887 protein-coding genes, 15 tRNA genes, 12 pseudogenes and 1 riboswitch (2 of these 915 cut by a window edge) are annotated in these 901241 nt (G+C 61.7%); of the genes and pseudogenes, 385 read left to right on the top strand and 529 right to left on the bottom strand.

Features of this window, described 5'->3' with window-relative positions; all coding sequences use genetic code 11:
- From FX984_RS05995 to FX984_RS06010, 4 genes are all read right to left on the bottom strand, one after another.
- Positions 1–76, bottom strand: the 5' portion of a protein-coding gene (locus tag FX984_RS05995; RefSeq protein WP_098479228.1) for a hypothetical protein. The gene continues 368 nt to the left of window position 1, outside the view; only the first 76 of its 444 coding nucleotides appear in the window; it begins with the start codon at positions 74–76; the stop codon falls past the left edge of the window.
- Positions 77–171: 95 nt separating this feature from the next.
- The gene (locus tag FX984_RS06000; protein WP_146477242.1) at positions 172–1488 is read right to left on the bottom strand and encodes an OprD family outer membrane porin; all 1317 of its coding nucleotides are present in this window, start codon (positions 1486–1488) and stop codon (positions 172–174) included.
- A 170-nt stretch (positions 1489–1658) separates the two neighbouring features.
- A complete protein-coding gene (locus FX984_RS06005) occupies positions 1659–2204 on the bottom strand; it encodes a putative natural product biosynthesis protein (RefSeq protein WP_146477240.1) in 546 nt (181 codons plus the stop codon).
- A 62-nt stretch (positions 2205–2266) separates the two neighbouring features.
- Entirely contained in the window at positions 2267–2650 is a 384-nt protein-coding gene (locus tag FX984_RS06010) for a DUF2946 domain-containing protein (protein ID WP_146477238.1), read from the bottom strand.
- A gap of 181 nt (positions 2651–2831) precedes the next feature.
- On the opposite strand from FX984_RS06010, the gene FX984_RS06015 reads away from it, so the two are divergent.
- Together FX984_RS06015 and FX984_RS06020 are read left to right on the top strand one after the other, a co-directional pair.
- Positions 2832–3437 (top strand): SCO family protein, encoded by a 606-nt coding sequence (locus tag FX984_RS06015; RefSeq protein ID WP_027607213.1) that lies wholly within the window; start codon positions 2832–2834, stop codon positions 3435–3437.
- Positions 3437–3904, top strand: coding sequence for a copper chaperone PCu(A)C (locus FX984_RS06020; RefSeq protein WP_146477236.1), 468 nt, complete (start codon positions 3437–3439; stop codon positions 3902–3904). Before FX984_RS06015 ends, FX984_RS06020 begins: the two co-directional genes overlap by 1 nt.
- Positions 3905–3973: 69 nt before the next feature.
- On the opposite strand, the gene FX984_RS06025 is transcribed toward FX984_RS06020, so the two are convergent.
- Positions 3974–4303 (bottom strand): DHCW motif cupin fold protein, encoded by a 330-nt coding sequence (locus tag FX984_RS06025; protein WP_092357344.1) that lies wholly within the window; start codon positions 4301–4303, stop codon positions 3974–3976.
- 140 nt (positions 4304–4443) lie between these two features.
- Here FX984_RS06025 and FX984_RS06030 point away from each other — a divergent pair, with 140 nt between their 5' ends.
- Entirely contained in the window at positions 4444–4929 is a 486-nt protein-coding gene (locus tag FX984_RS06030) for an HIT family protein (RefSeq protein ID WP_146477234.1), read from the top strand.
- Here the strand turns inward: FX984_RS06030 and FX984_RS06035 are convergent.
- The gene (locus tag FX984_RS06035; RefSeq protein WP_027607217.1) at positions 4923–5393 is read right to left on the bottom strand and encodes a GNAT family N-acetyltransferase; all 471 of its coding nucleotides are present in this window, start codon (positions 5391–5393) and stop codon (positions 4923–4925) included. The genes FX984_RS06030 and FX984_RS06035 overlap by 7 nt on opposite strands.
- A 335-nt stretch (positions 5394–5728) precedes the next feature.
- On the opposite strand from FX984_RS06035, the gene FX984_RS06040 reads away from it, so the two are divergent.
- On the top strand, positions 5729–6220 hold the full coding sequence (locus FX984_RS06040) for a GNAT family N-acetyltransferase (RefSeq protein WP_146477232.1): 492 nt from the start codon (positions 5729–5731) through the stop codon (positions 6218–6220).
- An 18-nt stretch (positions 6221–6238) separates the two neighbouring features.
- On the top strand, positions 6239–6664 hold the full coding sequence (locus FX984_RS06045) for a GNAT family N-acetyltransferase (protein ID WP_108572772.1): 426 nt from the start codon (positions 6239–6241) through the stop codon (positions 6662–6664).
- Between the two features lie 59 nt (positions 6665–6723).
- Here FX984_RS06045 and FX984_RS06050 read toward each other — a convergent pair whose 3' ends face one another.
- Positions 6724–7929: a TPM domain-containing protein gene (locus tag FX984_RS06050; protein ID WP_146477229.1), complete on the bottom strand. Its 1206-nt coding sequence runs from the start codon at positions 7927–7929 to the stop codon at positions 6724–6726.
- A gap of 128 nt (positions 7930–8057) precedes the next feature.
- Here FX984_RS06050 and FX984_RS06055 point away from each other — a divergent pair, with 128 nt between their 5' ends.
- Entirely contained in the window at positions 8058–8873 is an 816-nt protein-coding gene (locus FX984_RS06055) for an alpha/beta fold hydrolase (RefSeq protein ID WP_065941858.1), read from the top strand.
- Complete coding sequence (locus tag FX984_RS06060; protein WP_146477227.1) at positions 8863–10005, top strand: PAS domain-containing sensor histidine kinase; 1143 nt, start codon at positions 8863–8865, stop codon at positions 10003–10005. The genes FX984_RS06055 and FX984_RS06060 overlap by 11 nt, the downstream gene beginning before the upstream one ends.
- On the opposite strand, the gene dapF is transcribed toward FX984_RS06060, so the two are convergent.
- Positions 9993–10796: a diaminopimelate epimerase gene (gene dapF, locus FX984_RS06065; protein ID WP_146477225.1), complete on the bottom strand. Its 804-nt coding sequence runs from the start codon at positions 10794–10796 to the stop codon at positions 9993–9995. The genes FX984_RS06060 and dapF overlap by 13 nt on opposite strands.
- A gap of 74 nt (positions 10797–10870) precedes the next feature.
- Between dapF and FX984_RS06070 the strand changes: the two genes are divergently transcribed.
- On the top strand, positions 10871–11374 hold the full coding sequence (locus FX984_RS06070; RefSeq protein ID WP_146477223.1) for a P-loop nucleotide/nucleoside kinase family protein: 504 nt from the start codon (positions 10871–10873) through the stop codon (positions 11372–11374).
- On the opposite strand, the gene FX984_RS06075 is transcribed toward FX984_RS06070, so the two are convergent.
- Positions 11371–12972, bottom strand: coding sequence for a L,D-transpeptidase family protein (locus FX984_RS06075; RefSeq protein ID WP_027607225.1), 1602 nt, complete (start codon positions 12970–12972; stop codon positions 11371–11373). The two genes, FX984_RS06070 and FX984_RS06075, sit on opposite strands and share 4 nt — an antisense overlap.
- A gap of 38 nt (positions 12973–13010) precedes the next feature.
- Here FX984_RS06075 and FX984_RS06080 point away from each other — a divergent pair, with 38 nt between their 5' ends.
- Both FX984_RS06080 and FX984_RS06085 read left to right on the top strand, forming a co-directional pair.
- Positions 13011–13724 carry a murein L,D-transpeptidase catalytic domain family protein gene (locus tag FX984_RS06080; RefSeq protein ID WP_027607226.1) on the top strand — a complete coding sequence of 238 codons (714 nt, stop codon included), beginning with the start codon at positions 13011–13013 and terminating at the stop codon, positions 13722–13724.
- A 30-nt stretch (positions 13725–13754) separates the two neighbouring features.
- Positions 13755–14501: a creatininase family protein gene (locus tag FX984_RS06085; RefSeq protein ID WP_027607227.1), complete on the top strand. Its 747-nt coding sequence runs from the start codon at positions 13755–13757 to the stop codon at positions 14499–14501.
- 265 nt (positions 14502–14766) lie between these two features.
- On the opposite strand, the gene FX984_RS06090 is transcribed toward FX984_RS06085, so the two are convergent.
- Together FX984_RS06090 and FX984_RS06095 are read right to left on the bottom strand one after the other, a co-directional pair.
- Positions 14767–15099, bottom strand: a complete 333-nt coding sequence (locus tag FX984_RS06090) for a YajG family lipoprotein (protein WP_027607228.1) — start codon at positions 15097–15099, stop codon at positions 14767–14769.
- Between the two features lie 34 nt (positions 15100–15133).
- Positions 15134–15778 (bottom strand): ATPase, encoded by a 645-nt coding sequence (locus FX984_RS06095; RefSeq protein ID WP_092357364.1) that lies wholly within the window; start codon positions 15776–15778, stop codon positions 15134–15136.
- Positions 15779–15910: 132 nt separating this feature from the next.
- On the opposite strand from FX984_RS06095, the gene FX984_RS06100 reads away from it, so the two are divergent.
- Complete coding sequence (locus FX984_RS06100) at positions 15911–16183, top strand: hypothetical protein (RefSeq protein ID WP_146477221.1); 273 nt, start codon at positions 15911–15913, stop codon at positions 16181–16183.
- Here the strand turns inward: FX984_RS06100 and yfcF are convergent.
- Both yfcF and FX984_RS06110 read right to left on the bottom strand, forming a co-directional pair.
- Positions 16158–16790 (bottom strand): glutathione transferase, encoded by a 633-nt coding sequence (gene yfcF, locus FX984_RS06105; protein ID WP_146477219.1) that lies wholly within the window; start codon positions 16788–16790, stop codon positions 16158–16160. The genes FX984_RS06100 and yfcF overlap by 26 nt on opposite strands.
- A 95-nt stretch (positions 16791–16885) precedes the next feature.
- On the bottom strand, positions 16886–17422 hold the full coding sequence (locus FX984_RS06110; RefSeq protein WP_146477217.1) for a DUF924 family protein: 537 nt from the start codon (positions 17420–17422) through the stop codon (positions 16886–16888).
- Between the two features lie 120 nt (positions 17423–17542).
- On the opposite strand from FX984_RS06110, the gene FX984_RS06115 reads away from it, so the two are divergent.
- Positions 17543–18697 (top strand): acetyltransferase domain-containing protein, encoded by a 1155-nt coding sequence (locus tag FX984_RS06115; RefSeq protein WP_146477215.1) that lies wholly within the window; start codon positions 17543–17545, stop codon positions 18695–18697.
- A gap of 301 nt (positions 18698–18998) precedes the next feature.
- On the opposite strand, the gene metE is transcribed toward FX984_RS06115, so the two are convergent.
- Entirely contained in the window at positions 18999–21287 is a 2289-nt protein-coding gene (gene metE / locus FX984_RS06120; protein WP_146477213.1) for a 5-methyltetrahydropteroyltriglutamate--homocysteine S-methyltransferase, read from the bottom strand.
- A gap of 193 nt (positions 21288–21480) precedes the next feature.
- Here metE and FX984_RS06125 point away from each other — a divergent pair, with 193 nt between their 5' ends.
- Positions 21481–23124, top strand: a complete 1644-nt coding sequence (locus FX984_RS06125) for a sensor domain-containing diguanylate cyclase (RefSeq protein WP_146477211.1) — start codon at positions 21481–21483, stop codon at positions 23122–23124.
- Positions 23125–23257: 133 nt separating this feature from the next.
- Here FX984_RS06125 and FX984_RS06130 read toward each other — a convergent pair whose 3' ends face one another.
- From FX984_RS06130 to FX984_RS06160, 7 genes are all read right to left on the bottom strand, one after another.
- Positions 23258–24577, bottom strand: a complete 1320-nt coding sequence (locus FX984_RS06130; protein ID WP_146477209.1) for an OprD family porin — start codon at positions 24575–24577, stop codon at positions 23258–23260.
- Between the two features lie 150 nt (positions 24578–24727).
- Entirely contained in the window at positions 24728–25561 is an 834-nt protein-coding gene (locus tag FX984_RS06135; protein ID WP_092357686.1) for a phosphodiesterase, read from the bottom strand.
- Between the two features lie 10 nt (positions 25562–25571).
- A complete protein-coding gene (locus FX984_RS06140) occupies positions 25572–26603 on the bottom strand; it encodes an ABC transporter ATP-binding protein (protein WP_146477206.1) in 1032 nt (343 codons plus the stop codon).
- Positions 26600–27394: an ABC transporter permease gene (locus tag FX984_RS06145; RefSeq protein ID WP_098479213.1), complete on the bottom strand. Its 795-nt coding sequence runs from the start codon at positions 27392–27394 to the stop codon at positions 26600–26602. The genes FX984_RS06140 and FX984_RS06145 overlap by 4 nt, the downstream gene beginning before the upstream one ends.
- On the bottom strand, positions 27391–28209 hold the full coding sequence (locus FX984_RS06150) for an ABC transporter permease (RefSeq protein ID WP_053134326.1): 819 nt from the start codon (positions 28207–28209) through the stop codon (positions 27391–27393). Before FX984_RS06150 ends, FX984_RS06145 begins: the two co-directional genes overlap by 4 nt.
- Positions 28210–29214 (bottom strand): ABC transporter substrate-binding protein, encoded by a 1005-nt coding sequence (locus FX984_RS06155; protein WP_146477204.1) that lies wholly within the window; start codon positions 29212–29214, stop codon positions 28210–28212.
- Entirely contained in the window at positions 29198–30217 is a 1020-nt protein-coding gene (locus FX984_RS06160) for a LacI family DNA-binding transcriptional regulator (RefSeq protein WP_027607242.1), read from the bottom strand. Before FX984_RS06160 ends, FX984_RS06155 begins: the two co-directional genes overlap by 17 nt.
- A gap of 355 nt (positions 30218–30572) precedes the next feature.
- Between FX984_RS06160 and FX984_RS06165 the strand changes: the two genes are divergently transcribed.
- A complete protein-coding gene (locus tag FX984_RS06165) occupies positions 30573–31670 on the top strand; it encodes a carboxynorspermidine decarboxylase (protein WP_027607243.1) in 1098 nt (365 codons plus the stop codon).
- Positions 31671–31698: 28 nt separating this feature from the next.
- Positions 31699–32943, top strand: coding sequence for a saccharopine dehydrogenase family protein (locus FX984_RS06170; protein ID WP_027607244.1), 1245 nt, complete (start codon positions 31699–31701; stop codon positions 32941–32943).
- 211 nt (positions 32944–33154) lie between these two features.
- Here the strand turns inward: FX984_RS06170 and FX984_RS06175 are convergent, their stop codons facing one another.
- Entirely contained in the window at positions 33155–33934 is a 780-nt protein-coding gene (locus FX984_RS06175) for an IclR family transcriptional regulator (RefSeq protein ID WP_027607245.1), read from the bottom strand.
- Between the two features lie 215 nt (positions 33935–34149).
- Between FX984_RS06175 and FX984_RS06180 the strand changes: the two genes are divergently transcribed.
- From FX984_RS06180 to FX984_RS06205, 6 genes are all read left to right on the top strand, one after another.
- Complete coding sequence (locus FX984_RS06180; protein WP_092488726.1) at positions 34150–34932, top strand: ABC transporter substrate-binding protein; 783 nt, start codon at positions 34150–34152, stop codon at positions 34930–34932.
- Complete coding sequence (ehuD, locus tag FX984_RS06185; RefSeq protein WP_027607247.1) at positions 34929–35597, top strand: ectoine/hydroxyectoine ABC transporter permease subunit EhuD; 669 nt, start codon at positions 34929–34931, stop codon at positions 35595–35597. The genes FX984_RS06180 and ehuD overlap by 4 nt, the downstream gene beginning before the upstream one ends.
- Positions 35594–36346, top strand: coding sequence for an amino acid ABC transporter ATP-binding protein (locus FX984_RS06190; RefSeq protein ID WP_027607248.1), 753 nt, complete (start codon positions 35594–35596; stop codon positions 36344–36346). The genes ehuD and FX984_RS06190 overlap by 4 nt, the downstream gene beginning before the upstream one ends.
- The gene (locus FX984_RS06195; protein ID WP_146477202.1) at positions 36343–37611 is read left to right on the top strand and encodes an NAD(P)/FAD-dependent oxidoreductase; all 1269 of its coding nucleotides are present in this window, start codon (positions 36343–36345) and stop codon (positions 37609–37611) included. Before FX984_RS06190 ends, FX984_RS06195 begins: the two co-directional genes overlap by 4 nt.
- 132 nt (positions 37612–37743) lie before the next feature.
- A complete protein-coding gene (gene mddA / locus FX984_RS06200) occupies positions 37744–38508 on the top strand; it encodes a methanethiol S-methyltransferase (protein WP_391564238.1) in 765 nt (254 codons plus the stop codon).
- A gap of 330 nt (positions 38509–38838) precedes the next feature.
- Positions 38839–39078: a DUF6124 family protein gene (locus tag FX984_RS06205; protein ID WP_027607251.1), complete on the top strand. Its 240-nt coding sequence runs from the start codon at positions 38839–38841 to the stop codon at positions 39076–39078.
- Positions 39079–39115: 37 nt separating this feature from the next.
- On the opposite strand, the gene glsB is transcribed toward FX984_RS06205, so the two are convergent.
- Together glsB and FX984_RS06215 are read right to left on the bottom strand one after the other, a co-directional pair.
- Positions 39116–40024: a glutaminase B gene (gene glsB, locus FX984_RS06210; RefSeq protein ID WP_027607252.1), complete on the bottom strand. Its 909-nt coding sequence runs from the start codon at positions 40022–40024 to the stop codon at positions 39116–39118.
- A 347-nt stretch (positions 40025–40371) separates the two neighbouring features.
- Positions 40372–40782 carry a hypothetical protein gene (locus tag FX984_RS06215; RefSeq protein ID WP_027607253.1) on the bottom strand — a complete coding sequence of 137 codons (411 nt, stop codon included), beginning with the start codon at positions 40780–40782 and terminating at the stop codon, positions 40372–40374.
- Positions 40783–40892: 110 nt separating this feature from the next.
- On the opposite strand from FX984_RS06215, the gene FX984_RS06220 reads away from it, so the two are divergent.
- Positions 40893–41741: an AraC family transcriptional regulator gene (locus FX984_RS06220; protein ID WP_146477198.1), complete on the top strand. Its 849-nt coding sequence runs from the start codon at positions 40893–40895 to the stop codon at positions 41739–41741.
- On the opposite strand, the gene FX984_RS06225 is transcribed toward FX984_RS06220, so the two are convergent.
- From FX984_RS06225 to FX984_RS06235, 3 genes are read right to left on the bottom strand one after another with little or no spacing between them, the layout of a single operon-like run.
- Positions 41742–42530, bottom strand: coding sequence for an ABC transporter ATP-binding protein (locus FX984_RS06225; protein ID WP_146477196.1), 789 nt, complete (start codon positions 42528–42530; stop codon positions 41742–41744).
- Positions 42524–43513 (bottom strand): ABC transporter permease, encoded by a 990-nt coding sequence (locus FX984_RS06230; protein WP_146477194.1) that lies wholly within the window; start codon positions 43511–43513, stop codon positions 42524–42526. Before FX984_RS06230 ends, FX984_RS06225 begins: the two co-directional genes overlap by 7 nt.
- The gene (locus FX984_RS06235; RefSeq protein WP_027607257.1) at positions 43500–44558 is read right to left on the bottom strand and encodes an ABC transporter substrate-binding protein; all 1059 of its coding nucleotides are present in this window, start codon (positions 44556–44558) and stop codon (positions 43500–43502) included. Before FX984_RS06235 ends, FX984_RS06230 begins: the two co-directional genes overlap by 14 nt.
- Before the next feature lie 235 nt (positions 44559–44793).
- Between FX984_RS06235 and FX984_RS06240 the strand changes: the two genes are divergently transcribed.
- Complete coding sequence (locus tag FX984_RS06240; RefSeq protein ID WP_146477192.1) at positions 44794–45738, top strand: aliphatic sulfonate ABC transporter substrate-binding protein; 945 nt, start codon at positions 44794–44796, stop codon at positions 45736–45738.
- 161 nt (positions 45739–45899) lie between these two features.
- Here the strand turns inward: FX984_RS06240 and FX984_RS06245 are convergent, their stop codons facing one another.
- Genes FX984_RS06245 through FX984_RS06255 form a run of 3 tightly spaced genes read right to left on the bottom strand, consistent with a single transcriptional unit; the run spans position 45900 to position 49139 of the window.
- The gene (locus tag FX984_RS06245; protein WP_146477189.1) at positions 45900–47375 is read right to left on the bottom strand and encodes an FGGY family carbohydrate kinase; all 1476 of its coding nucleotides are present in this window, start codon (positions 47373–47375) and stop codon (positions 45900–45902) included.
- 5 nt (positions 47376–47380) lie between these two features.
- The gene (locus FX984_RS06250) at positions 47381–48313 is read right to left on the bottom strand and encodes a transketolase family protein (RefSeq protein ID WP_027607260.1); all 933 of its coding nucleotides are present in this window, start codon (positions 48311–48313) and stop codon (positions 47381–47383) included.
- Entirely contained in the window at positions 48303–49139 is an 837-nt protein-coding gene (locus FX984_RS06255; RefSeq protein ID WP_098479200.1) for a transketolase, read from the bottom strand. The genes FX984_RS06250 and FX984_RS06255 overlap by 11 nt, the downstream gene beginning before the upstream one ends.
- Before the next feature lie 362 nt (positions 49140–49501).
- On the opposite strand from FX984_RS06255, the gene FX984_RS06260 reads away from it, so the two are divergent.
- From FX984_RS06260 to FX984_RS06300, 9 genes are all read left to right on the top strand, one after another.
- Positions 49502–50509, top strand: coding sequence for an ABC transporter permease (locus tag FX984_RS06260; RefSeq protein ID WP_092357397.1), 1008 nt, complete (start codon positions 49502–49504; stop codon positions 50507–50509).
- Positions 50510–50559: 50 nt separating this feature from the next.
- Entirely contained in the window at positions 50560–51492 is a 933-nt protein-coding gene (locus FX984_RS06265; protein WP_027607263.1) for a sugar ABC transporter substrate-binding protein, read from the top strand.
- 15 nt (positions 51493–51507) lie between these two features.
- Positions 51508–53019 carry a sugar ABC transporter ATP-binding protein gene (locus tag FX984_RS06270; RefSeq protein ID WP_146477187.1) on the top strand — a complete coding sequence of 504 codons (1512 nt, stop codon included), beginning with the start codon at positions 51508–51510 and terminating at the stop codon, positions 53017–53019.
- Positions 53020–53608: 589 nt separating this feature from the next.
- Entirely contained in the window at positions 53609–54388 is a 780-nt protein-coding gene (locus FX984_RS06275) for an SDR family oxidoreductase (RefSeq protein ID WP_256221311.1), read from the top strand.
- 11 nt (positions 54389–54399) lie between these two features.
- Positions 54400–55200 (top strand): SDR family oxidoreductase, encoded by an 801-nt coding sequence (locus FX984_RS06280; protein WP_027607266.1) that lies wholly within the window; start codon positions 54400–54402, stop codon positions 55198–55200.
- A gap of 45 nt (positions 55201–55245) precedes the next feature.
- Positions 55246–56199 carry a sugar-binding transcriptional regulator gene (locus FX984_RS06285; RefSeq protein WP_027607267.1) on the top strand — a complete coding sequence of 318 codons (954 nt, stop codon included), beginning with the start codon at positions 55246–55248 and terminating at the stop codon, positions 56197–56199.
- Between the two features lie 22 nt (positions 56200–56221).
- On the top strand, positions 56222–57145 hold the full coding sequence (tal, locus tag FX984_RS06290) for a transaldolase (RefSeq protein ID WP_065924576.1): 924 nt from the start codon (positions 56222–56224) through the stop codon (positions 57143–57145).
- Positions 57142–58137, top strand: coding sequence for a GlxA family transcriptional regulator (locus FX984_RS06295; protein WP_074847094.1), 996 nt, complete (start codon positions 57142–57144; stop codon positions 58135–58137). Before tal ends, FX984_RS06295 begins: the two co-directional genes overlap by 4 nt.
- Before the next feature lie 126 nt (positions 58138–58263).
- The gene (locus FX984_RS06300; protein ID WP_108572731.1) at positions 58264–59463 is read left to right on the top strand and encodes an NAD(P)/FAD-dependent oxidoreductase; all 1200 of its coding nucleotides are present in this window, start codon (positions 58264–58266) and stop codon (positions 59461–59463) included.
- Between the two features lie 78 nt (positions 59464–59541).
- On the opposite strand, the gene FX984_RS06305 is transcribed toward FX984_RS06300, so the two are convergent.
- The 3 genes from FX984_RS06305 to FX984_RS06315 all read right to left on the bottom strand — a co-directional run bounded on the left by FX984_RS06305 (position 59542) and on the right by FX984_RS06315 (position 62296).
- Complete coding sequence (locus tag FX984_RS06305; protein ID WP_108572729.1) at positions 59542–60726, bottom strand: sugar transporter; 1185 nt, start codon at positions 60724–60726, stop codon at positions 59542–59544.
- A 123-nt stretch (positions 60727–60849) separates the two neighbouring features.
- The gene (locus FX984_RS06310; RefSeq protein WP_027607272.1) at positions 60850–61212 is read right to left on the bottom strand and encodes a hypothetical protein; all 363 of its coding nucleotides are present in this window, start codon (positions 61210–61212) and stop codon (positions 60850–60852) included.
- Between the two features lie 85 nt (positions 61213–61297).
- Positions 61298–62296, bottom strand: coding sequence for a bile acid:sodium symporter family protein (locus FX984_RS06315; protein ID WP_146477185.1), 999 nt, complete (start codon positions 62294–62296; stop codon positions 61298–61300).
- Between the two features lie 85 nt (positions 62297–62381).
- Here FX984_RS06315 and FX984_RS06320 point away from each other — a divergent pair, with 85 nt between their 5' ends.
- Positions 62382–63170, top strand: a complete 789-nt coding sequence (locus FX984_RS06320; RefSeq protein ID WP_027607274.1) for an AraC family transcriptional regulator — start codon at positions 62382–62384, stop codon at positions 63168–63170.
- 102 nt (positions 63171–63272) lie between these two features.
- Here FX984_RS06320 and FX984_RS06325 read toward each other — a convergent pair whose 3' ends face one another.
- The 7 genes from FX984_RS06325 to FX984_RS06355 form a co-directional block, all read right to left on the bottom strand.
- Complete coding sequence (locus FX984_RS06325; RefSeq protein ID WP_027607275.1) at positions 63273–64508, bottom strand: Zn-dependent hydrolase; 1236 nt, start codon at positions 64506–64508, stop codon at positions 63273–63275.
- Positions 64501–64983, bottom strand: coding sequence for an L-2-amino-thiazoline-4-carboxylic acid hydrolase (locus tag FX984_RS06330; protein ID WP_092357406.1), 483 nt, complete (start codon positions 64981–64983; stop codon positions 64501–64503). Before FX984_RS06330 ends, FX984_RS06325 begins: the two co-directional genes overlap by 8 nt.
- A gap of 60 nt (positions 64984–65043) precedes the next feature.
- Positions 65044–66183 carry a branched-chain amino acid ABC transporter substrate-binding protein gene (locus tag FX984_RS06335; RefSeq protein WP_146477183.1) on the bottom strand — a complete coding sequence of 380 codons (1140 nt, stop codon included), beginning with the start codon at positions 66181–66183 and terminating at the stop codon, positions 65044–65046.
- Positions 66184–66263: 80 nt separating this feature from the next.
- The gene (locus FX984_RS06340) at positions 66264–66980 is read right to left on the bottom strand and encodes an ABC transporter ATP-binding protein (RefSeq protein WP_027607278.1); all 717 of its coding nucleotides are present in this window, start codon (positions 66978–66980) and stop codon (positions 66264–66266) included.
- Positions 66973–67746, bottom strand: a complete 774-nt coding sequence (locus FX984_RS06345) for an ABC transporter ATP-binding protein (protein ID WP_027607279.1) — start codon at positions 67744–67746, stop codon at positions 66973–66975. Before FX984_RS06345 ends, FX984_RS06340 begins: the two co-directional genes overlap by 8 nt.
- Entirely contained in the window at positions 67743–68828 is a 1086-nt protein-coding gene (locus FX984_RS06350; RefSeq protein ID WP_092357412.1) for an ABC transporter permease subunit, read from the bottom strand. The genes FX984_RS06345 and FX984_RS06350 overlap by 4 nt, the downstream gene beginning before the upstream one ends.
- Entirely contained in the window at positions 68825–69772 is a 948-nt protein-coding gene (locus FX984_RS06355; protein WP_027607281.1) for a branched-chain amino acid ABC transporter permease, read from the bottom strand. The genes FX984_RS06350 and FX984_RS06355 overlap by 4 nt, the downstream gene beginning before the upstream one ends.
- 172 nt (positions 69773–69944) lie before the next feature.
- Here FX984_RS06355 and FX984_RS06360 point away from each other — a divergent pair, with 172 nt between their 5' ends.
- The gene (locus FX984_RS06360; protein ID WP_092357414.1) at positions 69945–70841 is read left to right on the top strand and encodes a LysR substrate-binding domain-containing protein; all 897 of its coding nucleotides are present in this window, start codon (positions 69945–69947) and stop codon (positions 70839–70841) included.
- Between the two features lie 40 nt (positions 70842–70881).
- Here the strand turns inward: FX984_RS06360 and FX984_RS06365 are convergent, their stop codons facing one another.
- Complete coding sequence (locus tag FX984_RS06365; RefSeq protein ID WP_146477181.1) at positions 70882–71895, bottom strand: ABC transporter substrate-binding protein; 1014 nt, start codon at positions 71893–71895, stop codon at positions 70882–70884.
- Between the two features lie 165 nt (positions 71896–72060).
- On the opposite strand from FX984_RS06365, the gene FX984_RS06370 reads away from it, so the two are divergent.
- Positions 72061–72492, top strand: coding sequence for a hypothetical protein (locus FX984_RS06370; RefSeq protein WP_146477179.1), 432 nt, complete (start codon positions 72061–72063; stop codon positions 72490–72492).
- 9 nt (positions 72493–72501) lie between these two features.
- Here FX984_RS06370 and FX984_RS06375 read toward each other — a convergent pair whose 3' ends face one another.
- The 17 genes from FX984_RS06375 to FX984_RS06470 all read right to left on the bottom strand — a co-directional run bounded on the left by FX984_RS06375 (position 72502) and on the right by FX984_RS06470 (position 90624).
- Positions 72502–73446, bottom strand: a complete 945-nt coding sequence (locus FX984_RS06375; RefSeq protein WP_146477177.1) for a class I SAM-dependent methyltransferase — start codon at positions 73444–73446, stop codon at positions 72502–72504.
- Positions 73447–73457: 11 nt separating this feature from the next.
- On the bottom strand, positions 73458–74831 hold the full coding sequence (locus tag FX984_RS06380; RefSeq protein ID WP_146477175.1) for an iron-containing redox enzyme family protein: 1374 nt from the start codon (positions 74829–74831) through the stop codon (positions 73458–73460).
- 200 nt (positions 74832–75031) lie between these two features.
- Positions 75032–76114, bottom strand: a complete 1083-nt coding sequence (locus FX984_RS06385) for a protein-glutamate methylesterase/protein-glutamine glutaminase (protein ID WP_027607287.1) — start codon at positions 76112–76114, stop codon at positions 75032–75034.
- Positions 76077–76607 carry a chemoreceptor glutamine deamidase CheD gene (gene cheD / locus FX984_RS06390; protein WP_027607288.1) on the bottom strand — a complete coding sequence of 177 codons (531 nt, stop codon included), beginning with the start codon at positions 76605–76607 and terminating at the stop codon, positions 76077–76079. The genes FX984_RS06385 and cheD overlap by 38 nt, the downstream gene beginning before the upstream one ends.
- Positions 76604–77413: a CheR family methyltransferase gene (locus FX984_RS06395; RefSeq protein ID WP_065924564.1), complete on the bottom strand. Its 810-nt coding sequence runs from the start codon at positions 77411–77413 to the stop codon at positions 76604–76606. The genes cheD and FX984_RS06395 overlap by 4 nt, the downstream gene beginning before the upstream one ends.
- A 9-nt stretch (positions 77414–77422) precedes the next feature.
- Positions 77423–77962, bottom strand: coding sequence for a chemotaxis protein CheW (locus FX984_RS06400; RefSeq protein ID WP_027607290.1), 540 nt, complete (start codon positions 77960–77962; stop codon positions 77423–77425).
- A gap of 36 nt (positions 77963–77998) precedes the next feature.
- Complete coding sequence (locus FX984_RS06405) at positions 77999–79657, bottom strand: methyl-accepting chemotaxis protein (protein ID WP_027607291.1); 1659 nt, start codon at positions 79655–79657, stop codon at positions 77999–78001.
- A 29-nt stretch (positions 79658–79686) separates the two neighbouring features.
- Positions 79687–81723 (bottom strand): chemotaxis protein CheA, encoded by a 2037-nt coding sequence (locus FX984_RS06410; RefSeq protein ID WP_146477173.1) that lies wholly within the window; start codon positions 81721–81723, stop codon positions 79687–79689.
- A gap of 40 nt (positions 81724–81763) precedes the next feature.
- The gene (locus FX984_RS06415) at positions 81764–82051 is read right to left on the bottom strand and encodes an STAS domain-containing protein (protein ID WP_027607293.1); all 288 of its coding nucleotides are present in this window, start codon (positions 82049–82051) and stop codon (positions 81764–81766) included.
- 22 nt (positions 82052–82073) lie between these two features.
- Positions 82074–82442: a response regulator gene (locus FX984_RS06420; protein ID WP_027607294.1), complete on the bottom strand. Its 369-nt coding sequence runs from the start codon at positions 82440–82442 to the stop codon at positions 82074–82076.
- A 9-nt stretch (positions 82443–82451) separates the two neighbouring features.
- Positions 82452–83660 carry a methyl-accepting chemotaxis protein gene (locus FX984_RS06425; RefSeq protein ID WP_043293725.1) on the bottom strand — a complete coding sequence of 403 codons (1209 nt, stop codon included), beginning with the start codon at positions 83658–83660 and terminating at the stop codon, positions 82452–82454.
- Between the two features lie 1040 nt (positions 83661–84700).
- Complete coding sequence (locus FX984_RS06445; RefSeq protein ID WP_146477169.1) at positions 84701–86443, bottom strand: ABC transporter substrate-binding protein; 1743 nt, start codon at positions 86441–86443, stop codon at positions 84701–84703.
- Between the two features lie 32 nt (positions 86444–86475).
- Entirely contained in the window at positions 86476–86748 is a 273-nt protein-coding gene (locus tag FX984_RS06450) for a DUF2160 domain-containing protein (protein ID WP_027607297.1), read from the bottom strand.
- A 10-nt stretch (positions 86749–86758) separates the two neighbouring features.
- The gene (locus tag FX984_RS06455) at positions 86759–87559 is read right to left on the bottom strand and encodes a carbohydrate ABC transporter permease (RefSeq protein WP_003174634.1); all 801 of its coding nucleotides are present in this window, start codon (positions 87557–87559) and stop codon (positions 86759–86761) included.
- Between the two features lie 10 nt (positions 87560–87569).
- A complete protein-coding gene (locus FX984_RS06460) occupies positions 87570–88436 on the bottom strand; it encodes a carbohydrate ABC transporter permease (protein WP_025858174.1) in 867 nt (288 codons plus the stop codon).
- Positions 88433–89530 carry an ABC transporter ATP-binding protein gene (locus FX984_RS06465; RefSeq protein ID WP_092357434.1) on the bottom strand — a complete coding sequence of 366 codons (1098 nt, stop codon included), beginning with the start codon at positions 89528–89530 and terminating at the stop codon, positions 88433–88435. Before FX984_RS06465 ends, FX984_RS06460 begins: the two co-directional genes overlap by 4 nt.
- The gene (locus FX984_RS06470; RefSeq protein ID WP_027607299.1) at positions 89530–90624 is read right to left on the bottom strand and encodes an ABC transporter ATP-binding protein; all 1095 of its coding nucleotides are present in this window, start codon (positions 90622–90624) and stop codon (positions 89530–89532) included. Before FX984_RS06470 ends, FX984_RS06465 begins: the two co-directional genes overlap by 1 nt.
- A 262-nt stretch (positions 90625–90886) precedes the next feature.
- Between FX984_RS06470 and FX984_RS06475 the strand changes: the two genes are divergently transcribed.
- Positions 90887–92704: a sigma-54-dependent Fis family transcriptional regulator gene (locus FX984_RS06475; RefSeq protein ID WP_092357436.1), complete on the top strand. Its 1818-nt coding sequence runs from the start codon at positions 90887–90889 to the stop codon at positions 92702–92704.
- Here the strand turns inward: FX984_RS06475 and FX984_RS06480 are convergent.
- From FX984_RS06480 to FX984_RS06490, 3 genes are all read right to left on the bottom strand, one after another.
- A complete protein-coding gene (locus FX984_RS06480) occupies positions 92701–93633 on the bottom strand; it encodes a FecR family protein (RefSeq protein WP_146477167.1) in 933 nt (310 codons plus the stop codon). The two genes, FX984_RS06475 and FX984_RS06480, sit on opposite strands and share 4 nt — an antisense overlap.
- Entirely contained in the window at positions 93630–94172 is a 543-nt protein-coding gene (locus tag FX984_RS06485) for a sigma-70 family RNA polymerase sigma factor (protein WP_027607302.1), read from the bottom strand. The genes FX984_RS06480 and FX984_RS06485 overlap by 4 nt, the downstream gene beginning before the upstream one ends.
- A 121-nt stretch (positions 94173–94293) precedes the next feature.
- Positions 94294–96411 carry a TonB-dependent receptor family protein gene (locus tag FX984_RS06490; RefSeq protein ID WP_146477165.1) on the bottom strand — a complete coding sequence of 706 codons (2118 nt, stop codon included), beginning with the start codon at positions 96409–96411 and terminating at the stop codon, positions 94294–94296.
- Positions 96412–96651: 240 nt separating this feature from the next.
- Between FX984_RS06490 and FX984_RS32400 the strand changes: the two genes are divergently transcribed.
- The 3 genes from FX984_RS32400 to FX984_RS32405 all read left to right on the top strand — a co-directional run bounded on the left by FX984_RS32400 (position 96652) and on the right by FX984_RS32405 (position 98012).
- Entirely contained in the window at positions 96652–96810 is a 159-nt protein-coding gene (locus FX984_RS32400; protein ID WP_162844266.1) for a hypothetical protein, read from the top strand.
- Positions 96811–96814: 4 nt separating this feature from the next.
- Positions 96815–97441, top strand: a complete 627-nt coding sequence (locus FX984_RS06495) for a helix-turn-helix domain-containing protein (protein WP_027607305.1) — start codon at positions 96815–96817, stop codon at positions 97439–97441.
- Positions 97442–97505: 64 nt separating this feature from the next.
- Positions 97506–98012, top strand: a complete 507-nt coding sequence (locus FX984_RS32405; protein ID WP_027607306.1) for a hypothetical protein — start codon at positions 97506–97508, stop codon at positions 98010–98012.
- A gap of 253 nt (positions 98013–98265) precedes the next feature.
- Here FX984_RS32405 and FX984_RS06505 read toward each other — a convergent pair whose 3' ends face one another.
- The 6 genes from FX984_RS06505 to FX984_RS32670 all read right to left on the bottom strand — a co-directional run bounded on the left by FX984_RS06505 (position 98266) and on the right by FX984_RS32670 (position 102732).
- Positions 98266–98535, bottom strand: a complete 270-nt coding sequence (locus FX984_RS06505; RefSeq protein WP_027607307.1) for a hypothetical protein — start codon at positions 98533–98535, stop codon at positions 98266–98268.
- Positions 98536–98659: 124 nt separating this feature from the next.
- Entirely contained in the window at positions 98660–99409 is a 750-nt protein-coding gene (locus tag FX984_RS06510) for a hypothetical protein (protein WP_027607308.1), read from the bottom strand.
- Positions 99410–99910: 501 nt separating this feature from the next.
- The gene (locus tag FX984_RS06515) at positions 99911–100543 is read right to left on the bottom strand and encodes a hypothetical protein (RefSeq protein WP_027607309.1); all 633 of its coding nucleotides are present in this window, start codon (positions 100541–100543) and stop codon (positions 99911–99913) included.
- 101 nt (positions 100544–100644) lie between these two features.
- Positions 100645–100929 (bottom strand): hypothetical protein, encoded by a 285-nt coding sequence (locus FX984_RS06520; protein WP_027607310.1) that lies wholly within the window; start codon positions 100927–100929, stop codon positions 100645–100647.
- Positions 100930–100959: 30 nt separating this feature from the next.
- The gene (locus tag FX984_RS06525; protein WP_027607311.1) at positions 100960–101856 is read right to left on the bottom strand and encodes a hypothetical protein; all 897 of its coding nucleotides are present in this window, start codon (positions 101854–101856) and stop codon (positions 100960–100962) included.
- Positions 101857–102168: 312 nt separating this feature from the next.
- On the bottom strand, positions 102169–102732 hold the full coding sequence (locus FX984_RS32670) for a hypothetical protein (RefSeq protein WP_223841603.1): 564 nt from the start codon (positions 102730–102732) through the stop codon (positions 102169–102171).
- A gap of 759 nt (positions 102733–103491) precedes the next feature.
- On the opposite strand from FX984_RS32670, the gene FX984_RS06540 reads away from it, so the two are divergent.
- From FX984_RS06540 to FX984_RS32680, 4 genes are all read left to right on the top strand, one after another.
- Entirely contained in the window at positions 103492–104004 is a 513-nt protein-coding gene (locus FX984_RS06540) for an RIP homotypic interaction motif-containing protein (protein ID WP_146477163.1), read from the top strand.
- Positions 104005–104678: 674 nt separating this feature from the next.
- A complete protein-coding gene (locus tag FX984_RS06545; RefSeq protein ID WP_146477161.1) occupies positions 104679–105341 on the top strand; it encodes a hypothetical protein in 663 nt (220 codons plus the stop codon).
- A gap of 340 nt (positions 105342–105681) precedes the next feature.
- Positions 105682–106656, top strand: a complete 975-nt coding sequence (locus FX984_RS32675) for a hypothetical protein (RefSeq protein WP_223841604.1) — start codon at positions 105682–105684, stop codon at positions 106654–106656.
- A gap of 98 nt (positions 106657–106754) precedes the next feature.
- Complete coding sequence (locus tag FX984_RS32680; RefSeq protein WP_223841605.1) at positions 106755–107432, top strand: hypothetical protein; 678 nt, start codon at positions 106755–106757, stop codon at positions 107430–107432.
- A gap of 140 nt (positions 107433–107572) precedes the next feature.
- Here the strand turns inward: FX984_RS32680 and FX984_RS06555 are convergent, their stop codons facing one another.
- The 4 genes and pseudogenes from FX984_RS06555 to FX984_RS06570 form a co-directional block, all read right to left on the bottom strand.
- Positions 107573–108478: a hypothetical protein gene (locus FX984_RS06555; protein WP_146477159.1), complete on the bottom strand. Its 906-nt coding sequence runs from the start codon at positions 108476–108478 to the stop codon at positions 107573–107575.
- Positions 108479–108551: 73 nt separating this feature from the next.
- A complete protein-coding gene (locus FX984_RS06560; RefSeq protein ID WP_146477157.1) occupies positions 108552–108743 on the bottom strand; it encodes a hypothetical protein in 192 nt (63 codons plus the stop codon).
- A gap of 108 nt (positions 108744–108851) precedes the next feature.
- Positions 108852–110129, bottom strand: a pseudogene (gene umuC / locus FX984_RS06565) (translesion error-prone DNA polymerase V subunit UmuC).
- A pseudogene (locus FX984_RS06570) lies at positions 110125–110301 on the bottom strand (LexA family protein); the annotation flags it as partial. The pseudogenes umuC (FX984_RS06565) and FX984_RS06570, both read right to left, overlap by 5 nt.
- 23 nt (positions 110302–110324) lie before the next feature.
- On the opposite strand from FX984_RS06570, the gene FX984_RS06575 reads away from it, so the two are divergent.
- Both FX984_RS06575 and FX984_RS06580 read left to right on the top strand, forming a co-directional pair.
- The gene (locus FX984_RS06575; protein WP_146477155.1) at positions 110325–110525 is read left to right on the top strand and encodes a hypothetical protein; all 201 of its coding nucleotides are present in this window, start codon (positions 110325–110327) and stop codon (positions 110523–110525) included.
- A gap of 74 nt (positions 110526–110599) precedes the next feature.
- Positions 110600–110884: pseudogene (locus FX984_RS06580) on the top strand (site-specific integrase); the annotation flags it as partial.
- 116 nt (positions 110885–111000) lie between these two features.
- On the opposite strand, the gene FX984_RS06585 reads toward FX984_RS06580, so the two are convergent.
- Positions 111001–111091: transfer RNA gene (locus tag FX984_RS06585), tRNA-Ser, on the bottom strand.
- A 152-nt stretch (positions 111092–111243) separates the two neighbouring features.
- Here FX984_RS06585 and FX984_RS06590 point away from each other — a divergent pair.
- The gene (locus FX984_RS06590; protein ID WP_027607314.1) at positions 111244–111915 is read left to right on the top strand and encodes a Bax inhibitor-1/YccA family protein; all 672 of its coding nucleotides are present in this window, start codon (positions 111244–111246) and stop codon (positions 111913–111915) included.
- A 63-nt stretch (positions 111916–111978) separates the two neighbouring features.
- On the opposite strand, the gene murB is transcribed toward FX984_RS06590, so the two are convergent.
- The 8 genes from murB to FX984_RS06630 all read right to left on the bottom strand — a co-directional run bounded on the left by murB (position 111979) and on the right by FX984_RS06630 (position 118834).
- Positions 111979–112998 (bottom strand): UDP-N-acetylmuramate dehydrogenase, encoded by a 1020-nt coding sequence (gene murB / locus FX984_RS06595; protein WP_146477153.1) that lies wholly within the window; start codon positions 112996–112998, stop codon positions 111979–111981.
- Complete coding sequence (locus FX984_RS06600; protein ID WP_027607316.1) at positions 112995–113459, bottom strand: low molecular weight protein-tyrosine-phosphatase; 465 nt, start codon at positions 113457–113459, stop codon at positions 112995–112997. The genes murB and FX984_RS06600 overlap by 4 nt, the downstream gene beginning before the upstream one ends.
- Positions 113459–114223, bottom strand: coding sequence for a 3-deoxy-manno-octulosonate cytidylyltransferase (gene kdsB / locus FX984_RS06605; protein ID WP_027607317.1), 765 nt, complete (start codon positions 114221–114223; stop codon positions 113459–113461). Before kdsB ends, FX984_RS06600 begins: the two co-directional genes overlap by 1 nt.
- On the bottom strand, positions 114220–114405 hold the full coding sequence (locus tag FX984_RS06610) for a Trm112 family protein (protein ID WP_003174668.1): 186 nt from the start codon (positions 114403–114405) through the stop codon (positions 114220–114222). Before FX984_RS06610 ends, kdsB begins: the two co-directional genes overlap by 4 nt.
- A 23-nt stretch (positions 114406–114428) precedes the next feature.
- On the bottom strand, positions 114429–115439 hold the full coding sequence (gene lpxK / locus FX984_RS06615) for a tetraacyldisaccharide 4'-kinase (protein WP_074847165.1): 1011 nt from the start codon (positions 115437–115439) through the stop codon (positions 114429–114431).
- On the bottom strand, positions 115439–115867 hold the full coding sequence (locus tag FX984_RS06620) for an ExbD/TolR family protein (protein ID WP_027607319.1): 429 nt from the start codon (positions 115865–115867) through the stop codon (positions 115439–115441). The genes lpxK and FX984_RS06620 overlap by 1 nt, the downstream gene beginning before the upstream one ends.
- Positions 115864–116499, bottom strand: coding sequence for a MotA/TolQ/ExbB proton channel family protein (locus tag FX984_RS06625; protein WP_027607320.1), 636 nt, complete (start codon positions 116497–116499; stop codon positions 115864–115866). The genes FX984_RS06620 and FX984_RS06625 overlap by 4 nt, the downstream gene beginning before the upstream one ends.
- Before the next feature lie 109 nt (positions 116500–116608).
- On the bottom strand, positions 116609–118834 hold the full coding sequence (locus tag FX984_RS06630) for a ComEC/Rec2 family competence protein (RefSeq protein WP_223841606.1): 2226 nt from the start codon (positions 118832–118834) through the stop codon (positions 116609–116611).
- A gap of 135 nt (positions 118835–118969) precedes the next feature.
- Between FX984_RS06630 and FX984_RS06635 the strand changes: the two genes are divergently transcribed.
- Complete coding sequence (locus tag FX984_RS06635; RefSeq protein WP_027607322.1) at positions 118970–119485, top strand: DUF2062 domain-containing protein; 516 nt, start codon at positions 118970–118972, stop codon at positions 119483–119485.
- A gap of 3 nt (positions 119486–119488) precedes the next feature.
- Here FX984_RS06635 and FX984_RS06640 read toward each other — a convergent pair whose 3' ends face one another.
- Together FX984_RS06640 and FX984_RS06645 are read right to left on the bottom strand one after the other, a co-directional pair.
- Positions 119489–120856 (bottom strand): sensor histidine kinase, encoded by a 1368-nt coding sequence (locus FX984_RS06640; RefSeq protein ID WP_146477151.1) that lies wholly within the window; start codon positions 120854–120856, stop codon positions 119489–119491.
- Entirely contained in the window at positions 120846–121574 is a 729-nt protein-coding gene (locus tag FX984_RS06645) for a response regulator transcription factor (RefSeq protein ID WP_027607324.1), read from the bottom strand. The genes FX984_RS06640 and FX984_RS06645 overlap by 11 nt, the downstream gene beginning before the upstream one ends.
- Before the next feature lie 205 nt (positions 121575–121779).
- Between FX984_RS06645 and FX984_RS06650 the strand changes: the two genes are divergently transcribed.
- From FX984_RS06650 to FX984_RS06665, 4 genes are all read left to right on the top strand, one after another.
- Entirely contained in the window at positions 121780–124533 is a 2754-nt protein-coding gene (locus tag FX984_RS06650) for a response regulator (RefSeq protein WP_146477149.1), read from the top strand.
- Positions 124534–124556: 23 nt separating this feature from the next.
- Complete coding sequence (locus tag FX984_RS06655; RefSeq protein WP_092357596.1) at positions 124557–125546, top strand: 2-hydroxyacid dehydrogenase; 990 nt, start codon at positions 124557–124559, stop codon at positions 125544–125546.
- A gap of 71 nt (positions 125547–125617) precedes the next feature.
- Positions 125618–126058 carry a hypothetical protein gene (locus FX984_RS06660; RefSeq protein WP_146477147.1) on the top strand — a complete coding sequence of 147 codons (441 nt, stop codon included), beginning with the start codon at positions 125618–125620 and terminating at the stop codon, positions 126056–126058.
- A complete protein-coding gene (locus FX984_RS06665; RefSeq protein WP_108572692.1) occupies positions 126055–126459 on the top strand; it encodes an META domain-containing protein in 405 nt (134 codons plus the stop codon). Before FX984_RS06660 ends, FX984_RS06665 begins: the two co-directional genes overlap by 4 nt.
- A 140-nt stretch (positions 126460–126599) precedes the next feature.
- Here the strand turns inward: FX984_RS06665 and FX984_RS06670 are convergent, their stop codons facing one another.
- Positions 126600–127061: a TlpA disulfide reductase family protein gene (locus FX984_RS06670; RefSeq protein WP_032889653.1), complete on the bottom strand. Its 462-nt coding sequence runs from the start codon at positions 127059–127061 to the stop codon at positions 126600–126602.
- Between the two features lie 115 nt (positions 127062–127176).
- On the opposite strand from FX984_RS06670, the gene arsC reads away from it, so the two are divergent.
- Genes arsC through FX984_RS06685 form a run of 3 tightly spaced genes read left to right on the top strand, consistent with a single transcriptional unit; the run spans position 127177 to position 128532 of the window.
- Positions 127177–127530, top strand: a complete 354-nt coding sequence (arsC, locus tag FX984_RS06675) for an arsenate reductase (glutaredoxin) (RefSeq protein WP_092357602.1) — start codon at positions 127177–127179, stop codon at positions 127528–127530.
- The gene (gene wrbA / locus FX984_RS06680; protein ID WP_092357604.1) at positions 127527–128141 is read left to right on the top strand and encodes an NAD(P)H:quinone oxidoreductase; all 615 of its coding nucleotides are present in this window, start codon (positions 127527–127529) and stop codon (positions 128139–128141) included. The genes arsC and wrbA overlap by 4 nt, the downstream gene beginning before the upstream one ends.
- On the top strand, positions 128125–128532 hold the full coding sequence (locus FX984_RS06685; protein ID WP_146477145.1) for a DUF2069 domain-containing protein: 408 nt from the start codon (positions 128125–128127) through the stop codon (positions 128530–128532). The genes wrbA and FX984_RS06685 overlap by 17 nt, the downstream gene beginning before the upstream one ends.
- Before the next feature lie 7 nt (positions 128533–128539).
- On the opposite strand, the gene FX984_RS06690 is transcribed toward FX984_RS06685, so the two are convergent.
- Together FX984_RS06690 and ttcA are read right to left on the bottom strand one after the other, a co-directional pair.
- The gene (locus FX984_RS06690; RefSeq protein ID WP_053128532.1) at positions 128540–129211 is read right to left on the bottom strand and encodes a DNA-3-methyladenine glycosylase I; all 672 of its coding nucleotides are present in this window, start codon (positions 129209–129211) and stop codon (positions 128540–128542) included.
- A gap of 80 nt (positions 129212–129291) precedes the next feature.
- Complete coding sequence (gene ttcA / locus FX984_RS06695; protein ID WP_146477143.1) at positions 129292–130116, bottom strand: tRNA 2-thiocytidine(32) synthetase TtcA; 825 nt, start codon at positions 130114–130116, stop codon at positions 129292–129294.
- A 264-nt stretch (positions 130117–130380) separates the two neighbouring features.
- On the opposite strand from ttcA, the gene FX984_RS06700 reads away from it, so the two are divergent.
- Both FX984_RS06700 and FX984_RS06705 read left to right on the top strand, forming a co-directional pair.
- Positions 130381–130983 (top strand): Yip1 family protein, encoded by a 603-nt coding sequence (locus FX984_RS06700; protein ID WP_027606356.1) that lies wholly within the window; start codon positions 130381–130383, stop codon positions 130981–130983.
- A 129-nt stretch (positions 130984–131112) separates the two neighbouring features.
- The gene (locus FX984_RS06705; protein ID WP_027606355.1) at positions 131113–131607 is read left to right on the top strand and encodes a SprT family zinc-dependent metalloprotease; all 495 of its coding nucleotides are present in this window, start codon (positions 131113–131115) and stop codon (positions 131605–131607) included.
- 33 nt (positions 131608–131640) lie between these two features.
- On the opposite strand, the gene FX984_RS06710 is transcribed toward FX984_RS06705, so the two are convergent.
- The gene (locus FX984_RS06710; protein WP_027606354.1) at positions 131641–132816 is read right to left on the bottom strand and encodes a CaiB/BaiF CoA transferase family protein; all 1176 of its coding nucleotides are present in this window, start codon (positions 132814–132816) and stop codon (positions 131641–131643) included.
- A gap of 157 nt (positions 132817–132973) precedes the next feature.
- On the opposite strand from FX984_RS06710, the gene tusD reads away from it, so the two are divergent.
- The 6 genes from tusD (at position 132974) to FX984_RS06740 (ending at position 136410) form a co-directional block, all read left to right on the top strand.
- Entirely contained in the window at positions 132974–133366 is a 393-nt protein-coding gene (gene tusD, locus FX984_RS06715) for a sulfurtransferase complex subunit TusD (RefSeq protein WP_027606353.1), read from the top strand.
- A 1-nt stretch (position 133367) separates the two neighbouring features.
- Positions 133368–133718 carry a sulfurtransferase complex subunit TusC gene (gene tusC, locus FX984_RS06720; protein WP_027606352.1) on the top strand — a complete coding sequence of 117 codons (351 nt, stop codon included), beginning with the start codon at positions 133368–133370 and terminating at the stop codon, positions 133716–133718.
- A complete protein-coding gene (gene tusB / locus FX984_RS06725) occupies positions 133718–133996 on the top strand; it encodes a sulfurtransferase complex subunit TusB (RefSeq protein WP_027606351.1) in 279 nt (92 codons plus the stop codon). The genes tusC and tusB overlap by 1 nt, the downstream gene beginning before the upstream one ends.
- Positions 133993–134328 carry a TusE/DsrC/DsvC family sulfur relay protein gene (locus FX984_RS06730; protein WP_027606350.1) on the top strand — a complete coding sequence of 112 codons (336 nt, stop codon included), beginning with the start codon at positions 133993–133995 and terminating at the stop codon, positions 134326–134328. Before tusB ends, FX984_RS06730 begins: the two co-directional genes overlap by 4 nt.
- Entirely contained in the window at positions 134325–135326 is a 1002-nt protein-coding gene (locus FX984_RS06735; RefSeq protein ID WP_027606349.1) for a glycosyl transferase family protein, read from the top strand. Before FX984_RS06730 ends, FX984_RS06735 begins: the two co-directional genes overlap by 4 nt.
- A gap of 88 nt (positions 135327–135414) precedes the next feature.
- On the top strand, positions 135415–136410 hold the full coding sequence (locus FX984_RS06740; RefSeq protein WP_146477141.1) for a glutathione S-transferase family protein: 996 nt from the start codon (positions 135415–135417) through the stop codon (positions 136408–136410).
- A gap of 131 nt (positions 136411–136541) precedes the next feature.
- Here FX984_RS06740 and cysG read toward each other — a convergent pair whose 3' ends face one another.
- Genes cysG through FX984_RS06770 form a run of 6 tightly spaced genes read right to left on the bottom strand, consistent with a single transcriptional unit; the run spans position 136542 to position 144044 of the window.
- The gene (cysG, locus tag FX984_RS06745; RefSeq protein ID WP_027606347.1) at positions 136542–137936 is read right to left on the bottom strand and encodes a siroheme synthase CysG; all 1395 of its coding nucleotides are present in this window, start codon (positions 137934–137936) and stop codon (positions 136542–136544) included.
- On the bottom strand, positions 137937–139217 hold the full coding sequence (gene serS / locus FX984_RS06750) for a serine--tRNA ligase (RefSeq protein ID WP_027606346.1): 1281 nt from the start codon (positions 139215–139217) through the stop codon (positions 137937–137939).
- A gap of 16 nt (positions 139218–139233) precedes the next feature.
- Positions 139234–139608, bottom strand: coding sequence for a fluoride efflux transporter CrcB (crcB, locus tag FX984_RS06755; protein WP_027606345.1), 375 nt, complete (start codon positions 139606–139608; stop codon positions 139234–139236).
- Positions 139608–140930 carry a replication-associated recombination protein A gene (locus FX984_RS06760; protein WP_027606344.1) on the bottom strand — a complete coding sequence of 441 codons (1323 nt, stop codon included), beginning with the start codon at positions 140928–140930 and terminating at the stop codon, positions 139608–139610. The genes crcB and FX984_RS06760 overlap by 1 nt, the downstream gene beginning before the upstream one ends.
- A 27-nt stretch (positions 140931–140957) precedes the next feature.
- A complete protein-coding gene (gene lolA, locus FX984_RS06765) occupies positions 140958–141581 on the bottom strand; it encodes an outer membrane lipoprotein periplasmic chaperone LolA (RefSeq protein ID WP_027606343.1) in 624 nt (207 codons plus the stop codon).
- 54 nt (positions 141582–141635) lie between these two features.
- Positions 141636–144044 (bottom strand): DNA translocase FtsK, encoded by a 2409-nt coding sequence (locus FX984_RS06770; protein WP_027606342.1) that lies wholly within the window; start codon positions 144042–144044, stop codon positions 141636–141638.
- Positions 144045–144542: 498 nt separating this feature from the next.
- On the opposite strand from FX984_RS06770, the gene aat reads away from it, so the two are divergent.
- From aat to infA, 3 genes are all read left to right on the top strand, one after another.
- Positions 144543–145223 (top strand): leucyl/phenylalanyl-tRNA--protein transferase, encoded by a 681-nt coding sequence (gene aat, locus FX984_RS06780; protein ID WP_027606341.1) that lies wholly within the window; start codon positions 144543–144545, stop codon positions 145221–145223.
- A 55-nt stretch (positions 145224–145278) separates the two neighbouring features.
- Positions 145279–145986: an arginyltransferase gene (locus tag FX984_RS06785; RefSeq protein ID WP_027606340.1), complete on the top strand. Its 708-nt coding sequence runs from the start codon at positions 145279–145281 to the stop codon at positions 145984–145986.
- A gap of 100 nt (positions 145987–146086) precedes the next feature.
- Positions 146087–146305, top strand: coding sequence for a translation initiation factor IF-1 (infA, locus tag FX984_RS06790; protein WP_002553999.1), 219 nt, complete (start codon positions 146087–146089; stop codon positions 146303–146305).
- 163 nt (positions 146306–146468) lie between these two features.
- Here the strand turns inward: infA and clpA are convergent, their stop codons facing one another.
- Both clpA and clpS read right to left on the bottom strand, forming a co-directional pair.
- A complete protein-coding gene (gene clpA / locus FX984_RS06795; RefSeq protein ID WP_027606339.1) occupies positions 146469–148739 on the bottom strand; it encodes an ATP-dependent Clp protease ATP-binding subunit ClpA in 2271 nt (756 codons plus the stop codon).
- A 29-nt stretch (positions 148740–148768) separates the two neighbouring features.
- The gene (gene clpS / locus FX984_RS06800; protein WP_010567912.1) at positions 148769–149137 is read right to left on the bottom strand and encodes an ATP-dependent Clp protease adapter ClpS; all 369 of its coding nucleotides are present in this window, start codon (positions 149135–149137) and stop codon (positions 148769–148771) included.
- Between the two features lie 225 nt (positions 149138–149362).
- Between clpS and cspD the strand changes: the two genes are divergently transcribed.
- Positions 149363–149638, top strand: coding sequence for a cold shock domain-containing protein CspD (cspD, locus tag FX984_RS06805; RefSeq protein ID WP_146477139.1), 276 nt, complete (start codon positions 149363–149365; stop codon positions 149636–149638).
- A gap of 80 nt (positions 149639–149718) precedes the next feature.
- Here the strand turns inward: cspD and icd are convergent, their stop codons facing one another.
- The gene (gene icd, locus FX984_RS06810; protein ID WP_027606337.1) at positions 149719–150975 is read right to left on the bottom strand and encodes an NADP-dependent isocitrate dehydrogenase; all 1257 of its coding nucleotides are present in this window, start codon (positions 150973–150975) and stop codon (positions 149719–149721) included.
- Positions 150976–151468: 493 nt separating this feature from the next.
- On the opposite strand from icd, the gene FX984_RS06815 reads away from it, so the two are divergent.
- Positions 151469–153694: an NADP-dependent isocitrate dehydrogenase gene (locus tag FX984_RS06815; RefSeq protein ID WP_146477137.1), complete on the top strand. Its 2226-nt coding sequence runs from the start codon at positions 151469–151471 to the stop codon at positions 153692–153694.
- 57 nt (positions 153695–153751) lie between these two features.
- On the opposite strand, the gene FX984_RS06820 is transcribed toward FX984_RS06815, so the two are convergent.
- Positions 153752–154624, bottom strand: a complete 873-nt coding sequence (locus tag FX984_RS06820; protein WP_027606335.1) for a LysR family transcriptional regulator — start codon at positions 154622–154624, stop codon at positions 153752–153754.
- A gap of 72 nt (positions 154625–154696) precedes the next feature.
- The gene (locus tag FX984_RS06825) at positions 154697–155593 is read right to left on the bottom strand and encodes a DMT family transporter (RefSeq protein WP_092357614.1); all 897 of its coding nucleotides are present in this window, start codon (positions 155591–155593) and stop codon (positions 154697–154699) included.
- Positions 155594–155782: 189 nt separating this feature from the next.
- On the opposite strand from FX984_RS06825, the gene FX984_RS06830 reads away from it, so the two are divergent.
- From FX984_RS06830 to nuoN, 21 genes are all read left to right on the top strand, one after another.
- The gene (locus tag FX984_RS06830; protein WP_027606333.1) at positions 155783–156229 is read left to right on the top strand and encodes an NUDIX hydrolase; all 447 of its coding nucleotides are present in this window, start codon (positions 155783–155785) and stop codon (positions 156227–156229) included.
- A 59-nt stretch (positions 156230–156288) separates the two neighbouring features.
- Positions 156289–157413: a tRNA 2-thiouridine(34) synthase MnmA gene (mnmA, locus tag FX984_RS06835; protein ID WP_098479174.1), complete on the top strand. Its 1125-nt coding sequence runs from the start codon at positions 156289–156291 to the stop codon at positions 157411–157413.
- Positions 157410–158033, top strand: a complete 624-nt coding sequence (hflD, locus tag FX984_RS06840; RefSeq protein WP_027606331.1) for a high frequency lysogenization protein HflD — start codon at positions 157410–157412, stop codon at positions 158031–158033. Before mnmA ends, hflD begins: the two co-directional genes overlap by 4 nt.
- A 125-nt stretch (positions 158034–158158) precedes the next feature.
- On the top strand, positions 158159–159529 hold the full coding sequence (gene purB / locus FX984_RS06845; protein ID WP_027606330.1) for an adenylosuccinate lyase: 1371 nt from the start codon (positions 158159–158161) through the stop codon (positions 159527–159529).
- Between the two features lie 83 nt (positions 159530–159612).
- Positions 159613–160779 carry a ribosomal protein uL16 3-hydroxylase gene (locus FX984_RS06850; protein ID WP_027606329.1) on the top strand — a complete coding sequence of 389 codons (1167 nt, stop codon included), beginning with the start codon at positions 159613–159615 and terminating at the stop codon, positions 160777–160779.
- Positions 160772–161194, top strand: coding sequence for a GNAT family N-acetyltransferase (locus FX984_RS06855; RefSeq protein ID WP_027606328.1), 423 nt, complete (start codon positions 160772–160774; stop codon positions 161192–161194). The genes FX984_RS06850 and FX984_RS06855 overlap by 8 nt, the downstream gene beginning before the upstream one ends.
- Before the next feature lie 168 nt (positions 161195–161362).
- Positions 161363–162100: a secretin N-terminal domain-containing protein gene (locus FX984_RS06860; RefSeq protein ID WP_027606327.1), complete on the top strand. Its 738-nt coding sequence runs from the start codon at positions 161363–161365 to the stop codon at positions 162098–162100.
- 494 nt (positions 162101–162594) lie between these two features.
- Positions 162595–163920: an isocitrate lyase gene (aceA, locus tag FX984_RS06865; RefSeq protein ID WP_003219577.1), complete on the top strand. Its 1326-nt coding sequence runs from the start codon at positions 162595–162597 to the stop codon at positions 163918–163920.
- Between the two features lie 594 nt (positions 163921–164514).
- Positions 164515–164928: an NADH-quinone oxidoreductase subunit A gene (locus FX984_RS06870; protein ID WP_003219575.1), complete on the top strand. Its 414-nt coding sequence runs from the start codon at positions 164515–164517 to the stop codon at positions 164926–164928.
- Between the two features lie 10 nt (positions 164929–164938).
- Complete coding sequence (locus FX984_RS06875) at positions 164939–165613, top strand: NuoB/complex I 20 kDa subunit family protein (RefSeq protein ID WP_003174719.1); 675 nt, start codon at positions 164939–164941, stop codon at positions 165611–165613.
- A 72-nt stretch (positions 165614–165685) separates the two neighbouring features.
- Positions 165686–167470: an NADH-quinone oxidoreductase subunit C/D gene (nuoC, locus tag FX984_RS06880; protein WP_027606326.1), complete on the top strand. Its 1785-nt coding sequence runs from the start codon at positions 165686–165688 to the stop codon at positions 167468–167470.
- Between the two features lie 2 nt (positions 167471–167472).
- Positions 167473–167970: an NADH-quinone oxidoreductase subunit NuoE gene (nuoE, locus tag FX984_RS06885; protein ID WP_010566874.1), complete on the top strand. Its 498-nt coding sequence runs from the start codon at positions 167473–167475 to the stop codon at positions 167968–167970.
- The gene (gene nuoF / locus FX984_RS06890) at positions 167967–169322 is read left to right on the top strand and encodes an NADH-quinone oxidoreductase subunit NuoF (RefSeq protein ID WP_027606325.1); all 1356 of its coding nucleotides are present in this window, start codon (positions 167967–167969) and stop codon (positions 169320–169322) included. Before nuoE ends, nuoF begins: the two co-directional genes overlap by 4 nt.
- A 135-nt stretch (positions 169323–169457) precedes the next feature.
- Positions 169458–172172 (top strand): NADH-quinone oxidoreductase subunit NuoG, encoded by a 2715-nt coding sequence (gene nuoG / locus FX984_RS06895; protein WP_027606324.1) that lies wholly within the window; start codon positions 169458–169460, stop codon positions 172170–172172.
- Positions 172169–173176 (top strand): NADH-quinone oxidoreductase subunit NuoH, encoded by a 1008-nt coding sequence (gene nuoH / locus FX984_RS06900; protein WP_017137518.1) that lies wholly within the window; start codon positions 172169–172171, stop codon positions 173174–173176. Before nuoG ends, nuoH begins: the two co-directional genes overlap by 4 nt.
- A gap of 11 nt (positions 173177–173187) precedes the next feature.
- Positions 173188–173736, top strand: coding sequence for an NADH-quinone oxidoreductase subunit NuoI (nuoI, locus tag FX984_RS06905; RefSeq protein ID WP_003174725.1), 549 nt, complete (start codon positions 173188–173190; stop codon positions 173734–173736).
- A gap of 9 nt (positions 173737–173745) precedes the next feature.
- Entirely contained in the window at positions 173746–174249 is a 504-nt protein-coding gene (nuoJ, locus tag FX984_RS06910) for an NADH-quinone oxidoreductase subunit J (protein ID WP_003174726.1), read from the top strand.
- Between the two features lie 2 nt (positions 174250–174251).
- Entirely contained in the window at positions 174252–174560 is a 309-nt protein-coding gene (gene nuoK, locus FX984_RS06915; protein WP_003174727.1) for an NADH-quinone oxidoreductase subunit NuoK, read from the top strand.
- Positions 174557–176410 carry an NADH-quinone oxidoreductase subunit L gene (gene nuoL / locus FX984_RS06920; RefSeq protein ID WP_027606323.1) on the top strand — a complete coding sequence of 618 codons (1854 nt, stop codon included), beginning with the start codon at positions 174557–174559 and terminating at the stop codon, positions 176408–176410. The genes nuoK and nuoL overlap by 4 nt, the downstream gene beginning before the upstream one ends.
- A 39-nt stretch (positions 176411–176449) precedes the next feature.
- Complete coding sequence (gene nuoM, locus FX984_RS06925) at positions 176450–177982, top strand: NADH-quinone oxidoreductase subunit M (protein WP_017527174.1); 1533 nt, start codon at positions 176450–176452, stop codon at positions 177980–177982.
- A 7-nt stretch (positions 177983–177989) separates the two neighbouring features.
- The gene (gene nuoN, locus FX984_RS06930; protein WP_115488810.1) at positions 177990–179453 is read left to right on the top strand and encodes an NADH-quinone oxidoreductase subunit NuoN; all 1464 of its coding nucleotides are present in this window, start codon (positions 177990–177992) and stop codon (positions 179451–179453) included.
- Between the two features lie 125 nt (positions 179454–179578).
- On the opposite strand, the gene FX984_RS06935 is transcribed toward nuoN, so the two are convergent.
- Together FX984_RS06935 and FX984_RS06940 are read right to left on the bottom strand one after the other, a co-directional pair.
- Positions 179579–180331, bottom strand: coding sequence for an outer membrane beta-barrel protein (locus tag FX984_RS06935; RefSeq protein ID WP_108572674.1), 753 nt, complete (start codon positions 180329–180331; stop codon positions 179579–179581).
- A gap of 123 nt (positions 180332–180454) precedes the next feature.
- A complete protein-coding gene (locus tag FX984_RS06940) occupies positions 180455–181294 on the bottom strand; it encodes an arylamine N-acetyltransferase family protein (RefSeq protein ID WP_027606321.1) in 840 nt (279 codons plus the stop codon).
- Positions 181295–181414: 120 nt separating this feature from the next.
- Between FX984_RS06940 and FX984_RS06945 the strand changes: the two genes are divergently transcribed.
- The gene (locus tag FX984_RS06945) at positions 181415–181651 is read left to right on the top strand and encodes a DUF6555 family protein (protein WP_027606320.1); all 237 of its coding nucleotides are present in this window, start codon (positions 181415–181417) and stop codon (positions 181649–181651) included.
- Between the two features lie 32 nt (positions 181652–181683).
- Here FX984_RS06945 and FX984_RS06950 read toward each other — a convergent pair whose 3' ends face one another.
- Positions 181684–181884 (bottom strand): DUF6021 family protein, encoded by a 201-nt coding sequence (locus FX984_RS06950; RefSeq protein WP_027606319.1) that lies wholly within the window; start codon positions 181882–181884, stop codon positions 181684–181686.
- Between the two features lie 12 nt (positions 181885–181896).
- Positions 181897–182076 (bottom strand): hypothetical protein, encoded by a 180-nt coding sequence (locus tag FX984_RS06955; RefSeq protein WP_027606318.1) that lies wholly within the window; start codon positions 182074–182076, stop codon positions 181897–181899.
- Between the two features lie 134 nt (positions 182077–182210).
- Between FX984_RS06955 and FX984_RS06960 the strand changes: the two genes are divergently transcribed.
- The gene (locus FX984_RS06960; RefSeq protein WP_098479170.1) at positions 182211–182732 is read left to right on the top strand and encodes a DUF3087 domain-containing protein; all 522 of its coding nucleotides are present in this window, start codon (positions 182211–182213) and stop codon (positions 182730–182732) included.
- 1 nt (position 182733) lies between these two features.
- Here FX984_RS06960 and FX984_RS06965 read toward each other — a convergent pair whose 3' ends face one another.
- The 4 genes from FX984_RS06965 to FX984_RS06980 form a co-directional block, all read right to left on the bottom strand.
- The gene (locus FX984_RS06965) at positions 182734–183867 is read right to left on the bottom strand and encodes an MFS transporter (RefSeq protein ID WP_027606316.1); all 1134 of its coding nucleotides are present in this window, start codon (positions 183865–183867) and stop codon (positions 182734–182736) included.
- A gap of 57 nt (positions 183868–183924) precedes the next feature.
- Positions 183925–185292 (bottom strand): MFS transporter, encoded by a 1368-nt coding sequence (locus FX984_RS06970; protein WP_027606315.1) that lies wholly within the window; start codon positions 185290–185292, stop codon positions 183925–183927.
- 144 nt (positions 185293–185436) lie between these two features.
- Positions 185437–185892 (bottom strand): hypothetical protein, encoded by a 456-nt coding sequence (locus FX984_RS06975; protein WP_092357624.1) that lies wholly within the window; start codon positions 185890–185892, stop codon positions 185437–185439.
- 151 nt (positions 185893–186043) lie between these two features.
- Positions 186044–186919 carry a Dyp-type peroxidase gene (locus FX984_RS06980; RefSeq protein WP_146477134.1) on the bottom strand — a complete coding sequence of 292 codons (876 nt, stop codon included), beginning with the start codon at positions 186917–186919 and terminating at the stop codon, positions 186044–186046.
- A gap of 151 nt (positions 186920–187070) precedes the next feature.
- On the opposite strand from FX984_RS06980, the gene FX984_RS06985 reads away from it, so the two are divergent.
- Together FX984_RS06985 and FX984_RS06990 are read left to right on the top strand one after the other, a co-directional pair.
- Positions 187071–188687: an NADP-dependent glyceraldehyde-3-phosphate dehydrogenase gene (locus tag FX984_RS06985; protein WP_146477132.1), complete on the top strand. Its 1617-nt coding sequence runs from the start codon at positions 187071–187073 to the stop codon at positions 188685–188687.
- Positions 188688–188777: 90 nt separating this feature from the next.
- Entirely contained in the window at positions 188778–189839 is a 1062-nt protein-coding gene (locus FX984_RS06990) for an FUSC family protein (RefSeq protein ID WP_065927053.1), read from the top strand.
- Positions 189840–190005: 166 nt separating this feature from the next.
- Here the strand turns inward: FX984_RS06990 and FX984_RS06995 are convergent, their stop codons facing one another.
- Entirely contained in the window at positions 190006–190758 is a 753-nt protein-coding gene (locus FX984_RS06995) for a TetR/AcrR family transcriptional regulator (protein ID WP_027606310.1), read from the bottom strand.
- A 362-nt stretch (positions 190759–191120) separates the two neighbouring features.
- Here FX984_RS06995 and FX984_RS07000 point away from each other — a divergent pair, with 362 nt between their 5' ends.
- Genes FX984_RS07000 through FX984_RS07015 form a run of 4 tightly spaced genes read left to right on the top strand, consistent with a single transcriptional unit; the run spans position 191121 to position 195723 of the window.
- Positions 191121–191825 carry an ABC transporter ATP-binding protein gene (locus FX984_RS07000; protein ID WP_027606309.1) on the top strand — a complete coding sequence of 235 codons (705 nt, stop codon included), beginning with the start codon at positions 191121–191123 and terminating at the stop codon, positions 191823–191825.
- Complete coding sequence (locus tag FX984_RS07005; protein ID WP_027606308.1) at positions 191822–193021, top strand: ABC transporter permease; 1200 nt, start codon at positions 191822–191824, stop codon at positions 193019–193021. Before FX984_RS07000 ends, FX984_RS07005 begins: the two co-directional genes overlap by 4 nt.
- Complete coding sequence (locus tag FX984_RS07010) at positions 193014–194492, top strand: TolC family protein (RefSeq protein ID WP_146477130.1); 1479 nt, start codon at positions 193014–193016, stop codon at positions 194490–194492. Before FX984_RS07005 ends, FX984_RS07010 begins: the two co-directional genes overlap by 8 nt.
- A complete protein-coding gene (locus FX984_RS07015) occupies positions 194482–195723 on the top strand; it encodes an efflux RND transporter periplasmic adaptor subunit (RefSeq protein ID WP_092357630.1) in 1242 nt (413 codons plus the stop codon). The genes FX984_RS07010 and FX984_RS07015 overlap by 11 nt, the downstream gene beginning before the upstream one ends.
- Positions 195724–195799: 76 nt before the next feature.
- On the opposite strand, the gene FX984_RS07020 is transcribed toward FX984_RS07015, so the two are convergent.
- From FX984_RS07020 to FX984_RS07070, 11 genes are all read right to left on the bottom strand, one after another.
- Positions 195800–197194, bottom strand: a complete 1395-nt coding sequence (locus tag FX984_RS07020; protein ID WP_108572666.1) for an FAD/NAD(P)-binding protein — start codon at positions 197192–197194, stop codon at positions 195800–195802.
- 12 nt (positions 197195–197206) lie between these two features.
- Entirely contained in the window at positions 197207–197974 is a 768-nt protein-coding gene (locus FX984_RS07025; protein ID WP_146477128.1) for an ABC transporter ATP-binding protein, read from the bottom strand.
- 3 nt (positions 197975–197977) lie between these two features.
- Positions 197978–199318 (bottom strand): ABC transporter substrate-binding protein, encoded by a 1341-nt coding sequence (locus FX984_RS07030; RefSeq protein ID WP_065940088.1) that lies wholly within the window; start codon positions 199316–199318, stop codon positions 197978–197980.
- 18 nt (positions 199319–199336) lie between these two features.
- Positions 199337–200386 (bottom strand): branched-chain amino acid ABC transporter permease, encoded by a 1050-nt coding sequence (locus FX984_RS07035; RefSeq protein WP_098479162.1) that lies wholly within the window; start codon positions 200384–200386, stop codon positions 199337–199339.
- A gap of 4 nt (positions 200387–200390) precedes the next feature.
- The gene (locus FX984_RS07040; RefSeq protein WP_027606301.1) at positions 200391–201272 is read right to left on the bottom strand and encodes a branched-chain amino acid ABC transporter permease; all 882 of its coding nucleotides are present in this window, start codon (positions 201270–201272) and stop codon (positions 200391–200393) included.
- A complete protein-coding gene (locus FX984_RS07045; RefSeq protein WP_065940090.1) occupies positions 201272–202042 on the bottom strand; it encodes an ABC transporter ATP-binding protein in 771 nt (256 codons plus the stop codon). The genes FX984_RS07040 and FX984_RS07045 overlap by 1 nt, the downstream gene beginning before the upstream one ends.
- Complete coding sequence (locus FX984_RS07050) at positions 202039–202887, bottom strand: AMP-binding protein (RefSeq protein WP_027606299.1); 849 nt, start codon at positions 202885–202887, stop codon at positions 202039–202041. Before FX984_RS07050 ends, FX984_RS07045 begins: the two co-directional genes overlap by 4 nt.
- Positions 202888–203002: 115 nt before the next feature.
- The gene (locus FX984_RS07055) at positions 203003–204451 is read right to left on the bottom strand and encodes an LLM class flavin-dependent oxidoreductase (RefSeq protein ID WP_092357638.1); all 1449 of its coding nucleotides are present in this window, start codon (positions 204449–204451) and stop codon (positions 203003–203005) included.
- A complete protein-coding gene (locus tag FX984_RS07060) occupies positions 204451–204777 on the bottom strand; it encodes an acyl-CoA dehydrogenase (RefSeq protein ID WP_027606297.1) in 327 nt (108 codons plus the stop codon). The genes FX984_RS07055 and FX984_RS07060 overlap by 1 nt, the downstream gene beginning before the upstream one ends.
- Positions 204778–204788: 11 nt before the next feature.
- A complete protein-coding gene (locus tag FX984_RS07065; RefSeq protein ID WP_092357640.1) occupies positions 204789–205985 on the bottom strand; it encodes an SfnB family sulfur acquisition oxidoreductase in 1197 nt (398 codons plus the stop codon).
- Positions 205986–206139: 154 nt separating this feature from the next.
- Positions 206140–206703 (bottom strand): helix-turn-helix domain-containing protein, encoded by a 564-nt coding sequence (locus FX984_RS07070; RefSeq protein ID WP_027606295.1) that lies wholly within the window; start codon positions 206701–206703, stop codon positions 206140–206142.
- Between the two features lie 92 nt (positions 206704–206795).
- Between FX984_RS07070 and FX984_RS07075 the strand changes: the two genes are divergently transcribed.
- From FX984_RS07075 to FX984_RS07105, 7 genes are all read left to right on the top strand, one after another.
- Positions 206796–207725 carry a DMT family transporter gene (locus FX984_RS07075; RefSeq protein ID WP_027606294.1) on the top strand — a complete coding sequence of 310 codons (930 nt, stop codon included), beginning with the start codon at positions 206796–206798 and terminating at the stop codon, positions 207723–207725.
- A 124-nt stretch (positions 207726–207849) separates the two neighbouring features.
- Complete coding sequence (locus FX984_RS07080; RefSeq protein WP_027606293.1) at positions 207850–210771, top strand: monovalent cation/H+ antiporter subunit A; 2922 nt, start codon at positions 207850–207852, stop codon at positions 210769–210771.
- On the top strand, positions 210771–211115 hold the full coding sequence (locus FX984_RS07085) for a Na+/H+ antiporter subunit C (protein ID WP_154905343.1): 345 nt from the start codon (positions 210771–210773) through the stop codon (positions 211113–211115). The genes FX984_RS07080 and FX984_RS07085 overlap by 1 nt, the downstream gene beginning before the upstream one ends.
- Complete coding sequence (locus FX984_RS07090) at positions 211112–212794, top strand: monovalent cation/H+ antiporter subunit D (RefSeq protein ID WP_027606292.1); 1683 nt, start codon at positions 211112–211114, stop codon at positions 212792–212794. The genes FX984_RS07085 and FX984_RS07090 overlap by 4 nt, the downstream gene beginning before the upstream one ends.
- Entirely contained in the window at positions 212791–213279 is a 489-nt protein-coding gene (locus FX984_RS07095; protein WP_108572659.1) for a Na+/H+ antiporter subunit E, read from the top strand. Before FX984_RS07090 ends, FX984_RS07095 begins: the two co-directional genes overlap by 4 nt.
- Entirely contained in the window at positions 213276–213554 is a 279-nt protein-coding gene (locus FX984_RS07100) for a K+/H+ antiporter subunit F (protein WP_005789171.1), read from the top strand. The genes FX984_RS07095 and FX984_RS07100 overlap by 4 nt, the downstream gene beginning before the upstream one ends.
- Positions 213551–213889: a Na+/H+ antiporter subunit G gene (locus FX984_RS07105; protein WP_027606290.1), complete on the top strand. Its 339-nt coding sequence runs from the start codon at positions 213551–213553 to the stop codon at positions 213887–213889. The genes FX984_RS07100 and FX984_RS07105 overlap by 4 nt, the downstream gene beginning before the upstream one ends.
- Before the next feature lie 389 nt (positions 213890–214278).
- Here the strand turns inward: FX984_RS07105 and cysS are convergent, their stop codons facing one another.
- Both cysS and FX984_RS07115 read right to left on the bottom strand, forming a co-directional pair.
- Positions 214279–215667, bottom strand: a complete 1389-nt coding sequence (gene cysS, locus FX984_RS07110; protein ID WP_027606289.1) for a cysteine--tRNA ligase — start codon at positions 215665–215667, stop codon at positions 214279–214281.
- 20 nt (positions 215668–215687) lie between these two features.
- Complete coding sequence (locus FX984_RS07115; protein ID WP_146477115.1) at positions 215688–217388, bottom strand: glutamine--tRNA ligase/YqeY domain fusion protein; 1701 nt, start codon at positions 217386–217388, stop codon at positions 215688–215690.
- A 249-nt stretch (positions 217389–217637) separates the two neighbouring features.
- Between FX984_RS07115 and FX984_RS07120 the strand changes: the two genes are divergently transcribed.
- Positions 217638–218141: a peptidylprolyl isomerase gene (locus tag FX984_RS07120; RefSeq protein WP_027606287.1), complete on the top strand. Its 504-nt coding sequence runs from the start codon at positions 217638–217640 to the stop codon at positions 218139–218141.
- Positions 218138–218887 carry a UDP-2,3-diacylglucosamine diphosphatase gene (lpxH, locus tag FX984_RS07125; RefSeq protein WP_027606286.1) on the top strand — a complete coding sequence of 250 codons (750 nt, stop codon included), beginning with the start codon at positions 218138–218140 and terminating at the stop codon, positions 218885–218887. Before FX984_RS07120 ends, lpxH begins: the two co-directional genes overlap by 4 nt.
- A gap of 93 nt (positions 218888–218980) precedes the next feature.
- Here lpxH and FX984_RS07130 read toward each other — a convergent pair whose 3' ends face one another.
- The 7 genes from FX984_RS07130 to FX984_RS07160 form a co-directional block, all read right to left on the bottom strand.
- A complete protein-coding gene (locus FX984_RS07130; protein WP_092357648.1) occupies positions 218981–220510 on the bottom strand; it encodes a DHA2 family efflux MFS transporter permease subunit in 1530 nt (509 codons plus the stop codon).
- The gene (locus FX984_RS07135) at positions 220510–221709 is read right to left on the bottom strand and encodes an HlyD/EmrA/EmrK family protein (RefSeq protein ID WP_027606284.1); all 1200 of its coding nucleotides are present in this window, start codon (positions 221707–221709) and stop codon (positions 220510–220512) included. The genes FX984_RS07130 and FX984_RS07135 overlap by 1 nt, the downstream gene beginning before the upstream one ends.
- Before the next feature lie 15 nt (positions 221710–221724).
- The gene (locus FX984_RS07140; protein ID WP_027606283.1) at positions 221725–223176 is read right to left on the bottom strand and encodes an efflux transporter outer membrane subunit; all 1452 of its coding nucleotides are present in this window, start codon (positions 223174–223176) and stop codon (positions 221725–221727) included.
- Positions 223173–223646 (bottom strand): MarR family winged helix-turn-helix transcriptional regulator, encoded by a 474-nt coding sequence (locus tag FX984_RS07145; RefSeq protein ID WP_027606282.1) that lies wholly within the window; start codon positions 223644–223646, stop codon positions 223173–223175. The genes FX984_RS07140 and FX984_RS07145 overlap by 4 nt, the downstream gene beginning before the upstream one ends.
- Positions 223647–223851: 205 nt before the next feature.
- Entirely contained in the window at positions 223852–227523 is a 3672-nt protein-coding gene (locus FX984_RS07150; protein ID WP_146477113.1) for a translocation/assembly module TamB domain-containing protein, read from the bottom strand.
- A complete protein-coding gene (locus FX984_RS07155; protein ID WP_146477111.1) occupies positions 227523–229250 on the bottom strand; it encodes an autotransporter assembly complex protein TamA in 1728 nt (575 codons plus the stop codon). Before FX984_RS07155 ends, FX984_RS07150 begins: the two co-directional genes overlap by 1 nt.
- 64 nt (positions 229251–229314) lie before the next feature.
- Positions 229315–229959: a GNAT family N-acetyltransferase gene (locus FX984_RS07160; RefSeq protein WP_027606279.1), complete on the bottom strand. Its 645-nt coding sequence runs from the start codon at positions 229957–229959 to the stop codon at positions 229315–229317.
- Between the two features lie 168 nt (positions 229960–230127).
- Between FX984_RS07160 and xthA the strand changes: the two genes are divergently transcribed.
- Together xthA and FX984_RS07170 are read left to right on the top strand one after the other, a co-directional pair.
- A complete protein-coding gene (xthA, locus tag FX984_RS07165) occupies positions 230128–230940 on the top strand; it encodes an exodeoxyribonuclease III (protein WP_027606278.1) in 813 nt (270 codons plus the stop codon).
- Between the two features lie 149 nt (positions 230941–231089).
- Positions 231090–232424, top strand: coding sequence for a substrate-binding domain-containing protein (locus FX984_RS07170; protein ID WP_146477108.1), 1335 nt, complete (start codon positions 231090–231092; stop codon positions 232422–232424).
- A 122-nt stretch (positions 232425–232546) separates the two neighbouring features.
- On the opposite strand, the gene FX984_RS07175 is transcribed toward FX984_RS07170, so the two are convergent.
- On the bottom strand, positions 232547–233776 hold the full coding sequence (locus FX984_RS07175) for an acyl-CoA dehydrogenase (protein WP_027606276.1): 1230 nt from the start codon (positions 233774–233776) through the stop codon (positions 232547–232549).
- 151 nt (positions 233777–233927) lie between these two features.
- Between FX984_RS07175 and FX984_RS07180 the strand changes: the two genes are divergently transcribed.
- From FX984_RS07180 to FX984_RS07190, 3 genes are all read left to right on the top strand, one after another.
- Positions 233928–234863: a LysR family transcriptional regulator gene (locus FX984_RS07180; RefSeq protein WP_027606275.1), complete on the top strand. Its 936-nt coding sequence runs from the start codon at positions 233928–233930 to the stop codon at positions 234861–234863.
- A gap of 114 nt (positions 234864–234977) precedes the next feature.
- Positions 234978–235370: a MerR family transcriptional regulator gene (locus tag FX984_RS07185; protein WP_027606274.1), complete on the top strand. Its 393-nt coding sequence runs from the start codon at positions 234978–234980 to the stop codon at positions 235368–235370.
- 16 nt (positions 235371–235386) lie between these two features.
- A complete protein-coding gene (locus tag FX984_RS07190; RefSeq protein WP_146477106.1) occupies positions 235387–236286 on the top strand; it encodes a hydroxymethylglutaryl-CoA lyase in 900 nt (299 codons plus the stop codon).
- A 542-nt stretch (positions 236287–236828) separates the two neighbouring features.
- Here FX984_RS07190 and FX984_RS07195 read toward each other — a convergent pair.
- The gene (locus FX984_RS07195; protein ID WP_146477104.1) at positions 236829–238466 is read right to left on the bottom strand and encodes an AMP-binding protein; all 1638 of its coding nucleotides are present in this window, start codon (positions 238464–238466) and stop codon (positions 236829–236831) included.
- A 150-nt stretch (positions 238467–238616) separates the two neighbouring features.
- Between FX984_RS07195 and FX984_RS07200 the strand changes: the two genes are divergently transcribed.
- The 4 genes from FX984_RS07200 to FX984_RS07215 are packed head-to-tail and all read left to right on the top strand — an operon-like array spanning position 238617 to position 244142.
- Positions 238617–239780, top strand: a complete 1164-nt coding sequence (locus tag FX984_RS07200; protein WP_027606271.1) for an isovaleryl-CoA dehydrogenase — start codon at positions 238617–238619, stop codon at positions 239778–239780.
- Between the two features lie 11 nt (positions 239781–239791).
- Positions 239792–241399: a carboxyl transferase domain-containing protein gene (locus FX984_RS07205; RefSeq protein ID WP_146477102.1), complete on the top strand. Its 1608-nt coding sequence runs from the start codon at positions 239792–239794 to the stop codon at positions 241397–241399.
- 14 nt (positions 241400–241413) lie between these two features.
- Entirely contained in the window at positions 241414–242220 is an 807-nt protein-coding gene (locus FX984_RS07210) for a gamma-carboxygeranoyl-CoA hydratase (protein ID WP_027606269.1), read from the top strand.
- Positions 242217–244142, top strand: a complete 1926-nt coding sequence (locus FX984_RS07215) for an acetyl/propionyl/methylcrotonyl-CoA carboxylase subunit alpha (RefSeq protein ID WP_098479152.1) — start codon at positions 242217–242219, stop codon at positions 244140–244142. The genes FX984_RS07210 and FX984_RS07215 overlap by 4 nt, the downstream gene beginning before the upstream one ends.
- Here FX984_RS07215 and FX984_RS07220 read toward each other — a convergent pair.
- Positions 244139–244774 carry a LexA family protein gene (locus FX984_RS07220; RefSeq protein ID WP_027606267.1) on the bottom strand — a complete coding sequence of 212 codons (636 nt, stop codon included), beginning with the start codon at positions 244772–244774 and terminating at the stop codon, positions 244139–244141. The genes FX984_RS07215 and FX984_RS07220 overlap by 4 nt on opposite strands.
- A 131-nt stretch (positions 244775–244905) precedes the next feature.
- On the opposite strand from FX984_RS07220, the gene FX984_RS07225 reads away from it, so the two are divergent.
- Positions 244906–245256, top strand: coding sequence for a DUF6124 family protein (locus tag FX984_RS07225; RefSeq protein WP_027606266.1), 351 nt, complete (start codon positions 244906–244908; stop codon positions 245254–245256).
- A 464-nt stretch (positions 245257–245720) separates the two neighbouring features.
- A complete protein-coding gene (locus FX984_RS07235; protein WP_027606265.1) occupies positions 245721–246872 on the top strand; it encodes a M14 family metallopeptidase in 1152 nt (383 codons plus the stop codon).
- An 18-nt stretch (positions 246873–246890) separates the two neighbouring features.
- On the opposite strand, the gene FX984_RS07240 is transcribed toward FX984_RS07235, so the two are convergent.
- On the bottom strand, positions 246891–247430 hold the full coding sequence (locus tag FX984_RS07240; RefSeq protein ID WP_065940125.1) for a cytochrome b: 540 nt from the start codon (positions 247428–247430) through the stop codon (positions 246891–246893).
- Positions 247427–248509, bottom strand: coding sequence for a catalase family peroxidase (locus tag FX984_RS07245; RefSeq protein WP_146477100.1), 1083 nt, complete (start codon positions 248507–248509; stop codon positions 247427–247429). Before FX984_RS07245 ends, FX984_RS07240 begins: the two co-directional genes overlap by 4 nt.
- Before the next feature lie 169 nt (positions 248510–248678).
- On the opposite strand from FX984_RS07245, the gene FX984_RS07250 reads away from it, so the two are divergent.
- The 4 genes from FX984_RS07250 (at position 248679) to FX984_RS07265 (ending at position 252420) form a co-directional block, all read left to right on the top strand.
- Positions 248679–249185: an RNA polymerase sigma factor gene (locus tag FX984_RS07250; RefSeq protein ID WP_027606262.1), complete on the top strand. Its 507-nt coding sequence runs from the start codon at positions 248679–248681 to the stop codon at positions 249183–249185.
- Complete coding sequence (locus FX984_RS07255) at positions 249182–249919, top strand: anti-sigma factor family protein (protein WP_098479148.1); 738 nt, start codon at positions 249182–249184, stop codon at positions 249917–249919. The genes FX984_RS07250 and FX984_RS07255 overlap by 4 nt, the downstream gene beginning before the upstream one ends.
- Before the next feature lie 62 nt (positions 249920–249981).
- Positions 249982–251076 (top strand): cell division protein ZapE, encoded by a 1095-nt coding sequence (gene zapE, locus FX984_RS07260; RefSeq protein WP_092357670.1) that lies wholly within the window; start codon positions 249982–249984, stop codon positions 251074–251076.
- A 39-nt stretch (positions 251077–251115) separates the two neighbouring features.
- Entirely contained in the window at positions 251116–252420 is a 1305-nt protein-coding gene (locus tag FX984_RS07265) for a protein kinase (RefSeq protein ID WP_146477098.1), read from the top strand.
- A gap of 76 nt (positions 252421–252496) precedes the next feature.
- Here FX984_RS07265 and FX984_RS07270 read toward each other — a convergent pair whose 3' ends face one another.
- Positions 252497–253204 (bottom strand): YebC/PmpR family DNA-binding transcriptional regulator, encoded by a 708-nt coding sequence (locus FX984_RS07270; RefSeq protein ID WP_027606258.1) that lies wholly within the window; start codon positions 253202–253204, stop codon positions 252497–252499.
- A 98-nt stretch (positions 253205–253302) separates the two neighbouring features.
- Positions 253303–254160: a LysR substrate-binding domain-containing protein gene (locus FX984_RS07275; RefSeq protein ID WP_146477096.1), complete on the bottom strand. Its 858-nt coding sequence runs from the start codon at positions 254158–254160 to the stop codon at positions 253303–253305.
- 112 nt (positions 254161–254272) lie between these two features.
- On the opposite strand from FX984_RS07275, the gene FX984_RS07280 reads away from it, so the two are divergent.
- The 3 genes from FX984_RS07280 (at position 254273) to FX984_RS07290 (ending at position 256908) form a co-directional block, all read left to right on the top strand.
- Positions 254273–255382 carry a 2-aminoethylphosphonate--pyruvate transaminase gene (locus FX984_RS07280; RefSeq protein ID WP_146477095.1) on the top strand — a complete coding sequence of 370 codons (1110 nt, stop codon included), beginning with the start codon at positions 254273–254275 and terminating at the stop codon, positions 255380–255382.
- Between the two features lie 27 nt (positions 255383–255409).
- Positions 255410–256237: a phosphonoacetaldehyde hydrolase gene (gene phnX, locus FX984_RS07285; RefSeq protein WP_108572642.1), complete on the top strand. Its 828-nt coding sequence runs from the start codon at positions 255410–255412 to the stop codon at positions 256235–256237.
- A 113-nt stretch (positions 256238–256350) separates the two neighbouring features.
- Entirely contained in the window at positions 256351–256908 is a 558-nt protein-coding gene (locus tag FX984_RS07290; RefSeq protein ID WP_092357678.1) for a cytochrome b, read from the top strand.
- On the opposite strand, the gene FX984_RS07295 is transcribed toward FX984_RS07290, so the two are convergent.
- Both FX984_RS07295 and FX984_RS07300 read right to left on the bottom strand, forming a co-directional pair.
- Positions 256898–257788 carry a 1-aminocyclopropane-1-carboxylate deaminase/D-cysteine desulfhydrase gene (locus FX984_RS07295; protein WP_146477093.1) on the bottom strand — a complete coding sequence of 297 codons (891 nt, stop codon included), beginning with the start codon at positions 257786–257788 and terminating at the stop codon, positions 256898–256900. The genes FX984_RS07290 and FX984_RS07295 overlap by 11 nt on opposite strands.
- Before the next feature lie 57 nt (positions 257789–257845).
- Positions 257846–259885: an NADPH-dependent 2,4-dienoyl-CoA reductase gene (locus FX984_RS07300; protein WP_027606252.1), complete on the bottom strand. Its 2040-nt coding sequence runs from the start codon at positions 259883–259885 to the stop codon at positions 257846–257848.
- Between the two features lie 211 nt (positions 259886–260096).
- Here FX984_RS07300 and FX984_RS07305 point away from each other — a divergent pair, with 211 nt between their 5' ends.
- Both FX984_RS07305 and FX984_RS07310 read left to right on the top strand, forming a co-directional pair.
- Entirely contained in the window at positions 260097–261227 is a 1131-nt protein-coding gene (locus tag FX984_RS07305) for a carbon-nitrogen hydrolase family protein (RefSeq protein ID WP_027606251.1), read from the top strand.
- Between the two features lie 4 nt (positions 261228–261231).
- The gene (locus FX984_RS07310; protein ID WP_027606250.1) at positions 261232–262266 is read left to right on the top strand and encodes an AraC family transcriptional regulator; all 1035 of its coding nucleotides are present in this window, start codon (positions 261232–261234) and stop codon (positions 262264–262266) included.
- 8 nt (positions 262267–262274) lie between these two features.
- On the opposite strand, the gene FX984_RS07315 is transcribed toward FX984_RS07310, so the two are convergent.
- Positions 262275–262532 carry a hypothetical protein gene (locus FX984_RS07315; RefSeq protein WP_146477091.1) on the bottom strand — a complete coding sequence of 86 codons (258 nt, stop codon included), beginning with the start codon at positions 262530–262532 and terminating at the stop codon, positions 262275–262277.
- Between the two features lie 76 nt (positions 262533–262608).
- Complete coding sequence (locus FX984_RS07320) at positions 262609–263085, bottom strand: MarR family winged helix-turn-helix transcriptional regulator (protein ID WP_027606249.1); 477 nt, start codon at positions 263083–263085, stop codon at positions 262609–262611.
- A gap of 145 nt (positions 263086–263230) precedes the next feature.
- Here FX984_RS07320 and aceE point away from each other — a divergent pair, with 145 nt between their 5' ends.
- Positions 263231–265891 (top strand): pyruvate dehydrogenase (acetyl-transferring), homodimeric type, encoded by a 2661-nt coding sequence (gene aceE, locus FX984_RS07325; RefSeq protein ID WP_108574216.1) that lies wholly within the window; start codon positions 263231–263233, stop codon positions 265889–265891.
- A 1-nt stretch (position 265892) separates the two neighbouring features.
- Here aceE and FX984_RS07330 read toward each other — a convergent pair whose 3' ends face one another.
- Both FX984_RS07330 and FX984_RS07335 read right to left on the bottom strand, forming a co-directional pair.
- The gene (locus FX984_RS07330) at positions 265893–266675 is read right to left on the bottom strand and encodes a DUF2242 domain-containing protein (RefSeq protein WP_027606248.1); all 783 of its coding nucleotides are present in this window, start codon (positions 266673–266675) and stop codon (positions 265893–265895) included.
- 89 nt (positions 266676–266764) lie between these two features.
- On the bottom strand, positions 266765–267661 hold the full coding sequence (locus FX984_RS07335) for a LysR family transcriptional regulator (RefSeq protein ID WP_146477089.1): 897 nt from the start codon (positions 267659–267661) through the stop codon (positions 266765–266767).
- Positions 267662–267779: 118 nt separating this feature from the next.
- On the opposite strand from FX984_RS07335, the gene FX984_RS07340 reads away from it, so the two are divergent.
- Entirely contained in the window at positions 267780–268985 is a 1206-nt protein-coding gene (locus FX984_RS07340; protein ID WP_108574215.1) for an MFS transporter, read from the top strand.
- On the opposite strand, the gene FX984_RS07345 is transcribed toward FX984_RS07340, so the two are convergent.
- The 11 genes from FX984_RS07345 to FX984_RS07395 all read right to left on the bottom strand — a co-directional run bounded on the left by FX984_RS07345 (position 268932) and on the right by FX984_RS07395 (position 278951).
- The gene (locus FX984_RS07345; protein ID WP_108574214.1) at positions 268932–269456 is read right to left on the bottom strand and encodes a GNAT family N-acetyltransferase; all 525 of its coding nucleotides are present in this window, start codon (positions 269454–269456) and stop codon (positions 268932–268934) included. The genes FX984_RS07340 and FX984_RS07345 overlap by 54 nt on opposite strands.
- Before the next feature lie 99 nt (positions 269457–269555).
- Positions 269556–271430 carry a SurA N-terminal domain-containing protein gene (locus FX984_RS07350; protein WP_027606244.1) on the bottom strand — a complete coding sequence of 625 codons (1875 nt, stop codon included), beginning with the start codon at positions 271428–271430 and terminating at the stop codon, positions 269556–269558.
- Between the two features lie 230 nt (positions 271431–271660).
- Complete coding sequence (locus FX984_RS07355; RefSeq protein WP_003174819.1) at positions 271661–271933, bottom strand: HU family DNA-binding protein; 273 nt, start codon at positions 271931–271933, stop codon at positions 271661–271663.
- Between the two features lie 149 nt (positions 271934–272082).
- On the bottom strand, positions 272083–274479 hold the full coding sequence (lon, locus tag FX984_RS07360; RefSeq protein WP_027606243.1) for an endopeptidase La: 2397 nt from the start codon (positions 274477–274479) through the stop codon (positions 272083–272085).
- A 162-nt stretch (positions 274480–274641) separates the two neighbouring features.
- A complete protein-coding gene (gene clpX, locus FX984_RS07365; RefSeq protein WP_003238279.1) occupies positions 274642–275925 on the bottom strand; it encodes an ATP-dependent Clp protease ATP-binding subunit ClpX in 1284 nt (427 codons plus the stop codon).
- A gap of 112 nt (positions 275926–276037) precedes the next feature.
- Positions 276038–276673, bottom strand: coding sequence for an ATP-dependent Clp endopeptidase proteolytic subunit ClpP (clpP, locus tag FX984_RS07370; RefSeq protein WP_003174822.1), 636 nt, complete (start codon positions 276671–276673; stop codon positions 276038–276040).
- 91 nt (positions 276674–276764) lie between these two features.
- Positions 276765–278075 carry a trigger factor gene (gene tig / locus FX984_RS07375; RefSeq protein ID WP_027606242.1) on the bottom strand — a complete coding sequence of 437 codons (1311 nt, stop codon included), beginning with the start codon at positions 278073–278075 and terminating at the stop codon, positions 276765–276767.
- A 397-nt stretch (positions 278076–278472) separates the two neighbouring features.
- A tRNA-His gene (locus FX984_RS07380) sits at positions 278473–278548 on the bottom strand.
- 77 nt (positions 278549–278625) lie between these two features.
- A tRNA-Leu gene (locus FX984_RS07385) sits at positions 278626–278710 on the bottom strand.
- 56 nt (positions 278711–278766) lie between these two features.
- Positions 278767–278842: transfer RNA gene (locus FX984_RS07390), tRNA-His, on the bottom strand.
- A 32-nt stretch (positions 278843–278874) separates the two neighbouring features.
- A tRNA-Arg gene (locus FX984_RS07395) sits at positions 278875–278951 on the bottom strand.
- 275 nt (positions 278952–279226) lie between these two features.
- Between FX984_RS07395 and folD the strand changes: the two genes are divergently transcribed.
- Positions 279227–280081: a bifunctional methylenetetrahydrofolate dehydrogenase/methenyltetrahydrofolate cyclohydrolase FolD gene (folD, locus tag FX984_RS07400; protein WP_027606241.1), complete on the top strand. Its 855-nt coding sequence runs from the start codon at positions 279227–279229 to the stop codon at positions 280079–280081.
- A 207-nt stretch (positions 280082–280288) separates the two neighbouring features.
- On the top strand, positions 280289–281212 hold the full coding sequence (gene pbpG / locus FX984_RS07405) for a D-alanyl-D-alanine endopeptidase (RefSeq protein ID WP_027606240.1): 924 nt from the start codon (positions 280289–280291) through the stop codon (positions 281210–281212).
- Positions 281213–281255: 43 nt separating this feature from the next.
- Here pbpG and FX984_RS07410 read toward each other — a convergent pair whose 3' ends face one another.
- The gene (locus tag FX984_RS07410) at positions 281256–281918 is read right to left on the bottom strand and encodes a C39 family peptidase (RefSeq protein WP_027606239.1); all 663 of its coding nucleotides are present in this window, start codon (positions 281916–281918) and stop codon (positions 281256–281258) included.
- Positions 281919–282129: 211 nt separating this feature from the next.
- Here FX984_RS07410 and FX984_RS32415 point away from each other — a divergent pair, with 211 nt between their 5' ends.
- Positions 282130–282291 (top strand): hypothetical protein, encoded by a 162-nt coding sequence (locus tag FX984_RS32415; RefSeq protein ID WP_166655314.1) that lies wholly within the window; start codon positions 282130–282132, stop codon positions 282289–282291.
- On the opposite strand, the gene FX984_RS07415 is transcribed toward FX984_RS32415, so the two are convergent.
- Entirely contained in the window at positions 282288–282698 is a 411-nt protein-coding gene (locus FX984_RS07415) for a PA0061/PA0062 family lipoprotein (protein ID WP_027606238.1), read from the bottom strand. The genes FX984_RS32415 and FX984_RS07415 overlap by 4 nt on opposite strands.
- A gap of 207 nt (positions 282699–282905) precedes the next feature.
- Here FX984_RS07415 and FX984_RS07420 point away from each other — a divergent pair, with 207 nt between their 5' ends.
- From FX984_RS07420 to FX984_RS07435, 4 genes are all read left to right on the top strand, one after another.
- On the top strand, positions 282906–286127 hold the full coding sequence (locus tag FX984_RS07420) for an efflux RND transporter permease subunit (RefSeq protein ID WP_146477087.1): 3222 nt from the start codon (positions 282906–282908) through the stop codon (positions 286125–286127).
- Positions 286117–287286 (top strand): efflux RND transporter periplasmic adaptor subunit, encoded by a 1170-nt coding sequence (locus FX984_RS07425; RefSeq protein WP_092354608.1) that lies wholly within the window; start codon positions 286117–286119, stop codon positions 287284–287286. Before FX984_RS07420 ends, FX984_RS07425 begins: the two co-directional genes overlap by 11 nt.
- The gene (locus tag FX984_RS07430) at positions 287270–288688 is read left to right on the top strand and encodes an efflux transporter outer membrane subunit (RefSeq protein ID WP_146477085.1); all 1419 of its coding nucleotides are present in this window, start codon (positions 287270–287272) and stop codon (positions 288686–288688) included. The genes FX984_RS07425 and FX984_RS07430 overlap by 17 nt, the downstream gene beginning before the upstream one ends.
- 247 nt (positions 288689–288935) lie before the next feature.
- Positions 288936–289394 (top strand): REP-associated tyrosine transposase, encoded by a 459-nt coding sequence (locus tag FX984_RS07435; protein WP_146477083.1) that lies wholly within the window; start codon positions 288936–288938, stop codon positions 289392–289394.
- Positions 289395–289517: 123 nt separating this feature from the next.
- On the opposite strand, the gene FX984_RS07440 is transcribed toward FX984_RS07435, so the two are convergent.
- Positions 289518–290801: a Zn-dependent hydrolase gene (locus FX984_RS07440; RefSeq protein WP_092354617.1), complete on the bottom strand. Its 1284-nt coding sequence runs from the start codon at positions 290799–290801 to the stop codon at positions 289518–289520.
- 25 nt (positions 290802–290826) lie between these two features.
- Complete coding sequence (locus FX984_RS07445; protein WP_065940162.1) at positions 290827–292308, bottom strand: NCS1 family nucleobase:cation symporter-1; 1482 nt, start codon at positions 292306–292308, stop codon at positions 290827–290829.
- A gap of 591 nt (positions 292309–292899) precedes the next feature.
- On the opposite strand from FX984_RS07445, the gene hydA reads away from it, so the two are divergent.
- The 3 genes from hydA (at position 292900) to preA (ending at position 297137) form a co-directional block, all read left to right on the top strand.
- A complete protein-coding gene (gene hydA, locus FX984_RS07450; RefSeq protein ID WP_027606230.1) occupies positions 292900–294339 on the top strand; it encodes a dihydropyrimidinase in 1440 nt (479 codons plus the stop codon).
- Positions 294340–294495: 156 nt separating this feature from the next.
- On the top strand, positions 294496–295863 hold the full coding sequence (locus tag FX984_RS07455) for an NAD(P)-dependent oxidoreductase (RefSeq protein WP_146477080.1): 1368 nt from the start codon (positions 294496–294498) through the stop codon (positions 295861–295863).
- Complete coding sequence (gene preA, locus FX984_RS07460; RefSeq protein WP_065927011.1) at positions 295863–297137, top strand: NAD-dependent dihydropyrimidine dehydrogenase subunit PreA; 1275 nt, start codon at positions 295863–295865, stop codon at positions 297135–297137. Before FX984_RS07455 ends, preA begins: the two co-directional genes overlap by 1 nt.
- A 95-nt stretch (positions 297138–297232) precedes the next feature.
- On the opposite strand, the gene FX984_RS07465 is transcribed toward preA, so the two are convergent.
- Positions 297233–297853, bottom strand: a complete 621-nt coding sequence (locus FX984_RS07465) for a TetR/AcrR family transcriptional regulator (protein ID WP_027606227.1) — start codon at positions 297851–297853, stop codon at positions 297233–297235.
- Positions 297854–297968: 115 nt separating this feature from the next.
- On the opposite strand from FX984_RS07465, the gene copC reads away from it, so the two are divergent.
- From copC to FX984_RS07510, 9 genes are all read left to right on the top strand, one after another.
- The gene (copC, locus tag FX984_RS07470; protein WP_146477078.1) at positions 297969–298334 is read left to right on the top strand and encodes a copper homeostasis periplasmic binding protein CopC; all 366 of its coding nucleotides are present in this window, start codon (positions 297969–297971) and stop codon (positions 298332–298334) included.
- Between the two features lie 3 nt (positions 298335–298337).
- Positions 298338–299195, top strand: a complete 858-nt coding sequence (gene copD / locus FX984_RS07475) for a copper homeostasis membrane protein CopD (protein ID WP_146477076.1) — start codon at positions 298338–298340, stop codon at positions 299193–299195.
- A gap of 191 nt (positions 299196–299386) precedes the next feature.
- The gene (locus tag FX984_RS07480) at positions 299387–300637 is read left to right on the top strand and encodes an OprD family porin (protein ID WP_146477074.1); all 1251 of its coding nucleotides are present in this window, start codon (positions 299387–299389) and stop codon (positions 300635–300637) included.
- Positions 300638–300858: 221 nt separating this feature from the next.
- Positions 300859–301677 carry an NAD-dependent epimerase/dehydratase family protein gene (locus FX984_RS07485; RefSeq protein WP_146477072.1) on the top strand — a complete coding sequence of 273 codons (819 nt, stop codon included), beginning with the start codon at positions 300859–300861 and terminating at the stop codon, positions 301675–301677.
- Positions 301678–301707: 30 nt separating this feature from the next.
- Positions 301708–302583: an SMP-30/gluconolactonase/LRE family protein gene (locus FX984_RS07490; protein WP_146477070.1), complete on the top strand. Its 876-nt coding sequence runs from the start codon at positions 301708–301710 to the stop codon at positions 302581–302583.
- A gap of 51 nt (positions 302584–302634) precedes the next feature.
- The gene (locus FX984_RS07495; RefSeq protein ID WP_027606221.1) at positions 302635–303597 is read left to right on the top strand and encodes a TRAP transporter substrate-binding protein; all 963 of its coding nucleotides are present in this window, start codon (positions 302635–302637) and stop codon (positions 303595–303597) included.
- 66 nt (positions 303598–303663) lie between these two features.
- Positions 303664–304191, top strand: a complete 528-nt coding sequence (locus FX984_RS07500) for a TRAP transporter small permease (protein ID WP_027606220.1) — start codon at positions 303664–303666, stop codon at positions 304189–304191.
- 1 nt (position 304192) lies between these two features.
- A complete protein-coding gene (locus FX984_RS07505; protein WP_092490249.1) occupies positions 304193–305473 on the top strand; it encodes a TRAP transporter large permease in 1281 nt (426 codons plus the stop codon).
- Positions 305473–306390, top strand: coding sequence for an aldose 1-epimerase (locus FX984_RS07510; protein WP_146477068.1), 918 nt, complete (start codon positions 305473–305475; stop codon positions 306388–306390). The genes FX984_RS07505 and FX984_RS07510 overlap by 1 nt, the downstream gene beginning before the upstream one ends.
- Positions 306391–306537: 147 nt before the next feature.
- Here FX984_RS07510 and FX984_RS07515 read toward each other — a convergent pair whose 3' ends face one another.
- The 3 genes from FX984_RS07515 to FX984_RS07525 form a co-directional block, all read right to left on the bottom strand.
- Positions 306538–307683 (bottom strand): HlyD family secretion protein, encoded by a 1146-nt coding sequence (locus tag FX984_RS07515; RefSeq protein ID WP_027606218.1) that lies wholly within the window; start codon positions 307681–307683, stop codon positions 306538–306540.
- Entirely contained in the window at positions 307680–309323 is a 1644-nt protein-coding gene (locus FX984_RS07520; RefSeq protein ID WP_027606217.1) for an MFS transporter, read from the bottom strand. The genes FX984_RS07515 and FX984_RS07520 overlap by 4 nt, the downstream gene beginning before the upstream one ends.
- Before the next feature lie 116 nt (positions 309324–309439).
- Positions 309440–310027 (bottom strand): TetR/AcrR family transcriptional regulator, encoded by a 588-nt coding sequence (locus tag FX984_RS07525; protein ID WP_146477066.1) that lies wholly within the window; start codon positions 310025–310027, stop codon positions 309440–309442.
- A 177-nt stretch (positions 310028–310204) separates the two neighbouring features.
- Between FX984_RS07525 and FX984_RS07530 the strand changes: the two genes are divergently transcribed.
- Both FX984_RS07530 and FX984_RS07535 read left to right on the top strand, forming a co-directional pair.
- Complete coding sequence (locus FX984_RS07530; RefSeq protein ID WP_092354632.1) at positions 310205–310993, top strand: SDR family NAD(P)-dependent oxidoreductase; 789 nt, start codon at positions 310205–310207, stop codon at positions 310991–310993.
- 29 nt (positions 310994–311022) lie between these two features.
- Positions 311023–312021, top strand: coding sequence for an NADP-dependent oxidoreductase (locus FX984_RS07535; RefSeq protein WP_146477064.1), 999 nt, complete (start codon positions 311023–311025; stop codon positions 312019–312021).
- A 202-nt stretch (positions 312022–312223) separates the two neighbouring features.
- Here the strand turns inward: FX984_RS07535 and FX984_RS07540 are convergent, their stop codons facing one another.
- The 10 genes from FX984_RS07540 to pedF all read right to left on the bottom strand — a co-directional run bounded on the left by FX984_RS07540 (position 312224) and on the right by pedF (position 323269).
- On the bottom strand, positions 312224–313702 hold the full coding sequence (locus FX984_RS07540) for a DASS family sodium-coupled anion symporter (protein WP_146477061.1): 1479 nt from the start codon (positions 313700–313702) through the stop codon (positions 312224–312226).
- 71 nt (positions 313703–313773) lie between these two features.
- Positions 313774–315150, bottom strand: a complete 1377-nt coding sequence (locus tag FX984_RS07545; RefSeq protein ID WP_027606212.1) for an ATP-binding response regulator — start codon at positions 315148–315150, stop codon at positions 313774–313776.
- A complete protein-coding gene (gene ercA / locus FX984_RS07550) occupies positions 315134–316297 on the bottom strand; it encodes an alcohol dehydrogenase-like regulatory protein ErcA (RefSeq protein WP_027606211.1) in 1164 nt (387 codons plus the stop codon). The genes FX984_RS07545 and ercA overlap by 17 nt, the downstream gene beginning before the upstream one ends.
- A gap of 127 nt (positions 316298–316424) precedes the next feature.
- Complete coding sequence (pqqA, locus tag FX984_RS07555; RefSeq protein WP_010209364.1) at positions 316425–316496, bottom strand: pyrroloquinoline quinone precursor peptide PqqA; 72 nt, start codon at positions 316494–316496, stop codon at positions 316425–316427.
- A 180-nt stretch (positions 316497–316676) separates the two neighbouring features.
- Positions 316677–318197: an acetaldehyde dehydrogenase ExaC gene (gene exaC, locus FX984_RS07560; protein ID WP_027606210.1), complete on the bottom strand. Its 1521-nt coding sequence runs from the start codon at positions 318195–318197 to the stop codon at positions 316677–316679.
- 121 nt (positions 318198–318318) lie between these two features.
- Entirely contained in the window at positions 318319–320094 is a 1776-nt protein-coding gene (locus FX984_RS07565; protein ID WP_092354641.1) for a PQQ-dependent methanol/ethanol family dehydrogenase, read from the bottom strand.
- A 126-nt stretch (positions 320095–320220) separates the two neighbouring features.
- Positions 320221–321153 (bottom strand): quinoprotein relay system zinc metallohydrolase 1, encoded by a 933-nt coding sequence (locus FX984_RS07570; RefSeq protein WP_092354644.1) that lies wholly within the window; start codon positions 321151–321153, stop codon positions 320221–320223.
- 16 nt (positions 321154–321169) lie between these two features.
- The gene (locus FX984_RS07575) at positions 321170–321919 is read right to left on the bottom strand and encodes a quinoprotein dehydrogenase-associated SoxYZ-like carrier (protein WP_098479120.1); all 750 of its coding nucleotides are present in this window, start codon (positions 321917–321919) and stop codon (positions 321170–321172) included.
- 9 nt (positions 321920–321928) lie between these two features.
- A complete protein-coding gene (locus FX984_RS07580; protein WP_027606206.1) occupies positions 321929–322804 on the bottom strand; it encodes a substrate-binding periplasmic protein in 876 nt (291 codons plus the stop codon).
- Positions 322805–322807: 3 nt separating this feature from the next.
- Entirely contained in the window at positions 322808–323269 is a 462-nt protein-coding gene (gene pedF / locus FX984_RS07585; RefSeq protein ID WP_027606205.1) for a cytochrome c-550 PedF, read from the bottom strand.
- Positions 323270–323524: 255 nt separating this feature from the next.
- Between pedF and exaA the strand changes: the two genes are divergently transcribed.
- The gene (gene exaA / locus FX984_RS07590; RefSeq protein WP_092354650.1) at positions 323525–325417 is read left to right on the top strand and encodes a quinoprotein ethanol dehydrogenase; all 1893 of its coding nucleotides are present in this window, start codon (positions 323525–323527) and stop codon (positions 325415–325417) included.
- A gap of 245 nt (positions 325418–325662) precedes the next feature.
- Positions 325663–326310, top strand: a complete 648-nt coding sequence (locus FX984_RS07595; protein WP_027606203.1) for a pentapeptide repeat-containing protein — start codon at positions 325663–325665, stop codon at positions 326308–326310.
- A gap of 17 nt (positions 326311–326327) precedes the next feature.
- Here the strand turns inward: FX984_RS07595 and FX984_RS07600 are convergent, their stop codons facing one another.
- Positions 326328–326954 (bottom strand): response regulator transcription factor, encoded by a 627-nt coding sequence (locus tag FX984_RS07600; protein ID WP_065948415.1) that lies wholly within the window; start codon positions 326952–326954, stop codon positions 326328–326330.
- Positions 326951–328213, bottom strand: coding sequence for a sensor histidine kinase (locus FX984_RS07605; protein ID WP_027606201.1), 1263 nt, complete (start codon positions 328211–328213; stop codon positions 326951–326953). The genes FX984_RS07600 and FX984_RS07605 overlap by 4 nt, the downstream gene beginning before the upstream one ends.
- Positions 328214–328381: 168 nt before the next feature.
- Here FX984_RS07605 and FX984_RS07610 point away from each other — a divergent pair, with 168 nt between their 5' ends.
- The 6 genes from FX984_RS07610 to FX984_RS07635 all read left to right on the top strand — a co-directional run bounded on the left by FX984_RS07610 (position 328382) and on the right by FX984_RS07635 (position 333406).
- Positions 328382–329554 (top strand): ABC transporter substrate-binding protein, encoded by a 1173-nt coding sequence (locus tag FX984_RS07610; protein WP_027606200.1) that lies wholly within the window; start codon positions 328382–328384, stop codon positions 329552–329554.
- A 30-nt stretch (positions 329555–329584) separates the two neighbouring features.
- The gene (locus FX984_RS07615) at positions 329585–330544 is read left to right on the top strand and encodes a YVTN family beta-propeller repeat protein (RefSeq protein WP_027606199.1); all 960 of its coding nucleotides are present in this window, start codon (positions 329585–329587) and stop codon (positions 330542–330544) included.
- The gene (locus tag FX984_RS07620) at positions 330541–331281 is read left to right on the top strand and encodes an ABC transporter ATP-binding protein (RefSeq protein WP_146477059.1); all 741 of its coding nucleotides are present in this window, start codon (positions 330541–330543) and stop codon (positions 331279–331281) included. The genes FX984_RS07615 and FX984_RS07620 overlap by 4 nt, the downstream gene beginning before the upstream one ends.
- Positions 331278–332069, top strand: coding sequence for an ABC transporter permease (locus FX984_RS07625; protein ID WP_146477057.1), 792 nt, complete (start codon positions 331278–331280; stop codon positions 332067–332069). Before FX984_RS07620 ends, FX984_RS07625 begins: the two co-directional genes overlap by 4 nt.
- A gap of 107 nt (positions 332070–332176) precedes the next feature.
- A complete protein-coding gene (locus FX984_RS07630; protein ID WP_027606196.1) occupies positions 332177–332725 on the top strand; it encodes a PQQ-dependent catabolism-associated CXXCW motif protein in 549 nt (182 codons plus the stop codon).
- Between the two features lie 15 nt (positions 332726–332740).
- Positions 332741–333406 (top strand): response regulator transcription factor, encoded by a 666-nt coding sequence (locus tag FX984_RS07635; RefSeq protein ID WP_032889994.1) that lies wholly within the window; start codon positions 332741–332743, stop codon positions 333404–333406.
- A 693-nt stretch (positions 333407–334099) separates the two neighbouring features.
- Here FX984_RS07635 and FX984_RS07640 read toward each other — a convergent pair.
- From FX984_RS07640 to FX984_RS07660, 5 genes are all read right to left on the bottom strand, one after another.
- On the bottom strand, positions 334100–336040 hold the full coding sequence (locus tag FX984_RS07640; RefSeq protein ID WP_146477055.1) for a PAS domain-containing hybrid sensor histidine kinase/response regulator: 1941 nt from the start codon (positions 336038–336040) through the stop codon (positions 334100–334102).
- Positions 335982–337127: a nitric oxide-sensing protein NosP gene (gene nosP, locus FX984_RS07645; protein WP_098479114.1), complete on the bottom strand. Its 1146-nt coding sequence runs from the start codon at positions 337125–337127 to the stop codon at positions 335982–335984. The genes FX984_RS07640 and nosP overlap by 59 nt, the downstream gene beginning before the upstream one ends.
- Positions 337128–337266: 139 nt before the next feature.
- Positions 337267–338073: a sulfite exporter TauE/SafE family protein gene (locus FX984_RS07650; RefSeq protein ID WP_146477053.1), complete on the bottom strand. Its 807-nt coding sequence runs from the start codon at positions 338071–338073 to the stop codon at positions 337267–337269.
- Positions 338074–339318, bottom strand: coding sequence for an NAD(P)/FAD-dependent oxidoreductase (locus tag FX984_RS07655; protein ID WP_146477051.1), 1245 nt, complete (start codon positions 339316–339318; stop codon positions 338074–338076).
- Between the two features lie 51 nt (positions 339319–339369).
- A complete protein-coding gene (locus FX984_RS07660; protein WP_017527038.1) occupies positions 339370–339705 on the bottom strand; it encodes an ArsR/SmtB family transcription factor in 336 nt (111 codons plus the stop codon).
- Between the two features lie 94 nt (positions 339706–339799).
- Here FX984_RS07660 and FX984_RS07665 point away from each other — a divergent pair, with 94 nt between their 5' ends.
- Positions 339800–340663, top strand: coding sequence for an MBL fold metallo-hydrolase (locus tag FX984_RS07665; protein ID WP_146477049.1), 864 nt, complete (start codon positions 339800–339802; stop codon positions 340661–340663).
- A 58-nt stretch (positions 340664–340721) separates the two neighbouring features.
- On the opposite strand, the gene FX984_RS07670 is transcribed toward FX984_RS07665, so the two are convergent.
- Both FX984_RS07670 and FX984_RS07675 read right to left on the bottom strand, forming a co-directional pair.
- Positions 340722–342347, bottom strand: coding sequence for a methyl-accepting chemotaxis protein (locus FX984_RS07670; protein WP_043293589.1), 1626 nt, complete (start codon positions 342345–342347; stop codon positions 340722–340724).
- Between the two features lie 176 nt (positions 342348–342523).
- Positions 342524–343006 carry an Lrp/AsnC family transcriptional regulator gene (locus FX984_RS07675; protein WP_027606189.1) on the bottom strand — a complete coding sequence of 161 codons (483 nt, stop codon included), beginning with the start codon at positions 343004–343006 and terminating at the stop codon, positions 342524–342526.
- Between the two features lie 195 nt (positions 343007–343201).
- On the opposite strand from FX984_RS07675, the gene FX984_RS07680 reads away from it, so the two are divergent.
- From FX984_RS07680 to FX984_RS07700, 5 genes are all read left to right on the top strand, one after another.
- Positions 343202–344437, top strand: coding sequence for a 3-methyl-2-oxobutanoate dehydrogenase (2-methylpropanoyl-transferring) subunit alpha (locus FX984_RS07680; RefSeq protein WP_098479110.1), 1236 nt, complete (start codon positions 343202–343204; stop codon positions 344435–344437).
- Position 344438: 1 nt separating this feature from the next.
- Positions 344439–345497 carry an alpha-ketoacid dehydrogenase subunit beta gene (locus FX984_RS07685; RefSeq protein ID WP_027606187.1) on the top strand — a complete coding sequence of 353 codons (1059 nt, stop codon included), beginning with the start codon at positions 344439–344441 and terminating at the stop codon, positions 345495–345497.
- Entirely contained in the window at positions 345498–346754 is a 1257-nt protein-coding gene (locus FX984_RS07690) for a dihydrolipoamide acetyltransferase family protein (RefSeq protein ID WP_027606186.1), read from the top strand.
- 4 nt (positions 346755–346758) lie between these two features.
- Positions 346759–348138: a dihydrolipoyl dehydrogenase gene (gene lpdA, locus FX984_RS07695; protein WP_146477047.1), complete on the top strand. Its 1380-nt coding sequence runs from the start codon at positions 346759–346761 to the stop codon at positions 348136–348138.
- A 103-nt stretch (positions 348139–348241) separates the two neighbouring features.
- The gene (locus FX984_RS07700) at positions 348242–349261 is read left to right on the top strand and encodes a branched-chain amino acid aminotransferase (protein ID WP_027606184.1); all 1020 of its coding nucleotides are present in this window, start codon (positions 348242–348244) and stop codon (positions 349259–349261) included.
- Between the two features lie 128 nt (positions 349262–349389).
- On the opposite strand, the gene FX984_RS07705 is transcribed toward FX984_RS07700, so the two are convergent.
- Positions 349390–350283: a GNAT family acetyltransferase gene (locus FX984_RS07705; protein ID WP_081744436.1), complete on the bottom strand. Its 894-nt coding sequence runs from the start codon at positions 350281–350283 to the stop codon at positions 349390–349392.
- Between the two features lie 288 nt (positions 350284–350571).
- On the opposite strand from FX984_RS07705, the gene ctlX reads away from it, so the two are divergent.
- The 7 genes from ctlX to FX984_RS07740 all read left to right on the top strand — a co-directional run bounded on the left by ctlX (position 350572) and on the right by FX984_RS07740 (position 356479).
- Complete coding sequence (gene ctlX / locus FX984_RS07710; protein ID WP_065948429.1) at positions 350572–351498, top strand: citrulline utilization hydrolase CtlX; 927 nt, start codon at positions 350572–350574, stop codon at positions 351496–351498.
- A gap of 11 nt (positions 351499–351509) precedes the next feature.
- A complete protein-coding gene (gene ocd, locus FX984_RS07715; RefSeq protein ID WP_027606182.1) occupies positions 351510–352556 on the top strand; it encodes an ornithine cyclodeaminase in 1047 nt (348 codons plus the stop codon).
- Positions 352557–352813: 257 nt separating this feature from the next.
- The gene (locus FX984_RS07720; RefSeq protein ID WP_027606181.1) at positions 352814–353593 is read left to right on the top strand and encodes an ABC transporter substrate-binding protein; all 780 of its coding nucleotides are present in this window, start codon (positions 352814–352816) and stop codon (positions 353591–353593) included.
- Between the two features lie 137 nt (positions 353594–353730).
- Positions 353731–354432, top strand: coding sequence for an ABC transporter permease (locus tag FX984_RS07725; RefSeq protein WP_027606180.1), 702 nt, complete (start codon positions 353731–353733; stop codon positions 354430–354432).
- Positions 354429–355142 (top strand): ABC transporter permease, encoded by a 714-nt coding sequence (locus FX984_RS07730; protein WP_027606179.1) that lies wholly within the window; start codon positions 354429–354431, stop codon positions 355140–355142. Before FX984_RS07725 ends, FX984_RS07730 begins: the two co-directional genes overlap by 4 nt.
- A 3-nt stretch (positions 355143–355145) precedes the next feature.
- Positions 355146–355976 carry an ABC transporter ATP-binding protein gene (locus tag FX984_RS07735; protein WP_027606178.1) on the top strand — a complete coding sequence of 277 codons (831 nt, stop codon included), beginning with the start codon at positions 355146–355148 and terminating at the stop codon, positions 355974–355976.
- 5 nt (positions 355977–355981) lie between these two features.
- Positions 355982–356479, top strand: a complete 498-nt coding sequence (locus tag FX984_RS07740; protein WP_053138651.1) for an Lrp/AsnC family transcriptional regulator — start codon at positions 355982–355984, stop codon at positions 356477–356479.
- 136 nt (positions 356480–356615) lie between these two features.
- Here FX984_RS07740 and FX984_RS07745 read toward each other — a convergent pair whose 3' ends face one another.
- The 4 genes from FX984_RS07745 to FX984_RS07760 form a co-directional block, all read right to left on the bottom strand.
- Positions 356616–357449 carry a TIGR03915 family putative DNA repair protein gene (locus tag FX984_RS07745; protein WP_154905344.1) on the bottom strand — a complete coding sequence of 278 codons (834 nt, stop codon included), beginning with the start codon at positions 357447–357449 and terminating at the stop codon, positions 356616–356618.
- Positions 357446–358666: a putative DNA modification/repair radical SAM protein gene (locus FX984_RS07750; RefSeq protein WP_027606175.1), complete on the bottom strand. Its 1221-nt coding sequence runs from the start codon at positions 358664–358666 to the stop codon at positions 357446–357448. Before FX984_RS07750 ends, FX984_RS07745 begins: the two co-directional genes overlap by 4 nt.
- Positions 358667–358732: 66 nt before the next feature.
- A complete protein-coding gene (locus tag FX984_RS07755) occupies positions 358733–360070 on the bottom strand; it encodes a lysine N(6)-hydroxylase/L-ornithine N(5)-oxygenase family protein (protein WP_027606174.1) in 1338 nt (445 codons plus the stop codon).
- A gap of 119 nt (positions 360071–360189) precedes the next feature.
- Positions 360190–360738 carry a sigma-70 family RNA polymerase sigma factor gene (locus FX984_RS07760; RefSeq protein ID WP_223841646.1) on the bottom strand — a complete coding sequence of 183 codons (549 nt, stop codon included), beginning with the start codon at positions 360736–360738 and terminating at the stop codon, positions 360190–360192.
- Positions 360739–360929: 191 nt separating this feature from the next.
- Here FX984_RS07760 and FX984_RS07765 point away from each other — a divergent pair, with 191 nt between their 5' ends.
- From FX984_RS07765 to FX984_RS07835, 15 genes are all read left to right on the top strand, one after another.
- Complete coding sequence (locus FX984_RS07765; RefSeq protein WP_146477043.1) at positions 360930–362099, top strand: efflux RND transporter periplasmic adaptor subunit; 1170 nt, start codon at positions 360930–360932, stop codon at positions 362097–362099.
- 1 nt (position 362100) lies between these two features.
- Complete coding sequence (locus FX984_RS07770; protein ID WP_146477040.1) at positions 362101–364071, top strand: MacB family efflux pump subunit; 1971 nt, start codon at positions 362101–362103, stop codon at positions 364069–364071.
- Entirely contained in the window at positions 364064–365476 is a 1413-nt protein-coding gene (locus tag FX984_RS07775; protein ID WP_146477038.1) for an efflux transporter outer membrane subunit, read from the top strand. Before FX984_RS07770 ends, FX984_RS07775 begins: the two co-directional genes overlap by 8 nt.
- A 107-nt stretch (positions 365477–365583) precedes the next feature.
- On the top strand, positions 365584–366333 hold the full coding sequence (locus FX984_RS07780; protein WP_027606169.1) for an alpha/beta fold hydrolase: 750 nt from the start codon (positions 365584–365586) through the stop codon (positions 366331–366333).
- A 107-nt stretch (positions 366334–366440) separates the two neighbouring features.
- Positions 366441–367211, top strand: coding sequence for a FadR/GntR family transcriptional regulator (locus tag FX984_RS07785; RefSeq protein WP_027606168.1), 771 nt, complete (start codon positions 366441–366443; stop codon positions 367209–367211).
- Positions 367212–367334: 123 nt separating this feature from the next.
- Complete coding sequence (locus FX984_RS07790) at positions 367335–368537, top strand: ABC transporter substrate-binding protein (protein WP_141155479.1); 1203 nt, start codon at positions 367335–367337, stop codon at positions 368535–368537.
- 67 nt (positions 368538–368604) lie between these two features.
- Entirely contained in the window at positions 368605–369465 is an 861-nt protein-coding gene (locus FX984_RS07795; RefSeq protein WP_065923782.1) for a branched-chain amino acid ABC transporter permease, read from the top strand.
- Position 369466: 1 nt separating this feature from the next.
- Entirely contained in the window at positions 369467–370477 is a 1011-nt protein-coding gene (locus FX984_RS07800; protein ID WP_146477036.1) for a branched-chain amino acid ABC transporter permease, read from the top strand.
- The gene (locus FX984_RS07805) at positions 370474–371223 is read left to right on the top strand and encodes an ABC transporter ATP-binding protein (protein WP_027606164.1); all 750 of its coding nucleotides are present in this window, start codon (positions 370474–370476) and stop codon (positions 371221–371223) included. The genes FX984_RS07800 and FX984_RS07805 overlap by 4 nt, the downstream gene beginning before the upstream one ends.
- Entirely contained in the window at positions 371223–371918 is a 696-nt protein-coding gene (locus FX984_RS07810; RefSeq protein ID WP_027606163.1) for an ABC transporter ATP-binding protein, read from the top strand. Before FX984_RS07805 ends, FX984_RS07810 begins: the two co-directional genes overlap by 1 nt.
- A gap of 13 nt (positions 371919–371931) precedes the next feature.
- The gene (locus FX984_RS07815) at positions 371932–373200 is read left to right on the top strand and encodes a Zn-dependent hydrolase (RefSeq protein WP_098479096.1); all 1269 of its coding nucleotides are present in this window, start codon (positions 371932–371934) and stop codon (positions 373198–373200) included.
- Positions 373197–374603 carry an amidase gene (locus tag FX984_RS07820; RefSeq protein WP_146477034.1) on the top strand — a complete coding sequence of 469 codons (1407 nt, stop codon included), beginning with the start codon at positions 373197–373199 and terminating at the stop codon, positions 374601–374603. Before FX984_RS07815 ends, FX984_RS07820 begins: the two co-directional genes overlap by 4 nt.
- 111 nt (positions 374604–374714) lie before the next feature.
- Positions 374715–375578 (top strand): LysR family transcriptional regulator, encoded by an 864-nt coding sequence (locus FX984_RS07825; protein ID WP_027606159.1) that lies wholly within the window; start codon positions 374715–374717, stop codon positions 375576–375578.
- An 89-nt stretch (positions 375579–375667) separates the two neighbouring features.
- Positions 375668–376345 carry a sterol desaturase family protein gene (locus tag FX984_RS07830; protein ID WP_027606158.1) on the top strand — a complete coding sequence of 226 codons (678 nt, stop codon included), beginning with the start codon at positions 375668–375670 and terminating at the stop codon, positions 376343–376345.
- On the top strand, positions 376342–377439 hold the full coding sequence (locus FX984_RS07835) for an SMP-30/gluconolactonase/LRE family protein (RefSeq protein WP_146477032.1): 1098 nt from the start codon (positions 376342–376344) through the stop codon (positions 377437–377439). Before FX984_RS07830 ends, FX984_RS07835 begins: the two co-directional genes overlap by 4 nt.
- A 60-nt stretch (positions 377440–377499) precedes the next feature.
- On the opposite strand, the gene FX984_RS07840 is transcribed toward FX984_RS07835, so the two are convergent.
- From FX984_RS07840 to FX984_RS07855, 4 genes are all read right to left on the bottom strand, one after another.
- The gene (locus FX984_RS07840) at positions 377500–379011 is read right to left on the bottom strand and encodes a hypothetical protein (RefSeq protein WP_027606156.1); all 1512 of its coding nucleotides are present in this window, start codon (positions 379009–379011) and stop codon (positions 377500–377502) included.
- Between the two features lie 113 nt (positions 379012–379124).
- On the bottom strand, positions 379125–380186 hold the full coding sequence (locus FX984_RS07845; protein WP_146477030.1) for a lipocalin-like domain-containing protein: 1062 nt from the start codon (positions 380184–380186) through the stop codon (positions 379125–379127).
- The gene (locus FX984_RS07850; protein WP_146477028.1) at positions 380176–382638 is read right to left on the bottom strand and encodes an ABC transporter permease; all 2463 of its coding nucleotides are present in this window, start codon (positions 382636–382638) and stop codon (positions 380176–380178) included. Before FX984_RS07850 ends, FX984_RS07845 begins: the two co-directional genes overlap by 11 nt.
- A complete protein-coding gene (locus tag FX984_RS07855) occupies positions 382635–383294 on the bottom strand; it encodes an ABC transporter ATP-binding protein (protein ID WP_146477026.1) in 660 nt (219 codons plus the stop codon). Before FX984_RS07855 ends, FX984_RS07850 begins: the two co-directional genes overlap by 4 nt.
- A gap of 274 nt (positions 383295–383568) precedes the next feature.
- Here FX984_RS07855 and pmrG point away from each other — a divergent pair, with 274 nt between their 5' ends.
- The 3 genes from pmrG to FX984_RS07870 all read left to right on the top strand — a co-directional run bounded on the left by pmrG (position 383569) and on the right by FX984_RS07870 (position 387606).
- On the top strand, positions 383569–384237 hold the full coding sequence (gene pmrG / locus FX984_RS07860) for a lipopolysaccharide core heptose(II)-phosphate phosphatase PmrG (RefSeq protein WP_146477023.1): 669 nt from the start codon (positions 383569–383571) through the stop codon (positions 384235–384237).
- A gap of 193 nt (positions 384238–384430) precedes the next feature.
- Positions 384431–386086: a lipid IV(A) 4-amino-4-deoxy-L-arabinosyltransferase gene (arnT, locus tag FX984_RS07865; RefSeq protein ID WP_098479091.1), complete on the top strand. Its 1656-nt coding sequence runs from the start codon at positions 384431–384433 to the stop codon at positions 386084–386086.
- The gene (locus FX984_RS07870; protein ID WP_146477021.1) at positions 386086–387606 is read left to right on the top strand and encodes an ArnT family glycosyltransferase; all 1521 of its coding nucleotides are present in this window, start codon (positions 386086–386088) and stop codon (positions 387604–387606) included. The genes arnT and FX984_RS07870 overlap by 1 nt, the downstream gene beginning before the upstream one ends.
- A 105-nt stretch (positions 387607–387711) precedes the next feature.
- Here FX984_RS07870 and FX984_RS07875 read toward each other — a convergent pair whose 3' ends face one another.
- The 6 genes from FX984_RS07875 to FX984_RS07900 form a co-directional block, all read right to left on the bottom strand.
- A complete protein-coding gene (locus FX984_RS07875; RefSeq protein WP_027606149.1) occupies positions 387712–388116 on the bottom strand; it encodes a RidA family protein in 405 nt (134 codons plus the stop codon).
- A 311-nt stretch (positions 388117–388427) separates the two neighbouring features.
- Positions 388428–389360, bottom strand: coding sequence for a pyridoxamine 5'-phosphate oxidase family protein (locus FX984_RS07880; RefSeq protein WP_146477019.1), 933 nt, complete (start codon positions 389358–389360; stop codon positions 388428–388430).
- Between the two features lie 79 nt (positions 389361–389439).
- Complete coding sequence (locus FX984_RS07885; protein WP_146477017.1) at positions 389440–390324, bottom strand: LysR family transcriptional regulator; 885 nt, start codon at positions 390322–390324, stop codon at positions 389440–389442.
- Complete coding sequence (locus tag FX984_RS07890; protein WP_098479089.1) at positions 390324–391244, bottom strand: LysR family transcriptional regulator; 921 nt, start codon at positions 391242–391244, stop codon at positions 390324–390326. Before FX984_RS07890 ends, FX984_RS07885 begins: the two co-directional genes overlap by 1 nt.
- Positions 391245–391262: 18 nt before the next feature.
- Positions 391263–391895, bottom strand: a complete 633-nt coding sequence (locus tag FX984_RS07895) for a glutathione S-transferase family protein (protein WP_027606144.1) — start codon at positions 391893–391895, stop codon at positions 391263–391265.
- Positions 391896–391999: 104 nt separating this feature from the next.
- A complete protein-coding gene (locus tag FX984_RS07900) occupies positions 392000–392872 on the bottom strand; it encodes a LysR family transcriptional regulator (RefSeq protein ID WP_146477251.1) in 873 nt (290 codons plus the stop codon).
- 135 nt (positions 392873–393007) lie between these two features.
- On the opposite strand from FX984_RS07900, the gene FX984_RS07905 reads away from it, so the two are divergent.
- Together FX984_RS07905 and FX984_RS07910 are read left to right on the top strand one after the other, a co-directional pair.
- A complete protein-coding gene (locus FX984_RS07905; RefSeq protein ID WP_146477014.1) occupies positions 393008–393781 on the top strand; it encodes a glucose 1-dehydrogenase in 774 nt (257 codons plus the stop codon).
- Between the two features lie 14 nt (positions 393782–393795).
- Positions 393796–394848, top strand: a complete 1053-nt coding sequence (locus tag FX984_RS07910) for an L-idonate 5-dehydrogenase (RefSeq protein WP_146477011.1) — start codon at positions 393796–393798, stop codon at positions 394846–394848.
- 430 nt (positions 394849–395278) lie between these two features.
- On the opposite strand, the gene FX984_RS07920 is transcribed toward FX984_RS07910, so the two are convergent.
- On the bottom strand, positions 395279–396070 hold the full coding sequence (locus FX984_RS07920; RefSeq protein WP_027606140.1) for an ABC transporter permease: 792 nt from the start codon (positions 396068–396070) through the stop codon (positions 395279–395281).
- Positions 396067–396744, bottom strand: coding sequence for an ABC transporter ATP-binding protein (locus tag FX984_RS07925; protein WP_027606139.1), 678 nt, complete (start codon positions 396742–396744; stop codon positions 396067–396069). The genes FX984_RS07920 and FX984_RS07925 overlap by 4 nt, the downstream gene beginning before the upstream one ends.
- A 131-nt stretch (positions 396745–396875) precedes the next feature.
- Here FX984_RS07925 and FX984_RS07930 point away from each other — a divergent pair, with 131 nt between their 5' ends.
- Both FX984_RS07930 and FX984_RS07935 read left to right on the top strand, forming a co-directional pair.
- Complete coding sequence (locus tag FX984_RS07930; RefSeq protein ID WP_146476501.1) at positions 396876–397952, top strand: aldo/keto reductase; 1077 nt, start codon at positions 396876–396878, stop codon at positions 397950–397952.
- A gap of 623 nt (positions 397953–398575) precedes the next feature.
- Positions 398576–399784, top strand: coding sequence for a DUF1835 domain-containing protein (locus FX984_RS07935; RefSeq protein WP_146476502.1), 1209 nt, complete (start codon positions 398576–398578; stop codon positions 399782–399784).
- Positions 399785–399837: 53 nt separating this feature from the next.
- Here the strand turns inward: FX984_RS07935 and FX984_RS07940 are convergent, their stop codons facing one another.
- The 12 genes from FX984_RS07940 to nac form a co-directional block, all read right to left on the bottom strand.
- Complete coding sequence (locus FX984_RS07940) at positions 399838–400671, bottom strand: ABC transporter substrate-binding protein (protein WP_098479085.1); 834 nt, start codon at positions 400669–400671, stop codon at positions 399838–399840.
- 59 nt (positions 400672–400730) lie between these two features.
- Positions 400731–401459: an amino acid ABC transporter ATP-binding protein gene (locus FX984_RS07945; RefSeq protein ID WP_169899070.1), complete on the bottom strand. Its 729-nt coding sequence runs from the start codon at positions 401457–401459 to the stop codon at positions 400731–400733.
- Positions 401460–401482: 23 nt separating this feature from the next.
- Complete coding sequence (locus FX984_RS07950) at positions 401483–402226, bottom strand: amino acid ABC transporter permease (protein ID WP_092354705.1); 744 nt, start codon at positions 402224–402226, stop codon at positions 401483–401485.
- Positions 402227–402232: 6 nt separating this feature from the next.
- Entirely contained in the window at positions 402233–402934 is a 702-nt protein-coding gene (locus FX984_RS07955) for an amino acid ABC transporter permease (RefSeq protein WP_027608104.1), read from the bottom strand.
- Positions 402935–403043: 109 nt separating this feature from the next.
- Positions 403044–403796 (bottom strand): SDR family oxidoreductase, encoded by a 753-nt coding sequence (locus tag FX984_RS07960; protein ID WP_092354708.1) that lies wholly within the window; start codon positions 403794–403796, stop codon positions 403044–403046.
- A 93-nt stretch (positions 403797–403889) separates the two neighbouring features.
- The gene (locus tag FX984_RS07965; protein WP_027608102.1) at positions 403890–404663 is read right to left on the bottom strand and encodes a LamB/YcsF family protein; all 774 of its coding nucleotides are present in this window, start codon (positions 404661–404663) and stop codon (positions 403890–403892) included.
- Positions 404660–405052, bottom strand: a complete 393-nt coding sequence (locus FX984_RS07970) for a biotin/lipoyl attachment domain-containing protein (RefSeq protein WP_027608101.1) — start codon at positions 405050–405052, stop codon at positions 404660–404662. Before FX984_RS07970 ends, FX984_RS07965 begins: the two co-directional genes overlap by 4 nt.
- Complete coding sequence (locus tag FX984_RS07975; protein ID WP_092354711.1) at positions 405049–406023, bottom strand: 5-oxoprolinase subunit C family protein; 975 nt, start codon at positions 406021–406023, stop codon at positions 405049–405051. Before FX984_RS07975 ends, FX984_RS07970 begins: the two co-directional genes overlap by 4 nt.
- Positions 406020–406676 (bottom strand): 5-oxoprolinase subunit PxpB, encoded by a 657-nt coding sequence (gene pxpB, locus FX984_RS07980; protein ID WP_027608099.1) that lies wholly within the window; start codon positions 406674–406676, stop codon positions 406020–406022. The genes FX984_RS07975 and pxpB overlap by 4 nt, the downstream gene beginning before the upstream one ends.
- Positions 406673–408025, bottom strand: a complete 1353-nt coding sequence (gene accC / locus FX984_RS07985; protein WP_146476503.1) for an acetyl-CoA carboxylase biotin carboxylase subunit — start codon at positions 408023–408025, stop codon at positions 406673–406675. Before accC ends, pxpB begins: the two co-directional genes overlap by 4 nt.
- A 33-nt stretch (positions 408026–408058) precedes the next feature.
- Positions 408059–408472: an acetyl-CoA carboxylase biotin carboxyl carrier protein gene (locus tag FX984_RS07990; RefSeq protein ID WP_027608097.1), complete on the bottom strand. Its 414-nt coding sequence runs from the start codon at positions 408470–408472 to the stop codon at positions 408059–408061.
- 114 nt (positions 408473–408586) lie between these two features.
- On the bottom strand, positions 408587–409492 hold the full coding sequence (gene nac, locus FX984_RS07995) for a nitrogen assimilation transcriptional regulator NAC (RefSeq protein WP_027608096.1): 906 nt from the start codon (positions 409490–409492) through the stop codon (positions 408587–408589).
- Between the two features lie 379 nt (positions 409493–409871).
- Here nac and FX984_RS08000 point away from each other — a divergent pair, with 379 nt between their 5' ends.
- From FX984_RS08000 to FX984_RS08010, 3 genes are all read left to right on the top strand, one after another.
- On the top strand, positions 409872–411080 hold the full coding sequence (locus FX984_RS08000; RefSeq protein ID WP_092354723.1) for an aspartate transaminase: 1209 nt from the start codon (positions 409872–409874) through the stop codon (positions 411078–411080).
- Positions 411081–411089: 9 nt separating this feature from the next.
- Positions 411090–412640, top strand: a complete 1551-nt coding sequence (locus tag FX984_RS08005; RefSeq protein ID WP_146476504.1) for an MFS transporter — start codon at positions 411090–411092, stop codon at positions 412638–412640.
- Positions 412641–412703: 63 nt separating this feature from the next.
- On the top strand, positions 412704–414035 hold the full coding sequence (locus tag FX984_RS08010) for an OprD family porin (protein WP_098479078.1): 1332 nt from the start codon (positions 412704–412706) through the stop codon (positions 414033–414035).
- A 10-nt stretch (positions 414036–414045) separates the two neighbouring features.
- Here FX984_RS08010 and FX984_RS08015 read toward each other — a convergent pair whose 3' ends face one another.
- The gene (locus FX984_RS08015; protein ID WP_027607487.1) at positions 414046–414582 is read right to left on the bottom strand and encodes an ANTAR domain-containing protein; all 537 of its coding nucleotides are present in this window, start codon (positions 414580–414582) and stop codon (positions 414046–414048) included.
- A gap of 205 nt (positions 414583–414787) precedes the next feature.
- On the opposite strand from FX984_RS08015, the gene FX984_RS08020 reads away from it, so the two are divergent.
- The 9 genes from FX984_RS08020 (at position 414788) to FX984_RS08060 (ending at position 428663) form a co-directional block, all read left to right on the top strand.
- Positions 414788–415474: a fimbrial biogenesis chaperone gene (locus tag FX984_RS08020; RefSeq protein WP_223841607.1), complete on the top strand. Its 687-nt coding sequence runs from the start codon at positions 414788–414790 to the stop codon at positions 415472–415474.
- Positions 415475–415497: 23 nt separating this feature from the next.
- A complete protein-coding gene (locus tag FX984_RS08025; RefSeq protein ID WP_098479077.1) occupies positions 415498–416481 on the top strand; it encodes a fimbrial protein in 984 nt (327 codons plus the stop codon).
- A 57-nt stretch (positions 416482–416538) separates the two neighbouring features.
- On the top strand, positions 416539–419337 hold the full coding sequence (locus FX984_RS08030; RefSeq protein ID WP_146476505.1) for an ATP-binding protein: 2799 nt from the start codon (positions 416539–416541) through the stop codon (positions 419335–419337).
- The gene (gene pvrR / locus FX984_RS08035; RefSeq protein ID WP_146476506.1) at positions 419324–420517 is read left to right on the top strand and encodes a response regulator cyclic di-GMP phosphodiesterase PvrR; all 1194 of its coding nucleotides are present in this window, start codon (positions 419324–419326) and stop codon (positions 420515–420517) included. The genes FX984_RS08030 and pvrR overlap by 14 nt, the downstream gene beginning before the upstream one ends.
- A gap of 83 nt (positions 420518–420600) precedes the next feature.
- Entirely contained in the window at positions 420601–423774 is a 3174-nt protein-coding gene (locus FX984_RS08040) for a hybrid sensor histidine kinase/response regulator (RefSeq protein WP_146476507.1), read from the top strand.
- Positions 423775–423797: 23 nt separating this feature from the next.
- Complete coding sequence (locus tag FX984_RS08045; RefSeq protein ID WP_027607481.1) at positions 423798–424445, top strand: response regulator; 648 nt, start codon at positions 423798–423800, stop codon at positions 424443–424445.
- Between the two features lie 196 nt (positions 424446–424641).
- Positions 424642–425247, top strand: a complete 606-nt coding sequence (locus FX984_RS08050; protein WP_065940259.1) for a fimbrial protein — start codon at positions 424642–424644, stop codon at positions 425245–425247.
- A gap of 77 nt (positions 425248–425324) precedes the next feature.
- Positions 425325–426077: a fimbrial biogenesis chaperone gene (locus tag FX984_RS08055; protein ID WP_098479074.1), complete on the top strand. Its 753-nt coding sequence runs from the start codon at positions 425325–425327 to the stop codon at positions 426075–426077.
- Between the two features lie 72 nt (positions 426078–426149).
- Positions 426150–428663, top strand: coding sequence for a fimbria/pilus outer membrane usher protein (locus tag FX984_RS08060; protein ID WP_146476508.1), 2514 nt, complete (start codon positions 426150–426152; stop codon positions 428661–428663).
- Between the two features lie 6 nt (positions 428664–428669).
- On the opposite strand, the gene FX984_RS08065 is transcribed toward FX984_RS08060, so the two are convergent.
- The 4 genes from FX984_RS08065 to FX984_RS08080 form a co-directional block, all read right to left on the bottom strand.
- Positions 428670–429533 (bottom strand): alpha/beta hydrolase, encoded by an 864-nt coding sequence (locus FX984_RS08065; RefSeq protein WP_065940262.1) that lies wholly within the window; start codon positions 429531–429533, stop codon positions 428670–428672.
- Complete coding sequence (locus FX984_RS08070; protein ID WP_065940263.1) at positions 429533–431758, bottom strand: TonB-dependent siderophore receptor; 2226 nt, start codon at positions 431756–431758, stop codon at positions 429533–429535. Before FX984_RS08070 ends, FX984_RS08065 begins: the two co-directional genes overlap by 1 nt.
- A 97-nt stretch (positions 431759–431855) precedes the next feature.
- Complete coding sequence (locus FX984_RS08075) at positions 431856–433199, bottom strand: HAMP domain-containing sensor histidine kinase (RefSeq protein ID WP_146476509.1); 1344 nt, start codon at positions 433197–433199, stop codon at positions 431856–431858.
- Complete coding sequence (locus tag FX984_RS08080) at positions 433199–433924, bottom strand: response regulator transcription factor (RefSeq protein ID WP_146476510.1); 726 nt, start codon at positions 433922–433924, stop codon at positions 433199–433201. Before FX984_RS08080 ends, FX984_RS08075 begins: the two co-directional genes overlap by 1 nt.
- Before the next feature lie 105 nt (positions 433925–434029).
- Here FX984_RS08080 and FX984_RS08085 point away from each other — a divergent pair, with 105 nt between their 5' ends.
- Positions 434030–434854, top strand: a complete 825-nt coding sequence (locus FX984_RS08085) for a 5'-nucleotidase, lipoprotein e(P4) family (RefSeq protein WP_092354758.1) — start codon at positions 434030–434032, stop codon at positions 434852–434854.
- Positions 434855–434861: 7 nt separating this feature from the next.
- On the opposite strand, the gene FX984_RS08090 is transcribed toward FX984_RS08085, so the two are convergent.
- The 6 genes from FX984_RS08090 to gabT form a co-directional block, all read right to left on the bottom strand.
- Positions 434862–436202, bottom strand: coding sequence for an OprD family porin (locus FX984_RS08090; RefSeq protein WP_371914485.1), 1341 nt, complete (start codon positions 436200–436202; stop codon positions 434862–434864).
- Positions 436203–436271: 69 nt separating this feature from the next.
- Positions 436272–437477: an acetyltransferase domain-containing protein gene (locus FX984_RS08095; protein ID WP_146476511.1), complete on the bottom strand. Its 1206-nt coding sequence runs from the start codon at positions 437475–437477 to the stop codon at positions 436272–436274.
- Positions 437478–437505: 28 nt separating this feature from the next.
- Complete coding sequence (locus FX984_RS08100) at positions 437506–438276, bottom strand: DUF4198 domain-containing protein (protein ID WP_223841608.1); 771 nt, start codon at positions 438274–438276, stop codon at positions 437506–437508.
- Between the two features lie 829 nt (positions 438277–439105).
- Entirely contained in the window at positions 439106–439594 is a 489-nt protein-coding gene (locus FX984_RS08110) for an Lrp/AsnC family transcriptional regulator (protein WP_010449292.1), read from the bottom strand.
- 45 nt (positions 439595–439639) lie between these two features.
- Positions 439640–440284 (bottom strand): tautomerase family protein, encoded by a 645-nt coding sequence (locus FX984_RS08115; protein WP_027607469.1) that lies wholly within the window; start codon positions 440282–440284, stop codon positions 439640–439642.
- 48 nt (positions 440285–440332) lie between these two features.
- Positions 440333–441625, bottom strand: a complete 1293-nt coding sequence (gabT, locus tag FX984_RS08120; RefSeq protein WP_146476514.1) for a 4-aminobutyrate--2-oxoglutarate transaminase — start codon at positions 441623–441625, stop codon at positions 440333–440335.
- 193 nt (positions 441626–441818) lie between these two features.
- Between gabT and FX984_RS08125 the strand changes: the two genes are divergently transcribed.
- The gene (locus FX984_RS08125; protein WP_146476759.1) at positions 441819–442745 is read left to right on the top strand and encodes a 2-hydroxyacid dehydrogenase; all 927 of its coding nucleotides are present in this window, start codon (positions 441819–441821) and stop codon (positions 442743–442745) included.
- 179 nt (positions 442746–442924) lie between these two features.
- On the opposite strand, the gene FX984_RS08130 is transcribed toward FX984_RS08125, so the two are convergent.
- From FX984_RS08130 to FX984_RS08185, 12 genes are all read right to left on the bottom strand, one after another.
- The gene (locus FX984_RS08130) at positions 442925–444016 is read right to left on the bottom strand and encodes a tartrate dehydrogenase (protein WP_146476515.1); all 1092 of its coding nucleotides are present in this window, start codon (positions 444014–444016) and stop codon (positions 442925–442927) included.
- A gap of 20 nt (positions 444017–444036) precedes the next feature.
- Entirely contained in the window at positions 444037–445497 is a 1461-nt protein-coding gene (locus FX984_RS08135) for an NAD-dependent succinate-semialdehyde dehydrogenase (RefSeq protein ID WP_027607465.1), read from the bottom strand.
- Positions 445498–445614: 117 nt separating this feature from the next.
- A complete protein-coding gene (gene argE, locus FX984_RS08140) occupies positions 445615–446772 on the bottom strand; it encodes an acetylornithine deacetylase (protein WP_098479065.1) in 1158 nt (385 codons plus the stop codon).
- On the bottom strand, positions 446769–447923 hold the full coding sequence (locus tag FX984_RS08145; protein ID WP_108574163.1) for an NAD(P)/FAD-dependent oxidoreductase: 1155 nt from the start codon (positions 447921–447923) through the stop codon (positions 446769–446771). The genes argE and FX984_RS08145 overlap by 4 nt, the downstream gene beginning before the upstream one ends.
- Positions 447920–449299 carry an FAD/NAD(P)-dependent oxidoreductase gene (locus FX984_RS08150; protein ID WP_146476516.1) on the bottom strand — a complete coding sequence of 460 codons (1380 nt, stop codon included), beginning with the start codon at positions 449297–449299 and terminating at the stop codon, positions 447920–447922. Before FX984_RS08150 ends, FX984_RS08145 begins: the two co-directional genes overlap by 4 nt.
- A complete protein-coding gene (locus tag FX984_RS08155; protein ID WP_027607461.1) occupies positions 449281–449589 on the bottom strand; it encodes a (2Fe-2S)-binding protein in 309 nt (102 codons plus the stop codon). The genes FX984_RS08150 and FX984_RS08155 overlap by 19 nt, the downstream gene beginning before the upstream one ends.
- On the bottom strand, positions 449586–451427 hold the full coding sequence (locus FX984_RS08160; RefSeq protein WP_027607460.1) for an ABC transporter ATP-binding protein: 1842 nt from the start codon (positions 451425–451427) through the stop codon (positions 449586–449588). Before FX984_RS08160 ends, FX984_RS08155 begins: the two co-directional genes overlap by 4 nt.
- Before the next feature lies 1 nt (position 451428).
- Positions 451429–452304: an ABC transporter permease gene (locus FX984_RS08165; RefSeq protein ID WP_027607459.1), complete on the bottom strand. Its 876-nt coding sequence runs from the start codon at positions 452302–452304 to the stop codon at positions 451429–451431.
- The gene (locus tag FX984_RS08170; protein WP_146476517.1) at positions 452301–453257 is read right to left on the bottom strand and encodes an ABC transporter permease; all 957 of its coding nucleotides are present in this window, start codon (positions 453255–453257) and stop codon (positions 452301–452303) included. The genes FX984_RS08165 and FX984_RS08170 overlap by 4 nt, the downstream gene beginning before the upstream one ends.
- 13 nt (positions 453258–453270) lie before the next feature.
- Complete coding sequence (locus tag FX984_RS08175; protein ID WP_146476518.1) at positions 453271–454908, bottom strand: ABC transporter substrate-binding protein; 1638 nt, start codon at positions 454906–454908, stop codon at positions 453271–453273.
- 95 nt (positions 454909–455003) lie between these two features.
- On the bottom strand, positions 455004–456278 hold the full coding sequence (locus tag FX984_RS08180; protein ID WP_146476519.1) for an NAD(P)/FAD-dependent oxidoreductase: 1275 nt from the start codon (positions 456276–456278) through the stop codon (positions 455004–455006).
- Positions 456279–456301: 23 nt separating this feature from the next.
- Positions 456302–456970, bottom strand: coding sequence for a haloacid dehalogenase type II (locus FX984_RS08185; protein WP_065940281.1), 669 nt, complete (start codon positions 456968–456970; stop codon positions 456302–456304).
- 1278 nt (positions 456971–458248) lie between these two features.
- Here FX984_RS08185 and FX984_RS08195 point away from each other — a divergent pair.
- Positions 458249–459100, top strand: coding sequence for a GNAT family N-acetyltransferase (locus FX984_RS08195; protein WP_027607453.1), 852 nt, complete (start codon positions 458249–458251; stop codon positions 459098–459100).
- Between the two features lie 22 nt (positions 459101–459122).
- Positions 459123–459836: a cupin domain-containing protein gene (locus FX984_RS08200; protein ID WP_146476520.1), complete on the top strand. Its 714-nt coding sequence runs from the start codon at positions 459123–459125 to the stop codon at positions 459834–459836.
- A gap of 1 nt (position 459837) precedes the next feature.
- Here the strand turns inward: FX984_RS08200 and FX984_RS08205 are convergent, their stop codons facing one another.
- Positions 459838–460722, bottom strand: a complete 885-nt coding sequence (locus tag FX984_RS08205) for a LysR family transcriptional regulator (RefSeq protein WP_146476521.1) — start codon at positions 460720–460722, stop codon at positions 459838–459840.
- A 95-nt stretch (positions 460723–460817) separates the two neighbouring features.
- On the opposite strand from FX984_RS08205, the gene FX984_RS08210 reads away from it, so the two are divergent.
- The 7 genes from FX984_RS08210 (at position 460818) to FX984_RS08240 (ending at position 466643) form a co-directional block, all read left to right on the top strand.
- The gene (locus tag FX984_RS08210; protein WP_146476522.1) at positions 460818–461954 is read left to right on the top strand and encodes a DSD1 family PLP-dependent enzyme; all 1137 of its coding nucleotides are present in this window, start codon (positions 460818–460820) and stop codon (positions 461952–461954) included.
- Positions 461944–462351, top strand: a complete 408-nt coding sequence (locus FX984_RS08215) for a RidA family protein (protein WP_146476523.1) — start codon at positions 461944–461946, stop codon at positions 462349–462351. Before FX984_RS08210 ends, FX984_RS08215 begins: the two co-directional genes overlap by 11 nt.
- Complete coding sequence (locus tag FX984_RS08220) at positions 462348–463520, top strand: NAD(P)/FAD-dependent oxidoreductase (RefSeq protein WP_108574157.1); 1173 nt, start codon at positions 462348–462350, stop codon at positions 463518–463520. Before FX984_RS08215 ends, FX984_RS08220 begins: the two co-directional genes overlap by 4 nt.
- A 143-nt stretch (positions 463521–463663) precedes the next feature.
- The gene (locus FX984_RS08225; RefSeq protein ID WP_146476524.1) at positions 463664–465127 is read left to right on the top strand and encodes an aldehyde dehydrogenase family protein; all 1464 of its coding nucleotides are present in this window, start codon (positions 463664–463666) and stop codon (positions 465125–465127) included.
- Positions 465128–465649: 522 nt separating this feature from the next.
- The gene (locus FX984_RS33150) at positions 465650–465970 is read left to right on the top strand and encodes a hypothetical protein (protein WP_430713192.1); all 321 of its coding nucleotides are present in this window, start codon (positions 465650–465652) and stop codon (positions 465968–465970) included.
- Positions 465940–466161: a hypothetical protein gene (locus FX984_RS33155; RefSeq protein ID WP_027607445.1), complete on the top strand. Its 222-nt coding sequence runs from the start codon at positions 465940–465942 to the stop codon at positions 466159–466161. Before FX984_RS33150 ends, FX984_RS33155 begins: the two co-directional genes overlap by 31 nt.
- The gene (locus FX984_RS08240; RefSeq protein WP_051429394.1) at positions 466158–466643 is read left to right on the top strand and encodes a hypothetical protein; all 486 of its coding nucleotides are present in this window, start codon (positions 466158–466160) and stop codon (positions 466641–466643) included. Before FX984_RS33155 ends, FX984_RS08240 begins: the two co-directional genes overlap by 4 nt.
- Positions 466644–466646: 3 nt before the next feature.
- Here the strand turns inward: FX984_RS08240 and FX984_RS08245 are convergent, their stop codons facing one another.
- The gene (locus FX984_RS08245) at positions 466647–467981 is read right to left on the bottom strand and encodes an LLM class flavin-dependent oxidoreductase (protein ID WP_092354828.1); all 1335 of its coding nucleotides are present in this window, start codon (positions 467979–467981) and stop codon (positions 466647–466649) included.
- Positions 467982–468298: 317 nt separating this feature from the next.
- Between FX984_RS08245 and FX984_RS08250 the strand changes: the two genes are divergently transcribed.
- Positions 468299–469027 carry a class I SAM-dependent methyltransferase gene (locus tag FX984_RS08250; RefSeq protein ID WP_092355469.1) on the top strand — a complete coding sequence of 243 codons (729 nt, stop codon included), beginning with the start codon at positions 468299–468301 and terminating at the stop codon, positions 469025–469027.
- Here the strand turns inward: FX984_RS08250 and ribD are convergent, their stop codons facing one another.
- From ribD to FX984_RS08285, 7 genes are all read right to left on the bottom strand, one after another.
- Positions 469028–470131, bottom strand: a complete 1104-nt coding sequence (gene ribD / locus FX984_RS08255) for a bifunctional diaminohydroxyphosphoribosylaminopyrimidine deaminase/5-amino-6-(5-phosphoribosylamino)uracil reductase RibD (RefSeq protein ID WP_223841609.1) — start codon at positions 470129–470131, stop codon at positions 469028–469030.
- Complete coding sequence (locus FX984_RS08260; protein WP_092354831.1) at positions 470128–470784, bottom strand: class I SAM-dependent methyltransferase; 657 nt, start codon at positions 470782–470784, stop codon at positions 470128–470130. Before FX984_RS08260 ends, ribD begins: the two co-directional genes overlap by 4 nt.
- A gap of 17 nt (positions 470785–470801) precedes the next feature.
- Positions 470802–472490, bottom strand: a complete 1689-nt coding sequence (locus FX984_RS08265) for a WD40 repeat domain-containing protein (protein WP_027607439.1) — start codon at positions 472488–472490, stop codon at positions 470802–470804.
- A 28-nt stretch (positions 472491–472518) separates the two neighbouring features.
- A complete protein-coding gene (ribA, locus tag FX984_RS08270) occupies positions 472519–473115 on the bottom strand; it encodes a GTP cyclohydrolase II RibA (RefSeq protein ID WP_027607438.1) in 597 nt (198 codons plus the stop codon).
- Between the two features lie 10 nt (positions 473116–473125).
- A complete protein-coding gene (locus tag FX984_RS08275) occupies positions 473126–474157 on the bottom strand; it encodes a formylglycine-generating enzyme family protein (protein ID WP_027607437.1) in 1032 nt (343 codons plus the stop codon).
- A 74-nt stretch (positions 474158–474231) separates the two neighbouring features.
- Positions 474232–475125, bottom strand: a complete 894-nt coding sequence (locus FX984_RS08280) for a VOC family protein (RefSeq protein WP_027607436.1) — start codon at positions 475123–475125, stop codon at positions 474232–474234.
- Complete coding sequence (locus tag FX984_RS08285) at positions 475125–476180, bottom strand: class I SAM-dependent methyltransferase (protein ID WP_027607435.1); 1056 nt, start codon at positions 476178–476180, stop codon at positions 475125–475127. The genes FX984_RS08280 and FX984_RS08285 overlap by 1 nt, the downstream gene beginning before the upstream one ends.
- 342 nt (positions 476181–476522) lie before the next feature.
- On the opposite strand from FX984_RS08285, the gene FX984_RS08290 reads away from it, so the two are divergent.
- Complete coding sequence (locus tag FX984_RS08290; RefSeq protein WP_027607434.1) at positions 476523–477176, top strand: helix-turn-helix transcriptional regulator; 654 nt, start codon at positions 476523–476525, stop codon at positions 477174–477176.
- Between the two features lie 35 nt (positions 477177–477211).
- Positions 477212–477949, top strand: a complete 738-nt coding sequence (locus FX984_RS08295) for a nitroreductase family protein (protein ID WP_027607433.1) — start codon at positions 477212–477214, stop codon at positions 477947–477949.
- Here the strand turns inward: FX984_RS08295 and FX984_RS08300 are convergent.
- From FX984_RS08300 to FX984_RS08410, 22 genes are all read right to left on the bottom strand, one after another.
- The gene (locus tag FX984_RS08300; RefSeq protein ID WP_146476525.1) at positions 477916–479358 is read right to left on the bottom strand and encodes an efflux transporter outer membrane subunit; all 1443 of its coding nucleotides are present in this window, start codon (positions 479356–479358) and stop codon (positions 477916–477918) included. The two genes, FX984_RS08295 and FX984_RS08300, sit on opposite strands and share 34 nt — an antisense overlap.
- A complete protein-coding gene (locus FX984_RS08305) occupies positions 479355–482438 on the bottom strand; it encodes a MexW/MexI family multidrug efflux RND transporter permease subunit (protein ID WP_146476526.1) in 3084 nt (1027 codons plus the stop codon). Before FX984_RS08305 ends, FX984_RS08300 begins: the two co-directional genes overlap by 4 nt.
- A 21-nt stretch (positions 482439–482459) precedes the next feature.
- Positions 482460–483566, bottom strand: coding sequence for an efflux RND transporter periplasmic adaptor subunit (locus FX984_RS08310; protein WP_092354840.1), 1107 nt, complete (start codon positions 483564–483566; stop codon positions 482460–482462).
- A gap of 36 nt (positions 483567–483602) precedes the next feature.
- Positions 483603–484103: a DUF2165 family protein gene (locus FX984_RS08315; RefSeq protein WP_043293747.1), complete on the bottom strand. Its 501-nt coding sequence runs from the start codon at positions 484101–484103 to the stop codon at positions 483603–483605.
- A 223-nt stretch (positions 484104–484326) separates the two neighbouring features.
- The gene (locus FX984_RS08320) at positions 484327–484749 is read right to left on the bottom strand and encodes a RidA family protein (protein ID WP_146476527.1); all 423 of its coding nucleotides are present in this window, start codon (positions 484747–484749) and stop codon (positions 484327–484329) included.
- Positions 484750–484760: 11 nt separating this feature from the next.
- Positions 484761–486344: a flavin monoamine oxidase family protein gene (locus FX984_RS08325; RefSeq protein WP_146476528.1), complete on the bottom strand. Its 1584-nt coding sequence runs from the start codon at positions 486342–486344 to the stop codon at positions 484761–484763.
- Positions 486345–486356: 12 nt separating this feature from the next.
- Positions 486357–487280 carry an ABC transporter substrate-binding protein gene (locus FX984_RS08330; protein ID WP_065940304.1) on the bottom strand — a complete coding sequence of 308 codons (924 nt, stop codon included), beginning with the start codon at positions 487278–487280 and terminating at the stop codon, positions 486357–486359.
- 18 nt (positions 487281–487298) lie between these two features.
- On the bottom strand, positions 487299–488072 hold the full coding sequence (locus FX984_RS08335) for an amino acid ABC transporter ATP-binding protein (RefSeq protein WP_027607425.1): 774 nt from the start codon (positions 488070–488072) through the stop codon (positions 487299–487301).
- Complete coding sequence (locus FX984_RS08340; protein ID WP_027607424.1) at positions 488065–489030, bottom strand: amino acid ABC transporter permease; 966 nt, start codon at positions 489028–489030, stop codon at positions 488065–488067. Before FX984_RS08340 ends, FX984_RS08335 begins: the two co-directional genes overlap by 8 nt.
- A 15-nt stretch (positions 489031–489045) precedes the next feature.
- Positions 489046–491439, bottom strand: coding sequence for a TonB-dependent receptor plug domain-containing protein (locus tag FX984_RS08345; RefSeq protein WP_092354846.1), 2394 nt, complete (start codon positions 491437–491439; stop codon positions 489046–489048).
- A 1142-nt stretch (positions 491440–492581) separates the two neighbouring features.
- Positions 492582–494804, bottom strand: a complete 2223-nt coding sequence (gspD, locus tag FX984_RS08355; protein WP_027607422.1) for a type II secretion system secretin GspD — start codon at positions 494802–494804, stop codon at positions 492582–492584.
- A complete protein-coding gene (locus tag FX984_RS08360; protein ID WP_092354849.1) occupies positions 494801–495325 on the bottom strand; it encodes a general secretion pathway protein GspN in 525 nt (174 codons plus the stop codon). Before FX984_RS08360 ends, gspD begins: the two co-directional genes overlap by 4 nt.
- The gene (gene gspM / locus FX984_RS08365) at positions 495322–495933 is read right to left on the bottom strand and encodes a type II secretion system protein GspM (RefSeq protein ID WP_024076406.1); all 612 of its coding nucleotides are present in this window, start codon (positions 495931–495933) and stop codon (positions 495322–495324) included. The genes FX984_RS08360 and gspM overlap by 4 nt, the downstream gene beginning before the upstream one ends.
- Positions 495908–496951, bottom strand: a complete 1044-nt coding sequence (locus tag FX984_RS08370) for a type II secretion system protein GspL (RefSeq protein WP_146476529.1) — start codon at positions 496949–496951, stop codon at positions 495908–495910. The genes gspM and FX984_RS08370 overlap by 26 nt, the downstream gene beginning before the upstream one ends.
- A complete protein-coding gene (locus FX984_RS08375; RefSeq protein WP_043293746.1) occupies positions 496948–497673 on the bottom strand; it encodes a hypothetical protein in 726 nt (241 codons plus the stop codon). Before FX984_RS08375 ends, FX984_RS08370 begins: the two co-directional genes overlap by 4 nt.
- Positions 497670–498299 (bottom strand): type II secretion system protein GspJ, encoded by a 630-nt coding sequence (locus FX984_RS08380; RefSeq protein WP_092354852.1) that lies wholly within the window; start codon positions 498297–498299, stop codon positions 497670–497672. Before FX984_RS08380 ends, FX984_RS08375 begins: the two co-directional genes overlap by 4 nt.
- Positions 498296–498664, bottom strand: coding sequence for a type II secretion system protein (locus FX984_RS08385; RefSeq protein WP_092354855.1), 369 nt, complete (start codon positions 498662–498664; stop codon positions 498296–498298). The genes FX984_RS08380 and FX984_RS08385 overlap by 4 nt, the downstream gene beginning before the upstream one ends.
- Complete coding sequence (locus tag FX984_RS08390) at positions 498661–499092, bottom strand: type II secretion system protein (RefSeq protein ID WP_027607416.1); 432 nt, start codon at positions 499090–499092, stop codon at positions 498661–498663. Before FX984_RS08390 ends, FX984_RS08385 begins: the two co-directional genes overlap by 4 nt.
- A gap of 9 nt (positions 499093–499101) precedes the next feature.
- The gene (gene gspG / locus FX984_RS08395; protein WP_027607415.1) at positions 499102–499527 is read right to left on the bottom strand and encodes a type II secretion system major pseudopilin GspG; all 426 of its coding nucleotides are present in this window, start codon (positions 499525–499527) and stop codon (positions 499102–499104) included.
- 20 nt (positions 499528–499547) lie between these two features.
- Positions 499548–500750 (bottom strand): type II secretion system inner membrane protein GspF, encoded by a 1203-nt coding sequence (gene gspF / locus FX984_RS08400; protein WP_027607414.1) that lies wholly within the window; start codon positions 500748–500750, stop codon positions 499548–499550.
- Positions 500747–502477 (bottom strand): type II secretion system ATPase GspE, encoded by a 1731-nt coding sequence (gene gspE / locus FX984_RS08405; protein WP_146476530.1) that lies wholly within the window; start codon positions 502475–502477, stop codon positions 500747–500749. The genes gspF and gspE overlap by 4 nt, the downstream gene beginning before the upstream one ends.
- Before the next feature lie 93 nt (positions 502478–502570).
- Positions 502571–502795 carry a hypothetical protein gene (locus FX984_RS08410; RefSeq protein WP_027607412.1) on the bottom strand — a complete coding sequence of 75 codons (225 nt, stop codon included), beginning with the start codon at positions 502793–502795 and terminating at the stop codon, positions 502571–502573.
- 507 nt (positions 502796–503302) lie between these two features.
- Here FX984_RS08410 and FX984_RS08415 point away from each other — a divergent pair.
- Entirely contained in the window at positions 503303–506053 is a 2751-nt protein-coding gene (locus FX984_RS08415) for a beta-glucosidase (protein ID WP_027607411.1), read from the top strand.
- Between the two features lie 468 nt (positions 506054–506521).
- Here the strand turns inward: FX984_RS08415 and FX984_RS08425 are convergent, their stop codons facing one another.
- Together FX984_RS08425 and FX984_RS08430 are read right to left on the bottom strand one after the other, a co-directional pair.
- Positions 506522–507136, bottom strand: coding sequence for a TetR/AcrR family transcriptional regulator (locus tag FX984_RS08425; RefSeq protein ID WP_027607410.1), 615 nt, complete (start codon positions 507134–507136; stop codon positions 506522–506524).
- A 29-nt stretch (positions 507137–507165) separates the two neighbouring features.
- Positions 507166–508188, bottom strand: coding sequence for a LacI family DNA-binding transcriptional regulator (locus FX984_RS08430; RefSeq protein ID WP_146476531.1), 1023 nt, complete (start codon positions 508186–508188; stop codon positions 507166–507168).
- A gap of 208 nt (positions 508189–508396) precedes the next feature.
- On the opposite strand from FX984_RS08430, the gene FX984_RS08435 reads away from it, so the two are divergent.
- Genes FX984_RS08435 through FX984_RS08445 form a run of 3 tightly spaced genes read left to right on the top strand, consistent with a single transcriptional unit; the run spans position 508397 to position 512842 of the window.
- Positions 508397–510580, top strand: a complete 2184-nt coding sequence (locus FX984_RS08435) for a TonB-dependent receptor (RefSeq protein ID WP_146476532.1) — start codon at positions 508397–508399, stop codon at positions 510578–510580.
- Complete coding sequence (locus FX984_RS08440; protein ID WP_186511877.1) at positions 510573–511913, top strand: LLM class flavin-dependent oxidoreductase; 1341 nt, start codon at positions 510573–510575, stop codon at positions 511911–511913. The genes FX984_RS08435 and FX984_RS08440 overlap by 8 nt, the downstream gene beginning before the upstream one ends.
- Positions 511910–512842, top strand: coding sequence for a sulfonate ABC transporter substrate-binding protein (locus tag FX984_RS08445; protein WP_146476534.1), 933 nt, complete (start codon positions 511910–511912; stop codon positions 512840–512842). Before FX984_RS08440 ends, FX984_RS08445 begins: the two co-directional genes overlap by 4 nt.
- A 112-nt stretch (positions 512843–512954) precedes the next feature.
- Here the strand turns inward: FX984_RS08445 and FX984_RS08450 are convergent, their stop codons facing one another.
- The 9 genes from FX984_RS08450 to FX984_RS08490 form a co-directional block, all read right to left on the bottom strand.
- Positions 512955–515360, bottom strand: a complete 2406-nt coding sequence (locus tag FX984_RS08450; RefSeq protein WP_146476535.1) for a TonB-dependent receptor — start codon at positions 515358–515360, stop codon at positions 512955–512957.
- Between the two features lie 122 nt (positions 515361–515482).
- Complete coding sequence (locus FX984_RS08455) at positions 515483–517093, bottom strand: gamma-glutamyltransferase family protein (protein WP_146476536.1); 1611 nt, start codon at positions 517091–517093, stop codon at positions 515483–515485.
- A gap of 22 nt (positions 517094–517115) precedes the next feature.
- Positions 517116–517895, bottom strand: coding sequence for an amino acid ABC transporter ATP-binding protein (locus tag FX984_RS08460; RefSeq protein WP_027607403.1), 780 nt, complete (start codon positions 517893–517895; stop codon positions 517116–517118).
- A 2-nt stretch (positions 517896–517897) separates the two neighbouring features.
- Positions 517898–518674: an amino acid ABC transporter permease gene (locus FX984_RS08465; RefSeq protein WP_027607402.1), complete on the bottom strand. Its 777-nt coding sequence runs from the start codon at positions 518672–518674 to the stop codon at positions 517898–517900.
- 12 nt (positions 518675–518686) lie between these two features.
- Positions 518687–519493: an ABC transporter substrate-binding protein gene (locus FX984_RS08470; protein ID WP_027607401.1), complete on the bottom strand. Its 807-nt coding sequence runs from the start codon at positions 519491–519493 to the stop codon at positions 518687–518689.
- Between the two features lie 64 nt (positions 519494–519557).
- A complete protein-coding gene (locus tag FX984_RS08475) occupies positions 519558–520226 on the bottom strand; it encodes a GntR family transcriptional regulator (protein ID WP_027607400.1) in 669 nt (222 codons plus the stop codon).
- 255 nt (positions 520227–520481) lie between these two features.
- Positions 520482–520919, bottom strand: a complete 438-nt coding sequence (locus FX984_RS08480) for a hypothetical protein (RefSeq protein ID WP_027607399.1) — start codon at positions 520917–520919, stop codon at positions 520482–520484.
- Positions 520920–520976: 57 nt separating this feature from the next.
- The gene (locus tag FX984_RS08485) at positions 520977–522260 is read right to left on the bottom strand and encodes a HAMP domain-containing sensor histidine kinase (RefSeq protein ID WP_146476537.1); all 1284 of its coding nucleotides are present in this window, start codon (positions 522258–522260) and stop codon (positions 520977–520979) included.
- The gene (locus FX984_RS08490; protein ID WP_027607397.1) at positions 522257–522940 is read right to left on the bottom strand and encodes a response regulator transcription factor; all 684 of its coding nucleotides are present in this window, start codon (positions 522938–522940) and stop codon (positions 522257–522259) included. The genes FX984_RS08485 and FX984_RS08490 overlap by 4 nt, the downstream gene beginning before the upstream one ends.
- A 196-nt stretch (positions 522941–523136) precedes the next feature.
- On the opposite strand from FX984_RS08490, the gene bamA reads away from it, so the two are divergent.
- From bamA to FX984_RS08510, 4 genes and pseudogenes are all read left to right on the top strand, one after another.
- Positions 523137–525503, top strand: a complete 2367-nt coding sequence (bamA, locus tag FX984_RS08495) for an outer membrane protein assembly factor BamA (protein ID WP_108574141.1) — start codon at positions 523137–523139, stop codon at positions 525501–525503.
- A 165-nt stretch (positions 525504–525668) separates the two neighbouring features.
- Complete coding sequence (locus FX984_RS08500; RefSeq protein WP_146476538.1) at positions 525669–526523, top strand: lipopolysaccharide biosynthesis protein; 855 nt, start codon at positions 525669–525671, stop codon at positions 526521–526523.
- Between the two features lie 802 nt (positions 526524–527325).
- On the top strand, positions 527326–527595 hold the full coding sequence (locus tag FX984_RS08505) for a hypothetical protein (protein ID WP_146476539.1): 270 nt from the start codon (positions 527326–527328) through the stop codon (positions 527593–527595).
- A 76-nt stretch (positions 527596–527671) separates the two neighbouring features.
- Positions 527672–527881, top strand: a pseudogene (locus FX984_RS08510) (hypothetical protein).
- Positions 527882–527884: 3 nt separating this feature from the next.
- Here FX984_RS08510 and umuC (FX984_RS08515) read toward each other — a convergent pair.
- Together umuC (FX984_RS08515) and FX984_RS08520 are read right to left on the bottom strand one after the other, a co-directional pair.
- Positions 527885–529159, bottom strand: a complete 1275-nt coding sequence (gene umuC / locus FX984_RS08515; protein ID WP_146476540.1) for a translesion error-prone DNA polymerase V subunit UmuC — start codon at positions 529157–529159, stop codon at positions 527885–527887.
- Positions 529152–529577 (bottom strand): LexA family protein, encoded by a 426-nt coding sequence (locus tag FX984_RS08520; RefSeq protein ID WP_146476541.1) that lies wholly within the window; start codon positions 529575–529577, stop codon positions 529152–529154. Before FX984_RS08520 ends, umuC (FX984_RS08515) begins: the two co-directional genes overlap by 8 nt.
- Before the next feature lie 101 nt (positions 529578–529678).
- Between FX984_RS08520 and FX984_RS08525 the strand changes: the two are divergent.
- Both FX984_RS08525 and FX984_RS08530 read left to right on the top strand, forming a co-directional pair.
- Positions 529679–530429, top strand: a pseudogene (locus tag FX984_RS08525) (SOS response-associated peptidase family protein).
- 163 nt (positions 530430–530592) lie between these two features.
- Positions 530593–530856, top strand: coding sequence for a hypothetical protein (locus FX984_RS08530; protein ID WP_146476542.1), 264 nt, complete (start codon positions 530593–530595; stop codon positions 530854–530856).
- A 28-nt stretch (positions 530857–530884) separates the two neighbouring features.
- Here the strand turns inward: FX984_RS08530 and FX984_RS33160 are convergent.
- Positions 530885–530959 (bottom strand): annotated as a pseudogene (locus FX984_RS33160) (lysis protein); the annotation flags it as partial.
- Between the two features lie 243 nt (positions 530960–531202).
- Here FX984_RS33160 and FX984_RS08535 point away from each other — a divergent pair.
- Genes FX984_RS08535 through FX984_RS08550 form a run of 4 tightly spaced genes read left to right on the top strand, consistent with a single transcriptional unit; the run spans position 531203 to position 532149 of the window.
- Complete coding sequence (locus FX984_RS08535; protein WP_146476543.1) at positions 531203–531421, top strand: hypothetical protein; 219 nt, start codon at positions 531203–531205, stop codon at positions 531419–531421.
- 31 nt (positions 531422–531452) lie between these two features.
- Positions 531453–531650, top strand: a complete 198-nt coding sequence (locus tag FX984_RS08540) for a DUF4224 domain-containing protein (RefSeq protein WP_146476544.1) — start codon at positions 531453–531455, stop codon at positions 531648–531650.
- 32 nt (positions 531651–531682) lie between these two features.
- Positions 531683–531922, top strand: coding sequence for an excisionase (locus FX984_RS08545; protein ID WP_146476545.1), 240 nt, complete (start codon positions 531683–531685; stop codon positions 531920–531922).
- Complete coding sequence (locus FX984_RS08550) at positions 531919–532149, top strand: hypothetical protein (protein ID WP_223841610.1); 231 nt, start codon at positions 531919–531921, stop codon at positions 532147–532149. The genes FX984_RS08545 and FX984_RS08550 overlap by 4 nt, the downstream gene beginning before the upstream one ends.
- 382 nt (positions 532150–532531) lie before the next feature.
- Here FX984_RS08550 and FX984_RS08555 read toward each other — a convergent pair whose 3' ends face one another.
- The 30 genes from FX984_RS08555 to FX984_RS08705 form a co-directional block, all read right to left on the bottom strand.
- Entirely contained in the window at positions 532532–533065 is a 534-nt protein-coding gene (locus FX984_RS08555) for a glycoside hydrolase family 19 protein (RefSeq protein ID WP_146476547.1), read from the bottom strand.
- Between the two features lie 56 nt (positions 533066–533121).
- Positions 533122–533403 (bottom strand): hypothetical protein, encoded by a 282-nt coding sequence (locus FX984_RS08560; protein ID WP_223841611.1) that lies wholly within the window; start codon positions 533401–533403, stop codon positions 533122–533124.
- A complete protein-coding gene (locus FX984_RS08565; protein WP_146476549.1) occupies positions 533400–533786 on the bottom strand; it encodes a hypothetical protein in 387 nt (128 codons plus the stop codon). The genes FX984_RS08560 and FX984_RS08565 overlap by 4 nt, the downstream gene beginning before the upstream one ends.
- Entirely contained in the window at positions 533786–535246 is a 1461-nt protein-coding gene (locus tag FX984_RS32420; RefSeq protein ID WP_186511854.1) for a hypothetical protein, read from the bottom strand. Before FX984_RS32420 ends, FX984_RS08565 begins: the two co-directional genes overlap by 1 nt.
- An 11-nt stretch (positions 535247–535257) precedes the next feature.
- Positions 535258–535857 (bottom strand): YmfQ family protein, encoded by a 600-nt coding sequence (locus tag FX984_RS08575; protein ID WP_146476550.1) that lies wholly within the window; start codon positions 535855–535857, stop codon positions 535258–535260.
- A complete protein-coding gene (locus tag FX984_RS08580) occupies positions 535848–536885 on the bottom strand; it encodes a baseplate J/gp47 family protein (RefSeq protein ID WP_146476551.1) in 1038 nt (345 codons plus the stop codon). The genes FX984_RS08575 and FX984_RS08580 overlap by 10 nt, the downstream gene beginning before the upstream one ends.
- Entirely contained in the window at positions 536875–537273 is a 399-nt protein-coding gene (locus tag FX984_RS08585; protein WP_146476552.1) for a phage GP46 family protein, read from the bottom strand. Before FX984_RS08585 ends, FX984_RS08580 begins: the two co-directional genes overlap by 11 nt.
- A complete protein-coding gene (locus tag FX984_RS08590) occupies positions 537270–537779 on the bottom strand; it encodes a phage baseplate assembly protein V (protein ID WP_146476553.1) in 510 nt (169 codons plus the stop codon). Before FX984_RS08590 ends, FX984_RS08585 begins: the two co-directional genes overlap by 4 nt.
- On the bottom strand, positions 537776–538891 hold the full coding sequence (locus tag FX984_RS08595) for a phage baseplate assembly protein (RefSeq protein WP_146476554.1): 1116 nt from the start codon (positions 538889–538891) through the stop codon (positions 537776–537778). Before FX984_RS08595 ends, FX984_RS08590 begins: the two co-directional genes overlap by 4 nt.
- 3 nt (positions 538892–538894) lie before the next feature.
- Positions 538895–540148, bottom strand: coding sequence for a DNA circularization protein (locus FX984_RS08600; protein ID WP_146476555.1), 1254 nt, complete (start codon positions 540146–540148; stop codon positions 538895–538897).
- Positions 540149–542206 (bottom strand): phage tail tape measure protein, encoded by a 2058-nt coding sequence (locus tag FX984_RS08605; RefSeq protein WP_146476556.1) that lies wholly within the window; start codon positions 542204–542206, stop codon positions 540149–540151. It lies immediately after the preceding gene.
- Between the two features lie 130 nt (positions 542207–542336).
- Entirely contained in the window at positions 542337–542633 is a 297-nt protein-coding gene (locus FX984_RS08615; RefSeq protein WP_065948810.1) for a phage tail assembly protein, read from the bottom strand.
- The gene (locus FX984_RS08620) at positions 542630–542977 is read right to left on the bottom strand and encodes a phage tail tube protein (protein ID WP_146476558.1); all 348 of its coding nucleotides are present in this window, start codon (positions 542975–542977) and stop codon (positions 542630–542632) included. Before FX984_RS08620 ends, FX984_RS08615 begins: the two co-directional genes overlap by 4 nt.
- Positions 542978–543037: 60 nt before the next feature.
- Positions 543038–544534: a phage tail sheath subtilisin-like domain-containing protein gene (locus FX984_RS08625; RefSeq protein ID WP_146476559.1), complete on the bottom strand. Its 1497-nt coding sequence runs from the start codon at positions 544532–544534 to the stop codon at positions 543038–543040.
- Positions 544534–544740, bottom strand: coding sequence for a DUF2635 domain-containing protein (locus tag FX984_RS08630; protein ID WP_146476560.1), 207 nt, complete (start codon positions 544738–544740; stop codon positions 544534–544536). Before FX984_RS08630 ends, FX984_RS08625 begins: the two co-directional genes overlap by 1 nt.
- Positions 544737–545327, bottom strand: coding sequence for a phage tail terminator protein (locus FX984_RS08635; RefSeq protein ID WP_146476561.1), 591 nt, complete (start codon positions 545325–545327; stop codon positions 544737–544739). The genes FX984_RS08630 and FX984_RS08635 overlap by 4 nt, the downstream gene beginning before the upstream one ends.
- A 23-nt stretch (positions 545328–545350) precedes the next feature.
- On the bottom strand, positions 545351–545872 hold the full coding sequence (locus tag FX984_RS08640; RefSeq protein ID WP_146476562.1) for a hypothetical protein: 522 nt from the start codon (positions 545870–545872) through the stop codon (positions 545351–545353).
- Complete coding sequence (locus FX984_RS08645) at positions 545865–546227, bottom strand: phage head closure protein (RefSeq protein WP_146476563.1); 363 nt, start codon at positions 546225–546227, stop codon at positions 545865–545867. The genes FX984_RS08640 and FX984_RS08645 overlap by 8 nt, the downstream gene beginning before the upstream one ends.
- Positions 546228–546236: 9 nt before the next feature.
- Positions 546237–546587, bottom strand: a complete 351-nt coding sequence (locus FX984_RS08650) for a head-tail connector protein (RefSeq protein ID WP_146476564.1) — start codon at positions 546585–546587, stop codon at positions 546237–546239.
- Positions 546584–546757: a hypothetical protein gene (locus tag FX984_RS32425; protein ID WP_186511856.1), complete on the bottom strand. Its 174-nt coding sequence runs from the start codon at positions 546755–546757 to the stop codon at positions 546584–546586. Before FX984_RS32425 ends, FX984_RS08650 begins: the two co-directional genes overlap by 4 nt.
- 53 nt (positions 546758–546810) lie before the next feature.
- The gene (locus FX984_RS08655; protein WP_146476565.1) at positions 546811–547974 is read right to left on the bottom strand and encodes a phage major capsid protein; all 1164 of its coding nucleotides are present in this window, start codon (positions 547972–547974) and stop codon (positions 546811–546813) included.
- A gap of 3 nt (positions 547975–547977) precedes the next feature.
- Complete coding sequence (locus tag FX984_RS08660; protein WP_146476566.1) at positions 547978–548640, bottom strand: HK97 family phage prohead protease; 663 nt, start codon at positions 548638–548640, stop codon at positions 547978–547980.
- 18 nt (positions 548641–548658) lie between these two features.
- Positions 548659–549930, bottom strand: coding sequence for a phage portal protein (locus FX984_RS08665; RefSeq protein ID WP_146476567.1), 1272 nt, complete (start codon positions 549928–549930; stop codon positions 548659–548661).
- Positions 549930–551651, bottom strand: a complete 1722-nt coding sequence (locus FX984_RS08670) for a terminase large subunit (protein WP_146476568.1) — start codon at positions 551649–551651, stop codon at positions 549930–549932. The genes FX984_RS08665 and FX984_RS08670 overlap by 1 nt, the downstream gene beginning before the upstream one ends.
- Entirely contained in the window at positions 551651–552136 is a 486-nt protein-coding gene (locus FX984_RS08675) for a phage terminase small subunit P27 family (RefSeq protein WP_146476569.1), read from the bottom strand. Before FX984_RS08675 ends, FX984_RS08670 begins: the two co-directional genes overlap by 1 nt.
- A 131-nt stretch (positions 552137–552267) precedes the next feature.
- Positions 552268–552669: an HNH endonuclease gene (locus FX984_RS08680; RefSeq protein ID WP_146476570.1), complete on the bottom strand. Its 402-nt coding sequence runs from the start codon at positions 552667–552669 to the stop codon at positions 552268–552270.
- A gap of 154 nt (positions 552670–552823) precedes the next feature.
- Positions 552824–553210, bottom strand: a complete 387-nt coding sequence (locus tag FX984_RS08690) for a hypothetical protein (RefSeq protein WP_146476571.1) — start codon at positions 553208–553210, stop codon at positions 552824–552826.
- Positions 553207–553530 carry a phage holin, lambda family gene (locus FX984_RS08695; RefSeq protein WP_033901767.1) on the bottom strand — a complete coding sequence of 108 codons (324 nt, stop codon included), beginning with the start codon at positions 553528–553530 and terminating at the stop codon, positions 553207–553209. Before FX984_RS08695 ends, FX984_RS08690 begins: the two co-directional genes overlap by 4 nt.
- Positions 553531–553692: 162 nt before the next feature.
- The gene (locus tag FX984_RS08700) at positions 553693–554280 is read right to left on the bottom strand and encodes an OB-fold protein (protein ID WP_146476572.1); all 588 of its coding nucleotides are present in this window, start codon (positions 554278–554280) and stop codon (positions 553693–553695) included.
- A gap of 172 nt (positions 554281–554452) precedes the next feature.
- A complete protein-coding gene (locus FX984_RS08705; RefSeq protein WP_146476573.1) occupies positions 554453–554719 on the bottom strand; it encodes a DUF2513 domain-containing protein in 267 nt (88 codons plus the stop codon).
- A gap of 241 nt (positions 554720–554960) precedes the next feature.
- Here FX984_RS08705 and FX984_RS08710 point away from each other — a divergent pair, with 241 nt between their 5' ends.
- The gene (locus tag FX984_RS08710; protein WP_146476574.1) at positions 554961–555848 is read left to right on the top strand and encodes a hypothetical protein; all 888 of its coding nucleotides are present in this window, start codon (positions 554961–554963) and stop codon (positions 555846–555848) included.
- A 119-nt stretch (positions 555849–555967) separates the two neighbouring features.
- Here the strand turns inward: FX984_RS08710 and FX984_RS08715 are convergent, their stop codons facing one another.
- From FX984_RS08715 to FX984_RS08770, 12 genes are read right to left on the bottom strand one after another with little or no spacing between them, the layout of a single operon-like run.
- On the bottom strand, positions 555968–556357 hold the full coding sequence (locus FX984_RS08715) for an antiterminator Q family protein (RefSeq protein WP_146476575.1): 390 nt from the start codon (positions 556355–556357) through the stop codon (positions 555968–555970).
- Entirely contained in the window at positions 556354–556641 is a 288-nt protein-coding gene (locus tag FX984_RS08720; RefSeq protein ID WP_146476576.1) for a hypothetical protein, read from the bottom strand. Before FX984_RS08720 ends, FX984_RS08715 begins: the two co-directional genes overlap by 4 nt.
- Positions 556634–557995: a tyrosine-type recombinase/integrase gene (locus tag FX984_RS08725; RefSeq protein ID WP_186511858.1), complete on the bottom strand. Its 1362-nt coding sequence runs from the start codon at positions 557993–557995 to the stop codon at positions 556634–556636. Before FX984_RS08725 ends, FX984_RS08720 begins: the two co-directional genes overlap by 8 nt.
- Positions 557985–559367: a replicative DNA helicase gene (locus tag FX984_RS08730; RefSeq protein ID WP_146476577.1), complete on the bottom strand. Its 1383-nt coding sequence runs from the start codon at positions 559365–559367 to the stop codon at positions 557985–557987. The genes FX984_RS08725 and FX984_RS08730 overlap by 11 nt, the downstream gene beginning before the upstream one ends.
- A complete protein-coding gene (locus FX984_RS08735) occupies positions 559364–560191 on the bottom strand; it encodes an ATP-binding protein (RefSeq protein WP_146476578.1) in 828 nt (275 codons plus the stop codon). The genes FX984_RS08730 and FX984_RS08735 overlap by 4 nt, the downstream gene beginning before the upstream one ends.
- A complete protein-coding gene (locus tag FX984_RS08740) occupies positions 560175–560906 on the bottom strand; it encodes a helix-turn-helix domain-containing protein (protein ID WP_146476579.1) in 732 nt (243 codons plus the stop codon). The genes FX984_RS08735 and FX984_RS08740 overlap by 17 nt, the downstream gene beginning before the upstream one ends.
- A complete protein-coding gene (locus tag FX984_RS08745) occupies positions 560903–561136 on the bottom strand; it encodes a hypothetical protein (protein ID WP_146476580.1) in 234 nt (77 codons plus the stop codon). The genes FX984_RS08740 and FX984_RS08745 overlap by 4 nt, the downstream gene beginning before the upstream one ends.
- Positions 561133–561786, bottom strand: coding sequence for a hypothetical protein (locus FX984_RS08750; protein WP_223841612.1), 654 nt, complete (start codon positions 561784–561786; stop codon positions 561133–561135). Before FX984_RS08750 ends, FX984_RS08745 begins: the two co-directional genes overlap by 4 nt.
- Positions 561783–562550, bottom strand: coding sequence for a BRO-N domain-containing protein (locus tag FX984_RS08755; RefSeq protein WP_146476581.1), 768 nt, complete (start codon positions 562548–562550; stop codon positions 561783–561785). The genes FX984_RS08750 and FX984_RS08755 overlap by 4 nt, the downstream gene beginning before the upstream one ends.
- A complete protein-coding gene (locus FX984_RS08760; protein WP_146476582.1) occupies positions 562550–563266 on the bottom strand; it encodes a hypothetical protein in 717 nt (238 codons plus the stop codon). Before FX984_RS08760 ends, FX984_RS08755 begins: the two co-directional genes overlap by 1 nt.
- The gene (locus FX984_RS08765; protein WP_146476583.1) at positions 563263–563574 is read right to left on the bottom strand and encodes a hypothetical protein; all 312 of its coding nucleotides are present in this window, start codon (positions 563572–563574) and stop codon (positions 563263–563265) included. The genes FX984_RS08760 and FX984_RS08765 overlap by 4 nt, the downstream gene beginning before the upstream one ends.
- On the bottom strand, positions 563571–564113 hold the full coding sequence (locus tag FX984_RS08770; RefSeq protein ID WP_146476584.1) for a hypothetical protein: 543 nt from the start codon (positions 564111–564113) through the stop codon (positions 563571–563573). Before FX984_RS08770 ends, FX984_RS08765 begins: the two co-directional genes overlap by 4 nt.
- Before the next feature lie 53 nt (positions 564114–564166).
- On the opposite strand from FX984_RS08770, the gene FX984_RS08775 reads away from it, so the two are divergent.
- Entirely contained in the window at positions 564167–564661 is a 495-nt protein-coding gene (locus tag FX984_RS08775; protein ID WP_146476585.1) for a hypothetical protein, read from the top strand.
- 165 nt (positions 564662–564826) lie between these two features.
- Here the strand turns inward: FX984_RS08775 and FX984_RS08780 are convergent, their stop codons facing one another.
- A complete protein-coding gene (locus FX984_RS08780) occupies positions 564827–565114 on the bottom strand; it encodes a transcriptional regulator (protein ID WP_146476586.1) in 288 nt (95 codons plus the stop codon).
- Positions 565115–565197: 83 nt separating this feature from the next.
- Here FX984_RS08780 and FX984_RS08785 point away from each other — a divergent pair, with 83 nt between their 5' ends.
- The 7 genes from FX984_RS08785 to FX984_RS08810 all read left to right on the top strand — a co-directional run bounded on the left by FX984_RS08785 (position 565198) and on the right by FX984_RS08810 (position 569105).
- Entirely contained in the window at positions 565198–565917 is a 720-nt protein-coding gene (locus FX984_RS08785) for a LexA family transcriptional regulator (protein WP_146476587.1), read from the top strand.
- 131 nt (positions 565918–566048) lie between these two features.
- The gene (locus FX984_RS08790) at positions 566049–566429 is read left to right on the top strand and encodes a response regulator transcription factor (protein WP_146476588.1); all 381 of its coding nucleotides are present in this window, start codon (positions 566049–566051) and stop codon (positions 566427–566429) included.
- Between the two features lie 67 nt (positions 566430–566496).
- Entirely contained in the window at positions 566497–566706 is a 210-nt protein-coding gene (csrA, locus tag FX984_RS08795; protein WP_146476589.1) for a carbon storage regulator CsrA, read from the top strand.
- Positions 566707–566854: 148 nt separating this feature from the next.
- The gene (locus FX984_RS32430) at positions 566855–567028 is read left to right on the top strand and encodes a hypothetical protein (protein ID WP_186511860.1); all 174 of its coding nucleotides are present in this window, start codon (positions 566855–566857) and stop codon (positions 567026–567028) included.
- Between the two features lie 57 nt (positions 567029–567085).
- Positions 567086–567298 carry a hypothetical protein gene (locus FX984_RS08800; RefSeq protein WP_074847309.1) on the top strand — a complete coding sequence of 71 codons (213 nt, stop codon included), beginning with the start codon at positions 567086–567088 and terminating at the stop codon, positions 567296–567298.
- Complete coding sequence (locus FX984_RS08805) at positions 567298–568410, top strand: phage integrase Arm DNA-binding domain-containing protein (RefSeq protein WP_146476764.1); 1113 nt, start codon at positions 567298–567300, stop codon at positions 568408–568410. The genes FX984_RS08800 and FX984_RS08805 overlap by 1 nt, the downstream gene beginning before the upstream one ends.
- 335 nt (positions 568411–568745) lie before the next feature.
- Positions 568746–569105: a hypothetical protein gene (locus tag FX984_RS08810; protein ID WP_146476590.1), complete on the top strand. Its 360-nt coding sequence runs from the start codon at positions 568746–568748 to the stop codon at positions 569103–569105.
- Here FX984_RS08810 and FX984_RS08815 read toward each other — a convergent pair.
- The 45 genes from FX984_RS08815 to FX984_RS09025 form a co-directional block, all read right to left on the bottom strand.
- Entirely contained in the window at positions 569086–569598 is a 513-nt protein-coding gene (locus FX984_RS08815) for a lysis system i-spanin subunit Rz (protein ID WP_146476591.1), read from the bottom strand. The two genes, FX984_RS08810 and FX984_RS08815, sit on opposite strands and share 20 nt — an antisense overlap.
- Complete coding sequence (locus FX984_RS08820; protein WP_146476592.1) at positions 569595–570146, bottom strand: glycoside hydrolase family 19 protein; 552 nt, start codon at positions 570144–570146, stop codon at positions 569595–569597. Before FX984_RS08820 ends, FX984_RS08815 begins: the two co-directional genes overlap by 4 nt.
- A 57-nt stretch (positions 570147–570203) precedes the next feature.
- Positions 570204–571226: a hypothetical protein gene (locus FX984_RS08825; RefSeq protein WP_146476593.1), complete on the bottom strand. Its 1023-nt coding sequence runs from the start codon at positions 571224–571226 to the stop codon at positions 570204–570206.
- A 227-nt stretch (positions 571227–571453) separates the two neighbouring features.
- Positions 571454–571753: a hypothetical protein gene (locus FX984_RS08830; protein ID WP_146476594.1), complete on the bottom strand. Its 300-nt coding sequence runs from the start codon at positions 571751–571753 to the stop codon at positions 571454–571456.
- Positions 571753–573051 carry a hypothetical protein gene (locus FX984_RS08835; protein WP_146476595.1) on the bottom strand — a complete coding sequence of 433 codons (1299 nt, stop codon included), beginning with the start codon at positions 573049–573051 and terminating at the stop codon, positions 571753–571755. The genes FX984_RS08830 and FX984_RS08835 overlap by 1 nt, the downstream gene beginning before the upstream one ends.
- 1 nt (position 573052) lies before the next feature.
- Positions 573053–573694, bottom strand: a complete 642-nt coding sequence (locus tag FX984_RS08840; protein WP_146476596.1) for a baseplate wedge 1 family protein — start codon at positions 573692–573694, stop codon at positions 573053–573055.
- On the bottom strand, positions 573694–574914 hold the full coding sequence (locus FX984_RS08845) for a baseplate J/gp47 family protein (RefSeq protein WP_146476597.1): 1221 nt from the start codon (positions 574912–574914) through the stop codon (positions 573694–573696). The genes FX984_RS08840 and FX984_RS08845 overlap by 1 nt, the downstream gene beginning before the upstream one ends.
- Positions 574907–575257 carry a contractile injection system sheath initiator gene (locus tag FX984_RS08850; RefSeq protein WP_146476598.1) on the bottom strand — a complete coding sequence of 117 codons (351 nt, stop codon included), beginning with the start codon at positions 575255–575257 and terminating at the stop codon, positions 574907–574909. Before FX984_RS08850 ends, FX984_RS08845 begins: the two co-directional genes overlap by 8 nt.
- Complete coding sequence (locus FX984_RS08855; RefSeq protein ID WP_146476599.1) at positions 575254–575961, bottom strand: Gp138 family membrane-puncturing spike protein; 708 nt, start codon at positions 575959–575961, stop codon at positions 575254–575256. Before FX984_RS08855 ends, FX984_RS08850 begins: the two co-directional genes overlap by 4 nt.
- A 47-nt stretch (positions 575962–576008) precedes the next feature.
- Positions 576009–577424 (bottom strand): baseplate hub protein, encoded by a 1416-nt coding sequence (locus FX984_RS08860; protein ID WP_146476600.1) that lies wholly within the window; start codon positions 577422–577424, stop codon positions 576009–576011.
- On the bottom strand, positions 577421–577729 hold the full coding sequence (locus tag FX984_RS08865) for a phage baseplate plug family protein (RefSeq protein WP_108574116.1): 309 nt from the start codon (positions 577727–577729) through the stop codon (positions 577421–577423). The genes FX984_RS08860 and FX984_RS08865 overlap by 4 nt, the downstream gene beginning before the upstream one ends.
- A complete protein-coding gene (locus FX984_RS08870; protein WP_146476601.1) occupies positions 577729–578385 on the bottom strand; it encodes a phage baseplate protein in 657 nt (218 codons plus the stop codon). Before FX984_RS08870 ends, FX984_RS08865 begins: the two co-directional genes overlap by 1 nt.
- Before the next feature lie 2 nt (positions 578386–578387).
- Positions 578388–579665: a phage tail tape measure protein gene (locus FX984_RS08875; RefSeq protein WP_146476602.1), complete on the bottom strand. Its 1278-nt coding sequence runs from the start codon at positions 579663–579665 to the stop codon at positions 578388–578390.
- A complete protein-coding gene (locus FX984_RS33360; protein WP_488260117.1) occupies positions 579655–579810 on the bottom strand; it encodes a DUF6889 family protein in 156 nt (51 codons plus the stop codon). The genes FX984_RS08875 and FX984_RS33360 overlap by 11 nt, the downstream gene beginning before the upstream one ends.
- 11 nt (positions 579811–579821) lie before the next feature.
- Positions 579822–580223, bottom strand: a complete 402-nt coding sequence (locus FX984_RS08880; RefSeq protein ID WP_108574113.1) for a hypothetical protein — start codon at positions 580221–580223, stop codon at positions 579822–579824.
- Positions 580224–580226: 3 nt separating this feature from the next.
- Complete coding sequence (locus tag FX984_RS08885; protein ID WP_108574112.1) at positions 580227–580634, bottom strand: hypothetical protein; 408 nt, start codon at positions 580632–580634, stop codon at positions 580227–580229.
- 10 nt (positions 580635–580644) lie between these two features.
- The gene (locus FX984_RS08890) at positions 580645–581787 is read right to left on the bottom strand and encodes a DUF3383 family protein (RefSeq protein ID WP_146476603.1); all 1143 of its coding nucleotides are present in this window, start codon (positions 581785–581787) and stop codon (positions 580645–580647) included.
- An 18-nt stretch (positions 581788–581805) separates the two neighbouring features.
- On the bottom strand, positions 581806–582351 hold the full coding sequence (locus FX984_RS08895; protein ID WP_146476604.1) for a phage neck terminator protein: 546 nt from the start codon (positions 582349–582351) through the stop codon (positions 581806–581808).
- Positions 582348–582719: a hypothetical protein gene (locus tag FX984_RS08900; RefSeq protein WP_146476605.1), complete on the bottom strand. Its 372-nt coding sequence runs from the start codon at positions 582717–582719 to the stop codon at positions 582348–582350. Before FX984_RS08900 ends, FX984_RS08895 begins: the two co-directional genes overlap by 4 nt.
- Entirely contained in the window at positions 582716–583315 is a 600-nt protein-coding gene (locus tag FX984_RS08905; RefSeq protein WP_146476606.1) for a hypothetical protein, read from the bottom strand. Before FX984_RS08905 ends, FX984_RS08900 begins: the two co-directional genes overlap by 4 nt.
- A complete protein-coding gene (locus tag FX984_RS08910; protein WP_146476607.1) occupies positions 583316–583735 on the bottom strand; it encodes a DUF4054 domain-containing protein in 420 nt (139 codons plus the stop codon). It abuts the gene before it with no gap.
- Between the two features lies 1 nt (position 583736).
- A complete protein-coding gene (locus FX984_RS32685; RefSeq protein ID WP_223841613.1) occupies positions 583737–583904 on the bottom strand; it encodes a hypothetical protein in 168 nt (55 codons plus the stop codon).
- A gap of 45 nt (positions 583905–583949) precedes the next feature.
- Positions 583950–584279, bottom strand: coding sequence for a hypothetical protein (locus FX984_RS08915; RefSeq protein ID WP_146476608.1), 330 nt, complete (start codon positions 584277–584279; stop codon positions 583950–583952).
- Between the two features lie 68 nt (positions 584280–584347).
- The gene (locus FX984_RS08920) at positions 584348–585376 is read right to left on the bottom strand and encodes a DUF2184 domain-containing protein (RefSeq protein WP_146476609.1); all 1029 of its coding nucleotides are present in this window, start codon (positions 585374–585376) and stop codon (positions 584348–584350) included.
- 5 nt (positions 585377–585381) lie between these two features.
- Entirely contained in the window at positions 585382–585876 is a 495-nt protein-coding gene (locus tag FX984_RS08925) for a structural cement protein Gp24 (protein ID WP_146476610.1), read from the bottom strand.
- 2 nt (positions 585877–585878) lie between these two features.
- On the bottom strand, positions 585879–587045 hold the full coding sequence (locus FX984_RS08930) for a DUF2213 domain-containing protein (RefSeq protein WP_146476611.1): 1167 nt from the start codon (positions 587043–587045) through the stop codon (positions 585879–585881).
- The gene (locus FX984_RS08935; RefSeq protein WP_146476612.1) at positions 587045–587272 is read right to left on the bottom strand and encodes a hypothetical protein; all 228 of its coding nucleotides are present in this window, start codon (positions 587270–587272) and stop codon (positions 587045–587047) included. The genes FX984_RS08930 and FX984_RS08935 overlap by 1 nt, the downstream gene beginning before the upstream one ends.
- 23 nt (positions 587273–587295) lie before the next feature.
- Positions 587296–588111 carry a phage head morphogenesis protein gene (locus FX984_RS08940; RefSeq protein WP_146476613.1) on the bottom strand — a complete coding sequence of 272 codons (816 nt, stop codon included), beginning with the start codon at positions 588109–588111 and terminating at the stop codon, positions 587296–587298.
- 247 nt (positions 588112–588358) lie between these two features.
- Complete coding sequence (locus tag FX984_RS08945) at positions 588359–589714, bottom strand: DUF1073 domain-containing protein (protein WP_186511862.1); 1356 nt, start codon at positions 589712–589714, stop codon at positions 588359–588361.
- Between the two features lie 34 nt (positions 589715–589748).
- Positions 589749–591299, bottom strand: coding sequence for a phage terminase large subunit (gene terL / locus FX984_RS08950; RefSeq protein ID WP_146476615.1), 1551 nt, complete (start codon positions 591297–591299; stop codon positions 589749–589751).
- Complete coding sequence (locus FX984_RS08955; RefSeq protein WP_186511864.1) at positions 591299–591946, bottom strand: hypothetical protein; 648 nt, start codon at positions 591944–591946, stop codon at positions 591299–591301. The genes terL and FX984_RS08955 overlap by 1 nt, the downstream gene beginning before the upstream one ends.
- Before the next feature lie 49 nt (positions 591947–591995).
- Positions 591996–592229 (bottom strand): DUF7940 domain-containing protein, encoded by a 234-nt coding sequence (locus FX984_RS08960; protein ID WP_146476616.1) that lies wholly within the window; start codon positions 592227–592229, stop codon positions 591996–591998.
- Positions 592230–592442: 213 nt separating this feature from the next.
- Positions 592443–592760: a hypothetical protein gene (locus tag FX984_RS08965; protein WP_146476617.1), complete on the bottom strand. Its 318-nt coding sequence runs from the start codon at positions 592758–592760 to the stop codon at positions 592443–592445.
- A gap of 121 nt (positions 592761–592881) precedes the next feature.
- Positions 592882–593094 (bottom strand): hypothetical protein, encoded by a 213-nt coding sequence (locus FX984_RS08970; protein WP_146476618.1) that lies wholly within the window; start codon positions 593092–593094, stop codon positions 592882–592884.
- Positions 593095–593182: 88 nt separating this feature from the next.
- Entirely contained in the window at positions 593183–593764 is a 582-nt protein-coding gene (locus FX984_RS08975) for a hypothetical protein (RefSeq protein ID WP_146476619.1), read from the bottom strand.
- Positions 593761–594366, bottom strand: coding sequence for a recombination protein NinG (locus FX984_RS08980; RefSeq protein WP_146476620.1), 606 nt, complete (start codon positions 594364–594366; stop codon positions 593761–593763). Before FX984_RS08980 ends, FX984_RS08975 begins: the two co-directional genes overlap by 4 nt.
- 202 nt (positions 594367–594568) lie before the next feature.
- Positions 594569–594985, bottom strand: coding sequence for a recombination protein NinB (locus FX984_RS08990; protein ID WP_146476622.1), 417 nt, complete (start codon positions 594983–594985; stop codon positions 594569–594571).
- On the bottom strand, positions 594982–595158 hold the full coding sequence (locus FX984_RS32435; protein WP_186511866.1) for a hypothetical protein: 177 nt from the start codon (positions 595156–595158) through the stop codon (positions 594982–594984). Before FX984_RS32435 ends, FX984_RS08990 begins: the two co-directional genes overlap by 4 nt.
- Positions 595155–595814: an ead/Ea22-like family protein gene (locus FX984_RS08995; RefSeq protein ID WP_146476623.1), complete on the bottom strand. Its 660-nt coding sequence runs from the start codon at positions 595812–595814 to the stop codon at positions 595155–595157. Before FX984_RS08995 ends, FX984_RS32435 begins: the two co-directional genes overlap by 4 nt.
- The gene (locus tag FX984_RS09000) at positions 595811–596554 is read right to left on the bottom strand and encodes a replication protein P (protein ID WP_146476624.1); all 744 of its coding nucleotides are present in this window, start codon (positions 596552–596554) and stop codon (positions 595811–595813) included. The genes FX984_RS08995 and FX984_RS09000 overlap by 4 nt, the downstream gene beginning before the upstream one ends.
- Positions 596551–597303: a hypothetical protein gene (locus FX984_RS32690; protein WP_146476625.1), complete on the bottom strand. Its 753-nt coding sequence runs from the start codon at positions 597301–597303 to the stop codon at positions 596551–596553. Before FX984_RS32690 ends, FX984_RS09000 begins: the two co-directional genes overlap by 4 nt.
- Positions 597300–598109 (bottom strand): Rha family transcriptional regulator, encoded by an 810-nt coding sequence (locus FX984_RS09010; RefSeq protein ID WP_223841614.1) that lies wholly within the window; start codon positions 598107–598109, stop codon positions 597300–597302. Before FX984_RS09010 ends, FX984_RS32690 begins: the two co-directional genes overlap by 4 nt.
- 83 nt (positions 598110–598192) lie before the next feature.
- Positions 598193–598438 (bottom strand): hypothetical protein, encoded by a 246-nt coding sequence (locus FX984_RS09015; protein ID WP_146476626.1) that lies wholly within the window; start codon positions 598436–598438, stop codon positions 598193–598195.
- A 19-nt stretch (positions 598439–598457) separates the two neighbouring features.
- A complete protein-coding gene (locus FX984_RS09020; protein ID WP_040267807.1) occupies positions 598458–598652 on the bottom strand; it encodes a hypothetical protein in 195 nt (64 codons plus the stop codon).
- A 35-nt stretch (positions 598653–598687) separates the two neighbouring features.
- A complete protein-coding gene (locus FX984_RS09025) occupies positions 598688–598882 on the bottom strand; it encodes a Cro/CI family transcriptional regulator (RefSeq protein WP_108574088.1) in 195 nt (64 codons plus the stop codon).
- A 108-nt stretch (positions 598883–598990) separates the two neighbouring features.
- On the opposite strand from FX984_RS09025, the gene FX984_RS09030 reads away from it, so the two are divergent.
- Positions 598991–599776, top strand: a complete 786-nt coding sequence (locus FX984_RS09030) for a LexA family transcriptional regulator (RefSeq protein WP_146476627.1) — start codon at positions 598991–598993, stop codon at positions 599774–599776.
- Positions 599777–599819: 43 nt separating this feature from the next.
- Here FX984_RS09030 and FX984_RS09035 read toward each other — a convergent pair whose 3' ends face one another.
- Entirely contained in the window at positions 599820–600161 is a 342-nt protein-coding gene (locus FX984_RS09035) for a hypothetical protein (protein ID WP_108574086.1), read from the bottom strand.
- A gap of 462 nt (positions 600162–600623) precedes the next feature.
- Here FX984_RS09035 and FX984_RS09040 point away from each other — a divergent pair, with 462 nt between their 5' ends.
- The 14 genes from FX984_RS09040 (at position 600624) to FX984_RS09095 (ending at position 607694) form a co-directional block, all read left to right on the top strand.
- A complete protein-coding gene (locus FX984_RS09040; RefSeq protein ID WP_146476628.1) occupies positions 600624–600815 on the top strand; it encodes a hypothetical protein in 192 nt (63 codons plus the stop codon).
- Positions 600816–600876: 61 nt separating this feature from the next.
- The gene (locus tag FX984_RS09045; protein ID WP_146476629.1) at positions 600877–601182 is read left to right on the top strand and encodes a hypothetical protein; all 306 of its coding nucleotides are present in this window, start codon (positions 600877–600879) and stop codon (positions 601180–601182) included.
- A 431-nt stretch (positions 601183–601613) separates the two neighbouring features.
- Positions 601614–602072, top strand: coding sequence for a hypothetical protein (locus FX984_RS09050; protein ID WP_146476630.1), 459 nt, complete (start codon positions 601614–601616; stop codon positions 602070–602072).
- A 21-nt stretch (positions 602073–602093) separates the two neighbouring features.
- On the top strand, positions 602094–602270 hold the full coding sequence (locus tag FX984_RS32445) for a hypothetical protein (RefSeq protein WP_186511868.1): 177 nt from the start codon (positions 602094–602096) through the stop codon (positions 602268–602270).
- Between the two features lie 19 nt (positions 602271–602289).
- Positions 602290–602727, top strand: a complete 438-nt coding sequence (locus FX984_RS09055; RefSeq protein WP_146476631.1) for a hypothetical protein — start codon at positions 602290–602292, stop codon at positions 602725–602727.
- Complete coding sequence (locus FX984_RS09060) at positions 602724–602915, top strand: hypothetical protein (RefSeq protein ID WP_146476632.1); 192 nt, start codon at positions 602724–602726, stop codon at positions 602913–602915. The genes FX984_RS09055 and FX984_RS09060 overlap by 4 nt, the downstream gene beginning before the upstream one ends.
- On the top strand, positions 602912–603061 hold the full coding sequence (locus FX984_RS32450; protein WP_010566434.1) for a hypothetical protein: 150 nt from the start codon (positions 602912–602914) through the stop codon (positions 603059–603061). The genes FX984_RS09060 and FX984_RS32450 overlap by 4 nt, the downstream gene beginning before the upstream one ends.
- Positions 603058–603633, top strand: a complete 576-nt coding sequence (locus FX984_RS09065) for a hypothetical protein (protein WP_146476633.1) — start codon at positions 603058–603060, stop codon at positions 603631–603633. The genes FX984_RS32450 and FX984_RS09065 overlap by 4 nt, the downstream gene beginning before the upstream one ends.
- Positions 603634–603798: 165 nt before the next feature.
- Positions 603799–604908, top strand: a complete 1110-nt coding sequence (locus tag FX984_RS09070; RefSeq protein WP_146476634.1) for a hypothetical protein — start codon at positions 603799–603801, stop codon at positions 604906–604908.
- An 82-nt stretch (positions 604909–604990) separates the two neighbouring features.
- Positions 604991–605677, top strand: coding sequence for an ERF family protein (locus tag FX984_RS09075; RefSeq protein WP_222435070.1), 687 nt, complete (start codon positions 604991–604993; stop codon positions 605675–605677).
- A gap of 6 nt (positions 605678–605683) precedes the next feature.
- A complete protein-coding gene (locus FX984_RS09080) occupies positions 605684–606301 on the top strand; it encodes a lambda exonuclease family protein (protein WP_146476635.1) in 618 nt (205 codons plus the stop codon).
- Positions 606298–606846 carry a hypothetical protein gene (locus FX984_RS09085; RefSeq protein ID WP_146476636.1) on the top strand — a complete coding sequence of 183 codons (549 nt, stop codon included), beginning with the start codon at positions 606298–606300 and terminating at the stop codon, positions 606844–606846. Before FX984_RS09080 ends, FX984_RS09085 begins: the two co-directional genes overlap by 4 nt.
- Entirely contained in the window at positions 606843–607313 is a 471-nt protein-coding gene (locus FX984_RS09090) for a hypothetical protein (protein ID WP_069022787.1), read from the top strand. The genes FX984_RS09085 and FX984_RS09090 overlap by 4 nt, the downstream gene beginning before the upstream one ends.
- A gap of 69 nt (positions 607314–607382) precedes the next feature.
- The gene (locus tag FX984_RS09095) at positions 607383–607694 is read left to right on the top strand and encodes a hypothetical protein (protein ID WP_146476637.1); all 312 of its coding nucleotides are present in this window, start codon (positions 607383–607385) and stop codon (positions 607692–607694) included.
- A gap of 40 nt (positions 607695–607734) precedes the next feature.
- Here FX984_RS09095 and FX984_RS09100 read toward each other — a convergent pair whose 3' ends face one another.
- Positions 607735–608004, bottom strand: coding sequence for a hypothetical protein (locus FX984_RS09100; protein ID WP_146476638.1), 270 nt, complete (start codon positions 608002–608004; stop codon positions 607735–607737).
- A gap of 349 nt (positions 608005–608353) precedes the next feature.
- Here FX984_RS09100 and FX984_RS09105 point away from each other — a divergent pair, with 349 nt between their 5' ends.
- Positions 608354–608842, top strand: a complete 489-nt coding sequence (locus FX984_RS09105; protein WP_146476639.1) for an HNH endonuclease — start codon at positions 608354–608356, stop codon at positions 608840–608842.
- Positions 608843–608848: 6 nt separating this feature from the next.
- A complete protein-coding gene (locus FX984_RS09110; RefSeq protein WP_146476640.1) occupies positions 608849–610762 on the top strand; it encodes a DNA cytosine methyltransferase in 1914 nt (637 codons plus the stop codon).
- Here the strand turns inward: FX984_RS09110 and FX984_RS32695 are convergent.
- Positions 610741–610920, bottom strand: a complete 180-nt coding sequence (locus FX984_RS32695) for a hypothetical protein (RefSeq protein WP_223841615.1) — start codon at positions 610918–610920, stop codon at positions 610741–610743. The two genes, FX984_RS09110 and FX984_RS32695, sit on opposite strands and share 22 nt — an antisense overlap.
- Here FX984_RS32695 and FX984_RS09115 point away from each other — a divergent pair.
- The 13 genes from FX984_RS09115 (at position 610919) to FX984_RS09165 (ending at position 616579) form a co-directional block, all read left to right on the top strand.
- Positions 610919–611224: a hypothetical protein gene (locus FX984_RS09115; RefSeq protein ID WP_223841616.1), complete on the top strand. Its 306-nt coding sequence runs from the start codon at positions 610919–610921 to the stop codon at positions 611222–611224. The two genes, FX984_RS32695 and FX984_RS09115, sit on opposite strands and share 2 nt — an antisense overlap.
- Complete coding sequence (locus tag FX984_RS09120; RefSeq protein WP_146476641.1) at positions 611221–611532, top strand: DUF4406 domain-containing protein; 312 nt, start codon at positions 611221–611223, stop codon at positions 611530–611532. The genes FX984_RS09115 and FX984_RS09120 overlap by 4 nt, the downstream gene beginning before the upstream one ends.
- Positions 611529–612023, top strand: a complete 495-nt coding sequence (locus FX984_RS09125; protein ID WP_146476642.1) for a hypothetical protein — start codon at positions 611529–611531, stop codon at positions 612021–612023. The genes FX984_RS09120 and FX984_RS09125 overlap by 4 nt, the downstream gene beginning before the upstream one ends.
- Positions 612020–612568, top strand: coding sequence for a hypothetical protein (locus FX984_RS09130; protein ID WP_146476643.1), 549 nt, complete (start codon positions 612020–612022; stop codon positions 612566–612568). Before FX984_RS09125 ends, FX984_RS09130 begins: the two co-directional genes overlap by 4 nt.
- A gap of 83 nt (positions 612569–612651) precedes the next feature.
- Positions 612652–612975, top strand: coding sequence for a hypothetical protein (locus tag FX984_RS09135; RefSeq protein ID WP_146476644.1), 324 nt, complete (start codon positions 612652–612654; stop codon positions 612973–612975).
- Between the two features lie 36 nt (positions 612976–613011).
- On the top strand, positions 613012–613206 hold the full coding sequence (locus FX984_RS09140) for a hypothetical protein (protein WP_146476645.1): 195 nt from the start codon (positions 613012–613014) through the stop codon (positions 613204–613206).
- On the top strand, positions 613193–613372 hold the full coding sequence (locus FX984_RS09145) for a hypothetical protein (RefSeq protein WP_146476646.1): 180 nt from the start codon (positions 613193–613195) through the stop codon (positions 613370–613372). Before FX984_RS09140 ends, FX984_RS09145 begins: the two co-directional genes overlap by 14 nt.
- Positions 613369–613545: a hypothetical protein gene (locus FX984_RS32455; RefSeq protein ID WP_186511870.1), complete on the top strand. Its 177-nt coding sequence runs from the start codon at positions 613369–613371 to the stop codon at positions 613543–613545. The genes FX984_RS09145 and FX984_RS32455 overlap by 4 nt, the downstream gene beginning before the upstream one ends.
- Positions 613542–614024 (top strand): hypothetical protein, encoded by a 483-nt coding sequence (locus tag FX984_RS09150; RefSeq protein ID WP_146476647.1) that lies wholly within the window; start codon positions 613542–613544, stop codon positions 614022–614024. Before FX984_RS32455 ends, FX984_RS09150 begins: the two co-directional genes overlap by 4 nt.
- Positions 614025–614470: 446 nt before the next feature.
- Entirely contained in the window at positions 614471–614842 is a 372-nt protein-coding gene (locus FX984_RS09155) for a hypothetical protein (protein WP_146476648.1), read from the top strand.
- Entirely contained in the window at positions 614842–615144 is a 303-nt protein-coding gene (locus tag FX984_RS09160) for a hypothetical protein (protein WP_146476649.1), read from the top strand. The genes FX984_RS09155 and FX984_RS09160 overlap by 1 nt, the downstream gene beginning before the upstream one ends.
- On the top strand, positions 615141–615530 hold the full coding sequence (locus FX984_RS32700; RefSeq protein WP_223841617.1) for a hypothetical protein: 390 nt from the start codon (positions 615141–615143) through the stop codon (positions 615528–615530). Before FX984_RS09160 ends, FX984_RS32700 begins: the two co-directional genes overlap by 4 nt.
- The gene (locus FX984_RS09165; RefSeq protein WP_223841647.1) at positions 615416–616579 is read left to right on the top strand and encodes a tyrosine-type recombinase/integrase; all 1164 of its coding nucleotides are present in this window, start codon (positions 615416–615418) and stop codon (positions 616577–616579) included. The genes FX984_RS32700 and FX984_RS09165 overlap by 115 nt, the downstream gene beginning before the upstream one ends.
- Before the next feature lie 79 nt (positions 616580–616658).
- Here FX984_RS09165 and FX984_RS09170 read toward each other — a convergent pair.
- The 9 genes from FX984_RS09170 to thrS all read right to left on the bottom strand — a co-directional run bounded on the left by FX984_RS09170 (position 616659) and on the right by thrS (position 624115).
- Positions 616659–616735, bottom strand: a tRNA-Pro gene (locus FX984_RS09170).
- 90 nt (positions 616736–616825) lie between these two features.
- Complete coding sequence (locus FX984_RS09175; RefSeq protein WP_003174972.1) at positions 616826–617182, bottom strand: MerR family transcriptional regulator; 357 nt, start codon at positions 617180–617182, stop codon at positions 616826–616828.
- Positions 617163–617465 carry an integration host factor subunit alpha gene (gene ihfA / locus FX984_RS09180; protein ID WP_002553164.1) on the bottom strand — a complete coding sequence of 101 codons (303 nt, stop codon included), beginning with the start codon at positions 617463–617465 and terminating at the stop codon, positions 617163–617165. The genes FX984_RS09175 and ihfA overlap by 20 nt, the downstream gene beginning before the upstream one ends.
- A 3-nt stretch (positions 617466–617468) precedes the next feature.
- Positions 617469–619847: a phenylalanine--tRNA ligase subunit beta gene (gene pheT, locus FX984_RS09185; RefSeq protein ID WP_146476651.1), complete on the bottom strand. Its 2379-nt coding sequence runs from the start codon at positions 619845–619847 to the stop codon at positions 617469–617471.
- Positions 619848–619873: 26 nt separating this feature from the next.
- Complete coding sequence (gene pheS, locus FX984_RS09190; RefSeq protein ID WP_017737822.1) at positions 619874–620890, bottom strand: phenylalanine--tRNA ligase subunit alpha; 1017 nt, start codon at positions 620888–620890, stop codon at positions 619874–619876.
- A gap of 109 nt (positions 620891–620999) precedes the next feature.
- Entirely contained in the window at positions 621000–621356 is a 357-nt protein-coding gene (gene rplT / locus FX984_RS09195; protein ID WP_003174975.1) for a 50S ribosomal protein L20, read from the bottom strand.
- A 30-nt stretch (positions 621357–621386) separates the two neighbouring features.
- Entirely contained in the window at positions 621387–621581 is a 195-nt protein-coding gene (gene rpmI, locus FX984_RS09200) for a 50S ribosomal protein L35 (protein ID WP_002553160.1), read from the bottom strand.
- Between the two features lie 60 nt (positions 621582–621641).
- Positions 621642–622193 carry a translation initiation factor IF-3 gene (gene infC / locus FX984_RS09205; RefSeq protein ID WP_015884933.1) on the bottom strand — a complete coding sequence of 184 codons (552 nt, stop codon included), beginning with the start codon at positions 622191–622193 and terminating at the stop codon, positions 621642–621644.
- Positions 622193–624115: a threonine--tRNA ligase gene (thrS, locus tag FX984_RS09210; protein WP_048719014.1), complete on the bottom strand. Its 1923-nt coding sequence runs from the start codon at positions 624113–624115 to the stop codon at positions 622193–622195. The genes infC and thrS overlap by 1 nt, the downstream gene beginning before the upstream one ends.
- A gap of 367 nt (positions 624116–624482) precedes the next feature.
- Here thrS and FX984_RS09215 point away from each other — a divergent pair, with 367 nt between their 5' ends.
- Positions 624483–624797, top strand: a complete 315-nt coding sequence (locus tag FX984_RS09215; protein WP_027604109.1) for a hypothetical protein — start codon at positions 624483–624485, stop codon at positions 624795–624797.
- Positions 624798–625086: 289 nt separating this feature from the next.
- A complete protein-coding gene (locus tag FX984_RS09220; protein ID WP_003234260.1) occupies positions 625087–625299 on the top strand; it encodes a cold-shock protein in 213 nt (70 codons plus the stop codon).
- A gap of 73 nt (positions 625300–625372) precedes the next feature.
- Here the strand turns inward: FX984_RS09220 and FX984_RS09225 are convergent, their stop codons facing one another.
- Positions 625373–625693: an I78 family peptidase inhibitor gene (locus FX984_RS09225; protein WP_108574065.1), complete on the bottom strand. Its 321-nt coding sequence runs from the start codon at positions 625691–625693 to the stop codon at positions 625373–625375.
- A gap of 142 nt (positions 625694–625835) precedes the next feature.
- Entirely contained in the window at positions 625836–626141 is a 306-nt protein-coding gene (locus FX984_RS09230; RefSeq protein WP_027604107.1) for a hypothetical protein, read from the bottom strand.
- Positions 626142–626295: 154 nt separating this feature from the next.
- Between FX984_RS09230 and FX984_RS09235 the strand changes: the two genes are divergently transcribed.
- Complete coding sequence (locus FX984_RS09235) at positions 626296–626508, top strand: hypothetical protein (protein WP_027604106.1); 213 nt, start codon at positions 626296–626298, stop codon at positions 626506–626508.
- 26 nt (positions 626509–626534) lie between these two features.
- On the opposite strand, the gene FX984_RS09240 is transcribed toward FX984_RS09235, so the two are convergent.
- The 7 genes from FX984_RS09240 to FX984_RS09270 are packed head-to-tail and all read right to left on the bottom strand — an operon-like array spanning position 626535 to position 633502.
- Positions 626535–627563, bottom strand: a complete 1029-nt coding sequence (locus tag FX984_RS09240; protein WP_027604105.1) for a nucleoside hydrolase — start codon at positions 627561–627563, stop codon at positions 626535–626537.
- A 26-nt stretch (positions 627564–627589) separates the two neighbouring features.
- Positions 627590–627994: a D-ribose pyranase gene (gene rbsD, locus FX984_RS09245; protein WP_027604104.1), complete on the bottom strand. Its 405-nt coding sequence runs from the start codon at positions 627992–627994 to the stop codon at positions 627590–627592.
- Entirely contained in the window at positions 627991–628908 is a 918-nt protein-coding gene (gene rbsK, locus FX984_RS09250; protein WP_027604103.1) for a ribokinase, read from the bottom strand. Before rbsK ends, rbsD begins: the two co-directional genes overlap by 4 nt.
- 23 nt (positions 628909–628931) lie before the next feature.
- On the bottom strand, positions 628932–629954 hold the full coding sequence (locus FX984_RS09255; protein WP_146476652.1) for a LacI family DNA-binding transcriptional regulator: 1023 nt from the start codon (positions 629952–629954) through the stop codon (positions 628932–628934).
- A gap of 3 nt (positions 629955–629957) precedes the next feature.
- Positions 629958–630935, bottom strand: coding sequence for an ABC transporter permease (locus FX984_RS09260; RefSeq protein WP_065927257.1), 978 nt, complete (start codon positions 630933–630935; stop codon positions 629958–629960).
- Positions 630932–632485: a sugar ABC transporter ATP-binding protein gene (locus FX984_RS09265; RefSeq protein WP_027604100.1), complete on the bottom strand. Its 1554-nt coding sequence runs from the start codon at positions 632483–632485 to the stop codon at positions 630932–630934. The genes FX984_RS09260 and FX984_RS09265 overlap by 4 nt, the downstream gene beginning before the upstream one ends.
- Positions 632486–632542: 57 nt before the next feature.
- On the bottom strand, positions 632543–633502 hold the full coding sequence (locus FX984_RS09270; RefSeq protein ID WP_092486003.1) for a sugar ABC transporter substrate-binding protein: 960 nt from the start codon (positions 633500–633502) through the stop codon (positions 632543–632545).
- Positions 633503–634055: 553 nt separating this feature from the next.
- Between FX984_RS09270 and FX984_RS09275 the strand changes: the two genes are divergently transcribed.
- From FX984_RS09275 to FX984_RS09285, 3 genes are all read left to right on the top strand, one after another.
- Positions 634056–635144, top strand: coding sequence for an asparaginase (locus FX984_RS09275; RefSeq protein WP_010209102.1), 1089 nt, complete (start codon positions 634056–634058; stop codon positions 635142–635144).
- Between the two features lie 191 nt (positions 635145–635335).
- Positions 635336–635587: a DUF1654 domain-containing protein gene (locus FX984_RS09280; RefSeq protein ID WP_027604098.1), complete on the top strand. Its 252-nt coding sequence runs from the start codon at positions 635336–635338 to the stop codon at positions 635585–635587.
- A 4-nt stretch (positions 635588–635591) separates the two neighbouring features.
- Positions 635592–636281 (top strand): endonuclease, encoded by a 690-nt coding sequence (locus FX984_RS09285; protein ID WP_027604097.1) that lies wholly within the window; start codon positions 635592–635594, stop codon positions 636279–636281.
- Positions 636282–636311: 30 nt separating this feature from the next.
- Here FX984_RS09285 and FX984_RS09290 read toward each other — a convergent pair whose 3' ends face one another.
- Entirely contained in the window at positions 636312–636677 is a 366-nt protein-coding gene (locus FX984_RS09290) for a hypothetical protein (RefSeq protein ID WP_043293337.1), read from the bottom strand.
- Between the two features lie 263 nt (positions 636678–636940).
- Between FX984_RS09290 and csrA (FX984_RS09295) the strand changes: the two genes are divergently transcribed.
- The 3 genes from csrA (FX984_RS09295) to FX984_RS09305 all read left to right on the top strand — a co-directional run bounded on the left by csrA (FX984_RS09295) (position 636941) and on the right by FX984_RS09305 (position 637991).
- Entirely contained in the window at positions 636941–637135 is a 195-nt protein-coding gene (gene csrA, locus FX984_RS09295) for a carbon storage regulator CsrA (protein WP_027604095.1), read from the top strand.
- A 212-nt stretch (positions 637136–637347) separates the two neighbouring features.
- On the top strand, positions 637348–637593 hold the full coding sequence (locus FX984_RS09300) for a hypothetical protein (protein WP_027604094.1): 246 nt from the start codon (positions 637348–637350) through the stop codon (positions 637591–637593).
- Positions 637594–637694: 101 nt separating this feature from the next.
- The gene (locus FX984_RS09305; protein ID WP_027604093.1) at positions 637695–637991 is read left to right on the top strand and encodes a DUF1652 domain-containing protein; all 297 of its coding nucleotides are present in this window, start codon (positions 637695–637697) and stop codon (positions 637989–637991) included.
- A 19-nt stretch (positions 637992–638010) separates the two neighbouring features.
- Here FX984_RS09305 and FX984_RS09310 read toward each other — a convergent pair whose 3' ends face one another.
- From FX984_RS09310 to FX984_RS09330, 5 genes are all read right to left on the bottom strand, one after another.
- Positions 638011–638688 carry an HAD-IA family hydrolase gene (locus FX984_RS09310; RefSeq protein ID WP_027604092.1) on the bottom strand — a complete coding sequence of 226 codons (678 nt, stop codon included), beginning with the start codon at positions 638686–638688 and terminating at the stop codon, positions 638011–638013.
- A 132-nt stretch (positions 638689–638820) separates the two neighbouring features.
- A complete protein-coding gene (locus FX984_RS09315; RefSeq protein ID WP_027604091.1) occupies positions 638821–639267 on the bottom strand; it encodes an anti-virulence regulator CigR family protein in 447 nt (148 codons plus the stop codon).
- A 63-nt stretch (positions 639268–639330) separates the two neighbouring features.
- Complete coding sequence (pcp, locus tag FX984_RS09320; protein WP_027604090.1) at positions 639331–639936, bottom strand: pyroglutamyl-peptidase I; 606 nt, start codon at positions 639934–639936, stop codon at positions 639331–639333.
- Between the two features lie 7 nt (positions 639937–639943).
- The gene (locus FX984_RS09325) at positions 639944–640894 is read right to left on the bottom strand and encodes a DUF979 domain-containing protein (protein WP_027604089.1); all 951 of its coding nucleotides are present in this window, start codon (positions 640892–640894) and stop codon (positions 639944–639946) included.
- On the bottom strand, positions 640891–641607 hold the full coding sequence (locus tag FX984_RS09330) for a DUF969 domain-containing protein (RefSeq protein ID WP_027604088.1): 717 nt from the start codon (positions 641605–641607) through the stop codon (positions 640891–640893). Before FX984_RS09330 ends, FX984_RS09325 begins: the two co-directional genes overlap by 4 nt.
- A 348-nt stretch (positions 641608–641955) precedes the next feature.
- Here FX984_RS09330 and FX984_RS09335 point away from each other — a divergent pair, with 348 nt between their 5' ends.
- The gene (locus tag FX984_RS09335; protein ID WP_146476654.1) at positions 641956–643386 is read left to right on the top strand and encodes a DHA2 family efflux MFS transporter permease subunit; all 1431 of its coding nucleotides are present in this window, start codon (positions 641956–641958) and stop codon (positions 643384–643386) included.
- A gap of 30 nt (positions 643387–643416) precedes the next feature.
- Here FX984_RS09335 and FX984_RS09340 read toward each other — a convergent pair whose 3' ends face one another.
- Both FX984_RS09340 and FX984_RS09345 read right to left on the bottom strand, forming a co-directional pair.
- Positions 643417–643851 carry a hypothetical protein gene (locus FX984_RS09340; protein WP_027604083.1) on the bottom strand — a complete coding sequence of 145 codons (435 nt, stop codon included), beginning with the start codon at positions 643849–643851 and terminating at the stop codon, positions 643417–643419.
- A gap of 163 nt (positions 643852–644014) precedes the next feature.
- Positions 644015–644091 (bottom strand) — tRNA-Val (locus FX984_RS09345).
- Positions 644092–644275: 184 nt separating this feature from the next.
- Between FX984_RS09345 and FX984_RS09350 the strand changes: the two genes are divergently transcribed.
- Positions 644276–645559 carry an NAD(P)/FAD-dependent oxidoreductase gene (locus FX984_RS09350; RefSeq protein WP_146476655.1) on the top strand — a complete coding sequence of 428 codons (1284 nt, stop codon included), beginning with the start codon at positions 644276–644278 and terminating at the stop codon, positions 645557–645559.
- A gap of 157 nt (positions 645560–645716) precedes the next feature.
- On the opposite strand, the gene FX984_RS09355 is transcribed toward FX984_RS09350, so the two are convergent.
- From FX984_RS09355 to leuC, 19 genes are all read right to left on the bottom strand, one after another.
- A tRNA-Asp gene (locus FX984_RS09355) sits at positions 645717–645793 on the bottom strand.
- A gap of 105 nt (positions 645794–645898) precedes the next feature.
- Positions 645899–645975, bottom strand: a tRNA-Asp gene (locus FX984_RS09360).
- A gap of 55 nt (positions 645976–646030) precedes the next feature.
- Positions 646031–646106 (bottom strand) — tRNA-Val (locus FX984_RS09365).
- Between the two features lie 107 nt (positions 646107–646213).
- Complete coding sequence (locus FX984_RS09370; RefSeq protein WP_027604081.1) at positions 646214–646978, bottom strand: SDR family oxidoreductase; 765 nt, start codon at positions 646976–646978, stop codon at positions 646214–646216.
- A gap of 11 nt (positions 646979–646989) precedes the next feature.
- Entirely contained in the window at positions 646990–648201 is a 1212-nt protein-coding gene (locus tag FX984_RS09375) for an O-succinylhomoserine sulfhydrylase (RefSeq protein ID WP_146476657.1), read from the bottom strand.
- 65 nt (positions 648202–648266) lie between these two features.
- Positions 648267–649772, bottom strand: coding sequence for an amidophosphoribosyltransferase (purF, locus tag FX984_RS09380; RefSeq protein ID WP_027604079.1), 1506 nt, complete (start codon positions 649770–649772; stop codon positions 648267–648269).
- A gap of 41 nt (positions 649773–649813) precedes the next feature.
- Positions 649814–650371, bottom strand: coding sequence for a CvpA family protein (locus tag FX984_RS09385; protein ID WP_003192538.1), 558 nt, complete (start codon positions 650369–650371; stop codon positions 649814–649816).
- Between the two features lie 181 nt (positions 650372–650552).
- Positions 650553–651212, bottom strand: coding sequence for an SPOR domain-containing protein (locus FX984_RS09390; protein ID WP_092354897.1), 660 nt, complete (start codon positions 651210–651212; stop codon positions 650553–650555).
- Positions 651196–652503, bottom strand: coding sequence for a bifunctional tetrahydrofolate synthase/dihydrofolate synthase (gene folC / locus FX984_RS09395; protein ID WP_146476658.1), 1308 nt, complete (start codon positions 652501–652503; stop codon positions 651196–651198). Before folC ends, FX984_RS09390 begins: the two co-directional genes overlap by 17 nt.
- Positions 652500–653420 (bottom strand): acetyl-CoA carboxylase, carboxyltransferase subunit beta, encoded by a 921-nt coding sequence (accD, locus tag FX984_RS09400; RefSeq protein WP_027604076.1) that lies wholly within the window; start codon positions 653418–653420, stop codon positions 652500–652502. The genes folC and accD overlap by 4 nt, the downstream gene beginning before the upstream one ends.
- 243 nt (positions 653421–653663) lie before the next feature.
- Positions 653664–654296 carry a phosphoribosylanthranilate isomerase gene (locus tag FX984_RS09405; RefSeq protein WP_027604075.1) on the bottom strand — a complete coding sequence of 211 codons (633 nt, stop codon included), beginning with the start codon at positions 654294–654296 and terminating at the stop codon, positions 653664–653666.
- A gap of 64 nt (positions 654297–654360) precedes the next feature.
- A complete protein-coding gene (gene truA / locus FX984_RS09410; RefSeq protein ID WP_027604074.1) occupies positions 654361–655185 on the bottom strand; it encodes a tRNA pseudouridine(38-40) synthase TruA in 825 nt (274 codons plus the stop codon).
- A 140-nt stretch (positions 655186–655325) separates the two neighbouring features.
- Positions 655326–657887, bottom strand: a complete 2562-nt coding sequence (locus FX984_RS09415) for a motility hub landmark protein FimV (RefSeq protein WP_146476659.1) — start codon at positions 657885–657887, stop codon at positions 655326–655328.
- Between the two features lie 163 nt (positions 657888–658050).
- Positions 658051–659061: an aspartate-semialdehyde dehydrogenase gene (locus FX984_RS09420; RefSeq protein ID WP_092354909.1), complete on the bottom strand. Its 1011-nt coding sequence runs from the start codon at positions 659059–659061 to the stop codon at positions 658051–658053.
- A 249-nt stretch (positions 659062–659310) separates the two neighbouring features.
- On the bottom strand, positions 659311–660423 hold the full coding sequence (gene asd / locus FX984_RS09425; protein ID WP_027604071.1) for an aspartate-semialdehyde dehydrogenase: 1113 nt from the start codon (positions 660421–660423) through the stop codon (positions 659311–659313).
- A 64-nt stretch (positions 660424–660487) separates the two neighbouring features.
- Positions 660488–661570 carry a 3-isopropylmalate dehydrogenase gene (gene leuB, locus FX984_RS09430; protein WP_146476661.1) on the bottom strand — a complete coding sequence of 361 codons (1083 nt, stop codon included), beginning with the start codon at positions 661568–661570 and terminating at the stop codon, positions 660488–660490.
- Between the two features lie 52 nt (positions 661571–661622).
- Positions 661623–662387: a class I SAM-dependent methyltransferase gene (locus FX984_RS09435; protein WP_092354911.1), complete on the bottom strand. Its 765-nt coding sequence runs from the start codon at positions 662385–662387 to the stop codon at positions 661623–661625.
- A gap of 129 nt (positions 662388–662516) precedes the next feature.
- Complete coding sequence (gene leuD / locus FX984_RS09440) at positions 662517–663161, bottom strand: 3-isopropylmalate dehydratase small subunit (RefSeq protein WP_027604069.1); 645 nt, start codon at positions 663159–663161, stop codon at positions 662517–662519.
- 10 nt (positions 663162–663171) lie between these two features.
- Complete coding sequence (gene leuC / locus FX984_RS09445) at positions 663172–664590, bottom strand: 3-isopropylmalate dehydratase large subunit (protein ID WP_027604068.1); 1419 nt, start codon at positions 664588–664590, stop codon at positions 663172–663174.
- A 140-nt stretch (positions 664591–664730) separates the two neighbouring features.
- Between leuC and FX984_RS09450 the strand changes: the two genes are divergently transcribed.
- Both FX984_RS09450 and FX984_RS09455 read left to right on the top strand, forming a co-directional pair.
- Complete coding sequence (locus FX984_RS09450) at positions 664731–665621, top strand: LysR family transcriptional regulator (protein ID WP_027604067.1); 891 nt, start codon at positions 664731–664733, stop codon at positions 665619–665621.
- Positions 665622–665687: 66 nt separating this feature from the next.
- On the top strand, positions 665688–668966 hold the full coding sequence (locus tag FX984_RS09455) for an EAL domain-containing protein (protein ID WP_146476662.1): 3279 nt from the start codon (positions 665688–665690) through the stop codon (positions 668964–668966).
- A gap of 3 nt (positions 668967–668969) precedes the next feature.
- Here FX984_RS09455 and FX984_RS09460 read toward each other — a convergent pair whose 3' ends face one another.
- From FX984_RS09460 to uvrB, 13 genes are all read right to left on the bottom strand, one after another.
- Positions 668970–670226: a hypothetical protein gene (locus tag FX984_RS09460; protein ID WP_092354917.1), complete on the bottom strand. Its 1257-nt coding sequence runs from the start codon at positions 670224–670226 to the stop codon at positions 668970–668972.
- Positions 670227–670296: 70 nt separating this feature from the next.
- Positions 670297–671253, bottom strand: a complete 957-nt coding sequence (locus FX984_RS09465) for a hypothetical protein (protein ID WP_043293333.1) — start codon at positions 671251–671253, stop codon at positions 670297–670299.
- A 97-nt stretch (positions 671254–671350) separates the two neighbouring features.
- Positions 671351–672646, bottom strand: coding sequence for a hypothetical protein (locus tag FX984_RS09470; RefSeq protein ID WP_146476664.1), 1296 nt, complete (start codon positions 672644–672646; stop codon positions 671351–671353).
- A gap of 487 nt (positions 672647–673133) precedes the next feature.
- On the bottom strand, positions 673134–674093 hold the full coding sequence (locus FX984_RS09475) for a tRNA dihydrouridine synthase (protein ID WP_027604063.1): 960 nt from the start codon (positions 674091–674093) through the stop codon (positions 673134–673136).
- A 55-nt stretch (positions 674094–674148) separates the two neighbouring features.
- Complete coding sequence (locus tag FX984_RS09480; RefSeq protein ID WP_027604062.1) at positions 674149–674583, bottom strand: acyl-CoA thioesterase; 435 nt, start codon at positions 674581–674583, stop codon at positions 674149–674151.
- 39 nt (positions 674584–674622) lie between these two features.
- Entirely contained in the window at positions 674623–675456 is an 834-nt protein-coding gene (locus FX984_RS09485; RefSeq protein WP_027604061.1) for an alpha/beta hydrolase, read from the bottom strand.
- Between the two features lie 14 nt (positions 675457–675470).
- Positions 675471–676010 carry a TetR/AcrR family transcriptional regulator gene (locus FX984_RS09490; protein WP_027604060.1) on the bottom strand — a complete coding sequence of 180 codons (540 nt, stop codon included), beginning with the start codon at positions 676008–676010 and terminating at the stop codon, positions 675471–675473.
- A 182-nt stretch (positions 676011–676192) separates the two neighbouring features.
- A tRNA-Glu gene (locus FX984_RS09495) sits at positions 676193–676268 on the bottom strand.
- 78 nt (positions 676269–676346) lie between these two features.
- Positions 676347–676422, bottom strand: a tRNA-Ala gene (locus FX984_RS09500).
- Positions 676423–676472: 50 nt separating this feature from the next.
- Positions 676473–676548 (bottom strand) — tRNA-Glu (locus FX984_RS09505).
- A 78-nt stretch (positions 676549–676626) separates the two neighbouring features.
- Positions 676627–676702, bottom strand: a tRNA-Ala gene (locus FX984_RS09510).
- A gap of 147 nt (positions 676703–676849) precedes the next feature.
- A complete protein-coding gene (gltX, locus tag FX984_RS09515; RefSeq protein WP_005789780.1) occupies positions 676850–678331 on the bottom strand; it encodes a glutamate--tRNA ligase in 1482 nt (493 codons plus the stop codon).
- A 200-nt stretch (positions 678332–678531) separates the two neighbouring features.
- Positions 678532–680547, bottom strand: a complete 2016-nt coding sequence (gene uvrB, locus FX984_RS09520) for an excinuclease ABC subunit UvrB (RefSeq protein WP_027604059.1) — start codon at positions 680545–680547, stop codon at positions 678532–678534.
- Positions 680548–680889: 342 nt separating this feature from the next.
- Here uvrB and FX984_RS09525 point away from each other — a divergent pair, with 342 nt between their 5' ends.
- Both FX984_RS09525 and FX984_RS09530 read left to right on the top strand, forming a co-directional pair.
- Positions 680890–682086 (top strand): amino acid aminotransferase, encoded by a 1197-nt coding sequence (locus tag FX984_RS09525; protein ID WP_027604058.1) that lies wholly within the window; start codon positions 680890–680892, stop codon positions 682084–682086.
- A gap of 101 nt (positions 682087–682187) precedes the next feature.
- A complete protein-coding gene (locus tag FX984_RS09530; RefSeq protein ID WP_016970937.1) occupies positions 682188–682397 on the top strand; it encodes a hypothetical protein in 210 nt (69 codons plus the stop codon).
- Here FX984_RS09530 and ptrR read toward each other — a convergent pair.
- Positions 682394–683266: a putrescine utilization regulator PtrR gene (ptrR, locus tag FX984_RS09535; protein WP_098479026.1), complete on the bottom strand. Its 873-nt coding sequence runs from the start codon at positions 683264–683266 to the stop codon at positions 682394–682396. The two genes, FX984_RS09530 and ptrR, sit on opposite strands and share 4 nt — an antisense overlap.
- Before the next feature lie 103 nt (positions 683267–683369).
- On the opposite strand from ptrR, the gene FX984_RS09540 reads away from it, so the two are divergent.
- From FX984_RS09540 to FX984_RS09550, 3 genes are all read left to right on the top strand, one after another.
- Positions 683370–684761: an aldehyde dehydrogenase family protein gene (locus FX984_RS09540; protein WP_146476665.1), complete on the top strand. Its 1392-nt coding sequence runs from the start codon at positions 683370–683372 to the stop codon at positions 684759–684761.
- A 73-nt stretch (positions 684762–684834) separates the two neighbouring features.
- Positions 684835–686277 carry an ATPase domain-containing protein gene (locus FX984_RS09545; protein ID WP_027604055.1) on the top strand — a complete coding sequence of 481 codons (1443 nt, stop codon included), beginning with the start codon at positions 684835–684837 and terminating at the stop codon, positions 686275–686277.
- A 23-nt stretch (positions 686278–686300) separates the two neighbouring features.
- Positions 686301–686657: a response regulator gene (locus tag FX984_RS09550; protein ID WP_027604054.1), complete on the top strand. Its 357-nt coding sequence runs from the start codon at positions 686301–686303 to the stop codon at positions 686655–686657.
- A gap of 2 nt (positions 686658–686659) precedes the next feature.
- On the opposite strand, the gene FX984_RS09555 is transcribed toward FX984_RS09550, so the two are convergent.
- Positions 686660–686965, bottom strand: coding sequence for a protealysin inhibitor emfourin (locus tag FX984_RS09555; RefSeq protein ID WP_146476666.1), 306 nt, complete (start codon positions 686963–686965; stop codon positions 686660–686662).
- Between the two features lie 14 nt (positions 686966–686979).
- Entirely contained in the window at positions 686980–688041 is a 1062-nt protein-coding gene (locus tag FX984_RS09560) for a M4 family metallopeptidase (RefSeq protein WP_146476667.1), read from the bottom strand.
- Positions 688042–688170: 129 nt separating this feature from the next.
- Between FX984_RS09560 and FX984_RS09565 the strand changes: the two genes are divergently transcribed.
- The 4 genes from FX984_RS09565 (at position 688171) to FX984_RS09580 (ending at position 692217) form a co-directional block, all read left to right on the top strand.
- Complete coding sequence (locus FX984_RS09565; RefSeq protein ID WP_092354936.1) at positions 688171–689100, top strand: DNA/RNA non-specific endonuclease; 930 nt, start codon at positions 688171–688173, stop codon at positions 689098–689100.
- Between the two features lie 36 nt (positions 689101–689136).
- Positions 689137–689330: riboswitch (cobalamin riboswitch) on the top strand.
- Positions 689331–689444: 114 nt separating this feature from the next.
- Positions 689445–690455, top strand: a complete 1011-nt coding sequence (locus FX984_RS09570; protein ID WP_065940390.1) for an ABC transporter substrate-binding protein — start codon at positions 689445–689447, stop codon at positions 690453–690455.
- Complete coding sequence (locus FX984_RS09575) at positions 690452–691456, top strand: FecCD family ABC transporter permease (protein WP_027604049.1); 1005 nt, start codon at positions 690452–690454, stop codon at positions 691454–691456. Before FX984_RS09570 ends, FX984_RS09575 begins: the two co-directional genes overlap by 4 nt.
- On the top strand, positions 691453–692217 hold the full coding sequence (locus FX984_RS09580; RefSeq protein ID WP_092354939.1) for an ABC transporter ATP-binding protein: 765 nt from the start codon (positions 691453–691455) through the stop codon (positions 692215–692217). Before FX984_RS09575 ends, FX984_RS09580 begins: the two co-directional genes overlap by 4 nt.
- A gap of 244 nt (positions 692218–692461) precedes the next feature.
- Here FX984_RS09580 and FX984_RS09585 read toward each other — a convergent pair whose 3' ends face one another.
- The 4 genes and pseudogenes from FX984_RS09585 to FX984_RS09600 all read right to left on the bottom strand — a co-directional run bounded on the left by FX984_RS09585 (position 692462) and on the right by FX984_RS09600 (position 695216).
- Positions 692462–693001, bottom strand: a complete 540-nt coding sequence (locus tag FX984_RS09585; protein ID WP_223841618.1) for a hypothetical protein — start codon at positions 692999–693001, stop codon at positions 692462–692464.
- A gap of 208 nt (positions 693002–693209) precedes the next feature.
- Complete coding sequence (locus FX984_RS09590) at positions 693210–694136, bottom strand: alpha/beta hydrolase fold domain-containing protein (protein WP_146476668.1); 927 nt, start codon at positions 694134–694136, stop codon at positions 693210–693212.
- Positions 694136–694576, bottom strand: coding sequence for a tryptophan-rich sensory protein TspO (gene tspO, locus FX984_RS09595; RefSeq protein WP_065925072.1), 441 nt, complete (start codon positions 694574–694576; stop codon positions 694136–694138). Before tspO ends, FX984_RS09590 begins: the two co-directional genes overlap by 1 nt.
- A 68-nt stretch (positions 694577–694644) precedes the next feature.
- A pseudogene (locus FX984_RS09600) lies at positions 694645–695216 on the bottom strand (nucleotidyltransferase family protein).
- A 129-nt stretch (positions 695217–695345) separates the two neighbouring features.
- Between FX984_RS09600 and chrA the strand changes: the two are divergent.
- Both chrA and FX984_RS09610 read left to right on the top strand, forming a co-directional pair.
- Positions 695346–696554 carry a chromate efflux transporter gene (gene chrA, locus FX984_RS09605; RefSeq protein ID WP_092354942.1) on the top strand — a complete coding sequence of 403 codons (1209 nt, stop codon included), beginning with the start codon at positions 695346–695348 and terminating at the stop codon, positions 696552–696554.
- A 317-nt stretch (positions 696555–696871) separates the two neighbouring features.
- Complete coding sequence (locus tag FX984_RS09610) at positions 696872–697102, top strand: DUF6124 family protein (protein WP_027604040.1); 231 nt, start codon at positions 696872–696874, stop codon at positions 697100–697102.
- A gap of 3 nt (positions 697103–697105) precedes the next feature.
- On the opposite strand, the gene FX984_RS09615 is transcribed toward FX984_RS09610, so the two are convergent.
- A complete protein-coding gene (locus tag FX984_RS09615) occupies positions 697106–697339 on the bottom strand; it encodes a hypothetical protein (RefSeq protein ID WP_027604039.1) in 234 nt (77 codons plus the stop codon).
- A 302-nt stretch (positions 697340–697641) separates the two neighbouring features.
- On the opposite strand from FX984_RS09615, the pseudogene FX984_RS09620 reads away from it, so the two are divergent.
- From FX984_RS09620 to FX984_RS09635, 4 genes and pseudogenes are all read left to right on the top strand, one after another.
- Positions 697642–697851 (top strand): annotated as a pseudogene (locus FX984_RS09620) (VOC family protein); the annotation flags it as partial.
- A gap of 80 nt (positions 697852–697931) precedes the next feature.
- Positions 697932–698879 (top strand): hypothetical protein, encoded by a 948-nt coding sequence (locus FX984_RS09625; RefSeq protein ID WP_146476669.1) that lies wholly within the window; start codon positions 697932–697934, stop codon positions 698877–698879.
- A gap of 136 nt (positions 698880–699015) precedes the next feature.
- Complete coding sequence (locus FX984_RS09630) at positions 699016–699495, top strand: DUF3757 domain-containing protein (RefSeq protein WP_158277077.1); 480 nt, start codon at positions 699016–699018, stop codon at positions 699493–699495.
- 76 nt (positions 699496–699571) lie between these two features.
- Positions 699572–699943 (top strand): hypothetical protein, encoded by a 372-nt coding sequence (locus tag FX984_RS09635; protein WP_146476670.1) that lies wholly within the window; start codon positions 699572–699574, stop codon positions 699941–699943.
- Between the two features lie 98 nt (positions 699944–700041).
- Here FX984_RS09635 and FX984_RS09640 read toward each other — a convergent pair whose 3' ends face one another.
- Positions 700042–700764, bottom strand: coding sequence for a hypothetical protein (locus FX984_RS09640; RefSeq protein WP_146476671.1), 723 nt, complete (start codon positions 700762–700764; stop codon positions 700042–700044).
- A 142-nt stretch (positions 700765–700906) separates the two neighbouring features.
- On the opposite strand from FX984_RS09640, the gene FX984_RS09645 reads away from it, so the two are divergent.
- From FX984_RS09645 to FX984_RS09655, 3 genes are all read left to right on the top strand, one after another.
- On the top strand, positions 700907–701287 hold the full coding sequence (locus FX984_RS09645) for a cupin domain-containing protein (protein ID WP_092354959.1): 381 nt from the start codon (positions 700907–700909) through the stop codon (positions 701285–701287).
- A gap of 102 nt (positions 701288–701389) precedes the next feature.
- A complete protein-coding gene (locus tag FX984_RS09650; protein ID WP_146476672.1) occupies positions 701390–702649 on the top strand; it encodes a hypothetical protein in 1260 nt (419 codons plus the stop codon).
- A gap of 99 nt (positions 702650–702748) precedes the next feature.
- Positions 702749–703375: a glutathione S-transferase family protein gene (locus FX984_RS09655; RefSeq protein WP_108573814.1), complete on the top strand. Its 627-nt coding sequence runs from the start codon at positions 702749–702751 to the stop codon at positions 703373–703375.
- Between the two features lie 29 nt (positions 703376–703404).
- Here the strand turns inward: FX984_RS09655 and FX984_RS09660 are convergent, their stop codons facing one another.
- On the bottom strand, positions 703405–705144 hold the full coding sequence (locus tag FX984_RS09660; RefSeq protein WP_146476673.1) for an OPT family oligopeptide transporter: 1740 nt from the start codon (positions 705142–705144) through the stop codon (positions 703405–703407).
- A 131-nt stretch (positions 705145–705275) separates the two neighbouring features.
- Entirely contained in the window at positions 705276–705734 is a 459-nt protein-coding gene (locus FX984_RS09665; RefSeq protein WP_146476674.1) for an REP-associated tyrosine transposase, read from the bottom strand.
- Between the two features lie 81 nt (positions 705735–705815).
- Here FX984_RS09665 and FX984_RS09670 point away from each other — a divergent pair, with 81 nt between their 5' ends.
- Positions 705816–706895, top strand: a complete 1080-nt coding sequence (locus FX984_RS09670) for a hypothetical protein (protein WP_154905345.1) — start codon at positions 705816–705818, stop codon at positions 706893–706895.
- Positions 706896–707090: 195 nt separating this feature from the next.
- Here FX984_RS09670 and FX984_RS09675 read toward each other — a convergent pair whose 3' ends face one another.
- Complete coding sequence (locus FX984_RS09675; protein WP_223841619.1) at positions 707091–707999, bottom strand: hypothetical protein; 909 nt, start codon at positions 707997–707999, stop codon at positions 707091–707093.
- Between the two features lie 126 nt (positions 708000–708125).
- On the opposite strand from FX984_RS09675, the gene FX984_RS09680 reads away from it, so the two are divergent.
- Positions 708126–709247: a lactonase family protein gene (locus tag FX984_RS09680; RefSeq protein WP_027604030.1), complete on the top strand. Its 1122-nt coding sequence runs from the start codon at positions 708126–708128 to the stop codon at positions 709245–709247.
- Between the two features lie 62 nt (positions 709248–709309).
- Here FX984_RS09680 and FX984_RS09685 read toward each other — a convergent pair whose 3' ends face one another.
- The 3 genes from FX984_RS09685 to FX984_RS09695 form a co-directional block, all read right to left on the bottom strand.
- Positions 709310–711367 (bottom strand): methyl-accepting chemotaxis protein, encoded by a 2058-nt coding sequence (locus FX984_RS09685; protein WP_146476675.1) that lies wholly within the window; start codon positions 711365–711367, stop codon positions 709310–709312.
- A 311-nt stretch (positions 711368–711678) separates the two neighbouring features.
- Complete coding sequence (locus FX984_RS09690; protein ID WP_146476676.1) at positions 711679–712374, bottom strand: tRNA (adenine(22)-N(1))-methyltransferase; 696 nt, start codon at positions 712372–712374, stop codon at positions 711679–711681.
- Between the two features lie 13 nt (positions 712375–712387).
- Entirely contained in the window at positions 712388–713098 is a 711-nt protein-coding gene (locus tag FX984_RS09695) for a FadR/GntR family transcriptional regulator (RefSeq protein WP_092486155.1), read from the bottom strand.
- Positions 713099–713437: 339 nt separating this feature from the next.
- On the opposite strand from FX984_RS09695, the gene FX984_RS09700 reads away from it, so the two are divergent.
- The 4 genes from FX984_RS09700 (at position 713438) to FX984_RS32880 (ending at position 717477) form a co-directional block, all read left to right on the top strand.
- Complete coding sequence (locus FX984_RS09700) at positions 713438–714799, top strand: MFS transporter (protein ID WP_027604026.1); 1362 nt, start codon at positions 713438–713440, stop codon at positions 714797–714799.
- Between the two features lie 19 nt (positions 714800–714818).
- The gene (gene gudD / locus FX984_RS09705) at positions 714819–716144 is read left to right on the top strand and encodes a glucarate dehydratase (RefSeq protein ID WP_092354974.1); all 1326 of its coding nucleotides are present in this window, start codon (positions 714819–714821) and stop codon (positions 716142–716144) included.
- Between the two features lie 241 nt (positions 716145–716385).
- Positions 716386–716931, top strand: coding sequence for a hypothetical protein (locus FX984_RS09710; RefSeq protein WP_146476677.1), 546 nt, complete (start codon positions 716386–716388; stop codon positions 716929–716931).
- A 99-nt stretch (positions 716932–717030) separates the two neighbouring features.
- A complete protein-coding gene (locus tag FX984_RS32880; protein ID WP_249776258.1) occupies positions 717031–717477 on the top strand; it encodes a hypothetical protein in 447 nt (148 codons plus the stop codon).
- A 15-nt stretch (positions 717478–717492) separates the two neighbouring features.
- Here FX984_RS32880 and FX984_RS09720 read toward each other — a convergent pair whose 3' ends face one another.
- From FX984_RS09720 to FX984_RS09735, 4 genes are all read right to left on the bottom strand, one after another.
- The gene (locus FX984_RS09720; RefSeq protein ID WP_027604020.1) at positions 717493–717735 is read right to left on the bottom strand and encodes a hypothetical protein; all 243 of its coding nucleotides are present in this window, start codon (positions 717733–717735) and stop codon (positions 717493–717495) included.
- A gap of 12 nt (positions 717736–717747) precedes the next feature.
- Positions 717748–718227, bottom strand: a complete 480-nt coding sequence (locus FX984_RS09725) for a hypothetical protein (RefSeq protein ID WP_092354986.1) — start codon at positions 718225–718227, stop codon at positions 717748–717750.
- A gap of 138 nt (positions 718228–718365) precedes the next feature.
- Positions 718366–718872 (bottom strand): peptide-methionine (S)-S-oxide reductase MsrA, encoded by a 507-nt coding sequence (msrA, locus tag FX984_RS09730; RefSeq protein ID WP_092354989.1) that lies wholly within the window; start codon positions 718870–718872, stop codon positions 718366–718368.
- Positions 718873–718965: 93 nt separating this feature from the next.
- Entirely contained in the window at positions 718966–719151 is a 186-nt protein-coding gene (locus tag FX984_RS09735; RefSeq protein WP_371914481.1) for a CGNR zinc finger domain-containing protein, read from the bottom strand.
- Positions 719152–719335: 184 nt separating this feature from the next.
- Between FX984_RS09735 and FX984_RS09740 the strand changes: the two genes are divergently transcribed.
- Complete coding sequence (locus FX984_RS09740) at positions 719336–719956, top strand: hypothetical protein (protein WP_186511873.1); 621 nt, start codon at positions 719336–719338, stop codon at positions 719954–719956.
- Between the two features lie 417 nt (positions 719957–720373).
- Here the strand turns inward: FX984_RS09740 and FX984_RS09745 are convergent, their stop codons facing one another.
- Together FX984_RS09745 and FX984_RS09750 are read right to left on the bottom strand one after the other, a co-directional pair.
- On the bottom strand, positions 720374–721360 hold the full coding sequence (locus FX984_RS09745; protein WP_146476679.1) for a hypothetical protein: 987 nt from the start codon (positions 721358–721360) through the stop codon (positions 720374–720376).
- Positions 721357–722895, bottom strand: a complete 1539-nt coding sequence (locus tag FX984_RS09750) for an AAA family ATPase (protein ID WP_146476680.1) — start codon at positions 722893–722895, stop codon at positions 721357–721359. Before FX984_RS09750 ends, FX984_RS09745 begins: the two co-directional genes overlap by 4 nt.
- A gap of 518 nt (positions 722896–723413) precedes the next feature.
- On the opposite strand from FX984_RS09750, the gene FX984_RS09755 reads away from it, so the two are divergent.
- The 7 genes from FX984_RS09755 (at position 723414) to FX984_RS09785 (ending at position 731530) form a co-directional block, all read left to right on the top strand.
- A complete protein-coding gene (locus FX984_RS09755; protein ID WP_146476681.1) occupies positions 723414–725435 on the top strand; it encodes a methyl-accepting chemotaxis protein in 2022 nt (673 codons plus the stop codon).
- Between the two features lie 94 nt (positions 725436–725529).
- Positions 725530–726570: an alpha/beta hydrolase family protein gene (locus FX984_RS09760; RefSeq protein WP_027604012.1), complete on the top strand. Its 1041-nt coding sequence runs from the start codon at positions 725530–725532 to the stop codon at positions 726568–726570.
- Positions 726571–726657: 87 nt separating this feature from the next.
- The gene (locus FX984_RS09765) at positions 726658–726903 is read left to right on the top strand and encodes a helix-turn-helix domain-containing protein (RefSeq protein WP_027604011.1); all 246 of its coding nucleotides are present in this window, start codon (positions 726658–726660) and stop codon (positions 726901–726903) included.
- Positions 726896–728131: a type II toxin-antitoxin system HipA family toxin gene (locus FX984_RS09770; RefSeq protein ID WP_027604010.1), complete on the top strand. Its 1236-nt coding sequence runs from the start codon at positions 726896–726898 to the stop codon at positions 728129–728131. The genes FX984_RS09765 and FX984_RS09770 overlap by 8 nt, the downstream gene beginning before the upstream one ends.
- Positions 728132–728245: 114 nt before the next feature.
- Positions 728246–728764, top strand: a complete 519-nt coding sequence (locus FX984_RS09775) for a DUF2569 domain-containing protein (protein ID WP_146476682.1) — start codon at positions 728246–728248, stop codon at positions 728762–728764.
- 205 nt (positions 728765–728969) lie between these two features.
- Positions 728970–730196 (top strand): MFS transporter, encoded by a 1227-nt coding sequence (locus tag FX984_RS09780; RefSeq protein WP_027604008.1) that lies wholly within the window; start codon positions 728970–728972, stop codon positions 730194–730196.
- Between the two features lie 11 nt (positions 730197–730207).
- Complete coding sequence (locus FX984_RS09785; RefSeq protein WP_146476683.1) at positions 730208–731530, top strand: aminotransferase-like domain-containing protein; 1323 nt, start codon at positions 730208–730210, stop codon at positions 731528–731530.
- Here FX984_RS09785 and panB read toward each other — a convergent pair.
- Positions 731518–732333 (bottom strand): 3-methyl-2-oxobutanoate hydroxymethyltransferase, encoded by an 816-nt coding sequence (gene panB, locus FX984_RS09790; RefSeq protein ID WP_092355013.1) that lies wholly within the window; start codon positions 732331–732333, stop codon positions 731518–731520. The genes FX984_RS09785 and panB overlap by 13 nt on opposite strands.
- 164 nt (positions 732334–732497) lie before the next feature.
- Between panB and FX984_RS09795 the strand changes: the two genes are divergently transcribed.
- On the top strand, positions 732498–732659 hold the full coding sequence (locus FX984_RS09795) for a DUF2986 domain-containing protein (RefSeq protein ID WP_065923882.1): 162 nt from the start codon (positions 732498–732500) through the stop codon (positions 732657–732659).
- Position 732660: 1 nt separating this feature from the next.
- Here the strand turns inward: FX984_RS09795 and FX984_RS09800 are convergent, their stop codons facing one another.
- Entirely contained in the window at positions 732661–733872 is a 1212-nt protein-coding gene (locus tag FX984_RS09800) for a YeeE/YedE family protein (RefSeq protein ID WP_098479005.1), read from the bottom strand.
- Between the two features lie 502 nt (positions 733873–734374).
- On the opposite strand from FX984_RS09800, the gene FX984_RS09805 reads away from it, so the two are divergent.
- Genes FX984_RS09805 through FX984_RS09815 form a run of 3 tightly spaced genes read left to right on the top strand, consistent with a single transcriptional unit; the run spans position 734375 to position 735755 of the window.
- The gene (locus FX984_RS09805; protein ID WP_146476684.1) at positions 734375–734650 is read left to right on the top strand and encodes a metal/formaldehyde-sensitive transcriptional repressor; all 276 of its coding nucleotides are present in this window, start codon (positions 734375–734377) and stop codon (positions 734648–734650) included.
- Complete coding sequence (gene dmeF / locus FX984_RS09810; RefSeq protein WP_146476685.1) at positions 734647–735549, top strand: CDF family Co(II)/Ni(II) efflux transporter DmeF; 903 nt, start codon at positions 734647–734649, stop codon at positions 735547–735549. The genes FX984_RS09805 and dmeF overlap by 4 nt, the downstream gene beginning before the upstream one ends.
- A 26-nt stretch (positions 735550–735575) precedes the next feature.
- A complete protein-coding gene (locus FX984_RS09815; protein WP_027604002.1) occupies positions 735576–735755 on the top strand; it encodes a DUF1289 domain-containing protein in 180 nt (59 codons plus the stop codon).
- A gap of 9 nt (positions 735756–735764) precedes the next feature.
- Here FX984_RS09815 and FX984_RS09820 read toward each other — a convergent pair whose 3' ends face one another.
- Both FX984_RS09820 and FX984_RS09825 read right to left on the bottom strand, forming a co-directional pair.
- Entirely contained in the window at positions 735765–736562 is a 798-nt protein-coding gene (locus FX984_RS09820) for a DNA/RNA non-specific endonuclease (RefSeq protein ID WP_027604001.1), read from the bottom strand.
- A 93-nt stretch (positions 736563–736655) separates the two neighbouring features.
- Positions 736656–737873 (bottom strand): MFS transporter, encoded by a 1218-nt coding sequence (locus FX984_RS09825; RefSeq protein ID WP_027604000.1) that lies wholly within the window; start codon positions 737871–737873, stop codon positions 736656–736658.
- Positions 737874–737995: 122 nt separating this feature from the next.
- On the opposite strand from FX984_RS09825, the gene FX984_RS09830 reads away from it, so the two are divergent.
- Complete coding sequence (locus tag FX984_RS09830) at positions 737996–738649, top strand: TetR/AcrR family transcriptional regulator (protein WP_027603999.1); 654 nt, start codon at positions 737996–737998, stop codon at positions 738647–738649.
- A 12-nt stretch (positions 738650–738661) separates the two neighbouring features.
- On the opposite strand, the gene FX984_RS09835 is transcribed toward FX984_RS09830, so the two are convergent.
- On the bottom strand, positions 738662–739558 hold the full coding sequence (locus FX984_RS09835; protein ID WP_027603998.1) for a LysR family transcriptional regulator: 897 nt from the start codon (positions 739556–739558) through the stop codon (positions 738662–738664).
- A 122-nt stretch (positions 739559–739680) separates the two neighbouring features.
- Here FX984_RS09835 and FX984_RS09840 point away from each other — a divergent pair, with 122 nt between their 5' ends.
- The 4 genes from FX984_RS09840 to FX984_RS09855 all read left to right on the top strand — a co-directional run bounded on the left by FX984_RS09840 (position 739681) and on the right by FX984_RS09855 (position 743939).
- Entirely contained in the window at positions 739681–740343 is a 663-nt protein-coding gene (locus FX984_RS09840) for an RraA family protein (protein ID WP_065940452.1), read from the top strand.
- 11 nt (positions 740344–740354) lie between these two features.
- Positions 740355–741563, top strand: a complete 1209-nt coding sequence (locus tag FX984_RS09845) for a pyridoxal phosphate-dependent aminotransferase (protein ID WP_146476686.1) — start codon at positions 740355–740357, stop codon at positions 741561–741563.
- A 93-nt stretch (positions 741564–741656) separates the two neighbouring features.
- Positions 741657–742934 carry a cation:dicarboxylate symporter family transporter gene (locus tag FX984_RS09850; protein WP_146476687.1) on the top strand — a complete coding sequence of 426 codons (1278 nt, stop codon included), beginning with the start codon at positions 741657–741659 and terminating at the stop codon, positions 742932–742934.
- Between the two features lie 189 nt (positions 742935–743123).
- On the top strand, positions 743124–743939 hold the full coding sequence (locus tag FX984_RS09855) for a DUF3800 domain-containing protein (protein ID WP_108573830.1): 816 nt from the start codon (positions 743124–743126) through the stop codon (positions 743937–743939).
- Between the two features lie 51 nt (positions 743940–743990).
- Here the strand turns inward: FX984_RS09855 and FX984_RS09860 are convergent, their stop codons facing one another.
- Positions 743991–744449, bottom strand: coding sequence for an Hsp20 family protein (locus FX984_RS09860; protein WP_027603994.1), 459 nt, complete (start codon positions 744447–744449; stop codon positions 743991–743993).
- A 256-nt stretch (positions 744450–744705) separates the two neighbouring features.
- Between FX984_RS09860 and FX984_RS09865 the strand changes: the two genes are divergently transcribed.
- From FX984_RS09865 to FX984_RS09890, 6 genes are read left to right on the top strand one after another with little or no spacing between them, the layout of a single operon-like run.
- Entirely contained in the window at positions 744706–745521 is an 816-nt protein-coding gene (locus FX984_RS09865; RefSeq protein ID WP_051429305.1) for an ABC transporter permease, read from the top strand.
- Positions 745511–746779 (top strand): ABC transporter ATP-binding protein, encoded by a 1269-nt coding sequence (locus tag FX984_RS09870; protein WP_146476688.1) that lies wholly within the window; start codon positions 745511–745513, stop codon positions 746777–746779. Before FX984_RS09865 ends, FX984_RS09870 begins: the two co-directional genes overlap by 11 nt.
- Positions 746776–748098 (top strand): polysaccharide pyruvyl transferase family protein, encoded by a 1323-nt coding sequence (locus FX984_RS09875; protein WP_092355031.1) that lies wholly within the window; start codon positions 746776–746778, stop codon positions 748096–748098. Before FX984_RS09870 ends, FX984_RS09875 begins: the two co-directional genes overlap by 4 nt.
- Complete coding sequence (locus FX984_RS09880) at positions 748091–748795, top strand: 2OG-Fe(II) oxygenase family protein (protein ID WP_108573805.1); 705 nt, start codon at positions 748091–748093, stop codon at positions 748793–748795. The genes FX984_RS09875 and FX984_RS09880 overlap by 8 nt, the downstream gene beginning before the upstream one ends.
- Positions 748796–748806: 11 nt before the next feature.
- On the top strand, positions 748807–749022 hold the full coding sequence (locus tag FX984_RS09885) for a hypothetical protein (protein WP_027603989.1): 216 nt from the start codon (positions 748807–748809) through the stop codon (positions 749020–749022).
- The gene (locus FX984_RS09890) at positions 749019–751088 is read left to right on the top strand and encodes a glycosyltransferase (protein ID WP_146476689.1); all 2070 of its coding nucleotides are present in this window, start codon (positions 749019–749021) and stop codon (positions 751086–751088) included. The genes FX984_RS09885 and FX984_RS09890 overlap by 4 nt, the downstream gene beginning before the upstream one ends.
- Here FX984_RS09890 and FX984_RS09895 read toward each other — a convergent pair whose 3' ends face one another.
- The 7 genes from FX984_RS09895 to FX984_RS09925 all read right to left on the bottom strand — a co-directional run bounded on the left by FX984_RS09895 (position 751089) and on the right by FX984_RS09925 (position 757792).
- On the bottom strand, positions 751089–751952 hold the full coding sequence (locus FX984_RS09895) for an NAD(P)H-binding protein (RefSeq protein WP_108573803.1): 864 nt from the start codon (positions 751950–751952) through the stop codon (positions 751089–751091).
- Entirely contained in the window at positions 751945–752856 is a 912-nt protein-coding gene (locus tag FX984_RS09900) for a glycosyltransferase family 2 protein (RefSeq protein ID WP_108573802.1), read from the bottom strand. The genes FX984_RS09895 and FX984_RS09900 overlap by 8 nt, the downstream gene beginning before the upstream one ends.
- Positions 752834–753940 (bottom strand): glycosyltransferase family protein, encoded by a 1107-nt coding sequence (locus FX984_RS09905; RefSeq protein ID WP_166655302.1) that lies wholly within the window; start codon positions 753938–753940, stop codon positions 752834–752836. Before FX984_RS09905 ends, FX984_RS09900 begins: the two co-directional genes overlap by 23 nt.
- Positions 753937–755040, bottom strand: coding sequence for a non-hydrolyzing UDP-N-acetylglucosamine 2-epimerase (gene wecB, locus FX984_RS09910; protein WP_223841620.1), 1104 nt, complete (start codon positions 755038–755040; stop codon positions 753937–753939). The genes FX984_RS09905 and wecB overlap by 4 nt, the downstream gene beginning before the upstream one ends.
- A 407-nt stretch (positions 755041–755447) precedes the next feature.
- Positions 755448–755927, bottom strand: a complete 480-nt coding sequence (locus FX984_RS09915; protein WP_027603983.1) for a YbaK/prolyl-tRNA synthetase associated domain-containing protein — start codon at positions 755925–755927, stop codon at positions 755448–755450.
- 16 nt (positions 755928–755943) lie between these two features.
- Positions 755944–756702 (bottom strand): sulfite exporter TauE/SafE family protein, encoded by a 759-nt coding sequence (locus tag FX984_RS09920; protein WP_027603982.1) that lies wholly within the window; start codon positions 756700–756702, stop codon positions 755944–755946.
- Positions 756703–756706: 4 nt separating this feature from the next.
- Positions 756707–757792 (bottom strand): TauD/TfdA family dioxygenase, encoded by a 1086-nt coding sequence (locus tag FX984_RS09925; protein ID WP_146476690.1) that lies wholly within the window; start codon positions 757790–757792, stop codon positions 756707–756709.
- Between the two features lie 109 nt (positions 757793–757901).
- Between FX984_RS09925 and FX984_RS09930 the strand changes: the two genes are divergently transcribed.
- Entirely contained in the window at positions 757902–758834 is a 933-nt protein-coding gene (locus tag FX984_RS09930; RefSeq protein ID WP_027603980.1) for a LysR family transcriptional regulator, read from the top strand.
- 296 nt (positions 758835–759130) lie between these two features.
- On the opposite strand, the gene FX984_RS09935 is transcribed toward FX984_RS09930, so the two are convergent.
- Positions 759131–760297 (bottom strand): MFS transporter, encoded by a 1167-nt coding sequence (locus FX984_RS09935; protein ID WP_027603979.1) that lies wholly within the window; start codon positions 760295–760297, stop codon positions 759131–759133.
- Positions 760298–760391: 94 nt separating this feature from the next.
- Between FX984_RS09935 and FX984_RS09940 the strand changes: the two genes are divergently transcribed.
- The gene (locus FX984_RS09940; RefSeq protein WP_027603978.1) at positions 760392–761285 is read left to right on the top strand and encodes a LysR family transcriptional regulator; all 894 of its coding nucleotides are present in this window, start codon (positions 760392–760394) and stop codon (positions 761283–761285) included.
- Between the two features lie 10 nt (positions 761286–761295).
- Here FX984_RS09940 and FX984_RS32705 read toward each other — a convergent pair.
- The 6 genes and pseudogenes from FX984_RS32705 to FX984_RS09985 form a co-directional block, all read right to left on the bottom strand.
- A pseudogene (locus tag FX984_RS32705) lies at positions 761296–761454 on the bottom strand (ParA family protein); the annotation flags it as partial.
- Between the two features lie 893 nt (positions 761455–762347).
- Positions 762348–762701, bottom strand: a complete 354-nt coding sequence (locus FX984_RS09955; protein WP_027603976.1) for a hypothetical protein — start codon at positions 762699–762701, stop codon at positions 762348–762350.
- A 449-nt stretch (positions 762702–763150) separates the two neighbouring features.
- Positions 763151–763486: an Imm45 family immunity protein gene (gene imm45 / locus FX984_RS33165; protein ID WP_081744377.1), complete on the bottom strand. Its 336-nt coding sequence runs from the start codon at positions 763484–763486 to the stop codon at positions 763151–763153.
- A gap of 235 nt (positions 763487–763721) precedes the next feature.
- Positions 763722–763961, bottom strand: a complete 240-nt coding sequence (locus tag FX984_RS09970) for a hypothetical protein (RefSeq protein ID WP_133822117.1) — start codon at positions 763959–763961, stop codon at positions 763722–763724.
- Between the two features lie 1279 nt (positions 763962–765240).
- Positions 765241–765531, bottom strand: coding sequence for a hypothetical protein (locus FX984_RS09980; protein WP_146476691.1), 291 nt, complete (start codon positions 765529–765531; stop codon positions 765241–765243).
- The gene (locus FX984_RS09985) at positions 765506–765841 is read right to left on the bottom strand and encodes a cysteine peptidase family C39 domain-containing protein (protein WP_081744376.1); all 336 of its coding nucleotides are present in this window, start codon (positions 765839–765841) and stop codon (positions 765506–765508) included. Before FX984_RS09985 ends, FX984_RS09980 begins: the two co-directional genes overlap by 26 nt.
- Before the next feature lie 323 nt (positions 765842–766164).
- Between FX984_RS09985 and FX984_RS09990 the strand changes: the two are divergent.
- Positions 766165–767359, top strand: a pseudogene (locus tag FX984_RS09990) (IS4 family transposase).
- Between the two features lie 52 nt (positions 767360–767411).
- Here FX984_RS09990 and FX984_RS09995 read toward each other — a convergent pair.
- On the bottom strand, positions 767412–767849 hold the full coding sequence (locus FX984_RS09995) for a hypothetical protein (RefSeq protein WP_027603974.1): 438 nt from the start codon (positions 767847–767849) through the stop codon (positions 767412–767414).
- A 241-nt stretch (positions 767850–768090) separates the two neighbouring features.
- The gene (locus FX984_RS10000) at positions 768091–768843 is read right to left on the bottom strand and encodes a hypothetical protein (RefSeq protein WP_133822116.1); all 753 of its coding nucleotides are present in this window, start codon (positions 768841–768843) and stop codon (positions 768091–768093) included.
- 268 nt (positions 768844–769111) lie between these two features.
- Between FX984_RS10000 and FX984_RS10005 the strand changes: the two genes are divergently transcribed.
- The gene (locus tag FX984_RS10005; RefSeq protein ID WP_027603972.1) at positions 769112–769477 is read left to right on the top strand and encodes a hypothetical protein; all 366 of its coding nucleotides are present in this window, start codon (positions 769112–769114) and stop codon (positions 769475–769477) included.
- A gap of 1671 nt (positions 769478–771148) precedes the next feature.
- On the opposite strand, the gene FX984_RS10020 is transcribed toward FX984_RS10005, so the two are convergent.
- The 9 genes and pseudogenes from FX984_RS10020 to FX984_RS10065 all read right to left on the bottom strand — a co-directional run bounded on the left by FX984_RS10020 (position 771149) and on the right by FX984_RS10065 (position 777600).
- Complete coding sequence (locus FX984_RS10020) at positions 771149–771538, bottom strand: hypothetical protein (protein ID WP_027603970.1); 390 nt, start codon at positions 771536–771538, stop codon at positions 771149–771151.
- Positions 771539–771808: 270 nt separating this feature from the next.
- Positions 771809–772108 (bottom strand): hypothetical protein, encoded by a 300-nt coding sequence (locus FX984_RS10025; protein ID WP_094949838.1) that lies wholly within the window; start codon positions 772106–772108, stop codon positions 771809–771811.
- 500 nt (positions 772109–772608) lie between these two features.
- On the bottom strand, positions 772609–773010 hold the full coding sequence (locus FX984_RS10030) for a GFA family protein (RefSeq protein WP_108573797.1): 402 nt from the start codon (positions 773008–773010) through the stop codon (positions 772609–772611).
- A 397-nt stretch (positions 773011–773407) separates the two neighbouring features.
- Positions 773408–774121, bottom strand: a complete 714-nt coding sequence (locus FX984_RS10040) for an ankyrin repeat domain-containing protein (RefSeq protein ID WP_027603968.1) — start codon at positions 774119–774121, stop codon at positions 773408–773410.
- A gap of 261 nt (positions 774122–774382) precedes the next feature.
- Positions 774383–774589 (bottom strand): annotated as a pseudogene (locus FX984_RS10045) (site-specific integrase); the annotation flags it as partial.
- A gap of 135 nt (positions 774590–774724) precedes the next feature.
- A pseudogene (locus FX984_RS10050) lies at positions 774725–775558 on the bottom strand (replicative DNA helicase); the annotation flags it as partial.
- The gene (locus tag FX984_RS10055; RefSeq protein WP_146476692.1) at positions 775559–776446 is read right to left on the bottom strand and encodes a ParA family protein; all 888 of its coding nucleotides are present in this window, start codon (positions 776444–776446) and stop codon (positions 775559–775561) included. It lies immediately after the preceding pseudogene.
- 121 nt (positions 776447–776567) lie between these two features.
- Positions 776568–776643 (bottom strand) — tRNA-Asn (locus FX984_RS10060).
- A gap of 60 nt (positions 776644–776703) precedes the next feature.
- The gene (locus FX984_RS10065; protein ID WP_146476693.1) at positions 776704–777600 is read right to left on the bottom strand and encodes a LysR family transcriptional regulator; all 897 of its coding nucleotides are present in this window, start codon (positions 777598–777600) and stop codon (positions 776704–776706) included.
- 100 nt (positions 777601–777700) lie between these two features.
- Between FX984_RS10065 and lldD the strand changes: the two genes are divergently transcribed.
- Positions 777701–778843: an FMN-dependent L-lactate dehydrogenase LldD gene (lldD, locus tag FX984_RS10070; protein ID WP_027603965.1), complete on the top strand. Its 1143-nt coding sequence runs from the start codon at positions 777701–777703 to the stop codon at positions 778841–778843.
- 282 nt (positions 778844–779125) lie between these two features.
- The gene (locus FX984_RS10075; RefSeq protein WP_027603964.1) at positions 779126–780052 is read left to right on the top strand and encodes a GGDEF domain-containing protein; all 927 of its coding nucleotides are present in this window, start codon (positions 779126–779128) and stop codon (positions 780050–780052) included.
- A 21-nt stretch (positions 780053–780073) separates the two neighbouring features.
- Here the strand turns inward: FX984_RS10075 and FX984_RS10080 are convergent, their stop codons facing one another.
- The 7 genes from FX984_RS10080 to FX984_RS10110 all read right to left on the bottom strand — a co-directional run bounded on the left by FX984_RS10080 (position 780074) and on the right by FX984_RS10110 (position 787772).
- Positions 780074–780844: an iron-containing redox enzyme family protein gene (locus FX984_RS10080; RefSeq protein WP_391564231.1), complete on the bottom strand. Its 771-nt coding sequence runs from the start codon at positions 780842–780844 to the stop codon at positions 780074–780076.
- A gap of 78 nt (positions 780845–780922) precedes the next feature.
- Positions 780923–783385, bottom strand: coding sequence for an EAL domain-containing protein (locus FX984_RS10085; RefSeq protein WP_092355055.1), 2463 nt, complete (start codon positions 783383–783385; stop codon positions 780923–780925).
- 71 nt (positions 783386–783456) lie between these two features.
- Positions 783457–785259, bottom strand: a complete 1803-nt coding sequence (locus FX984_RS10090) for an ABC transporter ATP-binding protein (RefSeq protein WP_146476695.1) — start codon at positions 785257–785259, stop codon at positions 783457–783459.
- Positions 785252–785854: a DsbA family protein gene (locus FX984_RS10095; protein ID WP_169898031.1), complete on the bottom strand. Its 603-nt coding sequence runs from the start codon at positions 785852–785854 to the stop codon at positions 785252–785254. The genes FX984_RS10090 and FX984_RS10095 overlap by 8 nt, the downstream gene beginning before the upstream one ends.
- A gap of 36 nt (positions 785855–785890) precedes the next feature.
- On the bottom strand, positions 785891–786832 hold the full coding sequence (gene trhO / locus FX984_RS10100) for an oxygen-dependent tRNA uridine(34) hydroxylase TrhO (protein ID WP_092355065.1): 942 nt from the start codon (positions 786830–786832) through the stop codon (positions 785891–785893).
- Positions 786833–786950: 118 nt separating this feature from the next.
- Positions 786951–787247 (bottom strand): BolA family protein, encoded by a 297-nt coding sequence (locus tag FX984_RS10105; RefSeq protein ID WP_027603958.1) that lies wholly within the window; start codon positions 787245–787247, stop codon positions 786951–786953.
- 6 nt (positions 787248–787253) lie between these two features.
- Positions 787254–787772: a DUF2059 domain-containing protein gene (locus FX984_RS10110; protein ID WP_003236690.1), complete on the bottom strand. Its 519-nt coding sequence runs from the start codon at positions 787770–787772 to the stop codon at positions 787254–787256.
- A 192-nt stretch (positions 787773–787964) separates the two neighbouring features.
- Between FX984_RS10110 and FX984_RS10115 the strand changes: the two genes are divergently transcribed.
- Entirely contained in the window at positions 787965–789347 is a 1383-nt protein-coding gene (locus FX984_RS10115) for a class II fumarate hydratase (protein WP_146476696.1), read from the top strand.
- On the opposite strand, the gene FX984_RS10120 is transcribed toward FX984_RS10115, so the two are convergent.
- The 3 genes from FX984_RS10120 to pap form a co-directional block, all read right to left on the bottom strand.
- Positions 789344–790300 (bottom strand): DMT family transporter, encoded by a 957-nt coding sequence (locus tag FX984_RS10120; RefSeq protein WP_115486819.1) that lies wholly within the window; start codon positions 790298–790300, stop codon positions 789344–789346. The two genes, FX984_RS10115 and FX984_RS10120, sit on opposite strands and share 4 nt — an antisense overlap.
- A gap of 124 nt (positions 790301–790424) precedes the next feature.
- A complete protein-coding gene (locus tag FX984_RS10125; protein ID WP_092355071.1) occupies positions 790425–791609 on the bottom strand; it encodes a thiolase family protein in 1185 nt (394 codons plus the stop codon).
- Between the two features lie 445 nt (positions 791610–792054).
- A complete protein-coding gene (pap, locus tag FX984_RS10130; protein ID WP_027603955.1) occupies positions 792055–793569 on the bottom strand; it encodes a polyphosphate:AMP phosphotransferase in 1515 nt (504 codons plus the stop codon).
- Positions 793570–793710: 141 nt separating this feature from the next.
- Between pap and mnmC the strand changes: the two genes are divergently transcribed.
- Positions 793711–795705 (top strand): bifunctional tRNA (5-methylaminomethyl-2-thiouridine)(34)-methyltransferase MnmC2/FAD-dependent 5-carboxymethylaminomethyl-2-thiouridine(34) oxidoreductase MnmC1, encoded by a 1995-nt coding sequence (gene mnmC / locus FX984_RS10135; protein ID WP_146476697.1) that lies wholly within the window; start codon positions 793711–793713, stop codon positions 795703–795705.
- An 8-nt stretch (positions 795706–795713) separates the two neighbouring features.
- Here the strand turns inward: mnmC and FX984_RS10140 are convergent, their stop codons facing one another.
- Positions 795714–800534 (bottom strand): NEL-type E3 ubiquitin ligase domain-containing protein, encoded by a 4821-nt coding sequence (locus FX984_RS10140; RefSeq protein WP_146476698.1) that lies wholly within the window; start codon positions 800532–800534, stop codon positions 795714–795716.
- A gap of 310 nt (positions 800535–800844) precedes the next feature.
- Between FX984_RS10140 and FX984_RS10145 the strand changes: the two genes are divergently transcribed.
- The 4 genes from FX984_RS10145 (at position 800845) to FX984_RS10160 (ending at position 805931) form a co-directional block, all read left to right on the top strand.
- On the top strand, positions 800845–802617 hold the full coding sequence (locus FX984_RS10145) for an N-acetylglutaminylglutamine amidotransferase (protein ID WP_092355077.1): 1773 nt from the start codon (positions 800845–800847) through the stop codon (positions 802615–802617).
- Positions 802618–802620: 3 nt separating this feature from the next.
- Positions 802621–804369 (top strand): N-acetylglutaminylglutamine synthetase, encoded by a 1749-nt coding sequence (ngg, locus tag FX984_RS10150; protein WP_027603951.1) that lies wholly within the window; start codon positions 802621–802623, stop codon positions 804367–804369.
- A gap of 90 nt (positions 804370–804459) precedes the next feature.
- Positions 804460–805644: an osmoprotectant NAGGN system M42 family peptidase gene (locus FX984_RS10155; protein ID WP_027603950.1), complete on the top strand. Its 1185-nt coding sequence runs from the start codon at positions 804460–804462 to the stop codon at positions 805642–805644.
- 59 nt (positions 805645–805703) lie between these two features.
- Positions 805704–805931, top strand: a complete 228-nt coding sequence (locus FX984_RS10160; RefSeq protein WP_003236706.1) for a YheU family protein — start codon at positions 805704–805706, stop codon at positions 805929–805931.
- A 1-nt stretch (position 805932) separates the two neighbouring features.
- Here FX984_RS10160 and csrA (FX984_RS10165) read toward each other — a convergent pair whose 3' ends face one another.
- Together csrA (FX984_RS10165) and FX984_RS10170 are read right to left on the bottom strand one after the other, a co-directional pair.
- Positions 805933–806130, bottom strand: a complete 198-nt coding sequence (gene csrA, locus FX984_RS10165; RefSeq protein WP_092355080.1) for a carbon storage regulator CsrA — start codon at positions 806128–806130, stop codon at positions 805933–805935.
- Between the two features lie 127 nt (positions 806131–806257).
- Positions 806258–807073, bottom strand: coding sequence for an SDR family oxidoreductase (locus FX984_RS10170; RefSeq protein ID WP_027603948.1), 816 nt, complete (start codon positions 807071–807073; stop codon positions 806258–806260).
- 328 nt (positions 807074–807401) lie between these two features.
- Between FX984_RS10170 and FX984_RS10175 the strand changes: the two genes are divergently transcribed.
- Entirely contained in the window at positions 807402–807554 is a 153-nt protein-coding gene (locus FX984_RS10175; RefSeq protein WP_015885095.1) for a DUF3309 family protein, read from the top strand.
- Positions 807555–807623: 69 nt separating this feature from the next.
- Here FX984_RS10175 and FX984_RS10180 read toward each other — a convergent pair whose 3' ends face one another.
- From FX984_RS10180 to FX984_RS10200, 5 genes are all read right to left on the bottom strand, one after another.
- Positions 807624–809711, bottom strand: coding sequence for an LTA synthase family protein (locus FX984_RS10180; protein WP_098478982.1), 2088 nt, complete (start codon positions 809709–809711; stop codon positions 807624–807626).
- 295 nt (positions 809712–810006) lie between these two features.
- Positions 810007–810198: a PLDc N-terminal domain-containing protein gene (locus FX984_RS10185; protein WP_003192770.1), complete on the bottom strand. Its 192-nt coding sequence runs from the start codon at positions 810196–810198 to the stop codon at positions 810007–810009.
- Positions 810199–810265: 67 nt separating this feature from the next.
- Positions 810266–810796, bottom strand: a complete 531-nt coding sequence (locus tag FX984_RS10190) for a hypothetical protein (RefSeq protein ID WP_027603946.1) — start codon at positions 810794–810796, stop codon at positions 810266–810268.
- Positions 810797–810837: 41 nt separating this feature from the next.
- A complete protein-coding gene (locus tag FX984_RS10195) occupies positions 810838–811353 on the bottom strand; it encodes an ankyrin repeat domain-containing protein (protein ID WP_027603945.1) in 516 nt (171 codons plus the stop codon).
- 96 nt (positions 811354–811449) lie between these two features.
- Complete coding sequence (locus FX984_RS10200) at positions 811450–813276, bottom strand: long-chain-acyl-CoA synthetase (RefSeq protein WP_146476699.1); 1827 nt, start codon at positions 813274–813276, stop codon at positions 811450–811452.
- Between the two features lie 394 nt (positions 813277–813670).
- Here FX984_RS10200 and FX984_RS10205 point away from each other — a divergent pair, with 394 nt between their 5' ends.
- The gene (locus FX984_RS10205) at positions 813671–813949 is read left to right on the top strand and encodes a DUF3509 domain-containing protein (protein WP_027603943.1); all 279 of its coding nucleotides are present in this window, start codon (positions 813671–813673) and stop codon (positions 813947–813949) included.
- Between the two features lie 150 nt (positions 813950–814099).
- Here the strand turns inward: FX984_RS10205 and FX984_RS10210 are convergent, their stop codons facing one another.
- Entirely contained in the window at positions 814100–815008 is a 909-nt protein-coding gene (locus FX984_RS10210; protein ID WP_146476700.1) for a LysR family transcriptional regulator, read from the bottom strand.
- Positions 815009–815135: 127 nt separating this feature from the next.
- On the opposite strand from FX984_RS10210, the gene FX984_RS10215 reads away from it, so the two are divergent.
- Positions 815136–815888, top strand: coding sequence for an SDR family oxidoreductase (locus tag FX984_RS10215; RefSeq protein ID WP_141155664.1), 753 nt, complete (start codon positions 815136–815138; stop codon positions 815886–815888).
- A 209-nt stretch (positions 815889–816097) separates the two neighbouring features.
- Here FX984_RS10215 and FX984_RS10220 read toward each other — a convergent pair whose 3' ends face one another.
- The 4 genes from FX984_RS10220 to aroC form a co-directional block, all read right to left on the bottom strand.
- Positions 816098–816367 (bottom strand): response regulator transcription factor, encoded by a 270-nt coding sequence (locus tag FX984_RS10220; protein ID WP_027603939.1) that lies wholly within the window; start codon positions 816365–816367, stop codon positions 816098–816100.
- A 210-nt stretch (positions 816368–816577) separates the two neighbouring features.
- On the bottom strand, positions 816578–817108 hold the full coding sequence (locus tag FX984_RS10225; protein ID WP_146476701.1) for a 1,2-dihydroxy-3-keto-5-methylthiopentene dioxygenase: 531 nt from the start codon (positions 817106–817108) through the stop codon (positions 816578–816580).
- Positions 817105–818265 carry an MFS transporter gene (locus FX984_RS10230; RefSeq protein ID WP_146476702.1) on the bottom strand — a complete coding sequence of 387 codons (1161 nt, stop codon included), beginning with the start codon at positions 818263–818265 and terminating at the stop codon, positions 817105–817107. The genes FX984_RS10225 and FX984_RS10230 overlap by 4 nt, the downstream gene beginning before the upstream one ends.
- A gap of 10 nt (positions 818266–818275) precedes the next feature.
- Positions 818276–819367 (bottom strand): chorismate synthase, encoded by a 1092-nt coding sequence (gene aroC / locus FX984_RS10235; RefSeq protein ID WP_027603936.1) that lies wholly within the window; start codon positions 819365–819367, stop codon positions 818276–818278.
- Positions 819368–819510: 143 nt separating this feature from the next.
- On the opposite strand from aroC, the gene FX984_RS10240 reads away from it, so the two are divergent.
- The gene (locus FX984_RS10240) at positions 819511–820473 is read left to right on the top strand and encodes an alpha/beta hydrolase (protein WP_027603935.1); all 963 of its coding nucleotides are present in this window, start codon (positions 819511–819513) and stop codon (positions 820471–820473) included.
- Between the two features lie 99 nt (positions 820474–820572).
- The gene (locus FX984_RS10245; RefSeq protein ID WP_027603934.1) at positions 820573–821382 is read left to right on the top strand and encodes a hypothetical protein; all 810 of its coding nucleotides are present in this window, start codon (positions 820573–820575) and stop codon (positions 821380–821382) included.
- A 68-nt stretch (positions 821383–821450) separates the two neighbouring features.
- Here the strand turns inward: FX984_RS10245 and prmB are convergent, their stop codons facing one another.
- Positions 821451–822359: a 50S ribosomal protein L3 N(5)-glutamine methyltransferase gene (gene prmB / locus FX984_RS10250; protein ID WP_027603933.1), complete on the bottom strand. Its 909-nt coding sequence runs from the start codon at positions 822357–822359 to the stop codon at positions 821451–821453.
- A gap of 240 nt (positions 822360–822599) precedes the next feature.
- Between prmB and FX984_RS10255 the strand changes: the two genes are divergently transcribed.
- The 5 genes from FX984_RS10255 to FX984_RS10275 all read left to right on the top strand — a co-directional run bounded on the left by FX984_RS10255 (position 822600) and on the right by FX984_RS10275 (position 825382).
- A complete protein-coding gene (locus tag FX984_RS10255; RefSeq protein WP_027603932.1) occupies positions 822600–823190 on the top strand; it encodes a cysteine hydrolase family protein in 591 nt (196 codons plus the stop codon).
- Positions 823191–823331: 141 nt separating this feature from the next.
- Positions 823332–823652 carry a hypothetical protein gene (locus FX984_RS10260; RefSeq protein WP_098478979.1) on the top strand — a complete coding sequence of 107 codons (321 nt, stop codon included), beginning with the start codon at positions 823332–823334 and terminating at the stop codon, positions 823650–823652.
- A 75-nt stretch (positions 823653–823727) separates the two neighbouring features.
- Positions 823728–824285 carry a Smr/MutS family protein gene (locus FX984_RS10265; RefSeq protein ID WP_016976371.1) on the top strand — a complete coding sequence of 186 codons (558 nt, stop codon included), beginning with the start codon at positions 823728–823730 and terminating at the stop codon, positions 824283–824285.
- Positions 824286–824363: 78 nt separating this feature from the next.
- The gene (gene folE, locus FX984_RS10270; RefSeq protein ID WP_003442011.1) at positions 824364–824909 is read left to right on the top strand and encodes a GTP cyclohydrolase I FolE; all 546 of its coding nucleotides are present in this window, start codon (positions 824364–824366) and stop codon (positions 824907–824909) included.
- A 101-nt stretch (positions 824910–825010) separates the two neighbouring features.
- Positions 825011–825382, top strand: coding sequence for a glutathione S-transferase N-terminal domain-containing protein (locus FX984_RS10275; RefSeq protein WP_027603930.1), 372 nt, complete (start codon positions 825011–825013; stop codon positions 825380–825382).
- 47 nt (positions 825383–825429) lie between these two features.
- On the opposite strand, the gene FX984_RS10280 is transcribed toward FX984_RS10275, so the two are convergent.
- Genes FX984_RS10280 through FX984_RS10290 form a run of 3 tightly spaced genes read right to left on the bottom strand, consistent with a single transcriptional unit; the run spans position 825430 to position 828366 of the window.
- Positions 825430–825750 (bottom strand): AtuA-related protein, encoded by a 321-nt coding sequence (locus FX984_RS10280; protein ID WP_027603929.1) that lies wholly within the window; start codon positions 825748–825750, stop codon positions 825430–825432.
- Positions 825747–827072: an acyclic terpene utilization AtuA family protein gene (locus tag FX984_RS10285; RefSeq protein WP_027603928.1), complete on the bottom strand. Its 1326-nt coding sequence runs from the start codon at positions 827070–827072 to the stop codon at positions 825747–825749. Before FX984_RS10285 ends, FX984_RS10280 begins: the two co-directional genes overlap by 4 nt.
- Before the next feature lies 1 nt (position 827073).
- Positions 827074–828366, bottom strand: coding sequence for a CitMHS family transporter (locus FX984_RS10290; protein WP_092355107.1), 1293 nt, complete (start codon positions 828364–828366; stop codon positions 827074–827076).
- 130 nt (positions 828367–828496) lie between these two features.
- On the opposite strand from FX984_RS10290, the gene FX984_RS10295 reads away from it, so the two are divergent.
- Positions 828497–829393 carry a LysR family transcriptional regulator gene (locus FX984_RS10295; RefSeq protein WP_027603926.1) on the top strand — a complete coding sequence of 299 codons (897 nt, stop codon included), beginning with the start codon at positions 828497–828499 and terminating at the stop codon, positions 829391–829393.
- A 59-nt stretch (positions 829394–829452) separates the two neighbouring features.
- Here FX984_RS10295 and FX984_RS10300 read toward each other — a convergent pair whose 3' ends face one another.
- Positions 829453–830055 (bottom strand): glutathione S-transferase family protein, encoded by a 603-nt coding sequence (locus FX984_RS10300; protein WP_027603925.1) that lies wholly within the window; start codon positions 830053–830055, stop codon positions 829453–829455.
- Positions 830056–830065: 10 nt separating this feature from the next.
- Entirely contained in the window at positions 830066–831232 is a 1167-nt protein-coding gene (locus FX984_RS10305) for an aminotransferase-like domain-containing protein (protein ID WP_027603924.1), read from the bottom strand.
- Positions 831233–831313: 81 nt separating this feature from the next.
- Here FX984_RS10305 and FX984_RS10310 point away from each other — a divergent pair, with 81 nt between their 5' ends.
- The 3 genes from FX984_RS10310 to FX984_RS10320 all read left to right on the top strand — a co-directional run bounded on the left by FX984_RS10310 (position 831314) and on the right by FX984_RS10320 (position 833942).
- Positions 831314–831748 (top strand): MarR family winged helix-turn-helix transcriptional regulator, encoded by a 435-nt coding sequence (locus FX984_RS10310; RefSeq protein ID WP_146476703.1) that lies wholly within the window; start codon positions 831314–831316, stop codon positions 831746–831748.
- A gap of 191 nt (positions 831749–831939) precedes the next feature.
- Entirely contained in the window at positions 831940–833286 is a 1347-nt protein-coding gene (locus tag FX984_RS10315; protein WP_027603922.1) for an NCS2 family permease, read from the top strand.
- Positions 833287–833300: 14 nt separating this feature from the next.
- Positions 833301–833942 carry a LysE family translocator gene (locus FX984_RS10320; RefSeq protein WP_027603921.1) on the top strand — a complete coding sequence of 214 codons (642 nt, stop codon included), beginning with the start codon at positions 833301–833303 and terminating at the stop codon, positions 833940–833942.
- Here the strand turns inward: FX984_RS10320 and FX984_RS10325 are convergent.
- The gene (locus FX984_RS10325; protein WP_146476704.1) at positions 833917–839139 is read right to left on the bottom strand and encodes a dermonecrotic toxin domain-containing protein; all 5223 of its coding nucleotides are present in this window, start codon (positions 839137–839139) and stop codon (positions 833917–833919) included. The genes FX984_RS10320 and FX984_RS10325 overlap by 26 nt on opposite strands.
- Before the next feature lie 151 nt (positions 839140–839290).
- Positions 839291–839644: a hydroxyisourate hydrolase gene (gene uraH / locus FX984_RS10330; protein ID WP_027603919.1), complete on the bottom strand. Its 354-nt coding sequence runs from the start codon at positions 839642–839644 to the stop codon at positions 839291–839293.
- 379 nt (positions 839645–840023) lie between these two features.
- Between uraH and puuE the strand changes: the two genes are divergently transcribed.
- The 7 genes from puuE to FX984_RS10365 all read left to right on the top strand — a co-directional run bounded on the left by puuE (position 840024) and on the right by FX984_RS10365 (position 847057).
- Complete coding sequence (gene puuE, locus FX984_RS10335) at positions 840024–840950, top strand: allantoinase PuuE (RefSeq protein WP_027603918.1); 927 nt, start codon at positions 840024–840026, stop codon at positions 840948–840950.
- Positions 840947–841462 (top strand): 2-oxo-4-hydroxy-4-carboxy-5-ureidoimidazoline decarboxylase, encoded by a 516-nt coding sequence (gene uraD / locus FX984_RS10340; protein ID WP_027603917.1) that lies wholly within the window; start codon positions 840947–840949, stop codon positions 841460–841462. The genes puuE and uraD overlap by 4 nt, the downstream gene beginning before the upstream one ends.
- Positions 841463–841503: 41 nt before the next feature.
- The gene (gene alc, locus FX984_RS10345; RefSeq protein WP_027603916.1) at positions 841504–842499 is read left to right on the top strand and encodes an allantoicase; all 996 of its coding nucleotides are present in this window, start codon (positions 841504–841506) and stop codon (positions 842497–842499) included.
- A gap of 238 nt (positions 842500–842737) precedes the next feature.
- On the top strand, positions 842738–843241 hold the full coding sequence (locus FX984_RS10350) for an ureidoglycolate lyase (RefSeq protein ID WP_027603915.1): 504 nt from the start codon (positions 842738–842740) through the stop codon (positions 843239–843241).
- Between the two features lie 51 nt (positions 843242–843292).
- The gene (locus FX984_RS10355; RefSeq protein ID WP_027603914.1) at positions 843293–844576 is read left to right on the top strand and encodes a urate hydroxylase PuuD; all 1284 of its coding nucleotides are present in this window, start codon (positions 843293–843295) and stop codon (positions 844574–844576) included.
- Positions 844577–844691: 115 nt separating this feature from the next.
- Entirely contained in the window at positions 844692–846041 is a 1350-nt protein-coding gene (locus FX984_RS10360; protein ID WP_146476705.1) for a nucleobase:cation symporter-2 family protein, read from the top strand.
- A gap of 230 nt (positions 846042–846271) precedes the next feature.
- Positions 846272–847057, top strand: coding sequence for an outer membrane protein OmpK (locus FX984_RS10365; protein ID WP_027603912.1), 786 nt, complete (start codon positions 846272–846274; stop codon positions 847055–847057).
- Positions 847058–847103: 46 nt separating this feature from the next.
- Here FX984_RS10365 and FX984_RS10370 read toward each other — a convergent pair whose 3' ends face one another.
- Both FX984_RS10370 and FX984_RS10375 read right to left on the bottom strand, forming a co-directional pair.
- Positions 847104–848252, bottom strand: a complete 1149-nt coding sequence (locus tag FX984_RS10370; RefSeq protein WP_027603911.1) for a patatin-like phospholipase family protein — start codon at positions 848250–848252, stop codon at positions 847104–847106.
- Between the two features lie 30 nt (positions 848253–848282).
- Complete coding sequence (locus FX984_RS10375; protein ID WP_092486438.1) at positions 848283–849218, bottom strand: lipid A biosynthesis lauroyl acyltransferase; 936 nt, start codon at positions 849216–849218, stop codon at positions 848283–848285.
- 119 nt (positions 849219–849337) lie between these two features.
- Between FX984_RS10375 and minC the strand changes: the two genes are divergently transcribed.
- The 7 genes from minC to FX984_RS10405 all read left to right on the top strand — a co-directional run bounded on the left by minC (position 849338) and on the right by FX984_RS10405 (position 856038).
- Positions 849338–850075: a septum site-determining protein MinC gene (gene minC, locus FX984_RS10380; RefSeq protein ID WP_146476767.1), complete on the top strand. Its 738-nt coding sequence runs from the start codon at positions 849338–849340 to the stop codon at positions 850073–850075.
- A gap of 201 nt (positions 850076–850276) precedes the next feature.
- On the top strand, positions 850277–851089 hold the full coding sequence (minD, locus tag FX984_RS10385; protein ID WP_003175251.1) for a septum site-determining protein MinD: 813 nt from the start codon (positions 850277–850279) through the stop codon (positions 851087–851089).
- 3 nt (positions 851090–851092) lie between these two features.
- Positions 851093–851347 carry a cell division topological specificity factor MinE gene (minE, locus tag FX984_RS10390; RefSeq protein WP_003175252.1) on the top strand — a complete coding sequence of 85 codons (255 nt, stop codon included), beginning with the start codon at positions 851093–851095 and terminating at the stop codon, positions 851345–851347.
- A gap of 96 nt (positions 851348–851443) precedes the next feature.
- The gene (locus tag FX984_RS10395) at positions 851444–852079 is read left to right on the top strand and encodes an RluA family pseudouridine synthase (RefSeq protein WP_027603908.1); all 636 of its coding nucleotides are present in this window, start codon (positions 851444–851446) and stop codon (positions 852077–852079) included.
- A 116-nt stretch (positions 852080–852195) separates the two neighbouring features.
- On the top strand, positions 852196–853485 hold the full coding sequence (locus FX984_RS10400; RefSeq protein WP_027603907.1) for a M18 family aminopeptidase: 1290 nt from the start codon (positions 852196–852198) through the stop codon (positions 853483–853485).
- Between the two features lie 158 nt (positions 853486–853643).
- Positions 853644–853820, top strand: coding sequence for a hypothetical protein (locus FX984_RS32460; protein ID WP_016970148.1), 177 nt, complete (start codon positions 853644–853646; stop codon positions 853818–853820).
- 52 nt (positions 853821–853872) lie between these two features.
- Positions 853873–856038, top strand: a complete 2166-nt coding sequence (locus FX984_RS10405; RefSeq protein ID WP_146476706.1) for a mechanosensitive ion channel family protein — start codon at positions 853873–853875, stop codon at positions 856036–856038.
- Between the two features lie 281 nt (positions 856039–856319).
- Here the strand turns inward: FX984_RS10405 and FX984_RS10410 are convergent, their stop codons facing one another.
- From FX984_RS10410 to FX984_RS10430, 5 genes are all read right to left on the bottom strand, one after another.
- A complete protein-coding gene (locus FX984_RS10410; protein WP_027603905.1) occupies positions 856320–856541 on the bottom strand; it encodes an MbtH family protein in 222 nt (73 codons plus the stop codon).
- A gap of 82 nt (positions 856542–856623) precedes the next feature.
- Positions 856624–858018 (bottom strand): aspartate aminotransferase family protein, encoded by a 1395-nt coding sequence (locus FX984_RS10415; RefSeq protein ID WP_146476707.1) that lies wholly within the window; start codon positions 858016–858018, stop codon positions 856624–856626.
- A 149-nt stretch (positions 858019–858167) separates the two neighbouring features.
- Positions 858168–858935, bottom strand: coding sequence for an N-acetylmuramoyl-L-alanine amidase (locus tag FX984_RS10420; protein WP_146476708.1), 768 nt, complete (start codon positions 858933–858935; stop codon positions 858168–858170).
- 123 nt (positions 858936–859058) lie between these two features.
- Positions 859059–860381, bottom strand: coding sequence for an ATP-binding protein (locus tag FX984_RS10425; RefSeq protein ID WP_027603902.1), 1323 nt, complete (start codon positions 860379–860381; stop codon positions 859059–859061).
- Positions 860378–861058 (bottom strand): response regulator, encoded by a 681-nt coding sequence (locus FX984_RS10430; RefSeq protein ID WP_027603901.1) that lies wholly within the window; start codon positions 861056–861058, stop codon positions 860378–860380. The genes FX984_RS10425 and FX984_RS10430 overlap by 4 nt, the downstream gene beginning before the upstream one ends.
- A 176-nt stretch (positions 861059–861234) precedes the next feature.
- On the opposite strand from FX984_RS10430, the gene dsbD reads away from it, so the two are divergent.
- Genes dsbD through dsbG form a run of 3 tightly spaced genes read left to right on the top strand, consistent with a single transcriptional unit; the run spans position 861235 to position 864550 of the window.
- Complete coding sequence (gene dsbD / locus FX984_RS10435; protein WP_027603900.1) at positions 861235–862962, top strand: protein-disulfide reductase DsbD; 1728 nt, start codon at positions 861235–861237, stop codon at positions 862960–862962.
- On the top strand, positions 862962–863813 hold the full coding sequence (locus FX984_RS10440) for a TlpA disulfide reductase family protein (RefSeq protein WP_065927226.1): 852 nt from the start codon (positions 862962–862964) through the stop codon (positions 863811–863813). The genes dsbD and FX984_RS10440 overlap by 1 nt, the downstream gene beginning before the upstream one ends.
- Positions 863789–864550, top strand: a complete 762-nt coding sequence (gene dsbG / locus FX984_RS10445) for a thiol:disulfide interchange protein DsbG (RefSeq protein WP_092355146.1) — start codon at positions 863789–863791, stop codon at positions 864548–864550. The genes FX984_RS10440 and dsbG overlap by 25 nt, the downstream gene beginning before the upstream one ends.
- Positions 864551–864612: 62 nt before the next feature.
- Here dsbG and FX984_RS10450 read toward each other — a convergent pair whose 3' ends face one another.
- A complete protein-coding gene (locus FX984_RS10450; RefSeq protein ID WP_146476709.1) occupies positions 864613–877509 on the bottom strand; it encodes a non-ribosomal peptide synthetase in 12897 nt (4298 codons plus the stop codon).
- A gap of 51 nt (positions 877510–877560) precedes the next feature.
- Complete coding sequence (locus FX984_RS10455; protein ID WP_027603896.1) at positions 877561–878313, bottom strand: thioesterase II family protein; 753 nt, start codon at positions 878311–878313, stop codon at positions 877561–877563.
- Positions 878314–878615: 302 nt separating this feature from the next.
- Between FX984_RS10455 and FX984_RS10460 the strand changes: the two genes are divergently transcribed.
- Positions 878616–879167: an RNA polymerase factor sigma-70 gene (locus FX984_RS10460; RefSeq protein WP_027603895.1), complete on the top strand. Its 552-nt coding sequence runs from the start codon at positions 878616–878618 to the stop codon at positions 879165–879167.
- Between the two features lie 2 nt (positions 879168–879169).
- On the opposite strand, the gene FX984_RS10465 is transcribed toward FX984_RS10460, so the two are convergent.
- A complete protein-coding gene (locus FX984_RS10465) occupies positions 879170–879958 on the bottom strand; it encodes a substrate-binding periplasmic protein (protein WP_051429302.1) in 789 nt (262 codons plus the stop codon).
- A gap of 93 nt (positions 879959–880051) precedes the next feature.
- Positions 880052–880675: a TetR/AcrR family transcriptional regulator gene (locus FX984_RS10470; RefSeq protein ID WP_027603893.1), complete on the bottom strand. Its 624-nt coding sequence runs from the start codon at positions 880673–880675 to the stop codon at positions 880052–880054.
- A 153-nt stretch (positions 880676–880828) separates the two neighbouring features.
- Here FX984_RS10470 and FX984_RS10475 point away from each other — a divergent pair, with 153 nt between their 5' ends.
- The 7 genes from FX984_RS10475 to ppnP all read left to right on the top strand — a co-directional run bounded on the left by FX984_RS10475 (position 880829) and on the right by ppnP (position 889886).
- Positions 880829–882607 carry an acyclic terpene utilization AtuA family protein gene (locus FX984_RS10475; protein ID WP_146476710.1) on the top strand — a complete coding sequence of 593 codons (1779 nt, stop codon included), beginning with the start codon at positions 880829–880831 and terminating at the stop codon, positions 882605–882607.
- 101 nt (positions 882608–882708) lie between these two features.
- On the top strand, positions 882709–884325 hold the full coding sequence (locus FX984_RS10480) for an acyl-CoA carboxylase subunit beta (protein ID WP_092355157.1): 1617 nt from the start codon (positions 882709–882711) through the stop codon (positions 884323–884325).
- A 16-nt stretch (positions 884326–884341) separates the two neighbouring features.
- Positions 884342–885499 (top strand): citronellyl-CoA dehydrogenase, encoded by a 1158-nt coding sequence (atuD, locus tag FX984_RS10485; RefSeq protein ID WP_092355160.1) that lies wholly within the window; start codon positions 884342–884344, stop codon positions 885497–885499.
- Entirely contained in the window at positions 885496–886257 is a 762-nt protein-coding gene (locus FX984_RS10490; protein ID WP_146476711.1) for an enoyl-CoA hydratase/isomerase family protein, read from the top strand. Before atuD ends, FX984_RS10490 begins: the two co-directional genes overlap by 4 nt.
- A 779-nt stretch (positions 886258–887036) precedes the next feature.
- On the top strand, positions 887037–888920 hold the full coding sequence (locus FX984_RS10495) for an acetyl-CoA carboxylase biotin carboxylase subunit (RefSeq protein ID WP_146476712.1): 1884 nt from the start codon (positions 887037–887039) through the stop codon (positions 888918–888920).
- 74 nt (positions 888921–888994) lie between these two features.
- Positions 888995–889537 carry a 3'-5' exonuclease gene (locus FX984_RS10500; RefSeq protein WP_027603887.1) on the top strand — a complete coding sequence of 181 codons (543 nt, stop codon included), beginning with the start codon at positions 888995–888997 and terminating at the stop codon, positions 889535–889537.
- Between the two features lie 64 nt (positions 889538–889601).
- Complete coding sequence (gene ppnP / locus FX984_RS10505; RefSeq protein WP_027603886.1) at positions 889602–889886, top strand: pyrimidine/purine nucleoside phosphorylase; 285 nt, start codon at positions 889602–889604, stop codon at positions 889884–889886.
- 63 nt (positions 889887–889949) lie between these two features.
- On the opposite strand, the gene FX984_RS10510 is transcribed toward ppnP, so the two are convergent.
- Together FX984_RS10510 and FX984_RS10515 are read right to left on the bottom strand one after the other, a co-directional pair.
- Complete coding sequence (locus tag FX984_RS10510; protein ID WP_027603885.1) at positions 889950–890756, bottom strand: MOSC domain-containing protein; 807 nt, start codon at positions 890754–890756, stop codon at positions 889950–889952.
- A 39-nt stretch (positions 890757–890795) separates the two neighbouring features.
- A complete protein-coding gene (locus FX984_RS10515) occupies positions 890796–891731 on the bottom strand; it encodes a chemotaxis protein CheV (protein ID WP_027603884.1) in 936 nt (311 codons plus the stop codon).
- 29 nt (positions 891732–891760) lie between these two features.
- Here FX984_RS10515 and FX984_RS10520 point away from each other — a divergent pair, with 29 nt between their 5' ends.
- The 4 genes from FX984_RS10520 to FX984_RS10535 all read left to right on the top strand — a co-directional run bounded on the left by FX984_RS10520 (position 891761) and on the right by FX984_RS10535 (position 894636).
- Positions 891761–891994 (top strand): hypothetical protein, encoded by a 234-nt coding sequence (locus FX984_RS10520; protein ID WP_133822115.1) that lies wholly within the window; start codon positions 891761–891763, stop codon positions 891992–891994.
- A gap of 287 nt (positions 891995–892281) precedes the next feature.
- The gene (locus tag FX984_RS10525) at positions 892282–892731 is read left to right on the top strand and encodes a hypothetical protein (protein WP_027603883.1); all 450 of its coding nucleotides are present in this window, start codon (positions 892282–892284) and stop codon (positions 892729–892731) included.
- Positions 892732–893086: 355 nt separating this feature from the next.
- A complete protein-coding gene (locus tag FX984_RS10530) occupies positions 893087–893980 on the top strand; it encodes a sensor histidine kinase (RefSeq protein WP_027603882.1) in 894 nt (297 codons plus the stop codon).
- Positions 893977–894636, top strand: a complete 660-nt coding sequence (locus tag FX984_RS10535; protein ID WP_027603881.1) for a response regulator transcription factor — start codon at positions 893977–893979, stop codon at positions 894634–894636. The genes FX984_RS10530 and FX984_RS10535 overlap by 4 nt, the downstream gene beginning before the upstream one ends.
- On the opposite strand, the gene yegS is transcribed toward FX984_RS10535, so the two are convergent.
- The 10 genes from yegS to FX984_RS10585 all read right to left on the bottom strand — a co-directional run.
- Positions 894595–895515 (bottom strand): lipid kinase YegS, encoded by a 921-nt coding sequence (gene yegS, locus FX984_RS10540; RefSeq protein WP_092355172.1) that lies wholly within the window; start codon positions 895513–895515, stop codon positions 894595–894597. The genes FX984_RS10535 and yegS overlap by 42 nt on opposite strands.
- Before the next feature lie 96 nt (positions 895516–895611).
- Positions 895612–896157: a hypothetical protein gene (locus FX984_RS10545; RefSeq protein ID WP_027603879.1), complete on the bottom strand. Its 546-nt coding sequence runs from the start codon at positions 896155–896157 to the stop codon at positions 895612–895614.
- Between the two features lie 33 nt (positions 896158–896190).
- A complete protein-coding gene (locus FX984_RS10550) occupies positions 896191–896517 on the bottom strand; it encodes a hypothetical protein (protein WP_027603878.1) in 327 nt (108 codons plus the stop codon).
- Between the two features lie 24 nt (positions 896518–896541).
- Positions 896542–896850: a hypothetical protein gene (locus tag FX984_RS10555; protein ID WP_027603877.1), complete on the bottom strand. Its 309-nt coding sequence runs from the start codon at positions 896848–896850 to the stop codon at positions 896542–896544.
- 433 nt (positions 896851–897283) lie between these two features.
- Entirely contained in the window at positions 897284–897676 is a 393-nt protein-coding gene (locus tag FX984_RS10560) for a DUF2802 domain-containing protein (RefSeq protein ID WP_092355175.1), read from the bottom strand.
- On the bottom strand, positions 897677–898159 hold the full coding sequence (locus FX984_RS10565) for a chemotaxis protein CheW (RefSeq protein WP_005790025.1): 483 nt from the start codon (positions 898157–898159) through the stop codon (positions 897677–897679).
- 81 nt (positions 898160–898240) lie between these two features.
- Positions 898241–899035: a CheW domain-containing protein gene (locus tag FX984_RS10570; RefSeq protein ID WP_115486767.1), complete on the bottom strand. Its 795-nt coding sequence runs from the start codon at positions 899033–899035 to the stop codon at positions 898241–898243.
- Between the two features lie 2 nt (positions 899036–899037).
- Complete coding sequence (locus FX984_RS10575) at positions 899038–899826, bottom strand: ParA family protein (RefSeq protein ID WP_027603874.1); 789 nt, start codon at positions 899824–899826, stop codon at positions 899038–899040.
- Between the two features lie 51 nt (positions 899827–899877).
- Positions 899878–900765: a flagellar motor protein MotD gene (gene motD, locus FX984_RS10580; protein ID WP_027603873.1), complete on the bottom strand. Its 888-nt coding sequence runs from the start codon at positions 900763–900765 to the stop codon at positions 899878–899880.
- 15 nt (positions 900766–900780) lie between these two features.
- Positions 900781–901241, bottom strand: the 3' portion of a protein-coding gene (locus FX984_RS10585) for a flagellar motor protein (protein WP_027603872.1). 280 nt of this gene lie beyond the right edge of the window; 461 of the gene's 741 nt are visible here — the last part of the coding sequence; its start codon lies beyond the right edge, outside the window; it ends in the stop codon at positions 900781–900783.

Genomic DNA, 901241 nt, shown 5'->3' on the forward strand with positions numbered 1-901241 from the left:
GCACTTCGAAGAACACCGTGCCGATAAAGATCAGCGCGGCGAACAGGTGGGCCAATAGCAACAGGAGGTAGAGCATGCAAGCCTCGCAGAGGGACCGGCCGTGGGGAGCCCAGTGTGCGGGCTGGCGCACGGGGCGGCCTTGATGCCGGTCAAGCGTTGCTCCTGCCGGGCTTACAGCAACGGCAGGCTGTAGCTGACGATCAGCCGCGTCTCATCCTTGTCGGCGGTGTCATTGCCGCGCAGCACGGCGCTGCGCCAGGTCAGGCCCAGGCCCTTGAACGTGCCCGTGGGGATCACGTAGTCGACACGCACATCGCGCTCCCACTCGCTGTTGTCGCGACGCGCCGCGCGGATGTTGCTGCCGTGGATATAGGTCACGCTCGACTTCAGGCCCGGAACGCCCAGGCCGGTAAAGTCATAGGTGTAGTTACCCACCGTCGCCTGTTCGCCGGCGTTGACGAACTTCAACGACTGGGCGTTGGTGATCAGGTACAGCGAACGGCCCTGGCCCTGGTTGATGTGGGGAAAGTCACTGGCGCCGGTGGTTTTCTGATACCCCAGGCCCACGGAATGCCCGTGCACGCCATAGGTCAACATCGCGCTCCACAGGCGGTTGTCGACCTTGCCCGAGTTGACGCCCGGCGCGTAATACCCGGAACTCACATAGCCTTCATCGCGCCCGGCGGCGCTGCCGTTCTTGCCGTCGGCGGTGCTGTAGAAGTAACGCAGATCGGTCTTGAGCTGCCCCACCGGCAACTGCCAGTTGTGCACCAGGCCGACGAAATGCTGCTGGTAGAAATTCTCCAGGGTCGCGTAGTAGTACTGCACTTGCAGTTGCCTGCTGACGGCGTAATCCACCCCGCCGTAGTAGAACTGGTTGCTGAACCGGCCCTTGGCCGGGTCGTTGGCCCCGGCGATCGACAGGCCCTGGCCGTTGCTGGAGTTGCGGTCGAGCACCTGCTCCATTTTGCCGGCGATCAGGTTGAAGTCCTTGAGGTCCCTGGAGTCGACCTGATAGCCACGGAACGTCTGCGGCAACAAGCGGCCGTCTTCGGATATCAGCACCGGCATCTTCGGCATCAGGGTGCCGACCTTGAGCTGGGTTTGCGAGATGCGCACCTTGCCGGTGGCGCCGGTCTTGCTGAAGTCATGGGCGGCCTTGCCATCGGACAACGGGAAGACGCTGCCGGGGGTGTTGTCTTCACCGGCCTTGCCGGCGCGCCCCGAGGCATCCAGGCGCAGGCCATACATGGCCTGCAGGTCCAGGCCGAAGCCCACCAGGCCCTCGGTGAAACCGGACTGGTAGTTGAACATGAAGGCCTGGCCCCACTCTCTGTCCGACGGCGCCCTGGTGTTGCGGGTGTCCTGGTTGTAATAGAAATTGCGCAGGTCGAGGGTGGCTTTGCTGTCATCGATAAAACCCGATGCAGCCGCCTGCTGCGCGGCGCCGAAGGAGACGGCGAGCGCCAGGCACGTGGTGTGTTTCATGAAGGCTCCGTGAAGTGATTGAGGCGACCCCGTTACAGCCCAACCCTGTTGTTTGTCGGTCGGGTGGTGCTGCATTCAACGGGTGCGCGCACGGTATAGCCTTGGGCCTTGGGGAAACAGCCGCTAAAACCGTCAATCACTGTTGCGGTTTACGTAACAATCCCGCTCATTCAAGGCACCGGTAACCAGCCCTGGAAGACCCCTGGGGAGGCGAGCGCACACCAGGCAAAATCCCATTGCGTGGCGGGCAGTGCCTGTTGTTCGGCGGCGGCACTGCGCGCGCCCTTCCAATCGAACACCGTCAGGCCTTGCCAGGCCAGGACCACTCCCTGGGCCTGACTGTCATCCGTACTGATCCAACGCGCCGCCGCAGCGGCCATGAAGGTTTCGATGGGCTCTTCATCAATCTGCCCGCGATACGGCGACGCCAGCAGCCAACGGCACAGGTTCAGGTGCCATGTCCAGTCCTGGGCCGGCTGGTTGCGATAGGCCCAGGTCATGAAGCTGCGAAACAGGTTCAGGCCCTCGGGCGGGTCGAGCTTTAGCAGCGTCGGGCAGATGTCGAACAGGGTGTGCCAATACGGCAACAGGCGTGCATCCAGGTGCACAAAGCAGCGGGCATTGCTCGGGTAGTCCGGGCGTGCCGGTTCCGCGCGCGGGCGACGGGACGCCTGGCTGACCAGACGGCTGGCGCCGGCAGGCAAGTGATGGTTCATAAAGCGCACTCACAGTCGTGACGATAGAACGCCCCCTGTTCACAGGAGGCCCAAGGCACACGTCAGAATGCGGGGGATGCGCGGGGGTTGGCCGAGGGCCAGGAATAACGCGGCGGCGCCTTGTTGCGCCGCTCATGGGCCGGGCGTGGGGCCTGCCCCAGGCCCAGCAACCAGGCCAGGCCGATCAGGAACACCAGCGCGACGGTCACGGCGTTGCACACCGGGCAGGCAAAGTAGTTCGAGATGTTACTGGAAGACGGCGCGCCCAGCCCTTTGTCGGAAAGTGGCGCCTGTTGGCCGTCCACTGCGCAGAACGCGCCACCGATGCCATTGAGCTGCTGGCCGGTCATCTGGCCATGGCCCAAACCGCACACGAACAGGTTCATCAGCACGCAGAAGTACAGGGTCCAGACGATCAGGGAACGGTCGGGGCGGCTCGATTTCATGGCGGCGACTCTACCACCAGCGGTGCAAAAGGATGAAATCCAGCGTGCCCCTGTGGCAGAACGTCGCAGATTACGCAGGCTGGCCAGGGTTGGTAGACTTGGCGCCCTCCTCGTTTACTCCTATTCAAAGCCCGCCGAGTTGATTTCGCGCAATGCGGGCGTTTCACAGGATGCACCGTTGATGAGTACGTTATTCACCCGCCGCAAGGTCCTGACCGGCATGGGCCTGTTGGGCCTGGGCCTGCTGGCCGGTTGTGACAACAGCCCCAAGTTGAACTTCAAGTACGGCAAGGACTTGAGCGACAAGATCATGGGCCGCACCTTCAAGCTCAAGAACACCGAGGGCGACACCGTCACCCTCAGTTCCTACCGTGGCCTGATGCCGGTGGTGTTCTTCGGTTTCACCCAGTGCCCGGCCGTGTGCCCGACCACGCTGGCCCGCGCCGCCCAGGCCAAGAAGCTGATGGGCCGTGACGGCGAGATCATGCAGGTGATCTTTATCACCCTGGACCCGGAACGCGACACGCCGCAGATCCTCGACAAGTACGTCAAGGCCTTCGACCCCAGCTTCGAAGCGCTGTACGGCACCCCGGAAGAAATCGCCGTGGCCGCCAAGGAGTTCGGGATCTTCTATGAAAAGATCCCCGCCGGCGACACCTACACCCTGTCCCACACGGCCACCAGTTTTGTCTTCGACACCCGTGGCAACCTGCGCCTGGGGTTGCAGGCATCCCTTACCGCTAAAGAGTGCGCAGAAGACCTGCTCACCGTCATGGAGGTCTGCTAATGACTGCCGTTCAACACCTCAAGCGCTTCACCCTCAGCCTCGCCCTGCTGGGTTTCGCCGCCCACGCCAGCGCCCAGGTGCAAGTCACCGACGCCTGGGTGCGCGCCTCGGTGCCGGGCCAACCGTCCAGCGGCGCGTTCATGACCGTGACCGCCGACAGCGACAGCAAGCTGCTCAGCGTGGCCTCGCCGGTGGCCAAGGACGTACAGATCCATGAAATGAGCATGAAGGACGACGTGATGCGCATGGGCCCGGTGGACGCGGTGGCCCTGCCGGCGGGCAAGGCGGTCAAGCTCGACCCGGACGGCTACCACGTGATGCTGATGGGCCTGACCGGCCAGATCAAGGAAGGCGACCAGGTGCCGCTGACGTTGACCGTGGAGAACGCCAAGGGCGAGAAGCAGACCGTTGAGGTTCAGGCCAAGGCGCGTGGGCTGGATGGCATGGACCATAGCAAGATGCATTGATGCAGCGGATTGGGGGGGGGCCTGTTCCTGTGGTGAGGGAGCTTGTTCCCTCACCACAAAGGTCCCCCTTCAATCCACGATAAATAGCTTCGCCCCGACACTCGTCGAGGAACGATGCGCCTCCATGTCATTGCCCACCTGGTAACTCATCCCGGCCGTCAGCGTGAACCGGCGGCCGTCTTCCAGCTCGGTGTGCAACTCGCCTTCCAGGCACAGCAGCACATGCCCGCGCCGGCACCAGTGATCGGCCAGGTAGCCGGGGCTGTAATCCACCCTGCGCACGCGGGTGGTGCCGAAGTGGCAGGTGCGCCATGAGGCACTGCCGCTGACGCCGGGGTGAAGCTCGGGTTCGAGGGTGGACCAGTCGGTGATGCCAAACGGGACAGCGGTGAGTTCCATGGTTTGCTCGGTCGTCAGTTAACGTGGCCTGAGGCTATCCACCTGACAACGTTCGCGATAGACACAGATCCCATGGTTTTGTGGGATACAGGCGAGCGTGCTTGTTATCCTGCCCACCCTGCTCCCAAGGACGCGCGCTGATGCAGATCGACCCCGCCAATATCCTGTTTGAGACCGAGCACTGGCTGCTCAACCATCACCTGGCTTCGAAGCTGCCGGGTTACCTGATGCTGGGTGCCAAGGCGCCTGTTGATTCCCTCGCCGACATGTCGGATGCAGCGCTGGCCGAACTGGGTGGACTGCTGGCGAAAACCCAGCGGGTCATGGAGGCGCAACTCAAGCCCAAGTGGTTGTATATCAGCCGCTATGGGCATCTGCCGGGGTTCCCGCTGCACTTTCATTTCATCCCGGTGTATGACTGGGTGGAGGAAGCATTCTGGCGGGATGAGCGCTATCGGCGGTTGCAAGGCTTGGGTTCCCAGGACCTGGCAAAAACGCTCACCGATGGCGCGGAACTGACGCTGTTTGTGTGGCGGGAGTTTGGTGAGAGCCTGATCCCACCGGTGATCCACGGGCCTTCACTCGCGCAGGTTATCGGCAACTTGCGCGTGCATTTGCGTCACTGATGCAGGTGTTTTTTCATCGGAATACACGCCAACTGCAACCCCGACGGCGAGTGATAAATCGCCTGTTCATCCCCCACGTAGCCGCACGCGCGATAAAAACTCGCGGCATTCAACGTCGCGTCCAGCACCACCTCTTCAATCGCCAGTTCCCGCGCGACCTGCTCAAGGTGATCCAGCATCGCCTTGCCATACCCGCGTCCGGTGAATGCGGGCAACACGAACAGCGCGCCGACTTCGTTGTTGGCCAGGTCGAGCATGCCGGTGGCCACCGGTTCACCGTTCAACCAGCCCAGGTAGAACGGTTTGTCCATCAGCGCGCTGTAGCCGTCCTCGGCCTTGCCACGGGTCCAGAGCGCCATTTGTTCGGCGGTGTAGGCGCCGATGCATTGGCTGCGGATGGCTGCGCGGCGGATGTCAAAAGCGGCGTTGGCGTCGGTGGGGGTGGCGCGTTTTATTTCCAGCATGGGGTCCTTCCTTCATGGATTTCCGTTGCCCACCCGGGTGAATGAATAACGGAGGTGAGGGAGCTTGCTCCCGCTTTGGCGGGCTCCACACTGCCTCTTGAATGCCGTGCCCCTGACCAACATACATCGAAAACAGCACCCACCACCAAGCCTGGCGCAGACAAAACTGTGGGAGGGGGCTTGCCCCCGATAGCGGTGGATCAGTTATAGATGGGCTGATTGACACGCCGCCATCGGGGGCAAGCCCCCTCCCACAATTTCGATCGGTGTTCTGCGCAGAGTCCCAGCGAGGCCGTTATGATGTGGACTTTCGCTCAACGCCCCAGGAAACGCCTATGCCCGCCCTCACCTTACGCAACGCCCTCCCCGCCGACGCCGCCCGTTGCTACGAGATTGAAATCACCGCCTACGAGGGCGACGAAGCCGCGACCCTGGAAAAGATCGCCACGCGTATTGCGCTATACCCGCAAGGCTTTTTGATCCTGGAGGCCGATGGCAAGGTGGCAGGTTTTATCAACAGCGGTTGCGCCCATGACGTGGTGATGTCGGACGAGGCCTTCAAGGAACTGGTGGGGCATTCGGCCGAGGCGCCGAATGTGGTGATCATGTCGGTGGTGGTCGACCCGACACATCAGGGCAAGGGGTATTCCAAGGTGCTGATGAGCGAGTTCGTGCAGCGCATGCGCGCGATGGGCAAGCGCACGATTCACCTGATGTGCAAGGAACGGCATGTGCCGTTGTACACCCGCATGGGCTACACCTATGTCCAGCCGTCGCCCTCGGATCATGGCGGCATGGCCTGGCATGAAATGCTGATGACGCTTTAACCCACGGAGGGTTTTGCAATGACCGCAGCGCTTATTGAAGTCAGCGACCAGGCCAATCCCGACGCCGAGCGTATTCTCGGCAGCGGCCTGGCTGCGTTCAACGAAGGTATCGCCGGCTACAACGACCGCCTGCCACTGACGGTATTGCTCAAGGATCCCGATACCCGGCAGACCGTCGGCGGCATCACCGGCAAAACCACCCTGGGCATGGCTTTTCTCGACCTGTTCCACCTACCCGAGGCCCTGCGCGGCACGGGCCTGGGCAGCCGGTTGCTGCACGCTTTTGAGCACGAAGCCCGGCGTCGCGGCTGCGCGAACGCGGTGCTCTATACCCTCAGTTTTCAGGCCCCGGGCTTTTATGAAAAGCATGGGTGGGTGCGGTTCGGGGAGGTCCCGTGTGAACCGGCAGGCAGCAGTCGCGTGTTTCTATCCAAGCGGCTGTAACGTCCAGGGCTTTGCCAGGCAGCCGTTTGCAGCCGGGCGTCAGGCCGAACAACCGCCGGTTACCAACTCCCCGACGCCCCGCCACCGCCACTGGAACCACCGCCCCCCGAGGAACTGCTGCTGGAGCTGGAGCCGCTGGAACCCGAACCGGAGCCACCGCCCGAGCCGGACCCCGAGCCGGAACTGGCAATGCTCTGCACAAACACGATAAACGCCACGAAGGAGGCCACTGGAATCGCCACGATCCAGCCCTGATACCCGTGCCCCAGCAGTGTCCCCGCAGCGACGTAGATGGCCATGACTGCCAGCGCACGCAGGAGGAAAAAGCGCGGGCGCTTTTTCCAGGATGCCCTGATGACGAAGAACAACCCGAGGTACAAGCCCAGCACCAACGCCGCGCCAAACGGCCACACCAGCCAATGGATATAACTGACTTCCACGAACCGGTTGGCGATCACCACCCCGGCGATGTAGGCCAACAGCCCTATCACGCAGTAGAACGCCGTGCGCGCCAGCCACAAGGCGCCGAAGGTGGCGCCGCCGATCAGGAGGGTCAGCGGCAGTACCAGCAGGTACATCGGCCATTCCCGGCCACCGGCGAATACCACCAGCGCCACGGTAACGACTGCCGTGGCGATCAACGCCCCCCGCCAGCCCAGCTTGCGCGCCGCAACCAGCACGCCACCGACGGCACCGCACACGAACGCCAGCAATACCGCAAGCGCCTCAAGACTGCCGCCGTGCCCGGCCACCTGCGGCAAGTCACCGCCATCCACCAGGACAACCAGGTCGTTCACGCCCTGCTCGACACCGCCGGCATAGTCGCCCTGGCGAAAGGCCGGGGTGATGTGTTCTTCAATAATCCGGTGGGCCAGCAGGTCGGTCACCGTGCCCTCCAGGCCGTAGCCCACCTCGATGCGCACCTTGCGATCGTCCTTGGCCACCACCAGCAGGATGCCGTCGTTGACATCCTTGCGCCCCAGTTTCCAGGCGCGGAACAGTTGGTTGGCGTAGTCCTCGATGCTCGCGCCACGGGTGGTGGGCACCAGCAACACCGCCACCTGCGCGCCTTTGCGCTGCTCAAGGGCGGCGAGTTGGTCTTGCAGACGGGTGGTGGTGCCGGCGTCGAGGGTGTTGGTGAGGTCGATCACCCGCTGGTCGAGGGCTACGCCGATGGGCGACGTCTCGGCCTGGGCGGTGATAAACAGGCCGGCGGACATCAATACCAGCAGACTCAAGACGGATTGCCGCAACCACCGCATCATGTTTGTTACCTGAAGTTTCTTCCTGAAGGCGCCGACTTTACCCTATCGGCGCTATAACGCGTGACCCAAAGCCATCGACTATCTAAACTGCAGCACACCTAGCAATACGCCATAACTTCGAGATCCCCATGGGCCTACTCCAGCGCAACAACGTCAACGTGATGGGTGACGGGCCCTCGACCCTGGTGTTTTCCCATGGTTTCGGCTGCAACCAGGCCATGTGGAACTACCTTGCGCCGCAGTTCAAAGAGCGTTTTCGCGTGGTGATGTATGACCTGACGGGCGCAGGCCTGTCCGACCTCAACGCCTTTGACAAGGCCAAGTACAGCGCGCTGGACGGCTATGCCCGCGACTTGAACGAGATCATCGAGGCCTTTGCCGAGGGCCCGGTCATCCTGGTGGGACACTCGGTCAGTGCCATGATCGGCACCCTCGCCGACCGCCTGGCCCCCGGCCGTGTCGCCGCCCATGTGATGATCGGCCCGTCGCCACGCTATATCGATGACGATGGCTACGTGGGCGGTTTCAAGCGCGCCGACATCGACGACCTGCTCGACACCCTCGACAGCAACTACCTCGGCTGGTCCAGCGCCATGGCCCCGGTGATCATGGGAGCCCCCGGCCAACCGGCGCTGAGCGACGAGTTGACCGAGAGTTTCTGCCGCACCGAGCCGGAGATCGCCAGGCAGTTCGCGCGCGTGACCTTTATGTCGGACAACCGCCAGGACGTGATCGGCCTGCCCACCCCGGTGCTGATCCTGCAATCGAGTGACGACCTGATCGCCCCGGTGGCCGTGGGTGAATACCTGCACAGCGTGCTGCCCAACAGCACCTATTGCCTGGTGGACAACGTCGGCCATTGCCCGCACATGAGCGCGCCGCAGGCCTGCGCGGCGGCCATGGATGCCTTCCTCGCGCCGTGGATGGCAGCACGTGCCGGCTGATCTGTTCGACAGCGCCGCCTGCGCCCTGGCCGTCACCACGGAAGATGGCACGATCCTGCAGGCCAACGCACGCTTCAGAGACTGGCTGGGGTTCAGCATCGCCGAGCTGCAGGGCCGGCGTTTCCAGGACCTGCTGAGCATGGGCGGGAGGATCTTCCACCAGACTCACCTGGCGCCCATGCTGCGCATGCACGGCAGCGTCACCGAGGTGAAGCTGGACCTGTTGCACCGCGACGGCCACAAGCTGACCGTGCTGCTCAACGGCAACAAACGCGAACAGGCCGGCTCGGTGGTGTACGACCTGGCGCTGTTCGGCACCACCGACCGCGACAAGTACGAGCGCGAGCTGCTCAACGCGCGCCACCTGGCCGAAGCGCTGTTGCAGGAAAAAACCGCCACCGAAGTCGCGCTGCAACAAGCCCAGGCCGAACTGAACGAGGCCTATGCCATCGCCCAGCGGCGCGCCCTGTTTGCCGAGCAGATGGTCGCGATTGTCAGCCATGACCTGAAAAACCCGCTCACGGCGATCCGCATGGCCTCGGACTTTCTCAGCCGTGGCGAACGCACGCCCAAGGAGCGCCAACTGCTGGGGCACATCGGCCAGTCCTCCGAGCGCGCGCAACGGATGATCGCCGACCTGCTGGACTTTACCCAGGCACGGGTCGGCCAGGGCATCACCATCAAGGCGGCGCCGCTGGACCTGCACGAGGTGATCCATCGCGCGGTGGACGAACTGCGCGTGGCGTTCCCCAAGGCAACGCTGAAGCATCACGCACAGGGCCGTGGCGACGCCTGCCTGGATGCCGATCGCGTGCAGCAAATCATCGGCAACCTGGTGGCCAACAGCGTGGCCTATGGCGATCCGCAACAACCGATCACCATCACCTCGCGCCTGGGTGCCGGCGCTTGCGAAGTGGCGGTGCACAACCACGGCACGGCGATTCCGGCAGGTTTGCTGGCCGGGCTGTTCGAGCCCATGACCCGTGGCACCGACCAGGGCAGCGACGTGCGCAGCGTGGGCCTGGGCCTGTATATCGTGCGGGAGTTGGCCAAGGTCCATGGCGGCGATGTGGCGGTGAGTTCCTGTGCCACGGCCGGCACCACCTTCACGGTGACGTTTCAGAACAGGTAGGCGCTGCCCTGCATGATCGGCTCCACACTGCCCGTCAACACCACACCGCCCTGCGCGTCCCAGTGCACCGTGACCGTACCGCCGTCGCACTGCACCTGCACCGTGGCATCCAGCAAGCCACGGCGAATGCCATTGACCACCGCGCCGCAACAGCACGAACCGGAACCCAGCGGCACGCCGCCGCCACGCTCCCAGATGCGCAGGCGGATATGCCCACGGTCGAGCACCTGCACGAAATGCACATTGGTCCTGGCCGGGAACAGCGGGTGAATTTCCAGCGCCGGGCCGACGGCGGCCGGATCGATGGCGTTGATGTCGGCCACAAAAAACGTGCAATGGGGGTTGCCCATGCTGCACGCCGCCGGGTTGCCCGGCAGCGGTAACGTAACCGTATCCATGGCCTCGGCCAGCGGCACGGCCGCCCAGTCCAGGGACGGCGCGCCCATGTTGACCGACACTTGACGATCCGCTACCCGCACGCAGGTCAGCAGGCCCCGGTCGGTGCGCAGCACAACCGAATCGCTGCGGGTTTCATGCATCAAACGGTCGGCCACCCCACGCGTGGCGCTGCCACAGGTTTGCAGCGGCGTGCCGTTGGGGTTCCAGAACTTGATGCGCGCAGCGGCGTCTTCGCAGTCGAGCACCACGGCCAGTTGATTGAAGCCAATGCCGGTGTGGCGATCGCCCAGGCGGCGGGCGACCTCGGGGGTGACAGGGTCGTCCAGGCCACGGCGGTCGATGATGATGAAATCGTCGCCGTGGGCGTGCATCTTTGTGAACGGCAAGGTCATGGGCTGTCCTGGGGTCGACCGGTGGGGGAACGGGAGGATACCCTGAACCGCCCCACCCTTATCGAGAGTCAAGCATGCTTATCGTCTTCAGCGGCCTGCCCGGCACCGGCAAGACCACGATTGCCCGCGAGTTGGCGCGCCAGACCGGTGCGGTTTACCTGCGCATCGATGTGATCGAACAGGCGATTCGCGACGCGGGCGTATTGGCAGGTGATGTCGGTGCCAGCGGCTACGGCGTGGCGAATGCGCTGGCGCTGAGTAACTTGCAGTTGGGCCATAGGGTCGTCGCCGATTGCGTGAATCCGGTCGAGGAAAGCCGGGCAGCCTGGGCAGCGACGGCCGCGACGGCAGACGTGGCGCTGGTCAATATTCAGGTGGTGTGTACAGACGCACAGGAACACCGGCGCCGGGTGGAAACCCGTACGGGCGACATTCCTGGGTTGACGCCGCCGACTTGGCAGTCGGTATCGACGCACGAATACGAGCGCTGGGGCCAACCCGTGTTGACCCTGGACACGGCCTCCGTGACAGCTACCGAGGCCGTCGCGTCAATCGTTGCCCACACGGCAATGCCCTAGAGCACACTCCCCATCGCCTTCATCAACACCAGGTCGCGCCCATAAATATCCGGCGCATACACCAGGTCACCCTGGCCGTCGACCTGCACTGTCCAGTAGCCCAGCAGCACCGGCACCGGGGTGGCCAGCCGGAATTCATGGGTCACGCCGGTGGCCAGCAGTTCATCGGTGCGCGCGCGTTCGGCCGGGCTGACCAGCAGGTCGCGCAACAGCAGCGGTTGTTCAACCCTTACGCAACCCGAACTGAAGGCCCGTGGGCCTTTGGTGAACAGCGGTTGGCTCGGGGTGTCGTGCAGGTACACCGAGTACGGGTTGGGAAAGCGCATCACGATCTTGCCCAGCGGGTTGCGCGGACCGGCTTCCTGGCGCAGGAGGATATTGCCGGGGCGCGCCCAGTCGATATTTTCCGGCGCCAGCGGGTGGCCTTCGGCGTCGAGCACTTGCAGGTTCTGCTGGCGCAGGTATTCGGGGTTGAGGCGGATGGCCGGGAGTTTGTCCTCGCGCATGATGGTGGGCGGGATGGTCCAGGTGGGGTTGAGGGTCAGCCGGGTGATGCGTGACTTGAGCAGCGGCGTCTGGCGTTCGGCGCGGCCCACCTGCAGGCGGGTCTGCCACACCGGGATGCCGCTCTGGTACACGCTCAGTTGCGCGGCGGCGACGTTGACCAGCACGCCTTCGGGCTCCAGGTCCTGGGCCAGCCAGCGGAAACGCTCGAGGTTGATGCGCAGCTGTTCGCGGCGCATGGCCGGGCTGATATTGAGTTCGGCCACGGTGCCGGCGCCGATCACGCCGTCCGATTGCAGGGAGTGGCTGAGCTGGAAGGCCTTCACCGCCGTGACCAGTTCCGGACCGTATTGTTTGCCGGCGCCCTTGGGTTCTGCAGACAGGTAGCCACCGCTGTGGAGCCGACGGGCCAGTTCCGGGACGCGCGGGTCGTCCATGCCGGGACGCAATAACGGGCCGCTGCCGACCGGATCCCAATGCGGCAAGGGTTGCAGGCGGACGCTGGCATAGGCGTTGCGCAGGCTGCGGTACAGATCGGCGCTGGGGCGCGCCTGGTCAAAGGCTTGCGCCATGTTTTGCAGGCCGAGGGCAGCGAGGGCCAGCACTTCGGTGTCGGGGTCGCGGGTGGGCGGCTGCGAATGCCACAGCGGTTCGAAGCGCGATTGCTGCAGGCGCCCGTAATGCAGATCCTGCAGGGCTTGCAGGTAGTGCTGGCTGATGTCGATGTCGCTGCACAGCACATTGGCCGTGGCATCCGCCGCAGGCAGACTATAGTGGGTGGGGTCCAGCCCGTCATCGGCGAGCAGCTGCAATTGGGCGTGCAGTGCCTCGCGGCGATCATTGGCGGACCACAGCGGCCCATTCCCCTGCTGCTGGTAGAACGCTTGCAGGCGCAGTTGCGTGGCAGCGTCTATCTGCGCGGCAAGGCCGGGGCAGACACCCGGCAGTTGCGCCAGCGCCTGTTGCAGCGGGGCCAGTTCGACCGGCGCCGGCGTCGTGACCGGCAACGGCTCGACCGGCAGCACGTCGGCTGTGGCGACCAATGGTGCAACGAGCAGGCAAATGCTCAAGTAACATGCGTGTTTTTTGAACAATAGCTTTGCTCCAATCCACAGTGGGGGATGTACTGTAGATGCTGACTTTTATATGCCGCCTTGGTTTGGTCACCATGGGCCTGGCTTTACTGAGCAATTCTGCGCTCGCCGCCAATGGCAACCCTCCTTCCTTGTATAACAGCCTGGCGCGCTCGGCTCCAGAACTCAATCCCACCGTACTGAAAAGCGCCCTGAACGCCGTGCAGTGCGCGGTCAATAACGGCGAGGAACGCTCCGAGCGCCTGGCCGTGATTGACTATTCCCAACCTTCAACCGCCCGTCGGCTGTGGATCTTCGACCTGCGCAAGAAAACCCTGGTGCTGCGCGACCTGGTGGCCCACGGCGCAAAGTCCGGGGAAAACTTCGCCACCCAATTCTCCAACCTGGAAGGCAGCCATCAATCCAGCCTGGGCCTGTTCCGCACCCAGGAAAGCTACCTGGGCACCCATGGCTACTCGCTGCGCATGGACGGCCTGGAGCCGGGGTTCAATGACCAGGCCCGCGACCGCGCCATCGTGATTCACGCCGCCGACTACGTCAGCCCCTTGTGGAGCAAGCGCGAAGGCCGCATCGGCCGCAGCCAGGGTTGCCCGGCCGTGCGCCCGCAGGTGGCACGCCAGGTGGTGGACAAGCTCAAGGATGGGCAGTTCATGTTTTCGTGGTACCCCGACCAACGCTGGCTGAAGTCCTCGACGTACCTCAATTGCAGACCCCAGCAGGTGGCGAGTAGTCGTACAATCCGTGGCGGTTAGCCTGTCCCCACAGATAAAAGAGAGCTTCGCATGCTTCTACATCAATCGACCTGGATCGAGATCGGGCAGTTCCTGGAACGCAGCCGCACGGTGGTGATTCCCATCGGCTCCAACGAACAACACGGCCCCACCGGCCTGCTGGGCACCGACTGGATGTGCCCGGAAATCATCGCCCATGAGGCGCAAAAGAACGCCGACATCCTCATCGGCCCCACCTTCAATATCGGCATGGCCCAGCACCACCTGGGTTTCCCCGGCACCATTTCCCTGCGCCCTTCCACCTTTATCGCTGCGATTGGCGACTGGGTGCGCTCGCTGGCCGGGCATGGCTTCGACAAGATCCTGTTCCTGAACGGCCACGGCGGCAATATCGCCACGATTGAAGCGGCGTTTTCCGAGCTGTACGCCGAGGCGAGCTTCGGCCGTCGCCCTGCCGGGTTTGCGTTGAAGCTGGTGAACTGGTGGGACCTGGAAGGCGTCACTGATCTGGCGCACCGCCAATTCCCGGTGGGCCATGGCAGCCATGCGACGCCTTCGGAAATCGCGGTGACGCAGTGGGCGTATCCGGACGCGATCAAGTCGGCCGACTACTCCCCGCAGATCGCCAACACCGGGCCGATCCGTGAAGCCCTGGACTTCCGCGCCCGCTTTCCCGACGGGCGCATGGGCTCGGACCCGGCGCTGGCGACGGTGGAGAAAGGTGGGGAGTTGGTGGCGCTGGCGGCTCAAGGGCTGGTGAAAACGGTTAACAGCTTCAGCAACGAAGCCAGACCTTAGGCCTTATACACATTCAAATGTGGGGGGGCTTTCCCCAATGCCAGTCAGTTAAGGAGGAACACTGTAACTGTGGTGAGCGGGCTTGCCCGCGTTGGGCTGCGCAGCAGCCCCCAATAAGAGCACTGCAGTGTGCCAGACAGCTCCGGGGCCATGTTTTGGGGCTGCTTCGCAGCCCAACGCGGGCAAGCCCGCTCGCCACAGGTGACGGGTTGCCCGTTCTGTCCCTTAACTGATCGGCATTGGGGCTTGCTCCCTCCCACATGGGTTATCTGCAGTCCTGCGCCACCTGTTCAAGCCGCGACGGCGTAATGGTCGACGCCAGCGGCTTGCGCTCGTACAAAAACACCTTGCCGCCGTCCCCCGCCTTGTAGACCTCCAGCACGTCATCGGCGGCAATCTTGCTGGTCAACACCAGCTTGGCGTGGCGCGAGTTCTGGGTCACCGTCGACGTGATGCCGTGCTTTTCCAGCTTGGGAAGCAGGCATTGCACATAGTCATCCGGGCTCTTGCCGGTTTGCAGGGTCAAGGTCGGATTATTGGGAGCGGAAACACAACCGGCCAGCAACAGGGCCGCGACCGGTACGAAAAAAGAGCGCATGAAAAAATCCTGAGTCTAAAAATAAAGGTTCACATCAACCCGCGCGAACCAGCGCCTTGAGCGAGGCATCGAACTGCTTCAACGCATCGAGCTGCACATCCCGCTGCTGTTCGATCCGCGCGGCAATCTCCGGTGCGGCCTTGTCGTGCACCCACACCGAGGGCACCTGCCTGTGCACCGAGCCTTCGGCCTTGGCGATGTATTGCAGGCTCGCGTCATAAAACCGTGCGATAAAACGCGCTTCGACCTGATCGTTGCGCTGGGTCAGCAATTGGTTATGGGTATCGAGCATCACCACCACATCGGGGCGAGCCTGCACCAGGGCATCCAGGTTGTCGTAGACCGTCACCGACAAAAAGGTTCCCTGCAGCGAGCTGATCAACCAATCAATGGCCAGTTCCGGGTCGGAGCTGTTGACGAACGCCTCGCGGATACCTGCGTCAAGGGCATCCCTGGCGCCATTCAAGGCCATGTCGTGGTAGCGTTCAAGGTAGCTGAGGTTGTCGCGGGTGTTATCGCTTAACAACACCCCCACCGATTGCGCATGCTGCAGGGAGTCTACGCTACCGACGATAGGTAGCAAATGGCCTGCACGCAATTCATCAGCGATCGCTGCGTTATTGACGATCACAGTGCCCAGCATCAGCATCATTAAACCCAGCTGAATCAACGTCCTCATCGCGCATTTCCTTGAACAGCGTCTCGATGCAGGCGATTTTGCGCTTTTCCTGAAAAAACAGAACTTGCGTTGCATGATGGTGACTATTATCTGAACCGATAGTGCTCACATAAAACCTATAAGGACCACGCCATGAAGCCCCACCAGAAAACCTTCGACCGTATCCGCGAAGCCGTCTTGCCGGAGTTTCGCGAGCGGGTCGCCGATTACCTGGTCGAGTATGAACAGGTACTGCTGGATGAGGCGTCGGAGGCCGAACAGGTGCACGCCAGTGCCCAGCAGTTGCGCGGCTACCTGCGTGGCTTGAACACCACGCGGGTGCTGGGCATGGCCGATTGGGAAGACCTGGACCGGCGCGTCATGCAAATGACGGCCGGCGCTACAGCGCAGGACGTTGCAGGTTGACCCACGCCTGCACGGACGGCCGGCGCCACTGGCGCTGCGCATAAGCCACCAACTCGGCAGGTACGCTGTCGCCGTTGAGAATCAGACGATTGAGCATCACCGCCAGGTCCACGTCAGCAATGCACCACTCACCGAACAAGTACGAAGGGTTGCCCGCCAGCAGCACCTGCGCCGCACTGATCAAGCGCAGGGCTGCCCCTTGGGCGTCGGCTGACAACGGCGGCATTTTCTGCCCATAAAACACCACCAGGGTCGAACGCTCCTGGCGAATCGGCAGCAAATCACTGCGCAACCACGCCTGCACCTGTCGTGCCCTCGCCCGCTGTTTGGGGTCGGCCGGATACACGCTGGTCTCGGGGTAGGCCTGGTCCAGGTATTCGGTAATCGCGGAGGATTCCGACAAGGCAAAATCGCCTTCCAACAGGGTCGGCACGCGCTGGGTCACGGATAGCTGGGCAAAGTCGGCCGTCTGGTTCTGCGCGGTGTCCAGGTCCAGGGTGACCAGGTCGAAGGCCAGGCCTTTTTCCCGCAGGGTAACGAACACCGACATCGCGTACGGGCTGGTGTAGAGCGAATCAACGTAGAGGCGCAACGGGGGTTGGTTCATGACGGGCTCCTTGGGTGAAGCCCTACGCTACGAGATGCGCGCCAAGAAAGACAATGCGCGTTTTTTATGGGGGCATTCCCGGGCGGAATAGCGGGTTAACCGGCAAACCCGCCCTTGTCCAGAAAGGCGCGCTCTTCATCCGTGGTGACCCTGGCCAGCACCGCATTGCGATGGGGAAAGCGCCCGAAGCGCTCGATGATCTGCGCGTGCTCCTTGGCCCAGCGGTAAGTGTTGGCATCCAGCTGCTGGTTGAGGGTCAGGGAGCGTTGCTGGTCTTTTGGGTCTTCCGAGTGCTCGAACGGCAAATAACAGAACGCCCGCAATGCCGGCTCAACCTGCTGGTCGAGCCCGGCGTCCACCATGCGCTGGGCATACAGGCGCGCGAGCGGGTCGGTGGCGAACATGTGCGCGGTGCCGCGAAAGGCGTTGCGTGGGTATTGGTCGAGCAGGATCAGCAAGGCCAAGGCGCCTTCGGCTGAATCCAGCCAGCTTTCCAGCTCACGCCGGGCGGCTTGCAGGTGGGTGGCGTGGAAGGTCTCGCGGAAGGTGGCGTCGAACCCATCGTCCTTGGCGAACCAGCGCTTGGGGCCGGCGTGCTGCCAGAAGTCGATGACGGTTTGAGGGGTGCTCATGCTCAGGGTCTCCGGGTGTGAGTTCACTGAAGGTATCAGAAGCGAGATCAATGGAGGGCAACGCGTCGATTAATGTTATAGGATAACGCCAATTTTCCGCCCTGCCCTGTGATCCCGCCCATGACCGATGCCGTTCCCCTGCGCCAACGCCTGCTCTCCATCGACGCCCTGCGCGGCCTGGTGATCCTGTTCATGCTGCTCGACCACGTACGCGAGACCTTCCTGCTGCATCGCCAGGTCAGCGACCCGATGAGCATCGACAGTACCGAGCCCGCGTTGTTTATCAGCCGCACCCTCGCCCACCTGTGCGCGCCGGTGTTTGTGTTGCTCACGGGGTTATCCGCGTTTTTATACGGCCAGAAATACCAGGGCCGCCGCGATGTGTCGGCGTTCCTGTTCAAGCGCGGGTTGTTCCTGGTGGTGCTGGAGCTCACCCTGGTCAACTTCGCCTGGACCTTCCAGTTGCCGCCCAGCGTGATCTATCTGCAGGTGATCTGGGCGATTGGCATCAGCATGCTCGCCCTCGCCGCCCTGGTGTGGTTGCCGCGCCCGCTGTTGATCGTGCTGGCGCTGGTGATCATCGGCGGGCACAACCTGCTGGATGGCCTGCACTTCGACCCAGGCTCGGCGCTGCATATTCCGTGGACGATCCTGCATGAACGCAATTGGATTGACGTGTCCGACAGCCTGCGCCTGCGCACGACCTACCCGATACTGCCGTGGATCGGCGTGATTGCCCTGGGTTACGGCCTGGGACCGTGGTTTGCCAATGCCACGCTGCCTGCCGTGCGCCAGCGGTATTTGCTGCGCGGCGGTGTGAGTGCGTTGCTGGGGTTCGTGCTGTTGCGTGGGCTCAATGGCTACGGCGAGAAACCCTGGCAGGCGTATGACAGCGGCGTGCAGACGCTGATGAGCTTTTTCAATGTCACCAAGTACCCGCCTTCGCTGCTGTTCCTGGCGTTGACCCTGGGGATTGGGCTGTTGCTGTTGCTGGCGTTTGAACGCGCGGGGCATCGACGCTGGATCGGCGTGTTGGCGGTGTTTGGGTCCGTGCCGATGTTCTTTTACCTGCTGCACCTGTATGTGCTGAAAGTGCTGTATGTCGCCTGTGTCGCGCTGCTTGGCCTGAACCAGGGCAACTACTTCGGCTTCGACAGCATGGGCGCGGTGTGGCTGATGGCGCTGGTATTACCCCTGGCGCTCTACCCGCCGGTGCGCTGGTTCGCCGGGCTCAAGGCCCGCCGCCGCGACCTGGCGTGGCTCAAATACCTCTGACCTGAAACGGATCCAAATGTGGGAGCTCGCCCATACTCATCGTGGCATAGGTATCTACACAATTTTCAGAGACTGGCGAGTTCCCCTGTGGCGAGCGGGCTTGTCCCGCGTTGGGCCGCGTAGCGGCCCCAAAACAGCCGCTATGGAGTTTCTGATACACCGCATTCTGCTTTACTGGGGCTGCTGCGCAGCCCAACGCGGGACAAGCCCGCTCACCACAGGGAGATTTGTCAGAGGCTGAACAGTTGTGTAGATACCCATGGCTATCGGGGGCAAGCCCCCTCCCACATTTTTTACGATATCAAGCCAACTCAGCCCGTAGCTGGCGAGCTGCGGTGACCATATGAATCAACGCCGCCTCCGTCTCCGGCCACCCCCGCGTCTTCAACCCGCAATCCGGGTTCACCCACAGGCGCTGGGCAGGAATCCGCTTTGCAGCCTTGCGCAGAAGGTTGGCCATTTCCGAGGCATCCGGTACCCGTGGAGAGTGGATATCGTAGACGCCTGGGCCAATGTCATTGGGGTACGCGAAAGCTTCGAACGCGTCCAGCAGTTCCATGTCAGAGCGTGAGGTCTCGATGGTGATCACGTCGGCATCCATGGCCGCGATGGACTCGATCACATCGTTGAACTCGCTGTAGCACATGTGCGTATGGATCTGGGTTTCATCCCGCACGCCCGAGGCGCACAGACGGAACACTTCGGTGGCCCAGTCCAGGTACCCCTGCCAGTGCGCCTGGCGCAACGGCAAGCCTTCGCGGAACGCGGCTTCGTCGATCTGCACGATCTGGATGCCGGCGGCTTCCAGGTCGACCACTTCGTCGCGAATCGCCAGGGCCAGTTGGCGGGCCTGCACTTCGCGGCTCACGTCTTCGCGCGGGAACGACCACATCAGCATGGTCACAGGGCCGGTCAGCATGCCCTTCATCACCTTGCCGGTCAGGCCCTGGGCATAGCGGATCCACTCCACCGTCATCGCCTTCGGGCGGCTCAGGTCGCCGAAGATCACCGCCGGTTTCACGCAACGCGAACCGTAGCTCTGCACCCAGCCGAAGCGGGTAAATACATAGCCATCCAGTTGCTCGGCGAAGTACTCGACCATGTCGTTACGCTCGGCTTCACCGTGCACCAGCACGTCCAGGCCGAGGTTTTCCTGCACCTCGACGGCGTGACGAATCTCGCTGTGCATGGCTTCGACGTATTCGGCTTCGCTCAACTTTCCAGCCTTGTACGACTGGCGCGCCAGGCGGATCGACGCGGTCTGCGGGAACGAACCGATGGTGGTGGTCGGGAACAGCGGCAGGTTAAGGCCCGCACGTTGTTTCTCGATGCGCTGGGTAAACGGCGACTGGCGCTGGCTGTCCTGGCGGGTAATCGCTGCCACACGCGCCTGTACCGCAGGCTTGTGGATACGCGGCGAGGCAGCGCGGGCAGCCTGCACGGCGCGGCTTTCGGCCAGGGCAGCGAGGACGTTGGGCGCTTCAGGCTGGTTGACGGCTTGCGCCAGCACCGCCACTTCGGCGCACTTCTGCACAGCGAACGCCAGCCAGCTTTTCAGCTCCGCATCCAACTGGTCTTCACGGCCCAGGTCCACCGGGCTGTGCAGCAGCGAGCAGGATGGCGCCACCCACAGGCGATCACCGAGTTTTTCATGGGCGTGCTGCAAGGTGGCCAGGGCGTTTTCCAGGTCGCAACGCCAGACGTTACGGCCGTTGACCACGCCCAGGGACAGCACTTTATAAGCCGGCAGGCGGTCGAGGATGGTCGGATACTGCTCCGGCGCGCGCACCAGGTCGATGTGCAGGCCATCCACCGGCAGGTTCGCGGCAAGGCCGAGGTTCTCTTCCAGGCCGCCGAAGTAGGTCGCCACCAGCTTTTTCAGCGGGTCACGCTGGATCAGGTTGTAGGCACGCTCGAACGCGTTCTTCCATTCCTGCGGCAGGTCGAGGACCAGGATCGGCTCGTCGATCTGCACCCATTCCACGCCGAGGTCGGCCAGGCGCTGGAAGATCTGGCCGTACAACGGCAGCAGGCGCTCAAGCAGGTCGAGCTTGTCGAAGTCACCACCCTTGGCCTTGCCCAGCCACAGGTAGGTCAGCGGGCCGATCACCACCGGCTTGACGGTGTGACCCAGGTCGAGGGCTTCCTTAACTTCTTCGAACAACTGCTCCCACCCCAGGTGGAATTGCTGGTCGGCACTGAATTCAGGCACCAGGTAGTGGTAGTTGGTATCGAACCACTTGGTCATTTCCTGGGCATGGGCACCGCCGCAGCAGCTGTCGCTGACGCCACGGGCCATGCCGAACAGGGTGTCGAGGGTGGCCTGGCCATCGGCCGGACGAAAACGCTCGGGGATCACACCGAACATCAGCGAGTGGGTCAGCACCTGGTCGTACCAGGCAAAATCACCGGCGGGCAGCAACTCGATACCGGCCTGCTTTTGCAGGTCCCAATGGGCCTTGCGCAGTTCGCGGCCGACGGCACGCAAGCCAGCTTCGTCCAACTCGCCCCTCCAGAACGCTTCCTGCGCTTTTTTCAGTTCACGATCGCGTCCAATGCGCGGAAATCCGAGGGAATGAGCGACTGCCATGACTTACAACTCCACTGTAGGTATTCAATGGCAGCCATTGTCGGCACACGAGCATAGTGAGACAAACTCATTTTATTCCAGATGATCAAAAGATCTGCTCATGTTACCAGCAGTGAATAGATCAACCCATTGCTGGTCGCGTCTCCTCTATTACGCATACCATGGCCCCAAACAACCATTCAAATGAGCACCCATGATCAAAGCCAGCCTGCGTAGTCACCTCACCCTGTGGTTTGCCGGGTTGTCGCTGCTCATTTTGTTGAGCGTGGGTTTCTATGTGGGGCATATCGCCACCGAGCAGATGAAACAGGCCAGTGCCAATACGCTGTTGAGCACTGCGCGCTCGACGGCGGCGCTGCTGGCCGTGCAATTGCGCGAACGGCAGTTGGAAGTGTCCTTGCTCAGCAAGGCCCCGCTGTTTCGCCGTGGCGACCTGGATGCGCCGGACATCCTGGCCTTGATGGAACTGCGCACCCAATCGCGCGCCGAGTACGCGTGGATGGGGGTTGCCGACGCCGACGGGCGTGTGCGCCAGGCGGTCAATGGGCTGCTGGTCAACCAATCGGTGCAGCAACGCCCCTGGTTCCAGGCCGGCCTGCGCGGCGAGTACACCGGCGATCCCCACGAGGCGGTGTTGCTGGCCAAACTGCTGCCAGGCGCGGCGAATGGCGAGCCGCTGCGCTTTATCGACTTTGCCGCGCCGATTCACAATGCCCGTGGCGAGACGATCGGCGTGCTGGGCGCCCATGCCCACTGGCGCTGGGTGACGCAGATCGTCGCGTCCGCCGTGACGCAAAAAGACGCCCTCCCCGATATCGAGGCCTTGATTGTCGACTTCGATGGCAAGGTGCTTTACCCCGAAGCCCTCGCCGGTGAGCAAATGCCTAAAGACAAGCTGGTCACGCCAACCGGCTGGTTCACCGACAACGGCTACGTCACCGCCTCGGTCGCCGTCCCCAGCCCGTCCAACGCGCGGGTGAGCTGGTACATCATGGTGCGCCAGCCGTTGGACGTAGCCCTGCAACCGGCGCGCAGCCTGCTGTACAAATTACTGGTGCTCGGCCTGCTCGCAGCGATCATCTTTATCGTGGCCGCGTATTACCTCGCCTCCTCCCTCAGCCGTCCCATCGAACGCCTGGCCAAGTCCGCCAAACAGGTGCAGGACCATCAGCCCGGCGCGGTCTTTCCCCAGGAACACCCGGTGCTGGAGATTGCCCAACTGGGGCAATCGCTCACCGGCATGACGCAATCGCTGCTTGCCAAGGAACGTGAACTGCAAGACGCCAACGCCTCCCTGGAAGCCACCGTGGCGCAACGCACCGCCGACCTCACCCAGGCCAACGCCGACCTGCTCAAGCTGGCCACCCACGACGCCCTCACCGGGGTGTTCAACCGGCGCCGCTTCGACGAAAAACTCGCCGAGAACAGCCTGCTGTTCCAACGTACCGGTCGCACCTTCGCCCTGCTGCTGATCGACGCCGACTATTTCAAGCGCGTCAACGACACCTACGGCCACGCCGTTGGCGATGATGTGCTGTGCCAACTCGCGGCACTGATAGAAAACACCACGCGCGCCACCGACTTCGTCGCGCGTTATGGAGGGGAAGAATTCGCCGTGCTGCTGCCGGAAGTCGAAGAGCCGGACAGCCCCGACGTGGTCGCCGAAAAAATCCGCGCGGCCGTGGCGGCCGCGAAGTTCCCGACCGTGAGCCAGGTCACGGTGAGTATCGGCGTGGGCGTGGCAGAGCCTTCTGACCGCGACTCCCTGGCATTGCTCAAGCGCGCGGACATGCGCTTGTATGAGGCCAAGGGCGCGGGCAGGAACCGGGTGGCGTGAGCAAGCCCCCCCTGTAGGAGCGAGCTTGCTCGCGAAGAACACAAGGACACCGCTGGCATTCTGGAAAGGCGCGTTATCGTTGACGTTTTTCGCGAGCAAGCTCGCTCCTACAGAGGTGAGGGGCTCAGCGGTACTACATCAACGGAATCGAATAACTCACAAACACCCGATTCTGGTCCTGGTCCCGTGCCACTTCACTGCGCGACACGCCGTTACGCCAGCCGAACCCGACGTTCTTGAATGTGCCGCTCTGCACCACGTAATCCAGCGAGATGTCCCGTTCCCACTCGCTGGCGTCGTTGCCGCTGGTGGTGAGGATGTGGTCGCCCTTGAGGTACATGACCGAGGCCTTCAGCCCGGGCACACCCAGCGATGCGAAGTCGTAGGCGTACTGGGCAAAGGCGGTGCGTTCGCCGGCCTGGATGAAGGTCTGTACGGTACGGTCGGTGTAGAGGTACAGGCTGGCACCGCCCTCGCCTTTGTTCACCAGGCCGCCCTGGTTGAGTTGGGCGAAGTTGCTGTCGTCCGAGACTTGCTGGTAACCGGCAGTGATCGCGTGCGGGCCGAGGGAGTAGATGAACGCGGCGCTCCAGGTGTTGTTGTCGATTTCACCGTTGCCGTTCTTGGTATAGCCGCCCAGCTTGTAGCCTTCGGCACGGCCGGCGGCGCTGCTGTTTTTACCGTCGGAGCTGGTCTTGAAGTAGCGCAGGTCGGTTTTCAATGAGCCGTATTCGCCCAACGGCAATACGTGGATCAACCCGGCGAAGTGTTGTTGGTAATAGTCTTCGAGGTTGGCGTAGTAGTACTGGACCATCAGGTCCTTGGTCAGCTGGTAGTCCGCACCGGCGTAGGTGAATTTATTGCTTTCCTGGGTACCGCCCGCCGCTGCCAGGCCACTGCGGTCGCTGGAACCGCGACCGGTGGTGTGCTCAAGCTGGCCGCCGACCAGGGTCAGGTTGTCGATGTCCTTGCTGGTGACCTGCCCGCCTTCGAACGACTGCGGCAACAGGCGGCCGTCGTTGCTCACCAGGATCGGCAGGTTCGGGCGCAGGTAGCCGTAGCGCGCTTCGGTCTTGGCAAAGCGTGCCTTGGCCGTCGCGCCACCACGGGCCCAGTTATCCGTGGCCTTGCCGTCTTCGGTGGGGATCATCGAGCTGCCGACATGGCGCGCGGCGCTGCTGTCGAGGGTCACGCCGAGCATGCCGATGGCGTCCAGGCCAAAGCCGACGGTGCCGTCGGTAAAGCCCGACTGGTAGTTGAGGATAAAGGCCTGGCCCCACTCTTCGGTCTTCGACGGTGCCGCCTTGCCGTCGCGGTTGTCGTTATTGAAGTAAAAGTTACGCATGCTCAAGTTGGCTTTGCTGTCGCTCAAAAAGTCAGCGGACGCCAAGGGGCTCAGGGCAATGCCCAGGCCGCCGGTCAATACACTTAATACATTCAACGTGGCTTTCATCAGGACGAACTCCGGCGCGGAATCCAGGTTCCGGGCGCAAAAAATGGGCAGCAGGATGCCGTCGGCCAAACGTGACGTTGGCCGCGGCGTTAACGGTTATTCAGTTGCTTAGTTGTTAGCGAGTTGAGTGAAGTGAAACCTCCGTAAACCTCAGTCAATCAATCCATGAGCGTCATAAAACGGGTACGGCCCCGGGTAATCCCCGAACACGCCGTTGTGGCTGATCAGGCCCTGTTGCGCATCCCAGCGATGCAACAGATACCCCGCCGGTTCCAGGTTGAAATGCGCGGGCGCGGCGTCCTGCAGGTCCAGCACAATCTGATGGGAAGTACCGGGGCACACACAACTCAGGCTGCCGCCAAAGCGTCGTTGCATCGGTCGGTGCAGGTGCCCGCACAGCAGGCGTTCCACTTGCGAGTGGCGAGACACAACCGCTTCCAGCGCCGCAGCGTTGATAAAGGGTTCGCGGTCCATATGGCCGATGCCGCTGATAAACGGTGGATGGTGCAGGATCAGCAACGTCGGCGCGTCCGGGCGTCGTGCCAGTTGCGCGTCCAACCAGTGCAATTGGCTGTCCAGCAGCTGGCCGCCGTGCCCACCCGGGATAGTCGAGTCCAGGCCGATCAAACGCAGCGGATGCTCGTCCACCACCCAGTCCAACGGCCCCTCTGCCGACAAAGGCAAGTAGGCGTGATCACGGAATGCCTCGAGCAACGGCCCGCGTGTGTCGTGGTTGCCGGGCACCAGGTAGCACGGCATGTGCAGGCGCGCGAGTTCGGGGTGCAGCACGGCGTATTCATCGGCGCGGCCGAAGTCCACCAGGTCACCGCTGATCACCACAATATCGGGCCGTGGGTGGCTGGCGTTCAAATGGTCGACGGCACGGCGCAGCGCGCCCAGGGTATCCACCACCCCATACGTCAGGCGCTGGCCGGCTTTAAGGTGCAGGTCGCTGATTTGCGCAACAAGAAACGGACGATTCACAAGCAAACTCTCACGCATTCAGGGTGAACAACATGTGCGGCGCAATCGCCAGGGCAATCGGCGCGCCGACGGCGTACAGGTGGTTGTCGCTGCTGTCCACCAGCAGCGGTTGCGGGCCGCCCACGTCCACCAGCAGGCGGCTTTGGGCGCCCTGGAAAAACTGCGCCACTAGATGGCCGTGCAAGTGCCCTTCGCTCTCCATCACCCGCAGGTGTTCGGGGCGGCAGTACACCGTGTTGGGCACGTCGGCGGCCTGCCACGGCAACTCGCCGCCGCAGACTTCCAGGCCATGGGTTGTTCGCGAGGTGACGGCAAAGGCATTGAGGTTGCCGACAAAACCGGCGACGAACGCATTCGCCGGCGTTTGGTAGATCTCCCGTGGGCTGGCCAGTTGCGCGACGCGGCCGTGCTCCATCACCAGGATACGATCGCCCAGGGCCATGGCTTCGCCCTGGTCGTGGGTGACAAATACCGAGGTGATAGCGAGGCCGCGCAGCAGTTCATTCAGCTCGCTGCGCAGGCGCTCGCGCAATTGCGCATCCAGGGCCGCCAGCGGTTCATCCAGCAACAGCACTTTAGGGCGCGGCGCCAGGGCACGGGCCAGGGCCACCCGTTGACGTTGACCACCGGACAATTCGTGGATGCTGCGCTTGCCATGCTGTTGCAGGCCCACCAGTTCCAGCAGTTCCTCGCAGCGCTTGTTGCGCTCCAGAGCTGCCATGCCGCGAATCTTCAAGCCGTAGACGATATTGCCGGCCACATCGAGGTTGGGAAACAGCGCGTAGTTCTGGAACACCATGCCCACGTCGCGGCGCTCGATGGGCAGGCGGGTGACGTCGTCGCTGCCGAAAAAAACCTGGCCCACATCCGGGCGTTCCAGGCCGGCAATCAGGCGCAAGGTGGTGGTCTTGCCGCAGCCGGACGGGCCGAGGATCGCCAGGGTTTCACCGCCTTCGACGGTCAGGTTCAGGTCATGCACAGCCACGGTGCCGTCGGCGAATGCCTTGCGACAGCCCTGCAGGCGGATAGTGATAGCGGTCATCGACGCTCTCCACGGGACAAACGAGCGCTGATGGCCTGTAACGCAATCAGCAGCGGCACGATCATCAGCAAAAAGATAAGGGTGTAGGCGCTGGCGATTTCCAGGCGCGCCGAGGCGTAGCTGTCGGCCAGGCCCACGGGCAATGTCTTGGTCATCGGCGTGTGGAGCATCCAGGTCAGGTTGAATTCGCCCAACGACAAGGTCACCACCATCAGCACGCCGGCCAGAATCCCCGCCCGGCAGTTGGGCACCACCACGCTGAAAAAGCGCTTGACCGGCCCGGCGCCCAGGCTGGCCGCCGCCTCTTCCAGCACTGGCAGTTGCTGGCGTTGCATCACCGCCATCACCGGACGTACCAGGAACGGCAAGGTGAACAACACATGGCCGACCAGGATGAACAACCAGCTGCTGCGAAACGTGCCGAACTGGCCATAGGTGAGCAGCAACGCCAGCGCACTGGCCAGCCCCGGCATCGCCACCGGCAGCACCATCAGTTCTTCGAAGGCACGGCTGAAGCGGTTGTTCATGCGCACCAGCGCATAGGCCGCCGGCACGCCGATCACGCAGACACACACCGCGCACGCCAGGGCCAATTGCAAGGACAGCCATACGGTGGGCGAATAGGCCTGCCAGACCTGGATCAACCAGTCGAAGGTCAGGCCGCTGGACAGGCCGACGAAAAAATTGCGCGTCAACCCGGCCAGCAACGACATCAGCACCGGCACCAACATGAACGCGCACACCAGCAAGGTGAACAGCAGTTGCATCACAAACAGCGATGAGCGTTTCACAAGACCGTCCCCGCATTTTTCACCAGGCGTCGCGTGAGCAACAGCACCGCCCAGGTCACCGCGCCGAGCACCACCGACAACGCGGCGGCGACGGCAAAGTTGGCGTAGTTGGTGAACACGTTGTAGATCGCCACCGGGGTCACATTCAGGCGCGTGCCCAAGGTGAACGCGGTGCCGAAGGCGCCCATGGACGTGGCGAAGCAGATCGCGCCGCAGGACGCCAACGCCGGCGCCAGGCCCGGCACGATCACGTCGCAGACCACCCGCCAGTGCCCTGCTCCCAGCGAGTGCGCGGCTTCTTCCAGGCTGCGGTCGAGGCTTTCGCACGCGGCCATCACCGTGAGGATCACCCGCGGAATCGAGAAGTACAGGTAGCCGACAAACAGCCCGGCCAGGGAGTAGGCAAAGATCCAGCGCTCACCGGCCAATTGCAGGCCCAGGGACGCCAGCAGCCCCTGGCGCCCGGCCAGCAGGATCACCAGGAAGCCCACCACCACCCCGGGAAACGCCAGGGGAAACGTGAGCAACGCCACCAACGCCGAGCGCCCGAAAAACTGCTGGCGCGCGAGGAACACCCCACTGATGCCACCGATCAACAACGCGGTGAACGTCACCACGATCGCCAGCACGCAGGTCTGCGCCAGGCTGCCCAGGTACTGCGCGCTGCTGAGCACCTGCCAATAGCCGCTGCCGTGGCTGTCGCGGCTGTCGGCGCCGAGCACCATCAAGTGCGCCAGCGGCAACAGCCAGAACGCGAACAGCACCGCAAAGGCCGGGGCCAGCGCCCAGGCCGCTTGTTTTGCCGATGCAGCCACTTACTTGACCTCGTTCAGGTAACGGGCGGCGAAGGCTTCCTGCACAGCGGCCATTTTCTGATAGTCCACCACACCGGCGCGGGCGTAATCGCTGTCGGGCAGGAACTGCGCGGCGACGTCGGCCGGCATGGTCACCGGGTGCACCGGGCGCAAGTAAGCCTTGGCCCAGAGGGCCTGGCCTTGGTCCGACAATACGAAGTCCAGCACCTTCTCGCCATTGGCGCGGTGCGGCGCGTTGGCCACCAGGCTCATCACATAGGGCACGCTGATGCTGCCTTCCTTGGGGATCACGAAGGCGACGTTGGCGTTGTCTTTGTAGCGGGCGCGGTAGGCGTTGAAGTCGTAGTCCACCAGGATCGGCAACTCGCCGGACAGCACCCGCGCATAGGCGGTCTGCTTGGGCACGATGGGGGCGTTTTTCGCCAGCTTCTGGAAGTAGTCGATGGCCGGGGCGAAGTTGTCCAGGTCGCCGCCCATTGCGCGGTTGATCGCCACGGCAGAGACGTAGCCGACGAAGGCGCTGGACGGGTCCAGGTAGCCGACCATGCCTTTGTATTGCGGCTTGAGCAGGTCGGCCCAGCTTTGCGGCACCGGCAGGCCGCCCAATGCATCGACGTTGACCATGATGCCCAGGGTGCCGGAGTGGATCGCAAACCACTGGCCGGCGGGGTCTTTCAACCCGGCGGGGATCTGTTCCCAGCCCTTGGGCTTGTAACCCTCGACCACGCCGGCCTTTTGCGCCTGCAAGCCGAAGGTCACGCCGTAGTAGACCACGTCGGCGACGGGCGCGGCCTTTTCGGCCACCAGTTGCGCCAGGGACTGGCCGGAGTTCTTGTTGTCCAGCGGCACCTGCACCCCCGTGTCGGCAGCGATGGCCTTGAGCTGGGTGCCCCAGTCGGCCCAGTCCGGCGGGCAGTTGTAGCAAATAGCCGTTTCGGCGGCCTGGGCCAGGCTGGCCACGCCGCAGAGCAGCACGGCGGCCAGGGTTTTACTGAATGCGCGCATCAAGGGACTCCTCAAAGGGTTGGGTACTTTCGCCCGGCCGGATATGGCAAGGCAGGCAATGGGAAATGGGATCGTTGCCGGCGATCTGCGCCAGCAGTTGGTCAATCACCGTGCTGGCCAGCAGCGCGATGGGCTGCACCACGCTGCACAGGGTCGGGTGCATCTGGGTGCCGAGGGCGATGCCGTCAAAGCCCATCACCGACAGTTGCCCGGGCACATTCCAGGCGTTGCGGCGCAGCTCGGCGATCAGGCTGATCGCGAGGAAATCGTTGGAACACACCAGAGCGCTGGGGGCGTCGGGGCCGTTGAGGTACGGCTGGATGGCAGCGAATTCGGCCTGGGTATGGGCGGGCATTTCGATCACCGCGCGGCTTTTGAGACCGTATGCCTTCATCGCGTCGCAGTAACCGGCATAGCGCAGGCGTGCGCGGTCGGACTGCAAGGCGGGGCCGGCGACCATGCTGATGCGTCGATGACCGGCCTCCAGCAGGTAGCGCGTGGCCAAGGCCATGCCGGCGCGGTTGTCCACCGACACGGCGCTGTAGTTGGGGTTGCTCGGTTGGTGATAGGCCAGCACGAACGGCGTTCGTTCGGTATTCAGGCTGCTGAGCACGCTGTTGCTTTCGGCATCGGTGACCGTCAGCACCAGGCCATCGACGCGCTGGCGCAGCAGTTCCTCCACCACGATGCACTCGCGCTCGCTGCTGTAGTCGGTGGTCGCCAGCACCAGGCTGTAGCCACGCAAGCGTGCGGCACGCTCCATGGCCTGGAACTGTTCGGCGAATACCGGGTTGAGCAGGTTGGGCACCACCACGCCGATCAACTGGGTGGTTTGCAGGCGCAATTGGCGGCCGAGCAGGTTGGGCCGAAAGCCCAACTCACGGGCGGCGGCGAACACCTGCTCACGGGTCGCCGGGCGCACCTGGTCGGGGGAGGCAAAAGTGCGGGCGGCGGTCGCACGGGAAACGCCGGCCAGTCGCGCGACGTCTTTCAAATCAGTCATGGTCACTCGCTTGAGATCGATCTCATTGGCGAGGACAGTAACGGCGGAATGTGGCAGGAAGGTGGTGGGGAGATGACGGTTTGATGGCAGTGCAGCAGAGGTACCTGGGGCCAAATGTGGGAGGGGGCTCGCCCCCGATAGCAGAGGGTCAATAAAGAATAGGCTGGCTGATACACCGCTATCGGGGGCAAGCCCCCTCCCACATTAGAGCGGTGTAGATGCATAGATAGTCATACTCAGTGGTTAGGATCGTAAAGCTGGCGCAGCAAAATCCGCCCACTAACCTTTCGATTCGATCCAAGTGCGGGCACAATGCGTGTCCTTTTTTGGCAGGCACCGCCGCAGGCTCTCAAAAATGATCAAAACGCCGTACTACCTCATCGATAAACAGAAGCTTCTGGTCAACATGCAGAAGATTGCTTACGTGCGCGAGCAGTCCGGCGCCAAGGCCCTGCTGGCGCTCAAGTGCTTTGCCACCTGGTCGGTGTTCGACCTGATGCAGGAATACATGGACGGCACCACCTCGTCGTCGCTGTACGAGTTGAAGCTCGGCCGCCAGAAGTTCGAAGGTGAGGCGCACGCCTACAGCGTGGCCTGGGCCGACGATGAAATCGAAGAGATGCTCGATAACTGCGACAAGATCATCTTCAACTCCATCAGCCAGCTGCAGCGTTTTGCCGAGCGCAGCGAAGGCAAGACCCGCGGCCTGCGCGTCAACCCGCAGGTGAGCAGCTCCGACTACCTGCTGGCCGACCCGGCGCGTCCGTTCAGCCGCCTGGGCGAATGGGACCCGGTGAAGATTGAAGGCGTGATCGAGCAGATCTCCGGCTTCATGTTCCACAACAACTGCGAGAACGGCGACTTCAACCTGTTCGACCAGATGCTCAACACCATCGAAGAACGCTTCGGCGCGCTGCTGCACAAGGTCAACTGGGTCAGCCTCGGCGGCGGCATCCACTTCACCGGTGAAGGCTATGCCATCGACGCCTTCTGCCAGCGCCTCAAGGCGTTCTCGCAGAAGTACGACGTGCAGGTCTACCTGGAACCCGGCGAAGCGGCGATCACCAACAGCGCCTCCCTGGAAGTCACCGTGCTCGACACCCTCTACAACGGCAAAAACCTCGCCGTCGTCGACAGCTCCATCGAAGCCCACCTGCTGGACCTGCTGATCTATCGCCTCAACGCCAAGCTGGCGCCGAGCGAGGGCGAACACACCTACATGGTGTGCGGCAAATCCTGCCTGGCCGGGGACATCTTCGGCGAGTATCAATTTGATCGTCCGCTGGCCATCGGCGATCGGCTGTCGTTCATCGACACCGCGGGCTACACCATGGTCAAGAAAAATTGGTTCAACGGCCTGAAAATGCCGTCCATCGTAGTGAAACAACTCGACGGTACAGTCGAAGTGGTTCGTGAATTTGGTTACGACGACTACCTGTCCAGCCTTTCGTAAGCTGGCGGATAAAGGAGAGATAAAGCAATTGAAAAAGAACGTTCTTATCATTGGTGCAGGAGGTGTCGCCAAGGTGGTGGCCCACAAGTGCGCGCAGCACAACGACGAACTCGGTCGTATTGCTATCGCGTCGCGCAACATCTCCAAATGCCAGGCCATCATCGACAGCGTCAAGGCCAAGGGTAGCCTCAAGGTTCCCGCCGACATCCAGGCCTTCGCGCTCAACGCCCTGGACGTGGAAGCGACCAAGGCCCTGATCCGCGAGACCGAATCCCAGATCGTCATCAACGTGGGTTCCGCGTTCCTCAACATGTCGGTACTGCGTGCCTGCATCGACACCGGCGTCGCCTACCTCGACACCGCCATCCACGAAGAGCCGGGCAAGGTCTGCGAGACCCCGCCGTGGTACGGCAACTACGAATGGAACCACCTGGAAGAGTGCAAACAGAAGAACATCACCGCCATCCTTGGCGTGGGCTTCGACCCGGGTGTCGTCAACGCGTATGCCGCGCTGGCGCAGCAACAGCATTTCGACCGCATTGATTCGATCGACATCCTCGACGTCAATGCCGGCTCCCATGGCAAATACTTCGCCACCAATTTCGATCCGGAAATCAACTTCCGCGAATTCACCGGGCAGGTGTGGAGCTGGCAGAACAGCCAGTGGACCAGCAACACCATGTTCGAAGTCAAACGCACCGACGACCTGCCGGTCGTGGGTTCGCAGAACCTCTACCTCACCGGCCACGATGAAGTGCACTCGCTGTCGAAAAACCTCGACGTGCCCAACGTGCGTTTCTGGATGAGCTTCGGCGAACACTACATCAACGTGTTCACCGTGCTGAAAAACCTCGGCCTGCTCTCCGAGAAGCCGGTCACCACCGCCGAAGGCCTGGAAGTGGTGCCGTTGAAAGTGGTCAAGGCCGTGCTGCCTGACCCGTCTTCCCTGGCCCCGGGCTACACCGGCAAGACCTGCATCGGCGACCTGGTCAAAGGCACCAAGGATGGCCAGCCGCGTGAGATGTTCATCTACAACGTGGCGGATCACGAAGAAGCCTTCGCCGAGACCGACAGCCAGGGCATCTCCTACACCGCAGGCGTTCCACCGGTAGCCGCCGCGTTGCTGGTCGCCCGTGGCGAGTGGGATGTGAAACACATGGCTAACGTCGAGGAACTGCCGGCTGAGCCGTTCCTCAAGGCGCTGGACGTGATGGGTTTGCCGACTCGCATCAAAGACGAGAACGGTGACCGGGCCTGGGATGCGATTGCCTGATAGGCGATAGTTGACCGAACAAAAAAATGCGCCCGAAGGGGCGCATTTTTTGTTGGGGCTCACACCAATCTCAAAGAATGATGAAGATCAAAATGTGGGAGCGGGCTTGCTCGCGAATGCGGTGTGCCAGTCACTGCATCTGGCGACTGATACACCGCATTCGCGAGCAAGCCCGCTCCCACATTGGATTTGCTGTGTTCTTGAGAGCGGGTTACTCCAGGTTGCGCGCCGAATTGCTCAACGCCCTTGAACACTGCAACAACGCCGGCGCCAGCTGCTTCTCCGCATCCGCCCTGCTCCACCGACTGGTCGGCGCCACCACATGCACCGCCGCCACCGGCCGGCCATTGGCGCCCAGCACCGGCGCGCCGATGGTCATGTCGCCGAGGAACAGCTCCTGGGCATTCACCGCATAGCCCTGCTCGCGCACCTGCTGCAACGATTCCAGAATGCCCGCCACGTCCGTCAACGTCTGGCTGGTGTGTGCCACCCGCTGGCTGTGCTCGATCAGCGCCAACGCCTCCTCCTGCGGCAATGCACTCAGATACGCCCTCCCCGACGCCGTACAGTACATCGGCACCCGCGAGCCGATCGGCATATGCACCGGTACAAAACCCGCGCTGACAAAGCGCGCGATATAGGTCATGTCGTAGCCCGCCGGCTCGGTCAGGCACGAGGTCTCGCCGGTCAGCCGGGTCAGTTCCGACAGAAACGGGTTGGCCACCTCGATCAATGAATGCGCATCCAGGTAGCTGAACCCCAACTCCAGCACCCGGGGGGTGAGTTGGTAATGCCGTGTGCGGGAGTGTTTCCGAAGGTAACCCAGGCTTTCAAGGGTAAACACCATGCGCTGGGCCGAGCTTTTGGTCATGCCAGCGGCCTCGGCCACCTCTGCAAGGCTCATGCTGCGGCGCTGGGCGCTGAATGCCTTGAGCACCGACAGGCCTTTTTCCAGGGATTGGTTGTGCAGACTGTTGCGTTCTTCGGACATGGCGGACTCGCGTTCAAGTGGGTCAGGCGTGGCGATATTACTACTCCAAATCACAAAAATAGACCATTAAATATCGCATATCGATACGAATGGTTCATTTTGTCGATTTTATATAACGTAATTCGATTTATTTGAATCGAAATGGCACAGAGCTTGCGATTTCATCGGTAACCGCTCGCGGTACTGACTTTCCGTTTTCCTTCTGGAGTAGCCCGATGAACAGTCTTTCGCCCTTGTTTCGCCGCCTTGCCTTCGGTGTGTGCGCCACACTCTGCGTCAGCGCCGCGCACGCAGAAAGTGCGTCCACGTACAAAGTCGGTGCAACCGCCAGTGGGTCGCCGTTCACCTTCCTCGATATCAAGACCAACAGCATCCAGGGCGTGATGGTCGACGTCGCCGAGGCCGTGGGCAAGGCCGGCGGCTTCACCAGCCAGATCGAACAGACCAACTTCGCTGCGCTGATCCCCTCCCTCACCTCCGGCAAGCTCGACTTCATTTCCGCCGGCATGCTCAAGACCGAAGAGCGCACCAAGGTCGTCGACTTCAGCGCCCCGGTGTACGCCTACGGTGAGGGCCTGATCATCAATGCCGACGACAGCGCCGCCTACCCCGACCTCACGCCGCTCAAGGATCAGGTGGTCGGCGTACAGGCCGGCACGGTGTTCTACGACCAACTGAACAAGCTGGGGATCTTCAAGGAGATTCGCACCTACGACTCCATCGGCGAGATGGTCCGCGACCTGTCCCTGGGGCGCATCAAGGCGGCGGTCGGCGACCAGCCGGTGGTGGCCTACCAGATTCGCCAGAAGCTGTTCAAAGGCGTGAAGCTCGCCCCCGACTACCAGCCCACCAACGTCGGCGAAGTCTGCCTGGTGGTACGCAAAGGCGATGCGCAAACTCTCGGGCGCCTGAACACCGCCATCGCCGGCATCAAGGCCGACGGTACCCTGGACAGCATCCTCAAGAAGTGGGGACTTGATACCCAGGTGCGCCCATGAACCCGGCCGAGTTCCTGCAAAACGCCCGGGACTTCCTGCCGATTCTGCTGCAGGGCGCCTGGGTGACGATCCAGATCACCGTGCTGTCGTTCCTGCTCAGCAGTGCAATCGGCCTGGTGCTGGCGCTGCTCAAGCTGTCGCCGATTCGCACGCTGTCGTGGGTGGCCAGCACCATCATCAACGTGATCCGTGGCCTGCCGATCATCGTGCAGCTGTTCTACATCTACTTCGTGCTACCGGACATGGGCGTGCACCTCACGGCGTTCTACGCCGGGGTGATCGGCATGGGCATCGCCTACTCGGCATACCAGGCCGAGAACTTCCGCACCGGCATCATTGCCGTGGAACAGGGCCAGCGTGAAGCCGCCGAAGCCCTGGGCATGCGCTCGGCGCTGATGATGCGCCGGGTGATCCTGCCCCAGGCATTTCGCATCGCCCTGCCGCCCTACGGCAACACCCTGGTGATGATGCTCAAGGATTCGTCCCTGGTGTCCACCATCACCGTCGCCGAGATGACCCGCCAAGGCCAACTGATCGCCTCGTCGACCTTCCAGAACATGACCGTCTACACCCTGGTCGCCCTGCTCTACCTGCTGATGAGCCTGCCGCTGGTGTATGGCCTGCGTCGTATGGAGCAGCACCTGGGGCGGAGGAAAAAAGCATGATCGAGATTCGTCAGTTGCAAAAACATTACGGCAGCCACCGCGTCCTGCACGGCGTTGACCTCGACGTGGCCAAGGGCGAAGTGGTGTGCCTGATCGGCCCCTCGGGCTCGGGCAAATCCACCCTGCTGCGCTGCATCAACGCGCTGGAAGCCTACGATGGCGGCCACATCAACGTGTTCGGCGAAACCGTGCAACGCGGCAGCAAAACCGTGCACGCGTTGCGCAGCCGCATGGGCATGGTGTTTCAGCGCTTCAACCTGTTCCCCCACCGCACCGTGCTGGAAAACGTGATGGAAGGTCCGGTGTATGTCAAAGGCGAACCGCTCAAGCAGGCCCGCGAAGAGGCCCTGGTGTTGCTGGACAAGGTGGGCCTGAGCGCCAAGGCCGACGCCTACCCCGAACAGCTCTCCGGCGGCCAGCAGCAACGCGTGGCCATCGCCCGCGCCCTGGCGATGAAACCTGAAGCCATGCTGTTCGACGAACCCACCTCGGCCCTCGACCCGGAACTGGTGGGCGATGTCCTGGCGGTAATGCGCACCCTGGCCGACGAAGGCATGACCATGATCGTGGTCACCCACGAAATGGGCTTTGCCCGCGAAGTCGCCGACCGCGTGTGCTTCCTGCATGGCGGCTACATCGTCGAGAGCGGCCCGGCCGAGCAGGTGCTGGGCGATCCACAGCATGCACGTACCCAGGACTTCCTGCGGCGCGTGCTGCACCCCACCGGCAACACGCGGAGCCTGTCATGAAATCATTGTGGTCGGCGACGGCGCCCTCCGTGGTGCTGACGCCTGCGCTGGGTGAGTCGGTGAAAGTGGATGTGGCGATTGTCGGCGCGGGGTATACCGGCCTGTCGACAGCCCTGCATCTGGCCGAGCGCGGGGTCAGCGTGTGCGTGCTGGAAGCCAATGAGCCCGGCTGGGGCGCATCGGGACGCAATGGCGGGCAGGTCAACCCGACGCTCAAGTACGACCCGGAGCAACTGGTGCAGATGTATGGGCCGGAGCAGGCCGAGCCGTTGATCTCGACAGTGTCGAACTCGGCGGACCTGGTGTTCACGTTGATCGACAGGCACGGCATTGATTGCGCGCCGGTGCGCAAAGGCTGGATGCAGGTGTCGTACACGCAAAAGGGCGTGGCCGGCCTGCATGCGCGAGCCGAGCAATGGGCGCGGCGCGGCGTGCCGGTACAGCGCCTGGATGCGGCGGCGGTGGCATCGCGCATGGGCAGCGAGGCATTCGCCGGCGGCTGGCTGGATGGCCGCGCCGGGGCGATTCAGCCGCTGGCGTATGCCCGTGGGCTGGTCGGCGCGGCGTTGACGGCGGGTGTTCGGATTCATGGTCACAGCGCAGTGACAGGGTTACAGCGCCAGGGCCCGGGATGGCAACTGCAGACCGCTGGCGGTGCGCAGGTGATGGCCGATCAAGTGGTGCTGGCCACCAATGGCTACAGCGGCAGCCTGTGGCCGGGCATGGCGCAAAGCATCCTCGCGGCGAACAGTTTTATCGTCGCCACCAAACCGCTGCGTGGGCGTGCGGCAGAGAGTATCTTGCCGGGACAGGAAACCGTGTCCACCGCACAACGGCTGCTGCTGTACTTTCGCAAAGACAGTCATGGGCGCTTACTGATGGGCGGACGCGGGTTGTTCAACGACCCCACGTCACCGGCCGATTTTGCCCACCTGGAGCGCTCCCTGGCGCTGCTCTTTCCGCAATTGGGCCCGCTGGAATTTGAGTACCGCTGGGCCGGGCGTATCGCAATCACGCGGGACTTCATGCCCCATGTCCACGAACCGGCACCGGGGCTGACCTTGGCGCTGGGCTGCAATGGCCGCGGTATCGCATTATGTACAAGCCTGGGGCAGCAACTGGCCGGGCGGTTGTGCGACAGCAAGGCTGAATTTGCCTACCCGGTCACGCCGCTGCAACGCTTGCCGATGCACGGATTGCAGCGGTTTTACATTGGTGCGGGGGTGGCTTGGTACAGCTTGTTGGATCGGCTCAATATCAGCTGAGTCCTAATTGCAGGAGCGCCGAAAACCGTTATCCCTCACAGGTCCTTTGGTACGCAAAACCCGCTAGGCTTAGCCATGGACTGGCTGACCTGCGGGTTTGCGGTCTATTCATCCTGTGGGAAAGGCATGCTCATGCAACTCGACAACACTCGCACCGCCCGTGTCATCGGGCTGGTGTACAGCACCTGCTGCTATTTGGCGTTCCTGTTCACGTGTTTGTATTTGATCGGGTTCGTCGGCAGCGTGGCGGTGCCCAAGAACATCAACGATGGCCCCCACGTGGCGTGGCCAGTCGCCGTGCTGATCAACGGCGCGCTGATCCTGCTATTCGGCGTCCAGCACACGGCCATGGCGCGCAAAGGTTTCAAGCAGTGGCTGGCGGCAGTCATTCCGACGTCCGTGGAACGCTCCACGTATGTGCTGCTCAGCAGCCTGGTGCTGGTGCTGATGTTCTGGCTGTGGCAACCGATGCCGCTCACCGTCTGGAAGGCTGAAACGACGTGGGCCAAGGCCCTGTTGATGGGCCTGTTCTGGCTGGGCTGGGGCATCGCTTTACTGGCAACCTTTTTGATCGACCACTTCGAACTGTTCGGGCTCAAGCAGGCTATCGACCGTTGGCGCAAAACCACACCACAGGCGCCAGTATTCAGGACGCCGCTGTTTTACAGGATCGTGCGTCACCCGCTGTACCTGGGTTTCCTGATCGCTTTTTGGGCAACGCCGCACATGACGGCCGGGCACCTGTTGTTTGCGACAGGGATGACGGTTTACCTCTTCATTGGCGCCTGCTTTGAAGAAAAGGACCTGGTGGCGTTGTTTGGTGAGCGGTATCGGCGCTACCAGCAAGAGGTGGGCATGATTTTGCCGGGGTCGAAGACGCGCAAAAAAGGGCGCTGAATAGGCGTTTGTGGCGTCTGACCATGAGTTCCCTAGGACTTATCCCACGACTGTTTCAGGTTGTCGCTCGGAACTTGGCTGACTAACCTCTGTGCCGTCGCTGCCCATTCAGCGACCGGATTTGACCGTCCGACTTCAAAGAGCAACTGCGCCAACCCCGAGCTTAGGCGTTTTTTTACGTCTGATGTATCGTGTCGCGGCAGCTGTACGCGGGATACCTTAGGGTATGCCGGTTTTGTTCTTTGGGCCGGTCGGTCAACCCGCGTACAGCTGCCACCCTCTTCGATTGACCGCGAATCGTGGCAGCCCCATTTACAAAGGAGCTTCACCATGATCAAAGACAGCCCCAATCCCCCAGAAAAACTCTTCACCGTGCGCCCCGACCTGGGCACGGAAACCCTGCTGGTCAACGCCTCCCAGGATCTATCCTCCATCACCGACATCGCCACGCACCTGGCCTTTGAAATCGACGGCGCACAACGCAATGTGGCGTTGGGCATCTGCCGAATGCTGGAAGGTGTGCAATTGTTGGTGGACAAAGCATTGGATGACGCCCATCCAGCGGCATGACACTCAGATGATCGTTCCCACGCGCGTGGGAACGATCTCAAAACACCGACCACCCAATCCGCTCACTCAACAACTCCAGTGCCTTGATCCCCGCCAGCGAGTTCCCCGCCGCGTTCAACTCCGGCGACCACACGCACACCGTAAACTGCCCCGGCACCACCGCGACAATGCCGCCGCCCACACCGCTCTTGCCCGGCAAGCCCACGCGGTAGGCAAAGTTGCCCGCCTCGTCATACAGCCCGCTGGTGGCCATGATCGAGTTGACTTGCTTGGTCTGCCGCGCGGTAAGGATCTGTTCGCCGCTGTGGGCACTGGTGCCCTCGTTGGCGAGGAAGCTGAACGCCTTGGCCAGGTCCAGGCAGCTCATCTGCAGGGCGCAGTAGTTGAAGTAGCTGTGCAGCACCGCATCCACATCGTTGTGGAAGTTGCCGAAGGATTTCATCAGGTAGGCCATGGCCGCGTTGCGTGCGCCGTGCTGGGCTTCGGAGTCGGCGACCACGCTGTTGACCAGGATCTGCGGGTTGCCCGACAGGCGCCGCACGAAGTCGCGCATCGACAGGATCGGCACGGCAAAGCGTGATTGGTTGATGTCGCAGATCACCAGCGCGCCAGCATTGATGAAGGGGTTACGCGGGCGGCCGCGTTCGAATTCCAGTTGCACCAACGAGTTGAACGGCTGCCCCGAAGGCTCGTGGCCCAGGCGTTCCCAGATGGTTTCACCGCCATGGTCAATGGCCTGCACCAGGCTGAACACCTTGGAAATGCTCTGCACCGAGAACAGCGTATCGGCGTCACCGGCGCGGTAGGCCGAGCCGTCATTGCCGTATACCGCAATACCCAGTTGGTTTGCCGGTACATCGGCCAGCGCGGGAATGTAGTCGGCGACTTTGCCGAGGCCGATCAGGGGGCGCACTTCGTCGAGGATCGACTCCAGCAGCGCCTGCATGTCTTGTCCTGTCATCTGTCTTTGAATCGGTGGAAAGCGGGGTGCGGAGGATACTTCAATGGGCGCGGAAGCCCCACACAATCTCTACCACTCGCTCGGCCACCACCAAATAAACCAGGATCAGCAACAGCTGCAATGCCAGGTGATAACGCAGCTTGGCCAGCCCCCGACCGGCGAGAAAGACCTGCCCCTGTGGCGAGCGGGCTTGCCCGCGTTGGGGTGCGAAGCGCCCCTGATGAAGACGAATGCGGTGTATCAGGCACGCCTAAGCGCCTGGTTTTGGGGCCGCTGCGCAGCCCAGCGCGGGGCAAGCCCGCTCACCACAGAGAGAGTCGGGTCGCGTCCGTTCAAAAATACGCCACATCCGACACCCGCTCATCCAGCACATCCCGCGCCAGTGCCCAGGCCTGGTCCTTGGATTCCACCACCAGCAACGGGTAGCCCCAGGCCTTGCCGAACATCTGCGCAAACGGCTTGAGTGCCAGGCGTTTGGCCGCGCTGGGCTCGACCTGGATCATGCCCTTGACGAACGTGCGCAGCGCTTGTCGGTGCTTCTTCATCCAGATCGAGGCTTGCTTGCGCTGTTCATGGGAATGTTCGTGATGGGTTTCGTCCACGGCTTTTTCGTGCAGCAGCAGGAAGGATTGCTGGCGTGCCAACAGGTCTTCGAAGACCCGGAAGGCGTCTTCCGGCCCGCCTTGGTTCGGCGCATCGAAGACGATTTTCACCACGGGGAATGTTGTGCTGTCGAGTCGCATGGCAAAGCTCCTTAATGAGAGTGGATCTCAATATAAAGCTCGAACCCCTGGACGGCATTGCACAGAATAGCCAGACTGTTTCGCAATCCGGCCAATCTGCGATCTCCGCCATGAAGCACCACCGTCTTGATCTGCTCGACCCGTTGATGGCCGAGGACGCCGACCTGTTCCCCCGCGCCGTGGTGGCCGTGGGCGCCACCAGCACGTCGGACACCTGGGAACATGCCCAGCACGCCCACCGCAAGGGCCAGTTGATGTACACCCTGCGCGGGGTCATCCACTGTGAAATCGAAGCGGGAATCTGGATCGTGCCGCCCCAGTGTGCACTGTGGATTCCCGGCGGCACGCCCCATGCGGCGCGTGGCTCTGGCGAGGCCGAGGTGTATTGCCTGTTGATCGACCCCGACGCCGCCCACGCCCTGCCGCCGCAATGCTGCACCCTGGCCGTGTCCGGGTTGCTTCACGAGCTGATCAGCAAGGCCGTCAGCTTCCCGCAATTCTATGACGAGGCCGGCGCCCAAGGCCGCTTGATCAGCACCTTGCTGGATGAACTGGCCGCCGCCCCGGTCGAAGCCCTGCACCTGCCCATGCCCCAGGACGCACGCTTGCGCCGCCTGGCCAACAGCCTGCTGGCCGACCCGACCGACAAAGCCACCCTCGGCCAGTGGGCGGTGCGCATCGGCATGAGCGAGCGCAGCATGACGCGCCTGTTGCTGGAGGAATTGGGCCTGAGTTTCGGCCGCTGGCGCCGGCAGTTGCATGTAATCCTGTCCCTGCAACGGCTGGCCAAGGGTGAAAGTGTGCAACGGGTGGCCCTGGACCTGGGTTATGAAAACGCCAGTGGCTTCATCACCATGTTCCGCAAGGCGGTGGGCCAGCCGCCCGCGCGTTACCTGGCGGACCGTGCCGGTGTCTCAAGTACGACCACCCAGGCCATTGCGCTGAAAGACGCCCACTGACTACCAGTTTTCGCCCAACCCCAGCAGGCCCAGTATCTGCCGCCGCAGGTCCACCAGGTAAGGATCGTCCCGGTGCCGTGGATACGGCCTATCGATGCTCAACTGTGCCTGGATCTTCGCCGGGCGGTCGCTGAACACAATCACCCGGTTGGCCAGCAGCAAGGCTTCTTCCACATCGTGGGTCACCAGCAGGGCCGTGTAGCCCTGGCGCTGCCACAGGTCGATCAGCTCTTTTTGCATGGTGATGCGGGTCAGGGAGTCGAGTTTGCCCAGGGGTTCGTCGAGGATCAGCAAACGCGGCTGGTTGACCAGTGCACGGGCCAACGCCACCCGCTGGGCCATGCCGCCGGACAATTGCCGGGGATAGGCACGGGCGAACGGGCCAAGGCCGACCTTGTGCAGGGCCTCATCGACCTTGGCCGAATGGGTCTTGAGCAGGCCTTGGGCTTCGAGGCCGAGGGCGACGTTGTCCCACACACGACGCCATGGGTACAGGGTGGGGTCCTGGAACACCACCACACGGCTCGGGTCCGGGCCGGTGATGGGTTCGCGATCGGCCAACAGCCGTCCGGAGTCCGCCGGCTCCAGCCCCGCCACCAGGCGCAGCAAGGTGGACTTGCCGCAACCCGACGGCCCGAGCAATGCCACAAACTCTCCCGGCGCCACGTCCAGGGACACCCGCTCCAACACCGGCAAATGCCGGCCGTCCAGCGCAAAACCATGGCTGAGGTTTTCTATGCGCAGCGCCAATCCTTCCGAAGCCGATACCGCGTGTGCCAGGGCTACCATTTCATCGCTCCTTTCTGCCAGGCCAGCAACCGATCACGCACCAGGAACAACCCGGTGATCAACCCCGAACAGGCCAGCGCCATGATCAGCAGTGCGGCGTACATGTTCGCGTAGGCCGCCCAGCCCTGGGCCCATTGCAGGTACCAGCCGATGCCGGATTTGACTCCCATCATTTCCGCCACCACCAAGGTTGAGAATGAGGCGCCCAGGCCCATGAACAGGCCGACGAAGACGTGAGGCAACGCGGCGGGAATCGCCACCTTGAAAATCAGAAACCCCGGCCGGGCGCCAAGGGTGCGCGCCACGTCGTAATAGGCTTTATCGACGCTGGCCACGCCGGACCAGGTGAGCACCGTGACCGGAAACCAGGTGGCCAGGGCGATCAAAAACACACTCGCACTCCAACTGCTCGGAAACAGGAAAAAACACAGCGGCAACAACGCCGTCGACGGCACCGGGCCGAGGATGCGCAGCACCGGGTGCAGCCAGTAGCCGATCCGCGTGGACCAGCCAATGGCGACGCCGGCGACAAACCCGGTGGCCGCGCCCAGTGCCACTCCCGAGCCCAGCAGCAGCGCCGAATGCAGCAGGCTGTCGGCCAGGCGTGGGTAGTCTTCGATGTACACCGCGAGCAAGGCTTGGGGCGGCGCGAAGAATGGCACCGGCAACAGCGCAAGCTTGGCGGTGAGCAACTCCCAGAGGCCCAAAAGCACCGGCAAGGCGATCAGCCAGGGCGCGGCCGTGCGCAAGCGCAGCGCGAGTGTCGACAGCCTGCGCCCCAGCAGGCTCAGCACAATGAACAACGCCGCCACGCCCACACAGAGGTTGGCCAGGCCCTGGGTCATCGGCCAATTGCGCACCGCGTTGGGCCAGTAGCTGATCAGCAGCGCGACGGCCACCCAGGCCGTCACCACCGCCGCGCCTTGCCACCCGAGCTTGAGCGCCACAGGCGGGTTGAGGACGGTTGCGTCAGTTGAAGACATCGGCGGTGATCTCCTTGGCAAACGCGATCGGGTCGGTGCCTTTGCTGATCACTTCCACGGTTTTCAGGTCGGTGACGTAGGTGGTGATCTCCTGGGTCAGCGCCGCCCCGACCGCGTGGTGGCCGTGGGTGTGGTCGTGGAGGATCGCCTGGACTTCTTCGGTGGAGGTGTTCAGTGCGTAGGCCTGGAAGCCTTTGGCGACGTCCTCCGGGTGCTGCACGGAATAGTCATGGGCCTCAAGGATCGCCTGGGTCAGCGCCGCGACCACGCGCTTGTCTTCACGCACCAATTTGCCGGTGACGCCGACCACGCAGCAACTGAGGTTGGCGTATTCCTCCACCAGGTTGGTGGACAACTCCCGCGCCACGCCGGACTTGATCAGGCGGTACATGAACGGGTCACTGCCGCTCACCGCCTGCACTTCGCCACGCTCCAGCGCCGTGCCGAGCAGGTCGGCCGGGTACAGGCGCCACTCCACATCGCGCACCGGGTCGACGCCGTGTTTTTTCAGCAGGATCGAAAAGAAATTGCGGTCCGGGCTGGCCATGTCGGTCACGCCGATGGCCTTGCCCTTGAGGTCTTCCAGCTTGCTCACACCGCCGTTGGCGGCACTGAGCAACCGCAGGCAACCGCCATGGGTGCCGGCGGTGAGCTTCACGTCAAAGCCCTGCTCCAGGGCCTTGAGCCAGCGCAGCGCCATGCCCACGCCTGCGTCGGCCTTGCCGGTGGCGATGGCTTCCAGCAAGACCTCGGTGGAGTTACCGAAGTTGACCAACTCCACGTCCAGGTTGTGCTTACTGAAGAAGCCTTGCCCATGGGCGATCACCACCGGCGCCAGGCACACCGCGTTGAGGTTGACCGCCAGCTTGAGTTTACGCGGCGCGTCGAGGCGGATGAACTCACCGGTGCCGGCGGGCTCCTGGGCGATGTTGTGGCCGGCATGTGCGTCGGCGGCAAAGCCCAGGCGCGGCAGCGACAGGCTCGCCAGGGTCAGGCCGGCCAGGCCCAGGAGGCGGCGACGGGTCAGGTGATCAAAAGCAGCCATGCGAAGTATCCCTATTGAATGGGTCAGCCCGCTCCAGAGAAAGGCCGAAAGCGAAAAAAATTCCATTTTGATTATATTAACGACTGAATTTTATGAAAGAACCATATAATTCTATGGTTATGCCCGCTGGGCAGGAAGCGGCTGAAAGCGCCCTAAGCTCAGATCGAAAGAGTATTTATCGAATGGTTTTCAGATCATTAAGCTTGGATCTATTTCGCTGAAGATCGAGCCCACCATGTCCCTCCGTCGTCCCCTCGCCGCTGTATTAGGATTGCTGGCCCTTTCCGTTGCCGTCAGTGCGCACGCCCAGGAAACCGTGCGCATCGGTTACCAGAAATCCTCCACGCTGATCACCCTGCTGAAGACCCAGGGCACCCTGGAGAAAGCCCTCAAGGCCGACAACATCGAGGTGAGCTGGCATGAGTTCCCCAGCGGCCTGCCGCTGCTGGAAGCGCTGAACGTCGGCAATGTGGACATCAGCGCCGACGTGGCCGACACCGTGCCGATCTTCGCCCAGGCCGCCCAGGCCAAACTCACCTACTTCGCCCAGGAAGCGCCCTCGCCCTCGGCCCAGGCCATCGTGGTACGCAAGGACTCGCCGATCCAACAGTTAGCGGATTTGAAGGGCAAGAAGATCGCGGTAACCAAGGCCGCCGGCACCCACTATCTGTTGATTGCCGCGCTGGCCAAGGCCGGCCTGGCGTTCTCGGATATCGAGCCGGCTTACCTGTCGCCGGCCGATGGCCGCGCGGCGTTCGAGAACAACAAGGTGGACGCCTGGGTCACCTGGGAGCCCTTCCTCACCAGCGTGCAGCGCCAACTGCCGACACGCACCCTGGCGGACGGTGCCGGGCTGGCCAGCTACAAGCGTTACTACCTGACCGGCACGCCCTACGCCAAGGCGCACCCGGAGGTATTGAAGGTGGTGTATGCGCAGCTTGAAAACGCCGGCCACTGGGTAAAAACCAACCCGCAGGACGCGGCCAAAGTGCTCGGCCCGCTGTGGGGCAACCTGGATGCAGCCACGGTGGAAGCGGCGAATGCGCACCGCAGTTATCAGGTGCAGCCGGTGACGATTGAGCAGTTGGGTGAGCAGCAGAAGATTGCCGATGCGTTCTTCAAGGCGGGGTTGTTGCCCAAGGCGGTGGATGCCAAGGACGTGCAGACCTGGCGGCCTTGAAGGCGGGTGTGATCTCAATGTGGGAGGGGCGGTGCGACGATTCGACAAGCCCGCTCACCACAACAGCCCTATCTGCCGGACGTTCAGCGTTGAGTCAACGTTATGTAGATCCCTATGCTCATCGGCGGCAAGCCCCTCCCACAGTTGGTTTGCATATGCGGTTAGAGGAGTGTGCGGGCTAAAGCCTTTTTCCACTCTGAGTAACGCTCCGCCATCGCCGGATCCTCCTGCGGCTCAAAGCGCTCGCGCTGGCGTTCCAACTGCCCCAGCGCCGCATCATTCGCCCACACCCCCAACGCCCGTCCCGCCAGGTGCGCGGCGCCCAATGCCGACACCTCCGGTGACAGGCTGCGCACCACCGGGCGTTGCAGCAGGTTGGCGAGGAACTGCATCAGCCAGCGGTTGCGCGTGGCGCCGCCATCCACCCACAGTTCCTTGAGCGGGCTGCCGATGTCCTGCTGCATGGCCTCGAACACATCGCGAATCTGATAGCCGATGGATTCCAGCGCCGCACGCAGGATATGCGCGCCGGACGTGGCTTCGCTCAACCCGCAGATGAGTCCACGGGCGTCGGCCTTCCAGTGCGGTGCGCCGAGGCCGGACAGCGCCGGGACAAAATACACGCCGCCGTTATCCGGCAATTGCGCGGCCTGTTCGGTCAGCGCATCCAGGGATTCTCCCGCCACCAGCTTCGACGCCCACTGCACGGCAGCGCCGGTATGGACGATATTGCCTTCCATGCCGAAGGTGGGTTGGCTGCCGTCATGCCAGGCCAGGGTGGTCGACAGGCCATGGGTGGAGGCAATCGGCCCGCCCATGGGCGTCATCAAGGACGAACCGGTGCCGAGGGTGGCCTTGACCAGCCCCGGCGCAAAACCGCCCTGCCCGTACAGCGCCGCATGGGAATCGCCGATCATCGACATCACCGGGATACCGGCGAGCAAGGCACCCAACGCGACGGTTTCGGCGAAGAAACCGGCGCTCGGCCGGATCGGCGCCAACGCCGCAGCCGGAATGCCGAACAACGCCAACAGCTCAGGATCCCAGGCGCAGGTGTGCAGGTTGAACAGTTGGGTACGTGCGGCGTTGGAATAGTCGGTGGCGAACACCTGGCCGCCGCTGAGTTGCCACAACAGCCAGCTGTCGACCGTGCCCAGGCAGATCTCCCCGGCAGCGGCGCGGGCGTGGCCATCCTCAAGGTGATCGAGAATCCAGCGAAATTTGCCCGCCGAGAACATCGGGTCCAACGCCAGCCCGGTCTTTTCCAGGATCAGCGCTTCATGGCCCTGCTCATGCAGGTGCGTGCACAACGCCGTAGAGCGTCGGCACTGCCAACTGATGCACGGCGACAATGGTTCACCGGTATGCCTATCCCAAGCCACCACCGATTCACGCTGGTTACTGATGGCCAACGCAGTGATCGGACGATCCACCTGGGCCAGGCATTCTTCAATCGCCGCCAACGTGTTTTGCCAGATCAGCAGCGGGTCCTGCTCGGAAAACCCGGCCTGGGGATGGCGGATGCTCAAGGGCCGCGAACCGCGCGCAATCACCTGGCCAAGTTCGTTGACCAGCACCGCCTTGGCGTTGCTGGTGCCTTCATCTATCGCCAGGATCAGCGGGGTGTTGTTATTCATGGGGTTCACCGCAACCGAGTGGCAGCCGCCACGATCCCAGCCGCGTCGATGTTATGCAAGGCGCGGGTCGGTTCGCGGGCACCGGCGGCGGCGTACTCGCCATCGCCGATACCCAGGCGGACCAGGGCAATGCCCAGCCCGGCTTCGGCCAGCACTTCGGCGACCAGGCTGCCGACGCCGCCATTGATATTGTGTTCTTCCACACTGATGACGGCGCGGGTGCCGCTCAAGGCGCTGAGCAATACATCACGCTGCAAGGGCCGGATCGACGACAGGTTGATTACCTGCGCCTGGATGCCCTGCTCCGCCAGCAATGCCGCCGCTTCCACCGCTTCATGCACCACCGAGCCCAGGGCCACGATGCTCACATCGGCGCCCTGGCGCAGGATATCCACCTGACCGGGGGCAAACTGATAGTCGGCGCCGTGCACATCGGGCAAGGCTTTGCCGTCGAGGCGGATATACACCGGGCCGTGGTAGCGCAGCGCGTAATCGATTATCTGGCGGCACTCGACGGCATCGGCGGGGGCGAAGATCTGCACATTGCCAAACCCGCGCATCACCGAAATATCGTCGAGGCTGTGGTGGGTGCTGGCGAGCGGGCCATAACTGGTGCCGGCATTCAGGCCGAACATCTTCACATTGGCCTGGTTGTAGCAGACGTCCACCTTGATCTGCTCATTGGCCCGCGAGATCAGGAACGGCGCCGCATTGCAGGTGGCGGCGATCTTGCCGCCCAGGGCCAGGCCCGCCGCGACGCTGACCAGGGATTGCTCGGCAATGCCCACATTGATCAGCCGCTCGGGAAAGCGCTGGGCAAACGGGCCGATCTTGGCCGTGGAGGTGGAGTCGCTGACCACCGGCACTACGTCCAGCCCGGCCTCGACAGCAGCGATAAACGCTTCCACCATGACGCTCGCCAAATGTTCACTCGCCATGGTTCAACTCCTCCAGTGCTGCGTTGATTTCATCACCCTTGGGCACGCGGTGGTGCCATTCGGGGCGGGCTTCGATAAACGACACGCCCTTGCCTTTGATGGTGTGGGCGATCAGCACCTGGGGCACGCCGGTCTTGGTCTGCATGCTTTCCAGGGCTTCGATCAATTGGCCGACGTCGTTACCGTCGCACTCGCTGACGCGGAAGCCGAAGGCCGCCCATTTCACGTCCAGGGGGTCCAGCGGCATGATCTCGGCGGTCAAACCGGCGAGCTGCAGCTTGTTTTTGTCGACGATCACAAACAGGTTATCCAGGCCGTACTTGGCCGCCGCCATCGCCGCTTCCCAGTTGGAGCCTTCGGCCAGTTCGCCGTCGCCGGTGAGCACGTAGATGCGCTTGTTGCTGCCGGACATCTTCGCCGCCAGGGCCAGCCCGACCGCCACCGGCAAACCGTGGCCGAGGGCGCCGGTGTTCAGTTCGATGCCGGGGGTTTTCTGGCGTACCGGGTGGCCGGGCAGGTGCGAGTTGAAGTGCTGGTAGGTGGGCAGCCACTCGGTGGGGATGTAGCCCGCCTGCGCCAGGCAGCAGTACAAACCGCCGACGCCGTGGCCCTTGCTCTGGATATAAATATCGCGCTCGGGGTCTTCGGTGCGTTCCGGGCCGGTGTTGAGGATGCGGAAATACAGGGTGGCGAGGATGTCGGTCTCGGAAAGATCCGCCCCGGTGTGCCCGCCCGCCGGGGAGTCGGCATTCAAGCGGATCACATGGCGACGGATCAGGCGGGCCTGTTCCTTGATCTGGTGGGCGTCGTACTGGAAGGCATTCATGCAGCGGCTCCTTTGAGGCTGACCACGCGGGGTGAAAGTGTCCAAGGCTGTCTTTGAATATTTATTCAGCAGTGACAATATATTTCTATTTAGACGCCGATCCTCCAGCAGGTCAAGTGAGCGAACCGTTGAAAAACCAAATAAAACCCGGAAATATCCCTCGGACAAACGGCCAAAATCCCACGCCGGCTCATCTAGCCCGTGGCTTTGCGCCGGGCAAAAACACCGGATCAGAGGCATGCAAGAAAAATTAAGCGCTTGACTTTGACACGGTGTCACTGGAATCTGAATTAACAGTCAGGCACGCATAAATATTCAAAACGCCTGAAAGCACTCCAAAAAAAATAACTCAGGAGAACACTGTGGACGCCAAAGCTATTGTCCAGCACCCGGCCGAACTCAAGCCGCCACCCCGCCCACGTATTGTCAAACTGCTGCCCAGTAACATCGGCGGCCCGTTGATCGGGTTGGTGCTGCTGGTGCTGGTCTTCTCCTTCAGTTCCGAATTCTTCTTTTCGTTGCGCAATGGCCTGAACATCCTCGATCAGGTCACGGTGCTGGGCATCCTGGCGATCGGCATGACAGCGGTGATCGTGATCGGCGGCATCGACCTGTCGGTCGGCTCGGTGCTGGCCTTCTCGATGATGATGCTCGGCTGGCTGTATCAGGATCAGGCGGTGCCCCTGGGCTTTGCGATTCCGATCTCGATTGCCAGCGGCATGCTCGCCGGGCTGGTCTCCGGCGGGTTGATCACCTACGCCAAGCTGCCACCCTTTATTGCCACGCTGACCATGATGTCGGTGGCCCGTGGCCTGGCGAATATCCTTACCGAAGGCCGGCAGATCGTCGGCTACCCGGACTGGTTCACCAGCCTGGCGACGGTGCGCCACTTTGGTTTCCTCTCGGCCACCGTGGGCCTGTTCCTGGTGATGCTGGTGGTGGCCTGGGTGTTCCTGCGCTTTCGTGCCGGTGGCCGCAACCTCTACGCCATGGGCGGCAGCCCGGAAGTGGCGCGGTTGTCGGGCATCAAGGTGCGGGCGATTACCCTGTGGGTGTACGCCATCAGCGGTGCGCTGGCCGGCATCGCCGCGGTGACCCTGGCCGCGCGCCTGGACTCTTCGCAACCGAGTGCCGGGCTGAGCCTGGAGCTGGACGCCATCGCCGCCGTGGTGATTGGCGGCGCCAGCCTCAGTGGCGGCGTCGGCAGCATCGGCGGCACCCTGGTGGGCGTACTGATCATTGGCGTATTGCGCAATGGCCTCAACCTGCTCGGCGTCTCGCCCTTTATTCAACAAGTGGTGATCGGCGTGGTCATCGCCCTCGCCGTCACCATCGACACCCTGCGACGCCGCTCCAGCACTGCCCGTTAAACCTGTTCGACAGTTGACACCCTCCAACAATAAAACCAGGAGTCACCGACATGTTCAGCCCCAAGAAATTGCTGTTGGCCACCGCTCTCGCCGCCGCCACCCTCACCGCTGCCGGCACCACCTGGGCCAAGGATTTGACCATCGGCCTGGCCGTGGCCAACCTGCAGGCCGACTTCTTCAACCAGATCAAGCAATCGGTGGAAGCCGAAGGCAAAGCCAAGGGGGTCAAGGTGATCACCGTGGACGCCCAGGGCAACTCCTCCACCCAGGTCAGCCAGATCGAAGACCTGATCACCCGCCAGATCGACGTGCTGATCTACATCCCGGCCGGCGCCACTGCTGCCGGTGTGCCGGTGAAAGCCGCCAAGGCTGCGGGCATCCCGGTGATCGCCGTGGACCGCAACGCCCCCGACGCACCGGGCGACACCTTTATCGCCAGCGACAGCGTGGCCGGCGCCAAGACCCTGGCCGAGTACGTGGGCAAGATCACCGACGGCAAGGGCCGCATCGCGATCCTGCAAGGCCAGATCGGTACCACCCCCGAGAATGATCGCGCCAAGGGTTTTGAGGAGGGCCTGAAAGCCTTCCCGGACCTCAAGGTCGTCGCCCAGCAACCGGCCGAATGGGCCCAGGACAAAGGCTTCGCCGTGGCCCAGGACCTGCTCCAGCGTGACCCGAACATCACCGTGTTCTTCGGTCGTGCGGACGCCATGGCCTTGGGCGCTGCCCAGGCGGTGAAAGTCGGCAACCTCGATCACAAGGTGGTCGTGGTCGGTTTCGACGGTGACGTGGCCGGGCTCAAGGCCGTGCAAAGCGGTGTGCTGAACGCGACCATGACCCAGCAGACGCAGAAAATGGGGCGCCTGGCCGTGGCCTCGGCCATCGACCTCAAAGCCGGCAAGACCTTGCCCAAGGAGCAGTTGTTGCCCACCGTGCTGACCACTAAAGAAAACGTCGCGCCGTTCCTGCAACAGCACCCGTAAGCCTTGGAGGTCGTCATGCAAGCAGCAGCCGTTGACACCGCTCGATCCGACGCGGTGCTGTGCCTGCGCAATATCAGCAAGGCCTACGGGCCGGTGCAGGTGTTGTCGCAGGTCAACGTGGACATTCGCCCCGGCGAGGTATTGGCCCTGCTCGGTGAGAACGGCGCGGGCAAGTCGACCTTGTCGTCGATCATCGCCGGGCTGGTGCAACCGGAAGCCGGGGGCAGCATGACCTGGCTCGGCGCGCCCTACGCCCCCGCTTCACCGGGGGCTGCGCTGGGCGCCGGGATCGGCCTGATCCACCAGGAAATCCGCCTGCTGCCGCAACTGTCGATCGCCGAGAACATCTTCGTCGGCCGCCTGCCCATGCGCCGTGGGCGGGTGGATCGCGAGTACATGGAGGCCCAGGCGCAGATCCAACTCGAACGCCTGGGCCTCAAGGTGCCGGCCTCGCGCAAGGTCGAAGGCCTGAGCGTGGCGGCCCAGCAACTGGTGGAAATCGCCAAGGCGCTGACGCTGAAGGCCAGCCTGTTGATCCTCGATGAACCCACCGCCGCATTGGGTGGCGAGGAAACCGAGCTGCTGTTCAAGCAGGTGGAACGGCTGAAGGCCGAGGGTGTGTCGTTTATCTATATCAGCCACCGCCTGGAAGAAATCGCACGCATCGCCGACCGCGTGCTGGTGCTGCGCGACGGTCGCCAGATCGCCCTGCATGCCACGGCCCAGGTGCCGGTCCGGGAGTTGGTGGAGCAGATGGTCGGGCGCAGCCTGGAGCGGATCTTCCCTGCGTTGCAGGCACCCCAGGAGCAGGTGATGTTGCAGGTCAAGGATTTGACCTGCCGTGAGTTTGCCTTGCACGGCATCGACTTCAGCGTGCGTGCCGGCGAGGTATTCGGCATTGCCGGGGTGGTCGGCGCCGGGCGAACCGAACTGGTGCGCACCATTGCCGGAGCGGCCCAGGATATTCGGGGCCATATGGTGCTGGATGGCGAGGTCCGCCAGTTGCGCTCGCCCTTCGAGGCGATCCAGGCCGGCGTGGTGCTGGTGCCGGAAGACCGCAAGCAGCAAGGCGTGGTGGTGGAGCATCGCATCGAAGACAACCTGATTTATGGCAACACCGACCTGCTGGATAAACGCGGTTGGGTGTTCCCTGCCCCGCTGCGCGAATTCGCGCGCACGGCGGTGGCGCGACTGGGGGTGAAAGGTGCGCCGCAGTCGCGGATTTCCAGCCTGTCCGGCGGTAACCAGCAGAAAGTGATCATCGCCAAGTGGCTGGCGCGTAACCCCAAGGTGTTCATCCTCGATGAGCCCACACGCGGCATCGACGTGGGCGCGCGGGCGGCGATTTATGAAGTGATCGCGGACCTGGCGGCCAAGGGCATGGCAGTGATTGTGGTCAGTTCCGACCTGGATGAAGTGCTGGGCTTGTCCCACCGGGTGATGGTGATGAGCCGGGGACGGCAGATGGGGATTCTGCAGCGCGGTGAGGCCACGCCGGTGGCGGTGATGGAAATGGCCACCGCCTAGGAACCCGGTCCTCACAGACAATGGAGATCAAATGTGGGAGGGGGCTTGCCCACGATGCGGGAGTGTCAGCAGATGCATCTGTAACTGAACCACTGCTATCGAGGGCAAGCCCCCTCCCACAGGGGATCTACTGTGATTTCAAGATTGGAGTTATCCAGGCAACTTGTTAGACGGGGATTCTGGATCGCGGCGAGGCCATCCCGGTTTCGATGATGGAAATGGCTACCGCATAACCAAAGACCTACACAGATCCAACTGTGGGAGGGGGCTTGCCCCCGATGAGGGAGTGTCAGCAGATGCATCTGTCACTGAACCACTGCTATCGGGAGCAAGCCCCCTCCCACAGGGGATCTACTGTGACTTCAAGATTGGAGTTATCCAGGCAACTTGTTAGACGGGGATTCTGGATCGCGGCGAGGCCGTCCCGGTTTCGGTGATGGAAATGGTCACCGCATAGCCAAATACCTACACAGATCCAACTGTGGGAGGGGGCTTGCCCCCGATGAGGGAGTGCCAGCAGATGCATCTGTCACTGAACCACTGCTATCGGGAGCAAGCCCCCTCCCACAGGGGTTCACTGTAATTTCAAATAACGGAGTTAGTCATGCAGCTTTTTAGTCTTCAAGGCCAAGTGGCCTTTGTTACCGGCGCCGGCAGCGGCATTGGCCAGGCTATCGCCGTCGGGCTCGCTGAAGCCGGTGCCGATGTAGCCTGCTTTGATCTTCCGGGCAGCCCCGGCATCGCCAGCACCGTAGAACGCATCCAGGCCCTGGGCCGGCGCGCCCTGGCCTTGAGCGGCACCGTCACCGAGCGGGCCGCCCTGGATGCAGCGGTCGCGCGCACCGAGCACGAACTCGGCCCACTCAGCGTGGCCGTCAACTGCGCCGGCATTGCCAATGCCCAGGCCGCCGAAGACCTGGAGCTGCAACGCTGGCAAACCACCCTGGACATCAACCTCACCGGCATTTTCCTCAGTTGCCAGGCCCAGGCCGCGGTGATGTTGCCGCGTGGCAAAGGCGCCATCGTCAATATCGCCTCCATGTCCGGCAGCATCGTCAACCGCGGCCTGTTGCAGGCGCACTACAACACCTCCAAGGCCGGGGTGATCCACCTGAGCAAAAGCCTGGCGATGGAATGGGCCGACAAAGGCCTTCGGGTCAACTGCATCAGCCCCGGCTACACCGCCACGCCGATGAACTCACGCCCGGAAGTCGCCGACCAGGTGAAGATCTTTGAACAGACCACGCCCATGGGCCGCATGGCCAGCGTGGACGAAATGGTCGGCCCGGCGATTTTCCTGGTCAGCCAGGCCTCGTCTTTCTGCACCGGTGTCGACCTGCTGGTCGATGGTGGTTTTGTCTGCTGGTAAGGAGTTTTGTCATGTCGCAACGTTTCAGCGGTAAAACCATCGTGATCACCGGCGCCTGCCGTGGCATCGGTGCCGGCATTGCCGAGCGCTTCGCCCAGGAAGGTGCCAACCTGGTGCTGGCCTCCAACGACCTGGAGCGCGTGACATTCACCGCCGACCAACTGGCCCGGGAATACAAGGTCGACACCCTGGCCCTGGGCATCGACGTGACCCGCGAAGAAGACATCGAAACCCTCTACCGCGAGGGTCACGCACGCTTCGGCAGCATCGACGTGTCGGTGCAGAACGCCGGCATCATCACCATCGACCACTACGACAAGATGCCCCGCGCCGACTTCGACAAGGTGCTGCAGGTCAACACCACCGGCGTGTGGCTGGGTTGCCGGGAAGCGGCCAAATACATGGTCAAGCAAGGCAGCGGGCGCTTGATCAACACCTCGTCCGGCCAGGGCCGCCAGGGGTTTATCTACACCCCGCACTACGCCGCGAGCAAAATGGGCGTGATCGGCATTACCCAGAGCCTGGCGCTGGAACTGGCGCGGCATAACATCACGGTCAACGCGTTCTGCCCCGGCATCATCGAAAGCGAGATGTGGGACTACAACGACCGCGTGTGGGGCGAGATCCTCAGCACCGACGAAAAACGCTACGGCAAGGGTGAACTGATGGCCGAATGGGTCAGGAACATCCCCCTGCGCCGGGCCGGAAAACCCTCGGATGTCGCCGGCCTGGTGGCGTTCCTGGCCTCGGATGACGCGGCCTACCTGACCGGCCAGGCGATCAATATCGACGGCGGCCTGATCATGTCGTAAGGGTTTGGTATCCTCACCCGCATTGATGTCATCACTGAGGCCTTCATGAGCCAGATCGAAGAACAGCGCCTGATCACCAAGATCGCGAGCCTCTATTACGAAGACGGGCTCAAGCAGTCCGAGATTTCCGCACAGCTGGACCTGTCCCAATCCTTTATCAGCCGCGCCCTGCGCCGGGCGCTGCAGGAAGGCGTGGTGAAGATCAGCGTGATGCGCCTGCAAGGCCTGCACCTGGAGCTGGAAAACCAATTGCAACGCCGCTACGACGTGCGCCAGGTGATCGTGGTGGAAGCCACCGAGCCCGGCAACGATGAAAGCATCAAGCAAGCCATCGGCTCGGCGGCTGCCCACTACTTGGAGACCAGCCTGTCGCCCCAGGACCATATCGGCATTTCGTCGTGGAGCAGCACCATTCGCGCCATGGTCGGCCACCTGCATGCCCAGCCGGGCAAACAAGGCGCCCAGGAAGTGGTACAACTGTTGGGCGGTGTCGGCAACAAAGGCGCGTTTGAAGCTACCTTGCTCACCCAACGCCTGGCCACCCTGCTCAACTGCCCGGCGTTCCTGCTGCCGTCGCAAAGCATCGAGCAATCGGTGGAGAGCAAGCAGCGCATCGTGCAGATGGAAGAGGTCAAGGAAGTGCTGCAACGCTTTGACAGCATCACCCTGGCGATCGTCGGCATCGGCGACCTCGAACCCTCGCAGTTGCTGCGCAACAGTGGCAACTACTACACCGAGGACATGCTGCGCCTGCTGGCCGAGCGCGGTGCCGTCGGCGATATCTGCCTGCGTTACTTCGATGCCCAGGGCAAGCCGGTGCTGGAGGAAGATGAAGAATTCGTGGTCTCGGTGGCGCTGCCCAAGTTGCGCAGTATCCACCGCGTGCTCGGCCTGGCCGGCGGGCTGAACAAGGTCCAGGCCATTCGTGGCGCGCTCAAGGGCGGCTACCTGGACATCCTGATCACCGACCTGGACACCGCACAGGCCCTCAACCAATAACCTTTTTTGGAGATTGCCGCTCATGACGTCCAAGCTCGAACAACTCAAGCAATTCACCACCGTGGTCTGCGACACCGGCGACCTGGAAGCCATCAGCCGCCTGCGCCCGGTGGACGCCACCACCAACCCGTCGCTGCTGCTCAAGGCCGCCGCGATCCCGGAATACGCCGAGCTGCTGCGCAATGCCGTCAACCTGGCCAAGGGCGACGTCGGCCTGGCCTGCGACCACTTCGCGGTGTCAGTGGGGGCCGGCATTTTGAAGGTCATTCCCGGGCGTATTTCCACCGAAGTCGACGCGCGCCTGTCCTTCGATGAAGACGCGCTGTGGGCAAAGGCCAACCAGTTGATCGCCCTGTACGACCAGGCCGGTATCAGCCGCGACCGCGTGCTGATCAAGCTCGCCTCCACCTGGGAAGGCATCCGCACGGCCGAACGCCTGGAAAAAGCCGGCATCCAGACCAACCTCACCCTGCTGTTCTCGTTCGCCCAGGCCCAGGCCTGCGCCGATGCCGGGGTGTTCCTGATCTCACCGTTCGTGGGCCGCATCTATGACTGGTACCGCAAGAACACCGGCCTGGACTACACCGGCGCTGATGACCCGGGCGTGCAATCGGTGACGCGCATCTACAACTACTACAAGGCCAACCAGATCAACACCGTGGTGATGGGCGCAAGCTTCCGCACCCTCAGCCAGATCGAACAGCTGGCGGGGTGCGATCGCCTGACCATCAGCCCGGAGCTGCTGCAGAAGCTCGACGAAGACCAGGGCACGCTGGCACGCAAATTGGTACCGGTGACCGAAGGCGAAGCGCGCCAGCCAATGAACGAAGCGCAGTTCCGCTGGGCCTCGAATGAAGATGCGATGGCGACTGAGAAACTCGCGGAAGGGATTCGACAGTTTGCGCGGGATCAGGAAAAACTCGAGGCGGTGTTGTCGGCGCTATGACCCCCGTCCAGCCGCTCGGCCAGTCGCGCACCTTGGTGTTCCTGGCCTACCCGCAAATGGGCCTGCTCGACCTGACCGGTGCCCAGACCGTGTTCTGGGCTGCCACCAAGGCCATGGTCGAGCGTGGCCTGCCGGGCTATGTGGTGCACACCGCCAGCCTGGCGGGCGGCTTGATGCCAACGGCCGAAGGATTGAGCGTCGACACCCTGCCATTGGCGCAATTTGACCCCGCCGCCCTGGACACCTTGATCGTACCCGGCGCCCCCGCCATTCAACAGGCGCTGGCCGCCAACACCGACCTGGTGGACTGGCTGCGTCACGCCTCCACTCGGGCCCGGCGCACGGCCTCGGTGTGCAGCGGCACCTTCCTGCTGGCCCAGGCCGGCTTGCTCCAGGGCCGGCGTGCTGCCACGCACTGGGCGATGTGCGACATGCTCAAGCGCGGGTTCCCCAGCATCGATGTGGACATGGACGCGATCTTTGTCCAGCAAGGCAATGTGTGGACGTCGGCAGGCGTGAGTGCCGGCATCGACCTTGCACTGGCGTTGGTAGAGGCCGATTGCGGGCGTCACGTCGCCCTGCAAGTGGCGCGGGAACTGGTGGTGTTTCTCAAAAGGCCCGGCGGCCAGGCCCAGTTCAGCCAACTGCTGCAAGCCCAGACCGACGACACTGCCGGTTTCGATGCCTTGCACCTGTGGATCGCCGACAACCTCAGCGACCGCGAGCTTACGGTGGAGCGCCTGGCGGAACAAAGCCGCATGAGCCCGCGCAACTTCGCCCGGGTCTACAAGCAAAAAACCGGGCGCACCCCGGCCAAGGCCATCGAGTTGTTTCGCGTGGAGGCGGCGCGGCGCCTGCTGGAAGACTCCCAGCGCAACATCGACCAGGTGGCGCACCTGTGTGGCTTTGGCGATGAAGAACGCATGCGCTACACCTTCCATCGCCACCTTGCGATTTCCCCTCGCGACTACCGCGCGCGCTTTTCCCGCTGACGGCAGGCCGCTTGGCAGTTATTCAGGGTTTTCTGTCCTACCCGCCAAACCGCGGCGCTCTTAGAGTAGGCCGGTAACGCATTGCGCCTTGAGCAATCGTATCGACCTGGTCCCTGGAGCATCCCCATGAAGCAGCACATCCTCATCATCGGCGCCGGGTTCGGCGGTGTCTGGAGCGCCTTGAGCGCCGCGCGCCTGCTGGATAAACATGATCGCCATGACGTGCAGATCAGCGTCCTGGCCCCACAGCCGGCGCTACGTATTCGCCCACGTTTCTACGAGGCCGAAGTGCATGCCATGCAGGCACCGCTGGGCCCATTGTTTGCGGCAGTCGGCGTGGACTTCATCGAGGGCGCCGCCGACCGCATCGATGAACACGGCAAGCAGGTGACCTACCGCAACACGGCGGGCATCCCCACTACCCTCAAGTACGATCGCCTGGTGCTGGCCGCCGGCAGTCGTCTCAGTCGCCCGCAGATGGAAGGCCTCCAGCACGTGTTCGATGTGGACCAGATCGAAGACGCCACGCGCCTCGAAGCCCATATCAAGGGTTTGAAAAACCTGCCCGACAGCCCGGCACGCAACACCGTGGTGGTGGCCGGAGGAGGGTTTACCGGGATCGAGACCGCCACCGAAATGCCAGCACGCCTGCGCGCAGCACTGGGTGACGACGCCACTATCCGTGTGATCGTGGTGGACCGTGGCCCGCAGATCGGGGCATCCATGGGCGATGGCATTCGCCCGTCCATCGTCGAAGCCAGCCAACACCTGGGCCTCGAATGGCGATTGAACACCTCCGTGGCCGCGGTGGATGCCGGCGGCGTGACCCTGGCCGATGGGCAGCGCATCGAGTCCAGCACCGTGATCTGGACCATCGGCTTTCGCGCCAACCCGCTGACCGAACAGGTCAGCGGCACCCTTGACCCCCAGGGCCGCCTGCATGTGGACGGCAACCTCAAGGTGAAGGGCCAGGCCGATGTCTTTGCCGCCGGTGATGTGGCCTACGCCGCCACCGACGACCTCGGTCACTTCGCCGGCATGTCCTGCCAGCACGCCATCGCCCTGGGCCGCTACGCCGGCAACAACGTCGCCGCCGACCTGATCGGCGTGGCCCCGATGACCTACAGCCAGCCCAAATACGTCACCTGCCTCGACCTCGGGGCCTGGGGCGCGGTGTACACCGAGGGCTGGGATCGTCAACTCAAGCTGGTGGGCCAGGAAGCCAAGGAGCTCAAGCAGCAGATCAACACGGTGTGGATCTACCCGCCAGCCGCCGAACGGGCCACCGCCCTGGCGGCGGCTGACCCGCTGATTCCGGTGGCCTGACGCCCCACACCCGGTGCCCGCCAGCCCACTGTTTGCTGGCGAGCATAAATGCCAGGAGCGATCAGGCTCGCTCCTGCCTCAGCTTTGCGCGACACCCGTCCCAAACTTGCGAATCGCCAGGCAATACCCGATCAATGCCAGCGCCGCCAGCAACCCGCCCGCCACGCCGACCCAGGCGAAGCCGAAGTGGCTGCCGACCCAACTGCCCATCAGGGCGCCACCGCCGATGCCGATGTTGTAGATACCGGAGAACATCGCCATGGCCACGTCGGTGGCGTCCGGGGCCAGCACCAGTACCTTGGACTGCATGGCGAGGCCGAAGCCCATGATCGCCATGCCCCAGAACACGCTGAGGATCACCAGGTACGACTCGGCGCCGCTCAACGGCAGCATCAGCGCCAGGCACGCGGCCAGGATAAACACCGCGCCGACCACGAACAGGTGGGGGTTGAAGCGGTGCACCAGGCTGAACAGCAGCGAGCCGATGATGCCCGCGCCGCCGAACACCAGCAGGATCAGGGTCACCGCGCTGCCGCTCATGCCGGCCACGCCTTCAACGAAAGGTTCGATGTAGCTGTAGGCGGTGAATTGCGCGGTCACGGTCATCGCCGTGAGCACATACAACGCCACCAGCGCCGGACGCTTGAACAGCAGTGGCAGGCTGCGCAGGGAGCCGGAGTTCTGGCTCGGCAGCAAGGGCAAGGTGCGCGCCAGCCAGAACACCAGGGCGGCGGCGAACGCGCCGATCACCAGGAACGTGGTGCGCCAACCCATGGCTTCGCCGAGCAGACGCCCCAGGGGAATACCCAGCACCATCGCCAGGGACGTACCGGTGGCGAGCAGGCCGAGGGCTTGCACCTGTTTGCCTTCCGGCGCCAGGCGTACCGCCAGGGACGCGGTGATCGACCAGAACAGCGCATGGGACAGGGCAATGCCGACGCGACTGACCATCAACAGGCCGAAACTGGTGGCCACGCTGGAGAGGATATGGCTAGCGATAAACAGGCAGAACAGCACGATCAGCAGCTTGCGTCGCTCAACGTTGCGGGTCAGCAGCATCACCGGCAGCGAGGTCAGGGACACGATCCAGGCATAAATGGTGAGCATCAGGCCGACGCTGGACACGGGCATGTCGAAGCTGGCGCCAATGGCGCTGAGCAGCCCGACGGGGACGAATTCAGTGGTATTGAACACAAACGCGGCCAGCGCCAGGGCGATGACCGGTTGCCAGTTGGCTTGGGGGGTTGCGGCTGAAATGCTCATTGAAGGGCGAGGTACTCTGGCGATGATCAAGCGGCCACCCAGGACAAGCGCCGCCGCCTGGCATTCTATAGGTTTATCGGCCGTCTGTTGACGCTCATCCCCCTCAAAATACCCTCAGTTTTGTCACGGTGCCGTCATGGTGACCACGTAGTTGCCTGACTGGATCGGCTTGCCGAGGCTGTCCACCAACAGGTACGTCTGGTCGTAATAACGCCCGCTGCCGCTGTCCGCCACCAGCCGCAGACTGGCCCCGTTGACGCTGGCGACCGGCGCCATACTGCGGACATCGAACCGATTGCCACGGCTGGCGCTCGGGCAACCTGTCACGTCCATCCGGGCACCGCTGTGCGCATTTGTCGCACACAAGGGTTCGACAATGCTGCCCGTGAACCTGATGGTGCCTTGACCCGCCGGCTGCGCCGCGCCGCAGGTGCTTGCCCAAAGGCAAAGGAGACAGGTAGCTGCCGAAAAACCGTTGATACGCATGCTGATACTCCTTCCTGGGCTATTAGGAAGTAAGTCGTCAGCAAAGGCACTAACTTGAGGTTATTCGCCTTAGCGCAACAAACGGTTAAGGATCCACCTGCGCCATCAACTCCGGAATGCTCTCCGGCCGCTTGGCATAACGCTGCGCCAACGCCGCACAGACCATCAACTGGATCTGGTGAAACAGCATCAACGGCAAAATCAGCACGCCCATGCTCGCCCCGGCGAACAGCACCTGGGCCATCGGCACACCCGTGGCCAGGCTCTTCTTCGAGCCGCAGAACAGGATGGTGATGCGATCTTCCTGATTAAAGCCAAAGGCCTTGCCCAACAGGGTGGACGCCACCAGCACCAAGGCCAGCAACACGCAGCAGGCCACCACCAGGCCGCCCAGCTCCCACAGCGGGATCTGGTGCCAGATGCCTTCGTTGACCGCTTCGCTGAACGCGCCGTACACCACGAGCAGGATCGAGCCCTGGTCGACGAACTTCAGCCAGGCTTTATTGCGCCCCACCCACGCGCCGATCCAGCGGCGGGCGATCTGCCCGGCGATAAACGGCAGCAGCAGTTGCACGCTGATTTTCAGGATCGCATCGACAGTGGAGCTGCCTTCGCCGTGCACATTGAGCAACAACGTCACCAGCAATGGCGTGAGGAAGATGCCGAACAGGCTGGAGGCCGCCGCGCTGCAGATCGCCGCCGGGATGTTGCCCCGCGCCAGGGAGGTAAAGGCAATCGCCGACTGCACCGTGGCCGGCAAGGCGCAGAGGTAGAGCATGCCCATGTACAGGTCTTTGCCGATCAGCGGCGACAACACCGGTTTGAGCGCCAGGCCCAGCAGCGGGAACAGTACAAAAGTCAGGCTGAACACCAGCAGGTGCAGGCGCCAGTGGCCCGCGCCGGCGACGATGGCCTGGCGCGACAGCTTGGCGCCGTGCAGGAAAAACAGCAGCGCGATGGCCAGGTTGGTGACCCAGCCGAAGGCCACGGCGGTCTGGCCGCTGGCGGGCAGCTGGGAGGCGAGGATCACCGTGGCGATCAAGGTCAGGGTGAAGTTGTCGGGCAGAAAACGGGGGCGAGTCATAAGCGAATCTTCCGGGGGTTGCCAAGAGCGTCATGGCGACTCTAACGTAACGCCTTGTTACCGACTAACGCCAATGAGCCAGTAAATGCCGCCTAAAGGACATGCCAACACCGTACGCCGCAGTGTGCCTGGGCTTTCCAGCCTGCCACGACCGGTGTATGGGCGCACCGAATCGCTGCCCAACCGCGCCCTGACCCGCCGGCACAGCCACCCGTGGGTGCAATTGTCCTACGCCATTTCCGGGGTGCTGGAGATCCAGACCAGCGCCGGCCGCTTCGTCGCACCGCCCCAGCGGGCGGTGTGGATCCCCGCGGGCATGCCGCATCGGGTGTACAGCTCGCCCCACACCGAGATGCGCAGCCTGTACCTCGATTGCAGCGTCACCGCCTGGGCCGCCGAACGCTGCCAGGTGCTGGAGGTGAGCAGCCTGCTGCGCGAGTTGATCCGCAGCTTCAGCGAGCTGCCGGTGGAATATGCCGAGGATGGGCCGGATGGGCGCCTGGTCCAGGTAGTGCTCGACCAACTCGCCGCAGCGCCCAAGGTCGACTTGATGCTGCCATTGCCCCATGACCCAAGGTTGCGACAGATCTACCGCAGCTTGAGCCTGCGCCCGGAACAGCACACTACCCTGGGACACTGGAGCGAGAAACTGGGGGTCAGCGAAAAGACGCTGAGCCGCCTGTTTTTGAAGGACACCGGCCTGACATTTCGAGCCTGGCGCCAGCGTTTAAGGTTATTGAGCGCCCTGCCCGCCCTGGAGCAAGGCGAACGGGTCACCGATGTGGCGTTGAATTGTGGCTATGAGTCCACCTCGGCGTTCATCAACGCGTTTCGGCAGCAGTTCGATGCCACGCCCGGTGAGTTCTTCCGCTGACCTCACCGACGATGAAGAATCACTGTGGGGAGGCCCCCTACCTCTTCGACGTAGCGCGTCTAGAGGGAGTTTGCTCCCCCCACATCAGACTTGTATGTACCTTCAGATCCCAGCCTTGGCCAGGATGGCCTGGAGCAACACATCCGCCCCTGCCGTCGACCACTCGGGGGAGATCTCCTCCGCTTCGTTATGGCTCAGCCCGTCCACGCACGGTACGAAGATCATCGCGGTCGGCGCCACCTGGTTCAGGTAGCAGGCGTCGTGCCCGGCGCCGGAGATCATCGGCCGATGGCTGTAGCCCAACGCCTCGGCGGACGCGCGTACCACCTCTACACAATCGCTGTCGAAGGCAATCGGTGCGTACTGGAAGATCTGCTTAACGCTGTGCTGCAAGCCGATGCCTTCGGCGATGTGCGCCACGGCGTCGCGCAATTGCTGGTCCTGGCGTGCCAGCACGGCCTCGTCCGGGTGCCGGAATTCCACGCTGAAAAACACCCGTCCCGGCACCACGTTGCGCGAGTTGGGAAAGATATTCGCCATGCCCACCGTGGCCCGTCCTTCCGCGCCCTGCTCCAGGCCCAGCCCATTCACGGCCTCGACCACACGGGCAAAACCGAGCAGCGCATCCAGGCGATGGTCCATCGGGGTGGTGCCGGCATGGGCGCTGCGCCCGCTCAATTCGACTTCGTACCAACGCTGGCCCTGGGCACCGGTGACCACGCCAATGGTGATGCCCTGGGCTTCAAGGATCGGGCCTTGTTCGATATGCAGTTCAAAGGCGGCATGCACCGCCTGGCCACCCACCGGGTGGGGGCCGGCATAGCCGATCTGCTGCAAGGCCTGGCCGATGGTCACGCCGGCCTTGTCCACACGGGACAACCCGTATTCCAGGTCGAACACGCCAGCGTAGACGCCGGAGGAAATCATCGCCGGGGCAAAGCGCGAGCCCTCTTCGTTGGTCCAGTTGACCACTTCGATGGGCCGGTCGGTTTCAATCCCCAGGTCGTTCAGGGTGCGCAGCACTTCCACTCCGGCGAGTACGCCATAGATGCCGTCGTACTTGCCGCCGAAGGGTTGGGAATCGCCGTGGGAGCCGGTCATCACCGGTGCCAGGTGGTCATGGCGCCCGGCGCGACGCGCAAATATATTGCCCATGGCGTCCACCCGTACCGTGCAACCGGCCGCAGTGCACCAGTGCACGAACAGATCGCGGCCACGCCGGTCCTCGTCGGTCAATGCCAGGCGCGACACACCGCCCTTTTCGGTGGCACCGATCTGCGCCATCTCCATCAACGAAGCCCACAGGCGTTCGCCGTTGACCCGTGCCAGGTTACTCATGGGGTTTGGCCCGATAACGGAAGTCGCAGTGGTGCGCGCCGCCCATGATGGTCTGGGTGCGGGTCAGTTCGATGTTCGGGTTGTAGCCGACGATAAACAGCTCGTCGCGGTTGCACGACAGCAAGTGGCCGATCTCGCCCAGGCCCATCTCGTGGTACATCTCGGCGTAGCGGCAGCGCTTGACGTCGTAATCATAGTGCTCGGCATCGCTGGCGATGATCTCGACCTTGAGCGCGTCATCCTTCTCCCACAGCACTTGCAACTCCACAAAGCTCTTGAGGTCGGCGCCCTGCTCTTCCAGTGCGGCAAAATGCTTGCCGGCCTGGATCGCCGCATTGCCCACGGCTTCGCCGATCACGGCGGCGGCAAAGTCCTTGCCCTGCTCGCGCTTGAGGATCTCGTAGATGGGCTTGATGATTTCCGCCTCGATCCGGCGCCGGGCAAGGATGCCCAGTTCACCTTCCAGTTTGTTCATTGCATCTCTCCATTGACCCTTGCAGGAGCGAGCCAGCTCGCACCTGCAGAGGGGGTGGGTTTATTGGCCACCCGCCACACTCACCGGCTGCCATTGATTGGCCTTGACCTGGTAAACGGTGAACGACGGTTGCTTCAAGTTGCCCTCGGCATCGAACGCAATCGTGCCAGTCACGCCCGGATAGCTGATGGCGCGCAGCACCGGCAGGTACTTCTGTGGGTCGGTGGATCCGGCCTTCTCGATGGCCGCCACCAACACACCAACGCCGTCATAGGCAAACGGTGCATGCAGTTCGATCGCGGTTTTGTAGCGTTCCTTATAGGCCTGTTCGAACGCCTTGCCACCCGGCATCTGCGCAATCGCCAGGCCCGGCTCCAAGGCAATCACGCCCTCGCCTTCGTTCTGCGCCAGCTGCAGGAAAGTCTGGCTGACAAACCCACCGGCGCCCATCAGCGGTGCCTTGATCCCCAACTGCTTGATACGCCGGGCCAGCGGTGCAGCCTGGGCGTCGACGCCGCCGAAGAAGATCAGGTCAGGGTTCCGGCTACGAATATTGGTCAGCACGGCACTGAAGTCGATGGTCTTGTCGTCCACGTATTCGCGGGCAACCACCTTGGCACCCCCGGCCTCGATGGATTTGACGAACTGGTCCGCCAGGCCCTGGCCGAATGCGGTGCGGTCGTCGATCACGGCAATACGCTGGGCTTTCAAGGTGTTCAACGCATAGCGGCCGGCCACCTGGCCGCCATCGTCGTCGTGGCCCATGATGCGAAAGCTGGTGTCGAAGCCCTGCTGGGTGTAGGCATGCCCGGTAGCGACTGGCGCCACCTGGGCGATACCGGCGTCGTAGTATACCCGCGCTGCCGGGATGCTGGTGCCGGTGTTCCAGTGGCCGACCACGCCGACCACGCCCTCATCCACCAGGCGTTGGGCAACGGTCACGGCGGTGCGAGGGTCGGACTGGTCGTCTTCGGACACCAGCTTGAAGGTCACCGCCTCACCATTGATTGTCGGGTGCTTGGCGTTAGCCTGGTCGATGGCCAGTTGCGCGCCATTTTCCAGGTCTTTACCAATCCGGGCCGAGGGCCCGGTCAAGGGAACGGCCAGGCCGATCAGCACGGTCTGGTCGGCCTGGGCCATGGCGCTCGCCAGGCTGCTCAGGGCCAGGCCAATCAGTGCGGTTTTGTTGAAAGTCTTCATCAGTCGTTCCTGTTTCTTTTCGGGCGGGTCGGAACACGCCGGGCGTCCGGTAGCGTCATGGGTGTTTTTTCATCGAGCCGTTATTCACCGAGGTAGGCGCTGCGCACCTCGGGGTGTTCAAGCAAATCTGCGGAGGGCCCGCTGAGGCTGATGCGGCCGGTGTCCATCACATAGGCACGGTCGGTCACTTGCAGGGCCAGCCGTGCATTCTGTTCCACCAACAGCAGGGTCATGCCCTGGCGACACACGTCGTCGATCACCTGGAAGATTTTTTCCACCATGATCGGCGCCAGGCCCATGGACGGCTCATCGAGGATCAGCAAACGCGGGCGTGACAGCAGCGCACGGGCCAGGGCGAGCATCTGTTGCTCACCGCCCGAGAGCAGGCCGGCGGACTGCTGCAGGCGCTCTTCCAGGCGCGGGAAGTGTTCGAACAGCTGGCGCATTTCGCGCTGCACCTGCTCGTTGTCACGGCGCAAAAACGCACCGGACTGAAGGTTCTCCAGCACGCTCATGCGCGCAAAAATCCCGCGCCCTTCCGGGACCATGGCGATGCCCTGGCGCAGCAACTGGTCCGGCGCCTGGCCGAGGATCGAGCGCCCGGCAAAGCGGATTGCACCCTGACTGGCCGGCAGCAGACCGGTCAGCGCCTTGAGACTGGAGGTCTTGCCCGCACCGTTGGCACCGATCAGCGTCACGCGCTCCCCCTCGGCAATGTGCAAATCCAGGGATTTGACCGCCTCGATGGCGCCGTAGCGCACCTGCAAACCCTCGACGTTCAACAAGGCTTCAGACATGGGCACTGGCTCCCAGGTAGGCCTGGATCACTGCCGGGTGCTGGCGCACTTCGACGGGTGGCCCTACGGCGATGACTTGGCCGTAATCGAGCACGCTGATGCGGTCGCATACGCCCATCACCAGCTTCACGTCGTGCTCGATCAACAGCAGGGTATGGCCGTCGTCGCGGATCTTTTCCAGCAGGCCGCGCAACTGCACTTTTTCACTGGCATTCATACCCGCCGCCGGCTCATCCAGGGCCAGCAGGCGCGGTTCGGTGGCCAATGCGCGGGCGATTTCCAGGCGGCGCTGATGGCCGTAGCTCAAGCTGTCGGCGCGATAATGGGCGAACCCCGCCAGCCCGACATACGCCAGCAGGCGATGGGCGTGGGCACGGGTTTGGGCTTCCTCATCGCGAGCACGACGATGCCGGCTCAAGGCGGCCCACAGGCCATTGCGGGTGCGCACATGGCGCCCGACCATGACGTTTTCCAGGGCGCTCATGGCATTGAACAAGCGGATATTCTGAAACGTGCGGGCAATGCCGGCTTCGGCCACCTGATGCACGCTGGTCGGCCGGTACTCCCGGCCATCGAGCTGGAAGCGCCCGGAATCCGGGGTATAGAGGCCGGTCATGACATTGAAGAAGGTGGTCTTGCCCGCGCCGTTGGGGCCGATCAGCCCGTAGATTTCGCCGGCCTGGATACTCAGGCTCACATCGGTCAACGCCGCCACGCCCCCGAAGTGTTTGTTGACCCGGTCAATCTGCAGCAGAGGTGCGTTCATCGTGCCACTCCTTTGGGCCACAGCCCGGCGGGTCGATAGAGCATCGCCAGGATCAACGCGAGGCCGTAGAACAGCTGGCGGATGATTTCCGGGTCCACCAGCACTTGGCCGAACAACGCCTGCTGCAACGGGCCCATGCTCGCGCGCAACGCTTCAGGCAATGCCGCCAGCAGTACGCAGCCAAGGATCACCCCCGGGATATGGCCCATGCCGCCGAGCACCACCATCGCCAGCACCGCAATGGACTCGTTGAGGGTGAACGATTCCGGCGAGACAAAGCCCTGGAACGAGGCGAACAGCGCGCCGCTCACCCCGCCGAACGCGGCGCCAATCGCAAACGCCAGCAACTTGAGGCGCACGGTGTTCACGCCCATGGCCTGGGCCGCTTCTTCGTCCTCGCGGATCGCCACCCAGGCACGGCCGATGCGCGAGCGCTCCAGGCGAATGCAGGCAAACAGAATCAGCACCACCAGCGCGGCGAACAGGTAGTAATAGAGGTACACCGACGGCAGGCGCAGGCCGAACAGTTCCTGGGTACGGCCCAGGTTCACGCCGAGCAGGTTCACCGGATCGACCTGGGCGATGCCTTTGGGGCCATTGGTGATATTCACCGGGCGGTCGAGGTTGCGCAGCAGGATACGGATGATCTCGCCAAAGCCCAGGGTGACGATGGCCAGGTAGTCGCCGCGCAGGCGCAAGGTCGGCGCACCCAACACCACGCCGCACCCCGCCGCGAGCAAGGCGCCCAGGGGCAGGATCAACCAGATCGAGGTGTGCATGCCCGCCGGCAGCAACGCCGCCAGGGCTGGAAACTGTTGCAGCAGATGGGGCGACGACAGCAACGCGGCCAGGTAGGCGCCCACCGCGTAGAACGCGATGAACCCCATGTCCAACAGCCCCGCATAACCGACCACGATGTTCAGGCCAAGGGCGAGCATGATGTACAGCAGGGCAAAATCCAGGGTCCGCACCCAGGTGTTGCCACCGGCGTGGCCGACGATCCACGGTGCCAGCACCAGGGCCACGGCAAACAGCAGCAGGCCCAGGCTGGCGCGTTGATTGGAAGTGAGTGGGTTGATCATGCGCGGATCGCCAGACGTTCGCCCAACAGCCCCGAAGGACGGAACACCAGCACCGCGATCAGCACGATAAAGGCAAACACATCCTGATAATTGCTGCCGAACACCCCGTTGGTGGCGGCGCCCAGGTAGCCGGTGCCCAGGGCTTCGATCAGCCCCAGCAACAGGCCGCCGAGCATGGCGCCCTTGAGGTTGCCGATACCGCCCAGCACCGCGGCGGTGAAGGCTTTGATCCCCGGCAGGAAGCCCATGTAGAAATGCGCGCTGCCGTAGTTGCTGGCCATCATTACCCCGGCCAATGCCGCCAGGGCGCCGCCGATGGCGAAGGTGAGCACAATGACCCGATTCGGGTTGATGCCCATCAGGCTCGCGACCTGGGGGTTTTCCGCCACGGCACGCATGGCCCGGCCAAAGCGCGTGCGCTCGACCAGCACCAGCAGCGCGACCATCACTGACAGCGCAATGGCGATGGTGGTGAGGGCCGTGGCGTTGGTGACAGCCGGGTGCGCGGAGACCCCGGGCAGTACTTCGATGGGTTCCAGCGGCAGCAGTTGCGGGAACATTTGCGGGTTACGGGTCCAGACCAGCATCGCGATGGTTTGCAAAAGCAGCGACACCCCGATGCCGCTGATCAACGGCGCCAGGCGCGGCGCGTGACGCAACCGGCGATAAGCGACGCGCTCGATCACCACCGCCAGCGCCGCACAAAATGCCATGGCGACCAGGGTGGCCGTCAGCAACACCAGCAGCGGTGGCAACGCCGGCCAAGTCGCCTGCAACAGGCGAATCATCGACAAGCCCACGAGCGCACCGATCATCAGCACATCGCCGTGGGCGAAGTTGATGATGCGCAGGATGCCGTAGACCATGGTGTACCCCAGGGCCACCAGCGCGTAGAGACTGCCCGTCATCAAGCCGTTGAGCAGTTGTTGGATAAACCCATCCATGAAGACCGTCGACCTCAGTGCGTACAAGGGCGGCACACTAAGCATCTATTCTGTTTTTATCAAATATCAGAAAGTTATAGGGTTATGCCAAAGCAATGACAGGGTATTTGTGCCGCAAATACGGCACTTATGGCTCTTTATTTGGGCTAAAACTTGGTGTTTAATTCAATACATGAATAAATCAGAACAGTTAGCCAATGACCCTCCCCTGCGTGCCGTGCGGACGTTCGAAGCGTTTGCGCGCCATGGCGGGGTGAATGCTGCCGCACGCGAGCTGGACGTGTCCGCCTCTGCCATCAGCCATCAACTGCACCTGCTGGAAGACTTCCTGCAGCAGCCGCTGACCCTGCGCCAGGGCCGCAACCTGGTGCTGACCGATGAAGGGCGCGAGTATTACCGTGCCATCCGCTCGGCCTTTGCCGTGCTGCGCAGCGCCACCGAACATGTGCGCGAGAAAAGCGCCACCCGCCAGGTGACCATCAGCCTGATCCCGCTGTTTGGCATCAACCTGTTTATCCCGCGCCTGGAGAACTTCCTCAAAGACCACCCGGCGCTGGACATCAACGTGACCTACGCCAACCACCGCAGCTACCCCAGCGATGCCGCCGACCTGTCGATTCGCTTCGGCACCGGGCACTGGCCGGGCTATCACAGCGAACCCCTGATCTCCGGCGCGGTGACCCCCTATTGCAGCCGCAGCTTTCTCGCCCAACACGGCCCCATCGACACGCCCCAGGCCTTGAGCGAGCTGCCGTTGCTGCACGATGAAGAACGCGGCACCTGGGGCCAATGGTTCGAGGCAGCCGAGGTCGACACCACGGCGCTGAATGGCTTGCTGCTCGAAGACGGCCAACTGGCACTCACCGCCACCCTCACCGGCCTGGGCTGCGCGTTGCTGCGCGCGCCGCTGGTAGCGCCCCATGTGGCCAATGGCGAGCTGGTGAAGCTGTTTGATCTGGAGGTCAATGATGGCCGCCAGTACTACCTGTGCCGGCGAGCCAACAGTGAGTTGTCGAGCGAGGGGAATGACTTGTATGACTGGATCAAGCGCAGCTTGAATGCGGTATAGGCATTGTGGAGATCCAAATGTGGGAGGGGCGGTTTACAGGTCAGCTGCCGTTACCGCCATGGGCCTCTTCGAAGAAGTAGTCCTTCCAGCTCGCCGCCTTGTTTTTCAGTACGCCCAGTTCCTGCAATTTCTCGGCGTAGATATAGGTACGCTGCGGCACGATAGTGAAATCGATTTCCGGGTCCTGGACGATTTTTTCCACCAGGTCCAACGGCAGCTTGGACTGTTCTACGCGGATGTACGCCTTGGCCGCTGCCGGTTTGTCGGCCTTGATGATCTGCTCGGCTTCGGCCAGCGCGGCGTAGAACGCCTGGTAGGTCTTGGGGTTTTCGTCGTGGAATTTCTGCGTGGTGTAGAGCACGTTGAACGTCGCCGGACCGCCGAGGATGTCGTAGGAACTGAGCACCTTGTGCACGTTGGGGCTCAGCAGCTCCTGGTACTGGAACGGCGGACTGGAGAAGTGCGCGTTGATCTCCGAACCACCGGCAATCAACGCGGCGGTGGCGTCGGGGTGGGCCAGGCTGATGGAGATGTCATCGAATTTCTTGTAGTGGGCATCGCCGAACTGCCTGGCGGTTTCGATCTGCAAGGTCCGCGACTGGAAACCCACCCCGGCGGCAGGCACGGCGATGCGGTCCTTCTCGCTGAAGTCCTTGAGGGTCTTGACCTTGGGGTTGTTGGTCAGCAGGTAGTTGGGCATCGAGCCCAAGGAGGCGATGGCCTTGACGTTCTGCTTGCCCCTGGTACGGTCCCACAGGGTGAGCATCGGCGGCACACCGGCGGACACCACATCCAGGGCGCCGGCCAGCAGCGATTCGTTCATGGCGGTGGCGCCGGAAATGCTGTTCCATTCCACCTGGATGTCCAGGCCCTGGGCCTTGCCGTGTTTTTCGATCAGGTGCTGGTCGCGCACCACATCGAGGATCAGGTAGCCGATGCCGAATTGCTGGGCGATGCTGATCTCGCCTTCGGCCTGGGCACCGGGGCTGAGCAAGACGCTGGCGGCGGCGAGGGACGCGGCCAGGAGGGTCAGGGAGGAACGCTTGAACGTCATGGGGAATCTGCCGCGTTTTCGAGAAGGTGATGGAGCGTAGCCGCGGTTTTTTAGACAGCAAAAGAATATCTGGGTCTATTGTTATGCAAATACCCCTAAAACGGCGCGCGGCTGGTATCGTGCCGCGCTTTGAAAAAACTGCCGCACACTGCGAGGAACTGCACGTTGAACACTGACGAAAAAATGACCGGGGACCTGTTCGAGGTGGATAAGCGCCTGTCACTCAAACCCGTGGTGGACTTCAACAGCTACCTGCGCAGCGCTTTCGGCGACGGTCCGTGCACCTGCATTCGTTGCACCGCCAGCGGCGGTGACGAAACCGGTTACGCGTTCCAGCACACCTTCAGCTTCGACAGCAAACCGACCCAGCGCCGCTTTGCCTCCACGGCGGGCAGTGATGTGTTGATGGCGCTGAAAAAGGCCTGGTTGTCCTTCACCAAGGCTGAGCTGCCTTCGAGTGGCCCGCTGGCGCTTGAGACGTTGAAGGAATTTGTCGAACCGCAGTTGCACAAGCGCCTGGCGCCGCTGTTCCTCGCCAGTGGGCTGGTCAAGGAGGTGGACGGCGAGTTGCACCTGCAGCCACAAGCTGCGGCCTGAACCTAATCGTCAGCGCAAACGGGTGACGGTGAGCGCCACCACGGCGATCCGCTCCACACGCTCATAGCCGGGCTTTTCCAGCTCTTCGCCGAACACATCGGGGTCAAGTTCGCGGTAGGTCCACCCAAAGGCATCGCTGTCCAGCAACGGCGTGACGGCGGCCAGGAACGGATCCTCCCCGGCGACAATCGCCACGCCGGTGTAGAGCACCAGGCTGCCGCCCAGGGCCAGGCGCCCAACGGCCTCGCCGGCGATGCGCACCGACAGTTGCTCGCCCAGTGCCCCGCCGCCATGCCGGTAGGCCCGCTGGCGGTCGTCATTCATATAGGGCGGGTTGGCGACGATCAGGTCGAACGTGCCTTCGACGCCGCCCAGCACATCGCTGTGGTACGCCGTGACGTTCGCCAACCCGGCCAGCTCGGCATTCACCGCTGTCAGGCGCAAGGCGCGCGGGTTGATGTCCACCGCCAGCACCTCGGCGTCAGGCCCCGCCCGGGCGACCACCAACGCGCCTACACCGGCGCCGCAGCCAATGTCCACGGCGCGCTTGATCGGCTCGAAGCGCTGTTGCATATGGGCTTCGATCAGTTGGGCAAACCGATAGCTGTCAGGCCCGAAAAACACCGCGTCCGCTTGCGTGGTGGGGTACGCCGAGTGGGCAAACAGCAGGTCGTCCAGGCTCGACCAACGCACCGCACTGCGCCACAGCGCCTCGTGTTTTTCGACCACATCGGCCTGCTGCAGCTCCTCACGAAACGCCTCGGGCAACAGCTCGCGGTCAAACGGCAGCGACCAGCCGAAGACGTCCCGCAGGTCCTTCGCCAGCGGCCTCCCCTGGCGCTGGAAAAACCGCTCATGGGTCAAGGGCGTTGGCGTGATGAACCGGTAGCCATTTTCCTTCAACCCCCGGCCCAGGTTCAGCAGGGCGCGGTCGGCGAGTTGTTGTGCAGACATGGGTGATTTCCTTAGCGCAGGCGCGAACGCAGTTGGATAAAGCGGCGAGTGGCATACAACCCGGCGGGCGTGCAGTGACGCTGCGCCGACAGCCACGGGATCAGCGCATTGAGCTGCTGTTCATCGGGCAGGTTCCACAGCGAATCCACCAGCGCCTGGGTGTCCGGGTCGGACGGGCGATGCTGCTCGCGGGAGAAGCGGCTGCCGCACCCGGGCCGCACGGGCGCCACACGTTGAGCGCTGATCCAGTCACCCGCGATCCAGTCGCGCAGCAGCTGTTTCTCATAGCCGCTGAACACGCCGAACATCGCCGCGCCCGCGCCTTCGATTAATTGCCAGAAGCGACTCTCGGCCGGATCCTGGTTGCGCTTGATCCAGCCCTTGTCTTCCAGGGCCTGCAGAAAGATGCCGATCTGCCCCGGCCGCGCCAGCCATTGGTTGACGGTCTTGCCTTCGAAGCGGCAGTAATCCGAATGCATGTGCTGGCCGAACGTGCGCTTGCGTTCAAGCATGGCGACCACTTCGTCATTCAGGTTGAAGTCGTGGATAACCGCGCTGGTCCCCGGGCCGAGGTCATTCAGGCGATACCCCTCGGCCACCCGGCGATAGAACTCCTCCCTGCCCTCCCCCAGCGGCAGCAGGTTCAACACCGACTGCGCGGCCTTGCAGGCGTGGCCGCTGCTGGCATTGTCGATGGTGACGTGGAGGGTGAAGTAATACGGGTCGATGCCCAGTTCGCTCAACTCATACGCGGTGATCAGCAGGTGCAACGGCAACTGCTCATAACCGAGGTTGAAACCGATGATCTCCGGCAGAAAGTCGTCGGCGCACAGGCCCAGCGACAGTTGCAGGGCGCCTTGCAGGTAATGGTTGTCCTCAAGGCCGGCGTCGCTGTCGGCATCATGCTCGCTGAGTAACTTGCGATAGATCACCACATGATTTTGCGCCGCTTCGCCGTCACCCAGCTCTTCCAGGTAGGTGGTGAGCAGGCCGTCGAAACGCGGGTCGTGCCAATAGCGCAGCAGGCCATTGAGCCAGGCCCCGTCGACCTGTTTGGTCGGCGCCACGCGCTGCAGGAAATACAGCGCATGGGCCTTGTTCTGGAAATAACGACGTGGCCGGCCTTGCTGGCGTTGTTCCAGGTAATCGGCATAGGCCTGGGCCACGTCGGCACAGCGCTGTTCGATCCAGGCCGGCAGTTGTTCAGGCATCTGCGGCAACTCACTGGGCGCGTCGCGCACCTGCGCCAAGTGCGTGTGTAGAAACGCCCGCGCAACCTCTTCAGCGCCAGGGGCTTCGCCATACAGGTGTTGGTACAACCACTGGTACTGACCCGGTTGGGTGATGGAGGCCGGCTGGCCCGACAGCGCTGTGAGAAGCGTCATGATGGCAGTTTCCGCAAAGTCCGATCCAACCAGGCCTCCCCACAAGGAGGCCCCGCAAGCGCGCTCAACAGCACACGCGTCTAAAATGCAGAACCTGCGGGCATGGGGAAAATTCAATCGGGGTTGTGCGGCTGCGGATCAGTGGTCGTCAGTAGCCCACGCCGCGGATTCTGGCGCAGCGCAAAAGCCGGCGCGCGACGTCACTTATACAAGATCGCCTGATGGATATCCTCCAGCGCCATGATGCGCTGGGCGGCATTCAGCTTGATGGCCTCCTTGGGCATGCCGAACACCACGCAACTGGCCTCGTCCTGGGCCACCGTGGCGGCTCCGGCCTCGAGCATCTCCTTGAGCCCGCGCGCGCCGTCGTCGCCCATGCCGGTCATGATGATGCCGGTGGCGTTCCTGCCGGCGAACTTGGCCACCGAGCGAAACAGCACATCCACGGATGGCCGGTGCCGGTTGACCAAGGGCCCATCAATGACCTGGGCGTGATAATAGGCGCCGCTGCGGGTCACCATCAGGTGCTTGCCACCCGGCGCGATCAGGGCCAGGCCCGGCAGGATGCGGTCGTTGTTGCGGGCTTCGCGCACCTCGATCTCGCATACGCTGTTGAGGCGCTCGGCAAACGAGGCGGTGAATTTTTCCGGCATGTGCTGCACGATCACCATGCCTGGGCACACCCTCGGCAGTGCCGTCAGAACCGCCTCCAACGCTTGGGTACCGCCGGTGGACGTGCCGATGGCGACGATACGCTCGGTGGTCTGTGCCATGGCATGGCCATTGGCGGCAGGCAGGATCGCATCCGCGGTGAGCTTGCTGGCCGGGGCCAGTGCCGGCGCCGGGCTGGCGCTGCGCTTGCCCAGGTTCCTGACGTTGGAGTTCGCTGCGGCGCGGATCGCGGCCACCAGCTCGGCCGCCGACTCGATCAGGAAACTCTTCAACCCGGTAGTGGGCTTGGTGATGATTTCCACCGCGCCCGCCGACAGCGCCTGCAGGGAGGTTTCCGCGCCTTTCTGGGTCAGCGAGGAACAGATCACCACCGGCGTCGGCCGTTCGCTCATGATTTTCTTGAGAAAGGTGATGCCGTCCATGCGCGGCATTTCCACGTCCAGCACGATCACATCCGGCCATTCCCGGGCGAGTTTATCCATGGCGAAAATCGGGTCGGAGGCGGCGCCCATGACGTGTATATCCGGCGTATCGCTGAGAATCGCCAGCAGTACCTGGCGCACCACGGCCGAATCATCGACGAGCAGCACACTGATTTTTTTGGTAGGCATCTTGTTGAATTGTTCCCATTGGTTGGTGCCGGACCCAGACGTTGCCGTTCCACAGGTCGAACATGATCGTGCGGTAACCGGTACTGCCCATGTCCTGAGCCGTCAGGTGCAGGTGATAGCGCTCGGCCAGGGCCAGCGCCGCGCGAATATTCAGGCTGGCCACGTCCTGCGTCGGCAGGCGGCGCAGCTGGGGAAACATCTTGCCGCCGCCGAACAACTTGACCTGGTAATCCTGTGCATGGGTGCCATTGATCTCGGCGTGGCGCAGCAGCAGTTCCAGGGCTTCGTCGGCATATCGGCCGTCCAGGGGCTGATGGTCGCGCACGCGCCCCGGCAGCATGAAGTGACACATGCCGCCGATCAGCCGTTGCGGGTGCCAAAAGGTGATCGCCACGCAGGAGCCGAGCAAGGTGCGCAGGCGCGTCGGCCGCGTCGCAAAGCTGACCTGGCCAGGCGCCAATACCACTTCGGCCGTACCGACGGGCTTTTTCATGGCTTGCGGTAAATCGACGGAGCCACCAGCTTCAAGGTGTCATTGACACCGTGGAGGCTTTCCGAGTGACTGATGATCAGGTAACCGCCCGGCTTGAGCAGCGGCAACAGGCGCGCGACCACCTGGCTCTTGGTCTGCTGGTCGAAATAAATCATCACGTTGCGCAGGAAGATCACCTCGAACTCACCCAGGGCCGGCAGCGCTTCGTTAAGGTTGACCTGGACAAAATTGACGCGGCTACGCAAGGCCTTGTCGATCAGCAAGGTGCCCTCCTGGCGACCAATGCCCTTGAGGCAGTACTTGGCCAGCAGCGGTTGGGGCAATGTCTCGGTGCGTTCCAGGGAGTAATGGCCGGTGCGCGCCTTGGCCAGCACTTGGGAGCTGATGTCCGAGCCGACCACTTCCCAGGGCGTGCTGCCGAGGCTTTCGGCCAGGGTCATTGCCAGGCTGTAGGGTTCTTCCCCGGAGGAGCTGGCCGCGCTCCACACGCGAAACACCTTGCCCGGCGCGGCCCGGGGCAGCACGTGCTGACGCAGGAAGTCGAAGTGCTTGGGCTCGCGAAAAAAATAGGTTTCGTTGGTGGTCAGCAAATCCAGCGCAACCTGCAGTTCGCCCTTGCGCTGGTCATTCATGATCAGCTTGAAATACTCACCATAGCTGTGCAGCTCATAGTGCTTGAGGCGCTTGAACAGGCGCCCGGCCACCAGGGCTTTCTTGGTCGGCGACAGGTTGATGCCCGCCGCGCGGTACAGCCAGGTCTGGAACTGACCGAATTCATGGTCATCGATGGACACGGTGTCTGCCATGGTCGGGTCTCAACGCGGGTCGAGGTCGAGGGCCGGCGCCTGGCCGGCCTCGGCGAGGCTGGACATCTCATCGATGGACAGCACCTTGTCCACCTCCAGCACGATCACGAACTTGCCGTCGACCTTGGCCATGCCGCTGATGAAATCGGCGCGAATTCGTGCGCCGAAGTTGGGTGGCGGCTCGATCTGCGTCGCCGGGATCTCCCGCACCGCAGACACCGTATCGACCAGCAGCCCGATGTCCTGGGCCTGGCCATCTTCGGTACTCGCCTCGATGATAATCACGCAGGAGCGCCGGGTGATCGCCGAGTTGGCCCGGCCAAAGCGCGCCGACAGGTCGACCACCGGCACCACCGCGCCGCGCAGGTTGATCACCCCGCGTACGAACGCGGGCATCATCGGCACCACGGTCAGGCTGCCGTATTCGATAATTTCCTTGATCCCCAGAATGCCGATGGCGAACATTTCGCCGCCGAGCATGAAGGTCAGATACTGCGCATCCTCGTCGACCGCTGCTGCGGTCTGCCGAGTCGTCATTGCTGCACCCATGTCACTCTCCCTAGTAGGCCCGTATTGATCGTGGGATCAGAAGCGGGTGAAATCCGCTTCGTCCGGGGCACTGGCCATGGTGTAGGCGAACGCCTTGCGCTGCGCCGGTAGTTTTGGCTGTGGCGCCTGACGGTTGGGCTTGCTGCCCGGGCTGTCCACACTGTTGCTTTGAACCGCAGCCTTGGGCGCTGAATCCAGCACGAAAAAGCTCATGGCCTGTTGCAGTTGCTCGGCCTGGCTGCTCATTTCTTCCGCCGTGGCCGCCAGCTCCTCGCTGCTCGAGGCATTTTGCTGGGTCACCTGGTTGAGCTGGGTCATCGCGGTGTTGATCTGCGCGACACCGGCGGCCTGTTCCTCGGACGCGGCGCTGATTTCCTGCACAAGGTCGGACGTCTTGTTGATGGAGGGCACCATTTCGTCGAGCAACTTGCCGGCCTTCTCGGCCATGTCCACGCTGCTGGAGGACAGTTCACCGATTTCCTGGGCGGCAACCTGGCTGCGTTCGGCCAACTTGCGCACTTCGGCGGCCACCACGGCGAACCCCTTGCCGTGCTCGCCGGCCCGAGCGGCCTCGATGGCGGCGTTGAGCGCGAGCAGATTGGTCTGGTAGGCGATGTCATCGATGATGCTGATGCGCTGGGCGATTTTCTTCATCGCCACCACGGTCTGCTGCACCGATTCGCCGCCCTCGGTGGCTTCCTTGGCGGCCTTGCTGGCCATGCCATCGGTGACCTTGGCGTTTTCGGTGTTCTGGTTGATGCTGGCACTCATCTGCTCGACCGACGCACTGGTTTCCTCGACGCTGGCAGCCTGTTCACTGGTGGCCTGGCTCATCGATTGCGCGGTGGCGCTGACCTCCTCGGAGGCGCTGGCCAGGTTATCGGCGGCGTTACGCACCTCACCGATGATATGCGCCAGCTTGCCGACCATGTTGCGCATGGCGTTGAGCACCATGCCGGTTTCATCCTTCCCGCCCGGCTCGATGTGCGCGTTGAGGTTGCCTTCGGCCAATTGCTCGGCGGCGCTCGCGGCCTGGCGCAATGGGCGAGAAATGATCCGCGCGATGAACATCGCCAGGCCCAGGCCAATCAACAGGGCCGCGACCAGTACCGCGATGATCGACACCCGCGCGCTTTCATACAGCGCCGAGCCCTTGTCACCTGCGGCCGTTGCGCCGGCATCATTGAGTTCGACCATTTTCTGCAGACGGGCCGTCACCTCATCGAAATGCCCCTTGGATTCTCCCCTGAGCAAACCGCGCGCCTGGGCTTCCTGGTTCTGGCGAGAAAACTCAAGCACCTGCTTGCTGCTTGCAAGGTAGGCGTCCCAAGCGCTTTTCACGCTGGCCAGGAGCTGCCGATCTTCATCGTTCGACAGCAATTGCTCGTAGGTGCCCATGCGGGTTTCGAACTGTTGGCGCGCGTCGGCGGCCTCGCGTTCGGCCTGGGCCTTTTCCTCGGCAATCTCGGTGCCGATGTGGCGGTTCTCTTTCAAGCGATAGTTGGCGGCAAAAAAGCGCATGCCTGCCGCGGCACGCATGGAGGGCATCCAGTTGCCCTTGATGTCCTGGGCGGCCTGGTTGACGGCACCGAGCTGGAGGATGGCGAAGCCGCCCATGGCTCCAGTGAGCACCAGGACCACCAGGAATGAACAGATCAACTTGGTGGAAATCTTAAGATCGTAGAACCATTTCATCGGGGAACCTCCATGGAATTGCAAATGCGTCAGCGAGCGACGGCCGGTGGCGACTGAGATGCCTGGGCCGTGCGGGCTTCCAGTTGTACGATTTGGTTGAGCAGTACCGGTACATCCAGGATCAGGGCCACCGCGCCGCTGCCCAATATGGTCGAGCCGCTGATGCCACGCAGTGCACCGAACAGCTTGCCCAGGGGTTTGATCACGGTCTGGAACTCGCCGAGCAGGTCATCCACCACCAGCCCGGCCTTATGCTCGGCGTAACGCACCACCACCACATTCTGGCGTCGGGACGCGGGGCCTTCGTGAGTGAAGTGATCGCGCAGGTGCACCAACGGCAACACCTGGCCACGCAGGTCCAGGTAGCCCGTGTCGCGACTGGACTGGCGCTGCTGTTCATCCAGCTCGATACACTCCTGGACCATGTCCAGGGGAATCACGTAGGTGGATTGGTCGATGCCGACCAGGAACCCATTGATGATCGCCAGGGTCAGCGGCAAGCGAATACGCACCACGGTGCCCTGGCCGGGGCGGCTGTCGAGGTCGACGGTGCCTCGCAACAAGGTGATATTGCGCTTGACCACGTCCATGCCGACACCGCGCCCGGACAGGTTGGTCACCGCCTCGGCGGTGGAGAACCCGGCTTCGAAGATCAGGTTGTAGATCTCCTGGTCGGTGAGCACCGCACCGCTGGCCACCAGCCCGCGCTCCTGGGCCTTTTGCAGGATGCGATCGCGGTTGAGGCCGGCGCCGTCGTCGGCGATCTCGATGACGATGCTCCCCGAGTCGTGGTAGGCATTGAGGCTCAGATGGCCCTTGGCCGACTTGCCGGCCGCACGCCGCGCATCGGCGCTTTCGATACCGTGGTCCATGGCGTTGCGCAACAGGTGCATCAGCGGGTCGCCGATCTTCTCGACCACGGTCTTGTCCAGTTCGGTTTCCGCGCCGCTGATGCTCAGTTCGATGTCCTTGCCCAGCTCCTGGCTGATATCGCGCACCACGCGGCGAAAGCGGTTGAACGTGTCGCCGATGGGGATCATGCGCAAATGCAGGGCGCCATCGAGGATCTCTTCCACCAGCCCCGAGACTGTCGAGGAGGCCTCGTGCAACGGGTCGTTGTTACAGGACCGGGCCAGCAGGTTCGCGCCGGCGCTGGCGATGACCAGCTCGCCGACCAGATTGATCAATTCGTCGAGTTTGTCGGCGTTGACGCGCACGTAATTGCCGTCGCGGGTTTTCGCTTCGCCGGCTGCCGGACGCTGGGGTGCGGCGGTCACAAGGCCCGGCTCGACCGGCGTGACCAACTCGCCAGCGATGGCCGCTGTGCTGTCGGGCGCTTCATCGACGGCACTGATGTGTACCTCACAGTCGTCACGCACGAAATCGAACACCTCGTTGAGGCTGGCGTGGCTGGCCGTCGAGCGCAGGTCGATCTCGAAACCCAGGTAGCAGCTTTCCGGGTCCCAGCTGTCCATGGGCGGGATGCTATCGGTCAGGGTGGCGACCTGTATCAACTGCCCCAAGGTCTCGAGGTAGCGCAGAAATGACAGCGGGTCCATGCCATTACGGAACACATCCGTGCCGAAGCGCAGGGAAATATGCCAAAGCACTTCGACCGCCACGTCGTCGGTCACCTCGGCGGTTTCGACGCTGGCAACGGCGGTTCGCATCGGCTGGTAGGCACTCAGCGCCTCGCGCAATGCCTCACCGCGTTCCAGCGCGGCAGGGGTCGGCGTCTCACCGCGGTTGGCGACCACTTCGACCAGTTCGAGTATGTGGTCGCCGCACTTGAGCAGCAGCGCGATCAAGGCGGCGTCCACCGCCACACTGCCTTCGCGCAGGCGGTCAAGCACGTCTTCGACGATATGGGTGAACCCGACGATCGACGCCAGGCCGAAAAGGCCCGCCGAACCCTTGATGGTGTGCGCGGCGCGGAAAATCGCGCCGATGGCATCCTGGTCGCCGGGCTCGCTTTCCAATTGCAGCAGGGATTGCTCCATGGCCTGCAACAGCTCGCGTGCCTCAACGATGAATGTCTGTTGTGCCTGATCGAGATTGATGCTCACCGTGACTTTCCTTGTCGATCAAAAAACCTGGGAAGCGCGGCTATGAGGCCGCGCTGCGACACAGTTGGAGCGCCTGCGTGACCGCCTGGCTCTGGCCGGTCACGCTCAAGGCTATGCCGGCATTACCGGCCTCACGCCGGATGACCGCGAGCAACTGCAAGCCGGCGCCATCCATTTCCGTGACCTCAGACAGGTCCAGCTCCAGGCGGGGTGCCGCGCCCATCTGCGGCAGCAGCGCCGCCGCCAGTTCCGCTACGGTGTAGATCGTAAGCTCGCCGTCAATGCGCACGTGGGCCGTGTCGTCGAGTGTTTCAGTGGTAATCGGCATGGGAGCCTCCCTGGCGCCGGGGTCAAGGCAGGATCAGTTTAGACACAGCTGCCAACATCTGCGCAGGCTGGAACGGCTTGACCACCCAGGCCTTGGCGCCGGCGGCCTGACCCTCGGCCTTTTTCGACTCCTGGGACTCGGTGGTGAGCATGATGATCGGGGTGAACTTGTAGTTGGCCAGCTTCTTGACCTCCTTGACGAAGGTGATGCCGTCCATGTTGGGCATGTTCACGTCGCTGATGATCAGGTGCACTTTCTGCCCGGTCAGCTTGCCCAGGGCATCCTTGCCGTCGCTGGCCTCGATGACGTCGTAACCGGCGCTTTTCAAGGCTATGCCGACCACTTGCCGCACGCTGCTGGAGTCGTCGACCACTAATACACTCTTCGCCATGATGTACTCCTAAAAGAAGGTGATGTCTTGAGAATTCTGCTGCACGGCCGCCTCTCCATGATGGAGGCGCCGTTGCTCGTCGGTGGCATAGGTGGCTTCCATGCGCGCCAGCCATTGGCGGGCGTCGACGGCCACCGGCTGGTCCGGGGCCTGGCTGGCCTGCAGGAGGTGCTCATGCAGGGCCTGCATGTTGTCGCGCACGTGGCTGAGGATCTGGCTGACCCGGTCCTGGAATTGCAGGTTGACCAGCACTTCGGTCATCTCATCCCGGATGCCGTAGCTTTCCTGCTTGAGCAGGTCGGCGGACTCGGCCAGGCGCCCGGTGATGTTCTGGAAGCGTTCGAGCACCACTTGAATACTGTTTTCGGACTCGGCCACCGAATGGCTGTCCTGGTCGGCACTGCTGGACGCGGCCTGGACCAATTGCGTAATGGCGTTGTTGATGATGTCGACCTTGGCCGACATCTGCTGGCCGGTTTCACTGGATTTGCTCGACAGGCTGCGCACCGCGTCGGCCACCACCGCAAAACCGCGCCCGGCCTCACCGGCACGCGCCGCCTCGATGGCTGCGTTGAGGGCCAGCAAGTTGGTTTGCGCGGCAATCGCCGCCACATCGGCGGCCATGGTCCGCAGCTCGCCGGTATAGGCGGTCAGGCTGCGGACCTGGGCCAGGGTCTGGTCACGGCTGGTTTGGGTGGCCTTGAGCGAATTGATCACCTGGCTCAGCTCGCTGTCACTGCGTGCCAGCACCTCAAGCGCACCGTCGGCGGCCTGCCCGTCCAGTTCGCCGGCCGCGTGCTGCGAGGCTTGTACCGTTTCCTGCAAGCGTGCGGCGATCCCGGTGAAACGGTTGGCCAGGCTCACGATCGCTTCTTCGGTCTGATGGCGCGAGCTTTCCACCTGCTTGGCCCAGATGGGCATGGCGCCCAGCAATACCTCATCGAGCTGGGCACGGGAGGCCATGCCGTCGTGCGCCGCGTGCGCATCTGACTGATCCGCCTGTGCAAGCGCTTGCTGCATTGCGTTGCGCTGCGAACTCGCACTCCAGGCACAGGCACCGAGGCCGATCAGCACCAGTACCGTGCAAGCCAGCAGATTGGCCGGCGAGGTTGATTGCACAAGTATCCACAACACGGCGGGCACGACCGGGATCAAAGCGAACCAGCGAAAACGCGGATAAACGGGAAGAGGCAGGCGGCTGGATTGGCGCTGGGGCATGAGTTCGATCCTTGAACGTTGTTGCGGATGTAAGTGACATAGTTGTTATCTGCGCTGTAACTCGCAACTTGAGGTAACTTGAGTGCCTTCCGTCTGGTTTATGACCGCAGGGTGACAGATCGGTCAGTTCTGGATTCTTGTTCCTGAAGGATCAGCGGTGGTTTACCGAACAGGGGGTTGTCGCAAGCGCTGGCTAGCGAGTCTGTCTTTCAGGCTGAAAAATCTCTTTGTGGTGAGGGCGGTTGGTTCCGTGGCGGCCTTCGGGCCGACCATGTCGTTGGGTTTGACCGAGTACATATCCGTTGCTGCGGTCACGGCTGCCTACGGTTCCGCCCTTACGGCGGGTCACTTTGGAAAAGCCCCAAAGTAACCAAAGGGCTCTTGCCCCACCACTCGGTACCTCGCCTAGGCTCGGTATGCCCGAACGCAGGCTTGAATCCGTGGGCCGCCGTCATGGGCCATCCCTGGCCCAGGACGGCTAACCCGGCGTCCTGCCGGGTTACCCACGGATTCAAGCCTGCGTTCGGCCAGCGTGGTTAACGGGGCGCCTAGGATCAAGAGCAAAAGCAGAGCAAAAGCAGACCGAGTTCTAGCCGATATGTGGAGATCCAAATGTGGGAGGGGGCTTGCCCCCGATGAGGGAGTGTCAGTTGATGGATTTGATACTGACCCACTGCAATCGGGGGCAAGTCGAATCGTCGCACCGCCCCTCCCACATTTTTTACCGAGTACACCAGACCCAACTCCGGTCGGCTCTAAGGCCGCCGCGCTTTGGCTTTTGATCTCAAATCGCCCCGTCTGGACTTGTTCCCTCCAAAAGTGAGCCGCTGTAAGAGCGGAACCAAAGGCAGCCGTGACCGCAGCAACGGATATGTACTCAATCAAATCCAACGACATGGTCGGCCCGAAGGCCGCCACGAGAGTAAGCTGCCCATACTCAGGATTGCCTGACCACCGCGCGTCACAGAGCTGCGCCTTCATGTTTGCACCAAAACAAAACGGCACCTGGGTGCCGTTTTGTGTTCCACGCCCCGGCACGTTTACTTACGCGCTGCCTCCCACTGCTTGAGCAGATCGCCATAGGCCACGGTCTCGCCTTTCGGTTTCTCGTTGGCCAGTTTCGGTTTCGGCGCGCCCGGCTGGTCGAACCAGTATTGCGCGTCACGCTCGGGGTTCATTTTCGGGCCGCACACCGGTTGCACCTTGGAGCGCTCCAGGCGCGTCATGATCGCGTCCTGCTCCTTGGCCAGGTTGTCGAGGGCCTGTTGCGGGGTTTTCTCGCCGCTGGCGGCGGCGGCGATATTGCTCCACCACAGTTGCGCCAGACGTGGGTAGTCCGGCACGTTGGTACCGGTCGGGGTCCACTCGACCCGCGCCGGGCTGCGGTAGAACTCCACCAGGCCACCGAGTTTCGGCGCCATGTCGGTCATGGCCTGGGAGTTGATGTCGGACTCACGAATCGGCGTCAGGCCAACGATGGTTTTCTTCAGGGACACGGTTTTCGAGGTGACGAACTGCGCGTAGAGCCAGGCCGCGAGTTTCTGTTTCTCCGGGGTGGACTTGAGGAAGGTCCAGGAACCCACGTCCTGGTACCCCTTCTTCATGCCTTTTTCCCAATACGGCCCGACCGGCGACGGCGCCATGCGCCATTTCGGCGTGCCGTCGGCATTCACCACCGGCAGGCCCGGCTTGGTCATGTCGGCGGTAAACGCGGTGTACCAGAAGATCTGCTGGGCGATGTTGCCCTGGGACGGCACCGGGCCGGATTCGGAGAAGGTCATGCCCGCCGCTTCCGGTGGCGCATAGGCTTTCATCCAGTCCACGTATTTCTGCGTGGCGAACACCGCCGCCGGGCCGTTGGTGTCGCCGCCACGGGTGACGCTGGAGCCTACCGGGTGGCAGTCCTCCACGCGGATGCCCCACTCGTCCACCGGCAAACCGTTGGGCAGGCCCTTGTCGCCGCCGCCGGCCATGGAGAACCAGGCATCGGTGAAGCGCCAGCCCAGGGACGGGTCTTTCTTGCCGTAGTCCATGTGCCCATAGATGCGCTTGCCGTCGATTTCCTTGACGTCTTCGCTGAAGAATCTGGCGATGTCTTCATAGGCCGACCAGTTCACCGGCACGCCGAGGTCATAGCCGTATTTTTCCTTGAACTTGGCTTTCAGCTCCGGACGCTCGAACCAGTCGGCGCGGAACCAGTAGAGGTTGGCGAATTGCTGGTCGGGCAGCTGATAGATCTTGCCGTCCGGCGCGGTGGTGAAGGAGATGCCGATAAAGTCCTTGATATCCAGGGTTGGCGAGGTGAAGGCCTTGCCTTCGTTGGCCATCAGGTCGGTGATGGATTCGGTCTTGCCATAGCGAAAGTGCGTACCGATCAAGTCGGAATCGTTGACCCAGCCGTCATAGATATTCTTGTCGGACTGCATCTGGGTTTGCAGTTTCTCCACAACGTCGCCTTCCTGCAGCAGGTCGTGGGTCAGCTTGATGCCGGTGATTTCGCTGAAGGCCTTGGCCAGTACCTTGGATTCGTACTCGTGGGTGGTGAGGGTTTCCGATACCACGTTGATTTTCATCCCACGGAACGGTTCGGCGGCCTTGATAAACCACTTCAACTCCTCAAGCTGCTGGTCGGCCGTGAGGGTCGACGGCTTGAACTCGCTGCCGATCCATTTCTTCGCCGCATCTTCATACGCATCAGCCCAGGCCGAAGCGCTCAAACCGCTGAGGGCCAGTACGGCGGCCAATGAAATGCTATGTCGCAGCTTATTGTTCTTATTCAACATAGAGACCTCCTGGTTGTTTATTCATAAGGGCACTAGCCCCAACGCATCACACTCAACAGCCATACCAGGGAGAGCGCGGACGCTACCCAGATGCTCCAGTCGGTAACGCCGATCACCAGCAAATGCAGGTAGGCGCTGCCGAGAAGACCGATAAACAAGCGATCACCACGGGTGGTGCTGATCGGCAGGACGCCGCGCCGCGGGATGCTCGGCGAGCGCAGCTCCCAGGTGGTCATGCCCGCCAGAATCAGGGCAATGCCGCCAAAGAACAGTGCAGTAGGGGTGGTCCAGGCCATCCATTCCATCATCGACTCCTCAGACCCGGCCCAGGGCAAAGCCCTTGGCCACGTGGTTGCGAACAAACCAGATCACCAGCATGCCGGGCAGGATGGTCAACACCCCCGCCGCTGCCAGCACGCCCCAATCGATACCCGAGGCCGACACCGTGCGGGTCATCACCGCCGCGATGGGCTTGGCGTTGACCGAGGTCAGGGTGCGCGCCAGCAGCAGCTCGACCCAGGAAAACATGAAGCAGAAAAACGCGGTCACACCGATGCCGGAGCCGATCAACGGGATAAAAATCTTCACGAAGAACTTGGGAAAACTATAGCCGTCGATGTAGGCGGTTTCGTCGATTTCCTTGGGCACCCCGGACATGAAGCCCTCCAGGATCCACACCGCCAGCGGTACGTTGAACAGGCAGTGGGCCAAGGCCACGGCGATGTGCGTGTCGAACAGGCCGATGGACGAATACAGCTGGAAAAACGGCAGCAGGAACACCGCCGGTGGCGCCATGCGGTTGGTCAACAGCCAGAAGAACAGGTGCTTGTCACCCAGGAAGCGGTAGCGCGAGAAGGCATAGGCTGCCGGCAACGCCACGCTCAGGGAAATCACCGTGTTCAGGCTCACGTAGTACAGCGAGTTGAGGTAACCGGTGTACCAGCTCGGGTCGGTGAAGATCACCTTGTAGTTGGCCAGGGTGAAATCCTGCGGAAACAGGGTCAGGCCGCCGAGGATTTCGGTGTTGCTCTTGAAGGACATGTTCAGCAGCCAGTAGATCGGCACCAGCAGGAACAGGATGTAGATCAGCAGCGGAATAACCTTGCGCTTGCTCATGTTGGCGGCCTCAGCGGTTGGCGTCGGAGTGGGTCATGGCGGTGTAGAACAGCCAGGACACCAACAGGATGATCAGGAAGTACACCAGGGAAAACGCCGCCGCCGGGCCCAGGTCGAATTGGCCTACGGCCATCTGGGTCAGCGTCTGACTGAGGAACGTCGTGGCATTACCCGGCCCGCCCCCCGTGAGGACGAAGGGCTCGGTGTAGATCATGAAGCTGTCCATGAAGCGCAGCATCACCGCGATCAGCAGCACGCTTTTCATCTTCGGCAACTGGATATGCCGGAACACCGCCCACGCCGAAGCCCGATCGATACGCGCCGCCTGGTAGTACACATCCGGGATCGCTCGCAGCCCGGAATAACACAGCAGCGCCACCAGTGAGGTCCAGTGCCACACATCCATCACCAGCACGGTGACCCAGGCGTCCATGGTGTTGGCCGCGTAGTTGTAGCTGATGCCCAGGGCGTTGAGGCTGTAGCCCAACAGGCCGATATCGGCGCGGCCGAAGATCTGCCAGATGGTGCCCACCACGTTCCACGGAATCAGCAGCGGAATGGCGAGGATGATCAGCACCAGCGACGACCAGCGGCCCTTGGTCGGCATGGTCAGGGCGATGGCGATGCCCAGGGGGATTTCGATCAGCAGCACGCAGGCCGAGTAGATGAACTGGCGCAGCAGCGAGTCGTGCAGGCGCGGGTCGAGCAGCACCTGTTTGTACCAGTCGGCGCCGACAAAGTAGCGGCTGGACTGGTCGAAGATGTCCTGCACCGAATAGTTGACCACCGTCATCATCGGGATCACCGCACTGAACGCCACCAGCAGGAACACCGGCAACACCAGCCACCAGGCCTTGTTGTTCTGCACCTTGTTCATGGCTGCACCTCCAGCAGGTAATCGTCGGCATACACCATCAGCCACTGCGCGGGAAAGCTGATGGACGCCCTGCCCTCGGGCACCGGTTTGTCTTCGGCCAGGCGCACCTTGAGGGTGGCGCCGTCAAGGTTGAGGGTCATGATCTTGTAGGTGCCGAGGTCTTCGAGGTGAGTGACATCGGCTTGCAGGGCGTCAGGGTTGTACTCGTCCCATACGTGAATGAATTCCGGGCGGATCCCCACCTGCAGCGTCTTGTAGTCGCTGCCGGCAATGCGTTGCTGCAAGGCCTCGGACAACGGCAGAAGCGTGCTGGCAAAGCGCACACCACCGGCCTCGGCCTGCACCTCGATCAGATTCATCCCAGGGCTACCGATGAAATAGCCGACAAAGGTGTGGCTGGGCCGCTCGAACAACTCACGGGGCGTGCCGAACTGCACGATCTGCCCGCCGTACATCACCGCGATCTTGTCGGCGAAGGTCGAGGCCTCAAGCTGGTCATGGGTGACGTAGACCATGGTGATATTGAACTGCTCATGGATCTGCTTGAGCTTGCGCCGCAGCTTCCATTTCAGGTGCGGGTCGATCACCGTCAGCGGTTCGTCAAAGAGGATGGCCGACACATCATCCCGCACCAGGCCACGGCCCATGGAGACTTTCTGTTTTTCGTCGGCGGTGAGGTTGCGGGCTTTTTTGCTCAGCAGGTTTTGCAGGTCGAGGACTTCGGCGATTTCCTGCACCTTGCTGTGAATTTTCGCCTCGGCCATGCCCTGGTTTCGCAGGGGAAAGGCCAGGTTATCGAACACGGTCATGGTGTCGTACACCACCGGGAACTGGAACACCTGGGCGATGTTGCGTTTTTCCGGGGTGAGGTCATTGACCACTTTGCTATCGAACAGCACCTGCCCTTCGGACGGGCTGAGCAGGCCGGAGATGATGTTGAGCAACGTCGACTTGCCGCAGCCCGACGGCCCGAGCAAGGCGTAGGCACCGCCCTGCTCCCACACGTGATTCATTGCCCGGATAGCGTAGTCCTCAGGGCCGCTCGGCGTGGGACTGTAGCTGTGCGCCAGGTTCTGCAAATGGATCTCGGCCATCAGGCAACCCTCGCGACGCGGCGCCCGGGGGCCTGGACCAAACGGCCCTGGCCATCGAACACAAACAGTTTATGGGTGGGGATGTACACACGGATCGGCGCGTCGACGTCGTACTCATGTACCCCCGGCAGGTGCAGCACCAGCAGGAAGTGCTCGCTGCGCACATGCAGGAAGGTTTCCGAACCGCTGATCTCGGCGACTTCCACGGTCACCGCCAGTTCGAGGTCGTCGTCGTTACTCGGCACCAGGCTGATATGGCTGGGGCGCACACCAAAGCGGAATTCGCCTTCGCCGATGGGGCGCAGGTCGACGTTCAGCGGGAAGTGCACGAAATTGGCGAAGCTCACCTCGTTACCGCTGATACGTCCCGGCATCAGGTTGATCGGCGGCTCGGAAAACAGCTCGGCGGCCAACACCGTTTGTGGTTGGTGATACACCTCGGCAGCCTTGCCGCTCTGGATCACCCGGCCTTCGTGAAGAATGGTGGTGGTGCCGCCCAGGGCCAGGGCCTCGTTCGGTTCGGTGGTGGCGTAGATGGCGATGGTGTGCCGCGCCTTGAACAGCTCGCGCATTTCCTGACGCAGCTCTTCGCGCAGTTTGTAGTCCAGGTTCACCAGCGGCTCGTCGAACAGGATCAGTTCGGCATCTTTCACCAACGCGCGGGCCATGGCCGTGCGTTGCTGCTGGCCCCCGGACAACTCCAGCGGGTGACGTTGCAGGAATTTCTCGATGCGCAGCATCCGCGCGGTTTCCAGCACCTTGCTCTGGATCAGCTCGTTAGACACACCGGCCTGGCGCAACGGCGAGGCGATGTTTTCGAACACGGTCATGGTCGGGTAGTTGATGAACTGCTGATACACCATCGACACGTTGCGCAGGCGCACCGGTTTGTGGGTGACATCCACGCCGTTCATCAGGATGCGCCCGCTGTCGGGCTTGTCCAGGCCCGCCATCAGGCGCATCAGGCTGGTCTTGCCGGACAGGGTGCGGCCAAGCAGGACGTTGAAGGAGCCGGCTTCGAAGCGCAGGTTGGCGTCGTCGATCCAGGTTTGGCCTTCGACGACGCGGGAGACATGTTCCAGGGTCAATGACATGACACGACCTTTTTATTATTGGAATGAATCTGGCCAGTCGTCAGAGCGAGTTTCATGCCAAAAACGGCAGGTGCTTGATCCGCAAGGAAATGGATTGAACGTGATGTTCAGGAGCGAACAGAAATGAACAGGTCTGGCTGAACAACTGAACAATCCGGGGGTTGACAATGAACAGTTATGAACAACACTCTTTGAACCCGATTGACTTCGTTGCATCCGTTGATTGTGCAAGACCCCAAAACAATAAAAAGAAGGTCGCCCCATGGCCGAACCCCTGGCTCACGACACCCTTATCCAGGAATCCTGGCGCCGTTGCCGCGCCTTCGGCCTGGACCACCAGAGCACGCCCAGCTTCGATCAACTGCCCGCCGAGGGCATCAGCCAATTGCTGGAAAGCCAGCATTCCCTGGTGCAGACCACGCACCAGGAAGTCCTGCCTTACTACGAAAACATCCTGAGTAATTCCAACTGCCTGATCATGCTGGCCGACAATCAGGGCCAGGTGCTGACCAGTTGGGGCACCCAGCGCTTTATCGAGCCCAAGCTGGCCCGAGGGTTCAGCGCCGGCGCCAGTTGGATGGAGCGTTCCAGCGGCACCAATGCCATCGGCACCGCACTGGCCTGTGCCCAGGCGGTGCATATCGAACATGACGAACACTTCCTCAAGGCCAACCGCTTCATGACCGGCTCGGCGGCGCCGATCTTCGATGCCCAGCGCGAAATCATCGCGGTGCTGGATGTCTCCAGTGACAGCTACCTGCCGCCCTCCCACACCCTGGGCATGGTCAAGATGATGAGCCAGACCGTGGAAAACCGGCTGATCCTCAACCTGTTTCGCGGCGAACACTTCCAGCTGACCTTCAACACCGGCCTGAGCAACCTCGACAGCCAATGGGCGGGCCTGCTGATCTTTGACGAGAGCGGCCAGGTGCTCTCGGCCAACCGCCGGGCCGACAACCTGCTGGGCATCAGTCTGTCGCGGGTGATGATCGACAGTCTGTTCAAGGTGTCGCTGCTGGAGTTGCTCAATCAGCCGGAGGGCCTGCCCTTTTCGCTGCAGGCGGCCGGACGCAATCGCTTCCAGTGCCTGCTGAAGCGGCCGAAGCAGATGCCGGTGCAGGCCCGCGTGTTCAGCGAGCCCATTGCGCCAAAGCCCGCCGCGATTGGCCTGAAGACCTTGCACTTTGGTGATGTGCGCGTGGAAAAAGCCGTGCGCCAGGCCGAGCGCCTGCTGGAGAAGGACATCCCGCTGCTGATCCACGGGGAAACCGGGGTGGGCAAGGAAGTCTTCGTCAAGGCCCTGCATCAGGCCAGTTCCCGCAGCCAGCAGGCGTTTATCGCGGTGAACTGTGCGGCGATTCCCGCCGAGCTGGTGGAATCGGAACTGTTCGGCTACGAAAAAGGCGCGTTCACCGGCGCCAACCAGAAAGGCAGCATCGGCCTGATCCGCAAGGCCGACAAGGGCACGCTGTTCCTCGATGAAATCGGCGATATGCCGCTGCCGACGCAAGCGCGCCTGTTGCGGGTATTGCAGGAGCGTTGCGTGCAACCGGTGGGCAGCAGCGAGTTGTTCCCGGTGGACTTGCGCATCATCTCGGCCACTAACCGAGCCTTGCGCGAGCAGGTCCAGGCCGGGCGCTTTCGCGAGGACTTGTACTACCGCATCGGCGGCCTGACCCTTGAATTGCCGCCGTTACGCGAGCGCAGCGACAAGCGGGCGCTGTTCCAGCAGCTGTGGCAGCAACACCGGGAGCCAAGCCAATGGGCCGGGCTCAGCGCCGAGGTGCTGGCGCTGTTCGAACAGCACCCGTGGCCCGGCAACCTGCGCCAGGTGAGCAGCGTGCTGCAGGTGGCGCTGGCGATGGCCGAGGAACAGCCGATCCGTCCGGAGCATCTGCCGGACGATTTTTTTGTCGATTTGAACCTGACGGCGCCACTGCCCGCCAGTGAACACCTGGATGCCAGCATCGACCTGACCCAGCGCTTGAAGGCCGCCGGCGGGAATATTTCCCACCTGGCGCGGGAGCTGGGCGTGAGCCGCAACACCCTGTACAAGCGCCTGCGCCAGAACGAACGCTAGCGCGGCTTGACCACCACCAGCAGGTCGGTGAAGTACTCCACCTGGATCGGCAGGTTATCCGCCAGGGTCGACAGCGCCGCCGCCGTGTCATCCAGCTTGAACACCCCCGTCACCCGCAGGTTCTGCAAGGCCTGGGGGTCGAAGCGCAGCAGGCCGTGGCGGTAGCTGGCCAGGGTTTGCAGCACTTCGCTCAGGGGTTGGTCGTTGACCTTGAGCAGGCCACGGGTCCAGGCGTCCGGGTCGGTGTCGTCGGTGGCCTGGGGCGGTTGGGCGCGACCATGGTCGAGGATCGAACGCTGGCCGGCAGTGACCTTGACCCCTTCGCTGCTGTCCCCTTTGACCGCCACGGTGGACTCGATCACCGTCACCACCGTCGTGCCGTCTGGCGCGCGCCTGACCAAATAACGCGTGCCCAGTGCCGTTGCCGTGCCCTGGTCGGTACGCACCACGAAGGGCCGTTGCGCATCCTTGGCCACGTCGACCCAGAGTTCGCCTTGCAGCAGTTCGATCACCCGTTGGTGGCCGTCGAATTTCACGTCCACCGCCGAGTTGCTGTTGAGTTGCAACTGGCTGCCGTCTTCAAGGGCGATCTGGCGCCGCTCGCCCACGTCGGTGCGCTGGTCGGCCATCCACACCGGCAGGTGCGTAAGGCCCAGCCAGCCGCAGAGTAATACGCCGAGCACGCCCATCGCCTGGGCACCGCGCGCGCGACGCGGGGCAAATGCGCGGTTCAGGGCCACGCGTGCGGGTTGTGCAGGCAAGGCATCGAGGCTGCCCCACAGCGCGCGCATGCGGTCGATGGCAACCGCGTGGCGAGGGTCTGCCTGGCACCAGGCGTTGAAGGCCTGACGCTCGGCGTCGCTGACCTCTTCGTCGTGCAGGCGGGTCAGCCAATTCGCCGCTTGCTGGATGATCTGTTCGGAACTCATGCCAGCGGGTCTGCCGCGTGCAGGCTGTGGTAGCAGTGCACCAGGGCGCTGGAGATGTAGTTTTTGACAGTGCTGGCGGACACCTCCAGGCGCGTGGCGATTTCGCTGTAGGTCAGCCCGTCGAGGCGACTCAACAGGAAGGCTTCGCGAGCCTTGGCGGGCAAGCCGGCAAGCATTTCGGCGATGCGTTCCAGGGCTTGCAGGGCCACATGGATCGCGGCCGGATCGGGCATGCCGGCGTCCTCACTCTGGATCACCAGGGCTTCCATGTAGGCTTTTTCAATGCGTCGACGCCGGGCGCCATCGATCAGCAAACGCCCTGCGGTGGTGGCCAGGAATGCCCGGGGCTCCTGGATATTTTGCGGCTCGGCCAGCATCAGCACACGGATGAAGGCATCGTGGGCCAGGTCGGCGGCGTGCTGGGAACATCCCAGTTTTCTGCGCAGCCAGCCCTGCAACCAGCCGTGGTGCTCGCGGTACATCGCCGTAAGGGTCTGCTGACGCACTGAATCGCCCAGCGCGGCCGGAATGTCATGCATGCGCAAAAGAGTCTCAAATGGGAAGAGTTACCAATTGCGCAAACAATGCCAGTAAAACGGTGTAGGAGCAAGGCCCTCCCCGTCGCAGCCCGCTCGCCACAGGGGGCTGGATAGCTGCGGCTTAGCGCCAGCTCCATGAGACACCGGTGTAGATTCCGCGGCCGTCGGCCGGGGTTGAGCGTGCGACATCCAGGCCCTTGTCGTCGTAGCCCGGCGTGACGGTGTTGGCGTAGCGACGGTTGGTGAGGTTGCGCAGGTCGACCCAGGCTTGCCAGTCCTGCTTGGGTGCGTCGTAGCCGAAGGTCGCGCCCAGAAGGGTGTAGGACGCGGCGTAATAGGAATTGGCGTAATCCACCGCCACCCGCGAGGAATGCTCGGTATTGAGGCTGGTGTAGAAGCCCGTCGGGTGGCTGTAGCGCAGTTGCGCCTGATAGTAGTGCTGGGGGATGCCCGGCAAGCGGTTGCCGCCGAAACGGTCGTCGTCGCGGTAGTGGAAGTCGCTGAAGGTATAGGCCTGGCGCAGGTCGAGCTTACCGCTGCGGCCACCGTCCCACAGCGGGCTGAGCAGGCCCAGTTCCACGCCCTGGTGCACCGTGGGGCTGGCGTTGGATTCGGCGACGATGGCATTGCTGGTCGAGGTCTGGGCCCGGGTTTCCACGGTGAGCAGTTCATGGCGTACTTCGGAGCGGTACAGCGCCAGGTCCCACTGGCCGAGCCATGCTTCGCCACGGCCACCGATTTCCAAGGTGGTGGCGGTCTGGTTTTTCAGGCTGACGCCTTCGCGCTGTAATCCAGTGGCCGGGCCGCTGCCCGCTGGAAAGTATTTGTTGGAACCCCAGATCATCGACCACGCATGCGGCGGCTCGACCGAGCGGCTCAGGTTGCCGTACACCTGCAGCTGCGGGGTGAAGTCATAGCGTAGGCCGATGCGCGGCGCGTAGTCCCAGTCATGCTGGCTGAGCGGCGCCTGGCCTTCGGGATAGGTGACCTGGGTCTCACGGCGGGTGTAGATCGCGGCCAGGCCGGTGGTCAGCCACAGGTCCTGGACCAGCTCCAGGTCGTTGCCGATATGCAGCACGGTGTCGGAGCCCAGGTAGCTGTAGTCGCGGGTCTTGGTGCCGGGGGCGTAGGTTGCGGTGTTGCCGGCCGGCGTGCGCACGTATTCCGACGTGCCGTTGTTGGGCATCGCCTGGGTGGTGCGCAGGCCGAGGGTGGTTTTGCTGTCGTGGCCGAACAGCGTGTCCTGGCGGATGTAATTCAGGGTGCTGCTGATATCGGTGTAGGCCACCTTGAGACGGTTGGTGCCTTCGCGCAGGTCCATCGGGTAATCGTGATAGGCCAGCCCGACTTCCAGGCGCGAATTGTCGTCCAACTGCAAGGTGGTCTTGTTGGCGATCCAGGTGGAACCCGGTTGCAGGCGCTTGGAATCGCGGGCAACGTTGAGACTGTTGGCGGCACGCGGGTCGTGGCTGATCTGGGCGCGGGTGAGTTTGCCGGGGGTGTCGTTGGTGGTTTCGCGGTAGCGGAAATAAAAGCGGGTTTCCAGGTCCGGGTTGAAGCGGTAGCCGAAGTTGGCGGCCATGCCCTTGCCGGTGGCGGCGCTCTGGCGCTGGTAGCCGTCGGATTCCGAGTCGGTGAGGCTGATGTAGTAGTCGGCATCCCCCAGCACCTGGCCCGAACTGATCTCGCGCTGGGCATAGCCACGGCTGCCGGCTTCGTAGCGCACTTGCAGCTTGGGCGCATCGTAGCCGGTATGGGTCACGTAGTTGACCGCGCCGCCCAGGGCCAACGCGCCTTGATCAAAACCGTTGGCGCCGCGCAGCACCTCGACGCGGCTTTGCCACAGCGGGTCCTTGAGTTCATAAGGGGTGCCGCCGGGGCCGGTCAGCGGCAAGCCATCGAACATCTCATAGAGCCCGGAGGCGTGGGCTCCTGGGCTGCGGTTCAAGCCCGAACCGCGAATGGACAGCTTCACCCCTTCGTTATTCGCCGCCTTGGCATACACACCCGGCTGGTACTTGAACACGTCTTCGTTGGTACTCACCCGCCCCTGCTGCACGCTGCTCATGTCGATGTAATTGGTGGCGCCGGGCACGCTCTTGAGCTGCGCCTGGGCCACTTCGCCGGCGCCGGCCTCGGGCGTGGTGACTTCGACCGGTGCCAATTGCAGGTCTTCGGCGTGCACCAGGGAGCTAAAGGTCAGGGCGGCGAACAGGAACGGAGGTGGGCGCAGCAGCATGGGCGGATCCTTGGAATTCGGGGGCGTGAAAGGCTGGGCCGTCACGCGAACAGTGATGGGAAGACAACGATGCCCGCCAAGTCACGCCTTGATAACGGACCAGACGCTTCCCACAACAGCGTCGGACCGGATTTATTTTTTAAGTCCAAAATCGAATTAATACATGCAAACTCAGTATTTAAAGAAATAACCAGTACCCATTACTGTGGAGCCATCGAGTCACCTACGAGATCGCCTCCCATGCCTGCATCCGCCACCGTCATCGACTTTACCCTCCACCGCAAACGCCGCCAGGCACGTGCTGCGGCCGAGTTGATGTGGGCGATGTACGCAGCGCGCGCAGGGTTGGCGGTGTTTACCACCCACGCCGCAACGCCCAGCGATACACGCCGGGCGTAGGCCAATGAATTTCCTGCATGTGATTCCCGAACCGCCCGAACCGCTGCCCAAGCCCAACACCGATGACGATGTGATCAGCCTGTGCGTGGCGCATAACCTGCAACGCCTGCGCAGCAAACGGTACTTGTCACTGGACGCCCTGGCACGCGCCTGCGGCGTGAGCCGGGCAATGCTGGCGCAGATCGAATCCGGGCGCAGCGTGCCGTCGATCAAGGTGTTGTGCAAAATTGCCAAGGGCTTGAAGGTGTCGGTGGCGGCGTTCCTGGAAGATCGCGCGTTCGAAGGAGTGGAAGTGTTGCCGGCGCAGCAGAGCAAGCGCCTGGTGAGTGCCGATGGCGCGTTTATCAGCCGCGCATTGTTTCCCTACGATACGGCACGCCAGTCCGAGTTCTACGAGATTCGCCTGCGGGCACTCGGCGAGGAAGTCTCCCAAGGCCACGGGCCGGGCATCCAGGAAAACCTGGTGGTGGCCCAAGGCGTACTGGAAGTCAGCGTCAATGACGAGCGCTACCTGCTGTCCACCGGCGATTCAATCCTGTTCTACGCCGACCAGCCCCACCGCTACCGCAACCCGGCGGACAGCGAAGCCGTGGCGTTCCTGGTGATCACCTACCCCGAGCGGCTGGATTAATCACGGCAAAAAAAACGCCCCGACTTATCGGGGCGTTTATTCATCGCGCGGGACCTGTCAGCAGGTGCAGCACATCATCGGCATGCCGTTGCAGCTCATCATCATGGGCATGGCGCAGTCGTTCATCATTTTGTTCATGAGCATGCAGCAGTTGTTCATCATGTCCATGCTCATGCCCGGCATCGGCATCATTTTGCACATCATGCCGTCGGCCATCATGGTGCATTCCATGACGCACTTCATCATGGGCATGGGCATGCCCATCATCGGCATCATGTTCATGCCGGTCATCATGGCCATGGCGTCCGCCGACATGCACATCATCGACAGGTTGGCGCACTGCATCATCATCGGCATGCCGCAGTTCATCATCATCGCCATCATTTCGGCATTGGTCTTGAACTGGGCCATGTCCATGCCGGCTGCCGGCTTCATGGTGCACATCATGGCGTCAGCGGCCATTTCGCATTTCATGGTGGCCATCATCATCGGCATGCCCATCATCGGCATCATTGGCATGGAGGTGTTCATCGGCATCTGCATTGCATTCATCATGTTCGAAACTCCGTAATCGACAGGAAATGGCTAGGTTCTGGCGCCGATTCTAGAGAGACCTGAAGGCTGCGCAAGACGCCGGCAGAGCAGCAGGAACGGGTGTTCCCAGGCACGCTTAGTCGAACAAGACAGCGGTATTTGGCGTAATAACAGTTATTAGGACGCTATTGCGTTACTTATATCCGTTACCTGGCGGATATGGACGTCATGGATATTCGATTGAGGAATCTCGTCCAATCTTAAGGAAATAAACGGTCTAACGGATGAGCCTAGCCGTCGGGCTTTTCCAGCGACTGCATCAATTCATCGGCCTCCGACCCCGGTGGCAACCTGAACCCATGCATTTCATCAGCGGCCAGAATTTCATCCAGGGCGGCGAGCAACTGCGCCTCTGTCGGCGAGTCTCGCAGCAATTTATGCGCGGGCAGCAACAGCTCAGAGGGGACGCCGTGAACGCTCGCGGCGTCGATCACAGCGAAAAGGATAAAGCGCAGGCGTATTTCGCGGTCCGTCGGCCAAGCCGTTTTTCGCTTACCCAAGGTAGGGCCTCGTTTTTTCAGAAAAATCCGAGGCTATTGCGCACAGGGAGGTGTTTCAAGCATCGGAATGCAAGATAGGCCGCTTCCTACATCCAAAGGAGAAACAGCATACCGAACAACCCAATTACTGCACCGGCAGGAAATTCATCAACAACAGGCTTTGTGCATAGTTAAGCCCAATACGGCGGTAGCGTTCGTCGAGCATCTGGGTCAACAGGTCCAGACGCGCAACAATCTTGCCGAACTCGACGGCGAAACTCAGGTTGCTGCCCTCCTCCGAGATCTCGTTGGAAAACAGGAGCAGGACACCGTTTGCATCCTGGCGCTTGCTGAGCAGCCAGGTGGCCTTCTCGATATTGCGCGCGGCATTGCTGACGAACTGCGGGTTGATCGAGTCGGTAATGTAGAACTCGGTACGCCCACCGTGGGCGGTCACGATCATACTGCCGATGGCATAGATAAACGCCCCGACCCGGTCGCCCTGAAACTCAGGGCTCAAGGAGTAGCTCAGCGCTGCCAGGTCGCGACGCTCCCCGAGGGCGGGCAATGAGCGGCGCTGCTCAATGGCCAGGCGGATCTCCCGCGCAGCGCTCACCGCATCCGGATAACCCGACTGGCGCCACTGGTTGGGGTTGCGCAAATAGAGCTTGTTCATGAGCAAATACAGGCTTTGCAAGTTGTCGCGCATGCCCAGGGTCGCCATGCGATCGACACTGGTCTGGAAGAATTCATCGGGTTTGCCATCGCTGAACTGCTTGGCGATGTCCCGCCCCTGCTGCTGGGTGCAGCCACTGGCGCAGAGTATCAACACCACGGCCAGCCACAGGGGCCGAGGCACTCGTCGAGTCTTGAATAAAAGTAACGTGCGATCCATCGGCACCCGATCTGGTTCTTTTGCCCACGCGGGAAATCGGCAGGGCTGGGACAAGGATAGATTGGATAAATGAAAAAAAGTGCGATGGGCTGGGCAGATAGTTGTAAGCAGAGCCTGCCGGGGGACTGAATCGGCCCAATCGTGAAAGATTCGTTTCAGGGCCTATACTCAATGGAACAGTTGCGAGTGTTGTTGGCGATCCAGGGAGGATCTACATCGCGCACGGCACTTCCCCACGCAGCTGTACAGGAGGGTCGCACAGATGAAACATCCCATTCGAGCTCAGATTTTTGTCCAGGTGATTTGCCTGCTATCGGTGGCTCAGCTTTTCTGCTGAGCCATGGTTCACTGCCTTTAAGATCAGCTGCGCGTGTGGCTGGGGCAGGTTTCGCCCTGTATTTGGGCCCATCAACTTAAATGCCATTGCTGCCGCAGTAGAGTTCGCGCGGGTTTCAAGCGCGGACGGCCCGACACTACGCGTCTGGTATTAACGCGAATGTTTCATTTATCCAGATTCACCAGTTCGTGCATCCGCGCCCCTATCATTCCCCGCAACCACTCAGCATGAAACGCCATTTCGTCCAGAGAGATCCCCTCACCCAACCGATATTCGAAAACCTTGTCCTTGGGTCCCTGACCCACGAGGTGGAAATGCCCATGGCGATCAAACCGGGCGAGGACGTAGGGGCAGACGTAAATGATGTTGCTGAATGGCACCCGCACTTCGTAGGGCCCGCGGCCACGACGGATAACCGTGAGGCTGAGCAGTTGCTGGTTTTCATCGAACGTAAAGGCCTCCACATGAGGCGTAGAGGCCATCCAGGCAAACATCGCACCGATGAGCACTGCGGTACCGAGCATGAACAGGATGAGCGCCGACGTCGTAAAACTCGATTCAGCGCTGGCCGGCGTGCCCTGCAGCGCTCCGAGCCCGGCCAGGAGCAACATCACCAGCCCGTAGCCCGGCAACAGCATCAGTAGCGCAATGTAGAACCCCAGGATCCCCCGACCACTGCCGCCAACGCTCGGTAGATCCGGGCCGTAATACCAGGTGGGTGGGTGCGCGACAGGGCTTGCAGCGCTTGGCGCTCCGGGAAGCGTGGCGACAAGGTGAGGTGGGTCTTGACGGTTCATCCAACGGGCTCCAGGGGTTGCAGCGTTCAATAATGGGCGAAAAGCCAGGAACCTTCGCGTTCCCCTCAAACCGTTAGTTGGACGCCCGCCTAAGGGCGGCCTTACTTGAGCAGGGCAATCACCGCGCAGACAATCATGATCGCCAGCGCCGGCCACTGCATGGGCATGAAAAAGAAGTGATGGCGCACGCCATCTTCATGCACCTGCCGATTCAGGACAAAGCCCAGCACGGTGTTGATGGCCGAGCCAATCCCCACCCCCATCAACAGTTGCATCAGTGAGGTATTGCCGGGTTTGACGCTGGGGTCGGGCCACACCCCCATCAGCAACAACACCATGGCCACCGGCGTGAACAGTGTCAGCCAGCCTGCGCCGCGATAGATCATCGTTTAATCCTCATGAATGACACGATTGGCTCAAGCCGGCTCGCGTGCTTGCTCTTCAGCCGCAAACACGGCATCGAGTGTGTTGAGGAACAGGTCGTGGCTCAGAATGCCGGTGGCGATGGTCGACAACACGGGTTTGCCGCTCTCGTCCTTGATCACCACCTTTTCGGTCCAGGCGTTAAGGTCGACGGTACGCAGCGACGACATCGGCACCTTGCGCCCCTGGTATTCGAGAAAATCCTGGCTCACCACAATCGGCGTCGTGGTGATTTTGAGGAAGTTGCCGCTGACACGCTTGCCCCAGACCTGCCCGGAGCTGATGCAATTAAACCTGACTGCCCCACCCGACTCCAGCGTCGCCAGCACCCCCGGCAGACGTGCACGTACGTGCAGCTCACGGACCAACTGCTGGAAATCGTGAAAACCCTTGAGGCTCTCGATCACTCGATGAAACGGCTCGGAGGCATTACGACGGTAAGCCACGTTGGTGATCATGCCGGTCAGCACGGTTTGCCCGGAGCCGAACAGATACAGGTCATCAATCTCGGCAAAGGCGGTGTATTCGCGCTGATCGTTGATGATGCGCTCGATGCCATGCTCATACACGTCGTAAAGCGGCGCACGCAGTTTCCTGTGCCAGGCGTAAGCGGCAAATACACCCAGCCCGAGAACCGCCAGCAAAGCGCTGGTGGCGTAAATCAAGGTATGGGGGCTGCTGAAGCTGAAGGCCATGCCACGGGACGTCTGGAGGCTGACCGGCCCTTCATTGCCCGGTGGCAGGATCGTGCCCAGATACAACACAAACCCGGCGAGACCTAACAACACAACGCCAAATATCAAACTGAAAATCAGAAAACCCTTGCCGTGACGGAAACTGGCGATCAGTTCGCCGGTGGCGGAAGGCGCTTGGGAGGGGGATGACTGCATAACGCTTGCGTCCTTGTAATGGGGTTGCGCGCACCGCTGTTTATGCGGGGACGATTGAACCCTGCCGTCATTGGGCGGGCTTGGCACGGCAGGTTGGAACATGGCCCATTAACATCGTTCCCTGCGCATATGGGTTAATGCCAACGGGTTCACAACGTTCGCGACATTGGGGCCGGAAACACGAAAGCCCCGCTAAGGCGGGGCTTTCGTTTAAGTCCTGGCGGGAAACCACGCCTGGGACCCTCGTCATCTTTCGGACAATGCAGCGCTTGTTTCACCAGCTGGCAAAAGACGTCCCCGGACGTGGAATCATTATCGGGCTTGGCGAAGCACAAGCTCCGACAGACGGGTCTTAACTCGGAAGCAGAACTCACGAATTTGAAATTGATAAGCCGGCATAACCATGTAGTTTAAATCGGGACCCAATGAGTCTTTAATTTCCATGTATTTGGCAGTCTTGGCAGCAATGGCCTGGTATTGCGCCTCGTATTTATCGTAAGACGCTTTGTTGTAGACCTTTAAAACATCCAGTTCTTTACGGCATTGCTCAGCGCGATTTTGGTTCAAATTTGTTTCTGTTTCTGACTGAGCAGACTCCAGAGAAGCTGCTTTCGGGGCGTCAGCACTGGCGTTCACAGGTGCAGCCTCGTATCGCACAGTCCACTTTTCTGGGGTCGAAGGTGCGACCTCAGGCGGTGCTTCCTGGACGACGGCAGGAGGTGGAGTCACATCAGGTTTTTCGGGAGTTTTCGTAGCGCATCCAGAGAGGGCAAGCCCTACCACTACAACGATGCCACACATTTTATCCATCGGTTCCACCAAGAGGTAATTACGGATGGCTGAGTCGTTAGGTTCTGGGTAAAAGTAATAACTCATTCAATGATCGAGTGTAATTTTTCTACCAGCCTCAAGGCGCTCAGCCTCTCTTCCTTGAGTGCGCAGATGAACGATAGTAGTAAAAAAATAAAAAGATGACGAGCAAAAGCTGGCTGGAAAAACCACGAATTAAATGAGCCAGTGGAAGTGGCTTCAATTGCTTGATTCAGGTCCCGGGCTGCATCGGCAATCATCAGTATTGGCTGCGCGAGTCTGCTACAGGGCACAGTAAGCAGAAGATCGCCAAACCCCAGAAACACAAAAGCCCCGCTTTCGCGAGGCTTTCGTTTGAATCTTGGCGGGAAACCAGGGATTCGAACCCTGGGAACGCTATTAACGTTCGCCGGTTTTCAAGACCGCTATGCAAAATCAAGCGGATTGGTACCTTGAAGGCCGTTGGCGTTCCTTTACTCGCAGCTACCGACCAAGCTACAGGCCGCATTCTACAGGGGGTGCGGTTTTGGTTTGGGAACTGTTTTTGCCCCTCTCTGCCCCTCTGTCGTTCTATATCAAATACCTTGTTTCACCAGGTACTTCGCTCCTTTCCCTACGCAGAATCAGCTATGCCAAAATCAGACCTTCCCTGCCTTTTCTAAAAAATCTATGAAAACCATTTGGCCCTCGACCATGGAAAACGATGTGCTATCAGGCCGACTCAGCCCCACCATTCTGCTTCAGCGCTTCTTATACTAGCTATAAACCCTGGAATCATTTCTAGCCATGTGATATCACAACGACACCAATCAGAAGGAGCTGTGCATGAACCCGTTTGCCTCGATGCATACCGACCGGGTCTGGCTGATCAAGACAGATGGCCGTAGGCTTGGGCCGTACAACACACGTATCGGACCGAGTGCCTCCATTTTCGAGCCAAGCCTCGATGTTGATGTCGGTGACCACCTCGAAAGGACTCTTCCTAATGGAAAAATCGAGCTTCACTACATCACTGAATGCAACTATTCCCAAGGGCTGGTATCAATCGGCCCTCACTGGTCGCTCAAACTGAGAAAAGGCCCCGAGAAAGAGAGTCCACCCTCCAAACACACCACCATCAATATTAGTAACTCGACCGGCATCCAGGTGGGCGACCACAATACCCAACACATCCAGGAGGGCATTGCTGACTTACTCAAGAAAATTGAAGAGAGCGGCGCCTCTAGCGAGGAAGTTGAACAAGCAAAGGGGAGGATCGCACAGATGCTTGAGCACCCGCTTGTTTCCTCGATCATTGGGTCGGGAGTGGGAGCGCTTATCGGCCTGGCCGGGGCTTAGATTTAGATATCTCGACGCGGGCCGATTCCACACCCCGATTGTGTAGGGGTATGGGGGCGGTTTTAACGGACAAGTCCGTGGTTGCTGGCCCACCCGCTCGTTCGCATATGATTGCATAAATGCATAATTGGCATTGGACGGCATAGATTGGCGTACGGTTTGCCCCATTTATGCCCCATGCATGCGACTGTGACCTCGGCCCCCCGCCGGCCTATGACGTTTGGGCGTAGCACTCATAACGCCCCAGCCGGACAGACTAATCAGCTGAAATTTCCCGCTTTGCAGCAATTTTCAAGCAGGTGCTAGCACACAGCGCGGCCTGAGCGCGATAGATCGCAATCAGGAGTTCGTTAATATGACGCTAACCGTGCTAATGACCTCGGAGTGACAACGAACAGGTAACTTTCGGCCAAACGTGTTTTCACAGTTCGAGCCAGAAGCGGTCGTTAGAATAGGTAAAAATCCATCCCCTCTCAGACCCGCCTAAGAGCTAGTAGCGCAAAGTCAGTACAGAGATGTATTATCCCAGTCATGCGCACATCGGCGCATGCTGCCCACCTTGGCTCACCTGGTTCGCCGGGACGATGAAATTTTTAAGGTTTGCGTAGATTCCATAGTTGGCGGAATTCGGCAGTGGGCACTGGATAGATCCGCTTCAACTTTTGGAGCACTGCATGGACCAACCTCATATCACTGCGACCGCTGTCGAGAAACTCAAACTAGCAGCGAAGTCTCATCGCAACACTTCTGGTTTCCCTTTAGCTGCGGCGCTCGACCACGTTGCTGCACAGGCTGGCTATTCGAACTGGAAACGCGTCACTGAACTCGCCGCTAAGCCCCCTCTTATAGATACCAACCTATTACCAATCAAACACCGTCACCTGTGCACTTGGGTGGTGCCTAAGGGCAGCATGCAGCTCAAGCAAGTGCATACAGTTTCTGAGCTGTGCGAGGCGTTAGGTGCTGCGACCCCAATTTTCATTCGTCATGCCTGCGAAATCGCAACCCCGGATAACCCTTGCTTTTGCCAGCTAGACCCGTTTGCCACAGCAATGCTGGCTGGTGTTGCATTAGACATCGGAGATAAGTACGACTTCTGGAATTACTTGTTCGATGCTAGCAAGCCAGCGCGTGAATACCCTGCTTGGCAAAAGCGCGTGGTCGTTGGTCTGGGGACCTCGGACCATTACCCCAACGAGCATCTGACAACGCGTGACAATGATGATCGGAGCGATACGCTGAACCCTAATAACTCTGCGCACAAAGCTGCAACAAACAACCGGTCCTCTCAGATGAACCCCAACAATACGAGGTATCAGGGCCATGAAGGTGACTGAGCTGACCTCAGAATCGCCTCAGGTAAGCCTGGTGATGGGCAATATGACAGCTTATGACAGACTGCTATCGGCCGAGGCTGTGTAAAAACGCAGGCGCCGTTTTGAATGCCTCGCTTCTAGGTTAAATCTGCAGACGTTCGGTTGGTCAGCAGACCTGGATTTTGCGTAGGAACGTGATTTTCGCGCCGATTTTGATTGCTGTATCTGCACGAAGTGTTTTTACACAGCCTCGGCCAGAAGCAGTCATTGAGCGTCAATGAAGCCAGAGTAGCTGCTACTCTGCTTACAAATAGATTGTTTTTTGGTCCGTATGTTGGAATAGCAGACAAGGAGAAAGCTGATGTTTGATTACTTAGGAAACTTTCCAATTTCGGCCGATCTACTACCGCAACGCCTTCGCTCTCTTTTGGAGCCAATCGGAATCGATCCGTTGGAACGAGTAGCGGTAAGTAGTTTTACGGAAACCGAATGCTCAGAATGGAACAGAGAGACTGTTCACATGGTGATGGCTGTCGTTCCTGACGACGGCAATGCGACACCAGTCCTTCATTGTGACAGTGTTGTGGCGCACGGATTACCAATTGTCCGAGAGAAAGGTAGCGAGCGAGATTTCGCGCCGAGTGTGAGCGGTCATGATTACGTTGTTGCCTCTTGGGGTAGCAGCTTATTTTTCACCTATAACTTGGCCGAGAAAGTATGGATGTCACTAGGTTTAACGCCACGCTGCATTGGCAATGAGCACCAGCGCTTAGTTTACGACGACTTGAGCCTTCCTGAGTTCGGAGTCGCGGAAGGAGAAGTGTCTTTTCAGTACAATTTCAGTCCCTCCCGAGATGTTAAATGGTTAATTTCCAACGAGTATCTTCGCAAATATCTGTGGCTTAGGGGCGGGCGTGGCGTTCGTCAGTTCTTCTACCAAGTGACACTCAAAGACAGCCTTCCATTGCGTAAATTGATGAATGGCTCTAAGTTTTTTTCTCTTGGTACGCCGGGAAGTTGGCTTGAAGGTGACCTTCGGGAAACAGAGGGCGGTTTGCTGCTTCAAGTGTGGGCCACGGTAGTGGCCGTATCCTGTGAGCTTTGCCCTCAGCAGACTGCAGATGGACTGACTTGGCCAGGTGTTGTTGGCAAAGTTAATCACGCAAGCGCTAACGACATTGTCAGGAGCGATATGACGGTCTATCTCGACGATAGATTTCTCGAACGGTATGAACAGAACAGTTTGTATGATAGTACGCCTGTTGATATGCATGGTGATTGGAGCTGCAGCCCTTCTTACATGGGCAGTGGTCTTTTTCAGGATGCCGGCGAGTAGGAAGAAATCTAATTGAGGTGGAAATAAGGGACTTGTACAAGGGGGTCCCAGTTCGAGAAACTTTACATGCTCATATCCACGCTGTGGATTTAGGGATCGTGAAGCGCGACCTGAGTGAAGAACACATTGTTTCCAAAGTGGATAGATTCCTCTCACAAATGTTATCCCTGGGAGAGAACCTTTCCCAGCTCGGGACGGCGCTAGGCCAAGAAAAAACCGCTGTCGAACTGCTAGGGTTCTCGCGGCACGCAGTTGAAGCTGAAGGTTGGCTAAATTATCCTCAAGTTACAAAACTTGCCCAAGTAGCTTCCTTGGATATGACCCAGCAAGGCTTTCTCGCTCGATGCAAATCCGTACATGAAATCTGGCAGAAACTTCCCGATGGTTTCCTCAAACAGATTCTAGAAGCGATGGGTGTTCCGCGAAAGTCGATCGCCAGTCTAGGTACCTTAAAGCTTCTACAGGGATTACTGAACATCCTAGCGAGGTTTGATGAAAACTGTGAAGCGCCGGATGCGCTCAAAAGCAAAGATGAGCCAGACGGCTGGAATGCCAAGAATGATGATATTGCAATGCTGTTCGTTAACTACGATCTTCGTATCGCTGACGCCCACGATTCAGTGAGTAAGATTGTCGAAAGATTGCAGGACCAAGGCTTCGATACTGCTACATTGCATCAGGGACATGGCAGGGCGCTGGATTTTGTTTTGGATGGCGTGATCAGCTCCTTTGCAGCAATTAATAGGCCGTTGAGCAGAATTCTGGCCCGCGCGTGACTGGCTCTGTTTCATGTAGCGGCTGAGCATGACAGGGAGTGTGGCCGGCAGGCGCAACCAATCATTTCTCCAGCTGGAGCGGGCTGGGCAGACCTGAGTAGCGATGCACAACTAACCCACCATCGCAATGCATCTGGTTTTTATTTTTCAGGATCAAATAATTCGATGTCTTTTTGAACGTATTTATTCGCGATAGAACCTTTTAGGTTCTTGTCGGCGAATTCTTTTTGCTTTGCTTTTTGTTCCTCACTCATGGCGCTCAGTCTTTTTGTCGAGAAATTACTGTTTTGATCAACTGCTTTCACCACGCTTGCGGGAAGCTTTCTCGAATGGTGAGGGATTTTAGTATTTGGTTTGACTATGAACGCCTGCCACTGCTGTGCTTCTGCTGAGCTGTCTATTACTAAGTCGCGCATATGACCGCAGATGATAAAAGGGCCGAGTTTGGCTTGTACGGCTTGGCGAGTGAATTTATCGCCATAATAACCATTTACACCAATCCCCATCTCGTATCTGAGGTGAGTCACGGTCAAGGACTTAGATTCTTTAATTTCCACCTCGTTAAAATCTCTGTCTAAGAACAGATAGATATGGAAGGGGTCAATAGAGTCTGTCTCGTTTAGTAGGAAGCGCCGCCAGACGCGCTCTGGTTTGATTAGGTGAACGATCTGGTCAGGCGAATCTTGATTAGCCTGGATTAAGTATTTCGCGACCCGCCAACAAACTGAAAGCAAAAGTCGAAATGATTGTTCATCTATTTCCAAGGGCGCGTCAGGTTTTTTTAAGTAAGACTGAAATTTTTTCGCAAACGTAGTTTCATATTTCTCGAATAGGTCTTCGCACTGTTTCCCTAGAAATGGTAGCTTCAAAGTATCTTGCACTATTTTGTTGGGGTCTTCAGTATTTCTAAGCCGATATCCGCTTTCTTTAGCGAGGGCTTTTGATACAAGGCGTGGAATGATGTGGCTGATTTCGCCTGTTTCTTCTTCGCCACAAAGTTGACAAACTTTTAACGATGGCTGCGGTTTATTCTGTTCTATCTTCATGACCATGTAGCTTCCTGGTATTCCGAATAAATACTGAAAAAATCACATAATTTAGCTATTTATTTTGCGGAATTTACTCTTCATCGAGTTCATCGCGAGCGACTGTAATGATCGTTGCGCATTCACCGTCTAAACGTACCGATACGCTGCCTGGGTTGCTGACGCTGACGATGGTTCCATATGGCTCTTCCCAAGGGCGAGATTGTAAAACTTTTTCTTTTGGGACACTGACCCGCGCCCCGATTCGGATTTTGCTAGGATTCATAGGCCTCTCTATTTTATGGCGATTCGCCAGTACCTGGCAGATAGTTCTGGCGCTGGTGTAGTCTAAAATGGACAGATCATACCCCGTCCTATACCCGATAAAGCCAACCTACTTGCAAGGAATCGACCAAAGTTGGTCAAGCCGAGTAGTAAAGCTCTGGCTCATCATCTCACGTCGCATACCCCATTGAGGACCTCTAGGGACACAAGCAGAACGCAGTGTCCCCCTGCCCCACCGCTCATTGATCTGATCCAGTACCGTCATAACCCGAGTTGCTTCAGCTGGTTGCGATGTAACGAATAGATCATCGGTGTACTCGCCGGGTTGGCACAAATTGAGCAACATCACTTCTGCCTTGCTGTACTTGAAGCCAGGCCTAAATATTCGATCAAGCGCACGCACTGCTGCCTGCGTTAGCAGCCGGACATCATCAGTGGGATAAGGCATATCCACCACCACCCCATTGGCATACTTCGCCTCCTCCGGGTTGAACATGCCAGTGCGGATGCACACGCGTACCTTCTTGCACAGCGAGTTCTGAGCACGGAGTTTCTCAGAGGCACGCATCATGTAGGTGGCCACCGCCTCTTTGATGGGCGGCAGCTCCGTCAGCCGCTTACCGAACATGCGACTGCAGCAGATCTCCTGCTTTGGCGGATCCGGCTCATCCAGCTCTAGGCAAGGCGTGCCTCCTAACTCCCTAGCCGTCTTCTCGATCACAATGATGAACTTCTTACGAAGCGTCCACGGATCGGCCTTAGCCAAGTCCATAGCCGACTTGATACCCATGGCATCGAGATGGAGTTTCATTTTGCGACCGACACCCCAAACCTCCGCTACATCCGTATTACGCAGCACCCAATCACGCTTAACCGGGTCGGTGATGTTGACCACTCCACCGGTTTGGGACAGCAGGCGCTTAGCGGTGTGGTTTGCCAGCTTCGCCAGTGTCTTTGTGTGAGCAATGCCTACGCCGACAGGGATACCGGTGCAACGGAGCACCTGGGCGCGAATCTGCCGACCTAAGTCATCCAGCCCACCGATGCCAGTCAGATCAGCGAACGCCTCGTCGATGCTGTACACCTCAACTGTCGGCACCAACGCCTCGATCAGGCTCATCACGCGCTCGCTCATGTCGCCGTACAGCGCATAGTTTGAGGAGAAAGGGACAATACCGTGCTGCTTGAGCTTGTGTTTGATCTGGAAATACGGCTCGCCCATATTGATGAAGGGCTTCGCGTCCTAGCTACGGGCGATGACACAGCCATCGTTGTTGCTCAGCACCACGATGGGCACCTTCGCCAGGTCGGGCCGAAATACTCTCTCGCAGCTGGCATAGTAACTGTTGCAATCGATCAGTGCGAAGGTGGGCTGCTGCTTGGACATGGCTGCGCACTGTGCTGGTGATCACGCCCCAGATCGACAGTTCGTCGCCTTCGAGAACGTAGCGTGCCGGGAACTTGGGATTTTCGGAAAGCAGGACAACTTCCCGACCGCGCTTACACAAGCGCTTGCAGACGGTCTCATTGTTCAGCAGTGCCACCACCACATGCCCGTGGGTCACCCGCTGCGGTTTCGTTGATGGCGGTGCCGCCAAAACCGCCGGCGCCGAAGATCGAGCAGAAGGTTGATATCAACGCGCCCCTTCATCTGACGGTACAGGGCGATGTAAAGGATCCTGCGCAGCTTGCCCGTGGCCTACAGCCGTACCTTGATCAGCATCAGCGAGAAATCACTCAGCAACTGGAGAGCCGCAAGCTCTACGACGATGCGCACCTTTGACCTGGGGGACTTATGGGCTACATGGAGCAGCTGCAAGCAAGTGTGAAGTCCTTGGCGGCGGCAGGTGAGACTGGTCGCCGTACCTACTGATCAATAAATACGGAAAAAGGATGACGAAAGGCATGTTGCGCTTGCGCTGGGACAAGGCGCGAGAGAAAGCGCAGCAGAACGCATTGGAACAGGGCGACCCTATGCTAGCCGCTAAAATTGGTGGGTTTCAGTTTCGAGACATCCGGCCCAAGGCAGCATCGGAAATCATCGACATTGGCGATGCGAGTCTGCTGTTGGGCCACAGTAAGCAGGAGATCACCAAACGGGTGTACAGGAGGATTGGAGCGACCGCCAAACCCTCCAAATAGGCAAAGTTTGGGAACGCCTACCCGAAAGTTTCGGAACGCCTGTGAAAAACCGTTGCTCCCTACCCGAAGGCCAGAAACACGAAAGCCCCACATTTGTGGGGCTTTCACGTTAATCTTGGCGGGAAACCAGGGATTCGAACCCTGGGAACGCTATTAACGTTCGCCGGTTTTCAAGACCGGTGCATTCAACCACTCTGCCAATTTCCCTTGTGCATCACAGGATTAGGATAGCCCATCTTGTCTCAGCGGGCGCCATAATACCCGAATGAAACACACTGTCAAACTCTCGCCATCGCTTGTTACAGAGCGTCTGTTATGATCTTTGCGACTGAACGTTTCAAAACCGAAGGAGTGTCGCCATGCGCGAACAGAATTACGCAGTGAATGGTAACGCGCAGGCTGAGCAGCTTGAAGTCAGCCGCGTGTTGCGCAACACCTATGGACTGCTCGCCCTTACCCTCGCATTCAGCGGTTTAATGGCGTTCGTGGCCCAGCAGATGCACGTCGGCTACCCGAATATCTTTGTCGTACTGATCGGTTTCTATGGCCTGTTCTTCCTGACCAACAAGCTGCGTGACTCGGCCTGGGGCCTGGTGTCGGCGTTTGCCTTGACCGGTTTCATGGGCTTTATCCTCGGCCCGATCCTCAACCGTTACCTCGGCATGGCCGGTGGTGCGGAAGTGGTCAGCTCGGCGTTTGCCATGACCGCCCTGGTGTTTGGTGGTCTGTCGGCCTACGTGCTGGTCACCCGCAAGGACATGAGCTTCCTGGGTGGTTTCATCACCGCGGGCTTCTTCGTGTTGCTGGCAGCGGTGGTGGCGGGCATGTTCTTCCAGATCAGCGGCCTGCAACTGGCGATCAGCGCGGGTTTTGTGCTGTTCTCCTCCGTGTGCATCCTGTTCCAGACCAGCGCCATCATCCACGGCGGTGAGCGCAACTACATCATGGCGACCGTCAGCCTGTATGTGTCGATCTACAACCTGTTTATCAGCCTGTTGCAGATCTTCGGCATCATGAGCCGCGACGACTGATTTACTTGTTGCATAAAAAATGCCCCGTATCGAAAGATGCGGGGCATTTTTGTTTTCACTGCATTAGTACTGGTTGGGTTCCATTTCCAGCTCGACCTTGAAACGCTGGGCGATGTCGCGCTGGATACGCTGGGCCAGGTTGGCAATATCGTGCCCTGTGGCGCCGCCATAGTTGACCAGCACCAGCGCCTGCAGGACATGCACGCCGGCATCGCCGTCACGAAAACCCTTCCAGCCGGCCTTGTCGATCAGCCAGCCAGCGGCCAGCTTCATCTGCCCATCCGCCTGCGGGTAAGCTACCAGGTCCGGATACTGCGCCTGTAACTCTTCAGCCAGGGCCTTGGACACCAGCGGGTTCTTGAAGAAGCTGCCGGCATTGCCAAGCACTGCCGGGTCGGGCAATTTTTCGCTACGGATACTGCAAATCGCGCGACTGACATCGCTCGGTGTCGCCTCGGTGATCCCCTGCCCTGCCAGGCGCTGCTGCACTGGGCCGTAGTCGAGCTTGAGGCGGCTGGCGCGACTCAGGGCGAAGCGTACCCGCAGGATCAGCCAGCGCCCGGTTTCGTGCTTGAACAGGCTGTCGCGGTAGGCAAAGTTGCATTCTTCCAGGCTGAAGTCACGCAACTCGCCCGTCTGGCGATCGAGGGCGGTCAAGCCGGCAAAGACGTCCTTGATCTCCACGCCGTAGGCACCGATGTTCTGCATGGGGGCAGCACCGACGGTGCCGGGGATCAGGCTGAGGTTTTCCAGGCCGCAGAAGCCCTGCTCCAGGGTCCACAGTACAAACGGGTGCCAGGCTTCGCCGGCTTCGGCTTCGACCACCACCTGCATGCCATCATCCTGAAGCACCCGAATGCCCTGGGTGGCCATACGCAACACCAGGGCAGGAATGTCCTGGGTCAGCAGCAAGTTGCTGCCACCGCCAATCACCAGCAAGGGCAACGCCCGGGTCGACGCATAGGCCAGTGCCTCGCGCACATCGGCGTCACTGAGGGCCTCGGCGAAGAGTTGGGCACGCACATCAATGCCAAAGCTATTGAATGGCTTGAGCGACACCTGCGTCCGCACTTGCAAGGTCATAACCGTCCCTTCAATTCGATCACCAGTAAATCGCACGCCCGCTCGATCAGGTCCAGGACCCGTTCGAAGCCTTGTTCACCTTCGTAGTAGGGATCCGGCACCTCGTCCACTTCAGCCTCATAGCGGCGCAGGAACAGGTCCAGCTCCGCCTTGCCCTGGCCGGGCTGCATGGCCTTGAGGTTGCGCAGGTTGCTGTGGTCCATGGCCAGGATCAGGTCGTAGCGCGCAAAGTCGGCGCGGGAGACCTGCCGGGCCCGCTGGGCCGACAAATCGTAGCCGCGCACCAGCGCCGCACGTTGGCTGCGCGGGTCCGGCGGGTTGCCGACATGCCATTCGCCGGTGCCGGCGGACGCAACATCGACCTGCCCCGCCAGCCCGGCTTCGCGCAATTTATGGCGCAGTACGCCCTCGGCGGTGGGCGAGCGGCAGATATTGCCCAGGCAGACAAACAGAACCTCCATCAGGCCCCCAGCAGGCGACGGACGCGCTCAAGGTCTTCCGGGGTATCGACACCCGCAGGCGGTGCTTCCAAGGCGTCCCCCACGTGGATACGTACACCGTGCCAGAGGGCTCGGAGCTGCTCCAGGGATTCGGTGTTTTCCAACCAGCACGGCCCCCAACTGACGAAGTCATGCAGGAAACCGGCACGGTAGGCGTAGATGCCGATATGGCGACGGTACGGCACGCCTTGCGGCAACAGGTCAGGGTTCCTGGCGAAGGCATCACGCGCCCAGGGCAAGGTCGAACGGCTGAAAGTCAGCGCCAGGCCGTTGACATCACTGACCACCTTGACCACGTTCGGGTTGAACAGGGTGTCGATGTCTTCAATCGGCTCGGCCAGGGTCGCCATACGCGCTTCACCATGGGCGGCCAGGTTGGCGGCCACCTGGTCGATCACGCCCGGCGGGATCAACGGCTCGTCACCTTGCACATTGACGACGATGGCGTCGGGCGCCAGGCCCAACTGCGTGGCCACTTCGGCCAGGCGATCGGTGCCGGAGTTGTGATCTTCACGGGTCAGCACCGCTTCGGCGCCGAACCCTTTGCAGGCTTCGATGATGCGCGGGTCATCAGTGGCCACCACGACACGCTCAGCGCTGCTTTTGCAGGCCTGCTCCCACACCAGCTGGATCATCGGCTTGCTGCCGATCAGTTGCAGTGGCTTGCCCGGCAGGCGTGTCGAGGCGTAGCGGGAAGGAATGACAACGGTAAAGGCTGTGGTCATTTATCCAGGCGCTCGTCGGTGGTCAGGGTGCGGGCTTCGCTTTCCAGCATCACCGGGATGCCATCACGGATCGGGTACGCCAGGCCGGCGCCCTTGCTGATCAGCTCGGTTTTATCGGCGCTGAGCTTGAGCGGGCCTTTGCAGATCGGGCAAGCGAGGATGTCGAGCAGTTTGGTGTCCATGAGTGTTTCCTGGATAGCAGCGTTTAAGGCAAAAGACGGGCGGGCAGCAGACGCATCAGCTGCGTGTCGAACCAGGCGACGAACGCCGGCGACGGCACCGCATCCACCGCAAGGTACCACCAGTCGGGCTGGGCAAAGGCGCGGCACTTCACCGCGTCCTTCTCGGTCATGACCAGTGGCAATGACGGGGTAAAACTCAAGACCTCGGCACTGTAGGGCGCATGGTCGGCGAAAGCATGGGGAATCGGCTGCCAGTGTAGCGTTTCGAGGGTGTTGAAGAAACGTTGCGGGTTGCCGATACCGGCGACCGCATGTACCTGCTGCCCCTCAGGAAAGTAAGCCAGCGACTGGCGCTCGCCGCTGTGCAGGTTGACCAGTGCGGTGGGTTGCAGGCGAAACCCAAAGCCATCGTCGCGATCCGAGCCGGCACCGTTGTAGAGCAGTGCATCCACACTGTGCAAACGCTCAACCGGTTCGCGCAATGGCCCCGCCGGCAGGCAACGGCGATTGCCCAGGCCCCGGGCGGCGTCGATCAGCACCAGTTCCAGGTCACGGGCCAGGCGGTAGTGTTGCAGCCCGTCGTCGGAGAGGATCAGGTCGAGGGTCTCGCTGGCAAGCAGGGCCTGCACCGCACGACTGCGATCGGGATCGATCATCAGCGGCACGCCGCAGCGCTGCACGATCAGCAAAGGCTCGTCGCCCGCCACAGTGGCGCTGTGGCTCGCCTCGACGCGCCATGGCAACTGCGGCGGCTTGGCGCCATACCCGCGACTGACCACACCCACCCGCAGGCCACTGCGCCGACAGTGTTCGATCAACCACAGGATCAACGGCGTCTTGCCGGTGCCGCCCACGGTGATATTACCGACCACCACCACCGGCACCGGAGATTGATAGATCTCGCCCTCTCCCGCCAGGAACCGCGCGCGCTTGCGCTGCACGACCCGGCGATACAAAGACTCCAGTGGCCGCAACAACGCCAGCGCCGGATGGCCCTCGTACCAGGCCTTGAGCAAACGATCGGACATGGCCATCAGGGTTGGCTCGCCGCCTCGACAGTGCTCATGCGCAGATGGCTGAAACCGAGCTTGCCGGCGGCGTCCATCGCCGTGATCACGGCCTGGTGCTGGGTCTTGCCATCGGCACTGATGGACAACGGCATCTTGGTATCGCCGCCGGACTCTTTCTCCAGGGCCGCCATGAGGCTGGCGAGGTCGTTTTTCTCCAGCACCTGGTTATTCACCGAAAACGCCCCGTCGGCGCTGATGGCGATGTCCAGTTGCTTGACTTCCTGGTCTTCGGCCGGCGAACCACTCACGGCTTCCGGCAGGTCGACGCGCAGTTCGGTCTGCCGGGTGAAGGTGGTGGTGACGACAAAAAACAGCAGCAGGATAAACACCACGTCGATCAACGACGCGAGGTTGATGTCGACATTTTCCCGTTGCTTGCGGCGAAATTTCACGCTTTGCCCCCAACCAGGTCCACATCACGGTCGCCCTGCACCACTTCCACCAGCTTGATGGCTTCCTGCTCCATACCGACCACCAGTTCATCGATGCGCCGCTGCAGGAAACGGTGGAAGAACACCGAAGGAATACCGACCATCAGGCCCGCCGCCGTGGTAATCAGGGCCTTGGAGATACCGCCGGCCAGCACGGCCGCGTTGGTGGTCATGCCCGAGCCCATGAACGAGCTGAAAATATCGATCATGCCCAGTACCGTCCCCAGCAAGCCGAGCAACGGCGCCATGGCTGCGATGGTGCCGAGGGCGTTGATATAGCGCTCAAGTTCATGGATAACCCGGGCGGCGGCCTCTTCGATGCACTCCTTCATGATCTCGCGACCATGCTTGGAATTGGCCAGGCCGGCGGCGAGGATCTCACCCAGGGGCGAGTTGGCGCGCAGTTCCTTGAGTTTGTCCTTGTCCAGTTGCTTGTTCTTGATCCAGCTCCAGACCTGCCCCAGCAGATGCTCGGGGGTGACGCGACTGGCGCGCAGGGTCCACAAACGTTCGGCAACGATGCCGAGTGCGGCGATGGAGCTCAGGATGATGGGCAACATCATCCAGCCGCCAGATTTAACCAATTCCCACACAGTGAATGTCCCCTCGAAAAAGTGCGCCACTTTACCATATAGGTTCGGCGGCGGGGTTCGTCGGCCATGGACCCGTCTGTCCCAGGCGCCGGTCTTTGGCATGGCCGGCTCAGGGTAACGTTTCGCGCCAAAAACGGCGTTGACTACGCGCAACAGTCGGTGGCTGGAAAGCCCCTAATTGCACACGCACCGCGCCCTGCTCGGCACTGTCGTATATCTGGCTGCCCAGTCGCTGGTAGCGCTCTACTACCTGCGGGTGAGGATGGCCGAACGCATTGCCACGCCCACGGGAAATCAGCACCGACGTGGGCGCCAGCCGCTGTAGAAAAGGCCACGACGACGAACTGCGGCTGCCATGGTGAGGCGATTGCAGCCAATCGGTGCGCACGGCCAGCGAAGACGCGAGAAATGCTCGCTCGGCAGCCCGATCAATATCCCCCGTGAGCAGCAGCCGCTCACCATTGGCCTGGACCTGCAGAACACAGGACTTGGGATTGCCATCAATCGCATCAGGCCACTGCCACAGCTCGAATGCCACACCGTCCCACTCCCACCGTTCGCCGCTGACACAGGGCTGGGTGGCGAGAAACCCGGGCAACCCCTCGGTTTCACCGCCCACGACACGCCGGATCGGCAACCCTCGGGCCACAGCCGACGCCCCACCGGCATGATCGGCGTCGGCGTGGCTCAGCAGCATCATATCCAGCGTCCCGACGCCGAGTTTTTTCAACGCAGGCACTACCACACGGGCACCAAGGTCAACCGTCCCCGAACGCGGGCCGGCATCGTAGAGCAACGTGTGATGGCGGGTACGCAGGATCAAGGCCTGACCTTGCCCGACATCCAGTTGCACCACCTCCACCCGCCCATGGGGCACGAGCTCGCGGGGTGGAAACACGGCCAACAACAGCAGCGGCAAGCCCAGGGGCCGAAACGGCACGCCGCTGGGCAGCAGTAACAGCACCGCGCCGACCAGGCTGATCAGCCAGTAACCCAGGGGCACCTCGGCCGGTATCCAGGCAGGCATTAGCCCAGCGAGCCATGCCAAGCTCCGGAACAACCCGTCAAGCGCCCCACCCGCCAGCCACAACAAGCCCTCACCCGCATACGGCAGCGGCAACAATGCGCTCCCCAGCAAGGCCAGGGGCAACACCACCAGGCTGATCCACGGCACGGCAACCAGGTTGGCCAGCGGCGCACTGACGCTGACGGGCAAGCCGAGCACCAGCAACACAGGAAACAGACCAACGGCAATCAAGCACTGGGGACGTGTCCATGCCTGCCAGACACTCCACGGCCCCAACCGCCCACCAAATCCCAGGACCAGCACCGCGACAGCCATGAAGGACAGCCAGAATCCGGGTTGCAGGCTGGCCAGTGGCTCCAGGATCAGCACGCCATTGAGTGCCAGCAACAACGGCCACCAGAAGCCCAGATGACGAAAGCGCAGGCGCCACAACAACACCAGCCCCACCATGACGCAGGCCCGTTGCACCGGCACGCCAAACCCTGCCAGCAGGCCGTACCCCAGCGCGGCGGCAAACGCCAGGCCGCACGCCCAAGGCAGCCACGGCCAGGTACGGGGCCAGCAGCCGTAGCGTGCAAGTAGCGCGACCAAGCCGTAGATCAACCCCGCCAGCAAGCCAATGTGCTGGCCGGAAATCACCAGCAGATGCACCGTGCCCGTGTCCTGCAACACCTGCCAGTCTTCGGCCGCCAGCCCGGAGCCATCCCCCAGCACCAAAGCCGACAGGCCCGCCTCGCGGCCTTGGGCGTCCACCGCCATCAGGCGTTGGCGGACCGTGTCACGCCAGGCATGACGCGCCGGCGCCAGGCGCTCACCATCCTTCACCGAGCCGGTGGCGCCAATGCGCTGGGCCAGCAGCCAGGCCTCCTGATCGAAACCGTGAAAATTGAGCAGCCCGGCAGGCCGTTTCAGCGTCACGGCCAGACGCCAGCGCTCGCCACTGCGTACCGGCGGCCCGCCGTGCCAAAACACCCGGATGCGCTTGGGCAACCGGGCGTTGCGCGCCTGGCTGTCGGCCAGCTCAAAACGCACGCCCGTCCCTGTCTGCTGCGGTAACCCGGTTACACGGCCTTCCAGCCATCGCGTCTGGCCATCCAGCACCGGCCCTAGTCGATCATCCAGCGCCCACTGCGCACTGATGCAGGCCCAGCTCAAGCCCAGCAGGAAAAATGCCAGTGGCGACGTACGAAAGGGCAATAGCATCAATGCCAGCACCAACATGGCTATCAGCCACCCCGTCGACGGCAACGCCGGTAAAAAACGCAAGGCAAGCAACCCCAGCGCGAGCGCGAACATCCCTGTCTTCATGAACCCTCCTTTTCAAGTGATCCACTCAGTCTTAGACGAGGGCCCAGCGTGTCCTATGATGTTTTGTCACAAAGTCTGAATTTTCTGTTTATAGAATGCGGGCATACTTGCCCCTCGAACTGACCTGGACCCCCTATGCCTCGGCGCTTATTCAAACGGTACATGCCCGACCCCACCAGTATCAGGGAACACAAGTCATTACAGTTTCTTGGCACGTTGCTGCACGACCCGAACCTCTGGCACCTGAACCGGCACTCCGTGGCACGCGCAATGGCCGTGGGTTTGTTCGCGGCGTTTATCCCGATCCCGTTGCAGATGCTGCTGGCGGCAGTGCTGGCGATCACCGTGCGCGGCAATATGCCCATCGCCATCAGCCTGGTATGGCTGACCAACCCGATCACCATGCCGGTGGTGTTCATCTGCACCTACATGACCGGCGCCTGGCTGATGAATGTGCCACCGCGCAGCCTGCCCGACGACCTGACCTGGGAATGGATCAGCGGCCAGTTGAGCACGCTGTGGCAGCCCTTCCTGCTGGGTTCGGTGGTGTTGGGGCTGGTGCTGGGCGCACTGGCCTACTGCCTGACCATGGGGTACTGGCGCTGGTGGGTCGCGCACCAATGGAAAAAGCGCAAGCAGCGCCGAGGCTGAGACCTATCGCGCCGGCAACCGCAGGTACACACGTAGGCCCTGGCCGGTATTTTCCGCCCACAGGCTGCCGTCCTGGCGTTGCACGGCATTGCGCGCGATGCTCAGGCCCAGCCCGAAGCCACCATCGCCGGGCCTCGAACCGTCCAGCCGCGTAAACGGCGCAAAGATTCGCTCCAGATCCTGCTCATCGATTCCCCCGCCCTGGTCTTCCAACCAAAGGTGCCAATACTCCCCCTCGCGGCATCCATCCAGGCACACGATCCCCTGCGCCGGGGAATGGCGTATGGCGTTGCGCAGGATATTCTCCAGGGCCTGGGCCAGGGCATTCAGGTTGCCCCGCACCCAACTGTCGGCGCCCAGAAGGCAGGGCAGCCGCGATGCCGGCCAACCGCTTTCAAAGCACGCGTTCTCGCGCAGCATGTCCCACAGCGCCTGCACCTGAATATCTTCTTTGGGCAGCGGCGCCCGCTCGGTATCCAGCCAGGCCAGTTGCAGACTGTCTTCCACCAGGCGCTGCATGGCGTCGATCTCCCGCCCCAGCCGCTCACGCAGGCGCGCAAGATCCTGCTCACTGTCGCAGGCCACCCGCAAACGGCTCAAGGGCGTGCGCAGTTCATGGGACATGTCCCTTAACAGCTGCTGTTGCAGCATCACGGTACCCTGCAAGCGCTCGGACATATGATCAAACGCGCGCCCCAGCTCGCCCAATTCGTCCTGGCGGCTGGTGGCGTCGTGGGACATCCGCGTATTCAACTGATCGGCACGCCATGCGTTGGCCTGCTCGCGCAGTTGATTGAGGGGCATGATCAGCAGCCGATAGAGACCGATGCATAGCAACAAGGTAAATAGACCGGGAATTACACCGTTGGTCAGCACCCGCCAGAACAGTTGGTAGCGCCCCGGCATAAAGCGCTGCGGCAGTTCAATCACCAACGAACCGGCGCCCGGATCCACCGCAAACGGGATCTTCAACCACGGCAACCCCTTGACGTGGCGACTGACCGGCCAGTCCAGGCCCCGCAGGAAGGTCAGGCGCTGGCTTTCCGTATCGGTCAGCGGGTAGCTGCTCAACGACTGCAAGTCATTGCCGATCACCCCGACCCACGTGCTTTCGCGCTTGCCCATTGCCTGCAGCCACGCATCGACGCCGGCATTGCCGCCCTGGTTCCAGGCCTGCTCGGCGCCTGCCGCATAACCACTCAAGGTGCTCCTGGCCTCATCGGACAGGTAGGCGTTCTTTTGCTCCATGTACCGACCCCAGGACCAACTGAGCCAGATCATCAGCAAACAGAAGGCGATCAGCAGGCAGGCGAGCTTCCAGAATAACGAGTGCCTGCCCGGCAGCCGTTTCAGCGATGCCTCAAAGCCCATCGTCGTGACCGCTCAGCACATAGCCCTTGCCCCACACCGTGCGCACCTCACGCTCGGTGTAGCCGATGGCCTTGAGCTTGCGGCGGATCTGGCTGATATGCATGTCGAGGCTGCGATCATGGGGCGCATAACCCCGTTGCAACACGTGCTGGTAGAGGAAGGCTTTGCTGAGGACTTCTTCAGCGTTGCGATGCAGGGTTTCCAGCAGGCGATATTCGCTGCGGGTCAGGCCCGCCCAGCGCTCCTGATGAAAAACATCGCACAGCTCATCATCGAAACGCAGCGTGCGGGTGTCCTCGCGCACGGGCGCAAGCGTCGGCAACGGGCGCCGATCCAGGGCCACTCGACGCAGGATGGCTTCGATACGCACGCGCAGCTCAACCATGCTGAAGGGCTTGGGCAGGTAATCATCGGCCCCCAGGCGAAAACCGCTGACGCGATCGGTTTCAGCGCCCAGGGCCGACATCAGGATCACCGGAATCGAATGGCTCCGGCGCAAATGGGTGAGGATCGACAAGCCATCCAGGCCCGGCAGCAGAATATCCATCAACACCACGTCGAATGCCTGGTCGCGCGCCATCTCCAGGCCCTGCTGACCGTTCTGGCACCAGGTGACCTGGAAGCCACAGCGCCCCAAATGCTCGTGCACATAGGCACCCAGCACGGGGTCATCTTCAATTGTGAGGATACGGGGTAGGCCAACTGCCGCGGGATTCATTAGCGTCTGCAAGTCATTCTCAATCACTGATTATTCAAGATAACCCCGCCGCAGGCAATCGCCACACGGCGTCCAACGGCCCGAAGATTGCCCTCTGTCATTAATTTGCAAGATTCCAGGCCGCGCAAATGGCTACACTGCGCAGGTGGCGCGGGCCGGATGCCGGCGCGGAAGATTGATATCAGTGTGGTAGCAGGAGAGTGGCGTGCTTAAACGAATGGGGATAAAAGGCCGCGTACTGTTGCTGACCTTATTACCGACCAGCCTGATGGCCCTGTTGTTGGGAGGGTACTTCACCTGGATGCAGCTCTCGGAGTTGCAGGCCCAACTGCTGCAACGCGGCGAAATGATCGCCGAGCAGCTGGCGCCCCTGGTGGCCCCCGCCATGGGCAGCAGGAACACCGACCTGCTGGAGCGTATCGCCACCCAATCCCTGGAACAGACGGACGTGCGCACCGTGGCATTCCTGGCGCCGGACCGCACGCCCCTGGCCCACGCCGGCCCGACCATGCTCAACCAGCCGCCGGTCGGCAACAGCTCCCACCTGCTGCAACGCACCGGCAACGACGCCACGCGCTACCTGCTGCCGGTGTTTGGTCGCCATCGCAACCTGGCGGGCGATTTGATCCCCGATGAAGCCGATCGCCTGCTCGGCTGGGTCGAGGTGGAGTTGTCCCACAACGGCATGTTGCTGCGCGGCTATCGCAGCCTGTTCGCCAGCCTGCTGCTGATTGCCATCGGCCTGATCTGCACTGCGGCCCTGGCCTTGCGCATCAGCCGTACGATCAACGCGCCGATTGGCCTGATCAAGCAAGCGGTGGCCCAACTCAAGGACGGCAACCTGGAAACCCGCCTGCCACCCTTGGGCAGCCAGGAGCTGGATCAACTCGCATCGGGCATCAACCGCATGGCCGAAACCCTGCAAAATGCCCGGGAAGAATTGCAGCACAGCATCGACCAGGCCACCGAAGACGTGCGCCAGAACCTGGAAACCATCGAGATCCAGAACATCGAGCTGGACCTGGCGCGCAAGGAGGCCCTGGAGGCCAGCCGCATCAAGTCCGAGTTCCTGGCGAACATGAGCCATGAAATCCGCACGCCGCTCAACGGCATACTCGGCTTTACCCACCTGCTGCAAAAAAGCGAGCTGACCCCGCGCCAGTTGGACTACCTGGGCACCATCGAAAAATCCGCCGACAACCTGCTGGGCATCATCAACGAAATCCTCGATTTCTCGAAGATCGAGGCCGGCAAGCTGGTGCTCGACAGTATCCCGTTCAACCTGCGGGATCTGCTGCAAGACACCCTCACCATCCTCGCTCCCGCCGCCCATGCCAAGCAACTGGAACTGGTCAGCCTGGTGTACCGCGACACGCCGCTGGCGCTGGTGGGCGACCCGCTGCGGCTCAAGCAGATCCTCACCAACCTGATCAGCAATGCGATCAAGTTCACCCGCGAAGGCACCATCGTGGCCCGGGCGATGATCGAGGACGAGCAGGAAGACAGCGTGCAACTGCGCATCAGCGTGCAGGACACCGGCATCGGCCTGTCCAGCCAGGACGTGCGGGCGTTGTTCCAGGCGTTCAGCCAGGCCGACAATTCACTGTCGCGCCAGCCCGGCGGTACGGGGCTGGGCCTGGTGATTTCCAAGCGCCTGATCGAACAAATGGGCGGTGAAATCGGCGTCGACAGCACGCCGGGCGAAGGTTCTGAATTCTGGATCAGCCTGAACCTGCCCAAGACCCGCGACGACGTCGAAGACCTGCCCTGCGCGCCGTTGCTGGGCCATCGCGTGGCGGTACTGGAAAACCACGACCTGGCGCGCCAGGCCCTGCAGCACCAATTGGAAGACTGCGGCCTGGAAGTAACGCCGTTCAATACCCTGGAAAGCCTGACCAACGGCATCACCAGCGCTCACCAGACCGAGCAGGCTATCGACCTCGCGGTACTCGGCGTGACCGCCAACGATATTCCGCCCGAGCGCCTCAACCAGCACCTGTGGGACCTCGAACACCTGGGTTGCAAGGTGCTGGTGCTGTGCCCCACCACCGAACAGATGCTGTTCAACGAGTCGGTACCCAACCCCAACAGCCAGTTGCAGGCCAAGCCGGCGTGTACCCGCAAGCTGCGCCGTGCGCTGTCCGACCTGATCAGCCCGCGGCCGTCCCGCAGTGAACCGGGCGAGCTGTTGTCCAGCCGTGCGCCGCGTGTGCTGTGTGTCGACGACAACCCAGCAAACCTGCTGTTGGTGCAGACCCTGCTGGAAGACATGGGCGCGCAGGTCCGTGCAGTGGAAAGCGGCTACGCGGCGGTCGACGCAGTGAAACAGGACACCTTCGACCTGGTGCTGATGGACGTGCAGATGCCGGGCATGGACGGACGTCAGAGCACCGAGGCGATCCGCCAGTGGGAAAGCGAGCGCCATGGCACGCCCTTGCCGGTGGTCGCCCTCACCGCCCATGCCATGGCCAACGAGAAGCGCGCCTTGCTGCAAAGCGGTATGGACGATTACCTGACCAAACCCATCAGCGAACGGCAACTGGCCCAGGTAGTGCTGAAATGGACCGGCCTGGCCCTGCGCAACCAGGTGCCGGAGCGCGCCGTCGAAGGCCTGGGCCCCGGGGTGCAATTGCCGGTGCTGGACCACGAGGAAGGCCTGCGCCTGGCCGCCGGCAAGATGGACCTGGCGGCCGACATGCTGGCCATGCTGCTGGCCTCCCTGGAAGCCGACCGCCAGGCCATTCACGTCGCCCGTGAGGCCAAGGACAACCTGGCCCTGATCGAACGCGTCCACCGTCTGCACGGCGCCACCCGCTACTGTGGCGTGCCGCAACTGCGCGCCGCCTGCCAGCGCGCCGAAACCCTGCTCAAGCAGGACGACGCCAAGGCCGTGACCGCGCTGGACGAGCTGGACATGGCCATTGCACGGCTGGCCAGTGAAGCGCGGGTCAGCGCCTGAATTCATCAAAAAGGAAGCCTTTGATGCGCGTGATTCTTTTCAGCAGCCAGACCTACGACCGCGACAGTTTCCTCGGCGAGCCCTTGCCGCACGGCCTGGAACTGCAATTCCAACCCGCCCGGCTCAACCTCGACACCGTCGCCCTGGCCGAACACCACGAGGTGGTCTGCGCCTTTATCAACGACGACCTCAGTGCCCCGGTGCTGGAACAGCTGGCCAAGGGCGGCACGCGGTTGATCGCGTTGCGTTCGGCCGGCTACAACCATGTGGACCTGCCTGCCGCCAAACGCCTGGGCCTGACCATCGTGCGCGTCCCGGCCTATTCGCCCCATGCGATCGCCGAACACGCGGTGGCCCTGATCCTCGCCCTCAACCGCCGCCTGCATCGCGCCTACAACCGCACCCGCGACGGCGATTTCAGCCTGCATGGCCTCACCGGCTTCGACCTGGTGGGCAAGACCGTCGGCGTGGTCGGCACCGGCCAGATCGGCGCCACGTTCGCCAGGATCATGGCGGGCTTCGGTTGCCGGCTGCTCGCCTACGACCCGTTCCCCAACCCGCAGGTCCAGGCCCTCGGCGCTGACTATGTGAGCCTGCCGGAGCTCTTGGCCCAGGCCCAGATCATCAGCCTGCACTGCCCGCTGACCGCCGACAGCAAGCACCTGATCAATGCGCACTCCCTGGCGCGGATGCAACCCGGCGCCATGCTGATCAACACCGGTCGCGGTGGCCTGGTCGACACGCCGGCGCTGATCGAAGCACTCAAGGACGGCCAGCTCGGCTACCTGGGGCTGGATGTGTACGAGGAGGAAGCCCAGCTGTTTTTCGAGGACCGCTCCGACCTGCCCTTGCAGGACGACGTGCTCGCGCGCCTGCTGACCTTCCCCAACGTGATCGTCACCGCACACCAGGCGTTCCTCACCCGCGAAGCCCTGGCGGCGATTGCCGGCACCACATTGGCCAATATTGCGGCATGGGCCGATGGCCGGGCGCAGAACCTCGTCGAAGGATGATCAGCGGTCACATACCAGGCTCATGATCAGCAGGCACCCGTGATAGGATGCCGCGCCTATTTGGAGGATCCATGGCCGAACACGATTTCCGCTTCAGCTTGCTGAGCCCGCAACACACCCTGATCGAATGCCGCGCCCTGGTGCCGGGCCGTTACCAGGTCACCGGTAACGGTGGCTCGATCAAGCATGATGACGTGCTGATCGTCACCCTGCGCGGCAGTAAAACCTTGTCCATGCGCCTTACCGTCGAAGGTGACGCGCGCTACTCCATCCGCCCTGCCGGCCAGTGGGTCGCCATGGCCCGCGGGCCGAAGTTCGGCGAGCTGGAGATTCACACCTGGAAGGTCAACTGCGACAGCTGCGACACCGTGCTGGAGTTTGAATTCGCGGTGGAAACCAAGCTGACCAAGGAGCCGCTGCAACCGGCCGCCCACGCGCGCATTGCCGAGTTGGGCTGGACCAGCGAAGGCGACAAGCACCGTTGCCCGACATGCCAGAAGGCCGGGCAATGAAAGGCCTGCTTCTGCTCGCCGCCGTCGGTGCGGCCCTGAGTGGCTGCGCCGGTGACGCGGCCAAGCTCAAGCAGGATCACAGCTACGTGGTGGAGTGGATTGGTGAGCGGCCGTTGATGGATTACGCACACCTGACCGTCACCCTCGGCGCCGATGGGCGTGCCTACGGCAACGGCGGTTGCAACCACTGGTTCGCGCCGTACACCCTTGAGGGCGACAGACTCAGCTTCGGCAAGCTCGGCAGCACCCGCAAGCTCTGCGCCGAGGCCCTGATGGAACAGGAACAGCGCTTCTTCCAGGCCCTGCAAGGCGTACAGCGCTGGGACATCTCGCCGATCGAGCAGACCCGCTTCTGGCCGGCCGAAGGCAAGCCGATTCGCCTGTGGCTCGAAGAGGGCTGATTCCACCGATCTACAGGTTGGTGAGCTTTAAATGTGGGAGGGGGCTTGCCCCCGATGACGGTGTAACAGTCACTGATGTATTGACTGACACACTGCTATCGGGGGCAAGCCCCCTCCCACATTTGATCGAGGACAATACTCTAGCCGCGCAAGGCCTTGAGCTTGGCCAACACCCCTTCCGCCGTCTGCTCACCCATCAACTGCTCGCGCACCTTGCCCTTGTCATCGATGATATAGGTCACCGGCAACGCTTCGCTGCGCGGAATCTCGAAGATCCCATCCGGGTTCTGCGCCAGCACGGTGAACTTGATCCCCAGTTTGTCGCTGGCTTCCTTCAGCTCTGCACCCTGCACATTGTCGAAGTTGACCCCGAACACCCCCACGCCCTGCCCCTTCAACTGTTCCGCCAGGGCGTTGAGTTCGGGGATTTCCGTACGGCATGGGCCACACCATTCCGCCCAGTAGTTGACCACCAGCCACTGTTTGTCCAGGCGCTCGGCCGCGACCTTCTGGCCGTACTGGTCAACGCCGTAGTCATTGCCGCAGCCGCTGAGCAGCAGGGTTGTGATGATCGCCAATGCACCGATCAGTCGCCTTGTCATGGGGTATTCCTTCGCAAAAATGAACGTTGGCTGCGACCTATCGCCTCTTACGGTTTAAGGACAGGACGCCGCGCAGGTAGAATACCCGCCACCTTACGCAAGATGCGACCCGCACATGACCGATCTGACGCTTTATCACAACCCGCGCTGCTCGAAATCCCGCGGTGCGCTCGAACTGCTGGAAGCCCGAGGCCTCGCCCCCACCGTGGTGCGTTACCTGGAAACCCCGCTGAATAGCGCACAATTGAAGACACTGCTGGCCAAGCTGGGCATCAGCGCCCGCCAACTGCTGCGCACCGGCGAAGACGAATACAAGGCCCTCAACCTGGCCGACGCCAGCCTCAGCGAAGCGCAGTTGATCGCCGCGATCGCCGAACATCCCAAGCTGATGGAACGCCCGATCCTGGAAACCGCCGATAAAGCCATCATTGGCCGTCCCCCAGAGAACGTGCTGGAGATCCTGCCGTGACGTCGCCGTATGTGCTGGTGTTGTATTACAGCCGCAATGGCTCGGTGAGCGAAATGGCTCGGCAGATTGCCCGGGGCATCGAGCAAGGCGGCATGGAAGCGCGACTGCGCACCGTACCGGCGATCTCCACCGAATGCGAAGCCGTGGCGCCGAGCATCCCGGACGAAGGCGCGCTGTACGCCAGCCTCGATGACTTGAAAAACTGCTCGGGCCTGGCCCTGGGCAGCCCGACGCGCTTCGGCAACATGGCCGCGCCGCTCAAGTACTTCCTCGATGGCACCAGCAACCTGTGGCTCACCGGTGCGCTGGTCGGCAAGCCGGCCGGGGTGTTCACCTCCACCGCCAGCCTGCATGGCGGCCAGGAAACCACGCTGATGTCGATGCTGTTGCCGCTGCTGCATCACGGCATGCTGATCACTGGCCTGCCCTACAGCGAACAGGCGCTGCTCGACACCCAGGGCGGCGGCACGCCGTATGGCGCCAGCCACCATGCCGGGCCGGATGGCAAGCGCCTGCTCGACCCGCATGAAATCACCCTGTGCCGGGCCCTGGGCCTGCGCCTGGCCAAGACCGCCACGTTGCTGGAGAACGGCCGTGGCCAGGAAGCCTAAGGTTCTGCCGCCGCAAGCGTGGCTGGAGCCACGGGTCAAGGCGGTACGCGCGTTAAGCCTGCTGGCGTTTTTCGCCCTGGTGGGTTTGTTGTGCGGGTACTACCTGTTCGTCGCCGACCTGCACGGCGCACGCCCGTGGGTGATCCTGCTGATCGAACTGGTGCCGCTGCTGGTGCTGGCGCCGGGGATGATCATCGGCAGCGCGCGCGGGCATTCGTGGATGTGCTTTGCGGTGAACCTGTATTTCATCAAGGGCGCGCTGGCGGCGTATGACCCGAACCGGCAGTGGTTCGGGGTGCTGGAGATGCTGGCCAGCCTGGCGGTGTTTTGCACGGTGCTGCTGTATGTGCGCTGGCGGCACCAGTTGAACCGCCGGTTGGCCACACCCTAGAAGCCGGTCAGTGATTCACCGTATAGGCCAGCATCATCGACAGCTGGCACATCGGCCGCCCGCTCTCGGCATGCCACTGGTTGAACGCAGCCTGCACCGTGGCCAGGTCGCGCAGGCTGGTGGGTGCCTTGTCGACAATCTTCTGCGCATTCAATGCCGCGACCACGTCATAGCTCGGCACAAAGGTATCCTTGCCCACCATCCGCAAAAAGCGCGGGGCCGACAGCCCGCCCAGTTGATGACCGTGCTTGCTCAGGTATTTCCATAACCCGACGATATCGGTCACCGGCCAGTCGGCGATAAATGCGCCGAAGCTGCCTTTTTCCTGCTCGATGTCCAGGATCATCTGCGCATTGCGCGGCACGCTCTTGAGCTTGCCCAGGTGACGGATGATGCGCGTGTCCTGCATCAGCCGCTCTAGGTGCTCGGCACCCATCAGCACGACTTTTTCAGGGTCGAAGCCGAAGAACACCTGCTCGAACGCCGGCCACTTGGCATCCACCACGCTGTGCTTCAAGCCGGCGCGAAACACGCGCAGCGCCAAGGTCGACAGGTAGCGATCATCACTGATCTTGCGTAACTGCGCCGGGGTCTTGGGCACCGGCAGGTGGGCGTCCAGCTCGGCCGCTGAACCGAAGCGGTTCAGACAATATTCGTGCAGCCACTTGTAATCGCGCATGCCCTCTCCTGCTGTTGAATGCTGGCAATGGAATTGAAAACGGCGCCCGCGAGCGCCGTGTGTCAGAGCGTTGAATGAGCTCAGAGGTTCACCACATTGACGAAACGCGGCGCGGCGCTCTCATCGATTTTCAGGCTGGTGAAGTCGAACAGGTTGCGGTCGGCCAATTGCGAAGGCTGCACGTTCTGCAGGCTGCGGAAGATACTTTCGGTACGCCCGGGGGTCTTGCGCTCCCAATCCACCAGCATGTCCTTGACCACCTGGCGCTGCAGGTTTTCCTGGGAGCCGCACAGGTTGCACGGGATTATCGGGAATTGCTTGAAGTCGGAGTAGGCCTGGATGTCCTTCTCGCTGCAATACGCCAGCGGGCGGATCACCACGTTGCGCCCGTCATCGGCACGCAGCTTGGGCGGCATGGCCTTGAGCGAACCGTTGAAGAACATATTGAGGAAGAAGGTCTCGACAATATCGTCGCGGTGGTGACCCAGGGCCATCTTGGTCGCACCGATCTCATCGGCAAAGGTGTAGAGCGTGCCACGGCGCAGGCGCGAGCATAGCGAGCAGGTGGTCTTGCCTTCAGGGATCAGTTCCTTGACCACCGAATAGGTGTCTTTTTCGACGATGTGGTACTCGACGCCCAGTGCCTTGAGGTAGGCCGGCAGCACGTGCTCGGGGAAGCCCGGTTGTTTCTGGTCCATATTGACCGCAACGATGTCGAACTTGATCGGTGCGACCTTTTGCAGGTGCAGCAGCACGTCGAGCATGGTGTAGCTGTCTTTGCCGCCGGAGAGGCAGACCATGACCTTGTCGCCGTCCTCGATCATGTTGAAATCGGCGACTGCCTCACCGGCCAGGCGGCGCAGGCGTTTTTGCAGTTTGTTCTGGTTGACCGTAAGAGTGCCCATGGCGCTTGGATCCGCTGGAGGTGTGTGACGAAAAGCCGGGTATTTTACGCAAAAAAAACAGCTAAAGGGCTAACAGTAAAAGACCCCGCCGCGATTAGGCCCCCTGTTTACAGCGCAATTTGCTCTAAAGGCCCTACGGTTATTCCGGTCATCCCTTCCTATACTGCGACTTGAGGTCGCACACATATATCCAGACCTTTGTGGCCATTTGGCCCGTGGGCGCTCCGATGGGGGGCGATGGTAATAACGACAGGAGTGACTGGCATGATCCATCACGTCGTGGGGCTGTTTACCCATCCCGACCAGGAATGGCGGGAAATTCGTGGCGATAAAGAAGAAAGCATCGGCCACATGTACCTCACTCACACCCTGATTCTCGCGGCGATCCCCGCCGTATCGGCTTTTATCGGCACCACCCAGGTCGGCTGGGTCATCGGCAACCGCTCCCCGGTCATGCTGACCCAGGAAAGTGCGCTGTGGATGACTCTCATGTCCTACGCGGCCATGCTCGGCGGCGTGGCAGTGATGGGCGCGTTCATTCACTGGATGGCCCGCACCTACGACGCCAACCCCAGCATGGCGCGGTGCGTGGCGTTTGCCACCTATACCGCGACACCTCTGTTCATCGGCGGGCTGGCGGCGCTCTACCCGCATATGTGGCTGGGCATGGTGGTGGGCACTGCGGCGATCTGCTACACGGTGTACCTGCTGTATGTCGGCGTACCGACCTTCATGAGCATCGACCCGGATGAAGGCTTCCTGTTTTCCAGTTCGATACTGGCCGTAGGGCTGGTGGTGCTGGTGGCGATCATGGCGTTTACCGTGATCGTCTGGGGCCTGGGCGTGGGGCCGATCTACACGAACTGACCCGTTCAATGGCAAAGGCAAGGCCACCGCAAGGTGGCTTTGTGCGTGATGGATGACCATTCGGCGCCTGACAGATTCGGAAACACTCGGTTTTGCGGCATACTGGACGTCTCTGGAGATATGTACAGCATGCCCGAGCAACTCAATACCCGCGTCGAAGATTGTTTCCTGCAAGCCGAATCCTTTTTCAAACGAAGCTTCAAACGCCCCCAGGTCAGCCTCAAGCTGCGGGGTCAGAAGGCCGGTGTCGCGCATTTGCACGAGAACCTGCTGCGCTTCAACCCACAGTTGTACCGAGAAAACAGCCAACACTTCCTGAAACAGACCGTGGCCCATGAGGTGGCGCACCTGATTGCCCACCAATTGTTTGGCGAGCGCATCCAGCCCCATGGCGAGGAATGGCAACTGATCATGCGTGGGGTCTACGAACTGCCGCCGGACCGCTGCCACACCTATGCCGTGAAGCGTCGCCAGGTGACCCGTTATATCTACCGGTGCCCGTGTGCCGACAGCGACTTCCCGTTTTCATCGCAACGCCATGGCATGGTGGCTCAGGGACGGCGGTATCTGTGCCGGCGGTGTCGGCAGACCTTGGTGTTTACCGGCGAAACCAGGGTGGAATAAAGGCCTCATCGAGAGCAAGCCTCCACCCAGCCACTACATAATCACCTTGGAGCTGCGCAGCTCGCTGATGCGCTGCGGGCTCAAGCCCAGCTCCGCCAACACTTCATCACTGTGCGCGCCCACGGCGACGCCAATGTGCCGGGGCGCTGGCAACCCTTCCGAAAACTTCAACGGGCAGGCTATCTGCGCCTGGCTCGAGCCATCGCCCCTGGGCACCTGGCTGACCAGCGCCCGCGCCTTCAACTGCGGATGGGCCACGGCTTCGCTGAGCGTCAGCACCGGCTCCACGCAGGCATCCGCCCCGGCAAACAGCTCGCACAACTGCTCGAAACTGCGCTTCTCGAACTCCACCTGCAAGGCCTGCCTAAGCGCCGGCTGCTGCTCAGGCTTCAAGCCCTGCGCGGCCAACTCCGGGCGGCCCAACGCTTCACACAACTGCTGCATGAAAGCCGGTTCCAGGCTGCCGACCGACATCCAGCGCCCATCTCGCGAGCGGTAGTAATCGTAGAAACTTCCGCCATTGAGCACATGGCTCTCCCGCTCAGGCTCTACACCACACGCCAGGTAACCCGCGCCGGCCATGGCATTCAGGCTGAACGAGCAATCGGTCATGCTCACATCCAGGTATTGGCCGACCCCGCTCTGCTGCCGGGCGATAACGGCCGCCAGCAGCCCCACTACCGCATGCAGCGAACCGCCGCCCACGTCCGCCAACTGCACGCCCAAGGGCAGTGGCCCGCTGTCCCGGCGCCCGGTGTAGCTGGCGACCCCGGCCAGCGCCAGGTAGTTGATGTCATGCCCGGCGCGGTCCTTATAGGGCCCGGTCTGGCCGTAACCGGTGATCGACACATAAATCAGCCGCGGGTTGATCGCCTTCAGCGCCTCATAGCCCAGGCCCAGGCGCTCCATCACGCCGGGGCGGAATTGTTCGAGGACAATGTCGTAGTCCTTGACCAGTTCGCGCACGATCTCCAGCCCTTCGGGCTGTTTCAAATCCAGCGCCAGGCTGCGTTTGTTGCGATTGAGGTAGGCATGGCTGGCCGAAGTCCCCCGGTCATGGGGCGGCAGCACCCGCAGCAGGTCCGTGCGCGTGGGAGATTCGATGCGCAGTACCTCGGCGCCCATGTCCGCCAGCATCAAGGAAGCAAACGGGCCGGGCAGCAAGGTGGAAAAATCCAGTACTTTGAGGGACGCCAAGGGACCTGACATGGAGACTCCATTTGGGTTTCGAATTCCCACAGACTAGGCAGCCTGGCGCCTACCGGCAATCGTCAGAACGATCATCGAGGGTGACCGTTTTGATCATGGCGGGCTTTTTCGTGGCAGCGGCTTTATCATTGCCCCACGTTTGCTTGCAGAGTGTTCCATGAAGTTTGCGATTGCAGTGTTTTCCGCCGCCCACGCGCCCTCCTCGCGCCGCGCCCTGCTGTTTGCACAGGCAGCGTTGGCCGGCGGGCATGAGATTGTGCGGCTGTTTTTCTATCAGGACGGCGTCTACGGCGCCTCCAATAACATCGTTGCCCCCCAGGATGAGCAGGACATTGCCCGCCAATGGCGCGAGTTGGTCAATGCGCATCAACTCGACGGCGTGGTGTGCATCGCTGCCGCCTTGCGTCGTGGCGTGCTGAATGCCGAGGAAGCCACGCGCTATCAACGCAGCGCGGCCAACCTGGATGCGCCCTGGGCATTGTCGGGCCTGGGGCAATTGCACGACGCCACCCAGGCCGCCGACCGCCTGATCTGTTTTGGAGGGCCGTGACATGTCCAAATCCTTGTTAGTGATCAGCCGCCAGGCGCCCTGGTCCGGGCCGAGCGCGCGCGAAGCGCTGGATATCGTGCTGGCCGGGGGCGCGTTTGATCTGCCGATCGGCGTGCTGTTCATGGATGACGGCGTGTTCCAACTGGCGCCGCACCAGGACGCCAAGGCCGTGCAGCAAAAAGACCTCAGCGCCAATCTGCAGGCCTTGGGCCTGTTCGGCATCGATGAGGTGTTCGCCTGCCGCCACAGCCTGGGTGAGCGCGGGCTGACGCAGCCGGCCAATGCCCAGTCGCTGGACAGCGAAGCGATCTCCAGGCTGATTGACCGTTACGACCAGGTGATAACCCTCTGATGTCGACTTTACATGTGGTATCTCACTCTCCTTTTACCGATAGCCGCCTCGCCAGTTGCCTGCGTATCTGTGGCGCCGAGGATGCGATCCTGCTCTGCGGCGATGGCGCCTACGGGCTGCACGACCCGGCCCTGCGCACCAAGGGCGTGAAGGTGTTCGTGCTGGCGGAAGACATGCAGGCGCGCAATCTGCCGCTGCCGGACTGGGCCGACAGCGTGGACTACCCGGGTTTCGTGCAGCTGTCGCTCGACTACCGCAAGGTCAACACCTGGCTATGAACACCCTGACCGTAGGCCCGCGCACCCTCGAACTGGACAAGGACGGTTACCTCGTCGACCTGAACGAATGGTCCCCTGAGGTGGCCGAGGCCCTGGCCGCCGCCGAAGCCCTGGAGCTGACCCCGGACCATTGGCAGATCCTCGAGCTGCTGCGCCAGTTCTATGCCGAGTTCCAGCTGTCCCCCGCCACGCGCCCGCTGATCAAGTACACCGCCTTGAAGCTCGGCCCGCAAAAGGGCAACAGCCTGCACCTCAACACACTGTTCAACGGCACTCCCGCCAAACTCGCCGCCAAGCTGGCGGGCCTGCCCCGGCCGACGAATTGCTTATGACCGACTTTGCCCCACTGACCCTTGAAACCCCTGCCGAGCATCCGTTTGCGCAGTTCGTGCGCATCCTGGGCAAAGGCAAGCGCGGCGCGCGCAACCTCACCCGCGAAGAGGCCCGCGACGCCATGGGCATGCTGCTCGACGAACAAGTCGAAGACACCCAGCTCGGCGCCTTCCTGATGCTGCTGCGCCACAAGGAAGAAAGCCCGGAAGAACTCGCCGGTTTTACCCAAGCCGTGCGTGAACGCCTGGACGCCCCCGCACTGAATGTGGACGTCGACTGGCCGACCTACGCCGGCAAGAAGCGCCACCTGCCGTGGTTCCTGCTGGCCGCCAAGTGCCTGGCGCAACATGGCGTGCGCATTCTCATGCACGGCGGCGGCGCACACACGGCGGGCCGGCTGTACACCGAACAATTGCTCGAAACCCTGCACATCCCGCTGTGCCGCAATTGGCAGCAGGTCGGGACCGCGTTTGAACAAGGCAACCTGGCGTTTATCCCGCTGGGCGACTGGGCGCCGCAACTGCAACGCATGATCGACCTGCGCAACACCCTGGGCCTGCGCTCGCCGATCCACTCCCTGGCGCGCCTGCTCAACCCGCTGAATGCGCGCTGCGGCCTGCAAAGCATTTTCCACCCCGGTTACCAGGGCGTGCACCGCGATGCCAGCGGCCTGCTTGGCGACCATGTGATCGTGGTCAAGGGCGACGGCGGCGAAGTCGAGATCAACCCCGACACGATCAGCCACCTCTATGGCACCACCGGTGGCGAAAGCTGGGATGAAGAATGGCCCGCGCTCTCCGACCAGCGCCACGTCAAGCCGGCAACCCTGGAGCCTGATCACCTGAAGGCCGTGTGGCGCGGCGACGTAGAAGACAGCTACCCGCAACTGGCGCTGATCGCCACCATGGCCCTGGCCTTGCGCGGCCTCGGCCACCCACGGGAACAGGCGTTCGCATTGGCCCGACAATACTGGGATGCACGGGACAAATCGATTTAATCGATCATTCACGCCCGGTCTTTGCGCTTTTAGTTCGAACTCATCCCTTTAGACTGGGCTCCAACGCTTATTAGCCAAGGAGCCAGTCATGGGTTTGCTGATCGAAGGACATTGGAAAGACCAGTGGTACGAAAGTAGCGCAGATGGCGCTTTCCAGCGCGAACAGGCCCAGCGCCGCCACTGGGTGACCGCCGATGGCCAGCCGGGGCCCAGCGGCGAAGGCGGCTTCAAGGCCGAGGCCGGTCGTTATCACCTCTATGTGTCCCTGGCCTGCCCCTGGGCCCATCGCACCCTGATCCTGCGCAAGCTCAAGGGCCTGGAAAGCATGATCGACGTGTCCGTGGTCAGCTGGCTGATGCTGGAAAACGGCTGGACCTTCGACAAGGCCCACGGCTCCACCGGCGATAAGCTCGATGGTTTCGAATTCATGCACCAGCGCTATACCGCCGACACCGCCGACTACACCGGCCGCGTCACCGTGCCGGTGCTATGGGACAAGCAGCTCAACCGCATCGTCAGCAATGAATCGGCAGAGATCATCCGCATGTTCAACAGCGCGTTCAACGGCCTGACCGGCAACACCCTGGACTTCTACCCCGAGGCCCTGCGCCCGGCCATCGATGGGCTGAACGAGCGGATCTACCCGGCCGTGAACAATGGCGTGTACCGCGCAGGCTTTGCCACCTCACAAAAAGCCTATGAAAGCGCGTTTGATGATGTGTTTGCCGAACTGGACCATCTGGAGCAGCACTTGGGCGACCATCGCTACTTGGCCGGCGAGTACCTGACCGAGGCGGATGTGCGCTTGTTCACCACGCTGATTCGTTTTGATGCGGTGTATTACAGCCACTTCAAATGCAATCTGCGGCGGATTGCCGATTATTCGAACCTGTCGAATTGGCTGAGGGAGATGTATCAGTGGCCGGGCGTGGCCGAGACGGTGGATTTCGCACACATCAAGGGGCATTACTATGGGAGCCACCGCACGATCAACCCGACGGCGATTGTGCCGAAGGGGCCGTTGCAGGCGTTTGATGCCGGGCATGATCGAGTGAAGCTAACCAGCAAAGGCGTTTGGAGCTGATACAAAACCCGTAGGAGCGAGCTTGCTCGCGAAGAACTCAAAAACACCGCGTGCATTCAGGATGGGCGCGTTATCGCTGACGATTTTCGCGAGCAAGCTCGCTCCTACAGTTGATGTGTGTGTGCAAGTGCTCAGACTTGTGACTGGGCGCCTTCAAACCACTTCAGCTTCTCGCGCAGCACCACCACCTCACCGACGATCACCAGCGTCGGCGCATGCACTTCATGCTCCGCCACCATGCGCGGCAAGTCTGCCAGGGTGCCGGTAAACACGCGCTGGTTGGACGTGGTGCCCTGCTGGATCAACGCCGCCGGGGTATCCGCGGCACGCCCATGCTTGATCAGTTGCTCACAGATGATCGGCAAGCCAATCAAGCCCATGTAGAACACCAGGGTCTGCGACGGCCCTACCAGGTCACTCCAAGGCAGGTCCGACGTCCCATTCTTCAAGTGCCCGGTGATAAAGCGTACCGACTGTGCGTAGTCGCGATGGGTCAGCGGAATCCCGGCGTACGCCGCGCAACCACTGGCTGCGGTGATCCCCGGCACCACCTGGAACGGGATGCCATGGGCCGCCAGTTCCTCGATTTCTTCACCGCCACGACCAAAGATGAACGGATCGCCCCCCTTGAGGCGCAGCACGCGCTTGCCTTGCTTGGCCAAGTCCACCAGTTGCTGGTTGATCTGGTCTTGCGGCACGGCGTGGTCGGCGCGGCGCTTGCCGACGTAGATGCGCTCGGCATCACGACGGCACAGCTCCAGAATCGCCGGCGCCACCAAACGGTCGTACAGCACCACGTCGGCTTGCTGCATCAGGCGCAGGGCACGGAAGGTCAGCAGGTCCGGGTCGCCCGGGCCGGCACCGACCAGGTACACCTCGCCCGGCGCATAAGGCGGTGCGCCGTTGACTTTTTCGATCAACAGACGCTCAGCCTCATCGCCCTGCCCGGCCAACTGACGGTCGGCAATCGGCCCTTGGAACACTTCTTCCCAGAACGCCCGACGCTGCTGCACATCCGGGTACAAGCCTTTGACCTGGGCACGAAAGCGCGCCGCCAGCCCGGCCAACTGGCCGTAGGTGGACGGAATCCAGGTTTCCAGCTTGGCCCGGATCAAGCGCGCCAGCACCGGCGCATCCCCGCCGCTGGACACCGCGATCACCAAGGGCGAACGGTCGACAATCGCCGGGAAGATCACGCTGCACAAGGCCGGCGCGTCAACCACATTGACCGGTACGCAACGACGCTTGGCGTCACTGGACACTTGCGCGTTCAGTGGCTCGTCGTCGGTCGCCGCGATGATCAGGGTGCAGCCTTCCAGGTCGGCCTCCTGATAACCGCGCAGAATCATTTCCCCGCCACTGCCCTGCACCAACTCGCGCAACTGGTCTTCGATCTGGGGAGCAACCACCCGCAGCACGGCGCCGGCGTCAGCCAGCAGGCGGGATTTGCGCAAGGCAATCTCCCCCCCACCGACGACCAGCACACGACTGCCGCGCAGGTTATGAAACAGCGGCAGGAATTCCATTTAGCGGATGACCTCGACGCCCGCCATGTAAGGCTTGAGCACTTCAGGTACGCGGATCGAACCGTCAGCCTGCTGGTAGTTTTCCAACACCGCCACCAGGGTTCGACCTACAGCCAGGCCCGAACCGTTGAGGGTGTGCACCAGCTCCGGCTTGCCGGTTTCCGGGTTACGGAAACGCGCCTGCATGCGCCGGGCCTGGAAATCACCGCAGTTGGAGCACGACGAAATCTCGCGGTATTTGTCCTGGCTGGGTACCCACACCTCGAGGTCGTAGGTCTTCACGGCGCTGAAGCCCATGTCGCCGGTGCACAGCGCCAGGACGCGGTACGGCAGCTCCAGCAGCTGCAGGACACGTTCGGCGTTGGCGGTCAGGCCTTCCAGGGCGTCCATGGAGGTCGACGGCTCGACCACTTGCACCATCTCGACCTTGTCGAACTGGTGCTGGCGGATCATGCCGCGGGTGTCACGCCCCGACGCACCGGCTTCACTGCGGAAGCACGGGCTGTGGGCGACGAACTTGAGCGGCAGTTGCTTGGCATCGAGGATCTCGCCGGCAACGATATTGGTCAGCGACACTTCGGCGGTCGGGATCAGGTACAGATCGGCTTCGCCATCGCGGCTGATCTTGAACAGGTCTTCCTCGAACTTCGGCAGCTGGCTGGTGCCCATCAGCGCCGGCGCCTGCACCAGGTACGGAGTGTAAGCCTCTTCGTAACCGTGCTCGCCGGTGTGCAGGTTGATCATGAACTGCGCCAGGGCACGGTGCATGCGTGCGATCGGGCCGCGCAGCAAGGCAAAGCGCGCACCGGACATCTTGGCGGCGGTTTCGAAATCCAGGCCACCGGTCAATTCGCCCAGGGCGACGTGGTCCTTGATCTCGAAATCAAAGGCCGTTGGCGTGCCCCAGCGGCGCACTTCGACGTTGCCGTCTTCGTCGTCGCCAATCGGCACGGACTCGTGCGGCAGGTTGGGGATGCCCAGCAGGATCGAATCCAGCTCGGACTGAATGCCTTCCAGCTCGACCTTGCCGTCGGACAGCTCGGTGCCCATGCGCTCGACGTCCGCCATCAACGGCGCGATGTCTTCGCCACGTTGCTTGGCCTGACCGATGGATTTGGAACGCGCATTCCGCTCAGCCTGCAGTGCTTCGGTGCGGGTCTGGACGGTCTTGCGCTGTTCTTCCAGCGCTTCGATGCGCGCAACATCCAAGGCAAAGCCACGGGATGCCAGGCGGTCCGCTACGTCCTGAAGGTTGCTACGTAACAGTTTGGAATCGAGCATGTCGGTCTCTCGTTTATCAAAGTTTGGTCAAGGACAGGCCGGCCCAGGTGGCGAGCAGCCCGCCGAACACGCTGATGCCCAGGTACCCGAAGGCGACCAGGGCCTGCCCGCTTTCCAGCAGGCGCAGCGTATCCAGTGAAAAGGATGAAAAGGTCGTCAGACCGCCTACAAAGCCGACAATCAAGCCGGCGCGAATTTCAATCGGTACTTCCGGGCGCAACAGGAACCAGCCGTACAACAACCCGATGATCAGGCAACCCACCAGGTTGACCGCCAGGGTCGCCGCATAAAAATGCTTCGGCCAATTGGCGCTCACCCAAGTACCGGTGGCGAAACGCAATAATGTACCAGCGATGCCGGCTGCGGACACGGCAAGAATCGTCTTGAACACTACTTTCTCCGCTGTTTGGGGCTGAGGCGGTCGAGTTGGGCGAGGTGATTGAGCTTTTCACCGATCTTCAGCTCCAGGCCGCGGGGCACCGGCTGGTAGAACGGCTGCGGCTCAAGCTCATCGGGGAAATAGTCTTCGCCGGCGGCATAGGCGTCCGGCTCATCATGGGCATAGCGGTATTCATCACCGTAGCCCAGTTGTTTCATCAACTTGGTCGGCGCATTGCGCAGGTGCAGCGGCACTTCGAGGGAGCCGTGTTCGGCGGCCGCACGCAGGGCGGACTTGAAGCCCATGTACACCGCGTTGCTTTTCGGTGCGCAGGCCAGGTACGTGATGGCCTGGGCCACCGCCAGCTCGCCTTCCGGGCTGCCGAGGCGCTCCTGCACTTCCCAGGCCGCCAGGCATAGGCTCAAGGCACGCGGGTCGGCGTTGCCGATGTCTTCACTGGCCATGCGCACCACGCGGCGCGCCAGGTACAGTGGGTCGCAGCCGCCGTCGATCATGCGCGCAAACCAATACAGCGCGCCGTCCGGGTTGGAGCCGCGCACGGATTTGTGCAGCGCCGAAATCTGGTCGTAGAAAGCTTCGCCGCCCTTGTCGAAACGTCGACGCGTATCGCCGAGCAGGCTTTGCAACAGGTCGACGCCAATCTCGCTGCCGTCTTCGGCGAGGTCGGAGGCGTTCTCCAGCAGGTTGAGAAAGCGGCGACCGTCGCCGTCGGCAGCGCTGAGCAGGATCTTGAAGCCTTCGTCGCTGAGGCTCAGCTGACGCTTGCCCAGGCCCTTGTCTTCGCTCAAGGCACGGTGCAACAGCTTCTGCATCGCGGCTTCGTCGAGGCTCTTGAGCACATAGACCCGCGCCCGCGAGAGCAACGCATTGTTCAATTCAAACGAAGGGTTTTCGGTGGTGGCACCGATAAAAATCAGCGTGCCATCCTCGACGTAGGGCAAAAACGCATCCTGCTGAGACTTGTTGAAGCGATGCACTTCGTCGACAAACAGGATGGTGCGCTTGCCGTACTGCCCGGCCTGCTGCTTGGCCACCTCGACAGCCTGGCGGATCTCCTTGACCCCGGCCAGCACGGCCGAGACCGTTTCGAAGTGTGCATCCGAGACTTTTGCCAGCAGCCGCGCCAGGGTGGTCTTACCCACGCCCGGCGGCCCCCAGAAAATCATCGAGTGCAGCGCACCCTGCTCCAGGGCTTCGCGCAACGGCTTGCCGCGAGCGAGCAGGTGTTCCTGACCGACGTACTCATCCAGGTTGGTCGAGCGCAGGCGCGCGGCCAAAGGCTGGGCAATCGGGTCACTTCGAAACAGATCCATGGGCAGCGTTTGAAACCTCTGGGCAGTTTATTCCTGGATCACGTCGGCACCCTTGGGGATGTCGAACTTGAACTTGGACGCCGGTACCGGCTGGTTGGCCTTGACCCCGGAGAACAGGATATCGGTGCGCTGGCCGACGCTGTCGACCAGGCGCATGTTGTTGATCACGCCGTTGCCGAACGACAGGGACAGCGTGTCAAACAGCGTGTCCTTGGATTTCGGCTTGAGGGTGAACTCGATCACGTTGCTGGTCTGCTTGGAGGTGATGTCGAAGCTGTCGTTGATTTTCGACACGTCGCCCGAGAGCAGCAGCGCCGGCGTCTGGTTCAGGCGCGGGTCGAGCTTCTTGATGGTGGCCTGCTCCAGGTCCGGGTCCCACAGGGTGACTTTCTGGCCGTCCGAGACAATGGTCTGCTCGGCCTTGCCTTCGGTGTGCCAGTAGAACAGCCCTGGGCGCTGCACGGCCATCTCGCCGGCGGTTTCCTGCAACTGGGTGCCACCGGCATCCAGGGTGAGCTGGGAGAAGCGCGCAGTCAGGGTCTGGGATTTGTCCAACAGGTTTTTCAGGCTGGCGACGGAGGCCGGGTCAGCGTGGGCCGAAACAGCGGTCAGGGCCAGTACCGGCAACAACAGCATGCGGATAAGACGCATGGGAGTCCTCATTGAGTCGTAAGGGCGCGCCGCGTGCTGCCACGCGGCACGGAATCAGTCGCGCATCTGCCCGGGGGCGATGACTTCGCGCGAGCCGTTGGTGTTCATGGCAGTGACGACGCCAGCGTTTTCCATGGCTTCGATCATGCGCGCAGCGCGGTTATAGCCGATCTTCAGCTTGCGCTGCACCGCAGAAATCGAGGCGCGGCGGCTTTCCAGCACGAAGGCCACGGCTTCGTCATACAGCGCGTCGGTTTCGGCATCGTCGTCGCCACCGCTGCTGCCGCCGTCGAAGCCGCTGCCGGCCTCTTCGACACCGGCAAGGATGTCGTCGTTGTATTCGGGTGCGCCACGCAGCTTCCAGGCTTCCACCACGCGGTGCACTTCATCGTCGGAGACGAAGGCGCCGTGGACCCGGATCGGCAGGCTGGTGCCGGGCGGCATATAGAGCATGTCGCCGTGGCCCAGCAGTTGCTCGGCACCGCCCTGGTCGATGATGGTCCGTGAGTCGATCTTGCTCGACACCTGGAACGCCATGCGGGTCGGGATGTTGGCCTTGATCAGGCCGGTGATCACGTCCACCGACGGACGCTGGGTGGCAAGGATCAAGTGAATACCCGCCGCCCGCGCCTTCTGGGCGATACGGGCGATCAGTTCTTCGACCTTCTTGCCGACGATCATCATCATGTCGGCGAACTCGTCGACCACCACCACGATGGTCGGCAGCTTGCCCAGCAGCGGAGCCTCGTCGTGGATACTTTCGCGCTTGTACAGCGGGTCGGTCAGCGGCGTGCCGGCGTCCTGGGCTTCCTTGACCTTGGCGTTGAAGCCCGACAGGTTACGTACGCCCATCTTCGCCATCAGTTTGTAGCGGCGCTCCATCTCGGCCACGCTCCAGCGCAGGGCGTTGGCGGCGTCCTTCATGTCGGTGACCACCGGGCAGAGCAGGTGCGGAATGCCTTCGTAGATCGACAGTTCGAGCATCTTCGGGTCGATCATGATCAGCTTGGCGTCTTCCGGGCCGGACTTGAACAGGATCGACAGGATCATCGCGTTCACGCCCACCGATTTACCCGAACCGGTGGTACCGGCCACCAGCAGGTGAGGCATTTTGGCGAGATCGGTGATCACCGGCTTGCCGCCGATGTCGTGGCCCAGGGCCAGGGTGACCGGCGATTTGAAGTTGTCGTATTCGGGCGTCGACAGCACTTCGGAGAAACGCACGATCTGGCGGTCCTCGTTGGGAATCTCGATACCCACGGTGGTCTTGCCCGGGATCACTTCCACCACGCGCACGCTGGTCACGGCCAGGGAGCGCGCCAGGTCCTTGGCCAGGTTGGAAATGCGGCTGACCTTGACGCCGGCAGCCGGCTGGATTTCGTAACGGGTAATCACCGGGCCGGGATGGATCGAGTCCACCGACACCTCGACGCCGAACTCCTTGAGCTTGATTTCCAGCAGATGGCCGACGGCCGCCAGGGACTCAGGGGAATAGTTGAGCTGTTTCTTTTCGGCCGGGTCGAGGATCGAGATCGGCGGCAAGGTGCCTTCCACGGCGCTGTCGACAAACAACGGCGCCTGTTTCTCTTTCTGCACGCGGTGGCTCGGCTCGGCCGGCTTGGGCGGCGCCGGGGCGATCACCGGCGGTACCTGCTTCTCGCGGTCCGACATGTGCTTGCTCAGGGCCTGCTCGCGTTCGATCAGGCGTTCCTTGACCTTGGCCTGCTCACGGCGGTCCGGTGTGCTTGGGGCCACCACTTCGTTGACGCGGGTATCCACCTCGCGCAACTGGGCCACCATGCGCTTGCGTTCGACCCGGGCGGCCCACCAGCGGTTGGCAGCGCCCTGGAACAGCTCCAGCAGGTCGAGGGTGATCTTGCCCGTCACGTCCATCACCTTGAACCACGACAGGTCGGTGAACACGGTGAGGCCAAACAGGAACAGCGCGATAAACATCAGGGTGCTGCCCTGGATATTCAGGGTCTTGCGCGCCAGGTCGCCGAGGCTCTCGCCCAGCGCCCCACCCGCACCCGCCGGCAGGCCGGTGGGTGCGTGAAAATGAATATGCGCCAGCGCGGCACCGGACAGCACCAGGAATACCAGGCCGATCAGGCGCCACGAAAACAGCCAGCCGCTCCACTGCCACGGCTCATGACGCTGGCGGAAGATCTGCCAGGTCTTGATCGCCAGCAACAACGGGAAGATATAGGCGAAGTAACCCAGCACCATGAACAGGATATCGGCGCTGTAGGAACCGGCAGGCCCACCGAAGTTCTGCACGTCTTCGATCTTGCTGTTGTGGCTCCAGCCCGGATCGTCCTTGCCATAGGTGAGCAAGGCCATCATCAAGAACAGGCACAGCGCGCCGATAGCGATCAGCGCGCCTTCCTTGAGTCGATAGTGCAGGTGCTGGCGCCAGGCCGGCACGACGGCTGCTTTAGGTGTTGCGGCGGATTTCTTCAAAACGGGTCTTTTCCTGCGCCTGTTAGCGCGTCCATCTGTTGAATAAGTGCAAATACTGCCCAATCCGAGCAGTTGAAAAATGAACGAACGTCGTGGAATCTACTTTTAACACTGGGCGATTGCTGGATGAAATGGCGATAACGCCACAATGGCCGCATTGTACGGGTTTGTGTTGCGGTTGCCACGCCACTTGGCTTTCTTCAGGCAGCATAGCCAATTGTGTGTCACAACATGTTCAATTTGAGCATGCATTGTCTTTGCTGACAAAGGCTTATGAGCTGTTTTTACCAATCCAGGCAAGCTTGGCAAATGGCCTGCATGGGCCAGACCCGATTACGACCACGCCTCACGCAGAGAGTTGCAGAAACACCCGCTCACGCTTATGCACGCCAACAGCCGATTCGGGCTGGCCCCACAGCGCTGCGTCGACAATAATCACACCCCTTGGGGCACGCGATCCGCCTGCCACTCCCCTCCCCTTCCGCAAGCCTGGATGCCATGCTGACCTGGTTACAACGCGACTCACTGACATTCCCCCCGCTGGCCAAGGCCATGCGCGAACCCAATGGCCTGCTCGCCGCCGGCGGCGACCTGTCGGCCGAACGACTGGTGCAAGCCTACCGCCACGGTTGCTTTCCCTGGTTCTCGGAGGGCCAGCCGATCCTCTGGTGGTCGCCGGACCCGCGCACCGTGATATTCCCCGACGAGCTGCACGTCTCCCGCAGCCTGGGCAAACTATTGCGCCAGCAGCGCTATACCGTGACCTTCGACCAGGACTTTGCCGCCGTCATCCAGGCGTGCGCCGCGCCGCGTGCGTATGCCGATGGCACCTGGATCACCGAAGGCATACAGAGCGCCTACCTGACGCTGCACCAGCGCGGTTACGCCCATTCGGTGGAGGTATGGGACAACGGCGAGCTGGTAGGCGGCCTGTATGGCCTGGCGATGGGCCAGCTGTTCTTCGGCGAGTCGATGTTCAGCCGTGCCGACAACGCCTCGAAATTCGGCTTTGCCACATTGACCCGGCAATTGCAGGCCTGGGGCTTTGTACTGATCGACTGCCAGATGCCCAACGACCACCTGCACAGCCTGGGTGCCCGCGCCATATCCCGCAGCGACTTTGCAGGTTTCCTGCGCAACCATCTGGACCAACCCAACGCAGGGCCATGGGTTTCTTAGGCGACATCCGCACACCTGGCTTACACTTATTTCAAAGCTTATCCGAGGGTTGATCATGACCGAGTTGGCGCGCTTGAAGTTTTATGCCACTCAACCCCACTCTTGCAGCTATCTGCCCGACGAGCAGGCCACCACGCTGTTCCTCGACCCCAGCCAGCCAATGGATGTGCACGTGTATGCCGATCTCTCGGAAATGGGTTTTCGACGCAGCGGCGATCATCTGTACCGGCCCCACTGCCAGAACTGCAATGCCTGCGTGCCGGCACGCATCCCCGTGGCGCAGTTTCTGCCGGACCGCAATCAGAAGCGCATCCTCAAGCGCAATGCCGACCTGACGGTGGCAGCTGCCAAGCCGCGATTCACCGAAGAGTATTTCGACCTGTACCAGCGCTATATCGAGCAGCGCCACGCCGACGGCGATATGTTCCCACCGAGCCGAGACCAGTTTTCCACCTTCCTGGTGCGCGACCTGCCGTTCTCGCGCTTTTACGAATTTCGCGCGGACGGCCGCCTGGTGGCCGTCGCCGTGACCGATTTGCTGCCTAACGGCCTGTCAGCGGTCTACACCTTCTACGAGCCGGCCGAAGAGCGACGCAGCCTCGGGCGTTTCGCGATTCTCTGGCAAATCGGTGAAGCACTGCGCCTGGAACTCGAGGCGGTGTACCTCGGATACTGGATCAAGAACTGCAAAAAGATGAATTACAAGACCCAATATCGCCCCATAGAACTGCTGATTAATCAAAGATGGGTCACGCTTAACTAGAACCCCTTGGCTTAAACACCCTTTTTCGGGCACAATGCACGCCGCTTTTGCCTGGCGCAGTTGCACCGGGCCATTCACTGGATACCGAGGGCTTTACTGCATGTCGAAAGAAGACAGCTTCGAAATGGAAGGCACTGTCGTCGACACCCTGCCCAACACCATGTTTCGTGTGGAGTTGGAAAATGGGCACGTCGTAACCGCGCATATCTCCGGCAAGATGCGCAAGAACTACATTCGTATTCTTACCGGTGACAAAGTGCGCGTCGAGCTGACGCCCTATGACTTGAGCAAAGGGCGTATCACTTACCGCGCTCGCTAAGCAAGTCAATACAAGACGCCCGGTTATGCCGGGCGTTTTTGTGTGCATGGGATTTCTCAAACACCGAGGGATCCTGCGGGAGGGGGCAAGCCCCATTCTGAGAATTGCATTTCAAGACAGCAAAAAGGCGCCTTTCGGCGCCTTTTGCGTTGTTACAGAACGATCAGGCCATTTCAGCCGTGGTTTCGAACTCGAAGGTCAGCTCGCCATCCTTCAGGTCGATATGCACCACGCCACCATGGTCGGAAAGCTCGCCAAACAGGATCTCTTCGGCCAGCGGCCGCTTGATCTTGTCCTGGATCAGGCGCGCCATCGGGCGAGCGCCCATTGCCGCGTCGTAGCCACCTTCGGCGATCCAGCTGCGCGCCGCTTCCGTGACATCCAGTTGCACGCGCTTGTCTTCCAACTGCGCCTGAAGCTCGGTAAGGAACTTGTCCACCACACTCTTGATGACCTCATGGCTGAGGCGACCAAACTGGATAATGGTGTCCAGGCGGTTGCGGAACTCCGGCGTGAAGCTCTTCTTGATCACTTCCATCGCATCGGACGAGTGATCCTGGTGGGTAAAGCCGATCGAAGCCCGCGCGGCCGTCTCGGCACCGGCGTTGGTGGTCATGATCAGGATGACATTGCGGAAGTCCGCCTTGCGCCCGTTGTTGTCGGTCAGGGTCCCGTGGTCCATTACCTGCAGCAGCAGGTTGAAGACTTCCGGGTGAGCCTTCTCGATTTCATCGAGCAGCAGTACGCAATGGGGCTGCTTGGTAATCGCTTCGGTCAACAGACCGCCCTGGTCGAAACCGACATAGCCCGGAGGCGCACCGATCAGGCGCGACACGGTGTGACGCTCCATGTATTCGGACATGTCGAAGCGCACCAGCTCGATCCCCATGGCCTTGGCCAATTGCCGCGCCGCCTCGGTCTTGCCGACACCGGTAGGACCCGCGAACAGGAACGAACCGACAGGCTTGTCCGGCGACTTGAGGCCCGCACGCGACAGCTTGATCGCAGTGGACAGCGCGTCGATCGCTGCGTCCTGGCCGAACACGGTGAGCTTGAGGTCGCGCTCCAGGTTACGCAGCAGCTCCTTGTCAGAACTGTTGACGTGTTTTGGTGGAATCCGCGCGATCTTCGCGACAATGTCCTCGACCTGAGGCACGTCGATGCGCTTAACACGCTTCTCGACCGGCTGCAGGCGCTGGTAGGCCCCGGCCTCGTCGATCACATCGATGGCCTTGTCCGGCATATGCCGGTCATTGATGTAGCGCGACGCCAGCTCAGCGGCCGCACGCAACGCCTCATCGGTGTACTCGATGCCGTGGTGCGCTTCAAACCGCCCCTTGAGCCCGCGCAGGATGCCGATGGTGTCTTCGACCGACGGCTCGGACACGTCGACTTTCTGGAAGCGACGCGCCAGGGCACGGTCTTTCTCGAAGATGCCGCGGAATTCCTGGAAGGTGGTCGAACCGATGCAGCGGATATCACCCGACGACAACAACGGCTTGAGCAGGTTGGAAGCATCCATCACCCCACCGGATGCCGCACCCGCACCAATGATGGTGTGGATCTCGTCGATGAACAGGATCGCCTGCGGGCGTTTTTTCAGCTCGCCGAGCAGAGCCTTGAAGCGCTTCTCGAAATCGCCACGGTACTTGGTCCCGGCGAGCAACGCGCCCAGGTCAAGGGAGTAGACGACACTGTTGGCCAGCAGGTCCGGCACCTGGTTGTCGACGATGCGCTTGGCCAGGCCTTCGGCAATCGCGGTCTTGCCCACGCCCGCCTCACCCACCAGCAACGGGTTGTTCTTGCGACGGCGCGCCAGGATCTGCGCTACGCGCTCCACCTCAAGCTCACGCCCCACCAGCGGGTCGATCCGCCCCTGGCGCGCCAGCTCGTTGAGGTTGCTGGCATAGGCATCCAGCGGGTTGCTTGAAGAAGAAGACTCACCGCCCTCGTCGTCCTGCATATCCTGCTCACCCTCGGAATGATCGCCGTGCCCAGGCACCTTGGAGATACCGTGGGCGATGTAGTTGACGACATCGATACGGGCAACGCTCTGCTGCTTGAGCAGGAACACTGCCTGGCTTTCCTGTTCGCTGAAGATCGCCACAAGCACATTGGCGCCTGTGACTTCACGCTTACCGGAGCTCTGTACGTGGAAAACAGCACGCTGCAATACCCGCTGGAAGCCCAGGGTTGGCTGGGTCTCGCGGTCCTCGTCATGCACGGGGATCAGTGGCGTGGTGGAGTCGATAAACTCCTGCAGGTCATGCTTGAGCTTGTCGAGATTGGCGCCGCACGCACGCAGAACCGTGGCGGCAGCTTCGTTATCCAAAAGTGCCAGCAGCAGGTGTTCGACGGTCATGAATTCATGACGCTTCGAACGAGCCTCCTTGAAGGCAAGATTGAGGGTGACTTCGAGCTCGCGGTTTAACATAGCTTCACCTCATACCCAAGTGGTCGGCGTTAACCGTCCTTCTCGATTTCACAGAGTAGCGGATGCTGGCTTTCCCTGGCGTACTGGTTGACCTGCATGGCCTTTGTCTCGGCGATGTCACGGGTAAACACTCCACATACTGCCCGTCCTTCTGTGTGAACGGCCAGCATTACCTTGGTCGCCAACTCGCGGTTCAGGTTAAAAAACACCTCGAGCACTTCGACCACGAAATCCATCGGTGTGTAGTCATCGTTGAACAAAACCACCTTGTACATCGGCGGCGCCTGTAAAGCAGGCTTGGCCTCCTGAACAGCAATGCCTGCAGAACCGTCGTCATCGTGTTCGTGATCCGGTCGATCCTGATTGAATGTTAGTCGAATCTGGCTGATTGCATGCATGGAAAGAAAGGTTCGTCAGTGGTTCAAATACAGTGGTGGGGGCGACCTGTCAGAATTTCAACTCCTGACCACCCGGTCGCCTTGACTATCGGCAAATCGGTGTTACAACCAATAGAACCCACAGTGGGTAAAAAAGGTCCGCGCAGTCAACCTTATTTATTCGGGTTAGGACGGATAAACTGGATGATACTCCAGTGATGGAGTCTGGTGCAGAGGGAAATGGGTATGTCTGGCGTCAAGATCAATGGCAAGGTCAAGTGGTTCAACAACGCCAAAGGATATGGCTTTGTTCTTGAAGAAGGTAAAAGCGAGGACCTTTTTGCTCATTACTCAGCGATCACCATGGACGGGTACAAAACGCTGAAAGCGGGCCAAGCGGTAACGTTTGAAATCATTCAAGGGCCCAAAGGGCTGCATGCTGTGAACATTGATGTAGTGAAAGCTGAAACATTGGAAAACACCGCACCACTGCCCATTCATAAGAAGAAGCAATTGGCCTGATCAGCCACAGAGTGTGTAGTTTTCGATAAAAAAACGGCCACCCCAATCAAGTTGGGGTGGCCGTTTTTATTCGCTCTCTTTTACATATGCGAAATCAACGCATCCCCAAAGCCCGACGACGACACCAGCTTCGCGCCATCCATCAGGCGCTCGAAGTCATAGGTCACCGTCTTGGCCGAAATAGCACCATTGGTACCCTTGATGATCAGGTCTGCTGCCTCGGTCCAACCCATATGACGCAGCATCATTTCCGCCGACAGGATCAATGAGCCCGGGTTGACCTGGTCCTTGCCCGCATACTTGGGCGCAGTACCGTGGGTCGCCTCGAACATGGCCACGGTGTCGGACAGGTTGGCACCCGGCGCAATCCCGATACCGCCCACCTCTGCCGCCAGGGCGTCGGACAGGTAGTCGCCGTTCAGGTTGAGGGTCGCGATCACGTCATACTCGGCCGGACGCAACAGGATCTGCTGGAGCATGGCATCGGCGATGGCATCCTTGACCACTACATTCTTGCCGGTCTTCGGGTTCTTGAACTGCATCCACGGGCCGCCATCCAGCAGGGTCGCACCGAATTCTTCAGCCGCCACTTCGTAGGCCCATTCCTTGAAGGCCCCTTCGGTGAACTTCATGATGTTGCCTTTGTGCACGATGGTCAGCGAGTCGCGGTCGTTATCCACTACATATTGCAGGGCCTTGCGCGCCAGGCGCTTGGTGCCTTCCAGCGATACCGGCTTGATCCCAATGCCGCAATCCTGGTCGAAACGAATCTTGGTGACGCCCATTTCCTCCTTGAGGAACTTGATGACCTTGGTCGCTTCCGGCGAGCCGGCCTTCCACTCGATCCCGGCGTAAATGTCTTCGGAGTTTTCGCGGAAGATGGTCATGTCCACGTCGCCTGGTTTCTTGACCGGGCTGGGCACACCTTCGAACCAGCGCACCGGGCGCAGGCAGACGTAGAGGTCGAGTTGCTGGCGCAGGGCCACGTTCAGCGAACGAATGCCACCCCCTACCGGAGTGGTCAGCGGGCCCTTGATGGACACCACGTAATCCTTGACCGCATCCAGGGTTTCCTGGGGCAGCCAGGTGTCCTGGTCGTAGACCTGGGTCGCTTTCTCGCCGGCGTACACCTCCATCCACGAGATCTTGCGCTTGCCGCCGTAGGCCTTTTCAACAGCTGCGTCGACCACCTTGATCATCACCGGGCTGATGTCGACGCCAATACCGTCACCTTCGATATACGGGATGATCGGTTGGTCAGGAACATTGAGAGAATGGTCTGCGTTGACGGTGATTTTGTCGCCGACTGCCGGAACCTGAATCTTCTTGTATCCCATGCTGAACTCCATCTATGGATTGAACATCTGGCTGCGTTCGAGCCTACTCCAGATAAATGGCGACTGAAACCTCGCGCCATGCTCATTTGCATCGAAAACAGCATAAATTGTCGCCTACAAGCCTGAAAGCAAAGGGAAAAGCGCCAATCTTGAGCACTTCGTGCGACTTTAGGCGTAACCCGGTACCTGCGACCTTTAGACCAATGGACGACACACCTTTTGTATGAAGGCTCGGCGTAAGCATAGCGACCTATGTATAATGCCGCCGCTGACCAAAGAGTCACGATGGCAGACCGCTCTGGAACAGGGCCCTCCGCTACAAAGCAGGACTAATACAATAGTCCACCCGCTTGACGCTCGACTGATGCAACCCAACATCACCGCGAAGAAACCTCGACCTTTCGCTCATGGATGACTTTGAACGAACGCGCTCCACCCGGCGCATCTCGAGTTTCTGCGCACGCTTTCAGCAAAGAAGAGAGTTAATCCGAATATGCCCACCCGCTCGAAGATCATCTACACCTTCACCGACGAAGCCCCAGCCCTCGCCACCTATTCACTGCTGCCTATCGTAGAGGCCTTCACCGCTTCCGCTGATATTGCCGTGGAAACCCGCGACATCTCCCTCGCAGGGCGCATCCTCGCAAGCTTCCCCGAGCAACTGGGCACCAAGGCCGTACCGGACCACCTCGCCGAACTGGGCGACCTGGCCGTTACCCCTGAAGCCAACATCATCAAGCTGCCGAACATCAGTGCCTCGACCCCGCAACTGCAAGCCGCGATCAAGGAACTGCAGGCCCAGGGCTATGCCCTGCCGGACTACCCGGAAACCGTAACCACCGACGCGGAAAAAGAAACCCGTGCACGTTACGACAAGGTCAAGGGCAGCGCCGTGAACCCGGTACTGCGCGAAGGCAACTCCGACCGCCGCGCGCCGCTGTCGGTCAAGAACTACGCTCGCAAGCACCCGCACAAGATGGGCGCCTGGGCTGCGGACTCCAAGTCCCACGTTGCCCACATGAGCAACGGCGACTTCTACGGCAGCGAAAAAGCCGTGCAGATCGAAGCCGCTGACGCGGTCAAGATCGAGCTGGTCGCCCAGGACGGCACCACCACCGTCCTGAAAGAAAAGACCACCGTCAAGGCCGGCGAAATCATCGACAGCGCGGTACTGAGCAAGAACGCCCTGCGCAGCTTCATCGCCGCTGAAATCGAAGATGCCAAGAAACAAGGCGTGCTGCTGTCGGTCCACCTGAAAGCCACCATGATGAAGGTCTCCGACCCGATCATGTTCGGCCAGATCGTTGCCGAGTTCTATAAAGACGCCCTGGCCAAGCACGCAGACGTGCTGGCACAGATCGGCTTCAACCTGAACAACGGCATCGGCGACCTGTACGCCCGCATCAAGGCCCTGCCGGCCGAGCAACAAGCCCAGATCGAAGCTGACATCCAGGCGGTCTACGCCGCTCGTCCTTCCCTGGCGATGGTCAACTCCGACAAAGGCATTACCAACCTGCACGTGCCGAGCGACGTCATCGTCGACGCCTCGATGCCGGCCATGATCCGTGACTCCGGCAAGATGTGGGGCACCGACGGCCAGCTGCACGACACCAAGGCCGTGATCCCGGATCGCTGCTACGCCACCATCTACCAGGCGGTGATCGAAGAGTGCAAGGCCAACGGCGCCTTCGACCCTACCACCATGGGCAGCGTGCCGAACGTTGGCCTGATGGCGAAAAAAGCCGAAGAGTACGGCTCCCACGACAAGACCTTCCAGGTCAAGGCTGACGGCGTCGTCCGCGTGACCGACAGCAAGGGCAACCTGCTGATGGAACAGAAAGTCGAGGCCGGCGACATCTTCCGCATGTGCCAGACCCAAGACGCGCCGATCCAGGATTGGGTCAAGCTGGCCGTCAACCGTGCCCGCGCCAGCAACACCCCGGCCATCTTCTGGCTGGACCCCCAGCGCGCGCACGACGGCGTCGTGGTCGAGAAAGTCCAGGCCTACCTGAAAGACCACAACACCGAAGGCCTGGACATCCGCATCATGTCACCGGTCGACGCGATGAAGTTTACCCTGGAACGTACCCGCAAGGGCCTGGACACCATCTCGGTGACCGGCAACGTGCTGCGTGACTACCTGACCGACCTGTTCCCGATCATGGAACTGGGCACCAGCGCCAAGATGCTGTCCATCGTACCGCTGATGAATGGCGGTGGCCTGTTCGAAACCGGCGCCGGCGGCTCGGCACCGAAGCACGTACAGCAACTGCTGGAAGAAAACTTCCTGCGTTGGGACTCCCTGGGCGAGTTCCTGGCCCTGGCCGCTTCCCTCGAGCATTTGGGTGTGACGTACAACAACCCGAAAGCCCTGGTACTGTCCAAGACCCTGGACCAGGCCACCGGCCAGTTCCTCGACAACAACAAGTCGCCATCGCGCAAAGTCGGCAACATCGACAACCGCGGCAGCCACTTCTACCTGGCGCTGTACTGGGCCCAGGCCCTGGCCGCCCAGACCGAAGACACGGCACTGCAAGGCCAATTCGGCGAACTGGCCAAGACCCTGGCCGCGAACGAAGCAACCATCGTTGCCGAGCTCAATGCCGTACAGGGCAAGCCAGTGGACATCGGCGGCTACTACGCGCCGAACCCGGAGCTGACCAGCAAGGCCATGCGCCCAAGCAACACCCTCAATGCGGCGATTGCCAAGTTGAAGTAAGGTTGTAGGGATGCATCACAAACCCCGGCCACGTGCCGGGGTTTGTGTTTTCAGGGTTTATGCAACACCGTATTCCTCGCGCCATGCGGCCTCGATAATCGCCAGGAACTGCGGTTTGTACCAAGGTTCCCAGCCCGGCCTCTGCTTGAGTTCAACCCCAAACCCCGGCAGCGCAGGCAAATGCGCGAGCGCTTCGACGTTTTTCAAGCCCGGCACTTGGGCAAACCAGGGTAAAAGCGTCACACCGACTCCCGCCTGGACCGCTGAACGCAGCGACATCAAGTCTTCAGACTCATACACGCAGCGCCACCTGATGCCACTCTCCTCCAAACGCCGAATCGCCAGGCTCCTGAACACGCAGGGCGCCTTGAACAGCGCCAGCGAAACTTCCTGCCCTTCCATGGGGGCTGCCGCACACTCGCCACCCAGCCACATCAACGAAAGTGCATGCAAAGGCACGCCAGCGACTTTTGGCAACTCATCAATCATCAGGCCAATATCGATTCGTCCCTCACTGAACGCCTCTGCGAGCAACAGGGAACGCGCGACCTTGACCACAATTCGCACTGAAGGTAATTCAAGCGCCAGAGCAGGAATAATGCGCTGCAGGATTTCCTCGCTGAAATATTCGGGAATACCCAGCGTCACGGACTCTTGAGTGCGACTGGCATCAAACAGGCTCCCCACTTTGTCGTTGACGCTGACCATTTGCTGGGCATAGCCGGTCAAGCGCTCTCCTTCGAGGGTGAGCAACACCTGCCGATTGTCGCGCGCAAAAAGCTCGACACCCAGCAAATCCTCAAGTCGTCGAATTTGCTGGCTGATTGCCGGCTGGGTCAGGCTCAACGCTTGCGCGGCCCGGGTGAAACTGCCCAGCTCTGCGACCTTGAGGAAACTGCGCAGCGACTGAATATCAAGATTGACTCTCATGCCACACCCATGGGAGTGAGTAATTATTCCCCGCCATTAGTGCAAGGCGCCCGCTATACCTGTCAAGACTACCTACTTGGCGCGCACATGATTCATCCAATAAACCCCTGCCCCTGAAACAACAAACCCTACAATCGCCACCCCACTCGGCACCTCACCCAACACCAACGACGCCATGATCTGCGTGACCGCCGGAATCACATGAAACAAGTTCGTCGCCTTACTCGCCTCCCCGCGTCGAATCATCAAATACAGCAGCGTCAGCGCACCCACGGAGTTCATCAGCGTGATCCAGGCCACCGACGCTGCGAATGGAACCCACTCGGTGACCTGCATGGTTTCGGTGGTGTATGCCAGCAGCAGCATGACCAACGACGCGGTGACCATCTGAATGAAACACCCCACCCATAGATTCACCCCGCCAAGAAAGCGCTTCTGGTAGAGCGTGCCAAGCGTGATACCCAATAGCGCCAGGCCCACCGCGCCGTAACCACCCACTGACGCCTCGGAGCCAAAAAAGCTGCTGGCCACGACGATGGCCACGCCGCCAACGCCGAGGATCGAACCCGGCAGGTCGCGCCAACTCAATTGTTCACCCAGGCAGAAATAGGCACCGATCACCACGAACACCGGCATCAGCCCGACGATCAATGCCGCCTGCCCTGCGGGAACGCCGTGGCTGATGCCGGTGTAAAGGCCGCCGAACTGCAGGGCCTGCAACAGAAGCCCCACTGTCGCAGCATGGAAGTAGGGTGCAAGTCGTTTCGGCCATTGCGCCTTGATGGCGAGTGCAACGCCCAGGAACACCAGGGCAGCCAGGGCAAACCGATAGAACGTCATGGTGAAGGGCTCGCCATAACGCACACCGAACGCACCGCCGATGTAGCCGGAACTCCACAGCAGGATGAAGGCAATGGGCAGTGGCGATGTAAGGCGTACTTCGTAGCTTTTATCGGCAATCGGGTTCATTACACTCTCCAAACTGAGGGTTCTGGAGAGATAAGCTGCGCCAGGCGCTGAAATCGGTAAAATCATAAAATGTCAGGCGCATCATGCAGATTGCTTATGCATCATCCTTGTGGGAGGGGGATTGCCCCCTCCCACACTGCTGTAATCCTGCTCCAAGACTGCGCTGCATTCAGAATCGAGAGGCATCCCATGACCTGGCAACCCCACATCACCGTCGCCACCATCGTCGAAGACAACGGCAAATTCCTGATGGTCGAAGAGCTCAAGGGCGGCCGCGCCGTGCTCAACCAGCCCGCCGGCCATCTCGACCCGCATGAAACCCTGACCGAGGCCGCCGTGCGCGAGACCCTCGAAGAAACCGGCTGGGACGTGGAAGCCACGGGTATCGTCGGCATCTACCTGTACACCGCACCCAGCAACGGGGTTACCTATCAACGCGTCTGCTTTATTGCCAAGGCACTGAAACACCACCCGGACTATCAACTGGACGAAGGCATCCTGCGCGCCCGCTGGTTGAGCCGTGACGAGCTGATGGCCGTGCGCGACGACTGGCGCAGCGAGCTGATCATCCGCTGTATCGATGATTACCTGGCCGGTCAGCGTCACAGCCTGGAATTGATCCGCCCTTCTCTTTAGCCTTGCGGGCCCAGGCCTGTTAGAATCGCGTCCTTTTTCAAGACACCCGTTGAAACCCTATGCGTGATCCAGCCCCTTCTGACACACAAAAGAAGCGCGTCATCGTCGGCATGTCCGGCGGCGTGGACTCTTCCGTTTCCGCCGTTCTGCTCATGGAGCAGGGTTATGAGGTGGAAGGCCTGTTCATGAAGAACTGGGAAGAAGACGATGGAACGGAATATTGCACCGCCATGGACGACCTCGCGGACGCCCAGGCCGTGTGCGACAAAATTGGCATCAAGCTGCACACCGCCAACTTCGCCGCCGAGTACTGGGACAACGTGTTCGAGCACTTCCTGGCCGAATACAAGGCCGGTCGCACGCCGAACCCGGACATCCTGTGCAACCGCGAAATCAAGTTCAAGGCGTTCCTCGACTACGCCATGATCCTTGGCGCCGACTTGATTGCCACTGGCCACTACGTGCGCCGCCGTGACATCGATGGCCGCACCGAACTGCTCAAGGGCCTGGACCCGAACAAGGACCAGAGCTACTTCCTGCACGCCGTCGGTGGTGAACAGATCGCCAAGACCCTGTTCCCGGTGGGCGAGCTGGAAAAGCCAGAAGTGCGCAGGATCGCCGAGCAACACGGCCTGGCGACCGCCAAGAAGAAGGACTCCACCGGGATCTGCTTTATCGGCGAGCGCCGCTTCAGCGACTTCCTCAAGCAGTACCTGCCGGCGCAACCGGGCGAGATCAAGACCACCGACGGCGAAGTGATCGGCCGTCACCACGGCCTGATGTACCACACCATCGGCCAGCGCCAGGGCCTGGGCATCGGCGGCCTGAAGGACGCCGGCGAAGAGCCGTGGTACGTGCTGGTCAAGGACCTGGAGCACAACGTGCTGATCGTCGGCCAGGGCAATGAACACCCGCTGCTGTTCTCGGGCGCACTGCTGGCCTCGGAGATCTATTGGGTCAACCCGATCGACCTGAGCACCCCGCGCCGCCTGACGGCCAAGGTACGCTATCGCCAGGGCGACCAGCCCTGCGTCCTGGAAAAAACCGCGACGGGCTACCGCGCCACCTTTGATGACCCGCAACGCGCGGTCACCCCTGGCCAGTCCGTGGTGTTCTATGACGGCGAAATTTGCCTGGGCGGCGGCGTGATTGAAGTCGCCGAAGCCTGGAGCAACCCGGCATGAGCCCGACCCAGGAGCAATTGACAGCACTCGGCGGGGTATTTCTCTCCGCCGTGCTGGTGGACAAGATCGCCAAGACCGGCCAGGTTACCGAAGCCGGCCTGACCTGCATGCTCGGCAGCCTGCTGATCCGCGACCCCAAGGACACCCTGGAAGTCTACGGCGGCGACGACCTCGCACTGCGTGAAGGTTACCGCGCACTGATCGGCGCCCTGGAGCGCGACCCGAGTACCTTGCAGCGTGAGCCGCTGCGCTACGCCCTGTCGATGCTCGGCCTCGAGCGCCAGCTGGCCAAGCGCGAAGACATGCTGGAAACCATCGGCAAACGCCTGCCGCAGATCCAGTCCCAGGTAGAACACTTCGGCCCGGCCCACGAAAACGTGATCGCCGCCTGCGGTGCGCTGTACCAGGACACCTTGAGCACCTTGCGCCAACGCATCCAGGTGCACGGCGACATGCGCAACCTGCAGCAACCGAACAACGCCTCGAAAATCCGCGCACTGCTGCTCGCCGGCATTCGTTCGGCGCGGTTGTGGCGGCAATTGGGCGGTCATCGCTGGCAGCTGGTGATCAGCCGACGCAAATTGCTCAAAGAGCTTTACCCGTTGATGCGCAACGAATAAGTCGCACCGACAGGCTATTTTCAAGCCGTTACGCGTAATACGCCGGTCAGTTGGCAACGGACCGGCGGATTTTTTCATGTATGATACGCGCCCCATTTCGTTGCCCGACTGTCCGAGAACACCCCATGCAGCTCTCTTCGCTCACTGCGGTTTCCCCTGTTGACGGCCGCTACGCCGGCAAAACCCAGGCCCTGCGCCCTATTTTCAGCGAATACGGCCTGATCCGTGCTCGTGTACTGGTTGAAGTGCGCTGGCTCCAGCGCCTGGCCGCTCACCCCGCCATCAGCGAAGTGCCGGCGTTCTCCGCCGAAGCCAACGCTGTACTCGACGCCCTGGCGGACAACTTCTCCCTGGAGCACGCCGAGCGTGTGAAAGAGATCGAGCGCACCACCAACCACGACGTCAAGGCCATCGAATACCTGCTCAAGGAGCAGGCGGCCAAGCTGCCGGAACTGGCCCAGGTCAGCGAATTCATCCACTTTGCCTGCACCAGCGAGGACATCAACAACCTGTCCCACGCCCTGATGCTGCGCGAAGGCCGTGATGACGTGATGCTGCCGCTGATGCGCCAGACCGCCGAAGCGATCCGCGAGCTGGCCATCCGTTTCGCCGACGTGCCGATGCTGTCGCGTACCCACGGCCAGCCGGCGTCGCCGACTACCCTGGGCAAGGAACTCGCCAACGTGGTGTATCGCCTGGAGCGCCAGATCGCTCAAGTCGCCGCTGTCCCACTGCTAGGCAAGATCAACGGCGCCGTGGGCAACTACAACGCCCACCTGTCGGCCTACCCTGAGATCGACTGGGAAGCCAACGCCCGCGCCTTCATCGAAGACGAGCTGGGCCTGGGCTTCAACCCGTACACCACGCAGATCGAACCCCACGACTATATTGCCGAGCTGTTCGACGCCATCGCGCGCTTCAACACCATCCTGATCGACTTCGATCGCGATATCTGGGGCTACATCTCCCTGGGCTACTTCAAGCAGCGCACCATTGCCGGTGAAATCGGTTCGTCGACCATGCCGCACAAGGTCAACCCGATCGACTTCGAAAACTCCGAAGGCAACCTCGGCATCGCCAACGCCCTGTTCCAGCACCTGGCCAGCAAGTTGCCGATCTCCCGCTGGCAGCGCGACCTGACCGACTCCACCGTACTGCGCAACCTCGGCGTGGGCTTTGCCCACAGCGTGATCGCGTACGAAGCCAGCCTCAAAGGCATCAGCAAACTGGAGCTCAACGCGCAGAAAATCGCCGCTGACCTGGACGCGTGCTGGGAAGTGCTGGCCGAGCCGATCCAGACCGTGATGCGCCGCTACAACATCGAAAACCCTTACGAGAAGCTGAAAGAGTTGACCCGTGGCAAGGGCATCAGCCCTGAAGCACTGCAAACTTTCATCGACGGCCTGGACATGCCAGCCGCGGCCAAGGCCGAGCTGAAACTGCTCACCCCGGCCAACTACATCGGCAACGCTGTAGAGCAAGCCAAGCGCATCTGATTCGCGCAAGCCCCTTGAGACGCCCGGCCGCGCCGGGCGTTTTTATTTCAGTCTGAAAAGTGCTTTTTTTCAATAGGTTACACATGAATCCTGATATCCCTCTTCAACTTCTGGGCGGCATCACGGCACGGGAATTCCTGCGCGACTACTGGCAGAAAAAACCGCTGCTGATCCGCCAGGCGATCCCTGACTTCGAAAGCCCGATCGACGCCGACGAACTCGCCGGCCTGGCCCTGGAAGAAGAAGTCGAATCGCGCCTGGTGATCGAACACGGCGAACGCCCGTGGGAACTGCGCCGCGGCCCGTTCGCCGAAGACGCCTTCAGCACCCTGCCTGAGCGTGAGTGGACACTGCTGGTACAGGCAGTCGACCAGTTCGTGCCGGAAGTGGCCGAGTTGCTGGAGCAGTTCCGCTTCCTGCCAAGCTGGCGCATCGACGATGTGATGATCAGCTTTGCCGCACCCGGCGGCAGCGTAGGCCCGCACTTCGACAACTACGACGTGTTCCTGCTGCAGGCCCAGGGCAAGCGCAACTGGAAGATCGGCCAGATGTGCAGCTCCGAAAGCCCGCTGCTGCAACACGCCGACCTGCGCATCCTCGCCGAATTCGAAGAAAGCGCCGAATGGGTGCTGGAACCGGGCGACATGCTCTACCTGCCGCCACGCCTGGCGCATTTCGGCATCGCCGAAGATGACTGCATGACGTACTCGGTGGGCTTTCGCGCCCCAAGCGCCGCAGAAGTACTGACCCACTTCACCGACTTCCTCGCCCAGTACCTGACCGACGAAGAGCGCTACACCGACGCCGACGCGCAGCCGGTCAGCGACCCGCACCAGATCCAGAGCGACGCCCTCGACCGCCTCAAGAGCCTGCTGGCCGAGCACATGAGCGACGAGCGCATGCTGCTGACCTGGTTCGGCCAATTCATGACCGAGCCGCGCTACCCGGAACTGGTAGCAGGCGAAGAGCTGGGCGAAGACGACTTCATCAACAGCCTGCAGGACGGCGCGATCCTGGTGCGCAACCCAAGCGCGCGCATGGCCTGGTCGGAAGTCGACGATGACGTCCTGCTGTTCGCCAGCGGCCAGAGCCGTTACCTGCCGGGCAAACTGCGCGAACTGCTGAAACTGGTCTGCGCCGCCGATGCCCTGCACGCCGAAAACCTCGGCGAATGGCTGCTGGACGAAGACGCCCGTGACCTGCTGTGCGAGCTGGTCAAGCAAGGAAGCCTGGGGTTTGCCGATGAATAGGATTCACGTAGGTGTCGCGGACTGGCATAAGGATATCGCCGAGATTCGGCGCATTCGTGAAGCGGTATTTATCGCTGAACAATCGGTTCCACCTGAGCTTGAGTGGGATGCGGACGACGCAGACGCAGTGCATTTCCTTGCATTCGAAGGCGACTTTCCGATTGGCACCGCGCGCCTGCTGCCCAGCGGCGAGATCGGCCGGGTGTCGGTGCTCAAGGACTGGCGCGGGCTGAAGGTCGGCGACAAGCTGATGGAAGCGGTGATCGGCGTGGCCGAGCAACGTGGCCAGACCAAGCAGTTCCTGAGCGCGCAGGTGTATGCGGCGCCGTTCTATGAGCGACTGGGCTTCAAGATCGTCAGCGAGGAATTCCTGGAAGTCGGGATTCCCCATGTCGATATGGTGCGCGGGGGCTGATTCGAGACCGCGTCGCTGCCATCGGGGGCAAGCCCCCGATAGCTATTTCAGGAACACCAACAATGCCCTGCCATGCCAGGGCATTTTGCCGTCTACGATTCAACTTGCGACCCGCCAGGCCGACAAACTGGCACTATCAAGCCTAACTGACTCGCAGAGATAACGGACATGTCCCTACGCACCCTGCTCACCGCCCTCCTCCTCACCGCCAGCTGCTCGGCAATGGCCGACACCGAAGTCGTCAACCTGAGCAACCGCACCAGCACCGACCTGCTCCCGGTTGCACAGAACTTCATCGGCAAGGACGGCACCGTCAGCGCCTACGGCAACCAGCTTATCGTCAACGCTGCCCCCGGCAAGATCCAGGACCTGCGTGCGCTGCTCGCCCAGCTGGATACACCAGCCAAGCGCCTGCTGATCACCGTCGATACCAATGAAAACAACCAGCAGAACAGCGGCGACAGCCAGACCCGCATCATCAGCTACGGCACGGCCAGCCGCGACGGCGGCATCCAGCAGATCCAGGCCAGCGAAGGCGTGCCCGCGCTGATCCAGGTCGGCCAGAGCGTGCCACTGACCACGACCCAACCTGACGCCTACGGCCGTCCGCAGAACCAGACCCAGTACCGCAACGTCACCCAGGGCTTCTACGTCACCGCCAGCGTCACCGGCGAGACCGTGCACCTGGCGATCAGTACCAACCGTGACCGCATGAGCCAGGAACGTCCCGATGTAGTGAATGTGCAAAGCACCGACACAACCGTCAGCGGACGTCTTGGCGAATGGATCCCCCTGGCCGGCATCAACCGCGAGACCCAGGCCGATAAATCCTCCACAACCCGCAGCTACTCTACCCAGGGCCGCGATGACCTGACGTTGCGGGTCAAGGTCGACACCCTGAACTGAAGCACCAAAAACTGACTGATGAGTCGTATTAGACTAAAGATGTAGTGCCTGAAAAAAAGCACTACAAAACATTTGACGATCCAAAAAAGCATGGGCATGATGGCCTCGCTCCCGCTAATCAGGGGCCCTGGCAAGGGCCTTCGGATCGCCGCTCCAAGCTACCCACCCGAGCCGATTCGTGTCTGTACCGCCCACAAGGTGTGTTTGACGAGGTTGCGACTGGAACGAAGTTGTCCCGAGGGACGGAAGCTAACCAGGTAACCCGGCTACACACTGATGGATCGTACAAAGGCCCACGATGCCCGAAGACCGTTCGCAGTTCGCCCTTACCTGCTCAACTCCCCCCTTGAGCCATCGTTCATCCCGTCGCCTGCCCCGCCGAACTTGACTTGAACACCTGAGCTTCTGGTCAGCGAGCAGCCATAACCACGCATTCACTACGTGGCTGGCAAATGGAATTTTCCACCTAGACCTATGCGACGAGGTTTTCCCCCATGGCACTGACACGCGAACAGCAAATTGCAGCCCTCGAGAAAGACTGGGCTGAAAACCCACGCTGGAAAGGCGTAACCCGCGCTTATTCCGCTGCTGACGTCGTCCGCCTGCGTGGCTCGGTTCAACCTGAGCACACCTTTGCAAAACTCGGCGCCGAGAAGTTGTGGAAGCTGGTCACCCAAGGTGCCAAGCCGTCCTTCCGCCCCGAGAAAGATTTCGTCAACTGCATGGGCGCCCTCACTGGCGGCCAGGCAGTCCAACAGGTGAAAGCCGGTATCCAGGCGATCTACCTGTCCGGCTGGCAAGTGGCAGCGGACAACAACTCCGCTGAATCCATGTACCCCGACCAATCGCTGTACCCGGTGGACTCCGTGCCGACCGTGGTCAAGCGCATCAACAACTCGTTCCGTCGTGCCGACCAGATCCAGTGGAAAGCCGGTAAAGGCCCGGGTGATGAAGGCTACATCGACTACTTCGCGCCCATCGTGGCCGACGCCGAAGCCGGTTTCGGCGGCGTACTGAACGCCTATGAGCTGATGAAGAGCATGATCGAGGCTGGCGCGGCCGGCGTGCACTTCGAAGACCAACTGGCTTCGGTGAAGAAATGCGGCCACATGGGCGGCAAGGTACTGGTACCGACCCAGGAAGCCGTACAGAAGCTGACCGCTGCCCGCCTGGCGGCTGACGTTGCCGGCACGCCGACCATCATCCTGGCCCGTACCGACGCCAACGCTGCAGACCTGCTGACCTCGGACTGCGACCCGTACGACCAGCCGTTCGTGACGGGCGAACGCACCCAGGAAGGTTTCTACAAAGTGCGCGCCGGTCTCGACCAGGCCATCGCCCGCGGCCTGGCCTACGCGCCGTATGCCGACCTGATCTGGTGCGAAACCGCCAAGCCGGACCTGGACGAAGCGCGTCGCTTTGCCGAAGCAATCAAGAAGGAATACCCGGACCAGCTGCTGTCCTACAACTGCTCGCCTTCCTTCAACTGGAAAAAGAACCTGGACGACGCGACCATCGCCAAGTTCCAGCGCGAACTGTCCGCCATGGGCTACAAGCACCAGTTCATCACCCTGGCCGGCATTCACAACATGTGGCACAGCATGTTCAACCTGGCGCACGACTACGCCCGCAACGACATGACCGCCTACGTGAAGCTGCAGGAACAGGAATTCGCTGACGCCGCCAAGGGCTACACCTTTGTGGCCCACCAGCAGGAAGTGGGCACCGGCTACTTCGACGACATGACCACCGTGATCCAGGGCGGCACCTCGTCCGTGACCGCGCTGACCGGTTCGACCGAAGAAGAGCAGTTCCACTGATCGATGTGAGTACACGGCCACGGCGGATCCGTTAAAGAGCTAACCGCAGTGCCGCACGATCTGACGCCCCGACTGGTTCGGGGCGTTTTTTTTGCCGGTACACATCCCACTGATTCAATCGGGAAAATGTGGGAGGGGGCTTGCCCCCGATAGCGGTGAGGAACCCTCGCAACCTGAAGATTTTGTACAAAACCTTGATCCAGAGCGGTATTGGCTGCAGATAAATCGGTTAAAAGATCCGCTCCAACAACTCGCGCTAATCAGGCAAGTAACGGCAACTTACTCCGCTGCATGAGAAACAATCGCTTCAACCCCGCGCAAACAATATTCATTATCATTTAGAACATAAAAACTTCGTTACAGGTTAAACAAAACACATTTGATCAAATGCCCGCTAATGCCCGCCCCGCAAGGGCTACAGCCCCAAGAAGGTGCACTATGTGCTTATTCCATCGAATAATTTCGCCCTAGGAATTTTACTTGCCCGGTGTTTAGCCATAAAATCACCGCGATTGATTGCAGTGCGACATATCGTCACTGCATCGTTACTTTTTCGAGCTCAGAGACCTTTGCTCTCTGTTAAGGATTTCCAGCATGACCGAAGCGACAGGACTCATGGCCCACAACTGGGGCTTTGCCATTTTCCTCCTCGGTGTTGTCGGCCTTTGCGCCTTCATGCTCGGTGTGTCCAGCCTCCTCGGGTCAAAAGCCTGGGGCCGCAGCAAGAATGAACCGTTCGAATCCGGCATGCTGCCTACAGGTGGCGCCCGCTTGCGGCTCTCAGCCAAATTCTATCTGGTCGCGATGCTCTTCGTGATCTTCGACATCGAAGCCCTCTTTCTCTTTGCCTGGTCTGTGTCCGTCCGCGAAAGCGGCTGGACCGGATTCGTCGAAGCCCTCGTTTTCATAGCAATTCTGTTGGCAGGCCTTGTCTACCTATTTCGAGTGGGCGCCCTTGACTGGGCTCCGGAAGCTCGTCGTAAGCGGCAAGCGAAGCTGAAACAATGAGGCTTTGGCGATGCAATACAATCTCACCAGGATCGACCCGGATGCTCCTAACGAGCAGTACCCCATCGGCGAACGGGAAACCGTTTCCGATCCGTTAGAAGACCAAGTCCACAAGAACATCTACATGGGCAAGCTCGAAGACGTGCTGAGTGGCGCGGTCAACTGGGGACGTAAGAACTCCCTGTGGCCGTACAACTTCGGTCTTTCGTGCTGCTACGTGGAAATGACCACCGCCTTCACGGCGCCCCACGACATCGCGCGCTTTGGCGCCGAAGTTATCCGGGCATCACCGCGCCAGGCGGATTTCATGGTTATCGCCGGTACCTGCTTTATCAAGATGGCGCCGATCATCCAGCGTCTCTACGAGCAAATGCTCGAGCCAAAGTGGGTTATCTCCATGGGTTCGTGCGCCAACTCCGGTGGCATGTACGACATCTACTCCGTGGTTCAGGGGGTGGACAAGTTCCTGCCCGTGGACGTCTACGTGCCTGGCTGCCCGCCCCGCCCCGAAGCATTCCTGCAAGGCTTGATGCTGTTGCAGGAATCGATTGGCAAGGAGCGTCGCCCGCTTTCCTGGGTCGTCGGCGATCAAGGCGTGTACCGCGCCGAGATGCCGTCGCAAAAGGAACAGCGCCGCGAACAGCGAATCGCAGTCACCAACCTGCGCAGCCCCGACGAAGTCTGATCCAGCCCCGCTTCTTTTATAGAACGAAAACCTGGCTTCATTCTTTACGTTGACCGAAAGCGATAAAAAACCATGACTACAGGCAGTGCTCTGTACATCCCGCCTTATAAGGCAGACGACCAGGATGTGGTCGTCGAACTCAATAACCGTTTTGGCCCTGACGCCTTCACCGCCCAGGCCACACGCACCGGTATGCCGGTGCTGTGGGTGGCGCGCGCCAGGCTCGTCGAAGTCCTGACCTTCCTGCGCAACCTGCCCAAGCCGTACGTCATGCTCTATGACCTGCATGGCGTGGACGAGCGCCTGCGCACCAAGCGCCAGGGTCTGCCGAGCGGCGCCGATTTCACCGTGTTCTATCACCTGATGTCGCTGGAACGTAACAGCGACGTGATGATCAAGGTCGCACTGTCCGAGAGCGACCTGAGCGTGCCGACCGTGACCGGTATCTGGCCGAACGCCAGCTGGTACGAGCGCGAAGTCTGGGACATGTTCGGTATCGACTTCCCGGGCCACCCGCACCTGACGCGCATCATGATGCCGCCAACGTGGGAAGGTCACCCGCTGCGCAAGGACTTCCCTGCCCGCGCCACCGAATTCGACCCGTTCAGCCTCAACCTCGCCAAGCAGCAGCTTGAAGAAGAGGCCGCGCGCTTCCGTCCGGAAGACTGGGGCATGAAGCGCTCCGGCACCAACGAGGACTACATGTTCCTCAACCTGGGCCCGAACCACCCTTCGGCCCACGGTGCCTTCCGCATCATCCTGCAACTGGACGGCGAAGAAATCGTCGACTGCGTACCGGACATCGGCTACCACCACCGTGGTGCCGAGAAGATGGCCGAGCGTCAGTCGTGGCACAGCTTCATCCCGTACACCGACCGTATCGACTACCTCGGCGGCGTGATGAACAACCTGCCGTACGTGCTCTCGGTCGAGAAGCTGGCCGGCATCAAGGTCCCGGACCGCGTCGACACCATCCGCATCATGATGGCCGAGTTCTTCCGGATCACCAGCCACCTGCTGTTCCTGGGTACCTATATCCAGGACGTCGGCGCCATGACCCCGGTGTTCTTCACCTTCACCGACCGTCAGCGCGCCTACAAGGTCATCGAAGCCATCACCGGTTTCCGCCTGCACCCGGCCTGGTACCGCATCGGCGGCGTCGCCCACGACCTGCCGAATGGCTGGGAACGCCTGGTCAAGGAATTCATCGACTGGATGCCCAAGCGCCTGGACGAGTACCAGAAGGCTGCGTTGGATAACAGCATCCTCAAGGGCCGTACCATCGGCGTCGCCCAGTACAACACCAAAGAGGCCCTGGAATGGGGCGTCACCGGTGCCGGCCTGCGTTCCACCGGTTGCGATTTCGACCTGCGCAAGGCGCGTCCGTACTCGGGCTACGAAAACTTCGAGTTCGAAGTACCGCTGGCCGCCAATGGCGATGCCTACGACCGTTGCATCGTGCGCGTCGAAGAAATGCGCCAGAGCCTGAAGATCATCGAGCAGTGCATGCGCAACATGCCGGCCGGCCCGTACAAGGCGGATCACCCGCTGACCACGCCGCCGCCGAAAGAGCGCACGCTGCAGCACATCGAAACCCTGATCACGCACTTCCTGCAGGTTTCGTGGGGCCCGGTAATGCCGGCCAACGAATCCTTCCAGATGATCGAAGCGACCAAGGGTATCAACAGTTATTACCTGACGAGCGATGGCGGCACCATGAGCTACCGCACCCGGATTCGTACCCCAAGCTTCGCCCACTTGCAGCAGATCCCTTCGGTGATCAAAGGCGAGATGGTCGCGGACTTGATTGCGTACCTGGGTAGTATCGATTTCGTTATGGCCGACGTGGACCGCTAAGCATGAACAGCACGCTTATCCAGACAGACCGTTTCACCTTGAGTGAAACCGAGCGCTCGGCCATCGAGCACGAGCTGCATCACTACGAAGACCCGCGCGCGGCGTCGATCGAGGCCTTGAAGATCGTCCAGAAGGAACGTGGCTGGGTGCCGGACGGCGCCCTCTACGCCATCGGCGAGATCCTCGGCATCCCCGCCAGCGACGTTGAAGGCGTGGCGACGTTCTACAGCCAGATCTTCCGCCAGCCGGTCGGCCGCCACATCATTCGCGTGTGCGACAGCATGGTCTGCTACATCGGTGGCCACGAGTCGGTGGTCAGCGAGATCCAGGCCAAGCTGGGCATCGGCCTCGGCCAGACCACCCCGGACGGCCGCTTCACGCTGCTGCCGGTGTGCTGCCTGGGCAACTGCGACAAGGCGCCGGCGTTGATGATCGACGACGACACATTCGGTGACGTGCAGCCTGCTGGCGTGACCCAATTGCTCGAGGGCTACCCATGACCCTGACTTCCTTCGGCCCGGCCAACCTGATCAAGCGTTCGGCCGAGACCCACCCGCTGACCTGGCGCCTGCGTGACGACGGCGAGCCGGTATGGCTCGACGAGTACCAGGCCAAGAACGGCTACGCCGCTGCGCGCAAGGCCTTCGCCGACATGGCCCAGGACGACATCGTCCAGACCGTGAAGGACGCCGGCCTCAAGGGTCGCGGCGGTGCAGGCTTCCCCACCGGTGTTAAGTGGGGCCTGATGCCCAAAGACGAATCCATCAACATCCGCTACCTGCTGTGCAACGCGGATGAAATGGAACCCAACACCTGGAAAGACCGCATGCTGATGGAGCAACTGCCCCATCTGCTGATCGAAGGCATGCTGATCAGCGCCCGCGCGCTGAAAACCTACCGTGGCTACATCTTCCTGCGCGGCGAATACACCACCGCCGCCAAGCACCTCAACCGTGCCGTGGCAGAAGCCAAGGCCGCAGGCCTGCTGGGCAAGAACATCCTCGGTTCGGGCTTTGACTTCGAACTGTTCGTGCACACCGGCGCCGGGCGTTACATCTGCGGTGAAGAAACCGCACTGATCAACTCCCTCGAAGGCCGCCGCGCCAACCCGCGCTCCAAGCCGCCCTTCCCTGCCGCCGTGGGCGTGTGGGGCAAGCCGACCTGCGTGAACAACGTCGAGACCCTGTGCAACGTGCCGGCGATCATCGCCGACGGCGTGGACTGGTACAAATCGTTGGCCCGCGAAGGCAGTGAAGACATGGGCACCAAGCTCATGGGCTTCTCCGGCAAGGTCAAGAACCCTGGCCTGTGGGAGCTGCCCTTCGGCGTGACCGCACGCGAGTTGTTCGAGGACTACGCCGGCGGCATGCGCGACGGCTACACCCTCAAGGCCTGGCAGCCAGGCGGCGCCGGCACCGGCTTCCTGCTCCCCGAGCACCTCGACGCACAGATGTATGCCGGCGGCATCGGCAAGGTGGGCACCCGGATGGGTACCGGCCTGGCGATGGCGGTGGACAACACCGTGAACATGGTCTCGCTGCTGCGCAACATGGAGCAGTTCTTTGCCCGTGAATCCTGCGGCTTCTGCACCCCATGCCGCGACGGCCTGCCGTGGAGCGTGAAGCTGCTGATGGCCCTGGAAAATGGCGAAGGCCGCGAGGGTGATATCGAAACCCTGCTGGGCCTGGTCGGCTTCCTCGGCCCAGGCAAGACCTTCTGTGCTCACGCACCGGGCGCCGTGGAGCCATTGGGCAGCGCAATCAAATACTTCCGCTCGGAGTTCGAAGCCGGCATTGCGCCCACCAGCGCCGCCGTCCCGCCTCTGGCAAGGCCGATCGTAGTCGGCGCGTAACGCTTAAACAGGCGAAGGGTCCGTGCCCTTCGCCTGCTCATGTGCTGACGCCTTCATGGCTGTGTAGATGCACATGAATAACAAGATTCCATTAGCCACGCCCGCTGACAACGGGCCAACGAAGAACTTTGAACCATGGCCACTATCCACGTAGACGGCAAAGCGCTCGAAGTCGATGGGGCGGACAACCTGTTACAGGCGTGTCTGTCACTCGGCCTCGATATCCCGTATTTCTGCTGGCACCCCGCGCTTGGTAGCGTCGGTGCCTGTCGCCAGTGTGCGGTCAAGCAGTACACCGACGAAAACGACACCCGTGGTCGTATCGTCATGTCCTGCATGACCCCAGCCACCGACAACACCTGGATCTCCATCGACGATGAAGAATCCAAGGCGTTCCGCGCCAGCGTTGTCGAATGGCTGATGACCAACCACCCCCACGACTGCCCGGTCTGTGAGGAAGGCGGTCACTGCCACCTGCAAGACATGACGGTGATGACCGGCCACAACGAGCGCCGTTATCGCTTCACCAAGCGTACCCACCAGAACCAGCAACTGGGCCCGTTCATTTCCCACGAAATGAACCGCTGCATCGCCTGCTACCGCTGCGTACGTTTCTATAAAGACTACGCCGGCGGCACCGACCTCGGCGTATTCGGCGCCCACGACAACGTGTACTTCGGTCGCGTTGAAGACGGCGTGCTCGAAAGCGAGTTCTCCGGCAACCTCACCGAGGTCTGCCCGACCGGTGTGTTCACCGACAAGACCCACTCCGAGCGCTACAACCGTAAGTGGGACATGCAGTTCTCGCCAAGCATCTGCCATGGCTGCTCGAGCGGTTGCAACATCTCCCCGGGCGAGCGCTACGGCGAACTGCGTCGCATCGAAAACCGCTTCAACGGTTCGGTCAACCAGTACTTCCTGTGCGACCGTGGCCGTTTCGGCTATGGCTACGTCAACCGCGAAGACCGCCCACGCCAGCCACTGCTGGCCGATGGCGCCAAGCTGAGCCTGGACGCGGCGCTAGACAAAGCCGCCGACCTGCTGCGCGGCCGCAACATCGTCGGTATCGGCTCGCCCCGCGCCAGCCTCGAAAGCAACTACGCGTTGCGCGAGCTGGTGGGTGCCGAGCACTTCTACTCCGGTATCGAAGCCGGTGAGCTTGAGCGCATCCGCCTGGTCCTGCAGGTGCTGAACGACAGCCCGCTGCCGGTGCCGAACATGCGCGACATCGAAGACCACGATGCCATCTTCGTGCTCGGTGAAGACCTGACCCAGACCGCCGCGCGTATCGCGCTGTCCCTGCGTCAGTCGGTCAAAGGCAAGGCCGAAGACATGGCCGACGCCATGCGCGTCCAGCCTTGGCTCGACGCTGCGGTGAAAAACATCGGCCAGCACGCGCTGAACCCGCTGTTTATCGCCAGCCTGGCGGAAACCAAGCTCGACGACATCGCCGAGGAATGCGTCCACGCCGCACCGGACGACCTGGCCCGCATCGGTTTCGCCGTGGCCCACGCCCTCGACGCCAGCGCACCGGCAGTCGAAGGCCTGGACACTGAAGCCGCCGAACTGGCCCAACGCATTGCCGATGCCTTGCTGGCAGCCAAGCGTCCATTGATCATTGCCGGTACCTCGCTGGGTTCCAAGGCCTTGATCGAAGCCGCCGCCAACATCGCCAAGGCCTTGAAGCTGCGCGACAAGAACGGCTCCATCAGCCTGGTGGTGCCGGAAGCCAACAGCCTTGGCCTGGCCATGCTCGGCGGCGAGTCCCTGGATGCCGCCCTGCAAACCGTGATCGACGGCACTGCCGATGCGATCGTGGTGCTGGAAAACGACCTGTACACCCGCACCGACGCCGCCAAGGTTGACGCTGCGCTGAACGCCGCCAAGGTCCTGATCGTCGCCGACCACCAGAAGACCGCCACCAGCGATCGCGCCGACCTGGTACTGCCGGCCGCCACCTTCGCCGAAGGCGACGGCACCCTGGTCAGCCAGGAAGGCCGTGCCCAGCGCTTCTTCCAGGTGTTCGATCCGAAGTACATGGACGCCAGCATCCTGGTTCACGAAGGCTGGCGCTGGCTGCATGCCCTGCGCGCGACCCTGCTGAACCAGCCGATCGACTGGACCCAGCTCGACCACGTCACCGCCGCAGCCGCCGCGAGCGCGCCGCAGCTGGCGCGTATCGTCGACGCCGCACCGTCCGCCGCGTTCCGCATCAAGGGCATGAAGCTCGCCCGTGAGCCGCTGCGTTACTCCGGTCGTACCGCCATGCGCGCCGACATCAGCGTGCACGAACCGCGTACCCCGCAAGACAACGACACCGCGTTCGCCTTCTCCATGGAAGGTTACTCGGGTTCGGTCGAGCCACGTCAGCAGGTGCCGTTTGCCTGGTCGCCGGGCTGGAACTCGCCACAGGCCTGGAACAAGTTCCAGGACGAAGTCGGTGGTCACATCCGCGCCGGCGACCCGGGCACTCGCCTGATCGAACCCCAGGGCGACGCGCTGAACTGGTTCGCTGCGGTCCCGCGTCCGTTCAACCCGGCCCAGGGCACCTGGCAGGTTGTGCCGTTCTTCCACCTGTTCGGCAGCGAAGAGACCTCTTCCAAGGCCGCGCCGGTACAAGAGCGCATTCCCGAGGCCTACGTGTCCGTGGCCAAGTCCGAAGCGGACCGCCTGGGCGTCAACGACGGCGCCCTGCTCGACGTGACCGTGGCCGGCCAGACCCTGCGTCTGCCGCTGCGCATCAACGAAGAGCTGGGTGCCGGCCTGGTTGCCCTGCCTAAAGGCGTCGCCGGCATCCCGCCGGCGATCTTCGGCAAAACCGTTGACGGTCTGCAGGAGGCAGCGCAATGACCTGGTTCACCCCTGAAGTGATCGACGTGATCATCTCGGTCGTCAAGGCCATCGTGATCCTGTTGGCCGTGGTCGTCGCGGGCGCCCTGCTCAGCTTCGTCGAACGTCGCCTGCTGGGCTGGTGGCAGGACCGTTACGGTCCGAACCGCGTTGGCCCGTTCGGTATGTTCCAGATCGCCGCCGACATGCTGAAGATGTTCTTCAAGGAAGACTGGACCCCGCCGTTTGCCGACAAGGTGATCTTCACCCTGGCACCGGTCGTGGCCATGAGCGCCTTGCTGATCGCCTTCGCGATCATCCCGATCACCCCGACCTGGGGCGTGGCGGACCTGAACATCGGCTTGCTGTTCTTCTTCGCCATGGCCGGCCTGTCGGTCTACGCGGTGCTGTTCGCCGGCTGGTCGAGCAACAACAAGTTCGCCCTGCTGGGCAGCTTGCGGGCCTCGGCCCAGACCGTGTCCTACGAAGTGTTCATGGGCCTCGCGCTGATGGGCATCGTGGTGCAGGTCGGCTCGTTCAACATGCGCGACATCGTCGAGTACCAGGCGCAGAACCTGTGGTTCATCATTCCGCAGTTCTTCGGCTTCTGTACCTTCTTCATCGCCGGCGTCGCCGTGACTCACCGTCACCCGTTCGACCAGCCGGAAGCGGAACAGGAACTGGCCGACGGTTACCACATTGAATACGCCGGCATGAAATGGGGCATGTTCTTCGTCGGTGAGTACATCGGCATCATCTTGATCTCGGCCCTGCTGGTCACGCTGTTCTTCGGCGGCTGGCACGGTCCGTTCGGCATCCTGCCGCAGCTGGCGTTCTTCTGGTTCTTCCTGAAGACCGCGTTCTTCATCATGCTGTTTATCCTGCTGCGCGCTTCCATTCCGCGTCCACGATACGACCAGGTGATGGATTTCAGCTGGCGCTTCTGCCTGCCGCTGACCCTGATCAATTTGCTGGTGACTGCTGCCGTTGTGTTGTTGAACACGCCAGCGGGCGCGGTTCAGTGAGGATTTGACCCATGTTCAAATATATTGGCGACATCGTTAAGGGTACCGGTACCCAGTTGCGAAGCCTGGTGATGGTTTTCGGCCATGGCTTTCGTAAACGCGACACCCTGCAATACCCGGAAGAAGCGGTGTACCTGCCGCCGCGCTATCGCGGCCGCATCGTGCTGACCCGCGACCCCGATGGCGAAGAGCGTTGCGTGGCCTGCAACCTGTGCGCCGTGGCGTGCCCGGTGGGTTGCATCTCCCTGCAGAAAGCTGAAACCGAAGACGGTCGCTGGTACCCGGACTTCTTCCGCATCAACTTCTCGCGCTGCATTTTCTGCGGCCTCTGCGAGGAAGCTTGCCCGACCACCGCGATCCAGCTCACACCGGATTTCGAGATGGCCGAGTTCAAACGTCAGGACCTGGTGTACGAGAAAGAAGATCTTTTGATCTCTGGTCCCGGTAAAAACCCTGATTACAACTTCTATCGTGTTGCAGGTATGGCCGTTGCCGGTAAGCCGAAAGGCGCCGCACAAAACGAAGCCGAGCCGATCAACGTGAAGAGCTTGCTGCCTTAAGGAAGAAAGATGGAATTCGCTTTCTATTTCGCATCGGGTATCGCGGTTGTGTCCACGCTTCGCGTGATCACCAACACCAACCCCGTGCACGCCCTGCTCTACCTGATCATTTCGCTGATCGCCGTGGCCATGACCTTCTTCAGCCTCGGCGCACCGTTCGCCGGTGTGCTGGAAGTGATCGCCTACGCCGGCGCCATCATGGTGCTGTTCGTGTTTGTGGTGATGATGCTCAACCTCGGGCCGGCCTCGGTCGCCCAGGAACGCGTCTGGCTCAAGCCCGGCATCTGGCTCGGCCCGGTTGTCCTCGCAGCGCTGCTGCTGGGTGAACTGCTGTATGTGCTGTTCGCTCACCAGAGCGGCCAGGCCATCGGCCATACCACCGTGGACGCGAAAGCCGTGGGCATCAGCCTGTTCGGCCCGTACCTGCTGGTGGTCGAACTGGCGTCGATGCTGCTGCTCGCCGCAGCCATCACTGCCTTCCACTTGGGCCGCAACGAAGCCAAGGAGCAATGACGATGCCTGCTATCCCTTTGGAGCATGGTCTGGCGGTCGCCGGCATCCTGTTCTGCCTTGGCCTGGTCGGCCTGATGGTTCGCCGTAACATTCTGTTCGTGTTGATGAGCCTGGAAATCATGATGAACGCTGCGGCACTGGCGTTCATCGTTGCAGGTGCACGTTGGGGCCAGCCGGATGGACAAGTCATGTTCATCCTGGTGATCAGCCTGGCAGCCGCCGAGGCCAGTATCGGCCTGGCGATCCTGCTGCAACTGTATCGTCGCTTCCACACGCTTGATATCGACGCTGCCAGTGAGATGCGCGGATGAACATGATCTTTCTGACTTTCGTATTTCCCCTGATCGGTTTCCTGCTGCTGTCGTTCTCTCGCGGACGCTGGTCGGAAAACCTTTCGGCCCTGATCGGTGTGGGCTCCATTGGCCTGTCGGCTATCGTTGCCGCCTACGTCATCTGGCAATTCAACGTGGCACCGCCGGAAAGCGGCCACTACACCCTGGTGCTGTGGCAGTGGATGTCGGTGGAAGGCTTCAAGCCCAACTTCGCCCTCTACGTCGACGGCCTGTCGATCACCATGCTTGGCGTGGTGGTGGGCGTGGGCTTCCTGATCCACCTGTTCGCGTCCTGGTACATGCGCGGTGAAGCGGGCTACTCGCGCTTCTTCTCGTACACCAACCTGTTTATCGCCAGCATGCTGTTCCTGGTGCTCGGCGATAACCTGTTGTTCCTGTACTTCGGTTGGGAAGGCGTGGGCCTGTGTTCGTACCTGTTGATCGGTTTCTACTACAGCAACCGCAACAACGGTAACGCGGCACTCAAGGCATTTATCGTCACCCGCATCGGCGACGTGTTCATGGCCATCGGCCTGTTCATCCTGTTCCAACAGGTGGGCACGCTGAACATCCAGGAACTGCTGGTGCTGGCACCGCAGAAATTCCAGGTCGGCGACTTCTGGATCACCCTGGCGACCCTGATGCTGCTGGGCGGCGCCGTGGGTAAATCCGCGCAACTGCCGCTGCAGACCTGGCTGGCGGATGCGATGGCCGGTCCTACCCCGGTGTCGGCACTGATCCACGCCGCAACCATGGTGACCGCCGGTGTCTACCTGATCGCCCGTACCCACGGCCTGTTCACCCTGGCGCCGGACATCCTGCACCTGGTGGGCATCGTCGGCGGCGTGACCCTGGTACTGGCCGGCTTCGCCGCGCTGGTGCAGACCGACATCAAGCGGATCCTCGCCTACTCGACCATGAGCCAGATCGGCTACATGTTCCTGGCCCTGGGCGTCGGCGCCTGGGACGCGGCGATCTTCCACCTGATGACCCACGCCTTCTTCAAGGCCCTGCTGTTCCTGGCCTCCGGTGCGGTGATCGTGGCCTGCCACCACGAGCAGAACATCTTCAAGATGGGCGGCCTGTGGAAGAAACTGCCACTGGCCTACGCCAGCTTCATCGTCGGTGGTGCCGCCCTGGCCGCCCTGCCGCTGGTGACCGCCGGTTTCTACTCCAAGGACGAAATCCTCTGGGAAGCCTTTGCCAGCGGTAACCAGAACCTGCTGTACGCAGGCCTGGTGGGTGCGTTCATGACCTCGCTGTACACCTTCCGCCTGATCTTCATCACCTTCCACGGTGAAGCCAAGACCGAAGCCCACGCAGGCCATGGCATCTCCCACTGGTTGCCACTGTCGGTGCTGATCATCCTGTCGACCTTCATCGGCGCGCTGATCACCCCGCCACTGGCCGGTGTACTGCCGGAAAGCGCCGGCCATGCCGGCGGCGCCGCCAAGCACAGCCTGGAAATCGCCTCGGGCGCCATTGCCATCGCCGGTATCCTGCTGGCGGCCCTGCTGTTCCTCGGCAAGCGTCGCTTCGTGACCGCCGTGGCCAACAGTGGCATCGGCCGTTTCCTCTCGGCCTGGTGGTTCGCGGCCTGGGGCTTCGACTGGCTCTACGACAAACTGTTCGTCAAGCCCTACCTGGCCATCAGTCATGTACTGCGTAAAGACCCGCTCGACCAGACCATCGGTTTGATCCCGCGCGCGGCCAAAGGCGGTCACACCGCCCTGAGCCGTACCGAGACCGGCCAGTTGCGTTGGTATGCGGCTTCCATGGCGGCCGGTGCCGTGCTGGTGATCGGCGCCATCGTTGTGGTAGCGGTCTGATATGAACTTTGCGAACTTGCGAAAGGAAACGAGCCCGTCATGATTCTGCCCTGGCTAATCCTGATCCCCTTTATCGGCGGCCTGCTCTGCTGGATGGGTGAACGCTTCGGCGCCACCCTCCCCCGCTGGATTGCGTTGCTGACCATGTCCCTGGAACTCGCACTCGGCCTCTGGCTGTGGGCCCATGGCGACTATTCATTCGCTCCGGCACCGGGTGTCGATCCGACGTTCGCGCTTGAATTCAAGCACGTGTGGATCCAGCGCTTCGGCATCAACGTGCACCTGGCCCTCGACGGCCTGTCGCTGTTGATGATCCTGCTGACCGGCCTGCTGGGTATCCTCTCGGTACTCTGCTCCTGGAAAGAGATCCAGCGTCACGTGGGCTTCTTCCACCTGAACCTGATGTGGATCCTGGGCGGCGTTGTCGGCGTGTTCCTCGCCCTCGACCTGTTCATGTTCTTCTTCTTCTGGGAAATGATGCTGGTGCCGATGTACTTCCTCATCGCGCTCTGGGGTCACAGTTCTTCGGACGGCAAGAAAACCCGGATCTACGCGGCGACCAAGTTCTTCATCTTCACCCAGGCTTCCGGCCTGATCATGTTGGTGGCGATCCTGGGCCTGGTACTGGTCAACTTCAACTCGACTGGCGTGATTACCTTCAACTACGCCGACCTGTTGAAAACCAAGATGTCCCTGACCACCGAGTACATCCTGATGCTGGGCTTCTTCATCGCCTTCGCGGTGAAGCTGCCGGTGGTGCCGTTCCACTCCTGGCTGCCTGACGCTCACGCCCAGGCGCCGACCGCCGGTTCCGTGGACCTGGCCGGTATCCTGCTGAAGACGGCGGCCTACGGCCTGCTGCGTTTCGCCCTGCCGCTGTTCCCGAATGCCTCGGCCGAGTTCGCGCCGATTGCCATGACCCTCGGTCTGATCGGGATCTTCTACGGTGCGTTCCTGGCATTCGCGCAAACCGACATCAAGCGTCTGATTGCCTTCTCTTCCGTTTCCCACATGGGCTTCGTACTGATCGGTATCTACTCCGGCAGCCAGCTGGCGTTGCAAGGTGCAGTGATCCAGATGCTGGCCCACGGTGTCTCGGCCGCCGCACTGTTTATCCTGAGTGGCCAGTTGTACGAGCGCCTGCACACCCGTGACATGCGTGAGATGGGCGGCGTGTGGTCGCGCATTGCGTACCTGCCGGCGATCAGCCTGTTCTTCGCCGCCGCCTCCCTGGGCTTGCCGGGTACCGGTAACTTCATCGGCGAGTTCCTGATCCTGATGGGTGCCTTCGTGCAAACGCCGTGGATCAGCGCCATTGCTACGTCCGGCCTGGTATTCGGTTCGGTCTACTCGCTGATCATGATCCACCGCGCCTACTTCGGCCCGGCCAAGTCCGACACTGTCCTCAAGGGGATGGATGCTCGCGAACTGATCATGGTGCTCGGCCTTGCGGTATTGCTGATCTACATCGGCGTGTACCCGCAACCGTTCCTGGACACTTCTGCCGCGACGATGCATGGCGTGCAGCAGTGGTTCGGCACCGCCTTCTCTCAACTCGCTTCGGCCCGGTAAGAGCGCTATGGAATTCACGATCCAACACTTTATCGCGCTTGCGCCGCTGCTGATCACCAGCCTCACCATCGTGGTGGTGATGCTGGCGATCGCCTGGCGCCGCAATCATTCACAAACGTTCCTGCTGTCCTGCGCCGGTCTGAACCTGGCCTTGCTGTCGATTATCCCGGCACTCAAGGTCGCGCCACTGGCGGTGACCCCGCTGATGATGGTCGATGACTTCGCGCTGCTGTATATCGCGCTGATCCTCGTCGCCACCCTCGCCTGCGTCACCCTCGCCCACGCCTACCTCGGCGAAGGCGGCACCGGCTACCCGGGCAACCGCGAAGAGCTGTACCTGCTGATCCTGCTGGCTGCGGCCGGCGGTATCGTGCTGGTCAGCGCGCAGCACCTGGCCGGCTTGTTCATCGGCCTGGAACTGCTGTCGATCCCGACCTACGGCCTGGTGGCCTACGCCTTCTTCAACAAGCGCTCCCTGGAAGCCGGCATCAAGTACATGGTGCTGTCGGCCGCCGGCTCCGCGTTCCTGTTGTTCGGCATGGCCCTGCTCTACGCCGAAGCCGGCAGCCTGAGCTTCACCGGTATCGGTCACGCCCTGGCCGCCACCAACAGCCCCGCGCCGATTGCCCAGCTGGGCCTGGCGATGATGCTGATCGGCCTGGCGTTCAAGCTGTCGCTGGTGCCGTTCCACCTGTGGACCCCGGACGTGTACGAAGGCGCCCCGGCGCCGGTGGCGGCGTTCCTGGCGACCGCGTCCAAGGTCGCTGTGTTTGCGGTGATGGTGCGTCTGTTCCAGATCTCGCCTGCCGCCAACACCGGCGTGCTGAGCCACGTACTGACCGTGATCGCCATCGCGTCGATCCTGTTCGGCAACCTGCTGGCGCTGACCCAGAACAACCTCAAGCGTCTGCTGGGTTACTCGTCCATCGCTCACTTCGGCTACCTGCTGATCGCCCTGGTGGCGAGCAAAGGCCTGGCCGTGGAAGCCATCGGCGTGTACCTGGTCACCTACGTGATCACCAGCCTCGGCGCGTTCGGCGTGATCACCCTGATGTCCTCGCCTTACAAAGGCCGTGACGCCGACGCCCTGTACGAATACCGCGGCCTGTTCTGGCGCCGTCCGTACCTGACCGCCGTACTCACCGTGATGATGCTGTCCCTGGCCGGTATCCCGCTGACCGCAGGCTTTATCGGCAAGTTCTACATCGTCGCGACCGGTGTCGAAGCCCACGAGTGGTGGCTGGTTGCGTCCCTGGTGCTGGGCAGTGCCATCGGCGTGTTCTACTACCTGCGCGTGATGGTCACCCTGTACCTGATCGAGCCAAACCTGCGCCGTGTGGATGCCGAGCTGCACTGGGAACAGAAAGCCGGTGGCGTGATGCTGCTGGCTATCGCCCTGCTCGCCTTCTTCCTGGGCGTGTACCCACAACCGTTGCTGACCCTGGTGCAGCACGCGGTGCTGGGGGTTTGATCCCTTAGCGGTATGTGAACCAACAGAAACGGCGCCCCAGGGCGCCGTTTTTGCGTTCTGGGCTGACCTGCAACAGCCCAAAAAAAACGCCCCGAATGTTCGGGGCGTTTTACATTGCAACCGCGTCAGAACGCGATACCGACCTTGACCCCGTACTCATCCCGCTTGAGCCGAGTGTTATCGGCCACTTCGGAATCACCGTCGAGCTTGTATTCGGTGCGGGTGTAGTAAAGGCCCGCCATCACCGGCAGGTCACCCTTCTGGTTCATCAGCAGGCTGACTTCCGCATACGGGTTAGTGCGGTCCTTGAGGTCTACGGTGTCGCTGCCCACGCCGTCCACCTTGAGCTTGGTACGACCATCAATGGTGCGACGTGCACCGGCTTCGAAACGCAGCGTCATGTCATCGAACTGATGGTTGTAGCCCAGGGCTGCCTTGGCGAACGGCGACTTGCTGGTGAGCTCCATGTCGTAGTCGTTCGAGTCCAGCTCATAGCGGGTCCAGCTGTAACCGCCGCCCACGATCACGTCGACGAAGTTGCGCGCATCCAGCGCGGCACGCCAGCCGAGATCCAGGTCGGCCTGGCCTTCCTTGAGTTTGTTATCACTCTTTTTACCGTACTTGGCTTCCACACCTGCCTGGTAGATAAAGCCCGACTCGGCGGTGAGCTTGTTGCCGAAGTTGTAGAAAAGACCGGCTTCGGGCATGTGGTCCTTATCACTTTCACTACCGCCTTCGAGCTTGAAGTCGTTGTAGCTGCCCAGAATCCCAAAGGTAGAAATCGGGTCAGTGGACGGTGCGGCGAACACCACGGCTGGCGCGGCGACCAGCGCCAGCAGTGAGGAATGCTTGAGGAGGTTTCCGAATAGTTTGGACATCGTTTACATCTCCTTGTCTGGTGGGCAAATTATTCAGGAAACGCTTCGAACCCAGGCTGGCACCAAAGGTTCGAAAAAATTTGCCCCCACTTGGAGGTAAAACGGTTCAGCGATCGCTCTGGATCAATACTCCTGGCGTGCAGCCATTACCAAGCCCTCAAGGGTTGAATCAAGCTGAGGGTGAACCGGCACGCGAATCCCAAAGGTAGTGCCCAGTACGTCCAGCAGCTCGTCGGCGCTCTGGATCACACGCTTGTCACTCGGCCGATCCAGGTAGTGAATCCCATAGTGGGCGTTGTTCAAGGTGTGGCGTTCTCCCGCTGCCAGGCGTGCGACTTTCAATTGGCCCACGAACGGCGAACCTGGATGGGTCGAGACGTACCAGTTACCGATTTCGTAGTCGATGTCTGCCTGCACTTGCAGGTCGAACACATACAAGCCACGCCACTCCCCCGCGACCTCGGCCCACAAGGTGTAGCTGCTCTCCTGTTCATTGAGAGTCAGGCGATACGGCTCATGGGCCGTGGCCTGCACGGCCTGCGTGTCCAACTGCAACGGACTGCTGGGCACCATGCCACCAAAGCCGACGTCGGTGATGTAGCGCACGCCGTCCAATGTCACCAGGCTCAGGCGATGGGTACGCGCCGTACGTGCATCCGGCGGCCCCCCCATCACAACCCGCCCGGTAATGCCGCGAGCATCGAAGCCCAGTGCCTGCAACAGCGCCAGGAACATCTGGTTCAACTCATAGCAATACCCACCCCGCCCATCGAACAGGACTTTCTGCTCGACGCTGGGCAAGTCGATCGGCACCGGCAGACGCAACAGGGTCGACAGGCTTTCGAAGGCGAAGGTGCACACATGACGCAGTTGCAAATCCCGCAGGGTCTGCAGGGTGGGCGGTGGTGGCGAGTCGTAACCCAGGCGTTGCAGGTACAGGCGGCTGTGGTTCAGGAGGGTCATGGCGCGATCCTTGGGCGCGGGAGGAATGCGTCACTATGCCGCGCAAGCATGCAGATTGTCATTTTGAGTGAACCTTTTTAAACCGTTCCCTATCCATCTATAACAAGACAGGGAGGCAACATGAGTACCGCAAAAATCTACACCATCCACTACCAACTGCACGGTCAACCGAAGTCCTTTGTGGTGCGTGCCGAAGTGATGAACAACGCCGAGGCCTGGCACTGGGCAGCCGTCGACGCCGACATAGCGCATGTCAGTCGTATCGGCCGGGTCGGCCATGAGCAGGTGAAAAAAACCACGCGCCCATGGGCCGAGAAGTACGGCATCACCGACGTCACCTGGATGCCGCCCAGATAAATAAAAAGCCCCGCTCATTGGCGGGGCCCAGCTCATTTCTTCAAGTCGCCCAACGGATCGTAGGGCGGCTTTTTTTTCCCGTCGTCCTTGGCCTTTTTATCCAGGGGGGCGATGGCCGGACCGATGGGATCAACCTGCGGGTCGGCCACATCGGGCGAGTCCGGATCAAATCCCAGCTCATCCTTGCCGCTGGCGTGTTCGTTGGAGGGCGGTCCATCCGAGCGCTTGTTCATCATGGTCTCCTGTTATAGCGGGCGAGCTTTGTCGTGGAGGTTTTCCAGGTCGTCTTCGACGCGCTCCACATCATCCTGGGCGTCACGCTCTTTCGGGTCATTGGGGCGCAAGGCATCGTTGTCGCGCTCCTCTTCGCCGGGTGTGCGATCGGGGTCCGGGGTACCGGGCGGTGGCTGCTTGTACTCGGGCATGGTGGTTGACCTCAAAGGGGCTACACCGGTTTAGAGAAACTGCCCCAGATCATGGTTCAACTTGATTGCCCCACCACTGACCGCCGACCATGAGAAGATGCCTTCCCCCTACCCGCCCTGGAGACCTGGACCGGATGTTCGAGCTCAAACCCTGCGACCCCGTCACCTACCGCCAACAGACGCGCCGCAGCACCCTGATCGTAGCCGTGCTGTTCGTGGCCCTGGCCATGCTGCTGTCGAGCCTGGCGGTGATGCTGTTCGGCGAACCCGGCGGTGACAACTTCCGCTTCAATGTCGGTGGCGTATTCGCCGGGGTGTTGATAACGGTCGCCCTGCTGCGCGGCCCGTTCCGCACCCAACCGTGGTTGGCACCGGCCGTCTATGGCTGGCAGCTCAAGCGCACCCTGATGCGCGTGACCAACGTGATGCACACCGTCACCGAGCGTGTGCAGGCGAATGATCCGACGGCCATGAAGGTCCTGCGTTTCTATCACCTGGGGCTGACGCAGATGCACGCCCTGGACGCCAACTCCAGTGCCCAGGCGCAGTTGGTGGGGGAAATCGAAGCACATCAGGCGAAGATGCACGTGCTGGGGATCGACACCGAACAAACCCGCTTTGATCCCGCGTGGCTGGAAGGATTGAAACGCACGTAAGTCAGCCGGCTGCCACACGGGTGCGCCAGCAGAACAACGCACTCACCGCAATCGCCGCACCCGCCACGCCAAACACCAGGGGGGCCGAGGCCACCGGCAACAGCAGGCCTGCCAGCAGTGGCCCGAGGCCCGCACCGATGTCACGCCATACCGCATTCGACGCCAGGGCCGACACCCGCAGCGAACCGGGGTTGCGCTCGGCGACCAGGGTGGTCACCAGGGGCAGTTGCAACGCGCGCAGCACCAACACCGCCGCCGCGCCGACAATCACCCAATAGCTGCCGAACGCCGTCAAGGCCAAGGCACTCAGGAACGAAAACAGCAACAACATCGAGGTCGCGCCAAAGCGCTGGGCGGCGTGGCCTCCCAGGGGACTCAGGAGCATTTCCGAGACATAACGCAGGGCCATCAAGCCGCCGGCGATCAGCACCGCATTACCGCCGAGCAGCTTCTGCGCCTGGATCGACAGGCCGAAAATAAACAGTCCGTCCAGCGCCACGCCTTCGATAAACGACCACAGCGCCACGCTGTCGGGCCACTTGAAACGGCGCCCCGGGGTGCTGTGCAAATCATGCCCGGCGCTGGGCAGGCCGCGCGCCATCCACAGCCCCACCAGGCAACAGCCGGCGAGGATCACAAAGATCGGACGCGGCCCGACCCACAGCGTCAGCCAGCCACCGAACGGCAACGCCAGCATCGGCCCCCAGGCGATCAGGGCCCGCGAACGCCCGGCCCGGCGCGCGGCGCCCTCCGGCTCGGAGGTGGCCAATACCTGGGTCGACAGGTTCAACGCAGCGAAACACAGGCCCCACACCAGCCGCAGCCCCAACAACGCGGCAAAGCCCGACAGTACCGAATTACCCAGGGCGCACAGCGTTGCGGCACCGGCGGCGATCATGCAGGTCAGGCGATCGCCGTTGCGCGCGTAGAAATTCAGCACATGGCGGTAACCGAAAATCCGCACCAGCCGGTTGGCCGCCAGCAACACCCCGGCCTGGGCGAGCGTGATGCCGAAGGCCTGGGACTCCATGGGCAGCAGCAGATAGAGCAACACGTCACTGGGCAGGCATAACGCCAGGGTCAACGCAGCACGGCGGGAATGGGTATCGGCAGTGCGGAGGGCCAGGCTGGACATAAATCTGAAACATCCCGAAATATTCAGGTCGCCACGGTAGCCCTCCCGCCGCAGGTTTTACAACGGCTTTTTCCCGTAGGGCAGCAAACGCAGGCCACTGGCCACGGCGCCCACCAGCGCAAACACGCAACCCAGCCACAGCGCATACAGCGGGCCATTGCCCAGGGACAGGTGGAAACACAGCGCCACCAACGACGCCCCCAGCGTCTGCCCCAGCAACCGCGAAATCGCCACGATGCCGCTGGCCCCACCGCTGCGCGCCAACGGCGCACTGGTCATCAAGGCCTTGAGGTTGGGCGACTGGAAGAAGCCGAAACCGGCACCGCACAACGCCATGCGCCAGCCAATATCGAAGGCCGACGCGCCGTGGCCCAAGGTCGCCAACGCGGCCATTCCCACGCTCAACATCAACAGCCCGATACCGCACAGCAGGCCCAGGGACACACGGTCAGCCAGGCGCCCGGCGACCAACGCCATCACCGCCACGACCGCCGGCCACGGTGTCATGAGGAATCCGGTTTCCACCTGGCTATGCCCCAGCACCGCCTGCAACAGAAAGGGCAGCGACACAAAGGCCAGGCCCTGGGCGCTGAAGGCGCAGATCGCCGTCAGGGAAGACAAGGCAAACACCGGCCGCTTGAACAGATCCAACGCCAGCATCGGCGCCGGGTGACCGGCCTGCCGACGCAGCAGCAACGCGCCACACAGCAGCGCCACCGCAATCAAGCCCAGGGTCAACGCCCCCTGCGCACCATGCACCGCCGTGCCCAGCCCCAGCACCAGCAAGGCGAATAACCCGGCACACAGCGCCGCCGCGAGGCGGTCGAAGGCATGCCCGGTCATCGGCAGGGTCGGCAATGAACGCAGGCCCAGTCCCAGGGCCAACAGCCCCAACGGCACATTGATCAGGTACAGCCAGTGCCAGGTCGCCACCGACAGAATCGCCGACGCCGCCGTGGGCCCCAGGGTAAACGCCAGCCCCACCACCAGCGAGTTATAGCCCAGGCCACGCCCGAGCATTTTTGACGGGTAGATATGCCGCAGCAACGCCGTATTGACGCTCATGATCGCCGCCGCTCCCAGCCCCTGCACCACACGGGCGGCGGTCAGGCTGACCAGCGAGCCGGCCAGCCCGCAAAACAGCGACGAGACGATAAACAGCAGCAACCCGCCGAGATACACGCGGCGGTGCCCGAGCACATCGCTGAGGGACGCAAACGGCAGCACCGTGGCGATAATCGCCAACTGGTAGGCATTGACCACCCAGATCACCGAGGCGGAATCGGTGCCAATCCCTTCGGCCAGGGTCGGCAACGCCGTGTTGACGATGGCCGTGTCCAGGGTCGCCATGCCGATCCCCAGGGAAATCGCGATCACGGCCGGCAGGCGTTTATTGAGGGGCAGCCCATCGACGACAGAAGACATGAACCATCCGGACAGGTAACAAAGGCCACTAGCATACGATCAACGGGGATTGATTTCAGTGGCCCATGGCGCCGCTGTCAAAATTTTCATGTTGTTGAACATGGGATTCGCGCCTTATCCCGAATCACGCCTGCCTGTCATCCCCTAATAAACAATCAGGCTCGCAGCAATAGCGGGTTTAAGAAGCCAGGATCCAGGCGTTGGCGCAAAGCATTGTGGAGACGAAGCCGATAACTTATTGGCGGCCATGTCCGGATTCCACCGGCCAATAATGCCGTCCCGACCTGCAACATCCACCGTATCCAGTTGGTTCATCACCTGGTCACGCTTGAGCACTTCCCTGGCCAACATTGTCAGGTTGTCTTGCTGTGAATCGCCCGTCAGGGGGCGCCCCGCGACCTGACAAATTTCCCCCTGTGTCGCATAGGGCGAGCCTGCTGGCCTGAATGCATCGAAATTTTTGTCAAACTCCTGCGCCAGCGCGGCGTCGGACCGCCCCGCATAAGGGTTGGCAGGGTGCCAATGGGCAACAACAGGGGCATGGGTGGCGAAAGATGCACTATGGACAAGAGACACGTGGTGCTGATGAATGATAGCCATGAGTGAGTTTCCTTGATTACTCGACAAATCCGCGCTACATACCGTCGAAAAACGGATATGCAAAGCAGACTGTTGTCTCTGTGGCGACCCACGCCAGGGTGGTTCCGCAGTCGTACGCAGAAACCGCTTCGCCACCCAAGTCCGGACAGCGTTACATACGCGGTCCTTGAAGGATTGCACTCAGGTCCAGGCGTCCGTCCTTGACCGGCGGGCACCAGTAGTAACCACCGGTCAACGGCGTGCTGATGCGATACAGGCCATCGACAATCCCGTCCTCCAACCCGCTCATGCGGCGCAGTTGGGCTTCGAACGCATCGAAGGAATGGCCGAATGCGAGGAACATCAACCCGGCCTGGCCATTGTCGGCCCAGGGCATGGAGCGGCGCACCACGAAGGCTTCCGGGGTGAAGCTTTCCTGGGCGGTACGTTTGGTGTGGGCGGATTCGGGAGCGTCTTCCAGCTCTTCGTTGTCGCCATGGCGGCGGCCGATGATGTGGTCGCGCTCCTGGGCGGGCAACGCGGCGAAGCCATCGAGGTCGTGCTGCCATTGCTGGATCGCGGCGAAGCTGGCACCGCTGTCGGTCAGGGCGGCTTCAACGGCAGCGTCATCGTGGGGGTTTTCGGTGCCGTCTTCGTAGTCGGTGAGGTCGAAGCCGGTCTTGTAGCGGAAGCCTTCGGTCGACTGTACCAGGTGAAACGCCGGGGCCAGGGCCTTCTCGAAAGCGCGACTGCGCAGCAGCAACTCGCCGCGATCGACGCCATGCAGCCACACCCACAGTGCCTGCTGGGTGGACGGGTTGTGCGCGCCCGGTGCGCTCACGGCAGGAAAGCTGCGCAAACCATCAATCGTTGCACCCAGCGCGTTGACCAGCGGCTCGCCAAATCCGACCACTGCCGCCGAATCGGCCAACTGCACCAGCGCGTCCAGCGCAGCGGGCACGGCTGCCAGGGTGTCAACGGCAAAAAACAGATGGCGTGCCTGCAAAGGCACCGGTGCGGCAAGAATGCCCGGCTGGTACTGACTCATGTGAACTCCTTCAAGAAAGGCGCGCAGTCTACTATCTCGAAGAGCAGGCGACACGCCCCGGTGTGTAGTGCAACGCGCACAAGCCTTGCCATAGAGCCCTGTGTTGGGTGACTCTCTAGTCATGTTTTGCAACTATTTCAGGGGTAGTGCCATGACCACCAGCAACCTGCTCGCCCAGCTGTTTCCCACCAGCGTCGCCGATATTCCCGAGCAATACCGCCTGGCGGCGCCCATCGAACAGCGTGACTACCTGGTGGATGGCCAGTTGCAGGTGTGGAACGGCCCCTTGGCCCAGGTGCAGAGCCCGGTGCAATTGGGCGACCGCCGCGTGGTGATCGGCAGCACGCCGTTGCTGGATGCCGACACCGCCCTCACCGCCCTCGATGCCGCCGTGCGCGCTTATGATCGTGGCCAGGGTGAATGGCCGACGATGCGCGTGGTGGAGCGTATCCAGCACGTCGAGGCGTTTTTGCGACGTATGCGCGAACAGCGCGACGCAGTGGTCACCCTGCTGATGTGGGAGATCGGCAAGAACCTCAAGGACTCGCAGAAAGAGTTCGACCGCACCTGCGACTACATCACCGACACCATCAATGCCCTCAAGGAACTCGACCGCCGCAGCAGCCGCTTCGAGTTGGAACAGGACACCCTCGGGCAAATCCGCCGCGTGCCCCTGGGCGTGGCGCTGTGCATGGGCCCCTACAACTACCCGCTCAACGAGACGTTTACCACGCTGATCCCGGCGCTGATCATGGGTAATACCGTGGTGTTCAAGCCGGCCAAACTCGGTGTGCTGCTGATCCGTCCGTTGCTGGAAGCCTTCCGCGACAGCTTCCCGGCCGGAGTGATCAACGTGATCTACGGCAGCGGCCGCGAAACCGTCAGTGCGTTGATGGCCAGCGGCAAGATCGACATCTTTGCCTTTATCGGCACCAACAAGGCCGCCAGTGACTTGAAAAAACTGCACCCCAAGCCGCACCGCCTGCGTGCGGCCCTGGGCCTGGATGCGAAAAACCCCGGCATCGTGCTGCCCGAGGTGGACCTGGACAACGCCGTCAGCGAGGCCGTCACCGGTTCGCTGTCCTTCAACGGCCAGCGCTGCACCGCGCTGAAAATCCTGTTTGTGCATGAAGACGTGGTCGACAGCTTCATCGAGAAATTCAACCGCAAGCTGGAGACCCTCAAGCCCGGCATGCCCTGGGAAGACGGGGTTTCACTGACACCGCTGCCGGAAGTCGGCAAGGTGGATTACCTCAACGAGCTGGTGGCCGATGCCCAACAACACGGCGCCCACGTGGTGAATGCCAATGGCGGTACCCATCGTGGTTCGTTCTTCTATCCGGCGGTGCTGTACCCGGTGAATCCGCAGATGCGCGTGTACCACGAGGAACAATTCGGCCCGGTGGTGCCCATCGTGCCCTACCGCGATCTGGAGACGGTGATCGAGTACGTACTCGACTCGGACTTCGGCCAGCAATTGAGTATTTTCGGCACCAACGCCGTGGAAGTCGGACGCCTGGTGGACACCTTCGCCAACCAGGTCGGCCGCATCAATATCAACGCCCAGTGCCAGCGCGGCCCGGACACTTTCCCGTTCAACGGGCGCAAGAACTCGGCCGAAGGCACGCTGTCGGTACATGACGCGCTGCGCGTGTTTTCGATCCGCACCCTGGTGGCGACCAAGTTCCAGGAAAGCAACAAGGCGCTGGTCAGCGATATCCTGCGCAACCGTGACTCAAGCTTCCTGACCACCGACTATATCTTCTAAGCACAATGCCGATCTCAATGTGGGAGGGGACCGCCCCCTCCCACATTTGGATTGTGTACATATCCAAAACCGAGGCCACTTTAATTACCGATGAACCTGCCACTCTTCGCCCGGCGCCTGCTGCGCCCCTTGCTCGACCCCTACCGCCGCTATCGCCACGCCAAGCTGATCCACGCCGTGCGCGTGTCCATCGGCTTGCTGGCGACGATCCTGCTGACCACCGGCATCAACCTGCCCCATGGTGAATGGGCATCGGTGACCATGCTGGTGGTGATCGGCGGTTTGCAACACCACGGCAATATCGGCAAGAAAGCCGTTGAGCGTGCCTATGGCACGCTGATCGGTGCCAGCGTCGGTCTGCTGCTGGTGGTGCAGGAGGCGTATGTCGGCCAGCCGCTGCTCACCTACCTGCTGATGTCGGTGGTGTGCGGGTTTTTTTCCTATCACGCCATCGGCAAGGGCGGGTACACGGCGCTGTTGTCCGCGATCACGGTGTTTATCGTCGCGGGGCACGGTGACAACCCGTTGTCGGACGGGCTGTGGCGCACCGTGGATATCCTGATCGGCATTGCCTTGGCGTTGGCGTTTTCCTTCGCCCTGCCGCTGTATGCCGTGTATTCCTGGCGCTACAACCTGGCCAGCGCCTTGCGTGATTGCGCCCAGATCTACAGCCGGATCATCAATGGCCAGTCGGTCACCGACGATGAACACCTGAAGCTGCTCAACCGCCTGAATGCGGCAATGCTGCAATTGCGCTCGCTGATGCCGTCGGTGTCCAAGGAAGTGCGCATCTCCATGACCGAGCTGGACGCGATCCAACGCCACCTGCGCATGTGCATCAGCACCCTGGAGATTCTCGGCAACACCCGCCCGGACCCGCGGGACGAACAGGCGATGGCGCGCATGCAAGTGATGTTGAAAGCCGAGCATCGACAGATTCGCGTGCAGTTGGTGGGGATGGCGCGGGCATTGAAGTCCGGGGTTACGGAGCGGCTGGAGCGCCCCAGCCCTGTCAGCGGCGGCGAGCCCAGCCTGGACGCGCCGGTTTACAGCGCGCTGGATGGGTATCGATTGTTGACCGTGCAACTGGCGGCGAATGTGGACGCGATGCGCCAACGCCTGGCTAAAAGCGCCGGTCGCTGGAAGATCTAGAAAGGGAGTCGGTTGACCTGTTTACCCAGCTCAACAGTTTCACACTTTCTCTTACATTTTTTTCACGTTTTATTCACATCCCGGGACGTAGGGTGAAGCCTCATCCGTTACAAACGTTGCACATCAAGCCCGCCGCCCCAGCGGGCTTTTTTTTGCCTGGGATTTCTCAGCGCGAGGCCTTGGCGGCCGGCGCTGTCGCCTGTTCACGAATGGCACGCTGGGTGTCCAGCACCTTGGCCAACGCGTTTTCGGCTTCGGGGCTTTGCTGCGGCACACGAATCGCCGCCGAGACCAGGGTGATCAGCTTGGCCATCACCTCGGCATCCGTCGCCGGGCGGCCCAGGCTCATGGAGTTCATCAGCAGGCGCAATTCGGTACCGGCCATGACCCCGGAAATCGCCTTGAGGGCAAATTGCAGGCGCACCCCCAGCTCGTTGCGCGGCAAGTCCGGCAAGGCCAGGGCGAAGGCTTCGAAGAAGCGTTGGAACACCGGTTGGTAATGCACCTTGAGGTATTCCTGGATAAACGGCGAGGTGTCGCTGTACACCCGCCCGAGGAAACGGATGAACGAACGGCCTTCTCCGCTCGCCGGGTCGCTGCGTTCCAGGCCCATGGCCGGGGCGAAGAGCACGCCGAGCAAGGTGTCGCAGTCGAGGGGGCCGTCGGATTCGGCCTCACAGCGCGCCAGCAATTCCAGGCGCTGCTCGTTGAGCGGCTCCAGGCGTTGCATCAGCAGGGTCTTCATCAGGGAGTCCTTGTCCCCGAAGTGGTAGTTCACCGCAGCCAGGTTCACCTGGGCGCGCTCGGTAATCTGCCGCAGCAGCACGGCGTCATAGCCGTATTTGATGAAGAGAGCCTCTGTCGCATCCAGCAATCGAGTCTTGGTAACGTTTGGAGCGCTGAGTTTCTTCGCGACCATAAGGGTTCCACGGCGGAAATATTGTTTTAAAAAATAATTTGATTTTTTATACCGGTGTGGCCGGTCGAAAGCAAGTAGTGACACACCGCCATACTATCCAAAGCCTTTGCCCATGGGGATTCTCAGGCAAGCCACGGACCTTTCGGTAGACCCCCGTACCGGCGAGGGAAATCTTTTCAAAGCGTAAAACCGCTCTACATCCACGGCTGGCGAAGCATCGGGAACACGGTTAGTATTCAAACAATATTTTAAAAACAAGAAATAAAACCAGTCCGTGACGCGAACCAGATAGCTCCCGAACTTGTTACAAAGATTTACAAAGGGCGCATGACGGCAGCGTCGAGACTGCAGGCGTAGTCACGATGACAGATACCCCCGCGCACCCAGGCTTGATTTCCCTGCAAGGCATCGGCAAGCGCTATCAGCTCGCCGGGCAGGAACTGACCATTCTCAATGAGGTGTGCCTGTCCATCGAGCGCGGTGACAGCTGCGGCATCCTCGGCGCCTCGGGCTCCGGCAAAAGCACCCTGCTCAATATCCTCGGCCTGCTGGACCTGCCCAATTGCGGCCAGTACCATTTTGCCGGCCACGATATTTTCAGTGCATCCCCGGACGAACTGGCGGCGATCCGCAACCAGCAGATCGGCTTTGTGTTCCAGAGCTTCAACCTGCTGCCGCGCCTCAGCGCCCTGGACAACGTCGCCCTGCCCCTGAGCTATCGCGGTGTATCGCGGCATGAATCGGTGGCGCAGGCCCTGCGCATGCTCGAACAGGTCGGGCTGGCGGAACGCGCCCACCATCGCCCCGCCGACCTCTCCGGCGGCCAGCGCCAGCGTGTGGCGATTGCCCGTGCATTGGTGGGCAAGCCTTCGGTGATCCTGGCCGACGAGCCCACCGGCAACCTCGACAGCAGCACCGCCCAGGACATCATGGACCTGCTGCTGGCATTGAACCGCGAGCAACAGGTCACACTGATCATCGTCACCCACGACCCGCATATCGCCGAACGCCTGGAGCGCAAGATCCTGGTGCGCAACGGCGTAGTGCACGAGGCCGGGCGCCTATGAGCCTGCGGGTCGAACAGAGCTTCAGCCAACTGCTGCATGAAGCCTTCGTCAGCCTGCGCACCCTGGGCAAGCGCTCGGTGCTGGCCCTGCTGGGCATCGTCATCGGCAGTTCGTCGGTGGTGGCGCTGATCAATATCGGCCATAACGCGGCGGTGGATGCCGCGATGATTTTCAAGGACATGGGCACCGACACCCTGGTCGCCCAGTTCCCTCCCAAGGGCAGCAGCACGGTCCCCGCGCCCGCGAGGCTCGACCTGGATGCCGTGCGCCAGGCCGTGCCGGGCATTGCCCATATCGGCGCGCTGACCTTGTTCAGCGGGCCCATCGTGTTCCATGGCCGTACCACTAACGCCAACCTCGTCGGCAGCACACCGGACATCCAGGCGGCGATGCGCCTGGTGGTACGGCAGGGGCGCTTCCTGTCGAGCTTCGACGCCAACGAAACCTATGGCGTGATCGGTGACCAACTGGCCCAGGCCCTCGGAGCGCCGGGCGATCCGCTGCAACTGGGCGACCGCGTGCGCATCAACGACTACCTGTTCCTGGTGGTGGGCATTCTGCAGAACCAGCCCAGGGCAATGCTGATGCCGGTACAGGCCAACGAGTCGTTGTTCATTCCCGCCGAAGGCATGCGCCGCATCCATGCCATGCCGCAGATCGGCAATGTGATTATCCGCGCCGCGCCCGGCCAGGACATGGAACACATTGCCACTGAAGCCGCCAGCGCCTTGCAGACCCAACTCACCGACCACACGGTCGACATCCAGGTGCCCCAGCAAATGATCGACGGCATGACCCGGCAAAGCCGCACCTTCGCCTACCTGCTGCTGGCCCTCGGTGCCATTTCCCTGGTCGGCGGCGGCGTAGGCGTGATGAATGTGATGCTGATGAACGTGTCGGAACGCCGTCGTGAGATCGGCATTCGCATGGCCCTGGGCGCTCGCCAGCGCGACATCCGCAACCTGTTCCTGCTCGAAGCCGTCACCCTCACCGCCGTCGGCGCGCTGTGCGGTGCGGTACTTGGCATGACCGCCGCCTGGCTCTATGCCTGGCTGTCGGGCTGGCTATTCGACCTGGCCGTCGCCGCCCTGCCCCTGGGCGTGGGCAGTACGTTGCTGGTGGGCTTGTTCTTTGGCATCTACCCGGCGGTGTCGGCCTCACGGTTGCAGCCGGTGGAGGCCTTGCGCGATGAGTAAATGGCTGGGGTTGCTCGTGTTGATCAGCCTGCACGGCATGGCCGCCGAGGTGGTCATCAAGCCGTCGGCCCCCAGCAGCACCCGCAGCGGTTACGACCGGGGCGTGTCCTTGAATGCCCAGGTCACCAGCATGACCCTGGGTGACGCCGTGTACCTGGGCCTGCGCAACAACCCGGCAATCCGCAGCGCCTACCTGCAACGGGTGGCGCAGAAGTTCGACCTGCGCGTCGCCGAAGACGTGTTCAACCCCAAGCTCACCCTTAACAGCTATTACCGCAGCACCCGTGGCTCCCAGGACAGTGCGCGCAATGCCAACGTGGCGCCGGCCACCAGCTTGCTCAGTGAGTACGGCACCCGCCTGAGCATGGCCTGGACCCAGCAGCTGAACAACGCCGACCGCGCCGGCCGCTACCGCAGCGACGGCCTCGACCTGGCGATCATCCAGCCGTTGATGCGCGGCGCCGGCTGGGACGCCACCACCGCACCGTTGCGCCTGGCGCGCCTGTCGGAGCAGGCCAACCGCCTGAACCTCAAGGCGACCGTGGCGCAGACCATCAGCCAGATCATCGCCACCTACCGCGAACTGCTGCGGGCCCAGGAGCAACTGAGCATCGTACAGGACGCCCTCAAGCGCTCCGGCACCTTGCTGGAGGTGAACAAAGCCTTGATCAGCGCCGGGCGCATGGCCGAATTCGAGATCGTGCAGACCGAAGCCGATATCGCCACCCAGCAACTGGGCGTCGAAGAAGCGCAGAACCAACTGGACACCAACCGCCTGGCCTTGCTGCGCCTGCTGGCCCTGGACCTGTCGACGCCGATTCGCGCCACCGAAGCCCTGGAGGCCAAGCCCATGCAGATCGACAAACGCCAGGCCTTCAACCTGGCGCAGACCCAGCAACCGGAATACCTCGCCGCCCTGCTCGGCAGCCAGCAGGCCGACCTCAACCTGGTGATCGCCAAGGACTCCGGGCGCTGGCAGGTGGACCTGGTGGCCGGCGCAAACCAGATACGCGACGCCTACAATAACGACGGCGGCAGCACCAACAACCGGACCTGGGACAGCTACGCCGGGGTGCAGGTGCAGATCCCCATCGGCGACATCAGCACGCGCCAGGCCGAAGTGCGCGCGCGGGTCAATGTGGAGGACCAGGAGATCCGCATCACCGACGCCCGCCAGGAACTGGAACGCAACGTCAACGACGTGGTACGCGACCTCGGCACCCGCTGGCGCCAGTATGAAATCTCCCAGCGCGCGGTGGAGTTGTCGCGGCGCAAGATCGAGATCGAACGCGAGAAACTCAGCGCCGGGCGCTCCACCAACTTCCAGGTGCTGAGCTTCGAGACCGACCTGCGCAATGCCGAAAACGCGCAGCTCAACGCCCTGATCGCTTATTTGAACGCCCAGACCCAGCTCGACTTGACCCTGGGCATGACGCTGGAAAGTTGGGAAATCGCCCTCAATGACTACTAATCGAAAACGCCTGCTGGGCGTCGCATTGATTCTGCTGCTGGCCGGCGCGGGGCTGGCCCTGCGCAGCCCCGCAGAAGGCCCGGCCGGCGCCACCGAACAATGGCTGGCCGTCAAGCCCGACCCGCTGGTGCACCAGATCGGCCTGGTGGGCAAGATAGAACCCGACACCACCCTCACCCTCACGGCGCCGTTCGACGGTAACGTGCAGGCCAATCTGGTGGAGCAAGGCCAGCGGGTCGAGGCTGGCCAGGTGCTGTTGCGCATGGACCCGGCCACCCTTGAGGTGCAGTTGCGCGACGCCCTCTCCGCCCAGCTCAAGGCCCGCCGCGCCGTGCAAGAGCTGCAGGACTGGGACAGCGGCCCCACCGTCAGCCGTGCGCGCCGCAGCCTGCGCACCGCCGAGATGACCGCCGGCAACACCCAACGCAAACTCACCGAAAGCGAAAACCTGTTCAAGCGCGGCATCATCCCGCGCAATGAGCTGGACGACCTCAAGCAACAGGCTCAGCAACAGCAACTGGACCTCGCCTCCGCCCGCAGCGAACTGCAACAGGCCCTCGACCAGGGCAAGGGCGAATACCGCCAGATCGCCGACATGGAACTGACCAACGCCACGGTGAAATACGAGGCCTTGCGTACCCTGCTCGCAGGCAAGGAGGTGAAGGCGCCGTTCTCCGGCATCGTGGTGCCCGCCCCCGGCAACAATACGCCCCAAAGCGGCAACACCAACGCGCCGATTCAGGCCGGCAGCAAGGTCAGCCAGGGCCAGGTGCTGTTCGGCCTGGCCAATATCGAGCGGCTGAAAATCGTCGCCAAGGTGTCTGAGCTGGACATCAACCAGCTGCACCAAGGCCAGGCGGTGGAAGTGCTGGGCGATGGTTTTGACGGGGAACGGTTGAGCGGCTCGGTGAGCGTGGTCAGCGGCCTGGCGATTGCCAGCGACAGCCAGGGCAGCGCGCAGTTTCCGGTGACGTTGTCGATCCCCAGGCTGACCCCGCAACAGTTGCAGCGGGTGCGCCTGGGGATGAGTGCGCGGTTGACCATCGTCACTTACAACAATGCGCAGGCGATAGTGATTCCGAGCGAGGCGATCCAGGCGGACAGGACGGTGGAGTATCGAGAAGCGATGGATAAGCCGGTGGAGCGGGTGAAGGTGACTACCGGGCAATCGACGCCGCAGGGGGTGGAAGTGTTCGGCCTAAAACCCGGTTTCGTAAAGACCTCAAGATAAATGGAGATCCCCTGTGGGAGGGGTTGCCCGTTCTGTCCCTTAACTGACCGGCATTGGGGCTTGCCCCCTCCCACATTTAGAAATGCGCCAACTTCAATGCCAAGGCCTTGGCCTGAAGCGCCACATCCGTCACCGCCGTGCTCTCCCACCACATCCCGCGCAACGGCGGGCCCATGGCGAACAATCGCATGCTGACCTGGCCCTGGGCATCCAGCACGGCGCCGCACGTGTCCGCCGCAATCCCCAACGCCAGCGGCCCCGGCCTGATCAGCCCGCGCTTGAGCAACTGCTGCGGCAACGGCCGGGCCACGCGGCGCCAGTCGTATTCGATGCCGCTGGAGTTGATCAGCGCCGCTCCCGATACCAGGCTGACCACCTGTTCGCCACGGTAACGCAAGCGAATGGTCACGCCCTCGCCCGAGGGCTCCAGCCCCTTGAACGACGCCGCGCGAATGCGCAACCGCCCTTGCTCATGCAGCCGGGCCACCAACTGGGCACTCAACGGCGGCGAGCGGTGGTGATGGCTTTCCCACCAGGGCCGCACATGCCGCACGAACTGGCGTTTCTCGCCCTCGCTGGCCTGGCTCCACAGCCGGCCGATATGGGCGCGCACCGTGTCCAATGGCGCCTGCCAATCGATGCCCTGCGCCAATGCCAGGCGGCATTGACGCCGCACCTCGCGCAGCAGTTGTCGCGGGCTGCGCAAGGCGTGGTCGGCAGCGAGGAAATCGTCCCAGCCCGGCGGTTGCCGGCGCACATGGGGCAACAAGCCGTGGCGTGAAAACACCTCGATGGGCCCACGGTGCCCGGCCTGTTCCAGGGACACCACGGCGTCGACCATGGTCAACCCGGAGCCGATGATCAGCACCGGCGCCTGCGGGTCGATCCGGGTCATGGCCTGCACGTCCCAGGGGTCCACGGCGGCGGCGTTCAAGCCGCTGGACTGGGTCTGCGGCGTGCGTGCCGCCGGGAACATGCCGGTGGCCAACACCGCCTGGGCGCCGCGCAGTTGCTGGCCGTTGTCGAGGGTCAGCAACACTGAATCGTCGCCGACCTGCAGGTCGACGACTTCGGCGCGGATATGCTCGACGGTGGACGCCGACAACGCCTTGGCCTCAGCCAGCCGTTGCTGCGCATACAGGCCAAAAATCCCGCGTGGCGGGAACAGTTCGCTGATGGGCACGTGTTGCTGGTCCGACTCGGGCCAACCGCCGGCACCGATGTAGGCGGTCAGCCATTGGGTCAGGTCATCGGCGTTGTCCGGGTCGACGCTCATGCGCGCCGCGTTGCCGTTCAAGGTGTGGCCCAGTTCGACGGCGCTGTAGGCCTCGCCACGGCCGAGTTCGGCGCGCGGTTCGATCACCAGGATCCGGCGCTGCCCAGGCCGGCGCAGCAGTTGCACCGCCAGCATCGTGCCGCTCAGGCCGCCGCCGATGATCAGCACATCAGCGTTGCGGAGGGATTCAGTCATGCACATTCGCCTTTACTGTTTACCCAGATAAATATCGTGCAAGTCGCCCCGCGCCAACAGCTCGGCGGCGCTGCCACTCAAGGCCACGCGCCCAGTATCCAGCACGTAGCCCTGGGACGCATAGTTGAGCGCGACGTTGATGTTCTGCTCGGCGATCAGGAAGCTCACCTGCTGCTCGCGGTTGAGCTGCGCGACGATCTCGAAGATCTCCTGCACGATCATAGGCGCCAAACCCATGGACGGCTCGTCGAGCAGTACCAAAGTAGGACGGGTCATCAACGCGCGGCCGATGGCGACCATTTGCTGCTCGCCGCCGGACGTCAGGCCGGCGCGGGTGTGGCGCTTGGTCTTGAGCCGCGGGAACCAGGCGTAGATGCGCTCCAGGTCCTGTTCCATGGCCTTGCGGCTCAGGCGCCGGACAAAGCCGCCGCTGCGCAGGTTGTCTTCGACGCTGAGCTGGCCGAAGACATGGCGGCCTTCCAGCACATGCACCATGCCCTGGCGCACACGCTGGCTGGGGTCGACGCCGGCCAGGTCGACGCCCGCGTATTCGATCACGCCCCGGCTGACTTCGGCGCGCTCGGCACGCACCAGCCCGGAGATCGCCTTGAGGGTGGTGCTCTTGCCGGCGCCATTGGCCCCCAGCAGGGCGACGATGGCGCCCTTGGGCACGCTCAGCGACACCCCGGCCACGGCGAGGATCGCGCCGTCGTAGATCACTTCAATATCGTTGACCGTCAACAACGACGGGCGCGTGGCTTCGCTGGCGAGCTGGCTCATGATTTATTCATCCCCGGTGCAGGTGCGTGGCGTCAGGCCTTTTTCCTTGGCGAACGCCGCGGATTTTTCATCGATCAGCGGGCGCAACAGGGCGCGGTCGGCGGCGATCCAGTCGCTGATCAGCGTCCAGTGGGCGCCGTCCCATTGCTGCACGCGCGCCGAGCCGCCGCCTTCGTGGTCGCGGCACGACAGCTTGAGGTTCTGCATCAGGCCCAGGTAGCCCATATCCTTCAAGCGCGCGTCATCGATATTCAGGTGTTCCAGGCCCCAGCGGCCTTCTTCGCCATTGAGCGGACGCTTGCCGAACCTGGCCTGGCCGGTGCGGATCGCTTCCACGGCCACGGCGGCGTTCACCAGGCCGGAGTTGTAGTAGACGCTGCCGAAATTCTTCAGGTCCTTGAGGTCGCTGTGGCCCTTGTCGAGGATGTATTGCTTGAGGCGCTTGTGGATCTCGAAATCCGCACCTGCCGGGTAAGGCGTGAGCGCCAGGTAGCCCTTGGCGGCGGCGCCTGCGGGCAATACGTCTTCGCTGGAGCTGGCCCAGATGTCGCCGATGATATGGTCCACCGGGAAGCCGAAGCGTGCGGCGGTTTTCACCGCCACCGGGGTGGACACGCCCCAGGTGCGCAGGAACACCCAATCCGGGTTGGCCTGGCGTACCTGGCGCCATTGCGCGGACTGCTCATTGCCCGGATCGGCCACCGGAATCTGGATGTTTTCAAAACCGTATTTTTCCGCCAGCAATTTCAGCGGGCCAAGGGTTTCGCGACCGTAGGCCGAGTCGTGGTAGACCGTGGCGATCTTCTTGCCCTTGAGTTTGTCGAAGCCGCCTTCGCGCTGGGCGATGTAGTTCACCAGGGTCGACGCCTCGCTGTAGAACGTCAGCATCACCGGGAAGTTGTACGGGAACACGGTGCCGTCGGTGGCTTCGGTGCGACCGTAGCCGAGGGTGATCAGCGGGATCTTGTCCACCTCTGCCCTTTCGCTGAGCGCATAGGCCGCCGGTGCGCCGTTGGGCTGGTACACCGCGACCGGCGCGCCATCCAGGCCGTTCTTGAAGCGCTCGTAGCACTCGATGCCTTTCTCCGCCGTCCACTCGGTCTCGCATTCCTGCCACACCAGCTTGACGCCATTGATGCCGCCTTCGACCTCGTTGATATAACGCAGGTAGTCGATCATCCCGGCCCACACCTGCACGCCGCTGGAGGCGTAGGCACCCACCCGGTAGGTGGCCAGGGGAAAGAACTGCTGGTCGGCCGAGGCTACCGCCTGGGGCACGGCACCGGCCAGGGCAGCCAGCGCGAAGGCGGCGCCGGCCAGGGAGCGTTTCAAGGATGCACGCATAGGGATTCTCTTATTCAGTCAGAAACGTAGGGGCCACTGACGCAGCCGGTCACGGAGGTTGTACAACAGGCGAATCAAGCCCTCGGGCTCCTTGATCAGGAACACGATGATCAACACGCCAAAAATGATTTTCTGCAGGTTTTGCAACTGCCCCGCGTCCACCGAGCCACCGAACAACGCCTGCCCGGCATGGCTGAGGAAGATCGGCAGCAAACTGATGAATGCCGCGCCGACGAAGTTGCCGGCAATGCTGCCCATGCCGCCGATAATGATGATGAACAGGATCTGGAAGGAGCGGTTGATATCGAAGCTGCTGGCGCTGGCCGTGCCCAGGTAGGCAAACGCCCACAACGCGCCGGCGATGCCGAGGTAGAACGAGCTGACCGCAAACGCCAGGCGCTTGTAGCGCACCACCGGGATACCGACCACGGCGGCGGCGGTGTCCATGTCGCGGATCGCCATCCAGTTGCGGCCCACCTGGCTGCGCACCAGGTTGACCGCGGCCCAGGTCAACAACAGCACCGTGACCAGGGTCAGCCAGTAGCGGCCCAGCGGCGTGTTGAGGTCATGGCCGAACAACGCCAGCTTCGGTGCCGAAATGGTCCCGGACGAGCCGTAGTTGTAGAACCAGGGGAATTTGACGAACAGCCACTCCAGGAAAAACTGCGCGGCCAGCGTGGTGACCATCAGGTAGAAGCCCTTGATCCGCGAGCTGGGCAAGCCAAACAGCAACCCGACCACGGCGCTGATGATCCCACCGCCGAGCAGCGCCACCGGCAGGCCCAGCTCAGGCAGGCGCAGTAAAAACCCATAGGTGGCGAACGCCCCAACCGCCATGAAGCCGGCTGCGCCCACCGAGGTTTGCCCGGTATAGCCGGTGAGTAAATTCAGGCCCAGCCCGGCCAGGGACAGCACCAGGAACGGGATGAGGATCGCGTTGAGCCAATAGTCATTGCCCCACAGCGGCACCACGATAAACGCCAGCGCCAGCAGGCCGAGCAGGCTCCAGGGCACGCGCCGCTGGACCAGCAGCAAGGGGGCGGTGTGTTCAGCAACAGGGATCGACATGCTTTCAGACTCGCTCGATGGCGCGCTCGCCGAACAGGCCGGCGGGACGGATATACAGGAAGGACAACGCCAGGACATAGGCGAACCACGGCGTGATACCACCACCGATCAGCGGGCCGATATACACCTCGGCGAGGTTCTCCGCAGCGCCGACAATCAGCCCGCCGACAATCGCCCCGCCAATCGAGGTGAAGCCGCCGATGATCAACACCGGCAAGGCCTTGAGCACCACCAGCGACAGCGAAAACTGCACGCCCTGGCGCGCCCCCCACAACAACCCCGCCACCAGCCCGACGATGCCGGCCACCGCCCAGACGATCTGCCAGATGCGGTTGAGGTTGATGCCGATGGACAGCGCCGCCGTGGTGTCATCCGCCACCGCGCGCAGCGACACGCCGATACGGGTCTTGTTGAACAGCAGCGCCAGCACCGTCACCAGCACCACGGCCACGGCCGCGGCGATCAGGTCGAACTGGCTGAGCATCAGCGGCCCGACGAACAGCGGTACATCGTCGATGCCCAGGTCCAGGGCGCGCACCTGCGAGCCCATCACGCCCTGGGCCAGGCCTTCGATAATGAACGACAGGCCCAGCGTCGCCATGAACAACGTGATCTGCGAGCGGTTCACCAGCGGCCGCAGCACCAGGCGCTCGATGAGCAAGGCGCCGACGATCATCACGATCACCGTCAACAGCAACGCCAGGGCAAACGGCACGCCCTGGTCGTGCAGGCTGACGAAGGTCAGCGCGGCAAACAGCAGCATCGAGCCCTGGGCAAAATTGAACACGCCGCTGGCCTTGTAGATCAGCACGAAGCCGATCGCGACCAGGGAATACATGGTGCCGGCGAGCAGGCCGCCGAGCAGGGTTTCGAAGAAGAACGTCATCAGTGCGTCACTCCCAGGTAGGCCGCGATCACCTCGGGATTGGCCTGCACCTCGGCAGGGGTGCCGTCGCCGACCTTGCGCCCGTAGTCGAGCACCACCACATGGTCGGACAGCCCCATGACCACGCCCATGTCGTGTTCGATCAACACCACGGTGGTGCCGAGGTCGCGGTTCACGTCGGCGACAAAGCGCGCCATTTCCTGTTTTTCCTCGGCGTTCATGCCGGCCATGGGTTCGTCCAGCAGCAACAGGCTGGGCCCGGCGATCAATGCACGGCCCAGCTCCACACGCTTTTGCAGGCCATAGGACAGGTTGCCCACCAGCACATCGCGGTAGGCTTGCAGCTCCAGGAACTCGAGGATGCCCTGGGCCCGCAGTCGGAAGGCTTCGGCTTCACGGCGTGCGCGGGGCAAGCCGAGGGCCTGTTCGATAAAGCTGGTGCGCATATGCCGCGACAGGCCGGTGAGGATGTTGTCGAGCACACTCATTTTCTTGAACAGGGCGTTGTTCTGGAAGGTACGGCCAATGCCTCGACGCGCGGCGCCCAGCGGGTCGATACGCTGGAAATGCTGCGCCTCGAACACGATCTCGCCGGCATCGAAGCGATACACGCCGTTGAGGACGTTGAGCAATGAACTCTTGCCGGCACCGTTGGGCCCGATCAACGCGCAGATTTCCCCGCGCGCCACCTCGAACGACAGCCCATTGATCGCCTTGACGCCCTTGAACGACAGCGAGATGTCCCGCACCTGGAGAATGGCTTGGCTCATGCACGTTCCCGTTTGAATTCGGCGAGCCACGTCGGCTCGGCATTGGATTTGAGGGGCTGCCAGATATAGGCCAGGCGCTGGAAGCCCAACAGTGTGCGCACGCGGTTTTTCAGCAGGCGGCGCAGGCCGCTGTGCGGGTGGGCAATGGCCCAGTCACACAGGCGTCGACGCCAGGTGCCGTGGGGTGGCAGGCGGCTTTCGATCTCGTCGGCCAGGTGCAGCAAACGGGCGGGCGACAGCAGCAGGCCGGTGGGCGCGACTTCGCTGCGATCACGTCGCGCCGAGGCCAGGCTTTCCGGGAAGGCCAGGCCGTGGCCGCTGCTCAGCCACTGCTCCAGCACCACCGCCAGGCCGCCTTGCCAGTGGGTGCCCTCCTCGCTCCACAACGCGGTTTCACCGGCGGGCTGCCACCAGCGCTGCAGGTGTTGCGCCGGGTCCACGGGGCCGAGCAGTTGGGCGAAATCCAACCGCTGGGTGAAGGTCCAATCGCGCTGGCGACCTTGAACGTAGGCGTGGCTGGGATGAATACGCCACAGCTGTTGCTCCAAGGCCTGCGGCTCGAGGTTATCGGCCAGCGTCAGCACCTGTGCACCGACGGAATGGGCCGCCAACGCCAGCAACAGCAGGTTCGGCTCAAAGGCGCCGCTGAGCACCAAGCGTGACTGTTGATCGAAACCTTGCTGGCGCAAACCATCGGCCAGGCGTTCGACATCGCGCAAGGTGTCGATCCAGCGCCAGGCGTACCACTGGCCCTGGCGCTTGTGGCGCAGGGCGATGTGCAACGGTGTGAGTTGCGCCCAGTGGCTCAGGTGTTCCAGGAGGGCCGTTGGTTCGTGCACGCTCATAGGGGGTTGCTCCTATTGGGGGGTGTGCGTGCGGTGGTCCGCTGGCTTGATTATTTGGATCGACACAGGACAACTGTGGGAGGGGCGGTACTTGCTCCCGATGGCGGTGGATCAGTTAGAACACCTTTGACTGAGCCACCGCTATCGGGGGCAAGTCGAATCGTCGCACCGCCCCTCCCACATTGGTTTTTTGTATCCCAGATAAATTGCGGTAGCCCGCGCCAGGGTGGTTCGCGCCCAACCTTGCACCATCGCCAAACAACTTCTCGCGCAACGTGCCCTGGGCGTATTCGGTCTTGTACACGCCGCGCTTCTGCAACTCCGGTACCAGCCATTCGACGGCGTCGACAAAGGTTTCATGGGTCAGCGCATAGGCGAGGTTGAATCCGTCCACGTCGGTCTCTTCGACCCACTCCTGCAACAGGTCCGCCACGGTCTCCGGGCCGCCGACGAACAGCGGGCCAAAGCCGCCGATACCGACCCAATCGGCCAGTTCGCTGGGGGTCCAGACCTTGTTCGGATCCGCCGTGGAGAAAGCTTCCACCGCCGATTGAATCGCATTGGTGTGCACGTGCTTGAGCGGTTCATCCGGCTTGAACTGGCTGAAATCGATCCCGGTCCAGCCGGAGATCAGCGCCATCGCGCCTTCATAACTGGCGTAGGATTTGTATTCGTCGAATTTGGCCTTGGCCTTGGCGTCGGTCTCGTCAACGATCACGGTCTGCAAGTTGAAAATCAGGATTTTCTTCGGGTCGCGTCCGGCTTCGGCCGCACGGCGGCGGATGTCGGCGACGGTCTTTTTCAGCAGCACCTTGGACGGCGCGGCAACGAACACGCATTCGGCCTGCTCGGCGGCGAACTGCTTGCCACGGCTGGAGGCACCGGCCTGGTACAGCACCGGGGTGCGCTGCGGCGAGGGTTCGCACAGGTGGATGCCGGGCACCTGGAAGTGTTTGCCGACGTGGCGGATCTCGTGGATCTTGCTCGGGTCGCTGAAGATCCGACGTTCACGGTCGCGCAGTACCGCGCCCTCTTCCCAACTGCCTTCCCAGAGTTTGTAGCAGACCTCCAGGTATTCCTCGGCATAGTCGTAGCGGGCGTCGTGTTCGGTCTGGGCTTTCTGGCCAAGGTTCTTGGCGCCGCTTTCCAGGTAGGAGGTGACGATGTTCCAGCCGATGCGGCCCTTGGTCAGGTGGTCGAGGGTCGAGAGACGGCGGGCAAACGGATACGGGTGCTCGAACGACAGCGATGCGGTGAGGCCAAAACCCAGGTGCTCGGTAACCAGCGCCATGGGTGCGATCAGCGACAACGGATCGTTGACCGGCACCTGGGTCGCCTGGCGAATCGCCGCGTCGCCGTTGCCGTTGTACACGTCGTAGATGCCCAGCACGTCGGCGATAAACAGGCCGTCGAACTTGCCGCGCTCAAGGATCTTCGCCAGGTCGGTCCAGTACTCAAGGTCCTTGTACTGCCACGAGCGATCGCGCGGATGCGCCCACAGGCCCGGCGATTGGTGGCCGACACAGTTCATGTCAAAAGCGTTCAAGCGGATTTCACGGGACATCACAGCACTCCGTTGAGGTGGTAGTTGCCGACGACCTGGTATTTCCAGCGCAACGGGTCATCCAGGGTCGGTGGCAGCGCGGTGCGTTGGCCGGTCAGTTCGAATTCGGTGTTGCTGGCAAAGAGCAAGGCTTCGGCGGCGGCGATCTGCGCTTCAGTGACGGCGACCGGGCTTGGATCGGTTTCGGCGCGTTCCAGCAAGGCGGCTGCTACATCCACGCGAATCTGCCAATCGCCGAAGCGGCTGATCACGTAGGGGTCGTCGCTTTTTGCGACGTGGCGACGGGTGCTGTCCAGCAATTGGCGTGCGAGGGTCAGTGCGGTCATGGGTCAGGTCCTCAGTTCCAGGCGTGGCGCGCAGGCTTGACGCCGTTGAGCACGAAATTGCCGATCAGGTGGTATTTCCAGCGGGCCGGGTCGTGCAGGGTGTGGGTCCGCGCATTGCGCCAGAAGCGGTCGAGGTTGTGCTTGGCGGTGACCGAGCGGGTGCCGGCCAGTTCGAAGAGTTTGCTGCTGGCGAGCAACGCGGTTTCGGCCGACAGGACCTTGGCCTGGGCGACCACCAGTGAAGCCTGGGCGACGGTGTCTTCATTCGGTTCGGCAAGGGCCCGGTCGACGGCGAGGCCGGCCTTGGCGAGGATCGCTTCGGTGCCGTGCACACGCCACTCCAGGTCGCCGATGGCGGCGATGGTGAACGGGTCCTGCCAACCGTGATCCTGCTGGCTGTCGATCCACGGACGGGCCTGGCGCGCGAAGATTTTTGCCTGTTCAAGGGCGCCGACGGCAATGCCGGTGTCCACAGCTGCCTGGATGATTTGCGAAATCGGCCCGTCGGCCGTGGGCTGGTCAAACGCCAGGTGGGCGGGAATCACCGCGCTCAAGGGCACGCTCACGCCGTCGAGGGTCACGCCGCCGCTGGCGGTGGTGCGCTGGCCGAAACCGTCCCAGTTGTCGATCACGGTCAGGCCTGGCGCATCGCGCTCGACGAGGCCGATGAACGCCTGGCCCTTTTCGTTATTACCCACGGTGGGCACGATATGGGCGAACAGCGCGCCGGTGCAGTAGAACTTCTCGCCGTTGATCTGCGCGGTGTCGCCGTGGAAGCGAATCTGCGTGTCGAAGGTGCCGGCGTTTTTGCTCTTGGCCTCGGAGAAGGCGTTACCAAAGCGATAACCCGCCAGGACTTTGCCAAAGTAGTGGCGTTTTTGTTCCTCGGTGGCGGTTTGCAGCAGGATGTCCACCACGCCCAGGTGGTTCTGCGGGATTTGCCCCAATGACGGGTCGGCGGCGGAGATCAACTTGATCACCTCGGCCACCGTCACATAGGACACCCCGGCGCCGCCATAGGCCTTGGGAACGGTGATGCCCCACAGGCCGCTGGCGGAAAACTCGTCCAGTTCGGCCACCGGCAGGCGCCGCTCACGGTCGCGCGCGCTGGCGTCGACGGCAAAGCGTTCGGCCAGGCGCTTGGCGACCTCGATGGCCTCCGCGTCCGAGCGGATGATATGGGCAGGTTGTTGAGGGTGGGCAGACATGGGCCGACTCCAGGCTCCGAGGGGATACTGGAGTGTTTGCAGGAGTCGTGCCTGAATTTAATCGTCAGTAAAATCAGCCGGTTGCCGCGTAAACAGGCGTACAACCGCAGTTTCAAACCAGCAAAGTGTGCATCCACTGTTGGCTGGCAAACAGTTAGATCACCACATTGCGCACAAAGCGCACGGCGACCTGGCCGTCATTGCGATAGGCATGGGGCTGGTGGCTGGCGAACATGAAGAATTCGCCGGCACCGATGGTATTTTCCTGCTCGCCGACCACCAACGTCAGGCTGCCCTCGAAGACGAACAGTTGCTCGCTCCACCCCTCCAGGTCGGGGTCCGGGCAATAGCGATCACCGGGTTCAAGACGCCACTCCCATAACTCGACCTCGCGCCGCGCCGTGGCCTTGGCCAGCAACACCGCCTTGCTGCCGTCGATTTCCCCCGCCCAGGCCAGTTCGTTGATGCGGCTGTGATCGCGCACATCCGGCGCCTGGATCAGGTCGCTGAACGCCACATCCAACGCTTCGGCCACACGGTCGAGGGTGGACAGGCTGACGTTCTTTTCCCCGGCCTCGATGGCCACCAGCATGCGCCGGCTGACCCCGGACTTTTCCGAGAGCGCAGTCTGGCTCAGGTCGGCGGCGTGGCGCAGGCGACGAACGTTCTGGCTGACGTGCTGCAGGACCGAGGCCCGTTGTGGATTTTCTTTGTGCACTATATTGCTCAATGGGTGGGTGTGCGCAGTATACTGCCCAGCGTGCGGCGCATTGTGCGGTCCGTGCCTTTCCCTTGCAAGACCGAGCCGCCATGACCACGCCGAACTCCCCCTCGCGTTTCCACCGTTTCAGTAAAGCCGAGTGCATCCTGGTGTTTATCACCATGATCTGGGGCGGCACGTTTTTGCTGGTGCAGCATGCCATGACTGTCAGCGGACCGATGTTTTTCGTGGGCCTGCGCTTTGCGGCGGCGGCGATTGTGGTCGGGTTCTTTTCCTTGCGTACCCTGCGCGACCTGACGTTGTTCGAGCTGAAGGCAGGCGTGTTCATCGGCGTGGCGATCATGTTCGGCTACGGCCTGCAGACCATTGGCCTGCAGACGATCCTGAGCAGCCAGTCGGCGTTCATTACCGCGCTGTATGTGCCGTTCGTGCCGCTGCTGCAATGGCTTGTGCTGGGCCGGCGCCCGGGGTTGATGCCAAGCATCGGCATCATGCTGGCGTTTGCCGGGTTGATGTTGTTGACCGGTCCCGCCGGGGCTTCGCTGAATTTCAGCCCCGGGGAAATCGCCACCCTGATCGGTGCCGTGGCGATAGCGGCGGAAATCATTTTGATCAGTGCGTTCGCCGGGCAAGTGGACGTACGCCGGGTGACGGTGGTGCAACTGGCGACGGCGTCGCTGCTGTCGTTTTTGATGGTGGTGCCGATGGGCGAGGCACTGCCGGGGTTCTCCTGGCTGCTGCTGTTCAGCGCCGTGGGCCTGGGCCTGACCAGTGCGGTGATCCAGGTCGCCATGAATTGGGCGCAGCAAAGCGTTTCGCCGACACGGGCCACATTGATCTATGCCGGTGAGCCGGTGTGGGCCGGGGTAGTCGGGCGGATCGCCGGCGAGCGATTCCCGCCGATTGCCATGCTGGGGGCGGCGTTGATTGTGGTGGCGGTGATTGTGAGTGAGATCAAGACAAAAGGGCAAAAGGCCATCGAGTTGCAGGATGAGCGGGAACAGGAGCAACAGGGCTAGGGTCCGAAACAATGCCAAACGGGAGTTTTCGACCTACTTTGTAGGATCCTGCCACATGTTGCCGTTTGGTGATCGACAAAGCGGCACGTATGATGCATCCCAAACTCCCGCAGATTAGAAGCCTATGTCCCTGATAGTTCTACTGCTTCTGCCTTTTATCGGCAGCTGTCTGGCGGCCTTGCTGCCGCACAATGCACGTAACACCGAATCCCTGCTGGCTGGCCTTGTGGCCCTGGTCGGAACCGTTCAAGTCGCCCTGCTCTACCCCCAGATCGCCCACGGTGGCGTGATCCGCGAAGAATTCATGTGGTTGCCCAGCCTTGGGCTGAACTTCGTGCTGCGCATGGATGGGTTCGCCTGGTTGTTCTCGATGCTGGTGCTCGGCATCGGCGCGCTGGTGTCGCTGTATGCGCGCTACTACATGTCGCCGGACGATCCGGTGCCGCGTTTCTTCGCGTTTTTCCTGGCCTTCATGGGCGCCATGCTCGGGCTGGTGATTTCCGGCAACCTGATCCAGATCGTGTTCTTCTGGGAACTGACCAGCCTGTTCTCGTTCCTGTTGATCGGCTACTGGCACCATCGCGCCGATGCGCGTCGTGGTGCGTACATGGCCTTGATGGTCACCGGCGCTGGCGGCTTGTGCCTGCTGGCGGGCGTGATGCTGCTGGGACATATCGTCGGCAGCTATGACCTGGACCAGGTGCTGGCCGCCGGCGAGCAGATCCGCGCGCATTCGCTGTACCCGGTGATGCTCGCGCTGGTGCTGATCGGCGCCCTGAGCAAAAGCGCGCAGTTTCCGTTCCATTTCTGGCTGCCCCACGCCATGGCTGCACCGACCCCGGTGTCTGCCTATCTGCACTCGGCGACGATGGTGAAGGCCGGCGTGTTCCTGCTGGCCCGCCTGTGGCCGTCGCTGTCCGGCAGCGAAGAATGGTTCTGGATCGTCGGCGGTGCCGGCGCCCTGACCCTCCTCCTCGGCGCTTACTGCGCCATGTTCCAGAATGATCTCAAAGGCCTTTTAGCCTATTCCACCATCAGCCACCTCGGGCTGATCACCCTGCTGCTGGGCCTCAACAGCCCGCTGGCCGCCGTCGCCGCGGTGTTCCATATCCTCAACCACGCCACCTTCAAGGCCTCGCTGTTCATGGCGGCGGGCATCATCGACCACGAAAGCGGCACGCGGGACATCCGCAAGCTCAGTGGCCTGGTGCGCCTGATCCCGTTTACCGCGACCCTGGCGATGGTGGCCAGCGCATCCATGGCCGGCGTACCGTTGCTCAACGGTTTCCTGTCCAAAGAGATGTTCTTCGCTGAAACCGTGTTTATCTCATCGACCCAATGGGTGGAAATCGCCCTGCCCCTGATCGCGACCATCGCCGGTACGTTCAGCGTGGCCTACGCCCTGCGCTTTACCGTGGATGTGTTCTTCGGCCCGCCCGCCACCGACCTGCCCCACACGCCTCACGAACCCCCGCGCTGGATGCGTGCCCCGGTTGAGCTGCTGGTATTCACCTGCCTGCTGGTGGGCATCTTCCCGGCCCAGGTGGTCGGTTCGATCCTCGCCGCTGCGGCGCTGCCGGTGGTCGGCGGCGTGCTGCCGGAATACAGCCTGGCGATCTGGCATGGCTGGAATGCACCGATGATCATGAGCCTGGTGGCCATGTCCGGTGGCGTGGTGCTCTACCTGCTGCTACGCAAACAACTGAAGCGCGGGCGTTTCAAGTACCCGCCGGTCATCAGCTACTTCAACGGCAAGCGCGGCTTCGAGCGCAGCCTGGTGGTGATGATGCGCGGCGTGCGCAGGATCGAGAAACGCATCAGCACCAAGCGCCTGCAGACCCAATTGTTCCTGTTGGTGATCGTCGCGGTGATCGGCGCCATGATCCCGATGCTCAACAGCGGCCTCAGCTGGGGCGACCGCCCGAAGATCCCGGGCTCCATCGTGTTCGTCACCCTGTGGCTGCTGGCGATTGCCTGTGCCCTGGGCGCCGCCTGGCAAGCCAAGTACCACCGGCTCGCGGCCCTGACCATGGTCAGCGTGTGCGGCCTGATGACCTGCGTCACCTTCGTGTGGTTCTCGGCGCCGGACCTGGCGCTGACCCAGTTGGTGGTGGAAGTGGTCACCACCGTACTGATCCTGCTCGGCCTGCGCTGGCTGCCACGGCGGATCGAAGAAGTCTCGCCACTGCCCAGTTCGCTGCGCAAGGCGCGCATCCGTCGTCTGCGCGACTTCCTGCTCTCCACCGTGGTAGGCGGCGGCATGGCGCTGCTGTCCTATGCGATGCTGACGCGCCAGACGCCCAACGATATTTCCTCGTTCTACTTGAGCCGCGCCCTGCCCGAGGGCGGTGGCAGCAATGTGGTGAACGTGATGCTGGTGGACTTCCGGGGCTTCGATACCCTCGGCGAAATCACCGTGCTCGGCGCCGTGGCGCTGACGGTGTATGCCCTGCTGCGTCGTTTCCGCCCGTCCAAGGAAAGCATGGAGCTGCCGCCACAGCAGCGTCAACTGGCGCCGGACGTGGCCACCGACCTAGTCAACCCGCGCCAGGCCAGCGACACCGCCCTGGGCTTCATGATGGTGCCGGCGGTGCTGGTGCGCCTGCTGCTGCCGATTGCGCTGGTGGTGTCGTTCTACCTGTTCATGCGCGGCCACAACCAACCGGGCGGCGGGTTTGTCGCCGGCCTGGTGATGTCGGTGGCGTTTATCCTGCAGTACATGGTTGCCGGTACCCAGTGGGTCGAGGCGCAGATGAGCCTGCGGCCGATGCGCTGGATGGGCTTCGGCCTGTTCTCGGCGACGCTGACCGGGATCGGCGCGTTGTTTGTCGGCTACCCGTTCCTCACCACCCATACCTGGCATTTCAGCCTGCCGCTGCTGGGCGATATTCATGTTGCCAGCGCGTTGTTCTTCGATGTGGGCGTATACGCCATGGTCGTCGGCTCGACGCTGCTGATGCTCACCGCCCTCGGCCACCAGTCGGTGCGTGCGCATAAACCGAGCAACCAGGCCAAAGTAGTCGCCGCCACCGAAGGAGCCGCCTGATGGAAGAAGTCATCGCAATTGCCATTGGGGTCCTGGCGGCCTCCGGCGTCTGGTTGATCCTGCGGCCACGGACGTTCCAGGTGGTGATGGGCCTGTGCCTGTTGTCGTACGGGGTCAACCTGTTCATTTTCAGCATGGGCAGCCTGTTTATCGGCAAGGAGCCGATCATCAAGGACGGCGTGCCCCAGGACCTGCTCAATTACACCGATCCCCTGCCCCAGGCCCTGGTGCTTACGGCGATCGTGATCAGCTTCGCCATGACCGCGTTGTTCCCGGTGGTGCTGCTGGCGTCACGGGGCCTGACCGGCACTGACCATGTGGACGGCCGGGAGCCCAAGGAATGAATTGGGTCAACCAACTGATCGTCGCCCCCATCCTGCTGCCGTTGCTCACCGCCGCGCTGATGCTGATGCTCGGCGAAAAACGCCGCCCGCTGAAGGCCAGGATCAACCTGTTCTCCAGCGTCATTGGCCTGGGCATCGCGATCCTGCTGTTGTACTGGACGCAAAAAGGCGGCCCCGGCTCGATTGGGGTGTACCTGCCGGGCAACTGGCAGGTGCCGTTCGGCATCGTGCTGGTGGTCGACCAGCTCTCGGCGCTGATGCTGGTGCTCACCGGGATCATCGGCGTGAGCGCGCTGCTGTTCGCCATGGCCCGTTGGGACCGTGCCGGTACCAGTTTCCATGCGCTGTTCCAGATCCAGATGATGGGCCTGTACGGCGCGTTCCTCACGGCGGACCTGTTCAACCTGTTCGTGTTCTTCGAGGTGCTGCTGGCGGCGTCCTACGGCTTGATGCTGCACGGCTCGGGCCGGGCGCGGGTGTCGTCGGGGCTGCATTACATCGCGATCAACCTGCTGGCGTCGTCGCTGTTCCTGATCGGCGCGGCGATGATCTACGGCGTGACCGGCACGCTGAATTTCGCTGACCTGGCACTGAAAATCCCGCTGGTTCCCGAGGCGGATCGCGGCCTGCTGCATGCCGGTGCGGCGATCCTCGCCACCGCATTCCTGGCCAAGGCCGGCATGTGGCCGCTGAACTTCTGGCTGGCCCCCGCCTATTCCTCAGCCAGCGCGCCGGTGGCGGCGATGTTCGCGATCATGACCAAGGTCGGCGTGTACACCGTGCTGCGCCTGTGGACCCTGTTGTTCTCCGGCCAGGCCGGCGCATCGGCGTTGTTTGGCGGCGACTGGCTGGTGTACGGCGGCATGGCCACGATCATCTGCGCGGCGCTGGCGATGGTGGCGGCGCAGCGGCTCGAGCGCATGGCCAGCTTGAGCATCCTGGTCTCGGCCGGGATCCTGCTGTCGGCCGTTGGTTTCGCCCAGCCAAGCCTGACCGCCGGGGCGCTGTTCTATCTGGTCAGCTCCACCCTGGCGTTGAGTGCGCTGTTCCTGCTGGCCGAATTGATCGAGCGTTCGCGCTCGGCCAACGACCTGCCGCTGGATGAAGAAATCGACGCACTGCCCAAGGCCATGGAATCCCTGCATCCGCGTCCTGGCGTGAACCTGGATGACGAGCAGAAAGCCGTGGTCGGCCAGGTGATTCCCTGGACCATGGCCTTCCTCGGCTTGAGCTTTGTCGCCTGCGCCCTGCTGATCATCGGCATGCCGCCGCTGTCCGGGTTTATCGGCAAGCTGAGTTTGTTGAGTGCGCTGGTTAACCCGTTGGGCCTGGGTGTCAGTGTGGATGAACCCATTCGTCCCGCGGCCTGGGGGTTGGTGGCGCTGTTGATCCTCTCGGGCCTTGCCTCGCTGATCGCCTTCGCCCGCCTGGGTATCCAGCGCTTCTGGACCCCGGAAGAGCGCCCGTCGCCCTTGCTGCGCCGCTATGAGTGCGTGCCGATCTTCTTCCTGCTGGGCCTGAGCATCCTGCTGACCTTCAAGGCCGAGCCGCTGATGCGCTACACCCAGGCCACTGCCCAGAGCCTGAACAACCCGGAACACTACGTGATGGCGGTGATGGCCACGCGTCCGGTCCCCAGCCCCGAAGCCAAGACCGCCGCGCTGGAGGTTCAACCATGAAGCGCCTGTTGCCTGCCCCATGGTTGTCCCTCGCGTTGTGGTTGCTGTGGCTGGTGCTGAACCTGTCCGTCAGCCCCGGCAACCTGCTGCTGGGCGCGCTGCTGGGCTTTCTCGCGCCGCTGCTGATGGCGCCGCTGCGCCCGCTGCCGATCCGCATCCGCCGCCCTGGCGTGATCATCCGCCTGTTTTTCCTGGTCGGCCGCGATGTGATCGTCTCCAACCTGCAAGTGGCCTGGGGCGTGCTGATGTGCGGCTCACGCCCACCGCGTTCGCGCTTCGTCAAAATCCCCCTGGACCTGCGCGACGCCAATGGCCTCGCCGCCCTGTCGATGATCACCACCGTGGTCCCCGGCACCATCTGGTCGGAACTGGCCCTGGACCGCAGCATCCTGCTGCTGCACGTATTCGACCTGGAGGATGAAGCGCCGTTTATCGAGCACTTCAAGACCACCTACGAGCGGCCCCTGATGGAGATCTTCGAATGAGCGCCCTGCTCTCCAATGCGATCCTGTTCAGCCTGTTCCTGTTCTCCCTGGCCATGGTGCTGACCCTGATCCGCCTGTTCAAAGGCCCGTCGGCCCAGGACCGGGTCCTGGCGCTGGACTACCTGTACATTCTGGCGATGCTGATGATGCTGGTGCTGGGTATTCGCTATGCCAGCGACACCTACTTTGAAGCGGCGCTGCTGATTGCGCTGTTCGGCTTCGTGGGCTCGTTTGCCCTGGCCAAATTCCTGCTGCGTGGGGAGGTGATTGAATGATGCCGTTATGGATGGAAATCGTCGTCGCGGTGCTGCTGGTATTGAGCAGCGTGTTCGCACTGATCGGCGCGATTGGCTTGCTGCGCATGAAAGACTTCTTCCAGCGCATGCACCCGCCGGCGCTGGCCTCGACATTAGGTGCCTGGTGCGTGGCGCTGGCATCGATTATCTACTTTTCGGTGCTCAAGTCCGGGCCGGTGCTGCACGGGTGGCTGATTCCGATTTTGTTGGCGATCACCGTACCGGTGACCACGCTGCTGCTGGCCCGTACGGCGCTGTTTCGCAAGCGCATGGCCGGTGATGATGTACCGGCCGAGGTCAGCAGCCGCCGCTGAGCGCTGAGGCGAACACGGTTAAAAATGTGGGAGATGTCGAGCTTTAGCGAGGCTTCGATGGCGGCGGCACAGTTGGTAGAGGTGTTGGCTGAAACACCGCTATCGGGAGCAAGCCCCCTCCCACATTTGATTGCGGTTGACAGGTAGAAAGCAGCCCGGCTGTAGATCTCAAGGATACCGCCAATCCCCTGTGGGAGATGTCGAGCTTTAGCGAGGCTTCGAAGGCGGCGGCACTGTTGACAGGTATGTTGGCTGACCCACCGCCATCGGGAGCAAGTCGAATCGTCGCGCCGCCCCTCCCACACGGGATCGGGTGAGCCGCTCACTAAAACAGTGTGCAAAAAAACGCCCCGAACCAGTCGGGGCGTTTTTCATCCAGCGTTTGCCAATCAGGCCTGATCAGCCAACCGCCACGTCGTCCCGCCCTTTCCGTCTTCCAACACCACACCCATCGCGGTCAATTGGTCACGGATACGGTCGGACTCCGCCCAGTCCTTGTTGGTGCGAGCAGCCAAGCGCGCCTGGATCAACGCATCCACCTCAGCCGCATCCACACGGCCTTCGGCGCCGGCTTGCAGGAAGTCATCAGCCTCCATCTGCAACACGCCCAGCACACTCGCCAGTTCTTTCAAGCGCGCCGCCAGGCCCGCCGCTGCGTCGAGATCGCTCTCGCGCAGGCGGTTGATCTCGCGCACCATCTCGAACAGCACGGCGCAGGCTTCCGGTGTGCCGAAGTCGTCGTTCATCACTTCGGTGAAGCGTGCCACGAACGCTTCGCCGCCGGCCGGCGCCACGGATGGCAGGCCTTTCAACGCGTGGTAGAACCGCTCCAGGGCGCCCTTGGCGTCCTTGAGGTTGTCTTCCGAGTAGTTGATTGCGCTGCGGTAGTGGCTGGACACCAGCAGGTAACGCACCACTTCCGGGTGGTACTTTTCCAGCACGTCGCGGATGGTAAAGAAGTTGTTCAAGGACTTGGACATCTTCTCGCCATTGATGCGGATCATGCCGCAGTGCATCCAGGCGTTGGCGTAGGTCTTGCCGGTGGCGGCTTCGCTCTGGGCGATTTCGTTTTCGTGGTGCGGGAACTCGAGGTCGCTGCCGCCGCCATGAATGTCGAAGGTCTCGCCCAGGCAGCAGGTGGACATCACCGAGCATTCGATGTGCCAGCCCGGACGCCCGGCGCCCCATGGCGATTCCCAGCTCGGCTCGCCGGGCTTGGTGCCTTTCCACAGCACGAAGTCGAGCGGATCCTGCTTGGCTTCGTCGACTTCGATGCGCGCGCCGATGCGCAGGTCTTCGATTTTCTTGCGCGACAGCTTGCCGTAGCCCATGAACTTGGCGACGCGGTAGTACACGTCGCCGTTGCCAGGAGCGTAGGCGTAACCCTTGTCGATCAAGGTCTGGATCATGGCGTGCATGCCGGGGATGTGGTCCGTGGCACGCGGTTCCATGTCCGGCTTGAGGATGTTGAGGCGCGCCTCGTCCTCGTGCATGGCGGCGATCATGCGCTCGGTCAGCGCGTCGAACGACTCGCCGTTCTCGTTGGCGCGGTTGATGATCTTGTCGTCGATGTCGGTGATGTTGCGCACATAGGTCAAGTCATAGCCGCTGAAACGCAACCAGCGGGTCACCAGGTCGAAGGCAACCATGCTGCGGCCGTGGCCGATGTGGCAGTAGTCGTACACGGTCATGCCGCACACGTACATGCGCACCTTGTTGCCATCCAGCGGCTTGAAGACTTCTTTGGTCTTGCTGAGTGTGTTGTAGATCGTTAGCACGACAGTTCCTTAAGACAGAATCACTGGCCCCACGAATCACGCAAGGTCACGGTACGGTTGAATACCGGCTGACCAGGTTTCGAGTCCTTGATATCCGCGCAGAAGTAGCCTTCGCGCTCGAACTGGAAACGGTCTTCCGGCTGTGCGTCGCCCAAAGAGGGTTCGGCACGACAACCGGTGAGCACTTGCAGGGAGTCAGGGTTGATGTTGTCGAGGAAGCTGGCGCTGTCTTCGGCCTTTTCAGGATTCGGCGAACGGAACAGGCGATCGTACAGGCGCACTTCGCACTCGATGCTGGCAGCGGCCGGCACCCAGTGGATCACGCCCTTGACCTTGCGGCCTTCAGGGTTCTTGCCCAGGGTTTCCGGGTCATAGGAGCAACGCAGTTCGACGATGTTGCCCTCGGCGTCCTTGATCGCTTCGTCGGCGCGGATCACGTAGCTGCCGCGCAGGCGCACTTCGCCGTTCGGCTCCAGGCGCTTGTAGCCTTTTGGCGGCTCTTCCATGAAGTCATCGCGGTCGATGTAGATTTCACGGGCGAACGGCAGCTTGCGCACGCCGAGTGCTTCGTTCTGCGGATGACGCGGCAGTTCGAGGTGGTCGACCTTGTCTTGCGGGTAGTTGGTGATCACGACTTTCAACGGACGCAGCACGCACATGGCCCGTGGCGCGTTCGCGTCGAGGTCCTGGCGGATGCTGAACTCGAGCATGCCGTAGTCGACCACACCGTCTGAGCGGTTGGTGCCGACCATCTCGCAGAAGTTGCGGATCGACGCCGGGGTGTAGCCACGGCGGCGGAAGCCCGACAGGGTCGACATGCGTGGGTCGTCCCAGCCATTGACGTGCTTTTCATCCACCAGTTGCTTGAGCTTGCGCTTGCTGGTGATGGTGTAGTTGAGGTTCAGGCGGCTGAATTCGTACTGACGCGGGTGCGCCGGGACCGGCAGGCTGTCGAGGAACCATTCGTACAGCGGGCGATGGCTCTCGAACTCCAGGGTGCAGATGGAGTGGGTGATGCCTTCGATGGCGTCCGACTGGCCGTGGGTGAAGTCGTAGTTCGGGTAGATGCACCACTTGTCGCCGGTCTGGTGGTGATGGGCGTGGCGGATGCGGTACATGATCGGGTCGCGCAGGTTCATGTTCGGCGAGGCCATGTCGATCTTGGCGCGCAGCACGCGGGCGCCGTCCGGGAACTCACCGGCGCGCATGCGGGCGAACCAGTCGAGGTTCTCTTCTACGGAGCGGTCGCGGAACGGGCTGTTCTTGCCCGGTTCGGTCAGGGTGCCACGGTATTCCTTGGCCTGCTCGGGGGTCAGGTCGTCGACGTAGGCCTTGCCGGCCTTGATCAGCTCGACGGCCCATTCGAACAGCTGGTCGAAGTATTTGGAGGCATAGCGCACTTCACCGGACCATTCGAAGCCCAGCCACTTGATGTCGCTTTCGATGGCGTCGATGTATTCCTGGTCTTCCTTGGCCGGGTTGGTGTCGTCGAAACGCAGGTGCGTGACGCCACCGAACTCCTGGGCCAGGCCGAAGTTCACACAGATCGACTTGGCGTGACCGATGTGCAGGTAGCCGTTGGGCTCTGGCGGGAAGCGGGTGACGATCTGCGTGTGCTTGCCCGAATCCAGGTCCGCCTGGATGATCGGGCGCAGGAAGTTGACCGGGACGGCAGGTCCGGCCTTGGAATTCGAGGTAGGGTCGACAGTGGGCTTGCTCATAGGATCCTTGAACAGACAGGTTCGTGGCCGGTTGGGGCCAGATAAAACAAAGGCGATATCATAGCTGATGCTGTCAAGACACTGACAGGTCACGACCAAAAACTGCTGCTTTAATTAACCAGGCGGTAAAAAACCACCTCGAAATTCCTGCCGGGCACGCTAAACTGCGCGCCTTGGCCGCCGTTTAGCCAGACAGGTAAGGCGCCCCAGGCGTCCAAACCCACGAATTCCCTGAAAAGAGTAGTGAACATGACTCAAGTCAAACTGACCACCAACCACGGTGACATCGTCATCGAGCTGAACGCCGAGAAAGCGCCGATCACCGTCGCCAACTTCATCGAGTACGTTAAGGCCGGCCACTACGAAAACACGGTTTTCCACCGTGTCATCGGTAACTTCATGGTCCAGGGCGGCGGTTTCGAGCCTGGCATGAAAGAAAAGAAAGACAAGCGCCCAAGCATCCAGAACGAAGCGGACAACGGCCTTTCCAACGACAAGTACACCGTCGCCATGGCCCGTACCATGGAGCCGCATTCGGCCTCCGCGCAGTTCTTCATCAACGTGGCCGACAATACCTTCCTGAACCACAGCGGCAAGAACGTACAGGGCTGGGGCTACGCCGTGTTCGGTAAAGTCACCGAAGGCCAGGACGTAGTCGACAAGATCAAAGGCGTGTCGACCACCTCCAAGGCCGGTCACCAGGACGTTCCGGTCGAAGACGTGATCGTCGAGAAAGCCGAGATCGTTGAGTGATATTACTGATTTCAGATTTGCATCTGGAAGAGGAGCGCCCGGACATTACCCGGGCGTTTCTGGATCTGCTCCACAACCGCGCCCGTGGCGCCCAGGCGTTGTACATTCTGGGGGACTTCTTTGAAGCCTGGATTGGCGACGATGGGATGACGCCCTTCCAGCGTTCGATCTGCGAGGCTCTGCGCGAGCTGAGCGACAGCGGTACCCCGATTTTTATCATGCATGGCAACCGCGACTTCCTGCTCGGCAAGGCGTTCTGCAAAGCGGCAGGCGCCACCTTGCTCAAGGACCCGAGTGTCGTGCAGCTCGCAGGCGAACCCGTGCTGTTGATGCACGGCGACAGCCTCTGCACCCGCGACCTTGGCTACATGAAGCTGCGGCGCATCCTGCGTAATCCCATCGTGCTGTTTATCCTGCGTCACCTGCCGTTGCGCACCCGCCATCGGCTGGCGCGCAAGCTGCGCAGTGAAAGCCGTGCGCAAACGCGCATGAAGGCCAACGACATTGTCGATGTCACGCCCGAGGAAGTGCCGCGGGTGATGCAGCAGTTCGGCGTGCGCACCCTGGTCCACGGCCACACGCATCGCCCGGCGATCCATAAACTGCAGATTGGCGACCAGGCGGCCAAGCGCATTGTGCTGGGGGATTGGGACAAGCAGGGCTGGGCGTTGCAGGCGGACGAGCAAGGCTTTCAGTTGGCGGCGTTTGACTTCGTCAATCCGCAGCTGGCGTTGCCTGGCGCCTGATCCTCAAACACCACTGATCCAATGTAAACAGAGATCAAATGTGGGAGGAGGCTTGCCCCCTCCCACACTTGATTGCATTTCAGTCTTTGCCAATCAGTGCCCCGAAGCAGCCGGCCCCGCTTTTGCGGTAAACGGCGGCTTCGCCAGCCATACCAGCAGCATCAACCCCATGAACATCCACCCCAGCAACGTGAAGTAATCCACGGTGGACATCATGTACGCCTGGCTGGTGAGGATCTGGTCCAGTTGCGCGTAGGCCTTGTGCCCTGCCCCACCGAGCGCCTGCAGCGCGTCGCGGGTGGCCGAGTCATAGGTGGTCATGTTCTCGCTCATGTACGCATGGTGCTGGTCCGCCCGGCGGATCCAGATCCAGGTGGTCAGCGAGGCCGCAAAGCTGCCGCCCAGGGTCCGCAGAAAGGTCGCAAGACCGGCGCCGTCGGCAATCTGGTGCGGTGGCAGGTCGGACATCAGGATGCTCAAGGTCGGCATGAAGAACAGCGCCACGCCGATGCCCATGAACAACTGCACCAGGGCAATGTGGGTGAAGTCCACCTCATTGGTGAAGCCCGCGCGCATAAAGCAGCTCAAGCCGATCGCCAGGAACGCCAGGCCCGCCAGCAGGCGCAGGTCGAACTTGTGCGCGTACTTGCCCACGAACGGTGACATCAGCACCGGCAGGATGCCGATCGGCGCCACCGCCAGGCCGGCCCAGGTGGCGGTGTAGCCCATCTGGGTTTGCAGCCACTGCGGCAGGATCAGGTTGATGCCGAAGAAGCCCGCGTAGCCGAGGATCAACACAATCGTGCCGATGCGAAAGTTACGGTAGGCAAACAGCCGCAGGTTGACCACCGGGTGCTTGTCGGTCATTTCCCAGATGATGAACACCGCCAGGGCAATCACCGAAATCGCCGCGCCCACAATGATGAAGTTGGATTCGAACCAGTCCAGGTCGTTGCCCTTGTCGAGGATGATCTGCAACGCGCCGACGCCCACGATCAGGCTCAACAGCCCGACGTAATCCATCGGCTGGTAGCTGGTGGTCACCGGGCGCTTCTTCAATTGCGCACGCACCACCATCACCGCAAAGATGCCGATGGGGACGTTGATAAAGAAGATCCACGGCCAGCTGTAGCTGTCAGTGATCCAGCCACCGAGGATCGGCCCTGCAATCGGCGCCACCACCGTGACCATCGCCAGCAACGCCAGGGCCATGCCACGCCTCGCCGGCGGGTAGACCGCGATCAGCAGGGTCTGGGTCATCGGGTACAACGGCCCGGCCACCAGGCCTTGCAGCACCCGAAAGCCGATCAACTCGGGCATCGAAGTGGAAATACCACAGAGGAACGAGGCCAGCACAAACAGCATGGTGGCCCACAGGAACAGCTTCACTTCGCCAAACCGCCGGCTCAACCAACCGGTCAGCGGCAAGGCGATGGCGTTGCTCACCGCAAACGAGGTGATCACCCAGGTGCCCTGCTCCGAACTCACGCCGAGGTTGCCGGAAATGGTCGGCAAGGCCACGTTGGCGATGGTGGTGTCGAGCACCTGCATAAAGGTCGCCAGCGACAGGCCAATGGTGGCCATCAACAGGCTGGGCGGCGTGAAGGAGGCGTTATTGCTCATCAGCGCTGCACAGCCTTGGGCGCGGCGATGCTGTTGGCATGGATCAACTCGGTGATCATGGCGTCAGCCTCGGCCAATTGGCGGTCGTACACGTTGGTGGTGAAGGTCGCCTTCTGCGGCGCCTGTTGCGCCAGCACCGGGCCGCTCTGGTCATGCAGGTCGACATTGACGACAGTGCTCAGGCCGACCCGCAGCGGGTGCTTGGCCAGTTCTTCGGCATTGATGTGGATGCGTACCGGCACCCGTTGCACGATCTTGATCCAGTTACCGGTGGCGTTCTGCGCCGGCAGCAGGGCAAACGCACTGCCGGTGCCGGCGCCAAGGCTATCCACGGTGCCGCTGAATTTCACGTCGCTGCCGTAGATGTCCGACTCGATGTCCACCGGCTGGCCAATGCGCATGTCGCGCAGTTGGGTTTCCTTGAAGTTGGCGTCGATCCACAGCTGGTTCAGCGGGATCACCGCCATCAACGCCGTACCCGGCTGCACGCGCTGGCCCAGTTGCACGGTGCGCTTGGCCACGTAGCCGGTGACCGGCGCGATCAAGGTGCTGCGCGCATTGGCCAGGTAGGCCTGGCGCAGTTGCGCGGCGGCGGCCTGCACGTCCGGGTGGGACGAGATCACGGTGTCATCCACCAGCGCATTGCTGGTCTTGAGTTGCTGCTCAAGGTTGGTCAGCGCGTTTTTCGCAGCGGTCAGGCTGTCACGGGCGTGGGACAGTTCTTCCTGGGAAATCGCGCCGCCCTGGGCCAGGGTCTTGCGACGATTGAAGTTGTCCTGGGCAGTTTGCACATCGGCTTTCTGTGCGTTGACCTGGGCTTTCATGCCATCGACGTTGCTGTACAAGCCCCGCACCTGGCGCACGGTGCGGGCCAGGTTGGCCTGGGCACTTTGCAGGCCGACGGCGGCGTCGTTGGGGTCGAAGTTGATCAGCACCTGGCCTTCGTGGACCAGGTCGCCATCGTCCGCGCCGATGCTGACCACGGTGCCGGTGACCAGCGGGGTGATTTCCACCACGTTGCCGTTCACATAGGCGTCGTCGGTGCTCTCGTTGAAGCGCCCGTAGAATTCATACCAGCCCCATACGCCCACGACACCGAGGATGACGATCAGCGCGAGGCCGATCAGCATGACCTTGCGTTTGCGTGGGTTGTTGTCTTTGGGTTGTTCTGTAGCGGTGGTGTTTTCGGCAGTGGCCATGACAAATACCTCAAATTATTCCGTGCGGGTGGCTGGGGTGGTCGACGCCACGTTGTCGGCGCTGTATCCGCCACCCAGGGCCTGCATCAATTGAATCGACAGATCGATTTGCCCGGCATTCAGGGTCGCCAGCTGACGCTGGGCCTGCAGCAATTGCTGCTCGATGCTGAGCACGTCCAGGTAGTTACCGACCCCTGAGCCGTAGCGCTGGACCACGGTGTCGTAGGACTGCTGGGCAATGTCCGTGGCGTGTTGCTGGGCCTGGATCTGCCGACCGGTTTCGCGCAGTTGCGAAAGGGTGTTGCCGATATCGCCCAAGGCCTGCACCAGGGTCTTGTTGTACTGGGCCACGGCCAGGTCGTAGTCGGCATCGCGCGCATCGAGGTCGGCGCGCAGGCGGCCGCCATCGAAGATCGGCAGCGAGATCGTCGGCGCAATGTTGAAGAAGCGGCTGGCCGAGCCGAACATCGCATCCCCCAGCAACGACTCGGCCCCGGCGCTCGCGCTGAGGTTGAGGTTCGGGTAGAAGCGCGTCTTGCTGGCGGCGATGTCCTTGCTCGCAGCCTCGACTCGCCAGCGCGCGGCGATCAGGTCCGGGCGGCGGCCCAGCAGCTCGGCGGGCAACACCGAAGGCACGGCGACAGCGGCGGGCTTGAGCACATTCGGACGGGCCAGTTCGCCGCCTCGGTCCGGGCCTTTGCCGAGCAATACGGCGAGGGCGATCTTGGCGCTCTGCAGTTGCTTGTCGGCATCGATCAATTGCGACTGGGAGCTGGCTTCCAGGCTTTCGGTCTGCTGGTACTGGTACTGGCTGTCGATGCCCGCAGCGAGGCGGCGCTTGCTCAGGTCGAGCATTTGCCGGGTGCGCTTGAGGTCATCGCCGGCCAGGTCGCGCACGATGTGCGCCTGGCCCAGGTCGCTGTAGGCCTTGGCCACATCGGCAGCGAGGGTCAGGCGCGCGGCCTGTTGGTCGACTTCGGCGGCGCGGGCCTGGCCCAGCGCGGCTTCCCAGGCGGCGCGCTGGCCACCCCAGAGGTCGAAGTTGTAATTGAAGCTGGCGCCGATATTACGCACGGTCGAGTAGGCATCGCCCTCGCCGCGCGGGTCCTGGTCCTTGGCCAGGCGTGAACGGCTCACGCCGGCGCTGGCATCCAGGGTCGGCATGCGTGCGGCATTCGCGGCATAGGCGGCGGCTTCGGCCTGATGGGCACGGGCGCTGGCGACTTGCATGTCGGGGCTGTTTTGCAGGGCTTCCTGGATCAGGCCGTCGAGCTGCGGGTCGCCGAGGTTTTTCCACCAGTCGGCGCTGGGCCAGGCGGCACTCGACAGGGTCACCCCGCTCAGGGATTTACCGGTCTGCAAGGTGTTGGCGTCGAGGCGCCGGCCCTGGGTGTCGAGGCCGCTGTAGTTGGCGCAACCGGCCATGCTCATGGCCACGAGCACCAGGCAAAGGGCACGTGTGTTCATGCTTTACCTACCCGCTGCAGGGTGATGGGATCACCGGCAGCTATCAGAATTTTCTTGAGAATCCGTTCCAGGGTTTCCAGCTCGCCAGCCTCAAGTACGCCCGCCAGTTGGTTCAACGCCTGGGCGCCTATGTGCGGCAGCATGTCTGCCAGGCGCTGGCCGTCGGCAGTCAGCACCAACTGGACCTGGCGGCGGTCCTGCTCGGAGCGTTTGCGGTCCAGCAGGCCTTTCTGCTCGAGGCGGTCGAGCATGCGGGTCATCGAACCGCTGTCCAGGGACAGGTTGCGGCACAGTTCGGCCGGGGTGTCGACGCCGAACTGGGCCATGATGATCAGCACCTTGAACTGCGCGGCCGTGATGCCGTGGGGTTCCATGTGGGTGTCGATGATGCGGTCCTTGAGGAGCGCCGCACGGCCCAGCAACAGCCCGAGGTGGCAGTTGTGGAAGTTTTCAGGGGTGAAGTGGGGCATCGGAAGTCACCTTATTACTGCCTAGGCAGTGAATGTATGACGAGATGTTACTGCCTAGGCAGCTAAAGTCAAATGGAATAATTAGCTTGCTTGCTAATGTGGGAGGGGGCTTGCCCCCGATAGCGTTGGGTCAGTCACTGATGTGTTGACTGAACGACTGCTATCGGGGGCAAGCCCCCTCCCACATTTTGTACCGCGAAAGGATCTAGAAATCGCGCTTGTAGAAGATGTCGAGGGAACTGGCCACGCCACTCGCCACTTCCAGGTACACCTTCTTGCTCAGCAGGTAGCGCAAGGCAATGGTGCTGGCCGGTTCGAACACCCCTACCCCGTAACGCAGGCTGAGTTTCTCGGTGATCTTGCCGCTGGCCACCACGGCCGTATTGTTGCCGCTGCCCTGGGTGTCGAGGTCGAAGTCGCGAATCCCCAGTTTGTTGGCAAGATCCGAGGTGACCCCGGCGCTGCCCATCAGGCCAAGGCCGAGGGCGGCCTGGGCGAGCATGTTGTTGTCTTCGCCAGTAGAACTCAGCGGACGGCCCAGCACCAGGTAGGACAGCGCCTGTTCCTGGCTCATGGCCGGTTCCGAGAAGATCTGCGTGGTGGGCTGCTCGGCGCTGCCGCTGAGGCGGATACCGGCGACGACATCGTCGGTCTTGCGGATCGCTTCGATATCCAGGTATGGCTGGTCGAGCGGCCCGGCGAACAGCAGGCGTGCGCGGCGCACATCCAGGCGCTGGCCATAGGCACGGTAGCGGCCGTCGTTGAGCCACAACTCGCCACGGGTGTCCATGTTGTCGCCGATGTGCACATGGCCCTGCACCTTGGCGGTGAGGCCGAAGCCCGAGAAGTTGAGCTGGTCTTCGCCCACCGCCACGTCGATATCCATGGCCATGGCCATCGGTGGCTTGCCCTCTTCGGTCTGGCTGCCGACGATCACGGTGTCATCCGAGACCTTGACGGTGGACGGCGGCAGTTCGCGCACGGTGATGTCACCGCGGGGGATCCGCACCTTGCCGGCAATCGCCAGTTTGTCGTTCTTCAGGCTGATCTTCAGGTCCGGGGCCACTTCGAGCACCGCATAGGGCTCCACCGTGACCGGCAGTTGCGAGCCTTGCAGGCTGAGGTCCACCACCAGGGCCTGGCCCCAGTCGACCTGGCCCTTGAGGCTGCCCTGCCCGGCCTTGCCACTGCGCCATGCGCCATTCAATTGCACACTTTCACCGGCGATCAGCGCCTGCACGTTCAGGCCTTCAAGGCTGATGGGCAGCTCTGGCCCGGAGACTTCACCGCCCACCAGGTTGACGTTACCGTTGACCTGCGGCGCCAGCAGGCCACCGGCGATCCGGCCGCTGCCGTTGAGCTTGCCGCTGAGTTTCTCGACCATCGGCACAAACGGCCGCGCCACGGCGAGATCCAGACCGGTCAGGCTGAAATTGCCGCTGATCGGCTTGTTTTTCGGCAATGGGTTGATCTGCGCCTGCAACAGCAACTCGCCGAGCTTGCCGCCTCGGAAGTTCAGCTGGGTGTCGATGCGTTTGGGGTTGAGGGTGGTTTCCAGCGTGAGGGTGTCGTAGGGGAAATCCAGCCACTGGTCCTTGTCCTTGACCCGCAGGGTGCCGCCGCTGGCATCCACCGCGACCACGCCTTTGGGACCGCTGTCGGGAAGGTCCAGTTGGACGTCGGCGTTGAGCTTGCCCTGCCAGGCGAAGTCCTTGGGCAGAAACGCCGCCAGGCTGTCGATGGGGAATTGCTTGAGGTGGTAGCGCAATTTGGGTTCGGGCATCAGGCGCTGGTCTTCACCACACAGGCTGGCCGCACCGGAGACCCAGCAGTGGGCCGCGAAGGTCAACTTGCCGTCGGCCATGCGCTCGATTTTTGCCGGCGCTTGCAGCTTCCAGTCCTGGCCACCCGCCTGCACATCGCCACTGGCCAGGCGACCGCGCCAGTTGCCTTTGTCGAGGTTGCCATCCAGGGCCAGGGCCAGTTTGACCAAGGGGCCGGCCAGGTCGAGTTGGACCTTCTGGCTCCTGATATCGCCCTGGGCGCTGGCGGTGAGCGTGCCCACCTGGGTGTCACCGCTTTGAATGCCGCTGCCCTTGAGGTCGATTTTCCCGCGCTGGGCACTGTCCAGCGTCGCGCCCAGGCTCAGGCTTTGCAGGCGATTATCGGCGAACGCCAGTTGCTGGCCCTTGAGGTCGAGTTGGCCTTGGGGCGCCTTGAGGCTGCCGGCCACGTCGAGTCGGCCATTGACCTGCCCACGCAATTGCGGCCACAGCTGGGCCAGGCGCGCCAGCTTGATATCGATCTGCCCGGCCAGGCGTTGCTGCAGGCTGCCGCTGCCGTTGATGCGGTTGTCGCCCAGGCGGACATCCAGGTTGGCCAGGGTCCATTGCTCGCCCGCGCCCTCGGCCTTGGCCGCCAGCACGGCGGTTTGCCCACGCAGGCGGCCCTTGAGGTCGAGGTCGGCGTTGAGCTTGAGCTGCTCGTTTTTGAATTCACCTTTGCTGCGCAAGGGGCCAGCCAGCGTGCCCGGCAATTCCGCCACCCAGTACGCCGGGTTCAGCGCCGACAGGTCCAACGCGGTATCCCACGCAATACCATCGGCAAATTGCAGGTTCAAATGCCCTTCGGCCTTGCCTTGGCCGGCAGTCAGCTTCAGCTCAGGCAGGAAGACTTGCGTAAGGTCGCCACTGAACGGCGTGACCAGATTGAATTTGCCCGCCGGGCCGTCCAGGTCGGCCTTGAGGTTGCCGAGGTAGTTGCCGTCTTTGTAGGAAACCTCACCGTTGAAGGTGCGCAACACCACCTGTGGCTCGTCGATCAGCGGGTAGAGGCGATGCCAGGGAAAGTCCAGCCAGTCGATCCTGGCCTCGGCGCTGAAGCCTTGTTGCCAGTCCAACTGCGCCGTGAGCTTGAGGCTTTGTTTGTCGCCGGCATTCAGGTCCAGGCCGGCGATCTGCGCGCCCTTGGCGTCGACCTTGCCTTGCAGCAGCAGGTCCACCGGGCCTTTTTCCGCCGGCAGTATGGCCTTGCCCAGCAGTTGGTAGCCGCTGCTCAGGTCGCCCTTGGCGGTGAGGTCCAGTTGATTGAGCTGCAGGGTGTCGGGCAGATCGGCGCTGGGTTTGAAGCCATCGGCGGTGATATGCACCTGGGCCGGGAGGTTGTCCACCAGGGGTTGCAGCTCGCCCTTGAGTTTGGCCGGCAGGTAGCCGCTGCTGTCGGCGTCGAGCCTGAGGGTCTTGAGCAGGTCGCCCTCGACCTTGAGCGCCACCGTCCACGGCGCGCCGCCGGGGGCGTAGGGCAGGCTCAGGTTGCCGCTGGCGGTCAGCGGCCAGTCGCCGCTGGGTTGCAACAGGCCGTTCAGGTCCAGCACCAGGCCGTCCCGTTGCAGGTGCACCGCGTCAATCTGCATGCCGGCGGCGGTCCAGTGCGCGGCCAGTTGCAGGCCCTTGAGTTGTTCGCTGCCGTTAAGCAGCAGGCTGCCGACACGAACGTCGCCCAACTGAATGGAAACGGGTAGCTTCAGGTCCGGCAACTGAATCGGCCCACTGCTCTCTTCAGTGCTCGGCGCGACGTCCAGGCGGACTTGCTCCACGTCCAGGCGATTGATGCACAGGGTCATGCGCAACAGGCACGCCGGCGACCAGTCAAACGTCGGCGCATCGAGTTCGACGCGACTGCCGTCCTGCGCCCACAGCAGATGATCGGCGCGCCACTGGCCGCCCAGACGGCCGTGGAAATTCTCTACGCTCAAACCCGGTACACGCTCCAGCGCCCAGCGACTGCCCGCCTGGGTGCCGAGGACTGCCCACAGGGCCAGCAACAGCACGACAAGGGTGGCCAACACGGCCAGCCCCGCTATTTTCACACCACGCATCACAGCTCAGGCCCCATGGAAAAGTGCAATCGAACGCCGCCCGGGTCTTCCAGGGCGTGGGCCAGGTCCAGGCGGATCGGCCCGACCGGCGAGACCCAGCGGATGCCGACACCCACACCGGTCTTCAAGCTGGGCAACTCCAGGGAGTTGAACGAGTTGCCCTGGTCGATAAAGGTCGCAATCCGCCATTTTTCGGCGATGGAATATTGATACTCGGCACTCAGGGCCACCATGTAGCGGCCGCCGATACGGTCGCCCCGGTCATTCTCCGGCGACAGGGTCTGGTACTCGTAGCCGCGCACGCTCTGGTCGCCACCGGCGAAGAACCGCAGCGATGGCGGCACCGACTTATAGCCGTTGGTGGCACTGCCGCCGACCTGGGCCCGCGCCAGGAAGCGGTGGTTGTCCCACAGGGTGGTCAGGCCCTTGACCATGGCCGTGCCGTATAACAGGTTGGTGTCGGAGCCCAACCCTTCCTTGGCCACCTTGCTGTCGAATTGCAGGCGGTAGCCGTTGTGGGGGTCGATGCGGTTATCGCTGCGCAGGTAGGAATAACTCACACCCGGCATCACCAGGTTACTGAGGCCCGAGTCATTGCCCAGGCGGTATTCTTCGCGCTGGTATTTGAGCGAGATCACCCGGGTCCAGCCACTGGGCAACTTGCTGTGCCATTCGGGCCCTAGGGTGAGCAATTTACTCAAGGTGTCGGTGTTGGCGATTTCTTCATTCTGGTAACCGCCGGCGAAACGCAGTTTATCGGTGAGCGGCGGGTCCAGCGGGATGTCGTACCACAACCCGACGTTCTGCCGTGGCGCCGACAACTCGGCTTCCCAGCCATAGCTGTGGCCCTGGGGATTGACCCAGTGGCGTGTCCAGTTGGCCTTGCCGCGCGGGCCGACGTCGGTGGAGAAGCCCAGGCCCAGGCCCATGGTGCGTGGCTTGCGGGTCTCCAGGTTGACGGCCACCGGGATCACGTCATTGGCCGAAGCCGCGGGTGCGGCGTCGACGCGCACGCCTTCGAAAAAGCCGCTGGCTTGCAGGTTCTGGTTGAGTTCGGCGATCAGTTCGGAATCGTAGGGGGCGCCACTTTTAAACGGCACCATGCGTTGCAGCAGCTCTTCGTCAAACGGCGTATCGCCGGCAAAGCTGACCTTGCCCAAGGTGTAGCGCGGGCCGCTGTCATAGATGAGTTCGATATCGGCGACACCGGCCTGGGGGTCTACCGAGAGTTTCTGGTGAGTGAAGCGCCCGCTGAAAAAGCCGTAGCGCGAGGCCTGGTTCTGGATCAGACGCTTGGCGTCTTCGTAGTGGCCGTGGTTGAGCACGGCGCCGGATTTGAGGTCGTCGCTGGCGGGCACGCGAAAGGCCTTGAGGTCCGCGGCCGGGCCGTCGACCCGAATGGTCACGTTGCGCAGATGCACCGGTGCGCCGGGATCGATGGTGAGGATCAGGCGCGGGTTCTTACCGCCCTTCACATCACTTTCGATCCGGGGCTGATAGAAACCTAAAGCCTGGGCGGCTTTGCGCGCCTGCTCTTCGGCCCCACGGCTGAACCGCAGCAAGGCGTCTTCGTCACGCTCGCCCACCCCGCCGATATAGCCTTCGATATTGGCTTTCAACGCGTCGTTTTTTGGCTTGATCCGCACGTCCAATTCGCTTTGCGCGAATGCGCCGCAGCTTGTGAACAGCAGAACCAAGCCGCTGGTAAATCTTCCTGGAAACTTCATAGGCGCGGATGCTACACGAGCTGGGGAGAAACTTAGAACTCAGAGGATTCTGAAAAATTCTGCGCTAAGCCGTTGCAGCATGTAACACCTGCGGATTGGGGTGGAAAAATACGTGCTCCAGAATCGGTCCTACCGCCACTTCGCCGATCTCCTCATAGCCCTGGCGCTTGTAGAACTCCAGATAGCGCGAATTCCCCGTGTCCAACACCACACCGGACGAGTGCGGGTCTTCAGCGCACCAATTATGTACCGCCTCCAGCAGCTGTTCACCGTAGTGCTTGCCCTGGAATTGCGGATGAATGCCCAGCAGCGGCAACACATGCACCGACTCGTTGGGCAGGCAGGCCATCACCGCATAGTGGTAGTCCAGGTAGCGCCGGGTGCCGCGCACGCCGGTGCTCAGCCACATGCGCAATTGCCAGGCCCAGCTTTCGGTAATCCCCAGGCGCCGCTGCGGTGGCGCGATCAGCGCGATGCCGATCAGGCGGTCGTTGACGAACAGGCCGATGGCGGGAAGTTTCTGGAAGAAATGCTGCTTGACCAGTTCGCGCACGGTGGCACGTACCCGCTGTTCATAACCTGCGCGTTCCGCCTCGAAGATGTAGGCAAACGTCGGCTCATGCCGATAGGCCTGGTACAGCAGCGAGCGTGCTTCGCGGGAGTAGCCGCTGTTGAGCAGGCGAACTTCGCCAATGGCAGTGTCAGTCATACAGTCAATCTCCCTGGGCGCCACTCAATAGATGGCGTTCTTATGGGTACGAACCTACGCAGCACCAGTCGTTCCCAGACATTAGCAGTGCATCTGTCCTACCGCCACGCTGGCCCCCGTCCGACTTGTCCGCTAGCATCGCCCTTTTGCCAGACTGGACCGCCGACCATGAAAATCGTCTCCTTCAATATCAACGGGCTGCGCGCCCGCCCTCATCAGCTGGCGGCACTGATTGAAAAACACCAACCCGACGTGATCGGCCTGCAGGAAACCAAGGTCCACGACGACCAGTTCCCCCTGGCCGAAGTGCAGGCCCTGGGCTATCACGTGTACTACCACGGGCAAAAAGGCCACTACGGCGTAGCGCTGCTCTCGCGCAAGGAAGCCTTGAGCGTGCACAAGGGCTTTGCCAGCGATGAAGAAGACGCCCAGCGCCGTTTTATCTGGGGCACCTTCGCCGATGAAAACGGCCAGCCGGTGACCATCATGAACGGCTATTTCCCACAAGGTGAAAGCCGCGACCACCCGACCAAGTTCCCCGCCAAGCAGCGCTTCTACGCAGATTTGCAGCACCTGCTGGAAAGCCAGTTCAGCAACGACCAGGCCCTCGTGGTGATGGGCGATGTGAACATTTCCCCGGAGGACTGCGACATCGGCATCGGCGCCGACAACGCCAAGCGCTGGCTGAAAACCGGCAAGTGCAGCTTCCTGCCCGAAGAGCGCGAGTGGATGGCACGCCTGAAGAACTGGGGCCTGGTGGACAGTTTCCGCCACCTCAACCCCGAGGTGGCCGACCGTTTCAGTTGGTTCGACTACCGCAGCCGTGGGTTCGAGGATGAGCCCAAGCGAGGGCTGCGCATTGACGTGATCATGGCCTCCAATGGCTTGTTGCCACGGGTCAAGGATGCCGGGGTGGATTACGACCTGCGGGGCTTGGAGAAACCGTCTGACCATGCGCCGATCTGGCTCGAACTCAGCTGATCCCCCTGACTGTACTCGGGCCAAATGTGGGAGGGGGCTTGCCCCCGATCGCGGTGTATCAGTAACAGATAAGCTGACTGTCAGTCACATTATTGAAATCCAAGTGACTTAATCTCGCGGCACTCCCTTTGGCTTGAGAAGGTGCCGGCATGATGCTGCGCGTTCTGTTCCTGTTGTGTAGCGCGTTGTCCCTCTGCGTCGTGGCTGCCCCCCTCCCCGTTCCCGACCAAGGCCCGGCTTTGCGCATCCAGGGTTCCAACACCATTGGCGCGGCGCTGGGGCCCGCGCTGGTCAAGGGGTTGATGGAGCATCAGGGCCTGCAGGCGGTGCACAGCGAACCGGCCGAGGGCGCCAATGAACAGCGCGTGATCGGCAAGACGCGCCAGGGCAGGACGGTGACCGTCGAGGTGGCGGCCCATGGTTCCAGCACGGGGTTTGCCGCGCTGAAAAACGCCAGCGCCGACCTGGCCGCCTCGTCCCGGCCAATAAAAGACAGCGAACTGGTGGACCTCGAAGCGCTCGGCGACCTGAAAAGCCCCGAGGCCGAACAGGTGATCGCCATCGACGGCCTGGCCATTATCCTCAACCCGCGCAACCCGCTGAATACGTTGAACACCGAGCAACTGGCGCAGATTTTCAACGGCGAAATCAACACCTGGGAAGCATTGGGCGGGATCGGCGGCACCATTCACCTGTATGCGCGGGATGATCAATCCGGCACCTATGACACCTTCAAAGACCTGGTGCTGCGCCTGCGCGGCAAGCCCCTGGCCGCTGGCGCCAAGCGCTTCGAGTCCAGCGAAGCGTTGTCCGATGCAGTGAGCCGGGATCCCCAGGGCATCGGTTTTATCGGCTTGCCTTACGTGCGCCAGGCCAAGGCGGTGGCGATTGTCGATGGCGACTCGCAACCGATGTTGCCGTTGAACAGCCTGATTGCCACCGAGGATTACCCGCTGTCACGCCGGCTGTTCTTCTACCTGCCGCCCTCCTCCAACAACCCGTGGGCCAAGACGCTGGTGGACTTTGCCCAGAGCAGCAAAGGCCAGGCGATTGTGGCGGCCAATGGGTTTATTGCGCAGCAGGTGCAGGCGATGACGGTGGAGCCGCGCCCTTCGATGCCCGACGACTACCAGGCGATTGCCCGTGACGCCCAGCGTTTGAGCGTGAATTTTCGCTTCGAGGAAGGCAGCGCCAGCCTGGACAACAAGGCGCGCCAGGACGTGCAGCGCGTCGTGGCCTATATAAAGCGCCACAACCAACTCGACAAGCAGGTAACGCTGGTGGGATTCGGCGATGCCAAGAATGACCCGCAACGGGCCGCGCTGCTCTCGAAGCTGCGGGCGATGGCGGTACGCCGGGAGCTGGTCAAGAACGGCGTGGTATTGCGCGATATTCGCGGCTTCGGCGCACAGATGCCGGTGGCGGCGAATACGGCGGATGAGGGGCGGATCAAGAATCGGCGCGTGGAGGTTTGGGTTTACTGAGGGCTGCTGGATCTTCAGGGCCTGATCCGGCCTCATCGGGGCAAGCCCCCTCCCACATTTTGATTTGGGAATACATTCAAAGTGTGGGAGGGGGCTTGCCCCCGATTGCAGGCGACGCGCTGTTACTGCCCGCCGCGCATCAACTCCTTAGGCACATACTTGCCGATCTCGAACTTGCCGATGGCCGCGCGGTGCACTTCGTCCGGGCCGTCGGCCAGGCGCAGGGTGCGTTGCATGGCGTACATGTAGGCCAGCGGGAAGTCGTTGGAGACGCCGGCGCCGCCGTGGATCTGGATCGCGCGGTCGATCACCTTCAACGCCACGTTCGGCGCCACCACCTTGATCTGGGCGATTTCACTTTTCGCCACTTTATTGCCCACGGTGTCCATCATGTACGCCGCTTTCAAGGTCAGCAGGCGCGCCATGTCGATTTCCATGCGTGAGTCGGCGATCTTGTCGATATTGCCGCCCAGGCGCGCCAAAGGCTTGCCGAACGCGGTGCGGCTGACGGAGCGTTTGCACATCAGTTCCAGCGCGCGCTCGGCCATGCCGATGGAGCGCATGCAGTGGTGGATACGGCCTGGGCCAAGGCGGCCTTGGGCAATCTCGAAGCCTCGGCCTTCACCCAGCAGTACGTTTTCGTAAGGCACGCGGACATTGTCGAACAGCACTTCGGCGTGGCCGTGGGGCGCGTCGTCGTAGCCGAACACCGGCAGCGGGCGTACGATTTTTACCCCAGGGGCGTCCACCGGCACCAGGATCATCGAGTGCTGCTGGTGGCGCGGTGCATCCGGGTTGCTCAGGCCCATGAAGATCAGGATCTTGCAGCGCGGGTCGCAGGCGCCGGAGGTCCACCATTTCTTGCCGTTGATCACCCACTCGTCGCCCTGGCGCTCGGCGCGGGCGGCCATGTTGGTGGCGTCCGAAGAGGCGACATCGGGCTCGGTCATGGCGAAGGCCGAACGGATCTCGCCGCGCAGCAGCGGTTCGAGCCAGCGTTGTTTCTGCTCTTCGTTGGCGTAGCGCACCAGCACTTCCATGTTGCCGGTGTCGGGGGCGGAGCAGTTGAACGGTTCCGGACCCAGCAGCGAGCGGCCCATGATCTCGGCCAGGGGGGCGTATTCAAGGTTGGTCAGGCCGGCGCCCAGTTCGGACTCGGGCAGGAACAGGTTCCACAGGCCTTCGGCTTTCGCCCGGGCCTTCAGCTCTTCCATGATGGCGGTGGGCTGCCAGCGGTCGCCTTCGCTGACCTGGCGTTCGAACACCGGCTCGGCCGGGTAAACGTAAGCGTCCATGAACGCTGTAACACGTTCACGCAGTTCCTGAACCTTGGGCGAATAGGCGAAATCCATGAGCAGCTCCCTTCTTTGAGAGGTTGTTTAGGTCATGCAATCGATGCTAGAACAGCGTTGATAATTTACCTAGCCTATTCTCGGCGTGTATTAACATTCATCACCGATATATGATCGACGTATGGCCAACTAACAATAAGAGCGCAACGAAATGAATCTGAGCAAGGTCGACCTCAACCTCTTTATCGTCTTCGACGCGATCTACACCGAAGCCAACCTGACCCGCGCCGGGCAGATTGTCGGCATCACCCAGCCGGCGGTGTCCAACGCCCTGGCGCGCCTGCGCGAGACGTTCAACGACCCGCTGTTCGTGCGCACCGCCCAAGGCATGGTGCCCACGCCGATGGCGCAGAACATCATCGGCCCGGTGCGCAATGCGCTGTCGTTGCTGCGGGTGTCGGTGCAGGAAAGCCGCATCTTCAACCCGCAGCAGGCGGCCAAGACCTACCGCATCAGCATGACCGACCTCACCGAAGCGGTGATTCTGCCGCTGCTGTTCCAACGCCTGCGCCGCCTGGCGCCCACCGTGGTGATCGAGAGTTTCCTGTCCAAACGCCGCGAGACCACCAAGGAACTGGCGGCCGGGCGCCTGGATTTTGCCGTGGACGCGCCGCTCAACACCGACCCGCAGGTACGCCACGTCAAGCTGATGGAAGACCGCTACGTGTGCGCCATGCGCAAGGGCCATCCCATGGCGGGCAAGGACAAGTTCACCCTGGATGACTACCTGTCGCTGACCCATATCCATATCTCCAGCCGCCGCAACGGCTTGGGCCATGTCGACCTGGCCCTGGGCAAGATGGGCATCCAGCGCAAGATCGCCCTGCGCTCCCAGCATTACCTGATGGCCTCGCAAGTGTTGCAGCAGACCGACATGGTCATGACCGTGCCCGAACGTTTCGCCCGCCGCCATGAACTGCATTGGTTCAACCTGCCGGTCAATGACGTGCCACCGGTGGAAACCCACCTGTACTGGCACGAAAGCACCGACCAGGACCCGGCCAACCGCTGGATGCGCGAGCAGATGATCGAGTTGTGCCAGCAAGTCACCGCCCATGAGAAGAAGCTGGATAAGCAACAGGCCTGAGGCTGAAGAGCGCCCCCTGTGGCAGGGGGCTTGCCCCGATGGGCTGCGCAGCGCCCCTTGACGTTTACGTCAACCTGCCATTAGCTTAGCGCCAAGACCTTCTTGAGCGCCCCCATGAGCACGACCTACAGCATCTCCGACCTCGCCCGTGAGCTCGACATCACCACCCGCGCCATTCGCTTCTATGAGGAACAAGGCCTGCTGGCCCCGGAACGCCGGGGCCAGGAGCGCATTTATTCGGCGCGGGACAAGGTCAGCCTCAAACTGATCCTGCGGGGCAAACGCATCGGTTTTTCCCTGGCCGAGTGCCGTGAGCTGATCGAACTCTACGACCCCACCGGCGGCAACCAGATCCAACTCAACAGCATGCTGGCCAAGATCGCCGAGCGCCGTGAGCAGTTGGAACAGCAACTGCTGGATATCGAACAAATGAAGCTGGAGCTGGACACCGCCGAAGAGCGTTGCACCCAGGCCCTGGCGCAAACCATGGGCCAGGTTGGCCATTGATCAGAAGGTAGCTGCCATGTCCCTCCCCTCCCATGTGCGCCTGGTGGAAGTCGGCCCGCGCGACGGCTTGCAGAACGAAGCCCAGCCCATCAGCGTGGCCGACAAGGCCCGATTGGTGGACGCCCTCAGCGCGGCGGGCCTGAGCTATATCGAAGTCGGCAGTTTTGTCTCGCCCAAGTGGGTGCCGCAAATGGCCGGTTCCGCCGACGTGTTCGCGCAGATCCAGCGCAAGCCCGGCGTAACCTACGGTGCGCTGGCGCCAAACCTGCGTGGTTTCGAGGACGCGCTGGCGGCGGGCGTAAAGGAAGTGGCGGTGTTTGCCGCAGCCTCCGAGGCGTTTTCCCAGCGCAATATCAACTGTTCCATCAGCGAAAGCCTGGAGCGTTTTGCGCCGATCATGGCGGCGGCCAGGCAGCACGGCATCAGCGTGCGCGGCTATGTGTCCTGTGTGCTGGGTTGCCCTTACGAAGGTGAGATTGCGCCGGAACAGGTGGCGGCGGTCGCGCGGGAGCTGTATGCCATGGGCTGCTACGAGGTGTCCCTGGGCGACACCATCGGCACCGGCACGGCGGGCACCACGCGGCGGCTGTTCGAGGTGGTCGGCGCGCAGGTGCCACGGGACAAACTGGCGGGCCACTTCCATGACACCTATGGCCAGGCCATCGCCAATATCTATGCCGGCCTGCTGGAAGGCATCACGGTATTCGACAGCTCTATTGCAGGCCTCGGCGGCTGCCCCTATGCCAAGGGCGCCAGCGGTAACGTCGCCACCGAAGATGTGCTGTACCTGCTCAATGGCCTCGGGATCGACACCGGCATCGACCTGGACGCATTGATTCGCGCGGGCCTGCAAATCAGCCATGTCCTCGGCCGCCCCACGGGCTCGCGCGTAGCCAAGGCGCGAACTGCCGGTTGAGTAGCGTAGCCGTGACAATGTGTTACCGCACGGCTACACATCGAGTAACACGGGAACATATTTTGTCGTATTTTCTGTAGGTCAAGGCCTACTAAAAAATTAACTTATTGATTTTAAAGGGATTTAAAAAGTTGGCACGCCTTCTGCTATCTCTATGGCATAACAAGAATAAAAAGCGCCAAACCTAATAAAAATAAGACGAAACGACTCTGACATAACAAAAACAACACGGCAGAGACGCAGCTAACAGATTTTTTTGGAGAAGATGTGCTTCGCAGGGTACGGCATGCCGAAACCCGCAACCGGTTAGAGAAAAATAAAACTACCTCAGGTAGCTACCCACTGGTTGGATCGTTAACGAAGAAGCAGGTCAGCGCTCAAAAAAATACGTTTGCTCTTGACCCCGGATGGGGGTCGCCAAAAACAGCGGTAAAGGGTAACGGTCGCCAAAAACAACAATAGACCGCCCCTCAATAATAAAAAAAGAGCACGCAACGACAAATTAAAGGGGACCTTCGGGTCCCCTTTGTGCTTTCTGGCCTTTAACCCTGCCCTGCCCCCAGCTCTTCGATCGAGATCTCGCGCATGCGGAATTTCTGGATCTTGCCCGTCACCGTCATCGGAAACTCCTCCACGAACTTGAAGTACCGGGGCGTCTTGAAGTGCGCGATACGGCCCTTGCACCAGGCCTGCAGTTCCAGCTCGTCGGCCACATGGCCCGGATGCAACTTGACCCAGGCCACGATCTCTTCGCCGTAACGCTCGTCCGGAATGCCGATGACCTGCACATCGGCCACCGCCGGGTGGGTGAAGAAAAACTCTTCCACCTCGCGCGGGTACACGTTTTCGCCACCGCGAATGATCATGTCCTTGTTGCGCCCGGCGATGCACACATAGCCGTGGGCATCCATGGTGGCCAGGTCGCCGGTGTGCATCCAGCCCGCAGCGTCGATGGCCTCGCGGGTGCCGTCGGGGTTGTTCCAGTAGCCGAGCATCACGCTGTAGCCACGGGTGCAGAGTTCGCCGACCTGGCCACGGGGCAGCGTGTTACCGGCTTCATCGATGATCTTGCTTTCCAGTTGCGGCTGGGTGCGGCCGACGGTGGTCACGCGGCGCTCCAGATCGTCATCCGCGCCGGTTTGCAGGGATACGGGGCTGGTCTCAGTCATGCCGTAGGCAATCTGCACCTCGCCCATGTGCAATTCGCCGATGACCCGGCGCATCACCTCAATGGGGCACGTGGCGCCGGCCATGATGCCGGTGCGCAGGGTGGACAGCTCGAACTCGCCCCGGCGTGGGTGATCGAGCAGGGCAATAAACATGGTGGGCACGCCGTACAGGCCGGTGGCACGTTCTTCGGCGACGGCGGTGAGGGTCAGCAGCGGATCGAAGCCGTCATTCGGGTAGATCATGGTGGTGCCATGGGTGATGCAGCCCAGGTTGCCCATCACCATGCCGAAGCAGTGGTACAGCGGCACCGGGATCACCAGGCGGTCCTGCGCGGTGAGGCCCAGGCTTTCGCCGACCATATAGCCGTTATTGAGGATGTTGTGGTGACTGAGGGTGGCGCCCTTGGGGAAACCGGTGGTGCCGGAGGTGTACTGGATATTGACGGCTTGATCGAAGTGCAGGCTGGCCTGGCGGCTGCGCAATTGCTCGGACGGCAGACCAGCACCAAGGGCCGCCAGTTCCGACCAGGGCAGGAAGCCCGAGGGCGGGCTGGGGTCGAGGCTGATCATGCCGCGTAGCTCAGGCTGCAGTGCCTGCAGCATCGCGTGATAGTCGGAGGTCTTGAACGCGCCGGCGCACACCAGCCACTCGCAGCCGGACTGCTTGAGCACGTAGTCCAGTTCACTGCTGCGGTACGCCGGGTTGATATTGACCAGGATCACGCCAATCTTGGCGCTGGCGATTTGGCTGATGCACCACTCGGCGCAATTGGGCGCCCAGATGCCCAGGCGATCGCCGGTCTGCATACCCAAGGCCAGGAACGCGCGGGCATGCACATCGACGGTCTCGGCCAGTTGCCGCCAGGTGTAGCGACGCTGCTGATGGCGCACCACAAGGGCTTCGCCATCGGGGTATTGCGCCACGGTGTGATCGAAGGCCTGGCCAATGGTCATGGCCAGCAAGGCCTTGTCCTGGGAGCCACGGCTGTAGCTCGGATGCAGTTGATCCATAACGACCCCTGTTGTCTTTTTTGTAGGTTGACGTAAACGTAAACTACGATTGACAGCACCGTAACGCAAGCTTACGTTAACGTAAAGGTGAGCGCCCTTCCCTGGCGCGCCATCCACACAACAACAAAGCTCACATTAAGGTGCCTGTCCATGAGTTACCCGTCCCTGAACTTCGCCCTCGGTGAAACCATCGACATGCTGCGCGACCAGGTGCAGTCCTTCGTGGCCAAGGAAATCGCGCCCCGTGCGGCACAGATCGACATCGACAACCTGTTCCCCGCCGACCTGTGGCGCAAGTTCGGGGACATGGGCCTGCTGGGCATCACCGTACCGGAAGAATACGGCGGCGCCGGCCTGGGCTACCTGGCCCACGTGGTGAGCATGGAAGAAATCAGCCGTGGCTCGGCCTCGGTGGCGTTGTCCTACGGCGCCCACTCCAACCTGTGCGTGAACCAGATCAACCGCAACGGTACTCACGAACAGAAACTCAAGTACCTGCCCAAACTGATCAGCGGCGAACACGTCGGCGCCCTGGCCATGAGCGAACCCAACGCCGGTTCCGACGTGGTCTCGATGAAACTGCGCGCCGACAAACACGGCGACCACTATGTGCTCAACGGCAGCAAGACCTGGATCACCAACGGCCCCGACGCCAGCACCTATGTGATCTACGCCAAGACCGACCTGGAAAGGGGCCCCCACGGCATCACCGCGTTTATCGTCGAGCGCGACTGGAAAGGCTTCAGCCGCAGCAACAAGTTCGACAAGCTCGGCATGCGTGGCTCCAACACCTGCGAACTGTTCTTCGATGACGTGCAAGTGCCGGAGGAAAACATCCTCGGCGTGCTCAACGGCGGCGTGAAAGTGCTGATGAGCGGCCTCGATTACGAGCGCGTGGTGTTGTCCGGCGGCCCCACCGGGATCATGCAGGCGTGCATGGACCTGATCGTGCCCTACATCCACGATCGCAAGCAGTTCGGTCAAAGCATCGGCGAGTTCCAGCTGATCCAGGGCAAGGTCGCCGACATGTACACCCAGCTCAACGCCAGCCGCGCCTACCTCTACGCGGTGGCCCAGGCCTGCGAACGCGGCGAAACCACGCGCAAGGACGCGGCCGGGGTGATCCTGTACAGCGCCGAACGCGCCACGCAAATGGCCCTCGACGCGATCCAGATCCTCGGCGGCAATGGCTATATCAATGAATTCCCCGCCGGGCGCCTGCTGCGGGACGCCAAGCTGTATGAAATCGGCGCCGGCACCAGTGAGATTCGGCGGATGCTGATCGGTCGCGAACTCTTCAACGAAACCCGCTGAAGGAGCGTCCCATGGCCACCTTGCACACCCAGCTCAACCCACGCTCGGCGGAGTTCGCCAGCAACAGCGCGGCGATGCGCCAACAGGTCGACGCCCTGCACACCCTGCTCGCCCACGTGCAGCAAGGCGGCGGCGCCAAGGCCCAGGAGCGCCACACCTCACGCGGCAAACTGCTGCCGCGCGAGCGCATCAATCGCCTGCTGGACCCGGGCTCGCCGTTCCTTGAACTCAGCCAACTGGCCGCCCATCAGGTGTACGGCGAAGACGTACCGGCCGCCGGGGTGATTGCCGGGATCGGCCGCGTGGAAGGCGTCGAATGCATGATCGTCGCCAACGACGCCACGGTCAAAGGCGGCTCCTACTACCCACTCACGGTGAAAAAACACCTGCGCGCCCAGACCATCGCCGAACAGAACCGCCTGCCGTGCATCTACCTGGTGGATTCCGGCGGCGCCAACCTGCCGCGCCAGGATGAAGTGTTTCCCGACCGCGAGCACTTCGGGCGGATCTTCTTCAACCAGGCCAACATGAGTGCCCAGGGCATCCCGCAGATCGCCGTGGTGATGGGCTCGTGCACCGCCGGTGGCGCCTACGTGCCGGCCATGGCCGACGAAGCGATCATGGTGCGTAACCAAGCGACGATCTTCCTGGCCGGCCCGCCATTGGTGAAGGCGGCTACCGGTGAAGTGGTCAGCGCCGAAGACCTCGGCGGTGCCGACGTGCACTGCAGGATATCCGGCGTGGCCGACCACTATGCCGACAGTGATGAACACGCCCTGGCCCTGGCCCGCCGCAGCGTGGCCAACCTCAATTGGCGCAAGCAAGGCCAATTGCTGCAACGCACGCCCGTGGCGCCGTTGTACAGCAGCGAAGAGCTCTACGGCGTGATCCCGGCCGATGCCAAGCAGCCGTTCGATGTGCGCGAAGTGATCGCACGGCTGGTGGATGGCTCGGTGTTCGATGAGTTCAAGGCGCTGTTCGGCACCACCCTGGTGTGCGGCTTCGCGCATTTGCACGGTTACCCGATTGCGATTCTGGCGAACAACGGGATTCTGTTCGCCGAGGCCGCGCAAAAAGGCGCGCACTTTATCGAGCTGGCCTGCCAACGCGGGATTCCCCTGCTGTTCCTGCAGAACATCACCGGGTTTATGGTCGGCCAGAAATACGAAGCCGGTGGCATCGCCAAGCACGGCGCCAAGCTGGTGACTGCAGTGGCGTGCGCCAAGGTGCCGAAATTCACGGTGATCATCGGCGGCAGCTTCGGCGCCGGCAACTACGGCATGTGCGGCCGCGCCTATGACCCGCGCTTTTTGTGGATGTGGCCCAACGCACGCATCGGCGTGATGGGTGCCGAACAGGCTGCGGGCGTGCTGGTGCAGGTCAAGCGTGAACAGGCTGAACGGGCAGGCGTCGGCTTCAGCGCTGAAGAGGAAGCGGCGATCAAGCAGCCGATCCTCGACCAGTACGAAACCCAGGGTCACCCCTATTACTCCAGCGCACGCCTGTGGGACGACGGCGTCATCGACCCGATGCAGACCCGCGATGTGCTGGCCCTGGCCTTGTCCGCCGCGCTGAATGCCCCCATCGAGCCGAGCCGCTTCGGCGTGTTCCGCATGTAAATGGAGCCGTACCCATGAGCGATTTCAATACCCTCGAACTGATCACCGACAGCCGTGGCTTTGCCACGCTGTGGCTCAGCCGAGAAGCCAAGAACAACGCGTTCAACGCCGAGATGATCCGCGAACTGATCATCGCCCTCGACCATGTGCAAGGTGATGCATCCCTGCGTTTCCTGGTCCTGCGGGGGCGCGGCAGGCACTTCAGCGCCGGTGCCGACCTGGCGTGGATGCAGCAGTCGGCCGAACTGGATTACCACACCAACCTGGACGACGCCCGCGAACTGGCGGAGCTGATGTACAACCTGGCCAAGCTGAAAATCCCCACCCTGGCGGTGGTGCAAGGCGCGGCCTACGGTGGCGCGCTGGGCCTGATCAGTTGCTGCGACATGGCCATCGGCGCCGATGACGCGCAGTTCTGCCTGTCGGAAGTCCGCATCGGCCTGGCCCCGGCCGTGATCAGCCCGTTCGTGGTGCAGGCCATCGGCGAACGTGCGGCGCGTCGCTATGCCCTGACCGCCGAGCGGTTTGGCGGCCAGCGTGCCCGGGAAATCGGCCTGCTGGCGGAAAGCTACCCGATTGGCGAACTGGACCAACAGGTGGAACAGTGGATCACCCACCTGCTGCATAACAGCCCGGCGGCGATGCGCGCCAGCAAGGACCTGCTGCGTGAAGTCGGTAACGGCGCGCTCACCCCTGCCCTGCGCCGCTATTGCGAAAATGCCATTGCACGCATCCGTGTCAGCGCCGAAGGCCAGGAGGGTTTACGCGCGTTCCTGCAAAAACGCCCGCCCAGCTGGCAGCCCCAGGAGCCGCGTTCATGAGCACGCTGACCACCCTGCTGGTGGCCAACCGCGGCGAGATTGCCTGCCGGGTGATGCGCACCGCCAAGGCCATGGGCCTGACCACCGTGGCGGTGCACAGCGCCGTCGACCGTGATGCGCGACACAGCCGCGAGGCGGATATTCGCGTCGACCTGGGGGGCAGCAAAGCCACCGAGAGCTACCTGCAAATCGACAAATTGATCGCCGCCGCCCAGGCCAGCGGTGCCCAGGCCATTCACCCAGGCTACGGTTTCCTGTCGGAAAACGCCGGGTTTGCCCGTGCGATCGAGGCGGCGGGGCTGATCTTCCTCGGGCCGCCCGCCTCGGCCATCGACGCCATGGGCAGTAAGTCCGCCGCCAAGGCCCTGATGGAAACCGCCGGCGTGCCCCTGGTGCCGGGGTATCACGGCACGGAACAGGACCTGGAAACCTTCCGCGACGCCTGTGAGCGCATCGGCTATCCGGTGCTGCTCAAGGCCACGGCCGGGGGCGGCGGCAAGGGCATGAAGGTGGTGGAGGATGTCAGCCAGCTCGCCGACGCCCTGGCCTCGGCCCAGCGTGAGGCGCTGTCGTCCTTCGGCAATGGGCAGATGCTGGTGGAGAAATACCTGCTCAAGCCACGCCACGTAGAGATCCAGGTATTTGCCGATCAGCACGGGCATTGCCTGTACCTCAATGAGCGGGACTGCTCGATCCAACGCCGCCACCAAAAGGTCGTCGAGGAAGCCCCGGCACCGGGGCTGAGCGTTGCACAGCGCAAGGCCATGGGCGAAGCGGCGGTGCGTGCGGCCCAGGCCATCGGTTATGTCGGCGCGGGCACGGTGGAGTTCTTGCTGGATGCGCGCGGCGAGTTTTTCTTCATGGAGATGAACACGCGGCTGCAGGTGGAACACCCGGTCACCGAAGCGATTACCGGCCTGGACCTGGTGGCCTGGCAGATTCGCGTCGCCCAGGGCGAGGCGCTGCCGATCACCCAGGAGCAGGTGCCGCTGATCGGCCATGCGATTGAAGTGCGCTTGTACGCCGAAGACCCGGCCAATGACTTCCTGCCCGCCACCGGGCACCTGGCGCTGTATCGCGAGTCCGCGCCGGGCCCGGGGCGCCGCGTGGACAGTGGTGTCGCGCAAGGAGACGACGTGTCGCCGTTCTACGACCCGATGCTCGGCAAGCTGATTGCCTGGGGTGAAGACCGTGAGCAGGCACGCCTGCGCTTGCTGAGCATGCTCGACGAGTTTGCCGTGGGTGGGCTGAAGACCAACCTGGGCTTCCTGCGGCGCATTATTGGTCATCCGGCATTTGCGGCGGCCGAGTTGGATACCGGATTTATTCCGCGCTACCAGGACGAACTTCTGCCGGTGGCCGGGACGTTGAGCGATGAATTCTGGCAGGCCGCAGGTTCTGCCTTCATGCAGAGCTTGCCCCCAGGTGACGGGCCATGGGCGGACACCCGTGGATTCCGTGCAGGACTGCCCGCCGAGGTCTCGCTGCACTTGAGCTGCAATGGCCAGGACCGCCTGGTGACACTGGCCGCCATCGCCGCGACATTGCAGGGCGAACAGTTAGTGATCGAACACCAGGGCGTCCGTCGTTCACATCTGGCAGTGCGCAACGAGCACAGGGTTTTCCTGCGTTGGGACGGCGAGATGCAGGGCGTGAGCCTGTTCGATCCGATTGCTGCTGTCGAGGCCAGCCAGTCGCACCAGGGCGGCCTCACGGCACCGATGAACGGCAGCATCGTGCGGGTGCTGGTGGACGTCGGCCAAACGGTCGAGGCCGGCACCCAGTTGGTGGTGCTCGAAGCGATGAAGATGGAGCACAGTATCCGCGCGCCCCAGGCCGGGGTAGTCAAGGCGCTGTTCTGCCAGGAGGGCGAAATGGTTGCCGAGGGGTGTGCGTTGGTGGAGCTCGAAACGGCGGACTAGAACTTCACCGTGGCCTGCACGACGACGCCGAGGATGCGGCAATCAACGGTGAACAGCAGTTTCGGGTAGGTGGGGTTGAGCGGCACCAGGTAGAGCTGGCCGCTCTCTTCCAGCAACTGCCGGAAGGTCGCCTGGGTACTGCCGGCCCGTTGGGCGACTACCAATTTGCCGGGTTCGGCGGCGATGGCCGGATCCACCAGGATCATCATCCCTGCTGCGATGCTCGGGCCGCTGAGTGCGGTCATGGCGTCGCTCGTCACCGGCAGCCAGTAGGCGTCGCCCCGGGCGTGGTAATCCGTCAGTTCGAAGCGCGCGGCACCATAGGCCGGGCGCTCTTCGCGGATTTCGCCCAGGCCTTTCCACTCGCTGACCGGGTAGCGAAAATACGCCGTGTACTGTCTTGCCGGGTCTACGACCTCGTCGGCCTTCTCACGCAGCTCCTGCACCACTTCCAGGTCGCCCAGCCCCAACTCTGCCAGCACCCGGTTCATATCCGCCAGGCTCGGCACGCGGCGCTTGTTGAGCCAGTGGCCAACGCCCCCCTGGGACATGCCCAAGCGTTCAGCCAACTCACCCTGGGTGACCTTGCGGTCTTTCATGTTGGCCTTGACCAACGCTATCCATTTATCCATGGCCGCCGACAATACGTCAGCCAGTTTCCAGGGCAATAAACAGTTTGTAGTAATCCATAAAACGACATAAATACGATACGTACTATCATCGGGCATAAGGTTTTCGACACCCACCCAGAGTACCGCCCCTTATGACGACGAGCCCGTATCCCCTGCCTGAAACACCCGAAAACGATGACGTGCAAGGCCTGCGCAGCAGCGGTGCTGCCCAGCGTGCCTTGGACTTCTACTTGAAAGAAAATATGTCAGCACCCGTCCCGGATGACAGCTTTTTCGCCATCAAGCCCGGCATCAGCCAGGAGGAAGCCCTGGTGCACGCCTCGGACCTGTTGCGCAGTGCCGCCGCCACGGCCTACGAATCAGCGAGCAGCCATCAGGGCAACCAGCGCGACCTGGCGTTTTCAGTGGTGTATTTGATTGATATGGCAAAGGCGATGGTCGAGCGGTCGTTGCGGGCACCGGAGGTTCGGGCGAACGGATAACAGCCGCGAAGGAAAAATATTTCTATCCCACGGATAAAAACATTTGACTTGCAAATGATAATGATTATTATTGGACCCAGCTGATCGCGAGATCAGTCGATAGACCAAGGGACCTTAGGTCGGACTCTTGGAATATCTCCTCATCAGGCTAATCACGGTTTTTGACCCGGCTCTTTGGCCGGGTCTTTTTTTTGCCAGTTTCCCTGGCATGGCTTCAGGCTAATGAAGACTGTGTGTTGCTTGATGGCGCGCATAGTAGCAAAAGACCATCGCCAAAAGAAAGCCAGTCCAGTGCTCCAGCGCACATCTCTGCGAAATAGCGCTTGAGAATCAATCTCATAGATTCTAAGCTGCGGCGGCGTCACGGACGACGCCCCCCTCCCCCGCAACAATTTTGCATCCAGGCTTTACCAGACTCCTGTGTAATATAGCCGCCACAACACTCATATTCAGGCAACCAGACTATGACCGTGGCCTTGACCTCCATCAAGATCAGCACCGACTTCGACAGTGGCAATATCCAGGTGCTCGACGCCAGCGACGCCTACCAGTTGCTGCTGGCCATCCAGCCCGATACCCGCAGCCACCATTACCAATGGTTCCACTTCAAAGCCGAAGGCATGCACGTGGGTCACACCCATAATTTTCGCCTGAGCAACGCCGGTGGTTCTTCGTATAAGCACGCCTGGAGCGGCTACAACGCTGTCGCGTCTTATGATCACGTCAACTGGTTCCGAGTCCCTACCCGCTTCGACGGCGAGATCCTGCACATCAGCCTCGAAACCCGTGAGAAACATGCCTGGTTGGCCTACTTCGAGCCCTACAGCCGCGAACGCCACGACTGGCTGATCGACCAGGCCCTGAAGTACGCCGGCACCCAACTGCTGGCCACCGGCAAAAGTGTCGAGGGCCGCGATATCCAACTGTTGCGACGTGGCAAAGGCGGCGAAGGCCGGCGCAATGTCTGGATCATTGCCCAGCAGCACCCCGGCGAGCACATGGCCGAATGGTTCATGGAGGGCATCATCGAACGCCTGCAACAGGATGGCGATGCCGAGATGAAAAAGCTCCTGGCCGTTGCCGACCTGTACCTGGTGCCGAACATGAACCCCGACGGCGCCTTCCACGGTCACCTGCGCACCAACGCCATGGGCCAGGACCTCAATCGCGCCTGGCAAAGCGCCAGCCAGGAGATCAGCCCGGAAGTCCTGTTCGTGCAACAGCAAATGCAGCAATACGGTGTCGACCTGTTCCTCGACATCCACGGCGACGAAGAAATCCCCTACGTGTTTACCGCTGCCTGCGAAGGCAACCCCGGCTACACCCCGCGTATCGAAGCGCTGGAAAAACGCTTCCGCAGCCATTTGAGTTCGCTGACCCGTGACTTCCAAACCACCCACGGCTACACCCGCGACTTGCCGGGCGAAGCCAATATGACCCTGGCCTGCAATGCCGTCGGCGAGCAGTACGACTGCCTGTCCCTGACCCTGGAAATGCCGTTCAAGGACAACGACGACGCCCCCAATCCGAAAACAGGTTGGTCAGGCGAACGCTCCAAACAGCTGGCCAAGGACGTCTTGAGCAGCGTGGCCGATATCGTCACGGTCCTGCGCTAACGCCCCTGGCCCCCGGCATCAGTCCTTGGTGCCGGTCATGCTCTGCAGCACACCATCGCGCCGAATCAACCCATGGAACAGCGCCGCCGCCAGGTGCAGCAGTACCGTCAGGAACAGCAGGTAGGCCAGATACCCATGGGCCTTGCGCAATAGCGCAAACAGCGGTGCATCCGCCGCCACCAGCGCCGGCAACTGCACCGAACTGCTGAGCATCACCGGGTCGCCCGCCGCCGAAATCATCGCCCAGCCCAGCAGCGGCAACACCAGCATCAACCCATACAAGACCAGATGGGACGCCTTGGCTGCCAGCACCTGCCACAACGGCAAGTCAGACGGCAACGGCGGCTGGCGGGTGGAGAAGCGCACCGCCAGGCGCACGATCACCAGCACCAGGATCGCGATCCCCAGCGGCTTGTGCAGGTGGATCAACCACTCATGCCGCTCCGACACTGACGCCGCCAGGCCTGCGCCGATAAACAACATGGCGATGACCATCAGCGCCATCAACCAGTGCAGCAGGCGCGCCAGGGGTGCAAAAAACCGCGGTTGAGCATTCATGGCTTCGACTCCGCTGGGGCACTGTGCAAGGGGCTGACTTCACCGGCACGGCGCAGGTACGAACTGGCATACGCCGCCGAACGTGCAGCCAGCAGCGGATCATTGGAGGCTTCGATGCCGCTGGGCAAAATCAACGGATCGAAATTAATGTCGCGACAATCGCCGTCGGCCTGGGGCTGGCTGCTTTGCAGCACCAGGGTGCCGGCATTCAGCACCTTGTGCTCACCGCTCCAGGGTTTGCTCGCATCATCCAGCGGGTCGCCGGGGTTGGCCAGGGTCATGTTCAATTGCCAACGCAACGGCCCTGAGGCCAGGCGTTGCACCAGGTCTTTCTCCAGAAAGTCGGCGCCCGCTGGTGCGGTCTCCCCCGCTGCATCCTGAATCTGGGGCACTACGCCCCAGCGCACGGCCTGGCGCTTGCCCTCGGCACTCACCAGGTAAAACGCGTTGATACCGTTATAGGTTTCGGTCGCATAACTGGCCGATGGCCTGGCCGTCTTGACCCACGCCAGGAATGGCGCCGCCTCAGGGTGTGCGGCAAAAAACGCCGACATATTCGCCGGGTTCGGTTTGCCGGTGGCCGGGTCCGGCGCGCCGGCCTTGAGCATCTGGTAGAACGCCTCGGGCGTGCCCACCGGGAACACCGGCATGCTGTTCATGCCGGTGCGCCATTGCTGGCCATTAGCCAGACTGAACTGCACGGCAAAGCTGCGGATCGGCACACTGCTGTCCGGCGCATAGGGGTTGCCGCTGGGCAGGGCGAAGCGGCCGATCAATGGGGTCCTGGCCGCGCTGAACACCTGGGCGCGGGAGTAGGCACGCGCCTCGGCACTGCTTTCGAAATACCCGGCCACGCACACGCCCTTGGCATGGTTACGCCGGAATCCCGGGTGCACGCCGTTGTTGGTTTCCAGGGCATTGACCAGGGTTTTCGGACGCAGGCGTTGTGGGTCGAGGCTGCCGTTGACGTAGGCAAATGCCCCGGCCATAACCGCAACCACGGCGCCAATTCCCGCGAGTCGTGCGATCAGGCTCGCCGTGCTTAACGGGGGACGTGGCGGTGATGAGTGATCTACCATGAACAGACTCCAGGGCCTGAAGGCCTTTGGGGGTAACCATAAGGTCGGAGCATTAAGACGAACGCCGATCCGCTCTATTCCCAGGCCCTGGATTTATTTTCCACGGCCGGGAATAACCGTTCACGCCGGACGTCTCTCTAGTCCCAGCGTAGTGACCAGCCAGACACCCATGCATGAACTCGACGAACCGTTACGTGAACTCATCCCCAGGCTGCGGCGTTTCGCTGTGTCCCTGACCCGTAACGCCAGCAGTGCCGACGACCTGGTGCAGGCGACCCTGGAGCGGGCGATCACCCGTTGGGCCGACAAGCGCATCGAGGGCGACCTGCGCGCCTGGCTGTTCTCGATCCTCTACCGGCAGTTCCTCGATGCCCACCGCCGCACCCGGCGCTATGCACGCATGCTGGAATTCTTTACCGGCCGCGATGACGCGCAGCCGTCGGTGGAGCGCACCGTCATCGCCCAGGCGACCCTGCAAGCCTTCGACCAACTCAACACCGAACAACGCGCACTGCTGTTGTGGGTGTCGGTGGAGGGCTTGAGCTACAAGGAAGTCGCGCAAATACTCGAGGTGCCGATCGGCACCGTGATGTCGCGCCTGTCCCGGGCGCGCCAAGCGTTGCGTCAACTCAGCGATGGCGACATCGCCAGCCCTTCCCTGCGGATACTCAAATGATCAGCCTGCCCCCCAGCGAACGCGACCTGCATGCCTACGTCGATCACCAACTCCTGGACAGTGATCGCCGTGTGCTCGAAACCTACCTGGCCGCCCACCCCGAGGTCGCGGCCCAAGTGCAGGCGTGGCAGCAGGACGCGCAATTGCTGCGCGCGTCCTTGAGCGGCGCCCTGCAACAACCGGCCAACCCGGCGCTGGACCCGGCACTGATTCGCCAGCGCCTCAAGCACCAGACGCGCCGCCGCTTTGCCACCGCCGCAGTGCTGCTGATGGCCGTCAGCCTCGGTGGCCTCGGCGGCTGGCAGGCCCGTGAAGCCACGCAACCGCCGCTGCTGCCGATGGCCGATGCGATGCAAGCGTTCCGCCTGTTTGCCCAGGAGGGCATCATGCCCGCCGACTACAACGGCCAGGACCGCGGCACGATGCAGGCGTGGCTCGACCGCTACTTCAATCAAGCCCATCGCCTGCCGGACTTGAGCCAGGCGGGCTTCACGCCCGTCAGCGGACGACTGCTCACCACCGATCAAGGCGCCGCCGCCATGGTGCTGTACCAGGACGCACAAGGTCGGCGCATCAGCTTCTACATCCGCCCACCGGGCCCGGACAACGGTTTCCTGCCCCGTGGCGAGCGCACGGCGGATGGACTGCAAGCGCAATACTGGTCCGGCGGCGGCTACAACTATGCGGTGGTCAGCCCGGCCGGCCAGCCGACGCCACCCCTGCAGCCGTTCTAGATTGGTCAAATCGCCATCGGCGCCCTAAAGTAAGCGACCACCGCATTACAGAGTGACTCGCATTGGCCGTGCTCCCCCTTATCCGTCGTTTGCTCGGTAAAAAAACCGACACACTGGACGACACGCCCATCCAGACGTTCTTTCAGGACAAAGCCCGGCAACAGGGTTACACCCTCAGTGCTGGTCAAGCCCAGGCCATCACCGCGATGGCGCGCCAGACCCGGCACCTGCTCGCCAGCCAGCCGACCCGCAGCCTGTACCTGCACGGCCCGGTGGGGCGCGGCAAAAGCTGGCTGCTGGACGGTTTCTTCCAGGCGCTGCCCATCGCCGAGAAACAACGGGTGCATTTCCATGAGTTTTTCGCCCGACTGCACCGCGGTATGTTCACGCACCAGGCGACGGACGATGCCTTGGCCATGACCCTGGACGAGTTGCTCGACGGCTGCCGTGTGCTGTGTTTCGACGAGTTCCACGTGCACGACATCGGCGATGCCATGCTGATTACCCGGCTGTTCAAGGCCCTGTTCCAGCGTGGCGTGTGGGTGCTGGTCACCTCCAACTATCCACCCGAAGGGCTGTTGCCCAACCCGCTGTACCACGAGCGTTTCAAGCCGGTGATCGACTTGATTGCCGCGCGTATGGACGTGCTGGAAGTCAGTTCGCCCGAGGACTTTCGCAGCCTGCCCCAGGCCCATGCCGTGCAGCGCTTTACCACCGGCTGTTACCTGTGGCCTGGCACGCAGGCCCAGCGTGCGGCGCTCGGCCTGCCTGTCAGCGGCGGCCCGACGCAGACGCTGACGGTGGGCAACCGCACATTGATCTGCCGCCAGCATCATGCACGCACCATCGTATTCACCTTCAACGACCTGTGCGAACAGCTGACGGCGGTGATGGACTACCTGTTGCTGTGCGAGGCGTTCGATCACTGGGTCATCGACGGACTGCCCCGCCTGGCAGACTGCCCGATCGCCGTGCAGCAACGTTTTATCAACCTGGTGGACGTGCTTTACGACAAGGACAAGCACCTGATCCTGATCGGCGAACAACCGCTGGCACAGGCCATGAGCGGCCAGGCCATCGACCTGGCGCGCACCGCCAGCCGCCTGAACCAATTGCAACAGGCCGACCCGCAACGGGCGTGCGACCCGGTATCATGAGCGCCTTTTACGCCCCCTTGCCGAGTGACCGCGCCGTTCATGAATACCCTCGCCCAACTCAAGGCCGGCCACTTGGCCGGCATTACGCGCCTGGACCTGTCCTGCGGGCTCACCGAATTTCCTGAGGAAATCTTCGGGCTGGCCGACTCCCTGGAAATCCTCAACCTCAGCGGCAATGCCCTGAGCCGCCTACCCGACGACCTGCACCGCCTGCCGCACCTGCGCGTGCTGTTCTGCTCGGACAACGCCTTTACCGAACTGCCGGAATGCCTGGGCCGGTGCGCCAAATTGAGCATGATCGGCTTCAAGGCCAACCAGATCAGCCACGTGCCCGCCGCCGCGCTGCCGCCGTTGCTGCGCTGGCTGATCCTCACCGACAACCGCATCAGCCAGTTACCCAGCGAGTTGGGCGAGCGGCCGCTGCTGCAGAAACTGATGCTCGCCGGGAACCAACTGACGCAGTTGCCGCAGAGCCTGGCCAACTGTAGCAACCTGGAGCTGATCCGCATTGCCTCCAACCGCCTCACGCGCCTGCCCGAGTGGCTGTTGACGCTGCCGAGCCTGACGTGGCTGGCCTATGCGGACAACCCGGTGGAAATGGCCGTGGATGTGGCGGTGGACGACGCGACAGCGGCTATTCCCTGGACGGAACTGGAACTGGCCGAGGTGCTGGGCGAAGGTGCCTCGGGGGTGATTCGCAAGGCCCTGTGGACACCCATGGCCAAGCCCGTCGCCGTCAAGCTGTACAAAGGCACGATCACCAGCGACGGCTCGCCGCTGCACGAAATGCAGGCCTGCATCGCCGCCGGGTTGCACCCTAACCTGATCAAGGTGCAAGGCCGCGTGGTGGGTGCCCCCGAGGACCAGGCCGCATTGGTCATGGACCTGATCGACCCGAGCTACCGCAACCTCGCCGCCCTGCCGAGCCTGGCCTCCTGCACCCGCGACGTCTACGCCCCCGCCACCCGCTTCAGCCTCGACACAGCCTTGCGCATGGCCCGGGGCATCGCCTCCGTGGCGGCGCATCTGCACCGGCACGGCATCACCCATGGCGACCTGTACGGGCACAATATCCTGTGGAATGAAGCGGGCGATTGTTTGCTCGGGGACTTTGGCGCGGCGTCGTTCCATGCCAAGGCAGACACGTTGGAAACACGAGCCTTGCAACGTATTGAAGTGCGCGCGTTCGGGGTGCTGCTGGGGGAGTTGCTGGAGCGGGTTGAAGCGGGGTTGATTGACGAGGCGCTGGTAGCGTTGCAGAAAAGCTGTTGCCAGCCCGACGTGTTGGCACGGCCGAGCTTCGAAGAAATCAACGCCATGCTGCAATCCATCCAACACCACTAAACAAATGTGGGAGGGGCGGTGCGACGACTCGACTGGCCCCCTCCCACATTTGGATCGCGTTTCTTCAGTTGATAAATCAGCCCGCCAGGCCGACGAACATGTCCTGCACATCATCATGGTTGTCCAAACCTTCGAGGAAGGCTTCGACTTCAGCCATCTGCTCATCGGTCAAACCACTCACCGGGTTCTTCGAGATGTAGCCCAGCTTGGCCGACAGCACGGTGAACCCCTGTTCCGGCAGGGCTTTTTGCACGGCGTCCAGGTCAGTGGTCTCGGTGATGAACAGGGTGGTGCCTTCTTCTTCGCCGTCTTCAAAGTCCTGCGCACCGGCTTCGATCGCGGCCATTTCCGCATCGGCATCCGGGGTGTCCGGCGAGGCTTCGATCAGGCCGACATGGTTGAAATCCCAGGCCACGGAGCCGGAAGCACCCAGCTGCCCCTTGCGGAACGCCACGCGGATTTCCGCCACGGTGCGGTTGATGTTGTCGGTCACACACTCGACGATCAACGGCACCTGGTGCGGGGCGAACCCTTCGTAGGTCACGCGGTGGTATTGCACGGTTTCACCGAGCAGACCGGCGCCCTTCTTGATCGCGCGTTCCAGGGTTTCCTTGGGCATCGAGGCCTTTTTGGCCTGTTCCACCACCAGACGCAGGTGGGCGTTGGTCGCGGTGTCGGCACCGTTGCGGGCGGCGATGGTGATTTCTTTCACCAGCTTGCCGAAGATCTTGCCCTTGGCATTGGATGCCGCTTCTTTATGTTTGACTTTCCACTGTGCGCCCATGACTCACTCTCTTCTATACATCGCGCCGAAACGTCTACTGGCCGGCGCTTTGGGGGCAGAGTTTATAGCGCAAGAACGCATCGTTCCACCAAAAACCCTCAGGGCGCCAACTCGAAAACCGCCTGAATCAGGCGCAACGAGCGGCGCCGCTCCATGCAACCGAGCAGGTGCCGGTTGACCAGCCCCTCGCCCTCAATCGGCACCGCCTGCACCCGTGGGTCGGGGCTGACTTCCATGGACGAGACCACGCCCACCCCCAACTCAGCGGCGACGGCTTCGGTCACCGCCTCGCGGCTGTCCAGTTCCAGCAACACCTTGGGCTGCACATTCGCGGCCATGCAGGCGTCATCGAAGGTACGCCGGGTGATCGAGCTGGGCTCGCGCAGCACCATGATCACCTCGTTGAGTTGCTCGAGGCGGATACCCTCGGGTTGCTGCGCCCACGGGTGGCTGGCCGGCACCAATGCGCACAGCCGCGACTCGCTCAACGGTTGCAGGTGCAGACCGTTGCGCGGTTCCACTTCGGTGAGCACCGCCACATCCGCATGCTCGGACAACAGCGCGGCCAGGGTTTCCTGGGCATTGCCCAGGCGCAGGTTGACGGTAATCCCGGGGTAGCGCGCGCGCAGGCTGGCAATCATCGGCATCACCAGGTGCGGGCCGTCCGCCGCGACTTCCAGGCGCCCGCTCAGCAGTTGGCGGTTGGCCTCCAGCATCGTCTGGGCTTCGTCCACCAGGCCAAAGATCGCCCGTGTGATCGCCGCCAGCCGCGCGCCCTCTTCGGTCAACTCCACCCGCCGCGCGGTGCGGCGCAGCAACGGAATCTGGTAGTGCTCCTCCAAGGCCTTGATATGCCCGGTCACCGCCGGCTGGCTGATGAACAGCCGCGCGGCAGCGCGGGTAAAACTGCCCTCACGGGCCACGGCGTCGAACGCGCGCAGTTGGAACAGGTTCATGGTTATCGGCCTCACTGATAGCTCGCATAACAACAAACAATTTGATTGATGACAAGCCAAACTGCAATTTAGGCGCCGTAGCTTCAACCCCGATGCCTTGCGAGGACTTGAGATGACCACTGCCGCACCGATCCTGCTGACCCCGGGCCCCCTGACCACATCGAACCGCACCCGCCGCGCCATGATGGTGGACTGGGGTTCATGGGATGACCGCTTCAACCAACTCACCGCCAGCGTCTGCGAACAATTGCTGGCGATCCTCCACGGCGAAGGCAGCCACCATTGCGTGCCGTTGCAAGGCAGCGGCACCTTTGCGGTCGAGGCGGCCATCGGCACCCTGGTACCGCGTGACGGCAAGGTGCTGGTGCTGATCAACGGCGCCTACGGCAAGCGCCTGGCCAGGATCTGCGAAGTGCTCGGCCGTGATTTCAGCACCTTTGAAACCGCCGAGGACGAGCCTGCTACCGCCGCCGATGTGGACCGCCTGCTGGCGGCAGACAGCGCCATCACCCACGTTGCGTTGATCCATTGCGAAACCAGCACCGGCATCCTCAACCCGCTGCCGCAGATCGCCGAGGTCGTCAAACACCACGGCAAGCGCCTGATCATCGACGCCATGAGCTCCTTCGGCGCCCTGCCGATCGATGCCCGCGAGGTGCCGTTCGACGCACTGATCGCCGCCTCCGGCAAGTGCCTGGAAGGCGTGCCGGGCATGGGCTTCGTCTTCGCGAACAAACAGACGCTGGCCGCCGCCCAGGGCAACTGCCATTCCCTGGCGATGGACCTGTTCGACCAGCACAGCTACATGGCCAAGACCGGTCAATGGCGCTTTACCCCGCCGACCCATGTGGTCGCCGCCCTGCACGAAGCGCTGCTGCAATACCAGGAAGAAGGCGGCCTGCCCGCGCGCCACCGACGCTATGCCGACAACTGCCAGGCCTTGCTCGACGGCATGGCCGCACTGGGCCTGCGCAGCTTCCTGCCCGCGGCGATCCAGGCCCCGATCATCGTGACCTTTCATGCCCCGACAGACCCGCGCTACCAGTTCAAGGATTTCTACGAACGGGTCAAGGCCAAGGGTTTCATTCTGTACCCCGGCAAATTGACCCAGGTGGAGACGTTCCGCGTGGGCTGCATCGGCCATGTCGATACGCAAGGGATGCGCGCAGCGGTCAAGGCGATCGCCGAGGTGCTGGAAGAAATGGAAGTGTCGGACATCTGATTGCCCCTTACCCACAGGATCTGAACCATGAACTATCAAAACCCCAACACCCTCCAGGCCGTCATCCTCGACTGGGCCGGCACCGTGGTCGACTTCGGCTCTTTCGCCCCCACGCAGATTTTTGTCGAGGCCTTCGCCGAATTCGATGTGCAGGTTTCCATCGAAGAAGCCCGTGGCCCGATGGGCATGGGCAAGTGGGACCATATCCGCACTTTGTGCGACCAGCCGCAAGTCGCCGAGCGCTACCGCCAGGCATTCGGCCGCACGCCCACCGATGACGACGTGACCGCCATCTACCAGCGCTTCATGCCGTTGCAGATCGAGAAAATCGCCGAGCACTCGGCGCTGATCCCCGGTGCCCTCGACACCATCGGCCAGCTGCGCGGGCAAGGTATCAAAATCGGCTCCTGCTCGGGCTATCCCAAGCAAGTCATGGACAAAGTGGTCGCCCTGGCCGCCACCAACGGCTACGTCGCCGACCACGTGGTCGCCACCGACGAAGTGCCCAACGGCCGCCCATGGCCAGCCCAGGCACTCGCCAACGTGATCGCCCTGGGCATCGACGATGTGGCGGCGTGCGTCAAGGTCGACGACACCGTGCCAGGCATCCTCGAAGGCCGCCGCGCCGGGATGTGGACCGTGGCCCTGACCTGCTCCGGCAATGCCCTGGGCCTGACCTACGCGCAGTTTCGCGCCCTCGACAGTGCCACGTTGGCCAGCGAACGCACGCGTATCGAAGCGATGTTCGAAGGCTCGCGCCCCCACTACCTGATCGACACCATTACCGACCTGCCGGCCGTCATCGCCGACATCAACCAGCGCCTGGCCCGCGGTGAAATGCCGCAAAGCGACTGATAGAGGTCAAGACAACGGCATCGCGTCGGGCAAACCGCGCAAAACAGGCTTACAGTAAAAGGACTTCGTCGCCAAAGAACGAAGGTTCGCCCTGATGAGTGAGGAACCCAGCGATGCCGTGGAAAAATTCCGATACGCGCTACAGCACCATGTCGATTGCGCTGCACTGGTTGATGGTGGTGCTGCTGGCGGTGGTCTACGCCTGCATTGAGTTACGCGGCCAGTTCCCCAAAGGCAGCGGTGCACGGACGTTGATCGTCGAGATGCACTTCATGTTCGGCCTCACCGTGTTTGTGCTGGTGTGGCTGCGCCTGTTCGCGCGCAGCCTGGGGGTTGCACCCAAGATCGTCCCCGCCCCGCCACAATGGCAAAGCCTGCTGGCCACGCTGATGCACTTCGCGCTGTACGCCTTGATGATCGGCATGCCGATTGCCGGTTGGCTGATCGTCAGTGCCGAGGGGCATTCGGTGATGTTCTATGGGATCGAGTTGCCGCCGCTGATTGCTGAAAACAAGGCGCTGGCCAAGCAGATCGAGGGCTGGCATGTGCTGTTCGGCAAGATCGGTTACTGGCTGATCGGCCTGCATGCGTTGGCGGGGATCTTTCATCATTATGTGATGCGTGATAACACGGCGTTGCGGATGATGCCGGGTAAGCGCGCTAGGCTGTAAACCCTCGGCGGCCCTGCAAGCCACCGGTATGCACGAAGATCAGGCGAGTGCCGGGCACGAAACGCCCGGCCTCGATCTGCTGCTTCAACGCCAGCAACGCCTTGCCGGTATAGAGCGGCTCCAGCGGTACACCGCAGGCCTGTTCAGTGCTCTCGATAAACTCGAGCAATAGCGGATCAACCTTCCCAAAGCCACCCCGGCTGGCGTCCAGCAATTCATAACCGCCCTGCACGAGGGCACTCACGTTCTGCGCCACGCCATGATCATCCGGTACCGCCATTGCGCCATACACCGGATGCGCGCCCGCCTCCGCCAGCGCCAACCCCGCCAACGTCGTACCGGTGCCCGCCGCCAGCCACCAGGCGTCGTAATCGGCCCAGCCCACGGTGCTCAATTGCCGGCGTGCCTGCTCGACCAAGACCCCGCAACCCAATGCCCCGGCCATCCCGCCTCCGCCTTCGGGCACGGGGTAAAGATCGGGATAGCGCTCGCGCCACTGCAGCCAGAAACCCGGCTCATGGCGCGCGCGATAACCGCCGTAGCCCAGCCAATGCAGGTGCATGCCGCAGGCTTTCAGGTCGAGGACGGTGGGGGTGTCCTGGGGATGGCCACGCAGCAGGCCGACAGTGGCGAAACCAAAACGCTTGCCCGCCGCTGCCAGCGCGTGAAGATGGTTGGAGTACGCCCCGCCAAGGCTGATGACGCCGCTGGCACCGGCCTGTCGTGCCTGGGCCAGATGTTTGGTGAGCTTGAACCACTTGTTGCCGCTGATCAGCGGGTCGATGCGGTCCAGGCGCAGCACGGCCAGTTCGACGCCGTTCAACCAATCGAGCCGCATGGCTTCAAGGGGCGTGTGGGGAAGCCAGTCAAAGGGACCCATCGGGCGGCATCTGCATGGAAAAAGGGGCGGTAGTCTAACACCACCCCTTGCGTCGTCTTACAGCTCGGCGGCGAGGCGCGAGCCTTGGTTGATCGCGCGCTTGGCATCCAGCTCGGCCGCCACATCGGCGCCGCCGATCAGGTGCACGTTCTGCCCTGCGGCGACCAGGCCGTCCTGCAGTTCGCGCAGCGGGTCTTGCCCGGCGCAGATGACAATGTTGTCCACGGCCAGCAGCTGCGGCTCACCCTCGGAGCCGATGCGGATATGCAGGCCGTCATCGTCGATCTTCAGGTACTCGACGCTGTTAAGCATCTGCACGCGCTTGTTCTTCAAGCCGGTACGGTGGATCCAGCCGGTGGTCTTGCCCAGGCCGTCGCCGACCTTGGAAGCCTTGCGTTGCAACAGGAACACGTCACGGGCCGGGGCATGGGGCTGAGGCTTGATCCCGGCCACGCCGCCACGGGCTTGCAACTGGGTGTCGATGCCCCATTCCTTCCAGAACGCTTCGCGGTCGAGGCTGGTGGACACGCCCTGGTGCACAAGGAATTCCGACACGTCAAAACCAATGCCGCCGGCGCCGATCACCGCGACGCGCTTGCCCACCGGCTTGCGCTCGAGGATCACGTCCAGGTAGCTCAGCACCTTGGGGTTTTCAATCCCCGCAATCGCCGGCGTGCGTGGCGCAATGCCCGTGGCCAGGATGATCTCGTCGTAACCGCCCGCCACCAGCTGCGCGGTGTCGACCCGGGTGTTGAGACACAGCTCGACGTGGGTGGTCTGCAACTTGCGATTGAAGTAGCGCAGGGTCTCGAAAAACTCTTCCTTGCCCGGTACGCGCTTGGCGATATTGAATTGGCCGCCGATCTCACTGGCCGAATCGAACAAGGTCACCTGGTGGCCACGCTCAGCCGCCACGGTCGCGGCAGCCAGGCCTGCGGGGCCGGCGCCGACCACGGCGATTTTCTTGATCTGCTTGACCGGCAGGTAGTTGAGTTCGGTCTCGTAGCACGCGCGTGGGTTGACCAGGCAGGTGGTCAACTTGCCGCCAAAGGTGTGGTCCAGGCAGGCCTGGTTGCAGCCGATGCAGGTGTTGATTTCATCGGCGCGGCCGGCGGCGGCCTTGTTGACGAACTCGGGGTCGGCGAGGAACGGCCGCGCCATCGAGACCATGTCGGCATCGCCTTCGGCGAGGATCTGCTCGGCAATCTCCGGTGTGTTGATGCGGTTGGTGGTGATCAGCGGGATCTGCACCGCACCGCGCAATTTGGCCGTGACTTTGCTGAACGCGCCACGGGGTACTTTGGTGGCGATGGTCGGGATACGCGCTTCGTGCCAGCCGATACCAGTGTTGATGATGGTCGCGCCGGCCTGCTCGATGGCCTTGGCCAACTGCACGATTTCTTCCCAGGTGCTGCCGCCTTCCACCAGGTCGAGCATCGACAGGCGGAAGATAATGATGAAGTTCGGGCCAACGGCTTCGCGCACCCGGCGCACGATCTCCACCGCCAGGCGCATACGGTTTTCGTAGCTGCCGCCCCAACGGTCGGTGCGGTGGTTGGTGTGGGCGGCGAGGAACTGGTTGATGAAGTAACCTTCGGAACCCATGATTTCCACGCCGTCGTACTCGGCGACCTGGGCCAGCAGCGAGCAGGTGACGAAATCCTGGATCTGCTTCTCGATGCCTTCCTCGTCCAGCTCCTTGGGCTTGAACGGGTTGATCGGCGCCTGGATCGCACTCGGCGCCACCTGTTTTGGGCTGTAGGCGTAACGGCCGGCGTGGAGGATCTGCATGCAGATCTTGCCGCCCGCCTCATGCACGGCCTGCGTGACGATCCTGTGCTTCTGCGCTTCCTCTTCGGTGGTGAGCTTGGCCGCGCCGGAATACACCCCGCCTTCATCATTCGGGCCAATGCCGCCAGTGACCATCAGGCCCACGCCGCCACGGGCGCGCTCGGCAAAGTAGGCCGCCATGCGTTCGAAACCACCGGGCTTTTCTTCCAGGCCCGTGTGCATCGAGCCCATCAGGGTGCGGTTGCGCAAGGTGGTAAAACCCAGGTCCAACGGGGCCAGCAGGTGCGGGTAGGCAGCAGCGGTCATGGTACAGCTCCACAACGGATCATCACGGGACGTGAGGGGCTCGAATGGCACCTCATCGGTTTATGTCCCACAGACTAAGAGGCGGTGGACGACGGCTCAATGACTGAAACTGACAAGTTATTGATCCAAATGCACAGCGCCCCTTGGCAAGCCGTTGCAGGGGCCCTACCCTAGTCGCGAACCCTGCACCCGGTCTGTTGTCTGTTGCCCCATGCGTAAACTTCTCGCTTTTACCGTCTCCATGGCCCTGGTTGCCGCCGTCGCCGCGTATCTGGTCTGGACCCAGGAGCGCCCTGTGGCGCATTACCTGTCGGACCTGCGCATCACCCTCGCCGTCAACGAAGGCCTGCCCGCCGATCGCGGCAACTTGCTGGGCATCCAGCCGGAGCTGTTTCCCGCCGATTACCAGAGCCTGGAACGCCTGCACCTGAAGCTCGCGGCCTATCTGCAAAAGGCCCGGGACCAGGGGTTGATCAACGAAAAAACCATCGTAGTGCTGCCTGAACATATCGGTACCTGGCTGATGTTGACCGGTGAAAAAAATGAGGTGTACCAGGCGCTGCACGTGAAGGATGCGATGAACTGGCTATCGGTCAGCAACCCGCTGCTGTTTGCCCGTGCCTGGATCAGCGCAACCGGCGATAACCGCACCGATGACGCCTACCTGCGTATGAAAGCCTCCGGCATGGCGCGGGACTACCAGGTGCTGTTCGGCGGCCTGGCCAAGGAGTTTGGCGTCACGCTGGTGGCCGGCTCCATCGCCCTGCCCAACCCCAGCGTCAGCCAGGGCCAACTGCAGGTCGGCCATGGCGCCTTGTACAACGCCAGCGTGGTGTTCGCGGCGGACGGCTTGCCCCTCGGCGATCCCCAGCGCCAGCTTTATCCGATCTACGATGAACGCGGTTTTATCGAACCCGGTGACGAAAACATCGTCAGCGTGGTCGACACCCCGGCCGGGCGCCTCGGCGTGTTGGTCGGCAGTGACAGCTGGTACCCGGACAACTATCGCAAGCTCAACGAGCAAGGTGCGCAACTGATTGCGGTACCGGCCTTTGTGCTGGGTCGCGATACCTGGGATCGACCATGGCGCGGCTTCAAGAGCGTGTCCACGCCACCGGAAATCAGCCTCAAGCCTGAAGAACTCAGCGAAGGTGAGGCCTGGCGGCGCCTGACGCTGATCAGCCAGCAACCCGTCAGCCAGGCAACCGCGGGCATGAGCGTATTCCTGCGTGGGCAGTTCTGGGATCTGGGCACGGCCGGGCACAGTTTTCTCAGCAGCAACGGGCAGATCAGCGCCGACGGCGACGCCCGTGGCGCGCGCCTGCTGAATATCTGGCTGTAGCCCCGTGAAGCCGGTGCGCCTGGGTGATTTGTCGGTGGGCTTCGTGCACACCCTGGCCGACGCGATCCACAGCCACGGCCTCGACCCGCAACCGCTGCTGCTGCAATACGGCCTCGACCCCGCGCGCCTCGCCGAAGCGGGTGCACGCTTGTCGATCCCGCGTTATATGCGCCTGGGCCATGGGGCCATCCAACTCACCGGCGACCCCGGCCTGGGCCTGCGCATGGGCCAGCTCAGCCGCCTGAGCCAGGCCGGGTTGGCCGGGGTCACCGCCGCCCAGGCGCCCAATGTGCGCGAGGCAGCGCGCACCCTGACCCGCTTCGAGGCGCTGTACGGCTCCAACTATCGCGGGCAATCGAGTTTCCACGAGGACGCCGAAGGCGCCTGGCTGCGGTTCTATTCCATCAGCCCCTATAACGCCTACAACCGCTTCGTGGTGGACTCGATCATCGCCGGCTGGCTGCAGCAACTCTCGAGCCTGGCCCAGCAAACGGTACAGGCGCAACGGATTGAAATCGAATTTGCAGCGCCGGACTACAGCGAACAGTACGCGCTGCTGGGCGATGGCCCGATCCAGTTCGGCGCCGACGCCAATCAACTGCGCCTGAGCCAGCAAACCCTGGCCCTGCGCAACCCGCAGCATTGTCCGAGTACCTGGCACCTGTTGCTGCAACTGTGTGAACGGGAACTGGAGCAGTTGACCCGCACCCGCAGCCTGCGCGAGCGCATTACCCGCTTGCTCGGGCCGATGCTCAATGGCGGCCGGGAACCCGACCTGGAAGAAGTGGCGGCGCGCTTGAAGCTGCCGACCTGGACACTGCGCCGCAAACTGGCCGAAGAAGGCACACAGTTTCGCGCGATTCTCAACGATACCCGCCGCGACCTGGCCATGACCTACATTCGCGATACGGAACTGGCATTCGGCGAAATCGCCTACTTGCTCGGTTTTGCCTCGGCCCAGGCGTTTCAACGGGCGTTCAGGCGATGGAACAACCAGACCCCAGGGGAATTTCGCCGCAGTCAGCGGCATTCCGCCTGAAGTCGGTCTTACAGCTCGGTGGCGTCATCGGCCGGATCCAGAGGATCCAGTTCAAAGGCCTGGTACTCCAGCAGTTCTTCCTGGTATTCGTCCATGGTGGGCTCCTTGTTTTGAATTAAAAGCGGCTGCAGATAAATGACCTGCACAGCCAGCCTAAAGTGCCGTGGTGACGAAAAAATGTCGACGTCATGACGTTCCTGCACTCCAGGATTAAACGTAGCAGCGTTGTACGAATTTAGCACCGGGGTTTTGAGGCGCGATTGCAATCAGGGATGCACGGAAATGGACGGGAATGCATTCCAATGTGGGAGGGGGCTTGCCCCCTCCCACATGGGGTCTGCATCAAGTTTCAGACTTGCGTCGACCACGGGTTTGAACACCCGCCTCCACCGCCATCCCGGCGGTACGCTCCAACGCCTCGGCAAACGCCTGGCGCTGCTGCGGTTCGATCTGCGACAGGAACAACTCGTCCACCGTACTTTCGTAGATCTTCCACATTTTTTTACGCAACGCCCGGCCGGCATCGGTGATAGATGCAAAGGCCGCGCGGCCATCGCCGTCGGAGCGTGAACGCAGCACCAGGCCGTCCTTTTCCAGGCGATCTACCAGGCGCGTGAGGTTATAGCGCTCGATGGCCAGCACATCGGCCAATTCGTGCATGCGGCGGGTGCCTTCGGGGCCGCTTTCAAGGCCCCACAGTGCGTCGTACCAGGCGTAAGGCGGCAAGTCGGCGGCCGCCAGGCGGCGCTCGATTTCACGGATGACGGTTCTGTGGGCCCTGACAAAACGGAACCATACATCGGGCTCTTTCGACGACATGCAACACCATCCGGCGGATTTCAAGAAGGTTGCAATAGTAGCTCATCCCGCGCTAGATTCGGCCTTGTAGTTGCAATTGCAACAACTTTGACGACACTCCCACAAGGAGCCCGTCACTTGAAATCCGCCGACCCTGGAGCCTCACATGACCCCGAATAACGAAGTCAGACGCGACGTCGATCCACAGGAAACCCGCGAGTGGCTGGAGTCCATCGAATCGGTGCTGTCCACCGAAGGCCGCCCGCGCGCCCATTACCTGATCGATCAGTTGCTGGATTTCGACGTGGCGCGGCATGGTGACTTCTACGGGCGGGTGACCACGCCTTACGTCAACACCATCCCGGTGGAACGCCAGTTGCCCTACCCCGGCAACCTGGTCATCGAACGCCGTATCAACGCGTTTATCCGCTGGAACGCCATGGCCATGGTATTGCGTGCAGGTAAACACTCCGGTGTGGGTGGGCATATCGCCACTTATGCGTCAGCCGCTGTGCTGTACGACGTAGGTTTCGACCACTTCTTCCGTGGCCGCACCGACAACTTCGACGGCGACCTGGTGTACATCCAGGGCCACTCCTCCCCTGGCATCTACGGCCGTGCCTACCTCGAAGGCCGCATCAGCGAAGCACACCTGGATAACTTCCGCCGCGAAGCCGGTGGCGAGGGCATTTCGTCCTACCCCCACCCACGGCTGATGCCGGACTTCTGGCAATTCCCCACCGTGTCCATGGGCCTCGGGCCGATCACGGCGGCCTACCAGGCGCGCTTTATGCGCTACCTGGAGTTTCGTGACCTCAAGCAACACCAGGGCCGCAAGGTCTGGGCATTCCTCGGTGATGGCGAAATGGACCAACCGGAATCCCTGGCCGCCATTTCCCTGGCCGGACGCGAGAAACTCGACAACCTGATCTTCGTGGTCAACTGCAACCTGCAACGCCTGGACGGCCCGGTACGCGGCAATGCCAAGGTGATCCAGGAGTTCGAAAGCCTGTACCGCGCCGCCGGGTGGAATGTGATCAAAGTGATCTGGGGCGGTGGCTGGGATGCACTGCTGGAAAAAGACACCAGCGGCCTGCTGCGCCAACGCATGATGGAGTGCGTGGACGGTGACTACCAGAACTACAAATCCCAGAACGGCGCCTACGTGCGCGAACATTTCTTCGGCAAATACCCGGAGTTGCTGGCACTGGTTGCAGACCTGTCCGACGACGATATCTGGAAACTCTCACGGGGCGGCCATGACCCGGACAAGGTCTACAACGCCTATACCGCCGCCGTGCGCCACAGCGGCCAACCGACGGTGATCCTGGCAAAAACCGTCAAGGGCTTTGGCATGGGCGAAGCCGGCGAAGGCCAGAACATCAATCACCAACTGAAAAAGATGGGCGCCGATGCCGTCAAAGCCTTCCGCGACCGCTTCGGCCTGGAAGTGCCCGATGAGCAACTCGCTGAAATTCCGTACCTCAAGCCCACCGCCGACAGCGAAGAAGCCCGTTACTTCGCCGCGCGTCGCCAGGCCCTGGGCGGCTATGTGCCCGCGCGCCACACGGCGGTCGAACCGTTGCAGATCCCCGAACTGAGCGCCTTCGCCACTCAGCTCAAGGACACCGGCGAGCGCGCGATATCAACCACCATGGCCTTCGTGCGCATCCTCGGTACGCTGCTGAAAGACCCGCACCTGGGCAAGCTGATCGTGCCCATCGTGCCGGACGAATCACGCACCTTCGGCATGGAAAGCCTGTTCCGACAGATCGGCATCCACTCCGCCGTCGGCCAGCTCTATACCCCACAGGACTCCGGGCAACTGAGCTATTACAAGGAGAGCAAGGACGGACAGATCATGCAGGAAGGCCTGAATGAGTCCGGCGCCATTTCCTCGTGGATCGCAGCAAGTACGTCCTACAGCAACCACGGCCTGATGACCGTGCCGTTCTATATCTTCTATTCGATGTTCGGCTTCCAGCGCGTCGGCGACCTGGCCTGGGCGGCGGGCGATGCACGGGCGCGTGGTTTCCTGCTGGGTGCCACGGCCGGGCGCACCACGCTGATGGGCGAAGGCCTGCAGCATGACGATGGCCATAGCCATATCCTGTCGTCGGTGATTCCGTGCTGCGTGTCCTATGACCCGACCTTTGCCTACGAACTGGCGGTGATTATTCGCGAGGGCATGCGGCGTATGTATGTCGAACAGGAGGATATTTACTACTACATCACCCTGCTCAACGAAAACTACCCGCACCCGGCGATGCCCGAAGGTGTGGAGGATGGCATTGTTAAAGGCATGTACCGCCTGAGCGGCAGCCAGCACGCCAAGGTGCAACTGATGGGCAGCGGGTCGATCCTGCGCGAAGTGATCGCAGCCGCCGACCTGCTCGCCAACGACTTTGCCGTGCAATGCGACGTTTGGAGCGTGACGAGCCTGACCGAGTTGCGCCGTGACGGACACGCGGTGGAGCGCTGGAACCTGTTGCACCCCGAGCGTGAGCCGCGCGCGAGCTACGTCGAGCGATGCCTGGCCGGGCAAACGGGACCGGTGGTGGTGGCGACGGATTACGTGAAACTGTTCGCCGATCAGATCCGTCCGTTCGTGCCGGGCCGACGCTTTGTCGCACTGGGCACTGATGGCTTCGGGCAATCAGACACCCGGGAAGCCTTGCGCGCGTTCTTTGAGGTGGATCGCCACTTCATCGCCCTGGCTGCCCTGAAGGCACTGGCGGATGACGGCGTGATCGGTCGCGACAAGGTCAGTGAAGCGATCAAGCGCTACGGGATCAACGTCGACAAGGCTGACCCCGTAGCGGTTTGATTTACTGCGCAGGCGTCGGCAGCGGCGGAATCGCTTCTGTCGGCGGCGGCAGGTCCGGCGTGGTGGCAGCGGGTGCGGGTTCGGCCTGCGGCGCAATCGGTGCAGCCTCAGGCGCGGGCACAACCGGCTCCGAGGCAGCCGGTGCGGCAGGCTCTTCCTTCGGCGCCTCGACTTTCTCTGCAGCCGGTGCGGCCTTCGGCTCCGGCACACCCAGATCGGCCTTGGGCTGCTCGGGGATATGCTCGGCCTTCTTCACTTCCTGTGGCAGGAACACATCCACCAACGCAAAGTAACGGTCGTAGAACTTCGGCGCGGACACCGTCTCACTGGCCACCTTCACCATCGAGTCATCGGTAGAGCCGATCGGCATCGACACCGACCCCAGCACGCCCACACCCAGGCTTGCGGAGTTGTTGACCTTCTTCAGCGCATAGCGATCCTGCAGGGCATTGGCGAACATCGTCGAGTGGTTCTTGCCTTTGCCATCATCGGCGCACACCACGTTGAAGCTGATCTGCAGGTGCGTTTCGCCGGTCTGCTGGAAGCTCTTGTTACCCACGACCAGTTTCGGATCGCTGCTGGTGATGATGTAGCCCTGGCTCAGCAAGGCGCGCCGCGCGGCCTCGCACGCCGCTACATCGGTAACCGGATAATCCCGGGAAAATGTACCGGAGTCGTCGAAGTTCTCATGTTCATAAATAGCGGTCTTGGGTGACGAGCAGCCCGCGGCGCCCGCCAGCACCAGCGCCAGCCCGAGGCTACGCAAGTGGAATGATGTCGACATTGATAATCCTGAGGAAAACGGTCTGGGCGGTATTGTGCAACAGAACGAGGCCTTGGCGCGCGCATTCCTGTCGGTAAAACGTCACAGGGTTACGCACCGGGGCCTGCCGGGAAAAGCCCGGCGCACATATGGTCAATAAATACGCGGAGCTTGGCCGATGTATGGCGACCGGGCCACAACATCCAGAAACTGCCCCGATGCTCCAGGTAGTCATCCAGCACCCGTTGCAAGCGCCCCTCGTCCACGGCCTGGTTGACCATGTAGTCCGGCAGGCAGGCAATGCCCAAGCCCTCGAGCACCACATGCTTGAGAGACTCGATGGTGGTACTGACCAACGGCGTACGCAACAGCGGTTCCGCAGCCCCCGGGGCAAGGCGCAACGGCCAGGGCTCAAGCTTGCCCGTGGCGCAGAACTTGTGGCGCAGGCAGGCGTGGCCATTGAGGTCCTGCGGTTGCTGCGGCGTGCCGTGTTGGGCGAAGTAGCCCGGTGTGGCGACGAGTACCAACTGGTAGTGGCCCAGGTGGCGGGCCATCAAACGCGAATCTTCCGGCTTGCCGGTGCGAATCACTGCATCGAAACCTTCCTCGATCACGTCCACCATGCGGTCGGAAAAATCCACGTCCAGCTCGATCTCCGGGTAGGCGCGCATAAAGTCACTGAGCACCGGCATCAACAAGCCGCGCACCTGCGGCACACTGATGCGCAACTTGCCCCGTGGCGTTGCAGCGGCGTCCGTCAGTTCCTGCTCGGCCGCTTCCACCTCAGCGAGAATCCGCCGCGAGCGCTCAAGGAACAGCGCACCTTCACTGGTCAAGGTGATACTGCGCGTGCTGCGGTGAAACAGCCGCACGCCCAGGCGCTCTTCCATACGCGCAATGCTTTTGCCCACGGCCGACGACGACACCCCCAGCACGCGGCCGGCGGCGGTGAAGCTGAGCGTCTGCGCCACCTGCACAAATACCGACAGGCTGCCCAAGCTGTCCATGATCTGCCTCCAGCAATTACGGACACCGGCGTCCGATAAGTTCGGAACCTTAGCCTGTTTTTCCGCCAGTCACAGCCCCCTACTCTGCCTGCTTGCCCTTTTACCTGGATAAAACGTCATGAGCAGCAGCCCTTCACTCACCGCATCAGCCCAGCGGGATTCCTTACCCCTGGGCGGTTTACTGGCCCTGGCCAGCGCCGGCTTTATCACCATCCTCACCGAAGCCATGCCCGCCGGGCTTCTGCCGCAGATGGGCGAAGGCCTGGGCGTGTCACCCGCCCTGGTCGGCCAATTGGTTACCCTCTACGCCCTTGGCTCCCTGCTGGCAGCCATCCCGCTGACGCTGCTGACCCGCGGCTGGCGCAGGCGGCCCTTGCTGCTGCTGGCCATTGGCGGGTTTGCCTTGGTCAACAGCGTAACCGCGCTGTCCAGCCATTACGGGCTGACCCTGGTGGCACGCTTTTTTGCCGGGGTCTTCGCCGGGTTGCTGTGGGCGCTGCTGGCGGGGTATGCGAGCCGAATGGTGGCGCCACACCTGCAAGGTCGCGCCATTGCCGTGGCGATGCTGGGTGCACCGCTGGCACTGTCGCTGGGTGTACCCGCGGGTACCTTCCTCGGCACCGCCGTTGGCTGGCGCTTGAGCTTTGCGATCATGACCGGGCTGACCCTGGTACTGCTCGCCTGGGCACGCTGGCAACTGCCGGACTTTGCCGGCGAACGGGCGGATAAACGCCTGGGGCTGCGCGAGGTGCTGAACCTGCCGGGCGTTCGTCCGGTGCTATGGGTGACGTTTACCTACGTGCTGGCCCATAACATTCTGTACACCTACATCGCCCCGTTGCTGGTGCCCGCCGGGGTTGAGGCAGACGTTGACCGAGTGCTGCTGGTGTTCGGCCTCTCGGCGGTGCTGAGCATCTGGCTAGCAGGTGTATTGATTGACCGGTGGCTGCGCGCTTTGCTGCTGACCAGCTGTGCGCTGTTTGGCCTGATCGCCCTGGCGCTGGCGTTGTGGATCAATGTGCCGGCAGTCATCTATATCGCCGTGGCGTTATGGGGCCTGGCGTTCGGCGGTTTGCCGGCATTGCTGCAAACCGCACTGGCCCAATCGGCGGGCAAGTCGGCGGATGCCGCACAATCCATGCTGGTGACCGTGTGGAACCTGGGGATAGCCGGTGGCGGCCTGGCGGGTGGTGTATTGCTTCAAGGTTGGGGCGCCACGGCCTTTCCTTGGGCGGTTGTGCTTCTGATGCTGCTGGCCTGGGCCGGTGCATCACAGACGGCGCCCCAGCAGTTGGCCCGGCCACCCCGCCAAGTCGAACGTTGAAATGCGCTGGTAACCACAGGACTCATAAAAACGCACCAGATCCCCTGTCCCGCCGCCGTAGCAGTCCACACGCAAGCCCGTGACTCCTGCTGCGCGGGCCTGGTCATCGGCAAAGGCCATCATGCGCCGGCCAAGGCCGCGAACACTCGGGTCACGCGCGGCAATCAACAGGCGCACATACACCTCGGGCTCAGTCGCCGACGGTACATATGGCATGGGATCGCCCAACACCAGCGCTCCTCGGAGATGCCCCTCGGGGTCCTCGACAACCCAGGCCCCGGGCAACGCGCAGGCTTCAGCCACTTGCGCGACCCGCCGGGGCGACGCCGACCAGGGATCGGTGCCCCACTGATGGGTATTGCCCCTGCCAACGAACCAGGCGATCACCTCGTCGAACACCTGCAGCACGGCAGGAACATCCGCCACGCTGGCGCGGCGGATCAGCAAGCCATCCATTCCTTGAATCAACACGCTTGGAACTCCTGGGTCGACGATACCGAGTACCCAGTCTAGCGCACATAAAAAAGCCCCCGGTCTTTTCAGGCCGGGGGCTTCTTGTTCAAAGCGACATCAGTACTTCTTGATATCAGCCTTGGTTTCCAACTGCTTGCGGTACGCCGCGAAGTCCTGCTGGCCGACACGGGAAGCGAGGAAGCGGCGGTATTGCGCCTTTTCTTCGTCCGTTGGGGCAGCCGCTTCGTTGACGCCGTTCAAGCGCACGATCACCAGGCTGCCATCAGCCAGGGTCACGGTGGTGAAGGTCGGCTTGTCCTTGGCCGCAGGCTTGGGCATGCGGAACAGGGCTTGCAGCACGGCCGGGTCAATCGCTTCCTGGCTACGGGTAGCCGCTTCAGTGACTTTCCAGGCCTGGCCGTCGACCGGCTGGTTCAGCGGGGTCTTGCCATCACGCAGGCTGGCGATCAGCTCGTCAGCGTGAGTCTTGGCAGCCGCGCTGGCGCGCTCCTTGGCCATCTGTGTGCGAATCGCCGCAGCAACGCTTTCCAGCGGCAGTTGCGCCGGTTTGCGGTGCTCTTTGGCACGCAGCACGATGATGGTTTCCGGGTCCAGCTCGATGGCGCTGCTGTTGGCACCCTCATCCAGCACTTCCGGGCTGAACGCAGCGGTGACCACGGCGCGGTTGGCCGCAACACCGTCACCACCTTCACGGCCAAACGGCGCGGAGGTGTGTACGGTCAGCTTCAGGTCCGATGCTGGTTGGGCCAGGTCGGAGGCTTCGAATGCCGCATCTTCCAATTGCTTGGTTGCTTCGACAAAACGCTGCTCGACCTGTTGGGTCTTGAGCTCGCGGGTCAGCTTGTCTTTCAGGCTGGCGAACGTCGGCACTTGCGGTGCTTCAACGCCCAACAGCTTGATCAAGTGCCAACCGAAGGTGCTGCGCACCGGTGCAGATACCTGGTCCTTGTTCAAGGCGTACAAGGCTGCTTCAAAGTCCGGGTCGTAGACGCCAGGGCCGGCAAAGCCCAGATCGCCGCCATTGTTGGCCGAACCTGGATCCTGGGAGAACTCCTTGGCCAGGGCCTCGAACTTCTCACCCTTGGCCAGGCGCGCCTGGATTTCTTCGATCTTGGCCTTGGCTTGCGCGTCGGTGACCTTGTCGTTGACTTCAATCAGGATGTGCGCGGCACGACGCTGTTCAGCAAGGTTGGCGGTTTCTTTCTGATAGGCAGCCTGCAGTTCATCGTCCTTGACGCTGACCTGATCGAAGAAGGAAGACTTCTTCAGTTCCAGGTAGTCGATGACCACCTGGTCCGGGGTCATGAACTCCTTGGCGTGCTGGTCATAGTAAGCCTTGACCTCGTCGTCGGTGAGTTTCACCGCCGCAGGGTTGGCCTTGATATTGACGGTAGCGAAATCACGGGTCTGTTTTTCCAGACGGGCGAATGCCAGCACTTCGGCGTCGGTCACGAAACCGCTGCCGGCGATGCCTGCGCGAACCTGGCCGATCAGCATTTCCTGGGTCAGCATCTGACGGAACTGCAGACGGCTGTAGCCCAGCTGACGGATAACCTGGTCAAAGCGTTCGGCGTTGAACTTGCCGTCCACCTGGAATTCCGGGGTCTGCAGGATCACCTGGTCCAGTGCAGCTTCGGAGAAGCCAAACTTGGAGTCGGCGGCGCCTTGCAGCAGCAGCTTGCGATCGATCAGGCCCTTGAGGGCCGCTTCGCGCAGCAGTTTTTCGTCCAGCAGTGAAGCATCGAAATCCTTGCCCAGCTGTTGCATCAGCTGGCGACGTTGCATGTCGACGGCCTGGCTCAGTTCAGTCTGGGTGATTTCTTCACCGTTGACCTTGGCCACGTCCTGCTTGGTGTTGGTCGAAGCCTGGAAAATGGCCTCGATACCGGTGAACGCCATCAATGCGACGATGATCCCGATAATGGTCTTGGCAATCCAGCCTTGTGAATTGTCCCTGATATTTTGCAGCATGCGTCCCCCAGAAACGGTTGAACTTCAAAAATTGGCAACCGTGGAGCGTGGGTAGAGTCCGGATAGAAGAAAGGCGCATCCGAGGATGCGCCTTCTCGTAACTGGCGGAGCGGACGGGGGGTTGAATCTACACCCCCGGCTTGGCGACCCGATGGATACTTGGGTCAGCTTTCGCTCCGCTGCCAGGCCAGACCTGCGTCCGACCCGGGTAGCAAAGGCTTGATCGAAGCTTAGTTAACCGCTTCTTTCAGGGCTTTACCGGCTTTGAAACCTGGTTTCTTGGCAGCAGCGATTTGCAGTGCTTTGCCAGTCTGTGGGTTACGGCCAGTGCGAGCTGGGCGGTCAGTCACAGAGAAAGTACCGAAGCCTACCAGTACCACGGAGTCGCCGGCCTTCAGAGCGCCAGTGACGGATTCGATTACTGCATCCAGCGCACGGCCGGCAGCAGCTTTCGGGATATCAGCGGATGCAGCGATAGCATCAATCAGTTCCGACTTGTTCACTCTAAGTCCCCTTATATATCTATTGAGTATGATTCTAAGTTTTTTGGTAAACAGCAAAAACCAGTGCTGAATGGCCTACAGACACTTAAGAGCCGCTTTATAACAAGGGCTCTAAAAAGCTGTCAAGGAAGCCCCCAGGCTTATTCACATTAATGCGTGCTAATTCTTTCCTTGGAATCAGACTCTCGTTTTTCGTCCTTTGCAACTATCTCCGGAACCACATCCGGCAAGGGCTCCGGCGCGTATTGCAGCGCAATTTGCAGGACCTCGTCAATCCATTTAACCGGTTTAATCTGAAGATCCTGCTTGATATTGTCAGGAATTTCCTTCAAGTCGCGAACATTCTCTTCAGGAATGATCACAGTCTTGATGCCCCCGCGGTGTGCAGCCAGCAATTTCTCTTTCAGGCCACCAATGGCCAATACCTGGCCACGCAGGGTGATTTCCCCGGTCATCGCGACATCGGCGCGCACCGGTATGCCGGTCAATGCCGAAACCAGGGCCGTGCACATGCCTACGCCAGCGCTCGGGCCATCCTTCGGTGTAGCCCCTTCCGGCATGTGGATGTGGGTGTCGTGCTTCTCGTGGAAGTCCAGGGGGATCCCCAGGCTCCTGGCGCGGCTGCGCACCACGGTCTGCGCGGCGGTAATGGATTCGACCATCACGTCACCGAGGGAGCCGGTCTTGATCAACTGGCCCTTGCCGGGGATCACCGCAGCTTCGATGGTCAGCAATTCGCCGCCCACCTGGGTCCACGCCAGGCCAGTCACCTGCCCTACCTGATCCTGCTGTTCCGCCAGGCCGTAACGGAATTTACGCACACCCAGGAAGTGCTCAAGAGCGTCGGCCGTAACCTTCACCGAGAAGCGTTTTTCCAGCGCGTGCTCCTTGACCGCCTTGCGGCAAATCTTCGCGATCTGGCGCTCAAGTCCCCGTACACCGGCCTCGCGAGTGTAGTAGCGCACGATGTCGCGGATCGACTCGACGTCGAATTCGATCTCGCCCTTCTTCAGGCCATTGGCTGAAATCTGCTTGGGCGCGAGGTATTTGACGGCGATATTGATCTTCTCGTCTTCGGTGTAACCCGGCAGACGAATCACCTCCATCCGGTCCAGCAATGCCGGCGGAATATTCATGGAGTTGGAGGTGCACAGGAACATTACGTCGGACAGGTCGTAGTCGACCTCCAGGTAATGGTCGTTGAAATTGTGGTTCTGCTCAGGGTCGAGCACTTCCAGCAAGGCCGATGCCGGATCGCCGCGCATGTCGCTGCCCATTTTGTCGATTTCATCGAGCAGGAACAGCGGGTTGCGCACACCCACCTTTGTCATTTTTTGAATCAATCTTCCTGGCATCGAACCGATGTAAGTCCGGCGATGACCACGAATTTCCGCCTCATCGCGCACGCCACCGAGGGCCATACGTACGAATTTACGGTTGGTGGCATTGGCGATGGACTCGGCCAGGGAGGTTTTACCTACCCCAGGCGGGCCAACCAGGCACAGCACCGGGCCACGAATCTTCTTCACGCGCTTCTGCACGGCGAGGTATTCGAGGATGCGTTCTTTGACCTCTTCAAGGCCATAGTGGTCGGCATCAAGGATATCTTCGGCACGGGCCAGGTCCAGGCGTACCTTGGTCTGAGCCTTCCACGGCACCTGCACCAGCCAGTCGATGTACGAGCGCACCACGGTGGCTTCGGCCGACATCGGCGACATCTGCTTGAGCTTGTTCAACTCGGCGGTGGCTTTGGTCAGGGCGTCTTTAGGCAGGCCGGCAGCATCGATGCGCTTTTTCAGCTCTTCGATTTCGTTGTGGCCTTCCTCGCTGTCGCCGAGCTCCTTCTGAATGGCCTTCATCTGCTCATTCAGGTAGTACTCGCGCTGGCTGCGCTCCATTTGTTTTTTGACACGACCCCGGATGCGCTTCTCGACCTGGAGCAGGTCGATCTCGGCATCCAGCAACGCCAGCACGTGTTCGACACGGGCCGACAGGTCAATGATTTCGAGGATGTCCTGCTTCTGCTCGATCTTCAGCGCCATGTGCGCGGCCATGGTGTCGACCAGGCGGCTTGGCTCATCGATGCTATTGAGGGAAGACAGGACTTCAGCCGGGACTTTCTTGCCCAACTGCACGTACTGCTCGAACTGCGAGAGCAGGCTGCGCACAAACACTTCGGACTCGCGCTCAGGGGCCTCGACTTCGTCGATCAGCACCACTTCGGCGCGCAGGTGGCCGTCCACCTCCATGAAACGCTCTACCGCACCGCGCTGCTCGCCTTCCACCAGCACCTTGACGGTGCCATCGGGCAGCTTGAGCAGTTGCAGGACAGTGGCAATGGTGCCGACGCGATACAGGGCATCTTCGCCTGGATCATCATCGGCAGGGTTTTTCTGGGCCAACAGCAGGATTTGCTTGTCGCCCGTCATCGCGGCCTCGAGGGCTTCGATAGACTTCTCGCGCCCCACGAACAGCGGGATAACCATGTGCGGATAGACGACGACATCACGCAACGGCAGGAGAGGCAATTCGATGGTTGTCTTCATGATTTCGCCTCTATGACAGTTGAAAAATAAGCTTGAAACCAAGATGGGGGCTGCGTGTAAAAAAAACAAGCTCAATGCTGGCAGTTACACGCAGTAAAAATCCTTATGAAAAACAAAGGAGCCCCTAGAGGCCCCTTCGTTTGTACCAAAACTGCGAAACGCTTACGCGTCTGGCGCAGCCTTGGCAGTCGGCTCACTGTTTTCGTAGATATACAGTGGCTTGGACTTGCCTTCTATAACGCTTTCGTCGATCACCACTTTACTCACCTCGGACTGCGAGGGGATTTCGTACATGGTGTCGAGCAATACACCTTCGAGGATCGAACGCAGGCCACGTGCACCGGTCTTGCGCTCCAGTGCCCGCTTGGCCACCGATTTGAGCGCGTCAGTACGGAACTCGAGGTCCACACCTTCCATCTCGAACAGCTTGGCATATTGCTTGGTCAGGGCGTTTTTCGGTTCGGTGAGGATCTGAATCAGAGCCGCCTCATCCAACTCGTCCAACGTGGCCAGGACCGGCAGACGGCCAACGAATTCCGGGATCAGACCGAACTTGACCAGATCGTCAGGCTCGACTTCACGCAGGGACTCGCCCACCTTCTTGCCTTCTTCCTTGCTGCGCACTTCTGCACTGAAACCGATGCCGCCACGGGTAGACCGTTGCTGAATAACCTTCTCCAGGCCGGAGAATGCGCCGCCACAGATAAACAGGATGTTGCGCGTATCAACCTGAAGGAATTCCTGCTGCGGGTGCTTGCGGCCGCCTTGTGGCGGTACGGAAGCAACCGTGCCTTCGATCAGTTTCAACAGGGCCTGCTGCACGCCTTCACCGGAAACGTCCCGAGTGATCGACGGGTTGTCGGACTTGCGCGAGATCTTGTCGATTTCGTCGATATAGACAATACCCATCTGGGCCTTCTCTACGTCGTAGTCGCACTTCTGCAGCAGTTTCTGAATGATGTTCTCGACATCTTCGCCCACGTAGCCAGCCTCGGTGAGGGTGGTGGCGTCGGCGATGGTGAACGGAACGTTCAGCAGGCGAGCGAGGGTTTCTGCAAGCAGGGTCTTACCCGAGCCTGTAGGACCGATCAGCAGGATGTTGCTCTTGCCGAGTTCGACTTCGTCGCCTTTCTTGTCACGCTGATTCAAGCGCTTGTAGTGGTTGTATACCGCTACGGCCAGAACCTTCTTTGCACGCTCTTGACCAATCACATACTGATCAAGGATGCCGCTGATTTCTTTAGGCGAAGGCAATTTATGCGCGCTGCTTTCGGCCTGGGCTTCCTGCACCTCCTCACGGATGATGTCATTGCACAGGTCGACGCACTCGTCGCAGATAAAGACCGAGGGGCCGGCAATCAATTTGCGCACTTCATGCTGGCTTTTGCCACAGAAGGAGCAATAGAGCAGCTTGCCGTTGTCCTCGCCGTTGCGGGTGTCAGTCATTCGTTCGATCCAAATCCGATAGGCTTGCAACACAAGATGAAGGCTTATGCGGGCTTTTTCAAGCCCGCAGATGATCGGAAAACCCGACCAGCCCTATTTTGAGCGGCTTATATTAAGCGGGGCGCTTTTCGATCACTGCGTCGATCAACCCATATTCACGTGCGGCTTCGGCGCTCATGAAGTTGTCACGGTTGGTGTCGCGCTCGATTTCTTCCAGGGTGTGCCCGCTGTGCTTGGCCATCAGCGTGTTGAGGCGTTCGCGGATGAAGAGGATTTCCTTGGCGTGGATTTCAATGTCCGACGCCTGACCCTGGAAACCGCCCAGTGGCTGGTGAATCATCACACGCGAGTTCGGCAGGCAGTAACGCTTGCCCTCGGCACCTGCGGTCAGCAGGAACGCGCCCATGCTGCAGGCCTGGCCAATGCAGGTCGTCGATACGTTCGGCTTGATGAACTGCATGGTGTCGTAGATCGACATGCCCGCTGTCACCGAACCGCCCGGCGAGTTGATGTAGAGATGGATGTCCTTGTCCGGGTTTTCCGCTTCAAGGAACAGCAGTTGCGCACAGATCAGGTTGGCCATGTAGTCCTCTACCGGGCCCACCAGAAAGATCACTCGCTCCTTGAGCAGGCGCGAGTAGATGTCGTAGGCGCGTTCGCCACGAGCGGACTGCTCGACAACCATCGGGACCAGGCCGCCTGCGGCCTGGATATCAGAGTTCTGCTGAATATAGGAATTACGGAACATGCTCTGCAGTTACTCCCAAATAGTCATGTCTTGAAAACGCATAAGCCAGCGCGAGGCTGGCTTATGGTTGAATTTCCAACGAGTTGGACAATCAGTCGGCTTGTGCTGCTTCCGCCGGCTTGACTGCTTCTTCGTAAGAGACCGCTTTATCGGTCACCTTAGCCTTCTGCAGAACAGTATCCACAACTTGTTCTTCCAGCACAACCGAACGTACTTCGTTCAGCTGCTGGTCGTTCTTGTAGTACCAGGCCACGACCTGCTCAGGCTCCTGGTAGGCCGAAGCCATTTCCTGGATCATTTCGCGGACGCGATCTTCGTCAGGCTTGAGGTCGAACTGCTTGACCACTTCAGCCACGATCAGACCCAGCACCACACGGCGCTTGGCTTGCTCTTCGAACAGCTCGGCCGGCAGTTGGTCTGGCTTGATGTTGCCGCCGAACTGCTGGACAGCCTGTACGCGCAGGCGATCCACTTCGTTGGACAGCAGGGCCTTAGGCACTTCGATCGGGTTGGAGGCCAGCAGACCATCCATGACCTGGTTCTTGACCTTGGACTTGATAGCCTGGCGCAGCTCGCGCTCCATGTTCTTGCGAACTTCGGTGCGGAAGCCTTCGATACCTGTTTCCTTGATGCCGAACTGATTGAAGAACTCTTCGTTCAGCTCTGGCAGCTTAGGCTCGGAAACGCTGTTGACGGTCACGGTGAACTCGGCGGCTTTGCCAGCCAGGTCCAGGTTCTGGTAGTCAGCAGGGAATTCCAGGTTCAGGACACGCTCTTCGCCGGCCTTGGCGCCAACCAGGCCGTCTTCGAAGCCAGGAATCATGCGGTTGGAACCCAGCACCAGCTGAGTGCCCTTGGCGGAGCCGCCAGCGAATGCTTCGCCGTCAACCTTGCCAACGAAATCGATGTTCAGCTGGTCTTCGTTCTGGGCAGCACGGTCGACCACTTCGAAACGGGTGTTCTGCTTGCGCAGGATTTCCAGCATGTTGTCCAGGTCCGAATCAGCCACTTCGGCGCTCAGGCGCTCGATAGCGATACCGTCGAAACCGGCCACTTCGAACTCAGGGAACACTTCGAATACGGCAACGTATTCCAGGTCCTTGCCCGCTTCCAGGGACTTGGGCTCGATCGAAGGCGAACCAGCCGGGTTCAGCTTTTGCTCAACCACTGCTTCGTAGAAGGAAGCCTGGATCACGTCACCGACGGCTTCATTGCGTGCATCAGCACCAAAACGGCGCTTGATTTCGCTCATTGGCACTTTGCCTGGACGGAAACCAGCGATCTTGGCCTTTTGGGCAGTCTGCTGCAGACGCTTGTTGACCGCAGTCTCGATGCGCTCAGCCGGCACGGTGATGCTCATGCGGCGCTCGAGAGCAGTAGTATTTTCAACAGAAACTTGCATGGATATTCCTCGTTGCACAGACGTTAGCCGGCCATTTCCGACCCCAATCAAGGGCATGCATTCTAGTGGGTCAAACTCAAGAAGTCACCCTACTGGAAATACGCCCGTAAACAGCCGGCAATTTATCGGTACGAAGGCACTGTCGCGCCCCGCCCCGGTGACAAATAAAGCCAATCACGCCAGGGCTCTGCGCCGCCCCTCTATATATAGAAGGGATCGTCGCCCATCTCCCTGACGGCCTACCTCGCAATGAAGGCAGATAACAATGCAGTATCATCGAGACACATAAATACGATGAAACGCATCGCCATCGCGACCCACAACCCGCAGCCACGAAAAACCGAACCGCCAAAACCAAAAAAGGCGCCAGACTGTTAAATCTGGCGCCTTTCGAATATGGGGTGGACGAAGGGGATCGAACCCTCGACAACGGGAGTCACAATCCCGTGCTCTACCAACTGAGCTACGCCCACCATATTGCGTTAACAAAGAAACCAAACTACTTCTTTGTCTAACCCCACCCTGCATGTAAACCGAGTAAGGCCTTATTTGGTGCGGATGAAGAGACTCGAACTCTTACGCCTCGCGGCGCTGGAACCTAAATCCAGTGTGTCTACCAATTCCACCACATCCGCGCTTGAAGCTCTTAAAGCAAAGGCGCCAGACGGTTAATCTGGCGCCTTTCAAAATATGGGGTGGACGAAGGGGATCGAACCCTCGACAACGGGAGTCACAATCCCGTGCTCTACCAACTGAGCTACGCCCACCATATAGCGCTACTTGTGCCAAAGCTGCCTAATGGCGCACCCGGCAGGACTCGAACCTGCGACCATCCGCTTAGAAGGCGGATGCTCTATCCAGCTGAGCTACGGGCGCCTTATTAATCTGTACTCTTGGAGGATTACAAACTAAGTGCTTCCAGCCTTGCAGAACAACGATTCTGCTCGACCTTCTTAACCAGTGCTAGGCTGTGCCCGACAAGTGCGACGAATAGTATAGAGGGCCTGGAAACCCGTCAAATCTTTTTTGAAAAAAATTCATTTTATTTAAGGGGTTAGGCCAATTTGCGGACCAAGCGCCTTTGCCCTCACGCCGTGGCGTGCGAGAATGCGCGCACTTTTCCTCCCCCTCTCGATGGTTAATCACGCGTAATGACTGCACAACTTATCGACGGCAAATCAATCGCCGCCAGCCTGCGCCAGCAGATCGCCAAACGAGTCACCGAGCGCAGCCAGCAAGGCTTGCGCACGCCTGGCCTCGCGGTGATCCTGGTCGGCAGCGATCCTGCCTCTCAGGTTTATGTCTCGCACAAGCGTAAAGACTGTGAAGAGGTCGGCTTTCTTTCCAAGGCCTACGACCTGCCTGCCGACACCACCCAGCAGGCCCTGACCGACCTGATCGACAGCCTCAACGACGACCCGGCGATGGACGGCATCCTCCTGCAATTGCCATTGCCCGCGCACCTGGACGCGTCCAAGCTGCTCGAGCGCATCCGCCCTGACAAAGACGTCGACGGTTTCCATCCTTATAACGTTGGCCGCCTGGCGCAGCGTATCCCACTGCTGCGCCCGTGCACGCCCAAAGGCATCATGACCCTGCTGGAAAGCACCGGTGTCGACCTGTACGGCCTCGATGCCGTCGTCGTCGGCGCGTCCAACATCGTGGGCCGCCCAATGGCCATGGAGTTGCTGCTGGCCGGCTGCACCGTCACCGTGACCCACCGCTTCACCAAGGACCTGGCCGGCCACGTTGGCCGTGCCGACCTGGTCGTCGTGGCCGCCGGCAAGCCGGGCCTGGTCAAGGGCGAATGGATCAAGGAAGGCGCCATCGTCATCGACGTGGGCATCAACCGCCAGGAAGACGGCAAGCTGGTCGGCGACGTGGTGTATGAAACCGCCCTGCCCCGCGCCGGCTGGATCACCCCGGTGCCGGGTGGCGTTGGCCCGATGACCCGTGCCTGCCTGCTGGAAAACACCCTGTACGCCGCAGAAACCCTGCACGGTTAATAACCAGCCGTACTGAAAAAGCCCTGCCTTATCGCAGGGCTTTTTATTGCCCGGAAGAAAACCTGTTTTTTCTTAGTTTTTAAGCACTTTCGTCCGGTTTTAGAAGAACATTCGACAGTCTCTCGTCCATACTCCTAAAATGTAACGCCATTTATCACAAAACCCGTTTCCCAACGGTATTTCTTACTTTTTAGCGAGTTCATCCGCGTGAAAATTCGTCTTTCCATTGTCAGCCTGTTTTTTGCGTTCACCGGCACCTTTGCACACGCTGCCGACTCCGCCCTGGCGCCGCGGGATCCCTCCAAACTGCAGATCGCTTCCGGCAGCGCCATGCTGGTGGACCTGCAGACCAACAAGGTCATCTACGCCAGCAATCCCGACGTGGTAGTGCCTATCGCCTCGGTGAGCAAGCTGATGACGGGCCTGATCGTGCTTGAAGCCAAGCAGAACATGGACGAGTACATCGACATCAACATCACCGACACGCCGGAGATGAAAGGCGTGTTCTCCCGCGTGAAGATCGGCAGCCAGATGCCGCGCAGGGAGATGTTGCTGATTGCCCTGATGTCCTCGGAAAACCGCGCCGCCGCTAGCCTGGCGCACCACTATCCGGGCGGCTACGCGGCCTTTATTGCCGCGATGAACGCCAAGGCCAAGGCCCTGGGCATGACCAGCACCCATTATGTCGAGCCCACCGGCCTATCGATCCACAACGTGTCCACCGCCCGCGACTTGAGCAAGCTGCTGGCCTACGCGCAAAAATTTCCGATGCTGAGCCAGTTGAGCACCACCAAGGAAAAGACCGTAGCGTTCCGCAAGCCCAACTACACCCTGGGTTTCTCCAATACCGACCACCTGATCAACCGCGCCAACTGGGATATCAAGCTGACCAAGACCGGTTTCACCAACCAGGCCGGTCATTGCCTGGTGCTGGTCACCCGCATGGGTAATCGTCCCGTGTCGCTGGTGATCCTGGATGCTTTCGGCAAATTCACCCACTTTGCCGATGCCAGCCGTATCCGTAGCTGGGTCGAGACCGGCAAGGGCGGCTCGGTGCCGGACGTCGCGCTGCGCTACAAGGCTGACAAGAACCTGAAGAACCGCGCGAATGCCGCCGAAGTCCGCCGTTAAGGAACACCGAGAACGCATTTAGGAGGGGCTCGCCCCTCCCATTTTATTTGTGTTCCGCCAACACCTTGAGCGCCTGCGCTGCCGCCCGCTCCTGCCCGGCCTGGGCCGTTGCGTTCGCCGAATCCCGCCAGCGCTGCGCATCCACATTGGCCGGTAATTGGCTCGGGCGCTGGGTGACGATTGCCCAGTGCCCGGCACTGCTCCACTTCGACTCAAAGTCGCTGAAGCTCATCAGCAGGCGTCGGTCCATGCCTGAACGCAACAGCACCGTGCTTTTCTGCTGGTTGAAACCCACCACCACCACGTAGTGCGCGTCAGACAACAGGCCGCCGCCAATCCGCGCCATCACCGGGTAACCCGCCGCCACCTGCGCCAGTACCGCGGTCAGCTTGGCATCCAGCGGGTACACCATCAGCCCGTACTCACGGGCCAGCACCTGCATGTTGCGCTCCAGGTCCGCTTCACCGCCCGGCAAATGCAACGGCTTATCCAACAAGCCCGGTGTCATCACAATGCCTTGTTGCGACAGCATGCTGGCTAATGCCGTAGGACCGCTCTGATAAGCCTCGCTGCGAAAGGTCGGCACACCATTGAGTTCGACACGTTCCGGCAGGCCCGGAAGTTTCGACGGCTGCCCGGAACAGGCCGCGAGCCCCAGGGCACAGGCCAGCAACAAGGATGTTTTAAGGTTCGACCGTAACCGCAATTTTTTACTCTCTTGATCAACTGCCGGTGAGGGCCCTGATCATAGGACGCTCTGCCACGCGGGTATAGCCCATAGGCTCAGTAAAGCGTCGCGGTTAGAGCAAACGAGTTGGACGAACACGACCATTGGTCAATAGCAGGCAACCGCCGGGTAGCTAGACTGTCCATTGAGAAGACTGTGTGTGCCCCCTGCGGGGCGAAAGGAGGCCAAAATGAGCCTTGCAACAACGATTTTCCTGTTGATCTGCGGTTGGCTGGCGGTAGCCGGCGCCATGTTGTGGGGGGTGTTGCGCATTACCCGCCGGCACCATCACCCCCACGTCAAACCTGAGGCACCCGCCAAGCCCCATAGAGCGGCGGTGCACCACGCCTAGCCAGGCATGCAATTGAAATCCTGAGTCGCCGCGACTTCCTTACCGTGCCCGTCCATCAGGGATGCGCGCACGGTGGTGCCCAGGCTCGACTCCACCAGGGTGTAATGCTCACCCGCCTTGAAATCCTTGTACTCGACCCGACCCTGGCAGTCCTGCTGGTTGTCGTCGCCGGCTTCTTCCTCGAACAACGTCACGTCCAGGCGATGATCCCCGGGGGTCACCTCGAAAAAGCGCCCGTCGTCGACACGCTTGCCGTCCACACGTTCGGCCATCAGGTCGTTCGGCGCTTCTTCTTTCAAGCCGATCCAGGCTTCGCTGGGGTCCGCCTTGGGAATCGGGCCGGCACAGGCCGACAACAACAAAACAGCCCCCAGGGCGGGGATCATCAATAAAGGTTTGAGTGACATGGCAGGGCTCCAAAGAACATCAGTAAAAAGACAAGTCGTCCGATGGGATGCAAGCTTGGGCAGCCACGCCCTGTAGAACAAATGAATCCATATGAAACGATCTTCAGCCCTTACCTAAATGTTCCTTCACCTGGCTGAAAGGCGCGTGTTAGGTGGGTCGGGCAAGACTGCCGGGGTTTGCAATCCTGCTCCCTCGGAGGTTCACGCATGCTCGGGCTGGTAAAGACCGCACTGCAAAAGCCGTACACGTTTATCGTGTTGGCCATATTCATCTGCATCATCGGGCCGATGGCGGCCCTGCGAACCCCCACCGACGTGTTTCCCGATATCGGCATCCCTGTGGTCGCCGTGGTCTGGCAGTACAACGGCCTGTCGCCGGACGCCATGGCCGGCCGGGTGATCTACACCTACGAACGCTCCCTGAGCACCACCGTCAACGACATCGAACATATAGAATCGCAATCCTTGCCCGGCATGGGCATCGTGAAGATTTTCTTCCAGCCCGGCGTCGACATCCGCACCGCCAACGCCCAAGTGACCGCCGTGTCACAAACGGTGCTCAAGCAGATGCCACCGGGTATCACGCCACCGCTGATCCTCAACTACAGCGCCTCCACGGTGCCGATCCTGCAAATGGCGTTCTCCAGCCCGACGCTGTCGGAAGCCAAAATTCGCGACCTGGTGCAGAACAATATCCGCCTGCCCCTCAGCGCCCTGCCCGGCCTGGCCATGCCCACGCCGATGGGTGGCAAGCAGCGGCAGATCACCCTTGACCTCGACCCCCAGGCGCTGGCGGCCAAAGGCTTGTCGGCCCAGGATGTGGGCAATGCCCTGGCGCTGCAGAACCAGATCATCCCGGTGGGCACCGCCAAACTCGGCCCCAATGAATACACGATCCTGCTCAACAACAGCCCCAAGGCCATCGATGAGCTCAACGACCTGCCGATCAAGACCGTCGACGGCGCGCTGATCACCATCGGCCAGGTCGCCCACGTGCGCGACGGTTCGCCGCCGCAGACCAACATCGTGCGCGTCGACGGCCATCGCGCGGTGCTGATGCCGGCGTTGAAAAACGGCAGCATTTCCACCCTGTCGATCATCGACGGTATCCGCCAGATGCTGCCGCGCATCAACGAAACCCTGCCGCCGTCACTGAAGACCTCGCTGCTGGGCGACGCCTCGGTATTCGTCAAGCAATCGGTGGGCAGCGTGGCCCAGGAAGGCATCATCGCCGCGCTGCTGACCAGTGCGATGATCCTGCTGTTCCTCGGCAGCTGGCGCTCCACGATCATTATCGCGGCGTCGATTCCCCTGGCGGTGCTGTCGGCCATTGCGCTGCTGGCGGTCAGCGGGCAGACCCTCAACGTCATGACCCTCGGCGGGCTGGCGTTGGCCGTAGGGATCCTGGTGGACGACGCCACGGTGACCATCGAAAACATCAACTGGCACCTGGAGCAAGGCAAGCCGGTGAAGACCGCGATCCTCGACGGCGCCGCGCAAATTGTCGGCCCGGCGTTCGTCTCGCTGCTGTGCATCTGCATCGTGTTCGTGCCGATGTTCCTGCTGCAAGGCATCGCCGGTTATCTGTTCCGGCCGATGGCGCTGGCGGTGATCTTTGCCATGGCCAGCTCATTCATTCTTTCGCGCACCCTGGTGCCGACGCTGGCGATGTTCCTGCTCAAGCCGCACACGCCGGAGCCAGGCGTGGGGCACCATCCCGAAGATGCATTCATCAACCACCATGAGGGCGAGCAGCACCCGAAACCGCGCAATGCCGCACTGCAAGCGGTGCTGAATTTCCAGCAGGGTTTCGAGCGTCACTTCTCGAATATCCGCGACACCTACCACGGCCTGCTGACCTTGGCCCTGGGCAATCGCAAGGGTTTTATCGTCGGTTTCCTGGCCTGCGTGCTCGCCTCATTCCTGCTGTTGCCCAGCCTGGGCCAGGACTTTTTCCCGGCGACGGATGCCGGTGCGCTGGCCCTGCACGTGCGCTTGCCGCTGGGCACGCGTATCGAAGAAAGTGCTGCCGCCTTCGACCGCATCGAAGCGCGGATCCGTGAAGTGATCCCCGCCGAAGAACTGGACACCATCGTCGATAACATTGGCATTCCGCTCAGCGGCATCGACATGGCCTACAGCAGCAGCGGTACCATCGGCCCGCAGGATGGCGACATCCAGGTCAGCCTGAAAAAGGGCCATGCGCCTACCGCGGACTACGTGAAGAAACTGCGTGAAGCGCTGCCGCAGAGTTTCCCTGGCAGCCACTTTGCGTTCCTGCCGGCGGACATCAGCAGCCAGATCCTCAACTTCGGCGCGCCGGCGCCGCTGGACGTGAAAATCTCCGGGCGCAGCGATGCAGAAAACCGCGCCTATGCCGTCGAGTTGGAACGTCGCCTGCAACACGTGCCCGGTATCGCCGACCTGCGCATCCAGCAGTCCACCGGCTACCCGTCACTGCAGGTGAATGTCGACCGCATGCGCGCCAACGGCCTGGGCATTACCGAGCGGGACGTGACCAACAGCATGGTGGCGTCGCTGGCCGGCAGTTCGCAGACCGCGCCGACCTTCTGGCTCAACCCGGCCAACGGCGTGTCCTATTCCATTGTCGCCGCCACCCCGCAATACCGACTCGACAGCCTGCCGTCGCTGGAAGCGCTGCCGGTCACCGGCGCCGATGGGCAGTCGCAGATCCTCGGCGGCGTAGCAACTATCTCCCGCGTGCAAAGCTCGGCGGTGGTGACCCACTACAACATCGAACCGACCCTGGACCTGTACGCCAACGTGCAGGGCCGCGACCTCGGCGGCGTAGCCCGCGACGTGCAAAAGGTGCTGGATGACACCGCGCATCTGCGCCCCAAAGGCGCGACGATCAGCCTGCACGGGCAGATCGATGCGCTGCATGAAGCCTTCAGCGGCTTGAGCCTTGGCCTGCTGGGTGCGGTGGTGCTGATCTACCTGCTGATCGTGATCAACTTCCAGTCGTGGGCCGACCCGTTCGTCATCATCACCGCGTTGCCGGCGGCGCTCGCAGGCATCGTGTGGATGCTGTTCCTCAGCGGCACCTCCTTGTCGGTGCCAGCGCTCACCGGCGCCATCCTGTGCATGGGCGTGGCCACGGCCAACTCGATCCTGGTGGTGAGCTTCTGCCGTGAGCGCCTGGCCGAACATGGTGATGCGTTGAAAGCCGCCATGGAGGCCGGTTACACGCGCTTCCGCCCGGTGTGCATGACCGCCCTGGCGATGATCATCGGCATGTTGCCCCTGGCAATTTCCGAGGAGCAGAACGCCCCGCTCGGGCGCGCCGTCATCGGCGGTTTGATCTTCGCGACCCTCGCCACATTGTTGTTTGTTCCCGTGGTCTTCAGCCTGGTCCACGGTCGTCACCCTACTCGCGCAGTTGCAGGAGAAACCCCACATGTCGTCTGATCACAAACCCTCGCGCAAGCGTCTGATGCTCATGGGTGTCGGCGGCCTGACCCTGGCCGCCCTGTTGGTCGCCAACGGCCTGCATGCCCGCACGCTGCACGAACAATCGGTCACGGCCTGGACCGAGACCGCCGCCATCCCGCACGTGATGGTGTTCCAGCCCCGGCAGAATGTGGCCGGCGATACCTTGCGCCTGCCGGCGCACCTGGAAGCCTGGAGCAAGGCGCCGATCCACGCCCGGGTCAGCGGTTACCTGAAGGATTGGAAAGTCGATATCGGCAGCCGGGTCAAGGCCGGGCAAGTCCTCGCGGAAATCGACAGCCCCGACCTGGATCAACAGCTGGCGCAGACCCATGCACGCCTGGTGCAGGAACAGGCCAACGCACGCCTGGCCGAAACCACCGCCACGCGCTGGCAAAACCTGCTGGCCAGCCATTCGGTCTCGCGCCAGGAGGCCGATGAAAAAACCTCCAATGCCGCTGCCGCCAAGGCCAACGCCGAGGCCGCCGCTGCCGACTATGCCCGGCTGTCGGCACTGGAAAGCTACAAGACCCTTCGCGCCCCGTTCGCCGGCACCATCACCGCGCGCAACACCGATATCGGCCAGCTGATCAAGGCCGACACCGACAGCGATCCGGAACTGTTCAACATTGCCGACACCCATCAATTGCGCCTCTACGTACCGGTGCCGCAGAACTACGCAGCGGTCATCCATCCGGGCCTTGAAGCCGATCTGACCGTGCCCGAGCACCCCGGCAAGCATTTCAAGGCGCGCCTGATCGGTGACTCCACCGCCATCGACCGCCGCTCCGGCACCCTGCTCGCCCAGTTCGTCGCCGACAACCCCGACGGCGAGCTGCTGCCCGGTGATTATGCCGAGGCCACCCTGCCGATTCCGGCCGATACCCATGGCGTGAGCATCCCGGCCAGCGCCCTGATCTTCCGCGCCCAGGGCACCCAGGTGGCGGTGTTGGACGGGCAGAACCGTGTGCACCTGCAGCCCATCCATATCGGCCTCGACCTGGGCGAACGCCTGGTGATCGACCAGGGCTTGAAACCCGCCGACCGCATCGTCGACAACCCGCCCGATGCCCTGCGCGAAGGTGATCCCGTGCAGCTCGCCGATGCCTCCGGAGGTGCGCATGCGCATAAGGCTTAAACCGCTCGCCGCATTGACGCTGCTGGTCTTGCAGGGTTGCTCGATGGCGCCGACCTACAAGGTGCCGGCGATCGACCTGCCGGCCCACTACCGCGAACAGACCAGCGATGGGCCCTGGCACAGCGCCCAGCCCTCCGACCAACTGGCGCCCGAATGGTGGAAACTCTACAACGATTCGCGCCTGGATGACCTGCAACAGCAGCTGCTCAAGGCCAACCCGGACCTGGCGGCGGCGCTGGCGCACTTTGATGCTTCCCAAGCGTATGCCAGCCAACTGCACGCAGGCCTGTTCCCGCAGATCACCGCCAGCGCGCAACCGCTGCGCCAGCGGCAATCGGATTCGCGACCGTTGCGGGGGGATACGCAACCGTCGGTGTACAACAGCAACATCGCGGGGTTTTCCTTGAGCTATGACCTGGACCTGTGGGGCAAAATCCGCAACCAGGTCGCGGCCGGCGATGCCCAGGCGCAAGCGTCCGGGGATGACCTGGCGGTGGCGCGCCTGAGTTTGCAGCGTCAGTTGGCGACCTTGTACGTGCAGCTCAATGGGCTGGATGCACAGAGCCGGATTCTCACTCGCTCGCTGGATGATTTCAGCCAGGCATTGCAATTGACCCGCAGCCGCTACGAGGGCCAGATAGCCTCGGAGCTGGACCTGACCCGTGCGCAAAATCAACTGGCGCAGGCCAGGGCGCAATTGGATGAAGTGCGTGGGCAACGCAACCTCACCGAGCACGCCATCGGCGAGTTGGTGGGTGTGGCAGCCAGCGACTTTACCTTGCCGCCCGGCCAGCAACTGATCGCCCTGCCGGGAATTCCGTCGCAGTTGCCAAGCCACCTGTTGCAACGTCGCCCGGATATTGCAGCGGCAGAGCGCCGGGTGTTTGCGGCCAACGCAAATGTCGGCGTGGCCAAGGCGGCGTGGTACCCGGACTTCAGCTTGACCGGGTTGATTGGCGGACAGACACAGGGCGTCGGCAATCTGCTGTCGGCGGGCAATCGGTATTGGGCGCTGGGACCGTTGGTGAACCTGCCGATCTTCGACGGTGGCCGCTTGAGCGCCAATGAACGCCAGGCCAAGGCCGAGTTTGAAGAGGCGTCGGCGCAGTACCGTAGCCAGGTGCTGAAGGCCGTGCGCGAGGTGGAAGATAACCTGGCGCAACTACGGGATTTGCAGCAGGAGGCGCAGGATGAACAGGCGGCAGCGGATGCGGCGCAGCATACGCAATCATTGGCGATGAACAGCTATCAGGCGGGGGCGGTCAGTTACCTGGATGTGGTGACCGCGCAGACGGCGGCGTTGCAGGCGCAGCGGACATTGCAGGCGGTGCAGACGCGGCAGTTGCAGGCCAGTGTAGGACTCATGACCGCACTCGGCGGCGGCTGGCAACCTGGCGCCTGACATCACCCCAGGCACAGTGATAGCGGTGGAACAGCCAGTTTATCCGTAGCTGAGCCACCGCCATCGGGGCAAGCCCCTCCCACACGGGTCCTGCGTCAGACACATAATGTATAAGCGCCGCTGAGCCAATGTGGGAGGGGGCTTGCCCCCGATAGCGTCCTTCCAGACACATCCTGCCAAAAGCCTGCCCATCAACCGCCTGCTCGCCAATCTAGCCTCTCTAAGCACATCTAGAGAGGGCCAGGGAATGGCAGATTTACCCGCTTCACACCGCCTGCGCATCGGTCGATTCAGCGAACCCGACCGCATCTACCTCGTCACCACCAACACCCACGAACGCATACCGATATTCAGCAATTTCCATCTCGGTCGCCTGGTGGTCTGGCAATTTCGGTTAGCCCAGTACCAAGGGCTGGCCAATTCCCTGGCATGGGTCATCATGCCGGACCATTTCCATTGGCTGCTTGAACTGCAAAAAGGCTCGCTGGCGGACTTGATGCGCCAGGTGAAGTCAAAAAGCACCAGGACCGTCAATGGCGTGAGTGGTCGCAAGGGCCGGCTCTGGCAAGAAAGCTTTCATGACCGCGCACTGCGCAAGGAAGATGACTTGGTGAAAATGGCCCGGTATGTGGTGGCTAATCCATTGCGAGCGGGTCTGGTCGAGCGGATTGGCGACTACCCACTGTGGGATGCCATCTGGGTTTAACGTCATACACAGTTCAAATGTGGGAGGGGGCTTGCTCCCGATTGCGGTAGGTCAGTCAGCTTATCTGTAACTGATACACCGCTATCGGGAGCAAGCCCCCCTCCCACATTTTTTACCCGCATTTCAGGCGGCGAGTTTGCCGCTGGCGATGGCTGCCGATGCAGCCACCATGGCCCGCAACAACACCGCACACCCCGCCGCCAGGTCATCCGGGGCGGCGTTCTCGATTTCGTTGTGGCTGATGCCCCCTTCACACGGCACAAAGATCATCCCCGCCGGCCCCAACTCGGCGACGAAAATCGCGTCGTGCCCTGCCCCGCTGACGATGTCCATGTTCGACAAGCCCAGCCCATTGGCCGCATCGCGCACGGCGTCCACACAGCCTTTGTCGAAGTACAGCGGCGGGAAGTCAGCCGTGGGTTCCATTTCAAAACTCAGCCCATGCCTGGCACAGGTCTCGTCGATTACCTTGCGCACCTGGGCAATCATCGAATCCAACCGTGCCGGTTCCAAGTGCCGGAAGTCCAGGGTCATGCGCACTTCGCCAGGAATGACGTTGCGTGAACCGGGATACGCCTGCAGGCAACCGACGGTCCCGCACGCATGGGGCTGGTGCCCCAAGGCCGCCGCATTGACCGCCGCCACCACCGCCGCCGCGCCTACCAGGGCGTCCTTGCGCAGGTGCATCGGCGTCGGCCCCGCATGGGCCTCGACACCGCGCAGTTTCAGGTCGAACCACTTCTGCCCGAGGGCGCCGAGCACCACGCCGATGGTCTTTTTCTCATCCTCCAGAATCGGCCCTTGTTCGATATGCGCCTCGAAATACGCACCGACCTTGTGCCCACTCTCAGGACGGGTTCCCGCGTAGCCGATCGCATTCAGCGCATCACCCACGCTGACCCCGTCCGCATCGACCTTGGCCAGGGTATCCGCCAGGGTGAATTTCCTGGCAAACACACCCGAGCCCATCATGCACGGCGGGAAGCGCGAGCCTTCCTCGTTGGTCCACACCACCACTTCCAAGGGCGCCTCGGTTTCGATCTTGAGGTCATTGAGCGTACGCAGCACCTCCACTCCCGCCAGCACGCCAAAGCAGCCATCGAACTTGCCACCTGTGGGCTGGGTATCGATATGGCTGCCGGTCATCACCGGCGGCAGGTCGGGATTACGCCCAGGGCGGCGCGCGAAGATATTGCCGATGCCGTCGACAGTCACGGTGCAACCGGCGTCTTCGCACCACTGCACAAACAGGTCGCGGGCCTTGCGGTCGAGGTCGGTGAGGGCCAGGCGGCACACGCCGCCCTTGGGGGTGGCGCCGAGTTTGGCCAGGTCCATCAGCGACTGCCACAAGCGGTCGCGGTTGATGTGCTGGTGGGTCGATTGCAGAACGTCGAGGGCAGCGTTCATGGGGATCTCCTCAGGCGTGTATTTCTTATGAATTGACAACCACCGGGCTGGCTCCACGCCTGGCATTCAGGCCGTAATACAACAACCCGCCCAACGCCGAACCGGTAAACCAGCCGTAGCTGTAGAACCAGCTGAACGCATCACTGCCCAGGGACAGCAAGGTCAGCACCACCGGAACACCGAAGGCGATAAAACCGCTCCAGTTCCACGCCGGGTACACGTCGTCGCGGTAGAGGCCGGCCAGGTCCAGTTGTTGTTTGCGGGTGATGAAGTAGTCCACCACCATGATCCCGGCAATCGGCCCCAACAGGCTCGAATAGCCCAGCAACCAGTTGGAATACACGGTTTCCAGGCTCACATCCGAGACGATCAGGCCGAGTTTTTTCAGCAGTTCGTGGCCCATCAACGCCAAGCCCACCAACCCGGTGAGGATCACCGCCGTGGTGCGGTTGATCAGCTTGGGCGCGATGTTCTGGAAGTCGTTGGTGGGCGAGACGATATTCGCGGCGGTGTTGGTGGACAACGTGGCGACGATGATCAGCGCCATGGCCACGGCCACCCATACCGGGCTCTGGATATGGCCGATCAGGGTCACCGGGTCGGACACGCTGACGCCCACCAGTTTCACCGAGGCGGCGGTCATGATCACGCCGAGGGCGGCGAACAGGAACATGGTCAGCGGCAGGCCGAAAATCTGCCCGAGGATCTGGTCCTTCTGGCTTTTGGCGTAGCGGCTGAAGTCGGGAATATTCAGCGACAAGGTGGCCCAGAACCCCACCATCGCGGTAAGGCCGGCCATGAAGTAACCGGTCAGGCTCGCGCCTTCGGGCCGCTTGGGCGGGATTGCCATCAACTCGCTGATCGACACGTTGGGCATCGCCCATACCAGCAGGCCGATGCCCACCGCCACCAGCAACGGCGCCGAGAGGGTTTCCAGACGCTTGATCGACTCGGCACCGCGCAGCACCACCCACAGATTCAGGCACCAGAAAATCATGAAGCCGATCACTTCACCGGTGCCGCCGAGGGACTTCCATCCCTCGAAAATCGAGCCCAGGAACAGATGGATCGCCAGCCCGCCGAACATGGTCTGGATCCCGAACCAGCCGCAGGCCACCAATGCCCGAATCAAACACGGCACGTTGGAACCGAGGATGCCGAAGGACGAACGCAGCAACACCGGAAACGGAATGCCGTACTTGGTGCCGGGGAAAGCGTTGAGGGTCAGCGGGATCAGCACCACGATATTGGCCAGCAAGATCGCCATCAGCGCCTCACCCACCGACAGGCCGAAATACGCGGTGAGCACACCGCCCAGGGTGTAGGTGGGCACGCAGATCGACATGCCGACCCACAGCGCGGTGATGTGCCACTTGTTCCAGGTGCGTTCGTGCACCTTGGTCGGTGCCATGTCGTGGTTGTAGCGAGGGCTGTCGAGGACGTCGGGGCCGGCGTCGAGTTCGTACAGGCCGTTGCGCTCAATGACTTGCGATCTGTTCTGTTGCATGGCCGCTCCACGGTTTTTTCGAATTATTGTTGCTCACCCCGCGCTGAACGCAGGGTGGCCGGAGTACCTCGTAAACAACATGACATCACGGGCCCGGCCAGCCACCACTGCACTCAATAACCGTGCCGACAACTGCCCTTGAACCCGCACCGCTTATATAACTGGCTGATGTTAATCAGCTTTCCGATTGTGCCTACGGTACTTGCCGCGTGACTCAGGCTAAATAACGCGCAAGTTATCCGAACTGTCAGGACTCAATCTGGTGCACCACAATTATTTTTATTTACCGACCCCGTCAAGAGGCATCTCTCAAGCGTCTGATTTGCAATAAGAAATGTTGCTCATATTGAGAACCTGTCAAGTGCGTCAAAATGGTGAGAGGCCGCTGCATTTTGGTGATTTTGTATTTTTTACCTTATAAATCAACAATTTAAATTCAATATAAGCTTATAAAAAATCTTCTTGCCCAATCGAAAAACTCGGGCTAGTTTCTATTCCTGTCACCGATGACAGGAATTAACCGACCATCGGCGCGTAGCCATACAACACTTAGAACTGGCACAAGCCGGTCAAGCCTGTGAGGAACTCGACATGTCGCTGTTGATCCGTGGCGCCACCGTTATTACCCATGATGAAAGTTACCGCGCCGATGTTTTATGCGCAGGCGGTCTGATTCGCGCCATTGGCACGGACCTGGATATCCCCGCCGGCACTGAACAACTCGACGGCAGCGGCCAATATTTGATGCCCGGCGGCATCGACCCCCATACCCATATGCAACTGCCCTTCATGGGCACGGTGGCCAGTGAAGATTTTTTCAGCGGCACGGCGGCGGGTCTGGCCGGAGGCACCACGTCGATTATCGACTTCGTGATTCCCAACCCGCAGCAATCGTTGATGGAAGCGTTCCATCAGTGGCGGGGCTGGGCGGAAAAATCCGCGGCCGACTACGGCTTCCACGTGGCGATCACCTGGTGGAGCGAGCAGGTGCGCGAGGAAATGGCCGAGCTGGTCAGCCACCACGGCATCAACAGCTTCAAGCATTTCATGGCCTACAAGAACGCGATCATGGCGGCCGACGACACCCTGGTGGCCAGCTTCGAACGCTGCCTGGAACTCGGCGCCGTACCCACCGTGCATGCGGAAAACGGCGAGCTGGTGTACCACCTGCAACGCAAGCTGATGGCCCAGGGCATCACCGGGCCGGAAGCGCACCCGCTGTCGCGCCCGTCCCAGGTGGAAGGCGAAGCGGCCAGCCGCGCTATCCGTATCGCCGAGACCATCGGCACGCCGCTGTACCTGGTGCACGTGTCCACCCGGGAAGCGCTGGATGAAATCACCTACGCCCGGGGCAAGGGCCAGGCGGTCTACGGCGAAGTGCTCGCCGGCCACCTGCTGCTGGACGACAGCGTCTACCAGCACCCCGACTGGCAAACCGCCGCCGGCTATGTGATGAGCCCGCCGTTCCGCCCGCGCGGGCATCAGGAAGCGCTGTGGCATGGCCTGCAATCCGGCAACCTGCACACCACCGCCACCGACCACTGCTGCTTCTGCGCCGAGCAAAAAGCCGTCGGGCGTGACGACTTCAGCAAGATCCCCAACGGCACCGCCGGTATCGAAGACCGCATGGCGCTGCTGTGGCACGAAGGGGTCAACAGCGGACGCCTGTCGATGCAGGAATTCGTCGCGCTGACCTCCACCAACACCGCGAAGATCTTCAACCTCTACCCACGCAAAGGCGCGATCCGCGTGGGTGCGGATGCCGACCTGGTGCTGTGGGATCCCGAAGGCACGCGGACCATTTCCGCCAAGACTCACCATCAGAAGGTGGACTTCAACATCTTCGAAGGCAAGACCGTGCGCGGCGTGCCGAGCCACACCATCAGCCAGGGCAAGCTGGTCTGGGCCGATGGCGACCTGCGCGCCGAACGTGGCGCCGGGCGCTATGTGGAACGGCCGGCGTATCCGTCGGTGTTCGAGCAGTTGAGCAAGCGGGCGGAGCATTCCAGGCCGGTTGCTGTGAAGCGCTGAGACCGCTATCGGGGGCAAGCCCCCTCCCACACTTGACCGCATTCATTCAGATACAACTCGGTCGAATGTGGGAGGGGGCTTGCCCCCGATGAGGCCAGTACAGGCAACAAAAATGCCCACTTAGAGGCAATCCAGAAAAACCGTGAGGCCCACACCGTGATCCAGACCCTGACCCACCTCCCCCATCCCCATGAAGACGGCGCCACCCTCGCCAGCCATTTCACCGACCTGGCGCCGCCGCTCAACGCGCGCCAGGCCCAACTGGAAGCCTCGCGCTGCCTCTATTGCTACGACGCCCCTTGCGTGAACGCATGCCCCAGCGAAATCGACATCCCGTCGTTCATCCGCAATATCCACACCGACAACGTCCAGGGCGCCGCGCAGAAAATCCTCTCGGCCAACATCCTTGGCGGCAGCTGCGCGCGGGTCTGCCCGACGGAGATCCTCTGCCAGCAAGCCTGCGTGCGTAACAACGCCGAAGAATGCGCGCCGGTGCTGATCGGTCTGTTGCAACGCTACGCCATCGATAACGCCCACTTCAGCGAACACCCGTTCCAGCGTGCCGCCCCCACCGGCAAACGCATCGCCGTGGTCGGCGCAGGTCCCGCAGGGCTGGCCTGCGCCCATCGCGCCGCTGTGCACGGGCACGACGTGGTGATCTTCGAAGCGCAGGAAAAGGCCGGTGGCCTGAATGAATACGGAATCGCCAAGTACAAGCTGGTCGATGACTTCGCCCAGAAGGAACTGGATTTCCTCCTGCAGATCGGCGGCATCGAAATCCGCCACGGCCAGCGCCTGGGCGACAACCTCACCCTGAGCGAACTGCACCAGCAATTCGATTCGGTGTTCCTCGGCCTGGGCCTGGCGGCCAGCAAGCAACTCGGCTTACCCCATGAGGACGCACCCGGCCTGCTCGCCGCCACCGACTATATCCGCGAACTGCGCCAGGCCGATGACCTGAGCCAACTGCCCCTGGCCGACCGCTGCATCGTGCTCGGCGCCGGCAATACCGCCATCGACATGGCTGTGCAAATGGCCCGGCTCGGTGCCCGTGATGTGAACCTCGTCTACCGCCGTGGCCTGGCCGACATGGGCGCCACCCACCATGAGCAGGACATCGCCAAGGCCAATCAGGTGCGCCTGCTGACCTGGGCCCAACCCGAAGCAGTCCTGCTCGACGACCAGGGCCACGTACGCGGCATGCGCTTCGCCCGCACCCGCCTGGAAAACGGCCGCCTGCAATCCACCGGAGAAACCTTCGAACTGGCCGCCGATGCCATCTTCAAGGCCATCGGCCAGGGCTTCGACAACGACGCCTTGCACGATCCCCTGGCGCAACAGCTGCACCGCGTCGGCGAGCGTATCTTCGTCGACGAACAGCTGCGCACCAGCGTCCCTGGGGTCTACGCCGGTGGTGACTGCGTCAGCCTCGGCCAGGACCTCACCGTGCAGGCGGTGCAACACGGCAAGCTGGCCGCCGAAGCCATGCACGCCCAACTCATGCTGAATGTGGAGGCTGCGTAATGGCCGATCTCTCGATTGTGTTTGCCGGTATCAAGGCCCCCAACCCGTTCTGGCTGGCCTCCGCGCCGCCCACCGACAAAGCCTACAACGTGGTCCGCGCATTTGAAGCCGGCTGGGGCGGCGTGGTGTGGAAGACCCTGGGTGAAGACCCGGCGGCGGTCAATGTGTCATCGCGCTACTCGGCGCACTACGGCGCCAACCGTGAAGTGCTGGGCATCAACAATATCGAACTGATCACCGACCGCTCCCTGGAGATCAACCTGCGGGAAATCACCCAGGTCAAAAAGGACTGGCCCGACCGCGCGCTGATCGTGTCGCTGATGGTGCCCTGCGTAGAGGAGTCCTGGAAAAACATCCTGCCCCTGGTGGAAGCCACCGGCTGCGACGGTATCGAGCTGAACTTCGGCTGCCCCCACGGCATGCCCGAACGCGGCATGGGCGCGGCGGTGGGCCAGGTGCCGGAATACGTGGAACAGGTGACGCGCTGGTGCAAGACCTATTGCTCGCTGCCGGTGATCGTCAAGCTCACGCCGAATATCACCGACATCCGCGTGGCGGCGCGGGCGGCGTATCGCGGCGGTGCGGACGCGGTGTCGCTGATCAACACCATCAACTCCATCACCAGCGTGGACCTGGAACGCATGGTCGCCCTGCCGATGGTCGGCACCCAGAGTACCCACGGCGGATACTGCGGTTCGGCGGTCAAGCCGATTGCCCTGAACATGGTTGCCGAAATCGCCCGTGACCCACAGACCCAGGGCCTACCGATCTGCGGGATCGGCGGCATCGGCAACTGGCGCGACGCCGCGGAATTCGTCGCCCTCGGTTGCGGCGCGGTGCAGGTGTGCACGGCGGCGATGCTGCATGGTTTTCGCATCGTGGAAGAGATGAAGGATGGGCTGTCGCGGTGGATGGACAGCCAGGGCTACACCAGCCTGCAAGAATTTTCCGGGCGTGCGGTGGGCAACACCACGGACTGGAAGTACCTGGACATCAACTACCAGGTGATCGCCAGGATCGACCAGGCGGCGTGCATTGGCTGTGGGCGTTGCCATATTGCCTGTGAGGACACCTCGCACCAGGCCATCGCCAGTCTGAAACAGGCGGACGGCACGCATAAATACGAAGTGATCGATGACGAGTGCGTGGGCTGCAACCTGTGCCAGATCACCTGCCCGGTGGCGGATTGCATCGAGATGGTACCGATCGACACGGGCAAGCCGTTTTTGAATTGGACGCAGGATCCGAGGAATCCGTACCGGGAAGCGGTTTAGGCCTGCAGGCCGCTATCGGGGGCCCCCTCCCACACCACACATCAAATGTGGGAGGGGGCTTGCCCCCGATGAGGCCCTAAGCCCCACCACAGTACTCAAGGCTCCAACCCAATCCCACGCAAAATCACACTGGTCACCGTCTGGATCGCCTTCTCGAACTGCATATCCGACAACGGCTGGTGATCATTCAAAATCTTCACCTGGTGATCAAAGTCGGCGTAGTGCTGGGTCGACGCCCAGATCATGTACAGCAGGCTCGACGGCTCCACCGGCAGGATGCGCTTGTCTTCCACCCACTGGCGAATTTTCGCTTCCTTCATCTTGGCCCAGTCGTACAGGCTTTCATCCAACGCCTCACCGAGTGTCGGCGCGCCGTGGATGATCTCGTTGGCCCAGACCTTGGAGCCATAGGGCCGCGTGCGCGAGCGCTGCATCTTGGCGCGGATGTAACTGCTGAGCACCACCCGGGGGTCATCGAAGGTTTCGAAGCTGAGGGCGTCCTGCTTCCACACTTCCAGCAGGTCGAACAGCACCGCGCTGTACAGCTCGCTCTTGGTGGTGAAGTAGTAATGCAGGTTGGAGCGCGGCAGTTGCACTTCTTCGGCGATATCGGCCATGGCGGTGCTGCCGTAGCCCTTTTCGGCGAAGATTTTCTCCGCCGCCAGCAGGATTTTCTCGACGTTGACCCGGCGAATTCCGCTCTTGTGATTGCCCATAAGGGCTCCCTGACAAAGACATGCCCCAAAGACTACCACCGCTCTAGATCGGGGCGACAGGCGCAGTCGAAACTTCGTACACTGCCCGCTCCTAACCATTGATGGGTATTGCACAATGTTGATCAAGAAAACCCTGACCACTGTCGCCCTGCTCGCCTCCCTGCTGGGTGCCTCCGCAGCATTTGCCCATGCTCATCTCAAAAGCTCCACGCCTGCGGCGGACAGCAGCATCACCGCGCCCCAAGACCTGCGCCTGACCTTCAGCGAAGGCGTCGAAGCCACCTTCACCAAGGTGTCCCTGAGCAAAGACGGCATCGAAATCGCCATCAAAGGCCTGGAAACCCCGGACGCCGACAAGAAAACCCTAGTGGTGACACCGGCCGCCCCACTTGCGGCGGGCACCTACAAGGTGGTGTGGAATGCGGTGTCGGTGGACACCCACAAGAGCAGCGGTGAATACAGCTTCAAGGTCGGCCAATAACCCATGGCAACGCTGCTGGTGCTGTGCCGGTTCGTGCATTTCATCGTCGTGCTGTTGATGTTCGGGGCCTGTGTATTCAGGCCCTGGCTTCTCGGCGCTGCAGCGCAGCCCATGCTCGACCGGCAATTGCTGCGCATCACCCGTGGGCTGGCATGGACGGCCCTCGCGTCGGGGCTGATCTGGCTGGGGTTGATTACCGCCAGCATGGCCGGTTCATGGCCGGCGGCACTGGAACTGTCGACCGTGCAGTTGGTGCTGGGCAAGACCTTTTTTGGCCAGGTGTGGACCTGGCACCTGATCGTCAATGGCTTGCTGGTCATCGCCCTGATAACCCCGTGGAAAACCCCGCGCCTGCCATTGCTCACACTGCTGCTGATGACCCTCGCCCCGGTCGGCCATGGCGCCATGCTCGACGGGCTGAGCGGGCAGTTGTTGATCCTCAACCAGGTGGTGCACCTGATATGCGTCGGCGCATGGCTGGGTGGGTTACTGCTGCTGGTATTGATCCTCAGGCAGTCACACCGTGTTGAGCTGGCGCCTGTCCTGCGTCGTTTCAGCGGCGTGGGTTATGGCCTGGTCAGCGGCCTGCTGGTGACCGGCCTGATCAATGTGCGCGTACTTACCGGGCAGCTGTGGCCCACCCCGTTGTTCAGTGGTTTTGCCCTGATTCTGTTGATCAAGGTGATGCTGGTGCTGGGCATGTTGGCGCTGGCATTGTTGAACCGGTTGCGCCTGGATAGCGGCGAACAGCGGTTGGGCAGCTTGAAGGCCAGCGTGATGCTGGAATGGCTGCTCGGTGTTTGTGCAGTCGCGGCCGTTTCACTCCTTGGCACTTTGCCGCCAATGGCCCTGACGGGCTGAATGTGGAAGGGGCAAGTCGAATCGTCGCACCGCCCCTCCCACATTGACCCTGTGCGCTCTGGATCAACCCTCACCTAGTCATCGTATAACTTCTGCTTGACACCCCACGAAAACCCCGCAAATATCCGCCCTAATGTTGTACGACGACGTATAACAAATAATAAAAACAACAAATGAAAGGGAGCGTCACTGTGAGTCCATTCGCCCGCAATTCGTCCGCGCGTCTCAGTGTTATCGGCCTGTTTACCCTGCCCCTCCTCGCCCACGCCGACGGTTTCGTCGACGACGCCAAGGCCACGCTCAACCTGCGCAACGCCTACTTCAACCGCAACTTCACCAACCCGAGCAACCCCCAGGGCAAGGCTGAAGAGTGGACGCAGAGTTTTATTCTCGACGCCAAGTCCGGCTTCACCCAGGGCACCGTGGGGTTCGGCATCGATGTGCTGGGGCTGTATTCCCAGAAGCTCGATGGCGGCAAAGGCACCGGCGGTACCCAGTTGCTGCCGATCCACGATGACGGCCGCCCCGCCGACAACTTCGGGCGCCTGGGCGTGGCGCTGAAAACCAGGCTGTCGAAGACCGAATTGAAGGTCGGCGAGTGGATGCCGGTGCTGCCGATCCTGCGCTCCGACGATGGCCGCTCGCTGCCCCAGACCTTTCGCGGCGGCCAGGTGACGTCCAGCGAAATCGCCGGCCTGACCCTCTACGGCGGCCAGTTTCGCGGCAACAGCCCGCGCAACGACGCGAGCATGGAAGACATGTTCATGAACGGCAAAGCCGCGTTCACCTCCGATCGCTTCAACTTCGGCGGCGGCGAATACACCTTCAACGACAAGCGCACCCAGGTCGGCGTGTGGTACGCCGAGCTGGCCGATATCTACCAGCAGCAGTACTTCAACCTGACCCACAGCCAGCCCGTGGGCGACTGGACCCTGGGGGCCAACCTCGGTTTCTTCAACGGCAAGGAAGACGGCAGCGCCCTGGCCGGCGACCTCGACAACAAGACCGTGTTCGCCCTGCTCTCGGCCAAGTACAACGGCAACACCTTCTATGTGGGCCTGCAAAAACTCACCGGCGACAGCGTGTGGATGCGCGTCAACGGCACCAGTGGCGGCACCCTGGCCAACGACAGCTACAACGCCAGCTACGACAACGCCAAGGAAAAATCCTGGCAGGTGCGGCATGACTTCAACTTCGTCGTACTCGGTGTGCCAGGGCTGACCCTGATGAACCGCTATATCAGCGGCAGTAACGTACATACCGGGGCGATCACCGATGGCAAGGAATGGGGGCGCGAATCGGAACTGGCCTACACCGTGCAGAGCGGTGCGTTGAAGAACCTCAACGTTAAGTGGCGGAATTCCACCATGCGTCGGGATTTCAGCACCAACGAGTTCGACGAAAACCGGATCTTTATCAGCTATCCAATCTCCCTGCTGTAGAACCTAGTCTCCCAGCCCAGAAAATCCCCTGTGGGAGGGGGCTTGCTACCGATGGCGGTGGGTCAGTAACAGATGCATTCACTGGCACGCCCTCATCGAGGGCAAGCCCCCCTCCCACATTTGAATCTCACTCGTCTGGAAGAACGTTGACAACCTGGGGGATCCCTAACAATACTTCGGCATAGTCATACGACAACCTACAACAAAAATTTGGAATCCCCATGACCACGACTACCCCCACTCCCTTCAACCGTCTGCTGCTCACCGGTGCCGCCGGCGGCCTCGGCAAAGTCCTGCGCGAACGCCTGCGTCCCTACACCCAGGTGCTGCGCCTGTCGGACATCGCCAGCATGGCCCCGCCGGTGGATGCCTCGGAAGAAGTCCAGGCCTGCGACCTCGCCGACAAACAAGCGGTGCACCACCTGGTGGAAGGCGTCGACGCCATCCTGCACTTCGGCGGTGTATCGGTGGAGCGTCCGTTTGAAGAAATCCTCGGCGCCAATATCAGCGGCACCTTCCATATCTACGAAGCCGCGCGCCGCCATGGGGTAAAACGTGTGATCTTCGCCAGTTCCAACCATGTGATCGGCTTTTACAAGCAGACCGAAACCATCGACGCCCACTCCCCACGCCGCCCCGACAGCTACTACGGCCTGTCCAAGTCCTACGGCGAAGACATGGCGAGCTTCTACTTCGACCGCTACGGCATCGAGACCGTGAGCATCCGTATCGGCTCCTCGTTCCCGGAACCGCAGAACCGCCGGATGATGCACACCTGGCTGAGCTTCGACGACCTGACCCAACTGCTGGAACGCGCGCTGTATACGCCGAACGTCGGCCACACCGTGGTCTACGGCATGTCGGATAACCTCGACACCTGGTGGGACAACCGCTACGCCGCACACCTGGGCTACGCCCCGAAAGACAGCTCCGAAGTCTTCCGTGCCCAGGTCGAAGCCCAGCCACCGGTGGCCGCCGATGACCCCGCCAAGGTCTATCAGGGCGGTGCGTTCTGCGCCGCCGGGCCGTTCGGTGACTGAGTTCACACCAACCCAAGGGAATGAGTGGCCATGACTGCTGAATTGATCGTCGACGCCCGCAATGCCGTGGGCGAATGCCCGGTGTGGGTGCCCGAAGAAAACGCCCTGTACTGGGTGGATATCCCCAACGGCGGCCTGCAAAAATGGAGCGCCGCCAGCGGCCACGTTGCCGCCTGGAAAGCCCCGCAGATGCTCGCCTGCATTGCCCGCACCACGGCGGGCAACTGGGTCGCCGGGATGGAAACCGGCTTCTTCCAACTCACACCGCACAACGACGCCAGCCTCGATACCACGCCGTTGGCCAGTGTCGAGCATCCACGCCCGGACATGCGCCTGAACGACGGCCGTTGCGACCGCCAGGGCCGTTTCTGGGCCGGCAGCATGGTGCTGAACATGGGCGCGAATGCGGCCGAAGGCATCCTCTATCGCTATGCATCGGGTTCAGCCCCCCACGCCCAGCTGGACGGTTTTATCACCCTCAACGGCCTGGCCTTCAGCCCCGATGGCCGCACGATGTATGCCTCGGATTCGCACCCGCTGGTGCAGCAGATCTGGGCCTTCGACTACGACATCGACACCGGCACGCCGTCCAACCGTCGCGTGTTCGTCGACATGCACAACTTCCTCGGCCGCCCCGACGGCGCCGCCGTGGACGCCGATGGCTGCTACTGGATCTGCGCCAACGACGCCGGCCTGATCCACCGCTTCACCCCCGACGGGCGCCTGGACCGCTCCCTCACCGTACCGGTGAAAAAACCCACCATGTGCGCCTTCGGCGGCAGCCGCCTGGATACTCTGTTTGTCACCTCGATCCGTGACGACCAGAGTGAACAGTCAGTGTCCGGCGGCGTGTTCGCCCTCAACCCCGGCGTCCAAGGACTGCCTGAACCGACGTTCACCCTCTAGCTGCATCGCTGTGCCTTGAATACAACAATAACAACACAGGAGTGACCTCCCATGGACTTCAAACGCACCTTGCTCGCCGCCGCAGTCTTTACCCTCAGCAGCGCCGCCCATGCGCTGGAAATCAAATTCGCCGACATCCACCCCGCCGGCTACCCCACCGTCGTCGCCGAAGAAAACATGGGCAAGGCCCTGACCAAGGAAAGCAACGGCGAACTGACCTTCAAGTACTTCCCCGGCGGCGTGCTGGGCTCCGAGAAGGAAGTGGTCGAACAGGCCCAGGTCGGCGCCGTGCAGATGACCCGCGTCAGCCTCGGCATCGTCGGGCCGGTGGTGCCGGACGTGAACGTGTTCAACCTGCCGTTCGTGTTCCGCGACCAGGCGCATATGCGCAAGGTCATCGATGGCGAGATCGGCGATGAAATCCTCGCCAAGATCACCGACTCCGAGTTCGGCCTGGTGGCCCTGGCCTGGATGGACGGCGGCACACGCAACCTCTACACCAAGAAGCCGGTGCGCAGGATCGAAGACCTCAAGGGCATGAAGATCCGCGTGCAAGGCAACCCGCTGTTCATCGACGCCTTCAACGCGATGGGCGCCAACGGGATTGCCATGGACACCGGCGAGATCTTCAGCGCCTTGCAGACGGGGGTGATCGACGGCGCGGAGAACAACCCGCCGACCCTGCTGGAACACAATCACTTCCAGAACGCCAAGTACTACACCCTCACCGAGCACCTGATCCTGCCCGAGCCCATCGTGATGTCGAAAATCACCTGGAACAAGCTCACCCCGGCGCAACAGGTCATGGTCAAAAACGCCGCCAAGGCCGCCCAGGCCGATGAGCGCGCGCTGTGGGACGCCAAGTCCGCCAGCAGTGAGGAAAAACTCAAAAAGGCCGGTGTCGAGTTCATCACCGTCGACAAAAAGCCCTTCTATGACGCCACCGCAGCGGTTCGCGCCAAGTACGGCGCGCCTTACGCCGACATCATCGCGCGCATCGACGCCGTTCAATAACCTCTCCTGCCTCTCGCAAAAGGCCCGGCGCGGTCTGCACCGCCGCGCCCGGTTACGGTGAACGCCATGAAGAATCTACTGCTGCGCATCAACGACCGCATCTACATGACCTGCATCTGGGTCGCCGGCCTTTCGGTTCTCGGCGTCGCGCTGATCATTCCCTGGGGCATCTTCGCCCGCTACGTCCTCGGCACCGGCTCCAGTTGGCCGGAGCCCACCGCCATCCTGCTGATGCTGGTGTTCACCTTTATCGGTGCCGCCGCCAGCTACCGCGCCGGCGCGCATATGTCGGTGGCCATGGTCACGGACCGCCTGCCGCCCGCCCAGCGCCGCATCGTCGGCATCCTGTCGCAACTGTTGATGGGCACCATCTGCCTGTTCATGGCGATCTGGGGCACCAAGCTGTGCCTGTCCACCTGGAACCAGTTCATGAGCGCCATCCCGACCCTGCGCGTGGGCATCACCTATATGCCGATCCCGATTGGCGGGTTGCTGACCCTGATCTTCGTGGTGGAAAAACTCCTGCTCGGTGACCAGAGCAACCGGCGCGTGGTGCGCTTCGACCTGGTGGAAGAAAGCGAAGGGGCTGCCTGATATGGACGCATTGATTCTGCTGGGCAGCTTTATCGCCTTGATCCTGATCGGCATGCCGGTGGCCTACGCCCTGGGCTTGTCGGCGCTGATTGGCGCATGGTGGATCGACATCCCGTTCCAGGCCCTGATGATTCAGGTCGCAGGCGGGGTGAACAAGTTTTCGCTGATGGCGATACCGTTCTTCGTGCTGGCGGGGGCGATCATGGCCGAGGGCGGCATGTCGCGCCGGCTGGTGGCGTTTGCCGGGGTGCTGGTGGGGTTTGTGCGCGGTGGCCTGTCGCTGGTGAACATCATGGCCTCGACGTTCTTTGGCGCCATCTCCGGCTCGTCGGTGGCCGACACCGCCTCGGTGGGCTCGGTGCTGATCCCGGAAATGGAGCGCCGTGGCTACCCACGGGAATTTGCCACCGCCGTCACCGTCAGCGGTTCGGTGCAGGCGCTGCTGACCCCGCCCAGCCATAACTCGGTGCTCTACTCCCTGGCGGCGGGCGGCACGGTGTCCATCGCCTCGCTGTTCATGGCCGGCGTGGTGCCCGGCTTGCTGATGAGCGCGTGCCTGATGGTGCTGTGCCTGATCTTCGCGAAAAAACGCAACTACCCCAAGGGCGAAGTGATCCCGCTCAAGCAGGCGCTGAAAATCTGCGCCGACGCGCTCTGGGGCCTGATGGCCATGGTGATCATCCTCGGCGGCATCCTCTCGGGCATCTTCACCGCCACCGAGTCCGCCGCGATTGCCGTGTTGTGGGCATTCTTCGTGACCATGTTCATCTACCGCGACTACAAGTGGAGCGAGCTGCCCAAGCTGATGCACCGCACGGTGCGCACCATTTCCATCGTGATGATCCTGATCGCCTTCGCGGCCAGCTTCGGCTACATCATGACCCTGATGCAGATCCCGGCGAAGATCACCACGCTGTTCCTGACCCTGTCGGACAACCGCTACGTGATCCTGATGTGCATCAACGCCATGCTGCTATTGCTCGGCACAGTGATGGACATGGCGCCGCTGATCCTGATCCTCACGCCCATCCTGCTGCCGGTAATCCTCGGTATCGGCGTCGACCCGGTGCACTTCGGCATGATCATGCTGGTCAACCTCGGCATTGGCTTGATTACGCCGCCGGTGGGCGCGGTGCTGTTCGTGGGCGCGGCGGTGGGCAAGGTGAGTATCGAGAAGACCGTGAAGGCGCTACTGCCGTTTTATGGCGTGCTGTTCCTGGTGCTGATGGCGGTGACGTACATTCCGGCGCTGTCGTTGTGGCTGCCGAGCGTGGTGCTGTGATGATCGAACTCGAAGATAACCTGACCCACCTCACCGTGAATCCGGCCGTGGGCGGCAGCCTGGTCAACTGGACGGTGCGCGCCACCGGCCAGCCGTTGTTGCGCCATAACGATGAGCAGGCGATCCATACCGGTTTGCCGGGCAAGCTGGGGTGCTATCCATTGGTGCCCTGGTCCAACCGTATTGCCCACGGCGGTTTCGACAACCCCGACGGTTGGCTCGCGCTCACGCCCAACAGCCTCACCGATCCGCTGCCGATCCATGGCTCGGCCTGGCAACAGGCGTGGCAGGTGGTCAGCCACACGGCGGATGAAGTGGTGCTGGAGGTACTGTGCGAGACGCCGTTTGCCTATCGCGCCGAGCAGCGGATTCGCTTGAGCGATGGGATGCTGAGTATCGAGCTACGGGTGACGCACCTGGCCGAAACAGCCGCATGGCATGGCGTGGGCTTGCATCCTTACTTTCCGCGCCGGCCGGGTACCCGGTTGCAGGCCAGGGCCGCACAGGTGTGGATGAGTGACGCATCCAAGCTGCCGACGGGGTTGGCGCCGGTGCCGGGCGAGTGGGATTTCCAGGCATTGAAACCTCTGCCCGAAGGCCTGGTGGACAATGGCTTCTGCCAGTGGGATGGCTATTGCCGGATCGAACAGCCGGAACTGGGCTATACACTGGAATGCCAGGCCAGCGGCGCCGATTACTTCCTGCTGTACTGCCCGCCGGGGCTGGGGTTCTTTTGCATCGAGCCGGTGAGCCATCCGGTGAATGCTCATCACCTGGCGGGACGGCCGGGCCTGAAACTGCTGGAACACAATCAATCGGTCCAACTCAATTTCAACCTGAAATACATTCAACATGTGGGAGGGGGGCTTGCCCCCGATGGCGGCCTGACAGCCGACCAGGATGTTGGCGTGGAATGAGTACATATCCGTTGCCGCGGTAACGGCCACTTAGGGTTTCGCTCTTACAGCGACTCACTTTTGAACAGCGCAAAAGTAAGCAAAACGCTTCGCCCCACCACTCGGCACCTCGCCCAGGCTCGGTGTGCCCGTAATCCGAGAGTGATGTCAGGGTGGAGAGTTTTTCAGCCGCCCAGCCGTGTCGATACTCACCACAACCGACAACCCCGGCCGCAACCGTTCGCTCTCAGCCTGATCCGGGTCCACCGTAATCCTGACCGGCACGCGCTGGGCAATCTTCACAAAGTTGCCCGTCGCGTTGTCCGCCTGCAACAGGCTGAACTCCGAGCCCGTGGCTGGGGAGATATGCTGCACCGTGCCGTGAAACCTGCGGTGGTTGAGCGCATCCACGGTGAAGGTCACCGGCTGGCCGACCTGCACATTGTCCATCTGGGTTTCCTTCATGTTGGCGATCACCCACAGCTGCTTCGGCACCAGCGCCATCAACTGCGCGCCGGAGTTGACGTAGGCCCCCAGGCGCACGCCAATCTGCCCCAGCTGCCCGTCACGGGGCGCCGTAATGCGGGTGTTGGACAGGTCGATCCGCGCCAGCTCCACCGCTGCCTCGGCACTGGCCACCGCCGCTTCCAGGGAGCCGCGATTGACGATCACTGTCTGCAAATCCTGCCGCGCAATTTCCAGGCTGGCCTGGGCCTGGGCCACCGCCGCGATGGTCTGGGCATTGGCGGCGCGGGTCACGTCCAGCTCGCGCCGGGACACCGAACCGTCGCTGATCAGCTCTTCGTTGCGGCGCAGGTCGGCAGTGCTTTTGCGCGCCTGGGCCTGGCTGTCCACCAGTGCGGCCTGGCGCAGCTTGATCGTCGCTTCGGCACTGTTGCGTTGCTGCACCACATTGGCCAGCGCGGCCTTCTGCACCGCCAGTTGCGCCAGGGCCTGGTCGAGGCGCTGCTTGTAGATGCGGTCATCCAGGCGCACCAGCAGGTCGCCGGCCTTGACGTACTGGAAGTCCTGCACCGGCACCTCGAACACATAGCCGCTGAGCTGCGGGCCGATGATGGTCACCTGGCCGCGCACCAGGGCGTTCTCGGTGGTTTCCACCGCGCTGCTGAACGGCGGCAATTGCCAGGCATACAGCACGATCAGCACGCCGACGATGGCAATCGCGGCAAAGCCCAGGGACGAGAGAATGCGCACGCGCAATGAGCGCGGCTCGGTGACCGTGGCGCCGGGCGGCGTGGTGCCTTCCGGGGTGGCGGCGATGGCGTTGGTGGTCGTGGTGGTCGGTTCGGTCATGAAGTAGCGCCGCTGGGTTGAACGGGAGTGGCTGTTTTAGTGGTGCTCATCAGCCACAGACTGCGGATAAAGATCCAGATCATGGTCAGGATCGCGATAATCGCGATCAGCATGAACACATCGTTGTAGGCCATGACATTGGCCTCGCGGGTCGCCGCGGTGGCCAGGCTGCGGATGCCCATGAGGTTACGCAGTTCCGGGTCGGCGACGATGCCGCCATAGGCCGAGCCGCCGCTCTGCACCCGCGCGGCCACACGCGGGTCAAGCAAGGTCAGATGCTCGACAATCATGCTGGAATGATACTTCTCGCGCACGATCTGGAAGGTCCCGAGCAAAGCCGCGCCGATCAGGCCGCCGAGGTTCTGGCAGATCCCGAACATCACCGAAAAGCTCACCAGGTTACGCGGGTTGGCCAGCACGTTTTTGGTCCCCAGCACCATGGTCGGCCCCAGGAAGAAGGTGCCACCGAAGCCTAGCAGGAACTGACTGATGTACAGGTTCTGCGGACGCGTGAGGTTGCTGGAGAAACTGTCCATCACCGAGCCGGTGGCCATCAGCGCCAGGGAAATCACCAGCGGCATCAGCAGGTGCGCCGGGTTGATCGTCAGCGCACTGACCGCCAGCCCGCTGATCGCGCCGGCCAGCATCACCACGTACAGCGTATGCATCTGCTGGTAGCTCATGTTCAGCATCTGCATGAACCCCACCGCACCGGTGGACTGCTCGGACAGCACCATGCGAATCAGGATCACCGCCAACGCCAGGCGGATCATGGTGCCGCTGCCCAGCCAGCGGGTCATCAGCATCGGGTTGGCGCGGTTATGCTCGATGGCCAGGCCGGCCATGATCAGCACCAGGGAACAGGCCGAGGCCACGCCGATCCACGGCGCTTCCAGCCACCAGTCGATACGCCCCAGGGACAGCACCGCACACAGCAGCGCGACACCGCTGGCGAGAATGGCGAAGGTGACGAAGTCGAGTTTTTCAAAGGTCTTGAAGCGGTCGCCGGGGGGCAGTTTGAGCAGGAATACACAACCCAGGCAGATCAGCGCCAGGCCCAGTTCGAACAGGTAAAGCCCGCGCCATTCGGCGATCTGCAGCAGGTCCTCGGAGAACAGCCGCGCCAGGGGCAACGCCAACTGCGCCGTACCCAGCCCCAGCACCAGGGATTTCAACCGCCACTTGGCCGGGAACGCCTGGATCATGTAGTACAAGCCCAACGAACTCAGCGCCGCGCCGACCATGCCGTGGGCGGCCCGTACGGCGATGGCCGAGTTGAGGTCGTTGACGAACAAGTGGCCGAAGGTCACCAGCGCGTAGAGCACCAGGAACACCTCGGTAAACGCCCGCAGGCCGAATTGCTGGCGGAACTTCACCAGCAGCAGGTTCATGCACACGTTGGTCATCACATAAGCGGCGGGCAGCCAGGCCATTTCCGCGGTGGTCGCACCGAGGGCGCCTTGCAGGTATTGCAGGTTGGCGATGACCAGCGCGTTGCCCAGGCCACCGGTGATTGCCACCAGCACGCCGACCATCGCGAACAGCCAGCGCTTGTGCGTCGGATGCAACGGCGTCGACGGCGAGCCCGGCAGGCTCGGGCGCTCGTGGGGTTCCCAGGGGCGGGGGGTGTATTTGTCCATTCGATGACCTAGATGAGCCGACGGGTGACGTCGGTAAAACCACTACTCAGAGTAGTAAACCTGAGCGGGGTTCATCTTGCCATCTTGGGCGCGTCGGTCAGCGCCCATCTTGCCACTCATGCGCTGCTTTCTTTACTCGATGGCAGGGATGCCATTATCTCAGCGCGGCACGTTTCCAATATTTCATCCGCCAGGGCCGAGTCATCCGGACACGCCCGCGACAGCATGACCGCACCGATTGCATGGGCCAGCAGGTCGATCATTTTTGCGCGGACCTCTTGCCTGGGCACATCCACACCCGCCGTGTACTTGTCCTCGAGTGCTGCCAGCGTGTTTTCAACGCCACTGGCAAAGGTTGCCTTCAGATCATCTGACTGACGGGCCGCGTCACCACACAGGGCTGCCATGGTGCACCCCTCTCCCCTGCCGTCTCTGTGATCCCTGGACACGTACAGGTTCACAAAGCCCGGAATGTCCAGATCGGAGCTATTCGACAGGGACTTTGCCAGGCTATTTTCCGCTGCTTCGGCCATCAAGTCGGCCTTGGAGCCGAAGTGTTTGTAGAAGCCTCCCTGGGTAAAACCCGCAGTAGACATGAGTTCTGCCACACCCACACCGTCATAGCCACGCTCACGAAACAGCTCTGACGCCGTCTCCACAATATGAGCTCGGTTGGCGAGTGATTGTGTCTTGGTGATCTTCATTTCGCGCCCCTGGGACTCCTGAACAATGGCCTGACTATACTCTGATGTCGATCACAATCAAAACTGTTGACAGCTTTGATTATGATCGACATCATAAAACCACCAGCCCATGTCTCTGCGGCTGTGCGGCGCGGGTCGCCGTCTCTGATCATCCTGAACAATCTAGAGCATCTACTTATGAGCACCCCAGAAACCGTACTGATTACCGGCGCCTCAACAGGCATTGGCGCGACCTACGCCGAGCGTTTTGCCCAACGTGGGCACAATCTCGTGCTGGTAGCCCGCGATAAAGGCCGGCTGGACGCACTGGCCTCGCAGCTGCGTGAGAAACACGCGGTGTCCATTGACGTGATCCAGGCCGACCTGACTCAAACCGGTGACCTGGTCCGCGTCGAAGCACGCCTGCGTGACGACGCCAGTATCGGCATCCTGGTGAACAATGCGGGCGCCGCCCTCTCCGGCAGCTTCATCGAGCAATCCATCGACAGCGTTACCAACCTGGTCGCGCTCAACACCACCGCCCTGGTGCGACTCGCCAGCGCCATCGCGCCACGCCTGGTACACGCCGGTAACGGCGCGATCATCAACATTGGCTCGGTGGTGGGGCTGGCACCGGAATTCGGCATGAGCGTCTACGGCGCAACCAAGGCGTTCGTGCTGTTTCTATCCCAGGGGCTGAGCCTCGAACTCTCGCCCAAGGGCGTCTACGTGCAAGCCGTTCTTCCAGCCGCCACCCGCACGGAAATCTGGGATCGCGCAGGCATCGACATCAATACCCTGAGCGAAATCATGAGCGTGGACGAGCTGGTCGATGCTGCGCTGGTCGGTTTTGATCGTCGCGAGCCGGTGACCATTCCGCCCTTGCAAGACGCCGCCCGCTGGGATGCCCTGCAAGCCGCCCGCCAGGGTTTGCTGTCAGAGATTCGCCAGTCGGTCGTCGCCGAGCGCTATCAAGCCAAGGCGTGATTGTCACCTATAGCCATGGGAACCGAACGATGAAAGCCTTCCTGATCGACCGTTACGGCAAGCATCAAGGACGCCTTGCCGAGGTACCGGACCCGGAACCGGGCATCCACGACGTACTGGTCAAGGTACATGCCAGCAGCGTCAACCAGCTGGATTCGAAGATCAGCAAGGGTGAATTCAAACTGATCCTGCCCTACACATTCCCGCTGATCATGGGCAACGACCTGGCCGGCGTCGTCGTTCGCGTAGGGTCAGGCGTGCGCACCTTCAAGCCCGGTGACGAGGTCTACGCGCGCCCGCCCGACGCGCGCATCGGTGGCTTTGCCGAGCTGATCGCGATTGAGGAGAGTGCCCTCGCACTGAAACCCAACAACACCAGCATGGAACAAGCCGCCGCCCTGCCCCTGGTGGCACTGACCGCCTGGCAGGTGCTGGTTGAAACAGCCCGCGTGAAGAAGGGGCAAAAAGTCTTTATCCAGGCGGGCTCCGGTGGTGTCGGCAGCATTGCCATCCAGCTTGCAAAACACCTGGGGGCTTTCGTTGCCACCACGACCAGCACCGCCAACGTGGAGTGGGTCAAGGCGTTGGGAGCGGACGTGGTCATCGACTACACGCAGCAGAACGTCGAAAACCTGTTGCGTGACTACGACGTCGTCCTGAACAGCCTCGGCCCCGCCGAACTGGAAAAATCCCTGCGCATTCTCAAGCCGGGTGGGCAGCTCATCTCCATCTCGGGACCACCGACCGCCGAGTTCGCACGCGAGCAAGAGCTGTCCTGGGGACTCGGTTGGATCATGCGCCTGTTAAGCAGCGGCATACGCAGAAAAGCCCGCAGGCAGGGCGTCGACTATGGGTTCGTGTTCATGCGCGCGAGCGGTGCGCAGTTGCAGAAAATCACCGCGCTCGTCGAGTCCGGCGCCATCACACCGGTGATCGACCGAACCTTCCCTCTCGAGGCAACGGCTGAGGCCTTGAGCTACGTCGAACGGGGCAGAGCCAAGGGCAAGGTGGTGATCAAGGTCCTATGACTAAGCCCACCCAACGCTCAAGCTGATGGCGATGCAGACTTGTCCCGCGTTGGGGTGCGAAGCGCCCCCAATGAAGGACGAATGGGGTGTACCCGATATTGCGCAGTGGCTGGTTTTGGGGCTGCCGAGCAGCCCAGCGCGGGACAAGCCCGCTCACCACATCCACAGTGGATCCCATGGGCATCCACAAGCGCATTTCAAATCAGATCCAACCGAGCCAGCTCCAATAAGTCGCCGCAAACACCAACATCAACCCATACCCGAACAACGTCACCAGGATCCCCACCTTGGCAAACTGCCGCGCCGTAAACGTCCCGGTCCCCAGGCACACCATGTTCTGCGGCGCATTGATCGGCAGGATAAACCCGTAGCTCATCACAAACCCCAACAGCATGGTCATGCCCAAGCGGTTGAACTCCCCCGGCAAGGTCTGCAGCACCGCAATCAATATCGGCAACAACGCCGAAGTCAGTGCCGTGGCGCTGGCAAAGCCCAGGTGGATCACAATCAGAAACGCCCCCAGGATCGCAAACACCCCCAGCGGCCCGACCTGATCCAGGCCGGTGTGCGTCACCACCTGGGACCCCAGCCATTGCCCGGCCTGGGTGGTCAGCAATGCGGTACCGAGGCTGATGCCCACGCCAAACACGATCACCGTGCCCCACGGAATGCGCGATTGCACATCTTTCCAAGTCATCACCCCGATGCCCGGCAGCAGCAGGAACACCAACCCGGCGTAGGTGGTCGAGGTGGTGTCGAACGGGTGCAGGCGCCCTTCCGTGGCCCATGCCAACAGCAGCAGCACCGACACCGTCAGCAAACGTTTCTGCGGGCCGGTCATCGGGCCGATGTCCACCAGGGACTGGGCCACGGCCTCCTTGCCACCGGGGATGCTGTCGGTTTCCGGCGGCAGCAGCTTGATCACCAGGAACAGCAACACCGCCGACATGATCACCGCCCACGGCGCACCGGCGATCAGCCAGTCGATCCACGACACGCGCTGGCCGAGCATCTTGTCCATAAAGCCCACGGTCAGCAGGTTTTGCGCGGCGGCGGTCTGGATGCCGACGTTCCAGATGCTGGTGCCCTGGGCCACCACGATCATCAGGCCGGCGGCGATGTTGGAGCGCTTGTCCACGCCAAACGCGGCGACCACGCCCATCATGATCGGCACCACACAGGCACTGCGCGCCGTGGCGCTGGGGACGACGAGGCTGAGCAGGATGGTCACCGCAATCGCCCCGAGCAGAATGCCGCGGGTGCTGGTGCCGACGCGGGTCAGGGTCACCAGGGCGATGCGCCGGTCCAGGCCGGTGTGGGTCATGGCCGCCGCTATGAACAACGCGCCCGCCACCAGGGCCAGTGCCGGGTTGGAAAAGCCGGTAAGCGCCATGCTGATGGCCGGGCTGGAGCCGATCAGGTGCGTGGGGTCTTGCAGCGACGGCGCGGTGCCGAGCAAAAACGCCATGAGCGAGGTGATCATGATCGCGCTGGCTTCATAGGACACCGCCTCGGTGATCCACACCACCACGGCAAACGCGAGGATCGCCAGCATGCGCTGCCCGGCCACCGGCAGGTCGGCGGGCAGCGGCAACAGCAGCACGCCGACCATCACCAGTACGCCGATCACCAGGCCCGGGGGCAACTTGAATGAGGCTGCGGTTGTTGCGGGGGCGTTCATGGCGGGCTCCGTCGGGCTCTGAATCAGGGAGGCAGCATGGGGCAAAGCGCCGCAACAGGTGTTGACGGGTATCAACCCGAGGTCAATAACTGGCTCAACACCGCCCGCAACTTGCCGGGCTTGAGCGGTTTGTTCAGCAACGGCGCGTCCAGCCGGCGCAGCGCGCGGCGGCACTGGTCGGTACGGTCGGCGGTGATGATCACGGCGGGGATGTTCTGCGCGAAATGCTCGCGCAGGTGCTTGACCACCGCACAGCCCACCACCCCATGGTCGAGGTGGTAGTCGGCGAGGATCAGCTCCGGCGCCCTGCCCTGCAACGCCAGCAACGCCCCGGCCTGGTCGGTGGCGGTAATTACCTCGCAGCCCCACTGCGCCAGCAGCGCACGCATGCTGTCGAGGATGCTCACCTCGTTGTCGATCACCAGCAGGCGCCTTCCCGGCAGCGGGTTGCCCGTGGTCGGTAGCACCGGCAGCTGGCTGATCGCCAGGGGCATCTCTTCGCTGATAGGCACCTCGATACTGAACATCGAGCCGCGCCCCGGCCACGAACGGACTGCCACCGGGTAGCCGAGGATCTCGGCGATGCGCTCGACAATCGCCAGGCCCAGCCCTACGCCTTTGCGGTCCGAGGCACGGCCGACGTCGAGCTGGTTGAATTCAAGGAAGATCGCGTCGAGGCGGTCGGCCGCGATGCCGCGCCCGGTGTCCCACACTTCCAGGCGCAGGCGATCGCCACGGCGGCGCGCGCCGAGCAGGATGCAGCCCTCGTCGGTGTAGCGACAGGCGTTGCTGAGGAAGTTGCGCAGGATCCGCGTCACCAGGCGCAGGTCGGTGCGAATCGCGTAATGTCCGGTACGCGCGCGCAGGTTCAGCCCGGCCGCCAGCGCCACCGACTGGAACTCCGAGACCAGCGGCGCAAACAGCTCATCCAGGCGATACAGCGCCACATCGGGCTTGACCGCCGCCTGGTCGAGCCGCGAAATATCCAGCAGGTCGGTGAGCAAATCCTCGGCGCCTTCCAGGGCCTGGTGCGTACGTTCCACCAGCACCTGTTCGACGCTGGGCAGGTTGCGCTCGCGCAAGGTGGAGATCAGCAGTCGCGCGGCGTTGAGTGGCTGCAACAGGTCATGGCTGGCGGCGGCGAGGTATTTGTCCTTGCTGCGGTTGGCGGCCTCGGCGGCATCGCGGGCATCGCGCAGCTCCTGCTCGACCTGCTCGCGCTGGGCGATCTGCTGTTGCAGGTTGCGGTTGGCTTCCAGCAGTTCATCGGTGCGCGCCGCCACGCGCTGCTCCAATTCATCGTTGAGACGGATATAGCGGTTGCGCTCGGCCTCCAGTTCGTCGAGACGCGCGGTGAGTTCCGGGTAGTGGCTCTTGCGCGCCGAGTGATTGCCCAGGCCCAACAGACCGGCGAGGGCCTGTTGCTGGTCGTCAGAGCGCTTCGCCATACACCACCTCGACATCACGCTGGCTGGACTCGCGCGGGTTGGTGAGGATGCACGGGTCGTGCATCGCATGCTGGGACAGGAACGGAATGTCCGCCACGCGCACGCCATGCAGGCCGAGGGTTTCATGGAAGCCGATGGCGTGCTTCAGCGCAATCAGATGCTCCACCAGCCGCCCGCGAATCTGCCGATGGTTGAGCCCCCGGCAGTCAATGCCAAAGGTCTCGGCAATCACCTTGAAGCGCTCCGGCGCCGAGTTGTAGTTGAACGCCACCACGTGTTCCACCAGGACCGCGTTGCACAAGCCATGGGGCAGGTCGAGAAACCCGCCGAGGCTGTGGGACATGGCATGCACCGCGCCGAGGATCGCATTGGAGAACGCCAACCCTGCCTGCATGCTGCCGAGCATGATCTTCTCGCGCAGGGCAATATCGCCGGGGTTGGCGATCATCTGCACCAGGTTGCCGTTGATCAGGCGCATGGCCTCCAGCGCATGGGGGTCGGTCAGCGGGCCGTGGCCGGTGGACACGAATGCCTCGATCGCATGCACCAGCGCGTCGATGCCGGTACAGGCGGACAGGAACGGGTCCATGCTCGCCGTGGTTTCCGGGTCGATCAGCGACACATCCGGCACCACCGCCTTGCTGACGATGGAGAACTTCATGCGTTCCTGCTGGTTGGAAATGATCACGAACTGCGAGACATCCGCCGAGGTGCCGGCGGTGGTGGGGATCAGGATCAGCGGCGGGCTCGGCACGCGGATGGTGTCCACGCCTTCGAACTCGAGGATGCAGCGCCCATGGGCGACCACAATGCCGATGGCCTTGCCGCAGTCCATGGGGCTGCCGCCGCCGATGGCCACGATCACGTCGCAATGGTTTTCCCGGTACACCTCGGCACCGAGCATCACTTCCTCGACGCGCGGGTTGGGCGACACGGCGCTGTACAGGCAGTAGTCGATGCCGATGGCCTGCAGGCTGGCTTCCACATCGGCGACCCATCCGGCGGCGATCACACCGGGGTCGCTGACCACCAGGACCTTGCGCGCACCAAAGGTCTTGGCGTAGTTACCGACGTTGTGCCGACAGCCGGCACCGAAGATGATTTCAGGCGAGACGAATTTACGCAGGAGGCTCAGATTGGGGCTCATTGGAAAGCCTGTTGTTATTATTTTGGGGAGATGCGCTCCACACTAACCCATTCCCAGGCGTTTGCAATCAGACCAAAGGGTCATTCCCCATAGGGCACCGGCCAGCGCGAGGCTGGCCGGAGATGGATCAGCGGCTGGCGAAGTACATGGTCACTTCGAAGCCGATACGCAGGTCGGTGAAGGCGGGTTTGGTCCACATGGGGAGAGTCCTCTTGTTGTGCCGGAAGATTCCGGTAAAGGCATTAATGCATGGGGGGATGGGGGTGCGAATGCTACTTTCGAAGTAAATGCCGCACTGCATTAGTCGCGAATGTACAGGGAGCAAAATGTGGGAGGGGGCTTGCTCCCTCCCACAGGGGACCGCATTGCAATCAGAGGGTTAGAAGAAACCCAACGGATTGATGTCGTAGCTCACCAGCAAATTCTTGGTCTGCTGGTAGTGATCGAGCATCATCTTGTGGTTCTCACGCCCCACGCCCGACTTCTTGTAACCGCCAAACGCCGCATGCGCCGGGTACAGGTGATAACAGTTGGTCCACACGCGACCGGCCTTGATCGCCCGGCCCATGCGGTAGGCGCGGTTGATGTCGCGGGTCCACAGCCCGGCGCCGAGGCCGAATTCGCTGTCGTTGGCAATCGCCAGGGCTTCGGCTTCGTCCTTGAAGGTGGTGATACCCACCACCGGGCCGAAGATTTCCTCCTGGAACACGCGCATCTTGTTGTGGCCCTTGAGCAGGGTCGGCTGGATGTAGTAACCGCTGGACAGGTCGCCCTCCAGGCGCTCGGCCGCGCCGCCGGTGAGCAGCTCGGCGCCCTCTTCCTGGGCGATCTTGAGGTAGGAGAGGATCTTGTCGTATTGCTGCTCGGACGCCTGGGCGCCGACCATGGTCTCGGTGTCCAGCGGGTTGCCGCGCTTGATCTTGACGATCTTCTTCATCACCACTTTCATGAAGTCGTCGTAGATCGACTCCTGCACCAGCGCCCGCGACGGGCAGGTGCACACTTCGCCCTGGTTGAAGAACGCCAGCACCAGGCCTTCGGCGGCTTTTTCGATGAACTGCGGCTCAGCCTGCATGATGTCTTCGAAGAAGATGTTCGGCGACTTGCCGCCCAGTTCCACGGTGGAGGGAATGAGGTTCTCGGCGGCCGCATGCATGATGTGCGCACCGATTGGGGTCGAGCCGGTGAACGCGATCTTGGCAATGCGCTTGCTGGTGGCCAGCGCCTCCCCGGCTTCGCGGCCAAAACCCTGGACGATATTCAGCACGCCCGGTGGCAGCAGGTCATTGATCAACTCGGCAAACACCATGATCGACAGCGGCGTCTGTTCGGCCGGCTTGAGCACGATGCAGTTGCCGGCGGCCAGGGCCGGGGCGAGTTTCCAGGCGGCCATCAGCAACGGGAAGTTCCACGGAATGATCTGCCCGACCACGCCCAATGGCTCATGGAAGTGATAGGCCGCGGTGTGTTCGTTGATCTCGGCGGCGCCGCCTTCCTGGGCGCGAATGCAGCCGGCGAAGTAACGGAAGTGGTCAGCGGCCAGGGGCACGTCGGCGTTGAGGGTTTCGCGCACGGCCTTGCCGTTGTCCCAGCTTTCGGTCACGGCCAGCACTTCGAGGTGCTGCTCGATACGGTCGGCGATTTTCAGCAGCACCAGGGAGCGATCCTGGGGCGAAGTCTTGCCCCAGGCGTCGGCGGCGGCATGGGCAGCGTCAAGGGCCTTGTCGATATCGGCAGCGTTGGAGCGCGGGAATTCGGCGATCGCTTCACCGGTCACCGGCGAGGTGTTGGTGAAGTACTCACCACTGAGCGGGGCGACGAACTCGCCGCCGATGTAATTGCCGTAGCGCTGCTTGAAGCTGACGATGGCGCCAGGGGTGCCAGGTTGTGCGTAGATCATGTTAAAGCCTCTGTCTGGGTCCGGGCCTGTCGGTCAACAGGCGATGACCCGATAGTAAAGAGCCCCCGCTGGCGGGCGAATGCGCCGTTGGCAGGGGGGCACTTGTCATTTGGTCGTAGTTTCAGTGCCTGGCGACCAGCTCTTTGGGCAGCTTGAAGGTCCAGAGCATGCCGCCCTGGTTGAAGTCCTTGATGCGCTTGGCCACTTCACCGCCCCACAACGGCACGGCGCCGCCCCAGCCGGAGAGCACCGAGACGTACTGTTCGCCGTCCATTTCCCAGGTCACAGGCGAGCCGAGCACGCCGGAGCCGGTCTGGAATTCCCAGACCTTCTCGCCGGTCTTGGCGTTGAACGCCTGCAGGAAGCCTTCCGGCGTGCCGGTGAACACCAGGTTGCCCTTGGTGGTCAGCACCCCGCCCCACAGCGGCGCAAAGTTCTTGTGGCGCCAGACTTCCTTGCCGGTCTTCGGGTCGATGGCGCGCAGTACGCCGATGTAGTCTTCGTTCAGCGGCTTGATGGTGAAGCCGGCGCCAAGGAACGCCGCGCCCTTCTTGTAGGCGATGCCTTCGTTCCAGATGTCCATGCCCCACTCGTTGGACGGCACATAGAACAGCCCGGTGTCGCGGTTATAGGCCATCGGCATCCAGTTCTTCGCACCGAGGAACGCCGGCGCGACAAACACCGAGGTGCCCTTGGTTTCGCTGCCCGGCGCGCCTGGGCGGCTGGCTTCGTTGTAGATCGGTCGACCGTCCTTATCCAGGCCGCTGGCCCAGGTGATCTTGTCGACAAACGGGAAGCCGCGGATGAACTTGCCGTTGGTGCGGTCGAGCACGTAGAAGAAGCCGTTGCGGTCGGCGGTGGCCGCCGCTTTGATTTCCTTGCCGCCTTCGGTGTAGTTGAAGGAGATCAGCTCGTTGACGCCGTCATAGTCCCAGCCGTCGTGGGGCGTGCTCTGGAAGTGCCACTTGATGGTGCCGTCGTCCGGGTTCAGCGCCAGGCGCGAGGACGAGTAGAGGTTGTCGCCGGGGCGCAGGTGCGAGTTCCACGGCGCCGGGTTGCCGGTGCCGAACAGCAGCAGGTTGGTTTCCGGGTCGTAGTAGCCGCCCAGCCACGGTGCGGCGCCGCCGGTTTTCCACAGGTCGCCCGGCCAGGTCTTGCCCGCCTCGCCGCCGGAGATGCCGTTTTCCACGGCTTTGCCGTCCTTGTAGACATAACCCATATGGCCTTCGACCGTCGGGCGGCTCCACAGCAGCTCGCCGTTTTTCGGGTCATAGGCCTGGATCTTGCCGACCACGCCGAATTCGCCACCGGCCACGCCGGTGATCAGCTTGCCGTTGACCACCAGGGGCGCGGCGCTGATCGAGTAGCCTTCCTTGTGGTCGGCGACCTGCTTGCTCCACACCACTTTGCCGGTGTCTTTGTTCAGCGCCACCAGCTTGGCGTCGAGGGTGCCGAAGAACACCAGGTCGCCGTACAGCGCCACGCCACGGTTGATCACGTCACAGCACGGGCGGATGTCATCGGGCAGACGCGCATCGTACTGCCAGAGCTTCTTGCCGGTGCGCGCATCCACCGCGAACACCCGCGAGTAGGAACCGGTGAGGTACATCACCCCGTCCTTGATCATCGGCTGCGCCTGTTGCCCACGCTGCTTCTCGCCGCCAAAGGAAAACGCCCAGACCGGGCGCAGGTCCTTGACGTTGTCGACGTTCAGGGTATCGAGGGGGCTGTAGCGCTGGCCCTGCACGCCCAGGCCGTTGGTGACGATCTGCCCGGGGTTTTTCGGGTCCTGGAGGATGTCCTCATCGCTGACCGAGGCCATGGCCTGGCCGGATAACAGGATGGCACCGAGCAACACACTCAAGGCGAAGGGTTGGCGACGTGCGGGTTGGGTCATGACGGCTACCTCTGCGGTTTTTTGTTATACCCGGGAAATTTTCCCGGTCTGGTGCAGATTCTTGGGCGCAGGGGCCGTTGTCACAATTGACCGCAGTATCGAGTTTGCTAGTTCCTTAGTAGCGGGTCAGCGCGGCGAATCCACGCGTTGCATCTGTTCGCGCTCGTACCGCGGGTACAGGTGGCTGACGCTGCGGATCAATTCATAGCGGCTCAGGCTGATCGCGGCGAAGCGTGCGGGGATGGGGCTGCGGATCATCTCGGCCATGTCACTGCCCTGGGCCGCGCCGTCACGCAAAAGTTGATCGAGCCAGGTCAGGTAGTCACGCATCTGTATAAAGGGTTGCGCGTCGCTGGCCACCGGGCCATGGCCGGGCACGATCAGGGTCCAGGGCAAGGCTTGCAGGGTGCCGAGGTCCGCCAGCCACACCGCCAGCCCCGGGCTGTTGGGGGTGGTGAGGGCACGCTGGTAAAACACCAGGTCGCCGGCAAACAGCACGCCGGTGCCCTGGTCGAAGATCGCCAGGTCGGCGCCGGTGTGACCGCTGAGCGCGAGCAGGCGCAGGTCATGGCGGCCGACGCTCAGCACACCGGGCTCCAGCACCTGGGTGGGCAACACCACCTCGGTGCCGCGCATCCAGTCGCCGACCATGCGGTAGAGGTTTTCCGCCATGCCGTCGCCCTGCTCGTGCAGCAGCCGCGTGGTCTCGGCCAGGGCGCCGATGGGCACGTCCTTGAAGGCCTGGTTGCCCAGCGCATGGTCGGGGTGATGATGGGTAATCAGTACCTGGATCACCGGCTTGGGGGTGACACGGGCGATGGCCTCGCGCATGGCTTCGCCGTAGCGCCGCGACGGTCCGGTATCGATCACCACCACACCGGCCTCGGTGACGATGAAGGCGGTGTTGACGATATTGCCGCCGTTGGCCTTGGCAAAATTGTCGGTGCTGCCTTCGAGCAGCCAGGTGTCGTCGGCGATCAGCCGGGGCGCAAGGGCGTAGTCGAGGTCCGCCAGGGCGGGCAGGCTCAGGCCCAGGCATAACAATAGAATCCAGCGCATGCCGCGCTCCTTCTGGTCAGGGGATGGCTGCGTCGAACTCATTGCCGCTGTTGTCGCGCAGCACCAGGCGGGTGGGCCCCGGCGCGGCGATATCAAAGGCCAGGTTGGGGTTTTCGCTGACCGCCGGGAACAGCTCAAGGTCAGCCAGCACCTGGCCGTCCTGGCCGCGCAGTTGCGCATGGTTGATAAAAAACTCGGGGATGCCGCTGACCATGCCGTTGTCCATCGGGTGCGCCACCTGCACACGCACGCGGCTGAACTCGCCACGCGGGTAACGGCCGCCGAGCACTTCGCCGATGTGCTCTTCCCAGCCCGGCTGGGTGCGTACCACGCTGGGCGCGGTGCAGCCGCCACCGGCCGCGTCGATCAGGGTCGAGCCCACATGCCACAGGCCGTCATCGGTGAGCACCGCCGCCCGCAACGGGGTGGCCTGCTCGATACGAATCCGCAGCGACAGCCATGGCAGCACCCCGGCCTTGGGCTGGAAGTCGACGATTTTCGGCAACGGGTTGAGTTCGGCCCAGGCGAGGATCTTCACCACATGGCCGCTGAAGGCGCGGGCGTCGATTTCCAGGGGCACCTGGCGCGCATCTTCGGCGAACGGCGGCGCGAGCAGCTTGACTCGGTCGTCGAACACGAACGGCGCCTGCGCCAGGAACTGCTTGTGATAGAAGTCCCACATCACCGACGGCACCGGGTCGACCTCCACGGCGTGCGCCGCCAGCGGCAGCCAGCAGGCCAGGATGCAGCTCAGTCGCCAGTTCATCCCCTGCTCCTATTGATACATCTCGGGGACTTCGTACTGCAGGCCGTAACGGGCATAGATGGCTTGCACCGCGCCGTCGCGGATCAGGCCTTCCAGCGCCTCTTCCACCGCGTAGGCCAACTGGCGATTGCTCTCGTGCACCGCCATGCCGATCTCCCAGCGTTGCTTGCCCATGTTCGGGTAGGCGTTTTCGGCGAGGGCCAGTTGCGGGTCATGGGCCTCGTGCACCTGCCAATCGACTTCGCCGCGCATCGCCATCACCGCATCGACCTCACCGGCTTTCATCGCCGCAAAGGCCTGGGGGACGTCGGGGTAGTGATGGGTCCTGGCGGCGAGCATGCCGTTGAACACCGAGGTGAGGTAGAACGACGGCACACTGTCGACCTCGACGCCAATCGGGTGCTGCTCGAACACCGCCACGCTGGCAACCGTGTCCAGGCGCCGACGGTCATAAGCCACCTGCCATTGTTCGTTCTGGTACGGCCCGAACATCACCACATGGCCGTTTTCCAGTTCGCCCTGGTCGTTGCGCTTTTGTGCGTAATCGCGGTCGTAGGGCGCGCGCATCATCAGGTCGGCCAGTTGCTGGTTGTGCAACGGGCTGCCGCGCCAGATGTAGTCGCGCAGGTCGTCGTCGAGCTTCTCGCCGGCCGGCGCCCAGATCAACGTGAGCCGTACCCCCAGCGCCGTGGCCAGGGCCTGGGCCAGTTCCACGTCGACCCCGCGCGCGGTGGCGCCGTCCTTGAAGCTGTAGGGGGCAAAATCCTTGTACACCGCCACGTTGATTTCGCCGGCGGCGATCATCTGGTCATAGCTGCGCACCTGCGCCTGTGCCGGCTGGCAACACAGCAGGGCCAGGCCAAGCACATAAGCGAACAGGCGCATGGCTTACTCCTCGACGTGCACGCTGTCCAGGTAGGTGCGCACGGCCCACAAGGCTTCCTGGCTCAGGTAGTCGGCCATTTTCGGCATGTACACGCGACCGTCACGCACCGCGCCATGGCGCACGCGCTCGACGAACCACTCATCACCGGCTTCGCCCACATCGAGCATGCGCAGGTCGGGGGCGATGCCGCCGGACTTGGCTTCCAGGCCGTGGCAGGCGGCGCAGTTCTGGTTATAGGCGGACGAGCCGATTTCCACGGCGCGGTCGTGTTCAGGCGAGGTGCGGTACGGATTGACCGCCGCCCAGCCGTCTTCGTTGACCGGCACGCCGGCGTCCTTGATCGAGGTCAGGCCCTTGGTTTCCACCGCTTGCGGGACCACGTTGCCATGGGCCCAGGCGGAGCCCCCGGCGATCACACCGACCAACAGCCCGGCGACGAGCAAGGCATTGTGTTTTGTTGTCATTATTTTTGCCCTCAGGATTGCACGCAAAACCTCATTGCAGAGGCTATGGCAACCATCTTAGAAACCCCGGGGCATGGGCCGTATGCTGCTTTGGTGGCCGCCCTCTCCTCCCTTGGTAGTAGGGCTTGTGGGGCACGCCTAAAACAGCGGCGCCTCGGGAAGTCTTCCCGGCCACAGCGGGAGTTTTTCCGTATCCGCCCGGCGCCCCGGCGTTCCACCCTGTGCAGGCCAAAACCTCCACTGGGAACTGCAACCATGACAATAAGATCGCTACCCGCCCGCTCACCTTTAAGCCTTGCCGTGCAAGCCTTTTTGCTGGTGGGCAGCCTGTCCCTCAGTGCGGCAACGTTTGCCGCCGCCGAACCCGCCAAGCCGACGCACAATGTCACCTGGGAAGACATCGCCAACGACCACCTGACCACCCAGGACGTGCTGCAATACGGCATGGGCACCAACGCCCAGCGCTGGAGCCCGCTGGCCCAGGTCAACGACAAGAACGTGTTCAAGCTCACCCCGGCCTGGTCCTACTCGTTCGGCGATGAGAAGCAACGCGGCCAGGAGTCCCAGGCCATCGTCAGCGACGGCGTGGTCTACGTCACCGGCTCCTATTCCCGGGTGTTCGCCCTCGACGCCAAGACCGGCAAGCGCCTGTGGACCTACAACCACCGCCTGCCCGACAACATTCGCCCGTGCTGCGACGTGGTCAACCGCGGTGCGGCGATCTTCGGCGACAAGATCTACTTCGGCACTCTCGACGCACGCCTGATCGCCCTCGACAAGCACACCGGCAAAGTGGTGTGGAACAAGAAGTTCGGCGATCACGCCGCGGGCTACACCATGACCGGCGCCCCGGTGCTGATCAAAGACAAGGTCAGCGGCAAAGTGCTGCTGATCCACGGCAGCTCCGGCGATGAATTCGGCGTGGTCGGCCAGCTGTTTGCCCGCGACCCGGACACCGGGGAAGAAGTGTGGATGCGCCCGTTCGTGGAAGGCCATATGGGCCGCCTCAACGGCAAGGACAGCACCACCACCGGCGACGTCAAGGCGCCTTCGTGGCCGGATGACCCGACCACCGCAACCGGCAAGGTCGAGGCCTGGAGCCACGGCGGCGGCGCTCCTTGGCAGAGCGCGAGCTTCGATGCCGAGACCAACACGATCATCGTCGGCGCCGGCAACCCCGGCCCGTGGAACACCTGGGCGCGCACCGCCAAGGACGGCAACCCCCACGACTTCGACAGCCTCTACACCTCCGGCCAGGTCGGCGTCGACCCGAGCACCGGCGAAGTGAAGTGGTTCTACCAGCACACCCCGAACGATGCCTGGGACTTCTCCGGCAACAACGAGCTGGTGCTGTTCGACTACAAGGACAAGGACGGCAAGGTGGTCAAGGCCACCGGCCACGCCGACCGCAACGGCTTTTTCTATGTGGTGGACCGCAACAACGGCAAGCTGCAGAACGCCTTCCCGTTCGTGGACAACATCACCTGGGCCAGCCATATCGACCTGAAGACCGGGCGTCCGGTGGAGAACGAAGGCCAGCGTCCGGCCAAGCCCTTGCCCGGTGAAACCAAAGGCAAACCGGTGGAAGTCTCGCCGCCGTTCCTGGGGGGCAAGAACTGGAACCCCATGGCCTACAGCCAGGACACCGGCCTGTTCTACATCCCGGGCAACCAGTGGAAAGAGGAATACTGGACCGAAGAGGTCAACTACAAGAAAGGCTCGGCGTACCTGGGGATGGGTTTTCGCATCAAGCGCATGTATGACGACCACGTCGGCACCCTGCGGGCGATGAACCCGACCACCGGCAAGGTAGTGTGGGAGCACAAGGAAGCCTTGCCGCTGTGGGCCGGCGTGCTGGCGACCAAGGGCAACCTGGTGTTTACCGGTACCGGCGACGGTTTCTTCAAGGCCTTCGACGCGAAAACCGGCAAGGAGCTGTGGAAGTTCCAGACCGGCAGCGGCATCGTCTCGCCGCCGATCACCTGGGAGCAGGATGGCGAGCAGTATGTCGGCGTCACCGTCGGCTACGGCGGCGCGGTGCCGTTGTGGGGCGGCGACATGGCCGAGCTGACCAAGCCGGTGGCACAAGGCGGGTCGTTCTGGGTGTTCAAGATCCCGAGCTGGGATCAGAAGACCGCGCAAAAATAACCTCCGCGAGAATGCCGGGCCGCTTTTTGCAGCAGGCGGCTTCTTCCCTTGTGGTGAGCGGGCTTGCCCCGCGCAGGGCTGCGAAGCGGCCCCGGCATTCCTCCAGCACCTCCGTGCGCTCAGGGTTTACGACTGCTGCGCAGCCGAGCGCGGGGCAAGCCCACTCACCACAACAAGCCCGCTCACCACAGCAAGGCCCTCACCACAACAAGCCCGCTCACCACAGGATCCCCAGAGGTCGTACGATGAACTACCTGCCCTTGTTACTCCTGCTCTGCCTGCCCGTGGCCCACGCCGACGACGGCGACGATGCGCCGCTGATCATCAACGGCTGCACCATCGCCGCACACAGCCAATGCCCCGGCGCCAACCTCAAGGGCGCCAACCTGCGCAACCAGGACTTGAGCAAGATGAACCTGGCCGGCGCCGACCTGCGCGAGGCGGATCTGCGCCATGCCAACCTCGACCTGGCCAACCTGGAAAAAGCCCGACTGCAAGGCGCCAACCTGACCCGCGCCAGCCTGCAACAGGCCAACCTGCGCCTGGCCGACTTCAGAGGCGCCACGCTGATGGCGATCCAGGGTTGGGGCCTGTTCGCCCAAGGTGCGCAGTTCGAAAACGCCAACCTCAGCGCGGCCTACCTGCAATTTGCGCGGCTGTCGGGGGCGAAAATGCACAAGGCCAACCTGCGTGCGGCCGACCTGGAAATGACCTGGTTGAGCAAGGCCGACCTGCAAGGGGCCGACCTCAGCGATGCCAACCTGCAGGAAGCCAAGTTCGGCGAGAGCAACCTGGAACAGGCCACCCTCACCGGCAGCCGCCAGCACTACGCGAACTTCCAGGATGCCAATATGGAAGGCTGCATCGACTGCCCCACCACCTGGGATCGCTAGCCCCCGCGCATACGCTGTTATCCAACCACCCGCACCACGCCCATGTCGATCCCCAGGTGCACCAGTTCGGCATGGGAACTCACCTGCAATTTGCTCTTGAGCAAGGTCAGGTGATTGGACACGGTCTTGCTGCTGATATTCAGCTGGTCGGCAATCGCTCGGGTCGGCGTGCCCCTGGCCAGCATCAGGAAGATTTCCAGCTCGCGCGGGGTCATGCCCTGCAAACGTTGATCACCGGGCGTATAGGCCAGTTCAGTGGCCAGGGCCTGTTCGATGTAGGCGTGACCGTCGAGGATGCGCCGCACCGCTTCGATCAACACCTCGGGAGCCGAGGTTTTGGTCAGGTAGCCCGAGGCGCCCGCCTCCAGGGCCTGGCGCACCAGGGGCAACTCGTCGTGCATGCTGAAAAACAGCACGCGCAGGTGCGGCAGGCGCTGGCGCAGGCGCCGGGTGGTTTCCAGGCCGCTGATGCCCGGCAGGCCGAAGTCCATGATCACCAGGTGCGGCAGCGCTTCCTGGACCCGGCTCAACGCCTCTTCGCCACTGGCCGCCTCGCGCACTTCAACGGCCGGCAGCAGCGCACGCAACAGGCTGGCATAGCCCTGGCGTACCACCGCGTGGTCATCCACCAACAGAATATTCATGAGGCCTCCAACGGCATGTTCAACGCCAACGCCCAGCCGGCGCCGGGCTGGCTGATGATCTTCAATTCGCCGCCCAGGCAACGGGCGCGTTCGGCCATTGAATACAGGCCCACGCCGGGCCGCTGGGGCGTGTCTGCACCGCGACCGTTATCACGCACCCACAGGCGCAGGCGCGAACCGCGATGTTGCAGGCGCACGTGCACCTGGCTGGCGTCGGCATGCCGCAGGATGTTGGTCAGGGCTTCCTGGAGCAGGCGGTACAGATGAGTCTTGCTGGCGCCGGGCAACAGCGGCAGGTCGGTGCTGACCTGCAGGTGGCAGGGAATGCCATGGCTGGCCTGCCACTGGGTGACCAGCAGCGCAAACGCCTCGGCCATCGGCATGTGTTGCAGGGCCACCGGATAAAGGTCGTGGACCAGTGCCCGGAAGCCTTGCTGCAAGTGCTCGCAGTGATCCTCGAGTTGCGCCACCGTGGGCGCCAGCAGGTGCGGCTGGTCGGTGGCCAGGCGCAACAGGCAGGCCTGGGCGCGAATGCCGGCCAGGTATTGGCCGAGGTCATCGTGCAGGGTCTGGGCCAGGTGGGTGCGCTCCTGCTCCTGCACCGCCAGCAGGGTCTGGGTAAGCCGGGTGTTATCGGTGCGCGCCTGCTCCAGGGCGTCGGTCATGCGGTTGAAGTGCAGCGCCAGTTGGCGTGCTTCCGGCGCGCCTTGGCTGCGCAGGCGCACATTGAGCTGGCCGGCGCACACCTGTTGCAGTGCGCGCAGCAATTCATCCAGCACGCCCATGCCCCGGCGCACCGCCCAGCGGATGGTCAACAGGCTCAGGGCCAGAGCCAGTGCGCACAGGCCCAACAATTGTTGCAGGGAGTCCCAGACCTCGTCGATTTCATCCCGTGGGTCGACAGCGATGGACACACGCCGGCCGTCCGGCAAGTCCAGCACCTGGGCACTGCGCCGCGCCTCGGCAAACAACAGGCGCCCGAGCCAGGCGTCCAGCCCGTCCGCGTCCGGCGCTTGCACGGTGTCGCCGCTCGCCAGCCAGTGCACACGCACATGACGCAAACTCGCGGTGAGGTGGGGTTGCAGGCTGGCCGGATCGCGCGCGGCGGTTTCGCTCAGGTAGTGCACCACCGCTTCGGCCGATTGCAGCTCGCGCTCCACATCGGCCAGGGCCTGGTGCAGCAACAGCGCGGTGCAGGCGCAGGCCACCAGGATGAAGAAGCCGCACACCCATAGGTTGATGCGCCACAAGGCCGACAAGACGCGCATGCTGGTGTCACTCCTGTGGATAGAGCCCGTGGTGCTCCATGCTAAAACCCCACGGCGCACCCGGGGCTACTACCTTGGTACTGCCCCAGCGCTACTTTCTGCATATTTGCAGCGACGTTCAGGGTTCCTATGCTGGCGCTACCTGTCATGGAGTGCCCTATGCGCCAGCTCGCCCCCTACGCCGTGATCTGCCTGCTGGCGATCGCCTGGGCCGCCACCGGCCAGGCCGCCGAAGCGCCCTTGCAGGTGCAGATCGGCTACCTGGGTTATCGGCCCGATCCGGGGCCGCTGCTGTCGAATGTGATTGCCGAGCCCGCCGATGCCGGGCGGCGTGGCGCTGAACTGGCGATCATCGACAGCAACAGCACCGGCGCCTTTCTCAACCAGCGCTACAGCCTGACCAGCGCCACGGTGGACACTCCGGACGCGCTGCTCGCCGCCGCCCAGGCCCAGCATGCCCAGGGCCTGCGCCTGTTCGTGATCAACGCACCCGCCGCCAGCCTGCGCCAACTCAGCGCGGCGTTGCCCGACAGCCTGCTGTTCAATGCCGGCAGCCCGGATGACCGCCTGCGCAGCAGCGACTGCCTGGGCAACGTGCTGCATACGCTGCCCAGCCGCGCGATGCTCGCCGATGCGCTGGCGCAGTTCCTGGTCGTGCGCAAATGGCAGAAAGCGCTGCTGATCGTCGGCCCCACCGAGGATGACCAGGCCTACGCCGCCGCCCTGCGGCGCGCCGCCAAACGCTTCGGCGTGCAGCTGGTGGCGGAAAAGGCCTGGCGTTTCGATAACGACCAACGCCGCAGCGCCCAGGCGGATATGCCGCTGTTCACCCAGACCGCCGAATACGACGTGGTGCTGGTGGCCGACGAGCGCGGCGACTTCGGCGAGTACGTGCCCTACCAGACCTGGTACCCGCGCCCCGTCGCCGGCACCCAGGGCCTGACGCCCACCGGCTGGCACAAAACCGTCGAGACCTACGGCGCCGCCCAATTGCAGAAACGCTTCGAGGCCCTGGCCGGGCGCTGGATGAACGACCGCGACTTCGCCGCCTGGATGGCCGTGCGCAGCGTCGCCAGTGCAGTGAGCAAGTTGCGCCAGGTCGAGCCCATGGCGATCCGCCAACTGGACATCAGCGAGCAACTGCCCCTGGACGGGTTCAAGGGCCGCAAGCTCAGTTACCGCCCCTGGAACGGCCAACTGCGCCAGCCGATTCCCATCGTGCAGCCCCGCGCGCTGGTCAGCACCTCGCCCCAGGACGGTTTCCTGCACCCCACCAACGAAATGGACAGCCTGGGCTATGACAAACCCGAGGTGACCTGCCGCTTCCCTTGATCACCTACCCACAATAATAAGGAATCCGCCATGCGCCGCACCCTGCTCCCATGCGCCCTGCTACTCGCCGCCGGGCACGCCGTGGCCAGTACCGCCTGGGTCTCCAACGAGAAAGACAACAGCCTGAGCCTGATCGACATGCAGACCCTGCAAGTCACCGACACCCTCAAGGTCGGCCAGCGTCCGCGAGGCTTGCTGCTGTCCCATGACAACAAGCTGCTGTACATCTGCGCCAGCGACTCGGACCGCGTGCAGGTGATGGACGTGGCCACGCGCAGGATCATCAAGGAACTGCCCTCCGGCAAAGACCCCGAGCAATTCGCCCTGCACCCCAATAACCGCTGGCTGTACGTGTCCAACGAAGACGATGCGCTGGTCACCGTGATCGACACCGAGACCTCCAAGGTGCTCGGCCAGATCAACGTCGGCGTCGAGCCCGAAGGCATGGCCGTGAGCCCGGATGGCAAGTGGGCGGTGAACACCAGCGAAACCACCAACATGCTGCACTGGATCGACACCAGCACCCAAACCCTGGCCGACAGCACCCTGGTGGACCAGCGCCCGCGCTTCGTCGAGTTCAACCACGATGGCTCGCAGCTGTGGGCCTCGGCGGAAATCGGCGGCACCGTGACCATCCTCGACGTGGCCAGCCGCGCGATCCTCAAGACCCTGACCTTCAAGATCAAGGGCGTGCACCCGGACAAAGTCCAGCCGGTCGGCATCAAGCTCAGCGCCGACGGCAAGTACGGCTTTGTCGCCCTCGGCCCGGCCAACCATGTGGCCGTGATCGACGCCAAGACCTTCGAGGTCCTCGACTACCTGTTGGTGGGCCGCCGCGTGTGGCAGATGGCATTTACCCCGGACGAGAAACAGTTGCTGGCCACCAACGGCGTGAGCGGTGATGTGTCGGTGATCGATGTGGACAGCCTAAAGGTGATCAAGTCGGTGAAGGTCGGGCGTTATCCGTGGGGCGTGGTGGTCACGCCATGAACGCCCTGGAAGTGCGCGAGCTGAGCTTCGCCTATGGCGCACGGCAGGCCTTGTGCGAGGTGAGTTTCAGCCTGGCACCAGGGCGCTTTGCGGCGCTGCTGGGGCCCAATGGCGCCGGCAAATCCACCTTGATCGCCCTGCTCACGCGGCTGTATGACCTGCAAAGCGGCGACATTCGCGTGGGCGGTCATTCCCTGCGTGAGGCGCCGCGTGCGGCCCTTACACAACTGGGTGTGGTGTTCCAGCAAAGCACCCTGGACCTGGATTTGAGCGTGGAACAGAACCTGCGCTACCACGCCGCGCTGCATGGTTTATCGCGGCGCCAGACCGACCTGCGCGTCGCCGCCGAACTGGCCCGCCAGGCCCTCACCGAACGGCGCCGGGAAAAAGTCCGCGAGCTCAACGGCGGGCACCGCCGCCGCGTGGAAATCGCCCGCGCATTGCTGCATGAGCCGCGCCTGCTGCTGTTGGATGAGGCCAGCGTCGGCCTCGACCCCGCCAGCCGCCTGGCGCTGAACCAGCACGTGCGCGGCCTGTGCCGCGAACAGGGCATCAGCGTGCTGTGGACCACTCACCTGCTCGACGAAGTACAGGCCGACGATGCCTTGATGATCCTGCATCAGGGCCGCCTGGTGGCCAGTGGGCAAGTCGCTGCCTTGATCGCGCAGCAAGGCGGCGATCTGGGCAGCGTGTTCGCGCGCTTGACCCGCCCCACCACGACGGGAGCGGCGGCATGAACGCTTACTGGCAATGCCTGCGCGGCATCGTGCTGCGCGAATGGCTGCGCTTTGTGTTGCAGCGCACGCGGTTTCTCAGTGCGCTGGTGCGCCCCTTGCTGTGGCTGCTGGTGTTCGCCGCCGGGTTCCGCGCCGCGTTGGGCATCTCGGTGATCGAGCCCTACGACACCTATATCCCCTACGAGGTGTACATCGTCCCGGGGCTGGCCTGCATGATCCTGCTGTTCAACGGCATGCAGGGCTCGCTGTCGATGGTCTACGACCGCGAGATGGGCAGCATGCGCGTGCTGCTGACCAGCCCGTTGCCGCGCACGTTTTTGCTGTGCAGCAAGCTGTTGGCCACCGCGCTGATTTCGCTCTTGCAGGTGTATGGATTCCTGGCGATCGCCTGGGTGTACGGCGTGCAACCGCCGGCCATGGGGCTGGTCGTCGCCCTGCCGGCGTTGCTGCTGGTGGCCTTGATGTTGAGTGCCCTGGGCTTGCTGCTGTCGAACGCGATCCGCCAACTGGAGAACTTTGCCGGGGTGATGAACTTCGTGATCTTCCCGCTGTTTTTCCTGTCATCGGCGCTGTACCCGTTGTGGAAGATGCGCGACTCCAGCGAATGGCTGTACTGGCTGTGCGCGGTCAACCCGTTTACCCACGCCGTGGAGTTGGTGCGCTTTGCCCTGTACCAACGCTTCGCCGGCCTGGCCCTGGGGGTGTGCCTGGGCTTGACCGTGCTGTTCGCGGTGTTGGCGGTGCTGACCTTCAATCCCCAGCATGCGGCGTTGCGCAAAAAGGGCTGAAGGCGGCAAAACTACTACTTTGGTACTGGTTTTCCTGTCTATCGTCGCATTCCCAAGGGCTCGGGACTCACGTGTAATGCGCGCATAACGATAAGGATTGCCCTGCCATGCTGCCTGCCCGACTGCCTCTATTGGCGCTGCTGTGCCTGTTCGTCGCCCACGTCCAGGCCGACACCCCGCTGTTTTCCGCCGAGGGCTACCGCATCAGCCTGTACCGCAGCCCCACGCCCGACCACCTGCCAGGCGCCACGATTGTCGACACCGCGGCCCTGCAAACCCTGCTCAACCAAAGCCCGGCGCCGGTGCTGATCGATGTGTACCGCCGCCAATGGCTGCAAGGCCGCTTCATCGAAGACCAGCCCCACGCCAACCTGCCCGGCAGCCATTGGCTGGCCAATACCGGCGACGGCGACCTGACGCCGGAGTGGCAAAGCTATTTCGTGCGCCACTTGTATGCCTACAGCGGCGGCGACCTCAAGCGACCGTTGGTCTTCTATTGCCGCTCCGATTGCTGGCTGAGTTGGAACGCGGTAAAACGTGCCGCCAACCTCGGCTATACCTCTGTGTACTGGTATCGCGACGGCCTGGATGCCTGGGAAGCGGCGAAGCTGCCGGTGACGGTCGCCCAACCCGAGCCATTTCAAACCTCACAATAAGAAAGGTGAACGGCCATGTACAAAATCCTGATTGCCGACGATCACCCACTGTTTCGCGAAGCGATCCATAACGTCATCAGCGACGGCTTCCCCGGCAGCGAAGTGATGGAAACCGCCGACCTCGACAGCGCCCTGGCATTGACCCAGGAACACGACGACCTCGACCTGATCCTGCTCGACCTGAACATGCCCGGCATGCATGGCCTCAATGGCCTGATCAACCTGCGCAACGAGGCGCCGACCATTCCGGTGGTGATCGTCTCGGCCGAGCAGGACAAGCAGATCGTGCTGCAAGCCATCACCTACGGCGCCGTGGGTTTTATCACCAAATCCTCGCCGCGCCTGCAAATGACCGAGGCGATCCAGCAGATTCTCAACGGCAACGTGTACCTGCCGCCGGACATCATCCGCACCCAGAAACCCGGCACCCACCGACGCCTCAACGAAAACCCCGGCTTCGCCCCCGAACTGCTGCAAGCCCTGACACGCAAGCAGTTGCTGGTGCTGGAGCGCATGACCAAGGGCGAGTCGAACAAGCAGATCGCCTACACCCTGGAAATTGCCGAGACCACGGTGAAGGCCCATGTGTCGGCGATCCTGCGCAAGTTGAATGTACATAACCGGGTGCAGGCGATCCTCAGTGCCGGGGATATCGATTTCGGCTCGTACCTGCGCCGCTGACCCATCTGACACAACACAAATAAAATGTGGGAGGGGCTTGCTCCCGATGGCAGTGGAGCAGTCGGCATCTACTTGACTGAACCACCGCTATCGGGGGCAAGCCCCCTCCCACATTGGTTCTCTGTTTGTCAGGGCCGGCCGAGCAGGTGGCTCATGGCAGTCTTGAGCATCAGCGCCGCCAATCTTCCAGACACAACACAAATAAAATGTGGGAGGGGGCTTGCTCCCGATGGCAGTGGAGCAGTCGGCATCTACTTGACTGAACCACCGCTATCGGGGGCAAGCCCCCTCCCACATTGGTTCTCTGTTTGTCAGGGCCGGCCGAGCAGGTGGCTCATGGCAGTCTTGAGCATCAGCGCCGCCAATCTTCCAGACACAACACAAATAAAATGTGGGAGGGGGCTTGCTCCCGATGGCAGTGGAGCAGTCGGCATCTACTTGACTGAACCACCGCTATCGGGGCAAGCCCCCTCCCACATTGGTTCTCTGTTTGTCAGGACCGGCAGAGCAGGTGGCTCATGGCAGTCTTGAGCATCAGCGCCGCCAATCTTCCAGACCCAACACAAATCAAAGGTGGGAGGGGGCTTGCCCCCGATGGCGGTGTATCAGTCAGTTATGATGTCGACTGACCCACCGCTATCGGGAGCAAGCCCCCTCCCACATTTTGATCTCCACTTGTGGGTATTTCGCCGTTCATTTTCCGAGCAGGTGGCTCATGGCGGTCTTGAGTTTCATCGGCCGCACCGGCTTGTGCATCAGCGTGTGCCCCAACTCGCGAATTTGCAGCTTGAGTTCATTGCTGTAGTTGGCGGTGATCATCAGCGCCGGTATCGCGCGGCCGCGGCGTCCATTGATGCGGGCGACGGCGTCGACGCCGTTCTTGTCGTCGTCGAGGTGGTAGTCGGCGATCAGCAAGTCGGCTTCGGCATGGTAGTTGTCCACCTGGCGCGCCAGGTCCTGCTCGGACAACGCGGTGATCACCTGGCAGCCCCAGCCTTCGAGCAAGGTGCGCATGCCCGCGCAGATCGCCGCGTCGTTATCCAGCACCCACACCCGCGCGCCTTGCAGGCGTTCGAGCATCGGTTCGCTCATGGCCAGGATCGGCAGAGACTTGGGCGCCGTGGCGCTCAACGGCACCTCCACCGAGAACATCGAGCCCTTGCCCGGCCAGGATTTGACGCTGATGCGATGCCCCAGGATCCCGGCGATCTTTTCCACGATCGCCAGCCCCAGGCCCAGCCCACGGTCCTGGTCGGGCCGCTGCACATCGCCGCGCTTGAACTCCTGGAAAATCTCCTCCAACCGCTCCTCGGCGATGCCCATGCCGCTGTCCCACACCTGGATCGACAAACGCTGATGCTGGCGGCGACAGCCCAGTACCACCCGCCCCTTGTAGGTGTAGCGAAGCGCATTGCTCAGCAGGTTGCGCAGGATCCGCGCCAGCAACTGAATATCGCTGCGCACCAGCGCCGAACAACCGACAAAATGCAATTCCAGGCCCTCGCTGCGGGCCAATTCGGTGTACTCGGCGGCCAGGTTATCCAGCAGTTCGCTCAGGGCAAACGGCGCGATGTCGGCCTTGATCACCCCGGCATCCAGCTTGGAAATATCCACCAGGGTGCCCAGCAGGTTTTCCACGTCTTCCAGGGAATTGCTCACGTTGCGCACCAGGGTTTCGCTGGGCCGCTCCAGCAGTGCGCTGGTGAACAGGCGCGCCGCGTTCAAAGGTTGCAGCAGGTCATGGCTGACAGCGGCGAGGAATTTGGTTTTCGACAGGTTGGCCTGCTCGGCCTCGAGCTTGGCTTCGCGCAGGCGCGCCTCCATGCGCCGGCGCTCGTCGATCTCCTGCAACAACTGGTCGTTAAGCGCGGTGAGCTCCGAGGTGCGCTGGGCCACGCGCTGCTCCAGGTGCTGATAGGCCTGGTGCAGGGCTTCGGCGGTGCGGCGGCGTTCGGTGATGTCGCGGATCAGCACGAAGATCCCCACCACTTCGCCGCTGGCCAGCATATTCGGCACATAGGAGCGCAGCATGTAGCGCTCCTGGTTATTGATATTGGTCTCGGCGAACTCGAAGGTCACGCTCTCCCCGGCCAGGGCGCGGGCGACGTAGGCGTCCAGGCGCTGGCAATGCTGTTCGCTGTGGACTTCGCGCAGGCTCTGGCCGAGCATCATGCCGCGCGGCCAGCAATACCATTCTTCATAGACTTTGTTGGTGAACTCATAGACCAGGTCGGCATTCAGGTAGCCGATCAGGGCCGGGACGTTATCGGTGATCAGGCGAATCCAGCGTTCGCTTTCCTGGGCCTTTTGCGCCGCCGCCTGTTCGCCGCGCAGGGTTTCGGCGCGCAGCCGGGCATTGATCAGCAAGTGGTTGCTGGCCTTGAGTTCGGCCATCGCCTGGTTCAGCGCGTCGGTGCGTTCGCGCACCTGCTCGGCCAGCACCACCGAATGCTGGAAGGTGGTGTAAGGGTTATTGCCCTGGGCCATGCCGGACTCGATGCGCTCGATCAGCGCCGCGTTGATCCGTGCCAGCTTGTGGTTGTCCTGTTGCAGCTGGGCAACCTGGGCGAGCAGTTCAGCGCCGGCCTCGGGCAATGGCGACCCCGGTGAAGGTCTGGTTGATATGCATGCCATTGAACTGTTCTCCGTAGGTGTTGAAACCCATCACCCGCTGGTCACGCAGGAAGCCGCCGATCTGTTCCAGATTGTCGCTGTCTTCCAACTCCAGGCGGCGCAGGAAGCAGTCGCAGCCGATGGTCAACAGCAGGTCGCCAAGGCGCGTCTGCAGGCCGTCGAACAGGGTTTGCAGGTTTGGCAGGATCGGCCCGGGCTTCATCACGGTAAGGACGATGCCGTTTTCCACCGCACAGTAGAAACTCAGGCTCAGGTCGTCGTGCACTTGCTGGATCGCGCGCACGTAGTACTGGTCGTGGATGCGCACCGCCAACGGGTGCGCGGCGAAGACGCGGTGGTCGAGGTCGGCCACGGCCACGCCGATATGCCGCGCGTACTCTTCGGCGGCGGGTTCGGCGTTAAGCTCGAAGACCCGGCGTGACGGACTGTCGGCGCCGGTCACCACCAGCTTTTCACTGCGCGGCAGGATGTGGTGGGTGGTGAACACCTCGAAATCCAGCCAGGTATTGACCAGCACCACCACCGCCGCGCCGCTGTGGAAGGCGCCGTTGAAGTACACGTGGGTGTGGGTGAGGAAGTTGTCGTCGCCGGCCGAACCGCCGAAATGCGGAATGTCGCCGAGCGCCGCGCTGAGGGCGGCGAGCACCACTTCTTCGCGGCTGGACAGGCCATCGAGCAGGGTCAGGGCGAAGGTGTTGCCCTTGATCGGTGCCAGGGTATTGCTGCGGCAACCGCCGACCAGACGTTCGACCATCTGCTGGGCGTCGATCAGGCTGAAGTGTTCCACCTGGTCGATCAGTTCCGTGGCGATGGAAAAGTGCGCATGGTTGAAGCCCATCGCCGTAATGCAATTGCGCCCATAGCCCTGGGGCGTGATCTCGCCGGCGCTGGTGCAGCCCACCACGCGCACGTTGCCGAAACACTCCTGCAGGGCGCGGCCCAGGGCCTGCAGGTCGTAGGACGCCGAGCAGAAAAACAGCACGAAGCCCAGGTACGGATGCAACAGTTGCCGCGCCAACTCCTCGGCGGCCTGCCCGGCATCGGTGGCCTGGGACATGGCACTGACTACGCCTTCACTGTTGTGCATCGTTGCCTCCCCCTCTGAAGCATGAGTGTACGAAGGGCGGGGGACGGGACCTATGCTACTTGGGTACTGGGTGGGGGGATGCGATGGGATGAATCGCTCAAAAACAAGGGAGATTCAACTGTTGGACGGCATTTCAAATTCACAGCAAAGCGTTCACAAGCATTCCAGCTGCAACCACCACACACAGGCTGGCAAACCCCACCTGCAAGGTGCGGGCGGGGATCACCGAACACAGGCGCCGGCCGATCAGCATGCCGACGATGCTCGCCGCGATAAACACCCAGCCCACGGGTTCGATGCGCACACCGGCATGGAACGCGCCAGCCACGCCGATCAGCGAAATCAGGCTGATCACCATCAGCGACGTGGCGACGATGCCGCGCATCTGCACGTCGGTGAGTTGCTTGAACGCCGGCACGATCAAAAAGCCGCCGCCCACCCCGAGCAACCCCGAGACTGCCCCCGTTACCGCGCCCAGTGCGGCCAGGGTGGCGCTGCATTTGGCGGTCCAGGCCAGGCGCCCGGTCTGCTGGTTGAGCATGCAGTTCTTCTGGCCCCAGGACGCCGCGCCATGGTCACTCGGCCCGGCCTCGAGCTTTTCGCGCTGCAACATGCGCCAGGCCACCAGCACCATCAAGACACTGAACAGGCCCATCAGCGCCGGCTCCGGCAACTGGTGGGCGAGAAACACCCCGACCGGCGAAAACAGCGCGCCGAGCAAGGCGATCAACAGCGCGGCGCGGTAACGCACCAGGCCGTGACGTAACCCGTCAATCGCCCCGACGGCCGCTGCCGCCCCCACCGCAAGCAACGACACCGGCGCGGCCTGGGTCATGGTCAAGCCCAACCCCAGCACCAACGCCGGCACCCCGAGGATGCCGCCGCCCGCGCCGGTCAGGCCCATGACCAGGCCCATCAACACGCCTAAAACGCTCGCCAGCAGCATTCAGTCCACCTTGCTCAGACGGGTCAGCCACTCGCGGCCCTTGAGCATGCCGTTCCAGTAGAACCACGGCAGCAACGTCGCCTTGAGAAACCACATCGAACGGCGTGCCCGGGTCGGGTCGAGGGGAAAGGTCGGCAGCAACTTGCCGCCGTAGCCGAACTCGGCCAGCACCACCTTGCCCTTCTCCACCGTCAGCGGGCACGAACCATAGCCGTCGTACTTGAGCGGCAGCGGCGCCTGTTTGCGCAGGGCCAGCAGGTTTTCGGCGACCACCACGATTTGCTTGCGCACGGCGGCGGCGGTCTTGGCGTTGGGGGTGCCGCACACATCGCCCAGGCCGAAGATCTGCGGGTAGCGCTGGTGTTGCAGGCTGTGGGGGTTCACCTCGCACCAGCCGGCAGCGTCGGCCAGCGGGCTTTGGCGGATAAACTCCGGAGAAACCTGCGGGGGGACAACGTGCAGCAAGTCGAAGGATTTTTCCTCGAGGGTGATAGTGCCCTCGGCGTCCTTCACCTCGAACCAGGCCTTGCGCGCCGGGCCGTCGACCTTGACCAGGTTGGCGTTGAACGCCAGGCGCGCGTTGTACTTCTCCACGTACTTCATCAGCGGTGGCACAAAAGTCGCCACGCCGAACAGTGCCGCGCCGGCCAGGTTGAATTCGACGTCGATGTGCTTGAGGTCACCGTGCCTGAGCCAGTGATCGCAGGACAGGTACATGGCCTTTTGCGGTGCACCCGCACATTTGATCGGCATGGCCGGCTGGGTAAAGATCGCCTTGCCGCGCTTCAACTGCTGCACCAGCTGCCAGGTATACGCCGCGTGCTCATAGCTGTAGTTGGACGTGACGCCGTTGCGGCCCAACGTGTCTTCCAGGCCCTCGACTTTCTCCCAGGCCAGGCGCAGGCCGGGGCAGACGATCAGGTGGTTCCAGGTCACCCGCTGGCCGCTGTCGAGCACCAGGGCGCGCTCATCCGGCAACAACTCGGTAACGGCAGCCTGCACCCAGGTGACGCCATTGGGCAGCACGTCGGCCAGGGGGCGTCGGGTCTTTTCCAGGTCGTAGGCGCCGCCGCCGACCAGGGTCCAGGCCGGCTGGTAGCAGTGCTGGTCGCAGGGTTCGATCAGGGTGATGTTGAGGTCGGGGTCGCGCTTGAGCAGGCTGGCCAGCAGGCCGATGCCTGCCGAACCGCCGCCGATGACGACGATATCGCCACTGATGGTTGGCCCCCAGTGTTGGTCGGTCATGGTCTATTGCCTTTTATCGTCAATGCACACAAGGGTCGCTGCCGTATGGCATCACGCCCAGCTTTTTATCACCGCGCCGCAGTAAAGGCCGGACAGTGTCTTCATCACTTGGATCACTTCGTGGCTGGCCAGCCCGTAGAAGATGTACTTGCCTTCGCGACGGGTGGCGACCAGCCCTTCGTCACGCAGGATGCCCAACTGCTGTGACAGCGTGGGCTGGCGTACGCCGGTCATGGTTTCCAGCTCGCCGACGTTGCGTTCGCCCTGGGTCAGTTGGCACAGGATCAACAGGCGATCCTCATTGGCCAGGGCCTTGAGCAAGGCACAGGCCTTGGATGCCGACGCGCGCAACTGGGCGACTTCGCCTTCACTCAGAGTAGATTCCATTTGCCTCGGGTCCTTTGCGTCACTTAAGCTCAAAACATTATGTGTAAATGTAAAGTGATTGTAATCACTTTTTTCAACATCAGGGGCAGCCGTCATGTCAGCGTTGATTCATTCCTTTCTGGACGAGGCGTCGTCGACCTACACCTATGTCGTCTATGAAGCAGACGGCGGCCCCTGCGCCATCGTCGATTCGGTGCTCAACTACGACCCGGCCTCCGGGCGCACCGACACCGCCCAGGCCGACAAGGTCATCGCCTTTGTGCGTGAGCACGACTTGCAGGTGCAATGGCTGCTGGAAACCCACGCCCACGCCGACCACCTGTCGGCCGCGCCGTACCTGCGCCGCACCCTGGGCGGCAAGATTGCCATCGGCCAGGCGATCAGCAAGGTGCAGGACGTGTTCAAGCACCTGTTCAACCTGGAGCCGGAATTTCGCGTCGATGGCTCGCAGTTCGACCACCTGTTCGCGCCGGATGAAATCTTCCACATCGGCACCATCAAGGCCCAGGCCCTGCACGTGCCCGGGCATACCCCGGCGGACATGGCCTACCTGATCGACGACCGCTTGATCCTGGTGGGCGACACCCTGTTCATGCCAGATGTCGGCACCGCCCGCTGCGACTTCCCCGGCGGCGATGCGCGCCAGCTGTATGCATCGATGCGCAAGCTCTTGGCCTTTGCCCCCGACACCCAGCTGTACGTGTGCCATGACTACCCGCCCGAAGGCCGCGAGGCCAAATGCCTGACCACCGTGGCGGAACAACGCGCGGGCAATATTCATGTGCATGACGGAGTGGATGAAGCGGCGTTCGTGACGATGCGCACCCAGCGCGATGCCGGGCTGGGGATGCCCACGCTGTTGTTGCCGGCGATCCAGGTGAATGTGCGGGCGGGGAATATGCCGCCAGCGGAGGAGAATGGGGTGGTGTACTTGAAGATTCCGTTGAACCAGTTGTAAAGCCGCCCTGCATGGCGTCCATGCCGTTCCATGCCCCGGGGGTGCTGCGCAGGTGTGATCAGGCTACGGCAAATTTCGACACGATCTGCTTGAGGTCCACCGCCAGCCTCGACAGTTCCTGGCTGGCGATCGAGGTCTGGCCGGCCGCCGAAGAACTCTGGATGGAAAGATCACGGATGCTGATCAGGTTCTGGTCCACCGAACGGGCCACGTGGGCCTGTTCCTCGGAGGCCGTGGCGATCAACAGGTTGCGGTCATTGATATCGGTAATGGCTTCGGTGATCTGAGTAATTGCCAGGCCCGCTTCATGGGCAATCTTCAAGGAGTCCACCGCTTCGTTGCGGTTGAGGGCCATGGAAGACACTGCTTCGCTGGAGCACGTCTGGATTTTCGCGATCATCTGCTCGATTTCCTGGGTCGAGGTCTGCGTTCTGTGGGCCAGGGCCCGCACCTCGTCGGCCACCACCGCAAAGCCCCGGCCCTGCTCCCCTGCCCTGGCGGCTTCAATGGCGGCGTTCAAGGCCAGCAAGTTGGTTTGCTCGGCAATCGAGCGGATCACTTCAACCACCCGGGCAATATCCTGGGCCTGCCTGGCCAGCCCTTCGACTTCGACGCCGGTCTGCTGCACCGTGGCGCTGAGTTTCTCGATGGAGGCGATGGTTTGCGTCACACGCTCCTGGCCCACTTTGGCCGAGCGTTGGGAGTCCTGGGTGGACTGGGACGCCGACACCGCATTGCGCGCCACTTCTTCAACTGCTGCCGTCATTTGGTTAACCGCCGTGGCGGCCTGATCGGTTTCCATGCTTTGGCGTTCAATACCGGCACTGGACTCGCGGGTGATGGCGCTCATCTCCTCCGCCGCCGCCGCCAATTGCCCGGACGCCTCGGAGATGTGCTGCAAGGTACTTTTCAGGTTCATTTGCATGGACGCGGTGGACCGTTGCAACGCGGTCAACTCGTCATTGCCATTGATGGCAATCGCCACGCGCAGATCGCCGTCGGCAATCTTGCCGGTCGATACCAGCAATTCACGCACCGGAGTAATGATGCTGCGGGTAAACAGGCTTGCTACCACGACGGTGATCAGCAAGGAGGCGGCCATCAATATCCAGGTGAACAGACGCGCCGCGTCATATTCGCTGGAAGCCACCTGCACCGCCGCCTTGGAGCCCCGTTCATTCAACGCGATCAACTCGCTGATGGAACGCTGCACATCCAGGGCAATCGGCCCGTTGACTTCGCGCAGGTAGGTCGACATCTGTTCAGCGGACAGGGTGGAGGCTTGCGCAAGAAATTCGTCCATCTTCTGGCTGTAGTTCTTGATGCTGGCTAATGCTTCGTTGTACTTGGCTTGCTCTTCGGGGCCTGAGACTAACGGCCCATAGCGTTCGGCAACATCGAGGGCTTCGGTACGGGTCGCCTTGAGTTTTTCCAGGGAGGCCGGATCCTGGCGGCTGATATCCATGGCATAACGACGCAGATCGAGACGAAGTTTATAAAACGCCGAATCTATTTCACCCGCCAACCGAATACTGGGGAGCCAGTTAGTTTCGATTTCAACCGTCGACGAATAGACCTTATCGACTTTTATCAGGGTCATTGCCCCTTGTATCAGCAGCAAAAGGCACACCAGGCCAAAACACAGTGTGGTACGGAAGTTCAACTTCAAGGCTCTCATGGACATCGCGGCTTACCCCTTTCCTGGGCCGCGAACTTCACGGCCTGATGGGGCCAATGTGTTGAAATACGTGTGAAAAATACGTGACCGCTGATGCAATTTTTCATTAACTGAAAATAAAAAGCCCGCCCTGATTATTACTTGGCTAACTATCAGGATCAGCGGTGCAGCCCCTATTGAAATCAAACCATTAACCCACCCGGCGGCAATGGCAGCGCCGTCTTGTAGCGCACTTGCTTGAGGGCAAAGCTCGAGCGGATGTTGGCGACACCCGGCACCTTGGTCAGGAAGTCCATCATGAAACGCTCCAGCGACTGGATCGTCGGCACCAACACCCGGATCAAATAGTCCGGGTCGCCGGCCATCAAGTAGCACTCCATCACCTCGGGCCGGTCGGAAATCGCGCCTTCGAACTGCTGCAACGCCAGCTCGTTCTGCTTTTCCAGGCTCACATGGATAAACACGTTGACGTGCAGCCCCAGCAGATCGGCGTCGAGCAGCGTGACTTGCTCGCGAATCAGGCCCAGTTCCTCCATCGCCTTGACCCGGTTGAAACAGGGTGTGGGCGACAGGTTGACCGAGCGGGCCAGGTCGGCGTTGGTAATCCGCGCATTCTCCTGCAGCGCGTTGAGAATGCCGATATCGGTACGGTCCAGTTTGCGCATGAGACAAAATCACCTGTTTATTATGTTTATGCAGGTTTTTTATCCGCAAATGATCGCGGGCGCAATGAAACACAGATAAATATTCTTCTACGCCACGCCTATGATTGTTGTAGGACAAGATTTCTCTTACCCGGAGACTGACTGTCAGCTAGCGCGCCCACTACAAGAAATTCACAAGATCGAGCGTAGAAAGCCATGAATCAGCCGTATGCCCCACTGCGCCTGCACGTTCCCGAACCCTCGGGCCGCCCAGGCTGCAAGACCGACTTTACCTACCTGCGCCTGACCGACGCCGGCCTGGTGCGCAAACCCGCCATCGACGTAGAACCCGCCGACACCGCCGACCTGGCCAAGGGCCTGATCCGCGTGCTCGACGACCAGGGCCAGGCCCTGGGCCCGTGGGCCGAAGGGGTTCCCGTGGAGATCCTGCGCAAAGGCATGCGCGCCATGCTCAAGACGCGGATCTTCGACAACCGCATGGTGGTCGCCCAGCGTCAGAAAAAAATGTCGTTCTACATGCAGAGCCTTGGCGAAGAAGCCATCGGCAGCGCCCAGGCCCTGGCCTTGAACATCGACGACATGTGCTTCCCCACCTACCGCCAGCAAAGCATCCTGATGGCCCGCGACGTGCCGCTGGTGGACCTGATCTGCCAGTTGCTGTCCAACGAGCGCGATCCGCTCAAGGGCCGCCAGTTGCCGATCATGTATTCGGTCAAGGACGCAGGCTTCTTCACCATTTCCGGCAACCTCGCCACCCAATTCGTACAGGGTGTGGGCTGGGGCATGGCCTCGGCGATCAAGGGCGATACCAAGATCGCCTCGGCCTGGATAGGTGACGGCGCCACCGCCGAATCCGACTTCCACACCGCCCTCACCTTCGCCCACGTGTACCGCGCCCCGGTGATTCTCAACGTGGTCAACAACCAGTGGGCCATCTCCACCTTCCAGGCCATCGCCGGTGGTGAAGCCACCACCTTCGCCGGACGCGGCGTCGGTTGCGGCATCGCCTCCCTGCGCGTGGACGGCAACGACTTTATCGCGGTGTACGCCGCCTCCGCCTGGGCCGCCGAGCGCGCGCGCCGTAACCTCGGCCCAACCCTGATCGAATGGGTCACCTACCGCGCCGGCCCGCACTCCACCTCGGACGATCCGTCCAAATACCGCCCCGCCGACGACTGGAGCCACTTCCCGCTGGGCGACCCGATTGCCCGCCTCAAGCAGCACCTGATCAGGATTGGCCAGTGGTCCGAAGAGGAGCACGCGGCGGTCAGTGCCGAACTGGAAGCCGAGGTGATCGCCGCGCAGAAACAGGCCGAACAGTACGGCACCCTGGCCGGTGGCCAGATCCCAAGCGCCGCGACCATGTTCGAAGACGTCTATAAAGAGATGCCGGAGCACTTGAAGCGCCAGCGTCAAGAGTTGGGGATCTGACATGAACGATCACAACAACAGCATCGAATTGGAAACCGCCATGACCACCACCACCATGACCATGATCCAGGCCCTGCGCTCGGCCATGGATGTGATGCTTGAACGTGATGACAACGTGGTGGTGTTCGGCCAGGACGTCGGCTATTTCGGCGGCGTGTTCCGCTGCACCGAAGGCTTGCAGACCAAGTACGGCAGCTCGCGGGTGTTCGACGCACCGATATCGGAAAGCGGCATCGTCGGCGTGGCGGTTGGCATGGGTGCCTATGGCCTGCGCCCGGTGGCCGAGATCCAGTTCGCCGACTACGTCTACCCCGCCACCGACCAGATCATCTCCGAAGCCGCGCGCCTGCGTTATCGCTCGGCCGGCCAGTTCACCGCGCCCTTGACCATGCGCATGCCCTGCGGCGGCGGCATCTACGGCGGCCAGACCCACAGCCAGAGCATCGAAGCGGTGTTCACCCAGGTCTGCGGCCTGCGTACGGTCATGCCGTCCAACCCCTATGATGCCAAGGGCCTGCTGATTGCCTCCATCGAAAACGATGACCCGGTGATCTTCCTCGAGCCCAAGCGCCTGTACAACGGCCCGTTCGACGGCCACCACGACCGCCCCGTAACGCCGTGGTCGAAACACCCGCAAGCCCAGGTGCCGGACGGTTACTACACGGTGCCGCTGGACGTGGCCGCCATCGTGCGTCCGGGCTCGGCCGTCACTGTGCTGACCTACGGCACCACGGTGTATGTGTCGCAGGTCGCCGCCGAAGAAACCGGCATCGACGCCGAAGTCATCGACCTGCGCAGCCTGTGGCCGCTGGACCTGGACACCATCGTCAAGTCCGTGAAGAAGACCGGCCGTTGCGTGGTGGTGCACGAAGCCACCCGTACCTGCGGCTTTGGTGCCGAGTTGGTGGCGCTGGTGCAGGAGCATTGCTTCCACCACCTGGAAGCGCCGATCGAACGCGTCACCGGTTGGGACACCCCCTACCCGCACGCGCAGGAGTGGGCGTATTTCCCAGGCCCGTCCCGAGTGGGCGCGGCGTTGAAACGGGTCATGGAGGTCTGAATGGGCACGCACGTTATCAAGATGCCGGACATTGGCGAAGGCATCGCGGAAGTTGAATTGTCGCAGTGGCATGTGAAGGTCGGCGACATGGTCGTCGAAGACCAGGTGCTGGCGGATGTGATGACCGACAAGGCGATGGTGGACATTCCCTCGCCGGTCCATGGCAAGGTGATTGCCCTCGGCGGCGAGCCGGGTGAAGTGATGGCGGTGGGCAGTATCCTGATCAGCATTGAAGTCGAAGGCGCGGGCAATGCCAAGGAGGTGCCGGTAGCCGCGGAGCCGGTGAAAGCGGCTGCCGTTGTCGAGGCCAAGCCGGCACCGGTGGTCGAAAGCAAGCCCGCACCGGTGGCAGCCGCACAGGCCCCCGTGGCCCGCGATGCCGACGAACGCCCTCTGGCCTCCCCCGCCGTGCGCAAGCACGCGCTGGATGCCGGGATCCAACTGCGCCTGGTCCAGGGCTCCGGCCCGGCCGGGCGGATCCTGCACGAAGACCTCGAGGCCTACCTGCAACAAGGGGCTTCAAAGCCTTCGACGGCAGCCAACCCTTACGCCGAACGCAACGACGAAGAACAGATCCCGGTGATCGGCATGCGCCGCAAGATCGCCCAGCGCATGCAGGACGCCACCCGGCGTGCCGCGCACTTCAGCTATGTGGAAGAGATCGACGTCACCGCCCTCGACGAGCTGCGCGTGCACCTCAACGACAAGCACGGCGCCACGCGCGGCAAGCTGACGTTGCTGCCGTTTATCGTGCGCGCCATGGTCGTGGCGCTGCGGGACTTCCCGCAGATCAACGCGCGCTACGACGACGAAGCCCAGGTCATCACCCGCCTCGGCGCGGTGCATGTGGGCGTCGCCACCCAGAGCGACGTGGGCCTGATGGTGCCGGTGGTGCGTCACGCCGAAGCGCGCAGCCTGTGGGGCAACGCCGAGGAAATCACGCGTTTGGCCACTGCCGCACGCAATGGCAAGGCCAGCCGCGATGAGCTGTCCGGTTCGAGCATTACCCTGACCAGCCTGGGCGCCCTGGGCGGCATCGTCAGCACCCCGGTGCTGAACCTGCCGGAGGTGGCCATCGTCGGCGTCAACCGTATCGTCGAGCGGCCGATGGTGATCAAGGGCCAGATCGTGATCCGCAAGATGATGAACCTCTCCAGCTCCTTCGATCACCGCGTGGTCGATGGCATGGACGCGGCGCAATTCATCCAGGCCATTCGCGGCCTGCTCGAACAACCCGCCAGCCTGTTCCTGGAGTAAGGGCATGACCCAGACATTGCATACCACGCTGCTGATTATCGGCGGCGGCCCTGGCGGTTATGTGGCCGCCATTCGTGCCGGCCAGCTGGGCATCCCGACCATCCTGGTGGAAGGCCAGGCGTTGGGCGGCACCTGCCTGAATATCGGCTGCATTCCGTCCAAGGCCTTGATTCACGTGGCCGAGCAATTCCAGCAAACCGTGCATCACAGCCAGGGTTCCCGGTTGGGAATCGAGGTGGATGTGCCGACCCTGGACATCCGCAAAAGCGTGGAATGGAAAGACGGCATCGTCGACCGCCTGACCACGGGTGTCGCCGCACTGCTTAAAAAGCACAAAGTGCAGGTGATCCATGGCTGGGCCAAGGTGGTGGACGGCAAGACCGTCGACGTCGGCGACCAGCGCATCCAGTGCGAACACCTGCTGCTGGCCACCGGTTCGACAAGCGTCAACCTGCCGATGCTGCCGATTGGCGGGCCGATCATCTCGTCCACCGAAGCCCTGGCCCCGACCCGCGTGCCCAAGCGCCTGATTGTGGTGGGCGGCGGCTACATCGGCCTGGAGCTGGGGATTGCGTATCGCAAGCTCGGCGCCGACGTGAGTGTGGTCGAGGCCCAGGACCGCATCCTGCCGGCCTACGACGCCGAGCTGACGCAACCGGTACACGAATCCCTCAAGCAATTGGGCGTGAAGCTGTACCTCAAGCACAGCGTCACGGGTTTTGCCGATGGCAGCCTGCAAGTACGCGACCCGAATGGCGACATCCTGTTGCTGACAACCGATCAGGTGCTGGTTGCCGTTGGTCGCAAACCCAACACCCAGGGTTGGAACCTTGAGGCGCTGAACCTGGAGATGAACGGCGCGGCGATCAGGATCGACAGCCGCTGCCAGACCAGCATGCGCAACGTGTATGCCATCGGCGACCTTAGCGGCGAGCCGATGCTGGCGCACCGCGCCATGGCCCAGGGCGAAATGGTCGCCGAACTGATCAGCGGTCAATCCCGCGAATTCAACCCGGCGGCGATCCCGGCGGTGTGCTTTACCGACCCGGAACTGGTGGTGGTCGGCAAGACGCCCGACGACGCCAAGGCCGCCGGCCTGGACTGCATCGTGTCGAGTTTCCCGTTCGCCGCCAACGGCCGTGCAATGACCCTGGAGTCGAAAACCGGCTTCGTGCGGGTGGTGGCGCGACGGGACAATCACCTGATTGTGGGCTGGCAGGCGGTCGGCGCCGGCGTGTCCGAGCTGTCCACCGCCTTCGGCCTGAGCCTGGAAATGGGCGCACGCCTGGAAGACGTGGCCGGCAGCATCCACGCCCATCCGACGCTTGGCGAGGCGGTGCAGGAAGCTGCGCTGCGGGCCCTGGGCCACGCCTTGCACCTATAGCGTTTGTGGCGAGGGCGCTACAGGGGATGCGAACGGGCCCGGGAATGAAGTATTGTTGCGCCCATTCAGAAAAAAACCGACTTGACCAAAGATAGAGGGTGTCATGGGTAACGAAAGCATCAATTGGGACAAGCTGGGTTTTGACTACATCAAGACCGACAAGCGGTTTCTCCAGGTCTGGAAAAACGGCGAATGGCAAACCGGCACCCTGACCGACGACAACGTGCTGCACATCAGCGAGGGCTCTACCGCCCTGCACTACGGCCAACAGTGCTTCGAAGGCCTCAAGGCCTACCGCTGCAAGGACGGCTCGATCAACCTGTTCCGCCCGGACCAGAACGCCGCGCGCATGCAGCGCAGCTGCGCCCGCCTGCTGATGCCCCACGTCCCGACCGACGCGTTCATCGACGCGTGCAAGCAAGTGGTCAAGGCCAACGAGCGGTTCATCCCGCCGTACGGCAGCGGCGGCGCGCTGTACCTGCGCCCGTTCGTGATCGGCACCGGTGACAACATCGGCGTGCGCACCGCACCGGAGTTCATCTTCTCGGTGTTCTGCATCCCGGTCGGCGCCTACTTCAAGGGCGGCCTGGTGCCGCACAACTTCCAGATCTCCACCTTCGACCGCGCCGCCCCACAGGGCACCGGTGCCGCCAAGGTCGGTGGCAACTACGCCGCCAGCCTGATGCCGGGCTCGGAAGCGAAGAAATCCGGTTTCGCCGATGCGATCTACCTGGACCCGATGACCCACTCGAAAATCGAAGAAGTCGGCTCGGCCAACTTCTTCGGGATCACCCACGACAACAAGTTCATCACACCGAAGTCACCTTCGGTGCTGCCAGGCATCACCCGCCTGTCGCTGATCGAACTGGCCCAGACCCGCCTGGGCCTGGAAGTGGTCGAAGGCGAGGTATTCATCGACAAGCTGGATCAGTTCAAGGAAGCCGGTGCCTGCGGGACTGCGGCAGTGATCTCGCCGATCGGCGGTATCCAGTACAACGGCCAGTTGCATGTGTTCCACAGCGAGACCGAAGTCGGCCCGATCACCCAGAAGCTCTACAAAGAGCTGACCGGCGTGCAGACCGGCGACGTCGAAGCGCCAGCGGGTTGGATCGTTAAGGTCTAACAGCCTCAATGCATATCCCATGTGGGAGGGGGCTTGCACCCCGATGGCAGTGGGTCAGTCAATGAATCTGTTGACTGATACACCGACATCGGGGGCAAGCCCCCTCCCACATTTGCTCTCCGGTGTCCTCAGGATTGAGCCGGGATATTCTCGGCAATCTTCTTGCCCATGCTGATCCTCGGCTCCACCCCATACCCCAGCGCCTCATAGAACCCCACCACCGCCTCATTGCCACCGGTGATCTGCAGGTTGATCTTCATGCAGCCCAGGGCCGTCAGGGCCTGTTCCGCATGCCGCACCAGCGAGGAACCGAGGCCATGACGTCGATAGCCAGGGTGCACGGCCACCGAGTACAACCAGCCGCGATGACCGTCGTAGCCGGCAAGCACCGTCCCGATGACAGTCTTTTTGTCCGTCGCCACAAAAAACAGCCCGTCATTGACCGCCAGTTTCTTATCGATCGCCAGGGTCGGCAGGTTATGCGCCGTGTCATACCCAAACGCCTCCTGCCATAACGCCACCACTTGCCCGCGGTGCTGGCGGTCGCGATACGGACCGATGGGATGGCGCGACAACAGCGCCTTTTCCATCACCAACGTGCGCTCATTGCCGTGGTAGACGTCGCGTACCGTGTGAAAACCCAGCCTGGTGTAGAACGGCTCGGCGGTCAGCGAAGACGGCACACTCAGCGTCGTCACCCCCGCTTCCCGCGCGCGCAGTTCGATTTCAATCATCAGCAACCGGCCAATGCCCTGCCCTTGCAGCGTAGGGTTGACGAACACCGAACGCACCACATTGGCATCCAGGGCCGCCGTGGCGACGATCACCCCGTCCTGGACCGCCACCAGCACCACACGGCGCTTGAGCAGGTCGAGCACCGCGTCCGGGGTGAAGTTGCTGGCCACCCGGGCAATCACATCCGCCGGATAGTCCCGCGCATTGCTGCTGTGCAAGGCCGCCAGGATGACCTGGCTGATCCCTTCGGCATCCTCGGATTGGGCAAGACGTACGACGGTAGACATGATTCCTCCTGGCTGACGGCGTTATTACAGTCGCCACTGTACCAATGCGGGAGGGGGCTTGCTCCCGATGGCGGTGTGCCAGTTGATGGATTGAGTGACTGATATACCGCAATCGGGGGCAAGCCCCCCTCCCACATTTTGACCGCGCTCCAGCTCCAACAGCCGATTCGGCTGCCTCACCCCCCTTTTCAGCTTTCCCGGCTGAGCCGCCCCTGGGTTTCAGCCGGGATTCCCCTGCCACAGCGAACAAAATAGCCCCACTGCTCAACCCCATGGATTCGTGCACCCATGCAAACCACCAACACCGTCCTGATGATTCGTCCGGCGCGCTTTGCCTTCAACCCGGATACCGCGATCAACAACCGTTTCCAACGCCCGCCCCTCGACCCGCTCAGTGCACAGCAGAAAGCGCTGGAAGAGTTCGACGGCTATGTCGACACCCTGCGCCGGCACGGCGTGGAAGTGCTGGTGGTGCAAGACACTCCGGCGCCCCACACACCCGACTCGATCTTCCCCAACAACTGGTGGAGCAGCCACGCCGACGGCAGCCTGGTGCTGTACCCGATGGAAGGCCAGAACCGACGACTGGAGCGCAACAAAGGCGTGCTGCAAGTGCTGGAGCAGCGCTTTGCGATCAAGGACACCATCGACCTCAGCCACCTCGAACAACAGAACATTTTCCTCGAAGGCACCGGCAGCATGGTCCTCGACCGCCAGCACCGCATCAGCTACGCCTGCCACTCCGGGCGCACCCACCACGACGCGTTGCGCCAGTTTGCCGAACGCCTCGACTACCGGCTCTGCGTCTTCCACGCCGTCGACCGCCACCACGCACCGATCTACCACAGCAACGTGATGATGAGCGTCGGCCGCGACCTTTCGGTGGTGTGCCTGCAAGCGTTGCCCGACGCCGACGAACGCCAGGCCCTGGAACGCTCGCTGCGCGACACCGGCAAAGACATCCTCGGCCTCGACTTCGACCAGCTCGAAGCCTTCGCCGGCAACATGCTCGAAGTCCACGACCGCGACGGCCAGCCGCTGCTGGTGATGTCTGCCAGTGCCTGGGGCGCGCTGCAACCGGCCCAGCGCCGGCATGTGGAGCGCCACACCCGGCCGGTGGTGGTGAACATCGACAATATCGAACGCATCGGCGGCGGCAGTGCCCGCTGCATGCTGGCAGAAGTGCACCTGCCCGCCCGTCCCTCATTTCAATAAGGAGTCTTGCCATGACCCGCTATATCGACGTCAACGACCTCAGCTATCTGGTTTCGCAAAAAGGCCTGCACACCTGCATCACCGAGATGGCCGAGTACATCCGCGCCGACTACCTGCGCTGGCAGGACTTTGAAAAATGCGCACGCCTGGCCAACCACTCGCCGGATGGCGTGATCGAGTTGATGCCGGTGTCCGACGCCTCGCTGTACGCCTTCAAGTACGTCAACGGCCACCCGAAGAACACCTTGGCCGGCATGCTCACCGTAATGGCCTTTGGTGCCCTCGGTGACGTCGACACCGGCAAACCGGTGCTGCTGGCGGAAATGACCCTGACCACTGCCATTCGTACCGCCGCCACGTCGGCCCTGGTGGCCCGCTACCTGGCCCGCGCCAACAGCCGCAGCATGGCGTTGATCGGCAACGGCTCCCAGAGCGAATTCCAGGCCCTGGCCTTCCACGCCATGCTCGGCATCAACGAGATCCGCCTGTTCGACATCGACGCCAGGGCCACCGCCAAGCTGGCAGCCAACCTCAAGGCGTTCCCGGCAATCAAGGTGATCCTGGCCGGCAGCGTGGCCGAAGCGGTCAAGGGCGCAGACATCGTCACCACCGTCACCGCCGACAAGGCCTACGCGACCATCCTCACCGACGACATGATCGAGCCCGGCATGCACCTCAACGCCGTGGGCGGCGACTGCCCAGGCAAGACCGAGCTGGACCGCCGCATCGTCGAGCGCGCCCGTGTGATCGTCGAGTACGAACCGCAAAGCCGCATCGAAGGTGAAATCCAGCACATGCCGGAAGACTCGCCGGTGACCGAGTTGTGGCAGGTCATCAACGGCCAGGTCGCCGGCCGCGAGCATGAGCGCCAGGTCACCCTGTTCGACTCGGTGGGCTTTGCCATCGAAGACTACTCGGCCCTGCGCTATGTGCTGGACGTGGCCAAGGCCCTGGATGTCGGCAGCGAACTGGAACTGGTGCCGGACCTGGCCGACCCCAAGGACTTGTTCGCGCGCCTGGCCCAACAGCCTCGAGCACAGCATAAAAAGCGCGCCTGAGACCGCTCTGGCCTGCCCCTTTGCGCCATGGGCAGGTCGGATTTCCAGGGCTCAAAAGCCGATTCAGCGGGTGTCACAGCCGATTCCGCTGCATTGCGTGTTTTAACAGCGCAATTTGCGCTTTGAGCACCGGGTAAACGACACAAAAAACGCACCATCATGAAGCATTCTGAGCCCGACCAAAGAGTCACCGAATGCATGCACGCTGCACCCTTTCTACTGCCCTGACATCAATTACAAAATATAGGGACTGACACATGACTCCACTGCGATCACTCTTCGCTGCGTTGCTGTTGCCACTGTGCGCCAGCGCCGCCCACGCCCAGGATTGGAAAGAAATCCGCTTCGGCGTATTCCCCGAGTACCCCCCGTTTGAATCCGTGGCCGCCGACGGTAGCCTGCAAGGCTTCGATATCGAATTGGGCAACGCCATCTGCGCCAAGCTCGAGGTCAAATGCACCTGGGTGCACAACGAATTCGACGGCATGATCCCGGCCCTGCGCGCGCGCAAGTTCGACGCGATCATGTCGTCCATGGCCGTGACCCCGGCGCGCGAGAAAGTCATCGACTTCACCGACCGCCTGTTCCTCAGCCCCACGTCGGTGATCACGCGCAAAAACGCCGACTTCGGCGACACCCCGGAATCGTTGAAAGGCAAACAGGTCGGCGTGCTGCAAGGTTCGTTGCAGGAAGCCTATGCCCGCGCGCACCTGGCCAGGCTGGGCGCGCAGATCAAGGCGTACCAGTCCCAGGAACAGAACTACGCCGACCTGCAGAACGGCCGTCTCGACGCCACCCTGACCGACAAGCTCGAAGCCCAGCTCAACTTCCTGTCCAAGCCTGAAGGCGCCGACTTCAAGACCGGCCCGGCCTTCAAGGACCCGACCCTGCCCCTGGACATCGCCATGGGCCTGCGCAAGAACGACCAGGACTTGCGTGCGCTGATCAACAAAGGCATCGCCGCCGTCCAGGCCGATGGCACCTACGCACAGATCCAGAAGAAATACTTCGGCGATCAAGACATCTACAACGAATAAGCCAACACAATCCCTTGTGGGAAGGGGCTTGCTCCCGATAGCTGCGGGTCAGTCAATACAGGTGTCGACTGGCACGCCCTCATCGGGAGCAAGCCCCCTCCCACAGGGGTATGTCTGCGCCCTTTAGAGATCTCCCCATGAACGAACTCCTCAACCTGCAAGGCTACGGCCCGATGCTCGCCCAGGGTGCCTGGATGACGGTCAAGCTGGCGCTCCTGGCGCTGGCCCTGAGCCTCGCCCTGGGCCTGATCGCCGCCGGCGCAAAACTGTCCAGCGCCCAATGGCTGCGGGTGCCGGCCACGCTGTACACCACGCTGATCCGCAGCGTGCCGGACCTGGTGCTGATCCTGCTGATTTTCTACAGCCTGCAACTGTGGCTCAACGACCTGAGCGAAGTGTTCGGCTGGGACTACTTTGAAATCGACCCGTTTACCGCCGGGGTCATCACCCTGGGGTTTATCTACGGCGCGTATTTCACCGAGAACTTTCGCGGTGCGATCCTCAGTGTGCCGGTCGGCCAACTCGAAGCCGCCACCGCCTACGGCCTGAGCCGCTGGCAGCGTTTTCACCTGGTGCTGTTCCCGCAGCTGATGCGCTTTGCCCTGCCGGGCCTGGGCAATAACTGGCTGGTGCTGCTCAAGTCCACGGCGCTGGTGTCGATCATTGGCCTGTCGGACCTGGTCAAGGCCGCGCAGAACGCCGGCAAGACCACCAACGAGCCGTTGTACTTCCTGATCCTCGCAGGCCTGGTGTACCTGGTGATCACCACCCTCTCCAACCGCATCTTCAAGCGCCTCGAACGGCGCTATAACCTCGGCATCAAGGGGATGGCGCGATGATCGAACTGTTCCAGCAATACGGCGTGGCCTACCTGTTCAGCGATGGCACCGGGTTGTCCGGCGTTGCCATGACCTTGTGGCTGTTCATTATCTCGGTGGTGCTGGGGTTTTTCCTCTCGATCCCGCTGGCGCTGGCCCGCGTGTCGGCGCACTTCTGGCTGCGCTGGCCGGTGGAGGTCTACACCTATCTGTTTCGCGGCACGCCGCTGTATATCCAATTGCTGATTTGCTACACCGGGCTGTACAGCCTGGAGGTGGTGCAGGACAACGCCCTGCTCAACCAGTTTTTCCGCAATGCCCTCAACTGCACCCTGCTGGCCTTTGTGCTCAACACCTGCGCCTACACCGTGGAAATCTTCGCCGGGGCGATCCGCAACATTCCCCACGGCGAACTCGAAGCGGCCCGCGCCTATGGCCTGCACGGCTGGCGCCTCAACCTGTTTGTGGTGGTGCCTGCCGCACTGCGCCGGGCACTGCCGGCCTACAGCAATGAAATGATCCTGATGCTGCACGCCACGTCGCTGGCGTTTACCGCCACCGTCGCCGACATCCTCAAGGTGGCGCGCGATGCCAATGCCGAGACGTTCCTGACGTTCCAGGCCTTCGGCATCGCCGCCCTGCTCTACATGCTGCTGTCCTTTGCACTGGTGGGCCTGTTCCGACTGGCCGAACGTCGCTGGATGCGTTTTCTTGTTCCTACCCGAGGCTAACCCATGAATCAGTCCGCGCAGGCCCTGGCCACTTATCCTGTCGATGTACCCGTTACCCAGGCGGCAACTGCTGCCGTCAAGCTGCAGGTCGAGGGCATCCATAAACGCTACGGCGAACACGAAGTGCTCAAGGGTGTGTCCCTCAACGCACGCCACGGCGACGTGATCAGCCTGATCGGCGCCAGCGGCTCGGGCAAAAGCACGATGCTGCGCTGCATCAACTTTCTCGAACAGCCGGACGCCGGCGTCATCACCCTGGACGGCATCAGCATCGAAATGCGCCAGGGCCGCGCCGGCGCCCGCGCGCCGCACCAGGAACAATTGCAGAACCTGCGCACGCGCCTGGCCATGGTGTTCCAGCACTTCAACCTGTGGAGCCACATGACCGTGCTGGAAAACATCACCATGGCCCCGCGCCGGGTGCTGGGGGTAAGTGCCGCCGAAGCGGAAAAACGCGCGCGCATGTACCTCGACAAGGTCGGCCTGCCGGGCCGCGTGGCCGATCAGTACCCGGCGTTCCTGTCCGGCGGCCAGCAACAGCGCGTGGCCATCGCGCGGGCCCTGGCGATGGAGCCGGAAATCATTCTGTTCGATGAACCCACCTCCGCCCTCGACCCCGAACTTGTAGGAGAAGTCCTCAAAGTCATACAGACGTTAGCTGAGGAAGGTCGTACCATGCTGATGGTCACCCACGAAATGGGCTTTGCCCGCCAGGTGTCCAGCCAAGTGCTGTTCCTGCATCAAGGCCGAGTCGAGGAACAAGGCGGCGCCGAGATCCTCGACCACCCCAACAGCGAGCGCTTGCAGCAATTTCTTTCCAACCGTTTGAAGTGAAACCCATGGATACCAAGGCCAACGGACCCCATACCTCCCCTGCGCTGGATCGCATCGATGAGGCGATCATCGAAGTGCTGCGCCACCAGGGGCGTATCACCTATGAAAAGCTCTCGTCACTGGTGCACCTCACCCCCAGGCCCTGCCTGGAGCGGGTGCGCAAGCTGGAGCGACGCGGGGTGATTCGCGGGTACGGCGCGATCATCGATGTGCAGATGGTCTCGCCCGGGCTGTCGCTGCTGGTGCTGGTGGCCTTGTCCAACCAGAGCGGGCGCTCGGCGCAAAAGGCTTTCGAAGCCTGTATGAAGGCGTGCCCCCAGGTGTTCGAATGCCAGTTGATCAGCGGGCCGTTCGACTACAGCCTGCGCATGCGCTGCCGGGATATGGAGCACTACCGGGTGGTATCGGAGATCTGGCTGAACAATGATGAGCTGCACATCGATAAGTTGGTGGCGCATCCGGAGTTGGCGGTGGTGAAAAATACCGCCATCGAACTGGCCTGAGCCCCACTCGCCAAGCCAATGAGGTCGAATGTGGGAGGGGGCTTGCTCCCGATAGCAGTGTGTCAGTCAGCTCATCTTTCACTGACCCACCGCTATCGGGAGCAAGTCGAATCGTCGCACCGCCCCTCCCACATTTTTAACCATGCCCGCTTAAGATTTTCTTACCTTGGCGCGCGCCCACCAGCTTCGCCTGCCCATCCTTCTGCTTCCCCGTACGCGCCTCGCTGATCAACCCCGGGATCAACCTGCCCTCCGGCAGATTCTTCCAGAACCGACTCGGCAAGTGCCCCTCTATCACCTTGGGGTTCAATCGCGCCGGGTTGAAAATGTGGCTGTAGTACGTCAGCCACATCGCACTGTGGGGATCCTCGACGTTCTGCGCCAGCTGCTGCCAGGCCTCGGGGCATTGGCGTTGATGAATCAGCTGTTCGCCATCGTAATAAACCCCGTCCAACGGCGTGGCTATCATCCAGCGATGGCGCCCCATGCGCCCGACAAAATGCTGGCTGGCCGATTTGAGGATGTCATGGGCCGGTTCATGCCAGGCCACGTACTCCGGCAACTCGGGCCCTGCTTCTGCCGGCAGGGCGATAAAGCGCACAAACGCATGCAGGTGATGGGCCTCACGACTCACCTGCTTGATGCGTCGCTGCAATTCAGTGCCGAGTTTATCCCCCGCCAGCATCGCGGTGCGGTCGCCATGGCTGACGCGCCAGAGCACTTCGTACAACAGGCTCCAACGCTGGTCGCCTTGGTAACAGGCGGCTGACGCCAACAGCTCCAGCAGCGCCTTGGGAACACGCGCCTGGAACGGCCCCAAGCCCGCGGGGATCGGCTCATCGGTGGCAAACAGGTCCGCCGCCTGCACCTCGCCCCAGCTGACCTGGCTGGGGTCGACCTGATGGCTGAGCAGCCAGCGCGCCTGTTCGCGCCAGGTGCTGAAAAGGTTGTCGCATTCCAGGCTGATCATCCCCACAGCCCCATCTGCTGCGGCTGCGGGCGGTCGCGCAGTTGCTCGCGCAGCAGCACGCTGGTGCTGTCCGCCTGCTGCGGATGGTAGTCACTGGTGATGAAGAATGGCTTGGCCTTGGCCAGCACACAGCGCATGCGGGCCAGGTCTTCAAAGCGGATCTTGCGTTCGCGGCGCAGGTCCACCAGGCGCTGGGTGGTGCGCAGGCCGATCCCTGGGATGCGGGCGATCAAGGTCGGCTCGGCGCGATTCAGGTCCAGGGGGAATACCTCGCGGTGCTCCAGGGCCCAGGCCAGCTTGGGGTCGATGTCCAGGGCCAGGTGGCCGGGGCCTTCGAACAATTCGTTGGCACTGAAGCCGTAGCTGCGCAGCAGGAAATCCGCCTGGTACAAGCGATGCTCGCGCATCAACGGCGGCGCGGCCAGGGGCACGCTTTTCGGGCTGTTGGGGATGGGGCTGAAGGCCGAGTAATACACGCGGCGCAGCTTGAAGTTGCCATACAGCGCCTCGGCACTGTGGAGGATGGTGCTGTCGTCGGTCTCGTCGGCGCCGACGATCATCTGGGTACTCTGCCCGGCCGGGGCGAAACGCGGTGCACGGGGTTCGTTCAGGACCGTCTGCTCGCCGGTGTAGATGGTCTGCATGGCCTGCTTGATCGAGACGATCTGCTTTTCCGGCGCCAGGGTTTGCAGGCTGGCATCGGTGGGCAGTTCGATATTCACGCTGAGGCGATCGGCGTAGCGCCCGGCCTCGGCAATCAGCGCCGGGTCGGCCTCGGGGATGGTCTTGAGGTGGATGTAACCGCGAAAGTCATGCTCTTCGCGCAGCAGTTTGGCCACCCGCACCAATTGCTCCATGGTGTAGTCGGCCGAACGAATGATGCCGGAGCTGAGGAACAGCCCGCTGACGCAGTTGCGCTTGTAGAAATCCAGGGTCAGGGTGACCACCTCCTCCGGGCTGAAGCGTGCACGGGGCACGTCGCTGGAGCGGCGGTTGACGCAGTATTGGCAGTCGTAGAGGCAGAAGTTGGTGAGCAACACCTTGAGCAAGGATACGCAGCGACCGTCCGGCGTGTAGCTGTGGCAGATGCCCATGCCATCGGTGGAGCCCAGCCCCGCCTTGCCTTCCGAACTGCGCTTGGGCGCGCCGCTGCTGGCGCAGGAGGCGTCGTACTTGGCGGCGTCGGCGAGGATGCTGAGTTTTTCGATCAACTGCATGGAGGCTTACCGATACTGGTTTTTTGTACAGTATCAGCCAGCCCCCCGTGTCACAAGTGCAGCCTGTCAGCTGGCAGTGGCGAGGAGCAGATCCTGCACCGAACGCCCCTTGCCACGGCTACGGTCATTTTCAAACAGCGACGCCGCAATCTCATCCGCGCGAATCGGCAGTACCGACAGCAACGTATCGCTCAAGCCATGGCTGGCCTGGCTGAAGCCCTGGATGTAGACGCCGGCCTTGCAGCGCTCGTCGGTGACGATGCGGTAGTCGCGCGCCACTTCAAAATCACCCAGGTACTCCTCCAGCGGCGCCAGCAATGCGCGGTGGGTCTCGCGCTCGTAGCCGGTGGCGAGGATCACCGCGTCGTAATGGTTGACGCTGGTTTCGCCGCTGGCGTTGTTGCGCAGGGCCAGTTCGATGCCCAGGGGGCCGGGGGTGGCCTTCTCGACCACGGTCATGGTGCGGAAGGCCTGGCGGGCGATGCCGGAGACTTTCTGGCGGTAGAAAATCCCGTAGATGCGCTCGATCAGGTCGAGGTCGACCACCGAATAGTTGGTGTTCTGGTACTCGGCGACCAGGCGCTCGCGCTCGGCACCGACTTGCTGGAACACCAGGTCGGTGAAGGCCGGCGAGAACACTTCGTTGACGAACGGGCTGTCATCGGCAGGCTTGAGCGCCGAACCGCGCAGGATCATGTCGACCTGTACCGATGGGAAGCTGTCGTTCAGGTCGATAAAGGCTTCGGCCGCGCTCTGGCCACCACCGATGATTGCGATGCGCATCGCCTTGCCGTCCACGCAAGGCTGGGTGGCCATGCGCTCCAGGTACTGGGAATGGTGGAACACCCGGCTGTCGCCCTTGAGGGCCTTGAAAGTTTCGGGAATGCGCGGCGTGCCGCCGGCGCTGACCACCACCGAACGGGTGGTGCGCACATGCTGCTCGCCCAGGGCGTCGCGGGAGATCACGCGCAATGCCTCGACCTGTTGCTGGTGCAGGATCGGCTCGATGGCCAGTACTTCCTCGCCGTAGCGGGCCTGGGCCTGGAACTGCCCCGCGACCCAGCGCAGGTAGTCGTTGAACTCCATGCGGCACGGGTAGAAGGTGCCCAGGTTGATGAAGTCCACCAGGCGGCCGTGGGCTTTCAGGTAATTGACGAAGGAGTACGGGCTGGTGGGGTTGCGCAGGGTCACCAGGTCCTTGAGGAACGAAATCTGCAATTCGCTCTGGGTCACCAGGGTATTGCCGTGCCAGCGGTAATCGGCCTGTTTGTCGAGAAACAGTACGTCCAGTTTGCCCTGGGCCTTTTCGCGCTCCTGCAGGGCGATGGCCAGCGCCAGGTTCGAAGGGCCGAAACCGATACCGATCAGGTCGTGAACCGCGGGCGAAGCAATTGCCTGTGTCATTCCAGTGTCCTCTGGATAAGCCCCTTGGCGGTGGGGCGGGAATACCTTCGAGACCTGCACAACAGGTCATGTGTTGATAGGAAACGAGGACAGTGAAAAAAAATTTAACCGAACAGTGATCAGTGCGCGTCCCACTCGCGCATCCGCACCCGGCAGTGCTTCATGGCGTTGACGATGTGTTTTTCCACCAGAGCGCGGGAAATACCCAGGCGCTCGGCGATTTGCAGGTGGCTCAGGCCCTCGAGTTTGCGCAGCAGGAAGCTGTCGCGACAGGCCGCCGGCAGCTCGGCCAGGGCGCGCTCGAGCAAGGCCAGGCGTTGGCCGTAGTCGTGGGTGGCATGGGGCGAACAGGCGGCAAAGCGCTCCTCGCTGTCGAGTACCTCCAGGGGTTCGACCTGGCGCAGGGCATTGCGCCGGTGGCCGTCGATCACCAGGTTCAGCGCGGTGCGATACAAAAAGGCACGCGGCTGTTCGATGGGCGTCTCGCTGGAACGTTCCAGCACCCGGACATAAGCGTCATGCACCACATCCTCGGCCACCTGACGGTTGCCCAGCTTGGCGTTGAGGAAACACACCAGCTCGCGATAGTAGTTTTCCAACATGACTCCCGGCCGCCGGGTGGCGGCATCAGATCCTTGAGTGCGAAAAAAGACGGCGTATTCAGTAATGGCAGTTTGGGTAGGTGCAATTTATAGTAATTCTCATCTACTTTTAAACAAGACTTGCACCTACAGGCCGTTTTTTTTCTCCACAAGACCTGTAACCACTTATGTAACAGCCTAAATCCTCGGGCAATTCTCTCGTTTAACTGTCAGCTCTGCGCAACTGCGCTCCGAACTTTCCCGGCTGGAACCTAAGCATGAAACGCCCTCGACCTGCCCGACGCGCCTTGCTCGCTATCGCGTGCCTGATTCCCATCATCGCCGTGGCCGCCTGGCAGGTGTTGCCGCCGGGGCGTGACAACCTGACCACCGTCACCGTCACCCGCGGCACTATTGAAAACAGCGTCACGGCCCTGGGCACCCTGCAACCGCGCCGGTATGTCGACGTGGGCGCCCAGGCGTCCGGGCAGATTCGCAAGATCCACGTTGAAGCCGGCGACCAGGTGCAGGAAGGCCAATTGCTGGTGGAGATCGACCCCTCGACGCAAAAAGCCAAGCTCGACGCCAGCCGCTACGCCATCGAAAACCTCAAGGCCCAGTTGCAGGAGCAAAAGGCCCAGCACGCCCTCGCCCGCCAGAAGTACCAGCGCCAGCAGCGCCTGGCCGCCGGCAACGCCACCCGCGAGGAAGACGTGCAAACCGCCAAGGCCGAACTGAGTGCCACCCAGGCCCGGATGGACATGTTCCAGGCGCAGATTCTCCAGGCCCAGGCCAGCATGCGCAGCGACGAAGCGGAACTGGGCTATACGCGCATCTACGCACCGATGACCGGCACCGTGGTCGCGGTGGACGCGCGGGTCGGCCAGACCCTCAATGCCCAGCAGCAGACGCCGCTGATCCTGCGGATCGCCAAGTTGTCGCCGATGACCGTGTGGGCGGAAGTCTCGGAAGCCGACATCGGCCACGTCAAACCGGGCATGACCGCCTACTTCACCACCCTCAGCGGCGGCAGCCGGCGCTGGACCAGTACCGTGCGGCAGATCCTGCCGATCCCGCCCAAGCCGCTGAATGAAACCCAGGGCAGCGGTAGCCCCAACAGTTCCAGCAAAAGCGGCAGCGGGCGCGTGGTGCTGTACACCGTGCTGCTGGATGTGGACAACAGCGACAATGCGTTGATGGCCGAAATGACCGCCCAGGTATTTTTCGTCGCCAGCCAGGTCAAGGATGTCCTCACCGCACCGGTGGCCGCACTGCTGGGCACCTCCAGTGCCGACAAGCAGATCGCCCGCGTGGTCGCCACCAACGGCCGCATCGAAGAACGTGAAGTCCGCCTGGGTATCAGCGATCGCCTGCGGGTCGAAGTGCTCGACGGCCTGCACGAAGGCGATCACCTGCTGATCGGCCCGGCCGACGGCAACGGGGGTTGAGGTGACCACGCCCCTGATCGAACTCAAGAACATCCGCAAATCCTACGGCGGTGGCGACAGCCCGCAGGTCGACGTGTTGCGCGGCATCGACCTGTCGATCCATGCCGGGGAATTCGTCGCCATCGTCGGGGCTTCCGGTTCCGGCAAGTCCACGTTGATGAATATCCTCGGTTGCCTCGACCGCCCAAGCCTGGGCGAGTACCTGTTCGCGGGGGAAAACGTCGCCCACCTGGACAGCGACGAATTGGCCTGGCTGCGCCGCGAGGCGTTCGGCTTTGTGTTCCAGGGCTACCATTTGATCCCCTCGGGCTCGGCCCAGGAGAACGTCGAGATGCCGGCGATCTACGCCGGCATCAGCGCCGCCGAACGCCATGCCCGCGCCCACGCCCTGCTTGCGCGCCTGGGCCTGGCCGAGCGCACCGGTAACCGTCCGCACCAGCTGTCCGGCGGCCAGCAACAGCGTGTCTCGATCGCTCGGGCGCTGATGAACGGCGGCCACATCATCCTTGCCGATGAACCCACCGGCGCCCTCGACAGCCACAGCGGCGCCGAGGTGATGAGCCTGCTGGACGAACTGGCCAGCCAGGGCCATGTGGTGATCCTGATCACCCACGACCGCGAAGTGGCGGCGCGGGCCAACCGCATCATCGAGATTCGCGATGGCCTGATCATCAGTGACTCGGCCGATGACAACGCCGCGCCCCCACCCGCCACCCGCGGCGCGCTGCAAGCCGTGGACCTGCGCCAGCGCCTGGCCGACGGCGCCGAACACAATGGCGCGTGGAAAGCCGAATTGCTGGACGCGGTCCAGGCCGCCTGGCGGGTGATGTGGATCAACCGTTTTCGCACCGCGCTGACCCTGCTGGGGATCATCATCGGCGTGGCCTCGGTGGTGGTGATGCTGGCCGTGGGCGAAGGCAGCAAACGCCAGGTCATGGCGCAGATGGGCGCGTTCGGCTCCAACATCCTCTACCTCAGCGGCTCATCGCCCAACCCGCGCACGCCGCTGGGTATCGTTACCCTCAACGACGTCGCGGCGCTGGCGGCGCTGCCCCAGATCAAGCGCATCATGCCGGTCAACGGCACCGAAGCCGGCGTGCGCTATGGCAACGTCGACTACATGGCCTATGTGGGCGGCAATGACACCAATTTCCCGGATATTTTCAATTGGCCGGTGGTCGAGGGCAGTTACTTCACGCCGGCCGACGAGCGTGCGGCCGCCACCGTGGCCGTGATCGGTCATCGCGTGCGGGAAAAGCTGTTCAAGGGAGAGGTCGACCCCATCGGGCAATACATCCTGATCGAAAACGTACCGTTCCAGGTGATCGGCGTGCTGGCGGAGAAAGGCGCCAGCTCCGGCAACAAAGACAGTGATGACCGTATCGCCATCCCCTACTCCGCCGCCAGCGTGCGCCTGTTCGGCAGCTACAACCCCGAATACGTGGTGATTGCCGCCGCCGATGCGCGCAAGGTCCACGAGGCCGAAGTGGCCATCGATCAGTTGATGCAAAAGCTGCACAACGGCAAGCGCGACTACGAGTTGACCAACAACGCGGCGATGATCCAGGCCGAGGCGCGCACCCAGAACACCCTGTCGCTGATGCTCGGTTCGATTGCCGCGATTTCCCTGCTGGTGGGCGGCATTGGCGTGATGAACATCATGCTGATGACCGTGCGCGAACGCACCCGCGAGATCGGCATCCGCATGGCCACCGGCGCGCGCCAGCGCGACATCCTGCGCCAGTTCCTGACCGAGGCGGTGATGCTGTCGGTGGTCGGCGGCCTGTGCGGCATTGCCCTGGCCCTGCTGGTGGGTGGCGTGCTGGTGCTGGCCAAGGTGGCGGTGCAGTTTTCCCTGGTGGCGGTGCTTGGCGCATTCGGTTGCGCACTGGTCACCGGCGTCGTATTCGGCTTCATGCCGGCCCGTAAAGCTGCCCGGCTCGATCCGGTTAAGGCGTTGACCAGTGAATAAACGATCCATTCCCCCGTACCTGCCCGCACTTGGCCTGTGCCTGCTGCTCACGGCCTGCGCCGGTGACCCGCCCGCCGTGGACAGCGCTATTGCGCCGCCGGCTGCCTGGCAGTTCGCCGAACGCGACGCCGCCCGGGCCACCAACCAGCGCTGGTGGACGCAGTTCGGCAGCCCGCAGTTGAACCGCCTGGTCGACCAGGCCCGGCGTGACAGCTTCGACGTGGCCGCCGCCATGGCCCGCGTGCGCCAGGCCCAGGCCACGGCGGTGATTGCCGGGGCGCCACTGTTGCCCGAGGTGAAGTTCAACCTTGCCGCCAGCCACCAGAAGTTGTTGCACGGCGCGGGCGGGCCGGACCTTGACGCCTCACAAAGCGATGACGCCGTCGATAATTTCGGCGCCAACTTCACCGCCAGCTACGAAGTGGATTTCTGGGGTGGCCGCGCCGCTGCCCGTGACAGTGCCCTGCACAGCCTGCGCGCCAGCGAGTTCGACCAGGCGACCGTGGAGCTGACCTTGCTCAGCAACGTCGCCGACCGCTACGCGCAAACCCTCGCGGCGCGCGAGCGCCAGCAGATCGCCGAGTTGAACCTGGCCAATGCGCGTAACGTCCTCGAGCTGGTGCAGACCCGTTACGACGCAGGCTCCGCCACGGCCCTGGAACTGGCCCAGCAGAAAAGCCTGGTGGCCAGCCAGCAACGCCAGCTGCCGTTGATTCAACAACTGGCCGAAGAATCCCAGATCACCCTTGCCGCCCTCCTCGGCCAACCGGTCCAGGCCCTGGAGCTGGGCACCGAACCCTTCCAGGACCTGACCTGGCCAGCCATCGGCGCCGGCCTGCCCAGCCAGTTGCTCAGCCGCCGGCCGGACATTGCCAAGGCCGAGGCCGAACTGGCGGCGGCCCAGGCGGACGTCACCGTGGCCCGCGCCGCCATGCTGCCGGCCCTGACCCTCGGCGCCACACTCGGCTCCGATGCCTACAAGGCCGTGGACGTCCTGCGCAGCCCCTACTACACGCTGACGGCCGGCCTGGTCGGGCCGATCTTCAACAACGGCCGTTTAAGCGCCGAGCGCGACAAGGCGCGCGCGCGCCAGGAGGAGCTGTTGCAAACCTACCGCGGCGCGATCATCAACGGTTTTGCCGATGTGGAAAAAGCCCTCAGCAGCATCACGCGCCTGGACCAGCAGCGCCACTGGCAAACGGAAGAACTGCAACAGGCCCAAACCGCCTTCCGGATCGCCGAAAGCCGCTACCAGGCGGGTGCCGAGGACTTGCTGACGGTACTGGAAACCCAGCGCACCCTGTATGCCGCCCAGGACTTGAACGTGCAATTGCGACTGTCACGCCTGCAGGCCAGCATTGCGCTGTACAAGGCATTGGGCGGCGGTTGGAAAACCAGCATCTGATAAACGAAACTCCAGTTTCGTACATAAGTCGTCTACCGCCCCTACATTCTTCGACTCAGGTTCCTTGGTAAAAAATGCCGCTATCACACGGCTGCCAGGGAACACTGATGAATGTTGCAAAATACCTCGCGTGCGGCTGTCTCTGGTTGATGGCAAACCTTGGCCAGGCAGAGCCACTGATCAAACCCACCGCCATTGATTGGCTGCTCGATTGCCCCCTCCCCACCACCGAACGGCTTGACCCCGAGGTGCTGTCGCGCACCCAGTGCGGCATCGTCACCGTCCCGCGCAACCATGCCGCCCCCTGGCAAGGCCACCAGCGCCTCTACCTGACCCGTGTCGGCGCCCGCGATCCCCTGAACCGCAAGGGCGTGGTCTTCACCCAGGCCGGCGACACCGCGCAAAAAAACTACGGAAGCACCTTCGCCATTCACCTCGCCAGCCGCTGGGACACGTATTCCACACAAGCCTATCGCACGCTGCTCAACCGCTACGACATGATCGAACTCAGCCCCCGCGACCTCACTCAGGAGCATGGCGTCGAACAGGCCGTACGGGATATGGAGTACGTCCGCGCCCAGTTGGGCGACGCCCAACTGCATTACCTGGGGGACACCCTCGCCACGCGCCTGGGCAGCCGCTATGCCGCAGTGTTTCCCGAGCGCGTCGCACGCATGGTGCTGGTCAACGCCGAACACACCATGGCGGGTAGGCTTGGGGTCGAACAACTGCGCCTCAAGGAGCCCGCCAAACCGGACGCCGGCGGCTGTATCAACCGATGGGTGGGTGACTTCCTCGCCTATGGCAAACAGCCGCCACCGTCGACTCGCTGCCTTGACGTGGCAGGCAGGCAGTAGCGCGTCGTTTACGACCTGTTGCCGCCGAAAACGACACCCTGCGTTGACGCTCCGTCGCAATCGTTATTAAGTACTATTTATCCGCATTAATACGATAAATCGAACCCATGCTGACTCGCCCGCTACGCCGCAAACGCCAGAAGCTGTCCGACGTGATTGTCGAGTCGGTCAAGCGCTCCATCGTCACCGACGCCTTGAAGCCCGGCGACCGCCTGCCCACCGAGCGTGAGCTGATGGAAAGCTTCCAGTGCTCCAAGGGCTCGGCCCGTGAAGCGCTCAAGGCCCTGGAGGTCGAGGGGCTGGTGAGTACGCGCACCGGCCCCAGCGGCGGTGCCTACCTGAACCAGGCCGGCACGGAGCCCGCCAGCCGCGCGCTGCGTAACTACCTGCACTTCCAGCACCTGGACGGCGAGCAGGTGTACCAGTTGCGCAAGGTCATCGAAGTGGAACTGGCGGTGTCGGTGCTCGGGCGCCTGAGTGAGGACGACTACCGGGCATTGCAGGACAACGTGGATTTCTGCAGCGCCCCCGAAGACAGCGAAGCCGGCCAGCGCGAGCAACGCCTGGCGGAACTGGAGTTCCACAACCTGCTGGCCAAGGCCTGCCCCAACCCGTTGCTGAGCTTTATGGCGCAATTTCTCAACGACCTGCTGCGCGACCTGGTGGTACTGAAAAAAGCCTACAAGCCCAAGCGCAAGCAGTTCGACGCGGCCAACCTCGACTATCACAAGCAACTGCTGAACGCCTTTCGCGCCGGGGATGAAGGCGCGGTACGCAGCCTGATGCATGAACATATGTGCGACGCCGAACACCATATGACCGCGCTGGAAGGCCAGGTCAGCCCGCACTTTCTACTGGAGTTCGACCACAACCACTGAAAACACCCCGCCCACAGTTGACTGCATTCACTGCGTTATCCCAATAACAGGCCTGCCCACAGGCCCTGCTCCACCGTATCGCCCTTGCTACTCCTGCCAATAACTAAACCAGGGAGTCACCCCATGCAGCGTCGTACGTTATTGAAAGCCAGTCTTACCGCGGCCGCCGCCCTCAGTCTTCCACTGAGTGTGCGTTCGGCATTCGCCGCCGAGCCCTTTACCTTTTACGGCCTCAAGTCCATGTCCGGCGCCTTTGCCAGCTATGGCAAGTTTGCCGACATGGGTTCGCGCCTGGCGGTGGCACAACACACCGAGCTGCTGGGCCGCCCCTTGAACTACAAGGTCATCGACACCGAGGGCAACGCCGGCAAGGCCGTGCGCAAGGTGCAGGAGGCGATCCAGCAGGACGGCGCGCGGTTCTTCCAGGGCTGTACGCTGTCGTCGTCGGCACTCGCGGTGGCCAAGGAAGTCGACAAGGTTGGCGGTGTATTCATGACCCCGGTGGGTGCCGATGAAGTCACCGGCAAAGACTGCAACCACGCCACGTTTCGCTGGTCGGTGCCCACCTACGGCGCGATCCGCGAAACCATGGTGCCGCTGATCAAGCTGCTGCCGGATGCCAAGCGCTGGTACACCATCACGCCGCAATATGTGTTCGGCGAAGCGCTGCTCGAAGGCGCCAGAAACGTGCTCAAGGAACATGGCCTGGAGCATGTCGGCAACAGCTACCACTCGCTGCAGGAGCAGGAATTCTCCGGCTACCTGACCAATGCCATTTCCACCAAGCCGGATGTGCTGGTGTTGCTCAACTTTGGCAGCCAGTCGTCCAACACCCTGCGCCAGGCGGTGAACTTCGGCATCAAGGAACGCATGAAAGTGCTGCTGGTGTGGTCCGCCGGCCTCGACCAGTTCCAGGAACTGGGCAGCGATATCCTCGACGGCGTGTACCTCGGCGCGCAGTACTGGCATCAGGTCGACACCCCGCTCAACCGCGAGCTGGTCAAGCTGACCCAGGCCAAGTACGGCATCAACCCCACCTACCCGCTGGCCGCCGACTACATCAGCACCAAAGTCATGCTCGACACCATCATCGCCACCGGCAGCTTCGACGGGCCGACCGTGGCCAAGGCCATGCAGGGCCTGAGTTTCGAAGGCCCCACCGGCAAGGAGTCGATCCGCGCCGGCGACCACCAGGTGATCAAGGACTACTACCTGCTGGTCGGCAAGGCCGCCAGCGAGATGGCCGACAAGGATGACCTGGCCAAGGTGCTCAGCGCCGGCCAGTCCTTCCCGCCGGTGGAAGCCACGGGCTGCACGCTCGCCTGATCCGCTAAAACACCACCGGTGTACACGGCAGGGCCGCCCGGGCGGCCACCTGTTCGAGGGTTTCTGCATGCTTAATCTTTACCTGTTCCAGATACTCAACGGCCTTGGGTTGGGAATGATCTACTTCCTGATCGCGGTCGGGCTGACGATCATTTTCGGCCTGCTCAACTTCGTCAACTTCGCCCACGGCGCGTTCTTCCTGCTGGGCGCCTACATCTGCTACACCGCCGTGAGCCTCACCGGCAACTTCTGGCTGGCGCTGCTGATTGCGCCGCTGGTGGTGGCCGCGTTGGCCTGGGTGATCGAGCGGCTGTTGATCCAGCGGATCTATCACTTGCCGCACATGTTCCAGATCCTGGTCACCCTGGGCATCGCACTGATCATCCAGGAAGCCAGCGTGATGATCTGGGGCCCGGTGGGCAAAAGCGTCGCCGTGCCGGAACTGCTGCGCGGCGTGCTGGTGGTGGGTGATTTCGTCTACCCCTACTACCGCCTGTTCCTCATCGTGTTTTCCGGGCTGGTGGGCCTGGGCCTGTGGCTGCTGCTGGAGCGCACGCGCTTCGGCGCCCTGGTGCGCGCCGGCAGTGAAAGCACCGAGACCGTGTCGCTGCTCGGCACGAATATCTTCCGCCTGTTCTCCATGACCTTCGCCCTCGGCGTGGGCCTGGCCGGCATGGCCGGCGTGCTGTTCGCGCCGTTGCGCGGTGCGCAGCCGTTCGTTGGCCCGGAGATTCTCGGCATCGCCTTCGTGGTGGTGGTGATCGGCGGCATGGGCTCGTTCAGCGGTGCGTTGGTCGGCGGTTTGCTGGTCGGCGTGGTGCAAAGCCTGATGACCACACTCTGGCCCCAAGGCGCGAGCCTGATGATCTACGGCGCCATGGCCGTGGTGATTCTGGTGCGGCCTTACGGCCTGTTTGGGAGAGCCTGACATGAGCGAGAAAAATCCCCTGCCGTTTGCCAAAACCCAATCGCGCGCCATGTTGCTGTGGGTCGTGGCGGTGCTGATCGGCCTGCCCTTGATAGTGCCCTCGGCGACCCTGGCCAGCGAGATCCTGATCTTTGCCATGGCCGCCCTGGCCTGCAACCTGTTGCTGGGCTACACCGGGCTGCTGTCATTCGGCCAAGGCATCTTCTTTGGTGCCGGTGCCTACTGTGCGGCACTGCTGATGATCCACCTGCAACTGGGGTTGTTCGCCGCGCTGCTGGGTGCCGCCATCGCCGGTGGCTTCCTGGCCTTGCTGGTGGGTGCCCTGGCAATCCGGCGCACCGGCATCTACTTCGTGATGCTTACGTTGGCCTTCAGCCAGATGGCGTACTTTGTCGCCTACACCCTCAGCGACTGGACCGGTGGCGACAACGGCCTGCTCAGCGTGCCACGCCCGGAAATCCGCATCGGCGATACCGTGCTGCTGTCCCTGGCCGACGCCCGTGCGTTCTATGGCTTTGTCGCGGTGCTGTTCCTGTTGATCTTTATCGGCGCACGCCGGGTGATCGCCTCGCCGTTCGGCAGCACGCTGATGGCGATCCGCGAAAACGAAACCCGCGCCTCGGCCATCGGCTACGACACGCGGCATTTCAAGATCCTGGTGTTCGTGCTGTCCGGCGCAGTCACCGGGATTGCCGGGGCGCTGTACGCCATGCTGCTGCACTTTGTGCCGCTGTCGAATATCGACCTGGCGATGTCCGAGAACATCCTGATCATGACCATTATCGGCGGCACCGGCTCGCTGTTCGGTTCGTTGCTGGGCGCCGGGTCCATCGTGCTGCTGGGGGATTTTCTCTCCGACCTGTGGCCCCGTTGGCTGATGCTGCTGGGGGTGATCCTGATCCTGGTGGTGATCTTCATGCGCGGCGGTTTGTGGGGCGGCCTGGCCGCGTTGTTCGAGCGCGTGCGCGGCCGTCGCAAGGCTGCCGTCGTCGCCAAGGAGGAAGGGCTATGAGCATCCTGTTGGAAACCCAGGACCTGGAACTGGCCTATGGCGCGTTCCGTGCGGTGAATGGCGTGAACCTCAAGGTCGAAGCCGGCACCATCCACACCATCATCGGCCCCAACGGCGCGGGCAAGACCAGCCTGTTCCACTGCCTGACCGGTGAACGCCAGGCCACGGCCGGAGCGATTCATTTCGACGGCAGGAACCTGATGCGCAAGCCGGCCCACGGCCGCGTCGGCCTGGGCATGGCGCGCTCGTTCCAGCTCACCAGCCTGTTCCAGAACCTCAGCGTGCGCGAAAACCTGCGCCTCGCCGCCCAGGGCCGCGACGGTGCACGTGCATTGAACTTCTGGCGCCGCGTGGACAGCAAGCGCGAACACCTGGAGATGGCCGACCAGGTGCTCGAACGCCTGCAACTCAGCGCCCGCGCCGAGACCCTGGCCGGCGAGTTGTCCCACGGCCAGCAACGGGTGCTGGAGGTGGGCATGTCGATCTGCTCCAAGCCCAAACTGTTGATGCTCGACGAGCCCACCTCGGGCATGGGCATCGATGACATCCCGATCATGACCCAGTTGATCAGCGACCTCGGCCGCGACCACACGGTGCTGTTGATCGAACACAACATGAGCATCGTCATGTCCATCAGCCAGCGCATCACGGTGATGAGCCACGGGCAGATCCTGGTGGAAGGCACGCCGGAGTTCGTGCGTGCCGATGAACGCGTGCGCAGTGCTTATCTTGGGGAGGCTGCCTGATGCTGATCGTCGAGAATATCCATTCCTACTATGACAAGAGCCACGTGCTCGAAGGCGTGTCGCTGAGGGTCAACCCCGGCGAACTGGTGACCCTGCTCGGGCGCAATGGCGCGGGCAAGACCACCACCCTGCGCAGCATCCTCGGCATCATCTGCCCGCGCCAGGGCCAGATCCACTTCAACGGCCAGGCGCTGGTGGGGCAGAAAATCTTTGAAATCGCGCGCCAGGGCCTGGCGCTGGTGCCGGAAAATCGCGGGATCTTCCGCCTGCTGACCGTCGAGGAAAACCTGCGCATCGCCGTGCGCAAGACCAGCCGCTGGCAGCTCGAAGACGTGTACGGCATGTTCCCGCGCCTCAAGGAGCGGCGCAGGAACGCCGGCCATGCACTCTCCGGCGGCGAGCAACAGATGCTCGCCATCGCCCGCGCCCTGCTCAACGACCCCAAGTTGCTGATCCTCGACGAACCCACCGAAGGCCTCGCCCCGGTGATCGTCGACGAACTGGTGAAGATCCTGCGCAAGGTCAAGGACGACGGCCTGCCGGTGCTGCTGGTGGAACAGAACCTGATGGTCTGCGACAAGCTCGCCGACCGCCATTACGTCCTCGAACAGGGCCGCGTGGTCTACGAAGGCAGTGCCGCCGCCTTCCGCGCCGACCCGACCATCAAGAACCGCTACCTGGCGCTGAGCGCCTGACGGGAGAATACAGATGAACAGTTTTGCGCAACCGCTCCAGGGCAACGCCCCGCTGATCAACCGCGACCGCCTGTGGCAATCGCTGATGGACCTGGCGCAACTGGGCGCCACGGTCAAGGGCGGCGTGTGCCGCCTGGCCCTCACCGACCTGGACCGCCAGGCCCGTGACCTGTTTGTGCAGTGGTGCGAAGCCGCCGGGTGCAGCGTCAGTGTCGACGCCATCGGTAATATCTTCGCCCGCCGCCCTGGACGTAATCCCGCCCTGCCCCCGGTGATGACCGGCAGCCATATCGACACCCAACCCACCGGCGGCAAGTTCGACGGCTGCTACGGGGTGATGGCCGGGCTGGAAGTGATCCGCACCCTCAACGATTTGAACATCGAGACCCAGGCGCCGATCGAAGTGGTGGTATGGACCAATGAAGAAGGCTCGCGCTTCCCGCCGTGCATGATGGGCTCCGGGGTATTTGCCGGTAAGTTCGACCTGCAGGACACCCTCGACAAGCAGGACGAACAGGGCCTGTCGGTGGGCACCGAGTTGCAGCGCATCGGCTATGCCGGTTCACGTGCGGTGTCGGGCCACCCGGTCGGCGCGTATTTCGAAGCGCATATCGAGCAAGGCCCGGTGCTGGAAGACCAGGCCACCACCATCGGCGTGGTCATGGGCTGCCTGGGCCAGAAGTGGTTCGACCTGACCCTCACCGGCGTCGAGGCCCACGCCGGCCCGACGCCGATGCACCTGCGCAAGGACGCCCTGGTGGGCGCCGCCGAGGTGGTCAGCGCGGTCAACCGTATCGCCCACCAGCAACAACCTCACGCCTGCGGCACGGTCGGCTGCCTGAGCCTGCACCCGGGGTCGCGCAATGTGATTCCCGGCCAGGTGCACATGACCCTCGACCTGCGCCACCTGCATGCCGACAAGCTGCAGGCCATGGTCGATGAAGTACGTGGCGTGATCGACGCCACAGCAGCCCGGCACGGGTTGACCTTCGAACTGACGCCCACCGCCGACTTCCCGCCCCTGGACTTCCACCCGGCCTGCGTCAACGCCGTGCGCGATGCGGCGGGTGCCTTGGGCCTGAGCCATATGGACATCGTCAGCGGCGCCGGGCATGACGCGATTTTCGTCGCCGAGCTGGGCCCGGCCGGGATGATCTTTGTGCCGTGCGAAGGCGGCATCAGCCATAACGAAATCGAAAACGCCGCGCCGGATGACCTGGCGGCCGGATGCGCCGTGTTGCTGCGCGCCATGGTCAACGCGGCACAGGGGGAGCAGCCATGAGTGACATAGGTGAACTGACGGCGGTACAACTGCTGGCGCATTTTCGCGACAAGACCCTGTCGCCGGTGGACGTCACCGAGGACGCATTGCTGCGCATCGAACGCCACAACCCGGTGGTCAACGCCTACTGCCATGTGGACCCCGAGGGCGCGCTGCGCGCCGCGCGGGCGTCGGAGCAACGCTGGTTGAAGGGTGAACCCTGCGGTGCCCTGGATGGCGTGCCCGCCTCGATCAAGGACCTCACGCTGACGCTCGGCATGCCCACCCGCAAGGGCTCGCGCACCTCGTCGGCCGAGGGTCCGTGGGACGTCGACGCGCCCTTCCCGGCCTTTATGCGCAAGGCCGGCGCGGTGCTGCTGGGCAAGACCACCACCCCGGAATTCGGCTGGAAAGGCGTCACCGATAACCCGCTGTACGGCATCACGCGCAACCCGTGGGACACCCGCACCACAGCGGGCGGTTCGTCCGGCGGTGCGGGGGCGGCAGCGGCGCTGAACCTGGGCGTGCTGCACCAAGGCAGCGATGCCGGCGGCTCGATTCGCATCCCCTGCGCGTTTACCGGCACCTTCGGGATCAAGCCGACGTTCGGCTATGTGCCGCAATGGCCGGCCAGTTCGATGACCATCCTCTCGCACCTGGGGCCGATGACCCGCACCGTGGAAGACAGCGTGCTGATGCTGCAGGCCGTGGCACAGCCGGATGCGCGGGATGGCCTGATCGGCGCGCCAAGGACCACGCCATGGCTCACGCCGCACACGGATTTGAACGGCCTGCGCGTGGCCTACAGCCCCACGTTTGGCTACGTGGATGTCGACCCGCAGGTGGCCAGGGTAGTCGCCCGGGCGGTCGAAGGCCTGGTGCAGCTGGGTGCCCATGTCGAGCAGATCGACCCCGGTTTCAGCGACCCGCTGGAAGTGTTCAGCACCTTGTGGGCAGCGGGCGCGGCACGCCTGACCGGGTCCATGAGCGACGCGCAGAAACAACTGCTGGACCCTGGGCTGCTGCGCATTGCCCAGCGTGGCGAGCAGTTGAGCCTGGATGACTTCACTGCGGCCCTGGAAGCGCGGGCGGCACTGGTGGCCCGGATGGCGGCGTTCCACGAGCATTACGACGTGCTGGTCTCGCCGATGATGCCGATCACCGCGTTCGAGGCCGGGCACAACGTACCGCCCGGTTCCGGCATGCAGGAATGGACCGAGTGGACACCGTTCACCTACCCATTCAACCTCACCCAGCAGCCGGCGGCGTCGGTGCCGTGCGGCTTGGCGGCGAATGGCTTGCCGGTGGGGTTGCATGTGGTGGGCGCGCGGTTTGCCGATGAGCAGGTGTTGCGAGTGTGCCGGGCGTATGCCAAGGCGTTTCCGACCCGGCACTTACAGACACCGATCACCCCAACACCGTAGATCCAAATGTGGGAGGGGCGGTGCGACGATTCGACTTGCCCCTCCCACATTTTCTGAGCGCACTCCAATCCCCTGCCTCTACAATGTCCCGCATTCATCCCCGGGGGCTTCATGGACATCGAACTGGCACGCACTTTCCTGGAAATCACCCGCTGCGGCAGCCTGGCCGCCGCCGCCGAGAAACTGCACGTCACCCAGACCGCCATCACCGCACGCGTTAAAAACCTGGAAAGCCAACTGGGCAGTACGCTGTTCGTGCGCAACCGCGCCGGTGCACGCCTGACCGCCGACGGCGAGGCGTTTGTGGTGTACGCCAACCAGTTGCTGCAAACCTGGGAAGCCGCGCGGCGCGACCTGCCGTTGCCCGATGGCTATCGCAATGTGCTGCATATCGGCGGTGAAGTCAGCCTGTGCAACCCGCTGATGCTCGGTTGGGCCCGGGCCCTGCGCGAACAGATCCCCGGGCATGCCCTGCGCACCGAAGTGCGTGAAGGTGAATACCTGCTGCGGCAGCTGGAGCTCGGCGTACTCGATGCGGCGCTGGTGTTCCAGCCGCAGTACTGGCCGGGGTTGCAGGTGGAGCAGGTGCTGGAAGAAAAACTGATCCTGGTGCAATTGACGAGCAAACCGGCCCCGTACGTCTACATCGATTGGGGCCCGGGTTTCCGCCAGCAGCACGACGCGGCCCTGCCCGACAGGGCTCGCGCGGCGGTGAGTTTCAACCTCGGGCCGCTGGCATTGCAGTACATCCTCGAGAACGGCGGCGCCGGCTATTTCCGCACGCGGGTGGTACAGAGCTACCTGGACAGCGGCGTGATGCAGCGCGTGCCCAAGGCCCCGGAGTTCAGCTTCCCGACGTTCCTGGTGTACTCGCGGGCACGGGATTCGGCGGTGTTGCAACAGGCCCTGGGGCTGCTGCGTGAAGTGGTCAAGGCCGAGAGTGACTGGTCGCAGCGCTGGGACCCGTTGATCTGAATCCCTTCACCGGCGCAGCGCGCAAAACTCGCAGATTCCCGTGTACCAACTAAGCTCAGTCTCCAACAAAAAAACCTGAGCAGCCCGCCATGGTCCACCCCACCGAGACGTTTCGCAGCCGCTACCGCGCCGAGGTCAGCCCCCATTACAACCCCTGGCTGCACGCCGGCTTTGTGCTCGGCTATGGCGTGTGCTGCATCGGCCTGGCCGGGGCCTCCACCCACCGAGTGACGCCGTTCGAGTGGCTGACCGTGCCGCTGACCCTGGTGTTCTTCAACCTCTGTATCTACCTGGTGCATCGCCACCTCGGCCATCACAAACACGCCTTGGCCCGCCTGTTCTATGCGCGCCACACCGGTGATCACCACAGCTTCTTTACCCCCGGCCACATGACCTACGACAGCCCGCGAGACTGGCGCGTCATTCTCTTTCCGGCGTGGCTGATCGTGCTGCACAGCCTGGTCATCACCCTCCCCGCCTGGTGGTTGCTCCAGCACCTGAACGCCAATGTCGCCGGGCTGTTCGCCGGGAGCATGATCCTCGGTTACCTGCTCTACGAAGTGTTCCACGCCTGCGAGCACTTGCCCGCCGACCACCCGCTGGCGCGCCTGCCGTGGATTCGCCAGATGCATCGACTGCACGCCCTGCATCACCGCCGCGAGCTGATGCAGGGGCGCAATTTCAATATCGTCCTCCCGCTGATGGATTACCTGTTCGGCACCCTGTACTGGGAACCGAACCCCAACGACAACCAGGAATCGTCATGAGTACCCGTCGAAAGAAAATGCGTCATCTGCTGTTTGTGCTGCTGCTGGCGGTGATCGCTTTCCTGCTGTTGATGCCGACCAAAGTGCAACCGGTGAACTGGGCTCCGCCCAAGGCGCCATCGATGAAGGAAGGTGCCTATGCCGACAACCAGCGCCTCAAGGCTGTGCAGAAAATCGGCGCCCAGGGCATCGCCGGCCCCGAGGCCTTGCTGCTCGATGCCCAGGGGCTTCTGATCAGCGGGCTGCGTGACGGCCGCATCATCCGCACGTCGCCCGACAACCCCACCCTGGAAGTACTGGCCAACACCGGTGGGCGGCCGCTGGGCATGGCACTGCACCCGGACGGGCGCTTGATCATTGCCGACGGGATCAAGGGCTTGCTCGCGCTGGATCCCCAGCGCCAACTGACCGTCCTGAGCGCCAGCGCCAATGGCGTCACCTTTGGCTTTACCAACGACGTGACCATCGATGCCGGCGGGCGCTATGCCTACTTCAGCGATGCTTCGAGCCGCTGGGGTTATGGCCAGGATGGCGAGGCGGTGATCGAGCATGGCGGCGATGGTCGCCTGCTGCGCTATGACTTTCGCAACGGCACCACCGAGGTGTTGCTGGACCAACTGCAATTCGCCAACGGCGTGGCCCTCGGCCCCGATGAAAATTACCTGCTGGTCAATGAAACCGGGGCGTATCGCATCAGCCGCTACTGGCTCAAGGGCGAACGTGCGGGCAACCACGACTTGTTTATCGACAACCTGCCCGGCCTGCCGGACAACCTCAGTTTCAACGGCCAGGACCGTTTCTGGGTGGCGCTGTACTCACCACGCAACCCGCTGCTGGACAGCTTTGCCGGCTACCCCTTGCTGCGCAAGATGATGGTGCGTGCGCTGATGGTGGTGCCCAAGCCCATTGAGCGCAAAGCCTTCGTGCTGGGGCTGGACACCGACGGCAAGGTCATCGCCAACTTGCAGGATGGCAGCGTCGGCAATTACTCGCCCATCACCACGGCCCGGGAATATGGCGACTGGCTGTACCTGGGCTCATTGAAGAATACGAGCATGGCGCGCTTGTCGTTGAAGCTGGCGTTGGCGCAATAACGCAAACAGGGCATACAGGCGCCTGGCCTGTATGCCCTGGGTACTACGGGTCACTCATGTTCAGCTCTTGGTGCTGCTCAGCAAGGTCTGTTTGCACAGGTGGCCGAAGCTGACGAACTCGGTGTTGTCACCACCGACGCCGATACCCGGGTATTCCAGTACTTCCATGCGCCACACGCCGTAGTTGAAGTCGGTACGCCAGGTGTTGTTGTAGCCCTGGGCGTAATCGACAAAGGTGGTCTGGAAATCACCGAAGCAGGTGCCCACGTTGATCGTGCCCGCCGCTTGGCCCGCACTGTCGGTCGCCGCCGAATACGCCTTGTAGACGATATCGCCGTTGGCCGGGTCGATCCGCTGGTCGAGATAGACGATCGGGTGCAGGCCCACCAGCGGTGCACCGGTGCTGTCCGACAGGCCCATGGTCCAGGTCAGGTCGCGATAGGCTTGGGTGGTCATGTAGCCGTAGCCCACGTCGGAAGCCGAATACGGAATGCGCAACACGTTCGCCTCGCCCTTCACATCCGGGCTGTTGACCCGCGGGTTGGAACCGAACGACAAGTTGTACTTGCCGGTCGCGCTCCACGGCTCGTTCGGGTGCTGGTTCGGCCGCACACGTACCTTGACCACGCCACCGACACCCGGGCTCGGGATCGAGGTCGACACGACATTGGCCCCCACGGTGACCCACTGGGCGCCATCGAAACGCTCGAGGATCCACTTGTTGCGCGTGCTGCCACTGGTCGCATCGGCCGTCAGCGCAATACCCACACTCTGGCCACGGACGGCGGTGAAATCGAAGTAATCGACATCATCCAGGCTGTCGGCGTTGCCGTTGATGTAGTTGAGGGTGTCCGGCAGTTGGAAGGCCGTGTCCGGGGTGTCATTGGGTTCGAACGCATCAAGGTTGGTATCGACCGCCACGCCGAACTGAAAGCTCGAGCCCTGGACCGCCGCGTTGGCCTCCATGAACCAGTAGTAATCGCCGGCCGGCACCACGCCGCCAAGGCTTTCATCGCCCGTGCCGGGGTTATTGGAGGTGCCCAGGGGCAGCGGATTGCCCTGGCCGTCGTCCTGGAACAGCGACAACGACATGTCGGTGCCTGCGGTCTGGTTGACCAGCAGAACATTGATCCGCGCCTTCTGCGGCAGGTTGAAGTGGTAGCACAGCAGGTCGCCGGTTTGCACGCCATCGATCGTATAGAGCGAGTTGATGTCCAGCGTCTGCTCACAGCCCTGGACCAGCGCAGCCTGTACGGCAGGCGCCGACTGGGCCGTGGTTTTCTGCAGCTTGGTCACCCTGGCCGGCGCAGTGTTGTCTTCCACCACCGAGTCAGCCTTCGCCTTGGGGGCAAACAGGGTTTTCTTCTGCTGGGCACCCGCCAGCAATTGCTGCTTGAGGGCAGCCGTCGCCTTGTTGGCCTTGACCTTCGCAGCGCTTTTCAAGCCTTGCTTGACCGCAGGAGGCGCCGCTTGCGCAGCCAGGTGAGGGTATTGTTCAGCGAGGGCAAAGGCCGAGACGAAGCAGGTGGCCGCCATGGCCGCACCGAGCATAAAGGCTTTTTTCGATTTCATTTTTTATCCATCCATAGTTAAAAACTGAAGGTCAGGTGACATCCGGTCACCTGGGATGAAATCTAGCCAACAACTGTATGAATGTCCAGTATTTTTGTAGGAAATTTCTTCATCTAATACCCGGTCATCTCCAGGTACCCCACCCCACCCTCAAACCGCACCGGCCCTTCCCAATACGGAATACTCAGGTTCATCCAGGCCTTGGGGTTGACGGCCTGGGTGGTGATATCCAGCTGCTTGCCGGGAATTTTCAGCGACCAGCGTGTGGGAATCTGGCGACCGTCGATCGCCGTGGTGTCCAGCGGTGCCAGTTGGATGTCGGCGTTGTGCAGGGTCTGGGTGTGGCCTTCGCGGTCGATCCAGGTGCCGGTCAGGTAGGACGCGCCGTCGGTTTGCCGCACCCGAAACAGCATCAACTGCTCGCCACGGTCCAGGTGCAGGGAGAACCAGTCCCAGCCGGTCTGGCTGGCGGTCAGCGGTTGGCTGCTCCATTCGCGGTCGAGCCACGCAGGGCCGCTGACCTGATACGTCTTGCCGTCGATGCTGACACTGCCCTCGGCGGTAAAAAAAGGTTGGCTGTAGTAGTACGACGCCTGGCCCTGATCGGATTTGCGGCTGTAGCCATGGTCGCCTTGCAACACCAATGGCCGGCTGGATGTCAGGCGCAGGTCGTAGGCAAATTGCGCCCCGCTGGCCTTGAGTTGCATGTCCGCCAAGGCGCTCGCGGCGCCGGGCTGGCTGGCGAAATTCCAGTCGTCGATCCAGGCGTTGAACGGCGCAGCCTGCGCCCCGGCCTGGCCGACGCCGCCGCGGGCGAAGCGTTCGGCGGCGTAGTGGCGGGTGGCGGAGGTGACGGCGGCGTGGCCGAGCCATACGGTCGAGTCGTGCCAGCCCGCCTGCGTCGGCCCGGCCTTGAGGGCGTTGCGAAACAACGTCCATTGCACGCCGAACACATTGCCTTGGGCGTCCTTGAGGTTGGCGGTGACGTACCACCACTCGATCCGAAAGCCATCGTGGGAGCCGTGGTCTTCGGGAAAGCTGAAGACCTTGCCGGGCAGCACCTGGGCAAAGTCGGCGGCGTCACTGCCCAGGCCGGCGAAGCTTTCCTGGGGCGCGGGGACTTTGTCGCAGGCCGCCAGCAGTAATAACGCACACATCAACGCCCTAATCTTCATGGGCAAACGTCCTCAACAAATCCGCCGGACGGCTGCGGTACAGCTGCCATAGGGGCCAAGCCGACGCCAACAACGTGGCAAACATCGCCAGCCCCAGCAATTGTGCGAGCTGCCACGGGAACACTTGCAACGGCAGCCGCCAGCCAAAGGCCTGCACGTTGATCACCGCATCCAGGCACCACGCCAGCAACAGCCCCAGGGGCAATGCCAGCAGCAGCGTGAGCACCGCCAGCAGCCAGGTTTGCCCCAGGTTCAGCAGCATCAATTGCCTGCGCGTCACCCCCAATGCCCACAGCGGGGCGAGTTGACCGAGGCGGCTCTGGCTCTGGGTCAGCAGGCTGATGAACAGCGCTACGCCGGCCACGCCCAAGGTCAGGCTGTTGAGCGCGGCGGTGGCGGCGAAGGTGCGCTCGAACACCTGGCTCGACCAGCCCTTGAGTTGCTGTTGATCGACGATACGGCTGTCTTCCAGGGCAAAGGCGCGCTGCACTTCAGCCACCAGCGGCGCCACGTCCTGCGGCAGCACCCGCAGGTTGAAACGCGCCGGTGCCAGTGTCGGCCAGTGGGCCAGCAGGTGCCGGGAATTGACCAGCATATGGCCCTTGGGGTTGCCGTAATCGGCATACACCCCCACTACGGTGGGCGACCACACCCCCTGGGGCGTGGGAATGCTCACCGTATCACCCAGCGTCACCCCGAGCCGCCGCGCCAGTTGCTCGCTGAGCATCAGGGTCTCGCCTTGCTGCAACTGGTCCCACGGCGCCCTCGCCGCTTCCAGCAACGGCCAGTGCTGGCGATAGGTCGGGTCGTCGACCACGCCAAACAGATCCGCTGGCCAACCCTGCAATTGCACCGCGACCTGCCAGGTGGGCAACACGGTTTGCACCAACGGTTGCTGCGCCAGCCAGGTGCTGAGTTGCTCTGCCTGGGCCGGGGTTTGCGGGTTGAGGTACAGCTCGGCGGTAAGGCGTTGCTCCAGCCAGTTATTGAACGTGTGACGAAAGCCCGAGGTCATGGAGCCCGCGCCGATATTCGCGGCCAGGGCCAACAGCAGCGCCATCAATGCCAGGCTCAGGGCCGGCAATTGTTGGCGGCAGTCAGCCAGGAACCACTGGCCGAGTACCGAACGGCTGCGCCCCAGCAGCGCCTCCAACAGGCCATTGAGCAGCACCGGCAGGCCCAGGGCGCCGCCGAGCAGCAAGGCCGCCATCAACACAAAACCGGCGGCCAGGCTGTCGCCCAGCCATAACGCCAACAACGCGATCAGCAAGGCCGTAGCCGCGACCCAGCCCTGGCGCCGCAACCAGCGCCCATGGGCCTCGTGCCAGGCCTGGGCGTTGGCCAGCGCCAGCAACGGCAGACGCGCCGCCCGCCACAGGCTGCTGGCGCCGGCAAGCAAGGCGCCGAGCAGACTCAAGCCCAACCCTGCCGCCCACCACCAGGGACTCAAGCTCAATTGGCCCGGCACCTCGGCGCCATACAAGCCACGCAGGCTGGCGGCCACATCCGGCAGCAACAGGCTGGCCAGCAGGTAACCACTGGCGACGCCGAGCACGCCCCCCAACAGCGACAACGCCCCCAGCTCCACCCCCAGGCCGAGGATCAACATCCGCGCACTCACCCCGCAGGCGCGCAAGGTGCGCAACAACCCGCGCCGTTGCTCCAGGGCCAGACCGATGGCCGCATGCACGATAAACAGCCCCACCACAAACGACAGGAAACCCAATGCATCAAGGTTCAGGTGAAAGCTCTCGGTCAGCCGCGCGAGGTTATTCTCCTCGCCCTGCTTGAGCTGCAGCCCGGCGGGCGGTGTGGGATGGCGAGCGGCGAAGGCCTTGTCCACCAGCAGGCGCGAGAGCTGGCCGGGCATCTCCAGCAGCACCTGGGCAAACCCGATATCGGTGAGCAACAGGCCGGGCGCCATATCCGCCTGGACTTGCAATGGCGGCAGGCGCTGCCCATTCAGCGTGAGCGGTTGCTGGCCCTCGCGCAGTCCCAGGGCCTGCAAGGTGTGCGGCGCAATCCAGGTACGCCCCGGCGGTTCAAAGAAAGCCAGCATCTGCGCCTGGCTCAGGCGCTGCCCCGCCACCGCGCCGCTGCCGGGCAACGACAGTGGTTCGATGCCCATCAACTGCAGGCGCACGTCCTCATGCCCCTTGAGTTGCAGCCGCCCCTGCACCACCGGCGACACCGGCCACCCGGCACGACGCAGTTGGGCAAACAGCGTTTGCGGGAAACTGGCGGCGTCCGGCGCACTGAGGCTGGCCTGGGGTTCGCCGCCGATCAATTGGCTGGCGCGCGCGTAACTGTCGCGGGCCTGGCTGTTGAGGGCCTGCACCCCGGTCAGCAGCGCGGTGGCCAGCCACAGGCCGGTGAGCACGCTGAAGAACTGCACCGGATGGCGTCGCCAATGGCTGAGCAAGGCACGCAAGGTCCAGTAAAACACCCTCACGTCGGCATGACCTGTCCATGATGCAGCACCACTTGCCGGTCCAGTCGGGCGGCGATGCGTGGGCTGTGGGTGACCATCAACAAGCTGGTGGGACTGTCGCGCAGCAGGTCCAGCAGCAGTTGCAGGACCTCGTCGCTGGTGGCTTCGTCCAGGTTGCCGGTGGGCTCGTCAGCCAACAGCAAACCCGGGCGCGAGGCCAACGCCCGCCCCACGGCCACCCGTTGCTGCTGGCCGCCCGAGAGTTGTTCCGGATAGCGCTTGAGCAAGTCCCCCAGGCCCAGGCGCTCGACCAATTGCGCCTGCCACTGCGGATCAAAACGCCCCGCCAGGCGGGCCTGGAACGCCAGGTTGTCGTCGACGCGCAAGCTGCCGATCAGGTTGAACTGCTGGAACACCAGGCCAATCTCGGTACGCCGCCAGAGGGCCAGTTGCGCCTCGCTCATCTGGTCAAGGCGCTGCTCACCCACCTGGATGCTGCCGCCGTCCACCCGATCAAGCCCGGCAACCAAGTGCAGCAGGGTGCTCTTGCCGCTGCCGGACTCACCCATCAACGCCAGGCTGCTGCGCCCCCCCAGGTGCAGGTCGACCCCCGCCAGTACCGCCAACGGGCCCTGGGGGGTGGCGTAGCTTTTGAAGACACCTTGCACCTGCAACATGGGAACACTCATCGGATGGCTGGCAATCGAGAATAACGGCTGAGGATCAAGGCCACGCAAATTTTTCACATGGTTTTCACCGGCCGCCCACCCACCGCACTTTAAATTGCCGGCCAAGCGTCACTCGTCGACAACTTATTAGTTGCCACGCCTGGCAACTTTTAACCGCAGCATGTTCAGCGAAAAGACAGCCACCCTGTGACAGCCTCGCGCTTCACTTCGGGCACTTGCCGACAAGTTGCGCCTAATTAATACAACACAGCCGATAGTGACCATGGTGAATGTAGTGGTTGACCTTACCCTGATTAAACCACGCTCGCGCCGAGCCTTTTTCAAGCGCCTCAAACCGCTTTGGCTCGGACTTGCCGTGCTCGCCGTGCTGCTCACTTGCGCGCTGTTCTGGCCGACTTCCCCGCGGGACCTTGGCGTCGGCAACCGCCTGTTGACCTCCCAGGTGCTGCCGCTGTGGCGAGACGGCGACCTGATCGTACTGGTGCGTCATGAAGAGCGCTGCGACCGTTCGAGCAACCCGTGCCTGGGCCCGGTGGAAGGCGTGACGATCAATGGCAGCCAACACGCCGAAAACCTGGGGAAAGCCTTTAAATCCCTGGGCATGGACGGCACCGACGTACTCTCAAGCCCCGCCATTCGCACGGCCCAGACCTCGCGTTTCATGTTCGGCAAAACCGACATGACCTCCAGCGAACAAGCCGTCTGCGGCAAGGCCATGGGTGAAGAACTGCTCGGCCACAAACAGGCTGGACGCAACCTCGTATTCGTCACCCACAGCGGTTGCATCGCCGACTTTGAAACCGCCCTGGGCTTCCCCCACGCCAAGTTTTCCGAGTACGGCAGCGCGCTGTTCGTGCAGGTGCTGGCCAACGGCAAGTTCAAGGCCCTGGGCATCATGAAAAACCAGGACTGGCCTGCCGCGCTTAAATAAATCCACGTCATTCCCTTCCCGCCACTACGGCTTATGTTCAGCAAAAAGACAGCCCTGTTCTGGCATGTTTAGTTGCGTCCTTAATTAAGGTCGTTATGACTATTTCCTGTTATTTAGTGAACGCCGTGACGACTTTCACCATTACTTCATTAATTGAAAAAAACACCATCAGACGTCAAGGAGCGACGTTTTCATGACTCGCCTGAACCCCCTGCCGGTACTCTTGCTGGCCTTCGTCGCGTTTTATCTGTTGCCACTGGGCCTGCACGGTTTGTGGATACCGGATGAAACCCGCTACGCCCAGATCAGCCAGGAAATGCTCCTGAGCGGCAACTGGGTGGCGCCGCACTTCATGGGCATCCGCTATTTCGAAAAACCGGCCGCCGGTTACTGGCTGATCGCCCTGGGCCAGGCCGTGTTTGGCCAGAACCTGTTCGGCGTGCGCATCGCCTCGGCCCTGACCACCGGCTTGAGCGTGCTGCTCGCTTACCTGATCGCCCGTCGCCTGTGGAACGACCCGCGCAAAAGCTTCGCCTGCGCCCTGCTCTACCTGAGCTTTGGCCTGGTGGCCGGGCAGGCGGGGTATTCCAACCTCGATCCGCAATTCACCCTGTGGGTCAACCTGAGCCTGGTGGCGCTGTGGTTTGCCCTCGACAGCAGCACCCTGCGCAGCCGCCTGGGCGCCTGGGCCGTGCTGGGATTTGCGTGTGCCATGGGGTTCATGACCAAGGGTTTCCTGGCGTGGGCGCTGCCGGTGCTGATCGCCGTGCCCTATATGCTCTGGCAACGGCGCCTGGGCGAGTTGCTGCGGTATGGCCCGCTGGCCATCGGCGTGGCCGTGCTGGTGTGCTTGCCCTGGGTGTTGGCGATCCACAACCAGGAACCGGATTTCTGGCGCTTCTTTTTCTGGAATGAACACATCCGCCGCTTCAGCGCCGACAACGCGCAGCACGTGCGACCCTGGTGGTTCTTCCTGCCGATCATGGCGGTGGCTTGCCTGCCGTGGGCCGGGCTGCTGCCCGACACCCTGTACCAGGCCTGGAAAGAAAAGCGCCAACCGGCGATCGCCTTCCTGGCCCTGTGGCTGCTGCTGCCCCTGGGCTTGTTCAGCCTGAGCAACGGCAAGCTGCCGACCTACATCATGCCGTGCCTGCTGCCCCTCGCATTGCTGATGGGGCATACCCTGAGCGAGCTGGTCAGCCAGGGCAAAACCCGCACCCTGCGCCTCAATGGCCTGCTCAACTTCGTGATCGGCATGGCCGCCATGGTCGGGCTGATCTACCTGCAAATCGCCCGGCCGCTGTACAGCAACAGCCATGCCGAGATGTTCAGCCTGTCCCTGGCGTTTATCGTGCTGCTGGGCTGGATCCTTGCCAACCTGCTGCAAAGCGTGCGGCCGCTGACGCTGTGGGCGATGCCGGCCTTGGGCATCGGCCTGCTGGTAGTGCTGCTGCCGTCAAGCATGCCGGCCTACATCGCCGATAACGAAATGCCCGACCAATTTGTGCTGGAGCATCTGGATGAGTTGCAGCACACCCACGCGCTGCTGAGCAATGAACTGGAAAGCGCCAGCGCCTTGGCCTGGCGCCTGCAACGACCCGACGTGGCGCTGTATGACACCGAAGGCGAGTTGCGCTACGGCTTGCAGTACGCCGGTGCGGTCACACGCAAAGTGGAGTTGGAACAGGTTCAGGGCTGGCTCAAGGACGCGCGCCAGCACGGCTCGGTCGGCGTGCTGCTGCGGGTCAACAGCACCAGTGAAATGCGCGAGGCCGGGCAATTGCCGCCCGGAGGCAAACGCTACTACAAGGGCTACCTGGAACTTATCCTCTACCCGCAGGCGCCATGATGCCGGGTTATTTCAAGACCGAACGCGGCGCCCTGCTGCTGTTGCTCGGCGTCTCGGCCCTGCTGCTGCTCACCGGCCTGGGCGCACGTGACCTGTGGGGCCCGGAAACCCGCTGGGCGAATATCGCCTTGCAGATGCTGCAGAGCGGTGACTATTTCGATCCCTATCTCAAGGGCGTGCCCTATTACGACAAACCCCTGCCCTCCTACTGGCTGATCACTGGCGCGGCCCACCTGGTGGGGGGCCTCGGGCCCTGGTCGTTGCGCCTGCCATCGGTGATCGGCGCGTGGTTGAGTGTGTGGCTGGTGTACTTGATCGGCGAACGTTTGTTCCGCAAGGGCACGGGGCTGATCGCCGGCTGGATGCTCGCCACCACGTTCTACTTCCTGTTCTGGGCCCGCGTGGCCACGGCGGATGTGCTCACCGTGTGCGGCGTGCTGGCGGCCGTCGCCTGGTATTGGCGCGGCCCCGACGACACGCGGCTGTGGCGCTACACGGTGTTTTTCCTGTTGCTGGCCCTGACGTCGCTCTTGAAAGGCCTGATCGGCTTTGTGCTGCCCGGCCTGGTGCTGCTGCCGCACCTGCTCGGCGAACAGCGCTACAAGCGCCACCTCAACCTGCGCCTGGTGCTGGCCGTGCTGATCGCCGCAGCGGTGTATGCCGTGCCGTTCGTGCTGTCGCACGTCTACGGCGCACCGACCTATGGCGCGAGCGGCCTGGCCTTGGTATTCCGGGAAAACGTGGTGCGTTTCTTCGACCCGTTCGACCATAGGGGGCCGATCTACACCTACCTGATCTACCTGCCCGCCTACACCCTGCCCTGGACGCCGTGCTGGCTGCTGGGCCTGTGGCTGGCCGTGCGGCACTGGCGTCACACCCCGCCGAACGTGCGCTGGCTGGTGTGGGGCCTGGGCCTGCTGTTTGTGTTCTTTACCGCCAGCGGCAGCCGACGCAGCTACTACGTACTGCCGCTGGTGCCGTTTGCCCAGTTGCTGGCGGCGTGGTGGCTGAGTGAACGCGTGTTGAAAAAGCCCGCCAGCTGGCCGCGCTGGCAGAAGGGTCTGGGGATCGCTGCCGCACTCATGCTGTTGGTCCTCGGCGTGGCCTATCCCTGGTCCAACAGCAATGGCGGCGTGACCCGCTTCGCCGAGGATGTGCAAGCCGAGGCCGTGAAAAGCGCGCCCTGGAACCAATGGCAGATGGTGCTGGTGGAAGTCGACAACAAGGTCCCGATGTACCTGCAAAATGGCGGCAAGCCGTTCTACTACATCGCCGAGACCCAGGACTTTCCCCGCCAGGGTGACACCGCCGCCTTCATGGCCTGGCTGGAAAAAACCAGCGGCCAGACCTTCGACCCGCACCGTACGATCATCGTCGCGCAGTTTTCCAAGGATGATCCGACGCCGCTGGCGTATCTGGGTGCGGATCATCAGGTGATCACGACCCAGCCGGACAATGGCGAGCGGTTGTTTCAGAAGCGTGACGAGGGCAGTGTGGCGTTTATCCCTGCGTCACGCTGATAGCTGTGTATCGAGTGTGCTTGTACCGCGCTGGGCGTGGCGTGGGGACAGTGAGCCGCTGGATCATGGCAAACAGGTTTTCGCGTGAACATGCTTGTCGTGGCCTTATTTCGGTGAAATCACCGCCTCCGCCTCGATTTCGATCAACCACTCCGGCAACGAAAGCCCACTGACAATAATCCAGGACGACGGCGGCGGGTTATGGGGGAAGCGCTCACGCAGCGCCTGGGCGATAAGCTCCTGCCGATCACGTGCGGACTCGACGATATACAGCCGCAGCATTACCACATGGGACAAGTCACCCTCGACCTCCGCCAGGATTTTTTCGATATTGTCCAACGCCGTATCGGTTTGCTCGGCAATGCCTGGACCGACCGTACGCTCCTGGGCATCCACACCTACCTGGCCGGAAAGCAGAATACGCCGGCCATCAGGCACTTCGATGGCTTGGCTGAAGCCGTATTGCAGGGAGTTGAATACGCTCTTGGGATTGATGACCTTGGGTTGCATGACGAGTCCTTGTTGTCGGTAGAAGTGCAAGGCTAACGTTAAAAGTCTTACGTCTCCAGGAGAGGACTTTGGGTGATGAAGATGAGCAGGTCCATCGGACCGCTCTTACGCAGCTTTCGGGTTGCGTCTGATCAACCTCGCCGCCGCCCTTCGCGGGTCGCTGCACATTCAGAGAAGGGGTGTGGAAGCCCGAACTCCCATCATGTGGAAGTGATTAGGGCCGCTGCGCAGCCCAACGCGGGACAAGCCCGCTCACCACAGAGGGAGTTCCCCTGCTTGCTCTTCAACAGGCCGTGATAAATACGCTGACGCTACCAACCGCCCATCGCCAGGCTGAACGGCGAAAACTCCGCGAACTGCCAGCGCAACGCCAACGCCGCCGGGCGGCGGACCACGTGGTCCACGGTCACCGTCCAGAGCCGCTGCGCGCCCTCGAAGCGGGCGACTTCAGGGCCGTCGAGGATCAGCGAGGTATGCCCGGCGATCTGCAGCACATCCCCCGTTTCAAAGTCGATAAACAGCAGCCCCGCCACCGGGTTGGCCGCCAGGTTGCCCAGGGTGTTGAAGAACAGGTTGCCGGCAAAGTCCGGGATGGTCAGCACGTCGCCCTCCACGCGCACGAAGCCGGTATTACCGCCGCGATGGGAGACGTCCACCGAGCGTTCGCCGTCGACCTCCACGTAGCTGGCGACGAAGAAGGTATCGGCGTTGCGGATCATCGCTTGGGCGGCGTCGTCGAGGCCGTCAAGACGCTCGACCCGGGTGCCGGGTTTACGCGCAATCCCATCGACCGGCCGCAGCTGGATGTATTTGGGGCAATTGCCGTAGGTCTGCACCACGTCGACCGACAGGCCCTCGTGATCGAGCGCGCCGATACGCCCATTCATGCGGTTGCGCCGCCGGGTGTTGAGGTCGATACCCAGCAGACCCACGGCAGCGCCCTTGTGCAAGGCGGCGCGGGCCGGGTCGCTGGCAGAGGGCAGGCTGTCAATCTGCAACGTATAAGGGTCGGGAGAGTGGACGAACCCCGGCGCGCCTTCAATCAGGGTCGCCCAGGGAATCCCCTGTTCATCCACCACGCCAAGCACCAGGTAGGGCAACAGCGGATAAAAATCCCGATGCTGCTCCGGCAGGTGATCGCGTATCACCTTGGGCCCGACCACCGCCATGCGCTCGGCCACGCCGACCGCTGCTTGTAACTGCCGTTCGCCGGCATGCCAGGGGGATTGTTCAATAGGGTTCATGGTGATCACCTCCAGTGGGTTGCCCCCATGCTGCGCCTCGCCAGCCAAACGCAGAATACCCAGCCCAGGCAATCCACTGTTACGCCAACTGAAATGCCGGATGCTCACGCAGCGCCGCCACGCAATGATCGACAAAACTGCGCACACGCATCGGCCCATGGCGCCCTTCGCCGTACACCACATGCACCGGCAGGGGCGCTGGCTCATAGCCCTGCAGGACGCGGCGTAACTGGCCGCTGAGCAGATGCTCATGCAGCGGATAGCTCAAGCAACGCACCAGCCCCGCGCCCTGCACCGCCGCATTGATCGTGCCTTGCACCGTGGCGCAACTCAGCCGCGCGCGGGCCTTGAGCTGGCCCCCCTGGAACGCCCAATGCACCGGGTCGGCAGTGGCGATCAGGCGATGCCGCTTGAGGTCGTCCGGGTGTCGGGGTTCGCCGTGCGCCGCGAGGTAAGCGGGACTGGCGCAGAGGATCTGCCGCACGTGCCCGACCGGCCGCGCGATCAGTGAGGAACTGGGCAACTCGCCGACCAGGATCGCCACGTCCAGCCCCTCTTCGTGCAGGTTGGGGTAATAGTCGTGGTAGTGGGCGGTGAGCTGCACCGCCGGATAACGATCCATGTAGCTGGCCAACAGCGGCGCCATCACATAGCGGCTGAACAGCAACGGCATGAACACCCGCAGATTGCCCTGGACCTGTACATGCAAGCCGTTGGCCGAGGCTTCGGCGGCGTCCACGGCGGCCAGCAGCCGCACGCAGTCGGCCATGTAGACAGTGCCCGTGTCGGTAAGGCTGACACCCCGCGTGCTGCGTTGCAGCAACGGTACGCGCAGGCGTGCTTCCAAGCGGGCGATCGCACGCATCAATGTCGGCGCCGAGACCTGGGCTGCACGTGCGGCCGAGGCCAGGCTCGGTTGCTCGGCGAGCGCGGCAAACAGCTGCATATCGCGATAACGCTCCATCAACCGCGCCGCTTCATCGCCGGATTCAAGGCCGTGTCCTGGCCCAGGCGATGGCTGAGGAAATCCACAAAGGTGTGGATCTTGGCCGGCACGCGCGCGCTTTTCTGGAACACCACCTGGATCGGCAACGGGGCCGGCTCGAAGTCCTCGAGGACAATTTCCAGCTCGCCGGCCGCCACCGCCGCCGCGACCTGATAGGACAGCACCCGCGTCACCCCCCAGCCCAGGCGCGCCAGGTTGATCGCTGCGTTGTTCGCCGAGACCACCAGGCGCGGTTCGATGGGCACCGTCAGCGGCTGGCCGGCGTCGACAAACGCCCACTCACTCACCAATCGGCTGGAGGACAGGCCGACGATCTGCGCCGCAGGCAATTGCCCGGGGTGCCGGGGGCGGCCGTGCTGGTCGAGATAGCCGGGCGAGGCGCAGACCACCCGGCGTACCTCGCCCACTTTGATCGCCTGTTGCCCCGGCTCATGCAGATGGCCGATGCGCACAGCCACATCGATACCCTCGTCGGTCAGGTTGACCACCCGATCCACCAGCAAGGCATTGATATTCACCAGCGGAAAACGGTCGAGGTACTCGCCCAGCACCGGCGCCACATACAACTCGCCAAACAGTACCGGTGCGGTCACCGTGAGGTGGCCGCAGGGGATCGAATAACTGCCCGCCGCCGCTTCTTCGGCTTCGTCCAGCTCGGCGAGGATGCGCCGGCAATCTTCGAGGTAACGCTGGCCGGCCTCGGTCAGGTGCAGGCTGCGGGTGGTGCGCGCCAGCAGCTGGGTGCCGATGCGCGCTTCCATGGCGGCGATGGCCCGGGTCACGCTGGGTGGCGAGGTGTTCAGGCGGCGCGCCGCGGCGGCAAAGCCCTCCTCCTCGGCCACCGCCAGGAACACCTGCATTTCGTGAAATCGGTCCATCGATGCGCCTCAGCAACGTTAATGTGATTGCAACCCTACCGCCGTACGCGGCATGCCCACAAATCCTGGCAAGGCCTCGATGCTGGCAAGCCAGGCGCGCACCTTAGGGTAGTCGGCCAGCGACACATTGCCTTCCGGCGCATGGGCCACATAGGTGTAGAACGCAATATCGGCGATGCTCGCCTGCTCCCCCGCCAGGAAGCGGGTTTCGCTCAGTTGCTGCTCCACCAGTGCCAACAAGCCATGGGCACGGCTGATCGCCGCCGCCGCATCCACATCGGCACCGAACACCACGGCCAGCCGTGCGGTGGCGGGCCCGGCGTGCAGCTCGCCGGCGGCCGCCGACAGCCAGCGCTGTACGCGCGCCTGCCCCACCGGGTCGCTTGGCAACCATTGGCCCTTGCCGTATTTCGTGGCGAGGTAGACCAGGATCGCGTTGGAGTCCGCCAGTACGGTGCCGTTGTCGTCAATCGCCGGGACCTGGCCGAAACGGTTGATGGTCGCAGTGAAGTCAGCGCTTTTATGCGCGCCTTGCTTGAGGTCCACCAGGATGAACTCGCTGGGCAACCCCAGCAGGGACAGCATCAGCTCGGCCCGATGGGAATGGCCGGACAAGGGGAAACCATAGAGTTTGATCGCAGGCTGGGACATGTAAGGCTCCAAAGGGTGGGGGTTTGACACCGGCATGTTCCACCGCTGCGCCGACCACTGGAATCACCAGCTTTTACAATCCAGCATTTCAGCGGATGAAACAATCACTCGCCAAACAGTTCGACGATCAACGCAAACAACGTGGTCTTTACCGCACTGTCCAACGTGGTCCAGGCCAACCCCGTGCGCGCCTGGAACGCCCCCAACGCCAGTGGCCGCGACACGCAATTGGCCGGCAACGCCCGCGCGGCCTGCTGCGGCAGTACGCCGACGCCCAACCCGGCGCAGACCAGCGCGAGCATGGTGGTGAACTCGCCCAGTTCGGACGCGATCTGCAAAGGGATGCCCACGGCCTGGATAAATTCGTCGTAGAACCCGGGCGCATAGCGCCGCGCAAGGATGTACACCGGCACGTCGAGCAGGTCGCCGGGCTGGATCGACGCCTGGGCGGCCAGCGGATGATCCATCGGCAGGGCCACGCAGAACGGCTCGCGCAGCACCACGCGGGTTTGCACCCCGGGGTAGGCGGCGGGCAGGCGCATCAGGCCGAAATCCAGGCGATCATTCTTCAGCGCGGCGGCTTGATCGGGGCCGGGCATGTCCTTGAGTTCCAGCTCGATCCGCGGGTAGCGCTGATGCACCGTGCGGATCAACGCGGGTAACAGGTGCGGCAATACCGACGACACAAAGCCCAAGCGCACCCGGCCGATTTCCCCCCGGTTGGACGCCCGCGCCGCCTCCGCCGCCCGAGCGGCCTGGTGCAGGGTCGCCTGGGCTTCGGGCAGGAACACCCGACCGGCATCGGTCAAGGTCACCGAGTGGCGATTGCGGTCCAGCAGGCGTACGCCCAGGCCAGTTTCGAGCAGCTTGATCTGCATGCTCAGGGCCGGTTGCACAATCGACAACTGCGCCGCCGCCCGGCCGAAATGCAGCTCCTGGGCCAGTGCCACAAAGGCGCGCAAGTGCTTGAGTTCCATCGAGCCTCCCCGGTTATCACCGATATTGATCAGCCGATCATAAATAAACATTGGACCTGCGCCCTATACCGGAGTGAAGTTAAGCCCATCAGCCATTGTTTTGATTATCACAAGCGCGCCCGGAGAAACATGCCCATGCAAAGCGTTCTAGACACCTTTCGCCTCGATGGCCGGCTGGCGCTGGTCACCGGTTCCAGTGCCGGTATCGGCCTGGCCATCGCCCGAGCCCTGGCCCAGGCCGGTGCGCGAGTGGTGCTCAACGGGCGTAACCGCAGCACCCTGCGCGACGCCGCCGCGCTGCTGACCCTCGAGGGCCTGGAGGTGCACACCGAGGCCTTCGACGTCACCGACAGCGCGGCGATCCAGGCCGGTGTGGCCGCTATCGAGGAACGCCTCGGGCCCTTGGACATCCTGGTCAACAACGCCGGCATGCAACGCCGTGGGCCGTTGGAAGACTACAGCGAGCAGCACTGGCGCGAACTGATCAGCACCAACCTCGACAGCGCCTTCCTGGTGGGCCAGGCCGTGGCACGGGCGATGATCCCGCGCAAGCGGGGGCGCATCATCAATATCTGTTCGGTGCAAAGTGAATTGGGCCGCCCGGGCATCGCGCCGTATGCGGCGAGCAAAGGTGCGTTGAAGATGCTCACCAAGGGCATGGCCATCGACTGGGGCCCCCACGGGCTGACAGTCAACGGTATCGGTCCCGGCTACTTCAAGACCGAGTTGAACGCCAACCTGGTGGCCAACCCCGAATTCAGCGACTGGCTGGTGCAACGTACGCCGAGCCGACGCTGGGGCGACGTCGCTGAGTTGGCCGGTGCGGCAGTGTTCCTGGCCAGCGATGCCGCGAGTTTCGTCAACGGTCATATCCTCTATGTCGACGGTGGCATCACCGCGTCGCTGTAACCCTGGAGAACCTTATGCACGCCATTGTCTGCCACGCCTCAAAAGACCTGCGGGTCAGCCCCCAGGACGAACCTCACAGCCTGGGCCCCGAGCAACTGCGCGTGCGCATCGCCCGCGGCGGCATCTGCGGCTCGGACTTGCACTATTACCAGCACGGCGGCTTCGGCACTGTGCGCCTGCGCGAGCCGATGGTGCTCGGCCACGAAGTCTCGGCAGTGATCGACGCCGTGGGCTCCGACGCCGGCCGGTTCAAGGTCGGCCAACGCATTGCCGTATCGCCCTCGCGCCCGTGCGGTGCTTGCCGTTATTGCCATCAAGGCCTGCCCAACCACTGCCTGGACATGCGCTTCTACGGCAGCGCGATGCCCTTCCCGCATGTCCAGGGCGCGTTTCGCCAGAGCCTGGTGATCGAGACGCACCAGGCACATCTTTTGGCCGATCATGTCAGCCTCACCGAAGGTGCACTGGCCGAACCGCTGTCGGTGGGGTTGCATGCGATCCAACGGGCCGGCGCGGTATTCGGCAAGCGCGTGCTGGTGACCGGTTGCGGCCCCATCGGCAACCTGCTGATCGCCGGCCTGCGCGCCGCCGGTGCGGCTGAAATCGTCGCGGTGGACCTGTCCGCCAGCGCCCTGGCCTGCGCGGAAAAAATGGGCGCCACGCGCACCCACAACATTGCCGACGGCATCGACGCGCTCAAGCGCTACACCGCCGAGAAGGGTTACTTCGAGGTGATGTTCGAAGTCTCCGGCAGCGCCCAGGCCCTGCGTAACGGCCTGGACTGCATCGCCCCGCGCGGCGTGCTGGTCACTGTCGGCTTGGGCGGCGAGGTGTCACTGCCGCTGAACCTGCTGGTCAGCCGCGAGATCGACCTGCGCGGCACCTTCCGCTTCCACAGCGAGTTTGCCCAGGCGGTGGACTTGCTCAATCGCCAGGTCATCGACGTGCGCCCGGTGATCTCCCACACGCTGCCGTTCGAGCAGGCGGTGCAGGCGTTTGAACTGGCGGCGGACAAGACCCAGGCGATGAAGGTGGTGCTGGATTTTGGCGTGGTGGATCAGCCTTGAACCTGTGACGAGCCCTTCTGGTAAGCAAGATTCTTGTGGCGAGGGCGCTTGCTCCCGTTGGGACGCGAAGCGGCCCCAGCTCTTATCAAACTTAAAATAACTCACTGATTTTAAAGGGTTAAAGTTTCACACTGAAGTCTTGAGCCCTGCATAAATAATTTCAGGCGAGCGCATTCTTGTGGTGAGCGGGCTTGTCGAATCGTCGCACCGCCCGCGTTGGGCTGCGCAGCAGCCCCAAAACCAGGCGCAGAGGAGTGTCTGATACACCACATTTGTCTTCATCAGGGGCGCTTCGCACCCCAACGCGGGCGGTGCGACGATTCGACAAGCCCGCTCGCCACAGAGGTCCCAGTTTGCTGCGCGACAGCGCGGCGCCGAAGACGGGGTGGGGCCTCCATCACCACAGAAAACCCCTTCGCCAAATGAACGCTTAGCGCTCTTGCAAGCGCTCACGCAAAAAACGGTGGCTCCTGGAAAACAACCGCCGATACGTCAGCAACACCGCCCCCACCGTACCCAACGCCGACGACGCGGCAATCAGGAACATGATCACGATCTGATAGCGCACCGCGTCCACCGGGCTTTCCCCCGCCAGCACCTGGCCGGTCATCATGCCGGGCAGGCTGACAATGCCGACCACGGTCATCTGGTTCAGGGTCGGGATCATCCCCGCGCGTACCGCCTGGCGGATCGCTTCCTGCGCCGCCTCCCAGCGTGAGCCGCCGAGGGCCAGGATCATCTCGATGGTGTTGCGCCCCGAGGTCAGTTCCTGGGTCATGCGTTCGATCCCCAGGGACACGCCGGTCAGGGTATTGCCGAGGATCATGCCGAGGATCGGAATCGCGTACTGCGGCTCGTACCACGGGTGGATGCGGATCACCGCAAACAAGCCCACTGCCGTCACCAGCCACGAACTGCCCCACACCGACAGGATGCTGTCGACCCTTTGCCCACGGTACGTCCTGCGCCCGCGCCCCGCCGCCGACAACCCGGCGATCAGGGTCATTGCGCCCATCAACGGCAGCACCACATACCAGTAGGCGAACGCGAACACCCAGCCCAGCAGGTAACCGATGGCCAACAGTTGCACCACGGTACGCACCGCCGCCCACAGCAACTGGCGGCCCAGGCCCAGGCGCAGCAGCAGGGAGAGCGCACCGTTGACCAGGATCAGCGAAGCGGCGATGCCCATGTCCAGGGCGGTGAGGTTTTGATAATTCATGGCTGGGTCGCCTCGCTCAACACGCCGGCACTCATGTGCAAGTGGATGTCGCTCATGCGCCGCGCCTGATCGAGGTCATGGGACACCCAGACATAGGCGCGGGCGTTGTCGCCGGCAAACCAGGCGCTGATCAGCACTTCCACGTCGCGGGATGAGGTGGGGTCGAGGGCAGCGGTGGGTTCGTCCAGCAGCAGCACCTCGGGGTTGAGTTGCAGGGTGCGGATCAGCGAGACCACCTGGGCCTCGCCGCCCGAGAGGTCCAATGCGTTCCTGGTCAAAAAATCGGCTGCCTTGCCGGCATGCCCCAGCAACGCGGTCACCGCTTGCGGGTCGAAGCGGCGCTGGCGCAGGGTCTTGAGGCTGAAGGGAAAGCGCAGGTTGTCCTCCACCGTGCCTTCGAGCAGCGCGGGGCGTTGGGAGAGGTAGCTGATATGGCTGCGGTAATGGGGAATCTCGGCATTGGCAATCGGCTGGCCGTTCCACAGGACCTGCCCGCTGGTGGGCGCATCCAGCAGCGCCAATGCCCGCAGCAATACGCTTTTGCCGGAACCGGAAGCGCCGGTGATCGACACGCGGTCGGCGCGGTTCAAGGTGAAATCCGTGGGCTGCAGCAACGGCACCTGCCGGCGTTCGTCCATGCGCGTGAGGGCGCGGGTTTCGATCAGTGCACTCATGGACGCGGTGTTCCTCTTAAACCTGTTGGGCGCAATGGTGCGGCAGGCGCGGGAAGTTTTCATGAAAAAATTCAAACTATCGCCACCCACGTCGTTCAGAACTTCAGGTTCAACGTTAAGTAGGAGACGACATGCAATACCGACAACTGGGCCATTCGGGCCTGCTGGTATCCGAAATCATCCTCGGCACCGTGCCCTTTGGCGGTAGCGCCGAGTTTGAAAAATGCGGATCGGTAGACGTGCCCCAGGCCAGGCGCATGTTCGATATCGCGTTCGACGCCGGGGTGAATATGGTCGACACCGCCGACCTCTACTCCCACGGACTGGCCGAAGAAGTGGTCGGCAAAGCCTTGGGCGACAAGCGCAACGATATCCTGCTGGCCACCAAGGGCCGTAGCCCCGTGGACAACAACCCGAACAACTCAGGCTCGTCGCGCTATCACCTGATTCGCGCGTGCGAAGCGAGCTTGAAGCGCCTGGGCACCGACCATATCGACCTCTACCAATTGCACAATTGGGACGGCATGACCCCCATCGAGGAAACCCTCGAAGCCCTGCGGCTGTTGGTTGGCTCAGGCAAGATCCGCTACTTTGGCACCAGCAACTTCACCGCCTGGCAGATGATGAAAACCCTCGGCAAGGCCGAATTGCACGGCATGCTCAAGCCCATCACCCAGCAGATCTACTACACCCCGGAATCCCGCGAGGCCGAGTACGAGTTACTGCCCCTGGCCCTGGACCAGCACGTGGGGACGCTGGTGTGGGGGCCGATGGGCGAAGGCCTGCTGACCGGTTCCACCCGGCGCGGGCAGCAGCCACCGGCCAATACCCGCCAGGGCAGCGGCTGGCCCGAACCCTACGTGCATGACCAGGAACGTGCGCTGGACATCATCGAGACCCTCGCCGCCGTGGGCGATGAACAGGGCGTGTCGGTGGCGCGCACCTGCCTGGCCTGGCTCAAGGACCGTCCGGGAATTACCTCGCTGATCGTCGGCGCCCGCACGGAAGCGCATCTGCGTGACAACCTGGCGGCCACGGAATTGAAACTCACCGATGAACAGTTCTCGCGTATTGAAGCGGTGACACGGCGCCAACCGTTGTACCCGTACTGGCATCGTTTTACTGCCGGGATTGATCGCTTCGACCCGGCAGAACGGCCGTTCCTGGCCGAGCACCAGAAGACCATGGATGCACGCAAGGACAAATAATCCAGAACAGCGTACCTGTGGCGAGGGAGGTGCCACTACCTCTTCGACGTAGCGCTGTCGCGTAGCAAACTGGGACCTCTGTGGCGAGCGGGCTTGTCGAATCGTCGCACCGCCCGCATTGGGGTGCGAAGCGCCCCTGATGGAGACAAATGTGGTGTATCAGACACTCCTCTGCGCCTGGTTTTGGGGCTGCTGCGCAGCCCAACGCGGGCGGTGCGACGATTCGACAAGCCCGCTCACCACAAGAATGCACTCGCCTGAAATTATTTATGCAGGACTCAAGACTTCAGCGTGAAATTTTATCCCTTTAAAATCAGTGAGTTATTTTAAGCTTGATAAGAGCTTGTTCCCTCACCACAGGTTACTTTTGCCCCTTTCTACGTCTTCACTGACTGGCATGAGGGCAAATCCCCCTCCCACATTTAATCCCGTCCCCCCCAAAAAAGGAGTACGGCTTCGATCCCAAGCCCGATTTGCAATCAAACGCCGCAGTGCCTATATTTCCCGCCTGGCGCTCTCTACGCCACCTTCCGCGGAAAGGGCTGCGCCCAGGACAATGAAGCTCTACCTCATTTCTACGACTCCCAACCTTAAAGCGGAAAAGGTTTGTGCAAGGAGATCGTATGTCGCAACGCCCCGTATCCTCCAACACCGATGGCCGTCTCAACCTTGAGCAGCAGCGCAAGCGCGCCAAGGAACTGTTGCGCCATCTGAAAGCCCAGGACCCCGGCGCCACCCTGTCCCAAGCCCAATGGCAGATCGCCAGGCAACTGGGCTTCAGCAGTTGGCCCAAGCTCAAGGCCCATGTCGACGCCATTGATTTCGCCGCCCGCCATCCCGACTTTGCCGCCAGCGACGAAGCACGCACCACCCACTGGCGCTGCGGCAATGACATTGCCCACAGCCTCCAGGTGGCCGGGTTCAAGGGCCGCTTCCAGATGCTCACCGACCCGCTGTGCATGGGCCCGGTGCGCGACGTCCCCGCCGCAGAATTCCGCGCCCTGCGCAGCGCGTTCATCAGCCAGGCCTTTGCCCTGCCCTTAGCGGACGTCACGCGCCGCGTCGACGATGAATACGATCAGCTGGAAACCTTGGCCAATGCCGAGCACAGCGTGCTGTGGTGCGAGGCGGACGCCTATGACCAGTTGTTCCTGATGCGTGCCCTGGCCGGCCTGGAGGAGGCACCGTCCAGGCTGGAGCTGATCGAGGTGGATCGTATTCCCGGTGTCGAGCGTTTTATCGGTATCGGCCAACTGGCGCCCGATGTATTGGCGTGGCTCTGGCCACAGCGGCGCCTCATCGGTGACGATGCCGTGCACCTGGCCAAACAGGCCTGGTCGGCCTATTGCGACAGCTCACCGACCCGGCTGGCGGCGCTTGCCCATGGCCAACACCCCGCCCTGCCGTTGCTGGCGCCGGCGCTGTTGCGTCAGTTGCAGGAGTTACCGGGCACCCAGGACGGCCTGTCGCTGACCGAACGCCTGGCCCTGACCTACCTCGCCGAAGCCGGGCCGCTGCCGTTTGGCCGTGTGTTCGCCGAGCTGATGGCCAGGCGCGACCCGCTGCCGTTCCTCGGGGACATGATGTTTCATGCGCTGTTGCGGCCGTTGATCGATGGCGAGCAGCCGTTGCTGACGGAAACCGAGACGCATCTGGACTGGCCCCGCCGCACGTTGTCGCTGACCCCCTTGGGCTATAGCGTGCTCAACGGACAGGCGTACTGGCTCGACCATGCCAGCCACGAACGCTGGGTGGGCGGTACATGCATCAGGCCCGGCCAACCGCACTGGATGATTGATGAGGCCCTGCGCCCCCAGTACAGAACACCGTAAAAAACAGCCCGCCGTGCATCACCCACGGCGGGCTTTTTCACAACCGCCGGCGCTTACGGCAACGGCTCGAACTTCAATGCGCTCAAGCTCTGCACCTTGTCCTCGCGGACCATCTTGTATTCGGTGTTCGGGCCGATCCAGCGGTCCCAGATCGCATCGATCTCCCCGGCCTTCTCCATCGCCATCAACGACTCATTGACCTTGGCCAGAAACGCCGGCTCATCGCGGCGCATGCCGGCACCGATCGGTTCGAGGGCCATCGGCTCCTTGGCCAGGGCCAGTTCGACACCACTGGCCTTGGCCTGGTTGACCAGTTTCAGCGCGGTCATGGTGTTGGTCACCAGGCCCACCACCTTGTTCTGTTGCAACGCCATGTAGGCCGAGCCGGTGTCCTGGAAGGTCACCGGGGTGGCCCCGGCAAGGCGGATCGACTGCTCGGAGGTGGAGCCCTTGGTGGAGCTGATGCGCTTGTCCTTGAAGAAGCTTTTCGGCTGGTCGGCATTCGCCGCGCGCACCACCAGGGTTTCCTTGGCGATGTAGTACGGGTCGCTGAACTGGATCTGTTCGGCGCGGGTCTTGGTGTAGGCCAGGTTGGCGAAGATCACGTCGACGCGACCCATTTTCACTTCGGGAATCCGCGCTTCAACCGACAGCGGCTTGAGTTCCAGGGCCACGCCCATGGTCTTGGCCAGGGCCTTGCACAGGTCCACGTCCATGCCCACCAGCTCGCGGGTTTTCGGGTCCGGCGCGGAGAATGGCGGCACGTCGGCGTAGACGCCGCAGCTCAGGGACTGCTTGGCCAGGATGTCGCTCAACTGGTCGGCCTGTGCGACGGCGATCGCCAATGGCCCCAATGCCAGTGCGGTAAACAGATGCTTCATACCCATGGGAAATCTCCAGAAAGTTGGACCAGCAAAAATGGCAGAGGGAGCAAAGCCGCCGCAGCTCAATGGGCCCGCAGGTCGGCGATAAAACGTTGCGCTCGCGGGTGCGAAGGCTGGGTGAAGAACGCATCGGGGCTGCTCTTTTCCAGAATCTGCCCCGCGTCCATAAACCAGATGGTGTCGGCCACTTCGCGGGCGAAGTTCATCTCGTGGGTCACGCACATCATGGTCATGCCGTCCTTGGCCAGGCCCTTCATCACGCTCAGCACTTCACCGACCATTTCCGGGTCGAGGGCGCTGGTGGGCTCGTCGAACAGCATCACCGGCGGTTCCATCGCCAATGCCCGGGCAATCGCCACGCGCTGCTGTTGGCCGCCGGACAACTGCGCCGGGTAAGCACCGGCCTTATGGGCCAGGCCGACGCGGTCGAGCAATTCCATGGCCTTTTGTTTGGCAGCGGCGCCCTTGAGGTTGCGCAGCTTGTTCGGCGCCAGGGTGATGTTTTCCAGCACCGACAGGTGCGGGAACAGGTTGAAGCTCTGGAACACAAACCCCACGCGGCTGCGCAGGCGGTTGATCTGCGCGTCGGTGCCGTGCACGTCCTGGCCATCGAACAGGATCTGGCCGGCCTGGATGTCTTCCAGGCGGTTGACCGTGCGGATCAGCGTCGACTTGCCAGAACCCGAGGGGCCGCACAGCACCACCACTTCACCGGGTTGCACCTCGGCGGTGATGTCGGTAAGCGCCTGGTACTCGCCGTACCATTTATTGATTTTCGAAAACATGATCATTGGATGCATGAGCGCAGCCCTCTTCAATTATCGGTGGTCAGCAACGGACCGCCCGCCACGGTTTGCCCGCCATCGCCCAGGCGCTTGCGGGCAATGCGTTGCTCCACCCAACCGGCCAGGCGGGTCAGGCCGAAACACAGCAGGTAGTAGATGATCGCCAGGATGAAAAACACCTGGAACGGCTTGGTCAGCAGCTGGTTGTTGACCTGGTTGGCGGCGAAGGTCACTTCCTGCACGTTGATCACGTAGCCCAGGGAGGTTTCCTTGATGATCGAGATGAACTGGCTGATCAGGCTCGGCAGCGCGTTGTACAGCGCCTGGGGCAGGATCACCCAGACCGTGGTGCGCACATAGCCCAGGCCCAGGGCGCGGGACGCCTCGTACTGTCCGGCCGGCAGCGCCTGGATGCCGCCGCGAATGATTTCGCACAGGTAGGCGCTCTGGTAGATCACCAGGGTGCAGAGCATGGTCATGAAGCCGGTGATGTTATGGCCGATCAGCAACGGCACCAGGAAGTAGGTCCAGAAGATCACCATCAGCAACGGGATGCCACGCAGCACGTAGACCCACACTGTCGCGACCCAGTACAAACCCTTCCACGGCGACACCCGCGCCAACGCCAGCAGCAGGCCGAACGGGAACGCCAGCAGCAACGCCAGCGCCGCCAGGATCAGGGTACTGACCAGGCCACCCAGCGGGCCGTGGGGGTATTGGCCGATCAGGAACAGCGTCCAGTTCTGCTGCACGATTGAAAACATATCGAACATCGCGGTCTACCTCGCCAGGGCTTTGCTGAAGTGACGGGCGAGCAATGCCCCGGCGCCCATCAGCAGCAGTGAAAACACCAGGTAGAAAACCGTGGCCACCAGGTACGACTCAAAGGTGCGGAACGTGTAGTTCTCCACTTCGCGGCTGGCGTAGGTCAGTTCCATCACGCCGATCGCCATCGCCAGGCTGGTGTTCTTGAACAGCAGCACGGTGTGGTTGATCAGCGACGGCAGGCAGTTGCGCACGCCCTGGGGCAGGATCACGTAGCGCATCGAACGCACGTAGCCCAGGCCCAGGGCCCTGGACGCTTCGGTCTGCCCGGCGGGAATGGCGCGCAGGCCGCTGCGCATGTCTTCACAGAAATACGCAGCCTGGCACAGGCCCAGGGCGATCACCGAGAACAGGTATTCAGTGTTGTGGTTGGCCAGCCACAGTTGCGTGGACTCGCCAAGCAGCGTCGGCACGCCGAAGTACCACAGCATCAGTTGCACCAGGGTCGGCACATTGCGGTGGTACGACACATACCCCGCCACCAGGCGGTCGGCCAGCGTGTTACCGGTCAGGCGCACCGTGACCAGTGTCAGCGCCAGCAGCATCGCCAGCAGCCAGGCGAACAGCGCCAGCTGCAAGGTCATTTCGATGCCCTTGACGATCAGCTCGGCATACTCGCCTTGCAGAATCGCGGCCAAATCGAAGTCTTGCTTCATGGTCAATCCCTATCGGCATTGGGCTAGGGCAGAAATCAAAATCACCCGGCGTGGCCGTGGCGGGATGCAGCGCTGACGGATCGATCCGTTCTTTTGCCGGGGCTCGGATTCAGCCCTGGTAGTCCTGGGGCCGGGCGGTGGAAAGCCCGCCCGGCACCTGCAAGGTCGGGGTGATTTCCATGTGCCCGATGTTGACCGCAATCGGCGCGGCAATCGCGAAGGCGATGGCATTGGCGATGTCCTCGGCCTGGGGCAATTCAAAGCCCTCGACGAAGCGCTTGTAGGTGGCTTCGGAATCGCCGTGCACGTGGGCAAAAATATCCGTGGCTACCCGACCCGGGCAGATCTCGGTGACCCGCACGCGCTTGCCGAACGCATCGATGCGCAACTGGCGCGAAAGCATGCTCACGGCGGCCTTGGTCGCGTGGTAGGTGGAGTTGCCGCCAAAGTTGTAGGCCGCCGCAATCGAACTGATGTTGATGATGTGCCCGCAGTCGCGCTCGACCATGCCCGGCAGCGCCAGGCGCGCCAGGTGCAGCACGGCGCGCAGGTTGACGTCGATCAGCAGGTCGATGCCGTCGGCGTCGGCCTTGAGCAGGGAGCCAGGCTTGTCGACGCCAGCGTTGTTGACCAGGATGTCGAAGGTGTTTTCGGCGAACAGTCTGGTCAGCCCGGCAAGGTCGGTGACATCGACGGCATGGGCGATGCAGCCGGTCCTGGCCGCCAGTTCCTGCAACTTGTCGGCGCTGCGGGCCAGGGCATGCACCTGCACGCCTTCCTGGCACAGGCGCTCGACAACGGCGGCGCCGATGCCGGAGGAAGCTCCGGTGACCAGCGCGGTTTTGTAGTCGGAAAATGGCATGGGGTGGTCCTTGTGCTACGGGTTATGGTTCGACTCTATCCAGCCTTCGGGCGCTGGACCAAGACGCAATGGTTGTGTGGCGATAAGGCCTGCTTATGACGCGGCCAGCAGCTGGGAAATCGGCGTGATGCGACCGCCCAGTTGCTCGATTTCGGCGCGAATGGTGCGCGCCAGTTCGACCGCGCCGGGGGTGTCGCCATGCAGCAGGATCGAATGGGCCGGCACCCGCAGCACCTTGCCGCTGAGGGCGGTCACGGTGCCCTCCTCCAGTAACTGCCGCACCCGGCGCAGCACCGCTGCCGGCTCCTTGATCACCGAACCGTCGACCTTGCGCGGCACCAGCAGGCAATCGTCGTCATAGGCGCGGTCCGCGAGAAACGTGGTGGCGACGCGCAGGCCGCACTTCTCGGCCGCGCCCTCGATGGCGCGGCTGCTGGAGGAGCTGATGATCAGCGTCGGGTCAAACGCCGCCACCGCCCGCACCAACGGCTCCGCCAGCGCCGCATCGGCGGCGGCCATATTGCCCAGGGCGCCGTGGAAGCTCATATGGGTCATGGGATGGCCGTTGACCGCCGCGATCCCGGCGAGCGCGCCGAGCTGGTAGATCACATGGGCGGCGAGTTCCTTGATCTCGATGTTCATCTGCCGACGGCCAAAGCCCATCAGGTCCGGGAAGCCCACATGCGCCCCCAGGTCGATGCCGCCGGCCTTGGCCAGGCGCACCGTGTTGTCCATGATCAACGGGTCGCCGGCATGGAAACCGCAGGCGACATTGGCCGATGAAATCAGGTGCATCAGCGCCTCATCCTCGCCCATGCGCCACGGGCCGAAGCCTTCGCCGAGGTCGGCGTTCAAATCAATCTTCATGCGGGGTACTCCACACCAAGGAAGGCTTCGCCGTAGCCGACGGTGGTGCCGCACGGCACGCGCACATCGACGACCCGTGCGGCGCGGGGCGCGCGCAAGGGCAACAGCAACTCACCCACTTGCAGCAGCGCGACCAGTTGCCCGGCGCTGAGCTGATCGCCCACCGCCACGAACGGTTGATCCAGTTGGGGGTGGGTCAGCAGCAAGCGGCCCAGGCCGGTGGTGCGCAGCACCTGGTCTTCAACCACGGCCACGGCAGGCGCCGCAACAGCGCCGGCCGAGGCGCCGCGCTTGAGCGTCAGGTGCACACCGGGGCGGCTCATTTCGGCACCGGCCAGGTGGTGCTCCTTGAGCCACAGCGCCAATTGGCGAATTTCCTCAAGGGTCATGCTTTCACTCCTTCACGGTGCAGTTCCAGCAGGCGGCTGACTTCCCGCAGATACGCGCGATTGGTTTCCAGGGCCTCGACGGCCTCCAGGTAGCTGCACTCGATAAAGCGCACCTTGCCGCCGATGGGCGCCTGGCCCAGGCGCCACAGGTCGGCCTCGATCACACTGCCGAACTTGGGGTAGCCGCCGCTGGGCTGGGCGTCACGCATCTGGATGATGGGCTGGCCGCCGTGGGGCACCTGGATCACCCCCGGCACGATGCCGTGGGAGCGAATTTCCATCGGTGCAATGGGCAGCAGCGGCTGGCCTTCCATTCGGTAGCCGTAGCGATTGCTCTGGGTGGTGATCTTCCATTCACCGGCCCAGAACGCCGCGCGGGAGGCCTCCTGGAAGCGCTCGTATTCGGCGGCGGGCAACACGCGCATGGCAGGCACCCCATCAACCTGCAACGGCAGCGCCAGGCCTGGCGCCAGCACCCCAACATCCAGCGGCAACGGGCTGATACCGGGGTGCAGTGCCCCCAGCCGATCACCCTGTTGCAGGGCGCGGCCGTCGAGGCCACCGAACTCGCCGCGCAATTGAGTGCTGCGCGAACCCAGCACCGACGGCACATCCACCCCGCCCGCCAAACACAGATAGGCACGGCTGCCAGACGTCGGATAGCCCAGGTTCAAGACCTGGCCTTCGCGGCCCTGGCACACCCAGTTCGGTGGCAAGGGCTGGCCGTCCAGGGTGGCGTCGCAAGCGGCGCCGGTCACCGCAAAGGCACAGTCCTGCAGCAGCCGTACCTCGAACGGGAACAGCGGTATTTCAATCGCGGCGGCGTCTTCGGGATTGCCCAGCAACAGGTTGCCCAAGGCCAGGGCCAGGTGGTCCATGGCGCCCGATGTGCCCACGCCATAACCCAGGCTGCCGAAGCGGCCGAAGTCCTGCACGGTGGCCAGGGCGGTGGCCGATAAAATCTCGATCATCGAATGATCCTCTCGATGCGCAAGCGCAGGAAATCACCCGGCCGCAAGATCGCGGGCGGGGTTTGGGCGGGGTCGAAAAACGCCATTTCAGTGCGGCCGATGGTGTTCCAGCCGCTGGGGCCGGCCGAGGCGGACACCCCGGTCTGCACCCCGCCGATGGACACCGAGCCCGCCCCGATAGTCAGCACCGGCACCTGGCGCCGTGGCGTGGCCAGGCGCGGGTCCATGCCGCCGAGGTAGCAATAACCGGGGTGGCTGCCCAGGGCGTACACCGGGTACAGCGGTTCGCAGTGCAGGTTGGCGATGGTCTCGATATCCAACCCGGTGTGGGCGATCACGTCCGCCATATGCGGGCCGAACTCGCCGCCGTACACCACCGGCAATTCGACAATGCGCCCCTCCAGGGGCAGCGGCTGGCTCTGTTCCCAGGCTTCCAGCAGGCGCTGGCACAGGCCGTTCAGTTCACGGGGCGGCGTGAGGAAGGTGAGCATCAGGTTGTTCATGCCGGGCACGGCTTCGTGGATCTCGGGCCATTCGCCGGCTTGCAGGGCCAGGCGCCAGATGCGCTGCTGCGGGGCCAGGTCCAGTTCGCCCGGCGCCTCGAACAGCAAGGCGCTGGAGCCCAGCAGGCTGATGACAGGGGCGGTGTTCATGTCGGACTCCTTTGCTGCAACCAGCGCTCAAGGTGATGAATATCGACGCCGCCGGCGCAGAACGCCGGGTCATCCAGAATCTCGCGGTGCAAAGAAATGTTGGTGCTGATGCCCTCCACGACCATCTCGCTCAGGGCCAGGCGCATACGCGCCATGGCGTCTTCGCGCGTAGCGCCGTGGGTGATGACCTTGGCCACCATCGAGTCGTAGTACGGCGGCACGCGGTAGCCGGTGGTGACATGGGAATCGACCCGCACACCAAAGCCGCCGGGCACTTCCCAACGCTGGATCAGGCCGGGGGTCGGCATGAAGGTCAGCGGGTCCTCGGCGTTGATGCGGCACTCCAGGGAGTGGCCGTTCAGTTGAACGTCCTCCTGGCGCACGCTGAGCACTTCACCGCGGGCCATGCGCAGTTGCTGCTGGACGATGTCGATGCCGGTGGTCATCTCGGTGACCGGATGCTCCACTTGCAGGCGCGTGTTCATCTCGATGAAGAAGAACTCGCCGTCCTCATACAGAAACTCGAAAGTGCCCACGCCGCGATAGCCGATGCGGCGGCAGGCCTCGGCGCAGCGTTCGCCGACCGTGGCGATCAGCGCGGGATCGATGCCCGGCGCCGGCGCTTCTTCCAGGACTTTCTGGTGGCGGCGTTGCAGGGAACAGTCGCGGCAGCCGAGCCAGATCGCATGGCCATGGGCATCACACAGCACCTGGATTTCCACGTGCCGGGGGTGGCCGAGGAATTTCTCGATATACAGTTCAGGGTTGCCGAACGCCAACCGCGCTTCTTCGCGAGTGAGACCTATGGCCGCCAACAACTCGGCCTCTGCCTGCACCACGCGCATGCCGCGACCGCCGCCGCCACCGGCGGCCTTGACGATCACCGGGTAACCGATGTCGGCGGCGATGGCGAGGATGCTCGCATCGTCGCTCGGCATGCTCGAATCCGGCCCCGGCACGCACGGCACACCGGCTTCACGCATGGCGCGCTTGGCTGCCACCTTGTCGCCCATGGTGCGAATGCATGCGGCGCTCGGCCCGATAAAGGTCAACCCGGCCGCTTCGATGCGCTCGGCAAACCCGGCGTTTTCCGACAGGAACCCGTAACCGGGGTGGATCGCCTGGGCACCACTGACCCTGGCGGCAAACAGCAGCGCCGTCTGGTTCAAGTAGCTCAGGCCCGGTGCGGCCGGACCGATGCACAGCGACTCATCGGCGTTTTGCACATACTGCGCATGGCGGTCCGCTTCGGAGTGCACCGCCACGGTCTTGATACCCAGGCCGTGGCAGGCACGCGCAATGCGCAGGGCGATTTCGCCACGGTTGGCGATCAGCACTTTGTCGAACATTGAATTCACCTGAATAACGAATACGCGTGGGGGTCAACCGAGCCGGAAGAGGGCCTGGCCCGCTTCGACTTCGACGCCGGCCTGGGCAAGAATCTCAACCAACTTGCCGGCAACCTTGGCCTTGACCGGATGGAACATCTTCATCGCCTCGATCACCGCCACGGTCTGGCCGGCTTCGATCGCTTGGCCCACGCTGACGAACGGCGCCTCACCCACGGCGGGCGTCAGGTGCAGGACGCCATAGAGGCTGGCCTTGATCTCCACGGCGGAGCTGGCCACGGGGGTTGCGGGTGTTGGCGCTGCGGTCACGGCCGGCGCGACGCTGGTGATCACCTGACCTGCCTGCTTGAACAGCCGCAGCGTGCTGTCACCTTCGGTCAGGCTCAGTTCCAGCAGATCGGATTCGGCCAGCAAATCCATCAACCCCTTGATACGTGCTGAATCCATGTATGGCCCCTGCCTGTCGAGCGTGTCTTGAGTGGATGGGCCCAATCTACCGAGCCCCTCGAAAAGCGGCCAAGACGCTTTGGCTTTGGGGTGATAAGCCGACCTTATGACCGCTCAAATCAGGCTGCCACGCATCTTCGCCACCAGCTCCAGCAGGATCGCCTTGACCGCCTGGGCCGGCACCGACAACGGCAAATGCCCCGACAGGCACAGCGCCAGCGGCGCCTCCACCTCGGGTTCGACGATGCGGCACATGTGCACCGAAGTGGCCGCCACCATCACCCGCGCCGACGACTCCGGCAGGATGGTCGAGCCGAAATGGTCAGCCACGGCGGCGGTCAGCGTGGTCGAGGATTCAATTTCGGCCACCACCCGCGCACTCAGGCCGATGCGCAGGAAGGCTTCGTCCACCAGCCGACGCATCACGTTGTAGGGACGCGGAAGCAGCATGTCCATGTCGGCCAGTTCGGCCAGGGGCACTTCTTCACGCGTGGCAATCGCCGGGTCGGCACTCACCAGGTACAGCGGCTCGCGCAACAGCGAGACAAAACTCAGGCCATGCACCTCGCGCCCGCCATACAGCACGGCCATGTCCATACGGCCGTTCATGATCAGCTCGCTCAAGGTGGTACCGAAATTTTCATTGAGGTACAGCAGGATGCCAGGGTGGCGCTCACGCACGGTGCGCAGCAACGGCAACGACAGCGCCGACGCCGCAGTACCCGGCGCCAGCCCCACCGACACCTGCCCGGACAACGCCTGGCCGGTGGCATTGATATCGCTCTGGGCCTGCTCGCACTGGCGCAAAATAATCTGCGCATGCCCATACAGCACCTTGCCCGCCTCGGTCGGCGTGACGCCGCGCTTGGTGCGAATCAACAGCTGCTGTTGCAGCTCGGCTTCCAGGGTTGCCAGCTGTTGGCTCAACGCCGGTTGCGCCACATGCAGTACATCGGCGGCCTGGGTCATGCTGCCGATGTCGACCAGTTTCACGAAATACTTCAATCGGCGCAGGTTCAAAATGGCGATGCTCATGTAATGGACAAGTGATGCCTTAAATGTGGGAGGGGGCTTGCTCCCGATGAGGCAGTGTCAGTTGATGCATCTGTGACTGACATACTGCTATCGGGAGCAAGCCCCCTCCCACATTTGGTTTTGCGTACACCTGGCAGGTTTGCAAAAGACAGGCCATCCGTATAACCAGCCATAAGGCTTTGCTATGGCTGTCCCTGATCTCCGATCCAAGGCACCCGCCCGGAGCAGCCAGGACTGGACGCACCGCAACAGTGCAACCCCAGCCATAAGCACTGCCTATCAAACCAGAACGAACTCATCTTATGGCGCCCTTCCCCGCGCCTCGTACTGTGGCCCCTGTCAACGCCATCAACGAGGAACGCCCGTGACTGCCTCCCGCATCGCCGCCCGTGTGCAACGCATCAAACCATCGCCCAGCAGCGCCGCGTCCGACCGCGCCAACGAGCTGCGTCGCCAGGGCCAGTCCATCATCAACCTGGTGGTGGGCGAGCCGGATTTCGATACGCCACCCAACATTCGCCAGGCCGCCAGTGCCGCCATCGAGCGCGGTGAAACCCGCTACACCCAGAACGCCGGTACCCCGGAGCTGCGCCAGGCCATCGTCGACAAGCTGGCACGGGAAAACGCCCTGATCTACACCGCCCAGCAGGTGCTGGTGACCAGCGGCGCCAAAAGTGCGATCTTCAACGCCTTCGCCGCCACTCTCGGCGCCGGCGATGAGGTGCTGATCCCGGCGCCGTACTGGGTGTCGTACCCGGACATGGTGCTGGCCTGCGAAGGCGAGCCTGTGACCCTCGCCTGCCCGGAACACAACGGCTTCAAGCTGACCCCAGGCCAGCTGCGCGCGGCGATCACCCCGCGTACCCGCTGGCTGCTGCTCAACTCCCCCAGCAACCCCACCGGCGCCAGCTACAGCCACAGCGAATTGCGCGCCCTGGCCGATGTGCTGCTGGACTATCCCCATGTGCTGCTGATGACCGATGACATCTACGAGCACATCCGTTTCGACGGCCTGGACAACCCGCATATCCTCGCCATCGAGCCGGCCTTGAGCGAGCGCAGCCTGGTGGTCAACGGCGTGTCCAAGACCTACGCCATGACCGGCTGGCGCATCGGTTACGCCGCCGGCCCCGCCGACCTGATCGGCGCCATGGCCACCCTGCAATCGCAGTCCACCAGCAACGCCTGCTCGATCAGCCAGGCAGCGGCGGTGGAAGCGCTCAACGGCGACCAGAGCTTCGTCAAGCAAAGCGTGTTGGTCTACCAGCAACGCCGCGACCGCTGCCTGGAGCTGCTCAATGCCATTCCCGGCCTCAGTTGCCGCAAGCCCGATGGTGCGTTCTACCTGTATGTGAATTGCGCTGGCCTGCTGGGTAAAACCACGCCCGAGGGCAAGGTGCTGCACACCGACAGCGACGTCGTGATGTACCTGCTGGAAAGCCAGGGCGTGGCGGTGGTGGCCGGCACGGCGTATGGCCTGGCGCCGTTTTTCCGTATGTCGATCGCCACCGCGATCGCTACTCTCGACCAGGGCTGTGCACGCATCGCCACCGCCGTCACCGCGTTGCGCTGAGGGCCGACCATGACCGTGGCAGCCCACCCGCCCTTGAGTTTCCAGCAAGCCTTGCTGGCCATGCTCGGCATCTCCCTGGTGCTGATGCTCTCGGCACTCGACCAGACGGTGATCGGCAACGCCTTGCCGAGCATCGTCGCCGAACTCGATGGATTTGAACTCTACGCGTGGGTGGCCACCGGTTACCTGTTGGCGTCCATCGTCACCATTCCGATTTTCGGGCGGCTGGGGGATTACTACGGGCGCAAGCCGTTCGTGCTCGCCGCCACGTTGATTTTCACCCTGGCCTCCCTGGCCTGCGCCGTGGCCGATGACATGCGGGTGCTGGTGATCGGCCGCGCCTTGCAAGGCGTGGGCGGCGGCATGCTGATCGGCACCGCGTTCGCCTGCATTCCCGAACTGTTTCCCGATACCCGTCAACGCCTGCGCTGGCAAATGCTCTTGAGTGCGCTGTTCAGCGTGGTCAATGCCATCGGCCCGGGCCTGGGGGGTTACCTGACCGGCGCCTTTGGCTGGCGCTCGGTGTTCTACCTCAACCTGCCCCTGGGGTGCCTGGCGCTGTTGATCACCTGGCGCTTTCTGCCCTGGTACCGCCCGCAGCAGCGCAGCGGCATTCGCCTGGACTGGCCCGGCGCGCTATTGATCGCTCTGGCCCTGGGCAGCCTGCAGCTATTTGTGGAGTGGCTGGGGCATTCGAGCCTGGCGTTGAGCGCCGCCCTGGGCCTGGGCTGCATGGCCGCGATCAGCGCGCTGTGGCATTGGGAGCGGCGTTGCCCCCATGCGCTGTTGCCGGCGGCGCTGTTCAGTTTGCCGAGCCTGCGATGGTTGTTCGCACTGTCGGTGGCGGCCGGCGCGATCATGTTTTCGCTGTTGTTCTACCTGCCGCTGTTGCTGCAAGGCGCCTACGGCTACTCGCCCCAGGACGCCGGCCTGTTGATCACGCCGCTGGCGTTGAGCATCACCTTGGGGGCCATCGTCAACAGCCGCATCGTGACCCGTTTGCGCAACCCCAACCATTTGCCTCTGGCAGGCTTTGTCGCACTGCTGCTGGCGTGCCTGGGCCTGGCGGTGGTCGGGCGCGGGGCCGCGTTCAACCTGCTGCTCGGTTTGATCCTGCTGGCCGGCCTGGGGCTGGGATTTATCCTGCTCAACCTCACGGTCTTCACCCAGACCCTGGCCGAACGGCAGTTCCTGGGGATTGCCACGGCGCTGACCCAGTCCCTGCGCCTGGTCGGCGGGCTGCTCGGCACTGCGGGCATGGGGGTGCTGGTCAACCTGCTGTACAGCGCCAATGTGCAGCGGGTGTTTCTCGCCGCGAATCACGCCGAGGGCATTGCCGCGTACGCCGATCCGCAAACGCTGTTGCATGCCAACCTCGACGCCTCGCCGTGGCTGAACCTGGCCCGGGATGCCCTGGCGCAGTCCGTTGGCGTAGGCCTGTTGCTGTGCGCCGGGATCGGCGTGCTGGCGCTGTTCATCCTGTACCGCTTGCCGCCGGTGCGACTGCATGTCGTGCCGGCCACCGTTGCTCCTGAAACACCTGCTCCTGAAAACAAATAGAAAACCTTCACTGCCGCTTTTGACTGCCCTCAAAAAAACCAAACACACATGGGGATGACACCGATGGAGCTTTTCAATCGCGCACCAACAGTACTCGCCGGTCTTTGTGGCCTGCTGATCGCCCAACAGGGCTACGCCGCCGGCCTGGTGGAAGACAGCAAGCTCAACGTGCTGGCCCGCAACTTCTTCAGTAACGCCGACAACCGCAGCGGCGCGGCCGACCCCAACTACACCCAGGAATGGGGCCAGGGCTTTATCGCCAACTTCGAGTCGGGTTTCACCCAGGGCACGGTGGGCTTCGGCATCGACGCCATCGGCATGTTCGGTGTGCGCCTGGACTCCGGCAAGGGCCGTCACTACAACCCGCAAAGCACTGCGTTCAACGGCAACGTGTTCCCCACCGATCACGATGGCCGCGCGGTGGACCAGTTCGGCAGCCTGGGCCTGACCGCCAAGGCGCGCTTTGCCCGGACCGAGCTGAAATACGGGACCCTGGTGCCGATGCTGCCGGTGGTGATGTCCACCGACCGCATGCTGCAACAAACCTTCAACGGCGGACAGGTGCAGTCCAAGGACCTGGACCATTTCACCTTCACCCTCGGCCAGCTTGAACACGTGAAAGGCCGTGGTTCGAGCAACCAGATGGGCATGTCGATCCCGGGCGCCAACAACGCGGTCAGCGGTGAGTTCGTCAACAAGTTCTACTACGGTGGCGTCGACTACAAACCCACCAAAGACCTGACGTTGCAGTACTACTACGGCAACCTGCAGGACTTCTACAAGCAGAACTTCCTGGGCCTCAAGTACGACTGGCAGATCGGCCCGGGCACCCTGCGCACCGACCTGCGCCACTTCGACAACCGCTCCGACGGCGCCAACGGCAACGACCCGGCGTTCTACACCTTCGGCTACTACGGCGACGGCGTGATCAAGGGCAAGGTCGACAGCCGCCTGAGCAGCGCCCTGTTCACTTACCTGGTCGACGGCCATACGATTGCCGCCGGCCTGCAACAGGTCAGCGGCGACAGCGATGCGGTGTGGCTGAACCAGGGTGACGGTTCCACGGCCTACTTCATGACCGAGTCGATGATCGGCAAATTCCAGCGCGCCGGGGAAACCACCTGGCAGGTGCGTTACGGCTATGACTTCGCCACGGTCGGCGTGCCAGGCCTGAGCTTTATGGGCATGTACGAAAGTGGCTCGAACATCCGCACGCCAACGGGTGACAAGAGCGAGTGGGAACGCAACCTGACCGTGAGCTATGTGTTCCAGCAAGGCCCGCTGAAGAACCTGAGCATCGCCTTGCGCCATGCCTCATTGCGCACCGAAGTGACCACCCAGCGTGACAGCGATGAGCATCGGGTGATCATCAGTTACCCGTTGAGCATTTTGTAACGCCAGCCCCCTAGCGCTTGGGCGACAACCCGATCGCACACGCGACCACCGCCGGGTCGCCGGGGCAAAACGCACGCGTGCCTATTGAACCCTTACTGACCCGGGGCGCCATGCGCTCCGTGTCTACTGCGCGCAGCGTCGGGCGCTCCAGTGACTGTGGCGTGTGCAAGGGATCGACCATCTCCATGCAACGGCGCAGCGAGTTGAAGTCCGGCGATTGCGACAGCGACAAATGCAAGGTCTGGCTTACCGACACCGACACCCTTGAACTCTGCGCACATTGGCCGTCATACGCCAGTGTGTGGCGGATCAGCGGGTTGTCATGGCAGTACTTCAACAGGTTCACCTCCCGTGTATGCACCAGCGCCATGTTGATGATCAACAGGTCGAATGCCACGCCGGGGGAACGCGTCAACGCCAGCAGTTCGTCGAACGAACCAATCGGGGCGATACGGTGATAGCCCATCTGGTTGAGCATTTTCTCGATCTTGATCCGTTGCAGAAGGTCTGCATCGGCAATCAGAAGGCGTAACGCTTTATTGGACATAGGTAAACCTGACAGTTGGGCATCAGCGTCGATCATTCAACGCCGCTACGTTAACCGTCGGGCGGCAAACCTGACTTTAAGGCGATTCTGAAACGCTAAGCCGGTACACCGGCACACTTTTAAGAATCGCCTGAAAGCCCCCGCGCGCACCTCTCCCTACCATGGGCTGCGTCCCCACACGCTCCCATGGATTTCAATTGTGCTCATGTTTCTACTCAGAATGGCGATGCTGGCCTGTGCGCTGCTGGCTCTCGCACCGCCACCCGCCCGTGCTGCGTTGAAGATCGAAGGCACGCGCCTGATCTACTTCGGCCAGGACAAGGCCGCCAGTATCAGCGTGGTCAATCAGGCACCGCGTGACGTCGTGGTGCAAACCTGGGTCACCGGCGAGGACGATTCAGCCGCAGGCCCCGTGCCGTTTGCCACCCCCGAACCGCTGGTGCGACTGGGCGCCGGGGAACATCACCGGCTGCGCATCCTGTATGCCGGGGAAGGCTTGCCCGCCGATCGCGAGTCGTTGTTCTGGCTCAACGTCATGGAAATTCCGCTCAAGGCGCAAGACGCCAACAGCGTGCAGTTCGCAATACGCCAACGGCTCAAGCTGTTCTATCGGCCGCCCGCGCTCAAGGGTGGCTCGGCCGAGGCGGTGCGGCAATTATCATGGCGCAGCGACGACGGGCCGACTATCACCGTCAGTAACCCCAGCGCGTTTCACCTGTCGCTGGTCAATGTGCAGACCGACAGCCTGGCGCTCAGCGATTACCTGCTGCTCAAACCCCATGAGAGCAAAACCCTCACCGCACCGAGACGTCTGGCCAAAGGCACCCCCCTTCACTTCACCGAAATCACCGATATCGGCTTGCAGGCCCGCCATAGTGCGGCGCTCAAGTGATAGATCGCGGAGTATCTGCCCCCATGTCACTCACCAAACACTGCTTACCGATGCTGCTGTGGGCCTATGCGGTCCTGCCGGCTACCAGCCACGCCCTGGCCTGCCGTGAGGACGGCACCAACTCGATCATCACCCAGGAGGCACTGGGTACTGCGCTGGCGGTGGCCGCCGATGCGCCCAACGGCACCATCATCTGGGAGTCGGGCCCGCGCTCGACCGATGTGATCTGCAAGGACGACTACGGCCATGGCCGCGAAGAAGTGTATTTCTACGTCAATCCGGCCGGCGTGAGTATCGGCACGGGTATTCGCGTGGGCATTCGCTACAACAACCAGCCGATTACCCAAAGCACCGGCAAGGTCGGTACCGGCTTCTATTCCGATCGAGGCTGCAACTTGGCCAATTGCGTCGGCTGGGACAAGGCGCGCTTTACCCTCAACTTCAGCGTGTTCATCGAGAAATACGACCCCACGCCACCCAGCGGGCAAGCCAGTACGTTGACCTCCTACCGGGTATTCCAGCTCGACGGCGTGCGCGGGCTCAACTCGCGGCCCAACAGCAATTTCAACTACGTGGTCACCGGCATGAACGATATCCGCTTCGTGCCCTGTACCCCCGAGTTGACCATCACCCCCAGCGTGGTCAACTTCCCAACACCGTCGCGCAAGGCTGCCATCGGTGAAGTGGCCAGCAGCGCCAACTTCAGCCTGAACCTGCGCAAGGGCTGCGACACGCCCTACACCATCAGCGCACGCTTCGCCAGCACGGCGGGGGGCGGCAGTGTGATCAATGGCTTGCTGGTGCCGGATAACAACAGCTCGGTGGGCATCGCGCTGTCCCGCGCCGAGAGCCAACAGCAATTGCCGTTCAATAACTGGTTCACGCTGCAAGAGTTGATGGGGCTGGGCCAGAGCCACGATGAATTCCGCGCCGACCTGAAATGGCGCACCTTGCCGATCCCGGGTGCCTTCGACGCCGCCGTGGTGGTGGATATGTACTACAAGTAGGCCCGTTTTAAGGATCGTCTTATACCCCCGGTGCACCGTGCTGTTTAAAGTGCGCCGATGCGATTGAAAAGTTATCTGCTCCAGATCAACCCCGTCCTCTCCCGACCCGAAGCAGCCAGAAGGCTGCTTCGTATTTTTGCGACCGTACTGCTGATCGGCATCCTGAGCGGGGTCTATACCTTTCTACTGTCGACGTTCAACAACGACATCTCCCAGCGCCGCGGCTACATGAGCAGCGCCATCGCCGAAGCCCACACTTTTTTCACCAACCGCGAGGCCCTGCTCGAAAGCCTCAGCCTGTCCGCAGTGCGCAAGCAGGCAAGGATCTATCCACCCTCGGAGGAGGAACAACACCTGCAACTGGGTGACACGCCAGGCAACCAGTGGAGCATCTGGCTGACCACGCGCATGCGCGATTACCTCAAGGCCAAGCAGGTCAACCTGCTCTACGTGAACACCGGCCCGACCCCACAGGTGACGCGGCTGTACGACTCCACTGCGCAGGTGCTGCCGATTTCCAAATGCATGCTCAACCGCCTCAAGGCCCTGCAAAACAGCGACCCGGGCACACTCAAGGAGTTGTGGCTCAACGACAAGACCGAGCAGCACTCGCACCTCTACATCTTCATTCGCCTGGATGAGCGCGACCCTCGCTCCGGCTGGCTGGGCCTGGAAATGGAAAGCCGCGAAGTGTCCCAGACCCTCAGCGACCAGAGCGCCGGCGAATTCATGATGCTCAACTCCCAGGGCATGCTGGTCTTCACCAACAGTCACGACTCACAGCTGAGCCAGCAACGCCTCAAGCCCAGGGAAGACAATTTTTTCGGGTTTGTCGGCAGTGGTTTCCTGCCCGACCACCTGGTGATCCGCAAGCATCTGAAGTCCTCGGACTGGCAACTGATGTACTCCATCGACCTGCGCGCGGTGGTCACCGGCCTGTGGAAACAGTTGCTCGGCTCGCTGCTGTTCTGCCTGTTCAGCCTGACGTTGATCTGGCTGGTGATGCGCCGCGTCGACCAGCGCTTCATCATCCCTTCGATCCATCGCATCCAGGCCTTGATCGAAAGCGAGGCGTTCGGCCGCGACGTGATCCAGACCGCGCCCGTTGCCCTCTGCGTGCTGCGCCGCACCGACGGCCAGGTGGTGCTGGAAAACACCCTGGCCCAACAGTGGCTGGGCCACGGCCCGGAGCGTGAGGCGCTGCGCGCCGGCTGGATCGAGCAGGCCTTTGCCTGCGAGCCGAGCGAACACAGTGACTACTTCGAAACCATCGACGGCCGCCACCTGTACCTGAGCAGCGCCCCCACCCGCTATCGCGGCGAGGACGTGCTGTTTTGCGCGTTCAGCGATATCAGCGCACGCAAGCAAGTCGAGGCGGCGCTGGAAGAAGCACGCCAATCGGCGGATGCCGCCAACGCCGCCAAAACCCTGTTCCTGGCAACCATGAGCCATGAAATCCGCACACCGTTGTATGGCGTGCTCGGCACCCTGGAATTGCTGGCGCGCACGCAACTGGACGCCCAGCAGAAGGACTACCTGCATGCCATCGAAGGCTCCTCCTCGACGCTGCTGCAGTTGATCTGCGACGTGCTGGATGTGTCGAAGATCGAGGCCGGGCAACTGGCCCTGGAGTTGAGCGAGTTCTCGCCCCTGGACCTGGTCCACGAAATCATCCAGGGCTACGCCGCAGCCGCCCAGGGCAAGGGCCTGCAACTGTACGCCTGCTTTGATCCCACGCTGCCGGAACGCTTGATCGGCGACGTGACGCGCATCCGTCAGATACTCAACAACCTGCTCAACAACGCGGTGAAGTTCACCGACTACGGGCGCGTGGTGCTGCGGGTCAAAGTACTGGGCCGCGACGGCGAGCGTTCCAGCCTGTTGTGGCAAGTCTCGGACACCGGCAAAGGCATCGCTCAGGAAGACCAGGCGATGATTTTCGAACCGTTCTACCAGAGTGAAGGCAACACCAATGTGGTCACCGGCACCGGCCTGGGCCTGCCGATCTGCCAACGCCTGACGGAGTTGATGAACGGCAATATCCGCATGGTCAGCGAACTCGGCCTGGGCAGCAGTTTCAGTCTGATCCTGCCGCTGGAAGAGGCCCCCACCCCGCCCATGCCCCCCCTATTGGCCGAGACTATCTACGTGGCCTCGCCGATTCCGGAGTTGGCCAACTCGGTCAGTGGCTGGCTGCGTCGCTGGGGCGCCAGGGCCCAGACCGGCCTGCCGACCCTGGCGGACAATCATCTACTGCTGCAAGTGCACCCCGGCAGCATCGACCCGTTGCTGGTGCCCGAGTGGCCGGGCCCGGTGATTCACGTCAGCAGCAACGCCTGCACGGCCCTGGAGGCCGACGCCGGTGCCTGGCACGTCAACCTCAACCACCTGGGCGCTATTCATCAGGCCGTCAGCCAGGCGCAAGGGCTGTGGGTGGCCCGCGCCGATGAGCACACGCGCCAGCGTGACCTGAATAAACTCAACCTGCACCTGCTGGTGGCCGAGGACAACATCATCAACCAGCTGATACTGCGTGACCAACTCGAAGAGCTCGGCTGTACCGTGGAGCTGGCGGCCGATGGCCGGGAAGCGTTGCAGCTGTACACCGCCGGCAACTTCGACGTGGTGTTGACGGACGTGAACATGCCCCATATCAACGGCTATGAATTGGCGCGCGAACTGCGCCGCCAGGGCTGCCCGTTGCCGATTATCGGGGCCACCGCCAACGCCATGCGCGGCGAGGCCGACCTGTGCCTGGCCGCCGGCATGAACCACTGCCTGGTCAAACCCTTTGCGTTGCGGGCTCTATTCAACTCCCTGGCGCCTTATGCACGGATCACCCATGAAGCCCCTTAGTATTTTGATTGTTGAGGATCATCCCCTGCAGCACATCTACCTGCAGCACCTGCTCAGTGAGTTGGGGGAGTTCATGCTCGAAACCGCCGCGGATGGCAAAGAAGCGCTGGAGCAGCTGCGCCAGCGGGATTTCGACCTGGTACTGACCGACCTGCTGATGCCCGGCATGGACGGCGTGCAGTTTATCCAGTGCCTGGCCAGCCTGCGCTGCAAGCCGGCGCTGGCGATCATGAGCGCTGCGTCGCGACGCATGTTGATGGCGGCCAGCCTGGTGGCAAAAAACCTCGATGTGGAGGTGATCGGGCTGATCTCGAAACCGGTTGCCGCCGATGCGTTGCGCAGCCTGGTGGAACAACTCAGGAACAGGGTGTGCAAGCCCTCCCCCGCAATGCCCGAGCACGTGGACATCGACCGTCACAGCCTGATCCAGGCCATGAGCGCCGGCCAGTTCCAGGCCTGGTTCCAACCGAAAAAATCCCTGGCCAACGGCCGTATCGTCGCCGCCGAAGCGTTGGTGCGCTGGATGCACCCCGAGCAAGGCGTGATGCTGCCGGGTGCCTTCCTGCCGGCGATCAAGGCCTTCGAACTGGAGGAACGACTACTGTGGCCGGTGCTCAAGCAGGCGATCCACGCCCAGGAACACTGGCGCCAGCGTGGCTATGAAATCCCGGTGTCGATCAACCTGCCCACCCACCTGCTCAACAGCCACGACCTGGCGGACCGTTTGCTGGAGTTCGTGCTGCACCACGATGGCATCCCGGGGATGATCTGCTTCGAGTTGATGGAGTGCTCGGTGCCGCAGGACATCAGTAACTTCTATGCCGGTGCCTGCCGCCTGCGCATCAAGGGGTTCGGGCTGTCCCAGGATGATTTCGGCAAGGGCTACAGCTCGTACCTGAACCTGGTGTCCACGCCGTTTACCGAACTCAAGATCGACCAGGCGCTGGTCCAGGGCAGCCATGACAACGAAGGCATTGCCCAGGCGTTGGCGAGCATCATCGCGCTGGGCCGCAAACTCGGCCTGACCGTGGTCGCCGAAGGGGTGGAGACGCCCCAGCAACTGGCGCTCCTGCGCAAGATCGACTGCAACCAGGTGCAAGGTTTTCTGATCTCCCACGCGGTGTCGCCGGATCAATTTCAACAACTACTGAACAATGATGGCCCTGCGACATCTCACTAGCAGCCGGCCCCGGATTATTTACCCCGTATTAAGGAGTAAGCTCCATCCAGTGCCGATTTATCCTGCGCCCGCGGAAACCCTTGATGAAGCACAACAACGCGATCCTCGAAGCTTTCACCCGCAGCTCATTGCGCCTGAACAAAGGCCTGATGGTGCTGATTGGCATCGCGTTGCTGCTGGTCCTGACCAACTACTGGTCACTGCAACGCGGGATCGAAACCCGCTACGGCGCCACGCGCTTTCACTTCGCGCGGCTGATGGAAAACCTGCAGGAGCAGGAGTCCTATCTCAAGAGCCTGACCCACCCGGGCATCCAGGCCGAACTGTTGCGTGCCACCCATGTGCAGGTCAGCCTGAAAAGCCGCATGGTCGACAACCACCGCACGCTGTACGAAGGCCAGAAGTATTCGTTTTCGGTGCCCTTCAGCGCCAAGTTCGATGAGCAACAGGTCAATGTCGCTGCCCGGCCGCAGATTTTCGCGCTGGGCGCCCACCTGACCAGCTACTACAGCGCCTTCTGGTCCTCGTCGCCCTACGAGGCACCACAAACCTTCCTGTTCAATCGTCAGGCGAACTACACCATTACCGTGCCGTCCGTGGGCTACCAACGTCGCGAAAGCACAGAGGACACGGGCAACCTGGTGGCGCTGGTCAACGCAGTGCAACAACGCCTGGAGCAGACGCCCCAGCCCCTGGAACAAAACCGTGTGTATTGGCAAGCCGGTCCCGCCGCCGAACATTTGCTGGCGTATATCGGCCTGCCACTTGGCGGTCAGGAGCAGGCGGTAGTCGGCACCTTGCTCGACCTGTCGCGGGTCGACGATGTACAGCGCGCCCTGGATCACTCGGCATTCGATCGCCTCACGTTGATGGGGCCCGACGGCCAGCGGCTGGCCGGGCCCGACGTCGACGCATCGCTCAGCGATGGCGTGCACTTCAACGCCGATGGCTTCGAATTCAAGATGACCCAGGCCGGTGACCGGCCCTGGAGCGCGGTCTATGGCCTGAACTACGCGCACTTCTTCCACTCTGCGCTGTGGCCGCTGAGCAGCCTGGCGTTGTTTCTCGGCGGCCTGATCACCCTCGGCTGGGGCGGCAGCCGCTGGTATCGGCGCCAGGTAATCAACCCGGCGCGCCTGGCCCACGAGCGCATTGCCGAAAGCGTGGCGTTCAGCCGCGTGATCATCGACACCGCACCCACCGGCCTATGCGTGGTGCGCCGCAGCGACGGCAAGGTGCTTATCGAAAACCAGCGCGCCCAGCAATGGCCGGGCACCGCACGCCTGGTAGCGGCCATGGCCGGTACATCTGAGGGCGCCGAGAGCGGCGAGACGCACCTGGAGATCGAAGGCCGGCACCTGCAGATCGGCTTCGTGTCGACCCGCTACCAGGCCGAAGACGTGCGCCTGTATGCGTTCAACGACATCACCCGTCATATCGATGACGCCCAGGCCCTGGAAGACGCCCGCCGCGCCGCCGATGCGGCCAACGAGGCCAAGACCCTGTTCCTGGCAACCATGAGCCATGAAATCCGCACACCGCTGTATGGCGTACTCGGTACCCTTGAACTGCTCGGGCTGACAGATCTGGACCCGCACCAGAAAACCTACCTGCAGACCATCCAGCGCTCATCCGGCACGCTGTTCCAACTGATCAGCGATGTGCTCGATGTGTCGAAGATCGAATCCGGGCAAATGGCGATAGAAGCCGTGGATTTCTGCCCGCTGGACATGCTCGAGGACACCCTGCACACCTACGCCGCCTTCGCCCAGCGCAAGGGTTTGCAGCTCTACAGCTGCATAGACCCGCAACTGCCGGACTGCGTCATGGGCGATCCGATGCGGATTCGCCAGATTCTCAATAACCTGGTGAGCAACGCCATCAAGTTCACCGACATCGGCCGCGTGGTGATCCGCGCCCGGGTCACGGCACAGGACGCCAACCACGTTGAGCTGGAATGGCAAGTCACCGACTCCGGCGTGGGCATCCCCGAGGCGCAGCAGGCCAAGCTGTTCGATCTGTTTTACCAGGCACCGGACACCGCCAGCGAAGGCGGCGCCGGGCTGGGATTACCGATCTGCCGGTGGCTGGCGCAGATGATGGACGGCGAGATCAGAGTGGTCAGCGAGCCGGGCCTGGGCAGCAGCTTCACATTGAAAATGCGCCTGCCGCTGTGTGGCGGTGCCTTGACCAACCTGCCGCTGATCGAGCCCAGCCCGACGCCGGTGTATGTGCAGGCACCGGTGCGCGAGCTGGCACAGTCAATGAGTGACTGGCTCAACCGCCTGGGCATTGCGGCGGCGCTGGCGGCGCCCACCCAGGAACAGGACAATCGCCACGCGGTGCTGGTGGACCTGTTCGCCAGCGACCCCGCGCGGCCCTGGGTCGGCCAGCGCGTGCTGTGCCTGCCAGGTGCGCACAGCCCGCCGCTGCACACGGCCCAGGGTTGGAGGGTGGATATGTACGATGTACGTGCCATCGCCGCCACGGTCTCGCTGGCACAACACGGCAAGCATGAGCAACCGCCTGCGACGCGCCTGCAAAGTGCCGGGCAGTTGGGGTTGCATATCCTGGTGGCCGAGGACAACCCGGTCAACCAGGCGATTATCAAGGAACAGCTGGAAGCACTCGGTTGCTCGGTGTCCTTGGCCGCCAATGGCGAGCAGGCCCTGCACTTGTGGCAACCGCACGCCTTTGACCTGGTGCTGACCGACGTGAATATGCCGTTGATGAATGGCTATGACCTGGCCAGGGCCCTGCGCGAGCACGACCCGCAGTTGCCGATCATCGGCGTGACCGCCAATGCGATGCGCGAGGAAGGCGTGCGCTGCCTGGCGGTGGGCATGAACGCCTGGATCGTCAAGCCCTTGAGCCTGCAAACCTTGCGTGGCCAGTTGATCAAGCTGTGCAAGGTCAAGCCGCCGGTTGCGCCAGCCACCGCGTCATTCAATGACAGCGTGCAGTTATCGGAGAAGATGCGCCCGCTGTTCATCAGCAGCGTGGAGCAGGACTTGCAAGGTATCGACGCCGCCCTGGCCCAGCGCGACGCCCACGGTCTTGGCCAACGCCTGCATTCGCTGGCCGGCGCCCTGGGTGCCGTCCAGGCGCTCGACCTGGCCCACGCCTGCATCGAACTGGAAAGCGCACTTAACCGTGGCAGCCTCGACACTGCCCTTACGCTCAAGGTGAAAGCGGTCATGCAGCGACTGTCGGCCGTCCTGGAGACTCTCCAGCCCGGGCACTCTTCACTCACTTGAACCGGCACTACGGACGGCCCCTTATGAAAAAATTCAACGTGGTAATCGCGGACGATCACCCGATCGTGTTGCTGGGCGTTCGCGAGCTGGTGGAACGCGACACGCGCTTTCGAGTGGTCGGCGAGGCCGTGTGTTCGGCCGGGCTGATCGATTTGCTGCAGCGCCAGGGCGCCGACATCGTGATCACCGACTACAACATGCCGGGCGACTCGCCCTACGGCGATGGCCTGAAGTTGGTGGAATACCTGAAACGGCATTTCCCACAGGTGCAGGTCCTGATCCTCACGATGATTTCCAACCACCTGATTCTCACCCGCCTGCAAGAGCTGGGTGTGGTCGGCATCATCCAGAAAAGCCAGTTGCACACCGAGATTCAACTGGCACTCCAGGCCATTGCCCAGCAGAGCGCCTATCGCAGCCTGGAACCGCCCAAGACATCAGTGATCGAAACCCTCACCGACTTCGACGAGCGCTTTACCAGCTTGTCGCCCAAAGAGTTCGAGATCCTGCGCTTGTTTATCTCCGGCATGAGTGTCAGTGATATTGCACGCAGCCAGAATCGAAGTTCAAAAACCATCAGCGCACAAAAGATATCGGCCATGCGCAAACTTGAAGTCAACAGCGACCAAGACCTGCTCGCTTATTGCCTGGCGCGTAACATTTTCAACTAAAGAACCACTCGCAAGCCATTCGCCGACAATGGCTTCGCCCTTTATTTTCAGACTCCCCGCCTGTTCTTGACGCGTAACCAGTGCGCCTGAGTTTCGACTTATAAGAATCGTCTTATTCTGGTCAACGACCTCGCCTTTTACTCTTTCCTGGCAGTTCAGTAGTTACATTCTCCAACTAACACTAACGGACATCATCATGAAGAAGTTTTCCCTGGCTGTTATCGCCTCGGCCATTATCGCCGCATCCGGCAGTGCGTTCGCCGACGATACGGCAGCGCCTACTCCTACCCTGGGCGGCAGCGGCAAAATCACCTTCACCGGCGTGATCAACAACGACGCCTGCTCGGTGGACGGCGCCAACTCCGACCGCACCATCTCGGTCGACATGGGCAACGTCTCGATCAAGGACATGGGCACCGCGGAAAACCCAACCGCAGGTCGCGTTACCGCCAAAGACTTCAACCTGAACGTCAACTGCAACCAGGGCACCAAGGTGGCGATGATCTTTGACGCCAACAACGGCGGTTCGGGCCTGGTGACCGGCAAGAACGTACTGGCCCTGAACCCGGGTTCGGCCACCGCGCAAAACGTCGGTATCGCCCTCCTGGACAGCAAAGGCACGCTGATCGATCTGAGCTCGCCAGCCACCGCACGCATCGAAAGCACCATGCACGGTCAAGGCACTGAAGGCGGCGACGCCACCCTGAGCTTCGCGGCGGCCTACGTCACCACCGGTGCCGCCGGTGCGTCCACCGCCGGTCGCGGTGATGCAACCCTGCCGTTCATCCTGCAATACGAATAACCCCGGCGCCCCGTGCACCGAACGCGCGAGGCCATGCGGCCTCGCCATTCCCTTTTTGATGACACCGGATACCCCTCATGCCGCCTCGTTCTATCGCCATGAGCCTGGTGCTGCTGGGCATGCTTATGGCTACCCAGGCCGCCGCCAGCATTTCACTGAATGCCACCCGTATCGTGTTCGATGGCGCCCACAGGGAAGCCAATATCACCGTGCGCAACGGTAACCAGGATGTGTTGGTGCAATCCTGGGTCGACATGAACGATGCCAGCGGCAGCCGCGCACCGTTTGCCGTCACCCCACCATTGGCGCGGGTGTTCGCCAAGGAACAGCAACTGCTGCGCATCCTGTATGAGGGCGCCGGCATGCCCACGGACCGCGAGTCGGTGGTGTGGCTCAACGTGCAGGAGATCCCCAAGGCCAGCGAGGCCGAGAACACCCTGCAACTGGCGATCCGCCAACGCATCAAGATTTTCTACCGCCCTGCCGGCCTCGCAGGCAATGCGTTGCAGGCCCCAGCGCAGCTCGAGTGGCGCCTGGCCAGACATGGCGCGCAGACCCTGCTGCGGGTGAAAAACCCGACGCTCTACCACGTGTCCATGGCCGACATCAAAGTGCAGGCGCAACTGGCCAGCGACTCCACCATGATCGCGCCCGGCGAGGAGAAACAGTTCCCGCTCGGCGCCACGCCTGCCAGCGGGCCGGTGCAGTTGTCGTTTTCCAGCATCAATGACTACGGTGCACAGAACGCGTACACCGCGCCCCTGGCCGTCGGTGCTGCCGCCCCCGCGCACGCCACGGAATCACGCCGCAACCCCAAGCCCCTTTTCTAATCCACAGGCTCACCTCGCGTGCGTGTTTGCGTGCCCGCCTGTTCGCCAACCCGGGATGTCACAGGTCTTCGCATGTCTTTTTTTTCCAGCAACAGGCCCGCGCACGGCGCACTGACGTTGAAGACACTGTCGCTCGCGATGGCCGCCAGCCTGCCGGCCTGGGCAATGGCCGATGAGCCTGCGGAGCGCTTCAACACCACGTTCCTGCAAGGTGCACAGTCCACCGTAGACCTGCAGCAGTTGCTCTCCGCGAACAGCGTGTTGCCGGGCAATTACCGCGTCGACCTGTACAGCAACGAGGTGCTGGTGGGCCGGCGCGATATCGACTTCAAGCGCAACCCCCACAACGGTCGCGTCGAAGCCTGCCTGAACCTCGACCTGCTCAAGCAATTGGGCATCGACCTGGCCCGCTTGCAGGCCGAGGGCAAACTCGACCCGCAGCACCCGCAGGACTGCTACGCCCTGGCCGAGATAATCGAAGAGGCCAACGTGCGCTATGACAGCAGCCGCCTGCGCCTGCTGGCGAGCATTCCGCAAGTGGCCATGCAACGTGGCTTGCGCGGCTATGTCGACCCGCAGCTGTGGGACGAAGGCGTCCCCGCCGCCTTCATCAACTACCAGCTCAACAGCAGTCGTACTGCGGGCGACTACGACACCCGCATCGCCAATAACCTCGGCCTGCGCAACGGCATCAACCTCGGCGCCTGGCGTCTGCGCAACGAATCGAACCTGAGTGGCGGTACCGGGCGCTCGAACACCTACACCAGCAACCGCACCTACCTGCAGCATGATGTGACGGCGATCAAGGGTCAGTTCAGCGGCGGTGAAATTTTCTCCGACACCGACCTGTTTGACAGCGTGCGCTATCGCGGCCTGAAACTGGCCTCCGATGAAGGCATGCGCGCCGACAGCGAACGCGGCTATGCGCCCGTGATCCGGGGTGTGGCGCAAACCAACGCGACCGTGGAAATTCGCCAGAACGACTACATCCTCTACACCGCCAACGTCGCGCCAGGGCCGTTCGAGATCAACGACATCTACCCCAGCGGCTCCAACGGCGACCTGCAAATCACCGTGACCGAAGCCGACGGCAGCCGCCGCGTGACGATGCAGGCGTTCTCCAGCCTGCCGATCATGGTGCGTGAAGGCCAGGTCAAATACAGCGTTTCGGCGGGCACCTTCAAGAGCAATGCCGACGGCCTGGCGACCCCGCGTTTTCTCAGTGGCACGCTGGCGTACGGCTTGACCAGCAACCTCAGCGGCATCGTCGGTTTGCAGGCCAGCGAGGACTACAACGCCGTGTCGGTCGGCGCCGGCAAGAACACCTCGCTGGGCGCGTTCTCCCTGGACGCCACCCACTCGTCCAGCAAGGCACGCGGGCAAACCACCCAGGGCAGCAGCGTGCGTGCGCTATATGCCAAGACCTTCGCCGGCACCGACACCAACTTCACCCTGGCCGCCTACCGCTACTCCACCGAGGGCTACCGCACCCTCACCGACCACGTGGAGGACCTCAGCGAAGACGTGCGCGTTCGCACCGGGCATTCAAAAACCCGAACCGACCTGACCATCAACCAGAGCCTGGGACGCAACAGTGCGTTCGGCAGCCTGTACGTGAATGCCAGCGACCAGCGCTACTGGAATCGCGGCGGCTCGCAGAGTTTTTCCGCCGGCTACACCAGCCACTGGGGCGACCTGAGCTACAACCTGGGCGTGACACGCACCAAGCAGATCGTCACCTGGGGCGAACCCAGCAGCGACACGCAGTTGAACCTGTCCGTCTCATTCCCGCTGGGCAGCCAGGCGCGCGCGCCACGCGCCTTTGTCACCACCAGCCGGCAACACGGCGACACCACCACCCAGGCGGGGATCAACGGCTATGTCGCCGACACCAGCGACACGTTCTATTCGGTGCAGGCGGGCCACAGCGATACCAGCGGCGATTCCGGCTCGGTGAATATCAACAGCCGTACCGCCGTGGCCGACGTCAGCCTCGGCTACAGCCAGGGCCAGGGCTACACCTCGCAGAACGTCAACCTCGCAGGTTCGGTGGTGGCCCATGCCGGCGGTATCAACCTGGGGCAAACGGTCAGCGAGACCTTCGCGCTGGCTCAAGTGCCGGGCATCTCCGGGGCGAAGATCAGCAGTTACAGCGGTGTGGAAACCGGATCCAACGGCTATGCGGTGATCCCGACGGCGCAACCTTATCGGGTGAACTGGATCAGCCTCGACACCCGCGACCTGGGGGGCAACGTGGAGATCACCAACGCCACCCAGCAACTGGTACCGCGCCGGGGGGCCGTGGTCGTCGCGCATTACAGTGGCACCACCGGACGGCGAGTGTTGTTCGAGTTGTTTGATGCGCAACGAAAGCCGCTGTCGTTTGGTGCCTCATTGGAAGATGCCAGCGGCAAGCAACTGGCAATTGCCGACCCGAACGGCAATGCCCTGGCGCTGGTTGAGCAGGACCGGGGCACCCTGACCATCAAGTGGGGCGAACAGCGTTGCCGTGCGAGCTATGTGCTGGCGCCACAGAACAAGGCATTGAACTACGAGCGACAGCCGTTGGTGTGCCAACCCGATTGATGACGCCTACAGGTGTTCGAGGGTATAGCGCAACGACGCGGGTAACATCGGGCCATGGCCAAGGCCGGGAAAGGTCTGGTAGCGGGTAGTCAGCCCCTCGACACTTTGCAGCCTGACCAGCAATCGCTTGGCCGCGGCATCATCCTGCGGCGTGGCCGACCTCGTCGGGCCGGCGGGTTCTGCGTCGCCACGCATCAGCAACAGCCTCGGCCGCCGGCCCTGCAGCCGTTGTTGCAAGCCCAGCCCTTCGGCCTCGATCACCCCACTGTTCCACCACAGCGAGGGGCTGGCGGCGGCATACTCATCAAAGGCCTGCGGGCGTGTCAGCAGGGTGTGCAGCACCAGCAGCCCACCATAGGAATGCCCCCACAGCACTTGGCGCGCAGGCTGCACGGCGAGGCGCTGGTTGATCAAGGGCCGGATCTGCCGGGTGAGCAGGTCGAGGAACTGATCGGCCCCACCGCTGGGCACATTCGTCAGTGGGTCGCGTTGCATGCCTTCGCCCACCTGCGGTGTGTAATCGAAGGTGCGGGCATTGCGTTCGATACGCAGTGGCGTGGCGTACCCCACCGCCACCAGCACCGGTGGCGTCGGGTGGTGGGACAGGCGATTCAACAGCTCGGTATCCAATGCCGCCATCGCCGCGTTGCCATCCAGCAGGTACGCCACAGGGTTGGCGGCACTGACCTTGGGCGGTTGCCCCAGCCAGATGCGGTAGTGCCGCGCACCATCGGCGGAGTCCAGTTCCAGGGTGCTGAAACGATAGGCGCTGGCTTCGCGCAATACCGGCGCGTCCATCAACTGGTCCGGTGCCGGCCTGGCATGGGCACCCTGGGCGACAAGCAAGGCAAGGAAGATCGCTCGCCCCATCAGAACGACGCCGTCAGGCTGGTGTACAGGGTGCGGCCGGACTGGTTATAGGTCGCCGCCCCCGCGCCTTCGATGTTGTTCACCCCCTGGGCGTTGCCCTCGCGCCACAGGCGTTTGTCGAAAACGTTATCGACGCCAGCGGTAACGCTCAGATGCTGGCTGATGGCGTAGGTGCCGCTCACACCGGCAATGGCATAGGGCGACAGTTGATTGTTGCCGGTGCCGGTGACACGGTTGCCGTGGTAATCGTACTTTTTCGGGGTCTGCTTGCCGTACCAGGCCACGCTGGCCTGCAGGGACAGGGCCTCGGTGGCTTGCCAATCGAGCATGGAGTTGAGGGTGTACTTGGGCGTGACCGAGAGCACATCGCCGGTCTGTTTGTTTTTCGATTGCAGCATGTAGGTGAAGTTGTTGGTCCAGGTCAGCGACTCGGCCAACGGCAACGTGAGGTTGCCTTCGAGCCCTTCAACCAGTGCCTTGGGCACGTTTTCCCATTGGAAGATATTGGCGTTGGCCGTGGTGCCCGAACCGCCCGAAGCGGTGCCCACCGGCGTCAGGCCGGACTCGATCTTGTTCTTGTAGTCGTTGCGAAAATACGTCAGGCCGGCGACCACCCCGGCAGTATTGCGGTACTCGATCCCCAGCTCCTTGTTGACGCTGGTTTCGGCCTCGAGATCGGCATTGCCTTGCAGGTAGCAGCTCTTGGTCGAGCCATAGCAACCCTGGCCATTGCTGTACAGCAGGTAGTTGGGGTTGAGCTGGTAGAGGTTCGGCGCCTTGTACGAACGGGCAATGCCGGCCTTCAAGGTCAGCGTGTCGGTGAGCACCTGGGACAGGTTCAGCGAGGGGCTCCAGTTGTCGCCGACAATGTCGTGGTGGTCCAGGCGCAGGCCCGGCGTCAGGCGCGTGCCGGGGCGCAGCTCGATATTGTCTTCGGCGAACACCGAGAAGATGCGTGACGACGAGGTACTGCTGCGGTTGGTGCTGGTCAGCCCTGCGACACTGCCGCCGGCAGTGGTGGTCTGGGTGTTGGCGCTCGGGTCGTCGAGCCGCGACTCGACCCACTCGGTGCCCAGGGTCAGCACCTGTTCGAAACCGGCGTGCAGCGGCAGGTTGACCTCGCCGTGGGCGGTCAGGTCGCGCAGCACAGTGGTGTAGAAATCGGTGTTGGCGAAGATGCCTTCGGTGCCGCCCGCCAGGCCTTCGTTGATGCGGCTGTTGCGGGTCTTTTCGTATTGCAGGTAGGCCAGGCTGCTGCCGAAATCCCACTCGCCACGGTGGGTGGCCGAATAGGTTTCACGGTAGAGGATGTTGGTCTCATGGCCCAGCATGCTCTTCACATTCGCATTGCTGTTGGTGTTCTGGGTATCGCCGGTATAGATATTGCCCTGGCGGCTGAACCCTGCTTCCAGGTCGAGCGTCTGCTCGGGGGTGAACTGCCAGCTCAGCAGCCCGTTGACGTCCTTGTTGCGTACACCTTCGCGCCCCGCCGGCAAGGTGCCGACCTGGTTACCGGTGCGCACGGACTCATGGCCGCTGTTGATATCGGCATCGTCGGCATTGGTCTTGGCGATGTTGCCGTACACGCGGTAGCTGAGGGTGTCGGTCAGCGGGCCGTTGAGGCCGAAGTTCATGCGCTCGGTCTCACCCTCGGCCGTGTGCTGGGCGAAGTTGTGGTAGATCGTCGCCGAGCCGTGGGTTTCGCTGCCCGGTTGCCGGGTGATGATATTCACCACGCCGCCTGCCGCGCCGTTGCCGTAACGCGCCGCCGCCGGACCACGGATGACTTCGATGCGCTCGATCTGGTCAGCCGGCACCCAGTTGCTGTCACCACGGCTGTCGCGCTCGCCACGCCAGCCGTAACGCACCGAGTTACGGCTGCTGACCGGCTTGCCGTCCACCAGGATCAGGGTGTTTTCCGGGCCCATGCCGCGGATGTCGATCTGGCGGTTGTTGCCGCGCTGGCCGCTGCTGGAGTTACCGGTGAGGTTGACGCCAGGCATGGTGCGGATGATCTCCGAGAGGTCATTGGCCGGGGGGCGTTTCTTGATGTCTTCGGCGGTGATGATCGACACGCCGGGCATCTGCTTGATCTCTTCCTGTGCGGTGCCCAGTACCGTCTGGGTCGGCAGCTCCATCTGCGCGGGGGCTTCGGTTTCAACCGCGAAACTGCTGGCGGGCAACAGGCTGCAAATACTCACGGCAAGCAGGGACAAGCGGAACATGCGCGGATCTCCAAACGTCAGCCCGACCGATAGCGGTGGGCCATCAAAGATCGCCGATGATAATCAGATGCAATTGCGAGTAAAGAACATTAACTTTCTAAACATTCGCCGCGGGCAGGCGCAGGTTCATGCGCAGACCTTGAGTGCCCTGGCTGGCCCACAGCCGGCCGTGCTGCAGTTCGATGGCGCGCCGGGCGATGCTCAGGCCCAGGCCGAAACCGCTGCCCACCGTGCCATCCAGGCGCAGGTAGGCTTCGAAGATGCGCTCAAGATCGCCTTCGGCCACGCCCGGCCCCTGGTCTTCGATCACCAGCCACCAGCTGTCGCCGTCACGCTCGCCGCTCAAGCGCACCACGGCGTGTTGCGGTGAGTGGCAGATGGCATTGCGCAGGATATTTTCCAGGGCCTGGGCAAAGCTGTTGAGGTGCACGTGCACCTGGCAGGCGCTGTCCAGCTCGCAGACCAGCGCATCCAGGGGCCAGCCGGTTTCGAAATGCGCGTCCTGCACCAGCGCTTCCCACACCGAGGCCACCACCACCGTTTCAGCTTCCAGGCGCGGTTTTTCGGTGTCGAGCCAGGCCAGGTTGAGGGAGTCGTCCACCAGCCGGCGCATCTCCTCCACTTCCCGTCCCAGGCGCTGCTCCAGCTGGGCCGGCGACAGGCCGCTTTCACTGGCGATCTTCAAGCGTGCCAACGGTGTGCGGATTTCATGGGACAGGGTGCGCAGCAATTGCCGTTGCTGGTGCAGGCTCTGGCGCAGGCGCCCCGCCATGTGTTCATAGGCGCGTGCCAGCTCGCCCAATTCGTCCGGGCGCTGGGTCACGCGGCTGCTGGCCAGGGGCTCGAGGTCGCCGGCACTCAAGGCGTTGGCGCGCTCACGCAGTTCGTTCAACGGCTGTACCAAATGGCGATACAGCAGCAACCCCAGGCCCAGCGCCAACAGCACCGGTACCACGCCGTGGCTCAACACATGGGTCCAGGGCGTCAGGCCCGGTGGCAACAGGCGCTCCGGCAATTGCATCACCAGCCGCCCGCGCTCGGGGTGCTGGGGGAAGGCGATGCTGACGTAGGGCAATTCATCGTCCAGGCGCTTGCTCATCGGCCAACTGAGCTTGCGCATGAAAGTCAGGTGGCCGACCTGTTCGGCCGTCAGCGGCGTGGTGCCCAGACTGTGCAAGTAGTCATCCAGCACCGCGACCCAGGTGTGCTCGCGCTGCTGCAACGCCAGTCGCCAGCGCTCCAGCGCCTGGGCATCGCCGCGGGCCGCCAGCTGTTCCGCCTCGGCGGCATACGCAGCCAGCGCGATGCGATCCGGCTGTTCCAGAAAGTAGGTGTTGCGCTCCACCTGCAAGCCCCAGCTCCAGACCAGCCACACCAGCAGCAGGCAGAAGCACACTTGCAGCGCCGCCATTTTCCACAGCAGCGGATGACGGCGCGGCATCAGGCGCTGTCGCACAGCAGCACGTAGCCCTGATGGCGCACCGCGTCGATGCGAATACCCTGCACATCGATGGCCGCCAGCTTGCGGCGCAGGTTGCACACATGCACATCGAGGCCACGGTCCAGGCGGGTGTAGGGGCGATGCAGCACCTGTTGGTAGAGGAAAGCCTTGCTCAGCGTCTCGCCCCGGTGTGCGTGCAGCGTGCACAACAGACGGAATTCCGAAGCCGTCAGCCCGGCGGCGCGGCCGTTACAGGTGAAATCGCGTGCGTCGCTGTCCAGTCCCGATGTGGAATGCCGGGCGAGCGGTTTCGCGACCCCGCAATCAATCGCCACGCGACGCAGCAAGGCGTCGATGCGCACATCGAGTTCCGCCAGGCTGAACGGCTTGGGCAAGTAGTCATCGGCGCCCTGGCTGAAGCCGGTGATGCGATCCTGCTCGGCGCCCAGCGCCGATATCAGGATCACTGGGGTGCCGCGCGCATGCCGCAGGCGTGCAAGGATATTCAGGCCGCTTTCATTGGGCAGCATGATGTCCAGCAGGATCAGCTCCACCGGCGAATGCAGCGCCAGGTCCAAACCCTGGTCGCCGCAATGGGTGCTGTTCAAGGCGAAGCCGCGACGGCTCAAATGGTTGCTCAGGTGCGTGCACAGCTCCACGTCATCCTCGATGATCAGGATGCGCGGGGCCGGCGATAAGGTTGGCGCTAGATGATAAGTATTCACAATTACGTCAGTTTCGCATCCGGCGAAACATTTCGCAATGTGGTGAATCCACGCGGGATTAGGCTAAGGTGCGGCCCACGCGCCCTTTCCCTGCGAGACCTCTGCATGCGACCCCTGATCTTCGCCAGCCTGTGCCTGCTGGCAGGCTGCCAACAAACGCCGCCGGCCAACGACCAGCTCGACGCCGTACTCTGGACCCAGACCTCCATCGAACACGAGTTGATCTATCGCCAGGTGTTCGCCAACGCCACCCGCCAGCTCGACGTGGCCCTGGCCGATCCCAGCTGGGACGCGTTGCCCTTCCCGCCCCGCAACCTGAGCGGCCTGCCACCGGCAGTGGTGGTGGATATTGACGAAACCCTGCTGGACAACGTGCCGCTCAATGCCCGCGACGTCATCCATAACCAGGTGTATGGCTACGACCGCTGGAACACCTGGGTCGACCAGGCCAAGGCCCAGGCCCTCCCCGGTGCCGTGGCGTTCCTGCAAGCGGCAAAGCAAAAAGGCATCCAGGTTTACTACCTGACCAACCGCGAACACAGCCAGGTCGGGGCCACTGTGACCAACCTGCGCCTGCGCGGTTTTCCGGTGGAGAGCAATCAACAGGTGCTCGCCGCCAGCACCCCCACCGGGCACTGCGAAAGCGCCGGCTACGGCAAGAACTGCCGCCGCCAATGGGTCGCCAGCCAGGCTCGCGTGCTGTTGATGGCCGGTGATTCCCTGGGGGATTTCGTCCAGGCCGAACGCAACACCCTCGAGGCCCAGCGCAAGGCGGTCGAACCCTATGTGAACTGGCTCGGGCAGCGCTGGTTTTTGCTGCCCAACCCGACTTACGGCAACTGGTACAGCGCGCCCTATGGGGACGATGAAAAGCTGCCGTTCGCGCAGAAACGCCAGCTCAAGCAGCAGGCGTTGCAGTTGCAGGAGTAACGCCGACCTAGTGCAAGCGCCCGCCCAACGGGTACTCGACCGCCAGGCGGATCTGGTTGGCATCCAGCTCCGCCTGGGCCGCATTGCCCCGGTGCACGGCATGGCGCAGGGTAAAGGCGAGGTTTTTCGCGGCCCCGGACTGCACCACGTAGCGTGCCTGCAGGTCACGTTCCCAATGCCTGCCCCCATCACCGTAGCCGAGCCATTGGTAGCCGCCGCGAGGATCCATGTGGCGGCCGTCGATGCCACTGCCGCGTACATACAACGCCGCCAGGCTCAGGCCGGGCATGCCATGGGCCGCCAGGTCCAGGTCATAACGGACCTGCCACGAGGCCTCCCGTGGGGCGTTGAAGTCGGACAGCGCCACGGCGTTGCTCAGGTAAATCGCCCCGCGCGTCACGTAGTCGAACGGCGTGTCGCCACTGACTTTCTGATAGCCCACGCCCACACTGTGGGCACCGAACCGATAGGTCGAGAGCAGGCTCCATGTGGTGTTATCGATGCGCCCGGACAACGCCTTGCCGGTGTCCTGGGTGCGATACAGGTTCAGGTCAACGGTCAGTGCCTGGCCGGGAAACAGCGGCCGGGTGTAGACCGCCCCCAGGTAATGCTGGCGCCAGGTGTCTTCATAGACAGCGCTGAACACGCTGGCGCTCAGCCCCTTGATTGCCGTATTGCGCACGCCCACCAGGTCAAAGCGATCGCCTTGCCTGCCATTGGAATAGTTGACGACAAACCCTCGGTCATGGCTGCTGGCGTTGCGGTCGGTGCTCTCATTGAAGTGCCCCGCGAACAGGGTGGTGGCCGGCAACTCGCGGCTGGTCAGCCACCATCCCGTCGCGGTTTCGGGCAGCAAGCGGCTGTCGGACGAGGCAAACACCGGGGTTTTCACCCGCTGCTCGCCGTAGCGCAATTCGGTTGAGGAAACGCGCAGTTTGGCAACTGCGCCACCGCGGCTGAACTGCTCCTTGGGGTGGCCGTCATTGTCCACCGCCAATAGCCGTGCCTTCCCGGCGCGCCCACCGCCACTGTCCAATTGCCAGGCGGAATAAACGTGGGCATCCAGGCCAAAACCCAGGGTGCCGGTGGTGAAACCCGAGGCGTAGTCAGCCATCAGGCCATAGGCCCATTCTTCCGCCAGGTCGCTGCGCTGGGATCGAGGTTTGTAGGCGTTGCGTGCGCCGTTGCTGAGGGCGCCATGCTGGTAGTCGCGGCGGTCGTAGACACTGCGGTTGAGCAGGTTCCACTGGCTGTCCTCGATAAAGCCGTTGGCGGTGTCTTGTTCGGCGGCGAAGGCGAGCAGGCTCTGCCCTCCCAATGCCAATAGCAGGGTGCGGGTCGATAGCATCTTCACGGTTTGACTCCAGAACGTGTCAGGCAAAGGTGTTCCGCAGGGCGCAGAACACCGTTGGTTCCGTCAGAGGTATTTGAGCATCGCGATGTCGCGACGACGCTGCTTGAGGTCGGCGAACCAGCGTGTCGGGAAGAACAGCAACACCCCGAGTATCACGCTCCACAACCACACCATGGGCAGGTCGTCAAAACCGTAGTAGGTGCCCTGGTTGGCGCCCCAGATCGCCAGCGCGACCAGGTACATGGCCTTGAGCACGTACAGGTGCAGCAAGTAGAAAAACATCGGCGCCCCACCGTAGATCGCCAAGGTCGCAGTGGCCCAGCGGGCCTGCCACTTCTCGAACAGCGCCAACAGCAGCAGCGACAGGCCCAGGGTGGGCATCAGGAACATCAGCGACGGCGGGTATTTCTTCGCGCTCATGAAGCTCATGAAGGTGCGCAGCGCATCACCGGTCTGCACCCAGGGTTTCTCGCCATACACATTGAGGTAGCGGATAAACACGAACGCGACCAGCAGGCCTGCACCCAGCTTGACCAGGCGCGAGATACGCTCCGCCGACGGCATTGCCTTGCCAAACCACGGGCCGATGCCCCAGCCCAGCAGGATCACACCGATCCACGGCAATATCGGGTACGTCGTGCGGGCGCGGGTGAATTCGGTAATGTCGATAAACACCCGCTGATGCAGGATCGACCAGGGCACGAAGAACGGCGACTCCGGCCCGACGGTCACGCCGTCGAGCAGGTTATGCCCGGCGATAATCGCCACCCCCAGCACGATCAGCCAGGCGCGCTTGAAGTGCAGCAAACCGGCGAGCACGATCATGCACAGGCCGATACACCAGATCACTTGCAGCCACAACGTCTTGGGTGGGAATTCGGCATTCCAGGCAAAGCACACGAAGGTGATTTCCAGGAACACCAGGAACAGCCCGCGCTTGAGCAAAAACACCGAGGTTTCGCGGGCGCTGTGTTTCTGGCTGTAGAGCCAGGCCGACAAGCCCGTCAGGAAGATAAACGCCGGGGCGCAGATCTCGCTGAGCATACGGGTGAAATACAGGTCCGGGGTGACACTCAAGGCGTCGATCGGGTCGGTGACCTGCCGGTGCAGCAAGAAGGTTTCGCGCACATGGTCGATGAGCATCAACAGCATCACAAAACCACGCAGCGCATCGATAGCCAGCATGCGTGTGGCCGTCGTGACGTTCGTGCGGGCAAGCGTCGGCGCAACAGTGCCCGCCTGACCGGCCAATCCTGAAGAAAGGGTCATATCAATCACTCATGAAGGAGGCAATGAATCAGGCTGACTTTTTCAGCCTGGCGACTTCCGATGCCGGCAGTTGCGACGGCGCGCGAGGTAACGGCGCCTGGCCTTGCCGGCGGTGGAACGACAACGTCGAACTGAAGCGTTTGACGTCAAACCGCTCGGGCTTGCCCGCCGGATCAAGACGCTCGCCAGGGCTGTTGTCCTGGTACTCGACGGCCACCACGTAAGTGCCCTGCCAGGGCAGCGCGAAGCTGACGTTGCCGGCGGCATCGCTGCGCTGCTTGAAGACTTCACCGGAGGCGGTTTCCAGCAGAACCTCCTGGCCCGTCAGCGGCTTGCCCGCGTAGAACACCCGGAACTGCGCACGGCCCGCATCGGCAACGCCGGTGGGGACGATATCCAGGGTCAGCTCCGGGCTACGGGCCCGCAGGTCACCGACCCAACGCGTGGCCGGGGTCCAGGCGGCTTTCACGGTCTTGGCGCCTTCCTGCACATCGAACATCGGATAGTGCAGGTCTTGCGCCAGCAGCGAATCCTCTTGCCCGGGCTGCTCCGCCAGCAGGAACGCCTGGCGCTGCTGGATCAGCTGCAGCGGTGCCGACCGGTCGGCCATCGACCACGCCCGCAGTTGCCTGAACCGGTCCATTCCCCCCGGCGTGACCTCCAGCACGTTCTTGTCATATTCCCCGTAGTACAAGGCCAAGGGCTGGCCGGGAAGTTGTTCGTACCAAATCTGATGCGCCTCGCTGGCGGTTGCCAACATGAACGCGCCATAACCCAACAGTGCTTTTGCGTTGCTCATTCGCATTTTTTCGCTCCGATTGGTGGTGTTCAACCCAAGGCTGTCGCGGCTGGAAAACACCGCACAACCCTGCGCTCCCTCACTCTGCGAGCATTACAGCGCAGGCCCTTTTGCGTTTTTCGCCGAATTGCACCCACGGATCGGCGCAGACCACTGTTTAAGGGCCCGAAAAAGTGTTTTATGCGGGTTGCGTCGAGATGAGGCGTTTAGCCGAGACTACGGGGGGGCGTGTCCAATTGAGGTGCAAAAGCAGTGAGCTTTGATCGTTCCCACGCCCTGCGCAAAGCTGTGTACCTGATGCACCGAGGTGCCTGCATCGCAGGCAAGCTCCCACATTTGAACCGGTTCCCCCCCTAAAGCGGGGTCAGCTGAAAGACCGCCATCAGGGGCATAGCTATCTACAACGTTGTAGCCACCAACAGTAACCACGATGCGAAGCGAGCCGCCCTTGATCTTGCTTTTGATCTTGATCTTGATCTTGATCTCAGGCGCCCCGTTAAACCACGCTGGCCGGAATTCGACAGCGATTTGGGGGGTAAACCGGCAGGGATGCCGGTTTAGCCGCCCCGCGCCATGGATGGCGCGTGGCGGCGGCCCCCCAAATCACTGTCGGATTACGGGCACACCGAGCCTGGGCGAGGTGCCGAGTGGTAGGGCGAAGGCCTTTTGCTTACTTTTGGGCCTCTCCAAAAGTGAGTCGCTGTAAGAGCGAAACCCTAAGTGGCCGTTACCGCAGCAACGGATATGTACTCATTCCACGCCAACATCCTGGTCGGCTGTCAGGCCGCCATCAGGTTCAAGCCCCCTCCCACAGGAAAGCGCGCGGATTTCAGTGCCGCAGCAACTTGCGCAACGGCACGCCATCCTTGAGCACCGGCGACTTGATCACGATGTAGCTGAAGTACTTGGAGATGCCAATGTTCTTATCCAACAGGCTCTCGACCACTTCCTGGTAGTGCTGGATGCTGCGGGTCATGAAACGCACCAGATAGTCGTAGCCACCGCTGATCAGGTGGCACTCGAGTACCTCGTCCACCAGGCGGATATTCGATTCGAACTTGGCGAAGTCTTCACGTTTATGGTCGCTGAGGGTGATCTCGGTAAACACCGTCACCGAGTCGGTGATCTTGGCCAGGTTCAAGTGCGCCTTGTAGCTGGAAATATACCCGGCCGATTCCAGCCGCTTGACCCGTTGCAGGCAGGGGCTGGCGGACAGGCCCACGGCATCGGCGAGGCTGACATTGGTCATCCGCCCGTCTTTTTGCAGTTCAACCAGAATACTGATGTCGATCCGGTCCAGCTTGACTTGCCCTTCCATCACGTACCTCTTGACTGCCGTTTGTAAGACAATCTTCTAGCAAAATCAGCGCCGTAAAGACAGCTGATGCTGCGCCACCAGATCCGCCATGCTGTTGATGCAGTACTCCGCCGCACAAGGCGAAGGCTGCCGCGCCCGGTGGCGGCCGATCAAACAGCGGTCCAGCGCCCCGTGTGTGCCGACCGACGATCGCGTCACATGCAGCACCGGTTGCAGCTGCGCGCCTCGGTCCGTGAGCCATTGCGGGTCTTCGGCGAGGGAAATGAAATCTTCCGGTGCAATCCCCAATCGCTCGCACAACACCCCGCGGTCCTCGGCATCACGGTCGCCACGCACCAGCAAGCGGTAGAACTTGCGCAGGTACAGCATCGCCCCCGGCGCATCCTCGAACAACGACCAATTGCCCGCCGAACGAGCAAAGCTCATGCCCTCCTCCCAACTGGCGTGCAGCCCCCAACTTTCGGCCAGTTGGCGATGGGCAAAACACAACACGCCACTGAAGCCCAGCTCGGCGAAACGCGGGTAGAGCCTGGCAACCTGCGTGTTGAATTCGGCCAGCACCTGATCCTTGGCCGGCTGCCCGCCACGGCTGTCGAGCAGCGGCTGCAACGCCGCCCACACCCCTGAATCGCGATCCACCAGCACTTCATCGCAATCGATCAGCAACGCTCGATAATCTGTCAGTCCCATGTGGGGTCAAGCCTCCAATGCCGCAGTTGGCCCGTAGCGGGCACAGCCTCAGTTCAAGACCCGTGCCAAGGCGCCGTCGAGGATTTCCAGCGCTTCGTCGACCTGGGCTTCGCTGGTCACCAACGGCGCGAGGAAGCGCAGCACATTGCGATGTACCCCGCACTTGATCACCAGCAAACCACCGGCCCGGGCTGCATCGATCAGGCGTTGATTGAGGTCGGCATCCGGGGTGCGGGCCGGGTCATCCTTGATCAACTCCATCGCCAACATAAAGCCGGTGCCGCGCACATCGCCGATGCGCGAGCAGCGTGCCTGCAAATCGAGCAACCCCTGGCGCAGGCGCTCGCCCAATACTTGGCTGCGCGCCAGCAACTGCTCCTGCTCGAACGCATCGATCACCGCCAGCGCCGCCGCACAGGCCAGCGCATTACCACCGTAGGTGCCGCCCAGCCCGCCGGGCAGCGGTGCATCCATGATCTGCGCCTTGCCGACCACGCCGGACAACGGCAAGCCGCCGGCCAGGCTCTTGGCCACGGTGACCAGGTCGGGCTGGATACCCGCGTGCTGGAAACCGAACCAGGTGCCGGTGCGACCGAAGCCGGTCTGGATCTCGTCGAGGATCAACACGATGCCATGCTTGTCGGCCAACGCTCGCAGCGCCTGGAGAAACTCAGGGGGTGCGGTGAGGAAACCGCCGTCGCCCTGCACCGGTTCGATGATGATCGCAGCCACCCGCTCCGGCGCTACCTGGGTCGCCAGCAACTCATCCAGGGCCTTGAGCGCGATGTCGCTGGTCACGCCGCGATAAGCGTTCGGGTACGGGGTATGGAACACCTCCGGCGCAAACGGCCCGAAGTTCTGCTTGTAGGGCTGGCTCATGCCGGTGAGCGTGGTGCCCAGCAATGTGCGCCCGTGGAAACCGCCACGGAAGGCGATGACCGCCGAGCGATTGGTATGGGCGCGGGCGATCTTCACCGCATTTTCCACCGCCTCGGCGCCGGAGGTGAAAAACGCCGCTTTATAGGCTGCCTGGCCGCCGATCATTTCACACAGGCGCTGGGCCAGGTCGAGGTAAGGCTGGTAGGCCACCACCTGGAAGCAGGCATGGGAAACCTTCTGCAACTGGGCCTGCACGGCGGCGACCACCTTGGGGTGGTTATGGCCGATGTTGAGCACGCCGATACCGCCGACGAAGTCCAGGTAGCGCTTGCCATCCACGTCCCACAATTCGGCGCCCTGGGCGCGGTCGATCACCAGCGGGTGCGCGGTCACCAGGCCACGGGGCACGAACTGCTCGCGCTGACGGAGCAAATGAGGGGTTTCGTCGACTTTGCTATTCATGGCATTTCCCATCGTGAGTCCGGCAACCGGAAGGTGGTTGCGATGCAGTCCAGAGTACGGCCTGCGGGCAACCAACTACGCCGAACTTGCCCCGTGAGAAATTCGGATCAACTGTTTTCGCCCCGCGTTTCAACAGATCCTGCGCCGGGCTTGGGGGATGATGATCGCTACCTTTATCCAGCAGGAAATGCCCATGGCCTTGCTCTACAAAGCTGACCCGGTGCGCGGCCAACACTGGCAGGCACTCTTTGCCCAACACGCGCCGGACATCGAATGGCGCGCCTGGCCCGACATCGGCACCCCCTCCGAGGTCGACTACCTGGCCGCCTGGCAGGCGCCGGACGATCTGGCGCGCATGCTGCCCAACCTGAAGGTGTTGTTTGCGTTGTCGGCCGGTGTCGATCAACTGGACCTGGACCGTTTGCCTGCGGGCCTGCCGGTGGTGCGCCTGCTGGATCCGGGCATCACCCGCGGCATGTGCGAATACGCCAGTTGGGCGGTGCTCAGCCTGCACCGCGACATGCTGCGTTACCGTCAGCAGCAGGTTGCGCGCTGCTGGCAGGCGCACCTGTTGCAGCCGGCTGCGAACCGACGCGTGGGGGTGATGGGGTTGGGTGCCCAGGCCCAGCAGATCCTGGCGACCTTGGCCCCCCTGGGCTTTGCCCTGTCCGGCTGGGCGCGCAGTGCGCACCAGGTGTCGGGGGTGGAGTGTTATGCGGGGGAAGCGCAACTGCCGGCGTTTCTCAGCCAGTGCGATATTTTGCTGTGCGTGTTGCCGTTGACGGAGCAGACCCAGGGGATCCTGGACCGGCGCTTGTTTGCGCAACTGCCACGGGGGGCGGGGTTGGTGAATATGGGCCGTGGGGGGCACCTGGTGGAAGAGGATTTGCTCGAGGCGTTGGAGAGTGGGCAGTTGAGTGGGGCGGTGCTGGATGTGCTGCGGGAAGAGCCGGCGGCGCCGGAGCATCCGTTCTGGGGGCATCCGCAGGTGTTGTTGACGCCACATATTGCGGCCATGACCCAACCGGAGAGTGCGTTTGCGGTGTTGCTGGAGAATATTCGGCGGTTTGAGCGGGGGGAGGAGATGGTGGGTGAGGTGGATCGGTTGCGGGGGTATTGAGTACCTATTCGGTTCCAAGGCAGTCGGTTCCAAGGCCGTGGGTTCCAAGCCGCAAGAGCAGGCCAAGGTTTACCTGATGTATGCAGATCAAACGGTGGAAGGGGGCTTGCCCCCTCCCACATTTTTTACCCAGTACATCAGGCACAACGCCGATCGGCTATAAGGCCGCCGCGCTTTGATCAATTCGTCTCAGTCAACCGCGTCGCAATTGCCAATCCCACATCCTGAGTCGATCCCCGGCCCCCCAGATCCGGCGTGACCCCCCCTTCTGCAATCACCGCCTCAATCGCCCGCAATATCCCATCATGGGCCGCCCGATACCGCCCATCCCCATTGCCCAAGAAGTCCAACATCAACGCCCCCGACCAGATCATCGCAATCGGATTGGCTATGTTCTGCCCGTAAATATCCGGCGCCGACCCATGCACCGGCTCGAACAATGACGGAAACCGCCGCTCCGGATCCAGGTTCGCCGACGGCGCGATCCCGATGGTCCCCGCACACGCCGGCCCCAGGTCCGACAGGATATCGCCAAACAGATTCGAGGCCACCACCACATCAAACCGGTCCGGCTGCAACACAAACCGCGCACACAAAATATCGATGTGCTGCTTGTCCCACGTCACCTCGGGATAGTTCGCCGCCATCAACGCCGTGCGCTCATCCCAGTAAGGCATGCTGATGGAAATCCCATTGGACTTGGTCGCCGCCGTCAGCTTCTTGCGTGGACGGGTCTGGGCCAGGTCGAAGGCGAACTTGAGGATGCGGTCAACCCCGCGTCGAGTGAACACCGACTCCTGCAGCACGAATTCATGCTCGGTGCCTTCGAACATCTTGCCGCCCACCGAGGAGTATTCGCCCTCGGTGTTTTCGCGGATCACCACAAAGTCGATGTCCCCCGGCGCGCGCCCGGCCAAGGGGCATGGCACGCCGGGGAACAGGCGCACCGGGCGGATGTTCACGTACTGGTCGAAGTCGCGGCGGAACTTGAGCAGCGAGCCCCACAGCGAGATGTGGTCCGGGACTTTGTCGGGCCAGCCCACGGCGCCGAAGTAGATCGCGTCAAAGCCCTTGAGCTGCTCGAACCAGTCCTCGGGCATCATCTGCCCGTGTTCCAGGTAGTAATCGCAGTGGGCCCAGTCGAGCACTTCGATGCTCAGGTCCAGGTGCCAGATCCTGGCGGCCTGCTCCAGTACCCGCAGCCCTTCGGGCAGGACTTCCTTGCCGATGCCATCGCCGGCAATCGCGGCGATTCTGAATGCCTTGCTCATGGTGCATGCCTCGCAAAAATTCAGTTCAAGCCGCCGATATGGAAGGCTTTGACTTCAAGGTATTCGTCCAGGCCGTACTTGCTGCCCTCGCGCCCCAGGCCCGATTGCTTGATGCCGCCGAACGGCGCGACCTCCATCGAGATGATCCCGGTGTTGAGGCCGACCATGCCGAACTCCAGGGCCTCACCAAAACGCCACGAACGCTGCAGGTCCTGGGTGAAATAGTAGGCGCCCAGGCCATACGGGGTGGCGTTGGCCAGGGCGAGGGCCTGGGCTTCGTCGGTAAAGCGCATCAGCGGTGCCACCGGGCCGAAGGTTTCTTCATTGGCCAGCAACATCCCGGCGTGGGTATCGCCGAGTACCGTGGGCTGCACGAACTGGCTGTCGCCGCTGGGGACGGCGCCGCACAGCAGCCGGGCGCCCTGGCTCAGGGCGTCGTCGATATGCCGCGCGACTTTGTTCACCGCTGCGGGGTTGATCAGCGGGCCGATAGTCACGCCGTCGTCCAGGCCGTTGCCGACCTTGAGCTTGCCCACCTCTTCCACCAGCCGCGCCGCGAAACGCGCGTAGATACCGTCCTGCACCAGGATGCGGTTGGCGCACACGCAGGTTTGCCCGGCGTTGCGGAACTTGCTGAGCATCACCCCGGCCACCGCCTGTTCGAGGTCGGCGTCGTCGAACACGATAAACGGTGCATTGCCGCCCAGTTCCAGGCTCAAGCGCTTGATGTGCTCGGCGCTCTGGCGCATCAACAGGCGGCCGACGGCGGTGGAGCCGGTAAAGGAAATCTTGCGCACCGCCGGGTTGCCGGTCAGCTCTTCGCCAATGCCGGCGGGCAAGCCGGTGATCACATTGAACACCCCGACCGGAATACCGACGCGCTCGGCCAGCACCGCCAGGGCCAGGGCCGACAGCGGCGTGAGGTCCGAGGGTTTGACGATGATCGGGCAACCGGCGGCCAGGGCCGGCGCGCATTTGCGCGTGATCATCGCGTTGGGGAAATTCCACGGGGTGATGGCGGCGCATACGCCCACCGGTTGCTTGAGGGTCAGCAAACGCCGATCACCACTGGGCGCGGGCATGGTTTCGCCGTAGACCCGGCGCGCTTCCTCGGCGAACCATTTGACGAAACCGGCACCGTAGCGCACTTCGCCACGGGCTTCGTTCAGGGGTTTGCCCTGCTCGCAGGTCATGATCAGCGCCAGGTCATCGAGGTTGTCGATCATCGCCTGGTACCAGCGCTCCAGCAGCGCCGCGCGTTCGGCAGCCGGGCGTGCGCGCCAGGCAGGCCAGGCACGCTCGGCGGCTTCGATGGCGCGGCGGGTGTCCACCGCGTCCATGGCCGGCACCTGGGCAATCACGTGGCCGGTGGCCGGGTCGCGGATGGCCAGGGTGGCGCCGCTGTCGGCAGCGATCCACTGGCCATCTACGTAGGCGAGTTCAGCCAGCAGGCTGGGGTCTTGCAAGCGATTCTTGAGCATGGTCGAGTCCTGATCCGAGACACGCTCCAGTCTAGGGAGGCGCCGCAAACGAGGATGCCGAAAGCGCGGTTAAAGCAGCGTGCCGTGCTGAAATTGCGCCCAGGACGGCAGGCTCTGCTAGGCCGTCAGCGAACCGAGCAAGCCTTGCAAAAAGCGCTCGCCGGCGTCCATCTGGCTGATCTCGATAAACTCGTCGGGCTTGTGCGCCTGCTCGATGGAACCCGGCCCGCACACCACCACCGGTACGTCCAGGCGCTGCTTGAACAGGCCGCCTTCGGTGCCGAACGAAACCTTGGAGGTGCCGGTGCCCGGCGCGGCGAATTGCTTGAGAAAGCGCACCGCCTCGACACTGGGATGGGTGTCGAGGCCAGGATAGACGTTGATCGTTTCGATCTCGATGGCCGCCACGCTGGACAGCTTCTGCGCCTCACGCACGATCACCTCGGCGCGCTCGCGCATCTGCTCCAGGAACGCGTCCAGGTCGTCCGCCGGCAGGTTGCGCACTTCGAAGTCCAGGGTGCACAGGTTGGGCACGATATTCAGCGCCTTGCCGCCGATAATCTGGCCGACATGCACGGTGCTGTAGGGCACGTCATAGTCGTTGTCCTGGGCGCCGTGGCGTTGCAACTGCTGCTGGCTGTCACGCAGGGCGGCGATAAAGTCGCAGGCCACGTGGATGGCGTTGACCGAGCGCGGCGCCAGGGATGAATGCGCCTCCTGGCCTCGGCAGTACGTGCGGTAGGAGCCCTTGCCCTTGTGGCCGAGGACAAACTGCATGTTGGTCGGCTCGCCGATCACACACAGAAACGGCCGCATCGGCGCCAGGTGCAGCACGTCGAGCAAGCGCCGTACGCCGACGCAGCCGATTTCTTCGTCATGGGACAGGGCCAGTTGCAATGGGCGGTTCAACGTGTGGTCGGCGGCATCCAGCATGGAGTCGATGGCCAGGGCGATAAAGCCCTTCATGTCGCAACTGCCGCGCCCATAAATGCGCCCGTCCTGCACGGTGGCGGCGAAGGCGGGAAATGTCCAGGCCTGCCCCGCCGCCGGCACCACGTCGGTGTGCCCGGACAGCAGCACGCCGGGCTGTTCCTTGGGCCCGGTGCTGGCGAACAGGTTGGCTTTCTTGCCGCTGGGGTCCTTGACGATCAGCGAGTCGATGCCCTTGCTCAGCAGCAGGTCGCGCACATATTCAATCAAGGCCATGTTCGAGGCCGATGACACGGTGTCGAAGGCCATCAGCTGTTTCAGAATCGCCAATACGCGGGGTTTCATGAGGCCTGGCTCCGTTGCTCGGCAGGTGGGGCGAACCGGGTGATGGAGAATGGCTCGATCGGGGTGCTGGTGCTGCCGGTGGCGAGCAGCTCGGCCATCACATCGCCGACGCCCGGGCCCAGCTGGAAACCGTGGCCGCAGAACCCGAAGGCATAGAACAGCCCGTCGACAGTACCGCTGGGGCCCATCACCGGCAGCGAGTCCGGCAGGTAGCCTTCGATGCCGCTCCACACGCGGATGATGTTCAGGTTGCCGACGCCCGGCAGCAGGCGGCGCATCTGGCTGACCTGGTTGAGGATGCTGCGCGGTTCCACGTAGGCGCGGCGGTTGAGCATATCCGGCTTGCTGCGGTAGCCGCCGCCGATGACGATATTGCCCCGGGGAATCTGGCGGAAGTAGATCACCTCTTCGGGCACCTTGGTGTACACGCCGATCACCGTGGGCAAGGCATAAGGCACCGGCTCGGTCACGGCCATTTGCGGGCCGTGGGTGTCCAGCGGCACCGGTTCGCCGAACTGCGCCGAGAGCTTCTGGCCCCAGGCGCCGGCGGTGATCAACAGTTGCGCGGCGTGGAACTGGCGGCCGTCGGTGGTGGTGACCTGGAAGTCGGCGCCGACTTTCTGCACCTCGGCCACTTCGGTGCGCTCTTCGATCTGCGCACCCAGGCGCCGGGCGGCGCGGGCAAACGCCGGCGCGGCCAGGCGCGGGTTGGCATGGCCATCGTGGGGCGCGTAGGAGCCACCCTTGACGTCCGGGCCGAGGAAGCCGAAGCGTTGATGCAGTTCGGCGCCACGATAAATCTTCAGGTCCAGTTGTTGCGCTTCCGGTGCGGCGGCGTAGGCCTCCAGCTCGGCAATTTCATCCTCGCGGTAACACACGCGCATATGCCCGCTGGGGATGAATTCCAGGTCGTCGTCGATCAGTTCCGGCAGGCGTTTCCACAGCGCCCAGGAGCGATTAGCCAAGGCCAACTGGCCGAGGAAACGCCCTTGCCGGCGTACATTGCCGAAGTTGACGCCACTGGCGTACTGGCCGATCTGGTCGCGCTCCAGCAGGATCACCGACTGCCCGCGACGGCGCAGAAAAAACGCGGTCGCCGAGCCCATCAGCCCCCCGCCGACAATCACCACATCGGTTTTTTGCACGCTCATGACGAGACCTCCTCGGTGATCAGCATCGACAACGGTTTGACCGGCGCCTGGCCGCGCTGGCGTCCGACCGCCTGCACCGGCACGCCGGCAGCGGCGGCGATCACTTCGGCCCCGGCCTGGGAGCAATAACGCCCCTGGCAACGGCCCATGCCCACGCGGCTGAACGCCTTGGCGCGATTGACTTCGCAGGCGCCCTTCTCCTTCACCGTGCGGCGCAACTCGCCGGCGCTGATCATCTCGCAGCGGCACACAATGGCGCTGTCCGGCAACGCCTTGGCCTGTTCGCTCGGCCACGGGAACGCCTGGGCCAGGCCCAGGCGGAATTGATCCATCACCGCCAGGGCCTGCTGTTGCTCATCCCGCAGGCCGGTGTCGACCGGTTGTTGCAGGTCTTCCAGCAGCGCCAGCGCCACCAGGCGCCCGGCATGCTCGGCGGCATCGGCGCCGCGAATTTTCGCGCCGTCACCGGCCGTGTACACGCCCTTGACCGAGGTGCGTCCGGCGTCATCCGTGGCCAGCCACCATTGGCTCGATGCCTCATCGAACGCCATGCGACAGCCGGCCAGGTCACCCAGCTGGGTTTCCGGGCGCAGGTGGTAACCCAGCGCAACGGCATCGGCCTGCACCGTGACGGCCTGCCCGTTGCCGGTGGTAAAGCGCACACCGCTCACGCCGTTGGCCGCGTCACCCATCACTTGCAGCGGCTTGACCCCGAGGTGCACCGCCACCTTGGCGCGGTACAGTTGCGCCAATAGCTTGATCCCCGTGAACAGCACGCCAGGCCGCGCCAGCAGTTTGGGCAAGGCTTTCAGACGCAGGCTCAAGGCTGAGGTGTCGAGCACCGCCGCCACGTCGGCGCCGGCCTTCACGTACTGGCTGGCGACCAGGTACAGCAACGGCCCGCTGCCCATGAACACCACGCGATGGCCGATGGACACGGCCTGGTTTTTCAACGCGATCTGCGCCCCGCCCAGGCTGTAGGTGCCCGCCAGTTGCCAGCCCTCGATGGGCATCAGGCGGTCGGTGGCGCCGGTGCAGAGGATCAGTGCATCGTAATCCACCGTGGTGTGGCGGCCCTGGCTCACGCAGCACAGTTGCCCCGGCGTGAGGTTCCACACCAGGGTGTCGGGGCGGTAGTCGATGGCGTCGCGCAGGCGGTCGAAACTCTGGTGCAGGGCCTGGGCCTTGGCGGCCTCGCTGCCGTACAGGGTCGCGTAGTCGCGGATGAAGCCTTCTGGCTGACGCCGGTAGATCTGGCCACCGTCGCGGCGGTTTTCATCGATCAGGATCGGTTTGATCCCGGCCGCCAGCAGGGTTTCGGCGCAGCGCACCCCGGCCGGTCCGGCGCCCACAATAACTACCCGTGCAGTGGCCATGTCGCCTCCGGTTGTGTGGTAACGATATCCAGCCCGTCACGGACTTCATTGGAGCAGGCGCGCAGGCGTTCACCGCTGCGGGTCCACACCCAGCAATCCTGGCACGCGCCCATCAGGCAGAAACCGGCGCGGCGGCCGCTGTCGAATTCCGACTGGCGCAGCGCATTGCCCTGGGTCAGCAGCGCGACCATCAGGGTGTCGCCCTGCAGGGCTTGGACGGCAGCGCCATCCACGGTCAGGCTGACCGTCGGCCGGCCCTGTTCGGCCAGCCTCACAAAACGCGCGCTCATGCATAGGCTCCCACAGTGAGGGTGTTGACGCCCTGCTGGGTATCCAGCAAATGGGCGCTGTCGTGGTGGCAAAGGATTTCACCACCGTCGTCAAGGCGGCGGCGCGGCGGCGCGGTGCGGTTGCACAGGCCGTCGACGCGCACCGGGCAGCGATTGAGGAAGGTGCACAGCTGCGGCCCATTGGCCCGCTCGCCGAGCGCCGGCAGCGTGTCGCCTGCAGTACCGCAGGTTTCCAGCCAGCCCTGGCGCAACTCGGGCACCGAGTGAATCAACAGGTCGGTGTAAGGATGGAACGGCGGCTCGGCAAACGCCTGGCGACTGCCGGCCTGGACCTTGCGGCCGCTGTACATCACCACAATGTCATCGCACAGCGCGCGCACGGTGGAAATATCGTGGCTGATAAACAGGTACGACACCCCCAGTTGCTGGCGCAGGTCGCGCAACAGTTCGAGAATCGCCGCACCCACCACGGTGTCGAGAGCCGAGGTCACTTCATCGCAGAGGATCAGGTCGGGCTTGGCCGCCAGCGCGCGGGCCAGGTTGACCCGCTGCTTTTGCCCGCCGGACAGCTCATTCGGGCGCCGTTCGGCGAGGTCCCGGGGCAGGCGCACCAGGTCGAGCAGTTCGCCGATGCGGGTTTGCAGCGCCGCGCCCTTGAGGCCGAAATACATTTTCAACGGCCGACCGATGATGGCCGCCACACTGTGCATGGGGTTGAGCGCGGTGTCGGCGTTCTGGAACACCATCTGGATCCGCCGGAACTGTTCCGGGGTGCGCTCGGCGAGGCTGCCGCCCAAGGGTTGCCCGTCGAAGGCCAGGCCGCCGAGGGCCGGGGTCAGCAACCCCGCCACCACCCGGGCCAGGGTGGACTTGCCCGAGCCCGACTCGCCGATCACGCCGATGGCCTGGCCACGGCGCACGGTGAGGTCGATGTCTTCCAATACCCGAATCGACGGCATGCCGTGCAGGTTCTTGTTGCCGTAGCCGGCGGTGAGGCCGGTGATGGTCAGCAGCGGTACCTCCCCGACGACGCCGCAGGGCGGGCGAATAGTGGTGTCGGGCCGTGCGGCGGCCAGCAGGCTGCGGGTGTAGGCGTGGGTCGGGGCGTTAAGCAACGGTGCGGTGGCGCTCTGTTCGAGGATCTGCCCGCCGTTGAGCACCACGATCTGGTCGGCCATTTGCGCCACCACCGCGAGGTCGTGGGACACGTACACCGCCGTGGCACCGCGCTCGCGCACCACGCGTTTGAAGGCGCGCAGCACGTCGATCTGGGTGGTCACGTCCAGGGCGGTGGTCGGCTCGTCGAGCACCACCAGCAGCGGATCGCTGATCAACGCCATCGCCGCCATCACCCGTTGCAGCTGCCCGCCGGAGACCTGGTGCGGGTAGCGCTGGCCGATGCGTTCCGGGCCTGGCAGCGCCAGGTCGCGGAACAGGCCGATAGCCTTGGCGTACAGCTCGGCGCGCGTGCCCAGGCCGTGGATCAGTGCGCCTTCGATGACCTGGTCGATGAGTCTTTTCGCCGGGTTGAACGCGGCGGCGGCACTTTGCGCGATATAGGACACACGGTTGCCGCGCAGGCCCTGCAGTTGGTGTTCGCCCAGGGCGAGCATGTCGTGCTCGCCGACCTGCACCACGCCGCCGGACAAGCGACACCCGCGCCGTGCATACCCCAGCAAGGCCAGGGCGATGGTGGTCTTGCCGGAGCCGGACTCGCCGATCAACGCCAGCACTTCACCTTGTTTCAGGGCAAAGCTCACGCCCTTGACGATTTCCACCTCGCCACGCTCGCCACAGGCGACCACGCGCAGGTCTTCGACGCGAATCAATTCAGTCATTTCAATGGCCTCCCGTGCGTCGACTGCGTCGCGAGGACAGATAGTCGATCAGTAGATTCACGCCGATGGTCAGCGTGCCGATGGCCAGCGCCGGAAGGATGATGGCCAGCGCGCCCTGGTTGAGGCCGCCGATGTTTTCCCGCACCAGCGAGCCGAGGTCGGCATCCGGCGGTTGCACGCCCAGGCCAAGAAAACTCATGCCGCTGAGCAACAGCACGATGTAGCCGAAACGCAGGCCCAGGTCGGTCAGGACCGGGTTGAGCATGTTCGGCAGGATCTCCACACACGCCACGTACAGCCGACGCTCGCCACGGGTACGCGCGACCTGCACGTACTCCAGGGCTTCGATGTTGACCGCCATGCTGCGGGCGACGCGGAAGGAGCCGGGGATATAGCTGATCACGGCCGTACAGATCAGCAGCGTCACCGATGAGCCAAACGCCGAGACCATGATCAACGCGAGCATTTTGCTCGGGATCGAAATAAAGGCGTCCATGATGCGGCTGATGATCTCGTCCAGCCACTTGGGCGAGACCACCGACAACAGCGCACAGCCGGTGCCGAAGGTGCTGGCCAGTAACGCCGCCACCAGCGCCAGCCCGACGGTAAAGCGCGCGCCCACCAGCACCCGGCTGAGCATGTCGCGGCCAAGGTAATCGGTGCCGAATGGATGCGCGAGGCTGAAGCCTTCGAAGATGTTATCGGACACCACCTCCCCCACCGGATGGGGCGCCAGCCACGGACCGAGCAGCGCCACCAGCAGCCAGGCGACACACACCACGCCGCCCAGCAGCCCCAGCCACGACGGGCCGCTGGACACCTTGGCGAGTGCCAGGGCGGAGGAGACAGGCTTGGATTTCGCAATGAGGTTGTTCATTGGTTTCTCAGCCTCGGATTGGACAGGATCGCGCACAGGTCGGCGAGCAGCACCAGGCCCAGGTACGCCGCGCAGAACAACATGGTGCACGCCTGCACCAGCGCCATGTCGCGGTTGGTCACGGCATCGACCATCAAGCTGGCAATGCCGGGGTAGTTGAAAATGGTTTCGACGATCACCACCCCGCCCAACAGGTACGACAGGCTCAGGGCGATGGCGTTGGCAATCGGCCCGATGGCATTGGGCAAGGCATGGCGCAGCACGATGCGGATCGGGCTGACGCCCTTGAGGCGCGCCATTTCCACGTAGGGGCTGTCGAGCTGGTCGATCACGGCGGCGCGGGTCATGCGCGCCATTTGCGCGACGATCACGCAGCACAGCGTCATCACCGGCAAGGCATAGGTGCGCATGAATTGCAGCGGTGAACTGATGTCGCTGGCATAGGAGAGTGCCGACAACCAACCGAGGTTGACCGCAAAGATCAGCACCGCCAGGGTCGCCACCAGGAATTCCGGCACCGCGACCATCGCCAGGGTGATAAAGCTCAGGCAACTGTCGATGCGCCCGCCCCGGCCCATCGCCGAGCCGATGCCGAGCACCAGTGCCACCGGCACCGAGACCAGCGCCGTGGCGCCCGCCAGCATCAGGGTGTTGGGCACCCGGCCCGCCATCAGCTCACCGACCGGCATGGCGTTGGAGACCGACACGCCCATGTCGCCAGTGAGCAGGCTCATCAACCAGTGCAGGTACCGCAACACACCGGGCTGGTCCAACCCCAGTTTCAGGCGCAGGGCCGCCACCTGTTCAGGGGTCGCGAACTGGCCCAGGGATTGTTGCGCCGCGTCCCCCGGCAGTACCGCCGTGATCGCGAACACGACCATGGACACGATCAACAAGGTCAAGGCCCCGGCGCCGAAGCGCCGGCCGATCAACCACAGTGTATTGCTATTCATCCCACCACCCTCCTCAAGCGTCCAACCACACCTGCTCGGCAAACATGTAGCCCATGAAACCGCCCAGTGGGTTGCTGTCGTAGCCTTTGATGCGCTGGTCGACGCCGTCGATATTGCTGATGAACACCGGCACGCCGATGCCGCAGTGGTCGTGCACCAGGACCTGCATGTCGCCATACATCTTGGCGCGCTTGGCGTCGTCGGTTTCGCCACGGGCCAGCATCAGCAACTGGTCGAACTGATCGTTCTGCCAGCCGGACTCGTTCCACGGCGCCTTGGACTGGAAGAACTGCGAGAACATCACGTCGGCATTTGGCCGGGGGTTGATGTTGCCGAAGCTCAGCGGATGCTTCATCCAGTGGTTGGACCAGTAGCCGTCGCTCGGCAGGCGGTTCACGTCGAGCTTGAGCCCGGCCTGTTTGGCCGATTGCTGCAACAGCACGGCGATATCCACCGAGCCGGTGGCGGCAGGCGAGGCCATCACGGGCATGGTGATGCTTTCCATGCCGGCTTTCTTCAGCAGGAACCTGGCTTTTTCCGGGTCGTAGACCGTCTGCGGCAAGTCGGTGTTGAAGTAGCGCGAACCCGGCGCAATCGGGTGGTCGTTGCCCACCACCGCAAAGCCACGGAATACGGCGGACTTGACCTGTTCACGGTCGAGCAGCAGCTTCATGGCCTGGGTGAATTCCGGGCTTTTGCCGGGCAGTTGGTCCTGGCGAATGATCAGGTCAGTGTAGTTGCCCGACGGCGCGTCGACCACGCGATGCTTGGCGCTGGCCTTGATGCGCGTGGTGGAGCGCGGGTTGACCTCGTTGATCATGTGCACATCGCCCGACAGCAGTGCATTGACCCGCGATGGCTCGTCGGCAATCGCGATGAACTCGATCTCGTCGAGGTACGGCAGGCCCGGTTTCCAGTAGTTCTTGTTGCGCACCGCAATCGAACGCACGCCTGGCTTGAACTCGCCCACGGTGAACGGTCCGGTGCCGATGCCTTTACTGAAGTCGCTGGTGCCCTCGGGGACGATCAACAGGTGTGACACCGCGAGGATCGACGGCAATTCGGCGTTGGCCGCGCTGAGGCGGATCTGCACTTCGTTCGGCCCGTTGGCCTTGATCTCGGCAAACTGCTCCATCAGCGGCATGACCTTGGAACCGGTCAGCGGGTCTTTGTGGCGGTTGAGGGAGAACACCACGTCGGCGGCGGTCAGGGCCTTGCCGTTGTGGAAGGTCACGTCCTTGCGCAGGGTAATGGTCCAGACGGTGGCGTCGGTGTTGTCGATGCGCTCGGCCAGTTCCAGTTGCGGCACCAGGTGCTTATCGAAGCGGGTCAGGCCGTTGTAGAACATGTAGTGGCGCACATAGTCGGTGGACAGCGCGCCCTTGGCCGGGTCGAGGGTGTCAGCGGTGGAGCTGGACATGCCGGCCACGCGGATCTTGCCGCCTGGCTTGCCTTTGCCGGCCACGGCGGCCTCGTCGGCGAACAGCTTGCCGGCGGCGCCGAACAGGCTGCCGGCACCGGCGGCGGCGACACCGGCCACACCGAGCATTTGCAGGGCGTTGCGGCGCGACATGCCACGGTTGAGACGTTCGAACACCCGCAGGCTGTCCTGGCCGGAGATGAGTTCGGGGGTGTTTTTGTTGTCAGTCATAGCAAGGCTACCTGTCGATAATCGGAAGAATCGAGTGCTCACGGATGTCCGGAGCGTCCTGGAAACACAAACGACGGTGACGCAACAACGGCAACTCAGTGCAAATAGTCCTGGAAGCGGTAGTAAGCCCCCACGAACGGCAGGAACCACGGCTTGCCGAAATGCCCGGGAATCGCCGGCCATTCCAGTTCGCGCCAGGGGTTGGCCGCGGTATTGCCGGCCATGACCTCGGCCATTACCTGGCCCATGTGCACCGACATCTGCACGCCATGGCCGCTGTAGCCCATGGAGTGGAACACGCCGCCATGCTGGCCGGCGCGGGGCAGGCGGTCGGACGTCATGTCCACCAGGCCACCCCAGCAGTAGTCGATCTTCACGTGCGCCAACTGCGGGAACATGTTCAGCATCGCCGCTTGCAGGACCTTGCCGCTCTTGGCGTCGGAGACGCTGTCGGACATGGCAAACCGCGCACGTCCGCCAAACAGCAGGCGGTTGTCCGGGGTCAGGCGAAAGTAGTTGCCGATCATGCGGCTGGTCACATAGGCCCGGTGCCGGGGCAGCAACTGGTCGATCAGCGCCTGGGGCAAGACTTCGGTGGCGATGACAAAACTGCCCACCGGCACAATGCGCCGGCGGTACCAGCCGAGGTCGCCATGCTGGCAGGCACCGGTGGCCAGCAGGACTTGCCCGGCGTGCAGTGAACCCTTGGCGGTGTTGACCTGGTAGCCGCCGGCCTGGGCCTGCCAATCCTTGACCTGGGTGTGCTCGTAAATCATCGCACCACGCCGCGCCGCCGCTTCGGCCAGGCCGACGCCGAAGCGGCCGACGTGCATCTGCACGCCGTTGCGCTGCAGCAGGCCGCCATGAAACTGCGCCGAATTGACCTCAGCACGGGTCTGTTCGGCACTGAGCAGCTCGACCTCGGCATCCACCTCCTGGCGGATCAGCTCGCAGGTACGCGCCAGGCCTTCGTAGTGCATCGGCTTGGCCGCCAGCTTGAGCTTGCCGTTGCGCACCAGGTCGCAGGTAATGCCTTCCTGCTCGACCAGCGACACCACCGTCTGCACGGCACTTTCATAGGCCTGGTAATAGGCGCGTGCCTTGGCGGCGCCGAGGCTGGCGTGCAACCCAGCGTAATCCTGGGCCACCCCGGTGTTGCACTGCCCACCGTTGCGCCCCGAGGCCTCGCCGATCACCCGCCCGGCGTCGAGCACCACCACACTGGCGCCCTTGAGCGCCAGCGCCCGCGCCGCCGCCAAGCCGGTGAACCCACCGCCGACCACAGCCACATCGACCTGGCTGGGCAAATCACCCTGCCGGGCACCGGTAAACGCCGGTGCGGTGTCGAGCCAATAGGATTCACTGCCCATGTCTAGCCCTCAGAGGTGTGCGATTACAGACCGACCAGCGCCGGCAGCCCACCGATATCGGTGATCTGCTGGTAACCGTAGAACGCGTTACCCGGCACTTCGTGGCCACGGGCAACGAAGGCTTTGTTTTTGATCTTCATGTCATGGGCCGGCATCAGGTCGTAACGGAAGCTGGACGACACATGCAAGATGTCTTCCGGGCCGCAGCCGAGGTTGTCGAGCATGAATTCAAACGCGGCCAGGCGCGGCTTGTAGGCCTGGGCCTGCTCGGCGGTGAACACCTTGTGGAACGGCGCGCCGAGCTTGTCGACGTTGGACATGATCTGGCTGTCGCTGGCATTGGAGAAGATCACCAGGGGAATCTTGTCGGCAATTTTCGACAGCCCGGCCGGCACGTCCGCATGGGGGCCCCAGGTCGGCACGGCGTCGTAATACAGCTGGCCTTCCTCGCGATAGTCGATACCCCAGCGCTTGCAGGTACGAGCCAGGGCGGTCTTGAGGATTTCATCGTACGGGCGCCAGTCGCCCATGACCTGGTCGAGGCGGTAGGCCGAGAAATCCTTGACGAACTGGTCCATCTGCTCGGGCGTGATGCGATCGGCGAACAGCTCGCGGGTCATGGTGCCCATATGGAAGTTGGTCAGCGTACCGTAGCAGTCGAACGTAATGAATTTGGGACGAAGAAAGCTCATTGAGTGCGGTCCTGGAGTTCGTTGAGTGTGACAAGCGTTCGCTGCCCTGGCGGCGCGTCGGCCTCGTTGCAGCACAGGTTCATTACACCACTGTGAAATCAGCATATGCCGTCTAAAAAGACCTGCGCTCAATACAAACCACCGTTTTGGTGGCCGGGCTCAGCAGACTTTGCGGTGCGCGCCAGGCTTGGGCAGGGCCAGTGTTTGTGCGCTTTTAGGGGGCTTTTCGGGGTGCAGAGGCTTAAGCACGGGGGTGGGGGCGGCAGAAAGTGTGGCGGGTTGAACGGTGGGAGGGAGCTGGGTTCCGTGGCGGCCTTCGGGCCGACCATGTCGTTGGGTTTGACCGAGTACATATCCGTTGCTGCGGTAACGGCGGCTATGGGTTCCGCCCTTACGGCGGGTCACTTTTGGAAAAGAGCCCCAAAAGTAACCAAAAGGGCTCTTGCCCCACCACTCGGTACCTCGCCTAGGCTCGGTATGCCCTCACTCCGGCTTGAATCCGTGGGCCGCCGTCATGGGCCATCCCTGGCCCAGGACGGCTAACCCGGCGTCCTGCCGGGTTACCCACGGATTCAAGCCTGCGTTCGGCCAGCGTGGTTAACGGGGCGCCTAGGATCAAGATCAAAAGCCAGAGCAAAAGCAGAGCAAAAGCAGACCGAGTTCTAGCTGATATGTGGAGATCCAAATGTGGGAGGGGGCAAGCCCCCTCCCACATTTTTTACCGAGTACACCAGGCACAACTCCGGTCGGCTCCAAAGCCGGAGTGAGGGCACACCGAGCCTAGGCGAGGTGCCGAGTGTTGGGGCGAAGACCTTTTGGTTACTTTTGGGTCTTTCCAAAAGTGACCCGCTGTAAGAGCGGAACCATAGGCAGCCGTTACCGCAGGAACGGATATGTACTCACCCCAAAAAAAAGCGGTCGGCCCGAAGGCCGCCACGGAAGCAAGTGCCCTCGCCACAGACCGCTGAAAAAAATGTGTAGATACTTATGCCCCGATGGCAGTGGGTCAGCTACAGATGTATCCACTGACACGGCCTCATCGGGAGCAAGCCCCCTCCCACATTTGTACCGTGTACACCCTTCCTACTCCAGTTGGCTCCAACGCCAACCCCATGGCATTTGCTGCTGCCCCCCAACCCCAATTAAGTAGTAACTGTGGTCTCGCCCTGCACACCGCGAGGAATCTACCGAATATTCCCGGCCCCCTTGCCAGCCTCCAACCCAGGTGGGATACAAGCAACCTGACACCGCCAAAACAACGCTCCACGGAGGCTCGCCATGTCCGCCCTGCCACACCCCACTTATCTCTACCGCCCAATGACCGCAGCCGATCTGCCGGCCGCCCACGATTTGTCGGTGCAACTCAAATGGCCTCACCGCCTGGAAGACTGGGCAATGTTGCAACGGGTCAGCGACGGCTTCGTGGCAATGGATGGCGAGCGGCTGATCGGCAGCGCGTTCACCTGCCCCCAGGGCGACTACGCCACCATCGGCCTGGTGATCGTCAGCAATGACTACCAGGGCCAGGGCATCGGCCGGCGCTTGATGGAGAAGGCCATTGCCGCTTGCGATACGCGCACGCCGGTCCTCAACGCCACCCTCGCCGGCGCGCCGTTGTATGCCAGCCAGGGGTTCGTCGAGTTCGGCCGGGTGCAGCAGCATCAGGGCCAGGCGGTGGTGCCCGCGCTGCCGACGCTGGCCGACGGCGAAACCTGCCGGGCGCTTAACGCCGATGATCACGCCAGCCTGCTCGCGCTGGCCAAGGCCGCCAGCGGTATGGACCGCCGTGAAGTGCTGCGTGACCTGCAGGTGGAGCACGCCGTGGGTATCGAACGCGACGGCCGGCTACGCGGCTTCGCCCTGCTGCGGCCGTTTGGGCGTGGGCGTTGCATCGGCCCGGTGGTGGCGGAAAATATCGAGCAGGCCAAGTACCTGATCGCCACCTTGCTGGCCCAGGTGCCGGACACCTTTGTGCGCATCGACATTCCCGTTGCCTGCGGCCTCAGCGACTGGCTCGAACAGGCCGGCCTGAAGAACATCGACACCGTCGCGCAAATGGCCCTGGGTACGCCACCCCAGGCCAGCCAAGGCGTCCACCCCTTTGCCCTGATCACCCAGGCGATCGGCTGACTTTTCTCCCGGAGCACTCCCCATGTCATCTCCCCGTATCCTGCTGTTGGCACGCGCCGACGGCAGCCGCGTTGCCACGTCTTTCAACCAGGCCGCCTTGAGCGCGCTGGACCCGTTCGGCGACAGCCGCCAACTCGCCTGGATGGGCGACGATGGCGTGTCAGCCGGCGTGGTGTCCTTCAGCGGCGAAGCGGTGATCGAAGAGTTCCCCCACAGCGAAACGCTGGTGGTACATGCAGGCCATGTCGTGCTCAGTGACGCGGAACAGACCTTGGAATTGGACGTCGGCGCCAGCGCCGTCATCGGCTTCGGCACACGCCTCACGGTGCAGGCCAGTGCAGGCAGCGAATGGGCGTTCTGCGCGGTCGAGCAGGCCGATGCCCCGGTGTGCCCCGGCCTGACCCTGCTCGCGCCGCACACCCTGCTCAACTCCTCCGCCGCGCCGGAACCCCAGATACTGATCGGCCCTACCCCGCAGTGCCGCGCCCTCAACCTGTTCGACGATGCCGTGACCGAGCTGCGCGTCGGCATCTGGGACTCGACGCCCTACGCCCGCCACGGCCGCCCGCACAAACTGCACGAACTGATGCACCTGCTCGAAGGCCGCGTCACCCTGCAGGGCAACGAAGGTGGCGAAGTCACGGTGCATACCGGCGACACCGTGTTCGTGGCCAAGGGCGCGCCCTGCGCCTGGACCAGTACGGTGTACGTGCGCAAGGTCTACGCGGTGAAGTGACTCAGGCCTTCAACGCCTCTTCCAGAAACGTCACCAACGCCTGTACGCGCGGGCTGCGCAGTTTGCGCGACGGCACCAGCAGCAGCACCGGTGCGCTGTCAAAGCTCCAGTCCGCCAACACACGTACCAGGCTGCCGCTGGCCAGGGCATCACTCACGTCCCACTGCGAACGCAGCACCAGCCCCAAGCCTTGCTCGGCCCAACGTCGGGCAACGCTGCCATCGTTGCTCAACAACGCAGGTTCCACGCGCAGGGTCTTGCGGCACTGGCCTTTGCGCAGGTGCCACAGGGTCACGTCCTCATCATTTTCCCGAATGCAGATGCAGCGATGAGACGCCAGCTCATCCGGCGCAGACGGCACGCCGTGGGCGTGCAGGTAGGCCGGGCTGGCGCACAACCAGCGCTCGTTTGGTGTCAGTGGCCGCGCGGTCCACAGGCTGTCATTCAGATGGCCGATATGAACCACCGCATCGCTGTCATGGCGATCGGGCCAGGGCGTCTCGCGCAAATCCAGATGCATACACAGCTGCGGGTGCAGTTTGGCAAACCGCGCCAACAGCGGTGCGATGCGCTGGCGGCCATAGCCAAACGGCGCCGCCACCCTCAAGGTGCCCACCAGGGTTTCATCCTTGTGCCGGAACGACTCCGGCAGCGCTTCAAGCTGTTCCAGCAACAGCGCGCTCTCCCGCGAAAAACGCTCGCCATCCGCCGTCAGGCTGAGGCGCCGCGCATCGCGATTGGCCAGGCTCAGCCCGAGCAGCGTCTCCAGCTTGCGCAGGCGCATGGACAACGCCGGCGGCGACACATTCAGGGTGCGGGCGGCGGCGCTCAGCGACTCCGAGCGGGCCAGGGTCACGGCAAGGCGCAGGTCTTCGATGGAAATCATTCAATTTTACTTAATGATTGATGAGTACCGATTGAACCACAGGTTAACAACAGCTGAGTAGAGTGCAGCCTGTCCCCCGCCACACGAGGTCCGCCATGTCCACGCCGATTGCTTCCCTCGACACGCCCGCCGCGCTCGTCGACATCCCGCAGATGCAGCGCAATATCCAGCGCATGCAAGAGCGCATGAACAGCCTGGGCGTGCGCTTGCGCCCGCATATCAAGACCAGCAAGTGCCTGCCGGTGATCCACGCCCAGATCGCCGCCGGGGCCAGCGGTGTCACAGTGTCCACCCTCAAGGAAGCCGAGCATTGTTTCGCCGCCGGCATCCGCGATGTGTTCTACGCCGTGGCCATCGCCCCGGGCAAACTGCCCCAGGCCCTGGCCCTGTGGCGCAAAGGCTGCAACCTCAGCCTGCTCACCGACAGCGTCCCGGGCGCCGAGGCCATCGTCGCTTTCGCACAGCAGCATGACGCACGCTTCGACGTGTGGATCGAAATCGATTGCGACGGCCATCGCTCCGGCCTGGCCGCGCAGGACCCTGTACTTATCGACGTCGCCCGCATCCTCAGCGAGGGCGGCCTGCACCTGCGTGGCGTGATGACCCACGCCGGCTCGAGCTACGAGCTGGACAGCCTTGAACCCCTGCAAGCGCTGGCCGAACAGGAACGCGCACTTTGCGTACACGCCGCAGACACCCTCCGCGCAGCCGGGCTGGCGTGCCCCGAGGTCAGCATCGGCTCCACTCCCACGGCCCTCTCGGCGCTGAACCTGGACGGCGTCACCGAAGTGCGCGCGGGGGTGTATGTGTTCTTCGACCTGGTCATGCGCAACATCGGCGTGTGCCAGGCCGATGAGTTGGCGCTGAGCGTACTGACCACCGTGATCGGCCATCAGCCGGACAAAGGCTGGATCATCACCGACGCCGGTTGGATGGCCATGAGCCGTGACCGTGGCACCCAGCGCCAGCACCAGGACTTCGGTTACGGCCAAGTGTGCAGCGAAGCGGGCGACTGGATCGACGGCGCGCGGGTCACCGCTGCCAACCAGGAACACGGCATCGTCAGCCTGGGCGCTGCCCACAGTGACGCGCTTGTCACGCGCTTCCCCATCGGCAGTCGGCTGCGCATCCTGCCCAACCATGCCTGTGCCACCGGCGCGCAGTTCCCGGATTATCACGCGGTGGAGGCCGATGGCAGCGTGCACACCTGGAGTCGCCTGCATGGCTGGTAATCGCATCCACTCGATTCATAGCCCCCACGCGGCACCGCCGGGCGGGCACTATTCCCAGGCGGTGGCACACGGCGGCGTGCTGTATGTGTCGGGGCAACTGCCGGTACGCGCCAATGGCGAGCACAGCGCCGGGCAACCGTTCGCGGTGCAAGCCTCGCTTGCCCTGGATAACCTGGTGGCGATCCTCGATGAAGCGGGCCTGAGCCTCGGTGACCTGCTCAAAGTGACGGTCTACGTGGTCGGCATCGAACACTGGCCCGCCTTCGACCGGATCTACGCGTGCTACCTGGGTGAACATAAACCGGCCCGCGCCGTGGTGCCCGTGTCGGTGTTGCACCATGGCTACCTGATCGAAATCGAAGCGGTGGCCCGTGCCACACAGGAGCAGCCTGCATGAACCCGCAAAAAAGCGCTGTGCTGATCATCGGTGGCGGCATCATGGGCGCCTCGTCGGCGTTTTTCCTGCGCCGCCGCGGCTGCTCGGTCACGCTGCTGGAACGCGACCAGATCGGTCAGTACGCCAGCGGTGTGAACTTCGGCAATGTGCGCCGCCAGGGCCGCTACCTGGGGCAACTGGAACTGGCCAACCGTTCATGGGCACTGTGGAAGCGCCTGCCGGAGCTGATCGACGACGACCTGGAATTCATCCCCAGCGGCCACATGCGCGTGTGCTATCGCGAAGATGAAATCGCTGAACTGGAGGCCTACGCCGCTGCGCCGGAAGCCGCGCAACTGGACCTGAAAATCTATCGCGGCGCCGAGTTGCACCAGCGTTTCGGTTTCCTCGGCCCCGAGGTGAAAGGCGGCTCCTACGCGCCCCACGACGGCCACGCCAACCCACGCCTGGCCGCGCCGGCGTTTGCCCGCGCCGCACGGCGCCTCGGTGCACGCATCGAGGAAAAAACCGAAGTCGCCGACGTGGAAAAGGTCAACGGCCTGTTCCACGTCACCACCACCGACGGTCAGTTGTTTGTTGCCGAGCAATTGTTGATTACCGCCGGCGCCTGGGCCGCGCGCCTGTCCGAGCGCTTCGGCGAGCCGGTGCCGCTGGAGCCCAACGGCCCGCAGATGTCGGTGACGGAACCGGTGCCCTATGCGCTGAAAACCGTGATCGGTGTGTTCACCAAGCTCAAGGAAGAGGTGATCTACTTCCGCCAGATCCCGCGCGGCAACATCATCATCGGTGGCGGCGCCCGCTGCACGCCGGACATGCTCAACCGCCGCGCGTTTTTCAAGCCCGAGAGCCTGCTCAACCAGATGCGCCAGATGAAACGGCTGTTACCGGGCGCCGAGAAACTGAACATCATCCGCGTGTGGAGCGGCATCGAAAGCTATACACCCGACTCCCTGCCGGTGATGGGCCCCAGCGGCAGCGTGGACGGGCTGTTTTATGCCTTCGGCTTCTGCGGCCACGGCTTCCAGCTCGGCCCGGGCGTGGGGGATGTGATGGCCGAACTGATCAGCACCGGCAGTACCAGCACCTTGATCAGCCCGTTCGATATCCGGCGCTTTACCCAACCTTCGACGGTGCCGGCAAACGCCCCCACCACAGGAAAACTCATATGAGCCTCACCCGCCTGCCGGATTCAGCAGATTATCCCTTGCAGCGTTGAATAACGGCATCTTTGCGCGGGAGCCTTTTGCTAGCTTATCCGGACACCGGGCCGTGCTGTTTGCAACGCCTATTACCGCTCCAGGGAGCCAGTTGGATGACAACTCAATCTTCAAACAGCTACAGCGTTGATGCGCAAACGGCTCACCAGTTTTACATCAACGGGCGTTGGACGTCCCCGGCGATCCCGGCGACGCTGCCGGTGGTCAACCCGGCCACTGAAGCCGTGGTTGTCGAGGTGGCACGCGGGTCTGCGGAGGATGTCGACCGGGCCGTTACGGCGGCACGCGGGGCGTTCGCCGGTTGGTCTGCAACCCCGGCGGCTGCGAGAGCCCAGGTGCTGGGGAAAATCCACGCCCTGATCCTTGAACGCAAAGAGCAGCTGGCACAGGCGCTGTCCCTGGAAATGGGCGCGGCCATCGGTTTTGCGCGGGGCATGCAAGTGCCGCTGGCGGCCGAACACGTGCGGGTCGCCCGTGACCTGCTGTCCAGCTATCGCTTCCAGACCGTGGAAGGCGGCACCGCAATCGAGCGCGAGCCTATCGGCGTGTGCGGCCTGATCACGCCGTGGAACTGGCCGCTGTATCAAATCACCGCAAAAGTCGCCCCGGCCATCGCCGCCGGCTGCACCGTGGTGTTGAAACCCAGCGAACTGTCGCCATTGAGCGCCCTGCTGTTTGCCCAACTGGTGCATGACGCCGGCCTGCCGCCTGGGGTATTCAACCTGGTGAACGGCAGCGGTGCCGAAGTCGGCGCGGCCATGGCCGCCCATGGGGATATCGACATGATTTCCATCACCGGCTCCAACCGCGCAGGCGCGTTGGTTGCCCAGGCGGCCGCGCCGACGGTCAAGCGGGTCACCCAGGAACTGGGGGGCAAGTCGCCGAATGTGCTGCTGCCCGACGCCGACTTCGCCAAGGCTGTGCCGCTGGGGGTGATGTCGGCGTTTCGCAACGTCGGCCAGTCGTGCAGCGCGCCGACCCGCATGATCGTGCCAAGAAGCCGCCTGGCCGAAGTCGAAGCCCTGGCGGCGGCCACCGCAAATGAACTGATCGTCGGCGACCCGCAATCGGAACAGACGCAGTTGGGTCCGATCGCCAACGAAGCCCAGTTCCATCGCGTCCAGACCATGATCCAGGCCGGCCTCGACGAGGGCGCCAAACTGGTGTGCGGTGGGCCGGGACGGGCGGCGGGTTTTGACAAGGGCTTCTATACACGGCCGACGGTTTTCTCCGACGTGGACAACGCCATGCGCATTGCCCAGGAGGAAATATTCGGGCCGGTGCTGTGCATCATTGCCTATGAGACGGTGGATGAAGCCGTCGCCATCGCCAACGATACGGTCTATGGGCTGGGCGCCCACGTTCAGGGGCAGGACCTTGATCTTGCGCGAGCGGTGGCTTCGCGTATACGCGCCGGCCAGGTGCACCTGAACCATCCGGCGTGGAATCCGATGGCGCCGTTTGGGGGCTACAAGCGCTCGGGGAATGGGCGGGAGTATGGGGTGCAGGGGTTCGAGGAGTATCTGGAAACCAAGGCGATTATCGGGTTTGGCGAGTGAGTGATGGGCCTTTATCAAGCTCAAAATAACCTATTGATTTTAAAGGGTTAAATTTTCACTCTAAAATCTTGAGTCTTGCATAAACAATTTCAGGCGACCGCATTCTGGTGGTGAGTGGGCTCGTCCCGCGCTGGGCTGCGAAGCAGCCCCAAAACCAGCCTCTCCAGAGTGTCTGATACACCGCGTTCTTCTTGACTGGGGCTGCTCCGCAGCCCAGCGCGGGGCAAGCCCGCTCACCACAACAGACCCGCTCACCACAGGGAGATGTGTCAGGGTTTGAAAGGTTGTGTAGATACCTATGCCCTCTCAGCGCATCACACCTTGACGTTCTGCCGGATATTCCAGCCAAACTTCACCGGCCCACCATCCTTGGCGCCATCAGCCCTTTTCCTCAATCGGGAGCGGGCCTACAAGACGTCAACGTCGCGTCAGGAAGTGCCCGACTGCAAATGGCGAAGCTTCCGACACTCATCCCAGTCGCGGCGTCTTTACTCTCTCAACTCCCAAAAAAGGAGTTCAGGAATGACCGTCGCCCTGTTAAAGGATGGCTTCCCATCAACCCACCGCACTACACGCCAACGCATTGAAAGCAGCCTCGACCTGCGGCGGTTGTTTTTCGCCATAGACGCCGACCCGACGTTGATCGGCGCGGGGGTGGTGTATATCGATGGGGATTTCAACGTGGTGGTACTGCGTGAGTTCCAGGCGATTTGCAGTGTGCGGCCGATCAAGGTGGTGCTGCGGGAAGCGCCGAGGTATGTGGGGCCGGTGGAGTTCAAGCGGATGTTGGAGCATGAGCCTCGGGAGTCGGAATGGGTAGCGGAGTCCAAGACCCGCGCCTGACACCCAAGCTCCTCAAGCTCAAGCAAGCCGCACGTAACGCACCAAAACGCATTCCAGCAACAAAGATAAAACCCATCATCGCGACCCATCGCAATGATGCCATTGCAGCAGCACTGGGCCTCGTCAGCAGCGGTATGTCCGGAAACACCAAGACGCTGGCCATCGGTATCTACGAAGAGTTCAGCGAATGAAAAACCGCCAGGAGCCCCTTTACCTTATAGATCCTCGCCCTCTTTGGGCGCGTCACAGACTGGCGTTGTTTGGCGGCCTTATAGCCTTGTGCCTTTCGATTGCCACCACCGGCACCCTGATGAATCTCACCTACTTCGCCCACGCATCCGATGAACTGACCAGTAATGCGTTCTTCATCGCAGGCGGGATTGCGTGTGCGGTATTCGGCGTCGCGCAGAGCTTGGTCCTTCACGGTTACCCACGATGGGTGTGGCTTCAGGTTGGGGTGTTCATCATCTACTTACTGCTCGTATTACCGACAATCCTTTACAGCCCCGATCACCTCCTATTTACCCTTGCCTTACTAAGCCCGCTGATCGGACTTCTCTGCCTGAACAGCAAACGCCAACGACAAATGCGCCGAGAGATGTTGGAAATCAGGCATAAACGCAACAGCGTTATCGCGACCCTGAAACAACAGGGCCGCTGGAAATGGTGGTGACTCTCAGGCCGCCTCGCTCCTTGCCGCCGTATGCCGATTCACCGGCACCGGCAAGCCCAGATGCCCACGCAACGTGCTGTGGCTGTACTCACTGCGAAACAACCCACGCTCACGCAACAACGGCAGCACCTGGTCGGTAAACCGCGCAAAGTCATCCGGCGCGCCGACGTGGATATTGAACCCATCCACCGCACCTTCCACAAACCAGCGTTCGATCTCGTCGGCCACGGTCTTGGGCGAGCCGACAAAGCTCGAGAACGGCTTGGCAAAACGCAACGCCGCCTCGCGCAGGGTCAGGCGCTGGTCGCGGGCGACTTGCTTGATGTTTTCGGCATGCCCGCGATAGCCGTTGCTGCCCAGGTCGCCCAGGTCCGGGAAGGGCTCGTCCAGCGGGTACTGGCTGAAGTCGTGGTAGTTGAACGGTCGCCCCAACTGCACCAGGGCCTTGTTCAAATCCAGCTCGCCATTGCGTTCGCGGTCGATGGCCTGGGCCTGTTCGTCGGTGTCGGCAATGATCGGCGAAATGCCCGGCAGGATGGTCACGTGGTCGGGGTTGCGTCCGGCGGCGGCGGTGCGTTGTTTGATGTCGCGGTAGTAGGCCTGGGCGTCCTCGAAATTGCCCACGCCGGCAAAAATGCCCTCGGCATAGTTGGCCGCCAGGCTGCGTCCGGATTCGGAAATACCCGCCTGGAAAATCACCGGCTGGCCTTGGGCTGAGCGCGCGATATTCAACGGCCCGGTCACCGAGAAGAACTCGCCATGGTGATCCAGGCGATGCTGGCGTTGCGGGTCGAGGAACACGCCGCTGGCCTTGTCGCGCACGAAGGCGTCGTCTTCGTAGGAGTCCCATAGCCCTTGCACCACCTCCAGGTGCTCGGCGGCGCGGCGATAGCGCTCGGTGTGGTCGATATGCTGCTCACGGCCGAAGTTGCCGGCCGCGCCTTCGAGGCCGGTGGTGACCACGTTCCAGCCGGCACGGCCGCCGCTGATCAGGTCCAGGGAGGCAAACTGGCGGGCGACGTTGAAGGGTTCGGTATAGGACGTGGTCAGGGTGGCCACCAGGCCGATCTTCGAGGTGGCACCGGCCACGGCCGAGAGCAGGGTCAGCGGCTCCAGGCGGTTGAGAAAATGCGGTGCCGAATCCGGGGTGATGTAGGGGCTGTCGACGATGAACACCAGGTCGAACTTCGCTGCTTCCGCCTGTTGCGCCTGGGTGCGGTACCAATTGATGTCCACACTGGCGTCGCCGGGGATTTGCGGGTGCAGCCATTCGTTCTGCGCGGTGCCGACGCCGGTGAGGATGGCACCGAACCTGAGTTGCCGGGGTAAGTGGGACATCACGATACTCCTCCGTGGATGGCAGCGACGCTGACCTGTGGAGAAGGACCATAATGCCCGCCGGCAGGCTTGTGAAATGCTTTGTGGATCTATGCTAATCATTAAAAATAATGATCAAAACAATGCTGGACATTCCCTAAGCGCATAATCAACCCCACGCTCTCCCATCAGCAGACTGACCCGATCGAGCAGCACCGCCCACTAAGCCGTTTGTTAAATCGAGGCGTTGCGCCTAATATCGCAAGCAATACCTTGCATAAAAAACCACCAAGGCTTGCTCATCACCCAGCCCGCATATTCGAAGGAGTGGCATGCAGATGAAAGAATCCAAAGAAGTGTACGAACGCATCAGTGAACAGTTCGAGGATTTCACCGCCAGGGCCTCTCAACGCAAGGTCGAGGTCGACACCTTCCGTAGCATGGTCGGCAATGTCGAGGGCCTGCGTATCCTGGACCTGGCCTGTGGGCATGGTTTCTTCAGTCGCCAGTTGAAGGACTGGGGGGCGGCCAAGGTGCATGGCGTGGATATTTCCGAAAACATGATCTACCAGGCGCGGCAAGCCAACGACGGTATCGCCTACGAAGTACGGGACGTGGCGAAGATGGGCCGTATCGGCGCCTACGACATGGTGACGGCGGCCTGGCTCTTCAACTATGCCAGCAGTGTCGACGAACTGAGCAAGATGTTTCAGTCGGCGGCCGACAACCTGAAGCCCGGCGGTCAATTGGTGGCCTACACCGCCAACCCGTCGTTCGAACTGCGAAAAGGCAATTTCACTCGCTACGGGATTGAGGTGTTCGATGAAACCCCGGTCGCCGGCGGGTTCCGCTGCAACGCGCAGTTCATGTCATCGCCCCCCGCACCGTTTACCTACTATCGCTGGGAGCAAGGCGTGTACGAAGAAGCCGCACGGGTAGCCGGTTTCAACCAGCTCACCTGGGTCGCCCCGCTGATCAGTGAACACAGCCGCACCTCCATGGGTGCGGGGTACTGGCAGCTGTTCGAGCGCAACAGCCTGCAGATCGGTTTGACCTGCCGCAAATAATCACGCCGGGGCGGCGACCGGGCGCAATCGCACCCGGATGTCCGCCCCCACCAGACACTGCTCGATGATCGACAAGGGTTGCGCCTGGCCCAGATCGGTCAAGCCATCCAGCGCCAGCAACGGCCGTGCATCACTGCCCAGGAACAGCGGGGCGATGTAGACCAGCCATTCATCCACCAGGCCTGCCGCCGCAAAGGCGCCACACAATACCGGGCCGGCCTCGACCTGGACCTCGTTGCACCCCTCCTCAGCCAGGACCGTCATGACCTCTCGCAGGTCAAGTCCTTCGCCGTCCACCCCGACCTGCCGGAAACGCACACCCGCAGGTGGTGGGTGCGCCGGCTGGACGCCGGGCCCATGAAACACCAGGGTCGGTGCCGCGCCATCCAGCACATGGGCATTGGCATCGCCCTTGAGGTGCTGGTCGAGCACCACCCGCAGCGGCGCGGAAAACGCCGTGTGCGGGTCGGGCAGGCGCACCGTCAGGCGCGGGTTGTCCGCCAGCAGCGTGCCACTGCCGGTGAGCACCGCGCAGGCCCGGGCGCGCCACACTTGTACATCGTCCCGGGCCTCGGGCGAAGTGATCCATTTGGATTGCCCGTTACCCAGGGCCGTGCGCCCGTCCAGGCTCATGGCCAGCTTGACCCTCAGCCACGGCCGCTTACGCTCGGTACGCGAGAAAAACCCCTGGTTCAACTCGCGCGCCTCCGGACACGGCAAGTGTTCGACCAGCACCCCCGCCGCCTCAAGCCGCTCAATGCCATGATGCTCATGCTGGGAGCGGTCGACACTGGCGATCACCACCCGCGCCACCCCGGCCCTGATCAACGCGTCGGCACAGGGCGGCGTGCGCCCATGACCGCCGCACGGCTCCAGGGTGACATAGGCGGTGGCGCCCCGCGCATCGACGCCCGCCTCGCGAAGGGCATTGACTTCGGCGTGTGCCTGCCCCGCCCACTCGTGCCAGCCCTGGCCAAGCAGCAGGTCGCCCTTGGCGATCACGCAACCGACCCGCGGGTTCGGCGCCGTGGTAAAGGCGCCGCGGTCAGCCAGTTTCAGGGCGAGCCGCATGAAGTGCATGTCGCGCGCCAGCGCCAGGCTCATGTGCGAACCAGCGCCAACAGGTACACCGCCTCGCCATGCTGGCGCTCGATCACCACCAGGTCCTGCCAGGTGAAACCAAACGCTTCCAGGGTGTCGCGCACGCCCTGTTCGGTGAAGAAATAACCTTGACGCTGGTTATCCATCTCGCGCCAGCCCGGCTCCGGATTGCTCGCGTCGACGCCGAAGACGTTGAGCCCGATCAGCGCGCCAGGGCGCGCGTACTGGCGGATATTGGCCAGGTAACGCTCCCATTCATCCGGATGCTGGTGATGGAAGCAGCCATTGTCGAGTACACCGTCAAACGCCTCCCCCGCCGGTGGCTGCCAATCCTGCAGGGCGCTGCACACCAGGCTGAGACGCTCACCCCAGCGTTTGCGCAGCAGCGGCCAGCTGGAATTCTCGACGATGTCCAGGCCGGTCACCCGGTGCCCTGCCAGGATGAACTCCGAGGCATCCCGTGCACGGCCGACGCCCACGTCGAGGATGTGCTGGTCCGGCGTCGGCCCCAGTGCCTCGAGGAAAACCCGGGCGGCCTTGGCCATGCCGATGTCCCAGGACCACTCATCTTCACCATGGCTGTAGCGGTGGACAAATGAGGTGTCGAGCGCCCGGCGGTACGTCGATACGTCCATGAATTGCGCTTGCTTGCTCATATCAGGCGGTCCTTGGGTCAAGAGGCGCGACGGGTGGCAATCCCGTAGATCTGGCCATCGTAGGAACTGGCCAGGAAGTCATCACTGGCCACGCTGTGGGTGATGCAGGAGATGCCACTGGCGGTGGGACGCTGCACTTGCTGCCAAGAGCGGCTGGGCAAGTCGAACAGCGCGATGGTGCCGCTGTAGTTCGCGGTGGCAATCACCTCCCCGTCGGCGGAGGCACAAATGCACTTGATGGAATTGCGGTGCGGCGTGTCATAGACCTCGTCACCGGACTCCAGCCACAGGCGCAGTTTCAGGTCGCGACCAATGCTGGCGAAACCGCCGTCGACCCGGCAGCAGCCGTTGGAGATACGCGTGTGGGCATTTTCGATATGCCGCGCGCAACTGAAGTCGCTGATATTGTGCAGGGCGGCGGCGGCCGAGGCGCACACGCTGAACAAGTGATGCTCGTTGGCGGCCACGCCTTTGATCGCGTTGTCGTGCATCGGGATCGACGCCACCAGTTCCAGGCTGTTATCGCCGGCGATGACAAACACCAGGCCTTCGCCGGTGTAGGTTCCGATCAGTGCATGAAGCTGGCCATTGCGCTGGAACGTGGTGCCGCAATTGAGCGGCGAGCGATGCTGATACAACAGGCGCCCGCTGAGGGCATCGAACACCTGGCCCATCTGCCCACCGGTCAGCAGCAGCGAACCGAACGGCAGCAGGAAGTTGCACAGGCTGCCGACGCCGCTCACGGGCTGGTTATCGCGAAACAGCAGGCCCGCGTCACCGATGCTGTATTGCCCGCCCTCGGTGGTCACCACGGCGTTGATGCTCACCGCAGGCTGAATGCCGTCCACGGTCCACTGATCGTGTTCATAATCCCAGGTGGCGTAGCGCGAGCCGAAGGTGGCGAACACCAAGGCGTCACTGCCGACGAACGCACAGCTGCGCGGCCAGACGATGCTCGGCAAATTGGTGCTGCGCAGGCGCTCCAGCTGGGTGCCATCGAAGCGCCAGAGGATCGCCAGGCGGTCATAACTCAAGGTCACCAGCAGCTGTTTTTCGTCGTTCCAGACAATGCGCTTGATCCCGGCGTCGTGGGCAGGAATGGAGCGGATCTCGCCCCCATGGATGATCGAGATGCGCCCTTCATCGTCACCGGCAAACACCACGCCGGCACGGGTAATGGCGACGGTATCGGTCTCGACGCCGCCGATGTCGACTTCATCGCATTGCTCGAAGGTGCTGGTGTCCCACTGGCGCACCGTGCCGTCGTCGCTGCTGGAAATCAGGCGCTTGCCATCCGGCGACCAGACCACGGAAATCACATCGGCCTGATGCCCCCGACAGGTGCCCTTGAGGTTGCCGTCGAGGTCGAAGAGGCGCAGTTGATGATCGCGCGAGCAGGTCGCGATCGACGCACCGTCCGGCGAGAACACCGCCATTTCCACGTCGTCGTCATGCCCCGACAGCACGGCCTTGAGGCGCATGCTCGGCACTTCCCAGACGCGGGCGGTGTAGTCGCTGCTGGCGCTCACCAGGTACTTGCCATCGGCACTGAACGCGCACTGGTTGGCCAGGTGGTCATGGCTGACACGGTGGATCGAATGCCCGGTCTGGGCGTTCCACAGAATGACTTGGTTGTCGTAGCCGGCGGTGGCGATGAACTCACCAGCATGGGCGGCGACGCCGCTGATAGGGCCTATGTGTCTCATCGAAAAGTCCTTTTCCTGGAGAATGAAATCAAAGCTTGATGGTGTGGCTCGACTTGCTGACTTTTGATCGCAGGTAGTTGTGGTTGTGCTTGGTCAGGAACACCCCGGTCGGCACTGAGCTGACCACGTCGATCCCGCCATCGCGCAACTGCTTGACCTTGTCCGGGTTGTTGGTCAGGAGCCGGCAGCGATGCACATCCAGGGCCCGCAGCATGGCGACCGCCGGGGCGAAACTGCGCGAGTCTTCCGGGTGGTTGAGCTTCACGTTGGCCTCGTAGGTGTCCATGCCGGCGTCTTGCAGCAGGTAGGTTTCGAACTTCGAATACAGGCCGATACCGCGACCTTCCTGGCGCAGGTAGATCAGGTAGCCGCCTTCGGCATCGAGCGCCTTCAGGGCTTCCTGCAGCTGCGGGCCGCAATCGCAGCGCTGGGAACCGAATACATCACCGGTGATGCATTCGGAATGCACGCGCACCAGGGGCACATCGGCATCGGGCTCACCGGCTCTGACGGCAAAGTGTTCATTGTTCTTGTCAAAGCCCTTGAACCCGTAGAAGTGGGCGTTGACCTCACCGCCAAGAATGGAGATGGGAACTTGCGTATGAAGCGTTACTGGAGTGTCCATGGCATAGCCTCTATGGAAGTGTCGCGTTCTGGCCAGAGTGGTTTTCTACCAAACGGAATCCCATGACATAGATGGGTCTTGGATAACGTCCATGTCGGCGCTGATTGCGCGCAAGATCCCTGAAGCGGGTGAAACTGCCGCCACGGGCTACCCGGTGCCTACCAACATCCAGCACCAGGTCATCGTTGATCTCAGGCCCGCCCGGATAGGCCCGATAATCGTCGGCAACGTACTCTTCCACGTTGCCGGCCATGTCCAGCGCGCCAAACATCGAGGCGCCCTCGAGGAACACCCCGACGGGTGTCGACGTGAGCAACCCCAACTCGATGGTGTTGGCGTACTCGACATTGAAGGTTTCGCCCCAGGGAAACTGAGAGCGCTGCGGCCCTGCCGCGGCGTATTCCCACTGTGCTTCGCTGGGCAGCGCGAACGCCCGCCCGGTGCGTCGGCTCAGCCATTGGGCGTAGGCGTCGGCATCCACGTCGCTGACGCTGTAGACCGGGTGGTTGGCCTGGTGCTGGGGAAAGCGGCCAAAGGCCCAGCCGGTCGGCAGGAACGGATAACCGGTATCCAACAGGAAGGCGCGATATTCGCTGTTGGTGACCGGGTAGCGACCGATGCGAAAGCTCGCCAGGTCGACCCGATGGTTGGGGGTTTCTTTCTCGATCCAACTGCGGTCCAGGCCCAGCCCGGCGTAGGCGGTCATGACCGCATCGACGCGCTGCGGCTCCAGGCCGATCTCGACCTGGGCGGCAGGAACGTCGCACATGGCGGGGCTGAACACGTCGATGCGCGGGTCGCCCTTGTAGCCCAGCACTTCACCGGCGGCGATACGCCGCACCAGGGGTTCGGCAACCGACTCGACCACCCGTAGCAGTTGTTCGATGGGCGCACTCATCAGCTGTCCGGTGGCGTCGGCGATTTGCCGGGTCAGTTCATATTCGACGTAAGCCTGCGGGTAGCCCATCAATACCCGATCAGACACGTTCTTTGGCAAAGGGCTCGGCAGCGTCGGCCAATGCCAACCGTATTGATTCGTCATAGGTACACCTTTATTCCGAGCGAACACATCCACGACCGAGCGCGAAACCGCTCGGCGTGTGGATCAGTCAGGTATCAGAGTCGGTCGAGCAGCAACCTTCGATTGGTCTCGATCATCTCGATTTCGGTGGAGTACACCTCAACCACCAGGCCATCGGGATCTTCGAAGTACACGGCCGTGCGGACGTTGTCCGGACCGTGGTGATAACCCGGCGCGGGGCCATTGCCCTTGACCAGGGTGATGTTGTCGTCGGCAGCCACCTTGTCGGCGATGCGCTTGACATCCTCCGGCAGCGCACGAATGCCGATGTGGTAGCCCGGCGGGTAGACAAAGTCGGGATTGTGCTCGATGAAGAAGTCGAACCCGTTCAACTCCATCACCACTTTGCGTGGCCCCAGGTTGTAGCAATAGTGGGCGCCGAAGATGTCGCGATAAAACGCCTGGGAGGCTTCCAGGTTACGGGTGAGGATGTTGATGTGGGTCAGTTGCGGACGCTGGGATTCCAGCGCGGCCGCCTCGATGGATACGCCTTCCAGGGACCGCCACATTTTGATCGCGGCGGCGAATTTGGAGAAACCGGCCAGCCAGTTTTTCACCGTGTCCGTGGATACGCCCGCGTCAGTGATCGCCAGGCCATGGGGGTAAATGAAACAGGCCGTGCGTTGCAGCAATGCCGCGTTCAGCGGATCGCCGGCAGGTTGCCCGGCGCTGCCTTCGGCAAGGCGCACGATGCTGACCGCCTTGTTGTGGTAGCCATCGGCCAATGCCGCGAGCCGGGCAGTGAGGGTATCGAGGCTGTCTGCCGCCGACACCAGCAGGATAAACCCGTCGGCCTGGGGTAACTGCGCGCCCTCAACGGCAGCGCACAGTTCAAAACCGGCGGCTTTCGCGCAGGTGTTCAACGGCTCGAGAAAGCCGTTCAGACGTGCGGCCGTGTCGGAGCTGTACAAGGTAATAAAGCGCAGCATCAGGCAACCCTCCCCTCAGTGCGGCGACCGATCAACAGGCTGTAGCGCCCGATAGGCTCCTGGACCACCTCAAAGCCCTGGGCAACCATCTGTTCGGCGATCCAGCGGGTGGGATGCAGTTCGCCGTGCACCGTGTTGACCATCATGTGCAGGGAGAAATCCGCCGACAGCGCCGGGTGAATTTCATCGTCTTCCAGGGTCATGCTCAGCACCAGCAACGAACCGCCGTCGTTGACCAATTGGGCCGCCGAGCGGATCAGCGTGCTGGTTTCTTCGCGGGTGAAATAGTGCAGGCAATCATTGACCATGATCACGTCGGCGCTTTCACCTTCGTAGCGGGCCAGGTCCAGCAGGTTACGCTCCTTGAACGTCAGGCGCCCCGCCAACTGGTACTTCTCGACGGTGCTTTCGGCGGACTGGCGCGTGGCGGCCAGGTCCCAGATTTCGCCCTGGACCTGAGGGTGCCGCCGAGCAATTTCGGCGATATAGGTGCCGTGTCCACCGGCCAGGTCGATGACCTTGCTGGCGGTATCGAACACCGGCAATTCCTTGAGCACATCGACCATGGGTTGACTGAAGCGCACCATCGCATCGTTGAAGGCATCACGTGCGGCAATGTCGTGCTTGAAGCGGTTCTCCTGCTGGAAATCCATGGACTCGGCGCTGCTCAGGATTTCCCCGAGGCGTGGCCAGTTCTGCCACTGCAAGCGCTGGTGGGCAATGATCGGGCCGATGAACTCGGCGCTGCGGCTGACCAGGAAACGCTCGGCCAGGGGCTGGTTGGTATAGGTGTCGGCGGACTTTTTCAACAGGCCCAGGGCGACCAGGCCATTGAGAAAGATCTTCGCCTTATTGGGCACCCAGCCCAATTGCTGGCTGATCGCGTTGGCGGTAGCCGGGCGGGCGGTGTGATCGAAGAGGTGCTGCGCTACGGCGAAGTGAAGGATGGCGGATTGTCGATACTGGTCGGAGAGTTTCACCAGGTCGACCACGCTGGACAGAGCGGTTACTTCATCGGCGTGCTCATAGATGGTCGTCGGCTTTTGCGCATTCATACAGATTCTCTTCCTTGAATGTTTTTGTCTTCACTGGCGTCGGCGAGCGATGAGTGCTTGGGACGCAGCGTGTTTTTTAACGGTCCGGAGTCGTGTGCAAATGAATGTTTACGAGCAGCTTCCAAAAAGCTAGCTACGATCCTAGTCGTAAGCCCTACAAAAGCAAGGCAAACCTTTTATAATTATTTGCTATTTATAATTACCTATTGATTCCATTTATTTATTATTTTCCTGAGCAGCAAAAATGACTATGCTCATGCCCACTACCCCTTACGCAATGGATGGCGCCAAAGGTCGACGAACTCCAGTGATGCCCTCACTCCCCATGGTTACACGCGATTTATGACCTCCAGACCTGCCGACGATACCCAGTCATCCACCGCTGAACGCATCCTGTTTTTGCTCAAGACCCGTGGCCCGTTGAAAACCACCGAACTGGCGTCCCTGCTGGAACTCACGTTTGAGGCAACCCGGCAACAAATCCAGAAGTTGCAGGCATCGGAACTGATCGTCGGCGTTTCGGCACCCACCTCCGGGGCCGGCCGCCCTTCGTTGAAGTGGGCGTTGACGGACACTGCGCAGAACAAATTCCCCGATTCCCACAGTGTGCTGACCCTGCACCTGATCGAATCCATCGAGGGGGTTTTCGGCAGTGACGGCATCGAGAAAATCATCACCAGCATGGAAGCGACCAACCGCCAGGAATACGTCCAGGCGTGTTCGCAAGCCTCATCCCTGGAAGAAAAAGTCGCCATCCTGGTGCGCATCCGCGAACTCGCCGGCTATATGGCGCATATGGAACCCGCAGGTGAAGGTTGGCTGCTGATCGAAAACCATTGCCCGATCTGCGCCGCCGCGCGCAAATGCCAGGGTTTCTGCCGCTCGGAGCTGCAGATATTTCGTGCAGCCATGGGTGACGACACCCTTGTCGAACGCTGCGAACACCTGATCTCCGGGGACCGGCGTTGCGTCTATAACATCCAACCGCGCACCTGACCGCCCCACACCAACCGCCCTAAAGGAATAAGGCCATGACCCCGACTATCGACTTGCTCGCCAACCACCGCAGCGAGCGCAGCTTCCAACCCACGCCCGTCAGCGACGAACACCTGGATGCCATCTTGCGGGCCGGCCACCTGGCGCCGACGTCCTTCAATGCCCAGCATATTTCCGTGGTGGTCGTGCGCGACGCAGGCACCCGCCAACGCATTGCGGCAATAGCCGGCGGCCAGCCCTGGATCGCGTCGGCACCGGTGTTTATCACCCTGGTGGTGGACTTTCACAAGACCGCCGTCGGTGCCGCGCTCAATGGCCAGCAACAGCAGATCCAGCGGCACTTGGAAGGGCTGATCGCCGCCAGCACCGACGGCGGCATCATCCTCAGCACCCTGATGATCGCCGCACGCTCATTGGGGTTGGGCGTGGTGCCGGTGGGCGGCATTCGTGCCAACGCCGAGGCGATGATCGAGCTGCTCGGGCTGCCCGAGCAGACCTTCGCCCTGTGCGGCCTGGCCCTGGGTCATGTGCACGAGCCGGCGGCACAGAAACCGCGCATGGGCATCGAAGCCTTCCGTCACGACGAGCGCTACAACCCGGCCGCGCTCGCACCGGCGATCAGTGCCTATGACCAGCACCTGATGCGCCATTGGCAGATCATCGGCCGTGCGGACGGCCAGTCCTGGTCAAGCACCGTGGGCCGCACGTATGCACGTAACTACCGGCCCGATCTCAAGGCTCAGTTGCTGGCCAATGGTTTGTCCGCTGATTGAGCCTGCTGCGCACCGCCACTGCCCCAGCCCAGCGCCTTGTATAGCGCGATGGCGTTGAGGTAGGACGCCGTCTCGGCATCGGCCACGTCCTTCTTGATCAGGAAAAACGCACGCTGGTTTTCCAGCACCGCCATGTAGGTGCCCGAACCGCTGCGGTAGCGTTTGCTGGCGATGTCGATCGCCTGCTCGGCATGGGTGGCGGACGCCAGCAAGGCGCCCAGGCGGGTCTGGTCCTGCGCCAGGCGCATCAGTGCATTTTCCACATCTTCCTGGGCCTTGAGCAGCGACTGTTGATAGCGCGCCAGGGCACCTTCGGCCTGGGCCTGGGAACCGCGCAGGCGTGCGCGCACGTTGCCCAGGCGAAACGCCGGCCAGTCCACCGACGGCGCCAGCTCATACGCGCGGGACGCGCTGCCCAGGTCGCCGCCGCGCAGGGCGAAGAAGCCAATGAAACCGCCCAGGTTCAGGCGTGGGTACAAGTCCGCCGTGGCGGCGCCGACGTCTTCGGTGCTGGCGGCCAGCAGGCGTTCGGCGCTGACCACATCCGGACGATTGCGGATCAACTGGTCGACATCGCCCAAGGGCAGTTGCCGGGCCAGGGGCGCGAGGAAATGCGCCTTGGCCAGGGCCTGCTGTTGACGCGGTGGTTGGCCGGTCAATACGTCCAGGCGATAACCGGTTTCCTGGATCCGCGTCAGCAACGGTGGAATCGCCGCCTCACTGAGCAGCAGGTTGGCATGGGCGTTTTGCTGATCCTCGAATTGGCCGCTACCGGCGCGCACCTGGGCGCTGGTCAGCGTGAGCGTTTCGCGCCAGGCACTGACCTGGGCCTGGGCCACCTCCAGGCTGCGGCTCAAGCCTTGCTGCTCGTAGTAATAACGCGCGACATCGGCAGCGATGCTCAACTGCATCAGCGCCAGGTCCGCCTGGGCTGCCTGGGAACGCGCCATGGCCGAGGCGGTCAGGCGTTGCAAACGCCCGAACACGTCGATCTCCCACTGCACATCAAAACCGGCGCGATAGGTCTGCGACAGCATCCGCTCCGGTGGCCCACCGTCGAACGGCAACTGCTGCTCCAGGCTGCGGCCATAGGCGGTACGGGCGGTGACGCCGGGATACTGGTCGAGCCGGCGGTCATCGAACACCGCACGGGAGGCCAACAGGTTGGCCTGGGCCTGGCGAATGTCATGGTTATGCGCCAGCGCCGTGTCGATCAGGCGATCGAGCTCGGCGTCGTCAAAAAACGACCACCACTGGGCCTGCACGGGCGCCTGTTGGGCGAACAAGGCCTTTTGCGCGGTGACCAGGCTGATCGGCGGGGTTACGGGCTTTTCGTAATGCGGCCCGACCATGCAGCCGTTGAGCAGCGTCAGCGCCAGCACGGTGGTGACAGTTTTGCCGGGCTTCATGGTTCACTCCTCAGGGTTTGCGCCAGGGACTGGGCCCGTGGGGTCGCGGCCGCCAGGGAATGCTTGCGGGCCAGCAGGGTGTAGACCGTCGGCAGCACGAACAGGGTGAAGCAGGTACCGATCAGCATGCCCGATACAATCACCACCCCCAGGCCATAGCGGCTGTTGGCCCCGGCACCCGAAGCGAACAGCAGCGGCACCAGGCCGACCACCATGGCCGCCGTCGTCATCAGGATCGGCCGCAAGCGAATCTGCGCGGCCTTGCGTATCGCCTCGGAACGGTCGAGGTGTTCCTGGGCCTGCAGGGCGTTGGCGAACTCGACCATCAGGATGCCGTGCTTGCTGATCAGCCCGATCAGGGTCACCAGGCCGATCTGGGTGTAGATATTGATCGTGGCGTAGCCCAGCGCCAGGGGAATCAGCGCGCCGCTGATGGACAGCGGCACGGTGATCAGGATGATCAGCGGGTCCATCAGGCTTTCGTACTGCGCCGCCAGTACCAGGTAGATCACGATCACCGCCGCCAGGAACGCCAGCAGCAGCGCATTGCCTTCCTGGGTGTACTGCCGCGCATCGGATTGCCAGTCGTAGCTGAACCCTACGGGCAACTCGGCGGTGACGCCCTCCAGGAACGCCACGGCGTCGCCCAGGGTGACCCCGGCCGCCGGCACGCCCTGGAAGGTCGCGGCGTTCTGCTGGTTGAACTGGGTCAGCTTGTTGGGTTCGACGTGCTCGGACACCTGGATCACCGTCGACAGCGGAATCAGCGTGCCGTCTTCCGTGCGCACATACTGGCGGGTCAGGGCTTCGGGCGTCAGTCGCTCACTGCCCGGGCTCTGGGCAATCACATCATAGGAGCGGCCCTCCAGGCCAAAGCGGTTGAGGTAGTTTTCCCCCACCAGCACCGCCAGCGATTCGCCGATGTCCTGCATGCGGATCCCCAGGCTGTTGGCCTTGGCCCGGTCCACCCGCACCTGTACCACCGGGTTGTTATAGTCCAGGTCACTGTCAACCACGGCGAACAACCCACTGTCGCGGGCCTTCTGCTTGATCTGCTCCATGGTTTCGTACAGCACGCGGTAATCCTGGGAACTGCGCAGCACCAGTTGCACCGGCAGGCCACCGGTGGAGCCCGGCAAGGCAGGCAACTGGAAGGCAAAGATGCTGGTGCCTTCCACATCGTTGGTGGCCGCCTGCAGGTCGACCTGGATCTGCGCGGCGGTGCGCTCGCGCTCGCCCCACAACGTCAGGTTGATGCCGCCAATGCTCGAGGCGATGCCGTCGCTGCCATTGATGATCCAGGTGCTGACGGTTTCCGGCAGGCGCCCATAGACCTCATTCAGCTTGGTGGAAAAGCGCTCGACGTATTCCAGGTTGGCATGTTGCGGCGCCTTGATGGCGGTGAGCAGCCCGGCCTGGTCCTCGGTGGGCGCCAGCTCCCGCTGCGGCAACTGGTACAGCCACGGCAGGCTGATCATCACCAGCAAGGCAAACAGCCCGCTGAGCCAGCGATGCCGCAGCGACAGGTCCAGTACCTTGGCATAACGCAGGGCCAGGCCGTCGAAGAAACGGTTGGCCAGGTGCGCCATGCGCCCTTCCGATTGCTTGGACTGCAGCAGGAACGAGCTCATGACCGGCGACAACGTCAGCGCCACCACGCCGGACACGATCACCGCGCCGGCCAGGGTCAGGGCGAACTCACGAAACAACGCCCCCGTGAGGCCGCCCATCATGCCGATAGGCGCATACACCGCCGCCAGGGTAATGGTCATGGCGATCACCGGCCCCGCCACTTCCCGCGCACCGATCAGGGCGGCCGCCACCGGGGTCTTGCCCTCCTCGATATGCCGGTGCACGTTCTCCACCACCACAATCGCATCGTCCACCACCAGCCCCACGGCCAGCACCATCGCCAGCAGCGTCAACAGGTTGAGGCTGAAACCGAACGCCAGCATCAGCGCCGCGGCCCCCAGCATCGACAAGGGGATGGTCACCACCGGAATCAGTACCGTGCGCAACGACCCCAGGCACAGGTAGATGACGATCACCACGATCAGCAAGGCCTCGAGCAGGGTCTTCATCACCTCGTCGATGGAGGTCTGGATAAAGCGCGCGGTTTCAAACGCCAGCTCGGCCTTGACGTCCGGCGGCAGGGTCTTGCGCACGTCCGGCAGGAGTTTCTTGATACCGTCGACGATCACCAGCGGGTTGCCGCCGGGCGTCGGGAACAACCCCAGGTGCACGGCCGAAACGCCGTCCATGGTGGCACTGGTTTCGCTGGACGCCGCGCCCAGCTCCACGGTGCCGACATCCTTCAGGCGCACCAGGCCGTTACCATCGTTGCGCAGCACCAAATCGCGAAATTCATTGACGTTGGTCAGGTCGGTATTGACCCGCAGGTTGGCGACCACGAACAGGCCTTTGACCTTGCCCGGCGCCGCCTGGTAGTTGTTGCGGCGCACCGCGTCGGCCACATCGGCGGCGGTCAGGCCGCGAGCGGCCAGCCGTGCGGGGTCGATCCACAGGCGCATCGCCAGGGTTTGCCCGCCGAACACCTGGACCTTGGCCACGCCCTCGATGGTGCTCATCACCGGCTCCACCACCCGTGCCAGGTAATCGGTCAAGGCCGGGGTCGACAGGGTCGGGCTGGAGAACCCGATATAGGCCACCGCCGTCGACTCGCCGGACGAGCGCTCGATCACCGGGTCATAGGCCTGCTCCGGCAGCCGGAAACGCACCTGGTTGACCTTGGCCATGACTTCCGTGAGGGCCTGGGTCGAGTCACGGTTGAGCTCCATGCGCACCGTGACCACGCTGCGCCCCTGCACCGACGAACTCGACAGGTAATCCACGCCTTCCACCGATGACACCGCCTGGGCAATCGGTTGGGTGACGAAGCCCTGCATCAGGTCAGATGACGCGCCGGGGTATTCGGTGGTCACGGTGATGGTGGAGCTTTCCAGCATCGGGTACTGGCGGATCGGCAGCTGCAACAAGGACATGATCCCCAGCAGCAGGATCAGAATACTGACGACAAGCGCGAGCACCGGCCGCCGAACGAAAATATCGGTGAAAGTCATGAGCGTTCTCTGGGCGAAGAATCAGATGCCCGTCACAGGCGGTTTGGACGCAGGCAGGGCCAGGGTGTCATCGGTCGCCTGCACCGCCATGCCGTCACTGAGCTTGAGTTGTCCGGAGGTCACCACCTGGTCACCCTCGTGCAAGCCTTCCTGGATCTGGACCCAACCGTCCTGGCGCTGGCCGATTTTCACCGCCACCCGCTTGACCACCAGCGTGGCGCCCTGGTCCGGGCGGGCAAGGAAAACGGTATCGCCATAGGCGGTGTAGGCCACCGCCGTTTCCGGCACGGTGAGCACATCGGCCACCTCGGTATCGGCCACTTTGACGCTGGCGTACATGCCCGGCTTGAGGGGGGCGTCCGGGCTCTCCAGCGTGGCCTGCACCTGCACCGTGCGTGAGCGGCCGATCATCGGGTCGACGGCACTGATCCGCGCCTTGAACACCCGGTCAGGGTAGGCGTCGATCAGCACGCCCACGGTTTGCCCGACGACCAGACGGCGACTGAGCTGCTCATCCAGGGAAAAATTGACATAGAGCACCTGGGTGTTGACCAGGCTGACGATGCGATCGCCGACATTGAGGTACTGCCCTTCGTTGACCTGGCGAATCCCCAGCACCCCGGCGAAGGGTGCGCGGATAGTCTTCTGGGCAATCAGTGCCTGGACTTTTTTCAACTCGCCCAAGGCCATGTCATGGGCGGCCCGGGCGTTGTCGAGCTGTTCCTGGGTCGCGGCGTTTTCCCTGACCAGCCCGGTCACGCGCTTGCGGATGATCTCGGCATTGCGCACCTGGGCCTGCAGCCGCAACTGCTCGGCCTGTTCCGGGGCATCGTTGAGTTTGACCAGCACCTCGCCAGCCTTGACCTGGCGGCCCGACTCGAAGTTGATCAAGGTGACCCGCCCGCCGACCTCGGCGGAAACCTGCACCTGGGAGGCCGCTTCCAGCTCACCGACGCCGGCGAAATACACATTGGCCGGGCGCAATTGCACCGCCCCCAGGGCCACCTTGGTCAACGCGCTGGCGGGGGCATCGGCGGATTGGGCCTGGGACGGCGCGCGCGACATCATCACCACCGCGATGACCGCCACCGGAATCAACACCAGGCTGGTTATCTTCTTCTTGTTCATGGACGTCCTTATCACGATGAGTGCGTTACGCGCGGCTCACAGCCAGCTGTGGTTGAACAGGAAGAAGGCCAGTACCGCCCAGATCGACAGCACCAGGTGAGTCAGTTGCAACCCCTCCTGGCGAATCCAGTAGCCGAACCACAAGCCCCCCAGCAGCATCGCGAAGACAAACGCCGAAAACGCACTCAGGGCGAGGTTGAGCCAGGGCCGTGCCGACAGCAGGCCGTCGCCGAGGATCAAGTGATAACTGCCGGTCCAGGCCGCGAGTGCAGCGACCAGTTGCAGGGCCAGCACCACCAGCAGCGCCAGTTGGTGCAGACGGGGTGAACGCACGGCCCGCACCAGCAAGGGAATATCGATGGCGGGGCTCTGGCGCAACGGCTCCATGGCCATGGTCGCGCCTACCGCGCCTACCGAGCTGCGAAACGCTTGCCAGTTGTTAAGCACCGCAATGCTCAGCCACAGGCTCAAGCCAACGGCCTGTACGCCCAGGAACACTGACATCGAGTGACCCAGTAACCCTGCCTCCACAGTCATTCAAACCTCCGTATTTGTCGAAAGGGAAATCCAGCCTCAGGTATATACACAAGACATTGCTTGGATAATACGTCGCAGGCGTTTAAATACAAGATTTATCTTTGTGCGGGAGGGGCTTCAGGAAGGTTGGAAACGCTGTCTGGCAGGCGCCCGCCGGGGCGTTCGGCGCAGTCACGCCGAAGCCCGGAAGCGGTTGTGAGGGGGGGTTACTTGCGAGGGATTGTCACGCCGTCCTGGCGGCGATGGCTTCGATTTCCACCAGTGCACCGGGCAATGGCAACGCCACGACCTGCAACGCGGTGCGTGCGGGCTTGTTCGGCTGCTCGGGGGTGCCGAAGAACTGCGTATACCCACGCTGCAACCCGGCGAAATCCAGCTTGCCGCCCGTTTCCTCGGCGCCGACCAGGAATACCCGTAACTGCACGATATCGCCCAGGTCCAGGTCTTGCTGGCGCAGGATCTGGCGCAGCTTGTTGAAGACCGAAACCGTCTGCACTTCGGTGTTGCCAAACACCCCGGGAACCGTTGGATCAACCAGGTCCGGCAAGGTCCCGCTGACAAAGATCAGGCTGGCGGACGCCGGTACGGTGACGGTCTGCGAGATCGGGAAATCGCCGATGCTGGTGCGTTGAATGCTGTCGCTCATGGTGTGTCTCCTTAAGAGGCGGCGAGTGCCGCGACCTGTCGTTGTTGGGTCACGCGTTCAGCCAGTTGCGCGACCACATGCCGCGCCGAGTTGGCCGCCGATTCCTGCCAGATGCCCACGCCGCTTTGCACCAGGCCGTCGCCGGCGAAGTACACGCGGCCGTGGCCTTCTTCGAGCAAGGCGCTGGCATCGGCCGGGAAGTGTTCGCGTTGCAGCCACGGGCCTTCGCTGAAGGGGATCTGTTCCCAGGACACCGCCAGCGGGTGGCGCAGGTGTTTGGAATAGCCCGGATGCAGCAACTCCACGGCCTCCTTGGAGGTGGCGTACTGCTGGTCGAACGGTCGCGCGCCAAACGCATCGGCGCCCTCCCCGGTCACGTAGCCGGCCACCAGCAGGCCCTCGCGGGTGTTGAGGTCGTTGCTCGGATACCAGAGCAGGCGCGCCGGGTGTTCGATCCACGACAGGCCGCCGTAGGTGCGGTAGTCGGTTTCCCAGAAGCGTGGGGACTGCCACGCCACTTTGGTGGCCTGGTCGCTGCGGGTGCTGAGCAAGGCGGCCTTGATCGGGTCGCTGAAGTCGGTGTCGAGCTTGGCCAGCAATGGCAGCGGCAAGGTCGAGACCAGATAGTCGGCGCGCACCACCTGCTCGCGACCGCTGCGTTGGTCGTGGTAGGTCACCGCCACGCCGCCTTCCAACTGACGAATCTGGCGCACCTGGGCGCCCAGTTGCACGTGATCGCTGACGCGCCGGTAGAAGGCGTCGGTGATGCGGTCCATGCCACCCACCGGTTGGAACATGGTCGCCGAAAACTCCGGGAATTCGGTGTGCAGCAAGGCGCCCCACAGCTCGGGGTGCAGCAGTTGGTCCAGTGCCAACGGGCTGCGGCTGGCGGGCAAGGCGCCGGGATGTGCCGGGGATTCCAGGTGCCCCGAACGGATCGTGCCCTCAAAGGCCAGCTCCTGGGACAGGTCGCCATACACGTGCAAAAACGCCAGCAAGCGCGTGCGCTCCTCGGCGCTCAGCACATCGTCGAGGGCATCGCGCTGCACCGCCTTGGCCAGCAACCCGGACACGTGCCCGCGCGCATCGTTGATCGCCTGGCCGACGCTGAAGGCCGGCTGGTTCACATCCGGCCGCACCTGGGCGCCATGGCTGCTGTTGACCAGCACTTCCAGCGGCACCCCCAACTCACTGCAATAATCGAGGATCGTGCGGTGCTGGCTGGGAATCCTTGCCGGCCCGGCGTTGAAGTAATGCCCCGGCTCGAACGCGGCGGTCTGCGTACGGCCATCCTGGTAGTCCACACGGTCGCCATGGCGGATTGTCCAGGTGCGACCGCCGACCCGCTCACGGGCTTCCAGCACCTGCACGCTGAACCCGGCGCGGGTCAGTTCCAGGGCGGTGACCAGCCCGGCAATCCCGGCGCCCAGCACCAGCACGCGGGTGCCCTGCCCCAGGCCGTCCTTGAGTTTCAACGGTTGCGGTCGGCGGTGCGATGACGGCCCGAGGCCGAGTACCGCGAGTGCATCCTTGACGGCTTTTTCGCCGCCTACCGCAGCGATGCTCGACAACGCTTCACGTCGTGTCAGTCCCATGTCGATTGCTCCTTAATCCGGCAGGCCCGGTGGGTTGATCAGCGACTTGTCGACGCGTTCCACATCCAGGCCCCAGCGTTGCAGCACCTGCTCGTACTGGCCGCCGGCAATCGCGCCTTCCAGGGCGGTGTGGATCGGCTTGACCAGGCCGTTGTCCTTGCGGGTGGTCACGGCAATGTCCGCCTGCAATGGCCAGCCACCGTTCACCGTGCCGACGCGCTTGATGCCGCCGGTGATCGCCGCCGAATAGGCATACACCGAGTTGGGCCCGAACAGCGCATCGCTGCGCCCCGACTGCACCGCCAGTTGCGCGGCGGCCTGGTCGTCGAAGTACTGCAACAGCGCGGGTTTGAGGCCGGCCTTTTCGTTGGCCTCGTTCCAGGCCAGCAGGACTTTTTCCTGGTTGGTGCCGGAGCCGACGATGATCTTCAGCCCGGCAATATCGGCTGCCTGCTTGATCTCGCTGATCTTGCTGGTGGTCTTGACGTAGAAGCCGAGCACATCCTGGCGATAGGTGGCGAAGTCAAAGCGCTTCTTGCGCGCCTCGGTCACGGTGACGTTGCTGATCACCGCGTCGTACTTGCCCGAGCTGACGCCCAGGGGCCAGTCTTCCCAGCTGGTCTGCACCACATTGAGTTGCAGGCCGAGGCTGTCGGCCACCAGTTGCGCGGTGTCGGCTTCGCTGCCGATGGTGGTCTTGTCGTCGCTGGCCAGCAGCGCCAGGGGCGGCCCTGCCACGCCGGACACGGCCACGGTGAACTTGCCCGGCTGGGCGAACTTGAAGCCCGGCGGGATCTGCGCAATCGCCGCTTCGTTACGCGGCACATGGATGCGTGGGCGGTCGGGGCTGAGGTCGACCTGTTGCACGGCGAATGCGCTTTGCGCAGCACTGACGGCCAGCGCCAGCAGGGCCACGCGGGTGGTGTTGATGAACATGGGCAGTCACTCCTTGAACTAAAGCACCTTGCCGAGAAAGGCCACGGTGCGGGGATGTCGGGGTTGGCGGAAAATCTGTTCGGGCGGGCCCTCTTCGATCAACTCGCCGTCGCAGAGGAACACCACGTGGTCGGCCACTTCGCGGGCAAAACCGATTTCGTGGGTGACGATCACCAGGGTCACGCCCAGCCGGGTCAGGCCCTTGATCACGTCGAGTACTTCGCCCACCAGTTCCGGGTCGAGGGCCGAGGTGGGTTCATCGAACAGCAGCACCTTGGGGTCCAGCGCCAGTGCGCGGGCAATCGCCACGCGCTGTTGCTGGCCGCCGGAAAGCTGGCGTGGGTAGGCATCGACTTTGTCCGCCAGGCCAACCTTGGCCAACAGTGCGGTGGCCTTGGCCTGGGCGTCGGCCTTGCTCCAGCGCTTGTGCGCCAGCGGCGCCTCGGCGACGTTTTCCCAGGCGGTGAGGTGCGGGAACAGGTTGAAGTTCTGGAACACAAAACCGACGTCGATACGACGCTTGAGAATCTCGCGCTCCTTGAGCTCGTAAAGCAGGTCGCCCTTGCGTCGATAGCCGACGTATTCACCGTCGATGGTGATGTGCCCGCTGTCGATCTTTTCCAGGTGGTTGATGGTGCGCAGCAAGGTGGATTTACCCGAGCCGGACGGCCCGAGAATCACCGTGACCTTGCCCGGATCGATGGTCAGGTCGATGTCTTTCAACACCTGTTGATTGCCAAAGCGCTTGCCCACGCCCTGGATCTGGATACGGCCGGCGCGGGCTTCACTCATGGGTGTTCTCCTTCAGCCAGCGGCGCACGCGTTGCCATGGCGTGGGCGGCAGCACCCTGGCCGTACCCCGTGCGAAATGCCGCTCGACGTAGTACTGGGCGCTCGTGAGCACGGTGGTGATGATCAGGTACCAGACGGTGGCGACGATCAGCAGCGGGATCACCGCCTGGGTGCGGTTGTAGATGACCTGCACGGTGTAGAACAGCTCCGGCAGGGCCAGCACGTAGACGATGGAGGTGCCCTTGACCAGGCCGATGATTTCATTGAACCCCGACGGCAGGATCGAGCGCAGCGCCTGGGGCAGGATGATCCGGAAGATCCGCCGCGAGGCCGGCAGGCCCAGGGCCGCCGCCGCTTCATGCTGGCCGGCATCCACACCGATCAGGCCGCCGCGAATGATCTCCGCCGCGTACGCCGCCTGCATCAGGCTCAGGCCCAGTACGGCCACGGTGAATTGGCTGAGCACGTCCACCGTCGACCACTCGGCGAACACCACGCTGGTGAACGGTACGCCGAGGACAATGTGGTCGTACAGGTAGGCGAAGTTGTAGAGGATGATCAGCACCAGCAGCGCCGGCATCGAGCGGAAAAACCAGATGTAGCCCCAGGCCAGGGCCGCCAGCAGCGGCGAGCCCGACAGCCGCGCCAACGCCAGCGCAGTGCCGAGGATGGCGCTGAACACCGTGCTCAGCAGCGTCAGCAACAGGGTCTGGCCGAGGCCACGCAGCACCGACGGCGAGAAGAACCACTGGCCGAACACGCCCCACTCCCAGCGCGGGTTGGTGGCCAGGGAATGGGCGATGGCGAGCAGCACCAGCGCGGCAAAGATCGACCCGGCCCAGCGCCAGGGGTGCCGCGCGGGCACCACCTGCAGGGCTTTGATCGGTGTGGACACACGGGCCTGGCGCAGCGCGCCGGGCGAGTCAATCAGGTCATAGGATTTGGCAACGATGGGCATGATGTATTCCTCGGCCTAGAAGGCATAGGTCAAGCGGGTGTAGTAGTACCCGCCGGTAAAACCGTAGGGCGAATAGGTGCCGTAGCTGCTGACCATGGTGCTGCTCGGTACACCTTGTTTTTTCGGGTAGACGTCGAACAGGTTCTTGGCGCCGATGGCCACGTTGAGGTCTTTGGTGAGGTTGTAGCCAAGATCGAGGTCGGTGATCCACTTGGCGCTGTAGACCCGGTCGAGGCTGCGGTCGGCGGAGACGTTGACCTCTTTGTAAGAGCCGTAGCGGGTCAGGGCCAGGTTGAGGTTGAAGCGTTCGATGCTCCAGTCGCCACCGAGGATCAGCTTGGTGCTGGGCTGCACGCCGGTGATCAGGTTGCGGGCCTGGCGGTCCATCAGGTCATAGGCCGTGCCCAGGATCGTGGTGGATTCCTTGTAGTTGAGGATTCTGGTCTGGTTCCAGTTGAACGCGGCGGTCCATTTCAGCGCGCCATAGGGGCCGAGGTCCTGGCTGTAGTTGCCGACCAGGTCCAGGCCTTTGGTGCGGGTGTCGGCGCCGTTGATGAAGTACTGGCCGCCGGAGGTGGAGGTGATGCCATTGCCTTGCAGCACCTGGGTGATTTCCGGGCCGAGCAAGGTGCCCGTGAGGGTGATGCGGTCGCGCAGGTTGATCACGTAGGCGTCGGCGGTGAAGCTCAGGCGATCGCTGGGGGTCAGCGTGAAACCCAGGCTGAAGTTGGTGGAGCGCTCGGGTTTCAGTTCCTGCGCCCCCAAGGCCTGGGCAGCGGCCGAACCTACCGGCAGCACGCCGTAGTTGATCGATTGGTACACGCCGTCGACCACGCCATAGGTGGTGGACCGCGCACTGAACAGGCTGTTGGCCAGGGACGGTGCACGGAAGCCATTGCTCACGGTGGCGCGCACGGCGAACTGCGGGGTGAAGTCGTAGCGGGTGGTCAGCTTGCCGCTGCGGGTAGCGCCCACGCCCTGGTTGTAATGCTCGTAGCGAAACGCGGTACCCACGTACCAGTCCGGCACCGGGTTGAAGCCCACGTCGACGTAACTGGCGAGGCTGTTGCGCGAGGCGCTGCTTTCTTCATCCGGCGAGATGCCGTTGGTGACCTGGGCCCCGGACGACGCACAGTTACCCGGTGCCACGCAGTAGCCGCCGTTGGCGTAGGACTCATAGTCACCGGCCTGCACCTCGTAGGTGTCGCGGCGATGTTCGAAACCGTAGCTCAGGTCCAGCGGCTTTTGCAGGCCGATGTCGAAGCCGCGCTTGAAATCGAGGTTGGTGGTCAGCTCGGTGGAAATCCAGGTACCGGAGGTGAAGCTGTTCGGCGTGGCCTCGCCCAGGGATGGGTTCTGGTTATGGGTGGTGCCCTGCTCCGCCTCGTTGCGTCCGTAGGTGGTGGACAGGTCCCAGTCCCACTCGCCGACGGTGCCTTTACCGCCGAATGCGGCCTGGAAGTCGTCCTCGTCGATATACCAGGTCGGCGTGTAGCCGCCGGGGTAACCGTTAGGCCCGGTGGTGATGGTGTTGGTGATGGTCGGCAGGCGGAAGTTCTGGCCCTGCTCGGCCTTGCGCCGCGAATAGGTGGTGAAGGAATACAGGCTGAAGCTGTCGTCGATCGGCAATTCGGCGTTGTAGCCCAGGGTCAGCAGGTTGGTCTTCGGTGTGCCGTAGCCGCCATAGGTGGAGCGGCCGGCCTGCTCAAAGGCCTGGGCGTAGGTGTAGCCATTGGCGCTGGCCTTGTTGTCGTCGTTCTGACTGCGCGCGTCCAGGGCCAACTGCACGATGCCGCCGTTGCCGATCTCGAAGCCCTTGTTGAGGCTTTGCTGCACGGTCTGTTTCTTGCCGTCGTAACCCTGGCCGACATTGGTCACCGAGGTGCCACTGGTGTCGGCCTTGAGGATCACGTTGATGACCCCGGCGATGGCATCGGAGCCGTACTGGGCGGCGGCCCCGTCGCGCAGGACTTCGACGTGGTCGATGGCGCTGATCGGGATCAAATCCAGGTCTGCCGGCGCGGCGCCGGTGTTGATGCCGTTGATGTTCAGGGTGGCCGCGGTGTGGCGGCGCTTGCCATTGACCAGCACCAGCACTTCGGCGGCACTCATGCCGCGCAGGTTCGGCGCACGGGCGATGCCGCTGGCGTCCCAACCGGTTTTTTCCGGCAGGGTCAGCGATGGGATCACCGCGCTCAACGCCTCCATCAAACCGGGCTTGCCGGTGCTCTGCAATTGCTTGGCGCTGACCACATCGATCGGCACCGGGCTGCTGGTGACCGTGCGTTGTTCGGCGCCACGGTTACCGGTGACCACCACGGTGGAAAGGGTGCTGTCGTCCTGGGCCCGGGCGGTAGTGGCCAGGATTGCCAGCGCCAGGATGGCGGTCGGTTGTAAGACTTGCTTCATAGCCACTCCAGACATTCCAAATCGCAAAGTCGGGCAGTCACGCGGGCGGGCGCGGTGCTCGGTTTTTTTCAGGGGGGTTGCGGCGATTGGGGACTAGGTGTGGCGCTGGGTTTGAATTGGCAACATACGTTGAACTCCCTTCCAACGATTCTGCTGCGGGGATGATCACCCGGTTATGGCGCGCAGAATCTTGATTACGCTGGGTACCATCCGAGGTCAGGGGTAGGCTGTTGCGATCAAACATAACGGAATGGGTTTTGAAAATACAATGCTGTTTTGATATAAGCTAATATTCTCTAATTTTATTATTTTTTAGTTTTTTTATTCATATAAATAATGTCTTTTCGAGATTGGCCTTTAGCTCAGGCCGAGGTCTACCTGAGGTATGCAAATCCAAATGTGGGAGGGACGGTGCGACGGTTCGACTTGCCCCCTGATGGCAGTGGGTCAGCTACAGATGCATCAACTGACACTCCCGCATCGGGGCATGGATATCTACACAACTTTTCAGCCTCTGATAAATCTCCCTGTGGCGAGCGGGCTTGTCCCGCGTTGGGCCGCGTAGCGGCCCCAAAACAGCCGCTATGGAGTTTCTGATACACCGCATTCAGCTTTACTGGGGCTGCTACGCAGCCCAACGCGGGACAAGCCCGCTCGCCACAGGGGAACTCGCCAGTCTCTGAAAATTGTGTAGATACCTATGCCCCGATGAGTATGGGTATCTACACAACGTTGTATTAACCAACGGTAACCACGATGCGAAGCGAGCCGCCCTTGATCTTGCTTTAGATCTTGATCTCAGGCGCCCCGTTAAACCACGCTGGCCGGAATTCGATAGTGATTTGGGGGGTAAACCGGCAGGGATGCCGGTTTAGCCGCCCCGCGCCATGGATGGCGCGTGGCGGCGGCCCCCCACATCACTGTCGGATTACGGGCACACCGAGCCTAGGCGAGGTGCCGAGTGGTGGGGCGAAGCGTTTTGCTTACTTTTGCGCTGTTCAAAAGTGAGCCGCCGTAAGGGCGGAACCCATAGCGGCCGTTACCGCAGCAACGGATATGTACCCGGTCCAATCCAAAAAAATGGTCGGCCCAGAGGCCGCCATCGGGGGCAAGTCGAATCGTCGCACCGCCCCTCCCACATTTCAGTTAGCCGGCTTCAACAACTGCATCTGCTGGCGATAGTCATCCGTCACCTGCCGCGCCTGGCTGCTGCTGGTAATCACCCTCGGGGTAATCAGCACAATCAATTCCGTGCGGTCCTTGGACTTGCTGGTATTGCCAAACAACCAGCGCAACCCCGGAATTTTCCCAAGGTAAGGCACCGCACTGACACTCTCCGCGTTGTCCTGCTTGATCAACCCGCCCAGCAACACCGTCTGCCCGCTCTGCACCGCGACCTGGGTCGATACCGAGCGCGTGGAGATACGTGGGTTGGCCTGGGTGTCGTTGCTGGACGCCTGCTGGTCCTGGGCATCGCTGACCTGCTGCTGGATGTCCATGTACACCAAACCACCCGGATTGATCCGCGGCACGACGTCGAGGATCACCCCGGTCTGCACGTATTCAACACTGCTCAAGGTGGTGTCGGAGGTGCCGGTGTTGACCGTGGTCTGGCTGATCGGGATGTTGTCGCCCACCTGGATCTGCGCCGGTTGGTTGTTCATCACCACCAGCGACGGCGCCGACAGCACCTGGGTGCGGCCGTTGGTTTCGAGGGCGTGCAGGGCCACTTGCAGGTTGGAGCTGACGAAGGAGTAGAACAACGAATCCGTCGCGCCCAACCCTGCCCCGCCGCCGCCCAACGCGCCCTGGCTGCCGGCGGTGTTGGCCACGGTGGTGCTGGTGGAATTACCGGCCAGGCGGCCGAGGTACCACTGCACGCCCAGGTCCAGTTCACCGGTGAGCTTGACCTCGAGGATGCGCGTTTCGATCTGCACTTGCAGCGGTGGGTTGTCGAGGCGTTTGATCGCCGATTCGATCTCTTTCCACTGCACCGGGCGGGTGCGGACCAGCAGTTGGTTACTGCTTTTTTGCGCGGTGATGCGGGTGCCGGCGTCAAGGCTTTTGGCCGGGGCGTCTTCGCTCGCGCCCTGCTCGGCGGTGTCCTGCTCGGCCTCGGGCTCCTGCTCCTCATCCTCGGCGGCGGGTGGGTTGCCATTGAGGTTGTTGCTCAGGCCACCGGGCGTGCTGCCGGAGGTGCTGTTGGTGCCCGGCGAGGACAAGGTCGCGGTGCGCAAACCGGGGGCGACCTTGGCCGGGGTATCGTCCTTGATCGCGCCCGTGCCGTAGATCTGGCGCAGGTACTTGGCCAGGTCGGTGGCCTTCATGTTGCGCACGTCGTAGACGTACATCTGCGGCTCGTTGCCGCCGCCTTCGTCGATGGTGTGGATCCAGTCGCCGACTTCACTGAGGTACTGCGGCTGCGACGAGATCGCCACCACCGAGTTGGTCCGCTCGATGGGCAAGAAGCGCACCATGCCGGCCAGGGGCATGCCGCTGTCGGGGCCGAACATTTTTTGCAACTCGGGCATCAGCTCGGCCACCGACGCCCGTTGCAGGCCGAACACGCCCACCGACATGCCCTTGAGCCAGTCCACGTCGAAGGTGTCGATGGTGTCCTGGTAATTGGCCAGTTCCTCGGGGGTGCCGGCCAGGCTCAACACATTGCGCGCCGGGTCCACCAGCAGGAACGCATTCTCGCGGGCGAACGGCTTGAGCAGTTTCTGCATCTCGGTGGCCGAGATATAACGCAACGGAAACAGGCGTGCCGACAAACCGCTGGAGGGCTGCGACACGCGCATCTCCGGCACCAGCTTGCCCGCCACCGCCTGGTTGGCCGGCAGGATCACATAGCGGTTGCCCTGTTTGATCATGGCGTTGTCGGTCCACGACAACAGGGTCTCCAGGATCGACAAGGCCTGCTGCTTGTTCACCGGCTTGGACGTGGAAAAGCTGACATTGCCCTTCACGCCCTGGGCGATGCTGTAGTTCTCGTGCAGCAGGTCGCCCATCACGCTGTTGATCACCGCTTCGATCGGCTGGTCGGCGAAGTTGAACACGATGTCGCCGCTGCCCTCCTCCTTGGCGGCCGAGACTGCTGCCGGTTGGCGCACGAACTGCTGGTTGCCGCGTATCAACTGGCGCTGGGGCGGTGTCTTCGCCTGGGGTTGGCCGCTGTCGACCGGCGCCTGTTCGCTGGCCGGGTCCACGGGTGGGCGTTGCGAACCGGTGCCCTGCATCGCCTCATGCAGCAGGGCCTCGTCCGGGTCGAGATGCTCGGGGAAGGTGCCGCAGCCACCGAGGGAAACGGCGGTGGCCAGGCACAACACGGTGGTGCGCAAGGCGCCAGGGAAGGTATCGATCAAGGGGTGGACTCGTGAGGAAGGGTAATCGGGGGTGTGGTGGACGGCGGCGGCAAGCGCAGGGCCCGCAGGCTCAGGGTTTGCGTACGGCCGTCGAGGACAAAACGGGCATCGCGGGGCGTCAGCTGTTCCAGGCGCCAGCCGTTGGGCAGGGTCTGGCCCTGCTGGACTTTGAGCGGCGGGCCATCGGCGCGCTTGAGCAGCGCCACGCGCAGGTCGCCGTCGAGAACGATCCCGGTCAGCACCAGGCTCGACAGGCTGGAAACACCGGCCTGGCCCACGGCACGGTCGGGGCTGCGGTCGGGGCTGAACAGCGGCGCCTGCCAGGTGCCGGCCAGGCTTTCAAGGGTCGCGCTCGGCGCCACCAGCACCTTGGCGGCGGTGTTGGCGCGCGCATCGGGCTCTGGCGCCGGCAACCATTGCGGCGCATCGCCGATGCTGCTGAGGATGCCGACCATCAGCAGGCCCAACAGCCCGGCCACGCCGAGCAACAGCCATTCCAGGGGACGCAATGCATGGATCATCGTTGCACCTGCCGGGCGGCGGCCGGTTGCAGGTAACCGCGCACCAACAGGTGCACCACCAGTTGCCCGGCGCCGCCACTGGCCGGTGCGTTCGGTGGGCGGCGAATGCTCATCTCATCGACAAACAGAAACGGCCGCTGGTACTCCAACTCATGCAGGATCGCAGTCAAGGGCTCGATGGCGCAGTTAAGGGTCAGGCTGACCTTGACCTGACGATAGGGCTCGGCGTCGTCCTGCTCCGGGGTGATGGGCATGCGCTGGGTCAGGCTGCAACCGCCACCGAGGCCGGCGCGGCTGTTGATCAGGTCGGCGATGCGCTGCATCAGGTCCGCCGCCACCGCGCTTGGGTCGTCGCCGGGCAACAGGCTGGTGCTGCTGGCCGGGTCCTGCCGCGCCTGTTCCAACTGTTGGCGCAGGCTGTCGCCCTGGCGCAACACGCCGGCGTAGCGTTGCTGCTGTTCACGCAGCTGCTCGGCCTGCTCGCCCATGCTGCGCAAGGGGCCGGCGAACCAGCTGTCGATCAACAGCCAGTAACCGGCGCCGAGCACCAGGGCCAGGGCGATCAGGGCCGCGCCACGGCGCTCACGGGGTGTCAGTGGTCGGCGCATCGGCGGCCTCCTGGTGCAGGTGGGCGCGCAAGGAAAATTGATCCTTGCCGGTTTGCGCATCGGGTTGGATCACCCCTTCGAACTGGGCGTTTTCCAGGCTGCGGCAGCCCTTGATCCGAGTGATCAAGGCACTGGCCTTGGCGCTCTGCCCGGAGAAGGACACGTCGGCGCCGTCGTTGACTTCCAACTGGTCGAGCCAGGTGTCCGAGGGCAGGCACGCGGTCAGCTCGCTGAGCAGCGCCGCCAACGGCGGTTGGGCGGCCTTGCGGCGAATCAGGTACTGGGCGGCGCCACGGGTATTGAGCAATTGCTGGCGCAGGGCCTGGATCTCGGCGACCTGGGCTTTCTGCTCGCGCACGCTGTGTTGCATGGCATCGAGCACGCGCTGGCGGTCGTTGAGCCACAGCAGCATCGCCGCGATCAGCAACGCGCCGCACAACCACGGCAGGCTGCGTTGCAGGCCCTTGCCCTGGGGACGCTGACGGGGACGCAACGGCGCCGGCAGCAAGTCGATGCCCATGGGTTTGCCTGCGCTCTCTGCGACATCCACGGCATGGGGCTGCAAGCCGAGGACCGCGCAGTCATTGAGGATCTGATCGAGGCGCTCACGCAGGATCGCTACCAGCGTGACGTGCAGGTGCGTGGGGGTGCGGCGTTCCTGGCGCGCGACAAAGTACAACTGGGCGGCGTCGAACGGCGTGAAGCGGTCCAGTTCATAGCCCACCACCGTCGACAGGTTGCGCGCTGCCGCCGGGGGCAGTTGCAGGGTTTGCACCAACACCGTTTCAGGCGGCAGCACCAGCACCTGACGCGCTTCGCCAGGCAGCTTTTCCACCGCGTCGGTCAGCGGCCAGGCGTAGACATGCTCGGGGATCTCGGCAAACGACAACCATGCCGGCAGGCAGCCACGCAGCTCCTTGAGCCACAGGCGCCAGCCCAGTTGCAGCAGGCTGCCGCGCCAGCGCTGGGTGATGGGCTGCGCCAGCGCCTGAAGCCGTGCGGTTAACTGTTCGTTCATTCTTGCCAACGTAAGACTCGATAAGGTTGTGCGCTGCCTTGCGCGGGGCTCAATAACACGGTGGCCTGCACCTGGGCGTGGTAACCGCCGGGACGTTGGGCGCGGCTGCTGACCACCAGCACGTCGCCGGGATCGGCACCCACCGCATTCTGATGTGGCAGGTTCAGTGCGCGGCGCATCAAGGCACTGGCGAATGCCGGATCGGGCCGGTCCAGGCCGCTCCACAGGCTGATCTCGGGCACCAGTTCGCTGTACAACGCCTGGGTCATGCCCGGCAGTTGGCGCACCTCTTCCACCACCCGAAACGGCGCCAGGCCCTGGTTACGCCGTACCTCCAGGGCTCTGGCGAGGTGGTTGGCCTGGGCCTGGGTCGCACCGCAGGCCAGGGCCAGGCGGGCAAAATCACCCACCTCGGCGCTGTTCAAATACAACTTGCCGCGCTCGCTGTGCAGGCTGACGCGCAGCTGCGCATCGTCGAACACCAGCGGAATTTCACGCCCGTCGGCAATCCACTGCTTGCGCTGCAACGGGTCCGCCACGGCCTGCATCGCAAGCGCCACCCCGGCCTCGGCCGCCAGCACCGCCTGGGTGTGCTGGCGGTGCCAGGCGGCCTGGCGGGTTTCCAGTTGCACCCAGCCGGCCAAACCGCCGAGCAACAGGCTGAGCAAGGCCAGCACCCACAGCACCAGCAGCAGGGCCACACCGCGTTGATGGCGGATCATTCGGGTGCCCCGCCGGACAGGTTCAGGCGCAAGGCAACCACCTGGGTCACCCACGGCACCGGCCCGTTCACCCGTGCGTCAATCCGCACTGCATAAGGCAGGCGTTTGGTCCACGGCCACTCACTGATCCAGCCGGTGGCCTGGCCCTTGGGCGACACCCCGCGATAGCTGAATTGCAGGTCCTCGATATCCTTCAACAACACCTGCGGCTCACTGCGCGAGGCCGGGACGCTGACTTGCGCGGGGGACTCAAACCGCGCGAACGCCACCTGCAAATCGCGCTGCGATTCAGGGCCCACCAACTGCAAGGTGAAGCGCTGAATCCCGCCGCCGAGCACACCCGGCAAGGTCGCGACAAACTGCATGCGCTGGGGCCCACCGGCGAAAAAGCCATCGGTCTGGCTGTCGTCCTCGGTCACGTCCAGCGGCAACGCCTCGCTGATGGCGGTACGCAAAAACTGCTGCGCGGCACGCATTTCATCCAGGCTGACCGTGTAGCGCTGGGCCTTGAGCACGGCGCGATTGGCGCCCAGCAACGCACCGCCGACCAGGGTCAGCAACACCCCGAGCAGGCTCAGTACGATCATGATCTCAAGCAAGGTAAAGCCCTGCTGACGCGCCTTCACAAGCCGGCACCGACGCCGGCAGCGCGCAGTTTCAAGGTGCTGAAACGGGCCTGGCGCGGGCCTTCGCTGACGGTGAGGTCCAGGCGAAACAGATGGGCCTGGCCGATCCGGCTGGGCTGCTGGGCGATACGCAGTTGCCAGGCGATGCCGTCCAACTCGCCCTGCCGTGTACCGCTGGCCAAAGGGCCCATGCCTTCCTGATCCATCACACTCAAGGCGGCATGGGTCAAGCGGTCGCTGTGGGCCACCTGCAACAACGAGCGCGCGCTCTGGCCGAAGGCAACCAGCAGCACCGTGCTACAGATCGCCATCAGCGTCAGCGCGGCGAGCATTTCCAGCAGGGTGAAACCCGCCTGGCGCTTCATGGCAGGGCCTTGGATTCGACGCTGCCGGTCAGCCAGCCGATGTCGATGCGCCAACGCCGACTGCCGTTGGCCAGCAACACGTGGCCGCCGGTGGAGCTGCCATCGGGGTAGAAATCCACCGCCGCGCCGGCTTGCTCGGCGGTGTGCAGGGTCACTTGCAGCCCGGCCGGCCAATACTTTTTCGGACGGCCCGGCGCCTGCACGCTGAGGTTGCGCAAATCGAACACCGTGCTTTCGGTAGTGCCACTGACAATCGCCCGCGCCCGCGTGCTGCGCAACGCCTCGACCACCTGCCCGACGGCCTGGCGCTCTTTGGCCGCGCGCAGGCCTTGTTGCAGGCCAAACCCTACCAAGCCGGCCGCGATGCTGATCAAGACGATCACCACCAGCATTTCCAGCAAGGTAAAGCCGCGTTGGGCGTTGGCCATGGTCGTGGGTTATTCCCAGTTGCCCAGGTCGGCGCTGTAGCCTTCGCCGCCGGGCTGGCCGTCCTGACCGTAGAAAATCAGGTCGAACGCACCGTGCTCACCGGGGAAGCGATAGCCGAAGGCATGGCCGAACGGGTCCTTGAGGTCCGACGGCTTGGCATACGGCCCGGCCCAACCGGCGCTGTTGCCCGGCTTGTCGACCAGTTGCTGCAGGCTCTTGGGCGGCGAGCCGACGTCCAGGCCGTAGCTTTCGATCTTCATGCTCAGGCTGGCCAGCTGGGCCTTGCCCGCGCCGTACTTGCCCTTGTCCACGTTGCCGCCGACCTGGCGTACCACGATGGTCGCGACAATGCCCAGCAGCACGATCACCGCGAGCATTTCCAGCAAGGTAAAACCGCCCTGGCGGCGGGCGGGCTTGAATCGGGTATGGCGCATCAGCGTGTTTCCTTAAGGGTTCATATATTGCTGGTCAGGCTCATCAGCGGCAGCATGATCGCCAGCATGATCACCGCCACCAGCACCGCCATGACCACGGTCAGGGACGGCACCAGCGCGGCGAGCAGGCGGTCGATGCCGCGTTTGGCCTCGACGTCGAACACCTCGGCGACCTTGAGCAGCATGCTGTCGAGTTCGCCGGCCTGTTCGCCGACTTCAATCATTTGCAACGCCAGATCCGGCAGCAACGGCTCGCTGCCGAAGGCGCTGGCCAGGGTGCCGCCGCCCTTGACCGACTCGGCGGCCTGGGCGACCTGGGCTTGCAGGGCGCGGTTGGTGCAGACCTGGCGGGCAATCACCAGCGCTTGCAGCAGCGCCACACCATTGCTCAGCAAGGTGCCGAGGGTGCGGGCCAGGCGGGCGGCTTCGACCCGTTGCAGCAACGGGCCGATGATGCGGATGCCCAGCACGCGGCGGTCATAACGTTCGCGGCGCTGGGGATCGCGCAGCCGCGCGGCCAGGGCCCAGGCGCCGACAATCAACCCGGCCAGCACCGCCAGGCCGTAGGCCCCGAGGAATTGGCCGAGGCCCAGGATCACCTCGGTAATCAGTGGAATCGGCACGCCCAGGTCCTTGAAGATCGGCACGAACTGCGGCACCACATAGGCCAGCAGCAACGCCAGCGAACCGAGCACGCCGACCACCAGAAAGGCCGGGTAGATCAGCGCGTTGATCACTTCGCCCCTGAGCAGTTGGCTGCGCTCCAGGTAGTCGCTGAGCTGGCGCAGGGTGTCTTCGAGGGCGCCGCCCGCCTCGCCGGCGCGGACCATGCTCAGGTACAGCGGCGAAAACTGGCTGCCCTCCGCCTCCAGCGCCTTGGATAACGGCTGGCCGGCCTTGACCTGTTCGCGGATGCGCTCGATCAGCGCGCGGGTCTGGGGCTGGCCGGGCTGCTTGAGCAGGATGCCCAGGGAGCGTTCCAGCGGCTGGCCGGCGCCCAATAGCGTGGCCAATTGTTGAGTGAAACTGACCAGCGCCGCGCCATTCAACTGACCCCGGCCAAAGGCCTTGCGCAGGCCCTGGGCGCCCGCCACCTCGATCTGCAACAGCAGCAAACCGCGCTTGTGCAGCGCGGCGACTGCAGCGTCCTGGTCCTTGGCTTCGAGGGTGCCGTTTTGCGCCTGGCCCTGGCTGTCGAGGGCGCGGTATTTGAACAGGCTCATGCGCCCTCTCCCCGGGTGACGCGCAGCACCTCCTCAAGTGAGGTGACACCGGCCACGGCCTGGCGCAGGCCTTCTTCATGCAAGGTCCGCAGGCCGCCACGGCGGGCGGCCTGTTCGAGGGTGGCGGCGTCGGCCTGGCGCATCAACAGGCTGCGCAGTTCGTCGTTCATCACCAGCAGTTCAGTGATCGCACTGCGGCCGTGGTAGCCACCGCCCGGCGCATCGGCGCGGGGGCGATAAAGCATGATCGGACGCTGCTCGGTAAACCGGTCGAGGCCGTGTTCGGCGATCAACTCCGCCGGTGCTTCGAAGGCTTCGCGGGTGGCCGGGTCCAGGCGCCGCACCAGGCGCTGGGCGAGGATGCCGTTGACGGTCGAGGCAATCAGGTAGCTTTCGACACCCATGTCCAGCAAGCGCGTGATACTCGCCGCCGCGCTGTTGGTGTGCAGGGTCGAGAGCACCAGGTGGCCGGTGAGGGACGACTGGATGGCGATGCGGCAGGTTTCCAGGTCGCGGATTTCACCGATCATGATCACGTCCGGGTCCTGGCGCACGATGGAGCGCAGCGCGCCGGCGAAGTCGAGGCCGATGGCCGGTTTCACCTGGATCTGGTTGATGCCCTCAAGCTGGTATTCCACCGGGTCTTCGACGGTGATGATCTTACGCTCGGCGGTATTGAGCCGCGACAGCGCGGTGTACAGGGTGGTGGTCTTGCCCGAGCCGGTGGGCCCGGTGACGAGCAGGATGCCGTGGGGCCGTTCGAGCACTTCGAGGAAGGTTTCCAGGCGCTGGCCATCGAAGCCCAGGCTCTGGAAATCGAACTGCACGGTCTGGCGGTCGAGCAAACGCATGACCACCGATTCGCCAAAACTGGTGGGCACCGTGGACACCCGCAAGTCCAGCTCCTTGCCCTGGATGCGCAGCATGATGCGCCCGTCCTGGGGCAGGCGCCGCTCGGCGATGTCCAGGCGCGCCATGATCTTAACCCGCGAAATCACCGCTGCCGAAGAGCTGGACGGCGGCGCCTCGGCTTCATGCAGCACGCCATCGATGCGGTAGCGCACCTTGAGCTGGTTTTCGAAGGGTTCGATATGAATGTCCGAGGCGCGATGTTCCACCGCGCGCTGCAGGATCAGGTTGACCAGGCGAATCACCGGCGCTTCGGAGGCCATGTCCTTGAGGTGTTCGATGTCTTCCAGGGCACCGCCCTGCTCGTCGAGGTTTTCGATCAGGGTGCCCATGGCCGAACGGCCCTGGCCGTAGTAACGCTCGATCAGGGTTTCGACTTCGTTACGCGGGCCCACGGCCAGCCACACCGGCACGCCACAGGCATAGGCCATGGCCTGGAACGGATACACCAGCGACGGGTTGGCCGCCAGCACCCGCAGGCCGCCCTGGCTCCAGCCCACGGGCACCACCTGGTAGTGGCGCATGAAACGCTCGGTCAACACCGGTAGCGGGTCCAGCAGCGGCGGCGCCGCATCGGCCAGCAGCAGCGGTGCGCCGAGCAGGTCGGCCCAGGCACGGGCCAGTTCCACTTCGGAAACCAGCCCCAGGCGCGTGAGCAGGCCCAGTAATTCGGTGTCACCGCCCTCCTGGGACAAGCGTCGGGCGCGCTCCAGGTCAACGGTTTTCAAGCCGGCATGTTGCATCAGCCACGCGCAGACCTGTTCGGTGTGCGGGATGTGCAGTTGGCAGGCATTGAGAGGTGTTGAGGAGCTGGGCATGGGTAAAAATCTGAGGGGCGATGTTCTAAAGGGCGATGGGAAACCCTTGTGGGAGGGGGCAAGCTCCCTCTCACAGGGGACCGCATTTCCCCGTTAGTTCGAGGTCTTCGGCGCGGCCTGGCTGCTGCTCAGCGGTCGCCCACCCTTGGTGGTTTCAGCCTTCTGTTTTTTGACGGCCTTGGCATCGTGGGCCTGGGTCAGCACCGTGGAATCGGCGGCGCCGGATTTCGCATCGGCGTCCGTAGACTCCGCCGCCATCGCCGCGCCACTTAGCGCAACGCCCAATACAACACCGGCACCCAACAGGGAAATCTTCATCAACTTTCTCCAGATCAAAAACAGCAGATAGCCCAAGTGGCGCCTTGAACTCGATCAAGACCCTACACCAAAGCGTTGTGTATGACAGCTTGTGTAAACATGGCACTTTAGAACTACCGAGCGATGCCACTAGTTAGCCACGGCTCGATAAATTTTCTTAAACCAATCGACTGGTAGGTTTAGCCTTAGTTCCGAAAGGTAAGAAAATATTTCTTATTTCACGCAAAAATTAGCTTTCGTTTGACTTATAACCGCAAGAATTGCCTTAATTATGCGGTTTTCGCGGTTCAAAATGCCATCCCGTGATATCGCTTAGACACTACCCACAACAATAACTAATACAATTATTACACTTATAAAACTGCGAAATTCGCCAAATAGTTGCAATTAGCCATCGGTTAAAAATTGCGATCACGGGCAACTTTTGCCCAGAAAAAAGTGACGAGGTGCAGTGCAACACGCACTTCTCGGCGCGCCCTGTTTACTGAACTGTTGTCGGAGAGACCCATGAATAAACGCAAAATGATCGGTGCACAGTCGGCTTTCGCCCTGCTGGCATTGGCCGTGTCCCAGGTGCATGCAGCCACCAGCCCGGCCCTGGATGAAGGCCGGGTCAGCCGCGCGGAAAAAGCCGCGGACAAGACCCTGGCGAAGATGACCCTGGAAGAAAAACTCGCCTACATCGGCGGCACCGGTGGCTGGGACGTCAAGCCACTGACCCAGTACGGTATCCCGCAGATCCACGGCGCCGATGGCGGTGTGGGCGTGCGCTACACCAGCGAAGGCAACGCCCAGGGCGTGGTCTACCCGTCGGGGCCGAACCTGGCCGCCAGCTGGAACCCACGGCGCGCCATCGACCTGGGCCGTGCCCTGGGCTATGACACCGCCAGCGGCGGCTATCAGTTCGTCACCGGCCCTGGGGTGAACCTGTACCGCATGCCGTACAGCGGCCGGGCGTTCGAGTACCTGTCCGGTGAAGACCCGTTCCTCGGCGCCAGCCTGGCGCCGGCCGTGATCAACGGCATTCAGTCCCGTGGCGTGTGGGCCAACGCCAAGCATTTCGCCGCCAATGACCAGGAAAGCAACCGCTTCCACCTCAATGAAATCATCAGCGAACGCGTGCTGCGCGAGATGACCCTGCCGCCGTTCGAGTCCGCCTCGAAGAACAGCAAAGTCGCGATGATGATGTGCGCCTTCCAGAAGGTGAACGGCGAGTTCGCGTGCCAGAACAAGCACCTGATGCGTGACATCCTCAAGACCGAATGGGGCTACCCGGGCTTCGTGCAGAGCGACTACAACGCGGTGGTCGACGGTTTGCCGGCGGCACAGGCGGGTACCGACCTGGACATGATGGGCTACCAGATGAACAGCACCATCCTCAAGCCGTACCTGGACAGCGGCGAGCTGAGCAGTGCGACCATCGATGACAAGGTGCGCCGCATCCTCAAGCAGATCTACCTGTACAAGTTCGACAGCAAGGCGCCGCTGACCAGCCACAACATGAACAGCGCCACCAGCAACCGCGTGGCCCTGAACGCCGCCCGCGAAGGCATCGTGCTGCTGAAAAACCAGAACAGCCTGCTGCCGCTGGACGCCAGGAAAGTCAAGCGCATCGCCGTGGTCGGCACCCTGGCCAAGTACGCGCCGCCTACCGGTTTTGGCAGCGCCAACGTCATGGCCGCCAACTACATCAGTGAGCTGAGCGGCTTGCAGCAACTGGTGCCAGGCGCCAAGGTCGAGTTTATCGACGGGCTGTCCCTGGACCCGGCCACCTCGACCTGGACCCATGCCGACGGCAATGGCAACAGCGTCAAAGGCCTGAAGACCGAGTTCTTCAGCAACACCAATTGGTCCGGCGACCCGGCCGCCAGCCGCACCGACCCCCATGTCGACCTGGACTGGTCCACCGACAGCCTGCCGGTGAACGGCGATACCGCCGCCACCTCGATTCGCTACAGCGGCCAGATCACCCCGACGGTCAGCGGCGAGCAGGTGTTCAAGGTGCGTGCCGACGGCGCCGTGCGCCTCTACGTCAACGGCAAGAAAGTCCTCGACAACGGCGACGGCAAACCGCTGCCGAACAACAGCATTCCGCCGACCATCCCGGTGTTTGCCAAGGTCAACCTGGAAGCCGGCAAACCGGTCGACATCAAGCTGGAATACTCACGCCGCAACGGCTACCTGTCGACCATGGGCGGCCTCGTCGGGGTGCAGATGAGCTGGGCGTCGCTGGTAGCGCCGCAGGACCTGGCCAAGTACGACGCGGTACTGGTCGCGGCCGGTAACAGCAATGAGTACGAAGGCGAAGGCTTCGACCACAGCTTCGACCTGCCCGAATACCAGAACCTGCTGATCCAGAGCATCGCCAAGGTCAACCCGAATACCGTGGTCACCCTGCACGGCGGTACCGGCCTGAAGATGAGCGACTGGATCGATCAGGTACCGGCTGCGCTGCATGCGTTCTACCCTGGGCAGAACGGCGGCCAGGCCTTGGCGGAGATCCTGCTGGGCAAGGTCAACCCGTCGGCCAAGCTGCCGATCAGCATCGAGCGCAACATTGAAGACAACCCGATCTACGCGACCTTCCCCAAGTTCGACAACCAGGAAACCCTGGCCGAGATGAGCTACAAGGACGACCTGTTCCTGGGCTATCGCGGCTACGAGAAAAAGGGCATCAAGCCGCTCTACCCGTTCGGCTACGGCTTGTCGTACACCACCTTCGGCTACAGCAACATCAGCGTGACCCCTGGGGTGGCGGTGGCCGGGGCGCCGATCAAGGTGTCGTTCGACCTGGCCAACACCGGCAAGGTCGCGGGTGCCGAAGTGGCCGAGTTGTACGTGGGCCAGAACAACCCGAAAGTCGAACGCGCGATCAAGGAACTCAAGGGCTACAAGAAGGTGTTCCTCAAGCCGGGCGAGAGCAAGCGCGTGACCATCGAGCTCAACGATCGCTCGCTGGCCTACTACGACGTAGCGAGCAAGCAATGGGTGGTGGATGCCGACAGCTTCAACCTGTCGGTGGGCGCGTCGTCCCAGGATATTCGCCTGAACGCCAAGCTGGTCAACCCGTTCCGCCAGGAACTGTCGACCACCACCAGCAACCCGCTGCCGCGCTCGGCGCTCAACTCGACGCTGCGTGAATCGACGGTGAAGACCGGCGGTGTGCTGCATCAAAACGAAGGCGACAGCGGCACCAGCGACGGTGATGGCTATGACATGAGCGATGACAGCAGCCAGGGCAGTGCCACCGGCAACTGATCCCTGTGGAAGGGGGCTTGCCCCCGATGAGCATGGGTATCTACACAACTGTGTAGCAGCCAACGCTAACCACGATGCGAAGCGAGCCGCCCTTGATCTTGATCTTGCTTTTGATCTTGATCTCAGGCGCCCCGTTAACCACGCTGGCCGGAATTCGATAGTGATTTGGGGGGTAAACCGGCAGGGATGCCGGTTTAGCCGCCCCGCGCCATGGATGGCGCGTGGCGGCGGCCCCCCACATCACTGTCGGATTACGGGCACACCGAGCCTAGGCGAGGTGCCGAGTGGTGGGGCGAAGCGTTTTTGGTTACTTTTGGCGCTCTTCCAAAAGTGACCCGCTGTAAGAGCGGAACCCTAAGTAGCCGTTACCGCAGCAACGGATATGTACTCATTCCAACCCCAGCACATGGTCGGCCCAGAGGCCGCCATCGGGGGCAAGCCCCCTCCCACATGTTGACTGTGTTCGACTCAGGTTCTGATGGCTGCCTCGACCCGCGCGATGTAGCTGTCAAACCGCGCCACCAGGTCCACCTGCTCGGGAAACCGCAGCCACTGGATCTGCAGGCCATCCATCATGGCCAGGATTTCTTCCACCAGCCCGGCGATGTCCACATCGCTGCGCACCTCCCCCGCCGCGACCAGGTCGGCAAACTGCCCCTGCATGCGCTGGTGAATCGCCGCATAGCGCGCCTGGAACCAGGCCCAGGCCGGTTGGGTGTCCAGCAGGCTTTCGGCATTCAAGATGGTAAACGCGCGCACCACGCCCGGTGCCGTGGCATTCGAACGATTGATCGCACGCAGGCTGCCGAGCAGGCCATTGAGGGTTTTCTCCGCACGTACCTCATCGGCAATCCGTTGATTGACCTCATCGCGACGCTGCAACACCCCCATCAACAGCGAGATCTTGCTGGGAAAATGATGCAGCAGCCCGGCCACCGAAATACCCACGATCGCCGCCACCTGGGCCATCGAGGCGCCGCTGTAGCCTTCCAGGGAAAACACCTGCAGGGCCGCGTCCAGCAGCTCTTCGCGGCGTTTTTCACCTTTGGGGGCGCGGCGGGTCTTGGGGGCGGGTTCGGTCATGGGCAGGTCCTAGTGGGCGATAAAAAAGCTCAGGCGCTTTCCCGTTCGATCAAGCAGCAATCCAACAGGTTCAAACGCTGTACGGCATCCGGCAACACGCCGAGGCTTTCCAGCACGCGGGTTGCCGCCAGTACGCCGATCTCCAGGGCCGGCGGTTTGATTGTACTCAGGCTGGGCAACAGCATTTCGGCAAACGGGTAATCACCGAACCCGAGCACCGCGCACTTTAACCCGGAACGCTGCCCGGCCAGCAAACCACCGGCGGCGAGGTTGTCATTGGCGAAGAAGATCGCGTCAGGCGGGGTGGCGTGGTTCATCAGGGCTTGCATCGCCTGCTTGCCGGCCTCGAAAGGCGCGCTGTCGGCGTCCGGGACGAAGACCCGGGGCTGTACACCCAGTTCGATCAGGGTCGCGGCAAACCCATCGCCCCGCTCCAGCGCGCTGAAGTCGCCCGTGGCGCTGTTCTGCACGAAGGCCATGCGCCGATAGCCCTTGCCATGCAGGTAGCGCGCGGCCGTGACGCCGACGTCGTAGTGGGAAAAACCGATCTGCACCGGCGCGCGTTCGGGCACGTAGTCCCAGGTTTCCACCACCGGGATCTCGGTGTCGGCGATCATCTTTTCGGTGCCTGCACTGTGGAAGCGGCTGGTCAGTACCAGCGCCGCCGGCGACCAGCCGAGGAACGCGCGCACCGCGCTTTCTTCCTGCTCGGCGCTGAAGTAACTGGACGCCAGCAACAGCTGATACCCATGGCGACTGAGGGTGTCGCTGAAGCCCTGGATCGTGTTGGCGAAGATCGGCCCCGAGATGTTCGGGATCACCATCGCCACGATCCGCCCCCGCGCCGACGCCAGCCCGCCGGCCACCAGGTTGGGCACATAACCCAGCTCGGCCACCACCTCGGCGATGCGCTCGCGACGCTCGGGCGAGACCTGCTCCGGCTGGTTGAAATAGCGCGACACGGTGATCGCCGACACCCCGGCCTGGCGGGCCACGGTGTTCAAGGTGACGCGCCCGGCGCCACGGCGTTTACGCGGTTTGTCTTCGCTCACGGGACCATCCTGCTAACAACAAAAAAGAATATAGGAATAATTTTTAAGTCTTTGACGCTCTAAACCCGAGCTACCAATAATACCGATGTTAGCGCTAACAAAGCGCGCTGTCTGCTACTCGCTCAAGCGAATGCCCACGACAGTCTTACAGGCGCTGACGGTCGTGAGAGCCGCAGCGGTCCAGGGCATTTTTTCGAGCGAACACACCATGCACAGGCACACGCACTTATTCCTTCTCGCCGGTCTGACCGCCCTCCCCGTGCCCGGCGCCTTTGCCGCCGACGAGCAGGAACCCACGCTCAAAGCGGTGACGGTCACCGCCACCCGGCGTGAAGAATCCCTGCAAAAAGTCCCGGTGGCGGTCTCGGTGCTGGACGGCGAACAACTGGAGCGCGACAACCGCAACGGCGTGGCCAGCATCGCCCAGCAAGTGCCGTCGCTGAACTTCCGCACCGGCGCCTCGAACAAGGACACCTCGCTGTTCGTGCGCGGCGTGGGCACCATTTCCACCTCCCCTGGGGTGGAGCCGACGGTGGCCACGGTGATCGACGGCGTGGTCTATGCGCGCCCCGGCCAGGCCACCCTCGACCTGCTGGACCTGAAACGCATCGAAGTGCTGCGCGGCCCGCAAGGCACCTTGTTCGGCAAGAACGCCTCGGCCGGCGTGCTCAACATCACCAGCAAGGCGCCCACCGCCGAGACCCACGGCTATATCGACCAGGCGTACTACAGCGGCAACGAAAGCCGCACCCGTTTCGGCATCGGCGGCAGCCTGGTGCCGGAGGTGCTCAAGGGCTCGATCAGCACGCTGTTCGGCAGCTACGACGGTAACGTCGATAACCAGCACAACGGCCAGGAGGTCAACGGCTACAACCACAAGGGCATCCGCGGCAAGCTGGAATTCACCCCCAACGATGACGTGAAACTGACCCTGATCGCCGACTACATGCAGTCCCACGACGATGCGCCGAATGGCGTGGTCAGCAAGTCCCTGAGCCCGGCCTTCAGCAATGCCTTGAGCCCGGTGCGCGCCTCCGGCGACAACCGCGACATCAACACCGATACGCGCAGCCATGTCGAGGACACCAACAAAGGCTTGTCCGCTCAGTTGGACTGGAACCTCGGCGACTACACCCTGACCTCGATCACCGCCTGGCGCGGCTGGGACAACACCCAGTACCAGGACGGCGACCGCCTCGGCACAGTGACCGCCGCCTTCCCCGGCACCGCCGACAAGGGCGAGCTGGCTTTCGACCAATACTCCCAGGAACTGCGCCTGGCCTCGCCCAAGGGTGAGTTCCTGGAATACGTCGGCGGCCTGTTCTACATGCACGGCAAGGACGAGGAAACCTATCAGCGCACGCTCACGACCACCACGCGCACCGACCGTGGCATCGCCGACTACAGCACCACCAGCGACAGCTACGCGGTGTTCGGCGAGACCACGCTGAACTTCACCTCGCGCTTTCGTGGCATCGCCGGCCTACGCTACACCCACGATGAGCTGAAATACGATCACCGCCGCGTCTCCACCTCGGCCACCACGGTCAGCGGGATTCAACCGGCCACCTCCAGCTCCGGCTCGGTGGACGAAGACGGCTGGTCAGGCCGCCTCGGGGTGCAGTACGACCTCAGCGACAGTGTCACCAGCTACCTCACCTACTCGCGCGGCTACAAGGGCCCGGCCTACAACGTGTTCTTCAATATGCAGCCGCGCGACACCGACGCGCTCAAGCCGGAAACCTCCAACACCTGGGAAGCCGGGATCAAGGCCACCGCCTGGAACAACCGCCTGACCACCAACCTGGCGGTATTCCACAGCGACTACGACAACTACCAGGCGAACTTTTTCGACACCGTCGCCGGCCAGGTCGTGACCCGCCTGATCAACGCCGGCAGCGTCAGCACCGAAGGTGTCGAGCTGGATTACGCCCTGCAGGCCACCCAGCAACTCAAGCTTTCCGGCGCCCTGGCCTACACCCGTGCGCGCATTGATGAGTTCGCCTGCCCGGCCGGTGCAGCGGCGACGTGCAACGTGAATGGCAAGCCACTGCCCTTCAGCCCGGACTGGAAAAGCTACGTGCGCGCCGACTACACGATCCCGCTGGATAACGGCCTGGACATCGAACTGGGCACCGACTACAGCTGGCAGAGCGAAGTACAGTACGACATCAGTCAGAACGTCGACACCAAGCAAGGCGCCTATGGCATCTGGAACGCCAGCGTGGCCCTGGCCGACTACACCAACGGTTGGCGCGTGGCGTTGCTGGCCAAGAACCTCGCCGACAAGTCCTACTCACCGCTGCTGGCCAGTGGCGGCAACTACATCTACCGCGCCGTACCCCGTGACGATGAGCGTTACTTCGGCGTGCAACTGCGCAAGGATTTCTAGCATGAGCCGTCAACTGAAACTCGGCGCCTTTCTCATGGCCACCGGGCACCATGTCGCCGCCTGGCGCCACCCGGACGTGCCGGCGGATGCCGGGCTGGATTTCGCCCAATACAAACACCTGGCACGGGTGGCCGAAGCGGCGAAGTTCGATGCGCTGTTCGTGGCCGACAGCATCGCCGCTGCCACTGGTGAGATCGCCAGCCATATGGCGCGCTCGGACCATTTCGAACCGCTCACCCTGCTCTCGGCGCTGAGTGCGGTGACCGATAACATCGGCCTGATCGCCACGGCGACCACCAGCTACAACGAGCCCTACCATGTGGCGCGCAAATTCGCCTCGCTGGATCACCTGTCCGGCGGGCGTGCGGGCTGGAACCTGGTGACCTCGGACAACGCCGCCGAAGCGCAGAATTTTGGCCGCGACGAACACCTCGGCCATGGCGAACGCTACAGCCGCGCCAGGGAGTTTCATCAGGTGGTGACCGGGCTGTGGGACAGCTGGGAAGACGATGCCTTTGTGCGCGACAAGGCCAGCGGCAACTATTACGACCCGACGAAACTGCATGTGCTGGACCACGTGGGCGAACACTTCCGGGTCAAGGGCCCGCTGAATGTGGCGCGCTCGCCCCAGGGCCAGCCGGTGATCGTGCAGGCCGGCTCGTCCGAAGCCGGCCGTGAACTGGCCGCGCAGACCGCCGAGGTGGTGTTTACCGCACAGACCTCGCTGGCCAATGCCCAGGCGTTTTATGCCGACCTCAAGGGCCGCTTGAGCCAGTACGGGCGCGGGCCGGATTCGCTGAAAATCATGCCCGGCGTGTTGGTGGTGGTCGGGGCGACCGAGGCCGAGGCCCAGGCCAAATTCGAGGCGTTCCAGGATCTGGTCGAACCTGAGGTGGGCGTCGCGTTGCTGGGGCGCATGCTGGGCAATTTCGACCTGTCCGGCTACCCGCTGGACGGGCCGTTGCCGGCGCTGCCGTTGACCGACAGCGGGCAACGCAGTCGCCAGCAACTGCTGAGTGACTTGGCCGATCGTGAGCAACTGACCCTCGCGCAATTGGGTCGGCGAATTGCCGGGGGCCGCGGACATTACAGCCTGATCGGCACGCCTGCGCAGATTGCCGACGAGCTGCAGAACTGGTTCGAAAACGGCGCGGCCGATGGCTTCAATATCCTGGTGCCGCACTTGCCGGGTGGGTTGGAAGACGTCGCGCAATGGGTGGTGCCCGAGCTGCAGCGGCGCGGTCTGTTTCGCACTGAATACAGCGGTTCCACCTTGCGCGAAAACCTCGGCCTGGCGCGCCCGGCCCATCGTTTTACAGAGGCTAGAGCATGAAAATCCCCGCACTGATCCTGGCCCTGCTGGCGGTGACGCAAACCGCCCTGGCCGCCGACCCCGCCACCTTGCGTATCGGCTACCAAAAAGGCTCCATCGCCCTGGTCCTCGCCAAGCAACATGACCTGCTGGAAAAGCGTTTCCCGAAGACGGAGGTGAAGTGGATCGAATTCCCCGCCGGCCCGCAGATGCTTGAAGCGCTGAACGTGGGGGCACTGGATGTGGGTTCCACCGGCGACATCCCGCCGCTGTACGCCCAAGCCGCCGGGGCCGACCTGGTCTATATCGGCGCCGAACCGCCCAAGCCCAGCGCCGAGACGATCCTGGTGCGCAATGACAGCCCGCTGCATTCGGTGGCGGACCTCAAGGGCAAGAAAGTGGCGTTCCAGAAGGGTTCCAGCTCCCACAACCTGATCCTGCGCGCGCTGAACAACGCAGGCCTGAGCTACAAGGACATCCAACCGGTCTACCTGCCGCCGGCCGATGCGCGAGCGGCGTTCGAACAAGGCAGCGTCGATGCCTGGGCGATCTGGGAACCCTACTCGTCACTCGCCTTGAGCCAGAGCCCCAGCCATGTGCTGGCCAATGGCGAAGGCTTGGGTTTGTCGGGTCCGGTGTACACCGCCCGGCGCGCGTATGCGCGGGACAACGGTGCCTTTATCCATGACCTGCTCGACGAACTCACCGCCGCCGAAGCCCTTACCCGCAGCCAGCGCGAAGACAGTTTGAAAGTACTGACCGAGTTCATGGGCCTGCCCGCCGAGGTGGTCGCACGCTACATGGACAACCGCCCGCCTTCGCCGATTTTGCCGATTGACGAGGGGATCATTCAGGCGCAGCAGGCGACGGCGGATCTGTTTTTCCAGAATCGGTTGTTGCCCAAGGCCATTGAGGTCAAGAAGGCTGCGTGGAAATCTGAAGCCAACTGAGATCCTAATGTGGGAGGGGGCTTGCTCCCGATAGCGGTGTGTCAGTCAAGGATGCTCCAACTGAACCGCCGCAATCGGGGGCAAGCCCCCCTCCCACATTTTTAATCCGCGTCTAAAAGTCGACGGTGGCAGACAGCAGATAGGTGCGCGGGGTCGACAGGGTCAGCCCCGGCTCGCTGTCATCCGATGCGCCGGCCGAACTCCAGTAGCGCTTGTCGGCGACGTTCTCCACGTTCGCCCGCAGGGTGATGTGCTTGTCATCGACCTTGAACGCATAGCGGGCGCCGACGTCGATGCGGTTCCAGGCGTCGATTTCCTTGACGTTGGACTGGTCCAGGTATTGGGAGCTGGAGTGGATGCCACGGCTGGTCAGGGTCAGGCCTTCGAGGGTCGGGACATCCCACTCGGCACCGAGGTTGACGTTGTACTTGGGCGTGGCCGGCGCGCGGTTGCCGTCCCAGGCGCCATTGGTGGTGTCCTTCAATTTGCTGTCGATGTACATCACGCCGCCGAGCAGGCGCACGCCCTTGAGGGGTTCGCCGAACACGCTCAGCTCCGCACCGGTGTTCTGGCGCTTGCCATTGGGACCGAACAGCCGCGACGTGGCGTTGGTCTCGTAGGCCGGTTGCTTGATGCGGAACACCGCGGCGGTGACGGCGAAGGCGCCGGCGTCGTACTTGGCGCCGACTTCCACCTGGCGGCTGATAAAGGGCGGGAAGATCTGGTCTTCGTTGCGCGACGTAGATGGTGCGATCTTGCCCTGGCTCAACCCTTCCATGTAGTTGGCGTACAGCGACAGCTTGTCGGTGGCCTTGAACAGCAGGCCGCCCGAAGGCGAGATCTTTTCTTCATCGTAGTTGGTCTTGCCTTTGATGCCGTCGCTCCAGTCATCCACGATCACGCGCTGCCAGCGCGCACCGAGGGTGAGCAACAGGCGGTCATCGAAGAAACCCAGGGTGTCGGACAAGGCCACGCCACTGAACGTGTTCTCGGTATAGACCTTCGCATCCTGGCGCGTGGCCACCGACGGCGTCGGGGTTTGCACGGGGTTGTAGAGATTGCTCGATGCGTTGGCATAACGCGCACCGCCGTTGGTGAAGTCCATATAGAAGTAGCTGGCGGCCAGGTTGACCTCATGGCTCACCGGCCCGGTGTGGAACCAGTTACGCACGCCGGCCGTGGCGGTACGGACGTTTTCATCGCGGGTGAAGTCCCGGGGCTGCACGGTGAAATCACCGGCCGCATTGGTCACCGAAACAGCATGGCGCAGGAACTCGTGGTTGCTTTTGCGCGCGCCGACACCGCCGTAGAGCATCACCGAATCGCTGAGGTCATATTCGGCATTCAGCGTACCGAAGGTGTCCTTGGTGCGGGCCTTGCTCCAGGACTGCGCATAGTTGCGGCGCACATCGTTGGCGCTGGGCACCGGCGCGGCAGCCGCGACTTGCACACGCTCCTGCGGCGCATCGGTGTCGCGCTCGGTGCGGCCGATATCGGTGGAAAGGCGCAGGCGCTCGCCACGAAAATCCAGGCCCAGCACGGCCATCTCACGGTCGACGCTCTGGTGGTCCCATTCGGTATCGCCGGACTGCTTCACGCCGTTGAAGCGCAGGCCGAACTTGTTGTCCTCGCCAAAGCGCCGGCCCACATCCACGGCGCCACCGGCCTGGCTGTCGGAGGCCCAGGTGCCGGTGAACGAGGTGATGTCCTTGTCGGTGGCGCGCTTGGGCACCACGTTGATCCCGCCGCCCACGCTGCCGCGCGGCGAGATGCCGTTGATCAACTGGGTGGGGCCTTTGAAGATGTCGACGCGGTCGGCCATCTCCATGTCGATGGTGTAGGTCGGCAGCACGCCGTACAGTCCGTTGTACGACACATCACTGTTGAACAGGCTGAAGCCGCGAATGGTGAACTGTTCATAACGCCCACCGGCCGGGTTGGTGGCGCGTACCGACGGGTCGCTGGCGATCAGGTCGCCGAGGGTGCGCGCCTGCTGGTTTTTCACCGCGTCCTGGGTGTAGGTGGTCATGCTGAACGGGGTTTCCATGAAGTCCCGGGTGCCCAGCAGGCCTTGCGAGCCACGCCGCGCCACCTGGCCACCGGCGTAGGTGTCGCCGTCGTACAGGCCGGTGGTACCGAGAATCGACGTGGGCGCCAGCTCCAGGCTGCCGCCCTCCGGCACCGGCACCAGCATGTAGGCCTGCTCCCCCATGGGCTGCAATTGCAGGCCGGAGCCTTGCAGCAAGCGGGCAAAGCCCTCTTCCACGCCATATTCGCCGGATAAACCGCTGCTGCTGCGCCCGCTGACCAGCGCCGGGTCCACCGACAGGTTGACCCCCGACAGCCCGGCAAAACGGGTCAACGCCGCACTCAGGCTGCCGGCCGGCACCTGGTAGCTGCGGCGCGCGGCGCTGTCTTCGGCATAGCTGACGGGGACGAACAAGGGGCTGGCGCTGAGGCTCAGCATCAGGCTCAGTTTGAGCAACGGGCGCAAGCGCAAGGGGTGGACTGCGGGCATTGGAAGAAGCTCTCGATTTTGTTCACTTGCCTGGAATGACAGGCGAGGTGAAAAAAGGGGACAGGCTTCGACCAACTTTTTTCAAAATGGCAGGGCAATGGCGGCGCCATGCCCTGCCCTGGTTACCATACCGCGATATGGGAATCCGCACGCGGTTCGGTGCCGCCGCACAGCACGCCGCTGACCGGGTCGCGCAGGATGATCTGCCCACGGCCGTAGTCGGTGAGGTCGCTGGCGATCTGCACCTGGTGACCACGCCGGGCCAGGGCATTGGCCAGGTCGCGGGAGGCACCCTGCTCGATGCCGACCTTCATGTCGCCCAGCCATTGCCAGCGCGGCGCATCCAGTGCGGCCTGGGGGTTGAGGCCGAAGTCCACCAGGTTCATCACCATCTGTACGTGACCCTGGGGCTGCATGTAGCCGCCCATCACGCCGAACGGGCCCAGGGCCTGGCCGTCCTTGGTGAGGAAACCGGGGATGATGGTGTGGAAGGTTTTCTTGCCTGCTGCCAGGCAGTTGGCGTGGCTCGGGTCGAGGCTGAATTCCTGCCCACGGTTCTGCAACGCAATGCCGCTGTCGGGCAGTACCACGCCGGAGCCGAAGCCGTGGTAGTTGCTCTGGATGAACGAGACCATATTGCCTTCGGCGTCCGCCGTGGCCAGGTACACCGTGCCGCTGGCGTGCGGGTCACCGGGCTTGGGCGCCTGGGCCTGTTCGCCGATCTGGCTGCGACGGCGCGCGCTGTAGTCGTCGCTGAGCAGGTCGGCCACTGCCACGCGCATGTGCAGCGGGTCGGTGATGTAATGCAGGCCGTCGCTGTAGGCGAGCTTCATGGCCTCGAGCTGGCGGTGCCAGGTCTGTTGGCTGTCGCGGTGATCGAAGGTGAAGCCTTCGAGGATGTTCAGCGCCATCAGCGCCACCAGGCCCTGGCCGCTCGGCGGGATTTCCCAGACGTCGACACCGCGATAATTGATGTGGATCGGGTCCACCCACTGTGCGCGGTAGTCCTTGAGATCACTGGCGCGCAGGTAACCCCCGGTGGCCCGTGAGTGGGCGTCCAGGCGTGCGGCCAGGGCACCGCGATACAGGCTTTCGCAACGGCTGGCGGCGAGTTCTTCCAGGGTCCGCGCCTGGGCCGGGTTGCGGAAAATCTCGCCCGCTTGGGGTGCGCGCCCATCGATGAGGAACGTGTCGAACCAGGCTTGCAGCACTTCATCGCGGTGCGGGCTGAATTCGTTCAAGGAGATCTGCCATTGGTGGGCAACCACCGGTGACAGCGGGAAACCCTCGCGGGCCAGGCGGATGGCCGGTTGCAGCAACTCGGCAAACGCCAGCTTGCCGAAGCGTTGCGACAGCTCCGCCCAGGCCGATGGGCAGCCGGGCACGGTCACCGGGGTCCAGCCGTACAGCGGCACCCGATCGTGCCCGGCAGCCTTGACCGCCTCGACACTCAAGGCGCCCGGCGCATGGCCATTGCCGTTCAGGCCATGCAACTGGCCCTTGCACCACACCAGGGCAAACGCATCGCCGCCCAGGCCGCAGCCGGTGGGCTCCACCACCGTGAGCGCGGCCGCCGTGGCGATGGCCGCGTCGATGGCGTTACCGCCCTTTTGCATGATCTCGATACCGGCCTGGGCAGCCAGGGGCTGGGACGCGGCGACCATGCCACGGCGGGCAAATACGCTCTGGCGCTGCGATGGATAGGGATACTCGTGAGCAGAAAATTTCAACATGGCAAAGGCTCTTCAAAAAAAGTCATAACACACGGCTGAGAAACGCCCGGGTCCGGGGATGACTGGGGTGGCTGAAGATCTGTTCCGGCGGCCCTTGTTCGATGAGTTCGCCCTGGTCGAGAACCACCACGCGGTCTGCCACTTCCCGGGCAAAGCCCATTTCATGGGTGACCACCACCATGGTCATGCCCTCCTCGGCCAGCTCTTTCATCACCTGCAGCACTTCGCCGACGGTTTCCGGGTCGAGGGCGCTGGTGGGTTCGTCGAACAGCATGGCCTGGGGTTTCATCGCCAGGGCGCGGGCGATGGCGACCCGTTGCTGCTGGCCGCCGGAGAGCATCGACGGGTAATGGCTGGCCTTGTCCGCCAGGCCGACCCGCGCCAACAGGCCACGGGCCTGTTCCAGTGCTTCGGCACGTGGCGTGCCGAGGACCTGGATCGGCGCTTCAATGATGTTTTCCAGCGCCGTCATATGGGGGAACAGGTTGAAGCGCTGGAACACCATGCCAATGTCGCGGCGCTGGCGGGCGATGTTGCGCTCCGAATCACGCACCAGGCTGCCGTCGCTGCGCTCGCGATAGCCCATGGCGCGGCCGTTGACGCGGATGCGCCCGCCCTGGATGTCTTCCAGCAGGTTGATGCAGCGGATAAAGGTGGTCTTGCCCGAGCCCGAGGCGCCGATCAGCACCACCACTTCGCCGCGCCGTACTTGCAGCGAGATACCCTTGAGGATCTGCAACGCGCCGAACGACTTCTGAATATCCAGTGCCTCAATGATCAGCTCTTCACTTTGGTGCGCCATGGTTATCGTCCCCTCAGCAGTTTCAGGGTGCTGCGCCCGAACATGCGGCTGGCTGCCGGTGGTGGCGCGGAAGGCCGGTCGGACTGGCTGAAGCGGGCTTCGAGCCAGCGCTGGAAAAAGCCCCAGAGGGTGGTCAGCGTCAGGAAGTACAAGGCAACCACCAGGTACAGCTCGAACACCCGGAAGGTGGCCGAGGTGATCATCTGGGTGCTGAGCAGCAGTTCCTGCACACCGATCACGCTGACCAGGGTGGTGTTCTTGAGCATCACGTTGAACTCATTGCCCAGCGGCGGCACGATCACCCGGAACGCCTGGGGCAGCACGATGCGCCGCATCAACTTGGCGAAGCCCATGCCCAGGGAGCGCCCGGCTTCATATTGGCCCTTGTCCACCGCGCCGATGCCGGCACGGATGATCTCGGCCATGTAGGCACCTTCGTTGAGGCCCAGGGCAATGATCGCCGCCTGGATATTGCCGGGGACGATCAGGCCGAACAGTTCGATATCCTCAAAGCGGAAAATCCCGCCCGCCGCCAGCGCCGTGTACAGAAACACGATCTGCACCAGCAGCGGCGTGCCGCGCATCAGCCACACGTAAAAACGCACCGGCAGATGCAACAGCGGGTTCTTCGACAAGCGCAACAACGCCGCCGCCAGCCCCAGCGCGCAGCCCAGCAGCATCGCCAGTACGCTGATCAGGCAGGTCAGCCACAGCCCCGTGAGGTAAACCCCGCTGGGCTGCAGCAGGTACTGCCAGAACACATCCCAATTGAAATTCATTGCAGGTACGCCTCAGTCGAGTGTGTCGCTGCTGACATGCCATTTGTCCAGCAACTGCACATAGCTGCCATCGCTGCGCATATCGCTGATCACCTGCTGCACGGCGGCGGTCAGTTGCGGGTCGTCCTTGCGTATGCCCAGGCCGGTGAGGATGCGGCTGAACGCCGGCACGCCTTCCTGGAACAGGTCCGGGGCCATTGCTGCGTAGTAACCGGCGGTTTCCACGGTGGTGCCGTAGGCGTCGACCTGGCTGATGCGCAGGGCCTGGAACGCGTCGGTGTCGGTGTTGTAGACCACCAGTTTCATCGGGGGCTTGCCGGCCTTGGCCAGGCTTTCATTGTGGGCATCGAGCAGGGTCTTGATGGTGGAGCCGTTGAGCACCGCGACCTTGTGCGCGGACAGGTCATCCAGCGCCTTGATGCCCTTGGGGTTGCCCTTGGGCACCACCACCGACTGGCTGGAATACATGTAGTTGACGATGTCGATCACCTGGCGCCGCTCGGGTTTGTCGAACAGCTGGTCGACGATCATGTCGCACTGCTGGGCGAGCAGCGCCGGCACCAGGCCAGAGAACGGAATCACCCGCCATTGCACTTGCTTGTCGCCCAGGCGCCTGGCGATTTCCAGGCCCAGGTCGACGGTGAGCCCGCGGGGTTTCTGGGCTTCGTCGAAGGACACCAGGGGCGGGGAATCCATCCCCGAGCAATAGACAAGTTTGTCGACTTTTTGCAGACGATCCGGCACTTGAGGCGCAGCAAAGGCCCCTTGTGCGCAGAGACCGAAGGAGACAGCCACCAGCAAGGCGCGGCATTTATGCATGACCGGACACTCCAGTTCGTTGAATAACGGGGCAGGACTAAAGTCAAAACACAGCGGGTGTTTCTTATTGTTCGGTTTGCAGGAACTGGATCAGCGCCGGCACGGTGCCTTCGATGTGTTCGCGCACCACGGCTTCGGCGCGGGCGGCATCGCCGGCGCGGATCGCATCGAGGATCACCGCGTGTTCCTGGCGGGCGCTGAGGGGTTTTTCGCCGTGCTGCAACCACAAGCGCATGGGCGCCTCGACCAGCGAGTACAGCGCCGAAATCTGCTTCATCAAGCGTGGGCGGCCGCTGAGGCTGCACAGGTATTCATGGAACGCGCGATGGCGGCTGACCCAGGCGGCGCTCTCATCGCGGTAGTCGTCCATCGCGTCGAGCATGCGCTCCAGGGCCGCGAGTTGACGCTCACCGATACGGCCGACGGCCACGCGCACCGCCAGGCCTTCGAGGGCGCTGCGCATCTCGAACACTTCGTGCAGCTCATCGATATCCAGACCGCTGACGATCGCGCCACGGTTGGGCCGCAGGGTCACCAGGCCCTGGGCATCCAGGCGGCGAAAGGCTTCGCGCACCGGCATGCGGCTCATGCCGATCTCGCTGGCGATGTCTTCGGCGATCAGCCGGTCGCCCTTGCGGTAGCGGCCGCCGCAAATGGCATCGAGCAGAAAGTTGTAGGCCTCCTCCTCGGCGGTGAGGGGCTGGCGGTCAACGTAAGCGGGAGCGAATTGCATCGGCAGCACCTTTTGAATTTTTGTATCCAATTATCCACGAATACAAAAAAGCAGAATGCGTGCCAACGGCCTGGGCCAGGAGCCAAGTGATTGATTCAGATCGGATAGAAGGGAAAAAGCTGGCGCTGGCGTTGAAAAGTCGCGTGGGAATTTGCTACCCAATGGCGCAGAAGATGCCCCATTGGTGGGCGGAAGTAACAAGCAGGACGTGGGTGAGATGCTTTTGCTTGAGGCGAATCCAGCCCACCGTTGGCGTTATGGCTCGGCCGAATAGATGACGGTTTGCGCGCTGTTTTCGCCGACCGCCTGGCGGGTGAAATAGGTGTCGCCTTCGTCGGTGAGGATCTCGTAGTCGGCCTTACGGGCCGGGCTGGCGTGCTTGATGATTTTCAGCACGCGCTGGAATTTCACGCTTAGCGTGCCGTTGTGGCTGGGCCCGGTGAGCACATTGACGCTTTGAAACCAGCCGGCGTGCCGCTGGTTGCTCACCAACGCGTGGCTCATCGCCTCGAAACGTTCCAACCGCGTGAAGCCCCACAGGGTCTGTTCTTCGACGGTGGCGCCCGGCGTAGCGGCGCCGGTAAACACAAACAGATTGATCGCCGGGCTGTCTTCGCAAAAGAAGTCGTAAGGGACCAGGCCGTCGACCATTTTCCTGCCGGGCACGAAGCCCTTTTTATGCACCTGAAACATCGCCACCTCCACTCAATCAATGGCGACAAGTCTAATGAGGCGCGACGTACAGGGCGGTCAAGCCAATGTAATGTCGTGTAAAGATCGCGCGCTGTGCAGGGTGATCTCCACTGTCAGCCCGCCGCCCGGCTCGTTGCGCGCGAGGATGTGGCCGCCGTGCATCTGGACGGCCCTCGCAGCAATGGCCAGCCCCAGGCCAAACCCCACGCTGGCATCGCCCACACCACGTTCGAACGGCTGGAAAATGCTGTGCAGCCGGTCATTGTCGACGCCCGGTCCTTGGTCGGTGATCTGTACCGTGAGGCGGTTCGCATCGTGGTTGACCTGCGCCGACACGCACACGGTGGTGTCCGGCCGGGTGTAGCGTACGGCATTGCGGATCACGTTCTCGAAGCAGCGGTACAACAACTCACCGCTGACGCAGGCGATAAACGGCGGGCACGCCTGCAGGTGCACGCGACAGCCTTTGATGCCAGCTTCGAACTGCGCATCTTCAACGATCATCGCCAGCAATTCGACGATATCCACGGGCTCGCGCTCGATACTTTCCGGACGGCCTTGCAGGCGCGCCAGGGTCAGCAGCGCTTCGATCAGGGTGTCCATGCGCTCGGATTCGCGCTCGATGCGTTCGAGCATTTCCAGGCGGGCGGCGTCCTGGCGCAACAGGCCGATGGCCGCCTGCATGCGCGTCAGCGGGGAGCGCAGTTCATGGGAGATGTCGTGCAGCAGTTGCTGCTGGGCCTCCACCAGCCCCTTCAACTGGTTGGCCATGCGGTCGCAGTCTTCCGCCAGGTCGACGATCTCGTCGCGACGCTTGCCCATGGCCGGCTTGACCCGGGTTTCGAAGCGTCCCTTGGCCGCGTCGCTCATGGCGCGCTTCAGGTAAGCCAGGGGCCAGGCCAGGTAATAGGCCATGTAGCCGCTGAACAGCGCACTCATCAATGTGCCGATGATCAACGGAATCTGGTGCCAGGGCCGGCCGGGCGGGTTACCGGGCGCGTGGGTCGACCTGATCGACAGCGCCACGCCTTCCTTGCTGACGACCGCTCGCTCATAGGCCGGCTGCGTCACCGGCCCACCTATCAGCAATTGCCCGGCACTGTTGTAGACGCCGATGGCCTCATCCGCCGGGCGCTCCCACACCGCCAGGAGCTGGCCGCCCGCCTCGACACCGAACGTTTGCAGTAGCTTGTCTTCGGCCGCCAGCATGGCTTCCACATGCGGGTCATTCGGCTGGAAACGGCCCAGTTCAAGCACGCCGACGCCCACCAGGAAGGTCAAGGTGGTCGCCAGCCAGAAGGCCAGGAACAGTTTCCAGAACAGCAGGCTGGGCCTGGTCATTCGGCAATCAACAAGTAGCCGAGGCCACGTACGCTCTGGATCCAGGCCTTGGCGTCCGGGCGCGGCCCGAGTTTTTGCCGGATGCTGCTGATATGCACGTCGATGCGCCGGTCGTAGCGGGTCAGCGGGCAACCGAGGGCATTGAGTGACAGATCCTTTTTACTCACTACCTGGCCGGCACTGCGGGCCAGCTCTTCCAGCAGGCTGAACTCGGTGCTGGTCACACCCAGCTCGAGGCCGTTCCACAGGGCCTGGCGCCTGCCGGGCCACAACACCAGCGCGCCGGTCTTGATCACTTCGGTGGTCGGCTGGCCCACCGGCTGCACCCTGCGCATGATGGCGCGCAGGCGCGCGACCAGTTCGCCGGGGGAGCTGGGCTTGGGCACGTAATCATCGGCGCCGAGTTCCAGGCCGGTGATGCGGTCGATGTTGTCACCACGGGCGGTGAGCAGCACTACGGGTACCTGGCTGACGACGCGGATGCGCCGGAGCACTTCGATGCCCGAGCGCTGGGGCAGCATCACGTCCAGCACCACAATGCTGTAGCGCCCCGACAGCGCCTCCACCTCGCCCTCCTCCCCCGTGTGCACGGCCGTGGTCTCAAAGCCTTCGCGCGCGAGGTATTGGCTCAGCATGTCAGTCAGTTCCTGGTCGTCGTCGACCAACAATACGCGGATCATCTCGGGCTCGTCGGTGGGGGGTTGCGCATTATCGGCCCGGCATCGGCATCCCAGGCCAAACTTTACCTAACTTGACATTCGGTTAACCGCACCAAACGCCCCTCGCTCGTATGCTGGATGTTCACCAGTCCGGCCGCGCGGCGAGTTGTCCATGCGTGCCGGCGCTGCTTGTCGATGTGTTCTGGAAAAGATCTTGATGAATTTTTCGCGCCTGCTCTGCTCGGTTGCGCTGCTGCTCAATGCCTCACTGGCACTCGCCCAAGGCTTCAAAATCTCGGATATTCGAATCAACGGCCTGCAACGGGTCTCTGCAGGCAGCGTGTTCGGGGCATTACCCCTGAACGTCGGCGACGAAGCAGATGACCGGCGCCTGGTGGACTCGACCCGCGCGCTGTTCAAGACCGGTTACTTCCAGGACATCCAACTGAGCCGCGAAGGCGATGTGTTGATCATCAATGTAGTCGAGCGTCCTTCGGTTGCCAGTATCGAGTTCGAGGGCAACAAGGCGATTGCCACCGATGACCTGATGAAAGGCATGAAGCAATCGGGCCTTGCCGAGGGCGAGATTTTCCAACGCGCCACCCTGGAAGGGATACGCAACGAGTTGCAGCGCCAGTACGTTGCCCAGGGCCGTTACTCGGCGTCGGTCGACGCGCAGGTGGTGGCTCAGCCGCGTAACCGCGTGGGCTTGAAAATCAAGATCGACGAAGGTGAAGTGGCGTCGATCCAGCACATCAACGTGGTAGGCAACACGGTGTTCCCCGACGATGCCCTGATCGACCAGTTCACCCTCAAGACCAGCAACTGGCTGTCGTTTTTCAAGAACGACGACAAATACGCACGGGAGAAGCTGTCGGGCGACCTTGAACGCTTGCGCTCCTATTACCTGGACCGTGGCTATATCAACATGGATATCACCTCGACCCAGGTCTCGATGACCCCGGACAAAAAGCACGTCTACATCACCGTGAACATCCAGGAAGGCCAGAAATACGCGGTGCGCGAGGTGAAGCTCAGTGGTGAGCTGAAAGTCCCGCAGGACCAGGTCCAGTCCTTGCTGCTGGTGCAGAAGGGCCAGGTGTTCTCACGCAAACTGATGACCACCACCTCGGAGCTGATTACCCGTCGCCTGGGCAACGAAGGCTACACCTTCGCCAACGTCAACGGCGTGCCGCAGGCCCACGATGAAGACCACACGGTTGACGTCACGTTCTCCGTCGACCCCGGTAAGCGGGCCTACGTCAACCGTATCAACTTCCGTGGCAATACCAAGACCGACGACAAGGTGCTGCGGCGGGAAATGCGCCAGATGGAAGGTGGCTGGGCGTCAACCTACCTGATCGATCAGTCCAAGGTGCGCCTGGAGCGCCTGGGGTTCTTCAAGGAGGTGAACGTCGAGACGCCTGCGGTGGCCGGCCTCGATGACCAGTTGGATGTGAACTACGCCGTGGAAGAACAGGCGTCCGGTTCGATTACCGCCAGTGTCGGCTTTGCCCAGAGTTCGGGGCTGATCCTCGGCGGCTCGATCACCCAGAACAATTTCCTCGGCACCGGCAACTACGCCAGCCTGGGGCTGACCCGCTCGTCCTACCAGAGCAAGTACAACATCGGTTTCACCGATCCCTACTTCACCACCGACGGGGTGAGCCTGGGTTACAACGCGTTCTACAGCAAGACCGACTACAACAAGTACTACGATGACGGGGTTTCCTATTACGCCATCAATAGTTTTGGCCTGGGCACCACCCTCGGTTACCCGATCAATGAAACCTCGCGCTTGAACTTTGGCCTGACCGTACAACACGACAGCATCGAACCGGGCACCTACAGCGCCGACGAGATCTACGACTTTATCGAGCGCGAAGGCAAGGAATTCACCAACTTCAAGGCCAACCTTGGCTGGTCGGAGTCGACCTTGAACAAAGGCGTGCTGGCGACTCGCGGGCATTCGCAAAACCTCAACCTGATGGTGACGGTGCCCGGCAGCGACCTGAGTTTCTACAAAATCGACTACACGGGGCAGACGTTCCTGCCTGTCAGCAACACCACATCACTGCGCTTTCACACCAAGCTCGGCTACGGCAGCGGCTACGGCTCCACGGACGGGCTGCCCTTCTATGAAACCTACACCGCCGGCGGCGAAGGCACGGTGCGCGGCTTTGAAAGCGGCACCCTCGGCCCGCGCAACACCCCGGCAACCGGTGCCTACGCCAGTGCCGGGCAGGCGTACTACTCGGACCGGGACACCGAGTCGCTGGGCGGCAATATCCTGATAACCGGCGGCGCGGAGTACCTGTTCCCGGTGCCGTTCATCAAAGACAACAAATCCGTGCGAACCTCGTTGTTCTGGGACGTAGGGACGGTGTATTCGGACAAGTGCTACCTCAGCACGACCCAGGGCTGCGGCAGCGTGGACCTAAGCCAGATGGCCAGTTCGGTGGGAGTTGGGGTGACATGGTACAGCCCGCTGGGGCCGCTGAGTGTGAACTTGGCCTACCCGATTCGCACACCGGAGAACGCGGACAAGCAGGTGTTTCAGTTCTCCATGGGGCAGACGTTTTAAAGGTTGCGGCGTGTTGATGCGTTTCCCCCTTCTCGGAAAGGCCCTACACAAATACCGGACGTCTGGCGAAGCCGCGTTTATGTATTGTTTTTTATAAAGGAACTCCGCTATCGAGCCTTGGTCGGCTGATGTGTGGATTTTCCTTTCACTACGCGGATAGATCGGATGAAACAGATGCCCTTCGTCGAGGCCAAGCCTGTTGCCGACAAAAAGCTGGCTTTGTTTGCACCCGTGCCAGCGCCATGGCGTTCAAGCGCACACCCGCTGCACCTGCACGATTTTGCTGCCTGTCGGAATGTCGAATCAGGCGCGGTTTTTATTATCGCTTCCGGCCTGTCAGCCAAATCATTCCCCCTCGAAAAGTTCGCGCACGTGCCCATGATCACCATGAATGGCGCGATTTCGATGTTTATGAACACCGACATCAAGCCGAGTTTTTACGCCTGCACGGACAGAAGCTTTTCCAAACAGCAGCCGGATTTATTCAACTACGCCATGGCTGTCAGCCAAAGGGTCGCGCTGTGGGAAGACCATGCGCAATCCTCCCATGCTCGTCCAACCGGGCAGCTCTACCCGCTGTCCAAGGCGCCAAAACCGTCGTGGATCGATGTGGCGCTCGGAAGATCAAAAGAGCTGGTTACTGATCACCCCTTGATCGCCTTTCGGAAACGGTCCATCGGGTTCAGCAAGGACATGAGCCAGGGCTTTTTTGATGCCCGAACCGTGGCCTACCTGGCCATCCAGCTGGCATTCCACGTCGGGTTCTCCAAGGTTTTCCTGGTGGGCGTCGACCTGGACGAAAAGTCGGGGAGGTTTTACGAAACGAAGGACTCCATAAACTCCCCCTGCGGGCTCGACCAGCACTATTACACCCGCATACTGCCGTCGTTCGAGTTGATGTCCAAGAAAGTCATCGGGGATGACTTCATGGTTTACAACTTATCCGATATTTCGAAGATTCCGGCGAGTGTGATTCCGCGTATCAGCGTCGCTCAAGTGGAAGCGATGCTCCACCAGTAGACACACAGTCGGCCTGGAGGCCTTCGCCAACTCCCTGCACTACACACATTGGGTGTCGGCAGCTGAGGGCCCTTCTCAAAAAATCCGAATATCAGCCCGGATACTTCAGTCTTTTTTAGCAGGAGATTGAAGGAGTTATCTGGATTGGGTTCCACGGCCAGCGAGAAGAATGGCGGGGGCCTTCTGTTGCATAGTGAGCACTATGCCCTGGGCCATTTGGGGCTTACGCTGAAGCGTATGCGCTGATCGTACTTCAGATCTGCCTATGCTCAATGAACCTGTGCGGGTTTAAAAAGAATTTTCAGAATCAGCAGACGTAACTCATCCAGGACCTTGATGGCCGGAAGCTTTCAGTGCATTGGCTGGATCCAAGCGTGGGGCGGTGACGATCTTGAGGAGGAAGTTGGGATGATCCCCCGCAAAAGTCCCTATGCGTAAAAAAGCCGAACTGGCTGGAGTTCGGCTAAGTCACTGAAAAATATGGTCGGGACGGAGTGATTCGAACACTCGACCCCTAGCACCCCATGCTGGGGACTGAATAAATATAAACTATTGTTTTATATCAAAAATAACCTGTTTTACCCATAACAAAACATCCTTTTTTTTGTGATTATGCAAACGTAAACACGCGGCCTCCAGAAGAGGTTTTGCGCAAGAGCCATCGCCAATTTCTTTCAACAGAATCTGCGCGCAAAAAGGCTAAAACCACCAGATCCTTGACAAGTCAAGATAAATGTGAGATTATTATTTTGTGTTAGTGTTTTTAGCTAGTGAGGTGAGTTCAATTCTCATTAGCCCTACTATGATTGCCCCTTTGCTGCTTCTCGGTCTTTTGCGTCTCACAAGTGTTGTATTGCAAAAAAACTCTGAACCAGTAGTTAAAACATCAAATAAGGGGGTATCTATGCCAAAGAAAAACAAGTCTCGTGTTGGAACTTTTGCAGTAAGTTATGTTGCATGTTTTCTTGAGACAGCATGGGCAGCCATGGTAGCGGTCGCGGTGACCGGCACAGGCGGTGACCAGGGTAGCCTGGCACTAGCTAAAAACATTATTTCACATCGCTGTTTTTGAGCTTTCGATTCTTTTCGAGCAGTCTGTGGATAACCATATCTCCTGCTATGCTGGCTTCTTCTCTGGAAGCTATCCAATGCCAAACTCAGACCTACTCCCCTCCCTTCTGCCCAAGCTCTACGAAAACTAGCTGGCCCTTGAGGCTTCCATCATGGATCTATCGAACTGGGTGGAGCAGCGTGGCTCCGCCGAGGTCGCAGAAAATATCCGGGGCGCGCTGCACACCATCGACGGCAACGAAGAGTTCATTAAGCTGACCCTAGCTGTGCTCATGGCGCCGGAGTGATCACTACTTGCAGGCCACCGACCAAAGCTGGTCGAGCTTGGTGGTATAGCTCTGGCTCATCATCTCACGCCGCATCCCCCAGTCAGGATTGGTAGGCACGCTGGCCGACCGCAGCGTTCCCCTTCCCCATCGATCGTTGATTTGGTCCAGCACCGACATGACCCGCGTTGCTTCTGCCGGCTGCGAGACCGCGAACAGATCATCGGTGTACTCGCCAGGCTGGCAGAGGTTTAGCAGCATCACCTCGGCCTTGCTGTACTTGAATCCTGGGCGGAAAATACGGTCGAGCGCATCAACGGCGGCTTTGGTTAGTAGTCGAACGTCATCGGTTGGATACGGCATGTCCACCACCACCCCGTCCGCATACTTCGCCTCGTCCGGGTTGAACATGCCGGTGCGTATGCACACTCGGACCTTCTTGCAGAGCGAGTTCTGGGCGCGGAGCTTTTCAGAGGCTCGCATCATGTAGGTGGCCACCGCCTCTTTGATCGGGGCAAGCTCAGTCAAGCGCATGCCAAACATCCGGCTGCAGCAAATTTCCTGCTTCGGCGGATCGGGTTCGTCCAGCTCCAGACACGAGGTGCCGGCCAGCTCGCGCGCCGTCTTCTCGATGACAACACTGAATTTCTTACGAAGCGTCCAAGGATCGGCTTTGGCCAGGTCCATTGCGGACTTAATGCCCAGGGCGTCGAGGTGGAGCTTCATTTTGCGGCCCACGCCCCACACCTCAGATACATCGGTGTTGCGCAAAACCCAATCACGCTTCACCGGGTCCGTGATGTTTACCACTCCCCCGGTCTGAGCCTGCAAGCGTTTTGCCGTATGGTTTGCCAGCTTGGCCAGGGTCTTCGTATTGGCGATGCCGACACCAACGGGAATGCCGGTACATCGCAGTACTTGGGCTCGGATCTGCCTGCCGAGCACGTCAAGTTCACCAATCCCAGTGAGGTCGGCGAAGGCTTCGTCGATGCTGTAGATCTCCACAGCCGGCACCATGCTCTCGATCAGAGTCATCACTCGCTCGCTCATATCACCGTACAAGGCATAGTTCGATGAAAACGGGATGATCCCGTGCTGCTTAAGCTTTTGCTTAATCAGAAAATACGGCTCGCCCATCTTGATGAAGGGCTTGGCGTCGTAGCTTCGCGCAATGACACATCCATCGTTGTTACTAAGCACGACGATAGGCGTCTTGGCCAAGTCAGGCCGAAACACCCGCTCGCAACTGGCATAGAAGCTGTTGCAGTCGATCAGCGCGAATACTGGTGGATTAGACATGACTGCGGACAGTGCTGGTGATCACGCCCCAGATTGACAGCTCGTCGCCTTCCAGCACGTAGCGTGCTGGGTACTTCGGGTTTTCGGATAGCAAGATCACTTCCTTGCCACGCTTACACAGTCGCTTGCACATAGGGTCATTGTTGAGCAACGCCACTACGATATGGCCGTGGGCCGGCTCAATGGAGCGATCCACCACCGCCAGATCACCCTCGAATATTCCGGCGCCCTGCATGCTTTCGCCGGTGATCATCACCAAGTAGACGTGCGGGGCCCTGATATTGAGTACTTCATCCAGGGAAATATGCTGCTCAATGTGATCGGCCGCAGGGGATGGAAAGCCGGCCGGTACATGGAACGAGCAGAGAGGCAGTTTGACGCCGCCGCTGGCGATTGGACCCAGGATGTTGAAGCTCATGACAATGCCTTGTGCAAATACTGTACGAATGTACAGTTAACTTTGTACGAGGCTTGCGGTCAATTTCTCTGTAGGGGATTTCGACGGGCGGAGGTGTGGCTATGTGCGGTCGATTCGTGCAGTACGAGGGGATGGCGATCTATATCGAGGAGCTGAGCCCTCAGATCGAGCTGTTCGGTGGCTACGACGCCGAGCCAATAAACCGGTTCAATATTGCGCCGTCGACGCGTGTGCAACTGCTGCACAGCAAAGAGGATGGGTTGCACATTGATGCTGTGCCATGGGGATGGGCGCCGTTCTGGGCGAAAGGCAAACGGCCAGACCCGATAAATGCCCGGGTAGAGACCGTGACGACTGGTAAGTTTTTCAAACAGCTTTGGCCTACGGGCCGTGCGATCGTGCCTAGCGAGGGCTGGTATGAGTGGGTCAGAGGCCTAGACGACCCGGAAAAAGAAGCAGCCCTACTTCATCAGGTTGAAAAGCAGAAAGCCCATGTTCTTTGGCGCCTTGGCCCAGGTTCACCCAGGCCTCGACCCGCACGACGGTGACGGCTTCGTCATCATCACCGCTGCCAGCGACCAGGGCATGGTTGACATACATGACCGCCGGCCACTGGTGCTTACCCCTGAGCACGCCAATGAATGGCTAGACCCTGATCTTTCGCCGAAGCGCGCGGAGGAAATCGCGAAAGAGCTGTGCCAGCCGACCGAACAGTTTGAATGGTTCCCTGTAGGCAAAGCGGTGGGCAACGTGAGGAATCAAGGTCCAGAGCTTATAGAGCCGGATCCATCAGCTGAAAAACCACATGACGAACACGACAGCGGTGACCCAACCCAGGGTAAGCAAAAATGAAAGACCTGCAAGCCGCTTGTCCATAGTCCGTTAACTAACCCAATGATCGCCTGCACTAACTGCAGCCTAGTAGACGATCAATGGCCTAAATAAATTCAAAGCGTCGCCGATAGCGCTGGTAAGTGCCCCATGTCGGGGAAGCACGTTGCTACGGATCCATGCTATGAACGACATCTATTTGCTTGTGGAGCACGGGAGAGATCAGGGCGAGGTCTACATATTGGGTTGGTTTGACGATAAAGAAACTGCCCGTGACATGGCGGAAGCCAAGGAATGGCAGGCCTACCGCGCAGCTTTAAGCGGGGATGCGTCGTGGGCTATGCAAACACCAATACCACCTGACCAAACTAAATATCGCCGTTTTTGGGTCCAGGAGATTTCCAGATTTAATGCTGCTCAGACTCATCAGGCATCGGCGGTACACTAGCAGAACCTCCGCTCAACCGATTGCCTAATAATACCCGCACATATGCCTGGCATGCCCGCAGCGCGATCAGTCCTTGGTCGCCCGCGTCGGTGGTGGCGATAATTCAGTCTTCATACGCCCCGCTGCTGATGTCGGATTTGTAACTGGCCCAGGCGATAGCGGCCTCCCTCTGAGCGTAACCTTTCACGACCTTTTCACAGTCAAGCGCCTATGGTCATCTCAGCTCCTAGTGAACATCCCTTTAAGCCCGCCATCCCCATCGCGGGCTTTTCTTTGCCTTCGTTTTGCCTGGGCGACTGCTCTTGCCTGGTCTACGCTCATCACACCATCGAATGGAGATACAGCGATGCCGTCCCCCGCATACTCCCTCCCTGACATCTTGGAGCGGATCTACGAGAACCAGCTCGCCCTGGAGGCCGCCATTATGGAGTTGACTCTCTGGGCAGAAGACAGCGAAACCTCAAACGTAGGTGAGAACGTCCGCGGCGCTCTGGAGACGATCGGCGAGAACGCCGGGCATATCAAACAGGGCTTGGCGCGCATCAAGCAGAATGGAAAGATGTAGCCTTGTCAGATATCGCGCCTGGAGAACCCCGATGTTTTTAACGAAGGACGAGGTGGCAGAGCTCACTGGCTATCAAAAGCCGAGTGCTCAAATCAGATGGTTACAGGAGCAACAATTCGGATTTGTCGTGGGAGGTGACGGCATCCCAAAAGTGCTAAGCCAAGTCGTAATCAGTCGCCTGGGAGGCCAGACGGCTCAGAAAAAAAGCCCTGAGCTCCGACTAAAATAACGGCTCACATAAGCCCATTGGCAGGTGAAATCATGACCAAATTGACTCTCGCAGAATGGGCTGCTGACCACTTTAAAACGCCGCCTAGCCCGAATACCCTGCGCAAGTGGGCCCGCGAAGGCCGCATTACACCTAAACCTATCAAGCACGGGCGTAATTACTACGTAGATGCGCATTCGCAGTACAAGGAACCCGAGAAGCTTGTGAGAAGATCTCCCGGCGGTACTCTCATAGAAAGAGTTGAAGCAACTCGAAGTAGGTTCGGATTATGAAAATCGTGTCCCAAATAACCGTAAAACTGCGGAGGCTCATGGAAGTCGGCGAGTATAGAAAGCTGCGGTATGTCGGAAACAAGCCCAGCCTGCAGCAACTGAAGAAGTGGATTGAAGAGGACGAGATCATCGGTGAGATCACGGGAGGGATGTACTTTGTAGACGTACAGGCGGCGATATTGGGTTCGAACGATCCGCTGCTCGCACAGATGCTCAAAATTGACTGACTGCTTGCCAACCTCTAAGTCATTTCGGAGGTAGCGTTCGTTTTTCCAGTCAATGCTACCAGCTGGACTAAAGTCTCTTGTGCAGTCCCGCTGATCATAATCAGGAGAACGTTATGTCGAAGTCGTCAGGTAGTAAGAGCAGTTCGGGATCATCAAGCAAGGGTAGCGTCAGTGCAGGAGGTGGTTCCAAAACTCCGGCAGTACCTAATCTGCCAAGCACCACGGGTAATCCTTCTGGTGGCGGCAGAGGGAATGCTCCACCGAAAGGGAAATAGTGTTTAGCGGCCATCCACACTCCGTGGCTGGCCTTTTTACTTTGAGTGACCAATCTTCGCACCTGCGTGCGTTACGACTGTAACTTGATCAACCTAACACTAGCCTCCTATGCCAACACCTTTTTCGCCTTGTCCCAAAGCTGAAGGCGATCTTCTAATCCATTGAGCCCGCCATTTATGCGGCGAGTGATCTTCACGAACTCTCCTCGGTCTGCCAGCGTGTTCAGGCCTTTTGTAGACCAGAACCACGCAGCAGACATGGCTGCGTGTTGCGGCAGCTCAAGCTGTTCCGGGTGGCTGATCAGATCCAAGCCTAGAGCCTCACCGCATGTCTCGTAGTTGGCCCGGCCAGTGGTCTGGATTAGGCCTCGGCCGCGATACCTAGAACCGTCACCCTTCTCGGTGTTGCCCAGATCGGCACGGCCTTCATAGGCTATCTGCTGCGCAGTGGGGCCCCAGATCTCACGAACGTAGCGCAACTGGCCTGACTCATGACCGACCTGAGCAATGAATGCGGCCACGCGTGTACTCCCAACAATTCCGTACCGGCCCATAGCCGTATTCAGAGCAGAAACAAAAACGCCGGCATAGCGGCCGGCGTTAGGGAGGATCTGCAACAGCTGCTGCTGAGTTATGGGCATGCTTTTCTCCACGCAAAAAAATACCCGCTCTGTGCGGGTTGACGAAGGACTGCTGTCTATTCGTACTTGGGCAAATGTTCACGGGCAAGCTCAGCGTAATAGGCCATCTGGCAGTGCCGTATTGTGCCCTGACGGTCTCGCCAAAAAATGCAATTGATCACCCGCTCCGCAATTAGCCAGCGCTTCTTATTGTTCCGACAACGATACGCTCGACTGCTCAGCGTCTCATCGACGTAGCCCCACATCAGGGCGTTGGCAAACTGGTCTATTGCAAGAAGCAATGAGCGGAAATAGCGGCGCCGGCCGTACTCTGCAATGTAACTATTGATATCGGTCAAGATGGCATATCCAGCTTTGGCAACCCTGCGATTAATTCATCCTGGGTCGGCAGTTCGACAATGCCCGCCTGGAATTGGGCAAGCAGATCATAACCATACGCCCATACTAAAGAGCGCCACGCGCGTAGAGCCTGACCTTCAGCCTGGAACTTTGGTACCGAGGGCTCCTCGGCGTAAGTCACTGCGGCCTTTATATCGTCGTATCCAAGGGCTTTCGCAGCATTGTCCAAGTGCTCTTGGATTGCCACACGGAAAATCCCAAACATAACCTGTTCAGCCGACTGAAACGAAGGAGTGTCGCTGAAGTATTCAGCAGCTCCGACGTCTTCTGGACCGCTTACCGAGCGTGAACCTTGTCCGTCATTTCTGATAGCGTATGACATTACAAATTATCCTCCCATCCGGCGGCGTACAGGGCGCTAGAGCCGTTACCCGCGTAGTAAACACTCGTAGATTCAATGAGGAAGTCAGCCGACATAGTTGTCTGAGTACCTGCGGCGTTGGATATTTGCAAAGCTGGCAACGAGTTAGGTGCCACCCCATTAGGCGCAGCAATCGCCCAGCTTCCAGAGACACAAGTTAACTGAACCGAGATAAATGCAGCCGTTAAGGGGACGTGGTTTACGATTGATGCTGCAACCAGCGTTGGAGTGAGGGCCCCCTGGGCGCCGCTAGCAATGGTTGGAAGCGCCGTCAGATTTGATCCGGTTGCCATAACATAGCGAGCCCTGCGTCCAAATTGCTTGATCGACAGCGGAAACTTATTGGCGGTCGAGTCTGTTCTAACCCAGCCAACCCGAGCCGCGTGCGTGTAGCCGGCCGGCAATGTTGGTGCTGTGCCGCTCAAAGAAAGCAGCCCAGCCTTTGTGGTGCTGTTCCAGATCACCCAAACCGCACACCATGTCGAGGCAGGTTGTGAGTTTGCAGCACCTACATCCCAGCCATTTACCCCTGCAACAGCGAACGATGGCGCCACGGCTACCTCGCGAAGAGTCGCGTAGGCACCGGCGGTGCTTTCGACCACGAGCTCGTCAGCCGACACCGTAACAACTGCGCTTGTGCCGGTGGTCGAGACCCTTAGATTTTTGGCGGTCCCTGCAATGCCTACCAGGTTGTTTGTGGCGGTAGGCAGCTGGTCCAGCAATACAAAATCTACGCTGTCGTATACGACATCAGAAATTTGCCATTGAGCAAAAACAGCAGGAACCTTTACTCCGGCCGAGTTGTATTGCTTCAGTAACTTAGGCCCAAGACCAGATATATTTATCGTGATATCGCCACCGGTGCTGGCCACACTAAAACCGATCTGAAATCGCTGGTTTGGTACGTACGCAGTAATTGCAGGGCTCGGCGCTAATGTAAGCGCGGCCGATGTGCCGCCAGTGGCAAACGCCGTATGCGCCTGAACCTGGATCGCCGCCGCCATCTTTTTCGGGGTGATTGCTACCGCGTCGTTAGCGCCCGTGTTCACTTGAGTTTGGGTGCCTATTTTGAGCCAGCCAAAAGCGGTTTCAGTTGCTTGAGCTACAACCTTCGCAATCGCCTGAAATACCCGAAGGGGGCTCATGGACTTGTTGTTGATAGTCCCATCTTCGGCTTCAACCTGGCTTGCAAACGGTACCACGCTGTCGGAAACGAGATTCTGGATGGCCGCCGACAGCTGGGTTTTGTCATCCTCATCAGGTGTGAGACCGCCGTCTTCAATAACCTTCAGAATTTCGAGCGTGACAGAGTTACCCCACTCCGAAGGGATCAGAGAGCCGGGCGTACCCGCCAATGGATCCTCATCAACAAACTTGCCATCCACCAACCCAACGCTGGGCACACTTTTCGGAAAATCCACGTTCTTACCCCTCAGTCGTAATTGATGTGCACAACGGTGTGCGCCGGCGCTGGTCGCCGGATTAGGCATTCGAGTGCGTTGCCTGGGTTGGTGCCGAAACGCTCGCCCCAATAGCTGACGCCGAAGCGACGGCCCAACCGCTGACGGCCTCCGGTGTTAAGCGTCCACATGAATTGGGCGTTCCAGGTGCCGAAGTGAGCGGAGCCAAAACGAGAACGCCCCATACGGGGCGCTCTGTGCTCGGTGATATTTGCGTTTGGGTACCCCTGGCTTACCGCGATCTCGATGAAGTAGCCGCGACTCTGCCCGCCCACCTCGACCAGCCGTCGGCGGACCGCCAAGCGACGATCCTCAAACGCTGGGTTAGGCCCAAGGCAGCTGTCCGGCAGCCCCATGATCGACTCCCAATCGGGAACCAACTCGCTAACTCCTGACGGGTCCATTTCGTTCAACAACGCCACGGCTCGCGCATCCACGCGGGAGAACTCCAGAGCCACGCCGGACAGCACCAGCGCGACTTCTGGCACAAGCTCTGGATCCCAGGCAGGGCCAGACGGGAGCAGCCCCTGGAGCTGCACTCGATACTCTTCCGCCGTTCTAATCACAGCCATGTAATACCCCCGAAGGTCAGAAGCTCATTAGCAGCGGCTGTAACGTTCGCCGCCGGCGCCACCAGCTGATGATCCGTTTCGCCAGCTGAACCACTGATGGATTCGGCGATATGCGTGATTAGAAGCGTCTCACCCAGTCCGGCTTCCCGCTCATGAAGATCGATCAGCTGCGCCTGGATGGCTGCGCGCACCTGCGAGGTGTCAGGCACCGCATGGATCTGGTAGGCCACGGGCTTCTCCACGGGGGCCAACACATAGAGCTCTGCAGTAACTGGCCGCAACGGCTCGATGTAGGTCTTCACCTCAGCCAGTTGCGCGGGATTTGGAACCGGCTCGGCGTCGCCATCACGCATTACGAACAGGCCTACCGTTCCCGGCCCAAGGTAGTTACCTCGGCACCATGCTCGCGTAACACCGGGCACCTCAAGCGCCCAGGTCTCGTAGTCATCTTTCGACCCGCCATGCGGGATCACGCGGTAGGACCGAACAACGCGCGCGCGCAGGGATTCAACGCTCTCTTGAGCAATCCCCCCGGTGAGCCCTGGAGCGAGCACGGTGAAGGTATTCACCACGCCCTCCACTGGCTGGATCAACTTCAACGTCAGGCCTGCGTCGGCATTTCCGAGAACGCCCGCATCAACGGCAGCAATCGTGGTGGTGTTTAACCCTGCCGCAGTCGTTAACCCGGTCGTGACCTTGTAGGTTCGGCCGTCATCGGCCTGGAGCACCACGTCGACATCGAGCACCGCAAGCGCTGCAGCAGTGAATCCGACCGAGCCTTCAGCGGGCTGCGCAGGATTTCGGGTCTGGCTCAATCGAAGGATTGCTATGCGCTCAAGGGTTTCCTCGTCAGCGCGGTCGGGCAGGATCTGGTCAACGATCCAGTCGAGGTATCCGTACAGTCCGTACGCGGTGCCGCTGAGGGTTCTGGCCAGCACCTGGGCGTCGGATCGGCGTAGCACATCACTTGCAAGGTCACTTTGGGTACGGCTGATGAGTACCGGCAGAGACGGCGTTTCAAACGGCATAGATCACCTGCCATGGAGAAGAGGGTTTTATTTCGAGCCGAGCACCGCCAAGAATCGTCAGGATCACAACAAGGTTCAGGCGGTTAATTCCGACTTTCTCACTGCTGATATCGATACCCACCACCTTCTCATCGGCGAGCAACCAGCGCAGCGCTTCGTCGGCGTAAAACTCGGCATCGCGCTGAGTGGCCTCGGTGAGCTTTACCCGGCGCAACAGCCACAGGCGGGAGCCGATCTTGTCGTCAGCGGTCGCTGGGTAGCTGTCACCCCACCAGCCATAGCGCTCCTCGTCATCGATCGGGTCATCCGTGGCCGCGCGGCGCCAGGTGAAAAGGCTGATCATCACCGCGCGCGTGAGACCGGCCTCCACTGTGTTTGAAATAATCATTCAGCCTCCGGCACAGCTGGACCACTTTGTCCGTTGCCGGGCATCACCCCGCTATGGGGGTGGTTGATTTGGCTGACACCGCCTGCCACCTGGTCACCCACGGAAACGATTCGTCCGGTCTGGTTGATTACCGGGGTGTCAAAATTCACTGACGTGCCGGCCTTGATGTTCAGCGTTTGGGTTTCGATGTCGATGACCTGTCCACGCTTGAAGTGGATCTTGTCCCCTTCGTCCGTGAAGATGACCACCTCGCCCGGGGCAACTTCGCTGATGCGGTAGCGGCGGTCAGAAGCGACCACAACAACCGCGTGGGAGCGATCACCACCCAGGAACGCAGTCAGCACCTCGGCGCCCGCCAGCGGATTGCTTGTGAAGCCGTATGGTTCGAAATGCTCGACACCGTCTTTCAGCTCACCTGCCGTCAGGCGAATCTGCAGCGACTGCATCTTCTTCCCGGCGTTTGCGAGCACGACGGTGCCGCGGGCCAGCATGCTTTTCAGGCTCATTGTTTTGGCTCGTAGTCTGCTGGGATGAGGTATTCGAAGTTGTCGCCCTTGCCACCTTTCTTCAGCTTGCGGTTTTTCAGCGAGTCGTTCGGTTCCGGCTCGTAACTGTCAGGTGGGCCGACTTCCATTTTTGTGACCATGCCGCCCTCGCCCAGGATGTATGTCACCCGGGCTATGAGCATCCAACGGTCGTATCCGATGATCGGGTCGATGACCCGGACCAGCATGTTGTGCTTCCAGAGCTGACCGTTTGTTTGCCTCCACCCCTGAACCTCATACGTGGTGGTCAGCGCCTTTCCCATGCGAGTTACGCTTTCCCAGTGAGCCCGTGCCTGGGCCAGCTCAGTCGTAAGCTGGCCGGACTGCTGGATGACCATCACCCGCCGGCGAGCAATCCGGGGATCAGTGACCGTTGCCGAAACCTCGGCTGCCGCAGCGCCGAACTCGTCATCGGTGCCGCTCTTCTGCCCGAGCACTCGGTACTCGGAAAACACCGCGGAAAAGTCGAGCCCGGCGCTGCCGGTCTTGATGTTCTTGCCAACCTCAAGCGCGTCGAACGCGCGCCCCTCACTTCCCGGCCTGGCCAGCACCACCATCCCGGTGGCGTCGTCAGTCGAGAAAACCCTGAACAGAGTGAGCAGTCGGTCGATGGACTCGAAAACCGTTTCGCCGGGCTCGATGGTATGGTCCGAGAGCTTGGCGCCTTCGGGGATCTCGCTGCGCACCTTGAGGCCGTAGGGCGCTGCAAGCGCAGAAACGATCGACAAGACGCTCTGATTGTTCCACTGACCCGGCTCATTGATTGCCGCGCAATCGACCAGGTCGGCGGTCAGCGACCTCCCGCTGATAGACATGGTGATTTGTTTGTCGTCGTAATCGATCGGCGAGGCGAACACCCACCCAGTAAGCACCAGGTCATCCCCGATTCGAATTTGGCACTTGTCCCCCTCTTTGATTGGCCGCCCTATGGTCTGCCCTGGCCACTTCCAGGTGACGCTCAAATTGAACGACCGGGCCTGATCCTCAAGGCCGGGGGCGATCTCGACCGATTTCCAGCCAGAGTAATCCGAACCGTCGACGCTGAGCGTCACGGTGTTTTCATCTTCGTCCACGGGTTACCTCTGGGCTATTTTGATCGGCCGTGCGGGCACAAACCCTGGGTGGTGAATGCGGTTTCGCTCCACGACCTCGGACTCACGCGTAGCGTCGCCGAACCGCCGGTACGCCAGGACCAGGGCAGAAAGGGTTTCCGGCGGAGTAATTTCTACGAGGCGAACTCCGGAAGCAGCGACCGCCGTCAGGTGCTTGACGATTGCCTGCCGCAGGGCGTTGAGCACCAGGTAATGAGCCGAGTCGGCTTTCATTGATGCCTCAAGCATCGCCTCGTTCAATCCGTCGCGCAGCTCGAGCACATCATCCGCCACCGGAACCTCAGGCCTATCGAACGGCTGGACGGCCTGTTGATCTGCCGATGGGGTTGTATCAGTCGACACCGGCTGCGAGGCAATCGTCATTTCGCTGACGATCAGAGCGATCTGGACGAGCAGTGCGTCCTGGACCAGATCGGCCGTGGCCTTCGATGCCGCGGCAGAGTCGACACCGCCGATCGTGCTGACGGTGTTAATGCTGCTCACCGCTTCAGCCTGCTGGCTCGCCGTGGCTACGGTATTGCGATAGCTGGAGTCGTTGCCCAGGTAATCTTGAACTGAGAAGTCGCTGAAATAGCTGGAGAACAGCGACGAAAGCGAGCCGGGCGCATTCATGATCGACTGCGCCAGCCCGGTCAAGTTTGTGAAGACGGCCACGAACGGTGCGAACTGGCGCTGGATTACGGTGTACACCGCCGACAGGTTGTTGCGCAGCCGAGCCAGGCCCAGCCTTGCCTGGTCAACCTTGGCCATCGCAGCCTTGTAGCGCGCCAGCGCCGAATCCCACATGCTCTCCGAGGCCTTCACCACCTGCTGCTGAGTATTGACCCTGGCCACGGGGAACTTGAGCGGCCTGTCCGGGTAGAACGTCACCAGCATGCTGACCATGCCGCCCTGCTGGTAGTCGTGGGTCAACTCTGCTTCGCCGGCCTTGACCAGCATTCGCCCCATCCAGGGGTGAACCAACTCGCCCGCGCCTGGCGTTTGAATTGCCTCGAGGAACTTGTCCCGCCGCTCGAAGCAATCGTCGCCGATAATCCAAATCGTGAGCCGGTGCACCTGGGACTGCTTGCCCAACTGCTCGAAGTAAGGGTCATCCCGCTGAGGGAACTCGTGCAACTGCCCTTTCATGCCCACCGGCACCGAGGCCTGGGGGATCAAGAAGCTGATCCCCCGGAACGAGGCCGGCAGCAGTTCGTCACGCCACGTTCTTTCTGCCATTTACTGCGCCCTCATCACGCCAACAGTTCGCGTACCGACGTTGGGCTTTATTTTCAGACCGGTTTGGCTGGCCTGCGGCTGATCGACGGTCGTGCCGGGCGGCGCGCCTTTGATGTTTACGTTTATCTCGCCATTGACCTTCTGCGCCTGGGTCGCGGCGGTTTGCTGCAACAGGCTGCCAGAAGGCGGCATCTGCCCGGGCCGACTCAGCAGGCGGTTGTTGTCGATGCCAAAGGCTTCATTGTTGGCCGCGCGGCGAGACTGAGCGGCCAACGCTGCATCGGACTGGAGAAACTCACCAGTACCGCCGCCGGCGCCGGCATTGCGTTTCTGCTGGGCCTCCGTGAAAGCGTTCACCTTGTTGGTCGCGGTCTGGATGATCCCATCACCCCCATCGCCACCGCCGAACCATTTCATGATCGGCTCAATGATTGGCTTGAGCTTTGCCCACAACGATTGGAACCAGGCGGTGATGGGCCCCCAGTGCTTGACGATCAAGCCCAGGGGGCTCCAGTCGAAGATCAACTTGAAGAAGTCCATGGCAGGAACCGACAGAGCTACCAGCAGATCCCACAGGGCTCCGAAGAACTTCGTCAGCGGCTCCCAATTCGCTGTGATCAGCGCGAGCGGCGTGTACTCGGCGAACTTCTTGAACCACTCCCAGGCCTGCATCACAGGCCCTCCTATTTTCGCCCACACCGCTTCGAAGAACGGTGCGACCTTGGACCAGTTCGCAATGAGAAGGCCGGCAGCAAGCGCTATCCCCCGGATAACTAGACCAACAATCGACTTCTTGGTCACGGCATTGAACAGGGTCATCGCCATGGTGGTGGCTATCACAGCCACGCGGAGCACGCCGTAGGCCAGCGCTGCGGCCACGATGCCTTTGATCAAGCCAGGGTGCTGAGCAGCCAGGGTGGCAAGCTTGGAAACCAACGGGCCGATAATTGTCAGGAAGTCATTAAACGGTGGCAGCAGCGCACTACCCACCTCAACGCCCAGCCGTGTAACTTTGTTCTGCAGCAGCTGCATCGAGTTGGCCGTGGTGGCCGAGCGCGCGGCATATTCCTTCTGCATGGATCCGGCGTAGCCTGACCCTTCGGCGACATCCCGGAAGCTTTTCTTCAGGAGATCAAGGTTTGTAAGCAACGGAGCGATCGCGGTGACGGACTCCGACCCAAACAACTGAGTTAAAAGGCCGGCCTGCTTGTCCGGTGCGACCATTGCGATGCGGGCGAGCACATCCTCGATAGTGCCCTGCGCATCCTTCTGCATGCTCTTAGCGACCTTCGTCACGTCGAGGCGCAGAGATTTAAAAGCCTGGGCCTGCTGCTTCGTCGCTGCACTGCCCTTGGTCAGGGCCAGCATGAAGTTTTTCATGCCGGTTGCAGCAACCTCGCTCGGCACGCCCACGCCAGCCAGAGTCGCCCCCATGGCGGCGATCTGGCCTGAAGCCAGGCCAGCGATTGCGCCAAGCGGGCCGATGCGCGTCACGATGTCGGAGATCTGCGCGGCCGAAGACGGGCCCACGTTGCTCAGGTAGTTGATTTGGTCCGCCAGCTTGACCACTTCGGGCTGGGTCAATTTGAACGAGGTGCGCCACTTGGCCATCATGTCGCCCGACTGCTCGGCGGTCTGATCAAAGGCAACGCCCATCTTCACGGCGTCTTCGGCAAACTGTTTCAACTCGCCGCGAGCAAAGCCTGCCTGGCCGCCGGCGGCGACAATCGCAGCAATGCCGCTAGCCGCCATCGGCATGTTTTCCGACAGGTCGAGTACATCCTGCCCCATCTGCTTGAACTGCTGCGGGGTGTCGAAGTCCACCACCTTCTTGACGTCCGCCATGGCGGTTTCGAACTCGATGGCCGCCCGGGCGCCAGCAATAAACGGGGCCGCCAGGGCGCCGCCCTGCAAAGCTTCCTTGAACCCGATCTTGCCCAGCCCCGAGTTGTTCATCTGCTTGGTGAAGCCCGCAACGTTCTTCCGGATCCCCGCCAGCGTCGGCGACAGCTTGTCGACGCCGGTGATCAACGCCTTGAGCTGGAACTTGTCCGCCATCACTACACCTGCTGGGATTGGTTAATGCGCTGGGCGTGCTCCAGCGATTCAAGAAGCACGTCCAGTGGCCGGGCCATCAATAGCTCCGGATCAACTTTCCAGAACCACGCCAGGTCATACGCGACCTCGATCAGCTGCTCGGTTGTGCTGATGCCGCGCTCATGAAAAAACCGGCCACCTGCCAGCTCAGCGTGTTGAGGTCCGCCAGATCGAGTTGGTTGACCGACGACGGAGGGATGCCTGCGCACACCGCGATGTATTTCGCGGCGACGTCCATGTCGAGGCTGACCTCTTCGTTTTTGTCGATCTTGTACGGCAAGGCCTTGATGGCCCGAACTTCCTGCACGGTCGGGCGGCGCAGGTTCAGTTCTGTCAGGGGCTCGCCATGCGCTTCAATAGGCGCCTGCAGCTTTACGGAATCACTCATTGCCAGCTCCCTTTGATGCCGTCGAATTGCAGCTCTACCGTGCCGTCGTCAGCCTTGAACGACGGCTCATCGACCAGGTAGGCGCCGGAAAGAACGTAGACGCGGCCGTTGTTGAATTCGCAGGTGACCGTCATGTCGCGGCCATTCGCCAGCGTCTTGATCGGAAAGCCCTCCTCAACGATGGCTGTCATCTTCAAGTACGGCGCCAGTTCTTCTTCCTTGTAGAAGCCCGGATAAACCGTCTCCCGCTTCACTTCCATCAACGGGGCTTCCGCGCCGCCAGTGATAGTGAGCTGCGTGCCGTCCACTTTTACGTAGGCGGTACCCGCTACTTTTTGACCCATGGTCTTTTCCTCTGGAATGAAAAAGCCCGCTCAAGGCGGGCCGGGTGATCTGGGTCAGCGTTACGCCGCGGCGTCGTACTGAAGACGGAATTGGTTGAGCATCGCGAAGATGCGCAGACCGTTGATGTAGTCCGGCGGGAACAACACGTTGACCCGGCTCGGGTCCTGGGTATCACGCTCCACCACCAGGTGCTCAGCGAACAGATCAGCGTTCTCGACGTGACCTTCCAGCTCGAGCTTCGCGTACTGGGCAATCAGCTCCCCGCGAATGGTGCTCGGCGTAACAATCGGCTGGCCAGCGCCGAAGCGGGTGCCGTCGTTGGCAAGCTTGTGTCGGCCGTACTTGCTGGTGATGACGCTTTGCATGCGGCGGATGATGAACGCCGACTGGTGCATGGTCTCGCTGTCCAGGTAGGAGTTATCCGCCTGGCCGTAGGCGTTCTTCTGATAGGTGGTGACCGAGCGCTGAATGCGCACGTAACCGCCCTCGTAATACGCCGTGGCCAGGCCGTAGTTCAGCAACGACTGCCGCTCGGTCAATGTGAAACGGTCGCTCGCAGGTGCCGGATCAAGGCCAGGCATGCTGCCGCTTTGGGTTGGACGGCTGGCATCGGCGGAGATAAAGACGGCGGTACGCGCGGCCAAAGCGGCGGCCTGCACCCACACTGGCTGAGGCACACCAACTTCCACCGCCTGGATGGTCATGTGTTGATCGTTACGGGCCTGGCCAGCAGCGACCAAAGTGCCGATCGTTCCGCGTTTCGCGCTGTAAACATGCCCGAACAGCTGCTTGGCCCAGCTCCAGCGACCGACGTTGTCGTCCATCGCTTCCTTCCAGGCATTCAACGACGTCGTGTCGGTCCAGGGCTGGCACAGGAACTCGAAGGGCTCATCACCCAGTGCGGCGATTGCGTCCACCTGGTCGGGAGTGCCGACGCCTGCGGTCATCTGAGTGACCGCAACCGTCAGGCCGGCCGGGGTAATTTCGCCATTGGACTTGCCCAGGCGATTAAGCGCGATGCTGATGTCGTTGCCGCTTTCGCCGGTCCACTTGCAGGTCAGGGTAACCACGCCCCCCACTGCGGCTGCCGTCACTGGTAGATCCGGTGAGGCGTTGATCTTGACCGCCAGGGCGGCGGCCGCAGCCGTCGGCGTTGCGGCAGACGGCACCACGGATTGCACTCGCACGCCGCCGACATACAGGTTCAGCAAACCAGCTTCGGTGGAAGTGCCGGTGATGGTGATAGTCGCAGAAGCGACCTCGCCGGTTTCGTTTTGCAGAGGCAGGCACCAGATTTCGCCGATCGGGTCAGTCTTGCGCCAGGCTTCGTACATTGCGGCGAGCATGGAGCCCTGCCCGCCAATTTCCTTGGCCAGGGCCAGACTGGCAACCAGCACCAGTTTGCCGATGCTTTCACCGACGGCGTTGTCGTTTACCTGGCCGACGATCAGCCGGCGCATGGCCGACGAGGCGCTGTTCGCTGCCGAATTATCCATCTCCGCATAAAACAGCGGCACACGGATATCGGCCGGGATGTTGCTGAATCCGATAGGCATTATTTGGCCACCTCGGTTTTCGCCGCGGCTGCAGCTTTGGTGGTAGTGGGTTCAACGTCTTTCAACTTGACGTCGCCGTCAGCTTGGCGGCGGCGCCACCAGACGTTGTCGGGTACGTCCCGGCCTTCAACAGGCAACAGGTCGCCAGCCTCCGGATCGGGCACAGAGCGGCCTTTGGCCGGCACCACAGTGATGCGCTTGGTCATGGTGTTACGTCTCCTGAGAAATGCGCTTCGATACGCCCATCCGGGCCGGGTGATTGCAGGTTTGGATCTGCCGGGTCGATGCAGTCCATTTTGAAGTCGACACCGGTAAACCCGGTGAGCCCGTCGAGCTCAAGCTCTTGCCAGGTCTCGGCCGGCTGGCCAGGACGATTACGCCCAACCTGGAATTCGGAGAAGAAGGTGAACTGGTAAACCACCCGGGCCCGACTGATGTGCAGCAACGCGCCCTTGCCATACTCGATGGGCGTGTATTCCGGCGACGGGATGTACCCCAGCAAGGCGCGCCATAGCTCGGCGCGCATGTCGTGCAGCAGGTCATTGGCGGCTTGGCCACGCTCGTCCGTCGTATCCAGCACGATCACCACGTTGAACTGATCAGTGATGTCCTGAATGATCATGTTTTGGGCTTTGGTCGGGGTCGCAGCATCCGCGGTTGCAATCACGTACGCGGCCGGCAAAGCCAACTGAGCGCTCTCGACGACCGCATCCCAATCGATGCCGCCGGCTACCCGACCAGCAAAGGACGGGCAAGCCAGCCGCAAGTGTGCGACAAGCGGGTTCAGCTTCATGTGTTTGTCCAGTGTTGTGGCGATCAGCCCAGAGCAGCGGCGAATGCAGCGGAAAGGATGGATTGGACTTGCGATGCCGAGTCCTGCAGGGCGTCGGCCATGTAGTTGTCACGCGGCTTGATACGCCATTCACCCGCGGCGCGCTCGGCAACAGCAGCGGCACGCACGCCTGCGGCTCGGCGATTCGACTTCCCTTTACCGGCGCCGGGTGCAAGCTTCCCGAGCTTGCGGCCCCTCTTCACGCCGTAGTGCAGATAGGCCGGGTAGAACTCTTCCATTGCCGAAGTTTTGGTTGGGGATATGCGGACCAGAAATCCAGCGCGGGAAACCTTGAATTTCACCGACTCGACCGTCGCACCAGTGCGGTTCACCGGGTACCCGTCCTGGCCCCTGCCCAGCACTAGGTTCATCTGGGCGCGCTGAGCGATCAGCAACCCTACCTTACGCATCCCTGCGCGGATCTTTCGCTTGTCGAAGGCATCACGCTCGAAGTTATCGAAGCCTTCGACGTGCAGGTAACCGTCGACCGACGCTGAGTTAGACATAAATGCCTCCGGATGCCTTCAAGCTACCCAGTTCTTCGACTTCAATGATTGTGAACCGCTTGCGGCCGTTCATCTCGGCGCATCGCTTCACCCGATAAACAACACCCGAATTAACAATCTCATGGTCTGTTGTTATACCCAGCAAATGCCTAATGAAAATGCGGTGGGTGATTTTGTTTTCAGTTTGGACTCCGTCTGTGTAAACAGCGGTCCCAACAGGCTCAATCTTTGCCCACCTAGGTGTTGGATCCAGCAGCTGAGATTCGAGCCCCATATCGTCGGCGGGACGGTCGGATCTGAGCTGTATGACTACGCGGCGATCCAGCTCTCCGGCGCCTAGGTCTCTGTATGCCATCGGATGCCCCTATGAAATCAAGTCATCTGCAGCCGAATCAGGTGGCCCCCTGAAGTTCCTTGAAGACCATAGAAGCGACTCAACGGCAAGCGGCAGGGTTGTGATATCCGTTCCGGAGGAACCAAGCACCACAGCCTCCCGATTTGAGTAGGAGTGCCCGACCAAGAGCAAAAGCGCTGCTTTGAAACTGGCCGGGAAGTCACTGACCTGCAAAAGCTTGGGGTTATCGCAGTACCACAAAGCCCAGGCGAGAGCTGACTCTGCGTAAAGCGAGATGAGGTCATCCTCATCCTCAAAATCAACCCGTAGATGCTTACGTATCAGCCCGATAGGTAGCAGATCAGCGGCTGTAACAGTCATTTCTTACCGCCTGCCTTCTTTGGGGTTTCCGCTTTCTGATTGCCAACTTGGTCGTCCTCGATCTCTTCTGCCAAGTCCAGCCCGATCAAAGCTTCAGCATATTCGTCCTTAACTTCGCGGACCTCGAACTGGCTGAAATTGCCGGCGTGATAGTGAGAAAACTGGCGCAACGCTCGAATCTTTACCATGACGCAAACGGGGCAGTTGCCTGCCCCGGCCTCGGTTATGCTGCGGTAGCGAAAGGACCGGTGATGATTGCGGTTGGCCGATAGTGAGCCAGGGCCAGGCGCTCTTCACACAGGATGGTCAGCATGTTCTTCACGAAGTTGTCGCGGTCTTCGCGGCTTACTTCAACCGTCGCGTCCATGCGATCCCAGACCTGGGACGCCAGATCGAAACCGCCGACCGTGAACGTGCCCAGAGCCTGGGCCTTGGTAGCGACCACCGGCAGGCCCCACATGACCTTGGCGGCGAATGCAGCCGGGCCGCCGAAGATGTAGCGACCATCCGCATCTTTCAACAGCGCGATCGCGTGCCAGTCACGCGGGTTGAGGATGATGCCGGACGCCTCAAACTCGGATTCGCTGGTCTGGAAGATCGCGTGGGCAATCTTGTCGGCGCGGGTGTCACCCGTCACGTTCAACGTTGCGTCGTATGCAGTGGCCACCTTATTCAGGCCGGTCAGGTTGTCACCGGTGCCGTCACCGTTCAGCAACTGCCCTTCTTCCACCAAAGCCAAGCCGAACAGCAGGCGGTTGTTCACGTACGACTCGAGCATCGGCGCATCGTCCATGACTTGGCGCGATGCCTGGATCCAGTGCGCGATGGTTTTGACGTTCGCCGTTTCCTTGGTGAAGGTCAGGTTGGATTCGGGCTTCAAGGTGCCCTCAGCGACTGGTGCCGCGCTGTTGGTAAAGATGTTCTCGCGAACATACTCCAACGAGTTCGAACTGATTCGGCCCTGGGCCAGCAGGTCGCGGATGGTAAGGCGGCGAAGGCCCGGCATCAAAATACCGGCATTGCGCTGTGGCTCGATCAATGCGCCTGCGGAACCAGCCGTACTGCCGAGTTGTTTGTTGAAGCTCTTGACGTCGACCTTGCCCGAAGACTTCCCGTCCCAGGATTTTTGAAGATCGATTGCAGTTTGCTCTGCGAAGGACTTCTTCGTTTCTGGATTGTCCAAGTTGCCGGCGGCGAGCTTTTGCTCCAGGTCGAACAGGCGAGTGCCGGATTTGGTCAACTCTTCCTGGACGGCTTGGAGATCAGTCTGCAGCTTTTTGCTGACGGCGCCGGTCTCGGTGATTTCTTTTTTCTGCGCATCGAACAGTTCAGTCATGTTCTTTTGCGATTCTTCAATAGCCTTTTGGATTTGGGCCAATTCGGACATGGTTTATTTTCCTACAGATGGGAAGGACTTAAGGCGATCAAGGATCGCGGTGATTTCGCCACCTTCGGAATCACTCCGAACTGCGGACTTAATCCGGGCCACGAGGCCCAGAGCTTGCGACTTGGACAGGCCGACCGAATCCCTCAGCCAGTGCTCCACATCGCGAATTGTGGTGATCGACTCCATGGACTTCATGGATTCGATAGTTGCCAGTTCATTGGCGGGGAATGTGCAAATGCTGATCTCGCGGAGAGCCGCAACACTCTTAAACGCGCGACCGGTGGCGATCATGTCGAAATCGTCTTTCATCACTGTGAAGCCGACAGACATACCCTCGACAGTCTTGTGCTCCATCGCGGCGCGAAGGTCATTAGAAACAGAAAGACCTGGGGTCAGTTCGCCGCGAACGATCAATCCTTTACTGTCCTCTTCGAGGGACTGCCATTTACCCACCGGCAAACCATAGGTCTGGTGGTTGAAAAACATGCCAACCTGTCGGCTCTGAGTGCTCAAGGCTTTTTTAAACGCGCCCGGAAGAATGATGTCGCCGTCCGAATCGATCACATCGAAAACGCTGGCATATCCCTCGAAAACCCCAACCTTTCCGCCGGAATCGAATTTGATCTCAGCCTCAGCGAAGGCCAGGGTCTTTTGAATATTTGACATTTGGCAGCTCCAGAAAAACTAAACCCCGCTGGGTGCGGGGTTTAGTTTGCCAAGTTGGGTAAGCGGTACGTTCTGCGATTGGCGCGTTGCAACATCACCGCCCGGTACCGGGGGCCGGTTGTTCACCCGCCTACCCTCATTGACGGTAAGAAGACCGGCGTCCACCAGGGACTTCATGTAATTCGCACGGGCAGTGGAATCACCGCTCAACAGGCCGTCGCGGTTGTGCTCGGCGTGAATTCGTCCCAAGTCAGAGGGTTTGACCAGCCAGCGCAAAATGCACCCCTCCCAAATCTCGAGGTAGGGATCCAGGCTGTACTGCAAGAATCCGAGGTTTTGCTGCTCAATGCCCGAGCCCCAACTGGTCGATTTTTCTACGTCCCCCACCAGATGCGGCGGCACACCAAAGAACCTCGCAAGCTCGCTTACTTGAAACTTCCGCGCGGCCATCGTCTCAGCGTCCTGCGGGCTAACCCCAATAGCCTGAGTCGTGAACCCGCCTTCTAGAATCCAGAGCCGCTTTTTCACAGGGCCACCGGATATCTCCTTGAAATTCTCTTCTACCTGGGCCCGCTGCTCTTTGTTGAGAACCTTACCTTCGCCTGTCATGAGCAACTGTGGTGACTTGGCCCCGTTCGCGTAGAAATCTCGCTGCTGATCCTCCATCGCGACTGCAACGCCCGCGCTTTTGGCCGCAAAGGCAATCGGCGAGAGACCTACGAGTCCATTGAAGCCGAAGCCTTTCAGGTGGAATATTTCAGACTGCTTGAAATCCGCGTACTCGCTGTCCCGGCGGTAACGGTAAATAACTTTCCGACCCTCAAGCCTCACGTCCATATTTGCCGACAGCAGCGGGATCAGGCTGATTACGTCACCGACGCTGTTGCGCTCGATCAGCGCATAGGCGTTTCCGTAATAGCAAAGCTGCATTGTCATTGACACCCGAAAATCGAAGGCTGTCATGAACGAGTTGGGGCTGTAGCGCAGAAGTCGGGCCAGAGGATTTTCCAGGCCGACCTTCTTGCGGTCGTCGCCGTTTGTTTCGAACACATCCAGCGGCATACACGCCGTTACGCTGCAGATCAGCCGCACACATGCAAACACAGTGGATATTTGTAGCGATCGCTCATCATTGACGACCGAGTCACCCACGACACCCTGGGCTGATACCGGGCCTGTCTGCGAACCCTTTTCAGGGGTGACCAGGCGGCCGCCGACAAAGAAGCTCGCCATACGCGCCCAAAATGGACTGCGGGTACGCAGGTCGATGCTGTAGTCGGTATCTGCCATTACATGCTCATCGGTCTGGAGAGGAAGTCGTCGACAGAACCTTGCACCTCAGCATTCGCCAGGATGCGGCCTATCGTCATGATCAGCGCGACGGCGCCGTCGATCTTGTTGTCATCACCCTGTTTGATGGGGCGCACGACGTCATCATTACCTGGCAAGTGCTTGCCAATAACGTTACCGATACACCACGTCATGATCGGGTTCCCGTCGTGATGGAAGCGCCCAGCCTCGATCGCGGCCTCCAGCTCTTTCATCGGGTCCGACATGTTGGTGTAGTTCTGCGTGATAGTGACCGGATTGAAGCCTTGGTCATCCAGATCGTGGCTTAACCCCGTAGCGCCGTGCGGGTCAATCGGGCACTCACGCACCGGGGCGTGGTGATTTGCCTCCTTGGTATCCTCAAGGATCTCGCGGTAGTCGACCTCGGCTCCGTCGGTCACCTCCAAATGCTTGGAGTGAATCCACGCCTGGAAGCGTTCCGCCATCCGCTTGTTGTCGGTGTTGAAGGCGGTGTCGTAAGGAACCCAAAACTTCGGCGCAATGCTGTAGTAGTGGTTCTTCCCATCAATGACGCGCCAGAACAACCTGGCCCTAGAGTTCATGTCGAGCTTTCGCGCCAAGTCGAAACCGGCGATCCACTCCTGCCCTTCGAACTGCTCCAGAGTCAGCGATGTGTCTTCGCACGCCTTCCAGCTTTCCATGTTGTAGAAGCCGGCCTTGGCGCTTACCCAGAGGTTGAGGTGTTTCGTTTTGAAGGTATTGGCGAAGCGCGCCGACCGGATAGCCCGGGCCTGCTGGCTCTCCAGATACTCCTGGAACACCGAAACCCCGCGGTTCGGATTGGCCTTGGCCAGCATCTTGGGATCGGTCCAGTCGTCGCCCTCATCGAGCGTCCAGATCCAGCCGAACAACTCTTCGTCTGGCACGGTACCGGCCAGCATCTCGACGACCTGGCGGCGCTTGTCGTAGCACGGACCTTCAATGTCGGCGCCAGCGGTGGTGATGATGAACATCAACGGCTGACGCCGGGCGCCCATCCCAGTGAGCATGGTGTCGTACTGTGCCGACGTTGGGTGTTCGTGGTACTCGTCGACGATGGCGCAGCTTGGAGATGCGCCGTCGCCAGGGTTACCGATCAGTGGCTCGAAGCGACTGAAGTCGGACGGGATGTTCATGTTCGAGGCGTTCACCTCGATGCCAGCGGCCTGAATCAGCATCGGCGATTTGCTGACCATGAGCTTGGCCGGCCGGAAAACCTCCCAGGCCTGTTTCTCAGTAGTCGCCCCTGCGTACACCTCGGCGCCGAATTCGCCATCGGCGACGAACATGCTGATGCCCACGCCGCCGGCGACAACAGATTTGCCGTTCTTCCTGGGCACTTCCCAGTAGCTTTCACGGAAGCGGCGGTGGCCGCCCTTCTTCTTTACCCAGCCGAATGTCACGGCGAGGCCGAAAAGCTGCCAGGGCTCCAGCGTGATCAGCTGACGCTTGAATGCCCACTCTCCCTTGGTGTGCGGTAGCAGTTGCATCAGCTTCAGTTTTTTCTCGGCCTTTGCCGCATCAAACTTGAAACGGAACCCGCGCTTGCGGCTCGCCGCCAGGTCATCGAAGTGGCGCTGCACTGCCTGGTGGATATACCGGCACGCAGGGACCTTCCCGCGGAGCAATGACCTACCCCACACCATTGCCTTGTCGACATTGGGGTGGGCAGATTTGGTCATCAGCTACTCAGTAGTTTGGCGAATTCGTTGGTTTCTTTTTCCTTGTTGCCGCCGATGAGTCGGGTGCGGCTTGCCGGGTCCAGACCTAGCATCGAACCGAACGTCACCATCTGGCGCATCGTTTCGTTCGCAGCGGTAAGTGCGGGGTTCTTCATCGGGCCACCCATGGCACCGGTGACGACGATGCCATGCAGCGCGATCGATTCCTGCGCAAGCCTCCAATTGTCGTAGGCACTACAAAAGGCCTCGACGTTGTGCAGGTCCGTGATAGCCACCACGTTCTCGCGCAGCAGCTCAGGAACAATCATGTTCCACATGGTGGCTGCCCGAGGGCTGAACCACTCGGGCGGGTCGATCTGGGTGATCTTGGAAAACTGCGGTTCGGCTGTATTCAGCGCGCGCTTGCCAGGGTTTCCGGCGAGTGCTTTTTTGGCCGTTGGCTTGGGTTTGCGACCACGGCCGGCGACCGTGGCGGTGCCTCCCATCGCGCAACTCCTGAATTTTTAATTTCGCGGGTGTAAGAAAACGATTGGGCGGACGGTCTAGAAGGCAAAAGGTGTGGACTTTTGACCCTCCCCCACCCCTCAGATGAGAATCCGTCTCATTTGATCTATTTTCACTGCATTTTGCACGATTTTCTGCTTGGGTTGCCCCAACCACCGTCTTCTGACGCTGTTTTCGTGCTGTGGCAGCTGTGGCACAGCGACTGCCAGTTGTTTCGATCCCAGAAAAGCGACATGTCACCTTTGTGCGGGGTGATATGGTCGACATCGGTAGCCGCGACCACCTCGCCGCGTCGATCATGCTCAGCACAGAGAGGATGCCGAGCCAAGAACCCCTTGCTCGCCTGCTGCCATTTGTAGCCGTAGCCTCGCTGGCTGCTGCTCTCGCGCTTCTTGTCAGCCAACTTGGCAGCTGCTGCCTTCGCGAGGTTGGCATGCTCATCGCAATAGCGAGGGTTGCGGGTGAGCGCCCTGCACCCCTGAGCACTGCAAGGCTTCTGTGGTCGTAGTGGCATCAGTGGTCACTTGCTCTGACTGCGTTTGATCTGGGCATCTACCTGGTCGGCACACGTGTCGAGTAGGTTGATTGCCCTGTCCTTCAGCTCCCACACATCGCCATTCAGGCGAAGGGCGGCGGCATCCTCATCAACCCGTTCGCACGGGATCAGTTCAGGGGCTTCCAGTCTTACGGCCTGGGTCTTTGTTACTACCGCCGGCTTTGCCGCGCAGGCCGTCAGGCAGAGGCTGAGCAGCCCAGTCACGAACAGGCTTGCTGTTGCGCTTGAGGTCTTCAAAGTTCTTCTCCGCCTTTTTCGCTTTGTCCTGGCTGGCCTTGAGCCGCTTTGCCAGATCGGCCTGGTATTCGGCATTACGCTTTGCTTCAGCGCGCAGCGTGGTGATAGTGGCCTGGCTCTCTTTATTGGCCTCGACAGCATCGTCCTTTGCCTGGGTCTCAACGCGCTTCTCTTCGCGAAGGTCCTCAACCCGCAGTTGTTGAATGCCAACCAACAAAAGGCCCACCAGCGCGATGATGATTGCCGCAGCGAAAGCCTTCATGCCGAGTCCACCTTCTTGCCCAGGAAGCGGATGATCATGTCCCTGATCGCCGTAACGCCAATGAAGCCAATGGCACCACCGGCAGCAACGGACAAACTAGGGGGCCAGGTCATCCATTCAATGATGCTGCTGGCCGATAGGCTAAGAGCGCCGCAAATCAGCGCTTCCAAGATGATCCGCCACTTATTTGGCTCTTTGGCTTCGTACAGCACGCGAAGAAGAGTGATCGTGACGGCCATGATTGCGCCCTGCCATAGCGGGTTCGAGAGGGCCAGCCAGATTTGGGCCCACGTGTCTGGCTTGTCTGGCATGGGTGGCATCCGGATTTCCTCCCTCTCGGGGAGATTGATAAATCCGGCCCCATCAGCACTCCCGGCCATAGCAACGGGTGTGGTGGAGCCGAAAACGAAAAAGCCCCGCACGAGGGCGGGGCTTCAGGAAATGTTGCGTTGTGAGTAGTGCTCGGTGATACCTACCTATGCCTATTTCGACATTTCACAGTCTTCAAACATAGGTGTTTTGATAACGTCGCCTGCGCCAGTGCAAATAACACTGACTGTGACGCCCTTCTTAAGCGTGGCCATCACTGAAATACTTGACTTATCAAACTTGAACTGCGGCCCCAAAAACTGGTTCGAACCGGCCAGAACAAGATAAGGATTGCCACGGAAGTCGGTGTTGATGTCAGTAACCCGGCCCGTGACTTTCACACGCTTACCCTTAAAAAGCGCATCAGCGGCCACAGTATTGTCGTCGTAACTTTTCGCCACTTGAGTGGACGTGTATGTCTTGAGTGGCTCAGCAGGAGCAGGAGCAGGAGCAGGAGCAGAGGCAGAGGCAGAAGCAGGAGTGGCAGTAGAAACAGAACGACTACCCGCACTCGGCGGAGCAGGAGGAGCTGCAACAATCACCAAGATACACAAGATTAGCCAGCCAAAACCTACCACACGAGAAAGGACAGAATGCCCCTTTCGGAGCAGAAACCAGGCAAAAATAATCGGGAAAAACAGAATACCGATTCCAAGAAGGAAGCCAACATTCCGTTTTGCAGGCACATTCACATCGCTCATATCGCTCTCCGTGGCGATCAGTTAAGGCTGACATTCTGGGGCCGCGAATATCAAATTGCCATACAGATCGATCAAGTCGCGTCAGAAGAGCGTCTTATGTAAGAGGGTGGTACCTGGGCAACCCACAAAAAAGCCCAGCAGGTCAGGCCGGGCATTGAGAAATCCGTGTAGCTTAAATCTTGAATATTTCTACCTGGAGCTGTTCGATCAAGTCATGCCCCGACCAGGTCAACCTGTAGGTAAGCATGCCGGTTGCCTCTTCAATCTCTGCGGCAATAAAACCTCCGCTCAAAAGTAGATTCAGATGATAAAAATCTGCCTCATCGAATCTATCCTTTTCCCGATTCGCCTCAAGGTTTCTCTCGTCGACTCCATGCAGGCCTTCTAAGTCCTGGATGTCCGTCAACAACTCAAAAACTAGTCTCTTGTCGCGCTCCATTGCTTTCCCTCGATACAGAGCAGGGAACCCCCCTGATCATATGACGAGAGTAGCACGCACGAAAAAGCCCGATTCGAAGACCGGGCTTTCTATGGTGTGTCGCGCTTGAAAAGCTAAACACGGTGCCATGAAAACAGGTGTTTATCCGCGTGGAAAGTTCTATTTTACGGGGTAAGGCAATTACTACCAACCATGGCGGAGGCTGTGCCCCCACCCTACCCTACCAACCGGTACGCAGCCTATGACCATACTGCTCTCATCGCTCCCAGATTCAGATATCCGCTCCATCTGTAAGCAAAAAATAGAATCCCTTGAACATTGGCTTCGACGCCTGATCCATGACACGCTGACTCCAATATATGGAGACTACTTTTCATACGAAGACGCTAGCGGAAATCGACTCATAAAAAGCACGCTCGCAAGTCAGGTAGCCCAGCGACAACTTCGCGAACCATTGAGATACCCCCGAAAGATTGATGCTGTCCTACTCGATGACGCGATTGAAATCCTGTGCAAGCCTGAGCTCTACAAGAATCATTTTAGGACTCCTCTTGAACATGCTTTTCCTCACGGCAGAGAAGAAGCAAAAACCTTCCTGGGCAGGATACAGGCGCCGAGAAACAATCTTGCTCACGCAAATACAATCAGCGCGAGAGCCGCAGAGCAAATTATCTGCTACAGCAATGACGTCATTGAATCGCTTCGAGAGCACTACAAGAGTCTTAATATGCAGCAAGAATACGATGTGCCATTGATACTCAGAATCACGGACTCCTTTGGTCAAACCTTCACCCGTGGCCAGCTTATGCAAGTGCATGACGGCGGCATATACCTTTCGTATTTGAGCAACCCAGATCATCATCTCCGCCCTGGAGATACATTGACCATGGAATTAGAGGTGGATCCGGCCTACGAGCCAGACAGTTACTCGATCCAATGGTCGTCAACCAAACGGCTGGATGGCGCCTATGATGCCCATAAATTGGTAGTACCAATTTTGGACAGACATGTTGCTCAATCGCTAGATATCCAGTGTCGAATAACTACTGAGCGAAGCTGGCACCGCATGCAAATGGGCGCAGATGACTTCTTGCTCGCCAATTTCAAGGTTCTCCCACCTATTCGTTAAAAAACGAGTGAGGGTCTGTCAAGCAGCTTGATAGCTTCGGCAGATAAGTTTCAAACGGTACCAACCACAACAGGGGAGATCCTGGAGATGGGATCCCCTCCGTTGATGCCCTGCTAAGGCTATGCAGCCTCGCGAATTTTCTCCAATGCACAATCGACCCAGGCCACTCCGGCCTTGATTAACTCTCGGGCCTTTGCCTCTCCCATCTCGTTTTCTTTGGCAACCCTAAGGGCTGGCCACTTCGCGCCGAAGTAAAGCCATATGAAGTTACCCATCTGCGCGTCCCGGGTGGCGAGCTTGGCCACCGCCCGGTCAACCAACAGGGCCACGTCATCAGTGACGCAGTAATTCTTGATACCGCCCTCGGTTACATTGTTGTCGCGGATCAGCGCATAAAGGGGTGATACGTACCGAGGCACGCCCATCCCGTCCATCCGCCACCAGCCCCATTGCTCCAGCAGGTATTCAGTATCGCCCAAGGGCTTGTCGACATACGTGCGCTTCTTCATGCGGCTTTCCTCGGATCTGGATCACTCAGGCCAAACAGGTCGCGCAGCAACCGGTCAGCGGGTTTGTTTTTGGCGTTCCCCTCGATCAGCCAACGTTGGCCGAAATCATGAAAGCCGATCTGCACACGACTGCCGTGCCAACTAGCGACTATGTCCAGCAGGTAAGCCAGCGCATTCGGCCCGCCGACTTTGACCTTGGCCAACTCTTCACCGGCGATCTTTAGAAAGCGCCGCTCCAGGTCGCTCATGCTTTTGCGCGGCAATGCCGCTGTGACGTTACTCATTGCCGTCTCCTGGCTGTTGATTTGGTGTGGGATGGGTGCCGCCTTTAACTAAAAACCTCCTCCTCGGAAGTGGATACTGATTCACGCTGAAAGCCTCGTTATTCATGGTCTCGGCGGGTAATGCCTCGCCTTCCTGTCTCGCAAATGTCCCACCGTGCAGCGCCTCGAAACCTCGTTGATCGAGGTAGGCGTGCCAGGTCTCCAGAGCCTGTCGCTTGAGCTGCTCGGCGGACGTGTGGATGTAGGCCTGGTCGAGGTCCTTCATGGCGTGGTTCAGCAGCAGCTCCCCGACCATGTAGTCGACGCCCAGGTCAGTCCACGCCGTACGGGCCACCTTGCGCAGGTCGTGACTCGACCATTCGCCGTGGGCCAGGTGCGTGAACATGGTGCTGGCCTTAGTCGCGCTGAGGGCTTGGCCAGAGCTTCCCGGGAACAGGAACTGCCCGGTGTAGCCCCTGCCCTTCTGCACAATCCGGTACCGTTCGATCAGCGCCATGGCCTGGCCGGTCAGTGGCAGGGTGTGCGCCGCTTTGGTTTTGGTGTCCGCCGCGGGGATGAACCACTTGCCGGTGTCGGTGTTGACGTTCTTCCAGCGGGCCAGGCGAGTTTCACCCAGGCGCGTGCCGTGACAGAGCATCAGCCCAGCCAGCGCAGATGCCGCGGGCGATTCTTCGAACTGGTCGGCCAGCAGGATCAGCAGGCCAGGCACGTCATCAGAGTGCAGCCGCGCCGCCTTGGCCTTGATCTTCGTCCGAACGAAGTCGGTGAACTCCAGCCCTGCCAGCGGGTTAACGGCCAGCAGGTCCAGGCGATAGGCCTGCCGCACAGCCACCCCCAGGACGCCCCATACCGAGCGCACGAACGACAGCGCGTAACGCTCCTGCATCGGCATCAGCAGCAGTCGGTCAATGGCCGGCCTGTTCAGCCCAGCCAGCGGCAGTTGACCGAGACGTGGCTGCAGGTGCCGTTTCAAGGCCGACTTGGCACTGGCCTTGCGTTTCTCGGATAGCGCCCGGTCGCGCGTCATGCGCTCCAGGTACCAGGACAGCAGTTCGCCCACCGTGGACCAGTTGGTGGCCGTGGACTTAGCAGCAGGATCAGCAGATCGGCGGGCCAGGATGGTCGGCAACGTAGCCAGCATCGCCTTGGCGTTGATGTCCGGATAGTTGCCAGCCTTGCCCCAGGACTTGCCCACCACGACGTGCCACGAGCCTTTGGCGCGATCCACGGTGGAATAACGGAACCTGAGCGCCGGGTGCCGAGGATCGCGCAATTGGCGAACGTCACCAGCCTGATTACGGCGGATCTCGGCGTCGGTCAGTTGAACGTGCAGGGTTTTCAGATTATTCACCATGCTTCCTCCGCTGGCCCTTGTATTGCTCGGAGAAGGGTCGACCGATCTCCACCTCTTCCTGGGTGGGCTCGCGGCCCGCGAAGTTGACGAAGCGGGCGAACTTGCCCTGCTGCTGCACAACGCACGAACCGACCGGTGCGTGCCTGCACTTGGGCATGATCAGCTCGGTCACGCCGTTCTGGCCCTGCTCGTCGTCCATGTCACGGTGGACCAGGATGATGCAGTGGGCGTCAGCTTCGATCTGACCAGAGTCACGCAGGTCTGAAGCAATGGGCTTCTTGCCTGGGCGTTTGGTCGAATCGCGGTTGAGCTGGGCCAGCAGGATCACCGGCACCTCCAGCTCCTTGGCGATATTGACGATACCGGTCGAGATCTTTCCCAGTTCTGCGGTCCGGTTGAACGCCTTGCCGTCGGAGCCGATCAGGCCGATATAGTCGATCACCACCACGTCGAGGCCGTGCTTGCGCTTGACCTGGCGACAGATGCTCCGAATGCGCGCGACGGTGAGGCCCGACTTGTCGCTGACGTAAAGGGGCTTGTCCATGATCTTGTTGACCGCAGACGTGAGCCTCGGCCAGTCATCATCTTGCAACTGGCCGTTATCCAATACTTGCAGGTCGACGCTACCCAGGGATGCCAGGGCGCGGTTGGCGAGCTCCTCCTCCGGCATTTCCAGCGAGAACACCATGCCAACGCCCAGACCGGAGCAGGAAATGTGCTGGGCGATCTGCAGGCCGAGCGTTGTCTTACCGCTCCCAGGCAGACCAGCGACGATGGTCACTGTCTTTTTTCGTAGCCCTCGGATCAGCTTATCCAGATCTACCAAGCCAGTGGAGAGCCCCGATTGAACAGCGCCATTGAACTTGGCATCGATGATGTCGATATTTCGGGTCACCACTTCGTCCATGCGCTTGTAATCGGGCTCGCCGGTATCCAGATCGCGCAGATCCGCCATGGCCTGCTGCGCGCTGGCGATGATTTCAGCCACCGGCCTGTTCTCGTTGGCCGAATCACGCACGGCATCAGCAGCTTCCACCAGTCGGCGGAGCACTGCTCGCTCCGCGACTGTCCTGGCGTACGCCTTCCAGTTGGCGGTGCTGGGCGTGTTCTTCGCCAATTCAGCTGCGTAGGCGATGGTCGTGCCGCCACTCGGTAGGTAGGGTTTGAAGTCGTGAAGCGTGACAGGGTCGACCGGCGCGCCGGTGGCGTGCAGGTCAATCATCACTTGGTAAAGCGCAGCGTTCTCCGGATCGTGAAAGTCCGCGGTGGTCACGCTGGCAGTGATCGAGTCGAATAATTCACCATCCAGCATCAGGGAGCCGAGCAGCGCGTGCTCGGCCTCGTCACTGTAAAGCTCTCGGTACTCGTTCATACGCGCCCCCGTGCCGAAGCCCAGGTGAAGCCAGCCAGCAACGCACCGTTCTCCCGCAGTCGATCAAGCGCCCGGGCGCCGATGTACTGCTCGAGGCTTGGCGTGGACTTCCCTTCAACGTCCTGCTTCGACGTGGCTGGCAGGTTCGAGATCAGCACCGAAGGCCGGACCAGCTGATAACGCCGGTCGATGACCTCATGCAAGACCGCCAGCTCGTACGCGGTGCCCGCCTGGGCGCCCACCTCATCGATTACCAGCAGATCAAAGCTTGCCAGCTCATCGATCACGTCGCCCTCGGTGTAGCCGGAGTCTCGGACCATGGATCGCTTGAATACCCGGATGATCTCGGCGGCGGTGGTGATCACCGCGATCGCGTTCAGCCCGATGACCTGGCGCACGATACTGCAGGCCAAGTGGGTCTTGCCGGTACCGACATTCCCGGTCAGCAGCAGGTTGCGGCCGGCCAGGTAGTGCTGGCCGAAGTCGTTGGCGTAGCCCTGGCACTTTTCGAGCGCCTCAGACATGGACGGGGTAGTGGCGCGATAGGTGGCGAAAGTGCAGTCGGCAAACCGTGGCGTGATGCCAGAGCCCACCAGCGCGCCGTTGAGGCGTTCGGCGGCAACGTGAGCCAAGGCCTGGATATGCTCAATACTGCCCACCTCTGCCACGCGCAGGCCGTGGAACTGGCACTGCTTGCAGGGGCGGACAAGCATCGAGCCGTCGAACTGCTCAACCTCGGAGCGATCAACCGCACCGTGGACAGAGCATTCGCCAGCGAACGAGCGCATTTCAGGTTGGCGACGGAAGTTAGAACGCTGGTTCATTGTCGCCTCCTTGGTACATGTCAGGTGTGTGGTCTGGCAGGTTGTTGAACGCCCGGCCGTTGGCCGTGCAGGGATTGAGCACATCAGTCCAGCGCTCACCGTTTAGCCAGGTCGACGCCATCGGCACGAACTGACCGTCATCTTTGGTCCAGTCGCGGGAAACGCGGTGGCTGCCAAGGGCGGTCATCAGAGTTTGTCGAAGTTCAGCGCTTGGCTTCAGCTTTTCCCATGCCTTGCGAGCGTCCTTCTTCGACTTCTTGTTGGGATACAGCTTCCAGAACACCTCGAAGGCTTCGGCCAATTCCACTTCCGATGTGCACAAGGTTTTAGGTTCCTTGACTGGTTCAGAAGGGTGACTGGTTCTGGTGCTTTCTGGGCCTACAGGGGCTGTAGGCTGTGCGCCTACACCTGTGCTTTCTGGGCCTACAGGTGTGCTGTTTTGGCCTACACGCCCGAGAACCAAGTAATAGAGATTTGATGAGTTTCCCTTTGGTCCTTCTCTGTTCTCAATCCGCAAAAATCCCTGAGCAGCTAACTGCTTGATGTGTTTGCGAACAGTGCTGCGATCGATCTCGCACTGGTCGGCAATGTGCTGGTACGAAGGCCAGCATTCGCCCTGGTCGTTTGCATTATCAGCCAGCTTGATCAGTACAAGCTTGCGAAGTGGGTTGCCTACCTTGACTTTCATAGCCTTAACCATCGAATCCATGCTCATAGGTCCAGCTCCCGCGTAACACGGGCAATGAACGCATCGTAGGTCTCGGTCATAGCGACGCCGCGATCCTCCAGGGCGACACGGCCGGCCTTGGCCAAGCCGTAGATCTCCCAGCGCTCGCGCTCAGGCAGATGGCGGCAATTGGAATAGCAGGGCCAGGGCCCAGCTACTACTTCAGCGATGACGGGAGCCTGGGGAAGATTGCCGGTGGCAATATCGTAGGTGGTCATTGAGGTTTCCCTCCATCGACTACCGTCAGCACCGGCGGAAGCTTCGGGCCGAACGGCGCGCCAGGCGCGAATGGATCAGGTAGCAGTTCGCTTGGTGTCTCATGAAGAAAGTCTGCAAAAGCCATGTGGCAAGCATTGAAAAGCGGTGCGTCATTCCACTCTTGTCCACGTCGCGCAGCGCTTTCCTCAACTGAGTGAGCGAAAACAAGGTCTGATACCGAAACGCTCCCGCCCTTCCTGAGGGCTTCCCGCTCAACGGTATTCACCGCCAGCAGGTCGCACAGCCGGTCGAATCCCAATCCTTCTGTGAGCCCTTCGGTGTCCAGCATCAACGAGCGACCAAAGGCGGCGAGCACCTTGCGAAGGTCGGCGCGTTGCGCCTTTCGATGCTGAGTTGACTGCTCCTGAAGCTCGTAGATCTTGTTGGCCGTAAATGGCAGGTGATGGCGCAGCTTTCCCGCTTCTCGTCGAAAAGCCCGTCGCTCTGAGGTGATAGCGTCGAAGCGCTCACCAAATACGCGGCAGATACGGCGCGTTGTTATGAGGCTGGTGCTCTTACTGGCGCAGGGCTTTTGTGCGATCCGGACAAGCTCACCGACCAAGCTGAAACCCCGTGGTGGCTGCTCGGCATTACTGTTTGTTCTGTTCATGCGGGATTCCTCTGGCGCAGCTTGAAGCGGCCCTGCTGAATATCTGGATGGGTGGCTCGCTCAGCGGTGACGAAGGTGCACTCAGCGGCGAACCGGTCGAAGCGACGGGTGATATCTGCGGTGGGCCAGATCGGGTATGGCTGGGCCCCGTCGTCGGCGTGCTTGCTGCGTACCATGGCGAATGGCAGCGGCGCGCCGGGTATATCGCGCATCACGGCGTTGATCACCCACTGGGGAATGCCGTGGCGCAGGCTGACGCGCTCGCGGATCGTGGTCATAGACTCAAACCCGGCAGGCCTTGAGTCGAGGTAACGAACCTGCTCGACGTTGGCCACCCGGGTCTCGATACGCTCCAGAGCCACCTGCTGCTCGGCCTGCTGTCGTTCGACGTTGATCACCGCTTGAGCCTGAGCCAACAGTTTCTCACCGGGCGTCATTGGTCGCTGGTAGCTACCTGTCTTGCGGATGGTTGGCAAAACCTCGTCGAACACCCAGGATTCGAAATCCTGAGCAGCAGGCATCGTGCTGTTGACGATCAAGCGCAAAGTGTCGCCTTCGGAAAGGACACGCAAATCCTGCATGCCACCAGGCGTTTGAAGGGGGTAGCGTTTCACGACCCCCTTGCAATGCCGACCCATTGCATCACTGGAGTTGGCGTAAGCGAGCAGGTCACACACGTCCTTGCCGACAAACCACGGATCTCCGTGCTCATCGGTGATGACGCGGATAGCGGTACCACGAAATTCGAATGGGATTAGATTCATCAGTAAGCCCTCGAACGAGAGTCGCGGCGGTAGGTACGTGGACGGCGAGCGAATTCGATTGCTGTCGCGGAAACGCCTGTGCCGATAAAGGAAACATGCACGTCACTCATGAGCATCTTTTCAGGGATGTGGAGATAGCGGCCTGCAGGAAGTGCGCGAGGCTGACGCCGAGCCCTGGGCATATGCTTGTCCATCAGTGCGATGTCGGCGGCGACCTCTTCCTGAAGGCTCTTCCCCAGTTCGCACAGTGGGACAGGCTCGCCCGGACGAATTTGGTTCCAGGCATATCGATCGGCCAAAACTTCGTTGATGCTGCGAATCACACTTTCACAGCGGGTGCGAACCTGTTGGTCGTCGATGCTGACCATGTCCCAGTAGCAAAAATTATCCACACGGTGTCCGATTTCATGGGCAACGATGAACGGATAGATTTCGTGGTCCTCAAGCGACGACCAATCGATCTCCGGACGCTGATTACTGCGCATACGCCCAGCATCAACACTGGTTGACAGTTGGATGCCACAGACCTCAGCGAAGCCTGGCTCATCTGCTGAAACATCCAAGCAGACGAGCTCTGCGCGTGGGTCGAAGATCCCCCAGCAGCTACCGAGGGCGCGGAAGGTTGAAAGGCTGAGCGCGCAACCAGCCTGTTTTACCTGTTCGGCGAATTTCCGGTACTGAGTGCGGGTGAGTCGAAGTGTTGTGTGGGTCTTCATGGACGCACCTCGACATCAATGCCTGGTCGCTTGCCAACCACGCCGTAGGAAGCGCCCAGGTGGCGGTGCGGCCAGCAGAAGTTCCCGCTGAACAGGCGCACTTGCTCGACATGTCGGCTTAGTTCGCAAGCCAGTTCGCTGTCGTGATAGCCGCCCAAGGCCGGAACGATCTGCCCCAACAGAAGTGAGGCGAGCTTGTTAAATTCATCCCTTGCGAAATTCATCGAGCACATGTCGCGAGCATCAAGAAGTGCATCGCGCAAAACCTCGCCTTCGACAGGGTTGATAACTGAAACGGCGGTGCTCATGGCTGCACCTCAGTATCCGGCGCCACGTTTTGGGACTGCGCAGAACGTGGCGCATAACCTACGTACGGACCAAACTGTCCGAGGCGCGAGCAAAGTTCGTACCCTGGACGCTCTGCTGAACGGACAGACTTGATGAGGTCGGTCATGCGTTCATCCATTCGAAGAAACTCTTCGAACTCTGCAGACCAACCAGCAGCCCAGATGATGCGAACTGAGCGGGGGGAAACATCCTGCTCTAAAATCGACTTGAGCTCTCGAGCAATGGCTTCATCAAGCACGCCCGGATATGAGCGTTTGAAACCAGCCTCTTCATAAACGACTTGCACCTCGAAATAGGTGAAGCCAGCCCGGTCGGACAATGACCGTGGCAGGTGTTGCGCTTTTGGGGGCGCGGTGGTATTTTTTGGGTGTGACATATCGTTCTCCAGAACGAAGAAGTACATAAAGCCCACGCCAATGGGCTGCTTGAGAACCCGGCCGCCAAGCCGGGTTTTTTGTTGCCTGCGATTTACCCAGGCCGCAAATTGGTACCGGGCCAAGCCGTGATACTGTTTTGATCCCACTCGAAACGACGGTCACGGAGACCTGCTATATGAAGTTGAATAGGCTGTTGCAGCATGCACTTTTGGAAGAGTTGCGAGACTTCTACCCACGCAGAAGTCAGTCGGCATATCACTTGGACGGATATACCCAAGTTGAATGCATCAACAACCTTGTTTACCTGGAAGAGCAAGGCTTGGTTGATAGCGGAGTGACTGTCGGCTACCACAGTGGGTCCGGAACAATCACGCAGGCACGGATCACCGCTAAAGGAATGGATTTCCTTGAGCACGATGGAGGTATAGGAGCAGCTCTTGCCGTCGTAACCGTTAAGCTCCATGAGGACACCCTACGTCAGTTAATCGAGGCAAAAGTCCAGGCGTCGAACCTTCCCGAAGAGCAGAAGAGCGGGATTCTGAAAGCTCTGCGTGAAGCTCCTGGCGAGACCACAAAACAGCTGATAACGAAACTAGTGGACCTCGGCATGGAGAACGCGACGAAAGCATTCCCGCTAATTCAAGCGTTGCTACAGTCCGGCCATTCCTGAATTCGTCTGCATTACGGGCTCGGGTGAGGCACAGGTAGCCAATCAGAGCGCCTGGGCCCCATAGCTCAACGAATGCCTCCTCCACATCCAGATCAAGCTGTAGGAATAGCTCCGTGCTGGATGTGGATTTGCGTTGGGCTAAGGCGATCAAGCAGGCAGGGATCATCACGCCACCTCGATACTGGATGGATTACCAGAGGTCTTGCCAGACTGCTCAATGCGTGAGGCTTGGGGCACCATTTGGTTCAAGGTTGGCGATGCTTCTCGATAAAGATCGGGCCGCAGATCATGACGAGGAATGCCAGTCACACTCTCAATCAAAACGACGTGTCGAGCCGGAACGCCGCGCACCTTCCAGTAAGAAACGGCCATCGGCGTTACACCTGCCAATTTCGCAAGCGCAACGGCTGATCCCGCAGCGGCAATTGCTCGCTCAAGCGGAGAAGGACTCATAGGCACACCGATGCATGGTTATAAACGTAAATCAACAATACGTTTATTTAATAAACATCGCAACCCCGGTAAACTTTACGTTTATGAATACTCAACACTCTGGCAACCGCCTAAAAGAAGAGCTCCAGCACCAAGGAATAGCGCAGGCTGAATTCGCGAAATCCATGGGCGTAAGCGCTCAAACGCTTAACAATTGGTTCGTCCGTGGTGTTCCCGGCCGATGGCTCATACCTGTCGCCAAGATGCTCAAGATCGCCATCACCTGGCTGAATACTGGCGAGGGTCCGCGACATTTGTTCGGAAAGGGCGAAGGCGATTTCGACTTGCAGCACCTGAGCTCATGGGATGATCAGGCCCCACTGGACGACGAGGAAGTAGAGGTGCCCTTTTTACAGGAGGTCGAGCTGGCCGCAGGCGCGGGCAGATTCTCAATCGAAGAAAGCTCTGACTCCAACCTTCGTTTCAGCAAGAAGAACCTTAGGGATAACGGAGTTCAGTTTGACCAAGCCAGGTGCGTGACAGTACGCGGAAACAGCATGACTCCCGTGTTGAGAGACGGGGCGACGATTGGCGTTGATCTCGGCAAGACGAAATTCGGCGATATCATTGACGGCGACGTCTACGCCATAAATCACAACGGTCAGCTGCGCGTGAAACAGCTATATCGACTGCCATCAGGAATCCGGCTGCGCAGTTTTAACCGCGATGAGCACCCTGATGAAGACTACAGCTTTCAGGGCATCCTTGATGAGCAAATCAGCATCATTGGGCGCGTGTTCTGGTGGGCTATGTACGCCAAATAAGCATCCCCAATTGAAGCCCGCTGCATGCGGGTTTTTTTGTGCCTCAAGAATATAGATAAACAAAAATGTTGATTTGTTTATAAACATATTGTTTACTTCCTCCATCGCACTTCAGCATGGAGCTTCACAACATGAGCACCAACACCCTGACTGCTGGCAATTGGCAAGGCAATCTAAAAATGGGTCTGGCTCCTCGCGAGCTAGAAGCTACTTTGTGGGCTGCAGCCGATCTGACGGTGAAAGAGATTGGTCGAGTCATGGGTATCAGCCCGAACACCGCCGAGAAGCGTCTCGAAGCTGCCCGTTTCAAGCTGGGCGTCAAGACAATGCGCGGCCTGGTAATCGAGGCGTTCAAGCGCCAGATCATCACCCCTATGGTAATCGTTCTCTGCATGGTGCTGACCGCCCAGCAAGTCAATACCGAACAGTTCGGCCGCATTCGCCGACCAGGCGAGCGCCGCACTGAAACACGTGTGGCCGTACGCCGCATTGAGGCCGCTCTAACCGTTTAACCAACCCTGATTTTTGCGAAAGCCAACAACGCGGCCGGGATTCGCTCGGCCGAAAAAGGAGCAATGCATGCTGATTCTCTCACGCAAGCCAGGCGAAACCATCCGCATCAATGACGACATCTGCATCAAGGTGCTTGGCGTTAGCGGCCAACAGGTACGTTTGGGTATCGAAGCCCCTAAAGGTATAGAGGTACATCGCGAGGAGATCTACCAGCGCATTAAAAGGGCACGGACTAGCGAACAAGAGGTAGAGCCATGCTCCAGACAATCCAACTGACGCTAATAGTCGTTCTGTTCGTACGGATGCTGGTGGTACCCGAAGATCCGCCTGATTTGGCCAACTGCTCTCCAGTGATTGAAAAGCAAACCGCCCCAAGTTCAGCGACTAGCTCACGACATATTCGGAATGACGAGAGGTTCTTACTATGAGCTGCCGAAACGATACCAAGGGCCAGCGCCTGATCGAACTGTTCAACGCCCTAAAGCGCCGAGAAACCACCTTCGGACAGATTTACGCAATGTCGGCGTCATGCGGTATCGACGCGCGCCGGGTGTTGGCAGATCACTTCCAGCAAGGCGCGGGCCGAGAGCAAGGATAAAGACGCGACACCATTCACAAATAAAGAAAACGTGTCGCGACACGGAGGGAGGTAACTATGCGAAAAGAACTCATCAAGATCAGTGAATTCCAGCGACGGCGCTGGGGTGAAAACGGCACCCCGCCCTGCTCCCAGGCAATTCGCAATCATATCCGCAACGGCCTTGTGCCTGGCGAGCAGATCGGGAAACTTTGGTACGTTGACTGGATCGCCTTCACTCGCTCGGACGGCAACGATCTGGTGGCGATGGTATTGAAAGGAGCTGCATGATGGCACCTCGGCCGCGGAACAAGGCGAATAAGAGCCTCCCGCAGAACCTATACTTCGATGCGAGACGGTCGACATACCGCTACCGTCGGCCTACCGACGGAAAGTGGTTCCAGTTCGGCGGCGACCGCATAAAGGCTATCGATGCCGCCAAGCAACTGAACCTGGAGTTCATGCGCGGCGCTGATCTGGTTGGCAACGTGCTCTCCGCATCGTCGGAGTCGTTCGCCACATTCCTCGATACCTACGAGCGTGACGTACTTCCCCCGCGCGAGCTGGCAAAAGGGACCCTGGGCCTTTATGCCGTGCACTTTCGACGTTTCCGGAAGCAGTTCGAGGGAAAAGCGGTCGACCAGATCACTATCCGCATGATCGCGGAGATGTTGGACGCGATTACACCGCGGTCGGCGAACCAATCTCGGGCGCTACTGATCGACATTTTTAACCACGCAGCCGCCAAAGGTCTTTGCCCTGACAACCCAGCAGCCAGCACCATCAACAGGATCGAGAAGAAACAACGAAGACGGCACACCGTCGAGGGGCTGAAGGCAATCAGGGAAAAGTCGCCAGCCTGGCTACAGAATGCAATCGACCTGGCACTTATCACCGCTCAGCGCCGCACGGACATCCTGGACATGCGCTTCGATGGGGTTAGGGAGGGTTTCCTCTATGTCGTGCAGAAGAAGACGGCCAAGGCTACAGACGCGGCCTGGATTCGATTCAGAGTAACGCCCGAGTTGCAGACCGTAATCAGCCGGTGCCGCGATGATGTCGTGTCGCCGTACCTGGTGCACCGCAAGCCGGATCGGCTGAAGCAGAAGCAGGCACAAACGAAGGACCACTGGACGAAGGTTGAGGAGCGGTATTTGACGCGAGCATTCAAGGAGGCCAGAGAGTCGGCCAACTGCTACGCGGGATGGAAGGAAGAAGAGATGCCGGGCTTTCACGAAGTGCGAGCCTTGTCGCTGCACCTGTACAAGAAAGCCGGTAAGGATGGGCAGAAGATTGCAGGCCATGCGAGCGAGGGCATGACCAAGAACTACCAACGGGACCACGAGGAAATCATTTGGTCCGAGGCAGTTCCGGACCTGAATATCAGCGAAATCACCGGGTAGTTTTGCGCCAGTTTTGCGCGGGTTTTGCGCAGGCACAAAAAAGCCGATCTATCTGATCGGCTTAAGAGTCTGATGTTACTCAGGAATAATGGTCGGGACGGAGTGATTCGAACACTCGACCCCTAGCACCCCATGCACGCAGTACCTCTGTAAGACCTTGTTAAGTAGCTGTTTTTATTGGCGCTCGCTGCAATCGACTGCCCACAAGAGCTTACAAGTGCGTGAGAGTGTCACGCAAAAGTCACGCACCCTCCCCGGCGTCCTGCCGACGAACACCACTCCCCAATCCGCAACACCTCGATTACTGTACGCACATACAGTATCGAGTAAGCACAATGGAAATCGACGACGACACCTGCAAGTGGCTTGGCTGCTCCACGCCGCTAGAAATGTACAAGCATCAATGCGCCCTGCTCGAGGACGAGATCAGCGACCTGCAGCGGCAGCTGGCCAAGGCGCGGGCAAACGTTACCGGCCTCGTTCAGATGAACGACCTATTGATCACAGGAAAGTCCGCAGCCGAGGAACAGCTCAGGTCCATATCCTCACAACTCAGCCTTGCGAACGTGCACAACTCTGAGCAGAGCAAAGAGATCATGAGCCTTAAAATGATCGTCAGCCAGAACTCACACCTTCGCGTTGAAAACCAGCGGCTTCTCCTGGAGCTGACCGTCCTCAGGGGGCCACAGCCCTGACGTAAGCCTGGCAGGCCCGCAGCGCGATCACGGCGTTATCCCCATCGTCGGTGATGGCGATAATTCTTTGCGCATGCGCTGGGTCAAGTTGGGCTCGACGGGCTGCATGAACCACGCCGCCGGCGCCGGCGGCGGAAGGCACGTTGCAGGCACTGGCTGGATCCTCGAGGAGGACTGACAGCCGGACATCAGCAGTAGCAAGCTGATCACGCAGGCGAGCCTGGTTGCGCTGGGCATCGGATAACTCCTTGGTGTGTTGTTGGTCGGAGGTGGCCAGGGCCTGTTCGGTAGCCAGACGCTTGTCCTGCTCGGTGCGGACCTGGCTGGCGGCGGCATTGGAGATCGCGGCCAGGTCATCCTTGTGCAGCCCGGCCTGCTCTGCGAGCTTTTCCCCCATTCGCCAGTCCTGCACCTGCCAGGTGACGCCCGCAGCGCTGGCCATCAGCACCAACACCAGAACCACCACCCCGGCCAGTTTCTGCACCGGAGTCATGCCAGCACCTTCAGTGCAGCGCTATAGAACTCCAGCCGCTCTTCCAGGCCATTCAGGCCGCCATTGATGCGCCTGGTGATTCCGTTGAAGTCTTTGGCGTCGGCCAGCTTGTTCAGGTCGCGGGAGTTCCAGAACCAAGCAGAAGACTTAGCCGCCCACTCGGCCTGCTCAAGCAGCTCCGGGGTGCGCAGCAGACGATCATCGCCGAACAGCGCCTTGCTGCACGCCAGGTAGTTGTCGCGCCCGGTGATTTGGATCAGGCCTCGGCCACGGTACTTCTGCCCGTCGCCATCAGCCTCTGGCGTATTGCCAAGCCGCTTGGCCAAGGAGCCCGTGTCGTACTTGCTCAGGTATTGATCGCCGCCAAGCTCGCGAACGTACCGGAACTGGCCCGACTCGTGACCGACCTGGGCGACGAAGGCCGCCATCCGAAGCTTGGTGTTGATCTGGTACCGGTCCATGGCAAGGTTCAGCGCAGATGCAAAAACGCCGGCATTGCGGCCGGCATTGGGAGTGATCTGCAGCAACTGCTGCGCGGTGATCGGCATGGCTTTCTCCAGGCACAAAAAAAGCCGCATAGAGCGGCTCGCTTTGATTCGACTGTGTTAGGGGAGCTTCACGTAATTGCCACCAGCGTATCCGTAGAACAGGCCATCCGAGCCGAGATATATCTTCGTTTCGGAGAAGGTCACAGCAGGCGGAATGGCTGGAGCCGTGTAGAGTTTGTTGTATCCCGCCTGATACCACTTTGCGTGCCCGTAGTCATTCGGGTGCACGTTGTCGTTAAAGTCAGCACTCGTCATAACAGAGTTGACATCTGCCAGATAGACCGGCAATCCTGCTGCTGACAGCGATGTCACGAGCGAGGCGATATCGGCGTTGTAGTTGTCGACATTTGCATCCGATCCGCCGTAGGTGTAGGCCCTGGCATGCGGGATGTTGTAAATGACAACTTTGTTCTTCGGCTGCATGGCCGAGTACCACTGGAAGAACACCACGTTTTGGGCATCAGCGCTCACAACCTCAAGTTCAACCGAGTGAGTTCCAGCACTCAATCCGCTGAACTGCAGCGCCATCGGGCCAAAGGAGGCGCCGAGCAGCGTGCGAACGTCGCCGCCAATCGCAAACGTACCCTTGTCCACGCCATCAATCTTCACGCGGAACGTGCCGCTGTTGTTGTATTGGCGCAGAAAGCCAAGTGCGACAGAGGTGCCGGCAACGCTCACGCTTGCTTTAGAGCCAGCACTGGACAGCCCATAGGTGCCGTAGGCGTAGCCCGAGCCGTATGAGCCGGTGAACGTAACGCCGTTGGCAGGCGTGGCATTCTTCACCCCTGACGCCATCCGCACGGCATACGACCGCAAGCAGTCGATGTAGTATCCGCGCTTGGCAGGGTCAACGTCGTATTTCGCCTGGTCATTGGTTCCGAAAGCGATGGAAGCCATATCACCAGCTGCGGGCGTCTTCTGAATCAAAGCAGCCCCCTGATCAATGCACATTGCGGTCGACACGCCGGAGTTATCTAGGGACAGGCCGAGAGCCAGAGCCAGCTGACTGATGAAAGCCTTCGCGGCCGAGGTGGCGCCCGCGAAAGCAGTGATTGAATCACCAAAAGCAAAAAGAGTCATGAAGCATCCCTTACACTGAGATCGATCACGCGATCACACCCAAATCCAAATAAATTTCTCAAGTGCCGACGCGACAACAACCGTACCGAGCACTTAATTAGAGTGCTGCGAACGGAATTGTATCAAGTCAGAAGCGCTTGAACCATTTATAAGGATGGGTGTGATGCAGATGCGAAGAACTGTCTGGTTTCATCTGTTGGTAATGGAGTGGACTTACCCGCGCGCGCTCAGATCGGCCAAGGATATTGGGTTTCGATTTCTCCGCGACGGACGCGATGGCGCTCCTCTGCCGACAGCGCTGCTTCCTCGCTCCCGTGAAGCCGCATGCTGGCGGCTTCTGCAATAAAGCGATCACTTCCTGTTATCGGGTCGGAATAGGCATAGAGGCGCAGCATTTCAACCTCTGCCTTTGTCAGGACAGAATCAGGTGTAGAAGGAAGAGTTTTGCTAAACACCTCTCCTGACTCTAAGTCGTCGGGACCGTCCACACATCTGCAACCCCCTTGCTTATTGATTGCGTATGGCATCAGTCTTCCTCCCATCCTAAAATTTGAGTTCTGTTAGAGGCGTTTTGCTGCGCGATGTAAATATTCAACGACTCTAAATTGAATGTCGCGACTGATGCGTTGTTTGTTCCCGTACTTGTTTGACCAATGATCAGCGGCGGTGGATTTGTATTTGAATTGAACGCCCCATACGAATTACTTGGGGCGCAGATGATAGTGCCAAGATTCGCAGACCCGAGACTTGCAAGCACTGACACCCTAAATGCTGTAGCTGGCACGAGAGAGGACAAAGAAACAGTAACAAACGTTGGTGTATTTATATCACCTTGAATACCAGACGCGCCTGTTGGCAGTGCAATAAGGTTTGACCCTGCTGCAGGCTTGTACTCCGAGTAACGCCCGTCTTTCCTGAACCGAAGTGGATATTTGTTTGCCGTAGCGTCCGTTCTTACCCATGCCACGCGTGCCGCGTGCGTGTAACCGGCTGGCAGCGTAGGAGCTGTACCGCTTAAGGACAGCAGGCCTGCCTTCGTGGATCCGTTCCAGATCACCCATACCGCATACCAGGTCGAAGCCGTTTGTGAGTTTGCAGCACCGACATCCAGTCCGTTCACCCCGGCAGCTGCGAAAGATGGGCTTACAGCGACCGATCGTAGAGTTGAATATGAATTTGAAGTGCTCTCAACGATGAGCTCGTCTGCCGTGACGGTTACAACTGCGCTTGCCCCTGTGGTCGAAACCTTCAGATTCTTGGCTGACCCTGAAACTCCTACTAGATTGTTTACCGACGTTGGCAGCTGATCCAGCAGTACAGCATCGGTCCCGTCGTATTCGACATCGCCCAACTGGTCGATAGCAAATACGGCAGCCACCTTAGCGCCAGAGGCGTCGTACTGTTTTAGGTTCTTCGGGCCAACACCGGAAATATTGATCGTGTCAGTGCCCGTACTCGCTCGATTGAACTTAACTCGAAACCGCTGACCAGCTGCATATGCAGTGATCGCCGGATTGGGCGTAAGAACCAAAGCGGCGGATGGGCCCGTGGTGGTAAAGGCAACGCCGGATTGGTTTTGCTTCAACTGCTGCAACGCATCGAAAAACTGAGAAGCACCTACCCTGTCAACTGCGCCACTGGCAGTAATCCCTGCAGCGGACAGAAGCGACTGGAAAAAGCCTTCCTTATCGTTGGCCCAGTCCTTTTCTAAGTAGGACCCGTCTTTTGCATCTGGCGTGGTGCGGTTTTTGAAAGACCCGCCTGGGTAATCTGCGGAGGGGTTGTTGAACCGACCCGGGTACCGCTCATTTAACTTGAGTGACATTCTAAGCCCCTATATATCCTGCAAATTCTGCTTGTTCATCACCAAATTCAGCGTCCATATCACCGAACTCGACCATTTCGAACCCCTCAAGGAATCCGTTAAATCTCACTGCTTGAGGCTTTGGAACCAGTCCTGCATTGAGCAAGGCGAACCGCTCAAGATTGGTGATCTGTCCGTAGAACTCGATGCTGAAAGACATGTCCTCGCCGTCGGTGACGCGTAGAACGTCAGCTTTCGGGAGGAGGAAATTCATACCATCGAGGATGTTCTCGATAGTCGCGTCGCCGTTGTTCTTGACGATCTTGGCCTTGATGACCAGCCGGTAAAGTTCGTCGGATAGCTGACCATCCTGGTCAATCGTCAGGGCGCTGAACATCGCATCGTCGTCACCAAACTCATCGCCGTCTGTAAGGTCGAACAGGCCTGGGTTCATTGGTATGGAGCCAACAAAGCTGCGCGGTGCCACGACGATCCTACCGATAACGTTCAACTGCTCGCCAAGGACGTTATCGATGTCATAGCTCTTGCGAACGGCCTCGGCGGCATCCTCAAGGCTTCCGCCCAGCTTCCGGGCGATCGCGAACCAGTCCACCGCTTTCGGCTTGTCTCGGTATTGCGCGTAAATGCGATCTGGGATGTTCATCACGTGATCACTACGGTGATGTTGCTCTCCGTCCACCTGGACATCTGGTTGTAGGCGATGGTGACGTTGGCCTGGCCGCCGTTGAGGCTGGATGAAGGCAAGTCAACGTAGCTGTCGCCGTACGAGCCGATGACCTTATTGACAGGGGTGAAGATCGTGCTGAATGGCACCGTCTCGCCGATATCGAATCCGTCGATCTTGAAGCCCACATCCGCGGGGATCAGGTCGCCGGCGGCGTACTCCATCATCGCCTCCTTTATAAGCTGGTCGGCGTTCGGTGGAAGTGAGCCGTCATTGACGACATGGATCACAGCGATCATGTCCACGTAGATTGGCCGACTTGCTTTGATCAGCTTCTTGTTGGTCGGATACTTGGGTGAAGTGACCTCGACCTGAAACGGGGTACCGGCTTGGTAAAGCAGCGCGCCAGGGTTCTTCTTCAGATATATAGCCATTGCAACATCGTCGTCAGTCCCGCCATCGACTACGGCCGCGATAGATTTCGGCGGAAGCCCATGTGGGTTGTCGGCAGTCACAGCGCTTGAGTTTGTGTCGTTCTCGTACACTTTCACCCTGCGTACGCCATCCACGCCGAACAGCTCGCCGATCATGGAGTCGATCTGATTGTTGCCAGGCTTGCCCACTGCCGTCGCGCGGGTAACGCGCAGCTGCTCGTCGCGCTGGCCGTCTGTGCCTGGAGTAGCTGGCGCTGCGTTTGTCACGCTGGCCAGGCCTGCCACCACGTCCACGATGCGCGTGATAGTGCCGGCGTCTGCCTGGGTAGGCCCGACGACTGTGCACGTCGCGTTGACTGTTGCAGAGCCGAGCGAGTCAGCGGTCACTGCCTGGTCGGTAGTCCAGCGGCTGCCGGTGGTGACCGACTCGAAACGGTTGCCACCAGGTATAGGTGTTCCTGGAGTGGCTGTGATCGTCAGCTGAACACTCGAGCGAGACCCGCCTGAGCGGATGGTGCCGGTCAGCGAGCAAATGATGTCGAGATCGTTACCCTTGGCCTTGTTCGGATCTTTCGAGTTGTAAGCCTGCTGCAGCGTCTCGTCGAGCGCGTAGAAGATCTCGGAGTCGTGCGCCATCTTCAGGCCGTCAGGCGTCGAAGGGTCCAGGTTCCAAAGTGGATCAATGTCCAAGTAGAACTGCCGCTCTTGGGCGAACCAGTCGTTTTGCGTCTGTAGCACGTAGCCGGTCGAAGTCAGGCTAGCCATTCAGTGTTACCTCTTCCAGGCCGAACTCAGTGAGAATCCCAGCGGTTACGCTGTATTTGCGGTTTTCGATATTGAAGTCAGCGGAGAAGCTGGTGAGCCGGATTACGCCTGGCGTGTTGGCTATGCGCGCCCTGAGTGCAGCCTCGGCGGTTGAAAGGCTGGTGAACTTGCCGAGGATCTGCTCGTACCACGGCGTGCCGTCCGTGATGTCCCTGAAGTACTCGCCCAGGAAGAGGCGCAACCGGGTAAGCACGGTCTGCGCAACCTCGGACTGGCCGGTGATGAACTGCTGCCCGCGCGTCACGATATCGCCCGTTTCGTCATCCAGTCTGCGTACGATCATGAAACTGGAACTCCGCTTGTCCCGGAACCCGGGGTTACACCGCCATGGCGATGCGTGTTGAGGTTTGTGCCGGCAGCGGTAATGACGTTGCCATCAGGCGTGATCTTCAGCCCGTTAATCAGGAACGAACCGTCTGCCAGCAACTGGAAGCTGCCGGCGCCGTTCTGCATCAGGGTTGTGCCATCGGCCAGAACGTTGAACCTGGCGACCCCGTTGTCCATGGAGATGCTGTTGTCGTTCTTCAGCCAAACGAACTGCGTGCCTGCCCGGTTGCGCATACGCACGCCGTTGTTCTGGAATCCCGGCAATACGTTTGGCTGTGATCTGAATCCCGGCAAGAACATGGCGTCCTGCATGTTGTGGAAGCGACCGATCGGGTTGGCGGCCACCCCACCGCTCTGCACCCAGCCATCAATGCAGCGTTGGGAGAACAGGATGTCGCCCTCACAACCAGCATCGACCTGGTACTCGATGCAGTAGTCACCGCCAGGGAAGTAAACCGGCACCTCGATGATCGGGGGGATGGTGAACTCAGCTCCGTTGATGTCGACGCGAGCTATGCCGGGCTGCACCTGGGCGAGTTGCTTTACCGGGTCGAACGTCAAGATGTGGCCCGGCAGCGATGTGCAGACCCCCTTCAGGATCTCCCGGAAAGAGTCGCGGATCAGCTTCGCCTGCTTTGCGCGGCCTTCTGACTCAAGCATGCCTACCTCGGATTCTGTGAACCCGTGGGGCGGGCCTGGTTAAGTGGTCATCGCACGAACTGCTGCCCGCGCATGTAAGAGGTGTTGACGGATGCGACGGCCTCGCCGCGGGTGATAACCCCGTTGCGGTTTACGTCCAGGCCAGAGTTGGCCGCGTACTCGCGCTGGTATGGGCCGCTATCCCGCTCCCACATCACGTACGAATCCGGGCGCCCCACTGCCGCCGGCCAAAGCACTGCCAGGTAAGCGTCACCGAGGTTCCGGATACGCCCTGAGTAAGGCTTGTAGTACGCCTCCACGTAGTCGAGCTGGCGGACTGCCGTCATCCGTGCAAGCTGGGCAGTGGATGTGCCGACGGCGCGCGCGGAGGCCTCCAGAAACTGGATGAGGCCAGTAGCGGTGCTGCCTGGGTTTCTTGCGGCAGGGCTAAACGTGTAGCCCGTCTCGAACCCCATAACGGCCATGAGCCAGTTCGGGTCGAAGGACAGCCGGTCGCATATCTCGCGCACCTTTACCCGGAACGCCTGGTCAACCCTGGCTCCCCAGATCAGCTTCCCGTTCTGTGGAGTTGCTGTTTCGGTTGCTGGTGGAGTAGTGCCGGCGCGAAGCCCGTCGATCTCGGTTCGCCACAGGTCGCTGTGCGAATCGCCGGAATGTTTCATTGCGAAAATGTTGTATTCGCCGTTTGCGCTGGCATCACCACTCAGCTCGGACACGAAGAGGTTGCCGGTGTTGAAAGTAGCGAACTCGCTCTCTACGTTAATCTTGCCGTTGATGCGCAGCGCGGGGTTGAGCTGGACCGCCACGAACACGCCGAGGCCGTCAGGCCCGCGGGACACCTCTGGGATGCCGATCATTCCGCTGAACTGGTCCACCTTCACCATAGTTGTGGTGCGCGGCATGTTCGGCTTCGTGACGACAATCCGCCCACGGTCCTGCATCCATTCGAATTTGTAGGCGTATGCCAGGTCGGTCATGGCTTGTGGGATATCCCCGTCCACCACCAGGCCAGACGATAGCGGCTTCGCGTCGGCGAACTGAGCGTTGTCGATATCGATCGGAAGCGGCCATGCTGCTGCCAGAGCGCGGATCACCTCCTCTACTCTGGTTCCGATGCCGAATGACAGCTGGGCCGAAGCCCGGTCAACCGCCGGCTGGCCTGATCTGCAGATCAGCCTGGTAATAATCTCCGGCGCGCCCGGCTCTCGCTCCCGCAAGGTGTTGGTCACAAAGCCGGTGAATATCGCATCAACGTTATCGTTGAACCCTGCGCGCAGAACGATGCTTGACCGCTGAGCTATGGATGAAAGCTTGCTGATGTTCGTTAACCGAATGTCCGCAAAAGAAATCGCATCACCAGGGGATATGTCGACATTGAACTGAAGACGGAATTGTCGCGTGCCTTTCTGCTCACCGATATACGGCTGGCCATTCACGTCAATCGACCAAACACGCTCTCTCATGTTTCCACCAGTGGGGGTATCCAAACGAGGAAGTTATCGATGCCCAGGTTATCGAGGGTCACGTCTTTGCCGGTGAACACCATCTGCCCAATACCGGATCGGTAGCTCTGGATGATGTCGCTGCCAGGCTCAAGCATTGCACCGGCCACGATGCGGCTGCCGTCACGTAGCAGGTTCATGGACCAGGCCGGCACATCCAGGTAGGAGATAAAGTCAATTTCAAAGTCGATCAGGTTGTCACCGAGCTGTACGCCAAAACGCTGGTGAGCGTTGGCGGCACCGGCGCGCAGCGGGATGGTGTACATCAGACGACTCCGTCGAGGATTCCATTTACCGACTTCGAAACGCTGTCGGATGCTTCTTTGGCAATTGCCTGGCCGCGATTGATGGCGCGGGTCAGCGCCGACTTTGACGGGTCCCCGTCGCGCAGTTGATCCGGCGTGCACTGGTATTCCCGCTGTATGCGGTCTAGCTCAATGACTTCCTGCATCTCCACGATGAACTCCAGGCCGCCCTCGTTACGTGGCTCCTTGGTCCTGGACAGGCGCGTGATAGCCATGTTCTTAAGCAGGATGTCGCCGGCGTCGATGTCGAACGGGTCGTACGACTTCATCAGCCAGATCAGGAAGTCGAGCGTGGTACTGGCGCGCGTCTCGTCGCTCCCGGCCAGCCAGCCAGCAGATAAACCGGCCACCGTGGACACGATGGGGTTGTCGGTAAGGTTGGAAAGCGCGCCGCCGAGGAAGTCCGTCAGCTGAACCTTGACCGGGTTATTGCTGATTGCGCCGGTCATGGTCCACTTGAATGGGTTGAGGATTCGGTGATCCGCGATCCTTACGCCTGACTCAATGGGGAATGAGGTGATCGTCACCGTCGCCTCGAACGTGTCTTCCAGCACCGCGTCGAACGAGTACCCGGCAATTGTCGGGGCTTTGCGCGTGAAGATGTTGATGATGCTCACGGCTATCGCTCCGTTGTGGTCTTCAGGTCACCCAGCGTTTCGTAGTTTTGGCGCTCGTTGACCTGGTTAATCTTGGTTTCCAGGGCCTGGCCGTCGAGCTCAAGCGTGATGCCTAGCTGGTTTTTCACGTTGATCGGCGTGCGGGCCAATACGCCAGCAAGCGCTTCGGCTGATGCTTGGCGATCTTCGTCCGGAGTGGTTCCACTGGTAGGCGGCATGCTGTCGGATGCAGACCTGTCCCGGTGTTCCAGGTAGTCGATATCCTCCTGAGATCGTTGAATTTTCCCGGAATAGATCTCCGGAGCGGCCCGATCAACGCCGAAGAGCTTGTCGAACATCGGATCAATGTAGGGCGTCATGAGGTCGGCAAGGCTGATTGCCATGCCGATCTGTCCGGCACCTTTCAGCGCCCCGCCGATGCCGCTCAAGCCGATCTTGGAAAGCCCAGCCCCGGCGACCACTGAGGCAGCTCCAATCCCTACGCCTGCCGTGGCCTGTGGGTTTTCTGCCAGAGCGTCGATGCCCTTGCTGATCTCAGGCCGGTACTGCTTGAGGAAGTTGTTCAGCCCTTCGGTAGCGCCCACCAGACTGGGAAGGAATTTCTCTGCCAGTTCGTTCTTGACACCTTCGATTATCAGTCCGAGCTGGGCCGTGTTGTCTGCAAGCTTGCGACTGTTATCGACAAGCTGATCAACGCTGCCAGTCAGCGCGCTGGCCCGCTTCATAGTTGCGTCGAGCTGATCCACTCCGCCGGCGAGCGAGCGGAAAACACCGTCCGACAGGCCGAGCGAGTTTTGAACTACGGACCGCTGCCCCTCATTCAGCTTTGGAATCATGCCCGACAGCGCGCGCATGAATTCCTCGCCGGTGTTCGTTTCGTATAGAGAACTTACATCGATGCCAGCCATTGCCAAATCGTTGATCGGGCCAGCTTCGCCCTTGAGTCGCAGGTTGTTCTGGATCTCCTCGAATCCTTTTATGGTATCCAGAGCCTCTGATGCTTCGCCGCCCATCAGCTTTACAGCGCTACCGAAGCTGTACACCGCATTCATTGAGGTGCGCAGGTTCTGCGTGGACATGGCTAACTTGTCGACGCGATCTGATACGCCGATGATCGCGCTTGCAGAAAAGCCAAAAGCACCAACCAATGCGGCAGAAATACTGAGCGCCCCAGACTTTATGTTGCCAAGACTGGTGTTGATCTTCTTGTCGCCCGCCTCCAGGGCTTTGGTGTCCCAACCTATGCCGATCAGGAATGACTTTAGAACCTTACTGGCCATTCGTGATTGCCTCTTTTTGTTCCCACAGTTCGTCCATGGCTTGGTTAAAGCGCTCGACGCTGGCTAGGGAGTGGGTTCCGTCTTCAAGTTGCGCCCAGGTGCACAGCGGCGGGCAAACGCCAACAATCCCGACACAGGGTCGCATCAGGAACCAATTTACTGCGCTGCGCTTTCCGCGCCCGGCTGCCCTGGGCTTTTTGCGCCGCTTGGCAGCCAGTCGAAAAAATCGGAGAGGTTCCAGCGCAGCAGCTCGGCCAGCAGTTGGTTGTACTGCACCATCTTGCCGCCGAAGTCGGCCACGGTGACCGCGCGCTCGGTGCCGTTGATGAACACCCGGGTCATGAGGATCTGCACGACCTGAGCCTTCACGTCCTGGCGCATCGACATGAACATCGAACAGAGCACCTGGTCATCGACCTCAATACCCGCCTGCGCGGCCGTGGCGAACCGCTCCAACACGGCGCCGGACAATAGGGACATCAGGCGGTCCTGATCGACAGCGCTGGCCATGGCGGCGTTGTACTGCACGCCGCCGATGGTGAATGGTTTCACGCTCATCTATCAGCCCCTTGTCGCTTCCCAGATATTGAATTGCATCGTGAACTGGTCATCCGTGATGGTTGATCCGGCCCGACCGCGCTGGCCGTCGTTCACGATGACGCCTTCCGAACCCAGTGCCGTTTCCAGCGTGCCGATCTGGGTGAAGGTCAACGTGATGTTCGCGTTCGAGTTCAGCAGGCCTTGCACGTATGCCGAGTCGGACGAGCCCGGGTTGAGGTAGACGTTCACCTCGCGGCCAGGGTTTTGACGATCGAGGCGGACGGCGTTACCGCCCTGCCCCCGGCGCAACTGGCTGCGAGGGTCAATCGGCGCATCCGTGTACGGGGTAGCGGTGTCGCCCCAGTCCTGGATCTGCCGGCCATTGATGGTGACGACGGTAAGGTCGTTCGAGAAATTACTCAGGCTCATGGGTCACCTATCAATAAACGTCGAGGTCGACATCAACGATGTGGATTGCGCCGGCGCGGAACAGGCGAATGCGAAGTGGTGCGGACTTGCGGGCGTTACGGTCGGCATCCGACAAATCGAGGATGTCCTCGGGCTTGGTCAGGATCTCGAAACCGATGGTGTACTTCTCAAGGCCGTCGTCCGGGTCGATGTAATTACGCGGGCCAAGGTAGCCATTGTTGATGAACTGCTGCATGGTCGCCCGGGCGGCGCCGATCAGCACTGCCTGACCGACAGGGGTTTGGGCAAGCTTGGTGGTCTGGTTCGCAACCGCGTTGTAGAGCGACGTGGTTAGGAAATTCACGCACGCGTCGAGGTTGATCACATCATCGATGAATTCGCCGTAGGTGCTGTGCGTCATCGTGTTCAGCCAACGGCCCGAATCCGTCGAACCCTGGTTGTCTACAACGGTGTAGAAGACCGCCTTTTTCTTGTCGCTCTGCATGGCGGTGTAGGCCGTGCCGGACAGAGACTCAGCGATAACGCCAGGGGATTTCTTGAATTCGCCGGTGATGGTCGAGCGGTCGGCGCTGTAATTCACCGCGGCGAAGTGCTTGGCCAATGCCGACCCGGAGTACGGGTCGGTGGCGTGTGCAGCGGTGTATACGTGCCGGAAGCCGGCAGAGGTCAGCTGGGTAGCAATGTCGTCAACATCCACTGGGTCGCGTATCTCGGTAGCCGAGGCGCCAGTCTGGCTGTCGATAAACATGCTGGTGTTGTCTTCGCACCACTGGGCGATAGCCAGCACGTCAGCTTTGACGGCCAGGATAGGCGCCGTCCACATGGTCCAGTACCACCAGAGCAGGTTACGCGCCTTGTTCAGGGTCGCCGCACGGGTCGCATCGGCGGTGGCCACGCCATACACCTTCAGTTCGCGAGTAGCGGGCGTGCCGCCAAGCCAACGCTGGGCCGCCTTGTAGGTCTCAGTAGTGTCGGCGAAGTCTTCAGACAGCGCGACCAGCGTGAAATACGTCCGGTACGTATCAGGCGCGAAGCCAACCGGCAGTTCGAGCTGCGGAGCGAACAGCATGGCGCTGGCAAAGTTCGCATTGCCCAGGCCGGCCGGGCTGATCCGGGCATTAATCCGGATGATGTTGGTAGCTGGATAGCTCACTGTGCTAGCTCCAATGGGTTATGTGGGGTCGACTTCCACGGTGAAGGTCTGAATGACCTGCGCTTTTTCGTTCTCGAGTGCCACGGTGGCGCTCAGAATGTTGTTGATGGCCGGCAGGCTGCTGGTTTCGTACATCAGGCGGATGGTGATCTGCGCCCGCTGCTCAAAGTTGGCCGACTGGAGGCTGGTGAGGTTGTTGACGGAGTCGGTGCTGCTCCAGCCGATCTTGGCCTTGAACAGCATCATGCTCACGTCGGGCCTCTTGTTGGCCTGCTTCAGGCGCTCGGCGTACATGATTGCCTCGCCTCGGTAGAAGTCGACGCTGCATGAACACATGATCTGCGCCCGGACATCCACCTCTACCTGGTTGCCAGGGATATCGCGGGAGACGATGTTGGCCTGGCCGCGCTCGCTGATGGACTGCCGTGGCGTGATCGTTGCGTACGCGCCCGTAGGCGCAGGCATGCTTCCGGGGCCTGCCTGATCTGCTAGCAGGCATTCAGGCACGCCGGTTGCTAGCATCACTATCGGTCGAAGCTTCTTGAACAGTTCTTCGTTGGTCATGCTGGGCCACCTGACTGGTTGTCGATGCGCATGACGAGGACTTTGCAGTAGTTGCGCCAGCACCGGTTATCACACTTGACCGCCTTCCACTGTTGCCCCAAGAACGCCCAGGTACCGGTCTGGTCGATCAGCTGCATCTCGCCCTGGTTGATGTATATCCGTCGGACGTCGGTGATTCTCTCGCCGCCTTGGCGGATGAAGTCGACCTCTCGATCACTGGCTGGCTGGATGTTTACGACGTACGGGCTCGTCTGTGGCACGCCCGGCGTCCAGATGCCGTCTACCCACTGACCACCTACGTCGACCGTTCGACTGGCCTCGACACTGACAAACACCAGGTCGATCTGGCCTTCCATGTTCAGGCTCATTCAAGACCCTCCGATGCGGGACCGATAGACACTTTGTGCGTGATCGACTGGCGCAGCGCGCCGGTATCAATGAGGGGGTTCGAACTCTTCTTCTTGCGAATGGTTGATGCGGCGTTCGGTGGCGTTTTCAGCTCGGTCATGTAGACCTTCACCGCACCCGCCGCTACGAGGCCGACCATCTCCAGGATCTGATCCATAGATAGCCCGGCCTCCATGCCGTCCTGAATTGTCAGCAGCACCTCGGGAGTGGCCTTCGCAACACCTGGCTCGAGCCATGGGCGTGCTGGAATCTTGATATCATGGGCCGGCGTCTTGCCCAGCTCCATGTAGCCCTTCCCTGTCTTCAGGAATCGGACCTCATCACGGTCGGCTGCAGCCTTGCTGGCATAGCCGTAGGATGTTCCGCCCGGGTGCTTGATGTTGGCGCCGAACTCGTTGATCGCACCGAGGCTGGCCATTGTCAGATCATCCGACTCGACGTTGCCGGCCTCTTCGTGGATGCCGATCAGGACAACCTTGTTCGACTTTAGAGCGCTGAGCTCCTTTGCCAATTCGTCCTGCAGTTCCTGAAAGCCAATCAGCGTTAAATCGATCATTCAGACCGCCTTGGCGCCCATCCCGGCGCGCTTCTTGAGCCTGTAGAACTGCTGTCCGTAGTTGGTGTAGGTCAGCCAGTCGGTGCCGGCGTCCATCATCTGGGGTACGCGGTAGGCGATCGATTCATCACCTACGGACTTCTGGGCCACGTTGAGACGGGCCTCGGAGTTGGGTGTGCCGCCGGCGCCGAGCGTGGCAAAGTTGGTCGCCAGCCAATGCGCCGCGAAGTACTGCATGCCGCGCCACTTGAAGTTGTCGCAGGTCAGCTCGAGGGCGCCCCAACGGCTTGAGCCAGTCTCGGTGCCGGCCTCGCAAAGGGCCTCAACGATGTATTCGTCGGGCCACTTCACCGGGTCGGCGAACGCCTTAAACACTGGATTGCTGCGGAAAGCCGCAATCATCTCGGGGGTGATAACCACGTTATTCCCCTTGGCGACTGGTCAGCAGTTTGCATACAACTTTCGCTGCGCGAATTGAGGGGATCTTCCCTCGCTGCGTGAAGCTTTGGAGGTCGCCGACCTTTTTGAACTCAAAGCCGGGGCCAGTGATAACTGCCACGTCACCGTCAACAGCTGCTTTTATGCTCATGTCGTCGACCTCGTTATGAATAAGTGGGCGCCTGGCGCCCGGGTGTCACTCGGCCTTCGAGGCCTTGGCGATTTCTTCCAGCAAGCGAGCCTTGCCCCAGGTCTTGTTGACCCTTACGCCGGCTCGGCCTGCCTGTTCGCGCAGGGCTTCGATATCGTCGCCGCCTTCATCATCGTCTTCGCTTTCCAGCTCATCAGCGCCAACGCGGCGCAGGTCGCCGTTCTTCAGCAGAGCCTTGACGAAATCGATCTTGGCCACCGCGTCCGGCACTTCGACCGCTGGGTTTTCGCCAGGCAGGATCGGGTAGCTGGTTTCTTTGTCGTCCACCAGGTGGTTGATGGTGATCAGTCGTGCTGCTTCGTTCTTCAGGAACATGTCGAATCCTCGCCCGGAGTCATTGGCCGCCGCCCCGGGCATAGCGGAGGCGGCCGTGGAACGGCTGGTTAGAACTGGTCGCGATACGCGCCAGAGAACGGGTAGCGGAACTCGACGCCGCTGATTTTGTACTCACACGGCACGTTGACCTTGAGATTCACCATCTGCGGCGCCAGAGAGCGCCACGGGATCGGAACCTGCATCGCCAGGTTCTCGTCGTTCAGCTCGTAAGCAACGATGCGGTCCTTGCTGCCGTTGGACACGCCTGCGGCTGCCAGTTGGGCAGCGGACAGCTGCAGGCGGCTGAAGATGTTGATCGGGCGACCGGTCAGCGCGGTGAACTGGTTGTTGGTGCGGAAGTACTCGAGGATCGTCTTGTCGGTGATGGTGCCCATCCGCTTGTTCGAGATGAACGCGAAGCGGGTAGCATCCAGGATTACCGTATCAGGCAGGTGAACCGTTGCCGAGTTGATGTAGACATCAACCAGGATCTTGTTCAGGTCGGCAACGATCTGGTCACCGGTGGTGGCAGCGTTGTACCAGTCCAGGGTGGAGTTCGACAGCGCCAGGTTCGGGTTGTTGAACAGGCCGGTCATGCCGCGAGTAGCATCACCGAAGTAGGCCACACGCTGGGTGTGCTCCTGGGCGCCACGGAAGGCCAGCTTGGCCTTGGAGCTGTCCAGCGGGATGCGCAGGGCCTGAGACTTGCGCAGCTCGTCCAGGCTGTAGCTGTACTTGTTACCGGCGTAGCCAATAGGCACAGAAGACTTGTTGGCGTTCAGCGTTACATCCGGCAGGTCATCAGCGCTGGCGCCGATGAATTTGCCCATGGTCACGCCGTCGTAGCTGATGTAGTCCCACTGATCAACCCACTCTGGCAGAGTGGTGTCGACCGGGATCAGCTCCATGTAGTTGATGGCGGCGTACTTGGCCTCGTAGATGCGAGATTCCAGGCTCGCCAGCTGGCTGATGTAGAACGCCAGGCCATCGTCGAGGGTCGGCAGACCGTCATTGAAGGTCACTTGATACGCATCGCGGCCAATCTGGTGCGCGATAGCGGCATCGATGGCTACGACGATTTTCTTAAGCTGAGTCATGTCGATTAGCCCCCGACCTTCAGAGAAATTTTAGCCAGTGCGCCGGCGCCGGCGGTGCTGACCCACTTGGCGTTCGGGATCAGGACTGCCAGAGTGGCGGCGGCGCCGACCACGTTGGAGAACTGGCCCTGGTTGGTACCGGTGCCGTCGCTGACTACCAGGTAGACCGGGTCATCCTTGGCGACCGCCACCCGGGCGGTTACCCAGATAGGCGCCATGGTCTCGACGGTCATGTCGCGCTTGGCGACAGCGCCAAATACGTCGGTCGAGGTGTAGGCACGGTTCAGTTCGCGCTTCACGACGCCGATGAACTGGGCAGCGGTCGATGCGGCTACCGGCAGCTTGGCGCCGTCGTCACCGTCAGTGACCACGCCCAGGCCGTAGGCGATGTTGACGGTGCCCTTGTTGACCTTGGAGACGCCGTTTGACACTTCGCCATCAGCGACCATGCCCGCGTACGCGACGCCGTGGTTGATTGCGTTACCACCTTGAACTGGCATGGTTAGGCTCCTTTCTGTTTGTGGGCGCCGGACAAGCTTTGCTTGTGCGCCTGGTAAGGGGTCGGGGCGGCGTCGGTGGTAGAGGCCTGGGTCGACGCGCCGTCTTTGGCCAACTGCGCGAGCTGAGCCAGAAGGGTCGCGGCATCACCGGTGGGCATCTTCGGCTTCTTGTTGCCGTTCTCGTCCTTGTCGTCTTCTTCGTCTTCGCCCTTATCGGACTCAGCGTCGAAGGCGCACTCAACATAGCCGGCTGACTTGTCCGACCAGTCACGCTTCGGCAGGGCCACGGCCAGGGCGGCACGCTTGATCTCGATTACGTCGAGGCTGTCACAGGTGAAACCGTCGCCGGCGACCTTGCGCGCCATGGCCTGGGTGGCGCTGATTGCCTTGACGCGCTCGCCAATTGCGACATCGCTCGAAGCCTTGCGGGCCTCGGCCAAGTCTTCGGCAGCCTTGTCCGCGGTAGCCTGGGCCTTATCAGCCTTGGTTTCCGCATCGGTGGCACGCTTCAGCAATCGGTCGAACGAGTCGGCGACCACTTGGGCGTTCGCAGGATCAGCAACATCAACGCTGCGCCCGCTATCGGTGGTGATAAGTACAGGCATTGTGTTGCCTCCTGGGTTGTGGTCGAAGACGCGAGCGATGCCGCCCGCCCTCGCTTTGGTAACCACCGCTTGGTGGTTGATGATGATGTTGCGCTGGGTGTACTCGTAGTCCTGGCCGTCGGCAGTGGTGCCTGGTCCGTAGACGTATTCGGCGGTGTAGCCGGCGGACAGTTCGCACTTGCCAGCGTTGATGTCGTCGATGGTTTTCTGATCCTTGATGATCAGATCGCAGACAACGAAATCACCGTCTCGCCGACCCGCGCCGCGCACCTCGCCAACGGCCACCGCCTTGTAGTTCTTCGCGGTCACCAGATCCTTGGGGTGGTCATTCGTGACCGTCGCGCCGTCGTAGGTGCCCAGGGAGGCATCGTTGAACACCTCCTCTTCCGGCCGGTACACGCGGACAATGCGATTTGGGTCACCATCGAGGCCAAGCTCGCGGGCTAGGTACTCTTGAATCCCAGTGCGCGCGACCCGGCCCGGCACCTTGAGGAACCCCTCGTCGGTGTACTCTCGACTGGTGATGCGGTGGCTGACACGGTCGAAGACCGTACAGGTGGTCATTACTGCTTCGCCCATGCGAAGAGTGCGTCGGAATGCTCGTCGTCAACCGGGCGCACGCACGCGTAGGTGCGATGCTCGTTACCGTCGAGGCTTCGGCCGTCTTCGGTATCCGGTAGAGACTTGATGTTGGCCAGGTCGCCCGGTGTCATCTGCACGGAAATATGGAAGCCGTCGGTGTCGAATTCCGACTCGGCGCCGGTCTCGATGCACTTAACCTTGATTTTCATGATCGTTCTCGTCGCTGGATGAATTAGCGGTAGACGCCCGGCGCTGTTCTGCCTGCGTCTTGGTTGGCCTTGACCTCGCGTGCGCTCACTGGGCGCGCGATGCATCGGCACTGATAGTCGGAGCCCGGCTTGATCGGGACGCCCTTGTCGCTCAACGGGAGGTTGTCCCAGCGGTAGATGCCCTTCCCGTATGCGGTGACCTTCTCGTCGATGGCGCGGTGCCTGGTGCGGACGCGCTCATCATCGGCATCAACCCACTGGAAGTACTCAAAGCCGGCGGTCGTCTGCTGCTTCTCTGCCAGCTCGCCTTGGATCTTTGAGGTTTGGTCGCGGGCGATCATCTTGGCTCGGCGCTGCGTCACGCCGTACTGCTCTTGCAACGCCTTCTCGATGTAGCTGGGCCGCATGCCGGCGCGCATGTTCGCCATCACCTGCGTCTGCACCTCTTCCAGGTACTTGCCAGGGATGGACTTGATCAGCTGGACGTTCTGTTGCGCCGAGGCCTTGAGATAGTCCTGAAGCACTTTATTGCCACTGAATACGTCGATGCCGACCGATCGCTTCATGTCCCGCTCGGACTTCTTAAGGGCGGCTTGCACGAAGTCTGCGGCAATACGCCCGGCGCCCGAGCCGAAATGCTCCGACTGCCACCGTTGGACGAGGCGTCCCATGGTGCTTAGGATCAGGTCAGACCAGGCATCAGTCGTTACCACCGCGTCCTGCGTGTACTCCGGCGCCAGTTGGCGAACCAGCGGCATGAGCTCCTTGCTGATCGACGCCTTGACCTGCTTCACCAGCCGCTGCAGCTTGGCGTTGTACTGGATGCCGATCATGTCCATGAGTCATGGCTTCTTTGGCGGGTAGCAGATAGGCATATTCAGCTCTATGCGGCGAACTGGCGCCAAGTTCAGCGCTGCGTCACGGCTATCGGCGCAACCAGAGCAGAAGTAAAAACGGGCTCTTGGCATATGCTCAGTGGTTGTGAGCCACCCCGACTCGCGCCGGAACTCGTCGCCACACTGATGGCACGATACCCACGTGAATATCGGCCATACCCGTACAGCGCGAACAATCATTGGCTTGCGCTTACTCATCGTCATTACCTGTAGGCGGGTCGTTGAACATGGTCAGGTCCTCGTCCTCTTCCAGCGCGGCGATCTTCTCGTCGTCGAACTGGTAGAGCTCTTCGGCCTGTAGTCGGCGCTGGATCTGGCTGGTGGTGACGATGCCGCCGTCCTTGTAGAGCAGGTCGGTCTCTGCCTTGGCCTTGTTGGCGGTGGCGATCTGCACCGCGTCAGGCTGCTTGAACGGGTTCCAGACGTAGTTGAAGTCGTCGAGCCAGCGGCCTGTCGCCGAGCGCACCATCACCTCATCGAGCTGGCGAAGGCCGGGGTCGATCTGCGTCAGGCGTCTCGAGGAAAGGTGGTTGTAGTAGTTGGTGTCGTCGCCCTGACCGTCGTTGCCCAGACCCTTGGCAGACTCGCCGAACAGACGCGTCACTGGGATACCAGCGGCACCGGCGATCCAGGTCATGAGCAGGTCGAGCACCGGCGCCACCCCGGACAAGTCCAGGGTCTTGCGGTCATAGGTCTCTTCGTCGTCCAGCAGCGCCAGGTTGATCGAGGACTTCATCATGCTGAACAGGGCGTAACGCGCCGTGATGGCGTCGTCCTGATCACTGGCCAACTCATCAGAGAGGCCGACACGCTTGATGATGTCGACGTTCGCTTCCTGCATCAGTTCGGCGATGCCGTCCTTGCTGGCTACGATGTCCATCACGTCGTCGAGGCACTTGCGCAGCTCTGAGTCGCCCCAGCCCTGCGTCTGCGCTCGCTGGCGGCGCGGCAGCTTGGCACCGGCGAACCGGGCGAAGTGCGTCCAATGTATCTGCTGGGCACCGGCCGAAATGGTGTAGAACTCCGGCTGCAAGTAGTTGGCGGCCAGGATATTGGTTTGGTTCAGGTCCATCGCCGTCATGTCGAAGCGGTCGATCACCAGCAGGCGGTACAGATCGCCCTTCTTGATCTTCTCCGGCTTTAGCGGCTTGGTCAGGTCCTGGTTGGTCAGCATGAGGATGCCGGCGCCACCATACAGGCGAGCCCAGCTGGTTGCCTCGCTGACCATGGCCGGCAGTTGCAGGCGGTCTTCCTCGGCCCGGATCACGTCCGCGTCGTCGCACTTGAGGGTGCGCCACTCGCGGGTCATGTCCTCGGCCGGGTAGTCCACGATCGCCCGGGCAAGCCAGCTGGTCTGGTATGCAGCGTCCAGCTGCTGAAAATCGTTCAGGAACCCGTATTGGAACTGGTTGTGGGACCGCTTGGCCTTCTGGGTGCCCAGGCCGGACACGACGTTTACCAGTCCATCGCTGGTTTGCTTCGTGCCGGCGTTGTATTCCACCAAGGCCCGACTGAGGGCCTTGCCCAGCTTTTTGTTTGCTGGCACTAAGCCCTTCTTGCTCATGGGGTCACCGATTTGGTTATAGGAGATCGCGGATTGAGCGCTTGCCTTTGATGTAAACCTCGGACAGAGCGTCGATCATCACGTCGGTCTGGTCGTCGTACTTGTGGCTGTCGTCGGCAGTGAACGAGGCGACTTCGCACACGAACTCGTAGTTCTGGCTGTCGTCGTAGGGCAAGCACACCAGCTTTGCAGCATGGAAGCCTTGAACGTCGAGTGCCCGAGTCAGCTTGTCGCGATCCCGAGGAACCGGCGTCACCTTGAGCGGTAGGCGCTTTTCCATCTCCTGGATCAGCCCGGTACCGCTCGATTTGTCCTCGACGTAGACCCGCCGCAGGATGCCGTTGGCCTTCCCGTTCTTGGCCCAGGCGCCTTTGACAAACGCCTCGAACTCACGGCGCAGCGTCTTGGCGTCCATCCGCCCACGCTTCATACCAACCCGGTAGATGCGGCCCTCGGCCACGCCCCACTCCGCGAACACAGTCCAGTCGTTCCAGGTGTTGGTCTTCTGGGCGGTGTCGGCAGTGATGAAGCGGTAGTCGAACTTGTCCGGTAGAGGCAGATCGGCCCCGGCATCCACGTCGCCGTAGTACTGGAAGTCATCAGCCGAGAATATCCCTCCGTCCAGCGTGTCGGGGTCCTGCATGTATTGGCTGCTGAAGGTGTACGGGTGAGCCGTGCGGAGTGCGATCAGGTCGTGAACGCTCTCCTTGGCCGGCCAATACGACCAGTAACCGTCTACCTGCTCCGACCCGCACAAGCTCTTGATGCAGCGCTCGCGGATGCCGTCAGGCAGTGAGTCGATGTATTCCTGATTGACCAGGGCCGGGATCTTGATGTGCAGATCGATCTTCAGGCCCATGCCACCCGACAGCAGGAACGCGGTCGAGTCATCGATGTGGCCGCGCTGCTGGATCGCCACAAACGGCGTGCCGCTGTGCGCCTTCCGGCTGCGCAGGGTGTTCACCAGGCGCGTGTGCGACTTGCGGCGTTTCGCCTCACTGAAGAGGTCGTCGATCTTGTCCCAGTCATCCGCCTGGATGTGGCCGCTGTACTCGTCGCCCATATAGCCGCCGCGAACACCGGTGATCTGGCCGCCACTTGAGCGACTGAACAGTTGGTGTACGCGCTTACCTTCTTTGGCGAGCGTCCAGTCGTCTACCTTGTCCTTCTCGATATCGAAGGGGTAGAACTCGCGGAACTCAGCAGACTTGACCAGGGCGCGGCTGCGCTCGCTGTTCTCATCTACCAGGCTCTTGGAATAGCTGGTGTTGAGGATTCGCACCCGGCGGTGCTTGACCATCGTGTAGACAGGCAGGTGAACAGACCAGAACTCGGTCTTGGTGCCGCCTGGCGGGATGTTCACGACGATGTTCTGCGCGTCACCGGCAAGCATCTTGCGGGCGGCATAGTCGAAGTAGTGGTGGTGCCAGTTCGTCCTGAAGCTGTCGCCCTGTGTGATGTTGAACCACAGGCTGGTGAAGGCCAAAGGGCTATGCTCGCCCGCCGCGACCAAGGCGGAGCGCTCAGCGTGGCTCAGCGCGTCCCACTCGATCGGTTTTATAGCCATCAGTCCACCAGCTTGTTTACCAGGGTGGCGATGAGCGATTGATCAACAGTTACCCGTCCAGATTCGCCAGCGGGCGGCTTATCACCTTCAGCCTCATCAAGATTGAACGCCTGGCGCTCAAGCATAACGAGCGTCTTCAGCGTGTCGGCCAATTCCTTCATGGTCTTGGTTCGATTCGGAAGAGCGCTCATCTTGCTGGCAAGCTTCAGGACATCAGACATCGCGTCGCCGTCTTCGTGGTCGCCATCCTTGAGCTGATCAATCAACTCCCTGATGGTGCCCTGCTCATCCGTCAGCGCCTCTAGCTCATCCAGCAGCTTGTTGGTGAGTCGACGCGACCGACCAATGTCAGCGCGGTGTGCGATCCGGACATCAGCAATGACCTGGGCATTTGCATCAACAATGCCTTTCTCGGTTAACGCTCGTTCCTTGTTAACCTCGCTGTTAACCACCTGGTTGTTAACCAGCGCATCAGCCTTGGCTTTGATCTTCCCTGCAAGGTCGCGCGTCCATCCGTCACGCTTGGCGCGCTTGTGGATGGAGACATGGGACACGGTGCAGGTTGTTGCGATCTCGCGCACTGACAGCACGCCAGCCCTGTAGAGCTGCTCGATGCGCTCCCAGTCGGTGGGTTGCTTGTCGGTCATGTGAATCCCTTCGCGCCACGATTTGGCGCATTCGAAAACGTGGCGCGGATTAACTGGCCGGGTCATCCGGCTTGTCGTCTGTTCGCAGAGCTGGCTGCTGAATCACCCTGACGACTGCAACCCCGATACCGAGGATCATGTTCACCGAGGCGAAGATCAGCGGGTCTACCGCGCCCTGGAAGGCGGACCAGCCAGCGGCGGCCGCATTGAGGGCAACACCGATGATTGCCAGTTGCACACTGGTCATGCGCCAGAACTTTCGCCATTCAGGGATTAGATTCATGGGGTGTCTTCGCTGCCGGTAATTTCTCCAGCCTTTCGGCGTAGAGCTTCCATTCATCGCGACTCTTCCGGGCCTCTCGCAGTTGTCGAGCCAGTCGCTCAGACGGTGCGCAGTTCGAGGCGGTGAGGCCGGATACCGTGTAGGTGATCTGGGGTGGCGGAACATGCTTGGTCGTGCACCCGGCAATCAGGAACATCACGATCAGCAAAATTCTCATTTTGGGCGTCCGTTCTTCACCAGGTCGCGCAGGCTGTCACCTACCTGCTGGATTTGAAACTCTTGCCGTTGCGAGTTGATGCGGAGGGAGTCGACGAACTTGTCGGTCGACTCCCTCGATCGCTCCAACGATTCCACCCTCTGGCCGATCAGGGCCTGATTGGTTTGGTAGGCAGCCAACTGCACCTGGAGCGAACCAAGCGAGCTGACCACATACGCAAAGGCGCCTATAGCGGCAGCCGACAGAACCGTCTGCAGTATCGGCACGGCAACCTTGAACGCCGTGCTATCTGCAATGCGCGACACTTCTGTCATAGGGGGCACCAGGGAATTAAAAGGGCCTCATTAGGGTGAGGCCAAGATGCAGCAAGGAGCACCTGGAATTCAGGCAACAAAAAACCCGGCGCGGTGGCCGGGTTTCGATCTGCATTAGAAATTACTTTTGAACTACAGCCATTCCTTTGTCGCCGATCTGAAGGGCAAGTCGGCTCAGATAGCCATCACCGTAATCGACTCGCCACTTATCTGCCTCATGATCTTCATTAGGCAGAACGACCACAATACCAGTCTCTCCGGTTGGGTGAACAATCTTGTCACCCTCATGGATTTGAGATCCTGCGTAATCTTTCCAAGGCGCTTGAAGTGACATTTTTTATGAAATCCTTGCGAGTTGCCGAAGGCAAAACTCTAACAGTGGCGAAATCATGCCATGAGCCGCACGGGAACGCAATAGGCCCTCATGCGGCCTCGCGCATTTCGTAAATTACCGCCGCTACGGGGCTGAGTGCTCGGCGGTCTAGGTCCTCGCAGCAATCGAAGATCAGCTGCAGTACACCACCCCAATCCCGCTCCCAGTTGCACGACTCGAGCCGGACGCCATGCACCTGCCACAACCACGCCCGGAACTTCTCGGCGTTGGCCAATGGGTCCTCGTTGGCAGACTGCCCGCCCTGGTGCATGTAACGGTAACGACTCATCACCCCCTTCACCACATACTCCAGCTTTTCGCGCTTGGCTGCTGTCATGCGTGGCGACTTGCCGACCACCATCAGGAACACCACCTCTTCCGCAGCCTCGCGAATGTCGTCGCACTGATCAGCGGCGTACATGAAATCACCGAAGACGCGGATCTGCGGGTGCAGCCGGGCGATTGCCGATTGGATATGCCCGGCCAGGGCGCCGTGCACCGCGTGGTTTGCCGTGGGGCCCCGCTCGGTGTTCTGCACCACCACGCCCAGCTGGACAACGTCAGAGGTCTGGCCGGGGGCCGGGTTGTACTTGCAGTCATGCCACGCCTGGCGCGCTGAGTTGATCTTCATGCTGCCTCTCCCCTCTTCAGCTCTTTGGACATTGCTCGGTATTTGGTCTTGATGGCCTTGATCTCTTCCACGGTGTACTTGCATGGCGCGTGCAGCCCCTCAAGCCAGGACACCTTCTCTTCGCCGATGCGCTGCACCAGGCGGATGCGGTACTCCACGGCGTTGCCGGAAAGGTTGCGGTTGCACTTCACGCACTGGCGGTGAATGTTCAGCGGCTCGAAGCGCAGCTCTGGACAGGCGCCGACAGAGCGGTAATGCCCAGCGTCCCAGCGGCTGCCGGTCATCAGGTCGTTGTCGTTGGGCGATGAGTCGCAGCTGATACACGGAAGGTGCGCGTCACGCAGACGCACGTACTCGTTTACCGCGGCCTGGGCTTCGCGCAGATGATCCGCGCGGGACTTAAGCTTCTCCTTGCGCACCTTGATTTCTTTGCGCTCGATATCGGCCAGGGCCTTGCGCGCCTTCGGCTCATGTCGTGGCGCGTCGATCATTGCGCAGGCCGGACTGCACACAGCCTGACCCATCCGCGAAGGGACGAATGAGGCCCTGCACGTAGCAACGCGGCATTTCTTCGGCTTGGCAGGCTTCCGTTCGATGGTCATTGGTACACGCTCCCAGCCTGTCCAGGCGCATTGCTGTCCGTGCATGCCAGATCATGGTCGCTTGCCTTGGGGCAGCGTTTGCAGCCACACACAGGGCACAGAATCATTCTGGTGGATGAGAGCGGCAACCACATGGAGCCGACCTGCTGGCCCAGCTTGTGCTCAGCAATACACCGATGGCATTCGCATTGTTGATGGCTCATCAGTAGCGCCCTCCCCAATTGTCCTTTTGTGTCCAGCGCACCTGGTGCTCGGCGCCGAAGGCGTGAACCCACTCGATCAGCTCGCCGCACTGCTTCACGGTGAGCTTGCTGGTTCGCTCGTAGATGACGTCGAAGCCGTTGCCGTCTACCGCCGGAATCATCTGCGGCTGGTCGCCAGACTCGCGCAGCCAGGCGGCCGTCAGCAGGCGCTTCCAGATCAGGACGTTCCACTTCTTCCCGGCGTGTTCGACCTGGGCGGCGATATCGGCCAGCGCCGCGTGCAGCGCCTTGTTCTGCTCCCCGCTGCGGTCCACTTCGGTGATGGCCAGCTTCTTGGGTTTTGCGAGATCCAGCCCGGCGATGTACCCCATGGCCTTGTTGCGGTCGGATTCGTTACGAATCTGGAGGCTGGTCATTTGCGCATCACCTTTTTCCAAAGCTGAGCCGCCGGATACAGGATCGGGTACGTCAGCGGCAAGGTCACGATCAGCAACGCGGCGCCGAGGTCAGCGAAAGCGAACCCAAGGTCCCGACAGTAGGACGGGAAGCCGGTGAAGGTCTTCTTGTACAGCCTCAGGAATTCCTTCATGACTGCTCTCCCTTGCCCATGGCGGCGTCGATTCGCTCAACCGTGACGCGCCAGTCGCCAATTTCCCTGTCGCCGATAGTTACACCCTCCTCGGTGACTACGCTGCGGCCTGAATTCAGTTCACTAGCAACACTGATCAGGACTCGCGAGCATGCCGACCATATCGCTGCGCCCCCTTCATCAGCTAGGAGCTGATCCCCTGCGTGCTTCACGCTCTTCCATTTTTCCGCATCCTTGCGCAGCGCCTCGATCTCAGCCAATTGCAGGATCTCGCGCTCAGTTGAACGAGCAACCTCCGCCTTGAGTCGTTCGGTTTCGCCGAACAACTGGTCGTTCTCGGCCTTGAGCCGGTCGCGCTCGGCGATCAGGTCTCTGCAGTCCTGACGCAACGAGTTAATAGCCCGCATATGGGCGCCGTCATTCAAACGGGCATTTTCTGCAATTAGTGTCAGGATCGCGGCAGGGTTGGCGGCAGCAATGAATGCCTGATTTGAAAAATTCTGAATGATGTCGTTCGGTCGGCGCGCATACATCGAAACCATACCGATATGGCGGTCTTCAGCATTGATGCTGCCTTCGTGGTGAGAGTTGTCAGCCATCCATGGGCCAGGCGTAGCAGCCTCGGCCAACCGCTTCAGTTCGGTGTAGTCGGTCATGTCCGCTGCTCCTGAGTCTTGTTCTTGCCGAACTTGGCCATCAGCAATTCGCGGGCTGACTTGCCGTCGGCTGGGATGCCTTGCTGGAGGATTCGCGCCTGGGTTTGTTGGTCGGCCAGTTCGTTGGCGAGTTCGAAGGCCGTCTTCTGGCTGTCGTGGCCGATGCCGGTGAGGATCTTGCCGTCCAGCGGCTGGCCTTCCTGGGCGCGGCGTATCACCACGGCGTAGTTGTGGTCGAAGCGCTGACGAAGCCCCTTGTCTTCTTGCTTAGCGGAACGCAAGTCGAAGATTCCGGTCTCGTTGGCCGCAATTCGCACGCCTTCATGGCTGTAGACGCCCATCAATGCCTCCACCCATGCGTCAGCGCTCGCTGGCAAGCCGAACGCTTCAGGTCCAGGCGTGCACCAGCCTATGAACTGGCCGACGCTTGGAGCGAACGGTGAGCCGCTTTTCCGGCACTGCTCGATTCCATAGCGGATCTGCTCCAACGTGCGGATGCCGGCGGCCATGAATCCCATCGTCCAGTTACGCATTGCGGCGGCCTTGGCCTTGTCGTCAGGCCATGCCTGCTTGTGGGCGGGGAAGATGGCCTGCAACTGACGGAACAGGCGCTCAACCACTTCACCGGTGGCGTCATCCACAACGCCCAACTGGGTGCCTGGCTGCGCCGGGGGCTGATAAGGGGCGGCGTTGCCCAGTGCGCGGACGGCGCCCGGGATCATCTGAGTGACTGTTTTCATAGGTCATCACTCGTATCGGTGCGCCACGACTGGTCGTAGAAGTCTGGGCCGTTGCCGACGTGCCTACCGCCCGCCACGACCTTCTCCGGGAACAGACCGGTCCAGCCATTGCTGATGGACTGGTTGATCACTGCGTCAGCGTCGTGGTGGCCTGCCAGGGTCTTGGCTTGCTTGGCACAGGTGGTGGCGGTCAGCGGGCGCTTGATCTCGGCGCGGTGCTGGCACCAGTCCTGCCAGGTCTGCTCGCTGACGCTTTCAGGCTTGGCGGTCACCGGATCAAACTTCACGGCCTTGGTGCGCGAGGGTGCTTTAGCGCCCGAAGGTTTTTCAGTCCTTGCTTGCTGTTTCAGTCCTTGCTCACCTTCAATACTTACTAGTGTCGGATTTGCCGGATACGGTTGAGCCGGAAGCGGTGCAGCCGTATACGGTAAAGCCGGAAGCGGTGATTCAGAGACGACATAGTGGGTTTCACCAAGCAAGCCAGAGCCCAAACGATCCTGTCGGCGCTGAACGTAGCCGGCGGTAATCAGCTCTTGCAGCAGGCCGTAAACGCCGTCACGCCCGGTAGGCTTCGAAGACTTTGAGGTCTCGTTGCGCAGGTGAGTGACGGACACCGCCCAGTGGTCAGGCTTGCCCAGGAGGAACACCAGCAAGCCACGGGCAGCCCAGCTCAGGCGAGCGTCCTCGCTGATTGACTTGCTGAGCATGTAGAAATTCGCCTCAGGTCGAGGCGCACGAATGATGCTCACGCGACACCCCGCATTGCCTTGTCGTGAGTGAACAGGCCGTCCCAGGTCTTCTTCATGGGAAGCTCGCCGGCCAGGTATAGGTCGTACAGGCGTGCGGCTCCCTTCCTCAGCAGGATTGGCGTGTAGGAAATGAAAGGTTCTTTGCCGTGCGGGGTGACTTCGACCTGGTGCTCGGTCATGTACTTATCGCGCGCGTAGGAGCCAACACGGTGCCGGGTGCCGGACTTGCTCTCGTTGTAGAGCCAGCTGCGCGACTCCAGATAATTACCCACCTGCATGACGTTGACCCCATTGAGGCCCTTGCAGAATTGGGTGTGGGTCATGCCTTCCTTGAACAAGTTCTCCATGGAGTGGATCTTGGTCGCCTGCTGCTCGACCTGGGCGGTGAGCATCAAGCGGGCCTTTTCAGACTCCATGGCGATCTGCAGGATCTCGATGGTCGAGAGCGGCTGCGGTTTTGGAGCTTGAGATTCCAGTTCCTGCCAGCGATCTACCAGAGCGGCGGTGAATTCCGGGCTGAGCTGCGCAACCACGACAAAGCTGTCGCGCTTGCAGACAAGGTACTCAGATGCCCGGCGCCCGAGGCTATCGAGGTATTCCCCCATTGGGGGAAGATCAATTACCGGCTTCCCGTTGGAATCAATACGGGCTGCCAGACGCTCGATGGACTGCTTCACTTTGTCGTGTCGAGAGCCGACGAGATCGGCAATCTCGCGCGACGACATTGTCCGCGCCACGTTTTCGGATATAGCAAAACGTGGCGCGGGATTATTCAGGGCCTGTACATCGGTGTTAGAGGTATGCATAATCGGCCTCACAGATTGTTTTGCTGTATGCAGTTAAAGAAGCCAGGCCGCGAACCTGGCTTTTTTGTGCCTGCGATTTGGGTTTATAGATTCGGGTCTTCATCAGGCCCTCCTTTTTCAGGCCCTAATACGGCCTTCAGCGGGTCACGCCTTGTTGTTGGTAGATGCCGGATTTTTCCGGCGCCCCTTGGCCTGGTCTTCTCGAAAAAACGCTCTGCTCCAAGCTCTGCGGCGTATTCGTCAGGCGTCTTGCCTGCTGCTTTCGCCAGTCGTTCAAGCTTTTCGTAGAGGCGCCCATCGATCCCGTGGCAGATCGTGGTTTCAGGCACACAGCCTCCTTCAGGGCCTTCAGGCCTGCATGTGTTTACCGGTAGCATTCGGTTCAACGATGCTTTCCAACTTCTCCTCGACGCACATGCGCACGAACACGGCCAGCTGCAGCTTGTGCAGGCGGGCCACGGCCTTTAACGCTTCGTAGGTTTCATCGTCATAACGGGACTTAATCTCCCGGTCTTTCAGGTGTCGTGTGTCGTCATATGCCATTGGTGAGGCTCCTTTGTTGAATGCATGCAAGGTGGTTAAGCGGCTGTTTTTTGAGACGGGAACGGACGCTGCTCTTGAGCCGACAAACTGCCGTCATCTTCGAGGGTCACGAAAACATCTCGGCCTACACGGATCGCTTTACTAAGTGCGCCCTGGGTGCAGCCGAGCATCTGGGCGGCCTTGGTATGTCCGTGCTCTTTGGCAAATTCGGTGAGTGTGATTCGGCGCATTGCGGCGTCCTCTACGTAGATTTCACCACAAGTATGACCGCCGGTATTGTTCGCAGTCAATACCGGCGATATTGGTTAAGCAAATACCGTGGGTAATACCATCAGCGAATGAAAAAAGACTCCCGACGGCTTCCGTTATCCGAATGGCAGCTGCAAGACAGCGCCCGACTGAAATCCCTGTTCCAGGCCAAGCGCGGGGAGCTCAAGCTCACCCAGGAAAAACTTGCTTCAGAGTTGGGTGACGGTGTCACCCAGGGCGCTGTCAGCCACTTCATGAACGGCCGAACCGCGTTGAGCGTGAATGCGGCGGTTGTATTTGCGAAAGCGCTCGGTGTGCCAGTTTCGGAGATAAGCCCAACGCTGGCGACCCAGATCGAAAAAATGTCTCAGGCGCTTCCTGGGAAATTCGCACAGCAGCCAACTGACGGCCGCACTCCTCCGCGCAGCTTCGATCTGAAGGATGAGCCTGGGTACACTGGGGTCCTACAGTTGACAGCGCGCGGCTCGACGGGAGGCGGAGATGACAATCCGCACGTAGAGATACGCGGCGTCATGGCCTTTAAGTCGGCGTGGCTCCGCGCCAACAACCTCAACCAAAAACACCTGGATGTAATCTACGCCAGCGGTAACAGCATGGAGCCGACGATCAATGATGGCGACGTGCTGCTGGTGGATGAGTCGAGGGTGGATCCGAAGGACGGTCAGATCTTCGCGATGCAGAGCGAATCGAAAGGCACGATCGTGAAGCGCCTGGTGAAGTCTGACTTCGACGGATGGATCATCCGAAGCGACAACCCTGACAAGGCGCGCTATGGCGATGAGACGCTGCGCGACGGGGAGATAAACGAGATCCGCATTATAGGGCGCGTCGTTTGGCGTGGCGGGATGCTATAGAAACAGAAAGGCCCGGACATGCACCGGGCTTCTTATTTGCGGCCTATTCTACTCGCCGAATATCAACACCAGACACATAGTCTGCCGCGCGATGCTTGGCCGCTTCCTCGCAGTTGATAACCCCACCAAGCCCACGAGCTACTTCCCACCCATCTATGTACAGCCTGTTGACCGCGATACTTTTGATTCCTAAAAAAGTCTTTACCGCTTCACCCGGTCTCATCCATCCACGAAAGTCGCCAGCGTTCATGCCGGACTTGAAATCCGTGCATCCTGATGACCATATAAAAGCGGCATCATCGTTGGCGTCCTGCTGCGTGTAGCCGAATGCTAACCCGGGCGCGCCAAGCATCGATAACACACCCACCATCGCAATCCGATTCATTGCTACCTCCACTCGCTGATTGGTCCGATTGTAGCAGCACTTCCCTCTCCATCCAGGCCGCTATTGAGCGGCCTTTTTTACCCCCAATGAAAAATACATGACCGGCGGTATTGACCACATACAATACCGGAGGTATTGTTCACCCATCGCAGCGACTTACCAGGGACTGCGAAGGGCCTCACAGCCCGCCGCTCTTTAACAGCACGGGAACCTCGCAGATCGATCCCCAGCAATGGGCACAGCGCGAGCAATAAATTCGATCTCCACGCCAGCTCTGGAACTGGCCGTGCTCACCAGATGTGAGTACGCGAAACCACGCAAGCCAGCCAGGAAGAACACCGGACACGAAATGTGTGACCTGGCCAAAGAGAGGACTCAGGCGCCGCGCGTGGTGGAGACAAAAGATTTCCTCGATGACCTTGGAGACAGGGTCATCCGGAAAATCAAACGGAGGAATTCACCATGGCTATTCGTAACGACAAAGGTCAGTTCGTCAGTACCCAGCAAGCGCTCGCTGCCGACCTTCAAGGCTTCATTGCTGACTGGACGCACTGGGCCAAGCAAGCGCTGCGCGGAGGTGACAAGGCGGAAGCCGCTCGCTGCATGGCAGAGGTTCGCGACTGCCGCCAGAAGCTGAATGCGCTGCAAGCATGACGGGACTTTTCACTGATGCACCTGACGACGGGTGCATTGGGAAAATCACCGGAGCACGACCATGAACAAAGAAGAGATTTATGACAGCCAGATCAGCCCGCTGATGCTGCAAATCATCGCAATCTGCAAAGCCCAGGGCATCGCAATGTTCGCCAGTTTCAACATCGCTCACGATGGAGAAGGCCCGGATGGCGAAGACTGCTCCAGCCTGACCTGCACCTCTCACCTGCCCGACGGCGATCAAGTTTTCGATGATCGATACAGCAAGTGCGCCGCAACGATTCGACGCGGAGCCTCGCAGTCGACGGTAATGCACATCACCACTCAAAACCCGGACGGCACCAAGACCATGACGGCGGCCATCTGAACAACCAGCGCCACGACAGCCCGTCGTTAACTGCCCGATCCTCTCTATGAGAGCGTATCGGATATAGCTCGGCCCTCTCTGTGATAGCAGGGTGGCCACCTTGTCCTGAGCCTGAGCGGATTTTTTCGCGGCGTAGACGGGCAACACTCGGAGGGATTCGAGCTATATCCGATGCGGAAGCGGTGTTGAAAGCTGGGTTGAACGCTTCGGCGGCCCTGGAGAAACACAGGTTAATAGGGCGCCAGCTTATGCGTGGTTAGCCTCTCCGAGCGGTCGTTCCGAAAGGGCCCGCTCTCGCCGGGATCGCGTCCGGCCTTTCGCATCACCCTTCCCCCACCTCTACCCGTCAGCACTCCCCGGCGCCCATCGGCAAACAGCCGTGCGTGAGTGTTGAGCGAATACAGGTGAACCCAAATGCGACGGAGCAAGCCATGAGCAAGCAGCCAAGCAAGATCCAATACGCCTACCAGTTATTCAAGCCTTCAAGCCTCGATGCCCATTTTGGTGGCGGGTTCAACTCTCGCGTTCAGGGAGTTGAGCTTGCTGATGCCATCGACGGCGCATACAAGGCCGAGCGCATGCAGGGATGGTACAAGGCCGACGAAATGATCCGCGACGGCAAGATCTACTTTATCCATCCGTTCCCGCACGGTCAGTGCAAGCAAACAGGCTTCATCTACGGCGGCACCTGGGCCTGCAATACCTGCCGCACTGACGGATTCCAGAAGCCTTGGTGGGCCATCCGCGTGTTCAAGGATGGAAGTGCGTGGTGCGTGGTAGGTGAAGGGTTTGAAGACCTGCAGTCGTCGTCTAACTACGCATTCGGCGATACCCGCGAAGAAGCACTCAACGCCTACGCCGAACTGATGAAGCAGCCGGTAGCCGCCTAACCCCAAACACTGGAGGTCGCCATGAGCGATTGGAAAAGCTGGAGCCGTGGCGATGGAAGACCCTCCCCAGCGCCGGCGGTTATCGACGTCAAATACCTTGATGGCAAGGAGTTTCACAGAAAGCCCATCGAGAACTGTTACTGGGGCGCAGACAGCCTAATCGAAAGCTGGCGGCCGTCCCCTGCACCCACCGAATAACGCCACCCTGGAGGCGACCATGAACGCAGCATTGAAGATATGCCAAGAGCGTTACGACGCTCAGTTGCCTCCAGAGATCAGCGAGGCGGACCCGGAGCAAGAGTGGCTGGAGCACTCGGCCGAGCAATTGGTGTGCGGCATGGACATCAAATGGAAGCGCCGCTACGGCCAGCCGCAGGTGGTGACGTTCGACCGGTTCTGCACTTACCTGCAAGGCCACCTGAACCAACGCCAGATCGACGGCCTGGACGAGCGCGACTCGCTTGCCCGGCTGTTCCTGTCTTCGATCCTGGGCAGCCAGGCAGATTCGCGCGGCCACGCTGCTGACTTGATCGGGCAGCCCCGCCCCATCGAAGCAGCAGAGCAAATCGCCATGGACCTGCTCAGGCCCTACGCCTCCGACGCGGTAGCAGCAGAGCGGGAAGCGGCAGAAGACGACGTGGATGCGGATCTATGAGCCCTCACATCCTCATCGATGAAGCGCTGGAAGCCCTGGAGCATCCCGCCAGCGAGCCCGGCGCCCAGCGCGTCGTCCTGAACATGATCACCAACATGCTCACCGGAAACGCCATCACCAACGAAGAGTTCGCCAACTACTGCCAGCGCCTCCTGAAAATCACCAGGCAGCGCAAGGAGGCCGCATGAACAGCATGACCTTGGCTTTCACCCACAAGTCCTGGCTTGGCGCCCTGTCGCTGGCCTACGACGCCGGTATCGAAAACGTCCACGCCTGGAGCCGCCGGGCCTGTCTGTGCGGTGAGTGGACTGTCGCTTATGAGGTGAAGGCATGAAGATCGACCTGACCAAAAAGCCGGAAGGCGCCACCCACATCAACCCGCACTCCGGACTTTGGGTTAAGTGCTTCGGAGGCAACTCTGGCAGCTATCAGTTCTTCAAGGATGGCGAGTGGGAAATGGGTTTTGGCTGCATGAGCAATTCCTACCTTGAGATTGTCCAGTCAGACCCCTGGGGTGGCGAAGGATTGCCGCCTGTTGGGACGGTGTGCGAGTTCGCCGGGTTCAATCCCGAGGAAACCATGCCAACGGACCCGCGCGTTGGCGACCAGGTCACGGTGATAGCCCACTTCATGAGTGGTTCTTTTGAGGTAGCTGCTTTCACCTTTCATGCGCCTCCTGAGTTCGAATATTTGCAAGTCTCTCAAGGCGCATGCGGTTGCTTCCGCCCAATCCGCACGCCCGAGCAGATCGCCGAAGAAGCCCGCGTTGCTGAACTGAATCTGATGGTTGGCGCGATCAAGGATTACCCAGGAGGACGACACGGCGTTGATCACCTTACCCAGCTCAGGATTCATGAAGAGGCCTGCATCAATCTGTACGACGCTGGCTGGCGTAAGCAGGTGTAGCCATGACCACCCAACAGCGGCACCGGCGCCGCGCCATCCGCGCTCTGTCGGCCATCGTTGGTCTGACCTTCCTCACCATCGTATTCCTGGGCCCCGCCATCGGTGGCCTGATCACCCAATAACCAACACCTTCAATCGCTGCGAGCATCGCGGCAGGGAGTCACCGTGTCCGCAGAAACTCAACTGGCCGTCGTGCCGCCGAAAGAAACCGCTCTGGCCGTGTTCAGCACCGTTAAAGGCCTGGATCCTTGGCTTGAACAGGTGCGTGCCAAGGTCGACGAATTCAAAAAAGTGCTTCCTGATCTCAAGACCCGCAAAGGCCGGGAGGCTTATGCCTCGATGGCGCACCAGATCGCCAAATCGAAAACGGCACTCGAAGCGGTAGGCAAGGAAATCTCAGCGAAACAAAAGGAGATCCCGAAGCTGATCGACGCCGAACGTAAGCGTGTATGGGACACGCTGGAGTCATGGCAGAAGGAAGTCCGGCAGCCGCTGGATGATTGGCAGGCGGCCGAAGATGCTCGCGTTGCCAAGCACGAGGAAGGAATCCAGCAGATCAAGGACATGGCTCTGTTCGGCGCAACACCTCCGGCGTCCGTAGTCGCCCGTGTGATCGACGACCTCGAAGCTATCGAAATCAACGATGCCTGGGAGGAGTTCCTGGCTGAAGCCGCCCAGGCGAAGGACCAGACCCTGGCGAAGTTGCGCGCCCTGCACGCCGAGCGCACCCAGTACGAGGCCGAACAGGCCGAACTGACTCGCCTGCGCCTGGAGAAGGAAGCCCGCGACAAGAAGGACAACGAGGATCGCATCGCCCGCGAAGCAGCCGAGGAAGCAACACGCAAGGCCGAGGCAAAGGCCCAGCAGGACCGCGAAGCCGAAGCACAGCGCGTCCGTGATGAACAGGCGGCCGCCGAGAAGCGCGAAAACGACCTGAAATTGCAGGCAGCCGAGTCGGAGCGCCGCGCCGAACAGGCAAAACGTGAAAAGGTCGAGGCAGAGCAGAAGGCCGAGCGCGACCGCCTGCAAGGCATCGAAGACCAGAAGCGGGCTGTTGAGCAGGCCCGCCTGGACGAGAAGGCCCGCGCCGATGCGGCAGCAGACGAAATCCTTCGCCAGCAGCAGGAACGGCAGGCTGACGTAGCGCACAAGTCGAAAATCCTGGGCGAAGCCAAGCAGGCTTTGATCGGCATGAACATCAGCGAAGAGCTAGCCAAGGCCATCGTCCTGAAGATCGCCCGCGGCGAAGTGCCGAACGTATCCATTCAATTCTGAGGTTTTGAAAATGTCCCAAGATATCGTTATGCCTCCAGAGCGGCAGCAATCTATCGCTGTTCACCAAGATCAAGAGGTAAGCATGCTGGCTACTATCAGCAGGCTTGCGCTTGACCCGCGCTGCGACATGGAAAAACTCGAACGCCTGATGGCTCTCCAGGAGCGCATGGAAGCCAAGAGCGCCCTGGAGGCATTCAACGCTGCATTCGCTGAGATGCAGTGCGAGATGCCTTCGGTAGAGAAACGCACCCAGAACACGCACACAAAGAAGATGTACGCCGATCTGGACGACATCAACTATGCAGTGAGGCCGGTCATGGCCAAGTTTGGCTTTGGCGTTTCCTTCAAGGTAAAGAACAACGACGGCGCCGTAAAAATAATCGGGATTTTGATGCACAAGGCCGGTCACCGAGAAGAGACCGAGATGATTTTGCCATTGGACAAGGGCGCCCAGCGCAGCGCTGTGCAGGAAGTTGGATCAACGACTACCTACGGCAAGCGCTACGTGATGTGCGCGCTGCTGAACATCACCAGCGGCGACGATAACGATAACGACGGCTACAAGGATCAGGGCGAGCAAATGATCACCCCGGCGCAGGCCAAGCAGGTGCAATCCCTGCTCGACAAGTGCAGCACTGCCGTGCACGCCAACTTTGAAAAGATGTACGGCGACCCAGGCCAGATTGCAAAGTCAGCGTTTGACGGCGTGGTGGCGGGGCTAAACAACTCAATCTCGAAAGCGGCCAAGGCCGCGCAGCAAGCGGGGTAATTGACCATGCAGATCATCACAGAAGTTGAGCAGGGCTCGCCTGAGTGGCTGGCTCTGCGCCTGGGTATCGTCACTTGCTCTGAGCTGGAGTGCTTGCTTACAAATGGCAAGGGTGAGGCTGGCTTCGGTGTTGGCGCCTTCAGCTACATGAACACGCTGATCGGCGAGCGCATCACCGGCGAGGCTGCTGACCCATTCATGGGAAACCGGCACACCGAGCGCGGCCACGAACTGGAAGGTGTCGCCCGCAAGCTCTACGAGCAGCGTGAGGAAGTCGAAACCAAACAGGTGGCGATCATCCTCAACCACGGCGCCGGCTATTCGCCTGACTCGCTTGTCGGTCCTGCGGGCCTGACGGAAATCAAAACCAAACTTCCGAAATTCCAGGTCGAAGTGATCCTGTCGGGCGAGATCCCCAAAGAACACGTCGCCCAGTGCCAGGGCGGACTATGGGTATCGGAACGCGAGTGGATCGACTTCGTTTGCTACTGGCCAGGTATGCCGATGTTCGTCAAGCGCGCCTACCGGGATGAAGCAATGATCCGCAAGATCACCGAACGTGTTAAGACCTTCTACGAAATCCTCGACGACCGCATGAACCAAGTATTGGGGATCGCAGCATGATCAGCATCCTTCAGAACGAAGTAGAGCGCCTGCGTGGCGCATCCAACGAACTGGCAATGCAACGCGAAGCCTTCTTGAACAGCGGAGGGACTATCCAGGTACTCGAGGGGGTTACTTTCAGGCCGCCACCAGTAAGGCATGAGCCGCCACCAAGACTGAAAGGCGAGCCGGTCAAGAACCACAAAAGCAGATCATCCTTCTACTACGACAAATTTAATGAGCGAATGAAGTTCGTCTCAATGGTCAGGGAAATGGCGAAGACGATGACCATTGACCAGGCCATGGAAGCTACGGGGCGCTCCGAATCAACAATGTGTCGGGCGGCTTTTGAAGGTGACTTCTCGTTCCAGAGAAGACGTATTGACTGCGAAAAAGACCGGAAGCTGATTGAGCGCCTATCCGCGCTACGGGATGTTGGATTGTCCCGCCGCATGGCATGCATTCAAGTCGAAATATCTGCAAACCTTCTGCGTCGGCTGGAAAAGGACTACGGGTTTTCCTATCCAAAACGCTGGACCAAGCCGAAGGTCTCGGAGGGATTATGAGCAAACGAAAACCTCACAACCTCCAGGCGCGTATCGCTCGGTCGTGCCGGTCGTTGCTGGCATCCAACCACGTCGCTGTGGTCAACATCGATCCCAGCGGCCGCCAGGGCATGATCAATTACAAGTCGCTGAAGAATATCGCGCCGGGGAAGATTGGCCAGGCCGTCTGCGGTATCCCCCACCGCTGGACCATCTACCTGAGCGCGCTTTGCATCGACGCCCGCGGTGACCGCTACAGCAAGTCAGTGGAGGTGGCGCCCGATGGCGTTTACCTCTCCGACCACCTGGAAGACGTGATTGAGCATTGCTACAAGAAGCTGCGCGACGAGGCCAATCAAAGCCAGATGGTGGCGTCGGGATGGATCGCAATACCCGAAGCGATATCGCTGGACGAGGCGCACGCCGCACGGATCTTCGAAGCGGTCGGTGCTTGGCGCCAGGTTAAGGTCGATTCATGCGCCGCATAGCCCGCACCCAGCAACGCAAACGTCAAACCTGGCTCGCACTGCCGGCCAGCGGAATAGAAGAGGTAGGCCATGGCTGCCGCGCAGAAAGAACGATCAGCAAAGACTGCAGCGAGGCGAAAGACTCGCGGCGAGGAAGAATTGCGACTCCACACCATGGCCGGCACCCGCCGGGCCTTGGCTGATCTGATGGCCTGGAATGGCATCGAGGAACAGGGCGAGGCCATGACGCTGATGATTCACCACCTGCACGGCCTGGGCCCAGCAGGGTCGGCGCAGTTCCTCTCACCGCCGCGACACGAATACGTGATACCCGAAAACGTATCGGCAAAATTGCTGCTCGCCTACAACCGCGAAGCTCTTCGCATCTGCCACGACGAATAACCCACCCTACTCGCTGCATCCGGTAACCGGAGGGTGGTTTCTAGTCGGGAAGAAACATTGATATACCCTGGGTAAAAGCGGCAATAGATGCGACGCCGGCAGCCCACGCATTCCAAAATGATTGCTTCTTCAATGTTTCGTGAACGTTGGATCCAGTCGCAGTGTCATTCAGCGCAAACGAACTCATGCCATCGCTTTCAACTCGTTTGCCTGATTTGACTTTTACGACCGCGGAATAGAACCAGAGACCTGCGGAGACTATCGCCACCGTCGCGGAAAACATCTGCAAGCACTGCTTCATACAGTTCATTTTTGAGCTCCTTGATCCGGCTCCATGCCGGTAACCCGTAATACCCCATATCAACGAATCACGCCAGCCGCCAGCGCCCTATCGCCTTCCGTTCGTATTGGGAATAAAGCTACCAAAGAAAAATACAGCCGCAGGCCCTATGAGCCAAGCGGCGGTCGTTCCCGGACTGACAATAGGCACAGCGATAGCAATTGCAAACAGGCCTATTCCTGCCCACAGCCGCCTACGCGGCGTGAACCATTCGCGGAACGCTTCAAGCTTTTTACCCGCCATTACCACCTCCTTGTTTGATAAGCAGCAAAGCATATCACCCACTTAAAAGAATCACGCCAGCCGGCGAGGCGAAGCCATGCCTATTACCCCGGAATATCTGAAGTCGATCCTCGCCTACTCCCCTGAGACTGGTGTGTTCACTTGGTTGGTGAGCAGAAGCCGAACACCCGCGGGTTCGATAGCTGGGAGCTTGGTTTCCAGTGGTTATCTGACGGTGATGATCGACAGGAAGCGGCACAACCTGCACCGACTCGCATTCGTCTACATGCTCGGCCAGGACCCGCCAGAGTTCGTAGATCACATCAACGGCCAAAAGACTGACAACCGATGGATCAACCTCCGCCCGGCGAGCCCAGTGGAAAACGCCAGAAACCAAAAGCGCAGTTGCAAAAACTCCAGCGGAATCTCCGGTGTCTCGTGGGATTCGCGAGGCCTATGGCGATCCTTCGGATACCTGGCAGGCAAACAAATAACCCTGGGCCGCTACTCATCAAAGTTTGATGCAGCGGCCGCCAGAAAATCCTTCGAAAACAGTCTCAGCTATCACGAAAATCACGGGAGATAAGCCCCTATGTCCGCACAACAGAAGAAACACCCATTCATCCATGGACAGCCGAGCATGGGCCTGCCATTCCAGAAAGAGTTGGTGGTGGACCTGTTCGCCGGCGGCGGTGGAGCCAGTACCGGGATTGCGCGTGCGTACCGGGAGCCAGACGTAGCGGTAAACCATAATCCAATCGCCCTGGCCGTTCACCGAGCAAATCACCCGAAAACAGCGCACTACGTTGCCGACGTTTACGAAGTGGATCCGCGAGAAGCCACTGGCGGGCAGCCCGTCGCAATCATCTGGGCATCGCCTGATTGCCGGCATCACAGCAAGGCCAAGGGCGGCGCGCCTCGCGATCGGGGCGTTCGCGGGCTGGCGTGGGTCGTCATTCGTTGGCTGTTCGTCACCAAATCGCGACTGCTCTTCCTTGAAAACGTCGAAGAGTTCTGCGACTGGGGCCCGATCGACGAGGAAGGGCAGCCAATCAAGGCAGAGCGCGGTCGCACGTTCAAGGCTTTCATTGCCGCGATCAGCACAGGGCTGCCAGCCGACCACCCCGACATGCCGGAGATCGTGGCAGCCATCGGCGAGTTCGTACCGATGGAAGCACTGGTGCGGGGCCTGGGCTACAACGCCGAGTGGCGCGAACGTATCGCGGCAAACGCCGGCGCCCCAACCATCCGCAAGCGCCTGTACCTGGTGGCGCGCAGCGACGGTCTACCGATCGTTTGGCCGGAGCCCGTTCGCCACAAGAATCCGACGGCGAAACAGCAGCCGTGGCGCACGGCAGCCGAGTGCATTGACTGGAGCAACCTGGGTAAGACGATCTTCCGGGACAAGCCCATGGCACTGAATACGCGCCGCCGGGTGGCCAAGGGCATGTGGCGCCACGTCATCACCAGTGAGAAGCCATTCATTGTGCCGATGCGCGGGACGTCGGAAGCGCACACCAGCACATACAGCGTGGATGACTCGATTTCAACCATCAGCGCCGGCGGCACCCATCACGGCCTGGTGCAGCCCGTGGCGGCGCCGTTCCTCACCGAATGCGCCAATGGGTCATCGCAGCGTAACTTCGACGTGCAGGAAGCACTGCGCACTCAGGTTGCCCAGGTGAAAGGTGGTCATTTCGCGATGGCAGCGTGTCACCTGACCCACCTCACGCACCATGGCGAGCGCAGCGGCTACTCACCGGAGGAGTCGGCCCGCACAGTCACCGGAGCCAATCGCGGCGAGCAGGCGCTCGTCGCCGCTTCGATGGTGACACTCCGCAAAGGATCGGTAGGGGATGACGTTGACGGCCCGCTTGCAGTGGTCGCCACCAGCACCGGACACCACGCGGTGACGGCGGCTTTTTTCGAGCAGGCCAACGGCGGTTTCTACAAAGGCGACGGCCGATCGGCATACCAGCCTACGTCGACGATCTGCCAGTCAGGGGCCAACCAGCGACTGGCCACTGCGTACCTGGTGAAGTACTACGGGTGCGACAAGGGCGGCGTTTCGCTGACGGAGCCGATGCACACGCTGCCCACAAAAGACCGCGTTGCCCTCGTCGAAGTGGTGCAGGTGCCGGATACGCTGACGCCTGAGCAAATGGAAGGTGCCCGCCGCTGCGCCGCATTCATGCATGAGCACCTGCCGGAGCATTTCAAGGAGCCGGCCGAGATGATCATGATCGGCGGCTACGTGCTGGTGGACATCACCTTGCGCATGCTGCAGCCGCCAGAACTGAAGGCCGCCCAAGGGTTCGACAAGAACTACATCATCGACCGAGGCCTGTTCGTTGATCCAGCCAGCGGTGCCGAGCAGTGGCTACCGATCAACAAAACAAATCAAGTCAGGCTCATCGGCAATAGCGTTTGTCCGGACGAGGCCGAGGCCCTGGTCAGGGCCAACGCCGCCGACATCATCGAGCTTTACCAGCGCCTCGCCGCGTAACTCCCCCACTCCACCGCCCGGGCATGGCCCGGCAAGGACTCACCATGCCTACAGAAAACAAACTCAGCCTCAAGCAGCAGCGAGTCGAGCAGGTCAACCAGGTTATCCGGATCATCGCTGACCACGGCCATCGGTTCTTCTTCAACGAACGCCAGCATGGAAGTCGACCAGTTCGGTAAGGTCTGGTTCATTGACGACTACACCCGCAAACGGGTCTACACGCACAAGACACCATGGGGCGGCCGATGGAATAGATTCAGTCACGGTGGCACGCTGAAGGGGATCGTTGAGCGCTTCCGCGACTACATCCGGACCGGCGCGCCGGTGAGCCCGTTTTACCTCGGCCCCGAGCGATTCGACGACAGCAACATCTGGGGCTACGACGAGGCCAGCATGAAGGCTGTACGCGAGCAGGCCGGCGCCCTCCCTGTATTTCGTCAGCTAGTCGCGGAGGCAGCATGAAGCGCATCTACCTCAGCGGCCCCATGACCGGCCTGCCCGACCTCAACTTCCCGGCATTCGCCACAATGACCGATAACCTGCGCGCCGGCGGTCACACCGTCACCAACCCCGCCGAACTCAACCCGGACGGCGGCTCCTGGAACGACTGCATGCGCCGCGACATTGTCGCCCTGATGGAGTGCGACACCGTGGCCACCCTGCCCGGCTGGGAGCATTCAAAGGGCGCCCGCCTGGAAGTCCTGATCGCCGAACGCCTCGGCATGACGGTTGTGAATGCCCATGATCTGGTAGCGAGGGAGACTGTATGAGCGCTCAATGGAAACTGGTGCCAGTTGAGCCGACCGAAACGATGGTGATAAACGGCTTCGAGTCGGTGCCGGACGAGTGTTTTTCCGATGAGGCAGTCTGGGAGCAATACCAAGGTATGAGCGGCTGCCAGCAAGCGGCCTTCCGCGCGAAACTGTGCTGGGCCGCTATGATCGGCGCCGCTCCTACATCACCAGAAAAGGATGCGCAGCCGGTAATGAAACTGGAAGCTGAAAAGCTCTGGGGTGGGCATGGTGAGTATGCTGTGTCCTTCGTCCGCGCCGGCTGGCTGGATGAATGCCGGGCGAGTGGCGGCGAATTCTTGCTCTACACCCATCCTGATGTGGGAAAGCTTGCGCGACTCACCGCAGAGCGTGACACCCTACAACAGCGCCTGACCGTGGCGGATCAGCAGATAGATGATTTGCGGACTGAACTCGCCGCTGTTCGTCTTGGCCCCTGCAAGATGATCGTCGGAGACGAATTGCCATGACCACCAACCAAACGATTGACGGCGTGCCGCGCGGACTGATCGAGCGTACGCGCCGAGAGCTGGCTGCTGGAACGCCGAGTATTGCCACTCTGGCCGAGCTGCGCGCCCTGCTGGATGCGCCTGCCATCAAGCCGCGCCCGTTCGGGTATTGGCTGACCCCGAAGACATGCGCAGGCTTGGCTATGTTTCAGCGGGAACTGATAGAAGACCCAGTATTAACCGCAAGCGTTGTTGAGTATTTTCACGTTACGCCGCTATACGATGCGCCAGCCAAGCCCCAGGGCGAGCCGGTGGCGTGGTGCATTGACCGAGAAGAACCGGGCCACCTCGGCGGATATTGCAGTGCAGCGATGAAAGCAAGTGGCGTCGGGTTTCAAGGCCACACGAAACCGCTATACGCCGAGCAGCCCGCGCCGGTAGCGGTGGCATCCCGCGACGAGTCGGTAGCCTGGCTGAAGCGCATCGACGGTATCGGGCAAGCCCGCGCCGAACTGATCTACTCGATGGGCTTTCGCCGCCACACCGACGTGCCTCAATCCCGATAGGAGTACATCCGTACTCCACCCGCAAAACATGTAACCCCTCCCCCTTCAAAGTCAGCCGCTATAGCGGCAAGGATGCGTTCGCCATGAAGAAAGCTGAAATAGCCACCCTGCCACCAAAGATTGAAATCGCCATGAAAGCCGGTCAGATCGCAGCAGATGCGTGTACCAATGATGGTGGAAGCGCCAACTGTGATCGGGTCGTTATACGGATGCCTGGTGTGCGCGCGGCCTGGGTTGAGGGTTTGCGCGGATACCTTCAGGAAGCACACGGCTGGCACGCGCGAGGGTTCCACCTTGACGCGCCGTTTGCAGGGATCGGCAATCGCCGGTACGCAGGTGTCCAGGCCATGTACGAGTCGCTCAAGAATCAGGGCGTCGACTGCTACGTGTACTACCAAATCGATTAAAACCACGCCTGCCGCACCCCGGCAAGGAGCTTTGCCATGTCTCGCATTGAAGAAATCGAAGGATGGCACCTGGCTGATGAGTTGATCAAAGCCGGACGCCAGATAGACCCGATCCTGGGTGGTGTTGAGCGCGTTATCGAGAACATCGAGCGCACTGCGGCGGAGAGGCCGGAGAGCTACCGAGTGGGGATTCAGAAGCGCATAGAGGTGGAACGCCATGGCCATTGCTGAGCTGCACGGTCGGAGCATTACCCCGTTTGAGCAGGGGTTTCTTGGCTTCATCAAAGGCCTTGGCATCAAAGAAAACCCATTCGACGGGGATAAGTCACCCGTCTCTAACCATCGCTGGGCAGCCGGCTGGAACAAAGCACAGCGTGAAGCTGGGAGGAAGGCATGAAGGGAATATTGATCAACCTCATATTTGCTCTAGTGGCCTCGATCATGCCCGCGCTGATCATGGCCGTGATGACTGATAGCCGCGTCATTGGGCTGGTCGCATATATCTGCTGCCTGGGGTTCTTTTTTGATGTTGGAAGGCCAAGGGCTGACCGTGGGGAGAAGTGGCAATGACCGACTACACCGAACTGCAGCAGCTGGCTGAGGCTGCAAAAACCGAGGAGGCGAGAGTGATCAAGCTTGCTGCTTCTGGTCATGGATGGGAGTCCCTGCCTGCTCAGGCCTCGTTCCGATGCGCGGCAAGTCCTGAAGCGGTCCTTGCCCTGATCGCCGAGAACGAGGCTATGGCCGAGTTCAAGGCTCACATGGTTTCCCTTCGCGAGGCCAGTGGCTTCGACAGCTGGGCCGAGGCTTTGGTCGAGGTGGATAAGCTTCGCGCCCAGCACGGCCGAGACAGTGGAGAGCTTCGCAAGGTATGTGCCGCAAGAGATTCTGCGCGTCGGCAGCGCGACCAGCTCAAGGCCGAGAACAAGGCGCTGCGACGCGCCGGTACTGACGCTCTCCGGTTCATAGCTTTTGCTTTTGATGAGGGTGTTGAGGGTGCCGAGATAGCAGGCCGAGCAATCGAGAATGCAATTGGAGCTAAATCATGAACGAAACGGAAAGCCATGAATGCCCGGTTTGCAAACAAGGGTGCTCACGTGATTCGGCGGACGTGGGAGTCGGCGTTATCTATGGCCCCTGGGGGTGCCCGTGTGGCTGGTCTGAGGACCCACGCTACAACCTACTTTCTGGCTCAAAGTTCACAGAGTTGGGAGGCCGGATTGACCAATACGGCGGAATCACGCCACGCGATGAGCCGAGTTGCCTCCTGTGCCTGGACAAGAAGACAGTGCCGAGCAACCTCGTAGATGGCTACGTAATGGACTGTCCAGATTGCTGCGGCGAGGAAGGATGATATGTACCGAATCCAAGACAACACCGGACGCTGGCACCGGGTCAGCAAGTCGACATCAACCCGAGGGAGCTACGTCAGCTTCTTCCGTGGCGAGCCAAGCAGGCTTTGGCGGCCGGGTCAATTCAAGGCTGTGGAGGTGGTATGAACGACATTCCTAAGGGTTTCAAGCTGGTGCCGGTTGAGCCGACCGTTGCGATGGAAGATTCAGCAGCACCAGAGTGCGGAGGATATTGCCCGCGCTGTGATGATGACATGCAAATCAAAACAGGCATGCAGGTCGACATTTATCGCGCAATGCTCGACGCAGCTCCAACCCCGCCGCAACCCATCTACGACGAGGCGGCAGAACTTTCGAAGTTCATGGATCACATGCAGGACAAGACTCTATACGTTCCAGGCTTCAAAGATCGTGACGACACGAAGATGCAATTTTCTGATGATGTCACAGACACTCTTTGGATGGGCTGGCTCGCCTGCGCCCAGTCCCGCGCCAAAGCTGGGGAGGATGAGTGATGCGAGCAGTTTTGAATGCATGGCTGCGTCGATGGGCTGAAGCGTCACTACGTACCGAGCTGCATCAGGCGCAAGAGAAGGTGATTCGCCAGCAGAACATCAGCGAAAGGCTGCTGGCAGAGTCGCAAAGGCAAGCCCACGTCAACAAGCAGAAGATCGCAAACATCGCCCGCAACCACAGAAAGAACGTTGCGCATAGCGAAGCCCTGATCAAAGCGTTACGCGACCGGATGTCGCCGGATCTGTTCTTAGCCGTCACAGAGCATGTGCATGCCATGGAAAATCGGGATCTGGAGAAATGAGCGCTGAACTCGCACTGCTTCCTCGCTTCATCCGGGCCAAGTACGCGCCCGCTTACCTGGGCATGTGCCGATCTGTGTTTGACGCCGACGTTCGCCCGCATATCCGGGAATTCCCCATAGGCGAACGCGGTGTTGGGTTCGACCGGCAAGAGCTGGATGACTGGGCTACGGCATATGTAGAAGCCGCGGCGATTGATAAAAAAGGCGCAACGGAGCAACAATCGCCCCGCAGCGAGCGCCAGAAGGGAGATAAATCATGGCGCGAAAATCGATCACAGGCCTCTCCCAAAGGAAAGGCATCTGGCATATCGACAAGAAAATCAACGGAGAACGACTTTACGAAAGCACTGGAACTGGTGACCGGGAAGAAGCGGAGCGCTACCTGATCTACAGGTTGGAGCAGATCCGGCAGCAGAAGGTGTACGGAGTGAAGAAGGTCAGGACCTGGCGGGAGGCGGCAACTCGCTTCCTGCTGGAGTTCAAAGACCAGCCGTCTATCAAGCTTTCGGCGCATCACCTCTCACAGCTCGACCCATTCATTGGCGACATGCCACTGACGCACATTGATGACCAGGCCCTGGTGCCATTCATCAAGGATCGGTTAGCGACGAAGAAGCTTGAAGGCGGAAAGGTGAAGAAGGGTGTCAGCAACAGAACGGTGAATATCTCGATCGAGCGTGTGGTTCGGGTTTTATCGTTGTGTGCCAGGAAGTGGCGAGACGATGAGCGCAGGCCGTGGCTGGATAGCGTGCCGATGCTCACGAAGCTGGAAGAGAAGAAGTCGAGCCGCAAGCCGTACCCAATGTCATGGCCGGAGCAGTCGATTCTTTTTGCTGAGTTGCCGGCGCACCTACAGACGATGGCGCTGTTCAAGGTGAACACCGGCACGAGAGAGCAGGAGGTGTGCAAGCTGAGGTGGGATTGGGAGATCGCGGTGCCAGAACTCGGCACCAGCGTATTTCTGATACCGGCCGACTTTGGTGGCCGGCATGAGCGCTCCGGCGTGAAGAACGGTGACGAGCGGCTGGTAGTGCTGAACAACGTGGCCAGGTCGATAATCAAAAAGCAGCGCGGCATCAGCAAGGAATGGGTTTTCCCATACAACGGCACCGCTATGCACCGAATGAATGACTCGGCATGGAAGAAGGCGCGGGTGAGAGCGGCGAAACTCTGGCAGGAGGAAAACCTTCGCCCCGCTCACCCAGGTTATGCATCCATCAGGATCCATGACCTCAAGCACACGTTTGGCCGCCGGTTGCGTGCAGCGGGCGTAACCGAGGAAGATCGCAAGGCCCTGCTTGGGCACAAGAACGGCAGCATCACCAGTCACTACTCGGGCGCTGAACTCGGGCATCTGATCGAAGCTGCGAACATGGTATCAGCAACCGATTCTCGCGGACCGGTCCTGACAATTTTGAAGAGGAAGCAGGCGTGAAAAATAGAGAAGTCACGCAAAAGTCACGCACATGAAAAAGGCCAATGCTGTGAACATTGGCCTAAGTCATTGAAAAATATGGTCGGGACGGAGTGATTCGAACACTCGACCCCTAGCACCCCATGCTAGTGCGCTACCGGACTGCGCTACGCCCCGACTAGGCGTGTTACTGGGTTCGCTTCGCAACGAAGCGATCAGGAATATACCGCAAGCTTTTGAAATGTGGAAGTATTTTAAAAGCCTGAATCATTTCTTCAAAACCACCAGCACATCTTCCAGTTCGGAGATCATCTGGCGGATCAGTTGCTTGTACTGGGTGGTGTCGTCTTTGGCTTCATCACCGGACATACGCTGGCGCGCGCCGCTGATGGTGAACCCCTGATCGTAAAGCAACGCACGGATCTGTCGGATCATCAGCACATCCTGGCGCTGATAATACCGACGGTTCCCGGTGCGTTTGACGGGGTTGAGTTGAGGAAACTCCTGCTCCCAATAGCGCAGCACGTGCGGTTTTACCGCACAAAGCTCGCTGACTTCACCAATGGTGAAGTAGCGTTTGCCTGGGATGACGGGTAGCTCGTCGTTATGACTTGGTTCCAGCATAAGCCTCAACTCGGGCCTTCAACTTCTGCCCTGGACGAAAGGTGACCACACGGCGAGCCGTGATCGGGATTTCTTCTCCCGTTTTTGGATTGCGGCCAGGCCGCTGGCGTTTGTCCCGCAGATCAAAATTGCCGAAACCGGACAATTTGACCTGTTCGTTGTCTTCCAGAGCGTGTCTGATCTCTTCAAAAAACAGCTCGACCAATTCCTTGGCCTCGCGCTTGTTCAGACCCAACTCTTCGTACAGACGTTCCGCCATCTCAGCTTTCGTCAAAGCCCCCATACGTCACTTCCTTAACGTGGCGTTCAACCTTTGTTCGAGCGAGGTGAGGATATTTTGTGTCGTGGCATTCACCTCATCGTCATTAAGAGTGCGCGATGGATGCTGCCAGGTCAAGCCAACTGCAAGGCTTTTTCTATGCGGATCAATGCCTTTACCCTGATAGACGTCAAATAGCCTGAGGTCTGTCAGCCATTCCCCTGCATTTTCACGGATTACATCCAGAACAGCAGTAGCGGCGACTTCACGATCGGCGATCAGGGCCAGGTCACGACGCACTTCAGGGAAGCGCGACAACTCGCTGAATTTAGGCATCTTGCCCGAGGCCACCTCGGCCAGCACCAGTTCGAAGACGAAGACCGGGCGGTCGAGACCAAGGGTTTTCGACAGTTCCGGGTGGATGGCGCCGACGAAGCCCACCAGACGACCCTCGCGCTCGATACGCGCAGTCTGACCTGGGTGCAGCGCCGGGTGGTTGCCTGGCACAAATGTGAAGTCGTCCAGTGCACCGGCAAAACCCAGTACCGCTTCCACGTCCGCTTTAACGTCGAAGAAGTCCACGGCATCCCGGCCTTGCGCCCAGCCTTCCGGCAAGCGGCTGCCGCAAACAACACCGGCCAGCATCGGCTCTTGCTTCAGGCCGTCGAGTTGACCGACAAACCGCAGGCCGCTTTCGAACATGCGCACGCGGTCTTGCTGACGGTTCAGGTTATGGGAAAGGGCTTTCACCAGGCCTGGCCACAGGGATGAACGCATGGCGGCCATGTCGTTGGAGATCGGGTTGGCCAGCAGCAGCGGCTCGACGCCCGGATTGAACAGCTCGAACTGCTTGGGATCGATGAAGCTGTAGGTCACCGCTTCCTGATAGCCACGGGCGACCAGCAGACGACGCAGCTCAGGCAGGTGCGCACGCGCTTCTGCCTTGGGTTGCGGCGCCAGGCGCGCTTGCGGGTAACGAACCGGCAGGCGGTTGTAACCGTACAGGCGAGCCAACTCTTCGATCAGATCGACTTCCAGGCTGATATCGAAGCGATGGCTTGGCACTTCAACATGCCACTGCCCTTCCCCACCCGCAGAAATGTTCAACCCGAGGGCCGACAGCAGTTGTTCGATTTCAGACGGGGCGATGACCAGGCCAAGCATTTGCTCAACGCTTTTGGCGCGCAGGGTGATCGGCGCAACGGACGGCAGATGCTGTTCGCTGACAATCTCAGTGATCGGGCCGGCTTCGCCACCGGTGATTTCCAGCAGCAGGCCAGTGGCGCGCTCCATGGCTTCACGGGCGAGCTTCCAGTCCACACCGCGCTCATAGCGATGTGACGCATCGGTGTGCAGGCCGTAGGAGCGGGCCTTGCCAGCGATAGCAATCTGGTCGAAGAACGCACTTTCAAGGAATACGTCGCGCGTGGTCGCGGACACACCGCTGTGCTCGCCCCCCATCACACCGGCAATCGCCAGGGCGCGGGAATGGTCAGCGATCACCAGGGTGTCGGCGCGCAGGCTGACTTCCTGGCCGTCGAGCAGAACCAGCTTCTCGCCTTCTTCGGCCATGCGCACGCGAATGCCGCCATTGATTTCAGCGAGATCGAAAGCGTGCAGCGGCTGGCCCAGTTCAAGCATCACGTAGTTGGTGATATCGACGGCAGCGTCGATGCTGCGCACGTCGGCGCGACGCAGGCGCTCAACCATCCACAGCGGGGTTGGCCTGGACAGGTCGACGTTGCGGATCACACGCCCCAGGTAACGCGGGCAGGCGTTTGGTGCCAGTACTTCGATCGGTCGCACTTCATCGTGCACCGCAGCCACTGCGGCCACCACTGGACGAGTGACTGGCGCGTTGTACAGCGCGCCCACTTCACGTGCCAGGCCAGCCAGGGACAGGCAGTCACCACGGTTCGGAGTCAGGTCGACCTCGATGCTGGCGTCTTCCAGCTCCAGGTAGACGCGAATGTCCTGGCCCACTGGCGCATCGCCCGGCAGTTCCATCAGGCCGTCGTTGCCCTCGCCTACTTGCAGCTCCGCCTGGGAGCACAGCATGCCGTTGGACTCGACGCCACGCAGCTTGGCTTTCTTGATCTTGAAGTCGCCCGGCAGTTCGGCACCGATCATGGCGAACGGGATCTTCAGGCCCGGGCGCACGTTAGGCGCTCCGCACACGACCTGGAACGTTTGTGCGCCATTGCTGACCTGGCACACACGCAATTTGTCAGCATCGGGGTGTTGCTCGGTGCTCAGCACCTCGCCCACCACCACACCACTGAAAACACCGGCGGCCGGCGTAACGCTATCGACCTCAAGACCGGCCATCGACAGACGCGCAACCAGCGCATCGCGATCTACCTGCGGGCTTACCCAGCCGCGCAGCCATTGTTCACTGAATTTCATCCTGCTCTCCTAAAGATTCGTTACGACTAGCGAAATTGCGCGAGGAACCGCAAGTCGTTGTCGAAGAACAGACGCAAGTCGTTCACGCCGTAACGCAGCATGGCCAGACGCTCAACGCCCATGCCGAAGGCAAAGCCCGAGAACTCTTCCGGATCGATCCCGGACATGCGCAGCACGTTGGGGTGAACCATGCCGCAGCCCATCACTTCCAGCCAGCCAGTCTGCTTGCAGACGCGGCAGCCTTTACCGCTGCACATCACGCATTCCATGTCGACTTCTGCGGATGGCTCGGTGAACGGGAAGAATGATGGACGGAAACGCACCGCCAGCTCTTTCTCGAAGAACACTCGCAGGAACTCTTCGATGGTGCCCTTGAGGTCGGCGAAGTTGATGTCGCGATCAACCAGCAGGCCTTCGACCTGGTGGAACATCGGCGAGTGGGTGATATCTGAGTCGCTACGGTACACACGGCCTGGGCAGACAATGCGGATCGGCGGCTTGTTCGCTTCCATGGTGCGGACCTGTACCGGCGAGGTATGGGTGCGCAACAGCATGTTTGCATTGAAATAGAAGGTGTCGTGCATCGACCGGGCCGGGTGATGGCCTGGGATGTTGAGCGCCTCGAAGTTGTGATAGTCGTCTTCGACCTCAGGGCCTTCGGCAATGCCGTAGCCGATGTGGGTGAAGAACTGCTCGATGCGTTCCAGAGTCCGGGTGATCGGATGCAGACCGCCCGAGGCCTGGCCGCGACCAGGCAGGGTTACATCAATGGACTCGGCGGCGAGTTTGGCCGCGAGATCGGCCTCCTCCATGGTCGCCTTGCGCGCATTGAGCACCTCTGTGACACGCTCCTTGGCAACGTTGATCAGCGCGCCGACTTGCGGGCGCTCTTCAGCCGGCAAATTTCCCAGGGTCTTCATCACCTGAGTCAATTCACCCTTTTTGCCAAGGTAGTGAACCCGGATTTGCTCCAGGGCATTGATATCTTCAGCGCTTTGCACAGCCTCAAGAGCTTGAGCGACGAGCGCGTCCAGGTTTTCCATGTACAGACTCCAGATACAAAATAGGGGAAGAGCTTGAAGGCTCTTCCCCTATTTATGACGTTTACCACCTTGGGCTACAGGCGCAGCCCAGGGTGACTGTCGGGGGTACTTAAGCCAAGGTGGCTTTAGCTTTCTCGACAATCGCAGCAAACACCGCTTTTTCGTTCACGGCCAGTTCAGCCAGAACCTTACGGTCGATTTCGATGGACGCTTTTTTCAGGCCAGCGATGAAACGGCTGTAGGACAGACCGTTAACACGTGCACCAGCATTGATACGAGCGATCCACAGAGCGCGGAACTGACGTTTTTTCTGACGACGGTCGCGGTAGGCGTATTGGCCTGCCTTGATTACCGCTTGCTTGGCAACACGGAATACGCGTGAGCGTGCGCCGTAGTAGCCTTTAGCGAGTTTCAGAATTTTTTTGTGACGTTTACGGGCAATGACGCCACGCTTTACACGAGCCATGAGTTACTTCCTCTATTCTTGATCCAAAAATTAACGAAGGCGCAGCATGCGCTCGACTTTTGCCACGTCAGACGGATGCAGCAAGCTGCTACCGCGCAGTTGACGCTTACGCTTGGTCGACATTTTGGTCAGGATGTGGCTCTTGAAAGCGTGCTTGTGCTTGATACCGTTAGCAGTTTTCAGAAACCGCTTAGCAGCACCACTTTTAGTCTTCATCTTTGGCATGTTCGGATACTCCGCATTCAGTTGATAAACATAATCAGAAGGCCTGCCGTGCCCTGTTGATTACTTCTTCTTTTTCGGGGCGATGACCATGATCAGCTGGCGTCCTTCCATCTTAGGATGCTGTTCGACCGAACCGTACTCGAGCAGGTCAGCTTCAACCCGCTTGAGGAGTTCCATCCCCAGCTCCTGGTGGGCCATCTCACGGCCGCGGAATCGCAAGGATACCTTGGCCCTGTCCCCATCACTCAGGAAACGTACCAGGTTGCGCAGTTTTACCTGGTAATCCCCTTCCTCCGTCCCTGGACGAAACTTGATTTCTTTTACTTGAATCTGCTTCTGGTTCTTCTTCGCCGCGGCAACCTGCTTCTTCTTTTCGAAGATCGACTTGCCGTAGTCCATCACCCGGCAAACGGGTGGGATTGCATCGGCGGAGATTTCCACCAGGTCCAACTTGGACTCTTCTGCAATACGAAGCGCTTCATCAATCGAGACGATGCCAATCTGCTCGCCGTCAGCGCCAATTAACCGAACCTCGCGTGCCGAGATATTCTCGTTGATCGGGGCTTTCGGTGCAGCTCGTTTATCTTGTCTCATTTCACGCTTAATAATAATTACTCCGAATCTGGGCGACCACGCCGGGAAACCGCTTGCGCGAGGAACTCAGCGAACTGGGCGACGGGCATCGAGCCCAGGTCAGCACCTTCACGAGTACGCACAGCGACAGTCTGCATCTCGACTTCCCGATCTCCGATAACCAAAAGATAGGGAACCTTGAGCAAAGTATGCTCGCGGATTTTAAAGCCGATCTTTTCATTTCTCAAGTCGGACTTGGCACGAAATCCGCTTTCGTTGAGAGTTTTTTCAACTTCAGCAGCAAAATCCGCCTGTTTATCAGTGATATTCATGATCACTGCCTGAGTCGGAGCCAGCCACGCAGGGAACGCACCCTCGTAGTGCTCGATCAGGATACCGACGAACCGTTCGAACGAGCCGAGGATCGCCCGGTGCAGCATAACCGGGTGTTTACGACTGTTATCTTCGGAGACGTATTCGGCTCCCAAACGGATCGGCAGGTTAAAATCGAGCTGCAAGGTACCACATTGCCAGACACGGCCAAGGCAATCTTTCAACGAGAACTCGATCTTCGGCCCGTAGAAGGCCCCCTCACCCGGCTGCAGATCGTACGCAAGGCCCGCACTGTCTAGCGCTGCGGCCAGGGCCGCTTCGGCGCGATCCCACAGCTCGTCGGAACCGACGCGCTTTTCCGGACGAGTGGACAGCTTCATCTCGACTTCGGTAAAGCCGAAATCACGATAAACGTCCATGGTCAGCTTGATGAACGCGGCGGATTCGGCCTGCATCTGCTCTTCTGTACAGAAGATGTGGGCGTCGTCCTGGGTGAAGCCGCGCACACGCATGATGCCGTGCAGCGCACCCGATGGCTCGTTACGGTGGCAGGCACCGAACTCGGCCAGGCGCATCGGCAACTCGCGATAGCTCTTCAGGCCTTGATTGAACACCTGCACGTGGCATGGGCAGTTCATCGGCTTGATGGCGTAGTCGCGGTTTTCCGACTGGGTGGTGAACATATTGTCGGCGTAGTTGGCCCAGTGCCCGGATTTCTCCCACAGGCTGCGATCAACGACCTGCGGGGTCTTGATCTCCAGGTAACCGTTGTCGCGCTGAACCTTGCGCATGTACTGCTCGAGCACCTGGTACAGGGTCCAGCCGTTCGGGTGCCAGAACACCATGCCCGGCGCTTCTTCCTGGAGGTGGAACAGGTTCAGGCGCTTGCCGATCTTGCGGTGGTCGCGTTTTTCGGCCTCCTCGATGCGCTGGATATAAGCGGCCAGCTGCTTCTTGTCAGCCCAGGCAGTGCCGTAGATGCGTTGCAGTTGCTCGTTCTTCGCGTCGCCGCGCCAGTAGGCACCGGACAGCTTGGTCAGCTTGAACGACTTGAGGAAGCGCGTGTTCGGCACGTGGGGACCACGGCACATGTCGACGTATTCTTCGTGGTAGTACAGGCCCATGGCCTGCTCGTCCGGCATGTCTTCCACCAGGCGCAGCTTGTAGTCTTCGCCACGCGCAGTGAACACGTCGATCACTTCGGCGCGCGGGGTGACTTTCTTGATGACGTCGTAATCTTTTTCGATCAGGGCGTGCATGCGCTGTTCGATAGCGGCCAGATCGTCCGGGGTGAAAGGACGCTCGTAGGCGATGTCGTAATAAAAGCCTTCGTCGATGACCGGGCCGATCACCATCTTCGCAGTCGGATACAGCTGCTTGACCGCATGGCCAATCAAGTGCGCGCAGGAGTGGCGAATGATCTCCAACCCCTCTTGATCCTTGGGCGTGATGATTTGCAGGCTGGCATCGGAGGTGATCAGGTCGCTGGCGTCAACCAGCTTGCCATCGACCTTGCCGGCCACGGTGGCCTTGGCCAGGCCAGCACCAATGGATGCGGCGACCTCGGCTACGGAAACCGAATGATCGAATGAACGTTGACTGCCGTCGGGAAGAGTAATAGTTGGCATGGCGCCTCCTCTCCTAGTGGTGACCCCTACCAAAGGTCACGTGGGTTGGGATGAGCCAGTACAAGATCCAACACCAGGCCGTTCAATGATGAACGCCTGCCTTACAGCGGCAGGAGCCTTTCGGCCAACCGATAATCGAACCACAGTGACTGGAGTGAGCAGAAAAGAAACATGGCAAGGCGGCAAATGGCGCACCCGGAATTAGCCAAGCCAAGGATGCTAGCACAGATGAACGGTCACCGCGCCGGCAGTATCCGCTGCAAAGACAAATTCCAGCCTTTATAGCTGCAAAAGTGAACTTGAGCTGTACGCCACACCTCAAACCCACTGAGAATCGCCGTTCGTCCTCGAATCAAAGGAGCATCCCATGATGCGTTTTACCTCGACCCTCGCTTTCGCCGCTACCCTGAGCCTCCTTTCCCTCGGCGCGCAGGCTGCCGCTCCATCCAATTGGCCAGCCGGTGCCCGTGACAGTTTCGTCAGCGACTGCAGCGCGGCCGCCAGCCAGAATGTAGACGTCAAGACTGCCAAGGCCCACTGCGAATGTGGCGCCGACAAGATCAACGCCGAATTGAGCACTGCGGAAATCAAGGAGCTCATGACTAACCAGAACGCCAGCCCGGAGCTTAAAAACAAAGCAGTCGCGGCTATTTCGTCCTGCAAAGTCGTGAAGAAAAAGTAAGACCGGCCTGGGATCAGACGACCGTTTTGCCAGGAAAACAGCCCGAAAACTGCCATTTCGCACAAATTACGCAGCTTTTACGGCTTTTTTTACCAGCTGATATTTCACGCCGAAGCCCCGTAGATCGGGGCTTTCAGCCGACACAAGTAGCAAACGCAACGCTATTGATTAGCAAACAATGCCTTGGGGGGGCTCCCAAGCCGAACATTTCGACTATGATAGCCCGGTGTGCCCAGTTGGCCTGAGCAGCACAGCACTACTGAAAATATATGTTTCTTGGAGATACACCATGTCTAATCGCCAAACCGGCACCGTTAAATGGTTCAACGATGAAAAAGGCTTCGGCTTCATCACTCCTCAAGGTGGCGGTGACGACCTGTTCGTACACTTCAAAGCTATCGAAAGCGACGGTTTCAAAAGCCTGAAAGAAGGCCAAACCGTTTCCTTCGTGGCTGAGAAAGGCCAAAAGGGTATGCAAGCTGCACAGGTTCGCGGCGAGTAATTCTCCGCTGAGCTAAAAAAACCCCGCCCATGTGACGGGGTTTTTTATGGGCGTTGCAAAAGCCTGGAAACGATCAGCCGCAATTAACGCGCGTGATCACCAGGTTGTCATCGGTGTTCAGGTTCAGGCGGTCGGAGCGGTATTCCAGCGTGATCATATCGTTGGGCTTGAGGATCCGCGCGTTCTGTGCGCCAGCACGGGTACGGGCCTGCTCCAGCAGCTGCGGCGAGGCTTTCTGGCCAATGCTGAATTCGGCGGCCTTCGACTCACAGCGGCTATGACCGGCATCGGTCACGGCGGCGTCTTTGGCTGGCTCAGAGGCACCCGGGGTGCTGCAACCCGCCAACGCGAGTGCTGCCAACAAAGTACCTAATGATGCGAGCTTCCAAGGCATGAAGCCTCCTATTGAAAAATGAACAGAGATCGTGCGACAGCGGTCTGGCTGATAGGTTTCAAAACGTAAACCGCCGATAGGTAAGTCTGCCCGACTATCAGCAGGCATTCGCCCGATCAATCGTGACCAAATATGAGCGTAATCAGTAGATGTCGATGTAATCGAACGGCGGCTTCGGCCAGTTCTGCTTCAGCGCATTGAAAATCTGTGTAACCCAGACCTCGTCGCTGGCCGCGACGTTGCCGACGTAACCGGAACCCTTGGCCCAGGTCTCCAGGCGGAACAGCAGGCCATCGATGTCAGTGCCTCCCACCACCCCGGAAGATATGTAGGCAATTCCGGCCCTGGTCACACGCAACTGGGTATGCTCGTCATCACTGGCACTGGCGATCAGTTGACGCACGGCGGCCAGTGTCAGGTTCTCGGGGTTATTCAAATCGATCTGCACGCGGGGTCCCCCGGCAATTAAACAGGGAGACAGTGTCGCACAGCACCTGCTTCATGCCTAAGTAGCAGTGCCAAGCGCCGCGCAAAATGATTAACTGCGCCGGTTAGAGCCGCGTTCCAGCGCATTGCCCAGCATTTCAACCCGTGAGACTTCCATGACCACCGTAACGCTCCAAGCCGACATCAAAGCCAAATGGCCCCAAGGACAAAGCTCCTACAGCCCAGGAAGCCCGGAAGAACTGGCAATCATCGGTATCGACCTGCTGGTCAAGGAACTCGGCACCCAGGCGGCACAGGCATTCATCGGCCAGGTATTCGAAAAATACCCGGCCGATCACATGGGGGCACCAGACCCCGAGCGTGAATAAGAACCGGCTGGCGAACGTCGACCGGGTTACTTCAGGCGTGCCAGGCGCTCGGTGAGCAGATCGAAGAAACCCTGGGCGTCGCCGTTCTCAACCCAGAACACATTTTTTGTCTGCTTCAGGCCGTCATACCAATCAACGATGGTCTGGCCGAAGGTCGGGCCTTCGCGGCTGTCCACCACCATATTGGCCTGACGCCCTGTGAACAAGGACGGCTTGAGCAGGTAGGCGATGACAGTGGCGTCATGTACCGGGCCGCCCGGGATGCCGTAGTGTTCCATATCGCCCTTGACGTATTCATTGAGAATATCGCCGACGACCTTGCTCGCGTTGTTATTGATGTCGGCGATCTTCTTCAGGCGCGCCTCGCTGGTCAGCACCTTGTGGGTCACATCCAGCGGCAGGTAGGTCAGCTTGACGCCACTCTTGAGCACAATCTCGGCTGCAATCGGATCGGCGAACAGGTTGAACTCGGCAACCGGGGTGATATTGCCGCCGTTGAAGTGCGCGCCACCCATCACCACCACTTCCTTGATGCCTTGGGTGATTTCCGGGTCCTGGGTCAAGGCCAGCGCCAGGTTGGTCTGCGGACCGAGCATGGCAATGGTGATGCTGTGAGGCTTGGCCGCACGCAGGGTCTTGATCAGGTAATCAACGGCGTTGCCTTCAGCCAAGCCCTTTTTAGGCTCATGGACGGTGACGCCGGAAATACCTTCTTTGCCATGGATGTTCTCGGCATAGATCGGTGTGCGCAACAGCGGCTTGGGTGCTCCGGCGTACACCGGGATTTCTTCACGCCCGGCCCACTCGCGGGCCAGGCGCGCGTTACGCGAGGTCTTGTCCAGGCGTACGTTGCCGGCGACGGTGGTCAGCGCACGAATGTTCAATTCGTCCGGGGAAGCCATGGCGAAGAGCAAGGCTACCACATCGTCGGCACCTGGGTCGGTGTCGATGATCAAGTCGATTTTTTCCGCCGCTTGGGCGCTGGCAGCAGTGAGTGCGGACAAAAGCAGGACACTCCGAAACAGATTTTTCAGGGTTGGCAGACCACGTTGCATAAAACACTCCTTGTCGTTGGGAAACTCTAGAAGGTTACGCCGGAGACCAGCGCGATATTGCAGTAAGGCTGGCACTCGCCGGTACGCACGACAGCGCGCGCGCTACGGCTCAGTTGCTTGAATTGTTCATGGCTGAGCAGACGTCGCTCGCCGAGGGCGGCCTGTTCAGCCAAAGCATCCAGCTCCGTCAGCGCGGGTGGCTGCTTGAGCAGGATTTCTTCCGCCAGCACGTGGCTTTCCACCTGCATTTCACTGAGCACGATACGCAAGGTGCTGATGAAGTCGGGAATGCCCTGGGTCAGCGCCAGGTCGATCAACTCGACCCCGGGCGGCACTGGCAGGCCGGCGTCGCCGATCACCAGGATGTCACCATGGCCCAGGGATGCGATCAAACGCGACAAGGCGATATTGAGCAGAGGCGTCTTTTTCATAAAAGCACAAAACCTTGAACGTCATGCAGCGTAGGAATGGAGGGTTGCGCACCAGCACGGGTGACTGACAAGGCTGCCGCGACCTGGCCGAAACGGATGGCCTCGGCTTCGCTTTTGCCACTGGCCAGTGCTGCGGCAAAACCACCGACAAAGGTATCGCCGGCAGCGGTGGTATCCACCGCCTTGACCTTGGGCGCCACCAGGTGCTCAAAGCCCTGGCCATCGGCAAACAACGCCCCCTGGGCGCCCAGGGTGATGATGACTTTGCCCGCCCCCGCCTTGATCAGGTGGGTCGCCGCGACCTTGGCACTGTCGAGGGAGTCGACTGTCACGCCGCTCAGTGCGCTGGCTTCGCTTTCGTTGGGAATCAGGTAGTCGACCGAGGCGTACCAGTCGGCAGGCAACGGGCCGCTGGCCGGCGCCGGGTTGAGGATCACGGTCTTGCCCAGTTCACGACCGCGCTTGAGGGTATAGCCCACGGTATCCATCGGCACTTCCAGCTGGCAGATAATCACATCGGCGGCCTGCAGCACCGCATCGGACGCCTGCAGTGAGGCGGGTGTCAGCTCGCCGTTGCTGCCGGCAACGATCACGATCGCGTTCTGGCTGCTGTCGTCCACCACAATCAAGGCCACGCCACTGGAACCGTCCACGGTGCTCACCGCCTGGCAATCGATACCTTCCACCAGCAAGGCGCCACGCAGTTCAGTGCCATAGGCATCACTACCGACACAGCCGATCATTGCCACATCGGCCCCCAGTCGCGCCGAGGCCACGGCCTGGTTGGCGCCCTTGCCGCCAGGCACCGTGGAAAACGTCTGGCCGACCAGGGTCTCACCGGCACGGGGCAGCCGATTCGCGCGGGTGACCAGGTCCATGTTCAAGCTGCCTATTACCACTACTTTTGCTGGCATACATCAGTACTCATCAATTCGGTTCAGCGGTATTGGGCGAACACACCGGCGACGGGCGCCGTCGATTCACGCAACACGATGCTCGGCGTCACGATGCGTTGATCGATCGGCAGTTGGGGGGTTGCAATTCGTCGCAGTAAAAGCTCGGCCGCGGTCTCGCCCAGTTGCAGGATCGACTGCCCGACCGTGGTCAGCGCCGGGTACACGTAGCGGCCCATTTGAATGTCATCGAAACCGATCACCGACAGTTCACCGGGCACGCGGATATTGCGCTCCGCCGCCGCGCGCAACACGCCGAAGCCGATCATGTCGTTGCTGGCAAAAATCGCGCTGGGCGGGTTCTGCGCCAGCAATTGCACGGCAGCAGCATAACCGCCGGTGCTGGTGAAGTCGCTTTCCTGGATGCGATTGGCCACCACCGCCACACCGGCCTCACGGAGCGCACGCTGGTAACCCGCCAGGCGCATTTGCGCGACGCGGGTGTGGGCCGGGCCGCCGATGCAGGCGATGTCCCGATGCCCCAGCTCAAGCAAGTGCCGGGTCGCCAGGTAGGCGCCTTCCTCGTGGTCGATGCGTACCAGGTCGACATCGATGCCATCCAGCGCCCGGTCGACAATCACCATGGGCGTGCGCACGGCGCTCAAGCCTGCGGCGAGGCCGCTGTCATCACCGCCTACCGAAGTCACGATCAAGCCATCAACACGCTTCTCCAGCAACACCCGCAAATAGCTGCGTTGTTTTTCCGCGTTGTCGTCGGAGTTGCAGAGAATCACGCAGTAGCCGTTACGCTCACAATAATCCTCGATGCCCCGGGCCAGCTCGGCAAAATACGGGTTGAGGCTGTTGGGCACCAGCAATCCGATGGTGGCCGTGGTCTTGGCCTTGAGCGAACGCGCGACGGCACTGGGCACGTAGTCGAGTTGCTTGATCGCCGCTTCAACCTTGATCCGTACCGGCTCGCTCACCGGGCGCGTCTTGTTCACCACATGGGACACGGTGGTGTAGGAAATACCTGCAATCGCGGCCACATCCTTGATCGTTGCCATGGTTCAGCCTCGCCGACTGGCACGACGGCTGCGATAAGTATCCAGGACCACGGCAATCACGATCACGGCACCGGTTATGATGCGCTTGGTGGGTTCCGTGGCACCGATCTGCGCCAGGCCGGCGGCCAATACCGAAATAATCAACACACCGAAGAAGGTACTGATCACCGAACCACGCCCGCCCATCAGGCTGGTGCCGCCGATCACCACTGCGGCGATCACTTGCAGCTCGAGGCCGGCACCGGCATTCGGGTCTGCCGCTTCCAGGCGCGAAATCTGGAACAGCGCCGCCACACCGGCCAGCAGGCCCATGAGGCTGAACACCAGGATCTTGTACGGCTTGGGATTGATCCCGGCCAGGCGTACAGCTTCTTCGTTGGTGCCGATACCGATCAGGTAACGACCGAATACGGTGCGGGTCAATACCAGTTGGGCGGCAATGATCACCAGCAAAGCGATGATAAACGACGGCGAAATGCCGAAGGCGATCGGGTTGGACAGCCAGGCAAACGAATCGCCGATATAGGCCGTGCGCGAGCCGGTCATCTGGTACGCGACGCCCCGGGCCATTTCCAACACGCCGAGGGACACGATAAACGATGGAATGCGCCAGGCCACCGTGATCGAGCCGGTGATAGTGCCGGCCAACGCGGCGCAGCCCATGCCGAGCAAGGCCGCCGGCAAGACACTCCAGCCCCACCCGAGAATCGCCACGCTGACCGCCGATGCCGCCAACGCCAGTACCGAGCCCACCGATAGGTCGATACCGCCGATGATCAGGATGAAGGTCATGCCCACCGCCAGCACCATCAGGTCAGGAATCTGGTTGGCCAGGGTGCTGAACGTGTCATAGGACAGGAAGTGATCACTGAGCACCGAAAACAGCGCGATCATCGCCAGCAATGCACCGGCCAGCCCCAGGTAGGTGCCCAGGCCGTAGAAGTTGCCGCCGGTTTTACCGGGGGAAGTTGTTAGTTTCATGGGGTATCCCTAAGCACTGCGTCGTTGAGCAGCGCATCACGTTTCTGATAGCCGGCAAAGGCGGCGGCGAGCAATTCGTCCTGGGTCCAGCTGTCGCGCTCGAAGGTTTCGATCAAGCGCCCGGCGGACAGCACGCCGATGCGGTCGCAGATCAGCATGAGTTCACGCAGGTCGCTGGACACCACCACCAGCGCCTTGCCCTGGCGAGTCAATTCACCCAGCAAGGCATAAATGTCGAACTTGGCACCGACATCGATGCCGCGGGTGGGCTCGTCGAACAGCATCACCGAGCAGTCGCGCTCCAGCCAGCGGCCGATCACCACTTTCTGCTGGTTGCCACCGGACAGTTCGGACACCAATTGCGCCGGGCTGGAACTGCGGATCCGCATGGCATCGATCTGGCGCTTGGCCAAGGCAGTTTCATCGCGGCTATTAACCAGGCCGCCAGCGGAAATTTCCGGCATGTTGCCCAATGCGATATTCGCACTGATCGACTGGGTCAGCAGCAGCCCTTCGCCCTTGCGGTCTTCGGTGATCAGGGCAATGCCATGACCCACGGCATCCACTGGCGAGCGAATACTCACCACCCGGGCCGGCGAACCCAAAGCCACAGTGCCGCTGTCGGCCAGGTCGGCACCGAAGATAAGACGCAGTAGCTCTGTACGACCGGCGCCGATCAGGCCGGAGATGCCATAGATCTCACCGGCACGCACTTCAAAGGATACGTCGCGGACCTTGTCCGAGCGGGTCAGGCCCTTCACGGTCAGGGCCGGGCCGCCGAGGCTGCGCGGCCCCAGGTCGATGTGTTCACCCAACTCCCGGCCCACCATCAAGGTGACCAGTTGTTCGCTGTTGTAATTGGCCATCGGCTCGACGCAGACCAGCTTGCCGTCGCGCAGTACCGCAATGCGCTGGGCGACACGGGCCAGTTCTTCGAGCCGGTGCGAAATATAAATGATCGCCACGCCCCGGGCCTGCAGGCGGGTGATTTGCTCAAACAGCATCTCTACTTCGCGGGCCGTGAGCATCGCGGTGGGCTCGTCGAGGATCAGTACATGGCAGTCGCCGATCAGGTTGCGGGCGATCTCGACCATCTGTTGATGGCCGATGCCGAGGCTACCGACCAGAGTGTCCGGGTCGATGGCGTCCAGGCCGACTTGAGCCATGGCCTCGATCGCAGCCTTGCGCAATTGCTTGCGGCTGATCCAGCCACAGTGGCTGGGCAGGTTATCCAGAAACAGGTTTTCAGCGACGGTCAGCGTCGGCAGCAGATTGAGTTCCTGCATGACCATGCGCACGCCCAACGCTTCAGCCTGGGTACGGCTGGCCGGACGGTAATCCTGCCCCTGGAATTGCATGTGCCCGGTGGTCGGGGTGACCAGCCCACCGACGATCTTCGACAAGGTACTCTTGCCCGCGCCGTTTTCACCGGTCAGCGCCAGTACTTCACCCCGGTTAAGCGTGAGGGTAATGTCGGCCAGAACCGGTTGGGCATAGGTCTTACCGATACCGCTGACCGAGAGGACAGCGTTCGGGGCGGAAGATGACATAGGAAAATCTCCAGGCGTCCGCCCAGGACGGGCGGACGCTGTTGGGTGCTGCCAGGATTACTTCTTGAGGACGAGTTCGACCGGGGTTTCGATCATGCCGTCCTTGGCATCGACTTTCTCACCCTTGACCAGCTTGAGGGCGTTCTGGATACCGAACACCGCTTGCTGCGCAGCCGCCTGGTCGGCGGTCGCCAGCACACGACCGTCCTGCAGCATCGGCTTGATGGCGTCGATGTTGTCATAACCCACCACCAGCACCTTACCGGCCTTGCCTGCCGCACGTACGGCGGAGACGGCGCCCAGGGCCATGTTGTCGTTACCGGCCAGCAGCGCCTTGAGGTCCGGGTGTTCGCTGAGCATGGCCGAGGCCACTTTCTGGCCCTGGTCAATTTCCCAGTTGCCGGACTGGGTGGAAACGATCTTCATACCGGCAGCGTCCATCGCATCCTTGAAGCCCGCGGTGCGCTGCTGGGCGTTGGTGGTGGTCGGTACGCCTTCGATAATGCCGACCTTGTCGCCGGCAGCCAGTTGCTTGGCCAGGTAGTCGCCCACCAGTTTGGCGCCTTTGCGGTTGTCGGGGCCGACGAAGGGAATATCGAGGTTTTTGCTTTTCAGCACGTCCGGGTCCAGGCGGTTATCGATGTTGACGATCTTGATCCCGGCTTTAGAGGCATCCTCCAGCACTTTTACCAGGGCCTTGGAATCAGCAGGCGCGATAACGATGGCATTGACCTTGGCCAGGATCATCTGCTTGACGATACCGATTTGCGCGCTGGTATCGGTTTCGTCCTTGATGCCGTTGGTGATCATGTCGAAATCGGCGGCGTGGTCTTTCTGATACGCCTTGGCACCGTCCTGCATGGTCACGAAAAATTCGTTGGCGAGGGACTTCATCACCAGGCCGACCTTGGGTTTGGCGGCAGCGTCATCAGCGAATGCAGAGGAGAAAGGTAAGGCGGCGGATGCGGCAGCAAGCACAGCGACAGCAAGAAGACGTCCGGCGAATGGCAGCTTCATGGGTTCACTCCGATCTTATGATTATTGTGAGCAACGCGTGCACCGAAGTGTGCTTCGGCGGCCCTCCCACCCGGGTGGCTGATACGAGCTGACAGGAGACTCTAATGAGGGTCTCGTGAAACATCTCGCAAACGTTTGCGTTAGCCAAACTATGAGAACCTTGTCGAGATTTGTCAACGGTAGAACATGGCCTTTCATGCAAGACCTACAGCCCCGGCTCTCCCGTCCTGCGAAGGCCGCTCCTAAACATCTGCCACGTTCGGTCGTTCTCTGAAACGACAGGTTTGGCGCGGCACTCAGGATTCTTTCGTCATAACTTTCGGACAACCGAACGCCACACCCCAGGTTGTTCGGAAAGCCGGACACCCAGCAAGCAAAACCTCATCGCTCAATCAGTAAAAATTTATATATATCAACAAGTTAATTTATATGCTCGAACATATTCGGCATGGTACAGATCCTGCTCCTACACAGCGCCTGGAGGCATTCAGCAATGCCCAGGTGTTCTAGATGAACCTGCTACAGCACTCATCAAAAACCAGAGAGAAAAATAATGAAATCTGCATTGAAGAACTTTGTTCCGGGGGCGTTGGCCCTTCTGCTGCTGTTCCCCGTTGCCGCCCAGGCAAAGGAGGTTGAATCCAAGACCAAACTGTCCAACGTGGTGATCCTCGCCACCGGCGGCACCATTGCCGGCGCGGGCGCCAGCGCCGCCAACAGTGCGACGTACCAGGCTGCCAAAGTCGGTATCGAGCAATTGATCGCCGGTGTTCCTGAGCTTAGCCAGATCGCCAATGTGCGTGGCGAGCAAGTGATGCAAATTGCGTCCGAAAGCATCAACAACGAGAACCTGCTGCAACTGGGTCGCCGCGTCGCCGAACTGGCCGACAGCAAGGACGTGGACGGCATCGTGATCACCCACGGTACCGACACCCTGGAAGAGACCGCCTACTTCCTGAACCTGGTGGAAAAAACCGACAAGCCTATCGTGGTGGTCGGCTCCATGCGCCCAGGCACCGCCATGTCGGCCGACGGCATGCTCAACCTGTACAACGCCGTCGCCGTGGCCGGCAGCAAGGATGCACGCGGAAAAGGCGTACTGGTGACCATGAACGACGAGATCCAATCGGGTCGCGACGTCAGCAAGATGATCAATATCAAGACCGAAGCCTTCAAGAGCCCATGGGGCCCGCTGGGCATGGTCGTTGAAGGCAAGTCCTACTGGTTCCGCCTGCCGGCCAAGCGTCACACCATGGACTCGGAATTCGACATCAAGAACATCAAGAGCCTGCCCGATGTTGAAATCGCCTACGGCTACGGTAACGTGAGCGACACCGCCTACAAGGCACTGGCCCAGGCTGGCGCCAAAGCCATCATCCACGCCGGCACCGGCAATGGTTCGGTGTCGTCCAAAGTGGTTCCTGCGCTGGTGGAATTGCGCAAGCAAGGTGTGCAGATCATCCGTTCTTCCCACGTGAATGCCGGGGGCATGGTGCTGCGTAATGCCGAACAGCCGGACGACAAGTACGACTGGGTCGCCGCCCTCGACCTGAACCCGCAGAAAGCGCGGATTCTGGCGATGGTCGCCCTGACCAAGACCCAGGACAGCAAAGAACTGCAACGGATGTTCTGGGAATATTGATTCCTGCTGGCATCTCTGTAGAGGCGGGTTTACCCGCCTCTACTTCATGTGTAAATCCCGCAACCAACACCTCCCCGCCTTACACCAACTCGCCTAAACCGCCGTCAGACGAACTTATTGAATTTTAAGCAGTTGCGAAATTGCCTACAGTTAAATACTGTATGCACGTACAGCTTATTAAGGAACACTCCGTGGCAAAGTCCTCTTCCGTAGCCCTAACCCCACCTGATGCCTACGAACGCCTGGCCATTCGTGTGCAAAAGATCATCAACTCCACCAACGCTCAAAAAGCCAAGGCAGCCTTGATCTTCCGCTTGCCGGACGAGCCAGAAGACGAGTGGCAGCGCTTGCTGGAGGAAATCGCGGAGAACGACAACGTCACCCTCGCCTATCGGGATGACGGCGGCGTGCAGATTTTCTGGGTTGTGCCGAAGGAAGATTGATTCAATGAGTGCCCGTTTTATTGCTGTGTGCTGCCTGCTTTTTGCTGTCACTGCCCATGCCCAGGCGCCCCGAACCTTCAGCGAAGCCAAAAAGGTTGCCTGGAAGTTGTACGCGCCACAATCCACCGAGTTCTATTGCGGCTGCAAATACACCGGCAACCGCGTTGACCTGAAAGCCTGCGGCTACATCCCACGCAAAAACGCCAACCGTGCCGCGCGCATCGAGTGGGAGCACATTGTTCCAGCCTGGCAGATCGGCCATCAGCGCCAGTGCTGGCAAGACGGTGGACGCAAGAACTGCACCCGCCATGACGACGTATTCAAGCGTGCCGAAGCGGATCTGCACAACCTGGTGCCGAGCATCGGCGAGGTCAATGGAGATCGAAGTAACTTCAGTTTTGGCTGGCTGCCGGTGCAAAGCGGGCAATACGGTTCGTGCCTGACCCAGGTGGATTTCAAGGCCAAGAAGGTCATGCCGCGCCCGTCCATTCGCGGGATGATCGCACGCACGTATTTCTACATGAGCAAGCAGTACGGCTTGCGCCTGTCGAAACAGGATCGCCAGTTGTACGAAGCCTGGAACAAGACCTATCCGGTACAAGCCTGGGAGCGCCAGCGGAACCAGACGGTGGCGTGCGTGATGGGGCGCGGCAATGAGTTTGTCGGCCCGGTTAACCTGAAAGCCTGCGGTTGAACAGGGGCGGCACTGCCGCCCAATCAGCGGTTACTGCGCGGTCTTGTGCTCGATGATCTCGGACACCGTGTCGGTTTTCTTGGCCCGCGCCATCTTCTCGTTGAGCAGCGTCTGCTTGGCTTCGGCCTCGGCCCTGGTTGCAAATGGCCCCAGCAGCACTTCGTCCTTGCCGTCGACCTTCACGATGTAAAAACTGAACCCGTGTTCGAGCAACCAGGCGGTCAGGTCGGTGATTGCCTGCAGCTTATGGTCCGGCGGGCCTACTCGCAGGTCCCATTCCTGGGCAGCAATCGCGCCGGTTTGTGGCTGGCTTTCGGTTACGGCAGGCTTGGCCTTGGCGGCATCGACGCTTTTGCCTTCACCGCAACCGGCCAATGCCAACACCGCAATTGCCATCGCTACTTTACGCACTGCCCTGCTCCTTCAACGGATAAAGAGGCGACTTTATCATTCACTGTCTATTCTGGCCGTCATAAACATTGGCTTAAACAATGCGAATGATGTATCCCAGACCTGTATGATGCCGCCATGGGAATTAATGTCGCCTCTATGCGTCCTAAAAGAGGCAGTCACAGGGACGCGCTTAGCAGTAAGCTACACACATACGACACCTGCCCTGTCTGAAACATGTGTCCTTAAAAGTAATCAAGGAGAAGTCCATGCTTATACTCACCCGCAAAGTCGGTGAAAGCATAAACATCGGTGATGACATTACGATCACCATCCTGGGCGTCAGCGGCCAGCAAGTACGAATCGGCATCAACGCACCCAAGGATGTTGCCGTGCATCGCGAGGAGATTTACCAGCGCATCCAGGCCGGCCTGTCCGCTCCGGACAAAAACCAGACGCCTTGAAGCGCCCTCAGTAGCCAGCCCTTTCGTTCACTGTAACGGCTGGCGAAAACCTCATCGGTCTGCTTTTGTCTGTGTCGCGCGAAGCGCTTTTTGCCGCATGCCCATCCATGCATCAAGATGAAACTATCTTCACGCCTGGAACTTATTACACCCTTTGCAACCGAATCCTCTGACTGATACCCCGCCATCCGTGTGCACTTAGGAGCACGTCGATGCTGCCAGGCAATGCCCAGCCATTTTTCTCCAGATCCTGGATGATCGCCCTGCTGACGGGGCTGGTCTTTGTCGGCTTGGAATATGGACTGAAGCTTGAAATAGAGGGCGCCGAAGCGCCCCGTTCGCGGCTGGACCTGGTACTCCTGCTGTGTGGCTACCTGTTCATGTTCTGCCTCAAGCCCATCCAGATGGCCGTGCAGCGCAAGTTGTGCCAACGCATCGTGCGCAAAACCGTACGCTGACGCCCACCCCCGATTCGCTTTCAGATCGCTGGTATTTACAGCCTCGCAGCAGGACCTATCCTTGGGTGTGTTTGCACAGTCAGTAGAAGGTGCCGGTACAGATGGACACGCTCACTAAAACCCAAATCGAATCTGAATTGGCAGCCCGCCTGCCCAGCTACACGGTCACCTGTACGCTGCACGCCGACGGCACCCTCTCGGCCGTGCTCAGCGGTCCGGAAACCGATCACTTTGCAATCACCGGAATCGTGCGCGCGCATTATCGCGGTGCCGAAGCGATTGCCCGGCTCGCCAACGAGATTCTCAGGGAGATGGTGCTGTCACGCCAAGGCATGCGCAGTGATCGAATGCAGGCGTCGCCTGATCCAGCCACCCGCGAAACAGGCCGAGTCCGGTAGCCGGCTCGGCCTTGCTGCGTCAGCCCGTCGCGCGCGCCAAGTACAGCAAGCCATCAGCGCTGCGTTGCACCTGCAGCTGTTCATACCCATCGATCGAAGGATGCTCCGTCGCCATGGGCTTGAGGTGCGTCGAGGTCACGACCATCACATCCGCCCCAGCCGCCTCCCCTGCACGGATGCCCACCGCCGCATCCTCAAACACCAGGCAATCCTGCGTCGACACCCCCAGGCGCTGCGCACCGAGCACATAACACGCAGGGTTCGGCTTGCCGATAGCCACGTCTTCAGCCGTGACCAGCACCGCTGGCGGCGTAATACCCGCCGCTTGCAGTCGACGCAACGCGAGTTCCCTGGGTGCAGAGGTGACCAGCGCCCACTGATCGCCGGGCAAGCGGTTCAGAAACTCGACGGCCCCGGCAATCGCAACGACACCTTGCACATCATTGATTTCAGCCTCGGTAATCCACTGCGCTTCAACCTCCGGGTCGACGCCGGGCAAGGCCTGGCGCGTGATGGTGTCGATCGCCCGAGCGCCATGGATGGTGGCCAGGAACGTCGCCACCTCCAGCCCATGGCGTTCAGCCCAGATACTCCATACCCGCTCGGCGGCGGCAATCGAATTGAGCAGAGTCCCATCCATATCGAACAGAAAGGCGCGGTAAGGGCGGGCAAATACGGCTGAACCTCGGATGGACACTGCGGGGTTTCCTCGTGAGCTGAAACGAATAATCGACGCAATGCAATCTACGGATCACCCGGCGGCTTGTAAACGCCAACGACGCCGGCAATAACACGGCAGGTCGAGCGCCATGCGGTCGACACCGCCAGCTCAATCGAGGGCGCCATTGAGGACTTCGTAGATGATGCCCGTCGCGATGGCCACCAGTATCAAGTCGGTGCCCGCCTGCTGCCACTCGTATCCCTCGTAATGGGGCAAGCGGCCCAACAAACGCCCGTCCAGCTTCTTGGCAATGCCCGGCGGCAGCGGCTTGCCGCGGGCCAGGTTCTTCTGGATGCCTGGCGGCAAGGCGGGCCCAGGGCTCCAGTAGTCGCGATAACCGCCCAACACATTCAGCACGCTGCCACGGTCGACGCTGGGGCCATGACTGCCTGCTACACCTTTGCCTTTGGGCTTGTCATGCTCCTGTCCGCCGTGACCATTGCCTTTATCGTTGCCTTGCCCCTTGCCATTGCCTGGGTCAGCCAGGGCCATACCGCCAGCGGCAAACAACACAAGCGAAAGCGCAACAGATACGAATTTCGGGCACTTGATCATGGCGATAATCCAACACAGGAATGTAGCTGAACTGTAGTCGAGGTTATCGCACCCCGGGGGACGTCAACTCACCTGACCACCCACTTCCAGCACATCCACCGGGGTATTCCACGCCGCCGACACCGCGATGCGCAGCCCATCGACAAGGCCCGCGCCAAGATCCCTCGACACGTGGATAAAACCACTGCGTACACCGGTGCCCGCGAGTTCGTGCTGCAAGCGGTAGAACACCTGGTTGCACACGAATGTACCCGCCGTCTGCGATACCGACACCGCAATCCCTGCTTCGCGCACCGCCCTGGCCATGGCCTTGATCGGCAGCGTCGAAAAGTACGCCGCCGGGCCGCCGACCACCACCGCCGTGTCGATGGGTTGCTCCCCCAGATTATCGGGGATGCGTGCATCGTTGACGTTGATCGCCACCCGCTCGATGGATATTTCGCTGCGCCCGGGGGCCAACCCAGTGGCGATGACCATCGCCGGACGCAGTTCACTGATCAGTTGGAGCAGGCACTCACCCGCCGTGGCAAACGCACAGGGCAATCGGCGCGCAACAATCCGCACATCATCGTCGAGTTGCACGCCATCCAACTGGCGCACCGCTTCCCAGGAAGGATTCACCAGGTCTTGATCAAAGGGCTCGAACCCCGTCAGCAATACAGTTCGCATCGTCGCCTCACATCAACACATAAAGCAGGACAATATTGACCACCAGCATCATCAACGCGGTCGGCAGTTGCGCCTTGATCACCGCGTTCTTGTCCGGCAACTCCAGCAACGCCGCCGGCACGATATTGAAGTTGGCCGCCATCGGCGTCATCAGCGTACCGCAGTAGCCGGAGAACATACCGATGGCGGCCATCACCGCCGGGTTACCGCCGTAGATACCCACCAGCACCGGCACGCCGACGCCCCCGGTCATCACCGGGAACGCCGCGAAGCCATTGCCCATGATCACCGTAAACAGCGCCATGCCCAGCACGTACACCATGACCGCCACCAACTTGAAATCCAGGTTGATGTAGGTGGTGGTGACATGGGCGACAGCCGTGCCGACACCGGCTTCATTGAACAGCAGGCCAAGCATCGCCAGCATCTGCGGCAGCACCATGGCCCAGCCCAGGGCCTCGGTGAGTCGCCGGGATTCGCGCAAGGCTTGCACCGGGGTATCACGGGTCAGCCAGCACGCCAGGCCGAGGGCGATCAGGCAGCCGATGCCGAGGGACACGAAGGTGGTGTTTTTCGGATCCAGCAGCGGTACCCCGCCAATCTCGGTGTGCTTGAGCAAGACCGAACCGATCACGGTGGTCAGGGGGATCGCCAGCGCCGGGATAAACAGCTTGTGCCCGAGGCGGCCGGCACTGGCGCGCGAAGCCTTGTCATGCAACTCAGCATGGGTGCCACGGCCGACGCCGCCCAGGCCGGCGATCAGCGCCATCACCACCACTCCCGCACCGACCACCACCGAGGGCAGGCGCTCCCCCACCAGGAACGGGATGGCAAACAGCAGCCAGAACAGTGCGCTGGACCAGCGCTTGGGATGGCTTCGATCCAACAGGATCATGCCGGCGGTGATCAGCAGCAGGATCCCGGCGAGCCAGTACAGGTATTGGATAGAGATGATCATTGCGCGGCCTCCACAGGGTTCGCGGCGGTCGTCATCTCGCGGGTCAGTCTTCGGTCAAACCGATGAAGTCGGAGCGCGTGAATGATAAAGGCGCAAATCGCCGTAGGAATGCCCCACACCGCAATGTGCAGCGGCTCCACATCAATCCCCGAACCGAGCAGGAAGGTATGCATCAAGGCAATCGCACCAAAGGCGACGAAGATGTCCTCACCAAAAAACAGGCCGACGTTATCGGTGGCCGCACACATGGCCAACACCTTGTGACGCAGTTTGTCCGGCAGTTTGCCGTAGCGCTTTTCCGCCGCGCCTTCGGCCATCGGTGCCAGCAGTGGGCGCACCATCTGCGGGTGCCCGCCGAGGCTGGTCAAGCCCATGGCTGCGGTGGATTCGCGCACAAACAGATAGATGATCAGCAGGCGTCCGACCGTGGCGCGCTCAAACCGCGCAATCCAGTTCTGCGCGTGCAGGCGCAAGCCGTGGCGCTCCAGCAGACCGATGACGGCGAGGGGCAACAACAGGATCAATTGCAGGGCGCGAGTCTGTAGGAAACCATCCCCCATAGTGGCGAGGATTTTCTCCAGCGGGAAGTGGGCAGCGAGCCCGGTGGCGATAGCTGCGGCGGTGACCACCAACAGCGGGTTGAAACGCAAAACAAAGCCAACCACGATCACAAGTACGCCGATCAACGGCCATAAGTTCACAACAGTTTGCATGGCGGAGAGGTCCTTAAGTGCGCGCTGCGGCGCCATTACAGCAGGATGTGAACAAAGGGTTCACAGCAGGAAGTGGCGTGCAGTCGGCTCGGTTTTTTATTGTTGGCCCGTCAGGGCGAGCGTCAGTGGCGGCAACTGTGCTGCCTGGGAGCGGGAGGTGTCCAACAAGAAAAATTGTTGCTGCAAACCAATAAATTTTGTGGGTAATTGAGTAGCCCACGAGTAACAAGACGTGGACAGACCATGAAGGATTCGCTCATCTTAACGCCGCCCGTTTATCGTGCGCGGCGCATCGGGCAGTTGGTCGGCCTTCTTCATCAAACCGTTCACTGAAAGAGGGCAGCACCGGTGAGCTCAGCCATTCCAGACTCCGCCGCGCAAAACCGCCTCAGTCTACACACCAGTCTGATCGCCCTGGTGGTCGCCGTAACCTTCTTCATGGAGAACCTTGACGCCACGGTCATCGCCACCGCGCTACCGACCATGGCGACCGCCTTCGGGGTGACACCGGTCGACATGAACATCGGCATCACCGCCTATATCCTCGCCGTGGCGATCTTCATACCGCTGTCCAGCTGGGTCGCTGACCGCTTTGGTGCGCGCCGGGTATTCGCTGGCGCAATCATCCTGTTCACCCTCGCCTCGCTGCTCTGCGGGCTCAGCCAAAGTATCGAGATGTTCGTGTTCGCCCGCGTCCTGCAGGGCATGGGCGGCGCATTGATGGTGCCCGTGGGGCGCCTGGCCGTGCTGCGTAATACGGATAAGAAAGACTTGGTGAACATGATCGCGATCATTACCTGGCCCGGCCTGGTCGCGCCGATTCTGGGGCCGCTGGTCGGCGGCTTGATCGTGACGCATGCATCGTGGCCATGGATCTTCTACGTGAATCTGCCGCTGGGTGCGCTGGCATTGGCCGCCGCACTGTGGCTGGTACCGGAAGACCGTGAAGCCAGCGTGCGCCAGTTCGATGCCAAGGGGTTTGTACTGCTGGCAGGCGCCTGTGTGGCCCTGCTGGGCGGGCTGGAATGGCTGGGTAACGAGACCGGTGAACGCCTTATTCCAGGCGCCGTGCTGGTCGCGGCAGGCATCGCGCTGGCAGTGTGGGCCGTGCACCATTGCCGCCATGCCAGCGACCCGTTATTGCCGCTCGAGACCCTGTCCATCGATACATTTCGTGTGAGCATCTATGGCGGCTCGCTGTTTCGCCTGGCCATCAGCGCCCTGCCGTTCCTGCTGCCGCTGCTGTTTCAAGTCGCCTTTGGCTTGTCCCCGGTGGACGCAGGCTTGCTGGTGCTGGCGGTATTCGCTGGCAATCTGGCGATGAAGCCGTTCACCACGGCCATCATGCGCCGCTATGGGTTTCGCCGGGTCTTGCTGGTGAACGGAATAATCGGCGTGGTGTCGATAGCCGCTTGCGCGCTTTTCACGGTGCAGACCCCATTTGTGCTGATCGCGGCCGTGTTGTTTGCGGGAGGGTTATCCCGCTCGATGCAGTTCACCTGCTACAACTCGATCGGCTTCGCGGATGTGCCCAAACCGCGCATGAGTGAGGCCTCGGCGCTGTTCAGCATGTCATTCCAGCTGGCCATGGGGATGGGCGTAACGGTGGCGGCGCTGCTGCTACGGGCATCCATGACCCTGCAGGGGCATGAGATGCAGGCACAGGTCGGGGATTTTCGCGTGGCGTTCGTCGGCGTGGCGCTGCTGGGAGCGTGGGCGCTGGTGGATGTATATCGCTTGACGGTGGGAGCGGGAGAAAGTGTGTTGAATCGACAGTGAAGGCTGCGACTCAACACACTGTTGCCAGTATCAGGCGGTGGTACTGACCATCGAACCCGATGTGCTGTTGCCCTCATCGGTGACTGCCTGCAACAGTGCGGAAGTCACTGTCTGCAACGCCGCCGCAGTGCCGGCGATCTGCATCTGCGCCGCCGCTACTGCCGCCGCTTTGGCTTCTGCACTCTGGTTGCTGGACTGAGCTTTTTGCAAGGCTTGCTGCTGCGCTTGAAGCTGCTTTTGCAACTGCTCGATCTGCTTCTTCAATTCTTTGACGGTATCGGACTCCTTCGAGAGCGAGGAGGCTTGGCCACCGCCACTTACACCTGCCGCACCATTGGAATCAGCGTGCATGTTGACGGTCGTGCCGCCTGCGCTGCTTGTACTTTCCTTGGTCGCGGCAGCCGTCGAGCTGACAGTGCTTGGGGTGCTTGCTACGGAGGCGGTAGTGCTGATGTTGATAAGCATGCCAAGTGTCCGAGAGTAAGAGATTTGCGATCTCTATCGGCCTGGGGGTCGATTACTTTAGGCGGGGGTAGGAAGATTTTCGGGTAGTAATAAATCGCACGAACAAAAAAGGGCCCACCTTTCGGTGAACCCTTCCAGACCGCCCAGCAGAGCGGATTTTGTTTGGTAGGCGCGATTGGACTCGAACCAACGACCCCCACCATGTCAAGGTGGTGCTCTAACCAACTGAGCTACGTGCCTGCTGTGAGGCGGCATTCTACGGAATTCCGGAGGGGTGTCAACATCTTTTTTGCAGCTAACCCTATGAATATGCGAATTATTTATTTGCAGCCGGCGCACCGTACTTTTTGGGGTGGCTGGCAGGCAATTTTCAACTCAGGTAGGATCAGGGCACTCGTAAAAAATATAAAACAGAGGTTCCAGGATGGCGAACACCCCCTACCCCCAGTCGTATTACGCCGCTTCCGCCAATGCCGTTCCGCCGCGCCCAATGTTGCAAGGGGACGTCGAAACCGATGTGTGCGTGATCGGTGCCGGCTATACCGGCCTGTCCAGCGCGCTGTTCCTGCTGGAGAACGGTTTTCGCGTAACGGTACTGGAAGCCGCCAAGGTGGGTTTTGGCGCGTCAGGCCGCAATGGCGGGCAGATCGTCAACAGCTACAGCCGTGACATTGATGTGATCGAGCGCAGCGTCGGCCCCCAGCAGGCGCAGTTGCTGGGGCAGATGGCGTTCGAGGGCGGCAGGATCATCCGCGAGCGGGTCGCCAAGTACCAGATCCAGTGCGACCTCAAGGACGGCGGCGTGTTCGCGGCACTCAACAGCAAGCACATGGGCCATCTGGAGTCGCAGAAACGCTTGTGGGAGCGCTACGGCCATACACAGCTGGAGTTGCTGGACCAGCGCCGCATTCGCGAGGTCGTGGCCTGTGACAACTATGTCGGCGGACTGCTGGACATGAGTGGCGGCCATATCCACCCACTCAACCTGGCACTCGGTGAAGCCGCAGCCGTGGAGTCCCTGGGCGGGACGATCTACGAACAATCGGCGGCGGTGCGCATCGAGCGTGGCGCCAACCCGGTGGTCCACACCGCCGAAGGCAAGGTCAGGGCCAAGTTCATCATCGTCGCGGGCAATGCCTACCTGGGCAACCTGGTGCCGGAGCTGGCGGCCAAGTCGATGCCCTGTGGCACCCAGGTGATCACGACGGCGCCACTCGGGGATGAGCTGGCCAGGACACTCCTGCCGCAGGATTACTGCGTTGAGGACTGCAACTACCTGCTCGACTACTATCGCCTCACCAGTGACAAGCGCCTGATCTTCGGCGGCGGCGTGGTGTATGGCGCGCGCGACCCGGCGAACATCGAAGCAATCATCCGCCCGAAGATGCTCAAGGCCTTCCCACAACTCAAGGATGTGAAGATCGACTACGCCTGGACCGGCAACTTCCTGCTGACCCTGTCGCGCTTGCCACAGGTCGGTCGCCTGGGCGACAACATCTACTACTCACAAGGCTGCAGCGGCCATGGCGTGACGTACACCCACCTGGCGGGCAAGGTGCTGGCGGAAGCGCTGAGAGGCCAGGCAGAGCGCTTTGATGCGTTTGCCGACCTGCCGCACTACCCATTCCCGGGCGGGCAACTGTTGCGCACACCATTTGCGGCACTGGGAGCCTGGTATTACGGGCTGCGGGATAAGCTGGGCTTCTGACAAATCAATGGGATCCGGTTCGCCGGCTCCCGCAAAAAATCGCCAAATTGCAGACACAAAAAACCCCGGTCTTTCGACCAGGGTCTTTGCTATCGGATCAAAGTAGCCAGTGGCTTGCTTTGTGCTCCAAGGCGTTCAGCGGGCCTTGAGGCAGATATGGCGCAGCGGACGGGACTCGAACCCGCGACCCCCGGCGTGACAGGCCGGTATTCTAACCGACTGAACTACCGCTGCGTATCGCTTGACCGGCCGAGCAAACCGCCTCAACCGTCCTTGAACATCTGATCGATCAGCCTTGGCTGTTCAATCTCAAGCCCGATAAATCGAACCTGGAAAATATGGCGCAGCGGACGGGACTCGAACCCGCGACCCCCGGCGTGACAGGCCGGTATTCTAACCGACTGAACTACCGCTGCGCGTCGGTGCAACCTTTAACGTTGCGTCCTGCCCGAAGGCAAAACTCTCAAGAAGTGGTGGGTGATGACGGGATCGAACCGCCGACCCTCTGCTTGTAAGGCAGATGCTCTCCCAGCTGAGCTAATCACCCTTTGCTTCGTTGAGGCCGCGAAATTTACGCAGGTAGCGGACCTAAGTCAATAGCCTGCTTGAAGTTTTTCTGAAAAAGACAAAATGGCTACAAGACGGCTACCCGTCCTACTCGCTGTAAATCATCTTCTTGCTCATGCCACCGTCCACCACAAACTCTTGCCCGGTGACAAACCCGGCCTGGCGCGACAGCAACCACGCCACCATCGCTGCCACGTCCTCTACCGTACCCACCCTGCCCGCCGGATGCTGGGCATGATCGGCATCGGTCAAAGGCTCGGCACGCCGCGCAGCTGGATCACGGGCATCAATCCAGCCAGGGCTGACCGCATTCACCCGCACTTCCGGCCCGAGGCTGATCGCCAAGGCGTGAGTAAGCGCCAACAGGCCACCCTTGCTCGCCGCATAAGCCTCGGTATCCGGCTCCGACTGACGAGCCCGGGTCGACGCCAGGTTGACGATGGCTCCGCCGTGGGCACGCAGGTAAGGCGCACAATGCTTGGCCAGCAACATCGGCCCACTCAGGTTAACGGCCAGCACACGGTTCCAGTAGGCCAGGTCGAGGCTTTCGAGGGTGATATTGTGCGGGTCGGCCACCGCAGCGTTACAGACCAACGCGTCCAGGCGCCCGAACTGCCCCAGGACTTCGGCGACCCCCTGGGCCACCTGCTTCTCGTCAGCAACGTCCATGGTGATAAACCAGGCGTTTTCGCCCAGCACCTTGGACACCTTGGAACCGCGCTCGCGGTCGAGGTCGGTCAAGACCACCTGCCAGCCTTCGCTGATCAGCCACGCCGCAATCCCGAGGCCAATGCCCCGCGCCGCGCCCGTCACCAGGGCGACGCGCCCATTACTGGCCGCCGCGGCCTCCAGGGACCACTCGATCACAAGGCAGCCAGCCCGCGAGCCAGGTCAGCCTGCAGATCCGTGACATCTTCCAGGCCGACCGCGATGCGGATCAGGCTGTCCCGGATACCGGCCGCCTCACGCTCCTGCGGCGCCAGGCGTCCGTGGGAGGTGGTGCTCGGATGGGTAATGGTGGTCTTGCTATCGCCCAGGTTGGCCGTGATGGAGATCAGGCGCGTCGCATCGATAAAGCGCCAGGCGCCCTCTTTACCGCCCTTCACTTCGAAACTCACCACGGCGCCGAAACCACGTTGCTGGCGCTGGGCCAATGCGTGCTGCGGGTGGCTCTTGAGGCCGGCGTAATGCACTTTTTCGATACCGTCCTGCTGCTCCAGCCACTCGGCCAGGGCCTGGGCGTTGGCGCAATGGGCCTTCATCCGCAGGCTGAGGGTTTCCAGGCCCTTGAGGAAGATCCAGGCATTGAACGGGCTCAGGGTCGGGCCGGCGGTGCGCAGGAAGCCCACCACTTCCTTCATCTGCTCGCTGCGACCGGCAACCACGCCGCCCATGCAACGGCCCTGGCCATCGATAAACTTGGTGGCCGAGTGCACCACAATGTCCGCGCCCAGCTTCAGCGGCTGCTGCAAGGCAGGCGTGCAGAAACAGTTGTCGACCACCAGCATTGCGCCTTTGGCGTGAGCCACTTCTGACAACGCGGCGATATCCACCAACTCGGCCAACGGATTGGACGGCGACTCGACGAACAGCAGCTTGGTGTTGGACTTGATCGCCGCATCCCAGCCGGACAGATCCGCCAGGGGCACGTAGTCCACTTCGATACCGAAGCGCTTGAAATACTTCTCGAACAGGCTGATGGTCGAACCAAACACGCTGCGCGACACCAGCACGTGGTCGCCGGCACTGCACAGGCTCATCACCACCGCCAGGATCGCCGCCATGCCGGTGGCCGTCGCCACCGCCTGCTCTGAGCCTTCCAGGGCCGCGATACGTTCTTCGAAAGCGCGCACAGTCGGGTTGGTGTAGCGGGAATAAACGTTACCCGGCACTTCGCCAGCAAAGCGCGCCGCGGCGTCGGCCGCCGTGCGGAACACGTAGCTGGAGGTGAAGAACATCGGGTCACCGTGCTCACCTTCCGGGGTACGGTGCTGGCCGGCGCGCACAGCCAGGGTATCGAAAGCTACGCCATCGAGGTCGCTGTCCAACCGACCGGCATCCCATTCCTGACTCATGCTGCGACTCCTTACTCAATTCTTTATTTAAGATACAAAACCGGCCCCTCAGGGCCGGTGTCTACTCAGTTGTTGTACAGATCGATGATCGCGCTGACCGCCTGGGTCTTGATCTTCGACGAGTCGTTACGCGCCTGCTCGATCTTGTTCAGGTAGGCCTCGTCGACGTCACCGGTCACATACTTGCCGTCGAACACGGCGCAGTCAAACTGCTCGATCTTGATCTTGCCACCGCCGACCGCCTCGATCAGGTCCGGCAGGTCCTGGTAGATCAGCCAATCGGCGCCGATCAGGTCGGCCACGTCCTGGGTCGTGCGGTTGTGTGCGATCAGTTCGTGGGCGCTCGGCATGTCGATACCGTACACGTTCGGGTAACGCACGGCAGGCGCTGCGGAACAGAAGTACACGTTCTTCGCACCGGCTTCACGGGCCATCTGGATGATTTGCTTGCAGGTGGTGCCGCGTACGATGGAGTCGTCCACCAGCATCACGTTCTTGCCGCGGAATTCCAGCTCGATGGCGTTGAGCTTCTGACGCACCGACTTCTTACGCGCAGCCTGGCCCGGCATGATGAAGGTACGACCGATGTAACGGTTTTTCACGAAGCCTTCGCGGAACTTGACGCCCAGGTGGTTGGCCAACTCCAGCGCAGCAGTGCGGCTGGTGTCCGGGATCGGGATCACCACGTCGATGTCGTGCTCGGGACGCTCGCGCAGGATCTTGTCGGCCAGCTTCTCGCCCATGCGCAGGCGTGCCTTGTACACCGAAACGCCATCGATGATCGAATCCGGACGCGCCAGGTAGACGTGCTCGAAGATGCACGGGGTGAGTTTCGGCGCGACAGCGCACTGACGAGTGTGCAGCTTGCCGTCTTCGGTGATGTACACCGCTTCGCCCGGCGCGAGGTCGCGGATCAGGGTGAAGCCCAGCACGTCCAGGGACACGCTTTCGGACGCGATCATGTACTCGACGCCTTCGTCGGTGTGACGCTGGCCGAACACGATCGGGCGAATACCGTGGGGGTCACGGAAGCCGACGATGCCGTAGCCGGTGATCATCGCCACAACGGCATAACCGCCGACGCAACGGTTGTGCACGTCGATCACGGCGGCGAACACGTCTTCTTCGGTCGGCTGCAGCTTGCCGCGCTGGGCCAGCTCGTGGGCGAACACGTTGAGCAGCACTTCCGAGTCGGAGCTGGTGTTGACGTGGCGCAGGTCAGATTCGTAAATCTCCTTGGCCAGTTGCTCAACGTTGGTCAGGTTACCGTTATGCGCCAGGGTAATGCCGTAAGGCGAGTTGACGTAGAACGGCTGAGCTTCGGCCGACGTCGAGCTACCGGCGGTCGGGTAACGCACATGGCCAATGCCCATGTGCCCGACGAGGCGCTGCATGTGACGCTGATGGAACACGTCACGTACCAGGCCATTGTCCTTGCGCAGGAATAACCGGCCGTCGTGGCTGGTCACAATACCGGCAGCGTCCTGGCCGCGGTGCTGGAGGACGGTTAGCGCGTCATACAGCGCCTGATTGACGTTCGACTTACCGACGATACCGACGATGCCACACATGCGACGCAACCCCTACTTAATGAATCTTGACTGAACACAACTTACTGCGGCGTTTTGGCCGGCAAGAGGTGTTCCTTGAACGGAAGATCAGCGGGTACGCTGATTCCGCTGGCCAGCCACTGACTGCTCCACCCCAATATGAGGTTCTTGGACCAATCTGCAACCAATAGAAATTTTGGCACGAGTACCGACTCCTGCCACCACGAATCCTGCTGTACCGGCCCCAGGCTCAACAGCCCGACCGCCACGACCACCAGCAACGCACCACGCGCGGCACCGAAGGCCATGCCGAGAAATCGATCGGTCCCGGAGAGGCCGGTGACACGTATCAACTCGCCAATAAGATAATTGACCATTGCCCCCACCAGCAGCGTGGCGATGAACATGATGGCGCAGCCCGCGATGACGCGAGCCGAAGGTGTCTCGATGTATCCGGCCAGGTAGACCGACAACGAACCGCCGAACATCCAGGCTACGACTCCTGCGATGATCCAGGTCAGCAACGACAATGCTTCTTTTACGAAGCCGCGGCTTAGACTGATCAAAGCGGAGATGGCGACGATTGCAACGATCGCCCAGTCAACCCAGGTAAATGGCACGTTTGAGCCTACGGACGGATAAGGCGGCGCATTTTAGCAGAGCGTCGGGCTGTCGGTAAGCTGTGATTGCGGCTGCTTTGCAAATCAATAGTTTGTGGCGAGCCAGCCGGATTTCAACCCCACTGCAAAACCAATGTGGGAGAGGCTTGCCCCCTCCCACATTGGATTGCATTCCACGGACTCAGCCGCGCTCAGGCTGGAAGCGGGTCACGAAGCCCTTCAGGTTTTGCTGACGGTCCAGCAAATCCCGCAGCCGATCCGCCTCGGCGCGCTCGATCAGCGGCCCGATAAACACCCGGTTCTTGCCGTCGGTGCTACGGATGTAGGCGTTGTAGCCCTGGGCACGCAGCTTCTTCTGCAAGGCGTCGGCGCCTTCACGATTGCCCAGGCTGGCCACCTGGATCGACCAACTAATCGGCAGACCATTCGGGTCGATACGGCTTTGCCCAACATCCGGCTTGCCCGGCGCAGCAGGCTGTGGCGCTACAGGCTTGGGCGCAGGCGCAGGTGTCGCCGGCTTGGCGGCGACCGCCGGAGCAGGTGTCGGCTTGACCACCGGCACGCTTGGCTGCACCGGCATCGACGGCGCCTGCTGCGCGGCCACCTCATCATCGGTCGGCACCGGCTCTTCTTCCGGCAACGCCTGCGGCTCAGGCACCACCACCGGCTCCACCTGCACTTGGGGCACTGCCGGTGCCTGGGGCGCAGCCGGAGCCTCGACAACCACCTGGCGCTGCTCGTCCTGGCGGGAAAACAGCATCGGCAGGAAAATCACCGCCAATGCCACCAGCACCAGGGCTCCAACCATTCGCTGCTTGTATGCGCTATCCAGTAATGCCATGTGCAGCTTCCTCCGTGGAGCGCCGGGCCAACCACTCAAGCGCCTCGGCAACACAATAAAATGATCCGAACAACAGAATCTCGTCCTCGGCCGTCGCCACCGCGCACTGCGCCTCCAGGGCAGCAGTCACGCTTGCATACGACGCCACCGGCACACCAAGGTTCTGTAACGCGATCTCAAGCTCATGGGCCGGACGACTGCGGGGCGTATCCAGCGGCGCTACCGCCCAAGCCTGGACACTGTCCAGCAACGGCGCAACCACGCCCTCCAGGTCCTTATCGGCGAGCAAACCGAATACAGCCAGGCGACGCCCCGCCGGCGGCGTGCGTGCCAGGCGCTTGGCCAGGTATTGCGCTGCATGGGGGTTATGCCCCACATCCAGCAGCAGGCTCAGGCGCTTGCCGTGCCAGTCGAACGCACGACGATCCAGGCGTCCCACCACGCGAGTCGCCAGCAAAGTCGCAGCAATCTGCCCAGCCTGCCAAGGCAGGTCCAGCAACAGATAGGCTTGCAGCGCGAGCGCGGCGTTCTCCATCGGCAGGTTCAGCAAGGGCAGATCACGCAGCTCTACAACCAGCCCACGGGCATCCCGGCCGCGCCACTGCCAATGCCGGTCACCGATTTCAAGATTGAATTCGCGGCCACGCAGGAAGAATGGGCAGCCCAGCTCACGCACCTTGTCCAGCAAGGGCTGCGGCGGATCCAGGTCACCGCACAGCGCAGGCTTGCCCGGGCGGAAAATCCCGGCCTTTTCATAGGCCACGGACTCGCGGGTATCCCCCAGGTAGTCGGCATGGTCCACGCCAATACTGGTGACCAGCGCCAGGTCGGCATCCACCACGTTGACGGTGTCCAGGCGCCCGCCCAGGCCCACTTCCAATACGACCACATCCAGCTGCGCACGCTCGAACAGCCAGAACGCCGCCAGGGTGCCCATTTCGAAGTAAGTCAGGGAAATCTCACCGCGCCCGGCATCAAGTGCGGCGAAGGCTTCGCAGAGTTGCTCATCGCTGGCTTCGACACCATTGAGTTGCACCCGCTCGTTGTAACGCAGCAAGTGCGGCGAGCTGTACACGCCGACTTTCAGCCCCTGGGCCTGCAGCAGCGCGGCAACAAAGGCACAGGTAGAGCCCTTGCCGTTGGTGCCGGTCACCGTGATCACACGCGGCGCCGGCCGGCCCAACCCAAGGCGGGCCGCTACCTGTTGCGAGCGCTCCAGGCCCATGTCGATGGCGGACGGATGCAACTGCTCGAGGTAGGCGAGCCATTCGCCCAGGGTACGTTGGGTCATAGGTTCGCAGGCACCGGCGGCACAACGATCGGCTCGACTTTAGGCGCGACGTAAACAGGTGTCGGCAGGCCCATCATCTGCGCCAGCAGGCTACCCAGGCGTGGACGCAGCTCACCGCGCGGAATGATCAGGTCGATTGCGCCGTGCTCCAGCAGGAACTCGCTGCGCTGGAAGCCTTCCGGCAGTTTTTCGCGCACGGTCTGCTCGATCACGCGCGGGCCGGCAAAGCCGATCAACGCTTTCGGCTCACCGACGATCACGTCGCCGAGCATCGCCAGGCTGGCGGAAACGCCGCCGTAGACCGGGTCGGTCAGCACGGAGATGAACGGAATGCCTTCTTCGCGCAGACGCGCCAGCACCGCAGAGGTCTTGGCCATTTGCATCAGGGAGATCAACGCTTCCTGCATCCGCGCACCACCGGAGGCGGCGAAGCAGATCATCGGGCAACGGTTTTCCAGGGCGTAGTTGGCGGCGCGCACGAAGCGCTCGCCGACGATGGCACCCATGGAGCCGCCCATGAAGGAGAACTCGAACGCCGACACTACCACCGGCATGCCCAGCAGCTTGCCGCTGACGGAAATCAACGCGTCCTTCTCACCGGTCTGCTTTTGCGCAGCGGTCAGGCGGTCCTTGTACTTCTTGCCGTCGCGGAACTTGAGACGGTCGACCGGCTCCAGGTCGGCGCCCAGCTCGTTACGGCCGTCGGCGTCGAGGAAGATGTCGATGCGGGCGCGGGCGCCGATACGCATGTGGTGGTTGCACTTGGGGCAAACATCCAGGGTCTTTTCCAGCTCGGGGCGGTACAGCACCGCGTCGCAGGATGGGCACTTGTGCCACAGACCTTCAGGAACCGAGCTTTTCTTCACCTCGGAACGCATGATCGAAGGGATCAGTTTGTCTACTAACCAGTTGCTCATGCTTTCTTTCTCCAGTACCGGTGGCTTGAACACAGCCCCGCGTATGCCCTTGAGCTAAATTCATATGTGGCGATGACGCAGGCTGGACGGGGTCAGACGTTCGACCTGCCATTTCCAGCCTGCATCCTCAGCCTTCCAGACAACCTGCCAGTGCAGGTTGCCACTTCATTTCCGGGCCGCCCTCAGGCGACGCCGCGCTGTTTTACACAGCGGTAGTTATGGACGGCGGCAGACTGCCAGCCGTCACATCCCGTCACTGCTGTTGCGCACCGCGTGCATGAATGCGCGAATCCTGTCGTGATCCTTGATGCCCTTGCCTTGCTCTACCCCACCGCTGACATCCACGGCATACGGCCGGACCTGTTGAATCGCCGCACCGACATTGCCAGGGTTGAGCCCCCCGGCCAGGATGATCGGCTTGCTCAATCCTTCGGGGATCAGCGACCAATCGAACGCTTCGCCGGTACCACCGGGTACGCCTTCGACATACGTGTCCAGCAGAATGCCACGCGCGCCGGAATAGGCAGCGCAGGCCCTCGCGATATCGTCACCCGCCTTGACCCGCAACGCCTTGATATACGGGCGTTGGTAGCTTTCACATTGATCCGGGGTTTCGTCACCGTGAAACTGCAGCATATCCAACTGCACGGCATCCAGGGTTTCGTTGAGTTCGCAGCGGCTGGCGTTGACGAACAAGCCCACGGTGGTCACGAACGGCGGCAGCGCCGCAATGATCGCCCGCGCCTGCAACACATTCACCGCCCGTGGGCTCCTGGCATAAAACACCAGGCCAATGGCATCCGCCCCCGCCTCGACTGCCGCCAGCGCGTCTTCTATGCGGGTAATCCCGCAAATCTTGCTGCGAACGGCAGGCATGTCGTAGAAACCTCAGGGGTTGGACCGATAAAGTCCCGGATGGTAACAAAAGCTTTTCCGGGCGTCAGCCGCCAAGTTCACTGAACCCTGTGAGGAAGTGGGGCCCGATGAAACGCTGCGGCAGTTCGAACTCGTCGCGGTACTCCACATCCACCAGGTACAGGCCAAACGGATGCGCCGTGACGCCGCCCGTGCGGCGAATGCGGCTTTCCAGCACTTCCCTGGCCCATTCCACCGGGCGCTCGCCGGTGCCGATGGTCATCAATACGCCCGCAATGTTGCGCACCATATGGTGCAGGAAGGCGCCGGCGCGGATGTCCAGCACAATCATCTTGCCGTGGCGAGTCACCCGCAGGTGGTGGACTTCCTTGATCGGCGACTTGGCCTGGCACTGGCCGGCACGAAACGCACTGAAATCATGCACCCCTACCAGATGCTGCGCAGCCTCGGCCATGCGCTCGGCATCCAGCGGACGGTGGTTCCAGGTGATTTCTTCGTTGAGGTGCGCGGGACGGATCTGGTCGTTGTAGATCACATAGCGATAACGCCGGGCAATCGCCTTGAAACGCGCATGAAAGTGCGCAGGCATGACCTTGGCCCAACTGACGCTGACGTCATGGGGCAAATTGATATTGGCACCCATCACCCAGGCCTTCATCGTGCGTTCGGCCTGGGTATCGAAGTGCACCACCTGACCGCAGGCATGCACACCGGCATCGGTACGCCCGGCGCACATCAACGACACCGGGGAGTCAGCCACTTTCGACAGCGCCTTCTCCAGGGTTTCCTGCACCGTCAGCACGCCTGACGCCTGGCGCTGCCAGCCGCGATAGCGCGAGCCTTTGTATTCCACGCCGAGGGCGATGCGGTAAAAGCCAGCGGCCGCCATTTCGGCGGCCGGGTTATCTATATTTGCCAAGAACTGAGAGCCTGATGAGTTGCGCGAAGGCGGCCATTATAAATGCGCCAGCTGCGTGGCGTGCGCTTTTGTTGGGGATTGACCTTCCCACACCGCACCGGCATCGACCTTCAGATTTTGCCGAGCATTTCCTTGGCCTCGCCGCGCTGCGCCTCATCACCTTCGGTGAGCACTTCGGAGAGAATGTCCCGCGCGCCGTCGGCATCCCCCATGTCGATATAGGCCTGGGCGAGATCGAGCTTGGTGGCGACTTCATTCGTACCGGACAGGAAATCGAACTCTGGCTCATCATCGCCCAGCGCCGCGTCCTCAGCGGTAAAGGAAGGTTCGATGGGCGGACTTTCCAGGCTCTGGGACAGGCGATCCAGCTCGGCGTTGACATCGTCCAGCTCCGAAGCGAAGGCATCCGGCTTGGCGGCTGCTTCTGGCTCATCCGCCAGGGACAGGTCGAAATCCTCCGGCAAATCGAAGTCATCCAGCGCCGATGGGGTCAGCGTCGGCGGCTCCACGGCAGACACATCCTTCATCTGGTCCTCAAGACCGGAAAGGAAGTCGTCGTCGGACTGCTCGGACGCCGGGTCATTCAGTTGCAGATCCAGGTCGAAGTCCGACAGGTTTTCCTCGCCGGCCTTGGGCGCCGATTGCTGTTCCAGGAGCGCTGCAAACGTCTGTTCGTCGTCCAGGCTGGCTGGCGAAGCCGCCTCCATCTCATCCAGGCTCAGGTCGAAATCGGTGTCGAGTGCATCGGGCTCGGTGGCCGGGACGGCCGGTTTGTCTTCCAGCAGGTCCTTGACGTACTGCGCGTCGAGGGCCGCGGCGGCAACCGCGGCACTGACGCCCGCCGCCAATACCGCCATCGCAGGAAAGCGCGACTTGAGCTGCTCGACCTGGGCATGGTTTTCACCATTGGCCACCAGTTGACGCTCCTGGGTCACGAAACCGTCCTTGTCGCTTTGCAGGCCGTAGACTTCCATCAGCTTCAACCGCAGGTCGCTGCGCTTGGGCTCGTGCTTGATCGCTTGCTCCAGCATATCGGCGGCCTGGTTCAGATGACCACGGTCGATATGGGACTGGGCTTGCGCCAGGGCATCGTTGGCGTTTTGCGGGGCCACGGCAGCGGCCAGCGGCGCGAGCACGGAGGCAACCGTCGGAACCGCTACCGCCGGCGCAACCACTGGAGCAGGTGCCGGAGCGGCTGCCAGCTTGACGTTCGACGGCGGCACTTCGAGGCCTTCGAAACTGTCCGACGGCAGGTCCTGTTCGATGTTCGAGGTAAATTCCGGCTCTTCAGCCAGCGCCCGCGCCATGCGCAAGTGCTTTTCCTCTTCACGACGGGCGTTGCGATGGCGCGCCCACAGCAGCAGGAGCAGCAACACCACCAGGCCAGCCGCGCCGCCGATCACACCGAGGACAACCGGGTTGGTCAGCAGATCATTGAACTTGCCTTCGGTGGTGTCAGGTGCGGCGGCCGGTTTAGCCGCCTCAGGTGCCGGCGCCGCCGGGGTTGGGGTTGGCGCGGCGGGCTGTGCAGCGGGTGCTGCCGGCGTGGCGGCCGGGTCGCTTGCCAGCTGTGCGGGCATCGCTGCCGTCGCCGCTACGGCCGGGTCGCCTTTTTCTGCCTGCAAACGGGCCAGTTGATCGTTTTTCAGTTGAATCAACTTTTGCAGTTTATCCAACTGGCTTTGCAGATCTGCGGCACGGCTCTTGAGCTCTTCGTTATCGCGGCGAGTGGTGTCCAGTTGCTCCTGGGTCATCGCCAGCTTGTCGCTCAGGACCTGGCTGTCGCCGGCCTTGCCCTTGCCGCCTTTCTTGGCTGCTTCAGCCGAGACCAGGCTCAGGTTGTCCTGGGCATTGGTGGTCGACGGCGCATTGCCGGCCTGGGCACGCTTGGTGGCGTCCAGTTGCTGCTTGCCGGCCGCCTGATTGGTAGCCCCGCGCCGCCCCTGGCGCCACGCGGCATTTTGCACCCTCACTTCGGCGATTGCCTGAGGTTGCGGCAACGCCGTGCTTTGTACGGTGTCCGGCAGGCGCAGCACCTGGCCGGTTTTCAGGCGGTTGATATTGCCGTCGACAAAGGCGTCGGGGTTGAGGGCCTGAATGGCCAGCATGGTCTGCTGCACCGAGCCGCCATTGCGGTGCTTCTGCGCAATTTCCCACAGGGTGTCGCGGGAGGTGGTGGTGTGCTGGGCCGGCTTGCTCACAGCGGGCGCAGTGCGGGCGGGCGCTCCCACGCGTGGTGCAGGTGCTGCGGGGGTCGAAGCCGACTGGTCGAACTTGGCAGGGTCGAGCAACACGCTGTAGTCGCGCATCAGGCGGCCATTGGGCCATTGCACCTGCAGCAGGAAACGTACGTAGGAATCCGGCAGCGGCTTGCTGGAGGTGACGCGCACCACGCTGCGACCACTGGGATTGATGACCGGGGTAAACGTCAGGTCATCGAGAAACGCCTGGCGATCGACGCCCGCGTCCACGAACGCCTGGGATGAGGCCAGGCTCGGGGTGATCTCGGACGCCGTGAGGCCACCGACATCGAGCAATTCGATTTCCACCGACAACGGCTGGTTCAACTTCGATTTAAGGGTCATTTCCCCCAGCTGCAGCGCCTGCGCCATACCGGAGGACAGCGCCGAGGCGGCCGCTATTGCTAACACCAGTTTGCGAACTTGAACCATAGCCTCATCCTTTGTTTGAACACTCCCCGGCCTGCGAGAAGGTTGGTAACCGCTTGCCATAAGGCATGGCGAGCCGATAGGTCACCGACGCGCAATTGTTCCTGCTTGGGGCCAAGCATAGCGCCTGGTTAGAATCAATCTACAAATTGCCGCCAAGTATCTTTTACGCAAGGCGTTTTATCAACAACTGCGCCAGTTGCACGGCGTTAAGGGCGGCGCCCTTGCGTACGTTATCTGACGTCAGCCACAGATTTAGTTCAGCCGCGTCATCCACTCCTGCGCGCACCCGGCCTACATAGACCACATCCTGGCCGACTGCGTCGCCCACGGCTGTAGGGTAATCCCCCTCTTCTACCAGCTCGATACCGGGCGCGGCCTCCAATGCGCGGTTGACGGCGGTAAGATCGACCGCCGCGCCCAATTGCAACGACACAGTCAGGCTATCGCCAAAAAACACCGGGGCTTGAACGCACGTTGCGGAAATCTTTAGCAAAGGTAATTCCAGGACTGCGCGCAGCTCGTGAACCAGGCGCTTTTCCAAGGCGGTATGCCCTTGGGCGTCTGGCGTGCCGACTTGTGCCAACAAGTTGAAGGCCATTTGCCGGTCAAAGAACTTAGGTTCCAGAGGGCGCACGTTCAGGAGCTCGGCGGTCTGACGGGCCAATTCGCTGACGGCTTCGCGGCCCTGGGCAGACACTGCCAGGCTGGCAGTGACGGCGACACGCTGGATGTCCAGCAAGCCGCGCAACGGCGCCAGCACCACCGCCAGGTTGGTGGCGGACGGGCTCGGGCTGCCGAGCTGGAACGGTTTTTCCAGGCCGTCGAGGACATGGGCATTGGCTTCCGGCACCACCTGGGGCGCCTGCTCGGCGGGCAAGGCTCCCGACAAGTCGATCACCGAGCAACCCGCCGCCGTGGCTCGCGGCGCGAAGCTCAGGGTGACTGCCGGGCCTGCGGCGAAGAAGGCCAGTTGCGCCTTGCTGAAATCGAATTCGTCGACCTCCTTGACCCGTACGTTCTTGCCGCGAAACGGTACCGAGGCGCCAGCAGAGTTACTGCCCGCCAGCAGGTACAGGGTGCCCACCGGGAATGCCAGCTCTTCGAGAATCTGCACCAGGGTTTCGCCGACCGTACCGGTGGCACCGATCACGGCAATTTCAAAGGTCTGGGTCATGGGGGCTGCCTCGGGCATTGCGGGGGGAGCGGCACTTTACCGGGTGGCCGGGAGTGAGGCAATTAACCTGGGGCTGGTGGAGTGGCTGATGGCGCTATCGGGGGCAAGCCCCCTCCCACATTCAACCGAGTTCCAACGTTGAAATGCTGTTCACTGTGGGAGGGGGCTTGCTCCCGATAGCGCCCGAAAGAACAATAAAAAACCCGCGCCTGTCACCAGAACGCGGGTTTCTATTATTGCTTCAAGCGATCAACGCTCCAGCAAGATCCGCAGCATGCGACGCAGCGGCTCCGCCGCGCCCCACAGCAGTTGGTCGCCGACGGTGAACGCCCCCAGGTACTGGGTGCCCATGTTCAGCTTGCGCAGACGGCCCACCGGTACATTCAGGGTGCCGGTGACCTTGGTCGGGCTCAGCTCCTGCATGCTGATGTCGCGGTTGTTCGGCACCAGCTTGACCCAGGGGTTGTGCTGACTGATCAGCCCTTCGATATCAGCGATCGGCACGTCTTTGTTCAGCTTGATGGTCAGCGCCTGGCTGTGGCAGCGCATGGCGCCGATGCGCACGCAGATGCCATCCACCGGGATCGGGCTCTTGAACCGGCCGAGGATCTTGTTGGTCTCGGCCTGGGCCTTCCACTCTTCGCGGCTCTGGCCGTTCGGCAGCTCTTTGTCGATCCACGGGATCAGGCTGCCGGCCAATGGCACACCGAAGTTCTCGGTCGGGTAGGCATCGCTGCGCATGGCTTCGGCCACACGGCGGTCGATGTCGAGGATCGCGCTGGCCGGGTCGGCCAGTTGATCGGCGACAGCGGCGTGGGTCGCGCCCATCTGCTTGATCAGCTCACGCATGTTCTGCGCGCCGGCACCGGAAGCTGCCTGATAAGTCATGGCGCTCATCCACTCGACCAGGCCGGCTTCGAACAGGCCGCCCAGGCCCATCAGCATCAGGCTGACGGTGCAGTTGCCGCCCACATAATTCTTGGTGCCGGCATCCAGCTGCTGGTCGATGACCTTGCGGTTGACCGGGTCGAGGATGATCACGGCGTCGTCCTGCATGCGCAGGCTCGAGGCGGCGTCGATCCAGTAACCCTGCCAGCCGGCTTCACGCAGCTTGGGGAAGACTTCGCTGGTGTAGTCGCCACCCTGGCAGGTGAGGATCACGTCGAGGGTTTTCAGCTCTTCAATGCTGTAGGCGTCCTTGAGCGGGGCAATATCCTTGCCCACGGACGGCCCTTGGCCACCTACGTTCGAAGTGGTGAAAAACACCGGCTCAATAAGATCGAAATCCTGCTCTTCCAGCATCCGCTGCATGAGCACGGAACCGACCATACCGCGCCAACCGATCAGACCTACACGTTTCATCGCAACTACACCTTGTTAAAAAGTGGGCCGCCTTGCAGCAACAACTGCAAGCGGGCCCGAGAGATTACAGATTCCGCAGCGCGGCGACTACTGCGTCGCCCATTTCCTGCGTACCCACCTTGGTGCAACCCTGCGACCAGATGTCGCCGGTGCGCAGGCCCTGGTCCAGCACCAGGCTCACGGCCTTCTCGATCGCATCCGCGGCGTCGCTCAGGTTGAAGCTGTAACGCAGCATCATCGAGACCGACAGGATGGTCGCCAGCGGGTTGGCAATGCCCTGGCCCGCAATGTCCGGCGCCGAGCCGTGGCAAGGCTCGTACATGCCCTTGTTATTGGTGTCCAGGGACGCCGACGGCAGCATGCCGATGGAACCGGTGAGCATCGACGCCTGGTCGGACAGGATGTCGCCGAACAGGTTGTCGGTGACGATCACGTCGAACTGCTTCGGCGCACGGACCAGTTGCATGGCGGCGTTGTCGACGTACATGTGGCTCAGTTCGACGTCCGGGTAGTCCTTGGCCACTTCTTCGACGATTTCGCGCCACAGTTGGCTGGAGGCCAGGACGTTGGCCTTGTCCACCGAGCAGACCTTCTTGCCACGCACACGGGCCATGTCGAAACCGACGCGGGCGATACGGCGGATTTCGCTCTCGCTGTACGGCAGGGTGTCGTAGGCCTGGCGCTCACCATTCTCCAACTCGCGCACGCCCCGTGGCGAGCCAAAGTAGATACCGCCGGTCAGTTCACGCACGATCAGGATATCCAGGCCCGCTACCACTTCCGGCTTCAGGCTCGATGCGTCGGCCAGTTGCGGGTAGAGGATCGCCGGGCGCAGGTTGCCGAACAGGCCCAGTTGCGCGCGGATTTTCAGCAGGCCGCGCTCAGGGCGGATATCACGCTCGATCTTGTCCCACTTCGGGCCACCCACGGCGCCAAGCAGCACCGCATCGGCGGCGCGGGCGCGGTCCAGGGTTTCGTCGGCCAGGGGCACGCCGTGCTTGTCGATGGCAGCGCCGCCGATCACGTCGTGGCTCAATTCGAAGCCCAGGCTGTACTTGCTGTTGGCAAGCTCCAGGACCTTGACCGCTTCGACCATGATTTCCGGACCAATACCGTCGCCAGGGAGAATCAGAATCTGCTTGCTCATGGGTTCCTCATTTCATCGAGCGACCTGCCCGTGGGCAGGTCGGGAAAATTAATCAGCGTTCGGCCCAGACCACCAGCACGTCGGTGCTGAAAGTGCCGTCGGCCTGAATCTCGTAGTAATCGCGCACTTCCTGGCCCATCGCCTGCTGCAGCTCCAGGATCGCAGCGCGCAGCACCTGCGGTGTGCGCATGCGTTCGACCCACGAGGTGTATTCCAGGCGCAGGCGCTGGCGACTGCTGTTGCGTACGTGCAAACCGGCTTCGCTGAGCTGACGCATCCATTCGGCGGCGGAGTAGTCACGCACGTGGCTGGTGTCGCGCAGCACTTCGACGGTTTGCAGGTAAGTGTCCAGCAACGGGCTGCCCGGTGACAAGACATCGACAAACGCCGCCACGCCGCCCGGCTTGAGCACGCGGCGCACTTCGCGCAGCGCCACGCCGAGGTCGCTCCAATGGTGCGCCGAATAACGGCTGAACACGAAGTCGAATTCGCCATCGGCGAACGGCAGGCGCTCGGCGGCGCCGTTTACGGTGCCGATATTGGTGAGACCGCGATCTTGCGCAGCGGCGGCCACCACATCGAGCATCTGCTGGGACAGGTCGTAGGCCACCACTTCCTTGACCAATGGCGCCACATGGAAACTCACATGACCGGCACCGCAACCCAGGTCCAGCAGCCGTGCATGGCCCTGCCCGGCCAGTTCGGCCTGGAGCAGCGCGAATTCGGTGCCTTGGGCGTGCACGGCACTGCTCAGGTAGGCAGACGCCTGTTCGCCGAATTGTTTTTGCACGACTTGGGTGTGGGCGGTGCTGGTCATGGTGGCATCCTTCAAGGGTTGTGTTGCTGGTACCGGCCCTATCGGGGGCAAGCCCCCTCCCACATTTGGAATGCGTTCCCCCTGTGGAGGGGGCTTGCCCCCGATGAGGCCGGTCCTGCCTACATCAATTTATGCGTCACGAAACAACCAGGGCTGGCTCGCCCGGTGCCTGGCTTCGAACGCGGCAATCGCATCGCCGTCCTGCAAGGTCAGGCCGATATCGTCCAGGCCGTTGATCAGGCAGTGCTTGCGGAAGGCGTCCACCTCAAAGTGGTACACCTTGCCGTCCGGACGGGTCACGGTTTGCGCAGCCAGGTCGATGGTCAACTGGTAGCCCACATCGGCTTCCACTTGCTTGAACAGCTCGTCGACTTCTTCGTCGGTCAGGATGATCGGCAACAGGCCGTTCTTGAAGCTGTTGTTGAAGAAGATGTCGGCATAACTCGGCGCGATGATGCTGCGAAAGCCATATTCTTCCAGGGCCCACGGCGCGTGCTCGCGGCTGGAACCGCAACCGAAGTTTTCCCGGGCCAGCAACACGCTGGCGCCCTGGTAGCGCTCGGCGTTGAGCACGAAGTCTTTGTTCAGCGGGCGCTTGGAGTTGTCCTGGTAGGCGTAGCCCACGTCCAGGTAGCGCCATTCGTCGAACAGGTTGGGGCCGAAACCGGTGCGTTTGATCGACTTCAAGAACTGCTTGGGGATGATCTGGTCGGTGTCGACGTTGGCACGGTCCAACGGCGCGACCAAACCGGTGTGTTGGGTAAAAGCTCTCATCGGGTTTTCCTCAGATCAATTCGCGAACGTCGATGAAACGACCGTTGACGGCAGCGGCGGCGGCCATGGCCGGGCTGACCAGGTGGGTACGGCCACCCGCGCCCTGACGCCCTTCGAAGTTACGGTTGGAGGTGGACGCGCAATGCTCGCCCGACTCCAGGCGATCCGGGTTCATCGCCAGGCACATCGAGCAGCCCGGCTCACGCCACTCGAAACCGGCTTCGAGGAAGATCTTGTCCAGGCCTTCGGCCTCAGCCTGGGCTTTTACCAGGCCCGAGCCTGGCACCACGATGGCCTGCTTGATGGTCGAGGCGACTTTGCGGCCCTTGGCGATCACCGCCGCCGCGCGCAGGTCTTCGATCCGCGAGTTGGTGCAGGAGCCGATAAACACGCGATCCAACTGGATGTCGGTGATCGCCTGGTTGGCCTTCAAGCCCATGTACTTCAAGGCGCGCTCGATGGAACCGCGCTTGACCAGGTCGGCTTCCTGCGCCGGGTCCGGCACGTTCTGGTCGACGGCCAGGACCATTTCCGGCGAAGTGCCCCAGCTGACCTGCGGCTTGATCTGGGCAGCATCGAGTTCAACCACGGTGTCGAACACCGCATCGGCGTCGGACACCAGGTCTTTCCAGGCTTCGACCGCGGCGTCCCAATCGGCGCCTTGCGGTGCAAATGGGCGCCCCTTCACGTATTCAACGGTTTTCTCGTCCGCCGCCACCATGCCCACGCGGGCACCGGCTTCGATGGACATGTTGCAGATGGTCATGCGGCCTTCGATGGACAGGTCGCGAATGGCGCTGCCGGCGAACTCGATGGCATGGCCGTTACCGCCGGCGGTGCCGATCTTGCCGATCACGGCGAGCACGATGTCCTTGGCGGTCACACCGAACGGCAAGGTGCCTTCGACACGCACCAGCATGTTCTTCATTTTCTTGGCGACCAGGCACTGGGTGGCGAACACATGCTCCACCTCCGAGGTGCCGATGCCGTGGGCCAGGGCGCCAAACGCACCGTGGGTGGAAGTGTGGGAGTCGCCGCAGACCACGGTCATGCCCGGCAAGGTGGCGCCCTGCTCCGGACCGATCACGTGGACGATCCCTTGACGCACGTCATTCATCTTGAATTCGGTGATGCCATATTCGTCGCAGTAGTCGTCGAGGGTCTGCACCTGCAAGCGCGACACGGTGTCGACAATGGCGTCGATCCCGCCCTTGCGCTCCGGGGTGGTCGGTACGTTGTGGTCCGGGGTGGCGATGATCGAGTCGACGCGCCAGGGCTTGCGCCCGGCCAGCCGCAGGCCTTCGAACGCTTGGGGCGAGGTCACTTCATGGATGATGTGACGGTCGATATAGATCAGCGACGAGCCATCGTCGCGCCGTTTCACTTCATGGGAATCCCAAAGCTTGTCGTAAAGCGTTTTGCCGGCCATCAGTCGGTCCTCATCAGCGGTGTTTCTATGCGCCGGGCTTTTCAATAACCCTTTGGCTTGTGAGGCTGATGGTATGGCGCTACATTAAATAACTCAAATTCATATTTTTTATGCTTTGGATTACCAACTGGAATACAACCATGGACCTGGCCAACCTCAATGCCTTTATTGCCATCGCCGAGACCGGCAGCTTCTCCGGCGCAGGTGAACGCCTGCACCTGACCCAGCCGGCCATCAGCAAGCGCATCGCCGGCCTGGAACAGCAATTGAAGGTGCGACTGTTCGATCGCCTGGGCCGTGAAGTCGGCTTGACCGAAGCCGGCCGGGCCTTGCTGCCGCGCGCTTATCAGATTCTCAACGTGCTGGACGACACCCGCCGCGCCCTCACCAACCTCACGGGAGAAGTCAGCGGCCGCCTCACTTTGGCCACCAGCCACCATATCGGGCTGCATCGTTTGCCACCGATCCTGCGCACCTTCACCCGGGAATACCCGAACGTGGCCCTGGATATTCAGTTTCTCGATTCGGAAGTGGCCTACGAAGAAATCCTCCACGGCCGCGCCGAAGTGGCGGTGATCACCCTGGCGCCCGCCCCCCATCACCTGGTAAGCGCCACCCCGGTGTGGGACGACCCGCTGGATTTCGTGGTGGCGCCGGAGCACAGCCTCACCGGCAACCGCGACGTCAGCCTGGCCGATATTGCCGGCCACCCGGCGGTTTTCCCTGGCGGTAATACCTTTACCCACCATATTGTCAGCCGTCTGTTCGAGGCCCAGGGCCTTACGCCGAACATCGCGATGAGTACCAACTATCTGGAAACCATCAAGATGATGGTCTCCATCGGCCTGGCCTGGAGCGTCTTGCCGCGCACCATGCTCGATGATCAGGTGGCGAGCATCGCTTTGCCGGGCATACAACTCAGTCGCCAGCTAGGCTATATCGTGCACACCGAAAGGACACTGTCGAACGCTGCGCGGGCGTTCATGAGCCTGTTGGATGCACAGGTGGATCTGCCAGTGATACCGGTATGACGCCGTGCGGCCCCAGGTTGTGAATAAAACCGCGCTGTTTGCCCATCGAGCCAAGGCCCTTTGATAATGCGCAACCCTGTCGACCCTCTACCTCCCCTGCCCCGCATCTACGCCCTGGACCCCCAGCAGGCGGAGCAGAGCTGGGACAGCGCCCCGCAACTGCTGGCAGCCCTGAATGCGGCCCGGCTGGGCGCATGGTGCTGGGAAATCGACACGGGCCGTATCAGCTGGTCACGGGGCACCCAGGCGCTGTTCGGCTTCGACCCGCGCCAACCACTGCCCAAGGACCTGGATTACCTCGACCTGCTGGCGCCGTCGGATCGCTCCCGGGTGGTGCGCGCCTTTCATGCGGTGCTGGCCGGCGAGCCGTTCGAGCAGGCCATGCACCATCACATCCAATGGCCGGACGGCACGTATCACTGGTTGGAGATCAACGGCAGCCTGGCACCGGACAAGGCCGGTCGGCGCCGCATGATCGGCGTGATCCGCGAGACCACTCGCCAGCGCGAGCGAGAGCACGCCCTCAGCCATTCCGAAAAACGCTTCGCCACGCTGTTTCACCTGTGCCCGAACATGGTGCTGTTGACCCGCCAGTCCGACGGCCTGATCAGCGAAGCCAACCAGTACTTCGAGATGCACTTCGGCTGGCCGGTGGCCGATGCCATCGGCCGCACCACCCTGGACCTGGGCCTGTGGCGCCACCCCGAACAACGCGCGCAGCTGGTCCAGGCCACCCAGCGCAAGGGTGAACCCATCACCATGGAAGTGCAGTTCTGCGCCAGCAACGGCCAGATCCACGATGGCACCCTCAGCGCGCAAAAGGTCGAGCTGGAGGGCGAGGCCTACTTGATCAGCACCTTTCTCGACACCACCGAGCGCAAAAACGCCGAAAATGCCCTCAAGGACAGCCAGGAGCGCCTGGACCTGGCCCTGGACTCGGCGCAACTGGGCACGTGGGACTGGCACATCCCCACCGGCATGCTCTATGGCTCGGCCCGCGCCGCTCAACTGCACGGCCTGCCGCCCGAGCCCTTCCATGAATCCTTCGAAGCGTTTTTCGAGGGCATGCCCAGGCAAGAGCGCGAGAACATGCGCAACGCTTATCGCACCCTGCGCGAAGGCCCGGCCGGCAATTACCAACTGACTTACCGCGTACCACTGGACGACGGCAGCTCGCGCTACCTGGAAAGCCGCGCCCGCCTCTACCGCGACGAGCAAGGGGCGCCGCAGCGCATGGCCGGCACCCTGCTGGACATCACCGACCAGGTGGAACGCGAACAACGCCTGACCGCCTCCGAAGAAAAGTTCGCCAGCCTGTTCCAGGCCAGCCCCGATCCCATCTGCGTGACCTGCCTGGACAGTGGCGCGTTCATCGAGATCAACCCCGCCTTCACCCAGACGTTTGGTTGGACGGCGGCCGAGGTGATCGACAAGAGCGCCGAGCAGATCGGCCTGTGGGACGAGTCAAGCAAACGCCTGCAGCGTATCGAACAGGTGATTCGCGACCAGGCGTTGAGCAATGTGGCCATCGTGGTGCACCACAAGAACGGCCAAACCCTGACCTGCATGATTTCCAGCCGGCTGATCAAGGTGGGCGACCAGCCGTGCATCGTCACCACGTTGCGCGACATTACCCAGCAACAACGCTCGGAGGCCGCGCTGAAGGCCAGCGAGGAGAAATTCGCCAAGGCCTTCCATTCCAGCCCCGACGCCATCTCCATCACCGAGCGCGACACCGGCCGTTATGTGGAGGTCAACGATGGCTTCTGCCGCCTCACCGGCTACCGCGCCGAAGAAGCCATCGGCCTGACGCTGTACCAGATCGGCATCTGGGCCGATGAAAACCAGCGTTCCGCCTTGTTGGCCGAATTGCAGATCAAGGGGCGCATCCCTCACCTGGAAATGCTCTGGCACAATAAACGCGGCGACGTGTTGGCGGTAGAAGTCTCGGTCGAGCCGATCACCCTCAATGAAACCCCGTGCCTGCTGCTGACCGCGCGGGACGTGAGCCTGCTCAAAAACGCCCAGGCGCAGATCCGTCACCTGGCCTATCACGACCCGCTGACCAACCTGCCCAACCGTGCGCTGCTGATGGATCGCCTGAGCCAACAGATCGCCTTGCTCAAGCGCCATAACCTGCGCGGCGCCCTGCTGTTTCTCGACCTCGACCATTTCAAGCACATCAACGATTCCCTCGGCCACCCGGTGGGCGACACCGTGCTGAAAATCGTCACCGCGCGCCTGGAAGCCAGCGTGCGCATGGAGGACACGGTGGCGCGCCTGGGCGGCGATGAGTTCGTGGTACTGCTCAGCGGCCTGGATGGCACGCGCACGCAAGTCAGCACCCAGGTGCAGGAACTGGCCGATACGCTGCGCGAATTGCTTTCGGAGCCGATGTTCCTCGATGGCCATCGCCTGCAGGTCACGCCAAGCATCGGCGTGGCGTTGATTCCCGACCATGGCACGACCCCGGCGGACCTGCTCAAGCGCGCCGACATCGCCCTGTACCGGGCCAAGGATTCGGGGCGCAACACCACGCAGATGTTCCATAACAGCATGCAAAAGGCCGCCAGCGAGCGCCTGCGCATGGAAACCGACCTGCGCCTGGCCCTGTCACGCGGCGAGTTCAGCGTGCATTACCAACCCCAGGTGGATGCGCGCGGCAACAGGATCGTCGGCGCCGAGGCCCTGGTGCGCTGGCAGCATCCGCAGCTGGGCGCGCAGTCGCCGTCCGAATTCATCAAGATCCTGGAGGACAGCGGCCTGATCCTCGAAGTGGGTACCTGGATCCTCGACGAGGCCTGCGCCGCCTTTGCACAGCTGATTGTCGAAGGCTTGGTGGACCCGCTGAATTTCAGCCTGTGCGTGAACATCAGCCCCCGGCAGTTTCGCCAGAACGACTTTGTCGAACGGGTGGAACGAAGCCTCAAGCGGCATCAACTGCCCTGCAACCTGCTGAAACTGGAAATCACCGAAGGCATCGTGATTCAGAACCTGGACGACACCGTGGCGAAGATGCGCCGCCTGAAGAAGCTCGGTGTCAGTTTTGCCATGGATGACTTCGGTACCGGCTACTCATCGCTGACGTACCTCAAGCGCCTGCCGGTGGATGCGCTGAAGATCGACCAGTCCTTCGTACGCGACGCGACCCATGACCCCAACGACGCCGAAATCATCCGCGCCATCGTGGCCATGGCCCGCAGCCTGAACCTGACGGTGATTGCCGAAGGCGTGGAAACCCCGGAGCAATTGGCGTTCCTGCAAAAGCTGGGCTGCCATTTGTTCCAGGGGTATTTGCACAGTCGGCCACTGCCGATCGAAGGATTTCGGCGGTTGTTGGTCTAGCCCTTACACCAGCTTCAACGCAGTAAGCGTTTTGCGCCGCCAGGGCGACTCGTTCAAGGCGTACTTTTGCCCATACAGGTCCAGCATCCCTTTGACGACCACCACGGAATGCCAACCGTCTGCAATCGTACCGATTGCACCGTTGACCAACTCCTCGACAGTGCTGTTACGGATGTAACCGAACAGGCCCAGGCGCTGGAGAGCCTCACCGGGGTATTCGCCATCGTTGAGGGTTTCCAGGGCCGCCGTAAAGCTTCTCCCCGCACGGAAATCGTTGTTCTCCAACTGCGCCCGCTTGGCGCTGCAGGCATAGAGGAAGTTGGCGTAATCCAGCAATACCGGGTTGCTGCCATAGAAGTTCGACGCGGCGGTAGCCTGCCTCAGTTCCTCATGGCTCAAGCGCAACCGGAAGCCATCGCGCATGGTCACTTCGCATCCGGCTGGCGTTCTGTAGATGGCCGTGTAGATGCCTTCGGGGAAACGGGTGATAGCCGCCTTGATCGCCGACACCGTCACGCAATTGCCCTCCACACCTTGATAAAAACCGCTCCAGATATCGGCGTGCCGGATACTTTCCGATACCTGAGCCAGGCCCCTGTCACGCTGCGGTGGCGTCTCACGATCATCAAACAGCACATAACCGTAACCTTCGCCGTGCGTGTGATTGGCGCCGCCCACCACGAGCGCCGCTCCGAAGTCATGGGTCTGGCGGACCCAGGCCAAATCCCTGCCGACCATGTCGCGGGCGGCAACCCATCGCGACAACCCATACACGCCCATTCCCTCCAGGCAACGCTTGCTTGTCTCGCCCTCAAGGGTCTTCGCCAGGGCGGCGTCGAACGTCGCGTAGCCGCCCAGTTGCTGCTTGCGCTTTACAAAGGCCGCCAACATGAAGTTGGCGTGCTTCAGCGCATCAGGGTCCTGCCCTGTGAACCTTGACGCCCGGGTGACCTGTTCAAGCTCTGCCTGGGACACATGCACCCTGTATTGATCCTTCATGGTGACGGCATAACCTTCACCTGCTTGGGTTACCTGATGGAAGACATCGGAGGGACGCGGGCCGAGGGTCATCATCATCAGTTTGATAACCGCCACGTGAGTACTGCAGTCCATATTTTCGCCGAATCGACGCTCGGCGGCTGCGAATGCATTCACAGGCCCATCAAGGCTCATCCCGGCCCCGGAGCGGACCATACTTGAACCATGCTCAGGCAGCCGTTTTGCAATGACCGTGCGATGCCCCTCAATCAAAGTGTTCATCGGACTGCTCACTCAAGGCTGGACGAAAACGTACAGCCAGGGCACTGGCCGCACCTCTTGCACGCGCACATCACACCAATGCGATGGCGTCCCCACGAGTCGGCGCGGAACCCTGGCGCCCATACATCTCTTCGCGGCCATTGATCACCGCCACGGAATGGAAGGCTCGATTGCACATGCCCAGCTGCCCCCTGGCGAGATCTCGCACACTCACCCTCTTCATGTGCTTCCTGAGGCCCAGACGCAGGAAACCCTCGCCTGGCCCAAACTCATCCTCCCCATTGTTCAAGCTTCTCACGCCGGCGGGATAACTGCGGCTCGCCCAGCCGTCGTTGTTTTCCATCTGCGCACGCTTGGCACTGACGGCGAACAGGAATTGCGCGTCCTTGAGCATGCCTTTATCGCGGCCGATAAAACGCGAAGCCGCGGCGCCAATTTTTAACTCTTGATCCGTCAAGTTAAGTACAAAATCATCGCGCATCGTCACCCGGTAACCATCACTTGTCTTGATCACCTCTTTATAGATATCCGTTGGACTTTGGCCGAACTTGTACATGGCTGCCTTGATGGCCGATACCGTGACACAGTTACCATCCGGGCCTTGACGAAACCCACTCCAGATATTGTCAGGTTTTGCGCCATTACGTTTATCCGACAGGTTCGGTATAGGCACATACTGTTTGGGTTGCGGCTCCGGCGGCACGACGGGCTCGACGGTCGGATTTACCTGAGGGCGCGGCGTACTATCGGGAACCAACTTATCCGTTTTACTCGTTAGAAGATTAAATAACTGCGTAAAAAACGAAGTGAACAACGCAATAACGCTGGCAGCCGGATCTGGATCGGCGCCTATCGCCGCCTGACCGCGTGGCCCGCCTGCGGTAGCAGATGCAGCGCCTGTACCAAACTCGATAGATTTAAACCGATAGGAAGGTGCAGGTTCGTTGACGGCCGCCGGCAAGTTTCTGTTATACGCCTGACGAACATTCACTACGCGCGCAATATTATGAATCGAACAATACGACATGGTGTTCACTCCACTTTCCGAGTATTTCTCCAAGCGCTGTGCCGCCCGGAGAAACACCGTTTTATTTATCCAAGAAGTTGCGACGCAATGGCAGGAATCAGTTTCCTAACCGACGACGGTTGATAAAGGCCCACCCCTTGAAGTCAGTCTCATTTTCAGCAGGGCCAGGACTGGTGACGTCCGCTTCGGGCTTTGACTGATCTGGAATATCCTTCTGCCTGTTATCGGTCGAGGTCACGGTCTTTGTGTCAGGTCGCGGTGTAGTTCCGGGCAGGGGCGTCGATTCAAGCCGGTGCAGCGCGCCAGGATGGATGCCTGAAGACTTGGCTTTGGAGGGTGGTGTCACCTTGGCGTCAGGAGCCTTGGAGTCCGACAACTTTGCGTCCGACAACTTGGTGTCCGACAACTTGGTGTCCGGCAACTTGGTGTCGTGCCGTGGAGTCACGTCGAGCCTGTGCAACGGGTGAGCATTAAGCCGTACCTCAGGCCTGATGGGCGGCACCTTGGCATCGGGTTGTGGAGTCACCCCGGGGGTGGGCACCGAAAGAGGATTGACCCCTCCTCCGTCGCGCTCCACATGGGTATCAGGACAGTGGCAATTGCCGATATTGAGCTCTACCTTGACCTGCGCATTCGAGTCGTTGCTCACGTTGACATGGGGCACAGGGACCGACTGAAGCGTCCCTTTGTCGACTTTCACTGTCAGCTGGTTCGTCGTATCCGATGTAGCCCTGGGCGTTGTGCCTGGTTCCACCTTCACTTTCAATTGGGTCGCCAGGTCCGGGGTGGTCCCCGGCAACGTGGCTGGTTCCGCCTTTGCTTTCAGCTGGGTCGTCGCATCCGACGTGACCGCCGTCAACTGAGCGGGCTCTGCCTTTGCTTTCAGCTGAGTCATCATGGCCGGCGCGGCCTGCGGCAACTTGCCTGGATCTGCCTTTGCTTTCAACTGGGTCGTCGTATCCGACGTGACCGCCGTCAACTGAGCTGGATCTGCCTTCCCTTTCAGCAGGGTCGTCGTATCCGACTTGACCGCCGTCAACTGAGCTGGGTCTGCCTTCACTTTCAGCAGGGTCGTCATATCCGGCGTGTGCTTGGGTGTTTTATCGGAATGTGTGGCCAGGGCGGGGGTCATGTTTCTCCCCGACACCATCTCACGCATGGTTTTGAAGACTTGCTCAAGCATGTCGAACAATTTTGAAAATGTTCCGGCGTTGATCATCATTTCACCGTGAGGCGCTCGGGCAATATCAGGCCGAAGCGCAGGCGAAATCCATATTGGATCCGCCTTGGAAGAACTCAGCGGCTCATTGTTTTTAACAGGTGTCGATGGCAGCAAATGATGACGTGGGGTCTCAACCTTTACAGAGGGTGAACCATTAATCGAGATGGACATGAATACGCTCCTTAGTGGGCGCCGCCCGGCGGTTACACGCCAGGAGTGGCGACAGGATTTATATGTACTGGAAAACAACAGCGCTGCCTTACAGTCCCTACTTCGTGGAGCGTGAGACTATCGAGTTCCAGAAATCGCGCCTCACATAAGGAAACCAACGTGAACTTTCAGACTTTACCCCATGGTCATTCCAAGAAAACCTTGATTCATCGCGCACCGGCGCCGTACTAACAGACATACCCACTCATAAAGTGCTGGACATGCAATTAAGAGACATAACTGAACACACCACTAATAGTTGAACTGTGATAATTCACACGCACAGAACATTCACCCGCAATCATCAAAGCGTCGCAGGAACAGTCACCAGAACGTGCAGAATGATTCAGTCCTTATCCAAAGACTTTTAAACGCAGAAGGCTCCTTGTCTTTCGACAAGGAGCCTTCTGTGAAACATATCAGGCGTTCGACACAGCGCGGTGAAAGGTCAGGCGGCGACCGGAGTATCCATCCCCAACAACCGGCTGACCTGCTCCAGTTCGGTCTCGCGGCGCAAGGCGGTAAACAGCGCGACAGCTTCGGGGTAGTTGCGCGTCAGCATTGCCAGCCACTGCTTCAACCGGCCAGGGGCCTGGCGCTCGGTCAACTGTGCGACCGACTGGGTCCAGAAGTCCTGGAGCATGGGTTGCATTTGCGCCCAGGTCATTTCCACGACGTCTTCGCCTGCACGCGCGGCGGCGATTTGCAGGGCCAGGTCCGGACGCGCCACCAGGCCGCGACCGAGCATGATGTCTTCAACACCACTGATCTCCCGACAGCGCCGCCAGTCTTCGACGCTCCAGATATCGCCGTTGGCGAACACCGGCACCTTGACCACCTCCTGCACACGCGGAATCCATTCCCAGTGGGCGGGCGGCTTGTAGCCATCGGTCTTGGTACGCGCATGCACCACGATATGCGCCGCACCGCCTTCGGCCAGGGCCGTGGCACACACCAGCGCGCCATCCGGGCTGTCGAAGCCCAGGCGCATCTTGGCGGTCACCGGGATATGGGCCGGCACGGCACGGCGCACGTGTTCGACGATCTGGTTGAGCAGCTCCGGCTCCTTGAGCAGCACCGCACCGCCGCGGGACTTATTGACGGTCTTGGCCGGGCAGCCGAAGTTCAGATCGATCACCTCGGAACCCAGCTCGCAGGCCAGGGCGGCGTTTTCCGCCAGGCATACCGGGTCGGAACCGAGCAATTGCACGCGCAACGGCACACCGGCTGCGGTGTGGGCACCATGCAGCAGTTCCGGGGCGAGCTTGTGGAAATACGCCGGGGTGAGCAGGCGGTCGTTGACGCGAATGAACTCGGTCACGCACCAGTCGATACCGCCCACGCGGGTCAACACGTCCCGCAGGATGTTGTCGACCAACCCCTCCATGGGCGCCAAAGCAATTTGCATGGAAAACACTCAACAAAAATCGTGGCGCAGTTTACTGGGTTTCCCGCGGCAACCGTTAACCCCCTGTCAGGGCGGGACCATAACCGTCGAGAAATTCGGCCGGCATGCGCTTGGGCCTGCCGCTGGACAATTCGATGCAGACAAAGGTGGTGTGAGCCCGCAGCAAGGTCGCACCGTCACGCGGGCGTACCAGCTGGAAACGACGAGTCATCTTCAGGCGCTGGTCCCAATCGACGATCCAGGTGGCCAGCTGCAGCTCATCGCCTTCGTAGCCTGCCGCGAGGTAATCGATTTCATGGCGCACCACGGCCATGGCACGGTCCAGGCGGCGGTACTCGGTGAGGTCCAGCCCCAGGCGCTGGGAATGGCGCCAGGCGCAGCGCTCCAGCCAGGACACGTACACCGCATTATTGGCGTGCCCCAGGCCGTCGATGTCTTCAGGGGCGACCTGCAGATCGATGATAAACGGCGTTGCCAAATCCCAGCCCATGCCTTGCTCCAGTCGATTGATGTCGGCGGGAGCAGTGTATCAGGCGGTTTGCCGGTCCTGTAGACGACAGCCGGCCAACAGCGCCAGCACGCCCTCGATCACCCGGGGATCGGCCAGCACTTTCTGGTGCCCGCCTTGCTCCAGGCGCAGCAGGCGGCTGTCGAACCAGGCTTCGTGGATGGCTTGAGACGCCTTGACCGGAACAAAGGTATCGTCTTCGGCGTGCACGATCAGGCCGGGGATATTCATCTGGTAGTGGGCCACATCCAGGTGCTTGAGCGGCATGCCGAACGTCAACTCCACCTCCTGGATAAACGCCGAGCGTGCCCGCGCCGGCAGACCGACCATGGTGGTAAAGCCGCGCAGCACATCCAGGAAGCGCGACGGTGCGGCGATGCTCACCAACGCCTCGGTACGCAGCCCCAACTGCACTGCCAGCATCGCACTGGCGCCGCCCATGGAATGGCCGATCACGGCGTGCAGCGGCGGCAGTTCGGCAGCCGCCTCCAGCATGGCTCGGGCGAACAGCAGCACGTGAGCTTCCCGTCCCGGCGAACGACCATGGGCCGGACCGTCCAGGGCAATCACCGAGTAACCGTTGCCTACCAACGCGGTGATCAAGCTGGCGAACTGGGTTGGCCGGCCTTCCCAGCCGTGCATCAACAACACCGCAGGGCCTTGGCCCCAGCGCAGGGCCGACAGGCCGAAACGCAAGGTGATGCGCTCCGATTGCGCCAGCAGCGGCAGCTCCCAGTCACGTGGCGGCAGGTCGCGTGGCGTCATGAAGGCACGCCGCATCTTGTTGGCCACGGTTTGCGGTGCCAGGTGTCCAACGGTGCCGTTGAAGCGACGAATCCAGGTTAACGCGCCCATCCTCGCACCCTCTTCTAGCGCACAGCCGACTTGGCCGCGCGTAACACTCGGTCCGACAACTCGCCCGGCCCCAGGGCACGCGCCAAGGCCAGCCCGCCGATCATCAACGCCATATCAGCCAAGGCTTTGTCAGTGTCTTCGGGACTCGCGGCAAGCTGGGCCGCCATCAGTTCCACATGCTCGCTCAGCGCCTCGCGGAAGGCGTCCGGCAGCCGCGCCATCTCGCCCACGGTGGCCGGGATCGGGCATGCCTGGACTGTAGAATCGCGGTGCTTGCGTGACAGATAAAACGCCGCCACCAGGCCCCTGCGCTCTTCTCCCGTCAGCTGTGCGTCCATATCGTCGATAGATGCACGCCGCCGCGCCAACAACTGGGTGAACGCCTCCAGCATCAAGGCGTCCTTGCTTTCGAAGTGCGCGTAGAAACCACCGACGGTCAGCCCCGCCGCGCCCATGACTTCGCCCACGCTAGGCTCGGCCGGACCACGCTGGGTCAATGCAGCGCTGGCGGCTTGCAGAATACGTTCGCGGGTTTGCGCTTTTTTATCGCTCATCGTTGCCTCCGACTTTCATGGGTTGAATATTATTACCATAATAATATTTAGCAAGCGACAAGCATGACCACTGGTCAGCAGAGCAAAGGGAATGGGGAGAGAGAATTGGCCAAACGCCAGACAAACAAAAGGGCCATTCAATAATTGAATGACCCTTAAAAATCCCGCAGAGCGGGTAATCGTGGCGTCCCCTAGGGGACTCGAACCCCTGTTACCGCCGTGAAAGGGCGGTGTCCTAGGCCACTAGACGAAGGGGACACAAACCTTCTATACAACTGACCAGGCTGAGACTGGTCGATTCAAGGATGGAGTGGCCAAAACCTTGAACCTGTAAATTGGTGGAGCTAAACGGGATCGAACCGTTGACCTCTTGCATGCCATGCAAGCGCTCTCCCAGCTGAGCTATAGCCCCGGATTTTTCGCCTCGCGGCGCAGCAGACCTTTCGAACTGCTTGTTGAAACTGGCGTCCCCTAGGGGACTCGAACCCCTGTTACCGCCGTGAAAGGGCGGTGTCCTAGGCCACTAGACGAAGGGGACAAAACCTTCTGTACAGCTGACCAGCGCTGAGAGCTGATCGATTCAAGGACGGTGTGGCCAGACCTTGAACCTGTAAATTGGTGGAGCTAAACGGGATCGAACCGTTGACCTCTTGCATGCCATGCAAGCGCTCTCCCAGCTGAGCTATAGCCCCTCATCGGTGAGGACGGGGCGAATCTTAATGGCGGTTTGGAAAGGTGTCAAATTTATTTTCAACATTTTCCAAAATTTTTTGCCGGGATAACAATCACTTACCGACGAAACCCCGGAAAACCTGGGTTTCGTCGCTGCAACGGACTGCTTAAGCGATAGCGCCCAACAGCTTTTCCCACTCTTTGTTTTCTTTCTTCGATACACCACCAAGCAAATCAAGGGCTTGGCGCAGGCGGAAACGGGTCAGGTCCGGGCCGAGAATTTCCATCGCATCCAGCACCGACACCGAACTGGCCTGCCCGGTGATCGCGGCAAACATCAGCGGCATGGCATCGCGCAATTTCAACTCCAGGGATTCCACCACCGCCTGGATCGTCGCAGTGATCGCGTCCTTCTCCCACTGGCGCAGGCTTTCCAGCTTCCACAGGATCAGTTGCATCAACTGGCGAACCTGGTCACCAGAGAGTTTCTTCGATTCGAACAACTTGGCATCCGGGTTAACGCCACCGGCAAAGAAGAAGCTGGCCAACGGTGCGACCTGGCTGAACGTCTCCACCCTGCCCTGCACCAGCGGCGCGATCTTCATCATGTATTCAGGGTTCAGCGCCCATTGCTGCACGCGGCTGGCGAATTCTTCCACCGGCAGATCACGCAGCCACTGGCCATTGAGCCACGAGAGTTTCTCGATATCGAAGATCGGCCCGCCCAGGGACACGCGGGACAGGTCGAAGTTATCGACCATTTCCTGCAGGGAGAACTTCTCGCGCTCGTCCGGCATCGACCAGCCCATGCGCCCCAGGTAGTTGAGCATCGCTTCGGGCATGAAGCCCATGCGCTCGTAAAACGTCACCGAGGTCGGGTTCTTGCGCTTGGACAGCTTGCTCTTGTCCGGGTTACGCAGCAGCGGCATGTAGCACAACTGCGGCTGTTCCCAGCCGAAGTATTCGTAAAGCAGGATCAGCTTCGGCGCCGATGGCAGCCATTCTTCACCGCGCAGTACGTGGGTGATGCCCATCAGGTGGTCGTCGACCACGTTGGCCAGGAAGTACGTCGGCAGGCCGTCGGTCTTCATCAACACCTGCATGTCCATGCGGTCCCACGGGATCTCGACGTCACCGCGCAGCATGTCCGGCACCACGCACACGCCTTCGCTCGGCACCTTCATGCGGATAACGTGAGGTTCACCGGCGGCCAGGCGGGCAGCCACTTCCTCTTTCGACAGCAGCAATGCGCGGCCATCGTAGCGCGGGGTTTCGCCACGGGCCTGTTGCTCGGCGCGCATCTGGTCGAGTTCTTCAGCGGTGCAGAAACATGGGAACGCATGACCCATGTCCACCAATTGCTGGGTGTACTGCTTGTAGATGTCGCTGCGCTCGCTCTGGCGATACGGACCGTGCGGGCCGCCGACGTCCGGGCCTTCGGCCCAGGTAATGCCCAACCAGCGCAGGGCATCGAAAATCTGCTGTTCCGACTCGCGGGTGGAGCGCAGTTGGTCGGTGTCTTCGATCCGCAGGATGAATTCACCGCCGTGCTGCTTGGCAAAGCAGTAGTTGAACAAGGCGATGTAGGCAGTGCCGACGTGGGGATCCCCAGTAGGCGATGGCGCGATGCGCGTGCGGACGGTGGTCATGGCAGGTCTCGAATGGGCGATATAACTGAAATTGAAACAAGGGGCGAATGGTAACAGCCTGGGTGATTTCTGGAAAACCGAGGCGCAGCCATCGGGGGCAAGTCGAATCGTCGCACCGCCCCTCCCACATTTGACGGTGTTCACGAGTCAAAGTGTGGGAGGGGGCTTGCCCCCGATGAGGCCAGCCCAGCCACCGCAGATCAGACAGCCAGCAACCGCTCGCGCAACTTGCCAATCTCATCGCGCGTCTGCGCCGCCGCCTCGAACTCCAGGTCGCGCGCCAACTGGTACATTTTCTCTTCCAACTGGCGAATCCGCTTGGTGATCTCACTCGGCGAGCGCAGTTCGTTTTCGTACTTGGCGCTTTCCTCGGCGGCCTTGGCCATGCCCTTGCGCTTCTTGCTGCGAGAGCCCGGCACGGTGGCGCCTTCCATGATGTCGGCAACGTCCTTGAACACGCCCTTGGGCGTAATGCCGTTTTCCAGGTTGAAGGCTATTTGCTTGTCGCGACGGCGTTGCGTCTCGCCAATCGCCCGCTCCATGGAGCCGGTGATGCGGTCCGCGTAGAGAATCGCCCGGCCATTGAGGTTACGCGCCGCGCGACCGATGGTCTGGATCAGCGAGCGTTCGGAGCGCAGGAAGCCCTCCTTGTCTGCATCGAGGATCGCCACCAGCGACACTTCCGGCATGTCCAGGCCTTCGCGCAGCAGGTTGATGCCCACCAGCACATCAAAGGTGCCCAGGCGCAGGTCGCGGATGATTTCCACGCGCTCCACGGTATCGATGTCCGAGTGCAGGTAGCGCACGCGCACACCGTGGTCGGCGAGGTAGTCGGTCAAGTCTTCGGACATGCGCTTGGTCAGCGTGGTGACCAGCACACGCTCCTCCAGCGCCACGCGCTTGGTGATTTCCGAGAGCAAGTCGTCGACCTGGGTCAGCGCCGGGCGGATTTCGATCTCCGGGTCGACCAGGCCGGTGGGACGCACCAGTTGCTCGATCACACGGCCGGCATGCTCGGCCTCGTAGTTGCCCGGCGTGGCCGACACAAAGATGGTCTGCGGGCTGATGGCTTCCCACTCGTCAAAGCGCATCGGCCGGTTATCCAGTGCCGACGGCAGACGGAAGCCGTACTCCACCAGGGTTTCCTTGCGCGAACGGTCGCCCTTATACATGGCGCCCACTTGCGGCACGCTGACGTGGGATTCGTCGATCACCAGCAGTGCGTCGTCGGGCAGGTAGTCGTAGAGGGTCGGCGGCGGCGCGCCGGACTCACGGCCCGAGAGGTAGCGCGAGTAGTTTTCGATGCCGTTGCAGTAGCCCAGCTCGAGGATCATCTCCAGGTCAAAGCGCGTGCGTTGCTCCAAACGCTGGGCTTCCACCAGCTTGTTGTTGGCGCGCAGGTACTCCAGGCGCTCGGCCAGCTCGACCTTGATGCCCTCGATGGCGCCCATCAGGGTTTCGCGCGGGGTCACGTAGTGGCTTTTCGGATAGAAGGTGAAGCGCGGCAGCTTGCGGATCACCTCGCCGGTCAACGGGTCGAAGGCCGACAGGCTCTCGACTTCATCGTCAAACAGCTCGATGCGAATCGCCTCCAGGTCGGATTCGGCCGGGTAGATGTCGATCACATCGCCACGCACGCGGAAGGTGGCGCGGGCAAAATCCATGTCGTTGCGGGTGTACTGCAGGCTGGTCAGGCGGCGCAGCAGCTCGCGCTGGTCGAGTTTGTCGCCGCGGTCGACGTGCAGCACCATCTTCAAATAGGTTTCCGGGCTGCCCAGGCCATAGATGCACGACACCGTGGTGACGATGATCGCGTCCTTGCGCTCCAGCAGCGCCTTGGTCGCCGACAGCCGCATCTGCTCGATATGGTCGTTGATCGACGCATCCTTCTCGATAAAGGTATCGGAGGACGGTACATACGCTTCGGGCTGGTAGTAGTCGTAGTAGGAAACGAAGTATTCCACCGCGTTGTTCGGGAAGAACGCCTTGAACTCGCCGTACAACTGCGCGGCCAGGGTCTTGTTCGGAGCCAACACCAGCGTGGGGCGGTTGATCTGCGCAATCACGTTGGCGATGCTGAAGGTCTTGCCCGAACCGGTCACTCCGAGCAGCGTCTGGTGCGCCAGGCCGGCCTCGATGCCTTCGACCATCTGGCGAATGGCCTCGGGCTGGTCGCCGGCAGGTTCAAAGCGGGTGACTAGTTGGAAATCCGACATAACGTACCTCTTGAAGTCACCCCAGACTGTAAACCCGTCGGGGACGAAAAAGACCACAACCCGCGAAGTTTCAGAGCGGGTCGTAGGAAAAAACCATGATAGCTGTAGAAGTGGTGGCGAATGTGACGGGTTTCAAGGCAATCGTCCCGTCTGCCGTGGTTGATCAATGTTGCAATAAGACTAACGGTCGGCAAATAAACCGAAAAACTTGGCCGAAAAGCCGTTTCGGTTGTCGCCCTCAGCGGTGATGGCCTCTATACTAGCTCCCCGTTTGTGCACCGCTCTAGTGCATTCGGCTGGAGCGCGACACGTCCCTCCCTTCCCCCATAGAGCTGCCGCAAAATGAGCCTGTTCTCCGCTGTCGAAATGGCACCACGCGATCCAATCCTGGGCCTCAACGAAGCATTCAACGCCGATACACGAACCACCAAGGTCAACCTTGGCGTGGGCGTTTACTGCAACGAGGAGGGGAAGATTCCACTCTTGCGTGCCGTTGCCGAAGCGGAAGCCATTCGCGTGGCGCAACACGCCGCCCGTGGCTACTTGCCGATCGACGGCATCGCGGCCTACGACAAGGCCGTGCAGACCCTGCTGTTCGGCGCTGAATCGCCACTGCTGAACGCTGGCCGCGTCACCACCGTGCAAGCGGTAGGCGGCACCGGCGCCCTGAAGCTGGGTGCAGACTTCCTCAAGCAATTGCTGCCAGGCGCTGTCGTTGCGATCAGCGACCCGAGCTGGGAAAACCACCGCGCCCTGTTCGAAACCGCCGGCTTCCCGGTGCAGAACTACCGCTACTACGACGCCGCCACCCACGACGTGAACCGTGCCGGCCTGCTCGAAGACCTCAACGCCCTGCCGCCCCAGTCCATCGTGGTGCTGCACGCCTGCTGCCATAACCCGACCGGCGTCGACCTGAGCCCGGCCGACTGGCAGAACGTGCTGGACGTGGTCAAGGCCCGGAACCTGGTACCGTTCCTCGACATGGCCTACCAGGGCTTTGGCGACGGCATCCACGAAGACGCCGCTGCCGTGCGCCTGTTTGCCGAATCGGGCCTGACCTTCTTTGTCTCCAGCTCGTTCTCCAAGTCGTTCTCCCTGTACGGCGAGCGTGTGGGCGCGCTGTCCATCGTCGGCGACTCCAAGGAAGAAAGCGCGCGCATCCTGTCCCAGGTCAAGCGCGTGATCCGCACCAACTACTCCAACCCGCCAACCCATGGCGCAGCGATTGTTGCCGCGGTGCTCAACAACCCTGAGCTGCGCGCCCAGTGGGAAGCCGAACTGGCCGAGATGCGCCTGCGCATCCGTGGCATGCGTGAGCAGATGGTTGCCGAGCTGGCCAAGGCTGCGCCGGGCCACGACTTCAGCTTCGTCGGTCGCCAACGCGGGATGTTCTCCTACTCCGGCCTGACCGTTGAGCAAGTCACCCGCCTGCGCAGCGAGTTTGGTATCTACGCGCTGGATACCGGGCGTATCTGCGTGGCGGCGTTGAACCAGTCGAACATTGCTGCGGTAACAAAGGCGATTGTTCAGGTTCTATAAGCCTGACGGCGTCATACGAAGGGGGAAGCCGATGGCTTCCCCCTTTTTATTGGCGAACCCACTAGACTGAACCCTGATTGCCCCTTTGCTGTGAGAGCCCTATGAGAAACGACGACCTGGACCTGCGCGCCGACCGCGACGAATTGCACGACTACACCCCGCGCGCGCCCCAAGCCAAGCGCCAGAAAAGCCTGGTGTTGCAGGTGGCGCTCGGGGTGTTCCTGGGCGGTTTGGCGTTGTGGCTGGTGCAATTGGGCGCGACGGCAATCATGGCCAAGCTGGCCATGGGCACCTTCCAGTTCGGCGGCTAGGCCGACGCCACACCCTGCTCCTCCAGCAACTTCACAAAACTGTTCAAACTCTGCGACACGGTGCCACGGCGCCAGATCAGCCAGGTATGCAGGGTGCGAAAACTGTCCGTCAGCGGCCACACGCTCACCGTGGTAAACCCCGGCATGCTTTCCAGCATGCTGCGTGGCATCAGCGCCAGGCCGGCCCCGGCGCTGACACAGGCGAGCATGCCGTGGTAGGACTCCATCTCGAAGATCCTCCCCGGCACCGCGCCGTCCTGTGCGAACCAGCGCTCGAAATGGTGCCGGTAGGAACAGTTGGAGCGAAAGGTGTAGATGCTCTCCCCGTTCACATCCTGCCCTCGCGTGATCGGCGCGTGGTGCAGCGGCGCAATCACCACCATCTCCTCCTCGAACACCGCCACGCCTTCCAGGGTGGCATGCAATACCGGCCCATCGACGAACGCCGCCGCCAGCCGTCCCGACAATACGCCCTCGATCATCGTGCCTGAAGGCCCGGTGCTCAGGTCCAATTCAACCTTGGTGTGCTTCTGGTTGTAGGCCGCGAGCAGCGCCGGGATGCGCACCGCCGCCGTGCTTTCCAGGGAGCCGAGGGCAAATGCGCCCTGGGGCTCCTCCCCCGCCACCGTCGCGCGGGCTTCCTGCACCAGGTCGAGAATACGCCGCGCATAACCGAGGAAATTCCATCCGGCGGGCGACAGGCGCAGGCGACTCTTCTCGCGGATAAACAACTCCACGCCCAAATCCTGCTCCAGTTGCTTGATGCGCGTGGTCAGGTTCGACGGCACCCGATGAATCAACTGTGCGGCGGCGCTGATGCTGCCTTGCTCGGCAACGGCCTTGAAGATTTCCAGCTGCACCAGGTCCAAGTCATTCTCCAATCGTGAATGTATTGCTTAATATTATTCAGTTTCCAGAAAACATGCATCCCCGTAGGCTGAACCCATTCCACTCTTTCAGCCGGACGGTGCCATGAACGCTATTTCCCACCAGACCCACGCCCTGTCGATCAACCCCGCCACCGGCGAAACCGTCGGCAGCTATCCCTACGAAAACGCCGCGCAACTGGACGCAGCCCTCGACCGCGCCACCGCAGCCTTCCGCACCTGGCGCCGCGAGCCAGTCAGCCAGCGCGCCGAACTGCTGCTGGCCCTGGCCGGCGCACTGCGCGATCAAGCCGAAGAAATGGCGCAGATGATCACCCTGGAAATGGGCAAGCCCATCACCCAGGCCCGCGCCGAAATCGAAAAATGCGCCCAGCTCAGCGAGTGGTATGCCGCCCACGGCCCGGCCATGTTGGCCCCGGAACCCACCCTGGTGGACAACGGCAGCGCCCGGATCGAATACCGCCCGCTGGGCCCGATCCTCGCCGTGATGCCGTGGAACTTCCCGGTATGGCAAGTGCTGCGCGGCGCCGTGCCGACCCTGCTCGCCGGCAATACCTACGTGCTCAAACACGCGCCGAACGTGATGGGCAGCGCCTACCTGATGAAAGCGGCGTTGCAGAAAGCCGGTTTCGCCGAAGGCCTGTTCGAAGTGATCAACGTGACCCAGGACGGCGTCTCCACCGCCATCGCCGACCCGCGCATCGCCGCCGTCACCCTCACCGGCAGCGTACGCGCCGGCATGGCCATCGGCTCCCAGGCCGGCGCCGCGCTGAAGAAATGCGTGCTGGAACTGGGCGGCTCCGACCCGTTCATCGTGCTTAACGACGCCGACCTCGACGCCGCCGTGCAGGCCGCCGTGATCGGCCGCTTCCAGAACAGCGGCCAGGTCTGCGCCGCCGCCAAGCGCCTGATCATCGAAGCCGGCGTGGTGGACGCCTTCACCGCCAAGTTCGTCGAAGCCAGCCGCGCGCTGGTGATGGGCGACCCGACCTCGGCCAGCACCTACGTCGGCCCGATGGCGCGCTTCGACCTGCGCGACGAGCTGCACGGCCAGGTCCAGGCCACCCTGGAAGAAGGCGCCACCCTGCTGCTGGGCGGCCACAAAGTCGCCGGTGCCGCCAACTACTATGAGCCGACCGTACTGGCCGACGTCACCGACCAGATGACTTCGTTCAAGCAGGAACTGTTTGGCCCCGTGGCCTCGATCATCACCGCCCGCGATGCCGACCACGCCGTGGCCCTGGCCAATGACAGCGAGTTCGGCCTCACCGCCAGCCTCTTCACCACCGACCCGGCCAAGGCCCGCGACATCGCCAACCAGCTGGACACCGGCGGGATCTTCATCAATGCGTTCAGCGTGTCCGACCCTCGGGTGGCGTTTGGCGGCGTGAAGAAGAGCGGGTTCGGGCGCGAGTTGTCGCATTTTGGCCTGCGCGAATTCTGCAATGCGCAGACCGTATGGCTGGATCGCAAGTAGCAGCAGTGAACAAATGGCGTTAGCATTCTGTCCACTCGGCTTAACAGCATGTTTTTAGGGTCAGGATCGCACTGTGGAAAAGCTAAATCGCCTTCAAAGCGGAATCGAAGGGCTGGACGCTCTGCTCAAGGGAGGGCTGGTGTCTGGGGCGTCCTACATCATTCAGGGCCGCCCCGGCTCAGGTAAAACCATCCTTGCCAACCAGCTGGGGTTTCATCACGCGCGTAATGGCGGCCGAGTCCTGGTTGCCACGCTGTTGGCGGAATCCCACGACCGCCTTTTCCAGTTCCTCTCTACCCTGAGCTTTTTTGACGCCTCCCGTGTCGGCGCCGAAATCCAGTTTGTCAGCGCCTTCGACACCCTGGAAAACGAAGGCCTCGACGAAGTGGTCAAGCTGCTCAGGCGTGAGATCAGCAGGCAGAGGGCCACCGTCATGGTGGTGGACGGCTTGTTGAACGCGCGTTCCAAGGCCGACTCGCCGATCGACACGAAAAAATTCATTTCCGAACTGCAAGGGCATGCCGCCTTCGCCGGTTGCACGGTGTTGTTCCTCACCAGCTCACGCCTGGATGACGGCAGCCCCGAGCACACCATGGTCGATGGCGTGATCGAAATGGGCGAGGAACTGTTCGGCACCCGTTCCGTGCGCCGTATCCAGTTACGCAAGACCCGCGGCAGCGGCGCGCTCACCGGCCTGCACGAGTGTGAAATCAACGACGACGGCCTGGTGGTGTACCCGCGCCTGGAAAGCCTCTATGGCCGGCCGTCCGCGCCCGACAGCGCCGACCTGACGCGCATCGCCAGCGGTATCGACTCGTTGGACGGCATCCTCGGCGGCGGGCTGCACAGTTCCAGCGTGACCCTGGTCATGGGGCCGTCGGGCATCGGCAAGACCACCCTGGGCCTCAAGTTCCTCTCGGAATCGACGGTAGACGCCCCCGGCCTGCACTTCGGCTTCTACGAAAGCCCTCAGCGCCTGCGGCTCAAAGGCCAATCCCTGGGCATCGATATCCAGAAGATGGAAGACAGCGGCGCACTGACCATCGCCTGGCAGCCCACCACCGAAGGCCTGCTGGACGGGCTGGGGGCGCGATTGCTGCGCCTGGTCGAGGAAAAGGGCATCAAGCGCCTGTTCATCGACAGCTTGAGCGGCATGACCCGCGTCTCCAACAACCCGGCACGTATCACCGATTTCTACAGCGCACTGATGAACGAACTGCGCGCCAGGGGCGTCACGGTCTTCGCCACGTGGGAGATGCATGATCTGTTCGGCGCGGAGGTCACTTCCCCCGCGTCTGAACTGTCGAGCATTGCCGACAACCTCATGCTTATGCGTTTCTTCGAGATTCAGTCTGAACTTAGAAGGACGCTTTCCATTCTTAAGGTCAGAGACAGCTTTTATGACCCCTCATTATTGGAGGTGGTGATCCGTGACCAAGCCGTTGACTTAAGAAAGGTTTCAACAAATGCCCCCTCAGTTGCATCCAATTCAGCGCTGCCTGGTTCAGCTTTTTAAGTCTTTGGGTAGGTTGAATTGACATGGCCACTATCCTGGTCGTCGATGACGAGTACTTGATCGCCGATATCCTTGCCTACGCACTGGAAGATGAGGGGTTCATGGTCGTCACAGCTGGCAATGGGAAAAAGGCGCTGGAGGTGCTGGAGCGAGAACGGCCGTCGCTGATCATCACCGATTTCATGATGCCGGTGATGGACGGTGAGGAGTTCGCCGAAGCGGTGCGCGCGCTGCCGGCCGTCAAGCACCTGCCGATTATCCTGATCAGCGGCGCGCAGGCCCATATCGGCATGCAGCGCTCGGACCTGTTCGATGCGGTGCTGGACAAGCCGTTCGACATCAACAAGCTCATTACCAAGGTGAAGGAACTGCTGGGGTGACCTCAACTGCGGATATGCCGGCGCACACACTGCACCAGCCCATCCAGCGCCTGCGACTTCACCGGCGCGAGCACGCACACCGTATGTTCCTGCTGGCCTTCCTTCACGGTCAGGGTGTAGTGCACCTGGCCCGGATTTCCGGGCTCTGGCGTGGTGCTCTGCGGCAACTGAAAGAAGTTTGAAGCCTCGATCAGTTGCCGCAACTCTTGCTGGTCCGGCTCGGGCAACGTGTTCAACTCCACCGTACGAGGCTTGGTCAAACCCGGAAAAAACGCCGGCCCGCCGCTTTCCTTGATCGAAATTTGCATGGCTGTTCCTCACGTCAGACGTTAATGCCAACCGCTTTCCAGCCCTCCTTGACCGCCTTGTGCTCATCCTTGTTCGCGCCGTAGAGACGACCGGCGATATCGTAGGTTATACGCGCAAAACGTAAAAACCCCGAGTTCGGCCGCAACCGCGCATCGCGCAGCGCGTCATACCAGATACGTCCTGCGCGCTCCCAGGCAAACCCGCCAATCCGGGTCGCCACCTGATAGAACGCATGGTTGGGAATGCCGGAATTGATATGCACCCCACCATTGTCCTCGTAGGTCTGGACAAAATCATCCATATGCCCTGGTTGGGGGTCCTTGCCCAGCAGCTTGTCATCGAACGCGGTGCCGGGGGCCTTCATCGAACGCAGGGCCACGCCTTTGATCTTCTTGGTGAACAACCCTTTGCCGATCAGCCAATCGGCGTCTTCGGCGGTTTGCTTCAACGCATACTGCTTGATCAGTGAGCCGAACACGTCCGAGAGTGACTCGTTCAGCGCGCCGGACTGATTGAAATACATCAACTTGGCCTCGTCCTCGGTGACGCCGTGGGCCAATTCATGGCCAATCACATCGAGGGCCACCGTGAAGCGGTTGAACAACTGCCCATCGCCGTCGCCAAACACCATCTGGGTCGAGTTCCAGAACGCATTGTTATAGTTCTGGCCAAAGTGCACGGTGGCATCCAGCGCTATGCCGGCATCGTCGATGGAGTTGCGGTCGAACACCTCTTCGAAAAAATCGAACGTGGCACCCAAGCCGTCATAGGCTTCGTCCACGGCGGCGTCGCCACTGGCGGGCTGGCCTTCACCGCGGACCAGCTTGCCCGGCAGGCTGTCGGTGCCTTCGGCGCTGTAGATCGAGCGCCGTTTGCCGGCGCCCATGACCAGGGCCATGTGGGCCGGCCCCTTGGCGGGCACTGCGACCATGCGCAGCGAACGGAACGTGCTGTCCTTGGCGCGGGTGCGCAGCGCGATGTCGCGCTGGGCCTTATCACCGTGACGCGCGATCTGGTCGAGCATATACGGTGGGATCAGGCAGAAAATCGGGTTGCGGTGGTGGCGATCACACATTAGCTGGCTCCCTGTTGGCATATGGTGTAGCTCCGGTAACCGTTTGAGGATAGCCCCCCAGGGTTAACCCGTGTCATCAATTGTCATCAATCTATGTTGCAGTCGTGTTTATCCAAGGAGGACTTACCCATGCCAGCCCGCAAAGCCAAAATCGATCTTGCGCACCGCCCACGACTCGCCGATCTGCGCCCTTTGATCGCGACCAATCCCACCCTGATGGAAGCCCGGGCGGCGACGCCCCGTGTCACCGCGGCCAAGGATCTACAGGACCGACAGGGCTACGCCGAGGACTTTCTCAGCAGCTTCGCAGTGCCCTGGCCCACCGCCGCTGAGGCATTGGCGGACGACGTCCAACCGCTGCGCCTGGACTACACGCATTTCTCGGTGACGATGTCCCGTTCCCGACGACTGGCGCTCTACGTGGGCGTCAATATCGATGGCGGGCAGCATGTGGAGATAGTCCGCAGCAACGACACCTGGGCCTACGATGGGCGCCTGCCGATCAGCGCCCAGGTGGGCGAAGAGCTCTATGCCAGCAATGGCCTGGATCGCGGCCACCTGGTACGGCGCCAGGATCCCAACTGGGGCGACGCGGCAAACACCGCCAACCTCGACACCTTCCACTTCACCAACTGCTCGCCGCAGATGAGCGGGTTCAACCAGAAGACCTGGCTGGAACTGGAGGACTACATCCTCAATAACACGCAGCGTTGGAAAGCCCGGGCAACGGTGTTCAGCGGCCCGGTGTTCGCCGACGACGACCGCCTTTACCGTGGTATCAGAATCCCCAAGGCGTTCTGGAAAGTGGTGGCCTACCTCAGCGATGACGGCAAGCCCTCCGCCAGCGCCTACATGATCGACCAAAGCCGCGAGCTGGGTCAGCTCGACCTGATGTTCGGCCAGGTCAGGACCTACCAGCGCAGCGTGATCCAGATCGAACAATTGACCGGTATCCGCTTCGCCAACCTGGCGGACTACGACGGTTTCAGCAACGAAGAGCGCGCCACGGGCACGCGAATTGAAGCGCTGATCCGCGGCCCCGAGGATATTCGTCTCTGACCGGGCGCCCTTCGGGCTGTATCGCCTGGCCCTAATCAACTACCATACCGCGCCGGTTCCCGAACGGGACTAATAGGGAATCCGAAGCGCGGTACACCGCGTCAATCGGAACTGCCCCCGCAACTGTAGGTGCCGAGCCTGCTCCCCACTGCCACTGGACCGCGTCCGGGAAGGCCGGAGCGTGGCGACGACGCATCAGTCAGGAGACCTGCCGGCCCAGTAATCACTAACCGGCGGGGTGTCCGGGAAGGACCTCCTTGCCTGCCCGTTCGGCAGCGTTCGAGGGCGTATTTCCGAACCGTACCTCCCCTGTTTCCACGTACGGTCCACACGGAGATCGCCTCATGCTGCCACGCGTTACCGCCCTGATCAGCGGCCTGGGTTTCTGCGCCCTGGCCCACGCCGCCCCCACGCATTACCCGCTGACCCTGGAAAACTGCGGCAGCACCCTTACTTTCCCGCAGGCGCCCGCGCGCAGCGTGACCATCGGCCAGGCCGCCACCGAAATGCTCTATGCCCTCGGCGTGGCTGACCGCGTGGTAGGCACCTCGCTGTGGTTCAACAGCGTGTTGCCGCAGTTCAAGGCGCAGAACGACCGCATCGAGCGCCTGGCCAACAACGAGCCCAGCTTCGAAGCGGTGATCGCCAAGCGCCCGCAACTGGTGGCCGCCGAGCTGGAATGGGTGGTAGGCCCGCAAGGCGTGGTCGGCACTCGCGAGCAGTTTCACGACCTGAAGATCCCCACCTACCTGCTGCCCTCCGACTGCGAAGGCAAGGACAACCTGGTGGGCGCCGACGGCACGCGGCTGGAGCCGTTCCGTATCGAGACGATCTACAAGAGCATCCGCCAGCTGGCGCAGATTTTCGATGTACAGGATCGCGGCCAACAGTTGAACGATGAGCTCCAGGCGCGCCTGGCCCAATCCGTGGCCACCGTGCAGAGCAAAGGCCTCAAGCAGGCCAGCGCGCTGGTGTGGTTCTCCAGCGCCGAACTGGCCAGCGACCCCTACGTGGCCGGCCACAAGGGCATTCCGGAGTTCATGCTCGAAACCCTCGGTTTGCACAACGTGGTGCAATCCGATGAAGAATGGCCCGCCGTCGGCTGGGAAACCCTCGCCAAGGCCAACCCGACCTTCCTGGTAATCGCCCGCATGGACCGCCGCCGCTACCCCGCCGACGACCATGAAAAGAAACTCGCCTTCCTGCGCAGCGACCCGGTCACGCGCAACATGGACGCGGTGAAAAACAACCGCATCATCATCCTCGACGCTCTCGCGCTGCAGGCCAGCATCCGCATGTTCGACGGCCTTGAACACCTGGCCACGGCCATCGACGGCTACGACCTGCCGCAATGATCCGGACCTTACTCGCCCTGGCGCTATTGCTGATCGCCGTGCTCGCCGGCGTGGCCATCGGCGAAACCGCCATCTCGCCCCAGGTGGTGCTGCAGGTGCTCGCCAACAAACTGTGGGCGGCCGGTTACGTGCTGGACCCCATCGATGAAGGCGTGGTGTGGAACTACCGCCTCACCCGTGCCCTGGTGGCCGCCGCCTGCGGTGCGGGGCTGGCCACCTGCGGGGTGATTTTGCAGTCGTTGCTGCGCAACCCGTTGGCCGATCCGTACCTGCTGGGCATCAGCGCCGGGGCTTCGACCGGCGCGGTGCTGGTGGCGCTGATGGGCGTGGGCGGCGGGCTGATTTCACTGTCGGCCGGCGCCTTTGTCGGCGCGATGGCGGCGTTTGCCCTGGTGATCCTGCTGGCGCGGGCCAGCGGTTCGTCCAGCGGCACCGGGCAGATCATCCTCGCCGGCATCGCCGGCTCGCAGCTGTTCAATGCACTTACCGCGTTCCTGATCACCAAGTCCGCCAGCTCTGAACAGGCGCGCGGCATCATGTTCTGGCTGCTGGGCAACCTCAGCGGCGTGCGCTGGCCGTCGGTGTGGCTGGCGGTGCCGGTGGCGGTCACCGGCCTGGTGGTGTGCCTGTGGCATCGTCGCGCGTTGGATGCGTTCACCTTCGGCACGGATTCGGCCGCGTCCCTGGGCATCCCGGTACGCCGCGTGCAGGTGGTGCTGGTGGGGTGCGCGGCGCTGGTGACGGCGGTGATGGTGTCGATTGTCGGCTCCATCGGCTTTGTCGGCCTGGTGATCCCCCACGCGGTGCGCCTGCTGCTCGGCACCGGGCATTCGCGCCTGCTGCCCGCCAGTGCGCTGGGCGGCGCGTTATTTTTGATTGCGGCCGATGTGTTGTCGCGCACCTTGATCAAAGGCCAGGTGATCCCGGTCGGCGTGGTGACGGCGCTGGTGGGCGCGCCGGTGTTTGCGCTGATCCTGATTGGCCGGAGGAATGCGCGATGAGCGTACTGAGTTGCACCGGCCTGGGCTTCAAGGTGCGTGAGGCGGAATTGCTGCGCGATATCCACCTGGAGGTGCAACTGGGGGAAACCCTGGGGATTGTCGGGCCCAACGGCTCCGGCAAATCCACCCTGCTCAAACTGCTTGCCGGCCTGCGCACACCGGCCAGCGGCGACGTGCGCCTGGGCGGCCAGCGCCTGGGCGACCTGTCCCGCCGCGCCATCGCCCAACAGCTGGCGGTGGTAGAGCAACAGGCCGACACCGACGACGCCATCCGCGTGTTCGACGCCGTGGCGCTGGGCCGTACACCGTGGCTGTCGGCGCTGAGCCCGTGGTCCGGCGACGACGACGCCATCGTGCGCCAGGCCCTGCATGATGTGGACGCCACCCACCTGAGCCACCGCGCCTGGCGCAGCCTCTCCGGCGGCGAGCGCCAACGCGTGCACATCGCCCGCGCCCTGGCGCAACGGCCGCAGATCCTGTTGCTGGACGAGCCGACCAACCACCTGGATATCCAGCATCAACTGGCGATTTTGAAAGGCGTGCAAGGGTTGCCGGTGACCACGCTGATCGCCCTGCATGACCTGAACCAGGCGCTGACCTGCGATCGCCTGGCCGTGCTGGATCGTGGGCGCCTGGTCGCGCTGGGCAAGCCGCTGGAGGTGCTGACGCCACAGCGGCTACAGGAGACCTTCGGAGTGCAGGCGCATTACCTGACGGACCCGTTCGATGGGGCGCAAATACTGCGGTTGCGGTCTAACTGAACAGGACATGTCCACTACACCCGAGACTCTACTGTGGGAGGGGCGGTGGCAGATAGGCTGTTGTGGCGAGCGGGCTTGTCCCGCGTTGGGCTGCGTAGCAGCCCCAGTCAAGAGGAATGCGCTGTATCAGACACTCTGTAGAGACTGGTTTCGGGGCTGCTTCGCAGCCCAACGCGGGACAAGCCCGCTCACCACAGGGAGAACGGCAGATCAGTCACCGTCGCCGGCCTCAACGTCAGCGCGTTCACTCACGCAACTCACACACAGCGCTGCCCTTCATACCGGAGGCATGTACGCTCACGTGGCGCACGGAAAAACCGGGCTTGTCCACGAGCTTCCTCTCTTCCCAGGCCCCACCGCTGGCGACCTGATAACCAATGGCGCCGTCCGCCTGCCAGGTCAGGCGCAACGTATACACACCGCGTTGGTCGGGGGCCCGATGGAAGAAGGTGTCGATGACCGGCTTGGCTTTGTTGAAGGTGCGCAGTTGGAACAAGCGCTGGTCGCTGTCGGTGGGCGTGTAGCTGGAAAGAAACAGGGTGTCGTCCTCGGCAGCGTCCTCGGCCGCCGCAAGAATCACCGACGGCACCCACTTTTCGCCGCGGTCCTGGTTGTCGGTAGTGACCTTGCAGGTCAACTGGCCTGTTCCGGTGACGTTCTGGCGCAGAACGGTTTCATACATCCCATAGGGCACATCGAACGTCAGTGTTTTTTCGGTGACCTGGCCACAGCCTGCCAGCAGATACAGCGCCGATAGACCGATGGCTCCTTGGAGAATCTTCACGTGCTTTCCTTGGCTTGGGGGGAATGTGTGGAGAAAAGAGGGTACCCGGCCTGCTGATAAAAGATAAGGCGGTTGTGGTGAATCGGTCCTTTCTGTGGGAAGCGGGCTTACTCTGCACTGGCTGGTTTTGGGGCTGCTTCGCAGCCCAACGCGAGCAAGCTCGCTCACCACAGAGGAATGGGTGATCCTTAAAGAGGCGCCTATACAGTTATGCCTGTTCGCCATCAATGCACTGAGTGATCCACTGCCGGCTATAGGCCAACACCCCATCCGCCATCGCCACCGGAAAATGAATAAACCCATGGGCCGACTCCGGCAGCAGGTGTGCTTCAGCACTGGGCCACCGCTCGGCAATCAGCAGCGTGTCATCCTTAAGCGGGTCCAATTCCCCGACAAACATCAACGCCGGGGGCAGCCCTTCAAAATCGCCATACAACGGCGACAACGGCGGCTGTCGGCGCTCATCATCACTCAGCCCCGGCGTGAGCATGCGCAACGCTTCCACCATCCCCGGCCCGTCCAGCAGCAACGTTTCAGGCCCGGCCGCGCGTACGCTCGGTGTACCGGCCAGGTCATAAACGCCGTAGTACAGCACCGCGCCGCTTATGCGCTTGAGCAGTTCCGGCCATTGCTTGAGCGCCAGCAATGTCGCCGCCGCCAGATGCCCACCGGCCGATTCACCGACGACGATCACCGGCAGCCCGGCAAATTCATCATCCGTGAGCAGCCAACGTGCGGCGTTCAGGCAGTCTTCCATCAAGCCTTCGACCGGCGTATCCACCGCCAAGCGATAATCCACCGACACCACCGCCACGTCGCACGCCTGCAGCATGCCCAGGTTGAGGTCGTCATCCATCTGCGCATTGCCGATCACCCAGCCGCCGCCGTGGATATCCAGCACCACGCCCTTGGGCTTGCCGTTTGGCCGCAGGATGCGCACCGGGACGTCGTCGACAATCCGGCTTTCAGCCGGTATGGCACGCTTGAGCGTTTGACTGACGCGCAACAGCGCCTGGATCAAACGCGGCGTAACGCGATTGCGGATCTTGAAGCGCGGCAGCCAGGCGAGCTTCTGATTGAAGCGGCGCATCTGGGCCAGTTCCGCCTCGCTGACGGGCCACGGTTGGCGAGCCATCAGCGGTTATTACGCAGGATCGAGAAATTCAGCGCCGCCGCCACGCACAGCCACGCCAGGTACGGGAACAGGATCAACCCGGTGATCAGGTCCAGGCGCACGGCCAGTACCACCATCGCCGCCACGGTGATCCACAGCAACACGATGATCACCATCCCGGCCAGCAGGCGATGCGCGCCGAAAAATACCGGTGTCCACAGGGTATTCAGGGCAATTTGCGCAGCCCACAGCGCCAGCACCATTTGACTGCCGGGGATCAGGCTCAAGCGATAGCCGGCCCAGGCCAGCAGCAGGTAGATGATCGTCCAGGCCACCGGGAACAGCCAATTGGGTGGGGTGAAGCTGGGTTTGACGAGGGATTCATACCAGGCGCCGGGTTTGAAAATGACGCCGGTACTGGCGGCGGCGGCGCAGGCAAGCAGGAAGATAAAGAAGGTCATCGTCTGTCCTTGGCGGGAGTGATTTGAAGCTTGGACGTGCGACACCTACCTAAAAGTTCAGCGCCAATTCATTCCGGTATCTCCAACCCGACAATCCTCAGCCAGGGCCACCGCGCCTGATAACTGCGCGCCTTCTGCTCAAACAACGCCTGCTCCGGATGCAGTGGATTAATCCGCAAAATCCCCAGTTCCACATCCTCCAACCCATACGGCGCATACACCTGGCCCGTGGCAATCTCCAAGCCGATGCACGTACCGGCCACCAGATAACGGTCGACCCCGTCGCGCGCCGACTGCAACTGCGGGTAAGGCCGACCAAAGCGCTGAGCGTACCAAAGGTGCACCCGCGCCTGGTTCTTGACCTCGACATTCACGCCAAGGTCTTTGAACAGCTCATCCGCCGCACGAATTACCGCATCCTCCGCCTCGTAGGACAGGTCGGTGTCGAAGTAAAAAACGTCGTAATCCTTCACGCCCTGATCAGCCGGCAGATTCGCCTGATGATCCACACCGCCTGGAACAGACAGCCCGCCGTGAGCATGCACTGGTCCACACCAAGGTCAGGCAGGCGCGCAGTGATTTCGGCGTTGATGGGGTTGGCCATGGCCAGTTCGAGCAGGGTGTCGACGGTCAATGTCATGGAGGCTCCTTCATCATCGGTACGGTCCTGGGAAGCAACGGTACAACATTGAGCGCTGGCGCCGCTTCTTCACGTCATCAAAATTCGCTAAGGTGCCGCGATGCCCTGCCCTCACCGAGACCGCCCGCCTTGGCTGACTCCCCTGCAGATCGACGCGAAAGCCCCTGGTCAGTGTTCCTGATTTTCCTGCGCCTGGGCCTTACCTCCTTTGGCGGCCCGATTGCGCACCTGGGTTATTTCCGGGACGCGTTCGTGACCCGGCGACGCTGGCTGAGCGAGCGCAGTTACGCGGATTTGGTCGCGCTGTGCCAATTCCTGCCCGGCCCCGCCAGCAGCCAGGTCGGCATCGCCCTCGGCCTGTCGCGCGCGGGGTACGGCGGCGCATTGGCGGCGTGGCTCGGGTTTACCTTGCCGTCCGCCGTGGTGCTGATCCTGTTGGCCTTGGGCATCACCCGGCACAGCACCGCCATCCCTCCCGGCGCGTTGCATGGCCTTAAAGTGGTGGCCGTCGCCGTGGTCGCCCAGGCCGTGTGGGGCATGGCGCGCAACCTGTGCACCAACGCCCCGCGCGTGGCCGTGATGCTGCTCGCCGCTTGCGTGGCCCTGCTGCAAACATCGGCGTGGGGCCAGGTCGGCGTGATCCTCATCGCGGGCATGGCCGGCCTGCTGCTGTTCAAGCCCGCACCGCCCACCGCACACGACGCCCTGCCCGTGACCATCAGCCGTCGCGCCGGGGCGCTATGGCTGTCGCTGTTTGGGCTGTTGCTGGCCAGTCTGCCGATTCTCGCCCAGTGGCTGCCCACCCCAACCCTGGCCGTGACCGACGCCTTCTACCGCACAGGCGCGCTGGTATTCGGCGGCGGCCACGTGGTGCTGCCCTTGCTGCAAGCCGAAGTCGTGCCCCGCCACTGGGTGAGCAACGATGTGTTCCTCGCCGGCTACGGCGCCGTCCAAGCCATGCCCGGCCCGTTGTTCACCTTCGCCGCCTTCCTCGGCGCCTCGATGACCCAAGCGCCGAACGGCTGGCTCGGTGGCCTGCTCTGCCTGCTGGCGATCTTCACACCGTCGTTTTTACTGGTGCTGGGCGCGCTGCCCTTCTGGGAAAGCCTGCGCCGCAGCCCGCGCACCCAAGCCGCGCTGGCGGGCGTGAACGCGGCGGTGGTCGGCCTGTTGCTGGCGGCGCTGTACCAGCCGGTGTGGACCAGCGCCATCTTCACCGCCCAGGACGTCGCCCTGGCGCTGATTGGCCTGGTGTCGCTGATGGTGTGGAAACTGCCACCGTGGCTGGTGGTTGTAGGAAGCGGCGCGGCGGGATGGTTATTAAGTCTTACGGTGTGAGCCGCCCAGCCACCGCGCCTTGCTCCCTTGCCTACGCTTGCGTCAGAATCCGCCGGCTTGTGCGCTGAGGTGGCCGTCTCTAAGGTGGCTCGGTCGCTGAATCTCTCGGTGATCGGGTTTAGTAGCCCACGGTTTAACCTAACAAGTGCACAAGCTTCATCTGTCAGACGTGCCTGTCTGTGCTCGATGGTGGCTGTGCGTAGGGCGCCCTCGGGCGCGCCGGTTTTGTTAGGTTCCACCGGTCTACTAACCTGCGTACAGCTACCGCCTTATCGTTTAGTAGCGATCAGGTAGTGGCCCAAGCAAGGAACTTAACAATGGCTACAGATTCAAGCGCTCTCTTCAGCGTCGCTCCCGACGCCAGCAACGAAACCCTCATCACCAACAGCTACGAAACCTTCGCCTCAGTCAGCACGCTGCTGCTCGACTTGTCCGAAGACCTATGCGGCAAACACCGCGACATCGCCCTCGCTATCCACCAACTGAGCGAGCTGGGCGTACTCCTCACGGCCAAATTGCTCGACCGCGAAGCGCCCTGCTCCGGTTAATGCCTAGCCCTTCAATTCACTAGAACGATTACTCGCCGCGTCGTCATAGGCCACATACAACGACTCGGCGATTTGGCTCTTGATGGCTTTGGTGGATTCAAGACCGAGCACAAAACCTTCAGCCTTGCCGCCAGCGCGGTTGAGTTCTTCATGGGTGGCGGCGCCGGTGATGGCGTCGAGGAGCTTGGCGGCGTGAGGGCCTACGCCTTTGGGGAGGGAGATTTGGTCGATGGACATTGCGATACCTTTAAAAGTTGAGTCGGTAGCGCGTGCAACCACTGCCGGGGGTGGCATGGTAGACCGGTTGGCTTAGAAAGGGGGGGCTTTCGACCAGAAGCGTATGCTCCCGAGAGCAACGGTTGCTAACGGCCCAGAGTGTGTAAAAAACTCTGGGCCATTAGTTGTCACTCGACGCGACTCGATAATTCCCACCCGACGGTGCATCATCGCGCTCGCCACGTTCCCGTTGCGGTATAGAAGCCAACGGCGCAAAACCTGCCCGTTCGCAAAAACGAGCCTTTTGAAATGGACGTCATCTCATGTTCGAACGTAACAAACTGGTACCGGAGTTAATGGTCACCAACCTGGACAGCAGCTTGGCTTTTTGGGTTTCTCGTCTGGGCTTCAAAGTAGCTTATCAACGCCTGGAAGATGGATTTGCATACCTTGATTTGAAGGGTGCTCAAGTCATGCTTGAGCAGGTTGATTCGGGTGCGGGTCAATGGCTGACTGCGCCGTTGACCAAGCCGTAAGCTATCCTGCGCTGCGACATGCACCGCCTGTCACAGACTTTCGAGCAACCTTAAAAACGGCGCACCAGGAGAGCTGCATGTTGATAGGCCATCGCTTCGAGCGCACTGCCCAGGGTGACCTGCACATCCACTCGCGCAATCGGGTGCAAAGCGCATTCGTGCTGCTGACCGGCGCAATGGCCTTCATCCTGCCGCTGGCCTTCGTCGTGTTGGGGTTCAGCGCTGAAAATGCGTCGATGGCGGACCTGGACCCACTGTCCTCGCTGCTGATCGTGCTCGGCCTGCTGCTGATTCCTGCCCTTGGCCTGCTGCTGATGGTGTACACCGGCACCCGCGAAACCTTGCTGTTATCGCGGCACAACGGTGAAGGCACGCGCCGCACCCGTAACTTTTTCGGCGGCCGCGAACGGGTGCAGTCGGTGTTCAGCATCAATGCCCCCCATGCCCTCGAACTTCGCCGCCGCCCACAGGCCGAGCCGGTCTATACCCAGCTGTGGCTGGTGATGCGCGATGGCAGCGAGCAGCGTTTGACCACCGACAACGTGCCGGTGGTGCCGGGCAGTCAACGCACCGACAGGTGGCTGCGTGAGCTGGCCGGCTACCTGAACCTGCCGGTACCCACCGAGGTGGTGGTCGATCCGGCGGCCAGGGCGACCGCCTATAGGCCCGCCCCCGCCCACGACAGAGCGGCAAAGGGGATCAAGCTGAAGGGGAAAGAGCTCACCTCTTCACACGAATCGAGCGAGAAACTCGGCCTTCCCGCCCGCGCCCTGCTCACCCTGCTGGGAGCGTTCCTGGCGGTGCTGGAGTTGACTCACGTGATCGCATTGATGCGTGCGCTGTTGACCGGACGGCTGCGGGTCAGCGGGCTTCGAACGGGGTCGACAAGTTTTTACTGGGCTGAGCAACCGATGGTTTTTTCATTCAACCTGCTTGTCGGCATCGCCGAGGTGCTGATTATCGGGTCGATCGCCTGGGGTTGCCTGCGCACGGCGATACTGGGCCGACTTAAAGCCAATCCCTGAGCGCCGCCCTACGACACAAGATCGCTCTTTTATGGTTTTGACTGCGGTTGCGCCATCTGCCGACCTGTCAACATTCACAGTATCCGCCACGGCTGTCAGCGTTCAGAGTAAAGACTACTCAGCCGAGGAGTTCGCCATGCACATCTCCAGCTCGAACCTGGTGTCCATCCGCGCAGCATCGATGATTTTGCTGTGGCCTGCGGTACTGTTCAACCTTGCAGCCTGTACATCGAGTTCCAATACCAACACGGCCGGCAGTATGTGCCCGGGTATCGGGAACATCCACCAGACCAAAGAGTTAAAAGGCTATAGTTACACCGCACTTTCACCCGGCAGCGGATGGAAAGGTGAGAACCCCTATGCACAAGAGCACTACCTCAAGGGAATGAAGTTTGAATCGGCCGCTATTCGCACTGCGCAGCAACGCGAAGGCCAGCCCGAATATTATTTCGTAGCCTGTGACTACGAGGGGCCGGAGCAGTTGGCGTTTTTGAGAATGTCCCAGCGTTTCCCTGTACGACCTCGCGCGGTCGGCCCAAATTGGACGGCAGACGACTTCTGCCGGGCTGGTTCGGTGGACGGTTGCCAATTCACGATATTCACCGAAGTGCCGTGATAGATCTTCGCCGTAAGCTGATGCCCTAAGGCATGCACGCTGCTAATCTCAGGCATTTGGCCCCTGCAGACTCTCCATGCCCCTGACCCATCGCGAAACCGCCCGCCTCGACCGCTGCCTCATCGCCGCCCTCACCGACGCCTGCGAAACCGCCAAGACTGAAATCCCCGGCTTCGATTGGCTGACCCACACCGTCGACTACAGCGCCTTCCCCCAAAGCCTGCGGGTGATCTGGGTGTTCGACAGCCGCGCCAGCAAGGAGCACGCCCTCTCGACCGGGGCAGACACACGCATGCGAGAGCTGACTGCCGCCGCACTCAACGATGCGGACGTGCGCGGCGCGCCCATGGAGCGCTGCGTACACTTCGACTCCGAGGAAGAATGCCGCCTGCGCCATGACGGCGATTGGCGCGTGCGCCTGGCCAAGGTGCATACGGCCAAGGTGTGAGTGCGCGTCTTCCTGGCGCCGGTTGTACCAGTGGGCATGGCATCTGCGGGCTTTCGCGATGGTTGCTGCACGGCTGCATTTTTACCCCACCAGGCAGGTCACACCTGCGTACTGAACCGCTGCACTCCACGCCGCTCATACATCGCCGCTTCCGTCGCTTGCGTCGCCCGCTCGCCTTTGTATTGCAGTTGTTGGATAAAAGTCCGGTCCTTGGCCCCCTTGATGTCCGACGGGTCGTGATCCGTGAGTAGAGGCGCCAGATCAAGGGTCTTGGCGAAGTTTTCGTTGGTCAGGCTGTAATAGCCCAGGCCCGACCAGACGGAATCGGCGTCCACCGTGTCGATGGCGGCATCGCGGTAGGCAACGGCTGCGCTTTTCAGGCCCAGGGATCGGTTGAGCAAATCCGTCAGCCGCTGGGTATCCGAGCGGCTGAGCTGGCTGGCCGAATCCAGCACTTTCAGACGGCCATCGGCTTCGACGGTGAAGCCGTATTTTTTGCCGGCCAAGTCGGGAGCGGTGGCCGACAGCGCTGACTCGAATGACTTGAAGGAAGCCTTCAGCGTACTGAACGCCCCGTTGAAGATTTCAGCGCGGCGAGGAAAGTCTCGCGACTGGGTACGACCGACCCAGGTGTCGACCACCTCCAGCGGTTCCAAGGGGGGGCTGGCTGATCCACTGGGATGGTAGACGGCTGCCGGGGCGGCGTTGGCCAACGCGTCTTTCGCGGCGTCCGTCAGGGGCTGGGCCGCGAGTTTCTGCTCGGAAGGTGCGAGGCTGACATTGGCCGGCGGGAGATAGGCAGCGCTGACGGAAAGAGCCATTTAATCGGTCCATGATTGGCGGGTTCATACAGGTTATCGACGGTAAAGGGTCGAGCTTTAGGCGGCCAACCTGCAGGATCGTACAAGCCAGGCGCTCCGCGGCCTCGATAGTCTGGCCGTCTTACCTACCAGAGGATGGATCATGGCTACGTCACAGCACTCGGCACAACCGGTAAACCTCGCGCAAAAGGCATCGCTCATCGACGCGCAGTGGAGCCCCAGGGTCGTCGCCGAAATGAACGACTACCAGTTCAAGGTGGTGCGCATCGAAGGGGAGTTCATCTGGCACTCGCACCCGGAAACCGACGAAGCGTTCCTGGTGCTCGAAGGGACGCTGCGTATCGATCTGCCGGAAGGCCCGGTGTACGTGGCGGCGGGCGAGCTGTATGTGGTCCCGCGTGGTATGGAACATCGGACCGCCGCCGAGGGTGAGGCGAAGCTGATGATGATTGAGCCTCGAGGCATCTTGAATACCGGCCATGAAGGCGGTGAACGTACTGCAACAAACGATCTTTGGATCTGAAAAAATCGCGCGCCTCATGGGGCTCGGTCATTGAGTCGAGCCTTTAGCGGGTAATTTCTGGATAATACCCAGCTCCCGCCCCCGATACGGACATCCCGCTCGATGAAGTTGCCCACCGCCGCCGCCCTCCTCCTCGCCTCTGCGCTGCTGCCTTCCATCGCCCACGCCGACGACGCCGCGCTGACCGATACGCTCAAGGCCTTCACCCGCTGCGACGCGACGTTCTTCAGCCGCCTGAACAGCCACCGCGACGCCTGGCAGGCCTACGCACCGCTCAAGCAGGACAAAGACTTCGCGTGGATCGCGGTGGTCAACCGCGCGGACCGCAAGGCCAACGCGGTGCCGGTCAGCACGCCGCCCATCGCCGGCTTGAAGCTGTTGTCGTACGCCGACGAGGCCACCGACCTCGGCAACCTGGGGCTCTACTATTACTGGGGCTTTGTTGTGCAAGGCAACATCGACGAGGTTGCCCAACGCCTTGCCCCGCTGCTCGACCAACCGGCTCGCCTGCAAAAAGGCGACGGCGCCTACATCCGTAGCGAGCTCAAGGTCGGCGACCGCTGGCAGGCCATCAAGCCACGGCCCGGCACCGCGCCAGGCACCCGCGAAGTCGAGCGCGTACTGCTGGTAGAGCCCGAGGGCAGCGACGGCACGCAATCGCGCATCAGTTGTTCGTTGCAGGGTGGTGTCGATGCGGCGCTGCTGGCCTGGTCGCGTCCGGACATCCAACCGGTGGACTACCCGCGCACTATCGTGGAACCAAGCATCAACGACGTCGCCGTCCCCGCCAGCGTGCTCCAGCGCCTCGACTCGGCCCTGCTGCAGCCGAAGTTCAAGACGTTGAGCTACACCTACCTGTCGAAAAAAAGCGATGGCAGCAACGACAGCCCCACCTCGGTGACCTTTACGGCGGTGGGTGGCTTGCTGAACAAGAATGAGATCTACAGCGACACCTTCCATGTCGAGCGCCTGGTACAGGCGGACCTGATCCAGTTGAAGTCGAAGATGAACGGCGTGGGCGACGGCCAGGTGCTGCTGACCCGCGAAGCCGAGCTGAGTATTCCGAGCAGTTGGACGCCTGGCCAGACGCTGAGCGCCAACCTGCACATGGCGAACGTGCCCGGCAAACCGACCGATACCCCACTCGATACCTTTGTGAGCTGCAAGGTCGGCCAGCGCTTCCCGGCCCGACAGGTGTTTGCCTCGTTGACCGGCGACGCCATCAAGCTGGAGTGCGAGCAAGGCGACTACAAGACCTCGCGTGCGTTTATCGAAGACCTGGGCATTGCCGTGACGCTGGCAACGACCTCGAGCAAAATGCGCTCGGCGTATGAATACACGGCGTTCGAGGTGGTGCGTTGATCGAAGGGACGTTTGCCAAGCAAACATCCCGCTGATTCAGGGCACTCTACGTTGCCGCAGCAGTCTGTTCCTACACACCCCATGCCCCGCGGAGTTCCCATGATCATTGTCCATCACCTCAACAACTCACGTTCGCAGCGCATTCTGTGGCTGCTGGAAGAGCTTGGCCTGCCGTACGAGATCAAGCGCTACCAGCGCGACCCGAAAACCAACCTTGCGCCGCCGGAACTCAAGGCGATCAATGCGCTGGGTAAATCCCCGGTGATCGAAGACGGCGCCAACGTGGTGATCGAGTCCGGCGCCATCGTCGACTACCTGATCCGCCGCCATGGCAATGGCCGCCTGCAGCCGGACCCGGCCACGGCCGCCTACGACCAGTACGTGCAATGGCTGCACTTCGCCGAAGGCTCGGCCATGCTGCCGCTGATGCTTAACCTGTATGTGGGCCGCCTGGGTGAAGCCGGTGCGCCGCTGCACCCGCGGATCGAATCGGAAGTGGCCAATTACCTCGGTTACCTCAACGAGGCGCTGGCACACACGCCGTATCTGCTGGGGGATGACGTGAGCGGCGCGGACATCCAGATGAGCTTTATCGGCGAAATCGCCAAGGCCCAGGGCAAGCTGGCGGCGTACCCGCACCTGGCGGCGTGGGTACAGCGGTTCCAGGCACGCCCGGCTTATCGCCAGGCGCTGGAACAGGGTGGGGAGTATGCGTTTGCCAAGTGAGTAGCTTGCCCTCGACTGCGTGACAGAGGCTAAGGCGCCGCCATCTGCCACAGCGAAGCGCCCACGCCGGTGATGCTCTCTCCCGCAATCAACCCCGCCGCTGCGGTAATCGCAAACCGCTCGGTGAGGCTCGGCCAGCGGCAGCTCACCAGCCAGGTGAGCACCGCACCCAGGGCCATCATCAGCGACACCGAAGCTGGCAGCACAAACGCCAGCCCCAACGCGGCAGCACTGGGCAGGTAGCGGGCGCGATGGGCGGGTAACAGGCTGTCGAGTACGCCCAGCAACACCCCGGCCAGCCCTGCGATACCGATCGCCCAGCGAATGCTCGCCGACAATGAATCCAGCCCATGGGTGAGGGTTTGCGCCACGGCTTTCCAGGTCGCGACCGCCGGCGCCGGCCATTCCTCGGTGAGCAACATCGAATGCGGATCAGGAATCAGCGCCAGGTACGCGAACACCCCGACGATGCTGCCAATGAAAATCCCCAGGATCTGCGCGATCACTTGCTTGTGAGGCGTGGCACCAATGGCCTTGCCGACCTTGAAGTCGTTCATCAGGTCGGTGCACTGCCCGGCCGAGCCGCCAGCGGTGTTGGCGCTCATCAGGTTGATCGGCACCTGCCCCGGCGCGACGATACCGAAGCTCAGCTGGGACAACTGCCCGATGGCGCCAATCGGCGGAATACCGGTGGCGCCCACCACACGGGCAGCGACGGCCGCCAGGCAGATCGCCAGGGGGATGGTCAGCAACGCCATCCACAGGTTGATGCCGAACAACAGTGCCTGCAGGCTCACCACCAATACGATCGACAGCACAAAACCGGCGGCCGGCCCGGGTTTGGGTACGCTCCAGGCTTGCCCGCCGGCGGACTTGGTCGAGGTGTATAACGCCCACAGACGAATCGTCAGCGACGCCAAGGTCGAGCACACCATCAGGCTCACTCCCGGCCACAGCAACCACTCCACCAACGCCGCAAATTGCGGGCCGCTGCTGCCGGCCGGCAAGCTCACCAGGCCTTGCGCCAGCAACCACGGGCCCAGGCCGCCCCAGGCGAGCAAGGCGCCAAGCAGCAGGGTCAGGCCGACACGAATGCCGATAATGCCGCCAAACCCCAGCAGCAACAGCGAAGGGTCGGCAGTGAAGGTCAGGCGCTCCAGCTGGGCGGTTGGCGACCAACGCGGGAAAGCCCACACAAAGGTGTCCACCCACTTCACCAGCCCGGACAGCAACGCCGCACTGAGCAGCACCTTCAAGCGCGTCGCCGCTTCGCGCCCATGGCTGTAGATATGCAGCAGGGTTTCCAGGGTGGCCATGCCTTCGGGAAACTTCAGCGCCTTGTCATTGAGCAACGAAGGCCGCAGGTACCAGGCGATCCAGATGCCCAGGAAACTCACCGAGAACACCCAGGCGATCATCGGCAGCGCATCCAGCTGGTTGCCGGTCAGCAGGGTATAGGCCGGAATCGGCGCCACCAGCCCACCGGAAATGATCGAAGCAGCGGCCGAGGCGACGGTCTGGTTGATATTGCTCTCATGCAGCGTCCACGGCAGCTGCTCCGACGACCGCCTCGCCAGGCCCTGCCAGATCGCATACCCCACCAGCAGGGCAATGATCGACATGTTGAACGACCAACCGATCTTCAACCCGGCGTACACATTCGAAGGGGTCAGCAGGATACCGAGCAACGTGCCGGTGATGACCGCGCGCAGGCTCAGTTCGCGTTCGACGGGGGGATGAAGGGGGACCGTTGATGAGGTGGCATGCATGCGGATTCCTTTCGGCAGGGGAACAGGGCGACATAACAAGTGAGCCCCTCAAGGCCTGAAGGTTCCTACGCGGCAAGCGGGCACCGTTTTTTGATGAGCGGGCTTCAACCACTGCGCCATCAATTACTCAATCAGAGCCATGCAGCATCCCATAACGAATAATCCCCTACCTGCTCCACCAACCCGGCCCGCAAAGGGTTGGCAATGATGTAGCGAGCCATCTTGCGAACATCATCCTCCGCACGGACAGCCCTATCGTGATAACCGGGTTGCCAGACACGCTCCTTGCTTTGACGACGCCGGTTGATGGTCAGCGTGCTACGCGACTTCATACGCCGCACCACGTCGGGCAAGGTCTTCCGCTTCAGCTCAAACAACCAGTGAATATGGTCAGGCATGATGACCCAGGCCAGAGAGTCGACCAATCCCAGCTCATGAACCTGCCGGAATTCGGCAACCAGCAGACGACCCAGATAAAGGTCGGTGAATAGGCGCTGACGGTGATGCACGACAGCGGTAATGAGGTAACTGCGTCCGTATTCAGAGTAACGACCGTGACGCAGGCGATGGGATTGGGGTGTGGGGCGCATTCCGATGCTCCTGGGGACCGTCCTGAAAAGCATTAACACTAGCGCGCCGTAGCTGGCGAGCCAGTGTCATCGGGTGACTGAATGTATCCGCCCGGAGTGACCTGGCTTTTTTGTGGTGAGCGGGCTTGCCCCGCGCTGGGCTGCGAAGCGGCCCCAAAAGCGGTTATCCGGATTTACCTGGAAAAACGTGGTGCTCTTGATGGGGCCGCTTCGCGGCCCGGCGCGGGGCAAGCCCGCTCACCACAGAAGCCCGCTCACCACAAAAAGTCCGTTCACCACTACGCGGGTGCACCATCACCAAAGATCATCCCATTACAGAAAACCTGTCATCGGGTGACTGAATGTATCCAGCCCGGAGTGACCTGGCTTTTTTGTGGTGAGCGGGCTTGCCCCGCGCTGGGCGGCGAAGCGGCCCCAAAAGCGGTTATCCGGATTTACCTGGAAAAACGTGGTGCTCTTGATGGGGCCGCTTCGCGGCCCGGCGCGGGGCAAGCCCGCTCACCACAGAAGCCCGCTCACCACAAAAAGTCCGTTCACCATTACGCGGGTGCACCATCACCAAAGATCATCCCATTACAGAAAACCTGTCATCGGGTGACTGAATGTATCCAGCCCGGAGTGACCTGGCTTTTTTGTGGTGAGCGGGCTTGCCCCGCGCTGGGCGGCGAAGCGGCCCCAAAAGCGGTTATCCGGATTTACCTGGAAAAACGTGGTGCTCTTGATGGGGCCGCTTTGCGGCCCGGCGCGGGGCAAGCCCGCTCACCACAGAAGCCCGCTCACCACAAAAAGTCCGTTCACCATTACGCGGGTGCACCATCACCAAAGATCATCCCATTACAGAAAACCTGTCATCGGGTGACTGAATGTATCCAGCCCGGAGTGACTTGGCTTTTTTGTGGTGAGCGGGCTTGCCCCGCGCCGGGCTGCGAAGCGGCCCCAAAAGCGGTTATCCGGATTTACCTGGAAAAACGTGGTGCTCTTGATGGGGCCGCTTCGCGGCCCGGCGCGGGGCAAGCCCGCTCACCACAGAAGCCCGCTCACCACAAAAAGTCCGTTCACCACTACGCGGGCGCACCATCACCAAAGATCATCCCATTACAGAAAACCTGTCATCGGGTGACTGAATGTATCCAGCCCGGAGTGACCTGGCTTTTGTGGTGAGCGGGCTTGCCCCGCGCTGGGCTGCGAAGCGGCCCCAAAAGCTGTTATCCGGATTCACCTGGAAAAACGCAGTGTTCTTGATGGGGCCGCTTCGCGGCCCAGCGCGGGGCAAGCCCGCTCACCACAGAAGCCCGCTCATCACAAAAAAGCCCGCTCACCACAGAAGCCCGTTCACCACAAAAAGTCCGTTCACCACTACGCGGGCGTACAACCCGTTCCCCCGGCCACCTCGCCATCGGCTTGTGCCTTGTCCAACAGTTGCTGCACCCACGGCCCGTTCCGGGGATTGACCACGCCATAGCGGTCCGGGGGGAAAAACGCCCAATGATGGGCGATTGCAGTAAGGCGCTTGAGCTCATCGGCCGCCAGCCAATACCCGGTGTCCAGCAAGGGCAGCGGTTCGCCGTCGAAACGTCGCCCCAGCATCAGGTTGGTGCCGGGGGCGAAGGTAAAGGCCAGGTCCTGGCAGGGTTGCAGTTGTTTGTCCGGTGCCGGCATGCGGCCGACTCGGTTGTAGGTGAAGTCACCGGGGTATTCGTCCTTGAATACCAGCCAGTGGCCCGCCGTGGTCTTGGCGACGATCCACTGCGACACCCCGCTGCTCTGGGTGCGTTCGAGCTGGCCGTTTTTCCATTGCATCAGGGCGTTGCAGTCGGGATCGTAGTCCGAGGCCCACAGGCTGGTGCCCGATACCAGCCTGTGGCGCTCCAGCTCGACCACGCCCTGGTCCGGCATGGCCTGCCAGTAGCGCTTGATGGGATCGCGGGTATCACGCAGGTAGTTGCGCAGCCCCCAGGCCGCCGTAAAGACGACTGCCGCCAACACCTGCCAGGCAAACGTGTCGCCGATGACACGGTCCACGTCCAGCCCTGGCGCGAACGCGGCCCCGTACAGCCACACGCCCAGCATGAACACCAGGCTGGGCAGGAACACACCAAAGCACAGCGGCGGCAGCAGCACTTCGATCCAACTGAAGTGATGCCCGGCTGCATGCTCCCGTGCCCAGGCCTGCTCCTGGGCGAGCATGGGTGCCTGTTCGCGCGGGCCGATGCCGGGATCGGGGGCCTTGAAGCGCCAGTAAAGTGCGATGGGATCGTTATTCATGCCGCGCATCATGCCCTTGGCGCGGGCAGAGATACAGCGCCCCGACCACCGATAAAACAATCATTGCCGAGACCCGCCTACAGTCATACGATGACTGATCACACCCATAACAATAAAGGATCACCTGTGAACAAACCCCTGCTCCTGGCCGCCGCTGTGGTCTGCGGCCTCAGTGCCCACGCCCACGCCGCCACGTTTGCGTACATCTCCAGCCCGGTTGACGGGCTGATTTCCCAGTACCGCCTCGACGAAAGTAACGGCGCCCTGAGCCTGGTCGAGCAAGTCACGGCCGGCGACCAGGTCAACCCCATGGCCCTCAGCCCCGACGGCAAGACCTTGTTCGCGGCGTTACGGGTCAAGCCGTTTCAGGTCCAGGGCTTCAGCATCGACCCGACAACCGGCCGCCTGACGCCGCAGTCCAAGGCGCCACTGGCCGAAAGCATGGCGTACCTGGCCACCGACCGCGCCGGGCGCTATTTGCTCGCGGCGTCCTACGGTGCCGATACCCTCAGCGTCCAGCCCATCGACAAGCCTGAACCTATCCACACCTACAAGACCGGCCTGCATGCCCACTCGCTGCGCACCGACCCCAGCAATCGCTTTGCCTACGCCGGCAATCTGGGCACGGACCATGTGCTGCAATACCGCTTCGATGCCAACACCGGCGCACTCACCCCGATCGGAAGCGGCTTCGTGAGCGTGCCGGCCAATACCGGGCCTCGGCACCTGGCGTTTTCGGCCAACGGCAAGTACCTGTATGTGGTCGGTGAAATGAGCGGCACTGTCACCGCGTTTGCCATCGATGACAGTACCGGCGCGCTGACCCAGATTGGCGTGGCCAATGGCATTCCCGAGCGTTTGAAACTGGCCCATGGTGAAGTGCGTGACGCGCGCAACAATGACCTGAAAGACGACCCGACGCCGCGCATCTGGGCGGCCGACCTGCGCCTGTCGCCGGACGGCAAGCTGTTGCTGATGAGCGAGCGCACCAGCAGTTCGGTGTCAGCGTTTGCGGTGGATACCGCCACCGGCGGCCTGCGCTATGTCGACAACTACCCGGTCGAGGAGAAGCAGCCGCGCAATATCGCGTTCTCCCCCAACGGGCATTGGCTGCTGGTGACCGGCGAGAAAAGCGACAAGGTCGGCACCTATGCAGTCAGCGCCAGCGGTGCGTTGAAGCGGGTGGGGGAAGCGGCGTCGGGCAAGGGGGCGCTGTGGATTGAGGTGCTGCATACCTCGGCCAACTGACCTGAACCTGTGGGAGGGGACTTGCCCCCCCCACAGGGTTGGATCTTGACAGTTTACAGGCCTCAGCTCAGGCGAAAGCGCGCGGTGTTATCACTCAACGCCTGGCTGCCCTTGCTCAAGGTGTCCGCCGCACGGTTTACCGCGCGGGCGCCGTCCAGCAGGCGCCCGGCGGCCTGGTCGACTTGCTGGATATTGCCGCTCACTTCATCCGCCGTCGCTGCCTGCTCCTCCACGGCCGTGGCGATTTGCGCCAGGGTGTCGGTGACGTTCTGCACCGCGCCGGCAATCTCGCCCAGGCGCGTGCCCAGGCCGGTGACGGACTCGGCATCGGTCAAGGCCTGCTCGCACGCGGCGCCCATCAGCGTCACCGCCTGGCTCACGGTGGCGCGCAGGCTGTCGACGGTGCCGGCGATCTGCGCTGTCGAGGCCTGGGTGCGTTGCGACAGGCTGCGCACTTCATCGGCGACCACCGCAAAGCCCCGGCCCTGCTCGCCTGCGCGTGCGGCTTCAATGGCGGCGTTAAGGGCCAGCAGGTTGGTCTGCTCGGCGATGCCACGAATGGTGTCGACCACCGATTGAATCTGCTGGCCTTGCTGGCTGACCTGCTGCAAGGCGTCCGAGGTGTCGGTCAGGCGCTGGTTGAGCTGCTGGATGCTGGCGGTGGTGCGCTGGCTGTCGCGGCTGCTGTCTTCGGCGATGCGCCGGGTCTGCTGGGCACTGCCCGAGGCCTGTTCGCAGCTGCGCGCGACGCCCATGGACGTGGCGGCCAACTGCGTGGCGGCGGCGGCGATCTGGCTGATCTGGTGCTGCTGGTCTTCGACTTCGCTGAGGGTGCTGCCCGATTGCGAGTTCAGGGTAAGCACCGCCGAGCCAAGCTGCTGGGTTTCGTGATTGACGCCGAGCAGGCTGGTGCGCAATTGCACCACCGCGACGTTCAGCGCGGTGCTGATCGCCGCGAGTTCGTCGCGCCCTTCTACCGTCACGGCCACGCACAGGTTGCCGTCGCGCAGGGACTCGGCCAGCGTAGTGATGCCGCTGGCGCTTCGACGGATGGACGCTTGCAGGCACATGAACAGGTACAGCGCCGCCAACGCCAACAGGCTGAACGTTGCCGCCATCGGTATGAATTGCGTGTTCGCGTGCTCGTGGTAGTAGTCCAGGCGCGCATCCATCGACGTCAGCGACTGAACACGCAACGCGCCAAGCGAGGTAAGCATGGCGTCGATACTGCGCTCGAAACCGGCCGTATCCAGCTTGATGCTGCCGCCGAACACGCCGTCGTCGAGCACTTTGAGTTCGTTATCCAACAACTGCAGGCTGGTGTCGTATTGCGCTGTCCACGGTTCCATCCCGGCGTATTGCTTGGCCTTGAGCGAAGCCGCAGCCTTGACCAGTTGATCCCGCGCATCGCCGATGCGGCTGCGCAAGTCGCGCATCTGCAAACGGCTCTGCAAGGTGAACTGCCCCGAGGAAATCGAGGACTGCCCCACACTGGCCATCCGCCCGATACGCTCGATCAGGTCGGGCGTTTGCTGGGTGCCCATCTGCATGAGCATGTAGGTTTCCAACCAGGGATCGAGGATCAGGCCGGCGTCGAGGGTGATCCGTTCGCGCAGGGCCTGCATCGCCGTCAGCGCGGCGGTGAAGCGGTCGTAGCCATCCGGCCACCAACCCACGGTGCGCAGGGACGCCGAGTCCATGCCCTTGACCGTGGCCTGCAAAGCCTCGAAGCGGGCCAGGACGTCAGCGCCGGCGTTCTGGGTTTTCAGGGCATCACCGAGGGCCTGCAGGCTTTGCAGGATCAGCGGGAAATTGGCATCCACCTTATCCATCGCCGCCTTCGCCGCTGGCGTCGGGGCATGCAGGATGTCCGCCGCTTTCCAGCGCGCAGCCAGGTTACGTTGGACGGTCAATTGGCCATCCAGCGCGTCCAGGGCCAACAGTTGACGAAGGCCGGACTGCTCAGCGGAAATCACGCCTAACTTGTCGCGATAGTCCTGGCCGATCATCCACAGGCTGCCCGCCAGGGGCAGCATGAACAGGAAGAACAGGATCTGGAACTTACGCGCGAAGCCGAAACGTCCGAGCAGGCGGATACCGGGTGATAAAAGGCTGTGCATGTCCACTCCCAAAAACAACCCACGCGTTAGACGGCAGGCGAAGCCTTGAAATGACTAACGGCAAAATGCCATGTCATTGATTAGGTTGGCACTAGCAAGATACGGGCCGCTGCTGCACAGCCCTGAAACAGGGCACGCCACGCGCCAATACGGCCCGGGGCGTGCTCGAAAATGGGGCGAAAGCACCCAGTTGCGACACAGGAATCGTCACCTGCGGAGACGACCACCCGAGGCGCGCACTGAAACGCCCTCAATCACCACAGCCTATCGGCCGCCCATGGGGAGAACTTGAAGGGAGTCCAGCGGCCTATTTACGCCAGCAGTCGGGTAATCCACTGGACCTGCTGGGCGATGGCTTGCGCCTTCGCCTGCGGCACCCGCTGCCGAGCCTGTTCAAAGCCCGCCAGGGTGCGTTTTTTCAGGCGCAACGCACGCTGCCACTTGGCGAGGAACGCCGGGCTGCGGGCCTGCAGGTGCATGGGGCCGAAGTACAGCTCCTCAGCGCTGTACACCACGGGTTCGGCGCGCTCGGCCATGATGATTTCATAGTAGAAGCGGTTTTCGTGCAGCAGCTCCTCACTGAGGATGCGGTAGCCATTGCTCATCAACCAGTAGCGCAACGGCTGTTCGCCGCCGTTGGGTTGCAGGATCAGACGTTCGCGGCCACTGAGATGGGCCTTGCCGCTGTCGAGGATGTCGCGGATCGTCTCGCCGCCCATGCCGCAGACGCTGATCGCGGTGATCGCGTCCGCCGGCTCTATCGCCGCCAACCCATCGGCCAGGCGCACCATGACGTGCTGCTCCAGGCCATTGTCGCGCACGGTGCGCTGCGCCGCGTGGAACGGCGTGCTCGCCACCTCGCCCGCCACCGCCGCCTCAATCACGCCACGGCGCATCAAGGCCACCGGCAGGTAGGCGTGGTCCGAGCCGATATCGGCCAGCCGCGCGCCCCTCGGCACCTGCGCGGCCACACGCTCCAGGCGCATGGACAAGGTGTGTTCGTTCAACCTGCGTTCCTTTTTATTCGCCGGAAAATCGATCGCGGCTGTTGGTCAGATGCAACACCATCGCCGCCCTTGCGGCATCCGGGTCCTGGCGCTTGATCGCGTTGAAGATCGCCTCATGCTCCAGGTTCGCCAGTTGCCCGAGCTTGGCAAAGTCCGCCCCGCCGCGCTCGTCACCCTTCACCTGGGTACGCGGAATCATCGCATTGCCCAGGTGCTGCATGATCTCGGTGAAGAACGTGTTGCCGGTGGCTTCGGCGATCAACTGGTGAAAACGCTTGTCCTCTTCCACGCAGCTGTCGTTGTTGGCCAGCGAGGCCTGGTAGTCGTCGAGAGCAGCGCGCATGTGGGCCAGCTGCGTGTCGGACCTGCGCACGGCGGCCAGCGCCACCGCCTGCACTTCCAGGCCCAGGCGCAGCTCGAGCATGTTGCGCACGCTGGCGACGGTGTCCACATGCAGGCGCAAGCCTTGCTGGGCCCGTTGCGCCAGGACAAAGGTGCCGATGCCATGGCGCGTCTCCACCAGTCCCGAGGCTTGCAGCTTGGACAGGGCCTCGCGCACCACGGTCCGGCTCACCCCATGCTCGAGCACGATGGTGGATTCGGACGGCAGTTTTTCACCGGGCTTCAACTGCCCAAGCAGGATGCGCTGGGTCAGGGCGTCGAGCACGCCTTGGGCCAGGTTGTTGGAGCGTCTACGGACGGGAGGTCCACTATCAATGGGCATCGTTGCGGGTCCACGGGGTTGGGCTGGAGGGAGCTTAACATCCCGATCGGGCACGAGGCGGTGTTGATTCAAAAGCCAGTCAACTTGTATGACAACCAATCTGATGCCTGCCTTACCTCAATCATCGTCACCGTGAAGAACTCGCGACAACCAACCTTCTTTACCCCGCCAAAAACCCCAATAAACATTAATCAAATAACCAAAATACCCGATAACCGTACGGTCTTATAAGAACAAATCACTCACGACCGCATTGCGAATCTCAGAAGCTCACTTGTATGATGTCCATCAACAAAACACGCAAACCCGCATAAAAACAATCAGGGGGAGTTTTGAATTGTGAACAATTCAAGCCATGCATCTGCCGCACCAGAAAGTGATCCGGTCCTCGCGCGCGCCGTGAGCAAAGTGAAGGGCCATGTGCTCCCACTGTTCGTGATCATGTTCATCCTCAACTACATCGACCGGGTCAATATCGGCTTTGTGCGCACGCACATGGAACATGACCTGGGCATCGGAGCTGCCGCCTATGGCTTCGGTGCCGGGCTGTTCTTCATCGGCTACGCGCTCTTTGAAGTGCCCTCCAACATGCTGCTGCAAAAGGTCGGCGCGCGCATCTGGCTGACCCGCATCATGTTCACCTGGGGCATCGTCGCCACGCTGATGGCGTTCATCCAGAACGAAACCCACTTCTACATCCTGCGCTTCCTGCTGGGCGTGGCCGAAGCCGGGTTCTTCCCTGGGGTGATCTACTACTTCACGCGCTGGCTGCCGGGGGTTGAGCGCGGCAAGGCCATTGCGATTTTCCTCAGCGGCTCGGCGGTGGCCTCGTTGATCTCCGGCCCGCTGTCAGGCGCGCTGCTGCAGATCGAAGGGTTCGGCTTCCACGGCTGGCAATGGATGTTCGCCATCGAAGGCCTGGCCTCGGTGGTGATCGGTTTCTTTGTGTGGTTCTGGCTCGATTCCAAGCCCCACGACGCCAAATGGATGACCCGCGAAGAACAGGATGCGCTGGTCAACGCCATCGACCAGGAACAGCGCGAGCGTGAAGCCCTGACCAGCGTCAAGCCGACCCTCGGCAAGCTGCTCAGGGACCGCCAGATCCTGCTGTTCTGCGCCCTGTACTTCTGCATTCAACTGACGATCTACGCGGCGACGTTCTGGCTGCCGAGCATCATCAAGAAGATGGGTGACCTGAGCGATGTGCAGGTGGGTTTCTTCAACTCGATCCCGTGGCTGATCTCGATCATCGCCATGTACGCCTTCGCGACGCTGTCGGGCAAATTCAAGTTCCAGCAGGCCTGGGTTGCGGCTGCGCTGTTGATTGCCGCAGCAGGCATGTTCATGTCCACCACCGGCGGGCCGATCTTCGCGTTCGTGGCGATCTGCTTTGCGGCCATTGGGTTCAAGTCGGCGTCTTCGCTGTTCTGGCCCATCCCACAAGGCTACCTGGACGTGCGCATCGCCGCAGCCGTGATTGCCTTGATCAACTCCATCGGCAACCTGGGTGGCTTCGTTGCGCCGACCACCTTCGGCTTCCTGGAGCAGACCACCGGCTCGATCCAGGGCGGTCTCTACGGCCTGGCCGGCACCTCGGTGCTCGCCGCGATCCTGGTGTTCTTCGCCAAGACCTCGCCCGCTGCCGCATCTGCCTCGCCGGGCGCCGTGCCCACCGGCGCTGCCATCAGCAAATCTCTCTGAGCCTCTTTAGGAATTAGCCATGAATACTCCCGTCATCACCCACTTCCAGGTCATCCCGGTGGCCGGTCACGACAGCATGCTGCTCAACCTCAGCGGCGCCCACGGACCGTTTTTTACCCGCAACATCGTGATTCTCAAGGACAGCAGCGGCAACACCGGCGTCGGTGAAGTGCCCGGCGGCGAACGCATCCGCGAAACCCTGGAAGACGCGCGCAGCCTGGTGATCGGCCAACCCATCGGCCAGTACCAGCGCGTCCTCAACCAGATGCGCAGCACCTTTGCCTCACGGGATTCGGCGGGCCGTGGCCTGCAAACCTTTGACCTGCGCATCACCATCCATGCCGTCACCGCCATGGAAGCCGCCCTGCTCGACCTGCTGGGCCAGTTCCTCGAAGTGCCGGTGGCTGCCCTGCTCGGCGAAGGCCAGCAGCGTGATGCGGTGAAAATGCTCGGCTACCTGTTTTATGTCGGCGACCGCAGCGCCACCGACCTGGCTTACCGCAACGAAGCCGACAGCGACGATGCGTGGTTTCGCCTGCGCCATGAAACCGCCCTGACCAGCGAGGCCGTGGTGCGCCTGGCCGAAGCCGCCAAGGCCAAGTACGGCTTCAACGACTTCAAGCTCAAGGGCGGCGTATTGAGTGGCGACGCAGAGATCGAAGCCGTCACCGCCCTGGCCGAACGCTTCCCCGATGCGCGCATCACCCTCGACCCCAACGGCGCCTGGTCATTGAAAGAAGCCATCCGCCTGTGCCGCGACCAGCACCATGTGCTCGCCTACGCCGAAGACCCATGCGGCGCCGAAAACGGTTACTCGGGGCGCGAAGTCATGGCCGAATTCCGCCGCGCCACGGGCCTGAAAACCGCCACCAATATGATCGCCACCGACTGGCGCGAAATGGGCCACGCGATCCAGCTGCAATCGGTGGACATTCCCCTGGCCGACCCGCACTTCTGGACCCTGCAAGGCTCGGTGCGCGTGGCGCAGATGTGCCATGAGTGGGGCCTGACCTGGGGCTCGCACTCCAACAACCACTTCGATATTTCCCTGGCCATGTTCACCCAAGTGGCCGCCGCCGCCCCGGGCGACATCACCGCCATCGACACCCACTGGATCTGGCAGGACGGCCAACGCCTGACCCGCGAACCGCTGAAAATCGAAGGCGGCTATGTGAAGGTGCCGGCCAAGCCCGGCCTGGGCGTGGACATCGACATGGACGCCGTGGCCAAGGCCCACGAACTGTACAAAGGCATGGGCCTCGGCGCACGGGATGACAGCGTGGCGATGCAGTTCCTGATTCCGGGGTGGCGCTATAACAACAAGCAGCCTTGCCTGGTGCGCTGAAGCGCTGGGTTCTGGGGGCGGCTCGGTCTCCAGAACACCATCAATCCCATGTGGGAGGGGCTTGCCCCGATGGCGGAGTGTCAGCCAGACATGTATCGACTGACACTCCGCCATCGGGGGCAAGCTGAGGCGGCAGACGATAGAGATGAAGCCCAAAAAAAACGTCCTGCACAGCCGCTTTACTTTGCGTAAAATGCGAGCCGTTCTCGATCAGGAAGACTCAACCCAGGAGGGGTAACGCTTGAAACCGCTTGACACCCACGCGCCACAACACGCCGACACGGCCGTCACACGACTTAAGCTCAAAGACCAACTGGCCGTAGACCCTTACAAGGCATTGGCCCTGCTGGAGAGCACCCTCCTCTGCTTTGTAGCGACGGCCCTTATGCTGTTCGTTGCACACAGCGTTGGCATCACCGCCACATTCAAGATCAACGTCCTCTACAGCGGCATCCTGGGTGCATGCATAGGGGCGACCTACAGGATGTACCACGATGCCGCCCTTTCCGAGTGGTGCATGGCCAGCCCTGTCAGCCCTGCGGCGCTGCAAAACGCGATACTTTCCTTGAAGTATTCCGAGACGCAGGAAGGCGTTTACTACCCCAAGAAACGTATGTTCACCCCCTTCCATCGGTGCGATTCAGAGCGGATCACGCTCGCCACACTGGATGGAGGCACACGCTTCACAGGCCCCTATTTCAAGCTGAAAGCGCTGTCAGCCATGCAACTTGCTGACGCGCCCGAAGCGCAAGAAACCGACCTCACGCCACCAACGGTGCACGTCTGATCAATTTCGCGGGTTCATGCCTCGGTATCGGAACGCACCACTGAGTCTGTGAGACAGTCGCGCCGCCACTGCGGGCCTCAAACGCAAGGAAACCAGGGCATGGCAACAGCAAAAACCAAAAATGCGTTTGTGTATTCGGCATGGGGGTTACTGTTTTTGAGCCTGGTCGGGGTTTTAGTCATACAGGCCTTCCAGGAAACACCCCAGCCCAGCAAACCCAGCTTCCTCAGCGACCTCATCATCGTGACCGCACGAACGACGCCCGGGAATCGAAAGATCGACGAGCATCTAACCTTCGTTCGCGCGGAAGCGGCCAACAGTCACGCCCTCAAGTTCTATTACACGTTGGTCGATTACGATACCCATCCCGAGGACGTTGACTTGGGCGTGATGAAATCAAGCATCACCCAGGCTGTCTGCGCCGCGCAAATGCCAAGGGCCCAGTCCATCATTTCATTGGGTGGCACCTTCATTTACATATTCGGCAGCAAAAATGTAAAAGAGGTTGGACGGTTCGAAATCAACAAGCAGAGCTGTAATGGCTAATGAGCTGGCCCCCCTTCAACCGACTCGCTCGAACCGCCGCCGCTTCAGGAACAACCCCACCCCCAACGCCACCGCAAAGATCGACAGCAACCCCAGGTCAGCCCCCCATGGACGGACCTGGCTCGCCGCCACGCAGCCGACCGCCCCCGCCACCACCAGCAGCCCCCCCAGCCACGTGCGAAGCAGGTACGGTTTAACAAACCGATCGAGCAGAAAAAACAGCACCAGGGCCAGGACCAACTGGGTAATGTCAGACATGTGCTTCTCCCGTCAGGTCTTGATGATCAGTGTCGAGGCGCTGCGTTGCGGGCCGATGCCGCCGTTGACCTGCGCTTCGATGCTGACCAGTACGTCGCCGGCATGATAGGTGGGCAGGATTTCATTGGCATACATGCGCACACCCGCGCCAACAGGAACACCCACGTAAGGGGAAGCCACAGCAGAAGTGGCGCCAGCGAAGGCACTGGCGGCCAGGTTGGCGATCCTGGTGCGCTGGGCATTGAGGGTGTCGCCCTGTTGCCGCGTCAGTGGCTTGGAGATGCCGATCATCATCACGCACGGCAGGCTCTTGGCCAACATCTTGTCGTACACCTCGACGACCTTGCTGTTGACCTCGTAATGGGCACTTTTCGCCTCGCCAAAATGCAGCTCGCGCAGGCGTCCGCGTTCGCTGTCGGTGAGGGTGATCTGCGAAACGTTGAACACGATCCCGTGATTGCCCATGTATTGGAACGTCCCTTCGAACTTCATCGCACGCATCCTTTCGAGCCAAAGGCGGGGATTCTCTAGAAGGCGGGCAGTGGATTCAAGGCATAAGAAAGGAAATGAGAAAATAGGGGGTCAGGCCGTTCTCACCTGTCGCGACCTTCCCCCCGGCGCTACTCACGTTCAAGTCCGCTTGGGCAACTTCCAGTTCGGCCGGATGAAGTGGCAGGTATAGCCGTTGGGTATCCGCTCCAGATAATCCTGATGCTCCGGCTCCGCCTGCCAAAACTCCCTGGCGGGTTCAATTTCCGTGACCACAGGCCCAGGCCACAGGTTGGAGGCATCCACGTCAGCCGCAGTATCTTCGGCAATCTCCCGTTGCTGCTCGCTCAGGTAGTAAATCGCCGAACGATAGCTTGGCCCCAGATCATTGCCCTGCCGGTTCGGCGTGCTCGGATCATGGATCTGGAAAAAGAACTCAAGGATCTGCCGGTAGGAAATCACCGCCGGGTCGAACACGATCTCAATCGCTTCAGCATGGTTGCCATGGTTGCGGTAGGTGGCATTCGGCACATCGCCACCGGTATAGCCGACGCGCGTCTGCAGCACGCCGGGGTAGCGTCGCAACAGGTCCTGCATGCCCCAGAAGCAGCCGCCGGCGAGGATGGCGGTTTCGGTTGGGTTGGTCATGGTCTGTCCTTGCGGTTAATGGAGACAGGGATAGTTATGGGGCAATGCTGAGCAATACCAAGTTCAATCAAAGAAAAACTGCCCCCTATCGACTCAAGGTTTATTCCTGGAACGAAACGCCGCCACCTTCATCCGGTTGCCGCAGGTCGCCATGCTGCACCAGCGGCGACGGTGCGACTTGCTCAGGTCATGGAACAACAGCACGCAATCGTGGGCCTCGCACTGCCGGACAAATTCAAACTTATCGTTCGTGACCAAGCCCACCAGCGACTCGGCCACCGGCCCAAGCAGGCTGGCCGGGCGTCCCTCGACAACAACCTCCAGTGATCAACGCAACCCAATGCAGGAGCGAGCTTGCTCGCGAAAAACGTCAACGATAACGCCGCGACTCTGGTTTCTCGCGGCGCTCCAGGAGAAATCAGGACAGTGGTTCCGCTACGCGGATCAGCACCGAGGCGTCCGCTTGGGCTTCAAAAGCTCTCCATTTCCGTTGAAAAAATTGCGACTTGAGCTTAGCCGTCCATATAAATCCACGGACGAAGAGTTAAAGAAGGTGGGACTTAGACTCAATGACGTGCCAGCACCATTTGCAAAAGAAACAATGTTCGGCAAAGGCTTTGTACTTATGCCATGGGCAGACGAGAAATCCTTCAGTGGTGACGTTCTATATGTCGAAGATCCTGCTGACTATGTGAAGCAGTTCATTCGCTCAACTCCAGAGATAACTGAGATTACCGGAGGCTCTAGGTTATGCCGGATAAAGGCCGCACATTGGGAAAATCAATCTGAGTTTCGGTTTACGCTAATGGCTATTCGAGGGCCAGAGTTAACCTATGAAGACAATCTTGATGAATATGAGCATGAACTCCTCAATGTAATGGAAAAATGGTATTCCTTGGGAACAGGAGCACCATCGCCAGATCTTCCTTTTATAGATCTGCCGATAGATACCTTAATGCTTGACCACATGACGGTAACGTTGGGGTCAGGTATTAGCGAAAAAGACCGCGAAGCTGTATTGCAGGCCTTCCAACGCTATGCCCCTAATGCCATCGTCTTAGAAAGCGCAATACTGATCCGGTGATCTTTGAAAATAACTGCATATAAGTGACAGACAAGTTTGGGGCGTTTTCTCCCTCTAGCGATGGGCAGAAAACGGCTAATTGCAGACATGCAATATGTCTCTGCCCATCACGAACGGCAGTAATCGGCCGACTGTGTTGAAAAAGTCGGTTCTTCCTGACTTCCCGTATACTGATTGCTGAAACGCACTTATTGCGCGCAGCTACGTGAAATGAGCCTGGAATCCTCTGCTGAAAGTAGAGATTTTCATTTCAATCGCATACTCTTTTCCCGTGAAAACCATGGCCGACTTTTTCAACAGAATCGGTCGGTAGCGGACGGTCAGCCATCATCGGACCCCAAACAAACTTTGCAGTAGGGAAAAGCAAATTAGCGCAAACCGTCTCAGATGCGTCCAGAAGCCTAGGACTATCCAACGCTACTCCGTTTCAGACCATAATTTATAAGCTGATTTACTCGCAGAGGATTCTCGATTGGCGAGTTCGCCAAGTCTGTCAAATTTAGCGAGAAAAGTACTCCTTGGTAATGGCGTAGCGCCTAGAACTCGCATTCCATTTCCAACTTGGCATACATGACGATCAAAACCTATAAATCTATCATGCGACTCTTTTTTGAAAAAATCTTCACTTGCGGAAATTAGCGTAAGGCTTTCAAGTGCGGAGGAGAACTTTTGATTACTACGGAGCAAGGTTGAAAATGCAACGCTTACAGCACAATGAAAATCACTATGTCTTTCCCCTCCATGCGAAATAATTTTAACATTGTATTTTTTTCCGAGCGCAGATAAAAAGGTGAAAAAATTAAATAATCCGGCGTCATTTTTTTTGTCTTGAGCCGCACGCCAAATGGATTCAAAAAAATATCTATCTATAATCGTGATTTTTTTTGAAAAACGAGCAAGCGGCTCGAATCTTGTTCGCCATACTTGCTCTGCGGTATCGACTTCCAAGATATCTGACTGAGAAAGCCTTAGAGAATTACTAATATGTGAGGACTCACTGCAAACACCAGCCCCCAACATTTCAAAACCTGATTGTTGGCATATCCTCTTGCTAGTCTCATCTCCAGACAATAGATAGCCTAGGTCTTCATCAGCGAAAGCTATTTTAAACAAAGAGTTCAACTCGCAAAGGCTCTCGAAACTTTCGTAATTGCTAAACTCCCACCATCCACGATTCACCTCTGCCTTCTTTCCATACTCAAACGCCTCGACCCAGCGCTGGCGAAACTTATTTGGCAGATTATCTATAAGCCCTAAAAATTCGTCGCTTGCACCTTGAGGCAGAATCAGTACACCAAGGTCGATCCATGCGTTAGTCAAATAATCATGAGCTACGCTTATAGACTCGCTATTGAGAACGCCAGACGAAAAAAAGTTTTTATCTAAGGAGAATTCTGAAATCATTTCGGGGTCACCATTTTATCCCGATACTTCTCTCTAAGGCGCTCTTCAAAGAAGCCTTCCGGCCATGCATCGATAAAATCGCCATCACTATCCAGCCGAATAGGTATTATTTCGCCTCCAGCCTTAGTTGGTTCTACGTAGTATATGGCGACTTGTTTTGGTGATAGTTCTTTTCTTGCAATCATTGCCTGCAATCTGAGAAGAAGAGACTCACTATGTGTTTCTATGATCCACTGATTGCTATCGCATGTTTTCACGAAAAAATTTGCTAGGTTTGCTTGAAGCCTAGGGTGAAGATGGATTTCAGGCTGCTCTACACAAATAACGCTATCATCTCTAACGAGTCCTTCAACGATTATTGGCAACATTTGTCCTATGCCAAACCCGACATCTGAAGGCCCAACTATAACATCAGTCCGCTTGTCTTTCAGCTGGAGGCAAATTACAGGTCCTGAAACGTCGTTCCCAATCCCTGCGGACGATAATTCGTAGGGAACTTCGAAAGATGAAAACCAGTGATTTATATCTTCTGTTATTTCAGGCCTTTCGTAAATAAATCGTGCAACGTTTTCCCCTTGCTTACCTACTGAATCATTCTGATCAGTCTTAGGAGCATAAATTCGGCTAGGGTGGCTTCGCAAAGGGCCAAGATAGGTAACCGAACTAAATTTATCTTTTAAGTCTCTTGCTAAACTCCCGTATGTAAAGTTCAAATAAAAAATACCCTCGGTATCTTTTGACGGATTGGCTTTGCCTTCATAGGTCGCCATTGATGGTGTTGCATAATTAAGGTCGCTTCGAAAAGTGACGTAGTCAAGCAGCTTATCTATATCAATTTCTTTATTGTTGAACCTAGGTCTCCCTTTCAAATATTCGCTCGCAGACGACCATGCCTTGCGACCGGAAAATGAAAAAGTTTTTGCCGCTGCGATTTTTATGGCAGGCGCTTTTCTTCTAAAATCATCAAGTTGCAATGAAAGTTTATTTTTTTCTTTATCAGTCGCTGATTCGATACTTTTTTCAAGCTTTGCTAAGTCAGACCTGAGCTCTTGGACCTTCCGCGGTAATGCCGAATTTATTTCGGTGTAAAATAAAATAGCATTATCATCCGCATTACTAACCGATACCGACATAGAATCAATATAGGAAAATCCTTTGTGCTCTTTCTCTCCATCCATGTGCCTGTATGTAAGCTCGTACTCTCTTTTTCTTGATTTTCCGAACACGTCAAAATCAAGACCTGAAACTGACTGTTTTGTTGTTGGAAGATAAGAAAACTTGAACGCTATCGGGTCTTCTCGTTTGTGCCCATGAACCATCGAAGAAAAGTCACCCAAGTCAACATATTCGCCGTTTGATACTAAGCCGCCCTGAACATTAGGTCTTGTTATGGATTGCTTCAAAAGCATTATGGAGTGAATTATTGAGCTTTTGCCAGATGAATTGGGGCCATAAATCAGGGTTATCGGTGCAAGCTTTATATCTTGCCAATCTGAAAATGCTTTGAAATTTTTAATTGATAATGTTTCTAACATGATTCGTCCTTGATCAAAATCTGCAGCGATAATGGCACAAAGCCTCCTACATTCACAGTCTCGCGCGAGGTGTTTTTCGCCGCGCACCGTGCAGTCCCTTAGGCCGTTGACCCGTGACGCCCGTGACATAGTGAGCAAGGTGTCGCAAATGGTCGAAACTTGATTCGCCCGTTTTTTTGTCGATCGAGGGTGACCGCTTCTGGCCGAGGCTGTGTAAAAACGTTTTCGAGCGTGACGGGGATTCAAAACCGAATTGGAAATCGCGCATTTGCGTGAAATCCACATCTGCTGACATGCCGATAAATGTCAGATTTAACGTAGACGCGCGAACTTCAATTTTGGCGAAGCGTTTTTACACACTCTGGGCCGAAAGCAGCCCCTCTATAAACACCAACCTAAGACCCCCCGCGTCCATCCGTCGCATCCCCCACCCTCCCCCTCCAGCCCCCACCCAACCTGCCGATAACCCTACTAATCACATGCCTACCCCCGCATCCCCACCCGACCGAGCCCACCCCATGAATCCACTCTCCCTCCTGAAAAAATCCCGGCCCGCTCGCCAAGGCACCACCACCCTCACCAGCACCGCCAACAACCTGGACGCCGCTCTCAGCGCTCTACGCATCAACCCCACTTTGATCACCGGCTTCATCTCCCCCCACCTGGACATCGACGCCATCGCCGCAAAGCTCAAGCGTCGTTTCCCCCAGTCCACCCTCAGCCTGTGCACCACCTCCGGCGAGCTGTGCAACGCGCCCGGTTCGCTGTATTGCGCCACCGGCGAGCGCTGGGACCGGGTGGTGTTGCAGTTGTTCGACGACAGTCTGATCGCTTCGGCCGAGGTGGTGATGGTGCCGCTGGAGTGTGAGGACATTCGCGGTGGCGGCACTCGCCTGGGGATGCAGGAGCGGATTGCCAAGTTGGTGGCGAATATCAAGCGGGTGCAGGTACGGACGTCGATCGATCATCGCGATACCTTGGCGTATGTGGTGTTCGATGGGTTGTCGGCGTCGGAGTCGTTTTTCATGGAGGCGCTGTATGAGTCGGGGCGGTTTCCGTGTTTGTTTGTAGGGGGATCGGCCGGTGGTAAGTCGGATTTCCAGAAGACGCTGATTCATGACGGCCAGCGCAGTTATCAGAACCATGCGCAGATTGTGTTCCTGAAAACGGCGGCCCATGTGCGGTTTGGGGTGTTCAAGAGCCAGAACTTTAAACCGGCGGATTTGACCTTCAGTGTGCTGACCGCGTCGGTGGAGGACCGCACGATTGACCAGGTGATCGACAGCAGCGGCAATATCAAGAGCATGGTGCAGGCGCTGTGTGATGCGTTCAGTTGCGCGCCCCAGGCGTTGGAGTCGAAGCTGGCGGATTATTCGTTTGCGATTCGGGTGGGCAGTGAGTTGTTTGTGCGGTCCATCGCGCGCATCGATTATGAGCAGCAGATCGTGCAGTTGTTTTGCGACGTGGCGCCGGGCGAGGAGTTGGTGATGGTGCGGCGTACCCCATTGCGGGAGGCGACGCGCCTGGACTATGAGCAGTTCCTGCGCGGCAAGGGTGGCCAGCCGGTGGCGGGGATTTTGAATGACTGCATTCTGCGCCGGCTGAATAACGGCGCCGAGCTGGGCAGCATGGCCGGCATTTTTGGGGATGTGCCGTTGGCGGGGTTTTCGACCTTCGGGGAGATTCTGGGCCTGAACCTGAACCAGACGCTGACGGCGATTTTCTTCTTTCGGGTGGCCAAGGGTGCGAGTTTCAGTGATGAGTACGTGGACAATTTCATCGCCCATTACGGCGAGTTCAAGGCGTTTTTCCTACGGCGTCAGGTGAAGAAGCTGGCGGGGTTGAACCATGTGGTGGTCAAGCAGATTACCGCATTCAAGAACAATGACTTCACCGACACCCTGAATACCCGAGGCCTGGACCGCAATATCCTGCCAGTCTTCGAGGGCCTGGCCGACTTGGGCCTGGTGTTGGCCCAGGCCGAGCGTCAGCAGGAGGACATCGCTTCGCAGCTCAAGCATTACTCCGGCGAGTTGCACGCCTCGATGGATGAACTGGTGGGCACGATTGGCCAGCAGAACAGCGTGTCTGCCCAGGCCGGGGCCACGGTCGAGGGGCTGTCGAGCCAGGCGGATGTCGCGGTGCAGGGGGCGCGCACGCTGGCGGGGTCGAGTTTGCGTATCCAGTCGATTGTGCAGGTGATCCAGCAGATCGCCGGGCAGACCAACTTGCTGGCGCTCAACGCCGCCATTGAAGCGGCGCGCGCGGGCGACCTGGGCCGGGGCTTTGCGGTGGTGGCGGACGAGGTGCGCAAGCTGGCGGAAATCACGCGCAAGAATGCGGCGGAAATTGGTGTGGATATCGACTTGTTGTCGAGTGAGATCCAGCGGGTGGCCCAGCAGATTGAAGACCAGTCCACCGGGGTGGGTGCGCTGCGGGAGATGCTGGATGTGCTGGAGGCGTCGAGCCGGGCGACGGAGGGTACGGCGCAACGGACCAAGACCATTGCGGATACGTTGACGGGGTTGACCCATGGGTAGGCGTTAACGGCAGGTAAAAATGGCGCGGGGCTCATGGCACTGAACGGGGGATTCAGTGCATGATGCGTCGCTCATATCAAGGACGATAACAACCGTGAAAAACGCCCTCGCCGCCCTGCTATTGCTGTGCCTGACCGCTCCTGCCTTCGCCGCCGAAAACCCCGTCGGGTTCAAGACCGTCACCCTGCCCGATGCGCAAGACAACCGACCACTCGAACTGGTCGTCTGGTACCCCGCCACCACCACCGCCAAACCCACCCTGATCGCCGACAACGCGGTGTTCATCGGTGCCCTCGCCGTACCCGACGCCCCGCCGGCTGCCGGTGAGCATCCGCTGGTGGTGCTCTCCCACGGTTATGGCGGTAACTGGGGCAAGCAGGTGTGGCTGGCCAGTGCGCTGGCGCATCAGGGCTACATCGTCGCGGCGGTCAACCACCCCGGCACCACCACCCAGGATCGCAACCCGCAAACCGCCGCGCAGTTATGGCTACGCCCGGCCGACCTGAGCCGCGTGATCGATGCGGTATTGGCCCAGCCAAAGCCATTTGGCGCGGTCGCGAAAGGCCAGATCGCCGCCGTGGGCCATTCCCTGGGCGGCTGGACCGTGCTGGAACTCGCCGGGGCGCGCTTCGATCCCGAGCTGTTCAGCCGCGACTGCAGCGTCCACCCCAAGCTCGGCGGTTGCATCGGCTACCAGGAGATGAACCCCGCCGGCACGCCAGAAGGTAAAGCGCGCTTGGCGGCGGATTTGAGCGACAAGCGCGTCACCGCCATCGTGTCCCTGGACCTGGGCCTGTCCCGCGGCTTCACCGACGCCAGCCTGGCTGCATTGCCGGTACCGGCGCTGGTGATTGCGGGGGGCGTGCCGTCGGAGGATATGGACCCGCAGCTGGAGTCCGCCGACATGGTCAAGCGGCTGCCTGAAGCAACGACGAAGTACGTGGAGATCGCCGACGCTACGCACTTCAGCTTTATGTCGATCTGCAAGCCGGGGGGCATGGCGCTGATCGAGGAGAGTTCACCGGGCGACGGCATGATTTGCCGCGATGGTGAGGGGGCTCGGCCACGGGCGGTGATTCAGCAGCAGGTGGTGGGGCTGATCAGTGAGTTTTTGGGGCGCAAAGCGCCTAACTAAAGAAAAGGCTATTCAAGAAAAAACGAATCAAATACGATGCATAAGTGTATTAACCCTCACAAATGCATTGTATAGGATGCAAACACTGTGGACGATTTAGGTTTCCTGATCAAAAACCTGCGAAAGGCGGCTGGCCTTTCCCAAAGCCAGCTCGCACTTCGGCACGGTATGAGTCGTGCAACCATCTCCGGAATCGAGAACAACACCATCCCCGAAGTGGGAATTCGCAAGGTGGCTGCGATCCTTGAAGGGTTAGGGTACGAGTTAACCGCGACACCTAAGCGTCGACGCAAAACGCTGGATGAACTGAAAGCAGAAAACGTCCATGACTAGACAAAGCGATCGGCTGCACATCGGCGCCAGCGGCGTGTATGCCGGAATACTCGGGCGCAGTGAAGAAAACCAGCGCGATTCGGTGTTTTCATATAACCAGGCAGTCACCGAAAAGAACGCGGTTTCGCTGACCATGCCCGTGCGCCTGGAGAGCTACATCTGGGCGTATGGCATCCATCCCCTGTTTGAGATGCATCTCCCCGAAGGCCACCTGAAAGCGGAGCTTGTGAGACGTTTCAGCAAGTCCGTGCGAGGTTTTGATGACTTCGCATTGCTGGGTATCGTCGGCCCCCATCAGTTGGGCCGAATCAGCGTCGCCCGAGCCACTGCGGATGAGTTACTACCTGAAATAAAACTCTCCGAGCTGCTCGTGTATGACGGGGCGAAAGATCTGTTCGACGACCTGATGAAAACCTACGCAGCCTACTCAGGCGTTTCTGGCGTTCAGCCGAAGGTACTGGTGCGCGACGCTGACGATACGAATCCTGACGTTGCGCGTCTCACCCATCGTGGCGCTACGCACTTGGTGAAGGCCTTCAATGATTCAGACTTCGCGCAACTGGCGGCCAATGAGTTTTTCTGCATGCGCGCGGCACTTCATACAGGCCTTGAAGTGCCTGAATGCCAGTTGAGTCAGCAGGGTAAGTTTCTGGTGGTCAAACGGTTCGATATCGGTGACAGCGCCTACCTTGGTTTTGAGGATATGTGCGTCTTATCCGGATGGGGGACAGATAAAAAGTACGACGGCAGCTACCAGGGCTGCGCGAAGTTGATCAAGACTTACGTCTCTCCTTCTCTTGTGACTAAGGCACTTGAGGACTTCTTTATGATGGTGGCGCTCTGCGCTGGCATACAAAATGGAGACGGGCACTTGAAAAACTTTGGCCTGCTCTATGAGAACTGCGCAGAAGATGCCGATATTTGGCTCGCGCCGGCTTACGACCTTGTGACGACCACGGTGTACCAAGTCAACGATATTATGGGTCTGTTGCTCGGTGGCTCAAAGGCTTGGCCAAAACGTAAGATGCTGGTCCAGTTCGGGCGCAGTTCGTGCAATTTGACAGAGGCTCGTTGCAATGAATTGCTCGCCAGAGTCCACAGCGGCATGAGCCGTGCAATGGTGGAGCTTTCGGACTATCGAAGCACCCACCCGGAATTTGATGTTGTTGGGGAAAAGATGACCGCTGCATGGGCGACAGGGCTGGCGAGGAGTATTGAGCCGCCGTGATTTTGCTTGCCTGGTATATGTCGTTCTTCAAGCCGGGGGGCATGGCCGAGGCCGGTGATTCAGCAGCACGGCTGACTATTTATCGTTTTAACGCTATTGAACTGCGGAGCGAACATGCAAGAAAGTAAACACCCGAACGGACTTGGCGGTTGGTTGATCGTGGTTGGCTTGGGCCTGTTTATAGCCTTGGCGCGCCTGGGTTATGCCCTTATCGCGGTGTATTACCCAATATTCGCAGATGGCTCGTTCAGCATCCTCACCTCATCCGGCACGACGATGACTAACGCCCTGTGGGGCGCGATCCTGATTTCAGAAACCCTCGTCAATGCAGTCTTTATCGCGGCCTTTGGTTATTTGGTTTACCTGTTCTTCTGCGAACATTATTTATTCCCCAAGGTTTATATCGTCACGCTCATCGCCTCGGCTGTTTACGTTCCACTTGATGCATGGTTCAGCTCGCTTGTTCTGGTGGATGAACCCATATTCGACTACAACACGACCAAGGAAACCGTCCGCGGATTGGTGTCCACCTCGATCTGGGTCCCCTACATACTGTTCTCCAAAAGGGTCAAGGCAACGTTTGTCCAACACCGGCCGGTTGCGGCGCAAGCGCCGGGCATCGTCAGCCCTTGACGCGGTGAGCATCGAGCGCCTGCCGGATGACTGGCAGGCTGCCAAGGCGATGCCGCTGAACTACGCAGCCCCCTCACATCGATAGCACTGATGATTACTATCGAACCGCTCGCCTATAGGGTGGCCAGGCCCGATTCCTATAATCGCCTCCCAATTCTTCCCCTTCGCCTGGCCTCAGGCGACATCCCCCTTGGAACCCAGCATCATGCCAAGTGCCCTCCAGGCCCCCAGCGGCCGTCCCGAACATAATCAGCAAAGCGTCAAACAGCAGTGGCTGGCAATCCTCTCGGTCGCGGTGGGCGCTTTCGCCCTGGTGACCAGTGAATTCCTGCCGGTAGGTGTGCTCAACGACGTCGCCAGCGACCTCGGTATCAGCGCCGGCCACGCCGGACTGATGGTGACGTTGCCCGGCATCATGGCCGCCCTCGCTGCGCCGTTCCTGTCGGTGAGCATTGGCGCGATGGACCGGCGTTACCTGCTGATCGGCCTGACGTTGATCATGATCATCGCCAACTCGGTGGTGGCCTTTGCCAGTGACTTCAGCCTGCTGCTGTTCGGCCGTGTCTTGCTGGGCATCAGCATCGGCGGGTTCTGGGCCACGGCCATTGCCCTCAGTGGGCGCCTGGCGCCCAGGGGTGTGGACGTGGCGAAGGCCACCTCGATCATCATGATGGGCGTGACCCTGGCCACCGTGCTCGGCGTGCCGGTCGGCACCTGGCTCAGCGGCCTGATGGGCTGGCGCATGACGTTCCTGGTCACCGCACTGCTGGGCGTGCCGGTGCTGTTGGCGCAGGTGTTCCTGCTGCCGCGGCTCACCCCGGAGAAGGCCATTCGCGTCAGCGACCTGCCGGCGTTGTTTATCAACCCACAGGCGCGGATCGGGTTGATCGCGGTGCTGTTGATCGGCCTGGCGCACTTTGCGGCCTACACCTATGTCGCGCCGTTCTTCAAATACAGTTCCGGCTTCGACGGGCCGACGATTGGTTCGCTGTTGCTGCTCTTCGGCGTGGCCGGGGTGTTCGGCAATATCTTTGCCGGTTTCGCCGCCAACCGCAGCGTGCGTCACACCCTGTTGCTGGTGGCGCTGATGATCGGCACCAGCACCGCGCTGTTCCCCCACTTCGCCACCGGCATGACCGGCGCAGCGATGCTGATCGGGCTGTGGGGCTTCGCCTTCGGCGCCTTCCCGGCCTGTGCCAGTATCTGGATGTTTGTGGTGGCGCCCAAGGATGTCGAACGCGGCATGCCGCTGTTCGTGGCCTTGTTCCAGGTGATCATTGCCTTGGGTTCGTTCTTCGGCGGGCGCATCGTCGACCAACTGGGCAGCTCGGTGCTGTTGAGCCTGGCCACGGCACTGGTGGGCTGCGGTTTTGTTACAGTGCTGGTGCTGGGGCGCAACATCAGTAATAGCCTGGCGGCCCAGCCTGGCTAAACCGAGGGTCCATGGATACCGCCAACGACGCTTCTTTCGCCTATCAGGCGGTGTACCGCTACCTTGTCGAGTTGATCGAGGCGAGCCCTTCGGCAGGCGAACGCCAACTGCCGTCCCTGCGCCAGTTGGCCCGGCGCCTGGGCGTGTCGGTATCGACCACCAAGTACGCCTATGCGCTGCTGGAGGATGAGGGGCGTGTCCAGGCCAGGCCCAAGCGCGGCTATTTCACCCGGGCCGTGCCGGCGCCGCTGTTGAGCGAAGGTTCGCCTGATTTGCTCGACCAGGTATTCGCCAACGCCCGCCAGCCGGGCATGCTGGCCCTGAGCAGCGACGCCCCGCGCGCCCTCACGCCGCTGTACCTGCCATTCGGCGAGCCCGAGTTGCGTGCGGCACTGGCCGCGCGCTACACCCAATCCACCCAGCGCTATTGGCAGGCCGAACAGGTGTATATCGGTTCGGACCTGCACAGCGTGCTGGACCTGTCGCTCAGCGCCCTGGCGTTGCGTGGCACGCTGGCGCTGGTGGAGTCGCCGTGTTCGTGGGCGGTGCTGCGTCAGTTGCAGGCGGCGAATATCCGCGTGATTGAAATGCCCCTCGGCGCGGACGGGCGCTTCGACCTGCCCGCCTTCCAGGCACTGCTCGAGCGGGAGCCGATCCGCCTGGCGGTGCTGTCATCCAGCGTGAACGTGCCCCAGGGCGGCGTGATGCCGGCGCAGGATAAACAGCAGATCTGCCGCTGGCTGGCAGAGCGGGACATCTGGCTGTTCGAAAACGACACCTACGGCGAGCTGTATTTCGAGCCGCCCACCGCCCGCTATCGCGACTTTGCCGACCCACAGAAACTGCTGGTGTTCTCGACCTTCGACAAGGTGATCGGCGCGGAGGCACCCTACGCTTATGTGCTGTGTCGCGGGCAAGGGCCGCAGTTGCAGCGGGTGTTCCTGGAGCGGGGATTTCGCCTGTCGCCGACCCGTCAGAAAGCGATCGTGAAGCTGTTCACCTCCGGGCGCATCGATCAGCACCTGCTGATGCTGCGCGCGGCCTTGCGGGAACGGATGACGCGCATGAAAGCCCTGCTGGAAACGCACGGCGAGTGGCACGTGGTCGAACCCCATGGCGGCGCGAGTTTCTGGCTGGAGGCCAGGCGCCCGGTCGACATGGGGCACGTGTTCGAACGCCTGCTGGCCCAGCGCGTCGTGATCGCTCCGGGGCAGTTGTTCAGCCTGCACGGCAGCTGGGCGCAGCATGTGCGCCTGAGCTACACCCTCGACTGGAGCAAGGACATCACCCAGGCCGTGCAGCTGTTGGCCCAGGCGATCCGTCAAAGCCCGTAGCAGTGTTGCGCTTGGGGGAAGCGGCCCTGGCGCACGTCGTCGGCAAACCGCTCGCACGCATCGCGAATCACCGCGCCGACATCGGCGTACTGCTTGACGAAGCGCGGCAGATGCTCGCCGCCCAGGCCCAACAGGTCTTCGGTGACCAGCACCTGGCCGTCGCAGGCCGGTGAGGCGCCGATGCCGATGGTGGGCCTGTTCGAGTCCAGGGTGATCTGCCGCGCCACGCCTTCGGCCACACCCTCGAGCAGCAGGCTGAAAGCGCCCGCCTCCAGATTGGCGCGGGCGTCTTCGGCAATCACTGCGCCGGTTTCAGCCGTGAGGCCCTGGGCCTTGAACCCACCCATCACGTTGACGAACTGCGGCATCAGCCCCACGTGCGCCATCACCGGAATACCACGCGCCACCAGGAACGCCACGGTGCCCGCCAGCGCCTGGTTGGCTTCCAGCTTGACCGCATCGCAGCCGGTGCGCGCCAACACCTGGGCGCAATTGCGGAACGCCTGTTCATGGGATTCCTGATAGCTGCCAAATGGCATGTCGGCAATCACACAGGCCAGGCGCGTGCTGTCGACCACGGCACGGGTGTGGCCGATGATTTCTTCGAGCTGCATGCTCAAGGTCGACGGCCGGCCATAGCCGACCATGGCCGTGGAGTCACCGACCAGAATGAAGTCCACCAACGGATCGATCAGCCTGGCGATGGCGCTGGTGTAGGCCGTGAGGGAGACGATTTTCTGCTGGCCTTTCATGGCGACCAGTTGGGGCACGGTCATGCGTTTGGTGCGGGTGTGCAGGCTCATGGTGTGTTCCTTATCGCGTTCAATACTCGGGGAATGCGGGGCCCGAGTATTGGCGAAAGGCGTGGCGATTCAATGCACAGATCGGCGCTAAAAAGCGACCCAGGCAGCCGTCGCGGTTTTTTAAGCTGGTATCATCCGCGCACGTACACGCCAGGTAACAACCCATGAATCGCCAGAAAAAACTGCAACAGCTGTTCAAGGCCAAAGCCAAAAAGGCCAGCGCCAAATTGGCACCGAAATCCAAGGATAAGTACATCAGCAAGGCCGAGCGGGAAAAGCTGGCGGCTGAGGCCGCCCAGGCGCCAGACATGTCCCCCGAGGGTTAACTCAGCAACCGCTCAGCGCTTCGGGCCGACGCTCACCCGCGAAAAAGAACGGCCGCAGGCGCACGCCCACGCCGTTGCCGATAAACGCCGCCACCAGCCACACCCAGCCATGCAGGCTGCCCGAGGCGATACCGCTGAAGTACGCGCCGATGTTGCAACCGTAGGCCAGGCGCGAGCCGTAGCCGAGCAGCAGGCCGCCGATCACCGCGGCCAGCAGCGAGCGGGCCGGGATCTTCAGGCTGGGGGCAAAGCGCCCGGCCAGGCCGGCGGCCAACAGCGCACCGAGGACGATGCCGATGTCCATGACGCTGGTGATGTCTTCCCACACCGGCGCAGCCAGGGCCTTGGCGTTGCCCGGCATTTGCCAGAACGCCCAGCTGGCCACGTCCACACCCAACCCGTTTGCCACCTTGGCGCCCCACAGCGCGAAGGCCGAGGTAATCCCCCACGGCCGCCCGGCCAGTGCCAGGGTGGCGTAGTTGAGCAGCGCCAAACCAATCGCGCCCCATACCAACGGCCATGGCCCGCGCAGGAAGCGGCGCAGGCCTTGGTGTTCGCTGGTCACGCCGGCTTCAAGCTGGCCGTGGCGGCGCTTTTCCAGGCGCACGGTGACGGCCACGATGAGCGCAAACATGGTCAGGCTGGCGAGCAACGCCGGCACCACGCCGAAGCTCTTGACGATGGACACCGCCGGGAACGCCGGCAACGCAAACCACCAGTCCACATGATGGGTGGCGATCAGCGAACCGCAGATAAAGAACAACAAGGTCACCAGCATGCGCGCATTACCGCCGCCCACCGTGAACAGCGTGCCCGAGGCACACCCGCCGCCCAACTGCATGCCGATGCCGAAAATAAACGCGCCGAACACCACCGACACCCCGGCCGGCGCCACCAGCCCGACCACCGGTTGCCCGAACAACGTGCCCGCCCCCAGCGCCGGGAAAAACAGCAGCACCGCCAGCGCGAGCATCACCATCTGCGCCCGCAGGCCTGCGCCACGGCGATCATTGATAAACACGCGCCAGGCGGAGGTGAAGCCGAAGGCAGCGTGGTAAAGGGTCAAGCCCAGTGCGGCGCCGACCACCAGCAACAGCACCTGGCGCGAACCGACGCTGTTTTGCAGGAACAAGGCGCCCAGCACCAGGATGACGAAGGCCACCAGCGGCGCGACAGGCTTGCGCGCAGGGGTGAGGGAAAGAGAGGTGCTCATGGGGATCTCGGTTTGATTTGAAGGGGTGATTGCGAAGGGGCGAGTATAACCTGTGGGCGTGGTCGATCTTCAGCGAGGCTGCGATAGCGGTGTGTCAGGCAACGTAGATGCAAGCGATGCCACCGCCATCGCAGCCTCGCCAGGGCTCGATAACCCCTCTAAAATTCAACATAACCAATTGATTTTTAAGGGTTAAAACTTAACCAAAAGTCTTGAGTCTTGCATAAACAATTTCAGGCTGACCGAATTCCTGTGGTGAGCGGGCTTGTCCCGCGCTGGGGTGCGAAGCGCCCCTGATGAAGATGAATGCGGTGTATCAGGTACTCCTCCGCACCTGGTTTTGGGGCTGCTGCGCAGCCCAACGCGGGCGGTGCGACGATTCGACAAGCCCGCTCACCACAGGGTCCCAGTCGGCTACACAACAACCTCTCGCTGCAGCCACCTTGTATAGGGGGGTGGGGTATGACACACTCCGCCGCACTATAGGTAGGGGGGGTATACCGTGGGCCATATCGCAGCCAACAAAGACAGCCTGATAAAACGGGTCAAGCGCATCGCCGGGCAGATTCAGGCGGTGGAAAAAGCCCTGGCGTCGGACGCCGACTGCGCCAAGACCCTGCACCTGGTGGCCGCTACGCGCGGTGCCATCAACGGCTTGATGGAAGAAATCATCGAAGAACACACCAGGGCGCACGTGGCCGATCCTTCCCTCAGCGAGGAGGAACGCAGCAAGGGCGTCGAAGAACTGCTCGAAGCCATCCGGCGCTACGCCAAATGACGCTCATGCCCCACCACGCCCACGACCATGTGTTCCTCGGCGCTGCCCACGACGAGAACGCCAGGCGCACCCTGTGGGTGGTGATGCTGACGGTGGTGATGATGGTGGCGGAAATTGCCGCCGGCTACCTCACCGGCTCCATGGCCCTGCTGGCCGACGGTTTTCATATGGCGACCCATGCCGGTGCCTTGGGCATTGCCGCCGCAGCCTATGCCTATGCCAAACGCCACGCGCGCAGCCCGCGCTACAGCTTCGGCACCGGCAAGGTGGGCGACCTCGGTGGCTTCGCCTCGGCGCTGATCCTGGCGCTGGTGGCCCTGGGCATTGGCGTCGAGTCGGTGATCCGCCTGCTGGAACCCACCGAGGTGCAGTTCGGCACCGCCACCCTGATTGCCATCGTGGGCCTGGTGGTGAATATCGTCAGTGCGCTGTTGCTGGGCCACGGTCACAGCCATGAGCACGATCACGAGCACCGCCACGGCAGCGACAACAACCTCAAATCCGCCTATGTGCATGTGCTCGCCGATGCGCTGACCTCGGTCCTCGCCATCGCCGCCTTGCTGGCCGGGCGTTACCTGGGCTGGGTGTGGCTGGACCCGGTGATGGGTATCGTCGGTGCCATCGTGATCGCGCGCTGGGCCTGGAGCCTGATGGGGGTGACCGCCGGTGTGCTCTTGGATCAAACCGATGAGCACGTCGCCGCCGAGATCCGCGCGTTGGTCGAGCAACCCGGCGACGCCAGGATTACCGACCTGCACGTGTGGCGCGTGGGCCCCGACGCCCACGCAGCGATCGTGAGTGTGCTCGGCCAGGCGACCACGGATGCCGACACCCTTCGCGAGCGTCTCAAGGCGGTGCATGAAGTGAGCCACCTCACCATTGAGTTTCGTTCGGCGTAAGCCTTTACCCCCACCCAGGTGAACCCTTGGCTAAAGACATCGAAAATCCCTGCGTCTCCACCTGCCAGCTCAGCGGCGACCTGTGCGTCAGCTGTGGCCGCAGCAAGGACGAGATCCGCAAGTGGAAACGCATGAAGCGCCCCGAGAAAATGGCCGCCGTGCAACGTGCAACCCAACGCTTGAAAGCGTTGAAAAAAGCCAGGTAAGCCGCTTGATCAGGAGCGCCCCACCGACCCGGATACCGGAAGGTTACCCAGCAATTTGAGCCCGGTGCTTTTCACGAAGGTGTCGTAGTCCATCGGCTTCTGAATGCGCGTTTCGGCGTTGGGCAGCACGTAGGCCCAGGCGCGCTGGCTGGAGGCGTCGTACACCAGCTTGAACAGGCGCGTCGGCACCCACACCTTGTTGTCGCCGATGGTGCTGTAGCCCGGATCAAACAGCGGCCCGGTAAACACATACACGTCACCGCCCGCGCGCACCGCGAACTTGCGTACGTCGGCCTCGACCTTGCTCCAGATCTTGCGGTTGTTGGTGGGGTCCTGGGGGACCATGTTCGACAGCGCAAACGACTGGGCCATGGCCTTGGCATCGGGGGCATCGGCGGCCGGGGATTGATGGCCGCGATCCATGGCCGGTTGCTGGCCATGGTAATCGCTCAACTCGGCCCGCGCGCCCTTGGGAATGCGCGGGTCCGCGTAGAAATGGTTGGTCCGTTCCTCGCCTTTGGCGTCCTTGAGCTGGCGGGCGTTGAGGCGCTCGACCACCACCAGCGGCGTCTTGCTGGTTTGCGAATACAGCACGGCGAAATGGTCGGAGCACAGCGCCAGGGGTTTCATGCTGGCGGGGATGGTTGCGGTTTTGATCGGCGTCGCGCCAGGGAATACATCGGCACAGCTGTCGAACGACAACTGCCGTTCCTGAGTGGAATAAAGGTCTATCGCACCACGGGCATGCGCCCCGGCCGAAAACAGGATAAAGGCCGATAGCCCAACTGCAATGTTGCGTAGGTGCATGGATTGAATCTTCGATGGAAAGTGAAGCGGCAGGCTCCGCGTATGGAGCCAAGTGAATGATATTTCGAGGATTATGGACTAGCAGATGTCAAATTAGTGCCCGAGCGACGCCGGTTTTCCCGCACCCCGCACGCCCGGCTTGAAGCCATGGGCGCTGGCCACCCAGGCAATGGCAAACGCCACGGCCACCAACAGCAGCATCGCCCACGCAAATGCGCCCACGCCCCAGGTGTCCAGCAGCACGCCACCGACCACGCCGCTGCCGGCAATCGCGCTGTTCCACGCCACCACGTTCAGCGACAGCGCCACATCCGCGCCCTCTCCCGCCGCATCCGCCAGGGCGGTTTGCAGCAAGGTCGCGGCGCCGCCGAAGCTCAGGCCCCAGACCGCCACGCCGAGGTAAATCACCTGCGGCATCGTTCCCAGTAAGCCGAACACCAGGCTGATGAGCGCAAAGCTCGCCAGGCTTGCCAGCACGGTGTTGCGCAATAACGGCTCAACCAGCCTGGCCGTGAGCCAAATCCCCGCCAGCGCAGCGATCCCGAATACCAGCAACACCAGGTCCACGCGCTCGGCCAAACCGGCCGGCGCCACGAACGGTGCGATGTAGGTGTACAGAATGTTGTGGGCCAGCATCCAACTGATCACCACCGCCAGCACAGGGCGCACCCCCGGCGTGGTCAGCACCTTGCCCAGCGACAGGCGTTGATGGGCGGGCTGCGGCGCGTAGTCCGGGACTTTCACCAGCACCCAGGCGATCAGTATCAGGCTCACGGCCGACATCAGGCCGAAGGTGGTGCGCCAGCCCACCAGGCCACCGAGCCAGGTGCCCAGCGGCACCCCCAACGACAGCGCAATCGGCGTGCCGACCATCGCCAGCGCCAGTGCCTTGCCCTGTTGGTGGGGCGCAACCATGCGCCGGGCGTAACCGGCCAGCAGGCTCCAGGCCAACCCCGCCGCCACCCCGGCAAAGAAGCGCGCCACCAGCGTCACGCCATAGTGGGACGACAACGCAGTGATCGAGTTGAACAGCAGGAAACCGACGATGGTCAGCAGCAGCACATTGCGCCGACGCCAGCCGCGGGTGGCGATGGTCATGGGGATCACCGCCAGCACCGAGCCCAGCGCATACGCGGTGACCATCTGCCCGGCCATCGACGGCGAAATCGCCAAGCCATCGCTGATCAACGGCAACAGGCCGGCGGGCAGGGTTTCGGTGACGATACAGATGAAGCCGGTCATCGCCAGGGCGAGCAAGGCACCGATGGGCAGGCGCTCGGATGAGGCCGATAAGCTGAGTGAGGGGGTCACGGGAAACTCCTTGGGCAAGACTTAGATACTGATCGATATAAATGTTGCGGGCGACCACCCCGCGTTGTCAACGACTTATGTATCGACTAGTATTTATCTCGCTTTCCCACCGGAGACCTGACATGGCACAAATGGGCCGCCCCCGCACCTTCGACCGCGAACGCGCCGTGGAACAGGCCATGCACCTGTTCTGGCAGCATGGCTACGACGCCACCTCCCTGGCCCAGCTCAAGGCGGGTTTGGGCGGCGGGATCTCCGCGCCGAGTTTCTACGCGGCGTTCGGTTCCAAGGAGGCGTTGTTCGACGAGTGCGTAAAGCGCTACCTGGCGACCTACGCCCAGGTCACCGAATGCCTGTGGGACGAAACCCTGCCCCCGCGCCAGGCCGTCGAAACCGCGCTGCGCCAGTCGGCGCGCATGCAATGCGAAGACGGGCACCCCAAGGGCTGCATGGTGGCGCTGGGCGTGATGAGTGCGCCCAGCCCTGAGAATGCGCGGGTGGCCGACGGGTTGACCCAGTCGCGCCTGCGTACGCGGGCGGGGATTGTGGCGTGCGTGGAGCGCGCGGTTCGGTTGGGCCAGTTGCCGCAACAGACCCAGCCCGCCGTGATGGCGAGTGTGTTTGACAGTTTTTTGCAGGGGGTGTCGATCCTGGCGCGGGACAACGTGCCCCATGCCACCCTCGACGCGGCGATCAGCCAGTTGCTGGTGAGCTGGGATGTTGCCGCGTCTATCGCACCACCCAGTCCTCACAGCCCTGCAGCAAAAAAACCATAACCTACGAGCCGACTAGAACAGCAACCGCGAAAAATCGCAGCACGCCTGCGCCATCCGCCCCACGTCCTGGTTCAGGCCGAATTGCCGGTCCAGCCGGTGCAATGCCACATACTGGATACTTGGCAACTGCGGCTGTGTAATCAGCGCACGCAACGCCCCCTGCTCGATCAAGTGCGACAGACACGCCTTGGGCAAATAACTCACGCCGATCCCCGACAGCGCCAACCCCACCTGCACCAGCAGGTTATGGCTGGTGAGGGTGCGCGGCATCTGCACATTGTGCGCGGCCAGCCAACGCTCGTAGATCAGGCCGGTGCCCGACTGCGAACCCTGGGTCAGCACGGTGTAATCGGCCAGCACTTCCAGGCTGACGGGGTCGGGGTGCGGGATCAGGCCAGGCGCGCAGATCCAGGCGTTTTCCACGCTTTGCAGGACGGTGCTGTGGAAGCGCGGGTCGCTGTAGACGTCCGGCACAATCACCAGGTCGAGTTGGTCGCTTTCCAGCTTGCGAAACAGTTCGCTGCTCAGTTCCACTGACGGTTCGATCTGCACCTTGGGGTAGGCCTGGCGCAACGCTTCCACCAGCGCCGGCAGCCAGGTCAAGGCGGTGAGTTCGGTGACGCCGAGGCGAAAACGGCGCACCAGCACCTCGCGGGCGCTGACCCGTTCGAGCAGTTGGTCGCGGCTGTTGAGCAGGTCGCGGGCATAGTCGAGCAGCTCACCGCCCTTCTCCGTCAGCCGGGCGTTGCGCTTGCTGCGGTCGAAAATCTCGACGTCGAAGGTGTCTTCCAGCTCCTGGATGCGCTTGGAGATGGCCGACTGAGACATGTTCAGCTTGTTTGCCGCCGCTTCGAAGCTGCCGAGTTCGGCGATCCAGTACAGCGCATCGATTTGCTTGAAGGTGATCATGGCGACCAACTCATGAGAAAAAGCGATGCTATCACATCATAAAATATCGCTAAAACTCTCGCGTCATCACTCCTAAGATCCGGCCATAGCCCATCGCTATCCAACAATTCTGGAGATTTGCCATGTCCTTGCCCGGTTCACGCATCCTTCCCAACGCGCCCATGGCGCCGGCCGAACTGGTCGAGGCGTTTGCCCATGTCGTCACCCCGCATATCAGCGACAACCTCGGCCGCCATATCGGCGCCCGTGGCCTGACCCGCTACAACCGCAGCGGCAAGCTGGTGGGCACGGCGATCACGGTCAAGACCCGCCCCGGTGACAACCTGCTGATCTACAAGGCCATGAGCCTGCTGCAACCCGGCCATGTGCTGGTGGTGGACGGCCAGGGCGACACCAACAACGCGGTGATCGGCGAGTTGATCAAGCTGTATGCCCAACAGCGCGGTTGCGTGGGGTTTGTGATCGACGGCGCGATTCGCGATGTCGCCAGCTTCGAGGACACCCCCTGCTACGCCCGCGCCGTGGTGCATACCGGCCCGTACAAGACCGGCCCCGGCGAAGTGAACGTGCCGGTGTCCATCGGCGGCATGGTGGTCAACCCCGGCGACCTGCTGGTGGGTGATGAAGACGGCCTGGTCGCGTTCTCCCAGGCCGACGCCGCCGAGGTACTGCGCCGCGCTGCACAACATGCCGAGCACGAAGAAGCGGTCAAGGCAGAGATCGCCAGCGGTGCGGTGCGCCAGAGCTGGATCGACAAGGCCCTCAACAACGCCGGCCTGGCGTGAAGGAGTCCGAGATGAGCACTGCATTTTTGTCGGACCGCGTCCTGGGCATCGCCCCCTCCCCCAGCATCGCCGCCAACGCCCTGGTCACCGAGTTGCGCGCCCAGGGCCGCGACATCGTCAACTTCACCGTGGGCGAGCCGGACTTCGACACCCCGGCGCACGTTCTCGAGGCCGCCAGCCTGGCGATGCACAGCGGTGACACCCATTACACCGCCACCACCGGCACCCTCGCGCTGCGCCAGGCCGTCTGCCTGAAACTGCAGCGCGACAATGATCTGGTGTATGGCCTGGACGAAGTCGTCGCCGGCTGCGGCGGCAAGCACATCATTTATCACGCCCTGGCCGCCACCTTGAATCGCGGCGATGAAGTCATCGTGCACACACCGTATTGGGTGTCGTACCCGGACATCGCACGGCTCAACGACGCCACGCCGGTGATCATTGCCGGCGATGAAAGCCTGGGTTTCAAGCTGTCGCCCGCCGCCCTCGAAGAGGCGATCACCCCACGCACCAAATGGGTGATCCTCAACAGCCCGAACAACCCCAGCGGCGCGGTGTACAGTGAAGCCGAACTCTTGGCCCTGGCGCAGGTGCTGCGCCGCCATCCCCATGTGCTGATCATGGCCGATGAGATCTACGAGCACTTCGTCTACGGCGACGCCCGGCATGTGCCGTTGACACGCCTGGCGCCCGACCTCAAGCCACGTACGCTGATCATCAATGGCGCGTCCAAGGGCTATGCGATGACCGGTTGGCGCCTGGGTTTTGGTGCGGGGCCGGCGTGGCTGATCGCGGCCATCGCCAAGCTGCTGTCGCAGACCACCACCTGCCCCAGCTCAGTGAGCCAGGCCGCCGCCGTGGCTGCATTTGCCGGTGACCAGGCGCCTATTGCCGCGATGCGCGAAGAATACCGGCAGCGTCGTGCCCTGATGCTGGAGCGACTGGCGGGTATTCCCGGCCTGGGCCTCATCCCGCCCGATGGCGCGTTCTATGTGTTCGCCAACGTCAGCGGCCTGATGGGCAAGCTCACCCCCCAAGGTGATCGCCTCGACAGCGACACCCAACTGGTGGACTACCTGCTGCGCGACTACGGCCTGGCCACGGTCAGCGGCGCGGCCTACGGCATGTCGCCGTATGTGCGCCTGTCGTTCGCAAGCGCCCTGGACGTGATCGAAGAAGGGTGCCGTCGCCTCAAAGACGCATGCCACGACCTGCGCTGACGGCCACCCGCAACACCCGGCGACCAGCGGCCGGTCGCCTTTTGACTGCCTAGAACAACAACTTAAAAATCATTGATCAAATGAGGCATTCCCATGCACACGCCCCGTATCGCGCTGGTCTGGCAAATCATGATCGGCTTGCTCGCCGGTATCGCCATTGGTGCCCTGCTGCACCGCTTTCCCGAGTCCCGGCCGTGGCTGGTGGACAATCTCCTGCAACCGGCGGGCGATATCTTTATCAAGCTGATGAAGATGATCGTGGTGCCTATCGTGTTTGCCTGCATGGTGGTGGGCATTGCCGGCCACGGTGACGGCAAATCCCTGGGCCGTATCGGGGTCAAATCCCTTAGCTATTTTTTCTGCATCACCACCCTGGCGATCATCATCGGCCTGGTCATGGGCAACCTGCTCAAGCCCGGCGCCGGCACTGAACTGTCCAGCCTGCATGCGGCGAATATCACCCTGCCCACCAGCAACGGCGCCGGTCATAGCCTGGGGCAGATCATCGTCGGCATCATCCCCGACAACGTGGTCAACGCCATGGCCCAGGGCAGCCTGTTGTCGGTGCTGTTTTTTGCGGTGATGTTCGGCCTGGGCGTGGCGCGCCTGCCCGCCGAACGCAAGGACCCGGTCATCGCACTGTTGCGCGGCGTCAGCGATGCCATGTTCAAGGTCACCTCGATGATCATGGCCTACTCGCCCATCGGCGTGTTCGGCATGATCGCCGTGACCGTGGCCAACTTCGGCTTCAGCTCATTGCTGCCGCTGGCCAAGCTGATCATGGTCAGCTATGTGGCCATCGCGTTCTTTGTGCTGGTGGTGCTCAACCTGGTGGCGCGCGTGTGCGGGATCAACCTGTTCGCGCTGATGCGCCATATCAAGGATGAGTTGGTGCTGGCCTTCTCCACCGCCAGCTCGGCGGCGGTGATGCCGCAACTGATGAAAAAACTCGAAACCTACGGCGTGCCTCCTTCGCTGGTGAGCTTTGTGGTGCCGGTGGGTTACTCGTTCAACCTCGACGGCGCTTCCCTGTTCCTCGGCATCGGCACCCTGTTCGTCGCGCAGTTGTACGGCATCGACCTGAGCCTGGGCGATCAGGCGTTGCTGGTGGTGACCATGGTGCTCACCTCCAAGGGGGCTGCCGGAGTACCGGGATTCATGTTCGTGATCCTATCGGCCACCCTGGCCAGCGCGGGTTTGCCGCTGGAAGGCATCGCGTTTATCGCCGGGGTGTATCGCTTGATGGAGATGCCGACCACAGCGCTGAATGTGCTGGGCAATGCCTTGGCGCCGTTGGTGATTGCCAAGTGGGAGGGGCGTGAGGGGCGGGCGGGGCATGAGTCGGGCGGCGACACTATTCCTTTGCACTGAAGAGAGGCCCAGTCGTTTCCTGATGATGTGTAGGATCTGCCTGATTCCCCCAATCCGGTTGGAACCAGCAGTATTTTTCCGCTAAATTCCCCCCAACGCATATGGGAAACCATGTGCCCACCTTCCGAGGCCCGTTGCGAGAAATCGCGCGGGCTTTCGTGTTTTTCACGGCTGGGGAAATCACATTTGGTGCAATACATTGCTTATCTGGATGAGTTTGGCCATGTAGGCCAGTACGTCTCACGAAAACACTCAATGTACAAAACCAGCCCTGTATTCGGGCTCGGCGGTATGCTGCTTCCCGCCAATGAAGTGCGTGAGTTCGCAATCTATTTCTACAAACTCAAATGTCAGTTACTTGCTTGGGATCTGGAGCACAAAAACCCTGAACACTTACCCGCCTATCATTGGGAAAAGAAAGGTTCTGCGCTTTTTACAGTGGCCAATGTAAGCAAATATAGGGAGCTGAGAAGGTCTTCGTTCCGTTTACTGAACCATATTCAGAAAATCGGTCGGTACGTTTTTTACACGGGAGAACACAAACCTACTGAGCACACGAAACACAACTCGACCGAAACATTCCAGCGGGTGTTGGTACAGTCCATCCGCAAGATTGATCGCTTCTGCACTTTAAACAACGCCTCTTTCATCGTTCTGCTGGATGAACAAAAAGCAGGAAATGAATGGCGTGAAAGAAACGTTGAAGCGTGCACGCTGGCAATGTTTGAAGACGCTTCGGAGAAATGCCGCACATTAATTGAGCCGCCGCTTCAAGGTGAAAGCTATCTTTTTCAAACGTTACAGTGCGCTGACTGGCTGTGTGGACTGATTGGTCGGTTGACGACCTATGCCGTCGCGCCAGAAGAGTTCGACGACTGGGAGCTATTTGACACCTATTTCGCAACGCGCATCGCCAACGTTGCCCTACCTTGCAGCGGTTTGGATCATAAGAAAGCAGCAAAGGTTACAAAAGTAGTCGCTCAGTTATCAGCAAATGACTGTTAATCATTGGGTCCAATAAAGGCGCTCCGAAGAGCGCCTTTATTCATTCCAGCCTTACTGCTCGCTGATGGATTTCACCTCGGCCTTGGCAGCACCGCCAATCGCAATGCGCTTAGGCTTGGCTTCCTCCGGTACCACCCTGAGCAGGTCGATGCTCAGCAACCCGTTGGCGAGTTGTGCGCCCTGCACTTCAATGTGGTCGACCAGGCGGAACGACAAACGGAACGCGCGCTGGGCGATGCCCTGGTGCAGGTAGGTGATGCCCTCATCGTGTTCGCGCTTGCCGCCGGCGACGGTCAACACGCCTTTTTCCACCTGGATCTCCAGATCATCCTCCACCAGGCCTGCCGCCGCGATGACGATCCGGTAGTGATCTTCACCGTGCTTTTCGACGTTGTGAGGTGGGTAGGTGGTACCGGCCTCGCTGCGAAGCGCCGATTCAAAAAGGTCGTTGAAGCGGTCAAAGCCGACGGAATGACGGAACAGTGGGGCCAACGAAAGAGTAGTAGCCATTGCAAAATCTCCTGAGTTTTCTCCAAGTGATTTGACACGCGACCCGTATTCGGCATCGCGTAAAACCTAAGTAGGTTCAGGGGAAAAAATTTCAAGCAGCGCCAGCAAAAAAATTTATCCGCTGCTGTGATTGCGTGCAGACAGGCTGACGCAATGAGCCTTCCCCTAGGTCGAACAACCACTCAACGCCACATAGCAAAACGACAATTGTTGACTAGACTCATGGGCGCACTGCACTGGCAATGGGAATCGCTGCATGAGTGAAACAAACGCGCGGGCAGGGATGTTTTCCAGCCCGTGGCGACACAGGGAGTTGTTGTTTTCCATGGTCCAGCGGGAAGTGATTGGGCGTTATCGAGGCTCCATCATGGGGCTGTTGTGGTCGTTCCTTAACCCGCTATTCATGTTGCTGGTCTACACCTTCGTGTTCAGCGTGATGTTCAAGCTGCGCTGGCCCGCGGGCGACGGTTCGCGCACCGAGTTCGCGCTGCTGGTGTTTGCCGGCCTGCTGGTGTTCAACGTGTTCGCCGAATGCGTGGGACGTGCGCCAGGCCTGATCATCGCCAATGCCAACTACGTCAAGAAAGTCGTGTTCCCCCTCGAGATCCTGCCGTGGGTGGTGCTGGGCGCCGTGTTGTTCCACACCCTGGCCAGCCTGGTGATCTGGCTGGTCTTCCACCTGGTGTTTTTCGGCTGGCCGCCCCTGACCAGTGTGTTGCTGCCCCTGGTGTTATTGCCGCTGGCACTCTTCACACTGGGAGTCACCTGGCTATTGGCAGCGCTGGGGGTTTACCTGCGTGATGTCGGCCAGGTGGTGGGCGTGCTGACCACGGCATTGATGTTTGTCTCGGCGATTTTTTACCCGACCAGCGCATTTCCGCCAGCCTACCAGGGCATCCTTCACCTCAACCCGCTCACCCTGGTGGTCGAACAGGCCCGTGACCTGCTGTTCTGGGGGGTGGTACCAGACCCTTTCACCTGGGCCTGCGGCCTGCTGGTGGCTGGTGGTATCGCCTGGCTGGGGTTCACCTGGTTCCAGAAAACCCGCAAAGGATTTGCCGATGTGCTCTGACATCGCCGTACAAACGGCCCACCTGAGTAAGAGCTATCACATCTACGACACGCCCAGGGATCGCCTGTGGCAGCTGTTGTCGCGCGGGCAAAAGCAGTTCTATCGAGAATTCTGGGCACTGCGGGACGTGTCGCTGCAACTGTGCAAAGGTGAAACGGTAGGGATCATTGGCCGCAACGGCAGCGGCAAATCGACGCTGCTGCAACTGATCTGCGGCACCCTCAGTGCCACCTCCGGCAGCATTGAGAGCCATGGCCGCGTGGCGGCGTTGCTGGAGCTGGGCTCGGGGTTCAATCACGATTTCACCGGGCGTGAAAACGTCTATATGAACGGTGCCGTATTGGGGCTCAGCCGCGCGGAAATCGATGCCCGTTTTGCCCAGATCACCGACTTTGCCAATATTGGCGACTTTATCGACCAACCCACCAAGACCTACTCGAGCGGGATGCTGGTACGCCTGGCCTTTGCCGTCGCGGTGTGCGTGGACCCCGACATCCTGATCGTCGATGAAGCCCTGGCAGTGGGCGACGCGTCCTTCCAGTTCAAGTGCCTTAATCGGCTGGAAGCGCTCACCCAGCAAGGCACGACGCTGCTGTTCGTGTCCCATGACATGGCCATGGTCAAGCGCTTTTGCAATCGGGTGATTTACCTGCGCGAAGGCCAGGTGCGTGCCAGTGGCTCTCCCGAAGAAATGGCCGAACTCTACCTGCTGGAGATGCGTGACGAACAGCGTCGCTGGGCCAGCGGCGGCGCGGTGGCGGTCGCCCCCAAGGCGTTTCTTGCCCAACAGGCTGGCATCGCCTTTGGCACCGATGAGGGGCATATCGTTGCGGCCTGCTTTACCAACACGGACAGCCTGTATTCAAGCTTTGTGTATGGCGAGACCATCGAACTGCGCATCGAAACCCGGGTACGCGAAAGTATCGAGCTGCCGACCCTCAGCGTGACGATCCAGGAGGCCCGCCTGCTGGTGATCGGCGGTGCCAACCTGCCGCTGCACCTGGAGGCAGCGCACAACGGCTGGCGCAAGGCGACGCTCAACGTCCGCTTCCCCGCCAACCTTGCGGCGGGCAAGTACCACATCACGCTGAAACTGATGAACGGCCACCTCGAAGAAACCGCGCAGCTCATCGAGAAGCAGGTCGCGCTGCTGGCGTTCGACACCTTGCCGGGTACCCGGGAATTCCTTGGTTTCGTCGATCTGGGAATAGAGGCCGGTCCTGCCCCTCACACGAATGAACCGGGGGTGCTGCAATGAGCCGAGAGTGGCAGGTCGGGATCTTCGGCACATTCGATGTCGCCAATTATGGCGACTTGCTGTTTCCCATTCTCGCCGAGGCGGAATTGACCCGGCGCCTGGGCGCGATAACGCTGCACCGGTTTTCCTATCACGGGAAAACACCGCCCGAGTGGCCGTACGAGGTCACCTCGCTGACTCGTTTGCCGGACATCGCCGGTCAGTTGGATGGAGTATTGATCGGCGGTGGTTTCATTGTGCGTTTCGACAAGCTGGTGGCCAGCGGTTATTACCCCCCGGATGCCACCATTCACCACCCCACCGGCTACTGGCTGACGCCCGCGCTGATCGCGCTGCAACATGGCATCCCGTTGATCTGGAATGCGCCGGGCATGCATTGCAACGACATCCCGCCGTGGGCCGCGCCACTGGTGCAATTGACCCTCGAACACAGCCCGCACATCAGGGTACGCGATGCGCTGTCCCAAGCGGCCCTGGCCCAGCTGTCGCCGACGGCCCAGGTCGAGGTGCTTCCCGACACGGCCTTTGGCCTGCCACGGGTGCTCGACCCTCATGCGCCGTCTACCCGGTTCCTGGCGCTGCGCAGCAGCGCCGACCTGACCCTCCCTTATCTGGTGGTGCATGCGATAGGAGGCTTGGACAGCTTCCTGCAGCTGTGGCAAACCCATGCCGGGCAGTTCGAGGACGTGCAACTGCTGCTGCTGCCCATAGGGCCGGTACTGGGTGATCATGAATCCGTACTGGGCGACGGCCTTGCGCGCGCGCGGTGCCTGCCCTTCTGGCCGGAGCCCCTGCTGTTGGCAGAGCTGATCGCCCATGCCGAAGGGGTGATCGGGCACAGCTACCACCTGGCGATCAGTGCACTGGCCTTTGGTGTGCCGGTCTTCTGCTCGGCGGACCTGGGCACCGGCAAATACACTGCGCTGCCGAGCCATGGACGAATATTCCAATTACGCCGGGACCAGCCGATTGATCCGCAGTGGTTTCGCGCACAGCTGGGCAAGCAACCGGTGTCCCAGGTGACCGCCGACGCGATGGTACGGATCGACGCACATTGGGACCGCGTGGCCGAGTTGATCCGCGAAGGTCCCAGGCCCACGCAGCCCGCGCTCAACCGCTACTGGCAAGCCTTGCCCGGCGTTCTCGAAGACCTGCACTCACACCTCGAAAGCCAGGCCGCCGAGCGACAACACGAACGCGAGCAACATCAACAGGCACTGGAAACGCTGTACCGCTCCAACTCGTTCAAGCTGACGGCGCCGTTGCGCCATCTGCGCCGAACCCTGAACAAATGGCTGGGAGCCCTTCGACATGATTGACCTGAGCAAACTGACGGCCCACCGCCTGCAGACCGTGCCTTTTTCCTGGGCGCAAATCGGTGCGCTCTACACCCCCGACGATGCCAAGGCGCTGGCCGAAACCTACCCGCACGACCACTTCAAGACGGTCTCCGGCTACGGCGGGGCCAAGGACTACGAATACGAGGCGCGGCAATTGATCGCCTTGGGCAGCCACCAGGTGGTCAACCCACAGGCCTTGAGCCCGCAATGGCTGGCACTGGCCCACAGCCTCTGTTCGCCGCAGTACCGCCAGGCCCTCTCCGCGCTGACCGGGGTGGACGTGACCGACGTCCCCATGGAAGCCAATCTGTTCCACTACGGCCCCGGGGCCAACCTCGGGCCGCACCCGGACCTGGAAGACAAACTGGTCACGCACGTTTTGTACTTCAATCAGACCTGGGACCCCGCCGACGGCGGCTGCCTGCAGATCCTCGGCTCTGCCAGGCCCACCGATATCGTCGCGCAAGTGACGCCCGAGGTCGGCAACTCGGCGATTCTCGTGCGCGCCGACAACTCCTGGCACGCGGTTTCACGGGTGGTCGAGGGTTGTCGTTCTTCCAGGCGCAGCGTGACGGTGACGTTTTACCGCCCCGGCTCTACCAGCTCGATGTGGCCGGACAACGACCCGACACCTCTGCACGCTTACGGCGAACAGCACAACACAAGGTTTTCGTGAAGGACGGCACCATGGACAGGCACACGGACGACACGCGCAACTACCTGCGCTACCCGGGCTTCGCCGCCGCAAATAACCAGGGGCTGCGCCTGCAGTCCTTCAGGGTACTGCAAACGTTGTTCCACATCGAAGACGGGCCGGTCGAGTCGGGCACGTTGAAAAGCGACTTGCTTTGTGGTGGTCGCCGCATCGCCGAAAACGTCCGGATGAGGTCGTCCCGCCCATGATGATCGAGCGACGCCCATCTGGCCGGCAGCGCTGGCGCGCGGTGTATCACCGGCTGCCGTTGCCGGCCAGCGCGAAAAAACTCCTGGCAGTCATCTACCGACGTGCACTGCTGCCCGCTGTGCGCGTACTGCGCGGCGTACTGCAACCGATGAAAACCTTAGCCGACCCAGCGCCGGCGCCTCAGCCTGCGCCCCAGCCACAACAGACCGGGCTGGCGGATTACATTATCTGGGGCGCTATCGACTGGGACTTGCGCCACCAGCGCCCGCAGCAACTGGCCCAGGTGCTGGCCGCCACCGGCCGGCGGGTCATCTACGTGTCGGCCTCATTGATACATGCGCCCCAAGCCGGCTTTGAACTCGACTCGCTGGACCAGACGCAGCGGTTGTTCCAGGTCAAGCTGTTCGCCCGTGGTGCACCGCTGATCTACACCGCAGCGCCTGACGCCGCGCAGGTTCGGCAGTTGTGCCGCAGTATTGGCGAGGTACTCCTCTGGGCCGGCTCAGCCCGGGTCATTTCACTGGTGCAGCACCCTTTCTGGTGCGACATCGCCGGTGAATTACCCAACAGCCGATTGATCTACGATTGCATGGACCATCATCAAGGCTTCGGCGACAACGGCCCGAGCATCCTGCAGCTGGAGCAACGGCTGGTGCGCAACGCGGACGTTCGGCTGTTCACCTCCGACTGGTTGGCCGAGCAATGGCCGGCCCAGGCCAATGAAACTCGCGCCATCCTGCGCAATGCCGCCGACTTCACCCGGTTCTGCACCCCACCTGCCTCGATCTACCGGGATCGCTTGCAACGTAAGGTGATTGGCTACTACGGTGCCATTGCACACTGGTTCGACCAGGCGCTCGTCGCCCGCATCGCCGAGGCGTTTCCACAGCATGTGGTGCTGCTGATCGGCGCCGATACGGTGGGCGCGCGGGCGCAATTGAGTGGCTATGCGAACGTAGAATTCACCGGCGAAGTGCCCTATGCCACCCTGCCCTACTACCTGCATGGCTTCGATGTGGGCATCGTGCCGTTTCACATCACGGCCCTGACGCTCGCTACCAACCCGGTCAAGGTCTACGAGTACCTGAGTGCCGGGAAACCGGTGGTCTCGGTCGACCTGCCAGAAATGCAACAATTCGGCTCCCTGGTGCAGGTCGGCCGGGACGGCCCGGCGTTCATTACCGCGATCACGCGGGCATTGCTGCCAGCGACGACCGAACAGATTGCCCAGCGCCAGGCGTTCGCTGCCCGACAAACCTGGACACACCGCGCCGATGCGCTCATCACCCTGGCCGAGCGCCGCGACCACGCGGCACGCATCAGCGTGATCGTGGTGACCTACAACAACCTGGCGCTGACGCGGGCGTGCCTGGACAGCCTCGAGCACGACAGCGAGGGGCCTGAACTGGAAATCATCGTGGTGGACAACGCGTCCAGTGACGGCACCGCTGAATTTCTCTCGCAATGGGCGGCCGACAGAGGCCAGACGATCGTACTCAACACCGACAACCGCGGTTTCGCCGCCGCGAACAACCAGGGCCTGGCGATCGCCAACGGTGAGTACCTGGTGCTGCTCAATAACGACACGCAGGTTACCAGCGGCTGGGCGAGTACCTTGCGCCGCCATTTACAACGCAATCCCGAGCTTGGCCTGATTGGCCCGGTGACCAACAACATCGGTAACCAGGCCAGGATCGACATCGGCTACACCGACCTCGCAGACATGCCACAAGCGGCTCGGCGCTTTACCTGCCGCCACCTTGGCGAGGTGGTCCGGCTGCCGACCCTGGCGTTCTTCTGCGTGATGATGCCGCGCAGTACCTACACGCGAATCGGCCCGCTCGACGAAGTCTATGGCCGTGGATTCTTCGAGGATGACGACTACTGCCGACGTGTCGAACATGCCGGCCTGGTGAATGCCTGCGCCCGCGATGTGTTTATCCATCACCAGCTTTCGGCATCGTTCGCGCTCATGAACCAGGATGAACGCCAAGCCCTGTTCGAGCGCAACAAGGCGATCTATGAAGCCAAGTGGGGCCCGTGGGTGCCCCATGAATATGAGTAACTAACGCAGGTCGTCCTGTGACAATAAAAATCCCCTGGGCGCGAAGCCAAGATCCCGGGCAGCCTCGGTATGCTCGAACACCAGGTCCTGGTTCATGCGCTGCGCCATCGCCGCCGACCAATGGCGGTAGCGTGGCAGTACTCGCAACAGCCACAACGTCATCCGGAACACCCAGAGCGGCACCGTGAGAAAACGCGGGCGGCGCTTCTGCGCGGTGAACACGCGGGAGACCATCTCCCGATAGGGCAACGTTTCTGCGCCGCTGAGGTTGTAGGCATGGCGGCACACCTGGGGTGCCTGCAACGCCCGCACACAGGCGCTCGCCACATCCTCGGCATGCACGGGTTGACGCAGTCCCATTGCGCCGCCCAACAGCGGGAAAAAGCCGAAGCGCCGAATAAAGCGTGCGATCTCGGTGATGTTTTTGTCGCGGCCCTGGCCGTAGATCAAGGTCGGACGCAGGATGCCCCAGTGCACCCCGTGGTCCTGCGCCCACTGCTCAACACGCGCCTCGGCATCGCCCAACAGGTTGGCGAGGCGCCGCTCTGCGGAGTCGACGGAGTGGCTTTTGCTAAAGCGACTGGTGGAAGACAGGGCCACGACCTTGCGCGCTCCGCAGGCCTGCAGCAGCGCAAAATGCTGCGGCAGCGTCCAAATCGGTGCCACGCAGATCCAGTAGGGAATCGGCGCGGCATACGCGCTTACACCCGCCTCAGGAAGCCGTTGCCAACTGACCGTATCGCTGCCGTGCCGGGGCTGGCGGGAAAAAGCGACGACCTTGAACTGTTCGCGCACAAGCAACACAAGCAGGCATCGGCCTACCAGGCTACTGGCCCCCAGCACACCGACCGTGACCTCAGGCATGCCCACTCCGGGATCGTCCCAGCAACCAATTGAATCCATGGTAGAGGCAGACCAAACCGAAGCGCAGCCACACCCCCAGGACCACCCACCACCACAATCCCTTGGGGTAGTTGGCCCTGAAGAACTTTGCGTAGAACCGCACCATCCCTCGGTGTTTGTGCCACTCGACAAAAAACCGTCGATTCCGGCTACAGGCGCCCCGCCAGTGCATGACGCGCGCCTGTGGCACAAACACGACGCGCCACTGTTTGAGCTTGAAGCGCATGCACCAGTCCAGATCCTCGCAATGCAGAAAATAGCCTTCATCCCAGAGGCCCACAGACTTCAACGCTTCACGCTTGACCAGCATGCAGGCACCGGAAATGGCTTCCACCGCGGCGGGCTCGGTGGGCAGCGGCTCACGATGCAACAGGAAGTCGGCGCACAGCGTGGGAAACACTCCATCCAGGCGCGATAAGCCAAAAGCCCGGACGAATGCTCTCCTGGGGGTCGGAAACACCCGGCGCCCGCCCGGCTGTTCGGACCCATCGGGGTTGCATAGAAAGCCCCCCACCATGCCCGTGGCGGCATCCGCGTGCAGCGCTTCCATCATGCCCAGCAATGAGCCCGGCAGCAGGACACAATCCGGGTTCAAGAACAACAATGCGCCGGCACTCGACACCCCCACACCGGTATTACAGGCCGAGGCAAAGCCCATATTCCGCTGATTCCGGATGATGCTCAGGCCCGTATAGGCCGGGCACTCATCCAGGTACGCCAGGCTGCCGTCAGTCGAAGCGTTGTCCACCACAATCACCCGCCGCGCGCCTTCCCTGAAGGCCGACGCCACGCATTCGCCGAGCAGCGTGCCGACGTTGTAGTTGACGACGATCACGTCGCAGTCATGGATGAAGCGTGGCGGCATCAAAACGCGCTTCCCATGAGTGTTGTCGTGCAAATGCACGGGCTTCGTCCGCATTGCGCTCACACTCCAAGGCGGCCTCGGCCAGCCCGGCAATATCGCTGTGCGAGTGACTGATAAAAACACCCGGCAGCCCTGAACGGCCATGCATCTCGCCGAAGTCAGTCGAGATCACCGGCAATGCCAGGCCGCGGTATTCGTAGTACTTGATCGGATCGACCGACGCGGTGAGCAGGGTCTTTTTGAAAGGAATCAAGCCCACGTCGAACTCGGCCATGGCGGCCAACGCCGCGCCATGATTATCGGCAGGCAACACCACTACGTTGCTCGGCAAATGCGCGGGCGCGGCGCCGAAGATCGGCCCCATCAAACGAATTTCATCGTTGGGCCTGGCTTCGGCCAAAGCCGCCACCCAGGCCCAGTCAAACCAGGTCGCCAGGGTGCCCACGTAGCCAAAAACCTTTCGACTCGATGACATCGGCGCCCGCTTTACGGCAGAGATCGCCGCCAAGTCCAGGCCGTTCAGCACCAGGCACACCTCGTTGCGATAACGCCGCCACTGTGCGTCGAGCACGGAACTCGACGTCCAGATGACGTCCACGTGCTGGGCGATCAGCCGCTCACGGCGCGCCAGGGCCGATCGCGAGAGGCCGGTATAAAACGCCGGGAAATCGTCCATTGCGTCATACAAGGACGCGCAGTGACGAAGCCGCTGCAACAACAGATGTGCCAGGACCGAGGGCTTGCCGACCACGAGCAAGGCTGGAGAGGCGTGGGTGAATTGATCGATCCTGCTCAATGCATGCCGCCAGCAAAAGCGGTTCACCCAGCCCGAGCACGGTAGAGGTTCTATCGGTAGACCGCCAGGCTTGATCAGCGTGAGCCATGGCGGCGTGCCACTGGATGGACTGGTTTGCGCGCAGGGCGCAGCCGCCTTGAGATCGCTCCACCTGGGCAGCCGCGTGGGATAAGGATCGACCCACAGCACCGACGCCCCTGTGCGGCTGTGCACCCAATCGACAAACTTGTGCGGCCGCTGGGCGAAGCTGTGCCAGGGCAACGGCGAGAGAAATACCAGGCGCTTCAAGAAAAGTGCTCGCGCAGGACCTTCACGATACGCCCGGCAGCCTGCCCATCGCCGTAGGGCGAAACACCTCGCACCATGCCACGGTAGGCCGATTCATCGTCAAGCAGGCGCTGCGCCTGCTCGATGATACGTTCATAGTTGGCCCCCACCAGCTTGACGCTGCCCTGCTCCACCGCTTCCGGGCGCTCGGTTTCATCCCGCATGACCAGCACCGGCTTACCCAGCGCCGGCGCCTCTTCCTGGACGCCTCCCGAGTCGGTCAGGATGAAATACGCCGCTTTCATGGCGGCGATGAACGCCGCGTAACCCAGCGGCGCGCACAGCCTGAAGTTCGGCATGCCTGCCAGGCACGCCTGGGCGACGTCCTGGATATTCGGGTTCGGGTGCACAGGGTAGAGAAACTGAACCCCAGGGTTGCTCTCGGCAAGGGTGCGCAGCGCTCGGCAGATGTCGAGAAACGGCGCGCCAAAATGCTCCCTGCGATGGGCCGTCACCAGCACCAGGCGCTTGCTCGGATCAAGATCAAGGCCGATCTCCACCTCACTGGCCGCGGTCATGATCAGGGCATCGATCACCGTGTTGCCCGTGACGAAAATGTCCCCACTGGCTACGCCTTCTTTCAGCAGGTTTTGCCGGGTGCCTTGCGTTGCCGCGAAGTGCCAGTGCGCTAATTTACCGGCAATGACCCGGTTGGCTTCCTCGGGGAACGGATGCTGCAGATCCCAGGTGCGTAGGCCGGCCTCAATATGCCCCACCGGTATGCGCCGATAAAAACAGGCCAGGGCACAGGCCATCACCGTGGTGGTATCGCCTTGCACCAGCACCGCATCGGGCCGTTCTTCGAGCAGGACAACATCCAGCTTGAGCAATAACTGCCCGGTCAGGGTGGCCAAGGTTTGATTGGGTCGCATGACGTCCAAGTCGATATCGGGCTCGATGCCGAAAAACGCCAGGACCTGATCCAGCATGTCGCGATGCTGTGCCGTGGCGACCACACGCACATCGACCCAGCCCTGCTGCTTCAAGGCCAGAATGACCGGGGTCATTTTGATCGCTTCGGGACGCGTTCCGACCACACAAAGAATTTTTTTTACCGACACATCAAGCCTATTTCCCTATTCGATAAGTGGCTGAATCGCTCAGGCGTTCAAGCTCATGCTCACGCACATTCCGCTGTGCTGTTTTGATGCTGTGATGGTGAAAATCCGGACTGCGGACAGCGAGAGTGCGGCGTCGAGACAGGTTCGTAGCGGGTCTCGACACCCATACTGCAGCATAGACACAGACTGCAATACCTGCACGGTGGATGGACTAAAGGACGGTCTGGTCCCGAGGAGTTCCCGCAAATCTACGCCAGGGAATGAGCGCACCGGTTCATGCCTGATGCGGTTGCCCTGGAAATGACGTGACCGACCTGTCGTTCGAGCCTGAAGACCGGCCAGATACAGTGCATAGCAGGCCAGCGCGGCTATCGTTTTTTTTGGGCCGCGTCTGTGAAAACGTCTGCTCAGGCCTGGCTGATATCCAGCAATCGAGGCATGGCGATCGCCAGATAGTCCTGCGTATCGAGCACCATCGACGCATCCAGCCGCCCCGCGTTAAAGGCTATTTCGGCGTAGCCTGTGGTCAAGGCTGGATCGACGATCAATTGAATCCGCTCATCGAAAACAAACGGAGGGATGGCGCCGATCCGGCACCCGGTCAGCTCCATGGCGGTTTCGGCCTTCACCAGCTCGGCTTTTTTCCCGCCCAGGGCCGCTCCGACTTTCTTCATGTCCAGCTTCTGGTCGCCCGGCAGTATCACCAGCGCATAGGGGCCGGCCTGGCCCTTGAGGGCGCAAAGCATGGCCTTCGCGCCTTGGCCGGGCTCGGTGCCACGGATTTCGGCGACGCGCGCCGACTGGCCCTCGGCATCGTGCATCAACACCCGGTAAGAGGCTGAGCGGGCATCGAGTAATGCCACGAGGCGATCGAACATGGGATGCATGGAGTTTTCCTCTGGTTTACAGGAACAGGTCGTAGGACAGCTTGCTGATCAGAATCACCAGTAACACCAGGAATAGAGCCCGGACAAAGGGCACGCCTTTATGAACCGCCAGCCAGGTGCCGGTGAGCGCGCCCAGGATGTTGAATGCCGCCATGGGGATTGCGATCAGGTAGAGCACGTTACCCGTCGGAATGAAGAATATCAGTGCCGCTACGTTGGTCGCGATGTTCACTAGCTTGGCCGATGCAGAGGCATGGAGAAAGTCGAAGGCGAAGCAGCGGATAAACAGGAAGATCAGGAAGCTGCCAGTGCCGGGACCGAACAGACCGTCGTAGAAACCGATGGCGCCGCCGATGACGATCGCCAGCAGTTTTTCCTTGGTACCGATGCGCATGGGTTTGTGCAGGGCGCCGAAATCTTTTTTCCAGAAGGTGTAGATCGCCATCAGCACAATCAACACCAGCACCGCCGGCCGGATCATCGACTGGGGTACGAACGACACCGTGGCGGCTCCGAAGAAGGCCATGACAAAGGCCGCGCAGGCGGCGGGGATCACAAGCCCCCAGTCGATCACCACCTTGCGCACGAAGGACCGGGCCGCGAATGCGGTGCCGCAGGCGGCCGCGACCTTATTGGTACCCAGCAGCGCCGCCGGTTGAGCGGTGGGTAGCACGTTGAATAGCGCGGGAATCTGGATCAGTCCGCCGCCGCCCACCGCCGCATCGATCAGGCCGGCGGCGAAGGCGAACACGCAAAGGATGACAATATCGACCATGAAATCAGGCTCTGACTATGTAGGGTTGATGAGGATCCAGCGGTACCACGCGTGCCGGATCATTGACCCCGAAGACACGCAACATCCAGCGATCACGGCCGTCGTAGCGGGGGGTAAAACCATCCCGGGCATGCAGGGTTTGCTGGTTCTTGAAGATCAGCATGTCCCCCGGTTGCAGCATGATGTGGTGCACGACATCGGGATGATTGGCGGCGGCGGCGAACAGCTGGAGGGCAAACTGCGCAGGGCCGCAGGTCGCTTCGACACTCGCTTTGTTGTAGCGGCAATACAGGCCATCGGTTGCGCTTCTGTAGAGCAAGGGGACGTTTTCCAGCACATTCCCCTGTTTGCCGAAGGAGGCTGGTCGGCGAACGGTGAAGTTCGGTCGTGACAGTTCTTCTTCGACGTAGGCCGGCAGAATGGCCAGCACCTCGTCAATGGCGACGATGCGCGTCGGCACGTCGAGCTCGCAGCGCAGGCCGGTCAGGGACAGGTACTCCGGACAGGCCGACAACTGCGAGATAGGTTCGCAGGTCAAAGGCAGGTGAGGGTTGTCGACATGCATGTCCAGATCCGCCCGCGAGCCATAGGAGCTCTTTTCGGTCTCCCGCTTGCGCTTGGGCGATACGTGACGGAACACGGAGTCGGTGCTTTCACCCTCGTACGCCAGCGGACGGGTTTGCAGAGTGTGCAGCACGGACAAAATAGCCCCGGCCAGAATCGACAGGTTCTCGATACCTGGCTCCAGGTCATAGGGCGTGGCGGGCAGTTGCGGGTCCAGCGGCAGCCCCCTGACGATCATCGCCACGTCACGGGCCTGTGGAAAATTGCGCAGCTGTTGGATTTTCTCGGTGCCCAGGACACTTTCCAGCAACCGCCCCAGGACCGGCATCTGGCGGATCCCCGAGGCGCTATCGGTCACGTCCAGCGATGCCAGCCCGGCCTGAAGTGTGCGTTGTTCTTCCAGCGACAGATGAATTTGCGGTATCTCCCGTCGGGTCAAAGTCACTGATTTTTTTTCCAGCCTTTCATGAATGACTTCATCAATACACGCTGCGGCTTTCCCGATTACTTCATCCAGCTTCGACACGTCCTTGCGCTCCTGTTTGCACCATCCTTGTGGGTTGAACGGGAAGGTTAACGGAAGGGCCTTTTTTGTGTTGCAATGCCGCGTTGTGAAAAATGCAATGAGGTGGAAAGTGGCACTGAATATGTTGGGGGAACTTGAAGCCTTCGCGACCGTGGCTCGCAAGCGCAGCTTCGTCGCCGCGGCACGGACGCTGGGGCGCTCCCCCAGCGCACTGACCCGTGCCGTTCAAGCCCTGGAGGAGAGTGTGGGGCTCAAGTTGTTCAATCGCTCGTCCAATGCCGTGAGCTTGACCGAAGCGGGTGAATGCTTATTGCCCCACGCGTACAAAATGCTCGATCTGCAACGTGAGGTGGATGAAGACCTGGCCGGCCTCAGCGGCCTGGCCTCCGGCTGGATTCGTTTTTCCGCCCCCGAGGTTCTCGGACACGGGGTATTGCCCCGGTTGATCGCGCAATACTGCGAGCGTTATCCAGACGTTAACATCGATGTGATCTTCACCGATGAGATCATCGACCCGGCCAAGAGCAAGCTGGACTTCTCGATTCGCGGTGCGTTTCCACAATCCAGCGACTTGATCGGCTTTGCGCTGTGGAGTTACTCACGTTACCTGTATGCCAGCCCCGGCTACCTGGAGCGCAACGGCATGCCCGACTCCATCGAGGCACTGGAGGCGCATTCGCTGATCCTGCATACGGCGCCGCGGATTCTCAAGGAGTGGAATTTTCGCAGTGAGGAGCAGGCCATCAGCTTTCGGGTTCATCCAAAATTTCGGTTCAGCTCCGGCCTGGCGGTATTCCAGGCAGCCCTGGCGGGCGTCGGGATCGCCCGCCTGGCGGATTGGATGGCGGAACCCGAAGTGGAAACGGGGCGCCTGCTCCGGGTGTGTCCTGAGTACAAGCTCACCTCCAGCAGCGGTGAGAGCCCACAGATGCACGCGGTATACCCGGCCGGAAACTTGCCGCTGCGGGTGAAGGCATTGATGGAGATGATCCGTGGCTTAGGTGAAAGCCTCGAATGTAAACGCGGCTCAGCACCTCTATGAAGACGGCCCTCACGTCGCTGTGAGGGGGATTCATTCAAGCATTCTGAATCGCCCCGGCACCGTAGACATCTCCAGCCTGCCAGGCTACGTTCATTAATGAGGCGTCATGGGAGGAAGGTAAAGGGTGTAGGCGCTGACCTTAGACTCCTTGTTCGAACGCTATATTGGGCTCCACTCTAAGTGCTCCCGCGGTCAAGCAAAGCGTGTGTTACTCGGCGATTCAGCCATCCAATTTGGTCATGCAAAATCACAATGGAAGTCACGGAGCAACTGAGTGACTGGCTCTCCCATCAAGCTCACACCAATGCAGTTGCAATCTTTCTGGAACGCCAGGCAAATCCCAGCACCATCAGCAGCCCTAGCCCCGCCACTGCCGCTCCAGCCAGGGAAATCGCCGGATAACCTAGCCCTGCATTGATCACCGCACCGCCCAGTGCCGCACCAATCGCATTGCCGAAGTTAAACGCACCGATGTTCACCGCCGAGGCCAGATTGGGCGCGTCCTTGGCAGCTTCCATGACGCGCATCTGTAGCGGCGGCACCAAGGCGAAACTGGCGATACCCCATATCAGGATGGCAACGGCCGCCGGCAGCGGCCAACGCATCAGTACCGTAAACGCCAGCAACACGAGAATCAGCACGCTCAGCGAAACGATCAGTGTGCGATCTATCGAGCGGTCGGCGGCCTTGCCGCCCCACATGTTGCCCAGTGTCAGGCCCACACCGAACAGAACCAGCATGGCGGTTATGTAGGCGGTGGACGCGTGAGTCTCGCTGCTAAGGATCGGCGCGATGTAGGTGAAGACGGTAAACATTGCGCCCGAACCGACTACCGTGAGGGCCAACGCGCCCAGCACCGGGCCACGGCCCAGTACCCGAATTTCGGCCATTACACCGACGCCTGGCGGCGCCTTCAGGTTGGGCAGGGCGAACCATAACGCGGCCATGGCGACCACGCCGAGGCCGGTAATGCCCCAGAATGCAGTGCGCCAACCGAACATTTCGCCAAACCAGGCGGCCAGCGGCACACCGCCAATGGTCGCCAGGGTGAGGCCCATAAACATTGCCGCGACCGCTCCGGCACGTTTCTCAGGGGCGACCACGCTGGCAGCAACGATAGAGCCAACGCCAAAGAACGCACCGTGGTTCAGTGAGGTCACCACCCTGGCGATCATGAGGCTGTAGTAATCGGTCGCCAGGGCTGACATCAGATTACCCAGGGTGAAAATCGCCATGAGTCCGATCAGCAGATAGCGCCGGGGGATCCTGCCGGTAGTCAGGGTCATCAGCGGCGCGCCGAGCAGTACACCCAGGGCGTAAGCACTGACCAACAGGCCCGCGGCGGGAATAGAAACGCCGAGATCCGCAGCGATGCCCGGCAACATGCCCATGGGGGCGAACTCGGTAACACCGATGCCAAAGGCACCTATGGCAAGTGCGACAAGTGGTGGATTGATACGCATGGAAGGCTCCTTATCTATGCCGCCAATGCTACGATCCAGCGTTTTAAGGCGGTAGATAGCATTTCTGGCAATCACCTATGCGTAAGGGGCACAAATGGACTTCAACGGCAGATCCGGTGACATGCTCGTGTTCGCCACCGTGGCGCAGGAAGGCAGCCTATCGGCTGCCGCGCGTGCATTAGGGCTCACACCCTCGGCGGTCAGTCGGATCATCGCGCGTACCGAACAGCGCCTTGGCACCCGGTTGCTGTTGCGCACCACCCGAGCGATCAGCTTCACTGCCGAGGGCGAGGCTTTCCTGCGCGGCGCCCGGCGTATCCTGGCCGACATGGCCGAGGTGGAAGAAGCCATCGCCGACCAGGGCGTACCCAGGGGCCGATTGCGGGTCAGTGCCGCCCTTGGCCACGGGCGGCTGGCCATCGTCCCCCTGGTGGCGGCATTCAGCGCCCGCCATCCGAACATCTTGGTCGACCTCACCCTCGGCGACGAAGTGGTCGATATTCTCGGCGGCCAGGCCGATGTGGCGGTACGTTTTGGCCATCTGCCCGACAGCCCGCTGACCGCGCGCAGAATCGGCGACACCGGCCAGGTAGTGGTGGCATCGCCCGAGTATCTGCAACGCCACGGCATCCCTCGCGAACCGGAAGACCTGCTACGGCATAACTGCCTGCGCTTCAACTTCCGGCGTGCCGAACCCAACTGGCCGTTCATCCGCGACGCAAGAGAGTTCTCCCTGAAGGTCTGCGGCAACATCGAATGCAGCAGTGGTGAAGCGCTGGCACAACTTGCGCGAGTAGGTGCGGGCATTGCGCGTATCGGCGAGTTCAGCGTGAGCGAGGATCTGCAGCGCGGTGACCTGATACCGCTGCTGGAAGCCTGGAACCCCGGCGACCGGGAACCGATTCATGCGGTGTTCGTAGGCGGCTCGGCAATGCCGGCGCGGGTGCGATTGTTCGTAGACTTCTTGCTGGAGCATCACCGGATGTAAGCGGTGGCGTCAGCTGATTGAACGGATCATTGGAATGGATCAATGAGAGATTAGGAATGCAGGTGTGCGAAATGACCTGGTCGGCCCGGGTCTCGTTGTTCGCGATCAGTTGATAGGTTCCACCGGGCGCCTCGTGCGATAGCGCATAGAACGACGACAGCGACGGCTGATTAAAAGTCATTTGCTAGCTGTTAGTCGCAACGGTGCCACGGAAGAGCGTGGTGGAGAGATAGGGTTGCTGCATAGCGTGCGCTGTATGAGCTCAGCACGCCACGAAAGTTAGTCGTGTTGGATTGGGTGGTTGTCAAAGCGTGGTAAAGCAATGACTTGTAGGAAAAGGAGGCGGCAGCAGTCAGCTACCGGGCTATCTTCAATGCGTGTCTGAGCGGTTCGACTTCCAGATGGCGTTACTTCAAAGTTGTGGCAATTCGTAGCTACAGCACTAAAGGACAGACTATATTTAAAATTACTAAACCACCAAAGAATGGAATCGTGAGCTGACCTCGTTTGCTGACGCCCTATCCAGCAGCCTTCCCTACCTACAATGACAGAAGAAAGTCCTTCCAACCGCGTAAAGCCCGTTCGAAGTCATCCAAACTTATAGTTATTGAGAAGTCCTCATCATAAAGTGAATAAATTTTAACTCCACTTTTCGAAATATGGGTTGCCCAGGCATCGCGGGCCCATTCAGTGGTGACCTCGTCCTCTCGCCTCACGGCTATCAATCTATTCAGACCCTCGTCTAGCCAAGGAATAGTTTCGACAAAAGGTCCCCCTCCATCGTCGATCAATAGGCAAGCAAGAATATCTAAATCATCAGGCCCCAACCCATCCGTGCTACACCAAGGTATTGCTACCCCAGTTGACTCTTCCAAAAAAAAACAAATATTCCCCTTACCTCGTACGGGCATACGGTCCACTTCGAGATCCCCCCACCTCATCTTGATTTCACTAAAACCGGCTATAACTCAAAAATCCATGATCATTTCCTTAAACTTTAATCACAGTAGGCCGCGTACCAGCTGCATACTGAAAGTAAATCTGCTTTCCTTAGCAAGTTTTTCAAAGCTCGTACTTACATATCAACTTTTGTAGATCACCAGCTCTTTCAGGGTATTTATTCCCAAGAGCAAGCATAGATTCCTTCATGGCCTCCTTAACAGCCTGAACACTATAAACACGAGAATCAGGAAAAATACCGCTCATGTTCTGATCAGCTGAGAAAACATAGTGCCCAGAACAGGCATCCGGTTCGTATTCAAACTCCCAACCCGGGTCACCAGAAAGCCCTTCGCAACGTATAAACATCCTCTGCAAAAGCCCTTCTAAGTCACCCTCTGAAAACGCACCGATAGCAAACCAAAGAATCCAATATAACAGATTCTCACTATTTCCGGACAACTCACCCCACTTCATTTATCAACTCCAATTGGAAATACAGTTGAAACATATATCCCAACATTTTTTATATTAATCGGGACCTGAAACCTCTACTTACCAACAACAACTTCCTGCAGTCTCTCACCCGTCGCCTGATACTGAATGAGCGCTCTACGCAAGAAAATAGAGGTCAGACCAACATTCTTATTTTTAAAGAGCAATTTTTCTGGCCTTTATAAAAACATGGTCTGACCCCGATTTCTATGGGCTCGCGAGCAGGCAAATCGTTTGGATCCTCTTCAGCAGGAACTGGGCGAGGTCACCGAGCTTGCGGTTGAGCTGGAGAGTTGGTTCAGCGAGTCAAGCTTTGGGCGTAAGGAAAAGGATTGGTGGGGATGAAGCACCATTCGAAGACATCTACCCCCAAGCCCTCCACCGTAGCAAAGCGAAACCAAAAGCCGTCCACACACATACAAGCACTACTTTCAAGCGGTGCTTACCCAACTAGGAGCAGCCGACCTCTCATATAAGAAAACATCGTTCACATCACACTCCGGGTACACCCATTTACTCCAGTTATCAATCAGCCACCTTGTCGAAATCCCGTGACCAGGAGCACGACTTTCGATAGGGAGCTGAATGAGCATCAACCCTGACTTATTTCCAGACGCAACGACCAAAGAGTGCCCAAATTTCTCATCCGGGAGATCAACAACCATGAAATCCACAACACTTTCATATGGCCAACTTGCTGGCAGTCTAAATATATAGCCGCGCGAAATCAGCTCACCTGCATACTCAACCAGCTTAACACATGCCATTACTTAACCCTCAGATCATGACCACCAGAAGAGTCTTTTGAGTTTTCTACAGGACTAAGATCGAAGTTAACCTCTCCCATATGCGCCCCGCCCCTACCATTTAACTGCTCGAATCTACCATGAAGGGTATCAACCGAGTAAATAAAACCATCACCACCGACATAACGTCTCGCGAATTCATACTACTGAGACGGCTATCTTCCTTCCACCCAAGCGAATCAGAAGAAAATAGAGGTCAGACCAACATTCCCATTTTTAAAGAGTAATTCTGCTGGGATTTATAAAAAAGTGGTCTGACCCCGATTTCTTGAGTTCCATCATCAACGGCTGATGATGCCTCATATATTGCTTCGGTCGCTGCCATAAGCGAATCCTCTCCACCAGCTAAGGACAGCGCCGATACAGCGCGAGCTTGGCTAAACAGCTGAAGGTCTTCTACATTTAAGCTTTGCTCTTCGTCCAGGCTGCCTTGCAAGTCAAAATACTTCTCATCTAACTGTGCAGCTGAAGCATCTAGCCCAAATACCTGATCAGTCGTGAGTTTATTACCAGATTGTAGACACCTAAGAGACTCGGCAAAATTAAAAACTTCTACTGGACAGTCCTGAAATCAAGTTCGCAAGCCAATTTTACAGCACCTCTTCGTTATTCCTCACTGACTACCTTAAGTTTTTCTACAAAGCTTTTCTCAACCTTTTCTAAACGCATAATTATTATTTAGTCTCTGGCAGTGGTTTTAATGGCGCGGACACATCCTGTGCGCTCTTTAAACTACGACTGCCAAAATGTCAGACAGACGCCATATTCATCGAGAAGATCGTCAGCAATTTCAAACTGAAATACCTTCTCTGGAAAGGCATCGGATAAAGCGCGCTTCCAATATCTAGTGATCTGTTCAGCAAATAAATGACAAAGACGATAATCTTCTTCCGACAGACCCACTTTAAATACGGGTCTGCCCGGTGCATCCTCCCACTTTGAAAAGAACTGATTTATTGAAAAAATATTTCTGTATCGTTCAACGTCTCTACGCGATGTACTTTGTTCCAACACACTAGATTCGGTTTCAACCAGCCCGTTCAAATGAAATTTTTGTGGATCGTATTGCTGAGCGTTAGGCAGCCAGAAAATGTGACCCTTGGCCTCAATAAATCAGGAGAGAGCAAACCCAGAACAGAAATTGCCTGTTCTAATGAAACCAAGTGCCCTACATATGAAAAAAACTCTCCGGAGCCAATATCTGAAACAAACAGACTCAACGACTCTTTAGAAATATCACCCTGATAAAACTTCATCATTTCAACCCCAAGCTATCAAGAACCGACTGAGGAACATTTCCCTCAAAAAATTTTTGTGTCACTTCCCTTCTTGGGGAAATATGTTCCATTCGGAGCTTGGTTCCATTCGACCACCTTAATCCGAGAGCTAGACACATCATATAGTGCACGCCCCTCAGGACCGTAGACAACAACATGCCCATTTCCAAGATTCGCATAAGAATCGGGAGTTTACCCTTGCAACGGATACTGAACACCACCACGCGTTCCCGTGACCGTCACATTCGTTTGCCTGAGCCCCTTGGTATAATCTAAATCAATAGAGGAAAATAGGGGTCAGACCACTATTCTCATTTTTTAAAGAGCAATTTTTCTGGCCTTTATAAAAACGTGGTCTGCCCCCGATTTCTGCAAATAAACAACGGTGGGTTTCCCACCAGAACTAGCTAATTCTCCTGTCGCTTTTGCACCAACTAATTACGGCGAAATCAAAACCACTGGAAAATTTAAAACTCTTCCTTCAACATAATCCCAAGATAGGGCATGCAACTTCTTTGACACGCGCGAATCTATTGGCATAAGTAACATCAAGAAAGTATCCAGTTCGTCACTATACTCTATTCCTTTTATACCTAAATTATCGTGCAGCCTTCCAGAATACTCACTTTCAATTCCATCATTCGAAAAGACATAAATTATCTCAGAGGTAATATCTGAGTAAACAATTGACTGAACAAAAACCTTACTGTTTATAGACGGAATGACCATTCCACACATCCTTAAACTCTTCAACGCCCATTTTGTACTGCGTACCATTAAAAGGATCTTTAATCAACACCCTGCCAACGTCATCCACTCCATCAACCACGACCCAGTGCCCCACTTTATTTCCAGAATCCCACATCATTGCACTCCAAGAGCCAGTTTTATTGAGTGCATTGAAGCTAGATACATCGACTGCATTCCCAACCAAACCAGAATCAACTGTATTCAATTTTCTCGCCAAGGAGTTCATGGAAGTAAGCTCGGTTCCAAGGTCAACCTGAGAAGTAAGAACACCTCGATCCTTCAACAGCATCTCACCACAGGCAGCACCGCAAGCTGCAAAACAATGACGTATAGGAAAAGGAGGCAGCGGCAGTCAGCTACCGGTTCATCTCCGATACGTATCGAACGGGGTCCACTTCTAGATGGAGTACTCAAGATTGTGGCAATTCGTAGGGACAGCACTAAGGGACAGACCATATTCAAAATTACTAACTAAACCACCAAAGAATAGAATGGTGGGCTGCCCCTAAGGAATCCCCACAAAACTTCCTTGCAGGTCAGTGAGATAGCTTGAAGTGCCGTGCATGAGTCGGGCAGTTTGGTAGTCGCCAAACAAACCAATATCTGAGACTCATGCAGGCCGTACGATTCTTACACAAGGCATTTTCCCAAGCACTCCCACTCTGTACCGCAAGCGCCTGAGCGCCCTGATGAGTCGCGTCAGCGCCTTGCTGTACGGGCACCGTCTGACGCCGACCGATCTGGGCAAATCTATGCCCAGCAGAGCTTACGCCAAGCATTCGATCAAACGTGTGAATTGCCTGCTCGGTAACGTTCAGCTGCAACCTGAACGTCCGCTGTTTTACTGGAAAATGCTCACGGCACTGATTGGCTCCTTGCGCCATCCCTTGATTTTGGTGCATTGGTCGCCTGATCAATGCCGCTTCTGATCTTTACCTGCTGCGGGCGTCAATTCCGCTGGCTGGCCGAGCGTTCCCTATTTACGAGAGTGTGCATGATCGTGAAGGTTGCCCCAGGCAGCAGCGGCGGTTGCTCGATGCGCTTGAACTTATGCTTCCCGAGCAGTGCGTACCGATCCTGCTGACGGATGCCGGGTTTCGTCGTCTCTGGTTCCAGGCCGTCGAAGCCAAAGGCGGGTATTACGTGGGACGTGTGCGCGATCGTGATCTCTATCGTAACGAGCAAGGTCAATGGCGACCGATAAAGCAGCTCTATCGGCAGACAACATCGACCGCACGTTCGCTTGCACAAATTGAGATGACACGTAGCGCACCGTACCGCGTTGCGCTGTACGGCATTCACCAACCGCCCAAGGGGAGAAAACATCGGCGAGTGACGGGTAACATCGCGCGCAGCAAACTCAGCCGACAGAACGCTCGCCGTGAACAAGAACCCTGGCTGCTCGCCTGCAATTTGCCGCAACCGCAATGGATGGCTCGGAAAATTTTCGGTATCTACCGCAAGCGGATGCAGATTGAGGAAGGTTTTCGGGACATGAAGAGTCTGCGTTTCGGCTTTACCTTTGACCTGCATCGAACGCGCAGCCCACGGCGTATCGAGATCCTGCTGCTGATCGCCGCGTTGGCCTGTTATGCACTGCATCTGGCCGGTCTTCAGGCTCGAACGACAGGTCGGTCACGTCACTTCCAGAGCAACAGCATCAGGGATAAATCGGTGCTCTCACTCTGGCGTCTCGGCCTCGAATACTTCGAGATGCTCCACCACCGGTTTGTCCTGCTCGAAATTGGCGGATATGGAACTATTGCTGCGCGATGAAGTGCACCGGCAAGCTCAGAGACTGGAGTAGATTTGTGGGGACTCCTCAGGGTCTGCCCCCGTTTCCCACTCGCCTGAAGAAATCAAACTAGATCCAGCCAGTCTCCGGAGAAACTATTGCCCCCATTAAGAATATAAGCACCATACTTTCGCTTGCAAAGCTCTATATTTTTAGAATCTATATCAATAGAAATAAATCCAGTGGGCTTTTCATACACACACAAAGACTCTATCTCAATGGTAGAATCTTCTACGCTAACAAAACGCCCAATAGCTTCCACTCTATGAAACACAAAGCTCTTCCCCCCACCAAGAGGATAAATACGATCTCTCACAGCATAAACAATATCAGAGTTTAATATCCTGACTTTCTTACTAATCTCATAGGGGTCGGCATAGCTCTCTTCCAAAATAAAAAACTCATTACCAATGATAACTAACCACCCGGAGAGACTATAAACGGCGCCACCCTCAACAAGCTCAGAAAGATGATCGCCTTCGAAAAGCAGCCCTACGTCCATAATCACCTCCCCACAATAATTGTGTTAGCGCCACTCGATATTGCTCTATCTACAAATAATTGCATTACTCCACGAGGCCCCGCAAGTGGATCTCGAGTCATATAATATCCAACCCCATCTACAACTTTAACACTATCCACTATAATAAAACGATATCCATTACCACCAACAGGAACTTGTAGAATCACATTCCTACCGCCTTGCAATACTTGATTAAGTTCGCTCGGCAGCATCGTAGCTTTCACGGTGTTATATACACCTGCATTTGATAAACCTCCGATAACTCCAGTGTATTCACACCTGACGATCTAATGCCGTTCGCAAACCCGCCAATTGCATCAACCAAACTAAGAGAGCGCCCCGTATTACCTGTTATTGTCATTGCCGCACATGCCGAACCGCACACAGGCGCATCTCCTTGCAAGACAACTGAGCCAGGAGGATCATATGAGATGGATGGTTTAAGACTACCACCAGCCCCATCTTTAATAACGTTTTCACCGGCGACACTGCCAACCGCTGCCTTCAGCCCCACTATATTCAGAAGCGCTTGCGCAAACCAACCAATACGCTCGCCAGTGGTCGCCTTCGTCTCTGTAATCGGGTTGGTGGCTCCAAACCCCATCGAAAGCTTGCATACGATACCGATTCCTAGCGACCCACCGCAGCCTTCATTGAATGAATCAGCAGCAATCTGCTTAAGCGACGCTATCGTATCGCTCGTCATCTTCTCCTGATTCGCTCGTCCTTCCAATGCCTGTTCGACAGTCACCGGCTTCAGATACCACTCGTCACCGTCAGCGGTTTTCACAGATTGATCTGTAACGACACAGAACGAGGTATAAGATGTATGGCACATGACGATGTCGCCAGGCTTGTGATCCAACTTGGACGCCTGTGTTGCATAAAATCGGCCAAAAGCGGACCGCCGGCGCAGTTCTGGTTCAGACCGATAGTCGAGGCTCACAGCATGCGACTGCATATCTAAAGTCATTCTGGCTTATTGCTTACACCCATATCCCTATTGGCTCCCTCTCGCCGTCCAGTTTACTGGGGGGATTGAAGACCCTCTAAGCTCAGCGGGAGCATGCTCCCGCCACAGGGGAACATTAAAGTCATAAGACTTGTATTGGCCACTGGGTAATTGGCATAGTGCTGCCACTCCCCAACTGACCCGGCGCCAAGGACTAAATCAGCCAGAAGCTGACGGAAGTTCAGGGCCTTGCCAGGTTGCTTGTTCCAAGGATCTGGACATTTACCCCATGAAAACATACGCAGCGCTGGCCCTTGCGCTCACCACTCTGTGCAGCACCGTCCACGCGGCGAGCTGGCAGATTTGCCGGTTGGACGTACAGATCGTCAACGTATTGAAACAACCGTACCCACAACTGCATGGGCGGATCCTCAAGGCCGCCCCGATCTCCACCACCACGCAATGTCCCCAGCAAGGCTCGATGGTCACCTTCACCCCGGAAACCACCGATTACCAGAACACCCTTCCGCGTCGGCAATGGCCTCGAAAAGGCCAGTCGGTGCAGATTGACTACCGGTATCTGGATGGCATTTGCAAGGGCGACGGCCACCCGCATCCGTGTCGCATCGACCACTATCCACTCATGGGACGCTAGTCGGGCGTCACTCGCTCACGCAACTTTCGCAGCAACCCATCGCATGGATATGCCCAGCACTCCTTCGCGCGAAATGCGTGGCGCTGTAGCATCATGAATTCTGCCAGCAATCCAGCCCTAAGGACGATTGATGGCTATTAACTTTGAACCCAAGATAGGCAGATCTTGGAGCGTAATTATGGCGGCTACCAGTACGATGAGAACGCCATGGCTATCATTAGAGGGACTCAAGCGCGCTAGCTGCCTATCAGCCATTCCAGCTCGGCCTTTCCAATTAGAAAGTCAGTTATCGGCCAAAAGGGGCCTTTGATAGACAGTAGTTGATGACGAAATTATCACTGTGGCTCTAATTCTGACCATAAACCTTTGCAGCCCATGCCGGCCATTAATGTCCCGAAGTCTTCAAAGTTGCAGACATTCACCTCAATCTGGCTCGCCCACGTTGCCTCACACTCGTCGCACACCCACAGTAAAAGTTGTGTAGAGCAGACCCGCATTGCTCGAACGTCACCTTGACCGCATCTTTGGCATTTAATCAGCATGAAAATAATCTCTGACAGGACCCCGGCGTAGTCTAATCAGATCGGTCGACTGTCGTCCGCGGCGACAGGCAGAGGTTGTCCAAAAGCAGAAATCTAAAGTGTCCCCACTAGAGTGGGGACTATTCAGTTGAGTGCCTGATGGTCGGCACGCTCTCAATCACCTTGGCGTCGTTCCGAGCGCGTACGCCGGCACTCTGGTCTCGGTGCTATTGCACACCTCGGCGAAAGCCGTGAATATCTTGAGGGGCGTCGTGACAAGCCTGTGGCTGTTGAGCTGCGCTGCCTTCGACTCATGGTGGAAATAAAAAATAGAGCAATCAGGGAATGGAATATCCTTCATTTGAAAACGAGCCAAAGAAAAAAGCTTTCTGGGCGGCGACGTGCCTGATTTTGGTAGTGGGCTGGATTGTTTATATGCTTTGGGCTAGTCGCATTGGGACTCGAATCGTTTTAATGGCGTCGATTTCTGAGTGGACCACCTATATAGTCGTTGGCTGTTTGGTTGGACTCGTTTTTACCGGACGAGCAATTTACTATCGCCCTGACGGAAGAGACTTGAAGCGAGTTGCCGACTATTTTGTGGGGGCGTTTGTCTGGGTCTTGTATTGTCTTTAAATTATTATAAGGTTTTTACTTATCTATTGCCTGGCGAGATTATTCATTATGAATCAGCTTATGAGCTACATATTCCGGGACCTTCCTTTGCAAGGTCTGGCCGGTGTGAGGCGGGCTTGCGGTTTAAGGATTTGAATACTGAGCGCTGGATTGAGCTGTGCACCACTGAGTTGGAGTTCAACGAGCGAAGGAAAAAAGGCATGGATTTCGTTTTGGTGACTGCACACTCCAATAAGATAGGCTCTTATATTGTTGGTTATCAGTTCATTTATAAATAAATTATAGTGGAGTCGCTTCCATAGACCTCAGCGCTTAATCAGCCTGTAAGAAACTCTGGCAGCACTTTGATGTAGCCTAGTACCGTCGTCCGCATCATCGCCGTTTCCTGTCATAGACGACAGGCAGAATCGACTCAAAAGCGGCTTCCGACACCGACAAAAATCCACAACTACAGATGCCACCAACGGCCGTAGCATCCGGGCGCCGAAAACAGATTTTCTAGAAGGCTAAAGGTCTATTTTCCTTCGGGTTGTGAGTCCAGGCGCCCAAGGCCGTAGTAATTCATGAATTCGCGCATAGTCGGTGAAAGCGTCTCTTGTGAAGCAATCTGCCAGAATTTTCTTTCCCCAAGAACCGGCTGTAACCGCTTGATGAGTTCCTGCGCCGTATTGTGATGGCCAGCACGCAGCCAATGCCTGAACATGTATTCGTTTTCTTGCCTCGGTAGCTGTGCTGCTTGGAGCAGTCTGAGTGAATACCGGAAGTTCAGTGGCCAAAGTTGCTTTAAAAAATCGAGCCTCTCAGCGATTGGAAGGCCCACTAACCATTGCCTCACATCTTTATCCACCTGAGCATTACCAGATCGCGACGCCATCTGCTGCGGGGTGAAACGAGAGTCGTCCATGAAGTGCAAGGCCTAAGAGTAAAAGGGAAGGTCACATTCTGTCGTATGCATAGGAATAACGGGCAGCTTATTTTTTGCCCTTTGCCTGCTATTGGCCGTTTTCTGCCTGTCCCGACCGACAGAAAACGACCCATTGCAGCCCATCGCGATCAGCGGCAGTTGGTCAGAACCAGCTGTTGACTGACTCTGCGACTCGACATCACGAGTCGAACGGTGAAGCTGAATAACGCTATTTTTTTTACAACCGGCCGAGTTGACCGCTTGAAGTAATCAAAGCTCTGGGCCGCTGAATTTTCCTGATGCAATACATTCTAAAAAAATTCTTTGTTCTGGTTTAAGAAGTTTGCGTGGCGTATAGCCGTGCTCATCAGGCTCCCTTAGCCACCTCGCCAAAGCTCGGCTCGCGGATTCCTTGAGAGCTTGACGCTCTGCGTCAGTGAAATTATGTTCCATCTCATGAGACATAGACTCAATTTCTTTTACTACCCAATCTTCGTCAAACCCTAAATCATCGCTTGAAAAATTCAGCGTCCAAAGATAGTTCAAAGCTATGTCCGCGAGATTATTCATAAACGTTCCTAATGGTCTATTCAGGGGACAATTTTGGCCGACCCGGATGAGCTACGCGAACAATTTTAAGCAGCTGTGTAGGTAGCCTCGCTGACTCGACCAAATGCGCAAAAAAATTCGCGTGTACATTACTCGATTCGCACGAAACGTGTCGATGGGAGAGGGTTGAAGGCTCTTCTCCAACACTTTCGTCATACGGTAGACTCTATTTCATTGATGCTGACCAGCATTTACTTTTGGCCGACCTCTGCCGGATGCGAAGGGCTGCAATGGGTCGATTCTGTTGAAAAAGCCGGCTTCGAATTCCGCGCCAGAAAAGTACGCGCCTGAGATTGAAATCTGAATTTTTGGCAGAAGGTTCAGCACTCGGATTTCGCGTAGCCGCGTGCAACTGAGGTGTTTTCATCCCTCAATATTCGAGTGTTTCGGGAAAGCCGACTTTTTCAACACAATCGGTCGATTTCTGCCGGCGGCGACAGGTAGAAAACGAGCCATTGCGGTCAATCGATCTGAGACGATGAGTTGGATGGCGTATACCAGTGAACTCTGGAGGCGACATAAACGTGTTTTTGCGTCTGAGGCGTGAAGGTGGTGTCGAGTGTGCCCAGTGCTATCGAAACCCAATCGGAAAATTCACCTTGAGAACGTGACCAGAACAAAGTCGAACCACACTGAGCACAGAATTCACGTTGCACAGATTCTGAAGAAGAATACTTAGTGATATACCTGGCGCCGTTGAGTATTCGTAACGCGCTTCGGGGCACGCTACCATACGAAGCGAATGCTGCACCGTGACCTTTACGGCATTGACTACAGTGACAATGACTCACTGCTTTTGGCGTAGTCAGTAGCTCATACCTGATTGCTGAGCATAGGCAGCTTCCCTTGTAGATCTCTGTCATGCCTTCGTCCCTGTCGCTGGAAGAGGCGCCAGCTTACTCACTTGAATCTGATCAGTCGAACGTCTGCTTCTGGCCGATTGTGTTGAAAAAGTCGGTTTTCTCAAACGGCCGAAAAATTGATCGGTGAAAGCGCCTTTTAGCACGCTGCTACGTGAAATCTCAGTCCGAATGCCTCTGAGAGAATTCTGGATTTCAATCTCAGGCGCTTACTTTTTGCCAAGGAAACTAAGGCCGACTTTTTCAACAGAATCGGCCGAAAGCAGGCGCTCGCGTGAGGCTGTTATCCGCCCCGCTTAAGAGTGAGTGATCTCACCGCACTGCAGACCGACGGTGCTGACTAGCAATTTAGCTTTTGCCCGACTACCACTCAGCTTTCGTCTCCCATGACGCTAGAAAGTCACCTCAACTGCACAATTTGAGAACCCCACTCAGGCTCTGGAGCCCCTCGTGCCCTCAATTCAGCGAAGACTTGCGCAGAACACTCACCGTAACCCGAATAGCCGAGTTTGATAGCAGACATACCATCTTCCTCCCGAACGTAGGTAGCGTCCGCTCCTGCTTGCAGAAGCAACATAGCGATCTCACTTCCCTTTTTCTTTCCGGCACTGCACGCGTGGAGCAAGGGCGTCAGCCCGTAGCGATCGACCTGGTCAATGGGTGCGCCGACCTCGATAAGAAATTTCACGAAGGCAATACGAAGCTTGTCCACTGCCGCCTCCATAGCGCCGTCCAGACTTGCGCCTGCATCCGCTAGCAACTTGGCTGCAGCAATCGTCCCGTTGTACACCGCCGATATCATTGCTGTACGGCCGAACTTATCTTTCAGGTCGACCTCTGCTCCGCGTTTGAGCAGCAACTTCGCAAGCTTTAAGTCACCCCTTCCGCAGACCGACGCCAGCGGCGTTGAGAGTTCACCCGTACCATTGGGGTTTCCTCCATGGTCGAGCGCATGCAGGAGTATTTCCTCCCTGCCGTAATAGGCGGCTTTGTCGAGCACGCTGTGGGGATCAGCTTCAAAGTCATATTCATGCCCAATGAAATCCAGAAGCTGCTGCAGGTCACAATCACGCATGAGGTTGCTGAGATCGTTTCTAAAACTCAATTCGCTCATTCAGACAAGTCCATTTGTTAGAGGTGAGTTTACGGGTGTTCAATGGATGGCAAAATAGTAGCAGACGATCTTGAGATATCGCTGAGTACGCACGCTCTCGATCAAAAAAATTGAAGGCTTGCATCAAGTAGGAGGGCTTGTTAACCCCATAGATTAAAGTTTACTGGGTTTTTATTGGCTTGCGCACCTAGTTCCGTAGACACCCGAAGGCCGCTTTTGGCCGGTTAGCGACGTTCTGATTTCGACCGTCACTATAAATGGTCAAACCTCAGTCTGTTCCGCCATCTCCAGGGCGTCATCGACCTCAATCCCCAGGTAAACAGTGCTCTCCAGCTTCGTATGGCCGAGCAGCAACTGAACCGCCCGCAGGTTCTTCGTCCTGCGATAGATCAGTGATGCCTTCGTACGTCTCATTGAGTGGGTACCATACATGGCTGGATCAGGGCCCACGGCTTTCACCCAGCCTTTGCGACAGCATGGACATCTCCGAATCCATTGACGTGCGCGACGCCTCCACACCCAGCGCCATCATTCCGATGGGCGCCGAACCTCAATCTCGACAATGTGGCGAGGACTCAGTCCACGCCGGGCATCGCCGTTGGCGATGGCGACTATAGCCGCGATGACCTTGGGCCAATCCTCATCCCGTAACTGACCGCGCATCAAATTCGCCAGGTTGAGCTCACCCAGGATGGCAATCAAACGAAACATCAGGGCGTGAGCGGGCATCTCCTGGCTATAGATCTGGACCGTGTTGGTGGGCTTCTGTTGAAGCGCGGCATCCACGACACTAAGTGCCAGACTGGTTTTCCCCATGGAAGGACGCGCCGCAATGACGATCAAGTCGGCATCTTGAAAACCACCCGTGACTTGATCCATCGCATCCAAACCACTGGGAATGCCGGTAACGCTGTCGCCCTCATTGAAGTGGTAGTCGATCCTTTCAACCACCTCCATCAGTGTCTGCTTCACGTCTACGAAATCACTCCGACTTCTATCCTGCCCCAGCAAGAAGAGTTTCTGTTCGATAAGGTCTTGGACCTCGGCGCTCTTGGCCTGGCTTGAAGAGGCCTCCCGACTGCACTCATAACCGAGCATCACCAAACGACGAAGGTGGGAGCGCTCACGGACGATCGCGGCGTAGGTCGAAATGTTGGCAACGGAGGGCGTGTTCTTTGCCAGCTCCGCCAGATAACTCAAGCCTCCAACTTCATCAGGTTCCTCGAGGGACTCAAGGACAGTGACAACGTCAATAGGTGAACTACGTGAAGCGAGCTGCTCAATTGCCTGGTAAATCAGACGGTGATCACGCCTGAAAAAATCGTCCGCAGAGAGGACGTCGGCGATGAGGTCCCATGTGGAGTTGTCAAGCATCAGGCCACCGATCACGCCTTGCTCGGCCTCAACCGAATGAGGTGGGGCTAGATCAAGGAGATCTCATACCGCAGTTCTCCCCAAGACCACCCTATTCGATAACAACGATATGTTCTGACTCAGACGCTCTTCGCTCAGCGCTTCAAATTTCGAGCGCCATTCGGGAAATAGCTCGATTGAGAGGTCTTTGATGACTTTGAAGGCGGTGGGTGAACGGCGGTGAGTCGGGAGGCGATACTCCAGGCGGTGCGCAGGAATGCCTTCTGTCGCAGCCCGACGAAAACTCACTGCCGCCGGGATCGTGGTCTGGATCATCTGAACCTTCGGATGATCAGCAAAGGTTTCGGTCAGCGTGTGATAAATCAGGTTTGCATCATTGGTTGCATCAAGCTTGTTGATCACGACATTCAACATTGGCGTCACTGCGCCCAATGCTGCCAACGGCTCAAGATCTCGATAGAGCTGGAGCATTCCACGCTGAAACTCTCGTGCAGTCAGCATATCCGGGGTGATGGGCGAAATCGCCATGTGTGCCCCAAGCAAGGCCATCTCCAGCACGATGGAGCGAGCGCCTTGGGTATCGATCAGAATCAGATCAAAGTCCTGCTCGAAAGCAGGCAACAGATTCTTGAGACGAAGGCGCCCGTCAGCAGCATGGAGCAACAAATTTCCCATCTGATTGAACGGATCATTGGAATGGATCAGTGAGAGATTAGGAATGCAGGTGCGTGAAATGACCTGGTCGGCCCGGGTCTCGTTGTTCGCGATCAGTTGATAGGTTCCACCGGGCGCCTCGTGCGATAGCGCATAGAACGACGACAGCGACGGTTGATTATCCAGATCGATGAGCAGGGTACGGATCCCTGCATCGGCGCAGAACGCGCCCAGATTGACGCCAACCGCAGTTTTACCCGGCCCGCCTTTGGTTGAAACGACCGCAGTGACTTTCATGATATTGACCTCTGAATCGTAGGATTTGAGATGCATTCATGCTGGCCACGCTATGCGCTTTGATCACCCCGGAAAATCCAAGGCAAAAAAAAGCCTGCATCGCTGCAGGCTTTTCCCTATCTGGCTCCACGACCTGGACTCGAACCAGGGACCCAATGATTAACAGTCATTTGCTCTACCAACTGAGCTATCGCGGAATGCGCCGTATGTTACTGATTGAAAAGGAGAAGTCAAGCTTTCCCTGACGGCCTGGACGATTAATCCGGATGACCGGCTGAAAGCTGCTGCTCCTTGGCCAGGTCCAGCCAGGCGCGCACGGCGGGTGGCAGGTGGGCGCTGGCGCGCCAGGCCAGGGCGATGTGCCAGTCGGTGTGGGGTTCGTTGAGGGGGATCAGGGCGATGCCTGCGTGTTGATGCTTGTGCGCCAGCATGCGGGGCAGGAAGGCGACGCCGAGGCCGGCGGCGACCAGGTCGACGATGAAGTCGATCTGCCCGCTGCGCGCCGCCACGCGGGGTATCACGCCTTTGCGCTCGCAGGCGGCGAGGATCTTGGCGTTCAGGGCGAAGCCGGCTTCGAACAGGATGAATGGCGAATCCGCCAGGTCGGCGAAGTCGATGCGTTGACGCTGGGCCAGGGCGTGGCTCCTGGGCAGTACGGCCATCAGCGGTTCGTTGCGCACGGGCTGATAATCGAAGCCCGCATCCACCGGCAGCAGCAACGCAGCGAGGTCGACCTCCCCCGCTTCCAGGCACTCGCGCAATCTCTTGCTGCCGTATTCGGTGAGTTCGATGTCGATGTCCGGGTAACGGCTGCGATAGGTGGCAAACATCGTCGCAAACAGCACCCCACACCCCACCGGTGGCAGGCCGATGCGCAACACGCCGCGCTTGAGGCCGCGCAGGTCGTTGATCTCGGCGACCAGGTCATGGTGTTCGGCGAGCAGTACCAGGGCGCGGCGGTAGGCGATCTCACCCGCGGCGGTGAGTTCGTTGCGGTGGCCGAGGCGGTAGAGCAGCGGCATGCCGAGTTCTTCCTCCAGGGTCTTGACCGCCTTGCTCACCGTGGATTGGGTCAAGGCCACCACGTCGGCGGCCTGGGAAAATCCGCCCTGGCGCACCACTTCGACGAACGTGCGCAACGTTCTCAAGTTCATGGGTATTCCTTTAGCGACTGGTATCTAGCGATAAAAGTTGTTTTTATCATGACAGATATTTGCCTATCCTGACCCGCCCAGCCTTGTGGAGACACGCTTAATGATCATCTCGTCCGCCTCCGACTACCGCGCAGCGGCCAAACGCAAGCTGCCGCGCTTCCTGTTCGACTACATCGACGGCGGTGCCTACGCCGAGCACACGATGCGCGCGAACAGTTCGGACCTGGCCGAGATCAGCCTGCGCCAACGGGTGCTGCGTAATGTCGACAACCTCAGCCTCAAGACCACGCTGTTCGGCCAGACCCTGGACATGCCGGTCATCCTCAGCCCTGTCGGCTTGACCGGCATGTATGCGCGGCGCGGCGAAGTGCAGGCGGCAAAGGCGGCGGCGAACAAGGGCATCCCCTTCTGCCTGTCGACGGTGTCGGTGTGTTCGATTGAAGAAGTGGCCTCGCAGAGCCCGCAGTCAATCTGGTTCCAGCTGTATGTGCTCAAGGACCGGGGCTTTATGCGCAATGCCCTGGAGCGGGCCCAGGCGGCGGGGGTCACCACCCTGGTGTTCACCGTGGACATGCCCACACCGGGCGCGCGCTACCGAGATGCCCACTCGGGCATGTCCGGGCCGTTCGCGACGCAGCGGCGCATGTTGCAGGCCGTCACCAAGCCGCAATGGGCGTTCGACGTAGGGCTCATGGGCCGCCCCCACGACCTGGGCAATATCTCCAGGTACCTCGGCAAACCCACTCACCTGGAAGATTACATCGGCTGGCTGGCCAATAACTTCGACCCTTCCATCAGTTGGAAAGACCTGGAGTGGATCCGCGACTTCTGGAAAGGCCCGATGATCATCAAGGGCATCCTCGACCCTCAGGACGCCAGGGACGCAGTCAGTTTCGGCGCCGATGGCATCGTGGTTTCCAACCATGGCGGCCGTCAACTGGACGGTGTGCTGTCCACCGCCAAGGCTCTGCCACCGATTGCGGATGTCGTGGGCGATGACCTGACGGTGCTGGTGGACTCCGGCATCCGTTCCGGGCTGGACGTGGTGCGCATGCTCGCCCTTGGCGCCAAGGCGTGCCTGCTCGGACGCGCCACCGCCTATGCACTGGCCGCCGACGGGCAGCACGGGGTAGAGAACCTGCTGGACATCTTCGCCAAGGAAATGCGTGTGGCCATGACGTTGACCGGTGTCACGTCCATCGACCAGATTGACCACAACACGCTAGTGCAATCAGCCAAATAACTGACGTCAGTGCTGAACGACCGTTTTTTTACTGTAAAAACGGTCTTTGATTTGTAAGGTTTTTTATTTATTTAAACGAAATGGCACGAATCTCGCTCTAACACCTTCCAAGCAGGTCAAGCGATGACAAGACGTGCGGCAGTGCCCAGGGGTTATAACCCCTGGTAAAGCGGTCTAAACTGTTTCCAATGTTTTACGGAACTGAAGGAACAGTAAGACGCCTGGCATTTGCCACTCTCATCCAGCCTGTAAGACAGCTAAGTGCTTAGAGGCCGTTTGCTTATGAAAACCCCCACCCAGACCAACGCAATTGACTTTGACAGTGCAAAATTGCAACGCCTGGGCTTTGGCCAACCCGCCCTCCTGCCACGTCGCCCCACCACCCTTGTCCAAACTCGCCAGCAACTGGGCATGCAACTGCAGACCAGCCTGGAACCGCAGCGCATCCTTGCCGTGTTCTTCCGTGAGGTCCAGCATCTGGTGCCCCTGGACGCCCTGCAGTACCGCCACGACGCCAGTGACCTGCGCCTGGAGTTCGGCCAACGTGGCCACCACTCGGTGAGCTACAGCCTGAGCCACGAAGGCGAGCACCTCGGCGAGCTGGTCTTTCGCCGCAACCAGCGTCTGCTGGAAGAGGAACTCGGCCAGCTCGAATCACTGCTGTCGACCCTGCTCTACCCGATGCGCAACGCCCTGCTCTACCGCGCCGCCACCCGCAGCGCCCTGCGCGACCCATTGACAGAAACGGGCAACCGCATTGCCATGGACCAGACCCTGCAACGGGAAATCGACATGGCGCGCCGGCACCTGAACCCGCTGTCCCTGCTGATGCTGGACATCGACCATTTCAAGACCATCAACGACACCCACGGCCATGCGGCCGGCGATAACGTATTGCGCGCCGTCGCCGGGGCAATCAAGAGCCAGTTGCGGAACGTGGACATGGTGTTTCGGTTTGGCGGGGAAGAGTTTCTGATCCTGCTGTCCAACACCGGCCGGGATGCGGCGGCCATGGTCGGTGAACGCCTGCGCCAGGCGGCACAGGCCCAGGACTATTGGGCGGATGGCACACGGATCGAATTGACGGTGAGCCTCGGTTGTTCGACCTTGCTGGCCGCCGAGTCGGCCGAAAGCCTGTTGCGTCGCGCCGACAGCGCCTTGTACGTGGCCAAGCGCGAAGGCCGCAATCGCCTGGCAATGGCGGGGTAAAACCCCGCCATCCCCGTTACATCACGCTTCGCTGGCGACGCGCAGCGGGCGCTCACGCACAGCAGCGCTCGCCGGTTTTTTTTTCTCCAGGCGCATGCAACTTTCCAGGAACAGGTACATGTAGTCGTAGCTCTTGCATACGGCCTGGCGCAGCTCTGCCTGCAGTGCCCTGGTCGGGTTCATCCCGGCCAGGGTGCAGATGATTTCCAGGGCTTCCCAAGGATGGGCATCGTCGTACTGGGCGTGCATCTTCAACCACTTCATCGCACGCTTGCGGTCTTCCTCGGGAAAGGCTGCCGCATACACGCCGGTGGAGCACACCACCGCCGACCATTCCCCCGTCGCCCCCTCGATCGCATAGTTGGTCGCGGCAATGGCCACGATCAACGAATCGGCCGAGCTGGTGTGCCAGCACCAGTGGCTCAGCGCATGCAACTCCGGCGGCACGTCCTGGGCCTGCAGTTCTTCGAGGCTGACGCCATGGGCACGCGCCCAATGCACCCAATAGTCCGCGTGGTTCAGCTCCACACGGATATTGCGCATCAACCAACGGCGCGCCATGTCTTCCCCCGGATGGCGGGCAAACTTGGTTTTGGTGAGGTTCTGTGCCATGTACAAGGCAAACTGTTCCACCACGGGCCAGCCACCGATCAGGTAGTGACGCATGGTCTTGGCGCTGAGCGTGTTGTCACGCATGCGTTGGTACAGTTCGTGTTCGACAACCCGGCGCTTGCTCTCGCTGCAGTCCTGGATCAATTGCTGAGCCCAGGCGGGGTAGCTTGAGGCTTCCATAAGCGGGCCGGTTCTGCTGAATGTGTCGATCACTATTAAGGCTCCTTTTTAAGTGTGATTTACAGACCGGCGAATGTTTCAGCGGAATGTGCCGGGCGCCCTGAATAACAGAGGCTGCGGCCGCACGGGTCGACACTGCAAGCTATCGAAGGTAAACAATTGCGGTCGTTCAATCAGGTAGCCCTGAGCGTAATCCACACCAATATCGAGCAGGGCCTGTTCGATTTGCGGTGTTTCAACAAACTCGGCAATTGTGCGCTTACCCATGACATGGCCGATGTGATTGATCACTTCAACCATCGCGCGGTTAATCGGGTCGTCCAGCATATCCTTTACGAAACTTCCATCGATCTTCAGGAAGTCTACAGGTAAATGTTTGAGATAAGCGAATGAGGACATTCCGGCGCAAAAGTCATCCAGCGAAAAATGGCAACCTAAGGCCTTGAGTTCATTAATAAAGCGGATGGCACTGCCCAAGTTCGCAATGGCGCTGGTTTCGGTAATTTCAAAACAGATCATGCTGGGCGGAATAGCGTAGGTATGAAATTTCTCTCGCAGGAATCCGAGAAAGTCATCATCGCCAATCGTTATACCTGACAGATTGATCGCACACAGGGCCATGGGACGGCCCGGACGCTCTTTAATGCAACGGGCAATAATCTCAAATACATTCTCCACCACCCAACGGTCCAGGGACGTCATCAAACCATAGCGTTCGGCGGCCGGGATAAAGCTGTCCGGCAGGATTACACGCCCTGCCTCATCGTGCAGACGCAGCAGTATTTCGATATGCCCATTGCCGCCGTCGGTATGCCCGAGGGGGGAAATTTCCTGGGAGTACAGGCAAAAGCGGTTCTCCTCAAGCGCCATGTGCAGGCGCTGCACCCAGGCCATTTCGCCAAAGCGCAGGGACAGTTCGGAGTCGTCGGCGTGGTACACCTGCACGCGGTTGCGGCCTTTTTCCTTGGCCATGTAGCACGCCATGTCGGCGGCACGCAGCGAGGCTTCCAGGGTGGTCGGGGTGCTGGCAATGTGTACCAGGCCGATACTCACGGTGGTCATGAACGGCCGCCCCTTCCATACGAAATGCAGACTCTGCACGGTATGGCGCAGGCTTTCGGCGATTTTTTCCGCCACCGCCACCGGGCAGTTCTCCAGCAGGATGCCGAATTCATCGCCGCCCAGGCGCGCCAGGGTGTCACCTTCGCGCAGGTCCGATTGCAACAGCGCGCAGATGTGCCGCAACAGTTCGTCGCCTGCCGCATGGCCGCAGGTGTCGTTGACCAGCTTGAACTGGTCCAGGTCCAGGAACATCAACGCATGCCGCCCGGCCTGCGCCTGCCCTGCCGGGTGCAGCACCTGCTCCAGGCGATACTCGAATTCGCGGCGGTTGGCCAGGCCGGTCAGCGCATCGTGGGTCGCCTGCCATGACAGATTGGCGATGTACTGGCGCTCCTGGGTCATGTCATGCAGCACCAGCACCGCGCCCGAGACCTTGCCGGCGCTGCGGATCGGCGCGCCCACCAGGGTGACCGAGACCGTGCTGCCATCCAGGCGCTGGATCGTCTTCGAATGCTCGCTGCCGCCGCTGAGCTGGCCCTTGACGATGTGTTCGATCAGGGTGAAGCCATCCGGCTGTGCGTGGTCCTCCAGCAACTTGAACAACGCTGCCAGGGGCTGGCCCTGGGCCTGCGCCGAGTGCCAGTGAGTCAGCGCCTCGGCCGCCGGGTTCATATAGGTAATGGCACCGTCGACGTCGGTGGTGATCACCCCGTCGCCAATCGACTCCAGGGTGATCTGCGCCCGCTCCTTTTCTTCCTGCAAGGCATCGGCGAAGGCATGGCGCTGGGCCAGCAGCTTATGGGTGCGCAACAGTGCCAATACGATCAGGCCCAGGGCCGTCGCCAGGTTCGTGATGACCAGCAGCCGCAGAATCATGCGCGAACCTTCGCCGAGAGCATCGCTGAAGGCCTTGGCGGCGGGTGTCACGCCTTCGTTGATGGCGATGATATGCGCCTTCCACTGGCGCACATCGTTGGCGCCGATCTGGTCGTGAATGATCGCCTGGTGCATCTCGCGGGCCAGGTCATCCAGTTGAAGCAGGTAACCATCGCCTACGGTCCACAGTTGGATGGCTTTTTCCAGGTAGCTGAAATGGCGAAAGTTGAGGTACAGCCAGATCAGGCTGGAGACATCATCCGGGTGGTTGCCCCCCTTGAGGATACCCAGGCGGGCTGCGGCAAGGTCGGGCACGGGACGGTCAAGGGCAATGCGCAGTTCGTGCCCGCCCTGGGGCACGGCAATGGCCTGCTGGTACTTGAGGTACGTGCCGGCGTCGCGATTATCGGCGTAGAGCGTCAGGTAATAGATGGCGTCCTTCTGGCCCTTGGACCACAGGCTCTCGCCGGCCACGTAACCACGCACGGCCGAAAGCACGTAGAGACTGACGCAGCCCAATAATGCCTGGAACAGCACCACGGCGATAAATGGCCAGACAATGCCCAACAACCGGGGCGTTCCTAAAGTCCGCTTTTGCTTCATGAAGTCCCTTGCACATGCACTGCTGGATACGCACGCGAAAACCCGCTTCCGATAGCTCAGCCTAGGCTAAATCAACGTACCTGTTGCAAGTGTCCATACAGTTTGGCGTACAGCCCGCCATCGGCAATCAGCTGCTGATGGTCACCATCCTCGGCAATGTGACCGCCGTCGAACACCAAGACTCGATCCGCCTGCTTAACAGCCGACAGACGGTGGGCGATGATCAGTGTAGTACGCCCGCTGAGGAACCGTGCCAGCGCCTGGTGCAGGTTGTACTCGGTGGCGGCGTCCAGGGCGGAGGTTGCTTCGTCGAGTATCACCACCTTGGGTTCGGCCAGGACCATGCGCGCAATTGCCAGGCGCTGGCGCTGCCCACCGGAAAAACGCACCCCGGAACGCCCCACCACGCTGTCCAGGCCCAAGGGCAGTGCCTTGACGGTAGCATCCAACTGGGCGATTTCCAGTGCCTGCCAACAGGCCTGGTCGCTGCGCTCCCGGCCCATGGTCAAGTTGGCGCGCACGGTATCGTTGAACAGCGCCGGGTGTTGCAGCACCACCGCAACGTGCTCGCGAAGGGTCTCCAGGCCAATCTCCTGCTGGGTGGCACCGCCAAACCGGATACTGCCCGCCTGGGGTGTGTAGAGCCCGAGCAACAATTGCACCAGGGTGCTTTTGCCACCGCCACTGGCACCGACGATCGCCACCTTCTCACCGGGCGCGATGGCCAGGTTCAACTGGTCGAGTACCAGCTCTTCGCCGTAGCCGAAGTCCAGGCCGCGCACTTCGATGCCCACGGTGTCGTGCCCGGTGAACGGATCAGCACCGCCGGCATATTGCGGCTCATCGGCACGCGCCAGCAGCTCGTTGATCCGCGTCAGCGCCCCGCCTGCCGCGTAGTAGGCGTATTGCAGGTTGAGCAGTTGCTCCACCGGGCCGATCATGAACCACAGGTAGCTGAACACCGCGAGCATCTGGCCGATGGACAGGTCGGAAAACAGCACGGTGAGCATCGCCGCCGCACGGAAGATGTCGATACCGAACTGGAACAGCAACCCACTGGCGCGGCTCGAAGCGTCGGTTTTCCATTGCGAATGAATGGCGTAGTCACGCACTTCCTGGGCCCGCTGGCCGAGGCGCCCGAGGAAAAAGCCCTGGCGGTTGCCGGCGCGCACTTCCTGGATGGCATCCAGGGTTTCGGTCAGGGCCTGGGTAAAGCGCGAGGTGCTGTCGTTTTCCAGCTTCTTCAGGTGCTTGACGCGCTTGCCCAACTGCACCGTGGCGTAGATCACCAACGGATTGAACAGCAGGATCAGCAGCGCCAGTTGCCAATGCATCCACACCAGGATCGCCGAGGTACCTACCAGGGTCAGCATGGCCACCAGGAAACGGCTGAGGGTTTCACCGACAAACTTGTCCAGCGTATCCAGGTCGGTGACCAGATGGGTGGTGACGGTCCCGCTGCCCAGGCTTTCGTACTCGCCCAGGGAGATGCGCTTGAGCCGCTCGATCAGGCGCACGCGGATGCGGTACACGATGTCCTTGGCCAAGCGCGCAAACAACCGCGCCTGCACCACGTTGAACAGCAGCGCGCCACAACGCAGAAACAGCGTCACCAGCAGCATCAGGCCGATATAGCCGACCGCCTTCTGCCAACCCAGGGGCAGTGCGTGGTTCATCACCTTGAGCGCGGCATCGCCGTGTCCCAACAGCACTTCATCCACCAGCAACGGCAACAGCAAGGGAATCGGCACGCTGCACAGGGTCGCCAGCACGGCGACGCCATTGGCAATCCACAGGGACTTCTTGTGCCGCAGGGCCAGGCGGCGAATTTCCGCCCAGGTCAGTCGGTCGGTACGGGGTGACTGATCATGCACAGGTCGCTCGCTCCAGCCATCGCCCCAACAACGGTGACAGCTCGGACAGCGGCTGGTAGCCGTTGGTCAGCAACGCCAACTGGCCATTACGCTCGGCAAGCAAGGTCGGAAACCCGGCGATCCCCAGGTCCTGGACCCAGGTGAAGTCAGCGGCGGTCGCGGCATGCTGCTCGGCACGGTCGAATGCGCCGGCAAACTCGATGCGCGGGATGCCTGCCTTTTCAGCCAGTTCCACCAGCACGCTGGCGAGGGTCACGTCGCGGCCCTCGACATAAAACGCGCGCTGAATCAGCCCCAACAGTGTCCAGGCGCAATCCGGCGCCAGGCTGCGCGCGGTGACGATGGCACGGCAGGCAGGCTCGGTGTCATAGACAAAGCCGTCGGGCAACGCGCCATCGCGCTTGAACGGCTGGCCGGTGGCGTCGGTGACCGCCTGCCAGTGCTCGAGGATGTAGCGCCGCGTGGTCGGTTCCAGTGCCGCGCCGCTGCCGGTGCGCAAGCCGCCCACCACCAGGTGCACGTCCACGCCGGCCGCCTGGGCCTGCTCGACCAGCGCCTGCGCCACCGGGGCAAAGCCCCAGCACCAGGAACACATCGGGTCCATCACATAGAGCAGGCGCGCGGGCATGGGTCAGGCCTCGGAAGGGGTTTGCTTGTAGTTGAAGCCAATCGGGTGCGGCATATTGCGGGCCTTGGCCAGCTCAATCTGCTTTTGCCGGTCGATCGCGCTGCGACGGGTTTTCTCCGGCAGCTTATCCCAGCAATGGGGGCAACTGATGCCAGCCACATAGTGTTCGGATGCGCGGTCGGAGGCGCTCACCGGTGTGCGGCAGGCATGACATTGATCGTAGTCGCCTTCGCTCAGGTCGTGGCGCACAGTGACGCGATTGTCGAACACAAAGCAGTCGCCCTGCCATTTGGTTTCTGCCTGCGGCACCTCTTCGAGGTACTTCAGGATGCCGCCCTTGAGGTGGTAGACCTCATCGAAACCTTCGCTGAGCATGTAGCTCGACGCCTTCTCGCAACGAATGCCGCCGGTGCAGAACATGGCGACCTTCTTGTGCCTGGCCGGGTCGAAGTTGGCTTTGATATAGGCGGGAAATTCGCGAAAACTGGTGGTTTTCGGGTCGATTGCGCCTTCGAAGGTGCCGATCGAAACTTCGTAGTCGTTGCGGGTGTCGATCAACAGCACTTCGGGATCGCTGATCAGCGCGTTCCAGTCCTGCGGGTCGACATAGGTGCCGACTTTCTTGTTCGGGTCGACGCCTTCGACGCCCAGGGTCACGATCTCTTTCTTGAGCTTGACCTTGGTGCGGTAGAACGGCTGCTCATCGCAGTACGACTCTTTATGGTCGATGTCGTCCATGCGCGGGTCGTTCTTCAGCCAGGACATCAGGCCATCAATGCCTTCGCGGCTGCCGGAAACGGTGCCGTTGATACCTTCTTCGGCGATCAGCAAGGTGCCTTTGATGCCGTTGTCGACCATCGCCTGCAGCAGTGGCTCGCGCAGGGCGACGTAATCTTCGAGGGTGACGAACTTATACAGTGCCGCCACGACAATCGGTTGAGTCATGGGTGTTCTCTCCAGGTGGCTACCCTCGTAAGGGGTGAACCGGATGCAAAAAAAACGCGCCGGCTGAGCGGCGCGCTGCGGATTCTAGCAAATGCGGGGTGTCAGAGACACCCGCGTATCAGCCATGCCCGCCGGCGCAGGTCGGCGAGGCCGGGGCTGCGTCGATTTTCGCCCATTCTTCGGGCGTGTAGGTATGCAGCGCCAGCGCATGAAATTCGCTCATCAGGTCACCCAGGGTGGCGTAGACCTTCTGGTGGCGCTTGACGCGGTTAAGCCCCTCGAACTGCTGGCTGACCAGCACGGCCTTGAAGTGGGTCTGCAACCCACGGCTGTGCATATGGCTTTCATCCAGCACGCTCAAATGCTCCGGGGCCAGGGCGGCGAGCGCCGTTTCGATACGCTGTTGCATGGTCATTCCTGCTTACTTCTTCTTCGCCGGTGCGGCAGCTTTTGGCGTCAGCTCGTTGGTCATGTCTTCCAACAGCTTGTTGACTACCGGCACGGCGCTTTCCAGCTTGGCCTGGGTCATCTGGGCCGATTGCTGGGTCAGTTGCGGCATTTTTTCCAGGACTTTCTTGCCCAGTGGCGACTGGTAGAAGGCAACCAGGTCCTTGAGCTCGGATTCGCTGAAGTTGGTGGTGTAGAGCTTGACCATGTCCGGCTTCAGCTTCGGCCAGCCGATGGCCTGGTCCAGGGCGGCGTTGGCCTTGGCCTGGTAGCTGTCCAGTACGGACTGCTTGGCGGCAGGCGCCTTGGTCTGTTCGAAACGCTGGGCGAACATTTGCTGCACTTGCATGTACACCGGGGTACCCAGCTTGTCGGCATGGGCCAGGGTAAGGAAGGCTTCGGCACTGGCGTTGTGGCTGGCGGTATCGGCAAAAACCTGGCCGCTGGCGCAAACCAGAGCAACCGCGGTACAGATGGCACGAAGACGAGTCATCGAGTTTCCTTTTCTAGCAGGCGAGGTAAGACCCCAAGGGCGCCCATTCTGCGCCTAAAAAACGCTGCGGCTCAACCCCGGGCCTTACCGGGCGCGGATTGCAGTGAATGAATCCGATGAAAAGTCTTTTAGGGAACCCCCCAGGCCGATCAGGGCCTAAACTGCGCAAACGAACCTGAAGGAGAGTGCCCGATGAGCCGTATCGAAACCGACAGCCTGGGAGACGTGGAAGTCCCGGATGACGCTTACTGGGGCGCCCAGACCCAACGTTCGCTGGTGAATTTCGCCATCGGCGAGCAGCGCATGCCCCTCGCGGTACTGCACGCACTGGCCCTGATCAAGAAGGCCGCCGCCCGGGTCAACGACCGCAACGGCGACCTGCCCGCCGACATCGCCCGCCTGATCGAACAGGCCGCCGACGAAGTGCTCGATGGCCAACATGATGACCAGTTCCCACTGGTCGTCTGGCAAACCGGCAGCGGCACCCAGAGCAACATGAACGCCAACGAGGTCATCGCCGGCCGCGCCAACGAGCTGTCGGGCAAGCCCCGTGGCGGCAAGAGCCCGGTACACCCCAACGATCATGTGAACCGCTCCCAAAGCTCCAACGACTGCTTCCCTACGGCCATGAGCATTGCGGCGGTGCAAGCGGTGCACCAGCAATTGTTGCCGGCGATCAATACGCTGTCCGGCGGCCTCGCGGAGTTGTCGGCGCGGCATGCAAAGCTGGTGAAGACGGGCCGCACCCACATGATGGACGCCACGCCGATCACCTTCGGCCAGGAACTCTCGGCGTTTATCGCCCAGCTCGACTACGCCGAACGGGCGATCCGCAGCGCCCTGCCCCAGGTATGCGAGCTGGCCCAAGGTGGCACGGCGGTGGGCACCGGGCTCAATGCCCCCCATGGCTTCAGCGAGGCGATTGCTTCGGAATTGGCCGCCTTGTCCGGCCTGCCCTTCGTCACCGCGCCGAACAAATTCGCCGCACTGGCCGGCCATGAACCGATCGTGACCCTGCACGGCGCCCTGAAAACCCTGGCCGTGGCCCTGATGAAAATCGCCAACGACCTGCGCCTGCTGGGCTCCGGCCCGCGTGCCGGCCTTGCCGAGGTGAAACTGCCGGCCAACGAGCCCGGCAGCTCGATCATGCCCGGCAAGGTCAACCCGACCCAGTGCGAGGCGCTGTCGATGCTGGCCTGCCAGGTGCTGGGCAATGACGTGACCATCGGCATCGCGGCGAGCCAGGGGCATTTGCAGTTGAACGTGTACAAGCCGGTGATCATCCACAACCTGCTGGAATCGATCCGCCTGCTGGCCGATGGCTGCAATAACTTCCAGGAGCACTGCATTGCCGGCCTCGAACCCGACGCCGGGAAAATGGCCGAGCACCTGGAGCGCGGGCTGATGCTGGTCACCGCGCTCAACCCGCACATCGGCTATGACAAGTCGGCAGAGATCGCCAAGAAGGCCTACGCCGAAGGCTTGACCCTTCGGGAAGCGGCGTTGGACCTGGGCTACCTCACCGACGCAGAGTTCGACCAGTGGGTACGCCCGGAAAACATGCTGGGCACCTAAGACGCCATGCGTAGCCGCCGGGCCTTGAGCCCGGCGAGCAACGACGGCGCCAGCGCCACCGCCGCCGACCCCAGCACCACCACCAACGCGCCGAAATAGCCCAGGGCATTGATCTCTTCGGCCTGCACATAGTCCGGCCACAGCCATGCCGCCAACGCCACCGCGACAAAGGTCACCAATGGCGTCAGGGCCAGGGTCGCGCTCACCCGCGAGGCTTCCCAGTGGGCCAGGGCCTCGGCGAATGCACCATAAGCCACCAGTGTGTTCATGCAGCACGCCAGCAACAGCCAGCCTTGCAGCGGGCTCAGTTGCAGGGCCTCCAGCGGATGGGCCCACGGCGTCAGCAGCACGGCGCACGACAGGTAGATCACCATCATCACTTGCAGCGAATTCCACACGGTCAGCAACTGCTTCTGTCCCAGGGCATAGAACACCCAGACCGAAGTCGCCAGCAGGATGGTCAGCACGCCGGCGGTGTAGGCGCCAAGGGACGTCAGCAACTCTTCCAGGCGTTGGTTGAAGAACAGCCCGAAGCCGATGATCAGCACCACCAGGCCCACACACTGCCCGACGCTGAAACGTTCCTTGAACACAAACACGCTGGCGATCATCAGGAAGATCGGGCCCATCTGCACCACCAGTTGCGCGGTGCCGGGGCTGAGCAGTTTCAGGCCCACCAGGTACAACACGTAGTTGCCCACCAGGCCGCACACCGCCATCGCCACCAGCCAGCCGCCCCTGGGGCCGAGCACTTTACGGCTGGGCAGGCGCCTGGTCGCGGCGAGGTACACGAACAGGCAACTGCCGGCCACCATCAGGCGAAACCAGGTGACGGTGATCGGGTCCATGACCTGCAACACTTGCTTGAGCTTGATCGGCAGAATGCCCCAGAGCAGCGCGGTCAGCAGGGTCAGGAGAAAACCGTAGACCCAGCGGCCGGAAGAGATGTGCATGAGTGCCCCAGAAGCCAGAGGAAGTGGAGCGGGCATTCTAGGGGGAAGTGAGCGAATTGGGATACGCCGCCGTTCAAATGTGGGAGGGGCAAGTCGAATCGTCGCACCGCCCCTCCCACACTTATCAGCGCACGGCTTCGAACAGTCCCGTGGCGCCCATGCCGCCGCCCACGCACATGGTGACGATGCCATAACGCACATTGCGTCGTTGCAGCTCACGCACCAGGTGTCCCACTTGCCGCGAGCCGGTCATGCCGAACGGGTGGCCGATGGAAATCGAGCCGCCGTTGACGTTGTACCTGGCGTTATCGATGCCCAGGCGATTGCGCGCATACAGGCACTGCGACGCAAAGGCCTCGTTGAGTTCCCACAGGTCGATGTCCGCCACCTGCAAGCCCCGCGACTTGAGCAGCTTGGGCACCGAGAACACCGGGCCGATGCCCATCTCATCCGGTTCGCAACCGGCCACGGTGAAACCGCGGAAAAACGCCTTGGGCTTGAGCCCCAGTGCCAGGGCTTTTTCCAGGCTCATCACCAGAGTCATCGAGGCACCGTCGGAGAGCTGCGAGGAGTTACCCGCCGTCACCGAGCCGTCTTCGGCAAATACGGGCTTCAACCCAGACAGGCTGGCCAACGTAGTGTCCGGACGGTTGCAGTCATCGCGATCAACCACGCCGTCGAGGATCTGCACGGCACCGGTGTTCTTGTCCTCGACCTTGTACTTGACCGCCATCGGCACGATTTCATCATCAAACAAGCCCTCCGCCTGGGCCTGGGCGGTGCGTTGCTGGCTTTGCAGGGCGTAGAGGTCCTGTTCTTCGCGGCTGACGTCATAACGGCGGGCGACGATTTCCGCGGTCTGGCCCATGGGGAAGTAAATGCCCGGCACCTGCTCCTTGAGCAGCGGGTTGATCAGGTTATCGGTGTTGACGCTTTTCATGGTCAGGCTGATGGACTCGACGCCCCCGGCAACGATGATGTCGCTGCAACCCGACGCGATCTGGTTGGCCGCAATCGCAATCGCCTGCAAGCCCGACGAGCAGAACCGGTTGAGGGTCATGCCCGCCGTACCGGTGCCCAATTGCGACAGCACGGCCACGTTGCGCCCGATGTTGTAGCCCTGGGCGCCTTCGTTGGAACCCGCGCCGACGATGCAATCCTCGACGCTGGCCGGGTCGATGCCGTTGCGGGTCAGCAGTGCGTTGACGCAATGGGCCGCCATGTCATCCGGGCGGGTCTGGTTGAACTTGCCGCGAAAGGATTTGGCCAAGCCGGTTCGCACGCTGTCGACGATCACTACTTCACGCATGGGCTACCTCGATCTTGTCGTTGTGGGGAGATGGATCGAGGATAGATCCAGGCCTGCCCCACCGCGACGATCATTCACCCGGCGTATACAAAAGCATGGTGACGGACATAAACCTGTTGCGGGGCAGGCCTGTTGTGGCAAGCGGGCCGGTTGTGGTGAGCAGGCTTGTTGTAGTCAGCAGGCCTGTTGTGGTGAGGGGGCCTGTTGTGGTGAGCGGGCTTGTTGTGGTGAGCGGGCTTGCCCCGCGCTGGGCTGCGAAGCGGCCCTGACCAAGGCGCCGCGTTATTTCAGGCAGACCTTATTGGCTGGTTTTGGGGCCGCTTCGCGCCCCAGCGCGGGGCAAGCCCGCTCACCACAACAAGCCCGTTTGCCACAACAGGCCTGCTCACCACCACAGGCCCGCTCGCCACAGAGGACTGCATCCTGAACAGCACCAGGCCAGTGGTTATTTCTTTTTCTTCTTGTCGTGCTTGTCGGACTTGGCGAACGCTTCCTCCAGGGCAAGGTTGATGGTGCGCAACACCTTGACCCGCGCCCAGCGCTTGTCGTTAGCCTCCACCAGCGTCCACGGCGAGACCTCGGTGCTGGTGCGGTCGACCATATCGCCCACGGCGGCGCGGTAGTCGTCCCATTTTTCGCGGTTGCGCCAGTCGTCTTCGGTGATCTTGAAGCGCTTGAAGGGGATTTCCTCGCGGGCCTGGAAGCGTTCCAGTTGGGTCTGCTTGTCGATGGCCAGCCAGAACTTGACCACGATCACACCGGCGTCGCGCAGTTGCTCTTCGAAGTCATTGATCTCGCCATAGGCGCGCATCCAGTCGGCCGTGGTACAGAAGCCCTCGATACGCTCCACCAGCACGCGGCCGTACCACGAGCGGTCGAACACGGTGAACTTGCCCCGCGCCGGGATCTTCTGCCAGAACCGCCACAGGTACGGCTGGGCGCGTTCATCCTCGGTGGGCGCGGCAATCGGCACGATGTGGTACTGGCGCGGGTCGAGCGCGGCCGCCACCCGACGGATCGCCCCGCCCTTGCCCGCCGCGTCGTTACCTTCGAAGACCGTCACCAGCGCGTGCTTGCGCATGCGCTTGTCGCGCATCAGGCCGGAGAAGCGCGCCTGCTCGGTAATCAGCTGTTCTTCGTAATCGTCCTTGTCCAGGCTCAAGGTCATGTCGAGGCTGTTGAGCAGGCTCATCTGGTCGACGGCCGAGGGCAAGGGTGCCGGGTTCATGCCGCTGGCCTTGCCCTTGGGCAGCTTCAGGGCGTTCTGCAGGCCTTCGAGCAGGATCTTGCCCACGGTGAGGCTGCGGTAGTTGGCGTCGACGCCTTCAATCACATGCCAGGGCGCGTAATCGCGGCTGGTACGGCGCAGGATGCGCTCGCCGAAATGCACGAACTTGTCGTAGGTCTCGGATTGCTGCCAGTCCAGCGGGCTGATGCGCCAACTGTGCAACGGGTCGTCGGCCAGGGCCTTGAGCCGTGCCTTCATTTGCTTCTTGGACAGGTGGAACCAGAACTTGAAGATCAGCGCGCCTTCATCGCAGAGCATCTTCTCCAGGCGCTCGGCGCCGGCGATGGCCTGGTCGAGCCGCGCATCCTTGATCTCGCCGTGCACCCGGCCTTGCAGCATCTGGCTGTACCAGTTGCCGAAAAAAATGCCCATGCGGCCTTTGGCGGGCAGTTGGCGCCAGTAGCGCCAGGCCGGGGGGCGGGCCAGTTCTTCGTCGGTCTGCTGGTCGAAGGTGCGCACCTCGATCAGGCGCGGGTCCATCCATTCATTCAGCAGTTTGACCGTCTCACCTTTACCGGCGCCTTCGATGCCGTTGATCAGGATGATCACCGGGAAGCGCTTTTGCTGTTGCAACTCGTACTGCACCTCCAGCAAAGCCTCGCGCAGGGCGGGCACTTCGGCCTCAAAGGTGTCTTTGTCGATGGCGTGACCGATTTCGGCAGATTCGAACATGGGCGGCTCCGTTCCAGAAGTGAGCAAGACTAGCGGATTGGGCAACAACGCGCGGGAGGAAATTCCACCTGGGCTTGCCGTGGGTCAATTCAAAGCCTGTTGATCGGCTAGAATGGCCGCCTTGCCTTTACCGAGCCGCCCATGAACCCCGTAACCCACGCCCAGCTCGACTGGGATGATCAAGGTCGCCCGCACTCGCGGGTGTTCGACGACGTGTATTTCTCCGACCAATCGGGCCTGGACGAAACCCGCTATGTGTTCCTGCAACAGAACCGCTTGCAGGAGCGCTTCGCCGCACTGCCGGCGGGCGGGCGGTTGGTGATTGGCGAAACCGGCTTCGGCACCGGCCTGAATTTCCTCTGCGGCTGGCAATTGTTCGAGCAACACGCCGTAGCCGGTGCACGCCTGCATTTTGTCAGCGTGGAAAAGTACCCCCTGAGCCACGCCGACCTGCAACGCGCCCTCGCCCTCTGGCCGGAGCTGGCGCCGTTCGCCGAGCAATTGCTGGCGCACTACATCGCCATCCACCAAGGCTTCCAGCGCCTGGTGCTGGACAACGGCCGCGTCACCCTCACGCTGCTGATCGGCGATGCCCTGGAACAGTTACCGCAACTGGATGCGCAGATCGACGCGTGGTTTCTCGACGGCTTCGCCCCGGCGAAAAACCCCGAGATGTGGAGCGCCGAACTGTTTGCCGAGCTGGCACGCCTGGCGGCCCCGGGCTCGACCATCAGCACCTTCACCAGCACCGGCTGGGTGCGCCGGCTGATCAACGCCGCCGGTTTCAAGATGAAGCGTACGCCGGGCATCGGCCACAAGTGGGAAATCCTGCGCGGGGAGTTTCTCGGCTGGCCGGACGAGACCCCGGCACCGGCCGCCGCCAAGCCCTGGTTCGCCCGCCCCTCCATGCCCAATGGCGAGCGCCGTGCCCTGGTGATCGGCGGCGGCCTGGCCGGCTGCGCCAGCGCGGCCAGCCTGGCGGCGCGGGGTTGGCAGGTCAGCCTGTTGGAGCGCCATGGCGGTCTCGCCCAGGAGGCCTCCGGCAATCCGCAAGGGGTGCTTTATCTCAAGCTGTCGGCACACGGCACGGCGTTGTCGCAGATGATCGTCAGCGGGTTCGGGTACACCCGGCGCCTGCTGGAGCACCTGCAACGCGGCGTGGAGTGGGACGGCTGCGGCGTGCTGCAACTGGCCTTCAATGCCAAGGAGGCCGAACGCCAGGCGCAACTGGCCCAGGCATTCGCCCCGCAGCTGCTGCATCTGCTGGATAAGGCTCAAGCCCAGGCTCGCGCCGGGGTGGGCCTGGAACAGGGCGGGCTGTTTTTCCCCGAAGGCGGCTGGGTGCATCCCCCCGCGCTGTGCCAATGGCAGGCGCGCCAGCCAGGTATCGAGGTGCTGGCCCATCATGAGGTGCTGGACCTGCGCAAGGTCGACGGCCACTGGCAGGCCTGGGACGGTGATCGGCTGCTGGCCAGCGCCCCCGTGGTGGTGCTGGCCGGGGCGGCTGAGGTCAAACGGTTTGCCGCCAGCGCCGAGTTGCCCCTCAAGCGGATTCGCGGGCAGATCACCCGTCTGCCCCAGACCGCCGCCAGCCAGGCCCTGGCCACGGTGGTGTGTGCCGAGGGCTACGTGGCGCCGGCTCGCCTGGGCGAACACACCCTGGGGGCCAGCTTTGATTTCAACAACGATGACCTCACCCCTACCGCCGCCGAGCACGCCGGTAACCTTGAGCTGCTGCAAGAGATTTCCCCGGACCTGGCCCAGCGCCTGCACGCCGCCGACCTTGCCGCAGAGACCCTGGAAGGCCGCGCCGCCTTCCGCTGCACCAGCCCGGACTACTTGCCGATTGTCGGGCCCCTGGCCGACAGCCTGGCGTTCGCCCAGGCCTACGACGCGCTGCGCAAAGACGCCCGCTACACACCGCAGGCTGCCTGCCCGTGGCTGGACGGCCTGTACATCAACAGCGGCCACGGCTCCCGGGGCCTGATCACCGCGCCGCTGTCCGGCGAGTTGCTGGCGGCATGGCTGGACAACGAACCGCTGCCCCTGCCCCGCAGCGTGGCCGAGGCCTGTCACCCGAATCGCTTTGCAGTGCGCGGGTTGATTCGCAGCAACGCTGCAAAAACGACCCCGTAGGCCGCGCTTCAACCTGCCGGTGGCAATTGGCAGGTGCCCAGCTCATCGAGCCTCAACGCCTCCTGGGTCAGGCGTTTGAGCTCGACGAGTTCGGCGCTTTCCCGCGCGCTCTGGATCGCGCCCATCTGGGTGTGATAGTCAGCGTCACCCAAGGTTTCCCTTTGCGCCCACACCGCTTCCATGCGATCGCCAAAAGGCTGGGTCAGGGTGTCGAACGAACCGCCATGGGTGCGCCTCAGGTAACTGCTCCAGAATGGCAGCTTCACCATATAGTTCAGCAGTTGCGGGGAAAGCTCGGCCTCCTTCAACTGCGCTTCGGCAACCTCCAGCATGTGCTCGGTCACCCCGGCCAGGCTGGCAAAGCGCATATGCCGGGGCTGCCCGGGCAAATGAAAGCGCTCCACCAGCCCGGTGCGATAAGCCAGGCTGACCTCCAGCGGGTCGAGCATCGGATGCTCGGCGCTGTGTCGGCTGGCCATGGACTCCAGGCGGTCGAGACGAAACAAGCCCCTGGCCAACCTGAGCAGCGGCTTGGCCGTGACCCTGCCGCCCTCCACCCGCTGCGAGGCCTCGTGGATTTCAACCAGCACCTCCAGGTCGCTGAAGCTCACGGCAGCGGCGTCATCACAGTTCAACGGCGTGGCCGCGCGCTCGAAAATCTCGGCCCGCAGTCGGGTATCGGCAGCGGCCGCCTCCAACACGCGCCAGATGCGGCGGTTCATGTCCTCGCGCACGTGGCTGGTGTCGGCGGCGCCCCCCAGGCCGGCCAGCAATTTGAACAGGCCGTCGGAGCCGGGCTCATCCTTGAGCCCCTGCCAGGTCTCGGCCTTTTCGGCGAAGTGTGTCGCGTATTCATCGCCCAGCCACAGCTCCCGGGCGGTCTGCTCGTTGAGTCGCGCAATGTCATCCTCAACGAAGCCCATGCCCACGCCGATGGTGTCCCGGTAACGGTTCAAGGCCTGACGAGTGCTGGCGTCCAGAGGGTTATGCCGCACGTTGATGACTTCGGTGTGCTCACGCGGCGCATTGAACAACCATGCCGGCAAACTGGCGATGTCATTGTCCCGCAGGTCGAGTTGCTCCAGGTACGGAACGCGGGTAAAGCCGGTGGGCAGACTGGTCAGCCGGCAGTTGCGCAGCATCAGGTTGCGCAATTCGAACATCTTGTTGACGACGGGCGGGTCCACCAGGGGATTGTTGCTCAGGTCGAGCACGACCAGGCTCTTCAGGTCCGCGAGTTTGGTGCGGGTGTACTCGGTCAGTTGCAGGTGGTTATCGGCCATGTACAGCTGCCTGAGCCACGGCATGTGCTGGAGCACTTCCGGCAGCCGCGTCAGCCGATTGCCGTTCAACGCCAGGCTGCGCAGCCCCTTGAAGTGCTTGAGGAAATACGCAACGTCATCGTTGAGCCCCATGCGTTTCAATGACAATTGCCGGACATGCTCGAACTGCACGTGCGCCGGCAAGGTCGGCAACGCCCCGATGGCCATGCCGTCCAGGGACAGGCTCGGCACTTTCTGATGGTGTTCATCCGGCGCCAGCGACGCATATTGCCAACAACGCTCGATGGCCCGAGCGGCCTGGTGTCGCGCCAGGCGGTAGTCTTGCAGCGCAATGTCCGAGTAGGGCTGCGCCGGTTTGTCCTTGGCCCACAGCCTCAACGCCCGCTGCAGTGCCTCATAGTGCTGCTCAAGGGTGCGCACGGCTTTGGCCCGGGACAGGTGATCGGTGCCCAAGTCCTGCAGGAAGGTCGACAGGCGCCGGTCATCGAATAACGGGAAGAGTTTGCGAGCCTTGCGCATCAAGCCCGCAGGCTGTGGAGGCGGCGCAGGCGGCGAGCCTTGCACGCACGACAGGGCCGGCTCCTCGGGTACCGCGCGCTCGGGCCATAAGTAACGGCCGATGCGATTGCGTTCATCCTGCGCCTTGCCAATCAATGCATGCCGCAGCTGGCTGGCCCTGCCGCTCGCGGTCAGGCGCAGCGCGTCGCGTTGGGCGGCAGGCAAACTGTTGAGCAACGCCTCGTAGAAACCTTCCGACCCGCCGGCCAACGCGCCCAAGGCCTTACCTTGCCCATCGTGGGCGCGAAAGCCCTTGGCCGACTGCACCACGATGCGCCTCATATCAGCGTCTGCGTGGCCCACCTGGCCCAGGACAGTGCCCTGTACGCTTTCGCGGCGTACCTGCAAGAACAGATCCCCGGGCCAGCCTGGAACCCGTTGCAGCAACCCGGTGGCCACGCGCCGTGTCGCATCGGTGGCCAGCTCCGGCAAGTACAGGCCGGCCAGGGCGGCGTCTTCCTCCAGCGCTTCCAGGGCTTCCCGGGCCCATTGGCTGACCCGCAGCGGCACACGCCCGGTATGACGCAAGTGCCAGCGCTCCGCCGTGGAGGCCTGGGTCATGACCTCCCAGGCCACCCGGATCGGCAATTGCGGCAAGCGCTGCTTGAGCTGGCCGTGATCGGTCTGATCGATGAAATCGGCATCCATGCGCAGCCGCTCATAGACCGCCTGATGCATGGTCTTGAGCGAGGCGGTGAGACGCCGCGCCAGGGCCGCTTGCGCTTCGTCGGCGTGGAAGGTGCCCCCGAGCAATTGCGCGGTTTCCTCGGGGTCGAGGGCGGCCAGCAAGGTGGGCAGGATCTGTCCGTTCCGCAGTTGTTGCGTGGTGAGGTGGATGCTCAAGTCCTCGTAATCGAACGGCGCGGTATCTGGATGGCGCTCAAGCAGGTAGCCCTCGTCGTCGAGCAGTTCGAAAAAACGCCCACGGGGCCACCCGTCCATCAGCGGCAGGGCCAGCATCTGTACACGGGTGGTGGCCGCATTAAGCGGGGCTTGATGCTCCATTTGCCAGATCAGGTCGCGAACCCCCTGGTTCAGCTTGAACCGCAGCGCACAATCGCGCAGCCGCTCCGGCAGCGGCAGGTTCTGCCTGGCCAGTTGCTGCAAACGCGGCAAGGTCGAGCCGGTGATAGCGGCGATATCCTTCAGGTGTCCGGCCGGGAAAACGCTGAGACTGGGGTCCAGCCGCCCCAGGATATAGTCAGGGCTGCGCCATTCATCCGCCTGCTCGAACGAGAACTGCCAGCCGCCCTGGTAGTTGTGGGTCAAGGGCGGCCGATAGGCCGAATCCCGCTGCGGATGCCGGGCTCGCCAGCGCCCGGTGCGGGCGTCAAAGACAATCGAATACAGCGCCCCGTCGACATTCACATAGGACTGGCCATTGAGCTGGTAGACCCCACGGGGGCTGGCCACTGTGCCTTCGAGCGAGACGGTGTGGCGATACGGCTCGGTACGACTGCGCCATAAGCGCGTGGACTTGTCGGGCAGCCGCACGGCTTCGAGGCTGTCGTAGAACCCCGCCGCCGACGGTGTGGTTCGCCACAGCCGGCCCACGACTTTTGTACCCGCGGCGAACAACGCCATGGCAGCGAGGTTTTCCGCGATGTTCGTCAGGTGCCTGAGGGCGCCGAGCTTGTCATGGTGCAGCCAGTCATCCACCCCCTCGAACACCTCGCCAAGCAACTGCCCAACGGCCACGCCGGTCATCAGTTGGCCCACCACCGGTACCACGAACCCGGCGACGTTGAGCACCGTCAAGCCGACATCCAGGTAATCCTGGATACGCTTGCGACGCGCGTCGTCATCGGCCTGGGCATTGGGAACCGCCAATACCTGCGCATCCAGCTGGATCTTGCCAACGCAGGTATTGAAAAAGAATGTCGACAACTTGCCTGTGACCGGGAGCGGCGTCACCCGCACGACGATTGCCTCCTGGTCAAAACGCTCGAAAAAACCGAAACGCTCGGACTCGTCCAGGTAACCCTTGAAGAAATCACGATAGGTACTGACGTGAAGCTTGAGGGTGAGGTAGAGCTTGAAATGCTCCAGTGATTCATAGCGGTACCACGGCCGCACGGGCTCGTTGGGCATATACACCACGATCGGGCCGCTGGAGAACCCTTCGGCCGATGCACTGGAAAACACCAATACCCCCCACAGGCAGGCGCCGTCGATGTTCAGGCCTTGCCAGGTCAGCGGCTGCTGGTTGAACCACAATTGCCGGATGTCCCTGGCGGGCATATCCGCCTTGACCAGACCCAGCAGCAACGCGCGGGTCGGTGCATCGATATCGCCCTTGGCATGGGCCAGATGCAGGTCGATCTGCATGTCCACGCAGCGGGATTGGCCGACCTGCGCCACCGAAGGATTGAAGTCCTGGTCGGGTGCCACCAGGTTGAACACTTCGCGCACATGGGTCTGATAGGCCTCTCCCAGGTTCAGCTCGCGGCAGTAGCCGATAAAGGCCTGGGCGCTGAGGGTTTGCGCAACTTGGCGCATGGGGCCGATGCGCACCACGGCAGTGGTCGGCGAGCCGCCTGGCTCGGCAGCCGCCTGGGAGAAATTCTGCATGGCCGCTTGCAGCAGGCTGTGCTTCTCCAGATTGACGGTCTCAATCATCTGGCCGCCCAGGTCCTGGCTGACACCGCTGAACGAGCGCCGGGGGATTTCCAGGGTGTCGTTTTCGATGTCCAGGCCCCCATGCCCCTTGTCGTCCAGGAATGCCCTGAGCCGTCCGGCACAGAATTTATCCAGCGGTTGCAGACGGTTCAGCAATCGGTGCAGGGTTTCACGGGGGCGCTCGCTGTCGGCATACGCCTGCTCGATGGCCTGCAGTACATGGGAGTCGGCCTTGACCAACCAGGCCGGCAGCGTGTCGTGCAAGACCTGCGCTTTATCCAGGTCGCCGGTGATATTCAGCAGGGCCGCCATCAATTGGTCGTGGGGCACCGGCTCGAGCGCCTGGGTCAAATCAGTGGTTTGCGTCATTCGCAATGTTCCTTTATCGCGTTGAACAATGACGCCAGACGATAAGCGCTGCGATCGCGCAAAAGGGTTCAAATAGCTGCAGGATCAGCCCTCGTAACCGTCGATTTTTTGCATCTCACCTCGACTTAAGTACCGCCCCTTTCACCCACGCCGCACAGGCTGCTGGGGTGTTCCGAATGGGGGGCGGCGGTTTGCCATATAACTTATTGATCTAAAACTCCGCGTATAGCCTCGGGTCAGTCCCTAGGTACCCGCCCTTTTGGTGCGGGTCTTTCTATCCCTCCCCAACGGAAAAACCGGTAAGGAACCTATGTGCGGATTAGCTGGCGAGTTACGTTTCGATCACCAACCTGCGGACCTCGCAGCGGTGGAGCGAATTACCCATCATTTGGCCCCACGTGGCCCTGACGCGTGGGGCTTCCATGCCCAAGGGCCGATTGCCCTGGGTCATCGGCGCCTGAAAATCATGGACCTGTCGGACGGCTCCGCCCAACCGATGGTCGACGCCCAACTGGGCCTGTCCCTGGCGTTCAACGGCGCGATCTATAACTTTCCGGAATTGCGCCAGGAGCTTGAAGCCCTCGGCTACGCGTTCTATTCCGGCGGCGACACCGAAGTGCTGCTCAAGGGCTACCACGCCTGGGGCGAAGCGCTGCTGCCCAAGCTCAACGGCATGTTTGCCTTTGCCGTCTGGGAGCGCGATGCCCAGCGCCTGTTCATCGCCCGTGACCGTCTCGGCGTGAAGCCGTTGTACCTGTCGCGCACCGGCCAGCGCCTGCGCTTTGCCTCGGCCTTGCCGGCGCTGCTCAAGGGCGGTGATATCAACCCGATCCTAGATCCGGTGGCGCTCAATCACTACTTGAATTTCCATGCCGTCGTGCCTGCTCCGCGCACCTTGCTGGCGGGCATTGAAAAACTGCCGCCGGCCTCCTGGATGCGCATCGATGCCGAAGGCAACACCGAGCAGAAAACCTGGTGGACCCTGCCCTACGGCCCCCATGAAGATGAAAAAAACCTGAGCCTGGAAGACTGGACCGACCGCGTGTTGGACAGCACCCGCGAAGCCGTGGCCATCCGTCAACGGGCCGCAGTGGATGTCGGCGTACTGCTTTCCGGCGGCGTCGACTCGAGCATGCTCGTCGGCCTGCTGCGTGAAGTGGGCGTGCAGGACCTGTCGACCTTCTCCATCGGTTTTGAAGACGCCGGTGGCGAGCGTGGCGACGAGTTCCAGTATTCGGACCTGATCGCCAAGCACTACGGTACCCGTCATCACCAACTGCGCATTGCCGAACACGAGATCATCGAACAACTGCCGGCGGCGTTCCGCGCCATGAGCGAGCCGATGGTCAGCCATGACTGCATCGCCTTCTACCTGCTGTCGCGGGAAGTGGCCAAGCATTGCAAGGTGGTGCAGAGCGGCCAGGGCGCCGATGAGTTGTTCGCCGGTTACCACTGGTACCCGCAGGTCGACGGCGCGAGCGACCCGTATGCGGCTTATCGCGAGGCGTTCTTCGACCGCAGCTACGATGATTACGCCGCCACCGTCGCACCGAAATGGCTGACCGCCAACGACGCCGCCGGCGACTTCGTGCGCGAGCATTTCGCGATGCCCGGCGCGGACGCCGCCGTGGACAAGGCCCTGCGCCTAGACAGCACGGTGATGCTGGTGGATGACCCGGTCAAACGCGTCGACAACATGACCATGGCCTGGGGCCTGGAAGCGCGCACGCCCTTCCTCGACTACCGCCTGGTGGAACTGTCGGCCCGTGTACCGGGTAAATTCAAATTGCCCGACGGTGGCAAGCAGGTGTTGAAAGAGGCCGCGCGCCGGGTGATTCCGAGCGAAGTCATCGACCGCAAGAAAGGCTACTTCCCGGTACCGGGCCTCAAGCACTTGCAGGGCGACACCCTGAATTGGGTGCGCGAACTGCTGCTGGACCCAAGCCAGGATCGCGGCCTGTTCAACCCGGCCATGCTCGACCGCCTGCTCACCGACCCGCAGGGTCAATTGACCCCGTTGCGCGGCTCGAAGCTGTGGCAACTGGCCGCGCTGAACCTGTGGCTCAGCGAACAAGGAATCTGATTGATGAAACCCCATGCAGCGGCTTACAGCCAACGCTTGTTGAAGGGCCAGGCGCCGACCTACGAGCGCCTGCAAGCGCGTCTGGCCGAAGATGGCAGCCCATTGGCCGCCGAGCCGATCGCCGTGCATTGCGGCTGGGGCCGGTTGTTGATCGGCCATACCTTCCCGGACCCGGCGAGCCTGGCCCAGGAACTGCTCAACGAACAGCCCGGCGAGCGCGATATCGCGCTGTATGTGGCCGCGCCCCAGCAGATCCTCGGCATAGATCCGCAGCAGTTGTTCCTCGACCCATCCGACACCCTGCGCCTGTGGTTCAGCGACTACCGCCCGGCCACCCGTGTGTTTCGCGGCTTTCGGATTCGCCGGGTGCAGAGCGAGGCCGATTGGCTGGCGGTCAACCAGTTGTATCAAGGCCGCGGCATGCTGCCGGTCGACGCCGAACGCCTGACACCGCGCCATGAAGGCGGCCCGGTGTACTGGCTGGCCGAGGACGAAGACAGTGGCGCGGTGATCGGCAGCGTGATGGGCCTCAATCACCAGAAAGCCTTCCACGACCCGGAAAACGGTTGCAGCCTGTGGTGCCTGGCGGTCGACCCGCTGTGCACACGCCCCGGTGTGGGCGAAGTGCTGGTGCGCCACCTGGTGGAGCACTTTATGAGCCGTGGCCTGAGCTATCTCGACCTGTCGGTGCTGCACGATAATCGCCAGGCCAAGAACCTCTACGCCAAGCTCGGCTTCCGTGCCCTGACCACCTTTGCGATCAAGCGCAAGAACGGTATCAACCAGCCGCTGTTCCTCGGCCCCGGACCCCAGGCGGGGTTCAACCCGTATGCGCGGATCATTGTCGAAGAGGCCCATCGACGCGGCATCGATGTGCAGGTGGATGACGCCGATGCCGGTTTGTTCACCCTCAGCCATGGTGGCCGCCGCGTGCGCTGCCGCGAGTCGCTGAGCGACCTGACCAGCGCGATCAGCATGACCCTGTGCCAGGACAAGAGCCTCACCCACAAGGTGTTGAAAGCCGCGGGTTTGAAACTGCCTGCGCAACAACTGGCGGGCAGCGCCGATGACAACCTGGAGTTCCTCGACGAACACCAGCGCGTCGTGGTCAAGCCGCTCGATGGCGAGCAAGGCCAGGGCGTGGCGGTGGATCTGCAGAGCATTGAAGAGGTGCAGCAGGCAATCGAAGCCGCGCGCCAGTTCGACAGCCGCGTGTTGCTGGAGAGCTTCCACCAAGGCCTGGACCTGCGCATCCTGGTGATCGGCTTCGAGGTGGTCGCCGCTGCGATTCGCCGCCCTGCCGAAGTGACCGGTGACGGCCAGCATTCCATTGGTGCGCTGATCGAGGCCCAGAGCCGACGCCGGCAGGCGGCCACCGACGGCGAAAGCAAAATCCCCGTGGATGCAGAAACCGAACGCACCCTGCACGCCGCCGGCTACGACTACAGCAGCATCCTGCCCCGTGGCCAGACCCTGGCCGTGCGCCGCACCGCCAACCTGCACACCGGCGGCTGCCTGGAGGACGTCACCGCGATCCTCCATCCCACCCTGGTGGACGCCGCCGTGCGCGCCGCCCGCGCCCTGGATATCCCCATGGTGGGCCTGGACCTGATGGTGGCTGCGGCCGATCAACCCGAGTACGTCTTTATCGAAGCCAACGAACGGGCCGGCCTGGCCAACCATGAACCGCAGCCGACGGCGGAGAAGTTTGTGGACCTGCTATTCCCCCATAGCCAGCCGACAGCTCAATAACCCTGTGGTGAGCGGGCTTGCCACAACAAGCCCCTTGGCCACAACAGCCCCACTGGCCAAAGAATTTCACTTATTTCATCAGGAGTCTTCATGAGCCGAACCATCCCCGAACCGGACCTCAACTACCTGCAAAAAGTCCTGCTGGAAATGCTCGCCATTCCCAGCCCCACCGGGTTTACCGACACCATCGTGCGCTACGTCGCCGAACGCCTGGAAGAGCTGGGCATCCCGTTTGAAATGACCCGGCGCGGCACGATTCGCGCCACCCTCAAGGGCCAGAAAAACAGCCCCGACCGTGCGGTGTCCGCGCACCTGGACACCATCGGCGCCGCCGTGCGCGCGATCAAGGACAACGGCCGCCTGACCCTCGCGCCCGTCGGCTGCTGGTCGAGCCGCTTTGCCGAGGGCAGCCGCGTCAGCCTGTTTACCGACAACGGTGTGATCCGTGGCAGCGTGTTGCCGTTGATGGCCTCCGGGCACGCGTTCAACACCGCCGTGGATGAAATGCCGGTGAGCTGGGACCATGTGGAATTGCGCCTGGATGCCTACTGCGCCACCCGCGCCGATTGCGATTCCCTGGGGATCGGCATCGGTGACTACGTGGCGTTCGACCCCTTGCCCGAGTTCACCGAGAGCGGGCATATCAGTGCCCGCCACCTGGACGATAAAGCCGGCGTCGCCGCGCTGTTGGCTGCGCTCAAGGCCATCGTCGACAGCGGCGAACCGTTGTTGATCGACTGCCACCCGCTGTTCACCATCACCGAGGAAACCGGCAGCGGCGCCGCGGCGGCTTTGCCCTGGGATGTGAGTGAGTTTGTCGGTATCGATATCGCCCCGGTCGCCCCCGGCCAGCACTCCAGCGAGCACGCGGTCAGTGTGGCCATGCAGGATTCCGGCGGGCCGTATGACTATCACCTCTCCCGCCACCTGCTGCGCCTGGCCTCGGATAACGACTTGCCCGTGCGCCGCGACCTGTTCCGCTATTACTTCAGCGATGCCCATTCGGCGGTGACGGCCGGCCACGACATCCGCACCGCGCTGCTGGCGTTCGGTTGCGATGCGACCCATGGTTATGAGCGCACCCATATCGACAGCCTGGCGGCGCTGAGCCGGCTGTTGGGCGCGTATATCCTCAGCCCGCCGGTGTTCGCCAGTGACGCACAACCGGCCCAGGGCTCACTGGACCGGTTCAGCCATCAGATCGAGCACGAAACGCAGATGGAGAGCGACACGCGTGTGCCGTCGGTGGACAGCCTGGTCGGCCAGAAGTCCTGACGCTGGCAACTGCGGTCCCGGCGCAGTAGGATCGCCGGGATCCATCATCTGAGGCTTGTATGCTGATTCCCTACGATGCACTTGAAGTCGACACCCTGACCCGCCTTATCGAAGACTTCGTGACCCGCGACGGCACCGACAATGGTGACGACACGCCCCTGGAAACCCGCGTGCTGCGGGTGCGCCAGGCGCTGACCAAGGGCCAGGCGCTGATTGTGTTCGACCCGGACAGCGAGCAGTGCCAGTTGATGCTCAAGCACGATGTGCCCAAGCATCTGTTCGACTGACTCAGGGGTTGGTGGCGGTTTGGGATTGCGGGGTTTGACGCTTGAGGATCTTTTGGTGGACCTCGGCACGATGGACATGCACCCCGACGGGCGCAACAACACCAAATTTCACCTGATTACCATTCAGCTCGAGAATGCGCACGGTGATGTCATCACCGATAGCGATGATTTCGCCTACGGCGCGGCTTAAGACCAGCATGGCGGTTGTCCTTATTGAATGACAGGACCCCGACCATGCGCGCTGGGTGTGGGCGCAGCAATGCCTCGCGGCAAAATCAGGCAACGCCTACACATGCAGGTAAATTGCCTGACAGACTACCGCCTGATCAGCCCTTAACAGCCTGTGCCTTGGCGCGCATCCTGTCGGCCATGGTGGTCATTTCGTCATAGAGCAACTGCGGGTTCTTCTGCTTCAAGGCCCACGCCATCCGCCCCTGCTCATGGGGCAGGATCATGAATTCGCCCTGCGCCACACGCTGGTAGATGTAGTCGGCAATGTCCGCCGCCGAGATCGGCGAACTCTCCAACAACTTGCCTACCTGCGCCTTCATCGCCGGTGTGGGCCCACGGAAAGAATCCAACAGGTTGGTCTGGAAGAACGACGGGCACACCACGTGCACGCCGACTTCCTGCTGCTTGAGCTCCACCAGCAAACTCTCCGACAGCGCCACCACACCGGCCTTGGCCACGTTGTAGTTGCTCATGGCCGGCCCCTGCATCAGGGCCGCCATCGAGGCGATGTTGATGATGCGGCCCTTGCTCTTTTCCAGCAGCGGCAGGAACGCCTTGCAGCCCTTGACCACGCCCATCAGGTTGATTGCGATCTGCCAGTCCCAGTCCTCCAGCGACAACTCGGCAAAGAAGCCGCCCGAGGCTACGCCGGCGTTGTTGACGATCACATCGATGCCGCCCAGCTTCACTTCGCAGGCCTGGGCAAACGCCGTGAGCTGGCTGTAGTCGCGCACGTCGCAGCGCTGGATAAAGCCATCGCCACCGGCTTCACGCACGCGCTTCAGGGTGTCCTGCAAGCCTGGCTCGCTGACGTCCGACAAGGCCAACTGCCAACCCTCGCGGGCCCAGCGCAGAGCGATTTCACGACCCAGGCCGGACCCGGCGCCAGTGATCATCATGCGATTTTGCATAGGAAGTAGCCTTGTGGTTCACAGAAGAAGTGATCGGCAGTGTAGCGAAGGTTTTTCCTGCACCCACGCACCATCAGAGTGATGAATGCCCCAGGCAAACCGTGGGCCGGGTCGGATACCTGCCGTCCGCCTAAGTTCAATGTTTTTCAACTAATAAGTGCTGGATGAGCGCGAATTAAAAGAAATAAGCGACTGACCGAAATGCTTTAAAAAAACATGGAATTTTCTGCGAAGCACCAGAGTCGGAGTAGTTAAGGCGTCTGTAATTAACTCTGCAGGCCTATCGTTAAACAACCGGTCTTTGCAGAAAGACAATAAGGAAAAAACCATGAGCCTCATTCTGATCATTATCTTGATCCTCCTGCTGGTCGGCGGCCTGCCGGTATTCCCGCACTCGCGTAATTGGGGTTATGGCCCGTCGGGTATCCTCGGTGTGGTGCTGGTGGTGCTGCTGGTCCTGTTGTTACTGGGCCGGATATAACCGCTCCGCGGTAATAACGAAGCAAAAAAAAGAGGCCTTGAAAAAGGCCTCTTTTTTATTGCCGGTTAATTAGTCCGGCTTACCGTTTACAACGCCTGCGGTGTTATCCAGCAAACTCTTGGTCGCGGTTTGCAGGAACGCTTCGAGTTTCTGCTTGAGTGCAGCCTCGTCCGGCGATTCGGCAATCACTTTACCGCTCGGGTTGGCGCCCAGTTCGTATTGCCACAGCTTCGGTGGCATTTCCTTGGGCAGTACCAGAATACGGTCTGCGGTGACCAGGGCCACGGTCTGGTCGCTGCCCGATGGCTTGATCACGCCAAAGCCCTTGTCGCCTTCCGGCAGGTTCAGCAGGTCGCGGCCCCAGCATTGGTGCAGGGTGTCACCACCCAGGCGGCCCATGATGGTCGGCACGATGTCGATCTGGGTGCCCACGGTGTGGTCACGCTCGCCGAACTTCTCCTGCACGCCCGGTGCAATCATCAGCATCGGTACGTTGAAGCGACCCAGGTCCATCTCGGTGATCTGCTGTTCGTTGCCGAAGCCATGGTCGCCCACGATCACGAACAGGGTTTCCTTGAAGTACGGCTCCTTGCGGGCCTTCTCAAAGAACTGGCCCAGGGCCCAGTCGGAGTAACGCATGGCCGTCAAATGCTCGTTGAGGCTGCCACGGTCGGTGACTTTCTCCACCGGCAATGGCGTCGGCAACGCGTACGGCGTGTGGTTGGACAGGGTTTGCAGGAGTGCGTAGAACGGCTTGCCGCCTTCACGGGCCTTCAACTCTTCCAGGCCACGGTTGAACATGTCCTGGTCGGACACGCCCCAGGTCGGGTCGGAGAACACCGGGTCGACGAAGTCGTTGCGGCCGATGAAGTTGGTCATGCCCTGGTTGCTGAAGAAGCCCGACTGGTTGTCCCAGGCGAAGTCGCCGTTGTAGACATACACGTCGTTGAAATCACGGGCGCTGAGCAACTGTGGCAGGCCCGACAGCTTATGGCTGCCTTCCGGGGTCTGCATCAGGTATTCAAAGCCTGGCAGGTTCGGGAAGCAGGCCATGGTGGCGAACATACCCTGGTGGGTATGGGTGCCGTTGGAGAAGAAACGGTCGAACAGCAGGCCTTCCTTGGACAGTTTGTCGAAGGATGGCGTGATGTTGCCGGGACGCCCCAAGGCGCCGACCGAGTGACCGGCGAAGCTTTCCATCAGGATCACGACCACGTTCTTGATCGGCAGGGTCTTCTCGGCCGGCGGCGTGTAGTCGCGGCGTACGGCGGCGATGTCGGTATCGACCAGTTTTTCCTGTGGCAGCACCAGCATGTCACGCACGGTCTGGGTGGCCAGCGGCTGGTCCAGGGTCGCCTTCCAGATGTTGGAGCGGTCCTCACCGAACCGGGCCTTGGCCGCCGCGATCAGCGACAAGGTGCCATTGAGGCCCAACTGGTTGGCGAAGTTCGAATCGGTGGTGTACACATCGCCCCAACGCAGCGGCGGGCCCTGGCGCAGGGTGCCACGGGCGGCAACCACGGCGATCAGCAGGCACACGACGAACACCGCGATGCGGCTGTACCACGGCGCCACCTGGCGCGTGCCGATGCTGCCACCACTGAACGGGCCACGTGGGCGCGTGGCGCGGTCGGCGCCTTTGAACGCGATGCTCAGGATCAGCGTGCCCACGGCCCAGGCCAGCAGGTAGCGCACCACCGGGAAACCGTACCAGAGCATGCTCATCACGGTTTTCGGGTCTTCCTTCACATACTGGAAGACCAGGCCGTTGAGGCGCTGGTGGAACTCGCGGTAGAAGTCCATCTCCATCAAGCCCAGGAACAGGGCGATGCTGGACGCAAGGGTCAGCCAGAAGCGGAATAACCCACGCGCGGCCATGGCCCGTACGCTGAACAGTGCCAGCAGCAGCGGGATCAGCAGGTAGACCACCAGGCGGATGTCAAAACGCAGGCCGTTGGCGAACGCTTCAAGGAAGGTCGAGGCCGGCGTGTCGAGGATCATCTCGCGGTTGTAGACCAGCAGCGCCAGGCGCAGCAGGGAGAACATCACCATCATGACCAGTGCGCAGAGCAGCGTGTACGCCAGATGGGATTTGACGGTCGGTTGCAGCAGGCGATTAGAAGCTCGCTGCTGACTCAGGGCGTCCGGGTTTGCCATGTCGTTTCAGGACCCATTGGAAGTTTAAGTGACGAAGTAATGCAGTGGCGCGAATGGTGCCCGATCAATGCCATCAAGGCTATTAATTACTGAACGAGCACCGCTGCGCCGCCTTTAAAAGCACCTGAGGCAGGGCCTTGGCAGGGAGAGATAGAGCCGGCGGATTGTCTTGGATAAGATGTGAAAATTGTGTGCAGCGAATATTTCGATACACAAAATACAGCGAAGATACGAGCAAGTACCGTAGCAGCTGCCGAGCCTCGGCGAGGCAGCTGCTACAAGGAGGGAGCAGGGATCAGATCCGCACGTTACCGCGCGGCCCGGCGATAGCCCAGATGATCAGGCCCAGTACCGGCAGCAGCAGGATCAACAGGATCCACAACACCTTGGCCCCGGTGCTTGCGCCGCTTTTGAACACATTGATGATCGCCCAGATATCCAGCGCCAGGATGATCAAGCCGATCAGGCTGTTAAAAGTGGAACCCATGGTGTCGCTCCTAAGTGAGGGCATGCCCTTGTAGGATAGCCAGCCCTGGCCGGGGTTCCGTTTTATTTCAGACGTGCACGGCGACCTTCAGCGCTTCCAGGGATGGCTCGGCCTGGATGCCGACTTCGGCACACAACGCCAGCACGCGCGGCAGGTCATTGCCGAACACCAGCACCGCCTGGATCTCGTCGTCCAGCAACTGGCTGAAGTTGAGCAGCACATAACCGCCGTCTTCCGGGCTCAGGGCGCTCATCTGGATCTGGATACGGTTCAGGGCGGTGAGGCCGTCAGTCTTGGCCAGTTGCTTGGGTTTGAGGTTGAACGCCACACCCGGTCCGAACGACGCGACGATCTGCGCAAACAGGTCGCCATAGGTATCGGCCTGGAACAGCACGGTATCCGGCAGGCTGCCGACTACCACCCACTCCCCCAGCGGGATCGGAAAGCTGTCGTCGTAGTTGATATCCGGGTTGGCGGCCAGGAAGGCCGCCGGGTCGGCGTAGGCCTGGGCGGCCTCTTCGGCGATGCGCGCCACCTCGTCCGCGCCCATGACCCCGGCGCTGATTTTGCTGATAAGTTCGACGAGGGCGGTTTTCATGGGGTGATCCTGTAGCGGGCTGGTTTTTGAGGGCGCACAGCCTACACCAGTTTCTCCAACTGCGCCGCCGTGTCCTTAGCCCCCATGGTCTGCGCCGCCGCCAGCGCAGTCGCGCCCTGGGCATCGGTGGCCTTGGGGTTGGCGCCTTGGCTGAGCAGGTAGTCGACCATGTCGACGCGGTTGAACATGGCGGCCATCATCAACGCAGTACGCCCGTCGGACGAGGCGGCCTCGATCGGCGTGCCCCCTTCAATCAGCGCCTTGACCACCGGCAAGTGGCCCTTGAACGCCGCGCCGGCGATGGGCAACTGGTTCTTGTCATTGGCGATCAGCGGGTCGGCCTTGAACTCCAGCAGCACTTTTACCGCTTCGGCATGGCCGTGGTAGGCAGACAGCATCAGCAAGGTATCGCCGTTGTGGTTGCGAAAGTTGGCCGGCAAGCCTTTGGCCAGGAGCGCGGCGAGCATGGCGGCGTCGCCTTTGCGGGCGACGTCGAAGACCTGCTCGGCAAATTCGGCGGCTTCGTCTTCAGTCATTTGTTTGGCGTGGTCTGACATGTGGGGGCTCCTTGTCTGGTGCTTTATAGGCCGCCAGTGTCGCGAGGGAGTTCCCCACTGTCATGCCCTTTTTAGCAAAAGCGGCCATAGACAGAATCAATAGCGGAACTGGCCGCCCTGGATCTGCGCCAACAGTTGCCCGGTGACCGGCACATAGCAGTCCGACCCCGGCAACCAGGCATACACCGGGTCATTGCCGGCCTTGTCCGGATCAAAGGCTTCTTCCTTGAGCTTGACCTTCTGGTACTTGAAGGTACCGGTGGTTTCCATCTTGACCTTGATCCGCAGGAAGAGCGGCACCGCATAGTGGGGCAACTGGCCGTGGGCGAATTTCAGCAGCTCGCGCATGTCCAGCGAGGCCAGGGATTCACTCGGGGTGATGGCGACCATGCCCGCGCGGCCATTGGTGTTTTCGATCTCGACGCCATAAGCCACCACTTCGGCGATCTGCGGGTGTTGCAGCAGGACGTTCTCGACCTCGGTGGTGGACACGTTTTCACCTTTCCAGCGATAGGTGTCCCCCAGGCGATCCACAAATTGCGCATGGCCAAAGCCGATGCTGCGCAACAAATCGCCGGTATTGAAGTAGCGGTCACCTTTTTCAAACACGTCGGTGAGTACCACCCTGCGATTCTTTTCCGGGTCGGTGTAGCCGTCGAAGGGCGATTTTTCATCGATCCTCGCCAACAACAGGCCCTGCCCGCCCGTGGGGACTTTACGCATAAAGCCATCGCTGCCACGCAGCGGCTCGCCGCTGTCATGGGCGTAGTCCACCAGCGCCCAGTGCTGCAGGCAGAAACCGATGGTGTTGTCGAAATTCAGCACGTTGGTAAAACCGATATTGCCGTCACTGGCCGCGTACAGCTCGCAGATATGCTCCACGCCATAGCGTGCCTTGAACTGCGCCCACACACCGGGGCGCAAGCCATTGCCAACCATCTTGGTCACGCAGTTGTCACGGTCGTTTTCGCTGGGTGGCTGGTCGAGCAGGTAACGACACAACTCACCGACGTAGCCGAGGGTGGTCGCCTTGAATCGGCGCGCATCGTCCCAGAACTGGCTGGCGCTGAACTTGCGGCGAATGGCGAAGCCCGAGGCCCCGACAATCGCCGAGCCCCAACACACGCAAAGGCCGGTGGCGTGGTACAGCGGCAAAGTGCAATACAGGACGTCGTCAGGGCCCATGTCCAGCGCGATGCTGCCGAAGCTGACGGCAGTCTTGGTCCAGCGGCCGTGTTTCATGATGCCGGCCTTGGGCAGGCCGGTGGTGCCGGAGGTGTAGATATAGAAGCAAGGGTCGTTGAAGAAGATCTGCGCAGTGCTGGCCGGGTTGTCCACCGGGCACGCGGCGCTCGCCGCCAACAGGTCGATATACCCCTGCGGCACCAGGCTGGACGGCTGATCGGCGACGAACCAGGTTCGATCAGCCGCGATGGCCACCTGATCGCGCACCGCGTCATAGGGGGCCACCAGTTCCGCGCCGACAATAATGGCTGCCGGGCTCACCAGATTCAGGCTGTGCACCAGCGCCGCCTGGGTTTGCGCGGTATTGAGCATCGCGCAGATGCCACCCAGCTTGGCCACGGCCAGCACGTTCAAGAGCAATTCGGGGCGGTTTTCGATAAACAGCGCCACCACGTCCCCCTTGCCGATGCCCTCGGCTTGCAGGTGGTGGGCAATACGGTTGGCGCGCTGGTTGGCGTCGGTGTAGCTGAGCACACGGTCGCCGTACAGCAATGCGTTGCCGTCGGGGTTGCGCAGGGTGGCTTGCTCAAAGTGCCAGCCCAGCCCGCAAGGCTGCGCGGGGTCGGTGACATTGGCGGCACGCATGCCGCGCACTACGCGCGGCAGGGCGCGAACGATGGCCGGCACCTTACTCAGCAGCTTGCCCCAGGTGATCATGTCGTTGTGCGGGTGGCTCATGGAGAAACGTCCTTTTTCTTATTCTTCGTCTGATCCCGAAGCACCGACACCTCCGTAAGAGGAAGGCCGAATGCATGGCAGGAAAATACGTCAGCCGTTCTTCGGCTGTACACGCGGGATTTGAAAAGTTTTGTATCCCGTCGGGTGGGTGTTCAAAAAAGGAATTTAGCTGCCCGCGAGTAGTCTTTATCCGTACAGGGGCGCCAACCCCATCCTATCGAGTAACGCAAAATGCAGGATGCATGATGGCCATTCATGCAAATTGCACGAAAGCGAAAATCCACTGTATTTTCAAGTCATTGATTTATAAGAATATTTTTTAAATCATAAGCTGGCACAATCACTGCACCTATCACTCCATGCTTGCCAACTTGAGCCAACGGAGCTGATAGACATGAGCCTGATCCAAGATAAATTCGCTTCAGTATTCTCCAACTACGACGTCACCACCCAGCCTCGTCCCGACGGCGGCATTCTGTTGACCCTGCGCAACAGTGACGGCAAGCAGGTCAAGCGTTCGATCTCTTACCAGCAGTTGCACACCGCCGATCAATTGACCTGGGTGATCAGCGCGATTCGTCGCGACCTGGCCGAACAAGCCAGTGAACTGCCGCAAATTTCGATGTTGCAAAGCCAGAACCGCTTTGCCCTGCCGACCTACCATTCGGCATAAATACCGCAGTCATAACAAGGCCGCGACGCTTTCGAGCGTCGCGGCCTTTTTTGTCTGACGATGATTCCAGCCCGGCACTTCGCTGAACTGCGCCTGAGCCCGATACAGCTGTTTATAGGCGAGTTCAACATCTGCCGGTGCCGTCTTGTCCTATAGAGTCGGCACCGGGGTGCCGCCGTTCAAGGCTGGAATCTTTGAAAACACCTCAGCCATGAAATCCATGAACACGATAGCCCGTGTGGGGAGCAGTCTATTGGCGACATAAACCATCTGCACGGGGACAGGGGGAGCCCCATGGTTGGTGAGAATGAACTGTAATCTCCCGCTGTTCAGCCCGCCCTCAAACAGCCACGCAGGTCCATGCGCCACACCCAGGCCCGCCACGACCGCCGCACTCACAGCGTCGGGCGAGTTGACCCTGAGCCTGCCGGTAATCGGAATCTCCGCGTCCCGGAATCGCCAGGTCGCCCCGGACGACAGTAAGGTGTAGATGATGCAATCGTGGTCGCGTAGATCCTCCGGGGTCTGCGGAACGCCGCGTTTAGCCAAGTAGTCCGTGCTGGCGACGAAGACCCGGTCGTACCATCCAAGAGGCCGGGCGCGCAAGGTGCTGTCCTCCAGCTGTCCTATGCGAATGGCGAGTTCGGTGCCTTCATTGACCAGGTCTACGTATCGATCGTTGAGTTGGAGATCCAAGATCAATTGAGGGTAGCGCTCCAGAAAGGCCGGCACATGCGGCAGCACAAACGCGTGTGCGAGAGCTGTCGGACAGGCTACGCGCAAGAGTCCCGATGGATCGACGATGTTTCTGAAGGACGATTCGGATTCATCCACCGCATCCAGGATGCGCCGGATGTCCGCATAGTAGCGTTCGCCCTCCGGCGTCAACGACAGCTTGCGCGTAGACCGGTGGAGCAAGCGCGCCTGCAAATGCTCCTCCAGAGCCGCTACATAGCGGCTTACATTCGGTTGCCCCAGCCCTAGATCACGCCCTGCCGCCGAAAAGCTCCCGGTTTCTACAGCACGCGCAAAGCATGTCATCAACAGAAATCGGTCCACTTCTCCACCTCAATTCATGCTCAATTTGCATGAATTATATGCGAATAAGCAGTCTTATATACTATGGGGCATGAGCGCATATTTCTCCCTGTCGACCGCGGTGGTCGTCATTCACCGGAGAATTCAAATGTCGCGCTTGCAAGGTAAACGTACGCTCATCACTGGCGGCACCAGTGGCATCGGGCTGGAAACGGCAAAGCAGTTCCTGGCCGAGGGTGCTCGCGTGATCGTAACGGGTGTCAACCCCGATTCGATTGCAAAGGCCCAGGCCGAATTGGGCCCGGAAGTGCCGGTGCTGCGCGCCGACTCGGCCAGCGTTGCGGCACAAAAGGAACTGGCACACGTCATCAAGGAACACTACGGCCAACTCGACGTTGCCTTCCTCAATGCCGGCGTATCCGTCTGGCAGCCCATTGAGGAATGGACGGAAGACATGTTCGACCGCTCTTTCGACATCAACGTCAAAGGGCCGTACTTCCTGATGCAGGCGCTGTTGCCGGTCTTCGCCAATCCTGCTTCGGTCGTGTTGACGACTTCCGTAAGCGCCCATGCAGGCGCAGATCGCTCGTCCGTGTATGCCGCAACGAAAGCCGCATTGCTGAACATGTCGAAGACGCTCTCGACCGAATTGCTGGGCCGTGGCATCCGTGTCAACGCAGTGAGCCCTGGCCCCGTCGAGACTCCGCTTTACGACAAGCTGGGTATTCCGGAAGCTTATCGCGCGCAGCTTAACAAAGAGATCGCGGCAACCATTCCGCTTGGGCGCTTCGGTACCTCCGACGAGGTGGCCAAGGCAGTACTGTATCTGGCATCCGACGAGTCGCGCTGGACGGTCGGCTCTGAAATCGTCCTTGACGGCGGCCGCCTGCTGAATGGCTAAGCGCGCAGCTCAAGAATTACGCGAATGCCACATCGCCCGGGCTGAGTTAATCAGGCGCTGAACTCCCGCCCCCAGCACTTAGCGACGAACCAGTCCAATCCAGACTGCGCACACAGCGGAACGTAGGCACGGTTTCGTTATGGCTGGACGATGACGCTTCAAACCGATGGCTTCGATGGCCGAAAGCCCCTCACCAAGGCTCGCTGGGGTCAGCATAAACCTTGGCGTGCCGCCTCATTCATCGCCTGCACTCGGTTGGTCACGCCAAATTTGCCGTAGATATTGCGCAGGTGGAATTTCACCGTGGCTTCAGACGTGGCGCGAATCTGGCTGATCTCCCAGACGGTCTTGCCTTCGGAGGCCCAACGCAGGATTTCCAGTTCCGTAGGGGTCAGTGGTTTTCCGGACAAGCTCAAACGCCTCCTGGCGGCGTTGGGCACCGAATGTGGCACTGGAGACAATTCCCTGGGGCCTCTCATTAGTTTCACTCCCTTTTGCTGGCTATCGCCCTATCACCTTCGGATTCCTCCTATTGACAGGTGATATAAACGTTGTTGCCGCAAAGAGTTACATAACCAATGGCACTAAGGCGCAGGCCCCGCGATAAACAGCCGGGCCTTACAAGAATAAGAGTTTATTCCCACAACAACTTCCAACATGCGGGGGTTGAAGTTTTCGATATGTCGTAATCAGTCATCCAGCCCGGGAAAGCGTCGGGCGATATCGTCGCCCGTCAACTCCGGCACCGGGTTTTGCGCCTGATTGAAGAGTCGCAGCGTTATACAGTGGGGGTTCTCCCCCATATCAAACCAATGCGGCATACCGGCGGGTACCAACAGCAGATCGTTTTTTTCACAACGCACGGCATACACGTAGTCGCCAACATGCAGGTTGAACAAGCCCTGGCCGGCGATGAAAAAACGCACTTCGTCTTCGCTGTAGCGGCGTTCATCCAGGAACCGGGCACGCCATTCGGCTTTTTGCGGGTGGTCGCTGGTGACACTGAGCACCGCCACCGCACCGTAGCCGAGGGCATCGATCTGCGGCTGATAGGCGGCAATCATCTCAGCGTCGCTGGCGCCCCTCTCGATCAGGGCAGGCTGCCAGCGCTCGAACCGCACACCGTGCTCGGCCAGGGTAGCGGCGATGTCGTCGACATGGGTCAGGACCTTGTTCGGGGTATCCGGTGAAGCGACGGGGTAGACGGCGACATAACTCATTGAAGGGTTCCTTGGTTCTGCTCTTGCAATCGAAAACCGATGATAGCGGCGGCGGCCAGGGCGGCGACGCTGGCAATACTAAAGGTGAAGGTCGGCCCCAGCAGGTTCCAGCTGTAGCCGGAATACAGCGCACCCAGCGCACCGCCGGTGCCGGCCAGGGCGGCGTACAGCGCCTGGCCCTGGCCTTGTTGCTTATCGCCAAAGCTGCGCTGCACAAAGGCAATCGCTGCGGCGTGAAAACTGCCGAACGTGGCAGCGTGCATGACCTGCGCCAGCAACAGCACCCACAGCAGTTCGGCAAACGAGCCCAGCAACAGCCAGCGCAGGGCCGCCAGCAGGAAACTGGCCAGCAGCACCCGGCGTACCGAAAAACGTGTGAGGATGCGGCTCATGCCCAGGAACATCAGCACTTCCGCCACCACCCCCAGGGCCCACAGCATGCCGATCATGCCACGGCTGTAGCCAAGGTGTTCCAGGTGCAGGGTCAGGAAGGTGTAATACGGGCCATGGCTCATTTGCATCAGCGCCACGCAGGCGTAAAACGCCAGTACGCCGGGACTGCGCAGCTGCTTGAGGAAACCATCAGCGGCCAGACGATTGCCGTGGCTGGCGGGCTGCGCATTCGGGACCCACAGGCTGGCACCGATAATGCCGGCCATGATCACCACGACCACCACCGGGTAGATATCCAGGCTCAGCCAGTCGAACAGGCGGCCCATGATCACCACGGTGAGGATAAAACCGATGGAGCCCCACAGGCGCACCTGGCTATAGCGCGCGGTCTGTTTTTGCAGGTGGGCCAGGGTGATCACTTCAAACTGCGGCAGCACCGCGTGCCAGAAGAACGCATGCAGGGCCATCACCAGGGCCAGCCAGGCGTAGGAGTGGCTGACGAAGATCAGGGAAAAACTCAGCAGGGTGCACACCGCGCCGAAGCGCACGATGGCCAGGCGTCGGCCGCTGTAGTCGCCCAGCCAGCCCCACAGGTTGGGGGCCACGCAGCGCATCAGCATGGGGATGGCCACCAGCTCGCCGATGCGCGCGCTGGAGAACCCCAGGTGGTCGAAGTACAGCGCCAGGAACGGCGCCGTCGCCCCGAGCAGGGCGAAGTAGAACAGGTAGAAGCTGGAGAGGCGCCAGTACGGGAGGGCTGTCACCGCAGCGCCGTCACAGCTGGCCCAGCACCGGGGTACTCACGCGCACATCGGCATTTTGCCCGCGATTGCGCAACAGGTGGTCCATCAACACGATGGCCATCATCGCTTCGGCAATCGGCGTGGCACGGATGCCCACGCACGGGTCGTGACGGCCCTTGGTGATCACATCCACCGGGTTGCCGTGCACATCGATCGAACGGCCCGGGGTGGTGATGCTCGAGGTGGCCTTGAGTGCCAGGTGCGCAACAATCGGCTGGCCGGAGGAAATACCGCCGAGGATGCCGCCCGCGTTGTTGCTGAGGAAGCCTTCCGGCGTCAGTTCATCGCGGTGCTCGGTGCCACGCTGGGACACGCAGGCAAAACCGGCGCCAATCTCCACGCCTTTCACCGCATTGATGCTCATCAGCGCGTGGGCCAGTTCGGCGTCGAGGCGGTCGAAAATCGGCTCGCCCAGGCCCGGCTTGACGCCTTCGGCGACTACGGTGATCTTGGCGCCGACCGAATCCTGGTCGCGACGCAGCTGGTCCATGTAGGCTTCCAGCTCCGGTACTTTGTCCGGGTCAGGGCAGAAAAAGGCGTTGTCTTCCACGCTGTCCCAGGTCTTGAACGGGATTTCAATCGGGCCCAACTGGCTCATGTAGCCACGGATGACGATGCCCTGGGTCGCCAGGTATTTCTTGGCGATGGCGCCGGCTGCCACCCTCATCGCGGTTTCACGGGCCGAGCTGCGACCGCCGCCACGGTAGTCGCGTTCGCCGTATTTATGGTGGTAGGTGTAGTCGGCATGGGCCGGGCGGAACAGATCCTTGATCGCCGAGTAGTCCTTGGACTTCTGGTCGGTATTGCGAATCAGCAGGCCGATGGCGCACCCGGTGGTACGACCTTCGAACACCCCGGAGAGGATCTCGACTTCGTCGGGCTCCTGGCGCTGGGTGGTGTGGCGGCTGGTGCCGGGCTTGCGACGGTCGAGGTCACGCTGCAGGTCTTCCAGGGACAGCTCGAGGCCGGGCGGGCAGCCGTCGACAATGGCGACCAACGCCGGGCCATGGCTTTCGCCCGCGGTGGTGACAGTGAACAGCTTGCCGAAGGTATTGCCGGACATGCAGGGCGCTCCGTGAAATCAGTTGAATCAAGTCAACCGTAATAACTTAAGGCGGCCAGTATACGCAGGCTAACCGACTAGTTCATCCTCGAAACCTTACCGGTAGACCTTGGTCCAACCGGCACCTTCCTCATGATGGCGCGATGATGCTGCGAGTTCTTCTGTTTACCCTGACCCTGTTTACCGCCGTGGCCCACGCCGCCTCCCCTGTCGTACTGCAACGCCCGATCAGCCTGGACACCGGCAGTGGCGAACTGTTTGGCTCGCTGCTGCTGCCCCAGTCCGACAAACCGGTACCGGTGGTGTTGATCATCGCCGGCTCCGGCCCCACCGACCGCAACGGCAACAGCGCCGACGGCGCACGCAATGACAGCCTCAAGCGCCTGGCCTGGGTGCTGGCCCGGCATAACATCGCCAGCGTGCGCTACGACAAGCGCGGTGTGGCCGCCAGCCTCGCCGCCACGCCCGACGAACGCAACCTGACCCTCGATGCCTACGTGGCCGACGCGGTGGCCTGGGGTAAATTGCTCAAGGCCGACACACGCATGGGCCCGCTGATTGTGCTGGGCCACAGCGAAGGCGCGCTGGTTGCCGCCCTCGCCGCCCCCCAACTCGACCCGGCTGGAGTCATTTCCCTGTCCGGCAGCGCCCGCCCGGTCGACCAGGTGATCCGCCAGCAACTGGCCGATCACCTGCCCCCTGCCCTGCTGCTGCGCAGCAATGAAATCCTTGATCACCTCAAGGCCGGTCAGGTGGACGCCGATGTGCCTGGCCCGTTGCAGGGCATTTTCCGACCCAGCGTGCAGCCTTATCTGATCAGCCTGTTTCGCGCCGACCCTTCAGCGGCCTTTGCGAAACTGCGCATGCCGGCGTTGATCATCCAGGGCAGCAACGATATTCAGGTCGGTGTGGGCGACGCCGAGCAACTCAAAAGGGCCAAGCCCGATGCCGAACTGGCGGTGATCGAAGGCATGAACCACGTGATGCGCATCGTGCCCAACGACGTAAAGCAACAATTGGCCTCCTACAATGACCCGCAATTGCCGCTCGCCGCTGAACTGGGCACCCGCTTGGCAGGCTTTATCGACGGACTTCAACCCCGTTAACCGACAATTTGCCTCCAGTCCTGCAAAAAGCGGCCGATAAGCCCAGAGTCGACAGCAAAAAGACTGTCGACTGGCAGGGCTTGGACAGGATCGCACCGCATGACAACCACTGAAGCAACACCGGAACCGACCGCCGACACCCCGGCTGAAAAAACCGAGGCCATCGACACGGCGGCTCCCCTGCCGTGGGCGGATGTTCAGGCCGAGCATTTCAAGATGCTGCGCCTGGCCCCGCTGGCCACCGACCGCGCCACCGGCCTGCGGCCGCTGCGGTTCGTACAGTTCGGCTATGCCGAGCGCCATGACAAACACCACAGCCTGTTGCGCATGGTGATCCAATTGCCGGGGCAGCGGGTGCGCCGTGAGCAGAACCATCTGGATATCTGGGTGGATCACGATAAACACCGCGTGCACTTCGGCCCGGGCAACAGCCTGGAAATCGAACCGGCCAACCGCGGCATCGGCCGCTTCCTGGTGGCCCAGGGCGCCGCGTGGGCGAAGAAAAAATGGTCAAGCTACCGCGTCGACGGCGTGGACCTGGCCAACAAGGACGCACTCAACGAAGCCACACGCCTGCGCCGCGATCACTTCCTGCGCGTCCAGGGTTTCGATGTGGCCTACGCCGATGTGCAGCACCTCAAAGGCAACGTGCAGCCGGGCAAGGTCAGCGACGTACTGGACAGTTGGAACACCGAGAAGGTGCAGTTCGTGGAGATCCTTGAAGCCGCGCAGATGCTGCAACAGGCCGAGCACAACCTGCTGGAGCAGGAAGTGAAGCTGCGCAAGGAAGAAGAAAAGGTCACCAAGTTCAAGCGTGAGGACAGCGGGTTGCGCTTTACCATCACCTGCCTGGTGGCATTTACCGTGTTTCAGGCGGGGCTGTTGATCTGGATTGCCACGCACCGATAGCCGGCTGGAAAGCCATCGAAAGGTGGGAGGGGGCGTGGCCCCTCCTACATTTCCTACCCTAAGCTTGGTTAAACCCGAGCGGCGAAGATTGCCTGGTGCTCTCGGCACTGTTCGGCCGTGAGCATGAACACCCCATGCCCACCCCGCTGGAAATCCAGCCAGGCGAAGTCCACTTCCGGGTACAGCGCGTCAACATGCACCTGGCTGTTGCCCACCTCGACAATCAGCAAACCCTTCTCGGTCAGGTGGTCCGCCGCCTCGGCCAGCATGCGCCGCACCAGGTTCAGGCCATCGTCGCCGCAGGCCAGGCCCAGCTCCGGCTCGTGCTGGTATTCGTCCGGCATGTCGGCAAAGTCTTCGGCATCCACATACGGCGGGTTCGACACGATCAGGTCAAAGCGCTGGCCCGGCAGGCCGTCGAAGCCGTCGCCCTGCACGGTGTACACACGCTCGTCGACACCATGGCGCTCGATATTCTGATTGGCCACTTCCAGGGCTTCGAAGGACAGGTCACCGAGTACCACTTCGGCGTCCTGGAACTCGTAGGCGCAGGCAATGCCGATGCAGCCGGAGCCGGTGCACAGGTCGAGGATGCGCGTCGGTGGTTGGGCCAGCCAAGGTTCGAAGCGGTTTTCGATCAACTCGCCGATAGGTGAGCGCGGGATCAGCACGCGCTCGTCAACGATAAACGACATGCCGCAGAACCACGCCTCTTTCAACAGGTAGGCCGTGGGCACCCGCTCATGGATACGGCGATGCAACAAACGCTGTACGTGAGAGATTTCCTCTTCTTCCAGGTTGCAATCGAGGTAGCTGTCGGCAATTTCCCATGGCAGGTGCAAGGCACCGAGCACCAACTGCCGGGCTTCGTCCCAGGCATTGTCGGTGCCATGGCCAAAAAACAGGTCTTCCCCATGGAAACGGCTGACGGCCCAACGGATGTGGTCGCGCAAGGTGCGCAGGCGGGATGTGATCACGGGGGGCAGACTCCTGGAAAAAACGACTGGCGATTCTAACAGTCTTCGCCTGTATCGACGATGTACGAAAACCTGTTGCCGTACGTCGGATTTCATCCAAATCGCCATCATTCGGTTAAACATCGCCACCACTTGACATGGCTGCACGCCAGCAACGGCGTACCTTACGATAGTAGCGATTCACAGAACCGCTCAGCCAGTGGACAATGACGCAAAAGCCCCCCTCACAGGAGCCCCAGAATGTCCGTTCCAAAGACGATGTTTCAACTCAGCGGTCGTGGTTACGCAGCTGCCAACCTTGCCCATGCGACCCTCGTGATCATCGACGCTCAAAAGGAATACCTCAGTGGCCCGCTCGCCCTCTCCGGCATGGACGCGGCGGTCGGCAATATCAAGCAACTGGTCGCCGCCGCGCGCAACGCCGGGCGCCCGATCGTGCACGTGCGCCACCTGGGTACCGTGGGCGGCCTGTTTGACCCCCAGGGCGAACGCGGTGAGTTCATCCCCGGCCTCGAACCTCAAGGTGACGAAACCATCATCGGCAAGCTGCTGCCCAGCGCCTTCCACGGCACCGGCCTGGAAAAACACCTGCAGGACCTCGGTTCCCTGGACCTGATCGTCTGCGGCTTCATGAGCCACTCCAGCGTCAGCACCACCGTGCGTGCCGCGAAGAACCTGGGGTTTCGCTGCACCCTGGTGGAAGACGCCTGTGCCACCCGCGACCTGCCTTACAAAGGTGGCATCCTGAGCGCCGAGCATGTGCAGCAGACCGAGATGGCCATCATGGCTGACAATTTTGCCACTCTCGCACTGACTAAAGACCTGATCTGATCGCCCTTCGGGTGAGCGGCGCGGCCTGTTGCAGGTCCCGCTCATCCGCAAAGCCCTCTCATTTGGCGCATTTACCTCGGGTACAGGAACAACCTGTGTATCTTCCGGTCGAAGGGCCGATACCCTGGAGGAAAGGTCGGAATGAAGATATCCGATGGTTTTGACGCTCGTCGCTTGCGCCCCAAGGGCCCGAGCAACTGGCGTCTGCGCCTGGTGGCCGGCATTGCCGCGCTGCTGGCGGTCGTAGGTTTGCTGTTGACCGGCGCTGGTGGCGCCGGTTTGTCTGGCCACTCGCCGGCCCTTGGCGAACTGAATGCCAGCCCTGGCGGCTCGGCGATTCTGCTGGGGATCGGGCTGCTCGTGCTGTGGCTGGGCATATGGCTGTGGCGTCGCAGCCGTCGGAAGATGCGCCAGCCGTTGTCACTGAACATCGCCTCGCACCTGATGAAAAAGCACGACTGATGGCGCTTGGATAGCGTTTCCTGCGCCCCGGCCGCCGCGATTTAGGTAAACTGCCCGCCCTTCGCGGAGGCTGACATGCAAGACGACGATTTTTCCCTGTTCAAAAACGAGCTGCGCGGCGTCAAGCCGATCAAGCACGACCGCGCCGACACCGGCAAACCCAAGGCCGACCGCGCACAGATCGCCAAGCTGCGCCAGGCTGCTACCGTACGCACCGATGCCACCACCGTGGATGGCCTGTCAGACCAGTTCGTGATCGATGTCGGCCCCGAAGACGAGCTGATGTGGGCCCGCGACGGCGTACAGGAAAGCCAGATGCGCAAGCTCAAGGCCGGTCAGATCCCGTTCGAAGGCAGCCTCGACCTGCACGGCATGAACGTGGAGAAAGCCCGGGAAACCCTGTGGGCCTTCCTCGCCGAAGCCACCAAGTTCGAAATCCGCTGCGTGCGCGTCACCCATGGCAAGGCGGTGCGCTTGGACGGCAAGCGGCCGATGATCAAGAGCCACGTCAACACCTGGCTGCGCCAGCATGCCCAGGTGCTCGGCTTTACCTCGTGCCAGGCCCGTCATGGGGGCGCGGGTGCGGTGTATGTGATGCTCAAGCGCACGATGATGGAAGGGCGCGACGAGTAACAAGTGCCATCGTCAGGCTTGCAGCGATGTGTCGGCCACCGTAACCTTGCGCTTTGCGAAAATCCCACAGGTAGTTTCATGTCCCTGGAACAGAATTACACCGCGATCCTCGGCCAACTCGGCGAGGACGTCTCCCGCGAGGGCCTGCTCGACACGCCCAAGCGTGCCGCCAAGGCGATGCAGTACCTTTGCCGCGGCTATGAACAGACACTCGAAGAAGTCACCAACGGTGCCTTGTTCAGCTCCGACAACAGCGAAATGGTGCTGGTCAAGGACATCGAGTTGTACTCGCTGTGCGAACACCACCTGCTGCCGTTTATCGGCAAGGCGCATGTGGCGTATATCCCGAGCGGCAAGGTGCTGGGCCTGTCGAAGGTCGCGCGGATTGTCGACATGTATGCGCGCCGCCTGCAGATCCAGGAAAACCTCAGCCGCCAGATCGCCGATGCGGTGATGCAAGTGACCGGTGCCCTGGGCGTGGCCGTGGTGATCGAAGCCAAGCACATGTGCATGATGATGCGCGGTGTGGAGAAACAGAATTCGTCGATGATCACCTCGGTGATGCTGGGTGAGTTCCGCGAAAACGCGGCCACCCGCAGTGAATTCCTCAGCCTGATCAAGTAACAGGCCGGGTAGGGAAAAACCGGCGTTCATCGCCGGTTTTTTTTCGCCTGCAAAATTGAGGTAAGCTGCGGCCCCTTCTTCATGGGCAAGAGGTTTCAGCCATGTTCGTCAAAGCACTTCGAGTGGGCCTCGGCCACGTCATCATCGCCGGCGACTTCCTTACCCGCCCGCGCAAAAAGCAGCGCCCTGCCGAACAACAGGCGCAGGTGAACGCAGCGGCCAAGGACCTGACCCTGTATCAATTCCACGCCTGCCCGTTCTGCGTGAAGACCCGCCGCACCCTGCACCGCCTGAATGTGCCGGTGGCGCTGAAGGATGCGAAGAACAACGAGCAGGACCGCCAGACCCTGCTGGAGCAAGGCGGCAAGATCAAGGTGCCGTGCCTGCGTATCGAAGAGAATGGCCAGACCACCTGGATGTATGACTCCAAGGTAATCATCGATTACCTGGACAAGCGTTTCGCCGCGATCTGACAGACCTGGGCAGATTCACTGTGGGAGGGGGCAAGTCCCTCCCAGAGTTAGTCCAGTAGTGCCAAATCGAGATCGAGCAGCGCCGAGCCGAGGCACTTGCCATGGGCATCCAGCGCCAGCGAGCGGGTTACGCCGCCGCGCAATATACCCGGCAGTACGAAGTTCAGCGCCTGCACATTCGGCAGTTCATAGCGCCGCACCGGGGCCGCGTCCGGCTCCAGCAGGCCGGCAAAAAAGTCGGCCACGCGCTCGGCGGTAAGCTGTTCACACAACAGCAGATAATCCTCGGCCCGGTAAGCAATGATCGAAATGTTCGAGGTATCGCCCTTGTCGCCGGTACGGGAATGGGCCAGCGTGTGCAGTTTCATGCTTCGATCCTCGGGTTGACCGCGTCACGGGGCAGCAGCAATGACGCCACCGCCACCACCTGCCGTACGCTCTTGCTGGCACCGCCGCCGCCGGACGGGCCGTTGGTGTAGAGGGTTTCCACTTCATTGCCGACCCGCACCGCTTCGCTGCGTTCTTCACAGCGGGCCGCCACGCGCAGGCGCACTTCCCAGGGCTCTACGCTGCTGCGCGGACCGTGCAGCGAGTCCATGCCGATCAGTTCGGCGCGTACGTCCTGCATCTTCACACCCATCAGTTGCAAACGCTTGAGTACGACATCCCGCGCCAGCTGCGCCCGTGCGACCGCGCCGGGACCGCCGTAGGACATTTGCCCTTCGCCAATCCAGCCATCCAGGTAACCGACGCTCACCTTCAACTGCTCGGGCCGTGCGCGGCCAGCAGCACCGTGGGCACGTACCCGATCAACGCCCTCCTCATCAAACCCCACCTGGGAAAAATCGGCAGTCACGTCCGGGGTGAGATACGCCGCAGGATCATGCACTTCGTAGATCAACTGCTCGGTGCAGGTGGCACGACTGACCCGCCCACCGGAGCCTGCCACCTTAGTGATCACGGCCTCACCCTCGGCATCGATTTCAGCCAACGGAAAGCCCAGGCGTGCGAGGTCATCCACATCCTTGAAACCGGGATCGGCAAAATAGCCGCCGCTGACCTGCCCGGCACACTCCAGCAGATGCCCGACCAACGTGCCGCGCCCCAGGCGCTGCCAATCATCCGCTGCCCAGCCGAACGCAAACATCTGCGGCGCCAGGAACAGCGACGGGTCGGCCACCCGCCCGGTGATCACCACATCGGCGTCGGCGCGCAGGGCCTGCAAAATGCCGTCGACGCCCAGGTAGGCATTCGCGGAAATCAGTCGCTTGCCGAGTGAACCCACGGTCCGGCCGTTATCCAGTACTTGCTCGGGGCGCAAGACGTCCAGCACGTCATCGCCGACCACCGCCACCACCTTGAGGGCCAGGCCCAGCTCATGGGCAATCCGCCGCACTTCAAGCGCCGCCGACACCGGGTTGGCCGCGCCCATATTGGTGATCACCCGCAGGCGGCGGCGCCCTTCATGGCGGCCGACGTAAGGCAACACACGCTGCATGCGCTCACTGAGCAGCGGGTCATACCCCCCCTGTGGATCGCTGATTCGTGCCTGTTGTGCCAAGGCGATGGTGCGCTCGGCCAGGCACTCGAACACCAGGTAATCCAGGTCGCCCAGCTCGGCCAGTTCCACGGCAGGTTCGATGCGGTCGCCGGAGTAGCCGGCGCCGGAACCGATGCGCAAGGTTTTCATTTCAAATCACTCCCAGGAGCAACGCCGTCAGGGTCATCAACACCGACGCGGCAAACAGAAAAGGAATGGTGAAGCGCTGGTGATCGGCCAATTCGATCTTGCACAGGCCCACCAACAGGAAGGTCGCCGGGGTCAGCGGACTGACCGGAAAACCGGTGGTGTGTACGCCCAGCAACGACGCCTGGGCCACTTGCAGCGGGTCGACGCCCAGGGCCTTGCCGACTTCGGCGATCACCGGCATCACGCCGAAATAATAGGAGTCGGGATCGAACAGCATGCTCAGCGGCATGGACATAAAGCCCACCACGGCCGGAATCAGCTTGCCGTGTCCGGCCGGAATCTGCGCTACCGCCACTTCGGCGATGGCCTTGAGCATGCCGGTGCCTTGCATGATGCCGGTGAACACCCCGGCGGCGAGCAGGATACTGGCCATGGTCAGGGCGGTTTTCGCATGGGCATCGATGCGGGCGCGTTGGGCGTCCACGTTCGGGTAGTTGATGCACAGCGCTGCCACGGTGCCGAGCATGAACATCACCACCGGGTCGACCCAGCCGGCGATCATCACCACCATGACCAGCACGGTCAGGATCAGGTTGACCCAGAACAGGCGGGGGCGGCGCAGCTTGATGTCGTCGTCGCTGAGCACCCGTTGCGGCACGGCGTCCACGCTGGAGCCGGCGCCCAGGCCCAGGCGTCTTTCTTCTCGCCGGCCGAGCCACCAGGCGCAGGCGAAGACGAAGATCAGCCCGACGATCTGCACCGGGATCAGCGGCTGGAACAGGTCCGCCACCGGCACGTGCAAGGCCGCCGAAGAGCGCAGCACCGGGCCGGTCCACGGCAGGAAATTGACCCCGGCGGCCATCGCGCAGACACAGGCGAGGATGCGTTTATCGATGCCCAGCCGCGTATACAACGGCAGCATCGCCGGCACCGTCACCAGAAAGGTCACGGCACCGGAACCGTCCAGGTGCACCAACAGGGCCAGGGTCGCAGTCCCAACGACAATCCGTGTAGGACGTGTCCCTACCGTGCGCAGGATGCGATCAATGATGGGATCGAGCATACCGGCATCGGTCATGATCCCGAAAAACAGGATCGCGAACACGAACATGCCCACCACGGGGGCGACGTTCTTGATGCCGGTAATGATGAAGGCACTGGTTTGCAGGCCGAACCCACCGAGCAGCGCGGCGATGATCGGCAAGGCGATCAGGGCCACCAGTGGCGAAAGGCGTTTGCTCATGACGGCAGCGAGCAGGCACAGGATGGTAATGACACCCAGGGTTGCGAGCATGGGTTACTCCAGAGCGGCCTTGGTGGCCGGTTATTGTTTTCCCTGGAGTATTGGAAGCGCGTTACTCTTTGTAAATTGGAATGTTCAGCCAGTCATATTCGTAAAAACAAAACGCTCGAGAACAACAACAATGAAAAATTCGATCCAGCACATTCAGGCGTTCCTTGCGGTGGCCCGCACCGGCAGCTTTATCAAGGCCGCCCATGAGCTGCATCTTTCGCCTTCGGCACTCACCGTGCAGGTGCAACAACTCGAAGACTGGCTCGGCGTCGCCCTGCTCGACCGCAGCCCCCGGCATGTGAGCATCACCGCTGCCGGCCAGGACGCGCGCGGGCCGATGGAAAAACTGCTGCTGGACCTGGACAACATCGTCACCGGCTCCCGCGACCTCGCGGCCTTGCGCCGTGGCGTGGTCACCCTCGCGGCCCTGCCGTCGGTCTGCGCCGGCGCCCTGCCCCCGGCCCTGCGTCTGTTTCGCGAGCGTTTTGCCGGGATCGAAGTACGCCTGCAGGACCTGGTGGCCCATCGCATTCATGCCCAGGTGCGCGCAGGCGAAGTGGATTTCGGTATTGGCGTACGGGCGCGGCTAAGCCATGGCCTGGAGTTCACCCCGGTGCTGAATGATCGATTGTGTGCGTTCGTACCGCTGGATCACCCCCTCGCCCACCATCGCCAATTGACCCTGGAGCAACTGGCGGACCAGCCGATCATCCTTACCGGCCGCGACAGCAGCGTACGCGAGCAAGTGGATGGGCTGTTCGATGAGACGCGGTTGACGATGAACGCCGGGATGGAGGCCAACTACATGTCGACGGTGCTGGCGCTGGTGCGTCAGGGGCTGGGGATCAGCGTACTGCCGGAGTCGGCGGCGGACAGCCTGGAGGGGTTGAAGCGCATCCATATCGATCATCCCGGGGTGAACCGCGAGATCGGCTTGATCAGTCGTAGCGGGATGGGATTGAGCCCGGCGGCGCAGCGCTGTTTCGACCTGCTGAACGATGAATTATCTGGCACGGCATCGAGCTGAATGTGGGAGGGGCAAGTCGAATCGTCGCACCGCCCTCCCACCGTTTTTGACCGTGGTGATCAGTCGAGCATGGCCACATGCCTGGGATGGCTGGCCACGCGCTTCAACCAGGCCTGCACCGCCGGGTAAGGCGTCAGGTCAAACCCACCTTCATGGGCTACATGGGTGTAGGCATACAGCGCAATATCGGCAATCGAATACTGCTCGCCCACCAGGTATGGCGTGGTTTGCAGCTGACGCTCCATGACCTTCAGAGCCTTGTAACCGCGCTTGTGGGTGGTCTTGTATTCCTCCAGGCGATCTTCCGGCATGTTCAGGTAGAACTGGATAAACCGCGCCACCGCAATGTACGGCTCATGGCTGTACTGCTCGAAAAACTGCCACTGCAGCACTTGCGTGCGCAGGCGCGGTTCGGTGGGCAGGAATTCGCTGCCATCGGCAAGGAAGTTGAGGATCGCGTTGGACTCCCACAGGCAGGTGCCATCCTCCAGCTCCAGCACCGGGATCTTGCCGTTGGGGTTCTTGGCCAGGAATTCAGGGGTCTCGGTATCGCCGTTGAGGATGTCGATATCCACCCATTGATACGGGATACCCAACAGGTTGAGCATCAATTTGACCTTGTAGCAGTTGCCCGACTTGTAATCGCCATAAACCTTGTACATGGGGCTCCCCTTATGCCGCTTGCGCGTGCTGTGCTTGACGGACCACCGCGGCCAGGCGTTTGAGCCCTTCGTCCAGACGGGCCGGGTCGATATGGCTGAAATTGAGTCGCAGTGAGCCTAAATGCTGGTCCGGCTCGGAAAAGAACGGTTCACCGGGCATGAACGCGACGTCCTGATCGAGTGCAGGTGCCAACAAAGTGCGGGTATCGAGCGGCTGTTTCAAGGTCAGCCAGAAGAATAATCCGCCCTGGGGCACTTGCCAGTCGGCCAGTTCGCTGAAGTGGCGTTGTAATGCAGCCTGGAATGCGTCGCGGCGCTCGCGGTAGAAACTGCGCAGTTCCACCAGGTGTTGCTGGTATTTCTGCGTGCCGATCCACTGCATGGCCTGCCACTGGCCGACGCGATTGGTGTGCAGGTCCGCCGATTGCTTGAGCTTGAGCAGGTGCGGGAACAGGTCCGGGCTGGCGATCAGGTACCCCACGCGCAGGCCGGGCAGCAAGGTCTTGGAGACCGTGCCGGTGTAGATCCAGCTGGCTTTTTTCAAGCGGCCGACGATGGGCTGCGCACTGCCGCCGTCGAAGGTCAGCTCGCGATAGGGTTCGTCTTCGATCAGGGTCACGCCGAACTCATCGAGCAAAGCGGCGACGGCCTCGCGCTTGGCTTCGCTGTAGCGCACGGCCGAAGGGTTCTGGAACGTCGGGATCAGGTAGATGAACGCCGGGCGATGGCGTTCGAGATTGGCGCGCAGGCTGGCCAGGTCGGGACCATCGGCTTCCAGTTGCACGCTGAGGCAATCGGCGCCGAACAGCTGGAAGATCTGCAGGGCGGCCAGGTAGGTGGGGCCTTCCAGCAGGATCCTGGTGCCTTTGTCGATATACAGCTTGGCCGCCAGGTCCAGGGTTTGCTGGGAACCGCTGACCACCAGCACCTGGCTGGCCTGGCACGGCACACCCAACCCACGCGCTTCGGCGGCGAGCAGTTCACGTAACTGCGGCTCGCCTTCGCTCATGCCGTATTGGCCGATGTTCAGCGGCATATCATCCCAGTCCAGCGCCGGCAGCATGGCTTCGGCCGGCAGGCCACCGGCGAACGACATCACTTCCGGGCGCTGGGCGGCCGCGAGGATTTCACGGATCAAGGAGCTTTTGAGGCGCGTAACACGTTCAGAGAAGGCCATAAGGTCACCGCTAGCGAAGCCTGTGGGAAATACGTCAAACTGGTTGACCGAAATTACGACAGCTTGAGTGGATACGTCAACATGCTTGACCTTAAAAACCAAAGCAGCCAGCAACAAGCCATGGAAGCGTTCTTCTTCGGTTACCAGGCGTTCACTGCCAAGGCCGATGAAATGCTTGAACGCCGTGGCCTGAGCCGGGTGCACCAGCGCATCGTGTTTTTTATCGCGCGCTACCCGGCGCTGAGCGTCAAGCAACTGCTGGAACTGCTCGGTGTGAGCAAGCAGGCGCTGAACATACCCTTGCGCCAATTGCAGGAAATGCACCTGGTGGACAGCGTCGCGTCGCAGACCGACAAGCGCAAACGCCTGCTGGAGTTGACCGAGGAAGGCCTGTGTTTCGAGCAGTCGCTGCGCCGTGAACAGGTGAAGCTGTTGCAGCGTGCCTTCGCCGAAGCGGGCGAAGAAGCGGTAAACGGTTGGCTCGCAGTCAACCAGGCACTTGCAGGCCAGCCTTGATCCTCGGTGGCGCCCTGGCTTTGCCTTTCATCCTTTTCATGCAGAAAATAGAAAACATTATTTGCTTTATTTGTATACAAAAGCATAATTCGCTTCGTGCGAGTTCCTGACCTATTGGTCAACAAAACCCGCCGGTACCTCACAGCGCCCCGCGCTGGACATAACAATAAAATGCTTGAGGAGTACTCGCTGTGGATAGCCGCAAATCCGAAGCCTCGCCGCTGGACCTTGCCCCCTCACAGAACGGCTGGCTCGAACGCCTGTTCAAACTGCGCCTGCATGGCACCACAGTGAAGACCGAGCTGATCGCCGGGCTCACCACCTTCATCACCATGGCCTACATCATCTTTGTCAACCCCAACATCATGGCCGATGCCGGCATCGATCACGGCGCTGCGTTCGTCGCCACCTGCATCGCCGCCGCGCTGGGTTGCCTGCTGATGGGCCTGTACGCCAACTGGCCGGTGGGCCTGGCGCCGGGCATGGGCCTGAATGCGTTTTTCACCTACACCGTGGTCGGCACCATGGGTTACCACTGGGAAACCGCGCTGGGTGCGGTGTTTATTTCCGGGGTGCTGTTCATGGGCCTGACCCTTTCCCGGGTGCGTGAATGGCTGCTCAACAGCATTCCGGTGAGCCTGCGCCACGCCATGGGTGCTGGTGTCGGGCTGTTCCTCGGGGTGATCGGCCTGAAAACCGCGGGCATCATCGTCGACAGCCCGGCCACCCTGATCAAGCTCGGTTCGCTGCACGAGCCGGCGCCGCTGCTGGCGGCGGTGTGTTTCCTGCTGATCGCGATCCTCAGCTACCACCGGGTGTTCGGCGCGATCCTCATCAGCATCATCGCCGTGACCCTGGCCGGCTGGGGCCTGGACCTGGTGCACTACAACGGCATTCTCTCCACGCCTCCGAGCCTGGCGCCGACCTGGATGGCCATGGACATAAAAGGTGTATTCAATGTCAGCATGATCAGCGTGGTATTTGCCTTCCTTTTTGTGCACATGTTTGACACTGCAGGTACACTGATGGGCGTTGCGCAACGCGCCGGGCTGGTCAACGCCGACGGCAGGATCGATAACCTGTCCCGCGCCCTCAAGGCCGACAGCGCTTCGAGTGTGTTCGGTGCCATGGTGGGGGTGCCGCCGGTGACCAGCTACGTGGAAAGCGCCGCCGGGGTGGCCGCAGGTGGCCGTACCGGGTTGACGGCGGTGACGGTCGGCGTGTTGTTTGTGGCGGCCATGTTCTTCGCACCGCTGGCGGGCATGATCCCGGCCTATGCCACCGCCGGTGCGCTGATCTACGTGGCGATGCTGATGATGGCGAGCATGGCCCACATCAATTGGGATGAGGCCACCGACAGCATCCCGGCCATCGTGACTGCGATCATGATGCCCCTGACCTTCTCGGTCGCCGACGGTATCGCCCTGGGCTTTATCACCTATGTGGCGCTCAAGGCGGGCACCGGCAAGTACCGCGAGATTTCCGTAAGCCTGTGGGTGTTGTGCGCGATCTTTATCGCCAAGTTCGTCTTTCTATAGAAAAGGAGCATGCAATGAGTCTGGAAACCTGGCTGCTGTTCAGCGGCGCTGCGCTGGTGGTGATCCTGATCCCGGGGCCGCTGTCGTTGCTGATGATCAGCAACAGCCTGAACTACGGCCTGCGCCGCTCGTACCCGGCATTTCTCGGTGGGGTGATTGCCTCGATCTGCCTGTTGAGCGCGTCGGCCCTGGGCCTGGGCGCCTTGCTGCTGGCTTCGGAACAACTCTTCAGCGCGTTGAAGATCGTCGGCGCGCTCTACCTGTTCTACCTCGCCTGGCAGAGCTGGCAGCAATCGCGCCAGCCGTCCCACGGCGCGACCGTCCCGGAGGCGGCGCCGGTGCCGCGTTTTCGCGCGCTGTTCGGCCGCGCCTTTGTGCTGGGGGCCAGCAACCCCAAGGACATCCTGTTTTTCGCCGCCTTCCTGCCGCAGTTCCTCAGCAGCCAGCAGCCGTTCCTGCCGCAATTACTGATCATGATCGCCACCTGGACGCTCCTCGACCTGCTGTGCAAACTCGCCTACGGCCTCGGCGCCCATGGTGCTGCGCGCTACCTGCGCAGCGGCAGCGGCCAACACTGGTTCAACCGCGTCAGCGCCGCGCTGTTCGGCTGCGCCGGCGTTGCCTCGCTGCTCAAGGCACGGGTGGGCTCAGTTTGACGAAGTAAACGCTGGGCGCCAGGTTCCCCAGCACCGGCCACTGGATGCCTGCGACGATCCGAACCAGGCGCTGTTCCTCCATCGCCCCGCTGACCGTGGCGGCGAGGACGGAATCCCGGTGCGAACGGATGGCTGCCTGGAGCCAGCGGTCAGTGAGCCGCTTGTTCAACGCCACCGAACCGCGTTCGAACCACTGATAGGTCACGTAGTACAGGTTGTTCGAATGGGGATGGGTGGCAACCAGCTCAGGCACGAGGATTTTGCCGCGCCGCACACGCCATTCGTGAAGGCGGAAGCCCTGCTGCTCCAGTACAGCCCTGACGGCCTCCCGCTGCAGGGTTTTGCGTGCTTCGGAGACCTGCGCACCACCGGCCTTGAGTCGCGGCGCCACGGCGACCGGCGAACTGAAATCGACACGGGTGAAACCCGGCGCCTTGCCTTCGTAGCCAATGAACAGATTGGCGCCCCGCGTTGGCGTGGGCCGCAGCAGGTTCAGCAAATCATCGGTCTGGCCCAACTTCACAGGGTTGGGGGTCAACCAGTTGTCCAGGGTGGCCCGCAGGTTGAGCAAATGGCTGGCCGTGACCGAACGCGAGGAGTCGGCCAACTCAATCACCCTGGCAATCGCAGACGCCTGGCTTTGCCGCGTAATGCCCGGGAACGCCCTGCCCACCTGTGGCTCCAGCGGCCCGTCGAACAACGGCGCGTGCAATTGCCACTCCCCCGATGGCAGGCGCGAAACCGGAATCGGCTGCTCCTGCAGCGCGCCGCCGGTCCAGCGCTCGATATCCACCTGGGCCTTTGAAACCAGCGGCTCGTTCCTGGCAATAAACCCGAGTGTGCTTAACGGTGCGTGATCACCCTGGTGAAGCAACCGGTAATAACCAACGCCCGATTGCGTCGCGGTGTCATACCTGGAGCCGATGTAAATAGCGTCGTAGGGAAAACCTGGCGGTTCCAGATGCACGTGAAACACCCCGGAAGCCGGTGTACTCGTCGCCTGGGCTTCAGGCACCTGGGTACGCCAACTGAACCAGTAGTCCGCCGGCGCGGAGGACTGAAGAATACGGTTGTGGGTGGCCATCGGTGCAGTGGGCGGTCGCCAGCCTGGTGCTCGGGCAGGTGCCGGCCACGGGGTGAGCGTGGCCGAACTCGGCCCGGCCACGGGTGCATCCGCCCCCAGCAGCCATTCCCGGGGCTCATGGACCGTCAGGATCAACTCATCGGTGCCCGGCGCCTGCCGGTTCTTCAGGCGGAAATACGCTTCGTCGCCACGTCGGTAAACCGGGTAGTGGTGCGTGTCGTCCACCATGAAGTACTCGCCGTGTTTGACGTAGATGCCTTTTTCGCCCGGCCCCTTCAACGCCACGGCCTCCTGCGGCGCACCCTGGGTTTTGAAACGCTCCAGGGGATTGAAGCGCGCGCCCCTCGATGGCGACGGCTCCAATGGGGCGACCCGGCCCAACGTCGAGACGCTCGCGCGGTGGATACGATTCAAGCCGGCGCCCATGGAACGGACCGCCGGGTTCGCCACAGTGCCCGGCTTCAGCTTGGGGCCGGGGAAAAACGTCAGTAACAGGTCTATCGTCAAAAACACCGTGCCAAACGCCACATCCACCGCATCGCGCGCATCACCATAGCGGTGATAACGCCGCGAGGTGAGCAGCAACTCGTACAGCTGGTTACCCAAGCTGAAAAACGGCACCACCACCGACAGCAACGCCCGCCGACGCGTGTCACGTTGCGCCTCCAGGCGCTGTTCGCGGTAGCGCTGCAGCGCCTGGCCGGACTGACTGTGCGCCTGGGCCTGGCGGTGCAACTCAAGCACCCGCGCCCGGTACAACAGGGCCTGGGCATCGGCGTGGGACGTCGGGACCCAGGCCAGCCAGTTCAGCGGGTCACTGGCGATTTGCTCAAGCAGTTGCTGTTCAATCTCCTCGACACGCGCCGCGGGCACCAGGTGCTTGATATTGAATGAGCGAACGAAATCAGCCGCGCGCCAGAGCCCCTGCAGCATGATCGCGCCCGGCAGCAGATTACTCGGCTGAAAAAAGCCGGCTTGCGCGTGCACCGGGCCCGGGTGATGGGCGATGGCTTCAAACGCCCAGCCCGGCGCAACATGCCGGGCCAGGGCGCTGACGTAATCGGGCAACGCCCCGACACGATTGAAGTGCTCATGGGCCTCTTGCAGGCTGGCGTACTCATGAATGTGCCGCGCATCCGGCGCACTGGGCCAATAGACCACGCAGCGTTGCGACAACAGGTCGTGAATCAGCAGGATGCCGGCGATATAGCGATCGTGCTGCAGGGTATGGCCCACCAGATGCGCCACGTGCAGTTGCAACTGATCGCCGTGTGCAAGCAAATCCGCGGGCACACGGGCCGCCATTGCCGTGTTGAAAAAACGTTGGGCACTCGGGGTCAGCCCCTGCTGAATCGCCGAATGGAGATCCGCCTCGATACCCGCCTGCAAGGCCCGTCTGAGCAGCTCCGGGACACGTGCGTCGCTCAGCCGGTGCGCAGCGGCATCGGGGGGATAAAACGCACGATTGATCAAGGCTTCGTAGCGCCCGCCAATATCCAGCGAGGACACCATGCCGATCAGGTAACGCGGGCTCAGTTGCTGCCGCCAGGCCGGTTGCAGGTACTGGGCATAACGGAAGCGCCACCAGGTGGACATCATCTGCGGGTCGAGGTTGTGCAGTGCCAGTTGCAGCAGGCTCAAGCGCGAACGCTCAGTACTGGGCGCGAGGACTTCCTTGCGATCGCCGACCGTACAGCCGCTTTCCCAACCGCAGAAGCGGCCATCGACCCGGTCGGGCATTTCGATAAACGGAGTGTCGATGTCCAGTTGCGGCGGCAGGCCGTCCTCACGCAAGCGCGCAATCAAAAGGCGGCGGGCGAAGCTGTGCAGATCCGGCAAACGCTGCCCGAGGCGCTCTTCATAGGCCAGGACGCTGCCCAGGTAGCGGCTCTGCAGGTACTTGAAACGGTTGCGTTGCGCCACCGTCGCCTCGGCCAGCCAACTCGGCAATCTGTGTTTGGCACTCGCCGCCTTGCGCACCAGATCGACCTGGGCCCGTGCTTGAATCAGGGCATCGCTGACCGGCGCGTCGAGGTGCTTCTCCAACTCGACGGCCAACAGCGAGCGAGTCAATTGGACATCCCGGGTTTCACTGAAAATATTCGCGCTGCCATCAAACCCGCGCTGCTGGCGCAGGTATCCCTTCATCAGCCTTTTGAGCGCAAGCAACACAGGATTACCCTCGCTGACCTCATAGCGCACCGCCAGGGTTTGATTGGCCACCTGTTCACGTAGGGCGTTGCGCTGCGGCCGCTCGATGTAGCGCCACAACACAGACCCATCACGGCTGTCGAGGCTGGCCTCGATGCCCAGGGACAAGGCTTCGAGGCTGGCAAACGTCGCCACGCCACCCTCGCGCCCCAACGCGCACAGCACCACCGGCACCCGTCGTTGCGGATCGTTGAGCGCCGTGGTGCGGGTCACCGCAAACACGCTGTGCAGAGGCTCAAAGGCGTCGGCGCCGCCCACCAGCACGGACAGCACGCGGGTATCGCTGCCGGCGCGCTTGCTGGCCAGCGGCGTATCCAGCACATCCACCAGCAGGTCGCGATGGACTGCGCGGATCAATTGCAGCCGATGCAGCAAGAGGATGTCGGCGCGCAGCACATCACTCCACCCGTCGATGAGCGCGTTCAGGCGCCTGGCTTGACCGGTGGGGCGCGCCTTCCAGAAGGCAGGGTCGAACAGCTGCAATTGCGCGCCGTGCAGCAGCGTGTGCAGGGTGTCCGCGTGCACCTTGCGCCGCTGCTCCAACACGACGAAATCGTCAAAGGCCTGGGTATCCGCCCCGACGTCCTGCGGGTCAAGCAATGCCATCAGGCCTTTTTCATACCGTTTGAGCTGTTGCAGCGCCGTGTTCACGGGCAGGTGCGCGGCGGTGCTGGCGAACAGGATTTCCTTGCGCCGTCGATGCTGATCCCAGTCCTGCAACGTCCGGCGAAGACTGCCCAGGCGTGCCTTGCCCACCCAGTGTCGGCGCGCGCGTTCGATATAGGCGAGCAGTCGCGCGGCATTCATCTCCAGCGGCTCGCGCCTGGCGGAAAATACCTGCGCAAGGTTGATCGACATCCCACAGGCCAACTCGTTTTCCCATTGCCCCTCCAGCACCGCCTGCGCGCTGTATGCCAGCGCATCGCCCCTCAATGCCACACCGCGTCCGGGCGCCGCCGCCGCGTCTTCGGGCCGGCACACCTCATGCCGGCGCCGCAGCGGCAGGCACTGCCACAGGTCATCGAACGAGGCGCCATTGATCAATGCCACCAGGCCACACTGCAAGTGGGCGAACGACGGATATTCGTAGTAGTTGCGGCGGGCGCCCGGCAGGTACATCACGTGCGGCCGGCCCGCCGGGTCGCCCTCGCGATAAATATGCAGGGCGCCGGGGATCGGCATCAGCCGCGGCCCCACGCCCGGCCACATCAACTCACTGGCCTGGACGCTGGCCCATGGCTCACCGGCGCGTCGGCGCGCCTCGGCCGTCGGAGCGTCCGCCAGCGCCTGGACCATGCCCATCGCCCCCTCCGACAGCTCGTCCAACTGCCGCGCCACAAAGGCCTGGTCGGCGAACTGCTGCTTGTGCAAAGCCGCCCAGCGCTCCTGGCGCGTCAGCCAGGAACCCGGCACCAGCGCCTGCCAATAGGCGCTGTGCACCTGGGCAAGTCGAGCCGAAAGGTTGAGCGCAATCACCCGGCGCAACGCCTCCAGCGGCGTAAACGGCAGCCGGCGTGCCGGTTCGGTCTTGAGGCTGACAGCCGTGAACTGATTGAGGTTGATCGGCACCGCAGGCAGCACCATCAGCCGTAGCGCGCGGTCGGTCAGACTGTCGACCTGCTGCGCGGCTGCCGGCGGCTTGGGTTCGGTGAAGAGCAGGCCGTCCGGGTCCAGGTCAAAGGCCTTGCGCAGCTCGGCGCGAATCACCCGCAGCACCTTGGGCGCATGCAGGATCAGGCGGGACTGGTGTTTGGCCGACTGGGCGCAGCGCAGGTCGGCAATGGCCAGCCAATTAATCAACAGGCTGGGATGGGGGCTGCGGTTGATGGACCGGGTCAGTTGGCGACGCATGGCCTGCAACGCATCGTCGTCAGCCATATCGGGATCGGTAGGTGAAGTCACGGCGGTATCTTCGTCGAGGAAAACCCTAGCCTATGCAGCGCAAACGCCCAAGGGGCGCTAGATAATTGACGGGTGCCGCGCACAAAAAAAGCCCGCAGTGTGGGCGGGCGAAAAACCAACGAAGAGCTTGGGGGTGTAACCAGGTGACGACTCAGCTACCGCGATAGGTGGAGTAGCTGTAGGGCGAAATCAGCAGGGGCACATGGTAGTGATCCTGTTCGGCGCTGATGCCGAAGCGCAATACCACCACATCCAGGAAGGCCGGCTCCGGTAATTGCACACCGCGGGCGCGGTAGTAATCGCCGGCGCTGAATTGCAATTGGTAGACACCGCTGCGGTAGTCATCACCTTGCAGTAACGGCGCGTCGCAGCGGCCATCGCTGTTGGTCAGCGCAGTGGCGACCAGTTCCAGCTGCGTGCCGTCGACGCGGTACAGCTCAACCTGGATGGCGCTGCCGGGGCAGCCGTGGGCTGCGTCGAGTACGTGTGTCGTCAGTCGTCCCATGGGGCGGGCTCCCTTGCATGAAGTGAAATAGGCTGCACCTTTACGGGGCATCAAAAAACCGCTGATGGGCCGATTAAGACACTTTTAATAAAAATTGTACACAATAAAAATCACAAAGTTTCGCACAGGCTGCGACGCTTCGATCCTCGGCGGGATTTCCCAGCAAGCCTTGCTTTTAAAAGACCTTTTGTCCGTTTACTGACCAATCGGGCAAGTTTCTTGCAGTGCTGAACGGCGGCAACTCCACGGAAAAAATGCGGAAATACAGGCTTACAAAGTGACCATTAAGTTGTATACAATCAGCCCATCGCTGTGACGCCACCCAGTCTTTCCGCTGGCCGCCACACACTTGCTACCACGAACAAGAAGGAAGACTGCAGTGAGCGCTGACTACCCACGCGACCTGATCGGTTACGGCAGTAACCCTCCTCACCCCCACTGGCCGGGCAAGGCACGCATCGCCTTGTCGTTCGTACTCAACTACGAAGAAGGCGGCGAGCGCAACATTCTGCATGGTGACAAAGAGTCCGAAGCCTTCCTTTCGGAAATGGTCTCGGCCCAGCCGCTGCAGGGCGAGCGCAACATGAGCATGGAGTCGCTGTACGAATACGGCAGCCGGGCCGGCGTGTGGCGCATCCTCAAGTTGTTCAAGGAATTCGACATTCCTCTGACCATCTTCGCCGTGGCCATGGCTGCCCAGCGTCACCCGGATGTGATCCGCGCCATGGTCGACGCCGGCCACGAGATCTGCAGCCACGGCTACCGCTGGATCGACTACCAATACATGGACGAGGCCCAGGAGCGCGAGCATATGCTCGAAGCCATCCGCATCCTCACCGAACTCACCGGCGAACGCCCGTTGGGCTGGTACACCGGGCGCACCGGCCCGAACACGCGGCGGCTGGTGATGGAGGAAGGCGGCTTCCTGTACGACTGCGACACCTACGACGACGACCTGCCCTACTGGGAACCCAACACCCCCACCGGCAAGCCGCACCTGGTGATCCCCTACACCCTGGACACCAACGATATGCGCTTCACCCAGGTGCAGGGTTTCAACAAGGGCGATGACTTTTTCGAGTACCTGAAAGACGCGTTCGACGTGCTGTATGCCGAAGGCGCCGAGGCACCGAAGATGCTGTCCATCGGCCTGCATTGCCGCCTGATCGGCCGCCCGGCGCGCCTGGCCTCGTTGAAGCGTTTTATCGAATACGCCAAGGGCCATGACCAGGTGTGGTTCACCCGCCGCGTCGACATCGCCCGCCACTGGCATGACGTACACCCGTTCCAGGGAGCGGCCAAATGAGCGCCTTCCAGACCTTGAAACCCTCGACCTTGAGCCGTGACGCCTTCGTCCAGGCCTTCGCCGACATCTACGAACACTCGCCATGGGTGGCCGAAAAGGCCTTCGACCTGGGCCAGGACGCCTCGATCGACCAGATCGAAACCCTGCACCAGCGCATGAGCGACATCCTGTTGAGCGCCGATCACGCCAGTCAGCTGGCGTTGATCAACGCTCACCCGGACCTGGCCGGCAAAGCGGCCGTCCAGGGCCAACTCACCCAAGCCAGCACCGATGAGCAAGCTGGCGCGGGGATTCACCACTGCACGGCCGAAGAGTTCTCACGCTTCACCGAGCTGAACGATGCCTACAAGGCCAAGTTCAAGTTTCCCTTCATCATGGCGGTAAAAGGCAGCAACCGGCACCAGATTCTCGCCGCGTTCGAAACCCGCATTCACAACTCGGTGGATGCCGAGTTCAAGTGCGCGCTGGACGAGATCAACAAGATCGCGTTGTTCCGTTTACTGACCCTCTAAACGACCATCCCCAGCCACTCAATTTAAGGCAGACAAGAAGAATGAAAGCTTACGCCGTACCTTTCGAAAAGTTCGTCAACCTGGCCGACGCCCGCCTGGGCACCAAGATCATCTCCGTGACAGATGACTGGTTCGCCGACGCCAACCGCCTGTTCCAGCCGACCCCGGCCGTGTGGAAGGAGGGCGTTTTCGATGACAACGGCAAGTGGATGGACGGCTGGGAGTCACGCCGCAAGCGCTTCGAAGGCTACGACAGCGCAGTGATCCGCCTGGGCGTACCGGGCTCGATCAAGGGCGTGGACATCGACACGTCATTCTTCACCGGCAACTACCCGCCGTCGGCCTCCCTGGAAGCCTGCTTCCTGGCCTCGGGCGAGCCTGACGACAACACCCAGTGGGTAGAAGTCCTGTCGGCCGTCGAGCTGCAAGGCAACAGCCACCACTACCACGAGATCAGCAACGACCAGGCGTTCAGCCACCTGCGTTTCAACATCTACCCGGATGGCGGCGTGGCCCGTCTGCGTGTGTACGGCGTGCCGTTCCGCGACTGGTCGGCAGTGGGCGACAACGAACAGATCGACCTGGCTGCCGCATTGAACGGTGGTCGCGCACTGGCGTGTTCCGATGAACACTTCGGGCGCATGAGCAACATTCTCAACCCAGGCCGTGGCGTCAACATGGGCGATGGCTGGGAAACTGCCCGTCGTCGCACGCCAGGCAATGACTGGGTGATCGTCGCCCTGGGCCACCCCGGCGAAATCGAGAAGATCATCGTCGACACCCTGCACTTCAAGGGCAACTACCCGGACACCTGCTCGATCCAGGGCGCCTTCGTGAAGGGCGGCACCGACAGCCAGATCGAAACCCAGTCGCTGTTCTGGCGCGAACTGCTGCCGGCGCAGAAACTGGAAATGCACGCCGAACACACCTTCGCCGAGCAGATCAAGGCGCTGGGGCCGATCACCCATATCCGCCTGAACGTGTTCCCGGATGGCGGTGTGAGTCGCCTGCGTGTGCTGGGTAAAGTCTCCAGGTAAACGCTGAATCCTGTGGCAAAAGAGCTTGTTGTGGTGAGCGGGCTTGTCGAATCGTCGCACCGCCCGCGTTGGGGCGCGAAGCGACCCTGGAAGCAGACACCGCGTTTTCACAGAAGAAACGCAATGATCTTGTTGGGGCCGCTTCGCAGCCCAGCGCGGGCAAGCCCGCTCACCACATAAGCTCATTGCCACACACAAAATAGTTTTAACAACACAGAACTCGGATAAGAAGACAGCCATGCGCACACTGATGATCGAACCCCTGACCAAAGAAGCCTTCGCCCCTTTCGGAGACGTTATCGAAACCGACGGCAGCGATCACTTCATGATCAACAACGGGTCGACCATGCGCTTTCACAAGCTGGCAACGGTAGAAACCGCACAGCCTGAAGACAACGCGATCATCAGCATCTTCCGCGCCGACGCGCTGGATATGCCGTTGACCGTGTGCATGCTGGAGAGACACCCGCTGGGCAGCCAGGCCTTCATTCCGCTGCTCGGCAACCCCTTTCTGATCGTGGTCGCGCCACTTGGCGATGCACCTGTATCAGGCTTGGTCCGCGCCTTCGTCACCAACGGCAGGCAGGGCATCAATTACCATCGCGGCGTCTGGCACCACCCGGTGCTGACGATCGAAAAGCGGGATGACTTCCTGGTGGTTGATCGCAGTGGCACAGGCAATAACTGCGATGAGCATTTTTTCAAAGAGGATGAGCGGTTGATCCTCGCCCCCCACCAATAAGAGAAGGCCGGATCACCCGACAACAAGGGTGACAGGCGAGAGGTAAAGACTGTGGAAGCACATCTGTTGGAATGGCTGAACCTCAGCGTGCGCTGGGTTCACATGATCACTGGCGTCGCCTGGATCGGCGCTTCGTTCTACTTCGTCTGGCTGGAAAACAACCTCAACCGCGTCAACCCCAAGGACGGCCTGTCCGGTGACTTGTGGGCGATCCACGGTGGCGGTATCTACCACCTGGAAAAATACAAACTGGCCCCGCCGACCATGCCGGACAACCTGCACTGGTTCAAATGGGAAGCCTATTTCACCTGGATGTCGGGCGTCGCGCTGCTGTGCGTGGTGTTCTACCTAAACCCGACGCTGTACCTGCTCGCCCCCGGCAGCAGCCTCAGTGGCGGCGAAGGCGTCTTGCTGGGCATCGGCTCACTGTTCGCCGGCTGGTTCATCTACTCCTTCCTCTGCGACTCGGCCCTGGGCAAACGCCCTGCCCTGCTCGGCTTGATCCTGTTCGTGCTGTTGATTGCCGCCGCGTACGGCTTCAGCAAAGTGTTCAGCGGCCGTGGTGCGTACCTGCACGTGGGCGCGGTGATCGGCACCATCATGGTCGGTAACGTGTTCCGCATCATCATGCCGGCGCAGCGCGCGCTGGTGGCGGCGATCGCCGAGCACCGCACGCCCGATCCGGCCCTGCCGGCCAAGGGGCTGCTGCGCTCACGGCACAACAACTACTTCACCCTGCCGGTGCTGTTCATCATGATCAGCAACCACTTCCCGAGCACCTACGGCAGCCAATACAACTGGCTGATCCTGGCGGGGATCGCGGTGGCAGCGGTGCTGGTGCGGCACTACTTCAACACGCGGCATAACAGCCAGAAGTATGCGTGGACCTTGCCCGTGGGTGCGTTGGCCATGATTTGCCTGGCGTATGTGACCGGGCCCAAGCCGGTGGCGGAAGTCGCCAAGGCACCGGCGGCCATTGAGTACCAACCGTTGCCGGAAACCGCATTGGGCGGTGGCTTGAAACCCGCCGCGCCGGCAGCTCCGGCCGCCGCACCTGCGCCTGCCCAGGCGACGATTGATTTCGACAAGGTCCACGGGGTGATCCAGGAGCGTTGCGCCGTGTGCCATTCGGCCAAACCCACCAGCCCGCTGTTCAGCACCGCCCCGGCCGGCGTGATGTTCGATACACCGGCGCAGATCCAGCAACAGGCGGCACGTATCCAGGCGCAGGCCGTGGCAAGCCAGATCATGCCGTTGGGCAACATCACCCAGATGACCCAGCAGGAGCGGGATTTGATTGGCACCTGGATCAATCAGGGGGCGCGTACCAACTAACAGATTCACATAGTTCCAATGTGGGAGGGGCTTGCCCCCTCCCACATTTGGACCTGCAGTGTTTTGAAGATTGCGTTCCACACAACACAAAAATAAAAAAGATCCGAGGTGTTGCATGACCGAGTTAGTCGAACCGCAGATTCCTGCCGCACCCGCCATGGTGCGGCTGCCCCTCTTGCAACTGATTCTGGTAGGCCTGCAACACGTCTTGCTGATGTACGGCGGCGCCGTCGCCGTCCCCCTGATCATTGGCCAGGCCGCCGGCCTGAGCCGTGAAGAAATCGCCTTTCTGATCAACGCCGACCTGCTGGTAGCCGGCATCGCCACCCTGGTGCAGTCATTCGGCATCGGCCCGGTGGGCATCCGTATGCCGGTGATGATGGGCGCCAGTTTCGCCGCTGTGGGCAGCATGGTCGCCATGGCCGGCATGCCCGGTATCGGCTTGCAGGGCATCTTCGGCGCCACCATCGCCGCCGGGTTCTTCGGCACGCTGATCGCACCGTTCATGTCCAAGGTCGTACGCTTTTTTCCGCCGCTGGTGACCGGCACCGTGATCACGGCCATCGGCCTGTCGCTGTTCCCCGTGGCCGTGAACTGGGCCGGTGGCGGCAGCGCAGCGGCCACCTTCGGCTCACCGATTTACCTGGCGATTGCCGCCCTGGTACTGGCGACCATCCTGCTGATCAACCGCTTCATGCGCGGCTTCTGGGTGAATATCTCGGTGCTGATCGGCATGGGCCTGGGTTACGCCCTGTGCGGGGCCATCGGCATGGTTGACCTCAGCGGCCTGGCCCAGGCGCCGTGGGTGCAAGTGGTGACGCCGCTGCACTTCGGCATGCCCAGGTTCGAACTGGCGCCGATCCTGTCGATGTGCCTGGTGGTGGTGATTATCTTCGTCGAATCCACCGGAATGTTCCTGGCGCTGGGCAAGATCACCGGCCAGGACGTCACGCCGAAAATGCTGCGCCGTGGCTTGCTGTGTGATGCCGGTGCGTCGTTCTTCGCCGGTTTCTTCAACACCTTCACCCATTCCTCCTTCGCGCAGAACATCGGCCTGGTGCAGATGACCGGCGTGCGTTGCCGCTCGGTGACGATGATGGCCGGTGCCTTCCTGATTGTGCTCAGCCTGTTGCCCAAGGCCGCGTACCTGGTGGCGTCGATTCCCCCGGCGGTGCTCGGCGGGGCGGCGATCGCCATGTTCGGCATGGTGGCGGCCACCGGCATCAAGATCCTCCAGGAGGCCGATATCGCCGACCGTCGCAACCAGTTGCTGGTGGCGGTGAGCATCGGCATGGGCCTGATCCCCGTGGTGCGCCCGGAGTTCTTCGCACAGTTGCCCGTATGGATGAGCCCGATCACCCACAGCGGCATCGCCATGGCGACCCTCAGCGCACTGTCGCTGAATATCCTGTTCAACATTCTCGGCGGGGCCGAACGCCCCGTAGTCGACCCCGCCCATACCTGACACGTGCCCCATTGTCGCCCTGTGCGCGCTGTAACGGCGCACTTGAGCCCTGACGTGGGAGCCAGTATTCTCCGCGCCCGCTTGAATCGACGGTTGTTTACCGCCTTGGCGCGGGTCTTGCTGTAGTAATAAAGCTGACCATTCAGACCACTTTTGTAACCACTAAAGGCGCCGCACCAGAGCGCTTGTGTAGAAGAAAAACCATAAAACTTTAACTCGGGAGCAACCGAATGAAACCTCTGTTCAAAGGCCTGATGCTGGCGGGATCCCTGCTGGCCGGCGGCCAGGCCGTGGCCGGTGACTTGTTGCAGTGGCAGAACAACAGCCTGACGTATCTGTGGGGCAAGAGCTTTACCGTCAACCCGCAGATCCAGCAAACCGTCACGTTCGAACATGCCGATGCCTGGAAGTACGGCGACAACTTCGTCTTCGTCGACCGCATCTTTTACAACGGCAAGGAAGACGGCAACGTCGGCCCAAGCACGTATTACGGTGAGATCAGCCCGCGACTGTCGTTCGGCAAGATTTTCGACCAGGACCTGTCCTTCGGCCCGATCAAGGATGTGTTGCTGGCCTTCACGTATGAGTTCGGCGAAGGCGACAACGAGTCGTACCTGCTCGGCCCTGGCTTCGACCTGAACATCCCGGGCTTCGACTACTTCCAGCTGAACTTCTACCAGCGCCAGACCGAAGGCAATCGCCCAGGCGACGGTGTATGGCAGATCACCCCGGTATGGTCGTACACCCTGCCGGTGGGCAACTCGAATATCCTGATCGACGGCTTCATGGATTGGGTGGTGGACAACGACAAGAACGCCCGTGGCACTTACCACGCCAACCTGCACTTCAACCCGCAGGTCAAATACGACTTGGGCAAGGCGCTGCATTGGGGCGACAAGCAGTTGTACGTGGGCTTTGAATACGACTACTGGAAGAACAAGTACGGGATCGAGGATTCCGGCGCGTTCAAGACGACCCAGGACACGGCGAGCTTCCTGGTCAAGTATCACTTCTAAAAGCCACTGCAAGACACATGTGGGAGGGACTTGCTCCCTCCCACATTCAGATAGGCGGCAGGCCCAGGAACCGCATGATCTCTTCACGCTTGGCCAGCGCATCCTTCCTGCCCAACTCAATCAACTCGCTGCAATACCCCGCCTCGAACAGCAAGTAACTCAGCACCCCTGCCCCGCTCGTCTTGGTCGCCCCCGGCCCACGCAGGAACAGACGCAATGCCGCCGGCAATTCCTGCCGATGCCTTGCGGCGATTTCGTCGATCGGCTGGCTTGGCGCAATGACCAGCACTTCCACCGGTGCCAGGCCACGGGCCGCGCTGTCGGCTGGCTGGTGATGGCTGAACTGGTTCAGACGCTCCAGCAGTTCGATATCGCTTTCCAGGCTGTCAATGAACGTGCTGTTGAGCATATGCCCGCCGATCTGGGCCAACGTCGGCTCCTGGCCGGTATAGGTGCGTTGCGCCATCGGTTCATTGCCCCGCGGGTTACCGCTGACACCCACCACCAGCACCCGGGTCGCCCCCAGGTGCAGCGCCGGGCTGATGGGGGCGGATTGGCGCACCGCGCCGTCACCGAAGTATTCCTGGTCGAGTTTCACCGGGGCAAACAGCAAGGGGATCGCCGAACTGGCCAGCAGGTGTTCAACGGTCAGTTGCGTCGGCACTCCGATACGCCGATGGCGCAACCAGGCGTCGATGGTGCCGCCGCCCTGATAGAAGGTCACCGCCTGCCCGGATTCATAGCCGAAGGCCGTGACGGCGACCGCATGCAGGTGCTGTTGGCGGATGGCCTCGTCGATACCTGCCAAATGCAGTTTGTCCTGCAACAAGTCCCGCAGCGGCGAGCTGTTGAGCAGCGCCACCGGCAACTGCCGGCCCAGCCCCAGCAAGCTGTGGGTAAAGAAGCGACTCGCCTGGCGCACCACCCCCGGCCAATCGCTGCGCAATACCAGGTGGCTGCGAAACCCCTGCCAGAACGCAGTCAGGCGCTGGATCGCCGCCGTGAAGTCCATCGCACCGCTGGCCAGGCTCACCGCATTGATCGCACCGGCCGACGTGCCGACGATCACCGGAAACGGATTGGGAGCCCCCGGCGGCAACAGCTCGGCAATCGCCGCCAATACCCCCACCTGATACGCCGCTCGCGCCCCGCCGCCGGAAAGAATCAAGCCTGTAACCGGTTCAGCTGCGCGCATTGCATCACTCCATGTGGGGGAAATTCGGTCTTAGCGACGGCGTTTTTCGTACAGCTTGGGTTCGCCCGGTGGCCGACTCTTGAAGCGGCGGTGGGTCCACAGGTATTGCTCGGGACATTCACGCACCGAGGCTTCCACCCACTGGTTGATGCGCAGGCAGTCGACTTCATCGCTTTCGCCGGGGAAGTCGGTCAACGGCGGGTGGATCACCAGGCGGTAACCGCTGCCGTCCGCCAGGCGCTGCTGGGTGAACGGCACCACCAGCGCCTTGCCCAGCTTGGCGAACTTGCTGGTGGCAGGCACGGTGGCGGCCTGGATGCCGAACAGCGGCACGAAGATACTTTGCTTGGCGCCGTAGTCCTGGTCCGGTGCATACCAGATGGCGCGGCCGGCACGCAGCAGCTTGAGCATGCCGCGCACGTCTTCGCGCTCGACCGCCAGGGAGTCGAGGTTATGCCGCTCGCGGCCACGGCGCTGGATATAGTCGAACAGCGGGTTGCCGTGCTCGCGGTACATGCCGTCGATGGTGTGCTTCTGCCCCAGCAGGGCCGCGCCGATTTCCAGGGTGGTGAAGTGCAGGGCCATGAGGATCACGCCCTTGCCATCCAGTTGGGCCTGCTTGAGGTGTTCCAGGCCTTCGACATGGGCCAGGCGCGCCAGGCGCTGGCGCGACCACCACCAGCTCATGGCCATTTCGAAGAAGGCGATGCCGGTGGAGGCGAAGTTTTCCTTGAGCAGCTTCTTGCGCTCTGCGGGGGATTTTTCCGGGAAGCACAGTTCCAGGTTGCGGGCGGCGATGCGGCGACGTTCGCCGGCCACATGGTACATGCCTGCACCCAGCAGGCGACCAATGGTCAGCAGCGCACGGTACGGCAGTTGGGTCACCAGCCACAGCAGGCCGAGTCCCAGCCATAACAGCCAAAAGCGCGGGTGAAAAAATACAGCTCGAAAACGCGGGCGATCCATTACAGATTCCGGGAAAGACAGGGCCGCGCATTCTACAACGGTTCGACTCGGCTTGCGGCCAGTGAGTGTTCTCGTTATAAGTCTCGACACTTTTCGTGACAAGCCGCTTTTTGCCGACCATGAGCCAAACCGAACCGCTAGACCAAGATCCCGTGTTCCAGCTGAAAGGCAGCATGCTCGCCATCACCGTGCTGGAACTGGCCCGCAACGACCTCGACGCCCTGGACCGCCAGCTCGCCGCCAAGGTCGCCCTGGCGCCGAACTTCTTCAACAACGCCCCGCTGGTACTGGCCCTGGACAAACTGCCGGCCGGCCAGGGCAGCATCGACCTGCCCGGCCTGATGCGCGTGTGCCGCTCCCACGGCCTGCGAACCCTGGCGATTCGTGCCAGCCGCATCGAAGACATTGCCGCCGCCATCGCCATTGAACTGCCAGTACTGCCACCCTCCGGCGCGCGTGAGCGTCCACTGGAACCTTTGGTCGGCGAAGTGCAGAAAAAACCGGAAAAACCAGCGGAACCTGCGATCAAGCCTACAAAGATAATCACCACGCCCGTACGCGGCGGACAGCAGATTTACGCCCAGGGCGGCGACCTGGTGGTGATCTCTTCGGTCAGTCCCGGCGCGGAACTTCTCGCCGATGGCAATATCCATGTATACGGCCCGATGCGCGGACGTGCCCTCGCCGGCATCAAGGGGGATACCAAGGCGCGCATTTTTTGCCAGCAATTGACCGCTGAGCTGGTGTCCATCGCGGGCCAGTACAAGGTTTCGGAAGATTTGCGCCGCGATCCGCTGTGGGGAGCCGCGGTGCAGGTCAGCCTGTCGGGCGATGTGTTGAACATCATCCGTCTTTAACGGATACTGCCGCATTTTCCAAGCATCTCTAGACTCTGATAGCACAGCGAAACTGGCATTACTTGCGTAGGAACATTTGAAGGTTGGCGTTTTTCCTGCGAAAACCCGTCTTTTTTCCTACAAAGGCTGTCCGCCTGCGGCGAGTTCCAAGAGATGTTTTTCAGGGGCTGAAAAGTCCTTTTTCCTTAGGGGTGAAACACCTTGGCCAAGATTCTCGTGGTTACATCCGGCAAGGGTGGTGTGGGTAAGACCACCACCAGCGCCGCTATCGGTACCGGCCTCGCTCTGCGCGGCCACAAGACAGTCATCGTCGACTTCGACGTCGGTTTGCGTAACCTCGACCTGATCATGGGCTGCGAACGCCGCGTGGTGTACGACTTCGTCAACGTGGTGAACGGCGAAGCCAACCTGCAACAGGCCCTGATCAAGGACAAGCGCCTTGAGAACCTGTATGTACTGGCCGCCAGCCAGACGCGCGACAAAGATGCGCTGACCAAGGAAGGCGTAGGCAAGGTCCTCGCTGAACTGAAGGAAACCTTCGAGTACGTGGTCTGCGACTCCCCGGCCGGTATCGAAACCGGTGCTCACCTGGCGATGTACTTCGCCGATGAAGCCATCGTGGTGACCAACCCGGAAGTGTCTTCGGTACGTGACTCGGACCGCATGCTCGGCCTGTTGGCCAGCAAGTCCAAGCGCGCCGAGGAAGGCCAGGACCCGATCAAGGAACACCTGCTGCTCACCCGCTACAACCCTGAGCGCGTCAGCAACGGCGAAATGCTCGGTGTTGAAGACGTCAAGGAAATCCTCGCCGTAACCCTGCTGGGTGTGATCCCGGAATCCCAGGCCGTGCTGAAGGCTTCCAACCAGGGCGTCCCGGTGATTCTCGACGACCAGAGCGACGCCGGCCAGGCGTACAGCGATGCGGTTGATCGCTTGCTGGGCAAGACCGTGGAACATCGCTTCCTCGATGTTAAGAAGAAGGGATTCTTCGAGCGTATCTTTGGAGGCAACTAAACAATGAAATTTCTCGACTTCTTTCGCGCCAACAAAAAGCCAAGCACCGCGTCGGTCGCGAAAGAGCGTCTACAGATCATCGTGGCGCACGAACGCGGCCAACGCAGTACCCCGGATTACCTGCCAGCCTTGCAGAAGGAGCTGGTGGAGGTGATCCGCAAGTACGTCAATATCGGCAACGATGACGTGCATGTCGCCCTGGAAAATGACGGCAGCTGCTCGATTCTGGAACTCAATATCACCCTGCCTGATCGTTGATCGAACAGGCGGCCGCCACGGCGGCTCGGTCACCTTGATCCCTTCGCGGGAACCGGGTGGTCGAGCCGCCGTTGGCGTTTGTTGCGAGGCTGTTTAATGCCGCTGTCCACTATTCATATCCTGCATCAGGACGACGCTGTCCTGGTGGTGAACAAGCCGACCCTGTTGCTCTCGGTGCCCGGCCGCGCCGATGACAACAAGGACTGCCTGATCACCCGCCTGCAGGAAAACGGCTACCCCGAAGCCCGCATCGTCCATCGCCTGGACTGGGAAACCTCGGGGATCATCCTGCTGGCCCGGGATGCCGATACCCATCGCGAACTGTCCCGCCAGTTTCACGACCGCGAAACCGAAAAGGCCTACACCGCGCTGGCCTGGGGCCAGCCGGAACTGGACAGCGGCAGCATCGACCTGCCCCTGCGCTACGACCCGCCGACCAAACCGCGCCATGTGGTGGACCACGAGTTCGGCAAGCATGCGCTGACCTTCTGGAAAGTGCTGGAACGCTGTGGCGACTGGTGCCGCGTCGAGCTGACGCCGATTACCGGAAGGTCGCACCAGTTGCGCGTGCATATGCTGTCCATCGGGCATCCGTTGCTCGGTGACGGCCTGTATGCCCATGAACAGGCCCTGGCTGCCTGGCCGCGCCTGTGCCTGCACGCGAGCATGCTGAGCTTCACTCACCCGCAAAGCGGTGAGCGCTTGCGCTTTGAGTGCCCGGCTCCCTTCTAAAGCTGTAAATACAGTACATGTGGGAGGGGCGGTGCGACTTGCCCCCTCCCACATTTGTTCTGTGCACTTCTCGCCCTCGAACGGTAAACTCCGCGCATTGCTGTCTGGAGCTATTTATGCGCGAAGCGTTGAATCAAGGCCTGATCGACTTCCTCAAGGCCTCCCCTACTCCTTTTCATGCCACCGCCGCCCTGGCCCAGCGCCTGGAAGCGGCCGGTTTCCAGCGCCTCGACGAGCGCGAGACCTGGGCCACCGAAGCCAACGGTCGCTATTACGTGACCCGCAACGATTCCTCGATCATCGCCTTCAAGCTCGGCCGCCATTCGCCGTTGCAAGGTGGGATTCGCCTGGTCGGCGCCCATACCGACAGCCCGTGCCTGCGGGTCAAGCCCCAGCCTGAGCTGCAACGCCAGGGCTTCTGGCAACTCGGCGTGGAAGTCTACGGCGGCGCGCTGCTGGCGCCGTGGTTCGACCGCGACCTGTCCCTGGCCGGCCGCGTCACCTTCCGCCGTGACGGCAAGGTCGAAAGCCAGCTGATCGACTTCAAGCTGCCCATCGCTATCATCCCCAACCTGGCCATTCACCTGAACCGTGAAGCCAACCAGGGCTGGGCGATCAATGCCCAGACCGAATTGCCGCCGATCCTCGCGCAATTTGCCGGTGATGAACGCGTGGACTTCCGTGCCGTGCTCACCGAGCAGTTGGCACGGGAGCATGGACTGAACGCCGATGTGGTACTCGACTACGAGTTGAGCTTCTACGACACCCAGAGCGCCGCCGTCATCGGCCTGAACGGCGACTTCATCGCCGGCGCACGCCTCGACAACCTGCTGTCGTGCTACGCCGGCCTGCAAGCCTTGCTCACCAGCGAGAGCGACGAAACCTGCGTGCTGGTGTGCAACGACCACGAGGAAGTCGGTTCCTGCTCGGCCTGCGGTGCCGACGGCCCGATGCTGGAACAGACCCTGCGTCGCCTGTTGCCTGAAGGTGATGAATTCGTACGCACCATTCAGAAATCCCTGCTGGTGTCGGCCGACAATGCCCACGGCGTACACCCCAACTACGCCGATAAGCACGACGCCAACCACGGCCCCAAGCTCAATGCCGGCCCGGTGATCAAGGTCAACAGCAACCAGCGCTACGCCACCAACAGCGAAACCGCCGGGTTCTTCCGTCACCTGTGCATGGCCCAGGAAGTGCCGGTGCAGAGCTTCGTGGTGCGCAGCGACATGGGCTGCGGCTCGACCATCGGCCCGATCACCGCCAGCCACCTGGGTGTGCGTACGGTGGATATCGGTTTGCCGACGTTTGCCATGCACTCCATTCGTGAACTGTGCGGCAGCCATGACCTGGCGCATCTGGTGAAGGTGTTGGGCGCGTTCTACGCCAGCCACGACCTGCCCTAAGACCAGGACTGGATGTCGTCAACATGTGGGAGGGGCGGTGCGACGATTCGCACTTGCCCCCCACATTTGGTTTACGTCCACCTGATCTGCATCACCTGCATTTCCTGCAATCCGACCTAGACTTGTCAGTATTCCCACTCCGACAAGGCCGTCGCCCCATGATCTCCATGTCCTCCTTCCACGCCATGCTTATCCCTATCCTGATCGGCATGATCATGCTCGCCGTCGGCTTCAACTTCCGCGACAAGCCCCTCGGCGTGTTCGGCATGTGGGTCGGCATGCTGCTGATCCTGGGCACCGTGGTGTACAAGATCCTCGCCAAACTGGCCGAATGACGCTTGCACTCGTACACTCGCTCAACCCGTCGTTTCCAAGGTTGACCGCCTCGTGCTTTCCCGTCTGTTTGCCCTGCCCTGCTGTTTCCTGATCGCCCTGCTCACGCTGCTGCCGCTCTCGTCCGCCCAAGCGGTGGGCCTGCCCGGGCTGCTCGGCACCACCAAGGCCCAACCCCAGGCCGACGTGCCGTTGGGGCAGTCGCTGGACGAGGTGATCAAGACCCTGGAAAACGACCAGCAACGCACCCAGTTGCTGAGCGACTTGAAGAAGCTGCGCGCCGCTACCCAGAAGGCCCAGCCCGCCGCCGAGCAAGGCGTGCTCGGGCTGATCGGCAGTACGCTGTCGGGCCTGGAGCAGCAGTTCTCCGGCGCCGACAGCCCGCTGGGGCGCTGGTCGAATGAAATCGACCTGGCCAAGGACGAACTCAGCGCCCTGATGCTGCCGGCCAGCGAATGGCTGCCGATCATTTTCGGCTTTGCAGTGATTCTCGCGGTATGGAGCCTGCTGGCAGCCGCGTTGATCTGGCTGAGCCACCGGGTACGCGAGCGCTTCGGCCTGCCCGAGGAGTTGCCGCAACACCCGCGTACCTGGGACATGCTGCGCTTCGCCCTGCGCAAGCTGGGGCCCTGGCTGATCGCGCTGGTGATCACGGTTTACCTGAGCTACGCCCTGCCCTCGTCCCTGGGCAAATCCCTGGCGATGGTGCTGGCGTATGCGCTGGTGGTCGGCACCTGTTTCTCGGCGATCTGCGTGATTGCCTTCTCCCTGCTCGACGGCCCGCACCGCCACCGCGCGCTGTATATCCTGCGCCACCAGGCGTTCCGCCCGCTGTGGTGGATCGGCAGCTTTGCCGCCTTCGGTGAAGCCTTGAGCGACCCGCGGCTGGTGGCTGCGCTCGGCCAGCACCTGGCCCACACCGCAGCGACCGTCGCCAATGTGATGGCCGCGCTGTCCACCGGCGTGTTCATCCTGCGTTTCCGACGGCCGATCGCCCACCTGATCCGCAACCAGCCCCTGTCGCGCCGCCTGACCCGCCGCGCCCTCAGCGACACCATCGAGATCGTCGGCACCTTCTGGTACATCCCCGCCTTGCTGTTGGTGGGCATCTCGCTGTTCGCCACCTTCGTCTCCGCCGGCGACACCAGCACCGCCCTGCGCCAGTCGCTGTTGTGCACGGTGTTGCTGGTGTTGTGCATGGTGATCAACGGCCTGGTGCGGCGCCACGCACTCAAGCCGCAACGGGGGCACAAGCGCCATGCGCTGTACTCCGAACGCCTGAAAAGCTTCGTCTACACCCTCGCCCACCTGGTGGTGTGGCTGGTGTTTATCGAACTCGGGCTGCGGGTCTGGGGCCTGTCGCTGATCCGCTTTACCGAAGGCGACGGCCATGAAATCAGCGTCAAGCTGTTCGGCCTGGGCGGCACGCTGCTATTTGCCTGGTTGATCTGGATCCTCAGCGACACCGCCATCCATCACGCCCTCACCCGCTCGCGCAAAGGCCTGGCCAATGCCCGCGCGCAGACCATGATGCCGCTGATCCGCAACGTGCTGTTCGTGACCATCTTCATCATCGCCGCCATCGTCGCCCTGGCGAACATGGGCATGAACGTCACGCCACTGCTGGCCGGTGCCGGTGTGATCGGCCTGGCCATCGGTTTTGGTGCGCAGTCACTGGTGGCCGACTTGATCACCGGCCTGTTCATCATCATCGAAGACTCCCTGGCCATCGATGACTACGTGGACGTCGGCGGCCACCTCGGCACCGTCGAAGGCCTGACCATCCGTACCGTGCGCCTGCGCGACATTGACGGCATCGTGCACACCATCCCGTTCAGCGAGATCAAGAGCATCAAGAACTACTCGCGGGAGTTCGGCTATGCGATCTTCCGGGTGGCGATCCCGTACAACATGGAAATCGACGATGCGATCAAGCTGATGCGCGATGTCGGCCAGAAAATGCGCAACGATCCGCTGCAACGCCGCAATATCTGGTCGCCGCTGGAGATCCAGGGGGTGGAAAGCTTCGAGTCAGGCAGTGCGATCCTGCGCGCGCGCTTCAAGACGGCGCCGATCAAGCAGTGGGAAGTGTCGCGGGCGTTCAACCTGTCGCTGAAGCGGCATCTGGATGAAGCCGGTCTGGACCTGGCCACGCCGCGCTTGAGTGTGCAGGTGGTGACGGGGGCTGCGGGGGGGTTGGAGAAGGACAAGAACGCGTAAGGTCAGGGCGAATGTGATGAGCTTGTTGTGGTTTGTGGTGAACTTATTGTGGTGAGCGGGCTTGTTGTGGTGAGCGGGCTTGCCCCGCGCTGGGCTGCGAAGCAGCCCCACTCTAGAAGCACTCGGTGTATCAGACATAACTCAGCGGCTGGTTTTGGGGCTGCTGCGCAGCCCAGCGCGGGGCAAGCCCGCTCACCACAACAAGCCCGCTTGCCACAAAAAGCCTGCTTGCCACAACAGGCCCGCCCACCATAACAGGCCGGCCTACTGAAGGTTTTGCGTCAGGCCAGCGTTGCGCCGTCCATCTTCTGGCGCAGGCTCAACGGACGCATATCGGTCCAGGTTTCTTCGATGTAGGCCAGGCACTCTTTCTTCAGGCCGCTCTTGCCCACGGTGCGCCAGCCTTCCGGCACGGCCTTGTAGTCGGGCCAGATGGAATACTGTTCTTCATGGTTGACCACTACCTGAAACAGGATGTCGTCGCGGTCAAATACTGAGGTCATTGCTGTTCTCCATCGCTCAAAGGCTGGCTGCGCACCATGCGCAGCGCTGATATCTGTAGAAACGTACCAACACGCCAAAAAATTAGAGGCTGGCGACGGCTGCCGCCAGGGCGCGCCCGAAGATCTCGGCCACGCGGTCGATCTCGGCAGCGGTGATCACCAGGGGCGGCAGGAAGCGCACTACGCTGCCATGCCGGCCGCCCAGCTCGAGGATCAGGCCACGCTTGAGGCATTCGCGCTGTACCAGCGGCGCCAGCTGGCGATGCACCGGCGGGTGGCCCTGGATATCCAGGGTGCCGTCCGGGTCCACCAGTTCCACACCGAGCATCAGCCCGCGCCCGCGAATATCCCCCAGGTGCGGGTAGTCACGCTGCAGGATGCGCAGGTGTTCGCCGAGGCGCTCGCCCATGGCGGTCGCATGGCCGGCCAGGTCGTGCTCCTTGAGGTAGCGCATCACCGCCGAACCGGCCGCCATGGCCATCTGATTGCCACGGAATGTCCCGGCATGGGCGCCCGGCAGCCAGGTGTCGAGCCAGTCGCGATACACCACCACCGCCAACGGCAGGCTGCCGCCGATGGCCTTGGACATCACCACCACATCCGGAATGATGCCGGCGTGCTCGAAGGCAAACATCTTGCCGGTACGGCCGAAACCGCTCTGAATCTCATCGACAATCAACGCCACGCCGGCCTGTTCGGTGATACGCCGCAGGCCGCGCAGCCAGTCGAGATCGGCCGGGATCACCCCGCCCTCGCCCTGCACCACTTCGACAATCACCGCCGCCGGCAGCAACACCCCGGCTTCAGGATCGTTGAGCAGGTTTTCCAGGTAATGCAGGTTGACCCGCACGCCTTCTGCGCCGCCGAGACCGAACGGGCAACGGTAGTCGTAAGGGAATGGCAAAAACTGCACGCCATTGCCGAGCAAGGCACCCAAGGGTTTTTTCGGCCCCAGGCTGCCCATCAGGCTCAACGCGCCCTGGCTCATGCCGTGATAACCGCCCTGGAACGACAGCACCGTGCTGCGCCCCGTGGCAGTGCGCACCAATTTCAACGCCGCTTCCACGGCATCGGTACCGGTGGGGCCGCAGAACTGGATCTTGGCTTCCCGCGCCAACTCCGCCGGCAGCAGGCCGAACAGGTCCTGCACGAACTGGTCCTTGACCGGCGTGGTCAGGTCCAGGGTGTGCAACGGCAGTTCGTCGCTCAGCACTTGCTGGATGGCCTGGATCACCACCGGGTGGTTGTGACCCAACGCCAGGGTGCCGGCGCCGGCCAGGCAGTCGATGAAACTGCGACCCTCCACGTCTTCCACGTAGATCCCCTTGGCGCGCTTGAGCGCCAGGGGAATGCGCCGTGGGTAACTGCGGGCGTTGGATTCCTGCTGGCGCTGGCGGGCCAGCAGCGGGCTTTCGTCGAACTGATAAAGCGTTTCATGCACCTGGGTATCTTCGATACGGCTGGTAGCGACTGACATCTCTCGATCCCTCAATACGCGGATGATGGTGACCAAACTGCCGATCCGTTGGCGTCTGGCCCAAGGGCATGCGCACGGATTTCCTGTTCTGGAGACGCACCAGCGAGAAAAGGATTTAGGGGGCAGTGATGGTTGACTGATGGATGAGATCAAAGTCCGCGGTATTTTTCGTTCAAGGCATACAGGATCGCGCAGGTCTCGGCATCCAACACACCACCATAATCCCGCGCCCGAAAGTGCATCTGAAACGCCCGGGTGCGCTGCTCGAACGCCTGGCGATTCTGCGCCGGCTTATAGCCATAGCGCTGAAATGCCCGCTCCACCTCCACTTCAGGCGGCAGCCCGACACAAAACCGGCGCTGGTACATGGCCCGCGTCGACTCGTCGAACCACGCCCCGACTCCCGCCTCGAACAAACCGCGCCACGGCAGGCGCGGTCCCGGATCGCTCTTGCGCCAGTACGCCACGTCCGAATGCCCAAGAATGTCGGCCGGTCCGATCTGCGGGTAACGCCCAAGGATGTCGCGAAGCAATGCGATCAACACCGCCACCTGCTCCTGGCCGTACGCGGGAAAGGTGAATATGCCGCCGTCATCCCGGGCCAGGTTGACGATTTCGATGCCGATCGCCCGACTGTTGAGGTTATCGCGCCCACCCCAGTGGCTCGCCCCGGCATGCCAGGCGCGCTGGTTTTCGTGCACCAGGCGAAACACGCGCAACTCGTCATACCCGGCGGCGCGGTAGCCGGGCTCATGGGGATCCGGCAGCAGGTAATGCGCGCTGACCCCGTTACGGGTGAGGGTGCGCAAGGAGGAGGCGAACGGGGCCGCGGTGTAATGCAGGATCACCTGCCGCACGGGTTCGCCGTGACGTTCGTTGAAATCCCTGGCGGGGAAACTGGTATCGATGACCAACATAAGAACCGTCCTTTTCAATACAGGCCGAGTCTTTCGGCCCGTTCAAGCGCAAAAAAATTACCGCCATCCTGAAGGCTTGCACCTCAAGCGGGCGGTAACTATTTGGCACGTGAAAGAACGCGGTCAGCGCCGCAACGGCATGCCCAGGTCAACGCGCAGGCCATCCACCTGGCTGTCGAACTTCAATGAGCAGGAACAGCGCTGCACGATCGCCTGCACGATCGCCAGGCCCAGGCCACAGCCCTCGCTGTTGCCATTGCGCCAGAAGCGTTGGGTGAGGTATTGCAGGTCTTCGGGGGAGATCTGCTTGCCGTGGTCGCGCACGCGGAAGATCACGTGGTCGGCGGCGGTAAACACGCTGAGCTCCACCCGTGTGTCTGCGGGTGTGTGGCGCAGGGCGTTGTCCAGCAGGTTGCGCAGGGCGGCGACTGCCAGGCCCACCGGCATGTCCACCGGGGTTTCGCTGAGGTTATCCGCCAGGTTCAGGTCGATACGCCCATTATCGCCGGCATTCGCATCCTGGATCGCCAGCCGTGCGACTTCCTCGGCGCTGGACTGCACGCCATCGTCGAATGACAGGCTGCCTTCCACCCGCGCCAACAGCAGCAATTGCTCCAGGGTGCGATGCAAGCGGTCGGCGCCCTCCTCGGCATGGGCCAGGGACTGGTCGCGGGCCGCGCCTTCGGTCATGCGCGCCACTTGCAGGTGGGTCTTGATCGCCGTCAGCGGGCTGCGCAGCTCGTGGGCGGCGTCGCCGGTGAGGCGGCGTTCGCGCTCGATGGTCTTGGCGATGCGTTGCAGCAGTTGGTTCTGGGTGTCGAGCAGCGGCTTGAGCTCGCTGGGCAGCGGGTGGATCTGCAACGGCTCGAGGGAATCGGCACTGCGGCGCATCAGCGCGTCACGCATGCGGTTGAGCGGCAGCAGGCTCTGGCCGATGCCCAGCCACAACAGGCACAGGCAACCGAGCATCGCCACGCCCACCGGCACCGAGGCGGCGAGCAGGATCGACAGGTTCAGCGCCTCGCGCTCCACCTGGCGGTCGGCGGTGGTGATCAACAGGTCGCCACGGGACAGGGTAAAACTGCGCCAGCCCACGCCATCGATGACCTGGTCACGAAAGCCGCTCTTGCGCGACTCCAGGCCCTCATCCGGCGTGGTATGGCTGCGGGCGAGGATTTCCCCGCGCAAGGAGCTGACCTGGCACGCCATGCCCCCCGGCACATTCAGTTGCTCGGCGCTGAAATGCGCGCCGCCGCTGACACTGGCCAGGCCCGGCATCTGCTCGGTCAGGCCCGCCACCATGCGCGCCGACGCCACCAGGCGCTGGTCGAGGGAGAACATCATCTGGTTGCGCAGGTCGTTGAGCATCCAGGCCGCCGCCAGGGCCCAGATCAGCACAAACGCGGCGCCGAGCTTGAACGTCAGGCGCAGGCGCAGGCTTTTCACGAAACGTTCTCGCCATCGTCTGCCGGGCCGAGGCGATAACCCAGGCCGCGTACGGTCTCGACGATGCCATTGCCCAACTTGCGCCGCAGGTGATGGATATGCACGTTGAGGGCGTTGCTTTCCAGTTCATCGTTGAAGCCGTAGACGCTGTCCTTGAGTTGCTCGCTGGACAGCACCCGGCCTTTGTTGTGCAGCAGCGCCTGCAAGAGCGCCTGTTCACGTCGGGACAGGTCCACCGGCTGGCCGCCCAACAGGGTTTCGCGGCTGCTCGGGTCGTAGGTCAGTCGGCCGTGCTCGATCAGGTTGACGCTGCGCCCCGCCATCCGGCGCAGCAGGGTTTGCAGGCGTGCGGCCAATTCGCGCAGGTCGAAGGGTTTGAGCAGGTAGTCATCGGCACCGGCTTGCAGGCCGTCGACACGGTTGGTCACCGAATCCCGCGCGGTGAGGATCAGCACCGGAATCTCCAGGCCCTGGCTGCGCAGCTGTTGCAGCAGCTTGAGGCCGTCTTCGTCGGGCAGGCCGAGGTCAAGCACCATGATGTCGAAGGTCGCCGCCTTGAGCATCGCGCGCGCAGCGGCGGCCGTGGCCACGCGCTCGACTGTAAAGCCCTGGGCTCCGAGGCCGGCCACGATGCCGCTGGCGATCAGTTCGTCGTCTTCACAGACCAGTACGTGCATGCTGAACCCTTCATGAAAGATGGGGGGATTAAAAGTGCAGCGGATTAAGCACAGATTATGCCGTGAAAAGATGCAAGCTCAGATAATCCCTACACTTTAGAATAGCGCCCGGTTAATCATCGGTTAATCAACGCCACACATTGTGTGCCTCACTTGCATCGAACTAAGGCTTGACCATGCGGCATCTGTTTACCTTTCTGCTGGTGTTATTCGCGGGGTTCGCCCAGGCCGCGCCGGGCAATCCGTTTGAGACCAAACCTGATTTCCTCCCGGTGGGCAAGGCTTTCACCTTTACCTCCGAACGTCTTGAAAGTGGCGAGACCCAGCTGTATTGGCAGATTGCCGACGGTTATTACCTGTACAAGCAGCGCATGAAGTTCGATGGCCTGGCCGAAAAGCCCGTGTTGCCACAAGGCGAAGCCCATAGCGACGAGTTCTTTGGCGAGCAGGAAGTGTATCGCCAGGGCCTGGAGGTGAAGATTCCCGCCGGTGTCACCGGCCAGGTCAAGCTCGGCTGGCAGGGCTGCGCCGATGCGGGGCTGTGCTATCCGCCGCAGTCGATCAGCGTAGACCTTGGCGGCAACCCCGCCGTTGCAGCCACCGCCGAAGCCCAGGACCAGAGCCTGGCCAGTGGCCTGCAACAACGCAGCCTGGGCTGGAGCCTGCTGGTGTTCTTCGGCCTGGGCCTGCTGCTGGCGTTTGCCCCGTGTTCGTTGCCGATGCTGCCGATCCTCGCCGGCCTGGTGGTGGGCAGTGGCGCCAGCCCGCGTCGCGGCTTTGCCCTGGCCGGCAGCTACGTGGTGTGCATGGCGCTGGTGTACGCGGCGCTCGGCGTGCTCGCCGCCCTGCTCGGCGCCAACCTCGCCGCGCTGTTGCAAACCCCGTGGATCCTCGGCAGCTTCGCCGCCTTGTTCGTGATCCTCGCCCTGCCGATGTTCGGCTTCTTCGAACTGCAACTGCCCGTGGCCTTGCGCGATCGCCTGGATAACGTCAGCCGCAACCAGAGCGGCGGCAGCCTGGTCGGCGCCGGGGTGCTCGGCGCGCTGTCCGGCCTGCTGGTGGGGCCGTGCATGACCGCGCCCCTGGCCGGTGCATTGCTGTACATCGCCCAGAGCGGCAATGCCCTGCATGGCGGCCTGATCCTGTTCGCCATGGGCATCGGCATTGGCGTGCCGTTGCTGTTGCTGGTGACCGTGGGCAACCGTTTCCTGCCCAAGCCGGGCACCTGGATGAATGTGCTCAAGGGCATCTTCGGCTTCCTGTTCCTGGCCACCGCCGTGCTGATGATTCGCCCGGTGATCGACGAAAGCCTGTGGCTCGGCCTGTGGGGCGTGCTGGCCATGTCCATGGCCTACTGCGGCTGGCGCCTGGCCCAGGATTTCGGGCGGGTCGCCATGCTGTTCGGCGCCGGTTCCGTGGTCGTGGGGGTGTGGGGCGGCCTGCTGCTGGTGGGTGCTGCGGGTGGCAGCGATGACCTGTGGCAACCGTTGAAGGTCTACAGCGGCTCGCGGTCCACTGCCGCACCCAGCGCCCACGAAGCCTTCATGACTATCAATGACCCCGCTGTGCTGCAAGGCCAGCTCGACAGCGCCAAGGCCCAGGGCCAATGGGTGCTGGTGGACTACTACGCCGACTGGTGCGTGTCGTGCAAGATCATGGAAAAACAGGTGTTCGGCAAACCCGAAGTGCTCGATGCGCTGAAGGACGTACGTCTGCTGCGCCTTGACGTCACCGCCGACAATGCCGCCAGCCGCGCACTGCTGGGCCGCTACAAGGTACCGGGGCCGCCCAGCTTCGTGTGGATCGGCCCTGACGGTGAGGAACGCCGCGCCCAGCGCATCACCGGCGAAGTGGATGCCGCCGCCTTCCTGCAACGCTGGACTCACGCCCGGGACGCCCTCTGATGCTGACCCTGACCATCGGCACCTTCGCCATCGCCCTGAATCACATCCTGCTGATCAGCGCGTTGATTCTCGCCACCCTGGTGGGTTGGCGCGTGGCCAAGCGTGGCGGTGAAAATCCGGAATCGGTGCTGTTCAGCCTGTTCCTGCTGGGCATGCTGGCGGCCCGCGTCAGCTTCGTGCTGATGTACTGGAGTTACTACAGCAACGACTGGCTGCAGATGGTCGACCTGCGCGACGGCGGTTTTCTCGCCTGGCCCGGTATCGTCGCCCTGATCCTCGGTGCACTGCTCTATGGCTGGCGTCGCCCGGCGCTGCGCAAGCCCCTGAGCGCCGGGGTCATCACCGGGCTGGTGTTCTGGGGCATGACCAGCCTGTCCTTGAGCGTGTATGAAAAAGGCACACGCCTGCCGGACATCACCTTGCGCAACGCCAATGGCGAAGTGGTGCAACTGGCCGATTACCAGGGCGGTCCGCTGGTGATCAACCTGTGGGCCACCTGGTGCCCGCCGTGCCGCCGCGAAATGCCGGTGCTGGAAAACGCCCAGCGCATGCGCCCCGACGTGACCTTCCTGTTCGTCAACCAGGCCGAAAGCATGCAAAGCGTCAGCACCTTCCTCGCCACCCAGGGCCTGACCCTCGACAACGTGCTGTTCGACGCCAGCGGCCGCCTCGGCCAGGCCGTGGGCTCCATGGCCCTGCCCACCACGCTGTTCTACCAAGCCGACGGGCGCCTGATCAACAGCCACCTGGGCGAGTTGTCCCAGGCCAGCCTGGCCCGTGCCATGGAACCCTTCGACACCGCCCCTGCCGCCACAAGGAAACCGACATGCCTCGCCTCCGCCACCTGCTGACCCTGCTGCCGCTGACGCTGGCGGCCTCCCTGGCCCAGGCCGAAAACTGGCCGGCACCGATCAAACAGATCGAAGCCAAAGGCGCCAAAATCCTCGGCAAGTTCGACGCCCCCAGCGGCCTCACCGGCTACGCCGCGCAATACCAGAACCGCGGCATGGCGCTGTACCTGACCGCCGACGGCAAGAGCGTGATCGCCGGCAACCTGTACGACGCCCAGGGCAATGACCTGAGCAGCGCGCCCCTGGAAAAACTGGTGTACGCGCCGATGGCCAAGGAAGTCTGGGCCAAAATGGAAAAAAGCAGCTGGATCCAGGACGGCGACAAAAACGCCCCGCGCATCGTCTACCTGTTCAGCGACCCCAACTGCCCGTACTGCAACATGTTCTGGGAACAGGCGCGGCCATGGGTAAAAGCCGGCAAGGTGCAGTTGCGCCACATCATGGTCGGCATCATCCGCGAAGACAGCGCCGCCAAGTCGGCCGCCCTGTTCGCCGCCAAGGACCCGCAAAAGGCCCTGGAAGAACACGAAGCCGCCGGCAAGGGCAGCAAATTGCAGGCGCTGGCCAAGATCCCGGCGGACATCGAAGCCAAGCTCGATGCCAATATGAAGTTGATGGATGAGCTGGAACTGTCGGCGACGCCGGCGATTTTCTACCTGGATGACAAGGGCGGCTTGCAGCAACAGCAAGGGGCGCCGTCGCCGGAGAAGTTGGCGAAGATTATGGGGCCGAAGTAAGCGGCGCCTGGTCTGACGCCATCGGGGGCAAGCCCCGATGGCGTCCTGACAGACAGCGAAGATCAGAGCCCCTCCAACTCCGCCATCAAATCACTCAACCGATCCACCTTCTCCGCACTGATCTCATTGGCCGCCAGCCCCTCGATGTACGCGGCCAACTCCGCCACCGTGCTGCATTCGAACATCGCCCGCAGCGGCACATCCCGCTGCAGGGTCTTCTGCACGCGCGAGGCAATCTGCGTGGCCAGCAACGAGTGGCCGCCCAGTTCGAAGAAGTTGTCCTGCACGCCGACCCTGTCGACTTTCAGCACCTCGGCCCAGATCGCGGCCAAGGTGTTTTCCAGTTCGTTGCGTGGCGCCAGGTAGTCCTGGCTGTGCAACTGGCCGATCTCCAGTTCCGGCAGGGCCTTGCGGTCGAGTTTGCCGTTGGCGTTGAGCGGCAGGCGCTCGAGCCATAGCCAGTGCAGCGGCACCATATACTCCGGCAGTTCGGCGCGCAGGCGTTGCTTGATGCGGTCCAGGCGTTCGCCCGGATTCAGCCTCTCATCGGCGGCCACCAGGTAACCCACCAGATGCTTGCCGTTGACGCCTTCCTGCACGCCCACTGCCGCGTCGCGCACTAGCGGTTGTTCGTGCAGGCGCGCTTCGATTTCACCCAGCTCGATGCGGTAACCGCGAATCTTCACCTGATGGTCGATACGCCCGACGTACTCCAGCACGCCATCGCTGCGCCGCCGTGCCAGGTCGCCGGTGCGGTACAGGCGCTCGCCCGGTGCACCGAACGGGTTGGGCACAAACACCTGGGCGGTGCGCAGCGGATCGCTGACATACCCGCGGCCCACCCCGGTGCCGGCCACGCACAGCTCACCGACCGCCCCTTGGGGCACCAATTCCAGCGCACCATCCACCACGTACAAACGGTTATTGTCCGTCGGCGTACCAATCGGCAGGTAAGTGCCACGGGTGGACGCCAGGTCGACGCGGAAGAACGCCACATCGTCCGAACATTCCGCCGGGCCGTAGGCGTTGACCAGGCCGATCTCCGGGTAACGCAACAACCACTGGTGCGCCAGCTCCGGCGGCATCGCTTCACCGGTCGGCAGCATCCAGCGCAAACCGTCCAGGCTGATGCGATCCTGGGCCAGCATGCCCTGGATCAGCGACGGCACGCTTTCCAACACGGTGATGCCGTGTGCCTGCACATGGGCCAGCAAGCCCTGCGGATCGTGGGCGATGCTGTTCGGCACGATATCCACCCGTGCACCGAACAGCGGCGCGGCGAGGAATTGCCATACGGAAATATCGAAGCTTTGCGAGGCGGTCTGGGCGATCACATCCGCTGGCGTCAGGTCCATATACGGCACCTTGCTCAATTGGTTATTGAGCATGCCGCGCTGTTCGACCATCACACCTTTGGGCAAGCCGGTGGAGCCCGAGGTGTAGATCACATAGGCAAGGTTATCCGGGCCGCTGTAGATGCCAGGATTTTCCCCACGGGCAGGCACGTCCTCCCACACCAGCAACTGGCAGTCGACGCCGTCCAGCAGCTCGATGGCCTGCTCGCGGCACGCTTCGGTGCAGACCAGCAACGGTGTGCGACTCAGGTCGATGATGCGGCTCAGGCGCTGGCTCGGCAGGCCCGGGTCCAACGGCAGGTAACCGGCACCGGCCTTGAAGCTGCCGATGATCATGCCCAGCAGGTCGAGGTTACGCTCGGCCAGCAACGCCACGGGTTGGTCCAGGCCGACGCCCGCCGCAATCAGTGCATGACCCAGGCCGTTACTGCGCCGGTTCAGCTCGTCATAGGTCCATTGCCGGTCCAGGCAACGGGCGGCGATGCGCTGCGGATGCGCGCTCACCTGGGCTTCGAACAGCTCGATATAGCTGCGTTCCAGCGGGTAGGCGTGTTCGCTCTGGTTGCAGCCGTCCAACAGGAACGCGCGCTCCTGTTCGCCCATCAGTGGCAGGTCGGCCATGTCGCCATGGAAGCCCTGCACCAGCGCCAGCAGCAGGCGCTTGAACTCGCCGAGCATGCCTTGCACGGTGGTTTCGTCGAAGTAACGCTGGTCGTAGGACAGGTGCAGGCCGAGGTCATCCCCCGGGTAGCACACGGCGGTCAGCGGGAAATTGGTGTGGGTGCGGCCGGAGTCCGAGGTGGCATTCAGGCTGTGGGCGCGGTCCAGCACCGAGACTTCCACCGGGGCGTTTTCGAACACGAACAGGCTGTCGAACAGCGGCTGGCCCTTGGGCAGTTCGCTGTGTTCCTGGATCGTCACCAGCGGCAGGTATTCGTACTCGCGCAGTTGCATATTGCTGTCGAGCAACGCGTTCAACCACTGGCGTACGCTGCAACGCTGGTCGTCCTCGGGCAGCTTCACCCGCAGCGCAATGCTGTTGATAAACAGGCCGACGGTGCGTTGCATCTCGGGCATTTCTACCGGGCGCCCGGCCACGGTGACGCCGAACAGCACGTCACGCTCGCCGCTCAAGCGTCGCAGCACCAAGGCCCAGGCCGCCTGGGCGAAGGTATTGACGGTGAGTTGATGGGCCTGGGCCAGTTCGCGCAGTTGCGCACCGTCACGGGGGTCGAGGCGGGTGTAGCAGTCACCCACCACCATGCCGCCACTGTGGCCGGCATGTTCGCGCAGGAACGGCCGGTCGCTCGGGATCGGCGTGGTGCGCTCGAACCCTTGCAGGTTCTGCTGCCACCACTGGCGTGCTTCGGCCAGGTTCTGGCGTTGCAGCCAGGCGATGTAGTCGCGGTAGCGCGGCGGCGTGGCCAGCTGCGCTTCACGACCTTCGCCGAGGGCCATGTAGATATCGAAGAAGTCATTCATCAACAGCGAGCGGCACCAGGCATCGATCAGGATGTGGTGGTTGCTCATCATGAACCAGTAGCGCGCTTCACCGACGCGGATCAGGCGCAGGTGGAACGGTGCCTGGTTGAGCAGATCGAAACCGGCTTCGCGCTCGGCCTTGAGCAGCGCTTGCAGGCGCGGTTCCTGTTCACTTTCCTGGTCGGCACTCCAATCCAGGTACTCGATCGGCGTGCTGCCCGGCTTGTGGATCACTTGCAGCATGTCTTCGCCGACGTTCCAGCAGAACGAGGCGCGCAAGGCTTCGTGGCGGGCGATCACCGCTTGCCAGGCCTGGGCGAAACGCTCGGGGTCCAGAGCGCTGTTGATGCGGTAGCGGTCCTGCATGTAATAAAGGCCGGTGCCCGGCTCGAGCAGGGTGTGCAGCAGCAGGCCTTCTTGCATCGGGGTCAGCGGATACACGTCTTCGATGGCGCCGGCCGGTACCGGCAAGCTGTCGAGCTGCGACTGGCTCAAGTGCGCCAGGGGGAAGTCGGACGGCGTGAGGCCGCCGGCGTTGTCCTCCAGGCAATGGGCGACCAACGCTTGCAGTTCGGCCAGGTAGGCCTGCGCCAGGTCCTGGATGACCTGTGGGTCGTGGCGTTCGCGGCTGAAGGTCCAGCGCAGCACCAGTTCGCCGCCGTACACCTGGCTGTCCACGCTCAGTTCGTTGGGCAGCGGCGCATCCGGGTCATGGGCCAGGCCCGCCGATTCGTCCAATGGGTGGAACAGTGCATCGGCGCCGAAGCTTTGATCGAACTGGCCAAGGTAGTTAAAGGTGATCTGCGCACTCGGCAAGGCGGCCATGCTCTGTTTGCACAGGTCATCGGCGAGGTAACGCAGCACGCCATAGCCCAACCCTTTATGGGGCACCGCACGCAGCTGTTCCTTGATCGCCTTGATCGAGTCGCCCTGCCCGGTTTGCGGGGTCAGGCGCAGTGGATAAGCGCTGGTGAACCAGCCGACGCTGCGGGTCAGGTCGATGTCGTCGAACAGGCTTTCGCGGCCATGGCCTTCGAGCTGGATCAGCGCCGCCCCGTGCCCGCTCCAGCGGCACAGCACACGGGCCAGGGCGGTCAGCAGCAGGTCGTTGACCTGGGTGCGGTAGGCGCTCGGCGCCTGTTGCAGCAACTGGCGCGTGTGTTCGGCATCCAGGCGCACGCTGACGGTGTCGGCATCGCGGTTGCGCCGCGAACCGTGCGGGTGGGCCACAGGCAATGCCGCGTCAGGGCCGGCCAACCGGTCCTGCCACAGGCTCAGCTCTTCACGCAGGGATTCGCTGCCGGCATACGCCTGCAAGCGCGCGGCCCAATCGCGCAGGGCACTGGTCTTGGCCGGCAGGCTGACGGACTGGCCATCGCTGAGCTGGCGGTAAACGTTTTGCAGGTCTTCGAGCAACACGCGCCACGACACACCGTCCACCACCAGGTGATGGATCGCGATCAGCAAGCGTTGCTGGCCTTGAGGGCCATCCACCAGCAAGGCGCGCACCAGCGGGCCGTGCTCCAGGTCGAGGCTGCGCTGGGTGTCGGTGAACAGCGCGGTGCACTGTTGCATGTCGCGCACTTGCGCCTGCATCAGCACGCCGCCTTTCGGCACGGCCAAGTGTTCGGCATGCCATTGCGCATCGCGCCGGGTGAAACTCAGGCGCAGGGCGTCGTGGTGCTCGAGTACCGCCAGCAACGCTTGCTCCAGTCGATGAGGCTCGAGCAGTTGCAGCGGCTTGAGCACCAACGCCTGATTCCAGTGCTGGCGCGCGGGAATATCGGTGTCGAAGAACCAGTGCTGGATCGGTGTAAGGCCTGAAGCGCCGGTGAGCACGCCTTGCTCGGCGCTGACCTGCTCGGAGCGCGTGGCCACCCCGGCCAGTGTTTGCACGGTCTGGTGCTGGAACAGGTCGCGGGGGCTGAAGTGAATCCCCGCCTGCCGCGCGCGGCTGACCACCTGGATCGACAGGATCGAATCGCCGCCCAGTTCAAAGAAGTTATCGTCGAGACCGACCTGCTGCACGTTCAACACCGCGCACCAGATCGCCGCCAAGGTGCTTTCCAGCTCGTTGCGCGGCGCCACGTACTGTTGCCGATTGGCCTCGGGATCGGGTTGCGGCAGGGCGCGGCGGTCGAGCTTGCCGTTGGCGGTCAGCGGCATGCTGTCGAGTACGATCAGGTGCGCGGGCACCATGTAGTCCGGCAGTTGCGCCTTGAGATGAGCCTTGAGCGCCTCACGCAAGGTGCCGTGGTCGGCGTCGCTGACCAGGTACGCCACCAGTTGCCTGCCACTCGGCGAATCCAGCGCCAGCACCACCGCTTCGCGCACGGCTGCGTGTTCCAGCAGGCGGGTTTCGATCTCGCCCAGTTCGATCCGGAAACCGCGAATCTTCACCTGGTGGTCGATACGCCCCAGGTATTCCACCAGGCCATCGGCACGCTGGCGCACCAGGTCGCCGGTGCGATACAGGCGACCGCCCTGGCGGGCAAACGGGTCGGCGACAAACCGTTCGGCCGTCATCCCCGGACGTTCGTGGTAACCCTGGGCCAGACCGGCGCCGCCCACATACAACTCGCCGGTCGCGCCTTGCGGTACCAACGCCAGGTCGGCGTCGAGAATATAAGCCACGCGGTCGCCGATGATGCTACCGATCGGCACGCTGGCGGCGCCCTCTTCCAACTGCTGCGGCGCCAGGCTGGCCAGGGGCATCACCACGGTTTCGGTGGGCCCATAGGCATTGAAAAACACCTCGGGCTGGAACGCCGCACGGATACGCTGCAGGTGTTCGCCGGTCAGCGCTTCGCCGCCGGTGATGCACATGCGCACCGGCAAGGTCTGGTGCTGGGTTGCCAGCCACTGCGCCAACTGGCTGCCGTAGCTCGGGGTAAAACCGAGGATGTTGATGCGATGGGTACGGATCAGCCCGCAGATTTCCTCGGCATCCCACTGGCCCTGGGCGCGCAGGACCACCTGGGCACCGCTGAGCAGCGGCACCAGCAGACGCTCGGTGGCGGCGTCGAAGTTGATCGAATAGAAATGCAGCTCGCAATCGTCCGGGCGCATGCCGAAGCGCTCGATCACGGCCTGGCAATGCATGGCGATTTCACCGTGGGACACCACCACGCCCTTGGGTTTACCGGTGGAACCGGAGGTGTAGATCAGGTAGGCCTGATGTTGCGGCAAACTGATAAACGGCAGCTCGCCGGCCGGGTAATTGGCCAGCACCGGCAAGTCATCTTCCAGGCACCAGCAGGCCACGCTCGCCGGCAATTCGCCGAGGGCGTCGAACATCGCCGCATCGCTGAGCAGCAGGCCGATGCCGCTGTCTTCGATCATGTAGTGCAGGCGGTCCAGCGGGTATTCCGGGTCCAGCGGCACATAGGCGCCACCGGCCTTGAGGATCGCCAGCAGGCCGATGACCATTTCCAGCGAGCGCGGCAGCGCCAGGCCGACCCGCACCTGCGGGCCGACGCCGCGCTCGCGCAGCATCCAGGCCAGGCGGTTGGCGCGGGCGTCGAGTTCAGCGTAGGTGAGGGTCACACCGGCAAAGGTCAGCGCCGGGGCATCGCCACGCTTGAGCGCCTGCTGGCTGAACAGTTGCTGGAGGCACTGGTCGAGGCGATGCTCGCCCGCCTCCACGCCCAGGCTGTCCTGCAACGCGCGTTGCTCGGTGGCGCTCAGCAATGGCAATTCGCTGAGGCGTTGTTGCGGGTTGGCGATCAACGCTTCGAGCAGGTTGCGCCAATGCTCGGCCATGCGCGCGATGCGCGGTTCATCGAACAAATCGGTGCTGTAGGTCAGGCAGCAACCCAGGCGGTGGTCGAGGTCGGTGACTTCCAGGTTGAGGTCGAACTTGGTCGCGCGGGCATCGTTGGCCAGGTATTCGACGGTCATGCCGGCCAGTTGGCGGCTCTGCTGGAATTCCCAGCGCTGCACGTTGCACATCACCTGGAACAACGGGTTGTACGCCGCGCTGCGCGGCGGTTGCAGGGCTTCCACCAGGTGGTCGAACGGCAGGTCCTGATGGGACTGGCCTTCGATCACGGTGTGACGGACCTGCTCGAACAGCTCGGCGACACTCATCTGCCCCGTGAGCTGGCAACGCAGTACCTGGGTGTTGAGGAACGCGCCGATCAGCCCTTCGCTTTCCGGGCGAATGCGGTTGGCCACCGGCGCGCCGATACGCAGGTCGGTCTGGCCGCTGTAGCGATAGAGCAACACGGCCAGGGTGGCGGTCATGGTCATGAACAGGGTCAGGCCACGTTCGGCGTTGAAGGCACGCACACGGGCGGCCAGATCGTCGCTGAGGTCGAAGCGGTACAGCTCGCCCCGGTGACTTTGCACCGGTGGCCGTGGGCGGTCGCCGGGCAATTCGAGCAGTGGGTGTTCGTTGCCCAGTTGCGCGGTCCAGTAGTCCAATTGGCGTTGGCGTTCGCCGGACTCCAGCCACTGGCGTTGCCACACGCTGTAGTCCAGGTACTGCACCGGCAACGGTGCCAGCGGCGACAGGCGCTCATCGATAAAGGCTTCGTACAGCGCGCTGAGTTCACGGGCAAAAATATCCATGGCCCAGCCTTCGGTGACGATATGGTGCAGGGTCAGCACCAGGTAGTGCTCCCGCTCACCGGCCTTGACCAGGCACGCACGCAGCAGCGGCCCGGTTTCCAGGTTGAACGGGGTGTGCGCCTCGTGGTCGGCCAGTCGCTGCAAACGCTGCTCGCGCTCGCCTTCGTTCAACGCCGACATATCCTGCCAGTCCATGCGCAGGCCGGTCTGCGCCGACACCTTTTGATAGGCCACGCCGTCGACACTCGGGAATGTAGTGCGCAGGGTTTCGTGGCGCATGACCAAGGCCTGCAACGCCGCCTCGAAACGCCCCACATCCAGCACGCCACGCAGGCGTGCCATGCCGCCGACGTTGTAGGCCGGGCTGTCCGGTTCCATCTGCCAGAGGAACCACATGCGCTGCTGGGAATACGACAACGGCACCGGCAGGCTGCGGTCGACGGTGGCGATTGCGGTTTGCTGGTTGCGTTGGCCGCTGGCCTGGATCAGGCCGACTTGCTCGGCAAACGCCCCCAGCTCGCTGGCCTCGAACAAGGTGCGCAACGGCAACTCGACGTCGCACGCCTGGCGGGTGCGGGAGATGATTTGCGTGGCCAGCAGCGAGTGGCCGCCGAGGGCGAAAAAGTCATCGCGCAGGCCGATTGCTGCCAAGCCGAGCACTTCGCGCCAGATCGCTGCAATCTGCTGCTGCAAGGGTGTTTCGGGCTCGATGTGTTCGCGGGTTTGCCACACCGGCGCCGGCAATGCGCGACGGTCGAGCTTGCCGCTGGGGCTCAGGGGCATCGCGTCCAGGCGCATCAGTTGCGCGGGCACCATGTACTCCGGCAGCTCGGCGGCCAGGGCGGCTTTGACGTCCTGTTCGTCCAAGGCGGCATGGGCGGTGTAGTAACCGATCAACTGCGCATCGCGCACCAGCACCACGGCCTGGGCGACACCGTCCAGGGCCAGCAGGCGCGCTTCGATTTCTTCCGGTTCCACCCGGAAACCGCGCAGCTTGACCTGCTGGTCGAGACGGCCGAGGTATTCGAGCACGCCATCCGCACTCCAGCGTGCACGGTCACCGCTGCGATACAGGCGCGCGCCCGCCTCGCCCAGCGGGTCGGCGACAAAGCGCTCGGCGGTCAAGCCGGCACGCCCAAGGTAACCACGGGCCAGGCCGATACCGCCGATGCACAGTTCACCCGGCACACCGGCCGGCAACGGGTTGAGCTGCTCGTCCAGCACGCGGCAGATCACATTGCCCAGTGGTCGGCCAATCGGCGAACGCTCGCCATCGTCAGCAGTGCAATGCCAGTGGGTGACGTTGATCGCCGTCTCGGTCGGGCCATAACGGTTGTGCAATTGCACCGCCGGCAACTGCGCCAATACGCGATTGCGCAACTCGGCGGGCAAGGCTTCGCCACCGGAGAACAGGCGACGCAGGCTGGTGCACTCGGGCACCAGCGGTTCGTCGATAAACAGCTGCAACAGCGGCGGGACGAAGTGCAGCGTGGTCACGCCATACGCCTGCACCAACTGCGCGATGCGGTGCGGATCGCGGTGCTCGCCAGGACCGGCCAGCACCAGGCGGCAGCCGGTGATCAGCGGCCAGAAGCATTCCCACACCGACACGTCGAAACTGATCGGCGCCTTTTGCATCAGCACGTCGCTGTCATTGAGTTGATAGGTGGCCTGCATCCACTGCAAGCGCTCGGCCAGGGCCGCATGGGTATTGCCCACGCCCTTGGGCTGGCCGGTGGAGCCGGAGGTGTAGATCACATAGGCGAGGTTGTCGCCATCGAGGTGCAGGCCGGGCGGCTGGGTCGGCCAGCTGTCGAGGTGCAGGCTGTCCATGGCAATCACGCACACGCCTTCGGCACTCGGCACACGGTCCAGCAATGCGGTCTGGGTCAACAGCAGGTGCACGCCGCTGTCCTTGAGCATGTAGGCCAGGCGCTCGGCGGGGTAATCCGGGTCCAGCGGCACATAGGCGCCACCGGCCTTGATGATCGCCAGCAGGCCCACCAGCAACTGCGGCGAACGTTCGGCGGCGATGGCTACGCACACGTCCGGGCCGACGCCTTTGTCGCGCAGGTAATGGGCCAGGCGGTTGGCCTGGGTGTGCAGTTGGGCGAAGGTCAGGCTGCCGTCCTGCCAGACCAGCGCGGTGTTGTCCGAGGTGTGTTGATTGAGCAGTTCGGGCAACCATTGTTGAGCCGGTGCGCACGGCGCCTGGCTCCACGCTTGCTGTTCGTCCTGCGGCATCAGCTGGAGGTCACCGATGGCCTGTTGCGGCTGTTCGCACACGGCCTGCAGCAGGTGGATGAAGTGCGCGGCCAGGCGCTGGATGGTCGCGCTGTCGAACAGTTCGTCGGCGTAGTCGAAGGACAGGCTCAGGCGCCCGTTGCGGTCTTCTTCGCTGTGCAGCTGCAGGTCGAACTTGGCTTCGCGGCTGTGCCAGGGCAGCTCATCGGCGAGCATCCCCGGCAGGCGGCGCAAGGCGCTGAGGTCGCGCTGCTGGTGGTTGAACATGACCTGGAACAGGCCCTGTTCGCGGGCTTGCGGGAAGGCTTCCAACAGTTGCTCGAACGGCAGGTCCTGATGGGCCTGGGCGCCCAACGCAGTGTGGCGGGTGGCGGCCAGCAGCTCATTGAAAGGCAGGCGCCCGTCCAGCTCGGCACGCAGCACCAGGGTGTTGATAAAGAAGCCGATCAGGCCTTGGGTTTCCTGGCGCGGGCGGTTGGCGTTGGGCACGCCGATGCGGATATCGCGCTGGCCGCTGTAGCGGTAGAGCAGGGTCTGGAACGCCGCCAGCAACAGCATGAACGGCGTGGACTCGTGGGCCTGGGCGGTCTGGCGAATCGCTTCGCTGAGGCTGACACTCAGGCGCACACTATGGCGCGACGCACTGTGGCGTTGCCGGGCCGCACGCGGGTGGTCGGTGGCCAGGCTCAGGGTCGGGTGCTCGTCGCCCAACTGCGCTTTCCAGTACGCCAGTTGGCGCTGGCCTTCACCGTCGGCCAGCCATTGGCGCTGCCAGCTGCCGTAGTCGGCGTACTGCAAGGCCAGTGGCGGCAACGCCAGGGCCTGGCCCTGGCTTGCGGCGGCGTACAGGCGCGAGAACTCGTCGATGAGGATATTCAACGACCAGCCATCGGCGATGATGTGATGCAGGGTCACCAGCAACTGGTGATCGTCCTCGTCCAGGCGCACCAGGGTCACCCACAGCAGCGGGCCTTGTTCCAGGTCGAACAGGGTGCGGGCTTCGTCCTCACGGATCTGTTGCGCGCGGGCCTCACGCTCGGCGACGGGCAAGTCGCTGAGATCGATAACCTGCAGGTCGAAATCACTGTTGGCCTCCACACGCTGGAAGCCCTGGCCATCGCGCTCATAGAAGCGGGTGCGCAGGGCTTCGTGGCGCTGGATCAGGTACTGGAAGCTCGAGCGCAGCGCGTCTTCATCCAGCTCGCCACGCAAACGCAAGGCGCCAGGGATGGTGTAGGCGCTGCTCTGCGGGTCCAGTTGCCAGGTGATCCACAGGCGGTTCTGGGCCAGGGATTGGGGCAGTTCGTCCTGGCGCGACAACGGGCGGATCGCACCTTGGGCAATGCCGCCGTCCTGTTGCAGTTGCGCCACGCCGGCGGCGAACCCGGACAACGTCGGCGCCTCGAACAGCAGGCGCAGGTTCAGCTCCAGGCCGAGGGTTTCCCGCAGGCGCGCCACCACCTGGGTGGCGGTGATGGAGTTGCCGCCGAGCAGGAAGAAGTGGTCGTCGGCCGCCACCGTGGCGACCTGCAACTGCTCGCGCCAGATAGCGGCGATCCGGCTTTGCAATTCGGATTCCAGTGCAACAGTGCTCGCCTGGGCATGCAGATCGGGGAACTGCGCGTAGCAGTCGAGGCTGCCGTCGGCCTGCCGAAGCGCGCACGCCGCACGCTGCACCTTGCCGCTGGAGGTCTTGGGCAAGCCGCCGGGATTGAGCAATACCACCACGCACGGCGCCTCTTGATAGGCCTCGGCCACCGCCTGGCGGATGGCTTTGATCAACGCTTCAGGCGGTAGGATCTTCTGCACGCTGCGGCTGATTTCCGCGGCGATGCCGATGCCTTCCAGGCCGTTGTCATTCACCGCAAACGCCGCGACCCGGCCCTTGCGCACCACTTCCACTTCGCGCTCGATGGTCTGCTCGATGTCCTGGGGGTAGAGGTTATGGCCGCGCACGATCAGCAGGTCTTTCAGGCGACCGGTGATGTACACCTCGCCCTCGCGGATAAAGCCCAGGTCACCGGTGCGCAGCCAGGTGCGGCCGGCATGCTGCACGAAGGTCTTGGCACTGGCTTTCGGGTTGCGCCAGTAGCCGTGGGCGATGCTCGGGCCGCTGGCCCAGAGTTCGCCGACGCAGTTGTCGGCGAGCTCGCTCAGTGTGTGCGGGTCGGCGATCAGCACCGCGTGCTCCGGCTGGGAGGTGCCGCAACTCATGATCGCACTGCCCTGCCCCGGCTCGGCGCGGTTGGCGGCCAGGGCCTGCTCGTCAATGCGCAGCGCCGGGATGCCATGGCCACGCCGGCCGCCGGCGACAAACAGGGTGGCTTCGGCCAGGCCGTAGGAGGCGAAGAAACTATCCGAGGTAAACCCGCAGGCGGCGAACTTCTCGGCGAAGCGCTCGAGGGTGTCGAGGCGGATCGGTTCGGAGCCGGAATAGGCCACGCGCCAGTTGCTCAAGTCCAGGCGTTCCAGGGCCGACTCACTGACCCGCTCGCTGCACAGGCGGTAGGCGAAATCCGGCCCGCCGCTGATGGTGCCGCGGTATTCGCTGATCGCTTCAAGCCAGCGCAATGGCCGGCCGAGGAAATAGGCCGGCGACATCAACACGCACGGCACGCCGCTGAAAATCGGTTGCAGCAGGCCGCCGATCAGGCCCATGTCGTGGTACAGCGGCAGCCAGCTGACGATCACGTCGTCAGGGTTCAGGTCGATGCCAAAGCCGCGCCGGATCAGCACTTCGTTGGCCACCAGGTTGCCGTGGCTGACTTGCACGCCCTTGGGCAACGCGGTGGAGCCGGAGGTGTATTGCAGGAAGGCGATGTCGTCGGGATGCAGGTCGGGGGCATTCCAGGCGCTGGCGATCTGTGCGTCGAGGGTGTCGACACTCAGCACCGGCGGCGCGTTTTCGATCTGCGCGAGGCCCTCGGCCAGGCTGGCGATGGTCAGCAACAGGCGCGGTTCGGCGTCACCGATAATCGACAGCAAGCGCTCCTGGTGATGACGGCGGGTGGACTCCGGCGGGTAGGCCGGCACCGCGATCACCCCGGCGTACAGGCAGCCGAAGAACGCCGCGACGTAGTCCGGGCCACTGGGGAACAGCAGCACCGCACGGTCGCCCTGTGCCGCATTGGCCTGGAGGGCGGCGGCGATGGTGCGGGCGCGTTGGTCCAGGTCACGGTAACTGAGTACCACGTTGTGCTCGGCCGACTCGGCGAGGAAGCGCAGGGCGACCTGGTCCGGGGCCTGGGCGGCGCGACGTTGAAGGGACTCGACCAGGGTGCGGGGAAGTTCGAAGGCGTCCATCATGGGGTTCCTGCCTGAAATCGGCTTGCGGGAAATTCGGGAATGGGAGAGCGATCAGCCGGCGGCCAGTTGCCGCGCCGCGCCATTGCGCCAGCGGGCCAGGTGTTCGTCGGCATAGCGCCGCACGCAGCGCAATACGGCGCTTTCGTGCTGGATAAGGAAGAAGTGGTGGCCGTCGAACATGTCCAGGGAAAAACCGCTGGCGGCATCGAGCTGCCAGTCGAGCAACTGGTCGGCGCGCACGCTGTCCTGCTTGCCGCCGAACACATGGATCGGCAGGTCCAGCGGCTTGCGCTCGCCGTAGGTGAAGCTGCCGCACAGCAGGAAGTCGGCGCGCAGGATCGGCAGCATCAACTGCATCAGCTCGGGATTGGCCAGGGCTTCTTCGGCAGTGCCTTGCAGTTCGCGCAGGCGGGCGATCAGTTGCGCGTCGGTCTTTTCGATGGCGTATTCGCTGACATCGCGGCGGGCCGGGCCGGCCGTGCCGGAGGCGAACAGCGCCAGCGGCGCAGGGACATTCCGTGCGTTTAACGCGTGGGCCAATTCAAAGGCCAGCAGGCCGCCGAGGCTATGGCCGAACAACGCATAAGGGCCGCTCAAGTCGCGACTGATTTCCTCCGCGAGCTGCGCCGCCAAGGCCTTGATATCGCGCTGCAGGGGCTCGTCCATGCGCATGCCCCGCCCAGGCAATTCCAGCGGGCACACCTGCAGCCACTCCGGCAACGTGCGGCGCCAACGCGCGTAAACCATGGCGCTGGCGCCCGAATAGGGCAGGCAGAACAGGCGCAGTCGAGTCGGCGTAGTCATCCCGCGGCGACTCCAAACTGAAACACGCTGTGTGCACGATAAAAACCCATGTCGTCCTCCTGCGGGTGCTGATCCTTGGCCGCTTGACTAACGGCCCTGTCACCCAGAAGAACGGACGGCACCGGCAAATAATTAGTCGCCGGGTACCTGCGAGACGTGGTTCACACCTAACAAGAAAGCATAAGATTAGTTCGTCTTCTCATTTGACAATCATTATCATTCAGAATAATTTGTTGCCCGATGTGTAGGAGGCCTCAGCAAGGACGCCCTCCCCTAACCTCTTTTGCGACAAGGTGATTTCCATGACGGAACAAGTATCCACAGGCAGGTGCGACTCACCGCTTCTCCAGGCATTTGTCGACAATCGACTGATTCTGGTGAAGATTGCGGCACGTATTACCGGGTGCCGCTCCCGTGCCGAAGATGTAGTGCAGGACGCCTACTTCCGCCTGCAATCGGCGCCGACGATCACGTCATCGTTCAAGGCCCAACTGAGTTATCTGTTCCAGATCGTGCGCAACCTGGCGATCGATCACTACCGCAAGCAGGCCCTGGAACTCAAATATTCCGGGACGGAAGAGGAAGGCTTGAATGTGGTCATTCACGGCGCTTCACCGGAAACCTCCCACATCAATTTCAACACCCTGGAAAACATCGCCGACGCCCTGACTGAGTTGCCCCAGCGCACCCGCTATGCGTTCGAGATGTACCGCCTGCACGGTGTGCCGCAAAAGGACATTGCCAAGGAGCTCGGGGTTTCACCGACGTTAGTGAACTTCATGATTCGCGATGCGCTGGTGCACTGCCGCAAGGTGTCCGGCAACCATAGCGATACGTTTGCACGGCGGGTGTGACCTCAGGGTACCGCCATCACATCGATGCGGTACGGCTCGAAAATCTTCAGCATCTCGCCGCTGTCGCGCAAGCGCTTGAGCAACGCCGAAAACGCCTCGCCCGTGATCGGCGCCTTGGGCCGCAGCAACGCGTAGTGGTGATAGACCTGGTCGATGCGCTCCGAGACCAGGAACTGCCCGGCCATATCCGCATTGCGCACCATGAAGTCACTCAAGTACGAACGGGTTACCAAGGCGATGTCCGCACGCCCGCGCGCAACCATCAGCAGGTTGCTGTCATGGGAATAGGTCAAGGTGGCGTTGAAGTGCTCGGCCAAGTACTTGGGGTCGGGGTTGAAGTTGGCAAAGGCGTAGTGATAGCCGCTGAACACGGCCAGGCGTTTTCCGGCAAGGTCGGCGAAATAGTCCTGGCCTCGACCGGGCTCACGCTGGGCGACGAAGATTTCCGCATCTTCCAGGCCCATGTCGATGCTGGTGTGGGCAACCTTCTGCCAGCCCCAATCGGGATTTTCGAAGATGGCCATGTCGATACGGCCTTGTTCGAAATCACGAAAACGCCGAGGGATGGAGGTGGGTACCAGCACAAACTGGTAGTCGGTTTGCGAGGCGTTCAGGGCCTCCACCAATTGAGGCAACAGACCGGTGTCGGCGCCTTGCTCCGGGCGCACGGTGTAGGGCGGAAAATGCGCCGCGCCGATACGCACCAGTTGCGCAGCCGAAGCCGGCAACCACGCTGCGGTGCCGAGTGCCCATAAAGTAAGTCCTGCAGCCAACCGCCATGGCGATAACATCAAGGCACACACCGTTCAATACATCGATGTCGATAAGCTAGGCGTTTTTGTCCAGCTAGACAACTTTCCACCGGAAAATTAATAGCTTGCGCCTCAATCGGCCTTCAAAACCATCAACAAGGCTTCTTCGGCCAATTGCTCCAGGGTCAGGTTGCCCTCGGCGCGAAACCAGGTGGTGGTCCAGGACAAGGCTCCGGTGAGGAAGCGTCGCGCAATAAACACATCGCCCTTGATGTAACCCGCCGCCTTGGCCTCGCCCAACACCTGCAGCCAAATGTCTTCGTACACATCACGCAGCGCCAGCACCTGGGCCTGGGCGTCGGTCGACAGCGAACGCCATTCATACACCAGCACCGCCATGGCCTCGCCGCTGCCACCCATGATCGACTGCAATTCGCAGCGAATCAGCGCCAGCACACGTTCGCGTACGGTGCTCGCCTCCTCGAGCGAGGCGCGCATCAAGGCGGTGTTGTAGTGGATGGTTTCCTCCATCACCGCGCGCAGGATCTCGTCCTTGCTCTTGAAGTGATGAAAGATACTGCCGGACTGGATGCCCACGGCACTGGCCAGGTCGCGCACGGTGGTGCGTTCAAAGCCCTTGTTGCGAAACAGGTGCGCCGCGGTTTGCAGCAACTTGCCCCGGGCACTGTCGGGGTCGGTCAATTGGCCGCCGTCGACCATGGTGCGCATCACCCGCAGGGCTTTGTGCTCATCCATGCTGCTCTCCTCTACTTCTACTGACGTCTTGGCCGGCAATTTAGGCCGTGCCAGTCACCCAAGCAAGCGCTTGGGCAAAACTTGTGACCGGAGTTTACAAACCAAGCGCTTGCTTGGTAGTCTCGTTGCCAGCCATTCGAGGAAGGATTTCTCATGAGCAAGACGGTTCGTATCGGCTGCGCCAGCGCCTTCTGGGGTGACACCTGCAGCGCGGCCGCGCAGTTGGTGCACGGCGGCAAGCTGGACTACCTGGTGTTCGACTACCTGGCGGAAGTCACGATGTCGATCCTCGCCGGTGCACGGATGAAAGATCCCCAGGCCGGCTACGCCACGGATTTCGTCGAGGTGCTCACACCGCTGCTGGCCGAGATCCAGCGCCAGGGCATCCGCGTGATCAGCAATGCCGGCGGCATCCACCCCCAGGCCTGCGCCGCCGCCCTGCAAGCTGCCTGCGATACAGCCCAGGTGCCGTTGAAAATCGCCGTGCTGCTGGGCGATGACCTGCAACCCCGGCTCAAGCACCTGCACGGCATCACCGACATGTTCAACGGCGCGCCGCTGCCCCCCCTGTGCGTCTCCGCCAATGCCTACCTCGGCGCACCGGGCATTGCCCAGGCGCTGCAACTGGGCGCGGACATCGTCATCACCGGCCGGGTGGTCGACAGCGCGGTGGTCAGCGCGGCACTGGTGCATGAATTCGGTTGGTCGTGGCAGGACTACGACCGCCTGGCCCAGGCCGCGTTGGCCGGGCATATCATCGAATGCGGCGCGCAGTGTACCGGCGGCAACTTCACCGACTGGCGCGACGTGCCCGACTACGAGCACATCGGCTTTCCCATCGTCGAAGTCAACGCCGAAGGCCAGTTCACGGTCAATAAAGTCGAGGGCAGCGGTGGCCTGATCAGCGAACTGAGCGTGGCCGAACAGCTGCTGTATGAAATCGGCGACCCACATGCGTATCTGCTGCCCGATGTGATCTGCGATTTCAGCCAGGTGAAGTTGCAGCAGCAAGGCAAAAACTGCGTACGCCTGCACGGCGCCAAGGGGTTGCCGCCAACGCACCAGTACAAGGTCAGCGCCACGTACCCGGAAGGCTTTCGCTGCACCGCCAGTTGCCTGATCGCCGGGATAGACGCGGTGGCCAAGGCCGAGCGGGTCAGCCAGGCGATCATCAACAAGACCTCGGAACTGTTCAGCCAGCGCGGCTGGGCGCCCTACACCGACGTAAATATCGAACTGCTGGGCAGCGAAGCGACGTATGGCCCCCGCGCCCTGCGCCACGACTGCCGCGAGGTGGTGGTCAAGCTGGCGGTGCGCCACCCGAGCAAGCCGGCCCTGGTGCTGTTCGCCCGCGAGATCGCCCAGGCGGCCACGGGCATGGCGCCGGGGCTGACCGGGATTGTCGGCGGGCGGCCGACGGTGTACCCGCTGATCCGCTTGTTCTCGTTCCTGATCGATAAGGCCGCCTGTGAGGTGGTAGTCGACTTCCAGGGCCAACGCCACGTCTGCACGCTGCCCATCGCCGACGCGCCGATCCTGCCTGCCGCCCCGATGGATCCGCCCCAGCCCCAAGGCCGCGCCGACGCCAGCGTGGCGTTGGTGAAACTCGCCGTGGCACGCTCCGGCGACAAGGGCAACCACAGCAATATCGGGGTCATCGCCCGCGCCCCCGAGTACCTGCCGTGGATTGCCGAAGCGCTGACGCCAGAGGTGCTCGTCGACTGGATGGGCCATGTGCTCGACCCCGTGCACGGCCGCGTTGAACGCTGGTATTTGCCCGGCAGCCACAGCCTCAATTTCCTGCTGGAAAACGCCCTGGGCGGCGGCGGCATCGCCAGCCTGCGCATCGACCCCCAGGGCAAGGCCTTCGCCCAGCAGCTGTTGGAAATCCCCATCGCTGTGCCGCAACACATCGCCGATCAACTCACGTAAAGGAGCATTGCCGTGGCCTTCGACTCGATCTTCAAAGCCGGCCTGTTCCAGGACCACACCGTGATCGTCAGCGGCCGCGACACAAGGCGGAGCAATAAACCATGCCGCTGATTGACAGCCTGATCGATCCCCACAGCCCGCAGTTCGCCCAGAACCGCGCCGCCATGCTGGAAGGCATCCAACACCTGCGCCAGTTGGAACAGACCCTGCTGGGCAAGGCCGAGGAGGCCAGGCCCAAGTTCGAAAAACGCGGCCAACTGCTGCCCCGCGAGCGCCTCAACCTGCTGCTGGACCCGGGCGCGCCGTTCCTGGAACTGGCGAGCCTGGCCGGCTACAAGCTGCATGATGACAAGGACGGCAGCGCCGCCGGCGGGGGGTTGATCGCCGGCATCGGCTACGTCAGCGGCGTGCGCATGCTGGTGGTGGCCAATAACAGCGCGATCAAGGGCGGCACCGTTTCGCCCTCCGGCCTGAAAAAATCCCTGCGCCTGCAACAGATCGCCATGGACAACAAACTACCGGTGGTGACCCTCGCCGAAAGCGGCGGCGCCAACCTCAACTATGCCGCGGAGATTTTCATCGAAGGCGCGCGCAGCTTTGCCAACCAGGCGCGCATGTCGGCCATGGGCTTGCCGCAGATCACCGTGGTGCACGGCTCGGCCACGGCGGGTGGCGCGTACCAGCCAGGACTGTCGGATTACGTGGTGGTGGTGCGCGGCAAGGCCAAGCTGTTCCTTGCCGGCCCGCCGCTGCTCAAGGCGGCGACCGGTGAAGTCGCCACCGATGAAGAATTGGGCGGTGCCGAAATGCATGCACAGATCGCCGGCACCGCCGAATACCTGGCGGAAAACGACGCCGATGGCGTGCGCATCGTGCGTGAAATCGTCAGCCTGTTGCCCTGGGATGAGCGCCTGCCGCTGGCGCCCAAACGCAATTACGCCGAGCCGCTGTACCCCATCGACGACCTGCTGGGGCTGATCCCCGCTGACCCGAAAAAGCCCTACGACGTGCGCGAGATCCTCGCGCGCCTGGCCGACGGTTCGCAGTTCCTCGAGTTCAAGGCAGCGTTCGACGCCCATACCGTCTGCGGCCATCTGCACATCCAGGGCCGCGCGGTCGGCGTGATCGGCAACAACGGCCCGATCACGCCCAAGGGCGCGAGCAAGGCGGCGCAGTTTATCCAGCTGTGTGACCAGAGCCGCACACCGCTGCTGTTCCTGCACAACACCACCGGCTTCATGGTGGGTACCGAAGCGGAGCAGCAAGGGGTGATCAAGCATGGCGCGAAGATGATCCAGGCGGTGGCCAACGCACGGGTGCCTAAACTCACGGTGGTGGTCGGTGGCTCCTACGGCGCCGGCAACTATGCAATGTGCGGTCGCGGCCTGGACCCACGTTTTATCTTCGCCTGGCCCAACAGCCGCACGGCGGTGATGGGCGGTGCCCAGGCGGGCAAGGTGCTGCGGATCGTCACCGAGGCCAAGCAGTTGAAAGACGGCCTGGTGCCGGATCCCAAGGTGCTGGACATGCTCGAACAGGTCACCGCGCAAAAACTCGACAGTCAGTCCACTGCCCTCTATGGCAGCGCGAACCTGTGGGATGACGGGCTGATAGACCCACGGGATACCCGTACCTTACTCGGCTTTCTGCTGGATATCTGTCACGAGGCCGACGTCCGCGAGTTGCAGCCCAACAGCTTCGGCATCGCGCGCTTCTAACCGGAGAACAAGAACAATGATCTTCACCCAGGAACATCAGGAACTGCGCCGCACCGTCCGTGCCTTCGTCGACCGCGAGATCAACCCCCATGTGGACGCATGGGAAAAAGCCGGGCGCTTCCCCATCCACGACATCTTCCGCAAGGCCGGCGACCTCGGCTTGCTGGGGATCTCCAAACCGGAACAATTCGGCGGCATGGGCCTGGACTACAGCTACTCGATCGTCGCCGCCGAAGAGTTCGGCACCATCCGCTGCGGCGGCATCCCCATGTCCATCGGCGTGCAGACCGATATGTGCACCCCCGCCCTCGCCCGCTTCGGTTCCGATGAATTGCGCGACGAATTCCTGCGCCCGGCTATCAGCGGCGAGCAGGTCGGTTGCATCGGCGTCTCGGAAACCGGCGCCGGCTCCGATGTGGCCGGGTTGAAAACCCATGCGCGCAAGGACGGCAGCGACTATGTGATCAACGGCAGCAAAATGTGGATCACCAACTCGCCCAGCGCCGACTTTATCTGCCTGTTGGCCAACACCTCCGACGACAAGCCGCATATCAACAAGTCGCTGATCCTGGTGCCGATGAACACCCCAGGGATCAGCGTCAGCCCGCCCCTGGAAAAACTCGGCATGCACAGCTCCGAGACCGCCCAGGTGTTCTTCGACGGCGTGCGCGTGCCCCAGCGCAATCGCATCGGCCATGAAGGCGCGGGTTTCATGATGCAGATGCTGCAGTTCCAGGAAGAACGCCTGTTTGGCGCGGCCAATATGATTAAGGGCCTGGAGTACTGCATCGACAGCACCGTCGAGTACTGCAAGGAGCGCCAGACCTTCGGCAAGGCGCTGATCGACAACCAGGTGATTCACTTCCGCCTGGCCGAACTGGCCACCGAAATCGAATGCCTGCGTGCACTGGTCTACCAGGCCACCGAGCAGTACATCAAGGGCCAGGACGTGACCCGCCTGGCCTCCATGGCCAAGCTCAAGGCCGGGCGCCTCGGCCGCGAAGTCAGCGACAGTTGCCTGCAATACTGGGGCGGCATGGGCTTCATGTGGGACAACCCGGTGGCCCGCGCCTATCGCGACGTGCGCCTGGTGTCGATTGGCGGCGGTGCCGATGAAATCATGCTGGGCATCATCTGCAAGTTGATGGGCACTTTGCCGGGGAAAAAGCCATGAATACCCTGCTGCTCGAACCCCACAACGGCGTGTTGCACATCACCCTCAACCGGCGCGAATGCCGCAATGCCATGAGCCTGGAAATGGTCAACGAACTGCGCGCGGTGCTGGCCGGGTTGGACAGCCAGGTGCGCGCCGTGGTGATCAGCGGCGCAGGCGGGCATTTTTGCGCCGGTGCCGATGTGAAGGACCTGGTCAGCGCCGGCGATCAATTGCAGGCCCTGAACCGGGCCTTCGGCACGTTGCTGCAAGCGGTGGAAGCCGTGTCGCCAGTGGTCATCGTGGTGCTGCAAGGCGCGGTGCTGGGCGGCGGGTTTGGCCTGGCCTGCGTGAGTGACATCGCGATTGCCGATCACCAGGCGCAGTTCGGTTTACCGGAGACCAGCCAGGGGTTGCTGCCGGCACAGATCGCACCGTTTGTGGTCAAGCGTATCGGCCTGACCCAGGCGCGGCGACTGGCGCTGACGGCGGCGCGGTTCGATGGGTTGGAAGCTCAACGGCTGGGGCTGGTGCACTTCACCGAGACCGATCCGCAGGCGTTGGCGGAGCGTCTGGATGAGGTGCTGGGGCAGGTGCTGCGCTGCGCCCCCGGCGCCAATGCGCGTACCAAGGCGCTGTTGCTGGCCAGCGTGGAGCAGCCCGTGGGGCCGCTGCTGGACCAGGCGGCACAGTGGTTTGCCGAGGCGGTGATCAGCGCGGAAGGGATCGAGGGGACGCAGGCGTTTGTGCAGAAGCGCAAGCCTGGGTGGTGCAAGTGACGCCCGCTGGGCATGGGTATCTACACAATTTTCTGTGGTCTGTGGCGAGGGCGCTTGCTGCCGTGGCGGCCTTCGGGCCGACCATGTCGTTGGCTTTGAGCGAGTACATATCCGTTGCTGCGGTAACGGCGGCTATTGGTTCCGCCCTTACGGCGGGTCACTTTGGAAAAGCCCCAAAGTAACCAAAGGGCTCTTGCCCCACCACTCGGTACCTCGCCTAGGCTCGGTATGCCCGAACGCAGGCTTGAATCCGTGGGCCGCCGTCATGGGCCATCCCTGGCCCAGGACGGCTAACCCGGCGTCCTGCCGGGTTACCCACGGATTCAAGCCTGCGTTCGGCCAGCGTGGTTAACGGGGCGCCTAAGATCAAAATCAAAAGCAGATCAAGAGCCAGAGCAGATCAAAAGATTGCTGACTTCGTCAGCGGTTAAGGAAGTAGAAGCCACACCGCGTACGCTTCAAAGATCAGGTCGGCTTTAAGGCCGCCTCGCTTTGTTTTTGATGTGGGATCGCCCCGTCAAACACGCTGGCCGAACGCAGGCTTTGGAGCGTGGGTAACCCGGCAGGACGCCGGGTTAGCCGCACTGGGCCAGGGATGGCCCATTGCGGCGGCCCACGCTCCAAAGCCGGAGTGAGGGCACACCGAGCCTAGGCGAGGTGCCGAGTGTTGGGGCGAGGACCTTTTGGTTACTTTTGGGTCCTTCCAAAAGTGACCCGCTGTAAGAGCGGAACCCTAAGTGGCCGTTACCTAAATAACGGATATACACACGGAGCAAAAAATGCCGCAGTTCACAAAAATCCTGATCGCCAACCGCGGCGAAATCGCCTGCCGCATCCAGCGCACGGCCCAGGCATTGGGCTACCGCACCGTCGCCGTCTACAGCGACGCCGACGCCCAAGCCCGGCACATACAAATGGCCGACGAAGCCGTCCACATCGGCCCCGCCCCGGTACAGCAGTCGTACCTGAACATAGAAGCCATCCTCAATGCAGCCAAACTGACCGGCGCCGACGCCATCCACCCCGGCTACGGCTTCCTCTCGGAAAACCCCGGTTTCGCCCGCGCGTGCCAGGACGCCGGCCTGACCTTCATCGGCCCCAGCGCCGAGGCCATCGAATTGATGGGCAGCAAGCGCCGGTCCAAACTCGCCATGCTCGAGGCCGGCGTGCCTTGCATCGCCGGCTACCAGGGCAGCGCCCAGGATGACACCTGCCTGCAACGTGAAGCCGAGCGCATCGGCTACCCGCTGATGATCAAGGCCAGCGCCGGCGGCGGTGGCCGTGGCATGCGTCTGGTCCACCAGCCGGAGGCGCTGCTGGAAAGCCTGCACAGCGCCCGCTCGGAGGCCAGGAACGCCTTCGGCAGTGACGAACTGATCCTCGAACAGGCGCTGATCGAGCCGCGCCACGTCGAGATCCAACTGTTCGGCGACCGCCACGGCAACCTGATTTACCTCGGCGAACGCGACTGCTCGATCCAGCGCCGCCATCAAAAAGTCATCGAGGAAGCGCCCTGCCCGGTGATGACGCCCGAACTGCGCCAGGCCATGGGCGAGGCCGCGCTCAAGGCCGGGCGCGCAGTGAATTACCTCGGCGCCGGTACCGTGGAATTCCTGCTCGACCGCAACGGCCGGTTCTACTTCCTGGAAATGAACACCCGCCTGCAAGTGGAGCACCCGGTCACCGAGCTGATCACCGGCCTCGACCTGGTGGCCTGGCAACTGCAGATCGCCGCCGGCCAGCCGCTGCCGCTCGAGCAGGCGCAGGTGAGCCTGAGCGGCCACGCCATGGAAGTGCGCCTCTATGCTGAGGACCCGGCCCAGGGCTTCCTGCCGCAAACCGGTGAGGTGCTGCGCTGGGAACCGGCCGTGGGCGTACGGGTTGACCATGGGCTGTGCGAAGGCGAAACCATCAGCCCGTTCTATGACCCGATGCTCGGCAAGCTCATCGCCCATGGCGCCACCCGCGAAGAAGCCCGGCGCAAACTGCTGCGGGCGGTGGAAGACACGTTGTTGCTGGGGGTGACGACCAATCAGCGCTTGTTGGCTGAACTGCTCAAGCACCCAGGGTTTATCGAGGGTGATTTCAGCACCGGGTTTATCGCCGAGCACTTCGGCGAAATACCGCGCCCGGCCGCGACAAGTGATCAACTCGCCCTGGCCGCCGCGCTGTTTTACCAACACAGCGCCGACCAGCATCCCCACGGCCTCGCGGGATGGCGCAACAACGCGCGGGTTCCCTGCACCTTTCGCCTGGAGGTCGACGGCGAAACCCACACCGTCACCGCCGCCCCCCTGCCACTCAGCACCGATGGCCGTCACGCCACCGTGGTGCTCAACGGCATTCGCCGGCGTATCGCCTATCACCTGGAGGGCTCTCGGCTGTGGTTGCCAGGCCTTATCGTCACCAACCGCACCCAGCAGGTTGCCGGGCGCCAGGCCGACGCAGGCAGCGGCACGGTCAAGGCACCGATGGACGGTGCCATCGTCGACGTCCGCGTCAGCACCGGTGAACAGGTGACCAAAGGCCAACTGCTGCTGGTGCTCGAAGCCATGAAAATGGAGCATCCACTCAAGGCCGACAGGGACGGCGTGGTCAAGGCCGTGCAGGTGATGGCGGGCGATCAGGTACGCAATCGCCAGGTTCTGCTGGAGATCGAATAACCCCCTAGTCGGAACTACAAGGCCGGTCTACGCTCTATCCCCAACAGGAAAGGACGAGTACGGGAACCTGCGCGATGCCTCATTGGCTGATTATTGACCTTGAAGCCACAACGGATGAAGGCGGCTGGCCCGTGACGGAGATGGAAGTCATCGAGATCGGCGCTAGCCTGGTAAACCGCCAGGGCCGCGAGCTGGACCACTTCCAGCGCTTTGTGCGGCCGCTGCGCCGCCCCTTGCTCACGCCCTTTTGTCGCCAGCTGACCCATATCACCCAGGCAAATATCGACGGCGCTGCACCGTTCATCGAGGTGTGGCCGCTGTTCGAGCGCTGGCTGGGCCAGCATCAGGCGCGCCTGGAAGGCTGGGCCAGTTGGGGTGACTACGACCGCGTGCAGCTGGAGCTCGAATGGCAGCGCCATGGCCTGGCCAGCGCCATGGCCCCCACGCCCCATGTCAACCTCAAGCAACGCTTCGCCAAGGCCCGGCGCCTGGACAAGCCCCTGGGGCTCAATGGCGCCCTGCAATTGGCGGGGATGCAGTTCCAGGGCCAGCAACATCGCGCGCTGGAAGATGCACGCAACACCGCGCGCCTGCTGCCGCTGATTTTGCCGGTCTAGGCAGCTTCCCTGGCCTTGGGCATACTGGCCGACCTTTCCAGACCCTTTTTCCGAGGATTCGCCCATGTTCAAAGTCAACGAGTACTTCGACGGCACCGTCAAGTCGATCGCTTTCGGCACCGCAGAAGGTCCGGCGACCATCGGCGTGATGGCCCCGGGTGAATACGAATTCGGCACCGCCCAGCGCGAAATCATGCACGTGGTGTCCGGCGCCCTGAGCGTCAAGCTGCCCGACGCTAATGACTGGGAAACCTTCGCCGCCGGCAGCCAGTTCAACGTACCGGCCAACAGCAAGTTCCAGCTGAAGGTCGCGGTAGACACCGCTTACCTGTGCGAATACCGCGGCTGATCGCTGCGCCGCAAAAAAAATGCCCGTCTCCCAGGAGACGGGCATTTTTTATGGGCCCATGGCTTATTCGAGGATGATCACCGGCATGCCCACTTCCAGGCGGCCCACGCCATCGTTGACCAGGTTCTGGCCAAAAATCGCGCCGTCCTCGGTCTTGCGGTAGGCCTCCAGCGTCACAAAAGGCTCACGGTCGGGACTGCGCTCGCCGGTGTGCGGATCGATGGTGGTGAGAATGCAGCGTGAGCAGGGCTTGACTGCACGAAACTCCACATCCCCGATGCGCAGGCGCTTCCAGCCATCCTCGGCGAAGGCGTCGCTGCCTTCGATCACCAGGTTGGGGCGAAAGCGCAGCATGTCCATGGGACGGCCGACTTTTTGCGAGAGGTCGTCGAGGGACGCTTGCCCGATCACCAGTAACGGATAACCGTCGGCGAACGCGACCTGGTCATCATCGCGGCCGTAACCTGCCTGGGTAGTGCGCGCCCGCTCCAGAGGAATCTGCACCAGCCGTGTCGGTTTGCCGATAAAGGCGCTGACCCAGGCGGCGGCTTCGTCGCCGGCGTCCGGCACACGCAAGGTGTCGCGCCAGATGGTCACGCCACGTAACTCAGCCGCGCTGCCGGGCAACGCCACGTCCAGCGGCGCGTAGCCAGGCGAACTCAGGGTCAGGCCGCCGCTGCTGTTCCACAGCGCCGACAGTTGGCTCATCTTCGCCACGGCGCGCTGGGTGAGGAAACGCCCGCTGGCCTCATCCACCAGCATCCAGCGTCGATCGCCGTCCAACCCCAGTTTATCCAGGCCGATCTGTTGCAGGGTTTCGGCCTTGCCGGACTTCAAGGGGTAACGGTACAACGCGCTGAGACGAAGCATGGGCCAACATTCCTGAGGGGCAAAGCCGTCACCCTAAGGTCAAGCGGACGCTTCGTCCAGCATCAGGCGCTGACGCACCACATCCACCAGCTTGTCCGGCTGGAACTTGGACAGGAAGTTGTCGCAGCCGACCTTCTTCACCATCGAGTCGTTGAAACTGCCCGACAGCGAGGTGTGCAGCACCACGTAGAGCTTGCGCAGTCGTGGGTCGTTGCGGATTTCGGTGGTGAGGCGGTAGCCGTCCATCTCGGGCATTTCGGCGTCGGTGAAGATCATCAGCAGCTTGTCGGTCATCACATGGCCGGCGTCGGCCCAGGCCTTGAGCATGTTCAGCGCCTTGAGACCGTCGCTGGCGATGTGCATCTTCACGCCCAGTTGGCCGAGGGTGTCGCGCAATTGCGACAGGGCCACGTTGGAGTCGTCCACCAGCAGCACTTCGCGGCCACGGGCGCGTTCCAGCACCGGGTCGTCGAGTTTTTCGCGGGAGACCTTGGCGTTGTACGGCACGATCTCGGCGAGGACTTTTTCCACGTCGATGATCTCCACCAACTGGTCGTCGACCTTGCTGATGGCGGTGAGGTAATGCTGGCGCCCGGCGCTGGTCGGCGGCGGCAGGATGGCCTCCCAGTTCATGTTGACGATGCGGTCCACGCCACCCACCAGGAACGCCTGCACCGAGCGGTTGTACTCGGTGACGATGATGGTGCTGTTGGGGCCCGGCACCAGCGGACGCATGCCGATGGCCTGGGACAAGTCGATCACCGGCAGGGTCTGGCCCCGCAGGTTGACCACGCCGCACACGAAGGGGTGGCGCTGGGGCATCAGGGTCAGCTTGGGCAGTTGCAGGACTTCCTGCACCTTGAACACGTTGATGGCGAACAGCTGCCGCCCGGCCAGGCGGAACATGAGGATCTCCAGGCGATTCTCACCCACCAGTTGCGTGCGTTGGTCTACCGTGTCGAGAATGCCGGCCATTAAGAGCTCCTGGTGTGCGCTGGAAAGTAATGCGCGAAGTGTTTGTGCAGTTAGCTTGTTATCGGCGGCAAACGCCGGACCTTGACCCCGGTAAAATGCCACGTAAATTCATTGATGTCACACTGACATCATGCTTTACTGCTGAGGCCTGTTCATATGGCGGTGCAGCGACGTTGCGCGACATTCAAATCGACGCAAGGTTCCGCCATGTAAGGGATTCCCCTATACACAATCAGGCCCAACCTGATGTTCGCAATATCTAATAGCCATTAATGTGACGCCATTCTCATTGCATGAATGGAGTCAGGCTTTTGTTTGCCATCCCCAGCCCTCGTCTTATGGGTTTTCCAGACGCTCACGTCGCGGCAACTGAAGGTGTGCAATCGAGCCCGCTCACGGGGGCCACGCACAGCCGTCGCCGTCATTCAAATAAACGTCCTACTGAAAACTCAGAAGCAACCTACAGATTCCCGTTATCTTTCAGCGGTAGTTTTACGCCATTCACCCGGTGCGACCTCTCATCACCCGACCTTATGTTGTGGAGACTTGCATGATGAACGACGGTAACGAGTGGCAACTTGCACTTCCTGAGTTCCTGCGCGAGGCTGAAAAGCTGCTGACCAAGTCGGAAGAATGCCTGAGCCACCTGCATTTGATCCGCAACGACAGTGACGCCATCGACTGCATGAAAATCAGCCTGATCAAGCTCGCCGAAAAGGCCGATTGCCTGGCCCTGCAAGCGATCAGCGAGTTCTCGCGGCATATCCAGGACGTGATCGCCAACGCCGAAAACCCGTTGCAGTTACATGATCAAGCCCTGGACGCCCTGCATGACTGCCTGACATTGCTGGCCTGGCAGTTGGAATTGATCGATGCAAAAACAGGCCAACTGCCCCTGGATGAAGAAGAACAGACCAAGTTGATTGACACGGTCACCCTGCACATTCCGCAAAAGGGTTTCAGTTACAATCCGCAACAACGTATGCACCATTTGTCTTGAAGCGTTATCAGGTCGCATTCAAGCACGGGGTTATCTAAAAACGACGACTCCAACTAATCTGCTGGAGAAAAATGGCTATTCAATATCAATTAGCCATTAACGATACAAACCCTTTGAAATAATACAACCTCACTTCATTAACTCTGGGATTATCATTCCTCGAGTTGTTGCGCGTTTAAATAGGCCCGCCAGGCACGGCACCTGGCGACCAACGGTAAGAGTGGTGGTACTATGCACCCGCTTGAAGTGACTCAACTTCAGCCAGCTTGAGAACGATTCAAGAACGTATTCCAAACAGAGCCCGGTCAGCCGCGACCGGTCTTCCCGCAGCGAACCTTCATTGGCTCCATCCGCTATGCATGCCAGCCTCAAGACATTCATCGCAAGGTCCGCGTCCCGCAGTAACGCACGCCGTTTGATCCTCGCCCTGTGCCTCGGCTCGCTGCTGCTGAGCCTGTGGGCCTACAGCCGCTCCGCGCCGCTGCCACTGCTGGTGCTGCTGCTCAACCTGGCCATCTTGGTGGTGGTTGGCCTGCAACAATGGCGCTCGCGTAAATCCATCAAGTTCCAGCCCCAGGAGTTGGCCGATCGCCTGTTGCAAGTGCAGGAAAACGAACGTCATCGCCTCAGCCGTGAACTGCATGACGATATCGGCCAGTTGCTGACCGCCGCCAAGCTGCAAAGCGAATGGCTCAAGCGCCGCCTGCCGGAGGAGCTGCAAAGCCAGTGCACCGTGCTGTGCAACACCTTGAACGAGACCCTGGCCAAGGTGCGCGACGTGTCCGCCATCCTCAACCCCCGGCAGCTCGCCAGCCTGGGCCTGGAAGCCAGCCTGCGCGCGCACCTGCTCAAGACCCTGGAAAACACCCCGGTGCACTGGAGCCTCGAATGCCAGCAACGACTGACCGGCATCCCTGAAGAAATGGCCGTGGCGGCCTTTCGCATTACCCAGGAAGCCGTGACCAACATGCTGCGCCACGCCCAGGCGCGCAACCTGCTGGTGCGCCTGCAGCGCCTGCCCGAGGGCCTGTCGCTGACCATCTGCGATGACGGCCAGGGCTTTTCGCCCGCCATCAACCCCGGCCTGGAAGGCCAACGGGGCATGGCCGGCATGTCCGAGCGCATTGACCAGCTTGGCGGTTCATTGTCCGTCAGCAGCCAACCAGGCCACGGCACACGGATCGACGCGCTTTTCCCCTGGGCGCCTCGCTCCCTCGAACGGGCCAGCGCCCCTAAGGTTATCGAGTGACCTGCACATTACTCCTGGTGGATGACCATGCACTGATCAGGGCCGGCGTACGTGCGCTGGTACAGGATATTCCCGGCTACACGGTGACCGGCGAAGCCAGCGATGGCGCACAATTGCTGGAGCAGTTCAATACCCTGCTGCCGGATATCGTGCTGTTGGACTTGTCCATGAAACACACCACTGGCCTCGACGCGCTGCAGCAACTCAAGCGTGTGCACCCCAGGAGCAAGGTGCTGATCCTGTCGATGCACACCGATCCGGAGCTGATCATGTGCGCGCTGGAAGCGGGCGCCCACGGCTACCTGCTCAAGGACACCACTGCCAACGAGCTGGAACACGCGTTGCTGGCCTTGCGCAACAACGAGCGCTACCTGAGCCCGGCGATCGCCCATACCGTGATCAACCAGGCGCTGGTGCGCAGCCAGGGGCCGGCCACGCCCGCCAGCCACAGCCATAACCTCACGGCCCGCCAACTGGAAATCCTGCGCCTGATCGTGCGCGGCAAATCCACCCGCGAGATCGCCCACGGCCTGGGCCTGAGCATCAAGACCGTAGAAGCCCACCGCTCGCAAATCATGAAGCGCCTGCAGATATTCGACGTGGCGGGCCTGGTGTTATTTGCCGTGCGCGAGCAGATCATCAGCCTGGACGACTAGGGGCGAACCCACCGGCAGATGCACGCGCAGGGCCTTGGGCAAGGCCTCGAAGTGCAGGTCGTCACCTTCCAGCGGCTCGCCATCGAGGTTGATGTACAAGCCCTGCGCGACCTTGATGTTGACCCACGGCAGGCGTGCCCGCACGAACATCGCGTCCAGCTCCCAACCGTTGCCCATCAGCTCGCGCAAGGTGCCGACCACTTCCTGGGGCGCCGGCAGGATACTGACGTCCAGCAAGCCATCGTCGGCCAATGCCCCAGGGCACAGCACATGCCCACCGCCCGCCTGGCGACCGTTGCCGATACCCAGGGCAAGCAGCTCGCCTTTCCAGTGGAAATCCGGCCCGTCCAGCTCCGCATAGGCGGCCTTCAACTCGCTGAAGCGCGTCAGGCCGGTGAACAGGTAGGCGGCGCCACCGAGGACTTTCTTCAGGTCTTCGGAGGTATTGGCGGTAACCTGGCTGCCGAAGCCGCCGGTGGCCATATTCAGGAAGATTTGCCCGCCGACCTGGCCGAGGTCGATCGCCCTGGGCGGCACATCCAGCAACGCCAGGGCCTGGGCGGGCTCCAAGGGCACGCCGGCAGCCTTGGCGAAATCATTGGCGGTCCCCAGGGGCATCAGCACCAGGCTGGCGTCACCCTTGGCCTGCGCCATGGCCTCGGCCACGTCGCGCAAGGTGCCATCGCCGCCGCCGGCAATGATGTGGGTATAGCCGCCCTCCAGGGCCTCCTTGACCAGGCGCTTTGCGTCACCGCCCTCCCAGGTCACCCGTACCGCCAGCTCCCAGCCCTGCTCGCGCCGGGCCAGCACGGCGCTGCGCACGTCCTCGTTGAGGGCCTGCTTGCCGTGGAGGATCAACAGTGCCTTGGGGGTGGTCATGGGTGGCTTACTCCTGGATTCAAAGGTGCTTGAAGGATGTGGACCCTGGGCGACCGAAAAAAAGCCATGGGCGTTGAAAATTAATCCCGCGACTCACTAGAAGTTATCCATCGCGTTGCACATCGACAGCTTGCCCTTGGGCACAGGCTCCACAGCGACCCATTGCTTGGCGCCCGCCGGCAGTTCATGCAACTGGATCGAACAATTGGCATACATGGACGCCTGCACCATGTAATCCACCCCGGGCCGAGGCACGAAGGCCATGCTGGCGGAGCATTGCCGGGAATACTGCAATTGCCCCAAGTAATGAAAGGCGATCGGCGTGTTCGCCGGCACCACCAATTCCGACGACACCGCAGCCGCCCACGAATAAATCGGCCCAGGCATGCCCAGGCTTTCACCGTTGTGATCGGGGAAGCCCGCTTTCGTCGACGCCATCACCCCGGCGCCCGGCACGTTCCAGTCCAGGCAATCACGCCCCGGCACCGCGCGCACCAGACCATCGGTGATCAACCGCACGCGGGCGGTCTCGCCGGTCTGCGGTGCAACGTAGCCGGTGGACAGGGAGCGGATGTTCGCCACTTGGCCGCAGCCGGTCAGCAGCACCAGCAACGCCACGGGAACCACACGTAAAAGGCTCATCAGCAGTCAACTCGCAGAGGAATAAAGGGCCGCTTACGGCTGACGGCAATTCTGCTTGACCGACAGCTCTGGCGCCGGTTCGTACTTCACCTGTTGCAAGCCATCAGCGCCCTGGAAGATGAAGTACTTGATCCGGCAGTCCTTGAACATCGGCGAATAACCCTCAGCCCGGAAGCCTTGGCCATCGACCTGCTTGGTCACAGCGTTGTTTCGGCTGACCACCGCGAGCACCTGGGCGTAACTCTGGCCCATCTTCACCCCCGGCTCGCCGGTGACCGTCATCGACGAGGCGCAACCGCCCAGCCCTGCCACCGCCAATGCCAGCGCGACGCCGTACAGTCCATTGCGTAGATCGTTCATTCCTTGCTTCCTTTTAATGTTGGATCAGCGGCGGCCATCGCACACTGGAGATTCGCCAACGCGGCCAAGCTTGCACAGGTCCAGATTATCCTTGCGGGTAAAGCCAGCGTCCTTCATGCAATAGAAGTGCTTCAGTCTCTCATCGATTGAGCCGCCGCCCGTGCCCGCCACATTCTCGTACCCGCACGCGAGCATGCTGCTCTTGACGCCCTCTACAGAGACCCCGCTCTTTTGCCAATCGGTAAAATCCGGCGGCGGCGGTTGGAAGCCCCTGCCCGTGCACCCAATCAATAACACCGCGTAAACACTCAACAGCAGCCCGCTCCTCAACATCGCGTTCCTCCTCATGGTTTGCGTAGACCGCTCACCCGCCAACGCGTCCCTGGCATGGCCCGTGGCTCAACGTGAGGTCAATGCCGCTGGCACCGATGCAACGTCCCTGCAACGGATCATCGACAGGGTTGACTGGACATCTTCAGCCTGATCGCCACTGAGCACGACGCGGTCGATCTTGAAGCACGGCATTTGATTGCGCGGTAAGCGCGGAGGTGGCAACCCAAGACGGCAGCCAAACAGAGGGTTTTGCTCGAGAGGGGATCAACAGGCATTTCGCATCCTTGTGAGTGAAACGTCCTACATGCGTAGCTTGGTCATCACAAACAAGTAAAAGTGCCACGGAAAAACATGGCACGGTGACGCATCCGACACAATCAGCCGCAGGCGGCATTCAAGGCATAGCGAGAAGCGCACGGTATACACGGCACAATCAGCTTTTGTGTAATTTACTCATCAACTGCGCCTCAGCCTGGGTCAAGCCACACGACTGGGTCAGTTCATCCACGGTAGCGCCCATGCCCACCAGCTTCGCCGCCTGGGCAAATGACAGGCTGGAAGGGTCACGCTGCTCGATCTGCGCCAGCTTGTCCGGCAGCGGCGCGAGAATGGCGCGCAGTTCATGCACCTCGTCCCCCACCCTCACCGCACTCTGCTGGAAGTGATCAACCCGCTTGACCAGCTCCAGCACCCGTCGATCACGCACCGCATCGCGCTCGGCCTGCTGCATCGCCAACTCGCGCTGCTGGCGTATGTAGCGCAGCAGAAAACCCAAGGTCCCGGCCCACAACAGGGCCAGGACAATCACCGCGACCTCAAGGAACAATCAGATGCTCTCCAGTTCCGACCATTCTTCTTCGCTCATCATTTTGTCCAGCTCAACCAGAATCAACAGTTCGTTGTTCTTGTTGCATACGCCCTGGATGAACTTGGCCGATTCCTCGTTGCCCACGTTCGGCGCGGTTTCCACTTCCGATTGGCGCAGGTAGACCACTTCCGCGACGCTGTCGACCATGATCCCGACCACTTGCTTGTCGGCCTCGATGATGACGATACGCGTGTTATCGCTGACTTCGACCGTGTCCAGGCCAAAACGCTGGCGGGTGTCGATCACCGTCACCACGTTGCCGCGCAGGTTGATGATGCCCAGCACATAGCTTGGCGCACCGGGAACCGGAGCGATCTCGGTGTAGCGCAGCACTTCCTGCACGCGCATCACGTTGATACCGTAGGTTTCGTTGTCCAGTTTGAAGGTAACCCATTGCAGGATCGGATCATCCAAACCTTGTGCGGACGCTGACTTGTTCATATCTCTGACCCCTTCAAATGCCGATGTAGGCGGCGTGTGTACTTCTTTTGGCCGCACGTTCGCGCGGCCCTTGTTGTCCCATCAACTGCGTTTGTTCACCGGCATCGCCTTAACCGCACCGCTGGCGATCAACTCGGCCAGTTCGGCAACGTCCAGCAACGCACACATGTGTTCGATCACGGTGCCTGCCAGCCAGGGCCGCTGGCCCCGATGGCTGCGCCATTTGATTTCATTCGGGTCCAGGCGCAGCGAGCGGCTGACTTGATGCACCGCCAGCCCCCATTCGTAGCCCTGCACCGAGATCACGTATTGCAAGCCTTGGCGGAAGTCATCGCGGTAGCGGTCGGGCATCACCCAGCGTGCGGTGTCCAGCACCTTGAGGTTACCGGCCTGGCTCGGCAGGATGCCCAGGAACCACTCCGGCTGCCCGAACAACGGCGTCAGTTCCTGGCCCTCCAACGAGTAGATCGAGCCCAGGCACACCAACGGCACCGCCAGGGTCAACCCGGCGACGTCGAACAGCAGACATTCAAATGGCTCGGCCGCCCAGGCCGGCCGATCATCGCCGCTCACCGGCGGTGGCGTGATGCTCGGTGGCAGGTGCACTTCCACGACCGGCTCGACCACCGCAGGCGCGACGGGCGCGACCACCGGGACGCTGACCGGGACGACGAGTGCATCGCGGGCCTGCTCTTCCAATACAGCCAACTGGAACTCGTCCAGGCTGCTCGAGGACGGCACTTCGACCGCCGGCTCCAGCACCAGGATCGGTTCCGGCAATTCTTCTGCGGTCGCGTCCTGCAGCAAGGCATCCAGGTAGGATTCCAGTGCCAGTTGCGGGCGGGTCTTGACCTTGAGTTCGACGGGACGGTTCATCATCAGGCCACCTGTGCCACAAGCTGCTGGGACAGCAGGTGCTTGAGCAACGCCCGGTACGCCAGCACACCGCGGCTTTTGCCGTCGAACTGCGACGGCGTGAGCCCGGCACGGCTGGCATCACGCAGGCGGGTGTCCACCGGAATGTAGCCGTTCCAGATAGTCTCCGGGTAGGCATCGCGCAGGACGCGCAAGGTGCCCAGGGACGCCTGGGTGCGGCGGTCGAACAGGGTGGGCACGATGCTGTAGGGCAACGCCTGTTTGCGCGAACGGTTGATCATCGCCAGGGTGCTGACCATGCGCTCCAGGCCCTTGACCGCCAGGTGCTCGGTCTGCACCGGGATCACCAGTTGCTGGCTGGCCGCCAAAGCGTTGACCATCAGCACCCCGAGCAACGGCGGGCTGTCGATGATCGCGTAGTCGAAGTCCTGCCACAGTTGCGCCAGGGTCTTGGCGATCACCAGGCCCAGGCCGCTCTGCCCCGGCGACTGGCGCTCCAGGGTGGCCAGCGCGGTACTCGACGGCAGCAGGAAAATGCTTTCGTTACTGGTGGGCAGCAGCAATTGCCCGGGCAGGTCGGCCGGTACGTTGCCTTTGTGCAGGAACAGGTCGTAGTTGCTGTGCTCCAGCGCATCCGGGTCGTAGCCGAAATAGCTGGTCATCGAGCCGTGGGGGTCGAGGTCGACCACGACCACACGCTTGCCCGCCTCGGCCAGCAAGCCGGCTAAAGCGATGGAGGTGGTGGTCTTGCCGACTCCACCTTTTTGATTGGCAACTGCCCAGACTCTCATTCGGATGGTTCCTCCCGGTGGGCACACGCGCGACCGAGACATTGCATAAGGTTATTGAGCCGGCGACGGAGAATTGACGGCACTCTGCTGAACCGGCGGCTTTGCAGGGGCCGGTGCAGTTTGTGTGCCAGCGCGCTTCAAGGCCGCATCCGGTGTTGCATTGGCGGTACCAGTGCCGGTCAGGCTACGGCGCACCTCCAGGTTTCGGGACACCACCAGCACCACCCGACGGTTGCGTGCGCGGCCTTCGAGCGTGGCGTTATTGGCCACCGGCTGGAACTCGCCATACCCCACCGACGCCAGGCGTCCAGGGTTCACGCCCTGCATCGCGAGCATGCGCACGATGCTTGCGGCACGGGCCGATGACAGCTCCCAGTTGGTCGGGTACTGCGCGGTACTGATCGGCACATTGTCGGTAAAGCCTTCAACGTGGATCGGGTTTTCAAACGGTTTGAGGATCGCCGCCACCTTGTCGATGATGGTGAACGCCTGGTCGCTGGGCAATGCATCGGCACTGGCGAACAGCAGGCTGGAATTGAGCTCGATCTCCACCCACAACTCATTGCCGCGCACGGTCATCTGGTTGGAGCTGATCAGGTCGCCAAACGCGGCACTGATGTCGTCGGCGATGCTTTTCAGCGGATCACTGGTGCCGCCCACGCCGGCAGCGGTTTCGTCGCTGTCGTTGACCAGCGGCTTGGCCGGGGTCACGGTCCTGGGCCGCTCTTCGCCAATCGGGATCGGCTTGAGCGAACGGTCGGCGTCGTTGAACACACCGATCAACGCCTGGGAAATGACCTTGTACTTGCCTTCGTTGATCGACGAGATGGAGTACATCACCACGAAAAAGGCGAACAGCAAGGTGATGAAGTCCGCATAGGACACCAGCCACCGCTCGTGGTTGACGTGTTCTTCAGGCTCGCGACGGCGACGGCTCATTGGCAATACTCCCCATCAATCCATGAAGCCCTGGAGCTTCAATTCGATGGAGCGCGGGTTCTCGCCCTCGGCAATCGACAGGATGCCTTCGAGCAGCATCTCGCGATAGCGCGACTGGCGCATGGCAATCGACTTGAGCTTGCTGGCCACCGGCAACAGCACCAGGTTGGCACTGGCCACCCCGTAGATGGTGGCAACGAACGCCACGGCAATGCCGCTGCCCAACTGCGACGGATCGGCCAGGTTGCCCATCACGTGGATCAGGCCCATCACCGCGCCGATGATGCCGATGGTCGGCGCGTAGCCGCCCATGCTTTCAAACACTTTGGCGGCGTTGATGTCGCGGCTTTCCTGGGTGTAGAAATCCACCTCGAGGATGCTGCGGATCGCTTCCGGCTCGGCGCCGTCCACCAGCAATTGCAGGCCTTTGCGCGAATAGCTGTCGGGTTCGGCATCGGCCACGCCTTCGAGGCCCA

It is taken from the genome of Pseudomonas marginalis, from assembly GCF_008692035.1.
Taxonomy (GTDB): domain Bacteria; phylum Pseudomonadota; class Gammaproteobacteria; order Pseudomonadales; family Pseudomonadaceae; genus Aquipseudomonas; species Aquipseudomonas marginalis.

What these genes read in the sequence shown, in the direction of transcription:
- mnmC (WP_146476697.1), top strand. Translation starts at nt 793,711, where the DNA reads ATGAACCCCGTAACCCACGCCCAGCTCGACTGGGATGATCAAGGTCGC.
- FX984_RS06820 (WP_027606335.1), bottom strand. Translation starts at nt 154,624, where the DNA reads ATGAGAGTCAATCTTGATATTCAGTCGCTGCGCAGTTTCCTCAAGGTC.
- FX984_RS10500 (WP_027603887.1), top strand. Translation starts at nt 888,995, where the DNA reads ATGCCTCATTGGCTGATTATTGACCTTGAAGCCACAACGGATGAAGGC.
- FX984_RS06815 (WP_146477137.1), top strand. Translation starts at nt 151,469, where the DNA reads ATGCCCACCCGCTCGAAGATCATCTACACCTTCACCGACGAAGCCCCA.
- tspO (WP_065925072.1), bottom strand. Translation starts at nt 694,576, where the DNA reads ATGACCTTCTTTATCTTCCTGCTTGCCTGCGCCGCCGCCGCCAGTACC.
- FX984_RS07185 (WP_027606274.1), top strand. Translation starts at nt 234,978, where the DNA reads ATGAGCACGACCTACAGCATCTCCGACCTCGCCCGTGAGCTCGACATC.
- FX984_RS09255 (WP_146476652.1), bottom strand. Translation starts at nt 629,954, where the DNA reads ATGGCAACGATCAAGGATGTGGCCGCGATTGCAGGTATTTCCTACACC.
- FX984_RS06980 (WP_146477134.1), bottom strand. Translation starts at nt 186,919, where the DNA reads ATGAGTCAGTACCAGCCGGGCATTCTTGCCGCACCGGTGCCTTTGCAG.
- FX984_RS10510 (WP_027603885.1), bottom strand. Translation starts at nt 890,756, where the DNA reads ATGCTTCGTCTCAGCGCGTTGTACCGTTACCCCTTGAAGTCCGGCAAG.
- FX984_RS06730 (WP_027606350.1), top strand. Translation starts at nt 133,993, where the DNA reads ATGAACACCCTGACCGTAGGCCCGCGCACCCTCGAACTGGACAAGGAC.
- nuoG (WP_027606324.1), top strand. Translation starts at nt 169,458, where the DNA reads ATGGCCACTATCCACGTAGACGGCAAAGCGCTCGAAGTCGATGGGGCG.
- FX984_RS06225 (WP_146477196.1), bottom strand. Translation starts at nt 42,530, where the DNA reads ATGGTAGCCCTGGCACACGCGGTATCGGCTTCGGAAGGATTGGCGCTG.
- FX984_RS10475 (WP_146476710.1), top strand. Translation starts at nt 880,829, where the DNA reads ATGAGCAAGACGGTTCGTATCGGCTGCGCCAGCGCCTTCTGGGGTGAC.
- pcp (WP_027604090.1), bottom strand. Translation starts at nt 639,936, where the DNA reads ATGCGAACTGTATTGCTGACGGGGTTCGAGCCCTTTGATCAAGACCTG.
- FX984_RS10575 (WP_027603874.1), bottom strand. Translation starts at nt 899,826, where the DNA reads ATGAGAGTCTGGGCAGTTGCCAATCAAAAAGGTGGAGTCGGCAAGACC.
- FX984_RS09085 (WP_146476636.1), top strand. Translation starts at nt 606,298, where the DNA reads ATGATCAGCATCCTTCAGAACGAAGTAGAGCGCCTGCGTGGCGCATCC.
- purB (WP_027606330.1), top strand. Translation starts at nt 158,159, where the DNA reads ATGCAGCTCTCTTCGCTCACTGCGGTTTCCCCTGTTGACGGCCGCTAC.
- FX984_RS08800 (WP_074847309.1), top strand. Translation starts at nt 567,086, where the DNA reads ATGCGAAAAGAACTCATCAAGATCAGTGAATTCCAGCGACGGCGCTGG.
- FX984_RS07660 (WP_017527038.1), bottom strand. Translation starts at nt 339,705, where the DNA reads ATGGAATCTACTCTGAGTGAAGGCGAAGTCGCCCAGTTGCGCGCGTCG.
- FX984_RS06100 (WP_146477221.1), top strand. Translation starts at nt 15,911, where the DNA reads ATGAAGCCCCACCAGAAAACCTTCGACCGTATCCGCGAAGCCGTCTTG.
- nuoL (WP_027606323.1), top strand. Translation starts at nt 174,557, where the DNA reads ATGAACATGATCTTTCTGACTTTCGTATTTCCCCTGATCGGTTTCCTG.
- FX984_RS08860 (WP_146476600.1), bottom strand. Translation starts at nt 577,424, where the DNA reads ATGAGAGAGCGTGTTTGGTCGATTGACGTGAATGGCCAGCCGTATATC.
- FX984_RS08145 (WP_108574163.1), bottom strand. Translation starts at nt 447,923, where the DNA reads ATGAGCGTGCAAAAAACCGATGTGGTGATTGTCGGCGGGGGGCTGATG.
- cheD (WP_027607288.1), bottom strand. Translation starts at nt 76,607, where the DNA reads ATGAAAAAGCCCGTCGGTACGGCCGAAGTGGTATTGGCGCCTGGCCAG.
- FX984_RS07765 (WP_146477043.1), top strand. Translation starts at nt 360,930, where the DNA reads ATGAAACGCCCTCGACCTGCCCGACGCGCCTTGCTCGCTATCGCGTGC.
- FX984_RS08055 (WP_098479074.1), top strand. Translation starts at nt 425,325, where the DNA reads ATGCCGCCTCGTTCTATCGCCATGAGCCTGGTGCTGCTGGGCATGCTT.
- FX984_RS07910 (WP_146477011.1), top strand. Translation starts at nt 393,796, where the DNA reads ATGCACGCCATTGTCTGCCACGCCTCAAAAGACCTGCGGGTCAGCCCC.
- FX984_RS06575 (WP_146477155.1), top strand. Translation starts at nt 110,325, where the DNA reads ATGGCGGTGCCGCCAAAACCGCCGGCGCCGAAGATCGAGCAGAAGGTT.
- FX984_RS07140 (WP_027606283.1), bottom strand. Translation starts at nt 223,176, where the DNA reads ATGAACACACGTGCCCTTTGCCTGGTGCTCGTGGCCATGAGCATGGCC.
- FX984_RS08865 (WP_108574116.1), bottom strand. Translation starts at nt 577,729, where the DNA reads ATGTACACCATCCCGCTGCGCGCCGGTGCCGCCAACGCTCACCAGCGT.
- FX984_RS07060 (WP_027606297.1), bottom strand. Translation starts at nt 204,777, where the DNA reads ATGACCGCACTGACCCTCGCACGCCAATTGCTGGACAGCACCCGTCGC.
- FX984_RS07525 (WP_146477066.1), bottom strand. Translation starts at nt 310,027, where the DNA reads ATGAAGATCACCAAGACACAATCACTCGCCAACCGAGCTCATATTGTG.
- nuoK (WP_003174727.1), top strand. Translation starts at nt 174,252, where the DNA reads ATGCCTGCTATCCCTTTGGAGCATGGTCTGGCGGTCGCCGGCATCCTG.
- FX984_RS09330 (WP_027604088.1), bottom strand. Translation starts at nt 641,607, where the DNA reads ATGCAAACTGTTGTGAACTTATGGCCGTTGATCGGCGTACTTGTGATC.
- FX984_RS06155 (WP_146477204.1), bottom strand. Translation starts at nt 29,214, where the DNA reads ATGCGCGCATTCAGTAAAACCCTGGCCGCCGTGCTGCTCTGCGGCGTG.
- FX984_RS08115 (WP_027607469.1), bottom strand. Translation starts at nt 440,284, where the DNA reads ATGGGACTGACAGATTATCGAGCGTTGCTGATCGATTGCGATGAAGTG.
- FX984_RS08045 (WP_027607481.1), top strand. Translation starts at nt 423,798, where the DNA reads ATGAAAAAATTCAACGTGGTAATCGCGGACGATCACCCGATCGTGTTG.
- FX984_RS08920 (WP_146476609.1), bottom strand. Translation starts at nt 585,376, where the DNA reads ATGACTCAGCTTAAGAAAATCGTCGTAGCCATCGATGCCGCTATCGCG.
- FX984_RS08740 (WP_146476579.1), bottom strand. Translation starts at nt 560,906, where the DNA reads ATGAGCATGGATTCGATGGTTAAGGCTATGAAAGTCAAGGTAGGCAAC.
- FX984_RS07820 (WP_146477034.1), top strand. Translation starts at nt 373,197, where the DNA reads ATGAGTGACATAGGTGAACTGACGGCGGTACAACTGCTGGCGCATTTT.
- FX984_RS09490 (WP_027604060.1), bottom strand. Translation starts at nt 676,010, where the DNA reads ATGAGCGATAAAAAAGCGCAAACCCGCGAACGTATTCTGCAAGCCGCC.
- FX984_RS10160 (WP_003236706.1), top strand. Translation starts at nt 805,704, where the DNA reads ATGCTGATTCCCTACGATGCACTTGAAGTCGACACCCTGACCCGCCTT.
- FX984_RS06095 (WP_092357364.1), bottom strand. Translation starts at nt 15,778, where the DNA reads ATGAGGACGTTGATTCAGCTGGGTTTAATGATGCTGATGCTGGGCACT.
- FX984_RS06040 (WP_146477232.1), top strand. Translation starts at nt 5,729, where the DNA reads ATGCCCGCCCTCACCTTACGCAACGCCCTCCCCGCCGACGCCGCCCGT.
- pvrR (WP_146476506.1), top strand. Translation starts at nt 419,324, where the DNA reads ATGAAGCCCCTTAGTATTTTGATTGTTGAGGATCATCCCCTGCAGCAC.
- FX984_RS10175 (WP_015885095.1), top strand. Translation starts at nt 807,402, where the DNA reads ATGAGCCTCATTCTGATCATTATCTTGATCCTCCTGCTGGTCGGCGGC.
- FX984_RS06205 (WP_027607251.1), top strand. Translation starts at nt 38,839, where the DNA reads ATGATCAAAGACAGCCCCAATCCCCCAGAAAAACTCTTCACCGTGCGC.
- FX984_RS09895 (WP_108573803.1), bottom strand. Translation starts at nt 751,952, where the DNA reads ATGCCTGAGGTCACGGTCGGTGTGCTGGGGGCCAGTAGCCTGGTAGGC.
- FX984_RS06340 (WP_027607278.1), bottom strand. Translation starts at nt 66,980, where the DNA reads ATGTCTGAAGCCTTGTTGAACGTCGAGGGTTTGCAGGTGCGCTACGGC.
- ngg (WP_027603951.1), top strand. Translation starts at nt 802,621, where the DNA reads ATGAAACCCCATGCAGCGGCTTACAGCCAACGCTTGTTGAAGGGCCAG.
- FX984_RS10550 (WP_027603878.1), bottom strand. Translation starts at nt 896,517, where the DNA reads ATGAACGATCTACGCAATGGACTGTACGGCGTCGCGCTGGCATTGGCG.
- FX984_RS08785 (WP_146476587.1), top strand. Translation starts at nt 565,198, where the DNA reads ATGAATACTCAACACTCTGGCAACCGCCTAAAAGAAGAGCTCCAGCAC.
- FX984_RS06270 (WP_146477187.1), top strand. Translation starts at nt 51,508, where the DNA reads ATGCAAGCAGCAGCCGTTGACACCGCTCGATCCGACGCGGTGCTGTGC.
- imm45 (WP_081744377.1), bottom strand. Translation starts at nt 763,486, where the DNA reads ATGGCATGTGTTAAGCTGGTTGAGTATGCAGGTGAGCTGATTTCGCGC.
- FX984_RS10080 (WP_391564231.1), bottom strand. Translation starts at nt 780,844, where the DNA reads ATGGAAGCCTCAAGCTACCCCGCCTGGGCTCAGCAATTGATCCAGGAC.
- FX984_RS06165 (WP_027607243.1), top strand. Translation starts at nt 30,573, where the DNA reads ATGATCAAAACGCCGTACTACCTCATCGATAAACAGAAGCTTCTGGTC.
- FX984_RS07735 (WP_027606178.1), top strand. Translation starts at nt 355,146, where the DNA reads ATGAATCAGTCCGCGCAGGCCCTGGCCACTTATCCTGTCGATGTACCC.
- FX984_RS10365 (WP_027603912.1), top strand. Translation starts at nt 846,272, where the DNA reads ATGAAACCTCTGTTCAAAGGCCTGATGCTGGCGGGATCCCTGCTGGCC.
- FX984_RS08640 (WP_146476562.1), bottom strand. Translation starts at nt 545,872, where the DNA reads ATGTCTAACTCAGCGTCGGTCGACGGTTACCTGCACGTCGAAGGCTTC.
- aceA (WP_003219577.1), top strand. Translation starts at nt 162,595, where the DNA reads ATGGCACTGACACGCGAACAGCAAATTGCAGCCCTCGAGAAAGACTGG.
- FX984_RS08290 (WP_027607434.1), top strand. Translation starts at nt 476,523, where the DNA reads ATGACCTCCAGACCTGCCGACGATACCCAGTCATCCACCGCTGAACGC.
- FX984_RS07600 (WP_065948415.1), bottom strand. Translation starts at nt 326,954, where the DNA reads ATGAATATTCTGTTGGTGGATGACCACGCGGTGGTACGCCAGGGCTAT.
- FX984_RS08585 (WP_146476552.1), bottom strand. Translation starts at nt 537,273, where the DNA reads ATGATTATTTCAAACACAGTGGAGGCCGGTCTCACGCGCGCGGTGATG.
- FX984_RS09755 (WP_146476681.1), top strand. Translation starts at nt 723,414, where the DNA reads ATGAATCCACTCTCCCTCCTGAAAAAATCCCGGCCCGCTCGCCAAGGC.
- FX984_RS07545 (WP_027606212.1), bottom strand. Translation starts at nt 315,150, where the DNA reads ATGGCGAAGCGCTCTGACGACCAGCAACAGGCCCTCGCCGGTCTGTTG.
- FX984_RS33150 (WP_430713192.1), top strand. Translation starts at nt 465,650, where the DNA reads ATGACCGTCGCCCTGTTAAAGGATGGCTTCCCATCAACCCACCGCACT.
- FX984_RS07740 (WP_053138651.1), top strand. Translation starts at nt 355,982, where the DNA reads ATGGATACCAAGGCCAACGGACCCCATACCTCCCCTGCGCTGGATCGC.
- FX984_RS06630 (WP_223841606.1), bottom strand. Translation starts at nt 118,834, where the DNA reads ATGAAGACAGGGATGTTCGCGCTCGCGCTGGGGTTGCTTGCCTTGCGT.
- FX984_RS09645 (WP_092354959.1), top strand. Translation starts at nt 700,907, where the DNA reads ATGGCTACGTCACAGCACTCGGCACAACCGGTAAACCTCGCGCAAAAG.
- dapF (WP_146477225.1), bottom strand. Translation starts at nt 10,796, where the DNA reads ATGACCTTGCCGTTCACAAAGATGCACGCCCACGGCGACGATTTCATC.
- FX984_RS08460 (WP_027607403.1), bottom strand. Translation starts at nt 517,895, where the DNA reads ATGGCGCACCAAAGTGAAGAGCTGATCATTGAGGCACTGGATATTCAG.
- FX984_RS08330 (WP_065940304.1), bottom strand. Translation starts at nt 487,280, where the DNA reads ATGTTCATCAACACCACCCGCGTGGCCCTGCTGGCGCTGGCCGTCAGT.
- FX984_RS08445 (WP_146476534.1), top strand. Translation starts at nt 511,910, where the DNA reads ATGAAAATCCCCGCACTGATCCTGGCCCTGCTGGCGGTGACGCAAACC.
- tusC (WP_027606352.1), top strand. Translation starts at nt 133,368, where the DNA reads ATGTCCAAATCCTTGTTAGTGATCAGCCGCCAGGCGCCCTGGTCCGGG.
- FX984_RS07990 (WP_027608097.1), bottom strand. Translation starts at nt 408,472, where the DNA reads ATGGATTCAGCACGTATCAAGGGGTTGATGGATTTGCTGGCCGAATCC.
- FX984_RS08600 (WP_146476555.1), bottom strand. Translation starts at nt 540,148, where the DNA reads ATGGCAGAAAGAACGTGGCGTGACGAACTGCTGCCGGCCTCGTTCCGG.
- FX984_RS09175 (WP_003174972.1), bottom strand. Translation starts at nt 617,182, where the DNA reads ATGCTGGAACCAAGTCATAACGACGAGCTACCCGTCATCCCAGGCAAA.
- FX984_RS08025 (WP_098479077.1), top strand. Translation starts at nt 415,498, where the DNA reads ATGTCACTCACCAAACACTGCTTACCGATGCTGCTGTGGGCCTATGCG.
- FX984_RS08590 (WP_146476553.1), bottom strand. Translation starts at nt 537,779, where the DNA reads ATGAGCCTGAAAAGCATGCTGGCCCGCGGCACCGTCGTGCTCGCAAAC.
- ppnP (WP_027603886.1), top strand. Translation starts at nt 889,602, where the DNA reads ATGTTCAAAGTCAACGAGTACTTCGACGGCACCGTCAAGTCGATCGCT.
- FX984_RS06230 (WP_146477194.1), bottom strand. Translation starts at nt 43,513, where the DNA reads ATGTCTTCAACTGACGCAACCGTCCTCAACCCGCCTGTGGCGCTCAAG.
- FX984_RS08815 (WP_146476591.1), bottom strand. Translation starts at nt 569,598, where the DNA reads ATGACTCCGGTGCAGAAACTGGCCGGGGTGGTGGTTCTGGTGTTGGTG.
- FX984_RS08305 (WP_146476526.1), bottom strand. Translation starts at nt 482,438, where the DNA reads ATGACTTTCACCGATATTTTCGTTCGGCGGCCGGTGCTCGCGCTTGTC.
- FX984_RS07135 (WP_027606284.1), bottom strand. Translation starts at nt 221,709, where the DNA reads ATGGCCACTGCCGAAAACACCACCGCTACAGAACAACCCAAAGACAAC.
- FX984_RS07080 (WP_027606293.1), top strand. Translation starts at nt 207,850, where the DNA reads ATGTCCCTGATAGTTCTACTGCTTCTGCCTTTTATCGGCAGCTGTCTG.
- FX984_RS08665 (WP_146476567.1), bottom strand. Translation starts at nt 549,930, where the DNA reads ATGGCAGATACCGACTACAGCATCGACCTGCGTACCCGCAGTCCATTT.
- FX984_RS08645 (WP_146476563.1), bottom strand. Translation starts at nt 546,227, where the DNA reads ATGGCATACAGAGACCTAGGCGCCGGAGAGCTGGATCGCCGCGTAGTC.
- FX984_RS06450 (WP_027607297.1), bottom strand. Translation starts at nt 86,748, where the DNA reads ATGGAATGGATGGCCTGGACCACCCCTACTGCACTGTTCTTTGGCGGC.
- ribA (WP_027607438.1), bottom strand. Translation starts at nt 473,115, where the DNA reads ATGGACACTCCAGTAACGCTTCATACGCAAGTTCCCATCTCCATTCTT.
- FX984_RS08730 (WP_146476577.1), bottom strand. Translation starts at nt 559,367, where the DNA reads ATGAACGAGTACCGAGAGCTTTACAGTGACGAGGCCGAGCACGCGCTG.
- FX984_RS07270 (WP_027606258.1), bottom strand. Translation starts at nt 253,204, where the DNA reads ATGGGCGCACAGTGGAAAGTCAAACATAAAGAAGCGGCATCCAATGCC.
- yfcF (WP_146477219.1), bottom strand. Translation starts at nt 16,790, where the DNA reads ATGAACCAACCCCCGTTGCGCCTCTACGTTGATTCGCTCTACACCAGC.
- FX984_RS09750 (WP_146476680.1), bottom strand. Translation starts at nt 722,895, where the DNA reads ATGTTAGAAACATTATCAATTAAAAATTTCAAAGCATTTTCAGATTGG.
- FX984_RS10170 (WP_027603948.1), bottom strand. Translation starts at nt 807,073, where the DNA reads ATGCAAAATCGCATGATGATCACTGGCGCCGGGTCCGGCCTGGGTCGT.
- FX984_RS08955 (WP_186511864.1), bottom strand. Translation starts at nt 591,946, where the DNA reads ATGACCGACAAGCAACCCACCGACTGGGAGCGCATCGAGCAGCTCTAC.
- nuoN (WP_115488810.1), top strand. Translation starts at nt 177,990, where the DNA reads ATGGAATTCACGATCCAACACTTTATCGCGCTTGCGCCGCTGCTGATC.
- FX984_RS32695 (WP_223841615.1), bottom strand. Translation starts at nt 610,920, where the DNA reads ATGCTGGCGTTCGTTGAAGAAGAACCGATGGCCGTGGTCAGCGATGAT.
- FX984_RS08125 (WP_146476759.1), top strand. Translation starts at nt 441,819, where the DNA reads ATGGCCTTGCTCTACAAAGCTGACCCGGTGCGCGGCCAACACTGGCAG.
- FX984_RS08980 (WP_146476620.1), bottom strand. Translation starts at nt 594,366, where the DNA reads ATGACCATCGAACGGAAGCCTGCCAAGCCGAAGAAATGCCGCGTTGCT.
- FX984_RS06330 (WP_092357406.1), bottom strand. Translation starts at nt 64,983, where the DNA reads ATGAACAAACTGGAAGGTGAACTGGGCATCCTTGCCCGGCGCCGGATC.
- FX984_RS07440 (WP_092354617.1), bottom strand. Translation starts at nt 290,801, where the DNA reads ATGAACGCTGCCCTCGACGTTCTGCAATCGACCCACCAGCACATCAAC.
- FX984_RS06495 (WP_027607305.1), top strand. Translation starts at nt 96,815, where the DNA reads ATGAATTTCCTGCATGTGATTCCCGAACCGCCCGAACCGCTGCCCAAG.
- FX984_RS09405 (WP_027604075.1), bottom strand. Translation starts at nt 654,296, where the DNA reads ATGCCTGCCGTTCGCAGCAAGATTTGCGGGATTACCCGCATAGAAGAC.
- FX984_RS08345 (WP_092354846.1), bottom strand. Translation starts at nt 491,439, where the DNA reads ATGAAGCAAGTCTTACAACCGACCGCCATCCTGGCGCTGGCAATCCTG.
- FX984_RS10495 (WP_146476712.1), top strand. Translation starts at nt 887,037, where the DNA reads ATGCCGCAGTTCACAAAAATCCTGATCGCCAACCGCGGCGAAATCGCC.
- FX984_RS06345 (WP_027607279.1), bottom strand. Translation starts at nt 67,746, where the DNA reads ATGAACGCACCTCTGCTGCAGATTGACCGGGTCAACAAACACTTCGGG.
- FX984_RS09340 (WP_027604083.1), bottom strand. Translation starts at nt 643,851, where the DNA reads ATGCTTATCAACATCAGCACTACCGCCTCCGTAGCAAGCACCCCAAGC.
- FX984_RS08210 (WP_146476522.1), top strand. Translation starts at nt 460,818, where the DNA reads ATGTCCACGCCGATTGCTTCCCTCGACACGCCCGCCGCGCTCGTCGAC.
- FX984_RS08735 (WP_146476578.1), bottom strand. Translation starts at nt 560,191, where the DNA reads ATGAACCAGCGTTCTAACTTCCGTCGCCAACCTGAAATGCGCTCGTTC.
- FX984_RS09770 (WP_027604010.1), top strand. Translation starts at nt 726,896, where the DNA reads ATGACTAGACAAAGCGATCGGCTGCACATCGGCGCCAGCGGCGTGTAT.
- FX984_RS06405 (WP_027607291.1), bottom strand. Translation starts at nt 79,657, where the DNA reads ATGAAATGGTTCTACGATCTTAAGATTTCCACCAAGTTGATCTGTTCA.
- FX984_RS10565 (WP_005790025.1), bottom strand. Translation starts at nt 898,159, where the DNA reads ATGAACAAGTCAGCGTCCGCACAAGGTTTGGATGATCCGATCCTGCAA.
- FX984_RS10300 (WP_027603925.1), bottom strand. Translation starts at nt 830,055, where the DNA reads ATGTACAAGGTTTATGGCGATTACAAGTCGGGCAACTGCTACAAGGTC.
- pxpB (WP_027608099.1), bottom strand. Translation starts at nt 406,676, where the DNA reads ATGAACACCGCCCCTGTCATCAGCCTGCTGGGCTCCAGCGCCTTGCTG.
- msrA (WP_092354989.1), bottom strand. Translation starts at nt 718,872, where the DNA reads ATGACCAACCCAACCGAAACCGCCATCCTCGCCGGCGGCTGCTTCTGG.
- FX984_RS08930 (WP_146476611.1), bottom strand. Translation starts at nt 587,045, where the DNA reads ATGACCACCTGTACGGTCTTCGACCGTGTCAGCCACCGCATCACCAGT.
- FX984_RS07745 (WP_154905344.1), bottom strand. Translation starts at nt 357,449, where the DNA reads ATGATCAGCCTGGAATGCGACAACCTTTTCAGCACCTGGCGCGAACAG.
- FX984_RS08220 (WP_108574157.1), top strand. Translation starts at nt 462,348, where the DNA reads ATGAACCCGCAAAAAAGCGCTGTGCTGATCATCGGTGGCGGCATCATG.
- FX984_RS06190 (WP_027607248.1), top strand. Translation starts at nt 35,594, where the DNA reads ATGATCGAGATTCGTCAGTTGCAAAAACATTACGGCAGCCACCGCGTC.
- gspM (WP_024076406.1), bottom strand. Translation starts at nt 495,933, where the DNA reads ATGCGCCGACCACTGACACCCCGTGAGCGCCGTGGCGCGGCCCTGATC.
- FX984_RS09955 (WP_027603976.1), bottom strand. Translation starts at nt 762,701, where the DNA reads ATGAAGTGGGGTGAGTTGTCCGGAAATAGTGAGAATCTGTTATATTGG.
- FX984_RS09985 (WP_081744376.1), bottom strand. Translation starts at nt 765,841, where the DNA reads ATGCTGTTGAAGGATCGAGGTGTTCTTACTTCTCAGGTTGACCTTGGA.
- FX984_RS08565 (WP_146476549.1), bottom strand. Translation starts at nt 533,786, where the DNA reads ATGTCATACGCTATCAGAAATGACGGACAAGGTTCACGCTCGGTAAGC.
- FX984_RS10285 (WP_027603928.1), bottom strand. Translation starts at nt 827,072, where the DNA reads ATGAAAACCTTGCGCATCGGTTCCGGCGCCGGCTACTCCGGCGACCGC.
- FX984_RS06975 (WP_092357624.1), bottom strand. Translation starts at nt 185,892, where the DNA reads ATGGCTATCATTCATCAGCACCACGTGTCTCTTGTCCATAGTGCATCT.
- FX984_RS07065 (WP_092357640.1), bottom strand. Translation starts at nt 205,985, where the DNA reads ATGTCTGCCCACCCTCAACAACCTGCCCATATCATCCGCTCGGACGCG.
- FX984_RS32445 (WP_186511868.1), top strand. Translation starts at nt 602,094, where the DNA reads ATGAGCGATTGGAAAAGCTGGAGCCGTGGCGATGGAAGACCCTCCCCA.
- FX984_RS09885 (WP_027603989.1), top strand. Translation starts at nt 748,807, where the DNA reads ATGGACAGGCACACGGACGACACGCGCAACTACCTGCGCTACCCGGGC.
- FX984_RS07220 (WP_027606267.1), bottom strand. Translation starts at nt 244,774, where the DNA reads ATGGATAAATGGATAGCGTTGGTCAAGGCCAACATGAAAGACCGCAAG.
- FX984_RS08745 (WP_146476580.1), bottom strand. Translation starts at nt 561,136, where the DNA reads ATGACCACCTACGATATTGCCACCGGCAATCTTCCCCAGGCTCCCGTC.
- FX984_RS10055 (WP_146476692.1), bottom strand. Translation starts at nt 776,446, where the DNA reads ATGAAAGTCACTGCGGTCGTTTCAACCAAAGGCGGGCCGGGTAAAACT.
- FX984_RS06420 (WP_027607294.1), bottom strand. Translation starts at nt 82,442, where the DNA reads ATGGCGAAGAGTGTATTAGTGGTCGACGACTCCAGCAGCGTGCGGCAA.
- FX984_RS06025 (WP_092357344.1), bottom strand. Translation starts at nt 4,303, where the DNA reads ATGGAACTCACCGCTGTCCCGTTTGGCATCACCGACTGGTCCACCCTC.
- FX984_RS33360 (WP_488260117.1), bottom strand. Translation starts at nt 579,810, where the DNA reads ATGCGACCCTGTGTCGGGATTGTTGGCGTTTGCCCGCCGCTGTGCACC.
- FX984_RS10140 (WP_146476698.1), bottom strand. Translation starts at nt 800,534, where the DNA reads ATGACGCAAACCACTGATTTGACCCAGGCGCTCGAGCCGGTGCCCCAC.
- FX984_RS08940 (WP_146476613.1), bottom strand. Translation starts at nt 588,111, where the DNA reads ATGGACATGATCGGCATCCAGTACAACGCCAAGCTGCAGCGGCTGGTG.
- FX984_RS09685 (WP_146476675.1), bottom strand. Translation starts at nt 711,367, where the DNA reads ATGCACAGCCTTTTATCACCCGGTATCCGCCTGCTCGGACGTTTCGGC.
- FX984_RS09240 (WP_027604105.1), bottom strand. Translation starts at nt 627,563, where the DNA reads ATGCAACGTGGTCTGCCAACCCTGAAAAATCTGTTTCGGAGTGTCCTG.
- FX984_RS08325 (WP_146476528.1), bottom strand. Translation starts at nt 486,344, where the DNA reads ATGGGACTGACACGACGTGAAGCGTTGTCGAGCATCGCTGCGGTAGGC.
- FX984_RS06050 (WP_146477229.1), bottom strand. Translation starts at nt 7,929, where the DNA reads ATGATGCGGTGGTTGCGGCAATCCGTCTTGAGTCTGCTGGTATTGATG.
- FX984_RS08240 (WP_051429394.1), top strand. Translation starts at nt 466,158, where the DNA reads ATGAAAAACCGCCAGGAGCCCCTTTACCTTATAGATCCTCGCCCTCTT.
- FX984_RS10105 (WP_027603958.1), bottom strand. Translation starts at nt 787,247, where the DNA reads ATGACCATGCAACAGCGTATCGAAACGGCGCTCGCCGCCCTGGCCCCG.
- FX984_RS06335 (WP_146477183.1), bottom strand. Translation starts at nt 66,183, where the DNA reads ATGAAGACTTTCAACAAAACCGCACTGATTGGCCTGGCCCTGAGCAGC.
- FX984_RS08710 (WP_146476574.1), top strand. Translation starts at nt 554,961, where the DNA reads ATGACCATACTGCTCTCATCGCTCCCAGATTCAGATATCCGCTCCATC.
- FX984_RS06545 (WP_146477161.1), top strand. Translation starts at nt 104,679, where the DNA reads ATGGACCAACCTCATATCACTGCGACCGCTGTCGAGAAACTCAAACTA.
- FX984_RS32880 (WP_249776258.1), top strand. Translation starts at nt 717,031, where the DNA reads ATGGCAACAGCAAAAACCAAAAATGCGTTTGTGTATTCGGCATGGGGG.
- FX984_RS07955 (WP_027608104.1), bottom strand. Translation starts at nt 402,934, where the DNA reads ATGAAGCAAGACTTCGATTTGGCCGCGATTCTGCAAGGCGAGTATGCC.
- FX984_RS08475 (WP_027607400.1), bottom strand. Translation starts at nt 520,226, where the DNA reads ATGCAATTCGCTCCCGCTTACGTTGACCGCCAGCCCCTCACCGCCGAG.
- FX984_RS10075 (WP_027603964.1), top strand. Translation starts at nt 779,126, where the DNA reads ATGAAAACCCCCACCCAGACCAACGCAATTGACTTTGACAGTGCAAAA.
- FX984_RS08425 (WP_027607410.1), bottom strand. Translation starts at nt 507,136, where the DNA reads ATGACCGAACCCGCCCCCAAGACCCGCCGCGCCCCCAAAGGTGAAAAA.
- FX984_RS07025 (WP_146477128.1), bottom strand. Translation starts at nt 197,974, where the DNA reads ATGAGCCAGCTCGCCAGCGAAGCCACGCGCCCGTCGTTGTTGACGGTC.
- FX984_RS07905 (WP_146477014.1), top strand. Translation starts at nt 393,008, where the DNA reads ATGCAAAGCGTTCTAGACACCTTTCGCCTCGATGGCCGGCTGGCGCTG.
- FX984_RS06875 (WP_003174719.1), top strand. Translation starts at nt 164,939, where the DNA reads ATGCAATACAATCTCACCAGGATCGACCCGGATGCTCCTAACGAGCAG.
- FX984_RS10185 (WP_003192770.1), bottom strand. Translation starts at nt 810,198, where the DNA reads ATGGGTTCCACTTTTAACAGCCTGATCGGCTTGATCATCCTGGCGCTG.
- FX984_RS07665 (WP_146477049.1), top strand. Translation starts at nt 339,800, where the DNA reads ATGTCAGCGTTGATTCATTCCTTTCTGGACGAGGCGTCGTCGACCTAC.
- FX984_RS07705 (WP_081744436.1), bottom strand. Translation starts at nt 350,283, where the DNA reads ATGTCTACCGTCGTACGTCTTGCCCAATCCGAGGATGCCGAAGGGATC.
- FX984_RS08225 (WP_146476524.1), top strand. Translation starts at nt 463,664, where the DNA reads ATGACAACTCAATCTTCAAACAGCTACAGCGTTGATGCGCAAACGGCT.
- kdsB (WP_027607317.1), bottom strand. Translation starts at nt 114,223, where the DNA reads ATGACCACAGCCTTTACCGTTGTCATTCCTTCCCGCTACGCCTCGACA.
- FX984_RS08205 (WP_146476521.1), bottom strand. Translation starts at nt 460,722, where the DNA reads ATGATTTCCATCGAAGACCTGCGCCTTGCCGTGACCCTGGCCCGCTCG.
- FX984_RS08680 (WP_146476570.1), bottom strand. Translation starts at nt 552,669, where the DNA reads ATGCCACTACGACCACAGAAGCCTTGCAGTGCTCAGGGGTGCAGGGCG.
- FX984_RS07565 (WP_092354641.1), bottom strand. Translation starts at nt 320,094, where the DNA reads ATGACCCAACCCGCACGTCGCCAACCCTTCGCCTTGAGTGTGTTGCTC.
- rbsK (WP_027604103.1), bottom strand. Translation starts at nt 628,908, where the DNA reads ATGCCAGCAAAAGTAGTGGTAATAGGCAGCTTGAACATGGACCTGGTC.
- FX984_RS07595 (WP_027606203.1), top strand. Translation starts at nt 325,663, where the DNA reads ATGAACTACCTGCCCTTGTTACTCCTGCTCTGCCTGCCCGTGGCCCAC.
- FX984_RS07895 (WP_027606144.1), bottom strand. Translation starts at nt 391,895, where the DNA reads ATGTCCCAGCCTGCGATCAAACTCTATGGTTTCCCCTTGTCCGGCCAT.
- FX984_RS07655 (WP_146477051.1), bottom strand. Translation starts at nt 339,318, where the DNA reads ATGACCGACCAACACTGGGGGCCAACCATCAGTGGCGATATCGTCGTC.
- purF (WP_027604079.1), bottom strand. Translation starts at nt 649,772, where the DNA reads ATGTGTGGCATCGTCGGTATCGTCGGTAAGTCGAACGTCAATCAGGCG.
- FX984_RS09660 (WP_146476673.1), bottom strand. Translation starts at nt 705,144, where the DNA reads ATGCATGCCACCTCATCAACGGTCCCCCTTCATCCCCCCGTCGAACGC.
- FX984_RS08960 (WP_146476616.1), bottom strand. Translation starts at nt 592,229, where the DNA reads ATGAATCTAATCCCTGAATGGCGAAAGTTCTGGCGCATGACCAGTGTG.
- FX984_RS32415 (WP_166655314.1), top strand. Translation starts at nt 282,130, where the DNA reads ATGAGCCTTGCAACAACGATTTTCCTGTTGATCTGCGGTTGGCTGGCG.
- FX984_RS08200 (WP_146476520.1), top strand. Translation starts at nt 459,123, where the DNA reads ATGTCATCTCCCCGTATCCTGCTGTTGGCACGCGCCGACGGCAGCCGC.
- FX984_RS06740 (WP_146477141.1), top strand. Translation starts at nt 135,415, where the DNA reads ATGGGTTTGCTGATCGAAGGACATTGGAAAGACCAGTGGTACGAAAGT.
- FX984_RS09090 (WP_069022787.1), top strand. Translation starts at nt 606,843, where the DNA reads ATGAGCAAACGAAAACCTCACAACCTCCAGGCGCGTATCGCTCGGTCG.
- FX984_RS10430 (WP_027603901.1), bottom strand. Translation starts at nt 861,058, where the DNA reads ATGCACGTACTGGTCTGTGAAGACGACGAACTGATCGCCAGCGGCATC.
- FX984_RS07420 (WP_146477087.1), top strand. Translation starts at nt 282,906, where the DNA reads ATGCTCGGGCTGGTAAAGACCGCACTGCAAAAGCCGTACACGTTTATC.
- FX984_RS08900 (WP_146476605.1), bottom strand. Translation starts at nt 582,719, where the DNA reads ATGAGCCTGAACATGGAAGGCCAGATCGACCTGGTGTTTGTCAGTGTC.
- FX984_RS07150 (WP_146477113.1), bottom strand. Translation starts at nt 227,523, where the DNA reads ATGCGTGGTGTGAAAATAGCGGGGCTGGCCGTGTTGGCCACCCTTGTC.
- csrA (WP_027604095.1), top strand. Translation starts at nt 636,941, where the DNA reads ATGCTTATACTCACCCGCAAAGTCGGTGAAAGCATAAACATCGGTGAT.
- FX984_RS09480 (WP_027604062.1), bottom strand. Translation starts at nt 674,583, where the DNA reads ATGGGCTGGGATTTGGCAACGCCGTTTATCATCGATCTGCAGGTCGCC.
- FX984_RS06395 (WP_065924564.1), bottom strand. Translation starts at nt 77,413, where the DNA reads ATGGCAGACACCGTGTCCATCGATGACCATGAATTCGGTCAGTTCCAG.
- mddA (WP_391564238.1), top strand. Translation starts at nt 37,744, where the DNA reads ATGCAACTCGACAACACTCGCACCGCCCGTGTCATCGGGCTGGTGTAC.
- FX984_RS07785 (WP_027606168.1), top strand. Translation starts at nt 366,441, where the DNA reads ATGCTGACTCGCCCGCTACGCCGCAAACGCCAGAAGCTGTCCGACGTG.
- FX984_RS09780 (WP_027604008.1), top strand. Translation starts at nt 728,970, where the DNA reads ATGCCAAGTGCCCTCCAGGCCCCCAGCGGCCGTCCCGAACATAATCAG.
- FX984_RS07295 (WP_146477093.1), bottom strand. Translation starts at nt 257,788, where the DNA reads ATGGGTCCCTTTGACTGGCTTCCCCACACGCCCCTTGAAGCCATGCGG.
- FX984_RS06515 (WP_027607309.1), bottom strand. Translation starts at nt 100,543, where the DNA reads ATGAACCGTCAAGACCCACCTCACCTTGTCGCCACGCTTCCCGGAGCG.
- gltX (WP_005789780.1), bottom strand. Translation starts at nt 678,331, where the DNA reads ATGACCACCGTCCGCACGCGCATCGCGCCATCGCCTACTGGGGATCCC.
- FX984_RS06825 (WP_092357614.1), bottom strand. Translation starts at nt 155,593, where the DNA reads ATGAACCCGATTGCCGATAAAAGCTACGAAGTACGCCTTACATCGCCA.
- copD (WP_146477076.1), top strand. Translation starts at nt 298,338, where the DNA reads ATGGCAACGCTGCTGGTGCTGTGCCGGTTCGTGCATTTCATCGTCGTG.
- FX984_RS09470 (WP_146476664.1), bottom strand. Translation starts at nt 672,646, where the DNA reads ATGTCCATCTCGATTAATGGTTCACCCTCTGTAAAGGTTGAGACCCCA.
- dsbG (WP_092355146.1), top strand. Translation starts at nt 863,789, where the DNA reads ATGCCTCGCCTCCGCCACCTGCTGACCCTGCTGCCGCTGACGCTGGCG.
- FX984_RS07040 (WP_027606301.1), bottom strand. Translation starts at nt 201,272, where the DNA reads ATGACGTTCTTCTTCGAAACCCTGCTCGGCGGCCTGCTCGCCGGCACC.
- FX984_RS08715 (WP_146476575.1), bottom strand. Translation starts at nt 556,357, where the DNA reads ATGAAGAAGCGCACGTATGTCGACAAGCCCTTGGGCGATACTGAATAC.
- FX984_RS10515 (WP_027603884.1), bottom strand. Translation starts at nt 891,731, where the DNA reads ATGGCCGGCATTCTCGACACGGTAGACCAACGCACGCAACTGGTGGGT.
- FX984_RS09555 (WP_146476666.1), bottom strand. Translation starts at nt 686,965, where the DNA reads ATGCAAATTTCGATCAAGGAAAGCGGCGGGCCGGCGTTTTTTCCGGGT.
- dsbD (WP_027603900.1), top strand. Translation starts at nt 861,235, where the DNA reads ATGCGGCATCTGTTTACCTTTCTGCTGGTGTTATTCGCGGGGTTCGCC.
- FX984_RS07505 (WP_092490249.1), top strand. Translation starts at nt 304,193, where the DNA reads ATGGACGCATTGATTCTGCTGGGCAGCTTTATCGCCTTGATCCTGATC.
- FX984_RS10040 (WP_027603968.1), bottom strand. Translation starts at nt 774,121, where the DNA reads ATGAGCGAATTGAGTTTTAGAAACGATCTCAGCAACCTCATGCGTGAT.
- FX984_RS09835 (WP_027603998.1), bottom strand. Translation starts at nt 739,558, where the DNA reads ATGATCACCTTCAAGCAAATCGATGCGCTGTACTGGATCGCCGAACTC.
- FX984_RS08975 (WP_146476619.1), bottom strand. Translation starts at nt 593,764, where the DNA reads ATGAAGATCAACTCAGCGCGCCAGGCGTGGCATGACTGCAAGTACAAC.
- FX984_RS07175 (WP_027606276.1), bottom strand. Translation starts at nt 233,776, where the DNA reads ATGGATTTCGCCTATTCGCCCAAGGTTCAGGAACTGCGTGAACGTGTT.
- FX984_RS07180 (WP_027606275.1), top strand. Translation starts at nt 233,928, where the DNA reads ATGAATCTGAGCAAGGTCGACCTCAACCTCTTTATCGTCTTCGACGCG.
- FX984_RS09300 (WP_027604094.1), top strand. Translation starts at nt 637,348, where the DNA reads ATGCTGCCAGGCAATGCCCAGCCATTTTTCTCCAGATCCTGGATGATC.
- FX984_RS07530 (WP_092354632.1), top strand. Translation starts at nt 310,205, where the DNA reads ATGAGCACCCCAGAAACCGTACTGATTACCGGCGCCTCAACAGGCATT.
- FX984_RS08275 (WP_027607437.1), bottom strand. Translation starts at nt 474,157, where the DNA reads ATGACGAATCAATACGGTTGGCATTGGCCGACGCTGCCGAGCCCTTTG.
- FX984_RS07855 (WP_146477026.1), bottom strand. Translation starts at nt 383,294, where the DNA reads ATGTTGCAGGTGCAAGGTGTCTTCAAAAGCTACGCCACCCCCCAGGGC.
- FX984_RS06265 (WP_027607263.1), top strand. Translation starts at nt 50,560, where the DNA reads ATGTTCAGCCCCAAGAAATTGCTGTTGGCCACCGCTCTCGCCGCCGCC.
- FX984_RS08490 (WP_027607397.1), bottom strand. Translation starts at nt 522,940, where the DNA reads ATGATCCGCGTATTGTTGGTCGACGACGACCAGGAACTGACTGACATG.
- FX984_RS06990 (WP_065927053.1), top strand. Translation starts at nt 188,778, where the DNA reads ATGAACCTGCCACTCTTCGCCCGGCGCCTGCTGCGCCCCTTGCTCGAC.
- FX984_RS08335 (WP_027607425.1), bottom strand. Translation starts at nt 488,072, where the DNA reads ATGAGTGAAGCCCGCGCCGGCCGTATCCAGATCCAGGGCGTGGGCAAG.
- nuoH (WP_017137518.1), top strand. Translation starts at nt 172,169, where the DNA reads ATGACCTGGTTCACCCCTGAAGTGATCGACGTGATCATCTCGGTCGTC.
- FX984_RS06035 (WP_027607217.1), bottom strand. Translation starts at nt 5,393, where the DNA reads ATGCTGGAAATAAAACGCGCCACCCCCACCGACGCCAACGCCGCTTTT.
- FX984_RS07320 (WP_027606249.1), bottom strand. Translation starts at nt 263,085, where the DNA reads ATGTCGTCGAAAGAGCCCGATGTATGGTTCCGTTTTGTCAGGGCCCAC.
- FX984_RS07225 (WP_027606266.1), top strand. Translation starts at nt 244,906, where the DNA reads ATGACGACGAGCCCGTATCCCCTGCCTGAAACACCCGAAAACGATGAC.
- FX984_RS09695 (WP_092486155.1), bottom strand. Translation starts at nt 713,098, where the DNA reads ATGCCCATTGATAGTGGACCTCCCGTCCGTAGACGCTCCAACAACCTG.
- FX984_RS10240 (WP_027603935.1), top strand. Translation starts at nt 819,511, where the DNA reads ATGATGCTGCGAGTTCTTCTGTTTACCCTGACCCTGTTTACCGCCGTG.
- FX984_RS08085 (WP_092354758.1), top strand. Translation starts at nt 434,030, where the DNA reads ATGCGACCCCTGATCTTCGCCAGCCTGTGCCTGCTGGCAGGCTGCCAA.
- FX984_RS08165 (WP_027607459.1), bottom strand. Translation starts at nt 452,304, where the DNA reads ATGAACAACCTCATTGCGAAATCCAAGCCTGTCTCCTCCGCCCTGGCA.
- FX984_RS06710 (WP_027606354.1), bottom strand. Translation starts at nt 132,816, where the DNA reads ATGTCAGGTCCCTTGGCGTCCCTCAAAGTACTGGATTTTTCCACCTTG.
- FX984_RS09655 (WP_108573814.1), top strand. Translation starts at nt 702,749, where the DNA reads ATGATCATTGTCCATCACCTCAACAACTCACGTTCGCAGCGCATTCTG.
- uraD (WP_027603917.1), top strand. Translation starts at nt 840,947, where the DNA reads ATGAGCGCCTTCCAGACCTTGAAACCCTCGACCTTGAGCCGTGACGCC.
- FX984_RS10115 (WP_146476696.1), top strand. Translation starts at nt 787,965, where the DNA reads ATGAGCCGTATCGAAACCGACAGCCTGGGAGACGTGGAAGTCCCGGAT.
- leuB (WP_146476661.1), bottom strand. Translation starts at nt 661,570, where the DNA reads ATGAGCAAGCAGATTCTGATTCTCCCTGGCGACGGTATTGGTCCGGAA.
- FX984_RS08150 (WP_146476516.1), bottom strand. Translation starts at nt 449,299, where the DNA reads ATGGCCACTGCACGGGTAGTTATTGTGGGCGCCGGACCGGCCGGGGTG.
- tig (WP_027606242.1), bottom strand. Translation starts at nt 278,075, where the DNA reads ATGCAAGTTTCTGTTGAAAATACTACTGCTCTCGAGCGCCGCATGAGC.
- FX984_RS08310 (WP_092354840.1), bottom strand. Translation starts at nt 483,566, where the DNA reads ATGAACAAGAAGAAGATAACCAGCCTGGTGTTGATTCCGGTGGCGGTC.
- FX984_RS06375 (WP_146477177.1), bottom strand. Translation starts at nt 73,446, where the DNA reads ATGTCTGCACAACAACTCGCCGACCGCGCCCTGCTGAACCTGGGCCGG.
- FX984_RS06445 (WP_146477169.1), bottom strand. Translation starts at nt 86,443, where the DNA reads ATGTTGAATAAGAACAATAAGCTGCGACATAGCATTTCATTGGCCGCC.
- FX984_RS09105 (WP_146476639.1), top strand. Translation starts at nt 608,354, where the DNA reads ATGCCTATTACCCCGGAATATCTGAAGTCGATCCTCGCCTACTCCCCT.
- FX984_RS07900 (WP_146477251.1), bottom strand. Translation starts at nt 392,872, where the DNA reads ATGGAACTCAAGCACTTGCGCGCCTTTGTGGCACTGGCCCAGGAGCTG.
- FX984_RS08825 (WP_146476593.1), bottom strand. Translation starts at nt 571,226, where the DNA reads ATGACTCTTTTTGCTTTTGGTGATTCAATCACTGCTTTCGCGGGCGCC.
- FX984_RS10065 (WP_146476693.1), bottom strand. Translation starts at nt 777,600, where the DNA reads ATGAACTTGAGAACGTTGCGCACGTTCGTCGAAGTGGTGCGCCAGGGC.
- FX984_RS06850 (WP_027606329.1), top strand. Translation starts at nt 159,613, where the DNA reads ATGAATCCTGATATCCCTCTTCAACTTCTGGGCGGCATCACGGCACGG.
- FX984_RS07535 (WP_146477064.1), top strand. Translation starts at nt 311,023, where the DNA reads ATGAAAGCCTTCCTGATCGACCGTTACGGCAAGCATCAAGGACGCCTT.
- FX984_RS08845 (WP_146476597.1), bottom strand. Translation starts at nt 574,914, where the DNA reads ATGGCTAGCCTGACTTCGACCGGCTACGTGCTACAGACGCAAAACGAC.
- FX984_RS07425 (WP_092354608.1), top strand. Translation starts at nt 286,117, where the DNA reads ATGTCGTCTGATCACAAACCCTCGCGCAAGCGTCTGATGCTCATGGGT.
- FX984_RS09260 (WP_065927257.1), bottom strand. Translation starts at nt 630,935, where the DNA reads ATGAAACTAACAACTTCCCCCGGTAAAACCGGCGGCAACTTCTACGGC.
- FX984_RS08655 (WP_146476565.1), bottom strand. Translation starts at nt 547,974, where the DNA reads ATGTCCGAATTGGCCCAAATCCAAAAGGCTATTGAAGAATCGCAAAAG.
- FX984_RS06310 (WP_027607272.1), bottom strand. Translation starts at nt 61,212, where the DNA reads ATGCGTATCAACGGTTTTTCGGCAGCTACCTGTCTCCTTTGCCTTTGG.
- FX984_RS09615 (WP_027604039.1), bottom strand. Translation starts at nt 697,339, where the DNA reads ATGTCCATCGACCAAATCTCCCTCCCCAAAGGCGTAGGCCCTCACGCC.
- FX984_RS06700 (WP_027606356.1), top strand. Translation starts at nt 130,381, where the DNA reads ATGATCCATCACGTCGTGGGGCTGTTTACCCATCCCGACCAGGAATGG.
- exaA (WP_092354650.1), top strand. Translation starts at nt 323,525, where the DNA reads ATGACAATAAGATCGCTACCCGCCCGCTCACCTTTAAGCCTTGCCGTG.
- FX984_RS08195 (WP_027607453.1), top strand. Translation starts at nt 458,249, where the DNA reads ATGTCCGCCCTGCCACACCCCACTTATCTCTACCGCCCAATGACCGCA.
- FX984_RS08040 (WP_146476507.1), top strand. Translation starts at nt 420,601, where the DNA reads ATGAAGCACAACAACGCGATCCTCGAAGCTTTCACCCGCAGCTCATTG.
- FX984_RS09865 (WP_051429305.1), top strand. Translation starts at nt 744,706, where the DNA reads ATGAGTGAAACAAACGCGCGGGCAGGGATGTTTTCCAGCCCGTGGCGA.
- FX984_RS09040 (WP_146476628.1), top strand. Translation starts at nt 600,624, where the DNA reads ATGGCTATTCGTAACGACAAAGGTCAGTTCGTCAGTACCCAGCAAGCG.
- FX984_RS06355 (WP_027607281.1), bottom strand. Translation starts at nt 69,772, where the DNA reads ATGGATGGGTTTATCCAACAACTGCTCAACGGCTTGATGACGGGCAGT.
- FX984_RS08060 (WP_146476508.1), top strand. Translation starts at nt 426,150, where the DNA reads ATGTCTTTTTTTTCCAGCAACAGGCCCGCGCACGGCGCACTGACGTTG.
- FX984_RS10145 (WP_092355077.1), top strand. Translation starts at nt 800,845, where the DNA reads ATGTGCGGATTAGCTGGCGAGTTACGTTTCGATCACCAACCTGCGGAC.
- FX984_RS08375 (WP_043293746.1), bottom strand. Translation starts at nt 497,673, where the DNA reads ATGATCCGCCATCAACGCGGTGTGGCCCTGCTGCTGGTGCTGTGGGTG.
- FX984_RS06280 (WP_027607266.1), top strand. Translation starts at nt 54,400, where the DNA reads ATGTCGCAACGTTTCAGCGGTAAAACCATCGTGATCACCGGCGCCTGC.
- FX984_RS06475 (WP_092357436.1), top strand. Translation starts at nt 90,887, where the DNA reads ATGGCCGAACCCCTGGCTCACGACACCCTTATCCAGGAATCCTGGCGC.
- FX984_RS09275 (WP_010209102.1), top strand. Translation starts at nt 634,056, where the DNA reads ATGAAATCTGCATTGAAGAACTTTGTTCCGGGGGCGTTGGCCCTTCTG.
- FX984_RS07215 (WP_098479152.1), top strand. Translation starts at nt 242,217, where the DNA reads ATGAGCACGCTGACCACCCTGCTGGTGGCCAACCGCGGCGAGATTGCC.
- FX984_RS07640 (WP_146477055.1), bottom strand. Translation starts at nt 336,040, where the DNA reads ATGGCATGCATATCAACCAGACCTTCACCGGGGTCGCCATTGCCCGAG.
- FX984_RS09460 (WP_092354917.1), bottom strand. Translation starts at nt 670,226, where the DNA reads ATGAACACTTTGATTGAGGGGCATCGCACGGTCATTGCAAAACGGCTG.
- FX984_RS10225 (WP_146476701.1), bottom strand. Translation starts at nt 817,108, where the DNA reads ATGAGTTATGTCGCCGTCTACCCCGTCGCTTCACCGGATACCCCGAAC.
- FX984_RS06350 (WP_092357412.1), bottom strand. Translation starts at nt 68,828, where the DNA reads ATGATCAACCCACTCACTTCCAATCAACGCGCCAGCCTGGGCCTGCTG.
- FX984_RS06690 (WP_053128532.1), bottom strand. Translation starts at nt 129,211, where the DNA reads ATGCGCGATTACAAGTGGCTGCACGAATATTGTCTGAACCGCTTCGGT.
- FX984_RS06540 (WP_146477163.1), top strand. Translation starts at nt 103,492, where the DNA reads ATGAACCCGTTTGCCTCGATGCATACCGACCGGGTCTGGCTGATCAAG.
- FX984_RS08625 (WP_146476559.1), bottom strand. Translation starts at nt 544,534, where the DNA reads ATGCCTATCGGATTCAGCAACATCCCGGCCGATATCCGTGTGCCGCTG.
- FX984_RS07245 (WP_146477100.1), bottom strand. Translation starts at nt 248,509, where the DNA reads ATGGTAGATCACTCATCACCGCCACGTCCCCCGTTAAGCACGGCGAGC.
- FX984_RS06365 (WP_146477181.1), bottom strand. Translation starts at nt 71,895, where the DNA reads ATGACGTTCAAGCGTTCCTCCCTGACCCTCCTGGCCGCGTCCCTCGCC.
- tusB (WP_027606351.1), top strand. Translation starts at nt 133,718, where the DNA reads ATGTCGACTTTACATGTGGTATCTCACTCTCCTTTTACCGATAGCCGC.
- FX984_RS09560 (WP_146476667.1), bottom strand. Translation starts at nt 688,041, where the DNA reads ATGTGTGATCGCCACCACCGCAACCCGATTTTCTGCCTGATCCCACCG.
- pheT (WP_146476651.1), bottom strand. Translation starts at nt 619,847, where the DNA reads ATGAAATTCAGTGAACAATGGCTGCGCGGCTGGGTAAGCCCGCAGGTA.
- FX984_RS06965 (WP_027606316.1), bottom strand. Translation starts at nt 183,867, where the DNA reads ATGTCCAGCCTGGCCCTCCGCACTGCCGATACCCATTCCCGCCGTGCT.
- FX984_RS10545 (WP_027603879.1), bottom strand. Translation starts at nt 896,157, where the DNA reads ATGAGCCTTTTACGTGTGGTTCCCGTGGCGTTGCTGGTGCTGCTGACC.
- FX984_RS08675 (WP_146476569.1), bottom strand. Translation starts at nt 552,136, where the DNA reads ATGGGAGGCACCGCCACGGTCGCCGGCCGTGGTCGCAAACCCAAGCCA.
- FX984_RS06470 (WP_027607299.1), bottom strand. Translation starts at nt 90,624, where the DNA reads ATGTCATTGACCCTGGAACATGTCTCCCGCGTCGTCGAAGGCCAAACC.
- FX984_RS08100 (WP_223841608.1), bottom strand. Translation starts at nt 438,276, where the DNA reads ATGAGCAACGCAAAAGCACTGTTGGGTTATGGCGCGTTCATGTTGGCA.
- mnmA (WP_098479174.1), top strand. Translation starts at nt 156,289, where the DNA reads ATGCGTGATCCAGCCCCTTCTGACACACAAAAGAAGCGCGTCATCGTC.
- FX984_RS07890 (WP_098479089.1), bottom strand. Translation starts at nt 391,244, where the DNA reads ATGGACCGATTTCACGAAATGCAGGTGTTCCTGGCGGTGGCCGAGGAG.
- FX984_RS06945 (WP_027606320.1), top strand. Translation starts at nt 181,415, where the DNA reads ATGAGTACCGCAAAAATCTACACCATCCACTACCAACTGCACGGTCAA.
- FX984_RS08110 (WP_010449292.1), bottom strand. Translation starts at nt 439,594, where the DNA reads ATGGAAGGGCAAGTCAAGCTGGACCGGATCGACATCAGTATTCTGGTT.
- FX984_RS09110 (WP_146476640.1), top strand. Translation starts at nt 608,849, where the DNA reads ATGTCCGCACAACAGAAGAAACACCCATTCATCCATGGACAGCCGAGC.
- FX984_RS06760 (WP_027606344.1), bottom strand. Translation starts at nt 140,930, where the DNA reads ATGGATCTGTTTCGAAGTGACCCGATTGCCCAGCCTTTGGCCGCGCGC.
- FX984_RS08765 (WP_146476583.1), bottom strand. Translation starts at nt 563,574, where the DNA reads ATGAGCACCGCCGTTTCAGTTATCAACCCTGTCGAAGGCGAGGTTTTG.
- FX984_RS07935 (WP_146476502.1), top strand. Translation starts at nt 398,576, where the DNA reads ATGTCGCAACGCCCCGTATCCTCCAACACCGATGGCCGTCTCAACCTT.
- serS (WP_027606346.1), bottom strand. Translation starts at nt 139,217, where the DNA reads ATGCTCGATTCCAAACTGTTACGTAGCAACCTTCAGGACGTAGCGGAC.
- FX984_RS06160 (WP_027607242.1), bottom strand. Translation starts at nt 30,217, where the DNA reads ATGACTGATTTGAAAGACGTCGCGCGACTGGCCGGCGTTTCCCGTGCG.
- FX984_RS08775 (WP_146476585.1), top strand. Translation starts at nt 564,167, where the DNA reads ATGAAGTTGAATAGGCTGTTGCAGCATGCACTTTTGGAAGAGTTGCGA.
- FX984_RS06380 (WP_146477175.1), bottom strand. Translation starts at nt 74,831, where the DNA reads ATGACGCTTCTCACAGCGCTGTCGGGCCAGCCGGCCTCCATCACCCAA.
- FX984_RS09485 (WP_027604061.1), bottom strand. Translation starts at nt 675,456, where the DNA reads ATGGGCGCGTTAACCTGGATTCGTCGCTTCAACGGCACCGTTGGACAC.
- FX984_RS09350 (WP_146476655.1), top strand. Translation starts at nt 644,276, where the DNA reads ATGGCGAACACCCCCTACCCCCAGTCGTATTACGCCGCTTCCGCCAAT.
- FX984_RS06480 (WP_146477167.1), bottom strand. Translation starts at nt 93,633, where the DNA reads ATGAGTTCCGAACAGATCATCCAGCAAGCGGCGAATTGGCTGACCCGC.
- FX984_RS07210 (WP_027606269.1), top strand. Translation starts at nt 241,414, where the DNA reads ATGAGCGATTTCAATACCCTCGAACTGATCACCGACAGCCGTGGCTTT.
- FX984_RS10420 (WP_146476708.1), bottom strand. Translation starts at nt 858,935, where the DNA reads ATGTTGGTCATCGATACCAGTTTCCCCGCCAGGGATTTCAACGAACGT.
- FX984_RS08015 (WP_027607487.1), bottom strand. Translation starts at nt 414,582, where the DNA reads ATGTCCAATAAAGCGTTACGCCTTCTGATTGCCGATGCAGACCTTCTG.
- FX984_RS09095 (WP_146476637.1), top strand. Translation starts at nt 607,383, where the DNA reads ATGGCTGCCGCGCAGAAAGAACGATCAGCAAAGACTGCAGCGAGGCGA.
- csrA (WP_092355080.1), bottom strand. Translation starts at nt 806,130, where the DNA reads ATGCTGGTCTTAAGCCGCGCCGTAGGCGAAATCATCGCTATCGGTGAT.
- FX984_RS09125 (WP_146476642.1), top strand. Translation starts at nt 611,529, where the DNA reads ATGAGCGCTCAATGGAAACTGGTGCCAGTTGAGCCGACCGAAACGATG.
- FX984_RS06600 (WP_027607316.1), bottom strand. Translation starts at nt 113,459, where the DNA reads ATGGAGGTTCTGTTTGTCTGCCTGGGCAATATCTGCCGCTCGCCCACC.
- FX984_RS09265 (WP_027604100.1), bottom strand. Translation starts at nt 632,485, where the DNA reads ATGTCATCTTCCGCCCCGAACGCTGTCCTCTCGGTCAGCGGTATCGGT.
- FX984_RS07305 (WP_027606251.1), top strand. Translation starts at nt 260,097, where the DNA reads ATGCGTAAACTTCTCGCTTTTACCGTCTCCATGGCCCTGGTTGCCGCC.
- FX984_RS08300 (WP_146476525.1), bottom strand. Translation starts at nt 479,358, where the DNA reads ATGAAGCCCGGCAAAACTGTCACCACCGTGCTGGCGCTGACGCTGCTC.
- aat (WP_027606341.1), top strand. Translation starts at nt 144,543, where the DNA reads ATGCTGACCTGGTTACAACGCGACTCACTGACATTCCCCCCGCTGGCC.
- FX984_RS08455 (WP_146476536.1), bottom strand. Translation starts at nt 517,093, where the DNA reads ATGTTGAAATTTTCTGCTCACGAGTATCCCTATCCATCGCAGCGCCAG.
- FX984_RS09375 (WP_146476657.1), bottom strand. Translation starts at nt 648,201, where the DNA reads ATGAGTCAGGAATGGGATGCCGGTCGGTTGGACAGCGACCTCGATGGC.
- FX984_RS07620 (WP_146477059.1), top strand. Translation starts at nt 330,541, where the DNA reads ATGAACGCCCTGGAAGTGCGCGAGCTGAGCTTCGCCTATGGCGCACGG.
- FX984_RS06055 (WP_065941858.1), top strand. Translation starts at nt 8,058, where the DNA reads ATGGGCCTACTCCAGCGCAACAACGTCAACGTGATGGGTGACGGGCCC.
- FX984_RS10350 (WP_027603915.1), top strand. Translation starts at nt 842,738, where the DNA reads ATGCGCACACTGATGATCGAACCCCTGACCAAAGAAGCCTTCGCCCCT.
- FX984_RS07975 (WP_092354711.1), bottom strand. Translation starts at nt 406,023, where the DNA reads ATGATCGAGATTTTATCGGCCACCGCCCTGGCCACCGTGCAGGACTTC.
- FX984_RS08535 (WP_146476543.1), top strand. Translation starts at nt 531,203, where the DNA reads ATGCCGTCCCCCGCATACTCCCTCCCTGACATCTTGGAGCGGATCTAC.
- FX984_RS07540 (WP_146477061.1), bottom strand. Translation starts at nt 313,702, where the DNA reads ATGAACGCCCCCGCAACAACCGCAGCCTCATTCAAGTTGCCCCCGGGC.
- FX984_RS09120 (WP_146476641.1), top strand. Translation starts at nt 611,221, where the DNA reads ATGAAGCGCATCTACCTCAGCGGCCCCATGACCGGCCTGCCCGACCTC.
- FX984_RS07435 (WP_146477083.1), top strand. Translation starts at nt 288,936, where the DNA reads ATGGCAGATTTACCCGCTTCACACCGCCTGCGCATCGGTCGATTCAGC.
- FX984_RS08090 (WP_371914485.1), bottom strand. Translation starts at nt 436,202, where the DNA reads ATGCTATCGACCCGCACCCTGCTATTGGCATTGGGAGGGCAGAGCCTG.
- FX984_RS07670 (WP_043293589.1), bottom strand. Translation starts at nt 342,347, where the DNA reads ATGTCCATGAGAGCCTTGAAGTTGAACTTCCGTACCACACTGTGTTTT.
- FX984_RS07880 (WP_146477019.1), bottom strand. Translation starts at nt 389,360, where the DNA reads ATGAACCCTATTGAACAATCCCCCTGGCATGCCGGCGAACGGCAGTTA.
- FX984_RS08990 (WP_146476622.1), bottom strand. Translation starts at nt 594,985, where the DNA reads ATGACCAGCCTCCAGATTCGTAACGAATCCGACCGCAACAAGGCCATG.
- FX984_RS06235 (WP_027607257.1), bottom strand. Translation starts at nt 44,558, where the DNA reads ATGGCTGCTTTTGATCACCTGACCCGTCGCCGCCTCCTGGGCCTGGCC.
- FX984_RS08650 (WP_146476564.1), bottom strand. Translation starts at nt 546,587, where the DNA reads ATGACTGTTACAGCCGCTGATCTGCTACCTATCGGGCTGATACGTAAG.
- folD (WP_027606241.1), top strand. Translation starts at nt 279,227, where the DNA reads ATGACTGCACAACTTATCGACGGCAAATCAATCGCCGCCAGCCTGCGC.
- pap (WP_027603955.1), bottom strand. Translation starts at nt 793,569, where the DNA reads ATGTTCGAATCTGCCGAAATCGGTCACGCCATCGACAAAGACACCTTT.
- gspE (WP_146476530.1), bottom strand. Translation starts at nt 502,477, where the DNA reads ATGCCCAGCTCCTCAACACCTCTCAATGCCTGCCAACTGCACATCCCG.
- FX984_RS07625 (WP_146477057.1), top strand. Translation starts at nt 331,278, where the DNA reads ATGAACGCTTACTGGCAATGCCTGCGCGGCATCGTGCTGCGCGAATGG.
- FX984_RS09305 (WP_027604093.1), top strand. Translation starts at nt 637,695, where the DNA reads ATGGACACGCTCACTAAAACCCAAATCGAATCTGAATTGGCAGCCCGC.
- cysG (WP_027606347.1), bottom strand. Translation starts at nt 137,936, where the DNA reads ATGGAATTCCTGCCGCTGTTTCATAACCTGCGCGGCAGTCGTGTGCTG.
- FX984_RS09940 (WP_027603978.1), top strand. Translation starts at nt 760,392, where the DNA reads ATGGACTTCAACGGCAGATCCGGTGACATGCTCGTGTTCGCCACCGTG.
- FX984_RS06255 (WP_098479200.1), bottom strand. Translation starts at nt 49,139, where the DNA reads ATGAATGCCTTCCAGTACGACGCCCACCAGATCAAGGAACAGGCCCGC.
- FX984_RS09725 (WP_092354986.1), bottom strand. Translation starts at nt 718,227, where the DNA reads ATGAAGTTCGAAGGGACGTTCCAATACATGGGCAATCACGGGATCGTG.
- FX984_RS07970 (WP_027608101.1), bottom strand. Translation starts at nt 405,052, where the DNA reads ATGACCCTTGAGGAAATTCGCCAATTGGCGCTGTGGCTCAAGGAGCAC.
- pheS (WP_017737822.1), bottom strand. Translation starts at nt 620,890, where the DNA reads ATGGAAAACCTGGACGCGCTCGTCGCTCAAGCTCTTGAGGCTGTGCAA.
- FX984_RS10020 (WP_027603970.1), bottom strand. Translation starts at nt 771,538, where the DNA reads ATGGACGACTCTCGTTTCACCCCGCAGCAGATGGCGTCGCGATCTGGT.
- FX984_RS06645 (WP_027607324.1), bottom strand. Translation starts at nt 121,574, where the DNA reads ATGAATCCCGCGGCAGTTGGCCTACCCCGTATCCTCACAATTGAAGAT.
- FX984_RS06455 (WP_003174634.1), bottom strand. Translation starts at nt 87,559, where the DNA reads ATGAGCAAGCGCAAGGTTATTCCGCTGCTGATCTACATCCTGTTCCTG.
- FX984_RS32430 (WP_186511860.1), top strand. Translation starts at nt 566,855, where the DNA reads ATGAGCTGCCGAAACGATACCAAGGGCCAGCGCCTGATCGAACTGTTC.
- FX984_RS07825 (WP_027606159.1), top strand. Translation starts at nt 374,715, where the DNA reads ATGGACATCGAACTGGCACGCACTTTCCTGGAAATCACCCGCTGCGGC.
- rbsD (WP_027604104.1), bottom strand. Translation starts at nt 627,994, where the DNA reads ATGAAAAAGACGCCTCTGCTCAATATCGCCTTGTCGCGTTTGATCGCA.
- FX984_RS08470 (WP_027607401.1), bottom strand. Translation starts at nt 519,493, where the DNA reads ATGCATAAATGCCGCGCCTTGCTGGTGGCTGTCTCCTTCGGTCTCTGC.
- FX984_RS08830 (WP_146476594.1), bottom strand. Translation starts at nt 571,753, where the DNA reads ATGCCATACGCAATCAATAAGCAAGGGGGTTGCAGATGTGTGGACGGT.
- FX984_RS09675 (WP_223841619.1), bottom strand. Translation starts at nt 707,999, where the DNA reads ATGAATAACGATCCCATCGCACTTTACTGGCGCTTCAAGGCCCCCGAT.
- umuC (WP_146476540.1), bottom strand. Translation starts at nt 529,159, where the DNA reads ATGTCTAATCCACCAGTATTCGCGCTGATCGACTGCAACAGCTTCTAT.
- uvrB (WP_027604059.1), bottom strand. Translation starts at nt 680,547, where the DNA reads ATGTCGGATTTCCAACTAGTCACCCGCTTTGAACCTGCCGGCGACCAG.
- FX984_RS07950 (WP_092354705.1), bottom strand. Translation starts at nt 402,226, where the DNA reads ATGTTCGATATGTTTTCAATCGTGCAGCAGAACTGGACGCTGTTCCTG.
- ocd (WP_027606182.1), top strand. Translation starts at nt 351,510, where the DNA reads ATGACCCGCTATATCGACGTCAACGACCTCAGCTATCTGGTTTCGCAA.
- FX984_RS07635 (WP_032889994.1), top strand. Translation starts at nt 332,741, where the DNA reads ATGTACAAAATCCTGATTGCCGACGATCACCCACTGTTTCGCGAAGCG.
- FX984_RS06510 (WP_027607308.1), bottom strand. Translation starts at nt 99,409, where the DNA reads ATGGATCGCACGTTACTTTTATTCAAGACTCGACGAGTGCCTCGGCCC.
- FX984_RS10000 (WP_133822116.1), bottom strand. Translation starts at nt 768,843, where the DNA reads ATGACTTTAGATATGCAGTCGCATGCTGTGAGCCTCGACTATCGGTCT.
- FX984_RS07515 (WP_027606218.1), bottom strand. Translation starts at nt 307,683, where the DNA reads ATGACCGAACCGACCACCACGACCACCAACGCCATCGCCGCCACCCCG.
- infA (WP_002553999.1), top strand. Translation starts at nt 146,087, where the DNA reads ATGTCGAAAGAAGACAGCTTCGAAATGGAAGGCACTGTCGTCGACACC.
- FX984_RS32685 (WP_223841613.1), bottom strand. Translation starts at nt 583,904, where the DNA reads ATGAGCATAAAAGCAGCTGTTGACGGTGACGTGGCAGTTATCACTGGC.
- FX984_RS09030 (WP_146476627.1), top strand. Translation starts at nt 598,991, where the DNA reads ATGAAAAAAGACTCCCGACGGCTTCCGTTATCCGAATGGCAGCTGCAA.
- gudD (WP_092354974.1), top strand. Translation starts at nt 714,819, where the DNA reads ATGAATACTCCCGTCATCACCCACTTCCAGGTCATCCCGGTGGCCGGT.
- FX984_RS08880 (WP_108574113.1), bottom strand. Translation starts at nt 580,223, where the DNA reads ATGAGCGTGAAACCATTCACCATCGGCGGCGTGCAGTACAACGCCGCC.
- FX984_RS06485 (WP_027607302.1), bottom strand. Translation starts at nt 94,172, where the DNA reads ATGCATGACATTCCGGCCGCGCTGGGCGATTCAGTGCGTCAGCAGACC.
- FX984_RS32675 (WP_223841604.1), top strand. Translation starts at nt 105,682, where the DNA reads ATGTTTGATTACTTAGGAAACTTTCCAATTTCGGCCGATCTACTACCG.
- FX984_RS07805 (WP_027606164.1), top strand. Translation starts at nt 370,474, where the DNA reads ATGAGCATCCTGTTGGAAACCCAGGACCTGGAACTGGCCTATGGCGCG.
- FX984_RS07465 (WP_027606227.1), bottom strand. Translation starts at nt 297,853, where the DNA reads ATGGGCAATCACAAGAGCGGAATTCGCCGGGTCAACGTCGAGAAAATC.
- FX984_RS09540 (WP_146476665.1), top strand. Translation starts at nt 683,370, where the DNA reads ATGAACGCTATTTCCCACCAGACCCACGCCCTGTCGATCAACCCCGCC.
- ttcA (WP_146477143.1), bottom strand. Translation starts at nt 130,116, where the DNA reads ATGGGCACTCTTACGGTCAACCAGAACAAACTGCAAAAACGCCTGCGC.
- FX984_RS07055 (WP_092357638.1), bottom strand. Translation starts at nt 204,451, where the DNA reads ATGTCCCGTGAAATCCGCTTGAACGCTTTTGACATGAACTGTGTCGGC.
- FX984_RS06115 (WP_146477215.1), top strand. Translation starts at nt 17,543, where the DNA reads ATGACCGATGCCGTTCCCCTGCGCCAACGCCTGCTCTCCATCGACGCC.
- FX984_RS09915 (WP_027603983.1), bottom strand. Translation starts at nt 755,927, where the DNA reads ATGCATCCCATGTTCGATCGCCTCGTGGCATTACTCGATGCCCGCTCA.
- FX984_RS06520 (WP_027607310.1), bottom strand. Translation starts at nt 100,929, where the DNA reads ATGATCTATCGCGGCGCAGGCTGGCTGACACTGTTCACGCCGGTGGCC.
- FX984_RS09115 (WP_223841616.1), top strand. Translation starts at nt 610,919, where the DNA reads ATGGAAGTCGACCAGTTCGGTAAGGTCTGGTTCATTGACGACTACACC.
- FX984_RS06970 (WP_027606315.1), bottom strand. Translation starts at nt 185,292, where the DNA reads ATGTCTTCTGTCGTCGATGGGCTGCCCCTCAATAAACGCCTGCCGGCC.
- FX984_RS06285 (WP_027607267.1), top strand. Translation starts at nt 55,246, where the DNA reads ATGAGCCAGATCGAAGAACAGCGCCTGATCACCAAGATCGCGAGCCTC.
- FX984_RS32435 (WP_186511866.1), bottom strand. Translation starts at nt 595,158, where the DNA reads ATGAAGGAATTCCTGAGGCTGTACAAGAAGACCTTCACCGGCTTCCCG.
- FX984_RS09415 (WP_146476659.1), bottom strand. Translation starts at nt 657,887, where the DNA reads ATGGTTCAAGTTCGCAAACTGGTGTTAGCAATAGCGGCCGCCTCGGCG.
- nuoC (WP_027606326.1), top strand. Translation starts at nt 165,686, where the DNA reads ATGACTACAGGCAGTGCTCTGTACATCCCGCCTTATAAGGCAGACGAC.
- FX984_RS08935 (WP_146476612.1), bottom strand. Translation starts at nt 587,272, where the DNA reads ATGAAAATCAAGGTTAAGTGCATCGAGACCGGCGCCGAGTCGGAATTC.
- FX984_RS08720 (WP_146476576.1), bottom strand. Translation starts at nt 556,641, where the DNA reads ATGAGTAACGTCACAGCGGCATTGCCGCGCAAAAGCATGAGCGACCTG.
- FX984_RS09075 (WP_222435070.1), top strand. Translation starts at nt 604,991, where the DNA reads ATGCTGGCTACTATCAGCAGGCTTGCGCTTGACCCGCGCTGCGACATG.
- FX984_RS06735 (WP_027606349.1), top strand. Translation starts at nt 134,325, where the DNA reads ATGACCGACTTTGCCCCACTGACCCTTGAAACCCCTGCCGAGCATCCG.
- FX984_RS07240 (WP_065940125.1), bottom strand. Translation starts at nt 247,430, where the DNA reads ATGAATGCTCAACCGCGGTTTTTTGCACCCCTGGCGCGCCTGCTGCAC.
- FX984_RS06320 (WP_027607274.1), top strand. Translation starts at nt 62,382, where the DNA reads ATGCCGCCTAAAGGACATGCCAACACCGTACGCCGCAGTGTGCCTGGG.
- FX984_RS32700 (WP_223841617.1), top strand. Translation starts at nt 615,141, where the DNA reads ATGAGCGCTGAACTCGCACTGCTTCCTCGCTTCATCCGGGCCAAGTAC.
- FX984_RS09140 (WP_146476645.1), top strand. Translation starts at nt 613,012, where the DNA reads ATGTCTCGCATTGAAGAAATCGAAGGATGGCACCTGGCTGATGAGTTG.
- FX984_RS07350 (WP_027606244.1), bottom strand. Translation starts at nt 271,430, where the DNA reads ATGCTGCAAAATATCAGGGACAATTCACAAGGCTGGATTGCCAAGACC.
- FX984_RS07685 (WP_027606187.1), top strand. Translation starts at nt 344,439, where the DNA reads ATGAACGATCACAACAACAGCATCGAATTGGAAACCGCCATGACCACC.
- FX984_RS07090 (WP_027606292.1), top strand. Translation starts at nt 211,112, where the DNA reads ATGAATTGGGTCAACCAACTGATCGTCGCCCCCATCCTGCTGCCGTTG.
- FX984_RS06140 (WP_146477206.1), bottom strand. Translation starts at nt 26,603, where the DNA reads ATGACCGCTATCACTATCCGCCTGCAGGGCTGTCGCAAGGCATTCGCC.
- FX984_RS08965 (WP_146476617.1), bottom strand. Translation starts at nt 592,760, where the DNA reads ATGACAGAAGTGTCGCGCATTGCAGATAGCACGGCGTTCAAGGTTGCC.
- FX984_RS07680 (WP_098479110.1), top strand. Translation starts at nt 343,202, where the DNA reads ATGAATCAGCCGTATGCCCCACTGCGCCTGCACGTTCCCGAACCCTCG.
- FX984_RS06300 (WP_108572731.1), top strand. Translation starts at nt 58,264, where the DNA reads ATGAAGCAGCACATCCTCATCATCGGCGCCGGGTTCGGCGGTGTCTGG.
- FX984_RS10360 (WP_146476705.1), top strand. Translation starts at nt 844,692, where the DNA reads ATGACCGAGTTAGTCGAACCGCAGATTCCTGCCGCACCCGCCATGGTG.
- FX984_RS06085 (WP_027607227.1), top strand. Translation starts at nt 13,755, where the DNA reads ATGCTTCTACATCAATCGACCTGGATCGAGATCGGGCAGTTCCTGGAA.
- murB (WP_146477153.1), bottom strand. Translation starts at nt 112,998, where the DNA reads ATGACCTTGCAAGTGCGGACGCAGGTGTCGCTCAAGCCATTCAATAGC.
- FX984_RS07570 (WP_092354644.1), bottom strand. Translation starts at nt 321,153, where the DNA reads ATGCGCTGGATTCTATTGTTATGCCTGGGCCTGAGCCTGCCCGCCCTG.
- FX984_RS07940 (WP_098479085.1), bottom strand. Translation starts at nt 400,671, where the DNA reads ATGGGTATGAAGCATCTGTTTACCGCACTGGCATTGGGGCCATTGGCG.
- ihfA (WP_002553164.1), bottom strand. Translation starts at nt 617,465, where the DNA reads ATGGGGGCTTTGACGAAAGCTGAGATGGCGGAACGTCTGTACGAAGAG.
- FX984_RS07650 (WP_146477053.1), bottom strand. Translation starts at nt 338,073, where the DNA reads ATGCTGCTGGCGAGCGTTTTAGGCGTGTTGATGGGCCTGGTCATGGGC.
- FX984_RS08450 (WP_146476535.1), bottom strand. Translation starts at nt 515,360, where the DNA reads ATGCCCGCAGTCCACCCCTTGCGCTTGCGCCCGTTGCTCAAACTGAGC.
- FX984_RS06305 (WP_108572729.1), bottom strand. Translation starts at nt 60,726, where the DNA reads ATGAGCATTTCAGCCGCAACCCCCCAAGCCAACTGGCAACCGGTCATC.
- FX984_RS08820 (WP_146476592.1), bottom strand. Translation starts at nt 570,146, where the DNA reads ATGCCGATCACCGCGCAGCAGTTGCTGCAGATCACTCCCAATGCCGGC.
- terL (WP_146476615.1), bottom strand. Translation starts at nt 591,299, where the DNA reads ATGGCTATAAAACCGATCGAGTGGGACGCGCTGAGCCACGCTGAGCGC.
- FX984_RS06295 (WP_074847094.1), top strand. Translation starts at nt 57,142, where the DNA reads ATGACCCCCGTCCAGCCGCTCGGCCAGTCGCGCACCTTGGTGTTCCTG.
- FX984_RS10310 (WP_146476703.1), top strand. Translation starts at nt 831,314, where the DNA reads ATGCTTGACCTTAAAAACCAAAGCAGCCAGCAACAAGCCATGGAAGCG.
- FX984_RS08130 (WP_146476515.1), bottom strand. Translation starts at nt 444,016, where the DNA reads ATGAGCAAGGCATTCAGAATCGCCGCGATTGCCGGCGATGGCATCGGC.
- FX984_RS08010 (WP_098479078.1), top strand. Translation starts at nt 412,704, where the DNA reads ATGGAGCTTTTCAATCGCGCACCAACAGTACTCGCCGGTCTTTGTGGC.
- gabT (WP_146476514.1), bottom strand. Translation starts at nt 441,625, where the DNA reads ATGAATAGCAAAGTCGACGAAACCCCTCATTTGCTCCGTCAGCGCGAG.
- FX984_RS10110 (WP_003236690.1), bottom strand. Translation starts at nt 787,772, where the DNA reads ATGACTCGTCTTCGTGCCATCTGTACCGCGGTTGCTCTGGTTTGCGCC.
- FX984_RS09795 (WP_065923882.1), top strand. Translation starts at nt 732,498, where the DNA reads ATGAATCGCCAGAAAAAACTGCAACAGCTGTTCAAGGCCAAAGCCAAA.
- FX984_RS07885 (WP_146477017.1), bottom strand. Translation starts at nt 390,324, where the DNA reads ATGGAGCGTTATCGCGATATGCAGCTGTTTGCCGCGCTCGCCGAGCAA.
- FX984_RS07280 (WP_146477095.1), top strand. Translation starts at nt 254,273, where the DNA reads ATGACCACTGCCGCACCGATCCTGCTGACCCCGGGCCCCCTGACCACA.
- FX984_RS10265 (WP_016976371.1), top strand. Translation starts at nt 823,728, where the DNA reads ATGCAAGACGACGATTTTTCCCTGTTCAAAAACGAGCTGCGCGGCGTC.
- FX984_RS07095 (WP_108572659.1), top strand. Translation starts at nt 212,791, where the DNA reads ATGAAGCGCCTGTTGCCTGCCCCATGGTTGTCCCTCGCGTTGTGGTTG.
- FX984_RS09060 (WP_146476632.1), top strand. Translation starts at nt 602,724, where the DNA reads ATGAGCCCTCACATCCTCATCGATGAAGCGCTGGAAGCCCTGGAGCAT.
- lpdA (WP_146477047.1), top strand. Translation starts at nt 346,759, where the DNA reads ATGACCCAGACATTGCATACCACGCTGCTGATTATCGGCGGCGGCCCT.
- FX984_RS08160 (WP_027607460.1), bottom strand. Translation starts at nt 451,427, where the DNA reads ATGACTGAATTGATTCGCGTCGAAGACCTGCGCGTGGTCGCCTGTGGC.
- glsB (WP_027607252.1), bottom strand. Translation starts at nt 40,024, where the DNA reads ATGCAGGCGCTGCTGGAGTCGATCCTCGACGAAGTGCGCCCCCTGATC.
- FX984_RS07675 (WP_027606189.1), bottom strand. Translation starts at nt 343,006, where the DNA reads ATGCGCAAACTGGACCGTACCGATATCGGCATTCTCAACGCGCTGCAG.
- FX984_RS09665 (WP_146476674.1), bottom strand. Translation starts at nt 705,734, where the DNA reads ATGCGCCCCACACCCCAATCCCATCGCCTGCGTCACGGTCGTTACTCT.
- FX984_RS08415 (WP_027607411.1), top strand. Translation starts at nt 503,303, where the DNA reads ATGAATAAACGCAAAATGATCGGTGCACAGTCGGCTTTCGCCCTGCTG.
- FX984_RS08545 (WP_146476545.1), top strand. Translation starts at nt 531,683, where the DNA reads ATGACCAAATTGACTCTCGCAGAATGGGCTGCTGACCACTTTAAAACG.
- FX984_RS07330 (WP_027606248.1), bottom strand. Translation starts at nt 266,675, where the DNA reads ATGTCGACATCATTCCACTTGCGTAGCCTCGGGCTGGCGCTGGTGCTG.
- FX984_RS08360 (WP_092354849.1), bottom strand. Translation starts at nt 495,325, where the DNA reads ATGATCCATGCATTGCGTCCCCTGGAATGGCTGTTGCTCGGCGTGGCC.
- FX984_RS08005 (WP_146476504.1), top strand. Translation starts at nt 411,090, where the DNA reads ATGACCGTGGCAGCCCACCCGCCCTTGAGTTTCCAGCAAGCCTTGCTG.
- FX984_RS06830 (WP_027606333.1), top strand. Translation starts at nt 155,783, where the DNA reads ATGACCTGGCAACCCCACATCACCGTCGCCACCATCGTCGAAGACAAC.
- FX984_RS08690 (WP_146476571.1), bottom strand. Translation starts at nt 553,210, where the DNA reads ATGAAGGCTTTCGCTGCGGCAATCATCATCGCGCTGGTGGGCCTTTTG.
- FX984_RS06465 (WP_092357434.1), bottom strand. Translation starts at nt 89,530, where the DNA reads ATGGCCGAGATCCATTTGCAGAACCTGGCGCACAGCTACAGTCCCACG.
- ercA (WP_027606211.1), bottom strand. Translation starts at nt 316,297, where the DNA reads ATGAGCCCCAATCTGAGCCTCCTGCGTAAATTCGTCTCGCCTGAAATC.
- FX984_RS10085 (WP_092355055.1), bottom strand. Translation starts at nt 783,385, where the DNA reads ATGAAGCAAAAGCGGACTTTAGGAACGCCCCGGTTGTTGGGCATTGTC.
- FX984_RS10375 (WP_092486438.1), bottom strand. Translation starts at nt 849,218, where the DNA reads ATGGATCGCCCGCGTTTTCGAGCTGTATTTTTTCACCCGCGCTTTTGG.
- FX984_RS09890 (WP_146476689.1), top strand. Translation starts at nt 749,019, where the DNA reads ATGATGATCGAGCGACGCCCATCTGGCCGGCAGCGCTGGCGCGCGGTG.
- FX984_RS08885 (WP_108574112.1), bottom strand. Translation starts at nt 580,634, where the DNA reads ATGAGCCTGAGTAATTTCTCGAACGACCTTACCGTCGTCACCATCAAT.
- FX984_RS06855 (WP_027606328.1), top strand. Translation starts at nt 160,772, where the DNA reads ATGAATAGGATTCACGTAGGTGTCGCGGACTGGCATAAGGATATCGCC.
- FX984_RS08260 (WP_092354831.1), bottom strand. Translation starts at nt 470,784, where the DNA reads ATGAGCAAGCAAGCGCAATTCATGGACGTATCGACGTACCGCCGGGCG.
- FX984_RS06590 (WP_027607314.1), top strand. Translation starts at nt 111,244, where the DNA reads ATGCGCGAACAGAATTACGCAGTGAATGGTAACGCGCAGGCTGAGCAG.
- FX984_RS07875 (WP_027606149.1), bottom strand. Translation starts at nt 388,116, where the DNA reads ATGCAACCCAAGGTCATCAATCCCAAGAGCGTATTCAACTCCCTGCAA.
- FX984_RS08790 (WP_146476588.1), top strand. Translation starts at nt 566,049, where the DNA reads ATGAGCACCAACACCCTGACTGCTGGCAATTGGCAAGGCAATCTAAAA.
- FX984_RS07725 (WP_027606180.1), top strand. Translation starts at nt 353,731, where the DNA reads ATGAACGAACTCCTCAACCTGCAAGGCTACGGCCCGATGCTCGCCCAG.
- FX984_RS09635 (WP_146476670.1), top strand. Translation starts at nt 699,572, where the DNA reads ATGCCCCTGACCCATCGCGAAACCGCCCGCCTCGACCGCTGCCTCATC.
- FX984_RS07580 (WP_027606206.1), bottom strand. Translation starts at nt 322,804, where the DNA reads ATGCGCCTGTTCGCTTATGTGCTTGGCCTGGCCCTGCTGTGTTGCCAG.
- FX984_RS06460 (WP_025858174.1), bottom strand. Translation starts at nt 88,436, where the DNA reads ATGAACAAGGTGCAGAACAACAAGGCCTGGTGGCTGGTGTTGCCGGTG.
- FX984_RS08605 (WP_146476556.1), bottom strand. Translation starts at nt 542,206, where the DNA reads ATGGCGGACAAGTTCCAGCTCAAGGCGTTGATCACCGGCGTCGACAAG.
- FX984_RS09080 (WP_146476635.1), top strand. Translation starts at nt 605,684, where the DNA reads ATGCAGATCATCACAGAAGTTGAGCAGGGCTCGCCTGAGTGGCTGGCT.
- FX984_RS07085 (WP_154905343.1), top strand. Translation starts at nt 210,771, where the DNA reads ATGGAAGAAGTCATCGCAATTGCCATTGGGGTCCTGGCGGCCTCCGGC.
- FX984_RS07015 (WP_092357630.1), top strand. Translation starts at nt 194,482, where the DNA reads ATGACTACTAATCGAAAACGCCTGCTGGGCGTCGCATTGATTCTGCTG.
- FX984_RS09625 (WP_146476669.1), top strand. Translation starts at nt 697,932, where the DNA reads ATGTTGATAGGCCATCGCTTCGAGCGCACTGCCCAGGGTGACCTGCAC.
- minE (WP_003175252.1), top strand. Translation starts at nt 851,093, where the DNA reads ATGAAATTTCTCGACTTCTTTCGCGCCAACAAAAAGCCAAGCACCGCG.
- FX984_RS07960 (WP_092354708.1), bottom strand. Translation starts at nt 403,796, where the DNA reads ATGCCATTTTCCGACTACAAAACCGCGCTGGTCACCGGAGCTTCCTCC.
- FX984_RS09025 (WP_108574088.1), bottom strand. Translation starts at nt 598,882, where the DNA reads ATGCGCCGAATCACACTCACCGAATTTGCCAAAGAGCACGGACATACC.
- FX984_RS08635 (WP_146476561.1), bottom strand. Translation starts at nt 545,327, where the DNA reads ATGAAGCTGAACCCGCTTGTCGCACACTTGCGGCTGGCTTGCCCGTCC.
- asd (WP_027604071.1), bottom strand. Translation starts at nt 660,423, where the DNA reads ATGAAACGTGTAGGTCTGATCGGTTGGCGCGGTATGGTCGGTTCCGTG.
- FX984_RS06400 (WP_027607290.1), bottom strand. Translation starts at nt 77,962, where the DNA reads ATGGGTGCAGCAATGACGACTCGGCAGACCGCAGCAGCGGTCGACGAG.
- FX984_RS06195 (WP_146477202.1), top strand. Translation starts at nt 36,343, where the DNA reads ATGAAATCATTGTGGTCGGCGACGGCGCCCTCCGTGGTGCTGACGCCT.
- tal (WP_065924576.1), top strand. Translation starts at nt 56,222, where the DNA reads ATGACGTCCAAGCTCGAACAACTCAAGCAATTCACCACCGTGGTCTGC.
- FX984_RS08660 (WP_146476566.1), bottom strand. Translation starts at nt 548,640, where the DNA reads ATGTCAAATATTCAAAAGACCCTGGCCTTCGCTGAGGCTGAGATCAAA.
- FX984_RS07790 (WP_141155479.1), top strand. Translation starts at nt 367,335, where the DNA reads ATGCAGCGTCGTACGTTATTGAAAGCCAGTCTTACCGCGGCCGCCGCC.
- FX984_RS08070 (WP_065940263.1), bottom strand. Translation starts at nt 431,758, where the DNA reads ATGTTCCGCTTGTCCCTGCTTGCCGTGAGTATTTGCAGCCTGTTGCCC.
- FX984_RS08550 (WP_223841610.1), top strand. Translation starts at nt 531,919, where the DNA reads ATGAAAATCGTGTCCCAAATAACCGTAAAACTGCGGAGGCTCATGGAA.
- FX984_RS08175 (WP_146476518.1), bottom strand. Translation starts at nt 454,908, where the DNA reads ATGACTGACAACAAAAACACCCCCGAACTCATCTCCGGCCAGGACAGC.
- preA (WP_065927011.1), top strand. Translation starts at nt 295,863, where the DNA reads ATGGCCGATCTCTCGATTGTGTTTGCCGGTATCAAGGCCCCCAACCCG.
- FX984_RS09840 (WP_065940452.1), top strand. Translation starts at nt 739,681, where the DNA reads ATGTCCTTGCCCGGTTCACGCATCCTTCCCAACGCGCCCATGGCGCCG.
- FX984_RS07105 (WP_027606290.1), top strand. Translation starts at nt 213,551, where the DNA reads ATGATGCCGTTATGGATGGAAATCGTCGTCGCGGTGCTGCTGGTATTG.
- FX984_RS07275 (WP_146477096.1), bottom strand. Translation starts at nt 254,160, where the DNA reads ATGAACCTGTTCCAACTGCGCGCGTTCGACGCCGTGGCCCGTGAGGGC.
- FX984_RS07045 (WP_065940090.1), bottom strand. Translation starts at nt 202,042, where the DNA reads ATGAGCCAAGCCATTCTCCAGGTGCGGGACATCTCGCTGTCGTTCAAG.
- argE (WP_098479065.1), bottom strand. Translation starts at nt 446,772, where the DNA reads ATGAAACCCCGCGTATTGGCGATTCTGAAACAGCTGATGGCCTTCGAC.
- FX984_RS06005 (WP_146477240.1), bottom strand. Translation starts at nt 2,204, where the DNA reads ATGAACCATCACTTGCCTGCCGGCGCCAGCCGTCTGGTCAGCCAGGCG.
- FX984_RS09800 (WP_098479005.1), bottom strand. Translation starts at nt 733,872, where the DNA reads ATGAGCACCTCTCTTTCCCTCACCCCTGCGCGCAAGCCTGTCGCGCCG.
- FX984_RS08695 (WP_033901767.1), bottom strand. Translation starts at nt 553,530, where the DNA reads ATGCCACCCATGCCAGACAAGCCAGACACGTGGGCCCAAATCTGGCTG.
- FX984_RS08780 (WP_146476586.1), bottom strand. Translation starts at nt 565,114, where the DNA reads ATGAGTCCTTCTCCGCTTGAGCGAGCAATTGCCGCTGCGGGATCAGCC.
- clpA (WP_027606339.1), bottom strand. Translation starts at nt 148,739, where the DNA reads ATGTTAAACCGCGAGCTCGAAGTCACCCTCAATCTTGCCTTCAAGGAG.
- FX984_RS06525 (WP_027607311.1), bottom strand. Translation starts at nt 101,856, where the DNA reads ATGCAGTCATCCCCCTCCCAAGCGCCTTCCGCCACCGGCGAACTGATC.
- ribD (WP_223841609.1), bottom strand. Translation starts at nt 470,131, where the DNA reads ATGAGCCTGGCGCTGGCGCGCGACATGCACTTCATGCGGCTCGCCCTG.
- FX984_RS06010 (WP_146477238.1), bottom strand. Translation starts at nt 2,650, where the DNA reads ATGAAATCGAGCCGCCCCGACCGTTCCCTGATCGTCTGGACCCTGTAC.
- FX984_RS10215 (WP_141155664.1), top strand. Translation starts at nt 815,136, where the DNA reads ATGTCGCGCTTGCAAGGTAAACGTACGCTCATCACTGGCGGCACCAGT.
- FX984_RS06610 (WP_003174668.1), bottom strand. Translation starts at nt 114,405, where the DNA reads ATGGACACCAAACTGCTCGACATCCTCGCTTGCCCGATCTGCAAAGGC.
- FX984_RS06950 (WP_027606319.1), bottom strand. Translation starts at nt 181,884, where the DNA reads ATGAACAAGCGCTCGGATGGACCGCCCTCCAACGAACACGCCAGCGGC.
- FX984_RS06705 (WP_027606355.1), top strand. Translation starts at nt 131,113, where the DNA reads ATGCCCGAGCAACTCAATACCCGCGTCGAAGATTGTTTCCTGCAAGCC.
- FX984_RS07155 (WP_146477111.1), bottom strand. Translation starts at nt 229,250, where the DNA reads ATGAAGTTTCCAGGAAGATTTACCAGCGGCTTGGTTCTGCTGTTCACA.
- FX984_RS06995 (WP_027606310.1), bottom strand. Translation starts at nt 190,758, where the DNA reads ATGGTCGCGAAGAAACTCAGCGCTCCAAACGTTACCAAGACTCGATTG.
- FX984_RS06000 (WP_146477242.1), bottom strand. Translation starts at nt 1,488, where the DNA reads ATGAAACACACCACGTGCCTGGCGCTCGCCGTCTCCTTCGGCGCCGCG.
- FX984_RS09565 (WP_092354936.1), top strand. Translation starts at nt 688,171, where the DNA reads ATGCCAGCCCGCAAAGCCAAAATCGATCTTGCGCACCGCCCACGACTC.
- FX984_RS10480 (WP_092355157.1), top strand. Translation starts at nt 882,709, where the DNA reads ATGCCGCTGATTGACAGCCTGATCGATCCCCACAGCCCGCAGTTCGCC.
- metE (WP_146477213.1), bottom strand. Translation starts at nt 21,287, where the DNA reads ATGGCAGTCGCTCATTCCCTCGGATTTCCGCGCATTGGACGCGATCGT.
- FX984_RS06940 (WP_027606321.1), bottom strand. Translation starts at nt 181,294, where the DNA reads ATGACCCTCCTGAACCACAGCCGCCTGTACCTGCAACGCCTGGGTTAC.
- FX984_RS07925 (WP_027606139.1), bottom strand. Translation starts at nt 396,744, where the DNA reads ATGAGTGCACTGATCGAAACCCGCGCCCTCACGCGCATGGACGAACGC.
- FX984_RS08925 (WP_146476610.1), bottom strand. Translation starts at nt 585,876, where the DNA reads ATGCCAGTTCAAGGTGGTAACGCAATCAACCACGGCGTCGCGTACGCG.
- FX984_RS10465 (WP_051429302.1), bottom strand. Translation starts at nt 879,958, where the DNA reads ATGTTATCGCCATGGCGGTTGGCTGCAGGACTTACTTTATGGGCACTC.
- FX984_RS09065 (WP_146476633.1), top strand. Translation starts at nt 603,058, where the DNA reads ATGAAGATCGACCTGACCAAAAAGCCGGAAGGCGCCACCCACATCAAC.
- hflD (WP_027606331.1), top strand. Translation starts at nt 157,410, where the DNA reads ATGAGCCCGACCCAGGAGCAATTGACAGCACTCGGCGGGGTATTTCTC.
- FX984_RS08575 (WP_146476550.1), bottom strand. Translation starts at nt 535,857, where the DNA reads ATGGCTGTGATTAGAACGGCGGAAGAGTATCGAGTGCAGCTCCAGGGG.
- FX984_RS08385 (WP_092354855.1), bottom strand. Translation starts at nt 498,664, where the DNA reads ATGAAGCGCCAGGCGGGTTTCACCCTGCTGGAAATGCTCGCCGCGCTG.
- FX984_RS06665 (WP_108572692.1), top strand. Translation starts at nt 126,055, where the DNA reads ATGAAAGGCCTGCTTCTGCTCGCCGCCGTCGGTGCGGCCCTGAGTGGC.
- FX984_RS09870 (WP_146476688.1), top strand. Translation starts at nt 745,511, where the DNA reads ATGTGCTCTGACATCGCCGTACAAACGGCCCACCTGAGTAAGAGCTAT.
- FX984_RS09575 (WP_027604049.1), top strand. Translation starts at nt 690,452, where the DNA reads ATGATCCGGACCTTACTCGCCCTGGCGCTATTGCTGATCGCCGTGCTC.
- motD (WP_027603873.1), bottom strand. Translation starts at nt 900,765, where the DNA reads ATGAGCCGTCGCCGTCGCGAGCCTGAAGAACACGTCAACCACGAGCGG.
- FX984_RS09160 (WP_146476649.1), top strand. Translation starts at nt 614,842, where the DNA reads ATGCGAGCAGTTTTGAATGCATGGCTGCGTCGATGGGCTGAAGCGTCA.
- FX984_RS07845 (WP_146477030.1), bottom strand. Translation starts at nt 380,186, where the DNA reads ATGAAGATTAGGGCGTTGATGTGTGCGTTATTACTGCTGGCGGCCTGC.
- FX984_RS08995 (WP_146476623.1), bottom strand. Translation starts at nt 595,814, where the DNA reads ATGACCGACTACACCGAACTGAAGCGGTTGGCCGAGGCTGCTACGCCT.
- FX984_RS08835 (WP_146476595.1), bottom strand. Translation starts at nt 573,051, where the DNA reads ATGTCACTCAAGTTAAATGAGCGGTACCCGGGTCGGTTCAACAACCCC.
- FX984_RS07265 (WP_146477098.1), top strand. Translation starts at nt 251,116, where the DNA reads ATGAATACCCTCGCCCAACTCAAGGCCGGCCACTTGGCCGGCATTACG.
- FX984_RS07335 (WP_146477089.1), bottom strand. Translation starts at nt 267,661, where the DNA reads ATGGACAGCTTGGGCAGCCTGTCGGTATTTGTGCAGGTGGCGCAGACG.
- FX984_RS10190 (WP_027603946.1), bottom strand. Translation starts at nt 810,796, where the DNA reads ATGAAAACCGCCCTCGTCGAACTTATCAGCAAAATCAGCGCCGGGGTC.
- FX984_RS10460 (WP_027603895.1), top strand. Translation starts at nt 878,616, where the DNA reads ATGACGGAACAAGTATCCACAGGCAGGTGCGACTCACCGCTTCTCCAG.
- FX984_RS08555 (WP_146476547.1), bottom strand. Translation starts at nt 533,065, where the DNA reads ATGCCCATAACTCAGCAGCAGCTGTTGCAGATCCTCCCTAACGCCGGC.
- FX984_RS09670 (WP_154905345.1), top strand. Translation starts at nt 705,816, where the DNA reads ATGTATCCGCCCGGAGTGACCTGGCTTTTTTGTGGTGAGCGGGCTTGC.
- FX984_RS08215 (WP_146476523.1), top strand. Translation starts at nt 461,944, where the DNA reads ATGGCTGGTAATCGCATCCACTCGATTCATAGCCCCCACGCGGCACCG.
- FX984_RS07100 (WP_005789171.1), top strand. Translation starts at nt 213,276, where the DNA reads ATGAGCGCCCTGCTCTCCAATGCGATCCTGTTCAGCCTGTTCCTGTTC.
- FX984_RS10025 (WP_094949838.1), bottom strand. Translation starts at nt 772,108, where the DNA reads ATGAATAATCTCGCGGACATAGCTTTGAACTATCTTTGGACGCTGAAT.
- FX984_RS09235 (WP_027604106.1), top strand. Translation starts at nt 626,296, where the DNA reads ATGACCACCGTAACGCTCCAAGCCGACATCAAAGCCAAATGGCCCCAA.
- FX984_RS06955 (WP_027606318.1), bottom strand. Translation starts at nt 182,076, where the DNA reads ATGCCCGAGTACAAGCAGCCACCGCCCGGTACCCCGGACCCCGATCGC.
- FX984_RS32670 (WP_223841603.1), bottom strand. Translation starts at nt 102,732, where the DNA reads ATGAGTTATTACTTTTACCCAGAACCTAACGACTCAGCCATCCGTAAT.
- FX984_RS10260 (WP_098478979.1), top strand. Translation starts at nt 823,332, where the DNA reads ATGAAGATATCCGATGGTTTTGACGCTCGTCGCTTGCGCCCCAAGGGC.
- FX984_RS08630 (WP_146476560.1), bottom strand. Translation starts at nt 544,740, where the DNA reads ATGACCAAGCGCATCACTGTGGTGCCGGCCAAAGGCCGCTCTGTGCCC.
- FX984_RS08620 (WP_146476558.1), bottom strand. Translation starts at nt 542,977, where the DNA reads ATGGGTCAAAAAGTAGCGGGTACCGCCTACGTAAAAGTGGACGGCACG.
- FX984_RS07835 (WP_146477032.1), top strand. Translation starts at nt 376,342, where the DNA reads ATGAGTACCCGTCGAAAGAAAATGCGTCATCTGCTGTTTGTGCTGCTG.
- FX984_RS06015 (WP_027607213.1), top strand. Translation starts at nt 2,832, where the DNA reads ATGAGTACGTTATTCACCCGCCGCAAGGTCCTGACCGGCATGGGCCTG.
- FX984_RS08265 (WP_027607439.1), bottom strand. Translation starts at nt 472,490, where the DNA reads ATGAGACACATAGGCCCTATCAGCGGCGTCGCCGCCCATGCTGGTGAG.
- nosP (WP_098479114.1), bottom strand. Translation starts at nt 337,127, where the DNA reads ATGCACAACAGTGAAGGCGTAGTCAGTGCCATGTCCCAGGCCACCGAT.
- aceE (WP_108574216.1), top strand. Translation starts at nt 263,231, where the DNA reads ATGACCCCGAATAACGAAGTCAGACGCGACGTCGATCCACAGGAAACC.
- FX984_RS06220 (WP_146477198.1), top strand. Translation starts at nt 40,893, where the DNA reads ATGAAGCACCACCGTCTTGATCTGCTCGACCCGTTGATGGCCGAGGAC.
- FX984_RS08065 (WP_065940262.1), bottom strand. Translation starts at nt 429,533, where the DNA reads ATGGGGCGAGCGATCTTCCTTGCCTTGCTTGTCGCCCAGGGTGCCCAT.
- FX984_RS09000 (WP_146476624.1), bottom strand. Translation starts at nt 596,554, where the DNA reads ATGAAAACAGTCACTCAGATGATCCCGGGCGCCGTCCGCGCACTGGGC.
- FX984_RS10470 (WP_027603893.1), bottom strand. Translation starts at nt 880,675, where the DNA reads ATGGATGAGCACAAAGCCCTGCGGGTGATGCGCACCATGGTCGACGGC.
- lolA (WP_027606343.1), bottom strand. Translation starts at nt 141,581, where the DNA reads ATGCGTCTTATCCGCATGCTGTTGTTGCCGGTACTGGCCCTGACCGCT.
- FX984_RS09785 (WP_146476683.1), top strand. Translation starts at nt 730,208, where the DNA reads ATGGATACCGCCAACGACGCTTCTTTCGCCTATCAGGCGGTGTACCGC.
- FX984_RS10520 (WP_133822115.1), top strand. Translation starts at nt 891,761, where the DNA reads ATGCGCGAAGTGTTTGTGCAGTTAGCTTGTTATCGGCGGCAAACGCCG.
- FX984_RS07700 (WP_027606184.1), top strand. Translation starts at nt 348,242, where the DNA reads ATGGGTAACGAAAGCATCAATTGGGACAAGCTGGGTTTTGACTACATC.
- FX984_RS08530 (WP_146476542.1), top strand. Translation starts at nt 530,593, where the DNA reads ATGAACGACATCTATTTGCTTGTGGAGCACGGGAGAGATCAGGGCGAG.
- FX984_RS09130 (WP_146476643.1), top strand. Translation starts at nt 612,020, where the DNA reads ATGACCACCAACCAAACGATTGACGGCGTGCCGCGCGGACTGATCGAG.
- FX984_RS10400 (WP_027603907.1), top strand. Translation starts at nt 852,196, where the DNA reads ATGCGCGAAGCGTTGAATCAAGGCCTGATCGACTTCCTCAAGGCCTCC.
- FX984_RS07800 (WP_146477036.1), top strand. Translation starts at nt 369,467, where the DNA reads ATGAGCGAGAAAAATCCCCTGCCGTTTGCCAAAACCCAATCGCGCGCC.
- FX984_RS08435 (WP_146476532.1), top strand. Translation starts at nt 508,397, where the DNA reads ATGCACAGGCACACGCACTTATTCCTTCTCGCCGGTCTGACCGCCCTC.
- dmeF (WP_146476685.1), top strand. Translation starts at nt 734,647, where the DNA reads ATGACGCTCATGCCCCACCACGCCCACGACCATGTGTTCCTCGGCGCT.
- FX984_RS10280 (WP_027603929.1), bottom strand. Translation starts at nt 825,750, where the DNA reads ATGAAACTGCACACGCTGGCCCATTCCCGTACCGGCGACAAGGGCGAT.
- phnX (WP_108572642.1), top strand. Translation starts at nt 255,410, where the DNA reads ATGAACTATCAAAACCCCAACACCCTCCAGGCCGTCATCCTCGACTGG.
- FX984_RS08185 (WP_065940281.1), bottom strand. Translation starts at nt 456,970, where the DNA reads ATGAGCTTTCTTCGTCCCAAATTCATTACGTTCGACTGCTACGGTACG.
- FX984_RS07195 (WP_146477104.1), bottom strand. Translation starts at nt 238,466, where the DNA reads ATGGATCAACTGCATCCGAGCTACAGCCGTGGCTCCCAGGACAAGGCC.
- FX984_RS08030 (WP_146476505.1), top strand. Translation starts at nt 416,539, where the DNA reads ATGCGATTGAAAAGTTATCTGCTCCAGATCAACCCCGTCCTCTCCCGA.
- FX984_RS09055 (WP_146476631.1), top strand. Translation starts at nt 602,290, where the DNA reads ATGAACGCAGCATTGAAGATATGCCAAGAGCGTTACGACGCTCAGTTG.
- FX984_RS08480 (WP_027607399.1), bottom strand. Translation starts at nt 520,919, where the DNA reads ATGTTTCAGGTGCATAAAAAGGGCTTCGTGCCCGGCAGGAAAATGGTC.
- pedF (WP_027606205.1), bottom strand. Translation starts at nt 323,269, where the DNA reads ATGACAACAAAACACAATGCCTTGCTCGTCGCCGGGCTGTTGGTCGGT.
- lldD (WP_027603965.1), top strand. Translation starts at nt 777,701, where the DNA reads ATGATCATCTCGTCCGCCTCCGACTACCGCGCAGCGGCCAAACGCAAG.
- FX984_RS07870 (WP_146477021.1), top strand. Translation starts at nt 386,086, where the DNA reads ATGCCGGGTTATTTCAAGACCGAACGCGGCGCCCTGCTGCTGTTGCTC.
- FX984_RS09530 (WP_016970937.1), top strand. Translation starts at nt 682,188, where the DNA reads ATGAGAAACGACGACCTGGACCTGCGCGCCGACCGCGACGAATTGCAC.
- FX984_RS09475 (WP_027604063.1), bottom strand. Translation starts at nt 674,093, where the DNA reads ATGCAAATTGCTTTGGCGCCCATGGAGGGGTTGGTCGACAACATCCTG.
- FX984_RS09145 (WP_146476646.1), top strand. Translation starts at nt 613,193, where the DNA reads ATGGCCATTGCTGAGCTGCACGGTCGGAGCATTACCCCGTTTGAGCAG.
- FX984_RS08905 (WP_146476606.1), bottom strand. Translation starts at nt 583,315, where the DNA reads ATGATCGATTTAACGCTGATTGGCTTTCAGGAACTGCAGGACGAATTG.
- FX984_RS07575 (WP_098479120.1), bottom strand. Translation starts at nt 321,919, where the DNA reads ATGAACTGGCGACTGAGCTGCATCCTGGCCTGCTGGCTGCCGCTGGCG.
- FX984_RS07795 (WP_065923782.1), top strand. Translation starts at nt 368,605, where the DNA reads ATGCTTAATCTTTACCTGTTCCAGATACTCAACGGCCTTGGGTTGGGA.
- FX984_RS08540 (WP_146476544.1), top strand. Translation starts at nt 531,453, where the DNA reads ATGTTTTTAACGAAGGACGAGGTGGCAGAGCTCACTGGCTATCAAAAG.
- FX984_RS06020 (WP_146477236.1), top strand. Translation starts at nt 3,437, where the DNA reads ATGACTGCCGTTCAACACCTCAAGCGCTTCACCCTCAGCCTCGCCCTG.
- FX984_RS09225 (WP_108574065.1), bottom strand. Translation starts at nt 625,693, where the DNA reads ATGCCTTGGAAGCTCGCATCATTAGGTACTTTGTTGGCAGCACTCGCG.
- FX984_RS08895 (WP_146476604.1), bottom strand. Translation starts at nt 582,351, where the DNA reads ATGACCAACGAAGAACTGTTCAAGAAGCTTCGACCGATAGTGATGCTA.
- gspG (WP_027607415.1), bottom strand. Translation starts at nt 499,527, where the DNA reads ATGCGCCATACCCGATTCAAGCCCGCCCGCCGCCAGGGCGGTTTTACC.
- FX984_RS08075 (WP_146476509.1), bottom strand. Translation starts at nt 433,199, where the DNA reads ATGCCGCGCCGTCATCCGCTGCTGTGGAAAATGGCGGCGCTGCAAGTG.
- FX984_RS09215 (WP_027604109.1), top strand. Translation starts at nt 624,483, where the DNA reads ATGATGCGTTTTACCTCGACCCTCGCTTTCGCCGCTACCCTGAGCCTC.
- copC (WP_146477078.1), top strand. Translation starts at nt 297,969, where the DNA reads ATGTTGATCAAGAAAACCCTGACCACTGTCGCCCTGCTCGCCTCCCTG.
- FX984_RS06125 (WP_146477211.1), top strand. Translation starts at nt 21,481, where the DNA reads ATGATCAAAGCCAGCCTGCGTAGTCACCTCACCCTGTGGTTTGCCGGG.
- FX984_RS07430 (WP_146477085.1), top strand. Translation starts at nt 287,270, where the DNA reads ATGCGCATAAGGCTTAAACCGCTCGCCGCATTGACGCTGCTGGTCTTG.
- FX984_RS08805 (WP_146476764.1), top strand. Translation starts at nt 567,298, where the DNA reads ATGGCACCTCGGCCGCGGAACAAGGCGAATAAGAGCCTCCCGCAGAAC.
- nuoE (WP_010566874.1), top strand. Translation starts at nt 167,473, where the DNA reads ATGAACAGCACGCTTATCCAGACAGACCGTTTCACCTTGAGTGAAACC.
- FX984_RS07945 (WP_169899070.1), bottom strand. Translation starts at nt 401,459, where the DNA reads ATGATCATGTTTTCGAAAATCAATAAATGGTACGGCGAGTACCAGGCG.
- gspF (WP_027607414.1), bottom strand. Translation starts at nt 500,750, where the DNA reads ATGAGCCTGTTCAAATACCGCGCCCTCGACAGCCAGGGCCAGGCGCAA.
- FX984_RS07120 (WP_027606287.1), top strand. Translation starts at nt 217,638, where the DNA reads ATGACTCAAGTCAAACTGACCACCAACCACGGTGACATCGTCATCGAG.
- FX984_RS07250 (WP_027606262.1), top strand. Translation starts at nt 248,679, where the DNA reads ATGCATGAACTCGACGAACCGTTACGTGAACTCATCCCCAGGCTGCGG.
- FX984_RS08295 (WP_027607433.1), top strand. Translation starts at nt 477,212, where the DNA reads ATGACCCCGACTATCGACTTGCTCGCCAACCACCGCAGCGAGCGCAGC.
- lpxK (WP_074847165.1), bottom strand. Translation starts at nt 115,439, where the DNA reads ATGGCCATGTCCGATCGTTTGCTCAAGGCCTGGTACGAGGGCCATCCG.
- FX984_RS08755 (WP_146476581.1), bottom strand. Translation starts at nt 562,550, where the DNA reads ATGAATCTAATCCCATTCGAATTTCGTGGTACCGCTATCCGCGTCATC.
- FX984_RS10200 (WP_146476699.1), bottom strand. Translation starts at nt 813,276, where the DNA reads ATGAGCCACCCGCACAACGACATGATCACCTGGGGCAAGCTGCTGAGT.
- FX984_RS06070 (WP_146477223.1), top strand. Translation starts at nt 10,871, where the DNA reads ATGCTTATCGTCTTCAGCGGCCTGCCCGGCACCGGCAAGACCACGATT.
- FX984_RS07520 (WP_027606217.1), bottom strand. Translation starts at nt 309,323, where the DNA reads ATGGACAAATACACCCCCCGCCCCTGGGAACCCCACGAGCGCCCGAGC.
- FX984_RS08370 (WP_146476529.1), bottom strand. Translation starts at nt 496,951, where the DNA reads ATGAACGAACAGTTAACCGCACGGCTTCAGGCGCTGGCGCAGCCCATC.
- FX984_RS09455 (WP_146476662.1), top strand. Translation starts at nt 665,688, where the DNA reads ATGCGCAACCCTGTCGACCCTCTACCTCCCCTGCCCCGCATCTACGCC.
- FX984_RS07755 (WP_027606174.1), bottom strand. Translation starts at nt 360,070, where the DNA reads ATGACACAGGCAATTGCTTCGCCCGCGGTTCACGACCTGATCGGTATC.
- FX984_RS10125 (WP_092355071.1), bottom strand. Translation starts at nt 791,609, where the DNA reads ATGCGTGAAGTAGTGATCGTCGACAGCGTGCGAACCGGCTTGGCCAAA.
- FX984_RS06245 (WP_146477189.1), bottom strand. Translation starts at nt 47,375, where the DNA reads ATGAATAACAACACCCCGCTGATCCTGGCGATAGATGAAGGCACCAGC.
- FX984_RS10245 (WP_027603934.1), top strand. Translation starts at nt 820,573, where the DNA reads ATGACAACCACTGAAGCAACACCGGAACCGACCGCCGACACCCCGGCT.
- FX984_RS08180 (WP_146476519.1), bottom strand. Translation starts at nt 456,278, where the DNA reads ATGGGCAGTGAATCCTATTGGCTCGACACCGCACCGGCGTTTACCGGT.
- FX984_RS06935 (WP_108572674.1), bottom strand. Translation starts at nt 180,331, where the DNA reads ATGTCCAAACTATTCGGAAACCTCCTCAAGCATTCCTCACTGCTGGCG.
- FX984_RS09610 (WP_027604040.1), top strand. Translation starts at nt 696,872, where the DNA reads ATGGCTACAGATTCAAGCGCTCTCTTCAGCGTCGCTCCCGACGCCAGC.
- FX984_RS06325 (WP_027607275.1), bottom strand. Translation starts at nt 64,508, where the DNA reads ATGAGTAACCTGGCACGGGTCAACGGCGAACGCCTGTGGGCTTCGTTG.
- ehuD (WP_027607247.1), top strand. Translation starts at nt 34,929, where the DNA reads ATGAACCCGGCCGAGTTCCTGCAAAACGCCCGGGACTTCCTGCCGATT.
- FX984_RS08750 (WP_223841612.1), bottom strand. Translation starts at nt 561,786, where the DNA reads ATGAACAGAACAAACAGTAATGCCGAGCAGCCACCACGGGGTTTCAGC.
- nuoM (WP_017527174.1), top strand. Translation starts at nt 176,450, where the DNA reads ATGATTCTGCCCTGGCTAATCCTGATCCCCTTTATCGGCGGCCTGCTC.
- FX984_RS06250 (WP_027607260.1), bottom strand. Translation starts at nt 48,313, where the DNA reads ATGGCGAGTGAACATTTGGCGAGCGTCATGGTGGAAGCGTTTATCGCT.
- FX984_RS09220 (WP_003234260.1), top strand. Translation starts at nt 625,087, where the DNA reads ATGTCTAATCGCCAAACCGGCACCGTTAAATGGTTCAACGATGAAAAA.
- FX984_RS07750 (WP_027606175.1), bottom strand. Translation starts at nt 358,666, where the DNA reads ATGCAGTTGATCGAAAAACTCAGCATCCTCGCCGACGCCGCCAAGTAC.
- FX984_RS07615 (WP_027606199.1), top strand. Translation starts at nt 329,585, where the DNA reads ATGCGCCGCACCCTGCTCCCATGCGCCCTGCTACTCGCCGCCGGGCAC.
- FX984_RS08485 (WP_146476537.1), bottom strand. Translation starts at nt 522,260, where the DNA reads ATGACCAGGCCCAGCCTGCTGTTCTGGAAACTGTTCCTGGCCTTCTGG.
- FX984_RS32400 (WP_162844266.1), top strand. Translation starts at nt 96,652, where the DNA reads ATGCCTGCATCCGCCACCGTCATCGACTTTACCCTCCACCGCAAACGC.
- FX984_RS09900 (WP_108573802.1), bottom strand. Translation starts at nt 752,856, where the DNA reads ATGCCGCCACGCTTCATCCATGACTGCGACGTGATCGTCGTCAACTAC.
- FX984_RS08340 (WP_027607424.1), bottom strand. Translation starts at nt 489,030, where the DNA reads ATGCCCATCGTTGCCAAATCCTATGACCTGATTGACTCGCCCGGCGCG.
- FX984_RS09820 (WP_027604001.1), bottom strand. Translation starts at nt 736,562, where the DNA reads ATGCACCTACGCAACATTGCAGTTGGGCTATCGGCCTTTATCCTGTTT.
- FX984_RS08050 (WP_065940259.1), top strand. Translation starts at nt 424,642, where the DNA reads ATGAAGAAGTTTTCCCTGGCTGTTATCGCCTCGGCCATTATCGCCGCA.
- FX984_RS07300 (WP_027606252.1), bottom strand. Translation starts at nt 259,885, where the DNA reads ATGACCGCTGCTGCCTACCCGCACCTGCTGGCCCCGTTGGACCTGGGT.
- FX984_RS09325 (WP_027604089.1), bottom strand. Translation starts at nt 640,894, where the DNA reads ATGATCATCTCTATCCAATACCTGTACTGGCTCGCCGGGATCCTGCTG.
- FX984_RS07815 (WP_098479096.1), top strand. Translation starts at nt 371,932, where the DNA reads ATGAACAGTTTTGCGCAACCGCTCCAGGGCAACGCCCCGCTGATCAAC.
- xthA (WP_027606278.1), top strand. Translation starts at nt 230,128, where the DNA reads ATGAAAATCGTCTCCTTCAATATCAACGGGCTGCGCGCCCGCCCTCAT.
- rpmI (WP_002553160.1), bottom strand. Translation starts at nt 621,581, where the DNA reads ATGCCAAAGATGAAGACTAAAAGTGGTGCTGCTAAGCGGTTTCTGAAA.
- accC (WP_146476503.1), bottom strand. Translation starts at nt 408,025, where the DNA reads ATGTTCGACAAAGTGCTGATCGCCAACCGTGGCGAAATCGCCCTGCGC.
- FX984_RS10255 (WP_027603932.1), top strand. Translation starts at nt 822,600, where the DNA reads ATGTCCGTTCCAAAGACGATGTTTCAACTCAGCGGTCGTGGTTACGCA.
- nuoF (WP_027606325.1), top strand. Translation starts at nt 167,967, where the DNA reads ATGACCCTGACTTCCTTCGGCCCGGCCAACCTGATCAAGCGTTCGGCC.
- FX984_RS10440 (WP_065927226.1), top strand. Translation starts at nt 862,962, where the DNA reads ATGCTGACCCTGACCATCGGCACCTTCGCCATCGCCCTGAATCACATC.
- FX984_RS07340 (WP_108574215.1), top strand. Translation starts at nt 267,780, where the DNA reads ATGAGCAGCAGCCCTTCACTCACCGCATCAGCCCAGCGGGATTCCTTA.
- FX984_RS06635 (WP_027607322.1), top strand. Translation starts at nt 118,970, where the DNA reads ATGCCTCGGCGCTTATTCAAACGGTACATGCCCGACCCCACCAGTATC.
- FX984_RS07920 (WP_027606140.1), bottom strand. Translation starts at nt 396,070, where the DNA reads ATGAATTATCAAAACCTCACCGCCCTGGACATGGGCATCGCCGCTTCG.
- clpX (WP_003238279.1), bottom strand. Translation starts at nt 275,925, where the DNA reads ATGACTGACACCCGCAACGGCGAGGACAACGGCAAGCTGCTCTATTGC.
- FX984_RS08700 (WP_146476572.1), bottom strand. Translation starts at nt 554,280, where the DNA reads ATGAGCGATGTGAATGTGCCTGCAAAACGGAATGTTGGCTTCCTTCTT.
- FX984_RS06240 (WP_146477192.1), top strand. Translation starts at nt 44,794, where the DNA reads ATGTCCCTCCGTCGTCCCCTCGCCGCTGTATTAGGATTGCTGGCCCTT.
- FX984_RS06985 (WP_146477132.1), top strand. Translation starts at nt 187,071, where the DNA reads ATGACCACCAGCAACCTGCTCGCCCAGCTGTTTCCCACCAGCGTCGCC.
- FX984_RS09290 (WP_043293337.1), bottom strand. Translation starts at nt 636,677, where the DNA reads ATGGCAATTGCGGTGTTGGCATTGGCCGGTTGCGGTGAAGGCAAAAGC.
- FX984_RS10490 (WP_146476711.1), top strand. Translation starts at nt 885,496, where the DNA reads ATGAATACCCTGCTGCTCGAACCCCACAACGGCGTGTTGCACATCACC.
- FX984_RS07255 (WP_098479148.1), top strand. Translation starts at nt 249,182, where the DNA reads ATGATCAGCCTGCCCCCCAGCGAACGCGACCTGCATGCCTACGTCGAT.
- FX984_RS10275 (WP_027603930.1), top strand. Translation starts at nt 825,011, where the DNA reads ATGTTCGTCAAAGCACTTCGAGTGGGCCTCGGCCACGTCATCATCGCC.
- FX984_RS06130 (WP_146477209.1), bottom strand. Translation starts at nt 24,577, where the DNA reads ATGAAAGCCACGTTGAATGTATTAAGTGTATTGACCGGCGGCCTGGGC.
- FX984_RS10395 (WP_027603908.1), top strand. Translation starts at nt 851,444, where the DNA reads ATGCCGCTGTCCACTATTCATATCCTGCATCAGGACGACGCTGTCCTG.
- FX984_RS10570 (WP_115486767.1), bottom strand. Translation starts at nt 899,035, where the DNA reads ATGAACCGTCCCGTCGAACTCAAGGTCAAGACCCGCCCGCAACTGGCA.
- FX984_RS07205 (WP_146477102.1), top strand. Translation starts at nt 239,792, where the DNA reads ATGGCCACCTTGCACACCCAGCTCAACCCACGCTCGGCGGAGTTCGCC.
- FX984_RS09880 (WP_108573805.1), top strand. Translation starts at nt 748,091, where the DNA reads ATGATTGACCTGAGCAAACTGACGGCCCACCGCCTGCAGACCGTGCCT.
- FX984_RS07780 (WP_027606169.1), top strand. Translation starts at nt 365,584, where the DNA reads ATGAATGTTGCAAAATACCTCGCGTGCGGCTGTCTCTGGTTGATGGCA.
- clpS (WP_010567912.1), bottom strand. Translation starts at nt 149,137, where the DNA reads ATGCATGCAATCAGCCAGATTCGACTAACATTCAATCAGGATCGACCG.
- FX984_RS06030 (WP_146477234.1), top strand. Translation starts at nt 4,444, where the DNA reads ATGCAGATCGACCCCGCCAATATCCTGTTTGAGACCGAGCACTGGCTG.
- tusD (WP_027606353.1), top strand. Translation starts at nt 132,974, where the DNA reads ATGAAGTTTGCGATTGCAGTGTTTTCCGCCGCCCACGCGCCCTCCTCG.
- yegS (WP_092355172.1), bottom strand. Translation starts at nt 895,515, where the DNA reads ATGACCACCCCCAAGGCACTGTTGATCCTCCACGGCAAGCAGGCCCTC.
- FX984_RS07020 (WP_108572666.1), bottom strand. Translation starts at nt 197,194, where the DNA reads ATGACTGAATCCCTCCGCAACGCTGATGTGCTGATCATCGGCGGCGGC.
- FX984_RS06175 (WP_027607245.1), bottom strand. Translation starts at nt 33,934, where the DNA reads ATGTCCGAAGAACGCAACAGTCTGCACAACCAATCCCTGGAAAAAGGC.
- FX984_RS09920 (WP_027603982.1), bottom strand. Translation starts at nt 756,702, where the DNA reads ATGGTCGATATTGTCATCCTTTGCGTGTTCGCCTTCGCCGCCGGCCTG.
- FX984_RS07075 (WP_027606294.1), top strand. Translation starts at nt 206,796, where the DNA reads ATGACCACGCCGAACTCCCCCTCGCGTTTCCACCGTTTCAGTAAAGCC.
- FX984_RS08020 (WP_223841607.1), top strand. Translation starts at nt 414,788, where the DNA reads ATGTTTCTACTCAGAATGGCGATGCTGGCCTGTGCGCTGCTGGCTCTC.
- FX984_RS06415 (WP_027607293.1), bottom strand. Translation starts at nt 82,051, where the DNA reads ATGCCGATTACCACTGAAACACTCGACGACACGGCCCACGTGCGCATT.
- FX984_RS06960 (WP_098479170.1), top strand. Translation starts at nt 182,211, where the DNA reads ATGTTCGAGCTCAAACCCTGCGACCCCGTCACCTACCGCCAACAGACG.
- FX984_RS10205 (WP_027603943.1), top strand. Translation starts at nt 813,671, where the DNA reads ATGAGCCTGATCCAAGATAAATTCGCTTCAGTATTCTCCAACTACGAC.
- FX984_RS09875 (WP_092355031.1), top strand. Translation starts at nt 746,776, where the DNA reads ATGAGCCGAGAGTGGCAGGTCGGGATCTTCGGCACATTCGATGTCGCC.
- FX984_RS08280 (WP_027607436.1), bottom strand. Translation starts at nt 475,125, where the DNA reads ATGCTGCGCTTTATTACCTTGTACAGCTCCGACACGGCCGCACGTCTG.
- FX984_RS09995 (WP_027603974.1), bottom strand. Translation starts at nt 767,849, where the DNA reads ATGGACGTAGGGCTGCTTTTCGAAGGCGATCATCTTTCTGAGCTTGTT.
- FX984_RS07930 (WP_146476501.1), top strand. Translation starts at nt 396,876, where the DNA reads ATGCAATACCGACAACTGGGCCATTCGGGCCTGCTGGTATCCGAAATC.
- FX984_RS10120 (WP_115486819.1), bottom strand. Translation starts at nt 790,300, where the DNA reads ATGCACATCTCTTCCGGCCGCTGGGTCTACGGTTTTCTCCTGACCCTG.
- FX984_RS08670 (WP_146476568.1), bottom strand. Translation starts at nt 551,651, where the DNA reads ATGACCAAATCTGCCCACCCCAATGTCGACAAGGCAATGGTGTGGGGT.
- FX984_RS10220 (WP_027603939.1), bottom strand. Translation starts at nt 816,367, where the DNA reads ATGAGAGGCCCCAGGGAATTGTCTCCAGTGCCACATTCGGTGCCCAAC.
- FX984_RS07840 (WP_027606156.1), bottom strand. Translation starts at nt 379,011, where the DNA reads ATGAAATCGAAAAAAGCCTTTATGCTCGGTGCGGCCATGGCGGCCACC.
- accD (WP_027604076.1), bottom strand. Translation starts at nt 653,420, where the DNA reads ATGAGCAACTGGTTAGTAGACAAACTGATCCCTTCGATCATGCGTTCC.
- FX984_RS09550 (WP_027604054.1), top strand. Translation starts at nt 686,301, where the DNA reads ATGGCCACTATCCTGGTCGTCGATGACGAGTACTTGATCGCCGATATC.
- FX984_RS09020 (WP_040267807.1), bottom strand. Translation starts at nt 598,652, where the DNA reads ATGGCATATGACGACACACGACACCTGAAAGACCGGGAGATTAAGTCC.
- FX984_RS08250 (WP_092355469.1), top strand. Translation starts at nt 468,299, where the DNA reads ATGAAAGAATCCAAAGAAGTGTACGAACGCATCAGTGAACAGTTCGAG.
- FX984_RS09420 (WP_092354909.1), bottom strand. Translation starts at nt 659,061, where the DNA reads ATGACCCAGACCTTTGAAATTGCCGTGATCGGTGCCACCGGTACGGTC.
- FX984_RS06660 (WP_146477147.1), top strand. Translation starts at nt 125,618, where the DNA reads ATGGCCGAACACGATTTCCGCTTCAGCTTGCTGAGCCCGCAACACACC.
- FX984_RS07010 (WP_146477130.1), top strand. Translation starts at nt 193,014, where the DNA reads ATGAGTAAATGGCTGGGGTTGCTCGTGTTGATCAGCCTGCACGGCATG.
- FX984_RS32460 (WP_016970148.1), top strand. Translation starts at nt 853,644, where the DNA reads ATGATCTCCATGTCCTCCTTCCACGCCATGCTTATCCCTATCCTGATC.
- FX984_RS07810 (WP_027606163.1), top strand. Translation starts at nt 371,223, where the DNA reads ATGCTGATCGTCGAGAATATCCATTCCTACTATGACAAGAGCCACGTG.
- FX984_RS10195 (WP_027603945.1), bottom strand. Translation starts at nt 811,353, where the DNA reads ATGTCAGACCACGCCAAACAAATGACTGAAGACGAAGCCGCCGAATTT.
- FX984_RS08245 (WP_092354828.1), bottom strand. Translation starts at nt 467,981, where the DNA reads ATGTCCCACTTACCCCGGCAACTCAGGTTCGGTGCCATCCTCACCGGC.
- exaC (WP_027606210.1), bottom strand. Translation starts at nt 318,197, where the DNA reads ATGATCTACGCACAACCTGGCACCCCTGGCGCCATCGTCAGCTTCAAG.
- FX984_RS07145 (WP_027606282.1), bottom strand. Translation starts at nt 223,646, where the DNA reads ATGCCCCACTTCACCCCTGAAAACTTCCACAACTGCCACCTCGGGCTG.
- FX984_RS08875 (WP_146476602.1), bottom strand. Translation starts at nt 579,665, where the DNA reads ATGGCCAGTAAGGTTCTAAAGTCATTCCTGATCGGCATAGGTTGGGAC.
- FX984_RS06670 (WP_032889653.1), bottom strand. Translation starts at nt 127,061, where the DNA reads ATGACAAGGCGACTGATCGGTGCATTGGCGATCATCACAACCCTGCTG.
- FX984_RS08500 (WP_146476538.1), top strand. Translation starts at nt 525,669, where the DNA reads ATGAAACAGATGCCCTTCGTCGAGGCCAAGCCTGTTGCCGACAAAAAG.
- folC (WP_146476658.1), bottom strand. Translation starts at nt 652,503, where the DNA reads ATGACCCAACGTACCCTGGGCGAATGGCTCGCCTACCTCGAGCAGTTG.
- FX984_RS08410 (WP_027607412.1), bottom strand. Translation starts at nt 502,795, where the DNA reads ATGAAGATTTCCCTGTTGGGTGCCGGTGTTGTATTGGGCGTTGCGCTA.
- FX984_RS08970 (WP_146476618.1), bottom strand. Translation starts at nt 593,094, where the DNA reads ATGTCACTTCAAGCGCCTTGGAAAGATTACGCAGGATCTCAAATCCAT.
- FX984_RS10320 (WP_027603921.1), top strand. Translation starts at nt 833,301, where the DNA reads ATGAGTCTGGAAACCTGGCTGCTGTTCAGCGGCGCTGCGCTGGTGGTG.
- FX984_RS07510 (WP_146477068.1), top strand. Translation starts at nt 305,473, where the DNA reads ATGATCGAACTCGAAGATAACCTGACCCACCTCACCGTGAATCCGGCC.
- FX984_RS08155 (WP_027607461.1), bottom strand. Translation starts at nt 449,589, where the DNA reads ATGAGCGCGCGTTTTGTGAGGCTGGCCGAACAGGGCCGGCCGACGGTC.
- FX984_RS08850 (WP_146476598.1), bottom strand. Translation starts at nt 575,257, where the DNA reads ATGATCGTACGCAGACTGGATGACGAAACGGGCGATATCGTGACGCGC.
- FX984_RS09100 (WP_146476638.1), bottom strand. Translation starts at nt 608,004, where the DNA reads ATGAACTGTATGAAGCAGTGCTTGCAGATGTTTTCCGCGACGGTGGCG.
- FX984_RS09435 (WP_092354911.1), bottom strand. Translation starts at nt 662,387, where the DNA reads ATGACCAGCACCGCCCACACCCAAGTCGTGCAAAAACAATTCGGCGAA.
- FX984_RS09860 (WP_027603994.1), bottom strand. Translation starts at nt 744,449, where the DNA reads ATGGCTACTACTCTTTCGTTGGCCCCACTGTTCCGTCATTCCGTCGGC.
- FX984_RS09450 (WP_027604067.1), top strand. Translation starts at nt 664,731, where the DNA reads ATGGACCTGGCCAACCTCAATGCCTTTATTGCCATCGCCGAGACCGGC.
- folE (WP_003442011.1), top strand. Translation starts at nt 824,364, where the DNA reads ATGTCCCTGGAACAGAATTACACCGCGATCCTCGGCCAACTCGGCGAG.
- FX984_RS08505 (WP_146476539.1), top strand. Translation starts at nt 527,326, where the DNA reads ATGATTGCCCCTTTGCTGCTTCTCGGTCTTTTGCGTCTCACAAGTGTT.
- FX984_RS07415 (WP_027606238.1), bottom strand. Translation starts at nt 282,698, where the DNA reads ATGTCACTCAAACCTTTATTGATGATCCCCGCCCTGGGGGCTGTTTTG.
- FX984_RS06090 (WP_027607228.1), bottom strand. Translation starts at nt 15,099, where the DNA reads ATGCGCTCTTTTTTCGTACCGGTCGCGGCCCTGTTGCTGGCCGGTTGT.
- FX984_RS09150 (WP_146476647.1), top strand. Translation starts at nt 613,542, where the DNA reads ATGACCGACTACACCGAACTGCAGCAGCTGGCTGAGGCTGCAAAAACC.
- FX984_RS10530 (WP_027603882.1), top strand. Translation starts at nt 893,087, where the DNA reads ATGCATGCCAGCCTCAAGACATTCATCGCAAGGTCCGCGTCCCGCAGT.
- FX984_RS07965 (WP_027608102.1), bottom strand. Translation starts at nt 404,663, where the DNA reads ATGAAGATTGATTTGAACGCCGACCTCGGCGAAGGCTTCGGCCCGTGG.
- FX984_RS07190 (WP_146477106.1), top strand. Translation starts at nt 235,387, where the DNA reads ATGTCCCTCCCCTCCCATGTGCGCCTGGTGGAAGTCGGCCCGCGCGAC.
- FX984_RS07290 (WP_092357678.1), top strand. Translation starts at nt 256,351, where the DNA reads ATGCCGTGGAAAAATTCCGATACGCGCTACAGCACCATGTCGATTGCG.
- FX984_RS08760 (WP_146476582.1), bottom strand. Translation starts at nt 563,266, where the DNA reads ATGAAGACCCACACAACACTTCGACTCACCCGCACTCAGTACCGGAAA.
- FX984_RS07830 (WP_027606158.1), top strand. Translation starts at nt 375,668, where the DNA reads ATGGTCCACCCCACCGAGACGTTTCGCAGCCGCTACCGCGCCGAGGTC.
- FX984_RS08465 (WP_027607402.1), bottom strand. Translation starts at nt 518,674, where the DNA reads ATGAATTTCAATTGGGATGTGTTCTGGCAGTACCTGCTGCAGCCCAGC.
- FX984_RS09155 (WP_146476648.1), top strand. Translation starts at nt 614,471, where the DNA reads ATGAACGACATTCCTAAGGGTTTCAAGCTGGTGCCGGTTGAGCCGACC.
- FX984_RS06360 (WP_092357414.1), top strand. Translation starts at nt 69,945, where the DNA reads ATGAATAAATCAGAACAGTTAGCCAATGACCCTCCCCTGCGTGCCGTG.
- FX984_RS09035 (WP_108574086.1), bottom strand. Translation starts at nt 600,161, where the DNA reads ATGAATCGGATTGCGATGGTGGGTGTGTTATCGATGCTTGGCGCGCCC.
- FX984_RS09315 (WP_027604091.1), bottom strand. Translation starts at nt 639,267, where the DNA reads ATGATCAAGTGCCCGAAATTCGTATCTGTTGCGCTTTCGCTTGTGTTG.
- FX984_RS09845 (WP_146476686.1), top strand. Translation starts at nt 740,355, where the DNA reads ATGAGCACTGCATTTTTGTCGGACCGCGTCCTGGGCATCGCCCCCTCC.
- FX984_RS07445 (WP_065940162.1), bottom strand. Translation starts at nt 292,308, where the DNA reads ATGCAACAGAACAGATCGCAAGTCATTGAGCGCAACGGCCTGTACGAA.
- FX984_RS07730 (WP_027606179.1), top strand. Translation starts at nt 354,429, where the DNA reads ATGATCGAACTGTTCCAGCAATACGGCGTGGCCTACCTGTTCAGCGAT.
- trhO (WP_092355065.1), bottom strand. Translation starts at nt 786,832, where the DNA reads ATGACTCAACCGATTGTCGTGGCGGCACTGTATAAGTTCGTCACCCTC.
- atuD (WP_092355160.1), top strand. Translation starts at nt 884,342, where the DNA reads ATGATCTTCACCCAGGAACATCAGGAACTGCGCCGCACCGTCCGTGCC.
- FX984_RS07200 (WP_027606271.1), top strand. Translation starts at nt 238,617, where the DNA reads ATGAGTTACCCGTCCCTGAACTTCGCCCTCGGTGAAACCATCGACATG.
- arsC (WP_092357602.1), top strand. Translation starts at nt 127,177, where the DNA reads ATGACCGATCTGACGCTTTATCACAACCCGCGCTGCTCGAAATCCCGC.
- FX984_RS06110 (WP_146477217.1), bottom strand. Translation starts at nt 17,422, where the DNA reads ATGAGCACCCCTCAAACCGTCATCGACTTCTGGCAGCACGCCGGCCCC.
- FX984_RS07000 (WP_027606309.1), top strand. Translation starts at nt 191,121, where the DNA reads ATGACAGATACCCCCGCGCACCCAGGCTTGATTTCCCTGCAAGGCATC.
- FX984_RS06425 (WP_043293725.1), bottom strand. Translation starts at nt 83,660, where the DNA reads ATGCCCCAGCGCCAATCCAGCCGCCTGCCTCTTCCCGTTTATCCGCGT.
- FX984_RS09525 (WP_027604058.1), top strand. Translation starts at nt 680,890, where the DNA reads ATGAGCCTGTTCTCCGCTGTCGAAATGGCACCACGCGATCCAATCCTG.
- FX984_RS06555 (WP_146477159.1), bottom strand. Translation starts at nt 108,478, where the DNA reads ATGAAGATAGAACAGAATAAACCGCAGCCATCGTTAAAAGTTTGTCAA.
- FX984_RS06490 (WP_146477165.1), bottom strand. Translation starts at nt 96,411, where the DNA reads ATGCTGCTGCGCCCACCTCCGTTCCTGTTCGCCGCCCTGACCTTTAGC.
- FX984_RS10030 (WP_108573797.1), bottom strand. Translation starts at nt 773,010, where the DNA reads ATGACAGAGATCTACAAGGGAAGCTGCCTATGCTCAGCAATCAGGTAT.
- FX984_RS08285 (WP_027607435.1), bottom strand. Translation starts at nt 476,180, where the DNA reads ATGAATGCGCAAAAGCCGACGACCATCTATGAGCACGCCGATGAAGTA.
- FX984_RS08580 (WP_146476551.1), bottom strand. Translation starts at nt 536,885, where the DNA reads ATGCCGTTTGAAACGCCGTCTCTGCCGGTACTCATCAGCCGTACCCAA.
- csrA (WP_146476589.1), top strand. Translation starts at nt 566,497, where the DNA reads ATGCTGATTCTCTCACGCAAGCCAGGCGAAACCATCCGCATCAATGAC.
- FX984_RS10180 (WP_098478982.1), bottom strand. Translation starts at nt 809,711, where the DNA reads ATGGCAAACCCGGACGCCCTGAGTCAGCAGCGAGCTTCTAATCGCCTG.
- arnT (WP_098479091.1), top strand. Translation starts at nt 384,431, where the DNA reads ATGACTCGCCTGAACCCCCTGCCGGTACTCTTGCTGGCCTTCGTCGCG.
- FX984_RS10155 (WP_027603950.1), top strand. Translation starts at nt 804,460, where the DNA reads ATGAGCCGAACCATCCCCGAACCGGACCTCAACTACCTGCAAAAAGTC.
- FX984_RS07630 (WP_027606196.1), top strand. Translation starts at nt 332,177, where the DNA reads ATGCTGCCTGCCCGACTGCCTCTATTGGCGCTGCTGTGCCTGTTCGTC.
- FX984_RS06640 (WP_146477151.1), bottom strand. Translation starts at nt 120,856, where the DNA reads ATGGGCTTTGAGGCATCGCTGAAACGGCTGCCGGGCAGGCACTCGTTA.
- FX984_RS08315 (WP_043293747.1), bottom strand. Translation starts at nt 484,103, where the DNA reads ATGACTGTGGAGGCAGGGTTACTGGGTCACTCGATGTCAGTGTTCCTG.
- uraH (WP_027603919.1), bottom strand. Translation starts at nt 839,644, where the DNA reads ATGGGACGACTGACGACACACGTACTCGACGCAGCCCACGGCTGCCCC.
- leuD (WP_027604069.1), bottom strand. Translation starts at nt 663,161, where the DNA reads ATGAGAGCTTTTACCCAACACACCGGTTTGGTCGCGCCGTTGGACCGT.
- lon (WP_027606243.1), bottom strand. Translation starts at nt 274,479, where the DNA reads ATGAAGACAACCATCGAATTGCCTCTCCTGCCGTTGCGTGATGTCGTC.
- panB (WP_092355013.1), bottom strand. Translation starts at nt 732,333, where the DNA reads ATGAGCCTGCACACCCGCACCAAACGCATGACCGTGCCCCAACTGGTC.
- FX984_RS08840 (WP_146476596.1), bottom strand. Translation starts at nt 573,694, where the DNA reads ATGAACATCCCAGATCGCATTTACGCGCAATACCGAGACAAGCCGAAA.
- FX984_RS09850 (WP_146476687.1), top strand. Translation starts at nt 741,657, where the DNA reads ATGCACACGCCCCGTATCGCGCTGGTCTGGCAAATCATGATCGGCTTG.
- FX984_RS08170 (WP_146476517.1), bottom strand. Translation starts at nt 453,257, where the DNA reads ATGAATAGCAATACACTGTGGTTGATCGGCCGGCGCTTCGGCGCCGGG.
- FX984_RS08520 (WP_146476541.1), bottom strand. Translation starts at nt 529,577, where the DNA reads ATGAGCTTCAACATCCTGGGTCCAATCGCCAGCGGCGGCGTCAAACTG.
- FX984_RS06560 (WP_146477157.1), bottom strand. Translation starts at nt 108,743, where the DNA reads ATGAATCCTAGCAAAATCCGAATCGGGGCGCGGGTCAGTGTCCCAAAA.
- FX984_RS07130 (WP_092357648.1), bottom strand. Translation starts at nt 220,510, where the DNA reads ATGAGCAATAACGCCTCCTTCACGCCGCCCAGCCTGTTGATGGCCACC.
- FX984_RS06215 (WP_027607253.1), bottom strand. Translation starts at nt 40,782, where the DNA reads ATGCGACTCGACAGCACAACATTCCCCGTGGTGAAAATCGTCTTCGAT.
- FX984_RS09775 (WP_146476682.1), top strand. Translation starts at nt 728,246, where the DNA reads ATGCAAGAAAGTAAACACCCGAACGGACTTGGCGGTTGGTTGATCGTG.
- FX984_RS09830 (WP_027603999.1), top strand. Translation starts at nt 737,996, where the DNA reads ATGGCACAAATGGGCCGCCCCCGCACCTTCGACCGCGAACGCGCCGTG.
- FX984_RS08725 (WP_186511858.1), bottom strand. Translation starts at nt 557,995, where the DNA reads ATGGTGAATAATCTGAAAACCCTGCACGTTCAACTGACCGACGCCGAG.
- FX984_RS09630 (WP_158277077.1), top strand. Translation starts at nt 699,016, where the DNA reads ATGCACATCTCCAGCTCGAACCTGGTGTCCATCCGCGCAGCATCGATG.
- FX984_RS10095 (WP_169898031.1), bottom strand. Translation starts at nt 785,854, where the DNA reads ATGTGTTCCTGGTGCTGGGGCTTTGCCCCGGTGGCGCAGGCGCTGGTC.
- FX984_RS09980 (WP_146476691.1), bottom strand. Translation starts at nt 765,531, where the DNA reads ATGGTCATTCCGTCTATAAACAGTAAGGTTTTTGTTCAGTCAATTGTT.
- FX984_RS32455 (WP_186511870.1), top strand. Translation starts at nt 613,369, where the DNA reads ATGAAGGGAATATTGATCAACCTCATATTTGCTCTAGTGGCCTCGATC.
- FX984_RS09270 (WP_092486003.1), bottom strand. Translation starts at nt 633,502, where the DNA reads ATGAAGCTGCCATTCGCCGGACGTCTTCTTGCTGTCGCTGTGCTTGCT.
- FX984_RS10290 (WP_092355107.1), bottom strand. Translation starts at nt 828,366, where the DNA reads ATGCTCGCAACCCTGGGTGTCATTACCATCCTGTGCCTGCTCGCTGCC.
- FX984_RS07035 (WP_098479162.1), bottom strand. Translation starts at nt 200,386, where the DNA reads ATGTCGATCCCTGTTGCTGAACACACCGCCCCCTTGCTGCTGGTCCAG.
- FX984_RS06785 (WP_027606340.1), top strand. Translation starts at nt 145,279, where the DNA reads ATGACCGAGTTGGCGCGCTTGAAGTTTTATGCCACTCAACCCCACTCT.
- FX984_RS09570 (WP_065940390.1), top strand. Translation starts at nt 689,445, where the DNA reads ATGCTGCCACGCGTTACCGCCCTGATCAGCGGCCTGGGTTTCTGCGCC.
- FX984_RS09640 (WP_146476671.1), bottom strand. Translation starts at nt 700,764, where the DNA reads ATGGCTCTTTCCGTCAGCGCTGCCTATCTCCCGCCGGCCAATGTCAGC.
- rplT (WP_003174975.1), bottom strand. Translation starts at nt 621,356, where the DNA reads ATGGCTCGTGTAAAGCGTGGCGTCATTGCCCGTAAACGTCACAAAAAA.
- pmrG (WP_146477023.1), top strand. Translation starts at nt 383,569, where the DNA reads ATGGTGAATGTAGTGGTTGACCTTACCCTGATTAAACCACGCTCGCGC.
- FX984_RS09720 (WP_027604020.1), bottom strand. Translation starts at nt 717,735, where the DNA reads ATGTCTGACATTACCCAGTTGGTCCTGGCCCTGGTGCTGTTTTTTCTG.
- FX984_RS09045 (WP_146476629.1), top strand. Translation starts at nt 600,877, where the DNA reads ATGAACAAAGAAGAGATTTATGACAGCCAGATCAGCCCGCTGATGCTG.
- thrS (WP_048719014.1), bottom strand. Translation starts at nt 624,115, where the DNA reads ATGCCAACTATTACTCTTCCCGACGGCAGTCAACGTTCATTCGATCAT.
- minC (WP_146476767.1), top strand. Translation starts at nt 849,338, where the DNA reads ATGAGCCAAACCGAACCGCTAGACCAAGATCCCGTGTTCCAGCTGAAA.
- FX984_RS09590 (WP_146476668.1), bottom strand. Translation starts at nt 694,136, where the DNA reads ATGGCTCGCCAACCGTGGCCCGTCAGCGAGGCGGAACTGGCCCAGATG.
- FX984_RS10295 (WP_027603926.1), top strand. Translation starts at nt 828,497, where the DNA reads ATGAAAAATTCGATCCAGCACATTCAGGCGTTCCTTGCGGTGGCCCGC.
- FX984_RS08705 (WP_146476573.1), bottom strand. Translation starts at nt 554,719, where the DNA reads ATGGAGCGCGACAAGAGACTAGTTTTTGAGTTGTTGACGGACATCCAG.
- nuoI (WP_003174725.1), top strand. Translation starts at nt 173,188, where the DNA reads ATGTTCAAATATATTGGCGACATCGTTAAGGGTACCGGTACCCAGTTG.
- FX984_RS09010 (WP_223841614.1), bottom strand. Translation starts at nt 598,109, where the DNA reads ATGCATACCTCTAACACCGATGTACAGGCCCTGAATAATCCCGCGCCA.
- FX984_RS07030 (WP_065940088.1), bottom strand. Translation starts at nt 199,318, where the DNA reads ATGCGTGCATCCTTGAAACGCTCCCTGGCCGGCGCCGCCTTCGCGCTG.
- truA (WP_027604074.1), bottom strand. Translation starts at nt 655,185, where the DNA reads ATGGCGGCCGCTGGCTTTTACCGCATCGCCCTCGGCGTGGAATACAAA.
- aroC (WP_027603936.1), bottom strand. Translation starts at nt 819,367, where the DNA reads ATGTCCGGCAATACCTTCGGCAAGCTGTTCACTGTCACCACCGCGGGC.
- FX984_RS07115 (WP_146477115.1), bottom strand. Translation starts at nt 217,388, where the DNA reads ATGAGCAAGCCCACTGTCGACCCTACCTCGAATTCCAAGGCCGGACCT.
- alc (WP_027603916.1), top strand. Translation starts at nt 841,504, where the DNA reads ATGAAAGCTTACGCCGTACCTTTCGAAAAGTTCGTCAACCTGGCCGAC.
- bamA (WP_108574141.1), top strand. Translation starts at nt 523,137, where the DNA reads ATGAATTTTTCGCGCCTGCTCTGCTCGGTTGCGCTGCTGCTCAATGCC.
- FX984_RS08390 (WP_027607416.1), bottom strand. Translation starts at nt 499,092, where the DNA reads ATGGCCAACGCCCAACGCGGCTTTACCTTGCTGGAAATGCTGGTGGTG.
- cspD (WP_146477139.1), top strand. Translation starts at nt 149,363, where the DNA reads ATGTCTGGCGTCAAGATCAATGGCAAGGTCAAGTGGTTCAACAACGCC.
- FX984_RS09650 (WP_146476672.1), top strand. Translation starts at nt 701,390, where the DNA reads ATGAAGTTGCCCACCGCCGCCGCCCTCCTCCTCGCCTCTGCGCTGCTG.
- FX984_RS06870 (WP_003219575.1), top strand. Translation starts at nt 164,515, where the DNA reads ATGACCGAAGCGACAGGACTCATGGCCCACAACTGGGGCTTTGCCATT.
- FX984_RS06655 (WP_092357596.1), top strand. Translation starts at nt 124,557, where the DNA reads ATGCGCGTGATTCTTTTCAGCAGCCAGACCTACGACCGCGACAGTTTC.
- FX984_RS08135 (WP_027607465.1), bottom strand. Translation starts at nt 445,497, where the DNA reads ATGCTCAAGAATCGCTTGCAAGACCCCAGCCTGCTGGCTGAACTCGCC.
- FX984_RS10525 (WP_027603883.1), top strand. Translation starts at nt 892,282, where the DNA reads ATGATGAACGACGGTAACGAGTGGCAACTTGCACTTCCTGAGTTCCTG.
- FX984_RS08855 (WP_146476599.1), bottom strand. Translation starts at nt 575,961, where the DNA reads ATGCTTGAGTCAGAAGGCCGCGCAAAGCAGGCGAAGCTGATCCGCGAC.
- FX984_RS07050 (WP_027606299.1), bottom strand. Translation starts at nt 202,887, where the DNA reads ATGAGCGTGCACGAACCAACGGCCCTCCTGGAACACCTGAGCCACTGG.
- FX984_RS06315 (WP_146477185.1), bottom strand. Translation starts at nt 62,296, where the DNA reads ATGACTCGCCCCCGTTTTCTGCCCGACAACTTCACCCTGACCTTGATC.
- FX984_RS33155 (WP_027607445.1), top strand. Translation starts at nt 465,940, where the DNA reads ATGGGTAGCGGAGTCCAAGACCCGCGCCTGACACCCAAGCTCCTCAAG.
- icd (WP_027606337.1), bottom strand. Translation starts at nt 150,975, where the DNA reads ATGGGATACAAGAAGATTCAGGTTCCGGCAGTCGGCGACAAAATCACC.
- FX984_RS09745 (WP_146476679.1), bottom strand. Translation starts at nt 721,360, where the DNA reads ATGATTTCAGAATTCTCCTTAGATAAAAACTTTTTTTCGTCTGGCGTT.
- FX984_RS10410 (WP_027603905.1), bottom strand. Translation starts at nt 856,541, where the DNA reads ATGACCTCAGTATTTGACCGCGACGACATCCTGTTTCAGGTAGTGGTC.
- FX984_RS09935 (WP_027603979.1), bottom strand. Translation starts at nt 760,297, where the DNA reads ATGCGTATCAATCCACCACTTGTCGCACTTGCCATAGGTGCCTTTGGC.
- FX984_RS07610 (WP_027606200.1), top strand. Translation starts at nt 328,382, where the DNA reads ATGCGCCAGCTCGCCCCCTACGCCGTGATCTGCCTGCTGGCGATCGCC.
- FX984_RS09390 (WP_092354897.1), bottom strand. Translation starts at nt 651,212, where the DNA reads ATGGCATTACTGGATAGCGCATACAAGCAGCGAATGGTTGGAGCCCTG.
- FX984_RS06180 (WP_092488726.1), top strand. Translation starts at nt 34,150, where the DNA reads ATGAACAGTCTTTCGCCCTTGTTTCGCCGCCTTGCCTTCGGTGTGTGC.
- FX984_RS06045 (WP_108572772.1), top strand. Translation starts at nt 6,239, where the DNA reads ATGACCGCAGCGCTTATTGAAGTCAGCGACCAGGCCAATCCCGACGCC.
- FX984_RS06860 (WP_027606327.1), top strand. Translation starts at nt 161,363, where the DNA reads ATGTCCCTACGCACCCTGCTCACCGCCCTCCTCCTCACCGCCAGCTGC.
- FX984_RS07005 (WP_027606308.1), top strand. Translation starts at nt 191,822, where the DNA reads ATGAGCCTGCGGGTCGAACAGAGCTTCAGCCAACTGCTGCATGAAGCC.
- FX984_RS06385 (WP_027607287.1), bottom strand. Translation starts at nt 76,114, where the DNA reads ATGCCTACCAAAAAAATCAGTGTGCTGCTCGTCGATGATTCGGCCGTG.
- FX984_RS09135 (WP_146476644.1), top strand. Translation starts at nt 612,652, where the DNA reads ATGAAGAAAGCTGAAATAGCCACCCTGCCACCAAAGATTGAAATCGCC.
- hydA (WP_027606230.1), top strand. Translation starts at nt 292,900, where the DNA reads ATGTCGCTGTTGATCCGTGGCGCCACCGTTATTACCCATGATGAAAGT.
- FX984_RS10555 (WP_027603877.1), bottom strand. Translation starts at nt 896,850, where the DNA reads ATGTTGAGGAGCGGGCTGCTGTTGAGTGTTTACGCGGTGTTATTGATT.
- FX984_RS08915 (WP_146476608.1), bottom strand. Translation starts at nt 584,279, where the DNA reads ATGTTCCTGAAGAACGAAGCAGCACGACTGATCACCATCAACCACCTG.
- FX984_RS07500 (WP_027606220.1), top strand. Translation starts at nt 303,664, where the DNA reads ATGAAGAATCTACTGCTGCGCATCAACGACCGCATCTACATGACCTGC.
- FX984_RS07170 (WP_146477108.1), top strand. Translation starts at nt 231,090, where the DNA reads ATGATGCTGCGCGTTCTGTTCCTGTTGTGTAGCGCGTTGTCCCTCTGC.
- nuoJ (WP_003174726.1), top strand. Translation starts at nt 173,746, where the DNA reads ATGGAATTCGCTTTCTATTTCGCATCGGGTATCGCGGTTGTGTCCACG.
- FX984_RS07485 (WP_146477072.1), top strand. Translation starts at nt 300,859, where the DNA reads ATGACCACGACTACCCCCACTCCCTTCAACCGTCTGCTGCTCACCGGT.
- FX984_RS09285 (WP_027604097.1), top strand. Translation starts at nt 635,592, where the DNA reads ATGAGTGCCCGTTTTATTGCTGTGTGCTGCCTGCTTTTTGCTGTCACT.
- FX984_RS07690 (WP_027606186.1), top strand. Translation starts at nt 345,498, where the DNA reads ATGGGCACGCACGTTATCAAGATGCCGGACATTGGCGAAGGCATCGCG.
- FX984_RS10005 (WP_027603972.1), top strand. Translation starts at nt 769,112, where the DNA reads ATGAAAACATACGCAGCGCTGGCCCTTGCGCTCACCACTCTGTGCAGC.
- FX984_RS09050 (WP_146476630.1), top strand. Translation starts at nt 601,614, where the DNA reads ATGAGCAAGCAGCCAAGCAAGATCCAATACGCCTACCAGTTATTCAAG.
- leuC (WP_027604068.1), bottom strand. Translation starts at nt 664,590, where the DNA reads ATGGCCGGCAAAACGCTTTACGACAAGCTTTGGGATTCCCATGAAGTG.
- FX984_RS08095 (WP_146476511.1), bottom strand. Translation starts at nt 437,477, where the DNA reads ATGACCCTTTCTTCAGGATTGGCCGGTCAGGCGGGCACTGTTGCGCCG.
- FX984_RS08320 (WP_146476527.1), bottom strand. Translation starts at nt 484,749, where the DNA reads ATGAGCGACAGCATTCAACGCACCAGCATCGGCGATTTCCCGATCTCG.
- FX984_RS32450 (WP_010566434.1), top strand. Translation starts at nt 602,912, where the DNA reads ATGAACAGCATGACCTTGGCTTTCACCCACAAGTCCTGGCTTGGCGCC.
- FX984_RS07235 (WP_027606265.1), top strand. Translation starts at nt 245,721, where the DNA reads ATGACCGTGGCCTTGACCTCCATCAAGATCAGCACCGACTTCGACAGT.
- FX984_RS08615 (WP_065948810.1), bottom strand. Translation starts at nt 542,633, where the DNA reads ATGAGTGATTCCGTAAAGCTGCAGGCGCCTATTGAAGCGCATGGCGAG.
- FX984_RS07490 (WP_146477070.1), top strand. Translation starts at nt 301,708, where the DNA reads ATGACTGCTGAATTGATCGTCGACGCCCGCAATGCCGTGGGCGAATGC.
- FX984_RS09465 (WP_043293333.1), bottom strand. Translation starts at nt 671,253, where the DNA reads ATGTCGTATTGTTCGATTCATAATATTGCGCGCGTAGTGAATGTTCGT.
- FX984_RS07495 (WP_027606221.1), top strand. Translation starts at nt 302,635, where the DNA reads ATGGACTTCAAACGCACCTTGCTCGCCGCCGCAGTCTTTACCCTCAGC.
- FX984_RS10305 (WP_027603924.1), bottom strand. Translation starts at nt 831,232, where the DNA reads ATGGCCTTCTCTGAACGTGTTACGCGCCTCAAAAGCTCCTTGATCCGT.
- FX984_RS10415 (WP_146476707.1), bottom strand. Translation starts at nt 858,018, where the DNA reads ATGTCAGTCGCTACCAGCCGTATCGAAGATACCCAGGTGCATGAAACG.
- FX984_RS10455 (WP_027603896.1), bottom strand. Translation starts at nt 878,313, where the DNA reads ATGACTACGCCGACTCGACTGCGCCTGTTCTGCCTGCCCTATTCGGGC.
- clpP (WP_003174822.1), bottom strand. Translation starts at nt 276,673, where the DNA reads ATGTTCCGTAATTCCTATATTCAGCAGAACTCTGATATCCAGGCCGCA.
- FX984_RS10450 (WP_146476709.1), bottom strand. Translation starts at nt 877,509, where the DNA reads ATGATGGACGCCTTCGAACTTCCCCGCACCCTGGTCGAGTCCCTTCAA.
- FX984_RS08810 (WP_146476590.1), top strand. Translation starts at nt 568,746, where the DNA reads ATGGAAATCGACGACGACACCTGCAAGTGGCTTGGCTGCTCCACGCCG.
- FX984_RS10370 (WP_027603911.1), bottom strand. Translation starts at nt 848,252, where the DNA reads ATGCGCGCAGCTGAACCGGTTACAGGCTTGATTCTTTCCGGCGGCGGG.
- FX984_RS07720 (WP_027606181.1), top strand. Translation starts at nt 352,814, where the DNA reads ATGACTCCACTGCGATCACTCTTCGCTGCGTTGCTGTTGCCACTGTGC.
- FX984_RS07160 (WP_027606279.1), bottom strand. Translation starts at nt 229,959, where the DNA reads ATGACTGACACTGCCATTGGCGAAGTTCGCCTGCTCAACAGCGGCTAC.
- FX984_RS09580 (WP_092354939.1), top strand. Translation starts at nt 691,453, where the DNA reads ATGAGCGTACTGAGTTGCACCGGCCTGGGCTTCAAGGTGCGTGAGGCG.
- ctlX (WP_065948429.1), top strand. Translation starts at nt 350,572, where the DNA reads ATGCAAACCACCAACACCGTCCTGATGATTCGTCCGGCGCGCTTTGCC.
- FX984_RS06080 (WP_027607226.1), top strand. Translation starts at nt 13,011, where the DNA reads ATGCTGACTTTTATATGCCGCCTTGGTTTGGTCACCATGGGCCTGGCT.